The 821,852-nt window shown below is 68.1% G+C and carries 825 protein-coding genes, 11 tRNA genes, 2 rRNA genes, 3 pseudogenes and 2 riboswitches (2 of these 843 cut by a window edge); of the genes and pseudogenes, 450 read left to right on the forward strand and 391 right to left on the reverse strand.

The genetic code is table 11. The annotated features are described in order from the left end of the window. Both dnaN and gyrB read left to right on the forward strand, forming a co-directional pair. Positions 1 to 449: the end of a DNA polymerase III subunit beta gene (dnaN, locus tag IWH25_RS03175; RefSeq protein WP_203387913.1), read on the forward strand. 658 nt of this gene lie to the left of the window's left edge; only the last 449 of its 1,107 coding nucleotides appear in the window; its start codon lies beyond the left edge, outside the window; its stop codon occupies positions 447 to 449. A 53-nt stretch (positions 450 to 502) separates the two neighbouring features. Next, positions 503 to 2,968 (forward strand): DNA topoisomerase (ATP-hydrolyzing) subunit B, encoded by a 2,466-nt coding sequence (gene gyrB, locus IWH25_RS03180; protein WP_203387914.1) that lies wholly within the window; start codon positions 503 to 505, stop codon positions 2,966 to 2,968. Positions 2,969 to 3,059: 91 nt separating this feature from the next. Here the strand turns inward: gyrB and IWH25_RS03185 are convergent, their stop codons facing one another. From IWH25_RS03185 to IWH25_RS03205, 5 genes are all read right to left on the reverse strand, one after another. Continuing rightward, positions 3,060 to 3,530, reverse strand: coding sequence for an aminoacyl-tRNA deacylase (locus tag IWH25_RS03185; RefSeq protein WP_203387915.1), 471 nt, complete (start codon positions 3,528 to 3,530; stop codon positions 3,060 to 3,062). Between the two features lie 96 nt (positions 3,531 to 3,626). Beyond that, positions 3,627 to 4,553 (reverse strand): PLP-dependent cysteine synthase family protein, encoded by a 927-nt coding sequence (locus IWH25_RS03190; protein WP_203387916.1) that lies wholly within the window; start codon positions 4,551 to 4,553, stop codon positions 3,627 to 3,629. Next, positions 4,550 to 6,025 (reverse strand): molybdopterin-synthase adenylyltransferase MoeB, encoded by a 1,476-nt coding sequence (moeB, locus tag IWH25_RS03195; RefSeq protein WP_238998983.1) that lies wholly within the window; start codon positions 6,023 to 6,025, stop codon positions 4,550 to 4,552. Before moeB ends, IWH25_RS03190 begins: the two co-directional genes overlap by 4 nt. After that, the gene (locus IWH25_RS03200) at positions 6,018 to 6,440 is read right to left on the reverse strand and encodes a M67 family metallopeptidase (RefSeq protein ID WP_203387917.1); all 423 of its coding nucleotides are present in this window, start codon (positions 6,438 to 6,440) and stop codon (positions 6,018 to 6,020) included. The genes moeB and IWH25_RS03200 overlap by 8 nt, the downstream gene beginning before the upstream one ends. Positions 6,441 to 6,661: 221 nt before the next feature. Continuing rightward, entirely contained in the window at positions 6,662 to 7,132 is a 471-nt protein-coding gene (locus IWH25_RS03205) for an SRPBCC family protein (RefSeq protein WP_203387918.1), read from the reverse strand. 58 nt (positions 7,133 to 7,190) lie between these two features. Here IWH25_RS03205 and IWH25_RS03210 point away from each other — a divergent pair, with 58 nt between their 5' ends. From IWH25_RS03210 to IWH25_RS03225, 4 genes are all read left to right on the forward strand, one after another. Continuing rightward, positions 7,191 to 7,901 carry a pseudouridine synthase gene (locus tag IWH25_RS03210; protein ID WP_203387919.1) on the forward strand — a complete coding sequence of 237 codons (711 nt, stop codon included), beginning with the start codon at positions 7,191 to 7,193 and terminating at the stop codon, positions 7,899 to 7,901. Positions 7,902 to 7,952: 51 nt separating this feature from the next. Continuing rightward, a complete protein-coding gene (locus IWH25_RS03215; RefSeq protein ID WP_203387920.1) occupies positions 7,953 to 8,312 on the forward strand; it encodes a DsrE/DsrF/TusD sulfur relay family protein in 360 nt (119 codons plus the stop codon). A gap of 2 nt (positions 8,313 to 8,314) precedes the next feature. Beyond that, complete coding sequence (locus IWH25_RS03220) at positions 8,315 to 9,229, forward strand: hydrogen peroxide-inducible genes activator (RefSeq protein WP_203387921.1); 915 nt, start codon at positions 8,315 to 8,317, stop codon at positions 9,227 to 9,229. 105 nt (positions 9,230 to 9,334) lie between these two features. Continuing rightward, positions 9,335 to 9,811, forward strand: coding sequence for a Dps family protein (locus IWH25_RS03225; RefSeq protein WP_203387922.1), 477 nt, complete (start codon positions 9,335 to 9,337; stop codon positions 9,809 to 9,811). A 71-nt stretch (positions 9,812 to 9,882) separates the two neighbouring features. Here IWH25_RS03225 and IWH25_RS03230 read toward each other — a convergent pair whose 3' ends face one another. The 4 genes from IWH25_RS03230 to IWH25_RS03245 form a co-directional block, all read right to left on the reverse strand. Further along, positions 9,883 to 12,489, reverse strand: a complete 2,607-nt coding sequence (locus tag IWH25_RS03230) for a DNA topoisomerase III (RefSeq protein WP_203387923.1) — start codon at positions 12,487 to 12,489, stop codon at positions 9,883 to 9,885. A gap of 99 nt (positions 12,490 to 12,588) precedes the next feature. Next, a complete protein-coding gene (locus IWH25_RS03235; protein WP_203387924.1) occupies positions 12,589 to 13,038 on the reverse strand; it encodes a Smg family protein in 450 nt (149 codons plus the stop codon). 11 nt (positions 13,039 to 13,049) lie between these two features. After that, positions 13,050 to 14,138 carry a DNA-processing protein DprA gene (gene dprA / locus IWH25_RS03240; protein ID WP_203387925.1) on the reverse strand — a complete coding sequence of 363 codons (1,089 nt, stop codon included), beginning with the start codon at positions 14,136 to 14,138 and terminating at the stop codon, positions 13,050 to 13,052. 24 nt (positions 14,139 to 14,162) lie between these two features. Further along, complete coding sequence (locus IWH25_RS03245) at positions 14,163 to 15,194, reverse strand: LysM peptidoglycan-binding domain-containing protein (RefSeq protein WP_203387926.1); 1,032 nt, start codon at positions 15,192 to 15,194, stop codon at positions 14,163 to 14,165. A 161-nt stretch (positions 15,195 to 15,355) separates the two neighbouring features. On the opposite strand from IWH25_RS03245, the gene def reads away from it, so the two are divergent. Next, entirely contained in the window at positions 15,356 to 15,859 is a 504-nt protein-coding gene (gene def / locus IWH25_RS03250; protein ID WP_203387927.1) for a peptide deformylase, read from the forward strand. A gap of 11 nt (positions 15,860 to 15,870) precedes the next feature. Continuing rightward, entirely contained in the window at positions 15,871 to 16,794 is a 924-nt protein-coding gene (gene fmt, locus IWH25_RS03255) for a methionyl-tRNA formyltransferase (RefSeq protein WP_203387928.1), read from the forward strand. A gap of 187 nt (positions 16,795 to 16,981) precedes the next feature. On the opposite strand, the gene IWH25_RS03260 is transcribed toward fmt, so the two are convergent. Both IWH25_RS03260 and IWH25_RS03265 read right to left on the reverse strand, forming a co-directional pair. Then, complete coding sequence (locus IWH25_RS03260) at positions 16,982 to 17,929, reverse strand: S1/P1 nuclease (protein ID WP_203387929.1); 948 nt, start codon at positions 17,927 to 17,929, stop codon at positions 16,982 to 16,984. Positions 17,930 to 17,937: 8 nt separating this feature from the next. Further along, the gene (locus IWH25_RS03265; protein ID WP_203387930.1) at positions 17,938 to 18,861 is read right to left on the reverse strand and encodes a cation diffusion facilitator family transporter; all 924 of its coding nucleotides are present in this window, start codon (positions 18,859 to 18,861) and stop codon (positions 17,938 to 17,940) included. A gap of 31 nt (positions 18,862 to 18,892) precedes the next feature. On the opposite strand from IWH25_RS03265, the gene rsmB reads away from it, so the two are divergent. From rsmB to IWH25_RS03300, 6 genes are read left to right on the forward strand one after another with little or no spacing between them, the layout of a single operon-like run. Then, positions 18,893 to 20,221 carry a 16S rRNA (cytosine(967)-C(5))-methyltransferase RsmB gene (gene rsmB / locus IWH25_RS03270; RefSeq protein WP_203387931.1) on the forward strand — a complete coding sequence of 443 codons (1,329 nt, stop codon included), beginning with the start codon at positions 18,893 to 18,895 and terminating at the stop codon, positions 20,219 to 20,221. Next, a complete protein-coding gene (locus IWH25_RS03275; RefSeq protein WP_203387932.1) occupies positions 20,181 to 20,774 on the forward strand; it encodes a DUF4390 domain-containing protein in 594 nt (197 codons plus the stop codon). Before rsmB ends, IWH25_RS03275 begins: the two co-directional genes overlap by 41 nt. Then, positions 20,771 to 22,885 (forward strand): sensor histidine kinase, encoded by a 2,115-nt coding sequence (locus IWH25_RS03280; protein WP_203387933.1) that lies wholly within the window; start codon positions 20,771 to 20,773, stop codon positions 22,883 to 22,885. The genes IWH25_RS03275 and IWH25_RS03280 overlap by 4 nt, the downstream gene beginning before the upstream one ends. 4 nt (positions 22,886 to 22,889) lie before the next feature. Continuing rightward, entirely contained in the window at positions 22,890 to 24,143 is a 1,254-nt protein-coding gene (locus IWH25_RS18975; RefSeq protein ID WP_238998985.1) for a sigma-54-dependent transcriptional regulator, read from the forward strand. 36 nt (positions 24,144 to 24,179) lie between these two features. Then, positions 24,180 to 25,613 carry a Trk system potassium transporter TrkA gene (gene trkA / locus IWH25_RS03295; protein WP_203387934.1) on the forward strand — a complete coding sequence of 478 codons (1,434 nt, stop codon included), beginning with the start codon at positions 24,180 to 24,182 and terminating at the stop codon, positions 25,611 to 25,613. A 10-nt stretch (positions 25,614 to 25,623) separates the two neighbouring features. Then, the gene (locus tag IWH25_RS03300) at positions 25,624 to 27,078 is read left to right on the forward strand and encodes a TrkH family potassium uptake protein (protein ID WP_376990664.1); all 1,455 of its coding nucleotides are present in this window, start codon (positions 25,624 to 25,626) and stop codon (positions 27,076 to 27,078) included. A gap of 7 nt (positions 27,079 to 27,085) precedes the next feature. Here the strand turns inward: IWH25_RS03300 and IWH25_RS03305 are convergent, their stop codons facing one another. Then, complete coding sequence (locus IWH25_RS03305; protein ID WP_203387935.1) at positions 27,086 to 27,433, reverse strand: hypothetical protein; 348 nt, start codon at positions 27,431 to 27,433, stop codon at positions 27,086 to 27,088. Positions 27,434 to 27,572: 139 nt separating this feature from the next. Between IWH25_RS03305 and hemE the strand changes: the two genes are divergently transcribed. Both hemE and IWH25_RS03315 read left to right on the forward strand, forming a co-directional pair. Next, a complete protein-coding gene (gene hemE / locus IWH25_RS03310) occupies positions 27,573 to 28,640 on the forward strand; it encodes a uroporphyrinogen decarboxylase (protein WP_203387936.1) in 1,068 nt (355 codons plus the stop codon). A 401-nt stretch (positions 28,641 to 29,041) separates the two neighbouring features. Next, positions 29,042 to 31,039: a primosomal protein N' gene (locus IWH25_RS03315; RefSeq protein ID WP_203387937.1), complete on the forward strand. Its 1,998-nt coding sequence runs from the start codon at positions 29,042 to 29,044 to the stop codon at positions 31,037 to 31,039. 25 nt (positions 31,040 to 31,064) lie between these two features. Here the strand turns inward: IWH25_RS03315 and IWH25_RS03320 are convergent, their stop codons facing one another. From IWH25_RS03320 to IWH25_RS03335, 4 genes are all read right to left on the reverse strand, one after another. Continuing rightward, positions 31,065 to 32,756 carry a PAS-domain containing protein gene (locus IWH25_RS03320; protein ID WP_203387938.1) on the reverse strand — a complete coding sequence of 564 codons (1,692 nt, stop codon included), beginning with the start codon at positions 32,754 to 32,756 and terminating at the stop codon, positions 31,065 to 31,067. 846 nt (positions 32,757 to 33,602) lie between these two features. Next, a complete protein-coding gene (locus IWH25_RS03325) occupies positions 33,603 to 34,757 on the reverse strand; it encodes a DUF2145 domain-containing protein (RefSeq protein ID WP_203387939.1) in 1,155 nt (384 codons plus the stop codon). A gap of 2 nt (positions 34,758 to 34,759) precedes the next feature. Then, positions 34,760 to 35,227, reverse strand: coding sequence for a hypothetical protein (locus IWH25_RS03330; protein ID WP_238998987.1), 468 nt, complete (start codon positions 35,225 to 35,227; stop codon positions 34,760 to 34,762). Positions 35,228 to 35,247: 20 nt separating this feature from the next. Then, positions 35,248 to 35,703, reverse strand: coding sequence for a YiaA/YiaB family inner membrane protein (locus tag IWH25_RS03335; RefSeq protein ID WP_203387940.1), 456 nt, complete (start codon positions 35,701 to 35,703; stop codon positions 35,248 to 35,250). A 139-nt stretch (positions 35,704 to 35,842) separates the two neighbouring features. Here IWH25_RS03335 and IWH25_RS03340 point away from each other — a divergent pair, with 139 nt between their 5' ends. Beyond that, on the forward strand, positions 35,843 to 36,589 hold the full coding sequence (locus IWH25_RS03340; RefSeq protein ID WP_203387941.1) for a helix-turn-helix domain-containing protein: 747 nt from the start codon (positions 35,843 to 35,845) through the stop codon (positions 36,587 to 36,589). Positions 36,590 to 36,609: 20 nt separating this feature from the next. On the opposite strand, the gene IWH25_RS03345 is transcribed toward IWH25_RS03340, so the two are convergent. The 7 genes from IWH25_RS03345 to IWH25_RS03375 form a co-directional block, all read right to left on the reverse strand. Next, positions 36,610 to 37,755, reverse strand: a complete 1,146-nt coding sequence (locus IWH25_RS03345; protein ID WP_203387942.1) for a GGDEF domain-containing protein — start codon at positions 37,753 to 37,755, stop codon at positions 36,610 to 36,612. Positions 37,756 to 37,977: 222 nt separating this feature from the next. Next, positions 37,978 to 39,177, reverse strand: a complete 1,200-nt coding sequence (locus IWH25_RS03350; protein WP_203387943.1) for an MFS transporter — start codon at positions 39,175 to 39,177, stop codon at positions 37,978 to 37,980. Beyond that, the gene (locus IWH25_RS03355; protein ID WP_203387944.1) at positions 39,177 to 39,866 is read right to left on the reverse strand and encodes an MOSC domain-containing protein; all 690 of its coding nucleotides are present in this window, start codon (positions 39,864 to 39,866) and stop codon (positions 39,177 to 39,179) included. Before IWH25_RS03355 ends, IWH25_RS03350 begins: the two co-directional genes overlap by 1 nt. Then, entirely contained in the window at positions 39,863 to 40,765 is a 903-nt protein-coding gene (locus IWH25_RS03360; protein ID WP_203387945.1) for an ROK family protein, read from the reverse strand. The genes IWH25_RS03355 and IWH25_RS03360 overlap by 4 nt, the downstream gene beginning before the upstream one ends. 7 nt (positions 40,766 to 40,772) lie before the next feature. Then, the gene (gene can, locus IWH25_RS03365; protein WP_238998988.1) at positions 40,773 to 41,426 is read right to left on the reverse strand and encodes a carbonate dehydratase; all 654 of its coding nucleotides are present in this window, start codon (positions 41,424 to 41,426) and stop codon (positions 40,773 to 40,775) included. A 147-nt stretch (positions 41,427 to 41,573) separates the two neighbouring features. Then, on the reverse strand, positions 41,574 to 42,179 hold the full coding sequence (locus IWH25_RS03370; RefSeq protein ID WP_203387947.1) for a hypothetical protein: 606 nt from the start codon (positions 42,177 to 42,179) through the stop codon (positions 41,574 to 41,576). Positions 42,180 to 42,245: 66 nt separating this feature from the next. Then, positions 42,246 to 43,718 (reverse strand): hypothetical protein, encoded by a 1,473-nt coding sequence (locus IWH25_RS03375; protein WP_203387948.1) that lies wholly within the window; start codon positions 43,716 to 43,718, stop codon positions 42,246 to 42,248. A gap of 115 nt (positions 43,719 to 43,833) precedes the next feature. Between IWH25_RS03375 and IWH25_RS03380 the strand changes: the two genes are divergently transcribed. Continuing rightward, on the forward strand, positions 43,834 to 44,160 hold the full coding sequence (locus IWH25_RS03380; RefSeq protein ID WP_203387949.1) for a DUF1840 domain-containing protein: 327 nt from the start codon (positions 43,834 to 43,836) through the stop codon (positions 44,158 to 44,160). 21 nt (positions 44,161 to 44,181) lie between these two features. Here IWH25_RS03380 and IWH25_RS03385 read toward each other — a convergent pair whose 3' ends face one another. Both IWH25_RS03385 and IWH25_RS03390 read right to left on the reverse strand, forming a co-directional pair. Continuing rightward, on the reverse strand, positions 44,182 to 46,392 hold the full coding sequence (locus tag IWH25_RS03385; RefSeq protein ID WP_203387950.1) for a PAS domain S-box protein: 2,211 nt from the start codon (positions 46,390 to 46,392) through the stop codon (positions 44,182 to 44,184). Positions 46,393 to 46,423: 31 nt separating this feature from the next. Beyond that, positions 46,424 to 46,786 carry a cupin domain-containing protein gene (locus IWH25_RS03390; protein WP_203387951.1) on the reverse strand — a complete coding sequence of 121 codons (363 nt, stop codon included), beginning with the start codon at positions 46,784 to 46,786 and terminating at the stop codon, positions 46,424 to 46,426. Between the two features lie 15 nt (positions 46,787 to 46,801). Between IWH25_RS03390 and IWH25_RS03395 the strand changes: the two genes are divergently transcribed. After that, positions 46,802 to 47,491: an N-acetylmuramoyl-L-alanine amidase family protein gene (locus IWH25_RS03395; protein ID WP_203387952.1), complete on the forward strand. Its 690-nt coding sequence runs from the start codon at positions 46,802 to 46,804 to the stop codon at positions 47,489 to 47,491. Here the strand turns inward: IWH25_RS03395 and murB are convergent. Continuing rightward, positions 47,476 to 48,516, reverse strand: a complete 1,041-nt coding sequence (gene murB / locus IWH25_RS03400; protein ID WP_203387953.1) for a UDP-N-acetylmuramate dehydrogenase — start codon at positions 48,514 to 48,516, stop codon at positions 47,476 to 47,478. The genes IWH25_RS03395 and murB overlap by 16 nt on opposite strands. A gap of 136 nt (positions 48,517 to 48,652) precedes the next feature. Here murB and IWH25_RS03405 point away from each other — a divergent pair, with 136 nt between their 5' ends. Both IWH25_RS03405 and IWH25_RS03410 read left to right on the forward strand, forming a co-directional pair. Further along, positions 48,653 to 49,216, forward strand: a complete 564-nt coding sequence (locus tag IWH25_RS03405; protein WP_203387954.1) for a DOMON-like domain-containing protein — start codon at positions 48,653 to 48,655, stop codon at positions 49,214 to 49,216. A gap of 5 nt (positions 49,217 to 49,221) precedes the next feature. Further along, positions 49,222 to 50,439, forward strand: a complete 1,218-nt coding sequence (locus IWH25_RS03410) for an exo-beta-N-acetylmuramidase NamZ family protein (RefSeq protein WP_203387955.1) — start codon at positions 49,222 to 49,224, stop codon at positions 50,437 to 50,439. A 73-nt stretch (positions 50,440 to 50,512) separates the two neighbouring features. Here the strand turns inward: IWH25_RS03410 and argC are convergent, their stop codons facing one another. The 3 genes from argC to IWH25_RS03425 all read right to left on the reverse strand — a co-directional run bounded on the left by argC (position 50,513) and on the right by IWH25_RS03425 (position 56,739). Further along, on the reverse strand, positions 50,513 to 51,472 hold the full coding sequence (gene argC / locus IWH25_RS03415; RefSeq protein ID WP_203387956.1) for an N-acetyl-gamma-glutamyl-phosphate reductase: 960 nt from the start codon (positions 51,470 to 51,472) through the stop codon (positions 50,513 to 50,515). Between the two features lie 112 nt (positions 51,473 to 51,584). After that, on the reverse strand, positions 51,585 to 55,262 hold the full coding sequence (metH, locus tag IWH25_RS03420) for a methionine synthase (RefSeq protein ID WP_203387957.1): 3,678 nt from the start codon (positions 55,260 to 55,262) through the stop codon (positions 51,585 to 51,587). Between the two features lie 172 nt (positions 55,263 to 55,434). Beyond that, positions 55,435 to 56,739 (reverse strand): serine/threonine-protein kinase, encoded by a 1,305-nt coding sequence (locus tag IWH25_RS03425; protein WP_203387958.1) that lies wholly within the window; start codon positions 56,737 to 56,739, stop codon positions 55,435 to 55,437. 106 nt (positions 56,740 to 56,845) lie between these two features. Here IWH25_RS03425 and IWH25_RS03430 point away from each other — a divergent pair, with 106 nt between their 5' ends. Then, positions 56,846 to 57,973 carry a zinc-dependent alcohol dehydrogenase family protein gene (locus IWH25_RS03430; protein WP_203387959.1) on the forward strand — a complete coding sequence of 376 codons (1,128 nt, stop codon included), beginning with the start codon at positions 56,846 to 56,848 and terminating at the stop codon, positions 57,971 to 57,973. Here the strand turns inward: IWH25_RS03430 and bamE are convergent. After that, complete coding sequence (bamE, locus tag IWH25_RS03435) at positions 57,970 to 58,458, reverse strand: outer membrane protein assembly factor BamE domain-containing protein (protein WP_203387960.1); 489 nt, start codon at positions 58,456 to 58,458, stop codon at positions 57,970 to 57,972. The two genes, IWH25_RS03430 and bamE, sit on opposite strands and share 4 nt — an antisense overlap. Positions 58,459 to 58,517: 59 nt before the next feature. Here bamE and IWH25_RS03440 point away from each other — a divergent pair, with 59 nt between their 5' ends. Further along, positions 58,518 to 58,910 (forward strand): rhodanese-like domain-containing protein, encoded by a 393-nt coding sequence (locus IWH25_RS03440; RefSeq protein WP_203387961.1) that lies wholly within the window; start codon positions 58,518 to 58,520, stop codon positions 58,908 to 58,910. Further along, the gene (locus IWH25_RS03445) at positions 58,907 to 60,193 is read left to right on the forward strand and encodes an MFS transporter (RefSeq protein WP_203387962.1); all 1,287 of its coding nucleotides are present in this window, start codon (positions 58,907 to 58,909) and stop codon (positions 60,191 to 60,193) included. Before IWH25_RS03440 ends, IWH25_RS03445 begins: the two co-directional genes overlap by 4 nt. Before the next feature lie 6 nt (positions 60,194 to 60,199). Here IWH25_RS03445 and IWH25_RS03450 read toward each other — a convergent pair whose 3' ends face one another. Genes IWH25_RS03450 through IWH25_RS03460 form a run of 3 tightly spaced genes read right to left on the reverse strand, consistent with a single transcriptional unit; the run spans position 60,200 to position 63,296 of the window. Continuing rightward, a complete protein-coding gene (locus IWH25_RS03450; RefSeq protein WP_203387963.1) occupies positions 60,200 to 61,390 on the reverse strand; it encodes a multidrug effflux MFS transporter in 1,191 nt (396 codons plus the stop codon). A gap of 58 nt (positions 61,391 to 61,448) precedes the next feature. Continuing rightward, the gene (locus IWH25_RS03455) at positions 61,449 to 62,408 is read right to left on the reverse strand and encodes a DMT family transporter (protein ID WP_238998989.1); all 960 of its coding nucleotides are present in this window, start codon (positions 62,406 to 62,408) and stop codon (positions 61,449 to 61,451) included. Between the two features lie 3 nt (positions 62,409 to 62,411). Beyond that, positions 62,412 to 63,296, reverse strand: a complete 885-nt coding sequence (locus tag IWH25_RS03460) for an ATP-binding protein (protein ID WP_420827043.1) — start codon at positions 63,294 to 63,296, stop codon at positions 62,412 to 62,414. Here IWH25_RS03460 and IWH25_RS03465 point away from each other — a divergent pair. The 6 genes from IWH25_RS03465 (at position 63,211) to IWH25_RS03490 (ending at position 70,575) form a co-directional block, all read left to right on the forward strand. After that, positions 63,211 to 63,891 (forward strand): heteromeric transposase endonuclease subunit TnsA, encoded by a 681-nt coding sequence (locus IWH25_RS03465; protein WP_238998991.1) that lies wholly within the window; start codon positions 63,211 to 63,213, stop codon positions 63,889 to 63,891. The genes IWH25_RS03460 and IWH25_RS03465 overlap by 86 nt on opposite strands. Beyond that, positions 63,878 to 65,800, forward strand: coding sequence for a Mu transposase C-terminal domain-containing protein (locus IWH25_RS03470; RefSeq protein WP_203387966.1), 1,923 nt, complete (start codon positions 63,878 to 63,880; stop codon positions 65,798 to 65,800). The genes IWH25_RS03465 and IWH25_RS03470 overlap by 14 nt, the downstream gene beginning before the upstream one ends. After that, complete coding sequence (locus IWH25_RS03475; RefSeq protein ID WP_203387967.1) at positions 65,797 to 66,687, forward strand: TniB family NTP-binding protein; 891 nt, start codon at positions 65,797 to 65,799, stop codon at positions 66,685 to 66,687. Before IWH25_RS03470 ends, IWH25_RS03475 begins: the two co-directional genes overlap by 4 nt. Further along, positions 66,645 to 67,778, forward strand: a complete 1,134-nt coding sequence (locus tag IWH25_RS03480) for a TniQ family protein (protein ID WP_203387968.1) — start codon at positions 66,645 to 66,647, stop codon at positions 67,776 to 67,778. The genes IWH25_RS03475 and IWH25_RS03480 overlap by 43 nt, the downstream gene beginning before the upstream one ends. A 575-nt stretch (positions 67,779 to 68,353) precedes the next feature. Continuing rightward, complete coding sequence (locus tag IWH25_RS03485; protein ID WP_203387969.1) at positions 68,354 to 69,214, forward strand: hypothetical protein; 861 nt, start codon at positions 68,354 to 68,356, stop codon at positions 69,212 to 69,214. Between the two features lie 53 nt (positions 69,215 to 69,267). Then, positions 69,268 to 70,575, forward strand: coding sequence for a hypothetical protein (locus IWH25_RS03490; RefSeq protein WP_203387970.1), 1,308 nt, complete (start codon positions 69,268 to 69,270; stop codon positions 70,573 to 70,575). 21 nt (positions 70,576 to 70,596) lie between these two features. On the opposite strand, the gene IWH25_RS03495 is transcribed toward IWH25_RS03490, so the two are convergent. The 3 genes from IWH25_RS03495 to IWH25_RS03505 are packed head-to-tail and all read right to left on the reverse strand — an operon-like array spanning position 70,597 to position 74,357. Then, positions 70,597 to 71,697, reverse strand: coding sequence for a hypothetical protein (locus IWH25_RS03495; RefSeq protein ID WP_203387971.1), 1,101 nt, complete (start codon positions 71,695 to 71,697; stop codon positions 70,597 to 70,599). Continuing rightward, positions 71,690 to 72,358 (reverse strand): hypothetical protein, encoded by a 669-nt coding sequence (locus IWH25_RS03500; protein ID WP_203387972.1) that lies wholly within the window; start codon positions 72,356 to 72,358, stop codon positions 71,690 to 71,692. Before IWH25_RS03500 ends, IWH25_RS03495 begins: the two co-directional genes overlap by 8 nt. Further along, a complete protein-coding gene (locus tag IWH25_RS03505) occupies positions 72,351 to 74,357 on the reverse strand; it encodes a hypothetical protein (protein ID WP_203387973.1) in 2,007 nt (668 codons plus the stop codon). The genes IWH25_RS03500 and IWH25_RS03505 overlap by 8 nt, the downstream gene beginning before the upstream one ends. Positions 74,358 to 74,656: 299 nt before the next feature. Here IWH25_RS03505 and IWH25_RS03510 point away from each other — a divergent pair, with 299 nt between their 5' ends. Then, positions 74,657 to 75,085: a helix-turn-helix domain-containing protein gene (locus tag IWH25_RS03510; protein WP_203387974.1), complete on the forward strand. Its 429-nt coding sequence runs from the start codon at positions 74,657 to 74,659 to the stop codon at positions 75,083 to 75,085. 14 nt (positions 75,086 to 75,099) lie between these two features. Here the strand turns inward: IWH25_RS03510 and IWH25_RS03515 are convergent, their stop codons facing one another. The 4 genes from IWH25_RS03515 to IWH25_RS03530 form a co-directional block, all read right to left on the reverse strand. Then, positions 75,100 to 75,336, reverse strand: a complete 237-nt coding sequence (locus tag IWH25_RS03515) for a helix-turn-helix domain-containing protein (protein ID WP_203387975.1) — start codon at positions 75,334 to 75,336, stop codon at positions 75,100 to 75,102. A gap of 122 nt (positions 75,337 to 75,458) precedes the next feature. Further along, complete coding sequence (locus tag IWH25_RS03520) at positions 75,459 to 76,238, reverse strand: metallophosphoesterase (RefSeq protein WP_203387976.1); 780 nt, start codon at positions 76,236 to 76,238, stop codon at positions 75,459 to 75,461. After that, positions 76,235 to 76,411 (reverse strand): hypothetical protein, encoded by a 177-nt coding sequence (locus IWH25_RS03525; protein WP_203387977.1) that lies wholly within the window; start codon positions 76,409 to 76,411, stop codon positions 76,235 to 76,237. Before IWH25_RS03525 ends, IWH25_RS03520 begins: the two co-directional genes overlap by 4 nt. A 28-nt stretch (positions 76,412 to 76,439) precedes the next feature. Next, on the reverse strand, positions 76,440 to 76,721 hold the full coding sequence (locus IWH25_RS03530) for a type II toxin-antitoxin system TacA family antitoxin (RefSeq protein WP_203387978.1): 282 nt from the start codon (positions 76,719 to 76,721) through the stop codon (positions 76,440 to 76,442). Positions 76,722 to 77,043: 322 nt separating this feature from the next. On the opposite strand from IWH25_RS03530, the gene IWH25_RS03535 reads away from it, so the two are divergent. From IWH25_RS03535 to IWH25_RS03555, 5 genes are all read left to right on the forward strand, one after another. Next, positions 77,044 to 77,817, forward strand: a complete 774-nt coding sequence (locus IWH25_RS03535; protein ID WP_203387979.1) for a hypothetical protein — start codon at positions 77,044 to 77,046, stop codon at positions 77,815 to 77,817. Positions 77,818 to 77,836: 19 nt separating this feature from the next. After that, a complete protein-coding gene (locus IWH25_RS03540; protein WP_203387980.1) occupies positions 77,837 to 78,391 on the forward strand; it encodes a hypothetical protein in 555 nt (184 codons plus the stop codon). Positions 78,392 to 78,517: 126 nt separating this feature from the next. Then, positions 78,518 to 78,694, forward strand: coding sequence for a YegP family protein (locus tag IWH25_RS03545; protein WP_203387981.1), 177 nt, complete (start codon positions 78,518 to 78,520; stop codon positions 78,692 to 78,694). A gap of 257 nt (positions 78,695 to 78,951) precedes the next feature. Next, complete coding sequence (locus IWH25_RS03550; RefSeq protein ID WP_203387982.1) at positions 78,952 to 80,007, forward strand: DUF6765 family protein; 1,056 nt, start codon at positions 78,952 to 78,954, stop codon at positions 80,005 to 80,007. 36 nt (positions 80,008 to 80,043) lie between these two features. Beyond that, positions 80,044 to 80,364, forward strand: a complete 321-nt coding sequence (locus IWH25_RS03555) for a hypothetical protein (RefSeq protein WP_203387983.1) — start codon at positions 80,044 to 80,046, stop codon at positions 80,362 to 80,364. 337 nt (positions 80,365 to 80,701) lie between these two features. Here the strand turns inward: IWH25_RS03555 and IWH25_RS03560 are convergent, their stop codons facing one another. Then, a complete protein-coding gene (locus IWH25_RS03560; protein ID WP_203387984.1) occupies positions 80,702 to 82,618 on the reverse strand; it encodes an esterase/lipase family protein in 1,917 nt (638 codons plus the stop codon). 142 nt (positions 82,619 to 82,760) lie between these two features. Between IWH25_RS03560 and IWH25_RS18980 the strand changes: the two are divergent. Next, positions 82,761 to 83,243 (forward strand): annotated as a pseudogene (locus IWH25_RS18980) (transposase); the annotation flags it as partial. 1,046 nt (positions 83,244 to 84,289) lie between these two features. On the opposite strand, the gene IWH25_RS03580 reads toward IWH25_RS18980, so the two are convergent. From IWH25_RS03580 to IWH25_RS03590, 3 genes and pseudogenes are all read right to left on the reverse strand, one after another. Then, a complete protein-coding gene (locus IWH25_RS03580; protein ID WP_203387987.1) occupies positions 84,290 to 86,086 on the reverse strand; it encodes a hypothetical protein in 1,797 nt (598 codons plus the stop codon). A 132-nt stretch (positions 86,087 to 86,218) separates the two neighbouring features. Next, positions 86,219 to 87,061: pseudogene (locus IWH25_RS03585) on the reverse strand (YifB family Mg chelatase-like AAA ATPase); the annotation flags it as partial. A gap of 7 nt (positions 87,062 to 87,068) precedes the next feature. Further along, positions 87,069 to 87,311, reverse strand: a complete 243-nt coding sequence (locus IWH25_RS03590) for an accessory factor UbiK family protein (protein WP_203387989.1) — start codon at positions 87,309 to 87,311, stop codon at positions 87,069 to 87,071. A 254-nt stretch (positions 87,312 to 87,565) separates the two neighbouring features. Here IWH25_RS03590 and IWH25_RS03595 point away from each other — a divergent pair, with 254 nt between their 5' ends. The 6 genes from IWH25_RS03595 (at position 87,566) to IWH25_RS03620 (ending at position 92,684) form a co-directional block, all read left to right on the forward strand. Next, entirely contained in the window at positions 87,566 to 88,432 is an 867-nt protein-coding gene (locus tag IWH25_RS03595) for a TorF family putative porin (protein ID WP_203387990.1), read from the forward strand. Positions 88,433 to 88,461: 29 nt separating this feature from the next. Continuing rightward, complete coding sequence (gene glnK / locus IWH25_RS03600; protein ID WP_203387991.1) at positions 88,462 to 88,800, forward strand: P-II family nitrogen regulator; 339 nt, start codon at positions 88,462 to 88,464, stop codon at positions 88,798 to 88,800. An 11-nt stretch (positions 88,801 to 88,811) separates the two neighbouring features. Next, positions 88,812 to 90,311: an ammonium transporter gene (locus tag IWH25_RS03605; protein WP_203387992.1), complete on the forward strand. Its 1,500-nt coding sequence runs from the start codon at positions 88,812 to 88,814 to the stop codon at positions 90,309 to 90,311. Between the two features lie 136 nt (positions 90,312 to 90,447). Continuing rightward, positions 90,448 to 91,230: a lipopolysaccharide kinase InaA family protein gene (locus IWH25_RS03610; protein WP_203387993.1), complete on the forward strand. Its 783-nt coding sequence runs from the start codon at positions 90,448 to 90,450 to the stop codon at positions 91,228 to 91,230. 13 nt (positions 91,231 to 91,243) lie between these two features. Further along, positions 91,244 to 92,035 carry a phosphodiesterase gene (locus IWH25_RS03615; protein WP_203387994.1) on the forward strand — a complete coding sequence of 264 codons (792 nt, stop codon included), beginning with the start codon at positions 91,244 to 91,246 and terminating at the stop codon, positions 92,033 to 92,035. Between the two features lie 58 nt (positions 92,036 to 92,093). Continuing rightward, on the forward strand, positions 92,094 to 92,684 hold the full coding sequence (locus IWH25_RS03620) for a nucleotidyl cyclase domain-containing protein (protein ID WP_203387995.1): 591 nt from the start codon (positions 92,094 to 92,096) through the stop codon (positions 92,682 to 92,684). An 82-nt stretch (positions 92,685 to 92,766) separates the two neighbouring features. Here IWH25_RS03620 and purU read toward each other — a convergent pair whose 3' ends face one another. From purU to IWH25_RS03640, 4 genes are all read right to left on the reverse strand, one after another. Beyond that, a complete protein-coding gene (gene purU, locus IWH25_RS03625; RefSeq protein WP_203387996.1) occupies positions 92,767 to 93,630 on the reverse strand; it encodes a formyltetrahydrofolate deformylase in 864 nt (287 codons plus the stop codon). 77 nt (positions 93,631 to 93,707) lie between these two features. After that, on the reverse strand, positions 93,708 to 94,316 hold the full coding sequence (gene thrH / locus IWH25_RS03630) for a bifunctional phosphoserine phosphatase/homoserine phosphotransferase ThrH (RefSeq protein WP_203387997.1): 609 nt from the start codon (positions 94,314 to 94,316) through the stop codon (positions 93,708 to 93,710). 73 nt (positions 94,317 to 94,389) lie between these two features. Next, positions 94,390 to 96,219, reverse strand: a complete 1,830-nt coding sequence (locus IWH25_RS03635) for a diguanylate cyclase (protein WP_203387998.1) — start codon at positions 96,217 to 96,219, stop codon at positions 94,390 to 94,392. A gap of 31 nt (positions 96,220 to 96,250) precedes the next feature. Continuing rightward, on the reverse strand, positions 96,251 to 98,173 hold the full coding sequence (locus tag IWH25_RS03640) for an ATP-binding cassette domain-containing protein (RefSeq protein ID WP_203387999.1): 1,923 nt from the start codon (positions 98,171 to 98,173) through the stop codon (positions 96,251 to 96,253). An 85-nt stretch (positions 98,174 to 98,258) separates the two neighbouring features. Between IWH25_RS03640 and IWH25_RS03645 the strand changes: the two genes are divergently transcribed. Further along, positions 98,259 to 98,912 carry a hypothetical protein gene (locus tag IWH25_RS03645; RefSeq protein WP_203388000.1) on the forward strand — a complete coding sequence of 218 codons (654 nt, stop codon included), beginning with the start codon at positions 98,259 to 98,261 and terminating at the stop codon, positions 98,910 to 98,912. On the opposite strand, the gene IWH25_RS03650 is transcribed toward IWH25_RS03645, so the two are convergent. The 3 genes from IWH25_RS03650 to IWH25_RS03660 form a co-directional block, all read right to left on the reverse strand. Beyond that, positions 98,902 to 99,459 carry a 1-acyl-sn-glycerol-3-phosphate acyltransferase gene (locus IWH25_RS03650; RefSeq protein ID WP_203388001.1) on the reverse strand — a complete coding sequence of 186 codons (558 nt, stop codon included), beginning with the start codon at positions 99,457 to 99,459 and terminating at the stop codon, positions 98,902 to 98,904. The two genes, IWH25_RS03645 and IWH25_RS03650, sit on opposite strands and share 11 nt — an antisense overlap. 5 nt (positions 99,460 to 99,464) lie before the next feature. Continuing rightward, positions 99,465 to 101,075 (reverse strand): ABC-F family ATPase, encoded by a 1,611-nt coding sequence (locus tag IWH25_RS03655; RefSeq protein WP_203388002.1) that lies wholly within the window; start codon positions 101,073 to 101,075, stop codon positions 99,465 to 99,467. Positions 101,076 to 101,207: 132 nt separating this feature from the next. Then, positions 101,208 to 101,372, reverse strand: coding sequence for a hypothetical protein (locus IWH25_RS03660; RefSeq protein ID WP_203388003.1), 165 nt, complete (start codon positions 101,370 to 101,372; stop codon positions 101,208 to 101,210). A gap of 162 nt (positions 101,373 to 101,534) precedes the next feature. Between IWH25_RS03660 and IWH25_RS03665 the strand changes: the two genes are divergently transcribed. The 9 genes from IWH25_RS03665 (at position 101,535) to metW (ending at position 110,339) form a co-directional block, all read left to right on the forward strand. Continuing rightward, positions 101,535 to 102,710: an Eco57I restriction-modification methylase domain-containing protein gene (locus IWH25_RS03665; RefSeq protein WP_203388004.1), complete on the forward strand. Its 1,176-nt coding sequence runs from the start codon at positions 101,535 to 101,537 to the stop codon at positions 102,708 to 102,710. Between the two features lie 57 nt (positions 102,711 to 102,767). After that, positions 102,768 to 104,057, forward strand: coding sequence for a glutamate--cysteine ligase (gene gshA / locus IWH25_RS03670; RefSeq protein WP_203388005.1), 1,290 nt, complete (start codon positions 102,768 to 102,770; stop codon positions 104,055 to 104,057). Between the two features lies 1 nt (position 104,058). After that, on the forward strand, positions 104,059 to 105,015 hold the full coding sequence (gene gshB / locus IWH25_RS03675; protein ID WP_203388006.1) for a glutathione synthase: 957 nt from the start codon (positions 104,059 to 104,061) through the stop codon (positions 105,013 to 105,015). Then, positions 105,003 to 106,028: an FAD:protein FMN transferase gene (locus IWH25_RS03680; protein ID WP_203388007.1), complete on the forward strand. Its 1,026-nt coding sequence runs from the start codon at positions 105,003 to 105,005 to the stop codon at positions 106,026 to 106,028. Before gshB ends, IWH25_RS03680 begins: the two co-directional genes overlap by 13 nt. Before the next feature lie 9 nt (positions 106,029 to 106,037). Next, positions 106,038 to 106,427: a PTS sugar transporter subunit IIA gene (locus tag IWH25_RS03685; protein ID WP_203388008.1), complete on the forward strand. Its 390-nt coding sequence runs from the start codon at positions 106,038 to 106,040 to the stop codon at positions 106,425 to 106,427. Further along, positions 106,427 to 106,696 carry an HPr family phosphocarrier protein gene (locus IWH25_RS03690; protein WP_203388009.1) on the forward strand — a complete coding sequence of 90 codons (270 nt, stop codon included), beginning with the start codon at positions 106,427 to 106,429 and terminating at the stop codon, positions 106,694 to 106,696. Before IWH25_RS03685 ends, IWH25_RS03690 begins: the two co-directional genes overlap by 1 nt. Before the next feature lie 4 nt (positions 106,697 to 106,700). Further along, entirely contained in the window at positions 106,701 to 108,461 is a 1,761-nt protein-coding gene (gene ptsP / locus IWH25_RS03695; RefSeq protein ID WP_203388010.1) for a phosphoenolpyruvate--protein phosphotransferase, read from the forward strand. Positions 108,462 to 108,630: 169 nt separating this feature from the next. Further along, complete coding sequence (metX, locus tag IWH25_RS03700) at positions 108,631 to 109,749, forward strand: homoserine O-succinyltransferase MetX (RefSeq protein WP_203388011.1); 1,119 nt, start codon at positions 108,631 to 108,633, stop codon at positions 109,747 to 109,749. Next, on the forward strand, positions 109,746 to 110,339 hold the full coding sequence (metW, locus tag IWH25_RS03705) for a methionine biosynthesis protein MetW (protein ID WP_203388012.1): 594 nt from the start codon (positions 109,746 to 109,748) through the stop codon (positions 110,337 to 110,339). The genes metX and metW overlap by 4 nt, the downstream gene beginning before the upstream one ends. 7 nt (positions 110,340 to 110,346) lie before the next feature. On the opposite strand, the gene IWH25_RS03710 is transcribed toward metW, so the two are convergent. Continuing rightward, positions 110,347 to 110,754, reverse strand: a complete 408-nt coding sequence (locus IWH25_RS03710) for a hypothetical protein (protein ID WP_203388013.1) — start codon at positions 110,752 to 110,754, stop codon at positions 110,347 to 110,349. A gap of 3 nt (positions 110,755 to 110,757) precedes the next feature. After that, positions 110,758 to 111,051 carry a DUF1330 domain-containing protein gene (locus tag IWH25_RS03715; RefSeq protein WP_203388014.1) on the reverse strand — a complete coding sequence of 98 codons (294 nt, stop codon included), beginning with the start codon at positions 111,049 to 111,051 and terminating at the stop codon, positions 110,758 to 110,760. A gap of 99 nt (positions 111,052 to 111,150) precedes the next feature. On the opposite strand from IWH25_RS03715, the gene IWH25_RS03720 reads away from it, so the two are divergent. Both IWH25_RS03720 and IWH25_RS03725 read left to right on the forward strand, forming a co-directional pair. Further along, the gene (locus tag IWH25_RS03720) at positions 111,151 to 112,419 is read left to right on the forward strand and encodes an AmpG family muropeptide MFS transporter (RefSeq protein ID WP_238998992.1); all 1,269 of its coding nucleotides are present in this window, start codon (positions 111,151 to 111,153) and stop codon (positions 112,417 to 112,419) included. After that, on the forward strand, positions 112,377 to 113,117 hold the full coding sequence (locus tag IWH25_RS03725; RefSeq protein WP_203388015.1) for a uracil-DNA glycosylase family protein: 741 nt from the start codon (positions 112,377 to 112,379) through the stop codon (positions 113,115 to 113,117). The genes IWH25_RS03720 and IWH25_RS03725 overlap by 43 nt, the downstream gene beginning before the upstream one ends. On the opposite strand, the gene IWH25_RS03730 is transcribed toward IWH25_RS03725, so the two are convergent. From IWH25_RS03730 to IWH25_RS03750, 5 genes are all read right to left on the reverse strand, one after another. Then, positions 113,091 to 113,438: a hypothetical protein gene (locus IWH25_RS03730; protein WP_203388016.1), complete on the reverse strand. Its 348-nt coding sequence runs from the start codon at positions 113,436 to 113,438 to the stop codon at positions 113,091 to 113,093. The two genes, IWH25_RS03725 and IWH25_RS03730, sit on opposite strands and share 27 nt — an antisense overlap. Next, positions 113,435 to 113,764, reverse strand: coding sequence for a YqjK-like family protein (locus tag IWH25_RS03735; protein ID WP_203388017.1), 330 nt, complete (start codon positions 113,762 to 113,764; stop codon positions 113,435 to 113,437). Before IWH25_RS03735 ends, IWH25_RS03730 begins: the two co-directional genes overlap by 4 nt. After that, positions 113,745 to 114,155, reverse strand: coding sequence for a phage holin family protein (locus tag IWH25_RS03740; protein WP_203388018.1), 411 nt, complete (start codon positions 114,153 to 114,155; stop codon positions 113,745 to 113,747). Before IWH25_RS03740 ends, IWH25_RS03735 begins: the two co-directional genes overlap by 20 nt. Positions 114,156 to 114,165: 10 nt before the next feature. After that, complete coding sequence (locus IWH25_RS03745; protein WP_203388019.1) at positions 114,166 to 114,486, reverse strand: ElaB/YgaM/YqjD family protein; 321 nt, start codon at positions 114,484 to 114,486, stop codon at positions 114,166 to 114,168. Positions 114,487 to 114,566: 80 nt separating this feature from the next. Then, positions 114,567 to 115,349: an exodeoxyribonuclease III gene (locus IWH25_RS03750; RefSeq protein ID WP_203388020.1), complete on the reverse strand. Its 783-nt coding sequence runs from the start codon at positions 115,347 to 115,349 to the stop codon at positions 114,567 to 114,569. A 48-nt stretch (positions 115,350 to 115,397) separates the two neighbouring features. Here IWH25_RS03750 and pyrE point away from each other — a divergent pair, with 48 nt between their 5' ends. Together pyrE and IWH25_RS03760 are read left to right on the forward strand one after the other, a co-directional pair. Beyond that, positions 115,398 to 116,042 carry an orotate phosphoribosyltransferase gene (gene pyrE, locus IWH25_RS03755; RefSeq protein ID WP_203388021.1) on the forward strand — a complete coding sequence of 215 codons (645 nt, stop codon included), beginning with the start codon at positions 115,398 to 115,400 and terminating at the stop codon, positions 116,040 to 116,042. After that, positions 116,029 to 116,649: a hypothetical protein gene (locus IWH25_RS03760; RefSeq protein WP_203388022.1), complete on the forward strand. Its 621-nt coding sequence runs from the start codon at positions 116,029 to 116,031 to the stop codon at positions 116,647 to 116,649. Before pyrE ends, IWH25_RS03760 begins: the two co-directional genes overlap by 14 nt. 57 nt (positions 116,650 to 116,706) lie before the next feature. On the opposite strand, the gene gatB is transcribed toward IWH25_RS03760, so the two are convergent. Genes gatB through gatC form a run of 4 tightly spaced genes read right to left on the reverse strand, consistent with a single transcriptional unit; the run spans position 116,707 to position 120,457 of the window. Beyond that, positions 116,707 to 118,155 (reverse strand): Asp-tRNA(Asn)/Glu-tRNA(Gln) amidotransferase subunit GatB, encoded by a 1,449-nt coding sequence (gatB, locus tag IWH25_RS03765; protein WP_203388023.1) that lies wholly within the window; start codon positions 118,153 to 118,155, stop codon positions 116,707 to 116,709. 19 nt (positions 118,156 to 118,174) lie between these two features. Continuing rightward, positions 118,175 to 118,705 (reverse strand): hypothetical protein, encoded by a 531-nt coding sequence (locus IWH25_RS03770; protein ID WP_203388024.1) that lies wholly within the window; start codon positions 118,703 to 118,705, stop codon positions 118,175 to 118,177. Positions 118,706 to 118,709: 4 nt separating this feature from the next. Continuing rightward, positions 118,710 to 120,173 carry an Asp-tRNA(Asn)/Glu-tRNA(Gln) amidotransferase subunit GatA gene (gene gatA, locus IWH25_RS03775; protein ID WP_203388025.1) on the reverse strand — a complete coding sequence of 488 codons (1,464 nt, stop codon included), beginning with the start codon at positions 120,171 to 120,173 and terminating at the stop codon, positions 118,710 to 118,712. After that, positions 120,170 to 120,457, reverse strand: a complete 288-nt coding sequence (gene gatC, locus IWH25_RS03780) for an Asp-tRNA(Asn)/Glu-tRNA(Gln) amidotransferase subunit GatC (protein WP_203388026.1) — start codon at positions 120,455 to 120,457, stop codon at positions 120,170 to 120,172. Before gatC ends, gatA begins: the two co-directional genes overlap by 4 nt. A 116-nt stretch (positions 120,458 to 120,573) precedes the next feature. Here gatC and IWH25_RS03785 point away from each other — a divergent pair, with 116 nt between their 5' ends. From IWH25_RS03785 to IWH25_RS03850, 14 genes are all read left to right on the forward strand, one after another. Continuing rightward, positions 120,574 to 121,617 (forward strand): rod shape-determining protein, encoded by a 1,044-nt coding sequence (locus IWH25_RS03785; RefSeq protein ID WP_203388027.1) that lies wholly within the window; start codon positions 120,574 to 120,576, stop codon positions 121,615 to 121,617. Between the two features lie 215 nt (positions 121,618 to 121,832). After that, the gene (gene mreC / locus IWH25_RS03790; RefSeq protein WP_238998993.1) at positions 121,833 to 122,705 is read left to right on the forward strand and encodes a rod shape-determining protein MreC; all 873 of its coding nucleotides are present in this window, start codon (positions 121,833 to 121,835) and stop codon (positions 122,703 to 122,705) included. A 16-nt stretch (positions 122,706 to 122,721) separates the two neighbouring features. After that, positions 122,722 to 123,243, forward strand: a complete 522-nt coding sequence (gene mreD, locus IWH25_RS03795; protein WP_203388029.1) for a rod shape-determining protein MreD — start codon at positions 122,722 to 122,724, stop codon at positions 123,241 to 123,243. Between the two features lie 67 nt (positions 123,244 to 123,310). Next, a complete protein-coding gene (gene mrdA, locus IWH25_RS03800) occupies positions 123,311 to 125,215 on the forward strand; it encodes a penicillin-binding protein 2 (protein WP_203388030.1) in 1,905 nt (634 codons plus the stop codon). Continuing rightward, the gene (gene rodA, locus IWH25_RS03805) at positions 125,212 to 126,324 is read left to right on the forward strand and encodes a rod shape-determining protein RodA (protein WP_203388031.1); all 1,113 of its coding nucleotides are present in this window, start codon (positions 125,212 to 125,214) and stop codon (positions 126,322 to 126,324) included. The genes mrdA and rodA overlap by 4 nt, the downstream gene beginning before the upstream one ends. Beyond that, the gene (locus IWH25_RS03810; protein ID WP_203388032.1) at positions 126,321 to 127,379 is read left to right on the forward strand and encodes a septal ring lytic transglycosylase RlpA family protein; all 1,059 of its coding nucleotides are present in this window, start codon (positions 126,321 to 126,323) and stop codon (positions 127,377 to 127,379) included. Before rodA ends, IWH25_RS03810 begins: the two co-directional genes overlap by 4 nt. Positions 127,380 to 127,509: 130 nt before the next feature. Next, entirely contained in the window at positions 127,510 to 128,634 is a 1,125-nt protein-coding gene (locus IWH25_RS03815) for a D-alanyl-D-alanine carboxypeptidase family protein (RefSeq protein WP_203388033.1), read from the forward strand. A 22-nt stretch (positions 128,635 to 128,656) separates the two neighbouring features. Then, positions 128,657 to 129,520, forward strand: coding sequence for a D-amino acid aminotransferase (locus IWH25_RS03820; RefSeq protein WP_203388034.1), 864 nt, complete (start codon positions 128,657 to 128,659; stop codon positions 129,518 to 129,520). Beyond that, positions 129,513 to 129,782: an HP0495 family protein gene (locus IWH25_RS03825; protein ID WP_203388035.1), complete on the forward strand. Its 270-nt coding sequence runs from the start codon at positions 129,513 to 129,515 to the stop codon at positions 129,780 to 129,782. The genes IWH25_RS03820 and IWH25_RS03825 overlap by 8 nt, the downstream gene beginning before the upstream one ends. Positions 129,783 to 129,786: 4 nt before the next feature. Continuing rightward, positions 129,787 to 130,395 carry a lipoyl(octanoyl) transferase LipB gene (gene lipB, locus IWH25_RS03830; protein WP_203388036.1) on the forward strand — a complete coding sequence of 203 codons (609 nt, stop codon included), beginning with the start codon at positions 129,787 to 129,789 and terminating at the stop codon, positions 130,393 to 130,395. After that, positions 130,392 to 131,339, forward strand: coding sequence for a lipoyl synthase (lipA, locus tag IWH25_RS03835; protein WP_203388037.1), 948 nt, complete (start codon positions 130,392 to 130,394; stop codon positions 131,337 to 131,339). The genes lipB and lipA overlap by 4 nt, the downstream gene beginning before the upstream one ends. Positions 131,340 to 131,430: 91 nt before the next feature. After that, positions 131,431 to 131,622 carry a hypothetical protein gene (locus IWH25_RS03840; protein ID WP_203388038.1) on the forward strand — a complete coding sequence of 64 codons (192 nt, stop codon included), beginning with the start codon at positions 131,431 to 131,433 and terminating at the stop codon, positions 131,620 to 131,622. Positions 131,623 to 131,770: 148 nt separating this feature from the next. After that, on the forward strand, positions 131,771 to 131,932 hold the full coding sequence (locus IWH25_RS03845; RefSeq protein ID WP_203388039.1) for a J domain-containing protein: 162 nt from the start codon (positions 131,771 to 131,773) through the stop codon (positions 131,930 to 131,932). Between the two features lie 39 nt (positions 131,933 to 131,971). After that, entirely contained in the window at positions 131,972 to 132,643 is a 672-nt protein-coding gene (locus IWH25_RS03850; protein ID WP_203388040.1) for a DUF4197 domain-containing protein, read from the forward strand. Positions 132,644 to 132,723: 80 nt separating this feature from the next. Here IWH25_RS03850 and IWH25_RS03855 read toward each other — a convergent pair whose 3' ends face one another. Further along, on the reverse strand, positions 132,724 to 133,233 hold the full coding sequence (locus tag IWH25_RS03855) for a hypothetical protein (RefSeq protein WP_203388041.1): 510 nt from the start codon (positions 133,231 to 133,233) through the stop codon (positions 132,724 to 132,726). Between the two features lie 148 nt (positions 133,234 to 133,381). Between IWH25_RS03855 and IWH25_RS03860 the strand changes: the two genes are divergently transcribed. Continuing rightward, the gene (locus IWH25_RS03860; RefSeq protein WP_203388042.1) at positions 133,382 to 134,809 is read left to right on the forward strand and encodes an aminotransferase-like domain-containing protein; all 1,428 of its coding nucleotides are present in this window, start codon (positions 133,382 to 133,384) and stop codon (positions 134,807 to 134,809) included. Between the two features lies 1 nt (position 134,810). Here the strand turns inward: IWH25_RS03860 and IWH25_RS03865 are convergent, their stop codons facing one another. Then, on the reverse strand, positions 134,811 to 136,136 hold the full coding sequence (locus tag IWH25_RS03865; RefSeq protein ID WP_203388043.1) for a carbonic anhydrase: 1,326 nt from the start codon (positions 136,134 to 136,136) through the stop codon (positions 134,811 to 134,813). Positions 136,137 to 136,286: 150 nt separating this feature from the next. Continuing rightward, positions 136,287 to 136,387, forward strand: a riboswitch (TPP riboswitch). A 69-nt stretch (positions 136,388 to 136,456) separates the two neighbouring features. Between IWH25_RS03865 and thiC the strand changes: the two genes are divergently transcribed. The 6 genes from thiC (at position 136,457) to IWH25_RS03895 (ending at position 142,015) form a co-directional block, all read left to right on the forward strand. Further along, on the forward strand, positions 136,457 to 138,373 hold the full coding sequence (gene thiC, locus IWH25_RS03870) for a phosphomethylpyrimidine synthase ThiC (protein WP_203388044.1): 1,917 nt from the start codon (positions 136,457 to 136,459) through the stop codon (positions 138,371 to 138,373). A 104-nt stretch (positions 138,374 to 138,477) separates the two neighbouring features. Then, positions 138,478 to 139,467, forward strand: coding sequence for a hypothetical protein (locus tag IWH25_RS03875; protein ID WP_203388045.1), 990 nt, complete (start codon positions 138,478 to 138,480; stop codon positions 139,465 to 139,467). Positions 139,468 to 139,483: 16 nt separating this feature from the next. Further along, positions 139,484 to 139,762, forward strand: coding sequence for a YkgJ family cysteine cluster protein (locus IWH25_RS03880; protein WP_203388046.1), 279 nt, complete (start codon positions 139,484 to 139,486; stop codon positions 139,760 to 139,762). Further along, positions 139,763 to 140,224: a hypothetical protein gene (locus tag IWH25_RS03885; RefSeq protein ID WP_203388047.1), complete on the forward strand. Its 462-nt coding sequence runs from the start codon at positions 139,763 to 139,765 to the stop codon at positions 140,222 to 140,224. An 80-nt stretch (positions 140,225 to 140,304) separates the two neighbouring features. Then, a complete protein-coding gene (locus IWH25_RS03890) occupies positions 140,305 to 141,129 on the forward strand; it encodes an undecaprenyl-diphosphate phosphatase (protein ID WP_203388048.1) in 825 nt (274 codons plus the stop codon). Further along, positions 141,122 to 142,015 (forward strand): alpha/beta hydrolase family protein, encoded by an 894-nt coding sequence (locus IWH25_RS03895; RefSeq protein ID WP_203388049.1) that lies wholly within the window; start codon positions 141,122 to 141,124, stop codon positions 142,013 to 142,015. The genes IWH25_RS03890 and IWH25_RS03895 overlap by 8 nt, the downstream gene beginning before the upstream one ends. 5 nt (positions 142,016 to 142,020) lie before the next feature. Here the strand turns inward: IWH25_RS03895 and IWH25_RS03900 are convergent, their stop codons facing one another. The 5 genes from IWH25_RS03900 to IWH25_RS03920 form a co-directional block, all read right to left on the reverse strand. Continuing rightward, complete coding sequence (locus tag IWH25_RS03900; RefSeq protein WP_203388050.1) at positions 142,021 to 142,398, reverse strand: YajD family HNH nuclease; 378 nt, start codon at positions 142,396 to 142,398, stop codon at positions 142,021 to 142,023. A 4-nt stretch (positions 142,399 to 142,402) separates the two neighbouring features. Beyond that, positions 142,403 to 143,566, reverse strand: coding sequence for an alkaline phosphatase family protein (locus IWH25_RS03905; RefSeq protein WP_203388051.1), 1,164 nt, complete (start codon positions 143,564 to 143,566; stop codon positions 142,403 to 142,405). Beyond that, entirely contained in the window at positions 143,563 to 144,033 is a 471-nt protein-coding gene (locus IWH25_RS03910; RefSeq protein WP_203388052.1) for a YbhB/YbcL family Raf kinase inhibitor-like protein, read from the reverse strand. The genes IWH25_RS03905 and IWH25_RS03910 overlap by 4 nt, the downstream gene beginning before the upstream one ends. A gap of 144 nt (positions 144,034 to 144,177) precedes the next feature. Further along, a complete protein-coding gene (locus IWH25_RS03915) occupies positions 144,178 to 145,995 on the reverse strand; it encodes a PHA/PHB synthase family protein (RefSeq protein ID WP_203388053.1) in 1,818 nt (605 codons plus the stop codon). Positions 145,996 to 146,013: 18 nt separating this feature from the next. Then, entirely contained in the window at positions 146,014 to 147,042 is a 1,029-nt protein-coding gene (locus IWH25_RS03920; RefSeq protein ID WP_203388054.1) for an MBL fold metallo-hydrolase, read from the reverse strand. 80 nt (positions 147,043 to 147,122) lie between these two features. Between IWH25_RS03920 and IWH25_RS03925 the strand changes: the two genes are divergently transcribed. From IWH25_RS03925 to IWH25_RS04015, 19 genes are all read left to right on the forward strand, one after another. Further along, positions 147,123 to 147,566 carry a MerR family transcriptional regulator gene (locus tag IWH25_RS03925; RefSeq protein WP_238998994.1) on the forward strand — a complete coding sequence of 148 codons (444 nt, stop codon included), beginning with the start codon at positions 147,123 to 147,125 and terminating at the stop codon, positions 147,564 to 147,566. A gap of 41 nt (positions 147,567 to 147,607) precedes the next feature. Next, entirely contained in the window at positions 147,608 to 148,063 is a 456-nt protein-coding gene (locus IWH25_RS03930; protein ID WP_203388056.1) for a PaaI family thioesterase, read from the forward strand. 17 nt (positions 148,064 to 148,080) lie between these two features. Beyond that, complete coding sequence (locus IWH25_RS03935; protein WP_203388057.1) at positions 148,081 to 149,253, forward strand: isovaleryl-CoA dehydrogenase; 1,173 nt, start codon at positions 148,081 to 148,083, stop codon at positions 149,251 to 149,253. 119 nt (positions 149,254 to 149,372) lie between these two features. After that, positions 149,373 to 150,515: a carbonate dehydratase gene (can, locus tag IWH25_RS03940; RefSeq protein WP_203388058.1), complete on the forward strand. Its 1,143-nt coding sequence runs from the start codon at positions 149,373 to 149,375 to the stop codon at positions 150,513 to 150,515. A gap of 22 nt (positions 150,516 to 150,537) precedes the next feature. Beyond that, entirely contained in the window at positions 150,538 to 151,719 is a 1,182-nt protein-coding gene (locus IWH25_RS03945) for an acetyl-CoA C-acetyltransferase (RefSeq protein ID WP_203388059.1), read from the forward strand. A 12-nt stretch (positions 151,720 to 151,731) separates the two neighbouring features. Then, on the forward strand, positions 151,732 to 152,631 hold the full coding sequence (locus IWH25_RS03950; protein ID WP_203388060.1) for a DMT family transporter: 900 nt from the start codon (positions 151,732 to 151,734) through the stop codon (positions 152,629 to 152,631). Continuing rightward, complete coding sequence (locus IWH25_RS03955) at positions 152,628 to 153,767, forward strand: acyl-CoA dehydrogenase (RefSeq protein ID WP_203388061.1); 1,140 nt, start codon at positions 152,628 to 152,630, stop codon at positions 153,765 to 153,767. The genes IWH25_RS03950 and IWH25_RS03955 overlap by 4 nt, the downstream gene beginning before the upstream one ends. Before the next feature lie 2 nt (positions 153,768 to 153,769). After that, positions 153,770 to 154,207, forward strand: coding sequence for a PaaI family thioesterase (locus IWH25_RS03960; RefSeq protein ID WP_203388062.1), 438 nt, complete (start codon positions 153,770 to 153,772; stop codon positions 154,205 to 154,207). Between the two features lie 10 nt (positions 154,208 to 154,217). Continuing rightward, positions 154,218 to 154,829, forward strand: a complete 612-nt coding sequence (locus IWH25_RS03965) for a 2-hydroxychromene-2-carboxylate isomerase (RefSeq protein WP_203388063.1) — start codon at positions 154,218 to 154,220, stop codon at positions 154,827 to 154,829. A gap of 111 nt (positions 154,830 to 154,940) precedes the next feature. Then, positions 154,941 to 155,540, forward strand: a complete 600-nt coding sequence (locus IWH25_RS03970) for an LOG family protein (protein ID WP_203388064.1) — start codon at positions 154,941 to 154,943, stop codon at positions 155,538 to 155,540. A 45-nt stretch (positions 155,541 to 155,585) separates the two neighbouring features. Then, complete coding sequence (locus tag IWH25_RS03975; RefSeq protein ID WP_203388065.1) at positions 155,586 to 157,193, forward strand: carboxyl transferase domain-containing protein; 1,608 nt, start codon at positions 155,586 to 155,588, stop codon at positions 157,191 to 157,193. 13 nt (positions 157,194 to 157,206) lie between these two features. Then, complete coding sequence (locus IWH25_RS03980; RefSeq protein ID WP_203388066.1) at positions 157,207 to 158,004, forward strand: enoyl-CoA hydratase/isomerase family protein; 798 nt, start codon at positions 157,207 to 157,209, stop codon at positions 158,002 to 158,004. A gap of 1 nt (position 158,005) precedes the next feature. Next, complete coding sequence (locus IWH25_RS03985) at positions 158,006 to 160,015, forward strand: acetyl-CoA carboxylase biotin carboxylase subunit (protein ID WP_203388067.1); 2,010 nt, start codon at positions 158,006 to 158,008, stop codon at positions 160,013 to 160,015. Beyond that, positions 160,012 to 160,929, forward strand: coding sequence for a hydroxymethylglutaryl-CoA lyase (locus tag IWH25_RS03990; protein ID WP_203388068.1), 918 nt, complete (start codon positions 160,012 to 160,014; stop codon positions 160,927 to 160,929). The genes IWH25_RS03985 and IWH25_RS03990 overlap by 4 nt, the downstream gene beginning before the upstream one ends. Next, complete coding sequence (locus IWH25_RS03995) at positions 160,926 to 161,132, forward strand: DUF1289 domain-containing protein (RefSeq protein ID WP_203388069.1); 207 nt, start codon at positions 160,926 to 160,928, stop codon at positions 161,130 to 161,132. Before IWH25_RS03990 ends, IWH25_RS03995 begins: the two co-directional genes overlap by 4 nt. A 16-nt stretch (positions 161,133 to 161,148) precedes the next feature. Continuing rightward, entirely contained in the window at positions 161,149 to 161,331 is a 183-nt protein-coding gene (locus IWH25_RS04000; protein ID WP_203388070.1) for a DUF1289 domain-containing protein, read from the forward strand. Beyond that, the gene (locus IWH25_RS04005) at positions 161,328 to 162,257 is read left to right on the forward strand and encodes an MBL fold metallo-hydrolase (protein WP_203388071.1); all 930 of its coding nucleotides are present in this window, start codon (positions 161,328 to 161,330) and stop codon (positions 162,255 to 162,257) included. Before IWH25_RS04000 ends, IWH25_RS04005 begins: the two co-directional genes overlap by 4 nt. Before the next feature lie 48 nt (positions 162,258 to 162,305). Further along, positions 162,306 to 162,659: a hypothetical protein gene (locus tag IWH25_RS04010; RefSeq protein ID WP_203388072.1), complete on the forward strand. Its 354-nt coding sequence runs from the start codon at positions 162,306 to 162,308 to the stop codon at positions 162,657 to 162,659. A 195-nt stretch (positions 162,660 to 162,854) separates the two neighbouring features. Next, the gene (locus IWH25_RS04015; protein ID WP_203388073.1) at positions 162,855 to 163,307 is read left to right on the forward strand and encodes a DUF302 domain-containing protein; all 453 of its coding nucleotides are present in this window, start codon (positions 162,855 to 162,857) and stop codon (positions 163,305 to 163,307) included. Positions 163,308 to 163,328: 21 nt separating this feature from the next. On the opposite strand, the gene IWH25_RS04020 is transcribed toward IWH25_RS04015, so the two are convergent. Continuing rightward, positions 163,329 to 164,222, reverse strand: coding sequence for a patatin-like phospholipase family protein (locus tag IWH25_RS04020; protein WP_238998995.1), 894 nt, complete (start codon positions 164,220 to 164,222; stop codon positions 163,329 to 163,331). Between the two features lie 87 nt (positions 164,223 to 164,309). Then, the gene (locus tag IWH25_RS19180) at positions 164,310 to 165,617 is read right to left on the reverse strand and encodes a PAS domain-containing sensor histidine kinase (RefSeq protein WP_203388075.1); all 1,308 of its coding nucleotides are present in this window, start codon (positions 165,615 to 165,617) and stop codon (positions 164,310 to 164,312) included. Between the two features lie 126 nt (positions 165,618 to 165,743). Here IWH25_RS19180 and IWH25_RS04030 point away from each other — a divergent pair, with 126 nt between their 5' ends. Genes IWH25_RS04030 through IWH25_RS04040 form a run of 3 tightly spaced genes read left to right on the forward strand, consistent with a single transcriptional unit; the run spans position 165,744 to position 167,296 of the window. Further along, positions 165,744 to 166,388, forward strand: a complete 645-nt coding sequence (locus IWH25_RS04030) for an SGNH/GDSL hydrolase family protein (protein ID WP_203388076.1) — start codon at positions 165,744 to 165,746, stop codon at positions 166,386 to 166,388. After that, entirely contained in the window at positions 166,385 to 166,900 is a 516-nt protein-coding gene (locus IWH25_RS04035; RefSeq protein WP_203388077.1) for an O-acetyl-ADP-ribose deacetylase, read from the forward strand. Before IWH25_RS04030 ends, IWH25_RS04035 begins: the two co-directional genes overlap by 4 nt. Positions 166,901 to 166,906: 6 nt before the next feature. After that, a complete protein-coding gene (locus IWH25_RS04040; protein WP_203388078.1) occupies positions 166,907 to 167,296 on the forward strand; it encodes a surface-adhesin E family protein in 390 nt (129 codons plus the stop codon). An 18-nt stretch (positions 167,297 to 167,314) separates the two neighbouring features. Here IWH25_RS04040 and IWH25_RS04045 read toward each other — a convergent pair whose 3' ends face one another. Both IWH25_RS04045 and IWH25_RS04050 read right to left on the reverse strand, forming a co-directional pair. Further along, positions 167,315 to 167,725 (reverse strand): glycine zipper 2TM domain-containing protein, encoded by a 411-nt coding sequence (locus IWH25_RS04045; protein WP_238998996.1) that lies wholly within the window; start codon positions 167,723 to 167,725, stop codon positions 167,315 to 167,317. An 88-nt stretch (positions 167,726 to 167,813) separates the two neighbouring features. Next, positions 167,814 to 170,351, reverse strand: a complete 2,538-nt coding sequence (locus IWH25_RS04050) for a Lon protease family protein (RefSeq protein ID WP_203388080.1) — start codon at positions 170,349 to 170,351, stop codon at positions 167,814 to 167,816. A gap of 289 nt (positions 170,352 to 170,640) precedes the next feature. Between IWH25_RS04050 and IWH25_RS04055 the strand changes: the two genes are divergently transcribed. The 3 genes from IWH25_RS04055 (at position 170,641) to phnE (ending at position 174,024) form a co-directional block, all read left to right on the forward strand. Continuing rightward, positions 170,641 to 171,522, forward strand: a complete 882-nt coding sequence (locus IWH25_RS04055; RefSeq protein WP_203388081.1) for a putative selenate ABC transporter substrate-binding protein — start codon at positions 170,641 to 170,643, stop codon at positions 171,520 to 171,522. A gap of 67 nt (positions 171,523 to 171,589) precedes the next feature. Then, complete coding sequence (locus IWH25_RS04060) at positions 171,590 to 172,414, forward strand: phosphonate ABC transporter ATP-binding protein (protein WP_203388082.1); 825 nt, start codon at positions 171,590 to 171,592, stop codon at positions 172,412 to 172,414. Further along, positions 172,414 to 174,024 (forward strand): phosphonate ABC transporter, permease protein PhnE, encoded by a 1,611-nt coding sequence (gene phnE, locus IWH25_RS04065; protein WP_203388083.1) that lies wholly within the window; start codon positions 172,414 to 172,416, stop codon positions 174,022 to 174,024. Before IWH25_RS04060 ends, phnE begins: the two co-directional genes overlap by 1 nt. 5 nt (positions 174,025 to 174,029) lie before the next feature. Here the strand turns inward: phnE and IWH25_RS04070 are convergent, their stop codons facing one another. The 4 genes from IWH25_RS04070 to IWH25_RS04085 all read right to left on the reverse strand — a co-directional run bounded on the left by IWH25_RS04070 (position 174,030) and on the right by IWH25_RS04085 (position 178,151). Beyond that, positions 174,030 to 175,271 carry a GGDEF domain-containing protein gene (locus IWH25_RS04070; RefSeq protein ID WP_203388084.1) on the reverse strand — a complete coding sequence of 414 codons (1,242 nt, stop codon included), beginning with the start codon at positions 175,269 to 175,271 and terminating at the stop codon, positions 174,030 to 174,032. A gap of 83 nt (positions 175,272 to 175,354) precedes the next feature. After that, entirely contained in the window at positions 175,355 to 176,155 is an 801-nt protein-coding gene (locus tag IWH25_RS04075) for a substrate-binding periplasmic protein (RefSeq protein ID WP_203388085.1), read from the reverse strand. Beyond that, on the reverse strand, positions 176,152 to 176,916 hold the full coding sequence (locus IWH25_RS04080) for a substrate-binding periplasmic protein (RefSeq protein WP_203388086.1): 765 nt from the start codon (positions 176,914 to 176,916) through the stop codon (positions 176,152 to 176,154). Before IWH25_RS04080 ends, IWH25_RS04075 begins: the two co-directional genes overlap by 4 nt. Positions 176,917 to 176,975: 59 nt before the next feature. Beyond that, positions 176,976 to 178,151, reverse strand: a complete 1,176-nt coding sequence (locus IWH25_RS04085) for a M20 aminoacylase family protein (protein WP_203388087.1) — start codon at positions 178,149 to 178,151, stop codon at positions 176,976 to 176,978. A gap of 86 nt (positions 178,152 to 178,237) precedes the next feature. Here IWH25_RS04085 and rapZ point away from each other — a divergent pair, with 86 nt between their 5' ends. The 5 genes from rapZ to IWH25_RS04110 are packed head-to-tail and all read left to right on the forward strand — an operon-like array spanning position 178,238 to position 181,228. Continuing rightward, complete coding sequence (gene rapZ / locus IWH25_RS04090) at positions 178,238 to 179,077, forward strand: RNase adapter RapZ (protein WP_203388088.1); 840 nt, start codon at positions 178,238 to 178,240, stop codon at positions 179,075 to 179,077. Continuing rightward, the gene (locus tag IWH25_RS04095) at positions 179,074 to 179,451 is read left to right on the forward strand and encodes a NusG domain II-containing protein (protein ID WP_203388089.1); all 378 of its coding nucleotides are present in this window, start codon (positions 179,074 to 179,076) and stop codon (positions 179,449 to 179,451) included. The genes rapZ and IWH25_RS04095 overlap by 4 nt, the downstream gene beginning before the upstream one ends. Then, a complete protein-coding gene (locus IWH25_RS04100; protein WP_203388090.1) occupies positions 179,432 to 179,983 on the forward strand; it encodes a Gx transporter family protein in 552 nt (183 codons plus the stop codon). Before IWH25_RS04095 ends, IWH25_RS04100 begins: the two co-directional genes overlap by 20 nt. Then, positions 179,976 to 180,593 carry a flavin prenyltransferase UbiX gene (locus IWH25_RS04105; protein ID WP_203388091.1) on the forward strand — a complete coding sequence of 206 codons (618 nt, stop codon included), beginning with the start codon at positions 179,976 to 179,978 and terminating at the stop codon, positions 180,591 to 180,593. Before IWH25_RS04100 ends, IWH25_RS04105 begins: the two co-directional genes overlap by 8 nt. Beyond that, on the forward strand, positions 180,590 to 181,228 hold the full coding sequence (locus IWH25_RS04110) for an LON peptidase substrate-binding domain-containing protein (RefSeq protein ID WP_238998997.1): 639 nt from the start codon (positions 180,590 to 180,592) through the stop codon (positions 181,226 to 181,228). The genes IWH25_RS04105 and IWH25_RS04110 overlap by 4 nt, the downstream gene beginning before the upstream one ends. Here IWH25_RS04110 and mutY read toward each other — a convergent pair. Beyond that, complete coding sequence (gene mutY, locus IWH25_RS04115) at positions 181,221 to 182,258, reverse strand: A/G-specific adenine glycosylase (RefSeq protein WP_203388092.1); 1,038 nt, start codon at positions 182,256 to 182,258, stop codon at positions 181,221 to 181,223. The genes IWH25_RS04110 and mutY overlap by 8 nt on opposite strands. 91 nt (positions 182,259 to 182,349) lie before the next feature. On the opposite strand from mutY, the gene IWH25_RS04120 reads away from it, so the two are divergent. From IWH25_RS04120 to IWH25_RS04130, 3 genes are all read left to right on the forward strand, one after another. Next, complete coding sequence (locus tag IWH25_RS04120) at positions 182,350 to 182,925, forward strand: flavin reductase family protein (RefSeq protein WP_203388093.1); 576 nt, start codon at positions 182,350 to 182,352, stop codon at positions 182,923 to 182,925. Between the two features lie 57 nt (positions 182,926 to 182,982). Beyond that, positions 182,983 to 183,057 (forward strand) — tRNA-Gly (locus tag IWH25_RS04125). A 237-nt stretch (positions 183,058 to 183,294) separates the two neighbouring features. Continuing rightward, positions 183,295 to 185,148 (forward strand): tyrosine-type recombinase/integrase, encoded by a 1,854-nt coding sequence (locus IWH25_RS04130; RefSeq protein WP_203388094.1) that lies wholly within the window; start codon positions 183,295 to 183,297, stop codon positions 185,146 to 185,148. Positions 185,149 to 185,194: 46 nt separating this feature from the next. On the opposite strand, the gene IWH25_RS04135 is transcribed toward IWH25_RS04130, so the two are convergent. Next, positions 185,195 to 185,962, reverse strand: coding sequence for a substrate-binding domain-containing protein (locus tag IWH25_RS04135; protein ID WP_471220981.1), 768 nt, complete (start codon positions 185,960 to 185,962; stop codon positions 185,195 to 185,197). Between IWH25_RS04135 and IWH25_RS04140 the strand changes: the two genes are divergently transcribed. Then, positions 185,928 to 186,227 carry a helix-turn-helix domain-containing protein gene (locus tag IWH25_RS04140; protein ID WP_003282197.1) on the forward strand — a complete coding sequence of 100 codons (300 nt, stop codon included), beginning with the start codon at positions 185,928 to 185,930 and terminating at the stop codon, positions 186,225 to 186,227. The two genes, IWH25_RS04135 and IWH25_RS04140, sit on opposite strands and share 35 nt — an antisense overlap. A 26-nt stretch (positions 186,228 to 186,253) precedes the next feature. On the opposite strand, the gene mobH is transcribed toward IWH25_RS04140, so the two are convergent. The 3 genes from mobH to IWH25_RS04155 all read right to left on the reverse strand — a co-directional run bounded on the left by mobH (position 186,254) and on the right by IWH25_RS04155 (position 189,979). Further along, positions 186,254 to 188,104 carry a MobH family relaxase gene (gene mobH, locus IWH25_RS04145; protein ID WP_203388096.1) on the reverse strand — a complete coding sequence of 617 codons (1,851 nt, stop codon included), beginning with the start codon at positions 188,102 to 188,104 and terminating at the stop codon, positions 186,254 to 186,256. Between the two features lie 203 nt (positions 188,105 to 188,307). After that, a complete protein-coding gene (locus tag IWH25_RS04150; protein WP_203388097.1) occupies positions 188,308 to 189,228 on the reverse strand; it encodes a nucleotidyl transferase AbiEii/AbiGii toxin family protein in 921 nt (306 codons plus the stop codon). After that, positions 189,221 to 189,979, reverse strand: coding sequence for a type IV toxin-antitoxin system AbiEi family antitoxin domain-containing protein (locus tag IWH25_RS04155; RefSeq protein ID WP_203388098.1), 759 nt, complete (start codon positions 189,977 to 189,979; stop codon positions 189,221 to 189,223). The genes IWH25_RS04150 and IWH25_RS04155 overlap by 8 nt, the downstream gene beginning before the upstream one ends. Positions 189,980 to 190,208: 229 nt before the next feature. Here IWH25_RS04155 and IWH25_RS04160 point away from each other — a divergent pair, with 229 nt between their 5' ends. Then, positions 190,209 to 190,571: a DUF3742 family protein gene (locus tag IWH25_RS04160; RefSeq protein ID WP_471220974.1), complete on the forward strand. Its 363-nt coding sequence runs from the start codon at positions 190,209 to 190,211 to the stop codon at positions 190,569 to 190,571. A 28-nt stretch (positions 190,572 to 190,599) separates the two neighbouring features. On the opposite strand, the gene IWH25_RS04165 is transcribed toward IWH25_RS04160, so the two are convergent. The 50 genes and pseudogenes from IWH25_RS04165 to IWH25_RS04405 form a co-directional block, all read right to left on the reverse strand. Next, positions 190,600 to 192,132 (reverse strand): conjugal transfer protein TraG N-terminal domain-containing protein, encoded by a 1,533-nt coding sequence (locus IWH25_RS04165; protein WP_203388100.1) that lies wholly within the window; start codon positions 192,130 to 192,132, stop codon positions 190,600 to 190,602. A 15-nt stretch (positions 192,133 to 192,147) separates the two neighbouring features. Continuing rightward, the gene (locus IWH25_RS04170) at positions 192,148 to 192,501 is read right to left on the reverse strand and encodes a hypothetical protein (RefSeq protein WP_203388101.1); all 354 of its coding nucleotides are present in this window, start codon (positions 192,499 to 192,501) and stop codon (positions 192,148 to 192,150) included. Beyond that, the gene (locus IWH25_RS04175; RefSeq protein WP_203388102.1) at positions 192,498 to 193,904 is read right to left on the reverse strand and encodes an integrating conjugative element protein; all 1,407 of its coding nucleotides are present in this window, start codon (positions 193,902 to 193,904) and stop codon (positions 192,498 to 192,500) included. The genes IWH25_RS04170 and IWH25_RS04175 overlap by 4 nt, the downstream gene beginning before the upstream one ends. A 10-nt stretch (positions 193,905 to 193,914) precedes the next feature. Beyond that, positions 193,915 to 194,859 carry a TIGR03756 family integrating conjugative element protein gene (locus tag IWH25_RS04180; RefSeq protein WP_203388103.1) on the reverse strand — a complete coding sequence of 315 codons (945 nt, stop codon included), beginning with the start codon at positions 194,857 to 194,859 and terminating at the stop codon, positions 193,915 to 193,917. After that, positions 194,856 to 195,305: a TIGR03757 family integrating conjugative element protein gene (locus IWH25_RS04185; protein WP_203388104.1), complete on the reverse strand. Its 450-nt coding sequence runs from the start codon at positions 195,303 to 195,305 to the stop codon at positions 194,856 to 194,858. The genes IWH25_RS04180 and IWH25_RS04185 overlap by 4 nt, the downstream gene beginning before the upstream one ends. 165 nt (positions 195,306 to 195,470) lie before the next feature. Then, positions 195,471 to 195,965 carry a RadC family protein gene (gene radC / locus IWH25_RS04190; RefSeq protein ID WP_203388105.1) on the reverse strand — a complete coding sequence of 165 codons (495 nt, stop codon included), beginning with the start codon at positions 195,963 to 195,965 and terminating at the stop codon, positions 195,471 to 195,473. Positions 195,966 to 196,160: 195 nt separating this feature from the next. Further along, entirely contained in the window at positions 196,161 to 196,904 is a 744-nt protein-coding gene (locus tag IWH25_RS04195; RefSeq protein WP_203388106.1) for a DsbA family protein, read from the reverse strand. A 13-nt stretch (positions 196,905 to 196,917) separates the two neighbouring features. Next, positions 196,918 to 199,806 carry a conjugative transfer ATPase gene (locus tag IWH25_RS04200; RefSeq protein ID WP_203388107.1) on the reverse strand — a complete coding sequence of 963 codons (2,889 nt, stop codon included), beginning with the start codon at positions 199,804 to 199,806 and terminating at the stop codon, positions 196,918 to 196,920. Further along, positions 199,806 to 200,240: a TIGR03751 family conjugal transfer lipoprotein gene (locus IWH25_RS04205; protein WP_203388108.1), complete on the reverse strand. Its 435-nt coding sequence runs from the start codon at positions 200,238 to 200,240 to the stop codon at positions 199,806 to 199,808. The genes IWH25_RS04200 and IWH25_RS04205 overlap by 1 nt, the downstream gene beginning before the upstream one ends. Further along, positions 200,221 to 201,654, reverse strand: a complete 1,434-nt coding sequence (locus IWH25_RS04210; protein WP_203388109.1) for a TIGR03752 family integrating conjugative element protein — start codon at positions 201,652 to 201,654, stop codon at positions 200,221 to 200,223. Before IWH25_RS04210 ends, IWH25_RS04205 begins: the two co-directional genes overlap by 20 nt. Next, positions 201,644 to 202,558, reverse strand: a complete 915-nt coding sequence (locus IWH25_RS04215) for a TIGR03749 family integrating conjugative element protein (RefSeq protein WP_203388110.1) — start codon at positions 202,556 to 202,558, stop codon at positions 201,644 to 201,646. The genes IWH25_RS04210 and IWH25_RS04215 overlap by 11 nt, the downstream gene beginning before the upstream one ends. Continuing rightward, on the reverse strand, positions 202,555 to 203,247 hold the full coding sequence (locus tag IWH25_RS04220; RefSeq protein WP_203388111.1) for a PFL_4703 family integrating conjugative element protein: 693 nt from the start codon (positions 203,245 to 203,247) through the stop codon (positions 202,555 to 202,557). Before IWH25_RS04220 ends, IWH25_RS04215 begins: the two co-directional genes overlap by 4 nt. Beyond that, positions 203,244 to 203,654, reverse strand: coding sequence for a TIGR03750 family conjugal transfer protein (locus IWH25_RS04225; protein WP_203388112.1), 411 nt, complete (start codon positions 203,652 to 203,654; stop codon positions 203,244 to 203,246). Before IWH25_RS04225 ends, IWH25_RS04220 begins: the two co-directional genes overlap by 4 nt. A 12-nt stretch (positions 203,655 to 203,666) precedes the next feature. Beyond that, positions 203,667 to 204,035: a TIGR03745 family integrating conjugative element membrane protein gene (locus tag IWH25_RS04230; RefSeq protein WP_003294215.1), complete on the reverse strand. Its 369-nt coding sequence runs from the start codon at positions 204,033 to 204,035 to the stop codon at positions 203,667 to 203,669. Between the two features lie 22 nt (positions 204,036 to 204,057). Continuing rightward, the gene (locus tag IWH25_RS04235; RefSeq protein ID WP_203388113.1) at positions 204,058 to 204,297 is read right to left on the reverse strand and encodes a TIGR03758 family integrating conjugative element protein; all 240 of its coding nucleotides are present in this window, start codon (positions 204,295 to 204,297) and stop codon (positions 204,058 to 204,060) included. Then, positions 204,294 to 204,668 carry an integrative conjugative element protein, RAQPRD family gene (locus IWH25_RS04240; RefSeq protein WP_203388114.1) on the reverse strand — a complete coding sequence of 125 codons (375 nt, stop codon included), beginning with the start codon at positions 204,666 to 204,668 and terminating at the stop codon, positions 204,294 to 204,296. Before IWH25_RS04240 ends, IWH25_RS04235 begins: the two co-directional genes overlap by 4 nt. A gap of 331 nt (positions 204,669 to 204,999) precedes the next feature. After that, a complete protein-coding gene (locus tag IWH25_RS04245) occupies positions 205,000 to 210,276 on the reverse strand; it encodes an FtsK/SpoIIIE domain-containing protein (protein ID WP_203388115.1) in 5,277 nt (1,758 codons plus the stop codon). Beyond that, positions 210,273 to 211,799, reverse strand: a complete 1,527-nt coding sequence (locus tag IWH25_RS04250; RefSeq protein ID WP_203388116.1) for a hypothetical protein — start codon at positions 211,797 to 211,799, stop codon at positions 210,273 to 210,275. The genes IWH25_RS04245 and IWH25_RS04250 overlap by 4 nt, the downstream gene beginning before the upstream one ends. After that, the gene (locus tag IWH25_RS04255; RefSeq protein ID WP_203388117.1) at positions 211,792 to 213,642 is read right to left on the reverse strand and encodes a hypothetical protein; all 1,851 of its coding nucleotides are present in this window, start codon (positions 213,640 to 213,642) and stop codon (positions 211,792 to 211,794) included. Before IWH25_RS04255 ends, IWH25_RS04250 begins: the two co-directional genes overlap by 8 nt. Before the next feature lie 28 nt (positions 213,643 to 213,670). After that, on the reverse strand, positions 213,671 to 215,689 hold the full coding sequence (locus IWH25_RS04260) for a hypothetical protein (RefSeq protein ID WP_203388118.1): 2,019 nt from the start codon (positions 215,687 to 215,689) through the stop codon (positions 213,671 to 213,673). After that, the gene (locus IWH25_RS04265; protein ID WP_203388119.1) at positions 215,625 to 217,961 is read right to left on the reverse strand and encodes an ATP-binding protein; all 2,337 of its coding nucleotides are present in this window, start codon (positions 217,959 to 217,961) and stop codon (positions 215,625 to 215,627) included. Before IWH25_RS04265 ends, IWH25_RS04260 begins: the two co-directional genes overlap by 65 nt. A 70-nt stretch (positions 217,962 to 218,031) precedes the next feature. Beyond that, the gene (locus tag IWH25_RS04270) at positions 218,032 to 218,859 is read right to left on the reverse strand and encodes a phosphoadenosine phosphosulfate reductase domain-containing protein (protein ID WP_203388120.1); all 828 of its coding nucleotides are present in this window, start codon (positions 218,857 to 218,859) and stop codon (positions 218,032 to 218,034) included. Further along, a complete protein-coding gene (locus tag IWH25_RS04275) occupies positions 218,837 to 222,295 on the reverse strand; it encodes a hypothetical protein (protein ID WP_203388121.1) in 3,459 nt (1,152 codons plus the stop codon). The genes IWH25_RS04270 and IWH25_RS04275 overlap by 23 nt, the downstream gene beginning before the upstream one ends. Beyond that, positions 222,288 to 223,193 (reverse strand): DUF4007 family protein, encoded by a 906-nt coding sequence (locus tag IWH25_RS04280; protein WP_203388122.1) that lies wholly within the window; start codon positions 223,191 to 223,193, stop codon positions 222,288 to 222,290. Before IWH25_RS04280 ends, IWH25_RS04275 begins: the two co-directional genes overlap by 8 nt. Continuing rightward, positions 223,190 to 223,408: a hypothetical protein gene (locus tag IWH25_RS04285; protein WP_203388123.1), complete on the reverse strand. Its 219-nt coding sequence runs from the start codon at positions 223,406 to 223,408 to the stop codon at positions 223,190 to 223,192. The genes IWH25_RS04280 and IWH25_RS04285 overlap by 4 nt, the downstream gene beginning before the upstream one ends. Positions 223,409 to 223,503: 95 nt before the next feature. Further along, positions 223,504 to 224,253, reverse strand: coding sequence for a TIGR03747 family integrating conjugative element membrane protein (locus IWH25_RS04290; protein ID WP_203388124.1), 750 nt, complete (start codon positions 224,251 to 224,253; stop codon positions 223,504 to 223,506). Next, the gene (gene traD / locus IWH25_RS04295; RefSeq protein ID WP_203388125.1) at positions 224,250 to 226,406 is read right to left on the reverse strand and encodes a type IV conjugative transfer system coupling protein TraD; all 2,157 of its coding nucleotides are present in this window, start codon (positions 226,404 to 226,406) and stop codon (positions 224,250 to 224,252) included. Before traD ends, IWH25_RS04290 begins: the two co-directional genes overlap by 4 nt. Before the next feature lie 8 nt (positions 226,407 to 226,414). Further along, positions 226,415 to 226,948, reverse strand: a complete 534-nt coding sequence (locus IWH25_RS04300; RefSeq protein WP_203388126.1) for an integrating conjugative element protein — start codon at positions 226,946 to 226,948, stop codon at positions 226,415 to 226,417. Then, positions 226,945 to 227,565 (reverse strand): lysozyme family protein, encoded by a 621-nt coding sequence (locus IWH25_RS04305; RefSeq protein WP_203388127.1) that lies wholly within the window; start codon positions 227,563 to 227,565, stop codon positions 226,945 to 226,947. Before IWH25_RS04305 ends, IWH25_RS04300 begins: the two co-directional genes overlap by 4 nt. Then, positions 227,550 to 228,269 (reverse strand): TIGR03759 family integrating conjugative element protein, encoded by a 720-nt coding sequence (locus IWH25_RS04310; protein WP_203388128.1) that lies wholly within the window; start codon positions 228,267 to 228,269, stop codon positions 227,550 to 227,552. The genes IWH25_RS04305 and IWH25_RS04310 overlap by 16 nt, the downstream gene beginning before the upstream one ends. A 9-nt stretch (positions 228,270 to 228,278) precedes the next feature. Continuing rightward, a complete protein-coding gene (locus tag IWH25_RS04315) occupies positions 228,279 to 228,926 on the reverse strand; it encodes a hypothetical protein (protein ID WP_203388129.1) in 648 nt (215 codons plus the stop codon). Then, on the reverse strand, positions 228,923 to 229,477 hold the full coding sequence (gene pilL2, locus IWH25_RS04320) for a PFGI-1 class ICE element type IV pilus protein PilL2 (protein WP_203388130.1): 555 nt from the start codon (positions 229,475 to 229,477) through the stop codon (positions 228,923 to 228,925). Before pilL2 ends, IWH25_RS04315 begins: the two co-directional genes overlap by 4 nt. Positions 229,478 to 229,867: 390 nt before the next feature. Then, positions 229,868 to 230,110, reverse strand: a complete 243-nt coding sequence (locus IWH25_RS04325) for a hypothetical protein (RefSeq protein ID WP_238998998.1) — start codon at positions 230,108 to 230,110, stop codon at positions 229,868 to 229,870. Positions 230,111 to 230,282: 172 nt separating this feature from the next. Next, positions 230,283 to 231,743, reverse strand: a complete 1,461-nt coding sequence (locus IWH25_RS04330) for a sensor histidine kinase (RefSeq protein ID WP_203388131.1) — start codon at positions 231,741 to 231,743, stop codon at positions 230,283 to 230,285. Positions 231,744 to 231,797: 54 nt separating this feature from the next. Then, complete coding sequence (locus IWH25_RS04335) at positions 231,798 to 233,513, reverse strand: ammonia-forming cytochrome c nitrite reductase subunit c552 (RefSeq protein ID WP_203388132.1); 1,716 nt, start codon at positions 233,511 to 233,513, stop codon at positions 231,798 to 231,800. A 234-nt stretch (positions 233,514 to 233,747) separates the two neighbouring features. After that, complete coding sequence (locus tag IWH25_RS04340) at positions 233,748 to 234,431, reverse strand: response regulator transcription factor (RefSeq protein ID WP_203388133.1); 684 nt, start codon at positions 234,429 to 234,431, stop codon at positions 233,748 to 233,750. Positions 234,432 to 234,539: 108 nt separating this feature from the next. Then, a complete protein-coding gene (locus IWH25_RS04345; protein ID WP_238998999.1) occupies positions 234,540 to 234,776 on the reverse strand; it encodes a hypothetical protein in 237 nt (78 codons plus the stop codon). Further along, positions 234,776 to 235,231 (reverse strand): chromate resistance protein ChrB domain-containing protein, encoded by a 456-nt coding sequence (locus tag IWH25_RS04350; protein ID WP_203388134.1) that lies wholly within the window; start codon positions 235,229 to 235,231, stop codon positions 234,776 to 234,778. The genes IWH25_RS04345 and IWH25_RS04350 overlap by 1 nt, the downstream gene beginning before the upstream one ends. Further along, positions 235,228 to 235,827 carry a superoxide dismutase gene (locus tag IWH25_RS04355; RefSeq protein ID WP_203388135.1) on the reverse strand — a complete coding sequence of 200 codons (600 nt, stop codon included), beginning with the start codon at positions 235,825 to 235,827 and terminating at the stop codon, positions 235,228 to 235,230. Before IWH25_RS04355 ends, IWH25_RS04350 begins: the two co-directional genes overlap by 4 nt. 13 nt (positions 235,828 to 235,840) lie before the next feature. Then, on the reverse strand, positions 235,841 to 237,187 hold the full coding sequence (gene chrA / locus IWH25_RS04360) for a chromate efflux transporter (RefSeq protein ID WP_203388136.1): 1,347 nt from the start codon (positions 237,185 to 237,187) through the stop codon (positions 235,841 to 235,843). Next, a complete protein-coding gene (locus IWH25_RS04365; protein WP_203388137.1) occupies positions 237,184 to 238,128 on the reverse strand; it encodes a chromate resistance protein ChrB domain-containing protein in 945 nt (314 codons plus the stop codon). The genes chrA and IWH25_RS04365 overlap by 4 nt, the downstream gene beginning before the upstream one ends. A 316-nt stretch (positions 238,129 to 238,444) precedes the next feature. After that, on the reverse strand, positions 238,445 to 240,715 hold the full coding sequence (locus tag IWH25_RS04370; RefSeq protein ID WP_203388138.1) for a helicase-related protein: 2,271 nt from the start codon (positions 240,713 to 240,715) through the stop codon (positions 238,445 to 238,447). Positions 240,716 to 240,814: 99 nt separating this feature from the next. Beyond that, positions 240,815 to 241,120: a hypothetical protein gene (locus tag IWH25_RS04375; RefSeq protein ID WP_203388139.1), complete on the reverse strand. Its 306-nt coding sequence runs from the start codon at positions 241,118 to 241,120 to the stop codon at positions 240,815 to 240,817. Positions 241,121 to 241,220: 100 nt separating this feature from the next. After that, on the reverse strand, positions 241,221 to 242,330 hold the full coding sequence (locus IWH25_RS04380) for a DUF6094 domain-containing protein (RefSeq protein ID WP_203388140.1): 1,110 nt from the start codon (positions 242,328 to 242,330) through the stop codon (positions 241,221 to 241,223). A 65-nt stretch (positions 242,331 to 242,395) separates the two neighbouring features. After that, entirely contained in the window at positions 242,396 to 243,046 is a 651-nt protein-coding gene (locus IWH25_RS04385) for a hypothetical protein (RefSeq protein ID WP_003141029.1), read from the reverse strand. An 84-nt stretch (positions 243,047 to 243,130) separates the two neighbouring features. Next, positions 243,131 to 243,496: a hypothetical protein gene (locus tag IWH25_RS04390; protein ID WP_203388141.1), complete on the reverse strand. Its 366-nt coding sequence runs from the start codon at positions 243,494 to 243,496 to the stop codon at positions 243,131 to 243,133. An 89-nt stretch (positions 243,497 to 243,585) separates the two neighbouring features. Further along, the gene (locus tag IWH25_RS04395) at positions 243,586 to 244,197 is read right to left on the reverse strand and encodes a DUF3275 family protein (protein ID WP_203388142.1); all 612 of its coding nucleotides are present in this window, start codon (positions 244,195 to 244,197) and stop codon (positions 243,586 to 243,588) included. A gap of 54 nt (positions 244,198 to 244,251) precedes the next feature. Continuing rightward, positions 244,252 to 244,803, reverse strand: coding sequence for an STY4534 family ICE replication protein (locus IWH25_RS04400; protein ID WP_203388143.1), 552 nt, complete (start codon positions 244,801 to 244,803; stop codon positions 244,252 to 244,254). Positions 244,804 to 245,247: 444 nt separating this feature from the next. Then, positions 245,248 to 245,292, reverse strand: a pseudogene (locus IWH25_RS19350) (hypothetical protein); the annotation flags it as partial. 95 nt (positions 245,293 to 245,387) lie between these two features. Further along, positions 245,388 to 246,011, reverse strand: coding sequence for a cation efflux transmembrane domain-containing protein (locus IWH25_RS04405; RefSeq protein ID WP_203388144.1), 624 nt, complete (start codon positions 246,009 to 246,011; stop codon positions 245,388 to 245,390). 93 nt (positions 246,012 to 246,104) lie between these two features. On the opposite strand from IWH25_RS04405, the gene cadR (IWH25_RS04410) reads away from it, so the two are divergent. Further along, entirely contained in the window at positions 246,105 to 246,548 is a 444-nt protein-coding gene (gene cadR / locus IWH25_RS04410) for a Cd(II)/Pb(II)-responsive transcriptional regulator (protein WP_203388145.1), read from the forward strand. Beyond that, complete coding sequence (locus tag IWH25_RS04415) at positions 246,545 to 246,880, forward strand: YnfA family protein (protein WP_203388146.1); 336 nt, start codon at positions 246,545 to 246,547, stop codon at positions 246,878 to 246,880. Before cadR (IWH25_RS04410) ends, IWH25_RS04415 begins: the two co-directional genes overlap by 4 nt. A 6-nt stretch (positions 246,881 to 246,886) precedes the next feature. Here the strand turns inward: IWH25_RS04415 and IWH25_RS04420 are convergent, their stop codons facing one another. From IWH25_RS04420 to IWH25_RS04440, 5 genes are all read right to left on the reverse strand, one after another. Beyond that, positions 246,887 to 247,366 (reverse strand): TlpA family protein disulfide reductase, encoded by a 480-nt coding sequence (locus tag IWH25_RS04420; protein ID WP_238999000.1) that lies wholly within the window; start codon positions 247,364 to 247,366, stop codon positions 246,887 to 246,889. Further along, a complete protein-coding gene (locus tag IWH25_RS04425; protein ID WP_238999063.1) occupies positions 247,363 to 248,106 on the reverse strand; it encodes a c-type cytochrome in 744 nt (247 codons plus the stop codon). Before IWH25_RS04425 ends, IWH25_RS04420 begins: the two co-directional genes overlap by 4 nt. Positions 248,107 to 248,108: 2 nt before the next feature. After that, on the reverse strand, positions 248,109 to 248,735 hold the full coding sequence (locus IWH25_RS19270; protein ID WP_203388147.1) for an SCO family protein: 627 nt from the start codon (positions 248,733 to 248,735) through the stop codon (positions 248,109 to 248,111). 951 nt (positions 248,736 to 249,686) lie between these two features. Next, positions 249,687 to 249,968 (reverse strand): periplasmic Cu(I)/Cu(II)-binding protein CopK, encoded by a 282-nt coding sequence (gene copK, locus IWH25_RS04435; RefSeq protein WP_203388148.1) that lies wholly within the window; start codon positions 249,966 to 249,968, stop codon positions 249,687 to 249,689. A gap of 112 nt (positions 249,969 to 250,080) precedes the next feature. Then, positions 250,081 to 250,473 (reverse strand): CzcE family metal-binding protein, encoded by a 393-nt coding sequence (locus IWH25_RS04440; RefSeq protein ID WP_203388149.1) that lies wholly within the window; start codon positions 250,471 to 250,473, stop codon positions 250,081 to 250,083. A gap of 174 nt (positions 250,474 to 250,647) precedes the next feature. Here IWH25_RS04440 and IWH25_RS04445 point away from each other — a divergent pair, with 174 nt between their 5' ends. Then, positions 250,648 to 250,920 carry a cupredoxin domain-containing protein gene (locus tag IWH25_RS04445; protein WP_203388150.1) on the forward strand — a complete coding sequence of 91 codons (273 nt, stop codon included), beginning with the start codon at positions 250,648 to 250,650 and terminating at the stop codon, positions 250,918 to 250,920. 268 nt (positions 250,921 to 251,188) lie between these two features. Here the strand turns inward: IWH25_RS04445 and IWH25_RS04450 are convergent, their stop codons facing one another. The 13 genes from IWH25_RS04450 to IWH25_RS04510 form a co-directional block, all read right to left on the reverse strand. Then, positions 251,189 to 251,677, reverse strand: a complete 489-nt coding sequence (locus IWH25_RS04450; RefSeq protein WP_203388151.1) for a YHS domain-containing protein — start codon at positions 251,675 to 251,677, stop codon at positions 251,189 to 251,191. Further along, positions 251,674 to 251,886: a hypothetical protein gene (locus IWH25_RS04455; protein ID WP_203388152.1), complete on the reverse strand. Its 213-nt coding sequence runs from the start codon at positions 251,884 to 251,886 to the stop codon at positions 251,674 to 251,676. Before IWH25_RS04455 ends, IWH25_RS04450 begins: the two co-directional genes overlap by 4 nt. A 48-nt stretch (positions 251,887 to 251,934) precedes the next feature. Next, complete coding sequence (locus IWH25_RS04460) at positions 251,935 to 253,218, reverse strand: cation:proton antiporter (RefSeq protein ID WP_203388153.1); 1,284 nt, start codon at positions 253,216 to 253,218, stop codon at positions 251,935 to 251,937. A 427-nt stretch (positions 253,219 to 253,645) separates the two neighbouring features. After that, positions 253,646 to 253,903, reverse strand: a complete 258-nt coding sequence (locus tag IWH25_RS04465; protein WP_203388154.1) for a DUF5676 family membrane protein — start codon at positions 253,901 to 253,903, stop codon at positions 253,646 to 253,648. A 9-nt stretch (positions 253,904 to 253,912) separates the two neighbouring features. Then, entirely contained in the window at positions 253,913 to 254,071 is a 159-nt protein-coding gene (locus tag IWH25_RS04470; protein WP_203388155.1) for a DUF2933 domain-containing protein, read from the reverse strand. Between the two features lie 30 nt (positions 254,072 to 254,101). Next, positions 254,102 to 254,731 carry a YHS domain-containing protein gene (locus IWH25_RS04475; RefSeq protein ID WP_203388156.1) on the reverse strand — a complete coding sequence of 210 codons (630 nt, stop codon included), beginning with the start codon at positions 254,729 to 254,731 and terminating at the stop codon, positions 254,102 to 254,104. Positions 254,732 to 254,807: 76 nt separating this feature from the next. Then, positions 254,808 to 256,154: an SAM-dependent methyltransferase gene (locus IWH25_RS04480; protein WP_203388157.1), complete on the reverse strand. Its 1,347-nt coding sequence runs from the start codon at positions 256,152 to 256,154 to the stop codon at positions 254,808 to 254,810. Continuing rightward, on the reverse strand, positions 256,151 to 257,401 hold the full coding sequence (locus IWH25_RS04485) for an MFS transporter (protein ID WP_203388158.1): 1,251 nt from the start codon (positions 257,399 to 257,401) through the stop codon (positions 256,151 to 256,153). The genes IWH25_RS04480 and IWH25_RS04485 overlap by 4 nt, the downstream gene beginning before the upstream one ends. 17 nt (positions 257,402 to 257,418) lie before the next feature. Further along, positions 257,419 to 257,802 (reverse strand): YHS domain-containing protein, encoded by a 384-nt coding sequence (locus IWH25_RS04490; RefSeq protein ID WP_203388159.1) that lies wholly within the window; start codon positions 257,800 to 257,802, stop codon positions 257,419 to 257,421. 108 nt (positions 257,803 to 257,910) lie between these two features. Then, positions 257,911 to 258,510 (reverse strand): ubiquinol-cytochrome c reductase iron-sulfur subunit, encoded by a 600-nt coding sequence (gene petA / locus IWH25_RS04495; RefSeq protein WP_203388160.1) that lies wholly within the window; start codon positions 258,508 to 258,510, stop codon positions 257,911 to 257,913. 34 nt (positions 258,511 to 258,544) lie between these two features. After that, entirely contained in the window at positions 258,545 to 260,956 is a 2,412-nt protein-coding gene (locus IWH25_RS04500; protein WP_203389147.1) for a heavy metal translocating P-type ATPase, read from the reverse strand. A gap of 37 nt (positions 260,957 to 260,993) precedes the next feature. Beyond that, entirely contained in the window at positions 260,994 to 261,650 is a 657-nt protein-coding gene (locus IWH25_RS04505) for a methyltransferase family protein (protein WP_203388161.1), read from the reverse strand. Further along, on the reverse strand, positions 261,647 to 261,907 hold the full coding sequence (locus IWH25_RS04510) for a DUF2933 domain-containing protein (protein WP_376990620.1): 261 nt from the start codon (positions 261,905 to 261,907) through the stop codon (positions 261,647 to 261,649). The genes IWH25_RS04505 and IWH25_RS04510 overlap by 4 nt, the downstream gene beginning before the upstream one ends. A 272-nt stretch (positions 261,908 to 262,179) precedes the next feature. Between IWH25_RS04510 and IWH25_RS04515 the strand changes: the two genes are divergently transcribed. Continuing rightward, positions 262,180 to 262,929: an HD-GYP domain-containing protein gene (locus IWH25_RS04515; RefSeq protein WP_203388162.1), complete on the forward strand. Its 750-nt coding sequence runs from the start codon at positions 262,180 to 262,182 to the stop codon at positions 262,927 to 262,929. Between the two features lie 363 nt (positions 262,930 to 263,292). Next, the gene (locus IWH25_RS04520; RefSeq protein ID WP_238999002.1) at positions 263,293 to 264,972 is read left to right on the forward strand and encodes an ABC1 kinase family protein; all 1,680 of its coding nucleotides are present in this window, start codon (positions 263,293 to 263,295) and stop codon (positions 264,970 to 264,972) included. Here the strand turns inward: IWH25_RS04520 and IWH25_RS19355 are convergent. From IWH25_RS19355 to merT, 5 genes are read right to left on the reverse strand one after another with little or no spacing between them, the layout of a single operon-like run. Beyond that, a complete protein-coding gene (locus IWH25_RS19355) occupies positions 264,854 to 265,459 on the reverse strand; it encodes a MerR family transcriptional regulator (RefSeq protein ID WP_476693182.1) in 606 nt (201 codons plus the stop codon). The two genes, IWH25_RS04520 and IWH25_RS19355, sit on opposite strands and share 119 nt — an antisense overlap. A gap of 21 nt (positions 265,460 to 265,480) precedes the next feature. Next, positions 265,481 to 267,145: a mercury(II) reductase gene (gene merA / locus IWH25_RS04530; protein ID WP_203388164.1), complete on the reverse strand. Its 1,665-nt coding sequence runs from the start codon at positions 267,143 to 267,145 to the stop codon at positions 265,481 to 265,483. Beyond that, positions 267,142 to 267,378, reverse strand: a complete 237-nt coding sequence (merF, locus tag IWH25_RS04535; protein WP_238999003.1) for a mercury resistance system transport protein MerF — start codon at positions 267,376 to 267,378, stop codon at positions 267,142 to 267,144. Before merF ends, merA begins: the two co-directional genes overlap by 4 nt. A 3-nt stretch (positions 267,379 to 267,381) precedes the next feature. Further along, positions 267,382 to 267,663, reverse strand: coding sequence for a mercury resistance system periplasmic binding protein MerP (merP, locus tag IWH25_RS04540; RefSeq protein WP_203388165.1), 282 nt, complete (start codon positions 267,661 to 267,663; stop codon positions 267,382 to 267,384). A gap of 12 nt (positions 267,664 to 267,675) precedes the next feature. Next, positions 267,676 to 268,026 (reverse strand): mercuric ion transporter MerT, encoded by a 351-nt coding sequence (gene merT, locus IWH25_RS04545; protein WP_203388166.1) that lies wholly within the window; start codon positions 268,024 to 268,026, stop codon positions 267,676 to 267,678. 69 nt (positions 268,027 to 268,095) lie between these two features. On the opposite strand from merT, the gene merR reads away from it, so the two are divergent. Then, a complete protein-coding gene (merR, locus tag IWH25_RS04550) occupies positions 268,096 to 268,500 on the forward strand; it encodes an Hg(II)-responsive transcriptional regulator (RefSeq protein WP_203388167.1) in 405 nt (134 codons plus the stop codon). A gap of 140 nt (positions 268,501 to 268,640) precedes the next feature. On the opposite strand, the gene IWH25_RS04555 is transcribed toward merR, so the two are convergent. The 17 genes from IWH25_RS04555 to cadR (IWH25_RS04635) form a co-directional block, all read right to left on the reverse strand. Beyond that, positions 268,641 to 269,357, reverse strand: coding sequence for a DUF5983 family protein (locus IWH25_RS04555; protein ID WP_203388168.1), 717 nt, complete (start codon positions 269,355 to 269,357; stop codon positions 268,641 to 268,643). A 249-nt stretch (positions 269,358 to 269,606) separates the two neighbouring features. After that, complete coding sequence (locus IWH25_RS04560) at positions 269,607 to 269,999, reverse strand: hypothetical protein (RefSeq protein ID WP_203388169.1); 393 nt, start codon at positions 269,997 to 269,999, stop codon at positions 269,607 to 269,609. Between the two features lie 25 nt (positions 270,000 to 270,024). Continuing rightward, positions 270,025 to 270,261: a hypothetical protein gene (locus tag IWH25_RS04565; RefSeq protein WP_010792170.1), complete on the reverse strand. Its 237-nt coding sequence runs from the start codon at positions 270,259 to 270,261 to the stop codon at positions 270,025 to 270,027. A gap of 778 nt (positions 270,262 to 271,039) precedes the next feature. Next, the gene (locus tag IWH25_RS04570) at positions 271,040 to 273,055 is read right to left on the reverse strand and encodes a DNA topoisomerase III (RefSeq protein WP_203388170.1); all 2,016 of its coding nucleotides are present in this window, start codon (positions 273,053 to 273,055) and stop codon (positions 271,040 to 271,042) included. Between the two features lie 294 nt (positions 273,056 to 273,349). Beyond that, complete coding sequence (locus IWH25_RS04575; protein WP_003141056.1) at positions 273,350 to 273,733, reverse strand: single-stranded DNA-binding protein; 384 nt, start codon at positions 273,731 to 273,733, stop codon at positions 273,350 to 273,352. After that, positions 273,730 to 274,278: a DUF3158 family protein gene (locus tag IWH25_RS04580; protein WP_203388171.1), complete on the reverse strand. Its 549-nt coding sequence runs from the start codon at positions 274,276 to 274,278 to the stop codon at positions 273,730 to 273,732. The genes IWH25_RS04575 and IWH25_RS04580 overlap by 4 nt, the downstream gene beginning before the upstream one ends. Then, positions 274,275 to 275,063: a PFL_4669 family integrating conjugative element protein gene (locus tag IWH25_RS04585; RefSeq protein WP_033980479.1), complete on the reverse strand. Its 789-nt coding sequence runs from the start codon at positions 275,061 to 275,063 to the stop codon at positions 274,275 to 274,277. Before IWH25_RS04585 ends, IWH25_RS04580 begins: the two co-directional genes overlap by 4 nt. 188 nt (positions 275,064 to 275,251) lie before the next feature. Next, positions 275,252 to 276,004 (reverse strand): OST-HTH/LOTUS domain-containing protein, encoded by a 753-nt coding sequence (locus IWH25_RS04590; protein ID WP_168225014.1) that lies wholly within the window; start codon positions 276,002 to 276,004, stop codon positions 275,252 to 275,254. Between the two features lie 238 nt (positions 276,005 to 276,242). Continuing rightward, complete coding sequence (locus tag IWH25_RS04595; protein WP_141020278.1) at positions 276,243 to 277,427, reverse strand: STY4528 family pathogenicity island replication protein; 1,185 nt, start codon at positions 277,425 to 277,427, stop codon at positions 276,243 to 276,245. Between the two features lie 3 nt (positions 277,428 to 277,430). Continuing rightward, complete coding sequence (locus IWH25_RS04600) at positions 277,431 to 277,991, reverse strand: DUF2857 domain-containing protein (RefSeq protein WP_010792177.1); 561 nt, start codon at positions 277,989 to 277,991, stop codon at positions 277,431 to 277,433. A gap of 17 nt (positions 277,992 to 278,008) precedes the next feature. Next, positions 278,009 to 279,667 (reverse strand): ParB family protein, encoded by a 1,659-nt coding sequence (locus IWH25_RS04605; protein WP_141020279.1) that lies wholly within the window; start codon positions 279,665 to 279,667, stop codon positions 278,009 to 278,011. Further along, a complete protein-coding gene (locus IWH25_RS04610) occupies positions 279,660 to 279,896 on the reverse strand; it encodes a hypothetical protein (protein WP_012584779.1) in 237 nt (78 codons plus the stop codon). Before IWH25_RS04610 ends, IWH25_RS04605 begins: the two co-directional genes overlap by 8 nt. After that, entirely contained in the window at positions 279,880 to 280,746 is an 867-nt protein-coding gene (locus IWH25_RS04615) for a ParA family protein (RefSeq protein WP_138860446.1), read from the reverse strand. The genes IWH25_RS04610 and IWH25_RS04615 overlap by 17 nt, the downstream gene beginning before the upstream one ends. A gap of 40 nt (positions 280,747 to 280,786) precedes the next feature. Then, positions 280,787 to 281,005, reverse strand: coding sequence for an AlpA family transcriptional regulator (locus IWH25_RS04620; RefSeq protein WP_203388172.1), 219 nt, complete (start codon positions 281,003 to 281,005; stop codon positions 280,787 to 280,789). A 118-nt stretch (positions 281,006 to 281,123) separates the two neighbouring features. After that, entirely contained in the window at positions 281,124 to 281,885 is a 762-nt protein-coding gene (locus tag IWH25_RS04625; RefSeq protein ID WP_203388173.1) for an ATP-binding protein, read from the reverse strand. Between the two features lie 541 nt (positions 281,886 to 282,426). After that, positions 282,427 to 283,329, reverse strand: coding sequence for a LysR family transcriptional regulator (locus IWH25_RS04630; protein WP_141020281.1), 903 nt, complete (start codon positions 283,327 to 283,329; stop codon positions 282,427 to 282,429). Between the two features lie 1,052 nt (positions 283,330 to 284,381). Then, positions 284,382 to 284,852 carry a Cd(II)/Pb(II)-responsive transcriptional regulator gene (gene cadR, locus IWH25_RS04635; protein ID WP_141020283.1) on the reverse strand — a complete coding sequence of 157 codons (471 nt, stop codon included), beginning with the start codon at positions 284,850 to 284,852 and terminating at the stop codon, positions 284,382 to 284,384. 149 nt (positions 284,853 to 285,001) lie between these two features. Between cadR (IWH25_RS04635) and IWH25_RS04640 the strand changes: the two genes are divergently transcribed. The 3 genes from IWH25_RS04640 (at position 285,002) to IWH25_RS04650 (ending at position 288,538) form a co-directional block, all read left to right on the forward strand. Next, positions 285,002 to 287,365: a heavy metal translocating P-type ATPase gene (locus IWH25_RS04640; protein WP_471220890.1), complete on the forward strand. Its 2,364-nt coding sequence runs from the start codon at positions 285,002 to 285,004 to the stop codon at positions 287,363 to 287,365. Beyond that, on the forward strand, positions 287,362 to 287,877 hold the full coding sequence (gene lspA / locus IWH25_RS04645) for a signal peptidase II (RefSeq protein ID WP_203388175.1): 516 nt from the start codon (positions 287,362 to 287,364) through the stop codon (positions 287,875 to 287,877). Before IWH25_RS04640 ends, lspA begins: the two co-directional genes overlap by 4 nt. Positions 287,878 to 288,085: 208 nt before the next feature. Then, positions 288,086 to 288,538 carry a protein-disulfide reductase DsbD N-terminal domain-containing protein gene (locus IWH25_RS04650; protein ID WP_203388176.1) on the forward strand — a complete coding sequence of 151 codons (453 nt, stop codon included), beginning with the start codon at positions 288,086 to 288,088 and terminating at the stop codon, positions 288,536 to 288,538. Positions 288,539 to 288,662: 124 nt separating this feature from the next. Here IWH25_RS04650 and IWH25_RS04655 read toward each other — a convergent pair whose 3' ends face one another. Then, positions 288,663 to 289,697 carry an IS630 family transposase gene (locus tag IWH25_RS04655; protein ID WP_203388177.1) on the reverse strand — a complete coding sequence of 345 codons (1,035 nt, stop codon included), beginning with the start codon at positions 289,695 to 289,697 and terminating at the stop codon, positions 288,663 to 288,665. Between the two features lie 289 nt (positions 289,698 to 289,986). Between IWH25_RS04655 and IWH25_RS04660 the strand changes: the two genes are divergently transcribed. The 7 genes from IWH25_RS04660 to IWH25_RS04690 all read left to right on the forward strand — a co-directional run bounded on the left by IWH25_RS04660 (position 289,987) and on the right by IWH25_RS04690 (position 296,326). Next, positions 289,987 to 291,960 carry a heme lyase CcmF/NrfE family subunit gene (locus IWH25_RS04660; RefSeq protein WP_203388178.1) on the forward strand — a complete coding sequence of 658 codons (1,974 nt, stop codon included), beginning with the start codon at positions 289,987 to 289,989 and terminating at the stop codon, positions 291,958 to 291,960. 8 nt (positions 291,961 to 291,968) lie between these two features. Continuing rightward, on the forward strand, positions 291,969 to 292,502 hold the full coding sequence (locus IWH25_RS04665) for a DsbE family thiol:disulfide interchange protein (RefSeq protein WP_203388179.1): 534 nt from the start codon (positions 291,969 to 291,971) through the stop codon (positions 292,500 to 292,502). Then, positions 292,492 to 293,034 (forward strand): cytochrome c-type biogenesis protein, encoded by a 543-nt coding sequence (locus IWH25_RS04670; protein WP_238999004.1) that lies wholly within the window; start codon positions 292,492 to 292,494, stop codon positions 293,032 to 293,034. The genes IWH25_RS04665 and IWH25_RS04670 overlap by 11 nt, the downstream gene beginning before the upstream one ends. Beyond that, positions 293,031 to 294,287, forward strand: coding sequence for a c-type cytochrome biogenesis protein CcmI (gene ccmI, locus IWH25_RS04675; protein WP_203388180.1), 1,257 nt, complete (start codon positions 293,031 to 293,033; stop codon positions 294,285 to 294,287). The genes IWH25_RS04670 and ccmI (IWH25_RS04675) overlap by 4 nt, the downstream gene beginning before the upstream one ends. A 234-nt stretch (positions 294,288 to 294,521) precedes the next feature. Then, positions 294,522 to 294,974, forward strand: a complete 453-nt coding sequence (locus IWH25_RS04680; protein WP_203388181.1) for a disulfide bond formation protein B — start codon at positions 294,522 to 294,524, stop codon at positions 294,972 to 294,974. Beyond that, complete coding sequence (locus tag IWH25_RS04685) at positions 294,971 to 295,642, forward strand: DsbA family protein (protein WP_141020291.1); 672 nt, start codon at positions 294,971 to 294,973, stop codon at positions 295,640 to 295,642. The genes IWH25_RS04680 and IWH25_RS04685 overlap by 4 nt, the downstream gene beginning before the upstream one ends. A 165-nt stretch (positions 295,643 to 295,807) precedes the next feature. Then, positions 295,808 to 296,326 carry a hypothetical protein gene (locus IWH25_RS04690; RefSeq protein WP_203388182.1) on the forward strand — a complete coding sequence of 173 codons (519 nt, stop codon included), beginning with the start codon at positions 295,808 to 295,810 and terminating at the stop codon, positions 296,324 to 296,326. A 195-nt stretch (positions 296,327 to 296,521) separates the two neighbouring features. On the opposite strand, the gene IWH25_RS04695 is transcribed toward IWH25_RS04690, so the two are convergent. The 3 genes from IWH25_RS04695 to IWH25_RS04705 form a co-directional block, all read right to left on the reverse strand. Further along, complete coding sequence (locus IWH25_RS04695) at positions 296,522 to 296,992, reverse strand: disulfide bond formation protein B (RefSeq protein WP_203388183.1); 471 nt, start codon at positions 296,990 to 296,992, stop codon at positions 296,522 to 296,524. Positions 296,993 to 297,152: 160 nt separating this feature from the next. After that, on the reverse strand, positions 297,153 to 298,490 hold the full coding sequence (locus tag IWH25_RS04700; RefSeq protein WP_203388184.1) for a heavy metal sensor histidine kinase: 1,338 nt from the start codon (positions 298,488 to 298,490) through the stop codon (positions 297,153 to 297,155). Between the two features lie 2 nt (positions 298,491 to 298,492). Next, the gene (locus tag IWH25_RS04705) at positions 298,493 to 299,179 is read right to left on the reverse strand and encodes a heavy metal response regulator transcription factor (RefSeq protein WP_203388185.1); all 687 of its coding nucleotides are present in this window, start codon (positions 299,177 to 299,179) and stop codon (positions 298,493 to 298,495) included. A gap of 169 nt (positions 299,180 to 299,348) precedes the next feature. On the opposite strand from IWH25_RS04705, the gene IWH25_RS04710 reads away from it, so the two are divergent. From IWH25_RS04710 to IWH25_RS04760, 11 genes are all read left to right on the forward strand, one after another. Then, a complete protein-coding gene (locus tag IWH25_RS04710; protein ID WP_203388186.1) occupies positions 299,349 to 299,687 on the forward strand; it encodes a DUF4148 domain-containing protein in 339 nt (112 codons plus the stop codon). Between the two features lie 128 nt (positions 299,688 to 299,815). Next, positions 299,816 to 300,163, forward strand: coding sequence for a hypothetical protein (locus IWH25_RS04715; RefSeq protein ID WP_203388187.1), 348 nt, complete (start codon positions 299,816 to 299,818; stop codon positions 300,161 to 300,163). A gap of 131 nt (positions 300,164 to 300,294) precedes the next feature. After that, positions 300,295 to 301,557, forward strand: a complete 1,263-nt coding sequence (locus IWH25_RS04720; RefSeq protein WP_203388188.1) for a TolC family protein — start codon at positions 300,295 to 300,297, stop codon at positions 301,555 to 301,557. 17 nt (positions 301,558 to 301,574) lie between these two features. After that, the gene (locus IWH25_RS04725) at positions 301,575 to 302,138 is read left to right on the forward strand and encodes a hypothetical protein (protein ID WP_050415476.1); all 564 of its coding nucleotides are present in this window, start codon (positions 301,575 to 301,577) and stop codon (positions 302,136 to 302,138) included. Further along, the gene (locus tag IWH25_RS04730) at positions 302,135 to 303,247 is read left to right on the forward strand and encodes an efflux RND transporter periplasmic adaptor subunit (RefSeq protein WP_203388189.1); all 1,113 of its coding nucleotides are present in this window, start codon (positions 302,135 to 302,137) and stop codon (positions 303,245 to 303,247) included. Before IWH25_RS04725 ends, IWH25_RS04730 begins: the two co-directional genes overlap by 4 nt. 15 nt (positions 303,248 to 303,262) lie before the next feature. Further along, on the forward strand, positions 303,263 to 306,382 hold the full coding sequence (locus tag IWH25_RS04735; protein WP_203388190.1) for an efflux RND transporter permease subunit: 3,120 nt from the start codon (positions 303,263 to 303,265) through the stop codon (positions 306,380 to 306,382). Between the two features lie 41 nt (positions 306,383 to 306,423). Then, the gene (locus IWH25_RS04740; RefSeq protein ID WP_138860486.1) at positions 306,424 to 306,810 is read left to right on the forward strand and encodes a hypothetical protein; all 387 of its coding nucleotides are present in this window, start codon (positions 306,424 to 306,426) and stop codon (positions 306,808 to 306,810) included. Positions 306,811 to 306,875: 65 nt separating this feature from the next. Further along, the gene (locus IWH25_RS04745; protein ID WP_141020300.1) at positions 306,876 to 307,226 is read left to right on the forward strand and encodes a YgdI/YgdR family lipoprotein; all 351 of its coding nucleotides are present in this window, start codon (positions 306,876 to 306,878) and stop codon (positions 307,224 to 307,226) included. A 111-nt stretch (positions 307,227 to 307,337) separates the two neighbouring features. Then, positions 307,338 to 307,895, forward strand: coding sequence for an ankyrin repeat domain-containing protein (locus IWH25_RS04750; RefSeq protein ID WP_141020301.1), 558 nt, complete (start codon positions 307,338 to 307,340; stop codon positions 307,893 to 307,895). 181 nt (positions 307,896 to 308,076) lie between these two features. Continuing rightward, positions 308,077 to 308,985 (forward strand): LysR family transcriptional regulator, encoded by a 909-nt coding sequence (locus IWH25_RS04755; protein WP_141020839.1) that lies wholly within the window; start codon positions 308,077 to 308,079, stop codon positions 308,983 to 308,985. 448 nt (positions 308,986 to 309,433) lie between these two features. After that, on the forward strand, positions 309,434 to 310,282 hold the full coding sequence (locus IWH25_RS04760) for an alpha/beta fold hydrolase (protein WP_203388191.1): 849 nt from the start codon (positions 309,434 to 309,436) through the stop codon (positions 310,280 to 310,282). 9 nt (positions 310,283 to 310,291) lie between these two features. Here IWH25_RS04760 and IWH25_RS04765 read toward each other — a convergent pair whose 3' ends face one another. Then, positions 310,292 to 311,608, reverse strand: coding sequence for a hemolysin family protein (locus IWH25_RS04765; protein ID WP_203388192.1), 1,317 nt, complete (start codon positions 311,606 to 311,608; stop codon positions 310,292 to 310,294). Positions 311,609 to 311,733: 125 nt separating this feature from the next. On the opposite strand from IWH25_RS04765, the gene glpK reads away from it, so the two are divergent. The 3 genes from glpK to IWH25_RS04780 all read left to right on the forward strand — a co-directional run bounded on the left by glpK (position 311,734) and on the right by IWH25_RS04780 (position 316,360). Then, on the forward strand, positions 311,734 to 313,251 hold the full coding sequence (gene glpK / locus IWH25_RS04770; protein ID WP_203388193.1) for a glycerol kinase GlpK: 1,518 nt from the start codon (positions 311,734 to 311,736) through the stop codon (positions 313,249 to 313,251). Further along, positions 313,251 to 314,807: a glycerol-3-phosphate dehydrogenase/oxidase gene (locus IWH25_RS04775; RefSeq protein ID WP_238999005.1), complete on the forward strand. Its 1,557-nt coding sequence runs from the start codon at positions 313,251 to 313,253 to the stop codon at positions 314,805 to 314,807. The genes glpK and IWH25_RS04775 overlap by 1 nt, the downstream gene beginning before the upstream one ends. 164 nt (positions 314,808 to 314,971) lie before the next feature. Beyond that, a complete protein-coding gene (locus tag IWH25_RS04780; protein ID WP_203388194.1) occupies positions 314,972 to 316,360 on the forward strand; it encodes a S8 family peptidase in 1,389 nt (462 codons plus the stop codon). 115 nt (positions 316,361 to 316,475) lie between these two features. Here the strand turns inward: IWH25_RS04780 and IWH25_RS04785 are convergent, their stop codons facing one another. After that, positions 316,476 to 318,260 carry an acyl-CoA dehydrogenase C-terminal domain-containing protein gene (locus IWH25_RS04785; protein WP_203388195.1) on the reverse strand — a complete coding sequence of 595 codons (1,785 nt, stop codon included), beginning with the start codon at positions 318,258 to 318,260 and terminating at the stop codon, positions 316,476 to 316,478. A gap of 241 nt (positions 318,261 to 318,501) precedes the next feature. Between IWH25_RS04785 and thiS the strand changes: the two genes are divergently transcribed. Genes thiS through trmB form a run of 3 tightly spaced genes read left to right on the forward strand, consistent with a single transcriptional unit; the run spans position 318,502 to position 320,217 of the window. After that, the gene (gene thiS / locus IWH25_RS04790) at positions 318,502 to 318,708 is read left to right on the forward strand and encodes a sulfur carrier protein ThiS (protein ID WP_203388196.1); all 207 of its coding nucleotides are present in this window, start codon (positions 318,502 to 318,504) and stop codon (positions 318,706 to 318,708) included. A gap of 23 nt (positions 318,709 to 318,731) precedes the next feature. Then, on the forward strand, positions 318,732 to 319,514 hold the full coding sequence (locus IWH25_RS04795) for a thiazole synthase (protein WP_203388197.1): 783 nt from the start codon (positions 318,732 to 318,734) through the stop codon (positions 319,512 to 319,514). A 7-nt stretch (positions 319,515 to 319,521) separates the two neighbouring features. Further along, complete coding sequence (gene trmB, locus IWH25_RS04800) at positions 319,522 to 320,217, forward strand: tRNA (guanosine(46)-N7)-methyltransferase TrmB (RefSeq protein ID WP_203388198.1); 696 nt, start codon at positions 319,522 to 319,524, stop codon at positions 320,215 to 320,217. 4 nt (positions 320,218 to 320,221) lie between these two features. Here trmB and IWH25_RS04805 read toward each other — a convergent pair whose 3' ends face one another. Continuing rightward, entirely contained in the window at positions 320,222 to 320,758 is a 537-nt protein-coding gene (locus IWH25_RS04805; RefSeq protein WP_203388199.1) for an energy transducer TonB, read from the reverse strand. A 110-nt stretch (positions 320,759 to 320,868) separates the two neighbouring features. On the opposite strand from IWH25_RS04805, the gene IWH25_RS04810 reads away from it, so the two are divergent. Next, positions 320,869 to 321,990 (forward strand): ankyrin repeat domain-containing protein, encoded by a 1,122-nt coding sequence (locus IWH25_RS04810; protein WP_203388200.1) that lies wholly within the window; start codon positions 320,869 to 320,871, stop codon positions 321,988 to 321,990. Between the two features lie 16 nt (positions 321,991 to 322,006). On the opposite strand, the gene IWH25_RS04815 is transcribed toward IWH25_RS04810, so the two are convergent. From IWH25_RS04815 to fdnG, 9 genes are all read right to left on the reverse strand, one after another. Then, positions 322,007 to 322,381: a DsrE family protein gene (locus tag IWH25_RS04815; protein ID WP_203388201.1), complete on the reverse strand. Its 375-nt coding sequence runs from the start codon at positions 322,379 to 322,381 to the stop codon at positions 322,007 to 322,009. After that, positions 322,378 to 322,806 (reverse strand): glycine cleavage system protein H, encoded by a 429-nt coding sequence (locus tag IWH25_RS04820; RefSeq protein WP_203388202.1) that lies wholly within the window; start codon positions 322,804 to 322,806, stop codon positions 322,378 to 322,380. Before IWH25_RS04820 ends, IWH25_RS04815 begins: the two co-directional genes overlap by 4 nt. Before the next feature lie 15 nt (positions 322,807 to 322,821). Beyond that, positions 322,822 to 322,917: transfer RNA gene (locus IWH25_RS04825), tRNA-Sec, on the reverse strand. 19 nt (positions 322,918 to 322,936) lie between these two features. Continuing rightward, positions 322,937 to 324,877, reverse strand: a complete 1,941-nt coding sequence (selB, locus tag IWH25_RS04830; protein ID WP_203388203.1) for a selenocysteine-specific translation elongation factor — start codon at positions 324,875 to 324,877, stop codon at positions 322,937 to 322,939. Beyond that, positions 324,874 to 326,289: an L-seryl-tRNA(Sec) selenium transferase gene (gene selA / locus IWH25_RS04835; protein ID WP_203388204.1), complete on the reverse strand. Its 1,416-nt coding sequence runs from the start codon at positions 326,287 to 326,289 to the stop codon at positions 324,874 to 324,876. Before selA ends, selB begins: the two co-directional genes overlap by 4 nt. Positions 326,290 to 326,332: 43 nt before the next feature. After that, positions 326,333 to 327,241: a formate dehydrogenase accessory protein FdhE gene (gene fdhE, locus IWH25_RS04840; protein WP_203388205.1), complete on the reverse strand. Its 909-nt coding sequence runs from the start codon at positions 327,239 to 327,241 to the stop codon at positions 326,333 to 326,335. 79 nt (positions 327,242 to 327,320) lie between these two features. Beyond that, positions 327,321 to 327,941, reverse strand: a complete 621-nt coding sequence (locus IWH25_RS04845) for a formate dehydrogenase subunit gamma (RefSeq protein WP_203388206.1) — start codon at positions 327,939 to 327,941, stop codon at positions 327,321 to 327,323. Then, positions 327,938 to 328,825: a formate dehydrogenase subunit beta gene (gene fdxH / locus IWH25_RS04850; protein WP_203388207.1), complete on the reverse strand. Its 888-nt coding sequence runs from the start codon at positions 328,823 to 328,825 to the stop codon at positions 327,938 to 327,940. Before fdxH ends, IWH25_RS04845 begins: the two co-directional genes overlap by 4 nt. Before the next feature lie 12 nt (positions 328,826 to 328,837). After that, positions 328,838 to 331,903, reverse strand: a complete 3,066-nt coding sequence (gene fdnG, locus IWH25_RS04855) for a formate dehydrogenase-N subunit alpha (RefSeq protein WP_203388208.1) — start codon at positions 331,901 to 331,903, stop codon at positions 328,838 to 328,840. Positions 331,904 to 332,240: 337 nt separating this feature from the next. Between fdnG and IWH25_RS04860 the strand changes: the two genes are divergently transcribed. After that, positions 332,241 to 333,980 (forward strand): nitrite reductase, encoded by a 1,740-nt coding sequence (locus IWH25_RS04860; protein WP_203388209.1) that lies wholly within the window; start codon positions 332,241 to 332,243, stop codon positions 333,978 to 333,980. 55 nt (positions 333,981 to 334,035) lie between these two features. On the opposite strand, the gene hemW is transcribed toward IWH25_RS04860, so the two are convergent. Genes hemW through IWH25_RS04890 form a run of 6 tightly spaced genes read right to left on the reverse strand, consistent with a single transcriptional unit; the run spans position 334,036 to position 339,342 of the window. Continuing rightward, positions 334,036 to 335,235, reverse strand: a complete 1,200-nt coding sequence (gene hemW / locus IWH25_RS04865) for a radical SAM family heme chaperone HemW (protein WP_203388210.1) — start codon at positions 335,233 to 335,235, stop codon at positions 334,036 to 334,038. Further along, on the reverse strand, positions 335,235 to 335,828 hold the full coding sequence (gene rdgB, locus IWH25_RS04870; RefSeq protein WP_203388211.1) for an RdgB/HAM1 family non-canonical purine NTP pyrophosphatase: 594 nt from the start codon (positions 335,826 to 335,828) through the stop codon (positions 335,235 to 335,237). Before rdgB ends, hemW begins: the two co-directional genes overlap by 1 nt. Then, positions 335,825 to 336,766 (reverse strand): hypothetical protein, encoded by a 942-nt coding sequence (locus IWH25_RS04875; protein WP_203388212.1) that lies wholly within the window; start codon positions 336,764 to 336,766, stop codon positions 335,825 to 335,827. The genes rdgB and IWH25_RS04875 overlap by 4 nt, the downstream gene beginning before the upstream one ends. After that, positions 336,750 to 337,463 carry a ribonuclease PH gene (gene rph, locus IWH25_RS04880; protein ID WP_203388213.1) on the reverse strand — a complete coding sequence of 238 codons (714 nt, stop codon included), beginning with the start codon at positions 337,461 to 337,463 and terminating at the stop codon, positions 336,750 to 336,752. Before rph ends, IWH25_RS04875 begins: the two co-directional genes overlap by 17 nt. Positions 337,464 to 337,471: 8 nt before the next feature. Beyond that, positions 337,472 to 338,389: a PP2C family protein-serine/threonine phosphatase gene (locus IWH25_RS04885; protein WP_203388214.1), complete on the reverse strand. Its 918-nt coding sequence runs from the start codon at positions 338,387 to 338,389 to the stop codon at positions 337,472 to 337,474. Beyond that, positions 338,386 to 339,342 carry a serine/threonine protein kinase gene (locus IWH25_RS04890; RefSeq protein WP_203388215.1) on the reverse strand — a complete coding sequence of 319 codons (957 nt, stop codon included), beginning with the start codon at positions 339,340 to 339,342 and terminating at the stop codon, positions 338,386 to 338,388. Before IWH25_RS04890 ends, IWH25_RS04885 begins: the two co-directional genes overlap by 4 nt. A 98-nt stretch (positions 339,343 to 339,440) precedes the next feature. On the opposite strand from IWH25_RS04890, the gene IWH25_RS04895 reads away from it, so the two are divergent. The 12 genes from IWH25_RS04895 to IWH25_RS04950 all read left to right on the forward strand — a co-directional run bounded on the left by IWH25_RS04895 (position 339,441) and on the right by IWH25_RS04950 (position 351,746). Next, positions 339,441 to 340,307 carry a YicC/YloC family endoribonuclease gene (locus IWH25_RS04895; RefSeq protein WP_203388216.1) on the forward strand — a complete coding sequence of 289 codons (867 nt, stop codon included), beginning with the start codon at positions 339,441 to 339,443 and terminating at the stop codon, positions 340,305 to 340,307. 4 nt (positions 340,308 to 340,311) lie between these two features. Beyond that, complete coding sequence (gene gmk, locus IWH25_RS04900; RefSeq protein ID WP_203388217.1) at positions 340,312 to 340,932, forward strand: guanylate kinase; 621 nt, start codon at positions 340,312 to 340,314, stop codon at positions 340,930 to 340,932. A 16-nt stretch (positions 340,933 to 340,948) separates the two neighbouring features. Then, positions 340,949 to 341,155, forward strand: coding sequence for a DNA-directed RNA polymerase subunit omega (rpoZ, locus tag IWH25_RS04905; RefSeq protein WP_203388218.1), 207 nt, complete (start codon positions 340,949 to 340,951; stop codon positions 341,153 to 341,155). A 43-nt stretch (positions 341,156 to 341,198) separates the two neighbouring features. After that, positions 341,199 to 343,376: a RelA/SpoT family protein gene (locus tag IWH25_RS04910; protein WP_203388219.1), complete on the forward strand. Its 2,178-nt coding sequence runs from the start codon at positions 341,199 to 341,201 to the stop codon at positions 343,374 to 343,376. Positions 343,377 to 343,380: 4 nt separating this feature from the next. Next, entirely contained in the window at positions 343,381 to 344,625 is a 1,245-nt protein-coding gene (locus IWH25_RS04915) for a D-amino acid dehydrogenase (RefSeq protein ID WP_238999006.1), read from the forward strand. Positions 344,626 to 344,648: 23 nt separating this feature from the next. Continuing rightward, a complete protein-coding gene (locus tag IWH25_RS04920) occupies positions 344,649 to 345,446 on the forward strand; it encodes an enoyl-CoA hydratase/isomerase family protein (RefSeq protein ID WP_203388220.1) in 798 nt (265 codons plus the stop codon). Between the two features lie 37 nt (positions 345,447 to 345,483). Then, the gene (locus IWH25_RS04925) at positions 345,484 to 346,269 is read left to right on the forward strand and encodes a TatD family hydrolase (protein ID WP_203388221.1); all 786 of its coding nucleotides are present in this window, start codon (positions 345,484 to 345,486) and stop codon (positions 346,267 to 346,269) included. Between the two features lie 169 nt (positions 346,270 to 346,438). After that, positions 346,439 to 346,687, forward strand: coding sequence for a chaperone NapD (locus IWH25_RS04930; RefSeq protein ID WP_203388222.1), 249 nt, complete (start codon positions 346,439 to 346,441; stop codon positions 346,685 to 346,687). A gap of 3 nt (positions 346,688 to 346,690) precedes the next feature. Next, the gene (gene napA, locus IWH25_RS04935) at positions 346,691 to 349,234 is read left to right on the forward strand and encodes a nitrate reductase catalytic subunit NapA (RefSeq protein WP_203388223.1); all 2,544 of its coding nucleotides are present in this window, start codon (positions 346,691 to 346,693) and stop codon (positions 349,232 to 349,234) included. An 84-nt stretch (positions 349,235 to 349,318) separates the two neighbouring features. Beyond that, on the forward strand, positions 349,319 to 350,317 hold the full coding sequence (gene napG, locus IWH25_RS04940) for a ferredoxin-type protein NapG (RefSeq protein WP_203388224.1): 999 nt from the start codon (positions 349,319 to 349,321) through the stop codon (positions 350,315 to 350,317). Continuing rightward, positions 350,314 to 351,219: a quinol dehydrogenase ferredoxin subunit NapH gene (napH, locus tag IWH25_RS04945; protein ID WP_203388225.1), complete on the forward strand. Its 906-nt coding sequence runs from the start codon at positions 350,314 to 350,316 to the stop codon at positions 351,217 to 351,219. The genes napG and napH overlap by 4 nt, the downstream gene beginning before the upstream one ends. Positions 351,220 to 351,257: 38 nt before the next feature. Beyond that, positions 351,258 to 351,746 (forward strand): nitrate reductase cytochrome c-type subunit, encoded by a 489-nt coding sequence (locus IWH25_RS04950; RefSeq protein WP_203388226.1) that lies wholly within the window; start codon positions 351,258 to 351,260, stop codon positions 351,744 to 351,746. A 49-nt stretch (positions 351,747 to 351,795) separates the two neighbouring features. On the opposite strand, the gene napF is transcribed toward IWH25_RS04950, so the two are convergent. From napF to ccmA, 12 genes are all read right to left on the reverse strand, one after another. Beyond that, positions 351,796 to 352,278: a ferredoxin-type protein NapF gene (gene napF, locus IWH25_RS04955; protein ID WP_203388227.1), complete on the reverse strand. Its 483-nt coding sequence runs from the start codon at positions 352,276 to 352,278 to the stop codon at positions 351,796 to 351,798. Positions 352,279 to 352,394: 116 nt separating this feature from the next. Continuing rightward, the gene (locus IWH25_RS04960) at positions 352,395 to 353,255 is read right to left on the reverse strand and encodes an ethylbenzene dehydrogenase-related protein (RefSeq protein ID WP_203388228.1); all 861 of its coding nucleotides are present in this window, start codon (positions 353,253 to 353,255) and stop codon (positions 352,395 to 352,397) included. 90 nt (positions 353,256 to 353,345) lie between these two features. Beyond that, positions 353,346 to 353,933, reverse strand: a complete 588-nt coding sequence (locus IWH25_RS04965) for a NapC/NirT family cytochrome c (protein ID WP_203388229.1) — start codon at positions 353,931 to 353,933, stop codon at positions 353,346 to 353,348. A 172-nt stretch (positions 353,934 to 354,105) separates the two neighbouring features. Continuing rightward, on the reverse strand, positions 354,106 to 354,969 hold the full coding sequence (gene ccmI, locus IWH25_RS04970) for a c-type cytochrome biogenesis protein CcmI (RefSeq protein WP_203388230.1): 864 nt from the start codon (positions 354,967 to 354,969) through the stop codon (positions 354,106 to 354,108). Next, positions 354,966 to 355,466, reverse strand: coding sequence for a cytochrome c-type biogenesis protein (locus IWH25_RS04975; protein WP_203388231.1), 501 nt, complete (start codon positions 355,464 to 355,466; stop codon positions 354,966 to 354,968). The genes ccmI (IWH25_RS04970) and IWH25_RS04975 overlap by 4 nt, the downstream gene beginning before the upstream one ends. Further along, complete coding sequence (locus IWH25_RS04980) at positions 355,463 to 356,044, reverse strand: DsbE family thiol:disulfide interchange protein (RefSeq protein ID WP_203388232.1); 582 nt, start codon at positions 356,042 to 356,044, stop codon at positions 355,463 to 355,465. Before IWH25_RS04980 ends, IWH25_RS04975 begins: the two co-directional genes overlap by 4 nt. Further along, on the reverse strand, positions 356,041 to 358,032 hold the full coding sequence (locus IWH25_RS04985) for a heme lyase CcmF/NrfE family subunit (protein ID WP_203388233.1): 1,992 nt from the start codon (positions 358,030 to 358,032) through the stop codon (positions 356,041 to 356,043). The genes IWH25_RS04980 and IWH25_RS04985 overlap by 4 nt, the downstream gene beginning before the upstream one ends. A gap of 10 nt (positions 358,033 to 358,042) precedes the next feature. Beyond that, positions 358,043 to 358,576: a cytochrome c maturation protein CcmE gene (gene ccmE / locus IWH25_RS04990; protein WP_203388234.1), complete on the reverse strand. Its 534-nt coding sequence runs from the start codon at positions 358,574 to 358,576 to the stop codon at positions 358,043 to 358,045. Positions 358,577 to 358,588: 12 nt separating this feature from the next. Further along, positions 358,589 to 358,813, reverse strand: coding sequence for a heme exporter protein CcmD (ccmD, locus tag IWH25_RS04995; RefSeq protein WP_203388235.1), 225 nt, complete (start codon positions 358,811 to 358,813; stop codon positions 358,589 to 358,591). Then, positions 358,810 to 359,565 (reverse strand): heme ABC transporter permease, encoded by a 756-nt coding sequence (locus IWH25_RS05000; RefSeq protein ID WP_238999007.1) that lies wholly within the window; start codon positions 359,563 to 359,565, stop codon positions 358,810 to 358,812. The genes ccmD and IWH25_RS05000 overlap by 4 nt, the downstream gene beginning before the upstream one ends. A gap of 9 nt (positions 359,566 to 359,574) precedes the next feature. Then, positions 359,575 to 360,243 carry a heme exporter protein CcmB gene (gene ccmB, locus IWH25_RS05005; protein ID WP_203388236.1) on the reverse strand — a complete coding sequence of 223 codons (669 nt, stop codon included), beginning with the start codon at positions 360,241 to 360,243 and terminating at the stop codon, positions 359,575 to 359,577. Beyond that, the gene (gene ccmA / locus IWH25_RS05010) at positions 360,240 to 360,854 is read right to left on the reverse strand and encodes a cytochrome c biogenesis heme-transporting ATPase CcmA (protein ID WP_203388237.1); all 615 of its coding nucleotides are present in this window, start codon (positions 360,852 to 360,854) and stop codon (positions 360,240 to 360,242) included. The genes ccmB and ccmA overlap by 4 nt, the downstream gene beginning before the upstream one ends. A gap of 396 nt (positions 360,855 to 361,250) precedes the next feature. On the opposite strand from ccmA, the gene nirB reads away from it, so the two are divergent. The 9 genes from nirB to hypE all read left to right on the forward strand — a co-directional run bounded on the left by nirB (position 361,251) and on the right by hypE (position 371,266). After that, complete coding sequence (gene nirB / locus IWH25_RS05015; protein ID WP_203388238.1) at positions 361,251 to 363,698, forward strand: nitrite reductase large subunit NirB; 2,448 nt, start codon at positions 361,251 to 361,253, stop codon at positions 363,696 to 363,698. Between the two features lie 17 nt (positions 363,699 to 363,715). Beyond that, complete coding sequence (locus IWH25_RS05020) at positions 363,716 to 364,099, forward strand: nitrite reductase (NAD(P)H) small subunit (RefSeq protein WP_238999008.1); 384 nt, start codon at positions 363,716 to 363,718, stop codon at positions 364,097 to 364,099. An 86-nt stretch (positions 364,100 to 364,185) separates the two neighbouring features. After that, entirely contained in the window at positions 364,186 to 365,175 is a 990-nt protein-coding gene (locus tag IWH25_RS05025; RefSeq protein WP_203388239.1) for a nickel-dependent hydrogenase large subunit, read from the forward strand. A 1-nt stretch (position 365,176) separates the two neighbouring features. Next, a complete protein-coding gene (locus IWH25_RS05030) occupies positions 365,177 to 365,509 on the forward strand; it encodes a hydrogenase maturation nickel metallochaperone HypA/HybF (protein ID WP_471221819.1) in 333 nt (110 codons plus the stop codon). A 42-nt stretch (positions 365,510 to 365,551) separates the two neighbouring features. After that, on the forward strand, positions 365,552 to 366,538 hold the full coding sequence (gene hypB, locus IWH25_RS05035) for a hydrogenase nickel incorporation protein HypB (RefSeq protein ID WP_203388241.1): 987 nt from the start codon (positions 365,552 to 365,554) through the stop codon (positions 366,536 to 366,538). 18 nt (positions 366,539 to 366,556) lie between these two features. After that, a complete protein-coding gene (gene hypF / locus IWH25_RS05040; protein WP_203388242.1) occupies positions 366,557 to 368,857 on the forward strand; it encodes a carbamoyltransferase HypF in 2,301 nt (766 codons plus the stop codon). After that, a complete protein-coding gene (locus tag IWH25_RS05045; RefSeq protein ID WP_203388243.1) occupies positions 368,858 to 369,103 on the forward strand; it encodes a HypC/HybG/HupF family hydrogenase formation chaperone in 246 nt (81 codons plus the stop codon). Beyond that, positions 369,090 to 370,217 (forward strand): hydrogenase formation protein HypD, encoded by a 1,128-nt coding sequence (gene hypD, locus IWH25_RS05050; RefSeq protein WP_203388244.1) that lies wholly within the window; start codon positions 369,090 to 369,092, stop codon positions 370,215 to 370,217. Before IWH25_RS05045 ends, hypD begins: the two co-directional genes overlap by 14 nt. Further along, on the forward strand, positions 370,214 to 371,266 hold the full coding sequence (gene hypE, locus IWH25_RS05055) for a hydrogenase expression/formation protein HypE (protein ID WP_203388245.1): 1,053 nt from the start codon (positions 370,214 to 370,216) through the stop codon (positions 371,264 to 371,266). The genes hypD and hypE overlap by 4 nt, the downstream gene beginning before the upstream one ends. 10 nt (positions 371,267 to 371,276) lie before the next feature. Here hypE and IWH25_RS05060 read toward each other — a convergent pair whose 3' ends face one another. Continuing rightward, positions 371,277 to 371,486: a hypothetical protein gene (locus IWH25_RS05060; RefSeq protein WP_203388246.1), complete on the reverse strand. Its 210-nt coding sequence runs from the start codon at positions 371,484 to 371,486 to the stop codon at positions 371,277 to 371,279. 200 nt (positions 371,487 to 371,686) lie between these two features. Between IWH25_RS05060 and IWH25_RS05065 the strand changes: the two genes are divergently transcribed. From IWH25_RS05065 to infA (IWH25_RS05125), 13 genes are all read left to right on the forward strand, one after another. Next, a complete protein-coding gene (locus IWH25_RS05065; protein ID WP_203388247.1) occupies positions 371,687 to 373,417 on the forward strand; it encodes a hydrogenase maturation protein in 1,731 nt (576 codons plus the stop codon). Then, entirely contained in the window at positions 373,414 to 374,895 is a 1,482-nt protein-coding gene (locus tag IWH25_RS05070; RefSeq protein WP_203388248.1) for a sigma-54-dependent transcriptional regulator, read from the forward strand. Before IWH25_RS05065 ends, IWH25_RS05070 begins: the two co-directional genes overlap by 4 nt. Continuing rightward, complete coding sequence (locus tag IWH25_RS05075; protein ID WP_203388249.1) at positions 374,892 to 375,890, forward strand: NADH-quinone oxidoreductase subunit B family protein; 999 nt, start codon at positions 374,892 to 374,894, stop codon at positions 375,888 to 375,890. Before IWH25_RS05070 ends, IWH25_RS05075 begins: the two co-directional genes overlap by 4 nt. Continuing rightward, positions 375,887 to 377,335: a nickel-dependent hydrogenase large subunit gene (locus tag IWH25_RS05080; protein WP_203388250.1), complete on the forward strand. Its 1,449-nt coding sequence runs from the start codon at positions 375,887 to 375,889 to the stop codon at positions 377,333 to 377,335. The genes IWH25_RS05075 and IWH25_RS05080 overlap by 4 nt, the downstream gene beginning before the upstream one ends. An 11-nt stretch (positions 377,336 to 377,346) precedes the next feature. Then, a complete protein-coding gene (locus tag IWH25_RS05085; protein WP_203388251.1) occupies positions 377,347 to 377,973 on the forward strand; it encodes a GDSL-type esterase/lipase family protein in 627 nt (208 codons plus the stop codon). A gap of 225 nt (positions 377,974 to 378,198) precedes the next feature. Beyond that, complete coding sequence (locus IWH25_RS05090) at positions 378,199 to 379,302, forward strand: sensor histidine kinase (RefSeq protein WP_203388252.1); 1,104 nt, start codon at positions 378,199 to 378,201, stop codon at positions 379,300 to 379,302. Beyond that, positions 379,299 to 381,743: a two-component system response regulator gene (locus tag IWH25_RS05095; protein WP_203388253.1), complete on the forward strand. Its 2,445-nt coding sequence runs from the start codon at positions 379,299 to 379,301 to the stop codon at positions 381,741 to 381,743. The genes IWH25_RS05090 and IWH25_RS05095 overlap by 4 nt, the downstream gene beginning before the upstream one ends. A gap of 122 nt (positions 381,744 to 381,865) precedes the next feature. Then, on the forward strand, positions 381,866 to 383,245 hold the full coding sequence (locus IWH25_RS05100; protein ID WP_203388254.1) for a sensor histidine kinase: 1,380 nt from the start codon (positions 381,866 to 381,868) through the stop codon (positions 383,243 to 383,245). Positions 383,246 to 383,383: 138 nt separating this feature from the next. Further along, the gene (locus IWH25_RS05105; RefSeq protein WP_203388255.1) at positions 383,384 to 384,196 is read left to right on the forward strand and encodes a HoxN/HupN/NixA family nickel/cobalt transporter; all 813 of its coding nucleotides are present in this window, start codon (positions 383,384 to 383,386) and stop codon (positions 384,194 to 384,196) included. Between the two features lie 40 nt (positions 384,197 to 384,236). After that, positions 384,237 to 385,067, forward strand: a complete 831-nt coding sequence (locus IWH25_RS05110) for an alpha/beta hydrolase (RefSeq protein ID WP_203388256.1) — start codon at positions 384,237 to 384,239, stop codon at positions 385,065 to 385,067. Between the two features lie 207 nt (positions 385,068 to 385,274). After that, positions 385,275 to 387,554, forward strand: a complete 2,280-nt coding sequence (locus IWH25_RS05115; RefSeq protein WP_203388257.1) for an NADP-dependent malic enzyme — start codon at positions 385,275 to 385,277, stop codon at positions 387,552 to 387,554. 64 nt (positions 387,555 to 387,618) lie between these two features. After that, on the forward strand, positions 387,619 to 388,134 hold the full coding sequence (locus IWH25_RS05120) for a thermonuclease family protein (RefSeq protein ID WP_203388258.1): 516 nt from the start codon (positions 387,619 to 387,621) through the stop codon (positions 388,132 to 388,134). A 208-nt stretch (positions 388,135 to 388,342) separates the two neighbouring features. Continuing rightward, on the forward strand, positions 388,343 to 388,600 hold the full coding sequence (gene infA / locus IWH25_RS05125; protein ID WP_203388259.1) for a translation initiation factor IF-1: 258 nt from the start codon (positions 388,343 to 388,345) through the stop codon (positions 388,598 to 388,600). Between the two features lie 18 nt (positions 388,601 to 388,618). Here infA (IWH25_RS05125) and dmeF read toward each other — a convergent pair whose 3' ends face one another. Next, positions 388,619 to 389,578, reverse strand: coding sequence for a CDF family Co(II)/Ni(II) efflux transporter DmeF (gene dmeF, locus IWH25_RS05130; RefSeq protein ID WP_203388260.1), 960 nt, complete (start codon positions 389,576 to 389,578; stop codon positions 388,619 to 388,621). Between the two features lie 98 nt (positions 389,579 to 389,676). On the opposite strand from dmeF, the gene IWH25_RS05135 reads away from it, so the two are divergent. From IWH25_RS05135 to IWH25_RS05155, 5 genes are all read left to right on the forward strand, one after another. Continuing rightward, complete coding sequence (locus IWH25_RS05135; protein ID WP_203388261.1) at positions 389,677 to 391,281, forward strand: B12-binding domain-containing radical SAM protein; 1,605 nt, start codon at positions 389,677 to 389,679, stop codon at positions 391,279 to 391,281. A gap of 121 nt (positions 391,282 to 391,402) precedes the next feature. Beyond that, complete coding sequence (locus tag IWH25_RS05140) at positions 391,403 to 392,473, forward strand: chorismate transformation FkbO/Hyg5 family protein (protein WP_203388262.1); 1,071 nt, start codon at positions 391,403 to 391,405, stop codon at positions 392,471 to 392,473. A 5-nt stretch (positions 392,474 to 392,478) separates the two neighbouring features. Beyond that, positions 392,479 to 393,303 (forward strand): lysophospholipid acyltransferase family protein, encoded by an 825-nt coding sequence (locus IWH25_RS05145; RefSeq protein WP_203388263.1) that lies wholly within the window; start codon positions 392,479 to 392,481, stop codon positions 393,301 to 393,303. Positions 393,304 to 393,312: 9 nt separating this feature from the next. Further along, positions 393,313 to 394,089 carry a glycosyltransferase family 2 protein gene (locus IWH25_RS05150; RefSeq protein ID WP_203388264.1) on the forward strand — a complete coding sequence of 259 codons (777 nt, stop codon included), beginning with the start codon at positions 393,313 to 393,315 and terminating at the stop codon, positions 394,087 to 394,089. A gap of 2 nt (positions 394,090 to 394,091) precedes the next feature. Continuing rightward, positions 394,092 to 394,316, forward strand: a complete 225-nt coding sequence (locus IWH25_RS05155; RefSeq protein ID WP_203388265.1) for a hypothetical protein — start codon at positions 394,092 to 394,094, stop codon at positions 394,314 to 394,316. Between the two features lie 52 nt (positions 394,317 to 394,368). Here the strand turns inward: IWH25_RS05155 and IWH25_RS05160 are convergent, their stop codons facing one another. Beyond that, the gene (locus IWH25_RS05160; RefSeq protein WP_203388266.1) at positions 394,369 to 395,118 is read right to left on the reverse strand and encodes a hypothetical protein; all 750 of its coding nucleotides are present in this window, start codon (positions 395,116 to 395,118) and stop codon (positions 394,369 to 394,371) included. Between the two features lie 91 nt (positions 395,119 to 395,209). Continuing rightward, positions 395,210 to 396,115 carry a LysR family transcriptional regulator gene (locus IWH25_RS05165; protein WP_203388267.1) on the reverse strand — a complete coding sequence of 302 codons (906 nt, stop codon included), beginning with the start codon at positions 396,113 to 396,115 and terminating at the stop codon, positions 395,210 to 395,212. A 148-nt stretch (positions 396,116 to 396,263) separates the two neighbouring features. Here IWH25_RS05165 and IWH25_RS05170 point away from each other — a divergent pair, with 148 nt between their 5' ends. The 3 genes from IWH25_RS05170 (at position 396,264) to IWH25_RS05180 (ending at position 398,834) form a co-directional block, all read left to right on the forward strand. Then, a complete protein-coding gene (locus IWH25_RS05170) occupies positions 396,264 to 396,416 on the forward strand; it encodes a hypothetical protein (protein ID WP_203388268.1) in 153 nt (50 codons plus the stop codon). An 18-nt stretch (positions 396,417 to 396,434) separates the two neighbouring features. Further along, positions 396,435 to 397,721, forward strand: coding sequence for a Glu/Leu/Phe/Val family dehydrogenase (locus IWH25_RS05175; RefSeq protein ID WP_203388269.1), 1,287 nt, complete (start codon positions 396,435 to 396,437; stop codon positions 397,719 to 397,721). A gap of 174 nt (positions 397,722 to 397,895) precedes the next feature. Next, entirely contained in the window at positions 397,896 to 398,834 is a 939-nt protein-coding gene (locus tag IWH25_RS05180; RefSeq protein WP_203388270.1) for a hypothetical protein, read from the forward strand. On the opposite strand, the gene IWH25_RS05185 is transcribed toward IWH25_RS05180, so the two are convergent. From IWH25_RS05185 to queC, 27 genes are all read right to left on the reverse strand, one after another. Next, complete coding sequence (locus IWH25_RS05185) at positions 398,791 to 399,138, reverse strand: hypothetical protein (RefSeq protein ID WP_238999009.1); 348 nt, start codon at positions 399,136 to 399,138, stop codon at positions 398,791 to 398,793. The genes IWH25_RS05180 and IWH25_RS05185 overlap by 44 nt on opposite strands. Before the next feature lie 8 nt (positions 399,139 to 399,146). After that, on the reverse strand, positions 399,147 to 399,887 hold the full coding sequence (gene fabG / locus IWH25_RS05190) for a 3-oxoacyl-ACP reductase FabG (protein ID WP_203388271.1): 741 nt from the start codon (positions 399,885 to 399,887) through the stop codon (positions 399,147 to 399,149). Beyond that, positions 399,887 to 400,339: a hotdog family protein gene (locus tag IWH25_RS05195; RefSeq protein WP_203388272.1), complete on the reverse strand. Its 453-nt coding sequence runs from the start codon at positions 400,337 to 400,339 to the stop codon at positions 399,887 to 399,889. The genes fabG and IWH25_RS05195 overlap by 1 nt, the downstream gene beginning before the upstream one ends. After that, positions 400,336 to 401,133, reverse strand: coding sequence for a beta-ketoacyl synthase chain length factor (locus IWH25_RS05200; RefSeq protein WP_203388273.1), 798 nt, complete (start codon positions 401,131 to 401,133; stop codon positions 400,336 to 400,338). The genes IWH25_RS05195 and IWH25_RS05200 overlap by 4 nt, the downstream gene beginning before the upstream one ends. Next, positions 401,130 to 402,332 (reverse strand): beta-ketoacyl-[acyl-carrier-protein] synthase family protein, encoded by a 1,203-nt coding sequence (locus IWH25_RS05205; RefSeq protein WP_203388274.1) that lies wholly within the window; start codon positions 402,330 to 402,332, stop codon positions 401,130 to 401,132. The genes IWH25_RS05200 and IWH25_RS05205 overlap by 4 nt, the downstream gene beginning before the upstream one ends. A 70-nt stretch (positions 402,333 to 402,402) precedes the next feature. Continuing rightward, the gene (locus IWH25_RS05210) at positions 402,403 to 403,152 is read right to left on the reverse strand and encodes a class I SAM-dependent methyltransferase (protein ID WP_203388275.1); all 750 of its coding nucleotides are present in this window, start codon (positions 403,150 to 403,152) and stop codon (positions 402,403 to 402,405) included. Beyond that, complete coding sequence (locus tag IWH25_RS05215) at positions 403,149 to 403,955, reverse strand: polysaccharide deacetylase family protein (protein ID WP_203388276.1); 807 nt, start codon at positions 403,953 to 403,955, stop codon at positions 403,149 to 403,151. Before IWH25_RS05215 ends, IWH25_RS05210 begins: the two co-directional genes overlap by 4 nt. A 1-nt stretch (position 403,956) precedes the next feature. After that, positions 403,957 to 404,604 carry an alpha/beta fold hydrolase gene (locus IWH25_RS05220; protein ID WP_203388277.1) on the reverse strand — a complete coding sequence of 216 codons (648 nt, stop codon included), beginning with the start codon at positions 404,602 to 404,604 and terminating at the stop codon, positions 403,957 to 403,959. After that, positions 404,601 to 406,982 carry an MMPL family transporter gene (locus IWH25_RS05225; RefSeq protein ID WP_203388278.1) on the reverse strand — a complete coding sequence of 794 codons (2,382 nt, stop codon included), beginning with the start codon at positions 406,980 to 406,982 and terminating at the stop codon, positions 404,601 to 404,603. The genes IWH25_RS05220 and IWH25_RS05225 overlap by 4 nt, the downstream gene beginning before the upstream one ends. Then, the gene (locus tag IWH25_RS05230; RefSeq protein WP_203388279.1) at positions 406,979 to 407,563 is read right to left on the reverse strand and encodes an outer membrane lipoprotein carrier protein LolA; all 585 of its coding nucleotides are present in this window, start codon (positions 407,561 to 407,563) and stop codon (positions 406,979 to 406,981) included. The genes IWH25_RS05225 and IWH25_RS05230 overlap by 4 nt, the downstream gene beginning before the upstream one ends. Continuing rightward, the gene (locus IWH25_RS05235) at positions 407,560 to 408,492 is read right to left on the reverse strand and encodes an LpxL/LpxP family acyltransferase (protein WP_203388280.1); all 933 of its coding nucleotides are present in this window, start codon (positions 408,490 to 408,492) and stop codon (positions 407,560 to 407,562) included. Before IWH25_RS05235 ends, IWH25_RS05230 begins: the two co-directional genes overlap by 4 nt. Next, positions 408,489 to 408,794: a 3-hydroxyacyl-ACP dehydratase FabZ family protein gene (locus tag IWH25_RS05240; RefSeq protein WP_203388281.1), complete on the reverse strand. Its 306-nt coding sequence runs from the start codon at positions 408,792 to 408,794 to the stop codon at positions 408,489 to 408,491. Before IWH25_RS05240 ends, IWH25_RS05235 begins: the two co-directional genes overlap by 4 nt. Next, entirely contained in the window at positions 408,787 to 410,139 is a 1,353-nt protein-coding gene (locus IWH25_RS05245; RefSeq protein ID WP_203388282.1) for an AMP-binding protein, read from the reverse strand. Before IWH25_RS05245 ends, IWH25_RS05240 begins: the two co-directional genes overlap by 8 nt. Before the next feature lie 7 nt (positions 410,140 to 410,146). Further along, on the reverse strand, positions 410,147 to 410,815 hold the full coding sequence (locus tag IWH25_RS05250) for a COG4648 family protein (protein ID WP_203388283.1): 669 nt from the start codon (positions 410,813 to 410,815) through the stop codon (positions 410,147 to 410,149). Continuing rightward, complete coding sequence (locus IWH25_RS05255; RefSeq protein WP_203388284.1) at positions 410,812 to 411,093, reverse strand: phosphopantetheine-binding protein; 282 nt, start codon at positions 411,091 to 411,093, stop codon at positions 410,812 to 410,814. The genes IWH25_RS05250 and IWH25_RS05255 overlap by 4 nt, the downstream gene beginning before the upstream one ends. A gap of 24 nt (positions 411,094 to 411,117) precedes the next feature. Next, complete coding sequence (locus IWH25_RS05260) at positions 411,118 to 412,383, reverse strand: beta-ketoacyl-[acyl-carrier-protein] synthase family protein (RefSeq protein WP_203388285.1); 1,266 nt, start codon at positions 412,381 to 412,383, stop codon at positions 411,118 to 411,120. A gap of 3 nt (positions 412,384 to 412,386) precedes the next feature. Continuing rightward, on the reverse strand, positions 412,387 to 412,626 hold the full coding sequence (locus IWH25_RS05265; protein WP_203388286.1) for an acyl carrier protein: 240 nt from the start codon (positions 412,624 to 412,626) through the stop codon (positions 412,387 to 412,389). Between the two features lie 98 nt (positions 412,627 to 412,724). After that, positions 412,725 to 416,774 (reverse strand): EAL domain-containing protein, encoded by a 4,050-nt coding sequence (locus IWH25_RS05270; RefSeq protein WP_203388287.1) that lies wholly within the window; start codon positions 416,772 to 416,774, stop codon positions 412,725 to 412,727. A gap of 6 nt (positions 416,775 to 416,780) precedes the next feature. After that, positions 416,781 to 417,914 (reverse strand): ABC transporter substrate binding protein, encoded by a 1,134-nt coding sequence (locus IWH25_RS05275; protein ID WP_203388288.1) that lies wholly within the window; start codon positions 417,912 to 417,914, stop codon positions 416,781 to 416,783. 53 nt (positions 417,915 to 417,967) lie between these two features. Continuing rightward, positions 417,968 to 420,058 carry a TonB-dependent receptor plug domain-containing protein gene (locus tag IWH25_RS05280; RefSeq protein WP_203388289.1) on the reverse strand — a complete coding sequence of 697 codons (2,091 nt, stop codon included), beginning with the start codon at positions 420,056 to 420,058 and terminating at the stop codon, positions 417,968 to 417,970. Positions 420,059 to 420,139: 81 nt separating this feature from the next. Continuing rightward, positions 420,140 to 420,943 (reverse strand): citrate synthase family protein, encoded by an 804-nt coding sequence (locus IWH25_RS05285; RefSeq protein ID WP_203388290.1) that lies wholly within the window; start codon positions 420,941 to 420,943, stop codon positions 420,140 to 420,142. Next, positions 420,940 to 421,743, reverse strand: a complete 804-nt coding sequence (locus tag IWH25_RS05290; protein ID WP_203388291.1) for a citrate synthase family protein — start codon at positions 421,741 to 421,743, stop codon at positions 420,940 to 420,942. Before IWH25_RS05290 ends, IWH25_RS05285 begins: the two co-directional genes overlap by 4 nt. After that, positions 421,740 to 423,560 carry a thiamine pyrophosphate-binding protein gene (locus IWH25_RS05295; RefSeq protein WP_203388292.1) on the reverse strand — a complete coding sequence of 607 codons (1,821 nt, stop codon included), beginning with the start codon at positions 423,558 to 423,560 and terminating at the stop codon, positions 421,740 to 421,742. Before IWH25_RS05295 ends, IWH25_RS05290 begins: the two co-directional genes overlap by 4 nt. 216 nt (positions 423,561 to 423,776) lie before the next feature. Beyond that, positions 423,777 to 423,852 (reverse strand) — tRNA-Lys (locus IWH25_RS05300). A 23-nt stretch (positions 423,853 to 423,875) separates the two neighbouring features. Beyond that, positions 423,876 to 423,951, reverse strand: a tRNA-Lys gene (locus tag IWH25_RS05305). Between the two features lie 76 nt (positions 423,952 to 424,027). Then, positions 424,028 to 425,119 (reverse strand): YeeE/YedE family protein, encoded by a 1,092-nt coding sequence (locus tag IWH25_RS05310; RefSeq protein WP_203388293.1) that lies wholly within the window; start codon positions 425,117 to 425,119, stop codon positions 424,028 to 424,030. Beyond that, entirely contained in the window at positions 425,116 to 425,790 is a 675-nt protein-coding gene (gene queC, locus IWH25_RS05315) for a 7-cyano-7-deazaguanine synthase QueC (RefSeq protein WP_203388294.1), read from the reverse strand. Before queC ends, IWH25_RS05310 begins: the two co-directional genes overlap by 4 nt. Before the next feature lie 129 nt (positions 425,791 to 425,919). On the opposite strand from queC, the gene IWH25_RS05320 reads away from it, so the two are divergent. From IWH25_RS05320 to IWH25_RS05340, 5 genes are all read left to right on the forward strand, one after another. After that, positions 425,920 to 427,086, forward strand: coding sequence for an ABC transporter substrate-binding protein (locus tag IWH25_RS05320; RefSeq protein WP_203388295.1), 1,167 nt, complete (start codon positions 425,920 to 425,922; stop codon positions 427,084 to 427,086). A gap of 152 nt (positions 427,087 to 427,238) precedes the next feature. Further along, positions 427,239 to 428,153 (forward strand): branched-chain amino acid ABC transporter permease, encoded by a 915-nt coding sequence (locus IWH25_RS05325; protein ID WP_203388296.1) that lies wholly within the window; start codon positions 427,239 to 427,241, stop codon positions 428,151 to 428,153. 14 nt (positions 428,154 to 428,167) lie between these two features. After that, on the forward strand, positions 428,168 to 429,136 hold the full coding sequence (locus IWH25_RS05330; protein WP_203388297.1) for a branched-chain amino acid ABC transporter permease: 969 nt from the start codon (positions 428,168 to 428,170) through the stop codon (positions 429,134 to 429,136). Further along, complete coding sequence (locus tag IWH25_RS05335; RefSeq protein ID WP_203388298.1) at positions 429,133 to 429,906, forward strand: ABC transporter ATP-binding protein; 774 nt, start codon at positions 429,133 to 429,135, stop codon at positions 429,904 to 429,906. Before IWH25_RS05330 ends, IWH25_RS05335 begins: the two co-directional genes overlap by 4 nt. Then, on the forward strand, positions 429,903 to 430,625 hold the full coding sequence (locus tag IWH25_RS05340; protein WP_203388299.1) for an ABC transporter ATP-binding protein: 723 nt from the start codon (positions 429,903 to 429,905) through the stop codon (positions 430,623 to 430,625). Before IWH25_RS05335 ends, IWH25_RS05340 begins: the two co-directional genes overlap by 4 nt. Before the next feature lie 3 nt (positions 430,626 to 430,628). Here IWH25_RS05340 and IWH25_RS05345 read toward each other — a convergent pair whose 3' ends face one another. The 16 genes from IWH25_RS05345 to ruvC form a co-directional block, all read right to left on the reverse strand. Next, positions 430,629 to 431,000 carry a PilZ domain-containing protein gene (locus IWH25_RS05345; protein WP_203388300.1) on the reverse strand — a complete coding sequence of 124 codons (372 nt, stop codon included), beginning with the start codon at positions 430,998 to 431,000 and terminating at the stop codon, positions 430,629 to 430,631. Between the two features lie 26 nt (positions 431,001 to 431,026). After that, positions 431,027 to 431,698 carry a 7-carboxy-7-deazaguanine synthase QueE gene (gene queE, locus IWH25_RS05350; protein WP_238999010.1) on the reverse strand — a complete coding sequence of 224 codons (672 nt, stop codon included), beginning with the start codon at positions 431,696 to 431,698 and terminating at the stop codon, positions 431,027 to 431,029. Continuing rightward, positions 431,695 to 432,450 carry a tol-pal system protein YbgF gene (ybgF, locus tag IWH25_RS05355; RefSeq protein WP_203388301.1) on the reverse strand — a complete coding sequence of 252 codons (756 nt, stop codon included), beginning with the start codon at positions 432,448 to 432,450 and terminating at the stop codon, positions 431,695 to 431,697. The genes queE and ybgF overlap by 4 nt, the downstream gene beginning before the upstream one ends. A gap of 2 nt (positions 432,451 to 432,452) precedes the next feature. Next, positions 432,453 to 432,974 carry a peptidoglycan-associated lipoprotein Pal gene (gene pal / locus IWH25_RS05360; RefSeq protein WP_203388302.1) on the reverse strand — a complete coding sequence of 174 codons (522 nt, stop codon included), beginning with the start codon at positions 432,972 to 432,974 and terminating at the stop codon, positions 432,453 to 432,455. A 51-nt stretch (positions 432,975 to 433,025) separates the two neighbouring features. Continuing rightward, a complete protein-coding gene (gene tolB / locus IWH25_RS05365; protein ID WP_203388303.1) occupies positions 433,026 to 434,300 on the reverse strand; it encodes a Tol-Pal system beta propeller repeat protein TolB in 1,275 nt (424 codons plus the stop codon). Between the two features lie 40 nt (positions 434,301 to 434,340). Then, positions 434,341 to 435,132 (reverse strand): energy transducer TonB, encoded by a 792-nt coding sequence (locus IWH25_RS05370; protein ID WP_203388304.1) that lies wholly within the window; start codon positions 435,130 to 435,132, stop codon positions 434,341 to 434,343. Then, complete coding sequence (locus IWH25_RS05375; protein ID WP_203388305.1) at positions 435,129 to 435,530, reverse strand: ExbD/TolR family protein; 402 nt, start codon at positions 435,528 to 435,530, stop codon at positions 435,129 to 435,131. Before IWH25_RS05375 ends, IWH25_RS05370 begins: the two co-directional genes overlap by 4 nt. A gap of 4 nt (positions 435,531 to 435,534) precedes the next feature. Further along, positions 435,535 to 436,212, reverse strand: coding sequence for a protein TolQ (gene tolQ / locus IWH25_RS05380; protein ID WP_203388306.1), 678 nt, complete (start codon positions 436,210 to 436,212; stop codon positions 435,535 to 435,537). Further along, on the reverse strand, positions 436,209 to 436,646 hold the full coding sequence (gene ybgC / locus IWH25_RS05385; RefSeq protein WP_203388307.1) for a tol-pal system-associated acyl-CoA thioesterase: 438 nt from the start codon (positions 436,644 to 436,646) through the stop codon (positions 436,209 to 436,211). Before ybgC ends, tolQ begins: the two co-directional genes overlap by 4 nt. A 79-nt stretch (positions 436,647 to 436,725) precedes the next feature. Further along, the gene (locus IWH25_RS05390; protein ID WP_203388308.1) at positions 436,726 to 438,048 is read right to left on the reverse strand and encodes a sigma-54-dependent transcriptional regulator; all 1,323 of its coding nucleotides are present in this window, start codon (positions 438,046 to 438,048) and stop codon (positions 436,726 to 436,728) included. A gap of 148 nt (positions 438,049 to 438,196) precedes the next feature. Continuing rightward, positions 438,197 to 439,615 carry a sensor histidine kinase gene (locus IWH25_RS05395; protein ID WP_203388309.1) on the reverse strand — a complete coding sequence of 473 codons (1,419 nt, stop codon included), beginning with the start codon at positions 439,613 to 439,615 and terminating at the stop codon, positions 438,197 to 438,199. Positions 439,616 to 439,670: 55 nt separating this feature from the next. Continuing rightward, positions 439,671 to 440,102, reverse strand: a complete 432-nt coding sequence (locus IWH25_RS05400; RefSeq protein ID WP_203388310.1) for a hypothetical protein — start codon at positions 440,100 to 440,102, stop codon at positions 439,671 to 439,673. 10 nt (positions 440,103 to 440,112) lie between these two features. Continuing rightward, positions 440,113 to 441,165: a Holliday junction branch migration DNA helicase RuvB gene (ruvB, locus tag IWH25_RS05405; RefSeq protein WP_203388311.1), complete on the reverse strand. Its 1,053-nt coding sequence runs from the start codon at positions 441,163 to 441,165 to the stop codon at positions 440,113 to 440,115. Positions 441,166 to 441,174: 9 nt separating this feature from the next. After that, positions 441,175 to 442,245, reverse strand: a complete 1,071-nt coding sequence (locus tag IWH25_RS05410) for an AI-2E family transporter (protein WP_203388312.1) — start codon at positions 442,243 to 442,245, stop codon at positions 441,175 to 441,177. 151 nt (positions 442,246 to 442,396) lie between these two features. Next, positions 442,397 to 442,978, reverse strand: coding sequence for a Holliday junction branch migration protein RuvA (gene ruvA, locus IWH25_RS05415; protein ID WP_203388313.1), 582 nt, complete (start codon positions 442,976 to 442,978; stop codon positions 442,397 to 442,399). Next, positions 442,975 to 443,544 carry a crossover junction endodeoxyribonuclease RuvC gene (gene ruvC / locus IWH25_RS05420; RefSeq protein WP_203388314.1) on the reverse strand — a complete coding sequence of 190 codons (570 nt, stop codon included), beginning with the start codon at positions 443,542 to 443,544 and terminating at the stop codon, positions 442,975 to 442,977. Before ruvC ends, ruvA begins: the two co-directional genes overlap by 4 nt. 132 nt (positions 443,545 to 443,676) lie before the next feature. Here ruvC and IWH25_RS05425 point away from each other — a divergent pair, with 132 nt between their 5' ends. After that, a complete protein-coding gene (locus IWH25_RS05425; protein WP_203388315.1) occupies positions 443,677 to 444,204 on the forward strand; it encodes a hemerythrin domain-containing protein in 528 nt (175 codons plus the stop codon). 5 nt (positions 444,205 to 444,209) lie between these two features. Here the strand turns inward: IWH25_RS05425 and IWH25_RS05430 are convergent, their stop codons facing one another. Further along, a complete protein-coding gene (locus IWH25_RS05430; protein WP_203388316.1) occupies positions 444,210 to 445,064 on the reverse strand; it encodes a DMT family transporter in 855 nt (284 codons plus the stop codon). Between the two features lie 60 nt (positions 445,065 to 445,124). Further along, positions 445,125 to 445,850, reverse strand: a complete 726-nt coding sequence (locus tag IWH25_RS05435) for a YebC/PmpR family DNA-binding transcriptional regulator (protein ID WP_203388317.1) — start codon at positions 445,848 to 445,850, stop codon at positions 445,125 to 445,127. 158 nt (positions 445,851 to 446,008) lie between these two features. Between IWH25_RS05435 and IWH25_RS05440 the strand changes: the two genes are divergently transcribed. After that, positions 446,009 to 447,532 carry a helicase HerA-like domain-containing protein gene (locus IWH25_RS05440; protein ID WP_203388318.1) on the forward strand — a complete coding sequence of 508 codons (1,524 nt, stop codon included), beginning with the start codon at positions 446,009 to 446,011 and terminating at the stop codon, positions 447,530 to 447,532. Positions 447,533 to 447,544: 12 nt separating this feature from the next. Here the strand turns inward: IWH25_RS05440 and IWH25_RS05445 are convergent, their stop codons facing one another. Together IWH25_RS05445 and IWH25_RS05450 are read right to left on the reverse strand one after the other, a co-directional pair. Further along, positions 447,545 to 447,886: a zinc ribbon domain-containing protein YjdM gene (locus IWH25_RS05445; RefSeq protein WP_203388319.1), complete on the reverse strand. Its 342-nt coding sequence runs from the start codon at positions 447,884 to 447,886 to the stop codon at positions 447,545 to 447,547. A gap of 36 nt (positions 447,887 to 447,922) precedes the next feature. Continuing rightward, positions 447,923 to 448,846, reverse strand: coding sequence for a LysR family transcriptional regulator (locus tag IWH25_RS05450; protein ID WP_203388320.1), 924 nt, complete (start codon positions 448,844 to 448,846; stop codon positions 447,923 to 447,925). 119 nt (positions 448,847 to 448,965) lie between these two features. On the opposite strand from IWH25_RS05450, the gene IWH25_RS05455 reads away from it, so the two are divergent. Next, positions 448,966 to 449,388 (forward strand): GlcG/HbpS family heme-binding protein, encoded by a 423-nt coding sequence (locus IWH25_RS05455; protein ID WP_203388321.1) that lies wholly within the window; start codon positions 448,966 to 448,968, stop codon positions 449,386 to 449,388. A 62-nt stretch (positions 449,389 to 449,450) separates the two neighbouring features. Here IWH25_RS05455 and IWH25_RS05460 read toward each other — a convergent pair whose 3' ends face one another. Further along, the gene (locus IWH25_RS05460; protein WP_203388322.1) at positions 449,451 to 450,341 is read right to left on the reverse strand and encodes a LysR family transcriptional regulator; all 891 of its coding nucleotides are present in this window, start codon (positions 450,339 to 450,341) and stop codon (positions 449,451 to 449,453) included. Positions 450,342 to 450,496: 155 nt separating this feature from the next. On the opposite strand from IWH25_RS05460, the gene IWH25_RS05465 reads away from it, so the two are divergent. Next, entirely contained in the window at positions 450,497 to 451,423 is a 927-nt protein-coding gene (locus IWH25_RS05465) for a DMT family transporter (RefSeq protein ID WP_203388323.1), read from the forward strand. On the opposite strand, the gene IWH25_RS05470 is transcribed toward IWH25_RS05465, so the two are convergent. From IWH25_RS05470 to metK, 9 genes are all read right to left on the reverse strand, one after another. Then, entirely contained in the window at positions 451,383 to 452,441 is a 1,059-nt protein-coding gene (locus IWH25_RS05470; protein WP_203388324.1) for an RNA methyltransferase, read from the reverse strand. The two genes, IWH25_RS05465 and IWH25_RS05470, sit on opposite strands and share 41 nt — an antisense overlap. A 25-nt stretch (positions 452,442 to 452,466) precedes the next feature. Continuing rightward, positions 452,467 to 453,600: a methyltransferase gene (locus IWH25_RS05475; protein WP_203388325.1), complete on the reverse strand. Its 1,134-nt coding sequence runs from the start codon at positions 453,598 to 453,600 to the stop codon at positions 452,467 to 452,469. Then, positions 453,597 to 453,962 (reverse strand): TfoX/Sxy family protein, encoded by a 366-nt coding sequence (locus IWH25_RS05480; protein WP_203388326.1) that lies wholly within the window; start codon positions 453,960 to 453,962, stop codon positions 453,597 to 453,599. Before IWH25_RS05480 ends, IWH25_RS05475 begins: the two co-directional genes overlap by 4 nt. A gap of 10 nt (positions 453,963 to 453,972) precedes the next feature. Next, positions 453,973 to 454,806, reverse strand: a complete 834-nt coding sequence (gene metF / locus IWH25_RS05485) for a methylenetetrahydrofolate reductase [NAD(P)H] (RefSeq protein WP_203388327.1) — start codon at positions 454,804 to 454,806, stop codon at positions 453,973 to 453,975. A gap of 17 nt (positions 454,807 to 454,823) precedes the next feature. Continuing rightward, positions 454,824 to 455,174: a phage holin family protein gene (locus IWH25_RS05490; RefSeq protein ID WP_203388328.1), complete on the reverse strand. Its 351-nt coding sequence runs from the start codon at positions 455,172 to 455,174 to the stop codon at positions 454,824 to 454,826. A gap of 16 nt (positions 455,175 to 455,190) precedes the next feature. Next, positions 455,191 to 456,606, reverse strand: a complete 1,416-nt coding sequence (gene ahcY, locus IWH25_RS05495; RefSeq protein WP_203388329.1) for an adenosylhomocysteinase — start codon at positions 456,604 to 456,606, stop codon at positions 455,191 to 455,193. Positions 456,607 to 456,674: 68 nt separating this feature from the next. After that, positions 456,675 to 456,756, reverse strand: a riboswitch (S-adenosyl-L-homocysteine riboswitch). An 8-nt stretch (positions 456,757 to 456,764) separates the two neighbouring features. Then, the gene (locus tag IWH25_RS05500) at positions 456,765 to 457,169 is read right to left on the reverse strand and encodes a hypothetical protein (protein WP_203388330.1); all 405 of its coding nucleotides are present in this window, start codon (positions 457,167 to 457,169) and stop codon (positions 456,765 to 456,767) included. A 105-nt stretch (positions 457,170 to 457,274) separates the two neighbouring features. Next, positions 457,275 to 458,513, reverse strand: a complete 1,239-nt coding sequence (locus IWH25_RS05505; RefSeq protein WP_203388331.1) for an HD-GYP domain-containing protein — start codon at positions 458,511 to 458,513, stop codon at positions 457,275 to 457,277. 103 nt (positions 458,514 to 458,616) lie between these two features. Then, the gene (metK, locus tag IWH25_RS05510; RefSeq protein ID WP_203388332.1) at positions 458,617 to 459,783 is read right to left on the reverse strand and encodes a methionine adenosyltransferase; all 1,167 of its coding nucleotides are present in this window, start codon (positions 459,781 to 459,783) and stop codon (positions 458,617 to 458,619) included. A gap of 185 nt (positions 459,784 to 459,968) precedes the next feature. Between metK and IWH25_RS05515 the strand changes: the two genes are divergently transcribed. From IWH25_RS05515 to IWH25_RS05535, 5 genes are read left to right on the forward strand one after another with little or no spacing between them, the layout of a single operon-like run. Then, complete coding sequence (locus IWH25_RS05515; RefSeq protein WP_203388333.1) at positions 459,969 to 460,850, forward strand: lysophospholipid acyltransferase family protein; 882 nt, start codon at positions 459,969 to 459,971, stop codon at positions 460,848 to 460,850. Then, positions 460,850 to 461,971 (forward strand): glycosyltransferase family 4 protein, encoded by a 1,122-nt coding sequence (locus IWH25_RS05520; protein WP_203388334.1) that lies wholly within the window; start codon positions 460,850 to 460,852, stop codon positions 461,969 to 461,971. The genes IWH25_RS05515 and IWH25_RS05520 overlap by 1 nt, the downstream gene beginning before the upstream one ends. Then, the gene (gene rfaP / locus IWH25_RS05525; protein ID WP_203388335.1) at positions 461,968 to 462,792 is read left to right on the forward strand and encodes a lipopolysaccharide core heptose(I) kinase RfaP; all 825 of its coding nucleotides are present in this window, start codon (positions 461,968 to 461,970) and stop codon (positions 462,790 to 462,792) included. The genes IWH25_RS05520 and rfaP overlap by 4 nt, the downstream gene beginning before the upstream one ends. Continuing rightward, positions 462,789 to 463,556 (forward strand): lipopolysaccharide kinase InaA family protein, encoded by a 768-nt coding sequence (locus tag IWH25_RS05530; protein ID WP_203388336.1) that lies wholly within the window; start codon positions 462,789 to 462,791, stop codon positions 463,554 to 463,556. Before rfaP ends, IWH25_RS05530 begins: the two co-directional genes overlap by 4 nt. Then, complete coding sequence (locus IWH25_RS05535) at positions 463,553 to 464,986, forward strand: lipopolysaccharide kinase InaA family protein (protein WP_238999011.1); 1,434 nt, start codon at positions 463,553 to 463,555, stop codon at positions 464,984 to 464,986. The genes IWH25_RS05530 and IWH25_RS05535 overlap by 4 nt, the downstream gene beginning before the upstream one ends. A 12-nt stretch (positions 464,987 to 464,998) precedes the next feature. Here the strand turns inward: IWH25_RS05535 and msbA are convergent, their stop codons facing one another. Beyond that, on the reverse strand, positions 464,999 to 466,807 hold the full coding sequence (gene msbA, locus IWH25_RS05540) for a lipid A export permease/ATP-binding protein MsbA (RefSeq protein ID WP_203389159.1): 1,809 nt from the start codon (positions 466,805 to 466,807) through the stop codon (positions 464,999 to 465,001). 126 nt (positions 466,808 to 466,933) lie between these two features. Here msbA and IWH25_RS05545 point away from each other — a divergent pair, with 126 nt between their 5' ends. Both IWH25_RS05545 and IWH25_RS05550 read left to right on the forward strand, forming a co-directional pair. Next, positions 466,934 to 467,539 carry a BUD32 family EKC/KEOPS complex subunit gene (locus tag IWH25_RS05545; protein ID WP_203388337.1) on the forward strand — a complete coding sequence of 202 codons (606 nt, stop codon included), beginning with the start codon at positions 466,934 to 466,936 and terminating at the stop codon, positions 467,537 to 467,539. Further along, the gene (locus IWH25_RS05550; protein WP_203388338.1) at positions 467,536 to 469,761 is read left to right on the forward strand and encodes a hypothetical protein; all 2,226 of its coding nucleotides are present in this window, start codon (positions 467,536 to 467,538) and stop codon (positions 469,759 to 469,761) included. Before IWH25_RS05545 ends, IWH25_RS05550 begins: the two co-directional genes overlap by 4 nt. 54 nt (positions 469,762 to 469,815) lie before the next feature. Here IWH25_RS05550 and IWH25_RS05555 read toward each other — a convergent pair whose 3' ends face one another. The 7 genes from IWH25_RS05555 to IWH25_RS05585 all read right to left on the reverse strand — a co-directional run bounded on the left by IWH25_RS05555 (position 469,816) and on the right by IWH25_RS05585 (position 478,251). Beyond that, entirely contained in the window at positions 469,816 to 470,739 is a 924-nt protein-coding gene (locus IWH25_RS05555; RefSeq protein WP_203388339.1) for a glycosyltransferase family 2 protein, read from the reverse strand. Then, positions 470,736 to 472,214, reverse strand: a complete 1,479-nt coding sequence (locus tag IWH25_RS05560; protein WP_203388340.1) for a glycosyltransferase family 39 protein — start codon at positions 472,212 to 472,214, stop codon at positions 470,736 to 470,738. The genes IWH25_RS05555 and IWH25_RS05560 overlap by 4 nt, the downstream gene beginning before the upstream one ends. A gap of 61 nt (positions 472,215 to 472,275) precedes the next feature. Further along, positions 472,276 to 473,331, reverse strand: a complete 1,056-nt coding sequence (locus tag IWH25_RS05565; RefSeq protein ID WP_203388341.1) for a CgeB family protein — start codon at positions 473,329 to 473,331, stop codon at positions 472,276 to 472,278. Then, complete coding sequence (locus tag IWH25_RS05570; protein WP_203388342.1) at positions 473,328 to 474,350, reverse strand: glycosyltransferase family 9 protein; 1,023 nt, start codon at positions 474,348 to 474,350, stop codon at positions 473,328 to 473,330. Before IWH25_RS05570 ends, IWH25_RS05565 begins: the two co-directional genes overlap by 4 nt. Further along, entirely contained in the window at positions 474,347 to 475,480 is a 1,134-nt protein-coding gene (locus IWH25_RS05575) for a glycosyltransferase (protein WP_203388343.1), read from the reverse strand. Before IWH25_RS05575 ends, IWH25_RS05570 begins: the two co-directional genes overlap by 4 nt. Before the next feature lie 4 nt (positions 475,481 to 475,484). Beyond that, a complete protein-coding gene (locus tag IWH25_RS05580) occupies positions 475,485 to 477,242 on the reverse strand; it encodes a carbamoyltransferase family protein (protein ID WP_203388344.1) in 1,758 nt (585 codons plus the stop codon). An 82-nt stretch (positions 477,243 to 477,324) separates the two neighbouring features. Then, a complete protein-coding gene (locus IWH25_RS05585; RefSeq protein WP_203388345.1) occupies positions 477,325 to 478,251 on the reverse strand; it encodes a lysophospholipid acyltransferase family protein in 927 nt (308 codons plus the stop codon). A 447-nt stretch (positions 478,252 to 478,698) separates the two neighbouring features. Here IWH25_RS05585 and IWH25_RS05590 point away from each other — a divergent pair, with 447 nt between their 5' ends. From IWH25_RS05590 to xerC, 4 genes are read left to right on the forward strand one after another with little or no spacing between them, the layout of a single operon-like run. Beyond that, the gene (locus IWH25_RS05590; protein WP_203388346.1) at positions 478,699 to 479,214 is read left to right on the forward strand and encodes a GNAT family N-acetyltransferase; all 516 of its coding nucleotides are present in this window, start codon (positions 478,699 to 478,701) and stop codon (positions 479,212 to 479,214) included. After that, a complete protein-coding gene (gene dapF, locus IWH25_RS05595; protein ID WP_203388347.1) occupies positions 479,211 to 480,044 on the forward strand; it encodes a diaminopimelate epimerase in 834 nt (277 codons plus the stop codon). The genes IWH25_RS05590 and dapF overlap by 4 nt, the downstream gene beginning before the upstream one ends. 23 nt (positions 480,045 to 480,067) lie before the next feature. Beyond that, complete coding sequence (locus tag IWH25_RS05600; RefSeq protein WP_203388348.1) at positions 480,068 to 480,730, forward strand: DUF484 family protein; 663 nt, start codon at positions 480,068 to 480,070, stop codon at positions 480,728 to 480,730. Further along, positions 480,727 to 481,647, forward strand: a complete 921-nt coding sequence (xerC, locus tag IWH25_RS05605) for a tyrosine recombinase XerC (protein ID WP_203388349.1) — start codon at positions 480,727 to 480,729, stop codon at positions 481,645 to 481,647. The genes IWH25_RS05600 and xerC overlap by 4 nt, the downstream gene beginning before the upstream one ends. A gap of 6 nt (positions 481,648 to 481,653) precedes the next feature. Here the strand turns inward: xerC and IWH25_RS05610 are convergent, their stop codons facing one another. The 3 genes from IWH25_RS05610 to IWH25_RS05620 all read right to left on the reverse strand — a co-directional run bounded on the left by IWH25_RS05610 (position 481,654) and on the right by IWH25_RS05620 (position 483,419). After that, positions 481,654 to 482,178, reverse strand: coding sequence for a hypothetical protein (locus tag IWH25_RS05610; protein WP_203388350.1), 525 nt, complete (start codon positions 482,176 to 482,178; stop codon positions 481,654 to 481,656). Positions 482,179 to 482,292: 114 nt separating this feature from the next. After that, positions 482,293 to 482,628: a Rieske 2Fe-2S domain-containing protein gene (locus tag IWH25_RS05615; RefSeq protein WP_238999012.1), complete on the reverse strand. Its 336-nt coding sequence runs from the start codon at positions 482,626 to 482,628 to the stop codon at positions 482,293 to 482,295. A gap of 131 nt (positions 482,629 to 482,759) precedes the next feature. Next, complete coding sequence (locus IWH25_RS05620) at positions 482,760 to 483,419, reverse strand: peroxiredoxin (protein ID WP_203388351.1); 660 nt, start codon at positions 483,417 to 483,419, stop codon at positions 482,760 to 482,762. A gap of 203 nt (positions 483,420 to 483,622) precedes the next feature. Here IWH25_RS05620 and IWH25_RS05625 point away from each other — a divergent pair, with 203 nt between their 5' ends. From IWH25_RS05625 to hslV, 12 genes are all read left to right on the forward strand, one after another. Beyond that, positions 483,623 to 484,813 (forward strand): class I SAM-dependent rRNA methyltransferase, encoded by a 1,191-nt coding sequence (locus IWH25_RS05625; RefSeq protein WP_203388352.1) that lies wholly within the window; start codon positions 483,623 to 483,625, stop codon positions 484,811 to 484,813. Between the two features lie 84 nt (positions 484,814 to 484,897). Further along, complete coding sequence (locus IWH25_RS05630; protein WP_203388353.1) at positions 484,898 to 485,470, forward strand: hypothetical protein; 573 nt, start codon at positions 484,898 to 484,900, stop codon at positions 485,468 to 485,470. 81 nt (positions 485,471 to 485,551) lie between these two features. Further along, a complete protein-coding gene (locus tag IWH25_RS05635) occupies positions 485,552 to 485,995 on the forward strand; it encodes a Fur family transcriptional regulator (RefSeq protein WP_203388354.1) in 444 nt (147 codons plus the stop codon). A 79-nt stretch (positions 485,996 to 486,074) separates the two neighbouring features. After that, entirely contained in the window at positions 486,075 to 487,043 is a 969-nt protein-coding gene (locus tag IWH25_RS05640; protein WP_203388355.1) for a CobW family GTP-binding protein, read from the forward strand. After that, complete coding sequence (locus IWH25_RS05645) at positions 487,031 to 488,083, forward strand: CobW family GTP-binding protein (RefSeq protein ID WP_203388356.1); 1,053 nt, start codon at positions 487,031 to 487,033, stop codon at positions 488,081 to 488,083. Before IWH25_RS05640 ends, IWH25_RS05645 begins: the two co-directional genes overlap by 13 nt. Then, a complete protein-coding gene (locus IWH25_RS05650) occupies positions 488,080 to 488,388 on the forward strand; it encodes a hypothetical protein (protein WP_203388357.1) in 309 nt (102 codons plus the stop codon). Before IWH25_RS05645 ends, IWH25_RS05650 begins: the two co-directional genes overlap by 4 nt. Before the next feature lie 63 nt (positions 488,389 to 488,451). Next, positions 488,452 to 489,909 (forward strand): TonB-dependent receptor, encoded by a 1,458-nt coding sequence (locus tag IWH25_RS05655; protein WP_203388358.1) that lies wholly within the window; start codon positions 488,452 to 488,454, stop codon positions 489,907 to 489,909. A 141-nt stretch (positions 489,910 to 490,050) separates the two neighbouring features. After that, positions 490,051 to 490,956 carry a metal ABC transporter substrate-binding protein gene (locus tag IWH25_RS05660; RefSeq protein WP_203388359.1) on the forward strand — a complete coding sequence of 302 codons (906 nt, stop codon included), beginning with the start codon at positions 490,051 to 490,053 and terminating at the stop codon, positions 490,954 to 490,956. Beyond that, on the forward strand, positions 490,953 to 491,540 hold the full coding sequence (locus IWH25_RS05665) for an ATP-binding cassette domain-containing protein (RefSeq protein ID WP_203388360.1): 588 nt from the start codon (positions 490,953 to 490,955) through the stop codon (positions 491,538 to 491,540). Before IWH25_RS05660 ends, IWH25_RS05665 begins: the two co-directional genes overlap by 4 nt. Next, positions 491,530 to 492,342: a metal ABC transporter permease gene (locus tag IWH25_RS05670; RefSeq protein ID WP_203388361.1), complete on the forward strand. Its 813-nt coding sequence runs from the start codon at positions 491,530 to 491,532 to the stop codon at positions 492,340 to 492,342. The genes IWH25_RS05665 and IWH25_RS05670 overlap by 11 nt, the downstream gene beginning before the upstream one ends. Positions 492,343 to 492,441: 99 nt before the next feature. Continuing rightward, a complete protein-coding gene (locus tag IWH25_RS05675; protein WP_203388362.1) occupies positions 492,442 to 493,692 on the forward strand; it encodes an STAS domain-containing protein in 1,251 nt (416 codons plus the stop codon). 10 nt (positions 493,693 to 493,702) lie between these two features. Beyond that, the gene (hslV, locus tag IWH25_RS05680) at positions 493,703 to 494,239 is read left to right on the forward strand and encodes an ATP-dependent protease subunit HslV (protein ID WP_203388363.1); all 537 of its coding nucleotides are present in this window, start codon (positions 493,703 to 493,705) and stop codon (positions 494,237 to 494,239) included. Positions 494,240 to 494,258: 19 nt separating this feature from the next. Here the strand turns inward: hslV and IWH25_RS05685 are convergent, their stop codons facing one another. Continuing rightward, a complete protein-coding gene (locus IWH25_RS05685) occupies positions 494,259 to 495,089 on the reverse strand; it encodes an HDOD domain-containing protein (protein WP_203388364.1) in 831 nt (276 codons plus the stop codon). 151 nt (positions 495,090 to 495,240) lie between these two features. Further along, positions 495,241 to 495,561, reverse strand: coding sequence for a hypothetical protein (locus IWH25_RS05690; RefSeq protein ID WP_203388365.1), 321 nt, complete (start codon positions 495,559 to 495,561; stop codon positions 495,241 to 495,243). Positions 495,562 to 495,639: 78 nt separating this feature from the next. On the opposite strand from IWH25_RS05690, the gene hslU reads away from it, so the two are divergent. Both hslU and IWH25_RS05700 read left to right on the forward strand, forming a co-directional pair. Next, on the forward strand, positions 495,640 to 496,977 hold the full coding sequence (gene hslU / locus IWH25_RS05695) for an ATP-dependent protease ATPase subunit HslU (protein ID WP_203388366.1): 1,338 nt from the start codon (positions 495,640 to 495,642) through the stop codon (positions 496,975 to 496,977). Between the two features lie 76 nt (positions 496,978 to 497,053). After that, positions 497,054 to 497,932, forward strand: a complete 879-nt coding sequence (locus IWH25_RS05700) for an AEC family transporter (RefSeq protein WP_203388367.1) — start codon at positions 497,054 to 497,056, stop codon at positions 497,930 to 497,932. Here the strand turns inward: IWH25_RS05700 and IWH25_RS05705 are convergent, their stop codons facing one another. From IWH25_RS05705 to lysA, 8 genes are all read right to left on the reverse strand, one after another. Next, positions 497,933 to 498,421, reverse strand: coding sequence for a YbaK/EbsC family protein (locus IWH25_RS05705; protein ID WP_203388368.1), 489 nt, complete (start codon positions 498,419 to 498,421; stop codon positions 497,933 to 497,935). It abuts the gene before it with no gap. Between the two features lie 22 nt (positions 498,422 to 498,443). Continuing rightward, complete coding sequence (locus IWH25_RS05710) at positions 498,444 to 499,652, reverse strand: MFS transporter (protein ID WP_203388369.1); 1,209 nt, start codon at positions 499,650 to 499,652, stop codon at positions 498,444 to 498,446. Positions 499,653 to 499,719: 67 nt separating this feature from the next. After that, positions 499,720 to 500,106: an RNA-binding S4 domain-containing protein gene (locus IWH25_RS05715; protein WP_203388370.1), complete on the reverse strand. Its 387-nt coding sequence runs from the start codon at positions 500,104 to 500,106 to the stop codon at positions 499,720 to 499,722. Next, positions 500,103 to 500,654, reverse strand: a complete 552-nt coding sequence (locus IWH25_RS05720; protein ID WP_203388371.1) for a response regulator transcription factor — start codon at positions 500,652 to 500,654, stop codon at positions 500,103 to 500,105. The genes IWH25_RS05715 and IWH25_RS05720 overlap by 4 nt, the downstream gene beginning before the upstream one ends. Further along, positions 500,651 to 501,985, reverse strand: a complete 1,335-nt coding sequence (locus tag IWH25_RS05725) for an ATP-binding protein (RefSeq protein ID WP_203388372.1) — start codon at positions 501,983 to 501,985, stop codon at positions 500,651 to 500,653. The genes IWH25_RS05720 and IWH25_RS05725 overlap by 4 nt, the downstream gene beginning before the upstream one ends. Positions 501,986 to 502,044: 59 nt before the next feature. Then, positions 502,045 to 505,104 (reverse strand): efflux RND transporter permease subunit, encoded by a 3,060-nt coding sequence (locus IWH25_RS05730; RefSeq protein ID WP_203388373.1) that lies wholly within the window; start codon positions 505,102 to 505,104, stop codon positions 502,045 to 502,047. Further along, positions 505,101 to 506,228, reverse strand: coding sequence for an efflux RND transporter periplasmic adaptor subunit (locus IWH25_RS05735; protein ID WP_203388374.1), 1,128 nt, complete (start codon positions 506,226 to 506,228; stop codon positions 505,101 to 505,103). The genes IWH25_RS05730 and IWH25_RS05735 overlap by 4 nt, the downstream gene beginning before the upstream one ends. Further along, complete coding sequence (gene lysA, locus IWH25_RS05740; protein WP_203388375.1) at positions 506,225 to 507,472, reverse strand: diaminopimelate decarboxylase; 1,248 nt, start codon at positions 507,470 to 507,472, stop codon at positions 506,225 to 506,227. The genes IWH25_RS05735 and lysA overlap by 4 nt, the downstream gene beginning before the upstream one ends. A gap of 248 nt (positions 507,473 to 507,720) precedes the next feature. Here lysA and cyaY point away from each other — a divergent pair, with 248 nt between their 5' ends. Next, a complete protein-coding gene (cyaY, locus tag IWH25_RS05745) occupies positions 507,721 to 508,038 on the forward strand; it encodes an iron donor protein CyaY (protein WP_203388376.1) in 318 nt (105 codons plus the stop codon). On the opposite strand, the gene IWH25_RS05750 is transcribed toward cyaY, so the two are convergent. After that, on the reverse strand, positions 508,035 to 510,317 hold the full coding sequence (locus IWH25_RS05750; RefSeq protein WP_203389161.1) for a penicillin-binding protein 1A: 2,283 nt from the start codon (positions 510,315 to 510,317) through the stop codon (positions 508,035 to 508,037). The two genes, cyaY and IWH25_RS05750, sit on opposite strands and share 4 nt — an antisense overlap. Positions 510,318 to 510,499: 182 nt before the next feature. Here IWH25_RS05750 and IWH25_RS05755 point away from each other — a divergent pair, with 182 nt between their 5' ends. The 14 genes from IWH25_RS05755 to IWH25_RS05820 all read left to right on the forward strand — a co-directional run bounded on the left by IWH25_RS05755 (position 510,500) and on the right by IWH25_RS05820 (position 529,666). Next, the gene (locus IWH25_RS05755) at positions 510,500 to 511,579 is read left to right on the forward strand and encodes a pilus assembly protein PilM (RefSeq protein ID WP_203388377.1); all 1,080 of its coding nucleotides are present in this window, start codon (positions 510,500 to 510,502) and stop codon (positions 511,577 to 511,579) included. Next, positions 511,576 to 512,154, forward strand: a complete 579-nt coding sequence (locus tag IWH25_RS05760) for a PilN domain-containing protein (protein WP_203388378.1) — start codon at positions 511,576 to 511,578, stop codon at positions 512,152 to 512,154. The genes IWH25_RS05755 and IWH25_RS05760 overlap by 4 nt, the downstream gene beginning before the upstream one ends. Then, entirely contained in the window at positions 512,151 to 512,813 is a 663-nt protein-coding gene (locus tag IWH25_RS05765) for a type IV pilus inner membrane component PilO (RefSeq protein ID WP_203388379.1), read from the forward strand. The genes IWH25_RS05760 and IWH25_RS05765 overlap by 4 nt, the downstream gene beginning before the upstream one ends. Positions 512,814 to 512,815: 2 nt before the next feature. Beyond that, on the forward strand, positions 512,816 to 513,340 hold the full coding sequence (locus tag IWH25_RS05770) for a pilus assembly protein PilP (RefSeq protein ID WP_203388380.1): 525 nt from the start codon (positions 512,816 to 512,818) through the stop codon (positions 513,338 to 513,340). Further along, complete coding sequence (locus tag IWH25_RS05775; RefSeq protein WP_238999013.1) at positions 513,337 to 515,484, forward strand: type IV pilus secretin PilQ; 2,148 nt, start codon at positions 513,337 to 513,339, stop codon at positions 515,482 to 515,484. The genes IWH25_RS05770 and IWH25_RS05775 overlap by 4 nt, the downstream gene beginning before the upstream one ends. Positions 515,485 to 515,598: 114 nt before the next feature. Next, on the forward strand, positions 515,599 to 516,090 hold the full coding sequence (locus IWH25_RS05780; RefSeq protein ID WP_238999067.1) for a shikimate kinase: 492 nt from the start codon (positions 515,599 to 515,601) through the stop codon (positions 516,088 to 516,090). Further along, positions 516,078 to 517,166, forward strand: coding sequence for a 3-dehydroquinate synthase (aroB, locus tag IWH25_RS05785; protein WP_203388382.1), 1,089 nt, complete (start codon positions 516,078 to 516,080; stop codon positions 517,164 to 517,166). The genes IWH25_RS05780 and aroB overlap by 13 nt, the downstream gene beginning before the upstream one ends. Continuing rightward, on the forward strand, positions 517,159 to 518,274 hold the full coding sequence (locus IWH25_RS05790; protein ID WP_203388383.1) for a deoxyguanosinetriphosphate triphosphohydrolase: 1,116 nt from the start codon (positions 517,159 to 517,161) through the stop codon (positions 518,272 to 518,274). Before aroB ends, IWH25_RS05790 begins: the two co-directional genes overlap by 8 nt. A 179-nt stretch (positions 518,275 to 518,453) precedes the next feature. Further along, positions 518,454 to 523,088, forward strand: coding sequence for a glutamate synthase large subunit (gene gltB, locus IWH25_RS05795; RefSeq protein WP_203388384.1), 4,635 nt, complete (start codon positions 518,454 to 518,456; stop codon positions 523,086 to 523,088). Between the two features lies 1 nt (position 523,089). Further along, entirely contained in the window at positions 523,090 to 524,556 is a 1,467-nt protein-coding gene (locus tag IWH25_RS05800) for a glutamate synthase subunit beta (protein ID WP_203388385.1), read from the forward strand. A 115-nt stretch (positions 524,557 to 524,671) separates the two neighbouring features. After that, positions 524,672 to 525,409 carry a YEATS-associated helix-containing protein gene (locus IWH25_RS05805; protein WP_203388386.1) on the forward strand — a complete coding sequence of 246 codons (738 nt, stop codon included), beginning with the start codon at positions 524,672 to 524,674 and terminating at the stop codon, positions 525,407 to 525,409. A 69-nt stretch (positions 525,410 to 525,478) separates the two neighbouring features. Continuing rightward, complete coding sequence (glmU, locus tag IWH25_RS05810; RefSeq protein ID WP_203388387.1) at positions 525,479 to 526,846, forward strand: bifunctional UDP-N-acetylglucosamine diphosphorylase/glucosamine-1-phosphate N-acetyltransferase GlmU; 1,368 nt, start codon at positions 525,479 to 525,481, stop codon at positions 526,844 to 526,846. Between the two features lie 8 nt (positions 526,847 to 526,854). Further along, positions 526,855 to 528,681, forward strand: a complete 1,827-nt coding sequence (gene glmS, locus IWH25_RS05815; RefSeq protein ID WP_203388388.1) for a glutamine--fructose-6-phosphate transaminase (isomerizing) — start codon at positions 526,855 to 526,857, stop codon at positions 528,679 to 528,681. Positions 528,682 to 528,754: 73 nt separating this feature from the next. Next, on the forward strand, positions 528,755 to 529,666 hold the full coding sequence (locus IWH25_RS05820; protein WP_203388389.1) for a PilZ domain-containing protein: 912 nt from the start codon (positions 528,755 to 528,757) through the stop codon (positions 529,664 to 529,666). A gap of 30 nt (positions 529,667 to 529,696) precedes the next feature. On the opposite strand, the gene folE is transcribed toward IWH25_RS05820, so the two are convergent. The 3 genes from folE to IWH25_RS05835 all read right to left on the reverse strand — a co-directional run bounded on the left by folE (position 529,697) and on the right by IWH25_RS05835 (position 531,813). Beyond that, the gene (folE, locus tag IWH25_RS05825) at positions 529,697 to 530,332 is read right to left on the reverse strand and encodes a GTP cyclohydrolase I FolE (protein WP_203388390.1); all 636 of its coding nucleotides are present in this window, start codon (positions 530,330 to 530,332) and stop codon (positions 529,697 to 529,699) included. Positions 530,333 to 530,432: 100 nt separating this feature from the next. Continuing rightward, positions 530,433 to 530,639: a cold-shock protein gene (locus tag IWH25_RS05830; RefSeq protein WP_203388391.1), complete on the reverse strand. Its 207-nt coding sequence runs from the start codon at positions 530,637 to 530,639 to the stop codon at positions 530,433 to 530,435. Positions 530,640 to 530,844: 205 nt separating this feature from the next. After that, positions 530,845 to 531,813: an AraC family transcriptional regulator gene (locus tag IWH25_RS05835; RefSeq protein WP_203389163.1), complete on the reverse strand. Its 969-nt coding sequence runs from the start codon at positions 531,811 to 531,813 to the stop codon at positions 530,845 to 530,847. A gap of 214 nt (positions 531,814 to 532,027) precedes the next feature. On the opposite strand from IWH25_RS05835, the gene IWH25_RS05840 reads away from it, so the two are divergent. The 4 genes from IWH25_RS05840 to IWH25_RS05855 all read left to right on the forward strand — a co-directional run bounded on the left by IWH25_RS05840 (position 532,028) and on the right by IWH25_RS05855 (position 538,647). Further along, positions 532,028 to 532,489, forward strand: coding sequence for a PaaI family thioesterase (locus IWH25_RS05840; RefSeq protein WP_203388392.1), 462 nt, complete (start codon positions 532,028 to 532,030; stop codon positions 532,487 to 532,489). Positions 532,490 to 532,567: 78 nt separating this feature from the next. After that, on the forward strand, positions 532,568 to 535,831 hold the full coding sequence (icmF, locus tag IWH25_RS05845) for a fused isobutyryl-CoA mutase/GTPase IcmF (RefSeq protein ID WP_203388393.1): 3,264 nt from the start codon (positions 532,568 to 532,570) through the stop codon (positions 535,829 to 535,831). A gap of 250 nt (positions 535,832 to 536,081) precedes the next feature. Beyond that, a complete protein-coding gene (locus IWH25_RS05850; RefSeq protein ID WP_203388394.1) occupies positions 536,082 to 537,218 on the forward strand; it encodes an ABC transporter substrate-binding protein in 1,137 nt (378 codons plus the stop codon). Positions 537,219 to 537,327: 109 nt separating this feature from the next. After that, positions 537,328 to 538,647, forward strand: coding sequence for a carbohydrate porin (locus tag IWH25_RS05855; protein WP_203388395.1), 1,320 nt, complete (start codon positions 537,328 to 537,330; stop codon positions 538,645 to 538,647). Between the two features lie 16 nt (positions 538,648 to 538,663). On the opposite strand, the gene IWH25_RS05860 is transcribed toward IWH25_RS05855, so the two are convergent. After that, the gene (locus IWH25_RS05860) at positions 538,664 to 539,269 is read right to left on the reverse strand and encodes a c-type cytochrome (protein WP_203388396.1); all 606 of its coding nucleotides are present in this window, start codon (positions 539,267 to 539,269) and stop codon (positions 538,664 to 538,666) included. Between the two features lie 22 nt (positions 539,270 to 539,291). Continuing rightward, positions 539,292 to 539,966 (reverse strand): Crp/Fnr family transcriptional regulator, encoded by a 675-nt coding sequence (locus IWH25_RS05865; protein WP_203388397.1) that lies wholly within the window; start codon positions 539,964 to 539,966, stop codon positions 539,292 to 539,294. A gap of 235 nt (positions 539,967 to 540,201) precedes the next feature. Here IWH25_RS05865 and IWH25_RS05870 point away from each other — a divergent pair, with 235 nt between their 5' ends. The 10 genes from IWH25_RS05870 (at position 540,202) to IWH25_RS05915 (ending at position 551,382) form a co-directional block, all read left to right on the forward strand. Then, on the forward strand, positions 540,202 to 542,172 hold the full coding sequence (locus tag IWH25_RS05870) for an AMP-dependent synthetase/ligase (RefSeq protein WP_203388398.1): 1,971 nt from the start codon (positions 540,202 to 540,204) through the stop codon (positions 542,170 to 542,172). Positions 542,173 to 542,181: 9 nt separating this feature from the next. Beyond that, positions 542,182 to 542,967 carry an ABC transporter ATP-binding protein gene (locus tag IWH25_RS05875; RefSeq protein WP_203388399.1) on the forward strand — a complete coding sequence of 262 codons (786 nt, stop codon included), beginning with the start codon at positions 542,182 to 542,184 and terminating at the stop codon, positions 542,965 to 542,967. 12 nt (positions 542,968 to 542,979) lie between these two features. After that, complete coding sequence (locus IWH25_RS05880) at positions 542,980 to 543,873, forward strand: branched-chain amino acid ABC transporter permease (protein WP_203388400.1); 894 nt, start codon at positions 542,980 to 542,982, stop codon at positions 543,871 to 543,873. Between the two features lie 21 nt (positions 543,874 to 543,894). Beyond that, the gene (locus tag IWH25_RS05885) at positions 543,895 to 544,962 is read left to right on the forward strand and encodes a branched-chain amino acid ABC transporter permease (RefSeq protein WP_203388401.1); all 1,068 of its coding nucleotides are present in this window, start codon (positions 543,895 to 543,897) and stop codon (positions 544,960 to 544,962) included. Between the two features lie 64 nt (positions 544,963 to 545,026). Next, entirely contained in the window at positions 545,027 to 546,358 is a 1,332-nt protein-coding gene (locus IWH25_RS05890) for an ABC transporter substrate-binding protein (protein WP_203388402.1), read from the forward strand. A gap of 107 nt (positions 546,359 to 546,465) precedes the next feature. Continuing rightward, positions 546,466 to 547,299: an ABC transporter ATP-binding protein gene (locus tag IWH25_RS05895; RefSeq protein ID WP_203388403.1), complete on the forward strand. Its 834-nt coding sequence runs from the start codon at positions 546,466 to 546,468 to the stop codon at positions 547,297 to 547,299. Positions 547,300 to 547,600: 301 nt separating this feature from the next. Next, positions 547,601 to 548,830 (forward strand): phenylacetate--CoA ligase family protein, encoded by a 1,230-nt coding sequence (locus IWH25_RS05900; RefSeq protein WP_203388404.1) that lies wholly within the window; start codon positions 547,601 to 547,603, stop codon positions 548,828 to 548,830. Further along, positions 548,830 to 549,303: a hypothetical protein gene (locus tag IWH25_RS05905; RefSeq protein ID WP_203388405.1), complete on the forward strand. Its 474-nt coding sequence runs from the start codon at positions 548,830 to 548,832 to the stop codon at positions 549,301 to 549,303. Before IWH25_RS05900 ends, IWH25_RS05905 begins: the two co-directional genes overlap by 1 nt. Further along, entirely contained in the window at positions 549,300 to 550,457 is a 1,158-nt protein-coding gene (locus IWH25_RS05910) for a CaiB/BaiF CoA transferase family protein (RefSeq protein ID WP_238999014.1), read from the forward strand. Before IWH25_RS05905 ends, IWH25_RS05910 begins: the two co-directional genes overlap by 4 nt. A gap of 28 nt (positions 550,458 to 550,485) precedes the next feature. Continuing rightward, a complete protein-coding gene (locus IWH25_RS05915; protein WP_203388406.1) occupies positions 550,486 to 551,382 on the forward strand; it encodes an AEC family transporter in 897 nt (298 codons plus the stop codon). A 6-nt stretch (positions 551,383 to 551,388) separates the two neighbouring features. On the opposite strand, the gene IWH25_RS05920 is transcribed toward IWH25_RS05915, so the two are convergent. Continuing rightward, complete coding sequence (locus IWH25_RS05920; protein WP_203388407.1) at positions 551,389 to 551,838, reverse strand: PhaM family polyhydroxyalkanoate granule multifunctional regulatory protein; 450 nt, start codon at positions 551,836 to 551,838, stop codon at positions 551,389 to 551,391. Between the two features lie 120 nt (positions 551,839 to 551,958). On the opposite strand from IWH25_RS05920, the gene IWH25_RS05925 reads away from it, so the two are divergent. Further along, the gene (locus IWH25_RS05925) at positions 551,959 to 552,609 is read left to right on the forward strand and encodes a response regulator transcription factor (protein WP_203388408.1); all 651 of its coding nucleotides are present in this window, start codon (positions 551,959 to 551,961) and stop codon (positions 552,607 to 552,609) included. Here IWH25_RS05925 and IWH25_RS05930 read toward each other — a convergent pair. After that, on the reverse strand, positions 552,606 to 553,352 hold the full coding sequence (locus IWH25_RS05930) for a class I SAM-dependent methyltransferase (RefSeq protein ID WP_203388409.1): 747 nt from the start codon (positions 553,350 to 553,352) through the stop codon (positions 552,606 to 552,608). The two genes, IWH25_RS05925 and IWH25_RS05930, sit on opposite strands and share 4 nt — an antisense overlap. 57 nt (positions 553,353 to 553,409) lie before the next feature. Then, positions 553,410 to 556,940 (reverse strand): indolepyruvate ferredoxin oxidoreductase family protein, encoded by a 3,531-nt coding sequence (locus tag IWH25_RS05935; protein WP_203388410.1) that lies wholly within the window; start codon positions 556,938 to 556,940, stop codon positions 553,410 to 553,412. A gap of 243 nt (positions 556,941 to 557,183) precedes the next feature. On the opposite strand from IWH25_RS05935, the gene IWH25_RS05940 reads away from it, so the two are divergent. Then, complete coding sequence (locus tag IWH25_RS05940; RefSeq protein WP_203388411.1) at positions 557,184 to 558,101, forward strand: DUF808 domain-containing protein; 918 nt, start codon at positions 557,184 to 557,186, stop codon at positions 558,099 to 558,101. 9 nt (positions 558,102 to 558,110) lie between these two features. On the opposite strand, the gene IWH25_RS05945 is transcribed toward IWH25_RS05940, so the two are convergent. Beyond that, the gene (locus tag IWH25_RS05945) at positions 558,111 to 559,505 is read right to left on the reverse strand and encodes an FAD-binding oxidoreductase (protein WP_203388412.1); all 1,395 of its coding nucleotides are present in this window, start codon (positions 559,503 to 559,505) and stop codon (positions 558,111 to 558,113) included. A gap of 162 nt (positions 559,506 to 559,667) precedes the next feature. Between IWH25_RS05945 and IWH25_RS05950 the strand changes: the two genes are divergently transcribed. The 46 genes from IWH25_RS05950 (at position 559,668) to rplQ (ending at position 592,016) form a co-directional block, all read left to right on the forward strand. Beyond that, positions 559,668 to 559,752, forward strand: a tRNA-Tyr gene (locus tag IWH25_RS05950). Positions 559,753 to 559,793: 41 nt separating this feature from the next. Next, positions 559,794 to 559,867: transfer RNA gene (locus tag IWH25_RS05955), tRNA-Gly, on the forward strand. A 33-nt stretch (positions 559,868 to 559,900) separates the two neighbouring features. After that, positions 559,901 to 559,975 (forward strand) — tRNA-Thr (locus tag IWH25_RS05960). A 58-nt stretch (positions 559,976 to 560,033) separates the two neighbouring features. After that, positions 560,034 to 561,224, forward strand: a complete 1,191-nt coding sequence (tuf, locus tag IWH25_RS05965; protein ID WP_203388413.1) for an elongation factor Tu — start codon at positions 560,034 to 560,036, stop codon at positions 561,222 to 561,224. Between the two features lie 47 nt (positions 561,225 to 561,271). Beyond that, positions 561,272 to 561,347, forward strand: a tRNA-Trp gene (locus IWH25_RS05970). A 23-nt stretch (positions 561,348 to 561,370) separates the two neighbouring features. Then, positions 561,371 to 561,724, forward strand: coding sequence for a preprotein translocase subunit SecE (gene secE / locus IWH25_RS05975; protein WP_203388414.1), 354 nt, complete (start codon positions 561,371 to 561,373; stop codon positions 561,722 to 561,724). Beyond that, on the forward strand, positions 561,721 to 562,254 hold the full coding sequence (gene nusG / locus IWH25_RS05980) for a transcription termination/antitermination protein NusG (protein WP_203388415.1): 534 nt from the start codon (positions 561,721 to 561,723) through the stop codon (positions 562,252 to 562,254). The genes secE and nusG overlap by 4 nt, the downstream gene beginning before the upstream one ends. Positions 562,255 to 562,397: 143 nt before the next feature. Then, positions 562,398 to 562,829 carry a 50S ribosomal protein L11 gene (gene rplK / locus IWH25_RS05985; protein WP_203388416.1) on the forward strand — a complete coding sequence of 144 codons (432 nt, stop codon included), beginning with the start codon at positions 562,398 to 562,400 and terminating at the stop codon, positions 562,827 to 562,829. 1 nt (position 562,830) lies between these two features. Further along, positions 562,831 to 563,529, forward strand: coding sequence for a 50S ribosomal protein L1 (gene rplA, locus IWH25_RS05990; protein WP_203388417.1), 699 nt, complete (start codon positions 562,831 to 562,833; stop codon positions 563,527 to 563,529). A gap of 256 nt (positions 563,530 to 563,785) precedes the next feature. Continuing rightward, positions 563,786 to 564,289: a 50S ribosomal protein L10 gene (rplJ, locus tag IWH25_RS05995; protein WP_203388418.1), complete on the forward strand. Its 504-nt coding sequence runs from the start codon at positions 563,786 to 563,788 to the stop codon at positions 564,287 to 564,289. A gap of 56 nt (positions 564,290 to 564,345) precedes the next feature. After that, positions 564,346 to 564,717: a 50S ribosomal protein L7/L12 gene (gene rplL, locus IWH25_RS06000; protein WP_203388419.1), complete on the forward strand. Its 372-nt coding sequence runs from the start codon at positions 564,346 to 564,348 to the stop codon at positions 564,715 to 564,717. Between the two features lie 222 nt (positions 564,718 to 564,939). Further along, positions 564,940 to 569,226 (forward strand): DNA-directed RNA polymerase subunit beta, encoded by a 4,287-nt coding sequence (gene rpoB / locus IWH25_RS06005; protein ID WP_203388420.1) that lies wholly within the window; start codon positions 564,940 to 564,942, stop codon positions 569,224 to 569,226. 22 nt (positions 569,227 to 569,248) lie between these two features. Then, complete coding sequence (rpoC, locus tag IWH25_RS06010; RefSeq protein WP_203388421.1) at positions 569,249 to 573,457, forward strand: DNA-directed RNA polymerase subunit beta'; 4,209 nt, start codon at positions 569,249 to 569,251, stop codon at positions 573,455 to 573,457. 205 nt (positions 573,458 to 573,662) lie between these two features. Then, complete coding sequence (gene rpsL, locus IWH25_RS06015) at positions 573,663 to 574,040, forward strand: 30S ribosomal protein S12 (RefSeq protein ID WP_203388422.1); 378 nt, start codon at positions 573,663 to 573,665, stop codon at positions 574,038 to 574,040. A gap of 86 nt (positions 574,041 to 574,126) precedes the next feature. Then, the gene (gene rpsG, locus IWH25_RS06020; RefSeq protein WP_203388423.1) at positions 574,127 to 574,597 is read left to right on the forward strand and encodes a 30S ribosomal protein S7; all 471 of its coding nucleotides are present in this window, start codon (positions 574,127 to 574,129) and stop codon (positions 574,595 to 574,597) included. Positions 574,598 to 574,650: 53 nt separating this feature from the next. Then, the gene (fusA, locus tag IWH25_RS06025; protein ID WP_203388424.1) at positions 574,651 to 576,744 is read left to right on the forward strand and encodes an elongation factor G; all 2,094 of its coding nucleotides are present in this window, start codon (positions 574,651 to 574,653) and stop codon (positions 576,742 to 576,744) included. A 32-nt stretch (positions 576,745 to 576,776) separates the two neighbouring features. Further along, positions 576,777 to 577,967 (forward strand): elongation factor Tu, encoded by a 1,191-nt coding sequence (gene tuf / locus IWH25_RS06030; RefSeq protein ID WP_203388413.1) that lies wholly within the window; start codon positions 576,777 to 576,779, stop codon positions 577,965 to 577,967. A 66-nt stretch (positions 577,968 to 578,033) separates the two neighbouring features. Next, positions 578,034 to 578,345, forward strand: coding sequence for a 30S ribosomal protein S10 (gene rpsJ / locus IWH25_RS06035; protein WP_203388425.1), 312 nt, complete (start codon positions 578,034 to 578,036; stop codon positions 578,343 to 578,345). A gap of 117 nt (positions 578,346 to 578,462) precedes the next feature. Continuing rightward, on the forward strand, positions 578,463 to 579,101 hold the full coding sequence (gene rplC, locus IWH25_RS06040; RefSeq protein ID WP_203388426.1) for a 50S ribosomal protein L3: 639 nt from the start codon (positions 578,463 to 578,465) through the stop codon (positions 579,099 to 579,101). A 9-nt stretch (positions 579,102 to 579,110) separates the two neighbouring features. Continuing rightward, positions 579,111 to 579,731, forward strand: coding sequence for a 50S ribosomal protein L4 (rplD, locus tag IWH25_RS06045; RefSeq protein WP_203388427.1), 621 nt, complete (start codon positions 579,111 to 579,113; stop codon positions 579,729 to 579,731). Continuing rightward, the gene (rplW, locus tag IWH25_RS06050) at positions 579,728 to 580,030 is read left to right on the forward strand and encodes a 50S ribosomal protein L23 (protein ID WP_203388428.1); all 303 of its coding nucleotides are present in this window, start codon (positions 579,728 to 579,730) and stop codon (positions 580,028 to 580,030) included. Before rplD ends, rplW begins: the two co-directional genes overlap by 4 nt. Next, the gene (rplB, locus tag IWH25_RS06055) at positions 580,031 to 580,858 is read left to right on the forward strand and encodes a 50S ribosomal protein L2 (protein WP_203388429.1); all 828 of its coding nucleotides are present in this window, start codon (positions 580,031 to 580,033) and stop codon (positions 580,856 to 580,858) included. A 13-nt stretch (positions 580,859 to 580,871) separates the two neighbouring features. Then, complete coding sequence (gene rpsS, locus IWH25_RS06060; protein WP_203388430.1) at positions 580,872 to 581,147, forward strand: 30S ribosomal protein S19; 276 nt, start codon at positions 580,872 to 580,874, stop codon at positions 581,145 to 581,147. A gap of 13 nt (positions 581,148 to 581,160) precedes the next feature. Beyond that, complete coding sequence (gene rplV, locus IWH25_RS06065; RefSeq protein WP_203388431.1) at positions 581,161 to 581,490, forward strand: 50S ribosomal protein L22; 330 nt, start codon at positions 581,161 to 581,163, stop codon at positions 581,488 to 581,490. 9 nt (positions 581,491 to 581,499) lie between these two features. Beyond that, positions 581,500 to 582,267: a 30S ribosomal protein S3 gene (gene rpsC, locus IWH25_RS06070; RefSeq protein ID WP_203388432.1), complete on the forward strand. Its 768-nt coding sequence runs from the start codon at positions 581,500 to 581,502 to the stop codon at positions 582,265 to 582,267. After that, on the forward strand, positions 582,268 to 582,681 hold the full coding sequence (rplP, locus tag IWH25_RS06075) for a 50S ribosomal protein L16 (RefSeq protein ID WP_203388433.1): 414 nt from the start codon (positions 582,268 to 582,270) through the stop codon (positions 582,679 to 582,681). Positions 582,682 to 582,683: 2 nt separating this feature from the next. Next, positions 582,684 to 582,872, forward strand: coding sequence for a 50S ribosomal protein L29 (gene rpmC / locus IWH25_RS06080; protein ID WP_203388434.1), 189 nt, complete (start codon positions 582,684 to 582,686; stop codon positions 582,870 to 582,872). A 2-nt stretch (positions 582,873 to 582,874) separates the two neighbouring features. Continuing rightward, complete coding sequence (gene rpsQ / locus IWH25_RS06085; protein ID WP_203388435.1) at positions 582,875 to 583,141, forward strand: 30S ribosomal protein S17; 267 nt, start codon at positions 582,875 to 582,877, stop codon at positions 583,139 to 583,141. 134 nt (positions 583,142 to 583,275) lie between these two features. After that, positions 583,276 to 583,644 carry a 50S ribosomal protein L14 gene (rplN, locus tag IWH25_RS06090; RefSeq protein ID WP_203388436.1) on the forward strand — a complete coding sequence of 123 codons (369 nt, stop codon included), beginning with the start codon at positions 583,276 to 583,278 and terminating at the stop codon, positions 583,642 to 583,644. Between the two features lie 9 nt (positions 583,645 to 583,653). After that, the gene (gene rplX, locus IWH25_RS06095) at positions 583,654 to 583,971 is read left to right on the forward strand and encodes a 50S ribosomal protein L24 (protein ID WP_203388437.1); all 318 of its coding nucleotides are present in this window, start codon (positions 583,654 to 583,656) and stop codon (positions 583,969 to 583,971) included. Between the two features lie 9 nt (positions 583,972 to 583,980). Beyond that, entirely contained in the window at positions 583,981 to 584,520 is a 540-nt protein-coding gene (gene rplE / locus IWH25_RS06100; protein WP_203388438.1) for a 50S ribosomal protein L5, read from the forward strand. Positions 584,521 to 584,527: 7 nt separating this feature from the next. Beyond that, the gene (gene rpsN, locus IWH25_RS06105) at positions 584,528 to 584,833 is read left to right on the forward strand and encodes a 30S ribosomal protein S14 (RefSeq protein ID WP_203388439.1); all 306 of its coding nucleotides are present in this window, start codon (positions 584,528 to 584,530) and stop codon (positions 584,831 to 584,833) included. Positions 584,834 to 584,848: 15 nt separating this feature from the next. Further along, positions 584,849 to 585,244, forward strand: a complete 396-nt coding sequence (gene rpsH / locus IWH25_RS06110; protein ID WP_203388440.1) for a 30S ribosomal protein S8 — start codon at positions 584,849 to 584,851, stop codon at positions 585,242 to 585,244. 9 nt (positions 585,245 to 585,253) lie between these two features. Further along, complete coding sequence (gene rplF / locus IWH25_RS06115) at positions 585,254 to 585,784, forward strand: 50S ribosomal protein L6 (protein WP_203388441.1); 531 nt, start codon at positions 585,254 to 585,256, stop codon at positions 585,782 to 585,784. Positions 585,785 to 585,796: 12 nt separating this feature from the next. Next, a complete protein-coding gene (gene rplR / locus IWH25_RS06120; protein ID WP_338022739.1) occupies positions 585,797 to 586,150 on the forward strand; it encodes a 50S ribosomal protein L18 in 354 nt (117 codons plus the stop codon). A 24-nt stretch (positions 586,151 to 586,174) separates the two neighbouring features. Then, on the forward strand, positions 586,175 to 586,699 hold the full coding sequence (gene rpsE / locus IWH25_RS06125) for a 30S ribosomal protein S5 (RefSeq protein ID WP_203388443.1): 525 nt from the start codon (positions 586,175 to 586,177) through the stop codon (positions 586,697 to 586,699). 5 nt (positions 586,700 to 586,704) lie between these two features. Continuing rightward, the gene (rpmD, locus tag IWH25_RS06130; protein WP_203388444.1) at positions 586,705 to 586,887 is read left to right on the forward strand and encodes a 50S ribosomal protein L30; all 183 of its coding nucleotides are present in this window, start codon (positions 586,705 to 586,707) and stop codon (positions 586,885 to 586,887) included. A 1-nt stretch (position 586,888) separates the two neighbouring features. Beyond that, a complete protein-coding gene (gene rplO / locus IWH25_RS06135) occupies positions 586,889 to 587,323 on the forward strand; it encodes a 50S ribosomal protein L15 (RefSeq protein ID WP_203388445.1) in 435 nt (144 codons plus the stop codon). Between the two features lie 21 nt (positions 587,324 to 587,344). Then, the gene (gene secY, locus IWH25_RS06140) at positions 587,345 to 588,670 is read left to right on the forward strand and encodes a preprotein translocase subunit SecY (protein WP_203388446.1); all 1,326 of its coding nucleotides are present in this window, start codon (positions 587,345 to 587,347) and stop codon (positions 588,668 to 588,670) included. 23 nt (positions 588,671 to 588,693) lie between these two features. Next, the gene (gene infA / locus IWH25_RS06145; protein WP_203388447.1) at positions 588,694 to 588,912 is read left to right on the forward strand and encodes a translation initiation factor IF-1; all 219 of its coding nucleotides are present in this window, start codon (positions 588,694 to 588,696) and stop codon (positions 588,910 to 588,912) included. A gap of 70 nt (positions 588,913 to 588,982) precedes the next feature. Further along, positions 588,983 to 589,096, forward strand: a complete 114-nt coding sequence (rpmJ, locus tag IWH25_RS06150) for a 50S ribosomal protein L36 (protein WP_203388448.1) — start codon at positions 588,983 to 588,985, stop codon at positions 589,094 to 589,096. Positions 589,097 to 589,172: 76 nt separating this feature from the next. Further along, positions 589,173 to 589,535 (forward strand): 30S ribosomal protein S13, encoded by a 363-nt coding sequence (gene rpsM / locus IWH25_RS06155; RefSeq protein ID WP_203388449.1) that lies wholly within the window; start codon positions 589,173 to 589,175, stop codon positions 589,533 to 589,535. Between the two features lie 12 nt (positions 589,536 to 589,547). Continuing rightward, entirely contained in the window at positions 589,548 to 589,937 is a 390-nt protein-coding gene (rpsK, locus tag IWH25_RS06160; RefSeq protein WP_203388450.1) for a 30S ribosomal protein S11, read from the forward strand. Positions 589,938 to 589,949: 12 nt separating this feature from the next. Next, a complete protein-coding gene (rpsD, locus tag IWH25_RS06165) occupies positions 589,950 to 590,579 on the forward strand; it encodes a 30S ribosomal protein S4 (RefSeq protein ID WP_203388451.1) in 630 nt (209 codons plus the stop codon). A 36-nt stretch (positions 590,580 to 590,615) separates the two neighbouring features. After that, positions 590,616 to 591,584: a DNA-directed RNA polymerase subunit alpha gene (locus IWH25_RS06170; protein WP_203388452.1), complete on the forward strand. Its 969-nt coding sequence runs from the start codon at positions 590,616 to 590,618 to the stop codon at positions 591,582 to 591,584. Between the two features lie 33 nt (positions 591,585 to 591,617). Continuing rightward, complete coding sequence (gene rplQ, locus IWH25_RS06175; RefSeq protein ID WP_203388453.1) at positions 591,618 to 592,016, forward strand: 50S ribosomal protein L17; 399 nt, start codon at positions 591,618 to 591,620, stop codon at positions 592,014 to 592,016. Positions 592,017 to 592,105: 89 nt separating this feature from the next. On the opposite strand, the gene IWH25_RS06180 is transcribed toward rplQ, so the two are convergent. The 4 genes from IWH25_RS06180 to IWH25_RS06195 form a co-directional block, all read right to left on the reverse strand. After that, a complete protein-coding gene (locus tag IWH25_RS06180; RefSeq protein WP_203388454.1) occupies positions 592,106 to 593,644 on the reverse strand; it encodes a SpoIIE family protein phosphatase in 1,539 nt (512 codons plus the stop codon). Beyond that, entirely contained in the window at positions 593,623 to 594,549 is a 927-nt protein-coding gene (locus tag IWH25_RS06185) for a response regulator (protein ID WP_203388455.1), read from the reverse strand. Before IWH25_RS06185 ends, IWH25_RS06180 begins: the two co-directional genes overlap by 22 nt. A 12-nt stretch (positions 594,550 to 594,561) precedes the next feature. After that, positions 594,562 to 597,909, reverse strand: a complete 3,348-nt coding sequence (locus IWH25_RS06190) for a PAS domain S-box protein (protein WP_203388456.1) — start codon at positions 597,907 to 597,909, stop codon at positions 594,562 to 594,564. 75 nt (positions 597,910 to 597,984) lie between these two features. Beyond that, entirely contained in the window at positions 597,985 to 599,787 is a 1,803-nt protein-coding gene (locus tag IWH25_RS06195) for an ABCB family ABC transporter ATP-binding protein/permease (protein WP_203388457.1), read from the reverse strand. Positions 599,788 to 599,957: 170 nt separating this feature from the next. On the opposite strand from IWH25_RS06195, the gene IWH25_RS06200 reads away from it, so the two are divergent. The 12 genes from IWH25_RS06200 (at position 599,958) to IWH25_RS06255 (ending at position 614,991) form a co-directional block, all read left to right on the forward strand. Then, positions 599,958 to 600,674, forward strand: a complete 717-nt coding sequence (locus IWH25_RS06200; RefSeq protein WP_203388458.1) for a TetR/AcrR family transcriptional regulator — start codon at positions 599,958 to 599,960, stop codon at positions 600,672 to 600,674. 26 nt (positions 600,675 to 600,700) lie between these two features. After that, positions 600,701 to 603,061 (forward strand): acyl-CoA dehydrogenase, encoded by a 2,361-nt coding sequence (locus tag IWH25_RS06205; protein ID WP_203388459.1) that lies wholly within the window; start codon positions 600,701 to 600,703, stop codon positions 603,059 to 603,061. Between the two features lie 99 nt (positions 603,062 to 603,160). Then, positions 603,161 to 604,453, forward strand: coding sequence for an acetyl-CoA C-acetyltransferase (locus IWH25_RS06210; protein ID WP_203388460.1), 1,293 nt, complete (start codon positions 603,161 to 603,163; stop codon positions 604,451 to 604,453). A gap of 3 nt (positions 604,454 to 604,456) precedes the next feature. After that, positions 604,457 to 605,401, forward strand: coding sequence for a DegV family protein (locus IWH25_RS06215; protein ID WP_203388461.1), 945 nt, complete (start codon positions 604,457 to 604,459; stop codon positions 605,399 to 605,401). A 14-nt stretch (positions 605,402 to 605,415) separates the two neighbouring features. Continuing rightward, positions 605,416 to 607,335 carry a 3-hydroxyacyl-CoA dehydrogenase NAD-binding domain-containing protein gene (locus tag IWH25_RS06220; RefSeq protein WP_203389165.1) on the forward strand — a complete coding sequence of 640 codons (1,920 nt, stop codon included), beginning with the start codon at positions 605,416 to 605,418 and terminating at the stop codon, positions 607,333 to 607,335. After that, on the forward strand, positions 607,328 to 607,726 hold the full coding sequence (locus IWH25_RS06225; protein WP_238999015.1) for an acyl-CoA thioesterase: 399 nt from the start codon (positions 607,328 to 607,330) through the stop codon (positions 607,724 to 607,726). Before IWH25_RS06220 ends, IWH25_RS06225 begins: the two co-directional genes overlap by 8 nt. A 97-nt stretch (positions 607,727 to 607,823) precedes the next feature. Next, the gene (locus tag IWH25_RS06230) at positions 607,824 to 609,137 is read left to right on the forward strand and encodes an OmpP1/FadL family transporter (protein ID WP_203388462.1); all 1,314 of its coding nucleotides are present in this window, start codon (positions 607,824 to 607,826) and stop codon (positions 609,135 to 609,137) included. Positions 609,138 to 609,347: 210 nt separating this feature from the next. Further along, a complete protein-coding gene (locus IWH25_RS06235) occupies positions 609,348 to 611,678 on the forward strand; it encodes a 3-hydroxyacyl-CoA dehydrogenase/enoyl-CoA hydratase family protein (RefSeq protein WP_420827044.1) in 2,331 nt (776 codons plus the stop codon). Between the two features lie 144 nt (positions 611,679 to 611,822). Continuing rightward, a complete protein-coding gene (locus IWH25_RS06240) occupies positions 611,823 to 613,025 on the forward strand; it encodes an acetyl-CoA C-acyltransferase (RefSeq protein WP_203388464.1) in 1,203 nt (400 codons plus the stop codon). Positions 613,026 to 613,089: 64 nt separating this feature from the next. Beyond that, positions 613,090 to 613,596, forward strand: a complete 507-nt coding sequence (locus tag IWH25_RS06245) for a DUF4442 domain-containing protein (RefSeq protein ID WP_203388465.1) — start codon at positions 613,090 to 613,092, stop codon at positions 613,594 to 613,596. 74 nt (positions 613,597 to 613,670) lie between these two features. Next, positions 613,671 to 614,228: a DUF2802 domain-containing protein gene (locus tag IWH25_RS06250; protein WP_203388466.1), complete on the forward strand. Its 558-nt coding sequence runs from the start codon at positions 613,671 to 613,673 to the stop codon at positions 614,226 to 614,228. A gap of 7 nt (positions 614,229 to 614,235) precedes the next feature. Beyond that, the gene (locus tag IWH25_RS06255) at positions 614,236 to 614,991 is read left to right on the forward strand and encodes an SPOR domain-containing protein (protein WP_203388467.1); all 756 of its coding nucleotides are present in this window, start codon (positions 614,236 to 614,238) and stop codon (positions 614,989 to 614,991) included. Between the two features lie 5 nt (positions 614,992 to 614,996). On the opposite strand, the gene IWH25_RS06260 is transcribed toward IWH25_RS06255, so the two are convergent. Next, positions 614,997 to 615,341 (reverse strand): tetratricopeptide repeat protein, encoded by a 345-nt coding sequence (locus tag IWH25_RS06260; protein WP_203388468.1) that lies wholly within the window; start codon positions 615,339 to 615,341, stop codon positions 614,997 to 614,999. Positions 615,342 to 615,386: 45 nt separating this feature from the next. Here IWH25_RS06260 and IWH25_RS06265 point away from each other — a divergent pair, with 45 nt between their 5' ends. The 5 genes from IWH25_RS06265 to ubiA all read left to right on the forward strand — a co-directional run bounded on the left by IWH25_RS06265 (position 615,387) and on the right by ubiA (position 622,537). Further along, positions 615,387 to 615,770, forward strand: coding sequence for a RidA family protein (locus tag IWH25_RS06265; protein WP_203388469.1), 384 nt, complete (start codon positions 615,387 to 615,389; stop codon positions 615,768 to 615,770). Continuing rightward, positions 615,770 to 617,842, forward strand: a complete 2,073-nt coding sequence (gene recG / locus IWH25_RS06270; protein ID WP_203388470.1) for an ATP-dependent DNA helicase RecG — start codon at positions 615,770 to 615,772, stop codon at positions 617,840 to 617,842. Before IWH25_RS06265 ends, recG begins: the two co-directional genes overlap by 1 nt. Positions 617,843 to 617,965: 123 nt before the next feature. Beyond that, entirely contained in the window at positions 617,966 to 619,846 is a 1,881-nt protein-coding gene (locus IWH25_RS06275) for an MFS transporter (RefSeq protein WP_203388471.1), read from the forward strand. Between the two features lie 36 nt (positions 619,847 to 619,882). Further along, a complete protein-coding gene (locus tag IWH25_RS06280) occupies positions 619,883 to 621,604 on the forward strand; it encodes a cation:proton antiporter (RefSeq protein ID WP_203388472.1) in 1,722 nt (573 codons plus the stop codon). Between the two features lie 48 nt (positions 621,605 to 621,652). Next, positions 621,653 to 622,537 (forward strand): 4-hydroxybenzoate octaprenyltransferase, encoded by an 885-nt coding sequence (gene ubiA / locus IWH25_RS06285; RefSeq protein WP_203388473.1) that lies wholly within the window; start codon positions 621,653 to 621,655, stop codon positions 622,535 to 622,537. A gap of 19 nt (positions 622,538 to 622,556) precedes the next feature. On the opposite strand, the gene IWH25_RS06290 is transcribed toward ubiA, so the two are convergent. Next, on the reverse strand, positions 622,557 to 624,056 hold the full coding sequence (locus IWH25_RS06290; RefSeq protein ID WP_203388474.1) for a two-component system sensor histidine kinase NtrB: 1,500 nt from the start codon (positions 624,054 to 624,056) through the stop codon (positions 622,557 to 622,559). A 129-nt stretch (positions 624,057 to 624,185) separates the two neighbouring features. Here IWH25_RS06290 and IWH25_RS06295 point away from each other — a divergent pair, with 129 nt between their 5' ends. The 4 genes from IWH25_RS06295 (at position 624,186) to IWH25_RS06310 (ending at position 627,241) form a co-directional block, all read left to right on the forward strand. Beyond that, on the forward strand, positions 624,186 to 625,724 hold the full coding sequence (locus tag IWH25_RS06295) for a UbiD family decarboxylase (RefSeq protein ID WP_203388475.1): 1,539 nt from the start codon (positions 624,186 to 624,188) through the stop codon (positions 625,722 to 625,724). After that, complete coding sequence (locus IWH25_RS06300) at positions 625,721 to 626,203, forward strand: GNAT family N-acetyltransferase (RefSeq protein WP_238999016.1); 483 nt, start codon at positions 625,721 to 625,723, stop codon at positions 626,201 to 626,203. Before IWH25_RS06295 ends, IWH25_RS06300 begins: the two co-directional genes overlap by 4 nt. Before the next feature lie 80 nt (positions 626,204 to 626,283). Beyond that, positions 626,284 to 626,670, forward strand: a complete 387-nt coding sequence (locus IWH25_RS06305; protein WP_203388477.1) for a DUF4870 family protein — start codon at positions 626,284 to 626,286, stop codon at positions 626,668 to 626,670. Between the two features lie 10 nt (positions 626,671 to 626,680). Next, on the forward strand, positions 626,681 to 627,241 hold the full coding sequence (locus tag IWH25_RS06310) for a phosphoribosyltransferase family protein (RefSeq protein WP_203388478.1): 561 nt from the start codon (positions 626,681 to 626,683) through the stop codon (positions 627,239 to 627,241). 18 nt (positions 627,242 to 627,259) lie between these two features. Here the strand turns inward: IWH25_RS06310 and dacB are convergent, their stop codons facing one another. After that, entirely contained in the window at positions 627,260 to 628,651 is a 1,392-nt protein-coding gene (dacB, locus tag IWH25_RS06315) for a D-alanyl-D-alanine carboxypeptidase/D-alanyl-D-alanine endopeptidase (protein WP_203388479.1), read from the reverse strand. 78 nt (positions 628,652 to 628,729) lie between these two features. Between dacB and IWH25_RS06320 the strand changes: the two genes are divergently transcribed. Genes IWH25_RS06320 through IWH25_RS06330 form a run of 3 tightly spaced genes read left to right on the forward strand, consistent with a single transcriptional unit; the run spans position 628,730 to position 630,772 of the window. Further along, positions 628,730 to 629,293, forward strand: coding sequence for a PilZ domain-containing protein (locus IWH25_RS06320; protein WP_203388480.1), 564 nt, complete (start codon positions 628,730 to 628,732; stop codon positions 629,291 to 629,293). 55 nt (positions 629,294 to 629,348) lie between these two features. Continuing rightward, positions 629,349 to 629,669, forward strand: coding sequence for a metal-sulfur cluster assembly factor (locus tag IWH25_RS06325; protein ID WP_203388481.1), 321 nt, complete (start codon positions 629,349 to 629,351; stop codon positions 629,667 to 629,669). Then, the gene (locus tag IWH25_RS06330) at positions 629,666 to 630,772 is read left to right on the forward strand and encodes a hypothetical protein (RefSeq protein WP_203388482.1); all 1,107 of its coding nucleotides are present in this window, start codon (positions 629,666 to 629,668) and stop codon (positions 630,770 to 630,772) included. Before IWH25_RS06325 ends, IWH25_RS06330 begins: the two co-directional genes overlap by 4 nt. Before the next feature lie 28 nt (positions 630,773 to 630,800). Here IWH25_RS06330 and IWH25_RS06335 read toward each other — a convergent pair whose 3' ends face one another. Further along, positions 630,801 to 632,084, reverse strand: coding sequence for a citrate transporter (locus IWH25_RS06335; RefSeq protein ID WP_238999017.1), 1,284 nt, complete (start codon positions 632,082 to 632,084; stop codon positions 630,801 to 630,803). Positions 632,085 to 632,233: 149 nt separating this feature from the next. On the opposite strand from IWH25_RS06335, the gene IWH25_RS06340 reads away from it, so the two are divergent. The 4 genes from IWH25_RS06340 (at position 632,234) to IWH25_RS06355 (ending at position 635,459) form a co-directional block, all read left to right on the forward strand. Further along, a complete protein-coding gene (locus tag IWH25_RS06340; protein ID WP_203388483.1) occupies positions 632,234 to 632,659 on the forward strand; it encodes a universal stress protein in 426 nt (141 codons plus the stop codon). A 209-nt stretch (positions 632,660 to 632,868) separates the two neighbouring features. Next, positions 632,869 to 633,123, forward strand: a complete 255-nt coding sequence (locus tag IWH25_RS06345) for a DUF4212 domain-containing protein (RefSeq protein WP_203388484.1) — start codon at positions 632,869 to 632,871, stop codon at positions 633,121 to 633,123. 13 nt (positions 633,124 to 633,136) lie between these two features. After that, positions 633,137 to 634,942: a sodium:solute symporter family protein gene (locus IWH25_RS06350; RefSeq protein WP_203388485.1), complete on the forward strand. Its 1,806-nt coding sequence runs from the start codon at positions 633,137 to 633,139 to the stop codon at positions 634,940 to 634,942. 145 nt (positions 634,943 to 635,087) lie between these two features. After that, positions 635,088 to 635,459, forward strand: coding sequence for a hypothetical protein (locus IWH25_RS06355; RefSeq protein ID WP_203388486.1), 372 nt, complete (start codon positions 635,088 to 635,090; stop codon positions 635,457 to 635,459). Positions 635,460 to 635,486: 27 nt separating this feature from the next. Here the strand turns inward: IWH25_RS06355 and IWH25_RS06360 are convergent, their stop codons facing one another. Both IWH25_RS06360 and IWH25_RS06365 read right to left on the reverse strand, forming a co-directional pair. Continuing rightward, positions 635,487 to 636,053 carry an OmpA family protein gene (locus IWH25_RS06360; RefSeq protein ID WP_203388487.1) on the reverse strand — a complete coding sequence of 189 codons (567 nt, stop codon included), beginning with the start codon at positions 636,051 to 636,053 and terminating at the stop codon, positions 635,487 to 635,489. Continuing rightward, complete coding sequence (locus IWH25_RS06365; protein ID WP_203388488.1) at positions 636,050 to 636,559, reverse strand: MarR family winged helix-turn-helix transcriptional regulator; 510 nt, start codon at positions 636,557 to 636,559, stop codon at positions 636,050 to 636,052. Before IWH25_RS06365 ends, IWH25_RS06360 begins: the two co-directional genes overlap by 4 nt. A gap of 209 nt (positions 636,560 to 636,768) precedes the next feature. On the opposite strand from IWH25_RS06365, the gene IWH25_RS06370 reads away from it, so the two are divergent. From IWH25_RS06370 to gpmI, 5 genes are all read left to right on the forward strand, one after another. Next, entirely contained in the window at positions 636,769 to 637,551 is a 783-nt protein-coding gene (locus IWH25_RS06370; RefSeq protein ID WP_203388489.1) for a gamma-glutamyl-gamma-aminobutyrate hydrolase family protein, read from the forward strand. A gap of 36 nt (positions 637,552 to 637,587) precedes the next feature. Next, entirely contained in the window at positions 637,588 to 638,868 is a 1,281-nt protein-coding gene (locus IWH25_RS06375) for a cation:proton antiporter domain-containing protein (RefSeq protein ID WP_203388490.1), read from the forward strand. Further along, on the forward strand, positions 638,865 to 639,995 hold the full coding sequence (locus IWH25_RS06380) for a YbdK family carboxylate-amine ligase (RefSeq protein WP_203388491.1): 1,131 nt from the start codon (positions 638,865 to 638,867) through the stop codon (positions 639,993 to 639,995). Before IWH25_RS06375 ends, IWH25_RS06380 begins: the two co-directional genes overlap by 4 nt. Positions 639,996 to 640,078: 83 nt before the next feature. Then, the gene (locus IWH25_RS06385) at positions 640,079 to 641,110 is read left to right on the forward strand and encodes a metal-dependent hydrolase (protein WP_203388492.1); all 1,032 of its coding nucleotides are present in this window, start codon (positions 640,079 to 640,081) and stop codon (positions 641,108 to 641,110) included. Between the two features lie 55 nt (positions 641,111 to 641,165). Then, a complete protein-coding gene (gene gpmI, locus IWH25_RS06390; protein WP_203388493.1) occupies positions 641,166 to 642,800 on the forward strand; it encodes a 2,3-bisphosphoglycerate-independent phosphoglycerate mutase in 1,635 nt (544 codons plus the stop codon). Positions 642,801 to 642,849: 49 nt separating this feature from the next. On the opposite strand, the gene IWH25_RS06395 is transcribed toward gpmI, so the two are convergent. The 16 genes from IWH25_RS06395 to nifH all read right to left on the reverse strand — a co-directional run bounded on the left by IWH25_RS06395 (position 642,850) and on the right by nifH (position 655,104). Further along, complete coding sequence (locus tag IWH25_RS06395; RefSeq protein WP_203388494.1) at positions 642,850 to 643,260, reverse strand: bacteriohemerythrin; 411 nt, start codon at positions 643,258 to 643,260, stop codon at positions 642,850 to 642,852. Between the two features lie 213 nt (positions 643,261 to 643,473). Beyond that, positions 643,474 to 644,295, reverse strand: a complete 822-nt coding sequence (gene nifM / locus IWH25_RS06400; RefSeq protein ID WP_203388495.1) for a nitrogen fixation protein NifM — start codon at positions 644,293 to 644,295, stop codon at positions 643,474 to 643,476. Continuing rightward, the gene (locus IWH25_RS06405; protein WP_238999018.1) at positions 644,271 to 644,756 is read right to left on the reverse strand and encodes a nitrogen fixation protein NifZ; all 486 of its coding nucleotides are present in this window, start codon (positions 644,754 to 644,756) and stop codon (positions 644,271 to 644,273) included. Before IWH25_RS06405 ends, nifM begins: the two co-directional genes overlap by 25 nt. Continuing rightward, positions 644,753 to 645,094 carry a nitrogenase-stabilizing/protective protein NifW gene (nifW, locus tag IWH25_RS06410; protein ID WP_203388496.1) on the reverse strand — a complete coding sequence of 114 codons (342 nt, stop codon included), beginning with the start codon at positions 645,092 to 645,094 and terminating at the stop codon, positions 644,753 to 644,755. The genes IWH25_RS06405 and nifW overlap by 4 nt, the downstream gene beginning before the upstream one ends. Next, positions 645,091 to 645,627: a hypothetical protein gene (locus IWH25_RS06415; protein ID WP_203388497.1), complete on the reverse strand. Its 537-nt coding sequence runs from the start codon at positions 645,625 to 645,627 to the stop codon at positions 645,091 to 645,093. The genes nifW and IWH25_RS06415 overlap by 4 nt, the downstream gene beginning before the upstream one ends. Positions 645,628 to 645,644: 17 nt before the next feature. Next, positions 645,645 to 646,409 (reverse strand): serine O-acetyltransferase, encoded by a 765-nt coding sequence (cysE, locus tag IWH25_RS06420; protein WP_275403835.1) that lies wholly within the window; start codon positions 646,407 to 646,409, stop codon positions 645,645 to 645,647. Beyond that, the gene (gene nifV, locus IWH25_RS06425) at positions 646,402 to 647,541 is read right to left on the reverse strand and encodes a homocitrate synthase (protein ID WP_203388498.1); all 1,140 of its coding nucleotides are present in this window, start codon (positions 647,539 to 647,541) and stop codon (positions 646,402 to 646,404) included. The genes cysE and nifV overlap by 8 nt, the downstream gene beginning before the upstream one ends. 119 nt (positions 647,542 to 647,660) lie before the next feature. Next, positions 647,661 to 648,635, reverse strand: a complete 975-nt coding sequence (locus tag IWH25_RS06430) for a hypothetical protein (RefSeq protein ID WP_203388499.1) — start codon at positions 648,633 to 648,635, stop codon at positions 647,661 to 647,663. A 17-nt stretch (positions 648,636 to 648,652) separates the two neighbouring features. Continuing rightward, positions 648,653 to 649,399, reverse strand: coding sequence for a 4Fe4S-binding leucine-rich repeat protein (locus IWH25_RS06435; protein WP_203388500.1), 747 nt, complete (start codon positions 649,397 to 649,399; stop codon positions 648,653 to 648,655). Beyond that, a complete protein-coding gene (locus tag IWH25_RS06440) occupies positions 649,389 to 649,655 on the reverse strand; it encodes a DUF6129 family protein (protein WP_203388501.1) in 267 nt (88 codons plus the stop codon). Before IWH25_RS06440 ends, IWH25_RS06435 begins: the two co-directional genes overlap by 11 nt. Beyond that, a complete protein-coding gene (locus IWH25_RS06445) occupies positions 649,652 to 650,368 on the reverse strand; it encodes a dinitrogenase iron-molybdenum cofactor biosynthesis protein (protein WP_203388502.1) in 717 nt (238 codons plus the stop codon). The genes IWH25_RS06440 and IWH25_RS06445 overlap by 4 nt, the downstream gene beginning before the upstream one ends. Before the next feature lie 22 nt (positions 650,369 to 650,390). Next, entirely contained in the window at positions 650,391 to 650,582 is a 192-nt protein-coding gene (locus IWH25_RS06450; RefSeq protein ID WP_203388503.1) for a 4Fe-4S binding protein, read from the reverse strand. Between the two features lie 22 nt (positions 650,583 to 650,604). After that, the gene (gene nifT / locus IWH25_RS06455) at positions 650,605 to 650,832 is read right to left on the reverse strand and encodes a putative nitrogen fixation protein NifT (protein WP_203388504.1); all 228 of its coding nucleotides are present in this window, start codon (positions 650,830 to 650,832) and stop codon (positions 650,605 to 650,607) included. A gap of 99 nt (positions 650,833 to 650,931) precedes the next feature. Further along, positions 650,932 to 652,500, reverse strand: a complete 1,569-nt coding sequence (gene nifK / locus IWH25_RS06460) for a nitrogenase molybdenum-iron protein subunit beta (protein ID WP_203388505.1) — start codon at positions 652,498 to 652,500, stop codon at positions 650,932 to 650,934. Between the two features lie 60 nt (positions 652,501 to 652,560). Then, positions 652,561 to 654,033 (reverse strand): nitrogenase molybdenum-iron protein alpha chain, encoded by a 1,473-nt coding sequence (gene nifD / locus IWH25_RS06465; protein ID WP_203388506.1) that lies wholly within the window; start codon positions 654,031 to 654,033, stop codon positions 652,561 to 652,563. A gap of 189 nt (positions 654,034 to 654,222) precedes the next feature. After that, entirely contained in the window at positions 654,223 to 655,104 is an 882-nt protein-coding gene (nifH, locus tag IWH25_RS06470; protein WP_203388507.1) for a nitrogenase iron protein, read from the reverse strand. Between the two features lie 115 nt (positions 655,105 to 655,219). Here nifH and IWH25_RS06475 point away from each other — a divergent pair, with 115 nt between their 5' ends. The 3 genes from IWH25_RS06475 to IWH25_RS06485 all read left to right on the forward strand — a co-directional run bounded on the left by IWH25_RS06475 (position 655,220) and on the right by IWH25_RS06485 (position 657,459). Beyond that, positions 655,220 to 656,101, forward strand: coding sequence for an NAD(+)--dinitrogen-reductase ADP-D-ribosyltransferase (locus IWH25_RS06475; RefSeq protein WP_203388508.1), 882 nt, complete (start codon positions 655,220 to 655,222; stop codon positions 656,099 to 656,101). A 117-nt stretch (positions 656,102 to 656,218) separates the two neighbouring features. Continuing rightward, a complete protein-coding gene (locus IWH25_RS06480; protein WP_203388509.1) occupies positions 656,219 to 657,067 on the forward strand; it encodes an SIR2 family protein in 849 nt (282 codons plus the stop codon). Further along, the gene (locus IWH25_RS06485; RefSeq protein WP_203388510.1) at positions 657,067 to 657,459 is read left to right on the forward strand and encodes a bacteriohemerythrin; all 393 of its coding nucleotides are present in this window, start codon (positions 657,067 to 657,069) and stop codon (positions 657,457 to 657,459) included. Before IWH25_RS06480 ends, IWH25_RS06485 begins: the two co-directional genes overlap by 1 nt. A gap of 43 nt (positions 657,460 to 657,502) precedes the next feature. Here IWH25_RS06485 and IWH25_RS19020 read toward each other — a convergent pair whose 3' ends face one another. From IWH25_RS19020 to IWH25_RS06510, 5 genes are all read right to left on the reverse strand, one after another. Beyond that, complete coding sequence (locus IWH25_RS19020) at positions 657,503 to 658,912, reverse strand: DHA2 family efflux MFS transporter permease subunit (protein ID WP_238999019.1); 1,410 nt, start codon at positions 658,910 to 658,912, stop codon at positions 657,503 to 657,505. 43 nt (positions 658,913 to 658,955) lie between these two features. After that, positions 658,956 to 659,762 carry an oxidoreductase gene (locus IWH25_RS06495; RefSeq protein ID WP_203388511.1) on the reverse strand — a complete coding sequence of 269 codons (807 nt, stop codon included), beginning with the start codon at positions 659,760 to 659,762 and terminating at the stop codon, positions 658,956 to 658,958. 40 nt (positions 659,763 to 659,802) lie between these two features. Next, positions 659,803 to 662,871 carry an efflux RND transporter permease subunit gene (locus tag IWH25_RS06500; protein ID WP_203388512.1) on the reverse strand — a complete coding sequence of 1,023 codons (3,069 nt, stop codon included), beginning with the start codon at positions 662,869 to 662,871 and terminating at the stop codon, positions 659,803 to 659,805. Further along, complete coding sequence (locus IWH25_RS06505) at positions 662,868 to 663,995, reverse strand: efflux RND transporter periplasmic adaptor subunit (RefSeq protein ID WP_238999020.1); 1,128 nt, start codon at positions 663,993 to 663,995, stop codon at positions 662,868 to 662,870. The genes IWH25_RS06500 and IWH25_RS06505 overlap by 4 nt, the downstream gene beginning before the upstream one ends. An 84-nt stretch (positions 663,996 to 664,079) precedes the next feature. After that, a complete protein-coding gene (locus IWH25_RS06510; RefSeq protein WP_203388514.1) occupies positions 664,080 to 664,697 on the reverse strand; it encodes a TetR/AcrR family transcriptional regulator in 618 nt (205 codons plus the stop codon). Between the two features lie 93 nt (positions 664,698 to 664,790). Here IWH25_RS06510 and IWH25_RS06515 point away from each other — a divergent pair, with 93 nt between their 5' ends. After that, positions 664,791 to 666,272 (forward strand): efflux transporter outer membrane subunit, encoded by a 1,482-nt coding sequence (locus IWH25_RS06515; protein ID WP_203388515.1) that lies wholly within the window; start codon positions 664,791 to 664,793, stop codon positions 666,270 to 666,272. 168 nt (positions 666,273 to 666,440) lie between these two features. Further along, positions 666,441 to 666,791, forward strand: a complete 351-nt coding sequence (locus IWH25_RS06520; protein WP_203388516.1) for a hypothetical protein — start codon at positions 666,441 to 666,443, stop codon at positions 666,789 to 666,791. Between the two features lie 64 nt (positions 666,792 to 666,855). On the opposite strand, the gene draG is transcribed toward IWH25_RS06520, so the two are convergent. From draG to nifL, 8 genes are all read right to left on the reverse strand, one after another. Next, positions 666,856 to 667,821: an ADP-ribosyl-[dinitrogen reductase] hydrolase gene (gene draG / locus IWH25_RS06525; protein WP_238999021.1), complete on the reverse strand. Its 966-nt coding sequence runs from the start codon at positions 667,819 to 667,821 to the stop codon at positions 666,856 to 666,858. Continuing rightward, positions 667,800 to 668,372 (reverse strand): nitrogen fixation protein NifQ, encoded by a 573-nt coding sequence (locus tag IWH25_RS19025; RefSeq protein WP_238999022.1) that lies wholly within the window; start codon positions 668,370 to 668,372, stop codon positions 667,800 to 667,802. Before IWH25_RS19025 ends, draG begins: the two co-directional genes overlap by 22 nt. 19 nt (positions 668,373 to 668,391) lie before the next feature. Further along, entirely contained in the window at positions 668,392 to 668,679 is a 288-nt protein-coding gene (locus IWH25_RS06530) for a 2Fe-2S iron-sulfur cluster-binding protein (RefSeq protein ID WP_203388518.1), read from the reverse strand. Positions 668,680 to 668,715: 36 nt separating this feature from the next. Next, entirely contained in the window at positions 668,716 to 669,147 is a 432-nt protein-coding gene (locus IWH25_RS06535; RefSeq protein ID WP_203388519.1) for an ArsC/Spx/MgsR family protein, read from the reverse strand. Further along, positions 669,147 to 669,425 (reverse strand): 4Fe-4S binding protein, encoded by a 279-nt coding sequence (locus IWH25_RS06540; RefSeq protein ID WP_203388520.1) that lies wholly within the window; start codon positions 669,423 to 669,425, stop codon positions 669,147 to 669,149. Before IWH25_RS06540 ends, IWH25_RS06535 begins: the two co-directional genes overlap by 1 nt. Before the next feature lie 45 nt (positions 669,426 to 669,470). Next, the gene (nifB, locus tag IWH25_RS06545) at positions 669,471 to 670,940 is read right to left on the reverse strand and encodes a nitrogenase cofactor biosynthesis protein NifB (protein ID WP_203388521.1); all 1,470 of its coding nucleotides are present in this window, start codon (positions 670,938 to 670,940) and stop codon (positions 669,471 to 669,473) included. Positions 670,941 to 671,134: 194 nt separating this feature from the next. Then, positions 671,135 to 672,754, reverse strand: a complete 1,620-nt coding sequence (nifA, locus tag IWH25_RS06550) for a nif-specific transcriptional activator NifA (protein WP_275403836.1) — start codon at positions 672,752 to 672,754, stop codon at positions 671,135 to 671,137. A gap of 22 nt (positions 672,755 to 672,776) precedes the next feature. Beyond that, positions 672,777 to 674,300: a nitrogen fixation negative regulator NifL gene (gene nifL / locus IWH25_RS06555; RefSeq protein ID WP_203388522.1), complete on the reverse strand. Its 1,524-nt coding sequence runs from the start codon at positions 674,298 to 674,300 to the stop codon at positions 672,777 to 672,779. A 253-nt stretch (positions 674,301 to 674,553) separates the two neighbouring features. Between nifL and rsxA the strand changes: the two genes are divergently transcribed. The 17 genes from rsxA to nifS all read left to right on the forward strand — a co-directional run bounded on the left by rsxA (position 674,554) and on the right by nifS (position 687,197). Continuing rightward, positions 674,554 to 675,132 carry an electron transport complex subunit RsxA gene (rsxA, locus tag IWH25_RS06560; protein WP_203388523.1) on the forward strand — a complete coding sequence of 193 codons (579 nt, stop codon included), beginning with the start codon at positions 674,554 to 674,556 and terminating at the stop codon, positions 675,130 to 675,132. A gap of 25 nt (positions 675,133 to 675,157) precedes the next feature. Beyond that, entirely contained in the window at positions 675,158 to 675,685 is a 528-nt protein-coding gene (locus IWH25_RS06565) for an RnfABCDGE type electron transport complex subunit B (protein ID WP_203388524.1), read from the forward strand. A 7-nt stretch (positions 675,686 to 675,692) separates the two neighbouring features. Then, complete coding sequence (rsxC, locus tag IWH25_RS06570) at positions 675,693 to 677,198, forward strand: electron transport complex subunit RsxC (RefSeq protein ID WP_203388525.1); 1,506 nt, start codon at positions 675,693 to 675,695, stop codon at positions 677,196 to 677,198. Next, positions 677,195 to 678,280 (forward strand): RnfABCDGE type electron transport complex subunit D, encoded by a 1,086-nt coding sequence (locus tag IWH25_RS06575; RefSeq protein WP_203388526.1) that lies wholly within the window; start codon positions 677,195 to 677,197, stop codon positions 678,278 to 678,280. The genes rsxC and IWH25_RS06575 overlap by 4 nt, the downstream gene beginning before the upstream one ends. Further along, positions 678,277 to 678,891, forward strand: a complete 615-nt coding sequence (locus IWH25_RS06580) for an RnfABCDGE type electron transport complex subunit G (RefSeq protein WP_203388527.1) — start codon at positions 678,277 to 678,279, stop codon at positions 678,889 to 678,891. The genes IWH25_RS06575 and IWH25_RS06580 overlap by 4 nt, the downstream gene beginning before the upstream one ends. Before the next feature lie 2 nt (positions 678,892 to 678,893). Beyond that, entirely contained in the window at positions 678,894 to 679,559 is a 666-nt protein-coding gene (locus IWH25_RS06585) for an electron transport complex subunit E (RefSeq protein WP_203389171.1), read from the forward strand. A 12-nt stretch (positions 679,560 to 679,571) separates the two neighbouring features. Then, on the forward strand, positions 679,572 to 679,844 hold the full coding sequence (locus IWH25_RS06590; RefSeq protein ID WP_203388528.1) for an RnfH family protein: 273 nt from the start codon (positions 679,572 to 679,574) through the stop codon (positions 679,842 to 679,844). Positions 679,845 to 679,957: 113 nt separating this feature from the next. Continuing rightward, on the forward strand, positions 679,958 to 681,358 hold the full coding sequence (gene nifE, locus IWH25_RS06595) for a nitrogenase iron-molybdenum cofactor biosynthesis protein NifE (RefSeq protein WP_203388529.1): 1,401 nt from the start codon (positions 679,958 to 679,960) through the stop codon (positions 681,356 to 681,358). Positions 681,359 to 681,367: 9 nt separating this feature from the next. Beyond that, on the forward strand, positions 681,368 to 682,765 hold the full coding sequence (nifN, locus tag IWH25_RS06600; protein ID WP_203388530.1) for a nitrogenase iron-molybdenum cofactor biosynthesis protein NifN: 1,398 nt from the start codon (positions 681,368 to 681,370) through the stop codon (positions 682,763 to 682,765). Between the two features lie 16 nt (positions 682,766 to 682,781). Further along, positions 682,782 to 683,201, forward strand: coding sequence for a NifB/NifX family molybdenum-iron cluster-binding protein (locus IWH25_RS06605; protein WP_203388531.1), 420 nt, complete (start codon positions 682,782 to 682,784; stop codon positions 683,199 to 683,201). Next, the gene (locus IWH25_RS06610) at positions 683,198 to 683,677 is read left to right on the forward strand and encodes a SoxR reducing system RseC family protein (protein ID WP_203388532.1); all 480 of its coding nucleotides are present in this window, start codon (positions 683,198 to 683,200) and stop codon (positions 683,675 to 683,677) included. Before IWH25_RS06605 ends, IWH25_RS06610 begins: the two co-directional genes overlap by 4 nt. Continuing rightward, positions 683,667 to 684,116 (forward strand): NifX-associated nitrogen fixation protein, encoded by a 450-nt coding sequence (locus IWH25_RS06615; RefSeq protein ID WP_203388533.1) that lies wholly within the window; start codon positions 683,667 to 683,669, stop codon positions 684,114 to 684,116. Before IWH25_RS06610 ends, IWH25_RS06615 begins: the two co-directional genes overlap by 11 nt. Positions 684,117 to 684,126: 10 nt before the next feature. After that, a complete protein-coding gene (locus IWH25_RS06620) occupies positions 684,127 to 684,336 on the forward strand; it encodes a CCE_0567 family metalloprotein (protein ID WP_203388534.1) in 210 nt (69 codons plus the stop codon). A 4-nt stretch (positions 684,337 to 684,340) separates the two neighbouring features. Further along, complete coding sequence (gene fdxB, locus IWH25_RS06625; protein ID WP_203388535.1) at positions 684,341 to 684,610, forward strand: ferredoxin III, nif-specific; 270 nt, start codon at positions 684,341 to 684,343, stop codon at positions 684,608 to 684,610. 129 nt (positions 684,611 to 684,739) lie between these two features. Next, positions 684,740 to 685,063 (forward strand): HesB/IscA family protein, encoded by a 324-nt coding sequence (locus tag IWH25_RS06630; protein ID WP_203388536.1) that lies wholly within the window; start codon positions 684,740 to 684,742, stop codon positions 685,061 to 685,063. A gap of 13 nt (positions 685,064 to 685,076) precedes the next feature. Continuing rightward, positions 685,077 to 685,973 carry a Fe-S cluster assembly protein NifU gene (gene nifU, locus IWH25_RS06635; RefSeq protein ID WP_203388537.1) on the forward strand — a complete coding sequence of 299 codons (897 nt, stop codon included), beginning with the start codon at positions 685,077 to 685,079 and terminating at the stop codon, positions 685,971 to 685,973. A gap of 9 nt (positions 685,974 to 685,982) precedes the next feature. Beyond that, positions 685,983 to 687,197: a cysteine desulfurase NifS gene (gene nifS, locus IWH25_RS06640; protein ID WP_203388538.1), complete on the forward strand. Its 1,215-nt coding sequence runs from the start codon at positions 685,983 to 685,985 to the stop codon at positions 687,195 to 687,197. A 236-nt stretch (positions 687,198 to 687,433) separates the two neighbouring features. Here the strand turns inward: nifS and IWH25_RS06645 are convergent, their stop codons facing one another. Then, on the reverse strand, positions 687,434 to 687,880 hold the full coding sequence (locus IWH25_RS06645; RefSeq protein ID WP_203388539.1) for a PAS domain S-box protein: 447 nt from the start codon (positions 687,878 to 687,880) through the stop codon (positions 687,434 to 687,436). 215 nt (positions 687,881 to 688,095) lie between these two features. On the opposite strand from IWH25_RS06645, the gene IWH25_RS06650 reads away from it, so the two are divergent. The 21 genes from IWH25_RS06650 (at position 688,096) to grxD (ending at position 708,606) form a co-directional block, all read left to right on the forward strand. Further along, positions 688,096 to 688,386, forward strand: coding sequence for a co-chaperone GroES (locus IWH25_RS06650; protein WP_203388540.1), 291 nt, complete (start codon positions 688,096 to 688,098; stop codon positions 688,384 to 688,386). A gap of 47 nt (positions 688,387 to 688,433) precedes the next feature. Further along, a complete protein-coding gene (groL, locus tag IWH25_RS06655; protein ID WP_203388541.1) occupies positions 688,434 to 690,089 on the forward strand; it encodes a chaperonin GroEL in 1,656 nt (551 codons plus the stop codon). Between the two features lie 171 nt (positions 690,090 to 690,260). Beyond that, positions 690,261 to 690,941, forward strand: a complete 681-nt coding sequence (locus IWH25_RS06660; RefSeq protein WP_203388542.1) for a response regulator — start codon at positions 690,261 to 690,263, stop codon at positions 690,939 to 690,941. After that, on the forward strand, positions 690,913 to 692,334 hold the full coding sequence (locus tag IWH25_RS06665; protein WP_238999023.1) for a sensor histidine kinase: 1,422 nt from the start codon (positions 690,913 to 690,915) through the stop codon (positions 692,332 to 692,334). The genes IWH25_RS06660 and IWH25_RS06665 overlap by 29 nt, the downstream gene beginning before the upstream one ends. Before the next feature lie 252 nt (positions 692,335 to 692,586). Then, positions 692,587 to 692,898 carry a DUF485 domain-containing protein gene (locus tag IWH25_RS06670; protein ID WP_203388544.1) on the forward strand — a complete coding sequence of 104 codons (312 nt, stop codon included), beginning with the start codon at positions 692,587 to 692,589 and terminating at the stop codon, positions 692,896 to 692,898. Position 692,899: 1 nt separating this feature from the next. Continuing rightward, positions 692,900 to 694,579: a cation acetate symporter gene (locus IWH25_RS06675; protein WP_203388545.1), complete on the forward strand. Its 1,680-nt coding sequence runs from the start codon at positions 692,900 to 692,902 to the stop codon at positions 694,577 to 694,579. 363 nt (positions 694,580 to 694,942) lie between these two features. Then, complete coding sequence (locus IWH25_RS06680; RefSeq protein ID WP_203388546.1) at positions 694,943 to 695,620, forward strand: response regulator transcription factor; 678 nt, start codon at positions 694,943 to 694,945, stop codon at positions 695,618 to 695,620. Then, positions 695,592 to 697,106: a sensor histidine kinase gene (locus IWH25_RS06685; RefSeq protein WP_238999024.1), complete on the forward strand. Its 1,515-nt coding sequence runs from the start codon at positions 695,592 to 695,594 to the stop codon at positions 697,104 to 697,106. The genes IWH25_RS06680 and IWH25_RS06685 overlap by 29 nt, the downstream gene beginning before the upstream one ends. 96 nt (positions 697,107 to 697,202) lie before the next feature. Beyond that, positions 697,203 to 697,538 carry a DUF485 domain-containing protein gene (locus IWH25_RS06690; protein ID WP_203388547.1) on the forward strand — a complete coding sequence of 112 codons (336 nt, stop codon included), beginning with the start codon at positions 697,203 to 697,205 and terminating at the stop codon, positions 697,536 to 697,538. Next, positions 697,535 to 699,469 (forward strand): solute symporter family protein, encoded by a 1,935-nt coding sequence (locus IWH25_RS06695; RefSeq protein WP_203388548.1) that lies wholly within the window; start codon positions 697,535 to 697,537, stop codon positions 699,467 to 699,469. Before IWH25_RS06690 ends, IWH25_RS06695 begins: the two co-directional genes overlap by 4 nt. 39 nt (positions 699,470 to 699,508) lie before the next feature. After that, a tRNA-Phe gene (locus IWH25_RS06700) sits at positions 699,509 to 699,584 on the forward strand. Positions 699,585 to 699,759: 175 nt separating this feature from the next. Next, positions 699,760 to 700,269 carry a hypothetical protein gene (locus IWH25_RS06705; RefSeq protein ID WP_203388549.1) on the forward strand — a complete coding sequence of 170 codons (510 nt, stop codon included), beginning with the start codon at positions 699,760 to 699,762 and terminating at the stop codon, positions 700,267 to 700,269. A gap of 172 nt (positions 700,270 to 700,441) precedes the next feature. Next, positions 700,442 to 701,443, forward strand: a complete 1,002-nt coding sequence (locus IWH25_RS06710) for a sulfate ABC transporter substrate-binding protein (RefSeq protein ID WP_203388550.1) — start codon at positions 700,442 to 700,444, stop codon at positions 701,441 to 701,443. Positions 701,444 to 701,499: 56 nt separating this feature from the next. Continuing rightward, positions 701,500 to 702,336 carry a sulfate ABC transporter permease subunit CysT gene (cysT, locus tag IWH25_RS06715; RefSeq protein ID WP_203388551.1) on the forward strand — a complete coding sequence of 279 codons (837 nt, stop codon included), beginning with the start codon at positions 701,500 to 701,502 and terminating at the stop codon, positions 702,334 to 702,336. Beyond that, positions 702,333 to 703,199 carry a sulfate ABC transporter permease subunit CysW gene (cysW, locus tag IWH25_RS06720; protein WP_203388552.1) on the forward strand — a complete coding sequence of 289 codons (867 nt, stop codon included), beginning with the start codon at positions 702,333 to 702,335 and terminating at the stop codon, positions 703,197 to 703,199. The genes cysT and cysW overlap by 4 nt, the downstream gene beginning before the upstream one ends. Positions 703,200 to 703,209: 10 nt before the next feature. Further along, positions 703,210 to 704,289 (forward strand): sulfate/molybdate ABC transporter ATP-binding protein, encoded by a 1,080-nt coding sequence (locus tag IWH25_RS06725; protein ID WP_203388553.1) that lies wholly within the window; start codon positions 703,210 to 703,212, stop codon positions 704,287 to 704,289. 110 nt (positions 704,290 to 704,399) lie between these two features. Continuing rightward, entirely contained in the window at positions 704,400 to 705,653 is a 1,254-nt protein-coding gene (hemA, locus tag IWH25_RS06730; protein ID WP_203388554.1) for a glutamyl-tRNA reductase, read from the forward strand. Between the two features lie 48 nt (positions 705,654 to 705,701). Beyond that, complete coding sequence (gene prfA / locus IWH25_RS06735; RefSeq protein WP_203388555.1) at positions 705,702 to 706,790, forward strand: peptide chain release factor 1; 1,089 nt, start codon at positions 705,702 to 705,704, stop codon at positions 706,788 to 706,790. Then, on the forward strand, positions 706,790 to 707,632 hold the full coding sequence (gene prmC, locus IWH25_RS06740; protein ID WP_203388556.1) for a peptide chain release factor N(5)-glutamine methyltransferase: 843 nt from the start codon (positions 706,790 to 706,792) through the stop codon (positions 707,630 to 707,632). Before prfA ends, prmC begins: the two co-directional genes overlap by 1 nt. Before the next feature lie 98 nt (positions 707,633 to 707,730). After that, entirely contained in the window at positions 707,731 to 708,111 is a 381-nt protein-coding gene (locus tag IWH25_RS06745) for a PilZ domain-containing protein (protein WP_203388557.1), read from the forward strand. Between the two features lie 171 nt (positions 708,112 to 708,282). Beyond that, positions 708,283 to 708,606, forward strand: a complete 324-nt coding sequence (gene grxD, locus IWH25_RS06750) for a Grx4 family monothiol glutaredoxin (protein ID WP_203388558.1) — start codon at positions 708,283 to 708,285, stop codon at positions 708,604 to 708,606. A gap of 60 nt (positions 708,607 to 708,666) precedes the next feature. Here the strand turns inward: grxD and IWH25_RS06755 are convergent, their stop codons facing one another. Continuing rightward, positions 708,667 to 709,539 carry an alpha/beta hydrolase gene (locus IWH25_RS06755; protein WP_203388559.1) on the reverse strand — a complete coding sequence of 291 codons (873 nt, stop codon included), beginning with the start codon at positions 709,537 to 709,539 and terminating at the stop codon, positions 708,667 to 708,669. A 17-nt stretch (positions 709,540 to 709,556) separates the two neighbouring features. After that, a complete protein-coding gene (locus IWH25_RS06760) occupies positions 709,557 to 709,922 on the reverse strand; it encodes a carboxymuconolactone decarboxylase family protein (protein WP_203388560.1) in 366 nt (121 codons plus the stop codon). A gap of 149 nt (positions 709,923 to 710,071) precedes the next feature. Here IWH25_RS06760 and IWH25_RS06765 point away from each other — a divergent pair, with 149 nt between their 5' ends. Genes IWH25_RS06765 through IWH25_RS06780 form a run of 4 tightly spaced genes read left to right on the forward strand, consistent with a single transcriptional unit; the run spans position 710,072 to position 715,007 of the window. Continuing rightward, a complete protein-coding gene (locus IWH25_RS06765) occupies positions 710,072 to 710,893 on the forward strand; it encodes a polysaccharide deacetylase family protein (RefSeq protein ID WP_203388561.1) in 822 nt (273 codons plus the stop codon). Further along, on the forward strand, positions 710,890 to 712,125 hold the full coding sequence (locus tag IWH25_RS06770; protein WP_238999025.1) for a putative glycoside hydrolase: 1,236 nt from the start codon (positions 710,890 to 710,892) through the stop codon (positions 712,123 to 712,125). Before IWH25_RS06765 ends, IWH25_RS06770 begins: the two co-directional genes overlap by 4 nt. After that, on the forward strand, positions 712,122 to 714,440 hold the full coding sequence (locus IWH25_RS06775; protein WP_203388562.1) for an exo-beta-N-acetylmuramidase NamZ domain-containing protein: 2,319 nt from the start codon (positions 712,122 to 712,124) through the stop codon (positions 714,438 to 714,440). Before IWH25_RS06770 ends, IWH25_RS06775 begins: the two co-directional genes overlap by 4 nt. A gap of 57 nt (positions 714,441 to 714,497) precedes the next feature. Further along, complete coding sequence (locus IWH25_RS06780) at positions 714,498 to 715,007, forward strand: hypothetical protein (RefSeq protein WP_203388563.1); 510 nt, start codon at positions 714,498 to 714,500, stop codon at positions 715,005 to 715,007. Positions 715,008 to 715,014: 7 nt separating this feature from the next. Here the strand turns inward: IWH25_RS06780 and IWH25_RS06785 are convergent, their stop codons facing one another. Then, on the reverse strand, positions 715,015 to 716,316 hold the full coding sequence (locus IWH25_RS06785; protein ID WP_203388564.1) for a protein kinase domain-containing protein: 1,302 nt from the start codon (positions 716,314 to 716,316) through the stop codon (positions 715,015 to 715,017). A gap of 7 nt (positions 716,317 to 716,323) precedes the next feature. Then, a complete protein-coding gene (gene argH, locus IWH25_RS06790) occupies positions 716,324 to 717,712 on the reverse strand; it encodes an argininosuccinate lyase (RefSeq protein WP_203388565.1) in 1,389 nt (462 codons plus the stop codon). A gap of 53 nt (positions 717,713 to 717,765) precedes the next feature. On the opposite strand from argH, the gene IWH25_RS06795 reads away from it, so the two are divergent. From IWH25_RS06795 to IWH25_RS06810, 4 genes are all read left to right on the forward strand, one after another. Next, positions 717,766 to 718,773, forward strand: a complete 1,008-nt coding sequence (locus IWH25_RS06795) for a sensor histidine kinase (RefSeq protein ID WP_203388566.1) — start codon at positions 717,766 to 717,768, stop codon at positions 718,771 to 718,773. Continuing rightward, positions 718,761 to 719,525, forward strand: a complete 765-nt coding sequence (locus IWH25_RS06800) for a LytR/AlgR family response regulator transcription factor (RefSeq protein ID WP_203388567.1) — start codon at positions 718,761 to 718,763, stop codon at positions 719,523 to 719,525. Before IWH25_RS06795 ends, IWH25_RS06800 begins: the two co-directional genes overlap by 13 nt. Further along, a complete protein-coding gene (locus IWH25_RS06805; protein ID WP_203388568.1) occupies positions 719,522 to 721,045 on the forward strand; it encodes a mechanosensitive ion channel family protein in 1,524 nt (507 codons plus the stop codon). The genes IWH25_RS06800 and IWH25_RS06805 overlap by 4 nt, the downstream gene beginning before the upstream one ends. A 95-nt stretch (positions 721,046 to 721,140) precedes the next feature. Beyond that, complete coding sequence (locus tag IWH25_RS06810) at positions 721,141 to 721,821, forward strand: c-type cytochrome (RefSeq protein ID WP_203388569.1); 681 nt, start codon at positions 721,141 to 721,143, stop codon at positions 721,819 to 721,821. Here IWH25_RS06810 and IWH25_RS06815 read toward each other — a convergent pair. Continuing rightward, positions 721,811 to 722,452, reverse strand: a complete 642-nt coding sequence (locus IWH25_RS06815) for a response regulator (protein ID WP_203388570.1) — start codon at positions 722,450 to 722,452, stop codon at positions 721,811 to 721,813. The two genes, IWH25_RS06810 and IWH25_RS06815, sit on opposite strands and share 11 nt — an antisense overlap. Beyond that, complete coding sequence (locus IWH25_RS06820) at positions 722,449 to 723,816, reverse strand: cache domain-containing protein (protein WP_203388571.1); 1,368 nt, start codon at positions 723,814 to 723,816, stop codon at positions 722,449 to 722,451. The genes IWH25_RS06815 and IWH25_RS06820 overlap by 4 nt, the downstream gene beginning before the upstream one ends. A 157-nt stretch (positions 723,817 to 723,973) precedes the next feature. Here IWH25_RS06820 and IWH25_RS06825 point away from each other — a divergent pair, with 157 nt between their 5' ends. Next, positions 723,974 to 724,249 (forward strand): hypothetical protein, encoded by a 276-nt coding sequence (locus IWH25_RS06825; protein WP_203388572.1) that lies wholly within the window; start codon positions 723,974 to 723,976, stop codon positions 724,247 to 724,249. Here the strand turns inward: IWH25_RS06825 and IWH25_RS06830 are convergent. Next, positions 724,242 to 724,844 (reverse strand): methyltransferase domain-containing protein, encoded by a 603-nt coding sequence (locus IWH25_RS06830; RefSeq protein ID WP_203388573.1) that lies wholly within the window; start codon positions 724,842 to 724,844, stop codon positions 724,242 to 724,244. The genes IWH25_RS06825 and IWH25_RS06830 overlap by 8 nt on opposite strands. Before the next feature lie 181 nt (positions 724,845 to 725,025). Here IWH25_RS06830 and hemC point away from each other — a divergent pair, with 181 nt between their 5' ends. The 6 genes from hemC to IWH25_RS06860 all read left to right on the forward strand — a co-directional run bounded on the left by hemC (position 725,026) and on the right by IWH25_RS06860 (position 731,019). After that, complete coding sequence (gene hemC / locus IWH25_RS06835) at positions 725,026 to 725,910, forward strand: hydroxymethylbilane synthase (protein WP_420827045.1); 885 nt, start codon at positions 725,026 to 725,028, stop codon at positions 725,908 to 725,910. Next, positions 725,910 to 726,701, forward strand: a complete 792-nt coding sequence (locus tag IWH25_RS06840; RefSeq protein ID WP_203388575.1) for a uroporphyrinogen-III synthase — start codon at positions 725,910 to 725,912, stop codon at positions 726,699 to 726,701. The genes hemC and IWH25_RS06840 overlap by 1 nt, the downstream gene beginning before the upstream one ends. Next, a complete protein-coding gene (locus IWH25_RS06845; RefSeq protein ID WP_203388576.1) occupies positions 726,694 to 727,764 on the forward strand; it encodes a uroporphyrinogen-III C-methyltransferase in 1,071 nt (356 codons plus the stop codon). Before IWH25_RS06840 ends, IWH25_RS06845 begins: the two co-directional genes overlap by 8 nt. After that, positions 727,761 to 728,942, forward strand: a complete 1,182-nt coding sequence (locus tag IWH25_RS06850; RefSeq protein WP_203388577.1) for a heme biosynthesis HemY N-terminal domain-containing protein — start codon at positions 727,761 to 727,763, stop codon at positions 728,940 to 728,942. The genes IWH25_RS06845 and IWH25_RS06850 overlap by 4 nt, the downstream gene beginning before the upstream one ends. Positions 728,943 to 728,964: 22 nt before the next feature. Then, positions 728,965 to 729,201: a hypothetical protein gene (locus tag IWH25_RS06855; protein WP_203388578.1), complete on the forward strand. Its 237-nt coding sequence runs from the start codon at positions 728,965 to 728,967 to the stop codon at positions 729,199 to 729,201. A 180-nt stretch (positions 729,202 to 729,381) separates the two neighbouring features. Beyond that, positions 729,382 to 731,019 carry a GGDEF domain-containing protein gene (locus IWH25_RS06860; RefSeq protein ID WP_203388579.1) on the forward strand — a complete coding sequence of 546 codons (1,638 nt, stop codon included), beginning with the start codon at positions 729,382 to 729,384 and terminating at the stop codon, positions 731,017 to 731,019. 10 nt (positions 731,020 to 731,029) lie between these two features. Here the strand turns inward: IWH25_RS06860 and hemF are convergent, their stop codons facing one another. The 5 genes from hemF to dusB all read right to left on the reverse strand — a co-directional run bounded on the left by hemF (position 731,030) and on the right by dusB (position 736,240). Continuing rightward, the gene (gene hemF, locus IWH25_RS06865; protein ID WP_338022728.1) at positions 731,030 to 731,932 is read right to left on the reverse strand and encodes an oxygen-dependent coproporphyrinogen oxidase; all 903 of its coding nucleotides are present in this window, start codon (positions 731,930 to 731,932) and stop codon (positions 731,030 to 731,032) included. 98 nt (positions 731,933 to 732,030) lie between these two features. Continuing rightward, positions 732,031 to 733,308: a phosphoribosylamine--glycine ligase gene (purD, locus tag IWH25_RS06870; RefSeq protein WP_203388580.1), complete on the reverse strand. Its 1,278-nt coding sequence runs from the start codon at positions 733,306 to 733,308 to the stop codon at positions 732,031 to 732,033. 15 nt (positions 733,309 to 733,323) lie between these two features. Continuing rightward, positions 733,324 to 734,916 (reverse strand): bifunctional phosphoribosylaminoimidazolecarboxamide formyltransferase/IMP cyclohydrolase, encoded by a 1,593-nt coding sequence (purH, locus tag IWH25_RS06875; protein WP_203388581.1) that lies wholly within the window; start codon positions 734,914 to 734,916, stop codon positions 733,324 to 733,326. Positions 734,917 to 734,924: 8 nt separating this feature from the next. After that, entirely contained in the window at positions 734,925 to 735,161 is a 237-nt protein-coding gene (locus IWH25_RS06880) for a Fis family transcriptional regulator (RefSeq protein ID WP_203388582.1), read from the reverse strand. 41 nt (positions 735,162 to 735,202) lie between these two features. After that, the gene (dusB, locus tag IWH25_RS06885) at positions 735,203 to 736,240 is read right to left on the reverse strand and encodes a tRNA dihydrouridine synthase DusB (RefSeq protein WP_203388583.1); all 1,038 of its coding nucleotides are present in this window, start codon (positions 736,238 to 736,240) and stop codon (positions 735,203 to 735,205) included. Positions 736,241 to 736,393: 153 nt separating this feature from the next. Between dusB and IWH25_RS06890 the strand changes: the two genes are divergently transcribed. Further along, positions 736,394 to 736,975, forward strand: coding sequence for a hypothetical protein (locus IWH25_RS06890; protein WP_203388584.1), 582 nt, complete (start codon positions 736,394 to 736,396; stop codon positions 736,973 to 736,975). A 12-nt stretch (positions 736,976 to 736,987) separates the two neighbouring features. On the opposite strand, the gene folA is transcribed toward IWH25_RS06890, so the two are convergent. The 3 genes from folA to IWH25_RS06905 are packed head-to-tail and all read right to left on the reverse strand — an operon-like array spanning position 736,988 to position 739,863. Continuing rightward, a complete protein-coding gene (folA, locus tag IWH25_RS06895) occupies positions 736,988 to 737,470 on the reverse strand; it encodes a type 3 dihydrofolate reductase (RefSeq protein ID WP_203388585.1) in 483 nt (160 codons plus the stop codon). Next, a complete protein-coding gene (gene pgi, locus IWH25_RS06900) occupies positions 737,467 to 739,065 on the reverse strand; it encodes a glucose-6-phosphate isomerase (RefSeq protein ID WP_203388586.1) in 1,599 nt (532 codons plus the stop codon). Before pgi ends, folA begins: the two co-directional genes overlap by 4 nt. A 3-nt stretch (positions 739,066 to 739,068) precedes the next feature. Continuing rightward, positions 739,069 to 739,863: a thymidylate synthase gene (locus IWH25_RS06905; protein ID WP_203388587.1), complete on the reverse strand. Its 795-nt coding sequence runs from the start codon at positions 739,861 to 739,863 to the stop codon at positions 739,069 to 739,071. Between the two features lie 195 nt (positions 739,864 to 740,058). Between IWH25_RS06905 and IWH25_RS06910 the strand changes: the two genes are divergently transcribed. Further along, positions 740,059 to 741,603, forward strand: a complete 1,545-nt coding sequence (locus tag IWH25_RS06910) for a hypothetical protein (RefSeq protein ID WP_203388588.1) — start codon at positions 740,059 to 740,061, stop codon at positions 741,601 to 741,603. Here the strand turns inward: IWH25_RS06910 and mog are convergent, their stop codons facing one another. Then, positions 741,604 to 742,206 (reverse strand): molybdopterin adenylyltransferase, encoded by a 603-nt coding sequence (gene mog, locus IWH25_RS06915; protein WP_203388589.1) that lies wholly within the window; start codon positions 742,204 to 742,206, stop codon positions 741,604 to 741,606. Continuing rightward, entirely contained in the window at positions 742,193 to 742,732 is a 540-nt protein-coding gene (gene yjgA, locus IWH25_RS06920) for a ribosome biogenesis factor YjgA (protein ID WP_203388590.1), read from the reverse strand. Before yjgA ends, mog begins: the two co-directional genes overlap by 14 nt. Before the next feature lie 79 nt (positions 742,733 to 742,811). On the opposite strand from yjgA, the gene pmbA reads away from it, so the two are divergent. Continuing rightward, the gene (gene pmbA, locus IWH25_RS06925) at positions 742,812 to 744,164 is read left to right on the forward strand and encodes a metalloprotease PmbA (protein ID WP_203388591.1); all 1,353 of its coding nucleotides are present in this window, start codon (positions 742,812 to 742,814) and stop codon (positions 744,162 to 744,164) included. Between the two features lie 295 nt (positions 744,165 to 744,459). After that, positions 744,460 to 745,539 (forward strand): TRAP transporter substrate-binding protein, encoded by a 1,080-nt coding sequence (locus tag IWH25_RS06930; RefSeq protein WP_203388592.1) that lies wholly within the window; start codon positions 744,460 to 744,462, stop codon positions 745,537 to 745,539. A 405-nt stretch (positions 745,540 to 745,944) separates the two neighbouring features. Here the strand turns inward: IWH25_RS06930 and IWH25_RS06935 are convergent, their stop codons facing one another. After that, on the reverse strand, positions 745,945 to 747,675 hold the full coding sequence (locus IWH25_RS06935; protein WP_203388593.1) for a TRAP transporter large permease: 1,731 nt from the start codon (positions 747,673 to 747,675) through the stop codon (positions 745,945 to 745,947). Position 747,676: 1 nt separating this feature from the next. Next, the gene (locus IWH25_RS06940; protein WP_203388594.1) at positions 747,677 to 748,264 is read right to left on the reverse strand and encodes a TRAP transporter small permease subunit; all 588 of its coding nucleotides are present in this window, start codon (positions 748,262 to 748,264) and stop codon (positions 747,677 to 747,679) included. A 208-nt stretch (positions 748,265 to 748,472) separates the two neighbouring features. On the opposite strand from IWH25_RS06940, the gene IWH25_RS06945 reads away from it, so the two are divergent. The 4 genes from IWH25_RS06945 to ribD all read left to right on the forward strand — a co-directional run bounded on the left by IWH25_RS06945 (position 748,473) and on the right by ribD (position 752,118). Further along, positions 748,473 to 749,123 (forward strand): histidine phosphatase family protein, encoded by a 651-nt coding sequence (locus tag IWH25_RS06945; RefSeq protein WP_203388595.1) that lies wholly within the window; start codon positions 748,473 to 748,475, stop codon positions 749,121 to 749,123. Between the two features lie 62 nt (positions 749,124 to 749,185). After that, the gene (gene glyA / locus IWH25_RS06950; RefSeq protein WP_203388596.1) at positions 749,186 to 750,436 is read left to right on the forward strand and encodes a serine hydroxymethyltransferase; all 1,251 of its coding nucleotides are present in this window, start codon (positions 749,186 to 749,188) and stop codon (positions 750,434 to 750,436) included. A gap of 112 nt (positions 750,437 to 750,548) precedes the next feature. Beyond that, positions 750,549 to 751,019: a transcriptional regulator NrdR gene (gene nrdR, locus IWH25_RS06955; protein WP_203388597.1), complete on the forward strand. Its 471-nt coding sequence runs from the start codon at positions 750,549 to 750,551 to the stop codon at positions 751,017 to 751,019. 10 nt (positions 751,020 to 751,029) lie between these two features. Continuing rightward, positions 751,030 to 752,118 (forward strand): bifunctional diaminohydroxyphosphoribosylaminopyrimidine deaminase/5-amino-6-(5-phosphoribosylamino)uracil reductase RibD, encoded by a 1,089-nt coding sequence (gene ribD, locus IWH25_RS06960; RefSeq protein ID WP_238999026.1) that lies wholly within the window; start codon positions 751,030 to 751,032, stop codon positions 752,116 to 752,118. 41 nt (positions 752,119 to 752,159) lie between these two features. On the opposite strand, the gene IWH25_RS06965 is transcribed toward ribD, so the two are convergent. From IWH25_RS06965 to IWH25_RS06980, 4 genes are all read right to left on the reverse strand, one after another. Next, positions 752,160 to 752,987, reverse strand: a complete 828-nt coding sequence (locus tag IWH25_RS06965) for a HesA/MoeB/ThiF family protein (RefSeq protein WP_203388598.1) — start codon at positions 752,985 to 752,987, stop codon at positions 752,160 to 752,162. 67 nt (positions 752,988 to 753,054) lie between these two features. Next, positions 753,055 to 753,474, reverse strand: coding sequence for a hypothetical protein (locus tag IWH25_RS06970; RefSeq protein WP_203388599.1), 420 nt, complete (start codon positions 753,472 to 753,474; stop codon positions 753,055 to 753,057). Positions 753,475 to 753,499: 25 nt separating this feature from the next. Beyond that, positions 753,500 to 754,903 (reverse strand): S41 family peptidase, encoded by a 1,404-nt coding sequence (locus tag IWH25_RS06975; RefSeq protein ID WP_203388600.1) that lies wholly within the window; start codon positions 754,901 to 754,903, stop codon positions 753,500 to 753,502. Between the two features lie 19 nt (positions 754,904 to 754,922). Beyond that, entirely contained in the window at positions 754,923 to 756,185 is a 1,263-nt protein-coding gene (locus tag IWH25_RS06980; protein WP_238999027.1) for a murein hydrolase activator EnvC family protein, read from the reverse strand. A 198-nt stretch (positions 756,186 to 756,383) separates the two neighbouring features. On the opposite strand from IWH25_RS06980, the gene IWH25_RS06985 reads away from it, so the two are divergent. From IWH25_RS06985 to IWH25_RS07010, 6 genes are all read left to right on the forward strand, one after another. Further along, complete coding sequence (locus tag IWH25_RS06985; protein ID WP_203388601.1) at positions 756,384 to 756,737, forward strand: ArsR/SmtB family transcription factor; 354 nt, start codon at positions 756,384 to 756,386, stop codon at positions 756,735 to 756,737. Between the two features lie 67 nt (positions 756,738 to 756,804). Further along, positions 756,805 to 757,221 carry a rhodanese-like domain-containing protein gene (locus IWH25_RS06990; RefSeq protein ID WP_238999028.1) on the forward strand — a complete coding sequence of 139 codons (417 nt, stop codon included), beginning with the start codon at positions 756,805 to 756,807 and terminating at the stop codon, positions 757,219 to 757,221. A gap of 17 nt (positions 757,222 to 757,238) precedes the next feature. Next, entirely contained in the window at positions 757,239 to 757,490 is a 252-nt protein-coding gene (gene grxC, locus IWH25_RS06995; protein ID WP_203389178.1) for a glutaredoxin 3, read from the forward strand. 37 nt (positions 757,491 to 757,527) lie between these two features. Continuing rightward, on the forward strand, positions 757,528 to 758,004 hold the full coding sequence (gene secB / locus IWH25_RS07000; RefSeq protein ID WP_203388602.1) for a protein-export chaperone SecB: 477 nt from the start codon (positions 757,528 to 757,530) through the stop codon (positions 758,002 to 758,004). Positions 758,005 to 758,014: 10 nt separating this feature from the next. Continuing rightward, a complete protein-coding gene (locus IWH25_RS07005; protein ID WP_203388603.1) occupies positions 758,015 to 758,464 on the forward strand; it encodes an SH3 domain-containing protein in 450 nt (149 codons plus the stop codon). After that, positions 758,461 to 759,450, forward strand: a complete 990-nt coding sequence (locus IWH25_RS07010; RefSeq protein WP_203388604.1) for an NAD(P)H-dependent glycerol-3-phosphate dehydrogenase — start codon at positions 758,461 to 758,463, stop codon at positions 759,448 to 759,450. Before IWH25_RS07005 ends, IWH25_RS07010 begins: the two co-directional genes overlap by 4 nt. A gap of 30 nt (positions 759,451 to 759,480) precedes the next feature. Here the strand turns inward: IWH25_RS07010 and IWH25_RS07015 are convergent, their stop codons facing one another. Further along, positions 759,481 to 759,945 (reverse strand): tRNA (cytidine(34)-2'-O)-methyltransferase, encoded by a 465-nt coding sequence (locus IWH25_RS07015; RefSeq protein WP_203388605.1) that lies wholly within the window; start codon positions 759,943 to 759,945, stop codon positions 759,481 to 759,483. A 102-nt stretch (positions 759,946 to 760,047) separates the two neighbouring features. Between IWH25_RS07015 and IWH25_RS07020 the strand changes: the two genes are divergently transcribed. The 17 genes from IWH25_RS07020 to IWH25_RS07100 all read left to right on the forward strand — a co-directional run bounded on the left by IWH25_RS07020 (position 760,048) and on the right by IWH25_RS07100 (position 776,264). Then, positions 760,048 to 761,763, forward strand: coding sequence for a GspE/PulE family protein (locus IWH25_RS07020; RefSeq protein WP_203388606.1), 1,716 nt, complete (start codon positions 760,048 to 760,050; stop codon positions 761,761 to 761,763). A gap of 9 nt (positions 761,764 to 761,772) precedes the next feature. Beyond that, the gene (locus IWH25_RS07025) at positions 761,773 to 763,005 is read left to right on the forward strand and encodes a type II secretion system F family protein (RefSeq protein ID WP_203388607.1); all 1,233 of its coding nucleotides are present in this window, start codon (positions 761,773 to 761,775) and stop codon (positions 763,003 to 763,005) included. A gap of 2 nt (positions 763,006 to 763,007) precedes the next feature. Beyond that, complete coding sequence (locus IWH25_RS07030) at positions 763,008 to 763,448, forward strand: hypothetical protein (RefSeq protein WP_203388608.1); 441 nt, start codon at positions 763,008 to 763,010, stop codon at positions 763,446 to 763,448. Between the two features lie 66 nt (positions 763,449 to 763,514). Then, complete coding sequence (locus IWH25_RS19190; RefSeq protein WP_203388609.1) at positions 763,515 to 764,081, forward strand: prepilin-type N-terminal cleavage/methylation domain-containing protein; 567 nt, start codon at positions 763,515 to 763,517, stop codon at positions 764,079 to 764,081. A 34-nt stretch (positions 764,082 to 764,115) separates the two neighbouring features. Further along, complete coding sequence (locus IWH25_RS19195; protein WP_203388610.1) at positions 764,116 to 764,565, forward strand: pilin; 450 nt, start codon at positions 764,116 to 764,118, stop codon at positions 764,563 to 764,565. A gap of 31 nt (positions 764,566 to 764,596) precedes the next feature. Next, positions 764,597 to 765,136: a GspH/FimT family pseudopilin gene (locus IWH25_RS07045; protein ID WP_203388611.1), complete on the forward strand. Its 540-nt coding sequence runs from the start codon at positions 764,597 to 764,599 to the stop codon at positions 765,134 to 765,136. Next, positions 765,126 to 765,668, forward strand: a complete 543-nt coding sequence (locus tag IWH25_RS07050; protein WP_203388612.1) for a type IV pilus modification PilV family protein — start codon at positions 765,126 to 765,128, stop codon at positions 765,666 to 765,668. The genes IWH25_RS07045 and IWH25_RS07050 overlap by 11 nt, the downstream gene beginning before the upstream one ends. Continuing rightward, positions 765,665 to 766,483: a PulJ/GspJ family protein gene (locus IWH25_RS07055; protein ID WP_203388613.1), complete on the forward strand. Its 819-nt coding sequence runs from the start codon at positions 765,665 to 765,667 to the stop codon at positions 766,481 to 766,483. Before IWH25_RS07050 ends, IWH25_RS07055 begins: the two co-directional genes overlap by 4 nt. Next, the gene (locus tag IWH25_RS07060; protein ID WP_203388614.1) at positions 766,480 to 766,944 is read left to right on the forward strand and encodes a hypothetical protein; all 465 of its coding nucleotides are present in this window, start codon (positions 766,480 to 766,482) and stop codon (positions 766,942 to 766,944) included. Before IWH25_RS07055 ends, IWH25_RS07060 begins: the two co-directional genes overlap by 4 nt. Then, positions 766,941 to 769,751, forward strand: a complete 2,811-nt coding sequence (locus tag IWH25_RS07065) for a DUF11 domain-containing protein (protein ID WP_203388615.1) — start codon at positions 766,941 to 766,943, stop codon at positions 769,749 to 769,751. The genes IWH25_RS07060 and IWH25_RS07065 overlap by 4 nt, the downstream gene beginning before the upstream one ends. A 127-nt stretch (positions 769,752 to 769,878) precedes the next feature. Continuing rightward, complete coding sequence (locus tag IWH25_RS07070) at positions 769,879 to 770,775, forward strand: type IV pilus biogenesis protein PilM (protein WP_203388616.1); 897 nt, start codon at positions 769,879 to 769,881, stop codon at positions 770,773 to 770,775. Then, complete coding sequence (locus IWH25_RS07075) at positions 770,772 to 771,449, forward strand: hypothetical protein (RefSeq protein ID WP_203388617.1); 678 nt, start codon at positions 770,772 to 770,774, stop codon at positions 771,447 to 771,449. The genes IWH25_RS07070 and IWH25_RS07075 overlap by 4 nt, the downstream gene beginning before the upstream one ends. Then, positions 771,446 to 772,129, forward strand: a complete 684-nt coding sequence (locus IWH25_RS07080; protein WP_203388618.1) for a type II secretion system protein M — start codon at positions 771,446 to 771,448, stop codon at positions 772,127 to 772,129. The genes IWH25_RS07075 and IWH25_RS07080 overlap by 4 nt, the downstream gene beginning before the upstream one ends. Then, entirely contained in the window at positions 772,126 to 772,476 is a 351-nt protein-coding gene (locus IWH25_RS07085; RefSeq protein ID WP_203388619.1) for a hypothetical protein, read from the forward strand. Before IWH25_RS07080 ends, IWH25_RS07085 begins: the two co-directional genes overlap by 4 nt. Before the next feature lie 2 nt (positions 772,477 to 772,478). Beyond that, on the forward strand, positions 772,479 to 774,308 hold the full coding sequence (gene mshL / locus IWH25_RS07090) for a pilus (MSHA type) biogenesis protein MshL (protein ID WP_203388620.1): 1,830 nt from the start codon (positions 772,479 to 772,481) through the stop codon (positions 774,306 to 774,308). Positions 774,309 to 774,318: 10 nt separating this feature from the next. Continuing rightward, positions 774,319 to 775,146, forward strand: a complete 828-nt coding sequence (locus tag IWH25_RS07095; protein WP_203388621.1) for an ExeA family protein — start codon at positions 774,319 to 774,321, stop codon at positions 775,144 to 775,146. 8 nt (positions 775,147 to 775,154) lie between these two features. After that, positions 775,155 to 776,264, forward strand: coding sequence for a tetratricopeptide repeat protein (locus tag IWH25_RS07100; protein ID WP_203388622.1), 1,110 nt, complete (start codon positions 775,155 to 775,157; stop codon positions 776,262 to 776,264). Here the strand turns inward: IWH25_RS07100 and IWH25_RS07105 are convergent. Then, a complete protein-coding gene (locus IWH25_RS07105; RefSeq protein WP_203388623.1) occupies positions 776,249 to 777,961 on the reverse strand; it encodes an O-antigen ligase family protein in 1,713 nt (570 codons plus the stop codon). The two genes, IWH25_RS07100 and IWH25_RS07105, sit on opposite strands and share 16 nt — an antisense overlap. Before the next feature lie 68 nt (positions 777,962 to 778,029). Further along, positions 778,030 to 778,740 (reverse strand): ComF family protein, encoded by a 711-nt coding sequence (locus IWH25_RS07110; protein WP_203388624.1) that lies wholly within the window; start codon positions 778,738 to 778,740, stop codon positions 778,030 to 778,032. Positions 778,741 to 778,843: 103 nt separating this feature from the next. Here IWH25_RS07110 and bioB point away from each other — a divergent pair, with 103 nt between their 5' ends. The 3 genes from bioB to IWH25_RS07125 are packed head-to-tail and all read left to right on the forward strand — an operon-like array spanning position 778,844 to position 780,890. After that, entirely contained in the window at positions 778,844 to 779,830 is a 987-nt protein-coding gene (gene bioB / locus IWH25_RS07115) for a biotin synthase BioB (RefSeq protein WP_203388625.1), read from the forward strand. Between the two features lie 11 nt (positions 779,831 to 779,841). After that, positions 779,842 to 780,735, forward strand: coding sequence for a malonyl-ACP O-methyltransferase BioC (gene bioC, locus IWH25_RS07120; RefSeq protein ID WP_203388626.1), 894 nt, complete (start codon positions 779,842 to 779,844; stop codon positions 780,733 to 780,735). Continuing rightward, positions 780,732 to 780,890 carry a hypothetical protein gene (locus IWH25_RS07125; protein WP_203388627.1) on the forward strand — a complete coding sequence of 53 codons (159 nt, stop codon included), beginning with the start codon at positions 780,732 to 780,734 and terminating at the stop codon, positions 780,888 to 780,890. The genes bioC and IWH25_RS07125 overlap by 4 nt, the downstream gene beginning before the upstream one ends. On the opposite strand, the gene IWH25_RS07130 is transcribed toward IWH25_RS07125, so the two are convergent. The 7 genes from IWH25_RS07130 to IWH25_RS07160 all read right to left on the reverse strand — a co-directional run bounded on the left by IWH25_RS07130 (position 780,880) and on the right by IWH25_RS07160 (position 785,528). Further along, a complete protein-coding gene (locus IWH25_RS07130; RefSeq protein WP_203388628.1) occupies positions 780,880 to 781,539 on the reverse strand; it encodes a protein-methionine-sulfoxide reductase heme-binding subunit MsrQ in 660 nt (219 codons plus the stop codon). The genes IWH25_RS07125 and IWH25_RS07130 overlap by 11 nt on opposite strands. Beyond that, entirely contained in the window at positions 781,539 to 782,489 is a 951-nt protein-coding gene (gene msrP / locus IWH25_RS07135; RefSeq protein WP_203388629.1) for a protein-methionine-sulfoxide reductase catalytic subunit MsrP, read from the reverse strand. The genes IWH25_RS07130 and msrP overlap by 1 nt, the downstream gene beginning before the upstream one ends. A 79-nt stretch (positions 782,490 to 782,568) precedes the next feature. Continuing rightward, entirely contained in the window at positions 782,569 to 783,315 is a 747-nt protein-coding gene (locus IWH25_RS07140; RefSeq protein WP_203388630.1) for an anti-sigma factor family protein, read from the reverse strand. Next, positions 783,312 to 783,806 (reverse strand): RNA polymerase sigma factor, encoded by a 495-nt coding sequence (locus tag IWH25_RS07145; RefSeq protein WP_203388631.1) that lies wholly within the window; start codon positions 783,804 to 783,806, stop codon positions 783,312 to 783,314. Before IWH25_RS07145 ends, IWH25_RS07140 begins: the two co-directional genes overlap by 4 nt. A gap of 18 nt (positions 783,807 to 783,824) precedes the next feature. Continuing rightward, on the reverse strand, positions 783,825 to 784,220 hold the full coding sequence (locus tag IWH25_RS07150; protein ID WP_203388632.1) for a COG4315 family predicted lipoprotein: 396 nt from the start codon (positions 784,218 to 784,220) through the stop codon (positions 783,825 to 783,827). 102 nt (positions 784,221 to 784,322) lie between these two features. After that, positions 784,323 to 784,754, reverse strand: coding sequence for a CBS domain-containing protein (locus tag IWH25_RS07155; protein WP_203388633.1), 432 nt, complete (start codon positions 784,752 to 784,754; stop codon positions 784,323 to 784,325). A 138-nt stretch (positions 784,755 to 784,892) separates the two neighbouring features. Then, complete coding sequence (locus IWH25_RS07160) at positions 784,893 to 785,528, reverse strand: c-type cytochrome (protein WP_203388634.1); 636 nt, start codon at positions 785,526 to 785,528, stop codon at positions 784,893 to 784,895. Positions 785,529 to 785,636: 108 nt separating this feature from the next. Between IWH25_RS07160 and yihA the strand changes: the two genes are divergently transcribed. The 4 genes from yihA to IWH25_RS07180 all read left to right on the forward strand — a co-directional run bounded on the left by yihA (position 785,637) and on the right by IWH25_RS07180 (position 789,151). After that, the gene (gene yihA / locus IWH25_RS07165) at positions 785,637 to 786,386 is read left to right on the forward strand and encodes a ribosome biogenesis GTP-binding protein YihA/YsxC (RefSeq protein WP_203388635.1); all 750 of its coding nucleotides are present in this window, start codon (positions 785,637 to 785,639) and stop codon (positions 786,384 to 786,386) included. A gap of 142 nt (positions 786,387 to 786,528) precedes the next feature. After that, positions 786,529 to 787,539, forward strand: coding sequence for a porphobilinogen synthase (gene hemB / locus IWH25_RS07170; RefSeq protein ID WP_203388636.1), 1,011 nt, complete (start codon positions 786,529 to 786,531; stop codon positions 787,537 to 787,539). Positions 787,540 to 787,829: 290 nt separating this feature from the next. Next, positions 787,830 to 788,771 (forward strand): LysR family transcriptional regulator, encoded by a 942-nt coding sequence (locus tag IWH25_RS07175; protein WP_203388637.1) that lies wholly within the window; start codon positions 787,830 to 787,832, stop codon positions 788,769 to 788,771. Positions 788,772 to 788,947: 176 nt separating this feature from the next. Then, positions 788,948 to 789,151, forward strand: coding sequence for a heavy-metal-associated domain-containing protein (locus IWH25_RS07180; RefSeq protein WP_203388638.1), 204 nt, complete (start codon positions 788,948 to 788,950; stop codon positions 789,149 to 789,151). Positions 789,152 to 789,269: 118 nt separating this feature from the next. Here IWH25_RS07180 and slmA read toward each other — a convergent pair whose 3' ends face one another. The 5 genes from slmA to IWH25_RS07205 form a co-directional block, all read right to left on the reverse strand. Beyond that, positions 789,270 to 789,866 carry a nucleoid occlusion factor SlmA gene (gene slmA, locus IWH25_RS07185; RefSeq protein ID WP_203388639.1) on the reverse strand — a complete coding sequence of 199 codons (597 nt, stop codon included), beginning with the start codon at positions 789,864 to 789,866 and terminating at the stop codon, positions 789,270 to 789,272. 64 nt (positions 789,867 to 789,930) lie between these two features. Further along, positions 789,931 to 790,572 carry a pyrimidine 5'-nucleotidase gene (locus tag IWH25_RS07190; RefSeq protein ID WP_203388640.1) on the reverse strand — a complete coding sequence of 214 codons (642 nt, stop codon included), beginning with the start codon at positions 790,570 to 790,572 and terminating at the stop codon, positions 789,931 to 789,933. A 79-nt stretch (positions 790,573 to 790,651) separates the two neighbouring features. Then, positions 790,652 to 791,548, reverse strand: coding sequence for an acetylglutamate kinase (gene argB, locus IWH25_RS07195; RefSeq protein WP_203388641.1), 897 nt, complete (start codon positions 791,546 to 791,548; stop codon positions 790,652 to 790,654). Positions 791,549 to 791,665: 117 nt separating this feature from the next. After that, complete coding sequence (locus IWH25_RS07200) at positions 791,666 to 792,274, reverse strand: hypothetical protein (protein ID WP_203388642.1); 609 nt, start codon at positions 792,272 to 792,274, stop codon at positions 791,666 to 791,668. 151 nt (positions 792,275 to 792,425) lie between these two features. Further along, positions 792,426 to 792,839 (reverse strand): Hsp20/alpha crystallin family protein, encoded by a 414-nt coding sequence (locus tag IWH25_RS07205; RefSeq protein ID WP_203388643.1) that lies wholly within the window; start codon positions 792,837 to 792,839, stop codon positions 792,426 to 792,428. Positions 792,840 to 792,928: 89 nt separating this feature from the next. Here IWH25_RS07205 and IWH25_RS07210 point away from each other — a divergent pair, with 89 nt between their 5' ends. From IWH25_RS07210 to IWH25_RS07235, 6 genes are read left to right on the forward strand one after another with little or no spacing between them, the layout of a single operon-like run. Further along, positions 792,929 to 793,501, forward strand: coding sequence for a sigma-70 family RNA polymerase sigma factor (locus tag IWH25_RS07210; protein ID WP_203388644.1), 573 nt, complete (start codon positions 792,929 to 792,931; stop codon positions 793,499 to 793,501). Beyond that, a complete protein-coding gene (locus IWH25_RS07215; protein WP_203388645.1) occupies positions 793,498 to 793,671 on the forward strand; it encodes a zf-HC2 domain-containing protein in 174 nt (57 codons plus the stop codon). Before IWH25_RS07210 ends, IWH25_RS07215 begins: the two co-directional genes overlap by 4 nt. Before the next feature lie 59 nt (positions 793,672 to 793,730). Continuing rightward, positions 793,731 to 794,042 carry a BufA1 family periplasmic bufferin-type metallophore gene (locus IWH25_RS07220; protein WP_203388646.1) on the forward strand — a complete coding sequence of 104 codons (312 nt, stop codon included), beginning with the start codon at positions 793,731 to 793,733 and terminating at the stop codon, positions 794,040 to 794,042. Positions 794,043 to 794,067: 25 nt separating this feature from the next. Continuing rightward, a complete protein-coding gene (bufB, locus tag IWH25_RS07225; protein WP_203388647.1) occupies positions 794,068 to 794,964 on the forward strand; it encodes an MNIO family bufferin maturase in 897 nt (298 codons plus the stop codon). Beyond that, a complete protein-coding gene (locus tag IWH25_RS07230) occupies positions 794,961 to 795,734 on the forward strand; it encodes an HvfC/BufC N-terminal domain-containing protein (protein WP_203388648.1) in 774 nt (257 codons plus the stop codon). Before bufB ends, IWH25_RS07230 begins: the two co-directional genes overlap by 4 nt. Then, entirely contained in the window at positions 795,734 to 796,249 is a 516-nt protein-coding gene (locus tag IWH25_RS07235; protein ID WP_203388649.1) for a DoxX family protein, read from the forward strand. Before IWH25_RS07230 ends, IWH25_RS07235 begins: the two co-directional genes overlap by 1 nt. A gap of 73 nt (positions 796,250 to 796,322) precedes the next feature. Here IWH25_RS07235 and nudB read toward each other — a convergent pair whose 3' ends face one another. The 10 genes from nudB to IWH25_RS07285 all read right to left on the reverse strand — a co-directional run bounded on the left by nudB (position 796,323) and on the right by IWH25_RS07285 (position 805,253). Further along, the gene (gene nudB, locus IWH25_RS07240) at positions 796,323 to 796,766 is read right to left on the reverse strand and encodes a dihydroneopterin triphosphate diphosphatase (protein WP_203388650.1); all 444 of its coding nucleotides are present in this window, start codon (positions 796,764 to 796,766) and stop codon (positions 796,323 to 796,325) included. Beyond that, entirely contained in the window at positions 796,763 to 797,218 is a 456-nt protein-coding gene (locus IWH25_RS07245) for a barstar family protein (RefSeq protein WP_203388651.1), read from the reverse strand. Before IWH25_RS07245 ends, nudB begins: the two co-directional genes overlap by 4 nt. Positions 797,219 to 797,228: 10 nt before the next feature. After that, positions 797,229 to 797,606: a guanyl-specific ribonuclease gene (locus IWH25_RS07250; protein ID WP_203388652.1), complete on the reverse strand. Its 378-nt coding sequence runs from the start codon at positions 797,604 to 797,606 to the stop codon at positions 797,229 to 797,231. A gap of 3 nt (positions 797,607 to 797,609) precedes the next feature. Next, a complete protein-coding gene (gene aspS, locus IWH25_RS07255; protein ID WP_203388653.1) occupies positions 797,610 to 799,424 on the reverse strand; it encodes an aspartate--tRNA ligase in 1,815 nt (604 codons plus the stop codon). A gap of 26 nt (positions 799,425 to 799,450) precedes the next feature. Then, entirely contained in the window at positions 799,451 to 800,065 is a 615-nt protein-coding gene (locus IWH25_RS07260) for a DUF502 domain-containing protein (RefSeq protein WP_203389179.1), read from the reverse strand. Then, positions 800,065 to 800,331 (reverse strand): FmdB family zinc ribbon protein, encoded by a 267-nt coding sequence (locus tag IWH25_RS07265; RefSeq protein WP_203388654.1) that lies wholly within the window; start codon positions 800,329 to 800,331, stop codon positions 800,065 to 800,067. The genes IWH25_RS07260 and IWH25_RS07265 overlap by 1 nt, the downstream gene beginning before the upstream one ends. 113 nt (positions 800,332 to 800,444) lie before the next feature. Continuing rightward, entirely contained in the window at positions 800,445 to 801,296 is an 852-nt protein-coding gene (locus IWH25_RS07270; RefSeq protein ID WP_203388655.1) for a prepilin peptidase, read from the reverse strand. Then, positions 801,293 to 802,525 (reverse strand): type II secretion system F family protein, encoded by a 1,233-nt coding sequence (locus IWH25_RS07275; RefSeq protein ID WP_203388656.1) that lies wholly within the window; start codon positions 802,523 to 802,525, stop codon positions 801,293 to 801,295. The genes IWH25_RS07270 and IWH25_RS07275 overlap by 4 nt, the downstream gene beginning before the upstream one ends. A 23-nt stretch (positions 802,526 to 802,548) precedes the next feature. After that, positions 802,549 to 804,264, reverse strand: a complete 1,716-nt coding sequence (gene pilB, locus IWH25_RS07280; RefSeq protein ID WP_203388657.1) for a type IV-A pilus assembly ATPase PilB — start codon at positions 804,262 to 804,264, stop codon at positions 802,549 to 802,551. A gap of 149 nt (positions 804,265 to 804,413) precedes the next feature. Continuing rightward, positions 804,414 to 805,253, reverse strand: coding sequence for a cytochrome C assembly family protein (locus IWH25_RS07285; protein WP_203388658.1), 840 nt, complete (start codon positions 805,251 to 805,253; stop codon positions 804,414 to 804,416). Between the two features lie 30 nt (positions 805,254 to 805,283). On the opposite strand from IWH25_RS07285, the gene ffh reads away from it, so the two are divergent. Then, on the forward strand, positions 805,284 to 806,645 hold the full coding sequence (ffh, locus tag IWH25_RS07290; RefSeq protein ID WP_203388659.1) for a signal recognition particle protein: 1,362 nt from the start codon (positions 805,284 to 805,286) through the stop codon (positions 806,643 to 806,645). A gap of 11 nt (positions 806,646 to 806,656) precedes the next feature. Here ffh and IWH25_RS07295 read toward each other — a convergent pair whose 3' ends face one another. Together IWH25_RS07295 and IWH25_RS07300 are read right to left on the reverse strand one after the other, a co-directional pair. Further along, the gene (locus IWH25_RS07295) at positions 806,657 to 807,262 is read right to left on the reverse strand and encodes a lytic transglycosylase domain-containing protein (protein ID WP_203388660.1); all 606 of its coding nucleotides are present in this window, start codon (positions 807,260 to 807,262) and stop codon (positions 806,657 to 806,659) included. Then, entirely contained in the window at positions 807,253 to 808,968 is a 1,716-nt protein-coding gene (locus IWH25_RS07300) for a proline--tRNA ligase (protein WP_203388661.1), read from the reverse strand. The genes IWH25_RS07295 and IWH25_RS07300 overlap by 10 nt, the downstream gene beginning before the upstream one ends. 131 nt (positions 808,969 to 809,099) lie before the next feature. Between IWH25_RS07300 and IWH25_RS07305 the strand changes: the two genes are divergently transcribed. Both IWH25_RS07305 and IWH25_RS07310 read left to right on the forward strand, forming a co-directional pair. Further along, the gene (locus IWH25_RS07305) at positions 809,100 to 809,657 is read left to right on the forward strand and encodes an RNA pyrophosphohydrolase (protein ID WP_203388662.1); all 558 of its coding nucleotides are present in this window, start codon (positions 809,100 to 809,102) and stop codon (positions 809,655 to 809,657) included. Next, entirely contained in the window at positions 809,650 to 810,225 is a 576-nt protein-coding gene (locus IWH25_RS07310; protein ID WP_238999029.1) for a CNP1-like family protein, read from the forward strand. Before IWH25_RS07305 ends, IWH25_RS07310 begins: the two co-directional genes overlap by 8 nt. 7 nt (positions 810,226 to 810,232) lie before the next feature. On the opposite strand, the gene IWH25_RS07315 is transcribed toward IWH25_RS07310, so the two are convergent. Beyond that, positions 810,233 to 810,661, reverse strand: a complete 429-nt coding sequence (locus IWH25_RS07315) for a DUF3617 domain-containing protein (RefSeq protein WP_203388663.1) — start codon at positions 810,659 to 810,661, stop codon at positions 810,233 to 810,235. Positions 810,662 to 810,741: 80 nt separating this feature from the next. Here IWH25_RS07315 and coq7 point away from each other — a divergent pair, with 80 nt between their 5' ends. Then, complete coding sequence (gene coq7, locus IWH25_RS07320) at positions 810,742 to 811,365, forward strand: 2-polyprenyl-3-methyl-6-methoxy-1,4-benzoquinone monooxygenase (protein ID WP_203388664.1); 624 nt, start codon at positions 810,742 to 810,744, stop codon at positions 811,363 to 811,365. 32 nt (positions 811,366 to 811,397) lie between these two features. Here coq7 and IWH25_RS07325 read toward each other — a convergent pair whose 3' ends face one another. Next, positions 811,398 to 811,817, reverse strand: a complete 420-nt coding sequence (locus IWH25_RS07325) for an OsmC family protein (protein ID WP_203388665.1) — start codon at positions 811,815 to 811,817, stop codon at positions 811,398 to 811,400. 484 nt (positions 811,818 to 812,301) lie between these two features. Between IWH25_RS07325 and rplM the strand changes: the two genes are divergently transcribed. The 5 genes from rplM to erpA all read left to right on the forward strand — a co-directional run bounded on the left by rplM (position 812,302) and on the right by erpA (position 815,035). Beyond that, positions 812,302 to 812,730, forward strand: coding sequence for a 50S ribosomal protein L13 (gene rplM, locus IWH25_RS07330; protein WP_203388666.1), 429 nt, complete (start codon positions 812,302 to 812,304; stop codon positions 812,728 to 812,730). 10 nt (positions 812,731 to 812,740) lie between these two features. After that, complete coding sequence (rpsI, locus tag IWH25_RS07335) at positions 812,741 to 813,133, forward strand: 30S ribosomal protein S9 (protein ID WP_203388667.1); 393 nt, start codon at positions 812,741 to 812,743, stop codon at positions 813,131 to 813,133. Between the two features lie 325 nt (positions 813,134 to 813,458). Then, on the forward strand, positions 813,459 to 814,220 hold the full coding sequence (locus IWH25_RS07340; protein WP_203388668.1) for a DUF6776 family protein: 762 nt from the start codon (positions 813,459 to 813,461) through the stop codon (positions 814,218 to 814,220). A 15-nt stretch (positions 814,221 to 814,235) separates the two neighbouring features. Next, entirely contained in the window at positions 814,236 to 814,640 is a 405-nt protein-coding gene (locus tag IWH25_RS07345; protein ID WP_203388669.1) for a bactofilin family protein, read from the forward strand. Between the two features lie 44 nt (positions 814,641 to 814,684). Next, positions 814,685 to 815,035, forward strand: coding sequence for an iron-sulfur cluster insertion protein ErpA (gene erpA, locus IWH25_RS07350; protein WP_203388670.1), 351 nt, complete (start codon positions 814,685 to 814,687; stop codon positions 815,033 to 815,035). An 83-nt stretch (positions 815,036 to 815,118) separates the two neighbouring features. Here erpA and IWH25_RS07355 read toward each other — a convergent pair whose 3' ends face one another. Further along, complete coding sequence (locus tag IWH25_RS07355; RefSeq protein WP_203388671.1) at positions 815,119 to 816,456, reverse strand: M23 family metallopeptidase; 1,338 nt, start codon at positions 816,454 to 816,456, stop codon at positions 815,119 to 815,121. An 87-nt stretch (positions 816,457 to 816,543) separates the two neighbouring features. Between IWH25_RS07355 and tyrS the strand changes: the two genes are divergently transcribed. The 5 genes from tyrS to IWH25_RS07380 all read left to right on the forward strand — a co-directional run. After that, positions 816,544 to 817,743 (forward strand): tyrosine--tRNA ligase, encoded by a 1,200-nt coding sequence (gene tyrS / locus IWH25_RS07360; protein ID WP_203388672.1) that lies wholly within the window; start codon positions 816,544 to 816,546, stop codon positions 817,741 to 817,743. Positions 817,744 to 818,181: 438 nt separating this feature from the next. Next, positions 818,182 to 819,719, forward strand: a 16S ribosomal RNA gene (locus tag IWH25_RS07365). A 66-nt stretch (positions 819,720 to 819,785) separates the two neighbouring features. Further along, a tRNA-Ile gene (locus tag IWH25_RS07370) sits at positions 819,786 to 819,862 on the forward strand. A gap of 14 nt (positions 819,863 to 819,876) precedes the next feature. Beyond that, positions 819,877 to 819,952 (forward strand) — tRNA-Ala (locus IWH25_RS07375). Positions 819,953 to 820,186: 234 nt separating this feature from the next. Continuing rightward, positions 820,187 to 821,852: ribosomal RNA gene (locus IWH25_RS07380) — 23S ribosomal RNA — on the forward strand; it runs 1,220 nt beyond the window's last position. Together the 16S and 23S rRNA genes with 2 tRNA genes alongside form the textbook arrangement of a ribosomal RNA operon.

Raw genomic sequence — 821,852 nt, forward strand, 5'->3', positions numbered from 1 at the left:
CGGCGCCGAACCAGATCCGCTTCCAGTTCGGCCATATCAACCTCGTTTCCAAGCTGATCGACGGCAAGTTCCCGGATTATGAACGTGTCATACCTGCGACGCTGCGCAACACGCTGACGATCAACCGCGCTGCGCTGCTCTCGTCGATGCAGCGGGCGGCGATCCTGACCAACGAGAAGTTCCGCGGCGTGCGCCTGGTGCTCGCCGCCGGCAGCCTGAAGATCATGGCCGCCAACGCCGAGCAGGAAGAGGCGCAGGAAGAGCTCGAAGTCGAGTACGGCGGCGACGCGATCGACATCGGCTTCAACGTCGGCTACCTGCTCGACGTGCTCAACAACAGCTCGGCGGAAACCGTGCAGTGGGGGCTCAACGACTCGAACTCGAGCGCGCTGGTGACGATCCCCGGCAACGAGCGTTTCAAGTACGTCGTGATGCCGATGCGCATCTGACACTGCTTTCGACAAGTCATTGATGTTCCACGTGAAACAGGGAAACTAGAATAGTGAGCGAACAGAACAACGCCCCGGCCTACGGCGAAGCCAGTATCCAGATCCTGGAAGGCCTGGAGGCGGTCAGGAAACGTCCGGGGATGTACATCGGCGACACCTCGGACGGCACCGGCCTGCACCACCTGGTCTTCGAAGTCGTCGACAACTCGATCGACGAGGCGCTGGCCGGACACTGCGACGACATCGTCGTCACCATCCACGCCGACAACTCGATCTCGGTCACCGACAACGGTCGCGGCATCCCGACCGGCGTCAAGATGGACGACAAGCACGAGCCGAAGCGCTCGGCCGCCGAGATCGCGCTGACCGAGCTGCACGCCGGCGGCAAGTTCAACCAGAACTCGTACAAGGTGTCCGGCGGCCTGCACGGCGTTGGCGTCTCGTGCGTGAACGCCTTGTCGAAGTGGCTGCGGCTGACGATCCGCCGCGACGGCCAGAAGCACTTCATGGAATTCAACCGCGGCGTCCCGGTCGACCGCGCGCTGGAGATGCGCGACGGCGTCGAAGTCTCGCCGCTGAAGGTGCTCGGCACGACCGAGAAGCGCGGCACCGAGGTGCACTTCCTCGCCGACGAGGAGATCTTCGGCGTCGTCGAGTTCCACTACGAGATCCTCGCCAAGCGCCTGCGCGAGCTGTCCTTCCTGAACAACGGCGTCAGCATCAAGCTGGTCGACCAGCGTTCCGGCAAGGAGGAGCTGTTTGCGTTTGCCGGCGGCGTCAAGAGCTTCGTCGAGTACATCAACCGCTCGAAGTCGGTGCTGCACCCGACCGTCTTCTATTCGACCGGCGAGAGCACGGCGCCGAACGGCGCGACGATCGGCGTCGAGGTGGCGATGCAGTGGAACGACTCGTACGCCGAGCAGGTGCTGTGCTTCACCAACAACATCCCGCAGTCCGACGGCGGCACGCACCTGACCGGCCTGCGCACGGCGATGACGCGCGTCATCAACAAGTACATCGAGGAAAACGAGATCGCCAAGAAGGCGAAGGTCGACATCTCCGGTGACGACATGCGCGAGGGCCTCGCCTGCGTGCTGTCGGTGAAGATGCCCGATCCCAAGTTCGCCTCGCAGACGAAGATGAAGCTGGTATCAAGCGAAGCGCAGCCGGCGGTGCAGGAAGTCGTCGCCGCCAAGCTCGCCGAGTTCCTGCTCGAGCGCCCGGCCGACGCCAAGGTGATCACCGGCAAGATCGTCGAGGCGGCGCGTGCGCGCGAAGCCGCGCGCAAGGCGCGCGAGATGACGCGGCGCAAGGGCGTGCTCGACGGCGTCGGCCTGCCCGGCAAGCTTGCCGACTGCCAGGAGAAGGACCCGTCGCTGTGCGAGCTGTACCTGGTCGAGGGCGACTCCGCCGGCGGCTCCGCCAAGCAGGGCCGCGACCGCAAGTTCCAGGCGATCCTGCCGCTGAAGGGCAAGATCCTCAACGTCGAGAAGGCGCGCTTCGACAAGCTGATCTCGTCGCAGGAAATCGCGACGCTGATCACCGCGCTCGGCACCGGCATCGGCAAGGACGAGTACAAGCCGGAAAAGCTGCGCTACCACCGCATCATCATCATGACCGACGCCGACGTCGATGGCGCGCACATCCGCACGCTGCTCTTGACCTTCTTCTACCGGCAGATGCCGGAGCTGGTCGAGCGCGGCCACATCTACATCGCGCAGCCGCCGCTGTACAAGGTCAAGGTCGGCAAGACCGAGCGCTACATCAAGGACGACCACGAGCTGAACCAGTTCCTGCTGCGGATGGCGCTCGACGAAGCCGCGGTGGTGCCGAAGGCCGGCGCCGAGCCGATCAGCGGCGCGGCGCTGGAGGAAATGGCGCGCGAATACCTGCTCGCCGAGGCGGTCATCAACCGCCTCGACCATCTGGTCAACCCGGAGGTGCTGCACACGATCGTCGACGCCAACCTGAAGCTCGACCTGTCCTCCGAGGCGGCCGCGCAGCAGTCGGCCAGCGAACTGTCGAAGCGGGTGAACCACGGCATCCAGATCCGCGCGCGCTACGACGAGGCACACGAACGCTGGCAGCTGCGCGTCGAGAAGATCCACCACGGCAACCTCAAGGTCGGCGTCATCGACGAGGACCTGTTGATCTCGGGCGACTGGGCGCAGCTGATGAAGACCGCCGACATGCTCTCCGGCCTCTTCGGCGCCGGCGGCTACGCCCAGCGCGGCGAAAAGAAGGCACCGGTCGTCGCCTTCGCGCAGGCGATGAACTGGCTGCTCGCCGAAGTCGAGCGCACGGTCAGCAAGCAGCGCTACAAGGGTCTCGGCGAAATGAACCCGGAGCAGCTGTGGGAAACGACGATGGACCCGAAGGTCCGCCGCCTGCTGAAGGTGCAGATCGAGGACGCGATCGGCGCCGACGAGATCTTCACGACGCTGATGGGCGAACTGGTCGAGCCGCGCCGCAACTTCATCGAGTCGAACGCGCTGGCGGCGCGCAACATCGACGTCTGACGCGCTTCTCCCCACCGGCCGCTGCGCGCGGCCGGTGCGGCAAGCGAGCGAAGGCCCCGCCCGGGGCCTTCGTCGTTTTGCGGCCGGGACGCTACAGGCGGCGGGCGAAGCTGGCGCGGTCGGCGTCGGCCATCAGGTCGAGGAAGGTGTCCGTCTTCATGTGCACCAGATCCTCGTGGTTGCCGGCCTCGAAATAGATGTCCCGCTCGTTTGCCAGCTCGTCGTCCATCACCGTGCGGATGCCGTAGGCCGGCCCCATCGGCGGGATGGCGCCGAGTTCGCAGTCCTGGAACAGTTCTTCCAACTCCCATTCCTCGGCCAGCTGCAGGTGGCGGCCGAGGCGCTTGTTGAGCGCGGTGATGCCGACGTGGCAGGTCGAGGGCAGCACCGCCATCACGTAGCCGAGATCGTCGCGGAACAGCACCGGCTTGGCCAGCCGGTCGCCCGGAACGTGCGCCATCTGCGCGGTTTCCATGCTGCAGCTGCTGTGCGCGTGGTGCATCATCTCGAAGGGGGCGTGGTGGCGCTGCAGGTAGTCCTGCAGGGTATTGGCCATGGACATGATCGTTCTCCTTGATGCGAAGAAGGAAAATCCGTTTTTCTTTCTGTCCTCCCGCAACCCACTATAGACGGCGCATCGCGCCACCGCGAGCCGCGTTCAGCCGTCGCGCCACAGCCCGGTCGACACGTAGCGCTCGCCGGTGTCGCTGAACAGCGTGACGATGCGTCGGTGGCGGCCGCCCGCCGCGAGCTGCAGCGCGACGTGCAGGAAGGCGCCGGACGACGGGCCGGCGTAGATGCCGGCGCGCGCCAGCCGCCGGCAGGCGGCGGCAGCCTGGTCGAGGCTGACCGGATAGCGGCGGTCGATCAGCGCCTCGTCGAGGATCGCCGGCACGATGTCGCCCGGATGGCCGAGCGGCTTCAGCCCCTCGATGCCGGGAAAGGTCTCCGGGATCGCCGCGGCGACGAACAGCGCCGGGTTGGTCTGACGCAGGCGGCGGGCGATGCCGGTCAGCGTGCCGCCGGTGCCGACGCCGGCGACCAGCGCATCCGGCGGCGGCAGGCCGCGCTCGGTGAACTGGGCGAGGATCTCGCCGCCGGTGCCGACGAAATGCGCCTGCCAGTTGTCGGCGTTGGCGTACTGGTCGCACAGCCAGTAGCGCTCGGGCTGCTCGTCGGCGAGCCGGTGCGCGGTGCGCAGCGCGTGGTCGTAGCCTTCGAGCGGGTCGGTCAGCACCAGCTCGGCGCCGTGCGCGCGCATGCGGTCTATGCGCTCGGCGCTGGCATTGCCGGGGACGACCAGCGTCACCGGTACGCCGAGCGCGGCGCCGAACATCGCGTAGGAGATGCCGGCGTTGCCCGACGACGAGTCGAGCAGCCGGCGGCCGCCGGCGAAGCGGCCGGCGGCGACGGCACGCGTCAGCATGCGCGCGACCGGGCGGTCCTTGATCGAGCCGCCGGGGTTCACGCTCTCCAGCTTGGCGAACAGGCGGACGTCGCCTCCGGCCTCGGCGGCGAACGGAATTTCGAGCAGCGGTGTGTGGCCGACCGCGGCCAGCAGCGCCGCGCCGGCGGCGGCGCTCATGCCGCGGCCCGGCAGAAGCCGGCGTAGTCGGCGTAGCCGGGGAAGGCCTTGCCTTCGCCGCAGTAGGCGCAGTGCGGGTCGGCGGCCAGCGCGTACTCGCTGAAGCGGCCGGCCAGCGCGTCGTAGCAGAGCAGCCGGCCGACCAGCGGGTCGCCGAGGTCGAGCAAGAGCTTGATCGTCTCGACCGCCTCGAGCAGGCCGACGACGCCGGGCAGCACGCCGAGCACGCCGGCCTCGGCACAGGACGGCGCCAGCTCGGGCGGCGGCGGCGCCGGGTAGAGGCAGCGGTAGCACGGGCCGCGGCGCTTGCCGTAGGCCGGCCAGAAGACGCTGACCTGGCCCTCGAAGCGGTACACCGAGCCATGCACGTTGGGCAGGCCGAGGCGGACGCAGGCGTCATTCACCAGGTAGCGGGTCGGGAAGTTGTCGGAACCGTCGACGATCACGTCGTAGCCGGCGAAGATGCGCTCGACGTTGTCGCGCGTCAGCCGCTCGGCCCAGGTGTCGATGCGTACCGCCGGGTTCAGCGCGGCCAGGCTGGCGCGCGCCGAATCGACCTTCAGCTGGCCGACGCGGCCGTCGCCGTGCAGCACCTGGCGCTGCAGGTTGCTGCGGTCGACGCGGTCGTCGTCGACCAGGCCGAGCGTGCCGACGCCGGCCGCCGCCAGATAGAGCGCCGCCGGGCAGCCGAGGCCGCCGGCGCCGACCAGCAGCACCCTGCTCGCCAAGAGCTTGGCCTGGCCGGCCTCGCCGACCTCGGGAATGGCGAGATGGCGGCTGTAGCGCTCGCGCTCGTCGCGGCTCAGCGCCGACGGCATCGCCCACGGCAGGCCCTCGGCCTTCCAGCGCGCGAAGCCGCCGGCGAGCGAATAGACGCGGCGGTAGCCGAGGCGCAGCAGGCTCTCGGCGGCGAACAGCGAGCGCACGCCGCCGGCGCACATCGTCACCAGCGGCTTCTCGTAGTCGGGCACCGCCTCCTCGATCTTCAGCTCGAGGAAGCCGCGGCCGAGCGGCAGCGCGCCGAGCGCGCTGCCCTGCGCGATCTCGTCGGCCTCGCGCACGTCGACCAGCAGCGCGCCCTGCGCCTGCAGCGCCAACGCCTCGGCCGGTGTCAGCTGCGGCACCGTCTGCCGCAGTTCCTGCAGCCGCTGCTCGCGCGCGCGCGGCGCGCCGCCGGCGACCGCCGGGATGATCGCCAGCACCTCGCCGGCGGCGAGCGGCGTCGCCAGCCCCTGCCGGCGGCGCACGTCGTCGGCGCCGAGGTAGAGGTTCACGAACTGGCGCGGCTCGCCGTCGGCGCCGAGCACGCGCTCGAGGATGCCGGGATGGGCGTCGCCGAGCGCGGCCAGCGCCTCGCCGACGGTCGCCGCGCTGACCGTGACGCTGTCGGCGCCGCCGGTGAAGCCGCGCAGCGGCGTCGGGATGCGGACCGTCACCGGCACGCCGGCGCGCAGGGTTTCGGCATCAGCCATGACGCACCTCCTCTTCGACGAAATGATCCCCGGCCAGCCGCCACGACTGCAGCTCGAATACGCCGTCGCGGCCGACCGCGAGGATCAGGTAGGACCAGCCGCCCCAGGCCATCGCCAGGTCGGTTGCGCTCGGGTGTGCCGGATGGTCCGGGTGGCTGTGCCAGACGCCGACCACCGCCATCCCGGCAGCTTCGGCTTCGGCCTCGGCGCCGAGGTAGTCTACCGGGTCGAGCTCGAAGCGGTCGTGCGCGCGTGCGCGGTTCAGGTTGCGAGCGGCGTGCTGGCGGATGACGCGGCAGCGGCCGTCGGCCCAGTCGCCGAGCAGCAGGCCGCAGGTTTCCAGCGGGTAGCCCGCCGCCGCCAGCGTTTCGAGCTCGGCGCGAACCTTTCCGGGAAGGACGAGAACCGGTGCCATGGCACCTCCGCGGCAACGTCTATCGGGAGTCCTAAGGCTATGACTGCCGCAGGCCGCGCCGGTTCGTGGCGGCGGTTCAGGCGTACCCCAAGAGTAGTTCGTCGCAATGCGCAAAGCGCATTGCTCAGTGCGCACCCCAAGGGCACTTCTTCGCGATGTGTGGGCACATCGCTCAGTGCGCACCCCGGGAGTACTTCTTCGCAATGCGCAAAGCGCATTGCTCAGTGCGCGGTGTCGCCGGCGAGCAGGGTGCGGATGACGCGGACGGTGTCGATGTCCGACTCGTGGTAGGCCGCCTTGACGAACTCGGCGTAGGCCGCGTCGGCGTCGTCGGCCGATTCGCCGAGGGTGGTGGCGTAGGCGAAGCGCAGGAACAGGTGGTCCTCTTCCGGCTCCTCGATGGTGATCGTCAGCGTGCCGCCGGCGTGGCTGCCGGTCGCCGCGACCTCGAAGCGCATCCATTCGTAGCGCGACCAGGTGACGCGGTCCTCGATCGCCGCTTGGCCGAAGTCCAGCCGGCGCTGCAGCATGCAGTCGCCGCGTTCGAGGATGACGCAGGCGTCGAGCCCGGGCAGGAAATGGGTGGCGTCCTCCGCGCGGAACATCAGCCCCTGCCACAGCTGGTCCCGCGTCAAGAGCGGGATCATCGGGTTGCGCGGATCGTTGATCTCGACCAGATGTTCGAACTTCATGCCGCCATTTTGGCCCCGGAGCCGGCCTGGTGTCACGCCGGATGTTACGATGCGCGCCATGCCTACCGTACCACTCGAACGCATCCTCCATTCGCAGGGCTTTGGCAGCCGCAAGGAATGCCGCGCGCTGATCCGCCACGGCCGCGTCGCCATCGCCGGCGAGGTGGTCGACGACCCCTTCCGCGAAGTCGATCCGCAGGGCCTGGTGTTTTCCTTCGACGGCAAGGATTGGGCCTACCACGCGAAAGCCTACCTGATGCTGAACAAGCCGGCCGGCTACGAGTGCTCGCACCAGCCGAAGCACCACGCCAGCGTCTATGCGCTGCTGCCGCCGCCGCTGAATGGCCGCGGCGTGCAGTCGCTCGGCCGCCTCGACGAGGACACCACCGGCCTGCTGCTCTTTTCCGACGACGGCCAGTTCATCCACGCGATCAGCTCGGGCAAACGCAAGGTGGCGAAGACCTACCGGGTGACGGCGAAGCATCCGCTCGCCGACGAGGCGATCGCCCGCCTGCTCGCCGGCGTTCAACTCGACGACGAACCGGCGCCGATCGCCGCGGCGGGCTGCGAGCGCGTCGGCGAGCGGGAGATCCTGCTGACCGTGACCGAGGGCAAGTACCATCAGGTCAAGCGCATGGTCGCGGCGGTCGGCAACCGGGTCGAGGCGCTGTGCCGGGTCGCCGTCGGCGGCCTGACGCTGCCCGCCGACCTGGCCGTCGGCGACTGGCGCTGGCTGAGCGACGACGACCTGGCGCGCCTGCGCGCTTGATTTCCGGCCCCGGCCGGGTCCATCATAGCCCCGTTCAATCGGGAGCCCGCCATGCAGAAGATTCTGATGATTGTCCACGCGCCGCCCTATGGCAGCGAGCGCGTCCTGTCCGCGCTGCGGCTGGCGACGGCGCTGGTGGTGCAGGAGCAGGAGCGCGTCGACCTGTCGCTGTTCATGATGTCCGACGCGGTCACCGTCGGCCTGCCCGGGCAGCCGCCCGCCGAGGCCGGCGGCGGCCTGCAGCAGATGATCGAGGGCCTGGTCGGGCACGGCGCAACCGTCCGCCTGTGCCGTACCTGCGCGGTCGCCCGCGGCGTCGCCGAGCTGGAATTGATCCCCGGCGTCGCCATCGGCACGCTGACCGAGATGGCGGCAGCGGCGATCGAGGCGGACAAGGTCATCACCTTCTGATCATGACGCTGACCGAACTGCGCTACATCGTCACGCTCGCCCGCGAGCGCCATTTCGGGCGCGCCGCCGACAAATGCCATGTCAGCCAGCCGACGCTGTCGGTGGCGCTGAAGAAGGTCGAGCAGCGCATCGGCGCCCTGCTCTTCGAACGCTCGTCGGCCGACGTGCGCCTGACCCCGCTCGGTGAGCAGGTCGCGGCGCAGGCCGAACGCGTGCTCGAGGAGGCCGCCAAGCTCGACGAGATCGCCGTCCAGGGCAAGGACCCGCTGGTCGGGCCGCTGCGTCTCGGCGTCATCTACACCATCGCCCCCTACCTGCTGCCGCGGCTGATCCCGGCGCTGCACGCGCGCGCGCCGCAGATGCCGCTCTACCTGCAGGAGAACTTCACGGTGCGGCTGGCCGAGCAGCTGCGCCGCGGCGAGCTCGATGTCGCCGTGCTGGCGCTGCCCTTCTCCGAACCGGGGATCGTCACCCGCGCCGTCTACGACGAGCCGTTCCGCGTCGCGCTGCCGGCCGGCCATCCGTTCTGCAAGCGGCAGACGATTCCGAGCGAGGACCTGACCGCCGAGCACCTGCTGCTGCTCGGCCAGGGCAACTGCTTCCGCGACCAGGTGGTGCAGGCCTGCCCGCAGCTGTCCGAGCCGGGCGGGCTGGAGCGGGCGCTCGAGGGCAGCTCGCTGGAGACGCTGCGGCACATGGTGGCGAGCGGCGCCGGCCTGTCGGTGGTGCCGGCCTCGGCGGTCGAGACCTGGCCGCGCGACGAGAGCCTGCTGTCGATCCGCCCCTTCGCCGAGCCGGTACCGACGCGCCGCGTGGTGCTCGCCTGGCGGGTGACCTTCCCGCGGCCGCAGGCGATCGACGTGCTGCGCGACGCGATCCTGTCCGCGCCGCCGCCGGGGGTGCAGCCGCTGCATTAGGCGCGGCTATCGCGACGATTGGCACAAGCAACTGGTGCGCGGCCCCGGCGGAACGTATCTTGTAGCCAGGACCAACGATTCATCTGACCCAGGAAGGAAAGCGACATGGCAACGAAGATCAACATCGGCATCGCCGACAAGGACCGCAAGAAGATCGCCGACGGCCTCTCCCGGCTGCTCGCGGACAGCTACACGCTGTACCTGAAGACGCACAACTTCCACTGGAACGTGACCGGCCCGCAGTTCAACAGCCTGCACGTGATGTTCATGGGGCAGTACACCGAGATCTGGAACGCACTCGACCTGATCGCCGAACGCATCCGCTCGCTCGGCTACCCGGCGCCGGGCTCGTACAAGCAGTTCGTCGCGCTGTCGTCGATTCCCGAGGAGGAAGGCGTGCCCAAGGCCAAGGACATGATCCGCCAGCTGGTCGCCGGCCAGGAAGCGGTGACGCGCACGGCACGCGAGGTGTTCGCCATCGTCGACAAGGCCAACGACCAGCCGAGCGCCGACCTGCTCACCCAGCGCATGGAGGTGCACGAGAAGAACGCCTGGATGCTGCGCAGCCTGCTCGAGGAGTGAGCGGCTACTGACGTTTCACGTGAAACAAAAGGGCCACCCGCGGGTGGCCCTTTGCATTGGCGGTGGCGGGCTCAGGCGTCCTTCTTGCGCGACGCCGCAGCCTTCTTCGCCGCTGGCTTGGCGGCGGGCTTCGCCGCCTTGGCCGGGGCCTCCGCCGCTTCGTCCTTCTTCGCCGCGCCCTTGGTCGGCGCCTTCGCCTCGCGCTTCTCGAATTCGAAGCCGACCTTGCCGTCCTTGCCGCGGACGAGGAAGGCCGAGAACTTGCGCCGGGTCTTGTTCGAGACGAAGTTCTTCAGCAGGTCGGTGCGGCCGGTTTCGAGCAGCTTCTGCATCTGCTCGCGCTCGATCGGCTGCTGCAGGATGATCTTGCCGGAGCGGAAGTCGCAGGTGCGCTCGGGGCCGACCGATTTTTCGCAGACGTAGGCCAGGCCGTGCTCGAAAACGCGGGACTGGCACTTCGGGCAGGCGCCGAGCGGCTGCTGCTCGGAGAAGTCGACCGCCTCGGCGGTGCCGTCCTCGCCGCCGGCGCCCTGGCCGAAGTCGAACTCCGGCGCGTGCTCGGCGTTGAGCTTGATCAGCGCGTTGAACGGGCGGCCCATCTTGTTGCGGAAGCCGGTCAGCGGGCCGATGACGCGATCGGTGAGCAGCGCCTCGATCTCCTCCGGCTCGAACTGGCGGCCGGCGACGATCTTCCACAGGCCGTAGTCGCAGTCGCTGCACTGGAATTTCTTGTAGGTCTCGCGGATCAGGCCGCCGCACTTCGGGCACGGCGCCTGCAACAGGCCGAAGTCGCCGGGGATCGTGTCGCTGTCGTAGCTCTTCGCGCGGGCGACGATGTGCTGCGTCATCGCCGCGATCTCCTGCATGAACGCCTCGCGCGACAGCTCGCCCTTCTCCATCCGCGCCAGTTTCCATTCCCAATCGCCGGTCAGTTCCGGGTGCGTCAGCTCGGGGATGCCGAGGCCGTTCAACAGCGTCATCAGCGAGAAGGCCTTGGCGGTCGGGATCAGCTCCCTGCCCTCGCGGTGGATGTACTGCTCGCCGATCAGGTTCTCGATGATCTGCGCGCGCGTCGCCGGCGTGCCGAGGCCGCGGCCGGCCATCGCCGCGCGCAGCTCGTCGTCGTCGACCATCTTGCCGGCGCCTTCCATCGCGGACAGCAGCGTCGCTTCCGAGTAGCGCGCCGGCGGCCTGGTTTCGTTGGCCTTGACCAGCACGTCGTCGGTCTTCACCTTCTCCTTCGCCTGCACCGGCACCAGGTTGGCCTCCTCGTCCTGCGCCTCGCGGCCGTAGACGGCGAGCCAGCCGGGATTGACCAGCACCTTGCCCTCGGTCTTGAACGGTTCGCCGGCGACGCGCGTGATGCGCGTCGTGACCAGGTACTCGGCGGCCGGGTAGAAGACCGCGAGGAAGCGCTTGACGACCATGTCGTAGAGCTTCTGCTCCGGCTCCGAGAGGTGCTTCGGCGCCTGCAGCGTCGGGATGATCGCGAAGTGGTCGGAGATCTTGGCGTTGTTGAAGATGCGCTTGTTCGGGACGACCCAGTTCTTCTTGCGGATCTCGTCGGCGAAGATGCCGTAGCGGTTGGCGATCGACGGGTCGGCGCCCTTCTGCAGGTCGCGGCCGGACAGCATGTCGAGCGTCGCCTGGACGGTGCCGAGGTAGTCCTCCGGCAGCGCGCGCGCGTCGGTCCGCGGGTAGGTCAGCACCTTGTGCTTCTCGTACAGCGCCTGCGCGAGGCCCAGGGTGGCCTTGGCGGAGAAGCCGAAGCGGCCGTTCGCCTCGCGCTGCAGGCTGGTCAGGTCGTAGAGCAGCGGCGACAGCTGCGTCGACGGCTTCGCCTCTTCGCTCACCTCGCCCGGCTGGCCGAGGCACTTGGCGCGCAAGGCGTCGGCCCGGGCCTGATCCCACAGGCGGTCGGCGCGGGCGTGCTCGTCGTCGTCCTTGCCCTTGAACTTCTCGTCGAACCACTTGCCCTTGTAGTCGCCGGCGGCCGCGGCGAAGCTCGCCTCGACCTCCCAGTAGGCGCGCGGCTTGAACTTCTTGATCTTCTCCTCGCGCTCGACCAGGATCGCCAGCGTCGGCGTCTGCACGCGGCCGACCGTGGTCAGGTGGAAGCCGCCGGTCTTCGAGTTGAATGCGGTCATCGCGCGCGTGCCGTTGATGCCGACCAGCCAGTCGGACTCGGAACGGCAGACGGCGGCGTCGGCCAGCCCGCGCAGGTCGGCGCCCGGGCGCAGCGCGGCGAAGCCGTCGCGGATCGCCGCCGGCGTCATCGACTGCAGCCACAGGCGCTGCACCGGCTTGCCGCTCTTCGCGTGCTGCGCGATGTAGTTGAAGATCAGCTCGCCCTCGCGGCCCGCGTCGCAGGCGTTCACCAGGCCGACGACGTCCTTGCGCTTGATCAGCTTGGTCAGCAGTTTCAGCCGCGACTCGTTCTTCTCGATCGGCTTCAGGTCGAAGTGCGGCGGGATCACCGGCAGGTGCGCGAAGGACCACTTGCCGCGCTTGACCTCGTAGGCCTCCGGGCAGGCCAGTTCGAGCAGGTGACCGACCGCCGAGCTGAGCACGTACTCCTCGCTCTCGAAATAGTCGTCGTGCTTGGTGAAGCCGCCGAGGGCGCGCGCGATGTCGGCGGCGACGGAGGGTTTCTCGGCGATGATCAGCTTCTTCGTCATGGAAGGGCGCTCAGGAGGCGGCCGAAGGCCGGCGGTCGATGGTTGCGGGGGATGATAAGAGGGTTCGCCCGCCGCGCGCAAGCCGCTGCCGGGCGGGTGTCAGTGCAGCGGGACGTCGTCCGGGGTGTTCAGCAGCTCCTCGACGATCAGCGGTTCGAGGTCCTGCTCCTGGCTCCACAGCACCATCAGGACGATGATCTTCAGCTTGTCCAGGGGCACCGGGTCGTCGTCGAGGCTCATCGCCCGGTCGAGGATCAGTTCGCGCAGCGGCGGCGTGACGACGCCGGCGGCGGCGAGGAAGAGCACGAAATCGAGGCCGTCCGGACCGAGCCGGGCCTGTTCGTCGACGGTGTAGACCCGCGTTGCGCGCGGGTCGCCGACGAAGTCCGCCGGCCGCGCCGATTTCAGCTCGTCCAGCCAGTCGAGCGCGAGCGAGATCTCGTCGGGGTCGAAGCCGGCGGCGGACAGCTTCTTCACCAGCGCGTCCGGCGCCGGATGGGTGCGGAAATCGTAGTAGTTCTGGAAGAGGAAGACGAGGACGTCGATCATTGTTATATGCGTTATTCCGCCAACCGCTGATAGCGGCCTCCCGGCAGGCTGGCGACCCGACCGTCGAGCTCCAGCTGCAACAGGATCACGGAAAGCGCATCGGCCGTCAAGCCGGAGCGGCCGACCAGCTCGTCGATCGTGATCGGGTCGAAGCCGGCCTGGTCGAGCAGGCGGCCGGCGGCGTCGCTGCCGGCCGGGCGCGTCGCCGGGGCGTCGGGCAGGGTTTGCGGGCGTGCGCCGCCGCCGAGTTCGTCGAGGACGTCGGCGACCGATTCGACCAGCTTCGCGCCCTGCCGGATCAGGCGGTGGCAGCCGCGCGCCTGCGGCGCATGGATCGAGCCGGGGATCGCGAAGACTTCCCGGCCCTGCTCGCCGGCCAGCCGGGCGGTGATCAGCGAGCCGCTCTCGACCGCCGCCTCGACCACCAGCACGCCGCGCGCGAGGCCGGAGATCAGGCGGTTGCGGCGCGGAAAATTGGCCGCCGCGGCCGGCGTGCCGAGCGGGAACTCGGAGACGATCGCGCCGCGGTCGGCGATTTCCAGCGCCAGCGCCTGGTTGCGGGCCGGGTAGAGGCGGTCGGCGCCGGTGCCGATGACGGCGACGGTGGCGCCGCCGGCGGCCAGCGCGCCACGGTGCGCGGCGGCATCGATACCGAGCGCGAGGCCGCTGACGATGACGAAGCCGGCCTCCGCCAGTGCGCCGGCGAAGGCGCGGGCGTTGCCCTCCCCTTGCGGCGTCGCGTTGCGGCTGCCGACGACGGCGAGCGCGGGCCGGTTGAGCAGGCCGACGTCGCCGCGCACGTAGAGCAGCGTCGGCGGATCGGGAATGTCGAGCAGGGTTTGCGGATAGTCGGCGTCGGCCAGCGTCAGGATGCGCTGCCCGGGCTGGGCACCCCAGGCCAGCGCCGCGTCGACCGCGGCGCCGTTGTCGGTGTCAGCCAGCAGGCGAGCGGTCTTGGCGCCGACCACGCCGGCCAGTGCCGCCTCGCCGGCGGCGAAGATGTTTTCCGGCAGGCCGAAGGCGGCGAGCAGCTTGCGCTGGGTTTCGCCGCCGATGCCCGGGATCAGCGTCAGGCGCAGCCAGTCGGCGTCGGCGCGCATCGCGGGGCGGGCGGGGAGCGCTGCTCAGGGCTGGCGCAGCGCGTCGTTGATGTTCACCGCGCCGGCTGAATTCAGCACCAGCGCGTAGGAGACGCGGTCGAAGGTGCGGAAGACGAAGACCAGGCCGTAGCGCTGCTGCGGCAGGTCGAGGGTGACCGTCTTCTCGGTCAGGTCGTCGCGGAAGCTGTCGCTGCGGTTGCGGTGCAGCGCCAGCACGTGGCCGACCTCGAGACCGTCGCGGCTGCCGCGGTTGAGCGTGATCACCGAGTTGCGGCCGGCCGTGCCGACGCCGCCGTAGACCGAGGCGACGCGGGCGTCGATGTCGATCTCCGGCCGCCGCGGGACGTAGTTCACGAGCTGCGGCCGGGCGGCTGGCAGCAGGCGGTCGCCGCGGCCGATCTCCTGCTTGGCGGTGGCGACGACGAAGACGCCCGGTTCGCCGGGCTGGACCTGCTTGACGGTGCCGAGATAGAAAGCTTCGTGGCCGAGAATTTCCTTGGTCTGCGGGTCGCGCAGCGGCTTCGCCGGGCGGTATACCTGCCAGTTCTCCTGTTGCGGCCGGTCGCCGGCGCCGGCAACGAAGGCGGTGTCGCCGGGGCCGAGGAAGACGCGCTCCTCCTGCATGGCGACGATGCGCGCGCCGTTCTGGACGGTGATGTCCTCGACGATCAGCGGTTCCGAGATGAAGGGTTCGATGACGTTCGGCGGGATGCTCGGGATGGTCTGCTCGAGCGCCTCGCTGTAGATCTTCGGCTGCAGCTTGTTGTTGCCGGCGACGCGCAGCAGTGGCTTGCCGTTGGCGTCGCGGTCGAGCACGATCACGTCGCCGGGGTAGATGCGGTGCGGGTTCTTGATCTGGTCCTGGTTCATCCGCCAGATTTCCGGCCAGCGCCAGGGCTCGCTGAGAAACTTGGCGGAGATGCCCCACAGCGTGTCGCCGGGGACGACGATGTGGCGGTCGGGGGCGTTGTCGGCGATCTTCAGCGGCGCCGGGTCGGCGGCCTGGGCGAAGCTGGCGGCCAGCGCCAGCAGGAGCGCGGATATAATGCGGGTCATCGTGCTATCCTCATTCGAGCGCCCGGAACAACCGGTGCCTGGATCGTGTCATAGGGGCCGGATGGCTGCGGAGCACTTGCGCAGACAACCACTCTTTCCGCCCAGAGTCAAGACTTTGCGTTAGATTCTGCACGTAATTACTTCTTCGAGCAAGCTTTTTCATGGCACTTCTTCCCATTCTCCGCTTCCCCGATCCGCGTCTGCGGAAAGTCGCCGCGCCGGTCACGAAAGTTGACGACGGCATTCGCCGGCTGGCCGCCGACATGGCCGAAACGATGTACGAGGCGCCCGGGATCGGGCTGGCGGCGACCCAGGTCGATGTGCACAAGCAGGTGATCGTCATTGACGTTTCGGAAACCAAGGACCAGCTGCTGGTGCTGATCAATCCCGAGCTGCTGCACGACGAAGGGCTGCAGGTCGGCGAGGAAGGCTGCCTGTCGGTGCCCGGCATCTACGACAAGGTCGAGCGTGCCGAGAAGGTCGGCATCCGCTATCTCGACCTGCAGGGCGAGGCGCGGACGCTCGAGGCGGATGGCCTGCTCGCGGTGTGCATCCAGCACGAGATGGACCACCTGCGCGGCCAGGTCTTCGTCGACCACCTGTCGATGCTCAAGCAAACCCGGATCAAGGCCAAGCTCGCCAAGCAGGCGCGCATCACCGCCTGAGGCGCCCTGCCATGAAGCTGATCTTTGCCGGCACGCCGGAATTCGCGGCGACGGCCCTCGGCGCGTTGCTCGACGCCGGCCACGACGTCGCCCTCGTCCTCACCCAGCCGGACCGCCCGGCCGGCCGCGGCATGGCGCTGCAGGCCTCGCCGGTCAAGCGCCTGGCCGAGGCGCGCGGGCTGCCGGTGTTCCAGCCGACGACGCTGAAGGATCCGGTAGCGCAGGCGCAGCTCGCCGCCGTCGGCGTCGAGGCGATGGTGGTCGCCGCCTACGGCCTGCTCCTGCCGCAGGCGGTGCTCGACCTGCCCCGCCACGGCTGCCTCAACATCCACGCCTCGCTGTTGCCGCGCTGGCGCGGCGCGGCGCCGATCCAGCGCGCGCTGCTCGCCGGCGACGCCGAGACCGGCGTCTGCATCATGCAGATGGAAGCCGGGCTCGATACCGGCCCGGTGCTGCTCGCCGAGGCGACGCCGATCGCCGCCGACGACACCGCGGCGACGCTGCACGACCGTCTCGCCGGCATCGGCGGCCGCCTGATCGTCGACGCGCTGGCGCGGCTGCCGCTGCCGGCGCAGCCGCAGCCGGCCGCCGGCGTGACCTACGCGGCGAAGATCGACAAGGCGGAGAGCGCCATCGACTGGACGCGACCGGCGGCCGAGGTCGACCGCCACATCCGCGCCTTCAACCCTTTTCCCGGCGCCCACTCGGCGCTCGCCGGCGTGCCGGTGAAGCTGTGGCGCGCGCTGCCGGCGGCCGGCAACGGCCGTCCGGGCGAGGTGCTCGCTGCCGACCGCGACGGCATCGTCGTCGCTTGCGGCGAGGGGGCGCTGCGCGTCGTCGAATTGCAGAAGGCCGGCGGCAAGCGCCTGCCGGCAACGCAGTTCCTCGCCGGCCACGCCGTTGCGCCGGGCGCGCTGTTCGGCAGCGGCGCCTGAGTACCCGTCTTTCAAGTCAAGCGCCGTAGAGCGATGCGCCCTGCGCAGCGCGCAGCAGTTCTCTCGGGGACGGCCGACGCAACTCCTCGCCCTTCGGCCGGACCTCGATCCGGCGCAAAAAGGAAAAAGGCTGCGCGATGCAGCCTTTCTGCTTTCTATATTGCAGGCGGTGTTTTCCGGGGCCCGCTCAGCGCCGTGTTTCACGTGAAACATCGTCGGCGAGGAGCGCATCGAGCAGTCGCGCCAATCGCCGCCCGGCGCGGACGATCTGCGCCTGCGCCGTGCGCTGCGCGCGCGCGTGGTAGCGCTCGCCGATCGCCGGCGCTGCGTCGTCGAGGCCGGCGTAGGCGGCGCTGCGCGCCAGCTCCCGGCTCTCGCCGATCCAGCGGGCGACGTCGGTGGTGCCCTCCTCTTCCCCGCCGTCGGCGGCGGTGCGCAGCAGCGCACTCGCCGCCGCTTCCAGCCGTTCCCCGCGCAGCCAGGGCGGCCCCGGCAGGTCGTCCCAGTAGGCGTGCAGCGTCATCGCGCGCAGCCGCGGGTGCAGCGGTGTCTCCACCCACAGGCCGTTGCCGCCCTCGTCGCTGTCGCCGGCATCGTCGTGGCGGCTGGCGACGTGCAGCGGCTGGTGGGCGTCGGCGACCAGGTGGATCAGCCAGGGCAGCGCATAGCTGCGCTCGCCCGTTGTCGAGCGCGGGTCGCGCAGCGTCCGCATCAGCTGCGGCAGTCGGCGGTCGAGTTCGCCGTCGCCGGTACGTGTGCCGTCGTCGAGGCGGTGGTCGGCGTGATGCCAGCGGCGGTGCCGCGCCATGTCCGGGAAGCCGGGCTGGGCCGCGGTCGGCGGCGCGCCGTCGTCGTGGAAGCGCCGGTCGCGCTTGATGTCGTCGGGCCAGGTCGAGGCGGCGAGGAAGGCGGCGTAGTCGGCGTCGCCCGCCTGCGTGCGGGCGAGCCAGTGCGCATGGTCGGGATGCGCGGCGAGCAGGCGGCCGGCGGCGATGCGCGCCGTCGGGCTCATCTCGCGCCAGGCGATCGCCGCCGACAGGCGGTGGCCGGCGGCGTTCCAGGCCAGCGCCGGCGCGCTCGTGGCGAGCAGCACGGCGCCCAGGATGGCGGCGCGCAGCCGGCAGCGGGCGGCCATCGCCGGCGTCAGCGCGTCGCTCCGCCGCCGGGACGGCGGTCGAGTTCGATGTCGTGGCCGGAGACCGGGTCTTCCAGCGGCTCGAGGTGGGTCAGCACCGAAGCGTGCGGCACGGCGGCGCGGACCTCGGCCTCGATTTCCTCGAGCAGGTCGTGTCCCTGCTGCACGCTCCAGGCGCCCGGCACCAGCACGTGCATGGTGACGAAGCAGCGCGCGCCGGCCTGGCGCGTGCGCAGCGCGTGGTAGTCGATGCCCTGCGCGCGGTAGCGGTCGAGCACGGCGACCACCGCCGCGTGCTGCTCGGGCGGCAGCGCGACGTCCATCAGCCCGGCGGCCGAGCGCTGCAGCAGCTGCCAGCCGGTCCACACGATGTTCGCCGCGACCAGCAGTGCCAGCAGCGGGTCCAGCCACAGCCAGCCGGTCAGCGCGACGGCGCCGACGCCGACGACGACGCCGGCCGAGGTCCACACGTCGGTCAGCAGGTGATGGGCGTCGGCTTCCAGCGTGATCGAGCGATGCTCGCGGCCGGCGGCGAGCAGAATGCGGGCGGCGCCGAGGTTGATCAGCGAGGCGAGCACCGAAACGACGAGGCCGGCGCCGATCTGTTCGAGCGGCTGCGGATGGAGCAGCCGCTCGATCGCGGCGACGGCGATGCCGACCGCCGCGGCGAGGATCAGGAAGCCCTCGAAGCCGCTGGCGAAGTATTCGGCCTTGCCGTGGCCGAAGGCATGCTCGTCGTCCGGCGGTTGCGCGGCGACGGTCAGCATCGCCAGCGCCATCAGCGCACCGGCGAGGTTCACGCCGGATTCGAGGGCGTCGGAGAGCAGGCCGACCGAGCCGGTCAGCCACCAGGCGGCGGTCTTCAGCGCTATGGTGGCGAGCGCGGCGGCGATAGACAGCCAGGCGAAGCGTTTCAGTGAAGGCGGAACCATCCCGACATTATGCCGGAACACTGTTGTAGCCATGCTACACTCCTCGGCAATTTCCTTGAGCTACAGTCGCTTGCGTACCCCTTCCCGCCCCGCTGCCCCGCCTGCCCTGGCCGCCGATTCGCTGGCCTATTCGCTGCTGCTCGCCGCGCGCGCCGTCGCTGCCGTCCTCGGCGGCAGCAACCTGCCCGACGCGCTCGCCGGCCATGCCGGCGAACCGGCCGCGGCGCGTGCCGCGGCGCAGGATCTGGCCTACGGCGCGCTGCGCCGCTTCGCTCAGGGCGACGCGCTGCTCGCCGCGCTGATCGCGCGGCCGCTGGCGCAGCCGGAACCGCGCGCGCTGCTGCTGTGCGCGCTCTATCGCCTCGAAACGCGGCCGGAAGCGGCGCACACCGTCGTCGACCAGGCGGTCGAGGCCGCCGGCCGGCTGGCCAACGGGGCCTTCCGCGGCCTGGTCAACGGCGTGCTGCGCAACTACCTGCGCCGCCGCGACGAGTTGCTGTCCGGCCTTACCGGCGACGAGGCGCGTCACTGGCACCCGGCGTGGTGGCTGCGCCGCCTGCGTACGGCCTACCCGGACGCGTGGCCGGGCATCGTCGCCGCCGGCAACGGCCTGCCGCCGATGGCGCTGCGCGTCAACCGCCGCCGCTGCAGCCGCGACGATTACCTGGCGCAGCTCGCCGCGGCCGGCATCGCGGCGCGGCCGACCGGCACCGACGGCATCCTGCTCGACCGGCCGCAGCCGGTGGATGCGCTGCCCGGCTTCTTCGCCGGCCTGGCGTCGGTGCAGGACCCCGGCGCCCAGCGCGCCGCCGAGCTGCTCGACGTCGCCGCCGGCCAGCGCGTGCTCGACGCCTGCGCGGCGCCCGGCGGCAAGGCCGCGCACCTGCTCGAACGGGCCGACGTCGCGCTGACCGCGCTCGACGTCGACGCCCGCCGCGCCCGGCGCATCGAAGAGAACCTCGGCCGGCTCGGCCTCGCCGCCACGGTGCGCGTCGCCGATGCGCGCCAGGTGAGGAAGTGGTGGGACGGCGTGCCGTTCGAGCGCATCCTCGCCGACGTGCCCTGCTCCGCGTCCGGCGTCGTCCGCCGCCATCCGGACGCCAAGTGGCTGCGCCGCGAGGACGACATCGCCGGCTTCGCCGCGACGCAGCGGCAGATCCTCGGCGCGCTGTGGCCGACGCTGGCGCCGGGCGGTAAACTGCTCTACGCCACCTGCTCGGTGTTTCCGGAAGAGAACCAGGAGCAGGTGGCCGGCTTCCTCGCTGCGGAGGCCCGGGCGGAACTGGTCGCCGAAGAACAACTGCTGCCGCAGGGGGATCATGACGGCTTCTATTACGCGCTGCTGCAGAAGGCTCGCTGAGGCGCTGTTCGCCCTCTGCCTGGCCGTGTCGACGGCGCTCGCCGCCGATATCGACCTGCGCAACGTGCAGCTCCTGCCGGCCGAGGACGGCGGCCTCGCGCTGTCCGCCGAATTCGGCCTTGACTTCAACCCGCGCCTCGAAGAGGCGGTCGGCAAGGGGCTGGCGCTCTATTTCGTCGCCGAGTTCGAACTGATCCGGCCGCGCTGGTACTGGTTCGACGAGAAGGTGGCGAAGGCCAGCCAGACCTGGCGCCTGACCTACCACGCGCTGACCCGCCAGTACCGCTTGTCCACCGGCGTCCTGCACCAGAGCTTCGGCTCGCTCGACGAGGCGCTGCGCGTGCTGTCGCGGGTGCGCCACTGGCCGGTCGTCGAGCGCGACCGCGTGCACCCCGGCGAGCGCTTCGACGCGATGCTGCGCATGCGCCTCGACGTCTCGCAGCTGCCCAAGCCGTTCCAGGTCGAGGCGCTGTCGAACCGGGACTGGCTGCTCGACACCGACTGGAAGCGGTGGACGCTGACCGTGCCGGCGGCCGGAGGCGACGGCAAATGAAGGTCCTGCTGATCGTCGCGTCGGCCTTCGCCGCCATCCTGCTCTTCCTGCTCGCCACCGCCAGCGCGAACACCGCGCTGTTCGCGCGTCACTATCCGTGGCTGATCGCGCTCAACGTGATCGTCGCGTTGGCGCTGCTGTCGCTGGTCGGCTGGCAGCTGCGCCAGCTGTGGCGCGAGCACCGGCAGCAGGTCTTCGGCTCGCGGCTGAAGCTACGGCTGATGCTCTTCTTCGGGCTGATGGCGGTGCTGCCGGGGGCGCTGATCTACGGCGTCTCGGTGCAGTTCCTGACCAAGAGCATCGAGAGCTGGTTCGACGTGCGCGTCGAGAAGGCGCTCGAATCCGGCCTCAACCTCGGCCGCAGCGCGCTCGACGCGCAGCTCGCCGACCTGATGGACAAGGCGCAGGGGGCGGCGCTCGAACTCGCCGACCTGCCCGAGTCGCAGCACCGCGCGCAGCTCAACCGCCAGCGCGAGCAGGCCGGTTCGGAAACCGCAGCACTGTTCTCGCTGTCCGGCCAGCTGCTCGGCAGCGCCACCAGCGGCCTCGGCGTGCTGCTGCCGCCGCAGCCGTCGCCGACGCAGCTGCAGCAGGCGCGCGCCGGCCGCGGCGTCGGCGCCGTCGAAGGCGAGGCCGAGCACCTCTACCTGCGCGTGCTGGTGCCGCTGGTGTCGCGCAGCCTCGGCGCCGAGCCTCGCCTGTTGCAGCTGACGCACGCGGTGCCGGCCGGCGTCGCGCAGAACGCCGAGGCGGTGCAGGAGGTCTATCGCGACTACCAGGAACTGTCGCTCGGCCGCCAGGGGCTGACGCAGATCTACGCGCTGACGCTGACGCTGACCGTGCTGCTGGCGCTGTTCGCCGCCTTCGCGCTGGCCTTCGTCATGGCGCGCCGGCTGTCGGCGCCGCTGTCGATCCTCGCCGAGGGCACGCAGGCGGTCGCCGCCGGCGACTACACGCCGCGCCAGGCGATCTACAGCCGCGACGAGCTGGGCGTGCTGACCCAGTCGTTCAGCCAGATGACGCGCCAGCTCGACGACGCGCGCAAGGAGGCCGAGCGCCACCGCGCCGAGGTCGAGGCCGGCCATGCCTACCTCGAGTCGATTCTCGCCAACCTCTCCGCCGGCGTCCTCGTCTTCGACCGCGGCTTCCGCCTGCGCAACATGAACGCCGGCGCGCTCTCCATCCTCGCCGACGACTTCGCCGGCCTGATCGGCGAGCCGATCGAGGCGTGGCCGCGCCAGCGCGTGCTCGGCGACGCGATCCGCAGCGGCTTTGCCGGCCGCAGCAGCGACGAGTGGCACACCCAGCTCGAGCTGGAGCGGCCGAACGGCATGCCGCAGGTACTGCTGCTGCGCGGCTCGAAGCTGCCGGAGGCGAGCGGCGGCGGCCACGTCGTCGTCTTCGACGACGTCACCCGGCTGATCGCCGCGCAGCGCAGCGCGGCCTGGGGCGAGGTGGCGCGCCGCCTGGCGCACGAGATCAAGAACCCGCTGACGCCGATCCAGCTCTCCGCCGAACGCCTGCAGATGAAGCTCGCCGACAAGCTCGGCAACGGCGACGCCGATTTCCTCAAGCGCGGCACGCAGACGATCATTAGCCAGGTGCAGGCGATGAAGCGGATGGTCGACGATTTCCGCGACTACGCGCGGATGCCGGCGCCGGAAGTGGCGCCGCTCGACCTCAACGGCCTCGTCGGCGAGGTGCTCGGCCTCTACGAGACCTCGCACGCCGAGGTCGCCGTCGCGCTCGCCGCCGACCTGCCGCCGGTGCTCGGCGACGCGACGCAGATGCGGCAGATCATCCACAACCTGCTGCGCAACGCCGAGGACGCGCAGGAGGGGCGGCCCGACGCCCGCATCGAGATCGCCACCCGCCGCACCGGCCGCTTTGCCGAACTCGCCGTCGCCGACGCCGGCCCCGGCTTCCCGGCCGAGATCATGGCGCGCGTCTTCGAGCCCTACGTCACCACCAAGGACAAGGGCACCGGCCTCGGGCTGGCCATCGTCAAGAAGATCGTGGACGAACACCACGGCAGCATCGACATCACCAACCGGCAACCGACGGGCGCGCAGGTCTCGATCCGCCTGCCGCTGGTTGCAGAGGAGCACTAAGGAAATGGCACAAATACTGGTCGTCGACGACGAAGTCGGCATCCGTGAACTGCTCTCGGAAATCCTCGCCGACGAGGGGCACACCGTCTGGCTGGCGGAGAACGCCACCGCTGCGCGCAAGGTGCGCGGCGAGAAGCGCCCCGACCTCGTGCTGCTCGACATCTGGATGCCCGACACCGATGGTATCTCGCTGCTCAAGGAATGGTCGGCGGGCGGCCTGCTGACGATGCCGGTGGTGATGATGTCCGGGCACGGCACGATCGACACCGCGGTCGAGGCGACGCGCTTCGGCGCCGCCGACTTCCTGGAGAAGCCGATCGCGCTGCAGAAGCTGCTCGGCACCGTGAAGAAGGCCCTGAAGCACGAGGTGGCGCCGGCCAAGGCGCCGCTGACGCTGGACGCCTTCGCCCGCTCGCCGCTGATCAAGGACCTGAAGAAGCGGCTCGAGCAGGCGGCGGCGAAGACGCCGGTGCTGCTGCTCAAGTCGGCGTCGAGCGCGATCGCCGAACTGTGCGCGCGCTCGCTGCTGGCGCCGCACGCGCCGTGGCTGGACCTCGCCGCGGCGAGCGGCCCGCTGACCCAGGAGATGCTGCAGAAGGCCGGCGGCGGCATCCTCTTCGCCGCCGACCTGGCGACCATGGGCAAGCTGCAGCAGATGAACCTGGCGTTCGCGCTGGAGCGCCTCGAAAAGAACAATGTCATGCTGATCTGCGGCACCACCAAGGCGTTGCCGGCGCTCGCCGAGAACGGCTGGGACGCCGCCGTGCTGGCCCGCGTCGGCGAGGTCTGGGTGGCGCTGCCGCAGCTCTCCGCGCACACCGACGAGGTGCCGGAGATCGCTTCGCTGCTGCTGACGCAGCTCGCCGAGCGCGGCGAGGTGCCGCCGCGCCGCTTCGCCGTCGGTGCGCTGAATGCGCTGCGCATGCACCGCTGGCAGGGCGACTGGCCGGAGCTGCAGGCGGCGGTGAAGAACCTCGCGCTGACCGCGCTCGAGGACGAGATCCTGGCCGAGGACGTCAGCCGCATCCTGCAGAGCGAGCTGCGCGAGACGAGCGACGCGCCGTCGCTGCTGCCCTTCTTCGAGCAGCCGCTGCGCGAGGCGCGCGACACCTTCGAGCGCCTCTACTTCGAGCACCAGCTGCGGCTGGAGGGTGGCAACATGACCCGCGTCGCCGAGAAATCGGGCCTCGAGCGCACCCACCTCTACCGCAAGCTGAAGCAGCTGGGCATCCAGATCGGCCGCCGCGCCGAGGAATAGCGAAGTCGCCGCCAACGCGGAACAAGGGGAACGCGCATGAAGATCGTCATCCTCGGCGCCGGCCAGGTCGGCGCCAGCGTCGCCGAAAGCCTGGTCTCGGAAGAGAACGACATCACCATCGTCGATACCGACGCGGCACGCCTCGCCTACCTGCAGGACCGCCTCGACCTGCGCACGGTGCTCGGCAACGCCGCCTGGCCGTCGGTGCTGCGCGAGGCCGGGACCGAGGATGCCGACCTGCTGATCGCGGTGACGCAGAGCGACCAGAGCAACCTGGTCGCGTGCAAGGTGGCGAAGAGCGTCTTCAACGTGCCGACCCGGATCGCCCGCCTGCGCGCCGCCGATTTCCTGGAGAGCGAGGAATTGCTGTCGGCCGACAACTTCGCCGTCGACTTCGCGCTGTGTCCCGAGGAGATCGTCACCGACTACATCGCCAAGCTGGTCGCCTTCCCCGAGGCGCTGCAGGTCGTCGAATTCGCCGGCGGCCGCGTCTGCCTGGTCGCCGTGCGCGCCTACGAGGGCGGCCTGCTCGTCGGCAAACCGATCCGCGCGATGCGCGAGCACCTGCCGCCCGGCCTCGAGGCGCGCATCCCGGCGATCTTCCGCCGCGGCCAGCCGGTCTCGCCCGACGGCGGCACCGTCATCGAGCACGGCGACGAGGTCTTCATCCTCGCCGCCACCGAGCTGATCCGGCCGGCGCTGCGCGAGCTGCGGCGCATGCAGCAGCCGGTGCGGCGGCTGATGATCGCCGGCGGCGGCAACATCGGCCTGCGCGTCGCCCGCCGCCTGCAGGAGCGCTACGAGGTCAAGGTCATCGAGCATTCGCCGGCGCGCGCCGAGCAGCTGGCGAGCGCGCTCGGCAACGCGCTGGTGCTCGCCGGCGACGCTACCGACGAGGACTTGCTGGAGCAGGAGAACATCGCCGAAATGGACATGTTCCTCGCGCTGACCAACGACGACGAGGACAACATCATGGCCGCGACGCTGGCCAAGCGGCTCGGCTGCAAGCGCGTGGTGGCGCTGATCAACCGCCGTGCCTACGCCGACATGGTGCAGGGCGGGCCGATCGACATCGGCCTGTCGCCGGCGCAGGTGTCGATCGGCGTGCTGCTGGCGCGGGTGCGGCGCGGCGACGTGGTCGGCGTGCACAGCCTGCGCCGCGGCGCCGCCGAGGCGCTGGAGCTGGTCGCCCACGGCGATGCCAAGACCTCGAAGGTGATCGGCCGCGCGATCGGCGCGATCGACTGGCCGTCGGGCGTCATCGCCGCCGCCATCGTGCGCCGGATCGACGAGCCGCAGATCGTCGGCTTCACCGACCAGGGCACGCGCATCACGCGCTACGGCGAGGTGGTCATCGCGCACCACGATACGGTGATCGAGCCGGGCGACCACGTGATCATCTTCTGCGTGAAGAAGAAGCTGGTGCGCAAGGTCGAGAAGCTGTTCCAGGTCGGCTTCGGCTTCATCTGAGGAGCGCTTCGTGAGCCGCTATGCTCCGGTTTTCCGTGCACTGGGCATGATCATCATGCTCTTCGCGATAACCATGTTGATTCCGCTCGCGCTGTCGTGGGTCGTCGACGACGGCGCGCAGAACGCCTATGACGAGGCCTTCGGCCTCACCTTCCTCGCCGGCGCCGGCCTCTGGTACCGCACGCGCAACGACAAGCGCGAACTGCAGGTGCGCGACGGCTTCCTGATGGTGGTGCTGGTGTGGACGCTGCTGCCGGCCTTCGCCACGCTGCCGCTGATGCTGCAACTGGGGATCAGCTTCACCGACGCCTACTTCGAGACGATGTCCGGATTGACGACGACCGGGTCGACGGTGCTGTCCGGGCTGGACGCGCTGCCGCTGTCGATCAACCTCTGGCGCCACCTGCTGGTCTGGCTCGGCGGCATGGGCCTGATCGTGCTCGCCATCGCCGTGCTGCCGCTGCTCGGCATCGGCGGCCGCTCGATGTTCAAGGCGGAGACGCCGGGGCCGATGAAGGACGCGAAGATGACGCCGCGCATCGCGCAGACCGCGAAGGGGCTGTGGGCCGTCTATTTCGCGGTCACCGTCGCCTGCCTGCTGGCCTACCGCGGGGCCGGCATGGACTGGTTCGACGCCGTCTGCCATACCTTCTCGACGATGGGGTTGGGCGGCTTCTCGACGCACGATACGAGCTTCGGCCACTTCGATTCGCCGGCGATCGAGGGCGTCGCCGTCGTCTTCATGCTGATCGCCGGGATGAACTTCGCGACGCTCTACCTGGCGCTGACGCAGCGCTCGGTGCGGCCCTACGTGCGCGACCCGGAGGCGCCCTGGTTTCTGCTGATCACGCTTGGCAGCGTGCTGCTGGTCGCCGCCTACATCCGCGCCAACGGCGTCTACGACAGCGACACGAGCGCGCTGCGGCATGCGCTGTTCAACGTCGTCTCGATCGCCACCACCACCGGCTACGCCAGCGTCGACTATGCGCTGTGGCCGATGTTCGCGCCGCTGTGGATGCTTTTCCTGTGCAGTTTCGCGACCAGCGCCGGTTCCACCGGCGGCGGCATCAAGATGATCCGCGCCCTGCTCCTCTACAAGCAGCTCTACCGCGAGCTGGTGCGGGCGATGCATCCGGCGGCGGTCTACAACGTGCGCATCGGCAGCCAGGTGATGCCGCAGAACATCCTCTTCGCGGCGCTCTCGTTCGGTTTCGTGTACATGGTCAGCATCGTCTCGCTGACGCTGCTCCTGTCGTTCTCGGGGCTGGACATCGTCTCCGCCTTCACCGCCGTCGTCGCCAGCGTCAACAACACCGGGCCCGGGCTGGGCGTGGTCGGCCCGTCGACCACCTATGCCGTGCTGACCGACTTCCAGACCTGGGTGTGCAGCTTCGCGATGCTGCTCGGCCGCCTCGAACTGTTCACGCTGCTGGTGGTGCTGACGCCGGCGTTCTGGCGCAAGTAGCGGCGGCTCAGCGCTGGTCGGAGAAGGCCTTCTTCGCCAGCGCCGCCTCGTCGACGCCGGCCCAGCCGGTGCCGCTGGCGGCCGTCGACAGCCCGTAGCTGCCGTGCGCGGTGGCCAGGCGGAAGATCTCCATCGCCACGTCGGGCGGGAAGCCGGCGCGGTTCGGGCGGTCGGAGACCATCAGGCTGTCCAGGTAGCGGTCCGCGTCGCGCGTGCCCCACAGCTCGGCGAGCCGCGCCAGCACGTGCGGGAAGCGCTGCTCGATCTGCACGGGGTAGCTGGCGGCGTGCTCGCCCATCTTCGCCAGCAACCTGGCCTTGATTGCCGGGACATCGATTTCGGTGGGCTCGCCCATCATTCGCCTCCGTGGTGCTGTACTCGACATGACGGCGCTAGACTAGCACCAGCGGCCGCCTGCGGTCGACCGGCGCGTGGCGGCAGCCGGCGAAAAGGCGGATAATCCGGGCTTTCCGCAATCTTCCGGCGCCGCCATCATGACCCGACCCCGCAACGACAATTTCCTCCGTGCCCTGCTGAAGGAGCCGACCGACCACACGCCGGTCTGGCTGATGCGCCAGGCCGGCCGCTACCTGCCGGAATACTGCGAGACGCGCAAGCGCGCCGGCAGCTTCCTCAACCTGTGCAAGAGCCCGGCGATGGCCTGCGAAGTGACGCTGCAGCCGCTCGCCCGCTACGAGCTCGACGCCGCGATCCTGTTCTCCGACATCCTGACCGTCCCCGACGCGATGGGGCTGGGCCTCTACTTCGCCGAGGGCGAGGGCCCGAAGTTCGAGCGCCCGCTCAACGAGGAATGGGCGATCCGCGACCTGACCGCGCCGGACCCCTTCGACCACCTGCGCTACGTGATGGACGGCGTGTCCGAGATCCGCCGCGCGCTCGACAACTCGGTGCCGCTGATCGGCTTCTCCGGCAGCCCGTGGACGCTGGCCTGCTACATGGTCGAGGGCGGCTCCTCCGACGACTACCGCAAGGTCAAGACGATGATGTACGACCGTCCGGACCTGATGCACCACATCCTGTCGGTGACCGCGGATGCCGTCACCGCCTACCTCAACGCGCAGATCGATTCCGGCGCGCAGGCGGTGATGATCTTCGACTCCTGGGGCGGCGCGCTGTCGGCGGCGGCCTACCAGGAATTCTCGCTGGCCTACATGAGGAAGATCGTCGCCGGCCTGAAGAAGGAGAAGGACGGCGAGAAGATCCCGAACATCGTGTTCACCAAGGGCGGCGGCCTGTGGCTGGAGTCGATCGCCGACAGCGGCTGCAACGCGGTCGGCCTCGACTGGACGATCGACCTCGGCGAAGCGCGCCGCCGCGTCGGCGACAAGGTCGCGCTGCAGGGCAACCTCGACCCCAACGTGCTGTTCGCGTCGCCCGAGAAGATCGCCGCCGAGGCGAAGAAGGTGCTCGACAGCTACGGCCCCGGCAACACCGGCCACGTCTTCAACCTCGGCCACGGCATCTCGCAGTTCACGCCGCCTGACCATGTGACGACGCTGGTCGACACCGTCCACGCCTACAGCCGCGAACTGCGCAAATAAGCTCAGGCCGGCCCCAAAAAAGCGGGGCCGGCAGTGCAAATACCGGTTGACTTATGCACAGAACGTCCCGCGGCCTTGGTGCGGCGGAAAAAACCCTAGAAAAATCAGCGGCATTTTGCAAGATGTTGATTATTAACCGATATTAACCCGCCTTATTTTACGGCAAAGTGACAAAACTCCTTGTGGGGAGGGGGCTTAGGGCGTTTTCCCGCAAGCAATCCACAAAGTTATCCACAGAAATTGTGAATAACGAAAAAATGCCCGTCGGAGCAAGGGCTTGCGGGTGATTTCAAGAAGCTGCACGAACAAAGCAATCTAACTGGAAGCCGCGCCGTTGCTGCGTTGCAGCGAAATGCCGTGGTGAATGTCATAACCTGAGCCTCTGCCGGACCGTGCCGCCCGTGATCATCGTCCGCGTCGCCCTCGACCTGCCGCTGCACCGCTGCTTCGACTACCTCGCGCCGGCGGCGACCGCGGCCGACGTCGGCCGCCGCGTGCGCGTTCCCTTCGGCCGCCGCTCGACGATCGGCGTCATCGTCGAGCTGCCGGCGGCGAGCGAGTTTCCGCCGGAGCAGCTGAAGCCGGTCGAGGCCATCCTGCCCGAGCCGGTCCTGCCCGCCGACTGGTTCCGGCTCTGCGAATTCTGCGCCGCCTATTACCAGGCGCCGCTCGGCGAGGTGATGCTGTCCACGCTGCCGGCCGGGCTGAAGCGACTCGACCCGCCGCAGGCGCGCCCGCCGAAGCCGGCGAAGGCGCCGCCGCCGCCCTCTCCGGCCCCGGCACTGACTGCCGAACAGGCGGCGGCGCTGGCCGCGGTGCGCGCCGCCGGCCCCGGCTTCCATCCCTTCCTGCTCTTCGGCGTCACCGGCAGCGGCAAGACCGAGGTCTACCTGCGGCTGATCGCCGACGCGCTGGAAAAAGGCGGCCAGGCGCTGGTGCTGGTGCCCGAGATCAACCTGACGCCGCAACTCGAGGCCCGCGTCGCCGCGCGCTTCCCCGGCGCCGGGCTGGTCAGCCTGCACAGCGAGCTGACCGAGGCGGCGCGGCTGAGGAACTGGCAGGCAGCCCACAGCGGGCGTGCGCGCATCGTCCTCGGCACGCGGCTGGCGGTATTCGCGCCGCTGTCGGAGCTGGCGCTGATCATCGTCGACGAGGAGCACGACCCGTCGTTCAAGCAGCAGGACGGCATGCGCTATTCGGCGCGCGATGTCGCCGTCTTCCGCGCCCGCGATGGCAAGGTGCCGATCGTCCTCGGCTCGGCGACGCCGTCGCTGGAGAGCTGGGCGAATGCCACCGCGCCCGAGATGCGCGGCCGCTACGCGCTGCTGACGCTGAAGGAGCGCGCCGTCGAGCAAGCCCGCCTGCCGGCGGTGCAGCGCATCGACCTGCGGAAGGAGAAGGCCGAGGAAGGCCTCTCCGGCATCCTCCTCGAAGCCATCGAGAAGCGCCTCGCGCGCGGCGAGCAGAGCCTGGTCTTCCTCAACCGCCGCGGCTACGCGCCGGTGCTGGCGTGCACCGCCTGCGGCTGGATTTCGGCGTGCCGCCGCTGCGCCGCCAACCTCGTGCTGCACCTCAAGGACCGCCGGCTGCGCTGCCACCATTGCGGCTACGAGACGCGCATCCCGAAGGCCTGCCCGACCTGCGGCAACCAGGACATCCACCCGTTCGGCCGCGGCACGCAGCGGCTCGAGGAATTCCTCGTCGAACGCTTCCCGGACGCGCGCATCCTGCGCGCCGACCGCGACGCGGCGAAGAGCCGCAAGCAGTGGGAGGCACTGGTCGAGAAGATCCACGCCGGCGAGGCCGACATCCTGGTCGGCACGCAGATGCTGGCCAAGGGCCACGACTTCCCGAAGCTGACGCTGGTCGGCGTCGTCGGCGCCGACGCCGCGCTGTTCGCCGCCGACTGCCGCGCACCGGAGCGGCTGTTCGCGCAGCTGATGCAGGTCGCCGGTCGCGCCGGCCGCGCCGAACTGCCGGGCGAGGTGTTGATCCAGACGCAGTACCCGGACCATCCGCTCTACGCCGCCGTCGTGAACCACGACTACCCGGCCTTCGCCGCGACGCAGCTGGCCGAGCGCAAGGTCGCCGGCTTTCCGCCCTACGGCTTCCAGGCGATGCTGCGCGCCGAGGCGCCGCAGATGGCCGACGCCATCGCCTTCCTCGCCAGCGCGCGCGCCTGGCCGGGCGCCGAGGCGCACCCGGCGGTAACGTTGTATGACCCGGTGCCGATGCGCCTGGCCAAGCTCGCCAACCTGGAGCGCGGCCAGTTGCTCGCCGAATCGCCGTCGCGGCCGGCGCTGCAGGCCTTCCTCGGCGAGTGGCGGCAGGCGGTGGAAACGATCAAGGCGCCGTCACGGTTGCGTTGGCACCTGGAAGTCGATCCGCTCGAATTCTGAAGTTCCGGGCCGAGGCCCCGCCGCGTCAGTCGGTCGCGCCGCCGGCCAGCCGCCAGCGGCCGCGGCCGGCCGCCTTGGCTGCGTACATCGCCTCGTCGGCGGCCTTCAGCAGCGCCTCGCGGTTGTCGCCGTGGGCCGGGTGCAGCGCGATGCCGATCGAGGTGCCGATCTGCGTCGTCAGCGATTCGAGCACGAACGGCTGCGCCAGGCGGGCGATGATGTCATCGGCGATGCGCACCGGCGCCGCCGCGCTGTCGATGTCGCGCAACAGCAGCACGAACTCGTCGCCGCCGAGCCGGGCGACGGTGTCGGTTTCGCGCACCGCCTCCTGCAGCCGCCGCGCGACCTGGATCAGCAGCGCATCGCCGGTATCGTGGCCGAGCGAGTCGTTGACGTTCTTGAAGCCGTCGAGGTCGAGGAACAGCAGCGCGAAGGCCTCGCCCTTCTCGCGCGCCCGCCGCAGCGCCGCCTCAATCTGGTCGTTGAGGCTGAGGCGGTTGGGCAGCCGGGTCAGCGCATCCTGCAGCGCCAGCGTGCGGATCTGCTCCTCGGCGCGCTTGCGTTCGGTGATGTCGATGTAGATGGTGACAAAGCCGCCGCCGGGGATCGGCGCGCCGATGATCTCCAGCGCAACCCCGTTCGGCCGCACGCGCTCGATCTTGTGCGGCTGGAAACTGCGCGCCCGCGCCATGACCGCCGCCACCTGCGCCTGCGGGTCGCCGGGGCCGTACTCGCCGCGGTCCGCGTTGAAGCGGATGAAGTCCTCGAAGTAGGCGTCGTCGCGGTCGACCAGCGTCGCCGGCAGGTCGAGCAGCGTCTTGAACAGCGGGTTGCTGGCGACCAGCCTGAGGTTGCCGTCGAACAGCGAGATCGCGCCGGGGAAGTTGTCGATGATCGCCTTCAGCATCTGGTTCTGGTGCACGATCTGCTCGGCGTTGCGCTTCTGCTCGGTGATGTCGGTGTAGGTGGTGACGAAGCCGGAGATCCTGCCGCCGAAGCGGAACGGATAGCCGTCGACGAGCAGCGTGCGCCCGTCGCGCGCGGCGCGCTCGAAGCGGTGCGGCTCGAACCTGCGCGCCAGCGCCGTGCGCTGCGCGACCAGTTCCTCCGGGTCGCCCGGCCCGTACTCGCCGCGCCGCGCCGGGTAGCGGATCAGCTCCTCGAAGCGCACGTACTTGTACACCGCACCCTGCGGCAGGCCGAGGATGTCGTAGATGTGGTCGTTCCAGAAGAGCAGGCGCAAGTCCTCGTCGAACACCGTGACGCCGACCGGCAGGCCGCCGATCACCGCGTGCAGCTGGCTGAGCACCTCCTCGCGCTCGCTCTCGACCTGCTTCTCGTGGGTGATGTCGTGGAAGGTGCCGGCGAAGCGGAAGGCGTCGCCGCGCGCGACCGGAACGCCCTTGACCACGATCGCCGCCCGCCGCCCGTGGAAGCTCGCCAGCTGCAGTTCCAGGTGCAGCGACAGCTGTCCCTTCACCGCCAGCTCGAGCGCGCCGAGGAAGCGCCGGCGCTCGGCGTCGTCCATCACCTCGCGCAGGTTCGGCGCAACGTCGCGCGCGCAGCCGATCAGCGACGACAGCAGTTCCAGCGAATGCGGCGGCAGCGTGAACGAATGCGTCGCCGGGTCGTACTCCCAGTAGCCGATACGGCCCAGCCGCTGGATCAGTTCAAGCTGCTCCAGCTCGGGCGACTTGTGCGCGGCGATCGAATCCATGGTGCCTCCCCGACAGGATGCGGGACTCGCCGGTCCCGTTGCCGCTGCAGGCTACTCCCGCGGCATGCCGGGTGCAATCGTGCACCGCGGCATGGCATGCGCCTTGCAGGAAGCCGTTCCCGAACCCACTGGAGAGCGATCATGAAAATCGAGGAATCCGGCGTCCGCCTCGACGCCCGGCACACGCTGGCGCAGCAGCACCGCATCGAGGCCGAAACCCGCTTCAGCTTCCGCGGCGTGCTGCAGGAAGTCAGTGCCGCCGCCCCGCCCGCGGCGGCGCCGGCGGCCGATGACGGCCGCCGCGTGCGGCTGATGCTGCAGCAGCTGATCGCGTCGATGATGGAGCTGCTGACGGGCGAAAAATGCCGCTGCCGGGTGGACGAGATTGCCGCCTTGCCGGAACGGTCTGCCGCCTCCCCCGCCTCCCCCGCCTCCCCCGCCGGAGCAGTCGCGCTCGACCCGCCGGCGCGTACGCGCACACTGGAGTGGAGCCGCCGCGTCGTCGAGCACATCGCCGAGAAGGAGCGCACCGAGTTCAGCGCCGGCGGCAAGGTGCGCACCGCCGATGGCCGCGAGATCGACTTCGACCTCTCGCTGTCGATGTGCCGCGAGTTCGAATGCACGCGCGAATACGAGGAGCGCGGCCGCGTCGAGTTCCGCGACCCGCTGGTGATCAACTACGACGGCAAGGCCGCCGACCTCACCGACCTGCGCTTCGACTTCGACCTCGATGCCGACGGCAGCGCCGAGTCGCTGCCGGTGCTCGCCAACGGCAGCGGCTACCTGGCGCTCGACGCCAACGGCAACGGCCGCATCGACGACGGCCGCGAACTGTTCGGTGCGCTCTCAGGCAACGGCTTCGATGATCTGCGGCAGTTCGACGGCGACGGCAACGGCTGGCTCGACGACGCCGATCCGGCCTTCGCCGCGCTCGGCGTCTGGTTCCCGGACGGCGCGCTGAAGCCGCTCAAGGAGACCGGCGTCGGCGCGCTGCACCTGGACAGCGCGTGGACCCCGTTCGCGCTGAAGGACACCGACAACAACGCCCGCGGCCAGGTCTGGCGCAGCGGCGTCTATCTCCACGAGGACGGCCGCGCCGGCACGCTGCAGCAAATCGACCTCAACGTGGCGGAGTCCGCGCCCGAAGCCGTCGCCGGGACCGCCGCCTGAAGGCCGCGGGCGCAGCACGCGCGGCGCGCCGCCGATCCCGGCGCGCGGCGCCCAGGCGAACACCGAATCGGCGGTGACGGTGTCGATGCGACCGGCCATGCGCCGGTCGAAGGGGTGGTCGTCGAAGGCGATATGCGCGCTGCCGATGCGCGCGCCGAGCCGCTTCACCGCCGACAGCCGGATGGTGTCCGGGCGGTAGTCGTGGCGGCGCAGCCAGGCGCGCGCCGCGGCGCGGCTGCGCACCGCCGGGTCGGCGAGCAGCGCCAGCGTCTCGATCGCCCACTGGTTGCTCTGCTGGTACGGGCCGGACCACGGGTAGGCGAGCATGTTGTAGCGCGGCTCGTGCAGCTGCGCGAGCAGCCGGTTGTCCTGCAGCTGCGCGGCGACGCGCGCGGCGAGCGGCGGTGCCAGCGCGACGACGCCGGCCTCATGCGCGAACAGGCCGTCGGCGAAGAACTCGGCGAGCCCCTGCCGGTACAGCGCGCTGCGGTCGCTGCCGCACTGGTTCAGCTTGTGCACCACGCGCCAGGCACCGCGGCCGGCGAGCGCCGCGCGGTCGCGGTAGGCGATGCCGAGGTGCGACCAGCGCAGCCCGTACTCGCGCAGGTCCTGCCCGGCGCGGGCGAGCAGCACGACCTCGGCGCCCTCGTTCGCCGCCAGCGCGTCGAGTTCGGCGGCGACGCTCGCCGCGAGTGCCAGGTCGCGCGCCATCGATTCGACCGTCGGCCGCCTCGCCTCGCAGGTCTGCCCGGCCTGCGCACTGCCGCTGCCGAGGACGGCGGCAAGCAGCACGGCGCCAATAAGCGTCTGCCACCCGTTATGCGCGCGCATGGTCAGCGGATCCGTTCGTTGTAGAGCAGCGACTCGCCGAGCGCGTTCGGCACCAGGCAGAGCACCTCGCCGGCGGCCGACAGCAGCCAGCCGGCGGCGACCGCGGTCACCGACAGCGCGGTGCCGACGCCGACCGCCGACGCGGCGGCGAGCTCGCCCGAGAATTCCAGGCTGGCGGTGGCGCCGTCGGAGGCGCGGCGGACGACCCAGACGGTGCCGGCGGCCGAGGCCTCGACGGCGACCACGCTGAGCATCGCGCCGGCGGCGAGGAACATCGCCGGCGCCGCGACCAGCACCGCCACCGGCAGCGACAGCGACAGGCTGGAGGCGGCGCTGGCTTCCGGGGCGCCGGGGTGGCCCCCGTGGTTGGCGGCGGCCGGTCGCGGCGCGCCCAGCGCGAGCGGCAGCAGCAACGCCGTGCAGCAGGCCGCGAGCAGGCGGCGGCGGGAAGGATGCGGATGCGTTCTCATCGTCGTTCTCCAGTACTGGTTCATTGCTCGGTGGCCGGTGCGTCGCCGTGTTCCAGCCGCTCGGCCTCGAAGGCGTCGCGCAGCGTCTTGGCCAGCGTGAAGGCCGTCGAGATCAGGTACAGCCAGCTGACCAGCAGGTAGGCCTTCCAGGTCGGGTTGATCTCCATCCGCCACAGCCCCCAGCCGGTCAGCGCCATCGCCAGCGCGAAGCCGCCCCACACCACCAGCGACCACAGCGGCGTGTCGGCGGGGCGCTCGGCGTTGTCGCGGACGAACTTGGCCAGCGCGAAGGCGGTGGACAGGCAGAACACGTAGCCCATCACCATGAACGCGCGGTCGAGGTCGGCGCCCGGCAGCCAGGCCAGTCCGCTGCCGCAGACGAGCAGCGCGAGGGCGAAGGAGACCCAGACCTGCAGGCGCCAGGCGCGGGTGTCGCGGAGGACGGTACGGACGGGGGAATGGGCGGGGGTTTCCATGGGGCAGCTCCTTGTACGGGTGTCGGATGACGAGTCCATCATCGGCAAGGGGTCGCTCCGGTACAAGGAAAAGCGCCGGCGTGCCTGATCGACGGACCTGTAGTATCGTTGTCGGATACTTTCCCCGGAGGCGCCCACTGTGAGCACCACTGCCGACCTCGTCGCCCTGCTCAAGGGCGAGCTCAAGGCCGCCGGCCTCACCTACGCCGCGCTCGCCGCGCGGCTGGGGATGGCCGAGTCGAGCGTCAAGCGCATGTTCTCGAAGAGCGGCGACATGCCGCTGTCGCGCATCGACGAGATCTGCCGCGCGCTCACCCTCGACTTCGCCGACCTCGCCCGCCGCGTCGCCGACACGCAGCCGCTGCTGCTCGAGCTGACGCTGGCGCAGGAGAAGGCGGTGGTCGCCGACCGCCAGCTGCTGGTCGTCGCCATCTGCGCGCTGAGCCAGCTGCCGGCCGAGGAAATCTGCACCACCTACCGCCTGTCCGACGCCGAGCTGGTGCGCTGCCTGACCCAGCTCGACCGTCTCGGCATCATCGACCTGCGCCCCGGCAACCGCTACCGGCTGAAGGTGGCGAAGGGCTTCCGCTGGCGGCCGCAGGGGCCGGTGATGGAGTTCTTCCGCAGGGAGGTGCTCGACGACTACTTCGCCGGCGGCTTCGACGGCGAGTCGGAGATGCTGATGGTGGTGCACGGCGAGATCGGCCGCGGGCTGGCCAACTCCTTCCGCGAGCGGCTGGCGCGCATCGGCCAGGATTTCTCCAACCAGCACCTCGCCGACCAGAAGCTGCCGCCCGAGCAGCGCCGGCCCTACACCATCGTCATCGGCATGCGCTCGTGGCTGATGGCGGCGCTGGCCGAGATGCAGCGGCGCGACGGCGGATAGCGCGTGTCGGCGGGGATCGCCTAGGCCTCGACGCGGTTGCGTCCGCCCTGCTTGGCGCGGTAGAGCGCCGCGTCGGCGACCGCCAGCAGCGCTTCCAGGTCGGCCGGGCCGTCGTCGCCGGCGACGGCGACGCCGAGGCTGACGGTGTAGGGCGGCAGCGCCTTGTCGCGGCGCTTCTCGATCTCCTGGCGGATGCGCTCGGCGACGCGGCAGCCGTCCTGCAGGCCGGTCTCCGGCAGCAGGATGACGAACTCCTCGCCGCCGAAGCGGGCGAGGATGTCGGGCAGCCGCAGCATGCCGCCGGCGCGCCGGGCGAAGTCCTTGATCACCAGGTCGCCGACGTGGTGGCCGTGCGTGTCGTTCACCTTCTTGAAGAAGTCGATGTCGGAGACGATCGCCGCCAGCGGCCGCCGCGAGCGCGCCGCGCGCGCCCACTCGATCTCGGCGCGGGCGAAGAAGGCGCGGCGGTTGAAGGCGCCGGTCATCGGGTCGCGCGTGGCCAGGTATTCGAGCTCCTCGCGCAGGCGCTCGTTGGCGATCAGGATGAAGCCGATGGAGAGGCCGAGGATGCCGAGCGAGAAGGCGCCGAGGTACACCTGCTGGATCGGGTCGCGGTCGAAGGCCTCGTCGGCGCCGGCGAAGTCGGTGCTGAGCGTGGCGATGCGCAGCACGGCGACGGCGACGCCGAGCACGAACATCGCCGACAGCAGCCGGCTGCCGAAGCCGGCCGGTTTCGCCTGCTGCGCCAGCCAGGCGCCGAGCGCGAAGAAGGCGATGTGCGCGAGCGCCATGATGAAGATGCGGCCCGGGTAGCTGGGGCTGCCCCAGGTCAGCCAGGCGACCAGCAGCACGAGGCCGGCGACCGCGTCCACCGCCGGCCGCCATTGCGGCGTGCGCCCGCTGTAGCGCAACAGGCCGATCACCAGCAGCAGCTCGCCGGACAGCAGCAGCGCCGCGGCGAGGACGATGGCGAAGGCGTCGGGGATCAGCCCGCGCAGCGAGGCGAGGCCGGAGGCACAGCCCATCAGCACGACCGCCTTCGCCCAGTCGCGCAGGCCGCCGATGTCGGCCGGGAAGCTCTTCGCCTGCACCCACAGCACGAGCGCGCAGAGCAGGCCGAGCAGGTTGGCGACGATCAGGAAGGTGCGCGGGTTGATCAGTTCCATCGCGCGCTCAGCGGGCGTTGTCGAGGTCGGTCATGCCGGAGGTCCGGGGCGGGGCTGCGCTATTAGAGCAGATTTCGCCGAGGCGGCGAGCGCCGTTCGGCGGGCGCGAACGGCGCGCCGTTCCGCCGGCAGGAATTCGCCCACCGCCGGTCTGCGGCGCCCGCGCACGACGGATACCTTTCGGCCCGACCCGCGCGTATGAGGCGGGCCTGTCTCCCGTGCTCAGCGCCGCCGCCCGGCGAGCACGAAGGCCGCGTAGGCGGCGATCTGCAGTGCCAGCAGCGTGGCGAACACCGCGCGCAGCGCGTCGGCCGGGCTCCGCCCGTACGCGACGAGCAGGTCGATCAACAGCCCCATCCCCCACTGCGCGCCGAAGGCGCCGGCGAAGACCAGCAGGTTGTAGGCGGTAGTCGCACGACCGGCCAGCGCCAGCGGGAAGCCGGCCGCGGTCTGCGCGTAGCCGAGCGTGCCGAAGCCGGCGCAGGCACCGTAGGCGATCCACAGCGCGCGTGTCCATGGCAGCGCCTCGCCGGCGATCAGCGCCAGCATCACGATCGACAGGCCGACGCCGCCGGCCAGCAGCCGGATCGGCGGGATGCCGCGATGCGCCAGCCGCGTCGCCAGCAGGCCGATGCCGACGTAGGTGAACAGCATCGCGAAGCTCATCGCTGCCAGGTGGTCGGCGGCCTCGGCGCGGGTGTAGCCGTTCACCTGCATCAGCCAGGCGATCGACCACAGGCCCTGCACCGCCATGAAACCGCCGGTCAGCGTCAGCCCGAGCGGTGCGAAGCGCCAGAAGTGGCGGCTGGCGAAGATCTGCCGCACGCCGCGCCACTGCGCGGCGAGGCCGATGCCGGTGGGCGTCGCGGCCGGCGGGTCGGCGACGCCGAGGAACAGCCAGACGGCCGCCGCCAGCGTCGCCGCGGCCAGCAGCCAGAAGATCTCGCGCCAACCGGCGAGTGCCAGCAGCGCTTCCAGCGGCGCCGTCGCGGCGAGCGCACCGAGGCCGCCGGCGGTCATCATCCAGCCGGTCAGCGAGGCCTGCCGGTCCGCCGGGTAGCACTGCGAGAAGGCCTTGAAGGCGGCCATCAGGCAGGCCGAGACGCCGAGTCCGATCGCTGCCCGTGCCGTTGCCAGCCCGGGCAGGCCGCCGGCCAGCGCGAAGGCGGCGGCGCCGGCAGCGGCGAAGAGCAGCAGCGCCGACTCGACGCGGCGCGCGCCGAAACGGTCGAGCAGCATGCCGAGCGGCAGCTGCGCGAGGCAGAAGGCGAGCAGGTAGGTGCTGGTCAACAGGCCGAGGTCGCCGGCCGACAGCGCGAGCTCGCGCGCCAGTTCGGGGCCGATCACCGCGTTCGCGGTGCGGTAGAAATAGGACAGGAAGTAGGCCGCCGCGAACGGCAGCAGCAGGCGGGAGAGCGGCATCAGCCTTGGCGTGCCGGCGCCGCCGGCGTGCCCGGGTTCGCCGCCAGCCAGTCGAGGCGGTCGCGGATCTTCTGCGTCCACGCCGACGTCAGCCCGGGGGCGGCGGCCAGCGCGGCGAGCGCGGCGGCGTCCGGGCGGTGATGGTGCCAGGCGGTCCACAGCGCGGCGAGCGTCACCGCGCCGGCCGGCCGCTCGAGGTGTTCGCAGGCGTCGCCGGTGGCAGCGACGCCCTCCTCGAGCACGCGGTAGTACCAGCCGGTCAGCCCCGAGTCGACGATATGCGCGGTGATGCCGGCGACGCCGTAGCGGGCATCGATCTTCCAGCATGGCCGCCGCGGCTGGCAGACCTGCAGCACGGCGCTGCCGATGCGGAAGACGTCGCCGATGCAGACGCTCGTCTCGTCGAGGCCGACGGTCGAGATGTTCTCGCCGATGCTGCCGACGACCAGCGCCTCCGCCACCTGCGGGAAGCGCGCGGCGAGCCTGGCGTAGTTCTCGCCGGCGTAGTGGTGCACCGCCTTCTCCGGGCCGCCATGCACGCGGCGGTCGGCCTGCACGTCGCCGGCCAGCCCCGCCTTCGTGATGCGCAGCGGGCCGGCCGCCGGCTGCTTCCAGATCGCGCTGAACTGCCCCTCGTCGCCGATGTAGCGCGGGGTACCGGTGTAGAGGGTCACGGTCGGGGCGCTCATCGGGCGTCCTCGGGCCACAGCCAGGCGGCGCCGCGCACGCCGGACGTATCGCCGTGCACGGGCTTCGCCAGGCGGGTGGCGATGTGGTCGGAGAAGACGTGCGGCGCCCACAGGCGCGGCACGCTGGCGTACAGCCGGTCGAGCTTGGAGATGCCGCCGCCGAGAACGATCACGTCCGGATCGACGATGTTGATCACCGTTGCCAGCGCTTTCGCGAGTCGCGTCTCGTAGCGCGCGAGCGTCGCCGCGCACGTGGCATCGCCAGCCTCGGCGCGCGCCGCGATCGCTTCCGGGGTCAGCGTCTCGCCGGCGATCGCGGCGTGGTCGCGCGCCAGGCCGGGGCCGGACAGCCAGGTCTCGACGCAGCCGGCGCGGCCGCAATAGCACGGCGGTGCCGGGATCTCGTCGGCGTCCGGCGCCGGCAGCGGGTTGTGTCCCCATTCGCCGGCGATCGCGTTGGCGCCGGCGAGCACCCGACCATGGACGACGAGGCCGCCGCCGACGCCGGTGCCGAGGATGACGCCGAAGACGACGGCGGCGCCCTGCCCGGCGCCGTCGACGGCTTCCGACAGCGCGAAGCAGTTGGCGTCGTTGGCCAGCCGCACTTCGCGCTGCAGCAGCGCCTGCAGGTCGCGCTGCAGCGGCTGGCCGATCAGGCAGGTGGAGTTGGCGTTCTTGATGCGGCCGGTCAGCGCCGAGGCGGCGCCGGGGGTGCCGATGCCGACCGAGCCGCGCCGGCCGAGCTCGTTTTCCAGCGCCTCGACCAGCGCGGCGACAGCGCCGACGGTAGCGCGATAGTCGCCGGCCGGGGTGGCGATGCGTCGGCGCGCGAGCTCCCGGAGGCCGTCGAAGGCGGCCGCCTCGATCTTCGTGCCGCCGAGATCGACGCCGATGCGCATCGCGGGGTCAGGCGACGGTTTCGAGCGCGGCGAGCGCTTTCTCGTACGTTGCCTGCACGTTCGCCGGCGATTCGATGGAGATGCCGAGGTCGCGCACGAGGCCGTCGGTCAGCCCGAAGATCCAGCCGTGGATCGTCAGCGCCTGGCCGCGGTTCCAGGCTTCCTGGACCACCGTCGTCTGGCACACGTTCAGCACCTGTTCGATGACGTTAAGTTCGCAAAGGCGGTCGATCAGCGCCTTTTCGTCGCCGATGCCGGCCAGTTTCGCGGCGTGCTTCTGCTTCACGTCCTGGATATGGCGCAGCCAGTTGTCGACCAGGCCGAGGCGCAGGTTCTGGTGCGCCGCCTTGACGCCGCCGCAGCCGTAGTGGCCGACGACCAGCACGTGCTTGACGCGCAGCGCGTCGACACCGTACTGCAGCACCGACAGGCAGTTGAGGTCGCTGTGCACGACCTGGTTGGCGACGTTGCGATGGACGAAGACCTCGCCCGGCAGCAGGCCGGCGATCTGGTTCGCCGGCACGCGCGAGTCGGAGCAGCCGATCCACAGGTACTCGGGCGCCTGCAGGCGCGACAGGCGCTGGAAGAAATCGGGGTCGTCCTGGCGGATCGACTCGGACCAGGCGCGGTTTTTCTCGAAGAGGTGCTGGAGGTCGGACATGGGGCTTCCGGGGATGTTGCGACGCGGCAATTCTACCGCAGTCGCGGCGGCCGTTCCGCCAGCCCCCGGAAACATCCCGGTAAAGCGCCGCCGGCCGGGCGCTCAGACGCCGCGGAGGACTTCCTCGTGCTGTGCCACACCCGTCGCTCAGATGCGGGCGGCAATGCCGCGCACATGGCCGAGTGCGCTGGTCGAGGTCTTGATCACCGCGCCGCCGGCTTCCATCAGCAGCGAGAACAGGTTGCGCTCGGAATAGAGGCAGACCGGCCCGGCCAGCCCGTAGCGCTCGGCCAGCGCCGGCGTCACCGGCGCGAAGCGGTCGCTGACCAGCTTGCTGCCGTCGGCGTAGTGGTCGCCGAGCTCGGAATGGATGCCGTAGAGCGAGATGAACAGCTTGCCGCCGATCTTCAGCCGCTGCAGCAGGCCGCGCAGGCGGCGCTTGGCTTCGTCGTAGCGCATGCCGCACAGCGTGCGCTGGCTGAGGATCAGGTCGAAGGGTTCGTGCGGCAGCGGGCCGTCGCCGACGGTGGCGAACGGCAGGCAGTCGATGTCGGCACGGCCGGCCGCCGGCTGGTCGGAGAGCAGCAGCACGCGCGCGCCGGCATCGGCCATGCGCTGCGCCTGCACCTCGGCGCCGACGCCGGCCAGCATCGCGCTCACCGCCTCGCCGCTGCGCCGGCGCTTGCCGATCTCGGTCAGCACCCACTGCTCCAGCTCGCAGGTGGCCCTGGGTACCTCCCTGGTCTCGGACATGGTCCCCTCCTCCGTTTGCCGAGGCCTATTCTTCCCCACTCCGCGATTTATGACAACAGGCAGGGCTCAGGGGGGCGTCCGGACGTGTACCACCGCCGTCCCGTCGGCGTAGAGGCGGCGCCAGCCGGGCAGCCGGTCGAGCTGGCCGACCGCCGGCAGGCCCGGCTGCAGCAGCGTCCAGCCGATCCTGTGCTGCTCCAGCAGCTGCGGCAGCAGGTCGGGCGGGTCCAGCGTCACCGCGCGGTAGAAGCGGGCGACGAAGGCGTCGCCGTAGAAGTCGGCGCGCGCATCGATGTACGGCGGGACGCCGGCGTAGATCAGGTAGCCGCCGAACTCGTAGGCGTTGAACACCGGTCCCGCCGGTGCTGCGGCGCGCGCCGCCTGCAGCGCCGCGGCCGGCGTCGCCGCGGCGGCCGGGCGCAGCGTCTCCGCCCGCGCGGCGAGCAGCGTCGCGACGAGCATCGTGGCGAACGCGAGGGCGCCGGCGAGGCGGCTGGCCGGCGCCGTCCGTGCCGTGAACCAGCGGTCGAGGCCGCCGGCCTGTCCGCGCTCGGCCGTCGCCAGCTGCGCGGCGAAGGGCTGGGCGACGATCACCGGCGCCAGCAGGCCGAGCAGTTCGCCGTGGCGCACGTGCTGCAGCGCCAGATGCAGCAGGCCGAGGAGCAGCGCGATGCGCAGCGGCGGCAGGCGCAGGCCGCGGGCGAGGACCAGCGCGGCGCCGGCGAGCAGCCAGAGCTCGAGCGGCTGCAGCCGCTGGAAGTCGGGCGAGCGCCATTCGCCGAGGCGGGCGAGGCTGAACGAGAGGCGCTGGAAATCGGCGGCGAAGCGCCAGCCGTCGAGGCCGTGCGGCGTCAGCAGCGTGACCGCGAAGGCGGCGACGACGAACAGCAGCCAGTTCCTCGCCGTCGCGCGTCGCCGCGCCGCCGGCGCGGCGAGCACGGCCTCGCCGGCGAAGGCGGCGGCCAGCGGCAGCGCCAGCGGGAAGCTGCCGTGCAGGTTGGCCCACAGCAGCAGCGCGGCGAGCGCCGGCAGTCCGGGCGTGCCGCCGGCCTCGCGTGCGCGGACCAGCGCGATCGTCCACCAGACGAGCAGCGGCGTCGCCAGCGCATGCGGCCGCGCCAGCAGGTGCGGCAGCATCAGGCTCGCCGCCAGCGCGACGCCGGCCAGCGCGTGGATCGGCGCCAGGTGGCGCAGCAGGTAGCGTGTCAGCAGCGCCAGTGTCGCCGCCGCGGCGGCAGCGGTGAGTGCGCTCACGCCGGCCCAGCCGGCGGCGGCATGGGCAGCGGCGAAGAGCACTTCGGCCAGCCATTCGTGCGCGGTCCAGGGCGCGCCGGGCAACGTGTGCGAGAAGGGGTCGGTCGCCGGCACCGCGCCGTGCGCGACGATCCAGCGGCCGGTGGCGATGTGCCAGTAGGTGTCGCCGTCGTTGAGCAGCGCCGGCTGCGCCAGCAGCAGCAGGAAGGCCGCCGTGCCGACCAGCAGCGGCCAGGAGAGGCCGCCGGGGGCGACGGCCGGCGGCGGAGAATGATCGCGGTCCATGAAATCCGGATAATCCTCCTGCCAGTGCCGCAGTCAAGCCCGGTGCCGCTGCTTGCGGCCGCCGAAAAAGGCGGACAATGGCAATCGGCGGCCGGGGCCGCAGGGAGAAGAGCAAATGCTTGTCAGGTTCGATTCGAATGTTGCCGGCGAGATGCTGATGTTCGCCGACGTGGCGCGGCGCCTGCTGCAGGCGGCCGGCAAGGAGTGTACGGCGCGCGGCGTGATCCTCGCCGAGCAGGTGCCGGAGATCGTCGCCCGCCTGCGCCAGGCGGTCGCCGCCGACCGCGGCAGCGCTCCGGCGGACGAGGGCGACGACGACGAGGCGCCGCAACGCGTCAGCCTCGGCCAGCGCGCGCAGCCGTTCATCGAGCTGCTCGAGCTGACCGCGCGCAAGAAGGACGGCTTCGTCCTCTGGGAAGCGCCGCGCGATTTCGACAAGTAGGCCGGCGGCGGCCGGCGCCGCTCACTGCCCTTCCGCCGGCTCGGCGAGGCGCGGCGCCACCCGCGGCAGCACCAGGTCGAAATGCGCGCCCTCGCCGGCGGCGCTCTTCAGCGCGATGTTGCCGCCGAGGACGGCGGTGGTCAGGTTGTAGACGATGTACAGGCCGAGGCCGCTGCCGCCCTTGCCGAGCTTGGTGGTGAAGAAGGGATCGAAGGCATGCTGCGCGGTCTCCTCGCCCATGCCGGCACCGTTGTCGCTGTAGCCGAGGCGGACCGCGTCGTCGTCGGCTTCGGCGGTGAGCCGGATGCGGCCGTCGGCGACGTGCTCGAAGCCGTGCAGCAGCGAATTCATGATCAGGTTGCCGAGAATCTGCTCGAGCGGTCCCGGGTAGCTGTCGAGGACGATTCCCGACGGTACCTCGACGCTGATCTGGTGTGTCGTCCGCCGCAGCGTTGGCTGCAGCGTAGCCAGCAGCTCGTCGATCACCTCGCGCAGGTCGAAGCGGCGACGGCGCGTGCTGGTCTGGTCCACCGCCACTTCCTTGAAGTTGCCGATCAGGTCGGCCGCGCGCTGCGCGTTGCGCTCGACGATGCGCGCCGCTTCCAGGCAGCCGTTGGTGTACTCGGTGATCGTCGACCGCCGCAGGCCCTCGCCCGAGGACACCGCGGCGACGAAGTCCTCGGTGCGGTCGCGCAGCGTCGTGGCGACGGTGAGCACGTTGCCGAGCGGCGTGTTCAGCTCGTGCGCGACGCCGGCGACCAGGCTGCCGAGCGACGCCAGCTTCTCGGTCTGCACCAGCTGCCGCATCGCCAGCCGCAGCTCCTCGTTGGCCCGCGCCAGGTCCTGCGTGCGCTGCAGCACGCGCGCCTCGAGCCGCTCGTTCAGCTCGCGCGCCTGTTCCTCGGCGCGCTTGCGCTCGGTGATGTCGAGCAGGGTCTCGATCGCGCCGACCACCTTGCCGCTCGAGTCGCGCAGCGGCGACGCGGTGAAGAACAGCCAGCGGCCGCCGTCGCCGAGGTGCGGGAAGAAGTCCTCGGCCTCGTAGGCTTCCGGGTTGACCGGCGAGCGGCGGTAGCGGTTCTCGTAGTAGCGCGCGACGTCGGGTTCGCGGCCGCCTTCGAGCACGATGTCGGCCATCACCGGCCGCTCGCTCGGATAGAACGGGCTCCACTGCCGGTGGCTGCCGAGGATCTGCGCCGCGGGCACGCCGAAGGTCCGCTCGCAGGCGGGGTTCCAGACGACGACGCGGTGCTCGGCGTCGATCACGAAGATCGGCAGCGGGCTGTTCTCGAGGATCTGCGCCAGTTCGGCGCGGCTCTCGCGCAGCGCGCGGTCGGCGGCCTCGCGCTCGGTGACGTCGAGCACGGTGCCGACGAGGCCGGCGACCTGCCCCTGGTGGTCGCGGAAGACGGCCTTGGTGAAGATCACGTCGCGCAGGCCGTTGGTCTTGGTCATCACCTGCGCCGAGTACACCTGCGTGTCGTCGGGGTGCGCGTAGAGGTCGTCGTCGGCCGCCTGGTAGCGCGCGGCCAGCTCGCGCGGCGCGATATCCCAGGCGGTCTTGCCGACGAAATGCTCGCGGCTGGCGCCGAAGAAGCTGAGGAAGGCGTCGTTGAGGCCGAGATAGCGGCCGTCGCGGTCCTTGTAGAAGACCGGCAGCGGCAGCGCCTCGAGCAGCGATTCGCGGAAGTGGCGCTGGCTGAGCAGCTCCAATTCCGCCTTGACCTGATCGCCGAGGTCGCGGGCGACCACCATGCGCGCCTGGTGGCCGGCGTAGCGCATCGGCTGCGAGAAGATCTCGACCGGGAAGCACTCGCCGTCCTTGCGCAGGTGCAGCCAGCGCCGCTTGAACTGGCCCTCGCCGCTGCTCGCCAGGCGGGCGATGGTCTGCCGCACCGCTTCGCGCTCGATCTCCGCATGCAGCGTCAACACCGGCTGGCCGACCAGCTCGGTGGCGGCGGCGTAGCCGTAGTGGCCGAGCAGCGTCTGGTTGACCGCGAGCAGTTCGAGCGAGTCGACGTCGTAGACGTACATCGGGTTCGGATTGCTGTCGAACAGCATCCGGTAGTTCGCCGCGTTCGCCGCCAGGTCGTCGGCGAGCCGGCGGCGGCGGCCGATCTCGATCAGCAGCGCGGCGAGCACCAGCGCCAGCGCGAGGCCGCCGACCACGACCGCCATCCAGCCGTCCAGCGGGTTCGACAACGCAAGAGTGGTCTGACCGGGGTCGCTCATGGCCCGATTCTTTGCCCGGGGCCGGGGGCTGTCAAGCCGGCGGGTCGATCATCACGTAGCGCTTCCTGACCGCTGCCAGCACCTCGAAGGTGCCGCGGAAGCCGGCCGGGATCACACCGGCGTCGCCGGCGCCGAACTCGCGCGCGCGGCCGTCCTCGTCGACGATGCGCAGGCGGCCTTCGAGGACGTGGAAGAACTCGTGGCGGCGGTCGTGGAAGGCGATCCGCCAGGCCCCGGGTTCGCAGGCCCACTCGCCGATCGACAGGCCGTCGGCCGCGGCGTAGGCCTCCCAGGTGGTGCGCAGCGGCGACGGGCCGAGCGCGCGCTCGGGCGCCGGCCGGTCGGTGGCGGGCGGCGGCAGCGGGTCGGCGAAATGGACGAGACGGGGCGGCATGGTTAAATTCCGGCGATGAAGCGAAGAACGTTCATTGTAGCCGCGGTGCTGGCGCTGTCCGCGGCCCATGCCGCCGAAGTCGCGCTCGACGTCGGCCACGGCCTCGCCGACCCGGGCGCGATCAGCGCCCGCGGCCGGGGCGAGTTCGAATTCAACCGCGACTTCGCGCAGGCGCTCGCGCCGGCGCTGGAAGCGCGCGGCATCACGGTGCGCGCGGTCAACTTCGACGGCGCGATCGGCAGCCTCGCCGCACGGCCGCAGGCGGCGGCGGGCGCCGACTTCTTCCTGTCGCTGCATCACGATTCGGTGCGCGAGGAGCTGCTGCAGGAATGGGAATGGAACGGCGAGACGCTGAGCTACAGCGACGCGCACGCCGGCTTCTCGCTCTACGTGTCGCGCGACAACCCGGCGCCGGAGATGAGCGGCCGCTGCGCGTCGGCGATCGGCGCGATGCTGCGCCGCGCCGGCTTCGTGCCGACCCGCCACCACTTCCCGAAACGCCCGTGGGCCGACGAGAGCAACGCCGTGCATGTCTACGACAACCTGGTCGTCCTCTACCGCACGACGCTGCCGGCGGTGCTGTTCGAGGCCGGCGTCATCAAGCACCGCGACGAGGAGCTGCTGCTCGCCGACCCGGCGCGCCGGGAGCGCATGGCCGATGCGGTTGCCACCGGCGTCGCCGCCTGTCTCTACGCCGGGAAGTAGATCGGCTCGGGTTCGAGGGCGACGCCGAAGCGCGCGCGGACGTCGGCCTGCACCGCCGCCGCCAGCGCGCGCACGTCGGCGCCGGTGGCGCCGCCGCGGTTGACCAGGATCAGCGCCTGCTTTTCGTACATGCCGACCGGGCCGAGGTTGCGGCCCTTCCAGCCGGCCTGCTCGATCAGCCAGCCGGCGGCGAGCTTGACCCGCCCGTCGGCCTGCGCGTAGGTCGGCAGCGCCGGGTGCGCCGCCTTCAGGGCCGCGGCCTGCTCGGCGGCGACCACCGGGTTCTGGAAGAAGCTGCCGGCGTTGGGGATCGTCGCCGGGTCGGGCAGCTTGCGCCGGCGGATGGCGACCACCGCGGCGGCGACCTCGGCCGCGGTCGGCCGTGCGATGCCGCAACGGTCGAGTTCGGCGGCGACCTCGGCGTAGCCGGTCAGCGGCGCCCACGCCCGAGGCAGGCGGAAGGTCACGGCGAGGATCAGGAAGCGGCCGCACAGGTGCCAGCCCTGCTGCTTGAAGACGCTGTCGCGGTAGCCGAAGCGGCAGGCGGCGGCGTCGAAGCGGCGCGTCTCGCCGGTCTCCAGGTCGAGCGCGTCGAGGTGGGCGAAGCGCTCGCACACCTCCAGCCCGTAGGCGCCGATGTTCTGGATCGGCGCCGCGCCGACGGTGCCCGGGATCAGCGACAGGTTCTCCAGCCCCGGGTGGCCGGCGGCGAGCGTCCACTGCACGAAGTCGTGCCAGTTCTCGCCGGCGCCGGCGCTGACGTAGACGGCTTCGGCGTCCTCGCCGGCGAGCGCGCGGCCGGGCAGCGCCGCCTGCAGCACCAGCCCGGCGAAGTCGCCGCACAGCACCAGGTTGCTGCCGCCGCCGAGCACGAAGCGCGGCACGCCGCGCCAGCGCGGGTCGGCGGCCAGCGCCCGCGCCTCGTCGGCCGAGCGGATTGTCGCCAGCCGGGCGGCGCGCGCCGGCAGCGCCAGCGTGTTGCGCGGGCGCAGATCGGCACCGGATTCGATCGGGACGTTCGTCATCGGGCTGGGCGGAATCCTGCGGAAGGCGGGTGGCATCGGATGGCGGCGGGGGCGATCGCCATTGTAACCGAGGCCGGCGGGCGGCCTTGTCGACTACAATGGCTGCGCCCCGTCATCCGCCGCTTTCCGACCCGCCATGCATCTGCCCGCCGACGGCTGCCTGACCCTGCACTGCCACCCGGCGACGCCGGCGCTCGGGCTGCGCGCGGTCGGCGCGCGCGTCGCGTTCGCCGGGGACACGCTGCACATCGCCTTCCGCCTGGCCGGCGAGCTTTCCCGGCTGCGCGTGCCGGCGGCGGCGACTCCGGCGCGCACCGACGAACTGTGGCGGCATACCTGCGGCGAGGCCTTCGTCGCCGCCGCGGGCGACCCCGCCTACCGCGAGTTCAACTTCTCGCCGTCCGGCGCATGGGCGGCCTACGCCTTCGCCGGCTACCGGGAGCCGCTGCGGCCGCCGGGCGGGCCGGCGCCGGCGATCGCCTGCCATGCCGACGGCGACGAACTCGTGCTCGAGGTCGCACTCGCCACCGCCTGGCTGCCTGCCGGCGACGAATGCGAACTGGCGCTGACGCTGGTCGCCGAGGAAAGCGGTGACGACGGTGCGCCGCAGCTCTCCTACTGGGCGCTGCGCCACACCGCCGGGCGCCCCGATTTCCACCGCCGCGACAGCTTCGCCGCGAGGCTGCCGGCCCTGCCCTGACGACCATGACCGCCAAGATCCGCTTCGGCCTCGACCGCCTGCTCGCCGACCCCGCCCTGCGCCGCCCGCTCGCCGGCAAGCGCATCGCGCTGCTCGCCCATCCCGCGTCGGTGACGCGCGACCTGACCCATTCGCTCGATGCGCTCGCCGCGCTGCCCGAGCTGCAATTGACCGCCGCCTTCGGCCCGCAGCACGGGCTGCGCGGCGACAAGCAGGACAACATGGTCGAGTCGCCGGACTACGTCGACCCGCTGCTGGGCATCCCGGTGTTCAGCCTCTACGGCGAGGTGCGGCGGCCGACCGAGGCGATGCTGGACAGCTTCGACGTGCTGCTGGTCGACCTGCAGGACCTCGGCTGCCGCATCTACACCTTCATCACCACGCTGCGCTACGTGCTCGAAGCCGCGGCGCGGCGCGGCAAGGCGGTGTGGGTGCTCGACCGCCCGAACCCGGCCGGCCGCCCGGTCGAGGGGCTGACGCTGAGGCCCGGCTGGGAGAGCTTCGTCGGCGCCGGTGCGATGCCGATGCGGCACGGGCTGACGATGGGCGAGCTGGCGCGCTGGTTCGTCGCCACCTTGCAGCTCGACGTCGACTGCCAGGTGGTCGCGATGGACGGCTGGCAGCCGGACGCCGCGCCCGGCTACGGCTGGCCGTTGGGCGAGCGCAGCTGGGTGAACCCGAGCCCGAACGCGCCCAACCTGTCGATGGCCCGCGCCTACGCCGGCACGGTGATGCTGGAGGGAACGACGCTGTCGGAAGGGCGCGGTACGACGCGGCCGCTCGAACTGTTCGGTGCCCCCGACCTCGACGCGCGCGCCGTCGTCGCCGAGATGCGCGCGCTGGCGCCGCACTGGCTCAAGGGCTGCGTGCTGCGCGAGTGCTGGTTCGAGCCGACCTTCCACAAGCACGCCGGCCGGCTGTGCCATGGCGTGCAGATCCACGTCGAGGACCCGCTGCACTACGACCACGCCGCGTTCCGCCCGTGGCGCGTGCAGGCGCTGGCCTTCAAGGCGCTGCGCCGGCTCGCGCCCGACTACCCGCTGTGGCGCGACTTCGCCTACGAGTACGAGCACGAGCGGCTGGCGATCGACCTGATCAACGGCTCGCCGCTGCTGCGCGAATGGGTCGACGACGCGGCGGCGGTGCCGGCCGACCTCGACGCGCTCGCCGCGCGCGACGAAGCCGATTGGGCGCGCGTGCGGCAGGACTACCTGCTCTACTGACCCGGCGCCGGCGGCCAAAAAAACGGCCGGGACGGGCACCCCCGTTCCGGCCGTTTCCGTTGCCGCGGCGTATCTAGACTGCCAGTCCGGTCGCCTCGTCGACGCCGAGCATGATGTTCATGCACTGGATCGCGGCGCCGGACGCGCCCTTGCCGAGGTTGTCGAAGCGGGCGGCGAGCAGGATCTGCTCGCCGTGGCCGAAGACGAAGATCTCGGCGCGGTTGGTGTCGTTGCACGCGGTCGCCGGCAGGAAGCCGTTGTCGAGCAGCGGCGCGGCGTCGAGCGGCATCACCTTGACGAACACCTCGCCGGCATAATACTCGGCGAAATAGGCCTGCACGTCGGCCGGCGTCACCTTCTTCGGCAGCAGGCGCGGCAGCAGCGGCACCGCGACGACCATGCCCTGCGCGAAGTTGCCGACGATCGGCGTGAACAGCGGCGCGTGCGCGAGGCCGGTCTGCGCCTGCATTTCCGGCAGATGCTTGTGGGTGAGACCGAGCGCGTAGAAGCGCGGGCTCTTCATCGCCTCGGGCAGGCTTTCCGGTTCCTCGTAGCTGGCGATCATTTCCTTGCCGCCGCCGCTGTAGCCGGTGATCGAGTAGGTGCTGACCGGGTAGTCCTTCGGCACGATGCCGCCGGCGACCAGCGGCGCCAGCAGCATGATGAAGCCGCTGGCGTGGCAGCCGGGGACGGCGACCTTCTGCGCGCGGCGCACGCGCTCGCGCTGGCCGCCGTTGAGCTCGGGCAGGCCGTAGACCCAGTCCGGGTGCGTGCGGTGCGCGGTCGAGGCGTCGAGGAAGCGGGTACGCGTGTTGTCCGGGCGCAGCAAGGCGACCGACTCCCGCGATGCCGCGTCGGGCAGGCAGAGGAAGACGGCGTCGGCGGCGTTGATGAACTCGGCCTTGACCGCCGGTTCCTTGCGCTGCGCCTCGGGGATGGCGAGGATCTCGATCTCCGGGCGGATCGAGAGCCGCTCGTCGATCTTCAGGCCGGTGGTGCCGTGCCGGCCGTCGATGAATACCTTGAAAGTCATGGCTGCATCCGAATACGTGAAGGTTGGTGCTGCGTGCCCACGGGGCGAACCGCCATTATCGCCGGCCCCGCTGTGCTGTGCCACTCGTCGTGCGTCTGTCCGCCGCTTCCGTTTAGAGGATGGGCGCCAGCCAGCGTTCCGCCTCGGCGACGCTCATGCCCTTCCTCGCCGCCCAGTCCTCGAGCTGGTCGCGGCCGATCTTCGACACCGCGAAGTACTGCGCCTCGGGGTGGGCGAAGTACCAGCCGGAGACCGCCGCCGCCGGCGTCATCGCAAAGGCCTCGGTGAGCGCCATGCCGGCGTTCGTCGGCGCATCGAGCAGCGCGAAGATCGTGCCCTTCTCGGTGTGGTCCGGGCAGGCCGGGTAGCCGGGCGCCGGGCGGATGCCCTTGTACTCCTCGCGGATCAGCTGCTCGTTCGAGAGCTGCTCGTCGGCGGCATAGCCCCAGTACTCCTTCCTCACGCGCGCGTGCAGCCACTCGGCGCAGGCTTCCGCGAGGCGGTCGGCGAGCGACTTCAGCATGATCGCGTGGTAGTCGTCGTGCACCGCCTCGAATTCGGCGAGCTTCTTCTCGATGCCGAGGCCGGCGGTGACGGCGAAGGCGCCGGCCCAGTCGGGCGTCCCCTTCGGCGCGACGAAGTCGGCCAGGCAGTAGTGCGGCTTGCCGGACGGGCGCTCGTGCTGCTGGCGCAGGTGGTGCGTGGTCGCCAGCACTATCGTGCGCGACTCGTCGGTATAGAGCTCGACGTCATCGCCGACGCGGTTCGCCGGCCACAGGCCGAACACCGCGTTCGCGGTGATCCACTTCCCGGCGATCAGCTGTTTCAGCATCGCCTGTCCGTCCTTGAACACGGCGCGCGCGGCTTCGCCGACCTTCTCGTCGTCGAGGATCTTCGGGTAGGCGCCGGCGAGGTCCCAGGTCTGGAAGAACGGGCCCCAGTCGATGTACTCGGCGAGCGTCGCGAGGTCGATGTCCTTCAACACGGTGACGCCGGTCTTCTTGGGTTGCACCGGCGCGCCGGAGAACGGCAATGCGTTGGCGCGCGCCGCGTCGAGCGACACCAGCGTCACGCCCTTCTTGTTCGCATGTTGCGCGCGCACCTTCTCGTAGTCGGCGGCGACCTCGGCCTTGAAATCGGCGGCGTGGTCGATCGACAGCAGCTTGGTGACGACGCCGACGGCGCGCGACGCGTCCGGCACGTAGACCACCGGCGCTTCGTAGTTCGGCGCGATCTTGATCGCGGTATGCGCGCGGCTGGTCGTCGCGCCGCCGATCAGCAGCGGGATGCCCTGATTCGCGAAGCCCTGGCGCTGCATCTCGGCGGCGACGTGGGCCATCTCTTCCAGCGACGGCGTGATCAGGCCGGACAGGCCGATTGCCTGCGCGCCGTGCTCCTTCGCCGCATGCAGGATCTTGTCGCAGGGCACCATGACGCCGAGGTCGACGACCTCGTAGCCGTTGCAGCCGAGCACCACGCCGACGATGTTCTTGCCGATGTCGTGCACGTCGCCCTTGACCGTGGCGACGACGATCTTGCCCTTCGACGCGGCGCCGGTGCGCAGCTTTTCCTCCTCGATGAACGGGATCAGATGGGCGACCGCCTGCTTCATCACGCGCGCCGACTTGACGACCTGCGGCAGGAACATCTTGCCGGCGCCGAAGAGGTCGCCGACGACGTTCATGCCGTTCATCAGCGGCCCCTCGATCACCGCCAGCGGCGGCTTGCCGGCGGCGGCCAGCGCGGCGCGGCATTCCTCGGTGTCGGCGACGACGAAGTCGGTGATGCCCTTCACCAGTGCGTGCGACAGCCGCTCCTCGACCGGCAGTTCGCGCCACGTGAGGTCGGGGCCGGTGTCCTTCGCCTTGCCCTCCTTCACCGTCTGCGCGAACTCGACCAGCGCCTCGCCGGCGCCGGCGTGTTTGTTGAGCACGACGTCCTCGACCTTCTCGCGCAGCGCCGGCTCGAGGTCGTCATAGACGCCGAGCATGCCGGCGTTGACGATGCCCATCGTCATCCCGGCCTGGATCGCGTGGTAGAGGAAGACGGTGTGGATCGCCTCGCGCACCGGGTCGTTGCCGCGGAACGAGAACGACACGTTGGAGACGCCGCCGGAAATCTGCGCGTGCGGCAGATGCTTGCGGATCCAGCGCGTCGCCTCGATGAAGTCGACGGCATAGTTGTCGTGCTCGGCGATGCCGGTGGCGATGGCGAAGATGTTCGGGTCGAAGATGATGTCCTCGGCCGGGAAGCCGATCCCCGTGAGCAGCTTGTACGCGCGTTCGCAGATCTCGGTCTTGCGCGCGAAGGTGTCGGCCTGGCCGGTCTCGTCGAAGGCCATGACGACGACGGCGGCGCCGTAGCGGCGCGCGAGTTTCGCCTGCTCGAGGAACTTCGCCTCGCCCTCCTTCATCGAGATCGAGTTGACGATGCCCTTGCCCTGGATGCACTTGAGGCCGGCCTCGATCACCTCCCATTTCGACGAGTCGATCATCACCGGCACGCGCGCGATGTCGGGCTCGGAGGCGATCAGGTGGAGGAAGCGGACCATCGCCGCCTGGCCGTCGAGCATCGCCTCGTCCATGTTGATGTCGATCACCTGCGCGCCGTTCTCGACCTGCTGGCGGGCGACCGCCAGCGCGTCGTCGAAACGGCCTTCGAGGATCATGCGCGCGAAGGCCTTCGAGCCGGTGACGTTGGCGCGCTCGCCGACGTTCACGAACAGCGATTCGGGGCCGACGTTGAACGGCTCGAGCCCGGCGAGGCGCAGCTTCTTCTCGATCACCGGGATCGCGCGCGGCTTGACGCCGGCGACGTACTTGGCGATCGCCGCGATGTGGTCCGGCGAGGTGCCGCAGCAGCCGCCGACGATGTTCACGAAGCCGTGCTTCGCCCAGTCGGCGACTTCCTCGGCCAGCTGCTCGGGCGTCTCGTCGTAGCCGCCGAAGGCGTTCGGCAGGCCGGCGTTCGGGTGCGCCGAGACGAAGCAGTCGCAGACGCGGGAGAGCTCCTCGACGTACTGACGCAGCTCCTTGGCGCCGAGCGCGCAGTTCAGGCCGAAGCTCAGCGGCCGGATGTGGCTGAGCGAGTTCCAGAAGGCTTCCGCCGTCTGGCCCGACAGCGTACGGCCGGAGGCGTCGGTGATCGTCCCCGAGATCATCACCGGCCAGCGACGGCCGGCGGTCTCGAAGAACTGTTCGATGGCGAACAACGCCGCCTTGGCGTTGAGCGTGTCGAACACCGTCTCGACCAGCAGCAGGTCGGCGCCGCCGTCGACGAGGCCGCGGATGGCCTCGGTATAGGTCTCGACCAGCTCGTCGAAAGTGACGTTGCGGTAGCCGGGGTCGTTCACGTCCGGCGAGATCGAGCCGGTGCGCGAGGTCGGGCCGAGCACGCCGGCGACGAAGCGCGGCTTGGCCGGATTCTGCGCCGTGAATTCGTCGCACACCTCGCGCGCGAGGCGGGCGCCGGCGACGTTCAGTTCGTAGACGACGGGCTCTAGCCGGTAGTCGGCCTGCGAGATCGCCGTCGCGTTGAAGGTGTTGGTCTCGAGGATGTCGGCGCCGGCGGCGAGGTACTCGGCGTGGATGCCGCGGATCACCTCGGGCTTGGTCAGCAGCAGCAGGTCGTTGTTGCCCTTGAGGTCGTGCGGATGGTCGGCGAAGCGCGTGCCGCGGTAATCCTTCTCGGTCAGCCCGTGGCGCTGGATCATCGTGCCCATCGCACCGTCGAGGACGAGGATGCGCTGTTTGAGCAGGGCGGAGAGTTCGGAGCTGCGGTCGGGCTGCATGGAGATACCTCAAAAACGAAAAACCCGTTCAGCGTCGGGTGCGAACGGGTTTCGGAATGAACGCCCGCTTTAGCCGTATTTGTTACGCGCCCGCAAGCTGAAGTTCAAATCGGCGCGAGGCACGGATTCTAACGCCAAGCGGCTGATAATCCAAGAAAACCGGACTGCCGGATCACGGCGCCGGGCGGTTCTCCGCGGCCGTGGCCGGACACTCCTCGACCGTTCCCCAGTGCCCCGGACAGTGCCGCCAGCGCGCCCGCTCCGAGCAGACGATGCGGCGGAACACCGGCTGCGCGTCGCAGGCCTTCAGGTCGGCGCGCAACGCAGCCAGCCAGTCGCCGGCCGCAGCCGGTCGAGCCGGTTTTGCCGGCGGCAGGTCGCGGACGGGCTTGCGTTCGGCCGGGCGGGCGTCGACCGGCCGCTTGTCGACATGCGGCGGCGGCACAGGTTCCGCTGCCGCTTGCGCGGCCGGCGCGGCAACCGGCGTAGGCGTCGGTGCGGCGCTCGGTGCCGGGCGCAGCGCCATGACGGCGGCGCCGGCAAGCAGCGCCAGCCCGGCGGCAACGGCGACGGGGCGCCGCCAAAGGGGCGCGGGCATCGTCGCCGCCGGCGATGGCGTTGCAATGCCGGCGGCTTCGCCGGACAGCGTCGGCGTCACCGCACCGAGCGCACGGCGCAGGTCCGCCGCCAGTTCGGCGGCGTCCTGGTAGCGTTCCGCCGGCTCCTTGGCCATGGCCTTGGCCACGATCGCGTCGAAGACCGGCGGCAGGCCGGCGCAGCAGCCCGACGGCGGCGGTGGCGCCTTGTGCACCACCTGGTACATCGTCGCGTGCAGGTTGTCGCCGGAGAACGGCGGCTGTCCGGTGAGCAGCTCGTAGAGCACGGTGCCGAGCGAGAAGATGTCGGAGCGGCCGTCGGCCTTCTGCCCGGCGACCTGCTCCGGCGACATGTACTTCGGCGAGCCGAGCACGGCGCCGGCCATCGTCAGGCCGCCGCCGGGAATCTGCGCGATGCCGAAGTCGGTGAGCTTCACGGTGCCGTTGTCGAGCACCATAATGTTCGCCGGTTTCACGTCGCGGTGCACGACGCCCTGGGCGTGGGCGAAGGCGAGGCCGTCGGCGACGGCGGCGGCGATCTCGACGATGCGCTCGCAGGAGAGCGGCACGCCGGTGTCGAGCCGGTCCCGCAGGGATCGCCCGGACAGGAATTCCATCGCGATCCAGGCCAGCTCGCCGTCGCGGCCGACGTCGTGGATGGTGACGATGTTCGGGTGGTTGAGCCGGCCGGCGGACTTCGCCTCGCGGAAGAAGCGCTGCTCGAACTCCTCGGCATCACTGGCCGACAGAGTGCCGCAGGCGACGGTCTTGAGCGCGACGGTGCGCTCGATCAGCGGATCGCGCGCACGATAGACGACGCCCATCGCGCCGCGGCCGAGGGTGCCGGTGATTTCGTAGCGGCCGAGTCGGGACAGGGACATGGTCGGGGGAAGAGGAGGCCGGGCTCCGATTCTAGTGGGGGGGATGGGTCTGTCAATGGCGCTTGCGCTATGCTGCGTGAAAAAAACCGATCACGGAGGAGGCGAAATGAAGATCCGCGCCGCGGTCCTCGACCGCATGCAGCAGCCCATGCCCTACGCGCAGTCGAAGCCGCTCTCGGTCGAGACCATCGCGCTCGGCGACCCCGGCCCCGGCGAGGTGCGCGTGCGCATCACCGCCGCCGGCCTGTGCCATTCCGACCTGTCGATCATCAACGGCGACCGGCCGCGGCCGCTGCCGATGGTGCTCGGCCACGAGGCGGCCGGCGTCGTCGACGCCTGCGGGCCGGGCGTCACCGACCTCGCGCGCGGCGACGCGGTGGCGCTGGTCTTCGTCCCCTCCTGCGGCCACTGCCTGCCCTGCCAGGAAGGCCGGCCGGCGCTGTGCGAGCCGGGGGCGGCGGCGAACGGCGCCGGCACGCTGGTCGGCGGCCATCGCGTGCTGGCGCGGCCGGACGGGCAGGCGCTGAACCATCAGGTCGGCGTCTCGTGCTTCGCCGAATATGCGGTGGTGAACCGCGGTTCGCTGGTCAAGGTGCGCCCGGACCTGCCGCCGGAGGTCGCGGCGGTATTCGGCTGCGCGGTGCTGACCGGCGTCGGCGCGGCGCTGAACTCGGCGCAGGTCCGCCTCGGCCAGACGGCGGCGGTGCTCGGCCTCGGCGGCGTCGGCCTCTCCGCCGTGCTCGGCGCGCTCGCCGCCGGCGCGCGCGAGGTGGTCGCGCTCGACGTGCAGCCGGAGAAGCTGGAACTGGCGCTGGCGCTCGGTGCGACGCGGGTCTTCCGCGCCGACGACCCGGACGTCGTCGCCCAGCTGAAGGCGGCGATCCCCGGCGGCGTCGACGTCGCGATCGAGGCGGCGAGCGCGGTGCCGGCATTGGAACTCGCCTGGCAGCTGACGCGGCGCGGCGGCACGACGGTGACCTGCAGCCTGCCGAATCCGGCGCACCGGCTGTCGCTGCCGGTGGTGCAGTTGACCGCCGAGGAGCGCACGCTGAAGGGCAGCTACCTCGGCTCGGCGGTGCCGGGGCGCGACATCCCGCGCTACATCGAGCTCTACAAGGGCGGACGGCTGCCGGTGGACAAGCTGATCACACACCGGTTGGTGCTCGACCAGATCAACGAGGGCTTCGACCGGCTGGCGTCCGGGCAGGCGGTGCGGCAGGTGATCGTGTTCTAGCCGCCGCGCTGCACGAAGGTCTTGCCGGCGCCGACCAGCAGCCCGCTGTCGGTGCTGAAGTGCGCGTAGAAGTGCCACTCCTCCGGCGGCGTGCCTTCGACCTTCCAGTCCCAGACCTCTTCGCGCCTGCCCGGGAAGGTCATCGTGCTGCCCGGCTTGCCGAGGATGCGCCGCACCTGTTCCTTGCTCATGCCGTTCGCGAGCTGCGCGTAGTTGTCGTCGCTCAGCACTTGCTCGATGCGCAGCAGCACCTGGTCGGCGCCGAAGGTCAGCATGTGCGTGTGCACCCCCTGCGGCTGGCGGTTGTATTCCCAGGTGACGCTGCCGTCGGCGTTGGCGTATTCGGCGGCCGGCGCGCCCATGCGCTGGCGCACCTCGGCGGCGGTGCTGACGCCCGGCTTGAACTCGCCGAGGTAAACGGCGTCACAACCGGGCAGGACGGCGGCGGCGAGCGAGACGAGCGCGGCGGCAAGGCGCTTGAACATGAAGGGCTTCCTTGTAGAATCGTCCGACCATCCGACCGGCACGAATCCAGTATAAACAAATGAAACACCTGACCCCGTGCGAGACGCATACCTTCCTCGAACAGCGCCCGGAGGCGCTGTTCGTCGACTGCCGCAGCACGATCGAGTACTACTTCGTCGGCCACCCGCTCGGCGCCATCCACATCGCGTGGAACGACGGTGAGGACTGGGAGGTCAATCCGGATTTCGTCGCCGAGGTGAAGCGGTTGACCGACAGCGATCCCCAGCGGCCGGTGGTGATCATCTGCCGCAGCGGCCGACGTTCGATCGAGGCCGGCGAGGCGCTCGAAGCCGCCGGCTTCAAGGACGTGATCAACGTGCTGTACGGCTTCGAGGGCGAGCGCGACGAGCACATGCACCGCAACACGCTGAACGGCTGGCGCGTCGACGGCCTGCCCTGGGAGCAGAGTTGAGCGAACAAAAAAGATTTCCGCCGGCGGCGCTGGCCTGGAGCGTCTGGGGCCTCGGCGCGCTGCTCTACCTGATCGGCTTCTACCAGCGCGTCGCGCCGGCGGTGATCACCGACCGGCTGATGACCGACTTCGCCCTCGGTGCCGCCGCGCTCGGCAACCTCTCCGCGTTCTACTTCTACTCCTACGTCGCGATGCAGATCCCGACCGGGATCATCGCCGACCGCTGGGGGCCGCGCCGGCTGCTCACCGCCGGCGCCGGCATCGCCGCGCTCGGCACCTTCCTGTTCGCGTTCGCGCCGACGATCTTCTGGGCCAACGCCGGCCGGCTGCTGATCGGCGCCTCGGTAGCGGTGGCCTTCGTCTCGATGCTCAAACTGGCGACGCGCTGGTTCCGCCCGAACCAGTTCGCGCTCGCCTCCGGCATCGCGCTGTTCTGCGGCGTCTGCGGCGGCGTCGTCGCCGGCGTGCCGCTGCGCCTCCTGGTCGAGGCCTTCGGCTGGCGCGCGGTGATGATGGTCACCGCGGCGGTGACCGCCGCGCTGTGCGTCGCGATCTGGCTGTTCGTCCGCGACGACCCGAGCGAGCGCGGCTACCAGAGCCATGCGCCGGCGCCGGCCGCCGGCGCGCACCACCACGCTTCGGTGTGGCACGGACTGATGCAGGTGCTGTCGTACCGCAACAGCTGGATCCTGGTCATCGTGCCGATCGGCGTCGCCGGCTCGGTGCTGACCTTCGCTGGCCTGTGGGGCGTGCCCTACCTGAAGCAGGTGCACGGGCTGGAGACGAAGACGGCGGCGGCGATCACCTCGACGCTGCTGATCGCCTGGGCGCTCGGCGGACCGATCCTCGGTTCGCTGTCCGAGCGCATGGGCCGGCGCAAGCCGCTCTACGTGATCACCACGGTGATCGCGCTGATCGGCTGGGGGATCGTCATCTACCTGCCGCTGCCCTTGTGGGCGCTGGTCTGCGTGCTCATCGTCAGCGGTTTCGCCTGCGGCAACCTGATCATCGGCTTCGCCTTCGCCAAGGAGTCGGTGCCGTCGCGGCTGATGGGCACCGCCTCCGGCGTCTGCAACATGGGGCCGCTGATGGGCGGCATGTTCCTGCAGCCGGGCGTCGGCTGGATCCTCGACCGCAACTGGCTCGGCAACAGCGTCGGCGGCGCCCGCGTCTACGACGCCGCCGCCTACCAGGCCGGCTTCTCGCTGATCTTTGCGGCGATCGTGCTGTCGCTGGTGCTGATCCTGCTCGCGCGTGAGACGCACTGCCGGCAGATGCCCTGACGCTTCCTAGTCGTGCCGGCTGCGCAGGTAGAGCGCGCTGGCGCCGGCGCCGAGCAGCGCGAAACCGGCCATGCCCCAGGCCAGCGTCGTCGTCGACGCCCACAGCAGCGGCGCCACCAGCCCGGCGACGAGGCCGTTGGTGCCGGACTGCAGGAAGGTCTGGCACGACGCGGCGAGCCCGCGTTCGCCGGCGAACGGGTCGAGCGCCAACAGCGTCAGCGCCGACATCGCCAGCGCCATCCCGGTCGTGTAGACGAACAGCGGCAGCACGCTCCACGGCACGCCCGCCGGCAGCGCGTGGCTGAGCGCCAGGTTGAAGAGCGCCGCCGCCGCCATCACCGCGTAGCCGCGGCCGATGCACTGCAGCGGCGTGAGCGTCCCCGCCAGCCGGCCGGACAGCCAGCTGCCGAGCATCAGCCCGCCCATCGCCGGCCCGAACAGCCAGAGGAAGGCGCGCTCGGAAACGCCCAGATGCGTCAGCAGGAAGACCGGTGCCGACAGCACGTAGATGAAGAAGCCGCAGAAGTTGCAGGCCAGCGCCGCGGTGGCGGCGAGGAAGCTCGGCCGCGTCAGCACCTTCCAGTAGGTGCGGCCGAGATAGACCGGATGCAGCGAGCGGCGCCTGTCCGCCGGCAGCGTCTCCGGCAGCCAGCGCCAGCTGACCAGCCACAGCGTCGCCGTCAGCAGCGTCAGGAAGACGAACACCGCGCGCCAGCCGAACCATGAATGCAGCCAGCCGCCGATCACCGGCGCGATCGCCGGCGCCAGCGCGAAGGTGATCGCCACGTGCGACATCAGCCGCTGCGCGGCGGCGCCGTCGTAGAGGTCGCGCACGATGGCGCGGCCGATGACGACGCCGGCGCCGGCGCTGATGCCCTGCGCCGCACGCAGCAGCCACAGGTGCTCGATCTTCGTCGCGAAGGCGCAGCCGGCCGAGGCGAGCGCGAACAGCGCCAGCGCCCACAGGATCACCCGGCGACGGCCGAGTGCGTCGGCGATCGCGCCGTGCCACAGCGCCATCGCCGCGAACGGGATCAGGTAGGCGGTCAGCGTCTGCTGCACCTGCAGCGGCGAGGCACCGAGTTTCTCGCCGATCTCCGGGAAGGACGGCAGGTAGGTGTCGATCGAGAACGGACCGAGCGCCGAGAGCGCGGCGAGCAGCAGCGCGAAGCCGCGGTCGGAGAGGCGGCGGGTCATCGCGCGGCCCTCCCGCGGACCCCGTTGCCGAGGACGGCCGCGGTTCGGCGGGCGGTGCTCACGGCGTTTCCGGGCGGCAGGCGCGTACGCCGACGACGACGCCGGCGACCAGCAGCGCGATGCCGACGGCGCTCGCCGTGTCCGGCCATTCGCTGCGCAGCGCGTAGGCGAAGGCCAGTCCGAACAGCGTTTCGAAGACGATCAGCTGCCCCGACAGCGTCGCCGGCAGCGCGCGGCTGGCGACGTTCCAGAACAGCGTGCCGAGCCACGACGCGATCAGGCCGAGCGCCGCCATCAGCGCCACGAAGCGCAGCGGGTCGGCGCCGAGCGGCCAGTCGTGGTCGGGCAGCCAGGCCAGCGCGACGAAGGCGGCGAGCGCCAGCGGCAGCGTCGCCAGCCCCTGCGCGGTCGCCCAGGCAGTCATCGACAGTTGCGGCCGGCGCGCGATCCACGCCGCGTTGCGCAGCGGGTACCAGGTCCAGCAGAACAGCGCGAACAGCGCGCCGGCGATGCCGAGCAGGTAGTCGCCGCCACCGGTGTCGACGGCGGCGCGGCCGAACTCGCGGCCGTGGATCAGCGCCAGCCCGCCGCCGATGAGCAGCAGCGGCAGCGCCAGCCGGCGCCAGCGCACCTGCTTGTCGACGAGGTTGCCGCTGATCGCGATGACCACCGGCAGCGTGCCGATGATCGCCGCCGTGATCGGCGCCCCGGCGTGCTGTGCGGCGAAGGCGATGCCGCAGTAGTAGAGCAGGTTGCCGACCAGCGCCAGCTCGAGCGCCTTCTTCCAGTCGGCAGCGCCGAGCGCGGCCAGCCGGCGACGGTCGAGCCAAGCCGGCAGCAGCACGATCAGGCCGAAGGCCAGGTAGCGGCCGGCCGACAGCGCCAGCGGCGAGTAGCTCGGCAGCAGCACCGGCACCGAGAAGATCATGCCCCAGCACAGGCCGGCGGCCATCGCGCTGCCGACGCCGACGGAAAGGCTGCTGCGGGAATCGCGTCCCGCCGCGGAAGTCGTGTTCACCGCTTACTCCTGGCTTGCCTGGCGGCGCAGTTGCACGGCTTCGGCGACGTGCGCGGCGGCGATGCTGTCCGCGCCGGCGAGGTCGGCGATCGTCCGCGCCACCTTCTGCACGCGATGGAAGGCGCGCGCCGACAGACCCAGCCGCGCCGCCGCCTGCTGCAGCAGCGCGGCGCCGGCGGCGTCCGGCCGGCAATGGGCGTCGATCTCGTGCGGCGCCAGCTGCGCGTTCGGCTTGCCCTGGCGCGCGTGCTGGCGGACGAGCGCGGCGGCGACGCGGGCGCGCACGACCTGCGACGGTTCGCCGTCGGGCGCCTGCTGCAGCGACTCGGCGGGCACTGCCGGCACCTCGATGCAGAGGTCGATGCGGTCGAGCAGCGGGCCGGAGAGCTTGCCGCGGTAGCGCGCGACCTGCTCCGGCGTGCACCGGCAGCGGCCCGACGGCGCGCCGTGGTGGCCGCAGGGGCACGGATTCATCGCCGCGACCAGCTGGAAGCGCGCCGGGAACTCGGCCTGCCGCGCCGCGCGCGAGATGTGGATGCGGCCGCTCTCCAGCGGCTCGCGGAGCGATTCGAGCACGCGCCGGTCGAACTCCGGCAGCTCGTCGAGGAACAGCACGCCGTGGTGCGCGAGCGAGATCTCGCCCGGACGCGGCGTGCTGCCGCTGTTACTCTTTGAAATAGCTGCGACAATGTCATCGCAAATTCGGGCCACAGCGGTCAGTATTGGAGAAATTGTTGCGATGGAAATCATGCAAATAAGCGCGACTGCATTCCTTATTGATCGAAATAGCTGCGATTGACCTATGCCCGTTCCTAGCCAGACCCGCAAGATCGGCCCTACGCGCCGCAGCGTCTCGGGAGTGTACGTGTTCCGTGGTGAGGCGGCCATTCCTTTTGAATCGACCCTGGAACGGGATTTCCTCATCCGCACCGAGTGGAGTGTCACCGTCCTCGACGTCATTCCTCAGCCCTGCCGCGTCCCCTTTGTCTCGCGAGACGGGCGAGCGTTCGAATACACACCGGACTACCTGGTCTACTATCGCCTCGGTGATCGCGCGTATCCGGATTACCCCAGACCGGCTCTTGTTGAGGTGAAGCCAGCTGCAGAATGGCATCGCCGCTGGCGCGATTGGCTACCGAAGTGGAAAGCCGCATGGCGTTACGCACAACAGCAGGGTTGGAGCTTCCACATTTGCGACGAATCGCGTATCCGTGACCAGGCGCTGACCAATATCCGCTTCCTCGATCCCTACCGGCGGATGGCATTCCCCGCGGAGGAAAGCCGCATGGTCGTTGAAACGGTTCGGCGCATGGGGTCGTCGGCTCTCCATTACCTGCTTGCGCGACACTTCATGGGCATCTATCGGTCCGAGGGTGTCGCACATATATGGCATCTACTGGCGACTCGGCGATTGGATTGCGACATCCACAAGCCGCTTACTGAATTCACCGAACTATGGGTTCCGACCGATGAATCAGCATAACGATCCGGAGGTTCTCCGAGAGGCGTTCGAGCCAATCCGCTGCGCCGTCGACGTCCAACTGGGCTGCTTGGTGCAAAGCGGTGGGAAGGTCTATCGAATTTCTCAAGTTCTCGATTTCGAATCCGCGCTTGGGATCGACGTCGAATCCGGCCGGGTGACACCGCTACGAATTGCGGAGCTACGACCGCTCGACAATGCGCTTCCTCCGGCTGCAGTAGATCTCTCAGAAATCGCCGATGAAGATTGGATCATTGCCGAGCGCCGCTTTGCCGCGATCAAGCCGCTGGTTACAGTGCTGGCACCGGGCCGATACGAAGTCGAACAGCGGGCTGGGGAGGTGGGCGTCGACGCCTCAACCCTATACCGCTGGCTGCAGCGCTACCGAGCGTATGGTGACGTGTCTGCTCTGATTCCCAAGAAGCGGGGATGGAAGGCTGGCAACACACGAATATCTCCGTCCGCTGAGGAGGTGATTCGAGAGGTGATCAACGACTACTATCTGACGCAGCAACGGCCGACGCCTCAGAAGGTTATCGTGGAAGTGAAGCGTCGCTGTGAAGAGCGCGGCATCGTTCTACCCAGCCCGAGCACAATCCGCGCGCGCATCGCCAGTATTCCTGAACGCGCCCACTTGCGCGGTCGCGGTTTCAGAGAGAAGGCGAAGAACAAATTCCTTCCGGCCGCCGGCAGCTTTCCGAACGCGGATTACCCTCTCGCCGTCGTGCAGATCGACCACACACCAGCTGACATCATTCTCGTCGACGACGTCTACCGCAAGCCCATCGGCCGGCCGTGGATCACGCTGGCGATGGATATCTATAGCCGCATGGTGACGGGCTATTACCTGTCCTTCGATCCGCCCTCGGAAACCTCCGTCGCAATGTGTGTCGCACATTCGATGCTTCCGAAAGACGAGTGGTTGCTGCTGCATAAGGTGCAGGCGGATTGGCCGGTATGGGGCCGACCGAGGACTATTCACGTCGACAACGGCGCGGACTTCCGCTCCAACAACTTCCAGCGCTCATGCCTTGCTTACGGAATTCATCTGGAGTTCCGGCCGGTGAGGCAACCGCGTTACGGCGGCCACATTGAGCGCATGCTGGGTACCTTCCTTAAGGAAATTCACGATCTGCCGGGAACGACCTTTTCGTCGATCAAGGACAAGGAGGGTTACGACTCCGAGAAGCACGCTGCGATGACCAAGTCGGAGTTCGAGGAATGGCTCGTGACGCTGATCTGCAAGGTCTACCATCAGCGCCTGCATGCCGGCATCGGGATGGCGCCGCGGAAGCGATGGGAGAACGGGATATTCGGTGAAGGCGGTACGCCGGGTGTTGGACTTCCACCACGTCCCGCCGATCGTCTGACGATCCTGCTGGACTTCCTGCCCGCCTTCCGGCGCACCGTGCAGACTTTCGGCGTCACCATCGACGGGATGACCTACTATGCCGAGGCGCTGCGCCCCTGGATCAACGCTCAGGATCCGGACGATCGGAAGAAAAAGCGGGAGTTCATCTTCCGCCGCGACCCGCGCGATGTCAGCGCGATTTGGTTCCGCGATCCCGACATCAATCAGTACTTCAAGATTCCTTTCGCCGACCAGTCCTTGCCGTCAATCAGTATCTGGGAGCTCCAAGCCGCGAAGGAGCAACTCAAGAAGGAAGGGGCCAAGAGCGTCGACGAGCGACAGATTTTGCGAGCGGTGACCGAGCTCAGGAGCAAGGTTGAGGAAGCCCAGGAGAAAACCAAGAAGGCGCGCCGCCAGGCTCAGCGGCGTAAGGAGCACGAGAAACGAATTTCGCCTGCTTCACCGCTATCGCCCCCAGCCGCCAAGCCGCGCGAGCCGCTGCCCGCTATGTCGTCGCAGTTGGTCGATGGCGACATAGATGCCTTCGGAGACATCGCATGACGAACTTCGATCACATCCATCCGGATTTCCGGCACATCATGGCGTTGAGCGACAAGGAGCGCATGGCGTTCATGGACGAGCCTCGCTGGATCGCGTACCCGGCGGCGAACCGTATCCTCGATAGCCTGCGCGGCCTGATGGACAAACCTGCACGCCCGCGTATGCCGAATCTCCTGATCGTGGGCGATCCCAACAACGGCAAGACGACCATCGTGCGGCGTTTCCGCGACCTGCACGGCGAAGGCTACGTCAATGATGACGCTGAGCCGGTCAAGCCGGTGATCGTTGCCGAGGCTCCGCCCACCGCCGACGAAAAAGGGCTCTATATCTCGATCCTGGAGCGGTTTTTCACGCCCTACCGTGCGACGGATCCGACATCCAAGCTACGCTACCAGGTCATCCATCTGCTGCGCCTGTGTCGCACACGAGTTTTGCTGATCGATGAATTCCATTCGCTCCTGACCGGATCGGCCGTGAAGCAGCGGGAAGTGATGAACGCAATCAAGCTCCTCTGCAACGAGCTCGCCATACCGATCGTAGGCGTGGGTACGCGCGAGGCTGTGCGGGTGCTCCACACGGATCCCCAGCATGCCAGCCGCTTCGACGTTGTTTCCCTGGCGCTCTGGGAACTCAACCAAGACTTTCAAAGGCTGCTCGCCGGCTTCGAAAAAATTCTCCCGCTGAAGCATGCCTCACGGTTGCATCAGCCCGAGCTTGCCGCGGCACTGCACAGCGTCTGTGGCGGCAACATTGGCGACTTGCACCGGTTGTTGATCGAGTGTGCCAAGGCGGCGATCGAAAGTGGGAAGGAGCAGATCGATAAGGGTGTAATCGAGGACAAGGCATGGGTGCGCCCTACACGGGGCATCCGGGAAGTGACGGCGTGAATCAACGTTGGGCGATACCCGTGCGTCTGTTGCCCGACGAATTGTTCTCGTCGTGGCTCGTGCGCGCTTCCCTCGTCCAAGGCTGCGACCCGCTGATACTGACGAATGCTGTGTGGCCACGTTGGCGTGTCTGGGCACGAGATCCGGACCGCGGTCTTTCCCCCACCCGCTTGCAAGCACTCACCGAGGTTTCGGGTATCGACGAGGCTGTATTCGAGGCTGCGAGTTTGCTACCGACGGCCCAGACCGTCACTGGCGGATCGGTCGCCGAGTTTGCCATCTGGCCGTGGGTGCTGGCGATCGGTTCGCGAAACCGACGGCGACATGGCGGGCTTCAGTGCTGCTCGGCCTGTCTTGCCAACGATGTGGTGCCCTACTACCGGAGGCAATGGCGCTTCGCGTGGCATACGTCATGTCGGAAGCACGGTGTGATGCTAATTGATCGATGCCCAGAATGTGGCGCACCGCTCGAACCGCATCGACTGGTGGCGGAGGACTCGCACTTGGCGATCTGTGCAACCTGCAAGTTCGATCTGCGGCGCTTCGCATCCAGTCGAACGGATGCGTCTGCCGAAGCCTTTCAGGTGGCGGCAAGCGAAACGCTTGCAATGTTGGAAGGGCGGTATGGCGAAGAATGTCTGGATCCAAGCGAATGGTTTGGCTTGGCGCGATGGTTCGTCGGGTTGCTGCGTGTGGCAGCGCTTCGTCGATCAGCCATGTTGGCTACGCTTGTCCGGGCGCTTGGCGTACCGCCTGAAACACTTCCGGTGCCAATAACCGGTCTTGCGCTGGAACTGCTACCGGTTCGCGAACGTGCTGATCTGTTCGCAGCCGCTTGGCGTTTGATGATCGCCGGACCGGATGAATTACTTGCGGCAGCATTGGCGGCTCCGGTGACGGCCAAATCCGTTCGCCAGTTGCGCAAACCACTGCCAGCTTGTCTCGACGAGATCGTCTGCAACCTGCCGGAAGGAGCGAGCCGCCGGAGGGCCAAGTGCCAGACGCCGTTTACGCGGCCGCGCTCCCGCCGCGCCGTGATGCGGATGTGGGCCAGGTTACGACGCAAGGCAGGGATGCCGTTGCCATGCTAAACAATCGTCCCTTTTGCGACGAGTGCGGGCGTCCGATGGCGAAAGCACATCGTAAGCACGGCAACAGACGCTTCTGCTCGACATGCTATGCGCGCATGTTCGAACGTCGCCAATGCCCGTGCTGCGGCGACTATGCGCGGCTACTGAAGAACGATCTCTCGGTCGTCTGCCGGCGATGCGAGAGGTCGAAGCCTTGCGTCCGCTGCGGGAAAGTAGAATACGAAATCGGCAAGATCACTCTCTATGGGCCGATCTGCAACGCGTGCGCTCCACATTTCAGAGAGGCGTTGCCCTGCGATGCGTGCGGAACCCCGTCGAGGCGGCTGACGAGGGTTCGCCGGCTCGGAGGCGATCAGCGGCTCTGTCCCAAGTGTGCACGGACTGATCACGGCACCTGCGCCGCCTGTCGTCGCCACAGGAGGCTGCAGGTGATGCCTGACGGTCGTGCGTTGTGCAGGGTGTGCGTCGAATACGGAGAGAGCCAATGTCTGCAGTGTGGCAGTGCTATGCCGGCGGGTAGTGGCGCCGCCTGCGAGCAGTGCTACTGGACGGATACGTTCCGGAAGCGCCTCGCCATGGACCAATCTGCCCTCTCCATGCGGATCATGTCCGATGCGTTCGGTGAGTTCGGCACTTGGCTGCTGGCTCGCGTCGGCGCCCGCAAGGCTGCGATCACCATCCATCGCTATCTGCCGTTCTTCATGGAGATGGAAAGGGAGTGGCAAGGAATTCCGACATACAGCTGTTTGCTGTGGCACTTCGGTGCCGAGAGACTGCGCCGTGTCCGGTTGCCGATGACGTGGTTGTCCGAAGCGAAAGGACTTGTGCCTGATGTCGTTGCGCGCGAAGAGAACTCGGAGCAGCTACGCATAGACGCCATCGTCGGGTCGGTGCTTTCTGCAACACCGGCGGCTCAGGCGCTCAACACCTACAAACAGGCACTCGCTGTTAAGGTCGCTGCCGGTAAGGCGACGCTACGCTCGCTGCGACTGGCGTTGCGGCCTGCCGCGTCGTTGCTCCTTGCCGCGGACCCCAAGGGGCAGAAGCTACCGAATCAGGCGGCACTTGATCGATATCTGTTACATGCGCCAGGGCAGAAAGCGGCGATTACCGGCTTCGTGAAAATGCTGAACCAATGCTATAACGCCGGGCTTGTGGTGCGCGTCAATGAAAAACGGGTTGCGGTGGCACGTAGGCGAGGCTTGGAGGCCGAGTTGATTGCACTTGCGAGTGGTGGAATGGACGAAAGGGGCCTACGAGAGAAATGGCTTCCAGTAGCTCTGGCCTATTTCTATCGATTGCCGCGAAGTGTCTGTAAAGCCATCGCGCCCAGTCAGATCGCAATCGTTGCTGGCGAGTGTATGGCATTTACATGGAATGGCGAGAAATACTGGATCCCCGTTCCGAGCGGTAAGGTTGTCTGTCGCGCTACGTAACAAAACTCTAGTCATTTTACTGTTACCACTGTTGTCCCAAAAAGGGGAATACCATGGAAAGCGCCACGATCATGTCGTCTGAAGAGGCAGATACTTTGCACGTATCTTTTGAATCGTGGACGCAGAAACGGGAAGTGTCGACGTTGGGGACCAATGCTGGTGCCGTGGAGCTTCCATTTCAGGCTTGGCACCATTTCAAAGAAGCCTTCACCCCAGAGTTGGTCGCCAAGGCTGTCGAAGGTTCTAGGCGTGATCTCCTGCGCTGTGCGGATCCCTTTGGAGGATCTGGCACGACGGCACTTACTTGCCAATTCCTTGGCATAGAGCCGGTTACGGTTGAAGTTAATCCGTATTTGGCAGATCTCGTGGAGGCAAAGCTTTCCTCATATGACGCAGATGAGCTGGTTCGGAGTCTGGGTCGGATAGTGCGGGCAGTTTTTAGCGCCAAACCATCGTTGAAGCGCTTTGCAATGCTTCCATCGACGTTTATTGAATCCGACGATAAGGAACGATGGCTTTTTAGTAAGCCGGTTGCGCGCAGAATCGCAGCCTACCTCGATGCGATTGATGCTCTGTCGAATCCGAGCCATCGCCGCTTCTTTCGGATACAGCTTGGCGGCATGCTGGTTGCCGCTAGCAACGTAGTTATCAATGGTAAGGGCCGCCGCTATCGCCGTAACTGGGCGACTCGATCTTTCTCGCCCGAGGAGCTTGATACCCTCTTCTGCGAACGTTCCCAGAAGGCGATTCTCGAAATCCATGCCCACCGATTCCGAAAAGAGCAACGGTACACGTTGATTCGAGGTGATAGCAGGCAGATGGTGGCCAAGATTGGGAAAATTGACGGAGCGATTTTTTCACCGCCATACCCCAACTCATTCGATTATACGGATGTGTACAACATTGAGTTGTGGATGCTGGGGTATCTGTCGGGAGCGCCAGATAACCGGTCGCTACGCGAGTCGACCCTCTGCTCCCACGTTCAGATCAAACGCAAGTTTCCACCGGCCCCGAATGGTTCCAATCGACTGACAGAGGCGCTTGAGCGATTAGCGGAAGCGCGCACCGATCTTTGGAGTCCCTGGATTCCCGAGATGGTCGGCGCGTATTTTTGCGACATGAAAACGGTGTTGGAGGGACTCCGTTCGCAGCTCGCACCAGAGGGAGAAACATGGGCCGTTGTTGGTGACAGTCAGTACGCCGGTATTCCGGTGCCGACAGCGGATATCCTTGCAGACCTAGCTCCTGCGATGGGCTACGAAGTTATTACTATGGAATCTTTCCGGTCAATGAGAACATCTGCCCAGCAGGGTGGTCAAGAAGAGTTAGACGAAACGCTGATTGTTATGAGGAAACTCTAACCATCGAGTCCTGCCGGGAGGCTAGGCGCCGCCTGTCTGCTGTGGAGCTTGGTTCAGGTAGTTTTCTGCTAGCCAGTTTCGTGCGGCCTCCGTTGTCGAGAACAATGGCCAGGCCCAAAACTTCACTCCAAAATCATTTGCTCGTTTACACCCGTCCTCAGAAATTTTCTGCAAAGATGGCGTCGGTCGCATGTCGTAGCAACACAGCGCCGAAATGCGCGATTTATGCTCCTCGCGATAGGCGAACGCCTGTTTTACTCCCTTCAGCATGGCTGTTTTGTTGGCAGTCTCCGAAACTTTCGTCCCACTTTTTGTAAAAGCCTTGACGATCTTCAGCTCGATAACAGCGTGATTCGTGGTTTTCGACGCATCTAATGGATCCTGCTCGACAAGACTAAGGTCATATCGCCCAAATGTGCCGGTTCCTTCCCGCTTTACTCGTATATTCCCTAGGGCATGGGCAAGCCCGATCTCTACAATACTCTGGATAGCGTTCTCAGCCCGTTCTACCGGATAGTGCTTCGGACCATCCGCCCAAAGCCCGCTAGATAGCAACGATGCAGTTGGCGTTATTAAGGAGCGCTCATGAATTCTATCCATGACGCATTTGAGAGTTTGTGCGTCAATGTGCGCTCCACCAAAAAGGATATCCTCGCAATCATCGGCGGCGTCTATTCCTTTGGGATAGTAGCGTAGAGCTGCTGCGTTCTGAGATCCATCGAAGTAGATAGCAGGTCTTCCCCCCGAAACCAATGTTTCTGAGACGAATGAAAAAATTGCATCAGTGTCCGCCCTGGTGGGGATTGCAACTCCTCTGCTGGAGTTCATAGCCTGGCTACCGAACCAGATCTTTCCGGCTACATTGACGTTCCCAAGGCTGAAGGTCGGCTCACGCTTCAGGGTGACGGCTTCAACGTCGGGAGCTGGACCCAGGACGTATAGGGATGGCGCCGAACAGAGGCCTTCTTTATCTTTGGCGCTACGAATACTGATGATCTTCGCGACACTGTGGACAAAGCGTATCTCTTCAGAGAGATGTTGATAGTATTGACTCCCATTATAGCTACGCACTGTAGCGGCCAAATTGTCTTGGCTCCAAAGGCCTAGCTTAGTGTCATCCATGGCTGACTCGACAGGCAATGTGATTGACGTAAACGTCAATGATTTCGGCAGGATTCATCTCGCCGTTTGCGATTTCGCGAATTTTGCCGGTGGCGTGCGAGGTGGCCGTTTCCTCAGTGCCTAACCATTCACCTAGGTCAATAACCTGACCCGAGTCAACGGCAGGGTTCCCGTAGGTAGCATCTTCACTCATCGCTGTCAGGGTTTGCTCGTCCGACAACCGGGAAAATGCCTCGACGACCTCTCGGAAAAAAACCAGCATATCTCCCTCGCCGGGAAGTTCGCGTAGGGTTGTCAAAATTGGTTCTGCATGTTTTGACTCGAGGCTTAATCTCGGTAGCAAGATAGAAGAGCCGTCATCGGTACGCCCGATATCTAAGCTGTCGACCCGGATGAGGCCCATCCCAATAAGTCGGTCGACATCCTGCTGCAATGTGGGGTAGTAAGGGGCCTTCGATTGCTTCAGTACCTTGCCATCCAATGGCTCAATCTTCCAAGTTGGCGCGAGCACTTCGGAAAGATATGTAATCACGTGCAAAGAGTTTGTCGTAATCGGTGTTAAACCGACCCAATGGCAAGCATCCAAAATTGATAGGATCCTGAGCCATCGCCTATGCTGATCAACGGGTTCCAATCGACTGGGAGAATGGTCGCTATCCATGCAGACCTCCTGAAGAGAGAATTTTTTGTAGTTCCTCTTCATATTCCGAGCGATTATCACGCAATGCTGCAGTTGGGATTGCAATGCTCATGAGGTTAACAAGACGCTGCTTTTTGTCCTCTGGTGTGATGCCGCCTTTAATCATCTCAGGAAGCAATTGCCCATCAATCAGGTTTGATGCGACTACCAAGCGGTTATTCGTGTCAGGTTTCCCAAAGCGGCAAAGTACGCTGGCCGCTCTCTTCACAAAAAAGGCATCTAGTGACGATTCCGGTGCGTCGATTACCAGCGAACCCCCAGTGCCTTCGCCGGCAACTTGAATCAGCGCCATACGAAAAGCTAGGTCAATAAATTCTCGCTGGCTCTCCGATACGGCCTGCGGCCCAGTCCGTGGGGTTCGTTCCGTAAAATTTGAACCGCTCATCTCGAGATTGAATGCAGGGAAGGAAACCTTGCCAATACCGGTCTGGCCCAAAGTCGTGCTTATAGGGGACCATTTCAGTTGAGCATCTTCGGCAAGAAAACCACCTGCATATGATGCGAACGATCTCTTGATTGCATCAGAATGCTGCAGTATCCGTGTATTTGCTTTATCGACTATGTCTCTAAATGAGTCCGCGAGCTTAGTTAGTTCAGCCTTGTCACCGGCTAAGGCTTCACTGAGGCTTGATAGATCCGATTTTGCTTTGGCCTGCTTCTCGTTGCCTTGTGGCAAAGCATTTTCGATTCGGCTAATCTGCTTCGCACGCTCTGCAATGTCTGCACGCGTTTCAATTAGACGGGTGGCGACGGCATCGTATTTTTTTGAAACATTTTCCAGCTCACTCTTTAATACGGTTACTCGCAACCTGTCCGCGTCTAGTTTCTCGTAAAGAGATTGCACTTTCTCTTTTGAGAGCGAAACAACATTTCCGCTTGACGAGTCAGGGGCAAGATCAGTTCCACAGACGATACACCTGAGGTGTGCCACTCGCTCTGAGAGTTCCGCAGCAGCTGCCGGAGCTTCATGGCCACAAACGGCGCAATGATTCTGTGCGATGACTAACGAGTAGAGATGTTGTGCTGTCTGCTTATCGGAAGGAAAGTAGCTCCTGAGCAGTGCCAGCTTTTCTGATTCAAGAGCACGGGCACGTCTGTCCACATCTAACTCAGCTGCCAAAAGATTCCTTCGCAATTCATGTCTCTTGGCGTCAAGAGCGTCAGCATCGGTGCTAAGCGCGGTATGCCTTGTTTCATCCTCTTCTTGAAGGCTTGTTAACGAAGTTAGCTCGGCACGTAAGGACGCCTCATCACCAAGTGCCTTATCTTCAGCTAGGATTCGCTTCTTCAGGCGATTTAGCGATGCGGTGTCGTTCCGATACTGGCTGTCTAGGCTCAGAATCCTCCTTTCCCGGGAATACCAATTTTCGGCTTCCTCAGGGGAAAGGAACATCATTCTATAAATGTGGCGCTGCGCAGAGGCGTCCCAAACCAGCTCTCGCCTATCCTCGAAATAGAAAACCATGTGCCGCAGCAATAGCAGCCAATCACCGAAACTGGATACGCCGGAAAGCTTCGGGAGGAGTTTCTGATATTCCGCCTCGTCGTATACGGGTTTTTCTTTATCGTATTGGAATGAGATTAAGCTCAGGTCTTTGAGATTCCGTCGGATGGTAAGGGTTTTTTGTGCAATCGTTAGCCGCAAGGTTGCAGTGGCATGGGCCGCCAAATCTTGGACGCGACTTGCAAACAAAGCCTTGTCCCAGGCATTCAACGGTTTAACGTCGAGCGAGGCTCCGCCGAGTTCCGCGGCCTCTAACGTCGCTCTCGGCAAATCGTATGCGCCCGCGAGCATGCGATAGAGAATTGTGATGAGCGTTGTTTTACCAAGTCCGTTGGCGCCTAAGATAAGTGTCAGACCTGGTTGGAAGTGAATGTTGATACCTGGTTGCTCGCTCGTTCCCGGATACAACCCGTAGTCGTTGACCTCCAGCTGCTCAAACACGGGGAAATTGATCATCTTCCAAGTCTTTCACTAGTCGCATTAGTGGAGCTCTGCCAAGCTGCCAACGCGCCCTGCTGGCATTAAATTCTCCGAGCGTTGTGGGCAGATCCCAGCCGGCCGAAATGTCGCCTCTTGAAGTTTACTTGAAAAACCCCGTTCGCATAACTGTAGGTATCCGTTGGATACAACATGTATTTCATGGCTATGCCTATTGATCGGAGTAAGGGGCAACCAGATTGATGACTCTCACACAATATGAGTCTCGCCAGTGAGCCGGCATAATGACGACTTCCTACTCCGCAGAGGCCATAGTTATGCCCAACATCGCTGCCGTTCTGAAGGAAGAAATCGCCCGCGTCTCGCGTCGGGAAGTGCGAGGTGAAACAGAGAAACTGAAGAAGGCGTCGGCGCAGTACCGAGCGCAAATCGCCGAGCTCAAGCGACAAGTGGCGGCACTGCAAAAGGAAGTCGCTAGCCTCGCGAAGATGAACAGGCAAGCGAAGCCGGTAGCGCCGGAAATCGATGGTGGAAAAATCCGTTGGAGTCCAAACAGATTGAAGGCACACCGAGAGCGGCTGGAGCTGTCAGCGGAGAAGTTCGGAAAGCTGTTCAATGTCTCTGGGCAGACAGTCTACAACTGGGAAGGTGGTACTCGTCCAGGCAAAGAGCACTTGGCCATGATCGCTCAGGTTCGAAAGCTGAGCAAGCGCCAGGCTCATGCCATAGTCGAAGCGAAGGCCTGACGACACACTCCGTATTAACGTTTCACACCTGCAGCCCCGCAAGCATCGGCTATTTTCTGATCATCGATCACGCCGGATAGGTAAAGAGCCATCAGGATCTTCACCGGTTTTGGAATTTCCCGATCGCCTTCGTACCTCGATCCTCCGCTCTGTGTAACTCCAAAGCGAAACCAGAAATCTGATTGATTCTCGCCCTTCAGTCGCCGGATATCCGCTGGCTTCGACAAATCGATCTTCGTACGACGAGACATTTCGGTACCTCGCAATAGACAAATGTCATTCGCATTTTGCCAGAGCGACCGAAATTTATGTCATCAGTCCGTATAGCCTTCTGGCAGTGGCCTGTCGATATCTCCTCCAGCGGCGATCCGTGCTACACCTCGATCACCAGGTCCGGCCGGAATCCGGTATCTCCGGCAACGGTTTCATACGGATAGCCGCGTTGGTTGCTGACGATCCGACAGCCGTTTTCAGCGACAAAATCATTGTTGGTGTGCGTATGCCCATGGCACCACACATCGATTCGATGTTTCTTCATCAGCCAGGCAAGATCGGATACGAAGTACGGCGACAGATCACTGCCTTGGTGCTGCGGAGCCACGCAACCGCGATGCGGGGCGAAGTGCGTCACAACCACGGTCTTGCCGTCGAACGGCTGCGCCAATTCGGAATCTAACCAACGCACTGCCTTTTGATGCAGCTTTCGCGTATCGCTTGGTTGAAGCGCCTTGCCACCGGCAGCGTGAATCAACCAGTAATCGTTGATGCCAAGCTTGGCGTACGACATATGCTCGGACAATCTGTCCATGCCATTAAGATCAAAACCACTCCAGAGCGTGCAGCCGAGGACGCGTAGCCCGGGAAGCAGCAGCGTATCGCATTCCAAAAAGCTAATGCCTGCTATTTTCCATTGCGGTCGACGCAACTCGGCAAGCATGCCAAGGTGGGCATCGTAGTATTCGTGGTTTCCCGCGACGTAGACGATTTGGGGCGGCATTGAGGCATGACGAAAGACGTTCGCGGCCCATGCCAAGCCATGTGTATGCTTCCCGATGTCGCCGGCGAGAATCACCATGTCGACGTCGAGCGGTGGCAGTTCCCACGGATCGTGCGAAAGTTCGAGGTGAAGGTCGGAGTAGAGCGCGAATCTCACACTTGGGCACGCCGCAGCGTTTCCATAAAGCCAGCGACGAAGGCATTGCGTTGCTCGCCCGGCACGAGGTATCCGAATTCGGCGGCGCGCGCCAGTGCGCTCGCAACGGCATCCCCGGGCCGAACGGCGGCTTCACCCTTCATGTACGCAAGATCGGAAGCGGTCATTTGCATTGCAGTTCTCCTTGACTGATCTTTCACCTTATCCAACACGCAAAAGCTTTTCGCGGCGGGTGAAAGCACGCCTCAGAGCCGGGGACGGTTGTGGCGGCGCCAACAGCGCCTGTGCGACGCACTCCTGATCGCCCAGAGGCAGACGAACAACCTCAGCCTGCGCGATGGCGTGCCACGCAGCTTCGTACAAGGCGGCAACCACGAAATCGCTCATAGTGCGCCCTTGCATTTCGGCGGCACGCTTGAGCATCGCATGTAGATCGCTGCTGATTCGGGCTTCGAGTCGAGCAGTAGAACGGGCTGTGGGCATAGTTTCATCCTCCTCAAAGGATCATGCGGCAATTAACCGTACGAGCCAACTACGGCTCTTGATATTTCTGAAGACAAAAATGACTGCGCAGAAATTTTGGCGATCGCTACTGCACTGATTATGGCAATCGGGTAACCTTCGCTCTGTAGTGCTCACACTATGGAGCGTAGGATTGCGTTGTGTCATTTCATTGCCATCGACCTGGGTTCGAGCCCATGACGTCGACGCTGCCTCTACGGGGGATATTGGCCCCCATTCACCAGACAGCCACGAGGTGAGATTTGATATTCCCGTAGGGTGTAAGGTCATGGTGGATGCTGGCGTGCGTTTACTGTCGCTGGCAAATCAGTTGGATTCGACAACTCGCCGCGTTACCCTCAATTTCCAGGAGGGTCTTCCCGGCACGATGGGATACCTGAATCGCCTGGGGTTTTTTGATCATCTGGCCCGGGGGATTGATGTACTGCCCGCTCGTCCACAAGAATCTGGTGCCAGTATTTTTCGCGGCCAGAACAGCGATTTGGTTGAGATTGCCCGCATCAACCCTAGCTGCTGCGATAGAACTTTGCCCGGTAGATTGGCCGACGTCATCGAGCATTCGGTCGGAGACCTTCAAGACAGTAAAACAATTGGTCATGTTGCGTTCACTGTATTCGGCGAGCTGATCGACAACATTTTCCAGCATAGCTCAACATTGCTCGATGGATTTGCAGCCCTACAGGTCTACGGTGGCCGTCGTCGCAAGGCTATTGTCGTCGTATCGGATAGTGGCCTCGGGCTGATGGAAACCCTTCGTCCGGCGCTTTGCACGGAATATCCAGCGCTCCAGCATCTGTCTGACGCACATCTGTTGCTTCGCGCATTTCGCGAAGGGCTTTCAAGGCACGGGCAGGGCCGCGGCTGCGGACTGAAGACATCTGCCGAGCAGGCCATCAAGTACAACGCCTCGGTTGAGGTGCGACTCCCCCAATCTAGAATTCAGCTCGCCGCAAACCACGGGCAATACGAACTCAATACAACGTTCTGCGTGGAGGGGCTGCCCTTAGTATGGGGTACTCACTATTGCTTCAGTTTTGGTCTTGACACGCACCGGTAATTCTGCTTCAATGAATTGAATGAACGAGATGACGAAAAACATCCGGCTTCTAGACCTCATGGAGAGCCCAAATGGTTGGGGACATGAGGAAGGACGTGAAGTTTTTTCAAAGTTGCTGCAGGTTGTTGAAAGCAACCCTGGAAAGCGGATTTTTCGGATTTCTCTGGACGGAGTCGCAAGGACAGATGCTTCCTTTCCGAGAGAAAGTGTCATGGAATTGGCCAGACGATACAGGGGAGACAAAGGATTTTGCCTTGTTGACTTGGAGAACATAGATCTCTTGGACAACTGGGAATCTGCTGCGGAAAAAAAGGAGCAACCCATAGTCTTGTGGCGACGGGACGGAAGCCACAAGATCATTGGCTTACAACCAAGTAAAGGGAACGCTGAAATTCTTGAGTTGGCTTTAAAGGTGCCCGTAATTAGAGCTGCTGATGCCGTGACGCAATTGGATCTTAAGCTTCCAAATGCGAGCACCAAGCTTAAACAACTGTGGGAACAAGGCTTTTTACTCCGCAGAGAAGATGTCGCAGAGTCTGGCGGGGTTGAGTTTTTGTATTTTCGAATTCAGTAGCTTTTTTTTAACATCTGGTTCAGTGGCTTCAATGAATCAGAATATCACAAGGGAGGTGAAACGATATAGGAACAGCGAAGGCAAGCAGCGTAGCAACCAATCAGCATTTAATTCATAGAGGACATCATGAGCAAATTCGAGCTTTTCAAAGGCACCAACGGCCAGTACTACTTCCGGCTCAAAGCCGAAAATGGCGAGATCATCGCCCATTCGGAGGGCTATACGTCGAAGCAAGGCGCACAGAATGGCATCGCAGCGGTTAAGCGCTGCGCTCCCATCGCGCCCGTTGTTGATCTTACCTAGGAGTACAACATGGCAAAAAATCCTCCGTCGGGCGACGGACGCCGCGTAGGTGCTGTCAAGCAACGGTCCCAGACTCAAACCCCAGCAGGCAATTGGGTCAAACGGGACTCTGGTTCGGGGCGTTTCATGGACCAGAAAGCCGATGGCAAACCGTTCAAGGGCGTCCGCAAGGAGAAGTAGCGCCTTGCGCCGCGCACAACTCGTCACAACGCCTCCGGGACCCATGAGTCCCGGAGCGAATTAAGGAAAACTCAGTCATGCAGCTGGACATGCACTACTACGGCACCTATGCGATGGCGCGAACTGCCGGATTACGCCAGGACGTTGCCCAAGCCATCGCGACAGCAGCGCAGTTCGTGGACGATTCGTCAGCAGTATCCGCCGAGCTGTTCGACGGCGCCTATCTGCATCATGAGGCCACCGCGCATCATCCCAGCGAACTGGCTCCGAATATTGATCCTGCCGATCAGCGCCGGGTATGGGTACCGTTTCATTTCCTTCCTGGGAACGAAGGAAGCACTCTGAAAGAGCGGCTGGTCTGCCAAAAAGATAGCGCTATCGCCCGCCAGATGGTCGATCACGCCTTGTCACTTGCCGCTGAGCCGTATAGCTGCGTCCTGATGGGAATCACAGCTCACGTCTATGCCGACACATTCTCGCATTACGGTTTCTCAGGCATTACGTCACCCTTGAACCAAATCGATGCTGAGTCGATCACCCCCAAGATCCAGAACGCGGAAATTCTGGCCTATGTGACTTCGAAATTTCATACATTCGTTGAGCAACGCGCGGCGGGTGCCGCCAACCTTCTCGGCCTCGGTCATGGAGGCGTGGCAACCTATCCGGACCGCCCCTATCTGACGTGGAGTTTTTCCTACAGCGACGGCCGTGAATCCGGCGAGCGGCGCAATCAGCAGACGTTTTTCGAGGCATGTACGCGGCTGCATGAAATGTTCTCCCGCTATGCCGCGCAGGCTCCGTTCTATGCGGACGTTGCTGCACAACGCGACTTCGATGCCATCGCCGAGCCAGTGGCCACCATCCTGTCGGTCGAAGGAAAGCTCGAAGAACGAACAGCTGCTTGGCAAAGCGCGTTTATGTCCGGGAAGATGCTTGGGCAACAGAAGGCAGAGGCAATCCCGGACTATGCGCCAGCGCATTTTGCCCAGGACATCGCAGCGCTCCAGCGATGCGAAATTGACGACGCCGAAAAATCACTGACGTTCCATTTCATGCAGGCTGCCGATGTTCACCGTCGGTTCGTTTTGCAGGAACTGTTGCCAGCGCATGGCCTGAAAGTCATTGCCCCGTAGCATGGGACATTCCATCTTCAACGGAGAAAACCAGAAATGATCGACAAAATTGCTGATTACTTCATCACCGAACCGCAGCGCATAAATGCGATCGGTGAGGTCTTTTTCAGGCTCGGGACCACACTTATTCTTGCAGGTCTTCTTGCACATTTGGCGACGACCGTAGTCAGTACTGTGACGATATCGGCGGCCCAGTCGACTCACATGCCACAGTCCTTGGCGGATTTGTTGCCGGGTATTCCGACTTGGTGGATCCCGGAGTCGATCGTTGGCGGGTTACCTGCCGTTGGCTTGTGCGGCTTTGGTCTGTGGTTAAAAGTTGTGGCAAAGAAGATTCGTCGATTCTTGGCGTGGTGACCTCGTAACGGAACTGATGGAGACGTAAATGAGTGAATGCATCAAAACCGACAATGCAACGATTATCTGTCCGGCTTGCGGCGTCGAATTTCCCGATGAGGGAAACTGTTTTTCTGCACCCGCACCGCAAGGGTCAGGTGGCTGTATTCGTAGGTGCTACTGCCCAAGTTGTCAGGAATCGTGCTGCGCAGAACGCGACAGCCCCCAGTTCACGCCGCCTGGTTTCTAGCTGAACGTGAGAAGAAATCCCACGAAATCTGGAGTTTTGGGAAAAATCTAGATAATCGTGGGATCCTACATGACCTTGATCTCTTCCTCATTCACCGTACTTCATCCCCTAGCGAAGAAGGCTAGCAGAAACGTCTCTCCGGATTCTGATGTCAATGCCGACTCGCACTCGGTTGTCGTCGTTGCGAACGGAAGTAGCGAGCCCGTGTTCCTCTGGCACTATCGACGCAGCAACGATGCGCTTATTCGAGAACCGCTCCAACTCGGTAGCCACCCACTTAGCCCGAGCGAAACGCAGCAGGTAGTTTCCTGAGACAGTCCCGATCCTAGCCTGATCGTTGCAGACAACTCTCTCGTCGATGACGATTTGGCCTGCCGCGTTCTTCATGCCTAGATGAACCTCGGGCTCAATAGCTTTCCGGAGATCTACCGGATTCACGAGAGGCTCTGCCTTGCTGCAAGGAAATGCTTTCGCCGAGGCCTCGCCATAAAAGGTCGCTTCTCCAGTGAGGCCGAGTTCATCGATTGACTTGCCAATAGCCGCAATCTCGCTGGCGATCTCTGCCGAAGAAGCCTTTCCGCCGGGAAAACTGGCTCGGTGGCTGACACGAATTCCTTGGTCGCCTGCCGGCGCACATGTCGCCCTACTGGTCTTGGCGAGGATCGCGTCGCACACTGATTCAGCAGCTATCGGCGGCTTCTGCTCTCCCTTCGCGCTAAAGTCAGACGTGCTCGTGCTTGTCTTCGCTTGCAGCAGTGGCACCGGCGTGGCTAGATAGCGAGGTTCACCTCCGTGTCTCTTGTACGTGATTTCGAGGGCTGCTGGCGTGGACGGAGCAGCCTTTGGTGGCTCCATGACGACCGTTTCTCCGTCACCCCTTGGATCGAACTGGAGCTCTCTATTCTTGCTGTCCAAGCAGTTCTTCTTTCCATCCTTTCGGTTCTCGAAGCAGACGGCTGGAACGTTTGCTACTGGGTCGAGAAGACGGACAGTGTCGCCAGGAAACAGACGAAGCTGAAGGTAAATGTCCTTCGAGGGATCTATCGTGGCCAGTTCAGTACGGGCCTTGCGGGGTCGGTTGGCGAATGCCGACTGCGAGCGAATAACTTGGTCGACGCGCTGCGAGACGTCGGTAATGGCTGCAAGGATTGCTTGCATCGCATCGGGCTTTGGTGGTCTTTGGGTTTCCAGGAACGCCTGAACGAGTGCCCTATATGACTTGTGGCCAGCGTCAGCCGGCTTGACGATACCAAAGTGGTCTTCGTTGATCGCCTCGATCGCGTGAGTGCAAAGTGAAGCGGCGCTACGCAACGGAACTACTAATGCGACCCCAAACACGGAATTTCTCTCGTATGCGCAATACGACGGAATCCAGAAGAGCCTGGAGTTGATCCATGCCGTCTCAAGATCGGCAAGGAAGTCATCGTTCTGCATCTCTTTAAGCTGATGCGCATGGGTGCTTATGCCCCCCGGTACTGCCTTGCCTGCCAAGGACAACAGGTCTGCAAGTTGGCTGCCGTTCGTTGGTGTCCCGAAGAAATAGAGTAGTTGGATGCGTTCCGCGTAGCTCGGCTGCCGCAGAATGAGCGCACGAGCAACAAGCCCGCCAAGGCTGTGCATGACGAACGTGATGCGCCTGCGTTGATCAATACCTTGGGCTCGCAATTCAAAATGGAGATCGTCCGCCAAGCTTGCGATTGACGTGCGCTTGCTGAGGATACTGGCATCGTACGTATAGACAAAGACGTCCGTCTTAGCGAACGCATTCTCGTTGTCGACGGGGATTAGCGCAGGCCAGTACGCACCCGAACGTTTGTTGAACCAAGTATCGGCGTCTCCGCCCAGTCCGTGGATGAAGACGATCACGGGCTGATCGACTGCCGATGCCTTGCTACCCGAAATGAAACCGGCCTTGTGATCACCGTTGGTGCTGTCACTGGTTCGCTCGCCCATTCCTGTGCAACCGCACAGCAGTGCAACCACGAACAAAATGATGAATCTGACACTTGTCATACGCTGAGCCATGTCTATCCCGTAGATCAAACTTCAAACGCCACGCTGCCACAATTCATCCGAACTTCTGCTTCATTATGCCATAAGGGTTGAGTCGCCCCGGCCCCCGTAGACACTCCGAAGCCTTAAACAGAGGGCCCTTGGAGGGGGTGTCATGAGCAGCAATCGTTACCCGGAAGAATTCAAGATTGGAGCGGTCAAGCAAATCACCGAACGAGGTTATCCGGTCGCCGAAGTTGCGGCCCGAATAGGGCCTCGCAGCACAGCCTGTATGAGTGGGTGAAGCGTTACAGCGTGCCGGAACCGGAACGACTCGAAACGCAGAGCCAGTCCGCTGAAATCCATAAATTGAAGGCCGAACTGCGCCGTATGACCGAGGAGCGCGACATTCTTAAAAAGGCCGCCGCGTACTTTGCCAAGGAGTCCCGGTAAGGTACCCGTTCATCCGTGCGCACGAAGGCAGCACCCTGTCCGCCGGCTGTACCAGATGATGGTCGTGCATCCCAGCGGCTACTACGTCTGGAAAGCCAATCCGACCTCGGCCCGAAAGAAGGAAGATCAACGTCTCTCGGGACTGATCAAGCAGTCCTGGCTGGAGAGCGGTGGTGTCTATGGCTACCGCAAGATCACCGAGGAACCGTGCGCAGCGCTGCTGACCTCGCCGCACAGCCGGACCGTGGCATCGTTCAGGACGATCTCGATCCGAGACGCCGTTACGCCCGGATCGGGCGGGTGCAACATCGGAGCGGCCTGCGCCGGGAGTAGTTTCACCGAAGCTTCCGGCGCCGTTCCAGCAACTGGAGCGGCAGTGCCAAGCGCACCAAACTTGCCAGCGCGATAGTGGCGGCGCCACTTGAATAGCAGATTGGCATTGACGCCGTGCGCCGTGCAAGCTTCGCCACCGAGACCCCGTCAACGCACGCCAATGTCGCCAGCCGGCGCTTGAAGTCGATCGGATGATCCGGGCAACCCTTGCGGCTCACCTTCGAGATGCCTGTCCTCAAAGTAGTCCCCACCAGTTTTTTGGTGGGCACCACTCTGGATCAATCTACTCACGCACGAAAGCCGGTGGCGGCCGGACGCTTACCGTTCAACAACTGATCAAAACGATCTTCGTTCATTTTCCTAGACGAGCACGCTGAACGTTATCTGCGTGCCGTCCCCTGTCGTCGCAGCCCACGTGGTCAGCGAGGTTTGGTAGACGCGAGAGAACGACACAAACGGTGCTTCGCTAGCTAACCAGCGTCCAAATATCTCAAAAACGTGTTCTCCCGGGCCGCCACGCATGCGTTTCAGCCCTGATGAAAAGTTGGTTTCAAAGACCAGATGGATAACCCTCAGATCAGAAGAGTTGTCCAGCTCGAATCTCGTCCTATTCATAGATTGATACCCGTGCCCTTCCTTTTCCTTGGCTAGCGCACTTTGTTGGCAGCGTGTCCCCACGCCTGCCGCTTCTCCGGAGCGCGATGCCTTTAAGACGGATTTTGCGTTGGCGCTTCACGCCGTCGAGCAACGTTAGCGTATCACCATCGGCTACCGCTGTGACTTCGCAAGATAGCGTGCCTGCCCATACAGCATGTGCAAAAAGGAAGTGCAGTGCCAACAGTAGCCCGCCGTTTATGGTGACTTCACCGGGGCGGCGTGGCTTGCACAAGCTGATGACCTTCCGAGTCATTTCATCTACTACAAACGGCTCGCCCGAATGCCCGGGGTAATCCCTGCCTTTTCTAATGCCTGCAACAGTGCCGCCTCCCCAAGGATGTATTCTCCGCGCGTTTTAGGGTGAGTGAACGTATCTGCCAAGCCAGGGCAATGGGGTATTAACTTGCTTACGATTCCTCGGATATACCGTACGTCGGACATAAATCGCCGTAGCCACTGTTCAAAGATTTTGCTGTCTTCAATTACTGCCATGACGCCTCGGTAGGCCTCTTCGCCCTCCTTCTCGACATCAGACTGGTTTGCCACCTTTCTAGGACGTCGCTCGATTTCCACGATGTAAATCGGTCGGCCTCTAGAGGTAATCCGCAGCACCATCAGCCCTCGTGGTCGTGCTGTTTTTACATCGAAATAGACCCAGTTTCGAGTAGTGGTCGGAATCTCCTCTTCGTCAATCGGCTCAAGCGCAATCAGCTTTGGATTTCCATCCGACCGATAGCCATCCGCAAAGGTAAACCACTCGGCGGTTTGTATTAGCTCAGGATGCTTTTTCTTCAGGCTGCTTGTCGCATTCCACATATCTAGTAGTGCGCCATGGGACTCAAGGTGTACAGGAGCGTGAATCGATGCATAGCCAATGCCACTTCCCGATCCGTGGCGTTCGCCTGAAGAATTGGTTGATTCATTACCGCCTTTACGTCGATTTTTAGAAGACGAACTAATCCGTTCGCCATGTCGATCTACGACAGCTCGGGGAATGCCAAGAACTACAAATTTCGGATCCAGAATTTCAACTGCACCTGTTCCATGATTTGGCTCGTCATCGCCTGTTAGATCAACTATATCTGGGGGACGAATTAAGCGCTTTTCTATGGCACCTTCCCAAGCGTTGTCGTTTTCCAGATCTGGGTTGCCCTCGATATTTTTGTTCGTATTTTCCCGGCCGCGCTCGATCAAAATTCCATCGGGATCCGAACCACCGATAACTCGAAGGGCTAGGAAGGATCGCTGATTGTCAAACCATATCCCTTGGCAACGAAGCTCAGCTGGACCCTGAAACCAAGGGGCAACCTTCAGGAAGGATGGCGCCTTGTTTCTTGGAACAAACTGGCTTTCCAGCTGACCATAGATTTCTCGAGCGACGCGCTGCGTGTATGGATCGTATTTCGCGTGTGCTAGGAACACGGTATCGCCGTTATGTAGCCGCTTCCGCAGCTTTACTTTCCACTTCCCGCTTTCCTCCGGTTCTTCTAACGGAGCATAGAAACGTTTGTTAACTTCATCCCACCCATACGTAGCAAGAATCCGGTTCAACTCTTCTGATCTCCCGTAACACCGCGAATAGAATTCTAGGCATGGAACCACTAGCTTTCCGCCATTCTGCAACTTAAATTCGATGTTCCAATTCTTGTCTTTTTGGTGCTTGAGCGGGTAGAGCTCCATCGGGTACGGCGTAGTTCTAGTACTTGGCGAGGCGTAAAAAAAGGAAGTGTGTTGCCAAGCGGCGCCTCTGAAATCTACTTCGAAATCGAATTCCTCAAATTTGGCTGACGTATGGCTCATGTTGTTTGCCCAAATCGTGCCAATTCGGACTTGCCCAAGGGCGGTCAGAGGAACGCGGCGGAGAATTAAATCGTCTGCAACGGAACCTTCAACTATCTGGCGGAAGCCGACCAAGGCTAATGGCTGTGATTTCGCCTGCAAATTCTTAACGACGCCGTTATAGGTCCAAGCGACATATGAGCCTGCAGGTAGTGCAAGGCCGGGGATTCTAGTGACACTTGGCGTCTTCAGAATCTCAAACTGGAACGGAATAGGCATACCACCTCACACGCAAAAACGCCCTGACGGCTTACACCGGCAGGGCGTCAGGGGGTTCAGAACTGCTGTTACAGTCTCAGCAAGTTGGTCGCAGCTATTTCTACAATGTCGCAATAATTTGTATAAGTCACAGCCGCCGCCGACCAGCGCCACTGCCGACGCCGAATGATGGGGATGGCGGAAATTTCTGCGGCCGTACTGCGCCGGGCGGAACTGTCCGGCGAGCGAGAGGACCGCCGCCGACTCCAGCGCCTCGCCGTCGGCGAGCGGCGGCAGCAGCCCGGGCAGGCGCGCCGCCAGCATCGACTTGCCGCTGCCCGGCGGGCCGGACAGCAGCAGCGAATGGCCGCCGCCGGCGGCGATTTCGAGCGCGCGCTTGGCCTGCGCCTGGCCGCGCACGTCGGCCAGGTCGGGGTAGCTGTCGGCGATCGCGGCCGGCGTCGCCGCGGCTGCCGGCAGCGGCGACTCGCCGCGCAGGTGGGCGCAGACGGCGAGCAGGCCGGTCGCGGCGAAGACGCCGGCGGGGCGTGCCAGCGCCGCTTCGGCGGCGCTCGCCGCCGGCAGCACGAAGCTGCGCTCGCCGGCGTCGGCGGCGAGCACCATCGCCAGCGCGCCGCGTACCGGGCGCAGTTCGCCCGACAGCGACAGTTCGCCGGCGAATTCGTGCGCGTCGAGGCGGTCGGCCGGCAGCTGGCCGGAGGCGGCGAGGATGCCGAGCGCGATCGGCAGGTCGAAGCGGCCGGACTCCTTGGGCAGGTCGGCCGGCGCCAGGTTGATCGTGATGCGGCGGGCGGGGAATTCGAAGCCGGAATTGACCAGCGCAGCGCGTACGCGGTCGCGCGCTTCCTTGACTTCGGTGTCGGGCAGGCCGACCAGCGTCACCGACGGCAGGCCGCCGGCGAGGTGCACCTCGACCGCCACCGCCGGCGCGGCGAGGCCGTCGAGACCCCGGCTGCGGACGATGGCCAGCGGCATGCGGCGCTTACTTCTGCGGTGCGGCCTTTTCCAGTTCGGCGACGCGCGCCTCCAGCGCCGTCAGCTTCTCGCGCGTGCGCGCCAGCAGCTGCGTCTGGATCTCGAATTCCTCGCGCGTGACCAGGTCCATCTTCTCGAAGACGCTGGCGAGCAGTGCCTTGACGTTCTTCTCGATGTCCCTGGCCGGGCTGGCGGCGATCAGCGCCGACAGGCGGCTGTTGAGTTCCTCGAAAAGCTTCGGGTCGAGCATCGTGATTTCCCCCGGGCGGGCAGGCGTTCTGGAGCGGCCGAGTTTAGCACAGCGGCTTGTCGTGGCCGGCCCGCACCGTGCTGGCGCACTGGCCGCCGATCGCGCACCGCAAAGGTGCGGATAATCGGGCGGCGATTTGGTGCGCCACGGTAAGTTATTGCTTTTGAATGCAAAAAAAACTGGCACGGCTGATGCTAAGAACGAACGCAAGCTATTTATTCAAGATTCAAGATCAACTACCAAGGAGTCGCTCCATGAAAAAGCTGCTGATTGCATCCGCTCTCGCCACCGCCTTCGCGCTGCCGGCCGCCGCGCAGACCGCCGCGCCGGCGGCCGAGGCCGCCCCGGCCAGCCCGCACACGCTGACCGCCAACATCGGCCTGTTCTCCAGCTACCGCTTCCGCGGCATCGACCAGACCTACGGCAAGCCGGCGCTGCAGGGCGGCTTCGACTACGCGCACGAGAGCGGCTTCTACGCCGGCAACTGGAACTCCAACGTCAGCTCCGGCGCCGGCTTCCCCGACGGCAACCTGGAAATGGACTTCTACGGCGGCTGGAAGAAGACCTGGGGCGACTGGGGCCTCGACCTCGGCGGCATCGTCTACTACTACCCGGGCTCGGAAGGCCGTGGCCTCGGCATCGGCGCCGACAAGGGCGCGGTGACCAACAAGGAACTGTACATCGGCGGTTCGTGGAAGACCGTGTCGCTGAAGTACTACCACTCGGTCGACGACTACTTCTCGCTGCGCGGCTGGGATTCGACCGGCGCCTCGACCGGCAAGAGCACCAAGGGTACGCACTACATCGACCTGTCGGCTTCCTACGACCTGGGCAACGGCTGGGGCGTCAACGGCCACGTCGGCCACCTCTCGGCGAAGCGCATGAGCAACGGCAGCTACACCGACTGGAAGGTCGGCGTGACCAAGGACTTCAGCGGCTGGGTGGTCGGCCTTTCCTACGTCGGCACCAACGCCGACGGCGACTGCTCGGGCGCGACGACCTACCAGCCGTACTGCTTCGCCAAGTCGATCCAGGACGACGACGGCGCGCTCGACCTGTCGAGCAGCAACAAGGACGCCGGCCGCGGCATCGCCGTGCTGTCCGTGTCGCGGACCTTCTGATCCATCTCCGATCCTGACAGAGGACCATCATGAAACTCGTAACCGCAATCATCAAGCCGTTCAAGCTCGACGAGGTGCGCGAGGCCTTGTCCGCCATCGGCGTGCAGGGCATCACCGTCACCGAGGTCAAGGGGTTCGGCCGGCAGAAGGGGCACACCGAGCTCTACCGCGGCGCCGAATACGTCGTCGATTTCCTGCCCAAGGTGAAGATCGAGGCGGCGATCAAGGACGACGTCGTCGACCAGGTGATCGAAGCCATCGAGAAGTCCGCCAGCACCGGCAAGATCGGTGACGGCAAGATCTTCGTCTTCCCGCTTGAACAAGTGATCCGCATCCGCACCGGCGAAACCGGTGAGGACGCCCTCTGAGGAGCGACAACATGAAGCGCATCTTTGCAATGCTGGCTGTGGTCGGTGTCGTCCTCGTCGGCGCTCCGGCCTGGGCCGAGGAGAAGCCGGCGGCGGACGCCAAGCCCGCCGCCGCGGCGGTAGCCGAAGCACCGGCCGCCGCTGCCACCGCCGCTCCCGCGGCCGCCGAAGCCGCCCCGGCCGCGGCGCCCGCCGCCGCGCCGGTGGCGAACAAGGGCGACAACACCTGGGTGATGGTCTGCGCGGCGCTGGTGATCCTGATGTCGATCCCCGGCCTGGCGCTGTTCTACGGCGGCCTCGTCCGCTCGAAGAACATGCTCTCGGTGCTGATGCAGGTCTTCGTCACCTTCTCGCTGATCAGCGTGCTGTGGGCGGTGTACGGCTACTCGGTGGCCTTCACCGAAGGCGGTGCGTTCTTCGGCACGCTCGACAAGCTGTTCCTGAAGGGCATCACCGTCGATTCGGTGGCGGCGACCTTCTCCAAGGGCGTGGTCATCTCCGAGTTCGCCTACGTGATCTTCCAGGGCGCCTTCGCGGCGATCACCTGCGGCCTGATCGTCGGCGCCTTCGCCGAGCGCGTGAAGTTCTCGGCGGTGCTGGTGTTCATGGTCATCTGGTTCACCCTGTCCTACCTGCCGATGGCGCACATGGTCTGGTACTGGGCCGGTCCGGACGCCTACGTCGACGCCGCTGCCGGTGAAGCCGCGGGCAAGACCGCCGGCTTCCTGTTCCAGAAGGGCGCGCTCGACTTCGCCGGTGGCACCGTGGTGCACATCAACGCCGCCGTTGCCGGCCTGGTCGGTGCCTTCCTGATCGGCAAGCGGATCGGCTACGGCCGCGAGTCGATGGCCCCGCACAGCCTGACCTTCACCATGATCGGCGCCTCGCTGCTGTGGTTCGGCTGGTTCGGCTTCAACGCCGGCTCGGCGCTCGAAGCCTCCGGCGGTGCGGCACTGGCGATGGTCAACACCTGGCTGGCGACCGCCTGCGCGGCGCTGTCCTGGATGTTCGCCGAGTGGATGCTGAAGGGCAAGCCGTCGATGCTCGGCGCCGCCTCGGGCGCCGTCGCCGGCCTCGTCGCGATCACCCCGGCCGCCGGCTTCGTCGGCATCGTCGGCGCCATCGTCATCGGCCTCCTCGCCGGCGTCATCTGCCTGTGGGGCGTCAATGGCCTGAAGCGCATGCTGGGCATGGACGACTCGCTCGACGTGTTCGGCGTGCATGGCGTCGGCGGCATCCTCGGCGCCGTCCTGACCGGCGTGTTCACCGCACCGTCGCTCGGCGGCACCGGCGTGTACGACTACGTCGCCAACAAGGTCGGCGACTACGACATGACCGCGCAGGTGATCTCGCAGCTGTGGGGCGTCGGTACCGTCGTCGTCTGGTCGGCGGTGGTTTCGCTGGTCGCCTTCAAGCTGGTCGACATCGTCATCGGCCTGCGCGTGCCGGAAGAAGAAGAGCGCGAAGGCCTGGACATCACCGCCCACGGCGAATCGGCCTACCACCACTGATTTCCCTCCTCCGCAGCAAATCACGGGCGCCTTCGGGCGCCCGTTTTTTTCGTGCTGCAGTGGCATAATCGGCCATCGCCGCGGAGCCGCAGCGTCGCTGCACGGCGGTCCCGACACAATCACGAAGGAAGCCCTCTTGGCGTTGTACATCTCTCCCGAACGGAAGGCGTTGCTGGAAGCGAACCGGCTCGCCGGCGTCGACGACGTCTGGGCGCTGCGTGCCGAATGGTTCGAGGAGCCGAACGTCCGCCGCGGCGGCTGGAGCGGCGTCTGCCGGCTCGCCCTGCCCCTGCCCGCCGGCGGCGAACTCGGCGTCTTCCTCAAACGTCAGGAGAACCACCAGCGGCGGAGCTGGCGCCACCCGCTCGCCGGCGAGCCGACCTTCGCCCGCGAGTTCCGCATGCTGCGCTACCTGCAGGCGCATGAGGTGCCGGCGCCGCGGCCGCTGTACTTCGCCAGCGCGATCGTCGACGGCAATGCGCGCGGCATGCTGATGACCGAGGAACTGGCGGGCTTCCGTCCGCTCGACACCGTCACCGAGGAGCTGTTTGCCGCCGGCCGGCCGCCGCTCGCCGTGCAGCGGGCGGTGCTGCGCAGCGTCGCCGACGTCGTTCGCCGGCTGCACGACGCCGGCGTGCAGCACAGCTCGCTCTACCCGAAGCACCTCTTCGTGCGCCTGCGCGACGGGAGCGCCCCGGAGGCGGCGCTGATCGACCTGGAGAAATCGCGCACCACCCTGCTGCCGCCGCTGCGCACCATCCACGACCTCGACGCCCTGAACCGCCATGCCCGGCACTGGAGCCGCAGCGCGCGCCTCTACTTCCTGCTGCAGTACCTCGGCCTCCCCCGGCTGACGCCGTGGGCGCGCTTCCTGTGCCGCCGGATCATGCGCCGCGCCGGCCAGAAACGCCGCGACTGACTTTCCCCGGCGCATGGCCCGCATCGTCCAGCTCAGCGACCTGCACCTGCGCGCGGCGGGACGCTTGCTCTACCGGCAGATCGACACCGCCGGCGCGCTGGCGCAGGCGATCGCGCGCATCAACGCGCTGTCGCCGCGGCCCGACCTCGTCGTCCTCTCCGGCGACCTCGCCAACGCCGGCTCCGCCGCCGAATACGCGCACCTGCGTGCACAGCTGGCGGCGCTGGCCGTTCCCTGGGCGCTGATGCCCGGCAACCACGACGACCGCGCCGCGCTGCGCGCCGCCTTTCCCGAGCAGCCGTGGGCGGCCGGCGAGCTTGCGCAGCAGCGCCGCGAGTGCGACGCCGGCGACCTGCTGCTGGTCGACACGGTGGTCCCGGGCGAGGACGGCGGCGCCGTCGGCGAGGCGCAGCTCGCCTGGCTCGACGCGAACCTGCGCGCCGACCGCGACGCGCTGCTCTTCCTGCATCATCCGCCGGTGCGCACCGGCATCGCCGGCATGGACGCGATCGGGCTGGCCGGCGCCGAAACGCTCGCTGCCTGGCTGCACCGCCATCCGCGCGTGCGCGCGCTGTTCTGCGGCCACGTGCACCGCACGATCTTCAGCGAGTTCGCCGGCCGGCCGCTGGCGATCGCGCCGTCGCCGGCGCACCAGATCGCGCTCGACCTGTCCGGCGATGCCGCCGCGCTGGCGTGGACGATGGAGCCCGGCGGCATGCTGCTGATCGACTGGCCGGCCGGCGCTCCGCCGGCGATCCACCTGCTGCCGGTCGCCACGGCGCCCGTGCACCGCTATGCCGACTGAGTAACGCGCCGTGCGTATTACGAGGAAGGCCCCTTGAGGGCGACTGACGGAGAATGCGATGAAGACCTTCGACCACCTGCTCGACACGCTCAACGCCGCCGCCCCCGAGGACCGCGCCGAGATCGAGGCACTGATCCGCCGGACCTTCCAGGTGCACCGCACGGCGCTGGTGCTCGACATGACCGACTTCTCGATTTCGGTGCGGCGCACCGGAATCCTCGCCCACCTGGCGCTGATCCGGCGCATGCAGGTCCTCTGCGAGCCGCCGATCGTCGCCGCCGGCGGCGAGGTAGTGAAGCGCGACGCCGACAACGTCTTCGCCGTCTTCCCGACAGCCGCGCAGGCGCTGCGGGCGGCCGAGGCGATCCAGCGCGAGCTGGCCGGCCGCGGGCTGGAAACCGCCGACGGGCGCAGCGTCGGCGCCAGCATCGGCATCGACTGCGGCGACATCCTGCTGATCCGCGAGACCGATTTCTTCGGCGATGCGGTCAACGTCGCATCCAAGCTCGGCGAGGACCTCGCCGGCCGCGGCGAGATCCTGCTCAGCGCGCGTGCCTGGGAGGAGGCGGGGCAGCCGGCCGACTACGCGGCGGCGGAATACACGGTGTCGGGAATGCCGATCGCCGTCCGGCGGCGGCGTTTCGACTAGGTGCGGCCTACTTGATCAGCGGCAGCGGCGCACGGAACGCGTCGGTGCCGGCGCGTACCTGTCCTTCGACAAGGGTCCGCCGTCAGCGGAAGACGACGGTCTTGTTGCCGTGCACGAGGACGCGGTCCTCGAGGTGGTAGCGCAGGCCGCGCGCGAGCACGGTCTTCTCGATGTCCTTGCCGTAGCGGACCATGTCCTCGATCGAGTCGGAGTGGTCGATGCGGATCACGTCCTGCTCGATGATCGGACCCTGGTCGAGCTCCTCGGTGACGTAGTGGCAGGTCGCGCCGATCAGCTTGACGCCGCGCTCGTAGGCCTGGTGGTAGGGCTTGGCGCCGACGAACGAGGGCAGGAACGAATGGTGGATGTTGATGATGCGCCCCGGGTAGGCGGCGCACAGCCCGCTCGGCAGCACCTGCATGTAGCGCGCCAGCACCATGCAGTCGCCGCGCACGTCCTCGAAGATGCGCTGCACTTCGGCGTAGGCGCCGGCCTTGTTGTCCGGCGTCACCGGTACGTGGTGGAAGGGGATGCCGTGCCACTCGACGAAGCCGCGGAACGCGTCGTGGTTCGAGATCACGCACGGGATCTCGATGTCCAGCTCCTTCGCCTGCCAGCGCGCGAGCAGGTCGTAGAGGCAGTGTTCCTGCTTCGAGACGAGCACGACGAGGCGCTTCTTCACCGCCGAGTCGTTGATCTGCCAGCTCATCGCCAGCGGCTCGGCGACCGCGGTGCGGAAGCGTTCGCGGAACTCGGCGAGCAGGAAGGGCAGCGACGAGGCCTTGATCTCCAGGCGCATGAAATAGCGGCCGGTCAGGCTGTCGGCGTGGTAGCTCGATTCGAGGATCCAGCCGCCGTGCTCGGCGATGAAGCCGGCGACGCGGGCGATGATGCCGACCTGGTCGGGGCAGGAGGCGGTCAGCGTGTAGAAGCGTTCGCGGTGCATTTCGGGGAGCAGGGGCCAGGGTTGGGGGGCTGGGCAAAGGCGGCGGGCTGGTGTTGCCAGCCCGTCGCCGCTCGTCTCTAGTAGCGCGCGAAGGCGCGGTCGATCTCGCCGCGCAGTGCGCCGTAATCGCGCACCACCGGGAACTGCGGGAACTCGCGGACGACGTTTTCCGGCGGGTGGAAGAGGATGCCGCCGTGCGCCTCGCCGAGCATCGCCGTGTCGTTGTACGAGTCGCCGGCGGCGACGATCGTGAACTTCAGTTCCTTGAAGCGGCGCACCGCTTCCTGCTTCTGGTTCGGCATGCGCAGGTGGTAATTGACCAGCATGCCGGTCGAATCGGCCTCGAGCGAGTGGCAGAAGAGCGTCGGCCAGCCGAGCTGGCGCATCAGCGGGTGCGCGAATTCGTAGAAGGTGTCGGACAGGATCACCACCTGGTAGGCCTCGCGCAGGCTGTCGAGGAAGTCGCGGGCGCCGGCCATCGGCCCCATCTCGGCGATCACCTTCTGGATGTCCGGCAGGCCCAGCTGGTGCTGGCGCAGGATATCCAGGCGGTACTTCATCAGCTTGTCGTAGTCAGGCTCGTCGCGCGTCGTGCGGCGCAGCTCGGGGATGCCGGTGCGCTCGGCAAACTCGATCCAGATTTCGGGGACGAGGACACCCTCGAGGTCAAGACAGACGATTCTCACCGCAATTCTCCTGCGTTAGGTCAGTCGCCGCGCTGGCGGCAGCGCGGGAAAAGCGGGGATTTTACCACCGCCGTCAGGCGGCGACGGCGACGCGGTTGCGGCCGATGCGCTTGGCCGAGTACATCGCCTGGTCGGCGGCGCGCAGCAGCGCTTCGGCGCCCTCGCCGTGTTCCGGCCAGCGCGCGATGCCGACGCTGGCGCCGATCGTCACCTCGCCGTCGTCGAGCACCACCGGCCGCCGCAACGCGGCGACGATCTTCTCGGCGAGCGCCTTCACCGCGTCGGCGTCGCCGCATTCCTCGATGAGCACCACGAACTCGTCGCCGCCGATGCGGGCGACGGTGTCGGCGCTGCGCACGCTGTCGCGCAGCCGCCTGGCGACGGCGAGCAGCAGCTGGTCGCCGGCGTCGTGGCCGAGCGTGTCGTTGACCGTCTTGAAGCCGTCGAGGTCGATCAGCAGCACCGCGAAACCGCGGCCGTGGCGCGCGGCCAGCTGCTGCGCATGGCCGATGCGTTCGAACAGCAGCAGGCGGTTGGCGAGCCCGGTCAGCGGATCGTGGTGCGCCATGTCGTGCAGCCGCTTCTCGCTCTCGGTGAGGCGCTGGTTCGATGCGGCCAGCTCGCGCGTGCGTTCGGCGACGCGCGCCTCGAGCTCGCGCTCGCTGCGCTGCAGCGCCTCGATGCGCCGGCGTTCGGCCTGCAGCACGGCGGCCTGCGCCGCCTCCTTCTCGCGGCGCAACAGGTGGATGCGGTCGGCGAGCGCGAACGAGAGGAGCAGGATTTCCAGCGCCGAGCCGATCTGGATGCCGTTGGCGGTGAACACGTTGGTCGGCAGCAGCGCCATGTTGCGCAGGCCCATCAGCGCGACGCCGACCAGCAGCAGCGCCCAGGCGGCGAGGAAGAAGCGCGCCGATACGTCGCCGCGGCGCAGGCAGGCGACGGCGCTGATCACCGCCACCGCCGAGAAGCTGACGCCGAGCAGCGAGGTGGCGATCGCCGCCTGCCGGTACGGCAGCAGCAGCGGCGCCAGCGCTGCCGCCGCGAAGCCGAACGCGAGCGCGACGATGACGCGGTCGAGCCGCGGGTGATGGCGCCGCGTGTCGAGGAAGATGCGCGTGAACAGCGCGCCGAAGAAGCCGGTGGCGGCGTAGCCCGAGCTGAAGGCGATCGCCTCCCAGGCGCGCCAGTCCGGCCACAGGTACTGGTAGCCGAGGCCGCCCTGCGCCAGCTGGCCGACCGCCATCGCGGCGACGAAGGCGACGTAGGCGAGGTAGCTGCGGTCGCGCAGCGAGAACCACAGCAGCAGGTTGTAGAGGCCCAGCGCGAGCAGCATGCCGTAGTACAGCGCGTGCGCGCCGTAGGCGTCCTGGTCGGCGGCGTGCAGCGCGGCCGGCCGCCACAGCGTCAGCGGCACGGTCAGCGAGCCCGAGGACTGCACGCGCAGGTACAGCGTCTGCGTCTCGCCGGCGGCCAGCGTCAGCGGGAAGACGAAGTGGCGGTGGCGCAGGGGCCGTTCGGCGAAGCGCCGCTCGTCGCCGCCGACGAGCGTGGTATCGCTGCCCGGCGCGTAGAAGTCGACGCGGTCGAGGGTCGGGAACGCCACTTCGAGCAGCCAGTCGCCGGCTGCCGCCGCGTCCGGCTGCAGCGTCACGCGCAGCCACCAGGCCGACGCCGAATAGCCGAGGTTGAGGTCGCCGCTGCCGCGGCGCGGCGCGAAGCGGGCGGCGGTGTCCGTGCCGCGCACCGTGCCGATGTCGAGGCGGCCGTCGGCGTCTTCGAGCATCTCGATATGGGCGGCGAGCGGTACGCTGCCGTTGGCGCCACGCAGCGCCAGCGCCTGCGCCGCTGCGGCGGTCGCGAAAAGCAGCAGCAGGAGGGCGAGCCAGGCGGTCGGTCGGCGCATGCGGAAATGCGAGGGGAATAGTCCGCCGATTCTAACCGAGCCCTTCCAGTTCGGTGTGCACTTCCAGCCAGCGCTCCTCGGCGGCGTCGATCGCTGCGGCGAGCTCGGCCTGGCGCTTCAGCTTCGCTTCCAGCCCGGCGCGGTCGCTGGTCGCATATGCCTCGGGGTCGGCGAGCGCGGCGTCGAGCAGCGCCTTTTCCGCCTGCCAGCCGGCGATCTCCTTCTCCAGCTTTTCCGACTCCTTGAGCAGCGGCCGGCGTTTCGCCAGCAGCGCCTGCCGATCGGCGGCGGCCTGCTCGCGCGCGGCGATGCGCGCCGCCTTGTCGGCGGCCTTGTCCTGCGCGACTTCGCTTGCCGGTGCCTGCGCCGCCTCGCGCTGCGCGGCGAGCCAGCCGGCGTAGTCGTCGAGGTCGCCGTCGAACGGCGACACCTTGCCGTCGGCGACGAGCAGCAGCGTGTCGGCGGTCGTGCGCAGCAGGTGGCGGTCGTGCGAGACGAGCACGACGCCGCCCTCGTACTCGTTCAGCGCCAGCGTCAGCGCCTCGCGCATTTCCAGGTCGAGGTGGTTGGTCGGCTCGTCGAGCAGCAGCAGGTTCGGCTTGTTCCAGATCAGCAGCGCCAGTGCCAGCCGCGACTTCTCGCCGCCGGAGAACTTGCCGCAGGACGCGGTCGCCATGTCGCCGCGGAAGTCGAAGCCGCCGAGGTAGTCGCGCAGCTCCTGTTCGCGCGTCTGTGGGTCGAGGCGCTGCATGTGCTGCAGCGGCGATTCGTCCGGGCGCAGATGCTCCAGCTGGTGCTGCGCGAAGTAGCCGATCGCCAGCCCCTTGCCCTCGGTGCGCTGGCCGGCCAGCGGCGCCAGTTCGCCAGCCAGCAGTTTCACCAGCGTCGACTTGCCGGCGCCGTTGCGGCCGAGCAGCGCGATGCGCTCGCCCGGGCGCAGCGTCAGCTCGATGCCGCCGAGAATCACCTTCGTTCCCGCCTCGCTGCGATAGCCGCCCTGCGCCTCGTGCAGCACCAGCAGCGGATCGGGCGCCGCCGCCGGGTCGCGGAAGCGGAAGGTGAACGGCGTGTCGACGTGCGCCGCCGCCACCTCCTCCATGCGTTCGAGCGCCTTCATCCGGCTCTGCGCCTGCCGCGCCTTGGTCGCCTTGGCGCGGAAGCGGTCGATGAAGCGGTGCAGGTGCGCGATCTCGCGCTGCTGCTTCTCGAACATCGCCTGCTGCAGCGCCAGCTGCGCCGCGCGCTGGCGCTCGAAGGCCGAGTAGTTGCCGGAATAGAGCTTCATGCCGCCCTGCTCGATGTGCAGGATCTGGCCGACCACGGCGTCGAGGAAGTCGCGGTCGTGCGAGATCATCAGCAGCGTGCCGCGGTAGGCGCGCAGCCAGCCTTCGAGCCAGAGCACGGCGTCGAGGTCGAGGTGGTTGGTCGGCTCGTCGAGCAGCAGGAGGTCGGAGCGGCACATCAGCGCGCGCGCCAGGTTCAGCCGCACGCGCCAGCCGCCGGAGAACTCGGCGACCGGCCGGGCGAGGTCGGCGTCGGCAAAGCCGAGGCCGTGCAGCAGCTCGGCCGCGCGCGCCTTCGCCGAATAGCCGCCGATCTCCGAGAGCCGCGCGTGCAGCGCGCCGATCTTCACGCCGTCGTGTTTCTCCTCGGCCGTGGCCAGCGCGCGCTCGATCTCGCGCAGCTCGACGTCGCCGTCGAGCACGAAGTCCAGCGCCGGGTCGGGCAGGGCCGGCGTCTCCTGCGCGACATGGCCGATCACCCACGACGCCGGCACCTCGAGGTCGCCCTTCTCGGCGTGCAGCGCGCCGGTGAGCAGCGCGAAGAACGAGGACTTGCCGCAGCCGTTGCCGCCGGTGAGGCCGACCTTCCAGCCCGGACCGAGCTGCAGCGAGGCGTTGTCGACGAGGGGTTTCGCGGCGCGCGCGAAGCTGAGGTTGCGGAGGACGATCATGCGGCGGACGGAGCGAGGGGCGCCGGCGGGCGGCGCGCGAGCAGGTAAAATCGCTATTTTACCGGCTTCGAACCGCGAGACCGCCATGCGCACGACGATAGTTTCCGCCTTCCTGCTGCTGCTTCCTGCCGCCGCCCTCGCCCAGGTCGATTCGCGCCCGCTCAGCGATGCCGAGCGCAGCGAGCGGCTGGCGCGGGCGAGCCGGCTGCAGGACGAGGCGGCGCGCCTGCAGCAGGAGGCCGATGCGCGGCTGAAGGCGGCCAACGACGCCTGCTACAAGAAATTCCTGGTCAGTTCGTGCCTGGAGGAGGCGAAGAAGGCGCACACGCAGGAGACGCGGGCCGCCACGCGCATGGAGCAGGAAGGCAAGGAGATCGAGCGCGACGTGAAGCGCCGCGACGTCGCCGCCAGGGACGCGCAGCGCGCGGTCGACGCGCCGCGGCGCGAGGCCGAGCAGAAGGCGCAGGGCGAGGCCTACCGTGCCGAGGAGGCGCAGCGCGCCGAGGAACGCGCGGCGAAGGTCGCCGACAAGGAGCGCAAGGCCGCCGAGAACCGGCAGCAGTTGGCCGAGGAACAGGCGAAGCGGCAGAAGAAGCTGGAAGCGCACAAGGCCAAGGAGGCGAAGGCTGCCGAGAAGCGGCGTGCGCGCGAGGCGAAGGCGGCCGAGCGTGCCGCGCGCAAGGCGGAGAAGGCCGCTGCCGGCGCCGCGCCGGCAACTCCGGCGCCGGTCAATCCCTGAAGCGGATGTCGCCGGCCTGCTGCGGCCGGCAACCGCGCTTGTCGGCGTAGAAGGCGCGGATGCGCGCGAGGTCGGTGTCGCGATCGCCGGAGAGCGCGATCCAGGCGCCGATGCCGAGCTGCCTGCGCCCCCAGTCGAGGAAGCCCAGCCCGAGCGGCACCTGCGCGGCGACGGCGATGCGGTAGAACCCGGATTTCCAGTGGTCGGTATGCCGGCGCGTGCCTTCCGGTGCGATCGCCAGGTGGAAGACCGCGCGCCGCCCGAACTCGGCGCAGACCTGCTCGACGAAGCCCTCCGGCCGGCCGCGGTCGAGCGGGATGCCGCCCCAGCGCCGGAACAGGCCGCCCAGCGGGTTGGCGAACATCTCCCGCTTGGCCACCCAGAACAGCGGGAAGCCGGTCGCGCAGCGCCACAGCATCGCCACCGGGAAGTCCCAGTTCGACGTGTGCGGGTAGCCGATGATCACCGTCTTCGCCGACGGCGGCGGCACGAGGACGACCTGCCAGCCGAGCAGCCGCAGCAGCAGCCGGCAGACCCGGCCGGCCATCGGCCTTACTCCAGGCCCTGGCTGGCGAGGTATTCCTCGTAGTTGCCGCGGTAGTCGATGACCTGCCCGCCCTTGATCTCCCAGATGCGGGTGGCCAGCGACGAGACGAACTCGCGGTCGTGCGAAACGAAGACCAGCGTGCCCTTGAACTTCTCGAGCGCGGTGTTCAGCGACTCGATCGATTCCATGTCGAGGTGGTTGGTCGGCTCGTCCATCAGCAGCACGTTCGGCTTCATCAGCATCAGCATGCCGAACAGCATGCGCCCCTGCTCGCCGCCGGAGATCACGCGTACCGCCTTCTTCACCTCGTCGCCGGAGAACAGCAGGCGGCCGAGCGTGCCGCGGATCAGCGTCTCGACGTCCTCGCCCTCGTAGCCGCCCATGCGCACGTACTCGGCGATCCAGTCAGTGAGCGGCGTGTCGGCGTTGAACAGCGCCGCGTGGTCCTGCGCGAAGTAGCCGGGCCGGGCCTTCTCCGCCCATTTGATGGTGCCCGACGACGGCGCCAGGTCGCCGGCCAGGCAGCGCAAGAGCGTCGTCTTGCCGACGCCGTTCTCGCCGATGATGGCGATGCGGTCGCCGGCGTCCACGGTCGCCGTGAAGTTCGAGAACAGCGGACCGTCGTAGGCGTGGCCGACGGCGTCGAGCTCGACCGCCTGCCGGTGCAGCTTTTCCTTCTCGTCGTATTCGAAGCGGATCCACGGGTACTGGCGCGACGACGGTTTCATGTCCTCGGGCTTGATCTTGTCGATCAGCTTGAGACGGCTGGTCGCCTGCTTGGCCTTCGACTTGTTCGCCGAGAAGCGGCGCACGAACTCCTGCAGCTCGGCGACGCGCTCCTTGGCCTTGGCATTGGCCTGCGACTGGCGCTGGCGGGCGAGCGTCGACGCTTCCATGTAGTCGTCGTAGTTGCCCGGGTAGATCGTCACCTTGCCGTAGTCGAGGTCGGCCATGTGCGTGCACACCTGGTTCAGGAAGTGGCGGTCGTGGCTGATGATGATCATCGTCGACTCGCGCGCGTTCAGCACGTCTTCCAGCCAGCGGATGGTGTTGATGTCGAGGTTGTTGGTCGGCTCGTCGAGCAGCAGGATGTCGGGGTTGGCGAACAGCGCCTGCGCCAGCAGCACGCGCAGCTTCCAGCCCGGCGCCACCTCGCGCATCGGGCCGCCGTGCTTCTCGATCGGGATGCCGACGCCCAGGAGCAGCTCGCCGGCGCGCGCTTCCGCCGTGTAGCCGTCGTACTCGGCGAACTTCGCCTCGAGCTCGGCGGCGTGCATGTAGTCCTCTTCCGTCGCCTCCGGGTTGGCGTAGATCGCGTCCTTCTCGCTCATGCACGCCCACATTTCCTCGTGGCCCGTCAGCACGACGTCGAGCACGCGCATGTCCTCGTAGGCGAACTGGTCCTGGCGCAGGTAGGCCATGCGCTCGTGCTTGTCTTTGGAGACGTTGCCGGCCGACGGGTCGAGGATGCCGCAGAGGATCTTCATCAGCGTCGACTTGCCGGCGCCGTTGGCGCCGATCAGGCCGTAGCGGTTGCCCTCGCCGAACTTGGCGTTGACGTTTTCGAAGAGGGGCTTGGCCCCGAACTGCTGGGTGATGTTGGCGGCGACGAGCACGGCGGAATCCTGAATGGGTGCTGGCGAAGGCTCAGCGGCGGTGAAACTGGACGGCGGACGGAACGGCAGCGGCGGTGCCGGAAACGACAAGGGCGGCCCGCGCCGCCCTCGCCGTTTCCGGTCGCGCCGGAATTACTTGCTGGCGCCCAGCTGCGGCTTGCCGCGCTGGTGGCACTCGGCGGCGTAGATCGCCTTGCGCACGCCCTTGGTGTTGTTGCGGAACAGACGCTTGGCGGCCTTCGACAGGCAGCGGCGCTCGAGCGAGGAGCGGCGGTCGCGGTTGGAAGTGGAAGCCATGTTGAAACTCCAGAGTGTGTTGGTACTGCGGTTGATCGGTGGGGCGAAATTTCTTGAACCGTGAATTTTAACGGTTTTTTGCCGTTTTGCGGAAGTTTTCGACGATTTCCGGCCAACCGGCGTAGTTTCCGGGCGCGCCAAACCCCGCTATTCTCCGCCCCCATGCCGCCAGCTTCCGCTCCCGCCCTCGACGTCGCCCGCCTCGGCCAGGTGTTCACGCCGGAGCCGGTCGTCCGCCGCATGCTGGCGCTGGTGAAGAGCGGCGGCCGGGTGCTCGAACCGTCGTGCGGCGACGGTGCGTTTTCGCGCCACCTGCCCGGCTGCACGGCGATCGAGATCGACCCGCGCCATTGCCCGCCGGGGGCGCTGAACCTCGATTTCTTCGCCTATCCGGAAAGCGAACGCTTCGCGACGATCATCGGCAACCCGCCCTACGTGCGCTACCAGGACATCCCGGAGGCGACGCGGGCGCGGCTGTCGGCCGAGCATTTCGACGGGCGCTCGAACCTCTACCTGTTCTTCATCGAGAAGTGCCTGCGCCACCTCGAGCCGGGCGGCGAGCTGATCTTCATCACGCCACGCGACTTCCTCAAGGCAACCTCGGCGGTACGGCTGAACAAGCTGCTGTTCGCCGCCGGCACGATCACCGACTTCGTCGAGCTGGGCGATGCGCGCATCTTCGCCGGAGCGACGCCGAACTGCGCGATCTGGCGCTTCGAAAAGGGGGACTTCTCGCGACGCACGCGCTACGAGGCGGCCGGCGTCGTCGAGGCGCGCCACTTCCTGCTCGCCGGCGGCCACCTCGCGTTCGCCCGCGCCGAGTGCACGCTGCCGCTGTCGTCGATCTTCTCGGTGAAGGTCGGCGCGGTGTCCGGCGCCGACGCGATCTTCGCCAGCGACGAGCACGGCACGACGGACTTCGTCTGCTCGCACACGGTGCGCGACGGCGGGACGCGGCGGATGATCTTCAACACGCCGCACCCGGTCCTGAAGCCGTTCAAGCAGCGGCTGCTGGCGCGGCGCATCCGCCGCTTCGACGAGCAGAGCTGGTGGCAGTGGGGGCGCCTGCATCCGCAGAGCGAACGGCCGCGCATCTACGTGAACTGCAAGACGCGCGAGCCGCGCCCGTTCTTCCTGCATCCGTGCACCAACTTCGACGGCGCCGTGCTCGCCCTCTTCCCGCACGACCCGGCGGCCGACCTCGCCGCGCTGTGCGCGCGGCTGAACGCGGTGAACTGGGAGGAACTCGGCTTCGTCTGCGACGGTCGTTACCTGTTCACGCAGCGCAGCCTGCAAGAGGCGCTGCTGCCGGAATCCTTCACCGCCGACGCGGTGTAACATTCGTCCTCGACAACCCGCCCCCGCCATCGACCGGGGCACGGAGACCGCCTCGCCATGGTGCCCAACCTGACCACCGCCCTCACCGGGCCGCTGCTCGACCTCGAACGCCGCTTCCTCGACGCCTCGCCGCAGATCGAGCGCTGGCTGCGCGCGCAGTGGAACGAGCACACGCCGCCGTTCTATTCGTCGACCGACCTCAGGAACGCCGGTTTCAAGCTGGCGCCGGTCGACACCAACCTGTTCCCGGGCGGCTTCAACAACCTCAATCCGGCCTTCCACCCGCTGTGCGTGCAGGCGGCGATGTCGGCGATCGAGAAGTTCTGCCCGGAGGCCTGCGGCCTGCTGCTGATTCCGGAGAACCACACGCGCAACCTGTTCTACCTGCAGAACGTCGCGCAGCTCGCCGGCATCCTGCGCCAGACCGGCCTCAACGTGCGCATCGGCTCGCTGTTGCCGGAGATCGTCGCGCCGACGCCGGTCGAGCTGCCCGACGGCTCGCTGCTGACGCTGGAGCCGCTGCGGCGCAACGGCAACCGGCTCGGGCTGGACGGCTTCAACCCGTGCACGATCCTGCTCAACAACGACCTCTCGGCCGGCGTGCCGGAGATCCTCAGGGGACTCGACGAGCAGTTCGTGCTGCCGCCGCTGCACGCCGGCTGGGCGACGCGCCGGAAGTCGAACCACTTCGCCGCCTACGAGCAGGTGGCGGGCGAGTTTGCGCAGACGCTGGGCATCGACCCGTGGCGCATCAACCCCTACTTCTCGGTCTGCCGCAGCATCAACTTCCACGAGCGGCAGGGCGAGGAGTGCCTCGCCGCCAACGTCGACGCGGTGCTTGGCATGGTGCGCGAGAAGTACCGCGAGTACGGCATCGACGAGACGCCGTTCGTCATCGTCAAGGCCGACGCCGGCACCTACGGCATGGGCGTGATGACGGTCAAGGACGCGTCCGAGGTGATCGGGCTGAACCGCCGCCAGCGCAACAAGATGAGCGTGGTCAAGGAAGGTCTGGAGGTCAGCGAGGTGATCATCCAGGAGGGCGTGCACACCGTCGAGCGCGTCGGCGACGGCGTCGCCGAGCCGGTGGTGTACATGATCGACCGCTACGTCGTCGGCGGCTTCTACCGCGTGAACGCGGCGCGCGGCGTCGACGAGAACCTCAACGCGCCGGGCATGCACTTCGAGCCGCTGGCCTTCGAGACCAGCTGCCTGTGCCCGGACGCTCGGCAGAATCCGGACGCGGCGCCGAACCGCTTCTACGCCTACGGCGTCGTCGCGCGGCTGGCCGCGCTGGCGGCGGCGATCGAGATCGAGCGCACCGAGCCGGCCGTCGCGGAGGCCTGAGGTGCGCCTGCTGTTCGTCGTCGATCCGCTGCCGAACCTCAAGGCCTACAAGGACTCCAGCGTCGCCATGATGCGCGCCGCGGCGGCGCGCGGCCACGCGGTGTGGGCGACGACCGTCGACCGGCTGAGCTGGGAGTGTGGCGAAGGCGGCGCCGGCGTCACCGCCGAGGCATCGGCGCTGACGCTTGCCGCCGACGATGCCGACTGGTACCGCGCAGACGCCGCGCAGACCTTGCGCCTGGCCGACTGCGACGCGGTGCTGATGCGCAAGGATCCGCCCTTCGACATCGAGTACGTGACCGCCACCTGGCTGCTCGAGCAGGCCGAGCGCGAGGGCGCGCGCGTCTTCAACCGGCCGCGCGCGCTGCGCGACCATTCGGAGAAGCTGGTGCTCGCCGAGTTCGCCGACTTCGCGCCGCCGTCGCTGGCGACGCGCGACGCGGCGCGGCTCAATGACTTCATCGAGCGCGAGGGCGACGTCATCCTGAAGCCGCTCGACGGCATGGGCGGCCGCGGCGTCTTCCGCGTGCGCCGGGACGACCCGAACCGCAACGCGATCGTCGAGACGCTGTCCGCCGACGGCGCGCGCAGCATCATGGCGCAGCGCTTCATCCCCGAGATTGCGGCGGGCGACAAGCGCATCCTGCTGATCGGCGGCGAGGTCGTTCCGTACTGCCTGGCACGCGTGCCAAAGGCCGGCGAGACGCGCGGCAACCTCGCCGTCGGCGGCATCGGCGAGGTGCGCCCGCTCTCCGCGCGCGACCGCCAGATCGCCGCAGCGCTGGCGCCGGTGCTGGCGGCGCGCGGCCTCTTCTTCGTCGGCATCGACGTGATCGGCGATTTCCTCACCGAGATCAACGTCACCAGCCCGACCTGCATGGTCGAGATCGCGCAGGGCAGCGACGTCGATCCGGCGGCGCTGTTCGTCGCCGCGCTGGAGCGCGCATGCGCGTCCTGATCCTGCTGCTGGCGGCAGCACTGCTCGCCGCCTGCGGCAAGCCGCCGGTGCACGGTCGCGAGGCCTTCGTCTTCGGCACCCGCGTCGAGGTGCTGGTCGCCGACGCCGACGCGACGCGCGCCGCGGCGGCGATGAGCGCGGTGCTGCAGGAGTTCGACCGCCTGCACCGGACCTACCATGCCTGGCAGCCGTCCGAGCTGACCGCGCTCAATGCCGCGCTGGCCGAGGGCAGGCCGCACGCGGTGACGTCGGAGCTCGCCGCCTTCATCGTCGACGCGCAGGCGATCGCCGCCGCCGGCGACCATCTGTTCGACCCCGGTATCGGCCGCCTGATCGCGCTGTGGGGCTTCCAGTCCGACGAGTTCCGGCCGCGGCTGCCGGACGCGGCGGCACTCGACGCCTGGCGCCGCGCGGCGCCGTCGATCGCCGACCTGCGCGTCGACGGGCGGATGGTGACCAGCGCGAAGCGCGAGGTGGCGCTCGATTTCGGCGGCTACCTGAAGGGCGTCGCCCTCGACCGCGCCGCCGCGCTGCTGCGCGCGCAGGGCGTCGGCAACGCGCTGGTCAACATCGGCGGCAACGTGATCGCGCTCGGCACCAAGTACGGCCAGCCGTGGCGGGTCGGCATCCAGCATCCGCGCGCTCCGGGCACGCTGGCGACGCTGACGCTCGCCGACGGCGAGGCGATCGGCACCTCCGGCGACTACCAGCGCTTCTTCGAGCTCGACGGCCGCCGCTACTGCCACCTGCTCGACCCGCGCAGCGCGGCGCCGGTGACGCACACGCAGGCGCTGACCGTGCTCGTCGCGCCGCAGCCGGGGGCCGGCATGCGTTCCGACGCCGCCTCGAAGCCGCTGTTCGTCGCCGGCGACGGCTGGCGGCGGCTGCTCGCGCCGCTCGGCGTCGCCGGCGCGCTGCGCGTCGCCGCCGACGGCCGCGTCCAGGTCAGCCGCACGCTGGCGGCACGGCTGAAGTTCGAGCCCGGCCTGCCGGCGCCCGAAATCGTCGATTAGAATGCGGCCATGATCGGAATCCTGCTCATCACCCACGGCACCTACGGCGAGGCGCTGGTCCAGAACGTCTGCCACGTGCTCAACAAGCGTCCGCCGCTGATCGCCCAGCTCGGCGTCGCCGCGCAGGACGACCCGCTCGACATCCTGCCGCTGGCGAAGCTGCTGCTGAACGAGGTCGACGGCGGCGAGGGCGTGCTGGTGATGACCGACATCTACGGCGCGACGCCGGCCAACCTGGCGTTGAAGCTGCTCGTGCCGGGGCACGTCGAGGGCGTCTCCGGCGTCAGCCTGCCGATGCTGCTGCGCGCGATCACCTACCGGGAAAGGGGCATGGAGACGATGATCACCAAGGCCGTCAGCGGCGGGCGCGACGGCATCCTGAACATGAGGGACCATTGATGCTGCGCAGCGAAACCGAAATCGTGAACAAGCTCGGCCTGCACGCACGGGCCTCGGCCAAGCTGACGCAGCTGGCCGGCAAGTTCAAGAGCGAGGTCTGGATGGAGAAGGGGTCGCGGCGGATCAACGCCAAGAGCATCATGGGCGTGATGATGCTGGCCGCCGGCAAGGGCTCGCAGGTCGTCGTCGAGACCGCCGGCGACGACGAGCGCGAGGCGATGGATGCGCTGCTGGCATTGATCGCCGACAAGTTCGGCGAGGGGGAGTAGGCGCGTGAGTTTCACGCTGCACGGCCTCGGCGTCTCCGGCGGCATCGCCATCGGCGTCGCCCACCTGATGTCGTATGCGACGCTGGAGGTGTCGCACCTGACGCTGTCGCCGCGCATGCTGGACAAGGAGCTGGCGCGCTTCGACGCGGCGCTGCAGAAGGTGCGCGACGAGCTCGCCGCGATGCGCGAAAGCACCGAGCATGCGCCGGCCGAGTTCGGCGCCTTCCTCGACCTGCACCGGATGATCCTCGACGACCCCGAGTTGTGCGAGGTGCCGCGCATCCTGATCCGCGAGCGCCGCTGCAACGCCGAGTGGGCGCTGGTGCAGCAGATGGAGCACCTGGTCACGCAGTTCGACGAGTTCGAGGACCCCTACCTGCGCGAGCGCAGCCACGACGTGCGCCAGGTGGTCGAGCGGGTGATCAAGGAGCTCGCCGGCCATCCCGGCCGCGCCGCGCTGCGCGCGGCGAAGAGCGTCAAGGAAGAGAACCTGATCGTCGTCGCCCACGACCTGTCGCCGGCCGACGTCATCGCCTTCAAGGAACACCGCTTCGCCTCGTTCATCACCGACGTCGGCGGCGCCACCTCGCATACCGCGATCCTCGCCCGCAGCCTGGCGGTGCCGGCGGTGCTCGGCCTGCACAACGCGCGCCAGCTGATCCGCGACAAGGAACAGCTGATCGTCGACGGCACGCGCGGCGTGATCATCGTCAATCCCGATCCGCGCGTGCTCGAGGAATACCAGTTCCGCAAGAGCGAGCTGGAAATCGAGCGCTCGAAGCTGCGCCGGCTGAAGACGGCGAAGGCGACCACCCTCGACGGCGTCGAGATCAGCCTGCAGGCGAACATCGAGCTGCCGTCCGACGTGCCGGCGGCGCTCGACGGCGGTGCCGAAGGGGTCGGCCTGTTCCGTACCGAGTTCCTGTTCCTCGACCGCGGCGAGCTGCCGTCCGAAGACGAGCAGTTCGAGGCCTACCGCAAGGTGGTCAAGGGCATGGACGGGCGGCCGGTGACGATCCGCAGCTTCGACCTCGGCGCCGACAAGGACCTCAACCCGGAAGGCACGCTCGGCGACCGCGTCAAGACCAACCCGGCGCTCGGCCTGCGCGCGATCCGCGTTTCGTTGGCCGAGCCGAAGATGTTCCAGACGCAGCTGCGCGCGATCCTGCGCGCCTCCAAGTACGGCAAGGTCCGGCTGCTGATCCCGATGCTCGCGCACGCGCACGAGATCGACGCGACGCTGGCCGCGGTCGAGCAGGCGAAGTCGAGCCTGCGCGGCGACCGCATCGGCTTCGACGCCAGCATCGAGATCGGCGGCATGATCGAGATCCCGGCCGCCGCGCTGGCGATCGGCATGTTCCTGCGCCGCCTCGATTTCCTCTCCATCGGCACCAACGACCTGATCCAGTACACGCTGGCGATCGACCGCACCGACGAGCAGGTGGCGCCGCTGTACGACCCGCTGCACCCGGCGGTGCTGATGCTGATCGCGCACACGCTGCACAGCGGCGAGAAGGCCGGCATCCCGGTCTCGGTCTGCGGCGAGCTGGCCGGCGATCCGGCGTTGACCCGCCTGCTGCTGGGCATGGGGCTGCGCAGCTTCTCGATGCATCCGGCGCAGATCCTCGAGGTCAAGAGCCGCGTGCTGAAGGCCAACATCGGCGAGCTGGCGCCGCAGGTGCGGCGGATCCTGCGCCTCGAGGAGCCGGCGAAGATCCGCGAGCAGCTCGAGCGGCTGAACGGCAACGTCGCGGTGGGTGCCTGAATTGACAATCGCCGCCGGCTGCGGTTAACTGCCGGCCTACAGCGCCGATTTGAACGAATCAGCTTGCGGGCGCTTAACAAATGCGGCTAAAGCGAGGGCAACCCAGTCCGCGCCAGCCAGCCGACTGGGTTTTTTGTTTTCCGGGAACGACTTTTCAGGTGGGCAGCAAATGAATTCCGTTGGTGTCGTGACGCCGCAGCGTGTCGCCTTCGACGCCCCGATCGCGCTCCGGGGCGGGACCACCCTGCCCGGCTTCGAACTGGTCTACGAGACCTACGGCGAACTCAACGCCGAGGGCAGCAACGCCGTCCTCGTCTGCCATGCGCTGTCCGGCAGCCACCACGTCGCCGGCGTCTATGCCGGCCAGCCGAACAGCGTCGGCTGGTGGGACAACCTGGTCGGCCCGGGCAAGCCGCTCGATACCAACCGCTTCTTCGTCGTCGGCGTGAACAACCTCGGCGGCTGCTACGGCTCGACCGGGCCGATGAGCATCAACCCGGCGACCGGCCAGCCCTACGGCGCCGACTTCCCGGTGGTCACCGTCGAGGACTGGGTCGCCGTGCAGGCGCGGCTGGCCGACCACCTCGGCATCGGCTGCTGGGCGGCAGTGATCGGCGGCTCGCTCGGCGGCATGCAGGCGCTGGAATGGACGCTGCAGTTCCCCGACCGCATCCGCCACGCGCTGGTGATCGCCTCGGCGCCGAAGCTCTCGGCGCAGAACATCGCCTTCAACGAGCTGGCGCGGCAGGCGATCCTCAGCGATCCCGACTTCCACGGCGGCCACTACTACGCGCACGGCACGGTGCCGGTGCGCGGGCTGCGGCTGGCGCGCATGGTCGGCCACATCACCTACCTCTCGGACGACCAGATGGCCGAGAAATTCGGCCGCGAGCTGAAGAACGGCACGCTCTCGTACGGCTACGACACCGACTTCCAGATCGAGTCCTACCTGCGCTACCAGGGCGACAAGTTCACCACCTACTTCGACGCCAACACCTACCTGATCACGACCAAGGCGCTCGACTACTTCGATCCGGCGCGCGACTACGGCGGCGACCTGCAGGCGGCGCTGGCGCGGGCGAAGGCGAGCTTCTTCGTCGCCAGCTTCACCACCGACTGGCGCTTCGCACCGGAGCGCAGCCGCGAGATCGTCTACGCGCTGATGCACAACGGCCGCGACGTGTCGTACGCCGAGATCGACTGCAGTGCCGGTCACGATTCCTTCCTGCTCGACGACGCGCACTACCATGCCGTGGTCGGCGCCTACCTCGACAGGATCGAGACATGACGGAAATCTTCGGCCGCTTCGACTTCGACGTGATCGCGCGCTGGATCGCGCCCGGCGAGCGCGTGCTCGACCTCGGTTGCGGCGACGGCTCGCTGCTGAAATTCCTGACGGCCGAGAAGGGTATCCGCGGCTACGGCGTCGACAATGCGCCGGAGAACGTGCTGGCGGCGATCAGGAACGGCGTGAACGTGCTGCAGTTCGACCTCGAGAAGGGGCTCGCCGGCGTCGACGACGACGCCTTCGACCACGTCATCATGTCGCTGTCGCTGCAGACCGTGCGCCACACGGTGCCGCTGGTGCAGGAGATGCTGCGCGTCGGCCACGAGGCCGTCGTCTCCTTCCCCAACTTCGGCCACCGCAGCCACCGCGAGGCGATCGCCAAGGGCCGCATGCCGGTCTCGGAAGCGCTGCCCTACCAGTGGTACGACTCGCCCAACGTGCGCTTCTTCACCATCGCCGACTTCGAGGCGCTGTGTACCGACAACGGCATCGAGGTGCGCGAGGGCCTGTTCTTCGACGAAGGCCGCGCGGTCGTCGACGACCCCAACCTCAACGCCGACGTCGCCCTCTACCGGCTCGGCCGCGGCTAGCGGCGGATCAGCGCCGATACTCGGCGAGCACTTCCGCCAACGTCGGGTTGGCCTTGCCGCGGTTGCCGACGAAGACGATCGGCAGCTCGCCGTGCAGCACTTGCTGCAGGCGCCGGGCGACGGCGTCGTCGCCGTTTTCGATCGAGAAATTCAGCGAATGCGAGCGGCGCACCGCGACGCGGTGCCGCACCAGATCGGCAGCGAGGTCGTCGGCGCGGCGCGCGGCGTCGCTCGGGCAGTTCTCCGGCGCGATCACCAGCACTTCGCCGGCGCGGGCGCCGTCCGGGGCGACTGCGGCGACGAAACCGGCCGGGCTGATCGCCGCCGCCTCGGCTGCCGTCGTCTGCTGCTTGTTCCAGTAGTGCCAGCCGCCGCCGACGATGCCGGCGAGCACGAGTAGGCGGACGATCCCCATCGCTCAGATCGCGTAGCTGATCAGGTCGACCTCGGCCGCCCGTTCGCGCAGCGGGATCAGTGCCTGGTAGGCGGGCGACGCGTGCCAGCCGCTTACCGCGTCGAGGTCGGGAAAGAGGATCACCACCGTCGCCTGGTGGCGGTGGCTGCCGCCGAGCACCGCCGCCTTGTCGCCGCGCAGCAGCAGCTGTGCGCCCCAGGGGGCGAGCGTGTCGGGGACGCGGCGGCGGTATTCTGCCCACTGCGCCGCATCCTTCACCGTGATATGACCGATCACGCAGGCCTTGGCTTCGCCCATGTCGCCTCTCCTCCTTGTCGTCGTTCGCCGGATCATGCCCGCCGCCGCCGATGCCGGCAAGGTAAGATGTCGCCTTCGCCGAAACCCCGCCCGCCCTCGATGCCCGCCTGGCTCGCCCCGCTGCTCACCCGCCGCATGCTGATCTGCGTGTTCACCGGTTTTTCCTCCGGGCTGCCGCTGTTCCTGCTGCTCAACCTGCTGCCGGCGTGGCTGAAGACCGAAGGGATCAGCCTCAAGGAAATCGGCCTCTTCGCGCTGATCCAGTTTCCCTACACCTGGAAGTTCCTGTGGTCGCCGCTGATGGACCGCTACGCGTTGCCCTGGCTCGGCCGCCGGCGCAGCTGGATGGCGGTGGCGCACGTCGCGCTGGTGGCGGCGATCGCCTGGCTCGGCTCGCTGTCGCCGCAGGAATCGCTGGCCACGATCGCGGCGATCGCCTGCGTCATCGCGGTGCTCTCGGCAACGCTCGACATCGCGCTCGACGCCTTCCGCCGCGAACTGCTGGCCGACGCGGAGCTGGGCCTCGGCAACTCGGTGCATGTGAATGCCTACAAGGTCGCCGGCCTGATCCCCGGCTCGCTGTCGCTGTGGCTGGCCGACCGCCTGCCGTGGTTCGAGGTATTCGTCATCACCGCGCTGTTCATGCTTCCCGGCCTGGTGATGACGCTGCTGGTCAGGGAGCCGGGGCGCGCGCCGGCGCCGCGCACGCTGACGGAAGCGGTGGTCGCGCCGTTCCGTGAGTTCATGGGCCGCTCGGGGCTCTCCGGCGCGCTGCTGGTGCTCGGCTTCATCTTCCTCTACAAGCTCGGCGACTCGCTGTGCACCGCGCTGGCGACGCCCTTCTACCTGGAGATGGGCTACACCAAGACCGAGATCGGCCTGGTCGCGAAGAACGCCGGGCTGTGGCCGTCGGTGTTCGGCGGCCTGGTCGGCGGGCTGTGGATGGTGCGCCTCGGCATCAACCGCTCGCTGTGGGTGTTCGGTGTCGTGCAGATGGTCGCCATCCTCGGCTTCGCGTGGCTGGCCGGCGCCGGCAGCGCGCCGGCGACGCCGGAGCGGCTGCTGGCGCTGGCGCTGGTGATCGGCACCGAGGCCTTCGGCGTCGGCCTCGGTACTGCCGCTTTCGTCGCCTTCATCGCGCGCAGCACGCACCCGGCCTACACGGCGACGCAGTTCGCGCTGTTCACCAGCCTCGCCGCGGTGCCGCGCACCTTCATCAACGCCTCCGCCGGCTGGCTGGTCGAGCAGCTCGGCTGGGTCGACTTCTTCCTGCTCTGCTTCGTGCTCGCGGTGCCGGGCATGCTGCTTCTCTTCAAGGTCGCGCCATGGAACGAACCCAAGAAAACGAAACCCGCGCCGGCCGGCTGATCGCCGCCGCCCGCGAACTCTCGGCGGCGCTCGCGCCGATGCGCTTCGCGCCGCCGGTGAGCCACGTCTACAACCCGCTCGACTACGCCTGGGCGCCGCACGAGCAATACCTGTCGCGCTACGGGGCGAGCCGCAAGCGCGTCGTCTTCCTCGGCATGAATCCGGGGCCGTTCGGCATGGTGCAGACCGGCGTACCGTTCGGCGAGATCGACGCGGTGCGCGACTGGATGGGGATCGCGGCGGCGGTGGACAAGCCGGCGGCGGAGAATCCGAAGCGGCCGATCGAGGGTTTCGCCTGCGCCCGCTCGGAGGTCAGCGGTCGCCGCCTGTGGGGCCTGTTCGCACAGCGCTTCGGGCGTGCCGAGGCGTTCTTCGCCGAGCACTTCGTCGCCAACTATTGCCCGCTGGCCTTCTTCGACCACGGTCGCAACCTGACGCCGGACAAGCTGCCGGCGGCCGAGACGGTGCCGCTGGAGGCGGCCTGCGACGCGCACCTGCGCGCGCTGGTCGAAGCGCTCGAGCCGAAATGGCTGATCGGCGTCGGCGGCTTCGCCGAGGCGCGCGCGGCCGAGGCGCTGGCCGGGACGGGCGTGCGCATCGGCCGCGTGCTGCATCCCAGCCCGGCCAGCCCGGCGGCGAACCGCGGCTGGGCCGAGGCGGCGGAAAAACAGCTACGGGCGCTGGGAATCTGGGACTGAGGCGGGCGCCGTTTCGCCCGCGCGCGGCCGGCGCCGGCGGTCCAGCCACCAGGCGTAGAGCGGCAGCAGCAGCGCCGACCCCGGCAGCAGCAGGAACAGCAGGTAGGGTGAGATCCGCGACAGGCGGCGCAGCTGCGACAGCAGCTCGGTCTTCTCGGCGGCGGTCCAGTGGCCGCCGTTGCGCGGCTTCATCAGCAGCGGCATCAGTCCGCGCATCGCCAGCAGCTCGCCGAGGACATGCCGGGCCTCGCGCTTCTGCGCCGACAGGAAGCGGCCGACGGCGGGGCCGAGGGGTTCCCGCGGGTCGGACGGCCGGCTCATGCGGCCGGACGGGAAACGGCGATGCCGGCGGCGGCGAGCTTGCTGCGGGCCGTCTTCCATAGGCGCCAGGCGACGAAGGCACGGCGTCCCCAGCGCCAGACGCCCTTCGGGCGCAGCAGGGCGAGCAGCGCGACGGCGACGCCGACCTGCCCGGGGTGTCGCTTGACGTAATCGACGCCGCGGCGCGCTGCCGCCAGCCCGCGGTCGGCGGTCTGCAGCGCGTCGGCGAGCGGCCGCAGTTGCACCGCCAGCGTTGCCCGCTGCGCGGCGATCCGTTCCTGCAGGCGGCCGCGCTGCAGGCTCAGTTCAATCAGCTTTTTTTCCATGGCCGGTGGCGGCGCGCAGCTGGCGGAGGTCTTCCTCGAGCTCGGCGAGGGTCGCGGCGAACACCTGGTGGCGGTCGTTGGCGCGCTGCATCGCGGCGAAGAGCAGGCCGCCGGCGATCAGGAAGGCGGCGGCGAAGCCGCCGAGGACGAGAACCCGCTGTTCCCAGGCGAGTGCGACGACGAGCCCGACCAGCAGCAGGATGCCGACGCCGACGCAGAACAGCGCAGCGATGCCCAGCACGAGCAGGCGGACGAGGCGGATGCGTTCGCCGGCGAGCTCGTTGCCGGCCAGTTCAATGCGGGTGCGCGCCGTGGCGACCAGCGTCACGGCGCTCGTGCGCAAGGCGGCGAAGAGGCCGCCGGCCTCTCCGCTGCCCGGGGTGGAACTCATCGGGCGCGGCTTAGCGGCGGCCGATCAGCACGCCCAGCGCGAGGCCGACCGCGGCGGCGACGCCGACCGCCTGCCACGGATGCTCGTGCACGAAATCGTCGGTGGCGCGGGCGGCCGCCTTGGTGCGGTCGGCGATCGCCGCTTCCGCGTCCTGCAGGCGGACCTTGGCGTCGCGCAGGCGCTCGGTGATGCGCTCGCGCAGTTCGCCGACCTTCTCGCCCGCCTGGTTGGCGGTGGCGCGCAGGATCTCCTCGGCGTCGGCGACGACGATCCTCATGTCGGAGACCAGCTTGTCCTTGGAAACGTTCGCGATGTCGGTAGTGTCAGCCATGATGCTTCCTTTTCTTGAGGGTGTTCTTGGAGGATAGGTTCTGCCGTAAACAGCGTAGCGCGTCGGGTAGCGTTAGGCAATCAAGTTGCATACGCGTAGTCGATCGTCAGCGGCGCATGGTCGCTGAAGCGCTGCGCCTTGTAGACCGCCGCGTGGCGCGCGGTGGCGGCGAGGCCCGGCGTCGCCAGCTGGTAGTCGAGGCGCCAGCCGACGTTCTTCGCCCAGGCCTGGCCGCGGTTCGACCACCAGGTGTAGCAGTCGTCGGTGGCTTCGGGATGCAGCTGCCGGTAGGTGTCGACCCAGCCCGTCTCGCCGAGCACGCGGCTCATCCAGGCGCGCTCCTCGGGCAGGAAGCCGGAGTTCTTCTGGTTCGACTTCCAGTTCTTCAGGTCGATTTCCCGGTGCGCGATGTTCCAGTCGCCGCAGACGACGACGTCGCGCCCCTCCTGCGCCATCCCGGCGAGCAGCGGCAGGAAGTAGTCCATGAAGCGGAACTTGGCCTCCTGCCGCTCCGGCGAGCTGGAACCCGACGGCAGGTAGAGCGAGACCACCGACAGCCGGCCGAAGTCGGCGCGGATGAAGCGGCCCTCGGCGTCGAACTCGCCGTGGCCGAGGCCCTCGACGACGCGGTCGGGGTTCTGCCGGCACCACAGGCCGACGCCGCTGTAGCCCTTCTTTTCGGCGCAGTGGTAATAGGCGTTGAGGCCGTCGGGCGCTCGCATCTCGGCGCTGAGGTCGGCGTCCTGCGCCTTGATCTCCTGCAGGCAGACGATGTCGGCGTTCTGCGCCTCGAGCCAGGGCAGCAGGCCCTTGTTCCACGCCGAGCGGATGCCGTTGAGATTCAGGGTGATGATGCGTAACATGGGCGTCTCGCGCCGTGCGCACGGCGCACGGACTTCAGAAGATTGCTAATGGACTTTCGTCAGGAATTCATCGAGTTCGCCGTCGGCCAGAACGTGCTGCGCTTCGGCGAGTTCAAGACCAAGGCGGGCCGGCTCTCGCCCTACTTCTTCAACGCCGGGCTGTTCAACGACGGCGCCTCGCTCGACCGGCTGGCGCAATTCTACGCGAAGGCGATCGTCGCCAGCGGTCTGCAGATCGACGTGCTGTTCGGGCCGGCCTACAAGGGCATCCCGCTGGTCGCGGCGACCGCGATGGCGCTCGCGCAGCAGGGGCGGAACCTGCCCTACGCCTACAACCGCAAGGAGGCCAAGGACCACGGCGAAGGCGGCACGCTGGTCGGTGCGCCGCTCGCCGGGCGCGTGCTGATCGTCGACGACGTGATCTCGGCCGGCACCTCGGTGCGCGAGTCGGTGGACATGATCCGCGCCGCCGGCGCCACGCCCTGCGGCGTCGTCATCGCGCTCGACCGCATGGAGCGCGGCACCGGTGCGCTGTCGGCGGTGCAGGAGGTCGAACGCGACTATGGCATTCCGGTGGTGGCGGTGGCGACGCTGGAGGACCTGCTCGCCTTCCTCGGCGGCCGTGCCGACTTGCAGGCCAACGCGGCGGCGGTTGCCGCCTACCGCCGGGAGTACGGCGTTGCGCGCGGCTAGGCTGGCGCTGCTGCTGGCGGCTGCGGCCGCGAGCCTGCCGGCGGCGGCGGTGGCGAACATCCTGTGCTGCAACGACGAGCGCGGCAAGCAGGTGTGCGGCGACCTGCTGCCGGCGGCCTGCGTCGGCCGCGCCTACCGCGAGATCGGTCCCAACGGCGCCGTCGTGCGCCAGGTCGAGGCGCCGCTGACGCCCGAGCAGCGCGCGCTGCGCGCCGCCGAGGAGCGCAAGAAGAAGGAGGCCGAGGAGGCGGCGAAGGAGCAGCGCCGGCTCGACGCGGCGCTGCTGCAGACCTACGGCAGCGAGGCCGACATCGACCTGATGCGGCAGCGTGCCGAGTCGGACACGATGGCCGGCGTCAAGGCGGCCGAGGCGAAGATCGCCGAGGCGCAGAAGCGGCGCAAGAAGTTCGAGAACGAAGCCGAGTTCTACAAGAAGAGGACGTTGCCGCCGGAAGTCGAGAAGGGGCTGAAGGACGCCGATTTCGAGATCCAGGCGCAGCAGGACCTGATCGCCGCGAAGAAGAAGGATCTTGAGGCGATCAAGGCCAAGTACGACGAGGACAAGCGCCGCTACCAGGAACTGAAGCGGGTGCGCGTGCGCCAGTAGCGATCACAAAAAAACGGCGCCGTCGGGCGCCGTTTTCGTTTCTGCGGCGGAACCGCCTCAGGACAGTTTTTTCTTCAGCAGTTCGTTGACCTGCTGCGGGTTGGCCTTGCCCTTGGTCGCCTTCATCGCCTGCCCGACCAGTGCGTTGAACGCCTTCTCCTTGCCGGCCTTGTATTCGGCGACCATCGCCGCGTTGGCGGCGAGCACCTCGTCGATCAGCGCCTCGATCGCGCCGCTGTCGGTGATCTGCTTCAGCCCCTGTCGCTCGATGATCTCGTCGGCCGAGGCGCCCTCGCCGGTCCACAGTGCGTCGAAGACCTTCTTCGCGATGTTGTTCGAGATCGTGTTGTCGGCGATGCGCATAGTGAGCCCACCGAGTTGGACGGCTGAAACTGCAGACGCCGAAATATCCAACCCCTCTTTGTTGAGCCGCGAACTCAAATCGCCCATCACCCAGTTGGCGCAGGGTTTGGCGGCGGCCTTGCCGGCGGCGGCGACGGCCGCCTCGTAGTAGTCGGCGACTTCCAGCGACGCGGTCAGCGTCGTCGCGTCGTAGGCCGACAGGCCGTAGTCGGCGACGAAGCGCTGCTTCTTCGCTTCCGGCAGTTCGGGCATCGCCGCGCGCGTGCGCTCGATCCAGTCGCGCGAGATCGCCAGCGGCAGCAGGTCGGGGTCGGGGAAGTAGCGATAGTCGTGCGCGTCCTCCTTGGTGCGCATGACGCGCGTCTCGCCGCTGTCCGGGTCGAAGAGCACGGTCGCCTGCTGGATCGCGCGGCCTTCCTCGATCTCGTTGATCTGCCACTGCACCTCGTAGTCGATCGCCTGCTGCAGGAAACGGAACGAATTCAGGTTCTTGATCTCGCGGCGGGTGCCGAGCGGCGCGCCGGGACGGCGCACCGAGACGTTGGCGTCGCAGCGGAACGAGCCCTCCTGCATGTTGCCGTCGCAGATGCCGATCCAGCGCACCAGCGCGTGCAGCGCCTTGGCGTAGGCGACGGCCTCGGCCGCCGAGCGCAGGTCCGGCTCGGTGACGATCTCGAGGAGCGGCGTGCCGGCGCGGTTCAGGTCGATCCCCGACTTGCCGTGGAAGTCCTCGTGCAGCGACTTGCCGGCATCCTCCTCGAGGTGGGCGCGGGTCAGCCGCACCGACTTCTCGTAGACCTTGTCGCCCTGCCCGACCTGGATCGCGAGCGCGCCGCCCTTCACCACCGGCAGCTCGAACTGGCTGATCTGGTAGCCCTTGGGGAGGTCCGGGTAGAAGTAGTTCTTGCGCGCGAACACCGACTTTGCGGCGACCTCGGCGCCGATCGCCAGGCCGAAGCGGATCGCGCAGTCGACGGCGCCGCGGTTCAGCACCGGCAGCACGCCGGGCAGCGCCAGGTCGACGGCGCAGGCCTGCGTGTTCGGCGCGGCGCCGAAGGCGGTCGAGGCGCCGGAAAAAATCTTCGAGACGGTCGAGAGCTGTGCGTGCGTCTCGATGCCGATCACCACTTCCCAGTTGTTCATGCGTGTTCCTAAGCTCGTTCTATACGCAGCGGCCGGTCTTGCTGTCGATCAGGATCGGCCACAGATAGTCGTGCGCGTTGCCCTGGCACTTGGCGGTGCATTCGTTGAAGGCGACGGTGACGCGCGTGCCCTGCTCCCAGACGCGCACGGCGCAGCCGTCGGTCTTCGTCGTCATCGTCACCGGATGCTGCTTCTTGTCGGCCTGCGCGAAGTCCTTCAGGTCGAAGCGGCAGATGCCGTGCTTCGGGATGTTGACCTCGGCGGCGAAGCGCTTGACCTCGTCCTCCTTGACCTGCAGGTCGAGCCGGCCGCGGGTGCCGGTGACCTCGTCGCGGAAGTTGCAACGCGTCTTCACGCTGAGCGGCTTGATCGGCATCGGCTTCAGGTTGCGGCCGGCCAGGTGCTTCAGCGGCTGCGATTCGATGTGCGGCTTCTCCGCCTTCGGCGGCGGCGGCACGGGCATCGGGGCCGGCGGCGGCGGTGGCGGTTCCGGCGTCGCACAGGAAGCCAGCAGCAGGATCAATCCCAGGGCGGAAAGCCGGGCGAGCATGCGCTTACTCCGCGGGCGTCCGCAGGTGCCAGTCGGTCGCCTGCTGGTAGCGGTGGGCGACATTGAGCAGGCGTGCCTCGGCGAAGTAGTCGCCGATCAGCTGCAGGCCGACCGGCAGGCCGTCGGCAAAGCCGCAGGGGATCGACATGCCGGGCAGACCGGCGAGGTTCACCGCGATCGTGTAGATGTCCGAGAGGTACATCTGCACCGGGTCCGCGGCCTTCTCGCCGAGGCCGAAGGCGGTGCACGGGCTGGTCGGGCCCATGATCACGTCGCAGCGCTTGAAGGCGTCGACGAAGTCCTGCGCGATCAGCCGGCGGATGCGCTGCGCCTGCAGGTAGTAGGCGTCGTAGTAGCCGTGCGACAGCACGTAGGTGCCGATCAGGATGCGCCGCTTCACTTCGGCGCCGAAGCCCTGGGCGCGCGTCTTGCAATACATGTCGTCGAGGTCGGCATACTCGGGCGCGCGGTAGCCGTAGCGGACGCCGTCGTAGCGCGACAGGTTCGAGCTGGCCTCGGCCGGCGCGATCACGTAGTAGGCGGCGACACCGTGCTGCATGTTCGGCAGCGAGACCTCGACCGTCTCGGCGCCGAGCTTCCTGTATTCGGCGATCGCGTCCTGCACGCGGGCCATCACGCCGGCGTCGCAGCCGTCGCCGAAGAACTCCTTCGGCAGGCCGATTTTGAGGCCGGAGAGCGGCTTTTCGCCGGCGTTCGCTGCCAGATCGCGGCAGTAGTCCTCCGTCGGGCGCTCCAGCGAGGTCGAATCCTTGTCGTCGAAGCCGGCCATCGCGTTCAGCATCAGCGCGCAGTCCTCGGCGGTGCGCGCCATCGGACCGGCCTGGTCGAGCGACGAGGCGAAGGCGATCATCCCCCAGCGGCTGACGACGCCGTAGGTCGGCTTCAGCCCGCTCAGGTTGCACAGCGCCGCCGGCTGGCGAATCGAGCCGCCGGTGTCGGTGCCGGTCGCCGCCGGCGCCATCAACGCGGCGACCGCGGCGGCCGAGCCGCCGGACGAGCCGCCGGGAACCCGTTGTGTGTCCCACGGGTTCTTCACCGGCCCGAAGTAAGAGGTTTCGTTCGACGAACCCATCGCGAACTCATCCATGTTGGTCTTACCCAGGTTGACAGCGCCGGCGGCGTCGAATTTCGCGATCACCGTCGCGTCGTACGGGCTGACGAAGTTGCCGAGCATCCGCGAGCCGCAGGTGGTCCGCCAGCCCTGCGCGCAGAAGATGTCCTTCTGCGCGATCGGGATGCCGGTCAGCGGTCCGGCGTCGCCGGCGGCGAGGCGTGCGTCGGCGGCCTGCGCCTGGGCCAGGCTCTTCTCCGCGTCGACGGTGACGAAGGCGTTGATTTCCGGGTTCAGCCGGGCGATGCGGTCGAGGTGCAGCTGCGTCAGCTCGACCGACGAGATGTCCTTGCCGGCGAGCGCGGCGCCGAGCTGCTTGAGCGTCCAGCCGATCATTCGATCACCTTCGGCACCAGGTAGAGGCCGGCCTCGGTCTCGGGGGCGACGGCCTGGTAGGCGGCGCGGCGGTTTTCCTCGGTCACGCGGTCGTCGCGCAGGCGCTGCGCGACGTCCTGGGCGTGTGCCATCGGCTCGATGCCCTTGGTATCGACGGCCTGCATCGCCTCGATCAGGGTGAAGATGCCGTTGAGGTGGCCGAGGGTCGTTTCGGCCTCGGTTTCGCTGATGTCGAGGCGCGCCAGATGGGCGACGCGCCGGACCTGTTCGAGTGTGAGCGACATGGGGGCGGTGCAACCTAAAGTCTTATATTGACAAGCCTTATAGGGTATCATGAACCCTTTGACTGCCGCAGCCGGAACGACCGGCGACGCAGGGCTTTTCCCGGAAATCCAATAATATGTTCGGCATCCTCAGCAAGTACTTTTCCAACGATCTGGCGATCGACCTCGGCACCGCCAACACGCTGATCTACGTGCGCGGCCAGGGCATCGTCCTCGACGAGCCGTCGGTCGTCGCCATCCGCCTCGAGGGCGGCCCCAACGCCAAGAAAACGATCCAGGCCGTCGGCAAGGAAGCCAAGGAGATGCTCGGCAAGGCGCCGGGAACGATCACCGTGATCCGCCCGATGAAGGACGGCGTCATCGCCGACTTCACCGTCACCGAGCAGATGCTCAAGCAGTTCATCAAGAAGGTGCACGACTCGCGGCTGTTCTCGCCCTCCCCGCGCATCATCATCTGCGTCCCCTCCGGTTCGACCCAGGTCGAGCGTCGCGCGATCCGCGAATCGGCGATCGGCGCCGGCGCCTCGCAAGTCTTCCTGATCGAGGAGCCGATGGCGGCGGCGATCGGCGCCGGCCTGCCGGTGGCCGACGCCACCGGCTCGATGGTCGTCGACATCGGCGGCGGCACTACCGAGGTCGGTGTCATCTCGCTCGGCGGCATGGTCTATGCCGGTTCGGTGCGCGTCGGCGGCGACAAGCTCGACGAGGCGATCATCAACTACATCAGCCGCAACTACGGCATGCTGATCGGCGAGAACACCGCCGAGAACATCAAGAAGACGATCGGCTCGGCCTTCCCCGGCACCGAGGTGCGCGAGATGGAAGTCTCAGGCATCAACAAGGCCGAAGGCATTCCGCGCAAGTTCACGATCTCGTCGAACGAGATCCTCGAGGCGCTGACCGAGCCGCTCAACAACATCGTCTCGGCGGTCAAGTCGGCGCTCGAGAAGACGCCGCCCGAACTCGGCGCCGACATCGCCGAGAAGGGTATGGTGCTGACCGGCGGCGGCGCCTGCCTGCGCGACCTCGACCGTCTGCTGATGGAAGAGACCGGGCTGCCGGTGATCGTCGCCGAGGACCCGCTGACCTGCGTCGCGCGCGGCTCCGGCCTGGCGCTCGAGAAGATGGACAAGCTCGGCAGCATCTTCGCCTCCGAGTAAGCGCTGCTGCGCGCGAGATGGCTGCGTTGCCCGCGACCCCGACCCTTCTCTTCGCCCCTCAGCTTACGCCGGTGGCCGGGGCCGCGTGCCCCGTGCCCCGTCGTCGCCCGCAACGCGCCTGCGCCGCCGTTTCCCGCATCACCGATTTCTGACCCGTGGCCGCCTTCGATCACTCGCCTCCACCCTTCTTCAAGCGTGGGCCGGCGCCGCTGGCCATGCTCACGCTGTACGTGGCGGTCGCGGTGTCGCTGCTGGTGCTCGACGCCAGGTTCCGCTACCTGGAGATCCTGCGCCAGGCGCTCGGCGTCGTCACCCATCCGCTGCAGCAGCTGGCGCACGCGCCGGCGCGCGGGCTGGCGCAGGCCGGCGAGTATTTCCAGAGCGTGGACGCGCTGCAGGACGAGAACCAGCGGCTGACGCACGCCAAGCTGGAAAGCGCGCCGCAGCTCTTGCGGCTGCAGCAGCTGGAGGCCGAGAACGCCCGTCTGCGCCGGCTGCTCGCGGTCCGCGACCGGCAGCCGGCGTCCGGCCAGGTGGCGCAGATCCTCTACACCGCGCGCGATCCGTTCACGCGCCGCGTCGTCGTCGACAAGGGGCAGCAGGACAAGATCGCCGCCGGCCAGCCGGTGGTCGACGACGCCGGCATCGTCGGCCAGGTGACGCGCGTCTATCCCTTCGTCTCCGAAGTCACGCTGATCACCGACAAGGATCAGGCGGTGCCGGTGCAGATCGTCCGGAACGGGCTGCGCTCGGTGGTCTTCGGGCTGGGCAACGGCCAGCTCGAGCTGCGCTTCATGCCCGCCAACGCCGACGTCCAGGTCGGCGACCTGCTGGTCACCTCGGGCCTCGACGGCATCTTCCTGCCCGGCTTCCCGGTGGCGAAGGTGCTCAGCATCGAGCGCGACACCGCCTATTCCTTCGCCCGCATCGTCTGTGCGCCGGTCGCCGGCGTCGAGAACTTCGGCGAGGTGATGGTGCTGGCGCAGCGCGAGGCGCCGCCGCCGCGGCCGGAGCCGGCGGAGGCGGTCGACGGGGCGCCGGAGGAGAAGGTCGTCAAGGCCAGGAAGAAGCGCCCGCAGCGCCACTGACGGAAAGGAGAGATCGATGCAAACCACCTTTACCTCGTCGCGCATCCTGCTGCCGGTCCGGCCGTGGTTCATCGCGCTGTCGCTGCTCGTCGCACTGCTCCTCAACATGCTGCCGACCGCCTGGTGGCCGGGCGTTCCCGACTGGGTGGCGCTGGTGCTGTGCTTCTGGAGCGTGCGCGAATTCCGCAAGGTCGGCATGGGCTGGGCCTTCCTGCTCGGGTTGGCGATGGACGTCGCCGACGCCAGCCTGATGGGCCAGCACGCGCTGGCCTACGTGCTGCTCGCCTACGGCGCCTCGGCGCTGTCGCGGCGCGTGCTGTGGTTCCCGCTGCTGCAGCAGGCGCTGCAGATCCTGCCGCTGCTCTTCGTCGTGCCGCTGATCCAGGCCGGCGCGCGCATGCTCGCCGGTGGCGAGTTTCCCGGCGTCGGCTTCTTCGTCTGGCCGCTGGTCGCCGCCGTGCTCTGGCTGCCGCTGACCTTCATGCTGCTGCTGCCGCAATACCAGCCCGTCGAGCGCGACGCCAACCGGCCGATCTGATCCGCCGCCGGATGCCGTACCCGATGCCCTCCCCGAACTTCCGCCGCGCCGCCGCGGCCGCCTGAGCATGCGCCGCCGGCACGACCCCTTCCATCACCAGGACAGCGACCTCGACCGCTTCCGCTTCCGCCTCGGCTTCGCCGCGGTGGCGGTGCTGCTCGCCTTCCTGCTGCTGTTCACGCGCTTCGTCTGGCTGCAGGTCGTGCAGCACGACTATTACACGACCCGCGCCGAGGGCAACCGCATCTCGCTGGTGCCGGTGACTCCCAACCGCGGCGTCATCGTCGACCGCAACGGTACCGTGCTGGCGCGCAACTACTCGGCGTTCACGCTCGAGATCACGCCGTCGCGGGTGCACGACCTGGAGGCGACGATCGACGCACTCGGCACGCTGATCGAGGTGCAGGCGAAGGACCGCAAGCGCTTCAAGAAGCTGATGGAGGAATCGAAGAACTTCGAGTCGATCCCGATCCGCACGCGGCTGACCGACAAGGAGGTCGCCACCTTCGCCGCCAACCGCTTCCGCTTCCCCGGCGTCGAGGTGAAGGCGCGGCTGTTCCGCCAGTATCCGCTCGGCGAGATCGGCTCGCACGCGCTCGGCTACATCGGCCGCGTCAACGACCGCGACCTCGAGCGCATCGAGGTCGCCGAGCAGGCGGCGAACTACAAGGGCACCGACCATTTCGGCAAGAGCGGCATCGAGCAGAAGTACGAGTTCCATCTGCACGGACAGACCGGCTACGAGGAGGTCGAGGTCGACGCCGGCGGCCGCGCCGTGCGCATCCTCTCGCGGACGCCGCCGGTGCCCGGCAACAACCTGACGCTGACGCTGGACAGCAAGCTGCAGAAGGTCGTCGAGCAGGCCTTCGGCGAGCGCCGCGGCGCGCTGGTGGCGATCGAGCCGGAGAGCGGCGGCGTGCTGGCGCTGGTGTCGATGCCGACCTTCGACCCCAACCTGTTCGTCGACGGCATCCGTGCCGACGACTGGGACGCCTACAACAACGACCCGGACAAGCCGATGCTCAACCGCGCGATCTACGGCGCCTATCCGCCCGGTTCGACCTTCAAGCCGTTCATGGCGCTGGCCGCACTCGAGACCGGCAAGCGCACGCCGCAGCAGGCGATCTCCGACCCCGGCTACTACATGTTCGGCGGCCACCAGTTCCGTGACGACAAGAAGGGCGGGCACGGCATCGTCGACATGTACAAGTCGATCGTGCATTCCTGCGACACCTACTACTACGTCCTCGCCAACGACCTCGGCATCGACGGCATCTCGAACTTCATGGGCCAGCTCGGCTTCGGCCAGCGCACCGGCATCGACATCGAGGGCGAGGCGGAGGGCGTGCTGCCGTCGCAGGCGTGGAAGAAGAAGCGCTTCAAGAAGCCCGAGCAGCAGAAGTGGTACGCCGGCGAGACGATCTCGATCGGCATCGGCCAGGGCTACAACTCCTACACGATGCTGCAGCTGGCGCAGGCGACGGCGACGGTGGCCAACAACGGCGTGATGTTCCGCCCGCACCTGGTGAAGTACATCACCGACGCCAAGAGCGGCGCGAAGACGATGATCGAGCCCGAGCCGATGCGCATCCTGCCGTTCAAGCAGCAGAACATCGACGTGATCAAGAAGGCGCTGGTCGGCGTGAACAAGGAAGGCACCGGCACCCGCGCCTTCGCCGGCGCCGAGTACGAGGCCGCCGGCAAGACCGGCACGGCGCAGGTGTTCAGCCTGAAGGGCGAGAAGTACGAAGCCGGCAAGGTCAAGGAGCGGCTGCGCGACCACGCGCTGTTCATGGCCTACGCGCCGGCCGACGCGCCGAAGATCGCGCTCGCGGTGATCGTCGAGAACGGCGGCTTCGGCGCGCAGTCGGCGGCGCCGATCGCGCGCATGGTCTTCGACTACTACCTGCTCGGCAAGCTGCCCAAGGGCGCCGCCGAGGAGGATGCCGCCGCCGTGGAGGCTGACGAATGACGACCTTCGCCGAAATCCGCCACCGCCTGTGGCACGGCACCGTCGACCACCTCGACGCGCCGCTCTTCTTCATCACCATCGCGATCATGGGCGTCGGCCTGGCGACCGTGTTCTCGGCGACCTACGACAGCCAGAACCGGCTGATGGGCCAGTTCATCAACATGGCGGTGGCGCTGACGCTGATGTGGGGCGTCGCCCAGGTGCCGCCGCAGAAGCTGATGCGCTTCGCGGTGCCGATCTACGTCGGCGGCCTGATCCTGCTGATCCTCGTCTTCCTGTTCGGCATCACCGTCAACGGCGCGCGGCGCTGGCTGAACATCGGCATCACCCGCATCCAGCCGTCCGAGATCATGAAGCTGGCGATGCCGCTGATGCTCGCCTGGTACTTCAACAAGTACGAGGCGGGGCTGAAGGCCCGCCACTACGCCGTCGCCGCGCTGCTGCTGGCGGTCCCCTTCCTGCTCGTCGCCAAGCAGCCCGACCTCGGCACCGCGATCCTGATCGGCGCCGCCGGCTTCTACGTGCTGTTCTTCGCCGGCCTGCAGTGGAAGGTCATCGTCGGGCTGGCCGTCGCCGGCGCCGCCGCCGCGCCGGTGCTGTGGAACTTCCTGCACGACTACCAGAAGAAACGCATCCTGACGCTGATCGACCCGACCTCCGACCCGCTCGGCTCCGGCTACCACATCATCCAGTCGACCATCGCCATCGGCTCCGGCGGCACCACCGGCAAGGGCTGGCTGCAGGGCACGCAGACCCACCTCGAATTCATCCCGGAGAAGCACACCGACTTCATCTTCGCGGTCTTCGGCGAGGAATGGGGGCTGCTCGGCAACGTCGTGCTGCTCGTCCTCTACCTGCTGCTGATCGGCCGCGGGCTGATGATCGCCGCCAACGCCTCGACGCTGTTCGCGCGCCTGCTCGCCGGCTCGATCACGCTGTCGCTGTTCACCTACGCCTTCATCAACATGGGCATGGTCTCCGGCATCATGCCGGTGGTCGGCGTGCCGCTGCCCTTCATGAGCTACGGCGGCACCGCGCTGGTCACGCTGTGCACCGGGCTGGGCATCCTGATGAGCATCCAGACGCACCGCATGCTGGTGAAGAAATGAGCGCCCGCCGCCTCGTTCCCGCGCTGCTGGCGCTGCTGCTCGCCGCCTGCGGCAGCGCGCCGAAGCCGCCGGCCGAGCCGCTGCCGGAGCCGGGCCGGCCGGGCGCGAAGGCGCCGACGCCGACGAAGAAGCCCAGCGTGACGCTGAAGCGCGGCGGCGGTTACTACAAGGACGACGGCCCGGCCGACGAGCTGCCCGACGGCCTCGACGAGCTCCCCGACGCCGAGCCGAAGCCGGAGCCGCTGCATCGCTTCGCCAACCGCCCGTACGTCGTCTTCGGCAAGGAGTACGTGCCCAATACCAGCGTCAAGCCGCACCGCGAGCGCGGCATCGGCAGCTGGTATGGCAAGAAGTTCCACGGGCAGAAGACCTCGATCGGCGAGCCCTACGACATGTTCGCGATGACCGCCGCGCACCCGACGCTGGCGATCCCCTCGTACGCGCGCGTCACCAACCTCGCCAACGGCCGCTCGGTGGTCGTCCGCGTCATCGACCGCGGCCCGTTCCACATCGGCCGCGTGATCGACCTCTCCTACGCCGCCGCGCACAAGCTCGACTACATCCGCAACGGCAGCAGCCAGGTCGAGGTCGAGGCGATCGTCCCCGACGCCAGCGGCGTCGCCTATGCGCAGGTCGCGTCGGCCGAGCCGCGGCCGCCCCTGGCGCGTGACGAGCGAAGCTCGCGCGACGAACGCAGTTCGCGTGACGAACGCAGTTCGCGCGACGAGATCGCCGACCTTGCGCAGAAGCTCGCCGCCGAAGAGAAGCCGGTGCAGCAGGCGGCGGCGATCGGGCTGAACGGCAGCGGCACGGCGCTTCCCGCCGGCGGCGTGCTGCTGCAGCTCGGCGCCTTCGCCAACGCCGACAACGCCGAGACGATGCGCCTGCGCCTGCTGCGCGAGCTGGACTGGGCCGAGGCGGAACTGCGCGTCAACGTGAACGGCGGCATCCACCGCCTGCACCTCGGACCTTACGCCAGCCGGGCCGACGCCGAGCGCGTCGCCGAGCGCATCCGCCAGAGCCACGGCTTCAAGCCGACCTTCGTGACGCGATGACCGGCGCCCTCCTCACCCGCTGAGGGCCGGCCGGCGGCTTTGTGACAGTCTGTAAGTGGCCGCCGCCAGGCGGGCAGCGGTTGCTATAATCCGGCCTCCCCCGCAGTCCTCCCCCGGAACCAAGATCTTCATGAAAATCATCGCCTTCCTGTTCGCCCTCGTTCCCTCCCTGGTGCTCGCGCAGCAGCTGCCGGTGCCGCCGGCGCTGGCCGCCAAGTCCTGGCTGCTGATCGAGTCCGGCTCCGGCCAGGTGCTCGCCAGCCAGGCGCCGGACGAGCGCCTCGAACCGGCCTCGCTGACCAAGCTGATGACCGCCTACCTGACCTTCGCCGCGCTGAAGCAGGGCACGCTGAAGGTCGACCAGGGCGTGCCGGTGTCGGAGAAGGCCTGGCGCACCGGCGGCTCGAAGATGTTCATCCGCGTCGGCCACCAGGTGCCGGTCGAGGACCTGATCAAGGGCATGATCGTGCAGTCCGGCAACGACGCCTGCGTCGCGCTGGCCGAGGCGATCGCCGGCAGCGAGGACAACTTCGCGCAGATGATGAACCGCGAGGCGCAGCGCCTGGGCATGAAGGCCTCCAGCTTCCGCAACTCGACCGGCCTGCCCGACCCGCAGCACTACACCACCGCGCGCGACCTGGCGACGCTGGCCGGCGCGCTGATCCGCGACTTCCCCGAGGAGTACGCGAAGTACTACGCGCTCAAGGAATACCGCTACAACAACATCACCCAGCCGAACCGCAACCGGCTGCTGTGGATCGACCCGACCGTGGACGGCGTCAAGACCGGCCACACCGAGGCCGCCGGCTACTGCCTGATCTCGTCGGCCAAGCGCGGCCCGCGCCGCCTGCTGTCGGTGGTGCTCGGCGCCGCCTCCGACAGCGTGCGCGCGCAGGAGTCGCTGAAGCTGCTCAACTACGGCTTCCAGTTCTACGACGCGGTGCAGCTCTACGCCAGGGAGCAGGCCGTCTCCAGCCTGAAGGTGTGGAAGGGCGGTGCGGCGACGGTCAAGGCCGGCTTCACCGGCGACTTCATCCTCGCCGTGCCGAAGGGCTACGCGCAGAAGATCCAGGCCGACCTCGTCTCGCAGCAGCCGCTGATTGCGCCGGTCGCCGCCGGCCAGACCGTCGGCACGATGAAGGTCAGCGTCGACGGCAAGCACTATGGCGACTACCCGGTCGTCGCGCTGGAGAGCGTGCCGCAGGCCGGCGTCTTCGGTCGCGCGATCGACTCGGTGCGCCTCTGGTTCAACTGATCGCGGACGCGGCGGAGACGGCATGAGCTCGACCACCTGCTACCTGAACGGCGACTACCTGCCGCTCGCCGAGGCGCGCGTGTCGCCGCTCGACCGCGGCTTCCTGTTCGGCGACGGTGCCTACGAGGTGATCCCGGTCTACTCGCGCCGCCCGTTCCGCATCGGCGAGCACCTCCGCCGCCTGCAGCAGACGCTGGACGGCATCCGCCTCGTCAACCCGCACACCGTCGACGAATGGGCCGAACGCATCGCGCGCATCGTCGCCGCCGCGCCGTTCGCCGACCAGTCGGTGTACCTGCAGGTGACGCGCGGCGCCGACACGAAGCGCGACCACGCCTTCCCCAAGGACGTCGCGCCGACGGTGTTCATCTTCACCGCGCCGCTGACGACGACGCCGGACAGCGTGCGCGCCAGCGGCGTCGCCGCGGTGACCGCGCCCGACGAGCGCTGGGCGCGCTGCGACCTCAAGGTCGTCGCGCTGCTCGCCAACGTGCTCGCCCGCCAGCACGCGGTCGACCAGGGCTGCGCCGAAACCATCCTGCTGCGCGACGGCTGCATGATCGAAGGCGCCGCGTCGAACATCTTCGTCGTCCGCGGCGGCGTGCTGCTGGCGCCGCCGAAGGACCGGCGCATGCTGCCCGGCATCACCTACGACGTGGTGCTCGAACTGGCGGCCGCGCATGGCGTTCCGTACGCGGTCCGGGACATCGCCGAGGCCGAGCTGCGCAGCGCCGACGAGGTCTGGATGACCTCGTCGACCAAGGAGGTGCTGGCGATCACCACGCTCGACGGCGAGCCCGTCGGCGCCGGCGTTCCAGGCCCGCTGGCGCAGCGGATGCACGACTGGTACCAGCTGTTCAAGGACGAGGTGATGCGCCGTGGCTGACCAGAAAGAAACGCTGCTCGAGTTCCCCTGCGACTTCCCGATCAAGATCATGGGGCTGGCCAGCAACGACCTGGCGCAGGCGGTGCTCGCGGTCGTCGTCAGGCACGACCCCGGCTTCGACGGCGCGACGATGGAGATGCGCGCCAGCTCCGGCGGCAAGTACGTCAGCCTGACCTGCACCGTTACCGCCACCTCGAAGGCGCAGCTCGACGCGCTGTACATGGAACTGACCGCGCACCCGCTGGTCAAGGTGGTGCTGTAAGGCGATGATCGTCCGCGACCTCGGCCGCGCCGACTACGAACCGACCTGGCGGGCGATGATGGCCTTCACCGCCGGCCGCAGCGCGGAAACGCCGGACGAGCTGTGGGTGGTCGAGCATCCGCCGGTGTTCACGCTCGGCCAGGCCGGCAAGCCGGAGCACCTGCTGGTCGACGCCGGCATCCCGCTGGTGAAGATCGACCGCGGCGGCCAGATCACCTACCACGGCCCCGGCCAGGTGGTGGTCTACCTGCTGCTCGACCTGCCGCGCCGCAGGCTCAAGGTGCGCGAGCTGGTCAGCTGCATCGAGCAGGCGGTGATCGACTGTCTGGGCGAGCACGGCGTGACCGCCGAGCGGCGCGACGGCGCCCCCGGCGTCTATGTGGGCGCGGCCAAGGTCGCCGCGCTCGGACTGAGAGTCCGCAACGGCTGCTGCTACCATGGCGTCAGCCTCAACGTGGACATGGACCTGTCGCCGTTCGCGGCGATCAACCCCTGTGGCTATGCCGGCATGGCGGTCACACAGACGAAGGATCTCGGCATCCCGCTGACGCCGCCACAAGCGGCCGAGGCGCTGACGAGGCACCTCATCGCACAACTGGAGCAGAAGGAATGAGCGAACGCGGCGTGAAGCAGAAGGGCGAACTGAAGACGGCCCGCATCCCGATCAAGATCGTGCCGCACGTGCCGCAGAAGAAGCCGGAGTGGATCCGCGTCAAGGCCGGCAACAGCTCGGGCCGCTTCGGCGAGATCAAGGCCATGCTGCGCGAGCAGAAGCTGCACACCGTGTGCGAGGAAGCGGCCTGCCCGAACATCGGCGAATGCTTCGGCCGCGGCACCGCCACCTTCATGATCCTCGGCGACATCTGCACGCGCCGCTGCCCGTTCTGCGACGTCGGTCACGGCAAGCCACTGCCGCCGGATGCGGACGAGCCCGCGCATCTCGCCGAATCGGTCGCCAACCTGAAGCTGCGCTACGTCGTGATCACCAGCGTCGACCGCGACGACCTGCGCGACGGCGGCGCCCAGCACTTCGTCGACGTCATCGCCGCGGTGCGCGCCAAGTCGCCGGCGACGACGATCGAAACGCTGGTGCCCGACTTCCGCGGCCGCCACGAAATCGCCATCGAGGTCCTCGGCCAGTCGCTGCCCGACGTGCTCAACCACAACATGGAAACGGTGCCGCGCCTGTACAAGCAGGCGCGCCCGGGTGCCGACTACCAGCACTCGCTGACCTTCATGCAGGCGTTCAAGGCGAAATACCCGAACGTGCCGACCAAGTCCGGCCTGATGGTCGGCTTGGGCGAGACCGACGACGAGATCCTCGAGGTCATGCGCGACCTGCGCGCGCACGGCGTCGAGATGCTGACCATCGGCCAGTACCTCGCCCCCTCCGGCCACCACCTGCCGGTGTCGCGCTACGTGCATCCCGACGTGTTCAAGATGTACGAGGAAAAGGCGAAGGAGATGGGCTTCACCGGCGCCGCCTGCGGCCCGATGGTGCGCAGTTCGTACTGGGCCGACCAGCAGGCGCACAATGCCGGTGTCGCGGGCGGCTGACGCCGCCCCGATTGAGCTCAAAAATGAGCTGAGGTAGCATGGGACGCTTCGAGGCTTCCCGCCCGGTGGCGGGCGGAGGGAAGGAGAGCCCATGTCAGCCAGCGAATCGACCTGCAGCGAGTGCGACCACGCCTTCGAGCTGTCCGAGGACGCCAGCGTCGTCGTCTGCAACGCGCATCACGAGTACCGCAGCGCCGCGCAGGCGGGCTGCAGCCACTATGCGCCACGCAAGTTCCTGACCGAGTCCAGCGTCACCGAGGTGTGGCACCCGGAATCGCCGTGATCCGGCCCGCCGTCGCCGCCCTCCGTCCATCCGCCGCTTGAATCCGCCCGTCCGCCGGGGGCGGCCATCGGCGGTCGCGAGGCCTATGCTTCGGCTGTCGGTATTTGCGCTGATGGGCCATGCGATGAACGAGGATCCTTTCCGGGTCTTGGGCTTGTCTCCCGAGGCCAGCCAAGCCGAGATCCGCGCCGCCTACCGGCGCATCCTCGAGCAGGTCGCGGCGAGTTCGGCGCGCCGCGATCCCGCCGACCTCGCCCGCCTCGACCGGGCGCGCGCGGCCTACCGCAGCTTGCTGTCGACGATCGCCTAGCGGTACGCTGCCGACTCCCCCGTTGCCGGAGCCGACCTCATGCGTGCCTGTCTCGTTGTGCTGCTCGCCCTGTTCTTCTCCACGACGCTGCCGGCAGCCGAGCCGACCAGCGCCGAAACCGCGTCCGGACTCAAGGAGGCGCTGACCCGCGGCGCCGAGGTCGCGGTCAGTCAGCTCGGCCGGCCGGACGGCTTCCTCGGCGACAAGCGCGTGCGCATCCCGCTGCCCGACTCGATCCGCAAGGCGGAAAAGATGATGCGCACGCTCGGTGCCGGCAAGTACGCCGACGAGTTGATCGAGACAATGAACCGCGCCGCCGAGGCGGCGGTGGTCGAGGCCAGGCCGATCCTGGTCAACGCGGTGAAGAACATGAGCTTCGACGACGCGCGCGGCATCCTCACCGGCGGCGACGATGCCGCGACCAGCTACTTCCGCCGCAGCACCTCCGGCGACATCGCGAAGAAGTTCCTGCCGATCGTCAGGCAGGCGACGGCGAAGGTACAGCTCGCCGACAAGTACAACCAGTACGCCGGCAAGGCGGCCAAGCTCGGCCTGCTCGACGAGAAGGACGCCGATCTCGACCAGTACGTGACGCAGAAGGCGATGGACGGCCTGTTCCTGATGGTCGCCGAGCAGGAAAGGGCGATCCGCAAGGACCCGGTGGCGACCGGTAGCGCGCTGCTGAAGAAGGTCTTCGGCTTCGGCGGCTGAGCTGCCGAAAAACGGGGCATGCAGCGCGGCCGCATGCCCCTTTGCCTGCACCGCACCCGGCGTACTGTGCCGGGCGAGTCTCAGCCGCCGGCGAGGCGCAGGCGTTCGACGCCGAAACCGGCCGCCGGGTTGATGCGGGCAACGACGCTGCCGTCCTCGGCCAGCAGCTGCGGCGCGCCGGCGCCGTCCAGTTCCAGCCGCTCCACCGCCGCGACCGGCGCCGGGATGCTCCGGATCAGCGTCCAGCTGCGCGCGTCGTGCAGGTAGACGGCGGCTTCGCCGAGCACCCAGATGCGCCCGCGCGCCTCGTCGATGCGGATGTCGCGCACCGCCTTCCGTCCCGGCGCGCGCAGTTCGCCGATCAGCGACGGCGCTGCCCGCGTGTGGAAAATTCGGGCAATGCCGGTTCGGTCGTCACCGACGATGAGCAGCTGGCGTGCCTCCCACTTGGCTTCGATGCGCTTGCCGTTACCGTGGACCACGTCGGCGGCCGGGCGGCAGGCGGCGAGGGCGAGGGTGAGCATAAACGCAGCGAGGAAGAGGGAAGACCCGGCGGCGAGGCCGCGACGGGTGCCAGTCTGGGCAGTCATGTCGGTCTCCTTGAAGAGTTTCCGTCAACGTTGACGGAAAGCAGACACTACCGGACACTTTACCCATGCCACATGTACAATTCCGATGCATGTCAGGCACACTGTACCGGCGAGGGCGGCGGTACAGTCCATTTGCGGGAGAAGACAGATGCTGCAGCTGAGCCTCAACGCCGAATCGCCGCTGCCGCTGGTCGACCAGATCGTCAGCGGCATCCGTACCCACATCGACGATCGCCTGCTGCGCGCCGGCATGCGCCTGCCGCCGATCCGCGGCTTCGCCGAACAGCACGCGGTGAGCCGCTTCACCGTCGTCGAGGCCTACGACCGGCTGGTCGCGCTCGGCTACGTCACCTCGCGCCGCGGTTCGGGCTTCTACGTCGCCGGCCGCAAGCCGCTGCCGGCGGCCGAGACGCAGAGCGGCGAACTGGAGCGTGCCTTCGACAACGCCGGCGTGATGTACCAGAGCCTCGAGGACGCGCCGGCGCGGCTGAAGGCCGGCGTCGGCTGGCTGCCGCCGGAGTGGATGGACGAGGAAGGGGTGCGCCGCAACCTGCGCGCGCTGTCGCGCCGCCCCGACGTGCACGCGACGACCTACGGCACCGCGCTCGGCTACCGGCCGCTGCGCGAGCAGCTGCAGATCAAGCTCGCCGAGTTCGGCATCGGCGTCCAGCCGGACCAGATCATCCTCACCCACGGCGCCACGCAGGCGCTCGACATCGTCATCCGCACGCTGATCCAGCCCGGCGACTGCGTGCTGGTCGACGACCCCGGCTACTGGAACCTGTTCGCCAACCTGCGCCTCTATGGCGCCAACCTGGTCGGCGTGCCGCGCAACGACAACGGGCCGGATCCCGACGCGCTCGAGGCGCTGCTGCAGGAGCACCGGCCGAAGGCCTTCTTCACCCATTCGGTGCTGCACAACCCGACCTCGGGCAACCTGACGCCGGCGGCGGCCTTCCGCGTGCTGCAGCTGGCCGAGAAGCACGACTTCCTGATCGTCGAGGACGACGCCTACGGCGACTTCCATCCCGGCCCGGCGACGCGGCTGGCACAGCTCGACCAGCTCAACCGCGTGGTCTATGTCGGCAGCTTCGCCAAGACGCTGTCGGCCGACCTGCGCGTCGGCTTCCTCGCCTGCCGGCCGGAGCTGCGCGCGCGCTTCTCCGACGTCAAGATCGTCTCCTGCGTGTCGACGTCGGAATTCGCCGAGCGCCTGGTCTACCTGATGCTGACCGAGGGCCATTACCGCAAGCTGGTCGAGCGCCTGCAGGGCCGGCTCGCCGACGCCGCCAGCCGCACGCTGCGCATGCTCGAGCGCAGCGGCCTGAAGCCGCACGGGGAACCGAAGGGGGGGATGTTCGTCTGGGCCGAGGTGCCCGGCATCGGCGATGCCGCCTGCCTCGCCGGCGATGCCGCGGAAAGCGGCATCATGCTGTCGCCGGGCAGCATCTTCCGCCCGCAGCAGCAGCCGTCGCCCTTCCTCCGCTTCAACGTCGCCTACGCGCTCGACAAGCGCCTCGAGCGCTATCTCGGCGAGGCGCTGCCGCGTTTTGCCGGCAAGTGCTGCAAGGATTGAGCTAGCGCGACTCCTTGATCAGCCGGCCGAAGCCCGGCTGCAGCGGGCGCGCGTTGTTGCGGTAGAGCCGCGCGAAGATCGCGATCTGCTCGGCGGAGAGCTGCACCGGCTGCTTCAGCACCAGCCACTGGACGTTCTCGGTGCATGGCGGCGTCGTCAGCGACCCCATGTAGGTGTAGTAGGCGCGGTCGGCGGGCAGGAACTGCAGCGGATCGATGGCCACGTTCGGCGGTGCGACGTCCTCGTTCCTCTCCAGCGGCAGGTGGTTCCACAGCGTCTGCACGAACGGGTTCTCGGCGCCCTGCTCGATGAGCACGGCGACGACTGCGAGGCGGCCGTCGTCCGCCCGGTGCACGAAGTGCGCGACCATCTCGAAGCCCTTGCCGTTCACGCGCTCCTCGGCCGGCCGGTGGAAGTGGAACTGGATCAGCTCGTAGCGCTTGCCGAGCAGCGCGATGCCGCTGCCGCCGACCGCCACCTGCACGGTGTGGCCGTTGTCGGTGATGCGGAACTGCGAGGGACGCCACGCGAATTCGATCGCCGGCTGGTCGACGCGGATGCCGTCGCGGATGTCGATCGGCGACTGCCGCTTGCCGCTGGCGCAGGTGGCGTATTCCGGCTTCAGCTTGCCCCAGTGGTCCGGTCCGCCCTCGCCCTCGTAGGCCCACGGGATGCGCGCGTGCAGCGGCGCCGCCTCGCTCGCCGGCGCCGGCGGGCGGCGGGCGGGGACTTTCGCCGCCGGCGCCGGCTTCGGCGCGGCGGCGGGTGTGGCCGCCTCCTTGGCGGCGATCGGCAGCGTCGCCGGCTTTACGTTCTTCTGCAGCTCCTTCTGCACCTGCTGCTGGATCAGTGCGTCGTTGGCGCGGCGCAGCTCGAGCGCCGCCTCGTTGGCCTTTTCCGCCAGCTTGCCGGCGGCCGACTGCGCCGCGGCTGGCGAACGCGGCCGGCACACCTCGCGCAGCAGCTTGTCGTCGAGGCTGCCGGAACGGACCGGCATCTCGGCCCCGCTCTTCACCTCTTCCTCGCGCAGCACTTCGCCGTCCGCCTTGCGCCAGGTGCGCTTCAGCGTCGCGTAGGTGCGCTGCGCACAGTCGTAGCGGGTCAGCGCCTCGATGCTCTTGTAGCTGCCGGCGCTGCGCGGATCGGTCAGTTCCTTCTCGAACAGGATGCGCCCGAGGGCGACGTGTCGGTGCTCCTGCTCCTTCTGCACGCTGGCGGGATCGATCTCGATCCGCTTGCCGGCGTCGGCGGAAATGGTGACCCAGGCGGCCTCCGCCGACAACGGCAGGACAATGGCCGCCAGCGCGACGGCGAGATGCTGGCGCATGACGCGACTCCCTCTGCTCTGAATTCGGAAAATCCGGACTTTTTATCTCTCAACGTAGACGAATCGGCCGTCGCCGGCAAAACTTTAGCCCGGTGCTGCGGCGACCGCCGACCTTCCTTGCCATTGCCCTGATTTTCAAGTAATTTCCAAACCTCACGTTAGGGGTGCCGCCAGCGTCTTGCCGGCGGCTGAGAGAGACCCTTCGAACCTGTACGGGTCATGCCGTCGTAGGGAAGCGTGGACGCCACACCGGGCGCCTCACCCTTGCGCAGTAGTCCCATTTTTGCCCCCCAGCACCACCTTCCTCGCAAGGAGCCTGCATGAACGCCAACGAAAAATTCATCGCCGCCAGCGCCTACGTGGACGAAGCGGCGATCAAGCCGCTGCCCAACTCGAAGAAGATCTACGTCGCCGGCAGCCGTCCCGACCTGCGCGTGCCGATGCGCGAGATCAGCCAGGACGACACGCCGACCATGTTCGGCGGCGAGAAGAACCCGCCGATCTTCGTCTACGACTGCTCCGGCCCCTACTCCGACCCTCAGGCTGAGATCGACATCCGCTCCGGCCTGCCGGCGCTGCGCGCGCAGTGGATCGCCGAGCGCGGCGACACCGAGCAGCTCGCCGACCTCTCGTCCGAATACGGCCGCCAGCGCGCCGCCGACAAGAGCCTCGACGAACTGCGTTTCCCCGGCCTGCACAGGAAGCCGCTGCGCGCCAAGGCCGGCATGAACGTCAGCCAGATGCATTACGCGCGCAAGGGCATCATCACGCCGGAGATGGAGTTCGTCGCCATCCGCGAGAACAACAACCGCGCCGCCTACGTCGAGAACCTGAAGGCCTCCGGCCCGCAGGGCGAGAAGCTGGCGCGGCTGCTCACCCGCCAGCACCCCGGCCAGAACTTCGGCGCCAGCATCCCGGCCGAAATCACGCCGGAGTTCGTCAGGAGCGAGGTCGCCCGCGGTCGCGCGATCATCCCGAACAACATCAACCATCCGGAAAGCGAGCCGATGATCATCGGCCGCAACTTCCTGACCAAGATCAACGCCAACATCGGCAACTCGGCGCTCGGCTCCTCGATCCAGGAAGAAGTCGAGAAGATGACCTGGTCGATCCGCTGGGGCGGCGACACGGTGATGGACTTGTCCACCGGCAAGAACATCCACGAGACGCGCGAGTGGATCATCCGCAACTCGCCGGTGCCGATCGGCACGGTGCCGATCTACCAGGCGCTGGAAAAGGTGAACGGCAAGGCCGAGGAACTGACCTGGGAGATCTTCCGCGACACGCTGATCGAGCAGGCCGAGCAGGGCGTCGACTACTTCACGATCCACGCCGGTGTCTTGCTGCGCTACGTGCCGATGACGGCGAACCGGATGACCGGCATTGTTTCGCGCGGCGGCTCGATCATGGCCAAGTGGTGTCTCGCGCACCACAAGGAGAGCTTCCTCTACACGCACTTCGAGGACATCTGCGAGATCATGAAGGCCTACGACGTCGCCTTCTCGCTCGGCGACGGCCTGCGTCCCGGCTCGATCTACGACGCCAACGACGAGGCCCAGCTCGGCGAGCTGAAGACCCTCGGCGAGCTCACCGACATCGCCTGGAAGCACGACGTGCAGACGATCATCGAGGGCCCCGGCCACGTGCCGATGCACCTGATCAAGGAGAACATGGACCTGCAGCTCGAGTACTGCAAGGAAGCCCCGTTCTACACCCTCGGCCCGCTGACCACCGACATCGCGCCGGGCTACGACCACATCACCAGTGGCATCGGCGCCGCGATGATCGGCTGGTACGGCACGGCGATGCTGTGCTACGTGACGCCGAAGGAGCATCTCGGTCTGCCCGACAAGAACGACGTCAAGGAAGGCATCATCACCTACAAGCTGGCCGCGCACGCCGCCGACCTCGCCAAGGGCCACCCCGGCGCGCAGATCCGCGACAACGCGCTGTCCAAGGCCCGTTTCGAGTTCCGCTGGGACGACCAGTTCAACTTGGGCCTTGACCCGGACAAGGCGCGCGAATTCCACGACGAGACGCTGCCCAAGGAATCGGCCAAGGTCGCCCACTTCTGCTCGATGTGCGGCCCGCAGTTCTGCTCGATGAAGATCTCGCAGGACGTGCGCGACTTCGCCGCGCAGCAGGGCGTCGACGAAGCCGAAGCGCTGCAGAAGGGCATGGAGACGAAGGCGGTCGAGTTCGTCAAGGCCGGTGCGGAGGTCTATCGCAAGATCTGACGCCGGCCTGCGGCGGCGGTCGCCGTGCCGCTGCCGCAGGCCGGCCGCGCCGATTCGTTCGTGCGCCCGTGGTCGCGGGCGCTGTTCTGCAAAGGAGGAGAGGCGTGCGCAATTCCCCCCCACGGCTGGCGTGTGCGTCCACCCCGGCGACGGCCGGGCGGGCGCTGCCCGACGTCACCGGCCTGGTCGACCTGGCGCGGCCCGAGGCGGTGCAGCTGTTCATCGCCGACCTCTTCGACCGCCGCTTCGGCAGCGGCTGGCCGCGGGCGACTCTCGCCGCCGCCATCGCCGACGTCGGCCGCGCCTACCGCGGCGACTATCCCGGCCTGCTCGCCTGCGACACCCCTTACCATGACCTGCGGCACACGCTCGACAGCGCGCTGACGATGGCGCGGATGGTCGACGGCCACGAGGCGGCGGCGCCGGGCCGCGGCGATGCCGTGCTGGGTGGCGAGCTGGCCCTGGTCGGCGTGCTGCTCGCCCTCTTCCACGACATCGGCTTCCTGCGCCGCGCGGGCGAGGAGGGCCTCTCCGGCGCGCAGCTCGTCCGCGTGCACGAGGCGCGCAGCAGCGACTTCGCCGCCGCCTTCTTCCGCGCCAACGGCCTGGCGGCGCATGCGGCGCTGCCGCCGCTGATCGCCGCCACCGCGCTGCGCGAGGACCTCGCCGCACTGTTCGCCGGCCGCCCGCCGGCCGAGGTCGCGCTCGCCCGCATGGTCGCCGGCGCCGACATCGTCAGCCAGCTCGCCGACCGCTGCTACCTCGAGCGTTGCCGCGACTTCCTCTACCGCGAGTTCGTGCTCGGCGGCATCGACCGCGTCGCGCAGGGCGACGGCAGCGAGCGCCTCCTCTACGCCAGCGCCGAGGATCTGCTGCGGCAGACGCCGGGCTTCTTCGAGGCGGTGCTGCTGCGGCGGCTGGACGGCGAGCTGGGCGGCGTCGATCGCGACCTCGACGCGCATTTCGGCGGGCCGAACCCCTACCGGCGCGCGATGCTCGCCAACCTCGGGTTCCTGAAGACGGTCGTCGCCAGCGCGGACTTCTCGCGCTTGCGCCGGCACCCCGAACCCCTCTACTGCGCCGACCTCGGCTGACGCCGGCGAACTCCGCGTGAACTGCCGCCCCCACTGCGCCGCCTGCTGCATCGCGCCGTCGATCACCAGCCCGCTGCCCGGCATGCCGCACGGCAAGCCGGCCGGCGTGCGCTGCGTGCAGCTCGACGACGACGAGCGCTGCCGCGTCTTCGGCCGCCCGGAGCGGCCGGCCTTCTGCGCCGGCCTGACGCCGTCGGCCGAGATGTGCGGCGAGACGCGGGCGCAGGCGATCGCCTGGCTGACGGAACTGGAGCGCCAGACTGCGCCGGCGCCGATGGCTCGTGAAGGCGGGTGAATGCCTGAGGTGATTCCGTTCTGGGCGCAGATGGTGCTGGCTGTTGGCTTGGTCGCCGTGCTGTTTTTGCCGCGCATCGTCTATCGGCTCACCCGGCCCGGTGCCAAGGGTGGTCCGCTTCCTCTGCTGGAGGAAGGCCGGCGACGGCTGCATAAATTCCATCGGCCGCAATGGCCCGTTTTCTGGCGCCACTTCGGCGTCTGGGTTCTGGCCTTTGCCGGCCTGGTGGGCGCCGTTGCCTTTGTCCTGGTGCCCTACCCCTGGGGCGGCGTGCTGGTTGCCTACATGCTTCTTGCGTCGCGGGACTGGCTGGCAATGTTGTTCGGCATGGACCAAGCCTTCCGCGATACATGGCTTGCCTTGCTGCTGACCGGCGTGTTCTGGGGGCTGCTGCCCGTGCTGTGCGCCGTAGTGACGAGCAGTCTGGCGGCGCCGCGCCGCACGCAGGATGCGCCGGACTGATTCGACGCTCCGTTCCCCGCTTCCTCCCATCGCCAGGCTGCTAGAATGCGCGCCAGCCCTTCCTTCCGACCCGCCCCGCCGTGGACCTGATTCTCCTCCTGAAAGCCCTGCTCCTCGGCGTCGTCGAGGGACTGACCGAATTCCTGCCGGTGTCCTCGACCGGCCACCTGATCATCGTCGGCGACCTGATCGGCTACAACGACGAGACGAGCAAGGTGTTCAAGATCGTCATCCAGCTCGCCGCGATCCTCGCCGTCTGCTGGGACTACCGCGAGCGACTGACGCGCGTCGCCGCCGGCCTCGGCAGCGACCCGGCGGCGCGCCGCTTCGTCGGCCTGCTCGTCGTCGGCTTCCTGCCGGCGGCGGTGCTCGGCTTCCTCTTCCACTCGACGATCAAGAGCGTGCTGTTCAACCCGATCACCGTCGCCACGGCGCTGATCGTCGGCGGCCTGATCATCCTGTACCTGGAGAAGCGCGCCTACCATCCGCGCATCGCCGCCGTCGACGCGATGCGCTGGCCGGACGCGCTGAAGGTCGGCTTCGCGCAGGCGCTGGCGATGATCCCGGGCACCTCGCGCTCCGGCGCGACGATCATGGGCGGCCTGTTCTTCGGCCTGTCGCGGACGACGGCGGCCGAGTTCTCGTTCTTCCTCGCCATCCCGACCATGCTCGCGGCGACCGTCTACGACGTCTACAAGAACTGGGCGCTGCTGCGCGCCGACGACCTGCCGGTGTTCGCGGTCGGCTTCGTCGCCTCCTTCGTCACCGCGATGTGGGCGGTGCGCGGCTTCATCAGGTTCGTCTCGAACCACACCTTCATCGCCTTCGCCTGGTACCGCATCGTCTTCGGCGTGATCGTGCTGGCCAGCGCGTGGACCGGCGCCGTCAGCTGGTCGCATGGCTGACTACCGGCGGCCGGGACCGTTCGCGGTCGCGGTCGACGACGGCGACTGGCATGACGCCGGCCGCGGCCGCACGCTGCGCTGGCGGTGCTACCGGCCGCAGGGTGCCGACCCCGTCCCCGTCGTAGCGCGAGCTCCGCTCGTAGCGCGAGCTCCGCTCGTCATCCATTCGCACGGCCTCGGCGGCTCGCGCGCCAGCGGCGCCGACTGGCTGGCGCACTGGGCGTCGTGGGGGATCGCCGCGCTCGTGCTACAGCACCCGGGCAGCGATGCCGACGCGCGCACGTCCGCGTCGCCGCTGGCGCTGCGCCGGCTGCTGCGTGCCGCCGATGCGGGCCAGCTCGCCGCCCGCCAGCACGACCTGCTGTTCGCGCTCGACCGGCTGGCCGCGGCGCCGCCGCCGGCGATCGGCGTCTCCGGCCATTCCTTCGGTGCGGTCGGTGCGCTGCGCGTGCTCGGCGAACGGCGCGGCCGCGACGACCTGCCGGCCGACCCGCGACTGGCCGCCGCCGTCCTCTTCAGCCCGTCGGCGCGCGGTGGCGCGCTGCCGCTGGCCGAGCGCTTCGCCGGCGTTGTGCGGCCCTGCCTGCACCTGACCGGCAGCCTCGATTCCGGCATCGGCCGCGGCGACATCGCTGCCGCCGACCGCTGCCTGCCGTTCATGCACATGCCGCCGCCGCATCAGCACCTGCTCGTGCTCGACGGCGCGACGCATGCGGAGTTCGCCGGCGACGCCGGCGCTGCCGCGTCGCCGCGCCGTCTTCTGCTGCGGGCGGCGACGGCCGCCTTCTGGCGCCGCCACCTGCTTGCCGACGCCGCCGCCGGGGACTGGCTGACGGACGGCCTGCCGGCGCTGCTCGCCGCCGGCGACCGGCTGCTGCACAAGTAGCCGGTTCAGCGCGCCTTGCCGTCGAGCAGGTCCTTCAGTCCGGCAAACGGCCGCGCGCTGGCGGGCGCCGGCGCCGGTTCGTCGCCGACCACGGCGCGGCGCGCCGCCTCGGCGTCGAGCTCGCGCGCATGCTCGTTGTCGTGGCAATAGAGGCAGAGCAGTTCCCAGTTGCTGCCGTCGGGCGGGTTGTGCGTGTGGTCGTGGTCCTTGTGGTGCACGGTCAGCTCGTGCAGCCGCTCCTTCGTGAATTCGCGGCCGCAGCGCGCGCAGAGCCACGGCAGCAGCTGCAGCGCCTGCGCCCGGTAGCCGGCGGCGCGCGCCTCGCGCGCGCGGCGGTCGGCGGCGATCGCCTGGTCGGTGCGGCGCTTCGCTTCGTCGCTCATGAGCTCAGCAGTGCAGCGCGACCAGCGGCACTTCCATCTCGTCGGCGGAGACGCCGCCGTGCACGCCGATCAGCGTGTGCCGGCGCTCGCCGGGCAGCCAGTCCTTGATCGTCCAGTTGTCGCGCATCACGAGCGCGTAGTCGCCGATGCGCGAGGCCAGCCGCGGGTGCGCCGGGCCCGGACCGAACCAGCCGTCGGCGAGCAATTGCGCGCAGGGCACGGCGTCGGCGGACTCGGCCAGCCGGCTGGCGACGTAGTGCCGGAAGTCGTCGCCGGCTCCGGGCTTCAGGTAGCACCAGGCGACGCGCTGCTCGCCGCACAGCGGCCGTGCCAGCAGCGCAGCGAGCTCGGGGTGCTCGTCGAGCTGGACGATGCGCCGCTCCGGCGAGTCGATGAAGCCGTGGTCGGCAGTGACGAGCAGCGTCGTGTCGCTGCCGGCGAGCTCCGCCTGCAGCGCGTCGAACGCGGTGCAGAAGGCCGCCAGCGTCGCGCGCGCTTCCTTGCTGTCGGTGCCGAAGCGGTGGGCGACGCTGTCGAGCAGCGGCCAGTAAGCGTAGACGAATTTCCTGCCGGGCACGCGGACGAGGCCGGCGAGCGTCTGCATCAGCCCGTCGAGGTCGGCGTAGGCGAGCGTGTCGGCGCCGTGCGAATGGAAGGCGTTGAACGGGCTGAAGGCGATCTCGCGCGGCGAGATCACCCAGGCCGGGCGGTGCATCGCGGCGTACAGCGGGCGGTGGTCGAAGAGCTTCGCCGTCAGCTGCGCCGGCGTCTCGGCGAACGGCTTGCCGGTGCGCGGCGTCAGCGGCAGGATCGCGGTCACCGCCTGCAGCTCGTCGAGCCACATGTGCCAGCCGGTCAGCGCGTGCTGCGCCGGCGGCAGCCCGGTCATGAAGGTCGGGATCGCGGCGGCGGTGGTCGACGGGAAGACCGAGGTCAGCGTCGCCCCGGCGTGCGCGCGCAGCGCGCCGCTGCCGTAGTCGGCGAGCAGGCGGGCGCCGAGGCCGTCGACGACGAAGAGGACGAGGTTGCGCGCGCGTGCCAGCGTCTTCGTCTCCAGCCGGTAGCGCGGCGCCAGCGGCGGCTGCGGCAGGCCGCCGGCGCCGCAGGCGTCGGCCAGCGTGCGCATCAGGTTGGCGATGCTGCCGCCGGCGTAGTCCGGACGGATCATGCGCGCCGCTTCTGGTAGGTGCCGACGAGCTGCGCTTCGGCCAGCACGTGCCCGCGCAGCGCCGCCTCCAGCGCCGGCTTGTCCGGCCGCCGCAGGTCGAGCACGGTATCGAGCGCGTACAGCTTGTGGAAGTAGCGGTGGCGGCCGATCGGTGGGCAGGGGCCGCCGTAGCCGGTGCGCTGCCAGTCGTTCACGCCCTCGCCGGTGCCCGGCGGCAGCGCGGCGACGGCTTCCGGCAGGCCGCCGGCGTCGGGCGGCAGGTTGAACAGCAGCCAGTGCACCCAGGTCATCTTCGGCGCCGCCGGATCGGGTGCGTCCGGGTCGTCGACGACCAGCACCAGGCTCCTGGTGCCCGGTGGCACGCCGCTCCAGGCCAGCGGCGGCGAAACGTTGGCGCCCTCGCAGGTGTGGCGGGCGGGGATTTCGCCGAGGTGGGCGAAGGCGGCGGAGGTCAGCTGCAGGCTCATGATGGTCTCCCGGAGTGAGGGGTTCGGGCGGCGAATCGGAAGCGGCGAGCCTTGGCCGGGTCCGCTTCCCGTCCTTCGTGTAAGTATGGCGCGTCCACGAAAAAAGGGGGCCGCAGCCCCCTTTCCCGGTCGGTTTCCGACAGCTCAGTGCGAGTTCTTCTGTGCGTCGAGACGGAACTTGACGAAGGAACCCGGCGCGTCCTCGAGTGCGGCGAGGCCGCCGCTGCCCGGCTGGCGTGCCGGCACCTTCTTGTCGCCGTTCGCCTGCGAGAGCAGCCACTGCTGCCAGTCGGTCCACCACGAGCCGGGGTGCTGCGTCGCACCCCGGAGGAAGTCGTCGGCTTCCGCCGGCAGCTCGTCGTTGGTCCAGAAGCCGTACTTGTTCGCCGCCGGCGGGTTGACGATGCCGGCGATGTGGCCGGAGCCGCCGAGCACGAACTTGACCGGGCCCGAGGGCAGCAGCGCGCCCTTGTAGGTGCTCTTCCACGGCGCGATGTGGTCCTCGACGGTCGAGATGAAGTAGCACGGCGTCTTCACCTTCGAGATGTCGATCGGCACGCCGGCGATCTCGATGCCGCCCGGCTCGCGCAGCTTGTTGGCGAGGTACATGTTGCGCAGGTAGAAGCTGTGCATCGCGTACGGCATGCGCGTCGAGTCGCTGTTCCAGTAGAGCAGGTCGAACGGGAACGGATCCTTGCCCATCAGGTAGTTGTTCACGACGAAGGACCAGATCAGGTCGTTGGCGCGCAGCATGTTGAAGGTGCCGGCCATCTCCGAGCCCTCGAGGAAGCCGCGCTCGGCCATCTTCTTCTCGAGCCCGGTGACCGCGTCCTCGTCGAGGAAGACGCCCAGCTCGCCCGGTTCGGAGAAGTCGATCATCGTCGTGAAGAAGGTCGCCGAGGCGACGCGCTTGTCCTTCTTCGCCGCCATGTAGGCCAGCGTCGTCATCAGCAGCGTGCCGCCGAGGCAGTACGCTGCCATGTTGACCTCCTTCTCGCCGGTCGCCTGCTCGACGGCGTTGATCGCCGCCAGCGAGCCTTCCAGCACGTAGTCCTCGAAGCTCTTGTGGGCGAGCTTCTCGTCCGGGTTCACCCAGCTCATGATGAAGGTGGTGTGGCCCTGGTCGGTCGCCCACTTGACCAGCGAGTTCTTGTCGCGCAGGTCGAGGATGTAGTACTTGTTGATCCACGGCGGCACGATCAGCAGCGGCTTCTTGTACTGGTCCTTGGTCGCCGGGTCGTACTGGATCAGCTGGATCAGGTCGTTCTGGAAGATCACCTTGCCCGGCGTCGTGGCGACGTTCTTGCCCATCTCGAAGGCCGAGGTGTCGGTCATCCGGATGCGCAGCTGGCCGTCGCCCTGCTCGACGTCCTGCAGCAGGTTGTTGAGGCCCTTGACCAGGTTCTGGCCGTGCGACTTGACCGTCTCGCGGAAGACTTCCGGGTTGGTCAGCGCGAAGTTCGACGGCGACAGCGCGTCGATGTACTGGCGCGTGAAGAAGTTGATCTTCTGCTGCGTGTGCTCGTCGAGGCCCTCGACGCAGCAGACGGTGTCGTGCAGGTGGCGGGCGGCGATCAGGTAGGACTGCTTGATGTAGTCGAACAGGAAGTGCTGCTCCCAGTCCTCGTCCTTGAAGCGCTTGTCGCCCTTCTCCGGCGCCGCGACCGGGGTGATCGGCATGCCCATCATCTTCAGCATCGACCCCTGCCACAGCGAGAAGTAGTCCCACATCATGTTCATCTGCGTCTGTGCCAGCTTGTAGGGGTTGGCCAGCAGGCGCGACGACAGGTCCATGTAGGCCTTGGCGACGCCGAGCTCGTCGCTCGGCGCGGAGACGCCTTCCTTCGCCTGCTTTTCCATGAACTGGGTGAGCAGGCGCGATGCGCGCTGGGCGACCTCGGCATAGGTCTTGGCCACGTCGGCCGGATTGGGCAGGGTCTTATCCTGTTCTGCTTGCGACATGTGAGGCTCCCGTTGAGGTTAGTTCTTCCGCCGATAGCGGATCACGCCGTCGTGCCCGTCACTGCGGACGAGCCGGCCGGCGTATTCAAGTCGGTTGAGATGGGCGATCGCTTCTCCCATCGCGAACATCACCTGGTGGGTGTCGAGTTCGCGCGGGAACAACGTCGCCAGCAAATCAGCCGCGCTGCGCGGTTCGGTACAGGCATCCTCCAGAACCCGCAGCCGCTCCTCATGGTGTGCATGCTGCGCCGCCACTCTGTTGTGTATGCCGACGAAGGGCAGGCCGTGCGAGGGGAGCACGAGCGTCTCTTCCGGCAACTCGCGGTAGCGATCCAGCGAGTCGAGGTAATGCGCGAGCGAATCGGCGCCGGGGGTCACCGCAAAGACGCTGATGTTGGTCGAAATTTTCGGCAACAGCATGTCGCCGGAAAGTAACACGCCCGCCTCGGCACAGTAAAGCGACGCATGCTCCGGAGAATGTCCGTATCCGACACGAACTTGCCACGATCTGCCGCCGATCGGAACGCGGTCGCCGTCGAACATGCGGAAGTAGGTGTGCGGCAGGTCGGGCACGCCGCGCGCGTAGCTGTTGGCGCGCCGCTCCAGCGCCGTCAGGCGTTCGTGGTCGAGGCCGTGGGCGCGGAACTGGGCGAGCATCGGCTGCGTGCCGTGGCCGGCCGATTCGTGGAAGACGGCGTGCGCCGTCAGGTATTCGCCGGCGGTCATCCACACCGGCGCCCCGCTCTGCTGCTGCAGCCAGTGCGCGAGGCCGAGGTGATCGGGGTGGAAGTGGGTGACGACGATGCGCGTCACCGGCGCCGTCAGCCGGCCGAGGATCTGCTCCCACAGCGCGCGCACGTTGTCCAGCCCGTAGCCGGTGTCGACGATGGTCCAGGACGGCTGGCCGTCGTGCTCGTCCGCGAGCAGCCACAGGTTGATGTGGTCGAGCGCGAACGGCAGCGGCATGCGCAGCCAGTGGATGCCGGGGGCCACTTCCAGGGTTTCGCCGGGTGTCGGCGGCGTGCGGTACGGGAAATCGGGCAACATACGGTTGGGTATTGAAAAACGTCCGCGATTGGATTAACGTAGGAAACTATACCATTCGCTTCCGTATGGAAAAGACTGCCTTGAAACACGAAGGTTCCGCCGACGACCGCCAGGCACAAACCTTTCACATTTCGGATCTGGCGCGCGAGTTCGGCATCACGCCGCGCACGATCCGCTTCTGGGAGGACCAGGGCCTGCTGTTCCCGCACCGGGAGGGACAGACGCGCGTCTTCTCGCGCCGCGACCGCACGCGCCTGAAGCTGGCGCTGCGCGGCAAGCGGCTCGGCCTCAGCCTGGCCGAGATCAAGGAAATGATCGAGATGTACGACACGGCGCGCGACGAGAGTTCGCAGCTGCTGAAATTCCTCGACGTGCTCGCCGAGCGCCGCGCCGCCTTCGAGCGCCAGCGCGAGGACATCGAGGCGGTGCTCGACGAGATCGCCGGCTTCGAGGCGCAGTGCCGCGAGTTGCTGGCGCAGGAGGCGGCCGCCGGCGACGCCGCGCGCCTTTCCGACGCCGGTTAGTTGACGTTGACGTAAACGTAAGGATTAAAGGAGATCGCGCCATGCACAAGCCGCTCGACCCCGACTTCGCCGCCCGCGTCCGCGCCAGTTTCCACAACCAGCCGGCGATGGCGCTGATCGGCGCGGCGATGCCGGTGATCGAACCGGGCTACACCGAGATTCACCTGCCCTACCGGGCGGAGATCACGCAGCAGCACGGCTACATCCACGGCGGCGTGGTCGGCATGATCGCCGACTCGGCCGCCGGCTATGCCGCGAACACGCTGACCTCGGCCGACACCGGCGTGCTCACCGTCGAATACAAGCTGAACCTGCTGGCGCCGGCCGAGGGGCAGCTGCTGATCGCCGAGGGATCGGTGGTCCGCTACGGGCGGACGCTGATCGTCACCCAGGCCGAGGTGTTCGCCGTCAAGGACGGGAAGAAGACCTTGTGTGCGCTGATGCAGCAGACCATCATGGCGCTGCACGGCAAGAAAGAGAAATCCGAAGTCAAATAATCAAAGGAGTGAGACAGATGGAAATCCCTAGCCTCGATTTTGCCCTGGGCGAAGACATCAACATGCTGCGCGACACGGTGCGCCGCTTCGCCGCCGAGGAGATCGCGCCGCGCGCCGACGCCGTCGACCGCGACAACCTGTTCCCGGCCGACCTGTGGAAGAAGTTCGGCGACCTCGGCCTGCTCGGCATGACCGCGCCTGAGGAATACGGCGGCAGCAACATGGGCTACCTCGCGCACATCATCGCCATGGAGGAGATCTCGCGCGCCTCGGCCTCGGTCGGCCTCTCTTACGGCGCGCACTCGAACCTGTGCGTCAACCAGATCCGCCGCAACGGCAACGACGCGCAGCGCGCCAAGTACCTGCCGAAGCTGATCTCCGGCGAGCACGTCGGCGCGCTGGCGATGTCCGAGCCGAACGCCGGTTCCGACGTCGTCTCGATGAAGCTGAAGGCCGAGAAGAAGGGCGACCGCTACGTGCTGAACGGTTCCAAGATGTGGATCACCAACGGCGGCGACGCCGACACGCTGGTGGTCTATGCCAAGACCGACGTGAACGCCGGGGCCAGGGGCATGACCGCCTTCATCGTCGAGAAGGGCTGCAAGGGCTTCACGCACGGCTCGCACCTCGACAAGCTCGGCATGCGCGGCTCGAACACCTACCCGCTGTTCTTCGACGATTGCGAGGTGCCGGAAGAGAATGTGCTCGGCGGCGTCGGCAACGGAACGAAGGTGCTGATGAGCGGTCTCGACTACGAGCGCGCCGTGCTCTCCGGCGGTCCGCTCGGCATCATGGCCGCGTGCATGGACGTCGTCGTTCCCTACCTGCACGACCGCAAGCAGTTCGGCCAGAGCATCGGCGAGTTCCAGCTGATGCAGGGCAAGGTCGCCGACATGTACTCGACCTGGCAGGCGACGCGTGCCTACGTCTACGCGGTCGGCCGCGCCTGCGACCACGCCGACCACGCGCGCACGCTCAGGAAGGATGCCGCCGGCGCCATCCTGTATTCCGCCGAGAAGGCGACCTGGATGGCCGGCGAGGCGATCCAGGCGCTCGGCGGCGTCGGCTACACCAACGAGTACCCGACCGGCCGCCTGTGGCGCGACGCCAAGCTGTACGAGATCGGTGCCGGCACCAGCGAAATCCGCCGCATGCTGATCGGCCGCGAACTGTTCGCCGAGACCTGCTGAACCATGTCCGTGCCGCGCGCCACCGCCCGCCATTACGCCGAGATCGCCACCGTGCTGCTGTGCGTGTCCGGCATCGCCGTCGCGGTGGCGCTGCACACCTATTCCCTCTGTTGCCAGCCATGACCCTCGCCCTCCGCAGCATCGCCGATGCGAACGACCCCGCCCTCGCGGCGGTGCGCCAGTTCTTCCGCAACTACGCCGGCTGGCTCGGCGTCGACCTCTGCTTCCAGGGCTTCGCCGAGGAGATGGCGGCACTGCCCGGCTGCTACGCGCCGCCGCGCGGCCGCCTGTGGTGCGCCGAGCTCGATGGCAAGCCGGTCGGCTGCGTCGGCATCCGGCCGTTCTCGGAAGGCGTCTGCGAGATGAAACGGCTCTACGTCGAGCCCGAGGCGCGCGGTCACGGCGCCGGCCATGCGCTGGCGCTGGCGGCGATCCGCGCGGCGAAGGAACTCGGCTACAAGCGCATCCTGCTCGACACGCTGCCGGCGATGCGCATCGCCGTGAAGCTCTATCGCGAGCTCGGCTTCAAGGAGGCGCCGGCCTACTACAACACGCCAATCGAGGGCACGATCTTCCTCTCGCTCGACCTCGAGAACTGGTCCGAGGACGAGGTCAGGAACGAAAACCTCTCCCACCTGTTCGATTTCAACCGTGCCTGGGCGAAGCAGATGCAGGAGGTGGACCCGGGCTACTTCGACAAGCTCGCCAAGCTGCAGACGCCGGCCTTCCTGTGGATCGGCTGCTCCGACTCGCGCGTGCCGGCGAACCAGATCGTCGGCCTGTTGCCGGGCGAGGTCTTCGTCCATCGCAACGTCGCCAACCAGGTGGTGCACACCGACCTAAACTGCCTGTCGGTGATCCAGTTCGCCGTCGAAGCGCTGAAGGTGCAGCACATCATGGTCGTCGGCCACTACGGCTGCGGCGGCGTCAAGGCGGCGCTCGACCAGGCGCGCGTCGGCCTGGTCGACATCTGGCTGCGCCACGTCCGCGACGTGCACGCCAAGCACGCCGCCACCGTCGACGCGCTGCCCGAGGCCGAGCGCCACGACCGCCTGTGCGAGCTCAACGTGCTCGAGCAGGCGGCCAACGTGTGCTCGACCTTCGTCGTCCAGGACGCCTGGGCGCAGGGTCAGAAGCTGACCGTGCATGCCTGGATCTACGGCCTGCAGGACGGCCTGATGCGCGACCTCGGCTTCACCATCAGCCGCCCGGAGCAGATCCGCCCCCGCTACGAACAGGCGCTGCAAGCGCTGCCCCACTGACTTTTCAATCAAGGAGAACAGCATGTCCGACTCGATCGTTATCGTTTCCGTTGCCCGCACGCCGATGGGCGGCTTCCAGGGCGACTTCAACGCGCTGACCGCGCCGCAGCTCGGCGCCGTCGCCATCAAGGCCGCCGTCGAGCGCGCCGGCATCACCGCCGACACGGTCGAGGAAGTGGTCTTCGGCAACGTGCTGCAGGCCGGCGTCGGCCAGGCGCCGGCGCGCCAGGCGGCGCTCGGTGCCGGGCTGCCGCTGTCGGTCGGCTGCACCACCGTGCACAAGGTCTGCGGCTCGGCGCTGAAGGCTGTCATGCTGGTGCACGACAGCCTCCTCGCCGGCGCCTTCGAGGTCGGCGTCGCCGGCGGCATGGAGTCGATGAGCAACGCGCCCTACCTGCTGCCGAAGGCGCGCGGCGGCATGCGCCTCGGCCACGGCCAGGTGCTCGACCACATGTTCTTCGACGGGCTGGAAGACGCCTACCAGAAGGGCCGCCTGATGGGCACCTTCGCCGAGGAGTGCGCCGAGTCCTACGGCTTCACGCGCGAGGCGCAGGACGCCTTCGCCATCGAGTCGACGAAGCGCGCGCAGAACGCGATCACCGGCGGCAAGTTCGCCTGGGAAATCGCGCCGGTGACGATCGCCGGCAAGAAGGGCGAGGTCGTCGTCGACAAAGACGAGCAGCCGCTGAAGGCGCAGATCGACAAGATTGCCGGCCTGAAGCCGGCGTTCAAGAAGGACGGCACGGTCACCGCCGCCAACTCGTCGTCGATCTCCGACGGCGCCGCCGCGGTCGTGCTGATGAAGGAATCGAAGGCCAAGGCGCTCGGCCTGAAGCCGCTCGCCCGCATCGTCGGCCACACCACCTTCGCGCAGCAGCCGAACCTGTTCACCACCGCCCCGGTCGGCGCGATGCAGAAGCTGTTCGCGAAGACCGGCTGGAGCGCCGACTCGGTCGACCTGTACGAGATCAACGAAGCCTTCGCCGTGGTGACGATGGCGGCGATGCACGACCTCAAGCTGCCGGCCGACAAGGTCAACGTGAACGGCGGCGCCTGCGCCCTCGGCCATCCGATCGGCGCCTCCGGCGCGCGCATCCTGGTGACGCTGATCGGCGCGCTGAAGGCGCAGGGCAAGCAGCGCGGCGTCGCCTCGCTGTGCATCGGCGGCGGCGAGGCCGTCGCCGTCGGCGTCGAGATGCTGTAAGGGCGCATCTCGTTGACCGCCACCCCGGCCACCTACGCGAAGCTGATCGGCGCCATGTTCATGTGGGGCGGAACCTGGATCGCGGGGCGCATCGTCGCGCAGGAACTGCCGGCGCCGATGCTCGCCGCCGCCTTCCGCTTCCTGATCGCCGGCATGGCGCTGGCCGGCTTCGCGCTGCTCACCGAGGGCGGCATCCCGCGCCTGTCGGGCGGCCGCGAATGGGGCGTCGTGACCGGGCTGGCGGCGACCGGCATCTTCCTCTATGCGCTGTGCTTCTTCTACGGGCTGAAGTACATCCCGGCCGGGCGTGGCGCGCTGGTCGTCGCGCTGAATCCGGTGGTCGTCGCGCTCGCCGCCTGGTTCGTCGGCCAGGAGCGGATGACGCCGGTCAAGTTCGCCGGCGTTGCCGTCGCGCTCGCCGGCTGCCTGACCGTGATCGGCAACGGCGACCCGCTGGCGCTGCTGTCGGGTGCGATCGGCCTCGGCGAATGGCTGATCGTCGGCTGCGTGCTGTGCTGGACCGCCTACACCTTCATCGGCCGCAGCGCGACGAAGACGCTGACGCCGCTAGCCGCGACGCTGTACGCCAGCCTGCTCGGTGCCCTCTTCCTCGGCGTCACCGCGCTCGCGCAGGGCGGCATCGAGCTCGGCGAGTGGTCGTGGCGCGTCTGGGCCAGCGTCGCCTTCCTCGCGCTCGGCGGCACCGCGCTCGGCTTCACCTGGTTCGCCGACGGCGTGCGCGTCATGGGCGCCGCGCGCGCCTCGAGCTTCATCAACCTCGTTCCCGTCTTCGCCGTGCTGCAGGCCGCCGTCCTGCTCGGCGAGCGGCTGGCGCTGGCGGTGCTCGCCGGCGGCGCCCTGGTCATCGCCGGCGTCTGGCTGACCACCTATTACTCGGAGAAACACGCATGATCCTCACGCAAGAACAGGAAATGATCCGCGACGCGATGCGCGAGTTCGCGCAGGAGCGCCTCGCCCCCTTCGCCGGCGAGTGGGACCGCCACCACACCTTCCCGGCCGAGGCGCTGAAGGAGCTCGGCGCGCTCGGCGCGATGGGCGTCGTCGTGCCCGAGGAATGGGACGGTGCCGGCATGGACTACATGAGCCTGGTGCTGATGCTCGAAGAGATCGCCGCCGGCGACGGCGCGACCTCGACCATCGTCAGCGTGCAGAACTCGCTCGCTTGCGGCATCACGATGAAGTATGGCAGCGACGCGCAGAAGGAGCAGTACCTGAAGCCGCTGGCGCGCGGCGACATGCTCGGCTGCTTCTGCCTGACCGAGCCGCACACCGGCTCGGACGCCGCGGCGATCACGACACGGGCGACGAAGGACGGCGACCACTACGTGCTGAACGGCGTCAAGCAGTTCATCACCACCGGCAAGCACGCGCAGGTGGCGATCGTCTTCGCGGTGACCGACAAGGCCGCCGGCAAGAAGGGCATCTCCTGCTTCCTGGTGCCGACCGAGACCCCCGGCTACATCGTCGCCCGCATCGAGGAGAAGATGGGGCAGAAGGCTTCCGACACTGCGCAGATCATCTTCGAGAACTGCCGCATCCCGGCTTCCTGCCTGCTCGGCCAGGAAGGCGAGGGCTACAAGATCGCGCTCTCCAACCTCGAGGCCGGCCGCATCGGTATCGCCGCGCAGTCGGTCGGCATGGCGCGCGCGGCGCTCGAAGCCGCGGTCAGATACGCGAAGGAGCGCGTCGCCTTCGGCGTGCCGCTGACCGGCCACCAGGCGGTCAGCTTCCGGCTGGCCGACATGGCGACGCAGGTCGACGCCGCCCGGCTGATGGTGTGGCGTGCCGCGATGCTGAAGGACGCCGGCAAGCCCTGCCTGAAGGAGGCGTCGATGGCCAAGATGTTCGCCTCCGAGATCGCCGAGAAGGTCTGCTCCGACGCCATCCAGATCCACGGCGGCTACGGCTACACCAGCGACTTCCCGGTCGAGCGCATCTACCGCGACGTGCGCGTCTCGCAGATCTACGAGGGCGCCAACGACATCCAGCGGCTGGTCATCGGCCGCGCGATCGTGGACGGGCAATAAGCGTGGCCGCGAAGCTCCGCCCCGAGGCCAGTCCCGAGGATTTCTCGCGCCGCGCCGAGGGTTTCCTGCCCGGCTGGTTCGGCCTCAAGGTGACGGCGATCACGCCCGGCCGGCTCGACATGGAAATGCCGATCCGCCGGGAGATGCTGGCGCCGAACGGCTTCCTGCACGCGGCGTCGGTGATCGCGCTGGCCGACACCGCCGCCGGCTTCGCGACCATCGCGCACCTGCCCGACGGCGCCGAGAGCTTCACCACGATCGAGCTGAAGACCAACTTCTTCTCGACGCAGCGCGAGGGTACGATCCGCTGCGTCGCCACCGCCGCGCATGCCGGGCGCAACACGCAGGTCTGGGACGCCGAGGTGTTCGGCGACGGCGACCGGCGCATCGCGCTGTTCCGCTGCACGCAGATGGTGCTGTGGCCGAAACCGCAGGTTTGAGGAGGACGTCATGAGCGAAACGAAGGCGCCGCTGGAGTTCTATTTCGATTTCTCGTCGCCCTACGGTTACCTGGCCAGCGAGCGCATCGACGAGCTGGCGGCGAAATACGGGCGCAAGGTGAAGTGGCGCCCGGTGCTGCTCGGCGCCGTCTTCAAGGCGACCGGCGCCGCGCCGCTGACGACGGTGCCGCTGAAGGGCGAGTATTCGAAGCTCGACTTCGCGCGCTCGGCGCGCTTCATGGGCATCCCGTACCAGCCGCCGTCGCGCTTCCCGCTGCCGACGCAGGTCGCCGCGCGTGCCTACTACTGGCTGCACGACCGCGACTGCGCGATGGCGCGCGCCTTCGCACACGCCGTCTACCGCGCGCTGTTCGTCGACGACCGCGACATCTCCGACCTCGACGTCGTCCTCGACCTCGCCGTCGACGTCGGTGCCGACCGCGCGGCGCTGGCCGAGGCGGTCGAGTCGCCGGAAATCAAGGAGCGGCTGAAGGCCGAGGTCGCCGCGGCGATCGACAGGGGCGTGTTCGGCTCGCCGTACATCGTCTGCGACGGCGAACCGTTCATGGGCGCCGACCGTCTGCCGCAGCTCGAAGCGCGTCTGGCCGGCCAGGAGTTCTGATGCGCACCGGCCGCAGGACTGCGCCAAGGGCGGTGCAGCCAACACGTGGAGTCCTGCAGGGACGAACCGTAGTCACCCCCTTCTACGGGAAGGGGGGTGGGGGGATGGTTCATGCATGACTGGCATCCGAAAAGAATCTGCGTCTTCTGCGGCTCGGCCAAGGGCAAGCGTCCGGAATATGCGGAAACCGCCACGGCCATGGGCCGGCTGCTCGCCGAACGCGGCATCGGCGTCGTCTACGGCGGCGGCAACATCGGCCTGATGGGGCTGGTCGCCGATGCCTGCCTGCAGGCCGGCGGCGAAGTCACCGGCGTGATCCCCGAGGCGCTGATGAAAAAAGAGGTCGGCCACCTCGAGCTGACGCAGCTCGAGGTCGTCGATTCGATGCACACCAGGAAGGCGCGCATGGCCGAGCTGTCCGACGGCTTCGTCGCGCTGCCCGGCGGCTTCGGCACCTTCGAGGAACTGTGCGAAGTGCTGACCTGGGGCCAGCTCGGCTTCCACGAGAAGCCGGTCGGCCTGGTCAACGTCGCCAACTATTTCGGACCGCTGATCGAGCTCTGCGATCGCGCGGTCGACGAGGGCTTCATGCGGCCGGAGCACCGCGGCCTGCTGCAGGACGCGGCGACGCCGGAGGCGGTGCTGGTGGCGATGGCAGGCCACACGCCGGTGAAGCTGGAGAAATGGATTCGCGAACTGAAGCAGTTATGAGGCAGTGGCGACGCGACTGCCGCTGAAGGAAGGGAAAGAGGAGACATGACAACACTGAAAACACAACTCAACCCGCGCAGCGCCGATTTCCAGGCCAACGCGCAGGCCATGCAGGCCGTCGTCGACGACCTGCGCAACACCGTCGACCGGATCGCCCTCGGCGGCCCCGAGGCGGCGCGGCAGAAGCACCTCGCGCGCGGCAAGCTGCTGCCGCGCGAGCGCGTCGCCGGCCTGCTCGACCCGGGCACGCCCTTCCTCGAGATCTCGCAGCTGGCCGCGCACGGCATGTACGGCGGCGACGTGCCGGCGGCCTCGGTGATCGCCGGCATCGGCCGCGTGAACGGCGTCGAGTGCATGATCGTCGCCAACGACGCGACGGTGAAGGGCGGCACCTACTACCCGCTGACCGTGAAGAAGCACCTCAGGGCACAGGAGATCGCGCTCGAGAACCGGCTGCCGTGCATCTACCTGGTCGACTCGGGCGGCGCCTTCCTGCCGATGCAGGACGAGGTCTTCCCGGACAAGGAACACTTCGGCCGCATCTTCTTCAACCAGGCCAACCTGTCGGCGAAGGGCATCCCGCAGATCGCGGTGGTGATGGGTTCGTGCACCGCCGGCGGCGCCTACGTACCGGCGATGTGCGACGAGTCGATCATCGTCAAGAACCAGGGCACCATCTTCCTCGGCGGCCCACCGCTGGTGAAGGCGGCGACCGGCGAAGTGGTGACGGCGGAAGACCTCGGCGGCGCCGACGTGCATACGCGCATCTCCGGCGTCGCCGACCACCTCGCCGAGAACGACCAGCACGCGCTGGCGATCGCCCGCCGCATCGTGCGCGACCTGAACTGGCAGAAGAACCCGCCGGTCTCGCTGCAGCAACCGGTCGAGCCGCTCTACCCGACGGAAGAGCTGTACGGCGTGATCCCGACCGACACCAAGAAGCCCTTCGACGTGCGCGAGATCATCGCCCGCATCGTCGACGGCTCCGACTTCGACGAGTTCAAGGCGCGCTACGGCACGACGCTGGTCTGCGGCTTCGCGCGCATCTGGGGCTACCCGGTCGGCATCGTCGCCAACAACGGCATCCTGTTCTCGGAGAGCGCGCTTAAAGGGGCGCACTTCATCGAGCTGTGCGCGCAGCGCGGCATCCCGCTCGTCTTCCTGCAGAACATCACCGGCTTCATGGTCGGCCGCAAGTACGAGAACGGCGGCATCGCCCGCGACGGCGCCAAGATGGTCACCGCGGTGGCGACGGCGAAGGTGCCGAAGTTCACGGTGATCATCGGCGGCTCCTTCGGCGCCGGCAACTACGGCATGTGCGGCCGCGCCTATTCGCCGCGCTTCCTGTGGATGTGGCCGAACGCGCGCATCTCGGTGATGGGCGGCGAGCAGGCCGCCGGCGTGTTGGCGACGGTCAAGCGCGACGGCCTCGAGGCCGCCGGCAAGACCTGGGGCGCCGACGAGGAAGCCGCCTTCAAGGCGCCGATCCGCGAGCAGTACGAGACGCAGGGCCACCCGTACTACGCCAGCGCCCGCCTGTGGGACGACGGCGTGATCGACCCGGCCGACACCCGTCGCGTGCTCGCCCTCGGGCTTTCCGCTTCGATGAACGCTCCTGCCGAAGACACGAAGTTCGGCATCTTCCGCATGTAAGGGAGAACAACAAATGACCCAATACACCGCTATCCTGACCGAAGTCGACGGCCCGCTCGGCATCCTGACGATGAACAAGGCGGAGCGGCACAACGCCTTCGACGAAGTGCTGATCGCCGAGATCACCGCCGGCCTCAAGGAACTCGAAGCCGATCCGCGCGTGCGCGCGGTCGTGCTGTCGTCGGCGGGCAAGAGTTTCTGTGCCGGTGCCGACCTCAACTGGATGAAGCGCGCCGCCGGCTACTCGCCGGAAGAGAACCTGCGCGACGCGCGCAACCTGGCCACGCTGCTGTCGACGCTGAACGAACTGTCGAAACCGACCGTCGCCCGCGTGCAGGGGCCGGCCTATGGCGGCGGCGTCGGCCTGGTTGCCGCCTGCGACATCGCGGTCGCTACCTTCGAGGCGCAGTTCGCGCTGACCGAAGTGAAGCTCGGCATCATCCCGGCAGTGATCAGCCCGTACGTCATCGCCGCCATCGGCGAGCGCTATGCACGCCGCTACATGCTCACCGCCGAGCGTTTCTCGGCCTCCGAGGCCTACCGCATCGGCCTGGTGCACGAGATCGTTCCGGACGAGGACGGGCTCGACGAGGCGGTCGGCGAGCTGGTCGACGCGCTGCTGAAGAACGGGCCGCGTGCGCAGGGCGAATGCAAGGCGCTGATCCGCGTCGTCTCCGGCCAGCCGATCGACGAGGCGACGATCGAGGAAACCGCGCAGCGCATCACGCGCGTGCGCGCCAGCGCCGAAGGCAGGGAGGGCCTGACCGCCTTCCTCGAGAAGCGCAAACCGAACTGGCTGGGAGGCAATTGAGATGATCGGCAAGCTTCTGATCGCGAATCGAGGCGAGATCGCCTGCAGGGTCATCAAGACCGCCCGCCGCATGGGCGTGCGCACCGTCGCCGTCTATTCCGAGGCCGACGCCAACGCGCGCCACGTGCGCCTGGCCGACGAGGCCGTGTGCATCGGCCCGGCCGCCGCGCGCGAGTCCTATCTGGTGATCGACCGGATCATCGACGCCGCCAGGCGCACCGGCGCGCAGGCGATCCACCCGGGCTACGGCTTCCTCTCCGAGAACGAGGATTTCGCCGAGCGCTGCGCCGCCGAGGGCATCATCTTCGTCGGCCCGCCGGCCGCATCGATCCGCGCGATGGGCTCGAAGTCGGCGGCCAAGTCACTGATGGAGAAGGCCAGCGTGCCGCTGACCCCGGGCTACCACGGCGACAACCAGGAGCCGGCCTTCCTCAAGGGACAGGCCGACGCGATCGGCTACCCGGTGCTGATCAAGGCCAGCGCCGGCGGCGGCGGCAAGGGCATGCGCCTGGTCGAGAAGGGCGAGGACTTCGAGGCGGCGCTGGCGTCGTGCCAGCGCGAAGCCAAGTCCTCGTTCGGCGACGACCGCGTGCTGGTCGAGCGCTACGTCACCCGGCCGCGCCACATCGAGATCCAGGTCTTCGCCGACACGCAGGGCAACGGCGTCTACCTGTTCGAGCGCGACTGCTCGGTGCAGCGCCGCCACCAGAAGGTGCTGGAAGAGGCGCCGGCGCCCGGCATGAGCGAGGCGCGCCGGCGCGAGATGGGCGAGGCGGCGGTCGCCGCGGCGAAGGCGGTCGGCTACGTCGGCGCCGGCACCGTCGAGTTCATCGCCGAGCAGGATGGCCGCTTCTACTTCATGGAGATGAACACGCGGCTGCAGGTCGAGCACCCGGTGACCGAGATGATCACCGGCCAGGACCTGGTCGAATGGCAACTGCGCGTCGCTTCCGGCGAGCCGCTGCCGCTGCGCCAGGACCAGCTGCAGATCCGCGGCCATGCGCTGGAAGCACGCATCTATGCCGAGGACGCGAACAAGGGCTTCCTGCCGTCGACCGGCAAGCTGGTGCACCTGTCGCCGCCGGCCGAGAGCCTGAACGTGCGCGTCGATACCGGCGTCGAGGCAGGCGACGAGATCACGCCGCACTACGACCCGATGATCGCCAAGCTGATCGTCTGGGACGAGAATCGCGACGGCGCACTGGCGCGCATGCGCCGCGCGCTTGCCGACTACCGCGTCGTCGGCGTCACCACCAACATCGACTTCCTGTCGCGGCTGGTGGCCTGCCCGGCCTTCGCCGGCGCCGACCTCGACACCGGGCTGATCGAACGCAGCCGCGGCTTCCTGTTTCCGGAAGCGGTCGCGGCGCCGAAGGAAGTGCTGCAGGTGGCCGCCGTCGGCGAGCTGCTGTGGGAGCAGGCGCAGGCGAAGAGCGCCGCCAAGCAGAGCGGCGATCCGTGGTCGCCGTGGCACGCGCGCGACGGCTGGCGGCTGAACCTGCAGGCCAGGCGCACGCTCGGTTTCCGCGACGGCGAGGCGCTGGCCGAGGTGCAGGTGGCCTACGCCGCCGACCACTGGAAGCTGTCGGTACCGGGTGAGACCGTGCTGGCGCGCGGCAGGAAGCTGGACGGCGACCGCTTCGCCGTGGAATTGGACGACCGCCGGCTGATCGCCAGCGTCATCGCCGCCGGCAGCAAGCGCCACGTCTTCCTCAACGGCCAGACCTGGATCGTCGAGCGCGACGATCCGCTGCATCTGGTCGAGGCCGGCGGCGCGCAGGGCGGCGGGCTGACCGCGCCGATGCCGGGCAAGGTCGTCGCGCTGCTGGTGCAGCCGGGGGCCAAGGTCGACAAGGGCACGCCGCTCTTGATCCTGGAGGCGATGAAGATGGAGCACACCATCACCGCGCCGAAGAACGGGGTGGTCAAAGCCTTCTGCTACGCGGCCGGCGACCAGGTCGCCGACGGCGCCGAGCTGGTCGAGTTTGTTGGTTCCGAGGAAGCGAAATGAGTCTGCCGAGAAGCGTCAAGATCGTCGAGGTCGGCCCGCGCGACGGCCTGCAGAACGAGAAGCAGCTGGTGCCGACCGCGGTCAAGGTCGAACTGATCGAGCGTCTCGCCGACGCTGGCCTGCCGGCAGTCGAGGCGACCTCGTTCGTGTCGCCGAAGTGGGTGCCGCAGATGGGCGACAACGCCGAGGTGATGCGGACGATCCGCAGGAAGGACGGCGTCGCCTACCCGGTGCTGGTACCGAACCTGAAGGGCTTCGATGCCGCGGTCGAGGCCGGCGCGACCGAGGTCGCGATCTTCGGCGCGGCATCGGAAGCCTTCTCGCAGAAGAACATCAACTGCTCGATCGCGGAGAGCCTGAAGCGCTTCGAGCCGGTCGTCTCGGCAGCGCTGGCGCTCGACCTGAAGGTGCGCGGCTACGTCTCCTGCGTCGTCGGCTGCCCGTACGAGGGCGCGGTGGCGCCGCAGAAGGCGGCCGAGGTCGCGCAACGGCTGTTCGAGATGGGCTGCTACGAGGTCTCGCTCGGGGACACCATCGGCGTCGGCAACCCGGCCTCGGTGCAGCGCATGATCGAGGCCTGCGCGCGGCAGGTGCCGATGGCCAGGCTCGCCGGCCACTACCACGACACCTACGGGATGGCGATCGCCAATATCTACGCTTCGCTGCAGCTCGGCATGCGCGTCTTCGACAGCTCGGTCGCCGGCCTCGGCGGCTGCCCGTACGCCGCTGGCGCGTCGGGGAACGTTGCCACCGAAGATGTCGTCTACCTGCTCAATGGACTCGGCATCGACACGGGAATCGATATGGACAAGCTGCTGGCCGCCGGCCAGTTCATCCTGCAGCATCTCGGCCGCGAGCCCGCCGCGAAGGCGGCGCGCGCGCTGCTGGCGAAACGCGGAGCCGCCACCGCATGAGCGTCGCCTCGCCCTGCATCAACGTCTGCCGGATGGACGCCGCGAACGCGCTGTGCGTCGGCTGCTTCCGCACGCTCGACGAGATCGCGCGCTGGAGCCGGATCTCCGACGACGACCGGCGGGCGATCCTCGCCGCCGTCGAGCAGCGGCGCGTCGGGCGTGTCCCCGCGGGGGCGCCGGTTTGCGGCGACGGCGAACGCTAACGCGGGTTCCTGGACCATGAGCGAAGACGATCCCTACCTCTGCGTCGGCGTCTGCATGCCCGATCCCGACTCCGGCTATTGCCTCGGCTGCGGCCGGCCACCGCTGCCGTCGCCGGCCGATGCCGTCGTCGCCGAGGCGGCGCCGCAGCCGCTGCCCGAACCGCTGCCCGCGTCGGGCGACCCGGACACGCCGGCATGAGCGAGCGCATCCCGCCCCCGAACCTGCCCGACAGCCTGCTCGTGCTCGAGCGCGGCTGGCTGTCGTCGAACAACGTCGTCTTCTTCGAGGGCGAGGCGGCGGCGCTGGTCGACAGCGGCTACGTCAGCCACGCCGCGCAGACCGTCGCGCTGCTCGAGCGCGCGCTCGCCGGCCGTCGGCTGACGCACCTGATCAACACGCACTCGCACTCCGACCACATCGGCGGCAATGCCGCGGTGCAGACCGCCTTCGGCTGCCGCATCACGGTCCCCGCCGGGATCGCCGCGACCATCGCCGACTGGGACGAGGCGGCGCTGCTGCTGTCGCCGCTCGGCCAGCGCGCGGCGCGCTTCGCGCACGACGCGACCTACGCCGCCGGCGACTCGTTCGTGCTCGGCGAGTTGGAATGGCGGGCGCTCGCCGTCCCCGGCCACGACATGGACGCGCTGGCGCTGTACAACCCGGAGAAGCGCCTGCTGATCTCCGGCGACGCGCTGTGGCAGGACGGCTTCGGCGTCATCTTCTCCGAGCTGCTCGGCAACCCGGACGGTTTGAAGGCGACCCGCGAAACGCTGGAAATGCTGGCGCGGCTGCCGATCGATGCGGTCATCCCCGGCCACGGCGCGCCCTTCGCCGACGTGCCCGAGGCCTTCGAGCGCGCCTTCATGCGGCTTGCGGCCTTCGAGCAGAACATCGAGCGCCTGGCGCGGCACGCGCTGAAGGTGATGCTCGCCTTCTTCATGCTGGAGAAGCGCCAGCTGCCGCGCGACACGCTGCCCGAGTTCCTCGCCGGGCTTGCCTTCGTGCAGAACGTGAACATCCGCTACCTCGGCTACGACGACGAATCGCTCGCCGACTGGCTGGTCGCCGACCTCACCCGTGCCGGCGCGCTGCGCGAAGAGGACGGCCTGCTGCTCGCGACCTGACGCAACGCGACCCGCCGGCGTATGCTTGCAGCAAAACGGAGGGTTTCGATGTCAGGAAAGAAATGCCTGCGCAGCGCGCTCGTCGCGCTTTCCATGCTGTCGGTCGCCGTCGCCGCCGCGGCGCCGCTCAAGCTCATCGGCTTCGCCGACATGTCCTGCCGCGCCTGGATCGCGTCGAAGGACGACGCGGAGCAGCGCGCGCAATACGTGGCCTGGGTGCGCGGCGTGCTCACCGGCCACAACTACGCCAACCAGAGCCGGCAGGTGTCGGAAATCTCCAGCGGCACCGTCGACAACTACGTCACCCGCTACTGCTCCCAGCATGCGCAAGGCTTGTTCAGCGACGCCGCGCTGCGCATGAGCGACGAGTTCTCCGGCCGCAACGCCCCGATCACCAAATAGCTACGGCAGCGCACCACGCGCCGGCATCGGCAACGCCGCGTTGCGACCAGCGCTCGCCTGCCGGTTTGACAACGCCGGCCACGACGTCTAGACCTAACTAGTCGCAACGCCGGTATGGCGGCGGGATTTTCCTTTCCCGTTCGGCGCTTCCGAACAGCATGCGGCTGCGCGTTTCATTCCCCACAGGAGGCGAAAATGAGAAAAGCAATCTTTGGCCTGGCCCTGCTCGCGGCATCGGTCGGCGCCTTTCCCCAGGATGTCGGCATGGTCTCCCGGGAAAGCAAGTATTCCGTCGTCGAAACCGCCGATCGCCTGGAGAAGGCCATCCAGGCCAGCGGCACGTACAAGATCTTCCTGCGCATGGATCACGCAGCCAACGCGAAGGAGGTCGGTGCCAGCCTGCGTCCCTCGCAGCTGATCCTCTTCGGCAACCCGAAGGGCGGCGCGCCGCTGCTCGCCGAGGCGCCGACGCTGGGGCTCGACCTGCCCAACCGCGCGCTGGTCTGGGAAGACGCCGCCGGCAAGGTCTGGCTGACCTACAACGATGTCCGCCAGACCCTGGGCCGGCATGGCGTCAAGCGCAGCGACGAACAGCTGAAGGTGATCGACGACCGGCAGAAGGTGCTCTTCGACAAGGCTGTCGACTAGCGGCGTTCCGCGGTCCGCCCGCTACTCCTTCGCCGCCGGCCGCCCCCATCCCTCCAGCTTCGCCTTCAGCGCCGGCAGCGCCTGTGCGGCGGCCTTCTCGCCCTCGAGCACGGCGAGGTGGCGCGTCCTGAAGTCGGCCGAGGCGAGCTGGCTGATGTCGGGGCGGATGACCACGTCGGCCTGCGGCAGCTCGTTGCGGTTGAGGCTCTGCCCCATGATCGCGAAGGTCTGCAGCAGCACGTCGAGGCTGCTCTTCGTCTTGCCCGCCTGCGGCCGGTTCGAGATGTCGACGGCGATCACGAAGGTGGCGCCCATCTCGCGCGCGAAGCGCACCGGCACCGGGCTGACCAGGCCGCCATCGACGTACTCGCGGCCGCGGATCGCGACCGGCTGGAAGACGCCGGGGACGCTGCTCGATGCGCGCACCGCGGTGCCGGTGTCGCCGCTGCGGAAGACGATCGGCTCGCCGCTGGCGAGGTCGGTGGCGACGGCGCCGAATTTCTTCGGCAGCTTCTCGATCGGCGCGTTGCCGATCGCCTTGTTGATGAAGGCAGCCAGCGCGTCGCCCTTCAACACGCCGCGGTCGGGCAGCGACCAGTCGCTGACCTGCGACTCGTCGAGGCTGATCGCCAGCGTCTGCAACTCGAAGCCGTTCTTGCCGGCGGCGTACATCGCGCCGACCACCGAGCCGGCACTGGTGCCGACGACGATGTCGGGAACGATGCCCTGCGCTTCCAGCGCCTTGATCACGCCGATGTGGGCGAAGCCCTTGGCGGCGCCGCCGCCGAGCGCCAGTGCGATCACCGGCTTCGCCGGCGGCGGGGGCGGTTCGGCGGTCTTCGCAGGGAACAGCGAACACGCGCTCAGCAGCAGCGCGAGCGCGCCGGCGGCGGCATGGCGGAAAGAGGGGAGCATGGCGGGGACCTGCATGGGTGCAACCTGGGAAATGGCGATTTTAGTGGTCCGCTTCGTAATTGCGAAGCGGACCGCTGCGCTCCGGAGTCACGCCGGTGTGCCGGCATGCGCCGGCGACGACGGGGATTTCGGCAGCTCGACGCGGAAGACGCTGCCCTTGCCCGGTTCGGAGCGGACCAGAATGCGGCCGCCGTGGTTGCGCACGACGCGCTGGCTGACGGCGAGGCTCAGCCCGGTGCCGCTGCCGACCGGCTTGGTCGTGAAGAAGGGATCGAACAGGTGCGGCATCACTTGCTCGGCGATGCCGCAGCCGTTGTCGGCGACCTCGACAAAGACTTTGTCGCCGTCCTCGCCGCAGCGCAGCGTGATCGTGCCGCCGCCGCCGATCGCGTCGCCGGCGTTGTGCAGCAACGCCAGCAGCACCTGCGTCAGGTCGGCGCGCATGGCGCGGATCGGCGGCAGCGGCGCGTAGTCGCGGACGATCTGGGCGCCCGCCGGCAGGCGGTGCTGGGCGACCGCCAGCGCGCGGTCGAGCTCGCACGACAGGTCGGTGTCTTCCCAGGTGCCGCTGCGGTCCTCGGCGAAGGTCTGCAGGCTGGCGACGATTTGCTTGACGCGGTCGAGCCCGGTGCGCATTTCGTCGAACAGCTGCGGCATATCCTCCTTGATGAAGTCGATGTCCATCTCGCGCTTCAGCCGCGCCAGCGCCTCGCGCTCCACCGCCGGCAGCGCCGCCTCGCGCGCCGAGTAGGCGTCGGCCAGTTCGACCAGCGTCTCGGCGTTGCGCTTCAGCGCCGACTGGTTGGACATGACGAAGCCGATCGGGTTGTTGATCTCGTGCGCGATGCCGGCGGCGAGCTGGCCGACGCTCGCCATCTTGGCGCTCTGCAGCAGCTGCAGCTCGGTCTCGCGCAGCTCCTCGTAGGCGCGCTGCAGCTTGGCGTTGCCTTCGCCGAGCGCACGGTTGCTCTCGACCAGCTCCTGCTCGAAGGTCTTCTCGCGGGTGACGTCCTGGTACAGGCTGACGAAGCCGCCGACCGTGCCGTCGTCCTTGCGGATCACTTCGCCGCGGATGTCGATGAAATGCCCGTCCGGGCGCTTGCGCAGGAAATGGTGCGGCTCGAAGCGTTGCGCCAGTGCGACGCGCGCCGCCACCAGCTCGTCGATGTCGCCGCTGCCGTACTCGCCGCGTTCGGCGTTGTAGCGGAACAGCTCGGCGAGCGGCATGCCGACGCGCAACAGCGCTTCCGGGAAGTCGAGGATGTCGAGGAAGGCGCGGTTCCAGAACTTGACGCGGAGCCGCTCGTCGACGATCGAGACGCCGATCGGCATGTACTCGGCGGCGGCGATCAGGTCGCTGGCCGCCAGCGTGTCGAACTGCTGCGAAGTCGCCATGGTTCTTCTCCTCCTCTGTCTGCGGGCTGCCGCTCTCCGGCGGCATGGCGAGGCCGTTGCCGGCAACGGCCCGCAACCATGATAATCCAATCCGCCCACCCGTTCCCGGGCGCAAGGAGGACACCCATGCAGCAGATCCTGGTCTATGCCGACTCGCTTTCCTGGGGCATCGTGCCGACGACGCGCCAGCGCCTGCCGTTCGAGCAGCGCTGGCCGGGTGTCATGGAGATCGCGCTGACCGCCGCCGGCCACCGCGCGCGCGTGATCGAGGATTGCCTGAACGGCCGGCGCACGGTCTGGGACGACCCGTTCAAGCCGGGGCGCAACGGGCTGGTCGGGCTGGCGCAGCGGATCGAGATCCACTCGCCGCTGGCGCTGGTCGTGCTGATGCTCGGCAGCAACGACTTCCAGTCGATGCACCCGCACAACGCCTGGCATTCGGCGCAGGGCACGGCGACGCTGGTCGACGCCATCCGCAGGGCGCCGATCGAACCGGGGATGCCGGTGCCGCCGGTGCTGATCGTCGCGCCGCCGCCGATCGGCGAGCCGCAGGGGCCGCTGGCGCCGAAGTTCGCCGGCGGCCGCGAGAAGTGCGCCGGCCTCGCCGACGCGCTGCGCGAGACGGCGGCGACGCTCGGCTGCCCGTTCTTCGATGCCGGCAGCGTGACGCCGGTGAGCCCGCGCGACGGCGTGCATCTCGACGCCGACCAGCACCTGCGCCTCGGCCGTGCGCTGGCCGAGGTCGTCGCGCCGCTGCTGCCGGCGCCATGAGCTCCGTCCGCCTGCGCGCGCTGCGCGCCGACATCACGACGCTTGCCGTCGATGCGATCGTCAACGCGGCGAACACTTCGCTGCTCGGTGGCGGCGGCGTCGACGGCGCGATCCACCGCGCCGCCGGTCCCGAGCTGCTCGCCGAATGCCGCGGCCTCGGCGGCTGCGCCACCGGCGACGCGAAGATGACGCGCGGCTACCGGCTGCCGGCGCGGCACGTGATCCATACCGTCGGCCCGGTCTGGCACGGCGGCGGCGCCGGCGAGGCGGAGCTGCTCGCTGGCTGCTACCGTCGTTCGCTGCAGCTGGCCGGCGAAGCGGGCTTGGCCAGCATCGCCTTCCCCGGCATCAGCACCGGCGTCTACGGCTATCCGGTCGCCGCCGCGGCGGCCATCGCCGTCGCCACGGTGCGGCAGGCCGCGCCGCAGTATCCGACGCTCGCCGAGGTCGTCTTCTGCTGCTTCTCGGCGGCCGACCTCGCCGTCTACGAAGACCTTCTCGCCCGCCACTGACCGCCGATGACACGCCTGCTCCGCTGCCTGCCCCTCGTCCTCTTCTGCCACGCCGCGTCGGCGCAATGGGAAATGCTCGGTCGCAACGAGGACCTGCGCCTCTTCGTCGATCGCGGCACGGTGCAGCGCGACGGCGACGTCGCCACGCTCTGGCAGCTGGTCGACTACACCAGCGCGCAGTGGGTCGGCGCGATGACGGTGATGTCGGTGCACCAGCGCGTCGAATACGACTGCGCGGCGCGGCGCACGCGCACCGTTGCCGGCGCCGCCTATTCGGAGCAGATGGGGCGCGGCCGGCAGGTATTCACGGAGAAGGTGGCGAATCCGGAATGGGTCGCCATTCCCGCCGGCGGCACCGGCGAGGCGCTGTGGAAGATCGCCTGCGGCGCGCAGTGAACTGCGCGGCCGCGCGGCTCAGCGGGCGACCCGCGTGAGCACGCCGTTGTCGACCTTGACGCGGTCGCCGGCGAGGAGGGCCGGCTTCTCGGCGTAGCGGATCTGGCGCACCTCGCCGCTGTCCATGCGCACCGAGACCTGGTACTCGGTCTTTTCCCTGATCTTCTTCTCCACCTGGTAGCCGGCGTAGGCGCCGCCGGCGGCGCCGGCGACGGTGGCCACGGTCTTGCCGCTGCCCTTGCCGATCTGGTTGCCGAGCAGACCGCCGGCGACACCGCCGGCGACGGCGCCGAGGGCGCTGCCCTCGCCTTCGACCTTCACTTCGCGGACGTCGGTGACCTGGCCGCAGTTGCCGCAGCGTTCGGCGGCGAAGGCCGGGCTGCCGCCGGCGAGCAGCGCGGCGGCGAGGATCGGTAGCAGTCTGTTCATTGCGGACTCCTTCGTTGCTGGCGGTGCACGCACCGCCCGGAATTCCATTGTAGGACGCCCGCCGCGGCGCCGCAGCGGGCCGCCGGGCTCAGCCGCCGCCCTCGCCGGCGGGCGGCTCGCCCGGTTCGCCGCCGCCGTCGGCCGGCGCCGGCGGCGCCTCCTTTGCCGGCCGCGCGCGGGCCTTCGCCGGCTTCTTGTGCTTGCGCTCGACGCCGCCGAACTCCTGCCGCGCCGCCGCCATCTCGTGCAGCTGCTCGGCGACGCGGTAATTGACCGTGCCCTCGGGAACGTTGCCCTGCGCATCCGGCGTGCCGATCGGCAGTCCGGAGAGCAGCGCGATCGCCTGGTCGACGTGGTCGACGGCATAGACCGCGAACTGGCCGGCGGCGACCGTTTCGACCACGTCGTGGCGCAGCATCAGGTGCTGCACGTTGGCGGCGGGGATGATCACCCCCTGGCGGCCGGTCAGCCCGCGCGCCTTGCAGATGTCGAAGAAGCCCTCGATCTTCTCGTTCACGGCGCCGATCGGTTGCACTGCGCCGTGCTGGTTGACCGAGCCGGTCACCGCCAGCGACTGCGCCAGCGGCAACATCGCGATCGCCGACAGCAGCGCACACAGCTCGGCGAGCGACGCGCTGTCGCCCTCGATCTCGCCGTAGGACTGCTCGAAGGCGAGCGTCGCCGCGAGCGACAGCGGCGTCAGCCGGCCGAAGCGGGTGGCCAGGAAGGCGGCGAGGATCAGCACGCCCTTCGAATGCACCGGGCCGCCGAGTTCGACCTCGCGCTCGATGTCGACCACCTCGCCTTCGCCGAGGCGGACTCCGGCGGTGACGCGCACCGGCTGCGCGAAGCTGAAGTCGCCGAGCAGCGCGGCGGCGAGCCCGTTGACCTGGCCGATGGCGACGCCGTCGCTGGCGATCAGCAACAGGCCGCGCAGGATCGCGCTGTGCTGCTGCTCGCGCAGGCGGTCGGCGCGGCGCTCGGCGGCGACCAGCGCCTGCTCGACGTGGTGGCGCTCGATGCGCGTGGCGCCGGCCTTCGCCGCGCAGTGGTCGGCCTCGCGCAGCAGGTCGGCGAGCCGGCGCGTCTGCGTCGACAGCCGCGCCGCGTCGTCGGCCAGCCGCGCCGCGTGTTCGATGGCGCGCGCCAGCGCATCGCGTGACAGCGGCAGCAGGCCCTCGCGGCGCGCCAGCGTCGCCAGCAGGCGGGCGTAGAGCAGCGTGTTCTCGGCGCTGCGCTCGACGTCGCTCTCGAAGTCGGCGGCGACCTTGAACAGCTGCGCGAACTCCGGGTCGAGCTCGGCCAGCAGGTAGTAAACCAGGCGCTCGCCGACCAGCACCACCTTGAGGTCGATCGGCATCGGCTCCGGCTCCAGCTGCACCGTGCTCGCCAGCCCGTAGATCTCGCCCAGCGACTCGATGCGCACCTGCCGGCTGCCGAGCGCGCGCTTCAGGCCTTCCCAGGCGTAGGGCTGGACCAGCAGCTTGCCGGCGTCGAGGATCAGCGTGCCGCCGTTGGCGCGCTGCAGCGCGCCGGCGCGGATCAGCGTGAAGTTGGAGACGAGCACGCCCAGGTGCGCGAGGTGCTCGACGCGGCCGATCAGGTTCTGGAAGGTAGGGTGGTCCTCGCAGACCACCGGCGGCCCGGCGGTCCCGGCGTTGTCGACGAAGAGGTTGACCAGGTAGCGCTGCACCGAGATCGAGCCCGAGAACAGCAGCGTCTCCATCTCGTCCTCGCTCTTCTTCGTCTCGCGCAGCGTCTCGCCGGTGCCGACGACGTCCTCCAGGCAGGCGTCGAGGAAGGCGACGACGTCCGGCAGGTCGGCCCAGGCCGGCTTGATCTCGTCGATCAGGTGGCCGACCGCGAGGCGCAGCGCGTCACGGCTCAGCTCCTTGATGCGCGCCGCCTGCGCACGCCGCCACAGCGGGAATTCGCGCAGCAGCGAGGCCAGCCTGTCCTCGCACCCCTCCATCGCGTTCGCCAGCTCGGCGCGCCGTGCCTCCGGCAGCTCGCCGAACTCGTCCTCGGACAGGGTCTCGTCGCCGTCCTTCAGCGGTGCGAAGCCCATCCCGTCGTCCGCCTGCAGCAAGGCGATGCCGCGCCCCCGGGCGTCCTCGCCGAGCGCGGCGAGCGCATCCTCCTCGCGCTTCTTGTATTCGCGCTCGAGGGCCTCGATCTTGCTGCGGTAGTCGCTGCTCTCGAAGGCGGCCGAGATCGCCGTCGCCAGCTCGGCGACGAAGCCCTGCATCGTTTCCTTCAGCTGCCGGCCGCGGCCGGCGGGCAGGCGCAGCAGCCGCGGCCGCGTCGCCTGCGCGAAGTTGTTCACGTAGCACCAGTCGGCGGGCGCCTCGCCGGCGCCGCGGCTGCTGCCGATCAGCTCGTGCACCAGCGCGTGGCGGCCGCTGCCGGGATCGCCGAGGACGAACAGGTTGAAGCCGGGGCGGCCGATGCCGAGGCCGAAGCGCAGCGCCTCGACCGCGCGCTCGTGCGCGAAGCCGGCGCCGATCTCGGCCAGCTCCTCGCTGCCGGCGAAGGGCAGGTGGTCGGGGTTGCAGGGGGTGTACAGGCGCTCCGGCGGCAGCCGTTCGGCGCCGCTGGGGTCGCGGGTTTCGCTGGCGACGGGCATGGCCGGCCGGCTCAGCAAGGGGCGCTCGGCGCCGGGCGCGTGCGGGCGCCGCCGCCGCGGGTCAGCCGGGTCTCGTTCATTGTCGTTTCTCCCCGTCGTTGGCGCAGGTGCATGCTTCATTGTAGCGGCTCCCCGCGGCGCCGGTGCCGCCGCCGCTTTCTGCCCGTATAATCGGCGGCGCAGTCTGCGTTACTGCATGCATCGATCCGGGCGGCGCCTCGCGGCGCCGCGAATAAGCTGCCGCGACACCCGCGCGGCGGCGGTTGCCACAACGAGCGGGAGAAACCCGATGAGACACCCCTTGCGCCGTCTGGCGCTGAAGGGCGCGCTGGCCTGCGCGCTGACCGCCTCCTTTGCCACCTTCACCCCCATCGCCGCCGCCCAGGACAAGGTGCTGCGCGTCTCGGCGATTCCCGACGAGGCGCCGACCGAGCTGCAGCGCAAGTTCGCGCCGCTCGGCAGCTACCTGGAGAAGGAGACCGGGCTGAAGGTCAGCTTCGTCCCGGTGTCCGACTACGCCGCGGTGGTCGAGTCGCTGGCGACGAAGAAGCTCGACCTCGCCTGGCTCGGCGGCTTCACCTTCGTGCAGGCGAAGCTCCGCACCAACGGCACGGCGATCCCGATCGTGCAGCGCGAGGAAGACGCAAAGTTCACGTCGAAGTTCGTCAGCGCCGACCCGGCGATCAAGTCCTTCGCCGACCTGAAGGGCAAGACCTTCGCCTTCGGCTCGCCGTCCTCGACCTCGGGCCACCTGATGCCGCGCTTCTTCCTGCAGCAGGCCGGCGTCAGCCCGGACCGGGATTTCAAGAACGTCGCCTTCTCCGGCGCGCACGACGCGACGGTGGCCTTCGTCGCCGCCGGCAAGGCCGACGCCGGCGTGCTCAACGCCTCGGTCTGGGACAAGCTGGTCGAGCAGAAGAAGGTCGATGCCGACAAGGTGCGCGTGTTCGCGACGACGCCGCCGTACTTCGACTACAACTGGACGGTGCGCGGCGACCTCGACCCGCTGCTGGTGAAGAAGCTGACCGAGGCCTTCCTCAAGCTCGACGCGAGGAACCCCGAGCACGCCGAGATCATGCAGCTGCAGCGCGCGTCGAAGTTCATCGCGACCAGGCAGGCGAACTACGACGGCATCGAGCAGGCGGCGAAGGCCGCCGGGCTGCTGAAGTAAGACCACCGACCGCGGCGACGACGACGGTTCCCGCGTCGCGCCGCCGCGCTTTCGTGACGAAGGATTCATGACTTTCCGCCTCGACCAGGTCGCGCTGACCCATGCCAACGGCTGCACCGCGCTCGCCGGCGTCTCGCTCGCCGCGGCGGCCGGCGAGCGCATCGCCGTCGTCGGCCCGTCCGGCGCCGGCAAGACGACGCTGCTGCGCGTGCTCGGCGCCGCGCTGCGGCCGAGCGCCGGCCGCGTCGAGCTGCTCGGCGCCGACCCGTGGGCGCTGTCGGCGCCCGCGCTGCGCCTGCTGCGCGCCCGCCTCGGCGTCGTGCACCAGGCGCCGCCGCTGCCGCCGCGGCAGCGCGTGGTCACCGCCGTGCTCGCCGGCCGCCTCGGCCAGTGGCCGCTGTGGAAGAGCCTCGCCTCGCTCGTTTACCCGCTCGACATCGCCGGCGCGCGCGCGGCGCTCGCCCGCCTCGACCTCGGCGATCGCCTGTTCGACCGCTGCGATCGCATCTCCGGCGGCCAGCTGCAACGCGTCGGCATCGCCCGCGTGCTCTACCAGCAGCCGCAACTGATCCTCGCCGACGAGCCGGTGTCGGCGCTCGACCCGGCGCTGGCGCAGCAGACCGTGCGCGCGCTCGCCGCCGACGCCGCGGCGCGCGGCGCGACGCTGGTCGCCAGCCTGCACGCGGTCGACCTCGCGCTGGCCGAATTCCCGCGCATCGTCGGCGTCAGGGACGGGCGCATCGCCTTCGACCTGCCGTCGGCGCAGGTTTCCGAGTCGCTGCTGCGCGAGCTGTACGCGGCCGAGGGCGACGCGCTGCCGACCCTCGCCAACGAACCGCGCTTCGCCGCGCATCCGGTCGCAGTCGCCGGCCCGCGGGGCGTCTGTTGCTGATGACGGCCAGCGTCGCCCTGCGCGATCCCGCGGCGCGCGGCCGTGCGACGGCGCTGCTGGTCGCGCTGCTGCTGCTCTGGCCGCTGCTGCGGGTGGCCGAATTCGAGCCCGGCGCGATCTTCGCCGCGCAGAACCTGCGCACGATCGGCGCCTTCCTCGCCGGCTTCCTGCCGCCCGAGACCGGGCGTGAATTCCTCGCGCTGCTGCTGCGCGCGACGCTGGAGACGCTGGCCATCGCCACCGCCGGCATCGCGCTCGCCTTCGTCCTCGCCTTCCCGCTGGCGCTGCTGACGACGCGCGCGCTGGCCGCCGCCGAGATCGGCCCGGGGCCGGGGCGCACGCGCGCGCGCCTCGTCCATCACGCGCTGCGCGCGCTGCTGACGGTGCTGCGCGGCATCCCCGAACTGGTCTGGGCGCTGCTCTTCGTGCGCGTCTTCGGCCTCGGCCCGGCTGCCGGCGTGCTGGCGCTGGCGCTGACCTACGGCGGCATGCTGGCCAAGGTCTATTCCGAGATCCTCGAAGCGGGCGAGGCGCGGCCGGCGCGGGCGTTGCTCGAAGCCGGCGCCGGCCGCCTGCAGGCGCTCTGCTACGGCCTGCTGCCGGGCGCCGCGCCGGAGCTGACCTCGTATACCGTCTATCGCTGGGAATGCGCGGTGCGCGCCTCGGTGGTGATGGGCTTCGTCGGTGCCGGCGGCCTCGGCCAGCTGATGGACCAGGCGATGAAGATGCTCAACGGCGGCGAGGCGGCGACCATCCTGCTCGTCTTTCTTGCGCTGGTACTCGCCGCCGACGCGCTGTCCGCCTTCCTGCGCCGGCAGGTCGCCGCCGCCGGCACGCGTGGCGCCGTCGCCGGCGTCGGCGGCCGCGGCGGCGCCTTCGTCGCCGCGCTGCTGCCGGCCGTCGCCGCCAGCTTCGTCTTCCTCGACCTCGGCCTCGGTGCGCTGTTTACGCGCGACGCGCTGGTGCAGGCCGGCGACTTCCTGCGCGCCTTCTTCCCGCCCGCGTTCGCCGCCCCGTGGCTGGCGCGGGTCGCCTGGGGGGCGCTGGAGACGCTGGCGATCTCCGCGCTCGGCACGCTGCTCGCGGCTGCCGCCGGCTTCCTGCTGGCGCTGCCGGCGGCCGGGCGCTACGGCCGGCCGGCCGGCGCGGCCGCGCGCTTCCTGCTGAACGCGCTGCGCTCGGTGCCGGAACTGGTGTGGGCGACGCTGACCGCGCTCGCGGTTGGCCTCGGTCCCTTCGCCGGCGTGCTGGCGCTGGCGCTGCACACCGGCGGCGTGCTCGGCCGCCTGTTCGCCGAGGCGCTGCAGAACGCGCCGCCGACGCCGCGCGACGCGCTGCTCGCGGCCGGCGCGCGGCCGACGGCGGCCTTCCTCTACGGCACGCTGCCGGAGGTGGCGCCGCAGCTGCTCGCCTACACGCTCTACCGCTGGGAAATGAACATCCGCATGGCCGCCATCCTCGGCTTCGTCGGCGCCGGCGGGCTGGGGCAGCTGCTCTACTTCGAGCTGTCGCTGTTCCGCTACGGCGAGGCGAGCACGGTGATCGCGGCGATGCTGCTGCTGTCGATCGCCGTCGACGCGGCGAGCGCCGCCTTGCGCCGGCGCCTGTAACCGGCTCAGTCGTCGGCGCGGAAGGGCAGCACGCGTCCGCCGCCGGCTTCGCCGCCGAGCACGACGCGGTTGCGGCCGACGGCCTTGGCCCGGTAGAGCGCGTCGTCGGCGCAGCTCAGTGCCTCCTCGAGCGACAGCCCGTCGCCGTCGGCGATGCCGACGCTGAGCGAGAACTGCAGGCGGCGCCCGTCGGCCAGTTCGACGCTGTGCACGCTCAACGCATGGCGCAGGCGTTCGGCGAGCACCAGCGCTTCCGCCGGCGTCGTCTCCGGGAAGACGAAGGCGAACTCCTCGCCGCCGTAGCGGCAGGCGAGGTCGGCATGGCGCAGCGTGGCGCGCACCAGGTCGGCGAAGGCGCGCAGCGCCGCGTCGCCGGCGGCGTGGCCGTAACGGTCGTTGATCTGCTTGAAATGGTCGAGGTCGGCCAGCGCCACCGCGACGGGCCGCTCGTGGCGGCGGGCGCGCTCGAATTCGAGCGCGGCCAGCTGCATGAAGTGGCGGCGGTTGTCGAGGCCGGTCAGCGCGTCGGTGGAGGCCAGCTGCTCCAGCGCCAGGCGGGTTTGCGCATGTTCGTGCATCACCGTGCGCAACTGCCCGATCGCCGCCTCGACCGACTGCATCTCGTGCAGCGCGCTGCCGGGCGGCGGCGGCGGGGCAGTGCCGTCCTTCAGTCCGGCCAGGCTGGCGTCGATCTGCTGCAGCGGCCGGATCAGCAAGCGGCGGATCAGCAGCAGGAGGCCGCCGAGGAACAGCAGCACCAGGACCAGCACCGAGCGCAGCTTGTAGCGCGCCTGGCGGACGATCTCGCCCATCTGTTCCGCCTCGCGGTTGGCGAGGCTGACGCCGTCGACGGTGATGTCGTCGGCGGCCAGGCTGAGACGCTGCGACAGGCGCTTCCATTCCGCCAGCGTGTCGGCGTCGGGAGCGCCGCTGCGCGCCACCGCCGCCAGGAAGCGCTCGGCCTCCGTGGCCAGCGCGCGCGCGTCGCGCTGCTCCAGCACGCTCGGGTGGCTGGCCATCAGCGAGACGATGAACAGCGCCTGCTGCCGGGCCTGCGGCGTTTTCCCGGCGAGCACCCGCTCGCCTTCGAGGCGCATCACTTCCAGGTTGCGCGCCAGCCGCTGCTGTTCGATCGCGTACGGCAGCGCCTGCATCTGCAGCCGGGCCGCGGTCGACAGCAGGGCCGCCTGGTCCACTTCCAGCCAGGCGACGAAGCCTGCGAAGACCAGCCCGAACGCCGCCGCCACCCAAGCGAACAGTGTGCCGGCGCGCGGACCGCCGTGCGCGGCGGGGGGGGGCGGGTGGGCGGTCGGGGTTCATCGCGGCGCGCTCAATCGGCGAGGAAGGGCATGCGGCTGCGGACGATGCGCTGGAAGCTGCCGTCGTTGCGCATCGCGTCGAGCGCGCGATCGACCTCGCGGCGCAGGGCTTCCTCCGCCTTCGGCAGGATCAGGTGCACGGTTCCGCCCAGCCCGTCCTCGGTCAGCGGCGGGCCGACGAACTCGACGCTGCCCGGCGCCTGCTGCGCGAGCAGGAAGTAGGCGCCGCGCACCGGCATCAGCGCGAAGTCGGCGCGGCCGTCGAGCAGCGCGCGCAGCGCGTCGTCGATCGTCGCCGCCTCCTCGATCGCCAGCTGCTGTGCCGGTGCCCGCCGGGCCAGGAACTGGTGCTGCAGGCTGCCGCGCACGGCGGCGATGCGCATGCCGTGCAGCGCCTGTACGTGCAGCTCGCCGCCGTTGGCCGGCCGGTGGCGGCGGATCGCCGCCGGCGTGCCGACGAGGCGCGACGAGGCCCGCCACAGCGTCCGCGAGAAGAGCACCCGCGCCTCGCGCTCGGGGCTGCGCATGACGTTGCCGACGCCGAGCTGGAAGCGTCCGGCCTCGACGCCGGGGATGATCTCGGCGAACGGCAGCGGCTGCAGGCGGCAGCGTGCCAGCAGCCGTCGGCACAGCTCGCGGGTCAGCGCGTCGTTCAGCTCGGCGGTGGCGCTGGCTTCGCGGCCGTCGGGGCGGTCGCCGGCCGGCGCCGTGAGCAGCGTCGCCACCCGCAGCTCGCGCGCGGCCGCCGTCGCTGCAGCGGGCGCCAGCGTCGCCAGCAGTATCAGGCAGAGAAGGCGGCGAAGCGGCGTCATTGCAGCCGGAACGGCAGGAACTGCGTGTTGATCCGGTCGAAGCGGCCGTCGCGCTTGATCGCGTCGATCGCCGCGTCGATGCGCGCCTTCAGCTGCGGCTGCCCGGGGTCGATGCTGATGCAGACGTCGCCGGCGAGCGCCGCGTCGGCGACGATCGTCGGCCGCAGCTCGAGCGCCTGCAGCGACGGCTCGGCCATCAGCCGGACGGCGGTGGGCATCGGCACCAGCGCCGCGTCGGCGCCGCCGGCGACGAGCAGCGGCGGCAGCTCGGCGTGGCTGGCGACCGGTCGCAGCGACCAGCCCTGGGCCTCGGCGTGGCGCGCCTGCGCCGAGCCGCGGACCACCGCGACGCGGCTGCCGGCCTTGCCCGGCGTCGCCGCCGGGCGGCCGAGCCAGACGCTCAGCGAGCGGTAGTAGGGCTTGGAGAAGAGCACCTTGGCGCGGCGCTCGGGGGTCGCCAGCAGGCTGACCACGGCGAAGTCCGCGTCGCCGGCGGCGACCGTGTCGACGACCCGGTCGAGCGGGACCGGGCGCAGTTCGCAGGGGGTGCCCATCGTTTCGCACAACGCGTGCGCGACGGCGACGTTGAAGCCGGTCAGCCTACCCTGCTCGTCGACGTAGGACATCGGCGGCGAGTTGCCGATGATCGCCACGCGATAGGCCGCATCCGCCGCCCAGGCGCCGGCGCAGGCGAACAGCAGCGCGGCCAGCGCGAGCTTGGCCAGCGGTCTTTCCCGGTGAGCGGACGCGCGTCCGGACATGCCAGATCCTCCCGTCCGCAGTCTATCACCGCGTCCGCCGGCTTTCGATGCGTGCTGGCCTAATTGCCGAGCGCGTGTTCGACCAGGCGCACCCAGTAGCTGACGCCGAGCGCGAGGATCTCGTCGTTGAAGTCGTAATGCGGGTTGTGCAGCGTGCAGCCGCCGGTGCCCGGGCCGTTGCCGAGCCAGACGTAGCAGCCGGGCTTCTCGCGCAGCATGTAGGCGAAATCCTCGGCGCCCATCGACGGCAGTTCGTCCTTCCTGACCTTGTCGGCGCCGAGCGTGGCGGCGGCGATGCGGCGGCAGAGTTCGGTCTCGGCCGCGCTGTTCACCGTCGCCGGGTAGCGGTGGTCGAAGACGACGCCGATCTGCGCGCCGTGGGCGGCGGCGATGCCCGAGCACAGGCGCTCGATCGCGCGCTCGACGGTTTCCTGCACCTCCGGCTTGAAGCTGCGGATCGTGCCGCGCAGCACCGCCTCCTCGGGGATGATGTTCCAGGCGCTGCCGGAGTGGAACTGGGTGACGCTGACCACCGCCGACTCGCAGGGGTGCAGGTTGCGCGCGACCACCGTCTGCAGCGCCTGCACCAGCTGGCTGGCGGCGACGATGGTGTCGATCCCCTGGTGCGGCATCGCCGCGTGGCAGCCGTGGCCGCGCACGCTGATCTCGAAGGCGCAGGTGCCGGCCATCACCGGTCCCGGCATCACCGCCATCTCGCCGACCGGGATGCCCGGCCAGTTGTGCAGGCCGTAGACCGCCTCGACCGGGAACTGCTCGAACAGACCGTCCTCGATCATCACCGCCGCACCGCCTTCCGATTCCTCGGCCGGCTGGAAGATGCAGACGACACTGCCGTCGAAGTTGCGCTGCTCGGCCAGCCAGCGCGCGGCGCCGAGCAGCATCGTGGTGTGCCCGTCGTGGCCGCAGGCGTGCATGCGGCCCTCGTGCTTCGAGCGGTGCGGGAACTCGTTCATCTCCTTCAGCGGCAGCGCGTCCATGTCGGCCCTGAGGCCGATCATCCGCGACGACGTGCCGGCGCGGATGACGCCGACGACGCCGGTCTTCGCCAGCCCGCGATGCACCTCGATGCCGTACTTCGCCAGCTCGCCGGCGACCAGGTCGGCGGTGCGCGTCTCGGCGAAGGCGAGTTCGGGGTGGGCGTGGATGTCGCGGCGGATCGCGGCGAGGCTGGCGAGGAAGGCGGGGTCGAGCGGCAGCGGGGAGGCGACGGGCATCGGGGAACGTCCATGGAAAAGCGGACTCTGTAGTGTAGAACAGTCCTTCTTGTCCGCAAAAGCCCGCATCCGCTATCCTCCCGCCCATGCGTCTCGTCCTCATCAGCGGCCTCTCCGGCTCCGGCAAGTCGATCGCCCTCAAGATGCTTGAGGACAGCGGCTACTACTGCGTCGACAACCTGCCCTCGCAGCTGCTGCAGCAGCTCTGCGGCCAGCTCGACCAGCAGGGCTACGACAAGGTCGCGGTGGCGGTCGACATCCGCGGCGGCGATTCGCTGGAGATGCTGCCGCAGCAGCTGGAGGCGCTGCGCAACCAGGGGCTGCAGCCGAAGTTCCTGTTCCTCGACGCGAAGAACGAGATCCTGCTCAAGCGCTTCTCCGAGACGCGCCGCGCGCACCCGCTGGCGAAGGACGGCCGCTCGCTGGCCGAGGCCATCGGCGAGGAGCGCGAGCGCCTGGAGAGCCTCGCCGGCCTTGGCCACCACATCGACACCAGCGACCTCGCCGCGGCGACGCTGCGCGAGTGGGTGCGCCAGTTCATCGAGGCCGAACCGGGCGCAGGGCTGACGCTGATGTTCCAGTCCTTCGGCTTCAAGCACGGGCTGCCGCTCGACGCCGACTTCGTCTTCGACGTGCGCTGCCTGCCGAATCCGCACTACGACGCGGCGCTGCGTCCGCTGACCGGGCTCGACGAGGCGGTCGCCGACTTCCTCGACGACCAGCCCGACGTGCACCGCATGCGCGACGACATCCGCCGCTTCGTCTCGTCGTGGCTGCCGGCGTTCATCCGCGACAACCGCAGCTACCTCACGGTGGCCATCGGCTGCACCGGCGGCCAGCACCGCTCGGTCTTTCTCGCCGAGTGGCTGGCGCGCCAGTTCGCCGGCCGCGCGCGCGTCCTCGTCCGCCACCGGGAACTGGCTTGAACCCCTGGCTTTCGCTGCTGCGCCCCGGCGACTGGGCGGCCGCCGGCCTCGCCGCCGTCGCCGTCGCCGCCTCCTTCCCGCTGCTCTGGCAGGGCGGCGCCGCCGACAAGGCGGTGGTCCGCCGCAACGGCGAAGTGGTCGCCGAACTCGACCTGTCCAGGACGCGCACGCTCGCGGTCGCCGGCGCGCTCGGCACCACGGTGATCGCCGTCGAGCCCGGCCGCGCGCGCGTCGCCGCCGATCCCGGGCCGCGCCAGTACTGCGTGCGCCAGGGCTGGCTCAGGCGCCCCGGCGAGATCGCGATCTGCGCACCGAACCACGTCAGCCTGCAGATCGCCGGCAGGAACAACGGCTTTGACTCGCTCGCCTACTGAGCCGGCGTCGCGCACGCTGGCGACCACCGCCGACGACCACCGCATCGCGCGCCTGGCCGCCGCCGCGATCGCGCTGTCGCTGGTCGACGCGGCGATTCCGCTGCCGCTGCCCGGCGTCAAGCCGGGGCTGGCCAACATCGTCACGCTGCTGGTCCTCTACCGCTACGGCTTTGCCACCGCCGCCTGGGTCAGCGCGCTGCGCGTCGTCGCCGGCGGCCTGCTGCTCGGCCACTTCCTCGCCCCCGGCTTCTTCCTCAGCCTGACCGGCGCCGCCGCCAGCCTGGCCGTTCTCGCCGCCGCGCAGTACCTGCCGCGGCGCTGGTTCGGGCCGGTGACGCTGTCGCTCGTCGCCGCCTTCGCGCACATCGGCGGCCAGCTGCTGCTCGCCCGCGCCTGGCTGATCCCGCACGACGGCGTCTTCCTGCTGGCGCCGGTGTTCTTTGCCGCGGCGCTGTTCTTCGGCATCATCAACGGACTGATCGTCGCCCGCCTGCTCGGCGAGCGCGAAGCCGCGGAGCCGCAACATGCCTGAAACCGTCTGTCTCGCCCTGACCGGAGCTTCCGGCATGCCCTACGGCATCCGCCTGCTCGAATGCCTGCTCGCCGCCGGCTGCCGCGTGCAGCTGCTCTACTCGCAGGCGGCGCAGGTGGTGGCCAAGCAGGAGATGGGGCTCGACCTGCCGTCGCGGCCGCAGGAGCTCGCCGCGCATTTCCGCGCGCAGTTCGCGGCGACGATCGCCGGCAGCGGCGGCGCGCTCGACGTCTACGGCCGCGAGGAATGGTTCGCGCCGGTCGCGAGCGGCTCCAACCCGCCCGATGCGATGGTCGTCTGCCCGTGCTCGATGGGCACGCTGGCGGCGATCGCGCAGGGGCTCGCCGACAACCTGATCGAGCGCGCCGCCGACGTCGCGCTGAAGGAGCGCCGGCCGCTGGTGCTGGTGCCGCGCGAGACGCCGTTCTCCGCGATCCACCTCGAGAACATGCTGCGCCTTTCCCGCGCCGGCGCCGTGATCCTGCCGCCCAACCCCGGCTTCTATACCCACCCGCAGTCGGTGCAGGACGTCGTCGACTTCGTCGTCGCGCGCATCCTCGACCAGCTCGGCGTTGCGCACACGCTGATGAAGCGCTGGGGCGAGGCGTGAGCTGGCGCGGCCTGTTCGGCGGCGGCAAGGCGCCGCCGCCGGCGCCGGAGCGGCTGCGCATTCCGCTGTTCCCGCTGAAGTCGGTGCTGTTTCCCGGCGGCACGCTGGCGCTGAAGGTCTTCGAGCAGCGCTACCTGGACATGACCGCCGACTGCATGAAGCGCGAGGCGCCGTTCGGCGTCTGCCTGATCGCCAGCGGCCAGGAGGTCGGCGCGCCGGCGGTGCCGCATGCGGTCGGCACCTTGGCGCACGTCGCCAGCTGGGAGATGGAGGAGCTTGGCATCCTGCTGCTCGCAGTGCGCGGCGGCCGCCGCTTCCGCATCCTGGCGAGCGAGACCGCCGCCGACGGCCTGCTGCGTGCCGAGGTCGAGCTGTTGCCGGAGGCCGCCGGCGTCGCCGTGCCGGCGGCGCAGCGCGGGCTGCTGCCGCTCCTGGAGAAGGTGGCCTCGGACATCGGCCCGGAAAAGATGCCGCTGCCGCACGACTGGAACGACGCTGCCTGGGTCGGCTACCGGCTGACCGAGGTGATGCCGGTGCAGCTGCTCGCCAAGCAGAAGCTGCTCGAACTCGACGACGCCGTCGCGCGCCTGGAAATCCTCTTCAAGTATCTGTCCCAGCGCGGCCTGGTCAAGTAGCCGCGGCCAGCCGCTCGAGCAGCTTGCGCACCGGCGCCGGCAGCGCCGCCGATGCAGCCGCGTCGATCGCCACCCATTCGAGCGCGGCGGCGGCGTCGCAGGCCGCCGGCGGCGGCGCCGCGACCGGGCAGCGCCACGGCTGCAGCGTCAGCCGGAAATGCGTGAAGGCGTGCTTCAGCGCGGGCAGCGCCTCGGCAGCACCGAGCGGCCGCAGTCCGAAGCGCGCGGCGAGTTCCGGCGGCTGTCCTTCCGGCGGCGCCAGCAGGCCGCCCCAGATGCCGCTCGGCGGCCGCCGCTCGAGCAGCACGCGGTCGCCGGCGACGAACAGCGTGACCGTGCTCTCCCGCTCGGGGACCGCCTTCGCCGGCCGCGCCGCCGGCAGTTCGCCCTGCCGGCCGTCGCGCTCGGCGACGCACAGGCCGCGCAGCGGACACTCGCCGCAGCGCGGTTTGCCGCGCGTGCACAGCGTCGCGCCGAGGTCCATCTGTCCCTGCGTGTAGGCCTCGATGTCGGCGGCGGGCAGCAGCGATTCGGCGAGCGCCCACAGCTCGCGCTCGACCGCGGCCTGCCCGGGAAAGCCGTCGACGCCGAAGCAGCGGGCCAGCACGCGCTTGACGTTGCCGTCGAGGATGGCGCCGCGCTCGCCGAAGGCGAAGGCGGCGATCGCCGCCGCCGTCGATTTGCCGATCCCGGGCAGTTCGGCGATCAGCGCCGCCGATTCGGGAAAATTCCCGCCGTGCCCGGCGACGATCGCCTGCGCGCAGCGGTGCAGGTTGCGCGCCCGCGCGTAGTAGCCGAGCCCGGCCCACAGCTCGAGCACCGCCGCCAGCGGCGCCGCGGCGAGGCTGGCGAGGTCGGGAAAGCGCGCGAGGAAGCGCGCGTAGTACGGAATCACCGTCGCCACCTGCGTCTGCTGCAGCATGATCTCCGACAGCCAGATGCGGTACGGGTCGCGCGTGCGCTGCCAGGGCAGGTCGTGGCGGCCGTGGCGCTTCTGCCAGGCGACCAAGCGGGCGGCGAAGTCGTTCATGCGGGAATTCTCGGGCAAAGGGAGGGTCGACAGCGGTAGCGGGCAGCGGGGATAATCGCCGGCTCGCCCGATGCTATCACGGCCCCGATTGATGAGTTCCCATTCCGACCACGGCGGCAGTTCCGCCACCTCGCCCCTCTACTGCCCGGCCTGCGACGACGGCCCGGGCGGCCAGGAGACGCGCGGTGACTACGACTGCCGCGCCTTCCGCGATGCGCTCGGCAGCTTCGCCACCGGCATCGCCGTCGTCACCGCCTGCGCGCCGGACGGCGAGTTCGTCGGGCTGACCGTCAATTCCTTCAACTCGGTCTCGCTCGATCCGCCGCTGGTGCTGTGGAGCCTCGACCTCGGCTCGCCGAACCTGGAGTCCTTCCGCAGCGCCAGCCACTACGTCGTGAACATCCTCGCCGCCGAACAGACCGAGGTCTCGCAGCGCTTCGCGACGCGCATGCCGGACCGCTTCGGCGACCTGCAGCTATGCACCGGCGCTGGCGGCGCGCCGCTGCTGCACGGCTGTTGCGCGTGGTTCGAATGCGCCAACGAGGTCCAGTACCCGGGCGGCGACCACCTGATCTTCGTCGGCCGCGTCGAGCGTTTCTCGCACGATCCGGCGCGGCGGCCGCTGATCTACCACGGTGGCCGCTACCGCAGCCTGGCGCGGGATTGAACGGCCCCGCGCTTTCGGCATAGAATGCGTCCTCCCGCGCCTTCCCGGGCGCGGCATGCGGGTGTCGTATAATGGCCATTACCTCAGCTTCCCAAGCTGATGACGAGGGTTCGATTCCCTTCACCCGCTCCACTGCATCATTCTGCGGACTTCCGCGGAAGTCCAAGAGAGTCTGCAAGTCGTTGCCACACAAGGACTTTTCCTTTCTTTGACGTTCTGCCGTAGTCCACTGCGATCCGCCTACAGCCGGGACTTTTAAGTCCACAAACAAGTCCATTTTGAGGGCGCGGCTGATTCCGGATTGTTGATGGAGGGGCGAGGTCGACGTGACCAGCATCTGGTTCCTGACTCATGTTCAGGAGCAAGAGCATGGCACTCTCAGACTTGGCCGTTCGACAGGCCAAGGCAACTGGCAAGGCATACACCCTCCCTGACCTGGATGGCCTCTCCCTGGCCGTCACGGCTGCAGGGGGCAGGACTTGGCACTTCCGCTACTACTGGGCGGGCAAGCAGAAGCGGATGTCGCTCGGCACCTACCCGGAGGTGACGCTTCGCGAGGCCCGCAGCCTGCGCGACGAAGCGCGCGCCCTGCTGGCCAAAGGCATCAATCCTCGCGTTCACCGCAAGCAGAAGCGCACCGCTGTCCGGCTCGCCGACGAAAACACCTTCGAGGCGGTGTATCGCAAGTGGCTCAAGCATCGCGGGCTCAGCCTCAAGGAAGGCCGGCAGACGACCCTTTCGATACTTCCGCGCATCTTCGACAAGGATGTGCTGCCCGCCTTGGGCAAGCGGTCGGTCTATGAGATCAAGCGTCCCGACCTCTTGGAGGTGATCGCCAAGATCGAGAAGCGCAAGGCGCTCTCCGTCGCCGAGAAAGTCAGGACGTGGTTCAACCAACTGTTCCGCTACGCGCTGGTGATCGTGCCGGGCCTGGAGCAGAACCCTGCCTCCGATCTCGATGTGGTGGCGCTGCCGCTGCCACCCGTCAACCACAATCCGTTCCTGCGCATGGCCGAGCTGCCGAAGCTGTTGCAGCGGCTGCGCAGCTATCGCGGCAGGCGGCAGACCCAGCTCGGACTGCGGCTATTGCTGCTGACCGGCGTGCGAACCGGCGAGCTGCGACAGGCGATGCCGGATCAATTTGATCTGGACCGTGGGTTGTGGATCATCCCGCCCGACGTCGTGAAGCAACTCCAGTTGGATATGCGCAAGAAGCGGCAGCAGCCGAAGGACATCCCGCCCTACATCGTGCCGCTGTCGATTCAGGCCATGGAGATCGTCCGGCACTTGCTGGATGAGTTCAAGCCGGCCCAGCGCTACCTGTTTCGGCACGACAGCGACTTGAAGAAGCGCATCAGCGAGAACACGCTCAATGGTGCGCTCAAACGCATGGGCTATCAGGAACGCCTGACCGGACACGGTATCCGCGGCACGATGTCCACTGCGCTCAACGAGATCGGCTACCCGAAGGTCTGGGTGGATGCACAGCTCTCGCATGTCGATCCCAACAAGGTCAGCGCGACCTACAACCATGCCGAGTACGTGGAGCAGCGTCGCCGCATGATGCAGGACTGGGCCGATCGGCTCGACCTCTTCGAGCAGAACCAGGTCGAGGCGGCCAGCATGCCGCTCACCGTGCATCTGGAAGGCGTGCCCGCGTTCCCGAATGAGCAAACCGCAAGCGCCCCCTCCACGCCGGTTGCCGCCTCGCCAATCCTGCTGGTGACGAAGCCGGGTGACGCCATGCCGTTGGTTTCTGCCGCCGCACATCGGCTGCCGGCGGTTCCGCCCCCTCGGTCGGCCGCGCCGCTGGTGCCTTCGGACATTCAGCGCGAGCGGATGGAGCTGTTCGATGTCTTCGAGGCACCGCACAACCTTCCCGTCGCGGCATTTGCCAAGATGGCGGGCAAGTCCCGCAGGTGGATCAGCTACGAGATCAAGGCGGGCAACTTGCTCGCGTTGAACGTAGGCAACCGCGGCCAGCGCGTGCCGGACTGGCACCTCGACCCACTCAAGCACGAGCTGATCCAGTCCGTCCTGAAGCTGACCAGGGGCGCGGACCCTTGGCAGATCTACCATGCACTGCTGCAACCGCGCTCGATGCTGCGGGGGCGTTCGGCACTGGAGGGCGTGACGGCCGGCAATCTCGACAAGCTCGTCATGGCAGTGAGCACGGCCGTGAAGGAAAGCGAATGGACCCTGCCGCGAGTCGGAGTCGCCTAGCAGCAGGAATGCGGGATCGTGGCGAACCGCGATTCCCGCGCGTCTGTCAGGACACCAAGCGCGCGCGGCGGGCGAATCTTGCCTGGGTGTCCGACAAGGAAGCATCGCGGCGCAACAGGTAAGCCATCTCGATCATTGGTGCGCCGGCCAGCGGCCGCATGGCGATGCCTCGGCGTAGGTAGCTCGCCAGTCTCGCGGCAGGCGCAATGGCGATCCCGTACCCGGCGGCAACCAGCGTCATCGCCACATCGAATGTCTCCACCGTTTGCTCCCGCTCCTGCAGCGCGTTCTCAAACACGCGCTGCACGGTCATGCGCCATGGTTCATCGGCCGTGGACTGCGAGCAGATCAAGGGCTGCTTGAGCACTTCCTGGCATGGCACTTCACGGTAGGCCAGCAGGTGGGAGCGCTTGGCCACGGCGACCGCCAGCGTGTCATGCCACAGCGGTTCGCATACCCAGCCAGGCCACTGCCGGGCAACCGCAGACAAGGCGAAGTCGAAGCCGTCGCCCGGCAGCTCCGCGCCTCGACCGGGACCTGTCCAGCCGGCGAGGACGGCATGAGTCTCCGGCTCTTCGGCGCGCTGCAGGGCGAGCACGTCGGCGAGTTGGGGCGGCACCCATTCGCCGAGGACGGCCATGCGAATTTCGGCGGTGATGTCACTCGATTCCACGTCCAGCTCCCCCCATGCGGTGAACTCGTGGCAACTGATCTCGAAGCCGTTGAATGAGTTAAGTTTAACGTGGTTTAAATCGTGACCATGTTCGACGCTCTTGGCAATGCCAAAGCGTTCGATCCAAAGGGGCCGCCCCACCGGCACCACTACCTACGAAGCGGAACCAGCCATCGCGTTTGGGGCTGCCGTGCGGGAAGAAAGAACCAACCAGGGCATCGCTCAGGAAACGCTGGCCCACATGGCCGGCATCGAACGGTCGCACATGGGCAAGATCGAGCGCGGCGAGCATGTCCCCACGCTCCCTCTCATCCTCAAGATTGCCCGTGCGCTGAAATGCAGTTCCGCCCACTTGATGACTCTGACCGAAGCCAAGCTGGCGGAGTCGGCCCCATCCGCAGATTGAAGCCGGCCCGCACAGCGGTCGCATGCCTACGCCTGATCGTCGTCCTTGCCCCCAAGGGCTGAATCTTCGCGCTTTGCGGCCTCGTTGACGAGCCGCAGGTATGGGTTGTCTGGCGGCGTCTCCTGGAACAGCGCATCCGGGCTGGCGAGCAGGTAGCCGTGCAGCCGGCGCGACTTGCGCGGCCCCGTGACTTCGCAGGTCCAGATGTTCAGCCCGCTCGGCTGCTTGCGGTGCTGTCCCAACTTCTCGAAGCGCTTCTGCACCCACTGCCACCCCTCCAGCTTCTCCTGCTTGGCCAGCGCGGCGACTTGAAGGTACTCCTGCGCGTAGCGCTGGAACACGCCGGGGCTGACGAGGTAGGTCGTACCGGCGACGGTATGCACCAGGGCCTTGGCGTCGTTGATGATGAGCTTGCGCGTCTGGATGCTCTGACGCAGCCAGGCCATGAAGTGCGCCCCGGAGGGCTCCGCGCGATCCTGGGAAGGCGCGAGGCTCATCTGCGGCGGGGGCATGGTCGAAGGGGCCGGCTCGGGCTCGGCAATAGGGGAACTCGGGATCTCCGGTGCCGTGGGTGGAGCGGTGTCGCCCAGCAGGTCGAGCAGCGCGGCCACGCCGGTATCCGTGGCTGTGGATGCGATCGGCGCCGTGCTCGCGGATGCAGCTTCGATGCCTTCGGCGCGCGGCCCATCGGCCACCGTTGTCGCCTGCGGCGTCGGCTCCGCCTGTTCCTCTTCGACCTGCACACGGCCTGCGAACGGCGCCGGCCGGTCGGCGGCATCCCAGATCATCGCCGGCGAGAGTTTCAGGAAGGTGAATGCGTGCGACCAGCCGGCGTCGCTGGTGACGGTAGCCTTCCAGATCGCCTTGCCATCCGGCGTCGGTTGCACGATGCCGTGATCCTGCAGCACGTTGAACACCGCCGTATTGCTCGCCGGGATGCCGTCGATGCCCTGTGACAGCAGATGTGCGCGCAGCTTGTCGGAGACGGTCTTGCTCACCAGCCACAAGGCGTCTTGGGTCAGCCAACCGTCCGCCGGGCCGGCCTGGTTCAACTTGAACGCTTCCTTGAGCAGGTAGCGCAAGCCGTCGAGCAATTTGCGTTGCAGCGCATGCTTGGGCGCCGCCAGCGCCTTGCTGGGATCGCCGCCGAGTTCCTGGGCGACCGATGCCTGGTCGGCCTGCACGACCAGCTCGCCGAGTGTGCCGGCGTGCTCGTACTGGCCGGCCAGCACGTACAGCAGCGCGGCCCAGAGGTCGGGATAGCCGCTGAGCCAGTCGAAGATGTCCCGATCGAGAAGGTGCGCGTAGAGCAGCCCGGTGGCGGCGCTGTGCAGGCGGTACTCACGCTCCTTTCGGTAACGGAAGCGGTAGGGCTTTCGCAGTGGGCCGTGCCAGGGATGCCAGACGCTGCCGTCGGCATGCTCGACGTGCAGATCGACCGCAATCTTGCCGATGTCGTGCAGCAGGGCCGCGTAGGCCGTGCCTGCGGTCCAGGCTTCGGCCTGGGCCGCCTGTGCCTCCGGCGTCACGCCCGCAGGCAGCAGGTATGACTGCCGCAATTTCAGCGCATAGGCGACGATCTCCAAGCCGTGGTCCAGCATGCCGCCCGGATAGGCGTGGTGGTGGTTCTCGGAGGCCGGGAACTGCTGGACCAGCTCAGCGTAGCGCTCCAGTGGGGCGAGGTAGAGCGTGGCGAACTGCCGGCGCGAGAGCGATGTGCGCTGCCAGATGTGTTCCAGCAGTTTCTGCCGACGCGGCGTGGCCAGCAGCGATGCGGCCGACTCCGGCCGCATCAACCCTTTCGGAGTTTCGATGGCGGAGGTGGGCGGCGTGCCGGCGGTGGGTGGCACCCGTTTGCGCTGGAACAGCGAGAGCATGGCGAACCCCGGATGACGGGCTGCTCGGGGGCGCCTTTTGGCCTTTTCAGGATAGGGCCTTTCCCCTTGGCGCCCTTCCTTTGCCCCTTCCCAGCCCTTTGGCCTTTGTCGGAAGCCTTTGGGTATAGGGCCGCTGCTTCGCGGGTGCCACGATGAATGCGGCATGGGGCAATCCCGGCAAGTGGGGCGCTGCGGGATGTTCGTCAGCTCTGGCCCAAGCCGGTGTCGAGGGCGGCGGATTGCGCTGCGAAGTCGTCGGGACGGCGCTTGCGGAAGGTTTCGAGATTGGCGAGCTTCCAGCGCAGTGCCGGCAGTTGCGCGGCGTGTTGGCATTGCACCAGCGACCAGTCGGGTTCTGCGCGCACCAGCCCGCTCAGAAACTGCCTGTGCGCGGTGCTCAGTCGCTGTGGCAGCTCGCGCCGCAGCCTGGCGCGAGCGTCGAGCAGTGTCTCCAGGGTGCATTCCACTTCGGTCATGCCGACAAAGGCCCGCTCGTACTCGCCGGCGATGTCCTTGTCGTTGCCGAACAGCACTTCGTGGGGCGGCCGGTTGTGGCCCGCCAGATAGATCACGAAGCACTCGACCATGCCGTCGCTGATGTCGCCCGACTCAAAGAGCTGCCACACGTCGAACAGGTCGCGGGGGTGCTGCCGATCCAGCGCGGCCACCAGCTTGCTGGCGTACAGCTCGTCCGGTGCCAGAACCGGCAGCTCGAACTCGACGCCGAACAGATCGCTGGTCTTGGCGCTCAGCGGCCGCCGCTCGACGGGCAGCACGCTGCCGCGGAACACGACATTGACCTCGATCTTCACCTGGCTGGCGTCGTTCTCGACGATCAGCTTGGTGTCTCCCAGGTCCTTGGCGCGAACCAGGCGTGTCTGCACGCCCAGTGGCGCAACGCGCGTGGCGATGGCGGCCAGCTCCTGGTTGATGGCTTGCAGCGCTTCGTCGCGCGGCGTCTGCCACGGGAGGTACACCGCGTCGATGTCCACCGAAAGGCGCGGCATGTCCCGCACGAAGAGGTTGATAGCCGTGCCGCCCTTCATGGCGAAGATGTCGTTGGCGAACACGTCGGGCGCGACGGCCAGCAGCAGGCGAACGGTGTCCGCGTAGGTCTTATCCATGAGGTCTCAGGCTCAGCAAGGTGCCGTCATCGAGCCGGCTCATCCAGCGCGTGTTGCTGCCGGTGCGAACCGGGTACTGCTCCAGTAGGGCATCGACATCCACGAGGCTGGTCTCGCGCGCCCAGGTCAGGAACAGGCGCACGGCCTTCACGCTGGCGCAGCAGGACAGCAGTTGCCCGAGCAAGTCCTTGCGGGGGGAACGCAGTCCATCGAAGATGTTGCGGGCCTCTTCGAGGCTCTGCTTGACGCCGGCTTCGTACAGCAGCTCCAGAACGGCACGCTCGGGGGCTGCCACCCGCAGGTCCTCGGGCAGGCCAGGCGGCGTGGTCAGGGTCTTGCCGGCCAGCGCCGTGTCCGGCCAGTCGAACAGGCGGGCGTGGACGTAGCGGGCCGGAAAACGCGAGGTGAACCAGGCCGGCAAGGCGAAGCGACTGTCGCCCCACAGCACCAGCGCCTCCCGGCTGCCCAGGTTGTGCCGCACGCCCTGCAGGGCCAGGGCGCTCTTGCCGCCGACGTGCAGGCCGGGCACGCGCTGTTGCAGGAACTTCAGCGCACCGTAGACCCCGAACTCATCGTTCGGGAAGGCATAGACGCCATGGGCCAGGCGCACGAGCCACGCCCCGTCGGCATAGTGGGCGGCGAGCTGGGGCGACACCCCGAACTGGCTCAAGGTGGCAAGGTCGAACGGCGCCCCGCGGGGGAGTTCCGCCTGCAGTCGCTTGATTACCTGGTGCCTAGAATTTCCATCCATGCTATAAAAATAGCACGGAATCCAATCAATCTCTCGACTTGTCGCAAGAACGCGCAGGGAAAGTAGCATAAGGTTTGATTTTTGACGCAAAATCTAATCGCCTTGCGACCCAGGTCGACCCGGCTCTGCCAGCCGCAACCCGCCCTCCTGATCGCAGTCTATGCTGGAGGGCAAGCCACGACCGGCCACTCCGCGAGGTGAGGCACCACTGAAACCGAGGCATATGAGCATGACCACCAACACGCACAACGGGCGCTGGAGCCACCGGCTGGGCCGGGGGGCTGGCCGTGCTTGGCGTGGATACCTGCGCCGCGAGCAGCGTGTCCCCGGCTGGCTGGTGACGCGCGGGGTGCCCGCGAGCGCGGCGACGGCGTTGCTCTGGATCGTCAAGCTGGCCGTACTTGGCATGCTGCTCTACACCGTATCCTGGCTCGTCCTGCTGCTGGCCTTTGCGGTGGTCGCCGCATGGCTCGCGCGGAACGCCGACGAGGACGACGAGAAGCAGCCGGAACTTAGAGACGGACACTCGGGCGTCGGCCTGTATGACAAAGATGACTGGCGGATCGACATGGGCGATTCCGGCGAGCCGTAGCTGGCGCATCCACGCGAGAAAATGCTCCTTACTTCGCCACACCTTTCGATACGGCGGTCATCGCAAGGCGAGAGCCACTACCCCCAGCCGACTTCGCATCGGACGTGCCAGTGATGAGACCGCCCAGGAAGTTTCCGGCGCGAACGCCTGCCCATCCGAGTGCCATGACCCAGAACGTCGGCAACACGATGAACATCGTTGCCATGACGAAGTTCAGCAGCATGTCACCGAACGCATTGTTCAGGCCGATCAATGGGTCGAAGTTGGCGTGCGGCCTGTCCGCGCCAAACCCCCAGCCGTAGAGCGCGTCCAGGATCGTGCTGTCAATCCAGCGCGCGAGCTGGAACCAGAAGTCCACGAAGAACAGCGCGAACTGGACGCAGCTCACCGTCATCACCGTCTTCAGGTCGTAGGTGCCGATCAGCAGCACCAGCGGGATGCAGATGACGAGCGCCATCTTGAGCATCGTCAGCACCATCGGCAGCGCCTGGCGCACCACGTCCATCGCCGGAAAGAAGCCCAGCGAGCCGACGGTCAGCCCCAGGTCGCCCGCGCCGCGCGTGACGACGTTCGGCAGCGTCTTGTCGATCTGGCCGCCGTAGTCGGTGTAGACGGCGCCCTGGTTCATCTCCTGCTGCCGCGGTGAGACGACGGCGCGGATCACCGAGTCATTGACCTCGATCTGCGACAGGAAGCCCGCCCAGCGCCCGATGCGGGTCAGCAGGTCCGGGGCGACCTGTGCCAGCAGCCGGCTGCGCAGTCCCTGGCCGCCATCGGCCCACCACTGTTGGCAGGACGGATAGCCGCCGCCGCTGTCCACCTGTGCCAGCCCTGCATCGCGGGTCGCGTCGTAGGGCCAGGCTGTGCGTGGGGTCTTGGAGCGATAGGTGTCATAGAAGCCGGGCGTGTCGAGGAAGTAACTCGACCCGATCCAGGTGACGTCGTTCATCTGCTCGTCGGAGAGCGTCGGCCGGTTCATGAACAGCTTGGCGCGCGACGGCCCGTAGCAGTCGTGCGTGAAGTCGGCGACCTCCTGTGCCAGCACCGGATCGTCGATGCGCGTGGCATCCACATCCATGCGAATCTGACGCAGGTCCGTGCCGCAGGGAATCGCCGCCACCGCGGAGCCCGTCACGGCTTTCGACAGCGCGTGCATGAAGAACCACCACACCGGCACCAGCGCGCTCTGGTCGTTGAGCGCCGTGTAGACGTTGGACCAGCCCGTGTCGTTGGGCAGCGGGACGTTGACCTGGCATTGCGCGGAGCGCGTGGTGTCGAACTTGATCGTGGCGAGATCCACCGGGATGAACGGGATGCCGGCGAACATGATGACCACGATCGCCACCCACACCCGGTTCTCGATGCGCATCGACGACAGCACGCCCTTGTTGCCCTCGTCCGCGCCTTCGCTGCGGGCCTTGAGCCATTCCTGGATCACGATGGCCACGAACGGCAGCGCGAACACGCCGCTGGCCACGAGGATGCTCCAGATGCCGTTGTTGACCACCCAAGCCACCAGGGTCAGGTAATACTCCAGGTAGTCCGTGGTGTAGAGCGTCATGCCTGCCTCCCGGTCTCAGCCGTGCCGCAACAGTTGGCTGGCTTCCAGCGCGACCACGGCGATTACGGCCGCGATCTCCGTGCGCAGCAGCCGCTGATGCGTCTCGCGGGACGGCTCCCGCCGCAACAGGCGCCGACGCATCCACCACCAGCCGTAAGCCGTCGCTCCGTAGAGGCACAGCCGCCACACGAAGAAGTGGCCGGCGTGCGCCTGCAGCCAGTGCTGCCAGCCCCCGACGCCGCCGACCATGTGGATGCCGGCGATGTTCACTGCCACCGCGGCGGCGACCACCAGCAAGGTCCACAGCAGCGCCACGCCGACGCGGCGGTTGACCAGCCATGACAGCCGCAGCCAGGCGAGCCCGCTCATGGCGTACCGCTCCGCGGCTTCTGGACTTCCCGCAGACGGTCGCGCGTGGTGTCGCCCTCGAAGATGCCGCGCGAACCGGCAGCGCGGGTGCCGTGGCGCTGGATGATCGCCATCGCCGAGTTGCCGGCCAGCGTGCGCCGCAGCTCCAGCTCAGTCTTGAGGTTGTTGATCTCCTGCTCCAGCGCGCTGTTCTCCTGGTCGACCGCCTGCACGGCCAGCTCGTTGGCGGCGACGTTCGGCTCCTTCTTGCCGGTCAGCAACGTGCGTTGCAGCAGCAGGGCCTTCTCCAGCACGCTGGACAGCGCCGCCTCCGACGCCAGGCGCTTGCCCAGCACGTCCTGGTCGGGTTCGTCACGCAGGGCCTCGATCACGCCGCGAGTGATCGGCAGCGAGCTGCTGCCGGCTGCGTCGAGATTGGTCGGCGTCGTCGGCCGGGCGCCCGTCACCAGCTCCTGCAGCACTTGCAGCTTGGTCTCGTACTCTTCCTGGATCACTGGCGTGAGCCCGACGCCAGGCGTGGTCTGGGTCTTCGTGCAGTTTTCGCAGGTGCGTTGCTCGCGTTCGCCCAGCACGCGGTTCGCAAAGGCCGCGGCCGCGCCAGGCGACGACCATGTCTGGCAGGTCAGGCGGTTGCCGCAGGCGCTGCGCGCGATCGACGAGGTATCGGTGGCGCTGCGCCCGTTGAGCAGGTTGTAGCCCGCGCGCGTCACATCGCCGACCACCTTGATCGAACTCTGGCCGGAGCCGCCCGCGTTGCCGCCGCCGACCCAGGGCACGCCGTTGTTCCCTTTGTTGGACTCGGCCTGCTCGATGGCGGAGACGGCATCGGTGCTGCCGACCGCATCCCGCAGCGCCATCCCTTCGGCGAGCTGGTCCCAGCCGGCCTGGCCACCGGCCATGTCCGCCATCCGATTGGCGATGGCCCGGCAGGTCATCTTCGAGCGGTCGAAGTCCAGGCGCGCCTGGAGGATGCCGTTGGTCAGCAGGTTGTAGAGCCCCGGGTCGGCGCGCTGGATGATCAGGGCCGGCAGCGAGGCCACGGCGCTGGTGGCGTTCTGGATCACGTTGCTCATGATCGTCTGGAAGCCGTTGGTGATGCCGTTGAGCTGGTTCTGCAGCGTGGTCGTGATGCTCATGTCGCCGCAGATCAGGTTGCTGTTCCAGCCGACCCCCACGCCGATGCTCTGCATGTTGCCGGCACCCCCCATCGACACGGCCCGGCCGCCGCCGATGCTGTAGAGCACGTCGTCGCCGATCACGCTGCCGCTGACGTTCACGCCATTGGGGTCGATGCGGGTCTGCGCCCAGGCGACGCCGACGACCAGCGTGATGGCCGCCACGAGCAGCGTGGCCCGCAGGTGCGGCTTCGCGCGGCGCAGGAAGTCAGGGAGGGAGGCGTTCATCGTGGGTTCCTCACATGAAATCGACGCTGCCGAGGAAGACCTGGCCACGGCGCCGGCAGCAGGAGTACGGCCGCCACAAGGCCCAGGCGTAGTCACCCTGCTGGGCCTGCACGCGGGTGCGGCTGTGCGGGAAGACCACACAACTGTTCGAGAGCGTAGGCGTCAGCTCCTGCCACTTGCCCGTCGAAGCGTCGGTCTCCATCAGCGCGCCGGCCGGCCAGTAGCCGTCGCGGGCGTTGGCCAGCAGGGGCTGGTACACGTGAATCTGGTTGCGGCGCGTCACGATGTCGCCCACGCGCTGCGCGACCACGGCACCGCTCTTGTGGTCGTCGGTCTGGTGCAGGAAGCCACCGCGGGGATACACGTTGCCCCAGAGGTTCAGGCCGGTGCGCGTACCGATTTCGCGCCGGCCGGGGATGAGCGCTTCGGGGTAGAACGCTTCCGGGATGTTGTAGCGCCAGGCGATCGTGTCGAGCGTGCTCAGCAGATACGGCATGAAGGCCGTGCCAGCGCCTTCGCAGGTGTAGCCGGAGGCGCTGGCGAACTGGCTGAACACCATCCCGGCCGGATGGCCGATGACATCGGCGTTCTTGAACTTGGCGAGGTTGTTCTCGTTGTCGTGACTGGTCGTGCCGTCACCGCCAGCCTTGGCGGTCGGGTTGGGCATGCTCATCGCCCTGACTTCCGGCCACGGGTTTTCGCCGGTGTTCGAGTAGCTCGACACCACCGCATCGGGGACGTAGTGGCGCACCTTGACGGAGGTGCGAACCGAGCAGCCGAAGGGCGTGCAGTACAGCCAGTAGCAAATACCTGCGACGCGGTACTCCAGGCAGTCGGGGGACAGCGCAGACGAGACGATGGTGGCGGTGTCCAGGGCGAACGTCGATGTGGCCGCGCCCAGCAGCAGCGAGGCAACGGTGGCGCGCAGGCGCCGGGATGCCAGCAGGAGGCTCATGGCTGCGTGCTCCGGTAGGCGTTGATGCGCGCGACGGCGCGGGGCACGTCGGGCTCGCCGTAGACCACGTAGCGTCGATCGACCACCACGGCGGGAATCTTGGCGATGCCCAGTCCCCGGGCATCCGCGACACCTTGGTAGGCATGGCCGATGCGACGCTGCAGCGCCTCGCCACCGTCATGCAACCGCTGCCGCACCACGGCTGCGGCCTGTTGCGGGTCGGCCGGCAGGTGCGCGGCGAGTTCGACCTCGATGCGCGTGGCCTGGTCCAGCTCGATGATCCGCACGCCGGCCGGGGCCTGCACCGGATGACGGCTGTCGGTGACGACGAGCACATCGGCGGCCGCCGCAATGGGGCCGAGCAGCGCGGCGCACAGTCCAGCGGCCAGCCTGGCGGCCAAGGGGCGCCGCGAGACGCCAGGAAGGTTGAGGGAATGAGTCGGCATGTCGCGCCTCCGCGGAGTCGATGCAGACTCGTAGTCGAGCGCAACGCAGATCAGGGAACGACAAAGAAACCGAAACCGGTCAGTCCCGATTTCTCTGCGGGTCGGCGAAAGGAAACGGGAGCCAAGGGCTCCCGTGGTGATGAAATGAATGCGCGTGGGGTGCTGCTACAACAAGCCGGCTTCGGCGAACGAGTACGGGCTGCCCTTGCCGACGATGAAGTGATCCAGCACCCGGACATCGACGGTGGCCAGGGCACTCTTCAGCCGCTCGGTGATCGCACGATCAGCGGCCGAGGGCTCGGTGTTTCCCGAGGGGTGCTGATGCGCCAGGATCAGCGCCGAAGCGTTGAGCGTCAGCGCACGCTGGACAACCACCCTCGGATACACCGAAGTCTGGTCGACCGTGCCCTTGAACAGCGGCTCAAAGGCGAGCACCTGGTGCTGGTTGTCGAGAAACACGACGGCGAAGATTTCGTTCGGCTCCGCGACCAGTTTCAGGCGCAGGTAGTCGCGCACCGCGGCGGGACTGCCCAGCGCCGGACCGGCCTTGAACACGCGGTTCTCCAGCAGGGTGATGGCCTGCCGGATGATCCAGTCTTCGTGCTGGGCGGCGATCAGGGTGAGCGACTCCGGGCGGGAGTCGGCGATGACAAGAGACATGGCGAACCTCCAATGGATGAGATCGGAGGGCGCCTGCCCCTGGAGGGCAAACCCTCCTGGGGACGATGGGGATGGAACAGGTGACGAGCGGGCATCCACCACCGCCGATGCGGTGGCTGTTCGCGTCAAGGGATGCGATGCGAACGGGTTTCGATCAACGCGGACGAGCCGCGCCGCAGCCTTGAAGATCGATGGCTACCTGGGCATGTCACCGGCAACGCCGGCGGGCATGTCTGGGGAGTGGGCGGGTTCGGCTGCGGTCGTGCTGCCGGCGGCGAGCAGGTCGATGGCCGACAGCAGGGCATCGCCTTCGACGGGACCGTGCAGCAGGAGAGTCTTGCCGGACTCGCGGTCGCGCAGTTGCAAGGCCGGCGTGGCCGCGATGTCCTGCTGTGCCGCTTCCATCGCTTGGGCACGGATGACGGCATCGGGGCGCTCGCTGTCGAGGCAACCCTGCATGGCTGGCGTGAGGTCGGGATAGCGCAGGCCCTCCGGCAGGCCCTGGCCGTCGCCACGGGTGTTCGAGTAGAGCCACGCCACGGCCTGCCAGAACGTGGCATGTCCGCCCGTCTCGCCCGCGCACTCGGCCAGGCGTGCTCCGGTAGTCGCGGCCGGCTCGTGCATGGACAGCGGCAGGTGGTGCCACTGCCAGTTCACCTCGGGATGGGCGTCGATCCAGCGCTTGAGCGTCGGGAAGTAGGCCCGGCAGTACGGGCACTCCAGGTCGGCGTACCCGACCACCGTGAAGCGCGCATCGGCACGGCCATACAGCCAGGGCGGGCCAGCCGGTTTCGACGCTTCGGACCCGACGGCGGCCAGAGAAATGGGCTCGATTGCCGGATGCGGCACGCGCAGCAGCATCCACGAGGCCACCGCAATCGTCACCACGATCAGCAGACCGATCCAAGGATGATGGCGGGCGAAGGAAGGCAGGCGCATCGTGTCGCTCCCGTCAGGCCAACGTGCCCAGCGCCAGGGGTTCGATGCCCCGCGCACGGTCAATCTTCTCGGCCACGCGGAAGGCGGCATCCAATTCGCTGATGCCGTGCTGTTGCATCAACTGGAAGCGTTCGGCTTTCTCCTCGGGCTCGGTCATCGCCATCGCCAGGTAGAGGCTGGGCGGCACGGCGCGGAACAGCACCTCCATCGACTTGGACAGGATGACGCCCTCGCTGAACTTGCCGGCTTCCTTGCGGGCCGAGAGCATCAGCGCCTTCTGCGACGCGTTGAGTTCGCGGAAGCGCGCGATCTTCTCCACTTCATCGGGCGGCATCGACAGGCAGATCCACCACTCGATCATGTTGAGCATGGGCTCGGCCGCCTTCGGCAGGTCGTCCAGGTTCTGCGTGGCGAGCCAGAACCACGCGCCGAGCTTGCGCCACATCTTGGTGATCTTGACCACGTAGGGCGCGAGCAGCGGGTTCTTCGTGATGATGTGGCCTTCGTCCGTCACGTTGATGATCGGGCGGCCCAGGAACTGGTCGCGCTCGGCGATGTTGTTGACGGTGTTGATGAGCGAGATGTAGGCAATCGAGAGTTGGGCGTTGTAGCCCTCGCGCGCGAAGGTGGCCAGGTCCACGATGGTGATGTCCGCCTCGGGCCACGGCGTGCCGGACCGGTCGAACATCTCGCCGTCCACGCCCTGGCAGAACATGTCCATGGCGTCGGCCATCTCCAGCAGCCGTGCGCGCCGTATCTCCGGCAGCGTGGCGTCGCGGGCGCGCTCGCGTAGCGCGTCGCGCATGTCGCGCGTGAGCACCGTGCGTCTGTCCGCCACGCAATGCTGGGCCGCATCGAGGATGCACTGGCGAATCAGGCTGCGGTCGGCGCGCGTCATGCGCGCTTCTTCCTTGTCCTCGCCGCCGGTGATCATCAGTCGTGCAGTGATCTCCAGCTCGCCGAGCACGTCGCGCTGCTCATCGCCTTCCATGGCCATGCCGGCATCGGTCTGGTCCTCGTCGAGCGCATCGACGTCCAGCGTCTGCACCTGGCTCGGCGTATCGACCAGGCGCCGGGCGTCGGCGAACGGAGCCAGACTGACACCCGCGCCCGGCGCGAGCTTCACCCGATGCACGGTGAGGCCCAGCCGTGCCGCGAAGTCGCCGAACAGGCCGAAGCTGTTGCCCGCCTCGACGATGAACAGGCGCGGGCGGTAGATCGCCGTCACCTGGTTCAGGATGTTGTTGAGCGTCGCGCTCTTGCCCGAACCCGTGGGGCCGAACAGGAACAGATGCGCGTTCATCTGCCGGTCGAGGCGGTTCAACGGATCGAAGGTGATCGGACCTCCGCCGCGGTTGAAGAAAGTGATGCCCGGATGCCCCGTGCCCTGGCTGCGGCCCCAGACCGGTGCCAGGTTCGCCGCGTGTTGCGCGAACATGAGCTGGGTGTACCACTGGCGCTTGTCGGCAGCCGGGTCGAACACGCACGGCAGCCAGCGCAGATAGCTGTTCAGCGGCGCCACCTCGTCCTCTTCGCGTACCGGTTGCAGGCCGGCGCTGAGCATCACGTTGACGAGCTGCAGGCCGCGCGCATCGAGCTGGTCCAGGTCGCGGCCGCGCAGGTAGAACGCCAGCGCGCCGCGGTAGAGCTTGTGCGCGCTGCCGATCAGGCCGCGCGCCTGCTGCACGTCCTGCCGGGTCTGCTCCGAGGCCAGGGTCTCGCCGACGGACTTCCTGGCGAGGTGGTTGAGGTGCGCCTCCAGCACGTCCTGGGGCGTGGCGACCAGCGTCAGGCACATCACCGTGTCCTCGGGCATCTGGTCGAACAGCGCGTTCATGGCGTCGCCGCCTTTGCGCGTCTCGCCCGTCAGATGGCCGGTCACGGGTGGCGTGCGCAGGCGATCCATCACGATCACCCGATGCGGCATGCCGTCGAAGAACCACAGGCCGCCCGCCACGTCCGAACGGGGCTGGCCGAAGAACAGGCGCTGCGCGAAGTCGGTGCCGCTGGCGAGTTCGATCTCGCCCTCCTCCCGCTCTTCCGGGTAGCGGGTCAGCGCGTAGAAGCGTTCCCGGTCTTCGGCAGCGGCGCCGAGCAAGGTCGGATTCGGGTTGAACCAGCGCAGCAGCCAGGCGTGGATGTCCGCCGCGCCGAGACGCCGAGCCTTCACGCCGGCATTCGCCAGCCCGCCGACGAGGCGGTCGCAGATCGTGGTCAGCGCCTGCTCGGGCGACTGGCCGCGCCGTGGGGTTGGGGCCGCGGACGTGCGGCGGTAGACCACCATGCGCACCCGCCGCACCTGGCCGCGCCACGGCAGGCGCGTCACCGTGGTGTCCTCGAACAGGCCACCCGGCTTGGCGATGGCCCGCAGGTGATGGGCGAAGAAGCGCAGGTAGAAGTCGCTGAACGCGCTGCCCTGCGCACGCGGCTGCAGGTAGTTCGCCAGGGAGCGCCGATAGTTGTCCCAGTCGGCCTCGTCCTGGGCGTAGAGCTGCACCACCCAGGGGTTGTCGTCCAACTCGTCGAAGGCGTCCTGCAGGGCGTTCTCCAGCGCATCGCGCGCCTGCCATAGCCAGGCCATCTCGCGGCCCTCGGTGCCGACCGGCGCCAGCTCGAAGAAGGCCGCCACCGACTGGCCGTCTTCCAGCAACATGCACTTGCTGCCGGGCAGGTACTCGACCCAGGGCAGCAAGTCCGCGAACGACGGCGCGACGCCATAGAGCGCATCGTGGTCGGCCTGGGTGGCCGGCCTGCGCCGGCCCCGGCCGAGCGCGCTACCCGGCTCGGCGACACCCTGTGCCGCCAGGGCCGTTACGTGCCGTGCCCAGGCATCATCGGCCGCATCTGCGGCGTCAGCAGGCGATGCGTCGGGCTTGCGTGACCACGGCAGCGACCAGGCCATCAGTAGTCCTCCACGCGCTCGCCCGGCATCGCGTACTGCACGCGCTGGTAGAGCGGGAACACCGTGCTGTAGCCAGGCACCGGCACCGGGTCGGTGCCCGCCAGGTGCGGGAACACGTACATCACCAGGTCGGGGTTCGGCAGACGGTGGAACTGGCGGTGAATCTCGTTCTGCGCGGTGCGGGTGTAGCGCGCCTGCACGCCGGGCGCCGCCTGCACATCGGCATCGGCCAGTGGCCGGCGCAGGCCCTGGCGCGCATCGAGCAGTTGCCGCGCGGCCTGGCCGCTGCCCGCGCTGCCGCCGGTCTCCTGGTGCCAGATGTCGAGCATGGTGCTGTCGCCGTGCGGCAGCAGCTTCTCCTTGCTCGTAGCGCAGCCGCCGAGCAGGGTGGCCGCCAGCAGCACGGCGGCCGCGTCAATCCAGATCCGATGCATGGGCTTCTCCGGTACGGTGGTGGACCCGACGCCCCTTGGCGTCGTAGTCGATGTCGAGAGGCTGCTCCAGATGCACGGCCACCTTGGCGCCGGGCTGCACGTAGACCGCCGCGAAGGCCTGGCCGTAGAGCTTGTTGACCCAATCGGCCATGTCGCGCACGCCGCCCGCGAGGATGCGGCCCATCGCTTCGTTGCTGCTGATACCAACGGTGCCCAGCGAGCCGTTGCTGTTGGCGACCACGGCCACGCTGCCGTTGTCGGACTTGATGAGCGAGGCCGCGCCGGCGCCGGCCGCGGTGATGAGCGCCTGGCTGCCCAGGTACTGCTGGGCGTTGCTGCGCCGCTCGCCGCTGACGCAGGGAATGCCGTAGGGGTCGCTGATCCAGCCCAGGCCACCCTGGATGCTGGCGCCGTTGTGACCCGCGTTGCCGCCGCTGCTACCGCCCTTGCTACTGTCCTGCGGCAGCGTGCGGATGGTGCCGTCCTGGAATACGAACGTGACCGAGCGGATTTGCCCGCGCACGCACGAGAGCGTCCAGTCGCCCGAGGCCGTGCCGCTGACCACGGCGCCGGCCACGTCGGGGATGTCGATGCCGTTGGCGGTGAGGTTGTCCGGGCCGATCAGCACCTTGAACGGATAGGGATCGTTGACGGTTCCGTCGATCGGCACGCGCCCGATCAGCGCCGTCATGGCAATCGACCCCATGAGCGTCGAGTTCGACGGCACCGTGTAGACCGCCTTCGTGGATGCGCCCACCGCGCGGCTGCCGACGTCGGCGACGGATTCCACTGCGGCCGACAGGCTTTTCTGGGCCGGCCCGAAGCTCAGGGGAAAGCTCGGCTCCTTGTTGCCGTTCTTGGCGTCGACCTTGGCATCGTCGGGCTCGACCCACTGCGTGCCACTGGTGCCGCGGTTGAAGCGCTGGCCGTCACCCTCTTCCAGCCCCAGCCCGACGGGCAGGTCGGACGGGCCGCCCTTGCCGGAAAGGCCGTCCAGTTGCCGCTGCAGATCCTGCAGCAGCCCCTGGGTCTGCTGCCTGTCGCTGGCCACCTGATTGCGCTCCTGCTCCAGGCGGTTGCGCTCGCCTTCCAGCGCGCTCTGGATGCGCTGGTCGATCGCGCTTTCCCGCGCCCGCAGGCGCTCGTTCTCGGCCTTGTGCTGCTTGTTGTCGCCGAGCGCGCTCTGCAGCTCGGTGCGCAACTGCTTCACCTGGGCCACCAGCGTGGCGACGGTATCGCGCGGCGTGTCGCCTGCGATGCCTAGGGCTTTCATCTCCTCGGGCGTGAGCGTACTGGCCGCGCCCTTGGGGGCGGGCTGGCCGCCGGGGGCGCCGGAGAACAGTTTGATGCCGACGAACACCAGCAGCAGCGCCATCGGGATCAGCAACCACTTGAGCAGCGGATTACTCTTCATCGCGCGCTCCTCCGGTCGAGCCGGCCGCGGCGGCCGGCGGCAGGTTCACGGTGGCGTCGATCGGGCTCAGCGCCGGCAGCAGCGACTCGGCCAGGCCGTGGCCGCGCGTGACCAGGTAGAGCACCGTGGTGTCGGACGAGGTACCGGCCGGCCCCAGGTTCGGATGCTGGAAGGTCGCCGCCACGAAGTTCCCCTGCAGGGTGCGCGGGTCGAGGTCGAGCCAGCGCGCGGCGGTGTTGGTGAGTCGCACGACCGTCACCCACTGGTCTTCCAGGCGCCACGCGGCCAGTGCCCGCGCGCGCACCGGCAGCGTCGGCAGCAAGGTGTCCAGCGCGAGGTCGCGGCGCAGGTTCACGCGCCCGATGCCGGCGACCGGCTCGACGGTGCGCAGCGGCGCGTACAGGTTCTGCGCGGCGTAGCGCGTCAGCACGACCGGTACCGGCGTTTCGCGCCGGGGAACGGATTTGTCTGCGGGCGCATCGGCCTGCTCGTCCGCGCCGCTTGTCGCACCGCCGCCGTAGCGCTTGGCGGGGGCTTCCGCTTCCACGATGCGCACCGGCTCGAGCGGCGCTTGGCCGTCCTTTGCCGGCTCGGCGGCGATGTCGATCAGGATCATCGCGCCGGATTCCACGTCCTGCAGTTGCAGCCGCGTCGGCGGAATGGGCTCGCTCGCCCGCAGGTAGATCGCGCCCCCCGCACTCTGCACGCGCAGGTGGGCACCGACGCTGGCCGGTACGCCGACACGCACATTGCGGTCGATGAAGACCACGCGCTCCTGGCCGACCACCAGCGGCACCGGCAGGGGCAGGCGCTCCCAGCGCAGGATTTCCACGGCTTGGCTGGCCGGCACGACACCGAGGGTCAGCAGGACGCCGGCCAGGGCCGACAAGGCAACGGGCTTCATGGAGAGTCTCCCTGCAGGTGGCCGGAGGCGTTGGCGGGCGCGCCGGCCTGGCTCGGCGTCGGCGGCGTTTCGATGCGCTGGGGTGCGCTGGCGTAGCAGTCCAGCGCCAGGCCAAAGGGGTTGTGCTCGGGGTCGATGTCCAGCCGGACGACCTTGATGGGGTAGCGCACCAGGGCGCGCTTGACCTGCTCGGAGCCGTAGTATTCGTCCGCGCTCACGTCGAGCGTGACGATCCAATCGCGGTCGGAAACCACCTTGACGCGCGTGGCCGGATCGTCGCCGTAGCCGCGGCCGGGAATCTCGTAGATCCCGCGCACGCGCTGACGCAGCTCGCCACTGGCGCGCCGGTACTCGTAGTCCTGTTGCAGAAAGGCCCGGCAGCTCGGCGTCAGGTAGGCCGACAGCGCGCGCAGGTTGCGCGGGTAGTCTTCCTCGCCGTTCGTGGGCCAGCGCTGTACCTGCTGCCAGATGTAGAACGAGAAGGCATACACGCTCTCGGGCGGCACGTCCCACCACTTGCGCGTGCTGCCCGAGCGCAAGTCCGGCGGCACATGGATGGTGAGACTCTTCGGCGCACTCCACCAACCGAAGCCGAGCAGCAGCGCGACCACGAACAACGCGCCGGTCCCCAGGCGCAGCGTCTTCACGTGCGCCTGCAGGTGCGCAATCTCGTTCTTGAAACGGCTCATGGCGCCCCTCGATCGGTGTTGCGCCGGGTCGTCCAGTAGCCCGAGCGGGTGATGAGGCGCTGGCCGCCCAGGAGCGCTGCCAGCGCCGGATGCCGCAGGGCCAACCGCCACTGGAGCTGCCGGTACAGCCAGGTGTCGGGCCGACCGCGCTTCTGCGCGCGCAGGAAGCCGCCGCCGACGAAGACGCCCAACGCGATGCCGGCGACGATCAGCGTGGGCACCATGGCGATGCTGTGCGTGAGCCAGGCCAGCGGCAGGCCGAGCGTGAAACCGGCGGCGGCCGACAGGCCGGCACAGATCCACAACTCGTCGGCGGTCAGCCCGCGCACGACCACCGGCTGGCGGTTCAACCGGTGCGGCAGGAAGGTCACCAGCGTGTCGCGCGAAGTCTCCGAAGGGACAGCCATCGTTTGCCGCCCTCACAGCACGCCGGTGGCCTTGGTGAGCAGCCAGATGCCGACCACCAGCAGGATCGCGCCCACGGCGACCGTCAGGCCGAACTGGCCCCAGGTGGCGCGGCCGGTGTGGATCTCCGAGTAGCGTGTGTAGGCGTGATAGCAGACACCGACGAACATCGAGGCGACCACCAGCAGCGCGATCAGCAGCACGATGTCGTAGCCGTAGTTCTGCAAGGTCTGCAGGATGCCGCTGCCCTGGCCGCGCGATGGGTCTTCCATGGTCGGCAGGCCCTGCGCGAAGGCCGACAGCGGCAGGCCCGCGAGCGCCAGCGGCAGCAGCGGAGCGGCGATGCGGGACGGAATGCGATGGGATGTCGTTGGCGTGTTCATGGCGTATGGCCCTTCGTGACGGTCAGGAGAGGAGGAAGAAGGTCAGCACCAGGTACATCGCCACGAAGCGCACGACGACGCCGAGGAACTGACGTTCGGTGATGCGGTGCTCGGCCCAGCCGACGTAGGCGGTGCGCATGGCCCACACGCCCCACAGCAGCAATACGGCGAACACGAAGCCCAGCACCACGGCAGCGACGGCCGAAGGCGCAAAGCCGCCGTTGGCCTGGAAGGCGGCGATCTGGTCGGCAGAGGGCGTCATGGCGACGGCTCCTCGTCGTCGGCGCGGTCGCGGCGGACGTAATCGCCGGCCAGCGGGACGGGATCGCGCGGCTGGGCGCGCTGGGGCACGAGATAGTCCTGCAGGCCGGCGCGAACGCGGTTCAGGTCGGCACGCAGTCGGGCGTAGTCGAAATGGTAGCGGGCGCGTTCCTGCGGAGCGGTATGGGCGGCGTGCTCGGCGAGGCGGTCGATCAGGTCGAGTTGGCGGGCGAGTGCGGCGACCTGTTCACGCTCTGACGCGTCGTCCCCAGCATGGGCGGGATGCAGAGCTGATAGCGATACCGCTAATGACAATGACAACACTGCCATCAAGCGAGGCCTTAGGGAAGTGCCTTGGCAGGTCTGTCCCATCTAACCATTCCTTCGTGACGTGAATGGCTAAATGCTGTGGCACGTTATTGCTTGGTGCCGTAAAGAATATGGACCACGGCACCACCGTGTTGTCACTGACTGGCACACGGGAGTCAGTAGGCGTTCGGGCGGCGTAATGGAGTCAGTCAATCTCGGAGAGATGCCTCGACTTTGGAATCCGCCTCTACCCGGCCGGCTTCTTGTTCGACAGGAGGAGGGCGGCGCCCGCGGGAGCACCAAGATACTCGAGTACCGCCATGCCCCGATACGGCTGGGTCAGGGCGACTCCAAGCGCGATGTCGCGCACTCAAAGCTGATGTCGCGGGTCACCCTAGGCGGTCGTACGCTCCTTGAGCATTCTCCTGATGAGCGTCTCGACGAATTCGATGTCGACAAATGGAACTTGGGCGTAGATCAACCCCCTTTCACCTTCGAGTTTCGCTAGCATGTGACCTTTGCCCAGCAGACGTTCTGCGCCCTTTTCGCCAAGAGCGATTTCGGATGTTCCTTCCGAGTCGACCCGAAGAATCAGGCGATTGCCCAAATTTGAGCGTAGCTGCATCGGCATAACGTTGGCATCCGGCCGCTGGGCGGCGAAAATGAGATAGATGCCCGCAGCTCGAGCCTTCACACCGAGTCGCTGAACGATCGCCGACACGGCGTCCTTGTAGTCTTCGGTCAGCATCCATTCGGCGAATTCGTCGTGAATGAGCCAGATGACAGGCAGGCGTTCGTTTGCAGCGACCTTGGCATTGTAGGCGGCCAGATTGGATACGCGCGTTTCCTTGAAGCGAGCGTAGCGGAGGTCCATTTCGGCCACGAGTTCTTCGAGCCGCTGAGTTGCCGAGAGCTGATCATCGATGACGCCGCCGTCGATATGGGGCAGCCTGTCGAAAGCGAAATAATCTACGCCTTGTTTGGGGTCGATCAGGACGATCTTCGCTTGTTCCGGTGTGTTGGTCGCGGCGATTCCCATGATGATGTTCTGCATCAGCACGGATTTTCCGCTGCCGGTGCTGCCTGCGATCAGCGTGTGTGGCGCGTGGTCTTTCCCAGGTGAGAGGAATAGAGGAGCGCCCGAATTTTCTTGCACCGCAATCATGAGCTCCTGATTGCCCCAACCGTTCGAGGCCGGTGACCAGTCGGCCCAGAGGGAGCGGATGTCGATGGTCTGGCGTTTGGGGCGCTCCACTGCGATCATGACAGCACCGGGTTCTGGGCGGACCGAGATAACGTTCAGCCCATAGGTCGTCAAGAGCTCGGACCGTTTCTTCAAGACCTGCTCGACGGTCAGGTTGGCGTTGCCGGCGAACTTCAGTAGCGCAGAATTGGGCGTAAGAGCCGAATCGATCAATTTTGCCTGAAGCTGTAGCTGCTGCAGGGCGCTGCGCGTCGAAAAGGCTGTTTGCTTGAGCCATTCCTCTTCTTCGGGCGCGATGGGCGCTAAGTGAAGTGCCGACGCGATCAAATCGCCGATCTCCGAATAGGCCCAATGAGCTTGCGCCTGTGCCGGCGAAGAATCGACTGGTAACGACGCGCTGTCACTGGGAACCGGCGTGGGGAGCAGATATTCGATGCTTGGTTCCGTTGGCACCTCCGCAGGCGTGTCCGGCGTCGGTTCAGGAACTGGGACCGCGGGCCGGGACGCCGGTCGGCGGACAGGCGCTCGATAAGCGCTGCGGAGAAATGCGACGCCAGAGCCCGGAGCACGCCAGGTTGGCTCAAAGTCCATATGGTAGAAGCCCATGCCGCGCCGGACGTCGGCGGTGTTCTGGTCGTGCCAGTAGGCCATCAATAGCTGCTTGAGCGCCTTGCGGCCGATGATTTCCTGATACGCATAACGAGCGTCGGGAACTTCGGTCGCGATCGTCGGATCGTCGATGTCGGACGAGGTTGGGACGAAGACGTGCGAGAGGCCTTTGAGGTGGACCTCGCAGCGGCCTTCGCGCATGGCGCGGCGCCATTCGCCGAGATCGATGCCGCGGGCGGCCGGGATGCGGATACCGTCAAGCATGAGGTCAGCCAGCCGAGCCAGCCAGGACTGGCGGTCGAGCCGCTCCGGATCGCCGAATATGGCGTCTTCCAGGCGCTCGAGCGTATCGCGCAGCTGTTTTTGCGACTCTTTGCGCTTGGCGGCCAGGCTCTCGATTTCGACGTATTTCGCTTCGCTGACAGCGAGCGTGATCCGCAGTGTGCTGTCTTCGGCTACTTGGGGGCAGATCGCAAGCAGATCGGCGATCTGTTGTTCGCGCTGGCCAAGCCAGGACGCGTAGTCATCAAGAAAGTACCAGCCGACCAGTTGATCGGTACCGAAGTCGTCTCGCAACATGCGGCGGCTCAGCACGATGCCCATCAGTTCGCTGGCGCTCTGGCCGCATGTGGCCGCGCGCAGCACGATGTCACCCGATACATCATTGGCGTCGTCGATCAGGCGATCGGCAAGTGCCCGCACCTCGGCATCGGTCAGCGGCAGCTGCAGCGCCTTGAGGCGGCTCATAATCATCGAGCGCAGCAGCGTCATTGGCGCGCGCGAGGAGATGATCAGGTTGCGGCCCTGGGTCGATAGCTGTTTGTAGCGTATGACCCGGACCTGGTGGTTCATCAACTGACGCCGGTCGAGAAGCTCGTCGAAATTGACGACCCAGTTGCCAAGGTCGTGGGTCTCTTCGAAGATGCGTTTGGTCCGGCCGTCGGCGAAATCGAGCTGGCGGACGGGCAAAAGGCGTTTGGCCGTCGATTCATCGCGGTCGCCTTTGAAAACGCTCGCGACGGCAGAGACATAGGCCCAGCCTTCGGCGCTTTGTACCGGGCAGCACAGGAAGACCGCTGATTTAAGGTCGTCTCGGGCAGCCGGCCGGCGGCGCGACCAGCGTGATGGCAACAGCGTACGAATGTCGGCTGGTTCGCTTTGTTCGAGATACCATTCAAGTTGCGCGTGACGCGATATGACATCTTGCGAGAAGACGATGTCGTATGGATGGCCGTCTTTGGGGTTGGGCGGTGGCGCCTGGTCAGCAATCACCGAAATCCGCAGACGGGCCATGAAGTCTTGAGAGGCTTCACTCGCGCTATAGGCGTCTGCCGTAGCTTCGGAACTCAAGATCGAGCAATAGATGTTACGAAGCTTCTGGCTTTCGATGTGGCGCAGCAGAACTTGGCATCGAACGTCGTCCTCGTCGTCCTGCATGCCGCCGATCTTTGTCACGACCGCCTGAGGCAGCCGCGCGGAATCGCAGTTGAACAGTACGACCGACATGTTGCACCGTTCGTGCGGTTGTAGGGCGAGATAGCGCTTGACGAGGTCATGGACGCAGGAGCCGCCCTCAGCTGGGCTTTCATTGGTGTCGTTCTCGCCTTTGGGGTCGGCGACGGGAGGTTCATGCAGGCTGTAGTCGGCGACCACATCGCTTACCGTAAGGAATTGTGGGCCGTCATTCGTCCAGATCAGTACAATCTCGGGGTAGAGCGCGTGCTCGAGATCATGAGCGATATCCCGGAAGAACAGCTTGGGATCGCCCTCTGCCTCGATGCTGCCGAGAACCTGACTCACGAGATCGACGGCAAGCTTAGACTTTCGCCATATGGCGGCGAGACGCATCGGATGCCAGGGCGCGACGACGGCCGCCGGCCTGCCGCCGTCGATCGGCGCGACACCAATCATGAGAAGTGGCTTGAGCAGCTTGTCGCGATTGCGATCGCCCTTGGCGAGTGTGAGGACGCTTTCGAGCAGCGTGGAGTACGCTGTGGTCTGATTGAGGACGGAGTCGGCGCCGCCTCCTTTCGTCGAGAAGTCGCCGATTGCGAGCTTGTAGGCACATTCAAAGGTTGTAAAGGCCTCACCCAACGTCTTGGCATCCTGGGCGGAGAGATAGGCTTGATCAACGCACTCTTTGAGATTTTTGCGCCAAAGCGCGTCGAGATTCCGGTCAGCTTTGGCCGCTGGTACGAATGAGCCGCGATCACGGTCGAATGCCGGCATGAACGTTTTTACGTTGGCCAAATCGATCGATTTGTCAGCGGTGAATTCGCGCTGTGTGCGGCAGGCCGTGAAAGGATTTTGGGTCAAACGCCCCCAATCGTCGACAAGTTGGCTCGCGACGCATGAGGGGTTATAGCGCCAGATCAGCTGCGTCGAGTGCTTTTGAATGCTGTCCCCGTCGGCCGTTGTCTCTAATTCGACGACGAATTTGAGTTGTAGCGCCGGTTTGGCGGTCGACGTGTTGAGCTTGTTCTTGGCCTTGTCGCCCTTTTTCCAGTCGGAGACAAGCTTGTCGAATTCGAAAAGATCGCCGACATCCCAATCGATCATCCCGCCGAACAGGCGACGCAGGCCGGCGTAGCGGTGCGCGAAATAGAGACCGGCTTCATAGTTGAGAGATCGCAGGTCTCTCTTAGTCGCGGATTCGCATTTGATTTTCAGCTTGCGCTGATCGCCCGGCGGCATGCGGTTGTAAAGTGGCTCCATAACCGCGCAAATGCCGGCAATGAAGTCGGTGGTTTCAATTGGGCGGCCATATACGAAGCGATCCCAAGCAGACTTCAGCTTCTTGTCGTCTTTGATTTCGCTGCGGTGGGCTTCATAAAAATCTGTGTCTTCATCGATCTTTTCCGACCGCTTGGACAAGAGCTTGAGATATTCCCGCTCTTCATCGTCAAGCTTGTCTTCTTCTAGCTCACTGAAATACTCAAGTGTGTTCTTGCCAAGATTGAATTTCTCGCGTTGCAAGCCATCGAAGATCGGCTTTATTTGCTCCCAATCTTGTTCCGCTAAAGCTTCGGCCTGGGCGTTCCAGCCGCTGGGCGCCCCAATAAAGGCTTCGATCGCGGGATGACAGGCATTCGGGATCTGGTGCGCAACCTTGTCGAACGCATTGCGCAGGTCTTCTTCGCTGAGCAGGAGCTGGCTTGAGGTCTGCTTGAGGAGCAGCCCGGATCGTCTCTTGTGAGCGTTACTGAATTGCTGTTTCCATGCCGATGCGTGGCCGCGCTGGCGCTCCTTGAGGCTTCCGAAGCACGCGGGGTCGTTGGGAAGACGTAGTGCCGGCATTGCGGCACCCAGCGCATCGATGATTGGGCGACCTGCTTCGTCGTTTTCCCGGCGGGTGCGCAAGATGTAGGCCGCAAAGCGGTCGATCGAGACGATTCGAAGATCACGGAGCCCGGTCAGGGCTTTTTCCCACCATTTTTGCTGTTCCTGGGCAATAGGCAGGCCTTTTGAGGCCTCGCGAACCCAAAGGTCGATACGCTCCAGCAGCTCAGGAGGGCCAAGTTTCGCAATCTCACGAATCGAGGCGTCTTCACCATGTTCGTGTTCGGCAAGTAGATAGGCGGCCTTCGGACAATCAGCGTTTCGATAGAAGGTGGCGCTTTCGGTCGTCAGAGTCTCTTCGGGCAGCCCTTGGCCGCTCACAAGCGAGATCGGCAGCTTGATGTCGATGCGGTCATTGAGAAACGGATCCGCGAGCACGGCGCGTGCGACGGCTGCGACCTGTTCGGCGCCGAGATTGAGTACATACCGCGCAGTCGACTGTACTGCGCCCGTTTCGGCCTGGAGTTCTTCGCGGAGATAGGCGGCGGCGACTGCGCCGACGAGCGAGGCGACGTTCATGCTGCGGATCTCCGCAAGGGATTTTCAACATAGGCGCAGGCGTCGGAGAGCCGCCGTAGCATGCCGATGGTCTTGAGGCGATTTTCGAGCCGCGAGGCATTGGCTTGAAACGCGCGCTTGTCGAAGTCTTCCGTGGTGATGGCGAGTTGACCCTCCTGCTCCCCAAAGACGAAGCCGTAACGGTCGTAGAGCCGGCCAAGGAATTGACCGTAGTCCATGCGCACCGGAACGTTGGCGAGGATTAGGGCCTTGAGGAGTTCGTCGGTTGGTGCGTAGCGCAGCCGATTGGTGCCGCGACGCGAGACCAGCCCTGCGCCTCGTCCGAGGCTGTTGTGGATGTTGGCCGTATGCTGACGATGGCGCCGCTGCGCTGTGTGACGCAGATTTTCGAGGAGAGCGTCAGGGTCGACTGGGCCGGTGTAGTCCTCATCGGGCCAACGTACTTTTTCTCGCATGATTTCACGGCATGTAGCAAATCCCGACTGCTCTGCCGCTGCTGCGATCCATTCCGGCGAATTGCCGATGTTTCGCACATAGGTATCGACAGCCGAAAGCGACAGTTGGTTGTTCGCGATGTAATTGCCTGCCGAAAGCTCGCGAACCAACGTCTTCTTGGGCGCGACAACCTCGCAAATGTAGTGCGGCTTGGGCTTGTCACAGACGTGGGCGGCGACCTGTAGCTGATAAAGGGTGAGATGAAGTGCTCCAAGGGTCGTCAGGTACGGATAGGCGTCGAACCTTGGGAGCTGGAGATCGAGAACGGCGAGCCAATCTTGGGCCAGCACCTCAAAGGCGGGATGCTTGGCGTAAGGCAGGTAGCTGCCGCTTCGCGTATGCCGCTCCTCGGCAATTTCCGGCTGGAGGAGTTCGGTCAGGCGATCGCAGGGATCGCGCCGCTCGAACAGATGTGAAAAATGTCGCGCGAGCTCGGGTGCGGCGCTTGATCGTGCGAGCATCTGATAAAGCAGATCGCCGTTGCGCGTGAAATTGATGTATTCGCGGTTGCCCTCAGTGTTGAGGTCTTCATAAATCGCATGGCGCCCGAACGGAAATACGAAGCGCGAACTCCATCTCTTATTCATGCTGCTCTCAATCGTTGCAGAGCGCAGCATTTCAATGACTTTGACGAGCTGTTCGAAGTTCTGAAATCTGTTCTTGAGGTACGAAAAGTCGCGGTGGGCGACCATCTTGGCGTTGCTCTGCATCCACTCGAGCCATTTAGCCCATCCGGTCTCGTTATCGGGATAGCGATCGGCGAGCTCCAGCAGCTTGTCGTTGTTGAACAAGAGATTACGCAGATATGGCCGTTGGGCCGGCCGGAAGCTGAATGGAAATTCCGTCGCGTCAGCTGCAAATAGCTGTCCGGCTGCATGAGAAGCTTCTGCGACCGAGAGAAATTCGAGGAATAGGAGCCATGGGTCCTGCTCCCACAGTCGATGGCCCCAGATTTGTTCATCGAGCCAAAGGTCATTGTCATCGTGATAGCTCGCCGACGGCGGAGGAAGCTGGACGATTTCAGTCATTTGAGAGCTCTACAACTTGGTCGATGGCATTTCCGGTGGGATCCAGGGCAAGGAGCCGGAACGTCAGGCCATCATCGTCGTCCGGCGTATGACGGTCGATCGCCGCCGCCGAGAGAAGAGCGCTCTTGAATGCCAGTAGATCCTCATAGCATTCGCGGGAGAAATTGCCAGGTAGCGCGCCTTCGCTCACACGCATGAGGAATTCGTAGCGCGTGAGATTGAGGGCCAGCGATCTCCCTTGTCCGTTGGGCAGCGTCACGATGAGATGCGGAAAATCGCGGTGCAGGGATATTTCAACTCGCTCCACACGCCCGTGTGAGTTGATGGCGATTTTGTCTTCGAGCAGTTGACTGATCTTGGCGCCGGAGTGCGACAGACTGGTCGCTAGCAGTAGCTCGCTCTTTGTCGTGGTGAGGAGTCCAGTGAAGATGCGGTTAAGCCCATTTACGAGTTTGCTGACTGTTTGACGCGACACACGTTTGCCGTCGTTCAATGGTTGCGCAACATCGTGCAGATATTCGCCAGCACTATGGAATACGGTCAAACACCAAAGTTTAAGTTCGTCGGCGTGGGGGTCTGGAATCTTGAAAAACAACCCGCGCCTTTGGTCTACGAGCATGTCTAGGAAGGGGTGCCGGTCACCGCTTTGTGCCTCTGGCATCTCGATATAGCTGCGTTGCTCCCCGCGATATCGTTCGGTTGCACCATAGAAGCCGTCGGCCTCGACCAGCTCATGGAAATATTGGCTGACGTTCTCGTCTTCCGAACCGAAAATCAGGATGTTGTCGATCCGGTTCGTGGTCTCAAAACCGATGCCAAACCGACTGAGATAGTCGAAGATTTCCTGCGCATCGCGTTTCGCGCTCTTCAGATTGGCACCGAAGAGATTGGCGAAGAGACTCGCCTTGTGGGTTTCTCCAGCGGCGATGATCTTGGCCACGTCAGATGCAGACATGAGACCGTCCTTAGCTGCGGGATGGCCCAGGATAGCGTTGGCAAGCAGTAGAAGGACGCGCCGGATCGGCGTATGGAGCTCGTTGAAGTCCAGAAGCTGGAATAGCGCCACGAGCCGGGAACGCACGAGCGGGTCGCGCAAGAGCTCAAAATTGTGCCGGATCGGACATCTGGGACCGAAGAATCCGTTCGGTTGTGCGACCGCATAGCAACTCTCCCAGCCCTCGTGGCCAAGGAGTGCGTCGAGACAAAGTGCCAGTACGGTCGCACTGGATACGGCGCTGAGATTGAAAAAATGCAGGCGGTCGGTCGGCTCTGGATCTTCGTCGTTCATGAGCCGGGCTTCGAACAACGCCAAGGCTCGCTGTGAGGCACCGTGGCCGCCTAACTTGCGCCAGTTTTCGATGAGCGGCCCGTCATTGGCGGCGACGAGGAATAGGTTGGACGAGGGTTCGAATAGCGCGGCGCTCAGTTCCTGCAGAAGCTGGGCTTTTGAACCGTCCGGATCGTTCTTGCAGAACGGTGTCAGGTCGCGAATGAGATGGAGTGTGTAGGTGTGGCCATTGATCGTTACAGGCTGCTTGAAATAGGACGTATTGCTGGCCCAGGCGTCTGGTGAGCCTCCCAACGCCTCCCATACTTGGTAGCAGAGGTAGCTTTTGCCGTCGCCGGCTGTGCCGGTGAGTATGACCACGCCGCCGTGGCCGTCTTTGCGGTCAGTGAATGAGGCGAGTACATCGCGGCTGAGCGGATGCTCGAAGGCGATGGGTGTGACGCTGAGCTTCTTCGACCAGCGTCGAATCTCCTCGTCGTACATGTTCGCGTTGCGCGCGAGAGGACCATATTGCCTGACAAAGCTGATCCATTTTTCGGCGTCAACCGTCATCATCCCTTCTCCAACAGCATTAAAGTAAGTATCAGAGCTGCTGCTCATAAGGCGTTAAGAGCAGCACGATCATGGCGTCCGTCAGATCCTTCGGTATGGTCTTGTCGAAGACGCAATGGATGGCAGCTGAAGGCTTCTTAAGGCTCGCCTTTCTCCATGACCGCCCAAGGCTCGCCTTAATCTGGTCCCCGCTCTCAAAGCTCACGCGCTGTACCGTCCCAGCCGTCAAGTGCTGCTTCAGCACATTGGCTTGGCTGGAAGCTTGAGCGTCTGCCAGGTGGGCGCGGTCCAGCTTGCCCGAGAGCCATTCGCCGAAGTCCGATGTCAGACTCAAGGTCGTCGTTGTCTTAGTCTTACTCCTCGATGCAGCGCCGCCGTCGACAGGATCTGGCTTGGGCATATGGCGCCCTTGCACGATGATGACTGAAGCCCAAGGCTCTTTAGTGGCATCAAATTCCTTCTGGAACCCATCTTTGCCTATCAGGACGAGCTTTGCGCGATACGCTGTTACCGACGGCGGCGCAACAGGCTGACCGATCCGCCCTACGCGCTGAGTTAAGTCTTCTTGACGTGCGAGCGCAGCAACTGGCTTCAATCGAGCCAGCCGTTTGATGGAACCCCTGCGCTGGGACAGGTCCGCCAATTCCGGTGTCGTGGGGTTCACCGGATCCCAACTCGCCAGGTAGTACTTTTGCCCCTCGCCGAAAGTCATACTGACCAAGTCGACTGATCCATACGCCGTGCGATAGAACGCGAGTGCCACGTCACTGATCTCTTGCGGAACACTGCGCAGGCACAAGACCACGGTCTTCTGACTGGAGTGTGGCCTTGCGAGGTCACAGCTCTGATCAACCACGAGAAGGAACTCCTTCGGTGTGCCGTCCCCGTTCAATCTCGCGAAGAGGTCACCAAGTTGGACCGGCGAACGCTTGGTTTCTGGGAGGTCGTCAGTGATATCGAGCCGCATCACCGAGCGCACGTACATCTCGGCCAGTCGACTGCCGGGCGGTACCGTCCCAGGAAACGCGCTGTGCCCAATCAAGTCTGGCAGTTGCACGCCCAAGGCGCGCACTCCCGCGTCCTCCAGCAGACCGCTCGCGAGCGACTCCGAGACTAACCATGACAGGTAATCAGGCAGCCTAGCCTCTTCGACAGCCAGTTCAGCTTCATGAAGCAGCGCGATTTCCGAAGGCTCGACCTTCGACAGACTCTGCCGCAACGTCATCGCTGCACGAATGGCACCTAGCCAGAACTCGTCGAGCATGTGCGCCCAAGATTGTTTGCCGTGGTAGCCCTCAAGCATGCGTCTGAGCTTCGGCATGAGCTGCTGGGCGATCTGGTTCTTCTCGACAAAGCAGAAGAAATCCGCCCGAAGCCCCGTTCGTTCCTTGAAAACTCCCTGCTGTTCTGCCGCCCCTAGTCTCGACGACATCAGTACAACCAGCGGGTACTGCTTGAGAGTACCTTCCTGTCTCGCATCAATGATCAGTTGAGCAAGCTGCGCGGCGCGTGCTAATGATCGCTCTGGGTCTCTCTCGTCTTTAAGGTAGAAGTCCAGAAAAATGACCTGGTATCCGGTGACATCGAGCGTCGCGGGGTCAAACTTCGAAACTCGGTTGACGCGCCATTTCTGCTGATTCAAGAAGCTCTCAAGCCCTTCGAGAGCGCCTCGCTTCTCTTCTACGTCCTCTGCATACTTTCGGAAGACGGTTTCCTCTAGCCAGGACCAAGCTTGCCTCTCTCGCAAAGCCCAAAGCCGGGCCACAGTGGCCGTGTCTTGAAGAAGCTCATCCAGGTGCAGCGGAACTGAGGGATCAAGCTCTGGGCGACGAAACTCCCTCTTCACCTGCGTCAACCGCTTCGGTACATCGAGTAGGGTGTCTCGAAATCGGGATACCGCTTCCCCATCAATATCGGCGGGGTCAGCCGATGCATAGGCATCGTCGATAACGACCACTTTCTTTAACGGCTTGACGAGTGCTTCTTCAAGAGCCTCCATCCCTTGCCCCTCTATAGCTGACAACGAATCCATGATGGATCCGGTCTTCATCAGCTTCCGCAAGTGCGATTTCCATCGCATTACCTTCCGCAAGCTTCTTCGCGATATACAAACCCATCCCGCGACCTTCGCCAGAAGGCTTGGTCGTAAAGAACGCATTGAATACTTCATCGCCGCGGTCTTCTGGAATTCCAGGACCGTTGTCCAAAACGGTGAATGTGTTGGCAACCCTGTCGATGCTGAAGTTGATGACGGGCTCGAACTTCGTCGTCGTCGCAAGCAACTTGAGCCAATAAACCGAGTTGGAGATGAAGTTTTCTACGATCTGCAGAAGCTGCCCGCGGACGGCATTGATCAGCACGGGCGCCTTGCCTAGACCGGTCAGGTCGGCTCGGATTCCATGGCGCCCAAATTGGGGTTCGTGCATTTCCACGACATCCCGCAGCATCTGAACTAGGTCAAACGATTCCTTCCTTTGACGCCCCGGCGTCGACAACGGGTCCAGGACCCGGATCCGCCTCTCGAGAGTGCTCAGTTGATCTCGCAGGTTCCGAAGCTGGCGGTTTTCGGTGGCATTGCTCGGCTTGTAGGTCTGCAGCAGCTTCAAGGCGTTTGCGGAAAGGCGCGCCAATTCATGGAAGATGAACTCCGTCATTAGGCCGACGCCCGCGAGATGGACGTATTTGTCAATGTCCTCCTCATAGGCGCGCACGGTCATCTTCGAACGCTCCCAGGCTTCCGACATGTCCGTCATGCGAGCAAGCAGGGTGTTGATCGCCGCGACGTCCTCCGGAGCCTTGACTTTGGTCCTCAGGTGCTGGACCTGCTTCAGCGCCTGTTTCTGGGCTTCCTCCAGGCGCTTCTCCAGCTTCGGAAACTCCTTAGCCGCCGACTCGTCCTGTGCCCCCTCAACAGCGTTGAGGTAGCTCTTAAACTCGACCACCAAGATGTGGCGCAATAGCGCGATCAGCGCTGCTTTCTCTTCCGTGTCGCGCAAGCCTTCCCGATTGGTCTGATCCTGCAGATGTGGATTGCCACGACTGGAGATGCGGACCGCACCGACCAGTTGTTTTCGATTCATCTTGTAGCCCTGCGTGGCCAACGCAATGCCGTCCAGATCAAGCCAGTCGTCACGCGGCTCTGCATAAGGATATACGCGGTAGTGATCGCGATAAAGCAGTAACCCTCCGCCCCAGCGCGTCAACCACTGCAGAGCCGCTTCGTAGCCATCAGGTTTATCGAGGCGAAGCTTCTGCCGGTTAAACCAATGCGCCTCCATCTCAAAAGGGCCGAGGCTCGCAAGACCCTGCATCAGGGTACCCGCTGGCCGGAATACCTCGCCCGTCCTTGGCCGCTTGCCCTTCAAAGTCAGCGCGCTGAGAAGATGCATCCCCTCCAGGCTGAAGGTCTTGCTCTGTCCGTAGGCCTTGTAAGTCACCTCACCCGATAGGACAGGTTGCCCGTCAGCATCGAGCGCGAAACTCGCTGAGCATCGTGCATGCGCGTATGCGAGCTGACGCGTCTGAAACGAAGGGATGTCGACTGACTGTCCATTAAAGTACAGTCGCACATTCGGGCGGCTGAACGAAGTCAGGAACGGATCCACCAACTTGGCGAAATCCGTCTTCGCAAGAGACTCCATTTTTTCGATCGACCACTCGCTCGTCAGGTTGGACATGCGGATGATCGTGCCGTGATCAGACGCTTTATTCTTCTTCGGGCCGACGTTAGGAGCTGCAGGGAAGTCGTCTAGGTTGAGGTGTGGATTGCGCTTGATCGTGGACCAGTCGATCTTGAGTTCATGCAGCGCCTTATCGCCCTTCTTGGACGTCAAGACGTGAAGCTGATCACCAAGGCGCACGGCAGAGAGGCGGCCGATGCCCTTTTCACCGAGCACCGTGTGGGCGCTGTCGCGCAGTCGATCGTCCAGGCGGTGGGTGGTGCCAATCGTGAGATAGACGCCACCAAGGTCCTCGAACGACATGCCGCCACCGTCGTCAGAAATCTCGACCCAATTGCAGTGTTTGTAGGCGGCATCTAGTGCCTGGATGTAATCACCGTTTGACGCCGACAGCGCCTTATCCAGGAATGCCTCACGGTTCGCCTGTGCTGCCGTGGGCTCCATGCCGGCTTCGAGCATTTGCCAAACCGTGTCCCGGGAGAGACTTTCCTTCTTCTGGGTCGATCGCTCAAGTATTTGGCGAATGCTGAGGTATTCACTGCGCGGCAATGTGACGCGAACGTGTACCTCAATGCGCGTTGCCCGCGCATCCAACGAGTTCTTCACCAACTCATAGATCGCGATCTGGTCGGAGCTGATCAACTCCGCACCGAGCTCAAGGAGGACGCGAGCTTTGACTGTTATACCCACAAGCAACTACGCCCAACAGCAGTTACAGCTGACATACGAGGCATCCTTGATCATCGTCGTCCTCCGGCACCTCAGCGGAATCCGCCTGGGCGAAGACCTCCATCAGCGTCACGTTCTCGCGGCGCTGAGCCTTGCGTTCGATGCGGATCACGTGCTCGCGCTTGATCTCTTCCATGCGCTCGGGCCGTTCGAGTTCCGCCAGACTTTCCCCCTGGCTCCACGTGAAGAAATTGCCGGTCTTCTCGTATGGCTTCTCGTACGCCTTGGCTTTTTCGTACAGGTCCGGGTGCGTTTCCTTGAGACGGACCCACTCGATCTTTTGTTGGTAGAAGCAAAAGTAACAGCCTGATCGGGTGCGTCCCCAGCGTGTATATGGCGGCATGCCCACGCCGGAAGTCCGCAGGATCTCCTCGATGTCGCGCAGCACCAGCCCGTCTTCGCGAAACGGATAAACCGCCTTGATGTTCGGCTTGTGGCTGATGTAGCCGCTGCGGTCCTCGTCAGCGCGCAGCCCCACGTAGTTCACGACCTCGTCGTTGCCGCAATATTGCTCGAAAGGCTTGAGCTTCAAGGCCCGCGTGCACCAGCGCCGGTGATTGGATGGGATCATGCCGCCGTACATCTCGTACCAATGGTCGAACCCGACATCTGCATTTAGATGCGCCACCTCCTTGCCGAGGTAGTTCGAGATGCGCTGCAGATACTCGTAAGTCTCGGGTAGCTCCTTGCGCGTGTCACTGAAGATGTATTCCATCTCCGGCACGCGGTCGCGGAGGTAAATGGCCAACGCCGCACTGTCCTTTCCGCCGGACAAGCTGAGGATGTGCCTAACCCGCTTCTCGCTTGCCATGTCGCTTCTCCTCGGTGAAATCCGTCGGTGCACGCGTCACCTGCAGGTCCTGCAGCGCCTGCGCCAGTGCCGCAGCAGCGGTCTGTGGGTCAGCACCGGCCTCCTGCGCAAGCAGGTCCAACACGCTGCGCGCGAGCCGCGCGGACTGCTCGGTCGTGGCGACCAGCAGTGCGGACTCCTGCCCGCTGGCGCTGGTAAGCGTCAGGCTCACAAAGCGCTCGGCGGCGCGCGGGGCGCCCTTGCGTTGCATCACCAGACGCAGCCAGCGTCGGTAGTGGCCGGAAATGTCCGTCACAGCCTGCGCAAACCGGTCGATGGTCTCGTCTGTCCAGGCGTCTAAAGGACGCTGGACGAGTAGACTGGCTACAGAATCAAGCCACTTCTCATCCGTCAGCGTTAGATCCGTGCAACGCAGCATGAAGCTCTTAAGCCGGGCATCTGCCAATCCGGTGGCGGTGCCCGAGCATTCTGCCTGCAACTGGCTTCGAATCTTGCCAAGCGGGCCGACCATCTCGAACGCCTGCCCCAACTCGGTGACGACAGTATCCTGCAATTTGCGTTGGCTCATGCCCAGGTCGGTCAGCGCCGCTGACAGCCACTCCAGGAAGGGGCGTGCCCCCTTGCTCTGGGCGTGCGCCTGGGGCAGTGTCGAAGTCAGGAGTTGTATTGGATCCTGCGCTTTGCGCAGGGCCGCGCGGATCAACGCGGCATCTTTGCTGACCCGCCCTGTCTGCTGGGTGAAATCCGACAGCCGAGCGAACCAACGATACAGCGCGCGAGCCAGTTCCAGATAGGTCGAGTCGCTGCCAGGCGCGGCTCCAAGCGAGGCGAGCACGGTGCCGTAGTCACGCAGCAAATCGGGGCCTCCCTGCGCCTGCGGGAGTTCGTGCAGCGTGAATGTATGCGGATTCCGATGCATGCGCTGTAGATGCTCGCTCGTAAGTTCCAGCACGAGCGTGCCGCGTTCGAAAACTGCGCAGCGGCTGCGATGAATCATCAGATAGAGCGTGATCCAAACGCTGGCCGGGCCACTGCGCACCCCTAGGGGCGGAGCGGCCAGCGCCTGCAGTACCTGCTCGAACGTGGGAGCTTCCTTGCTCGCCATGACGAGCGAGATCTCGGACCAGAGTGCGCAGATGTCGACGCGAGCCCCTGGCTTGGGTTCTACCAGCTTCCAGTCGTTGCTGTCGGCCTGCCAGATGCCCGTGTCGCGCAGCAGCGTTGCATGGATCAGCCGCTCGGGCGGGTACTCGTTGTCGCGGAAGAGAGGGGTTGCACTTGAGCCAGCCAGCAGAGCGTCAAGCAGTCGCTGACGCGCGAGTACGATAGCGGAGGCGGGGCGATCCTTATTGATCAGCTCGTTGATGATGCGCGGTGCACGGTGGAAGACCTTCTCGAACATCCAAGACGCCACTTGGCCGACGTTCATCGACTCGCTATCCGGCACAGCCTCACCCTGGTGCCAGTACACCGGCCCTGGCCGGTCTGGGCTAGGCACCAATGCGGAAAACACCAGCGCATCGACATCCTCCTTGGCCTGGTGGAGCCGGCTGTCGACGTACTGGCTGGTCCAGGGATCCAGCCGCTTGGCGGCCACTTCACGCTGGACTGCCAGCCAGATTGCCAGCTCTGCGAGCGCAGCGCGCCCTTGGGCGGACAACGTCAGGCAGCAGTGCAAGCTGAGCGGATCGTCCACGCTCCGCAAACGGTCCAGCGCTTGCTGCTCCTCATGCGAGCTTGCCGTCACCAGGATTAGGCGTAGCCAGCCGTCAGGTTGCCTGTCAGCGTCACCACTGCGAGCGCCCGCATGAGGCCAAGCAGCAACAGTTCCGACGTCTATGGCCAGAGTTCGAATCGTTCCCCGCCGGTCATAGTGCTTGTTGGCCACGACTAGTCGATTCCCCAGAGCGTGCGAGGCACCACGCACGGTGAGCTCGTTGTCGCCGGCCTGCGCCGCATGGTCATAAAGCGCTTCGATGTTGATGGCATCCGATACGGCGAAGCCGTATTCGGAACGGCTGTGTCTGCGGATCAACTGGCCCTGGTCCACAAGGCGATCAAGCAGCGCTCGCGTCTCGGGCGCCTCTAGACCGCCGATCGCGAACGCGACCAATTCCGGAGTGATATGTAGCGCGAGTGGCGCCTGGACCAACTCCAGCACGGCGATGGTTTTGAGTGCCACGATGGCGTCCGCGTCCTTCGCCTGCCGCTCAATGCTAGTGAGTGCGAATGCCCAACGGCGCTCGGCGGCGAGGTCGCGAAAACGCAACCCATGGCCCGAGGCCAGATAGTCGAACACGTGAGCCAAGCGATACCAGGGGTAACCCTCTGCTGGCATGACTTGGGCAAAGTCCCGAAGCCCCGCCGGCTCGCTGCTGTTGAGGAACGCATGGAACGAGCGCTCACTCTGACCGTAACGTTTGGAAACGATAGCCAGCGAAGCGAGCGTCAGCGGATGGAGCGGGTAGAGCTTCTCGGGGTGATGGAACAGACCACGGTCAGCGGAGGTTGGCGCGCGTAAGATGGATTGCTCCAGCGCTGTGCCAAATAGATCCCGCGCGGTTTCCACGAGCTTCGGATCGCGGTATAGCGCCGGTTTGGTGCCCAGAGCATGGGCCGCGAAATGCACATAACGTTCGACGGGCTCGTCGAAGGGAATCTCCTCGAAGCGCGATGCAACTTTGTGCCACTCGTCGCCCAGGGCGCGCCCAACGCCCGCTGCGTAGCTGGCGAAGTGCTGGTGCTGAAGCACGACCATCGCGAGTGAGTCGTCCCTTTGCCGGCATGCCTCCTCAGCCAGTTGCTGAAGCGCGATCAGGTCGCCGGCTTCCGGGTGCATCGCGGCATGCTCGACGAACTTGCCCACCTCATCGACTAGGAGCAACGTGCCAGAGAAACCCTGCGCGCGAGCGACGGATGCGAAATCGCGCATCAGTTCTCCGGCAACCGCGTTGATGGGGCGTCCCTTGTAGAAGCCCGGCTCACTTAGGTGACGCCTCAGCGCATTGACCTCCTTGCCGCGGGACCAGCCATCCAGGGCGCGATGGACTTCCGCTTCCAGCGCCAATCCGATCGACAGCCGTGCGCCCACGATCGCGAGCGCGAAACGCCTGGAGGCTGTGAATAGGTTGGCGACAGACGCGGAGGCGCCGCGCAACATCTCCCAGACCGCAGGATGAGCGTCACGACCGGTAAGCAATTGGGCAAGCACGATCCCCAACGCGGACTTACCGCTTCCGTACGGGCCGACCACTTTCCAGGCGCGCTGGTTCTGTCGCTCCACAAGTGACGTGCCGATCTGCTTTAGTGCCTGGACGGCATTGGGCGTGGGCAGGTAGCTGGAGATGGCCGTTTCGTCGTGAAGATCGCGGCTCAGCGAGATCGAGCGGGTGTGGTACGCGTTCAGCTCCAGGCCATCGATGATTCGTTTAAGCATGGACGGGAGCCTCCTCATGTGCCTCAAGCAAGTAGTTCAGATCGATGCGATCGCGGTGGAGCACAATGCTTTGCGTGTCGGACGTATCGACGAAACGCATGGCATCGCGCAACGGGCCTTGTGCCACGTTCTCTACGAAAGTGCGCAATTGGTGTTCATCCAGACGGAAGACGACCCCAGGACTGTTCACGCCCTTGAGCAGACGATGGAAATCCACAGATGAGGAGCCTTGGTCGGACGAGGCCACGAACTCCACCAACGCGATCGCAAACACACGCAGACTCAAACCGATCGGCGCACGAAGATCGGTATTGAAGACGATACGGCCATCCTCTTCCTTGGTGGCGCGCAGCAACGCAAGGTCCTGCAGCGGGCACCAGGAGGTGTCGTCGCCGTTGCGCTCGGCCTGGTAGTAGCTTTGGAGAAAGATGGCGGCATGCTGCTCCAGTGTGCTAGCGGCGAGCGGCCTGGCGGAGCCTTCGGCGCGTTGGGTCAGTGCTGCGACTAGCCGCTGGCGGTCGAAGCGCACAAGTCGCCCCTCGCCAAATACTTCCGACCAAGCCGCTAGTGCCGCACCAGTACACAGACGCCAATGCAGCAACCACAGCGACTCAAGAGACTCCAGATACTGATCCGACCCGTGCTCGGGGTCGAGCAGCTTGCGTCCGATAGGGCCAGGCTGGTGACCATGCCCCGCCACGGGGACAAGAACGCCCATGGCCTCACACCAGAACTGCAACGACTTCAGCATGTTGCGGCCGATGCCCAGCGTATGCATCGCCCGCTCTTCATCCTTCAGAAGGTCGGGATCCACCGAGACCGCCTGATAAGCCTTAGGCAGCCAGCCGTATCGGCAGACGAATGACTCGTGTCCGGAAAAGCGATCGGCGATGGTCATGGTGTTTTGGCCCTGGTTTTGGTGCGCTTTGCGCTGAGGGAAGCCTCAGCCGCTTCGGTTGATGGCGTGCGCTCGATAATGATGGCCTTGGTAGTGGCGTCGAAGTACAAATCCACTGAATCGCCCTCCTGGATGCCGGCATTGCGCAGCAACGCTTCGGTGAGGGCAATTCTCCCCATTTTCTGTACTTTTTTCGTACCGAAATGAATCTTCATGAAGTACCCGCCAGAGCGGAAGCTAGTCTTGAATCTGGGTGATATTAACCCAACGGTGCCCTCCGCCGATACAGCGCATGAGCACAATATATGATCTATAGGTACTTCTTGAATGTCGCCGCTGCAATGCACACCGCCACGCCGAGCAATGCGGCGCTGGGCAGCAGGATCAGCAGCGGGTTCACGCTGACCGGCAGTGCCAGGTAAGTCACCCACGGCAGCACGGCCAGCGGGATCAGGCTGGCCCTGGCGCGGTGATAGATGAACCCCGATTCGCGTCCCGCGCCGAAGCGGCGGATGTCCCGGCGCACCAGGCCGTCCACCAGCCCGACGAAGGCAGCCATCAGGAACAGCGGCAGGGTCAGGCACAGCACCAGCAGCCGCACGAGAAAGACGAGCACCGTGTAGGCCGAGGCGATCAGGTAGCTCTCCAGATTCACGTAGACCAGACCCAGGTAGTGGCGGAAATCCTTGGTCGGGCGATGGCTGCCGGCGCTGGCCTGCGCCGAGGCGTCGCGTATCCAGTCCAGCAGACCGCTCTTCACGAACAGCCAGTCGTAGCCCTGCTCGACCAGACGGTACGCGGTGCGCCCCGGCTCCTGCACCAGAGCGCTGCGCGTGAAATGTGAGGAGAGCTGATCCAGCTCGTAGTGCAGCATGCCCTGCGCGTGGCGCCAGCTCTGATCGGGCCAGAAGAAGTGCATGCCGACGCATTCGATCAGGATGCACAGCAGCAGCGCGCCGCACAGCACGCCGAAGAAGCGAAACGGCAGCGTCACCAGGCCCGCGATCAGCCCCTGCTGTCGTTGCTGCTGGCGCTGGGCCGCAACGGCCGGATCGCTCATGCTTCGGCCTCTTCAGCGGCGGCAATCTGCTTGAAGTCGTCCAGCAGGTCGTCGGGCAGCGCCTTGTCCTGCAGGCCGGGGATGCCTTGGTTCTCCCACCAGTCGCCGGCCTCGACGTAGTGCTGTCGCATGTAGCCGGCCAGCTCCTGCAGATCCTTGGGCATGGCTTCGTCGGGATCGGGTGCCGGCAGCGGCATGCGGACTTTCCAGAGGTTGCCGCCCTCGATCAGCGCGAAGCACTGCCCCTTGGGCAGCGCCACCACGTGCGCCGGCTCGATCAACGGCACGCTGGTCGTGCTGATGCGGTCCTGGGTATTGGACGTGAACGCGGTATTGCCGTGCGGGTCGGAGCTGTCGGTGGCGCCGCTCATCAGCGCCGTGGCGTACACCTCGACCTTGGGCAGTTGTCGCGTCAACAGCTCGGCGGTGGCGGTCTCGCGCACGCGCAGCATGAACAGATTATTGAAGTTGCCGACCACCTGGCCGGCCTTGGCACGGTTGCCGATGCGCGCCTCGATGTCGCTCAAGGTCTGCGTGTAGGCCGTCACCTGCACGCCGGCACCGCCGCCCTTGTTGACCATCGGAATGAACTCGTCGCCCATGAGTTCATTGAATTCGTCGGCGTGGACGTTGATCGGGATCTTGGCGCCCGCCGCGGCGCCGGGCAGCCCGTCGTCGATGCCGAACTTGTAGATGTGGCCGGCGACCGAGACCAGATCGCTGAACATCGAGTTGCCCACCGCCGCCGCGACTTCGGCGTCGGACAGCGCATCCAGCCCCACGTAGACCACCGCGCGTTTGCGGATGACCTGCATCCAGTCGAAGATCGGCCGCGGGTCGGAGAGGTCAGAATAGTTCGGCGCGAGCAGTTGGGCGATCTTGCCGGTGGTGAGCTTCTCCAGCAGCGGCAGCAGCGAAGCGACGATCTTGTCGAAGTACGTCCGGTCGTAGCGCACGGCGCTGCGCAGGCCATCGAGCACCGGGTCGTAGACGCGCACCTGCGACAGGTACTGTTCGAGGGCGACGACGCGCTTCTCGCGCCCGATCATGTTGCGCGGGATGTTCTTGTCGTTCAGCTTGGCTTCGAGCTGGACGATGACCTCCCAGGCCTTCGGCTCGTTCTTGGCGAAGTAGTGCTGGGCGTACTCGATGAACAGCGCGTCGATGTTGATGACGTGGCGCTGGATCAGCAGGTAGTCCGGCCGCTGCCCCAGCTCGACCAGGGCGCGGGCGATGATGTTGACGAAGCGCCAAGCGAACTCGCGGAATGCGGCGCTGTTGCCTTCGCCCGAGAGCTGTCCGGCGATGCGCGTGGCCACCTCGGAGATCCGCCCGAACCGGCCCACGGCGTTGTAGCGCGCCGAGATGTCCGGCCAGCCCAGGTGGAAGACGTAGAACTCGCCCTCGCGCCCGGCGCGCTTGGCCTCGACGTACATGCGCTTCAACAGGTCGGCGTCGCCCTTGGGGTCGAAGACGATCACCACCTCGTGCTCGCCGCGAACTTTGCGGCGGATGTCCTGGGTGATGAACAACTCGGCCAGGCGCGTCTTGCCCACGCGCGTGGTCCCGAGCACCAGCGAGTGGCCTACACGCTCGCCCAGCGGCAGGGTGACATCGATCTCGTGCGGCTCGATGCCATGCAGGCGCGGCAGTCCGCCGACCGGCGGCAGCGGTCGTGCCGGGTTGAGCGGGCTGTCCCAGGCCAGCGCGCGCGCCAGCGTCGAGACGGGAAACGGCGCGAATTCAAGCCGCTCCTCCAGCCGCCGGGCGGCCCGGTAGATCGCCGTCGGCTCGACATAGCGGCGGAACTCCGGCCGGTAGGTCTGCATCAGCCGGTGCGTGTGTCGCTGCTCCCAGCGAAAGCCCCGGCCGACGAACAATCGTTGCTGACTCACCGGCACGTCGCGGCTGGTCATCACGTAGCGCGGCAGGCGGCGGATGTTGCGGCGATAGCGCAGGATCGCCCAGGCATCGCGCAGGCGAATCGCGCCGAAGGTCAGGAAGGCCAGTGCCGAGCCCAGGCCGAGCAGTGGGTTCAGCGCGAGCGACCACGGGGCCACCAGGCACAGAATCCCGGCGCCGGCGCAGACCGCCACGGTATAAAGCTCCACCGCTGGCCGCAGCAGAACCTCGACCGCATGCGGTTGGGCCATTTGCGCACCTACTGCTCGACGCCGGTGGACGTGATGAGCACCGGGTAGTGGCGCAGGTCCAGGCGCTGGGCCAGGTCGTCGCCGGAGGCCGGCGAGAGGGTCAGGCCGGGAGCCAGACTGCGCAGCGCCGTCAGCGCGGCCATCGACTCCACGTTGACCACCAGCCCCACGGCCTGCAGCTCCCGCAGCGCCGCCTGCCGCCGCCGCAGCCAAGCACGCGAACGCTCGTCGTCGCCGATCAGGAACAGCGCCGTCAGGCCCGGCGCCCGGATGACGCGGCGCTGCACCTCGCCCGGCGACAGTTGCGTCGAGCGCACCGGCAGCATGGCGGCTTCGGCGTCGGCCGCGTTGCCCACGCGAGGGGCTGGCATCGGGGCCGGCGGTGTGGCCTGATCCGGCTGGGGATTCAGCGGCCGGTAGTACGGCAGCGCGGAGTCGCCGCCACGGTCTTCGACGACGATCAACGGCGCGGAGGCGGTCTGGGCGAAGACGCTGGTCGTGGACAGCAGCCCGATGGCGGCGATGAGGACGATGTGGTTCATGGCGTGGTGGCCTGGAGGGTTGGAACGGAAACGCCGGGGGCGAGCACGCGGATCAGGTGCCGATGCACACTGCGCCGGTAGCGCGCCGCGGGTGCCCCGCCGGCGGGCCGGTGGTAGCGGCCGATGGCAAGCAGCCAGTCCTCTCCCGGCGTGTGCTGTTCGTGCAGGATTTCCGCAGCGATGGCGAGGTTGCGGTACGGGTCCAGCAACTCGCAGGGCTGCGTGTAGCGATGCGTGTGGTAGCCGAGATTGACTTGGCCGAGGCCGGCGTCGATGCGATTGGCCGGCGTGCGGGCGAGCGCCCGGCGCAACCCCGCGCAGGCCTCGGCGCGGGTGGCGTAGCGCTGCGGCGTGCCGGCGACGTTGAGCGTCCACGGCCAGGGGATCAGGCGCCCGCGCAGCATGGCGCCGCTCTCCTGCAAGGCCACCGCGTACAGCACCGCCGCCGGCACGTCTGCACGATGCGCCGCCAGTCGATAGGCCGGCGGCGGCACTTCCCGCGCCAGGGCGGCCAACGTCCAGCCGCCGGTGGCGAGCAGCAGCGCGGCGCTGGCGCAGCGGATGGCGACGCGGGACGGCCGACGCTCCCGTCCCGGAGCACCTATTGCCGCTGCCACTGGCCGTTCACCTCGCGCACCACGGCCGGCAGATCGCCGGGCAGGCCCAGCGACAGCCAGCGCCCCGCATCGTGGTTGAGCGTGATGGTGCGGGCGCGCACCCTGGCCGGGTCGATGCCCGCCTGGGTGGCCCACTGCCGGATGCGCGCGTCGTCCTGACGGCTGCCGACCATGTAGAGGTCGAAGGCCGTGCCGGCCGCCTGCAACTGCTGCACGCGCTGCGCGCACGGTGCGCAGTCGGCCTTGACGAAGACCGCCAGGCGCCCGGAGCCGGTGTTGCCGGCACCCTGCGCCTTGGCGCCGGGCAGGCTCACGCGCGGCTGGCCGGGAAACAGGCGCTGCCACGCCGCGTCGTAGGCCCGCTGGTAGGCCAGCGTCTTGCCGACGCGCCGGGCCTCGGCCTGCACCTGCAACTCCGCGTAGCGCCTCCGCTCCTCCTCGCTGCGGGCCTCGATGCCCAGCGCCGTGAGCGGATCGAGCTGGGGCGAATAGACCCCGAGCGGCCCCTGCATCAGTTGCCGGTAACGCGCCCACTCCTCGGAGCGAAGCCCCCATTCCCGTGCCTGCCTCTCGTCGAGCGCGGCATCGGCGCCCGGCTGCACCTGGGCGGGCACTATGCGCGAGTTCGTCACCGGGGCCGGCTGGGCGGATGCGCCGAAAGCGGCGAACAGGACGACGGCAGCGAGCGACGACCGCAAGATCATGGCGACCTCCTACGGCACCGCGATGCGCTGCGTCTGGCCGTTCACCTGGAACACGCCCGCCTGCGCCTCGATGGATTGCAGTTGCCAGCCGCCCTCGGCATCGCCCTCGCGCAGCAGCCGGGCGCCCGCGAGCGAGGCCGCGGCGGTGGAGGTGATCGACAGAAAGCGCTCGCCTCCCCGCAGTTCCACGCCGAGCACCCGGAACGGCGGCTCCGGCACCTTGGGCTTCGTCGCAACCGGAGCGCGCGGGCGAGCGGCGGATGCCACCTGCCTGGTCTTCTCCAGGCGGGTTTCGATTCCGTTCACGCGCGCCTGCAGCGTCTGTAGGTCGATGGCCAGGGCCCTCGTCTTGTCGGCCTCTTCGAGGCGCGTCATCCGTTCGTCCAGCGCCTGCCGCGCGGTGGCGAATTCGGCCTGGCTGATCGGCGCCGGCCGGCGCTTGTCTGCATCGGCACGTTGTTCGAGATCGGCCACGCGCAGGCCCAGCGCATTGACCTGCGTATCCTGCGCGCTGCCCTGGGTCTGCTCGGCGAGCCGCGACAGGCCGACGCTGTTGATGAGTGCCACGGCACTGATGAGCAGCAGCCAGAAGGCCGCGGCGATCTTGAGCCAGCGCGTGCGGGAATTGCGCTCGGATGGCGCTTGGGGAAAGGTCATGGCTGCATCTCCTCGGGCCGGTCGGCGTCCTGCACGGGCGTGGTGGTGCCGGGCGGGTTAGCGGGAAGGAAGGTGGGAGCACCGTGCCGGCTGAAGCAGACCTGGCGGGTCAAGTCATCGACCGACAGCTCCCAGGCGGGGCCGGCAAGGGTCAGCAAGGCATCGCGCAGCATCAGCGGGCCCAGGCGCAGGTGTGCGGCGGGCAGCGGCAGCGCGTAGAGCGTGGCGGCCTCGGCCGCATCGCAGAGCCGATAGCCGGAGCGCAGCAACACGTGGCGCATGGCATCGCCCACGCTGGCATCGAGCATGGGCGGAATCGAGACCTCCATCGCCTGCTGCAAGAGATCGCGCTGCGCAGGTTCCGGCACCAGCTCGACCAGGGTGTAGCGTCCGTAGCGGGCAACCGGAACCAGCCCCTGGTCCAGCACCGAAGCTATCTCGTCGGGCGGCGCTTCTATATGGTCAGGGGTGGCCGGTGTCGTCGTGCAACCGGACAGCAGGCCGCTGAGCACGGCGAAGATGCAGAGGAAACGAGACAGAGACGGCAGCATGTGGCACCCCACGGTGACGGGATGCCTTCACCATTGCAGAAGCGTGCTGCGCGGGATGCCGAAAATCCGAAACGCGCGGCGCCCCATTTCCGAGGGAAGTCAGGGCGGGTTCGGGCCCGTCATTTCGCCGGTGGCGATGGCGCTCGGGTTAGCCGTTGAAGACGCCGCCTGGTCCGGCAAGTGCAGCCGCACCCGTTCGATCCGCCCGATGAACCGGCGAAGTTGCTCCGGTGACTAGGTGCTCCGACACGGCAGCTGGTCTTCGATGAGCAGGATGCGCATGACGACATCGTTCCGGACGGATGCCTTCATTCCATGCACCCGTCCGCACCGGGACTGCGGAAGTGTTCCTGTCCTCTGCTTCAGGGGCTGGCGCGGCGCGGAGCGGCCTCATGACGCCGTCTTCCCGTACCGCCGGAAGGCGCGCCAGAGCGCGACGTCATAGACAATCTTCAGCACGCCGCCGGCTACCAATGGCACAGCCAGCCAACCGGCGGCAAACAACGCACCGCCGATGGCCGGGCTCGCCGCGGTCGTGAGGCTCCTGGGCACGGCGGTGAAGCTTGCAGCCGCTGCGCGCTCGGCCGGCGTCACCTCCGCCATGACGAAGGCCGAGCGCGTCGGCACGTCCATCAGGGAGATCTCCCCATCGCGGCAAACCTGGACACAGTCGCTCACAACTCCATGTCGTTCCGCTTGGACGCGAAAGGCCCCGCTGCCGGGAGACTAATCACTTGCCGTTGCCAGAAATTCCGTTGCTCCCGGATAGCACAGCCACCGCGATGGACTACGAGGAACAGCGGTATTAAGCGGTGACCCTTTGAGGATTGGGCGGCTTACCCGGCGGCAGCACGATGCGGAAGCGGCTGCCCCGCCCTGGCTCGCTCTCGACCTCGATGCGTCCGCCATGGGCCTCCACTGCCTGTCGGGCAATGGCCAGGCCCAGGCCGAAGCCGCCGCGCCGGTCCCCAGGCGTCCGGCTGCGGGCGGCATCGACGCGATGGAAGCGCTCGAAGATGTGCGGCAATTCCTGTGCGGGAATGCCGGGCCCCTGATCGGCCACGCCGATCTCGGCGGCGTCTGGCCGCCAGCGGCAGGTGATCGCAACCACCGCGTCCGGCGGGCTGTGCTTGATGGCATTGTCGAGCAAATTGACCAGCGCCTGGCGCAGCATGGTCCAGTCGCCGCGGACCGGAACCGGCGCGGCGGGCAGATCGCGTTCCATGCGCACCCGGCCTTCCTCCGCCAGCACGCCGAGCAGGCCGGCGGCGTCCTCCACCAACTCGCGCAGGTCGATGGGCTCGCGCGTCATCGCCACGCGACCGCCCTCGGCGCGGGTGATCTCGAGCAGCAGCGTGGTGAGCAAGGTGAGTCGGTCCACCTCCTCCAGCATGGTGCCGATGATGTCGCGGTATTCCGTCTCGGAATGGGGCTCGCGCAGGCCCACCTCGCCGACGCTGCGGATGACGGTGAGCGGCGTGCGCAACTCGTGGGAGGCATCGGCGGTGAAGCGGCGCAACTGCTCGAACGACCGCTCGAGCCGGGCAAACAGGTCGTTGAATGTGGTGGCGAGCCGCTGCAGATCGTCGGCGGCGGCGGGCACCGGGAGACGGACATCCAGATGCTCCGCCGTGATCGCGCGGGCTTCCGCGGTCATTCTGGCCACCGGCACCAGCGCCCGCCCCGCCAGCCAGTAGCCCGTGAGGCCGGCGGCGAGCACGGCGAGCGGGATGCCGATGGCCAGCACCAGCAGGAACGCGGCCAGATCCCGCCGGATCTGTTCCTCGTCATAGGCGACACGCACGATGGCGTGCTCGCCGTCCACCTCCACCGTGCGCTGGAGGATCCGGAGATGGGTTCCGTCAGCCAGCGTGTCCGAGAAGAAGCCCGACGGCCGGGGTTCGAAGGCCAGGGGCTCGACGGGGCGGCCGCGGGCATAGCCGCCGAGGGAGCGGTGCAGCAGGCTGGCATCGGCGCGGTGCACGTCGATCCAGAGCATGTTGGGCAGCGTCTGGAAGTCCGGACTGGCGGCGGAGGGGCGCCAAATGAGCCTGTGGGAAGCATCGACGAACAGGGAGCGCTCGGCGATCTCCACTTCCTGGTCGAGGCGGTGGTCGACCTCGATACTGAGGCGTTCGTATGCGGCCGCATAGACGAATACGGCATAAACGAAAAGTAGGAGACTCAGGGTAGCGGCGTAGCCCACCGCTAGGCGCGTGCGGATCCCCAGGGTGCGCCACACATCGACAGGGTTCTTCCAAAGCATAGGGGGATAGGGTCGCGGCGCGAAGGCCATCGGCCTTCGCGCCGCGACCGGTGGTTACTCGCCCGTCACCGCTTTCTCCGCCAGTTTCCTGGCTTCGGCGACATAGGCCATGGCCTTCTCCTGGTTGTGGACGCCGAAGCTGCCGTCCAGGAGAACGAAGTTGAGCTTGGCGCGCGCTTCCTCCGCCAGCTTCATGGACGCCGGCTCGCTGACCGGCGCCTTCGCCAGCAGCTTCTCGACCTCATCGATTTCGGCGCGGACCATGGACTGCTTCTGCTTGAGAATGATGTCCAGGGTGTTCGTGTCGAAGGCCGGCGCCTGTACGCCACTGGCCATCTTCTTGCCCTGCCCCTCGTGGCATGAGGCGCAACTGCTGCGGATGCCCTGCGTCTTTTCCATCGCCGGTGTGGCCACCATGAAGGTGTGGGACGAAACATCCCACTGATGCGGCCCCGAGGCCGTCTTGTCGGACCGGTAGCCGTTCCTCGGCATGTGACAGTCCACGCATTGCACACCCGCCTTGTGCATCGGGCTGCCGGCGAACATCTCACTGTTGTTGCGCTTGGCGTAGCCAGAACCGGAGTGGCAAGTGGTGCACAGCTCCTCGGGTTTTTGCCGCAGCTGCGCCCCCTCGGCCTTGCCATGGAAGGTATGGCAGGTCAGGCAACTCATGCCGGCCTTGTTGGCATGGGCACTCTTGCTGAAGTCCTGAAACTGCTGGCGGTTGCGCTTGGCCCAGTCGTTGGGCCAAAAGTACTTGTACTCGTCCGGATTGGACGTGCCGGAATAGCTCCAGAAGCGCGAGCGACTGGTCATGTCCACATCACCCGGCAGGAAACCCTGCTGGAAGGAAATGTCCGAAATCTTCTTGTTGGTATTGCGGCCGTGGCACTGGGCGCAGACCTGGGTTTGCTGCATGGGGCTCAGGTCCTTGAGCGGATGCACGATGGTGGTGGCCGCCGGATCGAGGGGCTTGCCGGCCGCCTTCGCCGTCTCCGCCTCCCCCACGTGCTTGCTGGCGGGGCCGTGGCAGCGCTCGCAGGCGATGCCGATCTCGCCTTTGCCGTTCTCTTTCGCCTTCCAATGGCCGGCGACGTCGTCCTTGTAGAACTCGAAGCCGGTGGTATGGCAGCCGGAGCATTTCCCCTCGGCGAAGCGGCCTTTCGGCAACTCCTCCAACTTCAAGGGGCGGCCGTCGGGGGAGCCGTCCGGCGTCACCCATTCATAGGGGCGATAGGACGAGATCAGCCAGTCCTTGGCCGCCACCGACCAGCGAATGGGAGCGGGCAGGTAGTTCTCGCCGATCTTGATTTCGTAGTGCTGGTCCCATTTCCCGCCCAGCACCTTGGCGATCTCGAAGGTCTGGTCATTGGCGGGATTGTCCTTGTCCAGTACGGTGAAGAAGAACTTGTCCGACTGGCGGTGGGTCTTCACCTGGAAGGTCAGCTTCTCTTCCTTGCCGTCCTTGGTCTTGACCTTGACGTCCTTGTAGGTGATGACCCGATCGTTGAAATCGCCGACGATGATGTCGGGGCTGGGCCAGCGCTCCATCTTGGCGTGCCAGGTTTCCCGCCACTCGGCATGCTGCATCTCGTGACAGGACTTGCAGCTGTCGCTGCCGGCGTATTGCGCGTCGCCGAAGAACTTCTGCCCGGATTCGATGCGGCCGGTCTGGCCGGCGATGGATAGGGTTTCGATGGGGGTGCGCTTGACCGTTTCCTTGCCGGCCGCCTGAACGGCGAACGAGAACGAAATGAGAGCGACGCCCATCAGGACGCTTCGCGCAAACCTCCGTGCGTTGCCTGCCGAAATCATTTTTATTCCTCCCACTTAAGTGAAACGAAGCCGTCGCGTCGATGCATACCGCACGAATCGACGCGAACTGCCGGTGTTCAGCAAGTGGTCGGCGCGGCGTTGCACCAAGTACGTGGGACATGTTACGAGAAGTTCCGCTGGCGCTTTCTGAAGTTTTTTTCAGGATTCGCAATTGCCCGTCGACGGCCATCAGGGAGCCGCGTCGCCGAGAACGAAACCGACACCCCGCAAGGTATGGATGAGCGGCTGATCACGGTCATGGTCGATCTTCCTGCGCAGCCGCGCGATATGCACGTCGATGACGTTGTCCAGTGGCGTGGCGCGTTGCACCTCGTGCCACACGTCGCGCGCCAGCATCTCGCGGGAAACGACTCGGCCCTGATGCAGCGCCAGGTATTCGAGAAGCTCGTACTCACGGGCGGTCAGCTCGATGGGCATGGCGGCGCGCGTGACCCGACGGGCGACCCGGTCTATCTCGAGGTCGGCGACGACAAGGTGCAGCACATCCTGCCCCCGGCCGCGCCGTAGCAGCGCCCGGATCCGGGCCAGCAGTTCCCCGAAGGCAAAGGGCTTGATCAGGTAATCGTCCGCGCCGAGGTCGAGGCCGCGGATGCGGTCCTCCACCGTATCCCGGGCCGAGAGGATGATCACCGGCGTGGAAAGCCCCCGGTTGCGCAAGGCGCGCAGGATTTCCAGGCCGTCGCAGCCGGGCAGCATGAGATCGAGCACGAGCAGGTCGAACACCTGCGACGAGACCAGGAAGTGGCCTTCCTCCCCCGTGGCCGCCACCGTCACATCGAAGCGCTCGGCTTCCAGCCCGTGCTGGACGGACTGGGCGACTTTCAGCTGGTCTTCGATGATCAGGATGCGCATGACGGCACCGTTCCGGACGGATGGCGTCATTCTATGCACCCGTCGGCACTGGGACTACGGAAGTGTTTCTGTCTTTTGCTTCAGGGGCGGGCGCGGCGCGGAACGGCCTCATGACGCCGTCTCCCCGTGACGTCGGAAGGCGCGCCAGAGAGCGACGTCATAGGCGATCTTCAGCGCGCCGCAGGCCACCAGTGGCGCAGCGAGCCAACCTGCGGCAAACAACGCACCGCCGATGGCGGGGCTGGCCGCGGCCGCGAGGCTCCTCGGCACGGCGGTGAAGGCCCGCAGGGCCCGGCCGATCAGCAGCAGGCACGCCTCGGGCGCAAGGCCGGCGGGCAGCAGCATCACTTCAGGCCGAGCAGCCGCGCGACCTTCTTCAGCGGCGTGTCGGCGCACCAGGCGTAGAGCGCGTCGTAGATCACCATGCCGTGCCGAAGCATCTCATGGTCGTCGGCGAAGTTGAGCGACAGCCCTTTCGAGATGGCGAGAAGGCCTGCCGCTTCCTTCGCCAGTTGCGGCTGGGCGCAGTCGGCGGCCCGCACGATCAGCGCCAGCTTGTTCAAGGCCGGATCGTCGAGTTTGAACTTGGCGATGAAGGCATCGAAGCTGCATCGGTCGCCGTGGTGGCCGAGCTCGACATCCGGCACGTCATAGGGGATCGCGCCGGAGTCGGCGGCGACCTTCAGGACGTCGCCAGCCGGCACGTAGAGGAACTCGGGGGCCTCGTCGATGAAGCGCGTTACCAGCCAGGGGCAGGCGATACGGTCGATCTTGGGGCGTTCGCGGGTGACCCATTTCATGCTCCGCCCTCCACCTTGGCATACGCAGCCTCGGCCGCCGTCCAGGACAGGTTCTGCATGAAGGCGTCCACATAGGCTGCGGCCTTGGCACCGAAGTCCATGTGGTAGCTGTGCTCGTACATGTCGAGGGCGACGAGCGGCGTGGCGCCGGCCAGGTTGTGGGCGTGGTCGGCGGCCCAGGCGTTCACGAGACGCCCGCGGCGCTGGCTCCATACCAACAGGGTCCAGCCGGAGCCACCGCCCTGGGCCTTGCCCAGGGCGGTGAACTCGGCGCGCCAGGCGTCCACGGAGCCGAAGTCCCGCTCGATGGCCGCCTTCAGCGCCCCGTCGGGGTCGCCCCACGTGCCGCCGAGGGAATCGAAGTACACCTCATGCAGGATCATCGAGCCGCTGGCGATCATCTCCTCGCGCTTGAGGCCGTTGATCTCGAACACCGGGGCGCTGGCCCAGGTCAATTCGGCCAGGCGCTGCTCGATGGCGTTCAGGCGCTTGACCGCGCCACCGTAGTTGTTTTCCCAGTGGCTGACGATAAGTTTCTCGGACAGGCCATCGAGACGGGAAGGGTCGAAGGCAAGAGGTTTCGGTTCGTAAGGCATGGTGGACACCTCCTCAAACGATGTAGGTGTGGACGAGGCCGATGGCGGCGCAGGCGCCGATCACTTTCATGATGTCCTGCTTGTACTTCCACAGGGCAATGAAGGCCGCCACCGAGATCAGGGCGTAGAACCATTCGAAGCCACCCGAGAACGGCGCGGCTTCAGTCGCCCTCGGGAAGATCACGTGCCAGCCGAAGAACAACGCCAGGTTGAGCACCACGCCCACCACGGCGGCGGTGATGCCGGTGAGCGGCGCGGTGAACTTGATGTCGCCGTGGGTGGATTCCACCAGCGGCGCACCGGCCAGGATGAAGACGAAGCTGGGCAGGAAGGTGAAGAAGGTCGCCACCGACGCTCCCGCGAACCCTGCCAGCAGCAAGGCATCAAGCCCGAAGATCGCCTTGGTCCAGGCGCCCACGAAGCCGACGAAGGACACCACCATGATCAGCGGCCCCGGCGTGGTCTCACCCAACGCCAGGCCGTCGATCATCTGCGTGCCGGTCAGCCACTGATAGTGTTCGACACCGCCCTGATAGACATAGGGCAGCACCGCATAGGCGCCACCGAAGGTGACGAGTGCCGCCTTGGTGAAGAACTCTCCCATGTCCTGCAACACCGGGTTGCCCAGCAAGGCCATGGCCGCAGCCCAGAGCGCCAGTGCCACCACCAGGAGGGTGATGAGATAGGACCAGCGAAAGCGCGTATGGGCGAGGGGGGGAGTGTCGTCGTCGATCAGGGCGGGGCCATAGTTCTTGTCCGCAGCGCCGTGGCCACCGCCCACCCTGAACTTGTCGGGCATCACTTTGCCGCCGATGAAGCCCAGGATGCCGGCCGCGACGACAATGTAGGGAAAGGGCACGCGGAAGACGAAGATCGCGATAAAGGACAGAGCCGCCAGCGTCCACAGCACCTTGTTCTTCAAGGCCCGCGACCCGATGCGCCAGGCGGCGAACACCACGATGGCCACCACCGCTGGCTTGATGCCGTTGAACACCCCCTGCACGAAGGTGACGTCGCCAAAGGCCAGGTAGACGTAGGTGAGCGCCGCGAGGATGAAGAGAGAAGGCAGCACGAACAGGACGCCGGCGACGATGCCGCCCCAGGTGCGGTGCAACAGCCAGCCGATGTAGATGGCGAGTTGCTGCGCCTCGGGGCCGGGCAGCAGCATGCAGTAATTGAGCGCATGCAGGAAGCGGTGCTCGGAAATCCAGCGGCGCTTCTCCACCAGTTCCTGGTGCATGACGGCGATCTGTCCGGCGGGACCGCCGAAGCTGATGAAACCGAGCTTGAGCCAGTAGAAGAAGGCTTCCCGGAACGAGGGGTGGGCGGGTCGCAACTGCGACGGGGTCGGGGCGTTCACGTTGTTTTGTCCTCGTAACTCTTGAGTAGCCAGTCAAAGACTTCACACGCGCGGGCAAGCAGCACGTCGTCTTCGGGTTCGGATGCCCGCAGGCCGGCGAGCAGCGATTCGATGCCCAACGCTTCAGCGACCGGGAGCCCTCCCACATCCAGGCAATGCACGAGCTCGCCCAGGCGTACCAGTGCAGGGGCGGAATCAAATCCGAAACTCGCTAGCAGCGTCTCGAAGGTGACCTTGGTGCCCACATGGCTGAAGGCGGCGCCGTCGAAATCGAAGCCGAGCCAGTCATTGCGGCAGTCGGCGGGACTCGCCAGCCAGACGATGCGAGCGCTCGGGTCGATGAACCGCCGGATCAGCCATGCCGAAGCGAGTCGGTCCACCCACGGACGCGCCCGCGTGGCCCAGGTTCGGCCCTGATAGTCGGCGCGGTCCAGCCGCGGAATATCCGCCTGCCGGGCGGTCGGCTCGTCGGGAGACATGCGGCGGGTGATCGCGTCGCGCAGGTCGTCCAGCAGGCTCAAGGTCTGCCGCTGCGCCTCGCCGGGGAAGAAGTCGATGCGCGTCACCTGCTCGAAGCGGCGCACGAGCGGCTGGAGCTTGCGCGCGGCGGCTGCGCCAGCCAGGGATGCCAGGCTCCGTCCGAGCTCCTTGATCTCCTCGGCGATGCCGGCGTACTCCTCGCCGCGGTCGAACAGGGCGCGCAGCGCGGCCTGCTGGGCTTCGTCACACTCCGACAGGCGATACACCTCGCCGCTGCCCCCGGCCTCCACCGCCTGCGCCGCCACTTCGTCCAGCGTCGCGGCGCTGTCGGCCGAGTCGGGCAGCAGATAGACCCCGTCACGCAGCGTCGCGCAGCCCAACGCCTTGACGGAGCGCCAGACGCGCATGCGGCCGGTCGATGCCTTGGTGGGCAGACTGATGAACAGCGCGAGAAAGCTCAAGCACGGACTCCTTTATCGCCAAGGGGTGGGCGATGAGTTATATATCTTACTATATGTTATAGATAAAACTAGATCCGAGAAGTTGCGTAGCGAGTCCGTCCGATCTGATCCCAAATCGCATGTCACCCGCCGATGCGCCGACCGGCTTATCAAGAAACGCTTGGGGAAGCTGGTGATGACCGATACGGGCATTGACCGGCACTACTACGGCCGCGTTTTTTTGTTTTCTGAAACGCTCCCCTGAAATAGCGGCTGCAGCAACGACCGAAGACAAGAATTCGGCCCCCGAAGGGGCCGATCAAGAGGGGAAACAATCTCAATGCACCAACTGCCGAGCCAGCGCCACTTCCACCGAGTCGCCGTCCTGGTTCAGGACATCGAGCCCGGATTCGGGCACGTCGCCAGAGGTGCTCTGCGACACCATGATCTTCTTTGCCATCAGCCCCAGGCAGGTCATCTGCGAGGAGTTGGCGTAGCCCAGGTAGATCACGCGCACCGGCTGTTTCTGGCCGATGCGCCATGAGCGCCGGGCGGCCTGCTGCAGCGAATACACGTTGTAGCCGGACTGGAGGAACACGATGGTCGGGAACTCCAACAGGTCGAGGCCGGTTTTCACCAACTCGGGATTGGTGATGAGCACGTCGATGCCACGGTCCAACTGCTCGGCGATCCAGTCTTCGCGGCGGGAGGCATCCACGCTCGCGCGCAGTACCGCCACCTTGAAGCCTTCCTGCTCCAGCAGCACCTTCAAACGCGATGTGGTGTCGCGCGTGCCGGTGTAGACCGAATAGACCAGGGTCTTGCGACCTTCTGCCTTCTCCTGCCGGCAGATCTCGATCAGCTCGCGTTCCTTGGGCATCACCTCCAGCTCGTTGAACTGAGCCGGAACGAACGCCAAGGTGTTGCGAGTGCGCGGATGCACCACCGTTTCCGACCGGAAGCAGCAGTCCGGCCAGGCCAGCAGCACGTTGAGAACCACACCGAGCAGCGTCGTGTCGCGCTTCGCCAGGGCCTGCTTCAGCTCCTGGGTCAGCCGACCCGCCAGATCACGGTAGGCCGCGGCTTGCGCCGTGTCCATCGCGACTTCGCGGAATTCCTCGTCGTAGGGCGGCAGCACATTGCCACCGATGTCCTTCAACTTGAGGAAGACCGTGAACGGCAGGACGCAACGCAGCACGCCCTTCGGACCGAAGCCCGGCGCCTTGACCGTGCGCACCGATACCTTGGTGCCCTTGGCCGTCTTGTGCGCCGTGCCCGTGCTCTCGGAATAGATGTCCTTGAGCACGCCGTGATCGCGCATGAACGCCATCGCGGCCGAGGTCATGCTGCCGCTCTTCGTCGGCCGGTAGCCGTCTTCGATCATCCGCCCCGGCAGGGCTCGGAACAGCAGGTGGAACAGGTCGTCGCCGTAACCGCCCATCAGTGTGCCGGTGAGCAGCAGCGTCTTGCGCGCCTTGGCCGCCAACACTCCCATGGCCTGGCCCTGTGCGGAGCCGCCGTTCTTGTACTCGTGTGCCTCGTCGGCGATGAGCAGGTCGAACGTGCCTTGGGGAAGCTGCCTCTTGATGAACTCGGACGGCTGGTAGCCGCCCTCGCCGAAGCCGAACTCCATGTTGGCCATCGCGCGTTCCATGCGATGGGCTTGCCGGTCCGAGAAGACCAGCTCGCCGTTGCCATCCATCAGGTTGATGAACTCGTGGATGTTGTCCCCGAGCATCGACGCGAGGAAGGCGTCGCCGAACTTCTGCATCAGCTTCTGCGCGGTCACTTCGCCAATGGTTGGAATACGCTTCAGCGCCTTGAGTACGGTCGAGGACTGGTCACTGGCGGACAAGCCCCTGGGGCGAATCAGCGTCCACAGCGGTGCGGCGCAATGGCTGCACTTGCGGCGGCTCTCTTCGGCTTCGAGTTCGACCGGGTTGATCGGCTCGCCGTCGAGGTCGGTGATGGTGTGGCCGCAGTCCGGGCACGCTCCCACGTCGCCGTGGGGCGTGCGCCGGCGAGTGAAGACAGGCTTCCAGTGGAACCCCATCCGCATCCGCACGCGGCCCAGGACGAAGAACTCCTGGCCCTGCGCCGGCACGCCCAACTGCTCGCGCAGTTTCAGCAGCTTGACCAGCGTGTCCGGGCCATTGAGCACCCAGACCTTGGCTCCGGCCACCGTCTCCTGGATTTCGCGCCGCCACTTGTAGACCAGGTGCGGCGGAGACAGAACCAAGGTACGGCGGTAGCCTTCGGCATTGAGCACGGCGGCGGTGGCAATACCCACCGTCGTCTTGCCGCAGCCCATCTCGCCGTTGATGATCGCGGCACGCTCGCCGCGGTCGACCAGCAGCTCGGTGACCGCATGGACCACATCGGCCTGCGCCTGGAACAGCTTGCGCTTGAGGCTTGCGAGGACGATCTGCCGATGAGCCCGCGGTTGGCCGGTGTAGACCGGCGGGTTGGCGCGGTTGAGCGATTCGAGCAGTTCGTCGCCGAACTCGGTGACGAAGTCCTGCAGGCTGAGGGTGAGAGGGGAAGCGGCCGCTTCGAGCAGGTCGCCCTGTGCAGCGGTTTCGGGGACAGTTTCGAGATCGAGGGACATGGTGATGCTCCAAAGAATATGGGGCATGCGCCTCCCCTGTGGGGCGATGACATGCCCCGAGGTGGGAAGGAAGGAACGGTGCGCGGCCTTCGAGAAGGATCAGTACTCGCTGGGCAACAGCAGCGTGGTGACGCTGCGATCCCATTCGGTGATGATCCAGAGCTTCAGGCCGGGCGTGACCTGGTAGGACGAGAACAGACGATCCTCGCCGGATTTCAGCGCGGCGTCGTTCAATCGCCGATCGTCGTCGCTCAGTTCGCCCCAGTCGCCATGAAGATGGCGGCGCAGGTACGGCGTGGGGTTGAGCCGGCCCTGTCGGACCAACTCGTCGACGCCGGCGGTCATGACCACCTGCCCGGGCGAAAAGCGTGCTTGTGACGCGAGGTTGAGGACTGCGAGTGCCATGGTGGTTTCTCCTTCTGGAAGAAGGGGCCACGGCACCCCATCGGGGCAACGTGACCCCGGTGGGTGGATGAAAGCGACGGCGAACCGTCAGGGAATAGCGTCAACGGATGGTCAGCACTTCGCCCCACGTGGGCGAGCCCAGCGTCAAATCCCATGCACGAATGACCGGCACGAACTTGTCGGTGAGGATGCGCGTCTCGGCCACGGAGCCGTCGTCGCGTTCGGTGTATTCCGTCTGGAGGGTCTTCTCCTTGTGGGTATCACCTTTGACGACGAGCACGCGCCCGCTCTTGGACTTCACTACGCCGGAGATCGCGCCTGCGGCCAAGGCCAGGGCGAGATGCCAGTGCGACAAGGCCCGCGCGGGCGGACGCAGCGATTGCTGCGCGGCGCCCAGGTGGGTATCGAGCGCCGGCCAGAGTCCTTGCAGCCGGCCGACTTCATCGGCGAACTGCTCGGGCTCCATCGTCACGCGATAGAAGTGCTCCGGCTCGGCCGGGCTGGCAGGGACGGTGTACGGCACGAACGGCCATTCGAGCGGCAGCTCCTCGGCTTCGGCGTCGCCCTGTCCGATCTGCAGCAGCAGACCGCGGGTGGCCTTGACCGAATCCGATGCCTGGTCGCGTTGACGAACCCGGCGACCGAAGATCACTACCTGCTTGAACTGCGTTTCCACCGCACGGTAGATACGCAGGTCGGCGAAGTGGCGCGTCAGCCATCCGACCAGCTCGGCGTCGAGCACGTAGGACGGCACGATGAAGATCAGCACGCCGCCGTACTGCAGCAGCGGCAGCGCACGCTGATAGAACAGCTTTTCCAGCCGCGCACGGCCCTGGCCCTGATAGCCGATGTTGCCGTTCACGTCCTTGCTCAGGTCGCCATACGGCGGGTTCAGCCACAGCAGCCCGAATGACTGGCGCGAGATCAGCGTGTCCATCAGGTCACCGTGGATGCAGCGATCGACCAGTTGCCGTGCGTGGCGGGCACGCTCGGCGTCGTACTCGACGGCGAAGGCCTGGACCTGTTCGCGCCCGAGGGCGTGGGCGGCTTCGGCGATCGCCACGCCTTCGCCGGCGCAGGGATCGAGGATGGACATGGAGCCGGGAGACGGCGCCAGTGCAGACAAGGCCCGCTCCAGCGTCGGTTCGTCGGTGGGGAAGTAGCCGTTACGAATGAAATTGCGCGCCAGGCGCGGAAACATGAGTGCCATGGATTTCTCCTGGTGATGTATGAGGGAAGGCGGGCACGCGCGGCGCGCATGCGCGTTGGGATGGCTCACGCCACACGCCGAAGCGGTGCGTTCGCGGCCAGTTCGTACTGCGTGGCGCCGAGGGTGCCGTTGCGGATCAGCTCGCCCAGCGCCTTCGTCAGCGCCGGGACATCGAGGGCCAGCCGATGGCCTTCCAGCGGCCCGAGGGCCAAGGGAAGACCGGTCAGCATCCGTCGTGTCTGCAACAGCTCCAGCACGGTGTCGCGCCAGTGGTCGAGCAGTGGCAGCGGGCAGGTGTCCTGCACCAGCGTCCACAGCCGGTCGAGCCGGTGAGCGGAATCCCTGGGCAGAAGCGCCAGCGCGCTAGCGTTGGCCTTGTCTGGCTTCACGCAGCGACGATCGAACAGCCACACATTCGTCAGCGAACCGAACAGCGTTCGCCGATAGGCGCGGGTGATGCGCTTTTCCAGGTTCTCGACGTTGCCGACGAAGACCGGGATGGATGCGCCCTGCTCGGTGATGACGTGGAACTGATCCAGTCCCTGTTCATCCCGGCCGAGGGTCAGGCGGGCGAGGAACTCCTGAACGGCGGTGTCGCGCGCCCAGATCGAGAGAAAGACCAGATTGCCCTGCTCGTCACCGACGCAACCGTCGGCCATGAGGTCGGGGCATTCGTCGATGCGGTACAGCGGTTTCGCGGAAGAAGGTGCAGGCATGGTGATGTCCTCTTGGAGATGAAGGAGCAACCACAGCCCGCGGGGCCATGCTCGCCCCGGTTGGGTGAAGGAAGATGCGTACCGCTAGACAGCGCGCCCCGCGTGGAAGCGGTGAACCCGCTCGCGCCACTCGGAGCTTTGCACCGGCGCCATGTCGAGATAGTGCAGCGGGCACGAGTAGTAGTACGGATGCACGGACTCATCGAGGGACTTGTAGCCCCAATCGCCGCCCGAGCTTTCCAGCAGATGGCAGCCGATGTAGCAGACGGACTCACCGGCCGCGAGGCCCATGACGCCCGCCTGCCTGGCGGTGACGCGAACCACGGTCCACAGAACGTCGCCGTCCAGCGTGTGGTCGATGACTTCGCAGCAAGCGCGTTCGGACGCCTGCGGAGCGAGCAGCTCGCGGATCAACTGATCGCGCGTCTGACGAACGAAGGTCCAGCCCATGAGGGTCTCCTTGAAGAAAAGGCCGGAGCCCTCCCCGTCGGGGGAGAACCCCGGCGGGTGGCGGAATGCCGCGCAAGGCGGCGGATGGATCAGGCAGCTTGGAGGTGCCAGTCCTGGGACAACGGAGCGAACTCGTAGCCCAGCTTGTCGAGACGGTCGCGCTGCTGACGCAGCACACGACGATCCACGGTCGCATCGAGCTTCACGGTCTCGCCCAGGGGCCACAAGGCACCGAACAGCGCCGCGTCGTCTGCCTCGGCCGAGGCCGCAGCGGACACGGGAGCCGGTTCGCTGCCGAACGGCGTGGTATCGACCAGGGGATCGCGCGGACTGCGCGGCTTCGCCTTCGGCTTGGCCGGGGGCGATGCCGGCGCGGGCGCCTGCGCTTCCTCGTCGATCGGATCGACTTCCTGCGGACTCAGCCGGCGGGCTTCATCGCGGCTCAGGGCGTCGATGTTGGACAGCGCCATCCCGCCCAGATGGGCGCGGATCTCGATGACCATGCGGCCGTTGGCGTTGTACGTGGAGGGGCGAATCTCGACGATGACGAAATCACCGTCGTACTTGCCCTCGCGGTACTGATCGAGTTCGGCGTTCTTCACGACGAACTCGCCGATCGAGGTCGCCAGGCGGCCGACGTTGAAGTCGCCGTTCCTGCCGTGGATGGTCTTGATGGCCAGTTGGCCGGGGATGGTGATCATGAAGGTCTCCTGGGACGAAGAGAAGACAAGGCCCCGGGGATGGGGCCTTGCGGATCAGAACGACTCGGCAACGGCCAATGCGGGGGCATCGGCTGCGTCGTCGGCAGCATCGGCGACGGGCTTGGAAGGCTCCGGTGCCGAGGCTTGCTGCGCAGCGGGCGCGTCGGACGTCACAGGGACTTCCGGGTTGCGCTCGTCGGTCTCGGTCGGCTTGGGTTCGGCCTTGTAGACGAGCTTGCCGTCGACCTTGATCCAACTGACGAACAGCAGGCGGGCCTTGAGGCTCACTCCCTGCTCGCCAGTACGCTTCCCCTTGGAATAGGTGAAGGTGTCGGTCCACAGGTCGCCCAGACGGAAGCCAATCATCACTTTCTTCTCGGCGTCGACCGCCTGAATGCAGCGGCGCACGAGGTGCTGCGCCTCCGAACCCGATACACGCGTGTCGAAACGCACGTACGAGACGTCATCGCTGGGGCCGTTCAGAGCTGCGATGTCGCAAGCCAGGAACGCATCGCCTTTCTTGGGCTTCACTTCGCGGATGCGATTGAGATACCCGAGGCCAGTGATGTGCAGATCGAAGTAGGATTTTTCGGTGGAAGTAGTCATGGTGAATCTCCTGGGGAAAAATGAGGCGGAGACACACCCGACCCAAGGCGGGGAAGGTGTGGAACCCCCGCGTGGGTTGATGGAACAGCTTGGTGGCATCGCCATCGAGAACCGATGGCCGTTCGCGCATGGATGCCGGTGCGAACTCGTTCGATCAACGCGGTCGGAACCGCTTCGCAGCCTTGAAGATCGTGGCTGCCTGGGCATGTTGCTGACGGGAGTCAGCGAAACATGGCGGGAGCGTGGCACGAGGGAATCGACCGGCCGAGCGGATATCGGCATTCGCCAATGCCCGCATTGATGGGGCCTCGGTGACGATGCGCCAATGACGCGTACGGCGACTATCGCATTCTGAATCCTGCGTAGTCTGGATCCCACCCATCTAGACGTCCCGTAGGAGCAGAAGACGCAGCAGTCGGCGGGCTTCGGGCACAGGAGTGCGTGACAAGCCTCGCACTCATTGAACCATTTGCAGGCATCCGTCGGCATCCGCTCGGTCTTGGTGTGCCCCCAGGGCCGGGCAGGTCAGCGTGGAACCCGGAATCACCGCTGCCGCTCTGGAACGGGCTTCATGCGGGCGTGACCTATTGCGCCTGGGCCGCGATTTCTCCACGCGCCTGCCGCACGACGCTCCACCCCGCTGAGAGTGCCAGCGCTGCGACCACCACCGCCACCAGCAGATCCGGCCAGGCCGTACCGGTGCGCAGGACGCCGAGCGCCGCCAGCCCCACCGCCACATTGACGATGGCGTCGTTGCGGCTGCACAGCCAGACCGAGCGCAGGTTGGCGTCCCCCTCGCGATAACCGTAGAGCATCGCGGCGACGCTGACATTGGCGATCAAGGCAAGCAGAGCAATCGCTCCCATTGTGACGGGTTCGGGCGGGATGCCGGACATCGCCGCCCAGCCCGTCTTACCCAGCACGAAGAAGCCGTCGGCGCCCATGGTCAACCCTTTGATGAGGGCGGCGCAGGCGCGCCACAAAAGGCCTAGGGACAGTACCGCCAGCGACAACCCGTAGTTGGCGGCGTCTCCGGCAAAATCGACCGCGTCCGCGAGCAGGGACATTGAACCGGGGTGCAGCCCGCCGACGATTTCGTCCAGGAACATCAGGGCATTGATGGCGAGCGCCACCCACAGCGCCTTGCGGAAACGCGGACTGGCGACGGCCTTTGCCGACGAACACTCTCCGGCGCAGCAAGCGGACATGATCCCTCCTTCACAACTCGATGCCGCCATTGCAAACCATGGAGTCGCTCCAGGGTAAAGCATCTACAATGACCGGTCTGACAGGAGACACGCATGCGCATCGGTGAAATCGCTCAAACGACTGGCGTGGACGTCGAGACGATCCGCTACTACGAAAAGACGGGTTTGCTGCCGACACCGCCCCGGCTGTCGAACGGCTACCGGGATTACGGCGAGCACCATGGCGAGCGCCTGACCTTCATCCGTCATTGCCGCGCGCTCGACATGCCGCTGGCCGAGATCGGGCGCCTGCTCGATTTCGTCACCCACCCGGAGGCTGACTGCGGCGACATCAACCGGTTGATCGACGACCATCTGGCCCGCGTGCGGGCACGGCTGAACTCGCTGCACGCCCTGGAGAAACAGCTCGCAGCGCTGCGTGCGCGCTGCAAGATCGGACACGTGGCCGCCGACTGCGGCATCCTGCACGAGTTGGTGGCGGCCGCTCACGGTGAGGCCTGCGCGTGCCATGCCGCCAACCGCGGGGAAGCACGATGATGCCGCTGCTCAAGACCGCCGTCCTGTTCGCGATCACCGCGGTCGCGGAGATCCTGGGCTGCTACCTGCCGTGGCTCGTGTTGAAGCAGGGGCGTCCGCTGTGGCTGCTCTTGCCCGCCGCGGTCTCGCTCGCCCTCTTCGCCTGGTTGCTGACCTTGCATCCGTTCGCCGCAGGGCGCACCTATGCGGCCTACGGCGGCGTCTATGTCGCCATGGCGCTGGGCTGGCTTTGGGCAGTGGATGGCGTCGCGCCGACGCGCTGGGACGCGATCGGCGCGGGCGTGGCCTTGGTCGGCATGGCGATCATCGCGCTGCAGCCAAGGAGCATCTGAACGGAGTTAGGCGACTTGCGGATGCGCGTCATGGCGTCGCCACCGCCCGAGAGGTTCCCGATTCGTACTCGACTCACGAAACCCGCGCCGTTGCTGACCCACATGCAAAGAGCGCTCATCGCATGTTCGAATGTCCGCAAACGGCACAAACTCCGAACGGCCCATCCAGGCCGGCCCCCCGAGCCGGGCCTGAAGGCGGTCGAGGGACGGATTCTCCTTGCGGCAGGGCACGCACCAAGTGGCCCACAGGTTGAGCAGCACCACCCGACCGCGAAAATCGGCCATTGCGCGCGGCTTCCCGCTCCCGTCCTGAAAGCGGATCTCGGGCAGCGGCCGCGAACCGCCACCGCCGTCGCCCGCCCCGTCGCCCGCCGCAGCGCGCCCGTAACCGTAGTAGCCCGCCGCCATCACGGCGGCAACGCCGGCGGGCACGGCGAGCGCCCACACGGGTTTCATCGAAAGACGAAACGGGTTCCTCGCCGTCATGGGCATTCGTTCCGGATGAAGACCGAGATCTCTTCGGGTGCCGCGAACACCACCTGGGCGCGGTCGCCGCCCATGCCGGCGCCGACGATGACCGGCTCGCCCTTGCGCGGGCCATGCGCGGACGAGTCGGTCTTGAAGCGAAGGTTGAATTCCCAGAAGGGGTAGCGCGCGCCGTTGCCCAGCGTGACCCGGTAGGTGTCGCCGCAATGGCCGATCGCCTTCACCCGCTGGCCGGCTTCGACGGTCTTGAGGTCCGGCAGCGCGGGCGTCTTGAGGGCCGCCGCCTTGCCCTCGGAAACGGCTCGCAGGTAGGCGACGAGGTCGCTTCGCATCGTTGCGTCGGGCAGGCCTTGGTACGCCAACGCGTTGCCCGGGATGAAGGCGACCGGGTCGCGCAGCCAGTCCAGGGTCTGCTCGTTCCACACCGCCGTCGACTTGCGCAAGGCGTCGGAATAGCGGTGAAAGCCTTCGGCCGTGCCTGCCCGGCGGCCGTAGACGGCGGCGAGGCTGAGGCCGGTGCGATGGTCGCCGCCGACGAGCGAATGGCATCCGGCGCAGGCGCGAAAGGCCTGCGCGCCGCGATCCGGGTTGCCGGAAGCGAAGGCGATCGGCGGGATGCAGAGGGCGGCGAACGCCCCAAGAAGACGGCAAATTCTCATTCGGGTTCTCCTTGCTCGGTGCCGGGCGCCGCCGCTTGCCGCCGGCTGGCGCTCGGACCAAAGGCGTGGCAAGCGGGACATCGTCACGATTGCAACAGCAGCCTGAGGTCGTGGGCGATCGCTTCCGGCGCGGCATCCCCATTGAAGTACAGCCGCAGCAGCCCCTGCGGATCGAAGGCGAAGATCCCCGCCTGGTGGTCCACGGTATAGAAACCGGTCACGTCCGGCACTTGGCGTGCGAAGAAGAGCTTGAAGTCCTGCGACGCGCGCGCGACCTCCGCCTCGCTCCCCCGCAGGCCGATGAAGGTCGGGTGAAACGCCGGCACGAAGTGCGCGAAGGTCTCGGCCGTGTCGCGGGCCGGATCGAGCGTCACGAAGAGGCCCTGGACGCGCGTGCCGTCGTCCCCGAGCAACGCGACCACCCGCGCCATCTTCGCCAGCGTGGTGGGGCAGGCGTCGGGGCCGACGTGCAGCGGCTGACCGGCTTCTTCGGCCATGACGACGTAGACGAGGTTTCGGGCGATGCCGTGGCTGGGGCACTCCGCGTTCAGCTCGGGCGGCACGTTCTGGCCTTCCGTGATCAGCGCGAAGTCGTCGCAGAAGACGCAGGCATGGCGCTCGACCCGGCTGTCGGCGCAAAAGCGCGACCTGCTTGATGAGGATGGCCATGAGGTGCTGTGACTTGCACGAGCCTTGGCGGGCCGGGACATTATCGCGATGTTGGAGGGACGGCGCGACGGACGTCCGTGATCGGGAGCGACCGGACTGACGTCCCCTATCGACCAGCCGCCGGTACGCTTGGTCGCGATGAGACGCAGCGAAGTTCAGGCGGGCAGCGAGGTTCAGGCGGGCTGAATGCGGGTTGAGAATCGTGTTCTCACCGCTATGCATCAAGCGCCCTCTCATGATTACATTACGGTAATCCAAACGTCATTCACTGGACAGCCGCTGTGGCGCACACTGCCAACGTCAGCGAGCGACCGCGCGTAACAGCCAGTGCCGACTCGCCAATCACCGTTGGAGACCATGATGAAACCCAGGACTGCATTCGCCATCAGCACCTTCTGCACCGCCCTCGCTTTGTCCTTCGGCGCTAGCGCGGCACCTGAAACCGCAACGACCCAGCAGCCAGCCAATGCGGCCACGACTACGCCGACAACTCCGGCTCAAGGGACGCCACGGCACAGTCACATGACAGAGAAACTCGGTACACCCGCCGAACGAGCCGTGTCCGGCCACCCCGAGGCGAAGGCCGAGGAGAGGGGAGCAAGTCCGGTCAAGCGACACAATCACCAGCGGGACATGAAGTAGTACCTTGGCCAGAACTATCGTGGCCCATCAACCGAGGCAGGCACATGGCGAACGATGTATCTGCCGCCTTCTTGCCGCTGCCGCAGCTTGCCCCGACGATGCAGTGAATTTCCGATATTGCGCCCTCGTCCTGCGCAGGCGCTGGATCGTTGAATGTGATTATTATTGTGTCAGAACACCCGTCGTCGAAATCAGCCCGGGGAAGTGGCACAAGCTGGGGCATTGATCCTGTCAAACTGATTCCTCTCGGCAATGCGTCGTCCGTTGCAGTACCCGTAAAATCAAATTGGCCCGCGTAGCCTTTCGGCGCGCGGGCCAATCGATAGCCGCCACCCGGCGGCTACTCGGATTTAATTTCCGCGATGATCCCGATGAAGCGCGCTATCGAGGCGCCAGATTTCGTTACCCTTCATCATGATCTTTTGGCCGTCCTTCGCTTCCATCATGTGCCCCTCCTTCATCGGAACAACCTGACCCACTTTGTTTTCCATGGCCATTTTGCCGTCTTTGAACACATACACCGTGGAACCATCCTTCAGTTCGTACGATTTGACGACATTGCCTTGGTCGACAGCGAAGGCCGATGTGGCAATCAGGATGGAGGCAGCGGTGGTAACGAGTTTTGTCAGCATGATTTTCCCCTTGCAGGTTTTGTTGCGGTAGTGAATTTGAACAGGTACGGCGCGGCGCACAACTCGAGTTAATTCGAACTCCCCTTGTGCGCCGATCTTTCGTTGCCGGCGATCAACGGCCCCCCAGCCACATCGGGTTTACCTCGACATATACGGTCACGTCATCGACGCCGGGAATGATTTTCGACAGGGGGAAACTGCGCCCCGGGAACGCGTCAAAAGTCCAATTGACGGTCTTGCCCCCCATCCGGATGGCGACAGTCTCAAGCTGTACGACATTGAGATAGCGACTGTTGCTGTCGATTACCACCGTGCGTTCCGGAGCCCCGGTTGCCGCATAGCCGTATGGCGCAAGTTGTCGCTCAGTGGGCTGGCTGGGCGAAGCTTGGACGTGCTCAAGCCAGTGCGTTGCGCCGCCTTCGGAATAATCCTCATGCGCGAATGCGCCGGAAGCAGCTGAAATCAGCGCTGTTGCAACAATGGCGCGGGTCAATGTGCTCTTCATGGTGTTTCCCCTTGCAGTATCAGAATCATGCGCTGCCTTCGAGCGACCATGAGCACATGCTAAAGGGGAGCCGCTTACTGCATGATGTCCCGGAAATTACTTCGGTGTTAGTTTTCTGTCATCAGGACGGCATGATCGGGCAGGACATGCTGAAGAATGCCTGGTAGGGCATCGGTGAGCGCGGTCGGCATGGCAGGCGATCCGGTTGAGGTCACGCGCACCATCGAAGTGACCGTGGACGACTCCATGCACTTCATTCCTGACCACACGACCGTCAAGACTGGCGAGACCGTCTGGTTGTTCGCGAAGAACCTCGGCAAAGTGCCACATGAAAAGGTGATCGGCTGGATAACCGAGTTCACGGAGCACGCGGAATCGAACATGCTCACGCTCAAACAAAGGCAGCGCTGCGGAATCGTGTGGAAGTTCGCACAAGCGGCACGGTAGACCTTGCCTGCCTCATCCCGGGTCACATGAAAGTCGGCATGCTCGCCAACGTGACCGCAACCGAGTGATCGTATCCATGAATCCCTTACCCATGCGGCCCTCGCGGGCCGCATTTGCTGTCGCCTGACCCCATTCGCGCCTGCCGGCAGGACGAACTTCGACGGCCGCCTGTCCGACGCACCGATGCCCCCGGGGCACCCGGGGCACCCGTGTTCGATATGGTCTTTCGCCACGATCACCGCGACGCGCGACACCGCCGGATGTGCGGTCAATGGCACCCAGAAGGCGGACCGACCTGCAGCTGGCCAATTTCGCACTCTTCCGTGTAGTGCACGAAGCCGCGGCGCAGGCGCTCGGCCCACCCACTGCCGAGCCGCGCACCGGCATCCGCGAAAGCGGCCTCGATTTGGGCCGCGGTCGCCTGCAACAGATCATACGTCACGACGATCTCCGCACCGCGCACCTCCACAGCCTCGATCCCCATCAACGCGCCCACTCGTGCCCGCACGGAATCGGCCTGATACGCGTCGAGGGCCGTGTCGAGCACGAAGCGCCGGCGCTTGAGCACCGTCTGTCCGCTCTGTTTCGGAGCCGGGCGGCCGGGCAGACCGACATACAGGTGCGGGTTGGCGAGGAAGCGCTCGCGGCACTGCGCCGTACAGAAAGCGAAATGCCTGCCCAGATACTCGGCGCCGAAGCTGGTGGGATCCACCCACATTCCGCACACCACGTCCTTGATCGGTTCCTTATCTTTCAATGTAGTCTCCCAAACACACGGTTGTCGGCACCGCCGACGATAGCCTCTCGGTGAGTCTGATCCGCGATCGTGCAGTGCACGTTCATCAGCGCGAACACCGCGGCAAGCATGGCTCCAGGCGTCTCATCGCGCCATCTTCGATACGCCTCCAGGCCGTCGGAGTTCATTCGACTCGCCGCTTGCTCGCCCGGGGGCGGTGCGTCCTCCATTTCAGTTCTCTCCTTCATGGTGTTGGGCATCAGCCGCAACCGGACGCATCATGGCCTCTCACGGAGCATTTGCCCGCTACCGTCACCGTCCGGCGTCGCCTCGGGGCGCCATCTTGCGTAGATCGCCTTCAGAGCTAAGGGCGGAAGCGCGGTGGTAAGTGCGATCACGATCAGCAGGGCCGCATACGCTTCGGTGTTGAGGAGACCATTGGCCAGGCCCACTTGCGTGAAGATGAGGCCGACCTCGCCGCGTGGCACCATGGCGAGCCCGATCACCGCTTGGCGCAACCGGCTCTCCCGGATGCAGTAGCCGGCAAGGCCCTTGCCGGCGATCGCGATCAGAAGCAGGGCCAACGCTAGTTTCCACACGAACGTGGAACCCCAGTCGACTGCGCGCAAGTCCAACGACACGCCAACCATGACGAAGAAAACTGGCGTAAACACGTGAATAAGAGGGCGGAACTGGTGCTCCAGGCGTTCGGAGAGGTCCGGTGCGGCGTCCAGGGCACGGTTGAGGGTAGCGGAGAACGGGACGCGCAGGCGGTGTGCCACGTGCAGCCGAAAGCGATGCCCCATGGCAATGCCGGTGGCGAATCCGCCCAGGATCAGTGGCGCCCCGACCAGATGTGCCAGGTAGCTGAACAACATGATCAGGCTCACCACCATGGTCACGAGCAAGCCGGGCGACGCGCTCCTGCGGTCGTAGCGATCGATTACGCAGGCGACCAGCTTGGCTGTCACCGGGGCGAGCACGACAAACAGGAAAATGTACAGGCTCACCTGGCCGACCGAAGTCGGCGTGATCTCCCCGATGACCGCGAACTGGTACAGGAAGGCCAGCGCGAGCACGCCCAGGATGTCGTCCAGCACCGCCGCACCGATGATGATCTGCGCCTCGTCCGATGAGCGCCGCCGCAGGTCCGTCAGTACCCGCACCGTGATGCCGATGCTGGTCGCGGTGAGGGTGCCGCCTATGAACAGACTAGCCATGAGCGGCAGCTCATAGCCGTATCGGCTGACGCTCGCTCCGAGTGCAAAGGGGAGTGCAAATCCCGTGAGGGCGACGAGCACCGGCTTCGCGCCGGCACGGGCGAGCCGGTACACATCGGTATTCATGCCCACCTCGAACAGCAGCAGGATGATGCCGATTTCAGCCAGGATCTCCAGGGGAGTGCTCGGAGAGACCCAACCCAGCAGCGACGGCCCCAGGATCAATCCGGCCGTCAATTCGCCGATGACTGCGGGAATACCTAGCCGGCTCGCGGTTTCTGCCAGCAGTCGGGCACCGAGCAGCACCATGGCGAGCGCGAGGAAGAATTCGTGGAGTTCCACCACTCACCCGCGCCTAGGGCCGGTCGCCGTTAGTGCGATCCCGCCCGTGGCCCGCATCTGCGCACCGGCGCGAGGGCGAGAGCCAACGTCAATCGCGGCCCCCCCCTGGTTGGGCACCGTCGTGTCGTCTTGTGTGGCGGGCGCTCCCCGAACGGCCTGCCTCGCCCCGAGGAAGAACGCGCTGACCCGCAGCGTTTCAGCAAGGCGCCGACTCGCGAAGGGTCCATACCACGCAGACCGCCCCTTACCTCCGCGGCAGTCCGCACCCAGAGGGCGCAGTACCACATAGAAGCCGGCCTGCACCGTGCCGCGGGGCGAAGCGCCCAATCGGACGATCTCGCAGCGCATGGACCCCAGCAGGCGCCCGCGCACGGCCGGGCGCCTGCGCTCACCAGCTGCGGCGTCGCCGGTCCCCACGCGTCGGGTCTCACGCACACCAGCGCCGCTGGAGAAAGTTGTAGACCGGGACGTAGACGAGGCCCGCGTAGACGCCGTAGAGAAAACTCTCCACCAGCCCGATCACGAATGCAGACCAACTCAGCCACTTGAAACCGGGCAACACCTGCTCAAGGAACGCATGCATGTGCAAACTCTCGGGGGTGGCGAGCCCGTAGGCGACGCAAAACACGAAGCTAAACGCGGTTGATATCCCCAATGCCCATGTCACTACCTTCAAATTCAACATGATTGCCCCCTAGTGTCGGTGCCCGCCGGTCTGCCGCGGCCCGCTCTTGTCGTCATTCTTGCCATGCCTCCCGTGCCCGCCGCCGCAACCGCCATGTCCGAACAAATGCATGCCGACAAAAACGGCCAGGATCAACACGAAAAACCAGTTCTGGGATAGCCATTCCATTTGAGCCTCCTAATCCGCCACGCGCGGCATTCACTGACGGCGATGCCGAATCGAAGGGGGGAGATCCCGGTCGCGGGCCTCGCAGTTCTCCAAACCCTGCCGCAACCGTTCCTCCCAGCCCTCTCCGAGTCGTGCGCCGACCGCTGCCAGGCGGATCTCGATTTGGCGGGCCTCCACCTTCATCAGGTCGCAGACGAACTCGATCCGGATGCCGCGGACCTCCACCGCCCGGATGCCGGACAGCCCCTCAAGCGCCTCGGTCACGCGAGCGCCCTGCTCGGGGGACAACGGAGCAGCCAAGGACAGGCGCCGGTGCTGCAGGACTTGCAGTCCTCTCTGGCAGGGCGATCGCTGACCGCGCAGGCCGGCGTACAGATGGGGGAAAGCCAGGAACCGGTCACGGCACTCGACCGAGCAGAAGCCGTATTCGGTTCCCAGGAACACTGTGGAAATCTCGCGCGAGTGTACCTTCCTCCCACACACCGGATCCTTCACCGACGAGTTCACTGGACTAACCTCCGTCCCACCCCGAAAAAGTTCGACTGTGTGGAAACCATCTTGCGCCTGCGCACCCGACCGGTCTGTGACGCTGGCATTACATCGGCGTAAGCCGCCGAGCGCGAATGTTCCGGCGATGCGCACACCGATCCGTCCGGTCATGGCGCCCCGCCCGGTTGCCGGCTGCCGAGCGGCGGGCTGACCGCCGTAAGGGTCGCAGTGGTGGAGAAACACAACATCAGCGGGGCGCATGGATGTTGGCCCGGTCGCCGTGGTACAGATCGGTGCGCGTGAGGGGCACCGGCCACACGCCCCGCTGACGGCTGGAGGTCAGGATTTGGTAGACGCCGGTGCTGCCGGCTTCGAACTCGAGCGCGCAGGCCACCATGTACAGGTGCCAGACGCGCCAGATTGCTTCGCCGACTTCCCGCACTGCAGCGTCTCGCGCGGCTTCCAGGCGAGAGACCCAGCGCCGCAGCGTGAGCGCATAGTGGGGCCGCAGACCTTCCACATCGAGGATCTCAAAGCCCGCTCGTTCCATGCCGAGCTGGATGTTGCTCACGCAGTCAAGTTCGCCGTCGGGGAACACGTAGCGGTTGATGAACTCGGTCCCTACGGTCTTCCTCCAGCCCTCTTCATCGTGAGTGATACCGTGGTTGAGGAACAGGCCGCCGGGCCGCAGCACGCGGCGCACCGTCGCATAGTAGGCCGGCAGGTTCGCCAGTCCCACATGCTCGAACATCCCGATGCTGGCCACCTTGTCGTACACCGCCGCGCCGGCCAAGTCGCGGTAGTCGCACAACTCGACCGTCACCCGGTCCTCAAGCCCTTCGGCGCGGATGCGCCGTTTCGCGTAGTCGAGCTGGCGCTCGCTCAACGTAATGCCGTGCGCGAGGACACCGTGCTCGCGTGCGGCCCAGCACACCAGCGCGCCCCAACCGCAACCGATGTCGAGCAAGCGCTCGCCGGGTTGCAGACGGAGCTTGCGGCACGTGTGCTCTAGCTTGTTGCGCTGGGCTGAGTCCAGCGTGTCATCGGGGTGCTCGAAGTAGGCGCACGAATAGACGCGTTCGGGGTCCAGCCACAGTCCGTAGAACTCATTGGACACGTCATAGTGGAACGAAATCGCGGCGCAATCGCTGTGGCGCGTGTGGCGATGGGAGAAGCGCAGCGCCACCCGCGAGGCGAAGCCGCGATGAGGTCCGGAGTGCGCATCGGCGGGCGCCGGCAAGCGCAGCGCGTCGCGCAATAGCACGATCCGATCGCGCCACGACAGGGAGATCGACTCGAAATGGCGCTTCAGCCCGAGCGCGCCGTACAGGTCGCCCTCGACGTCCAAAGCTCCACGGACGTAGGCATCGGCCAGAAGGAGCGGGTTTCCCTCGATCACCAGCCGGCGCAGCACCGCCGGGTCGCGCAGCACGAGCGTGAATGGGGCTGGGCGTTCATCGGGCGCGCACAGCGTATCGTCCCATAGGCGCAGTGCCGGCGCCGGCTCCAATCCATGCAGCAGGCGCCGGATGATCCGAATTGCCGGCAAAAAGTCGGGGACGGCAGCACGCGTGGTGCCGGGGGGCGCACTCATCGAAAGGTCTCCCTCACGTTTTCCTTTCGCCCTTTGTTCCGTGACACGCGTGCCGCATTGGCGCGAACGGGCATACCGATCCACGCTGCCCCGCCCACAAGTGCGGCGGCGATCACCCACAGCCCGTTCGCATTGAGCGCTGCGAACAGCGCTCCGCCGGCGAGCGATCCCAAGCCCTGACCCAGGCTGCCAGCGCCGGTGAGCGCGCCCAGAAGCGTGCCGCTCGCGCCCGCATCGTTCAAGGTCGCGAGATAGGCGATCGCCGGTTGCAGAAAGGCCCCGCCAGCGCCGATCAAAGCCACGGCGAGCGCCGCGCCGGCGAGCGAACCTGCTTGCCCGAGAAATGCGATGCCGGCGGCCAAGACGAGAAACCCCGCAGCGAGGAACGGGCCGTGCGCCACCCGATGCAGAATCGGGGCGAGGAACAGGCCACTCTGGACGGCGAGCATGACCACCATGCACAGCGCGAGCAGGGCGCCAAGCGTCGGCGGGTCGAGCGATAGCGCCGTCGGTGCGAGAACAGGCAGCATGGCCTCGAATGCGCCGAGGCCGAACAGGACGAGGAAGCTCGCGAACAGTACCGGCGATGCCTGGCGCCAGACGATCCGGGGTGGGCGCAGTTTAGGATCCGCGCTGCCCACGGCAGGGTCTCCGATCCCGCCGAGGGCAACGCCCATGGCGACCGCCAGGGCACACCCCGCCGCGGTCGCGAGTGGCAGGCCCACGACGGCCAGCGTCATCTCGCTCACATCCCCCATGCGCTCCATGGCGGCGTAGACGAAGCCGCTCGCGGCAGGCCCTGCAAGCAGGCCGAGCAGCGTCGCTATCGATGCGCCGGCAAAGAGCCGTGCCCGGACGCGGGGGTCAGGCACCTTTCCGATCGAGGTGGTAACGACCGGCAATACCGCACCGCCCGCCACCCCCGCCAGGATGCGGCAGCCGTACGCGCTGGCTAGTGAGCCCGCCATCGCGAAGGCGACGAGCGCGACGGCGTAGCCGCACAGCCCGAACAGCAGGAGGCGGTGACCGCCGATCCGGTCCGACACGGCACCCCAGAGGGGCGCTGTCACGAACAGTCCGAGCATGTAGCTGCCCAGCAGGGCGCCGGTATGCCAAGCCACGGCAGTGGGCGTGGCTACGCCAGCCACGTCGCCGAGCATCGTTGGCAGCAGCGGGAGGATCGCCCCGTAGCCGAGCGCGATGACAAAGTTCGCGCCGGCGAGCAGGCAGAAGGCACGCCGGGTCATCTCGTGGCCTGGCGCGCTCAGCATCCCCGCCGCCGGCGCGGCCGATCGGCCTGCACCAGCGGAGCCGCGGCGCCCGCGTACTTTTGAGGTTCGGCCTCGAAGCGCTGGCGCGTGTCGTCCGACTCGAAGTAATAGGCGCGCCCGCCGAAGACCGCGGTAAGCGCACGGTCAGTGCGAACCGGATTGCCGCTTACCGGGTCGAGTGCCGCCCCCGCCACGGTGGGCGCGTCCCCTGATGGCGCGGGCTGCGTCGCCCCATCATGCCCTTCACGCGTATTGCCCTGCGATCGCCCATGGCGGCCACCCATGCTGCGGCCATGCAGACCACCACGTCGCATGAAGAACCACAGGCCCGCTACCACGACGAATACCCAGATCCAGTTCCCGGTCAGCCAATCCATGTCGAATACTCCTCGAAAACCTGGCGACGCGACGCCCATCAATCTCCCCGCGCCGCCGTGCTGCCGATGGCCGGACTGCAGCGGGGACTCCAAGCACCCCCCTCGCCGTTAGGTTTTCTCTCCGTCAAGGCCAACTGTCACCGTGCTTGTCTCAGAGTAGTAGTAGGGCGGAATGACCAGATTGAGCGGTGCCGGCACGTGCCGATAGACGCGCCCGGCCAGATCAAACCGAGAGCCATGGCACGGGCAGTAGTAGCCCCCATCCCATTGGGGGCCAAGGTCGGGCGGCGCAACATCCGGGCGGAAGGTGGGCACGCAGCCAAGGTGGGTGCAGAGGCCCACCGCGATCAGGTACTCGGGCTTGCGCGAACGGTATTGATTGCGACAATACTCGGGCTGCTGGGGACGTTCCGACGTCGGGTCCAGCAAATCGCGCTCTAACTTCTCCAGCCCCGCGAGCATGCGGGGCGTGCGATGCAGAATCCACACGGGCTGGCCGCGCCAGGGCACCGTCATCATCTCTCCGGGCCCCAGCGCGGAGACATCCGCGCTCACCGGCGCGCCGACCGCCTTGGCCCGTTCGCTGGGCATCAGACTGGCCACGAAGGGCACCGCGGTGGCCGCGGCGGCAACACCGCCCGCCACCGAGGTGGCGACCACAAGACGCCTCCGCTGCGGGTCCGGCGGGATCGTGTCATCTTTAGGCATTTTGGATCTCCCTTACGCCAGCGATGCGCCTGCGTCAGATCCGCACCCGACGCAGGCGCAAGGCGTTGAGCACCACCGACAGGGACGACGCGCTCATGGCGAACGCGGCGAAGATCGGGCCGATCAGGATTCCGAAAAACGGATAGAGGACGCCAGCGGCGATGGGTACGCCGGCAGCGTTGTAAACTAGCGCGAAGAACAGGTTCTGCTTAATGTTGCGCATGGTCGCCCGGGACAGCCGCCGCGCCCGCACGATGCCGTCGAGGTTGCCCTTCACCAAGGTGAAGCCGGCGCTCTCGATGGCCACGTCGGCGCCGGTGCCCATGGCGATGCCCACGTCGGCCTGGGCGAGCGCCGGGGCGTCGTTCACCCCGTCGCCGGCCATCGCGACCTTGCTTCCGGCGGCCTGAAGGTCCTGGATGATGCGGGCCTTGTCGGCCGGCAGCACGTCGGCACGGATCTCGTCGATGCCCAGTCGCGCGGCCACCGCCCGGGCGGTGCGCTCGTTGTCGCCGGTGGCCATGATGATGCGAAAGCCGAGCGCGTGCAGCGCCTCGAGCGCCGCGGGTGTGGTCTCCTTTACCGGATCGGCGACGCTGACGAGCCCTGCGATAGCACCCTCGACGACGACGAACATCAAGGTCTCGCCCTGGTCGCGGCGCGCGTTGGCAGTCTCGGACAGCTGCCCGCCGTCAAGGCCGAGTTCAGCGAGCAACCTGGCGTTACCCAGCGCCACCGCGCGGCCCTCGACGACCCCCGTGACACCCTTGCCCGTAAGCGCTTCGAAGTCCTTGGCGTTGCTGAGTTTCACGCCGCGCTCCTCGGCACCGGCGACGATGGCATCGGCCAAGGGGTGCTCCGAGCCGCGTTCGAGACTCGCCGCGAGGCGCAACACTTCGGCTTCGTCATGGCCGGCGGCGGGCAGCACGGCGACCAGTTTCGGCTTGCCGACGGTGAGCGTACCGGTCTTGTCCACGATCAGGGTGTCCACCTTGGCGAAGCGCTCCAGCGCCTCGGCGTTCTTGATCAGCACGCCGGCCTGGGCGCCGCGCCCGGTGGCGGTCATGATGGACATGGGCGTGGCCAGACCTAGTGCGCACGGGCAGGCGATGATCAGCACCGCCACCGCCGCGACCAGCGCGTAGGCGAGCGCCGGCGCCGGCCCCCACACGGCCCAGGCGATGAAGGCGAGGATCGCGATGCCCACCACCGCCGGCACGAAACGGCCGGCCACCATGTCGGCGAACTTCTGGATCGGCGCGCGCGAACGCTGGGCGTTGGCGACCATCTCGACGATCTGGGCCAGCAGGGTGTCGGCGCCGACGCGCTTCGCCTCCATGATCAGGCTGCCGGTGCCGTTGATGGTGGCGCCGGTCACCGGGTCGCCCGCGATCTTCTCGACCGGCATCGGCTCGCCCGTGATCATCGATTCGTCCACCGAGGAGCGACCGTCGACCACCTCGCCGTCCACGGGCACCTTGTCGCCGGGGCGCACCCGCAGCCGGTCACCGACCTGCACCGCCTCAAGCGGGATCTCCTCTTCGGTGCCATCGGGGCGAATCACCCGCGCCGTCTTGGCGGCCATGTCGAGCAGCGCCCGGATCGCCGAGCCGGTCCGCTCGCGCGCCCGCAGTTCCATCACCTGACCGAGGAGGACCAGCGTTACGATGACCGCCGCCGCCTCGAAATAGAGGCCCACGGTGCCGTCTTCCTTGCGAAAGCCGGCGGGGAAGAGCGCTGGCGCAACAACGGCGACGATGCTGAAAACATAGGCCGCACCGACGCCCATGGAGATCAGACTAAACATGTTGAGGTTCATGGTGCGGAACGACTTGTACCCGCGCACGAAGAACGGCCAGCCGGCCCACAGGATCACCGGGGAGCCGAGGACGACTTCAATCCACAGCGACGTCTGCTCGCCGAACCATTCGCGAATCCCGATGTAGCCCAGGTACGGGGTCATGGTCAGGATCAGAAGCGGGACCGTAAACGCGGTGCCGATCCAAAACCGGCGGGTGAAATCCACCAACTCGGGGTTGGGTCCCTCGTCTTCGGCGGGCACGCCCATGGGCTCCAGGGCCATGCCGCATTTTGGGCAATCTCCCGGGGCGTCGCGGACGATCTCCGGATGCATCGGGCAGGTGAATTTCGTGCCCTTCGACGCGGCCCTGGCGGACTGCTTGCCGGCCAAATACCGGGTCGGCTCAGCGATGAACTTGTCGTGGCATTTCTGCGAGCAGAAGTGGTAGGTGCTGCCCTGGTGTTCCGCCGTCGGCTTGCCGGCATCGAGCGGGACGCTCATCCCGCATACCGGGTCCTTCGCGGTCGCCGCATCGTGCGCGTGGCCGCCATGGTCATGCGTGTGCCCCGCCCCAAGTACGTGGTGACCGCCGCCCTCTGCAACCGAGTCCGTAGTGCGCTTCATCGAGGTAACTGGCCTGTCCATGTCCATGCTCCCTGGCTTGCCGTGATTTGAGGTGGGTTCAAGTACTGGGCGACGCCCGGCCATGACCGGTGCGCCAGCGCGGGATGAAAGCCGGTGTCGCCCGGGCGTAGCGCGTCCAGGCGTCGCCGAAAGCGGCCGCCGAGTCGCCTTCCTCGCGGCGGGCGAGGCGCACATACACGACAAGCAGGATCGGGAACATCACCAACGTGATCAGCGTGGGCCACTGGAACAGGAAGCCCACCATGATCAGGACGAACCCGACGTACTGCGGGTGCCGCAACCGGGCGTAAGGGCCGCTGGTCGCGAGTTGACCGCTCGCCTGCGCCGCATAGAGCACCCGCCACGCCGCAGCCAGCAACCAGAAGCCGCCACCGATGAATAGCGTGGAAATCAGATGGAAAGGCCCGAAGTGCGGGTTTGAGCGCCAGCCGAACATCACCTCCAGCAGATGGCCGGAGTCGTGGGCCAGGAAATCCACGCCCGGAAACGTCTGCGCGAGCCAGCCTGACAGCAGGTAGATGGTGAGCGGAAAGCCGTACATTTCCGTGAATAAGGCCACGACGAAGGCCGAGAACATGCCCAAGGTGCGCCAGTCGCGCCGGCTTCGCGGCTTGAAGAAGCTGAAGGCGAAGAAGATGAAGAGGGCCGAGTTGATCAGCACCAGCGACCACAGTCCGTAGGCGTTTTCAGTCATTTTTCGTCTCCGCTGTCGGACTTTGTGGCGTGGCCGCCATGACCATGCCCGCCGTGCATGAACACGTGCATGAGCGGGCAGGCGAGCAGGATCAGCCAAGGTAGCCAGCCCGCCAGATGGACGCGGTGCTCGAAAGCGAGGAGGACAAGCGCGATCGCCGCGAAGCCGCCAAAGACCCATTTCGAGCGCCGGCTCATCTTGGTGGTGGCGGTCCCCGGCGAGGTGTCGTGAGCGGAATGATCATGGGTAGGCATCATTTGTTTCCTGGACGATCAAAAATCTTCTGATTCGGCTTCGCCTGCACCACAGCGAGGTGTGGCACGTCGTTCCCAATTTTCCAGATCGCCGCCGAATACGACGCACTGACGACAGTATGATCCGCAGGGACTTGCTGCGGAATGACGCCTACATTACGAATCGGTCATCTGGATCGCGTCGCACAGGGCAGGTTTTTGGGCCCCACGTCGACTCGACGCGGAACTGACGGACCGGGTTCGCAATCGGATCGTTATCCGAGGAGATTCCAGCCTTGAAAGATTCGCGCAGTTCGACCGCTTCAGCGGCAAAGTGCCGTTGCTGTGGCGCTCTCATCGCATCCCGGCGTGACCCCGAAACCGGTGATCCGCTCTGTGAGCGATGTTTTCTCGAACCGCTCGCGGCGGAATGTACGAGTTGCGGCGACCCGAACGCCGGTTTCGCCGAGGCGCTCGCCGCCGCCCTCGATCTGCGTGAGCATGAGACCGGTCTCCATTCGCGGCGTGTCGCCTGCCATACGGTCGTCCTCGCGAAGCGCTTCTTTCCGCATGACGAGCGGCGCCTCGCCCAAATCTACTGGGGCGCGCTACTTCACGACCTCGGGAAGATCGGCGTGCCGGACCGTATCCTGTTGAAGAACGAACCTCTCGATGACGATGAATGGGCCGTGATGCGCCGCCATCCCGACGACGGCCATTTCCTCGTCAGTCACCTTGCAGGCATGGCGGAGGCCGCAGAAATGGTCCGCTGCCACGAGGAACGTTACGATGGCACAGGTTATCCGCGTGGCTTGCGTGGGGAGGCCATCCCGTTGGGGGCGAGGCTGTTCGCCGTGATCGATACGCTCGACGCCATGACCTCGGATCGCCCCTACCGCAAGGGACTGTCATTCGACACGGCAAAGGCCGAGATACTTCGTATGTCGGGCGTACAGTTTGATCCTGTTGCCGTCGACGCGTTCATCGCAGACGAGGCGGTCCTGAGACGCATGGTGCAGATGAAATGCGATCAGGAGGTCGCGTAGTCATTCCGGCTCCGATGATGCCATGCCGACGAATCCGTAATCCGGAGCTCGTAGCGATGACGAGGCCATGGATCACACTTTCCCAAAGTGGAGGCCCGACGTGCATGAAGCGAAGGTGACATGCGGGTATGTTGCGATCGCGTATCGCCGAAACGGCTATCATTGCGGACATACTGCGAAGATGCCTGCAGAGCCCAACTGCGCGTTGGCAATCGGGTTTATGTCAATCACATGGGCTGCGATGTGCCTTTGCCGCAACGAGTGCGAGATTCCTTGACGCTCGGCGGTCGCGTCGTTACGCGAGGAGGAGAGTCTTGTTCGTATCCCCGTGCATACCGCCCTCAGTCCGTGTCGTCGAGGTCGGTGATTGTCATTCCGGCGCCGCGCCACTGTGCGCCGGCCCCGCCCGCTGACTTGGGGCGTATGGTGTCGGCGGCGCAAACCGCGGTGCGAGTGACGCTCGTGCACATAGTTATCCGTCTGGTGCAGATCAACCGTGCGCTGTGGGGCTTCCTCCTGTGGTGGAGCCTCGTGCGCGTCGGACTGCTCAGCGCCAGGACGTCGCCGGCCCAGCGCTTCGCTGTGACGTTGGAGCAGCTCGGTACGACCTTTGTCAAACTGGGCCAGGGGCTTAGCCTGCATCGGGAACTGCTTCCCGACGACTACGTGGCGGCGCTGCAAAAGCTGCACGACAGCGTCGCGGCGTTTCCCTTCGAGCAGGCCGCGGCCGAGGTGGAGGCTTCCTTTGGGCGCTCGCTGACCGAACTGTTTCTCCACTTCGAACCTCAGCCGCTCGCCGCGGGCTCCATCGCCCAAGTGCATCGCGCCACGCTCACCGACGGCCGCGTGGTCATCGTCAAGGTGCGCCGCCCTGGTATCCGGCGCCAAGTGGACGAGGACATCCGCATATTGCGCTGGTTCCTGAAGAGCGTCCTTTGGTTGAGCCCGGCGCTGCGCGCCGTGAGACCCATGGAAATCGTGGACGAACTGGCGCGGAATCTACACAAGGAGCTCGACTTCCGCGAGGAGGCCAAAAACATCGCCCGGTTCGGGGAGATGTTCCACGAATCTGCGACGGTGTACGTGCCTGCGGTCGTGGACGAACTGTATACGGAGTGGGTGGTTGTACAGGAGTTGAGTCCGGGCAGGCGCATCGATGATGCAGCGTTTCTGCACCAAGGCGAGCGGTTGGCAGCGAACCTGGTAGAGGCCTACATGCGCCAGTTTTTCGTGGAAGGTATGTTCCACGGCGACCCACATCCGGGCAACCTGTTCGTGCTCGAAGACGGGCGGATTTGCTTCCACGATTTCGGCTTGGTGGGCTTCCTGGACCGCCGCACGCGCATGGCCCTCGTAGCGTTCATGATGGCATTCGTGCAGCAGGACGGCGATTGGCTAGTCGATGCCTATCTCGATCTGGGCATGCTCGGCGGCAAGCTGGACCGGATTGAGTTCCGTGCGGGCATGGAGGAAGTGGTGCAAGACTATGGTCGCAAGCCGCTCAGCGACTGGTCCTTTGGCGAAGCCTTCTTGCGCATCGCACGTATGGGTCACGGACGCAACGTACGCCTGCCGCAGCCCCTGCTGCTGCTGCTGCGGGCCGTCTTTCTGATGGAGAGCACGGTGCGCCGCCTCGATCCGCGCTTCAACCTCATGGAGGGGCTGTTCGCCAAGGCCGGGGCGATGCTGGAGATCGCCGGTGGCGTTGGCGATCCCGGCGCGCGCTTCAAGTACGAGGCCTTCGTGTCTCTGCGCCAGCTGCCTTCGGACCTGAGCCGGGCGCTACACGGCATTCGCAACCGCGGCATGGAGGTGTCGGTGGCACATCACGGCCTTGAGCCGCTCCAAGAGGAAATCGGCCGCAGCAGCAGGCGCGTGGCCTTGGCGCTGGTGACCCTGGGCCTGTATATCGCCGCCTCGCTGCTCATGCAGCACAGCCTGGGGCCGCGCTGGGGCGACGTGCCGGTGTTGGCCGGTCTGGGCTATGCTCTCGCGCTGCGGCTGAGTTGGCGCCTGGTGCGTGAGTTTGGTGAGCGTAACTGATGGTTGGACGAGCGTGTATGCCATGGAACTGATGAGGGCAGTGAACGCCAATACACAGGGTATCCCGCAGGGGCGAGGGAGGGAGCGCAGATACGGCACGCGCGCAGCGCGTCCTTGAGTTGGCGCTGCACGATGCCCTTCGCGGTGCTTGCCGCCAGGCTGTGGCGCCGGTCGCCACGCTGGCACGGCCCGGTCGACGCCCGGGACGCGTCGGTGCCGTGATGTGTCGCGTAGCGACCAGGGCGCGCACGAAGTGCAGCCGCTCCAGGGCCCAGGCATCGTAGAGACCGTAGCCGCCAGGCGTGTGGCCCGCGGGTCTGAGCAGCCCGCGCAGCACGTGGTCGCGCACCACACTGACGCTCACCCCAGCGTCCAGAGCCAGTTTCGGTACCGTGTAGGTGCTCACTGGACTACCCTCCTGTCGCTCCGCGACATCCTCCCCGAGGGAGGGAGCGCGCCCTTCGGGCGGCCGTGCGGGCGCGCTCACTGGCGATCCCTCCTTGCTTGCCTAGCCGGCGCAGCAGGACAGTTTCTTCACGTCCTTGCTGAAGGTCTGGGCCGCCAGCTTCAGCCCCTCGACCATCGTCAGGTAGGGGAACAACTGGTCGGCCAGGTCCTGCACCGTCATGCGGTTGCGAATCGCCAGCGCCGCCGTCTGGATCAGTTCGCCCGCTTCCGGGGCCACCGCCTGCACGCCGATCAGCCGGTGGCTGCCTTCCTCGATGACCAGCTTGATGAAGCCGCGCGTGTCGAAGTTGGCGAGCGCGCGCGGCACGTTGTCCAGCGTTAGCAGGCGGCTGTCGGTTTCGATGCCCTTGAGGTGCGCCTCGGCTTCGGACAGCCCGACGGTAGCCACCTGCGGATCGGTGAACACCACCGCCGGCATCGCGGTCAGGTCCAACGCTGCGTCGCCGCCGGTCATGTTGACGGCCGCGCGGGTGCCGGCCGCCGCTGCGACATAGACGAACTGCGGCTGGTCGGTGCAGTCGCCGGCGGCGTAGATGTCCGGGGCGCGGGTGCGCATGCCGGTATCGATCACGATGGCCCCTTGTGCATTGACGGTGATGCCGGCCGCGTCGAGCGCCAGGCTGCGCGTGTTGGGCGCGCGGCCGGTGGCGACCAGCAGCTTGTCGGCACGCAGTTCGCCGTGATTAGTGGTCAGTGCGAACTCGCCGTTTGCATGCGCGACCTGGCTGGCCTGCGTGTGCTCCAACACCTCGATACCCTCCAAGCGGAAGGCCGCCGTGAGCGCCTCGCCGATGGACGGGTCTTCACGGAAGAACAGGGTGCTGCGGGCCAGGAGCGTGACTTTGCTGCCCAGCCGAGCAAAGGCTTGCGCGAGTTCCACGGCCACCATTGAGGAGCCGATCACGGCCAGTCGCTCGGGGATGCGGTCGCTCACCAGGGCTTCGGTCGATGTCCAGTAGGGCGTGTCCTTGAGACCGGGAATCGCCGGCACCGCGGCACTGCTGCCTACGGCGACCAAGCAGCGGTCGAACGAAACCACGTGCTCGCCGCCCGCGTTCAGCCGCACCGTGATGCTGCGGCCGTCCTGGAAGCGGGCTTCGCCGCGCAGCACGGTGATGGCCGGGTTGCCGTCCAGGATGCTTTCGTACTTGGCATGGCGCAGCTCATCGACGCGGTCTTGCTGCTGGACCAGCAGCTTTTCGCGCAGGATCGCCGGCGACGCGGGCGGCAGGCCGGCATCGAACGGGCTTTCCCGGCGCAGGTGGGCGATGTGGGCGGCGCGGATCATGATCTTCGAGGGCACGCAGCCGACGTTGACGCAGGTGCCGCCTATCGTGCTGCGTTCGATCAGCGTGACGCGCGCGCCTTGCTCGACGGCCTTCAGCGCCGCCGCCATCGCGGCCCCGCCGCTGCCGATTACGGCGATATGCAACTGGGCGCGATCGCGTCCGAGCGTGCCATCCGCAGGTGTCGGCGTGTCGGTGCCGACGGGGGATGGCGATCGCAAGGTTTTGGCGTGATAACCCATGACCGAGACGGCAGCGATCAGGTCTTGTGCATCGAGTGGCCGATTGCCGGTCACTTGCGCCGCGCCAGTCGGGTAATCCACCTCCACACGTTCGACGCCGGGCACCTTGAGCAGTGCATCGCGGACATGGTTGGCACACGACGTGCAGGTCATGCCTTCGATGTCGAGCTGAATCATTGATTTCCTCCCTCGCTGTCGAGCGTGCAGCAGGCCTGTGCCTGGCGACGCTTATTCCATGCGTACACCGTGTGACCGATGAAAATCGCCAGCGCCGGGAACAGCACGCAGTCGAGATAGCCGACCCATGCGGCAGCCCCGACCAAAACCACCAGAATCGGGGTGAAGCAGCACAGCGCGGCGATGGCCGTTCCGCCGATGCCGAATCGCAGCAACCTGGTGTGCTTGTCCACGGCCTATTCCTTGATCGAGGACGGATAGCCCGCGTCCTCGGTCGCCTTGGTCAGTTTCTGGACGTCAGTCTTGGCGTCATCGAAGGTCACGACCGCTTCCCGCTTCTCGAAGCTCACGCCCACCTGGCTGACGCCCTCCACCTTGGAAAGCGCCTTCTTGACGGTGATCGGGCAGGCGGCGCAGGTCATGCCGGGCACCGACAGCGTGACGGTCTGGACGACGGCCCAGGCGGGCGTGGCGACGATGGCGGCCAGGGCCACGAGTGCGGCAAGTTTCTTGGTCATGATGATCTCCTGTCAGTAAAACAGCGGAAGGACGTAGGGAAAGGCGAGCGCGACCACCACCAGGGCGGCCACGATCCAGAAGATGAGCTTGTAGGTCGTACGAACCTGCGGAATCGCGCAGACCTCGCCCGGCTTGCAGGCTTGCGCCGGCCGGAAGATGTGGCGCCAAGCGAAGAACAACGCGACCAGCGCCGCGCCGATGAAGATCGGCCGGTACGGTTCCAGCACGGTGAGGTTGCCGATCCAGGCGCCGGAAGAGCCGAGTGCGACCAGCACGAGCGGGCCGAGGCAGCAGGTCGAAGCGAGAATGGCGGCGAGGCCACCGGCAGCCAGGGCGCCGCGACCGTTCATGGGTTCAGTCATGGAAATCCTTCCGGGTCTTGGTCCGATGCGCTAACTTTATTTCCGTAGTCAACTACGGAGTCAAGCGTGATGAACACCGATCCGGACAGCCTGACCATCGGCGCCTTCGCCAAGGCGGCCGGGGTCAACGTCGAGACGATCCGCTTCTATCAACTCAAGGGACTGTTGCCGACGCCGGACCGCCCTTACGGCAGCATCCGCCGCTACGGCAGCGCCGACGTGGCGCGGGTGAAGTTCGTGAAGGCGGCGCAACGGCTGGGCTTCAGCCTGGACGAGATCGGGCAGCTTCTGAAACTGGAAGACGGGACCCATTGCAGCGAGGCGGCGGAACTGGCTGCCTTGCGGCTGGACGACGTGCGCACCAAGCTGTCCGACCTGCGCCGTATCGAGGCAGCCTTGTCCACGCTGGTCGCTGAATGCCATGCGCACCAGGGCAATGTATCCTGTCCGCTAATCGCCGCCCTGCATTGCTGACAGGTCATGGATTGGCCTAGGCATCTGGGAAGCGCCATGGACGTCGGACATCTCGGGCAATCGTCTTCCGAAAACGGCGGCCGCCACCGCGGTCGATGAAAAAGAAGAGCCCCGACGTGGGCGCTCGAATGGGTTGCGGGTTACTCGTCGTCGTAGAGCGTCAGTCCGTCCAGCACGGGCGCGTCGGCATCGAAGATCAGCAGCCGCACGTCGGCGAGCGCGGCCAGGTGCAACACTTCCACAAGGGACTCCGGCATGCCCTTGGCCCGGTGCTCCTGCCGCAGCTCTTCGGCGGTGATGCCCTCGACATGCTGCAGGTTCGCATCCGTCCAGGGCGTGGCGATCAGCTTCATGCCGACCGCCGGGCTGTAGGGAATGCGGAAGGCCACGAACAGAAAACCGCTCGGCGTGGCGATGTCCGCCAGTTCGGCGAGGAAGCGACCGGCCTCCTCGGTGATGTGCGCCGAACTGATTTCCCAGGCACGGCTGTAGAACCCGGTCTCGAAGCGCAGGCGGTGTACCACCTCGTGCGCGGCTTCCTCGGAGTAGGTATCGCCGACGTGCAGCGGCTGGCCGGCCTGTTCGGCCATGACGGCGTAGACGAGGTTTCGGACGATGCCGTGGCTGGGGCACTGCGCGTCCAACTCGGGCGGCACGTTCTGGCCCTCGGTGATCAGCGCGAAGTCGTCGCAGAAGACGCAGGCATGGCGCTCGACCTGGCTGTCCGGCAGGTGCGACTGCGAGATGTGCAGCGGCAGATAGCTCAGCGGGCAGTCGTCGTCGTAGGAAATCGCCAGCAGCCGTTGCACGGACAGGCCATCGTAGCCGCGGACGAAGGGATTTTTGGAATGGGACATAGGATTCCTCCAGCAGAGGATGGCCGAGGCAATCCCCTGCCGGGGATTGAACCCCAGCGAGTGGATGAAGTGGCAGCCGGTCAGCCGGCCGCGGCGTCGGGCCGCCCTGGTGGCGGTCGGCGCAGGTCAGTGGAAGATGGTGATTCGGGACATGGCCGCTCCTGCGAAAAGAAGGAGGGACATGGCCCCGAACGGGGACGCATGTCCCTTGTGGGGCGGGATGAAAGGACGGTGGTTGCCAGGCGCGGCTCACCAGCCGTTGTAGTGCAGCGTGAGGTCGGCGATGACCTGGCGCCGCTCCAGGTCGAGGCCGCCGAAGTCGGACAGCCCCTCGAAGCCGCAACGCTTGAGCATCGCGCCCCCCTCGCGGGAGTTGTAGAAGCTCACCATCGCGGACAGGAACATGCGTTGACCGCTGCTCAGCACACCCAGGGCGTCGTTGAGCATCAGCATGTTGGGCCGCAGGTCCCACTTGGTGGTGGCACGCTGCAGACCTTCGCGGGTGCCGTCGCCGAACCACTCGTGGCCGGCGATCTGCGCGCCGCGCTTCCAGGCCTCGAAGAAGGCCTGCGGCGCAGCGTCGAAGTGCGCCTGTTCCAGCGCCATCTGATCGAGCACGTCTTTGGGCAAAGACAGATTCATGAGAGAACTCCTTGAAGGGTGGGAATCAGGGGTGAGCGCGCTGCGTCCAGGCATGGGTATCCAGGGCGCGCTGTGCTGCGAGGTGGGTCGGGAAATACTCGACGGACTCCCGCGATACCGGGCCTTCGTCGTCTTGCGTGCCGATGTAGTGGCCGGCCGCGCTGCGCAGCACCTGAAGCGGCAGACGCTTGCCGGTCCAGGCCAGCGCCAGCGCACCACTGCGTACTGCGGTTGCAGAGGAAGATGCGGAAGGTTCAGACATGCCGTGCTCCTTGGTGGGTCGGGGAGCACGCATCCCGCAGGGGATGGGGTTCCCCTCGGGTGGTTGAGAAAAGTGCATCGTCGCCAGGCCGGCGAGCGTCCGCGGTGGGCGATGCGAAGCGGACTGGATCGGTCAACGCGGCGAACCGCGTTGCAGTCTTGAAGACCGAGACTGCCAGGGCATGCCGCTGACGACTGTCAGCAACGCATGGCGTGAGGATGGGCGCGAAGCATGGCTGCCGTCGCAGGGAAAACCGAATCGCGGACGGCCCGCTTTAGGGCAGGCCCGCGTCACGGGACAAGGCAAGGACCAGGGCGCCGAAGGCCACGCGGGCCTTCGGCTGGAGAGGAAGGAAAACCACCTGTGGGCTGCGTCAGCGCAGGCCGTCGTCAAAGCCGTTCGCTGCGTCAGCAATCGCACCCGGCCCGTTTCGTGGCTGGGGCCGGAAACCTCTGGCGTGCATCCACACACAAAGGGAGCCCGTTGTTCCGCCGGCGGGCACCGGCACGGAATACCCTCGGCCCAAGGGGCCTCCTCACGGCTCGCGCGGCGGCAAGGCGTCAGGAAGCCCCTCGTGGCCGAGGCAAGGCACACCGATCAAGGGAATGGCGGCGGGCGCGATTCGTGGAGCAATGACCTTCTCGCCCCGTCGCCCGATGGTGGGCAGACGGGGCGCGCACACCGTTGCAGAAGGAGACGCGCGCTTTGGAGTCCCGCGCGGTGCGGGACGTTTGCCTCGCCGCCAGTGAAGGGCCGGCGCGGCAGGGGGAAGCGAGGATCAGGACGCCTTGGAGGCAGCGCGCCGCTTGCGCGGTGCGCTGCGCCGGCCCGTCGGGGACTCGATCGGCAACGTGCCCTTGCAGTCCGGGTAGCGCGAGCAGGACCAGAACGCGCCGCTTTTGCCCGTGCGCTGCTGCATCGGTGCGCCGCACTGCGGGCAGGCCGGCGCCGGCGGCAGCTTGAGCGAGAGCGTTGCGCCGCGGTACTGCTGCACGAGCTGGCCGACCCACACGGACTGCTTCTCGATGAAGGTGTCCAGCGCCATCTGGCCGGCCTCGATCATGTCGAGCGCCTGCTCCCACACCGCCGTGGTGCCGGGGTCGGCGATGGCCGAGGGCACCGCGTCGATGAGCGTGAATGCCGCGTTGGAAGCGCGGACGGCGCGGCCTTTCTTGACCAGGTAGCCGCGACCGATCAGACCGTTGATGATGTTGGCGCGTGTCGCCTCGGTGCCAATGCCGGTGGTATCTCGCAGCTTCTGTTTCAGCCGCGGGTCGGTCACGAACTTGGCGACGGTCTTCATGGCCTTGATCAGCTCGCCCTGCGTGTAGGGCTTGGGCGGCAGCGTCTTCAGCGCCTTGAGATCCACCTTGCCGACCGGGCAGGACAAGCCCGCATGCAGGGCGGGCAGCACCTGGCTGCGCTGCGCATCCTCGCCATCGGCATCGTCCGGCCCTGGCGTCGCCAGCACCTCGCGCCAGCCGGTGACGGCGATCTGCTTGCCCACGGCCGCCAGCGACTGACTGCTGCACGAGAACTGCGCTACCGTCCGGTCGAACTCATGGTGCGGGAGGAACTGCGCGAGGTAATGGGCGCGGATCAGCCGGTAGACGGCGAGTTCCTTCTCGTTCATGGCCGATAGGTTGGCGGGCTCCAGCGTCGGGATGATGCCGTGGTGAGCCGACACCTTGCCGTCGTTCCATGCACGCGAACGCTGTTGGCGATCCAGGCGCTCGATCAGCGGCCGCAAGCTGGGGTCGGTCTTGACCAGGCCGTCGAGTACGGTCGGTACCTCAGCCAGCATGCTCTCGGGCAGGTAGCCCGAATCCGAGCGCGGATACGTTGTCGCCTTGTGCGTCTCGTACAGCGCCTGGGCAATGTCCAGCGTCTCCTGCACGTCGAGGCCCAACTGCTTGGAGCACACCTCCTGCAGCGTGCCCAGGTCGAACGGCAGCGGCGGTGCCTCGCGCACGCGCTCGGTGTCCACCGACACGACCTGCGCATCGCGTGCCGCGCGAATGCGATCCGCAGCCTGCTGCGCCACCGGCTGCTGAAGGCAGCGACCCGCTGCATCCGTACTGCCTTCGGGCGGTATCCAGCTCGCGGTGAAGGATTGGCCGGCATGGGATAGCAGCACATCCACGGCCCAATACGGCATGGAGACGAATCGCGCGATCTCGCGATCACGATCCACCACCAGCTTCAGCGTCGGCGTCTGCACGCGCCCCACCGACAGCACGCCGGTATAGCCGGCCTGGCGCCCCAGCAGTGTGAACAAGCGGCTCAGGTTCATCCCGATCAGCCAGTCGGCGCGCGATCGGGCGAGTGCGGAGAAGTACAGCGGCAGCGTCTCGGCGGACGGCTTGAGCGCACCCAGCGCTTTGCGGATCGACGCATCGTTGAGCGCCGACAGCCACAGGCGCTGAATCGGCCCGCGGTAGCCGCATAGGTCGATGATCTCGCGGGCGATCATCTCGCCCTCGCGGTCGGCGTCGGTCGCTATCACCAGCTCGCCCGCCTTGGCGACGAGCTGCTGCACGACCTTGAATTGCGCTGCGGTCGCCGCCTTGGGCTCGACACGCCAACGCTCAGGAAGAATGGGCAGTTGCTCGATGGCCCAGCGCTTGTATTGTTCGCCGTAGCCTTCGGGCGGAACCGCTTCCACCAGATGACCGATGCACCAGGTCACGACGACACCCGCGCCGCTGTAGCAGCCGTTGCCGCGTTGACCGGCACCCAGCACACGGGCGATGTCCTTGCCCTGGGACGGCTTCTCGCACAGGAACACGCGCATGAAGCCTCCTTGGAAATGTGCGGTTCATCGGATGGGCGTCAGCTTGGCGGGGCCACGAGATGCCGGCAGCAAGGAAGCCGATTGATGCAGACACCGCTTTGTGATCGGCAGGCGGTCCGTTGCCGCAGCGGTGTGCATAGATCGCAGGAGCTGGCGCAGCAAGAGCGTCGTTTCGGGAGGGCGGCTGGAACTCCGTGGACGACCTTGGAGCTATCCCCTGGGGATAGCTCGCTGGTGCATCGCGGGCGTATGACGGTTGCTACAGTCGCCCTCGGGGGAACGGCGATGGGCGAATTACTGTCCGCCGGCCGGCTTGGTGCTGAGCGCCACCGACTCGATGCGGTACGGCAGGATGCCCACGCGCCGCGCCTCGACCTTGAACGTCACGCGCTCGTTCTCGTCGGCGTCCTCCCATTCGTCGCGCACGGTGCGGCCCTCGACCAGCACCCGCATACCTTTCTGGTACAGCGTCTTCCAGTGCTCGGCGTCGCGGTGCCACAGCTCCACGGGCGCCCAGAAGCCGCCGCGATCTTCGTACTCGCCGTCCTTCTTCGGGATCGGGTTGTCGAAGTAGACGTTCAGGCGAAGCAGCCGGCGCGGCTCGTCGTTGCCGTTCGGAAATTCGCGGTAGTCCGGCGCAGAACCGATGTTGCCCTCGCCGACGAAGTGCGTGCTCATGGTGACTCCTTGGTGGTGGGTGGAACGGCCGCGGTATGCCCGTGGACACGCCGCAGGTAAGCCGCTTCGGCCTGGGCGGCCTTGCTGGCGCATTCCAGGGCTTGGCGAGCGATGCTGTGGGTCAGGCTGATCTGCATGTTCAGCACGATGCGCTGCAGTTCGATCGCGTACAGCTCGTCGATCAGCGAGGCCGGCGTCGCGGGGTTGGCCAGCAGGGCCTCCCACAACGCCACACCCATGGAGGAACGGTCGAGGTTGCGCCAGCGCAGGAAGGTCGTCCCTGCGCCAGTGGCCTGCTGGGCCAGTTGCACGTCGAGCAGGCTGAAGGGGTAGGCGCGTGCCTGGGGCAGCACACGCCGCTGCGCCAGGCCAATCACGTCGTCGCGCAGCGCTGCGCACTGGCTGGCCCAGGTCTCCAGACTCCCCTTACCCTTAAAAGGCTGTAAAAGGCCTTTTAGGTAGCCTGCCTGTTCCAGCCGCTGGAAGTCCGCCTGTTCCAGCGCCACGAAGCGCGTGGAGTGACCGATGGGGGGCGATGCCGTCATGCGTCAGCACCCTCATTACCCGTCGCTGGATTGGCTGCGCCATCCGTGTGAGCCGGCGCATCGGGCTCGATGGCGGGCGCAGCAGGCGGCGTGCCGGGCTTGGTCGTCCGCCGCGCGATCGGTGGCGCGAAGCGCGAGCGGCGCGTGCCTTCCAGCACGTCTTGCGGCAGCTCGCCGAACTTCTCCAGCGCCGCTCGCGCCGCGGCGTTCTTCGCCGCGAAGTCGTCGCGCGTCGTGCCCGAGTAGCGGTACTGCTGGGCGAGCGAGAACAGGCTGCGCAGCGCGTGCGCGCCATCATTGAGCCAGCGCTCCAAGGTGCTGCGGTCGATCAGCGCCGTGTGGTGCGCCAGGATGAGTTTGCGCGCCAGGTCGTCGTAGTCAGCCAGCAGGTACACCGCCATGAAGCCGAGCTGTGCATTCACGAACAGCGGCAGCTTCACCGGCTGCACATTCATGTTCTCGCCCAGCGACAGCGCCGGTGGCACGTCGGCCAGGGCCTGGTCGACCTGTTCGCGCAGGGTCTGCAGGCGGGTCTTGGTGTCGGCGAGCTTGTCCTCGATCCGCAACATCCACCAATCCGAGTACGGGTCGTCCTGCTCGGCGCCGCGCTTCATCTTGTTCATGGCGCCGATGAAGCCGTTGAGACCGATGATGCCGGGGCGCCCCTCGGTCGGCGCGCGGCCGTGCCAGATGCGCGAAGCGTGGTGCGTGTGCAGCGTCAGCGACATCGCGCTGCGCAGCGATCCGAGATTCAGTTGCAGGGGTTCTGTGCGTTCGTTGGCCATGGGAGCGACTCGCGGTGAAGGGGCGAGTCGCCAGCATCGGCATCGGCCGGAAGGCTGTCAGTCAACAAACCGCAGCCCATGCGCGCCCGGTTTGTTCCGCACGGAAGGCTGTGTGTGCCGGCTATCCCCTGGGGATAGCTCGGCGGAGTTGTTCGCGGCTCGCGCGGAGGTGAGACCGCGTTGCGGGGCTATGCCTCGCGAGGTCTGTACCAGGCGGCCCGTTGCCCCTCCACCTCACGGTAGCGAAGCTCGAACAGGCGGCACTCGTGCACCACCTGCCGCCAACTGCTGCAGCCGTACTTGGCTGGAAGCTGCTCGGGATGCTGGTCCGCGATCCAGCGGCCAGCGGCGGCAATGGGTGTCCAGCCCTCGACGGCCAACTGCGCGGCGGCCTCGCGCAGCGCGCGAACGATGCCGGCGGCCGGCCAGTCCACCGTGCCGTCCGGCGCGATGCCATTGACCACCAGGTCTTGGAACACATCCGACTGGACGAACTCCGCTGCCAGGCGCCGCGCCTGATCCATGTGCTCGGCCCAGCCGCGCAGCTGCTCAAAGTGTTGATCGATGCGCGTGTAGGCGGAACCGAGTTCGTCCTGTGCAGCGCGACACCCGTCCACGGTCCATAGATCGTGCTGGTCGATGAAGTGGTGCACCAGGGTGTTGCGCAGCGATACCAGGTCTTTGAGGTCGGCCTGGGTTTTGGCGTAGTCCTGCGCAGACAGGCTCAGTTGCACGCGCGTGCGAAAGGAAATCACGTCGCCGGGAAGATCGTTGTCGCGTTCCTTGCCACCATTTCCATCGGTGACCACATACGAACCAAACAGTTGTCCGACCAACGTGCCCAGGGTCTTGGTCGCGGCATCTTCGATCCGCGCTGTGCGAATGGCCTCCAGCGAATGCGCCGGGCCTGAAATCTCGTGGTGCGCCACGATGGCTTTCATGAGGCGCTCGTATTGTTGAAGGCGCAACAGGCATCTGCCCAGCAAGCGCTGAACGTCTCGCTGCAGTGGTTGCAGTACGTTTGTGACGGGGGAAGTCGTCATGTCCATCATCGGCCGGGCTCGTGCGTGGCTGTCCTCGTCTGATTCACAGGCGACAGTTTCGCCTGTCGTTCGGCGGGCGACAATCGAGCGCGGCGGAAAGGTGTCTGTTCCAGCTATCCCCTGGGGATAGTCAACATCAGCGATCACGCAAGGCTTCTCGGAGCTGTGCCAGGTAGGCACGTGCCACCTCGGGGTCAGCCGCACGGGATGCCGGTGGTGACGATGGCGGGGACGCTGGCGCCGCCGATGCACTTTCTCCGGCCCAGGCCTTGAACTCCCCGCGGATCGCCTTCTGGATGATGCCAAACAGGTAGCCGGCCGGGTTGCGTACCGCGCTGTTGTGGCAGCGTGCCGCCCACTCGTCGAGAACGGCCTGCCTCTGCGCCTCGTCCACCTGCTGCAGCGCCACCAGCGCGCCGGCCTGCTGCTCGTCCTTCAAGCGCAGGAAACGCTCGGGCAGCCGCAGGTTCTGCAAGGCCCTCGCGCGCGGTACTGTACGTACTTCATTTATACGATCATTACGTACTGTACGGTCCTCCTTCGGAATCCGAAGAGAGCCGTCCGGCGCGGGTTTCGGCCCTGCTTCGGATTCCGAAGACGGGCGCGCGCCATTCCGAAGCAGGGCTTCCTGGCCTTCTTCGGATTCGTGGTCCGCACCCTTCTGTGGATAACCTGGCGTCGTCCAGCCATGCCGCGCCATGCGCTGCGCGAGCACCTGCAGGCGGGTCGGCAGCGTGCGCCCGCTGAGCAGCGGGTCTTCGGCGATCTCCCGCAGCGTGTTCATGCCCACGACCTGCACCGCCTTCGCCGCGTGCGTGAGCGCTTGGCTCACCAGGCCCAGATAGTCGGGGTCGAGCTGCATCGCCTCGAAGGGCGACAGCGGTTCGTCGTGCAGCACGTAGAGGTTCCCCTGGATGCGGCCGGTCTTGGGATCGCGCCGCCGCCGCACCAGGCTGAGCCAGCGCGTCAGCCGCAGCAGCGTCAAGGCGCGCGCCACGGTCTCGTGCGAGGCTTGCGCCGCACAGGGCATGGACGCCAGATAGGGGCGGAGTTGGTCGTAGGTGGGAAAGGCGGTCACGCCGTCGTCGTTGAGCTGCAGGCGGAACACCTGCCAGGCATTGCGCTCCAGCGGCGTCAGGCGTCGGTCGAGGAACAGCGCGCGCGGCACGCTCTCGTGCCGGTTGCCGCTGTAGAGAAAACCGTCCTGGCTCGGCGCCGTGCCCTGCGCCGGTTCCTTCGGCTCAAGGTGCCGCAGCGCCTCGTCGAACAACGCCGACAGCGCAACCGGGCCATCACGCCGTGGAGCGTCGCCCGTCGTCATGACCTACACCAGCCCCTGGTCGACCCAGTTCCGTATCGCCGACCAGATCACCGACATGGGCAGGGTCATGGCCTCGGCCAGGTCCATGGTCAGCGCCAGCATCGCCATGTCGTCGTTCAGTGCGATGTGCCGCTCCGTGATGCCGGCCTTCCAGCGTTCCCACAGGGCCACGTCCTGCGCCTCGTCGAGCACCGGATGCCGGCCCTTGCGCTTGGGCAGTCCGAGGATGTCGCGGCGCAGCGCCACTTCTTGATGCGTGAGGCCGTAGAACTTGCTGACCATCTCCGTGCTCGCCCCCAGGCGCAGCATGCGGTCCACCGTGGCGATCTCCCGCTCCACGTCGTGCACCTGGCTCAGCAGCCGCTTCAACACTTCCCGGTTCACCGACACCGAGCACCACGACACCGTGGCATTCACCAGCATGCTCACGAGTTCGGGGTGCTTCAGCGCATCCAGCTCCTCCTCGCCGAAGCCCATCGCCTTGCAGCGGCGCAACTGCCCGTTGCGCAGGTCATGCAGGGCCTGGGCGATCACGGCCTGGTTGAGCGGGTGCGGTGCCGACATACGGGAGCCTCCTGCGCTCAGGATTCCTGGCCCGGTTCGCCGGCTTGCAGGTCCAGCAGCCGGCGCGCCAGGCGCAGCAGACGGAACAGCTTCACCAGCGCAGCATCGCTCAGGCGTGTGGCCGCGCCGCCGTGGCCATGCAGCAACGCAGCCAGCTCGTCGGCCAGCCGCGCGCGGTCCAATCCGTTTGTGGAGGGCGGCGCCGCACTCAGCGCATGCAGCAGGGTCAGCACCGCCCGCGCGAACGCCGGCAGCGCTTTCGCCTGGCCCACGGCCGGCGCCACGCAGACGAAGCCGATGCCGCCATCGCTGGCCTCGATGTGATCGGATACCGCCGCTTCCCCGGCGATCTCGCGCGCGAACTGCACGATGTGCACACGCAGACGATCCGGCACGTCCAGCCCCGGCTCGATGTACCAGACGTCCGAGATGGGATAGAGCCCGCCGGCCTGCACGGGGATCGCACGCAGCGCATCGGCCTCGAAGTCGGGCAGCTTGTCGCCGAGCTGGTCCGCGACCATCCGCTGGATGGATTGCAGGCGCTCGGTGGTCGGGGCCGGTGACACGATGTGCCCCTGCAAGCGCTCGTCGTGTTGCCCGTGCTGTTCCTCCGGTGCTCCGGGCGATGCAGACGGTGTCGCTGCTGGCGCCGAAGGCGTGGCCGGCGTGGTGCCTCGCGGCACAGATGAGACGGGAGGCTGCTGAGACGCGGAGACCTGCGGGGGAGGAGCAGCAGGAACGACAGACGCTGCAGGTGGAGTCGGCGCCGCCGGTTCGCTGGTCAGCGCACGCTGGCGGCTTTCGCTGTCGTTGATCTCCAGCGCCAGCGTGTCGTAGTCCGCCTCCAGCAGCTCGGCCATCTGACCCACTAGCTCGTCCTGCACCCGCTGCGGCGAGAAGTCGTCTGGCTGTGTGTCGAACTGCGTCAGCACGTCCTGAAACAAGGTGGCGAAGTCCACGGCCACGGTGCGGCCCAGCGCACGCCGCTCCCAGGTGCGCTCGCACGCCTTGCGCAGCACCGCGAGCCGGTCCACCTGATGCCGGCCCAATCCGCCGTACAACAGCGTCGGGATCGCCGGAAGCAGATAGCGCACCGCATCGTTCATGCGGCTGATGTGTGACTGCGGCACTGGATAGCCGTCGGCCGTCAGCCGCCGCGCGAGTTCGCTCTGTGACAGCGCCTGGCCGCATTCCTGCTCGTAGAACTCGCGCGCCTTCTCGATGCCCAACGCCCGCTCGATGAAGGTCAGCCCGCCGCGCAGCTCGTTCTCGGCCAGATGCCCGGTCAGCGCCACGATTTCGCCGCGCGCCGGCCACGGGCGGAACAGGCACGCAATGCGGAAGAAGCGTTCCTCCTTGGTCTCGCTCCACAACTCGCGCAGGATCGCCAGCCGCGTGTTGCCGCCGTTGCGAATGATGTAGTGCGCCTCGCCCGGCCTGCGCGTGATCGCGGGGGGCGCGTCCAGCCCGCGTTCGCGGATGGACGCCTTGATCTCCGCATAGGCCGGGTTGCGCGTCACGCGCGGGTCGTGGTCGTAGGGCCGCAACTGGTCCAGCGTCACCACCATCGGCGTGTCGGCGATGGGGTCGCTCAAGGTCGCGGCCGAAGGGCCGCTGCGCTCGAAGCCGGTGGCCAGCAGCTTGGCAGCCATGTCCTGCGGCGTCAGCTCAGCCACGGCCGTTCTCCTGCGCCTGCCGGTCGGCGCGGCGAAGTTGCGCGCGGGCATTGCGGTCGGCACGGTGGTCGCTCGCAGTCGAGCTGGTGTAGATCGACGCGCAGCCTTGTTTCGTGAATTTCAGGTGCCCGCCGGAGGTGCGCACCACGCGCCAGCCTTCGCCCAGCGCGAACTCGATCAGCGCGCGTAGCCGTTCACGGCCGCGCGCCAGTTCATGTGCGCTCGCCATGGCTGGCCCCTCCCGCATCGGCCCGGCCGGTGACCAGCGCGAAGCGCTCCCGCCACGCGGGGAACAGCTCGCCGGCCAGCGTGCGCATGGTGTCGAGCGCCGCGGGCGCCGTGCGCCCAGCCGGCCGCCGGTACTCCACCCGATGCACCGGCAATCCTCGTGTCGCAGCGCGCGGATAGGCTTCGATAGCCGGCACGTCGATGTCCAGGACCTGCACGCCGGCCTGTTCTTGGAACACCTGTCGCAGCGCCTGCTGGACCAGCCGCGCGTTCGACGACACCGGATGCACACGGTTGATGAGCAGGCGCAGCGGCGGCGGTTCGATGCCCAGGTGCCGATACGGCGCGATGTCCTCGATCAGTTGCAGCGTGCCGCGCCGCAGCTCGCGCGCCGCGAGGATTTCCGGTGTCACCGGCGACAGCGCCAGGTCGGACGCCAGCACCGCCATCTCCAGCAACACGCTGCGCGCGCCCTGGGTGTCGATCAGCAGCAAGTCATATTGCGTGCGGAAGACGGGAAGCAAATGGCGCAGTCGCAGGCGCCCATCCGGTGCGTGCAGCAGCAGCGTGTTCAGTTCGCCGCGGTCGTCGTTGGAGAGCACCAGGTCCAGGCCCGCGATCGCGGTGCGCGACACCAGTTGCTCGATGCGCCGCTCGTTGAAGGCCAGCATCTCGTAGATGCCGCCGGGCGCGCGCACGTCCAGCGTGAAGTAGCTCGACAGCGTGGGCTGCACGTCCAGGTCCAGCAGCAGCACGCGCAGCCCGGCATCGGCGATGAAGCCGCCCAGGTTGGCCGCCGTCGTGGTCTTGCCCACGCCGCCCTTGGTCGAAATGATGGACACCACCTGCATGAGCTTCTCCTCGTCGAATGGCATGAACCGAGAAGAAGCGTCAGGCGCGTTCTTTGAGGCGATCAGCGATCCAACGTTCGATCTCCACCGAGTCCCAGCCCACCGCGCGCACGCCCAGGCGCAGCGCCTTGGGGAACTTGCCTTCCTTCATCAGGCTGTAGATGTGCGCGCGCTTGAAGCCGGTCTTGGCTTCGACCTCGGCGCGGCGCAGGATGCGGTGCTCGGTCGGTGCCGCCGTGGCGGTGGTCTGCGAAGGCATGAGGGTCACTCCTTAACGCTCAGTGGCGCTGATTGGCGTGACTCGAATTAAGAACGCCGCGTTGAAGAAAGACACCGCAAATGCGGTTTCCGCGACCGCAGATACGGTCTGGCATCGCTCAGGAAGTCGTGCTCTGCAGATTGCGCCGAGCCAGTGCGAACTTGGCCTGCAGGGTGCGCTCGGTGATGCCCATCGCGTTGCCGTGGTGCGCCACCATCGCGCTGATGATGGCCTCCTGCGTCAGGAAGCTGGAATACGGCATGCCGCTGGGCGACTTGCCCAGCAGCAGCGTCAGTAACCCGCCAACGATGTTCAGGTAGGTCGATTCGCTGCGCGGCCCCAGCCTGTTCGCACGCTCCGTGTCGGCCGCGCAGGTGGCGTGCGTTTTCAGCAGCGCCTCATGCTCGGCGCGCAGCGTCTCGTGCACGCCCAAGTGTTCCGCCAGCCGCGCCTTGATCGCTTCCTGCTCGACCAGCAATGCGCCCACTGTGTCCAGGCTGATCGCCGGGTGAAGCGCACGCTCGATCTCATCGAACAGAAACGCCGGTTTCTCGCCGGGGTAGTAGTGCGCCATCCAGGCTTTCAGATCGACGTGCCGCACCGTCAGCGACGGGTCGTCCATCGCCAGGCCCTGCGTGTCCCGCACCAAGCCCTCCTTGCCATACGGCATCTCGCCGTGAGCCAGCGCATCGAAGATTCTTTCGGCGTTCAACCGCAGCGTCGGCCAGCGCGGAAACTCCGTTGGCTGCGGCAGCGGCCGCTGTCCCAATGTCGCCAGGATGCGCCGCTCGAAGCGCAGCAATCCGCTCCAGCGGATTGCCGCCTCGATCGGGCGGTAGTAGGTCTTGGCGCCATCGGCCAGGCTGCTCGACTTCGGCATATCGCGCGCCTCCATTCGTCATCGCACCGAGTCCACACACGCGCACCCGCCGTACAGGCGGCGTGCGCGGATGTCCAGGAGCCTCCGGGCGAAACGAGCAGGTGGCGAGGCGGCGAAGACCGTGGCATCGGTGATGCCGCCTTTACCGTTGCGAGATGTGCGCCTTGTCGGGCATGGTCCCATCACTCACAATTCGTAAGTCGCGAAACATGCCGTCACCAACGTCATTCGCGGGCGCCACGCTTGCCCCGGAGAACTAGGCCAAAGTCTTTGCAAGGAAATGGGCCCAGTAAAGCGCGATCAACTCAATACACAAAAACCGATGCGCATACGGCAAGCACTGTTGCGCCGCGCGTCTTCGCTGTGACGCGCCACGCTGGTAATGCGATTTTCATCTTCAAATGCCAATCGCAAGCACAGTCAAGGCCTGACTGCAGCGCGCCAGGGCACCGCGGCAATGGAGTCCCGCTGTAGCAAAACAGGTCTGGCGCTTTGACCAAAATGGAATCGGCCAACCCGCCTGAAGCAGTCCTTATGCGAGTCATTGCGTATCCAATGGCATATGGCCGACACGCTGCGCACGGTCAATGAAGTGGCGCAGTGGCTCCGACATCGCGCCCTCGGGATGTAGCAGGTAGGTCGTCAGCGCCGCCGAGTCTTCATCCAGCGGCCGGACGATCACGTCCGCCTGCCGGCATGCCACCACGTGCGCCGCGGTGGAAAATCCCACGCCATAGCCGGCCGCCACCAGGGCCAGCATCAGCGAGTGGGTCGTCACGTACTCGGCCACGACCGGCGGTGTCTCCACCAGGCGCAGCAGGCGCTCGCATTGCCGGCTGCACTCCTGACCAACCTGCGGGTGACACAGCACCAGCGGGTAGCCCACCACCTCTTCCAGCGGTACCCGCTTGTGCGCCAGCAAGGGGTGCCGCGCGGGTACGGCCACCAGCAGCGGATCTTGCCACACCGGCTTGGCGACCATCCCGGCCTCCATCTCGCCGGTCATCGCAAAGGCCGCGTCGTACAGGTCGTTGCCCAGTCCGCCCACCACCTCCGACAGCCGCGCCTCGAACAGCCGGATGCCCACTTCCGGCGCCTCCTCCCGGCACAGCGCGAGCAGTGCCGACAGGCGGGTCCGCCCGACGCCGCCGGCCAAGGCGATGCGCAAGGTGCCCCGGTGTCCCGCCGCCACCGCCCGCGCCTTGGTCTGGGCTTGCTCAAGGGTCAGCAGCACGCGCCGGGCCTCCTCCAGGAACACCTGCCCGGGCGGGGTCAGGTGCACGCCGCGCGGCGTGCGCTCCAGCAGCGTCACGCCCAGGTCCGCCTCAAGTTGGCGAATCGTGCGCGACAGGGGCGACTGCTCCACATGCAGTCGCCGCGCCGCCCGGCCAAAGTGCAACTCCTCGGCCACGGCGATGAAACAGCGAAGATGGCGTAAGTTCATGTATTTCCCCAGAAGATGGAGTCCATTCCTCTGACCGTAGGGAACCGCATGAGTGCTTCCCGGTGACGATACCGGTCACAGAGGCTTACCAGTCGCCGCCATCCGGCCTTCCGCCGCCGGCACAAGGCGCCGAGTGTCCAAACAAGACCGGGTTATTCCATCGGTGTTGCCTTATCAGGCAAAACCACCGACAATTAATAATAATTCGCATTAACATCCGAGTCTAAATGGAGTCAAGCCGATCAAGCTCGAGGTGGCGAACCTGTCCCCCCCACGGCAGAGTGTTCTGGAACGACGAACGCATGAGCGACGAGCAGATCGCGCAGCGGCTGCAGGCCTCCGCGTCGCGCCAGCCCCAGCCCGAGGACTTCATCCGCGGCGACCGCCGGGTGGACCCACCAGCGCGTCGCCCAGGTGATGGCGGCTGCGCAGAAGTCCGGGGCGTTGGAACTGGGCTTCATGACCGACCCGGGCGGCGACCGGGGTGAGTCGAAAGACACCCCCATGAAACTGCGTCGGCACGCACGCCCTGACGCCGGCGCGTCGTCGTCGGCTGCACCGCTCGCGGATTTCAGCACGCGCGAGCACCTGCGCGCCGCGCCCAACGGAGACCCGAGGACCGCCTGTGCCACGTCGCCGGTCTGCCCGCCTTGGCACGGCAGCAGCAGGCACTGACCCTCAGCATTCAATGCCGGGGATGTGCGCCGGCCTGCTCCGCGGGTGTCGGCGACGGGCCTGTTCCGAACGGGCATGAGGCTTTGAAGAGATACCATCGAAGGATGTCGATTTCAGGAGACGACTGCACCAATTGATGGGGCGTAACACCAAGTGTGCAGGCGGCTCTTGACTTTTGCGGCGGCACGGACTCCCTTTCCAACCCGACGTGCGAATTGGTGCTATTTGCAATCCCGGTGACCGTCTGCTTGCATCGTGTTGCCCGTGTCCAGCGCGAGAAACGTATAGCCAGTTCGGTCAATCCGCTTACGAATCGAGTTCATCTGTCCGCTTGACGGTATGGTCGGTGCCATTGGTTCCATGCGCCCATCCAAATATCATTTTTCGGCATTGCGTGCCGGAGTGCCTCCATGCACACCATGCACGTGCCCACCCTCGATAGCCGTCCCCTGAGGCGGGCGCTGTGACAATTCGTTCAGAATGCCGCAGTGGGCTGCGTCCCGCGCCTCGTTACACCTTTCGCGCAAGCTCTTGAGCTGTCGCTCCAGCGCTCGAAGCTCGCTAATGCGGGCGGTAACGTGACCGATGTGCGCGTCGAGCAGCGTATTTACGTCTCCACAGTTCTCGGCGGGCGCGTCCTTGAAGCGCAGCAAGATGCGAACCTCGTCCAATGCCATGTCCAGCGATCGGCAATGGCGGATGAACGACAAGCGCTCCAAGTGACTCTCGTCGTAAATGCGGAAGTTCCCTTCAGTACGTGGAGGGGCAGCCAGCAACCCCTCGCGCTCGTAGTAGCGGATGGTCTCCACCGGGGTGCCTGTGACTCTCGCCAGCTCACCGATTTTCATCTTGCGTGCCCTCCAGGCCGGGACAACGATCGTGCCTGCATTTTAGGCGCTTGACTCTGTAGTGACTACAGATTGTTAAATGATGTTAGGTCCAGACAAGAGAATCGAGCATGAGTAAATGCAGTGTTGGCAGTTGCGGGTGTTCCGCCGTGCCCCAGCCGTCCGGTGAGTCCTCCCCCGACGCCCTCCACGCGAAGCTATACCGCATCGACAGCGCGGACTGCCCCACCGATGCCGCGCTGATCCGCAACAATCTGGAGCCCCTCGACGGCGTGACGGGACTCGACCCCGTTCAGACCGGGCGTACGTTGGACGTGAGCGATCGCCCCCACTCGCCGGCCTCGGTCGATGCAGTCTTGCCAGCCGCCGGCGGGTCGGCACAACGCATCGATGTGACCGGGGCCCCGCTGCGCACCACGCTCACGATCGCCGGCATGGACTGTCCGACCGAGGAGGCGTTGATCCGGAACGCGCTCGCCGGCATGCCCGGAGTGGCGGCGCTGGACTTCAACCTGATGCAGCGTCGCCTGAGCGTGACGCATCGTCCGGGGGCGTTGGACGCAGTCCTCGGCGCCCTGAGTGCCATTGGTCTCGAAGCGAAGGTCGAAACGGGGGATACGGAGAACGCTGTACCGCCGACCAAACCCGCACCGAAGACCCACTGGTGGCCGATGGCGCTGGCCGGAATCACTGCGACGCTGGCCGAGGGTGTGTATTGGCTCAACGGCGGCGACCACTGGACCGTCCTGGCGCTCGCGCTGGTGTCGATTCTCAGTGGCGGTCTGGCGACCTACAAGAAAGGCTGGATCGCGCTCAGGCATCGCAATCTCAACATCAACGCGCTCATGTCGATTGCCGTGACGGGCGCGATGCTCATCGGACACTGGCCGGAAGCGGCCATGGTGATGTTCCTCTTCACGCTGGCCGAGATGATCGAAGCGAAATCGCTCGATCGGGCCCGCAACGCGATTCGCGGCCTGCTGGAACTCGCGCCCGACACTGCGACCGTCCGTCAGGGCGATGGAAGCTGGGTAACCATGCCCGCCAAGGCGGTGCCTTTGAACGCAGTGGTGCGCGTGCGCCCTGGTGAGCGGATTGCGCTCGATGGCGTGGTGATCAACGGACGCTCGACGGTCAATCAGGCGCCCATCACTGGCGAGAGCCTCCCGGTGGACAAGTCCGAAGGCGACAACGTGTTCGCGGGCACGGTGAACGAGGCGGGATCGTTCGAATACAAGGTGACGGCCGAGGCGAACCATTCCACCTTGGCCCGCATCATCCATGCAGTCGAATCGGCCCAGGGCAGCCGCGCGCCCACCCAGCGCTTCGTCGACCAGTTCGCCCGGATTTACACGCCGGCCGTGTTCGCCGTCGCGCTGCTGGTGGCCATCGCGCCACCGCTAGCATTCGACGGCGCGTGGATGGACTGGATCTACAAGGCGCTGGTGCTGCTGGTGATTGCCTGTCCGTGTGCCTTGGTGATCTCGACGCCGGTCACGATCGTCAGCGGTCTCGCCGCGGCCGCCCGCAAGGGCATTCTGGTGAAAGGCGGGGTGTATCTCGAAGAGGGGCGCAAGCTCGCCACGCTGGCGCTCGACAAGACCGGCACGATTACGCACGGCAAGCCCGCCCAGACGGACTTCATGGTGCTGAGCGGCGACGCGAACGAGGCCCATATCCTGGCGGGAAGTCTCGCCGCGCGCTCGGATCATCCGGTCTCGCTGGCGATCGCCCGTGCCGCGGTTGAAATGGGATGGGTGTTGCGCGAGGTCGCCGATTTCGCCGCCATTCCGGGCCGTGGCGTGCGTGGCGGCATTGATGGTCATATCTATCAACTTGGCAACCATCGACTGGTCGAGGAACTCGGGCTGTGCTCGCCCGAGATCGAAAAGACGCTGGACGTACTCGAGCGCCAGGGCAAGACGGCGGTGTTGTTGGCGGACCAGACCGGAGTGCTGGCGATCTTCGCAGTCGCCGACACGCTGCGCGAGACGAGCCGTCAGGCGATCGCCGATCTGCATTCCCTGGGCGTCAAGACGCTGATGCTCACCGGCGATAACGTCCATACCGCCGAATCGATCGCGAGCGCTGTGGGTATCGACGAGGCGAGGGGCAACCTGCTGCCCGAAGACAAACTCAGCACTGTCGAATCGTTGCTGACGCACCGGAAGGGTGGCAAGGTCGGCATGGTCGGCGACGGCATCAACGATGCCCCTGCGTTGGCCCGTGCGGACATCGGATTCGCGATGGGGGCGGCCGGTACGGACACGGCTATCGAGACGGCCGACGTGGCGCTGATGGACGACGACCTGCGCAAGATCCCTACCTTCGTGCGCTTGTCGCGCGCCACTGCTGCAGTGTTGACGCAGAACATCGTTCTCGCACTCGGCGTCAAGGCGGTGTTTCTCATGATGACCTTCACGGGGGACGCCACGATGTGGATGGCCGTATTCGCCGACATGGGCGCAAGTCTGTTGGTGGTGTTCAACGGCTTAAGGTTACTGCGTAAATGAGTGCCAGGAAGTATTACGGAAGGCTCGCCGCTGCCTTCGGCGGCCCGCGGTGGGGCTGGCTTGCCCTTGCCACGGGCATTGTCCTTGCCGATCAGGGTGCCAAGGCATGGATCACCAGCTGGTTGCCCTACGGTGCAAGCGCGGCGGCCGCACCGTTCGTCAATCTCGTGCATCTCTTGAACGAAGGCGCCGCGTTCAGTCTGTTCGCCGATGCCGGTGGTGAGCAACGCTACTTCCTAACGGTCGTGGCCCTTGTTGTCTCGGCTGGCTTGGTCTTTCTACTGCTGCGGGGGGAAGACACTGGGCGCACTGCGCTCGGCTACAGCTTGATCCTCGGGGGGGCCATGGGGAATGCGGTCGACCGGATATTGCGCGGTGCAGTGGTCGATTATCTCGACCTTTACGTGGGCAGCTTGCACTGGCCAGCGTTCAACCTCGCCGACTCGGCGATTGTGATGGGCGTCCTGCTTATCCTGCTGGGAAATAGCGGCGCCACACGTTCAGCAAGGTAAGTTCACTCGACCATTTTTCTACTCAGGGCCAGCGACTGGTCCAATATCGATGAGTCTGGAGCATGCGCGCAAAGCGCGCCGATTAACAGGAAAAAGGGACAATGAGAGCGCCCCTCACGCGGACGCGCAAAGGGAGGGGGCGGGCCTTGCCCAACTGCCTGTGTACCCGAGTACCGATTTTCGATTGCGTAACAATGAGGAGTACGAAATGCCGCGGCGATTCTTACAACTTGGGCGCGTGATGCTGGCCGCGCTCATCGTCCTCAGCGGATCGCGCGCTGCTGTTTCAGCCGACCAGCCGCTGCCACCCGACGAAGCGTTCCGGTTCAAGGCTTCCTTCCGGGGCGCGGATACAGTGTTGGTCGAGATTGTCCCAGCTGAGAACCATTATCTCTACAAGGACAAGCTCCGCTTTCATCTGAAAAACGCGAATGGAGTGTCAATCAAGGAGTTGCGCCTGCCGCCGGGGGAAAAGAAAAATGATCCGTTCTTTGGCCTGATCGAAGTATACAAGGCGCCCGTCCGAGCCGTCATCGTTGTCAACCGTGCATCGAAAGCCACGGAGTTCACGCTATTCGCATCGTATCAGGGGTGTAACGAGAAAATCGGGCTGTGTTATCCGCCAATCGAGAAACTCGTCGACCTGAAATTCCCAAAGTAGGGGTTTGCCCATCACGCGGTGGCCAATCAGTGCGACGTTAATTGTCCCATGCAGACAGCCACCTTTCTGCGCTCACCCCAGCGAATGCCTGCGTGTGCTTATACTAACCTTCTAGAAAGTAATGTCAGATAAGGGCGTACTGGCACTCGGGCTGAAGGAAGAACGATTTGACGAGGCTCGGCAGTCGTTGAATCCGACGCAGTGCGCCGAGCGCGAGCCGTTTCATTTCGTCCTTGTCCTGCACCAGGCGCTTCGAGACCTGGCGCTTCACATGCGCCCAGACCTGTTCGTCGGGGTTGAGCTGCGGCGAGTACGGCGGCAGGTAGAAGAGTTTGAGCTGCCCATTCAGGCTGTCGACGTAGGCCCGGACCAGCTTGGCCTTGTGGATGGGGTGGCCGTCGACGATCACGAAGACCGGCTTGTCGGCGCCTATCATCAGGCGCTTGAGGAACTCGCGAAACACCGTGGCGGTGACCGAACCCTCGTGGAGCATGAAGCGAAACTCGCCCTGCGGGCTCACCGCCGAGATCATGTTCAGCGAGAAGCGCCGGCCGGTGACTTCGACCACTGGGGTCTGCCCTCGCGGCGCCCACGTCGTGCCCGTGTGGTAATCGGAACGGATTCCCGACTCGTCGGCGAAGTAGATCGTCGCGCCCGCTGCACGCGCTTCGGCACGGATCGTCGGGTAGGTTTCCGCCTCCCATTGCCGCACCAGCGCAGCGTCTTGTTGCCATGCTTGGTAGAGCGGTTTCTGCGCGCTGAATCCAAGCACTTTCATAAGCCGACTGACGGTCGCAATCGACAGCGCCTTGCCGAACTGCCGGTTGATCAGCGCGCGAATCAGCGACAGCGTCCACAGCCCGAACTCGAACTTGTACTGCAGCGGCGTGTGGTCCCGAACCGCCTGAGCAAGCCAGCGCATCTCCTCGGCGCTCACCTTCGACGGGCGACCCGGGATCGGCTTGGCGAGCAACGCGTTCTGTCCGCCATTGGCGAAGTCGGCCAGCCACCGAAACACACTGCGCACGTTCACCCCAAAGGCCGCGGCCACGCTTTGCACTGTCTGCCCTTCGCGAACCGCCTTGATCGCCTGCTGGCGCATGACTTGAAGCGAGTGGTGGTCGATTGCACGACCGTCCGAGTTCCGTTTGCATTTCATGCATGAATTATCTCATGCAATGACAATACTTTCGAGAAAGTTAGTAGGTGCGGGACCCGTTGACTCTGTAGCAACTTCATAGTCTCTAATACGCCCCGCCCGGCGTCTATAGCCGCCTTTGGAGACGAACAGTGAAACATCGTTGCAGACGTTCAAGCCTTACGGCCGAGGCCATCGCAGTGGCATGCGAGAGATTGCGGCCGGATTTATTGACGGAGCGGAATTACGGGCGGTTAGAGACCTTGGACGCAATGAGCCCCGTATATAAGACGTCGCGGACGGTGAAGCAATGATTCCTGAACTCGGTCATTTCGCCCTCATTCTCGCGCTTGTGATCTCGCTAATGCAGGCTACAGTGCCGCTGGTTGGCGCGCACCGCAACCGCCTTGCGCTGATGGCCGTGGCGCGGCCGGCTGCGCAGGGGCAGTTCGTGTTCCTCGCCATCTCCTTCGCCTGCCTTACCTGGGCGTTCGTGCAGAACGACTTCTCGGTGCAATACGTGGCGATGCATTCGAATACGGCTACGCCGATGATCTATCGCATCACAGGCGTGTGGGGCAGCCACGAGGGCTCACTTCTGCTGTGGGCGCTGACCCTGTCGTTGTGGACCGTCGCCGTGACCATCTTTAGCAGCAAGCTGCCGGAAGCGTTCATGGCGCGGGTTTTGAGCGTGCTGGGCTGGGTGAGCGTAGGTTTCCTTTCCTTTACCCTCATCACCTCCAACCCGTTCGACCGCCTGCTGCCGGCGGTGCCCGAGGGGCGCGACCTCAATCCGCTGCTGCAGGACCCGGGGATGATCATCCATCCGCCGCTCCTTTACATGGGCTACGTCGGCTTTTCGGTCGCCTTCGCCTTCGCCATCGCGGCGCTGCTGACCGGCCGCCTCGATGCCGCCTGGGCGCGCTGGTCGCGTCCTTGGACCACCGTTGCCTGGGTGTTCCTCACCGCCGGCATCGCGGTCGGTTCGGGCTGGGCCTACTATGAACTCGGCTGGGGCGGCTGGTGGTTCTGGGATCCGGTGGAGAACTCCTCCTTCATGCCGTGGCTGCTCGGTACGGCGCTGATGCATTCGTTGGCGGTGACTGAAAAGCGTGGCGCCTTCCGCAGTTGGACGGTGCTGCTGGCGATCGGAACCTTTACGCTGTCGCTGCTGGGTACCTTCCTGGTGCGCTCCGGGGTGCTGACCTCGGTGCATGCGTTCGCAACCGATCCGAAGCGCGGTCTTTTCATCCTCGCGCTTCTGGTGCTGGTGATCGGCATCTCGCTCACCCTTTATGCATGGCGGGCGCCGCGGCTTGCCGGCGGGGGCAGTTTCGCGTTCGTCTCGCGCGACACTTCGCTCTTGGGCAACAACGTTCTGTTGTCGGTGGTGTGCGCCTCGGTGCTGCTGGGTACGCTCTACCCGCTGTTCCTCGACGCGCTGAACCTGGGCAAGATCTCCGTCGGGCCACCGTATTTCGAGGCCGTGTTCGTGCCGCTGATGGCGCCAGTCGTGATCCTGATGATGATCGGTCCCTTCATCCGCTGGAAGACCGACGAGGGCTCGCGCGTCGCGCGCCAGGTCGTGCCGGGGCTCGTTGCGAGCGTGGTAGCTGGTGCGGCTGCCGCGTTCCTCATTGGCCACGCTACCTGGCGCACCGTGCTCGGGCTGTCGCTGGCGGCGTGGGTGGTCATCGGCAGCGTTCAAATCCTTGTGCGCCGGCTGGCTGATCGCCCGGGTACAGCTACGCCCGTCCGTCTGCGCGGGATCCCTCGTGCGTGGTGGGGGATGTGGATGTCACACCTTGGGATTGGCATATTCATTGTCGGTGTGACGATGGTAGGCGGTCTTCAGCAGAGTACCGACCTCAAGATGCATCCGGGGCAGCACGCATTACTTGCCGGCTACACCTTCACTTTGCGCGAGGTGGTCGATGCGACAGGGCCAAACTATGCAGCTGCGCGTGCCACCGTCGAACTGACCCGCGGCGCATCTCCCGTCGCCACACTGCGCCCGGAAAAGCGTCTCTATCACGCGCAGCAGATGCCAATGAGCGAAGTTTCAATTGACGTTGGTCCGTTCCGGGATGTGTATATATCCCTCGGCGAGCGGCTCGAGGACGGGGCTTGGATCGTCCATCTCTTCTACAAACCCTTCATCAGCTGGATCTGGCTCGGCTGCATTCTCATGGCAGTGGGGGGCGTCCTCGCCGCCAGTGATGGCCGCTATCGCCGCCTGGCCGAGAGAAGTGCGTCGTCCGCCGCCGTCGGTCAGACAGCCTGAATCGCGTCATGAAAGCCAAGTTTCTCGTTCCCCTGGTGCTGTTCCTGGTGCTAGCCGGCTTTCTCGGGTTAGGCCTCACCCTGAACCCGCGTCTAGTCCCTTCGCCGCTCATCGACAAGCCGGCGCCCGAGTTTCGCCTGTCGCAACTTGAAAACCCTGACGGTTACGTCAGCCTTGCCGACATGCGCGGAAAGGTTTGGCTGCTTAACATCTGGGCGTCCTGGTGTGCAGCGTGTCTGCAAGAGCACCCGGTGCTGATCGACTTGGCACGCCAACAGGTCGTGCCGATCGTTGGGCTTAACTACAAGGACGGCCGCGACGACGCCATCGGCTGGCTGCATAAGCACGGAGATCCGTACACGACATCGGTAATGGATGCGGATGGGCGTGTGGGTATCGACTATGGCGTCTATGGCGTGCCCGAAACCTTTCTCATCGACCAGGCCGGCATGATCCGCTACAAGCACATCGGCCCGGTGACGCCCGAGGCGGTGCGTGATCTGATCCTGCCCAAGATTGCGGAGTTGAAGCGTGCGGGTTGATCTGATGCATCGAGTGACGGTTTCTGCTGTGCTGGCGCTTTTTTTGTCCCTTGCCCTTCTGGTCGGTGCGGCGCCGGGCGTGCTCGCCCAAGCGCCGCAGCGCGGCGGAGCGGCGGAACTCCTCGCGGCCGACCCCGTGCTCGAGGAGAGGGTGACCGAGTTGTCGCACAAGCTTCGCTGCCTGGTGTGTCAGAACCAGTCCATCGCCGAATCGAATGCGCCGCTGGCGGTGGACCTGCGCAACCAGGTGCGTGAACAGCTCGCGGCTGGGAAAAGCGAAGATCAGGTGATCGATTACCTGGTGGCTCGCTACGGCGATTTCGTTCTTTATCTTCCTCCTGTAAACGGCATCACCCTGCTGCTATGGGTAGGCCCCGGCCTGCTGCTGTTCAGCGGTGTCGGCTGGCTCGCGCTGCGCCTGCGCGGGCGCGCCGACGAGCCTGCATCCGCCGCGCTCAACAACGACCAACGCAACCGCGCCCGCGCTTTGCTCGACGGCGCACCGTTACCTCCCGAGGAGCCCCGCTCGTGACTGTCTTCCTGATTCTGGCCGCCGCGCTGGTCGCTGGTGCCCTGCTGCTCGTCCTGCCGCCTATGCTCGGGGCAGGTCGTATCCATGCGCATGCGCAACAAGCGCAACGCCAGGCCGAAATCGTACTGGTAGTGTTGCGTGAACAATTGGTCGAGATCGAGAACGCATTCGCCGCGGGTGACATCGACGAAGCCGAATACCACCGGGCACGCAGCGAGCTGGAGCAGCGTGCGCTTGAGGAGGGCGAGGCTGCGCAATCGCATACGGACCTACGTCCATCGCGGGTTTGGGCGCTGCTATCGGCACTTGCCGTGCCAGTACTGGCGATCGGTATCTACCTGACACTCGGGGAGCCGAACGGACTGGATCCGGTTCAGACTGCTGCGCCGGAAGGCGGTCACGAGATCTCGCCCGCGCAGATCGCGCAAATGGTTTCGCAGCTCGCGACCCGGCTGGAGCGTGATCCGGACAACCCCGAGGGCTGGGTGATGCTCGCGCGGTCCTACGCGATGATGCAGGACTTCCAGACGGCCACGGCAACCTATCAGAAGATCGGCCATGACATGCCTGAGCATCCGGACGTGTTCGCCGAGTGGGGCGACCTGATCGCAGGGGCGCAGGGGCGCAAGGTGTCGGGCGAGGCAGAGCGGCTTGTGAAGGGGGCGCTGGCGCTCGATCCGAACCACATGAAAGCGCTGGCGCTTGCTGGCACTGCTGCTTTCCAGCAACAGGATTTCGTCAAGGCGTCCGCTTACTGGGAGCAGGTCCTCGCGCAGGTGCCACCGAGCGAAGATTTCGCCCGTTCGATCCGGGCGAGCATCAACGAGGCGCGGACCAAGGGCGGTATGCCTGCGCTCGACCACGAGGCCCTGCCGCAGGCCGGCGCGGACAAAGAGGCCGGCGTCGGCGCTCCCCTCTCCGGACTCACGGTCAAGGGACGCGTCACTCTGGCGCCCGAGATTGCCTCGCGCGCTGCCGCCGATGATGCCGTCTTTCTTTTCGTGCGTCCGGCGCAGGGCGGGAAACCGCTCGCGGCATTGCGCTACCGCGTGGCGGATCTTCCCGCGGAATTCAGCTTCGAGAAAGCGGAGCGGATGTCGGACGGGCCGGTGCCCGACCGGGTTTCGATTGGTGCTCGCGTCTCCAAGCTAAGCGAGGCCGCGCCCCGATCGGGCGACTTGGAAGGCCGCACTGTCGCTGTGGCGCCCAACGCCACAGCGGTTGCGGTCGTGATTGACCGGATACGCGAGTAATCCTGTTCTCATCGCTGGCATCCTGATCTCACTCGCCGACGATGAAGACTTCCTCCGATGGGTTTTACGCTCGATCGACCTTGCCTCTTCAAGCAGGTCAGATCTGTCTTGGGGCACCCTTTTGGGGTATGCACTGACAGCGCGCATACCGCGCTACCAGGCTGATCGAGATATCAGGCCGACGTTTACTTGTGCGGCACTCTTGCCACTGCTTTTACACTGAGTCACCAATCAATGGCTACAACCGAAATCAACTCGACGAGCACTGAAACCACAACAGGTTGGACGATCATTTTCGTCGCGTGGCTAATCGCAAGTGCATCGACGCTTGGAGCCTTGTTCTTCGGTGAAATCATGAAGCTTCCGACTTGCTCGCTGTGCTGGTACCAACGCATTTTCATGTTTCCACTCGCACTGATTCTTCCGATGGGGCTGTTTCCGTTCGACTGGAAAGTTATTCGCTATTCCCTACCGCTGGCCGTCATTGGCGGATTGGTCGCGGTGTTCCATCAACTTCTCGTCGCCGGTGTGATCCCTGAGGATGTCCGTCCCTGCACGCAGGGTGTCCCGTGCTCACAGACGGTCATCGAATGGTTCGGCTTCCTGACGATCCCGCTGCTGTCGGTCATCGCCTTCTCGATCATCATCACTTTGCTAATCTGTGCCTATCTTCGGAGTTCTAAATGAAGCAAAAGACCGTGTTTCTTGGCGCCGTCGTACTACTGCTGCTTGTGTTCGCCGTCGCAACGATGAACCACAAGGCTGAAACGGCCGAGCAAACGGAGCAAGTGGTCGATCGCAATCGGGACCGCCTGATTCGGATGCATTCGCCGACGCTTGGCAACATGCAGGCGAAGGTCGTAATCGTTGAATTTCTCGATCCCGCATGCGAAACCTGTCGTAGTTTCTATCCATTGGTGAAGCAAATGATGGCGGCGAACCCGAACGACATTCGCCTCGTCCTGCGTTATGCGCCGTTCCATGAGGGATCGGAAGACGTTGTTGCCGTGCTCGAGGCTGCCCGCAAGCAGGGCAAACTCTGGCCGGCACTCGAGGCGCTGCTCGCCTCGCAGGCAGAGTGGGCACCACATCATACGGCGCAGGTGGATCTCGTTTGGAAGCATCTCGAAGGGTTGGGGCTCGATCTTGCACGAATGCGCGCGGATATGGCCGCGCCAGAAATCGCACGCGTCATCGAACAGGATCTTGCCGACGCACAGGCGCTTAACGTCACGAAGACACCTGAGTTCTTCGTGAATGGGCAGCCGTTGCCGCGCTTTGGATACGAACCGCTCAAGCAGTTGGTAAACAGTGCGCTGACGGAAGCCTCACGAACCCGGCAAGATGGACGATGAGGCGGGCTTGGAATTCCTCCGCATCAGATCTGGAATGATTACGCTAAAAGGCTTCGAAGTCCGGCTTCGTGCGGATACCAGGCATGGCAAATGGGCTCCAGTTGTTGCGGCGATAGGAGCGAAGACGTTCGAAAGTGTTCTTTCTGTCGAGTAGGAGGATGCGAAATGAAGAAGACGATCTTGATGGCAGCAATGGTGGCAGCGGTGCTTCCGGCCGCTCCGGGTCTGGCGCAGCCGACGGCGGCCCCGTCCGCGAAAGACGCTCAAATGCAGCAGCAAGCGCCTGACGTCGCCGAGTTCGACAAGCAGATGGCGCAGATGCAGCAGACCATGCAGCGGATGCAGGAGCAGATGGAGAAGATCCGCCAGACCCAGGATCCGCAGGAGCGGCAGAAGCTGCTTCAGGAGCACTGGGAAATGATGCGAAACGGCATGGGAACGATGCACGGGATGCGGGGACCGGGCATGATGGGCTGTTGTGCGGGCGGCCCGATGATGGACGGCGGAATGAAGGGCGGTCACATGATGGGATGGCGCGGAATGGGGGATTATTACTCGAAGCTCACCCCGGATCAGATGAAGCAGCGCCAGTACATGATGGATCGCTACATGGGCATGCAGCAGCAGATGATGGACCACATGATGCAGCATCAGAACTACATGTGGATGCAGCCGCCGCGGTGAGGATGCGGGAGTGGCCGAGAGTCTGCCGGCCGCGGCTTCAAGCCCGATCGTTGGCCGTCGGGCCTATTTCTCCGGAGCCGACGAACTCTGGGCCCGACGCGCGTGGTCTCACCATCCGCAGCAGACAACGAACGTTGGCTGTGTTCGAACCGCGTGACAGACTCAGCAACGATCGCACGCTCGGCGAAGAGAGCACTAGGCGACATACTCCCGGGATGTTGTGCGGCTGAAGCGTGCAACGATCAGGAGCACATTAATGACCGAGAAGACGGTCGTCCACAACAGCGGAATTGCCACGAAACCCATCCACATGATCTGCGTCTCGCTACACGGCGTGATCGGCGAGCAAGAAGCTACCTCGACCGGCGTCGTCACGGAGGTCCGCAGCAGATGGACAACGGAGACGAGCCATCCGGCGCTCGCCAGAGGCAGTGCATAGAGCACGACGTGCCGGTCGAAGAGGAACAGCCCCACCATGAGGACCGGAGTTAGCGGAAACATGAAGAGGCGCAGATACCAGCAAATGACGCAGGGCTCAATTCGCAGGTATTCACTCAGGTAAAGTGCGCCGATCATCGACAGGGCGGCGATCGACCAACCCACCAAAACCAGCATCCAGCTGATGCCGAAAAGGCCTTCCGCCGATGGGCGCTCGTGGATGTTCATCGACTTGGATCTCGCAAGAGTAGAGCAGGTATCAGGGGCTGAGTCGCGAGGTATCGGCGATGCCGCTCGCGCAGATGGACTCGCCCCTCGCGGGCGCCGCGCACATCATCGGAGTAGCCACGATCCAACTCGCCCACGCTACCCGCCACGTGGCGACGGGTCAATGCCTTTCGCCCGCAACGGAAATACTGAAACCGACGGTTGTCGTGCCGCCGGTGGAGCGGACAAACGGGGTGCCTTCATGCATGCGCGCGATCGCTGCGACGATCGCCAGCCCGAGTCCGTGATTGGTGTCCCCATGTTCGCGGGCACGGTCTGCCCGATAGAAGCGGTCGAACAGGCGTGGAAGATGTTCGGCAGGAATTACCGGCCCTACGTTGCTGACGGACAGGCGAACACCGCCAGATTTGTCGGGCTCAATGTCCAACTCGATCGTTGACCCGCACTCCGCAAACCTTGTCGCGTTGGCGAGGAGGTTCGATACGGCCCGCCGCAACAAAGCCGCATCGAAGGCGCCACCGCTGTCTCCGCGCACGCGAACGCTGACACCAGCCTCCTGCAGTGCGGCATCGTGGAACTCGACCACCTCGGCCGCAAGGGCGGCGAGGCTGCCGACAGGAGTTCGGCGCGCCCGCTCGCCGCGGTCGGCCTTCGACAGGAACAGCATGTCATTGACGAGCCCTGCCAGGCGGTGCAGATCCTCGAGGTTCGATCCCAGCACGTCCAACAACTCGGAAATGCCGCGTTCGCGGCTCAGGGCGAGTTCGGTTTCGCCGATCAGCGTCGCCAGCGGCGTGCGCAGTTCGTGGGCGACGTCCGCATTGAAACCTTCCAGTTGCTGATAGGCGCCGTCCAGGCGGGCTAGAAGGGCATTGAAGTGCGTGACCAAAGGCTGCAATTCCTCGGCCTGAGCAGCGCCGTCCAGCGGCTGACCGACGTTTTCCGGACTGAGCGCCGCGGCTTGTCGAGCCAAGTCGCGGACGGGCAACAGTGCGCGTCGCACGAGCCACGCCCCCCCAGCGGAGACGAGCACGGCGCCGGCCAACGCACTCGCCAGTAGCGTCCACGCCAGCTGCCTCAGCAATTGGGCATCGGAACTGCTGTCGAGCGCCAATTCGGCACGCAGCACGACTGCGCCCGACCACGGTGAAGGAATCTCGAATTTAACCCGACGCAGGTTCGCGGGGGGCTCGGGGGCCGGTGGCGTCATGTAGAGGAGCGTCTCGGTGTCCTCGGTCAGCCGCAGTTTGAGGTCGGCATGGCCGATGAAGAAATCGTCAAGTTTGTGGCGTAGGCTCGGCAGGTCCTCCGGCGTCGCGATCTCGCGGACAAGGTGGCGGATCACGTCCTGCTTGTGCCGCAGCTCCTCAGCCTGCCTGGCGGAAAAGTTGAGGCTGGTGGCCACATACACGACGGCGCAGACGAATCCGAGCCCGATGAAGGTCTGCACGGCAAGCCACCAAGACAGCCAACGGCCAAGCGAACGCGGATTGCGCATCCTCAGGCTTCCCGGTCTTCCAGGACGTAGCCCATGCCGCGCACGGTGTGCAGCAACTTCTTCGCGAAGGGGTCATCGAGCTTGCTGCGCAGGCGGCGCACTGCAACCTCCACAACATTCGTATTGCTGTCGAAGTTCATGTCCCACACCTGCTCGGCCAGCGCGGTGCGCGACAGCACCTGTCCGTGTCGGCGCAAGAGCAAGGTCAGCAGCGTGAATTCCTTGGCCGTCAGATCGAGCCGCTGCCCGGAGCGCGACGCCTTGCGCCGCACCAGATCGACTTCGAGGTCGGCCAGCCTGAGGACAGTGGGATCCTGACCGGCCGCCGGGCGGGCGCCACGCCGCAACAGCGCTTGTACGCGTGCGAGCAGTTCGGATAGGGCGAAAGGCTTTACCAGATAGTCATCCGCACCCGCCTGCAGACCCTTCACGCGATCCTCCACCTTGTCCCGCGCGGTGAGCATCAGCACCGGTATGTGCTTGTCGCGTCGCAGTTCGCGCAGGACGGCGAAGCCGTCCAGGCCCGGCAGCATGACATCGAGCAGGACGAGAGCGTAATGCCCTTCGATCGCCAGGTAGCGCCCCTCGGTGCCGCTGTGCGCGACATCGACGACGTAGCTGCTCTCGGTCAGCGCCTTGCGCAGGTATTCGGCGAGCTTCGGCTCATCTTCGACGACCAGGATTTTCATGCGCGAATTATCGCGAAGAGCGCAGTGCGGCGACATTACGAATTCGTAATCGGGCTGTTCGCGATTCGACGTGGACGGTTTTCTACAGTACGCCCCGTACCCGGCACATGGCGTATGCAGCGGCCACCGCCGGGACGCATGTCCCGTGTCAACGATAGGAGCCTTCATCATGTCAATAATCCGAACCGCCACCGTCCTCCCTATCCTCGCTGTCGTCCTGGTCGTGCCGAACGTCGCTCAAGCGAACTCGGAATGGCATTTCACCGGCGGCGAGGTGGGTTACACCTCTTTCCCCGATCATGTGACGAGCACCAAAACGCGTGCTGAAGTGTTGCGTGAGCTCGAGCAGGCCAAGGCGGACGGAAGCTATTTCTACCTGCAGCGCGGGGTGCCCGTTCCATCACGCGATACCGGCCCGGGTAAAACGCGCGAGCAAGTGCTCAAGGAACTGGCGAACATATCGCCCGAGGAGCGGGCGCAGATGGACGAACTCTATTTCGGGCAATGATCGCGGCGGTGTGAGCGCGGAGCCCCTGGTGCCTCGGGGCGGGCGGTCATGCGTCGCAACGATGACGGCCAACAAGATGTTGGCAACGCTATTTTTCATTTCCGTTCGTACCGCTACAATCCGTCCCCATGCGCCGCTGGTTCGCGATTCTCTTCCTGCTGTTTCTGCCAATCCAAGTCAGTTGGGCGGCAGTGAGTGCGTATTGCGAGCATGAAGCCGGTGCTGCGGCGGACCATCTCGGCCACCACGAGCATAAGCATCAGGGCGAGGTCGACGACGAGTCCTGGCCCAAGGCCGGCGGAATCGATGTCGACTGCAGTTTCTGCCATGCGGCCAGTTGCACCGCGTTGCCGAGCGGCACGGGATTGCCGGCCCTCGACCTCGTGATTGCGACAACTCATGGGGACGCCCAAGTGTGGCCCCTTGCCGGGCATTTCTCGGAACCAGAGCGCCCCAAGTGGCGACACCCTGCCTGATCGGCAGGGCGGTCGCATCCATTCTCTTTCCGGCAGTTTCACCGTTCTGAACGGCATTGCCGCGCGTCCATTGCGATCGAGCTGATCGCGCCTTGCCGATTTTCCGTGTCTCGTCATCAACGGAGAATTGGATGTTTCGAAGAATTCGCATCAACTGGCTGCCGGGGCTGCTGCTCGGACTCGCGGCCAGCGGGGCGTGGGCGCAAGCCGCGTCCCCTGCATCGCCTGTCGTAACCACGCTCAGGCAGGCGTTCGACGCCGCGTGGGCGCGTCAGCCCGAGGCGCAGTCGCTCGACATGCGCCGGGCGGCTGCGCTGGCACGACGCGAGAGCGCCGACAGCTGGTCGGCCGAACCGCCGGCACTCGAAGTGTCGGGCAAGACCGACCAGCTCCACCGCAACGACGGCAGCCGTGAATACGAGATCGGCCTCGCGGCGCCGCTGTGGTTGCCCGGCGAACGCGCATCGACCGCGGCCCTTGCCGATGCCGAAGTGCGCACGAGTACGAGCCGCACGCTTGCGGCACAACTGCGCACGGCCGCTGCGGTGCGGGCCGCGTACTGGGATTGGCAGCGCGCGCGCATCGATGTCCTGGTCGCACGCGAGCGGCTTGCCAACGCCCGCGAACTCACCTCGGATGTATCGAAACGGGTTCGGGCCGGCGATCTCGCTCGGGCCGACCAGCATCAGGCGGACGGAGCGCTCGCGACCGCCGAAGCGGCGCTCGCCGAGGCCAGCGGCGCGTTTGCGAGCGTTGAACAACAGGTGCGCTCCCTGACCGGCGTGACACCTGCGCCTGCTGCGGAAGGGTTCCCCGTGGCCGAAGCGGAGCCCGTCACTGCCACCCCTTCTGCACCAGAAGTGGGGCATCCTGCTGTCGCCGAACTGCGCGATCGGGCGGAGCTTGCACAACGCAGCATGAACCTCGCCGGGATTCAGGGCCGCGCCAATCCCGAGCTGCGTCTGGCGACGACGCGCGAGCGCGGCGCATCCGGCGAATCCTGGCAACAGACGGTGACGGTCGGCGTACGCATTCCATTTGGGTCCGATACCCGCAACCGCGCTCGTGTTGCCAGCGCCAGTGCCGAGGCGATCGAAGCCGAATCCCAGCTTCGACTGGAACGCGAACGCCTGGCGACCGAAGTGGACACGGCACGCGTCCGGGTCGAATCGGCGCGCACCTTGGTCGCCTCTGCCGAGCGGCGCGCACAGTTGGCGCATGAGTCGCGCGGCTTCTTCCAGAAGGCGTTCCGCCTCGGCGAAACCGATCTGCCGACCCGCCTGCGCATCGAACTCGAGGCCGCCGAAGCCGAGCGTCAGGTGGCGCGCACCCGCATCGAACTGGCCGCGGCCGTGTCCGCGCTGCGGCAGGCCATGGGCCTTCTTCCCGAATGAACACCAGGAACCCGAACATGAAAGCTTCCCCTACCCTGGCGGCGTGGAGTCTTGCCGTCGTCCTTGCGGGCGTCACGCCCCAGGCCTTGGCCGGCGAAGGCCACGACCACGGTGACGCCCCGGCGCCCGCGGCCGGCCCGGCGCTGCCGCGATTCACCGCCGTCTCGGATCTCTTCGAACTGGTCGGCGTGGTCGACGGCAAGAACATCACGCTCTATCTCGACCGCTTCACCGACAACAGCCCGGTCAAGGACGCGACGCTGGAGCTTCAACTCGACGGCAAGGCGATTTCCGTCGAGCCACATGCCGACGGCGAATTCGAAGCCACCTTGCAGGAAGCACTCAAGCCGGGCGTCGTGTCCGTGACGGCCACGGTCGTTGCCGGACAAGACACGGATCTTCTTGCCGGCGAGCTGGATCTGCATGAAGAAGCCACCGAAGCGCACGACGATACGGCCGGACCAGGCTTGAAACCCTACGCAGGGTGGGTGAGTGCCGGCGTTCTCGTGCTCGGACTCGTCGGATGGGCCGCGTTGCGCAAGGGAAACGCCCGCAACCGTTCGGCCGGAGGTGTCGCATGAAACCGCGAATCCTGCTGGTCATGCTGTGCCTCATCACCGCCGGTGCATCGTGGAATGCATTCGCCGGAGACGGTCACGACCACGGCGACGAGGACACGGCGCCCGTCGGCGGCAATGGTCCGCGACGGCTGCCCGATGGCAGCGTATTTCTGCCCAAGCCGGCACAACGCCAGATCGGCGTGCGCACGCTGGTCACGGAAGCGGGCGAGCTGCCGCGCACGGTGGCGCTCGCCGGCAAAGTCGTCATGGACCCCAACGCGGGCGGAAAGGTGCAGGCGGCGGTCGCCGGCCGCCTCGAAGCCGGGCCGCGTGGCTTGCCCGGGATCGGGCAGACGGTGAAAAAAGGCGAGGTGCTCGCGTACGTCGTGCCATCGGCGGGGCAGATTGAGCGCTCGAACCAGATGGCCCAACTAGCCGAATTGCGGGCCGCCAAAGTGCTCGCGGAAAAGCGCGTGGCGCGGCTGAAGGAGCTCGCCGACACGATTCCGCGCAAGGAAATCGAGGCGGCCGAGAGCGAACTCGCGAGTCTCGCGGCCCGCGCGACGGCGGTGGGTGCGGGGCTCAGCAATCGCGATGCGCTCATGGCACCCGTCGCGGGCGTCATCGCATCGAGCAACGCGGTCGCCGGGCAAGTCGTCGATGCCCGCGAACTGGTGTTCGAGATCGTCGATCCGAAGCGCCTGCGCGTCGAGGCGCTGGCCTACGATGCCGACACTGCCGTCGATGTCGCCGGCGCGAGCGTTGCGGTGGGCGAGCAACGCGTGAAGCTCGATTTCCTTGGCGCGGCGCGCAGTCTGCGCGAGCAGGCGCTGCCGCTCGCTTTCGGTGCCGCGGGCGATTCGCTGGCGCGCTTCGCCGTCGGGCAACCGGTCGAGGTGTTCGTGCAGACGCGCAGCACGCTGCAGGGCGTCAGTGTGCCCGCAGGATCGGTGCTGAAGAACCCGGCGAACCAGACCATCGTGTGGGTCAAGACCGCGCCGGAGCGCTTCGAGCCCCGCACCGTCACGACCGCGCCGCTCGACGGGGCAAATGTGGCGGTGACGTCGGGCCTCGCGGCCGGGGAGCGCGTCGCCACAAACGCGGCCACCCTCATCAACCAGATCCGCTGACGGGGAGCCCGACCGATGTTCAAGTGGCTACTCGACAATAGTCTCGGAAACCGGCTGCTGGTGATCATCGCCAGCCTGGTGTTGATGGCTTACGGCGCATTCACGCTCACACGCACGCCCGTGGACGTGTTCCCGGACCTCAACAAGCCGACGGTCACAATCATGACCGAATCCGGCGGCATGGCGGCGGAGGAAGTCGAACAGCTCATCACCTTCCCGCTCGAAACGACGATGAACGGCCTGCCCGGCGTGGAGTCGGTGCGCTCCATTTCGAGTGCAGGGCTGTCCTTCATCTACGTCACCTTCGACTGGAGCACCGAGATTTTTCGGGCCCGGCAGATGGTGTCGGAGCGCCTGTCCGCGATGGAGGAAGGACTGCCTGAGGACGCGATTCCGCGCATGGGGCCGATCAGCTCCGTGATGGGCGAAATCATGCAGATCGCGATCCCGATCGACACCGCGAAAATCTCGCCGATGCAGGTGCGCGAATACGCCGACTGGGTGCTGCGTCCGCGTCTCATGGCAATCCCCGGCATCGCTCAGGTCATCCCGATCGGCGGTGAAGTGCGGCAGTTCCAGGTGCAGCCGGATACGCGGCGCATGGCGGAACTCGGCATCTCGCTGGAGCAGATGGAAGCAGCGATCCGCGGCTTCTCGTCGAACACTTCAGGTGGTTTCCTCGAACTCACCGGGCGCGAATACCTGATCCGCAACCTCGGACGCACCTCGAACCTGGAGGATCTGAAGAATCTCGCGATTACCGCACGCGACGGTCAGCCGATCCTAATGCGCCAGATCGCGGCCGTGACCTTTGCCCCGGCGCTGCGACGTGGCGATGCGGGTTTCGAGGGCAAACCGGCGGTCATTCTCGGCATCCAGAAGCAGCCGACCGCGGACACCATTCACCTCACCCGCTCGATCGAGGCCGCGCTCGACGAAATGAAGAAATCGTTGCCGACTGGCATGGATGCGCCGGCGGTGACTTTCCGTCAGGCGAGCTTCATCGAGGCGTCGATCGGCACGCTGCAGGGCAAGCTGATCGGTGCGTCGGTGTTTGTCGCGGCGATCCTGTTCTTCTTCCTTGGCACGCTGCGGCCGACGGTGATTGCACTCACTGCGATCCCGGTGTCGATCTTCATGACGGCGCTGGTATTCAAGTATTTCGGCCTGTCCATCAACACGATGACGCTGGGAGGCCTCGCCATCGCGATCGGTGGTCTGGTCGACGACGCCGTTGTCGGCGTCGAGAACGTGCTGCGCCGGCTCAAGGAAGAGCGGGTCAAGCATCCCCATCACCGGCTCCACCCTATCGAACTCGTCGCGCACGCGACGATGGAAGTCCGCTCGGCCATCCTCTACGCGACGATCATCATCGTGCTGGTGTTTCTGCCGTTGTTCGCGTTACCAGGTATGGAGGGGCGGCTCTTCGTGCCGCTCGGTATCGCGTTTATCGTCTCGACGCTGGCGTCGCTGGTCGTGTCGGTGACGGTGACCCCGGTCCTGTCCTTCTATCTGCTGCCCCGCATGAAGTCGCTCGAACACGGCGACACGCGCGTGCTTGCCTGGCTCAAGGCGCGCTATCGCAGTGGCTTGCAGGCGGTCCTCGATCGCCCCAAGGCGGCCGTGACCGCGGGAGCCATGGCTGTCGTGATCGCCGCGGTGGCCGTGCCGTTCTTCCCGACGACCTTTCTGCCGCCCTTCAATGAAGGCACCCTGCTGATTGGCATGCGGCTCAACCCGGGGGTGACGCTCGCCGAGTCGACGGCGCTCGCGCAGCAGGCCGAGGTGCTGGTGAAACAAGTGCCTGAAGTCACACACGTCGGACGCCGCAGCGGACGTGCGGAACTCGATGAACATGCCGAAGGCGTGCATGTCAGCGAGCTCGATGTCGGGCTCAAAGCGGCATCTGAACTCACCCGCTCGATGGGGGAAATCGCCGCCGACATCCGCGCGCGGCTCGTGAACCTGCCAGCTGCGATCGCGATCGGTCAGCCGATCTCGCACCGCATCGATCACATGCTCTCGGGCGTGCGCTCGCAGATCGCGATCAAGATCTTCGGCGAGGATCTCGACACGCTGCGGGGTCAGGCCGATGCATTGCGGGCTCGGCTCGCCGGGATCCCCGGACTCGCGGACCTCGAGATCGAGAAGCAGGTGCTCGCGCCGCAGATCAAGGTCCGCATCGACTACGCGGCGGCGGCGCGTTACGGCGTGCCGGCACCGCAGATCCTCGCCGCGCTGCAGAACCTCGTCGAAGGCGAGAAAGTCACCCAGATCGTCGAAGGCGGACGGCGTTTCGCGCTGGTCGTGCGCCTGCCCGAGTCGGCGCGGTCGGTCGAGGGGCTCGCGCAGATTCTCATCGAAACCCCGACCGGGCATGTCCCGCTGTCGAAACTCGCGTCCATCGAGGACGGCGACGGGCCGAACCAGGTCAGCCGCGACGATGGCAAGCGCCGCATCGTGCTGTCGGCCAATGCGCAGCAGCGCCCGCTGTCGGAGATCGTCGAGGACATCCGCACCTCGGTAGCCGATATGAAGCTACCCGAGGGCTACTTCATCACGCTCGGCGGGCAGTTCCAGGCGCAGGAGGAAGCCTCGCGCCTCGTCGGACTGCTCTCGATCGTGTCGCTCGTGCTGATGTTTGTCGTGCTCTACAGCCGCTACAAGTCGGTACGGCTCTCGGCGTTGATCATGTCCAACATTCCGCTCGCGCTGGTCGGTGCAGTGATTGGCCTGTGGATCTCCGGCCAGCCTTTGTCGGTTGCGGCGCTGATCGGCTTCATCACGCTCGCGGGCATCTCGGTGCGTAACGGCATCCTGAAGGTCAGCCACTACATCAACCTGATGCGCATCGAAGGCGAAGGTTTCGATCACGCAATGATCCTGCGCGGCTCGCTGGAACGTCTCTCCCCGGTGCTGATGACCGCCCTGGTGACCGCCTTCGCGCTGGCGCCGCTGCTGTTCGAGGCCGAACGCCCGGGCACCGAGATCCTGCATCCGGTCGCCGTGGTGATCTTCTCGGGGCTCATCAGCTCGACGCTGCTCGACACCTTCCTCACCCCGGCGATGTTCTGGCTCTTCGGTCGCCGCGACGTCGAACGCCTGCTCAATGACCGCAATGCCGAAGCGTTCTAACGCTGATGCGCTTACACAATCGAATCCTGAAAGGAGAAAACATGAAACTCTCGAAGCTCATCGCCCTGGCTGCCCTGGTGGCCGTCGGTCCTGCCTTCGCGGCGGACAAGCACGATCATGCCCACGGACATGAATCCCTGCACGGTGGTCTGGTGGTCGAGGTCAAGGATATCGACCTCGAGCTCGTCGCCAAGCCTGACGTCATCCAACTGCACCTGCGCGATCACGGCAAGCCGGTCGATGTGGCCAACGGCAGCGCGAAGCTCACGCTCCTGACCGGCACCGAAAAGCAGGAAGTCGAACTCAAGCCTGCCGGCGACCGGTTGGAGTCCAAGGGGAGCTTCAAGGTGGGCGCCGGCACCAAGCTGGTGGCCGTCGTCACGCTGCCGGGCAAACCCTCCACCACCGCGCGCTTCACGCTGAAGTGACGCCGTCCGGCTGCCCGCAGCACGTCGCTGCGGGTGGCCATCCCATGCGATCTAAAGGTGACTCAATGAAAACTCTTGCTGCAGGAATGGTCGTCGTGGCCCTCGGTGGACTGGCTGGATGTGCGAGCCCCACCGTGCTGGAAGGGAAATACTCCGAGGCGGACGGGTGGCGCAAAGGAACTGTTGTCGAAATCGGGCTGGCGACTAGCTTGAAGCGGCCTTCGTTCTATGACTGCAGGGCCGAGGCGTCCGACGCGGAAGGCGACACGCCGTACGTGATGGTTGCGTTTCTGCGCAATGGCCACCCGTACGCGCGCGCCGCAAAGTTGCCTGCAGATGCGCAATTGCAGGTCGGTGACAAAGTGTATGTGAACTTCAAGGACTGCAACGCACCGATCCCGAAGCGCAACTCATGAACATTCGACCGGATGGAATTCAATTGATGCGCTTGTCTCGAAGGGCGCAGGCGGGCGTTGCGATGGATCAACGGCCGGGGAGCCTTGGTTCGTCTCGTCAGGGCCGATACGATGCATGACGACATCCATCACGAAGCCTGGCGCGACCGAGTCGTCCCTGCACTGCTCGACGCCGTTCGAGAAGGCGACGTCGCGGAAGTGCGGAGGTGGCTGGCTGACGGATTGCCCGCCAACTGGCAGGACGTCGAGGGGTGCAGCCTGATCTTCCTGGCGGCATATCATCGCCAATGGGCGGTCGTCGACTGCCTACTGGCAGGTGGTGCATCGGTCGACCTGCCCGATCGTCGGGGATGGACCCCCTTCTTCTGGGCCGCCTTCAACGGTCATGCCGACATCGTGTCGTTCCTGATCGGCCGCGGCGCCAGTCCCGACGCGCGAAACGAGGACGGGGAGTGGCCCTTGTTTTGGGCCGTCTACAAGGGCCACACGTCGGTGGTCCGGCATCTCCTCGTCGGCGGTGCGAAGCGGAACCAGCTCGATGCGGAGGGACATGACGAACTCTGGCTCGCGCAGACTTTGGGGCGGCAGGACATCGTCGCCATCCTGGAGGGGCCTCGAGCCCGGCACACGAATCGCCACGTCCGGAACAGTCCGAACGAGACAATGTGATTCCAACCCTCGACGCCCGTCACACCCCCCCTTACCCCGGCTCCAACTGGTCCCGTGAAGTCCACTCCGCAACTTCCGTGCATTTGCCTTCTGAAAACGACAAACGAGGTGCTGACGGGATGTGGATGGAGGTGCTGGCGCCGGAGCGGCCGAACCAGAACAAGACAGGCAGGAGGCGGCCTTGGATTTCAGATTGCTGCGTTACTTCGTCGCGGTTGCGGAAGAACTGCATCTGGCCCGTGCAGCCGAGCGTCTGGGCATCGAGCAATCGGCTGTGTCGCGTGCGATGCGCGACCTGGAAAACCAGCTTGGCGTACAGTTGTTCGACCGCAGCACACGTCTGACGCGGCTGACCTGGGCCGGCCAAGTGTTCCTCGGCGAATGCCGGCGCGTGCAGGCTACCGTGGAGCAGGCAGTCAAGAGCGCCAAGGCGGCGGCACAGGGCTACCAGGGCAGTCTGCGCATCGCCATCTGCGACAGCCTGGCGCAGCCCCGCATTGCCACCTTGCTGGCACGCAGCCGCGAGGATGAGCCCGAGCTGGAGATTCGCGTCTTCGAGCTGCCGTTCGCGCAGCAGATCAAGATGCTGCACAACGATCTGCTGGACATCGGCTTTGCGTTGTCAAACGCGGTGCATGATGGCCTCGTCGCCGAGCCGGTGTGGACCGATCCGCTGTCGGTGATCGTGCCCGCACGCCATCCCTTGCTGGCACACGTGCAGGTGCCACTGGCCGAAGCCTTGAAATTCCCGCTGGTTCTGTGCCATCCCGAATCGGGATCGGGCTGCCGCCATCAGATTCAAACGATGCTGCAGGACGCGAGCACGCCGCTCAAGCTGGTCGATGAAGTGACCAGCCTGGGCGTGATGCTGACCCTGGTCGGCGCCGGCTACGGCATCGGCTTCGCCATCGCCTCGCAAGTGCAGACGCTACAGCGCCCGGACATCTCCATTCGTCCCCTGGCCGGCATTCCACCGACGCTCTCCACCTACCTGCTGCGCCGCCAGGGCGAACCCTCGGAGCCCATGAAGCGGTTCATCGAGCGGGTGAAAGACGAGGCCGCGCCGGTCGATGATGAGCCAGTCCTTTGAGGACGCAGCTCACCTGTCCGTTGCGACCTGTGGCGCGGTGTGCCAGTAGACAGATAGACTTCGGAATGAAATCCGATGCTCTGGCTGTTGGTGGATGTGCTTGGCTCGCTTTGGATCACCCGCAACGGCCTGCGTTGACCAGGCCGAAGACTTGAGTCCACAATCGAGTCCATTCCGTGACGCTTGGATCGGAAAAGACGTTCGTAATAAGCGAGTTAGCGACCGGGTGCTGTTCCCATCGCCCGCTCCACCGCTTCCCCCTTCCCCGCTGCGTCGAATTGCCGTTTGCCGGCGCCTGCTGCAGAATCGGCGGCGGACCCGCGCCCGCGTCGTCGTTCGGGCGTGCCGCGTTGCCGTCCGCAGGGGGGAAAGATGCTCGCATGCCATTCATCCGCGCCGCAGGTGCCGCCGGCGGCGGCCCGGCGCGCCTAGGCGCCGCGAGGCGGACATGCGCCGACGGATCTTGCCGCCCGCAGCGCTGGCGATTGCCGCAGCGCTGCTGCTCGCCGGCTGCGCCGGCATCATGCCGAAGAGCGGCGCGACGCAGGCCGAGATCGAATCCTGGGCGACGCCGCGCGGCTACCAGGCGGCGACCCTCGAGACGCGGCCGTTCCGCCTCTTCTCGCTGCTCCGCCAGCGGCGTGCCGATTCCCTGCTGGTGATCTACATCGAAGGCGATGGCAATCGCCGGCCGTCGCCCTACCGCCCGATCGAGCCGACGCCGCGGACGCCGCACGCGCTGCGCATGGCGCACCAGGACGAGTCGCCGCTGGTTGCCTACCTGGCGCGGCCGTGCCAATACCTTGCCGATGCGGCGCTGCCGTCGTGCGACAGCCAGCACTGGGTGGAAAGGCGCTTCGAGGAGGAGGTCATCGCTTCGATGCTGGCGGCGGTCGACGAGTTGAAGCGGCGCAGCGGCGCCCGCCGGGTCAGCCTGGTCGGCTACGGCGGGGGCGGCACCGTCGCCACGCTGCTCGCCGGCCGGCGGCAGGACGTCGTCGAACTGATCACCGTCGCCGCGCCGCTGGCGCTCGCCGACTGGGCGGCGCTCAACCGCCTGGGGCCGCTACCCGCGGCGAGCGATCCGGCCGAACAGCCGGCGCTGCCGCGCACGCTGCGGGCGACGCATTTCGTCGGCGGCGAGGACGAGGTCGTGCCGCCGGCGTTCACCGCGAGCTACGTCGGCCGGCGTGGCGGTGAGCTGATCTACGTTGCCGATTTCGGCCACGACTGCTGCTGGGCCGAGGAGTGGCCGTGGCTGCTCGAGCGGGCGCGCGGACGGGAGTCCTCGCCCTGAACGGTGCTGTCAGCCGGCCGCGTCGCCGCTTTCGGGCACGGCATTGATCAGGACCTTGTCGACGCGGTTGCGGTCCATGTCCATCACCTCGAAGCGGCAGCCGACCGCGACGAAGTGGTCGGCCGGCACCGGGATGCGACCGAGCATGTGCATGACGAAGCCGCCCAGCGTGTGGAAGCTGTTCTCCTCCTCGCCGGGCAGGTCGTCGCCGATGTCGAGCTCGGCCTTCAGGCGCTCGATGCCGACGTCGCCGTCGGCCAGCCAGGAGCCGTCCTCGCGGCGGATGATGTCGCGGTCCTCCGGCGCCTCCGGCTCGACCAGCTCGCCGACGATCGACGACAGCACGTCGGTCAGCGTCACCAGCCCCTGCACCTCGCCGTACTCGTCGACGATCAGCGCGAACTGCAGCCGCGCGCGACGGAAGTTTTCCAGCAGCTGCGTCGTCGACACCGCCTCCGGCACGTACAGCGGCGGATGGAGCACCGCCTCGACGTCGGCGATGCCGAGCGGCAGGCCGGGCAGCGCCTTCTTCAAGAGGTCGCCCTTCTGCAGCACGCCGAGGATGTGGTCGAGGCCGTCGCGGCAGATCACCAGCCGCGAGAATTCGCTGTCGATGATCTGCTGGCGCACCGCCTCTTCGCCGTCGTCGAGGTCGACGACGCACATGTCGCGGCGCGGCGTCATGATCGCGGCGATGCGCTGCTCGTCGAGGCGCAGCACGTTGGAAACGATCGCCTGCTCGCTCTCATGGAAGACGCCGGCTTCGGCGCCCTGCTCCATCAGCACCTTGATCTCGTCGTCGGTGACCGGCGGCTCCTCCTTGCGGCGGGCGCCGAACAGGCGCAGCACCAGCGACGACGAGGTCGACAGCAGGATCACCAGCGGATGGGTGAGGCTGGAGAGCAGCATCATCGGTCGCGCGATCAGCGAGGCGATGCCTTCCGGCGCCAGCAGCGCCAGCTGCTTCGGCACCAGCTCACCGATCACCACCGAGAAGTAGGTCAGGCCGACGACGGTGATCGTCAGCGCGATGCCGCGCGCGTAGGTCTCGAGCGGCGGGATCGCGGCGATCCACACGGTCAGCGGGTCGGCGAGCACGGCCTCGCCGATGGCGCCGCTGAGGATGCCGACGCTGGTGATGCCGACCTGGATCGTCGACAGGAAGTTCGAGGGGTTCTGGTGCAGCGACAGCGCCGCGTCGGCGCCGATGCTGCCGTCCTCGGCGAGGCTCTGCAGCCTCGACTTGCGCGAGGAGACGACCGCCATTTCCGACATCGCGAAGGCGGCGTTGATGAGGATGAGTACGAGCAGTAAGACTATGTCCATGGCGTTGGCCACCCGGCGCGGGGTCCGCGCGTGGCCACGGTGTTCTAAGACATCCGATTCTAGCAGAGCGCGGCGCCCGGTCCGCTCGCTATACTGCCGGTGTCATCCTCGTTCCGGGGTTCGTCATGCCTGCCAGCACGGCCGCTCGTCGCGATTACGTCCTCGCCCTTGACCAGGGCACGACCAGCTCCCGCGCCCTCCTCTTCGACCGCGGCGGCCGCCCCTGCGCCGCGGCGCGGCAGGAATTCGCGCAGTCGTATCCGCGGCCGGGGTGGGTCGAGCACGACCCCGAGGAGATCTGGCGGAGCCAGCTCGCGGTCGCCCGCGCGGTGCTGCGCGACAGCGGCGTGCCGGCTTCCCGCATAGCCGCCGTCGGCATCGCCAACCAGCGCGAGACGACATTGCTCTGGGATCGCGCCAGCGGCGCCGCGCTGGCGCCGGCGATCGTCTGGCAGGACCGGCGCACCGCCGGCCTCTGCGAGGCGCTGGCGGCGGCCGGCCACGGCGAGCTGTTCGCCCGCCGCACCGGCCTGCTGCTCGACCCCTACTTCTCCGCGACCAAGCTCAAGTGGCTGCTCGACCACGTGCCCGGCGCGCGCGCCCGCGCCGAGCGCGGCGAACTGGCCTTCGGCACCGTCGATAGCTGGCTGGCCTGGAAATTCACCGACGGCCGCGCGCACGTCACCGACGTCTCCAACGCCGCGCGCACGCTGCTCTTCGACATCCACCGCCGCTGCTGGGACGAGGAGCTGCTGGCGCTGCTCGACCTTCCCGCCGCGCTGCTGCCGCAGGTGGCCGACAGCAGCACCGTGGTCGGCCGCATCGGCGCGCACTGGCTGGGCGACGAGATCCCGCTCGCCGCGCCCGCCGGCGACCAGCAGGCGGCGACCTTCGGCCAGGCCTGCCGGCGGCCGGGGATGGCCAAGAACACCTACGGCACCGGCTGCTTCCTGCTGCTCAACACCGGCGCGCGGCCGATCGAATCGCGCCGGCGCCTGCTGAGCACGATCGGCTGGCGGCGCGGCGGCGACACCACCTACCTGCTCGAAGGCAGCGTCTTCATGGGCGGCGCCGTCGTCCAGTGGCTGCGCGACGGGCTCGGCCTGATCAACGCCGCGGACGAGGTCGAGGCACTCGCCGCGAGCGTGCCGGACAGCGGCGGCGTCTACCTGGTGCCGGCGCACGCCGGGCTCGGCGCGCCGTACTGGGACCCGCACGCGCGCGGCGCGCTGCTCGGCCTCTCCCGCGGCAGCACGCGCGCGCACCTCGCCCGTGCCGCGCTGGAGGCGATCGCCTACCAGAGCGCCGAGCTGCTGCAGGCGATGGCCGAGGACGCCGGGCAGCCGCTCGCCGAACTGCGCGTCGACGGCGGCGCCGCCGCCAACGACCTGCTGCTGCAGTTCCAGGCCGACCTGCTCGGCGTGCCGGTGCTGCGGCCGCAGGTCACCGAAACCACCGCCCTCGGCGCCGCCTTCCTCGCCGGGCTGGCGGTCGGCTTCTGGCAGGACGAGGCCGAGCTCGACGCGCACTGGCGCGTCGCGCGCCGCTTCGAACCGGCGCTGGCGGCCGACCGCCGCGCGGCGCTGCTTGCCGGCTGGCGCCGCGCGGTGGCGCGCAGCCTGGCCTGGGCCGAGGCCGACTGATGGCGGCGCCCGGCGAGCGTGCCGCCGACCTTGACCGGCTGCGCAACGGGCCGGAGTGGGACGTGCTGGTCGTCGGCGGCGGCGCCACCGGTCTAGGCTGCGCCGTCGACGCCGCGGCGCGCGGCTACCGCACGCTGCTCGTCGAGCGCGGCGACTACGCCGGCGGCACTTCGTCGCGCAGCACCAAGCTGATCCACGGCGGCGTCCGTTACCTGCGCCAGGGCGACCTGGCGCTGGTGCGCCATGCGCTGGCCGAGCGCGCCCGGCTGCTGGCCAATGCCGCGCCGCTGGTGCGGCCGCTGCCCTTCGTCATCCCGCTGCGCGGCCTCGGCGAGCGCCTGCGCTACGGCGCCGGGCTCAAGCTCTACGACCTGCTCGCCGGCGCCCGCGGCATCGCTGCCTCGGAACTGCTCGACCGCCGGCAGACGTTGGCCGCGCTGCCCGGGCTGCGCGGCGACGGCGTCGTCGGCGGCGTCCGCTACTGGGACGCGCAGTTCGACGACGCCCGGCTGGCGGTGACGCTGATGCGCAGCGCGCGCGACCGCGGCGCCACCTGCCTCAACTACTGCGCGCTGATCGGCCTGCTCAAGGCCGGCGGCCGCGTCTGCGGCGGCGTGCTGCGCGACGCCGAGAGCGGCGAGGAATTCGCCGTGCGCGCGCGCGCCGTGATCAACGCCACCGGCGTCTATGCCGACGCCGTGCGCCGCCTCGACGACGCCGGCACCGCGCCGCTCTTGACGCCGAGCCAGGGCATCCACCTCGTCGTCGACGCCGATTTTCTGCCCGGCGCCAGCGCGCTGCTGGTGCCGGAAACCGAGGACGGCCGCGTCATGTTCGCCATCCCGTGGCTGGGCAAGGTGCTGCTCGGCACCACCGACACCGCGCGCGACGACCTGCCGGACGAGCCGCTGCCGCTCGCCGGCGAGGTCGACTTCGTGCTGCGCACCGCCGCCGGCGTGCTGGCGCGGCCGCCGCGGCGCAGCGACGTGCGCAGCGTCTTCGCCGGGCTGCGGCCGCTGCTGGCGCCGGCCGCCGGCAGCCCCGGCGGCAAGGTTTCGCCGGCGGCGCTGTCGCGCGAGCACGCGATCGTCGTCGGCGACAGCGGGCTGCTCACCGTCACCGGCGGCAAATGGACCACCTACCGCTGGATGGCCGAGCAGGTCGTCGACCGCGCGGCGGCCGTCGCCGGCCTGCCGGCGGGCGTCTGCGAGACGCGCGGGCTGTGCCTGCACGCTTGCGCCGACGGCGGCGGCAGCGTTTACGGCAGCGACGCCGCCGCCGTCGCGGCGCTGCCCGGCGCCGGCAGTGCGCTGCATCCGGCATTGCCGTATGACGAGGCGATGGTCCGCTTCGCGTTCCGCTGCGAAGGGGCGCGCACGATCGAGGACGTGCTGGCGCGGCGGACGCGCGCGCTGTTCATCGACGCCGCCGCCGCCGAAGCGGCGATCGGGCGGGTCGCGGAGATTCTCGACGAGGAGCTGGCGCCGTCGCCGGCGCGCCTGCAGGCGCTGCAGACGGCAGCGCTGCTGGCCGCACGCCGCTTCCGCTTGTCCTGACCGGCGGGCCGCCGGTCGTCGCTGTGAACTTTCGCCATCGTCCGCGATCGCCTAGAAATAAAGAATACGCCGCCTGGCCTGCCTGCCGCCCGGGCGGCATCGGTCGGACGCCGGCAGCGTGTCGCCCCGTCCGCGACAGGAAACGCTTTGCAGCGGGGTGTGCGATGAATCGAACGAATGGCATGAACCGTGCAGCAGCCGTTGGCGGGCTGCTCCTTGCTACTTTTCTGGCCTTGCCGGCGGCGGCCCAGGTCAGGTCGGTGAACCTTGGCGGCAACCGCCTGCCGCCCTGCGAACTCCGAGCCGAGGCCTATCCCTGTGGGGCCATCGTTTCATCGCGCGGCGACGGGGTTTCATCGCGAGTCGCCGGCGGCATTGTGCGTGCGCTGGGGGCGCAGGTGCGCCATGAGTTCGCAGCGGTCCCCGCCGTCGCGGCGACGGTGCCGAACGCGGCCGTCGCGCGGGCGCTGGCGAGTTCCAGCCTGCAGGTCTTCCCCGATCGCCACATCGACCTGATCGAACCGGCGGCCCGCAAGCCGCGCGGCGGCGGGGGCGGCAGCACGGCGGAAGTCGTGCCTGAGGGGGTGGCCCGGATCGGTGCCCTCGACACCGGCGCGACGGGCAGTGGCGTCGGCGTCGCGATCACCGACACGGGGCTCGATTTCGCGCACGTCGACCTCAGCCTGGGTACCACCGCCAGCCGGTATTTCGACGCCTTCGGCGGAAACTGCCAGGACCAGCATGGCCACGGGACCCACGTCGGCGGCATCGTTGCCGCGCGTCGCGGCAACGGCACCGGCGTCGTCGGCGTTGCGCCGGACGCCACGCTCTACTGCGTTCGCATCCTCGACGCCAATGGCAGCGGCAGCGATTCGACGGTCATGGCCGGTTTCGACTGGGTCTGGGAACAGAACGGCGGCGAGTCGGCCAGCCGGCCTCTGCGCATCGGCGTCGTCAATGCCAGCTTCGGCCGGCGCGGCAGCGTCGGCGACAATCCGCCCATGCACGCGGTGGTCAAGAAGCTGCTGGCGCAGGGTGTCAGCATCGTCGCTGCCGCCGGCAACGATGCGTCGCTCGACGTGTCGCAGCAGATTCCCGCGGCCTATCCGGAAGCGCTCCCCGTCGCGAGCAGCACGGCGAGCGACGGCAACAATTCCTGCAATCGCTACTCGGGCCTGATCCGTGCCGACACCGCCTCGGTGTTCACGACCGACGGCGCCGGCATCGTCGTTTCGGCGCCGGGCAACGCGCGCGAGGACATCAACAATGGCTGCATGATCGGCTCGACCGGTATCCTGTCGCTGGCGCTTGGCGGCGGCACCACGCGCATGTCGGGCACGAGCATGGCGGCGCCGCATGTCGCCGGCGTCGTTGCCCAGCTGGTCGGGCAAGACGGCTCGCAGACGCCGGACTGCCGCCGGACCCGGATCGCGCGCGGCGCCAGCCGGCCGAGCGAGGCGCCGCTCGATTCGCCCGCCGGCAGCTACAGTTTCGACGGCGTCCGCGAAGGCATCCTGTCGGCGCCGGGGGCGGTCGCGGCGAGCTGCAACTAGGGCGTGTTCACAGTAGTTTCGTGGGCGCGACGCTGCCGTCGCGGGCGCACCGCGGCGTGACAAAAAAACGGGGCACCCCTTCCGAGGCGCCCCGCAAGACTGATCTCGCAACCGATCAGAACAACTCTTCGTCCAGTGCCATCAGCGGCGCGGCGCCGGCGCGGGCCTGGCGGATCGCCGTCGCCGTCTCCGGCAGCAGCTTGGCGAAATAGAAACGGGCGGTGGCGAGCTTGGCCTTGTAGAAGGCATCGCCCGAATCCTGCTTCGCCAGCGCGATCTTCGCCATGCGCGCCCAGAAGTACGCGAACACCAGGTGGCCGGCGACTTTCATGTAGGGCACGGCGGCGGCGCCGACGTCGTCGGGGTTCTTCATCGCGTTCATGCCGATTTCCATGGTCAGCTTCTGCAGCTTCTCGGCGACGTCGGCGAGCGGCGCGACGAACTCGGCCATCTGCGCGTCGTCCTTGTTCTCGATGACGAAGGCCTCGACGCGGCGGCCGAACTTCTTCAGCTTCGCACCCTGGTCGGCGAGCACCTTGCGCGCCAGCAGGTCGAGCGACTGGATGGTGTTGGTGCCTTCGTAGATCTGGTTGATGCGCGCGTCGCGGACGTACTGCTCCATGCCCCATTCGCTGATGAAGCCGTGGCCGCCGAAGACCTGCAGGCCGAGGTTGGTGCACTCGAAGGCGTTGTCGGTGAGGAAGGCCTTGATGATCGGGATCAGCAGCGCGACGACGTCGTCGGCCTCCTCGCGGGCCTTCGCGTCGGGGTGGGCGAGCGCGCGGTCGAGCTCGAGCGCGACGAAGTAGGAGAAGGCGCGGCCGGCTTCGGCGTAGGCCTTCTGCGTCAGCAGCATGCGCCGCACGTCGGGGTGCACGATGATCGGGTCGGCCGCCTTGTCCTTCGCCTTCGGCCCGGTCAGCGCGCGGCTCTGCAGGCGCTCGCGGGCGTAGGCCAGCGAGTTCTGGTAGGCCACTTCGGTGAGGCCGAGGCCCTGCATGCCGACCCCCAGGCGGGCCGCGTTCATCATCACGAACATCGCCTGCAGCCCCTTGTGCGGCTGGCCGAGCAGCCAGCCTTGAGCGCCGTCGAAGTTCATCACGCAGGTCGAATTGCCGTGGATGCCCATCTTGTGTTCGATCGAGCCGCAGGCGGCGCCGTTCCTCGCGCCGAGCGAACCGTCGGCGTTCGGCACGAACTTCGGCACGGCGAACAGGCTGATGCCCTTGGTGCCGGCCGGCGCGTCGGGCAGCCGGGCGAGCACCAGGTGCACGATGTTCTCGGCCAGGTCGTGTTCGCCGGAGGAGATGAAGATCTTGGTGCCGCTGATCGCATAGCTGCCGTCGGCGTGCGGCTCGGCCTTGGTGCGCAGGATGCCGAGGTCGGTGCCGCAGTGCGGCTCGGTCAGGCACATGGTGCCGGTCCATTCGCCGGAGACCAGCTTCGGCAGGTAGGCGCGCTTCAGCTCGGCCGAGCCGTGCGCGTGGATGCACTCGTAGGCGCCGTGCGACAGGCCGGGGTACATCGTCCACGCCTGGTTCGACGAGTTCATCATCTCGTACAGCGCGTTGTTCACCACCTGCGGCAGGCCCTGGCCGCCGAACTCGGGGTCGCAGGTCAGCGCCGGCCAGCCGGCCTCGCGGTACTGTGCGTAGGCCTCCTTGAAGCCGCTCGGGGTGGTCACCGTGCCCTTGTCCCACGTGCAGCCCTCGCGGTCGCCGACCTGGTTCAGCGGGAAGATCACCTCGGCGCAGAACTTGCCGCCCTCCTCGAGGATCTGGTCGATCAGCTCGCGGTTGGTCTCGGCGTGCGCCGGCATCTCGGCGAGCTGGCTTTCGACGTCGAGCAATTCGTGCAGCACGAAGTGCATGTCGCGCAGCGGCGGTTGGTACTGTCCCATGGCTGTTCCCCTTGTTGATCAGTCGGGTGGATGGAGGCTTCCGGCGGCCTGCACGCCGTCGATGTCGGAAGCAATGAAACGAACGTTTGAATGATTCTCGGCGAGGGAGCGGCAGTCGTCAAGTTGCAGTGCAGCAAACAGCGCGCGCCGCGCGGGATTGGGCGTCGGCGAGCGCGTCTGGCGCCGCCGTGGCCGGGCTGGCGCGCGTGCTAAAATCCTGCTTTCCCCCCGTTGTTGCCCGATGAAACTGACGATCAACGGCGAAAGCCGCGAATTCAACCTGCCGACGCCGGCTACCGTCGCCGCGCTGCTCGACGCGCTGGCGCTGACCGGCAAGCGGATCGCCATCGAAATGAACGGCGAGATCGTGCCGAAGAGTCGGCACGGCGAGACGCCGGTCGCCGACGGCGACCGGTTCGAGATCGTCGTCGCGGTCGGCGGCGGCTGACCCGTCAAGGAGTGCTTACTTACATGGACCAGCTCGTCATCGCCGGCAAGTCCTACGCCTCGCGGCTGCTCGTCGGCACCGGCAAGTACAAGGATTTCGCCGAAACCAAGGAGGCGATCGCCGCCTCCGGCGCCGAGATCGTCACCGTCGCCATCCGCCGCACCAACATCGGCCAGGACCCGGGCCAGCCGAACCTGCTCGATGCGATCCCGCCGTCGACATACACGATCCTGCCGAACACCGCCGGCTGCTATACGGCGGAGGACGCGGTGCGCACGCTGCGCCTGGCGCGCGAGCTGCTCGACGGCCATTCACTGGTCAAGCTGGAGGTCCTCGGCGACCCGACGACGCTGTTCCCGAACATGCCGGAGACGCTGAAGGCAGCCGAGACGCTGGTCAAGGACGGCTTCCAGGTGATGGTCTACTGCGCCGACGACCCGATCCAGGCGAAGATGCTCGAAGAGATCGGCTGCGTCGCGATCATGCCGCTGGCGTCGCTGATCGGCTCCGGCATGGGCATCCTGAATCCGTGGAACCTGCGCCTGATCATCGACAACGCGAAGGTGCCGGTGCTGGTCGATGCCGGCGTCGGCACCGCGTCGGATGCGGCGATCGCGATGGAACTCGGCTGCGACGGCGTGCTGATGAATACCGCCATTGCGCACGCGAAGAATCCGGTGCTGATGGCCTCGGCGATGAGGAAGGCAGTCGAGGCCGGCCGCGAGGCCTTCCTCGCCGGCCGCATGCCGCGCAAGCTCTACTCGGCCGACCCGTCGTCGCCGACTTCGGGGCTGATCGGGAGCTGAGTGGCCGATGAGCGAAGAAGGCGTCTACACCGCCGGCCGCGCCGGCCACATCCGCAGCTACGTGCTGCGCCAGGGGCGCGTCTCGAACGCGCAGCAGCGCTACTACGAGGACATGATGCCGAAGATCGGCATCCCCTACGCGGCGGTCCCGCTCGACCTCGACGCGGCCTTCGGCCGAGCCGCGCCGAAGATCCTCGAGATCGGCTGCGGCATGGGTGAGACTACCGCCGCGATCGCGACCGCCCACCCGGAGAACGACTACCTCGGGCTGGAGGTGCATACCCCCGGCGTCGGCAGCCTGTGCAAGCTGATCGCCGAGGGCAGCATTCCCAACCTGCGTGTCTGCCAGCACGACGCGGTCGAGGTGCTGCGCGACATGATCGGCGACGGCACGCTGTCCGGCGTGCACATCTTCTTCCCCGATCCGTGGCCGAAGGCGCGCCACCACAAGCGCCGGCTGCTCCAGCCGCCGCTGGTGGCGACGCTGGCCGCGAAGCTGAAGCCCGGCGGCTACCTCCACTGCGCGACCGACTGGGAGAACTACGCCGAGCAGATGCTGGAAGTCCTCTCCGGCGAGCCGGCGCTCGCCAACACCGCCGACGGTTACGCGCCGCGCCCCGAGTACCGGCCGCTGACCAAGTTCGAGCAGCGCGGCCTGCGCCTCGGGCACGGCGTCTGGGATCTGGTCTTCCGCCGGAAGTAGCCGCTCACTGCAGGCGGAAGATCACCGGCAGGATCAGCTCGCGCGCCGTCACGCCGGGCAGCCGGCCGATCGCCCAGGCGGCCTTCACCGCCGCGTCGTCGAGCAGGCGGTGGCCGCTGGAGGCGGCGAGCCGCACGTCGGCGATGCCGCCGTCGGCGGCGAGCGTCAGGATCAGCCGGGCCTCGCCTTCGAGGCCGCGGGCGATCGCTTCCGGCGGGTAGTAGAGGTGCTCGGCGAGCTTCTTCTGCGCCGCCCGTACCTGCCGGGCGGCGGCCTTCGCCGGCGGCGCGGCGGCCGGCGTCTGCGCGGCCGGGGTTTCCGGCGGCGGCGCGGGCGGAGCTTCGCGCTCTTCGTTGAGCGTATTCTTCAGCAGCGGCTCGGCCGGCGGCACTTCGACCGGCGGCAGTCGCAGCGTCGCCTGCAGCACGCGCGCCGGCGGCGGCCTGAGCAGGTCGCGCCAGGCGCCGTGGCCGAGCGCCGCGGCGTGCAGCAGCAGCGAGGCGGCGAAGGCGAGCAGCAGGCGGCGGGGCGACGTGGTCACGGAGTCGGGCGGTTTCCGGCGCCGGCAGGCGCCGCGACGGATTGGCGGTCGGGCGATCAGCCGGGCATTTTGGCAGAAAGTGGGGCGTCAGTCGCCCCGGAGGGGTGGCAGTGAGCAGAACGATTGGCGGTTTCCTGGCCGGTGCGCTGGCGGCGTTCTGGCTGGCGCTGGCGCCGGCGCAGGCGGCGTCGCCCGATCCGGTCGCCTTCGGCGTCGCCGTCGAGCGCGGCGATCGGCGCCAGGTCGAGAAGTGGCTCGACGAGGGCATGCCGCCCGACTATCAGGCCGACCGCATCGGTACCGGGCTGATGATCGCCGCGTGGAACGGCGACATCCCGATGATGGAGCTGTTCGTCGGCCGCGGCGCCAACCCGCGCCGCGCCAACCGCAACGGCGAGCAGGCGCTGCAGCTTGCCGCCTGGAACGGCCACGCCGCGGCCGTGCGCTGGCTGCTCGAGCACGGCGCGGTGCTCAACCGCGACGACAAGAACTGGGGGGCGCTGCACTACGCGGTGTTCAACGGCCATCTGGAGCTCGCGCGCGAGCTGATCGCGCGCGGCGCCGACGTCAACGCCCGCTCGCCGAACGGTTCGACGCCGCTGATGATGGCGGCGCGCGAGGGGCGCGACGAGATCGCGCGGCTGCTGCTCGAATCCGGCGCCGACACGGCGCTGAAGAGCGATTGGGGCGACACCGCGCTCAGCTTCGCGATGCGCTACGCGCACTACAAGCTCGGCCAGATGATCGCCTCGCCGGAGGAGTTCGAGATCGCGGTGAAGGCGCCGAAGGAGAGCTTCGGCGAGCCGGTGCGCTCGGTCGCTGCACCGTCGCAGATCGAGGAGCTGCTGCGCCAGATCCGCGAGGCCAACGCCAGCGGGGCGGAAACCGTCGAGCTGCGGCGCAAGCTGCACGCGGCGATCGCCGAGTTCCGCGGGCCGCCGAAGCCGCAGGGACTGGCCGGGCCGAAGGTGATCAAGGCGGCGCCGCCGCCGAAGGCGCTGGTGATCACCGCCAAGCGCGCCCAGCCGAAGGGCGGCGAGCGCGTCGAGGTGGTCCCGGCCGACGGCGGTAAGGCGGTGCCCGGCACGGTGAAGGTGACGCCGGCGCAGCCGGCGGTGAGCCCCAGCCGCATCGCCGACATCCTGCGCCAGATTCGCGTCGCCGAGGCGCAGGGGCAGCCGACCGAGGCGCTGCGCCGCGAACTCGACGAGGCGATGGCGAAGCTGAAGTAGCGCGCTCGGCGGAGAATCAGAACACCAGCGTCCGCCAGTCCGGGTCGAGCGTGCGCGCGACGAAGGCGGTGGCGCCGGCATGCCCGGCGAATTCGGGAATGGTCGTTTCGCCGGCGGCGACGTACTCGCGCCAGGCCATGCTGCAGGCAAGGAAGCGGGCGCCGCCCCGCGCCGCGTCCTGCATGAAGTCGTACAGGCTGCGCCCGCCCGCCGCCGCGGTGGCACGCCGGGCGGCTTCGCCGGCGACCAGCAGCCGCACCGAGCGGCCGGCGAAATGGATCTCCACCTCGGCGTCGAGCGCGGCGGCCGCGGCCGCATAGACGAAGGGCGCCGCCGCCAGGCCGGGGCGGTCAAGGTCGGTCGCCCACAGCAGGATCGCCAGACGGCTCACGTGAAGCGCGCCTCCGGCTCGACCGCGAGGATGTGCGCGCGGTAGGCCGCGGCATCGACCAGCCGCGCGCGGTCCCGCGCCCAGTCGCGCGCGCTGCCGCGCACCAGCCAGGCGGCGTACGGGGTCGCGTTGATCGGCGCCGGGTTGTCCTCGAGCGCCTCGTTGATCTCGTCGAGCCGGAACGCGCAGGGCGCGTGCACGGCGAGCACGGTCTTCGCGCTTTCGACGGTGCCCAGCCCGCGCCCGGCCTCGACCTCGGCGCCTTTCGGCTTGGCGGTGAAGGCGATGATCTCGCCGGCGAGGAAGACGCCGAAGGCAGTGATGCCGATCGTCAGCGCGTCGCCGTCCTCGCGCACCCACATGTCGTAGCGCGTGTCGTAGAGCAGGCCGTCGGGGACGGCACCGGAAAAGGGCTGGTGCGCCATGGTCGTCAGTCGGGGTGGCGGAAGAGAGTGGGAGTCGAACCCACCAGGGACCGTCTGACGGCCCCTGCCGGTTTTGAAGACCGGCCGTCCCACCGGGGAACGATCTCTTCCGAAGCGTGAAAATTACGGCTCATTCCATCTTCCATTGCCGCGGTGCGGCAGCCTCGCGCAGCACGTGCTCATCCTTCGTGCCCCGCTGGTCGCGGACCCGGCGAGTGTAGCCGATGCGGTCGAAGAACTCGAGGATGTGGATCGCCACCTTGCGGCCGCCGCCGATGCGGTCGCGCAGGTCGGCGGCGCGCGCAGCGCCATGCTCGGCACAGAGCGCGGCGACGATGTCGGCGAGCCGTTCGACCGCATCGTCGCTGAAGTAGTGGTCGAGCGCGACCGGGTAGAGCCGGCCGCTGCGCGCGACGCGCTTCATCAGCGCGCGCACGGTGTCCTCGGCGAGGTTCGTCGCCTTGGCGATGTCGCGCACGCGCGGCGGCTGGAACGGCGCCGCGTCGAGCAGCGGCGACAGCGTCCGCCACAGGTCGCCGTCGGCGGCGGAGAGCGTCGCGCGGTGTTCGGGCAGGTGCAGCCAGCTCGAGGTCTGCGCGATGCGGCCGGCGGCGAGCGCCTCGTCGACCAGGCGGTCGAAGGCCGCACGGGCGAGCGTCGGCGACGTCAGCCGGCGCAGCCGTTCGTGCTCGGCGCCGAGCATGTCGGGGGCGCGCTCGTGCTCGGCGGCGAGCGCGGCGAGCAGCTTTTCGCCGAGCGCCGCCCACGCCGCCGGCGCGAAGCCGAGCGTGCCATCGCGCGTGTCGACGCGCACCAGCTCGAGCGTGCGCCACAGCCGGCTGGCCGCGTCGTCGGTGAGGTTCCAGCCCTGCGCGAAGCGTTCGAGGACGATTCCGGTCGGATTCGCGGCGAGCTGCTGCGCCAGCGTCGCCGCGAGGTCGCCGGCGGCGGCCGTACGCAGCGCGGCGAGCCGCGCCGGCGCGCGCTTGTGCCGCGTCGGCGGGAAAACGTCGAGGACGCGGCCGCCGGCCAGCGTGCGTGTGGCCGAGGTGTCGCGCAGCACGAAGCGGTCGCCGCCGACGCAGCACAGCGGCCGGTCGAGGACGACCTCGGCGAGCGCCTCGGTGCCCGGCGCCAGCGTGTCGCCCACGAGCAGCGCGACGCGGCCGGTGACGTCCTCGGCGCCGAGGTGCACATGCACCGGCGTCCAGTGGCGCAGCGCCTGCGCCTCGTCGCGGGCGAGCCGCAGCGTCGCCGCGAAGCGCTCGAGCGGCAGGTGCTGGCGCGGGTCGAGCGCCCACATGCCGCGCCGGATCGCATCGCGCGAGAAGTCGCCGGCGAGGTTCAGCGCGACGCGCTGGCCGGCGTCGCCGCGCTCGGCCGGCCGGTCCTGCGCGTGCAGGCTGCGCACGCGCGCGGCGAATCCCGGCGGCGAGACCGTCAGCGTGTCGCCGACGCGCACGCTGCCGGAGAACACCGTGCCGGTGACGACGGTGCCGATGCCGGCGAGCGTGAAGCAGCGGTCGATCGCCAGCCGGAAGCGGCCGCCGTCGTCGCGCGCCCGGTCGGCTGCCTGCGCCGCCGCGTCGAGGTGGGTGCGCAGCGCGGCGATGCCGCCGCCGTCGCGGGCGGCGACCGGGAAGATCGGCGCCGCGGCGAAGGCGCTGCCGGCGAGCAGCGCGCGCACCTCGTCCGCCGCCGCCGCCTGCCGCTCCGGCGTCACCGCGTCGCACTTGGTCAGCGCCACCGCGCCGCGGCGGATGCCGAGCAGGTCGGCGATCGCCAGGTGCTCGCGCGTCTGCGGCATCGGCCCGTCGTCGGCGGCGACGACCAGCAGCAGGAAGTCGATGCCGGTGGCGCCGGCGAGCATGTTGTGGATCAGCTTCTCGTGCCCGGGCACGTCGACGAAGCCGAGCACGCCGCCGTCGGCGGCGGGCGCGTAGGCATAGCCGAGGTCGAGCGTGATGCCGCGCGCCTTCTCCTCGGGCAGACGGTCGGCATCGACGCCGGTGAGGGCCTTCACCAGCGTCGTCTTGCCGTGGTCGATGTGGCCGGCGGTCCCGATGATCATCGGACGCTCAGCTGCGCGGCGAAGCGCGCCTCGTCGGCCGGGTCGAGGCAGCGCAGGTCGAGGCGCAGCGCGTCGTCGGCGATGCGGCCGATCACCGGCTGCGGCAGCGCACGCAGGCGTTCTTCGAGCGCCGCCAGTTGCCGTCCCGGCCGCTTGCCGGGAAAGCGCACGACCAGCGCGGCGGAGGCCAGCCGTTCGACCGGCAGCGCGCCGCTGCCGATCTGGCTCATCGCCGGTTCGATCGAGACCAGCGAGGTTTCGCCGGCGAAGTCGGCGACGAGCGGGCACAGGCGTTCGGCCTGCGCGGCGATGTCGTGCTCGCAGCGCGTCAGCAGGCGGAGCGTCGGCAGCCGCTGCGCCAGGCGGTCGGGGTCGCGGTACAGGCGCAGCGTCGCCTCGAGCGCCGCGAGCGTCACCTTGCCGACGCGCAGCGCACGTTTCAGCGGGTTCTTCTTGATCTTCGCGATCAGTTCCTTGCGGCCGACCAGGATGCCGGCCTGCGGGCCGCCCAGGAGCTTGTCGCCGGAGAAGGTGACGAGGTCGGCGCCGGCGGCGAGCGAATCCTGCGGCGTCGGCTCCTTGGGCAGGCCCCAGCGGGCGAAGTCGGTCAACGTGCCGCTGCCGAGGTCGACCATGAACGGCAGGCCGTGCGTGTGGGCGATTTCGGCGATTTCCGCTTCCTCGACCGCCTTGGTGAAGCCGACGACGGCGTAGTTCGAGGTATGCACCTTCATCAAGAGCGCCGTCTTCGCGCCGATCGCTTCGGCGTAGTCCTTGCCGTGCGTGCGGTTGGTGGTGCCGATCTCGATCAGCTTGGCACCGGCGCGGCGCATGATGTCCGGCACGCGGAAGGCGCCGCCGATCTCGACCAGTTCGCCGCGCGAGACCACGGCCTCCCTGCCCTTGGCCAGCGTGTCGAGCGCCAGCAGCACGGCGGCGGCGTTGTTGTTGACGACGGTCGCCGCGAAGTTCTTCGCCTGCTCGCCCATCGCGGCGGCGAGGATCTCGGCGAGCAATGGCTCGACCAGCGCATCGCGGTCGCCGCGGCCGCCGTCGGCGAGGTCGTATTCGAGCGCGCAGGGCGCGGCGGCGGCGACCGCCATCGCCGCGATTGCCTCGGGCGCCAGTAGCGCGCGGCCGAGGTTGGTGTGCAGCACGGTGCCGGTCAGGTTGAACACCGGGCGCAGGTTCGGCTGCGCCAGCCGGTCGGCGCGGCCGACGATGGCTGCGGCGAGTGCGTCGGTGGCCGGCAGCGGATGTCCGGCACGGACCAGTTCGCGGGTGGCGGCGAGCTCGGCGCGCGCGCAGTCGGTGAGCGGCTGGCGGCCGTGGCGGGCGATCGCGTCGGCCAGCGCCGGCAGTGCGAGCAGGCGATCGACGGAGGGAAGCTGGGCGAGGGTTTTCTGTGTCATGGCTTTCACCCGGACCGGGCAGAAAGTGGCGGGAAGGGGGCGCTTATCCGGCGGCGTTCACCAAGAGCAGGTTCGGTCCGCTGCGGCCGTAGCCGGCCTCGTCGACGAGCAGGTCGAGGGCCAGCGTGGCGAGGTCGTCGGCGACCGGGTCGACGCGCGGGTCCTTCTCCTGGTAGACGATCTTCAGGTAACTCTTGCAGCCGTCGCAGGTCTCGGCGCGCACCTTGCCGTCGCTGCCGTCGATCTGCTGCAGCGCGAGCCCCTTGTCGCCGCCGCAGGCGGCGCAGGTGGCGCGCGGCACGTTCCACTCGGTGTTGCACAGCGAACAGTGCAGGTAGCGCAGGTTGTTCACGGCGGGCGACAGGCGGACGATGCTGATCGCCGGCAGGCTGCCGCAGCAGGGGCAGACGCCCGGCGTGTCGAGCTTCTGCAGCTGGGCGGCGTCGAGGTGTGCGGCGCGCGCGGTGAACACCACCTGCAGCGCGGCGGCGACCAGCGGCAGCTCGCCGGCAGCCGCGGGGTCGGGCTCGCCGTGCAGCAGGCCGTCGGCGAGCGCCTCGAGGCGAATGTCGTCGGCGGCGGCGAGGCCGCCGAGCAGCGGCACGCTGCCGGCCGGCGCGTGCGGCAGCAGCGCGGCGATCAGCTGGCGCAGTACCTCGCGCCAGACGGCGGGGCGCTCGGCGGCGGTGGCGTTGAGCGGCGGCATGTGGTGCTGCCGCGCCTGTTCGAGCGCGGCGGCGGGAAGCGGCGGCAGTTCGGGCAGCGCCTGCAGCGCATCGTGCTGGGCGCGCGCGAGGCGGCCGAGGAAATGCAGCCAGTCGGCGAGCTTGTGGCCCTCGGCGAGCGTCGCGAAGCGCTCGGCGCGCTCGGCGAAGACGCTGCCGGCGACCGGCAGCAGGATCGCGGGCGCATCTTCGGTCGGCGGATTGAAGCTGATCGGTTTCGTTTCCATGTCTCGGACAAAAAAGGACCCGCGACGAAGTGTCGCCGCGGGCCGAACGCAAGTCAAACTACGGAGGGGTACTGCGCAATTACTTGCCGGTCACCTGCTTGTACCAGGCGCGGTGGTGCTGCTTCGCCCAGGCGCGGGTGACCGTGCCGTACCACATGGCGCGCAGCGTGCCCTTGGTCCAGATCGCGGCATACACGTGCACCATGATCAGCGCGATCATGAACACGGCCACCGCGGCATGGATCACGGCGCCGAAGCGCGCCAGATCGATCGGCACGGTGAACTGCGCGCGCCAGATGAACAGGCCCGACAGCGTCAGCAGGACCATGCACACGGTCATCCACCAGAACATCATCTTCTGGCCGCCGTTGTACTTGCCCTGGATCGGCATGTTGTGGTCGTCGCCGTTGACCATCTCCTTCACCCGCGACAGCCACTCGCGGTCGGCGTCGGTCATCCGGTTCAGCTTCCAGAAGCGCAGGAACAGCAGCAGGAAGAAGAAGGCCATGAAGACGCCGATGTAGGGGTGCAGGATGCGCGCCCAGGTCGGCCCGCCGAACAGCTGCGTCAGCGGGAAGAACGCCGGGTGGAAGAAGGCCAGGCCGGAGAGCGCGAGCAGGATGAAGCTGATGCCCACGACCCAGTGGTTGGCCCGCTCGGAAGCGTCGTAACGCTGCAGGTCTTTCGGATCACGGATCATTGTGCGTCCTCCTTCTCGACTTCCGCTTCCATCTCCTTGGAGACTTCGTTCGGACCCTTCATCACGTAGTGGAACAGGCTGCCGAGCGCGACGCCGGCGAGCGCCAGGGTCGCGAGCGGCTTCGCCGCTCCCTTCCACAGCGCGACCAGCGGGCTGATGCTCGGGTTGACCGGCAGTCCGGCGTACAGATCGGGCTTGTCGGCGTGGTGCAGCACGTACATCACGTGCGTGCCGCCGACGCCCGCCGGATCGTAGAGGCCGGCCTTGTCATAGCCGCGTTCCTTGAGGTCGGCGATGCGCTTGTCGGCATAGTCCTTCATGTCCTCCTTGCTGCCAAACTGGATCGCGCCGGTCGGGCAGGCCTTGACGCAGGCCGGAGCCTGGTTGACCGCGACCCGGTCGGAGCACAGCGTGCACTTGTAGGCCTTGCTGTCCTTCTTCGAGATGCGGGGGACGTTGAACGGGCAGCCGGTCACGCAGTAGCCGCAGCCGATGCAGTTCTCCTGATGGAAATCGACGATGCCGTTCGCGTACTGGATGATCGCTCCCGGCGCCGGGCAGGCCTTCAGGCAGCCCGGGTCGGCGCAGTGCATGCAGCCGTCCTTGCGGATCAGCCACTCCAGCTTGTTGTTCTGCTCGACCTCGGAGAAGCGCATCACCGTCCACGAGTTCTCGGTGAGGTCCACCGGGTTGTCGTAGACGCCGACGCACGAGCCGACCTCGTCGCGCACGTCGTTCCACTCCATGCACGCCACCTGGCAGGCCTTGCAGCCGATGCAGGCGGACACGTCGATCAGCTTGGCGACCTCGATCGTCGTGCGTGCTTGTGGCGCAGGCGTAGTCGTTGCGGAGCGCTGTTTGATGTCTAGCGATTGCAGTGCCATGTCAGCTCTCCTTTACGCCTTCTCGATGTTGACCAGGAACGCCTTGTATTCCGGCGTCTGCGTGTTGGCGTCGCCGACGAACGGGGTCAGCGTGTTGGTGATGAAGCCCGGCTTGGTCGCGCCCTTGAACCCGAAGTGGGTGGGGATGCCGACCGTATGCACCTTGCGGCCGTCCACCTCGAGCGCCTTGATGCGCTTGGTCACCACCGCGACGCCGCGGATGAAGCCGCGGTTGGAGCGGACCTTGACCTTGTCGCCGGCCTTGATCCCCTTCTCCTGCGCCAGCTCCTCGCCGATCTCCACGAACTGTTCCGGCTGCATGATCGCGTTGATCCGCGACTGCTTGGTCCAGTAGTGGAAGTGCTCGGTCAGGCGGTAGGTGGTGGCCACGTACGGGAAGTCCTTGGCCTTGCCGAAGGCCTCCATGTCGCCCTTGTAGACCCGCGCGGCCGGGTTGCTGACGGCCTTCGGGTTGTTCGGGTGCATGGGGTTCCTGTCGAGCGGGGTCTCGAACGGCTCGTAGTGCTCCGGGAACGGGCCTTCCGCCATCAGCTCGCGGCTGAACAGGCGGGCGACGCCTTCCGGGTTCATGATGAACGGCATCACGTTCTGCTCGGGCGCGGCGTCCGGACGCATGTCCGGGACGTCGTTGCCGCCCCAGGCGGTGCCGGTCCAGCGGATCACCATGCGCTTCGGATCCCAGGGCTTGCCGGACGGGTCGCACGACGCGCGGTTGTAGATGACGCGCCGGTTGGCCGGCCAGGCGAAGCCCCACGCCAGCGTCTGGCCGAGGCCGGACGGATCGGACGGGTCGCGCCGCGCGGTGTTGTTGCCGGCCTGCGACCAGGCGCCGCAGTAGATCCAGTTGCCGCAGGTGGTCGAGCCGTCGTCGCGCAGCATGGCGAAGCCGGGCAGCTGCTCGCCGGCCTTGACCAGGACCTTGGTCGGGTCCTTCGGGTCGGTGACGTCGGCCAGCGCCTTGCCGTTGATCTCGCGCAGCAGCTCTTCGGGCGACGGCTTCGCCGGCTGGGCGTAGGCCCAGGTCAACTTCTGCAGCGGCTCCGCGAAGGCGCCGCCGTCCTTGGCGTACATCTCCTTCAGCTTGAGGAACAGCGCGGCGATGATCTCGGTGTCGTCCTTCGACTCGCCCGGCCCGTCCACCGCCTTCCAGCGCCACTGGATGACGCGGCCGGAGTTGGTGAAGGTGCCGGCGTGCTCGGCGAAGAGGTTCGCCGGCAGGCGGAAGACCTCGGTCGGGATCTGCGCAGGATCGACCGCGTTGAACTCGCCGTACGGCTTCCAGAACTCGGAGGTGTCGGTCGCCAGCGGGTCGATGATGACCAGGTACTTCAGCTTCGCCAGCGCGTCGCCGACCTTCTTCTTGTTCGACACCGAGGCGAGCGGGTTGAAGCCCTGGCAGAAGAAGCCGGTCATCTTCCCTTCGTACATCGCGTTGAAGATCGACAGCACGTCGGACGCCCCGCTGAGCTTCGGCAGGTAGTCGTAGGCGAAGTCGTTGTCCTTCGTCGCCGCATCGCCCCACCAGGCCTTGCACAGGCTGGTGAACCACTTCGGGAAGTTCTGCGGGAAGTTCATCTGCCCCGGACGCAGCGCCTTCGGCGTGCGCTTCTCGAGGAAGGTCGCCCGGTCCTTGTCGCCATCGGTCGGCGCGCCGAGGTAGCCCGGCAGGTTCTGCGCGTAGAGGGCGAAGTCGGTGATGCCCTGCACGTTGGCGTGCCCGCGCAGCGCGTTGATGCCGCCTCCGGCCATGCCCATGTTGCCGAGCAGCAGCTGGATGATCGCCATGCAGCGGATGTTCTGCGAGCCGACCGAGTGCTCGGTCCAGCCCAGCGCATACAGGTTGGTCATCGTCCGGTTCGGCGCCGCGGTGTCGGCGATGTACTCGCAGACCTTGAGGAAGGCGTCCTTCGGCGTGCCGCAGACCTTGCTGACGACGTCCGGCGTATAGCGCGAATAGTGCTTCTTCAGGAGCTGGAAGACGCAGTTCGGATCCTGCAGCGTCTCGTCGACCTTGGCGAAGCCGTCCTTGTCGAGCTGGTACTTCCAGGTGTCCTTGCCGTAGGCGCGCTTCGCCTCGTCGTAGCCGGAGAAGATGCCGTCCTCGAACTTGAAGCCCTCGTCGATCAGGAAGGAGGCGTTGGTGTACGCCTTCACGTAGTCGTGATGGAGCTTGTCGTTGGTCAGCAGGTAGTTGATGACGCCGCCGAGGAAGGCGATGTCGGTCCCCGGCCGTAGCGGCGCATAGTAGTCGGCGACGGAAGCCGTGCGGTTGAAGCGCGGGTCGACGACCACCAGCTTCGCCTTGCGGTTCTTCTTCGCCTCGATCACCCACTTGAAGCCGCAGGGATGCGCTTCGGCGGGGTTGCCGCCCATCACGAAGACGAGATCAGCGTTCTTGATGTCCACCCAGTGGTTGGTCATCGCGCCACGCCCGAAACTCGGAGCCAGACTGGCTACCGTGGGGGCGTGTCAGATGCGTGCCTGGGTGTCGAGCGCAGTGATCCCGAGCGCGCGGAGCGTCTTGACGGTCAGGTAGCCGGCCTCGTTGGAGGCGGCCGACGACGCCAGGAAGCCGGTGGTCGGCCAACGGTTCACCGTCACGCCGTCCTTGTTCTGCGCGACGAAGTTCTTGTCGCGGTCGGCCTTCATGTGCTTCGCGATGCGCTCGATCGCCTCGTTCCACGAAATCTTCTTCCATTCGCTGGCACCGGGCTCGCGCACTTCCGGCCACTTCAGGCGGTTCTGGCTCTGCACCATGTCGCGCAGGCCGGCGCCCTTCGGGCACAGCGTGCCGCGGTTCACCGGATTGTCCGGATCGCCCTCGATGTGGATGATCTCGCCCTGCGAGTTCTTCGACTTGTCGCCGGTCGAGTAGATCAGCACGCCGCAGGACACCGAGCAGTACGGACAGATGTTCCGCGTCTCGGTGGCGCGCGCGAGCTTGAAGGTCCGCACTTCCGCGAGGGCTGCGGTCGGTGAGAAGCCCATCACGGCGATGGACGACCCCCCCAGCCCGGCGGAGCAGATCTTGAAGAACTGCCGCCTGTTCATTTGCATGACTTCCCTCCTTGGTTATCGATGGCAGATGGCTCTGAGGACAAATGCCATCGGAAACTCGTGCATCTTTTGTGCCAGAAGGTAAAACCATTTTTATTCAATGGTTTTGCACCGGCCTTGGCGCCTATGTCTTTCGTTAGTGGCGCATTTTGTCCCGTCGGACGTTCCGGGCTGCGACATTTTGTCCCGCCCGGGATCTTGCGAAAAATTGATCTGTAGCAATTCGCGGTCGCCAGGGCCGCTTTTATCATCACAATGTGATGTCACGGGGTGATACGATTTTTGGGCTATTCCAGCGATCCGTTGCGTCAATTTTTCCAATCAGGGAGATGAAGAGATGAAGCAGTTCCGAGCATTCCGCCGCGCGGCGATTCCTGCCGTCGCGTTGAGTCTGGCGATCGGCGGCGCCTTCGCCGCCGACGCCAAGCCGGACGTCCACGAGGCCGTCGCCGGCGGCAAGATGCAGGCCAGCAGCGGCCCGTCGCCGGTCGGCGGCATCGAGATGGTGCAGGCGATCAATCCCAAGTCGCCGCCGATGAGCAAGGACGAGTTCGAGATCGGCAAGAAGATCTACTTCGAGCGCTGCGCCGGCTGCCACGGCGTGCTCAGGAAGGGCGCCACCGGCAAGCCGCTGACCACCGACATCACGCTCGACCGCGGTTCCGACTACCTGAAGACCTTCATCACCTACGGTTCGCCCGGCGGCATGCCGAACTGGGGTACTTCCGGCACGCTCACCGAGAAGGAAGTGGACATCATGACCCGCTACGTCCAGCACGAGCCGCCGATGCCGCCGGAGTACGGCATCAAGGAGATGGAGGCGACCTGGAAGGTGTACGTGAAGCCCGAGGACCGGCCGAAGAAGAAGATGAACGACCTCGACCTCGCCAACCTGTTCTCGGTGACGCTACGCGACGCCGGCAAGATCGCGCTGATCGACGGCGCCTCGAAGAAGATCGTGGACATCATCAACACCGGCTACGCGGTGCATATCTCGCGCCTGTCGAAGTCCGGGCGCTACCTGTTCGTGATCGGCCGCGACGCGAAGATCGTGATGATCGACCTGTGGATGGCGAAACCGGCGCCGGTCGCCGAGATCAAGGTCGGGCTGGAAGCGCGCTCGGTCGAGACCTCGAAGTTCAAGGGCTTCGAGGACAAGCTGGCGATCGCCGGCACTTACTGGCCACCGCAGTACGTGATCATGGACGGCGACACGCTGAAGCCGCGCAAGATCATCGGTACCCGCGGCATGACCTCGGACACCAACGAGTACCATCCGGAGCCGCGCGTCGCCGCCATCGTCTCCTCGCACTACAAGCCCGAGTTCCTGGTCAACGCCAAGGAAACCGGCGTCGTGCACATGGTCAACTATTCGGACCTCGAGAACCTCAAGGTGACGATGATCAAGACACCGCGCTTCCTCCACGACGGCGGCATGGAGGCCTCCGGCCGCTACTTCATGGACGCCGCCAACGCCTCCGACAAGATCGCGGTGATCGACACCAAGGAGTCGAAGCTCGCCGCCGTGGTGAACGTCGGCAAGACCCCGCATCCGGGGCGCGGCGCCAACTTCGTGCATCCCAAGTTCGGCCCGGTGTGGGCGACCGGCCACCTCGGCGACGAGACCGTGTCGCTGATCGGCACCGATCCGAAGAAGAACCCGCAGCACGCGTGGAAGGTCGTGCAGACGCTGACCGCGGCGGGCGGCGGCCAGCTCTTCCTGAAGACGCATCCGAAGTCGAAGAACCTGTGGGTCGACGCGCCGCTGAACCCGGATCCGAAGATCTCGCAGGCGATCGCCGTCTTCGACATCAACAACCTCGACAAGGGCTACGAGCTGCTGCCGATCGGCGCGTGGGCCGGCGTCAAGCCGGGCGCCAAGCGCGTCGTCCAGCCGGAGTACAACAAGGCCGGCGACGAGGTCTGGTTCTCGGTGTGGAGCGGTGCCGGCGAGGAATCGGCGATCGTCGTCGTCGACGACAGGACGCGCAAGCTGAAGGCGGTGATCAAGGATCCGCAGCTGATCACGCCGACCGGAAAGTTCAACGTCTACAACACGCAGAACGACGTCTACTGAGCGAGCGAGGGAACTCCCCTCGGGCCGGCGCCTTTCCAGGGCGCCGGCATTTTTTTTAAGCCGCCAGGAAGCGGCGCAGCAGCTCGTTCAGGAAGTGCTGGCCGCGCACCGTCGGTGCGATGCGCTCCATGCTGCGGACGAGCAGGCCGTCGGCCTCGGCGCGCCGCAGCTCGTTCTCGATCGCGAACAGCGGCAGCGTCGTGCGCGCCTCGAACAGCGCCGGGTCGAAGCCGTCGCAGAGGCGCAGCGCGTTCATCATGAACTCGAACGGCAGGTCGTCCGCGGCGACCGCGAACTCCTCGTGCACCGGCTGGCCGGCGGCGACCTGCTGCAGGTATTGCGCCGGCTGCTTCCAGCGCATCTGGCGCAGTACGCGGTCGTGCAGCGTCAGCTTGCCGTGCGCGCCGGCGCCGATGCCGAGGTAGTCGCCGAACAGCCAGTAGTTGAGGTTGTGCTGGCACTGGAAGCCCGGCTGCGCGAAGGCCGAGGTCTCGTAGTGCAGGTAGCCGGCCGTCGCCAGCCGGGCCTCGATCGCCTCCTGCATGTCGGCGCAGGCGTCGGCCTCGGGCAGCACCGGCGGCTCGGCGGCGAAGCGGGTGTTCGGCTCCAGCGTCAGCTGGTAGCAGGAGAGGTGCTTCGGCGCGAAGGCCAGCGCCGTGTCCACGTCGGCGATCGCCTCGGCCAGCGTTTGCCCAGGCAGCCCGTACATCAGGTCGAGGTTGAAGCGCTCGAAGTGGCGGGCGGCGAGGTCGATCGCGCGCTTCGCCTCGTCGCCGCCGTGGATGCGGCCGAGCGCCTTGAGGTGGCGGTCGTCGAAGCTCTGGATGCCGAGCGACAGGCGGTTGACGCCGGCGGCGCGGTAGGCGGCGAAGCGTCCCGCCTCGGCCGTGCCCGGGTTGGCTTCGAGCGTGACCTCGGCGTCCGGCAGCAGCTGTACGCGGCTGCGCACCGCGGTCAGCAGTGCGTCGATGCCTTCGCCGGAGATCAGGCTGGGCGTGCCGCCGCCGATGAAGATCGACACCACGCGGCGGCCCCAGACCAGCGGCAGCGCCGACTCGAGGTCGGCGACCAGCGCCGCGACGTAGGCCTCCTCGGGAATCTCGCGCCGCGCCTCGTGCGAGTTGAAGTCGCAGTACGGACACTTCTGCACGCACCACGGGATATGGATGTACAGCGCCAGCGGGGGTTGCGAGCGGAACTCGAGCGCGCTGCGCGCCGCCCGGCCGGCCGGCGCGATGGGAATGACGCGGGCCATCAGCGCGGGGGCGGGGCGATGCGGGCGACCAGCGACTGCAGCGCGCGGGCGCGATGCGACACCGCGTTCTTGGTCGCCGCGTCGAGCTCGGCAGCCGTCCGGCCGAACTCGGCGACGTAGAACAGCGGGTCGTAGCCGAAGCCGCCGGCGCCGCGTTCCTCGGTGACGATCTCGCCGTGCCATTCGCCCTCGGCAATCACCGGCTGCGGGTCGTCGGCATGGCGCACGAAGACGATCAGCGACACGAAGTGCGCCCTGCGGTCGGCGTGCGGCGCCAGCGCCTGCAGCAGCTTGGCGTTGTTGCGCGCGTCCGACTTCGGCTCACCGGCGTAGCGCGCCGAATACACGCCAGGGGCGCCGCCGAGCGCCGCGACGCACAGGCCGGAGTCGTCGGCGAGCGCCGGCAGGCCGGTGATGCGCGACGCGTGACGGGCCTTCGCCAGTGCGTTCTCGACGAAGGTGACGTGCGGTTCATCGGCCTCGGCGACGCCGAGCGCGCCCTGCGGGATCAGCTCCCAGCCGAGCGGGGCCAGGATGGCGTCGAGTTCCTTCAGTTTCTTGGCGTTGTTCGAGGCGAGAACGAGGCGTTTCATGCGGTCCCGTCCGGGGTGTTGAAGGGAATCGGCTGGCAGCTCGCCGGCGGACGCGGGACCTGCCCGAGCAGGCAGCGGCCGAGGCCGTCCATCAGCTCGGCGTCGACGGCTTCCGGCGCGATCGCATAGGCCGCCAGGCCGAGGCCGCCGAGGTTGCGGCAGCGCAGCAGGAGGCGCCGGCGTTCGACGTCGGCGGTGAACGCGAGCTGCACCGGGATCGTGCCATCGACCTCAATCCGCCGGCCGCCGCCGGCCGCCGGTTCGCCGGCGCCGAGGTCGCGCCAGGCGAGGTTGTCGAGGTAGAACGCGTTCTCCAGCCGCGGCAGCGCCCCCTCCGGCACGACGAAGGACAGTGGCGCCGCGGCGTAGGCGACGCGCAGCGTCAGCTTCTCGATCAGCGAGCGTTCGGACAGGCTGCGCGTGGCGTGGCGGACATAGCCTTCGTGCCAGCGCACGCCGCTGAAGCGGCGGCCGCCGTCGACGACGAAGGCGATCGGCGTCTCCGGCTGCAGCCCGTTCAGCTGCGTCGTCAGCTGCTGCAGGTAGTCGGCCAGCCGTTGCAGTGCGTGGCCGATCGCGAAGGCCGCGTTGCGCCGCACTTCAGCCTCGGAGAGCGCGTGCCCGGCCTGGCCCGCTGCGCTCGCGGCGAGCTCGCGCAGCAGCGGCGTCGCGCCGGCAGGGGCCGGCGCCTCCGGCGCCGCCCTGGGCGTCGTCGGCGTTACCTCGCGGCGAGCGTTCGGGTCGATTTCCGGATAGTCGCCGAGCGGCACGAAGCGGGTGTGGGTCGGCGCCGGCTCGACGCCGGTGCCCGCTTCGGCCAGGGTCGCGTCGAAGTTGGCGATCGAGGTCTCGAGGTCGGCCATCAGCTTCTGCAGCCGTTCCGCCTGCTCCTCCTCGCTCAGCGGCCGCCCGCCGCGCGGTTCATTCCCGTGCCGCACGCTGCGCTCCGACCAGGCGGCCGATGCCGGCCGCAGCGAGGTCCACCAACTGTTCCATCTGCGCGCGGGTGAAGGGTTCGCCCTCGGCCGTGCCCTGGATCTCGACGATGCCGCCGGAACCGGTCATCACCACGTTCATGTCGGTCTCGCAGTCGGAGTCCTCCGGGTAATCGAGGTCGAGCACCGGCACGCCGCGGTAGATGCCGACCGAGATCGCGGCGACGTGGTCGCGCACCGGGTTCTCGGCGATCTTGCCGGCCGCGACCAGCTTCTCGCAGGCGTCGTAGAGCGCGATCCAGGCGCCGGTGATCGACGCGCAGCGGGTGCCGCCGTCGGCCTGCAACACGTCGCAGTCGAGCGTGATCTGGCGCTCGCCGAGCGCCTTCAGGTCGACCACCGCGCGCAGCGAGCGGCCGATCAGGCGCTGGATCTCCTGCGTGCGCCCGGTCTGCTTGCCCTTCGCCGCCTCGCGCGCGGTGCGCGTGTGCGTCGACCGCGGCAGCATGCCGTATTCGGCGGTGACCCAGCCCTGGCCCTTGCCGCGCAGGAAGGGTGGCACGCTCTCCTCGACGCTGGCATTGCACAGCACGTGCGTGTCGCCCATGCGGATCAGCACCGAGCCCTCGGCGTGGCGGGTGAAGTTGCGCTCGATCCTGAGCGCGCGGAGTTCGTCGGCTTGGCGTTGGCTGGGGCGCATGCGGTTTCCTATTTTTTCGGCGAATACTTCTCGATCGTGGAGCGGATCTCCTCGATCGCCTTCTCGATCTCGTCGTCGGAGAGGTCGAGCTTGTAGGCCGGGTTGCGGCCGAACTTGTCGAGCCGGGTGGTGACCTCGTCGAGTCCCATTGTCTGCGTAGACACCGTACTCTGCGCAAGTTCGACGTAGCTGTCCTCCCAGCGCGCGGCGACCACCGACAGGTTGTCGCAGTACGGGCCGCCGCGCTCCTCGGCCTGGCCCATCAGCGCCGGCACCGCCTGCATCAGGTTGGCCTGGCGCAGCGAGGCGGCGATCAGCTCGGGCGGCAGCGGCCCCCAGAAGCCGTCGGTGCTGAGCAGGACCACGTCGCCGGCTTCCAGCGGCGTCTTCCGCGAGAACTCGATCTCCGGCGGCTGCGGGCCGCCGAGGCAGCTGTAGACCTTGTTGCGCTCGGGGTGGTTGGCCATCTGCGCCTCGGTGATCACCCCCTGCTCGAACAGCGCGCGCACCCGCGAGTGGTCGCGCGTCTGCGCCTGCAGGCGGCCGTCGCGCACCAGGTACAGGCGCGAATCGCCGGCGTGCGCCCAGTAGGCGACGTTGTCCTGGATCACGCAGGCGACGCAGGTGGTGCGCGGCGAGTCGCGCAGGTTGTGGTCCATCGCGAAGTCGAGGATCGCGTGGTGGGCGTTGGTCATGCCCCGCTGCAGGAACAGGAAGGGGTCGTTCAGCCCCGGCTTGGCCTCGTGCTGGAAGGCCTCGGTCAGCGTCTGCGCGGCGATCTGCGAGGCGATCTCGCCGTAGTAGTGGCCGCCCATGCCGTCGGCGACGACCATCAGCAGCGCATCGCGCGAATAGCAGTAGGCGATGCGATCCTCGTTGTTGCTGCGCTTGCCCTGCCGGCTTTCCTGGTAGATCGTGAATTTCATGTCGTTTCCTGCTTCCTGAGCTTGCCGATCAGGCTGCCCAGCCACGAGCGGGGCGCTTCCTCGGCCTTCGCCTCGGGCGGCGGCGGCGTCTCGGTCAGCGCCTTCTGCAGCGCGAAGACGCTCTGCGGGCGGTAGAGGTGGTTGAGGCACAGGCACCAGTCGATCGTTTCCAGCAGCTGGTCGGAATACTTGCCCTCCCAGCGCACCATCGCCGGCACCACCTGGTCCTTCTCCTGGCGCAGGTCGGCGGCCTGCGGCGCGGCCAGCGCGATGCAGGCGTACATCGAGGCGCCGATGCTGTAGATGTCGCTCCACGGCCCCAGTTCCTGGCGCAGGTAATGCTCGGGCGACGCGAAGCCGGGCGTGTACATCGGCTTCAGCATCGGCGTGTCGAGCGCCAGCGTCTGCCGTGCGGCGCCGAAGTCGATCAACAGCGGCGTGCCGTCGCCGCGCAGGTAGATGTTCGACGGCTTCAGGTCGAGGTGCAGCAGCTTGTGCGTGTGCACCTCGCGCAGCCCGTTCAGCACGCGCGTGAAGACGTTGCGCAGGAAGTTCTCCGAGACCGGCTTCTGCCGCCGCTGGATGTACTCCTGCAGCGTGCTGCCCTCCTCGTACTCCATGACCATGTAGACGGTCTCGTTGGCGCGGAAGAAGTTGAGCACGCGGACGACGTTCGGGTGCGACAGCTTGGCCAGCGCGCGGCCTTCCTCGAAGAAGCACTTCATGCCGTAGCGGAAGGCGCCGAGATGCTCCTGCGAGATGCTCGGGGTGATCTCGCCTTCGCCGCGCAGCGCCAGGCTGTTCGGCAGGTATTCCTTGATCGCGACGCGCCGGCCGTCGCGCTCGGTGGCGAGATAGACGATCGAAAAACCGCCGAGCGAGAGCTGCCGCTCGATGCGGTAATGGTCGATCTGGTATCCCTCCGGGAGCGCGTGGTTGGCTTGTTGCGCCATCTGGGTGAAGGCTATGATGTGAGCTTCAGGACATTTTCGGGGTTTGGCCGGGGCGTGTAAAGCTGCGCGCCGGCCGTCCCCCCTTTCGGTGGTTTCCCATGATCCAGAGCATGACCGGTTACGCGGCGAAGACCCGCGACCTCGAATTCGGCTCGCTGAGCCTCGAGCTGAAGAGCGTCAATTCGCGCTTCCTCGACGTCCATTTCCGCGTCTGCGACGAGGCGCGCCTGTCCGAACCGGCGTTGCGCGAGGCGATCGCCGCCCGCGTCGGCCGCGGCAAGGTCGAGTGCCGCGTCTACTTCATGGCCGCGGCGAAGAGCGCGCGCCAGCTGCAGCTCAGCGACGAGCTGCTGGCGCAGCTCGCTGCGCTCGACCGCCAGGTCCGCCGCGAGCTGCCCGAGGCGCGTCCGCTGGCGGTCGGCGAAGTGCTGCGCTGGCCGGGCATCCTCGGCGACGAGACGCTCGACCCCGAGGCGCTGGCGGCGGCGGTGCTGGAGACCGCGCGCGCCGCGCTCGACGACTTCTGCGCCAGCCGTGCGCGCGAGGGCGACAAGCTGAAGGCGGTGATCCTCGACAAGGTCGCGCGCATGCGCACGCTGGTCGCCGACGTCGCGCCGCACATCCCGGCGGCGCAGGCGGCCTTCCAGGACCGGCTCAAGCAGCGGCTGGTCGACGCGATCGGCAGCGCCGACGACGAGCGCATCCGCCAGGAGGTCGTCGTTTTCGCCGCGCGCATCGACGTCGCCGAGGAGCTGGCGCGCCTGGCGACGCACCTGGACGAGGTCGAGCGCGTGCTGAAGCAGGGCGGCGCGGTCGGCAAGCGGCTCGACTTCCTGATGCAGGAACTCAACCGCGAGGCCAACACGCTGGGCTCGAAGTCGGTGGTCAGCGAGGTGTCGCAGACGGCGATGGATCTCAAATTGCTGATCGAGCAGATGCGCGAGCAGGTGCAGAACCTGGAGTGAAGCGATGAGCGCGAGCCGAGGCCACCTCTACATCGTCGCCGCCCCGTCCGGCGCCGGCAAGACGACGCTGGTGCGCATGCTGCTGGAGAACGATCCCGGCATCCGCCTGTCCATTTCCTATACGACGCGGCCGCCGCGGCCGGGCGAAGCGGACGGCCGCGAGTACAACTTCGTCGACATGGAAACCTTCCGCGACATGGTTGCGCGCGGCGACTTCCTCGAGTGGGCCGAGGTGCACGGCAACTGCTATGGCACCTCGCGGCCGTGGATCGCGGCGGAGATGGCCGCCGGCCGCGACGTGCTGCTGGAGATCGACTGGCAGGGGGCGCAGCAGGTGCGCCGGCAGTTTCCGGAGGCGATCGGCGTCTTCGTGCTGCCGCCGTCGCTGGCCGTGCTGCGCCAGCGGCTGACCGGGCGCGGCACCGACAGCAACGAGGTGATCGCCCGCCGGCTCGCCGCGGCGCAGGACGAGATGCGGCATGTGACTGAATTTGAGTATGTTATTATCAACGACAAGCTCGAGCAGGCGCTTGCCGACCTGCTCGCCGTGGTGCGCGCCTCGCGGCTCCGCCTGGACAGCCAGCACGCGCGCCACTCCCGATTGTTCGCAGATCTGCTGCATTGATTGAATAGGTAACCGCATGGCCCGAGTAACCGTAGACGACTGTCTGAAACGCATCCCCAACCGCTTCCAGATGACCCTGGCGGCAACCTACCGCGCCCGCCAGCTGGCCTCCGGCGCCAGCCCGCTGGTCGAGGCCGAGAAGGACAAGCCGACCGTGATCGCGCTGCGCGAACTGGCGCTCGGCAAGGTCGGCCTGGAAGTCCTCAACCGCGGTCAGGCCTGACCGCCCTCGACGACGCTGCGGGCGGAAGGCAAGGTGAAGACGGATGGCCGCCGAATCAGCCTCTGCCCCGGCGCTCGTCTCCGGCAACTCCGTTCCCGCTACTGAGGACCCGGCCTACCGGGTCTTCATCGACAGCCTCAGCTATCTCCAGCCCGACGAAGTCGCGCTGATCCGCGACGCCTACGCCTTCGCCGAGGCCGCCCACCGCGGCCAGAAGCGCTACTCGGGCGAACCCTACATCACGCATCCGCTGGCCGTTGCCGGCGCGCTGGCCGAATGGCGGATGGACGCGCAGGCGGTGATCGCCGCGCTCTTGCACGACGTGATGGAGGACACCGCGGTCAGCAAGGTCGAGATCGCCCGCCGCTTCGGCAAGCAGGTCGCCGAGCTGGTCGACGGCCTGTCCAAGCTCGACAAGATCGAGTTCCAGTCGCACCAGGAAGCGCAGGCCGAGAACTTCCGCAAGATGCTGATGGCGATGGCGCGCGACCTACGCGTCGTGCTGATCAAGCTCGCCGACCGCCTGCACAACCTGCAGACGATGTCGCACGTGCGCCCCGACAAGCGCCGCCGCATCGCCACCGAGACGCTCGAGATCTACGCGCCGATCGCCAACCGGCTCGGCCTGAACAAGCTCTTCCGCGAGCTGCAGGACCTCTCCTTCACGCTGATCCACCCGATGCGCGCGCGCGTCATCGCGCGTGCGCTGAAGGCGGCGCGCGGCAACCGGCGCGAGCTCCTGTCGCGCATCCTGGAGAGCGTCACCGGCAAGATGAAGGAAGCCGGCATCACCGCCCAGGTCTTCGGCCGCGAGAAGAGCATCTACTCGATCTACCGCAAGATGGAGGAGAAGCGCCTGACCTTCTCGCAGGTGCTCGACATCTACGGCTTCCGCGTCGTCGTCAAGGACGTGCCGACCTGCTACCTGGCGCTCGGCGCGCTGCACTCGCTGTACAAGCCGGTGCCCGGCAAGTTCAAGGACTACATCGCGATCCCCAAGGTCAACGGCTACCAGTCGCTGCATACGACGCTGATCGGCCCCTACGGCACGCCGGTCGAAGTGCAGATCCGCACCGAGGAGATGCACCACGTCGCCCAGGAGGGCGTCGCCTCGCACTGGATCTACAAGGACGCCGAGCAGAGCGGCGCCGACCTGCAGCAGAAGACGCACAAGTGGCTGCAGTCGCTGCTCGAGCTGCAGAGCGGGACGCGCGACTCGACCGAGTTCCTCGAGCACGTCAAGACCGACCTCTTCCCGGACGAGGTCTACGTGTTCACGCCGAAGGGGCAGATCATGGAGCTGCCGCGCGGCGCCACCGCGGTGGACTTCGCCTACATGGTGCACACCGACATCGGCAACCGCTGCGTCGCCGCGCGCATCAACCACGAACTGATGCCGCTCAGGACCGAGCTGAAGAACGGCGACCAGGTCGAGGTGATCACCGCAGCGCACGCCAACCCGAACCCGGCCTGGCTCGGCTACGTGCGCACCGGCCGCGCGCGCAGCAAGATTCGCCATTTCCTGAAGACGATGCAGCACGAGGAGTCGGCGCAGCTCGGCGAGAACCTGCTCAACCAGGAACTGCAGCACCTCGGCGTGACGCCGGCGGAAGTGCCGACGGCGAGCTGGGAGGAGCTGGTGCGCGATTCGGGCAACCGCTCGATGAAGGAGATCTACACCGACATCGGGCTCGGCAAGCGCATCGCTGCGGTCGTCGCCCGCCGCCTGCTGGCCCGGGAGGGGGGCGCGCCGGCGACGCCGCCGCTGTCGACGGTCAGCATCCGCGGCACCGAGGGCATGGCGATCCAGCTCGCGCCGTGCTGCCTGCCGATTCCCGGCGATCCGATCGTCGGCTCGATCCGCAAGGGACAGGGCCTGGTGGTGCATGCCCACGACTGCCCGCAGATCCGCAAGTCGCGCAGCAGCGAGCCGCAGAAGTGGATCGACGTCGAGTGGCAGCCGGCCGAGGGCAAGCTGTTCGACGCGCGCATCCGCGTCACGGCGAAGAACGCGCGCGGCGTGCTGGCGAAGATGGCGGCGGCGATCGCCGAGGCCGGTTCCAACATCGAGAACGTCAGCATGGAAGAGAAGACGCCGGGCCTGTACACGACGCTGCAATTCACGCTGCAGGTGAGCAATCGCGTGCACCTCGCGCAGGTCATGCGCAGCCTGCGCCACATCCAGGAAGTCGTCCGCATCGCGCGGGTGCGCGGGGAGTGAGGATTTGAGGGTTCTCGTCCTCGGCGCCGGCGTCGTCGGCGTCGCCAGCGCCTGGTACCTCGCCCGCGCCGGCCACGAAGTCACCGTCGTCGACCGCCAGCCCGGCGCCGGGCTCGAAACCAGCTTCGCCAACGGTGGCCAGATCTCGGTCTCGCACGCCGAGCCGTGGGCCAACCCGCGGGTCCTGCCGAAGGCGCTGAAATGGCTCGGCCGCGAGGATGCGCCGCTGCTCTTCCGGCTGCGCTGGGACCCGGCGCTGCTGCGCTGGACGCTACGCTTCCTCCGCGAATGTACCCCCGGCCGCACCCGCGGGAACATCCGCCGCATCGTCGCGCTGGCGCTCTACAGCCGCGAGCAGCTCGGCCTGCTGCGGCAGGAGACCGGCATCGAGTACGACCAGCTGACGCGCGGCATCCTGCACATCTATACCGACGCCCGCGAATTCGACGCGGCGACGCGGGCGGCGGCGCTGATGCGCGAGTTCGGCTGCGCGCGGCGGACGATCTCGGCCACCGACTGCGTCGCGATCGAACCGGCGCTGGCCGCCGCCGGCCCGCTGCTGGTCGGCGGCGACTACACCGCCGACGACGAGTCCGGCGACGCGCACAAATTCACGCGCGCACTGGCGGCACTGGCCGCCGCGCGCGGCGTTGCCTTCCGCTACGGCACGGCGGTCGAGCGCATCGACGCCGCCGCTGGCGAGGTCAGCGCGCTGGTGACCGCCGGCGGCGAGCGCCTCGTCGCCGACGCCTACGTCGTCGCCGGCGCCAGCTATACGCCGCGGCTGCTGGCGCCGCTCGGCGTGCGCCTGCCGATCTACCCGGCGAAGGGTTATTCTGCGACGCTGACGCTCTCCGAGGCGAGCGTCGCGCCGACGGTGAGCCTCACCGACGACGGCCACAAGATCGTCTTTTCCCGCCTCGGCCAGCGCCTGCGCATCGCCGGCACCGCCGAGTTCAACGGCTACGACACGACGCTCAATGCGGTGCGCTGTGCGGCGCTGACGCAGCGCGCGGCGCAGCTGTTCCCGGAGCTCAACGCCGTCGGCGCCCCGGAATACTGGTGCGGGCTGCGTCCGGCGACGCCGTCGAACCTGCCCTGCATCGGCCGCACGCGGATCGGCCGGCTGTGGGTCAACGCCGGCCACGGCACGCTCGGCTGGACGATGGCCTGCGGCGCCGGCGCCGCGCTCGCCGACCTGCTTTCGGGGCGGCGTGCGGAACCCGACTTCCCGTTTCACGTTCAATAACAACAGACCCGCCAGGAGACAGCATGAGCAACGATACCGTCCTCTACGAGGTGCGCGACCGCGTCGCCCGCCTCACCCTCAACCGTCCGCAGTCGCTGAACGCGCTCAACCTCGACATGATCGAGGCGCTGCGGCTGGCCAGTGCGCGTGCCGAGGCCGATCCCGAGGTGCGCGCGATCCTGGTCGCCGGCGCCGGCGAGCACTTCATGGCCGGCGGCGACCTGAAATGGTTCCGCGAGCAGCTGGCGCTGCCGCCGCAGGAGCGGCAGCCGCTGTTCGAGCGCACGATCTCCGACGTGCACCAGACGACGCTGCAGCTGCGCCGCTGCGGCAAGCCGGTGGTCGCCGCGGTGCGCGGCGCGGTGGCCGGCTTCGGGCTGTCGCTGATGCTCGCCGCCGACCTCGCGCTGGCCGCCGAGGACGCCTACTTCACGCTCGCCTACTGCAACATCGCGCTGTCGCCGGACGGCGGCGCCACCTGGTCGCTGCCGCGCACCGTCGGCGCCAAGCGCGCGGCCGAGATCGCGCTGCTCGGCGACCGCTTCGACGCCTGCCAGGCGCTAGCCTGGGGGCTGGTCAACCGCGTCGTCGCCGGCGACGAACTGCTGCCGCAGGCGGAAAAGCTGGCGCTGCGGCTGGCTGCCGGGCCGGCCGAGGCGCTGGCCAGCACCAAGCGCCTGCTCAACGAGTCGCTCGGCAACGGGCTCGCCGAGCAGCTGCACGCCGAACAGCGCGCCTTCGCCGCCTGCGGCGTCAATGCCGACTTCGGCGAGGGGCTGGCCGCCTTCTTCGAGAAGCGGCGCCCGCGCTTCGCGTCCTGAGCGCGGTCGGCGCGGCGATCCGGCGGGAGTTCGCGCGATGTGGATCGACACCCACTGCCATCTCGATGCGGCGGAGTTCGCCGCCGACCGCGACGCGGTCGCCGCCGCCGCGCAGGCGGCCGGAGTGGCGACGATCGTCGTGCCGGCGGTAGCGGTCGCCAACTTCGCCGCCGTCCGCGACTGCTGCCGGCGCTATCCCGGCTGCGTCCCGGCCTACGGCATCCATCCGATGTACACGCCGCAGGCGCGCGACGAGGACTTGCCGGTGCTGCGCGGCTGGCTGGAACGTGAGCGGCCGGTGGCGGTCGGCGAGATCGGCCTCGACTTCTTCGTTCCCGGTCTCGATCCGCAGCGCCAGCTGCATTTCTTCGTCGAGCAGCTGAAGCTCGCCCGCGACTTCGACCTGCCGGTGCTGCTGCACGTGCGCCGGGCGGTCGACCCGATCCTGCGCGAACTGCGCCGCTACCGGCTGCGCGGCGGCATCGCCCACGCCTTCAACGGCAGCCGCCAGCAGGCGGAGGTCTTCATCGACCTCGGCTTCAAGCTCGGTTTCGGCGGCGCGATGACCTGGTCGCGTGCGACCCGCTTGCGCGCGCTGGCCGCCGAGCTGCCGCGCGAGGCGATCGTGCTCGAGACCGACGCCCCCGACATTCCCCCCCAGTTTGCGGTCCCCGACCCCGCTTCCGGACGTGCGCGCAACGAGCCGGCGCTGCTGCCGCGGATCGCCGAAACCCTTGCCGCGGCATGGTCTTTGCCGCTGCCCGAAGTCGCCGGGATTACCTCACGCAATGCTATAAGCATTCTGTCTAACATCACGGAATGACCCAATCGGCGGGGCTTTCGCCGTATTTCGGTAAACGCTAATTTGCGTTTCGTCAAGAAATCCACAAATTATTTGTGGATTTTTTTTGGGCTTGATTTGCATCAAACGAAATACCGATTCCGGGGGATTAGGCTTGTCGCCTGTCCCGAAATTGAGAGTCGGAAAGTCAATGGATATCTCCAGCGTGATCGTCGGCGCCCGCCCCGAAGGGGCCCAGCAGGTGAAGCAACTGCTCGAGGCGATCGACGGCGTCGAAGTGCATACGGTGGCCGAGGACGGCCGGATGATCGTCACCATCGAGTCCGCGTCCGAGCAGGACACCGTAAAAACCTATGAGGTGATTTCCCAGCAGCCGGGCGTGCTCTCGGCGTCGATGGTCTATCACCAAGTCGAATCAAATCCTGATGAGGAGGTCTGAGAAATGAAACTGACGCGACGTGATTTCATCAAGAGCAACGCCATCGCGGCGGCGGCGGCTTCGGCCGGCATCGCGGTGCCGCAGGCCGTGCTGGCGCAGCAGAAGGGCAAGGACGACGGCGTGCGCTGGGACAAGGGCGCCTGCCGCTACTGCGGCACCGGCTGCGGCGTGCTGGTCGGCACCAAGGACGGCCGCATCGTGGCGACGCAAGGGGATCCGGACGCGCCGGTCAACCGCGGCTTGAACTGCATCAAGGGCTATTTCCTGGCCAAGATCCAGTACGGCAAGGACCGCCTGACGCAGCCGCTGCTGCGCATGAAGAACGGCCAGTACGACAAGGACGGCGACTTCGCGCCGATCTCCTGGGACAAGGCCTTCGACATCATGGCCGAGAAGTGCAAGGTGGCGCTGAAGGAAGGCGGCCCGAAGAACATCTGCATGTTCGGCTCCGGCCAGTGGACGGTGTGGGAAGGCTACGCCGCCGCGAAGATGATGAAGGCCGGTTTCCGCACCAACAACATCGACCCGAACGCCCGTCACTGCATGGCCTCGGCGGTCGCCGGCTTCATGCGCACCTTCGGCATCGACGAGCCGATGGGCTGCTACGACGACATCGAGCACGCCGACGTTTTCGCGCTGTGGGGCTCGAACATGGCCGAGATGCACCCGATCCTGTGGTCGCGGATCACCGACCGTCGCCTCACCGCCAAGCACGTCAAGATCCACGTGCTGTCGACCTTCACGCACCGCTCCTGCGAGCTCGCCGACAGCGAGCTGATCTTCAAGCCGCAGTCGGACCTGGCGATCCTCAACTACATCGCCAACTACATCATCCAGACCGGCGCCGTTAACAAGGAATTCGTCGGCAAGCACGTCAAGTTCAAGCAGGGCGTCACCGACATCGGCTATGGCCTGCGCCCGAACCACCCGCTCGAGAAGGTCGCCATGAACAACGGCTATCCGGGCGAGGACGGCAAGCCGAAGGGCAACCCGAACAACGCCAAGGACATCTCCTTCGACGAGTTCGCCGCCTTCGTCGCCGAATACACCGTCGACAAGGCGCACGAGATCTCCGGCGTGCCCAAGGACAAGCTGGAGGCGCTGGCCAAGGCCTACGCCGACCCGAAGGTCAAGGTCACCTCGTTCTGGACCATGGGCTTCAACCAGCACACCCGCGGCACCTGGGTGAACAACATGATCTACAACGTCCACCTGCTGGTCGGCAAGATCTCCGAGCCGGGCAACAGCCCGTTCTCGCTGACCGGCCAGCCGTCCGCCTGCGGCACCGCGCGCGAAGTCGGCACCTTCGCGCACCGCCTGCCGGCCGACATGGTGGTGATGAATCCGAAGCACCGCGAAATGACCGAGAAGATCTGGAAGCTGCCGGAAGGCACCATTCCCGACTGGATCGGCTACCACGCGGTGCTCCAGTCGCGCATGCTGAAGGACGGCAAGATCGGCTTCTTCTGGTCGACGACGACCAACAACATGCAGGCCGGCCCGAACGTCAACCAGGAAATCTATCCGGGCTGGCGCAACCCGAAGGCCTTCGTCGTCCATTCCGACGTCTATCCGACCGTCTCCGCGATGTCGGCCGACCTGATCCTCCCCGCCGCGATGTGGATGGAGAAGGAAGGCATGTACGGCAACGCCGAGCGTCGCGGCCAGATGTGGCGGCAGCAGGTGAAGGGTCCGGGCGAGACCCGTTCCGACCTGTGGCAGTACCTCGAGTTCGCGAAGCGCTTCAAGATGGAAGAGGTGTGGCCGGCCGAGCTGCTCGACAAGATGCCCGAGTACAAGGGCAAGACGATGTACGAGGTGCTCTTTGCCAATGCCGAGACGACCAAGTACGGCCTCGACGACGTGAAGGCGGTCAACGCGCACGCGATCAAGGACTACATGAACGACGACGCGAAGCACTTCGGCTTCTACGTGCAGAAGGGCCTGTTCGAGGAATACGCCAGGTTCGGCCGCGGCAAGGCACACGACCTCGCCTTCTTCGACGTCTATCACAAGGCGCGCGGCCTGCGCTGGCCGGTGGTCGACGGCAAGGAGACGCTGTGGCGCTTCCGCGAGGGCTACGATCCGTACGTGCCGAAGGGCGAGGGTGTCCGCTTCTACGGCTACCCCGACGGCAAGGCGGTGGTCTACGCGCTGCCCTACCAGCCGGCGGCCGAGCAGCCGGACAACGAGTACGACCTGTGGCTGTGCACCGGCCGCGTGCTCGAGCACTGGCACACCGGCTCGATGACCCGTCGCGTGCCCGAGCTGTACAAGGCGGTGCCGGACGCGGTGGTGTTCATGAACCCGGAGGATGCGAAGAAGCGCGGCCTCGCCCGCAACGACGTGGTCAAGGTCGCCACCCGTCGCGGCGAGATCCAGCTGCGCGTCGAGACCAAGGGCCGCAACAAGCCGCCGGTCGGCCTCGTCTTCGTGCCCTTCTTCGACGAGCACCGCCTGGTCAACAAGCTGACCCTGGACGCCACTTGCCCGATCTCGAAAGAGACCGACTTCAAGAAGTGCGCGTGCAAGGTGGTCAAGGCCTAAAGCGTCGCCAACCGATAAGGCAATCAGGGAGTGCCGGGAAAGGGTGGGGCGGGAACATTCGACCCCACCCGCCGGCTGACCGCGATGGCTCGCCACGACGAAACCCTCCCGCCCGCAGTGCGCAAGGCCGCGCCGGCACGCCGCCAGTTCATCTTCGACGCGGCGCGCATGGCCTGCGGCGTCGGCATGCTGGGGCTCGGACTCGGCCTCTACGCCAAGCAGGCGAAGGCGCTGCCGGCGCTGGCGCTGCGCCCGCCGGGCGCGCTGGCGGAAGGGGATTTCCTCGGCGCCTGCATCCGCTGCGGCCTGTGCGTCCGCGATTGCCCTTACGACACGCTCTCCCTGGCGAAGCCGGAAGCCCCGGTGGCGACCGGCACGCCGTATTTCACCGCGCGCAGCATCCCCTGCGAGATGTGCGAGGACATCCCCTGCGTCAAGGCCTGCCCGACCGGCGCGCTGGACCACGGGCTGACCGACATCAACCGGGCGCGCATGGGGCTGGCGGCGCTGATCGACCACGAGACCTGCCTCAACTTCCTCGGCCTGCGCTGCGATGTCTGCTATCGCGTCTGCCCGGTGATCGACAAGGCGATCACGCTGGAGCTGGTGCCGAACACGCGCACCGGGCGGCATGCGATGTTCCTGCCGACCGTGCATTCCGAACACTGCACCGGCTGCGGCAAGTGCGAGAAGGCCTGCGTCACCGAGGAGGCGGCGATCAAGGTGTTGCCGATCGCGCTGGCCAAGGGCGCGCTCGGCCAGCACTATCGCCTCGGCTGGGAGGAGCAGAAGAAATCCGGCGGTTCGCTGATCGACGAGAAGAGCATGGTCGATCTGCCCGACCGCCTGCCGGAAGGAACCACCCTGCCCGGCCACTACGACCCGGCGAGCGGCATGACCGCGCCGCCGGGAATGCCGGGCAGCGCGCCGGGGCCGGTGCCCAGCGCGCCGCCGGGACTCGGCGGGCCGGCAGTGCCGTCGGCGCCCCCCGGACTCGGCAGCGAGGCCGTGCCGCCGGGGATGCCCGGCGCCGTCGCCGGCAAGGTGCCCAGCCATCCGCCCGGACTGGGAGGCGGCCGATGAGCGACAAGCGCATCGGCGCCGACGCCCGCGCCGCCAAGGGCTGGTTCGGCGCTCACAAGTGGCTGCTGCTGCGGCGCGGCACGCAGCTCGCGATCCTCGGGCTGTTCCTGCTCGGGCCGCTCGCCGGCGTCTGGATCGTCAAGGGCAACCTCGCCTATTCGTATACCTTCGGCGTGCTGCCGCTGACCGACCCCTACGTCGCGCTGCAGTCGCTCTTCACCGGCCACCTGCCGGAAACGCTCGGCCTGGTCGGCGTCGCCATCGTCGTCGCCTTCTACGTGCTGGTCGGCGGCCGCGTCTACTGTTCCTGGGTGTGCCCGGTGAACATCGTCACCGACAGCGCCGGCTGGCTGCGCCGCCGGCTCGGCATCAAGGGCAGCGTGCATCTGGCGCGCACCACCCGCTACTGGATGCTGGCGATGACGCTGGTCGGTTCGGCGCTCTCCGGCGTCATCCTGTGGGAGCTGGTCAACCCGGTGTCGATGCTGCACCGCGGCCTGATCTTCGGCATCGGCTTCGCGTGGACGATCGTGCTCGCGGTCTTCCTGTTCGACCTGTTCGTGATGAGCCGCGGCTGGTGCGGCCGGCTGTGCCCGGTCGGCGCCTTCTACGGCCTGCTCGGCCGCGTCAGTCCGCTGCGCGTGTCGGCGCCGGCGCGCGCCGCGTGCAACGACTGCATGGACTGCTTCGAGGTCTGCCCCGAGCCGCAGGTCATCCGGCCGGCGCTGAAGGGCGCCGCGACCGGCGCCGGGCCGGTGATCCTGGCGGCCGCCTGCACCAACTGCGGCCGCTGCATCGACGTCTGTGCGAAGGACGTCTTCCGTTTCGGGAGCCGTTTCAACAATGCGCTTCCGGTCGGCGAGGCGGGCGGCGACCGTGCCGCGACGCCTGGCCAGTTCTGATTTCAGTGATTCAACTTCAAGTGGAGGGAACGTCGATCATGAAAACCCAGCTGAAACTCTCGATGGCCGTGCTGGCCGCCTGCTTCACCTTCTCCGCGATCGCCGCCGATGCGCCGAAGTCGATGCGCGGCCTCGATGTCGCCGCTCCCGATCCGGTCGCGGCCGAGAAGAACTACGTCGGCAAGCGCCCCGGCACGCAGGAGCCGGTCGCCCGTACCTTCAGCACGCAGCCGCCGGTGATCCCGCACGCGGTCGAGAACTTCGACGAGGTCAATCTGGAGACCAACCAGTGCCTCGACTGCCACGGCGCGGCCAACTACCAGAAGAAGAAGGCGCCGAAGGTCGGCGACAGCCACTTCGTGAACCGCGACGGCAAGAAGCTCGACGAGGCCTCCGCCGGCCGCCACAACTGCACGCAGTGCCACGTGCCGCAGGTCGACGCGCCGCCGCTGGTGGACAGCGACTTCAAGGGCGACGCGGTGGCGAAGAAGGCGGACGCCGCGAAGAAGCCGACCAAGAAGAACTGAGTCGGCAGCGCCGGCGCGACGACGGGGGGCTGCGGCTCCCCGTCGCCGTTTACCGCACTGCGATCGCCGCCGTCGGGCAGGGTGCGACGCAGGCGCCGCAGCCGGTGCAGCGCGCCGCGTCGAGCTGCGGTGCGGCGATGCCGCCCGCCTGCGGCAGGAAGCGGATCGCCGCCGCGTCGCACATCTCGCCGCAGATGCGGCATTCGACCGCGCGGCGGGCCAGGCAGGCATCGCCGATCGTCGCCCGCAGCTGCCAGGGCGGCTGCTGCTCGCGTCGCGCGAGCGCGCCGGTCGGGCAGCGGGCGGCGCAGTCGCCGCAGAAGGTGCATTCGCCGAGCGCGAAATCGACCGTCGGATAGCCGCCGTCGCCCGGGCGGATGATCCGCGTCGGGCAGGCGCGTGCGCAGTCGCCGCAGCGCGTGCAGGCGCCGACGAACTCGCCCTCGGCCTGCGCCCACGGCGGACGCGGCTCGGCGCGGTGCGTCGCGACGCGGCCGCGCAGGAAGTTGCGCCGGCTGCTCGGGTCGCTCATCGTCGTTCGCCTCTTCGTTCAAAAAACAAGGGCAGGCGAGGTCGCCCTCCCTGCCCTTGCGCCGTTCCGTCGGGAATCGGGATTCCCGTTCGGGAATCGGGATTCCCGTTCGGGAATTACTGCTTCACCGCCTTGATGTCGCCGTCGGTGCCGATGCCCAGCGTGTAGCCCATCGAGACGTGGTGGAAGCGGCCGCTGGCCTTGTCGGCGTGCACCGCGAAGCCGACCGGGACCGCCTTGCCTTCGGCCAGCGTGCCGTTCAGCTTGCGGGTGAAGGTCACCGTCACCGCGCCGCCCTTGTTGTCGCCTTCGGCCTTGACGCCGGCGCTGCCGCCTTCCATCTTGCGCGAGTCGGCGACCGAGCCGTCGACGGCCTTGGCACCCTTGCCGCTCTTCCACTGCATCAGCTCGTAGGCGCCGTCCTTGGTGTACTTGGTCTTCTTGTCGTCGGCGCCCGGCATCGTGCGCGCGTCGGCGTGGCAGGTCGCCCAGCAGCCGACCTGGGCGCCGGAGACGGTCTTGCCGCCGGCGTCGACGTTGACCTTGTCGTTGGCGAACATCACCGCCGCCTTGACCTCGTTGTCCTTGTCGCCGTGATCGGCGCCGCCGGCCGGGGCCTTGAACGACAGGCGGACATAGAGGTTGTCCTTGTCGTAGGCGGCCTGCACGGTGACCGGGAAGTTCATCGTCTTCGGCGTGCCGACCGGCTCGAGATCCTTGCTCGCCAGGCGCTTCATGTCGAAGTTGAGGCCGCCCTTCTCCTCGTGGCAGCCGACGCAGCTCTCGCCCTTGGTCAGGCCGACGCGACCGCTGTGGTCGGACTTCTTCATCACCCATTCGATCGGCGTCACGCCGGCATGGAACACCTGCACGTCGCGCTTCGGCACCTTGGACCAGTCGGGCGCGGCAAAGGCGGCGGAAGAACCGAGGGCGAGCACGGCGCCCATCACGGACAGCGAAACGATCGATTTTTTCATTGTTGCCTCTCCAGTAAAGGTTGCTGCTTAACGGTGCTGCAACCCGTCGGGTTGACCGGCTGCAGGGGACTCAGTCGTATGCCGCGACGATTACTCGTCGTCCTCCTCGGGCATGTTCGCCGGCTTCTTGTGCGCGATGCCCTTGTGGCAGTCGATGCAGGTCTTCTTCTCGTCGCGGGCGATCTTGTGCATCTTCGCGCCGCGCGCCTTCTGCTTCTCGACATCCATGTAATCGAAGGAGTGGCAGTTGCGGCATTCGCGCGAGTCGGCGGCCTTCATCCGCGCCCATTCGTTCTGCGCCAGGCGCAGGCGGTTGGCCTCGAACTTCTCCTTGGTGTCGATCGAGCCGACGATCTTGCCGTAGACTTCCTTGGACGCCTGGATCTTGCGGATCATCTTGTACGTCCAGTCCTTCGGCACGTGGCAGTCGGAGCAGACGGCGCGGACGCCGGTACGGTTGTTGTAGTGGATGGTCGTCTTGTATTCCTGATAGACGTTGTCGCGCATCTCGTGGCAGCCGATGCAGAACTGCTCGGTGTTGGTCGCCTCGAGCACGGTGTTGAAGCCGCCCCAGAAGACGATGCCGGAGATGAAGCCGACGACCAGCAGCGTCAGCAGTGAATACTTGGCGCTCGGGCGGCGCAGGAAGGCGATGAAGCCGCCGGTGTTATCGGACATGACAAACCCCTCACTTGGTCTTTATTTGATGTCGGCGACCCGCCCGCAGCGATTGCGCGCACAAGGCCGCCGTTAGTGGGGGGGAGTCTATCGACCCACCCGGAGTAAGGGTTTGATCTAGATTAACTAATCCACAATTTGCGTGGGTACTCTCGCGGCGCGCCGCGCCAGCTCAACGGCTGCCGCCGTTTCCGCGCTGCTGCGCCGCGCGTGCGCGCTCGATCGCCGACTGCAGCGTCAACGCCTCTTCGCTGCCTGGCTCCAGTTGCGCGATCGCCTTTTCCCAGTGCGCGATCGCGCTCTGGTAGTCGTGCCGTTCGCCGGCGGCGGCGCCGGCCAGCAGGCGGATCTGCGGATCCTCGGGGGCGAGCTTGAGCGCTCTGTCGATCAGCTCGCTCGGGCGACCCTTGAAAGCGTTGCCGGAGATCGCCAGCACCTCGGCGTAGTCGGCGAGCAGCAGCGGGTCGTTGTCGACCAGCGCCGGCGCCTTGGCGTAGGCGGCCGCCGATTCGGCATAGCGGCCGAGCATCTTGTACGAGCGTGCCAGCATCACCCAGCCCTTGGCGTCGTCCGGGTTCTGCTGCAGGCGCTGCGCGAGGCGTTCGACCATGCCTTCGATCTGCGCGGCGGTGACCTGGTGCTGCGGCTCCTGCGGACGGGTGTTGGCCGGGTCGAGCGCCGCCGGCGTGCCGAGCAGGCCGTAGCCGAGCAGCGCGCACAGCGGCAGCAGGACGACGACGGCGAGCGCGGTCTTGCGGCTCGGCGCGGCTTCCTTGCCGGCCTGCGCTTCCGGCTTCACTTCCTCGAGCAGCCGGCGCTGCAGTTCGGTCCTGGCCTGTTCGAAATCGGCCGCGGACAGCGAGCCTTCGGCGCGCTCGCGCTCGAGCTCGGCGAGCTGGTCGCCGAAGATCGCGAGGTTGGCGGCGCTGCGGTCGGTGGCGAGGGCGGCGGTGCGCGGGCGGCGCAGCAGCGGAACGGCGAGCGAAACGGCGGCGACGACGATCAGCAGCGTCGCCAGGGCGAGAAAGGGGGTCATTGCGGTTTCGATTCCTGGCGGGAGTCCTGGCGGGCGGCGGCGAGCAGCGCCTCGGCGGCCTGCTGTTCCTCGGGGGTCAGCGCACCGTCGGCGATCGCGTCGTTGCGCCGGCGCAGGTAGCGGATCAGCACGGTCAGGCCGAGCACCAGCAGCACGCCGGGGCCGACCCAGAGCAGCAGCGTCGTGCCCTTGACCGGCGGCCGGTAGCGCACGAAATCGCCGTAGCGGGCGACCATGAAGTCGAGGATCTCCTGGTCCGACTTGCCCTCGGCGATCAGCTTCCTGATCTCGCGGCGGAAGTCGTTGGCGAGGTCGGCGTTGGAGTCGGCGATGGTCTGGTTCTGGCAGACCAGGCAGCGCAGCTCGGCGGTGATCGCCAGCAGGCGCTTCTCGACGACCGGGTCCTCGGCCAGCGGCGCGGCCTCGCCGGCCTGCGCCGACAGTGCGGCGGCGCCGAGGCAGAGCGCGGCGGCGAAGTGGCGGGCGCGGCGCATCATTTGTTCAGCTCCGCGACCAGCGGCAGGATCTTCTTCGTCAGATCGTCCGGGCTGATCGGGCCGGTGTGCTTCATGCGGATCAGGCCCGCCTTGTCGATGACGTAGGTCTCGGGCACGCCGTAGACGCCGTAGTCGATGCCGACGCGGCCGTCGAGGTCGAGCACCGACAGCAGGTACGGGTCGCCGTGCTGCTTCAGCCAGCCGGCGGCCTTCTGCCGCGCCATGCGCTCTTCGCTCGCGGCGTCGGTCTTGGCCATGTCGGTCTCGCCGTCGCCGCGCACCTCCTTGTAGTTCAGCCCGACCACCGGCACCACCTTCTTCCGGCCGAGTTCGACCAGGAGCGGGTGCTCCTGGCGGCAGGACACGCACCACGAGGCCCAGACGTTGAGCAGCCAGACCTTGCCCTGCATGTCGGCCGGGCCGAACTTCTGCTCGGCGCCGAGCACCGGCAGCGAGAACGCCGGTGCCGGCTTGCCGACCAGCGGCGACGGCACGTCGCGCGGGTTCAGCCCGAGGCCGACGGCGAGGAGGACGACGAGAGCGGCGAAGCCGACGAGCGGCCAGAGGAATCGGTTCATGCGGTTTGTGTGTTGCCCGTGGAAACAGTGGAAGATTGGCGCGCCTTGACGCGGTAGCGGCGGTCGGCGATGGCGATCAGGCCGCCGAGCGCCATCAGCACGCAACCGCCCCAGATCCAGTCGACGAAGGGCTTGTGGTAGACGCGCACGGCCCATTCGCCTTCCGGCTGCAGGCGGTCGATCGGCTCGCCGAGCGAGACGTAGAGGTCGCGGAAGAGGCCAGCGTCGATCGCCGCTTCGGTCATCGGCATCCCCGACGACGCGTAGTTGCGCTTCTCCGGCAGCATCTTTTTCAGCACCTTGCCGTCCTTGAGCAGGTCGAAGTCGCCGGCGAGCGCCACGTAGTTCGGGCCCTTGACCTCATGCACGCCGTTGAAGCGGAACTCGTAGCCGGCCACGGCGACGGTGTCGCCCGGACCCATCTTGACGTCCTTCTCTTCCTGGTAGCTCTGCACCATCGTCACGCCGACGACGAAGACGGCGACGCCGACGTGCGCCGTGTGCATGCCGAAGAAGTGGCCCGGCTGCTTCAGCACGCCGGCGACGAAGGACTTGCCGGCGCGCGTCGCCTGCACGCGCTCGACGAAGTTGAGCGTACCGGCGAGCACGATCCACGCTGCGAGCAGAATGCCGAGCGCGGTCAGCGGCTTCCACGAGCCGTAGAGGAAGGGCAGCACGAGCGCGACCACGACGGCGGCGGCGAAGGCCCAGCGCAGCGTGCGCGCGAGCTCGACGGCGCTCGCCTCCTTCCAGCGCGCGAACGGGCCGACGCCGACCAGGAACAGCACCGGCACCATCAGCGGCACGAACACCGCGTCGAAGTACGGCGGGCCGACCGAGATCTTGCCCATTGCCAGCGCGTCGATGAGCAGCGGGTAGAGCGTGCCGAGCAGCACCGACGAGCAGGCGACGACCAGCAGCACGTTGTTGGTGAGCAGCAGCGACTCGCGCGAAAGCACCGCGAAGCGGCCGCCGAGGCCGACCTTCGGCGCGCGCCAGGCGAACAGCGCGAGCGAGGCACCGATGACGACGACCAGGAAGGTGAGGATGAAGATGCCGCGCTTCGGGTCGGTGGCGAACGCATGCACCGACGTGAGCACGCCCGAGCGGACGAGGAAGGTGCCCAGGAGCGACAGCGAGAAGGCCGAGATCGCCAGCAGCACGGTCCAGTTCTTGAAGCTGCCGCGCTTCTCGGTCACCGCCAGCGAATGCACCAGCGCCGTGCCGATCAGCCAGGGCATGAACGACGCGTTCTCGACCGGATCCCAGAACCACCAGCCGCCCCAGCCCAGCTCGTAGTAGGCCCACCACGAGCCCATGGCGATGCCCAGCGTCAGGAAGATCCAGGCGGCGGTGGTCCACGGCCGCGACCAGCGCGCCCAGGCCGCGTCGAGCTGGCCGGAGAGCAGCGCGGCGACGGCGAAGGCGTAGGCCACCGAGAAGCCGACGTAACCCATGTACAACAGCGGCGGGTGGATCACTAGGCCCGGGTCCTGCAGCAGCGGGTTCAGGTCGCGACCTTCGGCGGCGCCCGGCAGCAGCCGGTCGAACGGGTTCGAGGTGAACAGGATGAACAGCAGGAAGCCGGCGGTGACCAGCCCGAGCGTGCCGACCACGCGCGCCACCATCGCCTCCGGCAGCTGGCGCGAGAAGAAGGTGACCGCCAGCGTCCACCACGACAGCATCAGCACCCACAACAGCAGCGAGCCCTCGTGACCGCCCCAGACGCCGGAGACGCGGTACTGGATCGGCAGCAGCGAGTTCGAGTGGTTGGCGACGTAGGCGACCGAGAAGTCGTTGGCGACGAAGGCCCAGGTCAGGCAGCCGAAGGCGAAGCTGACCAGCAGCGCCGCGGTCTGCGCCGCCGGCCGCGCGAAGGCGATCCAGGCGAGGCGGTTGCGGTGGGCGCCGGCGAGCGGCAGCACGCCCTGCAGCGCGGAAACGACGAGCGCCAGGATCAGCGCGAAATGGCCGAGTTCGGGAATCATCGTCAGCGGCTCAGTAGCCGGTCTTCAGCGGCGCGTTGTCGGCGGGCGCGGCGGCCTGCGGGGCGGCCGGAGCGGTGGCGCCGGCCGCCTCCTGCTTGGCCTTGTTGGCGGCGGCGCGCTCGTGCGCGTCGCTGACCGCCTTGGCGGCTTCCGGCGGCATGTAGTTCTCGTCGTGCTTGGCCAGCACCTCGCTGGCGACGAAGCGGTTGCCGCCGGCATCGAGCTTGCCCTGCGCGACGACGCCCTTCCCTTCCTTGAACAGGTCGGGGAGGATGCCCTTGTAGGCGACCGGCAGGTCCTTCTCGGTGTCGGTGACGATGAAGCTGACGGTGACGCCGTCGGCCTCGCGCTTCACCGAGCCCTCCTTGACCATGCCGCCGATGCGGAAGGCCTTGCCCTGCGGCGCCTTGCCGGCGAGCACGTCGGTCGGCGAGATGTACAGCGCGATGTTGCTGTTCAGCGCATTGAGCACCAGCGTCGCGGCGAGGCCGAGCACGACGAGGCCGCCTCCGATCAGGGCAATGCGTTTTTGACGGGCTTTCATGGAGGACTCCTGTTACTGCGGATGGTTCGGGGTGGGCGGCGTGCGCCGTTCGCCGGCGGATTTCGTTTCCGCCCGGAGCTGCCGCTTGAGGCGGGCGATCAATTGGTTTCGACGGCGCACGGCGAGCATCGGTTCCAGCGCCAGGATCAGCGCGGTGACGCCGAACGAGCCCCAGACGTAGAGGCCGTAGCCGCCCATCGCCAGGAAGTCGGAGAAGCTCTGCCAGTGGATGTTCATTTCGTGCCCTCCGCCTGCAGCACGCCCTTCACCCACTCGCTGCCGCGCTCGCGCTCGAGCATGATGCCGCGCACCCGGTAGAGCGCGACGGCGATGCTGTACATCCAGAACGCCAGCGCCATCAGCAGCATGCCCCACAGCATCAGCGCGGCCATCGACGGCGACTTGGTCAGGCTCACCGACGAGCCCTGGTGCAGCGTGTTCCACCACTTCACCGAGAAGTAGATGATCGGGATGTTCACGACGCCGACCAGCGCCAGCACGGCGCCGGCCTTGTCGGCGCGGCGCGGGTCGTCGATCGAGGCCTGCAGCGCGATGAAGCCGATGTAGAGGAAGAGCAGGATCAGCTCCGAGGTCAGCCGTGCATCCCACACCCACCAGGTTCCCCACATCGGCTTGCCCCACAGCGCGCCGGTCCACAGCGAGAGGAAGGCCATCAGCGCCCCGGTCGGCGCCAGCGCCTGCGCCATCATCCCGGAGAGGCGCGTGTTGTAGGCCAGCCCGAGGCCGGCCCAGAAGGCCATCACCAGGTAGATGAACATGCTCATCCACGAGGCCGGGACGTGCACGAAGATGATGCGGTAGCCCTCGCCCTGCTGGAAGTCGGTCGGCGCGACGGCGAGGCCCAGCCACAGCCCGGCGGCGCCGAAGACGACGGCCGCCGCGGCGAACCACGGGATCAGCTTCCCGGCGAGCGGGTAGAAGCTCTGCGGCGAGGCGTACTTGAACCAGTTGATCAGGCGGTTGTTCACGTTATCCCACTATTCGAGCGAAATTCTCAAGGCCGCCGCGGTTGCCCACGGCGCGAAAAACACGCCGGCGATCGCCAGCGCGCCGAGGATCGACAGGTGCGCCTCGGCGCCGAGGCCGGTCACCGTCGCATCGACCGCGCCGGCGCCGAAGATCAGCACCGGGATGTACAGCGGCAGCACCAGCAGCGACACCAGCACGCCGCCGCCGCGCAGGCCCAGCGTCAGCGCCGCGCCGATGGCGCCGATGCCGGACAGCGCCGGCGTGCCGATCAAGAGCGACACGGTCAGCACCAGCAGCGCGTCGCCGGCCAGGTCGAACTGGATGCCGAGCACCGGCGCCAAGAGCGCCAGCGGCAGGCCGGACACCAGCCAGTGCGCGAGCACCTTGCCGAGCACGGTCAGGCCGAGCGGCTGCGGCGCCAGCACCAGCTGCTCGAGCGTGCCGTCGCGGTAGTCGTCGGCGAACAGCCGCGGCAGCGACAGCATCGTCGCCAGCAGCGCGCCGACCCACAGCACCCCCGGGGCCAGCTTCCGCAGCAGGTCCGGCTCCGGACCGACGCCGAGCGGGAACAGGCTGGCGACGATGATGAAGAAGAACAGCACCGACACGATGTCGGCCTGCCGGCGCATCGCCAGCCGCAGATCGCGCGCGGTGATCGCGCCCACCATGCCGATCATGAGAGCTTCAGCTCCTTCACCGCGCCGGCGGGAATGTCCACCGCCTGGTGCGTGGTCAGCACGGCCATCCCGCCGCGCTGCAGGTGGGCGCCGATCAGCCCGGCCAGCCAGGCCACCGCCGCCACGTCGAGGGCGACGAAGGGCTCGTCGAGCACCCACAGCGCGCGCTTTTCATGCACCAGCCGGGACAGCGCGACGCGCCGCTTCTGCCCTTGCGACAGGTACTTGCAGGCGAGGTCCTCGCGCCCGGCCAGCCCGACCGCTTCCAGCGCGTCGATCGCGTCGTCCTCGGAGAGGGCTTCGCCGGCGAGGTGCGCCGACGCCAGCAGGTTCTCGAGCGGCGTCAGCTCCTCCTTGATCGCGTTCAAATGGCCGAGGTAGCACAGCTCCTCGCGGAATTCGTCGCCGAGTTGGCCGATCGGCTCGCCCTTCCAGCGGATCTCGCCGGCGACCGGGTGCGTCAGCCCGCAGATCATGCGCAGCAGCGTCGTCTTGCCGGCGCCGTTCCTGCCCTGCAGGAACAGCATCTCGCCGCCGTCGACGCGGAAGCCGATGCGCGAGAACAGGCGCCGTTCGCCGCGCTGGCATTCAAGGTTGGAGGCTTCGAGCATCAGGGAGCGGGGCGGGGGCGGATGAAAGCGTGCGCGTATTTTGGGGCAGCTATTGTAGCGGGGGGTTGATGCGCATCAAATGGCGGCTTCGCGCCGGGAAAAATTTGATGTGGGTCAAATTTTGTTTTTTTCTGACGATAAGATTAAAAAAGTTGCTTGTTATCAATGAAGTCGAAATTTTGATATGTATCAAAAATAAGATATCACTTGTTTTGTGCATGCGCCCTTTAAAAGTGCATGTTTTGTGCCCGATGGCGGTGCTTCATTGGTCAGGATGGTCCGCCGGTCTGTTCTTCATGTCGTTGTTGAAAAAGGGTTTTGTTGTCATTTGTTGCGATTGGCACAGGAATTGCGAGTCGGTCTCCGTTTTGGTTTCAACAAACGGGAGAGGTCGCAATGAAGAAGGAAAAACTGATACTGGTCGGCAACGGCATGGCCGGCGTCCGCGCCATCGAGGAACTGCTCGCGCTGGCGCCGGACAAGTACGAGATCACCGTGTTCGGCGAGGAGCCGCACGGCAACTACAACCGCATCCTGCTCTCGCACGTGCTCTCGGGCGAGAAGCCGTTCGCCGACACGGTGCTCAACGACCGCGCCTGGTACGAGAAGCACGGCATCCGGCTGGAGAGCGGCAGGAAGGTGGTGGCGATCAACCGCGCCCGCCGCCAGGTGATCGCCGCCGACGGTACCATCGCCGACTACGACAAGCTGCTGCTCGCCACCGGTGCGCGGCCGACGATGATGCCGCTGCCCGGCAGCCACCTGTTCGGCGTCATGAGCTTCCGCAACATCGCCGAGGTCGAGACGATGCTCGACCTCGCCCGCCCCGGCCGCCGCGCGGTCGTCGTCGGTGGCGGCCTGCTCGGGCTGGAGGCGGCCTACGGCCTGAAGCAGCGCGGCATGCAGGTGACCGTCGTGCACCTGATGGACAAGCTGATGGAGCGCCAGCTCGACGCGCCGGCGGCGGCGCTCTTGAAGCGCTCGCTGGAAGAGCGCGGCATCGCCGTCGAACTCGGCGCCGAGACGCAGGGCTTCGTCGGCGGCAAGCAGGTCGAGGCGGTACGCCTGCGCGACGGGCGCACGCTGCCGGCCGACCTCGCGGTGGTCGCCATCGGCATCCGCCCCAACGTCGAGCTGGCGCAGCAGTCCGGCATCCATTGCCAGCGCGGCATCGTCGTCAACGGCAGCATGCAGACCTACGATCCGCGCATCTACGCGGTCGGCGAATGCGTCGAGCACGCCGGCAACACCTACGGCCTGGTCGCGCCGCTGTTCAAGCAGGCGAAGGTCGTCGCCAACCATCTCGCCGGCCTCGGCCATGCGCGCTACGAGGACCAGCCGTTGGCGACCAAGCTGAAGATCACCGGCATCGACCTCTATTCGGCCGGCCACTTCGGCGGCGGCGACGGCTACGAGGAGCTGGTCATGGAGGACCCCGGCCGCGGCGTCTACAAGAAGCTGGTGATCCGCGATAACCGGCTCGCCGGCGCGCTGCTCTACGGCGACACGACGAACGAGACCTGGTACTACGACCTGATGCGCGACGGCTCGGACATCTCCGAACTGCGCCCGAACCTGCTGCACGGCCACGGCCACCTGGGCGACGCCGGCCACAGCGGCGCCGTCGCCGTCGCCAGCATGCCCGACGAGACCGAGGTCTGCGGCTGCAACGGCATCACCAAGGGCATGATCGTCAAGGCGATCACCGACAAGGGGCTGTTCACGCTCGAGGAGGTGCGTTCGCACACCAAGGCCTCGGCGTCCTGCGGCTCGTGCACCGGCAAGGTCGAGCAGATCCTCGCCTTCACGCTCGGCGGCGACTACAGCCCGGCGCCGCAGGAAAAGCCGCTGTGCGGCTGCACCGAGCACACCCACGCCGAGGTGCGCAACGCGATCCGCGAGCAGCACCTGACGACGATTCCAGAAACGATGCGCTTCCTCGAATGGAAGACGCCGGACGGCTGCCCGAAGTGCCGGCCGGCGCTCAACTACTACCTGATCTCGACCTGGCCGGGCGAAGCCAAGGACGACCCGCAAAGCCGCGTGCACAACGAGCGCGTGCACGCCAACATCCAGAACGACGGCAGCTACTCGGTGGTGCCGCGGACCTGGGGCGGGCTGACCAACGCCAAGGAACTGCGCGTCATCGCCGACCTCGCCGAGAAGTACAACGTGCCGGTCAAGGTCACCGGCGGCCAGCGGCTGGCGATCCCGTTCATCAAGAAGGAGGATCTGCCCAAGGTGTGGGCGACGCTGAACGACAACGACATGCTCTCCGGCTTCGCCTACGGCAAGGCAGTGCGCTCGGTGAAGTCCTGCGTCGGCAAGGGCCTGTGCCGCTTCGGCACGCAGGACTCGCTCGGTCTCGGGGTCGCCGTCGAGAAGAAGTTCTGGGGCGCGTGGACGCCGCACAAGTTCAAGATGGGCGTCTCCGGCTGCCCGCGCAACTGCGCCGAGGCGACGATCAAGGACTTCGGCATCGTCGGCGTCGATTCCGGCTGGGAGCTGCACGTCGGCGGTACCTGCGGCGTGCGCGTGCGCGCCACCGACCTGTTGTGCAAGGTCGCCACCGACGACGAGGCGATCGAGCACGCCGCCGCCTTCCTGCAGCTCTACCGCGAGGAGGGCTGGTACCTGGAGCGCTCGTCGGCGTGGATCGAGCGCGTCGGCATGCCCTACGTGAAGAAGCGCATCCTCGACGACGGCGCAGCGCGCCAGGCGCTCGCCGAGCGCTTCTGGCACGCGCAGCAGTTCGCCCAGGTCGACCCCTGGCAGGACCGCGCGAAGTCCGACCGTCCCGATTACGAATACGCGGCGCTCGAAGTCGTCGAAGCCGCCGCCTGAACGAAGGAGAAACGAACATGACGACGATTAGGAACGAGATGCAGTGGATCGACGCCGGCCCGCTCGAGGCCATCCCCAGCCCCGGCGCCCGCCGCCTGCCGAGCGCGCACGGCGACATCGCCGTCGTCCGCACCGGCAGCGGAGCGGTCTACGCGATCGACGACCGCTGCCCGCACAAGGGCGGCCCGCTCAGCCAGGGCATGGTCTTCGGCGAGCGCGTGCAGTGTCCGCTGCACGGGTTGGTCATCGACCTGCCGACCGGCTTCGCCGTCGGCCCCGACACCGGCGCGGTGAGCACCTATCCGGTGCGTGTCGCCGACGGCCGCATTCTCGTCGGGCTGTTGCCGCAGACGGCGAGCGCCGCCTGCGGCGGCGGCTGCGCCTGCGCGCAGGCGGCCTGAACCGGGGCGTTTCCGGCAACGGGGGCTGCGGCCCCCGTTTGTTTTTTCAGCGTGGGATAGAATCGCAGCCTCGCTTCGGGGGTGGCATGGACGCGGGCAAACTCACCATCACAGTCGGCTGGGACGGCGCGCGCTGCGTGACGGCGGCACTCGCCTCGACGCGGCCGCAGGCGGCGCAGGCGCTCGTCGGCCGCGACGCCGACGAGGCGGTGGCGCTAGTGCCGCGGCTGTTCTCGCTGTGCGGCCAGGCGCAGGGCCTCGCCGCGCGGCTGGCGCTGGCAGCGGCGCGCGGCCAGCCCGCCGCTGCCAGCGCCTGTGCGGCGGCGCGGCGTGCGGTCGTGCTCGAGGCGATCGGCGAGCACCTCTGGCGGCTGTGCCTCGACTGGCCGCCGCTGCTCGGCGGCGCGCCCCGCCTCGACGACTTCCGCCGCTGGCGGCAGCGCCTCGCCGCAGCGGCGCCGGCCGACGATGCGGCGCTCGCCGCCGAACTACTCGCCTTTCTCCCTTCGTTGGCGCCGGGCGCCTGGCCGGCGGAAACAGCGGCGCCGAGCGTCGCGCTGCTGCCGCCGGTTGCCGCCGCCGAGTGGGCGCGCGTCGGCATCGACGCGGCCTTCGCCGCCTGTCCGCAATGGCAGGGCGCGCCGGCTGAAACCGGCGCGCTGGCGCGGCACGCCGGCGATGTCGCCGTCGCCGGGTTGCTGGCGCAGGGGCGGCGGATCGCCGCCCGCGTCGCGGCGCGGCTGGCCGACCTGCGCGAGCTGGCGGCGACCCTCGTCGACCCGGCGCGGGTTGTCGACTGGTTCGACGCGGCGCCCGTGGCCGCCGGCGTCGGGCTGGCCCGCGTCGAAACCGCGCGCGGACTCCTCCTCCATCTGATGCAGGTCAAGGACGAGCGGGTGGGGTGCCATGTTATCGTCGCCCCCACGGAGTGGAATTTCCATCCGCAGGGGGCGTTTGCCGGCGAGATCGCCGGCATCCCGGCGGCGACGCGCGACGCGGCGGCCGCGGCGGCGCGCCGGCTGGCGCTGGCGCTCGACCCCTGCGTCGCTTACGAGGTGGTGGTCGAAGATGCATGAAATGTCGCTGGCCGAAGGGGTGGTCCAGATCATCGAGGACGCCGCCCGCGAGCAAGGTTTCCGTAAGGTGAAGACGGTATTTCTGGAGATCGGCTGGCTGTCGTCGGTCGAGCCGGACGCGATGGCCTTCTGCTTCGGTGCGGTGTCGCGCGGCACCATTGCCGACGGCGCGACGCTGGAGATCATCGAGGTCCCGGGCCGCGGCGAATGCCTGTCCTGCGGCAGGACGGTCGAGATCGGCGCCGTCTTCGACCCCTGCCCGGAATGCGGCGGCTACCCGGTGCATCCGACCGCGGGCACCGAAATGCGCGTCAGGGAACTCGAAGTCGACTAAAAAAGAACGACGGAACAGCAGCACACTGGAGGAGCGAGAAGGATGTGTACCACTTGCGGCTGCGCTGCCGGCGAAACGCGCATCGACGGCGAAGCCGTGCACGGCCATGACCATGAGCACTGGCATGTACACGCCGACGGCACGGCGCATGCGCATCCGCCGGCGAACAATCCTTACCGGCCGGCGGCGCCGGCGCATGCCCATCGCCACGGCGACGCCGCCGCCGCCGCGCACGAGAGCGCCGGCTCCGTCCATTACGGCCACGGCCCGGCCGGCGCGCACGCGCCGGGGATGTCGCAGTCGCGCATGGTGCAGATCGAGCGCGACATCCTGTCCAAGAACGACGCCTACGCCGCGCAGAACCGCGCCCGCTTCCTTGATCAGGGCATCTTCGCGCTGAACCTGGTCTCCAGCCCCGGCTCGGGCAAGACGACGCTGCTCTGCCGGACGATCGACGCGCTCAAGACGAAGCATGCGCTGGCCGTGATCGAGGGCGACCAGCAGACCAGCCACGACGCCGAGCGCATCCGCGCGACCGGCGCGCCGGCCTTGCAGATCAACACCGGCAAGGGCTGCCACCTCGACGCGCTGATGGTCGGCCACGCCGTCCAGAAGCTGGCGCCGGCGGACGCTTCGCTGCTCTTCATCGAGAACGTCGGCAACCTCGTCTGCCCGGCCGCCTTCGACCTCGGCGAGGCGCACAAGGTGGCGATCCTGTCGGTCACCGAGGGCGAGGACAAGCCGCTGAAGTACCCGGACATGTTCCGCGCCGCGTCGCTGATGCTGGTGAACAAGATCGACCTCCTGCCCTACGTGAACTTCAAGCTCGACGAGGCGATCGCACACGCCCGCCGCGTCAATCCGCAGCTGGCGGTGATCCGGGTGTCGGCGACCAGCGGCGAAGGCTTCGCCGAGTGGCTGGGCTGGATCGAGGCCGGCCTCGCCGCGCAGGCAGCGAAGCGGCAGGAGACGGTGGCGTCGCTGAAGCGGCGCATCGCCGAACTCGAAGCCCGGCTCGCGCAAGGCTGATCCCGTCGCGGTCCGACCATGCCCGGCATCGTCTGCCAGCGCATCCGCGTCACCGGCGTCGTCCAGGGCGTCGGCTACCGGCCGTTCGTCTGGCGGCTGGCCAACGAGCTCGAGCTGCACGGCTGGGTGCGCAACACCGGCGGCGGCGTCGAGATCGAGGTCTGCGGCAAGCCGCCGCAGGTCAACGCGCTGATCGAGCGCCTGTCGCGCGAGGCGCCGCCGCTGGCGCGCGTCGACGACGTGCGCGCGCACCCCGCCGAACGCAAGGGCGATGCCGCGGCCGAGTTCGTCATCCTCGACAGCGACGGCGGTCCGGCGACGACGACGATCGGCCACGACACGGCGATCTGCGCCGACTGCCTCGGCGAGCTGTTCGACCCGAAGTCGCGCCGCTGGCGCTATGCCTTCACCAACTGCACGCACTGCGGCCCGCGCTATACGATCAGCCGCGGCATCCCGTACGACCGCGCGCGCACCGCGCTGGCGCCGTTCCCGTTGTGCCGCGACTGCCGCCAGGAATACGAACGCCCGGCCGACCGCCGCTTCCACGCCGAGGCCAACTGCTGCGCGAAGTGCGGCCCGCGGCTGACGCTGCTCGACGAGAGCGGCGCCGAGATCGCCGGCGACCCGCTGGCGAAGACGCTGACGCTGCTGCGCCAGGGCGGCATCGTCGCCATCAAGGGGCTGGGCGGCTTCCACCTCGTCTGCGACGCGCGCAACGCCGAGGCGGTGAGCGCGCTGCGCGAGCGCAAGGCGCGCGAGGAGAAGCCGTTCGCGGTGATGGTCGCCAACCTGGCGTCGGCGTCGTCGCTGGTGCAGGTCGGCATCGGCGAGCCGGCGCTGCTCGAAGCGGCCGAGCGGCCGATCGTGCTGATGAAGAAGCGGCACGCCGCCGACGAGCGCCTGCCCGGCGTCGCGCCGGGGATGGCTTGGCTCGGGCTGATGCTGCCGTACACGCCGCTGCACTACCTGCTCTTCCACGAGGCCGCCGGGCGGCCGGCCGGTACCGCCTGGCTGTCGCGGCCGCAGGAGCTGGCGCTGGTGATGACCAGCGCCAACCCCGGCGGCGAGCCGCTGGTGACCGGCAACGACGAGGCACTGCTGCGCCTCTCGGAGATCGCCGACGCCTACCTGATCCACGACCGCGACATCGTCGTCCGCTGCGACGACTCGGTGCTGCGCGCCGCGCCCGGCGGCTTCCAGTTCCTGCGCCGGGCGCGCGGCTTCACGCCGCGCGCGATCAGGCTGCCCTACCCGGGACCGGCGACGCTGGCCGTCGGCGGCTGGTTCAAGAACACCGTCTGCGTCACGCGCGGCAACGAGGCCTTCGTCTCGCAGCACATCGGCGACCTCGACAACGCCGCGACCTGCAGCTTCTTCGAGGAAACCGTCGCGCACCTGCTGGCCGTGCTGCAGGTGAAGCCGGAGCGCGTCGCGCACGACCTGCACCCGGATTTCCACTCGACCCGCTTCGCCGCCGACTACGCGCGCATGCGCGGGCTGCCGGCGATCGCCGTGCAGCACCACCATGCGCACCTGGCGGCGGTGCTCGCCGAGCACGGCATCCGCGACGCGACGATCGGCCTCGCGCTCGACGGCGTCGGGCTGGGCAGCGACGGCGGCGCCTGGGGCGGCGAGCTGTTGCACGCCGCGCGCCGCAGCTGCCGGCGCCTCGGCTCCTTGCGGCCGCTGCCGCTGCCCGGCGGCGACCGCGCCGCGCGCGAACCGTGGCGGATGGCGGCGGCGGTGCTGCACCGCCTCGGCCGCGCCGACGAGATCGAGCGCCGCTTCGCCGACCAGCCGGCGGCGACGATGCTCGGCCAGCTGCTCGAACGCGGCGTCAACTGCCCGCCCTCGTCCAGCCTCGGCCGCTGGTTCGACGCCGCCGCCGGCCTGCTCGGCGTGTGCCGGACGATGGCCTTCGAGGGCCAGGCGGCGATGCTGCTCGAAGGGCTGGCGGAACGCTACGGCGAGATGCTGCCGATCGACCACGGCTGGCGGATCGACGGCGGCGAGCTCGACCTGACGCCGCTGCTCGCCGTGCTCGCCGACGAGACCAATCCCGGCCGCGGCGCCGCGGTGTTCCACGCGACGCTGGCGGCGGCGCTCGCCGACTGGGTGCGCGGCTTCGCCGACGGCGGCCGGGTGCTCGGCGCCGGCGGCTGCTTCCTCAACCAGGTGCTGGTGCGCGGCCTGCGCAGCCGGCTGGCGACGCACGGGCTGACGCTGGTCGAGGCGCAGCGGCTGCCGCCGAACGACGGCGGGCTGGCGCTCGGCCAGGCCTGGGTGGCGATGAATTCCGACATCGAGGAGCACTGAATGTGTCTCGCACTCCCCTGCAAGGTCGTCGCCATCGACGGCGAGACGGCGACGATCGACGTCTCCGGCATGAAGAAGGACATCTCGCTGGCGCTGCTGGACGACGTCGCCGTCGGCGACTACGTGATCGTCCATGTCGGCTACGCACTGACGAAACTCGACCCGGACGAGGCCGAGAAGACGCTGGCGCTGTTCGCCGAGATGGGCGAGCAGGCAATGGCCGAGGCGGCGCGTGAAATACATTGACGAGTTCCGCGACGGCGACCTCGCGCGCGGCCTCTCCGCCGCGATCAGGCAGGCCGCCGTGCCTGCGCGCAGCTACCACTTCATGGAGTTCTGCGGCGGCCACACGCACGCCATTTCGCGCTATGGCGTCGCCGACCTTCTGCCCGACAACGTGCGCATGATCCACGGCCCGGGCTGCCCGGTCTGCGTGCTGCCGGTCGGCCGCGTCGACATGGCGATCCGCCTCGCGCTCGACTGCGGCGTGACGCTGTGCACCTACGGCGATACCCTCCGGGTACCGGCCTCGGACAGTCTTTCGCTGATGAAGGCGAAGGCGCGCGGCGGCGACATCCGCATGGTCTATTCGAGCGCCGACGCGCTGAAGGTCGCGCAGGCCAACCCGGAGAAACAGGTCGTCTTCTTCGCCATCGGCTTCGAGACGACGACGCCGCCGACGGCCGTCGCCATCAAGCAGGCGCAGGCGCTCGGCCTGAAGAATTTCTCCGTGCTCTGCTGCCACGTGCTGACGCCGTCGGCGATCAGCACCATCCTCGAATCGCCGGAAGTGCGCCAGTGGGGCACCGTGCCGCTCGACGGCTTCATCGGCCCGGCGCACGTGTCGACGATCATCGGCAGCCAGCCCTACGAGTTCTTCGCCGAGGAATACAGGAAGCCGGTGGTGATCGCCGGCTTCGAGCCGCTCGACGTGATGCAGGCGATCCTGATGCTGGTGAAGCAGGTGAACGAAGGCCGCGCCGTCGTCGAGAACGAGTTCTCGCGGGCGGTCACGCGCGAGGGCAACGTCAAGGCGCAGAACCTCGTCGCCGAGGTCTTCGAGCTGCGCCGCCAGTTCGAGTGGCGCGGCCTCAACGTCGTGCCGTATTCCGGGCTGAAGATCCGCAAGGAATTCGCCGAGTTTGATGCCGAGCAGCGCTTCCCGGTTGCCTACGTCTCGGTCGCCGACAACCGCGCCTGCGAGTGCGGCGCGATCCTGCGCGGCGTGAAAAAGCCGCAGGACTGCAAGCTGTTCGGCACCGTGTGCACGCCGGAGAACCCGGTCGGCTCGTGCATGGTGTCGTCCGAGGGCGCCTGCGCGGCGCACTACACCTACGGTCGCTACAAGGATTTCCAATGAGTGAAGTGAAGCGCGGCTACGTCCGCCCGCTCGACATCAGGCACGGCCGCATCGACCTGTCGCACGGCTCCGGCGGCCGCGCGATGGCGCAGCTGATCGAGGAACTGTTCGCGGCGGCCTTCGACAACGAGTTCCTGCGCCAGGGCAACGACGGCGCGACGCTGCCGGTGCCGGCCGGCGGCCGGCTGGTGATGGCGGCCGACGCGCACGTCGTCTCGCCGCTGTTCTTTCCCGGCGGCGACATCGGCTGCCTCTCCGTGCATGGCACGATCAACGACGTCGCGGTGATGGGCGCCAAGCCGCTGTGGCTGTCGGCCTCGTTCATCCTCGAGGAGGGCTTTCCGCTCGCGGATCTCAAGCGCATCGTCGAGTCGATGGCGAGCGCGGCGAAGGACGCCGGCGTGCCGATCGTCACCGGCGACACCAAGGTCGTCGAGCAAGGGAAGGGCGACGGCGTGTTCATCACGACCACCGGCGTCGGCGTCGTTCCCGACGGACGCGAACTGTCCGGCGACCGGGCGCGGCCGGGCGACGCGATTCTCGTCTCCGGCACCCTCGGCGACCACGGCATGGCGATCATGGCCGAGCGCGAATCGCTCGGTTTCTCGGCGCCGATCGAGTCCGACACGGCGGCCTTGCACGGGCTGATCGAGGCGCTGCTGGCGAGCGGCGCCGACGTGCGCGTGCTGCGCGACCCGACGCGCGGCGGGCTGGCCACGACGCTGAACGAGATCGCCCGCCAGTCGAAGGTGGGCATGATGCTGCAGGAGAAGTCGCTGCCGGTGAATCCGGAAGTCGCGGCGGCCTGCGAGTTCCTCGGGCTCGACCCGCTCTATGTCGCCAACGAGGGCAAGCTGGTGGTGATCGTCGCGCCCGAGGATGCGGAGCAGGCGCTTGCCGCGCTGCGTGCGCATCCGCTCGGCGCGCGGGCGGCGGCGGTCGGCACGGTGCATGAAGACCCGCACCACTTCGTGCAGATGACCACCGCCTTCGGCGGCAAACGCATCGTCGACTGGCTGACGGGGGAACAGCTCCCCCGCATCTGCTGAGCGATCGGGATCAGCGGTAGTCCGAGATGACCACGGCCGCGACGTCTTCGACCTCGTCGAACACCATGCGGCGGGCTTCGTCGTGGTCGCGCGCGTTGTCGACCGAGAAGCACTGGGTACGGCCGTCGGCGAAGCGCACGGCGGCGATGAAGCGGAGGCGGCGGCTGGTGCGCCGTTTGGGTGCAGCGGCGGCGCTGCGTTTGGGCGAGGCTTGCGACATGGTTGGCTCCCTGGTGTCCGGTTCGCCTTCTGGGAGGCGTCGGGCGCATCGTGGCATAGCTGAAGTGTTTGAAAAATAAGACGAAAGTTATATGTGTATGCATCTGGCTTGGGTGGTGCGCGAAAAGGCTTGCGGCGACAGGGATCGCACTTTGCGCGTCGCAGTGAAAAAACCCTTGCGGCATGTCACGGGGTGAGGCGATGCGCATCCTGTTCCTGACCCATACCTTCAACAGCCTGACGCAGCGCCTGTACTGCGAACTCGTCGAACGCGGCCATCAGGTCTCGATCGAGTTCGACATCACCGATTCGGTCGCCGAGGAGGCCGTCGCGCTGTTCCGGCCCGACCTGATCGTCGCCCCCTACCTGCGCCGTGCGATCCCGGAATCGATCTGGCGGCAGCACACCTGCCTGATCGTGCATCCCGGCATCGTCGGCGACCGCGGCCCGTCGGCGCTCGACTGGGCGATCCAGGAGCAGTGGCCGGAATGGGGCGTCACCGTGCTGCAGGCCGAGGCCGAGATGGATGCCGGGCCGATCTGGGCGGAGGAGCGCTTCACGCTGCGCGTCGCGAAGAAGTCGAGCCTGTACCGCAACGAGGTCACCGAGGCGGCGACGCGCGGCGTGCTGAAGGCGGTCGAGCGCTTCGCCGCCGGCAACTTCGCGCCGACGCCGCTCGACTACGGCAACCCGGACGTGCGCGGCCGCCTGCGCCCGCTGATGACGCAGGCCGAGCGCGCGATCGACTGGTCGCGCGAGACGACGGCGACGGTGCTGGCGAAGATCAACGCCGCCGACGGCTTCCCCGGCGTCGCCGACCGCCTGTTCGGCCGGCCCTGCCATCTATTCGACGCCTGCGCCGAGAGCGTGCTCAAGGGCGCGCCCGGCGAACTGGTCGCGCGGCGCGAGACGGCGCTGTGCCGCGCCACCGTCGACGGCGCGGTGTGGCTCGGCCACGTCAAGCGTGCCGACAGTGCGCATCCGTTCAAGCTGCCGGCGACGCTGGCCTTCGCCGACGGAGCGCGGGCCTTGCCGGAGGCGGCGCTCGACGGCTGGTGGGCGCCGCAGCATGCGACCTGGCAGGACATCCGCTACGAGGAGGCGCAGCAGGTCGGCTTCCTGCATTTCGACTTCACCAACGGCGCGATGGGCACGCGGCAGTGCCGGCGCCTGCTCGCCGCCTACCGCTGGGCCTTGGGCCGTCCGACGAAGGTGATCGTGCTGATGGGCGGCCGCGACTTCTGGTCGAACGGCATCCACCTGAACCTGATCGAGGCGGCGGAAAGCCCCGCCGACGAATCGTGGGCCAACATCAACGCCATCGACGACCTGGCCGAGGCGATCATCACCACCGGCTCGCACCTCACCATCGCCGCGGTGCAGGGCAATGCCGGCGCCGGCGGCTGCTTCCTCGCGCGCGCCGCCGATTTCGTCTGGATGCGCGACGGCGCGCTGATGAACCCGCACTACAAGAACATGGGCAACCTGTTCGGCTCCGAATACTGGACCTACCTGCTGCCGCCGCGCGTCGGCATCGAGGGCGCGCGCGCGATCATGCAGCACCGCCTGCCGCTCACCGCGAAGGCCGGCGTCGCCAGCGGCTTCGTCGACGCCTGCCTGGCCTCGGACATCGCCGCCTTCCGCGTCGACGTCGCGCGCCGCGCGGCCGAACTGGCGGCGGCGCCGGACCTCCACGAACGGCTTGCCGCCAAGCGCGAGAAGCGCGCCGACGACGAGGCGGCGAAGCCGCTCGCCGCCTACCGCAACGAGGAGCTCGAGCATATGCGCCGCAACTTCTACGGCTTCGACCCGAGTTACCACGTCGCCCGCTTCCACTTCGTGCACAAGTCGCCGCAGTCGTGGACGCCGCGCCATCTGGCGAAGCACCGCGACCTCGGCTGGACCGTCCCGTGCGCAGAGGTGCCGGCATGAGCGCGCCGCTGCGTGCCGGCAACGGCAGGCTGCCGGCGGTCCTCGTCGTCGACGACGAGCTGCGCTCGCGCGAGGCGCTGCAGCGCACGCTGGAGGAGGACTTCGCGGTGTTCACCGCCGACGGCGCCGAGACGGCGCAGGCGGTGCTCGAACGCGAAGCCCCGTTGGGCGGCGTGCAGATCGTGCTCTGCGACCAGCGCATGCCGGGGACCACCGGCGTCGAGTTCCTGAAGGGCGTGCGCGAGCGCTGGCCGGATTCGGTGCGCATCATCCTCTCCGGCTACACCGAGGCCGAGGACATCATCGCCGGCATCAACGAGGCCGGCATCTACCAGTACCTGTTGAAGCCCTGGCAGCCCGAGCAGCTGCTGCTGACGCTGAAGAACGCCTGGAACATCTCGCGCCTGCAGCAGGAGAACCAGCGCCTGTCGCTCGAGCTGCGCGCCGCCGAACCGGTGCTGAAGAGGCGCGTCGAGATGAAGTACGAGCGGGTGAAGCGCGAGTTCGGCGTAGACGGCCTGGTGCGTGCGCCGCACAGCCCGCTCAACGCAGTCGTCGCGCTGATCGGGAAGGTCGCCCCGTTCGACCTGTCGGTGCTGATCAGCGGCGAGTCGGGCACCGGCAAGGAGATGGTCGCGCGCGCGATCCACTACGGCAGCCGCCGCGCCGGCCGGGCCTTCGTCGTCGAGAACTGCGGCGCGCTGCCCGACCAGCTGCTCGAGGCCGAACTGTTCGGCTACAAGCGCGGCGCCTTCACCGGCGCCTACGAAGACCGCATCGGGCTGTTCCAGCAGGCCGACGGCGGCACCATCTTCCTCGACGAGATCGGCGAGACCTCGCCCGCCTTCCAGGTCAAACTGCTGCGCGTGCTGCAGGAAGGCGAGTTCCGCCCGCTCGGCGGCGCGCGGCCGGTGTCGGTCGACGTGCGCGTGATCGCCGCCACCAACCGCGACCTCGAGGCCGAGGTGCGCGAAGGGCGCTTCCGCGAGGACCTCTACTACCGGCTGGCGACGGTGCCGCTGCACGTGCCGCCGCTGCGCGAGCGGACGATGGACATCCCGCTCTTGGCCGAGCGCCTGCTCGAGGCGTCGAAGCGGGCGCTGGGCAAGGACTGCGACGGCTTCACCGGCGAGGCGGCGGCCTGCATCGCCGCCTACCGCTGGCCGGGCAACGTGCGCGAACTGCAGAACGAGATCCTGCGCATGCTGGCGCTGACCGACGGGCCGCGCCTCGGCGCCGAGCTGCTCAGCCCGCGCGTGCTGCGGACGCCGGTCGGCGAGACGCAGGCGGCCGACCTGTCGCTGCTGGCGGGCCTCGACGGCGGGCTGAAGGAACGCATGGAGCAGCTGGAGGCGCAGGTGGTCAAGGAGGCGCTGATCCGCCACCGCTGGAACAAGTCGAAGGCGGCCGCCGAACTCGGGCTGTCGCGCGTCGGTTTGCGCAACAAGCTCGAGCGCTACGGGCTGGAGCGCAAATGAAGATCCTCTGGCTGCAGGCTTCCGGCTGCGGCGGCTGCACGCAGTCGCTGCTAGGCGCCGAGTCGCGGCGCGGCGTGCTGGCGCGGCTCGCCGGCGGCGGCGTCGAGCTCGTCTTCCACCCGGCGCTGGCGGAAGCCAGCGGCGACGAGGCGCTGGCGCTGCTCGCCGCCGCCGCCGACGGCACCCTCGCCTTCGACGCACTGTGCGTCGAGGGCGCGCTGCTGCGCGGGCCGAACGGCAGCGGCCGCTTCCACGTGCTGGCCGGCAGCGGCGTGCCGATGATCGACTGGGTGCGCCGGCTGGCCGCGCGCGCCCGCCATGTGCTGGCGATCGGCAGCTGCACCGCCTACGGCGGCATTGCCGCCTCCGGCGACAACCTGCTCGAAGCCTGCGGCCTGCAGTTCGACGGCGCCGAGCCGGGCGGCCTGCTCGGCGCCGATTTCCGCGCCGGCAGCGGGCTGCCGGTGGTCAACGTCGCCGGCTGCCCGATCCACGCCGACTGGGTCGTCGACACGCTGCTGGCGCTCGCCGCCGGCGCCTTCGCCGCCGGCGACCTCGACGCGCTGCAGCGGCCGCGCTTCTATTCCGAGCAACTGGTCCACCACGGCTGCCCGAAGAACGAGTTCTACGAATTCAAGGCCAGCGCGCAGAAGCCCTCCGACCTCGGCTGCCTGATGGAGAACCTCGGCTGCAAGGGCACGCAGGCGCACGCCGACTGCAACGTGCGGCCGTGGTACGGCGTCGGCTCGTGCCTGCGCGGCGGCTTCTCGTGCATCGCCTGCACCGAGCCCGGCTTCGAGGAACCGGGGCATCCGTTCATGGCGACGCCGAAGGTCGCCGGCATCCCGATCGGCCTGCCGCTGGACATGCCGAAGGCCTGGTTCGTCGCGCTCGCCGCGCTGTCCAAGTCGGCGACGCCGAAGCGCGTGCGCGAGTCGGCGACGCGCGACCATCCGCTGCCGCTGCCGTCGACCAAGAAGGGGCCGCGCCCGTGAGCCGGCTCGTGATCGGCCCGTTCAACCGCGTCGAGGGCGACCTCGAGGTGGCGCTCGACGTCGCCGACGGCCGCGTGCGCGGCGCCGAGGTCAGCGCCTCGCTGTACCGCGGCTTCGAGAACCTGCTCGTCGGCCGCGACCCGCTCGACGCGCTGGTGCTGGTGCCGCGCATCTGCGGCATCTGCTCGGTGTCGCAGTCGGCCGCCGCCGCCGCTGCGCTGGCCGCCGCCGCCGGCCTCGTCATGCCGGCCAACGGCCGCCTCGCGCAGAACCTGATCCACTGCTGCGAGAACCTCGCCGACCACCTGACGCACTTCTACTGCTTCTTCATGCCCGACTTCGCGCGCGACGGCTACGCCGGCGCGCCGTGGCACGCGGGCGTCGCCGAACGCTTCCGCGCGCAGCGCGGCAGCGCGCTCGCCGACTGGCTGCCGGCGCGCACCGACTTCCTGCGCGTGCTCGGCTACCTCGCCGGCAAATGGCCGCACACGCTGGCGCTGCAACCGGGCGGCACGACCCGGGCGATCACGCCGACCGAGAAGGTCCGGCTGGCCGAGGTGCTGCGCGAGTTCCGCGACTTCCTCGAGACGACGCTGTTCGCCGACGCGCTGGAAGCCTTCGCCGCGCTCGACTCGCCGGCGGCGCTGGCGGCCTGGGCCGAGGCGCGCGACGGCGACCTCGCCCGCTTCGTGCGCGTCGCCCTCGCGCTCGGGCTGGAGCGCGTCGGCCGCGCCGGCGACCGCTTCCTGTCCTTCGGCGCCTACGCCGCCGCCGGCGGCCCGCTCTTGCCGCGCGGTGTCTGGCAGGACGGCGCCGCGCTGGCGCTCGACCCCGCTGCCATCGTCGAGGACGTCAGCCATGCCTGGCTGGAGGACGGCGCCGCGCTGCCGCCGGCCGCCGGCGAGACGCGACCGCTCGCCGACCCCGACGCCAAGCCCGCCGCCTACTCGTGGTGCAAGGCGCCGCGCTACGCCGGCCGCGCGGTCGAGACCGGCGCGCTGGCGCGCCAGCTGCTCGCCGGCCAGCCGCTGGCCGCGAGCCTCGTCGCCGCGCACGGCGGCAGTGTGCTGGCGCGCGTCGTCGCGCGCATGAGCGAGGTGGCGCGGCTGCTGCCGCAGATGGAGCAGTGGCTGCGCGAGATCGCTCCCGGCGAGCCGTTCTGCGCCGAATGGACGGCGCCGCAGGACGCGCACGGGGTCGGCCTGGTCGAGGCGGCGCGCGGCGCGCTCGGCCACTGGCTGACGATCGAGCGCGGCCGCATCGCCGGTTACCAGATCGTCGCGCCGACCACCTGGAACTTCTCGCCGCGGGATGCCGCCGGCCAGCCCGGTGCGCTCGAGCAGGCGCTGGTCGGCCTGCCGGTCGGCGCCGGCGAGCGGAACCCGCCGATCGTCCAGCACGTCGTGCGCTCGTTCGATCCGTGCATGGTGTGCACGGTGCACTGAGCCCGGACGCGATGCGCCGCCGGACTTTCGTCGCCTTCGCCGCCGCCGCGCTGCTCGCCGGCTGCGGCCGCAAACCGAAGCTCGCCGCACTGCCCGCCGGCGCCACCGTGCTCGCCTTCGGCGACAGCGTCACCTACGGTACCGGCGCCGCGCCGGGCGAGGACTGGCCGACGCGGCTGGCGGCGCGCTCCGGCTGGCGCATCGTCAATGCCGGCGTCCCCGGCGACACCGCCGAGGCCGGCCGGCAGCGGATCGGGCCGCTGCTCGACGAACACCGGCCGGCGCTGGTGATCGTCGAGATCGGCGGCAACGACTTCCTCAGGCGCCGCCCGCAGGCGGCGGTCAAGGAAGACCTGCGCGCGATCGTCGCCGCTGCCCGCGCCGCCGGTGCGCAGGTGGTGCTGGTCGCCGTTCCCGAGCTGTCGCTGCTCGGCGCGGTGACGCGCAAGCCGTCGGATGCGCCGATCTACGCCGAGCTGGGCGACGAGGAGAAGCTACCGGTGGTCGCCGACGTCTTCGCCGACACGCTCGGCGATCCGGCGCTGCGCGCCGACGCGATCCATCCCAACGCGCACGGCTATGAACGCATGGCCGGCGAGCTGCACGCCGCGCTGCGCCGGCTCGGCCTGCTGCGCTGACGCCGCCCGGCGAACGAATCGCCGTTTCCCCGGTCTTTTTTCTGATTGCGCCGCCTGCCAGCCGGTGCGGCCGCCGCGTGCGAATCGCGCCGCCGCGGCCGATGGTTGTGCGGGGCGGGCGCAGGGAATCTTTTTCCGTCCGCCGCTGTCCGACTGCTTCATTCCGGATTGATATTCGCGGGTCATTGCCGGCGCCGGCGGTCCCGCCCGCACAGGAGGATTCCGATGCGAGATCCGCGTGCAGATCGAGACGCGTCGACGCTGTCGCCGGCAGGCGACAGTCGCCGGCCGGGCGCGCCGCAGCTCGGCGAGGATTCCTTTCGCCGGGTCGTCGAATGGGCGCCGAGCGCGATGGTGATGATCGACGGCGACGGCGTGATGGTGCTGGTCAACGCGCAGACCGAACGCATGTTCGACTACGGCCGCGAAGCACTGATCGGACAGCCGGTCGAGATGCTGGTCCCGGAACGCTTCCGCGGCAACCACCGGCTGTTCCGCGGCGGTTTCTTCGTCGATCCGCAGCCGCGGCCGATGGGCGCCGGCCGCGACCTGTTCGGCTGCCGCGCGGACGGCAGCGAATTCCCGGTCGAGATCGGCCTCAACCCGATCGACACCGAAGCCGGCGTCATGGTGCTGGCGTCGATCGTGGACATCACCGAGCGCCGCCGTTCGCAGCAGCGGCTCGAGGACGCGCTGCGCGAGAAGATGGTGCTGCTGAACGAGGTGCACCACCGCGTGAAGAACAACCTGCAGGTGATCACCAGCCTGCTCAACCTGCAGGCCGGCCATGCCAGCGATCCCCGCCTGCGCGCGATCCTCGCCGAGAGCTGCGGCCGCGTGAAGGCGATGGCGCTGACGCACCAGCTGCTCTATGAGCGCAAGGACTTCTCGCGCCTCGACCTCGGCGAATACCTGGAGCGCCTGGTACAGTCGATCCGCGCCACCTACCGCGCCGGCAGCAGTCGCATCGGTCTGCGCCTGGCCGCCCCCGAGGCCGGCATCCCGCTCGACCTCGAGCGCGCGATTCCCTGCGGCCTGCTGCTCAACGAGCTGGTGACGAACGCCTTCAAGCACGCCTTTCCCGGGGAACGTGCCGGCGAGATCGTGATCGAACTGGCAACGGACTGCGGCGAAATCATGCTCAGCGTTGCCGACGACGGCGTCGGCCTGCCGCCCGAGTCCGCCCTCGTCGAAAGCCCTTCCCTCGGCCTGCAGCTGGTACCGCTGTTCGTCGAACAGCTGCACGGCACGCTGACCGTCGAGCGCGGCGGCGGCGCGCGCTTCGTCGTGCGCTTTCCGCTGCACCCCGTCGAAAAGGAGAGCTTATGACCGCGCGCCTGCCGATCAATCTGATGCTCGTCGAGGACGAGCGCATCGTCGCCTTCGACCTGCAACGCCAGCTGCACGGCTTCGGCTACCGGGTCGGCGCCGTCGTCGCCAGCGGCGAGCAGGCCGTGCGCAAGGCGGCCGAGGAGAAGCCCGACCTGGTGCTGATGGACATCCACCTCGAGGGGCGCATGGACGGCATCGAGGCGGCCAGCGAGATCCGCGCGCGGCACCAGATTCCGGTCGTCTTCCTGACCGCCTACGCCGAGGACGACACGCTGCGCCGCGCCCTCGACAGCCGGCCGTTCGGCTACCTGGTGAAGCCCTGCGAAGGGCGCGAGCTGCATGCGACGATCCAGATGGCGCTGGCCCGGCGCGAGGACGAGGCGGCGGTCGAGCAGAGCGAGCAGCGCCTGAAGCTGGCGATCGACGCCGCCGAGCTCGGCGTCCTCGAATGGAGCCCGGAATCGCGACGGCTGAAGGGCGACGGGCATCTGCACGCGCTCTTCGGCACCCGGCCGCTGCCGCTCGACGAGCCGTGGGACGCCTTCATCGCCCGCGTCGCCGTTGCCGACCGGGCGCGCGTCGAAGCCGCGCTGGCGGCGACGCAGGCCGGCAGCGAGGCGGTCTGCGTCGAGTTCAGCACCGTCGACAACCACCTGCCGACGCGCTACATGGAGGCGCATGCCAAGGCCTATACTTCCGCCGGCGACGGCACGCGCGTCGTCGGCATCCTGCAGGACGTGACGCAGCGGCACCGCGACGAGGAACGCCTGCGCCAGTCGAGCGTCGTCTTCCATACCACCGCCGAGGCGATCGTCATCACCGACATGCGCCGGTGCGCGGTCGCGGTCAACAGCGCCTTCTCGCGCATCACCGGCTTCGCCGAGGAGGAGGCGATCGGCCGCGACCCCGACGCCCTGCTGCGCCTGATGCCCTGCCCCGAACGCGACGCCGCCTGCCTTGACGCCGACGGCGCCGGCTTCTGGAGCGGAGAAGTCGCTTGTCATCGCAAGGGCGGCGAGCCCTTCCCGGCGTGGCAGAACGTCAGCGTCGTGCGCAACGCCGCCGGCCGGGCGACGCACCTGGTCACGACCTTCTCCGACGTCAGCGCGATCTACGAGGCGCATCGCCAGCTGCGCCACCTCGCGCACCACGATCCGCTGACCGGCCTGCCCAACCGGACGCTGTTCGACGACCGGCTGGCGACCGCGATCGAGAACGCGCTGCGCCACGACGAGCGCTGCCTGTTGCTGTTCCTCGACCTCGACGGCTTCAAGGTGATCAACGACACGCTCGGCCACGCCGTCGGCGACGAGCTGCTGCGCGCCATCGGCGGCCGCCTGCGTTCGGTGATGCGCGCCAGCGACACGATCGCCCGCCTCGGCGGCGACGAGTTCGTCATCCTCGCCGGAAGCGTCCACCCGGACTACGCGGCGCAGCTCGCCGACAAGATCCTCGCCGTGCTGCGCGACCCGATCGAGGTCCGCGGCGAGACGCTGGCGGTCACCGGCAGCATCGGCATCGCGGTGTTCCCGGACAACGGCACCGACAGCCAGCAGCTGATGCGCGCCGCCGACATGGCGATGTACACCGCCAAGTCGGAGGGGCGCAACCGCTACCACTTCTACGCCGAAGACATGGCCGCGCGCGCCCGCGAACGGATGCGCATCGAGCAGGGATTGCGGCGGGCGATCGCCGCCGACGCGCTGGCCGTGCATTACCAGCCGCGCGTCGAACTTGCCGGCGGGCGCATCGCCGGCGTCGAGGCGCTGGTGCGCTGGCCGCACCCCGAGCGCGGCATGATCCTGCCCGGCAGCTTCATCGCCATCGCCGAGGAAAGCGGCATCATCGAGGCGCTCGGGCGCTGGGTGCTGCGCCGCGCATGCCGGGAAATGCTGCGCCTGCAGACGCCGCTGCGACTGGCCGTGAACGTCTCGGCGCGCCAGTTCCTGGCGGTGGATTTCGTCGACCACGTCGCGGCGACGCTTGCCGAAACCGGTTTCCTCGCGGACATGCTCGAGCTGGAGATCACCGAGAGCACGCTGCAGGCGACCGAGCGCAGCCTGGGCGTCATCGAGGATCTGGGGCGCCTCGGCGTCGCCGTCAGCATCGACGATTTCGGCACCGGCTACTCGTCGCTCGCGGTGCTGCGCGACCTGCCGATCCGGCGCATCAAAGTCGACCGTTCGTTCATCGTCGACCTCGCGCAAAGCGAGCAGCAGCGGGCGGTAGTCGAAGCGGTGGTGGCGCTCAGCCGGGCGCTGCGCATGTCGATCACGGTCGAAGGCATCGAGCGCGACGAGCAGGCGGCGATCCTCAAGCAGCTCGGCTGCGACGAAGGCCAGGGCTTCCTCTTTGCGCGCCCGATGCCCTTCGACGAACTGTCGCGGCGCATCGCCGATGGACAATGGCGGGGGTTGCCGGGCAAGATGCCGTCTTGATCCGCGGGCCGGTGCCGGCGCCGCGCTCCGGAACCCGACCATGGAACCTGTCCTCCTCCCGCGAGGCCGCCGCCCCGCCCGCCAACTCGCCGCCCCGACCGCCGGGAGCGGCGGCCCGCCCCATGTCCGCCGCCGACCGGCCCGCTAAGCCGCGCCGCCTGCGCGAGGGCAGCGAACTGCCGGAGCCGCCGGCGCTTCCCGAGGGCGTCGGCGAGACGGTATGGATCGACGTCATCCGCAAGATGGACGAGGTCTACAACGACCTGCTGCAGTACGAGGTCGCGCTCGAAGAGAAAAACGCCGCGCTCGAGGAATCGCACCAGTTCATCGAGAGCGTGCTGGCGTCGATGTCCGACATCCTCATCGTCTGCGACCGGCACGGCGCGATCGAGGAGGTGAACGCCTCGCTGCAGCGCTTCACCGGCCGGGACGAAGCGGCGCTGAAGGGCACCCCGGTGTTCGACCTGTTCGCCGACGAAGCGTCGCGCCAGGCGGTGTGCGAGTTCTTCACGCCGCGCCGCCGCGATCCCCGCCACGACGTCGAGCTGATGATCGCCGCCGCCGACGGCAGCGCGGTGCCGGTGTCGGTCAACTGTACGCCGCGCCTCTCCGGCGTCGGCAAGCTGGTCGGCATGGTCGTCACCGGCCGCCCGGTCGGCGAGCTGCGCCGCGCCTACCACGCGCTCAGGCAGACGCACGAGGAGCTGAAGCGCACGCAGCAGCAGCTGGTGCAGTCGGAGAAGATGGCCTCGCTCGGCCGCCTGGTCGCCGGCGTCGCGCACGAGCTGAACAACCCGATCAGCTTCGTGCTCGGCAACGTGATGGCGCTGCGCCGCTACGCCGGCCGCCTGCACACCTACATCGAGGCCGTGAACGGCTGCGACTGCGCGCACACGCCCGAACTCGAAGGCCTGCGCCGCGAGCTGCGCATCGATCGCATCCTCGAGGACATGGAGCCGCTGCTCGACGGCATGATCGAGGGCGCCGAGCGTACCCGCGACATCGTCGACGGGCTGAAGCGCTTCTCGGCGATCGACCGCCAGGCCGATGAGGCCTTCAACCTGACCGAGGTCGTCGAGCGCGCGGTACGCTGGGTGACGCGCGCGGCGCCGCCGAAGTTCGAGGTGGCGATGGAACTGCCGGCCGAGCTGCCGATGGTAGGCTCGTCCGGGCAGATGCAGCAGGTGCTGATGAACCTCGTGCAGAACGCCTGCGACGCGCTCGCCGGCACGCCGGCGCCGCAGTTGGAAGTGCGCGCCGCGCTCGGCGCCGGCGAGGTGATCGTGCTGACCGTCGCCGACAACGGCCCGGGCATTCCGCCCGAGCACCTGCCGCGGCTGTTCGACCCCTTCTTCACGACCAAGCCGGTCGGCCAGGGCACCGGGCTGGGCCTCTCCATCAGCTACGGCATCGTCGAGCGCCACGGCGGCCGGCTGGAGGCCGCCAACCGGCCGCAGGGCGGCGCGGTGTTCACGCTGCTGCTGCCGCTGGCGCCGTCGTGAACTGGAAAGCGGGAAGTGGAAAGCGGCTTTCCAGTTGTCCGCCGGCGGCGCGCTTGCGGGCGCCAAGTTGTTGATTCGTCAGTGTGGATGCGCTGGCACGAAGCTTGTTAGGGAGCAGCGAAAGGACTTCATCGGCCCATGGATACCCTGCCCAACGACTGGATGGCACTGGCCGCGCTGGTTTTCGCGCTCGGCATGAAGCACGGCTTCGACGCCGACCACCTGGCGACCATCGACGGCCTGACGCGCTGCAACGCCCGCGACAACCCGGCGCTGGCGCGCCGCTGCGGCGCGCTGTTCTCGCTCGGCCACGGCGCCGTCATCGTCGCCGTCGCGCTGCTGGTCAGCACCGTTGCCGGCGGCTGGCAGGTGCCGGACTGGGTCGATGCGCTCGGCGCCTGGATCTCGATCGCCTTCCTCGCCGCGCTCGGCTTCATCAACCTGCGGGCGGTGCTGCGCGCGGCGCCGGGCGAGCTGGTACGGCCGCTCGGCCTCAGGGGGCGGCTGTTCTCCCGCCTGCAGCGGACGACGCGGCCGCTGGCGGTGGCCGCGGTCGGCGCGCTGTTCGCGCTGTCGTTCGACACGATGAGCCAGGCGGCGCTGTTCGCGCTGACCGCGACCCGCTTCGGCGGCTGGCAGCACGCGCTGGCGCTGGCACTGCTGTTCGTGCTCGGCATGCTGGTCACCGACGGCATCAACGGCCTGTGGATCTCGCGCCTGATCCGCCGCGCCGACGCCGCGGCGCAGCTCGCCTCGCGCGTGATGGGCCTGGTCGTTGCCGGCGTCAGCCTGCTCGTCGCCGCCTTCGGCGCGCTCAAGTTCTTCTCGCCGGCGGTCGACGGCTGGAGCGACGGCAAGGAGCTCGCCTTCGGCGTGCTGCTGCTCGCCGTCGTCGCCGGCAGCTACCTGTTCGCCGTGCATCTGACGCGGCGGCCGCCGCTCGCGGCCTGAGCCCCTTCGCCGCGCCCGGCGCGCGGAGTAAGCTGGCGGCATGAAACTGCTCGCCTCGCTGGCGCGCATCGTCGCGCTCTCCCTCGTGCTCGTCATCGCCGGAGTCGCCATGTCGCAGGAAGGCCTGCTCTACTTCCCGGAAAAGGCGCCGCTCGCCGAACTCGCCCGTTTCGTTCCCGGCGCCCGGCCGTGGCCGTCGGCCGACGATTTCCGCGGCCTCGTCGTCGAGCCGGCGGCACGGCCGGCGCAGGGCACGCTGCTCGTCTTCCACGGCAACGCCGGCCACGCCGGGTACCGCGCGCCCTACGCCGAGGCGCTGGCGCCGCGCGGCTGGCGCGTGCTGCTCGCCGAGTATCCGGGCTACGGCCCGCGCGGCGGCGAGCTGGGCGAGGCGAGCCTGGTCGCCGATGCGGCGGCGACGATCGCCGCCGCGCGCCGTGAATTCGACGGGCCGCTCTACCTGCTCGGCGAATCGCTCGGCGCCGGGGTCGCCGCCGCTGCCAGCGACCGCGTCGGCCATGCCGGCATCGCCGGCCTGCTGCTGGTGACGCCGTGGGACACGCTGCTCAATGTCGCCGACTACCACTACCCGTGGCTGCCGCGCCGGCTGCTGGCGTGGTTGGTGCGCGACCGCTACGACAGCGTCGCGCACCTCGCCGGTTACCGTGGTCGCGTCGTCGTTGTCGTCGCCGAGCGCGACCGCATCGTGCCGGCGGAATTCGGCCGCGCGCTGTTCGCCGGCCTTGCCGCGGCGAAGGCGCTGCGCGTCGTCGCCGGCGCCGACCACAACGACTGGTTCGAACATGCCGACGACGCCTGGTGGCGAGAAACGATGCGTGCGCTGCAGCCGCCGGACGGGTCGGACCACTGACCCTGGCAATGTTCCAGTTGACTGACAAATCGCGGCGATCCGCCTGGCGCAAGCCTTTGCGGAACAAGGGCTTGCGCCGTTTCCGCTGGCGCAAATCCACAATTGGCTTTGCTCCCGAGCGGGAGTAAAGTGCACCTCTTTTTTCGCGGCCGGCCGGGGGCGTGCGCTCACCGTTTCCTGCCGCCAACATAACCAGAAGAGGCCACAATGGAGAAGGATCTGCGCGAAGCGGCGCTTGAATACCACCAGTTCCCGACGCCGGGCAAAATCTCGGTCCGCCCGACCAAGGGCCTGACCAACCAGCGCGACCTCGCGCTCGCCTATTCCCCCGGCGTCGCCTACGCCTGCGACGCGATCGTCGAGGACCCGCACAACGCCAGCCTGTACACCTCGCGCGCCAACCTGGTCGGCGTCGTCACCAACGGCACCGCCGTGCTCGGCCTCGGCAACATCGGCCCGCTGGCGTCGAAGCCGGTGATGGAGGGCAAGGGCTGCCTGTTCAAGAAATTCGCCGGCATCGACGTCTTCGACATCGAACTCGCCGAGAACGACCCGGACAAGCTGATCGACATCATCGCCTCGATGGAGCCGACGCTGGGCGGCATCAACCTCGAGGACATCAAGGCGCCGGAGTGCTTCTACATCGAGCGCAAGCTCAAGGAGCGGATGAACATCCCGGTCTTCCACGACGACCAGCACGGCACCGCGATCATCTCGGCGGCCGGCATGCTCAACGCGCTGAAGGTCATCGGCAAGAAGATCGACGAGGTCAAGGTCGTCTGCTCCGGCGCCGGCGCCGCCGCGATCTCCTGCCTCGACCTGTGGTGCGACCTCGGCATCCAGAAGAAGAACGTCACCGTCTGCGACTCGAAGGGCGTGATCTGGGTCGGCCGCGACGCCAAGCTCGACGAGACCAAGGCCCGCTACGCGCAGGACACCGCGGCGCGCACGCTGGCCGACGCGATCGTCGGCGCCGACATCTTCCTCGGCCTGTCCACCGCCGGCGTGCTCAAGCCGGAGATGGTGAAGACGATGGCGGAGAAGCCGATCATCTTCGCGCTCGCCAACCCGACGCCGGAGATCATGCCCGAGCTGGCGAAGGAAGCGCGCCCGGACGCGATCATCGCCACCGGCCGTTCGGACTACCCGAACCAGGTGAACAACGTGCTGTGCTTCCCCTTCATCTTCCGCGGCGCGCTCGACTGCGGCGCGACGCGCATCACCGAGGAGATGAAGCTGGCCTGCGTGCGCGCGATCGCGGCGATGGCGCAGGAGGAGGTCAGCGACGAGGTGGCGATGGCCTATCCCGGCCAGGAGCTCGCCTTCGGCCCCGAATACCTGATCCCGAAGCCCTTCGACCCGCGCCTGATCACCACCATCGCGCCGGCGGTGGCCAAGGCCGCCGCCGACTCCGGCGTCGCCACGCGGCCGATCGCCGACATGGCGGCGTACAAGGACAAGCTCAAGGAATTCATCTACCACACCGGCGTCGGCATGCGCGCGGTGTTCACCGCCGCCAAGCAGGGCAAGGCCGGCAAGGCCGCGCGCATCATCTACACCGACGGCGAGGACGAGCGCGTGCTGCGCGCAGTGCAGATCGTCATCGAGGAACGCCTGGCGAAGCCGATCCTGGTCGGCCGTCCGGACGTGATCGAGATGCGACTCGCCAAGATCGGCTCCAAGCTGCACATCGGCGAGCACTTCGAGGTGGTCAACCCGAACCGCGACGACCGCTACAAGGAATGCTGGACCGCCTACCACCAGCTGATGAAGCGGCACGGCATCACCATCGACCTGGCTAAGGCCCGCCTGCGCCAGGATACGACGATCATTGGCGCCGTGCTGCTCCGCCTCGGCTACGCCGACGGCATGATCTGCGGCGTCTCCGGCCGCTTCGCGCACCACCTGCGCCAGGTCGAGGAGATCATCGGCAAGGCGCCCGGCGTGAACACGCTGGCGGCGATGAACCACCTGCTGCTGCCGGGTCGCGCGCTGTTCCTGTGCGACACGCACGTGAACGAGAACCCGGACGCGGCGCAGATCGCCGAGATCGCCGAACTGGCGGCGCACACCGTGCGCCGCTTCGGCATCCAGCCGAAGGTCGCGCTGCTCTCGCACTCGAACTTCGGCACCTCGCAGTCGGCGTCGGCGCAAAAGATGGCCGAGGCCACCGCGCTGCTGCACGCGCGCGCGCCGGAGCTCGAGGCCGACGGCGAGATGCACGGCGACTCGGCGCTGTCCGAGGAGATCCGCCACCAGTCCGATCCGGATTCGCCGCTGAAGGGCGAGGCCAACGTGCTGGTGATGCCCAACCTCGACGCCGCCAACATCTCCTACAACCTGCTCAAGATGACCGGCGGCGAAGGCGTCACCATCGGCCCGATCCTGCTCGGCGCGGCGAAGCCGGCGCATGTGCTGACCTCGACCACGACCGTGCGCCGCCTGGTCAACATGACCGCGCTGACCGTGGTCAGCACCGGCATCTGAGCGCCGCCGCGGCTGCCCCGACAACGCCACCTGCGGGTGGCGTTTTTCTTGCTAGATTCACGGCATGAAACGGATCCTGTTGCTGTTCGCGCTGATCGGCCTCGCCGCCGGTGCGCCGGCGGAAACGCTGTCCGGCCGCGTCGATGCCGTCGTCGATGGCGACACGCTGCGCGTCGACGTTCCCGGCCACGGCCAGCTGCGGGTGCGGCTGGCCTGGGTCGCCGCGCCGGCGCGGCTGCAGGAGCACGGCGAGGCGGCGCGCTCCAGCCTCGGCGCGCTGGCCTACGGCCGTACGGTGCAGCTGGAGAATGCGCAGTTCAGCGGCGGCGAGTGGCGCGCCGTGGTGCGCGCGCCGGCGCCGGCCGCGCGCTGCGGCAACGCCGACTGCCCGCCGACGCTGGACCTCGGCCTCGCCCAGGTCGAACGCGGCATGGCCTGGCACGACCGGCGCAGTGCCGGCCAGCCGCAGCCGGCGCAGGCCGCCTACCAGCAGGCGGAGTTCGCGGCAAAAACCCGCCGCCTCGGCCTGTGGGCCGGCAAAAATCCGTTGCCGCCGTGGGAGTGGCGCGGGCCGCGCTGAGCGCCGGCGGCGCGCCGATTTGCTTTATTCCGGGATCGGGCGCATAGTGCGCGCCTGCGATCTTCAAGTAGTGTCGTTGCTGTCCGGTTCAATGCGCGCCTTCGCGCTGCATTTCTCCCTTCATCGCCCGCCGCCTTGACCTTCCTGCAACCCGGCCGCGCCGGGGCTGTCCGCATTCCCTTTTCCGCCCATCCCCGGAGGTTTGGTCATGGCCAAAGAAGAACTGATTGAAATGAACGGCGTCGTCGAGGAGATCCTGCCCGATTCGCGCTTCCGCGTCCTGCTCGACAACGGCCACGCGCTGGTCGCCTACACCGCCGGCAAGATGCGCAAGCACCACATCCGCATCCTCGCCGGCGACAAGGTGACGCTGGAACTGTCGCCCTACGACCTGAACAAGGGCCGCATCACCTTCCGCCACATCGAAGGCCGCGCGCCGATGGCGCCGCGCCGCCGCACGCACTGACGCTGCCGCCGGCGGCCTTTACGCCGCCGCTTCGTCGCAGCCGCAGCGGTTGATCTCGACCGACACGTGGACCAGTTCCGCGTGCCGCGCCAGTTCGCCGCGCACCGCCTCCGCCGACAGCGTCGCGTCGTGCGTGACCAGGCCGAGGATCACCGCGAAACTGCCCTTGCCGACGCGCCACACGTGCAGGTCGGCGATCCGCGTCGTCGCCGCCCATTGCGGGTGCGCCTCGATCACCTCGCGCACCTCGGCAACGACCGGGTGGTCCATCTCGCAGTCGAGCAGCACACGCCCCGCGTCGCGCGCCAGCGACCACGCCCAGACCGTGATCAACACGGCGCCGACGATGCCCATCAGCGGGTCCAGCCAGTCCCAGCCGAGCCACAGGCCGCCGGCCAGCGCGGCGATCGCCAGCAGCGAGGTCGCGGCGTCGGCGAGTACGTGCAGGTAGGCCGAGCGCAGGTTGAGGTCGTGGCCGTGGTCGTGCGGATGCGCATGCCCATGCTCGTGGTCGTGCCCGTGGTGATGGTGCGCGTTGCCGAGGATCAGCGCGCAGACGACGTTCACTGCCAGCCCGAGCGCGGCGACGACCATCGCCTCGGCGAAGCGGATCGGCTGCGGGTCGAGCAGGTGGCGCACCGATTCCCAGACCATCGCGCCGGCGACGCCGAGCAGGAACAGCGCGCTGGTGAAGCCGGCGAGGATCTCTATCTTCCAGGTGCCGAAGGCGAAGCGCGCGTCGTGCGCATAGCGCCGCGCCATCGCGTAGGCGAACGCCGACAGGCCGATGGCGAAGGCGTGCGTCGCCATGTGCCAGCCGTCGGCCAGCAGTGCCATCGAGTTGAAGACGAGGCCGGCGACGATCTCGCCGATCATCGCCGCGAAGGTGATCCACATCACCAGCCGCGCGCCGCGCTCGGCCGCCGGGTTGCCGGTGTCGAAGAGATGGGGGTGCCGCCAGGAGTCGATTTCGTGCATGCGCCCATTTTACGCGAGCGTTGCGGCCGGCCGGCGCAAGGCGGAGAGATGCGGGATAATTCCCGCTTCCGATCCCTGCGCCGTCGCCCGCCGCTGCCGTGAGAGTCACCCTCGTCCACCCTGCCGGCTTCAACTTCGTTCCCGGTCAGCCCGACTTCTCGGTGCTCGCCAACCGCATGGCGCCGATCGGCATCCTGCAGTTGGCGGCGTGGCTGGAGAAGCACGGCCATCCGACGGCGGTGCACGACTGCCTCGGTCCGTACGCGCCGCCGACGATTGCCGGGAACGCAGAGCGGGTACTGGCCACCGAGCCGGAGCTGGTCGGCTTCTCGGCGACCACCTCGGGTTTCCTGGACGCGCTGGAGATCGCCGCGCTGATCAAGGCGCGCCGGCCGGAGATCAAGATCGTCTTCGGCAACGTGCACGTCTCGTCGCTCGGCGCGCCGGTGCTCGCGGAATACCCGGAGATCGACTACCTGTGCATCGGCGAGGGCGAGGGGCTGCTGCTCGACCTGGCCGAGGGCAGGCCGCTCGCCGGGATCGGCAACCTCGTCTGGCGCGATGCCGAAAACGGCGGCCGCATCGTCACCAACCCGCGCCGCAACCGCATCCTCGACCTCGACGAGCTGCCCTTCCCCGCCTACGAGAAGCTGGCCGGCTTTCCGCAGGGCTACCACCTGCCGCTGTTCGCCTACGCGCAGCGCCACGGGGCGACGATGATCACCTCGCGCGGCTGCCCCTACACCTGCTCGTTCTGCGACCGCACGGTGTTCGAGCGGCTGTACAAGGTCAACTCGGCGCAGTACGTCTACGCGCACATGAAGCACCTGCGCGACCACTTCGGCGTGCGCCACATCAACTTCTACGACGACCTGTTCACCGCACAGAAGAAGCGCGTCTTCGAGCTGTGCGACCTGCTCATCGAGCAGCCGCTGGGCATGCAGTTCAACTGCGCGATCCGCACCGGCCACACCTCGGACGAGATGCTGGCGAAGCTGAAGCAGGCCGGCGCACTGATGGTGTCGATGGGCATCGAATCGGCCGACCCGGAGATGATGGCGCGGCACAAGGCCGGCGTGACGCTGGACGCAGTGAAGAAGACGGTCGAACAGATCCACGCCGCCGGCCTGCGCGCCAAGGGCCTGTTCATCTTCGGCATGCCCGGCGAGACGCCGGCGACGATCAAAAAGACCAGCGACTTCATCCTCTCGCTCGACCTCGACGAGATGAACATGACCAAGTTCAGCCCGCTGCACGGCGCGCCGATCTGGGACGAATGCATCAGCGGCCAGAGCGGCGATTTCGTCGAGGACTGGCGGCTGATGAACTGCCTCAACTTCGTCTTCAAGCCGCAGGGCTTCGAGTCGCGCGAGCAGATGGACGCGCTCTACAACTGGCATGTGCGCCGCTTCTACGACAGCCGGGGCTACCGCCGCCGCTTCGCCAAGCGCCTGTGGCAGCATCGCTGGAGCCTGTGGCATATCCTGAAGCATCTGCCGCAGACGATCGCCGCCGCGCGCTACTTCAGCGCCAACAAGGCGCAGCTGGAGCGGGCCAAGCGCGACTTCGCGCGCCACCCGCGGCAGCCGGTCGGCCTGCGGCCGGTGCTCAGCCCCGAGCTGCAGGCCGACGCGATCGCCGCGATGTCGCCGGTGAAGGTGTCACGGCGGCCGCAGGCGGCGGCCGCGCCATCGGCGGTATAATCCCCGGCCGGTTTTGCGGGGCGATTCCCGCAACAAAAACAACGAGTCGGCCCGTCGTTCGGGAACGGCCGGCGGCACAGGGGGAGAGGAAGTTCGAATGCAGGGCGATCGGCAGGCGGCCATGGACACAACTCGCGAAGATTTCGTCGGCAAGGTGCCGCTGTCGCTGGCGCCCTGCCCGCCGGCGCAGCTCGCCGCGCTCGGCGGCGAGCGTTCGCCGGGCCTGCTCGGCCTCGCCTGCATCGGCATCGGAGCGTCGGCGGCGCTGCCGCGCATCGCCGACCTGCCGCTGCAGCACGTCGCGGCGCCGCTGCTCGGCGGCACCGGTGCGCTCTACGGCGAGGCCTGGCGCAGCCGCTCGACCTGCATCGCCGGCGAGGGCCAGGGCATCCGCTTCCGCGCCGACGCCAACGTCCTCTACGGCGTCGTCGAGGTCGTCGAGGACAGCTTCGCCGCCGCGGCGGGCGCCTCGCCGCTGCAGCGCGCGACCGAGGACGCCTACCGGCGCATCTTCCGCCTGCTCGACGCCGAGGGCTTTCCCGAACTGTGGCGGGTGTGGAACTACCTCCCCGCGATCAACGCGGAAAGCCCGGAATACGGCGGGCTCGAACGCTACCGCCAGTTCAACGTCGGCCGCCAGGACGCCTTCCTCGGCGCCGGCCGTCTGACCGGCGGCGCGGTGCCGGCCGCCTGCGCGCTGGGCGTGGCCGGCGGGCCGCTGTCCATCGCCTTCCTCGCCGGCCGGCTGCCGGCGCAGCCACTGGAGAATCCGCGCCAGATCAGCGCCTGGAACTATCCGGCCGACTACGGCCCGCGCGCGCCGACCTTCGCCCGCGCGACGCTGGCGCAGCTGCCCGGGCAGGAGCTGCTGTTCGTCTCCGGCACCGCCAGCATCGTCGGCCATCGCACCGTGCATGCCGGCGACGTCGCCGGGCAGGCGCGCGAGTCGCTCGCCAACATCGCCGCCGTGCTCGCCGAGGCGAACAAGGCGAGCGGCGCCCGCTATACGCTCGATACGCTCGACTATCGCGTCTACGTCCGCCGCGCCGGCGACTTCGACGCCGTGCGCGCGGCGCTGCTGCCGCTGATCGACGAGCGCGCCGCCGTGGTCTACGTGCAGGCCGACATCTGCCGCGCCGACCTGCTGGTCGAGGTCGAGGCGAGCGCCTCGCGCGCGACCGGCCGCGCCTGAACCGCATGTCTGCCGCTGGTCGCCATCCGCTCGCTCGTCTCGCCTTCGCCGCCTACGAGGTGCTGGCGATGGGCCTCGGGCTGGGCATGCTGGCGGCGATCTGCCTCGCCTGGACGCCGCTCGCGCTGCCGCTCTACCTGCTGCTGCCGCGCACCTGGGGGCGCCGCGTCGGGCGGCTGGCGATCATGGCCAGCTTCCGCTTCTACCTGTGGTTCCTCACCGTCTTCTGCTACTGCCGCTTCGACCTCGACGAGATCGATGCGCTGCGCCGCGACGCGCCGCTGATCGTCGTCGCCAACCATCCCTCGCTGCTCGACGCGGTGATCCTGCTCTCGCGCTTCCCGAACATGGTCTGCGTGATGAAGGCGGCGCTCGCCGACAACCTGCTCTTCGGCGCCGGCGCGCGGCTGGCGCGCTACATCTGCAACGACGTGCCGCTACAGGTGATCCTGCGCGCGCGCGAGGAGCTGCGCGACGGCGGCCAGCTGCTGCTGTTCCCGGAAGGCACGCGCACCACGCGCTGGCCGGTGAACCCGCTGGTCGGCAGCGCCGGCCTGATCGCCGGCCGCAGCGGTGCGCCGGTGCAGGCGCTGCTGATCGAGTTCAGCACGCCCTACCTTGGCAAGGACTGGCCGCTGTTCCGCCGCCCGTCGCTGCCGCTGCGCGTGCGCGTGCGCGTCGGCCGCCGCTTTGCGCCGCCGAAGGACGTGCCGGTGTTCACGCGCGAGCTGGAGCAGTATTTCCGCGACGAACTCTCGGCCGCCAGCGTCCACGAAACGTCGGCCGAATGCGCCGCGCAGCCCGCGCCGGCGGCCGGCACGATTTCCTGAAGCCCGACCATGCCCGCCGCCTCGACCAGCCATCTCGTCCTGATCCCCAGCTACAACCCGGGAGCCAAGGTCTACGACACGGTGCGCGCCGCGCGCGCGCAGTGGGCGCCGGTGTGGGTGGTCGTCGACGGCAGCACCGACGGCAGCGCCGAGCGGCTGCAGGCGATGGCCGCCGCCGATCCCGGCCTGCACGTGATCGTGCTCCCCGAGAACCGCGGCAAGGGCGCCGCCGTGCTCGAAGGCGCCCGCGCCGCGGCGCGCGCCGGCTTCACGCACGTGCTGACGATGGACTCCGACGGCCAGCACCCGGCCGACCTGATTCCCGCCTTCATGGCCGCGTCGCAGGCGGCACCCGCGTGCATGGTGCTCGGCAAGCCGGTGTTCGCCGCCGATGCGCCGCGCCTGCGCGTCAACGGCCGCAAGGTGTCGAACGGCTGGGCCAACCTGGAGACGCTGTGGATGGGCATCGGCGACTCGCTGTACGGCTTCCGCGTCTATCCGATCGAACCGCTGTGCCGCGTGATGACCGGACAGAAGTGGATGCGCCGCTTCGACTTCGACCCCGAGGCCGTCGTCCGCCTGTGCTGGGACGGCGTGCAGCCGCTCAACCTCGACGCGCCGGTGCGCTACTTCCGCGCTGACGAGGGCGGCGTCTCGCACTTCAACTACCTGCGCGACAACACGCTGCTGACCTGGATGCACACGCGGCTGTTCCTCGGCTTCCTGTGGCGACTGCCGGGGCTGGTGTGGCGGCGGGCTGCGGGCAGGGCTGAGAGCGGAGAGTGAGCGTGGATGAGGCGATGAAACGGTTCCAGGACGATCTGCTGGAATCGGTGCGTCAGATGAAGGCCGGCAAGGCCGCGCGCGTGACGACGGTCGATGTGTCGGCGGCGGCCGAGGCACGCAACGGGGTCGGCGAAAACGCTGCTGCGGATAGCGATGCAGAACCCGGAGGCAGTGAAGGCGGCGGCGTAGAAAAGCTGAAGGCGGCCGGCGTCGCGAGGAGCAAATGACGCTGAGCCGTATGCGGACTTTGGAAAAGGAATCAGGCTAGTGCATTTGGCGTCATCTATTAAGCTCTTTCAGCCAGTATGTGCCGAATGTGAATGAGTCGTACGGATTCAACTCGTTCGCAAGAAGATACCCGCGCATTTCCGCGACACCGGTCGTGCATAAGCGGCTAAGAAACCGCCATGGATACACCAGTTCAACCGTTTTCAATATCAGTTCGGGGTCTTCGCCTACAGTCGAACTGCCGTGATAGTACGGTTCCTCTTCCTTGTCGCCGAAAGTCATTCCGTAGCCTGGCATCCGCAGTTCGTGCACCAAAGCATTGCGGTAGGTATAGAGGAGGTGCGAGTGCGTTAGTGCCATCACGTCGATTCCTTCAATTGGTATCTTTTGGTCTGAAGACGACGGCCATTCGCGCTTCACCGCTTCGAGTAGAGGGTCTTCCGATATATGCATAAGTGCTCCACTGTGCACGGGGAGTTGGCTGTATTTTTGCAGCGCCCATTTCCGCAAGCTATCGAGTGCCGGGTCAGGGTTCTTTCGTAGTAGTTGAACTAAATGGGGAAGGCTGACGCGGCTGCCATCAGACCACCTGCAGAATCGCTGAACGAAACCAACAAAGCGTTCCTTGTTCTTGCGCCGAGGCATGACTGTTCCTGAAAGTGTGTCGAGGACAGCCACAAACAGGAGTTTGCGATAGAGCTCGTCGTGAGAAGACTGGAGCGTTTCTATGTCTTTGACTTGTGAATCGAAGTAGTCACAGAATCGGGTGATGTCGGATTTTAGTTGGTCAGGTTTGGTCATGGCGTTGTCAAATTAAGGTCACGCAGACGGTTGCGGCGGTATGTCAGCTAATACCGTTGACAGAAAGATTGCGCCTTAAATCTGTCCGTCGTTATTCCGTACTCCCCCGATACTCCGCCGCCTTCCTCAACAGCCACTCGCGGAACGCCTGCAGCACCGCCGAGCCCTGCTTGCTCTCGGGATACACCAGGTAGTAGCCGTGCGCGCTCTGCAGCGCGCGTGCGCAGGGGATCACCAGTTCGCCGGCGGCGATTTCGTTGGAGACGAAGAAGCGCGGCACGAGCGCGACGCCGAGGCCGGCGCGGGCGGCTTCGACGAGCATCGAGAACAGTTCGTAGCGCGGCCCCTTCATCGCATTCACGTCGCGCAGCTGCGCGGCGTTGAACCACTGCCGCCAGGCTTCCGGCCGCGACGACTGCTGCAGCAGCGTGAAGCCGGCGAGTTCCCCGGCGTCGATCGCGGCGCGGCCGCCGAGCAGGCGCGGGCTGCAGATCGGGACCATCTCCTCGCCGAACAGGTATTCGGCGACGGCGCCCGGCCACACCGGCTCGCCGAAGTGGATCGCGGCGTCGAAGGGGGTGTCGGTGAACAGGAAGGGCTCGGCGCGCGTCGTCAGGTTGAGCGTGATGTCCGCACGCGCGGCGTTGAAGTCGGCCAGCCGCGGGATCAGCCAGCGCGTCGCGAAGGTCGGGATCACCGCCAGCTCGAGCACGCCGCCGGCGCCCTGGTGCGCCATCATCGCCAGCGTGTCGCGCTCCAGCCGCGCGAGATGTTCGCGCACCTGCTTGGCGTAGAGCTGGCCGGCGTCGGTCAGGCTCAGCCGCTTCTTGATGCGGTTGAACAGCAGCACGCCGAGCATGCCCTCGAGCGAGGCGATCTGCCGGCACACCGCGCTCTGCGTCAGCGCCAGCTCGTCGGCGGCGCGCGTGAAGCTCTGGTGGCGGGCGGCGGTCTCGAAAGCGACCAGGGTCTCGATCGCCGGGATCTTTCTGCGCACGACGTCTTCCTTTGCACATTGTTCTTAAAACGCACAACGTGCTGAGTTTATATCGTTTGCGGCGCTCCTCCCAAAATCGAACAATGCGCGCAGCCGATGACGCGGGCTGCAGACAGCGTCGCTTGAAAAAACGACACAGGAGACTTCGATGACCACCAGTTCCCAGGAATCACGGGCCATTGCCGGCGGCGACGCGCAGCGCGCGCTGTCGCCCGCGAGCACCGACCAAGCCGCCACCCGCCGCAACGCCGACGAGCACGAGGCGGAGGTCCGCAGCGTCGCCGTCCTCGGTTACAACTGATCATTCCCGGAATTCACCATGATCGACTCGAACACCATCCCCTCCTACCTGCACGCCGACCACCTCGGCCCGTGGGAAACCTACCTGACCCAGGTCGAGCGCGTCGCGCCGTACATCGAGACGCGGCTGCTGCCGTGGGTCGAGACGCTGCGCCGGCCGAAGCGCATCCTCGTCGTCGACATCCCGATCAAGCTGGAGAACGGCACGATCGCCCACTTCGAGGGCTACCGCGTGCAGCACAACCTGTCGCGCGGCCCGGGCAAGGGCGGCATCCGCTTCCATCCCGAGGTGACGCTGTCGGAGGTGATGGCGCTGTCGGCCTGGATGACGATCAAGAACGCGGTGGTGAACGTGCCCTACGGCGGCGCCAAGGGCGGCATCCGCGTCGACCCGAAGCAGCTCTCGCGCGACGAGCTGGAGCGGCTGACGCGCCGCTACACCAGCGAGATCAACGTCATCATCGGGCCGGACAAGGACATCCCGGCACCCGACGTGAACACCAACGAGCAGGTGATGGCCTGGCTGATGGACACCTACTCGATGAACCAGGGGCGCACCGTCACCGGCGTCGTCACCGGCAAGCCGATCTCGCTCGGCGGCAGCCTCGGCCGCCACGACGCGACCGGCCGCGGCGTCTTCGTCACCGCCTGCGAGGCGGCGAAGAAGCTGGGGCTGGCCATCGACGGCGCGCGCGTCGCGGTGCAGGGCTTCGGCAACGTCGGCGAGGCGGCGGCGCGCATCTTCCACGACCACGGCGCCAAGGTGGTCGCGGTGCAGGACGAGACCGGCACCGTGCACAACGCGAACGGCATCGACCCGCGCCAGCTGCTCGCCTATCGCCGCGAGGCCGGCACGCTCGCCGGCTACCCCGGCGCCGAGACGATCGCCGCCGGCGACTTCTGGGGCCTCGACTGCGACTTCCTGGTACCGGCCGCGCTCGAAGGCCAGATCAACGAGCGCAACGCCGGGCAGATCAAGGCGCGCGTCGTCGTCGAGGGCGCCAACGGCCCGACCACGCCGGGCGCCGATTCGATCCTGCACGAGCGCGGCATCGTCGTCGTTCCCGACGTGCTGGCCAACGCCGGCGGCGTCACCGTCAGCTACTTCGAATGGGTGCAGGACATGTCGGCCTATTTCTGGACCGAGGCCGAGATCGCCCAGCGCCTCGAGCGCATCATGTCGGAAGCCTTCTCCAGCGTGTGGGACGTGGCGCAGCAGAAATCGCTGTCGCTGCGCACCGCTGCCTTCGTCGTCGCCTGCCAGCGCGTGCTGGAGGCGCGTGCGCTGCGCGGTCTCTACCCCTGACCGCCGGCCAGCGGGGGCGGCCGCCAGAAGCGGCCGCCCGTCGCGCCCCGGGCGCCGTCGTCGCGTCCCGGGAGGAAGGACCGCCGCGGCCGCCCCGCCGCTGCGGGTGATCTATAGTCAGAACGTGCATTCCGGAGTGACCGTCAGTCCGGCACCGTGAGGGGAGGCGCGTTCATGCAGACGACATCGCCGATGGCCGACGGTCCGCGCTGGTGGTGGCCGCCGGCGCCGCACGACCTGGCCGCGCTGGCCTTCGGCGCCGCGGTGTACTGGCTGCCGCGACTGGACTACCTCGGCTACTGCGGGGCCGGCCAGTATGTCGCGGTCGCGCAGGTGCTCGTCATGCTGCTGCTGGGCGTGGTCGCCGGCCTGTTGCGGCTGCGCCGCCATTTTTGCGCCTTCGGCGGCGCGGGCTTCGGCCTCGCCTGGGGCGTCGACCTGCTGCTGAGCCTCGGCTTTCCCGGCATCTTCTTATGCTCGCACCAGCTGCTGCCGCTGGAAGCGGCGATCATCGCCGCCCAGGTGGCGCTTCCCACCTGGCTCGGTTCGGCCGCCGGCAGGGCGCTCGGCCGCCGGCTGCCGGCGCTGCGGGAGCCGGGCCGGCGCTGGCGGATCGCCTATGCGCCGCTCGCCGTCGCCGCGCTGCTGGTGATGGTTTCGCCGCACTTGCTGCCGCTGCAGCTCAAGGTCCAGGAACAGCGCGCGCTGGCGACGATCGCGACTCTGGCGCAGGCCCAGTTCGCGTATCGGGACAGCCATCCGGCGGAGGGGTTTGCCTGCTCGCTCGCGGCGCTGTCGGCGGATTTTGCGGGATCGGCCGCCTCCGCCGGCAACAAGCAGGGGTTCGTGTGGCGGGGCGGCTATCGCTATCGCCTGCACTGCCGCGGCGCCGCCGTGCCGCGCGCCGCCTTCACGCTCGAGGCCGTGCCGTACTGCCGTCCGACCTGCGGCACGATCGCGTACTGCGTCGACCAGCGCGGCGAAATCCGCGCGCTGCCGGTCGATTCGTCGCCGCGCGGCGACAGCGCCTGCGGGGCGGCAGGACGCCCGCTCGCACGCCCTGGCGCAGCTAAGCGCCGGCGGCGTCGAGCATCCGCTCGCACTCGGCCATGAAGAACTCGGCGAGTTCGGAGCGGTAGTTGGGGTCGAGCGCCTCGGTCAGCTCGTGCGCGGTGTGCAGCCCGGCCTCGCGCGACAGGCCGCCGGCGATGCTGCGCGCCAGCTCGTCGCTCAATGCGGACAGACGGCGGCGCTCGGCCAGCGGCAGGCTGCGCTGCGAACGCGCCAGCCAGTCGGCGGCGAGCGTCGCGCCCTGCGCCTCGGTCAGCCACTGGCCGTGTTCGTAGAAGGTGTTGAGGCGCTCGGCGACGAGCGCGAAGATCAGCGCGACGCGCGTGCCGCGCTCCGAGCTCGGCACGGCCGGCTTCAGATCATCGCCCCGTTGATCGAGATCACCTGCCCGGAGATGTAGGCGGCGGCGTCCGAGGCGAGGAAGGCGACGAGCGCCGCGACTTCCTCCGCGGTGCCGGCGCGCTGCATCGGCACCAGCTTCCTGATCGCGTCGGCATCGAAGGCGCCTTCGCTCATCTCGGTGGCGATGATGCCGGGCGCGACCGCATTGACCGTCACGCCGCGGCTGGCCAGTTCCAACGCCAGCGACTTGGTCGCCGCGTTCAGTGCGCCCTTCGCCGCCGCGTAGTTCACCTGGCCGCGGTTGCCGGCGATCGCCGCCACCGACGAGATGTTGACGATGCGCCCCCAGCGCGTGCGCAGCATCGGCAGCGTCAGCGGCTGCGTGACGTTGTAGAAGCCGTTCAGCGAGACGTCGAGCACGCGGTCCCACTGCTCGCCGGACATGCCGGGAAAGACCGCGTCGGCGTGGATGCCAGCGTTGTTCACGAGGATCTGGATCGGCCCCGCTTCGAGCGCGGCCGCGAGCGCCGTCGCCGTCGCTTCGCGGTCGGTGACGTCGAAGGCGAGCGCCGTCGCCTGGCCGCCGGCGGCGCGGATTTCTTCGGCGATGGCCTCGGCCTTTGCCAGCTGGCGGTTGGCATGCACCAGCACCTCGCAGCCGGCGGCGGCGAGCGCGCGGCAGATCGCCGCGCCGATGCCGCCGCTGCCGCCGGTGACCAGCGCGCGTCGGGGTTTCGCATTCGTCGCTGCCATCATCGTCCTTCCGCGTCGAGGATCACCGCCGCCCGTCCGGCGAGCAGCAGGCGGCCGTCGCCGCGCACGGCGAACTGGTAGAGCACGTTGTTGCCGTCGCCGGAGAGGCGCTCGGCGTCGATGTCGAGGTCGCCGGCGACGGCGTCGAGTCGCTCGGCGCAGAAGTCGACGCCGCGCACGCTGGCGAGGTAGCCCTGCCGCGGCTTGTCGCCGGTCGTTGCCAGCAGCGCACCGTGCACCGCCATCGCCTGCGCTGCGTATTCGATGCCGCAGGCGGCGCCGAGGCGGCCGTCGGCGAGCAGCGGGTTGCCGGCGTCGCGGTGGCTCGCCGCGCGGCAGCGGATCGTCTCCGGCGTCCAGTCGAGCACCGCGTCGAGCAGGCACATCGTGCCGGCGTGCGGGATGTGCGCGGCGATCCAGTCGCGGTCGAGTGCGACCGGTGCCTCGCTCACGGCAGCACCTCGACCACGAGGCGCAGCGGCGCGAGGTAGTCGATGCCCGTCTCGCCGGCCGCGCCGCGCGCGATGCGGGCGAGCAGCGGCAGCGCGCGCAGCGCCGGGATGTTGGTGCGCAGCGTCTCCAGCGCCGGGTCGGCGAGGGTGTCCGCGGGACCGTCGTCGGGGCGCAGGCTGAGGCCGGCGACGCTGCTGTCGCTGCGCGCCGGCGACAGCAGCAGCGCGACGCCGGCGGCGTCGCGCGTCGGCCGCATGGCGTGGATCGGCTCCGGATACTCGGCGTCGTAGGCGATCAGCAGCACCGGCGCGCGCGTCGTCGCCACCTGCGCCAGCGCTTCGACGAGGCCGGCGCCGAAGCTCCAGTCGTAGGCACACAGGACCTGGCACGGCGCCATCGCGCCGGTGGCGATGCCCCAGTAGCCGGCGGCGGTGTTATGCACCGAGTTGTGGAAGCGCGTCGGCGATACCGCGCGGTCGTCGGAGGCGAGCTGCTCGCACAGCGCGTGGCAGTTGTGGCCGTCGCCGCAGGACGATGAGAAGACGGTGGCCAGCGTCGCCGCGTCGGCACCGGCGTGGCTGACGGCTTCGATGCCGATGGCGAGCGCCAGCTTGACCAGCCGGCTGGCGCGCCGGCGCTCGGCCGGCGGCAGGATCGCCGGCGCCGGCAGCACGGTCGGCGCGGCGACATAGGTCGTTTCGCCGGCGAGCACCGCGCGCGCGCTCGGCCAGTCGGCGAGGCCCGGCGCCAGCACGCCGATGCCGTCGATCCAGGCAGCGAGTTTCGCGCTCATGACGCACGCCCCAGGATCAGGCTGCAGTTGCTGCCGCCGAAGCCGAACGAGTTGCTGAGCACGTACCTGAGCGGCGCGCGGCGATTGGCGAGCAGGTAGTCGAGGCCCAGCGCGGCGAGCGCCGGGTCGAGCGTGCGCGTCTGCGCGCTGCCCGGCAGCAGCCCGTGCCGCAGCGCTAGCGCGCCGATCACCGCTTCCACCGCGCCGGCGGCGCCCAGCGTGTGGCCGGTGGCGCCCTTGGTCGAGCTGCAGGGTACGCGGTCGCCGAACAGCGCGGCGACGGCCTTGCCTTCGGCGGCGTCGTTGGCCGGCGTCGCCGTGCCGTGCAGGTTGATGTAGCCGATGTCGCCGGCGGCGAGGCCGGCGTCGGCGAGCGCCGCTGCCATCGCCAGCCGTGCACCCAGCCCTTCCGGGTGCGGCGACGACATGTGGTAGGCGTCGCTCGATTCGCCGGCACCGAGCAGCAGCACCGCGTCGGCGGCGGGCGCGGCCGGCGCGCGTTCGAGCAGCGCGTAGGCGGCGCCCTCGCCGATCGAGATGCCGTCGCGCGCCGCGTCGTACGGGCGGCACGGCTGCGGCGAGGTCAGTTCGAGCGAGGCGAAGCCGTACAGCGTGGTCAGGCACAGCGAGTCGACGCCGCCGACCAGTGCCGCGTCGATCAGTCCGACCTCGATCATCCGCGCCGCCTGCGCGAAGACCTTGGCCGACGACGAGCAGGCGGTGGAGACGACCGCCGCCGGCCCTTCGAGACCGAAATACTCGCGCACGAAGCCGCCGACCGAGTAGGTGTTGTGCGTCGTCTCGTAGACGAAGTCCGGTGGCAGCGCGCCGGTCGCCGGGTCGCGCCGGCGGTAGGCGAGTTCGGTCTGCAGGATGCCGGCGGTGCTGGTGCCGAGGAAGCAGCCGACGCGGCGCTTGCCGTAGCGGTCGATCGCCGTGCGCACGGCGTCGGCGAAGCCGTCGGTCTCCAGCGCGAGCAGCGCCAGGCGGTTGTTGCGGCAGTCGTGGCGGGCCAGCGCGGCTGGCAGGTGGATGGCGTCGACGCCGTCGACCTCGCCGATCCAGGTGTCGAGGTCCACCGTCTCGAAATCGCAGCGCTTCAGCCCGTTCGCCTGCGCGTCGAGCGCCGCCAGCGTCGGCGCGAGGCCGCGGCCGAGGCAGGTGCTGGCGGTGAAATGGGTGAGCTGCAGCGGGATCACGATGCGGGGCGTAGGGAGTCTTCCGGGATGGCGAAGTCTACCAGAACGGGGGCATGCGGCCGCCGCCGGTTCAGGCCGCTGCGGCTTCCGGGCGCGCCGCACGCAGCGCGCGGGCGACCAGCAGGGTGTTGGCGAACGGCTTCCTGCCGCTCATCGGCGCCGAGTCGACGGCGAAGCCGATGTCGTCGAGCAGCGCCGTCCACTCGCCCAGGCTGCGCGTGTAGAGCTGCGGCAGGCGGTGGCCGCGGACGAAGGTGACCGCGTGGTCGACCCAGTTGCAGATGTGGAAGGGCAGGCCGGCGTCGGCGTCGCCGATGCGCGTGACGAAGACGCCGCCCGCCGGCAGCGCGGCATGCACGCGGCGCAGGATGTCCTCCTGCCGCGCGAAGTCGATGTACTGCAGCACGTCGAGGATGGTGACGACGTCGGCGCGGCCGAAGTCGGTTGCACAGATGTCGCCCTGCACGATGCGCACGGTCGCGTCGTCGGCGGCGAAGACGGCGCGCGCGCGGGCGATGTCCTTCGCCATCAGCTCGACGCCGCGCAGCCCGAGTACGCGCGGCGGCTCCGGCCAGTCCGCCGGCCAGTCGCCGTGCTCGAACAGGCGGCGCGCGGCGAGCAGCCAGGAGGCGAATACCGCCTGGCCGCAGCCGAGGTCGAGGAAGTGCCCGCGCGTCGGGAACACGCCGCGTCGCAGCAGCTCGCGGAAGAGGTTGTCGCCGGCGAGCTTGCCGCGGGCGAAGTGGTAGGCGAAACGGCCGCCGGCGCGGTAGCCGCGGGTGGCCTCGTCGAGCAGTCGGGAAAGGAAGGCTTGGCTCATGAGCGGGGTGGGATGACGGAAGCGAGGGTTACCGAACGCAGCTGCCGCTGCGCCAGCGTGTCGAGCAGCTTCGGCAGCGCGGCGAGGATCACCGGCCGGCCGTCGGTGGTGCGCGCGGCGTTGCCGTCGTGCAGCAGCAGCACGTCGCCGCCGGCGAGGTTGCGCGCGAGCGCGTCGTGCACGACGGCGGCGTCGCCGCGCCGCGTGTCGTAGGCGCGCCGCGTCCAGCTCGCCAGGTGCAGGTCGAGCGCGGCGAGGATCGGCTCCAGCAGCGGGCTGCGCAGGCCGGCAGTCGGCCGGAAGAAGGTCGGCGCGCGGCCGGTGAGGTCGGCCAGGCAATGCTGCGCGTCGACGATCTCGGCGCGCATGCGTCCGGGGCCGAGCGCGGCGAAGCGGCGCAGGTGGTGCATGCTGTGGTTCTCGACGGCGTGGCCGCGGGCGACGATCTCGCGCAGCAACGCCGGGTGCCGCTTCGCTTCGGCGCCGACGACGAAGAAGCTGGCGCGGGCGCCGGCGGCGTCGAGCAGGTCGAGCACCTGCGGCGTCACCGTCGGCTCGGGGCCGTCGTCGATGGTCAACGCGACCTCGCCGCGCGCTGCGGCGTCGTCCGGCAGCCGGCGCACGTTCGGGCCGAGCAGCGTGCTGCGCGGCAGCAGGCCGGCGACGGTGAGCAGCGCGTGGTCGGCAATGATCGCGGCCAGCGCCCATGGCCACAGCGCCGGCGCTACGGCGACGCCGGCTGCGGCGGCGACGTGCAGCGCGGCGCTGGCGGTGTAGGCGGGACTTGGTTGCCAGCGGCCCATCTCAGCGCTCGGCGATGGCCGGCCGCCCGGCGGCGAGGAAGTCGTTCCACGCGGCGGCCCACACCGGCCAGTCGTGGCCGCCGGGCCGCGTGCCGACGCACGCCTGCGGCAGCGCCGCGGCGAGCTGCGCGATGCCGTCGGCGAAGCGGTCGTCGCGGCCGTAGTCGATATGGACCGGCGGCTTCGCCGCGTCCGATTGCAGCCAGGCCCACAGCTCGAATTCCGGATCGGCGCGCTGCTCCGGCGTCGGCGTCCACGCGGCCAGCCCGCCGGCGGCGGCGATCGCGCCGGTGGTGATGCGGCTGCCGGGGTAGGGGGCGAACAGGCACAGGCCGTCGACCTCGTCGGCATGGCGCGCGGCATAGAGCAGCGCGAGAAAGCCGCCGAGCGAGATGCCGCCGAGCCAGACGCGGCGGTAGTCGCGCCGCGCCGGCCGGACGATCGCGTCGCGCACCGCCGGCAGCGCTGCGCCGCCGCTGATCTCGGCGAGGTCGAGGCCGGCGATGGCGAGGTCGAGCGCGGCGCCCTGCGCGTCGCGGGCGGCGACGAAGCCGGCATCGACGAAATGCTGCGGCGTCATGTAGGCGCCGGGGAGCAGCACCAGCAGCGTGTCGGCTGCCGCGGGCGCCGGATGGCGGACGACGTTCATGCGCGCCGCTCCCGCTGGCCGGCGAGGATCGCCGCCAGCAGCAGCGCGAGTACCGCGCCGGGGCCGACGGTGACGCCGATCGCGCGCAGCACCGGCACCTGCGAGAAGGCCAGCACGCCGAAGCCGATCATCGTCGTGCAGTTGGCCAGCGCCAGCGAGGCCAGCGTCTGCGGCGTGCCGGCCCGATCGCCGGCGCTGCCGCTGCGGTCGAAGAACAGCGCGTAGTTGGAGCCGACGGCGACGGCGAGCAGCAGGCCGACCAGGTGCAGCAGCGTCATCTTCTCGCCGGCCAGCGCCAGCCCGGCGACGACCAGCAGTACCGCCGTCACCAGCGGCAGCAGCACGCGCGCGAGCCGGGCCGGCGAGCGCAGCGCGAGCGCGAGCAGCAGGACGATCGCCGCGAAGCCGGCGAGCGAGAGCAGGATCGCCTCGTCGAGATAGGTCGCGTAGAGGCGGTTCGATTCGCCGAGCAGGTCGACGAACAGCGCCTCCGGCTGGCCGGCGGCGGCGAGCGCCTGGCGCACCGCGGCCGGGTCGATCGGCAGCAGCCGGCCGTCGGCGCCCTGCGGCGCGCGCAGCGGCAGGAGCGCGCTCCAGCCGGCGCTGCCCGGCAGCAGCAGCGCGTCGACGGCGAGCGCCAGCGTGCTGCCGGCGAAGGCCTCGGGGGTCAGCAGCGGCTGCGTGCGGGCGCGGGCGACGTCGTCGAGGAAGGGCTGCAGCTTGTCGGCGCGCAGCGGCAGCTCGCGCAGCGCCGCCGGCAGCCGCCGCGCCAGCTCGTCCGGCGCCGGCAACGCCTGCTGGCGCGCGCGCTGCGTCGCGGCGCTGGGCAGGAAGCGGGTCGGGCTGTCGAAGCCGGCGATCACACCGCGTTCGACCAGCGGCTGCAGCTCGCGGCCGATGCGTTCGGCGGCGGCGAGGCTGGCTTCGCGACTGCCGGCGTTCGCGACGACCAGGTAGCGCAGGTCGGGAGCGCCGAGCTCGGCGCGCAGCGACTGGTCGAGCTGCTGCGCGTCGGCCGGGATCGGGCTGAGGCCGCCGAGGCCGGGATTCCACAGCGTGTCGCGGTGCGCGAAGACGGTCGCCGCGGCGGCCAGTGCCAGCACCGGCACGATCCAGCGCAGCGCGGCGAGGCGCGCGACGCCGCCGGCCAGGCGCTCGCCGATGCCGGTGATGTCGCGGATGCGGAAGTCCTCCGGGCACAGCTGCGGCAGCACGAAGCGGGTGAAGGCGGCGGCGGCGACGAGGCCGGCGATCGAATAGAGGCCGAGCTGGGCGAGGCCGGGGAAGCCGGAGAAGAGCAGCGCCGCGAAGCCGCAGATCGAGGTCGTTACGCCGAGGCGGATGGTCGGCCAGAAGCGCTGCATCCAGCTGCCGGCATCGCTGTCGCCACCGTCGCGGGCACGCTGCGACTGCACGAAGTAGTAGATGCTGTAGTCGATCGCCTCGCCGATCAGCGTCGTGCCGAAGCCGATGGTGATGCCATGCACGGTGCCGAAGCCGAGACTGACCGCGGCGATGCCGGCGACGACGCCGCAGGCGACCGGCAGCAGGCCGAGCGCGAGCGCGGTGAAGGAGCGATAGACGAGCAGCAGTAGGCAGACGACGCCGAGGGTGCCGAGGATGGAGAGGCGCGTCACCTCGCTGCGGATGGTGTCGCGCGAGGAGGTGGCGAACACCGGGCTGCCGGAAAGCAGCACGCGCGCGTCGGCGACGCCGGCCTGCGCCGCGAGCGCGGCGAAGTCGGTGCGGATGCGGGCGAGCGCCGCTTCCTGCGCGTCGAGGTCGGCGCCGCTGGCGCGCACCTGCGCCATCAGGATCGCCCGCTGCCCGTCGCGCGAGGCCCAGGCGCCGTGCAGGCTGGGCGGGCTGCCGCTGCCGCCGTCGAGCGCGCCGACCAGCTCCATCAGCTCGCCGGTCGGGTCCTGCGGCAGCAGGCGCTTCAGCATCAGCCCGGCCGGCGACGCGAGCAGGTCGATGCTGTCGCCGATCGCCTGCGCGAGGCCGGCGACTGCGAAGCGCTCCGGCGTCACCGCCGGACTCAGCAGGTAGCGGTTGGCGAACAGCAGCTCGCGGTCGCGCGCGTGCGCGCCGGCCTCGCCGTTCCTGACCGCGCTGAAATCACCGCCGGCCCGCATGCGCTCGGCCAGCGCACGCGACAGCGCGGCCCGCGCCGGCGCGTCGCCGCCTTCGATGCCGATCAGCAGCATGCGCGAGAGCACGCCCGCCTTGAGCTGGTCGACCAGCAGCTGCTGCTGCGGCGACGGGTTCTTCGGCAGGAAGGCCGACATGTCGGCGGTGTAGTCGGCGCGCGCGATGACGACGAGGCCGGCGGCGAGCGCGAGCAACCAGACGGCGATGGCGCGGCGGGCAGCGTTCATTGGGCTTCGATCGGGGTGATGGTCATCACCGCGCGGTCGCCGTCGGCCTGCAGGTATTCGATGCTGTCGACCTGGTGGCGCGTGCCGCCGACGGTGATGCGGCTGACCAGTGCGGCGATGCGCTGGTCGCTCGGCAGGAGGCTCAGCGACCAGCGCTCGCGCGTCCCGGAGAGATGCAGCGCGTAGCTGCGCTCGAGCAGCGCGCGGTTGCCGGCGAGCGTGCCGCGGATGCTGTCGACGAAGACCTGCGCCTCCGGCTGGTCGGCGAGGCGCAGCACGAACTTCTGCTTGCCGCGCTCGAGCGTCAGCGTGTCGCGGTCGAGCACCAGCACTTCCGGCTTCGGCTGCAGCGTGCGCTTCTCCAGGCGGTCGGGCGCGGTGTAGGTCATCTCGCCGGAGGAGACGAGCGGCTTGTCCAGCAGCGCGATGTACTTCTTCTCGACGAAGCGGACGCGGCCGCCCTTGTGCTGCGCGAGGTCGTGCATCAGCGTGGCCAGGTCCCGGGCGGCGAGGGCCGGCGCCGCGAGGCCGAGGAGCACGGCGGAGAGCAGGGTGGAGCGGCAGAGGCGGAGAGCGTTCATCGTTTGTTCGGCGCCGGTGCGCCCTGCCAGAAGTCGAAGAAGTTGAACCAGTTGTACGGCGCCGTCCGGCACAGGTGTTCGAGGCGCTCGGCGTAGCGCCGCTGCGCGTCGGCGATCGCCGCGTCGCGGTCGTCGCGCGCGGTCTGCGAGAAGTCGGCGAGCGGCTCGAAGTGGATGCGGTAGCGGTTGCCGCCGAGGTAGAGCCCGGCCATCAGCAGCACCGGCCGGCGCAGCATCGCCGCCAGGCGGAAGGGGCCGACCGGGAACGGCGCCGGGTGGCCGAGGAACGGGCAGTCGCGCGCCGGGTCGCCGCCGAGGCCGCGGTCGGCGAGGACGCCGACGAGGTCGCCGGCGTCCAGCCGGTCGCGTGCCTGCAGCATCGACTCGATGTGCCCGAGCGGAATGATGTCCTGCGTCGCGGCGGGGTTGATCGCCGCCAGCGTGGCGTTGATCTTCTTCGCGTTCTCCTCGTACATCAGCATCGCGATGCGCAGCGTCGTGCGCTCGCGGCCGACCGCGCGGATCACCTCGAAGCTGCCGAGATGCGCGCCCATCAGCAGCACGCCGTGGCCGTCGGCGATCGCCGCGTCGATCGTCTCGCGGCCGACGATCTCGATGTCGAACAGGTCGAAGCGGTCGTTCAGCAGATAGACGCGGTCGTGGATCGTCGTCGCGAAGGCGAGGATGTGCCGGTAGCGCTCGGCCAGCGTCGGCGTGCGGCCGAGCACGCGTGCGAGATAGGCGGCCGACGCGCGCCGTGCGGCCGGCGCGAAGGCGAGGAAATAGGCGGCGATGCCGTGCAGCACGACGCGGCCGAGCCGGCGGCCGCCGGTGAGCGAGATCCATACCATCAGGCGCAGTACCGGCAAGCTGCTGCGCTCCTCGCGTTGCGCCCATTCGGCCGTTGCGGCCGCCCTGTCCTCGCTCATGCTGCCTCCGCGCGCAGCGTCAGCGTACCGCTGGCGACCGGGCGGTCGCCGCAGCGCACGGCGAACTGCACGCTGCCGCTGGCTGCAGCTTGCAGCGAGAACGCGAGTGTCTCGCCCGGTGCTACCGGGCTCAGGAACTTGGCGCTGGTCAGCCGCAGCGCCGCCGGGTCGAGCGCGAACTGCGCGGCGGCGAGCGCCAGCGCGCGGTCGAGGACGACGACCCCGGGCAGGATCGGCCGGCCCGGGAAATGGCCGGCGAAGGCCGGGTGGTCCGGCGGCACCGTCCACAGCGCTTCAGTCATCGCCGCGCCCTTCCCGGTGCAGCGCGAAGAGTGCCTGCAGCGCGTCGCGCGGCAGCTTGCCGGTGGCGTTGCGCGGCAGCCGGTCGAGCAGGACCAGCGGCCGCGGCAGGAAGATCGGGTCGATCCGCTGGCGCAGCGCGGCGAGCAGTTCGCGCCGGGTCAGCGTCGGCGCGACGACGAAGGCGGCCAGCCGCGTGACGCCGTCCGCCGCCTCCTCGTCGGGCAGGTAGAAGGCGCCGTCGGCGACGCCGGCGATCGCCGCGAGCTGGTGGTTGAGGTAGGCGAGCGAGCTGCGCTTGCCGGCGATGTTGATCAGGTCGGCGCTGCGCCCGTGCAGCAGGAAGTGCTCGCGGTCGAGCGGCTCGATTAAGTCGGCGAGCGCGACGCGGCCCTCGACGTGGCCGCCGCTGGCGTGGGCGAGGTCGCCGTCGAGGTCGAGCGCGACGCCGGGCAGCAGCCGCCAACGCGGTCCGTCGACGGTGCGCCGGCTGGCGATCTGGCCGGTCTCGGTGCAGCCGTAGATCTCGTTCAATGGCGCCGCGCAGCGCGCCTCGGCCGCGCGCGCCAGCGCTTCCGACAGCGGCGCGGTGGCCGATAGCAGCTGGTCGATGGGCGGCAGGTCGAGGCCGGCGTCGAGCAGCGCGCGCAGGTGGAAGGGCGTCGTCACCAGCAAGCGCGGCCGCGGTACCGCGGCCAGCGCGGCGGCGATGTCGGCCGGGTAGAACGGGCGTCCGCTCCAGGCCGCGCAGTTGCCGTGCAGCGCGAGCAGCACGGTCGATTCGAAGCCGTACATGTGCTGCGCGGGGACGGTGCCGACGATGGCGTGGCCCTGCCGGCCGAGGCCGAGACGCTCGGCTTCCGCCCGTGCGTTGCGCACCAGCGCGCCCCAGTGCTTGGCGTGCGGCACCGGCGCGCCGGTCGAGCCGGAGGTGAACACGTAGGCGGCGATGCGGTCGCCGGGGATCTGCGGCATCGCGAACGGCGCGTCGCTGGCGGCCGCTTCGTCCGGGTAGCGCAGGCAGGGCAGCCCGGCCGGGGCATCGGCGTCGTCGTGCAGGCAGGCGGTGTCGGGCGCGAAGGCGAGCAGCTGGCGCACCGTCTCCGGCGCCTGCGACGACGGCTGCAGGCTGATGCGGCCGGCGACGAGGCCGGCGGCCAGGCCGACCATGAAGCGGTAGCGGTCCTGGCAGAGGTTGAGCAGGTGGCCGCCGGCCGGCAGCAGCGCGGCGAGGCGGTGCACGTCGGCGAGGAAGCGGGCGACGCTGACCGGTCCGTCGCGGCGCCAGGCGATGGTCGCCGCAGGGTCGCCGTGGCCGGTCAGCGGATACAGGCGGGCGTCGTCCATGGCGGGGTCACGACGCCGAGGGCGTCTTGCCGCTGCGCATGGCCATCGACTTGCGGTAGGCGGCGACGCTCGCCAGGATGCCGAGCCGCTCGTCCGGCGGCAGCCGGAAGCGGCGGAAGAGGCCCTCGACGACGAACATCGCGCCGACCAGCGGCCAGGTCAGCAGGTTGGCGAAGGCCGACCAGACGGCCATCGGTGCGAAGCAGAAGAGCGCCACCGAGGTCGCCACGACGACGGCGAAGAAGGACGTCCAGGCGACCGTCACCTGCCGCGTGTAGCGCGCGAGGCGCGGGCTGACGCGCTCGTGCGCGAGGCTGGCGAAGTGCGTGCACAGCGGCTCGCGGCCGCGCAGCAGCGACTGGCCGAAGAACAGTCCGAGCGCGCTGTTGATGCCGACGTGCTGGGCGAAATAGACGGCGGCGACGTTCTCCTGCAGCGTCGGCCAGACGGCGGCGGCGACCATCGCCGCCGCCGCCGCGTAGAACCAGGGAATCAGCCCGCCGACGGCGCTGCGCAGCATGCCGAAGCCGATCACCGCCGGCGGCGCCACCGCGAGCAGCACCGCCCAGTGGGCGTTGTTCGGCAGCAGGCTGGTGTAGTGGGCGAGGACGGCATAGGCGACGACCAGGCCGCCGCCGAGCAGGACGACGAAGGGATGGCGCCGGCCGTCGTTCATTTCGTCCGCTGGGCGGCGACGTGCGCCGCGAGCGTGCGCAGCGAGGTGAAGATCTTCACGTTGTCCTCGTTGTCCGCCTTCAGCTGGAAGCCGTAGCGCTTGGAGACGACCAGCGCCACTTCGAGGATGTCGATCGAGTCGAGGCCGAGGCCGTCGCCGAACAGCGGTGCGTCCGCTTCGATCTCGTCCGGCGTCATCTCCAGGTTGAGCGCGGAGACGATGATCTCGGCGATTTCCTTCTGCAGCGCGTCGAAGTCGGGAGTCGGGGCTTGGGTCATGACGGGTGTTTCCAGGGAAAGAGGTCAGCGGCAGGCGCGCGGCGAACGGAATGCGAGCACCGCGTTGCTGCCGCCGAAGGCGAAGGAATTGGACAGTGCGGCGCGCGCGCCGGTGCCGGCGAGCGCCTCGCCGGCGAGGTGGCGGACACCCTGGCAGTCGGCGTCAATGGCGTCGAGGTGCGCGGTCGGCGGCAGCGTGTCGTATTGCAGCGCGAGCACGGTGACCAGCGCCTCGATCGCGCCGGCGGCGCCCATCAGGTGCCCGTGCGTCGATTTCGTCGCGCTCACCGGCAGCGTCGCCGCACGTTCGCCGAACAGCGTCTTCAGCGCCGCAATCTCGGTCGGGTCGCCCTCGCGCGTCGCCGTGCCGTGCGCGTTGATGTAGTCGATCTCGTCCGGGGCGAGGCCGGCGTCGGCGAGTGCCAGCCGCATCGCGCGCACCTGGCCGGCGGCGTCCGGCTTGACCAGGTGGCTGTGGTCGCAGGTCGCGCCGTAGCCGGCGAGCTCGCCGAGGATGGTCGCGCCGCGGGCGACGGCGTGCTCCCACTCCTCCAGCACCAGCGCCGCGGCGCCTTCGCCGAGCACCAGCCCGGCGCGGTCGGCGCTGAACGGGCGGCAGGCGCGATACGCCGTCTCGGCGTTGCCCGGCGCCAGCACGCGCAGGTTTTCCCAGGCGCGGACGACGCCGTAGGCGAGCGGCGCGTCGCAGCCGCCGGTCAGCATCAGCGTCGCCTCGCCGTCGCGGATGCGGCGGTAGCCCTCGCCGATCGCGGCGGCGGCCGAGGCGCAGGCGACGGTGTAGCTGAGGCAGGAATTGCCGAGCCCGAGCTGCATCGCGATGTGCGCCGAGGCGGCGTTGTTCATGCCGAGGACGACGGCCAGCGGCGACAGGCGCTCGCGGCCGTGCTGCCAGAGGTCGCGGTAGCCGCGCTCGTAGGCCAGCGTGCCGCCGAGCGCGGTGCCCCACGAGACGCCGAAGGCGTCGAAGTCGTACCGGCCGGCCTTGCTGTCGTCGCGGGCGAAGCCGGCGTGCGCCCAGGCCGTGAAGGCGGCGGCCATGCCCAGCTGGCTGAAGCGGTCCATGGTGCCGGCGAGCGGCTTGCCGAGCGCGGCGTCGGGGTCGAAGTCGGTGCAGCGCACGGCCGGCAGCGACAGCGCGCGCGGCTTGTCGTCGGTGGCGTAGTGGCGGACGCAGGACTCGCCGCGGACGATGCGCGCGAAGAAGTCGGCGGTGTCGCCGCCGAACGGGCTGACCAGACCGAGGCCGGTGATCGCGACGCGGCGCTTCACGACTCAGGCCGCCGCCGGGGCCTGCAGCTGCTCGACGATGGCGATCAGCTCGCCGACCGTCTTTGGCGTCGCGATGTCGTTGGACAGGCTGACGTTGAGCTTCTCCTCGAACTCGAAGAGCAGTTCGAGCAGCATCAGCGAGTCGATGCCGAGTTGCTCGAGCGTGGCGTCCGGGGTGATGCTGGCGTGTTCGAGGCCGAGGCGGTCCTTGAGGAAGTCGCGAATGACGGAAAGGGTGTCCATGGCGGTCGGTGTCCGAGGCGGCGGGCGGCGTTCGTCGCCGGCAGAATGAAACCCCCCATTTTAGCAGAGTGCGAGGTTTTGCAGGCGTCCGGCGGCGGTCAGCGGCGCTGCTGCTCCCGCTTGCGCGCGGCCGGCGCGATCAGCTGCGTCTCGATGATCTCGGCCGGCACCGGCTTCGCGAACAGGTAGCCCTGCAGCGCGTCGCAGCCGAGGCTGACCAGCACGTCGCGCTGGATGATCGTTTCCACGCCCTCGGCGATGACCTTCATGCGCAGGCTGTGGGCGAGCGCGATGATGCCGGTGACGATGGAGACGGTGTCGGCGTCGTCCGGGATGTCCTCGATGAACGAGCGGTCGATCTTCAGGTTGTCGGCGGGCAGGTGTTTCAGGTAGGCGAGCGAGGAGTAGCCGGTGCCGAAGTCGTCGATCGACAGACGGACGCCGAGGCTGCGCAGCTCGTCGAGGATGCCGATCGGCTCGCGGGCGCGCTCCATCAGCACGCTTTCGGTGATCTCGATGACCAGCGCCGCCGGCGGCAGGCCGCTGTCCTCGAGTGCGCTGAGCACGACCTCGCGCAGGTTCGGCTGCTCCATCTGCTTCGCCGACAGGTTTACCGCGACGTAGAAGTCGGCGAGGCCCGAGTCGAGCCAGGCTTTCGCCTGCATGCAGGCGCGTCGCAGCACGTGCTCGCCGAGCGGCAGGATGAGTCCTGTCTCCTCGGCCAGCGGGATGAACTCGGCGGGGGTGACGAGGCCGCGCTCGGGGTGCAGCCAGCGCACCAGCGCCTCGACGCCGGCGACCTTGCCGTTGATGGCGTCGATCACCGGCTGGTAGAAGACGCTGATCTCGTCGCGCTCCAGCCCGCGGCGCAGCGCGTTCTCGGTTTTCAGGCGGTCGGCCAGCACTGCTTCCATTTCCGCCTCGTAGTAGCAGAAGCCGCTGCCGTTCTGCTTGGCGCGGTACATCGCGGTGTCGGCGTGGCGCAGCAGGGTGCTGACGTCCGGGCCGTCGGCCGGATAGACCGAGATGCCGATGCTGGTGGTGACGACGATCTCGTGGCCGTTGATCACCAGCGGCGCCGAGATCGTGCGGCAGATGTTCTGCGCGACGCTGGCGGCGACGCCGGTGTTCGGCAGCTGGTCGAGGAGGACGGTGAATTCGTCGCCGCCGAGGCGGGCGACGCAGTCGTCGGCACGCACGCAGCCCTTCAGCCGCTGCGCCATCGTTACCAGCAGCTGGTCGCCGGCCTCGTGGCCGAGCGTGTCGTTGATGTACTTGAAGCGGTCGAGGTCGAGGAAGAGCACCGCCAGCTGGCTGCCGTCGGCGGCGGCACGCCCGATCGCCTGGCTCAGGTGGTCGACGAACAGCATGCGGTTGGGCAGACCGGTCAGCGAATCGTTGTAGGCGAGGTGGCGGACGTGGCGCTCGGCGCGGTTGGCGTCGATCACCCGGCGCACGCGCTGGTTGACCACCGACAGGTGGATCGGCTTCGGGATGAAGTCGCTGGCGCCGGCGTCGAAGGCACGCTCGATCGACTGCCTGTCCTCGAGCGCGGTGATCATCAGCACCGGGATGTCCTTCAGGCGCGGGTGCTGCTTCAGCGCCCGGCAGGCCGCGAAACCGTCCATCACCGGCATCATCGCGTCCATCAGGATCACGTCGGCGGCGGACGCTTCCAGCCAGCGCAGCGCCGCCGCGCCGTCGCCGGTCTCCTCGACGCGGAAGCCGGAGAGGCGCAGCGCGTGGCGCAGCGCCGAACGCGTGCTGCGGTCGTCGTCGACCACCAGCACCACCGCCGCGTCGTCATGCGGCGCCGGCAGCGTCGGCTGGTGCTGCTCGCCGAGCTCGGCCATCAGCACCGGTTCGGCCATCGCGAATTCGGTGCGCAGGCGCAACAGCAGCTCGCCGGTATCGGTCAGCGCGCCGGCCTCGGCGCGCAGTTCCAGCTCGCGGGCGACGTCGGCCATCGCCGAGACGCCGAGGTTGCCGGCAGCGCCCTTGATCACATGCGCCACCTGGCGCACCGTTGCCGCATTGCCGTTGCCGACGGCGCCGTCGAGCTGCACCAGGTAGCGCGGCACGTCCTCGAGGAAGGGGCGGATCGCCTCGCCGATCGAGTCGCCGAGGATGTCGCGCAGGCGGCCGAAGGCGGCCAAGTCGATCGGCGGTGCGGGTTCCTGCGCGACGGGCTTGTCGGCCGTGCCGGCGGCGGCCGGCAGCGGCGTCGGTCGCCAGTGCAGCCAGCGCTCCAGCTGCGCGGCCAGCGTGTCCAGCGTCAACGGCTTCGGCAGGTGGCCGTCCATGCCGGCGGCGAGGCAGCGCTCGACGTCGGCCGGTTGGGTGTTGGCGGTCATCGCGATGATCGGCACGTGCCGGCCACTGCCTTCCTCGAGCTGGCGGATGCGGGCGCAGGCCTCGAAGCCGTCCATTTCCGGCATCGAACAGTCCATCAGGATCAGGTCCCAGTCGCCGGCCTGCCAGGCGGCGACCGCTTCGCTGCCGTTCTCGGCGATGCCGCTCCAGCAGCCGAGGACGTTGAGCATGCCGACGGCCACGCGCTGGTTGGTGCGGTTGTCTTCGGCGATCAGGATGTGGCTGGTGCGCGGCGTCGACGCTGTCGCCGCCGGCGCCGGCAGCGGCAGCGTCGCGCCGACCGTGCACGGCAGCGTGAACCAGAAGTGGCTGCCCTGGTTCGGCGCGCTGACGACGCCGATCTCGCCGCCAAGCAGGCCGACGATCTGCTTGCTGATCGCCAGGCCGAGGCCGCTGCCGCCGTAGCGGCGGGTGGTCGAGGTGTCGGCCTGGGTGAAGGAATCGAAGATCGCCGCCTGGTGTTCGCTGGCGATGCCGATGCCGGTGTCGCGCACGCCGAAGCGCAGGCTGCGGCCGTTGTCGACGCGCTCGATGGTCAGCGTCACCGAGCCGCGCTCGGTGAACTTGATCGCGTTGCCGAGCAGGTTGGTCAGCACCTGGCGGATGCGCGCCGGGTCGCTGTGCAGCACCGGCGGCACGTCGGCGGCGACCAGCGCGCTGAGCTCGACGTTCTTGCCGGCGGCCTGCGGCTGGAAGGCGGCGGTGATGCTGTCGACCAGCGGACGGATCTCGAAGTCGCGGCCGTCGGCTTCCAGCCGGCCGGCCTCCAGGCGCGAGAAGTCGAGGATGTTGTTGATCAGTTCGAGCAGGTACTGCGAGGAGTCCCAGGCGAGGTCGAGCAGCTCGCGCTGCTCGACGCCCATCTTGCCGACCTTGAGCATGTCCAGCGTGCCGATCACGCCGTTCAGCGGCGTGCGGATCTCGTGGCTGACGGTCGCCGCGAAATCGGCCTTCAGCTGCGCGAAGCGCAGCGCGCTGTCGCGCGCCGCGCGCAGCTCCTGCTCGCGCTGCTCGAGCGCTTCCAGCATGCCGTTGAAGGCGTGCGCCATCTCGGCCACGTCGCGCGGGCCGGAGAGGTCGGCGCGCAGCCCGCTCTCGCCGCGTTCGGCGCGCGCCATCGTTTCCGACAGCGCCGCCAGCGGCCGCGTCAGGCGGCGGGCGAGCAGGCGCAGCGCGAACAGGAAGAGGACGGAGAAGGCCAGCCCGGCGGTGAAGTTGACGGCGAAGACCTCGTGCACCAGCCGGGTCAGCGTCGCCTTGCTCTGGTCGATGCGCACGAAGCCGAGCAGCACCCGCTTGCGCTCGGTGGTCTCGAACGGCGAGTCCTGCCCGGACACCGTCCATACCGGCGCGACGAAGCGCCAGCCGTCGGCGTCCTCGTGCTCGAGGTAGGCCTCGTCGGTGACCTGCATCGGGCGACGGCCACGCTCGTCGGCGCGCGCCGCCGGCGCGCCGCGTTCGAGCAGCAGCCGGCCGTCGGCGTGGAGGATCTCGATGCGCTCGACGTCGGGGAAGGTCGCCGTCGCGGCGAGCGCCTCGGCGACGTTCTCGGTCGAGCCGAAGATCAGCGCCAGCCGGCTCTGCGCCGCCAGGTTCTGTGCGATGCGCGTGCCCTCCTGCAGCTTGTCGGCGTGCAGCAGACGGCCGCCCTGCCAGGAGGTGGCCAGCGCCGCGAGCAGCGACGTGCAGAGCACGCCGGAGGCGGCGAGCACCGTCAGCTGGTGACGGAAGGGTGATTTCTTGAAGCGGAGAAGCTGGCGGCTGATCCAGTCCATGGCGCGTTATTGTTCCGGAAACAGCAGGTCGAAGCTGCGCTGCTGCAGGATGGGAAGGCTGAGGCCGAGGTGACTGGCGGTACGCGTGTTGAACGCGGTCAGCACGTCGCGCAACGGCTGCGTGCCGCGCGGTGCCGGCGCACCGGCGACGACGCCGAGGGCCGAGGCAGCGAGGGCGCGGCCGAGTTCGACGTTGTTCGGGTAGAGGGCGAACAGCGCGCCGCGGCGGACGTGCGCGACGTTGCTCGAGAAGACGACCAGCCCCTTGCTCCACGATTCCTGCAGGACCAGCGGCAGTACCGTCGATTCGTCGACGGTGGCGTTGTCCTGCGGCAGCCAGACGGCGTCGCGGCGCGGGTCGGCGGCGGCGAGGACGTTCTGGTAGAGGGCGACGGCGCGCTTCAGGTCGGCCGCCTCCTGCGCCACCAGTTCGATCCCCTGTGCGCGCGCGGCCTCGTGCGCGAGCCGGATCAACCACTCGTTCTGGCGCGGGTCGTAGACGACGAAGACGCGCTGCGTGCGTGGCGCGATCGTCTTCAGCCGCGCGAAGAGCAGCGCCGGGTCCGGCGCCAGGCTGAGCACCGTGCCGCCGCGCGTGTCGGCCTCCGACGCCGAGATGACGCCGCCGACGACGACGCCGATGCCTTTGTCGAGGCCGCTGGCCGCCTTCAATCCGTTGCGGCCGAGCGCGATCACCACCTGGATGTCCTGCCGGCGCAGTTCGCCGGCCAGCTCCTGCGCATTGAAGCTGCCGCCGACGGCGTAGCTGGCGACCTTGTTCCGGGTCCTGTCCTCGATGCCTTCGATGATCTTGGCGAAGACGCTGCGGTAGGGTTCGCCGATGTCGGGGTAGAGGACCGCGATCGGGCCGCCACCGCTGCCGGCAGCGGCGAGGCGGATCACTCCGCCCGAGCGGTCGGCGACCGCGAGCAGCTGCGCGCCCGAGCGCTCCCTGCCGCCGTCGGCCGGCGGCGGCAAGGCTTCCGTTTCCGGTTGCCGCGCCAGTCCGGCGATCTTCCGCGCGGCAGCCGCGGGTGACGCCAGCTCCGCCTCGGCACGGCTCGCCGTCGCCGGCGCAGCGCCGGCCGAATAGGCGGCGGCGAGCAGCAGCGGCAGCAGGGGGCGGAAGGACTTCGTCATAAGTCGATTATAGGGTGGTATGCCGTTTTGATGGCGGCGGATGACCCGTCGTCTCAGAAGCGGTAGCCGGCCTGCGCAAGGAAGGTGCGTCCGGGCAAGGGGAAGTCGTACGGAAGCGCGACGAACGGCATTCCCCAGGGGCTGGGCTCGCGTGCGTCGGCGTTGAACAGGTTGCGTACAGAGACGGCGATGTCCCACTTGTCGCGGCCGCGCAGGGTACGTACGGTCAGGTCGACGGTGGCGTAATCGTCGATCTCCGGGCGCGTGTCGCCGGCGGCGCGCTTGCGGTCGGCGACCCAGTTGACCTGGGCGTTGGCCTGCCAGCCGGGGGTGAAACGCCAGTCGGCGCGCAGGTAGACGCGGTGGCGCGGCGCGAGCCCGGCATCCTCGCCGGATGCTTCGTCTGTCGAGCGCTGCAGGCTGTAGTTGCCGGCCAGGCGGAGGTTCTTTGTGGCGTCCCAGGCGGCCTCGAACTCGAGGCCTCTGCCTTTCTGCTCGCCGGTGTTGTTGTACGTGGTGCCGACCAGCTGGATGATGTCGCGCATCTCGTAATGGAAGACATTGACGCTCAACTGCATGCGCTCGGTCGGCAGCCACGACACGGCCGCCTCCAGCGTCTTCATCCGTTCCGGTTTGAGATTCGGGTTGCCGATCTGCACCGGGTTGTTGATGTTGAATTTTTCGGTGAACGACGGTGCGCGGAAGGCGGTGCCGTAGAGCACCTTCGCCGTCAGGTTGTAGGCGGCCTCCCAGGCCAGCGCCAGGCGCGGGTTGGTGGTGCCGCCGAAATCGTCGTAGCGGTCGTGGCGCAGGCCGGCGGTCAGCGTCCAGTCCTTGGCGAAGCTCCACTCGTCCTGAACGAACGCGTAGCGGACAATGCGGCTGTGCGGGCGGAGGAAGGGAGCGGTGTCGGAGACGTCGGTGACGTCGGCGACGGAGCCGGTGCCGATCGGCGAGAAATCCGGATTGAAGTTCTTGCTTTCCCGCGTCTTGTAGATTTCCGCCTTTTCCGTGCCGGCGCCGAGCCGGATGCGGTGGTCGGCGATGCCGGTGTAGAAGGCCGAGGCGTTGAAACGGCCGTGCCGTTCCCACTTGTAGGGGTTGCCGATCATGCCGTCGGTGAAGACCGGGGACACCGGAGTGAATCTGAAGCCGGCGGGGAACAGCGTCAGGTCGGAGAATTCCTTGTAGTGCATGAAGCTGGCCTGCGCCGTGACCTCCCAGTGGCGCGCGAAGTCCTTGTTCAGGTAGGTCAGGTCGGAGGTGATCCGCTGGCTGTAGCTGCTTCCCGTCGGGTCGAGCGCCGAGGCGACGCCGGTGCCCGAACCGACGTTGTCGCGCTCCTTGTAGCCGACGCGGAAGCGCCACTTGTCGTAGGCGAGGTCGAGCTGGCCGTCGATTGCCTTGCGGCCGACATCGATCGGGCCGGGGGCGTGCGAGGCGCTGGTGCCTGCGGTTCTGTCCCATCCGCTCTGCGCGTCGGCGCGCACCGTCCGCCGCTGGCCGTCGGTGGTGCCGGCGCGGAAGTAGGCGGCGACTTCGAGTCCGCCCCGCTTGCCGCCGTGCAGCACCCAGGCGTCGCCGGTCTTGAAGTTGCCGGCGCGCACGCCGATCTCGGTTCCGCCGATGTCGGCGGCGGTCTTGGTGATGATGTTGATGACGCCGGCAAAGGCGTCGGCGCCGTACGCGGCCGACCCCGGTCCGCGGATCACCTCGATGCGCGCGATGTTGTCGACCGGCATGCCGCCCCAGACGTTGCCGCGATTGCCGGAGAAGACGCTGGAGAGCGGGATGCCGTTCTCCAGCATCAGCACCTGCGGATTGGCGTCGCGGTGCACGCCGCGGATCACGTAGATCGGCCCGTTGGTCTGCGTCGAGCGGGCGACGTGCAGGCCCGGAACCGTCTCCAGCACCTCGTCGAGGTCGCTGGCGCCGATGGCGGCGATGTCCTCGGCGGTGATCACCGTTGCCACCGCCGGCGCGCGGTGAACCGGCACGCGCGAGCCGGTGGCGATGGTGACGAAGGACTTGTCGCCGTAGGCCATCGCCAGATCCTCCTCTTCGGCGAGCTGCGCCATCGCATTGGGCGCCTGCAGCGCGAGCGCGGACGCCAGCGCCAGCGTGCGGTAGCCGATGTGCTTCATTTTCTCCCCCACTGTTGCTTGTATTGGTTGTTGCGCTTGCCGAAGAGTAATCCAAAAACGCCGCGGTGCATCATTTGTCATTTATCTGACCCAGGACCGCCGGGGAACGCCCGCGTAGTCGATGCCCGAGCATGGCAGCGGAAACAGCCCGCCCTCCATCTTCCCGGCGGCCTCGATGAAGCACGGCGGCATGCCGGCGAGGAAGGACGGGAACATGAACAGGTAGAACTCGCGCGGCGACATCCCGAGGTCGGCGCCGAAGGCGGAGACGACCGCGCCGTAGTTCATGCGCAGGTTGCGGCCGCTGGCGAGCAGGTGCTGCTCGACCGCGAAGGCGAGCGCGAGGTGTGGCCCGTCGGCGAGGCCGAGCGTGCCGGCGAGCGCCATGATCGGCGCGATGCGCTCGTCGGCGTTGACCAGCGGCCGGCCGTAGCCGGCGATCCGGCCGTAGGTCGCCATCTCCCGGCGCAGGCAGTCGGCCAGCTCGCCGCCGGCGTCGAGGGCGCGGCGGGTGGCGAGGAAGAAGCTGATCGCCTGGACTTCGTTGCCGCGACCATAGATGTGCGCCTCGGACACCGCCAGCGCCGCCGCCAGGCCGAGGTTGCCGGTGCTGCGCGCGCTGCCGGCGAGCGCCGCGATGCGGTTGTTCCAGATGCGGGCGTCGGGGTAGCTGGTGGTGGTCCACAGCGCGTGCATCAGGCGCAGTTGTTCGGCAGTGAAGCGGCGGCCGGTGATGCCGAAGACGTAGAGCTCGATCCAGTCCATGTCCTTCAGCTCGGCGTGCAGGTCGTGGCCGCGGAAGATCACGTGGCTGCCGGGGAAGAAGGCGCCCATCCGCGTCTTCAGCCGGCCGACGGCGGCCTGCAGCGATTGCGGGCCGTTCATCGCGCAGCCTCGCCGCCGGCGTCCGCCAGATCGGCGGCGAAGAACGGGAACTGCTTGTGGCCGTAGGCCTTCTGCTCGAGCGCGTGCGCCGCGGCGCCGGGCAGGCGCAGCAGCAAGTGGACCATCTCTCCCTGTTCCGGGCTGAAGCCGAGGTCGGCGAAGGCGGCGGCGGCGACGCCGGCGAGCGCCAGCGGCCGGCTGGCGGCGGCCTCCAGCGCCGCGCGCTGCTCCGCCAGCCAGCGCAGGCGCTCGCCGGCGGGATTGGCGGCCAGGCAGGCGAGCGTCTGGCGCACCGGCGTCGCCGTCCCGACGCCATGCGGGTCGAAGCCCGGCGGGTGTTCCGGCGTCGGCCAGATCGACGCGGTTTCGGCGGCCGGTGCGGAGAGCTGGGCGCGCCAGGCGGCGAGGTCGGTGCCGCAGGCGACCCAGGCCTGCATCGCGAGGAACACCTCGCGGCCGCCGGCCAGCTGCCCGGCGCCGACCGCCAGCGCGGCAATCAGGCAGGCGGCGGCAGTCGAGCCGCCGACGCCGCCGCACATCGCCGCGTGCACCGCGGCGTCGCGCGGGCCGGGGTTGGCCAGCGCCACCGCCAGCGTCTCCAGCAGCTCGGCGGCCGCCGGCGGCGGCGCCTCGCCGCGGAACAGCAGGTAGAGCATCTCGCTCCAGCGCGCGCGGCCGAGCATCTCGCCGTAGACGTCGTAGCCGTGGCAGTAGGCGGCGCGCGCGGCGAAGGGGTTGTCCGCCTCCGCCTCCTCGCGCCAGATGCGGGTACGGATCGCGGCCTGCGCTTCGTCGCTCATGGCGCAGTCCCCAGGGCCTTCATGCGCAGGTCGATCGGCGGCACCTCGTCGCCGTCGATGCGCACGTCGAGCAGCGTCGGGCCGCGGCGGGCGACGATCGCCGCCATGTCGAGGGCGTCGAAATCCTCCGGTGCGCGGATGATGTGGCCGGGAATCCCCATCGCCTCGGCCTGCAGCCGGAAGTCGACGGCCGGCAGCTGGAAGGCGATCGGCTCGGCGCCGGCGAGCCGCTGGCCGTGCTTGACCATGCCCAGCGCGCTGTCGTTGAGGACCACGAAGACGACGCCGAGGCCTTCGGCGGCGGCCACCGAAATCTCCTGGCCGTTCATCAGGTAGCTGCCGTCGCCGGTGATGCACACCACCGGGCAGTCCGGGTTGGCGCGGGCGGTGCCGATCGCGGCGCCGATCGCCCAGCCCATCGGCGCGAACTCCATCAGCACGCGCAGCCAGCCGGCGTCGCCGCGGCGGCGCCGCTCGGGATGGCAGGCGGCGGCATCGTGCCGGGGGCTTTCCCGGCGGTCGTGCGGCTGCAGGTAGTGGATCGCCCAGGCGGCGCTGTTGCCGGCATCGGCGAGGAAGCGCGTGCTCGGCGGGAAGCGCCGCGACAGCTCGCGCATCAGCCGCTGCGGCTTGATCGGCGTCGCCCCGGAAACGAACTTGGCCTCGTCGCGCAGCAGGGACGCCGGTTTCTCCGGTGCACTTCGCGCTGCCGGCGCCGTCGCCGCCAGCAGCCCGGCCAGCCGTTCGCACACCGCGCGGATGTTACCGCGGACGTGCAGCCGGGCCATCGGCGAGCGCAGCAGATGGTCCTCGGAGGCGTCGATGTGCACCAGCCGCCGGTTGAGCAGCGTCGGTGACCAGGCGCCGCTGGTCCATTCGCCGAGGCTGGTGCCGATCGCCAGGATCAGGTCGGGGTCGTCGCGCAGCAGCGCGTCGGCGCAGTCGTGGCCGGCGAAGCCGAAGACGCCGTGGTAGAGGGGATGGCGCACGTTGACCAGCCCCTTGCCATCGGGCGAGGTGACGAAGGGCGAGCCGGTCATTTCCGCCAGGCGGAGGATGGCGTCGGTCGCTTCGCCGCAGCTGTGGCCGCCGCCGACGAGGATGACCATCCGCCGCGCCTGCCGGATCTCGGCGAGCAGTGCCTGCACCTGGGTTTCGTCGAGCAGCGCGGCGCGCTGCAGCAGCGCGCCGAGGTTGGCGCTCGGCACGGTGTCGGCGAGCGGCGCGCGCAGGATGTCCACCGGGATCGACAGGTGGACCGGGCCGTGCGGCGCAGTGGCGGCGCGCATCAGCGCATTGAGCAGCTTGCGTTCGATCTGTGCCGCGTGCGAGACGAGGGTGTCGTAGCGCGTGCAGTGGCGGAACATGCCCAGCGTGTTCACGCCGGTGCAGGCCGACTCCTGCAGCGCCTTGTGGCCGAACGACGGCAGCGCCGGCTGGCCGGTGATCGCCAGCAGGGGGATGCCGTTGTCGTAGGCGCAGGCGATTCCGGTAAGCAGGTTGGTCGCGCCCGGGCCGGAGGTGGCGCAGCAGACGCCGATCTTGCCGCTTTCGCGGGCATAGCCGTCGGCCATGAAGGCGGCGCCGCTCTCATGCCGCGCCAGCACCGGCCGCGGCCCGCCGCGCCGGCTGCTGCGCGCCAGCGCGTTGTACAGCGGCTCGATGGCGCCGCCGGGAACGCCGAAGACGTACTCGATGCCGAGCCGTTCAAGGTAGGCGACGATGAGGTCGGCGACTTGCGGCGGCGCGACGGCGGCCGGCGCACCGATACCCGCGGCGGGAGGCGCACCGGCGAACGCGAGGTCGGACGTGGACATTGAGCGAACTCCCCGAAGTGGCGTGGGCGATACAGGGGTGAGTCACAATTCTGAACGGCGCTGGCGATGTTACTACCATCTGGCAAGCTTTCGGCGATCCGCTCCGGCAAATGTCGAAGAGATCGTAGTGGTCGTGCGAAAACTGTTGGGGGTGCTTGCGGGTGCGGGGGCGGAAACGAAAACGGCCTCCATCGCTGGAGGCCGCTGTCGGCAATCTGGTGGGTTGTGTAGGGATCGAACCTACGACCTACGGATTAAGAGTCCGCTGCTCTACCAACTGAGCTAACAACCCGCCGCGTTCGTGGTTCGGGGGAGTGGTAGGCCGTGCTGGATTCGAACCAGCGACCAACGGATTAAAAGTCCGCTGCTCTACCAACTGAGCTAACGACCCGTCGCCCGAAAAAACGCGAGCGCGGATTATAGGCGGGGCGCCAATTGGCTGTCAAATCGCCGCGCCGTCCTCCGCCTCAGCCGTCGTTCATCAGTTTCCAGTACTCGTACTTGAGCATCGCCGCGGCGCCGGCGACGATCGCGGCGGCGGTCAGCAGCGAGCCGAGTGCCAGCGTCGATACGCCGGTGATCCCCTGGCCGATCGTGCAGCCCATCGCGGTGACGCCGCCGAAGCCCATCAGCGCGCCGCCGGCGAGGTGGCGGACGAGGTCGGGAATGTCGCGGAAGCCTTCCCAGCGGAAGTTGCGCGTGGCGAGCGCCCACGCCGCCGAGCCGGCGACGACGCCGAGCGCCAGCGCGACGCCGAAGGACAACTTGCGGCCGCTGTCCGACCACAGCAGCAAGAGGTCCAGCGTATAGGCCTGCGGCGCGACGAAGGACAGCGACTCCATGCGCCCGCTGTTGGTGGCGACGAAGGCTTCCTGCAGCGTTTCCGGGTCCTCGGCGAGGTAGCCGAGATGGCCGCTGACGTACCAGCCGGCGACGACGATGGTGCCGACCGCGACGCCGCCGAGCACGTTGTCGAAGGTGAGGAAGTCGCGGCGCAGCAGGCAGAAGGCGAGCAGGCCGCCGCCGATCGCCAGCGCGCAGGCGGCGAGCGCGGTGCCCGGCGCGACGCCGGCGGCGGCGAGCAGCGCCGGCAGGTCCTGGCCGCCGGGAAGCGGCAGCGCGACCCGGTCGAGCGTGTTCACGCGCAGCACGCCGAGCACGCCGCGCAGCGTCATGTAGGCGGTGAGGCCGAGCACCAGCGAGACCACCAGCGACTTCAGGTTGCCGGCGCCGACGCGGGTCAGCGTGCGCGCGCCGCAGCCCGACGCCAGCACCATGCCGGCGCCGAAGAGCAGGCCGCCGACCAGGTGCGACAGCCAGGGCAGGCTCTGCCCGCGGTAGATCGTCTTGTTCAGGTCGATCAGCCCGGCGCCGTGCAGCGCGGCGCTGCCGAGGACGGCGACGGCGATCGCCAGCAGCCACATGCGCGCGCGGCTCCAGTCCTCCATGTTGATGACGTCGGCGACGGCGCCCATGGTGCAGAAGTGGGTCTTCTGGCTGAGCGCGCCGAAGGCGGCGCCGAGCGCGAAGGCGAGGACGAGGATGGCGGTGGCGCTCATCGGTAGCGGGTCGGGTCGGCGACGCCGGCGGCGGCGAAGCCCTCGCGGCGCAGCCGGCAGGAGTCGCAGACGCCGCAGGCGCGGCCGTCGTCGTCGGCCTGGTAGCAGGACACGGTGAGGCCGTAGTCGACGCCGAGCGCGGCGCCGCGGCGGATGATGTCGGCCTTCGGCAGGTCGATCAGCGGCGCGTGGATGGCGAGCCTCTGCCCTTCGACGCCGGCCTTGGTGGCGAGGTTGGCCATCGCCTCGAAGGCGGCGATGTATTCCGGGCGGCAGTCCGGGTAGCCGGAGTAGTCGACGGCATTGACGCCGACGAAGATGGCGCGGGCGCCGAGCACCTCGGCCCAGGCCAGCGCCAGCGACAGCATGATGGTGTTGCGCGCCGGCACGTAGGTGACCGGGATGCCCGGCTGCACGCCGGCGACCGGCACGTCGATCGCCGTGTCGGTCAGCGCCGAGCCACCGAACTGCGCGAGGTCGAGCTTCAGCACGCGGTGCTCGACGGCGCCCAGCGCCGCGGCGACGCGCGCGGCGGCGGCGAGCTCGGCGCGGTGGCGCTGGCCGTAGTCGAAGGACAGGCAGTGGCAGGCGAAGCCGGCGGCGCCGGCGATCGCCAGCGTCGTCGCCGAGTCGAGCCCGCCGGAGAGGAGAACGATGGCTTTCTGCGTCATGGGGTGGCGACTATACCTTGGTTTTCCCTTGGAGTGCGGCGCTATCTGCTTGTTCCTGCGCTACAATCCGCCCTTTGCGCGGCCGCCGCGCCGCACCCCACCGACCATGCTTCCCGGAGGATCTTCCCGATGCGACTGACCGCCCTCGCCGCTTCGCTGCTGCTCGCCACTTCCGCGCACGTCGCGCACGCCGCCGACAAGGTCAAGGTTGGCTTCCTGTCGACGCTGTCCGGGCCCGGCGCCGGCCTCGGCGTCGACATCCGCGACGGCTTCAACCTCGCGGTCAAGCAGCTCAACGGCAAGCTCGGCAACCTGCCGGCCGAGGTGCTGATCGCCGACGACCAGCAGAAGCCGGACGTGGCCAAGGCCGAGGCCGAGAAGTTCCTGAAGAAGGAGAAGGTCGACTTCATGACCGGCATCGTCTTCTCCAACCTGATGCTGGCGGTCGGCCCGCAGGTCTTCGACAGCAAGACCTTCTTCATCTCGGCCAACGCCGGCCCGTCGCAGCTCGCCGGCGAGCAGTGCAGCCCGTATTTCTTCAACGTCGCCTGGCAGAACGACAACCTGCACGAGGCGATGGGCAAGCACGTGCAGGACAAGGGTTTCCGCAACGTCGTCATCGTCACGCCGAACTACCCCGGCGGCAAGGACGCGGTCACCGGCTTCAAGCGCTACTACCAGGGCAAGGCCGAGGAGATCTACACCAAGCTCGGCCAGCTCGACTACGCCGCCGAGCTGGCGCAGATCCGCGCGCTGAAGCCGGATGCGCTGTTCTTCTTCCTGCCCGGTGGCATGGGCATCAACTTCGTCAAGCAGTTCGTCGGCGCCGGCCTGTCGAAGGACATCCAGCTCTTCGCCCCCGGCTTCTCCGCCGACGAGGACGTGATCAAGGCCGTCGGCGCGCCGATGCTCGGCATGTTCAACTCCTCGCACTGGGCGCACGATTTCGACAACGCCGAGAACAAGCGCTTCGTCGCCGCCTTCGAGAAGGAATACGGCCGCCTGCCGTCGCTCTATGCGTCGCAGGGCTACGACGCGGCGCTGCTGATCGACGCCGCGGTGCGCGACGTGAAGGGCAAGCTCGACGACAAGGCGGCGCTGCAGAAGGCGCTGGAGGCCAAGCGCTTCAAGTCGGTGCGCGGCGACTTCAGGTTCAACAGCAACCACTATCCGGTGCAGAACTACGTGCTGCGCGTGATCGGCAAGGATGCGCAGGGCCGCGTCACCAACAAGACGATGGGGACGATCTTCGCCAATCACGCCGATGCCTATGTGTCGCAGTGCAAGATGAAGTAAACGGAGCACGCTTGCGCTGGACTTCGTTGCGAGGTTGGCAGATTAGGGCCGGCGGCACCTTGCCGTACTCGAGTACTGTCCGCGGCGCCGCCGACCTTGCCGCCTCGCCAGCGCTTCGCCTTGTCGGCGGTGCGTGCTGAACGTCTGCTGAAATGACCCAACTGATCCTCGAACAGGCCCTCAACGGCCTCCAGTTCGGCCTCATGCTCTTCCTGCTGGCGGCCGGGCTGACGCTCGTCTTCGGCATCATGGACATGATCAACCTGGCGCACGGCTCGCTGTACATGGTCGGCGCCTACCTGGCGGCGGCCGCGGCCGCAGCCTCGGGCTCGTTCGTCGTCGGCGTGCTGGCGGCGGTGGCCGGCACCGCGGCGGTCGGCGCGCTGCTCGAAGTGACGGTGCTGCGCCGGCTCTACGCGCGCGACCATCTGGCGCAGGTGCTCGCCACCTTCGCGCTGATCCTGATCGCCAACGAGGCGGTGCGCTGGGTCTGGGGCGACCAGCCGGTGCTGCTCAACGCGCCGGAGGCGCTCGCCGGCCCGGTCGAGGTCGCTGGCTTCAGCTACCCGGCCTACCGCTTGCTGATCATCGCCGTCGGCGTCGCCGTCGCGCTGCTCCTCTACGTGGTCGTCGCGAAGACGCGCGTCGGCATGTGGGTGCGCGCCGGCGCGTCGAACCGCGAGATGACCGAGGCGCTGGGCGTGAACGTGAGGCGCCTGTTCACGCTCGTCTTCGCCGCCGGCGCCGGCCTCTGCGCGCTCGCCGGCGCGCTGCTCGGGCCGCTCTTGGCGGTGCAGGTGGGGATGGGCGAGAGCATCCTGATCCTCGCCTTCGTCGTCATCGTCATCGGCGGCATCGGCTCGATCCGCGGCGCGCTGGTCGGCAGCCTGCTGGTCGGCGTCGTCGACACGCTCGGCCGGGCGCTGCTGCCCTGGCTGCTGCGCGGCTTCCTGCCGGCGGAAACCGCGTCCACGCTCGGCCCGGCGCTGGCGGCGATCCTCATCTACCTGCTGATGGCGGCGATCCTGTTCTGGAAGCCGGCCGGGCTCTTCCCGGCGCGCGGCTGATGGCGGGCGGCGACATGAAATCGGCGCTGTACCGGCAGAGCGCGCGCCGCCGCGGGCTGGCGCTCGCCGCGCTGCTGGCGCTGGCGGCGCTGCCGCCGCTCCTGCAGGCGCTCGGCCAGGACTTCTACGTCAGCGTCGCGGCGCGCATCCTGATCTTCGCGCTGGCGGCGACCAGCCTCAACTTCATCGTCGGCTTCGGCGGCCTGGTCGCCTTCGGCCATGCCGCGTTCTTCGGCGCCGGCGCCTACGCGGTGGCGATCCTCGCCGAGCGCGGCGTCACCGCGGCCGTCGTCGCCTGGCCGGCGGCGGCCGCGCTGGCCGGCGTGCTGGCGTTGCTCATCGGCGCGATCAGCCTGCGCACGCGCGGCGTCTACTTCATCATGATCACGCTCGCCTTCGCGCAGATGATCTACTACCTGTTCATCTCGCTGAAGGCCTGGGGCGGCGACGACGGCCTGCCGCTGCCGGCGCGCTCGACCTTCGGGCCGCTCGACCTGAAGGACGACGCGGTCTTCTACTGGGTCGCGCTGGCCTGCCTCGCCGCCGCGCTGTTCGTGCTCGACCGCATCGCGCACGCGCGCTTCGGCCGCGTGCTGCAGGGCATCCGCGAGAACGAGTCGCGCATGGCGGCGCTCGGCTATCCGGTTGCCGCCTACCAGCTCGCCTGCTTCGTCATCGGCGGCACGCTGGCCGGGCTGGCCGGCGCGCTGATCGCCAACCACAGCCTGCTGGCCAGTCCGAACCTGCTGCACTGGACGCAGTCCGGCACGCTGCTGGTGATGGTCATCGTCGGCGGCGTCGGCACGCTCTACGGCGGCTTCGCCGGCGCACTGACGCTGCTGCTGCTCGAAGAGCTGCTGACCGGCGTCACCGTGCACTGGCATGCGGCGCTCGGCCTCTTGCTGCTGGTCGTCGTCTTCCGCGCGCCGCGCGGCGTCGCCGCCTGGCTGCACGGGCTGTTCGCGCGCGGAGCGGCGAAATGAGCAACGAAGCGAACGGCGGCCTGCTCGCAGTCGCCGGCGTCAGCCGCCATTTCGGCGGCGTGCACGCCCTCTCCGGCGTCTCGCTCGCCGTCGCCGAAGGCGAGGTGCATGCGCTGATCGGCCCCAACGGCGCCGGCAAGACGACGCTGATCCACCAGCTGTCCGGCGCGCAGACGCCGGACGCCGGGACGATCCGCTTCGCCGGCGAGGACGTCACGCGGCTGCCGATGCACGCCCGCGTCGCGCGCGGCATCGCCCGCTCCTGGCAGGTGACCAACGTCTTCGCGCGTCTCACGGCGCTCGACAACGTTGCGCTGGCGGTGCAGGGGCGGCAGCGCGACTGGGGCGGCAGCTTCCGCTTCTGGGCGCCGGTGGACAAGGAGCGGGCGATCGTCGACGAGGCGGCGACGTGGCTCGCCGAGGTCGGCCTTGCCGGTCGCGAATCGACCGTCGCCGGCAGCCTCGCGCATGGCGAGCAGCGCCAGCTCGAACTGGCGCTGGCGCTGGCGACGAAGCCGCGGCTGCTGCTGCTCGATGAGCCGATGGCCGGCATGGGTCCGGAGGAGTCGGAACGCGTCGTCGCGCTGATCGAGCACCTCGGGCGCAAGGTCACGCTGCTGCTGGTCGAGCATGACATGGATGCGGTCTTCCGGCTGGCCGACCGCATCTCGGTGCTGGTCGGCGGCCGGCTGATCTGCACCGGCCTGCCCGACGAGGTGCGCGCGCATCCGGAGGTGAGGAAGGCCTATCTCGGCGAGGAGATGGCATGAGCGCGCTGCTCGAAATCCGCGGCCTCGAAGTCGCCTATGGACAGAGCCAAGTGCTCTTCGGGATCGACCTGACGCTGGCCGAAGGGGAGGTGGCGACGCTGCTCGGGCGCAACGGCATGGGCAAGTCGACGACGCTGCGCGCGCTGTGCGGGCTGTCGCCGGCACCGGCCGGCATCCTCGCCGGCGCGATCCGCTTCGCCGGCGAGGAGATCGCCGGCCGCCCGCCGGACCGCATCGGCCGCGGCGGTATCGCGCTGGTGCCGGAGGGGCGGCAGATCTTCGCGAACCTTTCGGTGCGCGAGAACCTCGTCGCCTTCGCCGCGAACCGGCGGGGCGTCGCCGAGCCGTGGACGCTCGACCGCGTCTTCGAACTCTTCCCGCGGCTCGCCGAGCGCCAGCAGAACATGGGCAACCAGCTCTCCGGCGGCGAGCAGCAGATGCTGGCGATCGGCCGCGCCTTGATGACCAACCCGCGCCTGCTGATCCTCGACGAGGCGACCGAGGGACTGGCGCCGCTGGTGCGCGAGGAGATCTGGCAGTGCCTGGCGCGGCTGCGCGCGGCCGGGCAGACGACGCTGGTGGTGGACAAGTACGTCGAGCGGCTGATCGCGCTCGCCGATCGGCACACCATCGTCGAGCGCGGCCGCGTCGTCTGGCAGGGAAGTTCCGCGGAACTGGACGCCGACCACGGCGTCTGGCACCGCTACCTGGGGGTCTAGTTCCTAGTCCTCGCCGACCAGTGCCGCCAGCTCGCGTTCGAGCAGCGCGGTGTCGCCGAGGTTGAGCTCGACCAGCCGGCGCAGGTGGGTCGCGCTGTCGAGGTCGATGCTGTGGCAGGCCAGCCCGAGGAAGGGACCGTCGAGGTGGGCGACGGTGCCCTGCATGCGGATCAGCGCGTCGAGCTGGCCGAGGCGCACGTGCAGCACGCAGTTGTCGCCGATGCCGGGCTGCGGGCCGCTGCCCTTGTGCCGCAGCAGCGCACCGCGCAGCGACAGGTCGACGACGGCGACCTCGTCCTGGCCGCCGCCGCAGACGAGCTGCCCGGGGGCGTGGAAGGCGATGCGGGAAAACTGGCGGCGGTTGCTGGCGGTCATGGCGGCGCGCTCCTTCGCGGGAAGGACTACTTGCCGCGCATGTTACCCCAAAGCACCTTGTGCAGCTGCAGCTGGAAGCGCACCGGCAGCCGGTCGGCGAGGATCCAGTCGGCGAGCTCGCCCGGCGCGAGCTTCCCCTGCACCGGCGACAGCAGCACCGGGCAGCGGTCGGCGAGGCGGTGCTCGGCGATGATGCCGCGCGCCCATTCGTAGTCGGCGCGGTCGGCGACGACGATCTTCACCTCGTCGTGCGCGGTCAGGAGCGGCAGGTTGTCCCAGCGGTTCTTGTCGGCCTCGCCCGAGCCCGGGGCCTTGAGGTCCATGATGCGCGAGACGCGCGCATCGACACCGCCGATATCCAGCGCGCCGGAGGTTTCCAGCGAGACGTCGAAGCCGGCGTCGCACAGCGCGGCGAGTAGCGGCAGGCAGTTCTTCTGTGCCAGCGGCTCGCCGCCGGTGACGCAGACGGTGCGCGTGCCCTGGCGGCCCGCCTCGGCGACGACCTCGGCGATCGTCCGCGTCTCGCCGCCGGTGAATGCGTATTCGGTGTCGCACCAGGCGCAGCGCAGCGGGCAGCCGGTGAGGCGGATGAACACCGTCGGTAGCCCGACGCGCGAGCTTTCCCCCTGCAGCGAAAAGAAGATCTCGCTGACGCGCACGCTCGGCGGCGTCAGCGCGGTGACGGCCGGGAGCTTCACTTCTTCTTCAGGCGCTGGCTGGCGGTGGCGGCGGCCGGCGAGCCGGGGTACTTGGCGACCAGCATCTCCAGCGTCTGCTTCGCCGTCTTGGCGTCGCCGAGCTCCTGCTGGCAGGTCGACATGTTGAGCATCGCGTCGGCGGCCTTGGCGTGGCTGCCCCAGCGCGCGACGACGACCTTCTGCGCGTCGATCGCCTTCTTGCAGTCGCGCAGTCCGTAATGCGAATTGCCCAGCCAGTACTGCGCCGACGGCGCCAGGTCGCTGTCCGGGTGATCCTTGACGAAGGCGTCGAAGGCAGCGGCCGACTCCTTGTACTTGCCGGCCTTGAACAGGTTCAGCGCGGCCTCGTAGGCGCGGGCCTCTTCGGCCGGGTCGGCCTTCTTCGCCGCCGGCGGCGGGGCGGCCTCGTCGGCGGCGGCCGGGGCGGCGGCGCTGGTCTCGAACTTGCGCAGGCGGCCGTCGAGGTCGATGTAGAAGTCCTGCTGGCGCTTCTTCGCGGTGTCGAGCTCGTAGGTCAGCGTCTCGACCTGGCCGCGCAGGCGCGCGACCTCGCCCTTCAGCGCCTCGATCTGGTTGGCGAGGTCGAGCTGGGCCTTGCTCTGCGTGTCGAAGCGCTCGTTGCTGCGCGTGCGCAGCTCGGCGATCTGCCGCCGCGCCTCGTCGTCGTCGAACAGCGCCCAGGCCGGCGCCGCGGCGCCGGCGAGGACGCCGGCGGCCGCGACGGCGAGGACGATGCGGCGCGGCGACCTCACGATCAGAACTCGCCGGAGTAGAGCATGTCGCCGCGGCGGTTCTTCGCCCAGCAGGCTTCGCTCTGGTCGACGCAGGACGGCTTCTCTTCGCCGAGGCTGACCGACTCGACCTGGTCTTCGCGGGCGCCGAGCAGGACCAGCGCCTTCTTCACCGCGTCGGCGCGCTTCTGGCCGAGGGCGAGGTTGTACTCGCGGCTGCCGCGCTCGTCGGTGTTGCCCTGGATCAGCATCTTGAACTGGCGGTTGTTGACCAGGAACTTGGCATGGGCGGCGACCAGGTCCTTGTGCTCGGGCTTGATCTCGAACTTGTCGTAGTCGAAGTAGACGCTGCGCTTCGACAGGATGCTCTTCGGATCGGTCAGCTCGGGCGGCAGCTGGACGCCGCTGACGCCGCCGGCGGTCACGGTCTTGACGCCGTCACGGCCTTCGACCGGGGCGCCGCTCTGTTCGGCGCCGGTATCGGGGGTGGAGCTGCAGCCGGCGATGAGCACGGCGAGCAGGGCGGGGATAATCAGCTTTTTCATCGGTACTTCTCCTGCGCAAATATGCGGAATGGTTGAAAACGAAGGGGGAAACTATTTCTGGTACGGACCCCAGGCCGGCTCGCGCACGTCGCCGGCGGCGATCGACAGGCGCTGCTTGATGCGGCCGTCGACGGAGACCGCGGAGAGCACGCCGCGGCCGCCGATCTCGGTGGCGATCAGGATCATCCGGCCGTTCGGCGCGAAGCTCGGCGACTCGTCCTTGTGCGAGTCGGTGAGCACCTGCACCTGGCGGCTGGCGAGGTCCATCACCGCGAGGCGGAAGCCGCCGTTGCCGCGCGTGATGAAGGCCATCGAGCGGCCGTCGGGCGACAGGCGCGGGGTGACGTTGTAGCTGCCCTCGAAGGTGACGCGCTGGACCTCGCCGCCGCCGGCCGCGACGCGGTAGATCTGCGGGCTGCCGCCGCGGTCCGAGGTGAAATAGACATGCTGGCCGTCGCGCGAGAACTGCGGCTCGGTGTCGATCGCGCCGGACGAGGTCAGGCGCTGCACGCCGGAGCCGTCGGCATTGACCGTGAACAGTTGCGAGCCGCCGTCCTTGGTCAGCACCACGGCCAGCTTGCGGCCGTCCGGCGACCACGCCGGCGCCGAGTTGGAGCCCTTGAAGTTGGCGACGACGACGCGCTTGCCGGTGGCCAGCGAATGGACGTAGATCACCGGCTTCTTGTTCTCGAACGAGACGTAGGCCAGCCGGCCGCCGTCCGGCGACCAGGCCGGCGAGATGATCGGCTCCTTCGAGATCAGCGCCGCCTGCGCGTTCTGGCCGTCGGCGTCGGCGATCTGCAGCTCGAAGCGGCCGGGGCCGGCCTTCACCACGTAGGCGATGCGCGTCGAGAAGACGCCGGGCTCGCCGGTCAGCTTCTCGTAGATCACGTCGGCGATGCGGTGGCCGGCGGCGCGCAGCTGCGGCGCGCCGGTGACGAAGGCGGCGCCGGCGAGCTGCGCCTGCTTGTTGGTGTCGAACAGCCGGAAGCGCGATTCGTAGCGGCCATCGGCGGTGCCGCCGATGCTGCCGGCGGCGACCGCGTCGGCGCCGCGGCCGCGGGCGGCGGCGAAGTCGATCGTACTCGCTTCGGTCAGCGGCGACTGCGCCTGCTCGACCAGCTTGAACATCCCCGAGCGCTCGAGGTCGCCGCGGATCACCGAGGTCAGCGCGCGCGAGACGCCGGCCTCGCCGCCGAAGTCGGCGATGGTCACCGGGATGCGGTTGGCGCCGGCGCCGGTGACCTCGATCGAGAGCTGGGCCTGTGCGGCAAGGCTGAAGGCCGCCGCGCATGCGACGGCAAGCTGGCGGAAAGGACGGATCATCGCGGGTGTTTCTCCGGGAAAGGCGTGATTATACCGGTACTTACTCGTCGAACGGCCGGTAGCGGATCTCCAGCACACGCTGGAAAAGCTCCGGCTGGTCGGGTTTGGGCAGCGGCGAGGACTTGAGGATCGCGCGCTCGATCGCGGCGTCGAGGTTGGGGTTGCCGCTCGAGCGCTTCATGCGCACCGCGATGACCTCGCCCGACGGCAGCTGCGTGACCTCGAACAGCGCTTCCGGGTTGCCCTGGATCGCCGGCGGCAGCACGATGTTGCCGCGGATCTTGCCGCGGATCTTGCCGGCGTAGTCGGCCAGCCCGCGGCTCTTCGCGGCGGCCGCCTGCTCGGCGCGCGCCTCGGCCAGCGCCCGCGTCTCGGCTTCCGCGCGCGCGGCCTGCTGCTGCATGCGCTTCTGCTGCTCGAGCTGCTTCTGCTCGCGCTTCAGCTCCTCGTCGAACGAGGGGCGCGGCGGTTCCGGCTTCTTCGGTTCGACCTTCTTCGGCTCTTCCTTCTTCGGCGGCTCCGGCGGCTTCTTCTTTTTCTCCTCCTTCACCGCGATCTCGGGCTTCGGCTCCGGCTTCGGTTCGGGCTTGGGCTCGACCCTAGGTTCCGGTTTCGGCTCGGGCTTCGGCTCCGGCTTTTCCTCCGCTGGCGGAGGCGGCGCCGGGCGCGCGGCGGGAACGTTGTCCCACAGCTCGACCTCGACCGCGGCCGGCGTCCGGCTCTTCCACTGCACGCCGACGAACAGCGCGACGACGAGCGCCAGGTGGACGCCGGCGGCGAGCGCCAGCGACTTCCACTTTTCGCCGTCGTCCTGGGGGTAGGGGAGGATCATTGCTTGCGTACGGTCTCCAGCCCGACGCGCTTGATGTCGAGCTGCTTGATGCCGTCGAGCACGTCGAGCACGGCCTCGTACTTCGCGTTGCGGTCGCCGGCGACGAGCACTGCCAGTTCCGGGTTCTTCGCCTGCTCGGCGCGCAGGTAGCTGGCCAGCCCGGCGCGGTCGACGCCGTGGTCGTTGCCCTTCGCGTCCTTGACCGCGATGCCGCCGTCGGCCTTGACCAGCACGCGCGTCGGGTTGCTCGGCACCTGCGAGCTCTTGCCCGTGGACGGCAGGTCCACCGAGCCGGTCGTCATCATCGGCGCCGCCACCATGAAGATGACCAGCAGCACCAGCATGACGTCGATGTAGGGGACGACGTTGATCTCGTTTTTCAGGCGGCGCGGGCGCATGGCCTTATCTCATCTGCCGCTGCAGGATGTTCGAGAACTCCTCCTGGAAGGACTCGAAGCGGGTGGCGAGGCGGTCGATGTCGTGCGAGAAGCGGTTGTAGGCGAGCACCGCCGGGATCGCCGCGAACAGGCCGATGGCGGTGGCGACCAGCGCCTCGGCGATGCCCGGGGCGACCGAGGCGAGCGTCGCCTGGCCGACGTTGGCGAGCGCGCGGAAGGCGTGCATGATCCCCCACACCGTGCCGAACAGGCCGATGTACGGCGACACCGAGCCGACCGAGGCGAGGAAGGCGAGGTGCGCCTCGAGTTCGTCGAGCTCGCGCTGGTAGGTGGCGCGCATCGCGCGCCGCGAACCGTCGACGATGTCCTTCGCCTCCAGGTTCTTCTGCCCGCGCAGCTTGGTGAATTCGCGGAAGCCGGCCTCGAAGATGCGTTCCATGCTGCCGGCGTGGTGGCGGTCGTTCACCGCGCTGTTGAACAGCGAGTTGAGATCGCCGCCGGACCAGAAGTCGCGCTCGAACTGCTCGGCCTTGCGGCGCTGCAGCTTCACCGCGTAGTACTTGCGGAAGATGTAGTACCAGCTCATGAAGGAGACGCCGGCGAGCAGCGCCATCACCGCCTGGACGACGGCGCTGGCGTTGAGGATCAGGTGCAGGATCGACAGGTCTTGCGTGACGTTCATTGCAGGGTCTCCAGCTGGGCGCGCAGCCAGTCGGGAATCGGGGCGGACTTGAATTTGGCGAAATCGACGCAGACGATCTGCACCGTGGCGGTGGCGAGCTCGGTCCAGCTGCCGTCGGCTTCCTGGCGTCGGGCGTGCTGGCGGAAGACGATCTGGCTGCGGCCGAGCTTGTCGACCTCGAGCCCGATCTGCAGCAGGTCGTCGAGGCGGCCGGGGCGCAGGTAGTCGATGTTGATGTTGCGCACGACGAAGACGAGATTGTGCTCGTCGATCAGGTTCTGCTGGTTGTGCCCGAGCTGGCGCAGCCATTCGGTGCGGCAGCGCTCGAAGAGATCGAGGTATTTCGAGTGGTACACGACGCCGCCGGCGTCGGTTTCCGCGTAGTAGATGCGGACCGGAATCGTGAAGGCGTTCGGCTTCTGTTCGTGCTTCATCGGCGAATTTTAACTTACTGGGTGAGTGTTCGTTTGTAACAGTTTGTTATTTAAGCAAGTTCGCTGCTGCGGAAATCGCTCAGGCTTCCTCGTTGTAGCGGCGCAGCTTGCGCCACAGCGAGACGCGGTCGATGCCCAGCAGCTGCGCCGCGAGCGCGCGGTTGCCGCCGGTGTGCTCGAGCGCCTTGAGGATGTGCTCGCGCTCCAGTTCCTCCAGCGTCTTGATCGCCGGCGCCTCGCCGGCAGCGGGGGCGGCCGGGTTGCCGAGCGCCTCCGGCAGCAGGTCGGCGGTCAATGCCTGGCCGCCGGCGAGCGCGACGCCGCGCTCGATGATACTTTCCAGTTCGCGCAGGTTGCCCGGGAAGCCATAGGCGAGCAGGCGGTCGAAGGCTTCCGGCGCGATCTCGGAAACCGGCTTGCCCATGCGCTGCGCGGCGCGGGTGAGGAAGTGCATGGCCAGCTGCGGGATGTCGCCGCGCCGCTTGCGGAGCGGCGGCAGGTTGAGCGTGACCACCGCCAGGCGGAAGAAGAGGTCCTGGCGGAAGGCGCTTTCCTCGGCCAGCGCGGCAAGGTCCTGGGTGCTGGCGGCGACCGTGCGGACGTCCGCCGGGCGCGCCTGGCTCTCGCCCTGGCGCACGAACTCGCCGTCCTGCACCAGGCGCAAGAGGCGCGGCTGCAGCGCCGCCGGCACCGCCGCCACTTCGTCAAGGAACAGCGTGCCGGCGGCGGCGGCCTCGACCGCTCCGGGCGTGCCGTCCTGGCCGAACAGCTCGGCGGCGAGCGCATCCTCGCCGAGCGTGCCGCAGCTGACGGCGACGAAGGCGCCGCGGCGGCCGCTCTTCTCGTGCAGATGGCGGGCCAGTGCCTCGCGGCCGGTGCCCCGCTCGCCGACGATCAGCACGCCGCAGTCGGTGGCGGCGACGCCGTCGGCGGTGCCGAGCACGGCGAGCATGTCCGGGTTGCTGGAGATGATGCGCGGCGCCGTCGTCGCCTGGTCGAGCGCCGCCTTCAGCGACGCGTTCTCGCGCTTCAGCGCCGCCTTCTGCGTCGCCTCGCCGACGATCTTGCGGACGTCGGGCAGGCGGAACGGCTTCTCGACGTAGTAGAAGGCGCCGTTGGTCATCGCCTCGACCGCCGAGCTGGCGTTGGCGTGCGCGGTGATCATCACCACCTCGGTCTCCGGCCAGCGGCTCTTGGTCTGCCGCAGCAGCTCGAGGCCGTCGATGCCGGGCATGCGCAGGTCGGTCAGCACCAGCTGGTAGCGGGCCTCGGCCAGTAGCGCCAGCGCGGCGGCGCCGTCCGCCGCGCAATCGACCTGGTAGCCCTCGCGCTCCAGCACGTGCGACAGGTTGCGGCGGGCGATTTCCTCGTCGTCGACGACCAGGATGCGTCCTTTGTTCATGGCTGTGCCTCCTGAAGGGGCGCCCCGAGGGCGGCATGCGCCTCCCTTGGGGGGGTGAGGTCGGGAATTCGCGGCGCACCGCGCCGTGCCGACCGAACGGGCTGGCCGTCGCGGCAAGCCCTTCGCGAACATTGAGCGTGGGGGTACATCATTTCTCCGTTTTCTTGCGGTCCGGGATGTGCACGCTGAAGCGGCAGCCGCGGCCCGCGTCCGAATCGACGGAAACGCTGCCGCCGTGCTGGCCGACGATCTCGTGCACGATGAAGAGGCCGAGGCCGGTGCCCTTGCCTACCGGCTTGGTCGAGAAGAAGGGGTCGAAGATGCGCGGCAGGTTCTCCGGCGCGATGCCGGGGCCGTTGTCCTCGACCGTGATCAGCGTGCCGGCGCCGTCGGCACGCGTCTCGCGCCGCGCCGCGATGCGGATCAGCCCGCCGGCGCCGATGACGCCGGCGGCGTTCTGCAGCAGGTTGATCAATACCTGCTGGAAGCGCTGGCGGTCGACGTCGATGGAGAGACCGTCGGGGATGTCGATGGCGATCGTCGCGTCGGTCGGCGTCAGATTGCGGGTCAGCTGCAGCACCTCGTCGACCAGCGTGCGCACCGGCGTCTCGACGCGCTCGTACTGCCGCTCGCGGGCGAAGTCGAGCAGCGTGCCGACGATGCGCTGGGCGCGCAGGACCTCGCCGTCGATCTGCGCCAGCAGGTCGTGGCGGATGTCCGCGGGCAGGTCGTCGATCTCCTCGAGCAGGATCTGGCACGAGGTCGAGATGTTGGACAGCGGGTTGTTCAGCTCGTGGGCGACGCCGGAGAGCATGGTGCCGAGCGCGACCAGCCGGGACGAGCGGGTGATCGCCTTCTGCCGCTCGTCGAGTTCGGTCAACGTGCGGTTGATGGCGTCGGTCAGCGAGCCGACCTCGCGGTCCTCCGAGGTGTGGTCGAGGCGGCCGGCCTCGCCGGCGGCGACGCGGGTCAGGCTGGTCTCGATCGTGCGCAGCGGCTGCACGACGCTGCGCGTGACCAGCACGCCGGCGGCGACGGCGAGCGCGATCGCGGCGAGGATCGTCCATTGCAGGTTGCGGTGGTGCGCGGCGACGGCGTCGTCGAGCAGCTGGCGCGCCTCGGCGTCGAGCTTCTCGCCGAGCGACAGCATGCGCGAGCCGGTGATCAGCAACTCGTCGGTGACCGTCTCCGAGACGCGGCCGTGGCGGTCGGCGTTGGCCATCTCGATCAGCAGTTCGCGGTAGCGCTCCAGCGTTTCGCTGGCGCTGGCCTGGATCTCGGTGTCGGAGAGCTGCGGCGGCAGCTGCTTGATCAGCGCCAGCGCATTGTTGGCGCGTTCGATCGACTCGGCGAGGTCGCTGTTCTTGCGGTAGAGCAGGTAGTTCTTCTCCATCCGCCGCGAGTAGCGCACCTCGTCGTGCAGGTCGGCGACGTGCTGCTGTTCGTTGATCTTGGTTTCCAGCCGGCGGAAGTCGAGCAGCGAGCTGATCACCAGCGCGACGAAGAGCAGCCCGACCAGGCTGTAGCCGAACAGGATCTTGGCGTGCAGGGATTGCAGTTTGGGCATGGGGCGCTATTGTTTCACGCCGAAGTTGCGAAATGCAACAACGGCGCGCGCCGGGTCAGCGCTGCTGGCGGGCCAGCCGCAGGCGCCGGCGCAGCTCGCTGGCGGTGCGCAGCACCTGGTAATCCTGCAGCAGGCGTTCATCGCTCGGCCGGCGGCGGGCAGCGGCGACTTCCGCCAGCCGCCGCCGCGCGTTCAGCGAGACGGCCAGGCCGGCCACCGAACTCAAGGCCAGCGTGCCGATCAGCAGCGGCAGGATGGCGTTCACCGAGGCGTGCCACAGGTAGTAGATCGCGCTCAGCGAGAAGGCGAACAGCAGCATCCAGGTGACCACCGAGGTGGCGGCGTCGTTCGCCTGGCGGGTGAGGATCGAGTTGACCTGGATCACCGCGGCACCGATGCCGATCCCCGACGAGAAGATGATCAGCCCGAGCAGCAGCGCATCCTCGCTGTGCAGGATCCACAGATAGCCGGCGAACAGCTCGCTCATTGCCGGAAGCTCAGCGCTCGTCCCACAGCGCGTTCTGCGCGCCGTCGCGGCCCGGGCTGTCGAGGCCGAGGTGGCGGTAGATCGACGGCGTCGCGACGCGCCCACGCGGCGTGCGCTGCAGGTAGCCCTGCTGGATCAGGAAGGGTTCGAGCACGTCCTCGATCGTGTCGCGCGCCTCGCCGATCGCCGCGGCGAGGTTGTCGACGCCGACCGGGCCGCCGCCGAACTTGTCGATCACTGCCGAGAGCAGCTTGCGGTCCATCAGGTCGAGGCCGGCGGCGTCGACGTCGAGCATCGCCAGCGCGGCGTCGGCGATCGCCGCAGTGACCGTGCCGCCGCCCTTCACCTCGGCGTAGTCGCGCACGCGGCGCAGCAGGCGGTTGGCGATGCGCGGCGTGCCGCGCGAGCGGCGGGCGATTTCCAGCGCGCCGGCGTCCTCGGCGGCGACGTTGAGGAGCTGCGCCGAGCGGCGGACGATCCAGGCGAGCTCGTCCGCGCTGTAGAACTCGAGGCGGGCGACGATGCCGAAGCGGTCGCGCAGCGGGTTGGTCAGCATGCCGGCGCGGGTGGTCGCACCGACCAGCGTGAACGGCGGCAGGTCGAGCTTCACCGAGCGCGCCGCCGGGCCTTCGCCGATCATGATGTCGATCTGGAAGTCCTCCATCGCCGGATAGAGAATTTCCTCGACCACCGGCGACAGGCGGTGGATCTCGTCGATGAACAGCACGTCGTGCGGTTCGAGGTTGGTCAGGATCGCGGCGAGGTCGCCGGCGCGTTCGAGCACCGGCCCCGAGGTCTGGCGCAGGTTGACGCCCATCTCGGCGGCGACGATGTGCGCCAGCGTCGTCTTGCCCAGCCCCGGCGGGCCGAACAGCAGCACGTGGTCGAGCGATTCGCCGCGGTTCCTCGCCGCCTGGATGAAGATCTCCAGCTGCTCGCGGATCTTCGCCTGGCCGACGTAGTCGGCGAGTCGCTTCGGGCGCAGCGCGCGCTCGATCGCGTCCTCCTGCGGCGACGCGGCGGGGGTGACGATGCGCTCGGCGAATTTGTCGGTTTCGATCATGGGGCGATTCTATGACGGCTCGGAATAGTTGAGGTCGGCCGCCTTGTCGGCGATCCATTCGCGGATCAGCGTCTGGCCGAGCGCCAAGAGCGTCGGCCCGAGGAAGATGCCGATGAAGCCGAACACCAGCACGCCGCCGAAGACGCCGACGACGATCAGCAGCAGCGGCTGCGCGGCGGTGCGCGAGATCAGGATCGGCTTGATGAAGTTGTCGACGCTGGAGATGCCGAGCATGCCCCAGAGCAGCATGAACACCGCCCAGCCGGTCTGCCCCTGGCCGTAGAGCCAGAATGCGGCGCCGCCCCAGATCAGCGTCGGGCCGATCACCGGCACCATCGCGAAGATGAAGGTGGCGAAGGTGAGCATCATCACGCCGGGAACGCCGGCGATCAGGTAGCCGACCATGCCGACCAGGGCCTGCGCGGCGGCGGTGCCGATGATGCCGACCATGACGCCGGTGATCGTGCCGCGGGCGAGCTTCAGCATGCGCTCGCCGAGCGGGCCGCCGAGCTTCCTGGCGGCGGTCAGCAGCGCGTTGCCGTAGATGTGCGCGTCGCGGAAGATGAAGAACAGGAAGAAGATCACCAGCAGCAGCTGCAGCAGGCCCTGTGCCGAGATCTTCACTGCCGTCAGCGCCAGCTTGCGCGCCGGGTCGACGAACTGCCGCAGCAACGCGTTCAGCTCTTCGCGGCTGGCGGCGAGCGTGTGCCAGTACTCCTCGATGGCGCCGCCGATCAGCGGCAGGCGGACGAGCCAGGCCGGCGGCTCGGCCGGCAGGCCGTTCTCGATCAGCGGCCGCAGGTACTGCGTGACCATCTCGATGGCGCCGGTCAGGTTGCCGGAGAGCAGGCTCATCGGGATCGCCAGCAGCACCACCAGCAGCAGCGCCATGACCAGCGCCGCCAGCGTATGCCGCTGGCGAAACAGCAGGACCAAGCGGGTGTAGAGCGGCCAAGTCGTGACCGCGATGACGACCGCGAACAGCAGCGTGCCGACGAAGGGCAGCAGCACCGCGATGCAGCCGACGATCAGCGCGGCGACGATGGCGAACTGGGCGTATTGCGTGTGGCGGGGTTGCATCAGGCCTCCCGCCGGGCCGTCCCAAGGGCGGCCTGCGCCCCCTCGGGGGGGTGAGGTTGGGCATTCGCGGCGCGCCGCGCCGTGCCAACCGAACGGGCTTGCCCCGGGGGCAAGCCCTTCGCGAATTTCGAGCGTGGGGGTAGTTTCATTATCAGGCCTTGGACAGCGCCTTCAGCGCCAGGCGGATGCCGTCGGCGGTGCCGACCTCGGCCGGCAGGCCCTTCATCGCCGCCTGCGCCTCGCGCTCGTTGTAGCCGAGCGCCAAGAGCGCGTTCAGGATGTCGTGGCGCGAGTCGCCGGCGGCCGCCGCGGCGGCCGCGGCCGGCACCGCCTCGGCGAGCTTGCCCTTCAGTTCGAGCAGCAGGCGCTCGGCGGTCTTCTTGCCGATCCCCGGCACCTTCGTCAGCCGGCCGGCCTCCTGCGCGGCGACGGCCTGCGCGAGGTCGGCGACCGACAGGCCGGAAAGCACCGCGAGCGCGGTGCGCGCGCCGACGCCGGAAATCTTCAAGAGCTGGCGGAAGGCGAAGCGCTCGGCCTCGCTGCCGAAGCCGTAGAGGAAGTGGCCGTCCTCGCGCACCGCGTGGTGCGTCAGCAGCACCACCTTGTCGCCGGCGGCGGGCAGGTTGTAGAAGGTGCTCATCGGCACGTCGACCTCGTAGCCGACGCCATTGACGTCGACGAGGATCTGCGGGGGGGTCTTGGCGGCGAGGGTGCCGGTCAGGCGTCCGATCATTTCAGTTTGGCGAGTGAGGTCAGGCGGCCGCTCTTGCGGCGACCGGCAGAGGATAGCGCGCCCAGCCCCTGCCCGCCATGGGCATGGGCGATCGCGCAGGCGAGCGCGTCGGCGGCGTCGGGCGAGGGGTCGCCGGGCAGCGACAGCAGCCGGCGCACCATGTGCTGCACCTGCTCCTTGGTCGCGCGGCCGTGGCCGACCACCGCCTGCTTGATCTGCATCGTGCCGTATTCGGCGACCGGCAGGCCGCTGCCGACCAGCGCGCCGATCGCGGCGCCGCGCGCCTGGCCGAGCAGCAGCGTGGACCACGGGTTCTTGTTGAGGAATACCTCCTCGATCGCCGCCTGCCCCGGCGCGTAGGTGGCGACGATCTCGGCGATGCCGCGCGTGATGACGCCGAGCCGTTCCGGCAGCGGCATCTTCTCGTCGGTGCGGATGCAGCCGCTGGCGACGTAGGCGAGCTTGCTGCCCTGCGCGTCGACGACGCCGAAGCCGGTGATGCGCAGGCCGGGGTCGATGCCGAGCAGGCGCAGAGGGGCGGTCGGGGTGGAGGCGGGGGCAGGCATGGGCGGCATTCTACGGGGGCGCGGCGGGGCTGTCCCGTCGCCGGCGGCGCTTTTTCGGATTTGATGCGGATTAAAGTCCTTGCAATGTGTGGGGGTTAAGGTGCGCTGCACAAAAACCATTCGGGAGGGGCCATGTTCCTGTTCGATCTGCTGTTCGGAAAACGCGATGCGGCGCCTGCCGCCACGGTGGAGGCGCCGGCGGCGGCCGTGCGGGAGGAAAGTGCGGCGCCGGGAACCAGCATCCGCTTCCACCCCGAGCTGATCGGCAAGCTCACGGCCGACCACCAGCTGCTGCTGTCGCTCTTCGGCGAAACCAGTGCCGCCGCCGCGCGCGGCGACGTGGCGGCCGCGGCGGCGCGGCTGGAGGAATTCCGCGTTGCGCTGCAGAGCCACCTGCTGACCGAGAACATCCGCCTCTACGTCTACCTCGAGCACGCGCTGGCCGACGATGCGGCGAGTCACGCGCTGATCCACGACTTCCGCCACGAGATGGACGGTATCGGCCGGGTGGTGGTCGGCTTCCTCGGCAAGTATCGCGACCTTGCCGCGCACCCCGAGCGGGCCGCGGCGTTCGCCGAGGAACTGGCCGGCATCGGCAAGGTGCTGGTCGAGCGCGTCCGCCGCGAGGAGGAAACCCTCTACCCGCTCTACGCCGGATAGGCCGTTCAGGCCTTCCTTGCCAGCCAGACGCCGGCGACCGCCAGCGCCATGCCGGCGAGCGCGACACCGGACAGCGTCTCGCCGAACAGCGCCCAGGCGATCACCGCCGTCGTCGGCGGCGTCAGGTAGAACAGGCTGGCGACGTTCACCGCGCTGCCGGAGCGGATCAGCAGATTCAGGAGGCTGATCGCGCCGAGCGAGAGCACCAGCACCAGCCAGCCGAGCGCGAACACGAACGGCGGCGTCCACTCGATGCGGAACTCGCCGAACAGCGCGATCGCCAGCGCGGTCAGCGCCGCCGTCGGCAGGAACTGGATCACCGAGCCGGTCCTGAGGTCGAAGCTCGGGCAGAACTTCTTCTGGTAGAGCGTGCCGGCGGTGATCGCCAAGAGCGCGACCAGCGCCGGAACCAGCATCGCGCCGAGCGGCGCATCGGCGGCGATCCGGCCGGAGAGCACCAGGAAGACGCCGACGAGGCCGAGCGCCAGGCCGCCCCACTGCCGCGGCGTCACCTTCTCGCCGAGGAACATCCCGGCACCGAAAGCGGTCAGGAGCGGCTGCATGCCGACCACCAGCGCGGTGATGCCGGCCGGCAGGCCATGCTGGATCGCGACGAAGACGCCGCCGAGGTAGAAGGCGTGCACCAGCACGCCGGAGGCGCCGATGTGGAACCAGCGCCGCGCATCGCCCGGCCACGGTGCCCGCGTCGCCAGCGCCAGCGCGCCCATCAGCCCGATCACCAGCAGGTAGCGGACGAGCAGGAAGGACAGCGCATCGGCGTGCGGCAGCCCGTACTTGGCGCCGATGAAGCCGGTGCTCCACAGGAAGACGAAGAGGAAGGGGGCGAATTTCAGCAGCATGGCGGACGGTCAAAAAAGAAAAGCGGCGCCGGAGCGCCGCTTTTCCGGGAACGGGAGAATTTACTCCTCGATGACGACGCTGGTATAGACCTCCTGCACGTCGTCGAGCGCTTCCAGCGCATCGAGCAGCTTCTGCATCCTGACGCCGTCGTCGCCGGAAAGTTCGGTCTCGTTCTCGGCCTTCATCGTCACCTGGCCGAACTCCGGCGTGAAGCCGGCAGCTTCGAGCGCCTCCTTCACGGCGAGGAAGTCGCCGGGGGCGGTGATCACCTCGATCGAGCCGTCGTCGTTGGTCAGCACGTCCTCGGCGCCGGCCTCGATCGCCGCGTCCATCAGCGTCGCCTCGTCGGTGCCCGGGGCGAACAGCATCTGGCCGCAGTGCTTGAACTGGAAGGCGACGCAGCCGTCGGTGCCCATGTTGCCGCCGTACTTGTTGAAGGCGTGGCGGACGTCGGCGACGGTGCGCGTCTTGTTGTCGGTGAGGCAGTCGACCATCACCGCGGCGCCGCCGATGCCGTAGCCCTCGTAGCGGACCTCGACGTAATCGACGCCTTCCAACTCGCCAGTACCCTTCTTGATCGCGTTGTCGATCTTGTCCTTGGGCATGTTGACCGCCTTGCCCTTGTCGATCGCCAGGCGCAGGCGCGGATTGAACGCGGGGTCGCCGCCGCCCATCTTGGCGGCGACGGTGATTTCCTTGGCGATCTTGGAGAACGCGGCGCCGCGCTTCTCGTCCTGGCGTCCCTTGCGGTGCTGGATGTTGGCCCATTTGGAGTGACCGGCCATGATTCTTCCTTAATGCTGAAAACGAAAAACGCGGATTTTACTCCTCCGCGCCGGGGTTTGCCTGCCGGCATGCGCGGCGCATCGGCCGCGCCGGCTGTGATAGGCTCTGCGCCGAAATCGAACGCCCGTCCCCGAACATTCCCGATCCGGAGGTCCCCATGCTCCCCCCGCTCGTCGTCGCCCGCCACGCCGGTACCGATCTCGCGCTGCTGCCGGCGCTCGCCAACCGCCACGGCCTGATCACCGGCGCCACCGGCACCGGCAAGACGATCACGCTGCAGGTGCTCGCCGAACGCTTCTCTTCCATCGGCGTGCCGGTGTTCATGGCCGACGTGAAGGGCGACCTGTCCGGCATCGGCGCTGCCGGCAGCGAGTCGCCGAAGCTCGCCGAGCGGCTGAAGATGCTCGGCGTCGCCGACTGGGCGCCGGCGAAGTTTCCGGTGGCGTTCTGGGACGTCTATGGCGCGGCCGGCCACCCGGTGCGGGCGACGATCTCGGACATGGGGCCGATCCTGCTGGCGCGGCTCCTGAACCTCAACGACACGCAGGCCGGCGTGCTGCAGCTGGTGTTCAAGATCGCCGACGACCAGGGCCTCTTGCTGCTCGACCTGAAGGACCTGCGGGCGATGGTGCAGCACGTCGGCGAGAACGCGAAGACCTTCACCACCGAATACGGCAACGTCTCGGCGGCCTCGATCGGCGCCATCCAGCGCGCGCTGCTGACGCTCGGCGAGCAGGGCGGCGAGGCCTTCTTCGGCGAGCCGATGCTCGACATCAATGACCTGATGCAGACCGTCGACGGCAAGGGCGTCATCAACGTGCTCGCCGCCGACCGGCTGATGGCCAGCCCGCGCCTCTATTCGACCTTCCTGCTCTGGCTGCTGGCCGAGCTGTTCGAGCAGCTGCCGGAAGTCGGCGACGTGGAGAAGCCGAAGCTGGTCTTCTTCTTCGACGAGGCGCACCTCTTGTTCAACGAGGCGCCGCCGGCGCTGCTCGAGAAGATCGAGCAGGTGGTGCGGCTGATCCGTTCGAAGGGCGTCGGCGTCTATTTCGTCTCGCAGAACCCGCTCGACATCCCGGACAAGGTTCTCGGCCAGCTCGGCAACCGCGTCCAGCATGCGCTGCGCGCGTTCACGCCGCGCGACCAGAAGGCGGTGAAGACGGCCGCCGAGACGCTGCGCGCCAACCCGGCCTTCGACGCGGCGGCGGTCATCACCGAGCTCGGCGTCGGCGAGGCGCTGGTCTCCTGCCTCGACGAGAAGGGGCGACCGCAGGTCGTCGAGCGCGCCTTCATCCTGCCGCCGGCTTCGCGCATCGGGCCGCTGTCGGCCGACGAGCGACAGGCGGCGATCAAGGCCTCGCTGGTCTACGGCGTCTATGAAAAGGCCGAGGACCGCGAGTCGGCCTACGAGAAGCTGAAGGAGCGTACCGAGGCGGCGCAGGCGGCCGCGGCCGAGGAAGCTGCGCAAGCCGTTGCGCCGTCCGGCGGTGGCTTGCTCGACGGCCTCGGCAGCATCTTCGGCGGCGGCAAGCCGGCCGGCCGCTCGCCGGCGCGTGCTCGCGAGGGCGTCCTCGAAGCGGCGGCGAAGAGCGCCGCCCGTGCGATCGGCTCGCAGGTCGGCCGCGAGATCATCCGCGGTGTGCTCGGCTCGATCCTTGGCGGCGGCGGCCGCCGCCGCTGATCGCCGCGCGGATCAGGCCTTCTTCAGGAAGCAGGCCTTGAGCATGAAGCTGCCGCCGTCCATGCGGCAGTCGACCTCGTGGTCGCCCTCGCCGACGAGGCGGATGCTCTTCACCTTGGTGCCCTGCTTGAGCACGGTCGACGAGCCCTTCACCTTCAGGCCCTTGATCAGCACGACCGCGTCGCCGTCCTGCAGCACGGTGCCGTTGGCGTCGCGGACGACGCGCGCACCGTCATCCGCGGCGGCGGCTTCAGTTTGCGGCCACTCGAAGCCGCAATCGGCACAGACGTAGTTGGCGCCGTCGGGATAGGTGTTTCCCAGCGTGCATTGCGGGCAGGGCGGGGTGGCGGACATGGCGGTCTCCTCGGGTCGTCGGGGCGGCGCAGTATATCAGCCGGCGCGCGCGGTCCCGGCCGTCCAGTAGGCGGGGTCGGCGTAGATCCGGCGCAGGTGCTCGACGAAGAAGCGCACCTTGGCCGGGATGTGGCGCTGCTGCGGATAGACGGCGCGAATGTCGTAGTCGGGCAGCGCGTAGTCGTCGAGCACGGTCACCAGCTCGCCGCGCGCGAGCTCGGCCTGGATCTCCCAGGTCGAGCGCCAGGCCAGTCCCAGCCCCTCGCAGGCCCAGCGGTGCAGCATCTCGCCGTCGTTGCAGTCGGGGTTGCCGCGCACGCGCAGCGTCACCGGCTTGCCGTCCTGCTGGAAGCTCCAGCCGCCGTGCTGGCCGCCCTGCGGGTTGAAGGCGAGGCAGTTGTGGCGCTCGAGGTCGGCCAGCGTGCGCGGTACGCCGTGGCGCGCGAGGTAGGCCGGCGACGCGCAGACGACGCGCCGGTTCGGCGCCAGCCGGATCGCCACCAGGTTCGGGTCGAGCACGGCGCCAATGCGGATGCCGAGGTCGTAGCCCTCGCGCGCGAGTTCGACGACGCGGTCGGTGAGGTCGAAGGATAGCCGCACCTTCGGGTTGGCGGCGAGGAAGGCCGGGCCGTGCGGCGCCACGTGGCGGCGGCCGAAGCCGGCCGGTGCCGAGATGCGCAGGTCGCCGATCGCCGACTGGCGCGAGGCGGCCATCAGCTCCTCGGCCAGTTCGAGGTCGGCGAAGAGCTTGCGGCAGTGTTCGAGGAACAGCGCGCCTTCCTCGGTCAGTACGAGCTTGCGCGTCGCGCGGTGCAGGAGGCGCGTGCCCAGCCGTTTCTCCAGCGCGTCGACGTGGCGGCCGAGCATCGCCGGTGTGATGCCGCGGGCCTGCGCGGCCCTGGCGAAGCTGCCCCATTCGACCGCGTCGACGAAGGCTTCCATCTGCTTCAGCTTGTCCATGGCGATACTTTTTGTATTTTTAAAAAGTAGTCGCCGTGATCTTATCAGCACAATCGGTACGCCATAAGATGCCGCCATCGGCTTGCGGGAGCCACCCGCCTACCTCAGGAGATACCGGAATGAAGACGCGTGAAATGCTCACCCTCGATGACGTGAAGAAGGTCGCCGCGGCCGCCGAGGCCGAGGCGCAGCGCAACGGCTGGGCGGTCAGCATCGCGGTCTGCGACGATGGCGGCCACCTGCTGTGGCTGCAGCGCCTCGACGGCGCGCCACCGATGAGCAGCGAAGTGGCGCCGGGCAAGGCGAAGGCCGCCGCGATCGCGCGCAAGCCGTCGAAGGTGCTCGAGGACATGGTCAATGGCGGCCGCACCGCCGCGCTGGCGATGCCGCTGCTGCCGCTGGAAGGCGGCGAACTGATCGTCGTGAACGGCAACGTGATCGGTGCCGTCGGCGTTTCCGGCGTCAAGGCCGCCGAGGACGCGCAGGTCGCCCGCGCCGGCACCGCCGCGCTGGACGCCGCTGCCGCCCGACGCGCCGCCTGAAGCCCGTAATCTCCCCGTTGTACCCCCCTTCCCGGATACCGGCGATGCCGCTATCCGGTTTTTTATTCCGGGCGTCGCACGAGGCTGTCGACCAGCGCCGCGGCGAAGCCCGACAGCGCCGTCCGTCGGCGCACGCAGACCTGCAGGTCGCGCTGCGCCCAGGGTTCGTCGAGCTCGACCACCGTCGGCGGCTCGCGCAGGCCGCCGGTGCTGACCGCGCTCTTCGGCACCAGCCCCAGCCCGACGCCGGCACCGACCATGCGGCAGACCGCCTCGAAGCTCCTGACCTGGATGCGCACGTCGAGGTGGCGGCCGAGCGCGGCGGCGGCGTTCATCGTGAAGGTGTGGATCGCCGAGCCGGCGTGCAGCATCACGAAGGGGTGGTCGAGGACGTCGGCGAAGCGGGTGCTCGCTTTTGCCGCCAGTGCGTGGGCGGCAGGGACGATCAGCACCAGGCGGTCGGCGCGGTAGGGGATCAGCTCGACCTCGGCCCCTTCGACGCGCTCGGCGACGACGCCGACCTCGACCTCGCCGCGGGCCACCGCCATCACGATCTCCGGGCTGGTGTGCTCCTCGAGCGTGACGCCGACCTGCGGGTTGGCGCGCAGAAAGGCGGCGAGGTCGTCGGGCAGGAAACTGTGCGTCGCGTGCGTGTTGGCCCACAGCACGACGTGGCCGCGCACGCCGGCGGCGAACGGGGCGAGGTCGGCGTGCATCTGTTCGAGCTGAGCGAACACCTGCCGCGCATGGCGCAGCAGCGCCTCGCCGGCGCGGGTCAGCGCGACGCCGCGGGCGCGGCGCACGAACAGCGGCGTGCCGAGCGCGCCTTCGAGCTGCTGCAGGCGGTGGCTGGCCGACGACGGCGCGAGGTGTACGCGCTCGGCGCCGCGGGTCAGGTTGTGCGCCTCGGCGACGGCGACGAAGAGGCGGAGATCGGTCAGGTTGTAGCGCATCGTTCGTTTTTTACGAATTCACTGCTGCGATAATAGCAATTGTCGGCGGCCTGCGATGCCCGTCAATATTGCGCCTGAGTCCATCTTGCACTCACGTTCAGCGTTTCATGATTTCGCAGGATTCGCACACTATTCCCGCCCGCCCCGCCTTCGCCATGCCCTGGAAACGCTGGTCCGCCGAACGCCTCGGCATCGCCCTCGCCGTGCTCGCCGCCTTCGGCTTCTCGTTCAAGGCGATCTTCGTCAAGCTCGCCTACGCCGCGGCGCCGGTCGAGGCGGTGACGCTGCTCTCCTTGCGCATGGTCTTCGCGCTGCCGGCCTTCCTGTGGATCGGCTTTGCCGCCAGCCGCTCGGCGCCGCCGCTGACCCGTCGCGACTGGGGCATGCTGGTCGCGCTCGGCCTCCTCGGCTACTACGGCTCGAGCATGCTCGACTTCCTCGGCCTGCAGTACATCTCGGCCGGCCTCGAACGGCTGATCCTGTTCACCTACCCGACGCTGACGGTGCTGATCGGCGTGCTGTTCATGGGCCAGGCGCTGGAACGGCGCCAGGTCGGCGCGCTCGTGCTGTCCTACGCCGGCATCGCGCTGGCCTTCGCGCACGACCTGCAGGTCGCCGGCGACATGCGCACGGTGCTGATCGGCGCCGGCTTCGTCTTCGGTTCGGCGCTCACTTACGCGATGTACAGTGCCGGCGCCGAACCGGCGATCCGCCGCCTCGGTTCGGCGCGTTTCGCGGCGCTGGCGATGCTGGTGTCGACGGCGGCGACGCAGGTGCATTTCTTCATCGCGCAGCCGCTGTCGGCGCTGGTGCAGCCGCTGCCGGTCTATGCCTACGGCGCGGCGATGGCGCTGTTCTCGACGGTGCTGCCGGTGCTCTGGCAGTCGGCGGCGATCCGCCGCATCGGCTCGGCGCGGGCGGTGCTGATCGGCGCGCTCGGTCCGGTGCTGACCATCTTCTTCGGCTGGTGGCTCTTGGCCGAGCCGATCTCGGCGGCGCAGCTGGCCGGCGCCGGGCTGGTGCTGGCCGGCGTGCTGCTGGTCAGCCGGAAGTCGGCGCCGAAGCCCGCCGCTGCCGCTTGATCTCGGCCGGCGTCACCGTCGCCCGCGCGCGCAGCTGCCCGCAGCCGCCGTCGACGTCCTGGCCAGCGGAGGTGCGCAGCTTGGTCAGGATGCCGCGGCGGTGCAGCGTGCGCAGCATCTCGCCGGCGCGCTCGCGGTCCGGGCGGCGGTAGCCCAGCCCCTCGTTCTCGTTGTACGGGATCAGGTTCATCACCGCGTACTTGCCCTTGAGCAGGCGGACGATGCCGTCGATTTCGGCGGCGTTGTCGTTCACGCCGGCGAGCAGCGTCCACTGGTACTGGATCGGGTAGCCGCTGGCGCGCGCCCAGGCCTCGGCGCGCTCGACCAGCTCGTCGATGCCGATCTGCGGCGCGCGCGGCAGCAGCTGTGCGCGCAGCTCGGGGTCGGTGGTGTGCAAGGAGAGCGCCAGCGCCGGGCGGACGTCGCCGGCCGCCAGCGATTCCAGCTTGTCGAACACGCGCCGGTCGCCGACCGTCGACAAGACCAGGTTCTTGTGGCCGATGCCGCCCTCGCGGCCGAGCAGGTCGATCGCCGCGAAGACGTTGTCGAGGTTGTGCGCCGGCTCGCCCATGCCCATGAAGACGACCTTCTTCACCGGCCGCTGCCGCCGGGCGAGCACCACCTGGGCGACGATCTCGGCGCTGCCGAGCTGGCGCAGCAGGCCGTCGCGGCCGGTCATGCAGAAGCGGCAGCCGACCGCGCAGCCGACCTGCGTCGACACGCACAGGCCGTCCTTCAGCAGCAGCACGCTCTCGACCATCTGCCGGTCGGCGAGCTCGACCAGCAGCCGCGCCGAGCCGTCGGCGCCGGGGTGCTGCGAGCGCACGCGGGCGAGCGCGTCGAGCTCGGCGGCGAGCGCCGGCAGCGCGTCGCGTACGGCGAGCGGCAGCACGTCCTCGGCCTGGCGTGGGCCGGCGGTCAGCGGCTGGCCGGCGAGCCAGGCGCGCAGCACGCGCGCCTCGTGCGCCGGCTTGGCGCCGAGCTCGCGCAGGCGTTGGCGGAGAGCGGCTATCTGCATCGCGGGACGGTGCGGCGGCGAACGCTCAGGCGGCCGCGAGCCGCCATAGCGAGGTCTTCTCGGCGACGCGCGCGAGGTGCAGCGGGTCGTTCGGGTCGGCGGCCTTCTTGTGCGTCGGCCGGGTGTCATGACGCTGGATCAGGCGCAGGCCGGCGGCCTCGATCAGCCGCAGCACCTCGCCGCGCTGCCTGAGGCCGAGGTGCTCGGCGAGGTCGGAGAGGATCAGCCAGCCTTCGCCGCCGGGCGCGAGATGCTCCTTCAGCCCGGCGAGGAAGCCCTTCAGCATGCGGCTGTCCGGATCGTAGACGGCGCCCTCGATCGGCGCCGCGATCTTGCCCGGCAGCCAGGGCGGGTTGCAGACGATCAGCGGCGCGCGTCCCGCGGGGAAGAGGTCGGCGTCGACGATCTCGACCTGCGCGGCGAGGCCGAGGCGGTCGATGTTCTCGCGCGCGCAGGCGAGCGCGCGCGGATCGCGGTCGGTGGCGACCACGCGCCGGAGGCCGCGGCGGGCGAGCAGCGCGGCGAGCACGCCGGTGCCGGTGCCGATGTCGAAGGCGAGTTCAGTGGACGGCAGCGGCGCGGCGCCGACCAGGTCGACGTATTCGCCGCGCACCGGCGAGAAGACGCCGTAGTGCGGATGGATGCGGTCGCCCGCCGTTGTTCCCAATGCCGGCACGGGCACGCCCTTCTTGCGCCATTCGTGCGCGCCGATCAGGCCCTGCAGCTCGCGCAGCGAGACCACCGACGGCTGGCCGTCCGGCGCCCCCCAGGCCTCCGTGCAGGCGGTGACGACATCCGGCGCGCGGCGCAGCGGGATGCGGTAGTCGCCTTGCAGCGGCACCAGCAGCAGGCCCAGCGTACGCGCGCGCTGCGCCTGCGCCATGCGGTGCTGGTGGAAGGCCTCGGTCAGGTTCGCCGCCTTCTTTGGCTTCCTCTCGGCGCGGCGGCCCAGCGCCTGCAGCAGCTGGCGCGCGTTCTGGAAGTCGCCACGCCAGAGCAGCGCCGTGCCTGCGCAGGCGAGCTTGTACGCCTCGTCGGCCTTGGTCTGGTCGTCGGCGATGACGACGCGTTTCGGTGGCGCGACGCCGGCTTCGGAGCGCCAGTGCGCGGACTCTGTCGCGCCGTGCTCGTCCCAGTGCAGGGTCGGCAGCTCGCTCATCGCTTCGCCTTCTTCGGCTTGCGCGCACGCACCGCGGCGGCGAGCGCCAGCTGCGCCCACGGCCGCATGCCGGCCGGCGTTTCCAGCGCCTCCTCGGGAACCGTCCAGTAATTCATCGTCTGCACGCTGCCATCGCGCAGCGCGTAGCTGAAGGGCTCGCCGCCGGCGGTACGGAAGCGCTCGGCGCTGTCGGCATCCGCCTTCAGGTACAGCGTCTCGTCGACGACGATGGCGAAGAACAGCTCGTCGCAGTAGAAGCCCCAGCCGCCGAACATCGCCTTTGCGCGGATGTGGCCGAGCGGCGCGAACAGCTCGTTCGCGTGCGCAACGAGTTCGGGCAGCGTTTGGCCTTGGCGGGACATGACGTGCAGTCTAGGCGATCTGCAGGCGCTTGCAGATCTCGGTGGTCAGCGCCGCCTGGTTCATGCAGTAGAAGTGCAGGCCGGGCGCGCCGCCCTTGAGCAGCTTCGCGCACAGCTCGGTGACGACGTCCAGCCCGAAGGCCTTGATCGACTCGGCGTCGTCGCCGAAGCCCTCGAACTTCTTGCGCATCCAGCGCGGGATCTCGGCGCCGCAGGCATCCGAGAAGCGGGCGAGCTTGGAGAAGCCGGCGATCGGCATGATGCCGGGGACGATCGGGATGTCGACGCCCTTCGCGCGCACCGCGTCGACGAAGTGGAAGTAGGCGTCGGCGTTGTAGAAGTACTGCGTGATCGCCGAGTCGGCGCCGGCCCGCACCTTCTTCACGAAGGCGGCCAGGTCGTCCTCCGGCGAGCGCGCCTGCGGGTGCCATTCGGGATAGGCGGCGACCTCGATCGTGAAGTGGTCGCCGGTCTCGGCGCGGATGAACTCGACCAGTTCGTTGGCGTAGCGGAACTCGCCGGCGTCGGCCATGCCCGACGGCAGGTCGCCGCGCAGCGCGACGATGCGGCGGATGTCGGCGGCCCGGTACTCGTCGAGGATGGCGCGGATGCTCTCGCGCGTCGAACCGATGCACGACAGGTGCGGCGCCGCCGAGAGACCTTCGCCGGCGATCTCGCGGACGATGGCGAAGGTGCGCTCGCGGGTCGAGCCGCCGGCGCCGTAGGTGACCGAGAAGAACTCGGGCTTCAGCTCGGCGAGCTTCGCGCGCGTCGCGCGCAGCTTGTCTACGCCCTCGGGGGTCTGCGGCGGGAAGAATTCGATGGAGAGGTTGGCGTGGGCCATGGGCACTCCGGTGGGGATCAGTTTTTGTTGGCGCTGGCGAGCAGTGCGGTCAGCGCCCAGCTGATGAGGCTGTAGGCGATCGCGCCGACGACGCCGGCGACGAAGCCGTCGACGCGGAAGCCGGCGAGGATCGAGCCGACGAACCAGAACAGCAGGCCGTTGATGACGAACAGGAAGAGACCCAGCGTCAGCAGCGTCGCCGGCAGCGTCAGCAGCACGAGGAGCGGCCGGATCACGGCATTGACCAGGCCGAGGATGACGGCCGCGATCAATGCCGATCCGAACGAATCGACGTGGATGCCGGGCAGCAGGTAGGCCACGGCCAGCAGTGCGGCGGCGTGCAGCAGCCAGAGCAGGAGCAGGCGCATGGCGTACCTATTCCGATCAGTAGCGGTAGTGGTCGGCCTTGTACGGGCCGTCGACCGGCACGCCGATGTAGCGGGCCTGCGCGTCGGTGAGCTGGGTCAGCTCGGCGTTCAGCGTCTTCAGCTGCAGGCGGGCGACCTTCTCGTCGAGGTGCTTGGGCAGCGTGTAGACGCCGACCGGGTATTCCGCGGTCTTCGTGAACAGCTCGATCTGCGCGATCGTCTGGTTGGCGAACGACGAGCTCATCACGTACGACGGGTGGCCGGTGGCGCAGCCTAGGTTCACGAGGCGGCCCTTGGCGAGCAGGATGATGCGGTTGCCCGACGGCAGCGTGATGTGGTCGACCTGCGGCTTGATCTCTTCCCACGGGTAGCCTTCGATCGACGCGACGTTGATCTCGGAGTCGAAGTGGCCGATGTTGCAGACGATGGCGTTGTGCTTCATCTTCACCAGGTGGTGGTGGTCGATGACGTGGAAGTTACCGGTGGCGGTGACGAAGATGTCGGCCTTGTCGGCGGCGTAGTCCATGGTGACGACGCGGTAGCCTTCCATCGCCGCCTGCAGCGCGCAGATCGGGTCGATCTCGGTGATCCAGACCTGCGCGGAGAGCGCCCGGAGGGCCTGCGCCGAGCCCTTGCCGACGTCGCCGTAGCCGCAGACGACGGCGATCTTGCCGGCAACCATGACGTCGGTGGCGCGCTTGATGCCGTCAACCAGCGACTCGCGGCAGCCGTAGAGGTTGTCGAACTTCGACTTGGTCACCGAGTCGTTCACGTTGATCGCCGGGAACTTCAGCTCGCCGCGCTCGTGCATCTGGTAGAGGCGATGGACGCCGGTGGTGGTTTCCTCGGTGACGCCCTTGATCTTCTCGAGGCGGGTCGAGTACCAGGTCGGATCGGTCTTGAGTTTGGCCTTGATCGACGCGAACAGCACGGTGGCTTCCTCGCTGTCCGGGTTGTCGAGGACCGACAGGTCCTTCTCGGCGCGGGCGCCGAGGTGCAGCAGCAGCGTCGCGTCGCCGCCATCGTCGAGGATCATGTTCGAGTAGCCGCCGTCGGCCCATTCGAAGATGCGGTGCGTGTAGTCCCAGTACTCGGGCAGCGACTCGCCCTTGACGGCGAAGACCGGGATGCCGGCGGCGGCGATGGCGGCGGCGGCGTGGTCCTGCGTCGAGAAGATGTTGCACGAGGCCCAGCGGACTTCGGCGCCGAGCGCGGTCAGCGTCTCGATCAGCACCGCGGTCTGGATCGTCATATGCAGCGAGCCGGTGATGCGCGCGCCCTTCAGCGGCTGCGACTTCGCGAATTCCTCGCGGATCGCCATCAGGCCCGGCATTTCGGTCTCGGCGATCCGGATTTCCTTGCGGCCCCAGTCGGCCAGCTTGAGGTCGGCGATGACGTAATCGTTGAATTCAGCCACAGTAAGCTCCTTCATGAACTGTAGCCAGGGTAGGGGTGTGACGCGATGCGTGCGGCTCACTTGCCCCCTGCGCCCGGCAGGGTTGTCAGTGAGCGCCGTTGTGAACCGAGCCTGGGGGTGGCGAAGCGTAACTTTTGGCCAGCCCGTGCAGCGCTCCTCGGATAAGGCGCGGATTATACGTGATTTTGCAGGCTCAATCGCCAGCTCCCCCCGCATTTTCGGCAGCGGGCGGTGATCCGCGCCTGCCCGCCGTCGTCATCTTCGCTGGCGGCAACGATCTCGAAGCGGCCGTAGGTGCCGCAGCCCGGGCAGGCCGCCGCGTGGCCGACCTGCTCGGCGCATGCGAGCGTCCGGAAATAGCGCCGGTAGGCCGCCCAGGCGCCGAGCACGCAGAACACCGCACCCACGAGCAGCGGCAGACGCTGCGCGGGGATCAGCGTTTCGTTGTGGGTCTCGAACAGCGCCACCGCCAGAATCATGGCCAGGAAGCAGGTGACCAGCCACAGGTGCGCCTCGATCAGCGTGCGTTCGTACCAGCGGCGGAAGCCCTGTGCGCGCAGGGAGGCGACGACGTCCATGGCTTGTCCTCGATGCCGAAGCTTCATCATAGACGGCGGCGCGCAAAAACAAACCGCGGCCAGGGAGCGGCCGGGTCGGTGCGGAAGGCGGAATGTCGCTCCGGGTCAGCGTACGCCGGCGGCGGCGCTCCCCGCCCACAGCGCATCGAGGTCGGGGAGGTTCCATTTGGCCGGGTCTTCGCGGCCGGCGATCTTGTCCTGGGCGCCGGGGCGCGAGAGGTCGATCTCCTCCGGCCGCAGGCGGGCGTTCGCCTTGATCGAGAAGAAGACCTTCACCTTCGGTGCCAGCAGCGACTTCTCGGACTGCTCGACGACGACGCCGAGGCGCCCCGATTCGAGACGGACCAGCGAGCCGGTCGGGTAGATGCCGACGCTCTTCACGAAAGCCTGGAAGACCGTCTCGTCGAAATGGCCCTTGGCCCACTCGGCCATCTTGCGCAGCGATTCGGCCGGGTCCCAGCCGGCCTTGTACGGCCGGTTCGAGGTGATCGCGTCATAGACGTCGCAGACTGCGCCCATCTTCGCGAACAGGCTGATCTCGTCGGCCCTGAGTCCCTTCGGGTAGCCGCTGCCGTCGACCTTCTCGTGGTGGTGCAGGCAGACGTCGAGCGCCACCGCGTCGACGCCGGCGGCCTGCAGCAGCGCCGCGTGGCCGAGTTCCGGGTGGCGCTTGACGATCGCGAACTCGTCGTCGGTCAGCTTGCCCGGCTTGTTCAGTACCTCGTTCGGGATCATCGCCTTGCCCAGGTCGTGCAGCAGGCCGGCCATGCCGGCGGCCCGCGTCTGCCGCTCGTCGAGGCCGAGCTGGCGGGCGAGCGCGATCATCAGCGCGCAGACGGCAACCGAGTGCATGTAGGTGTAGTCGTCGGCAGTCTTCAGCCGGGCCAGGCTGATCAGCGCGCCGGGGTTGCGCAGCACCGAATTCGAGATTTCCTCGACCAGTGGCGCGCAGTCGTCGGCGCTGACCGCCTTGCCCATGCGCGCCTCCTGGAACATCGACACCATCGCCTGCTTCGACTTGGCGCAGATGCGCGCCGCCCGCGCCATCTCCTCGCGCATCGCGGCCTTCTGCTGCGCCGCCGGCGCCGCAGCAGCGGCCGCGGCCTGCAGCTCACGCTCGACCTCCGCTTCGCTGGCTTCGACCGAGATGCCGTCGGCGACGTCGAGTCCCTTGTCGGCATCGATCCACACGTCGCGGATGCTGCTTTCGCGGATCGCGACGATGTCGGCGGCGTCCTTGATGACGAAGCGCGTGCGCCAGAACGGATGCTCCATCCACGAGCCGCAGAACTCGTGCAGGTGCATGCCGACGGCGAGCTGGTCGACGCTGATTTTCTTGAGCATGGGGCGCATTATGCCCCGCCCGTAAGTCACTGAAAACACAAAGGGAGCCGAAGCTCCCTTGGTGTCTGCAACATGGCCGGATCGTGACCGGACCGTGGCGGAGTTACAACCCGGCGTCGGCCTTCAGCGCGGCGGCCTTGTCGGTGCGCTCCCAGGTGAATTCCGGCTCGTCGCGGCCGAAGTGGCCGTAGGCGGCGGTCTTCGAGTAGATCGGGCGGAGCAGGTCGAGGGTCTGGATGATGCCCTTCGGGCGCAGGTCGAAATGCTTGCCGATCAGCGCGACGATGCGCTCGTCGGCGACCTTGCCGGTGCCGAAGGTGTTCACCATCAGCGATACCGGCTTGGCGACGCCGATCGCATAGGCGACCTGGACTTCGCACTTGTCGGCCAGGCCGGCGGCGACGACGTTCTTGGCCACGTAGCGCGCGGCGTAGGCGGCGGAGCGGTCGACCTTGGACGGATCCTTGCCGGAGAAGGCGCCGCCGCCGTGGTGTGCGGCCCCGCCGTAGGTGTCGACGATGATCTTGCGGCCGGTCAGGCCGCAGTCGCCATGCGGGCCGCCGACGACGAAGCGGCCGGTCGGGTTGATCAGGAAGCGGGTGTGTTCGGTCAGCATGTCCTTCGGCAGCACCGGCTTGATGATCTCCTCGATCACCGCCTCGGCGAGGTGGGCGTGCGAGACCTCCGGGCTGTGCTGCGTAGACACGACGACGGTGTCGATCGCCACCGGCTTGCCGTCGATGTACTTGACCGTCAGCTGGCTCTTCGCGTCCGGGCGCAGCCACGGCAGGCGGCCGTCGCGGCGGACTTCGGCCTGGCGCTGCATGATGCGGTGCGCGTAGTAGATCGGGAAGGGCATCAGCGTCTCGGTCTCGCGGCAGGCGTAGCCGAACATCAGGCCCTGGTCGCCGGCGCCCTGGTCGAGGTCGAGGCCTTCGCCTTCGTTCACGCCCTGCGCGATGTCCGGCGACTGGCGGTTGATCGCGGTCAGGATGGCGCAGGACTTGTAGTCGAAGCCGATGTCGGAATCGGTGTAGCCGATGCGGCGGACGGTGTCCTGCGCGATCTCGCGGTAGTTGATGTGCGCCGTGGTCGTGATCTCGCCCGAGATGACGACGAGGCCGGTCGACACCAGCGTCTCGCAGGCGACGCGGCCGCGCGGATCCTCGGCGAGGATGGCGTCGAGGATGGCGTCGGAGATCTGGTCGGCGACCTTGTCGGGATGGCCTTCGCCGACGGATTCGGAGGTGAAGAGGAATTCGTTTGCCACGGGGACTGCTCCTGAACGACCCTTGTTTAGCCGGCGTTACCGGCCCCGGGTCACGGGCAGGCGACGCTTTAGCAGTATTTTCGGAACGGGTTCGGCGCTCCGGTCCGCCCTGCAAGTTGTCCTATTAACTCGGCGGAACGATAATTATAGACTTTTTCGCCCTTGCGGCAAATTCGCCCCCGCCGATGCGCCTCCTGTTCCGCCTCCTCTCGCTGCTGCCGCTGTCGCTGATCCACCGCTTGGGCGCCATCGCCGGCGCCGTCGCCTATCTCGCTTCGCCGACCTATCGCCGCCACCTGCGCGCGAATATGGCGCTGGCGCTCGGCGAGCGCGAGGCCGCGCGCTGGCGCTGGGCGGCGGTGGCCGCGGCCGGCCGCATGGCGCTGGAGTTGCCGCGCATCTGGCTGCGCACGCTGGACGAGGCGGTGACGATGGTCGCCGAGGTCCGCGGCCAGGAGCTGGTCGATGCCGCCCGCGCTTCCGGCCGCGGCATCGTCTTCCTGACGCCGCACCTCGGCTGCTTCGAGATCACCGCCCAGTACCTGGCGACGCAGGCGCCGATCACCGTCCTCTACCGGCCGCCGCGGCAGGCCTGGCTGCAGGAGATGATCGAGCGCGGCCGCCAGCGCGCCAGCCTGCACCTGGCGCCGGCCGACCTCTCCGGCGTGCGCGGCCTGTTGAAGGCGCTGAAGAAGGGCGAGGCGATCGGCCTGCTGCCGGACCAGGCGCCGAAGATGGGCGAAGGGCGCTGGCTGCCCTTCTTCGGCCGACCGGCGTACACGATGACGTTGGCGGGACGCCTCTCCGAAACCGGGGCAACGGTGCTGCTGACCTGGGGCGAGCGCCTGCCCGGCGGCGCCGGCTACCGCATCCACTTCAGCGCGCCGACGGCGCCGATCGAAGGCGACCTCGAGCAGCGCGCGGCGGCGATCAACCGCGAGGTCGAGGCACTGATCCGCCAGTGCCCGGGACAGTACCTGTGGGGCTACAACCGCTACAAGCGGCCGAAGGGCGTCGAGGCGCCGCCGCTCGCAACCGAAGCCGGCAACGGGCCAGGGGCGGCCTGATGCAGCTGGCGTTCTGCCTGTACAAGTATTTCCCGCACGGCGGCCTGCAGCGCGACTTCCTGCGCATCGCACAGGCCTGCCGGAAGCGCGGCCACGCGATCCGCGTCTACACGCTGGAGTGGCGCGGCGACATCCCGGCGGATTTCGAGGTGCTGGTGGTGCCGGTGAAGGCGCTGACCAACGCGCGCCGCTACGCGAAATTCAGCGACTGGGTGCGGCGCGATCTGGCGCGGCGGCCGGCCGACCGCGTCGTCGGTTTCAACAAGATGCCGGGGCTCGACGTCTACTTCGCCGCCGATCCCTGCTACGAGGACAAGGCGCAGACGCTGCGCAATCCGCTCTACCGCCTGTCCGGCCGTTACCGGCATTTCGCCGGCTACGAGCGGGCGGTGTTCGCGCCGGAGAGCCGCACCGAGATCTTGATGATCTCGTCGCTGCAGCAGCCGCTGTTCGTCAAACACTACGGTACGCCGGCGGATCGTTTCCACCTGCTGCCGCCGGGCATCGCCCGCGACCGGCGGGCGCCGGCCAACGCCGCCGACATCCGCGCCGCCTTCCGCGCCGAGTTCGCGCTGGCCGACGACGAGTTCCTGCTGGTGCAGATCGGCTCCGGCTTCAAGACCAAGGGTCTCGACCGCAGCCTCGCCGCCTTCGCCGCACTGCCCGAGGCGCTGCGCCGGCGCACGCGGCTGGTCGCGATCGGCGCCGACGAGCCGTCGGCGTTCCGGCGCCTGGCGGCCGGACTCGGGCTGGCCGAGCGCGTGCAGATCCTGCAGGGACGCGACGACATCCCGCGCTTCCTGCTCGGCGCCGACCTGCTGATCCACCCGGCGTACAACGAGAACACCGGCACCGTGCTGCTCGAGGCGGTGGTCGCCGGGCTGCCGGTGCTGACCACCGCGGTCTGCGGCTACGCGCACTACATCGCCGAGGCCGGGGCCGGCGTCGTCCTGCCCGAACCCTTCGCGCAGGCGGCGCTGAACGACGCGCTGGCGACGATGCTCGCCGACGACGCGGCGCGCCGGCAGTGGCAGGCGAACGGGCTGGCCTTCGCCGAAACCGCCGACATCTACGACAACGCCGAAGTGGCGGCCGACGTCATCCTCGCCGAACGCCAATGAGCGCCGACGAACTGTTCCTCGACGAACCCTTCCGCACGCTGTGGGCCGGGCAGGATCCGTTCGCCGCGGTCGAGGCGCTGCAGGGCCGGGTCTATCGCGAGCTGGAGGCGCGCCGCACGCTGCGCACCGAGGTCGCCGGCCGCGGCTACTTCGTCAAGATCCACCGCGGCGTCGGCTGGGGCGAGATCGCCAAGAACCTGCTGACGCTGCGCGCACCGGTGCTCGGCGCCGGCAACGAGTACCGCGCGATCCGGCGGCTGGAGGCGCTCGGCGTCGACACCATGCGCGCGGTGGCCTACGGCGCGCGCGGCGGCAACCCGGCGGCGCAGCATTCGTTCATCGTCACCGAGGAGCTGGCGCCGACGGTGAGCCTGGAGGACTTCTGCCGTGATTGGTGCAAGCAGCCGCCCGCGGCGCGCTTCAAGCGCGCGCTGATCGAACGCGTGGCGACGATGGCGCGGCGCATGCACGCAGGCGGCGTCAACCACCGCGACTTCTATATCTGCCACTTCCTGCTGCACCTCGATCCGGTGCCGACGGCTGACGATTTCCGGCTGTCGCTGATCGACCTGCACCGCGCGCAGATTCGCACGCAGACGCCGCGCCGCTGGCGCGACAAGGATCTCGCTGCGCTGTACTTCTCGGCTCTGGAGATCGGCCTGACGCAGCGCGACTGGCTGCGCTTCCTGCGCATCTACTTCGACCGCCCGCTCGCCGACATCCTGCGCGACGAGGCCGGGCTGATCGAGCACCTCAACCGGGAAGCGGCGCGCCTGCAGCGGCGCTACCTGAAGAAGTTCGCGCCGAAGGCCGCGGCATGATCGACTGGCACTTCAACCCCGATTTCCGCGGCCGCGAAGCCGAGCGGCTGTTCGGCACGCTGCCGGCGACCTTCGCGGTGCGCGGCGAGCCGATCGCCAAGGCGCCGCTATCGACGGTCGAGCGGGTCGCCGCCGACGGCACGCGCTACTACGTCAAGCGCTACGTCGGCAGCGGCAAGAACGCCTTTCGCCGCTGGTTCGGCCTGCGCGGGCTGATCGCGCCGCAGCGCGTGGTCAAGGAATGGGAGAACCTGCTGCTGTTCCGGCAGTGGGGCATCCCGACGGCGACGCTGGTCGGCTGGGGGCTGGAGCGCGCGCACGGCAGCTTCGTGCGCGGCGCGCTGGTGACCGAGGAGATCGCGGGCACCAAAGACATGGGGACGATGGCCAACGACGACGACCCGCGGCTGCGCGACCGGCGCTGGATGGCCGAAGTCATGCGGCAGGTGGCGCGGTACGCGCGCCGGCTGCACGATCAGGGCTTCGCGCACAACGACCTGAAATGGCGCAACCTGCTGGTGGACGACCGCGCGACGCCGACCGTTTACCTGATCGACTGTCCGAGCGGCGGCTTCTGGCGCGGGCTGCTGCTGCGCTACCGCATCGTCAAGGACCTCGCCTGTCTCGACAAGGTCGGCAAGTACCGCCTGTCGCGCACGCAGCGACTGCGCTTCTATCTCGACTATGCCGGCCACGCGCGCTTGTCGGCCGCCGACAAGCGGCGCCTGCGCAAGATTCTGAAATTCTTCGCGGGGCGGGAGTGAGCACGCTCGAACTGCCGCTGACCAACGCCGCGGCGCTGCGCGCCGCCGGCCGCATGCCGGCCGTACCGTTCGGCGTCGCGCTGGCCGACGGCCGGGGGCTGACGATGCGCCGCCTGTTGCGCGTGCTGCCGGGCAAGCGCATCGTCGGCGAGGCCGGGTTCGACGGGCGCCGCGTCCTCGCCAAGCTGTTCGTCGCGCCCGGCAGCGAGCGCCATTGGCGGCAGGAGGCCGACGGTGTCGCCGCGCTGCAGGCGGCGGCAATCCCGACGCCGACGCTGCTGGCGTCGTCGGCGCTGGCCGGCGGCGGGCATGTCGTGCTCACCGAATTTTTCGATGGTGCCGTGTCGCTGGCCGAGGCCTGGCAGGGCGTCGCCGACCGGCCTGCCGGCGATCGCACGGCGCTGGCCGTGCTCGTGCCGGCGGTGATCCTGCTGGCGCGCATGCACGCTGCCGGCCTCGCCCAGGGCGACCTGCATCTCGGCAACTTCCTGCTGCACGAAGGCGGTCTGCGGGTCATCGACGGCGACTCGGTCAGCGCCGCCGGCCGGCCATTGACGGCGGATGAGGCGTCCGCCAACCTCGGCATGCTGCTGGCGCAGCTGCCGGCGGCCTGGGACGACGCGGCCGCCGCCTTGCTCGACGCCTACCGCGCGGCCGGCGGCGTCGCGATCGACGCGGCGCGGCTGCGCGCGGAGATCGCCCGCGTGCGCGACTGGCGCGTGCGCGACTACCTCGCGAAGAGCGTGCGCGACTGCACGTTGTTCGCCGTCGAGCGGCGGCCGACGCGCTTTACCGCGGTCGTGCGCGCGGCGGCCGACCGGCTGGCGCCGCTCTTGCGCGACCCTGACGGCGCGCTCGCGGCGGGCGTGCGGCTGAAGTCGGGCAACACCTGCACCGTCGCGAAAGTTGCGGCGGATGGCGGCGATCTGGTCGTCAAGCGCTACAACCTGAAGAGCGTCGGCCACGCGCTGTCGCGGCTGTGGCGGCCGAGCCGCGCCTGGCATTCGTGGCGCGAGGGGCATCGCCTGGCGCTGTACGGCATCGCCACGCCGGCGCCGCTGGCGCTGGTCGAGGAGCGGCTCGGGCCGCTGCGCCGGCGCGCCTGGCTGGTCAATGAGTTCTGTCCGGGGGTCAATCTGGCCGAGCATCTGGCGGTCGACCGCGAACCGCCGGCGGCCGAGGCGGCGGCAATCACCGCGCTGTTCGCGACGCTGGCGCGCCTCCGCATCAGCCACGGCGACCTGAAGGCGACCAACCTGCTGTGGCATGCCGGGCGGGTCTGGCTGATCGACCTCGACGCGTGCACGCAGCACCGCAGCGAGGCGGCCTGGCGCCGCGCCTGGCGGCGCGACCGCGCGCGCCTCGTGCGCAACTGGCCGGCCGCTTCGTCGCTCGGCCGATGGCTGCAGGCGGCGCTGCCGCCCGCCTGACGCGCCTCTTCCTCAGGCGGCCGACGCCGCGGCGTCCTGTCCTTCCTCGAACTGCACCGCGTGCAGCCGCGCGTAGTGGCCGTTGGCGGCGAGCAGTTCGGCGTGCGTGCCGCGCTCGACGATGCGTCCCTGGTCCATGACCAGGATCAGGTCGGCCTGTTCGATCGTCGACAGGCGGTGGGCGATGACCAGCGTCGTGCGGCCCTGCATGACGCGGTCGAGCGCCGCCTGGATGTGGCGTTCGGATTCGGTGTCGAGCGCCGAGGTGGCTTCGTCGAGGATCAGGATCGGCGCGTCCTTGAGCAGCGCGCGGGCGATCGCCAGGCGCTGGCGCTGGCCGCCGGAGAGCAGCACGCCGTTCTCGCCGACCAGCGTGTCGAAGCCCTGCGGCAGCTTGTCGATGAACTCGCGGGCGTAGGCCGCATCCGCCGCCGCCTCGACTGCTGCGCGCGGCGCCTGCGCGAGGTCGCCGTAGGCGATGTTGGCGGCGATCGTGTCGTTGAACAGCACCACCTGCTGCGTGACCAGCGCGACGTGCCGGCGCAGGTTCCTGAGCGTGTAGTCCTCGACGTCGACGCCGTCGATCAGGATCTGCCCTTCGCTGTGGTGGTAGAAGCGCGGGATCAGGCCGACCAGCGTCGACTTGCCGCTGCCCGAGCGGCCGACGATGGCGACCATCTGGCCGGGCTCGATCGTCACATTGACGTCCTCCAGCACCGGCCGCTCGGCGCCGGGGTAGCGGAAGCGGAGGCCGCGGATCTCGATCCGGCCGCTGACCCGCTCGCGCTCGACCGTTCCGCGGTCGGTCTCCGGCCGCTCGTCGAGCTGGGCGAAGATGCTCTCGGCGCCGGCGAGACCCTTCTGGATCGTGCCGCTGACTTCGGAGAGCTGGCGGATCGGCTTCGGCAGCAGGCCGGCGGCGGTGATGTAGGCGACCAGGTCGCCGGCCGAGGCGTCGCCGCGCATGAAGAGGACGAGGAAGAGGATCACCGACATCGCCGAGAAGGTGACCAGCTGCAGCGCCGGCGTGAAGGTGGCGCCGGTCTTCACCATGCGCAGCTGCTTCACCGTGTTGTCCTCGCTCGCCGCCTTGAAGCGCCGCGCCTCGTAGTCCTCGCCGCCGAAGCTCCTGACGACGCGGTAGCCCTGGATCGTCTCCGAGGCGACGTGCGTCAGGTCGCCCATCGTCGCCTGGATCTTCTTGCTCTGCTTGCGGAACTTGCGGCTGGCGCTGGCCACCATCAGGCCGATCAGCGGCAGGATGGCGACCATGATCGCGGTCAGCTTCCAGTTCATCCACAGCAGGTAGCCGAACAGGAAAACGACGGTCAGGCCCTCGCGGATCACCACCTTGATCGCGTCGGTGGCGGCGCCGGTGACCATCGTCACGTTGTAGGTGATGCGCGAGATCAGGTGGCCGGAGTTGTTCTGGTCGAAATAGGCGTTCGGCAGGCGCAGCAGGCTGTTGAACAGCGCCAGCCGCAGGTCGTTGATCAGCCCGAGCGACACCCGGGCCAGATAGTAGTTGCCGAGGAAGGAACCGAGGCTGCGCCAGACGATGATCAGTATCATCAGCAGCGGGATGCCGTACATCAGTTCGACCTCGCCGAGCAGCGGCAAGGGGTGGCGCGTGCTGCCGGCCTGTGCGCCGAGGCCGTCGACGAAATACTTGAGGACGGCGGCGAACATCGGCTGCGACGAGGCGAAGATCAGGTAGCCGACGATGCTGACGGCGAAGGCGCCGGCGAAGGGGCGGACGTAGCCGAGCAGGCGCAGGTAGATCTTCAGCGACGAGACGGATTGCGGGCCGGATTGCGGCATGGGCAGGGCTTTCGGTGCGGCGTACGGGTCAATGGCGCGGACGGCGGAGTTTAGCATGCCGCCTCCGCGGTACCTCTGCCCGCTACAAGACGGTAAACTAACGGGTTTTCAGCCGCGGGCCGCCCCTTGAAGAGACTCAGACAGCAGGACTACCTCGCCATGCGCGAGGGCGCCGAGGTGCTCGAGGTCGACCACCACGGCGACAAGGTGCTGCGCCTCGCCGACGGCAGCATCCTCAAGCTGTTCCGGCGGCGGCGGGTGATTTCCTCGGCCGCCCTCTATCCCTACGCCCGCCGCTTCGCCAACAACGCGGCGGCGCTGGCCCGCCTGGGCATCCCGGTGCCGCAGGTGATCGAGGTGCTGCGCATCCCGTCGATCGAGCGCGACGCCGTCCGCTATGCGCCGCTCGCCGGCAAGACGCTGCGCGAGTTGCTGCGCGGCGGTCTGGCGCCGGCGCGCGAGCGCGAACTGAAGGCGGCGTTTACCCGCTTCGTGGTCGGCCTGCACGATCAGGGCGTCTACTTCCGCTCGCTGCATCTCGGCAACGTCGTGTGCACGCCCGAGGGGCGCCTCGGTCTGATCGATTTCGCCGACCTGCGCATCCATCCCTGGTCGCTCGGCAAGTACCTGCGCGCGCGCAACCTGCGCCGCATGCAGGGGCTCGACGAGGAGCGCGACTGGATCGACGCGGCGGCGATCGTCGGCGGCCGGCCGCCCGGCGGCGCGCAATGAGCGTCGCCGCGAACCCGCACCTGCATTTTGCCGCTGCCCTGCTCGGCCATGCGTTGCGCGGCGGGCTGCGCCTTCCCGGCGGGCACCGGCCGCCGGCGGGGCATCTCGTTCCCGAGGCCTTGGCCGGCGTCGGCGTCGCCGCGGCGGCCGATCCCGAAGTCGACGACTGGCTGCTCGCCCGCCTGCGCGAGGCGGGAATCCGCCACGTCCGCCTCGATTTCAGCTACGGCGACGGCGACGGGCCGACGGCGCGCCTCCTCGAACGGCTGCTCGACGCCTCGCTGCAGGTGACGCTGCATCTCGTGCAGCCGGCCGCGCCGGCAAGGCGCATGGCGGATTCGGCCGAGGCGCGCGACGAATGGCGCAGTTTCGTGACGGCGACGCTCGACCGCTTCGGCGCCCGCGTCGAGATCGTCGAGATCGGTTCGACGATCAACCGCAAGCGCTGGGCGGGCTACACGCTGGCCGGCTTTCTCGCGATGTGGGAGATCGCCTGGCGCGAGGCGCGGGCGCGCGGCCTGACGCTGGCCGGTCCCAGCGTCACCGACTTCGAACCGCCGTGGAACGTCGGCCTGCTCGCGCTGTTGCGTGCGCGCGGCCAGCTGCCCGACCTGCATACCGACAACCTGTTCTCGGAGCGCTGCACCGAGCCCGAGCGCTTCGACCACAAGATCCTCGGTCACCGGCTGGCCTCGCTGCACAAGTTCAACCTGGTCAAGAAGGCGCGTCTGCTGGCGAGAATCGGTGCCGACTTCGGCGTGCCGCGCCTCTTTTCGCCGTCGGCGTTCTGGACGCTGCCGCGGATCGAGCGCCTGCTGCCCGACAGCGAGGAGAAGCAGGCCGACTACCTGGCGCGCTACATGGTGCTGTGCGCGGCCTCCGGCGCGCTCGAGCGCGCCTGGTGGGGGCCGCTGGTCTGCCACCGCGAAGGGCTGGTCGACGAAGGGGCCTTTCCGTATCCGGCGCTCGAACGCATCACCCACTATGCCGGCCTGCGCGGCGGGCTCGCCGACCTGCGCGTACGGCCGGCGCTGCGCGCGCTCGGCGCCTTCAACGAGCTGATCCCGGGCAGCCGCTACTGCGGCCGGCTGAACGCTTCCGAACAGCTGGAAGTGCACGCCTTCGCCACCGGCAGCGGGCTGGTCCATGCCGTGTGGACGACCAACGGCCGCGCCGCTGCGCTGGCCGACATCTACGCCGACGACGACCTGCGCACCGCGCTGTGCCGCGACCGCGACGGCGAGATCCTGCGTGAACGGCCGACGCTGGCGACCGAGTCGCCGCTCTATCTGCTCTGGCCGGCGGCGCGCACGGTCGCGGTCCGCCCCGGTGCCGGCATCCTGCCCGGCGTCGCGATCCACCGCCACCAGCCGGGGCGGACGCATTTCTACTTCCGCGAGGACGGCTGGCGCGGCATCGTGCTCGCCCGCGACGCGGCCGAGGCGGCGCTGCTGCTGCAGCGCATCCACCCCGCCCGGATCGGCACGCCGCCGCGCGAAGCGACGCTGCGCCACGCGCGCAACGCGATCTGGACCGTCGACGACCCGCGCGCCGCGGGCGCGAAACTGGTCGTCAAGCAGCCGGTGAAGATGTATCTGCACAAGAAGTTGCTCGACCGCTTCAAGCCGTCGAAGGGGCTGCGCAGCTGGAACGGCACCTGCGAACTGCTGCGTCGTGGCGTCGCCGCGGCGCCGCCGGTGGCATGGTTCGAGAAGGAAGGCGATGCGAGCCTGACGCAGAACTACTACCTCTGCGAATACGTGCCGGCCGAGTTCACCGCGCGCGAACTGGTCGGCGCCTTCGCCGGCGGCGCCGACAGCTTTGCCGGGGTCGGCGAGGAGGCGGCGTACCGCCAGCTCGCCGACTACCTGCTGAAGATGCACGGCGGCGGCATCCTCTTCCGCGACCTGTCGGGCGGCAACATCCTGATCGGCAAGGCCGGCGCCGACCGCCTCGCCTTTTCGCTGATCGACACCGGGCGCATCCGCGTCTTCCCCGGCCCGCTGACGATTGGCCAGCGTTTTGCCGATCTGGTGCGCATCTGCAACAAGCTGCACCGGCAGGGGCGTGAGAAATTCCTTACGATCTACCTCGCCGCCTTGCGCGAGAGGCCGCGCTGGCGCTACCGCTGGCCCTTCCTGCTCTACGACCTCAAGGTCGCGGCCAAGCGGCGCGTCGGGCGCAAGGCGTGGAAGCGGCTGTTCGCCGGCGCCGGCAAGTAGCGGGAGCACCCGCCGTTCCCGGTTGCGGGCAAGGGATTGGGGAGGCGCCTTTCCTCAGGCCGTGGTCTTGAGCAGGATATCGCCGAAGCGGCGATAGTCCGCCGCCCGCGGTGCTCGCAGATAGCTCTGCAGCAGCGCGCCGGCGAAGGCCGCCAGATAGCCCGGCCGCTGCTTGCGGATACGGCGCCAGAAGCGCCGCAGGTACCAGCGGAAATGGCGTTTCAGCTCGCCGTCGGGGATCAGGCCCGGGTTCGCCTCGATGAACTTGGCGTAGGTCGCGAAGAAGGCGCCGAGCATCTTCTGTCGCTGACGCAACGAATTTCCCGGGTGCTTGCGGTAACTCGCCAGCACCTCCGGGACGCGGCCGATGGCGTAGTGCGTGGACAGCCGCAGCCAGCAGTCGAGATCCTCCAGTGGCAGCGTCGGGTCGAAGCCGCCGATGGCGAGGAAGGCGTCGCGGCGCAGCGCGATCGACGGATTGGAGATCAGGTTGCGGTGGAACAGCCAGCGGTAGGCCGCGTGGTCCGGTCCCGGCGGCGCGTGCCGCGCCCGGTGTCGGCTGAGGTGCGGGTTGCCATCGGCGTCGATGGTATCGGTGTCGGCGTGCACCAGCGCCAGTTCCGGCAGTTGCCATTCGGCGATCGCCGCCTGGATGCGCGCCACCTTTTCCGGGTAGAGGCGGTCGTCGGAGCCGAGCAGATGCACCCATTCGCCGCGGCAGGCCTCGATGCAGGCGTTGGAGTTGGCGCTGACGCCGCGGTTCTCGCGGCGTTCGAGGACGATGCGGCGGAAGCGGTCGCGATGGGCGTCGAGAAAGCGCGTGGCGACCGCGAAGGTGTCGTCGGGCGAGCCGTCGTCGATCAGCACCAGTTCGAGCTCGGGATAGGTCTGCGCGCAGACCGAGGCCAGGCAGGTCTTGATGTATTTTTCGTGTCGGTAGGCCGGGATCGCGATGCTGACGAGCGGTGGTGGCGTCATGGTTTCCGGGAGGCGGGGGCGGCGATAATCACCGCGTCGCGGTTGGGGTGTTCGAAGCGCGTGACGACGCGCAATCCGGTTTTTGCCAGCCAGTCCTCGAGCGGCGCGTCCTTGCGCGAATGCTCGAGGACGTAGAGCGCGTAGCGCTCCTCGGCGACGGCCTTTTCGACCGCCGGGCGCTGGTTTCGCTCCGCCACCGCTGCCGTTTGCCAACCGGCGTGGTAGGCGGTGCGGCCGCTGTCGATATAGACCGTCGACGGGTCGGCGACGTTGGCGGCCAGCCAGCGGCCGGCGTCGACCAGATGCGTCTTGCCGGGGCTGGTGGATACGACGTTCGCCAGCGCCAGCAGCGCCATGCCGATGAACACGGTTATGCGCCAGCGCGGGCGGTGCTGCAGCATCGCGGCGAGCCCAGCCGCGGCGAAGGGCGTGGAGAACAGCAGGATCAGCCCGACGTAGCGCCCGGCGAGGAACTGCAGGTCGACGACGAAGACCGCCAGCACCAGCAGGTGCGCGGCGATGCCCCAGGCGAACAGCGGGTGACGGCCAAGCGCCGGGCGCGCCGCGCGACCGAACAGGGCGAACGCCAGCGGCACGACGAAGAGGCCGAGCTTTTGCAGGACCTTCAGCGGCACCAGCGCCAGCGAGCCGAAGAGCAGGATCGTCCGCGCCTGCTCCTGCGCAAAGACGACTAGCTGCTCCCGTGCATCGACGACCAATGCGGAGGCGAGCGCCTGCGCCTTGGCGTCGAAGCGGGCTAGGCGGAAACGGCCGAGGTCTTCGGCCAGCCGGCCGCCGCCGGCGAGTCCGCCGCTGACGTACAGGGCGGCGAGGGCGATGCCGCCGGCCAGCGGCAGGCCGCCGAGCATCAGCAGCCGCCGCCCGCGCTCGGCGCGCGGCGCGCCGGCCAGCTGCCAGAGCAGCAATGCGGGGAACAGCGCCAGCGCTTCCGGGCGGAACAGCGCGGCGCCCCCCAGCGCCGCCTGCAGCGCGAGCGCCGACGGCCAGCGGGGCCGCTCCGCCCAGCGCAGTGCCAGCCAGAACGCCAGCATGACGAAGAACCAGCAGCCGTATTCGCGCAGCAGCTCGTTGCGGTATTCGTTGAGGCCCGGCAGCGCGAGCACGACGAAGGCGCCGAGCCAGGACAGTTCCGGCGTCCGGCGCGCGATGCAGGCGACCATCAGCGCGCAGGCGCCGGCCATGAACAGCGCGTTGAGCAGGTAGCCGGCGGTTTCCGGCCCGAGGCCGGTGAGCCGGCCGACGACCGCCATCGCGATCGACAGGAAGGGCCAGTTGAACACTTCCCGCGCGGCCGTGAAACCGCCGTCGAGGAAGGCCTGGGCGCCCTTCACGTAGAGCATGCCGTCGCGGTTGAGCGTGCTGCCCAGGCGCGCGACCAGCGACAGCAGCAGGCTGGCGAGGAAGGTCGCGCGCACCGGGGTCAGCCAGGGCGGGATTCTCAAGGTAGTGAACATGTCGGGCTTGTTGTTGTGGGTTTGCCGAAGGCGGGAGTATCGCCGTTTTCGCCAGGGATGCTCAACGTCTTACGAGCAGCGGCAGCAATTGCCGTTCGATTCTCGTGTGCCAGGTGTGCTTTGTGAGAAAAGCGGCATGTCCGCGCGCGGCGATCGCCTGTCGCGCATCGTCGTGCGCAAGATAGTACGCGACCTTCTCGGCCAGTTCGCCCGACGAGCGGTAGGTCTCGATCTCCTCGCCGACGCGGAAGACCTCGGCAAGCTCGTCGCAATGGTCGGTGAGCAGGAAGCAGCCGGCGGCGAGGGCTTCGAAGACGCGCAGGTTGATGCCGGTCTCGGCGCCGTAGAAATCGGTGCGCGTGATGTTGAGCACGATCTTCGACTGGCCGAGCAGGCGGTGCAGCTCGTCGCCCCAGACCGGCCGGTCGACGACGCGGTGGCGCAGCGCCTCGGACATCAGTGGGAAGTTGCGCCGCCAGCGGTTGCCGCGGACCGTCACCCGATCGCGGATGCCTTCGAGCAGGAAGATGCGGCGCAGGTCGCCGCTGCCGACGAAGAGCACGTCGATCGGCTTGTCGTCGTGCGCGACGGCGATCGGTTTGGCGCCGAAGGGCAGGAAGACGGCGTCCAGCCCGCGGGTGTCGCGGAAGAAGCGGGTGGTCACCTCGGAGCACGAGAGGATGCGATCGTAGATCGGCAGCTCGTTCTCGACGAAGAAGATGAACTCGCGCCGCCGCCCGTAGAGGTTGCAGGTATCCGTGTCGTAAAGGAACAGCCCGGCGCCGGCTTCGTCGGCAAGCCGGCGCAGCAGTCGCGGATCGTAGAACTTGTAGACGAAGCCGATCACCAGGATATGGCTGGGCTGCTCGCGGGCGATCAGCCGGCGCAGGTCGTCCTCGACCAGCTTCGGCAGGAAGGTGAAGCCGTCGCGGTCGTAGCCGCGGTTGCGGAGCTTGGCGTAGGCCGAGCGGGCGGCGTAGAACGGTCGTCGCGCCTGCTGCAGGCAGTCGATGTGGACGGTGGCGACGCCGAGCTCGCCGCAGGTTTCGCACACCTCGCGGCCGAGCGGGACGCCGCCGATGCCGTCGAGGACGAGGATCTTGCGCGGCGGGCTCATGTCACCTTGTGCAGCGCGGCGAGGATCGCGCGCGTGCCGAGGAACGGTTTCCAGAGCGGCTCGCCGAACCAGGGCAGCGTCAGCCGCGGGCAGACGACGGCGCCCGGTCCCCAGGCCGGGCGCCAGTGGAAGTGCGGGTTGCGCTTGCGGTACAGCGTCACCACCGGCACGCCGAGAAAGGAGGCGAGGTGGCCGTTGCCCGAGTCGTTGGCGATGACCGCGCCGGATTCGTAGAGGTAGGCGGCGAGCTGGTCGATCCCGGGGAAGACCGGCGTCTCGAAGACGTTGCCGGGGAGCTTCGCCCAATAGTCGTGGTTGGCCGGCGCGACGACGATCTTCGGGTCGTAGCCGCGCTCGCGCAGCGCGTGGCAGAGGTTCATGAACGAGCGCGGCGGCCAGTTCTTCTTGACCGGCCACGCCGAGTCCGGACTGACGACGATGCGCTGCCGATGCCGGCGGTGCTGCAGCCCGGCCGGCGGCGTGACGGCGACGTGTCGCGTCAGGTGCGCGAGGTGCATCTTCTCGCGCATGTAATGCAGGGTGATGTCGACGACGCTCTCGGTGTCAAAGTCGCGGAAGCGGATCGGACCGCTGCAGTCGAGCAGGTCGCGCAGCGCTTCGAAGGTGCGCTCATCGCAGTTGTTGCGCACGCGCTCGGTGTGGTCGTGCCGCCAGCCTTTGGGCGTCTTCTGGCAGATCAGCAGCCACTTCTTGCGCATCGCTTCCGTCGTCGGCTCGTCCATGCGCTCGCGCAGGAATTGCGGCGGGCTCATGATCACCAGGTCGAAGCCGGCGAGCGTCTCGTCGAACCGGTCGGCAGCCGGATAGGGCTGGATGTCCAGTTGCGGCAGCCAGTGCCGGAGCTGGTGCGCGATGTTGCCGAAATAGGTGACGCGATAACCGTTCAGGCGCAGGTTCTCGGCCATCATCACGTAGATCAGGCCGTCGCCGAGCGAGCTGAAGGCGACCAGCGCGATGCGCGCCTCGCCGCGGGCGGCGATCGTCGCGGCGCTGTTCATCGCGCCGCCTCCAGCGGACCGAGCGCCTGCCGGACCATGGCCAGCGCAAAGAAGCGCCGGCGCGCGGCTTCGTCGGAGAACGCCGCGTCCAGGCGCTGCGTCGCGGCAGCGCAGGAGGTGCGGCGGGCCTCGGCGCCGCCGCCGCAGAAATCGACCAGCTTCGCCGCCAGCCCGTCGGTGTCGCGCAGCCGGAACAGCAGGTCGGCATCGCCGACCACCTCCGGCGCACCACCGCAGTCGGTGGCCAGCACCGGCACGCCGGCGGCCATCGCCTCGAGCAGCACCATGCCGAAGGGTTCGTGGTCGGAGCTGAGGACGAACAGGTCGAAGGCGGCGAACAGCCGGCGCACCTCCGGCACCTGGCCGAGCAGGCGGACTCGCCCGTCGAGGCCGAGGTCGGCGATCTGCCGGCGCAGCGCGCCCTCGAGCGGGCCGCTGCCGGCAACCGCCAGCAGCGTACCGGCCGGCAGGCGCGGCAGGGCTTTCGCAAAGCCGGCGAGCAGCGTTGCCTGGTCCTTGTCGGCATGCAGGCGGCCGACGTTGCCGACGACGATCGCGTCGGCCGGCAGGCCCAGCGCCTGGCGGGCATCCGCGCGCGGCGTGACCGCGGCGCGCGCGGCAGCGACGTCGATGCGGTTGTGCAGCGTTTCTATCCTGTCCGCCGGCCAGTCCGGCAGGCAGCGGCGGATGTCGTCGCGTACCGCATCGGAGACGGCGAGCAGCGACAGGCGTTTCCTGAAGGCGTTGGCAAACCAGCGGCGCGCGGCGCGCTTGTAGTCGCCGAAGGCGTGATGGACGCTGATCACCGGCAGCCTGGTTGCCAGGCAGGCGACGTAGGTCGGCTTGGCACGGTGGGCGATGACCAGCGCGAAATCGCGGCTGGTGGCGATCTTCTTCAGCGCGCGGATGGCCGCGAGCTTGAGGCCGCCCACCGCCTTGCTGCTGAAATCGAGGAAGATCACCTCGTCGGACGCCGACGCCTGGCGGACTGCCTCGCTCGGCTCACCGGTCAGGTAGACGGTGAGCACCTTGTACGGCGAACCCTTGAACAGCGCCGCATACTGGCGCGCGACGTCGGCGAAGGGGCCGTAGTGCGAATGGCAGAACTGCAGGATCCAGCGTTCGGCCATGCGTTCAGCCCACCTTGGCGGAATCCTTGACCACCAGCACGTCCTCCATGATCAGGTATTGCAGGTCCGATCCGAAGAACATGTTCAGTGCGTCGGTCGGCGAGCAGATCATCGGCTCGCCGCGGCGGTTGAGCGAGGTATTCAGCACGACGCCGTTGCCGGTCAACTTTTCCAGCTCGAGCATCAGGTCGTAGTAGCGCGGGTTGAATTCGCGCTTCAGCACCTGCGCGCGCGAGGTGCCGTCCTCGTGCACGACTTCCGGCACGCGCGACTTCCACTCCTCGGCGACCTCGAAGGTGAAGGTCATGAACGGCGCCGGGTGCTCGCTGCCGAGCATCTGCGGGCCGACGGTGTCGAGCATGCTCGGGCAGAACGGCCGCCAGCGCTCGCGGAACTTGATCTGTTCGTTGATCCGGTCGGCGACGCCGGCAGCGCTCGGGCAGCCGAGGATCGAGCGCCCGCCCAGGGCGCGCGGGCCGAACTCCATGCGGCCGCGGAACCAGGCGACCGGGTTGCCGTCGGCAAGGATTTTCGCGACCTGCTTCGGCACCTCGACGTCGCCGTTGTCGATCTGCCGCCACTGCGGCTTCGACGGATGGCGCGCGCAGGCGGCGATGACGTCCTCGTTGCTGTAGGCCGGGCCGAGGTAGACGTGTTCCATCTTTTCGACCGGCATGCCGCGCTGCACCGAAACATAGGAGGCGGCACCGATGGCGGTGCCGGCGTCGCCCGAGGCCGGCTGCACGAACAGCTCCTTGAGGTCCGGGCGGGCGATGATCTTCTGGTTCAGCTTGACGTTCAGCGCGCCGCCGCCGGCGAAGGCCAGCCGGCCGGTTTCCTTGAGGATGTCGCCGAGGTAATGCTCGATCATCTGCAGCGACAGGTCCTCGAACAGCTTCTGCATGCTCGCCGCGTAGTGGATGTACGGGTCGTCGGCGATGTCGCCGTGGCGCATCGGGCCGAGCCAGTCGATCAGCTTGGGCGAGAAGTAGTAGCCCTTGCCCTTCTCCTTGTAGCGGCGGAAGCCGATCACGTTGGCGTAGTCGGTGTTGACGACCAGCTCGCCGTTCTCGAACTTGGCCAGCCGCGAGAAATCGTACTTGCTCGGGTCGCCGTAGGGCGCCATGCCCATCACCTTGTACTCGCCGTCGAGCATCTCGAAGCCGAGGTATTCGGTCAGCGCGCCGTAGAGGCCGCCGAGCGAGTCCGGGTCGTAGAACTCCTTGATCTTCGTGATCCTGCCGTTCTCGCCGACGCCGAAGAAGGTGGTCGCGTATTCGCCCTTGCCGTCGATGCCGAGGATCGCCGTCTTCTCGGTGAAGCCTGAGCAGTGGTAGGCCGAGGAGGCGTGCGCGAGGTGGTGCTCGACCGGCACGATCTCGACCTGCTTCAGGTCGAAGCCGAGCTGCTGCAGGCACCATTCGATGCGCTTCTTGTAGCGGAAGTAGCGGCGGTTGCCGGTGAGGATCGCGTCGAGCGAACGGTCGGGCGCGTACCAGTAGCGCTTCGCGTAGTGCCAGCGCGCCTTCTCGGCCAGGCTGATCGGCGCGAACGGGATGGCGACGACCTGCACGTCGGCCGGCTTCAGGCCGGCGAAGTCGAGGCAGAACTTCGCCGATTCGTAGGGCATGCGGTTCTTCGCGTGCTTGTCGCGGACGAAGCGTTCCTCTTCGGCGGCGGCGACGAGCTTGCCGTCGATGTAGAGCGCGGCCGACGGGTCGTGCGTCAGCGCGCCGGAAAGTCCAAGGATAGTCAGTGCCAAAATCGGGTCTCGTGCTGTGCGGGCCGTGCCGGCCCGAGATCAAACCGGCAAGTATACCTTCCCGGCGGCAATCTTCGGAGAATCAGGTGCTTGCGGAACGCCGGGCGGCGGCGAGCGCTTCCGGGTCGCGCACCCGGTACGGCCGCTCGGCGCCTTCCGGCTGCGTCTTGAAGCGCCGATGCACCCAGTAATACTGCTCCGGCATCGTGCGCACGACCGCCTCCAGCCATTCGTTCATGCGCCGCGTGTCGGCCTCGGCGTCGTCGCTCGGGAAGTCCGCCCACGGCTCGCCGAACTCGACGCGGTAGCCGGCGTCGCCCGGCAGCATGCGCGTGACGCAGGGAACGACGGCGGCGCCGGCCAGCCGGGCAAGGCGCGACAGGCCGGTGATGGTCCACGCCGGGACGCCGAAGAAGGGCGCGAAAACGGCGTCCCGGGTGCGGAAGTTCATGTCCGGCAGGTAGTAGAACGGCCGCCCGGACTTCATCGCTTTCACCGTCGCGCGCGGGCCGTCGGCGCGGGAGAGCAGCTGCTGGTCGCCGAAGCGGCTGCGGCCGGCGAGCAGCAGCCGGTCGAAGACCGGGTCGCTTTGCGCGGCGTAGATGCTGACGATGTCGAAACGCATCGTCACCGCGACGCCGCCGGCGTCGAGCCCGACGAAATGCGGCGCCAGCAGCAGCACCGGCTTGCCTGCGGCCTGCAGCGCGCGCACCCGTTCCTCGCCGGTCACCTGGATCAGCCGTTCGAGGCGTTCTTGCGGCGCCCACCAGAACAGGCTGCGTTCGAGCAGGCTGCGGCCGAGCGCGGCGAAGTGGCGGCGGACGAGCGCCTCGCGTCCGGCGCAGTCGAGCTCCGGGAAGCACAGCGCCAGGTTGACGCGCACGACGTGCCGCCGCTTCTGCGCGAAGCGGTAGAGCAGCGCGCCCAGTCCGCGGCCGAGCGGCGCCAGCAGCGCGAGCGGCAGGAAGTGCAGCAGCCAGAGCAGGGCGACGGCGGCGCGGGAGAGCATGGTGGATTCGCTGAATCGGGGAGGCGGAAGTATCCACGGCCGGGCCGCCGGGGTCAAACGAGCTTGATCTCCGGGCTCTCCGGGTGAAATTGTCTTGATGACGATGGCAATGGATAATGCGTCGTTCTGCAGCCCGGCACAGCTTTCTCTTCTTCGTGTTTATGGTGACTTAATGCAATTTCCTCACGGTAGCCGCTTTCCTGTTACTCCCGAGGATATTCGCCGAATCCGCTTGGCGGTCGGGTTGTTAATGTTGATCGCGGGCGCCTTCAATTTTTTCTACCCCGACCCAGCTAACCTTTCGACTGGCCGGTGGTCGTGGGTTTATCTTTCCATTACGGCATTCCTTGGACCCAACGGCTACGCGATTACTCAGACGCTAATTGGCGTGCTATTCATTGGGTGGTCTCGTAGCAAGTCTGCACCGTCCAACAGGTCTTGATTCATATGCATGTAGACATCCAGCCCGTCCAATCCGCCGACGTCGCCGCCGTCGCCGCGCTCGCCCGCGAGATCTGGCAGGCCGCCTACGCGGAGATCATCAGCCAGGCGCAGATCGACTACATGCTCGACCAGCGCTACAACGCGCCGCGCCTGCTCGACGAGCTGGCGACGCCCGGCTACTGGTGGGACCAGGCATTTCTTGACGGCGAGCGCGTCGGTTTTTCGTCTTGCTACCTGACCGGCGCCCCCGGCGAGCTCAAGCTCGACAAGCTCTATGTCCATCCCGCCCGTCAGCGCGGCGGCGTCGGCGGCGCGCTGATCGCGCGCGTGCTCGAGCACGGCCGCGCCGCCGGTTGCGACACGCTGCTCCTCGCCGTCAATAAGCAGAATGCCCGCGCCATCACCGCCTACGAAAAGCATGGCTTCACGGTGCGCGACTCGGTCAGGGTCGACATCGGCGGCGGATTCGTCATGGACGACTTTATAATGGCGCGATCGATCCCGCAGGCGGCCCCATGAAACTCAAGTTCTCCAAGATGCACGGCCTCGGCAACGACTTCGTCGTGCTCGACGGCGTGCGCCAGTCGGTCGCGCTGTCGCCGAAGCAGCTGCGCTTCCTCGCCGACCGCCACTTCGGCGTTGGCTGCGACCAGATCCTGCTCGTCGAGCCGGCGCAGCAGCCCGGCGTCGACTTCCGCTACCGCATCTTCAACGCCGACGGCGGCGAGGTCGAGCAGTGCGGCAACGGCGCCCGCTGCTTCGTGCGCTTCGTGCACGAGCAGGGGCTTACCGACAAGACCGAGATCCGCGTCGAGACGATGAGCGGCGTCATCGCGCCGAAGCTGGAGGCGAACGGCCTGGTCACCGTCGACATGGGCGTGCCGGTATTCGAGCCCGAGCGCATCCCCTTCGTCAGCCCGGTCGCCGACGTCGTGCAGCCGCTGCAGGTCGGCGACCGCGAAGTGATGATCACCGCCGTCTCGATGGGCAACCCGCACGCGGTGCAGGTCGTCGCCGACGTCGACCGCGCGCCGGTGGCGACGGAGGGGCCGCAGATCGAGTCGCACCCCCGCTTCCCGCAGCGCGTGAATGCCGGCTTCATGCAGGTGGTGGACCGCCATGCGATCCGCCTGCGCGTCTTCGAACGCGGCGCCGGCGAGACGCTGGCCTGCGGCACCGGCGCCTGCGCCGCGGTCGTCGCCGGCATCGCGCGCGGCCTGCTCGACTCGCCGGTGCGCGTCGACACCCGCGGCGGCGAACTGGACATCGCCTGGAACGGCCCCGGCACGCCGGTGCGGATGACCGGCCCGGCGGTCACCGTCTTCGCCAGCGAAATCGAAATCGAGTAAACGGAACGCAGAAAGAGCCCACCATGAGAGCCGACGAAGTCGCGCATTACCTGCAGAACAACCCGCAGTTCTTCGAGCAGTACGCCGACCTGATGGCGCAGATCGCCATCCCGCATCCGCACGGCGGCCGCGCGATCTCGATCACCGAGCGGCAGATGCTGACGCTGCGCGACAAGAACCGCCAGCTCGAGGCCAAGCTCGGCGAGCTGATCGGCTTCGGCGAGGAGAACGACGCGATCAGCGACAAGATGCACCGCCTCGCCGTCGCGCTGATCTCGGCCTACACCTTCCCGGCGGTGATGCATACGCTCGGCTACCACCTGCGCGAGGATTTCGCGATCCCCGAGGTCGCCGTCCGCCTGTGGAGCCTGCCGGCCGGCGAGCTGGAGGCGCTGCCCGAGTTCGCCGCGGTCAGCCAGGAACTGCAGGTCTATGCGGAAACGCTGAAGCAACCGTACTGCGGCTCGACCGCCGGTTTCGAGACCTCGACCTGGTTCGGCGAGGCCGCGCTGAACATCCGCTCGCAGGCGCTGATCGCGCTCAAGGCCGGCGGCGGCACGATCGGCCTGGTCGCGCTCGGCGCCTACGACAGCGAGCGCTTCTACGCCGGCATGGGCACCGTCTACCTCGAGCGCCTCGGCGACATGGCCTCGGCGGCGATCGCGCGCACGCTGAAGACGGCGTGAACGCCGCGGCCGGGCTGGTCGCTGCCTGGCTGGCCGAACTCGCCGGCCAGCGCCGGCAGTCCGCGCACACGATAGACGCCTACCGCCGCGACCTCGCGCTGCTCGTCGAGCTCGCCGGCGACACGCCGCTGCCCGCGCTGCAGGCGCACCACATCCGCCGCTTTCTTGCCCAGCTGCACGGCCGCGGCCTGTCCGGTCGCTCGCTGGCGCGCGTGCTCTCCGCCTGGCGCGGCTTCTACCGCTGGCTCGGCCTGCGCGGCGAGGCGGCGCAGAACCCGGTGGCCGGCGTGCGCCCGCCGAAAAGCCCGAAGGCGCTGCCGCGCGCGCTGTCGCCGGACGAGGCGAACGCGCTGCTCGGGCCGACCGGCGACGATGCGCTGGACATCCTTTCTCTCCGCGACCAGGCGATTTTCGAGCTGTTCTACTCCTCCGGTCTGCGCCTCTCGGAGCTCGCGGCGCTCGACCTCGGCTGCCTCGCCGACGTCGCCGCCGGCGAGGTCCGCGTGCTCGGCAAGCGCGGCAAGGAGCGCATCGTCCCGGTCGGCAGCCAGGCGCGCGCGGCGCTCGCCGCCTGGGCGGCGCGCCGCGGCGAGCTGCTGCGGGCGGACAGCGCCGACGAGCCGGCGCTGTTCCTCGGCAAGAACGGCGGCCGGCTGTCGGTGCGCATGATCCAGTCGCGGCTGAAGCGGCGCGCGCTGCTGCGCGGGCTGCCGACGCACGTGCATCCGCACATGCTGCGCCACTCCTTCGCCTCGCACGTGCTGCAGTCGTCCGGCGACCTGCGCGCGGTGCAGGAGATGCTCGGCCACGCCAGCATCGCCTCGACGCAGGTCTATACCCATCTCGATTTCCAGCACCTGGCCAAGGTCTACGACGCGGCGCATCCGCGGGCGAAGAAGAAGCCGGCCGATCGTTAGCGGCGGCTACTCGAAGAACATCAGGCGCGTCCGCTGCAGCGGCGTCAGTTCCTGCCACCACGCCTGGGCGCCCTTGAACGACGCGTAGCCGAGGTCGGTCAGGTAGAAGAAGCGCAAATTCGGCACCCAGTGCGGCGTTTCGCTCGGCGCGCACCAGCCGGCGCGGAGCAGGATGCGGCCGATGGCGCCGGGAAAATCGGTGCCGGGTACCAGGATCGGCTCGATTGCCGGGTCGTCCTGCCAGCTCGCGGCGTCGCGCAGCGAGCGGAACCATTCCTCGCGCGCGCCGGCATTGCCGAAATGCTCGGGCAGCGACGGGATGCGGCGCTCGACCACCATCGCCTGTCCCCTGGCCATCGCCCGCAGCGCCCGCAACAGCTGGTAGCGCGTTCCGCGCGGGGCACCGACGACCAGCGGATCGAGCGGCGACGCGGCCGCATCGCCCGGCAGCGGGCGCCTGCCGTCGCGCAGAGCCCCCGCCGCCCGGGGTGGTGCGCGATAAATCCGTCCGGCGGCGAAGAGTATGAGCATCGGCGAGCCCTCCTTCGCTCCATCATAGACAGCGTCGGTGCGAACTCAAGGCGGGTGGCGGCCGCTCGGCCTCGCCTCGCGGCAGGCTTCGCCGCGCGCTGCCGCGGGCATCGTTCAGGCATCCTCGCCGATCACCAGGCGGCTTTCGTCGGCGAGGCGGTAGGCCGGAATCGTCAGGTTGCGCGGTGCCGGGCCGCCGCTGAAGACGCGGCCGGCGAGGTCGTACTTCGCGGTGTGGCACGAGCACAGGAGGTGCCCGCCGCTGCGTGCCGGCACGCAGCCCTGGTGCGTGCACAGGCCGATGGCGACGAACAGCTCCGGGCGCAGCGAGCGGTACGGATTGCGGGCGTACGGCGCTTGCACCGACTGCAGCGAGGCAGGGTCCGCCACCCGGCCGTCGTCGGCGGCGAGCGCCGCCAACTCGGCGTCGCTGCGGCGCAGGATCCACACCGGCCGTCCCTGCCAGGCTATCGTCCGCGCTTGCCGGCTGGCGATACCGCAGCTCCGGGGGCAGGGCGGCCTGCGCGAACTCCTCGCCGAAAAGGGCGCGAAGTTCTACGCGGCGGGCCGCCGTCGCGCCTTCAGTGCGGCTGGTGCACGATGCGCATGTACGGCTTCGGGGCTTGCCAGCCTTCCGGGAAGCGCTCGCGCGCCTCGTCGTCCTTGACCGAGGTGACGATAATCACATCCTCGCCCTCGTGCCAGTTGACCGGCGTCGCCACCTTGAACTTCTCGGTCAGCTCGATCGAGTCGAGGACGCGCAGGATCTCGTCGAAGTTGCGGCCGGTGCTCATCGGATAGGTGAGCGTCAGCTTGATCTTCTTGTCGGGGCCGATCACGAACACCGAGCGCACCGTGAAGTTGTCGGCCGCCGTGCGCTGGCCGGCCGTGCCGCCGGCGCCGGCCGGCAGCATGTCGTAGAGCTTGGCGACGCTGAGGTCGGTGTCGCCGATCAGCGGGTAGTTGACCGCGGCGCCTTGCGTCTCTTCGATGTCCTTGAGCCAGCGCCGATGGTCCTCGACCGAGTCGACGCTCAGCCCGATCACCTTGCAGTGACGCTTTTCGAACTCCGGAACGAGCTTGGCCATGTAGCCCAGCTCGGTCGTGCACACCGGGGTGAAGTCCTTCGGGTGCGAGAACAGGATTGCCCAGCCGTCGCCGATCCAGTCGTGGAAGCGGATCGTGCCTTCCGTCGTTTCGGCGGTGAAGTCGGGCGCAATGTCACCGATGTGGAGTGCCATCATCATTCTCCCGTGGAAGCTTCCCGGGGCCTTCGTGCGAGCGCCCCCCGGGAAACTGGTCGATATCCGGCGATGGCGCCGATCGTCATCTGCCTTCCTGCGTCGGATTGGACAAGCCGGCGGTGCCGGCGGTTCAGTGTGTTTGTCCCGGCGGCGGCGTTTCTCGCAAGGGCAGGCGCCGGCAGCGTAAAATGCCGCCCACGATGACGCAACTGATTCTGAAACCCGGCAAGGAGCGTTCGCTCTTCCGCCGCCATCCCTGGATCTTCGAAGGCTCGGTCGCCCGCCTCGATGGTCGTGCCCGCGCCGGCGACACGGTCGAGGTCGTCGACGCCGACGGCCGCCGGCTGGCGAAGGCGGCGTGGAGTCCGCACTCGCAGATCCGCGCCCGCATCTGGAGCTTCGATCCGGACGAGACGATCGACGACGCCTTCTTCAAGCGCCGCGTCGCCGCCGCCGTCGCCCGCCGCGAAGCGATGCCGCAACTCAGGGGTCAGGACGGCATGCGCCTGCTGCACGGCGAGTCGGACGGCCTGCCCGGCGTCATCGCCGACCGCTACGGTGATACCCTCTGCCTGCAGCTGACCGCCGCCGGCCCGGACAAGTGGCGCAAGGCGATCGTCGGCGCGCTGGCGAAGGTCACCGGCGTCGCCCGCATCTACGAACGCTCCGATTCCGACGTGCGCAAGCTCGAAGGGTTGGCGCCGGTCACCGGCTGGGTCTATGGCGAAGCCCCCGACGCGCCGCTCAGCATCGACGAGAACGGCGTGCGCCTCGGCGTCGACGTCGTCGGCGGCCACAAGACCGGCTTCTACCTCGACCAGCGCGACAACCGCCTGCTGACGCGCGCGCTCGCCACCGGCCGCTCGGTGCTCAACTGCTTCTGCTATACCGGTGGCTTCTCGCTGCAGGCGCTCGCCGGCGGCGCCGCCAGCGTGCTCTCGATCGATTCGTCGGGGCCGGCGCTCTCTGGCGCGCGCGCCAACCTGGCGCTGAACCCGCAGCTCGACGCCGACCGGGCCGAGTGGCTGGAGGCCGACGTCTTCGACGCGCTGCGCGTGTTCAGGAAGGAGGGGCGCACCTTCGACCTGATCGTCCTCGATCCGCCCAAGTTCGCGCCGTCGGCGGCACACGCCGAGCGCGCAGCGCGCGCCTACAAGGACATCAACCTGCTCGGCTTCCGCCTGCTCAATCCCGGCGGCTACCTGCTCACCTACTCGTGTTCGGGCGGCATCGGGCTCGAGCTGTTCCAGAAGATCGTCGCCGGCGCCGCCGTCGATGCCGGCCGCGACGCGCGCATCCTGCAGCGACTGTCGGCCGGTCCGGACCATCCGGTGGCGCTGCACTTTCCCGAGGGCGAGTACCTCAAGGGCCTGCTCGTGCAGGCGGACTGAATCGCGGGCGCGGCGGGCAGATGCTCCGGGAATGGGCGTGGGCGGCCAGCGTATAATCGCCCCGTTCCGTCTCCGGGATCGCCGATGATCGACGCCAACGCCCCGCGCGGCAGCACCGCGCACGCCCCCGACCTCAACTGGAGCCAGGTCCGCGAGACCGTGCTGCTGCTCGAACTGGCCGCCGGCCAGATCGAGGCGGCGATGACCGACAGCGGCGCCTCGGTGGAGGTGCTCACCGCGTCCTTCACCGGCATGGCCGAGACCATGCGCCTGCTCGGCGAGACCGTCGCCGCGCTGCCCGACACGGGCGCAGCCGGCGACGCGCGGCAGCGCCTGCTCGGCGCCGCCACCCAGGTATCCGGCATGGTCGATCAGGCGGTGATCGCCTTCCAGTTCTACGACAAGCTGGCGCAGCGTCTCGCGCACGTCACCCACAGCCTCGGCGACCTCTCCGACCTGGTCGCCGACCAGGGCCGCATCTTCAATCCGCGCGAATGGGTCGGGCTGCAGGAGCGCATCCGCAGCAAATACACGACCCCCGACGAGCGCCAGATGTTCGAGGCGGTGATGCAGGGCATGCCGGTCGAGGCGGCGCTGGCGCAGTACGTCGCGTCGATGAAGGGCAAGCAGCAGGGCGACGACATCGAGCTGTTCTGAACGGCGGCGGGCGCCCGCCCGTTTCTATGCTTGTTGCAACTCTGTTGCATCTGATGCGAGGCTGTGGTCTAATCCCGCGCCATGCCGGAAAACCCGTCCGCCCCTGCCCCGTCCGACGCCCTCGCCGAGCGCATCCGCGCCACCGGCGCGCGCGCGACACCGGCGCGCATCCGCGTCCTCGAACTGCTGACGGCGGCGCCGACGCCGCTGTCGCACCAGGACATCGAAGGCGCGCTCGGCTCTGCCAGCCTCGACCGGGTGACGCTTTACCGCGTGCTCGACTGGCTGGTCGAATCCGGTCTCGCGGTGAAGCGCGCCGACGAGCGCCGCGTCTGGCGCTTCGCGCTCGCCGCCGGCGGCACGCACCACGGCCACGTGCATTTCCGCTGCGAGACCTGCGGCCGCGTCTTCTGCCTCGACGCACCGGCGCCGCGGCCGCCGAAGCTGCCCGGCGGCTTCACGCTGGCGCGCGCCGAACTCGACCTCTCCGGCCGCTGCGCCGAATGCAACGCGGGCAACGTATGAGCGCCACCGCCCGGCCGCCCGTAGGGGGCGCTCGCCCTCCCTCGGGGAGGATGGCGCGCAGCGACAGGGGGGTAGTCCAGTGAGCGCGCCGGTCCCGGTTACCATCCTCACCGGCTTCCTCGGCAGCGGCAAGACGACGCTGTTGAACCGCATCCTGTCCGAACGCCACGGCGAGCGGATCGCCGTCATCGAGAACGAGTTCGGCGAGGTCGGCATCGACAATGAATTGCTCGTCTCGTCGGACGACCAGATCGTCGAGATGAACAACGGCTGCATCTGCTGCAGCGTGCGCGGCGACCTGATCCGCATCCTCGGCGAACTGGCGGAAAAGCGCGAGGCCGGCACACTCGCCTTCGACCGCGTGCTCATCGAGACCACCGGGCTCGCCGAACCCGGTCCGGTGGCGCAGACCTTCTTCATGGACGAGACGATCGCGCGGCGCTACCTGCTCGACGCGGTGGTGACGCTGGTCGACGCCGTGCATGCCGGCAAACAACTCGACGAGCACGAGGCGGCGCAGGCGCAGGTCGGCTTCGCCGACCGCCTGCTGCTCTCCAAGACCGAGCTGGTCGAGGCCGACGCGCTGAACGACCTGCAGGAGCGGCTGGCCTCGATCAACCCGCGTGCGCCGCAACTGGCCGTGCACTTCGGCGCAACGCCGCTGGCCGAGATCCTCGACCTGCGCGGCTTCAACCTCAATGCGACGCTGGAGATCGAACCCGGCTTCCTCGCCCAGGCCCACCATCACCACGACGATCGCATCGGCTCGGTCGTCTTCCGCGCCGAGCGCGACTTCGACGGCGCGAAACTGCAGGACTTCGTCGGCAGCATCGTCCGCGTCTTCGGCGACGACCTGATGCGCTACAAGGGCGTCATGGCCGTCGACGACCTGCCCTACCGCGTCATCCTGCAGGGCGTGCATATGCTGATGGGCGCCAGCCCCGGCCAGCCCTGGGACGACGCGCCGCGCGTCAGCACCGTCGTCTTCATCGGCCGCGACCTGCCGCGCGACATCCTGCTCACCGGGTTGCAGCAATGCCTCAGATAGACCCGGCGCGGCAGATCCCGGTCACCGTCCTCACCGGCTTCCTTGGCGCCGGCAAGACGACGCTGCTCAACCATCTGCTCAAGCAGCCGGCAATGGCCGACACCGCGGTGTTGATCAACGAGTTCGGCGAGATCGGAATCGACCACCTGCTGGTCGAGAAGGTCGACGACAACCTGGTGCTGCTCGACTCCGGCTGTCTCTGCTGCAGCGTCCGCGGCGACCTCGCGCGCGCCTTGCGTGACCTGTTCATGCGCCGGCTGCGCCGCGAGATCCCCGCCTTCTCGCGCGTGATCGTCGAGACCACCGGGCTCGCCGACCCGGCGCCGGTGATCTACACGCTGCTCGAGGACTTTTTCATCGCCGAACGCTTCCGCAGCGACGGCATCGTCGCCGCCGTCGCCGCGACGCACGCCGAAGCGCAGCTGGCGCAGCACGCCGAGGCGGCGAAGCAGGCGGCGATGGCCGACCGCCTGCTGCTGACCAAGTGCGACCTCGCCGACGCCGACACGATCGTCCGCGTGCGCGCGCGGCTGGCCGCACTGAACCCGGGCGCGCCGCTGCTCGAAGTGCGCCGCGGCGAAGTCGCCGCCGATGCGCTCGCCGGCGGCGGCCTCTACGACCCGGCGACGAAGAGCGCCGACGTCCGCCGCTGGCTGGCCGAGGAAGCGGTGCACGCTGCCGCGGCCGCAGGCGCCCACCGCCACGACCCGCAGCGCCATGACGCGCGCGTGCACAGCTTCGTGCTGCGTTTCGCCGAACCCTTCGCCTGGGGCGAGTTCGCCGAGGCGATCGACGTGCTGCTGTCGACCTGCGGCGACCGCATCCTGCGCGTCAAGGGGCTGGTCAATGTCGCCGGCGAGACGGCGCCGCGCGTCGTCCATTGCGTGCAGCACGTGCGCTACCCGGAGTCCGCGCTGCCGGCGTGGCCGGATGACGACCACGCCTCGCGCCTCGTCTTCATCGTCCGCGACTTCTCGCGCGAGTACGTCGAGAAGGCCTTCACGATATTCTGCGGCCAGTCGCCGGAGGCGGGCGCATGATCCCCGGGCTGCTCGCGCCCGCGCTGCTGCGCCGGCTCCGTGTCGGCCTGCTCGCCATCCTGCTCGTCTGCGGCCAGGCGGCGATGCTCGCCCATGCCGCCGACCATGCCGGCGACGGCGGCGAGCCGCCGCACGTCTGCCTGCTCTGCGTCGCCGGGCACAACCTCGACGGCGCCGCGCCGGCCGCCTCGGTGCCGGCCCTGCCGGCGCTTGCCGGCGCCTGCCCGGCGCCGCTCGCCGCGGCCCCGTTCGCCGCCGCCCGCTTCCTCGCCGGCGCCCGCGCCCGCGCGCCGCCCGCCGCCTGATCCGTTCCGCCATCGCCGGCCAGCGTGCCGGCGCCATGCCGTTTACCGATCAGGAGTCGCACCATGAAGAAGTTTTCGCCGACGGCGCTCGCCGTCGCCCTGTCGTTCGCGCTGCCGGCACTGCCGGCCGCCGCCGCGAACGAAGCGGACCTCGCCGAGATCCGCGCCCAGCTGCAACAGATGAAGTCCGCCTACGAGCAGCGCATCGCCGCGCTCGAACAGAAACTGGCGCAGGCCGAAGGCGCCGCCAGCCGCGCCGGCGCCGCCGCGGCGCAGGCCGAGAGCGTCGCCCGCGAGGCGGAGAGCGCCGCCCGCCAGGCCAGCCTGCGGCCGCCGGCCAGCCACCCGGCCACCGGCTTCAACCCCGACATCTCGCTGATCCTGCAGGGCCAGTACCGCGACATGAAGAAGGTCGCCGAGCGACGGATTGGCGGCTTCTGGAACCCTGCCGCGCACGACGACGGCGACGGCCACGGCGCCGGCGAGCGCGGCTTCTCGGTCGACCACACCGAGCTGGTGTTCGCCGCCAACGTCGATCCGTACTGGCGCGGCCAGGCGATCCTCGCGCTGCAGGACGGCGAGGTCGAGGTCGAGGAGGCCTGGTTCCAGTCGCTCGGCCTCGGCCACGGCTTCGGCCTGAAGGGCGGCCGGCTGCGCTCGGGCATCGGCTACCTCAACGAGCAGCACGCGCATGCCTGGGACTTCGCCGACGCGCCGTTGATGTACCAGGCGCTGTTCGGTGAACACGCCAGCTACGCGCAGGACGGCGTGCAGCTGAAGTGGCTGGCGCCGACGCCGTTCTTCCTCGAATTCGGTGCCGAGCTCGGCCGCGGCCAGAACTTCCCCGGCACCGACCGCGACAAGAACGGTGCCGGCGCCGGCGCGCTCTTCGCGCATGTCGGCGACGACCTCGGCGACAGCCACAGCTGGCGGGCCGGCCTGTCCTACCTGCAGACCAAGGCCAAGGAACGCGAGACGCACTTCGCGGATGCCGGCGGCCTCGACGAGGCGGCCGCCTTCTTCGACGGCCGCTCGAAGACCTGGGTTGCCGACTTCGTCTGGAAATGGGCGCCCGCAGGCGACGCCAAGCAGCGCAGCTTCAAGCTGCAGGGCGAATACTTCCAGCGCCGCGAGACGGGCACGCTGACCTGCAGTTCAGAGGATGGCGGAATCAACAACTGCGCGCCGACCGGGACGGAGAGCGTCGTCAGCGACTACCGCACGCGCCAGTCCGGCTGGTACCTGCAGGGCGTCTACCAGTTCTCGCCGCGCTGGCGTGCCGGCCTGCGCTACGACCGCCTCGACTCCGGCCGCCGCGATTTCGGCATCAACGCCGCCAACGTCGTCGTCGAGGACTACCAGCCGAAGCGGGTGACGCTGATGGCCGACTACAGCTGGAGCGAGTTCGCGCGCATGCGCCTGCAGTTCGCGCAGGACAAGTCGATGCCGGGCGTCACCGACAACCAGGTGTGGCTGCAGTACATCATGAGTCTGGGTGCCCACGGTGCCCACAAGTTCTGAAAACGCTCATGGCTTGGCGATACTTCGTTGCGCGCCTCCTTGTTTGCATCGAGCAGACGGCGTCGGTGCGCGCCTCGTCTCGCCGGCGCCATGGGCGTTTTCGCGGAGCGGGGCGCTCGCTCGCTGAATGAAGGAGTTCACATGAAAAGATTCTTGCTGATTGGGTTGGCGGCCGCGCTGCTGTCGCTCCCGGCGCAGGCGGCGCTCAAGGTCTTCGCCACCGTCCCCGAATGGGCGGCGCTGGCGCAGGAGATCGGCGGCGGCCGCGTCACCGTGTACGCGGCGACGCACGGGCTGCAGGACCCGCACCGGATCGAGGCCAAGCCGTCGCTGATCGCGCGTGCGCGTTCGGCGCAGCTGGTGGTCGCCACCGGCGCCGAGCTGGAGGTCGGCTGGCTGCCGGTGGTGCTGCGCGAATCCGGCAACCGCGACATCCAGCCCGGGCGGCCGGGCTACTTCGAGGCGGCGTCGGCGGTGCGGCTGCTCGACGTGCCGGCGGTGCTCGACCGTGCGCACGGCGACGTGCATGCGGCCGGCAACCCGCACATCCAGACCGATCCGCGCAACATCCTCAAGGTCGCCGAGGCGCTGGCGGCGCGCATGGCCGAGCTCGACCCGGCCGAGGCTGCCGCCTACCGCAGCGGCTTCGCGGCGTTCGCCGAGAAGTGGCGGGCGGCGCTGGTGCGCTGGGAGAAGATCGCGGCGCCGCTCAAGGGCGTGCCGGTGCTGGTGCAGCACAACGCCTTCCCGTACCTGAACGCCTGGCTGGGGCTGCGCGAGGTCGGCACGCTCGAGCCGCGGCCCGGCGTCGAGCCGTCCGGCGGCCACCTCGCCGACGTGCTGGCGAAGCTCACCGCGCAGCCGGCGCGCATGGTGCTGCGCCCGGCCTACCAGCACGACGCGCCGTCGCGCTGGATCGCCGAGCGCGCGAAGATCCCGGCGGTGATCGTGCCGTTCACGGTCGGCGGCACGCCGGAGGCGGGCGATCTGGTCGCGCTGTTCGACGACACGCTGCGCCGGCTGCTGGCGGCGCTCGCCGCGCGATGACCGCCGACACGCTGCTCGACGTGCGCGGCCTGCGCGCCGGCTATCTCGCGCCGGTGCTCGGGCCGCTGTCGTTCGCGCTGGCGCGTGGCGAGGTCCTCGGACTGTGCGGGCCGAACGGCTGCGGCAAATCGACGCTGCTTGCCGCGCTGCTCGGCAACGTGCGCATCTTCGCCGGCGACATCCGGCGCGCGCCGGGCGCCGTGTTCAGCCTGCAGACGCAGCGCCAGCCGCCGGTCGCCGGCGTGCCGCTGACCGGCGCCGAGCTGCTGGCGCTGACCGGTGCCGCCGCCGCCGGGCTGCCGCCGGCGCTGGCCGCCTGCCTGCCGTTGCGCCTCGACCGCCTGTCCGGCGGCCAGCGCCAGTTCCTGCACCTGTGGGCCTGCCTGCAGGCGCCCGCCGACGTCGTGCTGCTCGACGAGCCGACCAACAACCTCGACCCGGACGGCGTCGCCGCGCTGGCCGGCGCGCTGCGCGCCCGTGCCGCCGGCGGCGCCGGCCTGCTCGTCGTCAGCCACGACGCCGCCTTTCTCGCCGCGGCCTGCGACCGCCTGCTCCGCCTTGGAGGTGTCGACGATGCCGCCTGACGCGATTCTCGATCCGCTGTTTCTGCAACCCTTCGTCACCGGGCTCGCCTTCGCCGTGCTGCTGCCGCTGCTCGGCGCCTACCTGCGCCTGCGCGACGAATGGCTGGCGGCGCTCGCCTTCGCGCAGACGGCGGCGGCCGGCGCGCTGCTGGCGCTGCTCGCCGGCTGGCCGCTGCAGGCCGGCGGCGTGCTCGCCGCGGCCGCCGCGGCGACGCTGAAGAGCGCCTTCGAGGGCGCCGCGCGCGGCGTGCAGGGCGCCGCCTACGCGATGCTGCTGGTCGGCAGCTGGGGCGTCGGCGTGCTGCTGGTCGCCAACCTGCCGCTCGCCGAGCGCCTCGGCCATGCGCTGTTCGACGGCCAGCTCTATTTCACCGAGCGCAGCCACCTGGTCGCCGCGCTCGTCTGCGCCGTCGTCGGCGGCGCCGCGCTGCGGCGCCTGTCGCGGCCGCTGTTGCAGGCGCACTTCTTCCCCGACTTCTTCCGCGCCGCCGGCGGTTCGGCGCGCCGCGTGCATCTCGCCTTCGACCTCGTCGTCGCCGCCGCGCTGGCGCTGGCGACGATGAGCATCGGCGTGATGTCGGCGTTCGCGCTGATCTTCCTGCCGCCGCTGGTGGCCTGGGCCTGGTCGGCGAGCTGGCGGCGCGCGCTGGCGCTGGCCGTGGCGGTCGGTGTCGCCGCCTATCTCGCCGCCTTCGTCGGCGCGCTGTGGCTGGACCAGCCGTTCGGGCCGGTGCTGGCGCTGCTGCTGGTCGGCTTCGGCGCGCTGTCGGGCCTCGTGCGGCGACTGCATGGCGGGCGCTGAAGGCTCATCCTGAGCGGGTTTGGAAATTGCGGCGGCCGGGGCGATGTGTTAAAACACCCCTTCGCACCGATCCGATCGCATCCCTTTCCAAGCCAGCGCATGGTTTTTTCCTTCTTCAAGAAGCCGCCGCCCGAAAAAATGGTGGCGAAGCCGGCTGCGGCGCCGCCGCGCCCGAAGTCGGAAGATGCGCCGTTTACCGACAGCCGACCGCCGGCGGGCGGTGTCTCGCAGCCGCCGCCGGGAACCGGCGGCGAGGCGACGCCGCGCGAGCTGGAGTCGCTCGATTTCACCAGTCCCAGCCAGTTCAGCGACCTGAGCGAGACGCCGGGCGACATCCACGTCGAGACCGACATCGACCCGATCCAGGCCGATGTCGAGCAGGCGGCGATCCTCTATGCCAACGCGCAGGACGATGCGGCGCGGGCGATGCTGGAAAACGCCGTGCACGCCAATCCCTTCGGCCCGGGCGAGCGCTTGTGGCTGATGCTCTTCGACCTCTACCGGCTGACCGGCCAGCGCGCCCCGTTCGACGCGCTGAGCCTCGAATACGCGCGTGCCTTCGAGAAGTCGCCGCCACCCTGGCAGAACGCGAACGGCAGCAAGCCGGCGGCGAAGGCCCCGGCGGCGCCGGCGCCCGCCGGCACCGTGCTGTTCAAGGGCGAGCTGACCGGCGACAACGATGCCGCCTTCGCCGCGCTCGACCAGGCGATCGCCAAGAACCCCAAGCTGCGCGTCGAGCTGACCAAGGTGCAGGCGGTCGACGACCTCGGCGCCGAGCGCCTGCTCGGCGTGCTCACTGCCGCGCGCAAGAAGAAGGCGGACATCGAGCTGGTCGGCCGCGATGCGCTGGCGGCGCTGCTCGAGTCGCGGATCGAGACCGGTCGCCGCGAGGAATCGGGCTGCTGGTTGCTGCTGCTCGAGCTCTACCAGCTGATGGGTAGGCAGGATGCCTTCGAGGAAATGGCGATCAACTACGCGGTGACCTTCGAGATGTCGCCGCCGTCGTGGGAGCCGAAGCGGGTCGCCGCCGCCGAGCCGAAGCCGGTGCTGGCGCTGGCCGCCGCCGAGGCGCCGCAGGAGGCCAAGGCCTACATGCCGAAGGGCAACCTGAAGAACGAGCGCTTCGGCGACCTGCAGGGCTTCGCCGAGAAGCAGGAGGCGCTGGTCCTCGATTTCTCGGCGGTGACGCGGATCGACTTCGTCAGCGCCGGCACGCTGGTGAACCTGCTCACCGCGGTCAAGCGGCAGGGCAAGCGCATCCTGATCCGTCATCCCAACCGGCTGGTCTCCGAACTGCTCGGCGTCGTCGGCGTCGCCGCGGTGGCCGATTTCGAATTCGCAAAGAACTGAGCATCCCGCCATGGAACAGTATCACGGCACCACCATCCTCTCCGTCCGCCGCGGCCAACAGGTGGCGATGGGCGGCGACGGCCAGGTGACGCTCGGCAACATCGTCATCAAGGCCAGCGCGCGCAAGGTGCGCCGGCTGTACAAGGAACGCATCCTCGCCGGTTTCGCCGGCGGCACCGCCGACGCCTTCACGCTGTTCGAGCGCTTCGAGGCCAAGCTGGAGAAGCACCAGGGCCACCTGCTGCGCTCCGCAGTCGAGCTGGCCAAGGACTGGCGCACCGACCGCATGCTGCGCCGGCTGGAGGCGATGCTCGCGGTCGCCGACCGCGAGAGCTCGCTGATCATCACCGGCAACGGCGACGTGCTCGAGCCGGAGCAGGGCATCGTCGCCATCGGTTCGGGCGGCGCCTATGCGCAGGCGGCGGCGCGCGCGCTGCTGGAGAACACCGCGCTGGCGCCGGTCGAGGTGGTCACCAGGTCGCTGGAGATTGCCGGCGACCTGTGTATCTACACCAACCGCAACTTCACGCTGGAAACCCTCGACTGAGGGTGCGCCGGCCGGCCGCCTAGAGGCCCAGGGCCAGGCGACTGCCCTCGTAGCGCGCCTCGATTCCCGCGAACTGCCCGCTCAAGTCCGGCCAGTCCACCCCCAGCCGCAGCAGCGCGATCTCGGAGACCGCGGGCACCCGGTTGTGCGGCACCTGGCCGAGGTCCAGCGCGTGGCTGAGCACCTCGGCGACGTGGATCAGGTCGCCGATTTCCCCGTCCTCGCCGCTGTCCGGCTGGTGGTGCGCGCGGATGCCGCCGACGATGTCGCCCGGCAGCCGCCAGCGGCACGCCAGCTCGGCGCCGACGACGGCGTGGTCGTAGCCGAACACCGCCCGTTCGGCGGCGACGATCGACTCGCCGGCGGCGGCGCGCTCGCCGGCCAGCACCGTCGCTTCCGGGGCGACCGCGGCCATCAGCAGTTGCCCGACGTCGTGCAGCAGTCCCGCCGAGAAGGCGACTTCCGGCGGTTGGCCGAGGCATTCGGCAATCGCGCGTGCGCAGGTGGCGACGCCCAGGCTGTGGCGCCAGAATTGGCGACCGTCGCCGCCGACCTGGCCGAGGCGGTCCAGCAGCGCCGTCGCCAGCGTGATCCGGCGCACCGTCGACAGTCCGAGGACGAGGATCGCCTGCCGCGTCGACGCGACCTGGCCGGCGAGGCCGAAGGCGCTGGAGTTCGCCGCCGCCAGCAGGCGGGCGACGATCGCCGGGTCGGTGTTGAGCTCGTGCACCAGCGCGTCGGCGCTGGCGCTCTCGTCGTTCAGCGTCTGCAGGATGTGGCGGACGACCTGCGGCAGCGTCGGCAGCACGTCGGCCGAGGCGAGCAGCCGTTCCAGCGTCGGCGCGTTCACGGAGCTACCCTCCTGTCCCGGCGGGACATCCGCCCACGGCCGGCTTTGCACAGCCGGCCGGCTGCGGCGGCGCAGAGCCGTGCTCTGCGAAACCCCGCCTTTGCCCCCAAGGGAGGTTGAGCGCCCCCTTCGGGCGGCCGTGCGGGAGTGCTCATGCCAGCTGCCGCGCCCGGTAGGCGTGGATCGCCTGGCGCAGGGCGTCGCGGGCGGCACCGCCATCGCCGCGGAAGATGTGGTCGATGCGCGCCGCGGCGGCAGCCTGCTCGCGGGCGATCGTCGCCGCGTCGCGGGCGTCGGCGACGCTCACGGTGACGAACTCGATGCCGCGCCGGCGCAGGTTTTCCGGCGCCTCCTCGTCGAGCACGGCGCCGGTGGCGAGCAGTACGCTCCCCTGCGCCGAGACGATCGGCGCGGCGACTTGCATTCCGGGGGCGAGCTGACCCGGCGGCAGGCAGACGAGGCGCGTTTTCATGGCGGCAGTTTGCCATGGGCTGCGCATCCAGTGATACATTCCCCAACCCGAACCGGCATTTTTTCCAGAGTGTCCCGCATGACCCAGATGACCCCGCAGGAAATCGTCCACGAACTCGACAAGCACATCGTCGGCCAGCAGAAGGCGAAGAAGTCGGTTGCCATCGCGCTCAGGAACCGCTGGCGCCGCGCCCAGGTCGCCGACCCGTTGCGCCAGGAGATCACGCCGAAGAACATCCTGATGATCGGCCCGACCGGCGTCGGCAAGACCGAGATCGCGCGCCGCCTGGCGCGGCTGGCCAACGCGCCGTTCATCAAGGTCGAGGCGACCAAGTTCACCGAGGTCGGCTACGTCGGCCGCGACGTCGACACGATCGTCCGCGACCTGGTCGAGATCGCCGTCAAGGCCGGCCGGGAGGCGGCGATGAAGCGCCACCGCGCGCGCGCCGAGGACGCCGCCGAGGAGCGCGTGCTCGACGCGCTCTTGCCGCCGCCGCGCGGCAGCAACTTCTTCGGCAACGAGAACGCGCCGGCCGAGGACAATACGACGCGGCAGAAATTCCGCAAGAAGCTGCGCGAGGGCGAACTCGACGACAAGGAGATCGAGATCGAGCTGGCCGGGCCGGCGATGAGCGCCGAGATTTTCGCGCCGCCGGGAATGGAGGAGCTGACGCAGCAGATCCAGGGCATGTTCCAGAATCTCGGCGGCGGCCGCAGGACGGCGCGCAAGCTGAAGATCAAGGAGGCGCTGAAGCTGCTTGTCGACGAGGAGGCGGCGAAGCTGGTGAACGACGAGGAGGTGAAGCTCGACGCGGTGAAGAACGTCGAGCAGAACGGCATCGTCTTCCTCGACGAGATCGACAAGATCGCCAGCCGGTCGGAGGCGCAGGGCGCCGACGTCTCGCGCCAGGGCGTGCAGCGCGACCTGCTGCCGCTGGTCGAGGGAACGACGGTGTCGACCAAGTACGGCATGATCAAGACCGACCACATCCTGTTCATCGCCAGCGGCGCCTTCCACCTGTCGAAGCCGTCGGACCTGATCCCCGAACTGCAGGGCCGCTTCCCGATCCGCGTCGAGCTGGAGTCGCTGTCGGTTGCCGATTTCGAGCGCATCCTGACGCAGACCGACGCCTGCCTGACCCGCCAGTACGAGGCGCTGCTCGCCACCGAGGGCGTCGCCCTGGCCTTCAAGGACGACGGCATCCGCCGGCTGGCGGAGATCGCCTGGGCGGTGAACGAACGCACCGAGAACATCGGCGCCCGCCGCCTCTATACGGTGATGGAGAAGCTGCTCGAGGAGATTTCCTTCGACGCCGGCAAGCCCGGCACCGAGAAGCTCGTCGTCGACGCCGCCTACGTCGACGGCCGCCTCGGCGAGTTGGCGCAGAACGAGGACCTGTCGCGCTACGTTTTGTGAGGGATTAGGGGCTAGGGACAGGGGGCTGGCACGGCCCGCGGTTCTTCCGGCCCCTAGCCTCCAGCCCCCCGCCCCTATGCTGCTGCGCATCGTTTCCATCATCTTTCCGATCTTCGCCATCGTCGGCGTCGGCTATGCCTACGCGCGCGTGAAGAAGCCGGACATGAGCTTCGCCAACCAGCTGAACATGGACGTTTTCGTCCCGGCGCTGGTCTTCGCCGCGCTCGCCGGCAAGGACTTCGACCTGATGGCGAACTGGAAGCTGGCGCTCGGCGCGACCGCCGTCGTCCTCGGCTCCGGCCTGCTCGCGTGGCCGGTGGCGAAGCTGATGAAGGTGCCGGCGAACACGCTGCTGCCGCCGATGATGTTCAACAACTCCGGCAACATGGGCCTGCCGCTGCTGGTGCTGGCCTTCGGCGAGCAGGCGCTGCCGCTCGCCGTCGTGCTGTTCTTCGTCGAGAACACGCTGCACTATGCGCTCGGCACCTGGATGCTCGACCACCACGCGAAGCTGTGGAACCTGTGGCGCGTGCCGGTGATCGCCGCCGCCATCGCCGGGCTGGCGGTGAGTCTGCTGAAGATCGAGCTGTGGTCGCCGCTCTACGTCGGCATCAAGATGCTCGGCGACGTGTCGATCCCGCTGCTGCTGTTCTCGCTGGGGGTGCGCCTGACCGACTCCGCCGCCAAGGACCTGCGCCTCGGCCTGGTCGGCGCCGCGCTGTGCCCGCTCGCCGGCATGGCCGTGGCCTGGGCGATGGTGCCGGTGCTCGGGCTGGAAGGGATGCAGGCCGGCATGCTGCTGATCTTCGGCGCGCTGCCGCCGGCGGTGCTCAACTACATCTTCGCCGAGAAGTACAAGCAGGAGCCGGAGCGCGTCGCGTCGATCGTGATGATCGGCAACGTCGCCTCGCTGGGCTTCGTGCCGCTGGCGCTGTTCTTCGCGCTGCCGCGCTGATCAGCCGTCCGCGCGGATGTCGTTCCACCCGGCGCCGGTGATGCGCCGCAGCTCGTCCGGTGTCAGCGGGAAGACCGAGAACGGCGTCCCGGCCGCCGCCCACAGCCTGTCGAAGCGCTGCAGGTCGGCGTCGAGCACCAGCTTCACCGGCTGCGCATGGCCGAGCGGCGAGACGCCGCCGATGACGTAGCCGGTCGCTTCGCGCACGAAGTCGGCGTCGGCGCGGCCGAGCTTTTCGCCGACCAGCGCGGCGACCTTCCTCTCGCAGACGCGGTTGTCGCCGCTGGCGACGACGACCACCGCCTGCCCGCTTTCCTTGCCGCGGAAGACGACCGACTTGGCGATCTCGGCGACCGTGCAGCCGATCGCCTTGGCGGCTTCGGCGCTGGTCCGCGTCGGCTGTTCGAATTCGACGACCTGGACGTCGAGGCCTTGTTCGTGAAGCAGCGCCTGCATGCGCAGCGCGGTGGGGTGTTGTGCGGGTTTCATCGTGTCCCGGGCTTTGTCGAGGTCAGGCCGGCTGCGGTTTCGCCACCGGCGTTTCGCGGATCGGCAGGTTGGCGATCGCCGCCAGCGCGGCGAGCGCGATGTCGGCGTACCACATCCAGCTGTAGTCGCCGAACTCGACGAGGGCGAGGCCGCCGAGCCAGGCGCCGAGGAAGCCGCCGATCTGGTGCGACAGCAGCGTCAGGCCGAACAGCGTGCCGAGGTAGCGCACGCCGAACAGCTTGCCGACCAGCGAGGCGGTCGGCGGCACGGTCGCCAGCCAGGTGAAGCCGAGCCCGGCGGCGAACAGGTAGAAGGTCCATTCGGTCTTCGGCGCCGCCAGGTAGGCGATCACCAGCAGCGCGCGCGAGGCGTACATCCAGAACAGCACCATCTTGCTGCGGTGGTGCGTGATCGCGTGGCCGGCGTACAGGCTGCCGGCGATGTTGGTCAGGCCGATGATCGCCAGCGTCCAGCTGGCCACCGCCGGCGGCAGGCCGCACAGGTCGACCTCGCCGGGCATGTGCGTGACCAGGAAGGCGATGTGGAAGCCGCAGGTGAAGAAGCCGGCGTGCAGGAGCAGGTAGCTGCGGTCGCCCATCGCACCGCAGACGGTGGTCCACAGGCCGGCCTCGCCCGGCACCGACGCCGGCCTGGTGCCCTTCGGCGCGACCACCTTGACCAGCGGCAGCGCGGCCAACGCGACGGCGGCGAGCGACCACATCGCGCCCATCCAGCCGAAGGCCTGGATCAGCTTCTGCAGGATCGGCGCGAAGATGAACTGGCCGAAGGAGCCGCCGGCGTTGATCACGCCCGAGGCGGCGGCGCGCGACTCGACCGGCAGGCGCTGCGCGGTGGCGCCCATCAGCACCGAGAAGCTGCCGATGCCGGAGCCCATCGCCGAGAGCAGGCCGAGGCTGACGACGAGGCCGAAGGTGTTGTCCATGAACGGCGTCAGCGCGCTGCCGGCGGCGAGGATCAAGAGGCCGCAGACGAGCACCTTGCCCGGGCCGTAGCGGTCGGCGAAGGCGCCGGCGACCGGCTGGATCGCGCCCCAGGTGAACTGGCCGACGGCGAGCGCGAAGCTGATCGCGGCGACGCCGAGCCCGGTCGTCGTGTTCAGCGGCGAGACGAAGAGGCCGAGCGACTGGCGGGCGCCCATCGTCACCATCATGATGCCGGCGGCGGCGAGCGTGATGAACCAGAGGTGGGGGGTGTTGAGGGTGCGGAACATGGGGCGCCTTGTTGGTTTTTGGTCAGCGGAATTGTAGGGTGACCGGCGCCGCGCGTCCCGGTTCCCGTTAGCCGAAAAATCGCTGGATCTTGCGCCGGTCGCGCTTGGTCGGCCGGCCCTTGAGGTCGGCGCCGGGGGCCGGCGCCAGCGCCCGCGCCTCGGCCGCCCGGCTGCGCTGCTCCCGACTTTCGGCGCTTTCCTCGTAGAGCAGCTGCGCTTCCGGCGCCGGCCGCCGGTATTCGTTGAGGCCGCGCACGGTCACCGTCCAGTGCGCGTCGCCGAGCGTCAGGTCGAGCACGTCGCCAGGCTTCACCTCCTTTGCCGGTTTCGCCGTGTGGCCGTTGAGCTTGACCTTGCCGCCGTCGATCGCATCCGCCGCCAGCCCGCGCGTCTTGAAGAAGCGCGCGGCCCACAGCCACTTGTCGAGGCGCAGCTTCTCCGGGGGCGCGCTCATTCCTTCACCGGCTTCTTGCCGAGTTTGCGCTGCAGCGTGCGCCGGTGCATCTTCAGCGCGCGCGCGGTGGCCGAGATGTTGCCGTCGTGCTCGGCGAGCACGCGCTGGATGTGTTCCCACTCCAGCCGGTCGACCGACAGCGGCGAGTCGGCAACGCCGAGCGAGGCGTCGCCCTCGGTCTTGTGCAGCGCCGCCACCACCTGGTCGGCGTCGACCGGCTTCGCCAGGTAGTGCGTGGCGCCGAGCTTGATCGCCTCGACCGCGGTGGCGATGCTGGCGTAGCCGGTGAGCATCACGATGCGCGTGTTCGGGTCGAGCCCGATCAGCTTCTCGATCAGTACCAGCCCGGATTCGCCGGGCATCTTCAGGTCGACGACGGCGTATTCCGGCGATTGCGCCTGCGCCCGGGCGAGCGCCTCGGCGACGTCGGCGGCGGTCGTCACCGCGTAGCCGCGGCGTTCGAGCGCGCGCGCGAGCACGCGGCGGAAGGCCTCGTCGTCGTCGACGAGGAGCAGGGAGGGGCGGTCTTGTTCGGCGAGGTCGTTCATGTCGGCGCCTGCTGCAGTCGGGCGAGCGGCAGCGTGACGCGGGTGCGCGTGCCGCCGTCGTCGCGGGGAGTCAGTTCGACGCGGCCGCCGAAGCGCTCCAGCGTCGCGTTGGTCAGGAAGAAGCCGATGCCCAGGCCGCCGCTGCCGGCAGCGTCGCGCTTGGTGCTGAAGAAGGGTTCGCCGAGGCGCGCGGCGACCGCCGCGTCGATGCCCGGGCCGCGGTCGAGGATGTCGATGCAAAGCTCGGCGTCGTCCCAGCGCGCGTGCAGTTCGAGGCCTTCCGGCGAGGCGTCGGCGGCGTTGTCGAGCAGGTTCAGGAGCGCCTGCTCGAGCGTGCGGTCGGTGGCGATCGGCGGCGCCGGCAGCGGGCCGTCGAGCGCGGCGGCGATCGTCGCCTGTGGCCGGATCAGCTGCCACTCCTCGAGCAGGCGATCGAGGTAGGCGTCGAGCGCCAGCTGCCGCGACGCCTCGTCGCGCGCCTGGCCGGCCGAGGCCAGCGTCTGCGACAGGATCTTCTTGCACTCGTCGACCTGCGCGCGCAGCAGGCGCAGGTCCTCGCTCAGTTGCGCATCTTCGCCGTGCGCCAGCTCCGCCTCGCGCAGCACGACAGCCATCGTCGACAGGGGCGTCCCCAGCTTGTGCGCGGCGCCGGCGGCGAGCGTGCCCAGCGCGAGGATCTGCTCGTTCTTCAGCGCCGCCTCGCGCGTCGCCGCCAGTTCCTGCTCGCGCGCCTTCAGCGCGGCCGCCATGCGCGTCAGGAACAGCGCGATGACGACAGCGCTGACGACGAAGTTGAGCCACATGCCGAGCACGTGCAGCGCGAAGCCGCTGACGTGGCCGGCATGCTCCGGGGCGACGCCGGAGGCGCGCGCGAGCAGCGCGTCGAGTTCGGCGAGCTGGCCCTGCGGCGGCGGCAGCGGCAGGTTCCAGAACATCAGGAAGGTGTAGATCAGCGTCGTCACGCCGGCCATCAGCCAGGCGTGCCGTGCCGGCAGCGCGGTGGCGGCGATCGTCAGCGGCACCAGGAAGAGCGAGACGAAGGGGTTGGCCGAGCCGCCGGAGTAGTAGAGCAGGACGCCGAGGACGGCGACGTCGGCGAGCAGCTGGGCGAGGATCTCATCGTCGCCGACCGGCCGCTCGCGTTGCAGGCGCCACTGCGTGAACAGGTTGAACAGCGCCAGCGCGACGGTGGCGGCGAGCATCGGCCCCAGCGCCAGCGGAATGCGCAGCCAGCCGACCGCGAGCAGCAGCACCAGCGCCTGCGCCAGCAGCGACAGGCGGCGCAGGACGACCAGGCGGGGCAGCAGGCTGCGGGCGGCGAGGGCGGTCATGGGAGCGGATTTTACGCCGCGCCGTCGGCGCTGCGGCGGGCTGCGGCATTCTGTCGCGCTCAGCGCGTCTGGCGGCGGGCCAGGCGGCCTTCGACCAGCGAATAGACGGCGGGCACGACGACCAGTGTCAGCAACGTCGACGAGATCATGCCGCCGATCACCGCGATCGCCAGCGGCTGGTTGGTCTCCGAGCCGGCGCCGAGGCCGAGTGCGGCCGGGAACAGCGCGAGGATGACGGTCGCCGAGGTCATCAGCACCGGCCGCATGCGGATCGGGCAGGCGTCGGCGAGCGCGGCGTCGATCGCCATGCCGCCGGCGCGCCGCTGGTTGGTCAGGTCGACCAGCAGGATCGAGTTCTTGGCGACGAGGCCGATCAGCAGCACCAGGCCGATCATCGAGTAGATGTTCAGCGTCTGCCCGAACAGCCACAGCGCGGCTACGCCGCCGACGATCGCCAGCGGCTGCGCGAGCATGACGATGAACGGCTGCACGAAGGAGTTGAACTGGCTGGCGAGCACCATGTACAGCAGCACCATCGCCAGCGTGAAGGCGAACACCATGTACTTCATCGTCTTGCCGAACTCCTCGGCCTGGCCGACGAACTTCACCTGGTAGCCGGTGGGCAGCGTCTCGGCGGCGAGCGCGCGCACCTGGTCGACGGCGTCGCCGAGCGGCATCGTCGGCGACGCGAAGAAGGTCGCGGCGTACTGCAGATCGAAGCGGCCGATCACCGCCGGGCCGAGCGTCTGCCTGAACGAGGCCACCGCGTCGAGGCGCACCAGCTTGCCGTCCTTGGCGCGCAGCCAGATCTTGGCGAGGTCGGCGGGTTGCGTGAACTCGCCTTCGCGCGCCTTGACGCGGATGTCGTAGCGCTGGCCGTCGCCCGGCTCGTCGTTGAACTTGGCGAGGTCGACGCCGCCGGTGAGCATGTTGATCGCCAGCGCCACGTCCTGCGTGTTCAGGTTGGCGGCGGCGATGCGCAGGCGGTCGGGCTGGAAGACCAGTTGCGGCAGGTCGAGCTGCAGGTCGGTGTCGATGCGGCCGAGCGCCGGCTCCTGCGCCAGCTTGCCCTGGAACTCGCGCGTCAGCCGCCCGACCTCCTGCAGGTTCTCGCCGACCAGCACGAACTGCAGCGGCTCGCCGCGCTGCCCCTGCACCATCGGATAGGGCGCGGCGAAGGCGCGCGCGCCGGGGATCTGCGCCAGCTCCTTCCTGAGGATCGGCAGCAGCTCCTGCTGCGTCAGCTTGCGCTCGGTCTTCGGCACCATGCGCGCGACGACGGTGCCCTGGTTCACCTGGCCGGCCGAGCCGAGGCCGATCAGCGCGAATTCGGTGAATACCTCGGGGTGGCTGCGCAGCACGTCCTCGACCATGCGCAGCCGGGTGTCGGTGTAGTCGATCGACGAGCCGAGCGGCGTGCGCAGGTAGACGAGGAAGCGGCCCTCGTCCTGCTCCGGCGCGAAGGCCTTGCCGATGCCGGCGAAGAAGGGGACCGAGGCGGCGACGGTGAGCACGGTCAGCGCCACCACCTGCCAGCGGTGCGCCAGCGCCCGGCCGAGCAGGCGCCGGTAGAAGGCCTCCAGCGCCAGGAAGAAGCGTTCGATGCGCCCGTAGACCGCGCCGTGGTGCTGGCCCTTCTCGGTCACGCGCAGGTAGCGCGCGCAGAGCATCGGCGTCAGCGTCAGCGAGACGAACAGCGAGACGAGCACGCCGAAGGTGACGACGACGGCGAAGGAGCGGAAGAACTGGCCGATGATGCCGCTCATGAAGATCACCGGCGCGAAGATCGAGACCAGCGACAGGGTTGCCGCGATCACCGCGAAGATCACCTCGTTGCTGCCGTTGATCGCCGCCGAGACCGGGTCCGGGTCGAGCTCCTCGCGGTGGCGGAAGATGTTCTCGAGGACGACGATCGCGTCGTCGACGACGACGCCGATCAGGAGCAGCAGTGCGAGCAGCGTCAGCGAGTTGAGCGTGAAGCCGAAGAAGTAGATCACTGCGATGGCGCCGAGCAGCGACACCGGAATCGCCAGCGAGATGATCAGCGTCGACCGCAGCGAACGCAGGAAGACCCAGACGACGAGCGCGGCGAGGATCGTGCCCTCGATCAGGTGCTCCTTCAGCGAATTGACGATCTCGAGGATGAAGACGGCGTCGTTGGAGACGATCGACAGCCGCATTCCGGGCGGCAGCTGCGGGCGGATCTCGTGGTCGACCTTGTGCAGGATGCGGTCGACGATGGCGACGGTGTTGGTGTTGGCGATCTTGACGATGCCCAGGCCGATCGTCGTCTCGCCGTTGAAGCGGGCGAGCTGGCGCTTGTCGGTCAGACCGTCCTCGACCTCGGCGATGTCGGCGAGGCGGATCGGGGCGCCCCCCTTCCAGGCGACGACCATCTCCTTCAGCGCATCGACCGAGTGGAACTCGAGGTCGAGCTTGACCAGGTTCTCGGTGGCGCTGCCGACGACGAAGCCGCCGGCGAGCTGCACGTGCTCGCGGGCGAAGGCGTCGTTGACGTCCTGCGCGGTGACGCTGAGCGCGACCATCCGCTCCGGAATCAGGTTGGCGCGGATGGTGCGGTCGCGGCGGCCGCCGAGGCGAACTTCGCCGACGCCGTCGATCGTTTCCAGCCGCTTCTTCAGCGTGTTCACCGCATACTGGTTGAGCTGCTGCTGCGTGCGGTCGCCCTGCAGCGCCAGCCACATGATCGGCTGCGCGTTGGTCTCGACCTTGGCCACGACCGGCGGGTCGGCGTCGTCCGGCAGCCGGCGCAGCACCTGGTTCACCTTGGCCTGCACCTCGTTGAAGGCGACGTCGATCTTCTTCTCGAGCCCGAAGGTGATGTTGATGATCGAGATGCCGGGCGACGAAGTGGACTGGATGTGCTCGATCCCCGGCACCGAATTGACCGAGCTCTCGATGACGTTGGTGATCGAGGCGTCGACGATGTCCGGGTTGGCGCCCTTCAGCGCCGTCGAGATCGAGACCACCGGAAACTCGATGTACGGATAGCGGTCCATGCCGATCCGCTCGTAGCTGATGACGCCGAAGAGCACGAGCACGGCGGACAGCATCCACGCCAGGACGTGCCGCCGGATCGAAAGCTCGGGCAGGGTCATGGCTTGCCGGCGGCGTCGCCCTTGGCCGGGCCGGCGGGCGGCGCGCCGCGCTCGTGGACGCTGACGGCGGCGCCGTCGCTGAGGAAGCCGGCGCCGTCGAGGGCGACCGTCTCGCCGGCCTTCAGGCCGCTGACGATCTCGACCAGGCCGGCCGCCTTGCCGCCGGTGTCGACGATGCGCTGGCGCGCCTTGCCGTCCTCGATCGCGTAGACGACGCGGCCGGCCGGGCGCAGCACGACCGACTGCTCGGGCACCATCACCGCCGCCTCGCGCACGTCGAGGACGACGGCAGCGTTGAGCGAGCCGCCGCCCTTGAGCACGTCGCCGGGGTTGGCGATGCGCACGATGACGTCGAGCGCGCGGCTGGTATCGCTGAGCGTCGGGCGGATGTCCTCGACCTCACCCTCGATCGTCCGCCCGCCGGCCAGCGGGCTGGAGAGGCGCACCTTCTGGCCGCGCTTGAGGCGCGGCGCGGCGGTTTCCGGGAAGGGCAGGTGGGCGCGCAGCTGGGCGTTGGAAACGAGCCGGAAGATCGGGTCGCCGAGCTTCAGGTAGTCGCCCTGGGCGGCGATCTGCTCCTCGACGACGCCGTCGAAGGGGGCGAGGACGCGGGTCTTCTGCAGGTTGTTCGCCGACAGCGCGGCGCGGGCGCGGGCGGCCTCGAGCTGGTTCTGCAGCGCGTCGCGCTGCGCCGAGGCGTCGTCGAGCGCGTTCTTCGAGATGAAGTTCCTGGCGAGCAGCTCGTTCTGCCGCGCGACCAGGCGCTCCTGCTGCGCGAGCAAGGCTTCCAGGCGGGCGCTCTCGGCGCGGTCGGCGCGGTGCTGCTGGGCGGCATCGGCCGGGTCGATCTCGGCGAGGAGCTGCCCTTTCCGCACCGCCTCGCCGGGGTACGCCGCGATACGCAGGACGCGGCCGGCGACCTCGGCCGCGACCTTCGGGTCGTGCACCGCTTCCAGCGTGCCCAGCGTGCTCTCGACGATTTCCAGCGGCTGCGCTTTCGCCTGGGTGACGGTGATCAGCGTCGGCGGCGGCCCGGACTTCTTCTCCGCCGGCTTGTCGCCGCAGGCGGCGAGCGCGATTGCCGCGGCGCCGGCGAGGACGACGAGGCGCCGGCGCCGGATCACGGCAGCGTGCGCTCCAGCGCGTAGAGCGACTCGACCGCCTCGCGCGCTCGCACGAGATGCGCCGTATCGCCGTCGACCAGCACTTCCGCGGCGCGCGGCCGGGTGTTGTAGTTCGAGCTCATCGCCATGCCGTAGGCGCCGGCCGACATGATCGCCAGCAGATCGCCCGGCGCCAGCGCGAGCGGGCGGCCGTGGCCGAGGAAGTCGCCGGACTCGCAGACCGGGCCGACGATTTCCCAGGACTTCGCCTCGCCGGCGCGCGGCGCCACCGGCACGATGTCGTGCCAGGCGTCGTACAGCGCCGGCCGGGCGAGGTCGTTCATCGCCGCGTCGACGATCGCGAAGTTCTTCACTTCGCCCGGTTTCAGGTACTCGACCTTGGTCAGCAGCAGGCCGGCGTTGCCGACCAGCCGGCGGCCGGGCTCGAGCACGATCTTCAGCTTGCGGCCGGCGAGCTTGGCCAGCAGCGGGCCGAGGTAGCTCTTCACGCTCGGCGCGGACTCTTCATCGCTGTAGCGGATGCCGAGGCCGCCGCCGAGGTCGATGTGGTGCAGATGGATGCCGTCGGCGGCGAGCTGGTCGACCAGCTGCAGGATCTTGTCCAGCGCTTCGGCGAAGGGGGCCGGGTCGAGCAGCTGCGAACCGATGTGGCTGTCGATGCCGGCGACCTCGATGTGGGGCAGCGCGGCGGCGCGGCGGTAGAGCGCCAGCGCGTCCTCGTAGGCGACGCCGAACTTGTTCTCCTTCAGGCCCGTCGAAATGTACGGATGCGTCTTCGCATCGACGTTCGGATTGACGCGCAGGCTGATCGGCGCCTTCTTGCCGACGCTGCCGGCAACCTCGTTCAGCCGTTCCAGTTCCGGCGCCGATTCGACGTTGAAGCAGAGGATGCCGGCGGCGAGCGCCTGTTCCATCTCCGCGGCGGTCTTGCCGACGCCGGAGAAGACGATCTTCTGCGGGTCGGCGCCGGCGGCCAGCGCGCGCTGCAGTTCGCCGCCGGAGACGATGTCGAAGCCGGCGCCGCGGCGGGCGAAGAGGTTCAGGATGCCGAGGTTGGAGTTGGCCTTGACGGCATAGCAGACCAGCGCGTCGCAGCCCTTCAGCTGGTCGAGGAATTCGTCGAGCGCGGCTTCCAGCGCCGTGCGCGAATAGACGTAGCAGGGGGTGCCGAAGCGCTCGGCGATGTCGGCGAGGGCGACGCCTTCGGCGTGCAGGCGGCCGTTCTTGAGGGCGAAGGAAGTCATGCGGAAGGGCTCACTTGGCCGCGTCGGCGGCCGTGTTAAGATCGCCGCGCGATGCGTCGGCAGCAGGTGGTTGCGGTTTCGGGAGGGGCTTGGCGGGAGCGGGGTTGCCGAAGATCGGCGCCGGCGCCGGGCCGGGCGGCAGGGTCAGGTTGCCGCGGGTGCCGCAGGCCGCCAGTGCGGCGAGCGCGACCAGGGGAATATAGTGACGCATCGGTCAGTAACGCGAAAAATTGGATGGTAGCACAAGGATGAACGAGACCGAATTTGCCGCGCTGTCGGGCGCGATGCTCGCCCGCATCGAACAGGGGCTGGAAGCCGCGGATGCCGATGTGGACTTCGAACTGGCCGCCGGCGGCGTGCTCGAGATCGAATTCGCCGACGGCAGCAAGATCATCGTCAATCGCCATGCGGTGGCGCAGGAGATTTGGGTCGCCGCCAAGTCCGGCGGCTTCCATTTCCGCCACGACGGCGCCGTCTGGCGCGATACCCGCGACGGCGAGGAGCTGCTGGCGAAGCTGTCCCGGCTGGTGTCGGCGCAGGCCGGCGAGCCGGTCGTCCTCGCCTAGTCCTCGGCCTTCGTCGCGGCGTCGCCCGGCTGTTCGCCGGGCACCTCCGCCGGGACGTTCTCCTTGTAGAAGTATTCCTTCGCCGGTCCCTTGCCGGCGGCCGCGACCTCGCGCGCAACCAGCCCGTCGGGCACCGGCGGGAACGCCTCGGGAACGTCCTTGAGCGCCTTCTGCATGTAGTTGATCCAGATCGGCAGCGCCGCGGCGCCGCCGGTCTCGCCCTTGCCCAGGTCCTTCGGCTGGTCGAAGCCGATCCACGCGCAGCCGGCCAGCGTCTGCTGGTAGCCGCAGAACCAGGCATCGACGTGCTCGTTGGTGGTGCCGGTCTTGCCGGCGAGGTCGCGGCGCTTGAGGGTCGCCGCGGCGCGGGCGGCGGTGCCGTAGATCGTCACGTCGCGCAGCAGGCTGTCCATCAGGAAGGCGTTGCGCGGATCGATCGCGCGCAGTTCCTCGTTGCCGGCCGGCGTTGGCTGCGCCTGCGCCAGCACGAGGCCGTTCTCGTCGCGGATCTCGCGTACGGCGTAGGGCTGGATGCGGTAGCCGCCGTTGGCGAAGACGGCGTAGGCGGAGACCATCTGCCACGGCGTCACCGAGCCGGCGCCGAGCGCCATCGTCAGGTAGGCGGGGTGCTTGTCGGCCTCGAAGCCGAAGCGCGTCGCGTAGTCCTGCGCATAGTGCGTGCCGATCGCCTGCAGCACGCGGATCGAGACCATGTTCTTCGATTTCGCCAGCGCCGTGCGCAGGCGCATCGGGCCTTCGTACTTGCCGTCGTAGTTCTTCGGCTCCCAGGCCTGCGAACCGGTGACCGACGCCGGGAAGACGATCGGCTCGTCCTGGACCACGGTCGTCGCCGTGAAGCCCTTTTCCAGCGAGGCCGAGTAGATGAACGGCTTGAAGCTCGAGCCCGGCTGCCGCCAGGCCTGCGTGACGTGGTTGAACTTGTTGCGGTTGAAGTCGAAGCCGCCGACCAGCGCGCGGATGTCGCCGGTCTGCGGGTCGATCGAGACGAAGGCGGCCTCCACTTCCGGCATCTGCACGACCTGCCAGTTGCCCTTGTCGTCCTTCTGCACGCGGATCACCGCACCGCGGCGGATGCGCTTGTTCGGCGGCGCCTTGTCGTCGAGCATGCGTGCGGCGAACCGGAGGGCGTCGCCGGACAGCGTGATCAGGTCGCCGCCCTTGCGGTAGGCCTTGACCTGCTTCGGTTGCGCCTCAAGCACGATGGCCGGCGACAGGTCCTCGCTGCCGACGATGTCGGCGAGCAGTTCGTCGAGCGTCTCGTCCTGGTCGGACGTCACTTCCTTCATGTCGACGTAGGCTTCCGCGCCGCGGTAGCCGTGGCGGCGGTCGTAGTCGAAGACGCCGCGGCGCAGGCTGGCGTAGGCGGCCTCCTGGTCGGCCTTGGTGATCGTCGTGTAGACGCGCAGCCCGCGCGAATAGACCTCGTCCGGGTAGCGCTCGGCGGCGATCTGGCGCGCCATCTCGGCGACGTACTCGGCGTGCACCGGGTATTCGTTGGTGTCGCGCTTGACCACCAGCGTCTGCTTCAGCGCCGCCTCGTACTGCTTGTCGTCGAGCGCGCCCATCTCGCGCATCCGGCGCAGCACGTACTGCTGGCGGACCTTGGCGCGCTTCGGATTGACCACCGGGTTGAAGGCCGACGGCGCCTTCGGCAGTCCGGCGAGCATCGCCGCCTCGGCCGCGCTCAGGTCCTTGAGCGGCTTGCCGTAGTAGATCTGGGCGGCGGCGGCGAAGCCGTAGGCGCGCTGGCCGAGATAGATCTGGTTGATGTAGAGCTCGAGAATCTGATCCTTCGTGAGGTTGTGTTCTATCTTGAAGGACAGCAGGACTTCGTACAGCTTGCGGGTATAGGTCTTCTCGCTGGACAGGAAGAAGTTGCGCGCGACCTGCTGGGTGATCGTGCTGGCGCCCTGCTTCTTGCCACCGGAAACGAGGTTCATCAGCGCCGCGCGCGCCATGCCCAGCGTGTCGATGCCGGCGTGCTGGTAGAAGCGTTCGTCCTCGGCGGCGAGGATGGCCTGCTTCATGACCGGCGGCACGTCCTGGATGTGCACGATGTTGCGGCGCTCCTCGCCGAACTCGCCGATCAGGTGGCCGTCGGCGGTATAGACGCGCAGCGGGATCTTCGGCCGGTAGTCGGTCAGCGCTTCCAGCGACGGCAGGTTGGGGTAGGTCAGGACGAGCACGATCGCGACCACGGCGACGCCGATGGCGACCAGGCCGCAGATCAGGATCAGCGGGTAGAGAATCCAGCGCAACAGGGGGGGCAAGGCGGTCTTTCGCGGACAGATTGGGAGTGTGGCGCGGATTATACGCGGGGCGTTTGTCGGGAGAAAAATTGCTTTACATGCCTATGGCTTGTTGCTAGCATCTAACGTAGATTATTGTATAACGACGCTAAGTATTCATTTCAAAACGACTTTTTGCCGAGGACATCGATTTGCAGATTGATCTCTCGATCTTCAGTACGAAGGCGCGACCGCTGATTGGCCTGGACATCAGTTCCTCGGCCGTGAAGCTGGTCGAGCTGTCGGGCGGCGGCAAGGAGGGCTTTCGCGTCGAGCGGTACACGATCGAAGTCCTCGCCAAGGACGTGGTCGCCGACGGCAACATCGTCAACCTCGAGGCCTGCGCCGAGGCCGTCAAGAAGGCCTGGAAGCGGCTGGCGACGTCGACCCGGAACGTGGCGCTGGCGCTGCCGGCGTCGGCGGTGATCACCAAGAAGATCATCGTTCCGGCCGGGCAGCGGGAGGAAGACCTCGAAATGCAGGTCGAATCCGAGGCCAACCAGTACATCCCCTTTGCGCTGGACGAGGTCAACCTCGATTTCCAGGTGGTCGGTCCGGCGCCGTCCTCGCCCGACGAGATCGAGGTCCTGATCGCGGCATCGCGCAAGGAGCGCGTCGAGGACCGCGTTGCCGTCGCCGAGGCGGCGGGGTTGAAGCCGGTGGTGATGGACGTCGAGTCCTACGCCGCGCTGGCAGCCTTCGAGCTGATCGAGAGGCAGTTGCCGGATGGCGGGCAGAACCAGATCATCGCGCTCGTCGATGTCGGAGCGAATTCGATGAACCTGACCGTGCTGAAGAACGCCCAGCAGGTCTATACCCGGGAACAGGCCTTCGGCGGCAACCAGCTGACGCAGGACATCGCCCGCCACTACGGCATGAGCTTCGAGGAGGCGGAGGCCGCGAAGCGGGCCAACAACCTGCCGGACTCCTACGAGGCGGAGTTGCTCCGGCCCTTCGTCGAGAACCTGGCGCTTGAAGTCTCGCGCGCCCTGCAGTTCTTCTTCACTTCGACCCAGTTCAACCAGATCCACCACGTCGTCCTCGCCGGCGGCTGCGCGGTCCTGCCCGGCGCCGACGAGGCCGTCGCCTCGCGCACGCAGATCAACACCGTCGTCGCCAATCCGTTCGCCAACATGGTCCTCTCGGACCGCGTCAAGGCGAGGAACCTCCTGGCCGACGCGTCCTCGCTGCTGGTCTCCTGTGGCCTTGCCTTGCGGAGGTTCGACGAATGATACGCATCAACCTCCTGCCGCACCGCGAGGAAAAGCGGAAAGCGAGAAGGCAGCAGTTCTTCGTCCTGACCGGCCTGGTCGCGGTGCTCGCCGGTCTGATCGTCTTCCTCGGCTACAGCATCATCGCCGGATACATCTCGACGCAGGACGAGCGCAACGAATTCCTGAAGAAGGAGATCGCCGTCCTCGACAAGCAGATCGCCGAGATCAAGCGCCTGCGGGAGCAGACGCAGTCGCTGCTGTCGCGCAAGCAGATCATCGAATCCCTGCAGGCGGACCGCGCCGAGGCCGTTTATCTGCTCAACGAGATGGTCAAGCAGATGCCGGAAGGTGTTTATCTCAAGATGCTCAAGCAGGATGGGCGGCGTATCCAGATGGTCGGGTATACGCAATCGAATGCGCGTGTGTCGACGCTGATGCGCAACCTGGAGGCCTCGCCCTGGCTTGAGGCTCCCCAGCTGCAGGAAATCAAGGCGGTCACGCTCGACAAGCGCCGGGTGAGCGAGTTCAGCCTGACAGCCATGCTTACCCGTCCGCCGGTCGCGGGAGAGCAGGGGGGAGGGGCGAAGCAATGAAGAAACCGACGCTGCCCAAGATCAATTTCCAGGAAATCGCCAACGATTTCCGGCGCCTCAACCCGAACGATGTCGGTACGTGGCCCGTCATCCCGCGGGTTACGGTACTGGTGGGTTTGTTCGTCGCGCTGGTCGCCGCCGGATGGTGGTTCGTCTGGCAAGACCAGTGGGCCACGCTGGAAACCAAGCAGGCCGAGGAGGTCAAGCTCAAGGAGGATTTCCTGGCCAAGAAACGGCAGGCGGTGAATCTGGACCTGTATGTGCAGCAACTCAACGAAATCGACCGGTCGTTTGGTGCGTTGCTGAAGCAACTTCCGAACAAGGCCGAGGTCGAGGCCCTGCTGGTCGAAATCAACCAGGCGGGGATGGGGCGCGGGCTGCAGTTCGAATTGTTCAAGCCAGGCCAGGAGCAAGTCCGTGATTTTTATGCAGAGTTGCCGATCTCGGTCAAGCTGATCGGGGGCTATCACGATTTCGGTGCGTTTGCCGGTGATATCGGGCGCCTGTCGCGGATCGTGACGCTCAACAACATCAACATCGTGGCGCAGAAAGACGGCGTGTTGATGATGGATGCGGTGACGAAGACCTTCCGCTATCTCGACGAAGAGGAACTCGCGCGCCAGAGGAAGGCTGCGCAGGATGCCAAGAGGGGTAGGTGACAATGACGCGCGCTAACGCCGGGATTCTGCTGGCTGCCGTTCTTCTGGCTTCCTGTTCCGGTGCGGACCAGGACGAGCTGCGGCAGTGGATGAAAGAAGAAACCAAGGATTTTCGAGGGAAGATTCCGCCGTTGCCTCAGGTCAAGCCGTACTCGCCGGTTCCCTATGACGCCGGGGGGCTGGTCGATCCGTTCCGGCCGTCGAAACTCCTGGCAGACCAGAAGCAGGCGGGTGGCGGCGGCCTGCAGCCTGATCTCAATCGGCCCAGGGAACCGCTCGAGTCCTATCCGCTGGAGTCGATCAAGTATGTCGGGTCGCTTACGAAAAACCGTCAGACCCACGGCATCGTGCAGGTGGAAGGATCCCTTCACCAAGTGAGGGCCGGCAACTACATGGGGCAAAACTTCGGGGTCGTCACCAAGATCTCGGAGACGGAGATAGATCTGCGCGAACTTGTTCAGGACCCCGGCGGCGACTGGGTTGAGCGGACGAGCACGCTGCACTTGCAGGCCAAGGAGGGAAGATGATGAAGCAAATGCTTAACCGGTTGCTCTGCCTGGTGAGCGTCGTATTGTTCGCTGGCACGGCCTTGGCCCAGGGGGGTTCCGCTAGCGGCAACGAAATCCAGTCGATCAATGTCGGCCAGCAGGCGGGGGCGGTGGTCGTCAAGCTGGGGTTCAAGGATCCGCTGGCGGGCGTGCCGGCGAGCTTCAGCGTGGCGAATCCGGCGCGCGTGGCCATCGATCTTCCGGCGACGAACAATGGCCTCGGGCGTAACAGCCAGTCCTTCAACGAAGGAGGGTTGCGCAGCGTGAATTTCGTGCAGACCCCGGAGAAAATGCGGGTCGTGCTCAATCTCAACCAGCCGCTGGTCCACGACCTGCGTGTCGAGGAACGGTCGCTGCTGATTACGCTGTCCCCGTCGGCGGCGTCGGCGGCGTCGGCGGCGGGCGGGGGCGCGCAGCAGGTGACGCAGTTTGCTCCGGCGCGCAGCGTTTCCGGACACGCCATCCGCGACGTCGGATTCCGTCGCGGCAAGGACGGCGAAGCGCGGGTGACCGTCGATTTGAGCGACACCAGCACCGGCATCGACATTCGTCAGGAGGGGTCGGTGCTGCTTGTCGAGTTCGCGAAGACCTCGCTCCCGGAGCATCTGCGCAAGCGCATGGACGTTACCGACTTTGCGACGCCGGTGACTTCCTTCACCGCCAGCCAGCAAGGCGAAAATACCCGTCTGACGATCACGCCGAAGGGGCTATGGGAGCACAACGCCTACCAGACCGACACGCAGTTCGTGATCGAGGTGAAGCCGATTATCGAAAACCCGAACAAGCTGGTCCAGGGGTCGCGCGGAGGCTACCAGGGCGAGAAGCTGTCGCTGAACTTCCAGAACGTCGACGTGCGGCGACTGTTGCAGGTGATCGGTGAGTTCACCGGCATGAATATCGTCGTCAGCGACACTGTCGCTGGCAATTTGACCTTGATCCTCAAGGACGTGCCGTGGGACCAGGCGCTGGATATCATCCTCCAGCAGCGCGGGCTCGATATGCGCAAGAACGGAAACGTCATCCTCATCGCACCGCGCGAAGAGATCGCGACCAAGGAAAAGCTGGAATTCGAGTCGCGGCAGCAGATCGGCGACCTCGAGCCGCTGCGTTCGGAGAGTTTCCAGCTCAACTACCACAAGGCGAAAGCCGTCTTCGATTTCCTCAAGAACAAGGATCAGACGCTGCTTTCCAAGCGAGGGTCGGTGATCGTCGATGAGCGGACAAACAAGTTGTTTGTCAGCGATACGCCGGGACGATTGGACGATCTGCGCCGGCTGATTTCAGAAATCGATATCCCGGTACGGCAAGTCTTGATCGAGGCGAGAATTGTTGAAGCTTCGGATAGCTTCAGCAAGGATCTGGGGGTTCGTCTGGGCTGGAACATGGGTGGCTCGAACGAGTCTGCCTACCGGATCGGCAATGACGGAGTCGTCAGAGGAAACGTAATGACCGGGGCGTCTTTGGCCAATACGGGATTTCAGACAGGACAGATTTCAACGCAGCCGAATTTTTTGACTGACAGTCTGAACGTGAATTTGCCAGCGAACCCACGCTCAGGTCGGGCAGGGGCGCTGTCGTTCGTGCTATTCAACTCGGCAAGATCCCAGTTCCTGAATCTGGAGGTCAGTGCGCTGGAAGCCGACGGTAGGGGAAAGGTGATTTCGAGTCCGCGTGTGGTGACTGCGGACCAGGTCGAAGCGCTGATCGAGCAGGGTGTCGAGATTCCCTACCAGCAGGCGACGTCGTCGGGTGCCACGAGTGTTTCTTTCCGCAAGGCGAATCTGGCGCTCAAGGTCAAGCCGCAGATTACGCCGGACGGCAAGATCACGATGACGCTTGACGTCAATAAGGACACGCCCAACACTCGTTTGACGACCGGTGCCGGTGTGGCGATCGATACCAAGCACGTCAAGACCGAAGTCCTGGTCGAAAACGGCGGCACCGTGGTTATCGGCGGTATCTACCAGCAAGAGCTGCGCGAATCAAACAGCCGCATTCCGGTGCTCGGCGAAATTCCTTATCTCGGTTGGTTGTTCCGCAACTCCCAGAAGACGGACGACAAGACCGAACTGCTGGTGTTTATTACACCAAGAATTATCACTGACGCGATGACGATTCGTTGATTTTCCTTTAAGACGTGTGCGCACGAGGGCCGGCAATGCCGGCCTTCGTCATTTCCGATGCGGTAGAATGGGCGGGTGAGCGGGAAAGCGGAAAACATCTATCTGGTGGGCCTCATGGGGGCCGGCAAGACGACGATCGGCAAGGTGCTGGCCAGGCGTCTGGGCTGGCGCTTCGTCGACTCCGACCACGAGATCGAGGCGCGTACCGGGGTGCGGATTCCGACCATCTTCGAGATCGAGGGGGAGGAGGGGTTCCGTCGCCGTGAAACGCAGGTGCTCCGCGAACTGACCGGCCTGCGCAACGTCGTCATGGCCACCGGCGGCGGGGCGGTGATCGCCGAGGAGAACCGCCGCCTGTTGCGCGACCATGGCCTCGTCGTCTATCTCGACGTGTCGCCGGCGCAGCTCTACGAACGCACCCGGCACGATCGGAACCGGCCGCTGTTACAGGTGGCGGACCCGCTGCGGCGGCTGCAGGAGCTGCTCGCGGCGCGGGAGCCTTTCTACCGGGAGGTCGCCGACATCGTCGTCGACGGCAATCGCTGCAACGCGCAGGCCGTCGTCCAGCTACTCACCCGCGAGCACGAAAACCTATGCAATCCTTGACCGTCGAACTTGGCGAGCGCTCCTATCCCATCCACATCGGCCGCGGGCTGCTCGACCGCGGCGATCTGGTGCGTCCGCTGCTGCGCCAGCCGCGGGTGATGCTCGTCACCAACGAGACCGTCGCCCCGCTCTATCTCGGCCGGCTGGCTTCGGCGCTGAAGGCTGCCGGGGTCGACACGATCGAGCTGGTGCTGCCGGATGGCGAGCAGTACAAGAACTGGGAGACGCTGAACCTCGTCTTCGATGCGCTGCTTCGCCATCGCTGCGAACGGAGCACGACGCTGGTCGCGCTGGGCGGTGGCGTCATCGGCGACATGGGCGGCTTCGCTGCCGCCTGTTACCAGCGCGGCATGCCGTTCATCCAGGTGCCGACGACGCTGCTGTCGCAGGTCGACTCGTCGGTCGGCGGCAAGACCGCGATCAACCACCCGCTCGGCAAGAACATGATCGGCGCCTTCTATCAGCCGCGGCTGGTGCTGGCGGATACCGATACGCTGAATACGCTGCCCGACCGCGAACTGTCGGCCGGGCTTGCCGAAGTCGTCAAGTACGGCCTGATCCGCGACCTGCCTTTCCTCGAGTGGCTCGAGGAGAACATCGAGCGCCTGCTGGCGCGCGAGCCGGAGGCGCTGGCCTATGCCATCCACCGCTCCTGTGCCAACAAGGCGGCGGTGGTCGCCGCCGACGAGCGCGAGAGCGGCGAGCGCGCGCTGCTCAACCTCGGCCACACCTTCGGCCACGCCATCGAAACCGGGCTCGGCTACGGCGCGTGGCTGCACGGCGAGGCCGTCGCCGCCGGCATGATGATCGCCGCCGAGCTGTCCGCGCAGCTGGGCTGGATCGGCGCGGCCGACGTCGCCCGCGTCGAGCGCCTGCTCCGCCGTGCCCGGCTGCCGACGGAGGCGGCAGCGCTGCCGGTCGATACCTACCTCGACCTGATGCGTCACGACAAGAAGGTCGAGGGCGGGCGCCTGCGGCTGGTGCTCTATCGCGCCATCGGCCAGGCCGTGGTCAGCGACGTCGCGAACGACGCGCAGATCGCGCGCGCGATCGAGGTGCGCCTGTCCGATGCCTGAGCTGGCGCCCTATGCCGCGCACGACGCCGCGACGCGCGGGCGGCGCCATGCCGAGGCGCGGCCGGCGATGCGTTCAGATTTCCAGCGCGACCGCGACCGCATCGTCCATTCGACGGCCTTTCGTCGCCTCGAATACAAGACCCAGGTTTTCGTCAATCACGAAGGCGACCTGTTTCGCACGCGGCTGACGCACAGCATCGAGGTGGCGCAGATCGCGCGCGGCATCTGCCGTGCGCTGCGCCTCAACGAGGATCTCGCCGAGGCCGTCGCGCTGGCGCACGACCTCGGCCATACCCCCTTCGGCCACGCCGGCCAGGACGCGCTGCACGACTGCATGCGCGCGCACGGCGGCTTCGAGCACAATCTGCAGAGCCTGCGCATCGTCGACGTGCTCGAGGAGCGCTATGCCGCCTTCGACGGCCTGAACCTGTGCTTCGAAACGCGCGAGGGCATCGTCAAGCACTGCTCGCTCGAGAATGCGCGCCGGCTCGGCGACGTCGGCGAGCGCTTCCTCGTCGGCGGGCAGCCGTCGCTGGAGGCGCAGGTATGCAACCTTGCCGACGAAATCGCCTACAACAACCACGACGTCGACGACGGTCTGCGCTCGGGCCTGATCTCGCTCGACCAGTTGCGCGAGGTGCGCCTGTTCCGCCGCCACATCGCCGTCGTCGAGGCCGAGTACCCGGAGCTGGCCGGGCGTCGGCTGATCCACGAAACGGTCCGCCGCATGATCAACACCCTGGTCTGCGACCTGGTGCGGACGACCGCCGACAACGTCGCCCGGCACGCCCCGGACGGCATCGACGCCTTGCGCGCCTGTCCACCGCTGGCGGCCTTTTCGGTCGAGCTGGCGGAGGAGAACCGCGAGCTCAAGCGCTTCCTGCGGACCCATCTCTACCGCCACTACCAGGTGCTGCGCATGACCAACAAGGCGCGGCGGATCATCGGCGACCTGTTCGCCGCGTTCCTGGCCGATCCCCGCCTGCTGCCCCCGCAATACCAGCGCGCCGACGACCAGCCGCGCGCCGTCGCCGACTACGTCGCCGGCATGACCGACCGCTACGCGATGAAGGAGCATCGGCGGTTGTTCGCCGTCGGCGAGATCTGACCGTTTCGCCGGCTGCTCGCCCTCCTTTGGTGCGTCGCAACATCTTGAACCCCAACGGGTTTCGCTGTATATTCCCCAGTCGCCCTTAAAATTCGCAAGCCGGCACCGCGCCGGCTTTTTTGACGTCTGGCGCGTCCTCCGATGCGCGCCGCGCCTTGTTTTATAAGGAATCAAGCGTGATGGAACCGGCAGTACCTCAACGGCAGGGCTTGTACGACCCCGCCAACGAACACGACGCCTGCGGCGTGGGTTTCGTGGCCCACATCAAGGGCCAGAAAAGCCATTCGATCGTTGAGCAGGGGCTGCTGATCCTGAAAAACCTGGATCACCGCGGCGCCGTCGGCGCCGACCCGCTGATGGGCGACGGTGCCGGTCTGCTGATCCAGATTCCCGATACCTTCTTCCGCGAGGAAATGGCGAAGCAGGGCGTCGCCCTGCCGGCGGCCGGCGAATACGGCGTCGGCATGTGCTTCCTGCCGCAGGAGAGCGCCAGCCGCGTCGCCTGCGAAGAGGAGATCGAGCGCTCGGTCAGGGCCGAAGGCCTGGTGCTGCTCGGCTGGCGCGACGTGCCGGTGTCGCGCACGATGCCGATGTCGCCGACGGTCAAGAAGAACGAGCCGGTGATTCGCCAGATCTTCGTCGGCCGCGGCCCGGACGTCTTCGTCACCGATGCGCTCGAGCGCAAGCTCTACGTCGTCCGCCGCCACTCGGCGAACGCCATCAAGTCGCTCAAGCTCGAGCACAGCAAGGAGTTCTACGTCGCCTCGTTCTCGGCGCGGACGATCGTCTACAAGGGCCTGCTGCTGGCCGACCAGGTCGGCGAGTACTACCTCGACCTGCAGGATCCGCGCTGCGTCTCGGCGCTGGCGCTGGTGCACCAGCGCTTCTCGACCAACACCTTCCCCAGCTGGCACCTCGCCCACCCGTTCCGCATGATCGCGCACAACGGCGAGATCAACACGCTGCGCGGCAACGTCAACTGGTTCAAGGCGCGCGAGCAGGCGATCTCGTCGCCGATCCTCGGCGACGACCTGGCCAAGATCTGGCCGCTGCACTACCCCGGCCAGTCCGACTCGGCGTCGTTCGACAACGCGCTCGAGCTGCTGGTCATGGGCGGTTACTCGATGGCCCAGGCGATGATGCTGATGATCCCGGAAGCCTGGGAAAAGCACACGACGATGGACGAGAAGCGCCGCGCCTTCTACGAGTACCACGCGGCGATGATGGAGCCGTGGGACGGTCCGGCCGCTGTGGCCTTCACCGACGGCCGCCAGATCGGCGCCACGCTCGACCGCAACGGCCTGCGCCCGGCGCGCTATCTGGTCACCGACGACGACCTGGTGGTCATGGCCTCGGAATCCGGCGTGCTGCCGATCCCCGAGAAGAAGATCGTCAAGAAGTGGCGCCTGCAGCCGGGCAAGATGTTCCTGATCGACATGGACCAGGGCCGCATCATCGACGACAAGGAACTCAAGGATTCGCTCGCCAACGCCAAGCCGTACCGCGAGTGGATCGAGAAGATCCGCATCAAGCTCGACGAGTTGCCCGTCGTCACCGAGTCGAAGGACGAGGCCAAGGCCTCGCTGCTCGACCGCCAGCAGGCCTTCGGCTACTCGCAGGAAGACATCAAGTTCATCCTCGAACCGATGGCCGCCGCCGGCGAGGAAGCCACCGGCTCGATGGGCAACGACGCCGCGTTGCCGGTGCTGTCCGCGAAGGACAAGGTCTTCTACAACTACTTCAAGCAGCTGTTCGCGCAGGTGACCAACCCGCCGATCGACCCGATCCGCGAGGAACTGGTGATGTCGGTCGTCTCCTTCATCGGTCCGAAGCCGAACCTGTTGAACGTCTCCGACATCAATCCGCCGATCCGCCTGGAAGTGTCGCAGCCGGTGCTGTCCTTCGCCGACATCCAGAAGGTCCGCCACATCGAGAAGTACACCGGCGGCAAGTTCCGCTCGTTCGAGCTGGATATCTGCTATCCGGTGGCCTGGGGCAAGGACGGCGTCGAGGCGCGCCTGGCGTCGCTGGTCGCGCACGCCGAGGACGCGGTGCGTTCCGGCGCCAACATCCTGATCATTTCGGACCGCAAGCTCGACGCCGACCACGTCGCCATCCCGGCGCTGCTCGCCACCTCGGCGGTGCATCAGCACCTGGTCAAGGAAGGCCTGCGCACCTCGACCGGCCTCGTCGTCGAGACCGGCTCGGCACGCGAAGTGCACCACTTCGCGCTGCTCGGCGGCTACGGCGCCGAAGCCGTGCACCCGTATCTCGCGCTGGAGACGCTGTGCGACTTCGCGCACGGCGATGCCGAGAAGGCCGCCAAGTACGAGAAGAACTTCATCAAGGCGATCGGCAAGGGGCTGATGAAGGTCATGTCCAAGATGGGCATCTCGACCTACATGTCCTACACCGGCTCGCAGATCTTCGAGGCGATCGGCCTGAAGAAGGATTTCGTCGAGAAGTACTTCACCGGCACGCCTTCGAACATCGAGGGCATCGGCGTCTTCGAAGTCGCCGAGGAAGCGATCCGCACGCACCAGAAGGCCTTCAGCGCCGACCCGGTGCTGGCCGACATGCTCGAGGCCGGCGGCGAGTACGCCTACCGCGTGCGCGGCGAGGACCACGTGTGGACGCCGGATGCGATCGCCAAGCTGCAGCACGCGACGCGCGCCAACAACGCCTCGACCTACAAGGAATACGCGGCGATCATCAACGACCAGTCGAAGCGTCACCTGACGCTGCGCGGCCTGTTCGAGTTCAAGGCGGCGGCGATGCCGCCGGTACCGCTCGACGAGGTCGAGCCGGCGAAGGAAATCGTCAAGCGCTTTGCCACCGGCGCGATGTCGCTCGGCTCGATCTCGACCGAGGCGCACACCGCGCTGGCGATCGCGATGAACCGCATCGGCGGCAAGTCGAACACCGGCGAAGGCGGCGAGGATGCCAAGCGTTTCGCCCCGGTCAAGGGCGGCACGATGCTTTCCGACATCGTCGGCAAGACGCGTATCGAACGCGACTACCAGATGCAGGACGGCGACTCGCTGCGCTCGGCGATCAAGCAGGTCGCTTCGGGCCGCTTCGGCGTCACCACCGAGTACCTGGTCAACGCCGACCAGATCCAGATCAAGATGGCGCAGGGCGCGAAGCCCGGCGAAGGCGGCCAGCTGCCCGGCCACAAGGTCTCCGAGTACATCGGTTTCCTCCGCCACTCGGTGCCGGGCGTCGGCCTGATCTCGCCGCCGCCGCACCACGACATCTACTCGATCGAGGATCTGGCGCAGCTGATCCACGACCTGAAGAACGCCAATCCGTCGGCGTCGATCTCGGTCAAGCTGGTCTCCGAGGTCGGCGTCGGCACCGTCGCCGCCGGCGTCTCCAAGGCCAAGGCCGACCACGTCGTCATCGCCGGCTACGACGGCGGCACCGGGGCATCGCCCTTGTCGTCGATCAAGCACGCCGGTACGCCGTGGGAGCTGGGCCTTGCCGAGACGCAGCAGACGCTGGTGCTGAACCAGCTGCGCGGCCGCATCCGCGTGCAGGTCGACGGCCAGATGAAGACCGGCCGCGACGTCGTCATCGGCGCGCTGCTCGGCGCCGACGAGTTCGGCTTCGCCACCGCGCCGCTGGTCGTCGAAGGCTGCATCATGATGCGCAAATGCCACCTGAACACCTGCCCGGTCGGCGTCGCGACGCAGGACCCGGTGCTCCGCAAGCGTTTCTCCGGCCAGCCCGAGCACGTCGTGAACTACTTCTTCTTCGTCGCGGAGGAAGTGCGCGAAATTATGGCCCAGCTCGGCATCCGCAAGTTCGACGACCTGATCGGTCGCTCGGACCTGCTCGACATGCGCGCCGGCATCGAGCACTGGAAGGCGAAGGGCCTCGACTTCTCGAAGATCTTCTACCAGCCGCAGGTTCCGGCCAGCGTGCCGCGACTGCACGCCGAGACGCAGGACCACGGTCTCAGCAAGGCGCTCGACCTGAAGTTCATCGAGCTCGCCAAGCCGGCGCTGGAAAAGGGCGAGAAGGTCACCATCGAGCTGCCGATCAAGAACGTGAACCGCACCGCCGGCACCATGCTCTCGGGCGAGGTCGCCAAGCGCTACGGCCATGCCGGCCTGCCCGACGGCACCATCCACGTCAAGCTGACCGGCACCGCCGGCCAGAGCTTCGGCGCCTTCCTGGCGAAGGGCGTCACGCTCGAGCTGACCGGCGAGGGCAACGACTACGTCGGCAAGGGTCTTTCCGGCGGCCGCATCGTGATCAAGCCGGCACCCGATTTCCGCGGCCAGACGACGCAGAATATCATCGTCGGCAACACCGTCATGTATGGCGCGATCGCCGGCGAATCGTTCTTCGCCGGTGTCGGCGGCGAGCGTTTCTGCGTGCGCAACTCGGGCGGCACTGCCGTCGTCGAAGGCGTCGGCGACCATGGTTGCGAGTACATGACCGGCGGCACCGTCGTCGTTCTCGGCGGCACCGGCCGTAACTTCGCTGCCGGCATGTCGGGCGGCATCGCCTATGTGCTCGACGAGGACGGCTCGTTCAAGGACCGCTGCAACCTCGCCCAGGTTGCGCTCGAGAAGGTGCTGCCGGCCGCCAAGCAGCACGGCGAGCCGCTGCACCGCGGCCTCTCCGACGAGGAGCAGCTGAAGGACCTGATCGCCCGCCACGCCGAGTTCACCGGCAGCGCGACGGCGAAGGCCATCCTCGCCAAGTGGGACGTGTTCCGCGACAAGTTCGTCAAAGTCTATCCGCACGAGTACAAGCGCGCGCTGACCGAAATGGCCGCGCAGCAGCAGAAGGAAGCAGCCTGAAATGGGAAAGCCAACCGGATTCCTCGAATTCCAGCGCCTCTCCGAGGCGTATGAACCCGTCGAAAAGCGCGTCAAGCACTACAAGGAGTTCGTCGCGCACCTGTCTGACGACGACGCCAAGGTGCAGGGCGCGCGCTGCATGGACTGCGGCATCCCGTTCTGCAATACCGGCTGCCCGGTGAACAACATCATTCCGGACTGGAACGATCTGGTCTATCACGGCAATGTCCGGCAGGCGCTGGAAGTGCTGCATTCGACCAACAACTTCCCGGAGTTCACCGGCCGTATCTGCCCGGCACCGTGCGAGGCTGCCTGCACGCTCGGCATCAACGTCGAGCCGGTGGGCATCAAGTCGATCGAGCACTACATCATCGACAAGGCCTGGGAGAACGGCTGGGTCGTGCCGCAACCGGCGGCGCAGAAGACCGGCAAGAGGGTTGCCGTCGTCGGTTCCGGCCCGGCCGGCCTCGCTGCCGCGCAGCAGCTGGCGCGCGCCGGCCACGCGGTGACGGTGTTCGAGAAGAACAGCCGCATCGGCGGCCTGTTGCGCTACGGCATCCCCGACTTCAAGCTGGACAAGTCGGTCATCGACCGCCGCCTGCAGCAGATGGAGGCCGAGGGCGTCACCTTCCGCACCCAGGTCGTCGTCGGCTCGAAAGACATGCCCAAGGGCATCATCAGCGACGCGACCGAGGTCGTCAGCGCCGAACAACTGCAGAAGGACTTCGATGCGGTGATCCTCGCCGCCGGCGCCGAAGTGCCGCGCGACCTGCCGATCCCGGGCCGCGAGCTGAAGGGCACCCATGCCGCGCTCGAGTTCCTGATCCCGCAGAACAAGGAAGTCGCCGGCGACGGTGCCAACCCGATCAACGTCAAGGGCAAGCACGTCATCGTCATCGGCGGCGGCGATACCGGCTCCGACTGCGTCGGCACCTCGAACCGCCACGGCGCCGCATCGGTGACCCAGTTCGAGCTGATGCCGATGCCGCCCGAACACGAGAACAAGGCGCTGACCTGGCCGTACTGGCCGATCAAGCTGCGCACCTCGTCGTCGCACGAGGAGGGCGTGGCGCGCGACTTCGCCGTGGCGACCAAGGAACTGGTCGGCGACGGCAAGGGCGGCATCAAGGCGCTGAAGGCCGTCCGCGTCGACTGGAAGGACGGCAGGATGAGCGAAGTGCCCGGCTCCGAGTTCGAGCTGCCGGCCGACGTCGTCTTCCTGGCGATGGGTTTCACCAACCCGGTGGCGTCGCTGCTCGACGCCTTCGGCGTCGCCAAGGACGGCCGCGGCAACGCCAAGGCGACCACCGACGGCACCGGCTGCTACGCGACCAGCGTTGCCAAGGTCTTCGCCGCCGGCGACGTGCGCCGCGGCCAGTCGCTGGTGGTGTGGGCGATCCGTGAGGGGCGCCAGTGCGCGCGCGAGGTCGACGCCTTCCTGATGGGGAAATCGGAACTGCCGCGCTGACCGCTGCCGGCAGCGACCGCGAAAACCCCGTGCCGGCCTTGCCGTTGCGGGGTTTTTTCTTTTTCGGCAGACGCCCTTGTGGCATAGTTACGCATACTCTGGCCGGGAGGTCCATATGAATACGGAATTGCAGAAGTCCTTGCAGGTGACCGGGATGGTCGGCGGCCTCGACGGCTACATGCTGATGGTGCTCGGCATCATGATCCTGACCGGCATCCTCGGCGGCGTCGCCAACTACTTTCTTTCCGATCGCCAGGGCGAGCTTTCCTCGCGCGACGGCCTCAAGTACGCGGTCCTCGGCGTCATCGCCGCGCTGACCGTGCCGCTGTTCCTGAACATGATCTCGAGCAACCTGCTCGAGGCGGCGCGTACCCGGCCGGTGGACTTCTTCGTTTTCGCCGGCTTTTGCCTGATCTACGTGGTCGCCTCCCGCCGCCTGTTCGAAAACGCCGCCAACAAGCTGCTGGCGCAGCTCGACCAGGTCAAGCGCGAGGTCGGCCAGCTGAAGCAGCAGCAGGGCGAGGTGCCGGTCGCCGTCCGCGAGGAGCCGGCGGCGGTGCCGCTGGAACCGGTCGCCAAGGTGGAGCCGGCGAAGGAGTCGCTGTCCTACAACGACGTCGAGATCCTGCGCGCGATCGCCGAGGAGAATTACGTCTACGGCAACCTCGTCGGCCTCACCGACAAGACCGGCCTCGGGCGCGACTTGGTCAGCAACCGCCTGACCGTGCTCAAGAGCCTCGGCATCATCGAAACCCGGATCAGCGACAAGAACGTGCTGCACTGGTACGTCTCGCCGAAGGGCAAGCAGATGCTCGGCGAAATCCTGTCGCAGGGAGAGCGCAAGACCGCCTGACGGCGACGCCTCCCCGTTCTGCGGCGCGGCGCTGAGCGGCGCCGCCCGCAACCGTTCCCCGTATACGTCATGAACCTCAACGTTGTCATCCTCGCTGCCGGCCAGGGCAAGCGCATGCATTCCAATCTGCCGAAGGTGCTGCATCCGGTCGCCGGCAAGCCGCTGCTGCGGCACGTGATCGACACCGCGCGCGCGCTGCAGCCGGCCGCCCTGTGCATCGTCTATGGCCACGGCGGCGATGCCGTCCGCGCCGCGCTGCCCGACGCCGACCTCGGCTGGGCGCTGCAGTCGCCGCAGCTCGGCACCGGCCATGCCGTGCAGCAGGCGCTGCCTCAGCTCGGCGGCGACGGCGTGACGCTGGTGCTCTACGGTGACGTGCCGTTGACGCAGGCGGAGACCCTGCGCCGTCTGCTGCACGCCGCGCGCGACGGGCTGGCCGTGCTCACCGTCGAGCTCGCCGACCCGACCGGCTACGGCCGTATCGTCCGCGACGCCGGCGGCCGCGTCGTGCGCATCGTCGAGCAGAAGGATGCGACGCCGGAGGAGCGCGCCATTCGCGAGGTGAACACCGGCATCATGGCAATCCCGACCGCGCGCCTCGCCGGCTGGCTGACCGGGCTGTCGAACGACAACGCGCAGGGCGAGTATTACCTGACCGACGTCATCGCCGCCGCCGTCGCCGAGGGGGTGCCGGTCGTCGCCGTGCAGCCGCAGGGCGAGTGGGAGGTGCTCGGCGTCAACAGCAAGGTGCAGCTCGCCGAACTGGAGCGCATCCAGCAGCGGCGGCTTGCGCAGCAGCTGCTCGAGGCCGGCGTCCGCCTCGCCGATCCGGCGCGCCTCGACGTACGCGGCGAGCTGTCCTGCGGTCGCGACGTCGCGATCGACGTCAATTGCGTGTTCGAAGGCCGCGTCGAACTGGCCGACGCCGTCGACATCGGCCCCCACTGCGTATTGAAGAACGTCAGCATCGGCGCCGGCGCACGCATCGCCGCCTTCAGCCATCTCGAGGATGCCATCGTCGGCCCGGACTGCGTCGTCGGCCCGTATGCGCGGCTGCGACCCGGCGCCGAACTCGGCCCCGAGGTGCACATCGGCAACTTCGTCGAAGTGAAGAACAGCACCATCGCCGCGCAGTCGAAGGCCAACCATCTCGCCTACGTCGGCGACGCCCGCGTCGGTCAGCGCGTGAACATCGGCGCCGGCACCATCACCTGCAATTACGACGGCGCCAACAAGCACCTGACGGTGATCGAGGACGATGCCTTCATCGGCTCCGACACCCAGCTGGTGGCGCCGGTCACCGTCGGCCGCGGCGCCACGCTCGGCGCCGGCACGACGCTGACCAAGGATGCGCCGCCGGAGACGCTGACCGTCTCGCGCGCCAAGCAGGTCAGCCTGTCCGGCTGGCAGCGCCCCGTCAAGCAACCGAAAAAGTGAGCTGATCCATGTGTGGCATCGTCGCCGCGGTCGCGAACCGCAACATCGTTCCCGTTCTCCTCGAAGGCCTGCGCAAGCTCGAATACCGCGGCTACGACTCGGCCGGGCTGGCCGTGTTGAACGGCGGCCTGCACCGCCTGCGTGCGGTCGGCCGCGTCGCCGAGCTGGCGGCACAGGCCGACGCCGGCGCGACCGAAGGGGCGACCGGCATCGCCCACACGCGCTGGGCGACGCACGGCGTGCCGTCGGAGCGCAACGCGCATCCGCACGTTTCCGGCGGCCTCGCGGTGGTGCATAACGGCATCATCGAGAACCACGAGACGCTGCGCGAGCAGCTGAAGGCCGACGGCTACGTGTTCACGTCGGACACCGACACCGAAGTGGTCGCCCACCTCGTCGAGAAGAAGCTGCGCAGCGTACCGGACCTGTTCGCCGCAGTGCGCGCCGCGCTTGCCGAGCTGCACGGCGCCTACGCGCTGGCGGTGATGCGCGAGGATGATCCCAGCTGCGTGATCGTCGCCCGCGAAGGCTCGCCGCTGCTGCTCGGCCTCGCCGACGACGGCCACTACGCGGCGTCCGACGCGTCGGCGCTGCTGCAGGTGACGCGGCGCATGGTCTATCTCGAGAACGGCGACTGCGCCGAGCTCCGCCGCGACGGCGTGCGCATCGCCCGCATCGACGGCACGTCGGTCGAGCGCGCGGTGATCGAATCGCAGCTCTCGGCCGATGCGGTCGAGCTCGGCACCTACGACCACTACATGCAGAAGGAAATCTTCGAGCAGCCCGATGCGCTGGCCAACACGCTGGAAATGGTCGGTGCCGCCAAGTCGCTGCAGCCGGGCCTCTTCGGTGCCGACGCCGAGGGGCTGCTGAAGGGCGTGCGCCAGGTGCTGATTCTCGCCTGCGGCACCAGCTGGCATGCCGGGCTGGTCGCCCGCTACTGGCTGGAGGCGATCGCCGGCATCCCGTGTGCGGTCGAGATCGCCAGCGAGTACCGCTACCGCGAGTCGGTGCCGGATCCGGAAACGCTGGTCGTGACCATCTCGCAGTCCGGCGAGACCGCCGACACGCTGGCTGCGCTGCAGCACGCCAAGGCGCTCGGCATGCGGCGCACGCTGGCCGTCTGCAACGTGCCGGAATCGTCGCTGGTGCGCGAGACGGCGCTGCGCTTCATTACCCGCGCCGGCCCCGAGATCGGGGTCGCCTCGACCAAGGCCTTCACCACGCAGCTGGCCGCGCTCTACCTGCTGACGCTGGTCATGGCCAAGCTGCGCGGCCGCCTCGATGCCGCGGCCGAGGCGCGCGAGCTGCAGGCGCTGCGCCACGTGCCCGCCGCGGTGCAGGCCGTGCTCGCGCTGGAGCCGGCGATCAAGACCTGGGCGCAGCTGTTCGGCGCCAAGCAGCATACGCTGTTCCTCGGCCGCGGCCGGCATTACCCGATCGCCCTCGAAGGGGCGCTCAAGCTCAAGGAAATCTCCTACATCCACGCCGAGGCCTACCCGGCCGGCGAACTGAAGCACGGCCCGCTGGCGCTGGTGGACAAGGAGATGCCGGTGATCGCCGTGGCGCCGAACGACGCGCTGCTGGAGAAGCTGAAATCCAACCTGCAGGAAGTGCGCGCGCGCGGCGGCGAACTGTTCGTCTTCGCCGACGCCGACTCCGAGATCGCCGACTCCGAGGGTGTGCACGTGCTGCGCCTGCCCGAGCACTACGGCGCGCTGTCGGCGCTGCTGCACGTCGTGCCGCTGCAGCTGCTCTCCTACCACGTGGCGCTGGTCAAGGGCACCGACGTCGACAAGCCGCGCAATCTGGCGAAGTCGGTGACGGTGGAGTAACCTCCAGGCTAGCGCTCCCGGGCGGCCTCCCGGGAGGGATGCTGCAGCGCGACGGGGCGAGGGAGGACGGGCGGTGCTGAAATCGATTCTGGGCAGTTTCGGAGCGGATGCCGGGCGCGAACGGCAGCCGGCGGCACCGTCGGCGAAGCCGCTCGACGTCGAGCGGCTGAAGACGCTGATCGAATTCTTCCCGATCGGCAAGAAGCTGCGCTACTACCCCGAGTTCAAGAAGGAAATCGTCTTCGACACGCTGATCGTGGCCTACTGCCTGAACGGCGAATTCGTCTATTCCGGCGAGGCGATCGAGCGCGACGCGCGCGGCTACCCGGCGGCGTTCAAGTCCGGCCGGCACGGCGAACTGACGCCGGTCGCCGACCTCCGCCTGTTCCAGCTGCTGGTGCCCGACACCTCCGACCTGGAAATGACGCTCGACTACTTCCGTCGCGCGCTGATCGGCCGCGGCCGCCAGTTCAACAAGGGCAACTACATCTCGCTGGTGTCCAATGCCGGTGCCAAGGGCGTGTCGACGGTGGATACCGAGGTCGTCAAGCAGGTCGTGATGGCCGACGGCCCCTACGCGCAGTCGAAGATGATCCTGCTCACCCCCGAGTGGAGCACGCTGGCCGTCACCGACCAGCGTCGCAAGGCCCGCGCCAGAACCTGCGCGCCGGTGACGGTGTCGGTCGCCGGCGGCCGCCTGAGCGGGCCGTGCACGATCGTCGACATGTCCGACGAGGCGATCCGCATCCGCGTCCGCGACCGCGAGACGGCGCTGCCGGAGATGGGGCCCGGCGACGGCGTCACGCTCGATATCGACCTCGGCGAAGGCGAGCGCCACTACACGATCAAGGGCATCGTCATCCGGCGCTCGCCGGAGACCTGCGTCATCCGCCTCGAGGGCCTGCTGCGCGAGGGCCGGCTGCTGCGCTTCGAGCGTCTCGACCTGCTCGAGCTGAAAGCGGGGCTGCTCAACTACGCCCGCTGAGCGCGTCGGCCGCGGCGGGCGTCCGTCGGATCAGCTGGCTCCCGTCCGCAGGGCTTGCAGGAATTCGTTGCGCAACTGCGCCGAGTCGGTGAAGGTGCCGGCGAAGGCCTGCGTCACCACGCGCTCGTCGCCACGGCGGTCCTCGCCGAGCAGCAGGCACAGCTGCTCGGCCTCGACGATGCAAGCGGCGCCGGCGGCGCGGCCGTGGCGGACCAGCGCGTCGGCGATGTCGCGCGTCATCCATTCCTGGTAGGTGAAGCGGTGGCCGATCGCGTCGACCATGCGCGCGATGCGGCCGAAGCCGTGCAGGCGGCCGCCGGGCAGGTAGGCGACGTGGGCGACGCCGCGGAAGGGCACCAGGTGGTGCGGGCAGACGCCGTGCACGGCGATGCCGCGGATCACCACCATGTCCGCGCGCGGGTCGGCGAAGCCGTCGCCGAGCGCCGCCGCCGGATCCAGGTCGTAGCCGCCGAGCAGCCGCTTCTGCCACAGCTCGCGCACGCGCTGCGCGGTGCGGCCCATGTGCGTCGCGTCGGGGGCGATGCCGCAGGCGGCGAGGAGGTCGCCGATCGCGCGCTCGAAGGCGGCCGGATCGAAGGCGTCGCGCCGCGGGATGCCGACGCCGGTGACCGGTGCGGCGGAGTGGTGCTCGTCGTGGCTGCTCATGATCAATCCCCGGAAAGTTTCTCTCCCGAGTTTAGCAGCCGCAGAAAACAAAAAAGCCCGGGATGTCCCGGGCTCTTCGTGTTGCGCCAGTGCGCGCGGCTTATTCGGCCGGGCGGATGTTGGCGGCTTGCTTACCCTTCGGGCCGGTGACGACATCGAAGGTCACCTTCTGGTTTTCCTGCAGCGACTTGAAGCCGTTGCCCTGAATCGCGGAGAAGTGAGCGAAGAGATCCTCGCCACCGTCGGCCGGGGTGATGAAACCAAAACCTTTAGCGTCGTTGAACCACTTGACGGTACCGTTTGCCATTTTGATAGCTTTCCTTAAAACAAATGAAAATCGGACGAATGTCCGGGACTACGAGAATCAAGACGGGAGAGCTGCCAAACTGGAGTACCGCTGAAACGAGGCACGGCGTTGAGCCGCTGTTGCACTGCTTGATAAAACCCGTGGCGCGCAGTATGCGGGCTTGTCGGCGGAAGCACAAGCACTATTTTTCGGCCGTCCCGCCGCGTCAGCCGTCGCGCAGCCGGCGCCGGTAGGCACTCGGCGAGACGCCGGTCCAGCCGACGAAGGCGCGGTAGAAGGCCGACGGGTCGGCGTAGCCGAGGTCGGCAGCGAGGTCGGCGACCGGCTGCGCGGTCTTGGCGATGCGCGACAGCGCCAGGTCGCGGCGCAGCGCGTCCTTGATCGCGCGGAAGCTCGAGCCTTCCTCTTCCAGCCGCCGGTTCAGCGTACGCGGCGTCAGCCTCAGTGCTGCCGCCGTCGCCTCGAGCTCGGGCACCTCCGGCAGCGCCGCGCGCAGGTGGTCGCGGACGCGCATGACCAACTCGCGGTCGTTGCGGTAAAGCATCGTCAGCTTGCCCGGCGCGCCGTCGAGGAAGCGCTGCAGCGCCGCCTCGTCGCGGCGGATCGGCAGTTCGAGCAGGTTGCCGGCGATGCGCGCGGCCAGCCGCGGCGCGTCGAAGCGGCTGTTGGCGGTGTAGATCTGCGCGTAGTCGTCGGCGTGCGCCGGCCGCGGATAGGGAAAGTCGACGGCGTCGAGCGCGATGCCGCGGCCGACCAGCCAGCACGAGAGACCGTGCAACAGGCGCAGCAGCCATTCGTAGGCGAACACCCGGCCAACGACGAGCGGCTGTCCCTCGGCGATCGTCAGCAGTGCGCTGTCGCCGTCGCGGACGATGCCGATCTCCATGTCCGGCAGCAGCGCGCGCAGGAAGCGGATCGCCCGCGCCAGCGCCTCGCCGAGCTGCGGTGCGGTGATCGTCGCCCGGCACAGGAATTCGAAGCAACCGACGCGCATCGGCGCCGCGAAGAGGCCGAAGGCCTCGTCGTCGAGCACCGCGTTCACGTGGTTGTAGAGCGCCGCGTAGTCGGCGAGCGGAATACGGGCGGCGTCGTCGGCGAGGCAGTCGGCGGCGATGCCGACGGCGGCGAGCAGCGCCGCCGGGTCGTGGCCGGTGTGTGCGGCGCCGGCAAGCATGCCGCGGACGAAGGCGGGCGCCACCGTGCCGCGCGTGCTGGCGGGCTTTGCAATGTTCTTCCCGAATTCCACCGTTTGTCTGTATTTTCTGCGAATTGTCGCTGCCTTTACATTTGGCGTATTTTGCACGAAATTGGGTTTCTTTCGCACTGGTGGGGCGCAGGGGGGCGGCGTAGCATGCAGCGGGTGATCAATCCGCACGGCCCGTACGCGCATGAAAGCCTTTCAGGACTACTACCCGGAAAACCTCTCGCACTGCTACGGCTGCGGCAGCCGGAACTTGCACGGCCACCGCATCCGCACCTTCTGGGACGGCGAGGAAACCGTCACCCGTTTCACCCCCGAGCCGTACCACACGGCGGTTCCCGGCTTCGTCTACGGCGGCCTGCTTGCCTCGCTGATCGACTGCCATTGCACCGGCACCGCCGCCGCCGCGACCTATCGCGCCGAGGGACGCGAAATGGGCAGCGAGCCGCCGCTGCGCTTCGTCACCGGCGCGCTGAACGTCTCCTACCTGAAGCCGACGCCGCTCGGGCCTGAGCTCACGATCCGCGGCCGCGTGAAGGAGATCAAGGGGCGCAAGGTCGTCGTCGAGGCGACCGTCTATGCTGAAGGCGTCGCCACCGCCCGCGGCGAAGTGGTTGCGCTGCAGATGCCGGAGACCTTCGGCGCCTGAGCGACGTGCGCGAGCACGTCGCGAAGAAGTGCCCTCGGGGCACGCCTGAACTGAATTATTCGCTTTCGGAGTCCTGCCATGACCGACCTGTCCATCGCCAAGAAGATCAGCCCGTACAAGCCGAAGAACAAGGTGCGCTTCGTCAGCGCCGCCTCGCTGTTCGACGGACACGACGCGTCGATCAACATCATGCGCCGCATCCTGCAGGCGACCGGCGCCGAGGTGATCCACCTCGGCCACAATCGCTCGGTGCAGGAGATCGTGAACGCTGCGCTGCAGGAGGACGTGCAGGGCATCGCGATCACCTCGTACCAGGGCGGCCACGTCGAGTTCTTCAAGTACATGATCGACCTCTTGAAGGCTGGCGGCGGCGCCAATATCAAGGTCTTTGGCGGCGGCGGCGGCGTCATCGTGCCGGCCGAGATCAAGGAACTGCACGCCTACGGCGTGAACCGCATCTACTCTCCGGAAGATGGCCAGGCGATGGGCCTGCAGGGCATGATCAACGACATCGTCTCGCAGTGCGACGTCGACCTCGGCACCACCGTGCCGGCCGCCGACCAGGTGCTCGACGTGCTGCGTTCGGGCGAGCGCCGGGCGCTGGCGCAGGTGATCACCGGGCTGGAGAACGGCGTCTATGGCGAGAACGTCAGGAAGGACCTGCTCAAGGCCGCCGCCGAGGCGAAGACCCCGGTGCTCGGCATCACCGGCACCGGCGGCGCCGGCAAGTCCTCGCTCACCGACGAGCTGGTGCGCCGCTTCCGCCTCGACCAGGGCGACACGCTGAAGATCGCCATCGTCTCGATCGACCCGTCCAGGAAGCGCACCGGCGGCGCGCTGCTCGGCGACCGCATCCGCATGAACGCGATCGAGCACCCGAACATCTACATGCGCTCGCTGGCGACGCGCGACACCGGCTCCGAGATCTCCGCGGCGCTGCCCGAGGTGATCGCCGCCTGCAAGCTGTCCGGCTTCGATCTGGTGATCGTCGAGACCTCCGGCATCGGCCAGGGCGACGCGGCGATCGTGCCCTTCGTCGACGCCTCGCTGTACGTGATGACCCCGGAGTTCGGCGCCGCGTCGCAGCTGGAGAAGATCGACATGCTCGACTTCGCCGACTTCGTCGCGATCAACAAGTTCGACCGCAAGGGCGCCGAGGACGCGCTGCGCGATGTGCGCAAGCAATACCAGCGCAACCGCGAACTGTTCACGACGCCGGCCGACGAGATGCCGGTGTTCGGCACGCAGGCCGCGCGCTTCAACGACGACGGCGTCACCGCGCTGTACCAGGCGCTGGTGCCGAAGCTGACCGAGTTCGGCCTGACGCTGCAGCCGGGCAAGCTGCCGACGGTGACGGTCAAGCACTCGTCGGGCTCGCGCGCGATCGTGCCGACCAAGCGCGTGCGCTACCTGGCCGAGATTGCCGAGACCGTGCGCAGCTACCACGCGCACACCGAGCAGCAGGCGATCATCGCCCGCGAGCGCCAGTCGCTGAAGACCGCGAAGACCATCTTCGAAGGCTGCGAGAAACCGGCCAAGGACTTCGACGAGCTGATCGCCTGGAAGGACGGCCAGCTCGACCCGAAGGCGAAGAAGCTGCTCGACATGTGGCCGGACACGGTCAAGGCCTACAGCGGCGACGAGTACGTGGTGAAGATCCGCGACAAGGAGATCCGCACCAGGCTCGTCTCCGAGTCGCTGTCCGGCACCAAGATCCGCAAGGTGGTGCTGCCGACCTTCAAGGACGACGGTGAGGTGTTGCGCTTCCTGATGAAGGAGAACGTTCCCGGTTCCTTCCCCTATACCGCCGGCGTCTTCGCCTTCAAGCGCGAGAACGAGGACCCGACCCGGATGTTCGCCGGCGAGGGTGACGCCTTCCGCACCAACCGCCGCTTCAAGAAGGTTTCCGAGGGCATGCCGGCGCACCGCCTGTCGACCGCCTTCGACTCGGTGACGCTGTACGGCTGCGACCCCGACGAGCGCCCGGACATCTACGGCAAGATCGGCAACTCCGGCGTCTCGATCGCCACGCTCGACGACATGAAGGTGCTCTACGACGGCTTCGACCTGTGCTGCCCGACGACCTCGGTGTCGATGACGATCAACGGCCCGGCGCCGATCATCCTCGCCTGCTTCTTCAACACCGCGATCGAGCAGCAGGTCGCCAAGTTCAAGGCCGACAACGGCCGCGAGCCGACCGAGGACGAGGCGCAGAAGATCCGCGAGTGGGTGCTCTCCAGCGTGCGCGGTACCGTGCAGGCCGACATCCTGAAGGAAGATCAGGGCCAGAACACCTGCATCTTCTCGACCGAGTTCGCGCTGAAGATGATGGGCGACATCCAGGAGTTCTTCGTCCATCACGACGTCAAGAACTTCTACTCGGTGTCGATCTCCGGCTACCACATCGCCGAGGCCGGCGCGAACCCGATCTCGCAGCTCGCCTTCACGCTCGCCAACGGCTTCACCTACGTCGAAGCCTACCTCGCGCGCGGCATGCACATCGACGACTTCGCGCCGAACCTGTCGTTCTTCTTCTCGAACGGCATGGACCCCGAGTACTCGGTGATCGGCCGCGTCGCGCGCCGCATCTGGGCGGTGGCGATGAAGAACAAGTACGGCGCCAACGAGCGCAGCCAGAAGCTGAAGTACCACATCCAGACCTCGGGCCGTTCGCTGCACGCGCAGGAGATGGACTTCAACGACATCCGCACGACGCTGCAGGCGCTGATCGCGATCTACGACAACTGCAACTCGCTGCACACCAACGCCTACGACGAGGCGATCACGACGCCGACCGACGAGTCGGTGCGCCGCGCGATGGCGATCCAGCTGATCATCAACCGCGAGTGGGGCGTCGCCAAGAACGAGAACCCGAACCAGGGCGCCTTCGTCTTCGACGAGCTGACCGACCTCGTCGAAGAGGCGGTGTTGAAGGAGTTCGAGGCGATCGCCGCCCGCGGCGGCGTGCTCGGCGCGATGGAGACCGGCTACCAGCGCGGCAAGATCCAGGAGGAGTCGCTCTACTACGAGCACAAGAAACACGACGGCTCGTACCCGATCATCGGCGTGAACACCTTCCGCAACCCGAAGGGCGACGCCCAGGTCGAGATCGAGCTGGCGCGCTCGACCGAGGACGAGAAGCAGTCGCAGATCCAGCGCCTGCGCGAATTCCAGCAGCGCCACGCGGCCGAGAGCGGCCCGATGCTGCAGAAGCTGCGCGACACGGTGATCGCCGACGGCAACGTCTTCGCCGTGCTCGTCGACGCGGTGCGCTGCTGCTCGCTCGGCCAGATCACGTCGACGCTCTACGAAGTCGGCGGGCAGTACCGCAGGAGCATGTAAGGACGAAGGCGGACAGCAATCGCCCTCGTCAATGACTCGGCCGGCTTATGCCGGCCGCTTTTTTTCGGTGCGCGGTTCGTTCGTGCCGGCCATACGGTGCAATTGTCCTTCCGGCGACAGACTCGCCGCCGGCGACGCCCTAGAGTCCCATATGCAGTCCTCAATCCGGCGCAGACCGGGAGGCGCCACGAAGCGAGCCCCGCCCTGCGCCTCGTTGCGCGGCAGGCTGCCTTACCGGAGGAGACAGTCCATGAAGCACCTGCATCGCGTCCTGGCAAGGGCGCTGGCATCGCTGGCCCTGCTCGTCGCGACGCTCGCCGCGGCGCAGCCGGGCGGCGCGATCAAGCTCGGCCAGTCGCTGCCGCTGTCCGGCCCGCTGACCGAACTCGGCACCGAATACCGCGACGGCGCGCTGGCCTACTTCAAGTGGATCAACGGCAAGGGCGGCGTGCACGGCCGGCGCATCGAGCTGCTGACGCTGGATGACGGCTACGTCGTCGACCGCAGCGTCGACAATGCGAAGAAGCTGCTCGACGAGCACGACGTCTTCGCCTTCTTCGGGATGTTCGGCAGCGCCAACTACGCGGCGCTGCTGCCGCTGGTCAACGAGCGCGGGGTGCCGTCGCTGGCGCCCTATACCGGCGCCGACGGCCTGCGCGCACAGCCGTCGCCGACCACCTTCTGGCTGCGCGCGAGCTACGGCGACGAGACCGAGAAGATCGTCGACCAGCTGACCACGCTCGGCATCAACCGCATCGCCGTCTTCTACCAGGACGACGCCTTCGGCAAGGCCGGCCTCGCCGGCGTCGAGGCGGCGCTGGCGAGGCGCCGGCTGCAGGTCGCGGCGACCGGCGTCTACGACAAGACCAGGAACGACGTCGGCGAGGCGGTGCGCGCGATCGGCGCCGCCGACCCGCAGGCGGTGGTGATGGTCAGCACCTACAAGCCGACCGCCGCCTTCGTCCAGCAGATGCGTGCCGCCGGCCGCGTGCCGCAGTTCTTCGCACTGTCGGTGGTCGGCCTCAAGGCGCTGCACGCCGAGCTCGGCGCCGCCGCTGCCGGCATCGCCATCTCGCAGGTCGTGCCCTTCCCGGAGAACGCGACGGCACCGGTGGTGCGCGAGATGCGTCAGCTGCCGGCGGCGCTGCTGCCCGCGGCCGGCGTCACCTATACGACGCTGGAGGGCTTCGTCGCCGCCAAGGTCATGGTCGAGGCGCTGCGCCGCGCCGGCGTGCAGCCGACGCGCGAGAAGCTGGTGGCGGCGCTGGAGTCGCTGCGCGAATACGACGCCGGTGGTTTCGTCGTCAATTACGCGCCGGGCAGCCGCCTCGGCTCGCGCTTCGCGGAAGTGACCATCGTCAGCAAGAGCGGCAAGCTGATGCGCTGACGCCACGATCCCGGATTTACCCTCGTAGTGAGTCTTCGCCGGCGTAATGCCGGCTTTTTTTTGCGAGTAGAATCGATTTCGGTTTCATTTCCTCCGGAGCCTCATGCACTTGCTCGATCCTGTCGTCTGCCCAGTGGCCGCAGCGCTGCTCGTCGCACTCGCCGTGCTGTCTCCGACGGCGCATGCCGACGACGCGCCGGACTTCGCGGCGAGCACGCTGACCGGCGACTGGGGCGGCCTTCGCTCGGCCACCTGGTCGGCGGGCTGGCAATGGGAGGCGGGGCTCAAGGTCGACGCCCTGCGCACGCGCGGCGCCGAGCGTGACGGTACGCGCACGATCAGCCACCTCGACCTCAAGCTGCGCGCCGATCTCGAGCGGCTGCTCGGCTGGGGCGACACCATTGCCTACGTGAACGTGATCGACAACCGCGGCGCCGGGCCGAACGCGCGCATCGGTAGCCTGATGGGCGTGTCCAACATCGAGGTGGCGGTGCCGACCGCACGCCTGTTCCATGCCTGGTTGCAGAAGGGTTTTGCCGACGGTCGCTGGTCGCTGCTCGCCGGCATCTATCCGATCGATTCCGAATTCTTCGCACTGGAGTCGGCGGCGACGCTGCTGCACCCGGCCTACGGCACGCCGGCCGACCTGGCACTGACCGATACGCCGTCGGTGTTCAACAACGCGGCCTTCGGGGTGCGCGCCAAATGGTTGTCGCCGGACCGCAGTGTTTATGCGCAGGGCGCGCTGCTCGACGGCGTGCCCAACGATCCCGCGCACCCGCGCCGCAGTACCGTGCGCCTGTCCCGCCGCGACGGCGCTTTCGCCATTGCCGAGCTCGGCTGGATGCCGCTGGAGAGCGGCCATGCGTTCGAGCCGACCGACCCGGCGCAGGTCCGTCTGCCTCAGGCGCAGGCGGCCCACGAGCGCTACGAAGGCGTCAGCAAGTATGCGCTGGGGCTCTGGCGCTACAGCGCGCAGCGCCCCGATCTCGCCGACGACGATGCCGCGGGGGGATCGCGCGGGCGGCGGGCGCAGGGCGGCTACCTGCTCGCCGAGCGCACGCTGTGGGGGCTCGGCGACGATCCGGCACGCCACGTGTCGGCCTTTGCCCGCTACACCTTCGCCGGTCCCGACACGACCGCGATCGACCGCAGCTGGAATCTCGGCCTGCGCGTGCGCGGCCCGTTCGCCGGCCGGCCGCTCGATACGCTGGCCTTCGGCTGGACGCGCGGCCGCGTCGCCGACAAGTACCGGCAGGTGCAGCCGGGGATGGGGAAGGCTGAGGAAGCGTTCGAGTTGTCGTGGCGTTTCGAGCTGGCGCCGGGGGTGGCCTGGCAGCCGGATCTGCAGCGCATCCGTCGTCCCGGCGGCAGCGACGCGGCGCGCCCGGTGACGGTGGCCGGCATGCGCCTCGACCTGGTGTTCTGAATCCGCCGCGCCGGACTCAGCGGCGCTTCTTCTTCTTTTTCTTGCCCGGGTTCTCGTACTGCTCTATCGACGCCAGGTAATGGGCGATCGACTCGAGGTCGTCCGTGCCCAGGTCGCGGTACGAATCGCGCATCAGCGAGACGAACTTGCGCTTGCCGTCGGTGAAGGCCTTGATCTGCGTCAGCAGGTGCGTCAGCTCCTGCGCGTTCATGATCGGCGCGTCGTCGTCGCCGACGCGGCCCGACTCGGCGTGGCAGTCGACGCAGCGGCTGAAGTACAGCGCGCTGCCGCGTTGCACCTTGGCTGCGTCGGTCTCCTGCTTCGGGCGGATCGCTGTGCTGTCGGCGTAGTGTGCCGCGATCGCGGCGAGCTGCTCGGCGCCGAGCGTCGCCGGGATGTGGTCGGCGACCGACGTTGGCCGGCGGCCGCTCTGGAACTTCTGCATCGTCTCGGCCAGGTAGTTGGGCAGCTGGCCGTTGAGGTGCGGCGTCGCCGGTGCTGCGGCGATGCCGTCGGCGCCGTGGCATTTGGCGCAGGTGCCGGCGACGATCTCCGGCGCTTCGGCGGCAGGGGCGGCGAGCGGTGCGAGCAGCAGCGCGGCGAGGATCAGTTGTCGTTTCATGCGGGGTTCCGGCTGCTGCGGATCAGCCGCCGTAGTTGCGCAGGCCGTCGAGGTCGAGGATGGTCAGCTTGCCGTACTCGAGGCGCAGCAGGTTGGCCTCCTGCAGCGCCTTCAGCGCCTGGTTCACGCGCTGCCGCGAGAGCCCGGCGAGGAAACCGATCTCCTCCTGCGAGATCTGCAGTTCGGGGCCGGTGCCCGGATAGAGCACCGGGTTGAACATCGCCGCCAGGTTGCGCGCCAGCCGCGCGTCGGTGTCGAGCAGGCGCTCGTTCTCCATCATGCCGATGAACTGGCCGAGGCGCTCGTTCAGCTGCGTGATCAGGAAGCGGTTGAACGGGATGCTGTGGTCCATCAGCCAGAGGAAGGTGTTGCGGTTCAGGTAGGCGATGCGCGAGGTGCGCAGCGCCATCACGTCGTACTTGCGCACGTCCTTCTTCAGCAGCGAGCCCTCGCCGAACCAGCCGCCGGCAGCCAGCCCGGTGAAGGTCGTTGTCTTGCCGGTGACCCAGTTGCTGGTCATCTTCACCAGGCCGTCGACGACCCCCATCCAGTGGTCGACCGGCTCGCCCTTCATGCAGACGAAGGCGCCGGTTTCGATCGTGCGTTCGCAGGTGCCTGCCAGCGCGCGCGCGAACTCCTCTTCGGTGAGCGTTTTGCCCCAGGTCGAATTGCGCAGCGCGGCTTCCAGCGTCGGCATGAAAATATTTTTCGAATTGTCGGGATGGCGACAATTATAGACCTGGACAGTGGATAAACTGCGACGCATCAAGGGGGCTTTTCCGGGCTCCCGGGACCGTCCTCCGGTCCGTTTTCCAGGCGCCTGCCGGCATCGTTCGGCGAGGTCTGGCGGAGACGATGAGGACGGCATAACATGAGTGGCTTTGCCGGCGGCGCGGGTGCCGAACGGTGGCCGAAATAACGGAGGAGACAATATGCCGGACACGGCTTCCAGGGCGCTGGATACCTTTCCACGCCTGCTGTTCTACCATGCCCAGGTGCGCGGCAATCGGGTTGCCATGCGCGAGAAGGATCTGGGGATCTGGCAATCGTGGACCTGGGGCGACGTCGCCGAACACGTGCGCGCGCTCGCCTGCGGCCTCGCCGCGCTCGGCTTCAAGCGCGGCGACAACCTCGCGATCATCGGCGACAACCGTCCCCGGCTGTACATGATGATGACCGCCGTGCAGTGCCTCGGTGGCGTGCCGGTGCCGCTCTACCAGGACGCGGTCGGTGCCGAGATGCTGTTCGTGCTGCAGGACGCCGGCGTCCGTTTCGCGCTGGCCGAGGATCAGGAGCAGGTCGACAAGCTGCTCGAGATCAAGGAACAGCTGCCGGCGCTCGAGCACATCGTCTATGACGATCCGCGCGGCATGCGCCACTACAACCAGCCCTTCCTGCACGACATCGAAGAGCTGATGGCGATGGGGCGGATCCACAACCAGAACCATCCGGACTTCCTCGACAGCGAGGTCGAGCAGGGGCAGGCCGACGACGTCAGCGTGATGCTCTACACCTCGGGCACCACCGGCAAGCCGAAGGGCGTCTGCCAGACGCACCACGCCTTCATCTCCTCGGCGCGCGGCGGCTGCGAGTTCGACAAGCTGACCGACGGCGAGGACATCCTCTCCTACCTGCCGATGGCCTGGGTCGGCGACCACCTGTTCTCGTTCGCGCAGGCGCATGTCGCCGGCTTCACGATCAACTGCCCGGAGTCCGGCGACACGGTGATGACCGACCTGCGCGAGATCGGGCCGACCTACTACTTCGCGCCGCCACGGGTGTTCGAGAACCTGCTGACGCAGGTGATGATCCGCATGGAGGACGCCGGCGCGATCAAGCAGAAGATGTTCCATTTCTTCATGGACGTCGCCCGCCGCTGCGGCGCCGAGATTCTCGACGGCAAGAGCGTCGCGCTCGGCGACCGCCTGCTCTATGCGCTCGGCAGCCTGCTGGTCTACGGTCCGCTGAAGAACGTGCTCGGCATGAGCCGCATCCGCGTCGCCTACACCGCCGGCGCGGCGATCGGTCCCGACCTGTTCCGCTTCTACCGTTCGATCGGCATCAACCTGAAACAGCTCTACGGCCAGACCGAGACCTGCGCCTACGTCTGCCTGCAGCCGGACGGCCAGATCAAGCTCGATTCGGTGGGCATGCCGGCGCCGGGGGTGGAGGTGAAGATCGCCGACAACGGCGAGATCCTGGTCAAGGGGCCGATGCTGCTGAAGGGCTACTACCAGCGTCCCGACGCCACCGCCGAGTCGATCAACGCCGACGGCTACTTCATGACCGGCGACGCCGGCTTCTTTGACGACGACGGCCACCTGAAGATCATCGACCGCGCCAAGGACGTCGGCAAGCTCGCCAACGGGGCGATGTTCGCGCCGAACTACATCGAGAACAAGCTGAAGTTCTTCCCGCACATCAAGGAGGCCGTCTGCTTCGGCCACGACCGCGACAAGGTCTGCGCCTTTATCAACATCGACGTCGGCGCCGTCGGCAACTGGGCGGAGCGTCGCGGCATCGCCTACTCCGGCTACGCCGACCTCGCCGGCAAGAACGAGGTCTACGACCTGATCCAGGAGTGCGTCGAGAAGATCAACACCGAGCTGGTGCAGGAAGGCATGCTTGCCGACTCGCAGGTGCATCGCTTCCTCGTGTTGCACAAGGAGCTCGATCCCGACGACGACGAGCTGACGCGCACGCGCAAGGTCCGTCGCGGCTTCATTTCGGAGAAGTACGCCGTCCTCATCGAGGCGCTGTACGGCGGCAAGGCCTCGCAGTACATCGAGACCGAGGTCAAGTTCGAGGACGGCCGGCGCGGCAAGGTCGCGGCGGATCTGCAGATCCGCGACGCCAGGACGATTCCGGTCGTCAAGGCTGCTGCCGGCCGCAAGGCGGCATAAGGAGAGACCATGAACGGACGACAGATCGGCGACGTCATCCTCGACCTGCAGAACATCTCGCTGCGCTTCGGGGGCGTCAAGGCGCTGACCAACATTTCCTTCGACGTGCGCGAGCACGAGATCCGGGCGATCATCGGCCCCAACGGCGCCGGCAAGAGTTCGATGCTCAACGTCATCAACGGCGTCTACCACCCGCAGGAAGGGCGCATCGTCTTCCACGGCGAGGAGCGCCGCAGGATGGAGCCGCACATGGCGGCGATGCAGGGGATCGCCCGCACCTTCCAGAACATCGCGCTGTTCAAGGGTATGAGCGTGCTCGACAACATCATGACCGGGCGCATCACCAAGATGAAGTCGAACTTCCTCGAGCAGGCGATCCACATCGGCCGCGCCCAGCGCGAGGAGCTCGAGCATCGCCGCAAGGTCGAGGAGGTGATCGACTTCCTCGAGATCCAGCACATCCGCAAGACCCCGGTCGGGCGTCTGCCCTACGGCCTGCAGAAGCGCGTCGAGCTCGCCCGCGCGCTCGCCGCCGAGCCGTCGATGCTGCTTCTCGACGAGCCGATGGCGGGCATGAACGTCGAGGAAAAGCAGGACATGTGCCGCTTCATCCTCGACGTGAACGACCAGATGGGCACCACCATCGTGCTCATCGAGCACGACATGGGCGTCGTCATGGATATCTCCGATCGCGTCGTCGTCCTCGACTACGGCAAGAAGATCGGCGACGGTACGCCGGACGACGTGCGCAACAACGAAGAAGTGATCAGCGCCTATCTCGGCGTTGCCCACTAAAGGGGGACAGACATGCAGTTCTTTCTGGAAGTCCTGATCGGCGGCCTGCTCTCGGGGGTGATGTATTCCTTCGTCGCGCTCGGTTTCGTGCTGATCTACAAGGCCTCGGGGGTGTTCAACTTCGCGCAGGGGGCGATGGTCTTCTTCGCCGCGCTCACCTTCGTCGGCATCCTCGAGCTCGGCGTGCCGTTCTGGATCGCGCTGGTGCTCGCCTTCGGCGCCATGGTGCTGCTCGGCATCGGCACCGAGCGCATCGTGCTGCGGCCGATGGTCAACCAGCCGCCGATCGCGCTGTTCATGGCGACGATCGGGCTGACCTTCTTCGTCGAGGGCCTGGCCCAGGCGATGTGGGGTGCCAGCGTGCGCGGCCTGGATCTCGGCATCCAGGACGAACCGATCGAATGGATGATGGAGGCGACCGGCATCGGCGTCTCCAAGTTCGACCTTTTTGCCGCCGGGGTCGCGGCGGTGCTGGTCACGGCCCTGGCGCTTTTCTTCCAATACACCCGGGTCGGCCGCGCGCTGCGCGCGGTCGCCGACGACCACCAGGCGGCGCTGTCGATCGGCATCCCGCTGCAGACGATCTGGCGCATCGTCTGGGCGGTCGCCGGCTTCGTCGCGCTGGTCGCCGGGTTGATCTGGGGGGCCCGCAACGGCGTGCAGTTCGCGCTCACCTTCACCGCGCTGAAGGCGCTGCCGGTGCTGATCCTCGGCGGCTTCACCTCGGTCCCGGGGGCCATCGTCGGCGGCCTGATCATCGGCTCGTCGGAGAAGCTGGCGGAGGTCTATCTCGGCGCCTACGTCGGCGGCGGCATCGACTCGTGGTTCCCGTACGTGATGGCGCTGGCCTTCCTGCTGATCCGGCCGGAAGGGCTGTTCGGCGAAAAGCACATCGATCGCGTCTGATTCGGCAGGGAGAGAAAACTCATGCTTTACCGTGAAGCCGGCCAGTTCAAGGCCACCTACGCAGCGGACCAGCAGATCTTCCCGATCCGCCAGGACCGCATCGGCATCCAGCTGCTGCTCGCGCTCGCCTTCGTCGCCGTGCCGCTCTTCGCCAGCGAATACTGGCTGAAGGCGATCATGGTGCCGTTCCTGGTGTTCTCGCTGGCGGCGCTCGGGCTGAACATCCTGACCGGTTACGCCGGCCAGCTGTCGCTCGGCTCCGCCGCGTTCATGGCGGTCGGGGCCTTCGCCTCCTACAACTTCATGCTGCGCATCGACGGCATGCCGCTGCTCGTCGCCTTCGCGCTCGGCGGCCTGATGGCGGCGCTGGTGGGCATCGCCTTCGGCCTGCCCAGCCTGCGCATCAAGGGCTTCTATCTCGCGGTGGCGACGCTGGCGGCGCAGTTCTTCATCGTCTGGCTGCTGACCAAGGTCGGCTGGTTCTCGAACGACTCCTCGTCGGGCGTGATCACCGCGCAGGAGATGGTCATCCTCGGCTACCGTTTCGATTCGCCGCAGGCCAAGTACCTGCTGGTGCTGTCGATCGTCGCGGTGATGGCGCTGATGGCGAAGAACATGGTGCGCAGCTCGGTCGGCCGCGCCTGGATGGCGGTGCGCGACATGGACGTGGCGGCCGAGGTGATCGGCATCCGCATCATGTACACGAAGCTCCTGGCCTTCGCCGTCAGCTCGTTCTACTGCGGCGTCGCCGGCGCGCTCTACGCCTTCGCCTACCTCGGCACGGTCGAGCCGGAAGGCTTCAACCTCGATCTCTCGTTCAAGATCCTGTTCATGATCATCATCGGCGGCGTCGGCTCGATCAGCGGTGCCTTCCTCGGCTCGGCCTTCATCGTGCTGCTGCCGATCTTCCTCGACGTGCTCGTGCAGGACGTGTTCGCCGGCCTGCTCTCGCCGTCGATCGCTTCGAACATGCAGCTGATGGTGTTCGGCGGGCTGATCATCTTCTTCCTGATCGTCGAGCCGCACGGCCTGGCGCGGCTGTGGCAGATCGCCAAGGAGAAATTGCGGCTGTGGCCGTTCCCCCACTAAGATTGCCCGAGCCGGGGCGACCCGGCGCGGACGATATTCAGACTCACTACGGAGGAGACAAACCATGCAACTGAAAACCAAGCTTCTGCTGTCTGCTGTTGCGGTATCGAGCGTGCTCACCTCGTCGGCGGTCCTCGCCCAGGCGAGCGAGCAGTTCATCGGTCTGCCGAGTTATCGCGTCGGCGCGTACGCCGCCGGCGGCTCCGGAATCTACGGTGGCTGGATCGACTACATGGCGCTGGTCAACGAGCGCGACGGCGGCGTGAACGGCGTCAAACTGACTTGGGAAGAGTGCGAAACCGAGTACAACAACGCCCGCGGCGTCGAGTGCTACGAGCGTCTGAAATCGAAGGGCGCCTCCGGCAACACCGTCTTCCAGCCGCTGTCGACCGGCATCACCTATTCGGTGCTGGACAAGGTCGCGCAGGACAAGATCCCGATGGTCACCATCGGCTACGGCCGCACCGATGCGTCCGACGGCCGCGTCTTCCCGTGGGTCTTCCCGATGCTGACCAACTACTGGTCGCAGAACACCGCCAAGATCAAGTTCATCGGCGCCAAGGAAGGCGGCATGGACAAGCTGAAGGGCAAGAAGATCGTGAACATCTACCACGACTCGGCCTACGGTAAGGAAACGATCCCGCTGCTCGATGCGCAGGCCAAGAAGTATGGCTTCACCGTCGTCCACATCCCGGTCTCGCACCCGGGCAACGAGCAGCAGTCGCAGTGGCTGCGTGTCCGCCAGGAGAAGCCGGACTGGGTGATCCTGCGCGGCTGGGGGGTGATGAACCCGACCGCGATCAAGGCCGCCGCCAAGGTCGGCTTCCCGCGCGACAAGATGGTCGGCGTCTGGTGGTCCGGCGCCGAGGAGGACACCATCCCTGCCGGCGACGCTGCCAAGGGCTTCATCGCTGCCGGCTTCAACGTCGCCGGCGCCAACTACCCGGTGGTCAAGGCGATCCAGGACAACGTCTACAAGAAGAACAAGGGCAACATGGAAGACAAGGCCCGCATCGGCTCGGTCTACTACAACCGCGGCGTGGTGCACGGGATCATCACCGTCGAGGCCATCCGCACGGCGCAGGCCAAGTTCGGCAAGGGCAAGGTGATGAACGGCGAGCAGATGCGCTGGGGCTTCGAGAATCTCGCGATCGACTCCAAGCGGCTCAAGGAACTCGGCGCCGAAGGCTTCATGCCCGACCTGAAGGTCACCTGTCTCGACCACGAAGGCTCGGGCAAGGTGAAGTTCCAGCAGTGGGACGGCAAGCAGTGGAAGGTGCTGACCGACTGGATCGACGCCGACAAGGAGCTGGTGCGGCCGATGATCGAGGAATCCGCGGCGAAGTACGCCAAGGAAAAGAACATCACCCCGCGTGACTGTTCGAAGGAAGGTTGAGACCGGTTAGTGCGGACGTGCAGGGCACGCCGCACTAACTCGCCGGGGTGGTGCGGACACGCTCGCGTGCCGCACCTCCCGGCGGCCATACCGGATGGATGGAGACGATGACGACAACGACACATCACAGTGAAGCAGCCGACCGCTACCTGACGGTCAACAACATCGAGGTCATCTACGACCACGTGATCCTCGTGCTCAAGGGCGTCTCGCTCGAAGTGCCGAAAGGCCGCATCGTCGCGCTGCTCGGCGCCAACGGCGCCGGCAAGTCGACGACGCTGAAGGCGATCTCCAACCTGCTCGGCGCCGAGCGGGGGGACGTCACCAAGGGCGACATCATGTTCAAGGGCACGCGCGTCGACCAGATGACCCCCAACCAGCTGGTCAAGCGCGGCGTCATCCAGGTCATGGAGGGGCGCCACTGCTTCGCGCACCTGACGCTGGAGGAGAATCTGCTGACCGGCGCCTACACCCGCGGTATCTCGCGCGCCGAGCTGAAGCAGAGCCTGGAGATGGTCTACCACTACTTCCCGCGCCTGAAGCAGCGGCGGATGACGCAGGCCGGCTACACCTCCGGCGGCGAGCAGCAGATGTGCGCGATCGGCCGGGCGCTGATGGCCAAGCCCGAGATGATCCTGCTCGACGAGCCGTCGATGGGCCTCGCGCCGCAGATCGTCGAGGAGATCTTCGAGATCGTGAAGGACCTGAACCAGAGCGAGCGCGTCAGCTTCCTGCTCGCCGAGCAGAACACGATGGTCGCGCTGCGCTACGCCGACTTCGGCTACATCCTCGAGAACGGCCGCGTCGTCATGGAAGGCGACGCCAAGGAGCTGGCCGCGAACGAGGACGTCAAGGAGTTCTACCTCGGCCTGTCGAGCGCCGGACGGAAGAGCTTCCGCGAAGTGAAGCACTACCGCCGCCGCAAGCGCTGGCTCTCGTGAGATGGCCGTGCGCACCGCAATACTTCGTTGCTCGTCCGCTTGTGTGCCCGGTGCACACGGCGCGGACTCGCGCCTCGTCTTGCGGCGCTACTTGGCCATCTCGGCGGTCGATGTGCGCTCCCCGCGTTGCTTGCGAGCTTGTCTGCAGATAGCACACGGCGCCCGCTCGCGCCTCGCCTCAGGGCGCTACTTTTCGACCTCTGGCCTCGTTCCGGCGCGGTCTGTTTGCCGAACCCCTAACCCACGAAATTAAAAGAAATTTTCCCCTAGGCTGGCCGCTGCTTTGCCCGGAGATATGCATATGGAATACTTTGACGCACTGGAAACCCGTTCGCCGGAGGTGCGCGAGCGGCAGCAGATGGCGGCCTTGCCGTCGCTGATTTCGTTCGCCAAGTCGTACGCGCCGGCCTTCGGCGAAATGCTCGCGGACGTCGACCCCGAGGCGGTGACGACGCGCGAGGCGCTGGCGCAGCTGCCGGTGATCAGGAAGAGCGAGCTGCTCGAGCGGCAGCAGGCGAGCCGGCCGTTCGGCGGCTTCGTCGGCGACTGGCGCGGCCGCGTCGCGCGCGTCTATGCGTCGCCCGGGCCGATCTACGAGCCGGAGGGCCGCGTCGCCGACTACTGGCGCACGGCGCGGGCGATGTTCGCCGCCGGCTTCCGCGCCGGCGACCTGGTGCACAACAGCTTCTCGTACCACATGACACCGGGCGGCTGGATCATGGAGGCCGGCGTGCTCGCGCTCGGCGGCACCGTCTTCCCCGGCGGCGTCGGTCAGACCGAGCAGCAGGTGCAGGCGATGGCCGAGCTGCGCCCCGATGCCTACGCCGGCACGCCGTCGTTCCTGAAGATCCTGCTCGACAAGGCCGACGAGCTGCAGCTCGACGTCAGCAGCCTGAAGAAGGCGCTGGTCTCCGGCGAGGCCTTCCCGCCCTCGGTGCGCGACGCCCTCGCGGCGCGCGGCGTGCAGGGCTACCAGGCCTACGCCACCGCCGACCTCGGCGTCATCGCCTACGAGACGCCGGCGCGCGACGGGCTGGTCGCCGACGAGGGCGTCATCATCGAGATCGTCCGCCCCGGTACCGGCGACCCGGTGCCGGCCGGCGAGGTCGGCGAGGTGGTGGTCACCGCCTTCAACCGCGACTATCCGCTGATCCGCTTCGGCACCGGCGACCTCTCCGCGGTGCTGCCCGGTATCTCGCCCTGCGGCCGCACCAACCTGCGCATCAAGGGCTGGCTCGGCCGCGCCGACCAGACGACCAAGATCAAGGGCATGTTCGTGCACCCGTCGCAGGTCGCCGCGGTGCTGAAGCGCCACCCGGAAGTGGCGCGCGCGCGCCTGGTCGTCGACAACGCCTCCGGCCAGGACCGCATGGTGCTCAACTGCGAAGGCGGCGCCGATGCTGGGCTCGGCGCGGCGATCGTCGCCTCGCTGCGCGAGATCACCAAGCTGCGCGGCGAGGTCGCGTTCCTCGCGCCGGGTTCGCTCCCCAACGACGGCAAGGTGATCGAGGACGTGCGAAAATACGAGTGATGCGCCTGCGCCCGCTCGTCCTCCTCGCCTTCCTGCTGCCGATCTCCGGCGCCTTCGCCGACGCGGCGCGCATGCCCGTGCCGGGCGATTGCGCGCTCTTTCGCGAAGGCGGCGAAGGCTACATCCTGAAGGCGCCGACCTACTGGCTGAAGGGTACGATCACCGAGGTCTATCGCCGCCCGCATCGCATGGACCTGTGCCCGAACCCCGGCAAGCCGAAGGAGCGCTACACGCGCGACGACTGGAAACGGCTCGCCGAGGCCTACCCCTGCGTCAGCGACGCGGCGCGGGCGCGCGAGGTCGAAGCGATCCGCATCCGCCTGCGCGTCGACCGCTGGGATACGCCGTGGACCTCGCAGCACGGCCACAACGGCTGGCTGTTCCGCGGCCACTTCCTCGATACCGAACTGAAAGAGGGCGTCGTCCTCGACATCGACGGCACGTTGCTCGAACGCTGCGAGGCGCTGCCGTGAGCCGGCCGCTCGCCGGCGTCCGCGTGCTCGACCTGTCGCGGCTGCTGCCGGGGCCGGTGGCAACGCTGCATCTCGCCGACCTCGGCGCCGACGTGGTCAAGATCGAGGACACCGGCGCCGGCGACTACGCGCGCACGATGGGCGACGGCCGCGACGGCGTCAGCTGGTTCTTCCGCGCGGTGAATCGCAACAAGCGCGGGCTGACGCTGGACCTGAAGCAGTCCGCCGGGTGCGAGGTGCTGCAGCGCCTGGTCGCCTCCGCCGACGTGCTGGTCGAGAGTTTCCGCCCCGGCGTCATGGACCGCCTCGGCGTCGGCTACGCGGCGCTGGCGGCGATCAATCCGCGCCTCGTCTATTGCGCGATCACCGGCTACGGCCAGGACGGGCCGTGGGCGCTGCGCGCCGGACACGACCTCAACTACATCGCGCAGGCCGGCGTGCTCGAGCAGACCGGCAGCGCCGGCGGCCCGCCGGCGATCCCGGCGCTGCAGATCGGCGACCTGCTCGGCGGCGCGATGTCCGCCGTCGCCGCCATCCTCGCCGCGCTCTATCGCGCGCGTGCGACTGGCGAAGGCGGCTTCGTCGACGTCGCGATGGCCGAGAGCGTGCTCGCGCACAACCTGTTCCCGCTGTTCGCGCTGCAGGCCGGCGGCGAACCGCCGCCGCGCGGCGGCGACCTGCTCACCGGCGGCCACGCCAACTACGGCGTCTACCGCACCGCCGACGGGCGCTACATGGCGGTCGGCGCGCTCGAGGAAAAGTTCTGGCAGCTGTTCTGCGACGCGGTCGGCCGTCCGGACTGGACGCCGCGTTACGCGGAAACGGCGACGCCGGCGCTGCGCGGCGAGCTGGAAGCCCTGTTCGCGACGCGCACGCAGGCCGAGTGGACGGCGCTGTTCGAGCGCGTCGACTGCTGCGTGACGCCGGTGCTGACGACCGCCGAGGCGATCGCGCATCCGCAGGCGCAGGCCCGCGCGATGAGCTGCCGCGCCGACGGCATGACCCAGTACGCGCCGCCGTTCAGGATTTCCGGCTGGGACTTCGCCGTCGAGCGCCCGGCGCCGGCGCCGGGCGAGCATGCCGACGCGCTGCTTGCCGAAGCCGGCTATGCGCCGTCCGAGATCGCCGCGCTGCGGCAATCACGTATCGTCTGATCGCCGCGCGAGCGCATAGAATGCGCCGATGTCCACGGCGCTGCTGCTCTTCCCCGACTTCGCCCTGATCCTGCTCGGCTTCGCGCTGCGCCGCGGGATGTCGCTCGGCGACCACTTCTGGGCCGGCGTCGAGAAGCTGGTCTATTTCATCCTTTTCCCGGCGCTGCTGGTCAACGCCATCCTGAAGACGCGCCTCGACCTTGCCGCGGCGACGCCGCTGCTCGTCACCGCGCTCGGCGCGATGGCCGCCGGCATGGCGCTCTCCTGGCTGGCGCGGCCGCTGTTCGGGCTGAAGCCGATGGTCTTCGCCTCGGTCTTCCAGTGTGGCTTCCGCTTCAATTCCTACATCGGGCTGGCCGCCGCCGGCCTGCTCTTCGGTACGCCGGGAATCGCCGCGCTCGGCCTGATCGTCGGCGTCGCCGTGCCCTTCGCCAACCTGTCGTCGGTGTGGATGCTGGCGCGCCATGGCGACGCCGGCGTCTGGCGCGAGATCGCGCGCAACCCGCTGATCTGGGCGACGCTCGGCGGCCTCGTGCTCAACCTGGCCGGCTTCGAGCCGCCGCGCCCGCTCGCCACCTTCCTCGGCCGGCTGGCCGACGCCTCGATCGCGCTCGGCCTGCTCGCCGTCGGCGCCGCGCTGCGGCTGCAGGGGCAAAACGGGGTGCGCGGCGCCTCGCTCTACCTGGTGCTGGTCAAGCTGCTGGCGGTGCCGGCGGCGGCGCTGCTGCTCGGCCGCTGGCTGGGGCTTTCCGGAATCTACTACGGCGTGGCGGTGCTGTTCGCGTCGCTGCCGACCGCGTCGTCGGCCTACATCCTGGCGATGCGCATGGGCGGCGACGGGAGGAGCGTCGCCTGGATCATCTCGGCGACGACGCTGGCGTCGATGGCGACGATGCCGCTGTGGGCCGCCCGCGTCGGCAGCTGACGGGACCTACTGCTTCTTCCCCTTGCGGCCGGCGCCCTTGGCCGGCGGCGGCTCGTCCGCCGGCGGCGCGCTCGCGGCCTCGGGCGGCGCCGCCTGCTGCATGTGCGCCTGCATCTGCTGCATCATGTTCCACGGCCACATCGCCGCCTGCGCAAACGGGCCGCCGCCGGGCGCCTGGGCGCCGTCGCCGGCGGCCTGGCCTTCCGCCGCCATCTGCCCCATCGCCTTCACCGCCGAAATCGTCGAATGCTGCATCTCCAGTCCCTGGATCGTCATCTGCAGCATCGACAGGTTCATCCGCAGCCAGCCTTCGACCGCCTTCAGGTCGCTGATGCGCTTCTCCAGCTCGTCGGTGTCGAAGGTCGGCGCGACCATGCCGGGCAGCGAGAAGCCCATGTTGCCCCACATGCCTTTCATGAACTCCAGCGGGTCGGTGTTCGGCGTCTCGTTGCTCATCGCGGTTCTCCGTCGGGTGCGTGACCGGTTCATGGTAGCAGATGCCAATTGGTTCATAGGCATGAACGCATTGCTTGATGATAAAGTTGCGGGATAACAATACGCGGGGTGGTCGGGAACATGCTCAAACTGCTGGTGATCGAGGATCACGCGCTGGTACGCGAAGGTCTGGTGCAGACGCTGCTGCAGCTCGACGCGGACGTCGAGGTGCTGGAGGCGTCCGACTGCGAGGGCGGCTGCGCCGTGCTCGGCAACGGCGACGACTTCGATCTGGTGCTGCTCGACCTGGCGCTGCCGGGCATCGACGGCCTCACCTGCCTCGGCCTGTTCCGCCAGCGCTATCCGTCGCTGCCGGTGGTGATCGTCTCCGCCTACGACGACGCGCACACCGTCAACCGCGCGCTCAAGGCCGGTGCCGCCGGCTTCGTGCCCAAGGCCTATTCCGGTGACCGTCTGCTCGACGCGCTGCGCAAGGTGCTCGACGGTGTCATCTTCGTTCCCGAGCAGACCCTGCCCGCCAGCCAGGGGGTCGGTTTGGCGCTGCCGTCGGCAGCGAAAGGGGTGTCGCCGGACGAGGTCGGACTCACCGGCCGTCAGGCCGACGTCCTCGGTCTGATGGTCAAGGGCAGCTCGAACCGCGAGATCGCCGACCTGCTCGGTCTTTCCGAAGGCACGGTGAAGATCCACATCACCGCCATCTTCAAGGCGCTCGGCGTCAACAGTCGCACCCAGGCGCTGGTCGCCGTCGCGCGCAAGGGCATCCGCCTCTAGCGGCGATAGCAGTAGAGCCGCGTCGCGCGGCCGTCACCGACCTCGACGATTGCGTTCGGTTCAACCGTGGGTACCGGGAAGCTGTTGCTGATGAACAGGCTGCCCGGCTTCATCTCCGCCTTCGCCTTTTCCCATAGCGCCGCCATCGGCACCGGCGACAAGAACGCATAGACCACGTCGCAATCGGCGAGCGGGGTCTGCCACAGGCTGCCCCAACGCAGCTCGCAATTGCGCCGGCCGAGGCACAGCAGTCGCCCGGCCAGCCAGGTCAGCGGTGCGTTCTCGACGCCGACGAAGTGGGCGTCCGGACGCGCTGCGGCGAGCGGGCGCAGCACGCTGCCGAGCCCGGCGCCGAGGTCGACGACGCGGAGGCCGGGGTGTGCCGGCAGCAGCTCGGCGAGGGCGTCGGCGGTCTCGCGGTTGCTCAGGTAGAGCGGCACCTGTCCCGAGAGCGCGCCGCGATAGACGAGCAGCAGCAGGATCGCCGCCGCCAGGAACCAGCCCGGGTCGATCTGCAGCTGCGCCACTGCCCAGGCGAGCGGCGCGAACAGCGCATGCATCGTCTGCCACCACCATGGTTGGCGGGTGAGGGCGGCGAGCAGGAAGGCCGCGGCGCCGATCGCCAGCACGACGCCGGCCCAGGGCAGGGCTTCGCCCCGGATGCCGTAGTACGGCCAGGCGAGCGAGAGGACCGCGACGACGGCGGCGAACTGCAGGGCGAGTTGGCGGAGGGGCGGGCTCATGCGGCGCTCGGAAGGGTCGAGCGCCGCATTCTACCCGCAGTGGCTGCGCGCGGCCGTCTACGCCGCTGCGGCGAGCTTGGCGTTGGCGCGCAGCGCGTTGCGCAGGCGTTCGCGTTCGCCGGCGACCGCGGCGACGTGCGCCGCCTTGACGTGGCCGAAGCCGCGGATGCGCTCCGGCACGCTGGCGAGCGCTACCGCGTCGGCCAGCGTTGCGGCGGAGAGGCGGTCGACGATCAGCGCCACGTCGGCCTCGTAGTCGGCGATCAGCTGCCGCTCCATGCGCCGCTCGGCGGTCTTGCCGAAGACGTCGAACGCCGTGCCGCGCAGGAAGCGCAGCTTCGCCAGCAGGCGGAAAGCGCGCAGCATCCACGGGCCGTAGGCCTGCTTCCGCGGATGCCCGCTGTTCGGGTCGGTCGTCGCGACCAGCGGCGGTGCCAGATGGAAGACCAGCCGGTAGTCGCCCGCGAAGGTTTCCTCTATGCGGCGCAGGAAGGCCGGGTCGGCATAGAGCCGCGCCACCTCGTACTCGTCCTTGATCGCCAGCAGCTTGAAGTAGTAGCGGGCGACTGCCTCGGCCAGCGCCGTGCCGCCGAGCGCCGCCTCGGCCGTGCGCACGCGCTCGACCAGCGCGCGGTAGCGCGCGGCGTAGGCGGCGTCCTGGTAGTCGGCGAGAATCTCGGCGCGGCGCGCGACGATTTCGTCGAGGCCGCGCGCCGCGGGCGTCAGCGGCACCACCGCCGCCGGCTCGGCGAAGCGGCGCACCGCCGCCAGGTCGTGCGCGGCGCGGCGGCCCCAGAGGAAGGCGCGATGGTTCTGCGCGACGGCGGTGCCGTTCAGCTCGAAGGCCTTCTCGATCGCCGCCAGCGATACCGGCACCAGCCCCTTCTGCCAGGCCATGCCGAGCAGGAAGGTGTTGGCGAAGATGGCGTCGCCCATCAGCTTGACGGCCAGTTGCTGCGCGTCGACGAAATGCACGTTGCCTTCGCCGCAGGCTTCGACGATGCGCGCCTCCATGCGGTCGAGCGGGAACTGCCAGTCCGGATTGGTCGTGAACTCGGCGGTCGGCGTCTCGGCGAGGTTCACCACCGCCCGCGTCTTGCCGGCGAGCGTCTTCGAGATCGCCTCGTTGCCGGCGCTGACCACCAGGTCGCCGCCGACGATCGCGTCGGCCTCGCCGGTGGCGATGCGCGCGGCGTGGATGTCGGCCGGCCGGTCGGCGATGCGCAGGTGCGAATAGACGGCGCCGAATTTCTGCGCCAGCCCGGTCATGTCGAGCACCGACACGCCCTTGCCGTCGATGTGCGCGGCCATGCCGATCAGCGCGCCGATGGTGACGACGCCGGTGCCGCCGACGCCGGTGACGAGGATGTTGAACGGCTTCCCGGTGTCGACCGGCGCCGGCAGCGGCAGGTCGGCGAAATGCCGCTCGTGCGCCTCGTCGGCGCTGATCGCCTGCGGCTTCCTGAGCTGGCCGCCCTCGATCGTGACGAAGGACGGGCAGAAGCCCTTCAGGCACGAGAAGTCCTTGTTGCACGAGGACTGGTCGATCTGGCGCTTCCTGCCGAACTCGGTCTCGACCGGCACGATCGACAGGCAGTTCGACTGCACGCCGCAGTCGCCGCAGCCCTCGCACACCGCCTCGTTGATGAACACGCGCTTCGCCGGGTCGGCCAGCTTGCCGCGCTTCCGGCGCCGCCGCTTCTCGGTGGCGCAGGTCTGGTCGTAGATCAGGATCGAGACGCTGGGGTACTCGCGCAGCTCGCGCTGCACCGCATCGAGCTCGTCGCGGTGGCGGATCGGGATCGGCTTGCCGCCGATCAGCGCCAGGCCGCCGACCCCGGCGTACTTCTCCGGCTCGTCGGTGACGATGACGATCTTCTCGATCCCTTCGCCCTCGAGCTGGCGCGTCATCTGCGGCACGGTCAGCGTGCCGTCGACCGGCTGGCCGCCGGTCATCGCCACGGCGTCGTTGTAGAGGATCTTGTAGGTGATCGGGTGGCCGGCCGACACCGCCTGGCGGATCGCCAGCAGCCCGGAGTGGAAATAGGTACCGTCGCCGAGGTTGGCGAAGATGTGCTTCTCGGCGGTGAACGGCGCCTGTCCGACCCAGGGTACGCCCTCGCCGCCCATGTGCGTGAAGGTGCCGGTGCTGCGGTCCATCCAGGTCACCATGTAGTGGCAGCCGATGCCGGCAACCGCGCGCGAACCTTCCGGTACGCGCGTCGAGGTGTTGTGCGGGCAGCCCGAGCAGAAGGTCGGCGTGCGCTGCGCCAGCCGGATCGGCGCCGCCTGCGCACGCTGCTTGGCCTCGATCAGCGCCAGCCGTGCCTGGATGTGCGGCGAGGTGAAGAAGCGCTCGATGCGGGCGGCGATGACGCGTGCGATATGCGCCACCGACAGCTCGCCGGCGGCCGGCAACAGCCATTCGCCGTGCGTGACGTGACCGCGGCCGTCCGGGATCGACGCCCACTCGCCCTTTTCGTCGAACTTGCCGATGACGCGCGGGCGCACGTCCTCGCGCCAGTTGTAGAGTTCCTCCTTGAGCTGGTATTCGATCAGCTGGCGCTTCTCCTCGATCACCAGGATCTCCTCCAGCCCTTCCGCGAACTCGCGCACGCCGTCGGCTTCCAGCGGCCAGACCATGCCCACCTTGTACAGGCGGATGCCGATCTCGGCGGCGAGCGCGTCGTCGATGCCCAGCTCGTCGAAGGCCTGGCGCACGTCGAGGTAGGACTTGCCGGCGGTGATGATGCCCAGCCGCGGCGCCGGCGAGTCGATGACGACGCGGTTCAGCCGGTTGGCGCGGGCGTAGGCGAGCGCGGCGTAGAGCTTGTGGTGCAGCAGCCGGCGCTCCTGCTCGTGGCGGTCGTCCGGCCAGCGGATGTTGAGGCCGCCTTCCGGCAGCTCGAAGTCGGTCGGCGTGACGATGGGCAGCGACAGCGGATCGATGTCCACCGAGGCCGAGGTCTCGACGGTGTCGGCGAGCGCCTTCAGCGCCACCCAGCAGCCGGAGTAGCGGCTCATCGCCCAGCCGTGCAGGCCGTAGTCGAGGTACTCCTGGACGTTCGCCGGGTACAGCACCGGCATCATCACCGCCTTGAAGAAGTGGTCGGTCTGGTGCGGCAGCGTCGACGACTTGGCGTTGTGGTCGTCGCCGGCGATCACCAGCACGCCGCCGTGCGGCGAGGTGCCGGCGGCGTTGGCGTGGCGGAAGACGTCGCCGCAGCGGTCGACGCCCGGCCCCTTGCCGTACCACATGCCGAAGACGCCGTCGTATTTCGCGCCGGGGAACAGGTTGACCTGCTGCGAGCCCCACACCGCGGTGGCGGCGAGGTCTTCGTTGACGCCCGGCTGGAAGACGATGTGCTGCGGTTCGAGAATCTTCTTCGCCGCCCAGAAGGCCTGGTCGACGCCACCGAGCGGGCTGCCGCGGTAGCCGGAGACGAAGCCGGCGGTGTTGAGTCCGGCGGCCGCGTCGCGCTGCCGCTGCAGCAGGGGCAGGCGGACCAAGGCTTGCGAGCCGGTGAGAAAGACACGTCCCGAGGCGCGGGTGTACTTGTCCTCGAGCGTGATCGAGAGATCGCTCATTGTGAGACTCCTCCGTTGGCTGTGATCCGGTCACGTTCTTGTGGAGCGAGCCGGGTTGATGTCGTGCGTCGCGGGTAGGCGACGCATGCATTGTATGGGACAGCGAATCCGCCGTAACGTTGCGGCGCAGCAGCGGCGGCGGCGCCGCCGATGCCGGCTGTATATAATCGCGGCTTTCGCCGGCGTGCCGTCCCCGGGACCGCCGGCGCCGCGTCTTCCAACCGCCACGACAACGGAGCCCCCATGGCCGGCGCCAGCCTCCTCGCCCTCCTCGACGACATCGCGACGATCCTCGACGACGTTTCCATCATGACCAAGGTGGCGGCGAAGAAGACCGCCGGCGTGCTCGGCGACGACCTGGCGCTGAACGCCGAGCAGGTCGCCGGCGTGCGCGCCGAGCGCGAACTGCCGGTGGTGTGGGCGGTGGCCAAGGGCTCGCTGCTGAACAAGACGATCCTGGTGCCGACGGCACTGGCGATCAGCGCCGTGGCGCCGATGCTGGTGCTGCCGCTGCTGATGGTCGGCGGCCTCTATCTGTGCTTCGAGGGCGTCGAGAAGCTGGCGCACAAGTGGCTGCATCGCGCCGACGAGCTTGCCGCCGAGCATGATGCCGAGCTGGCGGCGGTGGCGGACGAGAGCGTCGACCTCGTCGCCTTCGAAAAGGAGAAGATCAAGGGCGCGGTCCGCACCGACTTCGTGCTCTCCGCCGAGATCCTCGTCATCGCGCTCGGCACCGTCGCCGACAAGCCGTTCGCGGTGCAGGCGTCGGTGCTGGTCGGCATTGCGCTGATCATGACGGCGGGGGTTTATGGCCTGGTGGCGGCGATCGTCAAGATGGACGACGTCGGCGCCCATCTCGTCGCCCGCGGCAGTGCCGCGGCGAAGGCCGTCGGTCGCCTGCTGCTGGCGGCGGCGCCGCGCATCATGAAGGCGCTGACGGTGATCGGCACGCTGGCGATGTTCCTCGTCGGCGGCGGCATCCTGACGCACGGCGTGCCCGCCGTGCACCACGGCATCGAGTCGGCGGCGGCCGCCGCCGGGTTTGCCGCGCCGTTGGTCGCCGCCGCGCTCGATGCGCTGGTCGGCGTGCTCGCCGGCGCGCTGGCGCTGGCGGCGATGACGCTGCTCGGCCGCCTGCGCGGCACGCCGGCGGCGCCCTGAGCGCGGCGGTCAGGGCAGAATCTTGCCCGGGTTGAGCAGATCGTCCGGGTCGAGTGCGCGCTTGAGCGCGCGCATCACGTCGACGGCGCCGTCGCCGTGTTCGCGCAGCATGAACTTCTTCTTGCCCAGCCCGATGCCGTGCTCGCCGGTGCAGGTGCCTTCCATCGCGAGCGCCCGCTCGACGACGCGCTCGTTGATCCATTCCGCCTCGGCCATCTCCTTCTCGTTGGCCGGGTCGACCAGCACGACCAGGTGGAAGTTGCCGTCGCCGACGTGACCGAAGAGCATGATCGGGATCGACACCTGCGCGAGGTCCGCGTTGGTCGCCGCGATGCACTCGGCGAGCCGCGAGATCGGCACGCAGACGTCGGTCGGGAAGGCGCGGCCGCCGGGCTTCAACTGCAGGCAGGCGAAATAGGCGTCGTGGCGCGCCTGCCACAGGCGGGTGCGCTCCTCGGGGCGCGTCGCCCACTGGAAATGCTCGCCGCCGTGCTCGCCGGCGATCTGTTGCACGAATTCGGCCTGTTCGGCGACCGCGGTTGCGCTGCCGTGGAACTCGAAAAACAGCGTCGGCCGCTCCGGCAGCGTCGTCTTGCTGAAGCGGTTGATCGCGGTCAGCGTCAGCGCGTCGAGCAGCTCGATGCGCGCCACCGGCACACCCATCTGGATGGTCTGGATGACGGTGTTCACTGCCGCGTCGACATCGGGGAAGGTGCAGACGGCGGCCGACATCGCTTCCGGCACCGGGTAGAGCCTGACCGTCAGTTCGGTGACGATGCCGAGGGTGCCTTCCGAACCGACGAACAGCCGGGTCAGGTCGTAGCCGGCCGAGGATTTCTTCGCCCGGCCGCCGGTGCGGATGATGCGGCCGTCGGCGAGCACCACCGTCATCGCCATCACGTTCTCGCGCATCGTGCCGTAGCGCACGGCGTTGGTGCCCGAGGCGCGCGTCGCCGCCATGCCGCCGAGCGAGGCGTCGGCACCGGGGTCGATCGGGAAGAAGAGGCCGGTTCCTTTCAGCGCCTCGTTCAGCTGCTTGCGCGTGACGCCGGCCTGCACCGTCGCGTCGAGATCCTCGGCGTGGATGGCGAGCACGCGGTTCATGCCCGAGAGATCGATGCTGACGCCGCCGCGCACGGCGAGCAGGTGGCCCTCGACCGAGCTGCCGGCGCCGTAGGGGATCACCGGCACCCGGTGCTCCCGGCAAAGGCGGACGATCGCCGCGACCTCGTCGGGCGATTCGGCAAAGGCGACCGCGTCCGGAGGTTCCGGGGCGTGCACCGATTCGTCGCGGCCATGCTGCAGGCGGACCGACTCGCCCTGCGAGAAGCGTTGGCCGAGGCGCTCGCGCAGTGCGGCGACGAGAGGTTCCGGGAGCGGCGGATGGGGGGCAGGGCGGGTCATCGGGTCGGGCGGATGGTGGTCGGGTGAGCCGGATTCTAGTGCCTCGCCGCCGAAAAGCCAGCGACGGGTCGCATCCTGGCGGGTTTTTTGCTAAGATGCGCAGCCTATTTCGCGAAAGCATTTGACAGCGGTTGTGCAAATGCTGATAATCTCCGGTTTCCCGGAGGGATACCCAAGCGGTCAACGGGAACAGACTGTAAATCTGTCGGCTCTGCCTTCGAAGGTTCGAATCCTTCTCCCTCCACCAAAAAAATTGTCGCGAACGTTGTAGTCGTGGTTCTGGTTTGTGCGGGTGTAGCTCAATGGTAGAGCTGAAGCCTTCCAAGCTTAAGACGAGGGTTCGATTCCCTTCACCCGCTCCACTCCGCGACAGGTAGTTTGCTGTAGCCGGGTTTGCCCATGTAGCTCAGTGGCAGAGCACTCCCTTGGTAAGGGAGAGGTCGGCAGTTCAATCCTGCCCATGGGCACCATTCGCTGGTGCAACCGAATCGAAATCGTTGATCTTTTTATATTTGAGGAAGCGGGAAAATGGCCAAAGGTAAATTCGAACGTACGAAGCCGCACGTGAACGTGGGCACGATCGGTCACGTTGACCATGGCAAGACGACGCTGACGGCGGCGATCACGACCGTTCTGTCGCGCAAGTTCGGTGGTGAGGCGAAGGCCTACGACCAGATCGACGCGGCGCCGGAAGAGAAGGCGCGCGGCATCACGATCAACACCGCACACGTCGAATACGAAACCGCGACCCGTCACTACGCCCACGTTGACTGCCCGGGCCACGCCGACTACGTCAAGAACATGATCACCGGTGCCGCCCAGATGGACGGCGCGATCCTCGTCTGCTCGGCTGCCGACGGCCCGATGCCGCAGACCCGCGAGCACATCCTGCTGGCCCGCCAGGTCGGCGTGCCGTTCATCATCGTCTACCTGAACAAGTGCGACATGGTTGACGACGCCGAACTGCTCGAGCTGGTCGAGATGGAAGTCCGCGAACTGCTCTCCAAGTACGAATTCCCGGGCGACGACGTGCCGATCATCAAGGGCTCGGCGCTGAAGGCTCTCGAAGGCGACCAGTCCGAGATCGGCGAGCCGTCGATCTTCCGCCTGGCCGACGCGCTGGACAGCTACATCCCGACGCCCGAGCGCGCCATCGACCAGCCGTTCCTGCTGCCGATCGAAGACGTCTTCTCGATCTCGGGCCGCGGCACCGTGGTGACCGGCCGCGTCGAGCGCGGCATCATCAAGGTCGGCGAGGAGATCGAGATCGTTGGTATCAAGCCGACGACCAAGACCACCTGCACCGGCGTTGAAATGTTCCGCAAGCTGCTCGACCAGGGCCAGGCCGGCGACAACGTCGGCGTGCTGCTGCGCGGCACCAAGCGCGAGGAAGTCGAGCGCGGCCAGGTGCTGGCGAAGCCGGGTTCGATCACCCCGCACACCCACTTCACGGGTGAGGTGTATGTGCTGTCGAAGGACGAGGGCGGCCGTCACACCCCGTTCTTCAACAACTACCGTCCGCAGTTCTACTTCCGCACGACCGACGTGACCGGTGCGATCTCGCTGCCGGAAGGCACCGAGATGGTGATGCCGGGCGACAACATCAGCATGACCGTCAAGCTGATCGCCCCGATCGCCATGGAAGAAGGTCTGCGCTTCGCGATCCGCGAAGGCGGCCGCACCGTCGGCGCCGGCGTCGTGGCGAAGATCATCGAGTAAGACGGATTGGCGGGGCATCCCTTCGGGCGCCCCGCAGTCTCTGCCGCAGGGGCATAGCTCAATTGGCAGAGCGTCGGTCTCCAAAACCGAAGGTTGGGGGTTCGAGACCCTCTGCCCCTGCCACCAACAATTAAGACGCGATAGAAATGGCCGACAAGATCAAGTTTGCGCTGGCGCTGGTTCTCCTTGCTGCCGGCGTAGTTGGCTTTTACCTGCTCGCCGAGCAGGCCATGATCCTGCGGGTCCTTGCGGTCCTCGCGGGTGTCGCCGCTTCCGTCGCGGTGGCGTGGTTCACCGAGCCGGGCCAGCGTTTCTTCGTCTTCGCCCAGGAGGCGGCGGCGGAAACCAAGAAGGTGGTCTGGCCTTCGCGCAAGGAAACGATGCAGACGACCGGGGCGGTGTTCGCCTTCGTCGTCGTCATGGCGGTTTTTCTCTGGCTGACTGACAAGAGCCTGGAGTGGGTGTTCTACGACCTGATCCTGGGCTGGAAGAAATCATGAGCAAGCGCTGGTATGTCGTTCACGCCTACTCGGGCTTCGAGAAGAGCGTTCAGCGGGCGCTGACCGAGCGCGTCGCCCGGTCGGGCATGCAGGACCTGTTCGGCCGCATCCTGGTGCCGGTCGAGGAAGTCGTCGAGCTGAAGGGCGGCCAGAAGAGCATCTCCGAACGCAAGTTCTTCCCCGGCTACGTGCTGGTGGAAATGGAGATGAACGACGACACCTGGCATCTGGTCAAAAGCACGCCGAAGGTCACCGGCTTTGTCGGCGGCACGGCGACCAAGCCGACGCCGATTTCCGAGAAGGAAGTCGACAAGATCATGCAGCAGATGCAGGAGGGGGTCGAGAAGCCCCGTCCCAAGGTGCTGTTCGAGATCGGCGAAGTGGTTCGCGTCAAGGAAGGTCCGTTCACCGACTTCCACGGCTCGGTCGAGGACGTGAACTACGAAAAGAACAAGCTGCGGGTGTCGGTCACGATCTTCGGTCGGGCGACGCCGGTGGAGCTCGAGTTCGCCCAGGTCGAGAAGGCCTAAGGTCTTCCGCCGGGCGTTTCGGCGTTTTTTCGGGGGTTTGCCTGCCCCGGCCCGCAAGGGCGAAGCAGGCAAAAGAGGAGCGTCAGTAGCCGGGTGCGCAAATCCGGCGAGCGCGCGTTACAACTCACGATTCAGGAGCCATCATGGCAAAGAAGATCGTCGGCTATATCAAGCTGCAAGTGCCGGCGGGCAAGGCCAATCCTTCGCCCCCGATCGGTCCCGCGCTGGGTCAGCGCGGCCTCAACATCATGGAATTCTGCAAGGCTTTCAACGCCCAGACGCAAAAGCTGGAGCCGGGCCTGCCGATCCCCGTGGTGATCACCGCCTACGCGGACAAGTCCTTCACGTTCATCATGAAGACGCCGCCGGCGACCGTCCTCATCAAGAAGGCGTCCGGCGTGCAGAAGGGCAGCGCGAAGCCGCATACCGACAAGGTCGGCAAGCTGACCCGCGCCCAGTGCGAGGAAATCGCCAAGGCCAAGATGCCGGACCTGACGGCCGCCGACATGGATGCCGCCGTGCGCACCATCGCCGGTTCCGCCCGTTCGATGGGCATCACCGTGGAGGGCCTCTGAGATGGCTAAGCTCACCAAGCGCCAGAAGGCCCTCGCGGGCAAGATCGACCGCAACAAGCTGTACGCCGCCACCGAGGCGCTGACGCTGGCCAAGGCAGTGGCCACCGCCAAGTTCGACGAGTCGATCGACGTCGCCGTCAACCTCGGCATCGACGCGCGCAAGTCGGACCAACTGGTCCGCGGCTCCGTCGTGCTGCCGGCGGGTACCGGCAAGAGCGTCCGCGTCGCCGTGTTCGCCCAGGGCGACAAGGCCGAGGCCGCCAAGACCGCCGGTGCCGACATCGTCGGTTTCGACGACCTCGCCGCCGACGTCAAGGCCGGCAACATGAACTTCGACGTGGTCATCGCCACGCCGGACGCGATGAAGGTCGTCGGCCAGCTCGGCCAGATCCTCGGTCCGCGCGGCCTGATGCCGAACCCGAAGGTCGGTACCGTGACCATGGATGTCGCCACTGCGGTGAAGAACGCCAAGGCCGGTCAGGTCCAGTACCGCACCGACAAGGCCGGCATCGTGCATGCCACGATCGGCCGCGCCTCGTTCGAGGTCGACAAGCTGGAACTGAACCTGAAGGCGCTGATCGAAGCGCTGCAGAAGGCCAAACCGGCCGCCGCCAAGGGTCAGTACCTGAAGAAGATCGCCGTCTCCAGCACGATGGGGCCCGGCGTGCGCATCGACCAGACGTCGCTGGCTGCGCAGTAACGGAATTACCCCCGGGCTCGCCCGGGGTCGAGCTTTGAGCTGTCGCCCGGAGGTTTCGGGCGGCAGATCGTCAAAGACCGCAGGTGTGGGGATGTCAGTCCTCACTTAAGCGAAAGGCCTGCGCAGACGGTGTACTCAGAACAGGATTTACGCCGCGCGAGAACGCAATGTCTGGTGCGGCTTCCTCCTGATCCAGGTCGCCGTGGGTGCGGCGGGGTTGTCCCGCCGTGTGTGGACTTGAAAGGAGAAAGGACCTATGGGTCTCAATCTTGACGACAAGAAGGCCGTAGTGGCCGAGGTGTCGGCACAGGTGGCCGGTGCGCAGACGATGGTCGTCGCCGAATACCGTGGCATCGAGGTGAGCGATCTCACCGTGCTGCGGAAGAAGGCGCGCGAGTCGGGCGTGTACCTGCGCGTGCTGAAGAACACCCTCGTGCGTCGCGCCGTTGCGGACACCCCGTTCGCCGGCCTCGCCGAGTCGATGGTCGGTCCCCTGATCTACGCAATCTCCGAAGACGCCGTGGCCGCCGCCAAGGTGCTCAACGACTTTGCCAAGGGTAACGACAAGCTGGTCCTGAAGGCGGGCTGCTACAGCGGCAACGTCCTCGACAAGGCCGGCGTCCAGGCGCTCGCTTCCATTCCCAGCCGCGAGGAGCTCCTCGCCAAGCTGCTCGGTGTCATGCAGGCGCCGGTGTCGGGCTTCGCCGGTGCGCTTGCCGCGCTGGCCAAGAAGCGCGAGGAAGAAGGCGCCGCCGCCTGACCGCTACGACCGAATCGCAACATTTACGCAAGAATCTGTTTTAGGAGCTAATGCAAATGGCTATCAGCAAAGAAGACATCCTTGAAGCCGTCGCCGGTATGACGGTCATGGAACTGAACGACCTGGTCAAGGCGTTCGAAGAGAAGTTCGGCGTCTCCGCCGCCGCCCTGGCCGTCGCCGCCCCGGGCGCCGCCGCCGCCCCGGCCGCCGAGGAGAAGACCGAGTTCACCGTCGTCCTGGCTGCCGCCGGCGACAAGAAGGTGGAAGTCATCAAGGTCGTCCGTGCCGCCACCGGCCTGGGCCTCAAGGAAGCCAAGGACCTCGTCGATGGCGCGCCGAAGCCCGTCAAGGAAGCCATTCCGAAGGCCGACGCCGACGCCCTCAAGAAGCAGCTCGAGGACGCGGGCGCCAAGGTCGAGATCAAGTAATCTCGGCTCGCCGATGCTGGGCTGGCGGCAGAATTGCCGCCAGCCCTTTTGTGCTTTTCTGGAAACGGGTTGGACGAAGCCCGCAAATTCGTCGCCGGCAGCACTCAAACGCAAGCATGACACCGCCGTGCGTGGTTCCGTTTGATTGTTGTTGTACCCGGAGCGGGAAGTCCGCCCGCCCGGGAATCCCAGGACTTATTGCCCACTGAGCTCGGAGCAAACATGACCTACTCCTATACCGAGAAAAAACGCATCCGGAAAAGCTTCGCCAAGCGCGCCAGCGTGCTTGACGTGCCCTTCCTGCTGGCGACGCAGCTCGACTCCTACACCGCCTTCCTGCAGGCGGCGGTGCCGGTGTCGAACCGTCGGAACCAGGGCCTGCAGGCCGCGTTCTCGTCGATTTTCCCGATCTCCAGCCACAGCGGCAATGCGCGCCTGGAATTCGTCAGCTACCAGCTGGCGGAGCCGACCTTCGACGTCAAGGAATGCCAGCAGCGCGGCCTGACCTTCGCCTCGGCGCTGCGCGCCAAGGTGCGCCTGGTGATCATGGACCGCGAGGTTCCCGACACCGTCAAGGAGGTCAAGGAGCAGGAAGTCTACATGGGCGAGATCCCGCTGATGACGACCACCGGTTCCTTCGTCATCAACGGTACCGAACGCGTCATCGTCAGCCAGCTGCACCGCTCGCCCGGCGTGTTCTTCGAGCACGACCGCGGCAAGACCCACTCGTCGGGCAAGCTGCTGTTCTCGGCACGCGTGATTCCCTACCGCGGCTCGTGGCTGGACTTCGAGTTCGATCCGAAGGACATCCTCTTCTTCCGCGTCGACCGTCGCCGCAAGATGCCGGTGACGACGCTGCTGAAGGCCATCGGCCTGACGCCGGAGCAGATCCTGCGCACCTTCTTCGACTTCGACACCTTCTTCATCGGCAAGAAGACGATCGACTTCGAACTGGTGCCCGAGCGCCTGCGCGGCGAGGTTGCCCGCTTCGACTTCTGCGACAAGTCGGGCAAGGTCATCGTCGCCAAGGACAAGCGCATCACCGCCAAGCACATCCGTGACCTCGACGCCGCCGGCATCAAGCGCATCGCCGTGCCGGAGGACTTCGTCGTCGGCCGCGTCGTCGCGCAGAACATCATCGACCGCGAGACCGGCGAAGTGCTGGCCAACGCGAACGACGAGATCACCGAGTCGCTGCTGAAGAAGCTGCAGGAAGCGGGCGTCGAGGAGCTGCAGACGCTGTACACCAACGACCTCGACCGCGGCGCCTTCATCTCGAACACGCTGCGCACCGACGAGACCGTCTCCCGCCAGGCCGCGCGCGTCGCCATCTACCGCATGATGCGCCCGGGCGAGCCGCCGACGGAGGAAGCCGTCGAGCTGCTGTTCAACGGACTGTTCTATTCCGACGAGCGCTACGACCTGTCGGCCGTCGGCCGCATGAAGTTCAACCGCCGCCTGCAGCGTCCCGACGTGATCGAGTCGAAGGTGATGGTCAGCCACGTGTCGTCGTCGAAGGCCGATGCCGTCGTCGAGGCGATCATCGAGATGGCCGGCGGCGCGCCGTCGGCGGTCAAGGACCTGCTCGGCGAGCTGCACTACGGCGCGCGCGCCGTCGCCGAGAACCTGACCCAGGCCGACGCCGAGGCGCTCGCCGCCAAGCTGAAGACGCTCGGCGCGACGACCGAGGTGCGCGAGCAGCTGACGCTGTCGCCGCGCGACATCGTCGAAGTGATCCAGATCCTGGTCGAGCTGCGCAACGGCCGCGGCGAGATCGACGACATCGACCACCTCGGCAACCGCCGCGTGCGTTCGGTCGGCGAACTCGCCGAGAACCAGTTCCGCGCCGGTCTCGTCCGCGTCGAACGCGCGGTCAAGGAGCGCCTGAGCCAGGCCGAGTCCGACAACCTGATGCCGCACGACCTGATCAACGCCAAGCCGATCAGCGCCGCAATCAAGGAATTCTTCGGCTCCAGCCAGCTGTCGCAGTTCATGGACCAGACCAACCCGCTGTCCGAGATCACGCACAAGCGTCGCGTCTCGGCCCTCGGCCCGGGCGGTCTGACGCGCGAGCGCGCCGGCTTCGAAGTGCGCGACGTGCACCCGACGCACTACGGCCGCGTCTGCCCGATCGAGACGCCGGAAGGCCCGAACATCGGCCTGATCAACTCGCTGGCGCTGTTCGCCCGTACCAACGAGTACGGCTTCCTCGAGACGCCGTACCGCAAGGTCGTCGACGGCAAGGTGACCGACCAGATCGAATACCTGTCGGCGATCGAGGAAGGCCGCTACGTTGTCGCCCAGGCGAATGCGACGCTGGACGCTTCCGGCGCGCTGACCGACGAGCTGGTGACCTGCCGCGAGAAGGGCGAAACGATCCTCGCCGAACCGTCGCGCGTGCAGTACATGGACGTCGCGCCGGGCCAGATCGTCTCGGTCGCCGCCTCGCTGATCCCGTTCCTCGAGCACGACGACGCGAACCGCGCGCTGATGGGTGCCAACATGCAGCGCCAGGCCGTGCCCTGCCTGCGTCCGGAGAAGCCGGTGGTCGGCACCGGCATCGAGCGCACCGTCGCCGTCGACTCGGGTACCGCCGTCCAGGCGCTGCGCGGCGGCGTCGTCGACTACGTCGATGCCTCCCGTATCGTGGTTCGTGTCAATGACGACGAAACCGTTCCGGGCGAAGTCGGCGTCGACATCTACAACCTGGTCAAGTACACCCGTTCCAACCAGAACACCAACATCAACCAGCGTCCGACCGTGAAGGTCGGCGACGTCATCGCCCAGGGCGACGTGGTCGCCGACGGCGCCTCGACCGACAAGGGCGAGCTGGCCCTCGGCCAGAACATGCGCATCGCGTTCATGCCGTGGAACGGTTACAACTTCGAGGACTCGATCCTGATCTCCGAGCGCGTCGTCGCCGACGACCGCTACACCTCGATCCACATCGAGGAACTGACGGTCGTCGCCCGCGACACCAAGCTCGGCCCCGAGGAAATCACCCGCGACATCGCCTCGCTCGGCGAAGTGCAGCTGTCGCGCCTGGACGATTCCGGCATCGTGTACATCGGTGCCGAAGTCGAGGCCGGCGACGTGCTGGTCGGCAAGGTGACGCCGAAGGGCGAGACCCAGCTGACGCCGGAAGAGAAGCTGCTGCGCGCGATCTTCGGCGAGAAGGCGTCCGACGTGAAGGACACCTCGCTGCGCGTGCCCTCGGGCATCGCCGGCACCGTCATCGACGTGCAGGTGTTCACCCGCGAGGGCATCGAGCGCGACAAGCGCGCGCAATCGATCATCGACGAGCACCTGCGTGGCTACAAGACCGACCTCGCCGACCAGATGCGCATCGTCGAGCGTGACACCTTCTCGCGCGTCGAGCGCCTGATCACCGGCAAGGTCGCCAACGGCGGCCCGAAGAAGCTGGCCAAGGGCACCGCGGTGAGTAAGGACTACCTCGCCGGCCTCGATGCGCACCACTGGTTCGACATCCGCATGGCGGACGAGGAGGTCGCGCAGCAGCTCGAGCAGCTGAAGGAAGGCCTCGAGCAGACGCGCAAGGACTTCGACATCGCCTTCGAGGAAAAACGCAAGAAGCTGACCCAGGGCGACGAACTGCCCCCGGGCGTGCAGAAGATGGTCAAGGTGTACGTCGCGGTGAAGCGCCGCCTGCAGCCCGGCGACAAGATGGCCGGTCGCCACGGCAACAAGGGCGTCGTCTCGCGCATCGTGCCGGTCGAGGACATGCCGCACGACAAGGACGGCTTCCCGGTCGACATCGTGCTGAACCCGCTCGGCGTGCCGTCGCGGATGAACGTCGGCCAGATTCTGGAAGTCCACCTCGGCCTCGCCGCCAAGGGCCTCGGCTTCAAGATCGGCGACATGCTGCGCCGCCAGGCCAACGTCAAGGAAGTCCGCGGTTTCCTGGAGCAGATCTACAACGACCAGGGCAAGGCTGAGAACCTCGACGAGCTGAACGACGCCGAGATCATGGGCATGGCGGAGAACCTGAAGGAAGGCGTGCCGTTCGCGACGCCGGTCTTCGACGGTGCCAAGGAAGAGGAAATCAAAGCCATGCTGCGGCTGGCCGGCATGCCGGAATCCGGCCAGATGGTGCTGTTCGACGGCCGTACTGGCGAGCAGTACGAGCGTCCGGTGACCGTCGGCTACATGCACTTCCTGAAGCTGCACCACCTGGTCGACGACAAGATGCACGCGCGTTCGACCGGCCCCTACTCGCTGGTCACGCAGCAGCCGCTCGGCGGCAAGGCGCAGTTCGGCGGCCAGCGCTTCGGCGAAATGGAAGTGTGGGCGCTCGAAGCCTACGGCGCGTCCTACGTGCTGCAGGAAATGCTCACCGTGAAGTCCGACGACGTGAATGGCCGTACCAAGGTGTACGAGAACATCGTCAAGGGCGAGCACAAGATCGATGCCGGCATGCCGGAGTCGTTCAACGTTCTGGTCAAGGAAATTCGCTCGCTGGCGATCGACATTGACCTGGAACGCTACTGATTCAAGGACTGGGAGTTAGGCGATGAAAGCACTGCTTGATTTGTTCAAACAGGTAACGCAGGAAGAGGAATTCGACGCGATCACCATCGGTCTCGCGTCGCCCGAGAAGATCCGTTCCTGGTCCTACGGCGAGGTCAAGAAGCCGGAAACCATCAACTACCGCACCTTCAAGCCGGAGCGCGACGGCCTGTTCTGCGCCAAGATCTTCGGCCCGATCAAGGACTACGAGTGCCTGTGCGGCAAGTACAAGCGCCTGAAGCACCGCGGCGTGATCTGCGAGAAATGCGGCGTCGAAGTGACGCTGGCCAAGGTGCGCCGTGAGCGCATGGGCCACATCGAGCTGGCCAGCCCGACCGCGCACATCTGGTTCCTGAAGTCGCTGCCGTCGCGTCTGGGCATGGTCCTCGACATGACGCTGCGCGACATCGAGCGCGTACTCTACTTCGAAGCCTTCGTCGTCTGCGATCCGGGCATGACCCCGCTCAATCGCGCCCAGCTGCTGACCGAAGACGATTACCTCGCCAAGGTCGAGGAGTACGGTGACGACTTCCAGGCGCTGATGGGCGCCGAAGGCATCCGCGAGCTGCTGCGCAACCTCGATCTCGACAGCGAGGTCGAGAAGCTGCGCGGCGAACTCGAGACGACCGGCTCGGAAGCCAAGAACAAGAAGCTCGCCAAGCGCCTGAAGGTCCTCGAGGGCTTCCAGAAGTCCGGCATCAAGCCCGACTGGATGATCCTCGAAGTGCTGCCGGTGCTGCCGCCGGACCTGCGCCCGCTGGTGCCGCTGGATGGTGGCCGCTTCGCGACCTCCGATCTGAACGACCTCTACCGTCGCGTCATCAACCGCAACAACCGTCTGAAGCGCCTGCTCGAGCTGAAGGCGCCGGACATCATCGTCCGCAACGAGAAGCGCATGCTGCAGGAGTCGGTCGACTCGCTGCTCGACAACGGCCGTCGCGGCAAGGCGATGACCGGCGCCAACAAGCGTCCGCTGAAGTCGCTGGCCGACATGATCAAGGGCAAGGGCGGCCGCTTCCGTCAGAACCTGCTCGGCAAGCGCGTCGACTACTCGGGCCGTTCGGTCATCGTCGTCGGCCCGCAGCTGAAGCTGCACCAGTGCGGCCTGCCGAAGCTGATGGCACTCGAGCTGTTCAAGCCCTTCATCTTCAACAAGCTCGAGCTGATGGGTCTGGCGACCACGATCAAGCAGGCGAAGAAGATGGTCGAGTCGCAGGAGCCGGTGGTCTGGGACATCCTCGAAGAGGTGATCCGCGAGCATCCGGTCATGCTGAACCGTGCGCCGACGCTGCACCGTCTGGGGATCCAGGCCTTCGAGCCGACGCTGATCGAAGGCAAGGCGATCCAGCTGCACCCGCTCGTCTGCGCGGCGTTCAACGCCGACTTCGACGGTGACCAGATGGCCGTCCACGTGCCGCTGTCGCTCGAAGCGCAGATGGAAGCGCGCACGCTGATGCTGGCCTCGAACAACGTGCTGTCGCCGGCCAACGGCGAGCCGATCATCGTGCCGTCGCAGGACATCGTTCTCGGCCTTTACTATGCCACCCGCGACCGCATCAACGGCAAGGGCGAGGGCCTCTATTTCGCCGACGTCGGCGAAGTGACGCGCGCGCTGGCGGCCAGGGAAGTCGACCTGCACTCGCGCGTCTCGGTGCGCATCAAGGAATACGAATCGGACGGCAACGACGGCTGGAACGAGAAGATCACCCGCTACCAGACGACCGCCGGCCGTGCGCTGCTCTCCGAGATCCTGCCCAAGGGCCTGCCCTTCAGCGTCCTCGACCGGCCGCTGAAGAAGAAGGAAATCTCGAAGCTGATCAACACCGCCTTCCGCCGCTGCGGCCTGAAGGAAACCGTCGTCTTCGCCGACAAGCTGATGCAGAACGGCTACGCGCTGGCGACCCGCGCCGGCATCTCGTTCTGTTCGGACGACATGCAGGTGCCGGCGAAGAAGTACGAGATCATCGCCGAGGCGGAGAAGGAAGTTAAGGAGATCGAGACCCAGTACACCAACAGTCTGGTCACCCAGGGCGAGCGCTACAACAAGGTCGTCGACATCTGGGGCCGTACCGGCGACCAGGTGGCGAAGGTCATGATGGAGCAGCTCGGCCACGAGGAAGTGATCGACCGCCACGGCAAGAAGGTCAAGCAGGACTCGTTCAGCTCGATCTTCATGATGGCCGACTCCGGCGCCCGCGGCTCGGCGGCGCAGATCCGCCAGCTGGCCGGCATGCGCGGCCTGATGGCGAAGCCGGACGGTTCGATCATCGAAACCCCGATCACGACCAACTTCCGCGAAGGCCTGAACGTTCTGCAGTACTTCATCTCGACGCACGGCGCCCGCAAGGGTCTGGCCGACACCGCGCTGAAGACCGCGAACTCCGGCTATCTGACGCGCCGTCTGGTCGACGTGACGCAGGATTTGGTGGTCACCGAGGACGATTGCGGCACCCAGAACGGCGCCACGATGAAGGCGCTGATCGAGGGCGGCGAAGTGATCGAGGCGCTGCGCGAGCGGATCCTCGGCCGCGTCGCGGTGAATGACGTGGTCAACCCGGAAACCGACGAGACGGTGATCGAAGCCGGCTCGCTGATCGACGAGGATGCCGTCGACCTGATCGACGCGCTGGGCATCGACGAAGTGCGAGTGCGTACTCCGCTCACCTGCGACACCCGCTACGGCCTGTGCGCCAAGTGCTACGGCCGCGACCTCGGCCGCGGCAGCCTGGTCAACACCGGCGAGGCGGTCGGCGTCATCGCCGCCCAGTCGATCGGCGAACCGGGCACGCAGCTGACGATGCGTACCTTCCACGTCGGCGGCGCGGCATCGCGTGCGGCGGTGGCCTCGCAGGTCGAGACCAAGAGCACCGGCGTCGTCCGCTTCACGGCGACGATGCGCTATGTCACCAACGCCAAGGACGAGAAGATCGTCATCACCCGTTCCGGCGAGGTGCTGATCACCGACGACAACGGCCGCGAGCGCGAGCGCCACAAGGTGCCGTACGGCGCCACGCTGCAGGTGGGCGACGGCCAGCAGGTCAAGGCCGGCGCCAAGCTGGCGACCTGGGACCCGCACACCCGCCCGATCATCAGCGAATACGGCGGCATGGTGAAGTTCGAGAACGTCGAGGAAGGCGTCACCGTCGCCAAGCAGATCGACGAGGTGACCGGCCTGTCGACGCTGGTCGTGATCGACCCGAAGCGCGGCGGCAAGGCGCAGACCAAGGGTCTGCGTCCGCAGGTCAAGCTGCTCGACGCCAACGGCGACGAGGTCAAGGTGCACGGCACCGACCACGCGGTGGCGATGACCTTCCAGGTCGGCGCCATCATCACCGTCGTCGACGGCCAGCAGGTCTCGGTCGGCGACGTGCTCGCCCGCCTGCCGCAGGAATCGGCAAAGACCCGCGACATCACCGGCGGTCTGCCGCGCGTCGCCGAGCTGTTCGAAGCGCGTACGCCGAAGGATGCCGGCCTGCTCGCCGAGTTCACCGGCACCGTGTCGTTCGGCAAGGACACCAAGGGCAAGCAGCGCCTGGTCATCACCGACCTCGACGGCGTCACGCACGAGTACCTGATCCCGAAGGACAAGCACGTGCTGGTGCACGACGGCCAGGTGGTGAACAAGGGTGAGTCGATCGTCGACGGCGAACCGGATCCGCACGACATCCTGCGCCTGCAGGGGGTCGAGGCGCTGGCCCGCTACATCACCGACGAAGTGCAGGACGTCTACCGTCTGCAGGGCGTGAAGATCAACGACAAGCACATCGAGGTGATCGTCCGCCAGATGCTGCGCCGCGTGAATATCGTCGATCCGGGCGACACCCGTTTCATCAAGAGCGAGCAGGTCGAGCGTGCCGAAGTGCTGGACGAGAACGACCGCGTCACCGCCGACGGCAAGATTCCGGCGACCTACGAGTACGTGCTGCTCGGCATCACCAAGGCCTCGCTGTCGACCGACTCGTTCATCTCGGCCGCTTCCTTCCAGGAAACGACCCGCGTGCTGACCGAGGCGGCGATCATGGGCAAGCGCGACGAACTGCGTGGCTTGAAGGAAAACGTCATCGTCGGCCGCCTGATCCCGGCGGGTACCGGCCTGGCCTATCACAACACGCGCCGCCAGCAGTCCGCCGGCGACGACATCGCCTTCGACCGTCCGATTTCGGACGAAGAAGCGGTGCCGACCTCCGAGGAAAACCTGCAGGCGAACAGCTGAAACAACGCCGGCGTCGGGCCTGGCCCGATGCCGGCAGGTTGACTTTGGACTTGATCAACCCTAAAATCTCGGGTCTTTGTCAGCAAAGGCTAACCAAAGCCTTTGTTTTAAATAACAAAATCGCCGGGGCGGACTTGTCCGCCTTGGCTTTTTTGCGATCCGGCGGCGCCTGTTGCCGGTCTCGCAAGCTATTTGGGACTTGAAAATGCCGACCATCAACCAACTCGTGCGTCAAGGCCGTACGGCCGAGATCACCAAGAGCAAGGTTCCCGCGATGGAACGTTGCCCGCAGAAGCGGGGTGTCTGCACCCGCGTCTACACCACCACGCCGAAGAAGCCGAACTCCGCGCTGCGGAAGGTCTGCAAGGTGCGTCTGACCAACGGTTTCGAGGTCATCTCGTACATCGGCGGTGAGGGTCACAACCTGCAGGAGCACTCCGTCGTCCTGATCCGCGGTGGTCGTGTCAAGGACCTTCCGGGTGTCCGCTACCACACCGTCCGTGGTTCGCTCGACACCCAGGGCGTCAAGGATCGTAAGCAGGCCCGTTCGAAGTACGGCGCCAAGCGTCCGAAGGCAGCGTAATTTCTGCCTGAGTAAGTGGTCGCTCATGATGGGCGGCCGGGAAAGGCTTTTGCCTTTCAACTGAATTGTGAACTAGAGAGGTTGTTATGCCCCGTCGTCGTGAAGTACCGAAGCGCGACATCCTGCCGGATCCGAAGTTTGGTTCGGTCGATGTCTCCAAGTTTGTCAACGCCATCATGCAGAGCGGCAAGAAGTCGGTTGCCGAGCGCATCGTCTATGGCGCCTTCGAGCAGATCGCCACGAAGAGCGGCAAGGATCCGCTGGAAGTGTTCGCGGCTGCGATGGGCAACGTCAAGCCGATGGTCGAAGTCAAGTCCCGTCGCGTCGGCGGCGCCAACTACCAGGTGCCGGTCGAAGTCCGTCCTGCCCGTCGTGCCGCGCTGGCGATGCGCTGGCTGCGCGAAACCGCGCGCAAGCGTTCGGAGAAGACGATGGGTCTGCGTCTCGCTGCCGAGCTGATGGAAGCCGCCGAGAACCGCGGCGGCGCCGTGAAGAAGCGCGACGAAGTGCATCGCATGGCTGAAGCCAACAAGGCCTTCGCCCACTTCCGCTTCTAAGTTTCGCTGTTCGATCAGCGAATTCTCGTTCTTTAAACACGAAGGTTACTACTGTGGCACGCAAAACCCCTATCGAGCGCTACCGCAACATCGGTATCAGCGCGCACATCGACGCCGGCAAGACCACCACGACCGAGCGCATCCTCTACTACACCGGTGTTAACCACAAGATCGGTGAAGTCCATGACGGCGCCGCCACCATGGACTGGATGGAGCAGGAGCAGGAGCGGGGCATCACCATCACCTCCGCCGCCACCACCTGCTTCTGGAAGGGCATGGACATGCAATTCCAGGAGCACCGCTTCAACATCATCGATACCCCGGGACACGTCGACTTCACGATCGAGGTCGAGCGCTCGATGCGCGTTCTGGACGGTGCCTGCATGGTGTACTGCGCGGTCGGTGGCGTGCAGCCGCAGTCCGAGACGGTCTGGCGCCAGGCGACCAAGTACAAGGTGCCGCGTCTTGCCTTCGTGAACAAGATGGACCGTTCGGGTGCGAACTTCTACAAGGTCGTCGACCAGATGAAGACGCGCCTGAAGGCCAATCCCGTGCCCATCGTGCTGCCGATCGGCGCCGAGGATACCTTCGCCGGCGTCGTCGACCTGATCAAGATGAAGGCGATCATCTGGGACGAGGCGTCCCAGGGCATGAAGTTCGAATACAAGGACATCCCGGCCGAGCTGGTCGAGGATGCCAAGACCTGGCGCGAGCAGATGGTCGAGGCGGCTGCCGAGGCCTCCGAGGAACTGATGAACCAGTACCTCGAGAACGGCGACCTGCCGGAGAAGGACATCATCGCCGGTCTGCGCACGCGCACGATCAACTGCGAAATCCAGCCGATGCTGTGCGGCACCGCGTTCAAGAACAAGGGCGTGCAGCGCATGCTCGACGCCGTCATCGAACTGCTGCCGTCGCCGGTCGACATCCCGCCGGTCGAGGGTGAGAAGGAAAACGGCGACAAGGACAACCGCGAGGCTTCCGACAGCGCCAAGTTCTCGGCGCTGGCGTTCAAGCTGATGACCGACCCGTACGTCGGTCAGCTGACCTTCATCCGCGTCTACTCGGGCGTGCTGAAGTCGGGCGACACCGTCTACAACCCGATCAAGTCGCGCAAGGAGCGGATCGGTCGCATCCTGCAGATGCACGCCAACAACCGCGAGGAAATCAAGGAAGTTCTGGCGGGCGACATCGCCGCCTGCGTCGGCCTGAAGGAATGCACAACCGGCGAGACGCTGTGCGATCCGGACGCGCCGATCATTCTCGAGCGCATGGAATTCCCGGAGCCGGTGATCCACGTCGCCGTCGAGCCGAAGACCAAGGCCGACCAGGAAAAGATGGGCATCGCCCTGAACCGCCTGGCCGCCGAGGATCCGTCGTTCCGCGTGCGCACCGACGAGGAGTCGGGTCAGACCATCATCTCGGGCATGGGCGAACTGCACCTCGAGATCATCGTCGACCGCATGAAGCGTGAATTCAGCGTCGAAGCCAACGTCGGCGCGCCGCAGGTGGCCTACCGCGAATGCATCAAGAAAGCGGTCGAGCAGGAAGGCAAGTTCGTCAAGCAGTCCGGCGGTCGCGGCCAGTATGGTCACGTCTGGCTCAAGATCGAACCGAACGAAGCCGGCAAGGGCTACGAGTTCGTCGACGCGATCAAGGGCGGCACCGTGCCGCGCGAGTTCATCCCGGCGGTCGACAAGGGCCTGCAGGATGCGATCACCAGCGGCGTACTCGCCGGCTTCCCGGTCGTCGACGTCAAGTTCACGCTGTTCGACGGTTCGTACCACGACGTCGACTCGAACGAGAACGCGTTCCGCATGGCTGCGTCGATGGCCTTCAAGGAGGGCATGAAGAAGGCCAGCCCGACGCTGCTCGAGCCGATGATGGCCGTCGTCGTCGAGACCCCGGAAGACTACATGGGCAACGTCATGGGCGACCTCTCCGGCCGTCGCGGCATGGTCCAGGGCATGGACGACCTGCCTGGCGGCATGAAGGAAGTGAAGGCCGAAGTGCCGCTGGCCGAAATGTTCGGCTATTCCACGCAGCTGCGTTCGCTGACCCAGGGTCGCGCCACGTACTCGATGGAGTTCAAGCACTACGCCGAAGCGCCGAAGAACGTCGCCGAAGCCGTCATCAACAAGAAGTAACCTGATTTTTTGAATTAGCTGAGGATAAAGAAATGGCCAAAGGTAAATTCGAACGTACGAAGCCGCACGTGAACGTGGGCACGATCGGTCACGTTGACCATGGCAAGACGACGCTGACGGCGGCGATCACGACCGTTCTGTCGCGCAAGTTCGGTGGTGAGGCGAAGGCCTACGACCAGATCGACGCGGCGCCGGAAGAGAAGGCGCGCGGCATCACGATCAACACCGCACACGTCGAATACGAAACCGCGACCCGTCACTACGCCCACGTTGACTGCCCGGGCCACGCCGACTACGTCAAGAACATGATCACCGGTGCCGCCCAGATGGACGGCGCGATCCTCGTCTGCTCGGCTGCCGACGGCCCGATGCCGCAGACCCGCGAGCACATCCTGCTGGCCCGCCAGGTCGGCGTGCCGTTCATCATCGTCTACCTGAACAAGTGCGACATGGTTGACGACGCCGAACTGCTCGAGCTGGTCGAGATGGAAGTCCGCGAACTGCTCTCCAAGTACGAATTCCCGGGCGACGACGTGCCGATCATCAAGGGCTCGGCGCTGAAGGCTCTCGAAGGCGACCAGTCCGAGATCGGCGAGCCGTCGATCTTCCGCCTGGCCGACGCGCTGGACAGCTACATCCCGACGCCCGAGCGCGCCATCGACCAGCCGTTCCTGCTGCCGATCGAAGACGTCTTCTCGATCTCGGGCCGCGGCACCGTGGTGACCGGCCGCGTCGAGCGCGGCATCATCAAGGTCGGCGAGGAGATCGAGATCGTTGGTATCAAGCCGACGACCAAGACCACCTGCACCGGCGTTGAAATGTTCCGCAAGCTGCTCGACCAGGGCCAGGCCGGCGACAACGTCGGCGTGCTGCTGCGCGGCACCAAGCGCGAGGAAGTCGAGCGCGGCCAGGTGCTGGCGAAGCCGGGTTCGATCACCCCGCACACCCACTTCACGGGTGAGGTGTATGTGCTGTCGAAGGACGAGGGCGGCCGTCACACCCCGTTCTTCAACAACTACCGTCCGCAGTTCTACTTCCGCACGACCGACGTGACCGGTGCGATCTCGCTGCCGGAAGGCACCGAGATGGTGATGCCGGGCGACAACATCAGCATGACCGTCAAGCTGATCGCCCCGATCGCCATGGAAGAAGGTCTGCGCTTCGCGATCCGCGAAGGCGGCCGCACCGTCGGCGCCGGCGTCGTGGCGAAGATCATCGAGTAAACGTTCTTTCGACAATCAGCGGCGGAGTGAGTACTTCGCTCCGTCGCCCGCTCTTTGGAAAGCAAAATGCAAAACCAGAAGATCCGCATCCGCCTCAAGGCCTTCGACTATCGCCTGATCGACCAATCGGCCCTGGAGATCGTCGACACCGCCAAGCGTACCGGCGCCGTCGTCCGTGGCCCGGTGCCGCTGCCGACCAAGATCCAGCGTTTCGACGTGCTGCGCTCGCCGCACGTGAACAAGACCTCGCGCGACCAGTTCGAGATCCGCACCCATCTGCGCCTGATGGACATCATCGATCCGACCGACAAGACGGTCGACGCGCTGATGAAGCTGGATCTGCCGGCGGGTGTCGACGTCGAGATCAAGTTGCAGTAAGGCAGTATTTGCGGATATAATCCGCCGTTTTCGCCGGGTGGCCCCTTTGGGGTCGCCCATTTTGACTTGTAGCAGCAGTCTCGCCGGCCAATCGTAGCCGGCAAGAGGAGAATAACCATGAGTCTAGGCCTTGTTGGGCGCAAGGTCGGCATGACGCGCATTTTCACCGAGGACGGCGCGACCGTTCCGGTGACCGTGCTCGACGTGTCGAATAACCGTGTGACCCAGATCAAAACGCCTGAAACCGATGGCTACGCCGCGGTGCAGGTAACCTTCGGCCAGCGCCGCGCCTCGCGCGTTGGCAAGCCGCTCGCCGGTCACCTGGCGAAGGCCGGTGTCGAGGCGGGGCACGTCCTCAAGGAGTTCCCGGTTTCCGCCGAGGAGCTCTCGAACCTGAAGCCGGGCGACCAGATCAGCGTCACCATCTTCGCCGTCGGCCAGAAGGTCGATGTGTCGGGTACGTCGATCGGTAAGGGCTTCGCCGGTGGCATCAAGCGCCACAACTTCAGCTCGAACCGCGCGTCGCACGGCAACTCGATCTCGCACAACGCGCCGGGCTCGATCGGTATGGCGCAGGATCCGGGGCGCGTTTTCCCGGGTAAGCGCATGTCGGGTCACCTCGGCGACGTCAAGGCGACCACCCAGAACCTCGAAATCGTCCGTGTTGACGCCGAGCGCCAGCTGCTGCTGGTCAAGGGCGCCGTTCCGGGCTCGAAGGGGTCGGACGTGGTTGTCCGCGCGGCGGTCAAGGGCTAAGGGGGCGACATGGAACTGAAAGTCATCAACGAACAAGGTCAGGAAGCCGCCAAGCTGCAGGCTTCCGATGCGCTGTTCGGCCGCGACTACAACGAATCCCTGGTGCACCAGGTCGTCGTCGCCTATCAGGCCAACGCGCGTTCCGGCGACCGCAAGCAGAAGGGTCGCAGCGAAATCGCCAAGTCCACCAAGAAGCCGTGGAACCAGAAGGGCACCGGTCGTGCCCGTGCCGGTCGCGCTTCGTCGCCGCTGTGGCGTGGGGGCGGCAAGATTTTCCCGAACACCCCGGACGAAAACTTCAGCCAGAAGCTGAACCGCAAGATGTACCGCGCCGGCATGGCGTCGATCCTCTCCGAGCTGGCTCGCCAGGATCGCCTGTCGGTGGTTGAGAACCTTGCCGTCGAAGCGCCGAAGACCAAGCTGTTCGCGCAGAAGATCAAGGGCATGGGCTTCGAGTCGGTGCTCGTCGTCACCGATGCGCTCGACGAGAACACCTATCTCGCCTCGCGCAACCTGCCGAACGTGCTGGTGCTCGAGGTTAACGAAACCGATCCGGTCTCGCTCATCCGCTTCCCGAAAGTGCTGATGACCAAGAGCGCGGTCGCCAAGTTTGAGGAGATCCTGGGATGAACCAAGAGCGTCTGATGCAAGTGCTGCTTGCGCCCCAGATTTCCGAGAAGGCGACCTGGGTTGCCGAGAAGAACGAGCAGGTGATCTTCCGCGTCGTTTCCGACGCCACCAAGCCGGAAATCAAGGCCGCCGTCGAGCTGCTGTTCAAGGTGCAGGTCGAGTCGGTGCAGGTTTCTACCGTCAAGGGCAAGCAAAAGCGTTTCGGCCGCTCGATGGGCCGCCGCAAAAACTGGAAGAAGGCTTTCGTCAGCCTGAAGCCGGGCCAGGAAATCAATTTTGCTGAAGGGGGGGCTGTGTAAATGGCACTCGTCAAAGTAAAACCGACGTCCCCCGGCCGCCGTGCCGTCGTCAAGGTCGTCAACCCGAACCTGCACAAGGGCAAGCCCTTTGCCGGTCTGGTCGAGAAGCAGACCAAGAACGCCGGTCGCAACAACAACGGCCGCATCACCACCCGTCACCAGGGCGGTGGCCACAAGCAGCATTACCGCGTGGTCGACTTCAAGCGCAACAAGGACGGCATCCCGGCCAAGGTCGAGCGTCTCGAATACGACCCGAACCGCACCGCCAACATCGCGCTGCTATGCTACGCCGATGGCGAGCGTCGCTACATCATCGCCCCGAAGGGCATGGTCGTCGGTCAGGAAGTGATGTCTGGCTCGGAGGCCCCGATCAAGGCCGGCAACGCGCTGCCGATCCGCAACATCCCGGTCGGTACGACCATCCACTGCATCGAGATGGTGCCGGGCAAGGGGGCGCAACTGGCGCGTTCGGCCGGTGCTTCGGTGCAGCTGATGGCGCGTGAAGGCGTGTATGCGCAGGTTCGCCTGCGCTCCGGCGAAGTGCGCCGCGTGCACGTCGAGTGCCGCGCTACCGTCGGCGAAGTCGGTAACGAAGAGCACAGCCTGCGTTCGATCGGCAAGGCCGGCGCGCAACGCTGGCGTGGCATCCGCCCGACCGTTCGCGGCGTCGCGATGAACCCGGTCGACCACCCGCACGGTGGTGGCGAGGGACGCACCGCTGCCGGTATGAACCCGGTCAGCCCGTGGGGCACCAAGACCAAGGGTTATCGCACCCGCAAGAACAAGCGCACGAACTCGATGATCGTTCAGCGCCGTCACAAACGCTAAGGGGTAATACGAAATGGCACGTTCTCTGAAAAAGGGCCCCTTCGTCGATGCCCACCTGCAGAAAAAGGTGGATGCGGCGCGTGCGGGCAATGATAAGCGTCCGATCAAGACCTGGTCGCGCCGTTCGACGGTGCTGCCGGACTTCATCGGTCTGACCATCGCCGTGCACAACGGCAAGCAGCACATTCCCGTGTTCGTCACCGAGAACATGGTCGGCCACAAGCTCGGCGAGTTCTCGCTGACCCGCACGTTCAAGGGTCACACCGCCGGCAAGAAGGCCAAGAAGTAAAGGAAGAATGAACATGGAAACTCAAGCTTCCCTGCGCGGCGTTCGCCTGTCGGCCCAGAAGGGCCGCCTGGTCGCCGACCAGATCCGCGGTCTTCCGGTCGACAAGGCGCTCAACGTTCTCGCCTTCAGCCCGAAGAAGGGTGCCGGCATCATCAAGAAGGTGCTCGAGTCGGCGATCGCCAACGCCGAGCACAACGACGGTGCCGACATCGACGAACTGAAGGTCAAGACCATCTACGTCGAAAAGGGCATGGTGCTCAAGCGCTTCACGGCGCGGGCGAAGGGCCGTGGCAACCGGATCACCAAGCCGACCTGCCACATCTTCCTGACTGTCGGTAACTGAGGATAGATAATGGGACAGAAAATTCATCCGACAGGCTTCCGCCTTGCAGTCACCCGTGACTGGTCGTCGCGCTGGTTCGCCAACACCCAGAACTACGCGACCATGCTGAACGAGGACGTCCGCGTCCGCGACTACCTGAAGAAGCGCCTGGCGCACGCTTCGGTCGGCCGCGTGCTGATCGAGCGTCCGGCGAAGAACGCCCGCGTCACCGTCTTCTCGGCCCGCCCCGGCGTCGTCATCGGCAAGAAGGGCGAGGACATCGACCAGCTCCGCTCCGATCTGCAGAAGATCATGGGCGTGCCGGTCCACGTGTCGATCGAGGAAATCCGCAAGCCGGAACTCGACGCGCAGCTGATCGCCGACTCGATCGCCCAGCAGCTCGAGAAGCGCATCATGTTCCGCCGCGCGATGAAGCGCGCGATGCAGAACGCCATGCGCCTTGGCGCCCAGGGCATCAAGATCATGAGCTCGGGCCGTCTGAACGGCGCCGAAATCGCCCGTACCGAGTGGTACCGCGAAGGCCGCGTGCCGCTGCACACGCTGCGTGCCGACATCGACTACGCGACCTCCGAGGCCCGCACCACCTATGGTGTGATCGGCATCAAGGTCTGGGTGTTCAAGGGCGAGATCCTGGGTCGCAACGAGCAGCCGCTGGCTGCCCCGGAAACGCCCGCCGAAGAGCCGAAGCGTCCTGCCCGTCGCGCCGCCAAGCCGGCCGGCGAAGGTGCGGACAAGCCGAAGGCTCCGGCGAAACGAGTTAGAAAGGCAGGTGCCTAAATGCTGCAGCCTAATCGCAGAAAGTACCGCAAGGAACAGAAGGGCCGGAATACCGGCTTGGCTACCCGCGGCGCCAAGGTCTCCTTCGGCGAGTGGGGCCTCAAGGCCACCGGTCGCGGCCGTCTGACGGCGCGTCAGATCGAGGCGGCCCGTCGGGCGATGACCCGCCACATCAAGCGCGGTGGTCGCATCTGGATCCGCATCTTCCCGGACAAGCCGATCTCCAAGAAGCCGGCCGAAGTCCGCATGGGTAACGGCAAGGGCAACCCGGAGTACTACGTCGCCGAGATCCAGCCGGGCAAGGTGCTCTATGAAATGGACGGCGTGAGCGAAGAACTGGCGCGCGAGGCGTTTGCCCTGGCCGCTGCCAAGCTGCCGCTCGCGACCACTTTCGTCACGCGTATGGTGGGTTGATCATGAAAGCCAGCGAACTCAGAACCAAAAGCGCCGACGAGCTGAACAAGGAACTGCTGGAGCTGCTGAAGGCGCAGTTCAGCCTGCGCATGCAGGCGGCGACGCAACAGCTGTCGAATACCAGCCAGCTCGGCAAGGTGCGCCGCGATATCGCGCGCGTGCGCACCCTTCTTCGTGAAAAGGCGGTGTAACAATGAGCGAAACGACCGTTAACAAGCGTACCCTGGTCGGCCGCGTCGTCAGCGACAAGATGGAGAAGACCGTCACCGTCCTGATCGAACGTCGTGTCAAGCACCCGCTGTACGGCAAGGTGATCACGCAGTCGAAGAAATTCCACGCGCACAACGAGAACAACGAAGCGAAGGCCGGCGATCTCGTCGAGATCGAGGAAACCCGTCCGGTCTCGAAGACCAAGGCGTGGCGCGTTTCGAAGCTGCTGGAGAAGGCGGTCGTCGTCTGACGCTTGCCTAATCCGAAAAAGTCGGTATAATTCCGCTTTTTTCGCGCCCGGCCATTCCTGGCCGGGCGTTTCTGCCCCTACGGGTTCCAAGACTGACCGCGAGCGTTCGCGGGAAAAGTTGGAGTGAGTGACAAATGATTCAGATGCAGACGATTCTGGACGTCGCCGATAACACCGGTGCGCGTTCGGTGATGTGTATCAAGGTGCTCGGCGGCTCCAAGCGTCGCTATGCGGGCATCGGCGACATCATCAAAGTGAGTATCAAGGATGCCGCGCCGCGCGGTCGCGTCAAGAAGGGCGACGTCTACAACGCCGTGGTGGTTCGTACCGCCAAGGGCGTGCGCCGTCCCGACGGCTCCCTGATCCGGTTCGACAACAATGCGGCGGTGCTCCTGAACAACAAGCTGGAGCCGATCGGCACGCGTATCTTTGGCCCGGTGACGCGCGAACTGCGTACCGAGCGCTTCATGAAGATCGTGTCCCTGGCGCCGGAAGTGCTGTAAGGAGCGGCCATGGAAAAGATTCGCAAGGGCGACGAAGTCGTCGTCATCACCGGCAAGGACAAGGGCAAGCGCGGCACCGTGCTGCGCCGCGTCGATGCGGACCACCTGGTGGTCGAGGGTGTCAATCGCGCCAAGAAGCACGTCAAGCCGAATCCGGTCAAGGGCGTGGTCGGCGGCATCGTCGAGAAGGACATGCCGATCAATATCTCCAACGTCGCGCTGTTCAACCCGGCCACCGGCAAGGGCGACCGTGTCGGCTTCAAGACGCTTGAAGATGGCAAGAAGGTTCGCGTGTTCAAGTCGAACGGCGAAGTTGTGAGCGCATAAGGAACGATCATGGCGCGTTTGTTTGAATACTACAAATCCAACGTGGTGCCCGAGCTGACCAAGAAGTTCGGCTACAAGTCGAGCATGGAAGTGCCGCGCATCACCAAGATCACCCTGAACATGGGCGTCGGCGAAGCGGTTGCCGACAAGAAGGTTCTGGAAAACGCCGTTGGCGACATGCAGAAGATCGCCGGCCAGAAGCCGGTGGTCACCAAATCGCGCAAGTCGATCGCCGGCTTCAAGATTCGTGACGGTTATCCGATCGGCTGCATGGTGACGCTGCGCGGTCCGCGCATGTTCGAGTTCCTGGACCGTCTGGTGACGATCGCCCTGCCGCGCGTCCGCGACTTCCGCGGCATCTCGGGCAAGGGTTTCGACGGCCGTGGCAACTACAACATGGGCGTCAAGGAACAGATCATCTTCCCGGAAATCGAGTACGACAAGATCGATGCGCTGCGCGGGATGAACATCAGCATCACGACGACCGCGAAGACCGACGAGGAAGCCAAGGCGCTGCTCGCCGGCTTCAAGTTCCCGTTCAAGAATTGAGGCGAACATGGCGAAACTTGCACTGATCAACCGTGACGAAAAGCGCCGCCAGATGGTGGAAAAGTACGCAAAGAAGCGTGCCGAGCTGATCGCGATCATCAACAACGTCAGCCTTTCGGACGTCGAGCGTTACGAAGCCCGCCTCAAGCTGCAGAAGCTGCCGCGCGACGCGAGCCCGGTCCGCCTGCGCAACCGCTGCCAGATCACTGGCCGCCCGCGTGGCGTGTTCCGCAAATTCGGTCTGGGGCGCCTCAAGCTGCGCGACCTCGTCATGAAGGGCGAAGTGCCCGGCATGATCAAGGCCAGCTGGTAAGCAGGAGAATCTGAGATGAGTATGAGCGATCCGATCAGCGATATGCTGACCCGCATCCGCAATGCCCAGCAGGCAGAGAAGGCTTCCGTCGCGATGCCCTCGTCGAAGCTGAAGGTGGCGATTGCGAAAGTGCTGAAGGACGAAGGTTATGTCGAAGACTTCGCCGTGCGCGAAGCCGAAGGCAAGCCGACCCTCGAAATTGGCCTGAAGTACTACGCCGGCCGTCCGGTCATCGAGCGCATCGAGCGCGTCTCGAAGCCCGGCCTGCGCGTGTACAAGGGCAGCACGGACATCCCCCGTGTGATGAACGGCCTCGGCGTGGCGATCGTGTCCACCCCGAAGGGTGTCATGACCGACCGCAAGGCCCGCGCCAGCAATGTTGGCGGCGAAGTCCTCTGCATCGTGGCGTAAGGGGGAATCATGTCGCGTGTAGGCAAGAATCCGATCGCGCTGCCGAAGGGTGTCGAAGTCACCGTCGGCGAGCAGATCGTCGTCAAGGGCCCGCTGGGCTCGCTGAGCTTCAAGGCCAACCCGGCCGTGAAGGTCGAGGTTTCCGGTGATTCGCTGCAGTGCTCCACCGTCGCCGGCGTCGAGAACGCCGCCGCGCTGTGGGGTACCGTGCGCGCCAACCTCAACAATATGGTCAATGGCGTTTCCAAGGGCTTCGAGAAGAAGCTGACGCTGGTCGGCGTCGGCTACCGCGCGCAGGCGCAGGGCGATACGCTGAACCTGTCGCTCGGCTTCTCCCACCCGGTTGCGCACAAGATGCCCGCCGGTATCAAGGTCGAGACTCCGTCGCAGACCGAGATCCTGATCAAGGGTATCGACAAGCAGCTCGTCGGCCAGGTCGCGGCTGAAGTCCGCGCCTACCGTTCGCCGGAGCCCTACAAGGGCAAGGGCGTGCGCTATGCCGACGAAGTGGTGATCCTCAAGGAAACGAAGAAGAAGTAAGGTGGCCAAATGATCGACAAGAAACAAGCGCGTCTGCGCCGTGCCCGCAAAACCCGGGCCAAGATTGCCGAGCTGAAAGCCGTGCGCTTGTGCGTGAATCGCACCAACCTGCACATCTACGCCCAGCTGATTTCCGACTGTGGCTCGAAGGTGCTGGCGTCCGCGTCCACGCTCGAAACCGGGGTTCGCAAGGACATCACCAACGGCGGCAACGTCGCCGCCGCGGCGGCCGTCGGCAAGCTCATCGCCGAGCGTGCCAAGGCTGCCGGCATCGAAACCGTCGCCTTCGACCGCTCCGGCTTCAAGTATCACGGCCGGATCAAGGCCCTGGCCGAAGCCGCCCGCGAGGGCGGGCTGAAGTTCTGATCGGCGAAAGGATCGGAGTAAGAAATGGCAAAACCGCAAAGCAAGAAACCGCAGCAGGCCGAAGAGCGTGATGATGGCCTGCGCGAGAAGATGGTCTCCATCAATCGCGTGACCAAGGTGGTCAAGGGCGGCCGGATCCTCGGCTTCGCCGCACTGACCGTGGTCGGCGACGGCGATGGCGGCATCGGCATGGGCAAGGGCAAGTCGCGCGAAGTGCCGGTCGCCGTGCAAAAGGCGATGGACGAGGCGCGTCGCAAGATGGCCAAGGTCAGCCTGAAGAACGGCACCCTGCATCACACCGTGATCGGCCGCCACGGCGCGTCGACGGTGCTGATCCAGCCGGCGCCGGAAGGTACCGGCATCATCGCCGGCGGCGCCATGCGTGCCGTCTTCGAGGTGATGGGCGTGACCAACATCGTCGCCAAGGCGCACGGCTCGACCAATCCGTACAACATCGTGCGCGCCACGATCAACGGGCTGATGGGCCAGAGCACGCCGGCGGAAATCGCTGCCAAGCGCGGCAAGTCGGTTGAAGAGATCCTGGGGTAATCACCATGGCTGACAAGAAGATCAAGGTTACGCTCGTCAAGAGCCTGATCGGTACCAAGCAGTCGCACCGCGCCACCGTGCGCGGCCTCGGCCTGCGTCGCCTGAACAGCTCGGCCGAGCTGCAGGACACGCCGGCGATTCGCGGCATGATCAACAAGGTTTCGTACCTCGTGAAGTGTGAGGGCTGAGATGAAGCTGAACACCATTCAACCGGGCGAAGGCGCCAAGCACGCCAAGCGCCGCGTCGGTCGCGGCATCGGCTCCGGCCTGGGCAAGACCGGCGGCCGCGGCCACAAGGGTCAGAAGTCGCGTTCCGGCGGCTTCCACAAGGTCGGCTTCGAAGGCGGCCAGATGCCGCTGCAGCGCCGTCTGCCGAAGCGCGGCTTCGTTTCGCTGACCAATGCGCGTAACGTCGAGGTGCGCCTGTCCGAGCTGGCCCTGCTGCCGGTCGACGAGATCGACCTGCAGACGCTGAAGCAGGCCGGCCTCGTGCCGCAGCTGGCGCTGTCGGCCAAGGTCGTCCTCTCCGGCGAAGTCGGCCGCAAGGTGACGCTGAAGGGCGTCGGCGCGACCGCGGGTGCCAAGGCCGCGATCGAAGCCGCCGGCGGCTCGGTCGGCGAGTAATCGGCGCGATAGGTAAGCGGATTGGCGACTACTCCCAACACCATCGGCAAGAGCGGAAAGTTCGGCGACCTCAAGCGTCGCTTGTGGTTCCTGCTGGGCGCCCTGGTCGTTTACCGCATCGGGGCGCACATCCCGGTGCCGGGCATCGACGCGGCCGCGCTTTCCGATCTCTTCAACAGCCAGCAGGGCGGCATCCTGGGCATGTTCAACATGTTCTCGGGCGGCGCCCTGTCGCGCTTCACCATCTTCGCGCTGGGGATCATGCCGTACATTTCGGCATCGATCATCATGCAGCTGATGAGCGTGGCCAGCCCCCAGCTGGAGGCCTTGAAGAAGGAAGGTGAGGCGGGTCGTCGCAAGATCACGCAATACACCCGCTACGGCACCGTCGTGCTCGCCCTGTTCCAGGGCGTCGGCATCGCCATCGCGCTGGAAGCGCAGCCCGGGCTGGTGCTCGATCCCGGCTTCATGTTCCGCCTGACGACGGTGACGACGCTGCTCACCGGCACGATGTTCCTGATGTGGCTGGGCGAGCAGATCACCGAGCGCGGCCTCGGCAACGGCATCTCGATCATCATCTTCGCCGGCATCGCCGCCGGCCTGCCGAACGCGATCGGCGGCCTGCTCGAGCTGACCCGCACCGGTGCGATGCACCCCCTGACCGCGATCTTCATCTGCATCCTGGTGGTGCTGGTGACTGCCTTCGTCGTCTTCGTCGAGCGCGGCCAGCGCAAGATCCTGGTGAACTACGCCAAGCGTCAGGTCGGCAACAAGATCTACGGCGGCCAGAGCTCGCACCTGCCGCTGAAGCTGAACATGGCGAGTGTCATTCCGCCGATCTTCGCGTCGTCGATCATCCTGTTCCCGGCCACTGTCGCCGGCTGGTTCGGCTCGGGCGATTCGATGCGCTGGCTGAAGGACGTTGCGGCGACGCTATCGCCCGGTCAGCCGATCTACGTGATGCTGTACGCCGCTGCGATCGTGTTCTTCTGCTTCTTCTACACGGCGCTGGTCTTCAATTCGAAGGAGACCGCCGACAACCTGAAGAAGAGCGGCGCGTTCGTTCCCGGTATCCGCCCGGGCGAGCAGACCGCGCGCTACATCGACAAGATTCTGATGCGGCTGACGCTGGTCGGCGCGGCCTACATCACCGTGGTCTGCCTGCTGCCGGAGTTCCTGATCCTGAAGTGGAACGTGCCGTTCTATTTCGGCGGTACCTCGCTGCTGATCATCGTGGTCGTGACCATGGACTTCATGTCGCAGGTGCAGGCCTACGTGATGTCGCACCAATACGAAAGCCTGCTGAAGAAGGCGAACTTCAAGGGCGCCGGCATTCCCGGCCGGTGAGCGGGGAAGCGGGCGGGTAAGGAATGGCGAAGGAAGACCTGATTGAAATGCAGGGCGAGGTTCTGGAGAACCTGCCCAACGCGACGTTCAAGGTGAAGCTGGAAAACGGGCACGTGGTGCACGCTTTCATCTCCGGCAAGATGCGCATGCACTACATCCGCATCCTTCCCGGCGACAAGGTCACCGTGCAACTGACACCGTATGACCTGTCGAAGGCGCGCATCACCTTCCGGGCCAAGTAAAGATCTCTACGCAAGAAGCAACAGGGCGATTGGCTGGCTGCGCCATGAGCCGAAAACCAGGAGTTGAAAAATGAAAGTGCTGGCATCTGTTAAGCGCATCTGCCGCAACTGCAAAATCATTCGGCGCAATGGCATCGTGCGCGTGATCTGTACCGATCCGCGCCACAAGCAGCGTCAGGGCTGATCGTCACGACTCGCTCGTTTGAGTCGTTAGGCGATTGAAGATATAATTGTAAGTTTCGCATTTTCGGGGTGAATCGATGGCCCGTATTGCCGGGGTAAACATTCCCAACCACCAGCATGCCGAGATCGCGCTGACCGCGATCTACGGTATCGGCCGCACGCGCGCGCAGAAGATCTGTGACGCCGCTGGCATCAACCGTTCGACCAAGATGAAGGATCTCAACGACAGCGAGATGGACAAGCTGCGTGAGGAAGTCGGCAAGTTCACCGTCGAAGGCGACCTGCGTCGCGAAGTGACGATGAACATCAAGCGACTGATGGACCTTGGTTGCTATCGTGGCCTGCGCCACCGCAAGGGTCTGCCGGTCCGCGGCCAGCGTACCCGCACGAACGCCCGCACCCGCAAGGGCCCGCGCAAGGCGATCGCCGGTAAGAAGTAATAGGGACTGATCATGGCCAAGACTGCTACCAAAGTTCGCAAGAAAGTCAAGAAGAACGTGGCCGAGGGCATTGCCCACATCCACGCTTCGTTCAACAACACGATCATCACCATCACCGACCGCCAGGGCAACGCCCTGTCGTGGGCGACGTCGGGCGGCGCCGGCTTCAAGGGCTCGCGCAAGTCGACGCCGTTCGCCGCGCAGGTCGCCGCCGAGGCCGCCGGCAAGGCTGCCCAGGAGTGCGGTGTGAAGAACCTCGAAGTGCGGATCAAGGGCCCCGGCCCCGGCCGCGAGTCGTCCGTTCGTGCGCTCAACGCACTGGGCATGAAGATCACGTCGATCACCGACGTGACCCCGGTTCCGCACAACGGCTGCCGTCCGCCGAAAAAGCGCCGCATCTAAGGAGAAGGAAAAGTGGCTCGCAATCTCGATCCGAAATGCCGTCAGTGCCGCCGCGAAGGGGAGAAACTCTTCCTCAAGGGCGAAAAGTGCTTCACTGACAAGTGTGCCATCGAGCGCCGTTCGTACGCGCCCGGCCAGCACGGCCAGAAGTCCGGCCAGCGCCTGTCCGACTACGGCGTGCACCTGCGCGAGAAGCAGAAGATCCGCCGCATCTACGGCGTGCTCGAAGGCCAGTTCCGCAAGACCTTCGCCGAAGCTGAGCGCCGCAAGGGCCAGACCGGCGAAAACCTGCTGCAACTCCTCGAGTCGCGCCTCGACGCCGTCGCCTACCGCATGGGCTTCGGTGCCTCGCGCTCGGAGTCGCGCCAGGTCGTCCGCCACAACGGCGTGCTGGTCAATGGCAAGCGTGTGAACATTCCGTCCTACGTGGTTCGTCCTGGTGATGTCATCGAACTCGCCGACAAGACCAAGGGCCAACTGCGCGTCAAGGCGGCGATGGAAGCGGCCGAAGCTCGCGGTTTCCCCGAGTGGCTGGAAGTTGATATCAAGAACGGCAAGGGCACCTTCAAGGCTGTCCCGCAGCGCAGCGAACTGCCGTCGACGATCAACGAAAGCCTCGTCGTCGAACTGTATTCGAAGTAATCGCAGACCCGCCGCCCATAAGGCAAAGGACAGCACATGCAAACTGGACTTCTGAAACCCCGCATCATCGACGTGCAGAGCGTCTCGCCGGTGCAGGCCAAGGTCGTGATGGAGCCGTTCGAACGCGGCTACGGTCACACCCTCGGCAATGCGCTGCGCCGCATCCTGCTCTCGTCGATGCAGGGCTACGCCGCGACCGAAGTGTCGATCGACGGCGTTCTGCACGAGTACTCGACGCTGGACGGTGTGCAGGAAGACATCGTCGACATCCTGCTCAACCTCAAGGGCATCGTCTTCAAGCTGCACGGCCGTGATTCGGTCGTGCTGCAGCTGAAGAAGGAGGGCGAGGGCGTCGTCCGTGCCAGCGACATCGAGACCTCGCATGACGTCGAGATCATCAACCCGGATCACGTGATCGCTCATCTGTCCGCCGGCGGCAAGCTGGCGATGGAGATCAAGGTCGAGAAGGGCCGCGGCTATGTTCCCGGCAACGTGCGCAACCTCGGCGACAACAAGAGCATCGGCAAGCTGGTGCTCGACGCTTCGTTCAGCCCGGTCCGCCGCGTCGCCTACAACGTCGAAAGCGCCCGCGTCGAGCAGCGTACCGACCTCGACAAGCTGATCATCGACATCGAGACCAACGGCGTCGTCGAGCCCGAGGATGCGATCCGCACCGCGGCGCGCATGCTGATCGACCAGCTTTCCGTTTTCGCCGACCTGGAAGGCACCGCCGTTCCGGTCGAGCAGCAGAAGTCGATCCAGGTCGATCCGATCCTGCTGCGCCCGGTGGATGATCTCGAGCTGACCGTCCGTTCGGCCAACTGCCTGAAGGCGGAGAACATCTACTACATCGGCGACCTGATCCAGCGCACCGAGAACGAGCTCCTGAAGACGCCGAACCTCGGTCGCAAGTCGCTCAACGAAATCAAGGAAGTGCTGGCCGCGCGCGGCCTGACCCTGGGCATGAAGCTCGAAAACTGGCCGCCGGCCGGTCTCGAGAAGTAAGCCTGGCGGGACTGAAACAGAGAGGAACACAAAATGCGTCACCGTTTGGGACTTCGCAAACTCAACCGCACCAGCAGCCACCGCCTGGCGATGTTTCGCAACATGAGCGTGTCGCTCCTGAAGCACGAGGCGATCAAGACCACCCTGCCCAAGGCCAAGGAGCTGCGCCGCGTCGTCGAGCCGCTGATCACCCTCGGCAAGAAGCCGTCGCTGGCCAACCGCCGTCTGGCGTTCGACCGCCTGCGCGACCGCGACGTCGTCGTCAAGCTGTTCGACGAGCTGGGTCCGCGCTTCGCCAACCGCAATGGCGGCTACCTGCGCATCCTGAAGTGCGGCTTCCGCGTCGGCGACAATGCGCCGATGGCGTACGTCGAACTGCTCGATCGCCCGGAGCCCACCGAAGCGCCGGCGGAAGTGGCCGAAGCCGCCTGAGCCCCTCGGCAAAAACGAAAAAGCCAGGTCTCGACCTGGCTTTTTTTTTTGCCCATCTCCCGGCGCGCCGCGGCGTTGCGACCGCCCGCTCAGCGACAGTCGAGCAGCAGCAGCGAGACGTCGTCCTGCGGCGGCGAAGTGTCGAGGTGGCCCAGCAGCGAGTCCTGCATCGCCTCCTTCCGGCGCGCTGCAGGCGCATCGCGCAGCGCCTGCAGCAGGCGCGCCTCTCCGAACTGCTCGCCGGCGACGTTGGCCGCCTCAAGCAGGCCGTCTGAGTAGAGCGCCAGCTGGCAGCTCCCGCGCCAGGAAAAACGGACCGGCTGGAATTCCTCGGCGCTGCTGTCGGCGATACCCAGCGGCAACGCCGTCGATCCATACGCGGCGGCGACGTTGCCGGCGTCGTCGAGCAGGAACGCGGTCGGCATCCCGCCGACCCAGATTTCGCCGCTGCGCTCCGCCGGGTCGAGGCAGACCGCGCAGGCCGCGACAAAGCGGCCGACCGGCATCGCGTCACGCATCTGCTGGTTGATCTCGCTCATCATCGCGCCTAGCGTCGGGGCTTGCCGGACCAGCCGATAGAACAGCGTCAGCAGCGGTACCGTGCTGATCGCGGCGGTCAGGCCATGGCCGGTGGCGTCGGCCAGCATCGCATACAGCCTGCCGTCCGGGCCACGCGCCGCGGCGAGAACGTCCCCGGAAAAATGCAGCGCCGGCGACAGCCAGTAGCGGATCAGCGGGTCGTCGAGCTCCTTGCGCATCATCTGCCGTTCGATCAGCGCCGTCGCCAGCTGGTTCTCGGCCTCGCTCGCGTCGTAGTAGCGTTGCAGCTTCTCGGCGTTGTCGCGCAGCAAGTCTTCCGCGCGCTTGCGCTCGCTGATGTCGCGGATGACGCCGATGAAGGTGCGCTGGCCTTCGAGGCGCACCTCGCTGATCGTCAGCTCGGCGGGGAATTCGCGCCCGCTGCGATGCCGGGCGGTGACCGTGCGGCCGATGCCGATAACCTTCGGCGGGCCGCCGGCGATGTACTCGCGTACGTAATCGTCATGACGGCTGCGGTGCGGTTCGGGACAGAGGACGGAGACATTCTGGCCGACGAGTTCGTCAACCGGCCAGCCGAACAGGTCTTCTACCATGCGGTTGCATGAGGTGATGATGGCCCGCGAGTCGATCGTGACCAGCGCCTCGAGCACATTGTCGGAGATCGACTGCAGCCGCCGCAGCGAGTCGCTGACGCTCTGCTGCAGCATCAGCGTGCGCTGCATCGAGCGCATCTTGGCCTCGAGCACGACGAAGTTGATCGGTTTCGACAGATAGTCGTCGCCGCCGGCGTCGAGACCGCCGACCAGATTCTCGTCGCGGTCGAGCGCCGACAGAAAGATGATCGGCACCCAGCGCTCCGACGGTAGCGCGCGAATCCGCCGGGTGGCCTCGAGTCCGTCCATCACCGGCATCATGATGTCCATCAGCACCAGGTCGGGCTGGTGTTCCTCGTACAGCGCCAGCGCGCGCTCGCCGTCCTCGGCGAGGATCGCCTCGTGTCCGAGCTTGCGCAGGAACACCTGCAGGATCTGCAGGTTGGTACGGTTGTCGTCGACGGTCAGGATCTTCAGTTTCGGCAGTTCGGGCATGGCGGAGAGGCCTGGTCGGTGTGGGCGATGGTGGCGACAACCGTATTGCCGCAGCCCTCGTAGCAGAGCGAATCGAAGCTGGCAGCCCGCGCCAGGGCGATGCCCCTCCCGTTCGGGTCGCAAGCGCGCTGCGGATCGAAGTCGAGATAGGGGGCCCAGTCGAAGCCGCTGCCTTCGTCTTCAACGCGGATGCAGACCGCGCTGTCGGTCCGGGTCAGGGTCACGCGCACGTGCTTGTGCCGGTTTTCCGGCAGATCGAGGCGGCGCTGCACTTCCTCCAGCCAGCGGTCGGTCTGCTTCAGCATGGCCTTTTCCGCGTAGCTGATGCCGAGATTGCCATGTTCGACGGCATTGACGAGCAGCTCGGAGATGCCGATGACCGCCGCCTCCGGTCGCGGGCAGCCGAGCGCGAGGAAGGCCGCCAGTGCGCTCGCCTCGTCGACGCTGCGCAGCGAGAACTCGGCGTTGCTCAGCAGTTTCAGCGCATTGCCGTGTTCCGCCAGGCGCTGCCGCAATTGGTCGCGCGCGGTGCTGTCGGTCAGCGCGCTGCGCACGATCGCCAGCAGCGAGTCGCGTTCATAGGGCTTCACCAGATAGTAGTAGGCGCCCGCGGCGAGTCCTTCGCGGATCTGGTCGGGGGCGCCGGCGGCGGTCTGCATGATCACCGGCGTTTCCGCGAAACGGCGGTCGGCCTTGATCCGCCGCAGCAGCGCGATGCCGTCGAGGACCGGCATCATCCGGTCGAGCACGATGAGGTCGTAATGCCCGCCGCCGTCCATCAGTGTCCACGCCTCCTCGCCGTGAGTGGCGGTGTCGAGCGTATAGCCGAGCCCGTCGAAATACTCGGCAACGATTTCCAGATTGATCGGCTCGTCATCGACGACCAGCAGACGCGGTGTGCCCATCGGCGGATGTCCTTAGGGGAAAGCGGGGGCTTCGCGGGGCAGGGTGACGATCAGCGACGCTCCTCCCCGCGGATTATTGCATGCCCGGATCGTCCCCCGGTGGGCGCGCACGATCTCGCGGCAGATCGGCAGCCCGAGTCCGGTGCCGCCGGCGCCGGTGCTGGTTGCGCTGCTCTGCACGAACTTCTCGAACACCAGCTCCAGTTCCGCCTCGGGAATACCCACCCCGTGATCGCGCACCTCGATCTGCAGCGCCGCCAGATCGTGCGCGTCGCCGGCTCGCCGGCCGCTGGCGAGCCGGGCGTCGGCGATGGCGATATCGACCGTGCCGCCGTCGGGCGAGAACTTGATCGCGTTCGACAACAGATTGCGCAGCACCTGCGCGATGCGGCCGGGGTCGACGAAGGCGGTCGTCGCCGTTGCCGCGGACGCGACCGAGAAGCGCAGCGCACGCGTCGCGGCCAGCGGTTCGAGTTCGGCGATCACTTCGTTCAGCAGCGGCAGCACGTCGTGCGTCGTTGCGTCGATCCGCATCATGCCGGCTTCCAGCTTGGACAGGTCGAGCAGGTCGTTGACCAGCGACAGCAGGCGGCCGCCGCTGTCGCGGATGCGCTGGAAGTAGTGCGCCAGCTTGTCCTCGGCGGCGACCGCAGCACGTTCGCCGCCGAGTGCGGCGAAGCTGAGGATCGAGTGCAGCGGGGTGCGCAGCTCGTGCGACATGTTGGCGAGGAATTCCGACTTCGCCTCGTTCGCCGCTTCCGCCGCCTCCTTCGCCCGCCGCAGGTCGACGGTCTGCTCGTCGACCAGCTCCTGCAGATGGTCGCGGTGGCGAAGCAGCTCAGCTTCCGCACGCTTGCGCTCGGTGACGTCGGTGTAGATGGTGACGAAGCCGCCGTCCGGCAGCGGCGTCCCGCGCACCTCGATCGTCCTTCCGTTGGGGCGCGTCCGCTCGAAAACGTGCGCCACCGGGTGGCGGGCGCGCTCGACGAGCTGCATCGCCAGCGCCTGCGGATCTCCCGGTCCGTATTCGCCGCGCCGCGAATTGAACAGCGCTACCGCATAGAGCGACGGCGGACCGGCCGCGAACAGCGTCTCCGGCAGCTCGAGGACCGTCTTCAGCTCGCGGTTGGCGGCGATGAAATTGAGTTCCTGGTCGATCAACGACACGCCGCCGGGAATGTGCTCGATGATCGTTTCCATCCGCACGCGCTGCCGCTCGAGCTCGGCAAGCGCGCGCTGGCGTTCGCTGACGTCGGTGGCGATGCCGAGGTAGCCGGTCAGCTCGCCGTTCTCGTCGCGCATGGCGGTGACGACCAGGCTGACGGCAAGCTGCGAGCCGTCCTTGCGCACATAAGTCCATTCGTGCTGCTCGGCGCCGTGAATTCCGGCCAGCGTGACGAAGACCGCAAAGCCGGAAACCGGTTTCCCCAGCTCCGCGCTCAGGAAGCGGCCGCGCTCCGCGACTTCGTGTGGCAGATGGATCCGCTCCGGCGTCGTGCGTCCGACCATCTCCTCGGCGCAATAGCCAAGCATCTTTTCGGCGCCGCGGTTGAACACGGTGATCAGTCCGTCGCGATCGGTGGCGATGATCGAAACCTCGGTGGCGGCGTCTAGGATCGCCTTGCGCTGACGGTCGGCGGCGATGCGCTCGCGCTCGGCGCGGCGCAGCTCGGTGACGTCGGTCAGCGTGCCGATCACGATCGGCTCGCCGTCGGGTCCCGTCGCCAGGGTCTTGCGTGCGATCACGATGCGCCGCCCGGTCCGCATCGGCAGCTCCTGCTCCTCGACTTGCTCGCCGCCGCCGGCGAGGACGCGCTCGTCCATCTCCCGGATGTGCCCGGCAAGCCCGGCGGGCAGCGGCTCGCGCCAGATTTCGATGCGGCCGAGGATGTCCTCCTCGGCCAAATCAACAAGTGCGCAAAACGCCGCGTTGACCGCGATGTATTCGCGCCGGCGGTTCTTGACGAAGACCGGCTGCGGGATGAACTTCAGCACCGTCGCCAGGAAGTCGCGATAGCGCGCGACCTCGCCTTCGGCGCTCTTCTGTGCGGTGACGTCGGCGATCGATCCGACCAGGCGGACGGCCCGGCCGTCGCTGTTCCAGACGCCCTGGCCGCGCGAGCGGAACCAGGCCCACTCCCCGTCACCCTTGCGGAAGCGGTAGTCGACGCTGTACGGCTGGCGGTCGCGCAAGTGGCGTTCGAGCGCCTGCTCGAGCAGCGGCCGGTCGTCCGCATGGACCCGCGACAGGAAGAAGTCGACGCTGGCCGTCGCGACCTCCTCCGGAAAGCCGAGGATCGCCTTCAGGCGGTCGGAATGCCAGACCGTGCCGTCCTCCAGGTTGCGGTCCCAGATACCGTCGTTGGCGCCCTCGGCGGCGAGCTTGAAGCGCTCCTCGGACTGCCGCAGTTCGCGGCCGATTTCCTGCGCACGCCGTTCCGCCCGTTCGCGGTGACCGACCTGCGCGCGGCTGGCGAGGGCCAGCAGGGCGCTGATCAGCAGTCCGAAGAGCAGCAGCGCCGGCGTGTCGCGCCGCTCGCCGGCGTTGCTCCGGGCGCTGAAGCGCAGGTGCCAGTTGCGCTGGCCGAACTCGAACTCGCGCGTCTCGCCGAAGCCGCCGTCGGCCATCGTTCCCGAATCGTAGAGCAGGCTGAGCGACTGTCCGTCGGCGGCGAGGTTGAACGAATCCTCGTCGAGGATGCGCAGCGCCAGCGCGCCGGCGTCCGCGCGGCTCAGCGAGTGCACGAAATCGCGCATGCGGAACGCGGCAAAGACGACGCCGGCGAATGCGCGGCGCCGTTCGGCGACGGTGCCTTGCGGCGCGCCGGGGCGATAGAGCGGCAGCACCATCAGCACGCCCGGTTCGCGCGGGGCCGCCTCCGTTGCGCCGGCGAACTCGATGCGGCGACTGACGACGACGTCGTCGCGGTCGCGCGCGAGTTCGATCGCTTCCGCCTGGCGAGGCTCGGCCAGCAGGTCGGCGCCTGCGCCATGGCGGCCGTCGCCGGCTGCGACGTGGCGTACCGGCAGCGCTTTGCCATCGGCGGCGAGCAACGCGATGCCGTAGGCGCGGATGTCCTGCAGCGGTCGCTCGAGCGGCAAGCGGCGGGCGAAGTTCTGCCAGCTGTCGTCGCCGGCCGCGCGTGTTTCCTGGAAGGCGCGCACCGCGCGCAGCAGCTGGGCGTGCATGCGCAGCCGGTCGCGCAGTTCACTGCTGACCTGCGCCGCCTCGCGGGACAGGTTCGCCTGCCAAGTGAGCGCGTCGGCGTGCCGTTCGTACTGGTGGATGCCGATCGTCATGCCGGCGCTGAGCGCGAAGACGGCGACGGGAAAGGTCCAGGAGCTGCGGCCCGGGCGCATGCCGCTTGCCGCTTTGACGGTGCTGTCCGGCATGGCGTCGGGCGTGTCGATGAGCGAGCGCCCAGTATAGCGACTTCAGGCGAGCGCTTCTTCCTCCTGCTGCAGCAGCCACATGCGGGCGTAGGCGCCGCCGCTGGCCAGCAGCGCGGTGTGCGGGCCACGCTCGACGATCCGGCCGCCGTCCATGACCAGGATCTCGTCGGCGTTCATCACCGTCGACAGGCGGTGCGCGATGACCAGCGTCGTGCGGCCGCGTGCGGCCGCCTCCAGGCTGCCCTGGATCGCCTGCTCGGTCTGTGTGTCGAGCGCCGAGGTGGCCTCGTCGAAAATCAGGATCGGCGGGTTCTTGAGCAGCGCCCGGGCGATCGCCACGCGCTGTTTTTCGCCGCCGGAGAGCTTGAGGCCGCGCTCGCCAACGCGCGACTCGTAGCCCAGCGGCAGGCTGGCGATGAACTCGTGCAGCTGCGCCGCCCGCGCCGCCGCCTCGACTTCGGCGTCGCTGGCGTCGGGCCGGCCGTAGCGGATGTTGTAGCGGATCGTGTCGTTGAACAGCACCGTGTCCTGCGGAACGATGCCGATCGCCGCGCGCAGGCTGGCTTGCTTCAGCCGGCGGAGATCGATGCCGCCGACCAGGATGCGGCCCTCGCTGACGTCGTAGAAGCGGTAAAGCAGCCGCGCCAGCGTCGATTTGCCGGCGCCCGAATGGCCGACGACGGCGACCGTGCGGCCGGGGGCGATCGTGAAGCTGACGTGCTCGAGAATGCGCCGTTCCTTTTCGTAGGCGAAGCCGACGCCGTCGAAATGCACGGCCAGCGGTCCGGTCGGCAGCTCGCGCGCGTCCGGCGCGTCGGCGACCTCGCGGTTGACGGTGAGCAGGTCGAACATGCGCTCGATGTCGGCGAGTGCCTGGCGAATTTCGCGGTAGACGACGCCGAGGAAATTGAGCGGCACGTAGAGCTGGATCAGGAAGGCATTGACCAGGACCAGGTCGCCGATCGACATCGTGCCGTCGACGACGCCGCTCGCCGCCCGCCACATCATCGCGGTGACGCCGGCGGCGATGATCGCCTGCTGGCCGAGGTTCAGCCAGGACAGCGACACCTGGCTGGTGGTTGCGGCGTCCTCCCATTTGCGCAACTGCTCGTCGTAGCGTCGCGCCTCGAACTCCTCGTTGTTGAAATACTTCACCGTCTCGTAGTTGAGCAAGCTGTCGATCGCGCGCGTGTTCGCCGCCGAGTCGGTCTCGTTCATCGCCCGCCGGATGCCGATCCGCCAGTTGCTGACGAGGACCGTGAACACGATGTAGGCGACCAGCGACGCCAGCGTGATCAGCGCGAAGACGGCGTCGTACTGGATGAGCAGCACGCCGAGCACCAGCCCGACCTCGACCAGCGTCGGCAGGATCGAATAGAGCGTGTAGCTGATCAGCGCCGAGATCGAGCGGGTGCCGCGCTCGATGTCGCGCGAGACGCCGCCGGTCTGGCGGTCGAGGTGAAAGCGCAGCGACAGTGCGTGCAGGTGGCGGAAGACCTCGAGTGCGATGCGGCGCACTGCCTGCTGCGTGACGCGGGCGAACAGGATTTCGCGCAACTCGGTAAACAGCGAGGTCGAGAAGCGCAGCGCGCCGTAGAGCAGTAGCAGGCCGACGGGCATCGCCAGCAGCTGCCGCTCCGGCGTCATGCCGTCGATCATCTCCTTGAACACCAGCGGCACGCCGACGTTGGCGAACTTGGCGCCGACCAGGCAGGCGAGCGCCAGCAGCACCCGCCAGCGGTACTGCCAGAGGTAGGGAAACAGCAGGCGCAGCGTGCGCCAGACGTGCGTATCGGCCGGGGGGCGGTCGGCGGGCGGGGACTTGGGTGGCAGGTTGCGGGTCATGTCGGGGCGGGCGGACGTCTTGGTTTTATGGTGCCAGTATGCCTTGGCGGCACAGGGCGAAAAAGCCCGAGTGCGAAATTGAAAAAAATGCTTGCGTTCGGCGCGGCTCACACATATGATTTAAACGAACGTTTGAACTGAAGCCATCAACCAACCTTCCCGTTCCCGATATGAGCGAAGCCCGAGTCCAGCCCGATACCCGCGAACGCATCCTTGATGCCGCCGAGCGCCTGTTCATGGAGAGCGGCTACGAAGGCACGTCGATGCGCATGATCACCGGCGCCGCCGGCGTCAATCTCGCCGCGGTCAATTACCACTTCGGTTCCAAGGAAGCCCTGCTGCGCGAGGTCTTCCGCCGCCGCCTGGCCTGGCTCAACCGCGAGCGCCTGCGCCTGCTCGACGAGATGGAGGCGCAGGCCAAGGGCGAGCCGCTGAAGCCGTCGGCGATCCTCGAGGCCTTCTTCGGCACGCTGCTGCACATGGGCACCGACGAGTCGCTCGGCGGCATGACCTTCCTGCGCCTGCTCGGGCGCACGCTGACCGAACCGGCGGATTTCATCCGTACCTTCTTCGCCGGCGAATACGCCGAAGTCGTCGACCGCTACAAGCGCGCGCTGTTCCGCGCGCTGCCCGACGTGCCGCACGAGGAAATCATCTGGCGCTTCCACCTGATGCTCGGCGCGATGTCGTACGCGATTGCCGGCACCGATGCGCTGCAGGTGGTCACCGGCTGTGAACTCGACCTGAACAACGAGGGGCCGCGTGCCGCCGAGCTGCTGTCGGCGCGGGTGATGCCCTTCCTGCTCGGCGGCCTGCGCGCACCCTTGCCGCAGTTCGCCGTGAGCCCGCAGCAAACACGCAAAACAGAGCCGAGCAAAGCGGCCTAAGAGAAGACCATTAAAGGAGAACACCCATGATCGAAACGATCATCCCTCTGCTCGCCGTGGTAGCGGTGGCAGTTGCCGTGCTGATCGGTGTCCGGCCTGTCCGGCGGGCACTGATCAGCCGGCCTGTTTTTTCGACCTACAAGAAGATCCTGCCGCAGATGTCGGATACCGAGCGCGAGGCGCTCGAGGCCGGCACGGTCTGGTGGGATGGCGAGCTGTTCCGCGGCAAGCCGGACTGGAACAAGATGCTGGCCTATCCGGTGCCCAAGCTGACGCCGGAAGAGCAGTCGTTCATGGACAACGAGGTCGAGGAAGCCTGCCGCCTCGTCGATGACTGGAAGGTTTCGCACGAGGACCAGGATCTCTCGCCGGAAGCCTGGAAGTACATCAAGGACAAGGGCTTCCTCGGCATGATCATCCCGAAGAAGTACGGCGGCCTGGAGTTCTCCGCCTACGCCCACTCGCAGGTGGTGACCAAGCTGTCGACGCGTTCGTCGGCGCTCTCGGTGTCGGTGATGGTGCCGAACTCGCTCGGCCCGGCCGAGCTGCTGCTGCACTACGGCACCGACGCGCAGAAGAACCATTACCTGCCGCGGCTGGCGAAGGGCCTGGAAATCCCGGCCTTCGCGCTGACCAGCCCGTGGGCGGGGTCGGATGCGGCCTCGATTCCCGACGTCGGCATCATCTGCAAGGGCATGTGGCAGGGCAAGGAAGTGGTCGGCATGCGCGTCACCTGGGACAAGCGCTACATCACGCTCGGTCCGGTGTGCACGATCCTCGGCCTCGCCTTCCATCTCTACGACCCGGACGGCCTGCTCGGCGACAAGAAGCACATCGGCATCACCTGTGCGCTGGTGCCGTGGGATACCCCGGGCGTCGAGACGCGCCGCCGCCTGTTCCCGCTGAACGCGATGTTCATGAACGGTCCGACGCGCGGCAAGGACGTCTTCATGCCGCTCGACTACATCATCGGCGGCCCGGCGATGGCCGGTCAGGGCTGGCGCATGCTGATGGAGTGTCTGGCTGCCGGCCGCTCGATCTCGCTGCCGTCGTCGAACACCGGTATGGCACAGCTGACCGCCCGCACCGTCGGTGCCTATGCCCGCGTGCGCAGCCAGTTCAAGATGGCGATCGGCAAGTTCGAAGGCGTCGAGGAGGCGCTGACGCGCATCGGCGCCTACACTTATATGATGGACGCCGTGCGCAAGATGACCGCCGGCGCCGTCGACCTCGGCGAGAAGCCGTCGGTCGTCTCGGCGATCGCCAAGTACCACGTCACCGAGCGTGCCCGCGTCGTCGTCAACGACGGCATGGACGTCATCGGCGGCAAGGGTATCTGCCTCGGGCCGTCGAACTTCCTCGGCCGCGCCTACCAGCAGGTGCCGATCGGCATCACCGTCGAGGGCGCCAACATCCTGACGCGCAGCCTGATCCTGTTCGGCCAGGGCGCCATCCGCTGCCATCCTTACGTGCTCAAGGAAATGCTGGCGGCGCAAAACCCGAATGCGACGCAGGGGCTCGACCAGTTCGACCGCGCGCTGTGGGCGCACGTCGGCTTCACCATCGGCAACGGTGTGCGCGCGCTGTGGTACGGCCTGACCGGCTCGCATTTCGTCCCGGTGCCGGCCAACGTCGCGCCGGAAGCGAAGCGCTACTACCAGCAGCTGACCCGTTTCTCGGCCGCCTTCGCCTTCCTCTCCGATGTTTCGATGCTGGTCCTCGGCGGTGGCCTGAAGCGCCGCGAGAAGCTCTCCGCCCGCCTCGGCGACATCCTTTCGCAGATGTACCTGATGTCGGCGACCTTGAAGCGCTATGAATCGGAAGGCCGCCAGCAGGCCGACGCGCCGCTGATGCACTGGTCGATCTGGGATTCGATGTTCAAGGCCCAGCTCGCCTTCGACGGCGTCATCGCCAACTACCCGAGCAAGTTCGTCGCCTTCTTCCTCAACCGCATCATCTTCCCGTTCGGCCATCCCTACGTCGTGCCGGCGGACGATCTCGGCCACCAGGTGGCGAAGGCGATCATCGAGCCGTCGGCGACGCGAGCACGGCTCACCGCCGAGACCTACGTGCCGCGGGGGGAGCATGCCGAGCAGGAGCCGGTCGGTGCCGTCGAGCTCGCGCTGCAGGCGACGATCGCGGCCGAGCCGATCGAGGCGAAGATCCGCGCCGCGGAAAAGGACGGGGTCTTCGACGACAACCCGGAGGCCAACGTGCGCGACCTGGCGCACGCCGCCTTCGCCGCCGGCGTCGTCACCGCCGCCGAGTACGCGGTGCTGAAGCGCCGCAACGAACTGCGCGACATCGTCATTCGCGTCGACGACTTCCCGATGGACTACGGTCTGTCGGAGCGCCTGCCGGTACCGCAACACAAGGCCGCTGCGTAAGACAGCGCAAACCCCCTGAACGATGGGCCAGCCACCGCGCTCGGGCATCGTTCAGGGCGTTTAAAACGAACGACAGAATTAACCAAAGGAGAACGCACAGTGGGCTTCCAACCTGTGTATGTGGTGGATGGCGCGCGCACGCCCTTCCTCAAGGCGAGGAACGCGCCCGGGCCGTTCGCGGCGAGCGACCTGGCGGTACAAGCCGGGCGCTCGCTGCTGACGCGGCAGCCGTTCCAGCCGTCCGACCTCGACGAAGTGATCCTCGGCTGCGCGGCGCCGTCGCCGGACGAAACCAACATCGGACGCATGGTTGCGCTGCGCATGGGCTGCGGCCTCGACGTGCCGGGCTGGACGGTGATGCGCAACTGCGCCAGCGGCATGCAGGCGCTCGACTCGGCGATGGCCAACATCCAGTCCGGCCGGTCGCAGCTGGTGCTGGCCGGCGGCGTCGATGCGCTGTCGCGCGCGCCGCTGCTGTACTCGGAGGCGATGGTGCTGTGGTTCGCGCAGATGGCGCAGGCGCGCAGCACCGGCGCCAAGCTGAAGCAGTTCGCCAGGCTGCGCCCGGGCATGCTGCTGTCGCCGGTGATCGGCCTGATGAAGGGGCTGACCGACCCGGTCAATGGCCTGCTGATGGGGCAGACCGCCGAGAACTTGGCGTGGAAATTCGGCCTCTCCCGGCAGCAGATGGACGAGTTCTCGGTGCGCAGCCACCTGCGCGCCGTCGCCGGACGCGCCGCCGGCCACTTCGGCGAAATCGTGCCGCTGGTCGACGACCAGGGCAACGTCTATGCCGAGGACGACGGCGTCCGCCCGGATGCGAGCATGGCCGGCATGGCCAAGCTGAAGCCCTTCTTCGACAAGAAGTACGGCAACGTCACCGCCGCCAACAGCTCGCAGATCACCGACGGTGCCGCCTGGCTGATCCTCGCCTCCGAAGCGGCGGTGAACAAGTGGAACCTGAACCCGCTCGGCCGCATCGTCGACAGCCAGTGGGCCGGGCTCGACCCCGCGCAGATGGGCCTCGGGCCGGTACATGCGGCGACGCCGATCCTGCAGCGCCATGGGCTGCGACTGAACGACCTCGACGCCTGGGAGATCAACGAGGCCTTCGCCGCGCAGGTGATGGCCTGCGTCGAGGCCTGGAAATCCGACGACTACTGCCGCGGGCAGCTCGGTCTGCCGGGCGCCCTCGGCGCACTCGACGAGGACAAGCTCAACGTCGATGGCGGTGCCGTTGCCATCGGCCACCCGGTCGGCGCCTCCGGCGCGCGCATCGTGTTGCACCTGCTGCACGTGTTGCGCGAACGGCAGGCGAAGCGTGGCATGGCGTCGATCTGCATCGGCGGCGGCCTCGGCGGCGCGATGCTGGTCGAGGCGACGGGGGGCTGAGCGATGCGCATCGGCGTCGTTGTCGATTCGTGTTGCGATCTGCCCAAGGAGTTCATCGATGCGCACGGGGTGGTCGTCATGCCGATCACGCTGCGCATCGGCGACACCCTCGTCGAGGACCGGCGCGATCCGGCGGAAACGCATGCCTTCTATGCGAAGCACCTGGACCGCAAGAGCGAGGATTTCGCCGAGTCGATCCCCTATTCGGTGCAGCAGATCGAATCCCTCTTCCTCGAGCGCCTCGTGCTCGACTATGACTACGTCTTCTGCCTGACCATCACCAGTGGCCGCAGTCCGATCTACGACCACGCGATGCAGGCCTCGCGCACGATCCTCACCAAGTACAAGCAGATCCGTCGTCAGGCCGGCGTGCCGGAGCGTTTCGGCCTGGCGGTGCTGTCGTCGCGCAACATGTTCACCGGGCAGGCGGTGCTGGCCGCGGAGGCGATCCGGCTGATCCGCGCCGGCGGCACACCGAGCGAGATCGGTACCCGGCTGCGCGTGCTGGTCGACCAGACGCACACCTACATGGTGCCGGCCGACCTTTTCCATATCTACAAGCGGGCGTCGAAGAAGGGCGACAAGAGCATCGGCTGGGGGTCCTACACCTTGGGCTCGATGCTCGACGTGAAGCCGATCCTGCATTGCCATCAGGACGCGACCGGCCCGGTGGACAAGGTGCGCGGCTTCGAAGCCGGCGTCGAGCGGCTGTTCACCAAGGCCGCCGAGCGCGTCCGGCGCGGGCTGGAAGTCCCCTACGTCTGCATCAGCTATGGCGGTGCGCTCGACGCCGTGCCGAAGCTGCCGGGCTACGTTGCGCTGGCGCAGGCGGCACGCGAGCGGCAGGTCGACATCCTGCTGTCGCCGATGAGCAAGACCGCCGCCGTCAACGTCGGCCCCGGTGCGGTATCGCTGGCCTTTGCTGCAAGCGGCGCGGCCCTGCATTGAAAGAACAGGAAATGATGAACCTCAATCTGCAACACTGGCGCGTCGCGGTCGATGGCGAAGGCATCGCCTGGGCGACGCTGGACAAGGCCGGCGAATCGGCCAACTCGCTGTCGAAGGCGGTGATGGGCGAGCTCGCCCAGCTGCTCGATGCGCTCGACCGCAACCCGCCGAAGGCGCTGATCTTCCGCTCCGGCAAGGAAGCCGGCTTCATCGCCGGCGCCGACATCCAGGAATTCACGCAGCTCGACACTGCCGAGAAGGGGCGCGAGCTGGTCGAGCGCGGCTGGAACCTGTTCAACCGCCTCGCCGCCGTGCGCTACCCGACGCTGGCGCTGGTGCGCGGCCACTGCCTCGGCGGCGGCCTCGAGCTGGCGCTGGCCTGCCGCTACCTGCTGGCGGTCGACGAGCCGGGTACGAAGATGGGCCTGCCGGAAGTGATGCTCGGCATCTTCCCCGGCTGGGGCGGCATGCTGCGTCTGCCCGAGCGCGTCGGTCCGGCCGCGGCGCTGGACATGATGCTGACCGGCAAGACGCTCGACGCCAGGCGCGCGCGCAACCTCGGGCTGGCCGACGACTGCGTGCCGCCGCGCGTGATGGAGAACGCCGCGCGCCTGCTGGTGCTGTCGAACCAGCCGCGGCGGCCGCTGCCCTTCGTGCAGAAGCTGTTCAACGGCCCGCTCAAGTTCGTCGTCGCCAACGGCGCGAAGAAGCAGGTCGCGAAGCGGGCGCGGCCGGAGCACTACCCGGCGCCGTACGCGATCATCGACATCTGGGCGCAGCACAACGGCAACGCGCTGGCGGCGCCGGAACTGGTCGACGGCATCGTCCGCTCGCCGACCGCGCGCAACCTGGTCCGCGTCTTCTTCCTGCAGGAGCGGCTGAAGGGCTTCGGCAAGGACGTCGACTTCAAGGCGCAGCGCGTGCATGTCGTCGGCGCCGGCGTGATGGGCGGCGACATCGCCGCTTGGTGCGCGCTGCGCGGCCTGACCGTGACGCTGCAGGACCAGAACATGGAGCGCATCGCGCCGGCGCTGAAGCGCGCGCGTGCCACGTTCGCCAAGCGCATCAAGGACAAGCTGCAGCTGCGCGCGGTGATGGACCGCCTGATTCCCGATCCCGACGGCCGCGGCGCTGCGCACGCCGACGTGGTGATCGAGGCGATCTTCGAGAACGTCGAGGCCAAGCACGCGCTGTTCGGGAAGCTCGACGCGGTGATGCGCCCGGACGCGGTGCTGGCGACCAACACCTCCAGCCTGCGGCTGGAGGATCTGCGCACGGTGCTGAAGAACCCGGCGCGCCTGGTCGGCATCCACTTCTTCAACCCGGTGGCGAAGATGCCGCTGGTCGAGGTGGTGTCGGCCGACGGCGGCGACCCGGAGATGGCGAAGAAGGCCGCCGCCTTCGTCAGGCAGATCGACCGCCTGCCGCTGCCGGTGAAGAGCGCGCCGGGCTTCCTGGTGAACGCCGTGCTCGGGCCGTACATGCTGGAGGCGATGCGCGCCGTCGACGAAGGCCTCTCGCCCGAGACCGTCGACGAGGCGATGCTCGCCTTCGGCATGCCGATGGGGCCGGTCGAACTGGTCGATATGGTCGGGCTGGACGTCGCGATGGCCGCCGGCAAAGCGCTCGCCGGCGCCGGGGCGGAACCGCCGAAATGCCTGGTCGAGCGCTTCAACGCCGGCAAGCTCGGCAAGAAGTCCGGCCAGGGGTTCTACGACCACCGCAGCGGCAAACCGGCCAAGGGGGCCCCGGGGGCGGTCCCGGCCGGACTCGCCGAGCGGTTGGCGAAACCGCTGCTGGAACGGACCCGCAAGCTGGTAGAAGAGGGCATCGTCGCCGACGCCGACCTGGCCGACGCCGGGGTAATATTCGGTACCGGTTTTGCTCCCTTTACCGGTGGTCCCCTCAACTACCAGGCGAAAAAGAATGGCTGAAGAACCTGTCCAGCTGCCGCAAGGCCAGCCCACGCTGCGCGTCATGCCGATGCCGGCGGACGTGAACCAGAACGGCGATGTCTTCGGTGGCTGGATCATGGCCCAGGTCGATGTGGCCGGCGCCATCCCCGCCATGCGGCGTGCCCGCGGCAGGGTGGCGACGGTGTCGGTCAACTCGTTCCTGTTCAAGCAACCGGTGTCGGTCGGTGATGTGGTGAGCTTCTACGCCGAAATCGTCGAAACCGGACGCACCTCGATCAAGGTAAACGTCGAGGTTTATGCCGAACGCAACCCAACCGATCCAGTGACGGTGAAAGTGACAGAGGCGACGCTGACCTATGTTGCGATTACCCAACAAGGGGTCAAGCGGGAATTGCCGAAGGTCGAGTAACGCTAGCCTTTCGCTGTTGTTTTTTTGTTTAATGCTGTTGTTAAAGTCGGAAGAAAACCATTTTCTAACGATAATTCAAGACTTAGGAGACCAAAGTATGACCAAGGGGCTGACCATGCGCCTGATTCCGGCGCTGATCATGGCAAGTTTCGCCGGCGTGGCAGGCGCGTCGGGCTTTGCGTTGCAGAACCAGACTGGCTCGGGCAACGGTACGGCATTTGCCGGGGCTGCGGCTGCGGCGGAAGATGCGGGTACGATCTATTTCAACCCGGCCGGTATGACCTATCTGCAGAAAGGTCACAACATCTCGGTTGGTGGCACGCTGCTGCGTCGCACGATCAACTTCGACGATGCCGGTACGGTTTCGAACTCGGGGCTTGCTCCGCTTCACAGCCCCCGCGACGATGGCGGCGATGCCGGCGGCCTGTCGCTGATCCCGTTCGGCTATTGGGCCTATTCGCTCTCTCCCGACCTGTGGGTCGGCGTCGGCGTGTCGCCGACCTTCGGCAACAAGACTGAATACGATTTCGAGTTCACCGGCCGCAACGCCGGCTACTTCGCCGAGATCAAGCAGGTCAACATCAATCCGTCGATCGCCTTCAAGCTCAACGACAAGGTGTCGCTCGGCGCGGGGCTGAACATCGCCCACAATTCGACCCACTTCAAGCAAGGCGTGCCGCTGGCGGCCGGCCCTTTCCCAGCCAACAATTTCATCGACATCAAGGGTGACGACTGGGCGTATGGCTACAACCTCGGCGCCATGTTCCAGCTGTCGCCGAGCACCCGGGTCGGCCTGACCTACCGCTCGGAAATCAAGTTCAAGCTGGAGGGCGACTATGATGTCGCGACGGCGGTAGCTGCCGGCGGCAATGCCACGGCCGACCACAAGATCAAGGCGACGCTGAAGACCCCGGCGAGTGCCTCACTGGCGGTGGCGCAGCAGCTGAGCGACCGCTGGGAGCTGCTGGGCGATATCACCTGGACCGAATGGAGCGTGGTCGACGACGTGATCCTCAAGATCAAGTCGAGCGGCACTTCGCTCGCCAAGCTTTCCTACAATTTCAAGGATACGTGGCGCGTCGGCCTCGGTGCCAACTACAAGTACAACGACCAGTGGAAGTTCCGCTTCGGCGTGGCGCACGACAAGTCGCCGGTGAAGTCGGCCCAGGACCGGACGATGACCCTGCCCGACTCCGACCGTACCTGGCTGTCTCTCGGCGCGAAGTATCAGCTGTCGAAGGTCAGTTCGGTGGATTTCGGCTACTCGCACATCTTCTTCAAGGATGCGCGCACCAACCGCCGCGTGACGACGGGCTTCCCCGGTGCGGAGACGCTGCGGCAGACGGTCAACGGCAAGTGGGACAACAATACGGCAGACCTGCTGTCGGTCCAGTACAACCACACGTTCTGACCGGACCAAGCCTTGTGAAGACGGCGCCTGCGGGCGCCGTTTTTTTTTGCACATTTTTTCTTGACCTCCGGTTCAAACAACATATAATTCAAACGTTCGTTTCATTCGGCGGCCGAGGTTCCGGCGGCCGGTGCGTAACGCCAATCCACAAAGGAGAACAGCTTGAGCAACTTCATCGTCAAGAAAGTCGCGGTGCTCGGCGCGGGGGTGATGGGGGCGCAGATCGCCGCACACCTCGCCAACGCCGAAGTGCCGGTCGTGCTCTTCGACCTTCCGGCCAAGGAAGGCGATCCGAACGGCATCGTGAAAAAGGCCATCGACGGCCTCAAGAAACTGGAGCCGTCGCCGCTGGCGACCAAGGACCGCGTCGCCTACATCGACGCCGCGAACTACGAGCAGCACCTCGAGCAGCTGCAGGGCTGCGACCTGATCATCGAGGCGATCGCCGAGAAGATGGAGTGGAAGGACGACCTCTATCGCAAGATTTCGCCGTTCATCGCGCCGGACGCGATCATCGCGTCGAACACCTCGGGCCTGTCGATCAACCGCCTGGCCGAAGGCCTGCCGGCGGCCCTGCGGCCGAACTTCTGCGGCATCCACTTCTTCAACCCGCCGCGCTACATGCAGCTGGTCGAACTGATCGCCACCCGTGACACCAAGTCCGAGCTGCTCGACAACCTCGAATCCTGGCTGGTGTCGCGCCTCGGCAAGGGCATCGTGCGTGCGCTCGACACGCCGAACTTCGTCGCGAATCGCGTCGGCGTCTTCTCGATCCTCGCCGTGATGCACCACACGCAGCAGTTCGCTCTCGGCTTCGACGAGGTCGACGCGCTGACCGGTCCGCTGATCGGCCGCCCGAAGAGCGCCACCTACCGCACCGCCGACGTCGTCGGCCTGGACACGATGGCGCACGTCATCAAGACGATGCAGGACACGCTGCCGAACGACCCGTGGCATAAGTACTACGCCGCGCCGGCCTGGCTCGCGGCGCTGATCGCCAAGGGCGCGCTCGGGCAGAAGACCAAGGGCGGCATCTTCAGGAAGGACGGCAAGGCGATCAAGGTCCTCGACCTCGCCGCACCGGACTACCGCGACGCCGCCGGCGAGGTGAACGCCGAGGTGCTGGCGATCCTGAAGAACAAGAATCCGGCCGAGAAGTTCGCCCAACTGCGTGCTTCCAGCCACCCGCAGGCGCAGTTCCTGTGGGCGATCTTCCGCGACATCTTCCACTACGTCGCTGTGCACCTCGAAGGCATAGCGCACAATGCGCGCGACGTCGACTTCGCGATGCGCTGGGGCTTCGGCTGGTCGCAGGGGCCGTTCGAGACCTGGCAGGCGGCGGGCTGGAAGGCCATCGCCGAAGCCGTCCGCGACGACATCGCCGCCGGCAAGGCAATGAGCGATGCGCCGCTGCCGGCCTGGGTGTTCGCCCGCAACGGCGTGCACTCCGCCGACGGTTCGTACTCAGCGTCCGCCAACGCGCTGCAGGCGCGCTCGACGCTGCCGGTCTACCAGCGCCAGCTTTTCCCCGAGCGCGTGCTCGGCGAGAAGGCGGTGCAGGGCGAGACGATCTGGGAAAATGCCGGCGTCCGCCTGTGGAAGCTGCCGCAAGTCGACGGCGAAATCGGCATCCTGTCCTTCACGACCAAGATGCACGCGCTCGGCCGCGACGTCATCGTCGGCGTGCAGGAGGCGATCGCCCGCGCCGAGAAGGGGCTGAAGGGCGTCGTCGTCTGGCACGAGGCGCCGTTCGCCGTCGGCGCCAACCTGAAGGAAGTCGCCGAAGGGCTCGCCGCCGGCAAGTTCGACCTGCTCGACGAGTACGTCGGCGAATTCCAGAAGGCGTCGATGACCTTCAAGTACGCTAAGGTCCCGGTCGTCGCCGCGGTGCAGGGCATGGCGCTCGGCGGCGGCTGCGAGTTCCTGATGCATGCCGCGAAGCGCGTCATCGCGCTGGAAAGCTACATCGGCCTGGTCGAAGCCGGCGTCGGCCTGATCCCGGCCGGCGGCGGCTGCAAGGAATTCGCCATCCGCGCCGCGCAGAACGCCGCGAAGACCGGCGGCGGCGACGTCTTCGAATTCATCCAGCCGGTGTTCATGACCATCGCCATGGCCAACGTCTCGAAGAGCGGTGCGCAGGCCAAGGAACTGGGCTTCGCGCAGGAAACCGACAAGATCGTCCTCAATGCCAACGAGCTGCTTTACGTGGCGATTCGCGAAGCGCGCGCACTGGCCGAGGCCGGCTACTACCCGAAGCTGTCGCCGCGCGGCATCAAGGTCGCTGGCCGCACCGGCATCGCCAACTGCGAAATGATGCTCGCCAACATGAAGGAGGGCGGCATGATCTCGGCGCACGACTACCAGGTGGCCAAGGCCGCCGCCACGGCGCTGTGCGGCGGCGACGTCGAGACCGGTTCGCTGGTCGATGAGCAGTGGCTGCTGACGGTCGAGCGCAAGCTCTTCGTCGAGCTGCTGAAGACCGAGAAGACCCAGCAGCGCATCCAGCATATGCTGGAAACCGGCAAGCCGCTGCGCAACTAAGACGAGACGAGAGCGCGGCCACCGACTTCGTTGCTCCTCACATTCGATGCTCACATACAAAAACGTATGCTCCGCTCGAATGCTCCGGGGCGCCTCGCCGGTGACCGCTACTACGTCTCTTCAAACAGATTGGAGAACTGACAAATGAGCAAACAGATTCAGGACGCCTACATCGTTGCCGCGACGCGCCTGCCGGTCGGCAAGCGCAAGGGCATGTTCGGCCACGTCCGTCCGGACGACATGCTGGCGCACGCCATCAAGTCGGTCATGGCGCAGGCGCCGGGGCTCGATCCGGCGCTGGTCGACGACGTCATCGTCGGCTGCGCGATGCCGGAAGCCGAGCAGGGCATGAACGTCGCCCGCATCGGCGTGCTGCTCGCCGGCCTGCCGAACACGGTCCCCGGCTACACCATCAACCGCTTCTGCTCGTCCGGCGTGCAGGCCGTCGCCGACGCCGCCGCGCGCATCCGCCTCGGCGAAGCCGACGTGATGATCGCCGCCGGCACCGAGACGATGTCGCTGATGAACCAGATGATGGGCAACAAGATCGCCATCAACCCGGCGATCTTCGAGAACGACGAGAACTACGCGATCGCCTTCGGCATGGGCCTCACCGCTGAGAAGGTCGCCGAGAAGTGGAAGGTCTCGCGCGAGGACCAGGATGCCTTCGCCGTCGCCTCGCACCAGAAGGCCTGCGCGGCGATCCAGGCCGGCCACTTCAAGGCCGAGATCTCGCCGTTCGCGGTCAAGGCGCACGTGCCGGACCTGAAGACCGGCGAAGTGAAGGTCAAGGAGTATCTCGCCGACACCGACGAAGGCCCGCGTCCCGACAGCGCCCTCGACAAGCTCGCCAAGCTGAAGCCGGTGTTCGCCGCGCGCGGCTCGGTCACCGCCGGCAACAGCTCGCAGATGTCCGACGGCGCCGGCGCGGTGCTGGTCGTTTCCGAGAGGATCCTCAAGCAGTTCAACCTGAAGCCGCTGGCGCGCTTCGCCGGCTACTCGGTCGCCGGCGTGCCGCCGGAAGTGATGGGCATCGGCCCGATCGAGGCCATCCCGCGCGCGCTGAAGCAGGCCGGTCTGCGTCAGCAGGACCTGGACTGGATCGAGCTGAACGAGGCCTTCGCCGCGCAGGCGCTGGCGGTGATGCGCACGCTCGAGCTCGACCCGGCGAAGGTCAACCCGCTCGGTGGCGCGATCGCGCTCGGCCACCCGCTCGGCGCGACCGGCGCGATCCGCACCGCGACCGTGGTGCACGGCCTGCAGCGCACGAAGCAGCGCTACGGCATGGTGACGATGTGCATCGGCACCGGCATGGGCGCCGCCGGCATCTTCGAGGCGATCCTCTAAACGCGTCCCTCCGCGGGCTGCGGCGGCGACCGTCTCCTCGTCGCTGCGGCCCGCAACCTGCCCGATGATTCCCGCTTTCTGGCGCCGACTTCCCGCCCGCTGGCGCCCCGCGCTGCTGCGCCACGGGCTCAACTGGTTCCCCGCCTACCGTGCGACCGGCGGCCGTATCGTGCACATCTCGGCCGACCTGAAGCGCGCTGTCGTCCGCCTGCCGCTGCGCCGCGCGACCCGCAACGGCGCCGGCACGCTGTTCGGCGGCAGCCTCTACGCGGCGACCGATCCGATCTTCGCGCTGCTGCTCGCCGCCCATTTCGGACCGGACTGCATCGTCTGGGACAAGGCGGCGGCGATCCGCTATCGCAAGCCGGGGCGCGAGGCGCTGACCGCCGAGTTCGTCGTCAGCGACGCCGATCTCGCTGCGGTCGGCCGGGCGCTGGCCGAGCAGGGCGCCTGCGACCGGACCTTCACTACCCGCTTCGTCGACGGCGCCGGGGTCGTCCATGCCGAGATCGAGAAAACGGTCTATATCGCCCGCAAGGACCATTACAAGGGCCGCGTGGCGGAGCGCTGATCCCCGCGTCGCGCACGCGCCGCGGCGCTGGCGTCTGGCATAATAGCCCGCGCCATGAATACCATCCGCCGGCAATGACTCTCGACGATCTCGCCCTCGGCTGGCGCGAGGCGCTGCTCGGCGTCGTCGCGCTGCTCGTGCTCTACGTCGGCGTCGTCGTCGTCCGCCTGCGGCGCCTGCGTGCGCCGGACCCGGTGCCATCACCGGAGGCGCCAGCGGCAGCGGTGCCGGCCCCCAGCGGCGAGCAGCTCGCCGCCGCCTACGTCGAACCGCCCTTTCCCTGGAACGAACCGCCCGACACGCCGGGCGACGACAGTCGTCTCGCCGCACTCGACGGCGAAGTGCTGGCGCTGCGCAACGAACTGTCGGCGCTGCGCGGCGAGCTGGCCTCGCTGCGCGAGGAGCTTCGCGACGAAGTCGCGCGCGTCAATGAGCGCGTGCAGGCGGCGCAGCATGTCGCGCCGATCTACGGCGACGCGATGCAGATGGCGCTCGCCGGCCACGACGCGGCGACCATCGCCGAGCGCTGCGGCGTCGCGCGCGCCGAGGCCGAGCTGGTGGTGGCGCTGATCCGCAACCGCGACGGCAGTGACGACGGCGACGATGCCGGGTCGATGATGAAGGAGCGCTAGGCACGCGATGAGCCAGAACCAACAAGCCGTTGCCGACGAAGACGATCTGAAGCGCAAGCTGGTGCGCCGGGTCGCTTTCGCCGGTCTCCTGATCGCGATGCTGCTCGCCGCGCTCGCCTTCGTCGATTACCTCGGCCAGCCGGGGGAGGAGCCGGCGAGCTCGGGGCCGACCTTTAGCGCGCCGGTGCCGGTGGCGAAGAAAGAAGTGACGCAACCGGTGAAGCCGGCCGAGCCGGACGCGGCACCGGTCGCCCGCGAGACGGTGCCGGCGGCCGAGGCGACGGCGGCGCCGCCGTCGCCGGCAGCGACCGCCGACCTGCCGGTGCGCCCGGATGTGGCCGCGCAGCCGGCGCTGCCGCGCAGCGAGACGCGCTCCGTTGCGCCGCCGGCGCGGGCCGCGCGTCCGGTCGAGCCGGCGACGCCGGCGGAAGGCAGTGCCGCGGCGTCGTCGTCGTTGTCGCCGCCCCCCGAACGGGCTGCCGCGCCGCCGCCGGCGGCTACCGCAGCGCCGCTGCCGCCGGCGCCTCCGGCGCCGCCGCGCCTGTTCTCCGGCTATGCGGTGCAGGCCGGCGTCTTCGCCGATGTGCAGCACGCCGAGGAACTGCGCGCCAAGCTGACGCTCAACGGCATCCCTTCCACGCTGGAGGCTCGCGTCCAGGTCGGCCCGTTCAAGACGCGCGAGGAGGCCGAGGCCGCCCGCCAGAAGCTGAAGGCGCTCGGCATCGACGGCATCCTGCTGCCCCCCAAGGGCGCCCGGCGCTGACCCGCTCAGCCGCCGCTCGCCGCGGCCTCCTGCGCCTTCCTGATGCGGCGCGCGAAGACCGTCATCTCCTTCGCCGCCTGCACGTCGCCCTTCGCCTCGGCGACGCCGATCCCGGTCTCGTAGGCGGCCAGCGCCCCGGCCGCATCGCCGGCGTCGGCGAGCGCCTTGCCGAGCAGCTTCCACGCCGCCGAGAACTTCGGGTCGCGCTCGATTGCCTCACGGAAGCGCGCGGCGGCGGCTGCGGCGTCGCCCGCCTTGAGCAGCTCGTTGCCAAGCGAATAACGCAAGAGCGCGTTGTCGCGCGGGCCGCAGAGCAGCTTCTCCAGGTTGGCGATGATCTGCGCACTCATTTAACATCTCCGTCTTTCAGTGGCTACCAGACAAGGGACAGCATTATGGCAAAAACGATCATTTCCACCGCCGGCGCACCGGCCGCGATCGGCACTTACTCGCAGGCGGTGAAGGCCGGCGACACCGTCTACCTGTCCGGCCAGATCGGCCTCGACCCGCAGAGCGGGCAGCTGGTCGACGGCGTCGACGCGCAGATCGTGCGCGTCTTCGACAACCTGAAGGCGGTTGCCGAAGCCGCCGGCGGCTCGCTCGCCGACGTCGTCAAGCTGAACGTCTTCCTCACCGACCTCGGCAACTTCGCCAAGGTGAACGAGACGATGGCCAAGTATTTCCAGCAGCCGTACCCGGCGCGCGCCGCGGTCGGCGTCGCCTCGCTGCCGCGCGGCGCGCTGGTCGAGGCCGACGCGGTGATGGTGCTCGGGCAGTAATGCCCGGCAGCGGCGGGATCAAGGCGGCGCCGGCGCTCGCGGAAAAGCTCGCGAAGCTCGGCCTCGTCCGCCCGGACGATCTCGTCCTGCACCTGCCGCTGCGCTACGAGGACGAGACGCGCTGCTTCACGATCGCCGAGGCGCCGTGGGGCGAGCCGGTGCAGGTCGAGGCGCGCGTCGTCGACGTCGCGGTGCAGTTCCGACCGCGCCGCCAGCTGGTCGCGCGCGTGCGTGACGCGGCCGGCGACGAGCTGACGCTGCGCTTCCTCAACTTCTACGGTAGCCAGACGAAACAGCTCGAAGGCGCACGCGACGGCGGCCGGACGCTGCGCCTGTTCGGCGAAGTCCGCTCGGGTTTCCTCGGGCCGGAGATGGTGCATCCGCGCTACCGCGTCGTCGACGCCGAAGCGCCGCTGCCGGACGCGCTGACGCCGGTCTATCCGACCACCGCCGGCGTCTCGCAGACGGTGCTCAGGAAGCTGATCGGCGTCGCGCTGGCCGATGCCGACCTCGGCGAATTCTTTCCCGCGTTCGACACGGCCTGGCTGGCCCGCCACGGCATGGCCGCCTTCGCCGACGCCGTGCGCTACCTGCACCACCCGCCGCCGGGTGCGCCGCTCGCTGCGCTGCAGTCGCGCGAGCATCCGGCCTGGCGGCGGATCAAGTTCGACGAGGCGCTGGCGCAGCAGCTCTCCTTGCGCCGCGCCTTCCTCGCCCGCCGCGAGCGCGGCGCGCCGGTGCTCGCGGCATCCGGCGAGCTCGGCCGGCAGCTGCTGGCGCGCCTGCCGTTCGCGCTGACCGGCGCGCAGCAGCGCGTCGTCGCCGAGATCGGGCACGATCTGCAACAGCCGCACCCGATGCAGCGCCTGTTGCAGGGCGACGTCGGCAGCGGCAAGACGATCGTCGCCGCGCTCGCCGCCTGCCGCGCGATCGAGGCCGGCTGGCAGGCGGCGTTCATGGCGCCGACCGAGATCCTCGCCGAGCAGCACTACCTGAAGCTGAAGGCCTGGCTGGAACCGCTCGGCGTGCGCATCGCCTGGCTCTCCGGCAGCCTGAAGGCGGCGGCGAAACGGGCGATGCAGGCCGAGGCCGCCGCCGGCGCGCAGCTGGTCGTCGGCACGCACGCGCTGATCCAGGACGCCGTCGATTTCGCGAAACTGGGGCTGGCCATCGTCGACGAGCAGCACCGTTTCGGCGTGCAGCAGCGCCTCGCACTGAGGAAGAAGGGCGGCGACGCGGCTTCGGGGGCCATCCCGCACCAGCTGATGATGTCGGCGACGCCGATCCCGCGCACGCTGGCGATGAGCTACTACGCCGACCTCGACGTGTCGGTGCTCGACGAGCTGCCGCCGGGGCGCACGCCGGTGAAGACCAAGCTGATCGCCGACGCGCGCCGCGACGAGGTGATCGCCGGCGTGCAGGCTGCCGTGGCCGAGGGCCGGCAGGCCTACTGGGTGTGCCCGCTGATCGAGGAATCGGAGAAGCTGCAGCTGCAGACGGCGCTGGAGACGCACGCGGTGCTCTCGGAAGAACTCGAAGGTCTGCGCGTCGGCCTGGTGCACGGGCGGCTGAAGGCCGACGAGAAGGCGGCGACGATGGCCGCGTTCGCTACTGGCGAGATCGACGTGCTGGTCGCCACCACCGTCATCGAAGTCGGCGTCGATGTGCCCAACGCCAGCCTGATGGTGATCGAGCACGCCGAGCGCTTCGGCCTGTCGCAATTGCACCAGCTGCGCGGCCGCGTCGGCCGCGGCGCGCACGAGTCGGTGTGCGTGCTGCTCTACGCCGGGCCGCTGTCCGAGACGGCGCGGGCGCGGCTGAAGATCATCTTCGAGCACAGCGACGGCTTCGAGATCGCGCGCCAGGACCTGCACCTGCGCGGCCCCGGCGAGTTCATCGGCAGCCGGCAGAGCGGCGTGCCGCTGTTGCGCTACGCCGACCTCGAGGCCGACGCCGAGCTCGTCGAGCTGGCGCATGGCCTGGCCGAGCGCCTGCTGCGCGACGATCCCGCCGCCGTCGCGCGCCACCTCGAACGCTGGCTGGGGTCGCGCGAGGAGCTGCTGAAGGCATAGGCAGCCGATACCCTGCGGCCGCCGCTGGCATTCCCGGCAGGCGGGCGTTAAGGTGCGCGGCGACGGGTGCAGAACGGCACCGGACCAGAGACGAACAACAACGACACGCGGAGACATACAGCCATGAGCAACCAGTTCGGCCTGCTGCGGACGGAGCGCTTCCGACCGTTCTTCTTCACGCAGTTCCTCGGCGCCTTCAACGACAACCTGTTCAAGAACGCGCTGGTCGTGCTGCTCACCTTCCAGTCGGCGCAGTGGACGACGCTGCGGCCGGAGATCCTGGCCAACCTCGCCGCCGGCATCTTCATCCTGCCCTTCTTCCTGTTCTCGGCGACCGCCGGCCAGCTCGCCGACAAGTACGACAAGTCGCGCCTGGCGCGGCTGGTGAAGGTGCTGGAGATGGGCATCATGGCCGTCGCCGCCGCCGGCTTCGCGCTGCACAGCCTGGCGCTGCTGCTCGCCGCGCTGTTCCTGCTCGGCCTGCACTCGACGCTGTTCGGGCCGGTGAAGTACGCGATCCTGCCGCAGCACCTGCAGGAGACCGAGCTGGTCGGCGGCAACGCGCTGGTCGAGGCCGGCACCTTCGTCGCCATCCTCGTCGGCACGCTGGCCGGCGGCCTGCTCGCCGGCGCCGGGCTCGATCCGGTGTGGATCGCCGGCGCCGGCTTCCTCGTCGCCGCGCTCGGCTATGCCGTCAGCCGCGGCATTCCGGTGGCGCCGGCGCCGGTGCCGGAACTCCGCGTCAATCCGAATCCGTTCACCGAGACCTGGCGCAACATCGGCTTCGCCCGCGAGAACCGCACGGTGTTCCTGTCGATCCTCGGCATCTCCTGGTTCTGGCTGTACGGCGCGCTGTTCCTCGCGCAGTTCCCGGCCTTCGCGAAGAACGTGCTCGGCGGCGACGAGGCGGCAGTGACGCTCTTGCTCGCCACCTTCACCGTCGGCATCGGCATCGGCTCGCTGCTCTGCGAGCGCCTGTCGGCGAAGCACGTCGAGCTCGGCCTGGTGCCCTTCGGCTCGATCGGGCTGACGCTGTTCGGGCTCGACCTCGGGCTGGCGTCGATGTCCTTCGTGCCGGCGCCGATGCCGCTGCCGGTCGGCGCGCTGCTCGCGCAGCCGGCGCTGTGGCGCATCCTCGCCGACCTGGTGCTGATCGGCATCTTCGGCGGCCTCTTCATCGTGCCGCTGTACGCGCTGGTGCAGCTCAGGAGCGCGCCGCAGCAGCGCGCCCGCATCATCGCCGCCAACAACATCCTCAACGCGCTGTTCATGGTCGTCGGCGCGCTCGGCGCCGCCGCGCTGCTCGGCGCCGGGCTGTCGATCCCGGCGCTGTTCGCCGTCGCCGCGCTCTGCAACGCCGCGGTCGCGCTCTACATCTACGGACTGGTGCCGGAGTTCCTGCTGCGCTTCCTCGCCTGGCTGCTGATCCACACCGTCTACCGCGTCGAGAAGCGCGGCGTCGAGCACATCCCGCACGAGGGCGCGGCGCTGGTCGTCTGCAACCACGTCAGCTTCGTCGACCCGGTGATCCTGATGGCGGTGTCGCCGCGGCCGATCCGCTTCGTCATGGACCACCGCATCTTCCGGACGCCGATCATCTCCTTCATCTTCCGCCACAGCCGGGCGATCCCGATCGCGCCGGCGAAGGAGGATCCGGCGATGATGGAGCGCGCCTTCGCGGAAGTGGCGAAGGCGCTCGACGCCGGCGAGCTGGTCGGCATCTTCCCCGAGGGGCGGATCACCGACAACGGCGAGCTCTACCCCTTCCGCCCCGGCGTCACGCGCATCCTCGACAAGAACCCGGTGCCGGTGATCCCGCTTGCGCTGCAGGGGCTGTGGGGCAGCTTCTTCTCCCGGAAGGACGGGCCGGCGATGACCAGGCCGTTCCGCCGCGGCCTGCTGTCGACGATCGCCGTCGTCGGCGCGCCGCCGGTGGCGGCGGCCGAGGCGACGCCGGAGCGGCTGCAGGCGATCGTGCAGGACCTGCGCGGCGACTGGAAATAGGGTTTCGGCCGGGCAGCAGGTAAACTGCCGGCCATCATGCATTCCTCGCTGCTTTCGCTGCTGCTGCTGCTGTCCGTCGCCGTCGTCGCCGTCTTCCTGACGCGGCGCTTCCGCCTGCCGTCGATCCTCGCCTACCTGGCGATCGGCATCGCCCTCGGCCCGCACGGCGCGCGCGTGCTCGCCGAGGATGCGTCGGTCAGCACCTTCGCCGAGTTCGGCGTGGTCTTCCTGATGTTCTCGATCGGCCTCGAATTCAGCCTGCAGCGCCTGAAGGCGATGCGCTCGCTGGTGTTCGGCTTCGGCAGCACGCAGATGCTGCTGACCGCCGCCTGCACCGCGCTGGTGACCTGGTTCGGCTACGGGCAGGGCTGGCGCAGCGGCCTCGCCGTCGGCCTCGCGGTCGGCATGTCGTCGACCGCGATCGTCGCCAAGATGCTGTCGGAGCGCCTCGACCTGCATTCCCGGTCCGGCCGGCAGACGATGAGCGTGCTGCTGTTCCAGGACCTCGCCGTCGTGCCCTGCCTGATCCTGCTGCCGGCGCTCGCCGACCCGGCCGGCAATCTCGCCGTCTCGCTCGGCATCGCCACGCTGCAGGCCGCGCTGGTGCTCGGCGTGCTGATCTGGGCCGGGCAGCGGGTGATGCGCCGCGTCTACGACGTCGCCACCCGTTACCGCTCGGACGAGCTGTTCATGCTGGTCACGCTATGGGTGGTCGTCGCGCTGGCCTACACCACCGGCGCCACCGGGCTGTCGCTGGCGCTCGGCGCCTTCGTCGGCGGCATGCTGATCTCGGAGACGATCTACCGGCATCAGGTCGAGGCCGACATCCGGCCGTTCCGCGACATCCTGCTCGGCCTCTTCTTCGTCACCGTCGGCATGCTGCTCGACCTCGGCTTCGTCATCGGCAGCTTCGACCGCCTGCTGCTGGCGGTGCTGCTGCTGGTCGCCGGCAAGGGGCTGATCGTGCTGTGCGTCGCGCTGGCCTCGAAGAACCCGCTCGACGTCGCGCTGCGCACCGCGGCGCAGCTGGCGCAGGCCGGCGAGTTCGGCCTGGTGCTGATCGACCAGGCCTTCAACCTCAAGCTGATCGGCCCCGACGTTTTCCAGGTGACGCTGTCGGCGATGCTGATCTCGATGTTCCTCGCCCCCTTCCTGATCGAGCGCGTCGCCGCGCTGACCGGCCAGATGGCGCGGGGCGACTGGGCGCACAAGGCGAAGGTGATCCATGACATCGCCGTCGGCGGCTTCGGCCTCGCGCAGCACGTGATTCTCTGCGGCTACGGCCGCACCGGCCAGCAGATCGGCGAATTCCTCGACGGCGAGAAGATTCCCTTCCTCGCCCTCGAAGTCAATCCGCAGCAGACGCGGCGCAGCGCGCCGCCGTCCGGCCGCGTCGTCTTCGGCAACCCGGACCGGCCCGAGGTGCTCAAGGCCGCCGGCCTCGAGCGCGCGCGCGCGGTGGTGATCGCCTTCCTCGACGTGCATGCGGCGGAACGCGTGTTGCACCTGGTGCGCCAGGTGCGCCCGGACATCCCGGTGATCATCCGCGCCCCCGACGATACCGCAGTCGCGCGGCTGAAGCGCGCCGGCGCCAGCGAGGTCATCCCGGAAGTGCTCGAAGGCAGCCTGATGGTCGCCGCCGAGACGCTGGTCACGCTCGGCGTGCCGGTCGAGCGCGCGATCGGCCAGGTGCGCGCGGTGCGCGCCGAGCGCTACCGCTCGCTGCGCGATTTCTACCGCGACGGCGGCGGCCAGTAAGCCGCGCCGACTGCCGGCCGGCCGGCGGATAGCCTAGAATTCAGCCCCATGGAACGCAGACTCGACCGGATCAGGGAACGCCTCGACCTTTACGAAAAGCTGATGCGGCTGGACAAGCCGATCGGCATCCTGCTGCTGCTGTGGCCGACGCTGTGGGGGCTGTGGCTGTCGGCCGCCGGCCAGCCGCATTGGCTGGTGGCGTGGATCTTCATCCTCGGCACGGTGCTGATGCGCTCGGCCGGCTGCGTCATCAACGATTTCGCCGACCGCGACTTCGACCCGCAGGTCGCGCGCACGAAGGAGCGGCCGCTGGCCGCGCGCCGGGTGTCGACGAAAGAGGCGCTGATCCTCTTCGCGGCGCTGGTGCTGTGCGCCTTCGTCCTCATCCTGCCGCTGCGCAACTGGCTGGTGCTCGGGCTGTCGGTGCCGGCGCTGTTCCTCGCCGCGTCCTACCCCTTCACCAAGCGTTTCCTGGCGATCCCGCAGGCCTACCTCGGCGTCGCCTTCGGCTTCGGCATCCCGATGGCCTATGCCGCGAACACCGGCGAGGTGCCGCCGGTGGCCTGGCTGCTGCTGCTCGCCAACGTCTTCTGGGCGGTCGCCTACGACACCGAGTACGCGATGGTCGACCGCGAGGACGACCTGAAGATCGGCATCAAGACCTCGGCGATCACCTTCGGCCGCTACGACGTGGCGGCGGTGATGGCCTGCTACGCGGCGACGCTGGCGCTGCTCGCCGTCATCGGCTACGGCCTGCTGCGCGGCCCCGCCTATTATGCCGGACTGGCGGTCGCCGCCGGCATCGCCGGCTACCACTACACGCTGATCCGCACGCGCGAGCCGGCCCGATGCTTCAAGGCCTTCCTGCACAACAACTGGTTCGGGCTGGCGGTGTTCGCCGGGCTGGTCGCCGATTTCCTGATCGCACGCTGAGGGCTGCCGGGCGCTGCCGCTAGCCGCTCCCGTCGGCGGCTGCCCGTGGCAGCGTCACGCGGAAGCGGGCGCCGGCGCCGGGCGCGCTGTCGACGTCGATGCGGCCGCCGTGCTCGGCGACGATGCCGAAGCAGGTGGCGAGCCCCATCCCCCTGCCGCTGCCGACCGGCCGCGTCGTGAAGAAGGGCTCGAACAGCCGCGGCAGATGCTCGGCGGCGATGCCGCAGCCGTCGTCGGCGACCTCCGCCCACAGCGTGCACCCGTCGCCGCCGGTGCTCAGCGTGATGCGGCCGGGACCGTCGCCGATCGCCTGCAGCGCGTTGCTCAGCAGCGCCAGGAAGACCTGGTTGAGCTGCTGCGGCCGGCAGCGCAGCGGCGGCAGGGCAACGTAGTGGCGCTGCAGCTCGACGCCGGCCGGCAGCCGGTGCGCGATGAGCTTGGCGGCGCTGTCGAGGCAGCGGCTGAGATCGTCGTCGCACCAGTCGGCGGCGCCCTCGCGCGCGAATTCGCGCAGTTCGCCGACGATCTGCCGCACGCGGTCGAGGCCGTCCCGGCATTCGCCGAGCAGCAGCAGCGCGTCGTCGCGCAGGAAGTCGAGGTCGGCGGCGCGCAGCAGCGCCGCCGCCCGCGCGCGCCAGGCGGCGTCGGCGTCGCCGGCCGGCGGCGCGGCAAGGTGGTCGGCGATTCCCAGCAGCGTCGCCAGGTAGCGTTCGAGCGTTCCCAGGTTGGAGCGGACGAAACCGAGCGGGTTGTTGATCTCGTGCGCGATGCCGGCGGCGAGCTGGCCGAGCGCCGCCTGCCGCTGCGACTGCTGCAGCTCGCCTTCGAGCGCCTTGGTCGCGGTGATGTCGGAAGCGATCCCGAAGTAGCCGAGGAAGCGGCCGTCCGCGTCGAAGCGCGGCCGGCCGCTGACGCGGAACCACACCAGGCGGCCGTCGGGCCGCCGGCTGGCGTACTCGAAGTTGCGGAAGGGCCGGTGCGCCTCGGTCTCGCGCCGGTGCGCCGCCCAGTCGACGTTGCCGATCTGCTCGCGGCCGAGGCCTTGCCAGCGCGTCTTGCCGAGCGCGCTGGCGGTCGGCACGCCGGTGATCTGCTCGAACTCGCGCGAGAAGTAGGTGAAGCGCAGTTCGGCGTCCTGCTCCCAGTACCAGTCCGACGAAATCTCGGCGTAGTCGCGGTAGCGCTGCGCGCTTGCGGCGAGTGCCTGCTGGCGGTCGCCCTCGACCAGCAGTCCGGCGTAGCCGTCGGCGCCGGTGTTCGCGCGCAGGCTGAACCAGCGCCACGGGTCGCCCGGCCGTGCCAGGCGGACGTGCACCTCGTCGCCGTCTGCCGGCGGTGCCCGGAAGTGCGCCGCGTCGTCGGGGTGGATCGCCGCCGCCAGCGCGTCGCCGTCGCCGGGGGCGACGCCGAGGTGGGCGAGCAGGCCGCCGCTCGGCGCCTGCAGGCGCCAGCCGTCGGGCGTCCGGCAGGCGCGGAAGGCGATCAGCGGCAGCAGCTGCAGGTCGGCGACGGGGTCCATCGGCGCTCCTCGGAAGGCGAATGACTACTATATTTCGCCGCCCGCGGATTGGACAACCGGCGGCTCGTGTCGTCGCCGACAATCCAACAATCCGCGATAATGCGGGCTTCCCACCGCCCGAAGACTCCCATGCGTTACCACGACCTGCGCGACTTCATCGATCAACTGGAAAAGCTCGGCGAGCTGAAGCGCGTCGCCGTCGAGGTCGATCCGAAGCTGGAGATGACCGAGATCTGCGACCGCGTGCTGCGCCAGGGCGGCCCGGCGATCCTGTTCGAGAAGCCGAAGGGGCACGCGATGCCGGTCCTCGGCAACCTCTTCGGCACGCCGCGCCGCGTCGCGCTGGGCATGGGCCAGGACAGCCTGGCAGCGCTGCGCGAGGTGGGCCGCACGCTCGCCTACCTGAAGGAGCCGGAACCGCCGAAGGGCCTGAAGGACGCCTGGGACAAGCTGCCGCTGCTGAAGCAGGTGCTGTCGATGGCGCCCAAGCTGCGCTCGTCGGCGCCGTGCCAGGAAGTGGTGTGGGAAGGGACGGACGTCGATCTCTCGCGCCTGCCGATCCAGCACTGCTGGCCGGGCGACGTCGCGCCGCTGGTGACCTGGGGGCTGACCATCACGCGCGGCCCGAACAAGCCGCGGCAGAACCTCGGCATCTACCGCCAGCAGCTGCTCGGCCCGAACAAGCTGATCATGCGCTGGCTGGCGCACCGCGGCGGCGCCCTCGACTTCCGCGACCACTGCCAGAAATTTCCCGGCCGGCCGTACCCGGTGGCGGTGGCGCTCGGCGCCGACCCGGCGACCATCCTCGGTGCCGTGACGCCGGTGCCGGACACGCTGTCCGAGTACCAGTTCGCCGGCCTCTTGCGCGGCTCGCGCACCGAGCTCGTGAAGTGCATCGGCAACGACCTGCAGGTGCCGGCCTCGGCCGAGATCGTCCTCGAAGGCGCCATCCTTCCCGGCGAGACGGCGCTCGAAGGGCCCAGCGCGCTAGCGCGCTCCACACTCGCGGCGTCGCCGAAGGCACTCGATGGCTGGGAAACAGCCATCGAAGGGCCATTCGGCGACCACACCGGCTACTACAACGAGCAGGCCGAGTTCCCGGTATTCACCGTCGAGCGCATCACGATGCGCCGCGATCCGATCTACCACAGCACCTACACCGGCAAGCCGCCGGACGAGCCGGCGATGCTCGGCGTCGCGCTGAACGAGGTGTTCGTGCCGATCCTGCAGAAGCAGTTCCCGGAGATCGTCGACTTCTACCTGCCGCCGGAAGGCTGTTCGTACCGGCTGGCCGTCGTGTCGATCAAGAAGCAGTATCCCGGCCACGCCAAGCGCGTGATGTTCGGCATCTGGAGCTTCCTGCGCCAGTTCATGTACACCAAGTTCATCATCGTCGTGGACGACGACGTCGACGTGCGCGACTGGAAGGAAGTGATCTGGGCGATGACGACGCGCGTCGACGCCGCGCGCGACACGCTGATCGCCGAGAACACGCCGATCGACTACCTCGACTTCGCGTCGCCGGTGGCCGGGCTGGGCAGCAAGATGGGGATCGACGCGACCAACAAGTGGCCGGGCGAGACCGAGCGCGAATGGGGGCGGACGATCGTCATGGACGAGGCGGTCAAGCGCCGCGTCGACGCGATCTGGCAGGACCTCGGCCTGTGACGCTCGCCGTCGTCCCGCTGGCGCTCGCCGACCCGGCGCACGCCGCCGCCTTCATCGACCTGCTCGACCACTACGCGCGCGATCCGATGGGCGGCGGCGACGGCCTCGGTGCCGAGGCGCGGGCGCATCTGGTCGACCGCCTGCAGGCCGTGCCCGGTTTCCACGGCGCCCTCGCCTGCGACGGCGGGGAAGCGCTCGGACTGATCAACTGCTTCCTCGGCTTCTCGACCTTCGCCGCGCGGCCGCTGCTCAACGTCCACGACCTCGTCGTCCGCGCCGATCGGCGCGGCCGGGGCATCGGCCAGGCGCTGCTGGCCTGGGCCGAGACGCGCGCCCGCGAACTCGGCTGCTGCAAGCTGACGCTGGAGGTGCTGGCGAACAACGCGCGGGCGCTGGCCGCCTACCGGCGCGCCGGCTACGCGCCCTACGTGCTCGACCCGGCCGCCGGGCAGGCGCTGTTGCTGCAGAAGGTTTTCTAGGCGACTATTCCACCGGCGTGCCCGCGAACGACCCCGTGCGCGGCGGCCCTTCGTTTTCTTGCGACCGAGGCGAACGACCCATGACTGACGATGTCCAGCTCGACGGCGCTCGCGCCTGGTGCCACGTGATCTACGCGCTGCACGCCTTCTCGGTGCTGACCGGGATTTTCGGCGCGGTCAGCGTGATCGGCGCCTTCCTGATCGGCTGGCCGTCGATCATCGCCGTCATCCTCAACTACGTGAAGCGCGGCGAGGTCGCCGGCACCTGGCTGGACAGCCACTTCCGCTGGCAGATCCGCACCTTCTGGTTCACCGCGCTGTGGGTGCTGGTCGCGATCGTCCTCGCCTTCACCGTGATCGGCCTGCTGCCGGCGCTGCTCGTCGCCGGCGCGGTCACCGTCTGGCTGATCTACCGCGTCGTCCGCGGCTGGCTGGCGCTCAACGCCGGCCGGCCGATCGACGCCTGAGGAGCCTGCAATGGAAGCGAAACCGGCCGGCGAACGTTTCTGCCTCTACTCGAGCGCCGACCTCGACGGCGTGCTCGACCGCATGGCCGCCGAGGCGGCGGCGCTGCTCGCCGGTGCCGAGCACCCGCTGCTGCTCGGCATCCTGCGCCGCGGCGCGCCGCTCGCCGAGATGCTGCAGCAGCGGCTGGCGACGCGCTTCGGCATGGACATCCCGCGCCACGCGCTGAAGCTGAAGCGCTACGGCGACGACCTGGCGCTGCTGCATCCCGACACCCAGCTCACCGAGAGCGCCGAGTTCGCCGCGCTCGACGTCACGCGCGCCACCGTCCTCGTCGTCGACGACGTGCTCTACCAGGGGCACTCGCTGGCGCGCGTGCTCGGCTACCTGTCGCAGCGCCGCGTGCCGGTGATCCGCGCGGCGGTGCTCGCCGACCGCTGCTGCCCGCTGTTGCCGATCACCGCCGAGATCGTCGGCGTCCGCCTGCAGGTGGCGCCGGGCGACGTCGTCGAATGCAACGTGCCGCCGTACGAGGACGAGTTCAAGATCGAGGTGCTGCGGCCGCGGCGCTGAACGGCGCGCGGCCGTCGCTCAGCGTTCCGCTACCCAGCGCACCAGCGCGTCGAGCGGCGCCGCGCCGTTCTTCAGCTGCGCGTCGTTGATGAAGCCGACGACGACCCAGCGCCGGCCGCTGGTGTCGAGCACGTAGCCGGCGATGCTGCGCACGCCGTCGAGGTAGCCGGTCTTCAGGTGTGCGCGACCGGCGGCCGGCCCGTCCTGCAGCCGCTTCTTCAGCGTGCCGTCGCTGCCGGCGATCGGCAGCGAGGCAAGCAGCTCGGGCATCACCGGGCTGTCCCAGGCGTCCAGCAGCAGCCGGCCGAGGCCGGCGGCGGAGAGCCGCTCCGCCTGCGACAGGCCGGAGCCGTTGTCGAGCACGCTGCCGGCGACGCCCTTCGTCGCCAGCCAGCGGCCGATCGCCTGCCGCGCCGCGTCCGGCGTCGCCGGGCGTTCCGCCGCCAGCGTCAGGAACACCTGGCGGGCAGTGACGTTGTTGCTCCACTTGTTCATGCCGCGCAGCTGTTCGGCCAGCGGCGGCGATTCGTGCGCGTAGAGCAGGCGCGCGCCGGCCGGCGTCTCGCCGTCGCGCACGCGGCCGGCGAAGCGGCCGCCCAGCTCGCGCCACAGCGCGCGGAAGAGCTGCTCGACCTGGCGGTCGGCCGGCCACGGCGCGAGGTGCAGCGTCTTCTCGCCGCAGCGCCCGGAGTAACTGCCGGCAAGGCTCAGCGTGGCACCGTCGACGCCGACCTGCAGGCGCTCGCGCCAGCTGTTGCACGGCGCTTCGTCGAAGGCGACACGGCCGTCGAGGCGGACGCCGGCGGCCGGGTTCTCGGCGAAGACCTCGACGCGCCGCGCCGCGGTGTCGGGAACGAGCGTCACGCGCAGGCTCTTGTGGTCGATCAGCAGCGCGTCGGGGCCGGCGTTGTAGGCGCGCAGCGGCTGGTTGTCGAAGGCCGCCGGGTCGTGCGGCGGCAGGCGGAAGGCGCCGCGGTCGAGGACCAGGTCGCCGTCGATCTCGGCGACGCCGCGGTTCTTCAGCTGGCGCAGCAGCTGCGTGAAGCGTTCGAGGTCGAGGCCGGGGTCGCCGCTGCCGCGCAGGTAGAGGTTGCCGGCCAGCCGGCCGTCGGCGGGCGGCGCGTCGGCGAGCGCCTCGGTCTTCCAGGTGTAGGCCGGGCCGAGTAGGTCGAGCGCGGCGTAGGCGGTGACCAGCTTCATCACCGACGCCGGGTTCATCGGCCGCTCGGCGTTGTGCGCCAGCAGCGGCTTGCCGGCGTCGACGCGCTGCACGAAGAAGGCGGCGTGCGCGGGCGGCACGCCGCCTTCGCGCAGTGCGTCGCGGACCGGCGCCGGCAGCGCCGCGGCGGCGCCGGCGGCGGCGAGGAGGAGGGTGAGCGCGGCGAGCGCGCGCGGCAGCGAAAATGACATCGGCGAGGGCGGCGGACAGTGATTTGGTAATATTGTCGCACTTCCCGCCCGGGACGAAATTTCACGGATACAGGCAGCATGCAGGAGAAACGGCGCCACCAGCGCATCAGCTTCGACGACCCCCAGCCGATCCGGCTCGGCCACCGCGGCGAACGCGCGGTCGGGGAACTGGAGAACCTTTCGCTCGGCGGCCTGATGTTCCGCACGACGCTGACGCTGGCGGTCGGCGAGACGGTCGGCTGCGAATTCCGCGTCTTCGAGTCGCCGCTGATCGACCTGCCGGCGGTGGTCGTCAGCCGCATCGGCGACGGCCTCTACGGCGCGCGCTTCCAGGCCGGGCCGATGAGCCAGCACCTGATCGAGGACGCGATCAACGGCGCCATCGGCAAGGGCAAGGCGACCATCCTGTCGATCCACAGCCTGCCCGGCGGCAAGGTCCTGCGCGTCGCCGGCGCGCTGACTGCGACCGCGCGCAACGACTTCATGCACGGCGTCGAGCGCGTCGGCGTCGCCGAGATCGACCTCTCGGGCGTTACACTGATCGACAGCGACGGCGTGTCGATGTGTGCGGACGCGGTGGCGCGCTACGGCGTCCGCGCCGAGCGCCGCTCGCCCTGCGTCGAGGCCGTCTGGCGGCCGTAGGCGCCGTCGCGGGCGATCGCCGCCCGCCGTCTTCACCGTTCCCGGGATTCCCGCCATGACCGCTCCCCCCTTCTCCGCCGAACAGGTCCATGCTGCGCTGCGCGCCGTGGTCGATCCGGAGGCCGGCATGAACATCGTCGACCTCGGCCTCGTCTATGGCGTCGACGTCGATCCGCCGGCGGTGCGCGTCTCGCTGACGCTGACCTCGCCGACCTGCCCGATGGGCGACCTGATCCTCGACGAGGCGCGGCAGGCGCTCGCCGCCTGCCTGCCCGAGGGCTGGACGCAGGACATCCGGCTGGTCTGGGAGCCGCCGTGGGGGCCGCAGCGGATGAGCGCGAAGGCGCGCGCGCATTTCGGCTGGGACGGCCAATGAGCGCGCTGCCGAGCAGCGGCGGCGGCCTCGCCGTCGGCTGGCGCGTGCCGCTGCTGGTGATCGGCATGCTGTCGCTGCTTGCCGGCGTCGCCGCCGGCCTGCTGCGCGCCGGCTGGGGCGTGCCGCTGCCGGATGCGGCGCTGGCCGCGCAGCACGGTCCGCTGATGGCGGCCGCCTTCTTCGGCACGGTGATCGGGCTCGAGCGCGCGGTCGCGCTCGGCCGTCGCTGGGCCTTCCTGTCGCCGCTTGCCGCCGGCGCCGGCGGCCTGCTGCTGATCGCCGGCGCGCCGCCGTTCGTCGCGCTGCCGCTGCTCGCGGTCGGCGGCGGGCTGCTGACGGCGGCGACGCTGGTCGCCGCGGCGCGGCAGCCGGCCCTGCACACGCGCATCCTGGCGCTCGCCGCGGCCCTCGCCGCGCTGGCGCCGCTGGCCTGGCTGCTCGCCGCCCGCGATGCGGCGATCGCCGGCTGGGCCGCCTTCCTGGTGCTGACGATCGCCGGCGAGCGGCTCGAGCTGTCGCGCTTCCTGCCGCCGTCGCCGCGTGCGCGGGCGGTCTTCGTCGGCATCGTCGGCGCGTTGCTGCTGGCGCTGGCGGCGACGGCGGCGAACGCCGCCGGCCTGCGCCTGTTCGGCGGCGCGCTGGTCGCGCTGGCGGTCTGGCTGCTGCGTCAGGACATCGCGCGGCGCACCGTGCGCCAGCAGGGGCTGACCCGCTTCATCGCGGTCTGCCTGCTCTCCGGTTACTTCTGGCTGCTCGCCGGCGGCCTGCTGCTGGCGTTGCAGCCGCCCGGCCCCTTGCTGATGGACGCGGCGCTGCACGCCGTCTTCGTCGGCTTCGTGCTGGCGATGGTCTTCGGCCACGCGCCGATCATCTTCCCGGCGATCGTCCGCGTCAGCCTGCCTTACCGGCCGCGCTTCTACCTGCCGCTCGCCGTGCTGCACGCCTCGCTGCTGCTGCGCGTCGCCGGCGACCTCGCCGGGCTGCCGGACTGGCGCGCCTGGGGCGCCGCCGGCAATGCGCTGTGCCTCATCCTCTTCATCGCGACGATGGTCGCCGCGGCGCTCGCCGGGCGGGCGGAGGCCCAAAGAAAAACGCCCGCCTGAGGGCGGGCGCTTCCGGCGCGGCGGGCGCTCAGCTCGGATGCCAGCCGAGGACGAAGGTGATCGCCGCGTAGCCGGCGACGTAGCCGATCGGGATGAACCAGCCGTGGCGCAGCCACTGGCCGACCGAGCGCGCCTCCGGGAACAGGCTGGCGACGGCGACGCCGGCCGACGAGCCGAACCACAGCATCGAGCCGCCGAAGCCGACCGCGTAGGCGAGGAAGCCCCAGTCGTAGCCCCCTTGCTTGATCGCCAGCGCGGTCAGCGGGATGTTGTCGAACACCGCCGAGATGAAGCCGAGGCCGAGCGTGGTCAGCACCGACGCCGGCGGCAGCTTGTCGACCGGCATCATCGATGCGCAGGTGACCAGCGCGAGCAGGAACACCGAGCCCTTCATCGCGCCCGGCAGCAGGCTCCACTCGGGCTTCCGGAGCGGCGTCATGACCAGGATGGCGAGCACCACGGCGACGCCGAGGAAGGGGAAATGGTCGGCGGCCTCCGGGAACTTCAGGTTGATCGTGACGTTGGTGACGATCGCCGCGACCAGGATGAAGAGGACGATGCCGACGCGCGCCCAGTCCACCGCGTGCGCCTTGTCCTCGCTGCGCACGATCTGCGCATAGCGGTGCTGCGCGAGCGCCGCCGGGATGCCGAAGACGACCAGCGCGACGCTGGCGGCGAGGTAGGCCTCGGCGACCGCCAGCGGGCTGACGCCGGAGATCCAGATCATCGTCGTCGTCGTGTCGCCGACGACGCTGCCGGCGCCGCCGGCGTTCGATGCGGTGACCAGCGCGGCGAGGTAGCCGATATGCACCTTGCGCTTGAAGACGGTGGCGGCGACGGTGGCGCCGATCAGCGCGGCGGCGATGTTGTCGAGGATGCCGGAGAGCAGGAAGATGATCACCAGCAGCGCGAAGGGGCCAAGCCAGCCGTCGGGCAGCAGCTTCGGCAGCAGCTCCGGCACGCCGCTGTCCTCGAAGTGGCGGGCGAGCAGCGCGAAGCCGACGAGCAGGCAGAACAGGTTGGCGATCAGCACCCACTCGTGCCCCATGTGCGCGGCGAGCCCGGCGATGCCGGGGCCGGCCTTGAAGCCGGTGAAGATCAGCTTGTACGCGGTGATCGTCGCCAGTCCGCCGAGCGCCACCTGCAGCACATTGTGGTGGAAGAGGGCGACGCCGAGCAGGGTCAGGCCGAAGAGGATGAAGTCGACCGGGATGCCGGCGATGGCGGGGCCGTCGGCGGCAATGGCCAGTGCCGGGAAGAGGGCCGTCGCCGCAAGCAGGCCGCCCGCGCGCGTCAGGTTGGAGAGATTCATGTCAGTGATCCGTAAGTGGGTTGCGTAGGCGTTACCCGTAGCCCGGGCGCTGCTTGCGGCGGGTGTGATAGTATTTTTTAATTCCGCAATGAGCAAGTTGCTTCCGTCTGCCGAAACCGGCGGGCCGTATTGACGACAAGGAGAATCGAATGCTGAAAGCCCTCGTGCCCGTAGATGGATCCCGTACCTCGCTGCGCGCGGTCGAGCACGTGATCAAGTTGGCCCGGGCCTGCGAACCGATGGCGGTGGTGCTGGTGAACGTGCAGGTGCCGCCGGACTCCTGGGAGGTGCAGAGCTTCCTCAAGGCCTCGGAAGTGCAGGCCATCCAGGACGGCAAGGGCAACGATGCGATCGACGCCGCCGGCCATCTGCTCGATGAAGCCGGCGTCGCCTACGAGCGCTGCGTGCTGCACGGGCCGGTTGCCGAGTCGATCGTCGCGCACGCGCACCAGGCCGGCTGCGACAAGATCGTCATGGGCGCGCGCGGCGAGTCGCTGCTCGAGGAGATCCTGATCGGCTCGACGACGCAGGCGGTGATCCGCGTCACCGACATCCCGGTCACGGTCGTCAAGTAACCGGTCCGCAGATTCACGACAGGGGCGCTTCGGCGCCCCTTTTTTTGTCCGCAATACAGCGGGAAAGCGTCAGGTTTTTGTCAGTATCCAACTCCGCCTGTCGTCAGCACGACGTCAGGTTCAGGTAAGACTTGGTCAGAATAATCGCCTCCGTGGTCATCCCGGATGTTGCGGGAGCCGCTAAATCCACCACTAAAAGAGGAGGCATCATGAATGACCAAGGCAAGGCGTACTGGTCAGCGACCCTACGGTTGCTGGGCGGCATCCTGGCGGTGTGGTTCGTCTGTTCGTTCGGCGCGGGCATCCTGTTCGCGGACGCACTGAACAGCATCAAGCTCGGCGGTTATCCGCTCGGCTTCTGGTTCGCGCACCAGGGATCGATCTACATCTTCATCGCACTGATCTTCTTCTACGCGAAGAAGATGGGCGACATCGACCGTCAGTTCGACGTGCACGAAGACTAAGGGGGCCGTCTACATGGATCTGCAAACTACAACCTATCTGGTGGTCGGCGCCTCGTTCGCGCTGTACATCGGCATCGCCATCTGGGCGCGCGCCGGTTCCACCAGCGAGTTCTACGCAGCCGGCGGCCAGGTGCACCCGGTCATGAACGGCATGGCGACGGCGGCCGACTGGATGTCGGCGGCCTCGTTCATCTCGATGGCCGGCCTGATCGCCAACATGGGCTACGGCGGCGGCCTGTTCCTGATGGGCTGGACCGGCGGCTACGTGTTGCTGGCGATGCTGCTCGCCCCGTACCTGCGCAAGTTCGGCAAGTTCACCGTGCCGCAGTTCATCGGCGACCGCTTCTACTCGAAGTCGGCATCGACGGTGGCGGTGGTCTGCCTGCTGACCGCGTCGCTGACCTACATCATCGGCCAGATGACCGGCGTCGGCGTGGCCTTCTCGCGCTTCCTGAACGTGTCGTCCGACACCGGCATCTACATCGGCCAGGCGATCGTCTTCCTGTACGCGGTGTTCGGCGGCATGAAGGGCATCACCTACACCCAGGTCGCCCAGTACATCGTGCTGATCGCCGCCTACATCATCCCGGCGGTGTTCATCTCGCTGCAGCTGACCGGCAACCCGCTGCCGCAGCTGGGCCTCGGCTCGACGATGTCGGGCTCCGACCTGGCGCTGCTCGCCCGCCTCGACCAGGTGGTGACCGAGCTCGGCTTCGGCAAGTACACGACGACGACCGCCGGCAGCACGCTGAACATGTTCGTCTACACGATGTCGCTGATGATCGGTACCGCCGGCCTGCCGCACGTGATCATGCGCTTCTTCACCGTGCCGAAGGTCGCCGATGCGCGTTCCTCCGCCGGCTGGGCGCTGATCTTCATCGCGCTGCTGTACACCACCGCCCCGGCCGTCGCGGCGATGGCCAAGTACAACCTGCACGCGACGGTGAACACCGCCGTCGCCAAGGGCGGCGACCTGTACGCCGCGGAAAACAGCATCAAGGCCGACGAGCGTCCGGACTGGATGAAGCGCTGGGAGAAGACCGGCCTCCTGAAGTTCACCGACAAGAACGGCGACGGCCGCATCCAGTACTACAACGACGCGACCAAGAACCCGGAGGTCAAGGCCAAGGCCGAAGCCGCCGGCTGGAAGGGCAACGAGCTGACGGTCAACGCCGACATCATCGTGCTCGCCAACCCGGAAATCGCGCTGCTGCCGAACTGGGTGATCGCGCTGGTCGCCGCCGGCGGTCTCGCCGCCGCGCTGTCGACCGCCGCCGGCCTGCTGATGGCGATCTCGTCGGCGGTGTCGCACGACCTGGTGAAGGGCGTCTTCAAGCCGGACATCAGCGAGAAGGGCGAGCTGCTCGCCGGCAAGATCTCGATGGCCGTGGCGATCGTCATCTCCGGCTACCTCGGCCTGAATCCGCCGGGATTTGCGGCGGGCACCGTGGCGCTGGCCTTCGGCATCGCCGCCTCGTCGCTGTTCCCGGCGATCATGATGGGCATCTTCTCGAAGAAGATGAACAAGGAAGGCGCCATGGCCGGCATGCTGGCGGGGCTCTTCGTGACGCTGTTCTACGTGTTCGCGCACAAGGGCATCTTCTTCATCAAGGGCACCGAGTTCCTCGGCCTGATCGGCGGTCCGAACCCGTTCTTCGGCATCACGCCGGAAGCCTTCGGGGCGATCGGTGCGCTGGTCAACTTCGGCGTCGCCTTCATCGTCGACAAGATGACGAAGGAGCCGCCGGAGCACATCCAGCACATGGTCGAGAACGTCCGCATCCCGCGCGGCGCCAAGGCCGTGGATGGTGCGCACTAAGCCCTGAGCGAGGTGCGAATGCGCTGCCGTCGGCCCCGGCCGGCGGCAGCGGCAAAAAGAAAGCCCCGTCGCCGTCCGGGCGGGGCTTTGTTTTTGGACTAGGCTTATGAAACGAAACGCCCCGCCGGGGCGGCAGGAGGATTGAATGGTTTTCGATGTCAGCGTGGCCATGACCTGGCTGTTGTTCCTCGCCCTGTTTCCGATGGCCTTCTACTGGCTGCGCCGCGTCTGGCGCATCGTCTTCCGCCGCGACTACTCGGAAGTCGCGCTGAAGCGCGGCGAGCCGCCGGCGGACGCGGCGAAATATGCGCCCTACACCGCGGCGATCAACTTCGTCGCCGGCCTGATCGCGGTCTCGGTGATCCTGATGGTCGTCGTCGGCGCCGTTCCCTACGAGACCTGGACCGCGATCGCCGGCTCGACGATCTGGATGAAGTTCTTCGCCGACTTCATCGTCAGCCGCCACGCGCATCCGATCTGGGCGAAGAAGGGCAAGGAAGTCGCCGGCGCGAAGTAGCCTGCCGCTGCCGCGCCTCCGCCGGCCTCACTCCGAATAGCTCAGGTCCACGCGCCGCTTCTGCTGCCGGCAGGCGGCGGTGCGGCAGGTCGGGCCGCCCTTCTCGTCGCCGACCCCGTAGTGGCGAATCTGCCGGCGTGCTACCCCCATCGCCTGCAGCATGCGGGCGACGGCCGCCGCGCGCTGCTCGGCGATGGCCAGGTTGTAGGCGCTGCTGCCGAGATTGTCGGTGTGGCCGACCAGCGTCACGTCGAGTTTCGCGTTTTCCTTGAGGCGCGCGGCATGGTTGCGGAGTCTGGCCTCGCCGGCGGCATCGACCCGGGTCGAGCCCGAGGCGAAGAAGACGGCGTTTTCCTCGACGACTTCCGCTGCCGGCGGTGGCGCTGCGATCGGTGTCGCCGCGGCGGGCGCCGGCGGCGCTGCGGGTGTCGCTGCCGGGCTGGCGCCCGTTGTCGGGGCGGTCGCGGTGCCCGCCGCGCTCGTCGCTGGCGGCGGCGGAGTGGCGCAGGCGGCCAGCAGCGTGCCGAAAAGGGCGGCGCTGCGCGTGCGCCTCGTCAGGGCGTGGCGGCAGAAAAGCTGCGGGAGTGCGCTCATGGCTTTGCGTCGCCGTCATGCAGCAGGTCGGCGAGCGGCATGCCGGCGAAGTCGGCTTCCCGCCCCGGCAAGCGCCGCGTCAGCTCGGATAGGTTGATATTCAATGTTTTCAGCACAACCTCGGGCAGCTTCGCCAGCGCCTCCGGCAGCACGCCTTCGGCCGGGCCGGGCAGCGCCTGCAGCACGTCCCGGCCGCGCGCCGCGACATGCAGGCCGATGCGCCGATGGTCGGTGCTGTTGCGCCGTTTTTCCAGCAGCCCCCGGGCGGCCAGCTTGTCGACGAGCAGGCTGCACGTCGACGGCCGGATTCCCATGCGCGCGGCGAGTGTGCCGATCGCGATGCCCGGACTGCGCTCGGCTTCCTGCAGCGCCCAGGCCTGCGAGCCGGTGATGCCGCAGCGCTCCTCGACTTCGCGAAAGTGCTGGCGCATCGAACCGTAGATGACGCGGAACTGCTGCAGGACTTCCAGCGTCAGCGGGGGTGGGGGCGAGGCGGTGGTGGGCATCGGGGTTTGCGTGTGACGATGCGATCAATTATATTGATGCACAAACCAAGTGCAACTCCCGAGACCGGAATCCGGTCGATACCAAGGGGGAGGCGACCAAGAATTTCCCTCCGCCACGCGCCGACACCCGACAGGAGGCGGGCCACGCCGGACGCCATCCCTTTCCGGCCGCCATGCGTTCCCCGGCGAACCAGCACAGGAGAAGCCAGATGAGCAGACGTCCCCTGCGGATCGGTCTTTCCGCCCGCATCTACCATCCGCCGGCCGGCGCCACCGGCCTGCAGTCGAAATCGCTGCAGTACCTCGAACAGTCGGTCGCGCACTGGGTCATGTCGCGCGAGGTGATGGTGTTCATGATCCCGGCGGTATGCGGCGACGGCATCGTCCATCGCAGCAGCATCCGCCTCGTCGACTACCCGCAGTACCTCGACGGCCTGGTGCTGCAGGGCGGCGCCGACATTGCGCCGCAGTGCTACGGCGAGGAGCCGCTGCACGAGGCCTGGTCCGGCGACCGCCTGCGCGATGCCTACGAGATGGAGCTGCTGCACGAGTTCATGGAGGCCGGCAAGCCGGTGCTCGGCATCTGCCGCGGCGCGCAGCTGATCAACGTCGCGCTCGGCGGCACGCTCTACCAGGACATCGCGACCCAGGTCGAGGGCGCGGCGGTGCATCTGCACGACGACTACGACCGGCACGCGCACGACATCGTCTGGGACGACGCCTCCGGCTTCGCCAAGCTCTATCCCGAGCTGCGCCGCGGCGGCACGGTGTCGATCCACCACCAGGCGATCCGCACGCTGGGCAAGGGACTGAAGGTCGAGGCGCGCGGTGCCGACGACGGGCTGGTCGAGGCGATCCGCCTGGAAGGCCGGCCCTACGTGCTCGGCGTGCAATGGCATCCGGAATTCCATCCGCCGGGGGCGCCGGCCCTGCTCGACTGCACGCCGATCCTCGACGAGTTCCTGAATGCCGCGCGGGGGCGCCGATGGTAGGCGCCGCGCGCCGGTCGTGCGCCGCCGGGAGGCGCCATGGATAAGCTCCTCGCCTTCCTGCACCTGCCGCGCCGCCTGTGGGAGGAGGCCGGCGAGCGCCTGTCCTTCCTGCCGCCGTTCCCGACGCAGGTCGATTCGCTGGCGCTGTTCGCGCTGCTGCTGGTCGCCGGCCTGCTCGCCGGCGAATGGCTGCACGCGCGCCTGCGCTGGCCGCGGCTGATCGGCTACGTGCTCGCCGGCAGCCTGCTCGGCCCGTCGCTGCTCGGCTGGATCAGCGCCGACACGCTGGCGCAGGCGCGGCCGATCGCCGATGCCGCACTCGGCCTCTTGCTGCTCGAAGCCGGCCGCCGCCTCGATCTGCGCTGGCTGGCGAGCAACCCGGCGCTGTTGCGCGGCGCGCTCGCCGACGTCGTGCTCTCGTTCTTCTTCATCTACTTCTTCGCCACCGCGGTGGTCGGCATGGCGCCGGCCTGGGCCGCGGCGACGGCGGCGGTGACGATGGCCTCGGCGCCGGCGGTGGTGTTGCTCACCGTCGAGGAGTCGCGGGCGCAGGGGCAGGTCACCGAGCGCGTCGTGCTGTACACCGCGCTCGGTTCGGCCGCCGCCTTCATCCTCTTCGCGGCGGTGCTCGGCATCGTCCATGTCGAGCTGTCGAAGGGCTGGCTGAACGCAGTCGCGCATCCGCTGTGGGTCGTCGTCGGCGGCACGGCGATCGCCTGGCTGGCGTCGCGCATCGCGCTGGCGATCGCCGGCCGGCTGCCGAAGCGCTCGCTGGCGCAGGTCTTCGTGCTGATCGCCAGCGCGCTGTTCGCGGTCGGCGTCGCGCGCATGCTGGCGGTGCCGGTGTTCCTGACGCTGTTCCTGATGGGCGCACTGCTGGCGCTGCGCGACGAACGCCAGGTCCTGACCTACACCGCGCTGCCCGATGCCTACTGGCTGCTGGCGATCATCCTCTTCGTCGTCGTCGGCGCCGCGCTGCCCTGGCGCGAGTTCACCTGGATCGCCGGGCTGCAGGCGCTCGGCCTGCTCGGCGTGCGCGCGCTGGCCAAGCTCGCTGCGCTCTACTGGGCGGGCGGCGAGCTGGCGCCGGCGAAGCGGCTGCTGGTCGGCATCGGCATCCAGCCCTTGTCGGCGACGGCGGTGTTCATGGCCTACGAGGTCGCCGCGCTGTACCCCGGGGTCGACCGCTCGGCGCTGCTGCTGCCGCTGTTCGCGGCGGCGATCATGGAGCTCGCCGGTCCGGCGCTGTGCCGGGCGGCGCTGGTGCGCGCCGGCGAGGCGGAAGGCCGGCGCCAGCAAACGGGAGAGATCGGATGAGCGGAGAACTCGGCACCTTCACCCATAGCGAGGCGCTGACGCTGGGCGTCGAGCTCGAACTGCAGCTCGTCTCGCGGCGCGACTACGACCTGACGCGCGGCGCCACCGACCTGCTCGGGACGATGGACTACGACGGCCGCTTCGGCGAAATCAAGCTCGAGATCACCGAGAGCATGATCGAGGTCAGCACGCTGCCGCAGGCGCGCGTCGCCGGCATCGCGTCCGACCTGCGCGGGCTGCGCGACACGCTGGTGCGCCACTGCGCGCGCAACAACATCGCGGTCTGCGGCGGCGGCACGCATCCCTTCCACCGCTGGGCCGAGCGCCGCATCTGCCCGGGCGAGCGCTTCGACCAGATCTACCAGCGCTACGGCTACCTGGCCAAGCAGTTCACCGTCTTCGGCCAGCACATCCACGTCGGCTGCGCCTCGGCCGACGATGCGATCTGGCTGACGCAGGCGCTCGCCGAACACGTCCCCGCCTTCATCGCGCTGTCCGCGGCGTCGCCCTTCGTCGACGGCGTCGACACCTTCTTCCAGTCGGCGCGGCTGAACGCCGTCTCCGCCTTCCCGCTGAGCGGGCAGTGCCCGCCGCTCGGCAGCTGGCCGGAGTTCGTCGCCCACTTCGAATTCCTGCGCGACTGCGGCATCGTGCGCAGCATCAAGGACCTCTACTGGGACGTGCGGCCGAAGCCCGAGTACGGCACGGTCGAGATCCGCGTCTGCGACACGCCGCTCGACGTGAACACCGCGACCGCGCTCGCCGCGCTGGCGCAGGCGCTCTGCCGCCACCTGCTGCGCACGCGGCCGCTGCTGCACGCCGAGCGCTGGCAGCACGTCGCCCGCTACAACAAGTTCCAGGCCTGCCGCTACGGCATGGACGCGATGCTGTCCGACCCGGTGCGGCGTTGCCAGGAACCGCTGCGCGAGCGCGTGCTGGCACTGTTCGATGCGCTCGCCGAGGATGCCGCTGCGCTCGACTGCACCAGCTGGATCGATGCGCTGCGCGCCAGCGTCGTCGACAACGACGGCGGCGCCTCGTGGCTGCGCGGCTGGGCGGCGGCGCACGGCAACCTCAACGACGTCGTGCGCGAGGCGGCCGAGCGGCTGGCCGGCGCCGGCGGCTGACCCGGCGGTCGACGCTTGACCGTTGCCGCCAAGGCTGGAAGACTCGCGGCGCGCGCAACCCCAACCGAAGCGGAACGTCTCCGATGGACCCCCTGACCCATGCCCTGCTCGGCGCCTCCGCCGCGCACGTCGCCTTCGCTCCGCGGCTGGGCCGGCGCGCGTGGCTGGTCGGCGCCTGCGCCGGCCTGCTGCCGGACGCCGAGTTCTTCATCCGCAGCAGCGAGGACCCGCTGCTCAACGTCGAGGTGCATCGCCAGTTCACGCACGCCTTCGCCTTCGTCCCGGTCGGCGGCGCGCTTGCCGCGGCGCCGTGGCTGACGAAGCGCGCGCAGCGCGCCGACTGGCGGCCGCTGCTCGGCGCGGCGACCTTGGCCTATGCCACGCACGGCATGCTCGACGCCTGCACCAACTACGGCACCGAGCTGCTGTGGCCGTTCTCCGAGCTGCGTGTCGCCTGGCACTGGCTGACGACGATCGGGCCGCTGATCACGCTGATGCTGCTCGCCGGCCTGTTCTTCGCCGTGCGCGGCGGCCGGCGCTGGCCGGCGGCGCTCGGGCTGGCCGGCGTGCTGGCCTATACCGGCGCCGCCGCCTGGCAGCAGCAGCGCAGCCTGGAAGCGCAGGCCGCGATCGCCGCCGCGCGCGGGCACCCCGTCGAACGCGCGAAGATGTTCCCGACCGTCGGCAACGTCTTCCTCTGGCGCTCGGTCTACGAGTCGGGCGGCCTGCTACATACCGACCGCATCCGTGCCGGCGGCGAGCTCTCCTGGAAGGCGGGCAGCGCGGTCGCGCTGGCGCCGGAAGCTGCGCTGACGCCGGCCGAGCGCGCCAACGCACGCGTCGTCCGCGACTACCGGCGCTTCGCCCGCTTCTCCGACGGCTGGGTGGCGCGTGCGCCGGCCGCGCCGGAGGTCTATGGCGATGCGCGCTACTCGCTCAGCAGCGAGCGCTTCGAGCCGATCTGGGGCGTGCGCTTCCGTCCCGAGGCGCGCGTGCCGACCGAGTGGGTCGATTTCACCGCGCAGAACAAGGTGCCGCTGGCCGGCCTGTGGCGCGAGCTGTCCGGCCGCGACCCGGGCTACGGCCCGCTCCCCGGGCGGCCCGCAGCGCGCTGATATAATTCGCTCTTTTGCGCCGGCCGCGCCGGCGCCCAGCCCGCAGGAAACCGTCATGCTGCAGAAATTCCCCGCCTTCGCCGGCGTCCCCGGCCCGGTCGTGATCATCGTCATGGACGGCTACGGCCTGCCGAAGAACGAGGCCGGCAGCGCCATCGCCGCCGCCCGCAAGCCGACGCTGGACCGCCTCTTCGCTGCCTACCCGAACATCCGCCTGCGCGCGCACGGCACCGCGGTGGGCATGCCCTCCGACGACGACATGGGCAACTCCGAGGTCGGCCACAACGCGATCGGCGCCGGCCAGGTCTATGCGCAGGGCGCGGCGCTGGTCGCCAACGCCATCGCCGCCGGCGCGATCTGGCAGGGCGAGGCCTGGCAGCAGGTGGTCGCCGGTGCCCGCGCCGGCACGCTGCACTTCATCGGCCTCTTCTCCGACGGCAACGTGCACAGCCACATCGACCACTTGCGGGCGATGGTCGTGCAGGCCAAGGCGGAAGGGCTGCGGAAGGTGCGCATCCACGCGCTGCTCGACGGCCGCGACGTGCCGGAAACCAGCGCGCTCGAGTACGTGGGGCCGTTCGAGGCCTTCCTCGCCGAAGTGAGCACGGACGGCTTCGACGCCCGCATCGCCTCCGGCGGCGGTCGCCAGCACATCACGATGGACCGCTACGACGCCAACTGGCCGATGGTCGAGGCCGGGTGGCGGACGCACGTGCTCGGCGAGGGGCCGCAGTTCGCGACCGCGACGGAAGCGGTGCAGGCGCTGCGCGCGCAGCACCCCGGCACCATAGACCAGGACCTGCCGCCCTTCGTCATCGGCGAGGGCGGCCATCCGGTCGGCACCATCGAGGACGGCGACGCGGTGGTCTTCTACAACTTCCGCGGCGACCGCGCGATCGAGATCACGCGTGCCTTCGAGGAGGCCGGCTTCGACAAGTTCGACCGCGTCCGCGTGCCGAAGGTCACCTACGCCGGCATGCTGCAGTACGATGGCGACCTGAAGCTGCCCAAGCGCTTCCTGGTCGCGCCGCCGGCGATCCAGGACACCATGGGCGAGTGGTTCGCGAAGAGCGGCATCGCCCAGTACGCCTGCTCGGAGACGCAGAAGTTCGGCCACGTCACCTACTTCTGGAACGGCAACCGCTCGAACAAGTTCGACGGCGAGACCTGGCAGGAAGTGCCGAGCGACGTCGTCCCCTTCGAACAGCGGCCGTGGATGAAGGCCGCCGAGATCACCGACGCGATGATCGCCGCGCTGCGGAGCGGCCAGTACAAGCTGCTGCGCTGCAACTACGCCAACGGCGACATGGTCGGCCACACCGGCAACTTCCGCGCGGCGACGATGGCGATCGAGGCCGTCGACCTGGCGCTCTCCCGCCTGCTGCCGGCGATCGACGCCGCCGGCGGGGTGGCGCTGATCACCGCCGACCACGGCAACGCCGACGAGATGTACGAGCTCGACAAGAAGACCAAGCAGCCGGCGACGAACCCGAACGGCTCGTTCAAGGCGAAGACCGCGCACACGCTGAACCCGGTGCCGCTGATCCTCTACGACAACGTCTCCGGCGGCCGCCTGGGCCTCGTCCAGCGCGAAACCGCCGGCCTCTCCAACCTCGCCGCGACGGCCGCCAACCTGCTCGGGCTGGAAAAGCACGCGCGTTGGGACGACAGCCTGCTCGACGTGCGCTGACGCGGCGCCGTCGTCGCGGATGCTTCGGGCGTGCAGGCGCCCGGCCGCTTCATCCGGTGTCGCCGAGCCGCTGCTTGAGCAGCGGCACATAGTCGAGGTCGGCCACCATGATGTGGTTGTAGAACCAGCCGTTGATCAGGTAGCGGACGCGGTCGGCGATTTCGTCGAGACTCATTTTCCCCGCGTCCGCGAGCAGGTCCCGCAGCATGTCGCGGAATGTCCGGTGCAATTCCCGGTGCGCGTCGAGGTCGGGGTAGGCGCATAGTTCGAGCAGCTGCTCCTCGTCGCGAAAATGTTCCTTCACGTAATTGCCGAGCAGGGCGAGCGTCTTCATGACGCGAATCTGGTCGCCGTTGCCTTCGAACGAGGCGGCGAGCTCGAAGAGTTGCTTGTGCTGGGCGTCGATCACGTCGATCCCGAAGGCCAGCTTGTCCGACCAGTCCTCCAGCCGCATGTCCATGCTCGTCTCCCGTGCGCTTGTTGGGTGTCTTGCGTTGAGGGCTTTCCGATCAAGGATTGACTGCGCCGCCCCGGTTTCGTTTCCGACGGCCGGCTTCCGTGTGGCAGCGCGCCTGCCGCCGCCGGTGATCCGGAATGCCTCGGGGGAGGAGGGGGCGTGGGATGGCGCTCGCGCCGCTCGCGACGATTCGCTTGCCGCACCGAGCGGCGGCGCTCAGCGTTCTGCCGGCGGCAGCGCCTTCAGCCACTGCCGCTGCCGCTCGCGGCGGCGGCGCTCGGCGAGGCGCTCGACGATCAGCGGCGCGGCCTCGGCGAAAGGTACCTGCTGCGCCGGGAAGACCTCGTCGCAGCGCAGCAGGTGCAGGCCGACCGGCGATTCGAGCACCGCGCTGAGCTCGCCGGCGGCGAGCGCGAAGGCCGCCGGCTCCAGTTCGGCGTAGAGCTGGCCGCGGCGGACGACGCCCAGTTCGCCGCCGTTGAGCGCGGTCGGGCACTGCGAGCGGCGCAGTGCCGCCGCGGCGAAGGCCTCGGCGTCGACCAGCTGCGGCCGCAGCGCCGCCAACTCGGCGGCCAGCCGTGCCCGTTCGTCGGCGCCGTCGTAGGTGAGCAGGAGGTGGCGCAGGCGGCGCGCCTCGGCGCGCCGGAACGCCTCGGGATGGCTGTGGTAGTACAGCTCGGCGTCGACCGGCGTCACCGGCGGCACGTCGGCCGCCACCTTCTCCAGTACCGCCTCGATGCGCAACTCGTGCGCCAGCGCCCGGCGCAGGGCATCGGCGTCGAGCCCGACGCGCGCCAGGTCGCGGGCGAACTCCCCGGCGTCGGCGTAGCGCTGGCGGATCTCGGCGGCGCGCGTCGCCACCGCGTCGTCGCCGACGATCACCGCCGCCGCCTCGCGGCTCGCCAGGATGCGCCGCTCCAGCGCCTGCTGTTGCGCCGCGACCCGCTGCAGACGCTCGCGCTCGGCCGGCTGCAGCGTCTCCGGCCCCTTGCCGAACAGCTCGCCGGCCAGCTTCAGTCGGCGGTAGGCGTCGTGCATTGCGGGGCCTCCGCCGCCGGCGGCGCCAGCAGCATTTCCGGCAGCAGCAGCAGGCGTCCCGGCTGGCAGTCGAAATGGACGTGGTAGGCGACTCCCCCGGGGGCGTCGCGGATCACCTTGATCACCTCGCCGCCGCTGCCGGCCGGCACCAGCAGTTCGCCGTCGACCGCCAGCCCGCGCTGCGCCGTCACCCGCTCGCGGCTCTCGAAGCGCGACGGTTGCCACGCTTCGTCGGCACCGATCAGCTCCTCCTCGCGGCAGCCGACGATCTTCCCCGCGTCGAGGAAATTCACCGAGTAGATCACCTGGTCCTGCAGGAAGGTGCCGACGTCGACGACGTAGCCGATGCTGCCGCGGCGGACCAGCGGCGCGCCCGTCGGCAGCCCCGGGTAGGTGCCGTCGTTGCGCAGGTTGCGCACGACGCGCACCGCCGCGCCGTAATCCCAGCGCGCGTCGATCATGGCAGGAAAGCCTTGTCGAGCGGCACGAAGGCGGTGCTGCCGCCCTCTGCACGCGCGCCGTTCCGGAACACTGCGAAGACCTTCTCGGTCTGCGCGTCGGAGGCGGCGAAGTCCTCGTAGGCGCGGCATAGCCACTGCCGGCAGGCGGCGTGCCGCGCCGCCGCGTCGGCCGGCGGCGCCGGCAGCTGCTTCGCCAGGTAGTCGTGGAAGCGCTGCAGGATGTGCAGCCGGTTCACGCGGACCACCGCCGGGTCGTAGGCGACGCCGAAGTGGTCCAGGAAATCCTCGGCGGAGTTGAGCTCGGCGAGTTCCTCGGCGAGCGGCGGCGTCTCGTTCATGCCAGTCTCCTTGCGGCAGCAGTCGGGGCCGCCGCCGGCGGCGGCAGCGGCAGGTGGAATTCGTCGATCGCGGCGAGCAGGCGGGCGGCGCCGAGGCGGTCGTGGTCGTCGAGTTCGGCGAGCTTGCGCAGGCGCAGGCGGGCGGCGTCGACCTCGCCCAGGCGCAGGTGGAGCACGCCGGTCGCCTTCAGCGCCAGCAGGTGGAAGCGCAGCAGGCCGAAGGCGCTCGCCGCGGCGAAGTCGACGCAGCTGCGGTCGAGCGCGCGCCAGTCGGCCGGCAGGCCGAGCCGACGGCCGGAAACCGCCAGCGCGCGCTCGGCGGTGCGCAGCGCGTCGTCGAGGCGGCGGCGGGCGAAGTCGTGGCGGTAGCGGGCAAGCAGCACCGCCGGGTGCTCCGGCGCCAGCCGCTGCGCGCGCAGCAGCGCCGTGTCGGCGCCGGCGCCGCCGGCGGCGGCCTGCGCCAGCAGCGCGGCGGCCGCGGCCGGCAGGGCGTCGCCGGGCAGCTGGCAGAGGTCGAAATCGAGCAGGTCCATGGCACTCTCCGGTCGGGTCAATGCGGCACGGCGTGTTCGCCGCACAGGTCGCCGCCGGTGCAGGCGACGCACGGCGCGGCCGGCGTTTCGCCGCGGGCGGCGGCAAGTTCGCGCTCGAGCGCGTCGATGCGCTCGACCAGGCAGGCGATCGATCTCGCCACCGGGTCCGGCAGCAGGTGGTGATCGAGCGTGCCGACGGCCCCCGCGCGGCGGCCGCCGGTGCGTGTGTCGACGACGCGCCCGGGAACGCCGACCACCGTGCGCTCGGCGGGGACGTCCTTGACTACCACCGAGTTGGCGCCGACGCGCGCCCGCGCGCCGATGCGGATCGGGCCGAGGACCTTGGCGCCGGCGCCGACCACCACGCCGTCGGCCAGCGTCGGGTGGCGCTTGCCCTGGCGCCACGCGGTGCCGCCGAGGGTGACGCCGTGGTACAGCGTGACGTCGTCGCCGATCTCGGCGGTCTCGCCGATCACCACGCCGGCGCCGTGGTCGATGAAGCAGCGCCGCCCGATGCGCGCGCCGGGGTGGATGTCGACGTTGCTCAGCGTGCGTCCGGCGAAGGCCAGCAGCCGCGCCGCGAAGCGCCAGCCGGCGCACCACAGGCGGTGGGCGAGGCGGTGGCAGGCCAGCGCATGCACGCCGGGGTAGGTGCACAGCACTTCCAGCGTCGAGCGCGCCGCCGGGTCGCGCGCGAAGACGCAGGCGACGTCCTCCTTCAGCGTGGCCAGCAGGCCGGCCGGTGCCGCGGCCGGCAGCGTCGCGCGCAGGGCCTCAGACATGCTGCGGCCTCCGCAGTGCGGCCAGGAAATGGCGCAGGTCGGGCGGCGCCGGCGGCCGCTTGTGGCGGCCGACGAAGGCGCGGATCAGCGGCAGCAGCCGTGCCGCCTCGCCGTCGGCGAGCGCCAGCCCGGCGTCGCGGCAGACCGCGGCGACGGCGCCGGCGCCGGAATGCTTGCCGAGCACGATGCGGTGCGCCTGGCCGACCTCGCGCGGGTCGAAGCCCTGGTAGGTGTCGGGGTGCTTGAGCAGGCCGTCGACGTGGATGCCGGCCTCGTGCGCGAAGGCGCCCTCGCCGACCAGCGCCTTCTGCCAGGGCACGGCGCGCCCCGAGGCGTAAGCGACGGTGTGCGACAGCGCCGGGAAGTCGCGCAGGTCGACGCCGGTGTCGATGCCGTGCAGCTTCTTCAGGCCGAGCACCACCTCCTCCAGCGGCGCGTTGCCGGCGCGCTCGCCGAGGCCGTTGACCGTGGTGTTGGCGTGCGTCGCGCCGGCGCAGCAGGCGGCGAGCGTGTTCGCCGTCGCCAGGCCGAGGTCGTCGTGCGCGTGCATCTCGATTTCGAGGTCGCTGGCGCGGCGCAGCGCGGCGATGCGCTGGTAGGTGGCGAAGGGTTCGAGGACGCCCAGCGTGTCGGCGAAGCGCAGCCGGCGCGCGCCGGCGGCCGCGGCTACGTCGGCGATGCAGCAGAGGAAGTCGGGGTCGGCGCGCGAGGCGTCCTCGCAGCCGATGCCGACCTCCAGCCCGAGGTCGCGCGCGGCATGGACGTGGCGCGGCAGCTCGGCGAGCAGCCAGGCGCGGTCGCGGCGCAGCTTGTGCGCGAGGTGCAGGTCGGAGGCCGGCAGCGAGATGTCGATCAGCTGCACGCCAAGGCCGCCGCAGGCGGCGATGTCCGCCGCGTGCAGGCGGCTCCACACCATCAGCCGGCAGGGCAGGCCGAGCGCGGCGACGGCGCGGATCGAGTCGCGCTCCTCGTCGCCCATCGCCGGAATGCCGACCTCCAGCTCGGGCACGCCGGCGGCGGCGAGCTGGCGGGCGATCGCCAGCTTCTCGTCGCCGCTGAAGGCGACGCCCGCCGACTGCTCTCCGTCGCGCAGGGTGGTGTCGTTGATGGTGATGAAGCCGGGACTGGTCATCGCACTCTCCTTGCCATTCCTTCAGCAAGTCGGGTGCCAGCGGGCAAGTCCTTGAATCTGCGCGGCTTGGCGAAACGCGTGTCGGAGGCTTGTCGGGTTTCCGACAAGGCGGCGTCACGTCACGCGCTGTACGGCGCGTGCAGCCAGTCGCGCACCGTGTCCACGTCGCGCTGCGGCAGGTAGGCGAAGCCGGCCAGCGCGTCCTCGACCACCGCCTGCGCCGCCCACTGCGGCACCGCTTTCGTGGTCAGCAGGTGGAAGAACCAGGCCATCGGGTAGCCGGCGGCGCGGTCGAAGCGGGTCAGCGCGTCCTGCAGGCGCAGGCCGCTGCTGCCGGCGGGGGCGGCGAACGGCGGCGCGGCATCGGCGGCGGTGGCGATCGCCTGCGCCGACAGGCGCGGCTGCTGGTAGCGGTCGAGGTGCTCGCGGGTGGCGACCACCCAGTGGTTGCAGAAGGCGCTGGCGGCGCCGGCGCTGCTCCGCGCCCAGTCGTCGAGCATGCGCTGGATGCCGGCGCGCTCGGGCTTCTGCGCGCGCAGCCGCGCGAGGAAGGCACCGACGTGCTGCACTCGGCGGAAGACGTAGCAGGGCAGGCCGAGCGGCTGCGCTGTCACGCTGCCGGCGCCGGTGCGCGGGTCGACCAGCTCCTCGAGGCTGGCCGGTTCGCCGGCGAACAGGCGGTGGCCGCGCACCTCCTGCAGCTCCTCGATCTCCAGCTGCAGGAAATCGTCGTTGCCGTCGCCGACTGGCGCCACCAGGTAGTGCGTGCGGCCGACCAGGCGCGTCGCGAAGCGCGCCGGCTCGGCCAGCTCGTCGGCGAGGCGGCCGAGGTCGCCATCGCGCGCGGCGAGCTCGGCGGCGGCCCAGGCTTCGAGGTCGTCGGCGAGCCGCCGGCCGTCGCCGTCGACGACGCCGCCCAGGCGGTACCAGCCGCCGCGGCTGAGCACCGGGCGGAAGCGCCACTCCGGCAGCGCCGCGGCGAGTGCCCGGGCCAGCCCGGCGCTGCCGGCGGCGGCCGGCGTCGCGGTGCAGGTCTCGACCAGTTGCGGCGTCATCAGCTTGCAGTATTCCGACCAGGCGTGCGGGGACTTCATCGTTTCTTCCTTTGCTGTCAGTTCTTGTCCGTGGCCGCGAGGCGGGCGCGCACGGCGGCGCGGACCTCGGCCTCGGGATCGTCGAGGAGGGCGGCGACGGCGGCCGGCGGCGCGTTGGCGACCGCCGCGAGACGCACCCACCACTCGGGGTCGGCGAGCAGCTGCGCCGCCAGCTCGGGCAGCGCGCGTGCGGCGACGACGGCGCGCACTTCCGGCGCCGCGTCGTCGGCCAGCCGCGCCAGCGCGAACGGCGGCAGCCGCGTGGCGACGACCTTGCGCACCTCGCGCTCGGGGTCGCCGGCGAGCCGCGCCAGCCGGCCGTGCGGCAGGCGGCCGGCGACGGTCGCGCGCACCAGATAGTCGGGGTCGCGCGCGAGTGCACCCAGCTTCGCCGGCGGCAGGCGTGCGGCGACCGCCAGCCGCACCTCGCGGTCGGGATCGTCGCGCATCGCCACCAGCGCCTCGGGCGGCAGGCGCTGCGCGACGACGCGGCGCACGCCCTCGTCGGCATCGCTGCGCAGCGCGGCGATGTCGGCCAGCGGCGCGTAGCGCGCGGCGATCGCGCGCCGCTGCCAGGAGAGGTCGGCGAGGTGCCGCACCGCCTGCGCCGGGTTGGCGCGCAGGAAGCGCTCGATCAGCCGGCCGTCGGCGGCGCGGATGCAGGCTGCATCCGGCGCGCAGCGTCCGCGGTCGAGGAAATCCGGGTAGTGGGCGCAGCCGGCGCAGCGCGCGTCGGCGGCGGGCGGCGTCGCCTCATTCCGCATCGGCCTTGGCGGCGACGACGATGCCGGTCGCCGCGGCGAAGTCGTCGGTGATCGCCGGGCAGCCCCCGCCGCCGCCGGCGACCAGGTACAGCGCATGGCCGTCGGCGTCGAAGGCCGGCCGGTGCCGCGGCGCGATCTCGTCGTCGCTGCAGGCGGTGAAGTGCAGCGCCGGGAAGCGCGCGCGCAGCGCGGCCACCGAGGGCGTCAGCCGCAGCGTCTCGGCGACGGCGACGAGCAGGCGCGGCGTGACCCTCATGCCGCGTCCCCGTCGCCGGCGAAGCGCGCCAGCGACGCCGCCGGCACGCCCATGATCTGCGCCAGCCACGGCGGCGGCGCCGCCAGCCGCTGCTGCAGCTCGCCGAGCGCGGCGCGTGCCGGTCCGCCGGCGGGAAACTTGACCGGGTGCACCCCGGCGCGGATCACCTTGGCGGCGGCCGGGCCGCCGATCGACTGCACGCAGACGATCTGGCAGTCGCCGATCAGCGCCGCGCGCGCGGTGTTGCGGTCGTCGGCGGCGTCCGCCGCGGCGGTGCTGCGCACCTCGATCAGGCGGAGCGCAGCGGGGCCGACGCGGTAGATGAGGAAGCGGTCGCAGGAACCGAAGTGGCCGTCGAGGTTCTCGCCGCGGTTGGCGGCGACGGCGACGCGGATCGTTCCCGGCGCCGCGTCGTCGGGCTCGACCGTCGGGAAGTCGTCGTGGGCGATGCCTTCGCCCCACAGCAGGCGCACCGCCGCCTTCAGCTGCTCCCGGTCGACGCCGACATGGCAGCCCTGCTCGGCGAAATCGCCGGCCAGCAGCTGGCACAGGTCCTCGACGGTGAGCGTGGCGAGCTTGGCTTCGGTGAGCGGCGCCTGCAGTTTGTCGACCAGCGCGCCGACCAGCGCGCGCAGGTCGAGGCCGTTCAGCGCGCGCGCGGCGAGCGCGATGCGGAAGGCTGCCTCGCGGGAGGCGACCGGTGTCTCGGACATGATCTTCTCCTCGGCGCCGGGCTCAGGCCGGCGCGATGCAGCCGGACGGGCAGACGTCGACGCACAGCGGCGAATCGGCGTGGCCGTCGCACTCGGTGCAGGTGCCGGCGTCGATCTTGAAGAAGATCTTGCCGCTGGCGATCGACTTGGTCGGACACACCGGCTTGCAGTCGCCGCAGGCGGTGCACATGTCGGAATCGATGCTCATTGCCATGATGGCTTCCTCCAGTGAATGGCTAGTCCTCGGCGGCGCCGAGGCGCTTGGCGCGCAGCGACACCGGCAGGCGCGGCGGTTTCGCCATCGGGTCGATGTAGTAGCTGCCGCCGTTGTCGAGCTTGAGTTCGCCGCCCCACTTCTCCGGCGCGTCGAACTCGATCGACGAGACCGAGGCTTCCAGGTCGCGCTTCGGCAGGTAGAACACCAGCCCGCCGTCGGCGGCCTGTCGGATCATGATGTTGGCCATGGTTGCTCCTAGGGGCTTGGGATTAGGGGCTGGTGGCTAGGGGCTAGGGGGCGGGGCTGCTTTTACCAGCCCCAGGTCCCTGACCCCTAGCTCCTCGCGTCAGCGGACCAGGTCGAAGTTGTAGTCCGTGACCCCCATCTCCACCGTCTCGCGGTCGAGCTGCTCGAGCACGGCGTTGGTCAGCGTGGTGACGATCTGGATCATCCCCTCGTAGCCCAGCGTCGTCTGCCGGTGCAGGTGGTGGCGGTCGAACAGCGGGAAGCCGAGGCGGATCAGCGGCACCTCGAACTCCGGCCCCTTGTGGCGGGTGTCGCGCTGGATGTACTTGCCGTACGAGTTGCCGATCAGGAAGTCGGGCTTGTCGGTGAAGCACAGGCTGCGCAGGTGCCACAGGTCGTTGCCGGCGTAGATCTTGCCGTTGACGCCGAACGGGCTGGAATCGAGCAGCTTCTGCACCGCCTTGCTCCAGCGCTTGTTGCCGTTGTGGCAGAGGATGTGCGTCGGCTCGGCGCCGCATTCGAGCAGAACCTTGACCAGGCCATGGACGAAGTCCGGGTCGCCGTAGAGCGCGAACTTCTTGCCGTGCAGCCAGGCGTGGCTGTCGGCGAGCACGTCCATCGCGCGGCCGCGTTCCTTGGCGAGCGACTCGGGGATCGGCTGGCCGGTGATCTCGGCGACCTTCATCAGGAACTCGTCGGTCCAGTCGATGCCCATCGGGATGTTGAGCTTGGGCACCTCGTGGTTCCAGGTGCCCTCGACGAACTTCTTCGTCTTGTCGAGCTGGAACGGCTGCAGCAGGATCGTCGTATGCGCGTTCGGCGCATCCTTGACCTCGTCCTGCGTGGTGCCGCCGGAATACATGCGGAATTCGCCGTCGGCCGGCGTGTCGAAGACCTCGCTCGGATCGGACAGCATCGTGTGGCCGACGCCCATCTCGGACAGCATGCGCTTGATCACGCGGTAGTTGCCGAGGTAGGTCTCGAAGCCGGGGACGATGTTCACCTTGCCGTTGCTGCCCGGCTTCTTGCCTTCCATCGCGTTCAGCGTGAAGGCGCGCAGGATGCCTTCCTGCATGCCGTCCCAGCCGGTCACGTGCGAGCCGACGAAGGACGGCGTGTGCGCGAACGGCACCGGGAACTCCTGCGGGATGTGCCCTTCCTTCTTGGTGTTGTTGATGAAGGCGTTGAGGTCGTCGCCGATCACCTCGGCCATGCAGGTGGTCGACACCGCGATCATCTCCGGCTGGTACAGCGCCTTGGCGTTGGCCAGGCCGTCGAACATGTTCTTCTGCCCGCCGAACACCGCCGCGTCCTCGGTCATCGAGTCGGAGACGCAGGAGCAGGGCTCCTTGAAGTGGCGGTTGAAGTAGCTGCGGAAGTAGGCGACGCAGCCCTGCGAGCCATGCACGTAGGGCAGCGTCTTGTGGTAGCCGGTGGCGCACAGCACGGCGCCGAGCGGCTGGCAGGCCTTGGCCGGGTCGACGGTGAGCGCCTCGCGCTTGAAGTTGAGGTCCTGGTATTCCTGGGTCGTGGTCCACAGGAAGGTGTCGCGCACCTTGTCGGCGCCGTGGCCTTCCTCGAAGCCGGCGCGCTTCGCCGCCAGCGACTCCTGGTAGTCGGCGTCGCCGAACAGCGGGTAGCAGGGCTTGATGTTGTCAGCGGTTTGCATTGCGATCTCCTTGCTCCCGCCGCCCATCCGCGGCGGGAGCGCAAGATTGAAGAGGGGTCGTCAGGCGGCCTTCTGCGCGTCGGCGGCGACGCTCTGCTGCCACGGCGGGACCAGCTTGCCCCACACCGGGTTGCTGAGCGCGATGTCCATGTCGCGCGCGAAGATCGCGAAGCCGTCGTAGCCGTGGTACGGGCCGGAGTAGTCCCACGAGTGCATCTGGCGCAGCGGGATGCCCATCTTCTGGAAGATGTACTTCTCCTTGATGCCGGAACCGACCAGGTCGGGCTTCAGGCGCTTGACGAACTCCTCCAGCTCGAAGCCGGTGACGTCGTCGTAGAGCAGCGTCGCGTCGCCCATCTCCTTCATCGTCCGGTCGTAGTCGTCGTTGTGCGCGAACTCGTAGCCGGTGCCGATCACCTCCATGCCGAGGTCCTCGTAGGCGCCGATCACGTGGCGCGGGCGCAGGCCGCCGACGTAGAGCATCACCTTCTTGCCCGCGAGGCGCGGCTTGTACTTGGCGGTGATCTCGTCGACCATCGGCTGGTAACGGGCGATCACGCGCTCGGCGCCTTCCTTGATCTTGTCGTCGAAGAAGCTGGCGATGTTGCGCAGCGACTCGATGATCTTGGTCGGGCCGAAGAAGTTGTATTCCATGTAGGGGATGCCGTACTTCTCCTCCATGTGCCGGCTGATGTAGTTCATCGAGCGGTAGCAGTGCAGCAGGTTGAGCTTCACCTTCGGCGTGTTCATCATCTCGGCCAGCGTGCCGTCGCCGGACCACTGCGCGACGACGCGCAGCCCCATCTCCTCGAGCAGGATGCGCGAGGCCCAGGCGTCGCCGCCGATGTTGTAGTCGCCGATGATTGCCACGTCGTACGGGGTCGAGGCGAATTCCTGGCCGTCGCGCTTATCGAGCACCCAGTCGCGGACCGCGTCGTTGGCGATGTGGTGGCCAAGCGACTGCGAGACGCCGCGGAAACCCTCGCAGCGCACCGGGATCACCGGCTTGTCGATCGCCGCCGCGGCCTTCTTCGAGACCGCCTCGATGTCGTCGCCGATCAGGCCGATCGGGCATTCCGACTGCACCGAGAGGCCCCTGGCGAGCGGGAACAGCGTCTCGACTTCCTCGATCAGCTTGGCCAGCTTCTTGTCGCCGCCGAAGACGATGTCCTTCTCTTGGAAGTCCGAGGTGAAGTTCATCGTGCCGAAGCTGTCCACGCCGGTGGTGCCGACGTAGTAGTTGCGGCGGCCGGCGCGCGAGTACTGGCCGCAGCCGACCGGGCCGTGCGAGATGTGCACCATGTCCTTGATCGGGCCCCAGACCACGCCCTTGGAACCGGCGTAGGCGCAGCCGCGGATGGTCATCACGCCGGGCAGCGACTTGCGGTTCGAGGTGATGCACTTCTTCGACTGCTCGACCGAGGGGTCGTTGACCGTCAGGTGCTTGGCACGGTCCTTCTTGGCTTTTTCCGGATAGACCTCGAGCACCTCGGCAATGAGGGCTTCGGTTTCCGCGCGAGACAGAGTCGTCATGTTTTCCTCCTGACGCCGCCACTCATCCGTGGCCGGCGTGCTGGTTGAAGATTTCTTCCACACCCTCCCCTTTATGTCCCGCAGGGACGGTATCCCTTGGGACCAGGGGAGGGCCGGGGTGGGGATGGGGCGCGGTCGCTGCACCCCATCCCCCTCCCAGCCTCCCCCTTGAAGGGGGAGGAGATTCCGTCAGGCCGCCAGTTCGGCGGCGGTCTTGCCGACGATCGACTCGTCTTCCTGCTCCATGATCCCGAACTCCATCAGCAGGTCTTCCAGCTCCTCCATCTCGACCGGGGTCGGGATGACCAGCTTGGTGTTGGCGATGATCTTCTGCGCCAGCGCACGGTACTCGTCAGCCTGCTTCGCCTTCGGGTCGTACTCGATCACCGTCATGCGGCGAATCTCGGCGTGCTGGACGACGTTGTCGCGCGGCACGAAGTGGATCATCTGCGTGCCCAGGCGCTCGGCCAGCGCGATGATCAGCTCGTCCTCACGGTCGGTGTTGCGGCTGTTGCAGATCAGGCCGCCGAGGCGCACGCCGCCGGAGTTGGCGTACTTGACGATGCCCTTGGCGATGTTGTTCGCCGCGTACATGGCCATCATCTCGCCGGAGCAGACGATGTAGATCTCCTGCGCCTTGTTCTCGCGGATCGGCATCGCGAAGCCGCCGCAGACGACGTCGCCGAGCACGTCGTAGAAGACGAAGTCGAGCGCGTCGTCGTAGGCGCCTTCCTCTTCCAGGAAGTTGATCGCGGTGATGACGCCGCGGCCGGCGCAGCCGACGCCGGGTTCCGGGCCGCCCGACTCGACGCACTTGACGCCGCCGAAGCCGACCGAGAGCACGTCCTCGAGTTCGAGATCCTCGACCGAGCCGGATTCGGCGGCGAGGTGCATGACGGTGGTCTGGGCCTTGCTGTGCAGGATGAGGCGGGTCGAGTCGGCCTTCGGGTCGCAGCCGACGATCATCACCTTCTTGCCGGCCTCGGCCAGCGCCGCCACCAGGTTCTGGGTGGTGGTCGACTTGCCGATGCCGCCCTTGCCGTAGATCGCGCATTGACGCAGTTTTGCCATGGTGTAACCTCCTTGGGTCTGTCAGTCGATTTGATAGGGACACTGAGAGTCGCGTCTCCCCTTGTGCACTTTGCGTGCCAGACCGACTGACAGACTTCAAGTGATTGATCCGACGATGGAAAACGACAATCCCGCGGCGCCCGGCGGGGCGCCGGCGTCCGACAATGCCGCGGGCCTTTGTCGGGGTGACGACAAAACCACGCTGCCGCGCGGCGCGCGCCTGCCGATCAACCGCTGCAACCTGCCGGCGGTGATTCTCGGCAGCCTCACCTACCAGCGCCACCCGACGCCGCTCGTCCTCGACGGCGTCGCCGAACTGCACCGCGACCTCTTCCGCCGCCTCGACGCGGCGCCGGCGGCGGCCCGGCCGCAGGTCTTCCGCGACTACCTGACCGTGCATTTCCGGCTGGAGGCGCCCGAGGACGCCGGCCTCGGCCGCCGCCGCGGCCGCGCCAAGGCCAACTACGCGCGCGCGATCCGCGGCTGGAGCTTCGACGCCGACAGCCGCGAGGGGGCGGTGCTGAAGGGCTGGGTCGAGTCGCGCTTCGGCCTCTTGCCGCGCCACCACGGCGAGTCGCTGGCCGACCCCGCCGGCGACGCCTACCGCCGCTACCTGGAGATGCGCGCCGAGGGGCTCTACGGCACCAACGCGCTGGAAGCGCAGCTCGACCTGGTCTACACCTATTGCCAGTACGAGCTGGCGCGCCGGCAGCCGGCGGCGCAGCACCTGCGCCTCTACCGCGGCGTCAACCGCATCGGCGAGCACGAGGTGCTGGCGCAGCTCGCCGGCCGGCGGCAGGTGATCCTGCTCAACAACCTCAACTCCTTCACCGCCAGCCGCGAGCGCGCCGGCGAGTTCGGCGACTACGTGCTCGCCGCCGACCTCCCGGTGCCCAAGGTCTTCTTCCACTGCGGGCTGCTGCCCGGCGTGCTGCAGGGCGAGGACGAGTACCTGGTGATCGGCGGCGTCGTCGAGGTTGCGCTGTCGACCGTGTAGCAAACCCGACAGCGGCGCCGGGCGCCGCCCGGAAAGCCGCGCCGTTGCGCGGGTCGGCAATGGGCCTGCTTCTTGCTGAAGACAGGACAGCCCTTTCCCCGTCTTCCGGATGACGCCATGAACCCTGCGCTGCTCGCCACGCTGACCGCCGGCCTCGCCGACGGCAGCATCGTTCCCTACCTCGGCCCCGGCGTCCTCGCCGACGTGCGCAGCGTCGCCGGCGGCGCGCCGATGCCTGCCGACAGCGATTCGCTGATCCTGGCGCTGAACGACGGCCGCCCGATGGCGCCGAAGCTGATGTACGAATTCCCGCGCGCGGCGATGAACGTCGAGCTGAAGCGCGGCCGCGCCGCCGTCACCCGCTTCCTCGACCGCACCTACGGCGCCACCGCGTGGACCCGCGCTGCGGTGCACGACTGGCTGGCGGCGCTGCGTCCGCGCTACGTCGTCGACATCAACCGCGACACGCAGCTGCAGGACTCCTACGCCGGCGTGCCGCACCAGCTCGTCGTCGGCGTCGCCCGCATGGGCGGCAGCGCGTTCCGCTACCGGCTGTACGGCTGGGACGGCGCCGCCTACGCCGAGCGCGCCGCGCTCGACCCGGCGCTGCCGATCCTGTTCAAGCCGATGGGTACGCCGCGGCCGGCAGCGAACTACATCGCCTCCGACGCCGACTACGTCGACTACATCACCGAGCTGATGGGCGGCTTCGCGATCCCGCCCGAGCTGAAGGCGCTGCGCCGCGGCAAGCGCTACCTGCTGCTCGGCATGCGCCTGAACCGCGACACCGAGCGCATGGTGCTCGCCGACATCATCCACGGCGCCGCCTCGCCGGCCGGCTGGATCGTGCTCGCCGCGCCGAGCGACAAGGAGCGCCGCTTCTGCCGCAAGCTCGGGCTGGAGATCGTCGAGGGCGAACTCGCGGCGCTGACCGGCGTCCGCCGCGCCGCGCCGGAGGCCGCCTGATGCACTGGGATGACCACCGGCACGCGCTCGGCGTCGAGGCGATGGATGCGACCCACCGCGAATTCGTCGCCCTCGTCGTGGCGGCGATGCAGGCGCCCGCCGCCGACTTCGCCGCCGCCTTCGCCGCGCTGCACGCGCACGCCATCCGCCACTTCGAAGACGAGTCGCGGCTGATGGCCGAGTGCCGCTTCGCCGCGCGCGCCGAGCACGAGGATGAGCACCAGCGCATCCTCGGCCAGCTCGACTTCCTCGCGCAGCGCGTCGCCTTGGGCCGCCCGGGGATGGCGCGTGCCTACGTCGAGGGCCTGCCTGCGTGGTTCGCCGGCCACCTGGCGACGATGGACTCGGCGCTGGCGGCGACGCTGAGGACGCGCGGCGCGCTCACCGCCTAGCGGATTCTCCTGATGCGCAATTCGGTTTGAGATGACGATACGTTCACGCGCTGTTGACGACGACTTTCGACAAGGTGTTGACGGGCAGGCACAAAACAGCGGTGATCAATGCCAATGCCATGTGGCACAGGTAGACCGAATTGAAATCCGCACGCTGCAAACTGGCGCTGCCAAGCAGCAGCACGGTCAGGGCAACCCCCATCACCGAGCCGATTTGCCGTATCGCCTGGTTGATGGCACCGCCTACGGCGTAACGGTCCGCGGGCAAGTGGCTGACGGCTGCGCCCGACAGCGAGGGCAGCACCATGCCCACGCCAGTGCCGCTGAGCAGCATGCCCGGCAGCCAGTGCGTCAGGTACGCGGGTTCGGTGCCGGGCACCAGCAAGAACCACAGCGCGCTGGCCGCGTAGATCAGGCAGCCCAGCACCAGCAGCGGGCGGTGACCATGCCGACTCGCCAATCGACCTGACCAAGCCGCCACCGGAACCACCAGCAGCGGTCCGGGCGCCATCGCCAGGCCGGCCAGCGGCAGCGGGTAATGCCAGATCGAATTCATGTAGAAGAAGAAGGCGAAGAACATCATCGAGAACGCGGTGCCGAAGCTCAACATGGCAAGATTGGCGTAGCGGTAGGTGGCGTTGCGAAATAAACCCAAGTCCACCAATGGCGCGGTGGCAACCCGGGCCCAGGCGACAAATCCGAAGACGCTCGCCAACCCGATGCCGGCGGTAGTCAGCAGCTCGCGGCGTGACCAGTCGGGTGACTCCGCGTGCACGATGGACAGCGCCAAGGCGCCGATGCCGACGATCAGCAAGCCCATCCCCGCCAGGTCCAGCGGGCGCCCCCGGGTTGGCTGCCTGGCCTCCGTCAGCAGTATTGCGCCGCGCCCGATGGCCAGCATGCCCAAGGGCACGTTCAGGTAGAACGCCCATCGCCACCCGAGCGACGCGATCACGAAGGCGCCCAGGCTGGGGCCCACCGCCGCAGCCAGACCGCCGACCGCGCCCCATAGGCTGACCGCCACCGCCCGCTTGTTTGTCGGGAAGGCCGCCAGCACGAGCGAGAGCGATGCCGGCGTCAGCAAGGCCGCGCCCAGGGCCTGCAGCGCTCTTGCCGCGACCAGCCACTCCACGCTGACCGCCAGGCCGCAGGCAACGGAAGCCGCCAGAAACAAGGCAACGCCAACGAGAAACACCTTCTTGCGCCCATGTCTGTCGGCCAACCCGCCGGACGGGATCAGCATCGCCGCATAGACCACGGTGTAGGCGTTGAGCACCCACGAAAGGTCTGCCGCAGTGGCCTGCGGAAAACCGGCCCGCAGGGCGCTGAAGGCGGCGAACAACATGGTGCCGTCCATCGAGACCAGAAACACCGCCACGCTGGCCACCCAGAACACCGGCCACGGTGACCCGGTGCCGGGGGGGATGTCTGGCAGCGCCTGCGGGGTGGTCATGGGATTCATCGAGTGCCGGCGACAGTTCAAGCGGCGGACCGATTCAGGCGAGCCCAAAGGTTTTTCTCAGGCCTTTCTCGACCGGGCCGGCCGGCAGGAAACGGCGCAACCTGGCCAGAAGCGAGGCCTCGCCCTTGGGCGTATGCCGCATCTTCCACGCGCCCAACGCGGCATCGACGATCGTGCCGGCGACCCCGTCGGGCACCGGCGCTTTTTGGACGTTTCCCTGAATTGCCCGGGAGACGGCCCCGCGCTCGGCGTCGTAGGCGGATATCCTGGCGGCCGCCCGGGGCGCATTGGCGTCCAGCCTGGTCCTGGTGAAGGCAGGCTCGACCAGCGCCACGCGGATTCCGAACGTGCGCACCTCGTGATCCAGGGTCTCGGACAGCCCCTCGACGGCATGCTTGGACGCCGAATAGAGCCCCATGTACGGCGCCGGAAGAAAGCCGAGCACCGAGCTGACATTGACGATTCTTCCCGAGCGTTGCGCACGCATGTGCGGCAGCACCGCTTGCGTCGTGCGCAGCATGCCAAAGACGTTGGTATCGAACAGCGACTGCGCCTCGGCAATCGAGGTTTCCTCCGTCGCGCCGAGCAGCGTCACGCCGGCGCTATTGACCAGCACGTCGATGCGCTCGGCCTGGTCGATGACGGTCCGGATTCCCTGTTGCACCGACGCTTCGTCGCGGACATCCATCTCGACCAGCACCACACCGGGCACGTCGGTCGTCCTGGCTATGCTGCGTACGGTGCCGAACACGCGGCAGCCCTGCTTGGCGAACTTCTCTGCGGCGGCACGGCCGATGCCCGACGACACACCGGTAACGACGACGACTTTGGAATTTGACATGGGAATTCCTTTCATAGGAGTGGATTGAGGCGACATCGGATCAGTGTTGCGAGGTGACGGGTCTGATCCTGAACCAGATGGCATACATCGCCGGCAGGAACGCCAGCGTCAGGATCGTCCCGGCGAAGGTGCCGCCGATCAGCGTGTAGGCCAGCGTTCCCCAGAACACCGAATGGGTCAGCGGGATGAAGGCCAGGATCGCCGCCAGGGCGGTCAGGATCACCGGGCGCGCGCGCTGCACGGTGGCTTCGACCACGGCGCGGAACGGATCCAGCCCGGCCTGTTCGTTTTCACGAATCTGTCCGATCAGGATCAGCGTGTTGCGCATCAGGATGCCCGACAGCGCGATCAGGCCGACCAGTGCATTGATGCCGAAGGGCTGCTGGAACAGGATCAGCGTCGGCACGACGCCGATCAGCCCGAGCGGACTGGTCAGGAAGACCATCACCATGGCCGCCATCGAGCGCACCTGCAGGATGATGATGAGCAGGGTGATTGCCAGCATGATCGGGAACAGCGGCAGCATCGCTTTCTGCGCCTTGCCGGATTCTTCGATGGAGCCCGCCTCCGCGATGCGGTAAGCGCTCGGCAGCTTTGCCATGATGGGCTGGAGCTGCTGGGTAATGGCCGTGGACACGTCCGGCGGTTGCAAGCCTTCGGCGATGTCGCCGCGAACGGTGATCGTCGGCATGCGGTCGCGTCGGCGCATGATCGGCTCTTCCATGTGCACCTCGACCTTGCCCACCTGTGACAGCGGGATGCGCTGCCCGTTGGCGCCAGCCAGCGTGAAGTCGCCGATCCTGGCCGGATCGAGCCGGTTGCTGCCCGCCGAGCGCGCGACGACCTGCACCGTGCGAATGTCCTCACGCACCGCGGTGACCGGAATGCCGCTGAGCAGGAATTGCAGTTGTTGCGCCACGGAACTGGAAGTCAGCCCGACGACTTGCAAGCGGTCCTGCTGCAAGGTGAAGTGCAGCGTGGGCACGCGTACTCCCCAATCCGTGTTGACCGTGCGCATCAGCGGGCTGGCGTCCATGACCTGCTGCACCTCCGCCGCCACTTTGCGCAACACCTCCGGATCGGGGCCGCTGACCCGGTAGGCCACCGGGAAGGGCGAATAGGGGCCGAACACCAGTTGCGTGACGCGCAAGCGCGCCTCGGGGGCCAGGCCGTCGGCGATGGCCTGCCGCAGCCTGAGTTTCAACGCTTCGCGCTCGTCCTGGCTGTCCGTGCGCACCACGATCTTGGCGAACGACGGATCGGGCAGTTCCGGTCCCATCGAGAAGAAGAAGCGTGGCGCGCCCTGGCCGACGTAGGCGGTGACGATCCTGGCTTCCTCCTGCTGGGCCAGCCAGGCTTCCACCTTCTCCGCGGCGGCGCTGGTCTGGGTGATCGACGTGCCATAGGGCATCTGCACCTCGACCAGCACTTCCGGGCGGTCGGAAATCGGGAAGAACTGTTTTTTGACCACGGCCATGCCGAGCACCGACACCACGAAGAGACCGACCACCGAGCCGGCGACGATCCACTTGCGGGCAATGATGCGCCCCAGCAGTTGACGGAAGCGGTTGTAGCGCGGCGTGTCGTAGATCGCATCGTGACCGCCTGCGAACTTCTTGAAGTCGGGCAACAGCTTGACGCCGAGATACGGCGTGAACACCACGGCCACCACCCACGACGCGATGAGCGCGATGCCCACGATCCAGAACATGTTGCTGGTGTATTCACCGGCCGTGGAGCGGGCAAAGCCGTTGGGCATGAAGCCGACCGCCGTGACCAGCGTGCCCGACAGCATCGGCGCCGCGGTATGGCTCCAGGCATAGGCCGAAGCCGCGAGGCGGCTGTAGCCTTCTTCCATCTTCACCACCATCATCTCGATGGCGATGATGGCGTCGTCCACCAGCAGACCCAGCGCCAGGATCAGCGACCCCAGCGTGATGCGGTCGAAATTCTTGCCGGTCGCGAGCATCACCGCAAAGACGACGGCCAGCGTCAACGGCACGGCTGCGGCGACCACGAGGCCCACGCGCCAGCCCATGCTCAGGAAGCTCACCAGCATGACCACCAGCACCGCGGCGAAGAACTTGACCATGAACTCATCGACCGCTGCGCTGATGTTGACCGCCTGGTCGGTGACCTTGGTCAGGCTCATGCCCAGCGCTTGCTCGGCGTTGATCGCGCTCACCTCGCTCTCCAAGGCCTTGCCCAGGTCGAGCCCGTTCCAGCCGTCGCGCATGACGACGCCGAGCAACAGCGCCGGTTCGCCGCCGTTGCGGATCAAGAACGTCGCCGGATCTTCATAACCCCGCTTCACCGTGGCGATGTCCGCCAGCTTCAGCGTGCGCCCCTGCGCCACGACGGGGGTGCTGCGGATCTTCTGCAACTCGTCGAAGGCGCCGTCCAGGCGAATGAACACTTCCGGCCCCTTGGTCTCGACCGAGCCGGCCGGCGTCAAGGCGTTCTGGCTGTTGAGCGCGGCGAACACGTCCTGCGGGCTGATGCCCAAGGTTGCCAGGCGCTCGTGCGAAAACTCGACGTAGATGCGTTCCGACTGCTCGCCGACGATGTTGACCTTCTTCACGCCCGGCACGTGCAGCAGGCGCTGGCGCAGCGTTTCCGCGTCGCGAACGAGCTCGCGCTGCGGCACGTCCGTGGCCTTGAGCGCGAACAGGGCGAAAGTCACGTCGGCATATTCGTCGTTGAGGAATGGCCCGATCACGCCGGGCGGCAGGTTGCGCACTTCGTCGCCGACCTTCTTGCGGGCCTGGTAGAACTCTTCCTGCACTGCCGACGGAGGCGTTTTGTCCAGCAGGGTCAGCGTGGTGAAAGCCAGTCCAGGACGGGTGTAGGTCTCGCTGCGGTCGTACCAGCGCAACTCCTGCAAGCGCTTTTCGATCTTCTCGGCGACCTGATCCTGCATCTCCTGCGCGGTCGCACCGGGCCAGGCGGTGATGATCGTCATCACCTTGATCGTGAATGAGGGGTCCTCCGCCCGCCCCAGCTTGAAGAAGGAGATGACCCCGCCCAGCGAGATCAGGAGGATCAGGAACAGGGTGATGGCGCGTTCGCGTACCGCCAGCGCCGACAGGTTGAAACGGCTTCCGCTCACGGACGCACTCCCTCGCTGGCCGCGCCGGCGGCCTGGCCGGCCACCCGGACCTGCTCGCCGTCGCGCAGCAGATGGGCGCCGAGCGTGACGATCCGGTCGCCTGGCTTGATCTGACCGCTGACGCGGGCGCCGTCATCCGCGATGCGCTGCACCGCGACCGGGCGCCAGGAAACCTGGGCCGGCTCGCCGCTCACGACCCATACCCCCGGCCCCTTGCCGGCATCGAACAGCGCACCTATCGGCACCTGCCAGTCCTCCTGGGCGGAAGGCTGGCCCTCCGCAATCCGGACCGTCACCGTGGAGCCCAAAGGGGCGTTGGCCAGTTCGCCCGCCAGCACGTAGCGCGCCTCGAAGGTGCGCGTCTGCGGGTTGGCGGCATCCGACAACTGGCGCAGTTTCGCGGCGCCGGTGAGCCCGCTGCCGTAGAGGGCCGCCTGCGCCGCGGAGCCGATCGCCGGGCGCAGGGTTTCGGGGAGGTGGATGAGCGCCTCGCGGCGCCCGGCATGCGCCACGCGGACGACCACCTGCCCGGCCGCGACCACCTGGCCCGGCTCCGCCAGCGTCTCCACGACGACGCCGTCGGCGTCGGCGAGCAGGACCGCGTAGCCAGCTTCGTTGCGGGCCACGTCGGCCTGCGCCTGCGCCGCCTTGAGCTCGGCCCGCGCCGAGTCGGCGGCGGCCTTGATCTTGTCGTAGGCCGAGGCCGACACCGCCCCGGCCGCGACGAGGTCGCGGTAGCGCGCCTCGTCCTCGGCGGTCTGCCGGGCGCGCGCCGTGGCGGCGGCGACGGCCTCGTCGTGGGCGCGCGTGGCCAGCCGCAGGTCGGTGGGGTCGATGCGCATCAGCGGCTGGCCACGCCTGACGGTTTGCCCGCTATCGACCAGGCGCTCGAGGAGCTTGCCGGGAACGCGGAAACCGAGGTCGCTCTGCACCCGCGCCGCGACGACGCCGGTGAACGAACGCTCGGCGTGGACGGCGGCCGCCACCGTCCCCACCCGCACGAGGGGCGTCCGGGTCCGCGGATCGTTGGCAGAGGTGGCGTCGCCGCATGCGGCCAGAACCAAGGGCAGCAGGCCGGCGACGAGGACGGGCAGGGGGAAGGGAATATTGCGGCGCTGAAGCATGGCGACCTCCGGGAACACGAAGGCCTCCATCCTCCAACTAGTGACTATTATTGTCAATAGTCACTAGCACATTCTTTGATCGCGCTATGGGGCTAGGCTGCGCAGCACCAGGTTCGACAGCCGGGTCGGCGCGTCCTCGACGAGGTCGAGGTTGTGCTGGAGCAGCAGCGGATTCACATAGGGCTGCATGACCAGGTAGATCGCCTGCACCGTCTCGTCGAGCGGCGTCTTGCGTTCGAACTCGCCGCTTTCCCGCCCCTCGCGGACGATCTCCGCCAGGATCTGCCGGATGCGCTCGCTGTAGGCGCGGGCGGACGGCCAGCCCTCGCCGGCGGAATGCGCGGCGATGTCGTACAGCTTGCGGTCGTTGAAGAACAGGCTGACGCCGGTCGTCACCAAGGCCTTGAACATCCGGCGGAATTTCTCTGTCGGCGTGCTCGCGCCGGCCACCGCCTCATCGACCGCGGCGACGATGGCGCTCAAGGTCTTGGCGCAGATGGCCTCGCCGATGGCCTGCTTGGAATCGAAGAACTTGTAGATGTAGGCCTTGGAAAAGCCGATCGCCTTGGCCAGGTCGGAGACCGTGGTCTTGTCGTAGCCGTAGTGGCTGAAGTGCTCGCCGGCCGCCTCGACGATCTGCTCGCGGACGCTGTGGTCGGCGGGGCCGCGGGCCTGCGGGGCGGAAGACTCGATTTCGCTCATGGGGAAAACAATACCTCGTATGCAATAGCTTGACAACTAGTGACTATTTTGGATTATAGTCACTGCAGCAGTTCAACTCCGCGAAGGACTTCCATGTTCGCCCATCCCCGCACCCTCGCCCTGCTTCTCGGTCTCGGCGTCCTCACGGGCTGCGCCGTCGGCCCCGACTACCGGGCGCCCGAAATCGCCCTGTCGTCCGCCTTCCTCGGGCAGCCGGGGGTCGATCAGCGGCCGGCTCGGCCCCCGGCAGACCTGAGCGTCTGGTGGGCCGCCTTCGACGATCCGCTGCTGACGCGCTTCGTCTCGCTGGCCCTCGAACAGAACCTGGACATCGCGCAAGCGGCGGCGCGCGTCGCCCAGTCGCGGGCGGCCTTGCGCTACGCCGATGCGGCGCTGCTGCCGGCGGCCAACGCGAGTATAAGCGCTGCGCGAGCCTACCAGTCGGTCGAGACGCCGCTTGGGCAGGTGCTCGACGCCGCGCCCGGCTTCGACCGCAGCGGCCGCGCCTACGAGGCCAAGCTCGCGGCGAGCTGGGAGATCGACGTGTTCGGCGGTCTGCGCCGGGGGCAGGAGGCCGCCCGCGCGGCGTACGAGGCCAGCGAAGCCGGCGCGGTGGCGACGCGGCTGGCCGTGGCCGCGCAGGCGGCGGACGTGTACGTGACGATCCGGGGGCTGCAGACGCGCATCGCGATCGCCCGGCAGCAGGCGGAGACCCGCCGCCAGTTGCTGGCGATGGTCCGGCTCCAGTACGAGAAGGGGATCGCCGCCGAACTGCAGATGAACCAGGCCGCCGGCTCGCTGACCCAGGCCGAGGCGCAGATCCCCGTGCTGGAGGCCGGCCTCGATGCGGCGATGAGCGCGCTCGACGTGCTGCTCGCGGTGCCGCCGGGAACCCACCGCGCCGAACTGGCCGCGGCGGCGCCGATCCCGGTCGCGCCGGGGTTGGCCGGGAGCGGCACCCCGGCCGAGATGATCCGGCGCCGGCCGGACCTCATCGCCGCCGAGCGGCGCCTGGCGGCGGCCAATGCACGCATCGGCGTGGCGGTCGCCGAGTACTACCCGAAGTTCTCGCTCGCCGCCCTGCTCGGCAGCGCCACCGCGATCGCCAGCGGCAACCTGTTCACCGCCGGCGCCGGCCAGGCCCAGGGCGTCCTCGGGCTGCGCTGGCGCCTGTTCGACTTCGGTCGCGTCGACGCGCAGATCGAGGCCGCGCGCGGCCAGGAGGCCGAAGCGCTGGCGGCCTGGCGGCTGGCCGTGCTGCGGGCGGCCGAGGACGTCGAGAACGCCTTCTCCGCCCTGGTCAAACGCGAGGCCCAGGTCGGCGTCCTGACGCGGGGCGAAGCGTCGTTCGCCCGCGCCCGCGAGAACTCGCTGGCCGCCTACCAGGGCGGCATCGTCAGCCTGATCGAGGTGCTCGACGCCGACGGCAATCTTTTGCAGGCGCGCGACGCCAAGGCGCAGGCGCAAACCGAGGCGGCGCGTGCCGCGATCGCCTCCTTCCGGGCCTTGGGCGGCGGCTGGGACGCGAGCAGCAAGCGTCTCGCCGGCGAGCTTTCCGCTGCCAGTCACCGGTAAGCGAAATGACCGCTACAGGCCCTTCATGCGGGCTCGTCACGGGCGCATCGAGCGCCTTCGGCGAGGAGTCCGCCCGCCATGAACGGACGACATGGAATTACCCACCGGGCGGTGCCGAGCACCCACGTGACCGTCCGCCGACTGCTTCATCCGAACAGGAGACTCATCATGAATACGATCCTGGCAATGTCCGGCATTGCCCTCGTCCTTTCCGCCCACGCCGCGCTGGCCGATTCCGCTCGCCGGCTGGATCCTCACGAGCAGGCGCGGCAGTTGGTGCTGGGTGCGACCCTGGATGCGGCCGCCATCCGCAGCACGACGACCTCCGTGGCGCTGGCGCCAACGGATCCGCATGAGCTCGCGCGTCAGCGAATCGTCGTGCCGCCCGCGACCGGTGCCGCGATGCGGCCTACGGAAGGGCGCCTGACGATCGATCCGCACGAGCGTGCGCGCCGCATGATTCTGGGAAGTCCGGACGAGTCGGGGAGCAGTTCCTCCGCATCCAGCCGCTGGCGATGAAACAAAACAGGCGACGGCGCCCCGGACGCCGCACGCCACTGCCGCACTGCAGCGGGCAAGGGCGCTAGGCGACGGGCTGACGCGCGCAGGCGCCGAGCAGCGCCTCGGCCTGCGCCGCGCACTGCGCGCGCACCGCCGGGTCGAGCGCGCGCAGCCAGCGCGCCGGAATTGCCGCCAGCCCGTAGCAGGCGCCGGCGAGCATGCCGGCGATGGCGCCGGTGGTGTCGGCGTCGCCGCCGCGGTTGACCACGTCGACCAGGCAGTCCTCGAAGCCGTCGCTGGCGAACAGCGCCTGCAGCACCGCCTGCAGCGTGTCGACGACGTAGCCGCTGGGGTTCTCGCGCGGCCGGCGGGTGCCGGCGAAGGCCGGCACCCGCTCGTTCAGCGCGGCGACGCGGCGCGCGCGCACTTCGTGCAGCGCACGGCCGGCGAGCAGGTCCTGCACCATCAGCGCCAGCGTCTCGCAGGCGGCATCCGATACCTCGTTGTGGTGCGTGACGTGCGCCTGCGCCCGGCAGGCGGCGATGGTCTGCCGCTCGGGCAGGCCGAAGCAGGCCAGCGCCACCGGCAGCACGCGCATCGCCGCGCCGTTGCCGGCATCGTGCTCCGATGGCCGGCTTTCGGGGACGCCGCTGCGGCGGAAGGCGACCAGGTTGCGGCGCACGGTGTTGCCGATGTCCACCGGCTTTCCCCGCATCCAGCGGTCGAAGGCCTCGGCCACCCGCTGTGCGTCGACGCCGCCGGCGGCGAGGATGGCCTCGCCGAGCGCCAGCGACATCGTCGTGTCGTCGGTGACCTGGCCGGGACGCAGGTGCAGCCAGCCGCCGCCGACGATCTCGCGATGCACGCCGAACTGGTGGCGGATCTCCTTGGGGGTCATGAACTCGACGCTGGCGCCGAGCGCGTCGCCGATCGCCAGCCCGAGGTAGGCCGCCTGCGCCCGCTCGACCGGCGCCGGTGCCGGCACCGGTGAAATGCGCCGCTGCTGCCGCAGCGTACCGCGGGCGATCAGCTCTCCGAACCAAAACACCGCGCGTAGTCCAGGCAGTCGCCGCACGACGGCGCCGGGCAGACGTAGATGCCTTCGCCGCGGCAGTACTGGCGGTAGAGGAACTTCTTCCACTTCATGTCGGCGCCGTTGGCGCGCGCCAGCGCCGGGAAGTTGATCCACAGCAGCCGCGTCAGCTCGTCGCGGGAGGCCAGCCCGAGGTCTTGCCAGAGGTGATCGCGGCCGGCGCAGGCGGTGGCGACGACGCGCGCCATCCACTCCTCCGACTCGTGCGCGCCGGCACGGTGCGCGAGCAGCAGCGTGCGCAGGTCGTCCCATTCCGGGATGCGCTCGGCACGGCGCTGCGGCGCCGGCGGCAGCGGTCCGGGGAACAGTTGCTCGGCGACGCGCGCGAAGCCGGTGCCGCCCAGCCCGAGGTGCGGCGGCAGCATGCCGTCGCCGGCGCGCTGGCCGGCGATCAGGCTGGCCAGCAGCTCGCGGTTGGGGTCGCCGAGCGGCGCGCTGCCGGCGCGCCGCGCCAGCAGGTCGGCCTGCAGCAGGCAGCGGTACTGGGCGCGGCCGTTCGACGACATGGCGTTCGGCTGTCGCCGCTCAGGCCGGGCGGACGACGATCTCGCCGCCGAGGAGCTGTGCCTGGCAGGCGAGGCGCTGCCCGCGCGGTACCAGGTTGTCCTTGAGCACCTGGTCCTCGAGCAGCGACGGCGGCGCCAGTGCCTCGCCGCCGGCCAGCACCTGCGTCAGGCAGGTGCAGCATTCGCCCTCGCGGCAGCCGTAGGGAATGCCGGCGCCGACGTGCTCGGAGACGTCGATCAGCCGCGAGCCGGCGGGCACGGTGACGGTGACGCCGATGTCGGCGAAGGTGACTCTGGCTTTCGGCATGCGCTTTTTCCTCCCTTTTCTCCCGCTGGGCCGGCGTCAGTCTGCCGGCGTTGCGCAGCGGTCGCCGTCGTCGCCGGCCGCGCAGCCTTCGCCGAGGTCGGCGGGGACGGCGGCGCCGTTCAGCCCGATCCAGGCGTCGAGGGCGGCCGGGTCGAAGCCGACGCGGCGTTCTCCGCCCGCTTCCAGCAACGGCCGCCGGATCAGCAGCGGGTCGGCGAGCAGCAGGCGCAGCGCGGCCTCGAAGCCGAGGTTCTCGGGCACGACCTCGCCCGACTTCAGCGCCGGCGCGCTGCGGTTGAACCACTCGGCGACCGGCAGCGGGCCGAGGAAGGCGAGCAGGCGCTCGGCGCTCCATGGCGTCGCGAGTAGGTCGCGAAACTCGACGGCGTGGCCGGCGGCGACGAGCAGCGCGCGCTGCCGCGCGTTGCCCCGGCAGCCGGGCTTGCCGTAGAAGACGACGCGGGCCATCAGCGGCGCTCCGCGCGCAGCCCGAGCTCGGCCAGCGCCGCCGGCGGCAGGCCGCTCAGCGAGCCGGGCGGGTTGAGCGGGTCGCCGAGCTCGCCGACGATCGCGCATTCGATCGGGCAGATCGCCGCGCACTGCGGCTCGGCGTGGTCGCCGAGGCATTCGCTGCACTTCGCGTCGTCGATCAGGAAATGCGGGCGGTCAGCGTAGATCGCCTCGTTCGGGCAGACGTCGATGCAGGCCCAGCAGTTGACGCAGACTTCGGTGATCTGGAGTGCCATGGTGCTTTCTTCCTCGTGCTTCGCGGGTCTCGGTCCCGGGGTCGTTCAGGCTGCCTGTCGCGCCGGCGCCGGTTGCGCCAGCCGGCCGGCCGCCGCCATTTCGCGATAGACCGCGCGCACCGCGTCCTCGATCGGCTCCAGCGCGTGCTCGCCGTTCGGCGCGATGCCGGCGGCCTCCAGCCGCCCCCACGGCTCGAAGCCGATCTTCGCGCACAGCACCGCCTCGCAGCCGGCGAGGGCGGCGATCGTGCGCTCGAGGATCGCCTCCGGCGCCACCTCGCCGCAGCCGTCGGCGCCGCCGCAGTAGAGCTCGGCCAGGCGGTGGCCGATGAAGCGGACGCCCTGCGGCGAGGCCTCGTAGACCAGGAACTCGCGGGCGTGGCCGAAGTGCTCGCCGACGACGCCGTTCTTCGCCGCCACCGCCATCAGCACCGGCCGTCCCGCGGCCGGCAGCGCGGGCGCCGGTGCGCGTGCCGCCTCCATCTGCCCGATCAGCGCCGCGTGCACCTCCTGGCGGCGCGCCATCGCCGCCGCGTAGTCGATCTCCAGCGCGGCGACCTTGTCCAGCGTGAACTCGGCGCCGCGGTCCTCGCCGAGCAGGCCGACGGCGTCGGCGCGGCACTGCCGGCAATGGCGCATCATCGCCATGTCGCCGGCGCATTCGTCCTGCAGCGCCTGCAGCTCGGCGGCGCTCGGGCCGCGCTGGCCGGTCAGGCCGTACCAGGTGCCGTGCTCCGCCTCGGCGATCAGCGGCATGACGTTGTGCAGGAAGGCGCCCTTCGCCTTCACCGCGCGCGACACCGCCGGCAGGTGGGTGTCGTTCACTCCGGGGATCAGCACCGAGTTCACCTTGACCAGGATGCCGCGCGCGACCAGCATCTCCAGCCCCCGCTGCTGCTGTTCGATGAGCACGCGCGCCGCCTCGACGCCGCGCAGGCGGCGGTTCCGCCAGTAAATCCACGGGTAGATGCGGGCGCCCACCTCGGGGTCGAGGCAGTTGATGGTGATCGTCACGTGGTCGATGTTGTGGCGGGCGATCTCGTCGACGTACTGCGGCAGCATCAGGCCGTTGGTCGACAGGCACAGCTTGAGGTCCGGCGCCTTCTCGGCGAGCTCGCCGAAGGTGGCGAAGGTGCGCTGCGGGTTGGCCAGCGCGTCGCCCGGTCCGGCGATGCCGAGCACGCTCATCTGCGGGATCGCGGCGGCGACGGCGAGCACCTTGCGCACCGCCTGTTCCGGGTCGAGCAGCTCGGAGACGACCCCCGGGCGCGACTCGTTGGTGCAGTCGTACTTGCGGTTGCAGTAGTTGCACTGGATGTTGCAGGCCGGGGCGACGGCGACGTGCATGCGCGCGAAGTGGTGGTGCGCCTCTTCCGAGTAGCAGGGATGGTCCTGCACCTTGCGGCGGACCTCCGCAGGCAGGTGGGCGAGCGCGTCGGGCGCGCTGCCGCAGCCGCTCGCCTTGCAGCCCCCGCTCGTCGCGGCGGGGGCGTTGCTGATCACGGGCAATTCCACGATGCGGGCTCCTGGTCAGGGTTCGCGAGGAGTTCAGCAAGCCCTGTGCCAATCGGCAAAGGGCCGTTGCATCAAGGGATTGGCGGCGGGCGGCGGGCCGCCTGTCGCGGCTTTGTCGCAAAGCCGACAAGGCGGCCCGGGGGCGGTTCAGTGGCGGGAGAAGAGGTCGCGCAGCGGGCGGTCGGCGGCGCGCGTCACAGCTGCTTCATCTCGATGTTCAGCGTCTGCACGCGGTAGGCGATCTGCCGCGGTGTCATGCCGAGCAGGCGGGCGGCCTTGGCCTGCACCCAGCCGGCCTGTTCGAGCGCGGCGATCACCCGCTCGCGCTCGGACAGCGCCGGGTCGTCGAGTGCCGGCGAGGCGGCCGCCGGGGAAGCGCCGGCGGCGGTCGCCGGTTCCCCGGCGAAGGCCGGGCGCGGCACGCTGCGCCGTTCGCGGCCGCCGGGGAAACGGATCTGGTCGGCGTCGATGCGGCCGTCCTCGGACAGCACCGCGGCGCGTTCGAGGCAGTTCTCCAGCTCGCGCACGTTGCCCGGCCACGGGTGCGCAGCCAGCCGGTGCAGCGCGAGCTCGCTCAGCGCCAGCTTGCGCCGCTGGTTGTCGCCGATCTTGCCGAGCAGGTGGCGGGCGATCTCCGGGATGTCCTCGATGCGCTCGCGCAAGGGCGGCAGGTTGAGCGGCATCACGTTCAGGCGGTAGAACAGGTCCTCGCGGAAATCGCCCATCTCGACCGCGGTCTCCAGGTCGCGGTGGGTGGCGGCGATGATGCGCACGTCGACCTTGATCGTGCGGCTGCCGCCGACGCGCTCGAACTCGCCTTCCTGCAGCACGCGCAAGAGCTTGGCCTGGAAGGCCGCCGACACTTCGCCGATCTCGTCGAGGAACAGCGTGCCGCCGCTGGCCTGCTCGAAGCGGCCCTTGCGCCCCTCGACGGCGCCGGTGAAGGCGCCGCGCTCGTGGCCGAAGAGCTCGGATTCGAGCAGGTTCTCCGGCAGCGCCGCGCAGTTCAGCTTGACGAAGGCGTTCCGGGCGCGCGGCGAGTTGTAGTGGATCGCGTTGGCGATCAGTTCCTTGCCGGTGCCGGTCTCGCCGCGGATCAGCACGGTGGTGTTCCAGCGCGCGACCAGCCGTGCCTGCTCGAACACGCGGCGCATCACCGCCGAGCGGCCGACCATGTTCTCGAAGCCGTACTGGTGGCGCATCGAACGGCGCAGCGAGTCGCACTCCTCGCGCAGGCTGCTCTTCTCCTGCTCGACTTCGAGCGCCAGGCGCAGGCTCTGCCCGATCAGGTTGGCGACCATCTCGACGAACTGCGCGCGCTCGTCGAGCAGGCCGTCCTCCGGCGTCTCCGGCTGCACCGCGAGGATGCCCTTGAGGTGGCCGCCGACGCGGATCGGCGTGGCGATGAACGGCAGCTCCGGACGGTAGATACCGAGCCGGTTGAGGAAGCGCGGCTCGTCGCTGACCCGCGCCAGCTTGATCGTGCGCGGCTTCTCCAGGATGAGGCCGAGGATGCCCTCGCCCGGGCCGTACTCGATCGGCGGCAGCCCCGCCGATTCCGGAGCGTGCAGCGCGTGGATGACCAGGTTGCCGCGCGTCGGGTGCACCACGCTGATCAGGCCGCGCGTCAGCGCCGCCTCGTCGTGCAGCACGCGCAGCACCTCGCGCAGCGTCTCGTTGAAGTCGAGCGAGCGGCTGAGCACGCGGCTGACCGCGTAGAGCGCGCCGAGCAGCAGCTGGTTGAGCTCGTGCGAGCGGCAGTAGCCGGTGTGCGGGTTGTGCTCGCGCGGCGGGCAGATGGGCAGGTCGGTCACGATGGCTTCGCCTCGCCTCGGTTCAGATCGGGTCGCCGTCGACGCGGAACTCGACGACCACCGCGCAGCCGCCGCTCGGGCTGTGCTCGAGGTCGATGATGCCGCCGTGGTCGGAGACCACCTGCTGTGCGCGCGACAGGCCGGTGCCGATGTGCTGGCCGCCGTTCTTCATCGTGAAGAAGGGCTCGAAGGCCTTGCTGCGCCATTCCTCGGGGATGCCCGGGCCGCTGTCGGCGATGCACACCGCGATGCGCTCCCGGCCGGCGCTGCTCTGCACCAGCAGCTCGCGCTGCCGCCAGCCCTTGACGTTCATCGCCTCGATCGCGTTGTCGATCAGCGCCTTGAACAGCATCGACAGCTGCACCGGCCGCCCGGGCAGCGCCGGCAGTGTCGGCGCCGGCCGCCAGTCGACGACGATGCCGGCGGCGAGCAGGCGCGGCGTGCTGATCTCGAGCACGTCGCGCAGGATCTCGTTGAGGTTGACGCCGACCGGCAGCGCCTGCGGGCTCTGCGGGATGACCAGGCGCAGGCTCTCCAGGTGTTCGCCGGCGGCGCGCAGCGCGTCGTCGAGTACGCGCGCGCTGACCGGGTCGCGCCGCTGCAGCACGGCCACCGCCGAGCTCATCATGTTCATCGGCTGGCCGAGGCGGAACAGCGCCGCCGACAGGCCCTCGCGGATCGCCGCGGTGCGTTCTTCCTCGGCCAGCACCGCCTTGCGCGCCTCGGTGCGTGCCCGCTCCTGCTCGCTGCGCAGGTCGGTGACGTCGCTCACCGTCAGCAGCAGGCCGGGCTGCCCGCCGGCGCAGAAGTAGCTATCGGCGCAGTCGCTCTGCATGTCCACCACCGAGACGGTGGCTGACAGCCAGCGGGCGCGGCCGGCGGGCCGCTCGATGCGCGTCTCGCGGTGCGGAAAGGCGCACTGCGCCGGCGCTTCGGCGAGCAGGCGGCGCCAGTCGGGGTGCAGCGCGTCGAGCAGATGGTGCGCCGGCTCGCGGCAGCCGAGGTCGGACACCAGCTTCTTGTATTCGAGGTTGTCGAGGATCACGCGCCCGCTCTGGTCGAGCAGCGCGAAGGCCGCCGGCGCCGCATCGACGACCGACTCGATCAGCTTCTTCTGGTTGCGGATGACGCGTTCCAGCCGGTGCAGTTCGGTCACGTCGCGGTGCATGCCGAGGTAGTGCGTGGTGACGCCGCGGGCGTCGAGCAGCGGCGTGATGGTCAGGTCGGCGAGGTACAGCGCGCCGTCCTTGCGCCGGTTGAGCAGGCGCCCGGACCACGGCCGCTGCGCGCTGAGGGCCGTCCACATCGACTGGTAGAGCGCCTGCGGCGTCGTGTGGTTGGAGAGCACCGACTCGTTCCGGCCGATGATCTCGGCCGGCGCGTAGCCGGTGATGCGCATGAAGGCGTCGTTGGCGAAGAGGATGTTGGCCTGCGGATCGGTGATCGAGATCGCCAGGTCGGCCTGGTCGACCGCCGCGCGGAAGGCCTCCGCCGGCAGCGCGGCGGGCGGCGCGGACGGGCGGCGGGCGGGGCTGGCGGTCGGCATGGCGGTGTCCTCGGCAAACGGTGTCGCTTTCGTCTAGCAGGTTCCGTGCCGCGGCCGCAGCGGCGCCCGCCGGCGCCGGCCGGCAGGCGCTTGCGCGGGTTTGCGACGAAATGGCTGTCGGCTTTGCGACATTGGCGCCGCACCAAATTCGTGCGTCATCGCCGGAAGGCGCGCCACGACGGCGCCGGCGGCGATCGGCGCGGCCTTGGCACGGCTCGTGCAACGACCCGGCCAGGGAAAGGAGGGCGAGGTGATGAGCGAATTCCTGTTGCTGCTGCTGTCGACGGCGCTGGTGAACAACGTCGTGCTGATCAAGTTCCTCGGCCTGTGCCCGGTGATGGGCGTGTCGAAGAGCATGGACGGGGCCTTCGGCATGGGGCTCGCCACCACCTTCGTCGTCACGCTCGCCGCCGGTGCCTCGTGGCTGCTCGAGAACTGGCTGCTGGCGCCGCTCGGGCTGGGCTACCTGCGCATCCTCACCTTCATCCTGGTGATCGCCGCCGTCGTGCAGTTCACCGAGATGTTCATCAGGAAGAGCAGCCCCGCGTTGTACCAGTCGCTGGGCATCTACCTGCCGCTGATCACCACCAACTGCGCGGTGCTCGGCGTCGCGCTGCTCAACGCCGACCAGAAATTCGGCCTCGCGAAGAGCCTGCTCTACGGCTTCGGCTCGGCGCTCGGCTTCACGCTGGTGCTGCTCGTCTTCGCCGGGCTGCGCGAGCGCGTCGCGCTGGCGCGCGTGCCGGCCGCCTTTGCCGGTGCGCCGATCGCCTTCGTCACGATCAGCCTGCTGGCGCTCGCCTTCATGGGCTTCTCGGGTCTCAACGTCTAGGTCTCAACGCCAGGAGGGAAGAACGATGATCGCCGCCATCCTCAGCCTCACCGCGCTCGGCGCGCTGCTCGGCGTCGCGCTCGGCTGCGCCGCCCGCTTCCTGCGCGTCGAGGGCAACCCGCTGGAAGACGAGATCGGCGCCCTGATGCCCGGCTCGAACTGCGGCCAGTGCGGCTTTCCCGGCTGCGCCGGCGCCGCCGCGGCGATCGTCGCCGGCAGTGCCGCACCGACCTGCTGTCCGCCCGGCGGCAAGGCGCTGGCCGTCGCCGTCGCCGCCCGCCTCGGCTTGAGCGTCGACCTGTCGGCGCTCGCCGACGACGGGCCGCGCATCGCCGGCATCGCCGAGGAGCTGTGCATCGGCTGCTGCCGCTGCAGCAAGGTGTGCCCGACCGATGCCGTCGTCGGCGCCGCCAAGCAGATCCACACCGTGCTGCGCGAGGCCTGCACCGGCTGCGGCAGCTGCGTCGACAAGTGCCCGACCGAGGCGCTGCTGCTGCAGCCGGTGCCGCCGACGCTGCAGCACTGGGTGATGCCGAAGCCGCTCGCCGCGTGAGGACGACATGGGCATCCTGACTTCGTTGAAGGACTGGTTCGGCAACGACTGGGGCGTGCACCCGGACGACCGCAAGCGCCCTGCCGCCGACGCGCCGGTGCGCGTGATGCCGGTGCCGGCGCGCCTCTACCTGCCGCTGCAGCAGCACCTCGGCGCGCCGGCGCGGCCGGTGGTGCGGGTCGGGCAGCGGGTGAAGAAAGGGGAACTGCTGGCCGCGGCGCAGGGCGCGGTGTCGGCGCCGCTGCATGCGCCGACCTCGGGCACCGTCGCCGCGGTCGGCGAGGTCACCGCGCCGCACCCGTCCGGGCTGGCGCTGCCGGCGATCATCGTCGACGCCGACGGCGCCGACGAATGGGGCGCGCTCGCCGGCAGCACCGATCCGTTCGCGCTGGCGCCCGACGAGATCGGCCGCCGCGTCGCCGCCGCCGGCGTCGTCGGCCTCGGCGGCGCCGCCTTCCCGTCGGCGGTGAAGCTCGCCGGCGCGGCGCGCGCCGGGGTGGCGACGCTGCTCATCAACGGCAGCGAATGCGAGCCCTACCTGTCCTGCGACGACCGGCTGATGCGCGACGCCGCCGCCGGCATCGTCGACGGCATCCGCATCATGCGCCACGCCAGCGGCGCCCGCCGCGTGCTGGTCGGCATCGAGGACAACAAGCCGGAGGCGCTGGCGGCGATGGCCGCGGCCGCCGCGCCCTTCCCGGAGATCGCGGTGCGGCGCGTGCCGGCGCGCTATCCGATGGGCTCCGAGAAACAGCTGATCCAGACGCTGACCGGCATCGAGGTCCCGGCCGACGGCCGTCCGGCCGACGCCGGCGTGATCGTGCACAACGTCGGTACCGCGCTCGCGGTGCGCGCCGCGATCCGCGACGGGAAGCCGCTGATCTCGCGGCTGATCACGGTCAACGGCGGCTGCGTGGCCGCGCCCGGCAACGTCGAGGTCCGCCTTGGCACGCTGGCCGCCGAGGTGCTCGCTTTCGCCGGCGGACTGAAGGGCGACGGCCTCGGTCTCGCCCGCCGCCTGGTCGGCGGGCCGATGATGGGCAGCGAGATTCCGCACTGGCGGGTGCCGGTGGTGAAGGGCACCAGCGGCATCCTCGCGCTCGCCGCCGACGAGGTCGCTGCCGCCGGCGAAGGGCCGTGCATCCGCTGCGCTGCCTGCGTGCGCGCCTGCCCAGTCGGGCTGTTGCCGCTGGAGATGGCGGCGCGCATCCGCAACGACGCGCTCGACGCGGCGGCGGCGATCGGCCTCGCCGACTGCATTTCCTGCGGCTGCTGCGCCTACGTCTGCCCGTCGCATATCCCGCTGGTGCAGTACTTCCAGCACGCCAAGGGCGAGCTCGCCGCGCGCGAACGGGCGCGCTTGCGCGGCGAGGCCACGCGCAAGCTCGCCACGCAGCGCCAGCAGCGCCTTGAACGCGAGGCGCGCGAGAAGGCCGCGGCGGCGGCCCGGCGCAAGGCCGAGCGCGCCGCGCAGCAGGCCGCGGCGCGCGCCGATGCAGGAGAACCGGCATGAACCCGCAACTATCGTCCGCCACCGCCGCGCCGCACGCGCACGGCGGCGGCAGCGTCGCCCGCGCGATGCTGCACGTCCAGCTCGCGCTGCTGCCGGCGACGCTGCACGGCTTCTGGCTGTACGGCTGGCCGTCGTTCTTCCTGTGGCTGCTGACCATCCTCGCCTGCGTCGGCTGGGAGGCGCTGGCGCTGCGCCTGGCCGGCGCGCCGCGGCCGGCCGCCGTGCTGCGCGACGGCTCGGCGGTGCTGACCGGCTGGCTGCTGGCGCTGACGCTGCCGCCATGGGCGCCGTGGTGGGTGGCGGTGATCGGTGGCTTCATCGCCATCGTCGTCGCCAAGCAGGTCTTCGGCGGCCTCGGCCAGAACGTCTTCAACCCGGCGATGGTCGCCCGCGTCGCGCTGCTGGTTTCCTTCCCGCTGCCGCTGACGCAATGGGTGGCGCCGCTGGCGGCGCCGGCACCCGGTTTCGTCGACAGCCTGCAGCGCTTTCTCGGCGGCGCGCCGGTCCCCGACGCGCTGACCAGCGCGACGCTGCTCGGCCACGCCAAGACCGAGCTGTCGCGCGGCGCCGACCTCGCCCAGGCGCTGGCCGGGCCGGCGGCGCCGACCCTCTCGTGGCTCGGCGAGCGCGCCGGCAGCTTCGGCGAGGCCGGCGCGCTGCTGCTCTTCGCCGGCGGCCTCTACCTGCTCGCCGTCGGCGTCATCCGCTGGCACGCGCCGCTCGGCGTGCTCGCCGGCCTCGCGCTGCCGGCGGCGATCGCGCATGCGGTCGACCCGGCGCGCTACCTCGATGCCGCCAGCCACCTGCTGTCCGGCGCGGCGATCCTCGGTGCCTTCTTCATCGCCACCGACTACGTCACCTCGCCGGCGACGCCGGCCGGCCGCCTCGTCTTCGGCGTCGGCGTCGGCCTGCTCAGCTGGATCATCCGCAGCTGGGGCGGCTACCCGGAGGGGATGGCCTTCGCGGTGCTGCTGATGAACGGCCTGACGCCGGTGATCGACCGCCTGCTGCGGCCGCGCATCCTCGGCCGTGACCGCCGCGGCCGGCCGCGCGACGTGCCGGCCGGGGAGCTGCGGCGATGAGGCTCGAACAGTTGCGCGAGCGGCTCGCCTACCAGCCGCTGCTGCTCGGCGCGATCGCGCTGGTCGCCAGTGCCGCGCTGGCCTTCGCCGCCGCCGCCACGCGTGCGCCGATCGCCGCCGCCGAGGCGAAGGACCTGCGCGACTCGCTCGCCGAGGTGCTGCCGCCCGGCTTCGCCGACAACGACTTCCTGCGCGACACGCTGGTGCTGCCGCGCGACGGCGGGACGGTGACGGTCTACCGCGTGCGCCGCAGCGGCCGGGTCGAGGGTGCGGTGTTCAAGCTCGCCGGCCGCGGCTACGCCGCCGACATCCAGCTCTTGATCGGCGTCGACCGCGACGGCCGCGCGCTCGGCGTGCGCGTCGTCAAGCACGCCGAAACGCCGGGCCTCGGCGACAAGATCGAGGTCGCCAAGTCGGCCTGGATCCGCGCCTTCGACGGCCGTGCGCTGGGCGATCCGGTGCCCGAGCGCTGGGCGGTGAAGAAGGACGGCGGCGATTTCGACCAGTTCGCCGGCGCCACCGTCACGCCGCGCGCGGTGGTGCGCACGGTCAGGGGCGGGCTGGAGTTCTTCGCGGCGCACCGCGCCGAAATCCTCGGGGAGGCCTCATGAACATGTCGCTCGGCACCATCGTCAGGAACGGTCTTTGGGAGCAGAACGTGGTCTTCGCGCAGCTGCTGGCGATGTGTCCGTCGATGGCGGTCACCAGCAGCGGCACCAACGGCCTCGGCATGGGGCTGGCGACCACCGCCGTGCTGGTCGTCGCCAACGTGCTGGTGTCGGCGATCCGGCACACGGTCAGCGCACAGGTGCGCATCCCGGTCTTCGTCGTCCTCATCGCCGGGCTGGTCACCGTCGTCGACATGGCGATGAACGCCTGGCTGCACGAGCTGTACAAGGTGCTCGGCCTGTTCATCGCGCTGATCGTCGTCAATTGCGCGATCCTCGGCCGCGCCGAGGCCTTCGCGGTGAAGGCCGGGCCGCTGGCGGCGGCGGTCGACGGGTTGGCGATGGGGCTCGGCTTCACCGGCGCGCTGACCGCGATCGGGCTGGTGCGCGAGTTCCTCGGCGCCGGCACGCTGTTCGCGCAGGCTTCCAGCCTGCTCGGCCCGGGCTTCGCCTTCCTCGAACTGCAGCTGCCCGGCTACGGCGGCATGCTGCTGATGATCCTGCCGCCCGGCGGCTTCGCGGTGCTCGGCTTCATGCTCGCCGGCAAGCGCCTGCTCGAACGGCGCGGCGCGCGGCCGGCGGCGGCCGCGGCACCGGCCGGCTGCTGCTGAGGAGGCGGGGCCATGCAGATCGGCGTCGTCTATTCCGAACCCGGCCAGCAGTTCTGGCTGAACCTCGAGGTGCCGGACGGCAGCACCGTCGCCGAGGCGATCGAGCGCTCCGGCGTCTGCACGGCCTGCCCGCAGATCGACCTGGCCGCGCAGAAGGTCGGCGTCTTCGGCCGCCTGGTGCGCCTCGATACGCCGCTGCAGGCGGGCGACCGCGTCGAGATCTACCGGCCGATCGTCGCCGACCCGGCGACCGTGCCGCGGCGCGACCTGGCCGACGACGCGTAGGCGCCGATTGTCGGTTTTGCGACACGCCCGGCGCTCGGAAAATCCTTGCGAATCAGCGTGCTGGCGATGGCATCCATCTTGCTGAACGGTGCACGAGTCCAGCGGAGAAGCGCATGAAGACCAGCGAAATCCAGGCCCTGCTCGACGAGCCGGCCTGCAGCCACAACCACAAGGAGAAGTCCGGCTGCGCGCGGCCGAAGCCCGGCGCCGCGGCTGGCGGCTGCTCCTTCGACGGCGCGCAGATCGCGCTCTTGCCGATCGCCGACGTCGCCCACATCGTGCACGGGCCGATCGCCTGCGCCGGCTCGTCGTGGGACAACCGCGGCACGCGCTCGTCGGGGCCGACGCTGTACCGCCTCGGCCTGACCACCGACCTCTCCGAGACCGACGTGGTCATGGGCCGCGGCGAGAAACGGCTGTTCCATGCGATCCGGCAGGCCATCGAGACCTATTCGCCGGCCGCGGTCTTCGTCTACAACACCTGCGTCACCGCGCTCATCGGCGACGACGTCGAGGCCGTCTGCCAGGCCGCCGCGGCGCGCTGGGGAACGCCGGTGGTGCCGGTCGACGCGGCCGGCTTCTACGGCACCAAGAACCTCGGCAACCGCCTCGCCGGCGAGGCGATGGTGAAGCACGTGATCGGCACGCGCGAGCCGCCGCCGGCGGCGCCGCGCGCCGACGGGCGGCCGACCCGCGACATCAACCTGATCGGCGAATACAACATCGCCGGCGAGTTCTGGCACGTCGCGCCGCTGTTCGACGAGCTCGGCTACCGCATCCTCGCCACGCTCTCCGGCGACGCCCGCTTCGCCGAGGTGCAGACGATGCATCGCGCCGAGGCGACGATGGTGGTCTGCGCCAAGGCGCTGCTCAACGTCGCGCGCAAGCTGCAGGAAGGCTACGGCATCCCCTGGTTCGAGGGCAGCTTCTACGGCGTCGCCGACATGTCGGCGGCGCTGCGCGGCTTTGCCGCGCTGATCGGCGATCCCGACCTGGCGGCGCGCACCGAGCTGGTCGTCGCCCGCGAGGAGGCGCTGGCCGACGCCGCGCTCGCACCGTGGCGGCAGCGGCTGGCCGGCAAGCGGGTGCTGCTGTACACCGGCGGCGTCAAGTCGTGGTCGATCGTCTCCGCGCTGCAGGACCTCGGCATGACGGTGGTCGCCACCGGCACCAAGAAGTCGACCGAGGAGGACAAGGCGCGCATCCGCGAGCTGATGGGGGCGGACGCGAAGATGATCGACGACGGCAGCCCGCAGGCGCTGCTGTCGGCCTACCGCGACTACCGCGCCGACATCCTGATCGCCGGCGGCCGCAACCTGTACACGGCGCTGAAGGCACGCATCCCCTTCCTCGACATCAACCAGGAGCGCGAATTCGGCTACGCCGGCTACCGCGGCATGGTCGAGCTGGCGCGCCAGCTGGCGCTGTCGATCGAGAGCCCGGTGTGGGCGGCGGTGCGGCAGCCGGCGCCGTGGGCGGCGGCGCGCGGGCCCGGCGCCGTGCTCAGCGCGTAGGAGACGGAGATGGCGGAAATCATCCAGTCGCGCAAGGCGCTCGCGGTCAACCCGCTCAAGGTCAGCCAGCCGGTCGGCGCCGCGCTCGCCTTCCTCGGCATCGACCGCGGCCTGCCGCTGATGCACGGTTCGCAGGGCTGCACCGCGTTCGCCAAGGTCTTCTTCGTGCGCCACTTCCGCGAGCCGATCCCGCTGCAGACGACGGCGATGGACCAGGTGGCGACGATCATGGGCGCCGACGACAACGTCGTCGCGGCGCTCGCCACGCTCTGCGCGAAGCACCGCCCGGACCTCGTCGGTCTGCTCAGCACCGGCCTCTCCGAGACGCAGGGGAGCGACCTGCGGCGCGCGGTGCGCGAATTCCGCGCGGCGCATCCGGAACATGACGGCGTTGCCGTGGTGCCGGTGAATACGCCCGACTACCTCGGCTGCTTCGAGAGCGGCTACGCGGCGGCGGTGACGGCGATCGTCGATGCGCTGGTGCCGGCCGGGCGCCACGCCGGCCGCCGGCCGAAGCAGGTGAACGTGCTCGCCTCGTCGATGCTGACGCCGGGCGACGTCGAGGCGATCAAGGAATGGATCGAGGCCTTCGGCCTCTACCCGGTGGTGCTGCCCGACCTCGGCGACGCCCTCGACGGCCATCTGGTCGAGGCCGAGTTCTCGTCGCTGACGATCGGCGGTACGAAGCGCGCCGAGATCGCGGCGATGGGCGAATCGGCGGCGACGCTGGTGATTGGCGACTCGCTCGCCGCCGCCGCCGACCTGCTGCACGCGCGCAGCGGCGTCCCCGACCACCGCTTCGCCGGGCTGATGGGGCAGGCCGCCTGCGACGCATTCACGCAGGCGCTCGCCGCCATCTCCGGCCGCCCGGTGCCGCCGCAAATCGAGCGCCGGCGCGCGCAGCTGCAGGACGCGATGGTCGATTGCCATTTCATGCTCGGCTTCGCGCGCATCGCGCTCGCCGCCGACCCCGACCTGCTGGCGCAGCTCGCCGCCTGCCTCGCCGGCATGGGCGCCGAGCTCGTCGCCGCGGTCAGCCCGGCCCGAGGGCCGGCGCTGGAGGCGTTGCCGCTCAAGCAGGTGACGGTCGGCGACCTCGAAGACCTCGAACGGCTGGCGCGTGCCGGCGACGCGCAGCTGCTGATCGCCAATTCGCATGCGCTCGGCAGCGCGCAGCGCCTCGGCGTGCCCCTGTTGCGCGCCGGCTTCCCGCAATACGACCTGGTCGGCGGCTACGCCCGCACCTGGGTGGGTTACCGCGGCACCCGCCAGGCGCTGTTCGACCTCGCCAACCTGCTGCAGGCCCAACACCATGAGCTCGAACCCTACCGATCCGCCTACCGGCGCGACGCCCGCCCGCACGAGTCCGCCGCCGGCGCGGCGCCTGCAGTTGGTGCGGTGCACTGACGCCGCGGCCGCGACGATGATCCGCGTCGCCTTCGCCTCCGTCGGCCGCGTCCGCGTCGACCAGCATTTCGGTGCTGCCGAGGGCTTCGTCGTCTACGACGTGGCGCCGGACAAGGCGACGCTGGTCGGCGTCGGCGCCTTCGCCGCCGAGGCGATGGACGGCAACGAGGGCAAGCTCGCCGCCAAGGTCGATTTCCTCGCCGGTTGCGCCGCGGTCTACGTGCTGGCGATCGGCGCCTCGGCGATCCAGCAGCTGGTCGCGCGCGGCATCCAGCCGATCCGCGTCACCGAGGTCGATGCGATCGACGCGCTGCTCGCCGACCTCGGTCGCGCGCTGCGCGAGGGCGGCGTCGCCTGGATCGAGCGCGCGCTGGCGCGCGCCGGGCGCAGCGACGCCCGCTTCGCGGCGATGGCCGACGAGGGGTGGACGGGATGAGCGGCGCCGCCGAGGTGCGCGGCGTCGTCCGCCGCATCGCCGGCGGCCGCGCGCTGGTCGCGGTCGCGGAGACCGCCTGCGGCGGCTGCACGCACGCCGGCGGCTGCGCCGCCGGCCGCCTGGCGGCGGCGCGCGGCCCGCGCCTGCTGACGCTGCCGGCCGATGCCGCGCTCGCGGTCGGCGACGCAGTGTGCATCCGCCAGTGCGAGCGCGGCCTGGCGTTGTCGGCGGTGCTCGGCTACCTGGTGCCGGCGCTGGCGATGCCGCTCGGCGCGTGGGGCGGTGCGGCCTTTGCCGGCAGCGATGCCGGGGCCGCCGCCGGCGCCGCCGGTGGCTTCGTCGCCGCGCTCGCCGCCGCCCGCCTGCTGCTCTCCGCCTTCCCGGCGCTGTCGCCGCCGCCGCGCGCGCTTCCCCTTCGCCTTCCCCTTTCCCAACCGGCAACGCCTTCCGCAGAGGAGTATCCCGATGAGCCCTGATCCGATTCTCGACACCGACTTCATCAAGGAAATGTCACGCCAGATGCGCGCGCTCGACACCTACGGTACCTACGCCGGCAAGTCGACGACCGAGGTCCTCGCCCCCTTCGTGCTGACCAAGGAGCGCAAGGCCGACATCCCGCTCGTCGGCGACCCCGACGAGGAGACGGTCGCCCGCGTCAAGGCCTTCTACAACGCGATCGCGGTGCTGATCGAGAAGGAGTGCAAGCTGCTCGCGGTACCGCTGGTGCACCTCACGCACGAAGGCTTCGGCCGCGCGCTGATCACTGTCGGCAAGCTGGTCACGGTGGACAAGACCCTGCGCGACGTGCACCGCTTCGGCTTCGCCAGCCTGTCGAAGATGAAGGACGAGGCGGACAAGCTGCTGGCGGTGGCGATCGAGCGCATCGGCCAGCATTCCGCGGTCGCCGGGATGTAGGGCGCGGACGATGGACGACGCTGACCTGCAGGCGCTCGACAAGGAAGTGCGGCGGCTGAAGCGGATCGCTGCCGAGCACGCGGCGGCGCTGCATGACCTGGCCGAGGAGCGCCTGCCCGCCGCCTGGGCCGAACTGCCGGCGCTCTCGGCGGCCGCCTACGAGGCCTGCCAGGCGTGGGCCGCAGCCAACGCGCGGCTGCTCGCCGCGCAGAAAGGATGACGCGATGATTACCGGATTGACGCGCGGCGGTGCCGAATGGGTGCCGCAGTTCGTGACTGCCCTCGACCAGAAGAAGTGCATCGGCTGCGGCCGCTGCTACAAGGTCTGCCCGCGCCAGGTGCTGGACCTGGTCGAGCGCGAACTCGACGACGACAGCGACGACGAGGACGACAACATGATGGTGATGGCTATCGCCGACGCCGCCGACTGCATCGGCTGCAGCTCCTGCGGTCGCGTCTGCCCGAAGGGGTGCTACAGCTACGCGCCGGCCTGAGGGGCGATTGTCGCAAACCCGACAATCCCTCCTTCGGACGAAAGCGACGGCAATTCAAGGGTTTGGCGCACGGCGGCGGGATGGCATGCGGCTTGCAGGACGAAGGGTGTCAACGTGAGGAGAACCGCCATGATCAGCCTGACCCCCGCCGCCGTGAAAGCCGTGCAACGCTTCATCCGTGGTTCCGAAACGCCGGTCGCCGGCCTGCGCCTGGTGGTCGCCGGCGGCGGCTGCTCCGGCCTGCAGTACGGCATGAAGCTGGAGTCGGCGAAGGCCGACGACGACTGGGAACTCGAGGTCGACGGCATCACGCTGCTGGTCGACCCGCTGACGATGCCGATGGTCGACAGCGTCAGCATCGACTTCGTCGACTCGCTGACGCACACCGGTTTCAGGTTCGACAACCCGAACGCCGCCGCGCAGTGCTCCTGCGGCAAGTCGTTCTCGGTCTAGGGAGGGCAGCGCCATGTGGGAATACTCCGACAAGGTCCGCGAGCACTTCTTCAACCCGCGCAACTCGGGGCCGCTCGAAGGCGCCAACGCCGTCGGCGACGTCGGCTCGATCCAGTGCGGCGACGCGCTGCGGCTGATGCTCAAGGTCGACCCGGCGAGCGGGGTGATCGAGGACGCGCACTTCCAGACCTTCGGCTGCGGCTCGGCGATCGCCTCGTCGTCGGCGCTGACCGAGATCATCAAGGGGATGAGCGTCGATCAGGCGCTCACCGTCTCCAACCAGGACATCGCCGACTACCTCGACGGCCTGCCGCCGGAGAAGATGCACTGCTCGGTGATGGGGCGCGAGGCGCTGCAGGCCGCGGTCGCCAACTACCGCGGCGAGGAGTGGCGCGACGAGCACGAGGAAGGCGCGCTGGTGTGCAAGTGCTTCGCCGTCGACGCGGTGCTGATCGAGGACGTGATCAAGGCCAACAAGCTGAACACGGTCGAGGAGGTGACCTTCTACACCAAGGCCGGCGGCGGCTGCGCGGCGTGCCACGAGGGGGTCGAGGAGATTCTCGCCAGGGTCAAGGCGGAGCGCGCCGGCCCCGGCGAGGTGTCGCCGCCGCCGGCCTGCCCGGCGACGCCGGAAGCGCCGCGGCCGCCGGCGGGGAAGCTGTCGCTGGTGCAGAAGATCCGCCGCATCGAGGAGGTGCTGGAGGCGGTGCGGCCGATGCTGCAGCGCGACCACGGCGACGTCGAGCTGGCCGACGTGCAGGGCAAGAAAATCTACGTGCACCTGCGCGGTGCCTGCGCCGGCTGCATGATGGAAGCGGCGACGCTGGGTGGCATCCAGCAGAAGCTGGTCGAGGCGCTCGGCGAGCTGGTGCAGGTGCTGCCGGCGGCGCTGATGCCGGCGGAAACCTAGGAGCCTGCCATGGACCCGAAACCGATCTACCTCGACAACAACGCGACGACGCGCGTCGACCCGGCGGTGGTGGCGGCGATGCTGCCCTTCTTCACCGAGCACTTCGGCAACGCCTCGTCGATGCACGCCTTCGGCGCCAGCGTCGGCCGGGCGCTGAAGCAGGCGCGCGGCCAGGTGCAGGCGCTGCTCGGCGCCGAGCACGATTCCGAGATCATCTTCACCTCCTGCGGCACCGAGGCCGACTCGACCGCGATCCTGTCGGCGCTGAAGGCGCAGCCGGAGCGCAACACGGTGATCACCACCGCCGTCGAGCACCCGGCGATCCTCAGCCTGTGCGAGTGGCTGGAGAAGGAGGGCTACGTCGTGCACAAGCTGCGCGTGGACAAGAAGGGCCGCCTCGACCTCGACGAGTACCGCGCGCTGCTGCACGACCGCGTCGCGATCGTCTCGGCGATGTGGGCGAACAACGAGACCGGGACGATCTTCCCGGTCGCGGAGATGGCCGAGATCGCCGCCGCCCGCGGCATCATGTTCCACACCGACGCGGTGCAGGCGGTGGGCAAGATCCCGCTCGACCTGAAGAAGACGAAGATCGACATGCTCTCGCTGTCCGGCCACAAGCTGCATGCGCCGAAGGGGATCGGCGTGCTCTACCTGCGCCGAGGCTGCCGCTTCCGGCCGCTCTTGCGCGGCGGCCACCAGGAGCGCGGGCGGCGCGCCGGTACCGAGAACTCGGCGGCGATCGTCGGCCTCGGCCAGGCCTGCGCGCTGGCACAGGCGCATCTGGTGACCGAGGACACCGTCGTGCGGCGGCTGCGCGACCGGCTGGAAGCCGGCATCCTGGCCCGCGTCAGCCATGCCTTTCCGACCGGCGACCCCGACAACCGTCTGCCCAACACCAGCAACATCGCCTTCGAATACATCGAGGGCGAGGCCATCCTGCTGCTGCTCAACAAGCTCGGCATCGCCGCCAGCTCGGGCTCGGCCTGCACCTCGGGCTCGCTCGAGCCGTCGCACGTGATGCGCGCGATGGGCATTCCCTACACCGCGGCGCACGGCACGGTCCGCTTCTCGCTGTCGCGCGATACCAGCGAAGCCGAGATCGACCGCGTCATCGCCGCGGTGCCGCCGATCATCGAGCGCCTGCGCAAGCTCTCGCCGTACTGGAACGGCGAGGGGCCGGCGGCGGCGCCGGAGCAGGCCTTCGCCCCGAGCTACGCCTGAGCGATACGCTTTGCGTATCGCGAAGAAGTACTCCTGGGGTACGCTTGAGCAAGTGCGAAAGCACTTGCGAAGAAGCCCCCTCGGGGGGCGCCTGAGCGCGATGTGCACCGCACGTCGCGAAGATGTCCCCGCGGGGGCGCGTAAGGCGCGCGGCGTTACGCGCCAGGTTTCCCGTTACCTCTCCAGCAGTACCTTCGGAACCCCCGGCCTTCGCGCCGGGGTCTTTTTCCCGCGCCTCAGCCGGTGGTCGGCGCCGCCTTCTCCAGCGCCGCGATGCGCGCCCGCAGCGCGGCGAGCTCGTCGCGCCGCGCCGTCGCGTCGCGGGCGACCGCCATCGAGCCGAGCACCGCGCCCTGCTCGTCGGTGAGCAGCGAGAAGCTCATGTCGACATAGACCGTGCCGCCGTCGCGCGTTTGCGCGCGCGTCAGCGTCGCCTTCCCGCCGAGCTTGGTCGCGCCGCACGCGAGCGCCGCGTCGAAGGCCTGCCAGTGCGCCGCGCGCAGGCGCTCGGGGATGATCAGGTCGAGGCTCCGGCCGATCGCTTCGGCCGCGCTGAAGCCGAACAGGCGCTCGGCGGCGGCGTTCCAGATGCGGATCGCGCCGCCGGTGTCGGCGTAGATGACGGCGTCGGCGACCTGCTCGATCAGCCGGCGGTAGGTCGTGTCGTCGCAAGTTCCGCTCATCGCCAATCCTCCTTCGTGCCCGTCGGGTCTTCCAGCTTAGCGGATCGGCCGCCGGGTCGACTTGAAATCCGGAAAGTCCGCCCCTATTATTAGCACTCGTTGGCAATGAGTGCTAACACCTTCTGTTTTGAATTCCTGAGCCGATACGTTTGGGCCGCAGTGCCAAAACGGCCATTTGTTAGCAATCACTATCGCTTTAAACCAAGGAGAACTCCATGAAAATCCGTCCGTTGCACGACCGTGTGATCGTCAAGCGCGTTGAGGCCGAGCGCACCACCGCCTCCGGCATCGTGATCCCCGACACCGCCGGCGAGAAGCCGGATCAGGGCGAAGTCCTGGCCGTCGGCCCGGGCAAGCGCGACGACAACGGCAAGCACATCGCCGTCGACCTGAAGGTCGGCGACCGCGTGCTGTTCGGCAAGTACGCCGGCCAGACGGTCAAGGTCGATGGCCAGGAAGTCCTGGTCATGCGTGAAGAAGACATCATGGGCGTGCTCGAGTCGTAATCGACCGCCGCCGCGACAGATCCCCCTAAAGAATTCAGGAGAAATACATGGCTGCCAAAGAAGTCAAATTCGGTGATTCCGCCCGTGCCCGCATGGTCGAGGGCGTCAACATCCTGGCCGACGCGGTCAAGGTGACCCTCGGTCCGAAGGGCCGCAACGTCGTGCTCGAGCGCTCGTTCGGCGCGCCGACGGTGACCAAGGACGGCGTTTCCGTCGCCAAGGAAATCGAACTGAAGGACAAGTTCGCCAACATGGGCGCGCAGATGGTCAAGGAAGTCGCGTCGAAGACCTCCGACATCGCCGGCGACGGCACCACCACCGCCACCGTGCTGGCCCAGTCGATCGTCCGCGAAGGCATGAAGTACGTTGCCGCCGGCATGAACCCGATGGACCTGAAGCGCGGCATCGACAAGGCCGTCGTCGCCACCATCGACGAGCTGAAGAAGATCTCCAAGCCGTGCACCACCAACAAGGAAATCGCCCAGGTCGGCTCGATCTCGGCCAACTCCGACTCGTCGATCGGCGACATCATCGCCAGCGCCATGGAAAAGGTCGGCAAGGAAGGCGTCATCACCGTCGAGGACGGCAAGTCGCTCGATAACGAACTCGACGTCGTCGAAGGCATGCAGTTCGACCGTGGCTACCTGTCGCCGTACTTCATCAACAACCCGGAAAAGCAGATCGCCCTGCTCGACAACCCGTTCGTCCTGCTCTTCGACAAGAAGATCTCGAACATCCGCGACCTGCTGCCGGTGCTGGAACAGGTCGCCAAGGCCGGCCGTCCGCTGCTGATCATCGCCGAAGACGTCGAAGGCGAAGCGCTGGCCACCCTGGTCGTCAACAACATCCGCGGCATCCTGAAGACCGTCGCCGTCAAGGCCCCGGGCTTCGGCGACCGTCGCAAGGCCATGCTCGAAGACATCGCCATCCTGACCGGCGGCGTCGTCATCTCGGAAGAGACCGGCCTGACGCTGGAAAAGGCCACCCTGAAGGATCTGGGCCAGGCCAAGCGCGTCGAGATCGCCAAGGAAAACACCACCATCATCGACGGTGCCGGCGACGAGAAGGCGATCGAAGCCCGCGTCAAGCAGATCCGCATCCAGATCGAGGAAGCCACCTCCGACTACGACCGCGAGAAGCTGCAGGAGCGTGTCGCCAAGCTGGCCGGCGGCGTCGCCGTGATCAAGGTCGGTGCTGCCACCGAAGTCGAAATGAAGGAAAAGAAGGCCCGCGTCGAAGACGCGCTGCACGCTACCCGTGCCGCCGTTGAAGAAGGCATCGTCCCCGGCGGCGGCGTCGCGCTGCTGCGTGCCCGCGCTGCGCTGATCGGTTCGCTCAAGGGCGACAACCACGACCAGGACGCCGGCATCAAGATCGTGCTGCGCGCGATGGAACAGCCGCTGCGCGAGATCGTCGCCAACGCCGGCGACGAACCGTCGGTGGTGGTCAACGAAGTGGTCAAGGGTTCCGGCAACTACGGCTTCAACGCCGCCAACGGCACCTACGGCGACATGGTCGAAATGGGCGTTCTCGACCCGACCAAGGTCACCCGTTCGGCGCTGCAGAACGCCGCCTCGGTCGCCGGCCTGATGCTCACCACCGACTGCATGGTTGCCGAGCTGGTCGAAGACAAGCCGGCCGCCGGCGGCATGCCGGGCATGGGCGGCATGGGTGGCATGGGCGGCATGGACATGGGCATGTAATTGCCGGTCCGCCCGGTGCCGGGGAAGACCTTCCGGCACCGGCGCTCAGCATCGGAAAGCCCCGTTCCGGCAGCCGCCGGGCGGGGCTTTCGCTTTTTGCGCAGCGGCGCGGGGCTTTGCGGCCGCCGGGCGAACGGGTAACCTTGCCGCCGGACGAAGGGAGTGGCGCCGATGCGTGTATTGCTGATCGAAGACGATGAACTGCTCGCCGACGGCGTCACGCGCGCCTTGCGCTACGCCGGCTACGTCGTCGAATGGGCGGCCGACGGCCGCCGCGCCGACGCCTGGCTGAGCGAGCGCGAGTACGACGTGGTGATCCTCGACCTCGGCCTGCCCGGGCTCGACGGCTCCGAGGTGCTGAAGCGCCTGCGCGGCCGCAAGCAGGAGATGCCGGTGCTGGTCGTCTCCGCGCGCGAGATGCTCGACGAGCGCATCCGCCTGCTCGACCTCGGCGCCGACGACTATCTGGTCAAGCCGGTGGCCATCGCCGAACTGGAAGCGCGCATCCGGGCGCTGACCCGGCGCGGCTACGGCAAGGCCGATCCGGTGCTGCGCCTCGGCAACCTCGACCTCGACACCGCGGCGCGCCGCGCCTGGATCGGCGATCAGGCGCTCGATCTCACCGCCCGCGAATGGTCGGCGCTGGAGTTCCTGGCGCTGCGCGCCAACCGCATCGTCAGCAAGGATCTCGTCATGCAGTCGCTGTACAACTGGGACGAGGAAATCACGCCGAATGCGGTGGAGAAGATCATCTCCCGCCTTCGCACCAAGCTCGAGCCCGCCGGCGTCAACATCCGCACCGTGCGCGGCATGGGCTACTACCTTGAAAAACCGAAGTCTCCAGCCTCATAGCCTGCGTCAGCTGCTGCTCGCCTGGCTGCTGCCGGGCGTCGTGCTGCTCCTCGTCGCCAGCGGCACCAGCGCCTACTTCGTCGCGTCCGAGAACGCCGGCCAGGCCTACGACCGCTCGCTGCTGAACCTCGCGCTGGCGCTTTCCAACCAGGTGCATTCACAGAACGGGCGGCCGGTGATCGACCTGCAGCCGCAGGGGCGGCAGATTCTCGTCACCGACAAGTTCGACCGCATCCATTTCGCCGTCTACGGGCCGCACGGCGAGCTGCTTGCCGGCGAGGAGGGCATCTTCCCGGAGGATGCGCCGAGTTTCTTCCAGGGCAGTTCGCCGGGCCTCTTCCCGAAGGACATCTCCGGCCCCGATGCCTTCGCCGACGGGACCTTGTTCTTCGACAGCCGGATCAAGGGGCGCGAGGTGCGCGGCGTGATCCTGCTCACGCAGAAGGACAACCACGAGCTGACCGTGGTCGTCGCCGAGACGCTGACCAAGCGCGAGACCCAGGTCGGCGAGATCCTGCTCAGCATCATCGTCCCCGAGTTCCTGCTGTCGGCAGCGACGATCGCGCTGATCATGTTCGGCGTCAGCAGCGGCCTGCGCCCACTCGACGCGCTGCGCAGCCAGCTCGCCCGGCGCTCGCCGACCGACCTGCGCCCGGTCGGCGCCGACAACCTGCCGAGCGAGCTGCAGCCGCTGGCCATCGAGATCGACCGTCTGCTGCAGCGCCTCGACGTCGCCCTCGGCGCGCAGCGCCATTTCGTCTCCGACGCTGCGCACCAGCTGCGCACGCCGATCGCCGCCTTGCAGGCGCAGGTCGAGTCGGCGCTGCAGGAGCGCGACGATCCGCGCCTGTCGGCGATCCTTTCCGCCGTGCGCCGGCTGGCCCGGCTGGTCAACCAGCTGCTGGCGCTGGCCCGCGCCGAGCCGGGCGGCATGCCGGTGCTGCGACCGGTCGAGCTGCAGGCGCTGATCCACGACCATGCCGATACCTGGATGCAGCTCGCGGTCGAGCACGACATCGACCTCGGTTTCGAACTCGAGGCGGTGACCGTGACCGGTACCGCGATCCTGCTGCGCGAGCTGGTCGGCAACCTGGTCGACAACGCCATCCGCTACACGCCGGCCGGCGGCCAGGTCACCGTGCGCTGCGCGCCGCGCGCCGGCGGCGGTGCGCTGCTGGCGGTCGAGGACAGCGGTCCGGGCATCCCGCCCGAGTTGCGCGAGCGCGTCTTCGAGCGCTTCTTCCGCGCCAGCGGCGACACCAGCGACGGCTGCGGGCTGGGGCTGGCGATCGTCCGCCAGATCGCCGAGCAGCACGGCGCCCGCATCCACATCGCCGATGCGGCCGCTGGCGGCACCCTGTTCGAAGTGATCTTCCCGCCGCCGGCGGCCTGAATCCGCCGCGCCGGCGGCGCGGCGCCGGGGAAGGCGGTTTCCGTCAGTCAGCGGTCAGCATTTGCGTTCGCCGCTTTTCCCCCTCCGGATTTCCCCGGCTTCCCCTCCGGCCTTGAAACGCCACGGTTTCGGCAGTCGTTACGCGCAGAAAAAACGATTTCCCATTGCGTAAGAGCAGCGTCAGTGAAGCTCCGTATAGTGGCATCCGAACTCTGCAAAGAGTCGATAACGTCACAAAGAGAGGAGCACTCGATGTCACAAGAAATAAGCAACAAGATCGCCGCCAACCCGGCGTTCCAGCGCTTCGTTTCGAAGCGCAACAGCTATTCGGTCCTGATGACCGTGCTGGGCGCGCTGGCCTACTACGGCTTCATCCTGCTGGTCGCCTACAACCCCGCCTTCCTGGCGCAGAAGCTCGGCGCCGGCATGACCGCCAGCGTCGGCGTGCCGCTCGGCATCGGCGTGATCGTGTTCACGATCATCATCACCTGGATCTTTGTCCGTCGCTCCAACACCGAGTTCGACGACGAAGCGGCCGCAATCCTCAAGGAGGCGACGAAGTAACATGAATATCAAGCACATCATTGCCGCCGTCGCGGCCCTCGCCGTCGCCGGTGGCGCCATCGCCGCCGGTGCCGACCTCGGCCAGGCGCAGAAGCAGGCCACCAACTGGACGGCGATCGCCATGTTCGCCATCTTCGTTGCCGGCACGCTGTGGATCACCAAGTGGGCCGCGGCCAAGACCAAGTCGGCCGCCGACTTCTACACCGCCGGCGGCGGCATCACCGGCTTCCAGAACGGCCTCGCGATCGCCGGCGACTACATGTCGGCCGCCTCGTTCCTCGGTATTTCGGGCCTGGTCTTCGCCAACGGCTTCGACGGCCTGATCTTCTCGATCGGCTGGCTGGTCGGCTGGCCGATCATCACCTTCCTGATGGCCGAACGCCTGCGCAACCTCGGCAAGTTCACCTTCGCCGACGTCGCCGCCTACCGCTTCGCGCAGACCCCGGTCCGCGTCTTCGCGGCGTTCTCGTCGCTGGTCGTCGTCGCCTTCTACATGATCGCGCAGATGGTCGGTGCCGGTCAGCTGATCAAGATCCTCTTCGGCATGGACTACCTCTACGCCGAGATCCTGGTCGGCGGCATCATGCTCGCCTACGTGCTGTTCGGCGGCATGACCGCGACCACCTGGGTGCAGATCATCAAGGCGGTGATGCTGCTCGGCGGCGCGACCTTCATGGCGCTCGCCGTGCTGATGCAGTTCGGCTTCTCGCCGGAGGCGCTGTTCACGAAGGCGGTCGAGATCCACTCGAAGAAGGACGCGATCATGGCCCCGGGCGCGCTGATCAAGGATCCGATCTCGGCGATCTCGGTCGGCATGGCGCTGATGTTCGGTACCGCCGGCCTGCCGCACATCCTGATGCGCTTCTTCACCGTGCCGAACGCCAAGGAAGCCCGCAAGTCGGTGGCCTGGGCGACGACCTGGATCGGCTACTTCTACATCCTGACCTTCATCATCGGCTTCGGCGCGATCACCAACCTGGTCGCCAACCCGGGCGAGTTCTACGTCGGCGGCGAAATCGCCAAGGGCCTGAAGGGCGGCGGCAACATGGCCGCGGTGCACCTGTCCAAGGCCGTCGGCGGCGACCTGTTCCTCGGCTTCATCTCGGCCGTGGCCTTCGCCACCATCCTCGCCGTGGTTGCCGGCCTGACGCTGGCCGGTGCCTCCGCCGTGTCGCACGACCTGTACGCCTCGGTGATCAAGAAGGGCCAGGCTTCGTCGGCCGACGAACTGCGCGTCTCGAAGATCGCCACGCTCGCCCTCGGCGCGCTGGCCATCTTCCTCGGCATCGCGTTCGAGAAGGAAAACGTCGCCTACATGGTGATGCTGGCCTTCACCATCGCCTGCTCGGGCAACTTCCCGGTGCTGTTCATGTCGGTGCTGTGGAAGGACTGCACGACCAAGGGCGCAGTGACCGGCGGCTTCGTCGGCCTGATCCTGGCCACCGTGCTGACCGTCGGCTCGGCCTCGGTCTGGGAAGCGGTGCTGAAGAACCCGAAGGGTTCGGCCTGGTTCCCGTACAACTCGGCTGCGCTGTTCTCGATGACCGCCGCCTTCTTCACGATCTGGCTGGTGTCGATCCTCGACAAGTCGGCGCAGGCGCAGAAGGAGCGCAACCTGTACCTCGACCAGCAGATCCGGTCGGAGACGGGCGTCGGCGCCGCCTCCGCGAGCGCGCACTAAGCGCGGATTCCGCGTACGCAAAAACCCGGGCTGCGGCCCGGGTTTTTTTTCGTCTGCCGTCGAGGGAGCGGCAGTTCGCCGCTGCCGCGGCTTTGCTAGACTGGAACGGACGACGCAGGAAATCCGGCGCACCGCGCTGGCGGGCGTGCAACGGAAAGCGACGGGGAGGGTGATGCCGGGAGGAAAAAAGGAGGTAGGGGGCTATTCGGTGCAGGTTCGAACCGCCCCCTGAGCGGTGGCTTGCGCCGCGCGCTCCAAGACCATAAAAGGAGAACAGCGGAACGAATGTTATAGTCCATCGCTTACAGTAGACTTACGTGTTTAAAACACGGTTCGAATCCTTACCCGACGGGCATTCCCATCATGCGCATTCTCATCGCCGAAGATGATGCCATCATCGCCGACGGCCTCTGCCGGTCGCTGCGCGGCAGCGGCTACGCCGTCGACCGCGCCGCCAACGGTGTCGATGCCGACACCGCACTGATGGCCAACACCTACGACCTGCTGATCCTCGACCTCGGCCTGCCGAAGATGCCCGGGCTGGAGGTGCTGAAGCGGCTGCGCGGGCGCGGCAGCGCGCTGCCGGTGCTGATCCTGACCGCGCTCGACGGCACCAGCGACCGCGTGCGCGGCCTCGACCTCGGCGCCGACGACTACATGGTCAAGCCCTTCGAGCTGCCCGAGCTGGAGGCGCGCGTGCGCGCGCTGACGCGGCGCTCGAGCGGCACCACGCCGCTGGTGCAGTGCGGCCCGCTGACCTACGACCAGGTCGGCCGGGCGGCGATCCTCAACGGCCAGACGCTGGACCTCTCGGCGCGCGAACTGGGCCTGCTCGAGGTGCTGCTGTCGCGCGCCGGCCGGCTGGTCAGCAAGGACCAGCTGGTCGACCACCTCTGCGGCTGGGGCGAGGAGGTGAGCCACAACGCGATCGAGGTCTACGTGCATCGCCTGCGCAAGAAGCTCGAGCCGGGCGGCGTGCGCATCGCCACCGTGCGCGGCCTCGGATATTGCCTTGAGAAGCAGGAAGCCCGCGGCGCCTGACGGGCAGCGTTCGCTGTTCGGCGAGATCCTCGACTGGATGCTCGCCCCGCTGCTGTTCGTCTGGCCGGTGTCGATCGCGGTCACCCACTACTTTGCGACGGCGGTCGCCAGCTACCCCTACGACCAGGCGCTGCGCGAGAACGTCAACGCCGTCGCCCGCCAGATCAAGTTCGTGAACGGCCGGCCGCAGATCGCGCTGCCGGCCTCGGCGCGGGCGATGCTGCGCGCCGACGAGATCGACCACGTCTATTTCCACGTGCTCAACCGCAAGGGTGTCAAGCTCGCCGGCGATACCGAGCTGCCGGTCGCGACCGACCTCGACTACCAGGCCGACGAGCTCGGCGAGATCTACTTCCGCGAGGTCGAGGCCGGCGGCCAGGACCTGCGCGTCGCCTATACCTACGTCGGCGAGCCGAGCATGCCGCGCGAGCGCTGGCTGCTGGTGGAGGTCGGCGAGACGCTGGAGAAGCGCTCGCAGCTGGCCAACAAGATCATCGCCAGCGTCATCCTGCCGCAGTTCGTGATCATCCCGCTCGCCGTCGTGCTGGTCTGGTTCGGCCTGTCGCAGGGCCTGCGCCCGCTGACCGTGCTGCGCGAGCGGATCGAGGCGCGCGCCGAGAGCGACATGTCGCCGATTCGTACCCGCCGCGTGCCGGAGGAACTGCAGCCGCTGATCGACGCCTTCAATGCGATGCTCGAGCGCATGCGCGGCAACCTCGACGCGCAGCAGCGCTTCATCGCCGACGCCGCGCACCAGATGCGCACCCCCTTGACCGGGCTGAAGACGCAGGCGCAGCTGGCGATGCGCGAATCGGACCCGGAGGAGCTGAAGAAATCCCTGCGCCAGATCGCCACCGGCGTCGACCGCGCCGCGCACCTGGTCAACCAGCTGCTGACGCTGGCCCGCGCCGAGGCCAGCGACGCCGCGCAGCAGTCGCTGGCGCCGCTCAACCTCGACCTGCTCTTGCGCGAGCAGGTCGAGGAGTGGGTGATGCGCGCGCTCGACAAGCACATCGACCTCGGCTACGAGCCGGCGCCGCCGTCCGAGATCATGGGCAGCGCCTTCCTGCTGCGCGAGCTGGTCAGCAACCTGATCGACAACGCGCTGCGCTACACGCCGGCCGACGGGCGCGTCACCTGCCGCGTCGTCGTCCAGGGCGACTTCGTGACCCTCGAGGTCGAGGACAACGGCATCGGCATCACCGAGGAGCAGGCGGCGCTGGTGTTCGAGCGCTTCTACCGCGTCGACGGCACCGGCACCGACGGCTCCGGCCTCGGCCTGCCGATCGTGCGCGAGATCGCCGAGCTGCACCGTGCCGCCGCCAGCCTGCGGCCGAACCCGCACGAGCGCGGCGCCATCGCCCGCGTCGTCTTCCCCCGCTACCGCCCGCCCGCCGACCGCCCGGCCTTCGACGCGCAGATCGAGGGCGAGCTCGGCGGGCGCGGCTTGCCGGCGGCGCACAATCCGCCCACCGGCTTCGTCTGAGCGGCGGTCAGCCGGCTGTAAGGAAGCCTTCCTAGACTCCCCGGCAAAGAACAGGGACCGGGAGGCGCGCCTCCCGCGATGCCAAGGGGTGGAGACATGGGCAATTGCGCCATCGACTGGGCGGCGATCAACGCCGATCCCAGGTTCCGGGAACTGCACCGTCGGAAGTCGGGCTTCCTCGGCTTGCTGATGATCGTTTCGGTCGGCTACTACTTCCTGCTGCCGGTCGGCGCCGCGTGGTTTCCCGAGCTGTTCCGGATCAGGGTGGCCGGCGCGGTCAACGTCGGCCTGCTCTTCGCGCTGTCCGAGTTCGTCGTCGCCTGGGGCGTCGCGGCGCTCTACACGCGGCGCGCCAACCGGGATTTCGACCGGCTGGCGGAGGAGATCCGCGGCGAGATCGCCGGCCGCATGGCGCGCGGGGCCGTGCCGTGAAGCGCGCGCTGGCGCGCCTGCTGCCGGCGCTGCTGGCGGCAGGCGCCGCCTCCGCCGCCTGGGCGCAGTCGCGCGCGGCGGTGCCCGAGCAGCACCGCTGGCTGACTTTCGCGGTGTTCACCGCGATCATCGCGCTGACGATGTTCGTCACCTATGTCGCGGCGCGGCGGGTGCGTACGCCGGCCGACTTCTACACCGCCGGCGGCGGCCTCTCCGGCCTGCAGAACGGCTGGGCGATCGCCGGCGACTACCTCTCCGCCGCCTCCTTCCTCGGCGTCGCCGGGCTGATCTCGCTCTGGGGCTACGACGGCTTCATGTACTCGGTCGGCTGGCTGGTCGCCTACATCTCGGTGCTGCTGGTGATCGCCGAGCCCTGCCGCAACATCGGCAAATACACGCTCTCCGACCTCCTCGCCTACCGCAACGACCCGAAGCTGGCGCGCGTCTTCGGCGCGCTGTCGGTGATCACCGTCTCCACCTTCTACCTGGTCGCGCAGATGGTCGGCGGTGGCATGCTGGTGAAGACGCTGATCGGCATCGACTACGAAATCTCGGTGGTCGCCGTCGGCAGCCTGATGCTCGCCTACGTGATCTTCGGCGGCATGGTGGCGACGACCTGGGTGCAGATCATCAAGGCCGTGCTGCTGGTTGCCGCGTCGCTGCTGATGGTGGTGCTGGTGTGGCGCGACTACGGCTTCTTCGGTGGCTTCCTCGACAGCGTCGTCGGCGACGCCCGCGTCCAGCAGCGCGTCGCGGCGATCCTCGGCGACGGCGCCGCCGGCCTCGCGCCGGCCGAGCTCGGCCAGCGCTTCCTCGAGCCGGGGCTGCTCTTCCGCTCGCCGCTCGACCAGATCTCGCTCGGCGTCGCGCTGGTCTTCGGCACCGCCGGCCTGCCGCACATCCTGATGCGCTTCTTCACCGTGCCCACCGCGCGCGCCGCGCGCAGTTCGGTGGTGTGGGCGATGGCGATCATCGGCGGCTTCTACCTGCTGACGCTGTTCCTCGGGCTCGGCGCCGCGCTCAAGGTCGGTGCGCCGGCGATCATGGACATCGACGGCGGCGGCAACATGGCCGCGCCGCTGCTCGCGCAGGCGCTCGGCGGCGGGCCGGAGAGCCTGCTCGGCAACTTCATGCTGGCCTTCGTCGCCGCGGTCGCCTTCGCCACCATCGTCGCCGTCGTCGCCGGGCTGGTGCTCGCCGCCGCTTCGGCGATCGCGCACGACCTCTACGTCGGCGTAGTCCGCGACGGCCAGGCGAGCACCGAGACGCAGGTGCGCGCCGCGCGCGTCGCCACGGTCGCCTTCGGCGTCGTCGCCATCGTCCTCGGCATCGCCGCCAAGGGGCAGAACGTCGCCCACCTGGTGGCGCTGGCCTTCGCCGTCGCCGCCTCGGCCAACTTTCCCTGCCTCTTCATGACCCTCTTCTGGCGCCGCTGCAATACCGCCGGCATCGTCGCCGGCATGCTGGTCGGCACGCTGGCGGCGATCGGCCTGGTCCTCGTCTCGCCGAACATGACCTACCCGAAGGCGGTCAAGGCGGCGGCGCAGCAGGTCCTCGACGAGGCGCCGCAGCGCCTGCGCGCGATCGAGACGGCGCTCGCCGCCGCCGACTTCGAGCGCGTCGAGCAGGCGAAGAAGGAGCGGGCGGCGCTCGGCCGCGCGGTGGCGCGCGCCCGCGACGAGCTCGAGCGCTACCGCCACGTCGACACCTCGCTGGTCGGGCTGGAGGCGCCGCTGTTCGAGCTGCGCAACCCGGGGCTGCTGTCGCTGCCGCTCGGCTTCCTGGCGCTGATCGTCGCCTCGCTGCTCTACCGCGACCCGCGCGCCGAGGCGATGTGGGACGAGGTGTACGTGCGCCAGAACACCGGCGCGTTGCTTGCCTCCGCCGCCCGCCTGCAGGGCGGCAACGGCCGCAGCGAAAAGAGGTTTTGACGGGCGGCGGCCGGATCGCTATAATGCGCGCTTCGTTTTGGCCAGTTAGCTCAGTTGGTAGAGCAGCGGATTGAAAATCCGCGTGTCCGTGGTTCGATTCCGCGACTGGCCACCAGCATTCCCGAAGGCCCGGCGACTCGCCGGGCCTTCGTCCTTTCCGGTCCCGCAGAACCTTTCCGGCGGCCGTCGGCTCCAATCCCTGTATTTCCGAAGCGCGTGCCGCGCGGCGGCGCAGCCTGCCTGATGTCGCCGGCGGTTTTCGATGGGGGTCTTCGTTGCGGGAGGGAATCATGAAAGCTGGCGTGAAGGGGTATTGGGGCGGACTGGCGTTGGCTTGTGCGTTGGCCGGCGTGCCGCCGGCGATGGCGCAGCAGGATGGCGGCGCGGCGGCGTCGCCGCAGGTCGAGCGGCGGGCGCCGGTGGTGCTGCGGCCGGCGGAGAAGACGGCGCTGCTCGCCGACATGCGCGATTACCTGAAGGGCCTGCAGGACATCTTCACGGCCCTGTCGAAGGACGACATGGCGACGGTGGCGGCGCGCGCCCGCGACATGGGGCTGATCAACGTTTACGAGACGACGCTGATGTTCCCGACGACCTCGGGCGTCCGTTTCCGCGAACTGGCGGCGATGGTGCACGACGATTTCGAGGAGATCGCCAGGGCCGCCGAGCAGCTGCAGAAGGCGAAGAAGCCGAGCGACCGGAAGTCGAAGGAAATCCTCGGCATGCTGGCGGCGACGATGAAGCGCTGCGTCTCCTGCCACGAGAGCTACCGGCTCACCGACATGGGGCACGCGCAGTAGGCGCACGCGGGGCGCCGGCGTTTGCCGTTCGGCCGGTGCGTGCGTGACGCCGCGCCGGAGTCCGGTGCCGGCTTTCTTCGTGTTATGTAATAAGCAAATGAAAAACGATGCTTTGTCGTTCTATGCCGATTCGCTTATAGTCGCATCCCTGCCGCCATTCCGGAGTCCGTCCATGCCTGCCCTCGTCCGCCAGCTTGCCGCAGCCATCCTCGCCCTCGGCCTCGCCGTCCCGGCGTTCGCCGACCCGTCGCTGCTCAACGTCTCCTACGACGTCGCCCGCGACTTCTACAAGGACTACAACCCGCTGTTCCAGAAATACTGGAAGGCGAAGACCGGCGAGAACCTCGAGCTGAAGCAGTCGCACGCCGGCTCGACCAAGCAGGTGCGCGCCGTCGCCGACGGGCTGGAGGCGGACGTGGTGACGATGAACCAGGCCACCGACGTCGACTTCCTCGCCGAGCGCGGGCTGGTCGCCGCCGACTACGCGAAGAAATTCCCGACCAACGCCTCGCCCTACACCTCGACGATGGTATTCATCGTCAGGAAGGGCAACCCGAAGGGCTTCAAGGACTGGAGCGACCTCGCCAAACCGGGCGTGCAGGTGATCCTGCCGCACCCGAAGAACACCGGCAACGGCCGCTATTCCTACCTCGCCGCGTGGGGCTATGCATTGAAGCAGCCGGGCGGCAGCGACGCGACGGCCAAGGACTTCGTCGGCAAGCTGCTGAAGAACGCACCGCTGTTCGCCGCCGGCGGCCGCGACGCGACGACCACCTTCATGCAGCGCCGCATCGGCGACGTGCTGGTCACCTTCGAGTCGGAAGCCGAGCTGATCGCCAGGGAATTCGGCCGCGGCGAGTTCGAGGTCGTCTATCCCTCGCTGTCGATCCTGACCGAATTCCCGGTCGCCGTCGTCGAGAAGGTGGTCGACAAGAAGGGCACGCGCAAGCAGGCGCAGGCCTACCTCGAGTACCTGTGGTCGAAGGAAGGCCAGGAGAACGCCGCGCAGAACTACCTGCGCCCGCGCGACGCCGAGCTCTTGAAGAAGTACGCCGCGCAGTTCCCGCCGATCAAGACCTTCTCCGTCGACGAAGTCTTCGGCGGCTGGAGCAAGGCCTTCCCGGCGCACTTCAAGGACGGCGGCTCGTTCGACCAGATCTACCAGGTGAAATAACAGGAACCACCCGACCGGCGCCGCCACGCAGCGGTGCCGGCGCCTCTTGACCGCTCATGGCCTCCACTTCGCATCGCGTGCTGCCCGGCTTCGGCCTCTCGCTCGGCTACACGCTCGTCTACCTCTCGCTGCTGGTGCTGATCCCGCTCGGCGGTCTGATCCTCAAGGCGGGTACGCTGACCATCGCCGAGTTCTGGCAGATCGCCACCACCGAGCAGGCGCTGGCCTCGTACCGCGTCACCTTCGGCGCCTCGTTCGTCGCGGCGGCGATCAACGCCGTCTTCGGGCTGGTCGTCGCCTGGGTGCTGGTGCGCTACCCGTTCCCGGGCAAGAGCCTGGTCGATGCCTTCGTCGACCTGCCCTTCGCGCTGCCGACGGCGGTCGCCGGCATCACGCTGGCCACGCTCTACGCCGGCAACGGCTGGATCGGCCGCCACCTCGAGCCGCTCGGAATCAAGATCGCCTACACGCCGTACGGCATCGTCGTCGCGCTCGCCTTCGTCACGCTGCCGTTCATCGTGCGCACGCTGCAGCCGGTGATCGAGGACATCGAGCCGGAGGTCGAGGAGGCCGCCGCGTCGCTCGGCGCGTCGCGGCTGCAGACCTTCGTCAAGGTCATTTTCCCGGCGATCTTCCCGGCCTTGCTGACCGGCTTCACGCTCGCCTTCTCGCGCGCCATCGGCGAATTCGGATCGGTCATCTTCATCGCCGGCAACATGCCGATGATTTCCGAGATCACGCCGCTCTTGATCATCGCCAAGCTCGAGCAGCAGGACGTCGTCGGCGCCACCGCGCTGGCGGTGGTCATGCTGGTCATCTCCTTCGCCATGCTGCTGACGATCAACGCGCTGCAATGGTGGGCGGCGAACCGGCACAAGGGGAGGGCGGCATGACCTTCCGCAAGGCCAACGCCGAACCGAAATGGGTGCGCCGGGCGCTGACCGCGGTCGCCCTCGGCTTCCTCGCGCTGTTCCTCGGCCTGCCGCTGGTCGCCGTCTTCGTCGAGGCGCTCGCCGCCGGCGTGCCGGCCTACCTCGCCGCGCTGGTCGAGCCGGAGACGCGGCACGCGGTGCTGCTGTCGCTGCTGATCGCCTTCGTCGTGCTGCCGTTCAACGTGCTCTTCGGCGTCGCCGCGGCGTGGGCCATCGCGCGCTTCGACTTCCGCGGCAAGAGCCTGCTGGTGACGCTGATCGACCTGCCGTTCGCGGTCTCGCCGGTGGTCGCCGGCATGCTCTTCATCCTGCTCTTCGGCGCCCGCGGCTGGTTCGGGCCGTGGCTCTCCGCGCACGACTTCAAGATCATCTTCGCCGTGCCCGGCATGATCCTGGCGACGCTGTTCATTACCTTCCCCTTCGTCGCGCGCGAGCTGATCCCGCTGATGCAGACGCAGGGCAAGGACGAGGAGGAGGCCGCCGTCTCGCTCGGCGCCTCGGGCTGGCAGATGTTCTGGCGGGTGACGCTGCCGAACATCAAGTGGGGCCTGCTGTACGGCGTGATCCTCGCCAACGCGCGCGCGCTCGGCGAGTTCGGCGCAGTGTCGGTGGTCTCCGGCCACATCCGCGGCGAGACCAACACGCTGCCACTGCACGTCGAGATCCTCTACAACGAGTACAACGCGGTCGGCGCCTTCGCCGCCGCCTCGGTGCTGGCGCTGCTGGCGCTGGTGACGCTGGTCGCGAAGACCGTCGTCGAGTGGCGCATGCACAAGGAAACACAAATGCTGGAGGCGGACCTGCCGCCGGAGAAAACACAGTGAGAAGCGCGCAATGAGCATCACCATCCAGAACATCTCGAAGCGCTTCGGCAACTTCGTCGCGCTCGACAACATCAAGCTCGAGATTCCGACCGGCGAGCTGGTCGCGCTGCTCGGGCCGTCCGGCTGCGGCAAGACGACGCTGCTCAGGATCATCGCCGGCATGGAAACCGCCGACGGCGGCGAGGTGCTGTTCTCCGGCCAGGAGGCGACGCACCTGCACGCGCGCGACCGCAACGTCGGCTTCGTCTTCCAGCACTACGCGCTGTTCCGCCACATGACGGTGTTCGAGAACGTCGCCTTCGGCCTGCGCGTCAAGCCCCGCCAGGAACGCCCGGCCGAGGCCGAGATCAGGAAGCGCGTGATGGACCTGCTCGGCCTGGTCCAGCTCGACTGGCTGGCCGACCGCTACCCGTCGCAGCTCTCCGGCGGCCAGCGCCAGCGCATCGCGCTCGCCCGTGCGCTCGCCGTCGAGCCGAAGGTGCTGCTCCTGGACGAGCCCTTCGGCGCGCTCGACACCAAGGTCCGGAAGGAACTGCGCCGCTGGCTGCGCCGGCTGCACGACGAGATGCACATCTCGTCGGTGTTCGTCACCCACGACCAGGAGGAGGCGCTCGAAGTCGCCGACCGCGTCGTCGTCATGAACCACGGCCGCATCGAGCAGATCGGCTCGCCCGACGAGGTCTATTCGAATCCGGCCTCGCCCTTCGTCTACCAGTTCCTCGGCAATGTGAACGTCTTCCACAGCCGCGTGCACGGCGCCTGGGCCGAGGTCGGCCGCGGCGAGCCGGTGGCCGGAGGAGGGGGCGAGGGCGGCGAGACGCTGGCCTTCGTCCGTCCGCACGAGATCGACATCGAGCGCGGGCCGTTCGCCGGCGGGCTCGAGGCGCAGGTGCAGGATGTGCATCCGATCGGGCCGGTGGTGCGCGTCGAACTGGCGCATGCCTCGGAACTGATCGAGGTCGAGCTGACGCGCGAGCGTGCCGATGCGCTGGGCCTGGCCAAGGGCCAGCACGTCTGGCTCAAGCCGCGCCAGGTGAAGGTCTTCGCGGCCCCCGAGTACCAGCTCGAGGACGGCGGCTCCGGCATCTGAGCGGGCATCTGATCGGGACCGCCGCGCACGCCCCTTGACCTGCGTCAGAACGGGGCGGGGAGGGGCGAATGCTATAATCCGCCCCCATCTCCCCCAGGGTCTTTTCGCGCATGGCGCTGTTTACGCTCGGCATCAACCACCATACCGCTCCGCTGTCCGTGCGCGAGCAGGTGGCCTTCAACGCCGACAAGCTCTCCCATGCGCTCGCCGACCTGACGCGGGCGAAGGTGGTGCGCGAGGCGGCGATCCTGTCGACCTGCAACCGCACCGAGATCTACTGCGCCGCTGACGATCCGGAAACGGCGATCCAGTGGCTGGCGCAGTACCACGCCATCGACCGCGGCGTGATCCAGCCCTACGTCTATACGCTGCCGCAGCGCGAGGCGATCCGCCACGCCTTCCGCGTCGCCTCCGGCCTCGACTCGATGGTCATCGGCGAGCCGCAGATCCTCGGCCAGATGAAGGACGCGGTGCGCACCGCCGAGGAGGCCGGCACGCTCGGCACGCACCTGCACAAGATGTTCCAGCGCGCCTTCGCGGTGGCCAAGGAGGTGCGCTCGACCACCGCCATCGGCGCCAACATCGTGTCGATGGCCGCCGCCGGCGTGCATCTCGCCGAGCGCATCTTCGAGAACATCGCCGACCAGCGCATCCTCTTCGTCGGCGCCGGCGAGATGATCGAGTTGTGCGCCGCGCACTTCGCCGCCAAGCAGCCGAAGGAACTGGTCATCGCCAACCGCACGCTGGAGCGCGGCCGCGCGCTGGCCGAGCGCTTCGGCGGCGCGGTCATCCGCCTCGACGAGATCGGCGACCGCCTCGGCCACTTCGACATCGTCGTCGCCTGCACCGCGAGCCCGCTGCCGATCATCGGCCTCGGCATGGTCGAGCGCGCGATCAAGTCGCGCCGCCACCGGCCGATGTTCATGGTCGACCTGGCCGTGCCGCGCGATATCGAGATCGAGGTCGGCGAGCTCGACGACGTCTTCCTCTACTCGGTCGACGACCTCGCGCAGGTCGTCGAGTCCGGCCTCGAATCCCGCCAGGCGGCGGTGGTCGAGGCCGAGGCGATCATCGCCGCGCAGGTCGACACCTTCATCGCCTGGCTGGAGACGCGCGACACGGTGCCGCTGATCCGCACGCTGCGCGATTCGGCCGAGCGCATGCGCCGGCACGAGATGGAGCACGCGCTGAAGCTGCTGGCCAAGGGCGAGAATCCGGAAAAGGTGCTCGACCAGCTGGCGCACCGGCTGACCAACAAGTTCCTGCACGCGCCGACGCAGGCGCTCAATGCGGCCGACGCCGGTGACCGCGAGGCGCTGCGCCACGCCGCGACGCGCCTCTTCCACCTGCACGACGGCGAGTAGCGGCGCCCGCCGGCGCTGCTACCTGTCCGTTCACCCGTCCCCGATCCCATGAAGCAAAGCATCCGCGACAAGCTCGATCACCTCGCCGGCCGCCTCGAAGAGGTCGACCTGCTGCTCGCCAGCGGCGACACCGCGCGCGACATGGACCAGTTCCGCAAGCTGTCGCGCGAGCGCGCCGAGATCGAGCCGGTGGTCGCGCTGTTCGCCGACTACCGCAAGGCCGAGGGCGATCTTGCGGAGGCCGAGGCGATGCTGTCCGACCCGGACATGAAGGACTTCGCGGAAGAAGAGATGAAGGCTGCCAAGGCACGCTTGCCGGTGCTGGAAACCGAGCTGCAGAAGCTCTTGCTGCCGAAGGACCCCAACGACGAGCGCAACGTCATCCTCGAAATCCGCGCCGGCACCGGCGGCGAGGAGTCGGCGCTGTTCGCCGGCAGCCTGTTCCGCATGTACGCCCGCTACGCCGAGCGCCAGCGCTGGCAGGTCGAGGTCATGTCGTCGTCCGAATCGGACCTCGGCGGCTACAAGGAAATCATCGCCCGCATCGTCGCAACAGGTGGCCAGGGCGCCTACTCGAAACTGAAGTTCGAGTCCGGCGGCCACCGCGTGCAGCGCGTGCCGGAGACCGAGGCGCAGGGGCGCATCCACACGTCCGCGTGCACCGTCGCGGTGATGCCGGAAGCCGACGAGATCGAGGAGGTGCAGATCAACGCCGCCGACCTGCGCGTCGACACCTTCCGCGCCTCCGGCGCCGGCGGCCAGCACATCAACAAGACCGACTCGGCGGTGCGCCTGACGCACCTGCCGACCGGCATCGTCGTCGAATGTCAGGACGGCCGCTCGCAGCACCAGAACAAGGCGCAGGCGATGCGCGTGCTGGCCGCGCGCATCAACGACGCACAGCTGCGCGCGGCGCAGGCCAAGGAGGCGGCGCAGCGCAAGAGCCTGGTCGGCAGCGGCGACCGTTCCGAGCGCATCCGCACCTACAATTTCCCGCAGGGGCGCGTCACCGACCACCGCATCAACCTGACGCTGTACAAGATCGACGCGATCATGGACGGCGACCTGGACGAACTGCTCACCGCGCTGACCACCGAGCACCAGGCCGAGCAGCTGGCGGCGCTGGCGGAGGAGTGATGAGCGCGCCGGCGGCCCAGACCATCCGCGCCGCGGTCGAGCAGGTCCGCCGCCGGGTGCCGCGCCTCGATGCGCGCCTCTTGATGCAGCACCTGCTCGGCATCACGCACGCACAGTTCCTCGCCGATCCCGACCGCCGGCTGTCCGGCGAGCAGATCGAGGCCTTCATGACGCTGGTGCTGCGCCGCGAGCGCGGCGAGCCGGTCGCCTACCTGGTCGGCGAGAAAGATTTCTACAGCCGCAGCTTCAAGGTCACGCCGGCCGTGCTGATCCCGCGCCCGGACACCGAGCTGATCGTCACGCTGGCGCTCAAGAGGCTGCAGACGCTGGCCTGGCCGCGCGTGCTCGACCTCGGCACCGGCAGCGGCGCGATCGCGGTGACCCTCGCTTGCGAGCATCCGGAGGCGGCGGTGCTCGCCGTCGACGTGTCGCCGGCGGCGCTGGCGGTGGCCCGCGAGAACGCCGCGCGCCTCGGCGGCAAGGTCGGCTTCGTCGAGAGCGACTGGTTCTCGGCGCTTGCCGACGAGCGCTTCGACCTGATCGTCGCCAACCCGCCCTACGTCGCCGCGCGCGACCCGCACCTCTCGCAGGACGGCCTGCCCTTCGAACCCGACCTGGCGCTGACCGACGGCGCTGACGGCCTCTCCTGCATCCGCCGCATCGTCGCCGAGGCGCCGGCGCACCTCGTCCCCGGCGGCCTGCTGCTGATCGAGCACGGTTACGACCAGGGCGCGGCGGTGCGTGCGCTGCTCGCCGCCGGGCCGTTCGCCGACGTCTGCACCTGGCAGGACCTCTCCGGCAACGACCGCGTCAGCGGCGGCTGTCTCGCCGCCGTCGCCTGACGTGCCGGCGGGGGCGTCTCTTGATCGCGGTCAAGGTTCGTTCCCGCGGCCGCGCTTAAGCTTGCGCCGTCCGCAACTCTGCCCGAGCGCCTCGCTTCATGAAAGACAGTCGCAGCCATCCGCGCTACCTGCTCCGCTGGCGAGCCGCGCTGGTCTTCGACGGACAGGCAACGGAAGCGGCAATCGAGGGCAAGACCTACGACCTGTCGCTCGGTGGCGCAACGCTGCTCACCCACGAGCAGGTGCGCGACGCCGGCTCCACCACGCTGCTGCTGACGCCGCCGCCGCTCCTCTACGGGCAGCCGCAGAAAGTCATCGTCGTCCAGGCGCGGCTGGTCTATTCGGTGCATTCGGATGCGCACATGTGCTTCCGCACCGGCCTGCATTTCATCCGTTTCGAGGACTGCGGCCAACGTCTGCTCGAGGACCGTCTCGGGCAGCACGTGCCGGCGCTGGAAGCCCTTGTCGTCGGCTCCTGACGCCGGTGGCGGAGGGCGGGCGCCATTCCTGCCGGCGCCGCAGCGACGAATTTCCTCCTCCAAGGATTTTTCCGGCGACTTCCCTGTCTCACCAGCTTGCCCGGCTGCGGCCGTCGCGGCTAAAATAGCCGAGTAATCCGCTCAACTATTCTGATTTTCGCAGGAGTATCCATGGACGTTCAGGCTCTCATCCACGAACAGGTCACCGGCAACCCGGTCGTGCTCTACATGAAAGGCACGCCGCAGTTCCCGCAGTGCGGCTTCTCGGCGCGCGCCGTGCAGATCCTCAAGGCCTGCGGCGTCAACGATTTCTACAGCGTCAACGTGCTGGAGAACCCGGAGATCCGCGCCGGCATCAAGGACTACGCCAACTGGCCGACGATCCCGCAGCTCTTCATCAAGGGCGAGTTCATCGGCGGCTCGGACATCATGACCGAGATGTACCAGGCCGGCGAACTGCAGCAGCTGCTGGCCGGGCTCGCCGACGCCGCCTGAGACGGCGTCGCCGGAACGACGGAAAGGGAGGCGCCGCCTCCCTTTTTTCATGCGTGCGCGTCAGCGGCGGGCGAGTGCTGCGGCGAGGAAATCGCGTACCGCGTCGATGCCGGCCGCCGGCTCGGCGAAGGCTTCGTGGTCGCCCGCCAGCAACAGCAGCTGCGCGCGGCCGCCGGCGCGCTGCGCCAGGTGGCGCGCCTCGTCCGCCGGCACCGTGCGGTCGTCGCGGCCGTGGATCAGCAGCAGCGGGCAACGCACGCGGCGGATCGTGTTCTCCGGCGCGATCGCGTCGAAGCGCTGGCCGATGGTGCGCTCGATGTAGCGCAGCGCATACCAGCCGAGCGGCACGAAGGGAACGTGCCGGGCGGCGAGGAAGCGGCGCATCAGGCTTGCCGGGTGGGCGAAGGCGGCGATGCTGACGACGGCGGCGACGTCGTCGCGGCGCGAGGCGGCGAGCAGCGCCGCCGCGGCGCCGACCGAATGGCCGACCACCGCCAGCCGCGCCGGGTCACAGCCCGGCTGCCGGCGCAGCCAGTCGATCGCGCAGTCGAGGTCCTCGGCGAAGCGCGGCAGCGAGGCGAAGCTGTCGGCCTCGCTGCGCCCGTGGCTGCGCGCGTCGGGCAGCAGCAGCGCGTAGCCGGCGGCGTGGAGCGGCGCCGCCAGCGGCAGCAGGTCGCCGGCGTGGCCGCCCCAGCCGTGCAGCAGCACCGCACAGGGTGCCGGCGCCATGCCCGCCGCCGGGATGTGCCAGGCGAAGAGGCGCTTGCCGTTGCCGCCGGTGAGCGAGATCGCTTCCGCCGGCAGACCGAGCGCCTGCGGCTCGCCGCCGTCGTGGCGGCGCCGCGGCGTCAGGCTGCGGCGCAAGGCGGCGTGGAACAGCGGCGGTGCCAGCGCGGCCGCCGTCAACAGCGCCAGCAGCGGCAGCGCGTCCATCACCCGGCCCGGCCGCTTCAGGCGGTCGCCGGCGCGGCGCTGCGCGCCATCAACTCGTCGTAGGCGCGCACCGCTTCCGCCGCGTACATCAGCGTCGGGCCGCCGCCCATGTAGGTGCAGATGCCCAGCGTTTCCATCAGCTGCGCGCGCGTCACGCCGAGCCGGATCAGCGCCTTGACGTGGAAGCCGATGCAGGCGTCGCAGCGGCTGGCGACGCCGATCGCCAGCGCGATCAGTTCCTTGTGCAGCTCGTCGATGGCGCCGCCCCTGAGTGCCGACTTGGCCATCGCGTTGAAACCCTGCATCGTTTCCGGGATGTCCCGGCGCAGCGCGTCCAGGCCCTGGGCGACGTCGCGGGTGAGGGTGACGAAGGATTTGCTCATGGCCGCTCTCCAAAATATTAGCAATTACTAATATATCAGTGGCGAACGCGGCCGGCAACCTGCGCACGTGATGCCGGGTCCAACGCAGGCGACGCTGCCGCGCCGCGTTTGGTGGTACCTTGCCGAGACCGAGACTGTTTGCCGACGAAATGCGAGACGGCACCGAAGCGGCCCGAAACCGGGCCGGCACGACCCTGGGCTGCTGCGGCCGGCTGCTGGCGCTGTTTGCGCTGCTCGCGGCGGCGCTACCGGCCGCCGCCGGCGCGGCGATCCTCGTCTATCACCGCTTCGGCGACACCGTCGCCGACGGCATGACGACGCGCACCGCCGTCTTCGCCTCGCAGCTCGCCGGCTTGCGCGCCGCGGGCTACGCGATCGTGCCGCTCGCCGCGGTCGTCGACGGCCTCGCCGGGCGGGCGCCGCTGCCGGCGAAGGCGGTCGCGATCACCGTCGACGATGGCCACCGCACGGTCTACACGGAACTCCTGCCGATCCTCCGCCGCGAACATCTGCCGGTGACGCTGTTCGTCTATCCGTCGGCGATCTCGAACGCGTCGTACGCCCTGACCTGGGAGCAGCTCGCCGAGCTTGCCGGCAGCGGCCTCGCCGACGTGCAGTCGCACACGCTGTGGCACCCGGACTTCCGCATCGAGCGCAAACGCCTCGCCGCCGACGACTACCGCCGCTTCGTCCGCCGGCAGCTGGAGGCGCCGCGCGACATCCTGAAGCGGCGCCTCGGCGCCGACGCCGATTTCCTCGCCTGGCCGTTCGGCATCCACGACGCCGAGCTGCAGGCCGCCGCCGCCGCAACCGGCTACCGCGCCGCGTTCGCGCTCGGCGAGCGCCATGCGACCGCGGCCGACGCGCCGCTGGCGCTGCCGCGCTACCTGATCGTCGATGCGCACGGCGTCGACGGACTGCTGCGCCTGCTGCAGGCGGGCGAGCGGCGTGCGGCGGAGGCGGCGCGATGAAAGTCGCCGCCGTGCTCTTCTGCGCGCTGCTGCTGGCGGCGCCGGCGCTGGCGCTGTCCGGCCGCGTGCTCGACGCCGACAGCGGCAAGCCGATCGCCGGCGCCGTCGTCACCCGCAGCGGCGAGGTGGCGATGACCGACGGCGACGGTCGCTACGCCTTCGCCGCCAGCGGCGGCACGGTCGCCGCGCGCGCCGTCGGCTACCGGCGCGCGACCGTCGACGCCGCCGGCGCGGACGAGGCGCCGCCGCTGCGCCTTGCGCCGGTCCGCCCGAAGGCGCTCTATCTGTCGGTCTGGGGAATCGGCGAGCGCAGCCTGCGCGAGGCCGCGCTGGCGATCGCCGGGGCCACCGAGATCAACGCGCTGGTGATCGACGTCAAGGGCGACGCCGGGCTCGTTCCCTATCCGAGCCAGGTGGCGCTCGCCGAGGCGATCGGCGCGCGTCGCCACACGACGGTGCGCGACCTGCCGGCGCTGGTCGCGAAGCTGAAGGACGACGGCCTCTACCTGATCGCCCGCGTGGTCGTGTTCAAGGACGATCCGCTCGCCGTCGCGCATCCGCAGTGGGCGGTGAACACCGGCGCCGGCGCGCTCTACCGCGACCGCGAGGGACTCGCCTGGATCGACCCGGCGCGGCGCGAGGCGTGGGACTACACGCTCGATCTCGCCGAGGAGGCGGCCGCCGCCGGCTTCGACGAGATCCAGTTCGACTACGTGCGCTTCCCCGACGCGGTCGGCCTCGCCTTCGCGGTGCCGAACACCGAGGAGGAGCGCGTCACCGCGATCGCCGGCTTCCTCGCCACCGCGCGGCAGCGGCTGGCGCCGTACAACGTCTTCATCGCCGCCGACATCTTCGGCTACGTCGCGTGGAACGCCAACGACACCTTCATCGGGCAGAAGATCGAGCCGCTCGCCGCGCATGCCGACTACCTGTCGCCGATGCTCTATCCGTCAGGCTTCCACCTCGGCATCCCCGGCTACGCCAACCCGGTCGCGCATCCGTACGAGATCGTGCAGCTCACGCTGCAGCGCGCGATCGCCAGGAGCGGCCTGTCGCCGCTGCGCTTCCGCCCGTGGCTGCAGGCCTTCCGCGACTACGCGTTCGACCGCCGCGCCTTCGCCGGCGACGAGATCCGCCGCCAGATCGACGCCGCCGAGGCGGTCGGCAGCCACGGCTGGATGCTGTGGAACCCGCGCAACGTCTACACCGACGCGGGATTGCGCAAGCGATGAAGCGCCTGCTGCCGCTCCTGGGGTTGTTCGTCGCGGCGCTCGCCGGCGCGCAGCCGCACCTCGACGTCGAGCGGCTGGCGCCGATCGCCGGCATCGTCGAGGCCGAGATCGCCGCCGGCCGCATTCCCGGCGCCGTCGTCCTCGTCGGCCAGCGCGAGCGCATCGTCTATGCCCAGGCCTTCGGCCAGCGCGCGCTGGCGCCCGAGGCCGAGCCGATGACGCTGGACACCGTCTTCGACCTCGCCTCGCTGACCAAGGTCGTGGCGACGACGCCGGCGGTGCTGCGCCTCGCCGAGCGCGGCCGGCTCCAGCTCGACGCGCCGGCCGCGCGCTACTGGCCGGCGTTCGCCACGCATGGCAAGGAGCGGATCAGCGTCCGCCAGCTGCTCGCGCATACCTCCGGCCTGCCCGCCGGCATCGACCTCGCCGGTGCCGCAACGCCGGCGGCGGCGCTCGCCCGGCTGGCGGCCGTGAAGCCGCTGTCGCCGCCCGGCGGCGATCCGCGCTACAGCGACGCAAACTTCGCCGTGCTCGGCGAGCTGGTCCGCCGCGTCTCCGGCCAGCCGCTCGCCGCCTACGTCGAGCGCCAGATCCTGCGCCCGCTGGCCATGCACGACAGCGGCTTCCTGCCGCCGGCGCGGCTGCAGCCGCGCCTCGCGCCGACCACCGGCAATGGTCGCGGCCTGCGCCGCGGCGAGGTGCACGACCCGCTCGCCGCGCGCCTCGGCGGCGCCGCCGGCAACGCCGGGCTGTTCGCCAGCGCCGGCGATCTCGCCCGCTTCGCGCGCGCGCTGCTCGCCGGCGGCGCGCCGATCCTCCAGCCGGCGTCGGTGGCGGCGATGTTCTCGCCGCAGACGCATGCCGCGGCGCCGCCGCGCGGGCTGGGCTGGCGACTGGAAGCGCCGCTCGCCGCCAATCGCGCGGCGCTGCCACCGTTCGCCGCCGCCAGCCACCTCGGCTACACCGGCACCGGGCTATGGCTCGACCCGCTCTCCGGCGTCCATGTCGTCGTCCTCAGCAGCCGCCTCCATCCCGACGGCAACGGCGACGCGAGCTCGCTGCGCGCGCGCGTCGTCGCCGCGGTGGCGGCGGCGCTCGGGCCGCAGCCGCCGCAGCTGTTCGCCGCGGCGCGGCCGGAACTGGCCGCGCGCGTCGCGCCCTACGTGCCGAAGGCGGTCGCGGCGCCGGTGCGCGCCGGCATCGACGTGCTCGCCGCGGCCGGCTTCGCGCCGCTCGCCGGCCTGCGCGTCGGCCTCCTGACCAACCGCAGCGGCGTCGACGCCGCCGGCCGGCGCAGCGTCGACGTGCTCGCCGCGGCGCCAGGGGTGGCGCTCGTCGCGCTGTTCAGTCCCGAGCACGGGCTCGCCGCCGACCGCGAGGGGCGCGTCGGCGACGAGCGCGACGCGCTGACCGGGCTGCCGGTCTACAGCCTGTACGGTGCGACGCGGCGGCCGACGGCGGCGATGCTCGACGGCCTCGACGCGCTCGTTGTCGACCTCGCCGACGCCGGCGTCCGCTTCTACACCTACGCGACGACGCTCGCCTACGTGCTCGAAGCGGCGGCCGAGCGCAACCTGCCGGTGTTCGTCCTCGACCGCCCGAACCCGCTCGCCGCCGGCATCGCGCAGGGCCCGGCGCTCGATGCCGGGCGGCAGTCGTTCACCGGCTACTGGCCGCTGCCGCTGCGCCATGGGCTGACGCTCGGCGAGTTCGCCCGCCTGTTCGTCGCGGAGGCCGGCCTCGCCGTGCGCCTCTCCGTGGTGCCGCTCGCCGGCTACCGCCGCGGACTGTGGCACGACGACACCGGGCTGCCCTGGCTGCCGCCGTCGCCCAACCTGCTGAGCCTCGCCGCGGCGACCCTCTATCCGGCGGTCGGCCTGGTCGAGGGCGCCGCGGTCTCGGTCGGGCGCGGCACCGACGCGCCGTTCGAGCAGCTCGGCGCGCCGTGGATCGACGGCCGGCAACTGGCCGCCGAGCTCGACGCGCTGGCGCTGCCGGGCGTGCGCTTCGTGCCGACCGAATTCGTGCCGGCGACCTCGCGTTACGCCGGCGAGCCCTGCCACGGCGTGCGCATCGAGGTGCTCGACCGCGCCGCGCTCGATTCGCCGCAGCTCGGCGTCGCGCTGGCGAGCGTGCTGCACCGGCTGTATCCGCAGCATTTCGCGCTCGACAAGATCCTCGGCAACCTCGGCAGTGAGGAAACGCTCGCGGCGATCCGCGCCGGGCAGGCGCCGGCCGCGATCGCCGCCGGCTGGGCGCCGGCGCTCGCCGACTTCCGCGCGCGCGCCGCGCCCTTCCTGCTCTACGCCGACTGATGGCGGCAGCGCGCGATCTGCGCCAGAATGAAACATTGACAACGCTTGCTCGCGCCGATGCTTTCCCGTCTCTTCGTTCTCGTCCTCTCCCTCGCCGTCGCCGCCTGCGCCGCCTATTCCGGACACGGCCTCGCTCCCGGCGTGGCGAGCGAGGCCGAGGTGCGCGCGACGATGGGAGCGCCGGCGATGCAGTGGGAACTGCCGGACGGCGGCCGCCAGCTGGCCTACCCGCGCGGCCCGGCGGGCTTCCACACCTTCATGGTCTTCATCGGCGCCGACCGCCGCCTGCAGCGGACGGTGAACGTGCTCGACACGCCCTACTTCGCCCGCGTGCAGCCGGGCATGTCGCAGGCCGAGGTGCTGCAGCTGCTCGGCCCGCCCCAGCCGCAGTGGAGCGAATACTTCGCCGCGCGCGACGAGCTGGTCTGGGAATGGCGCTACTGCGACAGCTGGGGCGAGGCGGCGCGCTTCGACGTGCTCTTCGACGGCACGAAGAAGACCGTGCGCAGTACGCAGAGCTGGACCGAAAGCCAGAAGTCGGACCGGCGCATCGGCTGCGCGCGCTGAACCGCGGCTAGAACGCGGCGAGGCGCTGGTTGGCGAGCGCCAGCCGGTTGGCCAGCACTTCCAGGAAGGCCTGATAGAAGTGCATGCGGCAGGCCTCCGAGGCGCGCGCGAGCGCCTCGCCGCGCACCGTGATCACCTTCGCGTCGGTCAGCGCCGAGACGTCGGCGCCGCGCAGCTGCGCGCCGCGGCTGATCACCGCCATTTCGCCGAAGCAGTCGCCGGCGGTGAGCAGGTTGAGGATCTTGCCGTGCTTGCTCACCTTCAGCTCGCCGTCGGCGAGGAAGCAGAAGAAATCGCCGGGCTCGCCGTCGCGCATCACCAGGTCGCCGGGCGCGACTTCCCGCCACTGCGAGAAGCCCACCACTTCCCAGATCTCGACGTCGGAGAAGTCGGCGAAGAAGGTGAGCGAACGCAGCGTGTCGAACTTCTCGGTCTCCGCGAAATCCTGCGCCGCCGCCCGCCGCTTCTTGCTGCGGAAGAATTCGGCGAGGTCCTGCGCGAACTCCGTCCACTCCGCGTAGCGCCGGTCGAGTTCCTTGGCCATGGCCCGGGCGACGATCGCCTCGAGGCTCGCCGGCACCTCCCGACGCAGCTGGTGCAGCGGCGTCGGCGCGGTGTTGATGATCTGGTAGACCATGTTGTAGTTGTTGCTCGCCTGGAACGGCAGCTGGCCGGCGAGCAGCTGGTACATGACGACGCCGAGCGAGTAGATGTCGGTGCGGTGGTCGAGCGGCTGTTCCTTCACCTGCTGCGGCGACATGTAGGCCGGCGAGCCGATCCCGGACACCTGCGTGCGCTCGGCGCTGCCGGTGATCGCGGCGCCGAAGTCGGAGATCTTGATGTCGCCGCTGCCGGCGTTGGCGCCGGCGACCAGGATGTTCGCCGGCTTGATGTCGCGGTGGGTGACGCCGAGGCGGTGCGCGAAGTCGAGCGCGCGCGAGCACTTGAACGCGATCTCGACGACGCGCTCGACCGGCAGCAGCCGGTCGGGCGTGCAGAAGGCCTCCAGCGTGCCGCCCGGCACGTATTCCATGACGATGTAGCAGAGGTCGTCGGCGACCACCGCATCGTAGATCTGCACGATGTGCGGGTGGTTCAGCTTGCCGACCAGCGAGGCCTCGTTGAGGAACAGGTGCGAGTACAGCCGGCCGCGCTCGCGGTCCTTCAGCGCCTCGGGGAAGGCCAGCTTGAGCGCGACCTCGCGCTGCGCGAAGGGGTCGCGCGCGAGGTAGACGGAAGCGGTCGCGCCGCGCCCCAGCTCGCCGACGATCTCGTACTTGCCGATGCGGTCGGGCGGGGGCGTGGCCATGGCCGGCTCAGAGGCGGCTGCGCGCCCGTGCGATCGCCGCGCGCACCTGCGTCGGCGCGGTGCCGCCGAGGTGGTCGCGGGCGGCGAGCGAGCCTTCGACCGTCAGCACGGCGAAGACGTCGTCGCCGACCAGCGGCGAGAACTGCTGCAGCTCGGCGAGCGGCAGTTCGGGCAGGTCGACGCCGAGGTCCTCGGCGCGCTTGACGGCGAGGCCGACCGCTTCGTGCGCGTCGCGGAAGGGCAGGCCCTTCTTGACCAGGTAGTCGGCGAGGTCGGTCGCGGTGGCGAAGCCCTGCGTCAGCGCGTTGCGCATGTTCTCCGGGCGCGCCTCGATGCCGCCCATCATGTCGGCGAAGATGCGCAGCGTGTCCAGCACCGTGTCGGCGGTGTCGAACAGCGGCTCCTTGTCTTCCTGGTTGTCCTTGTTGTACGCCAGCGGCTGGCCCTTCATCAGCGTCAGCAGCGCGATCAGGCTGCCGTTCACGCGGCCGGTCTTGCCGCGCGCCAGTTCCGGCACGTCCGGGTTCTTCTTCTGCGGCATGATCGAGCTGCCGGTGCAGAAGCGGTCGGCGATCCTGACGAAGCCGAAGCGCGGGTTCATCCACAGCACCAGCTCTTCCGAGAGGCGCGAGAAGTGCGTCATCAGCAAGGCGGCGGCGGCGCAGAATTCGATGCCGAAGTCGCGATCCGACACCGCGTCGAGCGAGTTCTCGCAGACGCCGTCGAAGCCGAGTTCCCTGGCGACGAACTCGCGGTCGATCGGGTAGGTCGTGCCGGCCAGCGCCGCGGCGCCGAGCGGCAGGCGGCTGACGCGCTTGCGGCAGTCGGCGAAGCGTTCCTTGTCGCGCTGCGTCATCTCGAAGTAGGCCAGGAGGTGGTGGCCGAAGGTCACCGGCTGCGCGACCTGCAGGTGCGTCGAGCCGGGCATCGGCGTCGCCGCTTCCTGCTCGGCCAGCACCAGCAGGTTCTCCTGGAACTGGCGGATCAGCGCGAGGATGTCGTCGATCGTGTCGCGCAGCCACAGGCGGATGTCGGTCGCCACCTGGTCATTGCGCGAGCGGCCGGTGTGCAGGCGCTTGCCGGCGTCGCCGACCAATGCGGTCAGGCGCTTCTCGATGTTGAGGTGCACGTCCTCGAGGTCGAGCGACCATTCGAAGCGGCCGGATTCGATCTCCTCCCACACCTGCTGCATGCCGCGCTCGATGTCGGCGAGGTCCTGGGCGGCGATGATGCCCTGCTTGGCCAGCATCTTCGCGTGCGCCAGCGAACCGCGGATGTCCTGGCGCCACATGCGCTGGTCGAAATCGACCGAGGCCGTGTAGCGCTTGACGAGGTCGGACATCGGCTCGGAGAAGCGGCCGGCCCAAGTGTATTGGGAGGAATTGTTCTGGCTCATGATGAATGCAACGCAGTGGGCTAAAATGGCCTGAATTCAAGCCTTTGACGAGAATGGCAAGTATAAAGCAAAACCCTGCCGGGCACCGGCTGCCGGACTTCCGCAACCTCGGCGTGATGCTGCGCGTGCTGCTCGGCGTCAACCTGATCGCGCTCGCCGCGGCGCTGGCGCTGGCGCCCGACCTGCTCGGCTGGCTGCCGCGCTACGTCGAGCTGGCGGTCTGGGTCGAGCCGCTGCTGCTGGCCAGCCTGCTGCTGCTGGCGCTGTTGCGCGACCTGTTGTGGCGGCTGCCGTATGCCGCCGCGGTGGCGCTGGTGCTGCTGCTGGTGATGCTGCAGGCGGTGCTGCTGCAGGACTTCTGGCGCTTCATGGGCTTCGCCGACGGCGGCTGGCCGACGCTCTTGCGCGGTGCGCTGCTCGCCGCCGCCGCCGCCGCCGCCATGCTCGGCTATTTCTTCCTGCGCGCCGGCGCACTGTCGCCGGCCGTCGCCGAGGCGCGAATGCAGGCGCTGACCGCGCGCATTCGTCCGCACTTCCTGTTCAACAGCCTCAACGCCGCGCTGTCGCTGATCCGCAGCGAGCCGCGCCGCGCCGAGCAGGCGCTGGAGGAGCTGGCCGAGCTCTTTCGCGCGCTGATGCGCGACCACCGCGAGCTGGTGCCGCTCGCCGACGAGGTCGCGCTCTGCCGGCAGTACCTCGACCTCGAGAAGCTGCGCCTCGGCGAGCGTCTGCAGGTCGACTGGGCGATCGAGGCGCTGCCCGAGCTGCTGGTGCCGCCGCTGCTGCTGCAGCCGCTCCTCGAGAATGCGGTCTATCATGGCATCGAGCCGTCCACCGTGCCGGGGACGATCCGCATCCGGCTGGCGCGGCGCGGCGACGAGCTGGCGATCGAACTGGAGAATCCGGTCAGCGCCGGCGGCGCGCATCCGGCCGGGAACCGCATGGCGCTGGCCAACATCCGCGAGCGCTTGGCGCTCTACTACGACCTGGAGGCGCGGCTGGAGGTCAAGGAGGACGGGGGGAGCTACAAGGTGCAGATGGTGCTGCCATGCCGGAACTGAAGATATTGATCGTCGACGACGAGGCGCCGGCGCGCATGCGCCTGCGCGAGCTGCTCGGCGACGTCGCCGGCGAGGTGCCGAACCGCGTGCTCGGCGAGGCCGCCGATGGTGTCGCCGCGCTCGCCGCGATCGAGCGCGAGGCGCCCGACGTCGTGCTGGTCGACATCCGCATGCCGCGCATGGACGGCATCGAACTGGCGCAGCACCTGGCGCAGCTGGCGCAACCGCCGGCGCTGGTGTTCACCACCGCCTACGACAGCTACGCGATCCAGGCCTTCGACCTCAACGCCGTCGACTACCTGCTGAAGCCGGTGCGCGCGCCGCGGCTGGCGACCGCGCTGGCCAGGGCGCGCGCGGCGCGGCCGTTGCCCGAGCCGGTGCTGCGGCAGCTGCAGCCGGGCGGGCGCAGCCACCTCTCCTGCCACGAGCGCGGCCGGCTGCTGCTGGTCCCGGTCGGCGAGGTGCTCTACCTCAAGGCCGACCTCAAGTACGTGCTGGCGCGCACGCGCGAGCGCGAATACCTGCTCGACGAATCGCTGACCCACCTCGAGCAGGAGTTCGCGCAGCGCTTCATCCGCCTGCACCGCGGGGCGCTGGTGGCGAAGGATGCGATCGCCGGCTTCGAACGCGCCGCCGCCGACGATGCCGACACGCACTGGCTGGCGCTGGTCCGCGACGTTCCGGAGAAGCTGCCGGTGAGCCGCCGCCAGTGGCCGCTGGTCAAGTCCTACGCGCGGCAGGTGTCGACATGATTCAGCTGGTCCTCGACCTGTGGCGCGACGCCACGCCCTACCTGCTCGGCGGTGCGCTGCTGCTGTCGGCGGTGCTGTCGCGGCTGCCGGCGAGTGGGCGGACGACGCTCAAGCACTCGCTGCTCTTCCTCGTCTGCTGGCTGGGGCTCGACGCGGTCGCCGTCTTCTTCGCCTGGCAGGGGCAGGTGCTGATCGCCGCCGGCGTCCATCAGGTGGCGCTGCTCGGACTCGGCCTGGTGCTGATCCGCCTCGCCGGGCTGGCCGTCTTCCGCCAGCTGCTGCCGGCGCTGAAGGTGCAGACGCCGCGCATCCTTGAGGACATCGTTGTCATCGCTGGCTACCTGCTGTGGACGATGATCCGCCTGTCCGCAACCGGCGTCGAACTGTCCAGCCTGGTCGCGACCTCGGCGGTGATCACCGCGGTGCTCGCCTTCGCGATGCAGGACACGCTCGGCAACATCCTCGGCGGGCTGGCGCTGCAGCTCGACAACTCGCTCGAGATCGGCGACTGGGTGAAGATGGACGAGCTGTCCGGCCGCGTCGTCGAGATCCAGTGGCGCTACACGGCGATCCTGACGCGCAACGGCGAGAAGGTCGTCGTGCCGAACAGCCAGCTGATGAAGGGCAAGTTCTCGGTGATCGGCGACCGCGACCTCGGCGTTCCCGGCTGGCGGCGCTGGATTTGGTTCAACGTCGATTACAGCGTCAACCCGTCGCTGGTGACCGGCGCCGTCGAGCGCGCGGTGACCGAGGCGGAAATCGCCAACGTCGCGCGCGAGCCGCGCCCGTCCTGCGTGGCGATGGAGTTCGCCGCCGGCTCGGTGCGCTACGCGCTGCGCTACTGGCTGCTCGACCCGCAGGACGACGACCCGACCGACTCGGCGGTGCGCGCGCACGTGCTGGCGACGGTGCAGCGCAACGGCTGGCGGATGGCGCTGCCGGACCAGATCGTGCACATGGTGCAGGAGGGCGACGCGCATCGCGAGGCGGTCTGGCAGCGCGAACTGAACCGGCGGCTGCACGCGCTCTCCGGGATCGAACTGTTCGCCTCGCTCGACGAGAACGAGCGGCACAAGATGGCCGAGCGGCTGGTGCATGCGCCGTTCGCCAAGGGTGGCGTGATCACCCGCCAGGGCGCGGTCGCACACTGGCTGTACATCATCGTCAGCGGCGAGGTGGACGTCTTCTGGGAGCCGCCGGACGGCGAGCGCCGGCTGCTGACGCACCTGCCGCAGGGCAGCGTCTTCGGCGAGATGGGGCTGATGACCGGTGCTCCGCGCGCGGCGACCGTGGTCGCCGCCACCGACGTCGAGTGCTACCGGCTCGACAAGGCCGGCTTCGAGGACATCATCCGCGCCCGTCCGGAGCTCGCCGAAAGCATGTCGCACATCCTCTCCGAGCGCCTGCACCAGATCGAGACGCTGCAGAACGAATACCAGCGCGCGCGCAGCGACAGCGAGCGTGCCGAGCACCGCGCGGCGATCGTGCAGCGCATCCGCGAGTTCTTTGGCCTCAAGTAGCCCGGCGTGAGGCATTTCCGCCGTTCTTGACCGGCATCAAACAGGCGCGGGATGCCGCCCGCCTATAATCCGGGCTCCCGCGGAGGAACGGATTCATGAAACAAATCAAGCGCTTCATCGCGATTTCCGGCGCCTGCCTGCTGCCGCTGCCGGCGTTCGCGCTGGACCTCGACAAGGCGAAGGACATCTACGGCCCGTGCGCCGCCTGCCACGGCGAGTTCGGCGCCGGCGGCAAGAAGGGCGAGTATCCGCGCATCGCCGGCCAGCAGCCGAAGTACATCGAGGCGCAGCTGAAGTCGTTCCAGAAGCGCATCCGCCCGAACATCCCGATGATCCCCTATACCGAGGAGCGCGAGCTGTCGCATGAGGACATGAAGACCGTCGCGGAATTCCTCGCGCAGATCGAGCTGCCGACGAAGATGCCGACGTTCAGGGGCGACGAGGACGCGCTGACGCGGCTGCAGATGGTCGAGAAGGTGATGATCGTGCCGCGCGTCGAGGGCGACATCGGCAAGGGCGGGGCGCTCTACCAGAAGCAGTGCGCCAGCTGCCACGGCAAGCAGGGGCAGGGCAAGGGCATGTTCCCGATGGTCGTCGGCCAGTACACCAACTACCTGCAGAAGCAGATCACTGCCTTCCTCAAGGCCGAGCGCCCGCACGACGAGGACAGCGCCAGGGAGGGCGTGCTCTTCGCCCTGCAGGCGCAGGACATCCAGGACATCCTCGCCTACCTGACGACGCTGCAGAACCCCGAGGCCGACGCGGCTAGACCTTGATCCAGCCCTGCTGCAGCGCGTAGCGGATCAGTCCCGCCGGCGTCTCGATGCCGAGCTTCTTGCGCAGGTTGAGGCGATGCGTCTCGACCGTGCGCACGCTGACCGCCAGCTGCTGCGCGATGCGCTTGTTGCTGTTGCCCTGCGCGACCAGGATCAGGACTTCGCGCTCGCGTTCGGTCAAGGGCGGCGGCTCGCTGCCGCCGGTGGCCAGCGCCGTCGTCAGCGGCGCGCTGTAGTACGAACCGCCGGCGGCGACGGCGCGGATGGCGGCGATGATCTCCTTCGAGCTGGCGTCCTTCAGCACGTAGCCGGCGGCGCCGGCGCGGATCGCGCTGATCACGTATTCCCGGTTGTCGTACATCGACAGCATCAGCGCCCGCGCCTGCGGCGCCACCGCCGGCAGCTGCTCGGCGACGTCGAGCCCGCTGATGTCGGGCAGGCCGATGTCGAGCAGCACCAGGTCCGGCTGCAGCGCGGCGGCCAGCGCCAGCGCCTCGCGGCCGCTGCCGGCCTCGCCGACGACGCAGATGCCGGGCGTCTCGCCGAGGCGGGAGTGCAGCCCGTCGCGGACCAGCTGGTGGTCGTCGACCAGCAGCACGCGGATGTCGGCGGCGTCCGCGGCGGCGCTCATGTCGCCCCCTCCTTGCTGGCGGCGGCCATCGGCAGCCGCGCCACGAGCAGCGTGCCGCCGACCTCGTCGCCCTGGTCGACGGCGAGGCTGCCGCCATGGTGCTCGACCCGTTCGCGCATGTTGCGCAGGCCGATGCCCTTGTTCAGCCGGCCGGTCGCGGCCAGCCCGAGGCCGTCGTCGCGGATCGCCAGGCGCAGGCTGTCGCCGTCCCGGTCCAGCGTCAGGTCGACATGCGTCGCGTGCGCGTGGCGCTCGACGTTGGTCAGCGCCTCCTGGGCGACGCGGAACAGGCTGGTCGTCGCGCTGCCGGCGGCGAGCGGCGGCAGCGGACCGATCGCGGCGCGAACCGCGATGCCGGTGCGGTGGCCGAAGTCGTCGGCGAGCTGCTCGAGCGCGGCGGGCAGGCCCAGTTCGTCGAGCAGCGAGGGGCGCAGGTCGTGCGAGATGCGGCGGATTTCGTGGATCACCTCGGAGAGGCCGGCGAGGCCGGCGTCGATCGCCTCGGCGGCGTTGCCGCGGCCGGCCTGCAGGCGCTCCTGCGCCAGTTCGAAGCGGAACTTGGTCGACACCAGCAGTTGGCTCAGCCCGTCGTGCAGCTCGCGCGAGACGCGCGCGCGCTCCTCCTCCTGCGAGGAGACCAGGCGCTGCGTCAGCTGCTTCAGCTGCTGGTCGGCGATGCGGTGCTCGCTGACGTTCAGCGCCATGCCGCCGCCGAACACCGCCAGCGCCGCGATCACGGCCACCGCCGCGAGGCCGAGCATCGTCGCCGTGATGTTGGCCGAGGTCTGCTCCTTGATCCGCTGCGCGCCGGCGGCGACGTCGTCGAGGTAGATGCCGGTGCCGTACATCCAGCCCCAGCGCTTCAGCTCGACGACGTAGCTGAGCTTGTCGGCCGGATGTCCGGTCGACGGCTTGTTCCAGTTGTAGCGCAGGTAGCCGCCGCCCTGCTGCGCGGTGGCCAGCAGGCTCTGGATCACCGGCACGCCGCTGGCGTCGCGCACCGACCACAGGTTGCTGCCGACCAGCTCCGGCTGGCGGGGGTGGACCAGGTTGGTGCCGTCGCGGTCGTAGGCGAAGAAGTAGCCGTCGTCGCCGAAACTCATCGACGACAGGATGCGTTTCACTTCCTCGCGCGCCAGCGCGTCGTCGAGCCCGCTGCGGTCGATGCGCTCGATCGAGGTCTGCGCCAGCTCGACGTAGTGGCGCAGTTCGGTGCGCTTCGCGGCGAGCATGCTCTCTTCGAGCAGCTCGGCTTCCAGCCGGGCCAGCTCGCGCGACTGCAGCGTCACCAGCGCGGCGATCGCCAGCACGGCGGCGACCAACGGCAGCACGGCGAGGACGATGATTTTTTGCCGGAGGCGCATGGCGGTGTCAGGGGCGGACGGGGGAACACCCATTGTAATCGGCGCGTCGGCGTCTGCTTCTGCGTAGCACTACGTAGCCGGCGTGGGTAGTAGTGCGAATGGTCCGCCGCGCGGCGCTCGGCGATAGTGACGACCATCGCAACCGGAGGGCCTGGAAATGTCGGAACAGCTTGTTGGCGTCGTCGCGGAGAGCCTGCTCGAATGCGCGGGCGAAGGAAACGAAGTCGGCCGCGAGGACAGCGTCGAGCGCCTGCGCGAGGATGCCGAGCGCTACCGCTGGCTGCGCCAGCAGCAGGCGATCAACTGCTGGCCGCAGGTGGTCGACGGGCTCTACCGCCTGATCGGCAACGAACTCGATGCCGCGGTCGACGAGGCGATGCACGCCGCGCGCGGCGCCCGCCGTTCGCCGAGCGGCCGCTCCATCCTCAACTGAGCCGCCGCCACACCTGCCAGCGCTCGCGGCCGGCGAAGACCGGCAGCGAGTCGCTCACCGGCTGGTCCTCCTCGCGCACGAACCACGGCGCGAGCAGCGCCTCGAGCGCCTCCGGCGCGATCGCGAAGGGCGGCCCCTTCGGCTCGTCGCCGAACAGGAAGAAGCCGGCCAGTGCGCCGCCCGGCGCCAGCAGCGCGTGCATGCGCCGGCCGTAGCCGGCCCACAGCTTGCGCGGCAGCGCGCACAGGAAGGCGCGTTCGTAGATCAGGTCGAACGGATGCGCCGGGGCGTAATCGAAGAAGTCGGCGCAGACCAGTTCGCCGGGCCAGTCGCCGAGCGTCTGCCGGGCGGCCGCGACTGCCGCCGCGGAGAAGTCGAGCGCCGTCACCTCCCAGCCGCGCCGCGCCAACCAGCCGGCCTCCCAGGCATGGCCGCAGCCCGGCACCAGCACGCGCGGGCGGTCGTCGCGCCGCGCCGCATAGGCGGCGAGCGCCGCCGGCACGCCGCCGGCGTTCCATGGCGTGACGCCCTCGTTGAAGCGCTTGTCCCAGAAATCGGGCAGCTCAGGACGCTGGTCGTCGGGTTTTCCGTTCATCGCAATCGGCTTCTCTTCCTGTTCCGGTGGGCCTTGGCCGGCCGGCGGGCGTGATAAAATCACACCTTGCCCTCGCCGGCCGCAAGGGCCTGATTTCGGAGATTCCGCCTTGAGTGTCAACGCTTCCAACGCTTCCGCACCGCGGAAAATTGTCATCGCCTCGCGCGAATCCCGCCTCGCCATGTGGCAGGCCGAGCATATTCGGGATCGCCTGAGTGGTCTATGGGCCGGCGCCGAGGTCAGCATCCTCGGCATGACCACCAAGGGCGACCAGATCCTCGACCGGCCGCTGTCGCAGATCGGCGGCAAGGGTCTGTTCATCAAGGAACTGGAAGTGGCGATGCAGGAAGGCCGCGCCGACCTCGCCGTGCACTCGCTGAAGGACGTGCCGATGGAGATGCCGGAAGGCTTTTCGCTGACCGCCATCACCGCCCGCGAGAACCCGCGCGACGCCTTCGTCTCGAACAAGTACGCCGGCCTCGACGCGCTGCCGGCCGGCGCCGTCGTCGGCACCTCCAGCCTGCGCCGCGAGGCGATCCTGCGCGCCAAGTACCCGCAGCTGAAGATCGAGCCGCTGCGTGGCAACCTCGACACGCGGCTCAGGAAGCTCGACGAGGGCCAGTACGACGCGATCATCCTCGCCGCCGCCGGGCTGATCCGCCTCGGCCTCAAGGACCGGATCAAGGCCGTGCTGACGCCGGAGCAGTCGCTGCCGGCACCGGGGCAGGGCGCGCTGGGCATCGAGGTGCCGGCCGACCGCGCCGACGCCGCCGCCTGGGTGGCGCCGCTGAACGATCCCGACACCGCCTATTGCGTCACCGCCGAACGCGCCTTCTCGCGTGCCCTGGGCGGCAGCTGCCAGGTGCCGCTCGGCGGCTACGCGGTGATCGAGGACGGCCAGCTGTGGCTGCGCGGCTTCGTTGCCACGCCGGACGGCAAGGAAATGGTCGCCGACGAACTGCGCGGGCAGCCGGAAGACGCCGACACGATCGGTCGCGTGCTGGCGCAGCGGCTGCGCGACGAAGGCGCCGACGCAATCCTCGCCAAGCTCGCCGCCTGCGCCTGATGCCGGCGTCGCGCGGCCCGCTCGCCGGGCGGACGATCGTCGTCACCCGCCCGCGCGCGCAGGCCGACGCGCTGGCGGCGGCGATCCGCGCCGCCGGCGGCGAGCCCTTCGTCTTCCCGCTGCTGGAGATCGGCCCGGCGCCCGACCCGGCGCCGCTCGCCGCCGCTGTCGCGCGGCTGGCCGACTACGCGCTGGCCGTCTTCATCAGCCCCAACGCCGTCGATTACAGCCTGCCGGCGATCCTCGCCCGCGGCCCGTGGCCGGCCGCGCTGACGCCGGCGGCGGTCGGCCAGGGCACGGTGCGCGCGCTCGCCGCGCGGGGCATCGGCGGCACCGTCGCGCCGGTCGAGCGCTTCGATTCCGAGGCGCTGCTCGAACTGCCCGAATTGCAGGCCGACCGCCTCGCCGGCCGTCGCGTCGCGATCTTCCGCGGCGACGGCGGCCGCGAGCTGCTCGCCGACACGCTGCGCGAACGCGGCGCGACGGTCGACTGCATCCCCTGCTACGCGCGCAGCGCGCCCGCCGCCGGCGCCGCGCCGCTGCTCGCGCGCTGGCGCGAGGCCGGCATCGATGCGTTCACCGTGTCGAGCAGCGAGGGCCTGCGCTACCTGGTCGACATGCTCGACGGCGAGTGGCGCGTGCGCCTTGCGGCGACGCCGGTGTTCGTGCCGCACGCGCGCATCGCCGACAACGCGGCGGCGCTCGGGCTGGCCCGCGTCGTACTGACCGCGCCGGCCGATGCCGGCATCATCGAAGGCCTGTGCACGTATAATTGGCCGCACCATGACTGAAGAATCCTTCCAGCCGGCGGCCGCGCCGGCGCCCGAAACGCCTGCCGCAACGGCGCGTACGCCGGCGTGGCTCAATCCCTGGCTGCTGGTCGGCATCGTCGTCGTCGCGCTGTTCGCCTGGCAGTGGTTCGAAACCCGCCTGCGCCTCGCCGAGACGCAGCAGGAACTGGCGCGCCGCCTCGCCGAGAGCGATGGCGTCGCCAAGGAAAGCCGGCTGCTGGCGAAGCAGGCGCAGGACCAGCTGATGGCGCTGCAGGCCAAGTTCGGCGCGGTCGAGGCGCGGCTGGCCGAGTCGCAGAGCCAGCAGGCGGCGCTGGAAACGCTCTACCAGGACCTTGCGCGCAACCGCGACGAATGGGCGCTGGCCGAGGTCGAGCAGGGGGTCACGCTCGCCGCGCAGCAACTGCAGCTGGCCGGCAACGTGCAGGGCGCGGTGCTCGCGCTGCAGGCCGCCGACGCGCGTCTCGCCGGCTCCTCGCGGCCGCAGTTCATCGGCCTGCGCAAGGCCTTCGCTCGCGACCTCGACCGGTTGAAGGCGCTGCCGCAGGTCGACCTGCCGGGCATGAGCGTGCGCCTGGAGAGCGTCGTCACCGCGATCGACGCGCTGCCGCTGGCGGTCGACGTCCGCCCGCGCGAGGAGACCCGGCCGAAGCCGGAGCTCGCCGCGGACACGCCGGCCTGGCAGCGCCTGCTGCTCGACACCTGGCACGAGATGAAGGGGTTGGTGCGCATCCAGCGCTTCGACCGGGACGAGCCGGTGCTGCTGGCGCCGGGGCAGGTCTTCTTCCTCCGCGAGAACCTCAAGCTGCGCCTGCTCAACGCGCGGCTGGCGATGCTCTCGCGCGACCAGTGGACCTTCCGCAACGAGCTGAAGGCGGCGCAGTCGCTGCTCGAGCGCCACTTCGACGGCCGCGACAAGTCGGTGCAGACGGCGCTCGGCGCGCTGCGCCAGCTCGGCGCCGCGGAGGTGAGCATCGAGCTGCCGACGCTCAACGAGAGCCTGTCGGCGATCCGCGGCTTCAAGGCGAACCGCGAACGCGAGGCGCGGGACGGCCGCAAATGAGGGGGCTGTTCTGGGTCCTGTCGCTGTTCGCGCTGGCGGTCGGCCTGTCGATGGCCGCCCGCTTCAACGATGGCTACCTGCTGCTGGTGCTGCCGCCGTGGCGCATGGAAGTGTCGCTGAATCTCGCCGTCGCCGTGCTGCTCGCCGGCTTCGTTCTGCTCTACCTGATCCTGCGCGGCATCGCGCTGACGCTGGCCTTGCCCGGGCGCGTGCGCCAGTTCCGCGAACGGCGGCGGCAGGCGAAGGCCGCGGCCATCTTCCAGGAGGCGGTGCGCCTGCTCTTCGAGGGGCGCTTCGGGCACGCGCTGAAGCGCGCCGGCGAGGCGCATGCCGCCGGCGAGGCGCCGGGGCTGTCGGCGCTGATCGCGGCGCGCGCCGCGCAGCGCATGCGCGAGTCGGGCAAGCAGCAGCAGTGGCTGGAGCGGGCGACCGCTGACGATGCGCGCACCGAGGCGGCGCGGCTGATGCTGGAGGCCGAGATGTGCCTCGACGAGCGCCGTTTCGAGGATGCGGTGGCGGTGCTTGCCCGCCTGCAGCAGCTGCACGGCCGCCACATCGCCGCGCTGCGCCTCGAGCTGCGTGCGCAGCAGGGCTGCGGCCAGTGGGACGAGGTGCTGCGTATCGTCCGCCTGCTCGAGAAGCGCGACGCGCTGCGCGGCGAGCTGGCGCGCGAGCTGAAGCTGAAGGCGCACCAGCAGAACCTTGTCCGCCGCTGCGGCGACCTGGCGCGGCTGCGCGCCTACCTCGACCGGGTGCCGGCTGCCGAGCTGGGCGGGCGCGTGGTGCAGGCGGCGGCGCAGGCGCTGGATGCACTCGGCGCACACGAGGATGCGCGCCGCCAGCTCGAGCGCCAGCTCGAGCGCGAATGGGACGCCGCGCTGGTCGAGTGCTACGGCCGCGGCGACGGGGACGCGGCGGAGCTGACGGCGCGCCTCGCGCGCGCCGAGGACTGGCTGCAGCGGCATCCGCGCGAGGCGGCGCTGCTCGTCGCGCTGGGCCGGCTGTGCGCGCGCCTGCAGCTGTGGGGCAAGGCGCAGAGCTATCTGGAGGCGTCGCTGTCGATCGCCGATACGCGCGACGCGCATCTCGAACTGGCGCGCCTCGCCGACGCGCTCGGCCGCGAGGGCGAGGCCAATCGTCACTATCGACTGGCGGCCGGCTTGCCGGCGGCGGCCTGAGCGGCACACGGAGGAGCGGACCATGCTGAATCTCGACCTGCGGAAAATCTACCGCTTCGCGCCGGTGGCGCTGAAACCTGCCGAGCCCTTGCCGATCGGCGCGATGTACTACTACGAGTGCCTCGACTGCCAGGGCATCGTCAATTCGGTACCGCATACCCCGGCGCAATGCCCCTGCGGCAACCTCTCCGGCGCCGCCGGCAAGGTCGAGATCCGCGACCCGAATCGCCTGCGCGTGATGACCGGCAAGCTCAAGTAAGCGCCTGCCCGACGCACGCCGCATCGCCGGTCGCGCCCGGCACTGACCTCATTTTCCCGTCATCGCCGCTTGCTTGCGCCGGTTTGCCGCGCGCATACTTTTTCCGTGTCCTGCCGCCGGGAAGCGCCGGCGGCACGGCCTACCCTCCATGTCTGGGAGCCGACGGCGATGCGGGCTCGGGTGCTGCGGTGGCTGCTGGGATGTCTTCTCCTCGCCGGGGCGGTCGCTGCACAGGCCGACCAGGCGGCGCCGGAGAGCGTCATCGATTTCCAGTTGCGCTGGCACCACCAGTTCCAGTTCGCCGGCTACTACGCTGCGCTGGAGAAAGGCTTCTACCGCGAGGAGGGGCTCGAGGTGCGGATCCATGCCGGCTCGCCGGGGCGGCAGCCGGTCAAGGAAGTGCTCGCCGGCCGCGCGCAGTACGCCGAGGGCAACAGCGAGATCCTCCATCAGCGCCTGCTCGGCCAGCCGCTGGTGGCGCTGGCGGCGATCTTCCAGCATTCGCCGTCGGTGCTGATCGCGCGCCGCGATTCCGGAATCGCGTCGGCGCACGACCTGATCGGCAAGCGGGTGATGCTGATGGACGGCAACGCCGACGCCGACTTCCTGACGATGCTGCTGAACGAGGGCATCTCGCCGTCGCAGGTCAACATCCTGCCGAGCAGCTACGACTTCAACGACCTGCTCAGCGGCAAGGTCGACGCGTTCAACTCCTACCTGACCAACGAGCCGTTCTACCTGCGTCAGCAGCAGGTGGACTTCACCGTGATCGATCCGCGCAGCTACCGCGTCGACTTCTACAGCGACGTGCTGTTTACGAGCGAGGCCGAGGTGCGCGACAACCCGGCGCGGGTCCAGGCCTTCCGCCGCGCGACGCTGAAGGGCTGGCGTTACGCGATGGAGCATCCGGCGGAAATCATCGATCTGCTGCTCGCCAAGTACGGCGTCAGCAAGTCGCGCGAACACCTGGAGTTCGAGGCGGCGGCGATGCGCAGCCTGATCCTGCCCGACCTGATCGAGATCGGCCACATGAATCCGGGGCGCTGGCAGCACATGGCCGACGCGTTCATCAAGGCCGGCCTGGTCAAATCGCAGGCGGCGCTGGCGGGTTTCGTCTACGACCCGCGGCCGCCGGCGGCGCCGGCCTGGGTGGTGCCGGTGCTGCTCGGCGCGCTGCTCGCGGTCGGCGCGGTGCTCTCCGTCGCCGGCTATTTCATCCGCGTCAACCGCCGCCTGCTGTCGGTCGACGCGCAGCTGCGTGAAGCCAACGAGCGGCTGGTCGCCAACCTCGCCGAGATCAGCGCATTGCACAAGCAGCTGCAGGAGCAGGCGGTGCACGACCCGCTGACCGGGCTCTACAACCGCCGCTACCTGGATGAGGTGCTCGAGCGCGAGCTGGCGCGCGCGGTGCGCGAAGGCTATCCGGTCAGCGTCGCGATGATCGACCTCGACCACTTCAAGGCGGTGAACGACACCTACGGCCACAAGGCCGGCGACCGCGTGCTGCAGGCGCTGGGCCGGCTGCTGCACGAGCAGGCGCGCGAGGGCGACGTGCCCTGCCGCTTCGGCGGCGAGGAATTCGTGCTGGTGCTGCCGCGGATGGCCGGGGACAATGCCCGCCGCCGCGCCGAACAGTGGCGCGAGGCCTTTGCCGCGCAGGCGACGCGGCACGGCGAGATCGAGATCCACTGCACGATGTCGGTCGGGCTCGCCACCTATCCGGGCGACGCGACCAGCGCCGAAGGCCTGCTCGCCGGTGCCGACCGCGCGCTGTACCGGGCCAAGGCCGGCGGCCGCAATCGCGTCGAGGCGGCCTGAGCAGCGACGCTCAGACCCAGTCGCGCGGCGGCAGGTATTTCTCGTACAGCTCGGCTTCCGGCGTGCCGGCCTCCGGCCGCCAGTCGTAGCGCCACTTCACCAGCGGCGGCAGCGACATCAGGATCGATTCGGTGCGCCCGCCGGACTGCAGGCCGAACAGCGTGCCGCGGTCCCAGACCAGGTTGAACTCGACGTAGCGGCCGCGGCGATAGGCCTGGAAGTCGCGCTCGCGCTCGCCATACGGTATGTCGCGGCGCTTCGCGAGGATCGGCAGGTAGGCTGTCGTGAACGCGTCGCCGACCGCCTGCGTCAGCGCGAAGCAGCGCTCGAAGCCGCCTTCGTTCAGGTCGTCGAAGAAGACGCCGCCGACACCGCGCGGCTCGTTGCGGTGCTTCAGGAAGAAGTACTCGTCGCACCATTGCTTGTACTTCGCATGCACGCCGGCGCCGAACGGCGCCAGCGCCGCCCGGCAGGTGGCATGGAAGTGGCGCACGTCCTCCTCGACCGCGTAATACGGCGTCAGGTCCATGCCGCCGCCGAACCACCAGACGTCGTCCTCGCCGTCCTTGCGGGCGACGAAGCAGCGGACGTTCATGTGCGCCGTCGGACAGTACGGATTCTCCGGGTGCAGCACCAGCGAGACGCCCATCGCCTCCCAGGCGCGGCCGGCGAGTTGCGGGCGCACGGCGGTGGCCGAGGCGGGCAGCGAGGTGCCGGTGACGTGCGAGAAATTGACGCCGCCGCGCTCGAAGAAGTTGCCCTGCTCGATCAGCCGCGAGACGCCGCCGCCGCCCTCCGGACGCTGCCAGGAATCGCTGCGGAAGGGCTGGCCGTCGACGGCCTCCAGTTCGGCGACGATGCGCGACTGCAGGCCGGTGAAGTAGTCCTTGAGGCGAGTGGTGTCGATCGACATTGCATCTCCGTGGGCAAAAAAACGGGCGGTCCGAAGCTTCCTTCGGCCGCCCTCGTCCGATTTGGTTCCGGTCTGGCGGGCGTTCGCGCGCTAGCCGCTCACCGCGCTACTGCACGGTGGCCAATATCCTTGCGGAACTGCATGCCGTCCCAGCTGATCGCGGCGGCCGCCTCGTAGGCGCGCTTCTGCGCGAGCTTGACGTTCTCGCCGAGCGCCGTGACGCAGAGCACGCGGCCGCCGCTGGTGACGACCTGGCCGTCCTTGTCGGCGGTGCCGGCGTGGAAGACGTGCGCGTCCTCGCCGAAGCTGTTGCCGGCCGGCAGCCCGAGGATGACGTCGCCCTTCTGCGGCGTGTCCGGATAGTTGGCGGCGGCGAGCACGACGCCGAGCGCGACGCGGCGGTCCCACTCGGCCTCGACCTGGTCGAGCGTGCCGGCGACGGCGTGTTCGAGCAGGTCGGCCAGGTTCGACTTCAGCCGCATCATGATCGGCTGCGTTTCCGGGTCGCCCATGCGGCAGTTGAACTCCAGCGTCTTGACGCTGCCGTCCTTGCCGATCATCAGGCCGGCGTAGAGGAAGCCGGTGTAGGGGATGCCGTCCTTCATCATGCCCTGCACCGTCGGCAGGATGATCTCGCGCATCGCCTTGCCGTGGATCTCCGGCGTGACGACCGGCGCCGGCGAGTAGGCGCCCATGCCGCCGGTGTTGGGGCCGGTGTCGCCGTCGCCGATGCGCTTGTGGTCCTGGCTGGACGCGAGCGCCAGCACGTTCTTGCCGTCGACCATGACGATGAAGCTGGCTTCCTCGCCGTCGAGGAACTCCTCGATGACGACGCGGGCGCCGGCGTCGCCCAGCTTGTTGCCGGCGAGCATGTCGTCGACGGCGGCGTGCGCTTCTGCCAGCGTCATGGCGACGACGACGCCCTTGCCGGCGGCCAGCCCGTCGGCCTTGATGACGATCGGCGCGCCCATGCGGTCGATGTAGGCGTGCGCGGCGGCGGTGTCGGAGAAGGTCTCGAAGGCCGCGGTCGGAATCTTGTGCCGGGCCATGAAGCGCTTGGCGAAGTCCTTCGACGATTCGAGCTGTGCCGCTTCCTTGGTCGGCCCGAAGATCTTCAGGCCGCGGGCGCGGAAGACGTTGACGACGCCGGCGGCGAGCGGGGCCTCCGGGCCGACGACGGTGAGATGCACGCCTTCCATCTCGGCGAAGTCGGCGAGCGCTGCCGGGTCGGTGATGTTGACGTTCTGCAGCTCGTGCTCGCGCGCCGTGCCGGCGTTGCCGGGGGCGACGAAGACCTTCTGCAGGCCGGGCGTCTTGGCCAGGCGCCAGGCCAGCGCGTGCTCGCGGCCGCCGGAACCGATGACGAGGAGTTTCATATGGCTTCTCTCAGATCAATGGCGGAAGTGGCGGGCGCCGGTGAAGACCATCGCCAGACCATGCTCGTCGGCCGCGGCAATGACTTCCTCGTCGCGCATCGAGCCGCCCGGCTGGATGACGGCGACGGCGCCGGCTTCGGCCAGCACGTCGACGCCGTCGCGGAACGGGAAGAAGGCGTCCGAGGCGACGACCGAGCCTTTCAGTTCGAGGCCGGCGTGCTGCGCCTTGATGCTGGCGATCTTGGTCGAATCGACGCGCGACATCTGGCCGGCGCCGACGCCCAGCGTCATGCCGCCGCCGCAGAAGACGATGGCGTTCGATTTCACGAACTTGGCGACGCGCTCGGCGAAGAGCAGATCCTCGATCTGCTGCGCGGTCGGCTGCTTCTTCGTCACCACCTTGAGGCCGGCGGCCTGCGCGGTGAAGTTGTCCGGCGTCTGCACCAGCAGGCCACCGCCGACGCGCTTCAGTTCGAGCTTGTTGAGGTCGCGACCGAGCGGCACGACCAGCACGCGCAGGTTCTGCTTGGAAGCGAGGGCGGCTTTGGCTTCGGCGCTGAAGGCCGGGGCGATCAGCACTTCGACGAAGTGCTTGCGCTCGTTCATGGCATTGACGACATCGAGGCCGACTTCGCCGTTGAAGGCGATGATGCCGCCGAAGGCCGAAGTCGAGTCGGTCTTGAAGGCCTTTTCGTAGGCGCCGAGCAGGTTCGCGTCGATGGCGACGCCGCACGGGTTGGCGTGCTTGATGATGACGCAGGCCGGGGCGTCGAAGGCCTTCACGCATTCCCACGCCGCATCGGCGTCGGCGATGTTGTTGTACGAGAGTTCCTTGCCCTGCAGCTGCGTGTAGGCGGCGATGCTGCCCGGCAGCGGCTGGGCGTCGCGGTAGAAGGCGGCGCTCTGGTGCGAGTTCTCGCCGTAGCGCAGGATCTCGGTGCGGTCGAAGGCGAGCTGCAGCTTGGCCGGGAAGATCGACGGTGTCGGTGCGGCCTCGGCCGGCTTGGCTTCGGCCCCGTCGTCGAGGCCGGTCAGCCAGTTGGCGATCATGCTGTCGTAGCGGGCGGTGTGCGTGAACGCCTTCTTCGCCAGGTTGAAGCGGGTGGCGAGCTGCAGGCCGCCGTCGTTCGCCTTCATTTCGGCGAGCAGCGGCGCGTAGTCGGTGGGGTCGGTGACGATGGCGACGCCGGCGTAGTTCTTCGCCGACGAGCGGACCATCGCCGGGCCGCCGATGTCGATGTTCTCGATCGCGTCTTCGAGCGTGACGCCGGCCTTGGCGATCGTCGCGGCGAACGGATAGAGGTTCACGCAGACGAGGTCGATGGTCGGGATGCCGTGCTGCTCGATCGTCGCCATGTGCTCGGCGAGGTCGCGGCGGGCGAGGATGCCGCCGTGCACCTTCGGGTGCAGCGTCTTGACGCGGCCGTCGAGCATTTCCGGGAAACCGGTGTAGTCGCCGATCTCGGTGACGGCGAGGCCGGCATCGCGCAGCATCTTGGCGGTGCCGCCGGTGGACAGCAGCTTGACGCCCTGGGCGGCGAGCCCCTGGGCGAAGTCGAGGACGCCGGTCTTGTCGGAGACGGAAAGGAGGGCTTGGCGGATTTTCATGGCGGGCATCAAAGCAGTTGGTATTCGGTGAGTTTCTTCCTGAGCGTGTTGCGGTTGATGCCGAGCATCTCCGCCGCCAGCGTCTGGTTGCCGCCGGCCTGCTGCAGGACCACTTCGAGCATGGGCTTCTCGACGTTCTTCAGCACCATGTCGTAGATCGCGGACGGCATCTCGCCGTCGAGGTCGCGAAAGTATTTTTCCAATGCGCCGGCGACGCACGCCGATATGTCGTTGTTACGGGCCATCGTGGCCTTCCCCTTTAGTTGTTGTTTGCTGCCGGCGCCGCTCAGGCAGCGAGCGCGTCGGGTGCTTCGTTGCTGCTGTCGCTCTCGGTGTAGCGAAGGTGCTCGCCCTGCTCGGCGAGGCTGAAAAAGAAATCGTTGACCGCCTGCCGCTGCAGCTCCAGCGTCGGCAGCTGGTTCATCGCGTGGCGGAAGGCGGCCGAGCCGACCAGACCCTTGGTGTACCAGGCGATGTGCTTGCGGGCGACGCGCACGCCGGTTTCGATGCCGTAGAAACTGTAGAGGTCCTCCAGGTGCGCGCCGAGGATGGCGTGGATCTCGTCGACGCGCGCCGGCGGCAGGTGCTCGCCGGTCTTCAGGAAATGCTCGATTTCGCGGAACAGCCACGGGCGGCCCTGTGCGGCGCGACCGATCATCACCGCGTCGGCACCGGTGTGGTCGAGCACCGCCTTCGCCTTCTCCGGCGAACCGATGTCGCCGTTGGCGATGATCGGGATGCGGGCTGCCGCCTTGACGGCGCGGATGGTGTCGTATTCGGCCTGCCCGGTGTACTGCTGGCAGCGCGTGCGGCCGTGGATCGCCAGCGCGCGGATGCCGGCGCCTTCGGCGATCTTCAGGATGGCGAGCGCGTTCCGGTTGTGGCTGTCCCAGCCGGTGCGGATCTTCAGCGTCACCGGCGTGTCCGGCACCGCCTGCACGACGGCGTCGAGGATCTGCTTGACCAGCGGTTCGTCGCGCAGCAGCGCCGAGCCGGCCATCACGTTGCACACCTTCTTCGCCGGGCAGCCCATGTTGATGTCGATGATCTGCGCGCCGTTGGCGACGTTGTGGCGCGCCGCGTCGGCCATCATCTGCGGGTCGGCGCCGGCGATCTGCACCGACACCGGCTCGACCTCGCCGGCATGGTTGGCGCGGCGGATCGTCTTCGCGCTGCCGTAGAGCAGCGAATTCGAGGTGACCATCTCGGACACCGCGAGGCCGGCGCCGAGCGTCTTGCACAGCTGGCGGAACGGCCGGTCGGTGACGCCCGCCATGGGCGCGACGAAGAGGTTGTTGCGGAGCGTGAAACCGCAGAATTCCATGGCGGAAACGAGGGGTCGGGCTGGGGAAGGCGCGGATTGTACCGCAACTGCTGCCTAAAAAATAGTCAGCTCGGCGTGCCGGCGGGGCTTCAGATTCCTTGTTTGCTGCCGTAATGATTCCTATGGTGGATGTGGTCGTCGACGAGGAATCTTATGCAGGCCGTTGAGGCAGGACCGGGGAATGGCGACGAAGGCGGCGGCGATGCGCCGAGCCGCTTCGTGTTGCCGCGCCGCACCTTCCTGCTGGCGCTGATCGGCATCGTCGCGCTGCTGGCGCTGCTGATCGCCGGTGGGGTCGCGTTCTACGCGCAAGGCAAGGCACAGGCCGCCGCGCAGGCCGCGGCACAGGAGAAGGCGCGGGCCGCACGCGCGCAGGCGGCGGCGCACGACGCGGACAACCTGGCGAAGCTGGAGGCGGCGCGGCAGGCGCACCGGGAAATCCTGGAAACCGGGCGCCTGGCGCCGCCGGTCGCGCCGGCGCCGCCCGCGCCGCAACCGGCCGTCGAGGCCGTGTCGCCGGCGGCGGCTGTGCCGGTCGCCGGCGCGGCGGCAGCGCCGCCGGCCGCAGCGAAGATCGCCGAGAAAAAGCCGGCGCCGGCGCAGCGGGAGGAGGCGTCCGTGATCGTTCCCGGCCCCGGCGGCGGCTGCGCGGTCAGCGGCAGCAATCCGCAGGACTACGGGCAGGCACTCGGCCGCTGCCTGGAGGAATTCAACCGGCTGGAGGGGCGCCGCTAGCGGCGCGGGCGTTCAACGGCGCTCGTAGCGCACGAAGGCGAAGCCGATGCCGCCGGCGCTGACGTGCGCCTCGCGCGCGGTTTCGCGCCATTGGTCTGCGGGAAAGTCGGGGAACCAGGCGTCGCCCTCGTGGCGGCCGTCGACTTCCGTCAGGTACATGCGCTGCGCGAGCGGCAGCGCCTGCCGGTAGAGTTCGGCCCCGCCGATGACGAAGGCTTCCTCCGCGTCCGCGCACAGCGCCAGCGCGGCTTCCAGCGAGGTCGCCAGTTCGCCGCCGTCGGCCCGGTAGCCGGCGTTGCGGCTGACCACGATGTTGCGCCGGCCGGGCAGCGGCCGGCCCAGCGATTCCCAGGTCTTGCGCCCCATGATCACCGGCTTGCCGAGTGTGGTCGTCTTGAAGTGGCGCAGGTCTTCCGGCAGGTGCCAGGGCAGCGCGTTGTCGCGCCCGATCAGGCGCTCGCGGTCCATCGCCGCGATCAGCGAGAGGATGGTCATGCCGGACTCCGGTGGCGGCGCAGCCAGGCGGCGAGCCCGGCAGTCGAGGGGTCGGTGGCGACCGCTGCGCCGGACTCGATTGCCGGCAGCAGGCGGGCGGCGAGCTGCTTGCCGAGTTCGACGCCCCACTGGTCGAAGGGGTTGATGCCCCAGATCGCCGCCTGCGCGCAGACCTTGTGCTCGTAGGCGGCGACCAGCTGGCCGAGGGTGAACGGCGTCAGCCGCGGCAGCAGCAGCGTCGACGACGGCTGGTTGCCGGGGCAGGCGCGCAGCGGGTCGCCGTTGTCGCTGCCGAAGGCCAGCGCCTCGGCCTGCGCCAGGCAGTTGGCGAGCAGTTTCTCGTGGTGGCCGGCGAGCGGATAGTCGCTGGCGGCGCAGGCGATGAAGTCGCTCGGGATCAGCCAGCCGCCCTGGTGCAGCAGCTGGAAGTAGGCGTGCTGCGTATTGCTGCCGGCGCCGCCCCAGACCACCGGCGCGGTGTGCACGCCGACCGGCGTGCCGTCCGGGCGCCGCGATTTGCCGTTCGATTCCATGTCCAGCTGCTGCAGGTACTCCGGCAGCCAGCGCAGTGACTGCGTGTAGGGCGAGATCGACAGATTCCAGGCGCCGAGGAAGTCGATGTTCCAGATGCCGAGCAGCGCCATCAGCAGCGGCAGGTTACGTTCGGTCGGCGCGTCGCGGAAGTGGCGGTCCATGCGCTCGGCGCCGGCGAGCATCTGCTCGAAGCCGTCCATGCCGATCGCCAGCGCCAGCGGCAGGCCGACCGGCGACCACAGCGAGAAGCGGCCGCCGACCCAGTCGCGGAATTCGAACAGCTTGCCGGGGGCGACGCCGAAGCGCAGCGCCTCGCCGGCGTTGGCGGTGACTGCGGCGAACTGCTGCGCCATCGCCGCATCGGCGGCGTCGCCGGAGGCGGTCAGCAGCCAGTCGCGGGCGCTCTTCGCGTTGGCGAGCGTTTCCAGCGTCGTGAAGGTCTTGCTGGCGACGATGAACAGCGTGCTGCGCGGGTCGAGGTTCTCCAGCACCGGCGCCAGGTCGGCGGCGTCGAGGTTGGAGACGTAGTGGATGCGCAGCGCCGGGTGGGCGAACGCGGCCAGCGCCGCGGTCGCCATGCGCGGCCCGAGGTCGGAGCCGCCGATGCCGATGTTGACGACGGCGCGGATCGGCTCGCCGGAATAGCCGCGCAGTCGCCCGCTGCGCACCGCGTCGCAGAAGTCGCGCATGCGCTGGCGGCTGTCTCGGACCGCCGGCATCACGTCCTCGCCGGCCGGCGTCACCAGCGACGCGGCGCTGCTGCGCAGCGCGGTGTGCAGCGCGGCGCGGCCCTCGCTGCCGTTCACCGCGTCGCCGGCGAACATGCGCGCGATCCAGCCGCGCACGTCGGCTTCCGTCGCCAGATCGGCGAGCAGGGCGATGGTCTGCGCGTCGATGCGCTGCTTCGAGTAGTCGAAGAGCAGGCCGTCGGTTTCGAGCGAGAAGCGCGCGAAGCGTTCCCGGTCTTCGGCGAACAGGTCGCGCAGGTGTTTCGGGCGCAGCGTCGCCGCGTGTCGGGTGAGCGCCTGCCAGGCGGGCGTGTCGGCGATGCTCCGGGTCATGGGCTAGACGGCGACGGGCGCCGGGATGTGGGGCTGCGGGTCGTAGCCTTCGAGCGTGAAGTCCTCGAAGCGGAAGGCGAAGATGTCCTTGACCTCGGGGTTCAGCCGCATCGTCGGCAGCGGCCGCGGCGCGCGCGTCAGCTGCAGCTTCGCCTGCTCCAGATGGTTGCTGTACAGGTGTGCGTCCCCGAGCGTGTGCACGAAGTCGCCTGGCCGGTAGCCGCAGACCTGCGCCAGCATCAGCGTCAAGAGCGCATAGGAGGCGATGTTGAACGGCACGCCGAGGAAGATGTCGGCGCTGCGCTGGTAGAGCTGGCAGGAGAGGCGGCCGTCGGCGACGTAGAACTGGAACAACGCGTGGCACGGCGGCAGCGCCATGTGCTCGACGTCGCCGGGATTCCAGGCGCTGACCAGGTGTCGGCGCGAGTCCGGGTTCTTCTTCAGGCCCTCGACCAGCTGCACGATCTGGTCGATCTCGCGGCCGTCGGCGGTCTGCCAGTGCCGCCACTGGTGGCCGTAGACCGGGCCGAGGTCGCCGTTGGCGTCGGCCCACTCGTCCCAGATGCGGACGCCGTTGTCCTGCAGGTACTTGATGTTGGTATCGCCGGCGAGGAACCACAGCAGTTCGTGGATGATCGAACGGAGGTGCAGCTTCTTCGTCGTCAGCAGCGGGAAGCCGTCCTCGAGGTTGAAGCGCATCTGCCAGCCGAACACCGAGCGCGTGCCGGTGCCGGTGCGGTCGGTCTTGGCATTGCCGTGCGTCAGCACGTGCTGCATCAGGTCGAGATATTGCTGCATGGGGATTGCTTGGGTCGGTGTGAGAATCGAACGGGCATTCTAATTGAATTCGGCGAATTCGGCGGCGGCCGCCAACCCGGCCGCGGCCATGAATATTGAATAACGGGCTTGCCCGGGGGCGCTTCCGCTCGCTAGACTTGGCGGCTTAACGACAAGGTCGGCCGGACCGGGCGGCGACTGCGGAGGGGGCTCAGCATGATTCTCAATCTATTCTCGTCGCGGCCGGATCATCCGCTGGCCGACGCCAAGGAGGTAAAGCGGGTTCTCGCCGAACTGCCGCCGGATAACGCCTTCAAGGCGGTCGACGAGATTGCCGGCTGGCTGGAGTCGCTGGCGAACGCCGAGGACTTCCGCGTCGACCTGCTGTTCGATGTCGCCCGCCAGCTCGACGACGCCGTGCAACCGCACCTGAAGCGGCTGGCGCGCGACTACTTCGGCACGCCGCGGCTGTCGCGCGCCGAGGAGAAGCGCCTGTGGTCGGCCAATTTCGGCTACTGGGGACTGCTCGCCGCGGTCTGCGAGCGCTGCCTGACGGCGCTGGCGGACAAGGGTAGCGGCGACAAAGGCGGCGAAAAGGGTGCCGAGGCGCTGCGCGGTGCGCTGCCGCTGGTCGCCGCGCGCACCATCGCCGCGCTCGGGCAGCAGGTGAAATGGATGGAGTTCCGCTACGGCCCGATCGAAGCCAACCTCTGGCACCGGCTCGGCCGTGCCTACCTGATCGCCGAGGCCGGCAAGGTCGCGCAGAAGCCGCTGCAGCTCTATCCCAATGTGCCCGGGTCGACCACCGTCGCCGGCGAATACCTGCATGTGCTGGCTTTCCATGCCTCGTCGATGGACAGCCTGTTGCCGCTCGAAATCGAGCTGGCCGATCGCCTGATCGCGCATTTCCAGTCCGGCTTCGCGTTCTCGCCCGATGGACACGAGCAGGGCGTCTACTGGGTCGACGCCGCCAAGGCGCAACCGCCGATGCGCATGGCCAAGGTGCCGTCGGCGATGACGCCGACGCTGCGCTTCTTCTCCCCGGGCGCGGTGCCCAAGGCGCTCGACGAGCTGATCCGTCACGTCGAGCGCGGCGAGGTGCCGACCGACCTGCATCTCGGCGGGCAGTACCAGGCGAAGACGGTGCTGCCGGTGCTGCGCCACCTGGCGCTGTACTGGGCGCCGCAGCCGCCGCAGCGCGAACACCCGCGGCACAACGTGAAGACGCGGCTGGCCGTGCTGCACGGCTTCGACGACAGCTTCACGGTCTTTGCCGGCGAGGTCGCCCGCGTCGGCAAGGAGCGTGCGGCGGAGAGCTGGGTGGTCGAGAACGTCAGCCTCGGCGGCTTCGGCGCCGCGGTCGACAACCTGCGCGGCGACTGGCTGAAGGTCGGCTCGCTGATCAGCATGCAGCCGGAGGGCGGCGACAACTGGGTGCTCGGTATCGTCCGCCGCTTCTCGCGCGACAGCGAGACGCAGGCTGGCGTCGGCATCCAGACGCTGGCGCGGCAGGCGACCGCGATCGAGCTGCGGCCGCGTTCGGCGACCTATTCGGTGGGCAGCGGCGTGCCCGGCATCCGCCTGCCGGAGGATCGCGCGCCGGGCGAGGTGCGGCTGGTGCTGCCGCACGCCACCTTCGACATCCGCGAGAGCCTGGAGTACGCCAGCGGCGACAAGCGCTACCTGCTGACGCCGATCGAGCTGATCGAGAGCGGTGCCGACTTCGAGATCGCCCGCTACCGCGAGCTGGTCGAGTCCTGACTACTTCGCGCGGATCGCCGACTTCGGCCGGAAGGCCTTGACCACCGTTTCGTCGGTGTCGATGTAGGGTCCGCCGATCAGGTCGAGGCAGTAGGGCACGGCGGCGAAGATGCCCGGCACCTTCGGCTGGCCGTCGGCGTCCTTCAGCCCCTCCAGCGTTTCCTGGATAGCCTTCGGCTGTCCCGGCAGGTTGAGGATCAGCGCCTGCTTGCGGATCACGCCGACCTGGCGCGACAGGATCGCGGTCGGCACGAAGGCGAGGCTGATCTGCCGCATCTGCTCGCCGAAGCCCGGCATCACCCGGTCGGCGACGGCGAGCGTGGCTTCCGGCGTGACGTCGCGCGGCGCCGGGCCGGTACCGCCGGTGGTCAGCACCAGATGGCAGCCGACCGTATCGACCAGCTCGATCAGCGTGCTTTCGATGACTGCCTGCTCGTCCGGGATCAGCCGCGTCTCCATCCGCCACGGCGAGCTCAGTGCGCGGCCGAACCAGTCGCGCAGCGCCGGGATGCCCTTGTCTTCGTAGACGCCCTGCGAGGCGCGGTCGCTGATCGAGACCAGGCCGATCAGCAGGGTTTGCGTGGCCGCGTCAGTCGCTGTCATGGTCGTCTCCGGAGGCGCCGCTGGCGGCATCCTTGCCCGCGTCGAGCGCCTTCAGTTCCTGGAAGATCGCGCGGTAGCTGCGCGGCGGCTTCTGCCCTTCCTGCTCCTTCAGCGCGCTGCGGCGCAGCGCGCGCAGGTGCTGCAGGTCGGCGCCGGGGAAGGCCGCGACGATCTCGGCGAGCGTCTGCTCGTCTGCCATCAGCCGCGTGCGCAGGCGCTCGATGCGGTGCATGCGCGCCACTTCCGTCGCCGATTCGCCGCGCAGGTTGGCGAGCGCGGCGCGGATCGGTTCCGGGTCGAGGTCGCGCATCAGCTTGCCGACGTATTGCAGCTGGCGCCGCTTCGCGCCGTGGCTGTTCATCCGCTGCGCTTCCTGCAGCGCATCGCGCAGGTGCTCGGGGATGTCGATCCGCTTCAGGCTGTCGGCGGGCAGCCCCGCCAGTTCCTCGCCGAGTTCCTGCAGCGCTTCCATCTGCTGCTTCTTGCGGGTTTTCGACAGGGGTTCGCGGTCGTCGGCGGTGGACATGGCGTGCTTCGGGGTGGGCTGGGGCGGGCTGCTATGATAGCGGCTTTCCCGCCAATCCCGAACGCCAGGACTGCCGACCATGCCGCGTGCCGCCAAGCCTTCCCGCTTCAGCTACCGTTTCGAGACCCTGCAGCAACTGGCTGCCGACGCGCTTGCCTACGCCCGCCAGCACGGGGCGTCGGCCTGCGACGTGGACGTCTCGGAAGGTTTCGGCCAGTCGGTGACGGTGCGCCGCGGCGAGGTCGAGACGATCGAGTACAACCGCGACAAGGGCGTCGGCGTCACCGTCTTCCTCGGCCAGCGCAAGGGCTACGCCAGCACCTCGGATTTCTCGCCGGCGGCGCTGCGGGAAACGGTGGATGCCGCGCTCAACATCGCCCGCTTCACCGCCGAGGACGCCTGCGCCGGGCTCGCCGAGAAGGAGCTGCTGGCGACGGCGATTCCCGACCTCGACCTCTACCATCCGTGGGACCTGCCGGTCGAGGCGGCGATCAATCTCGCCCGCCGCTGCGAGGATGCGGCCTTCGCCGTCAGCCCGCTGGTCACCAACTCGGAAGGGGCCAGCGTGTCGACGCAGGAGGCGCAGTTCGTCGCCGCCAACAGCCTCGGTTTCATGGCCGGCTACCCGACCTCGCGCCACTACGTCGCCTGTTCGGTGATCGCCGGCGAGGGCGACGCGATGCAGCGCGACGACTGGTACTCGACCGCGCGCAGCGGCGCCGCGTTGGCGGTGCCGGAGGCGATCGGCGACTACGCCGCGCGGCGCGCGCTCGCGCGCCTCGGCGCGAAGAAGATCCGCACCTGCAAGGTGCCGGTGCTGTTCGAGGCGCCGCTGGCGGCGAGCCTGATCGGCAGCTTCGTGCACGCAGTCAGCGGCGGCGCGCTCTACCGCAAGTCTTCCTTCCTGCTCGACAGCCTCGGCCAGCAGCTCTTCCCGGCGCACGTGTCGATCGCCGAGCGCCCGCACCTGCCGCGCGGACTGGCCTCCGCCGCCTTCGACAACGACGGCGTCGCCACCCGCGAGCGCGAGGTGGTCGCCGACGGCGTGCTGCAGGGCTATTTCCTCAGCGTCTATACCGCGCGCAAGCTCGGGCTGACGACCACCGGCAACGCCGGCGGCTGCCACAACCTGATCGTCCGCCCCGGCGCCGACGACCTCGCCGGCCTGATCCGCCGCATGGGCCGCGGCGTCCTCGTCACCGAACTGCTCGGCCACGGCATCAACTACGTCACCGGCGACTACTCGCGCGGCGCCGCCGGCTACTGGGTCGAGAACGGCGAGATCCGGCACCCGGTCGAGGAGATCACCATCGCCGGCAACCTGCGCGACATGTTCCGCAACCTTGTCGCGGTCGGCAACGACGTCGTCTGCCGCGGCTCCAAACAGGTCGGCTCGCTCCTCGTCGACGGCATGAAGGTCGCCGGCAACTGAGCCGGTCTTCCTTCTCCGCCCCTCCCGCAGCCCCTCGTCCGAATCCCGTCGCCCCCTGAAACAGGGGGCTCCGGGGACGGGGTTCACTTGTTGGCAAAAAGTTGTATGATGACCCGGTTTTCGGCTCAGATTGAATGGGAGGCGGTTTTGGCCGGAATCTCCCCCGATAGTGCGGAAACGCTTGCGCGGTGAGCTTTTCACGCGGAATGTTCCGTATTGTGAAAAGAGTTACGATGCCGTCGCTGTGGCTATAATCGACTCGCTGTTTTTTGTTCAACTTGGAGGAGACAACTCTATGGAACGTCGTTCCTTTCTGAAAAAAGCAGGTGCAGGTCTCGCCGTTGGCGCCGTCGCCATGCCGGCGATCGCGCAGAGCGCGCCGACCGTCAAGTGGCGTCTCGCGTCCAGCTTCCCGAAGAGCCTGGATACCATCTACGGCGGCGCCGAGACCTTCGCCAAGCGCGTGGCCGAAGCCACCGGCGGCAAGTTCCAGATCCAGGTCTTCGCCGGCGGCGAAATCGTCCCCGGCCTGCAGGTGCTGGACGCCACCAAGGACGGTACCGTCGAGTGCTGCCACACCGCCTCCTACTATTTCGTCGGTAAGGATCCCACATTCGCCTTCGACTGCGCGCTGCCGTTCGGCCTGACCAACCGCCAGCTCGACGCCTGGTACCGCCACGGCAACGGCCTCAAGCTGATGCGCGAGTTCTTCGCCACCTACAACGTCCACAACCTGCCTTGCGGCAACACCGGCGTCCAGATGGGCGGCTGGTATCGCAAGGAAATCAAGACGGTCAAGGACATGGAAGGCCTGAAGATGCGTATCGGCGGCTTCGCCGGCCAGGTCATCTCCAAGCTGGGCGCCGTGCCGCAGCAGATCGCCGGCGGCGACATCTACCCGGCGCTGGAAAAGGGCACCATCGACGCCGCTGAATGGGTCGGCCCGTACGACGACCAGAAGCTCGGCTTCAACAAGGTCGCCAAGTTCTACTACTACCCCGGCTGGTGGGAAGGTGGTCCGCAGCTGTCGGTGCTGGTCAACAAGAAGGCGTGGGACGCGCTGCCGAAGGAATACCAGGCGATTCTCGAAATCGCCGCGGCCGACGCCCACGTCGAGATGATGGCCGAGTACGATGCGAAGAACCCGACCGCGCTCAAGCAACTGATCGCCGGCGGCGCGCAGCTGCGCCCGTTCCCGAAGGACGTCATGGACGCCTGCTACAAGGCCGCCCAGGAGCTCTACGCCGAGACCTCGGCGAAGAACGCGACCTTCAAGAAGGTCTACGACGACATGAAGAAGTTCCAGGCCGATCAGGTCCTCTGGGGCCGCATCGCCGAGGGCACGTACCACAACTTCATGGCCAGCGTGCGCTGACCTGACACCCCGGCAAAAAGCAACGGGCGCTTCGGCGCCCGTTTTTTTTTTTTGTTCGGCGCCGGCGGTGCCAGCCCGCCCGGCGACCGGTTACGGGCATTGCAGAAGGCTGGCGGCGGCGCGTCGCGACGAGTGCCGGTGGGCGGTGCTGGCATCCGCGGAAAGGCGACGCGTCGGGAGGGTAAGTTCCGGCCGCAGTGCCGTCGCCGTGGCGGGCATCTGTCGCCGCGCTGGTTTCGTGGCGCGCGGACCTCTGGGGATTGCCGGCGTCGGGCCTTTCCGGTGGCCTTGCGGCGACGTCGTTGCCGGGTGCCGACGGCGGGCCTGGCCGCGCCGGGCGGTTTTGCTGGGGGCCTCAAAAAAAAACGGGAGCCGCGCAGGCTCCCGTTGGGTGTGGCAGGCGCCTTACTTCTTCGCCGCCTCGGCTTCCTTCTTCATCGCGTCGAGGAAGGCCTTGTTCGGGTCTTCTTCCTGCGGCGCGGCCGATTGGCTGTCGCCGCCGATCGGCGGCGGTGGCGCGTAGTCGCTCGCCGGCGCGTCGATCTTGATCGTGTCCAGATCGACCGCCGCGGCCTTGTCCAGCCCGCCGGTGACCATCTGCGGGAAGGCGATGACCAGGCCGACCATGATGATCTGGATGACGACGAACGGTACGGCGCCCCAGTAAATCTGCATCGTCGTCACCGGGTCGGTCTTCTGCCCGGTAACCTTGTCGACGTACTCCTTCGCCGGGGCGACCGACCGCAGATAGAACAGCGCGAAGCCGAAGGGCGGGTGCATGAACGACGTCTGCATGTTGACCGCCAGCAGCACGCCGAACCAGATCAGGTCGATGCCCAGCTTGTCGGCGGCAGGGGCCAGCAGCGGTACGACGATGAAGGCCAGTTCGAAGAAGTCGAGGAAGAACGCGAGCAGGAAGATCATCACGTTGACCACGATCAGGAAGCCGAGCTCGCCGCCGGGCAGGTCGAGCAGCAGCTCTTCCACCCACTTGTGGCCGTCGACGCCGTAGAAGGTCAGCGAGAAGACGCGCGCGCCGAGCAGGATGAAGACGACGAAAGTGGTCAGCTTCAAGGTCGAGTTCATCGCCTGCTGCATCAGCCCGACGTTCAGGCGCTTGCGCGACATGGCCATCACCAGCGCGCCGGCGGCGCCCATCGCGCCGCCTTCGGTCGGCGTTGCGACACCGAGGAAGATCGTGCCCAGCACGAGGAAGATCAGCGCCAGCGGCGGGATCAGCACGAAGGTCGCCTTCTCTGCCATCGCCGAGAGCAGGCCGATCTTGAACAGCTTGTTGATCACAGCAGCGGCAAAGGCGACGCCGATGCCGACCATCATCGCCAGCACGATCGTTTCGTCGAGCGCGGTTTCGGCCGGCAGCGTCTTGGCGAAGGCGACGGCGGCCGCGACCGAGACCGCGGTCAGTACCAGCAGCGACGCCGCGCCGGACTTGCCGCTCGGCTCGCGGAAGCTGCGCGCCTCCGCCGGCAGCGCCGGACACATCTTCGGCTTGGCCAGCGCCACCAGGACGATGTAGCCGACGTAGAGGCCGGTCAGCACGAAGCCGGGGATGAAGGCGCCCTTGTACATGTCGCCGACCGAGCGGCCGAGCTGGTCGGCCATGATGATCAGCACCAGCGACGGCGGGATGATCTGCGCCAGCGTGCCGGAGGCGGCGATGACGCCGGAGGCGAGTCGCCGGTCGTACCCGTAGCGCAGCATGATCGGCAGTGAGATCAGGCCCATCGAGATCACCGAAGCGGCAACGACGCCGGTGGTCGCGGCGAGCAGCGCACCGACGAAGATCACTGCGAAGGCGAGGCCGCCGCGGATCGGTCCGAACAGCTGTCCGATCGTGTCGAGCAGGTCTTCGGCCATTCCCGAGCGTTCGAGGATCAGGCCCATGAAGGTGAAGAACGGGATCGCCAGCAGTGTGTCGTTGTTCATCACGCCGAAGATGCGCTCGGGCATGGCGCCGAACAACGAGGGTTGCAGCAGGCCGAGCTCGATGCCGATCAGGCCGAAGAAGATGCCGTTGGCGGCCAGCGCGAAGGCGACCGGGTAGCCGACCAGCAGGAAGAGAACCATGGCGGCGAACATGATCGGCGCCATGTTGTGGATCAGGAATTCGGTCATCTCAGCTCTCCCCGCGCATTTTCTTGATTTCTTCGATCAGGTTTTCTTCCGCGGTCGGGAAGTCGTGCTTCTCGGTCGGATCGGGGATGCGGCCCATCAGGAAGGCGAGGCGCTTGATCAGCTCCGAGAAACCCTGCAGCGTCAGCAGCGAGAAACCGATCGGCAGCAAGGCCTTGACCGGCCACAGGATCAGGCCACCGGCGTTCACCGACATCTCGCCGCTCTGGTACGAGTGCAGCGCGAACGGAACCGACAGCCAGAGGATCATGAAGCACATCGGCAGCAGGAAGAACAGCGTGCCGAAGACTTCGATCCAGGTCTGCGTGCGCTTGGAGAAGCGGCCGCTGACGACGTCGATGCGGACGTGCTCGTTGTGCAGCAGCGTGTACGCCGCGCCGAAAAGGAAGACGCCGGCGAACAGGTACCACTGGATTTCGAGGAAGGCGTTCGAGCTGTAGTTGAAGGCCTTGCGCACGATCGCGTTGAGCGTGCTGATGACTACGGCGGCAAGAATGAGCCACATGGCCCCCCTGCCGAGTTTCTCGTTCATCGCGTCGATGAGGCGCGACAAGCTGAGTAATACATTCACGGGCTGTCCCTCCAAGTATGGCGATAAAATCCCGGTCTTCTGGTACCGGTTTGGCAGAAATGTTATCCGGCTTGTGGCCTGATAACCTGAACTGATGATAACACGAAAGTTGTCAGACGACCTGACGTGCTTCTGACTAGGTGCTTATTTTTGCACGGATTCATTTATCCGCATTGCTTTCCATAATGCGAAAACAGAGGGCTGCGGCATGGCAATCACGCGATTCTGCTTCGTTCGGCACGGCGAAACGCCGTGGAATGCCGAACGGCGCATCCAGGGGCATACCGACGTCGGTCTCGACGATGAGGGCTTGCACCAGGCCGAACTGGCCGGCCGCTGGCTGGCGGCCGCGCCGTCGCCGCCGACCGTGCTCTACAGCAGCGACCTCTTGCGCGCCCGGCAGACCGCCGAGCGCCTCGCCGCGGCGCTCGGCCTGCCGCTGCAGCTGGCGCCGGAGCTGCGCGAGCGGCGCTACGGGGTCTTCGAGGGCCTGACCTACGACGAGGCGAAGCGGCGTTTTCCCGACGATTACCGGGCTTTCGAGCATCGCGAACCGGATTACGCCTTCCCGCAGGGCGGGGAAAGCCTGCGTACGCTGTTCGCGCGCGTCACCGGGCGGATCGAGGCGATGCGGGTCGCGCACCCCGGTGCCACCGTCGCGGTGGTCACCCACGGCGGCGTGCTCGACATCATCAACCGCTTCGTGCGCGCCAATCCGCTGCAGCTGCCGCGCGACTTCCATATCCCCAACACCGGGCTGAACTGGGTGGTTGCGGCGGCGGACGGCTGGCGTATCGAGTCCTGGGCGGAGACCCGCCACCTCGACCACGGCGCACTCGACGAGCTCGATCTGGCGTGAGCCGTTTGCCGCTCTGCAGCATGGTATAATTCGCCCCTTTTTCAATGGTTTGAGAGGCCACGATGTTTTCCGCGAAAGACACCCTGAGCAAAGTCGATCCCGAACTGTGGGGCGCGATCGAAGAAGAGAACCGCCGCCAGGAAGAGCACATCGAGCTGATCGCCTCGGAAAACTACGTCAGCCATGCGGTGATGCAGGCGCAGGGCTCGCAGCTGACCAACAAGTACGCCGAGGGCTATCCCGGCAAGCGCTACTACGGCGGCTGCGAATTCGTCGACAAGGCCGAGCAGCTGGCCATCGACCGCCTGAAGAAGCTGTTCGGCGCCGACTGCGCCAACGTCCAGCCGAACTCCGGCTCGCAGGCCAACCAGGCGGTGCTGATGGCCTTCGCCAAGCCGGGCGACACGATCATGGGCATGAGCCTCGCCGAGGGCGGCCACCTGACGCACGGCATGCCGCTCAACATGTCCGGCAAGTGGTTCAACGTCGTCGCCTACGGCCTCGACGCCAACGAAGCCATCGATTACGACAAGATGGAAGCGCTCGCCCGCGAGCACAAGCCGAAGATCATCGTCGCCGGCGCCTCGGCCTACGCGCTGCGCATCGACTTCGAGCGCTTCGCCAAGGTGGCGAAGGAAGTCGGCGCCGTCTTCTGGGTCGACATGGCGCACTACGCCGGACTGATCGCCGCCGGCTTCTACCCGAACCCGGTGCCGCACGCCGACGTCGTCACCTCGACCACGCACAAGACGCTGCGCGGCCCGCGCGGCGGCATCATCCTGATGAAGGCCGAGCACGAGAAGGCGATCAACTCGGCGATCTTCCCCGGCCTGCAGGGCGGCCCGCTGATGCACGTGATCGCCGCCAAGGCGGTGGCCTTCAAGGAAGCGGCGACGCCGGAGTTCAAGAACTACCAGGAACAGGTGATCAACAATGCCCGCGTGATGGCGCGCGTGCTCGGCGAGGAGCGCGGCCTGCGCGTCGTCTCCGGCCGCACCGAGAGCCACGTCTTCCTGCTCGACCTGCGTGCCAAGAACATCACCGGCAAGGATGCCGAGGCGGCGCTCGGTCGTGCGCACATCACGGTGAACAAGAACGGCATCCCGAACGATCCGCAGAAGCCCTTCGTCACCTCCGGCATCCGCATCGGCTCGCCGGCGATGACCACGCGCGGCTTCACCGAGATCGAGGCCGAGCGCATCGCGCACCTGGTCGCCGACGTGCTCGACGCGCCGCACGACGAGGCGGTGCTCGCCCGCGTGCGCGAGGAGGTCGCCGCACTGTGCCGGAAATTCCCGGTGTACGGAGCATGAAAATGCCGTACTTGCCCGCACGTCGTTGTGCCCGCCTTGCCGTAGCAGTTCTACTGTCTACGGTGGGCGCGCCTAGTTCGGGCGGCGTACAGCACTTTCATCGGAGTTAGAAATGAAATGCCCGTTCTGCGGCGCCGAGGAAACCACCGTCGTTGATACCCGCATCAACGACGATGGCGACATCGTCCGTCGCCGCCGTCGCTGCCTGACCTGCGACAAGCGCTTCACCACCTACGAGCGGGCCGAGATCCGGCTGCCGCAGGTGGTGAAGAAGAACGGCTCGCGCGTCGACTACGACCGCGAGAAGCTCGCCGCCAGCTTCTGGCTGGCGCTGAGGAAGCGCCCGGCGACGACCGAGGCGGTCGAGGGCGCGATCGCGCGCATCGAGGAGAAGCTGCTCGCGCTCGGCGAGCGCGAGATCCCGTCGGAGAAGCTCGGCGAGATGGTGATGCGCGAGCTGAAGAAGATCGACAAGGTCGCCTACATCCGCTTCGCTTCCGTCTATCGCGACTTCGAGGACGTCGACGACTTCTCCGACGTGATCCGCGAAGTGTCGACCAAGCCGGCGGCCCGCCGGCGCTAGCCTTCCCCCGATGTTCAGCGCCGCCGATCACGACTTCATGGCGCGCGCGCTGCGGCTGGCCGAGCGCGGCCTCTACACCACCTCCCCCAATCCCCGCGTCGGCTGCGTGCTGGTCCGGGACGGCGCCGTCGTCGGCGAGGGCTGGCATGCGCGTGCCGGCGAGGCGCACGCCGAGGTGCATGCGCTGCAGGCGGCCGGCGCCGCCGCCCGTGGCGCGACCGCCTACGTCACGCTCGAACCCTGCAATCACCACGGCCGCACGCCGCCCTGCGTCGACGCGCTGCTTGCCGCCGGCGTCGGCCGCGTCGTCGCGGCGATGGCCGACCCGAATCCGCTGGTCGCCGGCCAGGGCCTGGCGCGGCTGCACGCCGCCGGCGTCGTCACCGAGCACGGGCTGCTCGAACACGAGGCGCGCGAACTCAATATCGGCTTCGTCGCGCGCATGACCCGTGGCCGTCCCTGGCTGCGGCTGAAGGCCGCCGCCAGCCTCGACGGCAAGACCGCGCTGGCGAACGGCGAGAGCCAGTGGATCACCGGTGCCGAGGCGCGCCGCGACGGTCACCGCTGGCGCGCCCGAGCCTGTGCGATCCTGACGGGGGTCGGCACGGTCCGCGACGACGATCCGCAGCTCACCGTGCGCGACGTCGAGACGACGCGGCAGCCGCTGCGCGTCGTCGTCGACAGCCGGCTGGAGACGCCGCCGACGGCGCGCATCCTCGACGGCGGGCCGCTGCTGGTGATCGGCGCCGTCGCCGATGCTGCGCGCGCCGGGGCGCTCGCCGCGCGCGGTGCCGAGGTGCTGCTGCTGCCGAACGCCGCCGGCAAGGTCGATCTGTCGGCGGCGCTCGCCGAGCTGGCGCGCCGCGGCATCAACGAGGTGCACGCCGAGGCCGGCGCACGCCTGAACGGTTCGCTGTTGCGGGAGGGCCTGGTCGACGAACTGCTGCTCTACCTGGCGCCGTGCCTGGTCGGTGACGCCGCGCGCGGGCTGTTCGACCTGCCGGCGTTGGCCGCGCTCGCCGACAGGCGCCAGCTGCAGTGGCGCGACCTGCGCCCGGTCGGCGCCGACCTTCGCCTCATTGCCCGCTTTGCCGAGTAGCCGGCGCGAGGCGCCGGGTTCGCCGCGGCGGCGGCGTTGAATCAGCGCGGCGTTGCCCGGCAGGCCGGGGCGGCCGCCGGCGATTCGCGTCCGGCGTCCCGCACGGGTTCGTCGGCGCCGCCTGCGGTGCCGCAGACCGCGCAGCCCGGGTCGCGGCCGAACTTCACGCTGCGCCATTCCATCGTCAGCCCGTCGAGCAGCAGCAGCCGGCCGACCGCCGGTTCGCCGCAGCCGGCCAGCAGCTTCAGCGCCTCGGCCGCCTGCATCGCGCCGATGATGCCGGTCAGCGGCGCGAAGACGCCCATCACCGCGCAGCGCACCTCCTCGACGTCCTCGCCTTCCGGAAACAGGCAGTGGTAGCACGGCGAGCCGTCGCGGCGCGGATCGAACACCGACAGCTGGCCGTCGAAACGGATCGCCGCGCCCGAGACCAGGGGCTTGCGGTGGCGTACGCAGGCACGGTTGACGGCATGCCGGGTGGCGAAGTTGTCGCAGCAGTCGAGCACCACGTCGGCAGCGGCGACCGCGGCGTCGAGCGCGGCGCCGGCGAGGCGTGCGGTGACGGCGTCCACGCGTACCTCGGGGTTGATCAGGCCGAGCGCGGTGCGGCCGGAGACGGCCTTCTGCTCGCCGACGCGCTCCTGCGTGTGCAGGATCTGCCGCTGCAGGTTGGTCAGGTCCACCGTGTCGCCGTCGGCCAGCGTGATCCGGCCGACGCCGGCCGAGGCGAGGTAGAGCGCGGCCGGCGAGCCGAGGCCGCCGGCGCCGATCACCAGCGCGTGCGCGCCGACGATGCGCTGCTGGCCTTCGATACCGATCTGGTCGAGCAGCAGGTGACGGGAATAGCGGAGGAGTTGCTGGTCGTTCATCGCGAATGGCGCGCCGCCGGCAGCGGACGCGCGGCCTGCGGCGGGGCGGCGGGAGGTGGGCGGCGGCTTACTTGTATTCCCGCCACTCCGGCGGCGTGTCGTCGTGGTCGCCGTGGGGGTGCTGTTCCCAGGCGTGCACGTAGGCCTCGTCGGAGCGCTTGAGGCGGTATTCCGGCGCTTCCAGGTTGTGCAGCTGCGTTTCCTCGACGTAGTGGATCAGCGCCCGGGTCAGCTTGGAGAGCAGCGTGTTGTCGAGGTGGAAGCCCTTCTCGACCAGCTCCTCCTCGAGGTCGCCGAGCGTGTAGCGGGTCAGCTCGTAGCCGACGGCGACGGCGCGCTTCTCGACGTGCGGCACGACTTCCAGCTCCTCTTTGGCGGCGAGGTGGTCGCTGGCCTCGGGAACCTGTCCCGGGGGAAATTTGGCAAACAGGATTTCCCGCTGCTTGTGCAGCCAGGGGTCCTTCTTCGCGGCGCTGTGCGGTGCCATTTTTCCCCTCCCGGGAACTAAGCCGTCAAGGCTTATTCTGCATGATCTGCAAACCCTTGAGAAGGTTGATCGCCTGCCCCAGCTGGTAGTCGCTCTTGGCGGCGGGTTCGGCGTGCGGCGAGTCCTTGTCGTCCTCTTCCTTGCCGCTGTTCGGCTTCGGTTTTGCCGGCGCCTTGCCTTGTGGCTTCGCCGCGTCCTTCGCCGGTGCGCCGTCCTTGTCGTTGTCGAGGTGGCGCTCGAGATCGATTTCGCGCACGCGCTTGAAGCTGTCGCCGTTCGGCGTTTCCTCGACGACGATGTCGGGTTCGATGCCCTTGGCCTGGATCGAGCGGCCCGACGGCGTGTAGTAGCGGGCCGTGGTCAGCTTGATCGCGGTGTTGCCGGGCAGCGGCAGCACGCTCTGCACCGAGCCCTTGCCGAAGGTCTGCGTGCCCATGATCACCGCCCGCTTGTGGTCCTGCAGCGCGCCGGCGACGATCTCCGAGGCCGACGCCGAGCCGCCGTTGACCAGCACCACCATCGGCACCTTGTAGGCCTGCGGCGGCACTTCCTTGATGTAGTCGTCGCGCTTGCCGCCGCGCAGGTAGTCGTCGGCGGTGGCGAAATACTTGTGCTTGGCGTCCTCGGTGCGGCCGTCGGTCGAGGTGACCAGCGTCTTCGGCGGCAGGAAGGCGGCGGAGACGCCGACGGCGGCGTTGAGCAGGCCGCCCGGGTCGTTGCGCAGGTCGAGCACGAGCCCGTTCAGCGTGCCGGCCTTGTACAGGTCGTTGAGGTGCTTGACCACCGAGGCGCCGGTATTCTCCTGGAACGAGGTGACGCGGATGTAGCCGTAGCCGGGCTCGACCAGCTTCGACTTGACGCTCTGTACCTTGATCACCTCGCGCGTGAGCGTGATCTCGAGCGGCTTGGCCTCGCCCTTCCTGAGGATGGAGAGCCGAATCTGGGTCTTCGGCTTGCCGCGCATCTTCTTCACCGCATCCGACAGCGTCAGGCCCTTCACCGGCGTGTCGTCGAGCTTGAAGATCAGGTCGCCGGCCTTGACGCCGGCGCGGTAGGCGGGAGTGTCCTCGATCGGCGAGATGACCTTGACCAGGCCGTCCTCCATGCCGACCTCGATGCCGAGGCCGCCGAACTCGCCCTGCGTGCCGACCTGCAGGTCCTTGAAGGCGTCGGCGTCGAGGTAGGCGGAGTGCGGGTCGAGGTTGGAGAGCATGCCGCTGATCGCGTGCGTGATCAGCTTCTTGTCCTCGACCGGCTCGACGTAGCCCTGCTTGATCGCGTTGAAGACCTCGGCGAAGGTGCGCAGTTCCTCGACCGGCAGGCCGCTGCGGACCTCCTTGTCCGCGATCGCCGAGAACTGAAGGCTGATCAGTACGCCCGCGACGAAACCGGTGCCGATCAGACCCGCCTTTTTCAACTTGCCTGCCATTCCTGAACTCCTGCCCGAATTACTTGAGAGAGGCCCATTTCAGGGGGTCTACGGGCTGCCCCTGATGCCTGATTTCGAAGTATAGCCCCGATTCCGGGTTGCCACCGCTGTTGCCCACGGTGGCAACGGTGTCGCCGCCGCGCACCGCGTCGCCGACATTCTTCAGCAAGGCATCGTTGTTGCCGTAGATCGACAGGTAGGCGTCGCCGTGGTCGATGATCAGCAGGTTGCCGAAGCCGCGCAGCCATTCCGCGAAGACGACGCGGCCGCCGGCGATCGCCTTCACTTCGCTGCCGCCCGGGCTGCGGATGAACAGCCCTTTCCAGCTGCTGCCTTCCTGGCGCGCGCTACCGAAACGGTTGGCGACCGTGCCTTTCACCGGCAGGCGCAGGTTGCCGCGCAGGCGCGCGAAGCTGCCGGCCGGTGCCGCCTGCGGCAGGTGCTCGTTCTCGATGCCGGGAGCGGCCGGGGCCGGCGTCGCCCGGGTCGTGCCCGGAACGGGGGCGCGCTTCGGCTGGCTCTGCGCGGCGATCAGCTTGGTCAGCCGGCTGATCAGCTGCGTCATCCGCTTCTCGTCGCGCTGCAGGTTGCCGACCGCCTTCTTCTGTGCGGCGATCTGCGCCGAGATTTTCGACAGCGTCGCCTTCTTCTGCTCGCGCTGGGCGAGCAGCTTCTCGTGCCGCTCCTTCTGCTTCTCCTCGACCATCGCCAGCGCCGCTGCGCGTTCGCGGGTGCTGGCGGCGAGCGCCTGCTTCTTCTTCAGGTTGGCGTCGATCTGCGCCAGCAGCTCGCTGCGCGCCTTGGCGACGGCGCCGAGGTAGTAGAGGTCGCGGGCGACCTGGTTCGGGTCGTTGCCGTTGAGCAGCAGCTGCAGCGAATCCGGCGTGCCGCGCAGGTACTGGTTGTAGAGCAGGCGTTCGAGCTGCGCCTGCTGCGCCGCCAGCTGCGCTTCCAGCGTCTTCGACTGCTGGCCGAGCTCGCGCAGCGACGACTGCAGGTCGCCCTTCTCTTCGCCGAGCTCGCGCAGTTCGCGCTGCAGGTGCGAGATCGAGCGCTCCGAGTCCTTCAGCTGGTCGGCGACCTCGGCGCGCGAGCCTTCGGCGGAGGAGATTTCCTTGCGCAGCTCCTCGATCCGGGCGCGCAGCTCCTTCAGGTCGGCCTGCTTCTCGACGATCTCGCCCTGGGCCGGCGGCGCGGCGAGGGCGGTCCACGGCGCGACGAGGGCGAGGGCGCCGCCGGCGGCGGCGAGCAGCCGGCGGGTGCGCTTACGGGCGGCGGGCAATGGCGGAAGCAGCCGCGCCGGCCGCTGCGGAGAGGGTGGGGGCCTGCCGCCGATGAGGACGGGTCGTGGCGATCATGTGCATGGGGCAGGTGTCGGTTGGGAAGGCCCGGAATGCACCCGCCGGCAAGGCGTCGCGATCGGCGCAAGAAATCGCCGGCCGGCCGCATCCATTGGGTTAAACTGGTGAAACATTTTATAATGAATCAGCTCACCGCACGAGCTTCGGTCATCTTGGAACACACCATCAACCTCATCGAAAAGCAGGAGCACATCGAGCAGGCGGCGCGCGCCCTGAAGGCGATCTCGCATCCGCTGCGGCTCAAGATTCTCTGCGTGATCGGCCCGGAAGAGGCCTGCGTGCAGGAAATCGTCGATGCGGTCGGCACGTCCCAGAGCAACATCTCGCAGCACCTGGCGATCCTTCGCGAAAAGGGGGTTCTGCTGACGCGCAAGGACGCGAACCGGGTCTACTACCGGGTCGGCGACCAGCGCACGCTGCAGTTGATCGGTATGATGCGCGAAGTCTTCTGCGGCATTCCCCTGAACGCGTAGGCCGGACTGCGGCGTACCCCGGCCGACGGGGGCGCGGCGACGGCATTTCATCATCGACGGAGTTCCCTTGGAGTTCATTCAACAAAACCTGCTGCTCGTCATCCTCACCGTGACCAGCGGCGCGATGCTGTTCGCGACCGGCTTCTTCGGCGGCGGTCCGCGCGTGACCACCGGCGAAGCGACCAAGCTGATCAACCGCGAGGACGCGCAGGTGATCGACGTTCGCGATGCCGGCGAATTCGCCAACGGCCACCTGCTCGGCGCGAAGAACATCCCGGTCGCCAAGTTCGCCGAGCGCGCGGCCGACCTCGAGAAAATGAAGGGCAAGCCGGTGATCGTCTGCTGCGAGACCGGCATCCGCAGCGTGAAGGCGGTCAAGGAGCTGCAGAAGCTCGGCTTCGACCGCGTCTTCAACCTCGACGGCGGCGTCGCTGCCTGGAACAAGGCCGGCCTGCCGCTGACCGGCAAGGGGGGGCGCAAGTGAGCCGGCCGCGGGTGCTGATGTACAGCACCGCCGTCTGCCCCTATTGCGTCCGTGCCGAGCAGCTGCTGAAGGCCCGCGGCGTCGGCGAGATCGAGAAGGTGCGCATCGACCTCGACCCGGCGCGCCGCGACGAAATGATGCAGAAGACCGGTCGCCGCACCGTGCCGCAGATCTACATCGGCGACACGCACGTCGGCGGTTGCGACGACCTGGTCGCCCTCGACCATGCCGGCGGGCTGCTGCCGCTGCTGACCGGCGCGACGAACTGATTTCCCGATTCACCTACCTTACGAAGAAAGCCTTGCCATGAGCGAACCGCAGGAAGCCCCGTCCTTCTCGATCGAAAAACTGTACCTGAAGGACCTCTCGGTCGAAGTGCCGAATGCGCCGGAAATCTTCCTCGCGCAGGAAAATCCTCAGGTCGAGATCCAGCTGCAGACGAACGGGCAGAACCTCGGCGACGGCGCCTACGAAGTCACGCTGACGGTCACCGTCACCGCGCGCATCGAAGAGAAGACTGTCTTCCTGGTCGAGGTCGGCCAGGCCGGCATCTTCCGCATCTTCAACGTGCCCGACGAGAACCTCGAGCCGCTGCTCGCCGTCGCCTGCCCGAACATCCTCTTCCCGTACGCGCGCGAAGTGGTCTCGGACGCGGTCACCCGTGCCGGCTTCTCGCCGGTGGTGCTGCAGCCGGTCAACTTCGAGGGCATGTACATGGCGCGACTGCAGGAGGCGCAGGCGCAGCAGGCCGCCGCCGGCCCGCACGAAGTTCCCGTCCAGTAAGGAGCCGCGCATGGCGAAGCGCCTTCCGATCACCCTGCCGGCCGGTCTCGCGCTGCTGCTCGCATCGGTCCCGGCCTTCGCCATCGACTACCGCTCGGTCGAGACGGCGACCGTCCTCTACGACGCGCCGTCGGTGAAGGGCAAGCCGCTCTTCGTCATCCGCCGCCATACGCCGGTCGAGCCGGTGGTCAGCCTGGAAGGCTGGGCCAAGGTGCGCGACGCCGACGGCGGGCTGGCCTGGATCGAACGGAAGTACCTGTCCGAGCAGCGCACCGTGCAGGTCGTCGCCGACCGCGCGCAGGTGCGCCGCGAGGCGAGCGACGAGTCGCCGCTCGCCTTCGAGGCGGAGAAGGGCGTCGCCCTCGAACTGCTCGAAGCCGGTGTCGGCGGCTGGGCCAAGGTGCGCCACCGCGACGGCCAGAGCGGCTTCGTCCGCGGCAACCAGGTCTGGGGACTATGAACGTCGGCGTCCTCTCCGCCGGTGCCTGGGGCACCGCGCTGGCGATCGCCTTCGCCGGCCGCCACCGCGTGACGCTGTGGGCGCGCGAGGCCGAGGTGGTGCAGACGATGCGCGAGACGCGCGAGAACCGCCGCTTCCTGCCCGGCTACCGGCTGCCCGACGGCCTCGCCGTCGAATCCGATTTTTCCGCGACCGTTGCCGGCGCCGACCTGCTGGTGGTGGCGACGCCGCTCGCCGGCCTGCGCCCGACGCTGCAGCGCCTCGTCGCCGAGCGCCAGGTGAAGCCGCTGGTGTGGGTGTGCAAGGGGCTGGAGGCGGGCACCGCCAAGCTGCCGCACGCGATCGCCGGCGAGGAGCTGGGGGGCGATGCCGTCTACGGCGCGCTGTCCGGCCCGAGCTTCGCCGAGGAGGTGGCGCAGGGGCTGCCGACGGCGGTGACGCTGGCCGCCAACGACGCCGACTTCGCCCGCGACACCGCGCTCGCGCTGCACACGCCGCGGCTGCGCATCTACGCCAACGACGACCTGCCCGGCGTCGAGGTCGGCGGCGCGGTGAAGAACGTGCTGGCGATCGCCACCGGCATCTCCGACGGCCTCGGCCTCGGGCTGAACGCCCGCGCCGCGCTGATCACCCGCGGGCTGGCCGAGATCGCCCGCCTCGGGCTGGCGCTCGGCGGCAAGCGCGAGACCTTCATGGGGCTGGCCGGCATGGGCGACCTGATCCTCACCTGCACCGGCGACCTCTCGCGCAACCGCCGCGTCGGCCTGGCGCTCGCGGCCGGCAAGACGTTGCCGCAGATCCTCGCCGAGCTCGGCCACGTCGCCGAAGGCGTCAGCACCGCGCGCGAAGTGGCGCGGCTGGCGCAGCAGCTGGGCATCGAGATGCCGATCACGCAGGCGGTCGACGCCATCCTGCACCACGGCGTCGGCGCCGCCGCAGCCGTCGAGCAGCTGCTCGCGCGCGACCCGAAGATCGAGATGGCCTGAACCGGCCGTCGCTCTCCCGCGTTCCCCCGTTCAGATGCCGCCGGCGAAGTCCTGCTGCCGCCAGGCCTCGTAGACCGTCACCGCGACCGCGTTCGAGAGATTGACGCTGCGCCGCTCCGGCAGCATCGGCAGGCGCAGCCGCTGCTCCGGCGCGAATTCGGCCAGCAGTTCGTCCGGCAGGCCGCGGCTCTCCGGGCCGAAGACGAAGACGTCGCCGGGCTGGAACGCCGGCGCGTCGTGGCGCCGGCTGGCCTTGGTCGTCAGTGCGAACATCCTTCTTCCCGCCAGCACGGCCGTGCACGCCGCCCAGTCGGCGTGCCGCCGCACGCGCGTGTATTCGTGGTAGTCGAGGCCGGCCCGCTTCAGCTCGCGGTCGTCCCAGCGGTAGCCGAGCGGTTCGACGAGGTGCAATTCGGCGCCGGTGTTGGCGCAGAGGCGGATGACGTTGCCGGTGTTGGGCGGGATTTCGGGCTGGTAGAGGACGACGGAGAACATGGGTGACGTGACAAAGATGACACGGTGGCCGACGGCGAATGCGGTTAGAATCGGCCGCTGGGAGTAGGTGGCAACCAGAACAGAATAATACTGGAGCTTGGCATGGCGCGTCCGGAGAAAATCCGTCTTGGCGATCTGCTGATTCAGCAGGGGCTGCTCACCGACGAGCAGCTGAAGATGGCGCTGGAAGAGCAGAAGCGCAGCGGGCGCAAGCTCGGCCGCATCTTCGTCGATAGCGGCTACGTCACCGAGGAGGGCATCTCGCGCGCGCTCGCCGGCCAGCTGCGCATCCCCTTCCTCGACCTCAAGCATTTCAACCCCCGCCCGGAACTGATCAAGCTGCTGCCCGAGGCGCAGGCGCGGCGCTTCCGCGCGCTGGTGCTGGATGTCACCGACGAGGTCAACGGCCGCCTGCGCGTCGGTTTCACCGACCCGACCGACCTCGCCGCCTACGACGAGATCGTCCGCATCGTCCGCCGCGACATCGAGCAGGCGGTGGTCACCGAGAGCCAGCTGCTGGCGACGATAGACCGCGTCTACCGGCGCACCGAGGAGATCTCCGGGCTGGCCAAGGAACTCACCGCCGAGCTCGGCGACGTGCCGGTCGAGTTCGGCGACCTGCTCGGGCTGGCCCCCGGCGCCGAAGACGCACCGGTGGTCAAGCTGCTGCAGACGGTGTTCGAGGAGGCGCTGCGCACGCGCGCCTCGGACATCCACATCGAGCCGCAGGAGCGTGCGCTGCGCATTCGCTTCCGCATCGACGGCGTGCTGCACATCCAGACCGAGGCCGACGCCAAGATCGCGAGCGCCGTCGCGCTGCGCCTGAAGCTGATGTCCGGCCTCGACATCTCGGAGAAGCGCCTGCCGCAGGACGGCCGCTTCAACGTCAAGCTCCGCGGCAACTCGGTCGACATCCGCATCTCGACGATGCCGACGCAGTACGGCGAGTCGGTGGTGATGCGCCTGCTCAACCAGGGCTCGGGCCTGCTCGGGCTGGATCGCGTCGGCATGCCGCCGCGGATCCTCGAGCGCATGCGCCACGCCATCCGCCGCCCGTCCGGCATGGTGCTGGTCACCGGCCCGACCGGCTCCGGCAAGACGACGACGCTCTACGCCGCGCTGACCGAGCTCAACTCGCCGGAGAAGAAGATCATCACCGTCGAGGATCCGGTCGAATACCGCCTGCCCGGCATCAACCAGGTGCAGGTGCACGAGAAGATCGACCTCTCCTTCGAGCGCGTGCTGCGCGCCGCGCTGCGCCAGGACCCGGACATCGTTCTGGTCGGCGAGATGCGCGACCAGGTCACCGCCGAGATCGGCATGCGCGCGTCGATCACCGGCCACATGGTGCTGTCGACGCTGCACACCAACGACGTCATCTCGACGCCGATCCGCCTGCTCGACATGGGCGTGCCGCGCTACATGGTGGCGCTGTCGCTGCAGATGGTGGTCGCCCAGCGCCTGGTGCGCGTGCTCTGCGAGAATTGCGCCGAGGCGCACGCGCTGACGCCGAGCGAGCGCGAATGGCTGCGCTACGAGCTGGCCGACAAGGTGGACGACTACGCCTACCGCCGCGGTCGCGGGTGCGCCCACTGCAGCAACACCGGCTACCAGGGGCGGACCGGCGTCTACGAAGTGCTCGAGATGAGCAACGATCTGGTCGAGGCGATCAACCACGACGACACCGGCGTCTTCGTGCAGGCGGCACGCCGCCAGATGGCCGGCGAGACGCTGCGCCGCGATGCCGTCCGTCTCGTCGTACAGGGGCGGACGACGGTCGACGAGGCGATGCGCATCAGCAACCAGTTCGAGGATTAAGCGACGGCGATGCCCAGTTTCGCCTACAAGGCCCGCAACGCGGGCGGCCAGCTGATCGAGGGGGTGCTCGAAGGCGCTGCCCCGGGCGCGGTCGCCGACATCCTGCTCGGCCAGGGCGTGGTGCCGATCGAGATCCGCGAGACGAAGCGGGCGGCGAAGGGCGAGGCGTCGCCGGCGCTCGAACTGAACCTGTTCAAGCCGAAGGTCGGGCACATCGACCTGCTCCTCTTCAGCCGCCAGCTGCATACGCTGCTGCGCTCCGGCGTGCCGATCCTGCGCGCGCTGGCCGGCCTGCAGGAGTCGTCGACCAACGCGGCGATGAAGGCGGTGATCCAGGACATCCGCGAGAGCCTGGAGGGCGGCCGCGAGCTGTCGGTCGCGATGGCCCGCCATCCGAAGGTGTTTTCGCCGTTCTACGTGTCGATGGTGCGCGTCGGCGAGGCCACCGGCCTGCTCGAGGAAATCTTCCTGCGCCTGTTCGAGCACCTCGAGTTCGAGCGCTTCATGCGCGAGCAGGTGAAGTCGGCGCTGCGCTACCCGATGTTCGTCGTGCTGGCGATGGCGGCGGCGATCGTCGTCATCAACCTGTTCGTGATCCCGGCCTTCGCCAAGGTCTTCGCCGGCTTCGGCGCCGACCTGCCGCTGATGACCAAGATCCTGCTCGCGACCTCGAAGTTCTTCGTCGATTGGTGGCCGTACATGCTGGTCGCCGCGGGCGGTGGCGCCTTCGGCTTCCGCGCCTGGATCGGCACCCCCGAGGGGCGCTACCGCTGGGAAGCGATCGCCATCCGCTTCCCGATCGCCGGCAAGATCGTGCACAAGGCGGCGCTGGCGCGCTTCGCGCGCAGCTTCGCGCTCGGCACGCGCAGCGGCGTGCCGGTGATGCAGGCGCTCGCCAATTCGGCGCAGACCGTCGACAACAGCTACATCGCCAAGCGCATCGACAGCATGCGCGAGGGCGTCGAGCGCGGCGACAGCGTGCTGCGCTCGGCGATCCACACGAAAATCTTCACGCCGGTGGTGCTGCAGATGGTCGCCGTCGGCGAGGAATCGGGCGCGCTCGACGACATGATGGAAGAGATCGGCCAGATGTATCAGCGCGAGGTCGAATACGAGCTGAAGACGCTCGGCGCGCAGATCGAGCCGATCCTGATCGTCTGCCTCGGCGCGCTGGTGCTGGTGCTGGCGCTGGGCGTCTTCCTGCCGATGTGGGATCTCGGCAAGGTGGCGCTGAAGCGCTGACGATGATCGCCGGGCGCGAGCGCAAGCTGGAGCTGGCGGTCGTCGCGGTCGTCCTCGGCATCCTGTGCTATCTGCTGCTCAACGCGTTGAGCGTGGTCCAGCGCGAGATGGAGGAGGCCACCGTGCAGGCCGAGGTGAGCGCCCTGCGCGTCGAACTGCTCGACCGCCTGTCGCACCGCGAGGGCTTCGGCGGCGGCGTGCCGGCGGGCGACAACCCGGTGGTCTGGGCCGGGCGCGAGCCGGCCGGCTACGTCGGCGAGGCGGATGACGTGCGGACGGGCGGCGTCTGGTATTTCAGGCCGCGGGACGGGCTGCTGGTCTACCGCTTCCGCGCCGGCGACGAATGGCATTTCCGCCTGGTGCGGTCGGCACGCGGGGGCGGGGTGGCGATTCTGGGCGGGGTCGGCCTGGTCCGGGTCGATTCCGGCCAGGACCGGAAATAGTTCGCGGAAGGATGGGTCGGGTGAGATATGATTAAAGTATTAGTTCAAGGGGGTAGCGAGCCGGCGATGAAGGGGACGCGTTTCCGGAGCGGGGCGGCAGGCTTTACGCTGATCGAGTTGATCGTGGTGGTCATCATTCTCGGCATTCTTGCGGCCGTCGCGCTGCCGCGCTTCATCAACCTGCAGCGCGACGCGCGCATCGCCAAGCTGCAGGCGGCGCGCGGCAGCGTCTCCGCGGCCTCGGCGCTGGTCCATGCGACGACGCTGTCGCGCGGCGGCGTCGCCGACCCGGCCGCCTGCGTCGGCGGCAGCGTCACTGCCAACAACAGCAACGGCGCCACCGGCACCGTCTGCACCGAGAGCGGCGTGATCTACCTGGTCTTCGGCTACCCGCAGGTCTCGCCCTTCTCCGGCAACCCCGGCATTCTCTCGGCTGCCGGCCTGACCGGCATCTTCAACCCGACGCAGGCGCAGCTGGAGGCCGAGGGCTACACCTACACGACCAACGGCGGCATCGCGACCTTCGGCGTCGTCGGTGCACCGGATGCCGCGAACTGCTATTTCACCTACGCGCAGCCGACGGTTGCCAACGCCGCGGCGATGATCAGCGGCCTGACGATTTCCGGGTGTTGAGTTTTCTGATCTAGTTCCACTAAAGGAGGATGTTGTGCAAGCTAAACAACAAGGTTTCACGCTGATTGAACTGATCGTCGTGATCGTCATTCTGGGGATTCTGGCGGCGACGGCGCTGCCACGGTTTATCGATGTTTCGTCCGATGCTCGTTCCGGCGTGATGCGCGGCGTTGAAGCTTCGATGCGCGGTGCCAACACGATGCTCTATGGTCGGGCTGCGGCACGAGGCGTCCAGAATGACGCTGGGCCGACGGCAATTTCTGCTACGAATACGATTGATGTAAACGTTGTCTTCGGCCATGCACAGAACGCGACTCAACTGGGTTTGGTGCTGGAGCTAAACCCCGCAGCTGATTTCCAGATCAACGCCGGCGATATCCGGCATACGGGAGCGCGCGACCCGGCCACGTGCCTAGTCCAATATGCAGCGCCTGCAGCTGCTGGCGCCCCCGCCGCTTATTCTGCAACGCTGACGGGCTGCTGAGCTAGGCAAGTGACTTGATTTGCGTAGGACGATGAAACTCGATCTGCCGGACGTTTGTTTTTCAGTCCGTCAAGTAACGAAAAGGCCCGGGCATTCGTCTGGGCTTTTTTGTGTCGATGGCTGTGCGGGACAAAAGGGTTTTACCGTCACAGAACTAATCGCCACCATCGTCATCGTCGGCATCGTCGCCGCGGTCGCGCTGCCGCGCTTCTCCGGCCGGCACGGCTTCGAGGCGCGCGGTTTTGCCGATCAGGTCGTCGCCTCGCTGCAGTATGCGCGGCAGGTGGCGATCGCGCAGCGGCGCACGGTGTGCGCCGCCTTTACCGGCGGCACGACGCTGACGCTGACGCGGGCCTCGACCGTCGGCGGCGCCTGCGATCGCGCGCTGACGACGCCGGCGGGTGGGGCTGCCTATACCCTGAGCGCCCCGGCCGGCGTCGCGCTGGCCGGCGCCGATTTTTCGTTCGACGCACAGGGCCGCGCCTCCGCTGGCGGCAACGTGACGATCAACGGCGGCGCCGACGGCAGCTTCACGGTGGCGATCGACGCGGAGTCGGGCTATGTCCGCTAGGCGACGCGGCCGCGGCTTCACGCTGATCGAGCTGATCGTCTTCATCGTCGTCATCAGCGTCGGCGTCGTCGGCCTGCTGTCGGTGCTCGGCGTCTTCGTCAGGCAAAGCGCCGATCCGCTGGCGCGCAAGCAGGCGCTGGCGATCGCCGAGGCGGTGCTGGAGGAGATCGCGCAGTCCGGCTTTGGCTACTGCGTGGCGACCGACCCGAACTACCTCTCGGCGACCGGCACCGCCGATTGCACCACGGTCGACGCGGTCGGGCCGGAGGCGGGCGAAGTCCGCCCCTACGACCACGTGAACGACTACGTCACTGCCTTCGGTACAGCGACGGCGTTCCCGGTATCGGGCTTTCCCGGCGCGGCGATTCCTGGTCCGGCGGGCTACGCCGCCAGCGTGACGATGACGCAGACGCCGCTGAACGGCACGCTGGCCGCCGACTCGATATTGGTCTCGGTGACGGTCGCCGGCGGCGGCGAGACCGTCGTCCTCGACTCCTGGCGCCTGCGCCATTCGCCGAACGTGCTGCCATGATGAAGCGCGCGCGCGGCGTCACGCTGGTCGAGATGATCGTGACGATCGTCGTCCTCGGCATCGTCGCTGGCATCATCTCGATGTTCATCCGCGTGCCGATCGACAGCTATATCGACGCCGGCCGCCGCGCCCGGCTGACCGATGCCGCCGACCTTGCCCTGCGCCGCATGACGCGCGAGCTGCGCCTGGCGCTGCCGAATAGCGTGCGCGTGACGAACGTCGGCACCGTGGTTTACATAGAGTTCATGCTGACGCGCGAGGGCGGGTTCTACCGCGCGCAGCCGACGGCGGCGCCCGGGACCGAAGACATTCTCGATTTCGGCTCGGCAGACAACACCTTCCAGATTTTTGCCTCGTCCAATGCGATCGGCGCCACCGACTGGATCGCCATCGCGAACCTCGGTTCGGGCAGTGGCAGCGATGCCTACGCCGGCGACAACATCGTGCGCGTCAGCGCCTTCAACGCGGGCACCGGCGTGCTGACGCTGGCCGCGGCAACGCTGTTTCCGGTGCCGGCCCCCGACCAGCGCTTCCAGGTGGTGACCGACCGCGTCACCTACGAGTGCGACCCGGCTACCGGTCAACTGCGTCGCCATGCCGGCTACGGCATCGTGCTGGCGAGCGCCGCGCAACCGACGCCGCCAGCCGGCGGCACGCAAAGCCTGATGGTCGACCGTGTCCTCGGCTGCACCTTCGTCTATGACGCCAACGTCTCCAACGTGCGCACCGGCATCGTTTCGCTCAGCCTGACGCTGGGCGAAGCCGGCGAGAGCGTGACGCTCTTCCACCAGGTGCATGTGAGCAACGCATCATGAGGCCGCTCGCTCTTTCCTTCCCCGTACGCGCGCAGCGCCAGTCCGGCGCCAGCCTCGTCGCTGCCATTTTCCTGTTGCTGCTGTTCGGTGCGCTGGCCGCCTACATGCTGTGGTTCGGCAGCCTCCAGCAACGCAGCACGGCGCTCGACGTCACCGGCGCCCGCGCGCTGCAGGCGGCGCGCGCCGGCGTTGAGTGGGGCATGTACCGGCTGCGCCGCGACCATGACTGCACTGCTGCCAGCAGCTTCGCGCTGGCCAGCAGTTCGCTGTCCGATTTCAACGTCACGGTTGCCTGCACCCAGTTTGCCGATACCAACCAGCAGGGCGTGCCCGTGAAGCTGTACGAGATCGTCGCCACCGCCTGCAACGAAGCCGCCTGCCCGAGCGCCGTGCCCGGGGAGAATTACGCGGAGCGGGTGGTCAGCGTGCTGGCGCCATGCCATGAGGCCGCCTGCCCATGATCAAACGTCTCCTGCTCCTTCTCTTCCTCGGTGCGGCGTTGTTCGCCCCGCAGGTCTTTGCTGCCTGCTCGACGACCTACCAAGGCAAGGTCGTCATCAACGAATACAACTACACAAACAACTACATCGAGCTGAAGGTGCTCGATCCCGCCGTGCTCGCGGCGACCGGCAACCTCAACAACTGGTCGCTGACGCTGAAGATCAACAGCGGCGGCGGGCGGACGACGACGCAGAATGTCGGCTCGGTCGTCGGCAATCCGGCGCAGAACACCTGTGGGGCGACGACGGCGACCTACATTCGCATCCCGTTCGCGTCGAACGAGATGGAGAACGACGCGGTCGCGCTGCTCAAGGACGAGGCCGGCAACGAAGTCGACCTGCTGAAGATGAAGCAGGATTCGCACAGCTATCCGGCGCTGACGCCGACCTGTACCAGCTGGGCGTACGACACCGTGCTCAACCCGGACATGGACAGCAGCGGGCCCAAGGACATCGCGCGCTACCCGGACGGCACCGGCAACTGGACGGTGTCGCCGGGGACTGGCGCGGGCAGCTTCGAAACGCCGTGCACGACCAACAACGATGTCGCCAAGCTGACGAAGACGGTCAACGTGACGAGCGCCGCGCCCGGCGCGTCGCTGGCCTACACGCTGACCCTGACCAACGACACCGGCGAGGATGCCTTCCGCATCCCCTTCTTCCAGTCCCCGATCACCGTCACCGATGTGCTGCCGGCCGGCCTCAGCTACTCGGGGGCGACGCTGACGCCGCCGAGCGGCGACTGGGCGTGCTGGCTGGTCAACCTGCTCTCCTCCTACGACAGCACGACCGGCGCGTGGCGCACCTACTGCCTGCCCGACGGCGGCACGCAGACGCTGGTGATCAACGCCACGGTGCTGTCGTCGGCCTGTCCGGCGACCAGCATCACCAACACGGCGCAGCTGAGCAGCGGCCTGGCGATTCCCGGCGGCGCGACGCTACCGCCGGTGAGCGCCAGCTTCAACCTGAGCTGCATGATTGCGGCTCAGGGTTTCAACGCCGTCGAGACGGGCGCGCTGACACCGGACGCGAGCGTCGCCAGCGGCCGGCTATTCACCAAGCTCGCCGGCACGGCCTTCGTCTTCGACGTCGTCGCGCTGAACGTCGGGAATTCGCGGGAAACCGGCTTCGGCACGAAGAGCGTCGCGGTCGAGCTGGTCGACGCCTCGTCCGGCACCTGCACCAGCTACGCGTCGCTCGCTCCGGCACAGACGCAGACGCTGAACTTTCTCGATGCCGACCAGGGGCGGAAGACGGTGGCGCCGTTCACCGTCGGCCGCGCCTACCGCAGGCTGGCGGTGCGCATGACCGGCGACGGCATCACCCGCTGCTCGTCGGACCTGTTTGCGGTGCGCCCGCCGTCCTTTGTCGTCAGCAGCAGCGATGCCAACGCCGACGCGACCGGCGTCAGTACCACGGCGACGCCGCGGATTGCGGCCGGCGCCAGCTTTTCGCTGCAGGCCGTGGCGACGGCCGGTTACGACGGCACGCCGACGCTCAGTGGCACGGCGGGCCGCTGGCAGGCGCATGGCGCGAGCGCCGTGCATGTCACGCCGAGCGGTAGCTTCGCCGCTGCCGACGCGGCGAGCGGAACGGCGAGCGGCAACGCCTTCGTCTACAACGACGTCGGCTACTTCCGGCTGGCCGAGACCGGGGCCGTCGAGGATACGAGCTTCACCGCGGTGGACCAGTCGGCCGACTGCACCGACGACTTCTCGAACACCCTGGTGAACGGCAAGTACGGCTGCAAGATCGGTAACGCCGCGCCGAGCGACTACTTCGGCCGCTTCGTGCCGCACCATTTCGCCGTCGTGCCGGCGGCGACGGTGACGCACCGCGCCGACATCGGCGCCTGCGCCGCGTCGACCTTCACCTATCTCGGCGAGCCGCTGAAGTTGTCGTTCGTGCTGCAGGCGCAGCACGCCGGCAACGGCGTCACGAAGAAGTACGAGGGAAGCTTCGGCAAGCTGGCGCTGGCGTATGCGGCGACCGCGCCTGCGAGCCTGGCGTTCAAGGCCGCCGCCGGCACGACGAGCCTCACCGGCGAACTCGATTTCGCCTGCCCCGGATGCGGTAGCACCGGCGCCTGGGCGGAGGGCGCGGCGAGCGTCGTCGCGACGCTCGCCGTCAAGCGCCCGAGCGCGCTGCCGCTGCCGCACTACGCCGCAGCGAGCGCCGTCGCCTTCGGCATCCGCCCCGACGACGGTGATATCGACCACGCGCTGGCCGTCTACGACGCCGATATGGATGCGGCGCTGCCGCTCAACGATCACTTACTGCTGAAGAAGAGCGCGACCGATGCCTTGACTGCCGACTACCTGTTCGGCCGCATGCGGCTGACGACGATCTACGGTTCCGACCGGCAGCAACTGAATGTTCCGGTCGAAATGCAGGTCTGGAACGGCATCGCCTTCGTCACCGCCAGTGCCGACAGCTGCACGCCGCTGGTAGCCGGCAACGTCGCGCTCAGCCCGGGCGGTATCAGCTCGGTCAGTTCGATCAAGGCGCTTGCCGCCGGCCGCGGGGGCATCGTGCTGGCCGCGCCGGCGGCCGCGCAGCGCTCGACCGTCCGCGTCTGCGCGGACCTTGGCGCCGCTGCCCATGTCGGGCTGGCCGACGATGCAGGCTGCGCGGCGGCGAGTCCGGCAAGCTTGCGTTACCTGACCGGACCGTGGGACGGCACCAACGGCTTCTACGGCAACGACCCGTCGGCGCGGGCGCACTTCGGCCTCTATGGCGCTCCCTACATCTACTACCGGGAACGTTGAATTGTGTCGTCTTTGAGTCATGTCGTTTTTCGTTGAAGCGCAAGGCGTTGAACGATATTCTTGGCAAAATTTACAAGTGATCGGGTGGATGTTTTCGTTCAGGAGCGGGAGGTCGGAACCGGGCTGGATGGCGGTGGCGCTGTCGCGCGACCGCGTGGACCTCGCCCACGTGCGGCGTGACGACGGGCGCCGCCCGCGTATCGCCATGCTCGAATCCTTCCAGCGCACCGCCGACACCGCCGCGGCGCTGACCCGGTTGCGCGCCGCGAAGCGGCTTGCCGCCTACCGGTGCACGACGCTGCTCGACAGCGGGCAGTACCAGCTCGCCCAGCTCGATGCGCCGGCGGTGCCTGCCGAGGAGCGCGCGGATGCCCTGCGCTGGCGGCTCAAGGACATGGTCGACTTCGCGGTCGACGGCGCCAGCATCGGCGTCGTCGACGTGCCGATGGAAGGTGCCGGCCGGCAGCCGCTGGTCTATGCGGTGGCCGCGCCCGAGTCGGCGGTGGCGCCGCTGATGCGGACCTTCGACGCGGCCGGCGTGCCGCTGGCGGTGATCGACATCCCGGAGTTCGCGCAGCGCAACGTCGCCGCGCTGTTCGAGGAGGAGAACCGCGGCCTGGCCTTCCTCCATCTCGACGAAAACGGCGGCCTGCTGACCATCACCTACCGCGGCGAACTCTACGCGCTGCGCCGCGTCGACGTCTCGGCGCGGCAGCTGGCCGATGCCGATAGCGAGCGGCGCACGCAGCTGCTCGAACGGATCATGCTCGAACTGCAGCGGACGCTGGACAACTTCGACCGCCAGTTCAGCTTCGTCTCGGTGTCCGGGCTGGTCGTCGCGAGCTGTCCGCTGGTGCCGGACCTGCAGCCCTACCTCGCGGAAAACCTCTACGTCCCGGTGCAGGCGATGGACCTGGCACGGGTCTGCGACTTCGACGCGGTTCCCGAACTGCGCGCACCGGAACGGCAGGCGCAGTGCCTGCCGGCGATCGGCGCCGCCTTGCGTACGCCGGGGGCGGTGTGAGCCAGGAAATCAATCTCCTCAACCCGGCGCTGCGCCCGAAGCGCGACTGGCTGTCGTTCCGCTACGTGGCGCTGGGCGGCGCGGCCGCGCTGGGGCTCGTCGCCGTCGCGACGGCGGCGCTGCGCTTCGACCTGGCCGCCGAGCAGAAGGCGCAGGCGTCCGCCGCGGCGCGGCTGGCGGCTGTCCGCGACGAGGTGCAGGCGCTGCAGGCGCGGCTCGCGGCGCGCCGGCCCGATCCGGCGCTGGAACAGCAGGCGGCGAATCTGGCGGCGGCGATAGGGCAGCGTCAGGAGGTGCTCGAGCTGGCCCGCGGGCTTGCCGCCGAGGACGGCGGCTTCGCCGACGCGATGCTCGGTTTCTCGCGGCAGCGCGTCGAGGGCGTCTGGCTGACCGCTTTCAGCGTCGGCGCCGCCGGCTTCGACATCCGTGGCCGTCTGCTCGACCCGGCGCTGCTGCCCGCCTATATCCGCCGGCTGAACGCCGAGCCGGCGTTCCGCGGCCGCCACTTCGCCGCGCTCGACATGCTCGGCGTCGAGCCGGCGCCGCCCGCGGCCGCCGGGGCGCAGGCCCCCGCGCTCGTGCCGCCGGCTGCGGCGACCGGGCCGGCGCGCTACACCGAGTTTTTCCTCAGGGCGGCGCTCGGCAACACGCCGGCAGCGGGAGGCCGCCAATGAAGGCGTGGCCGGCCCAACTGCAGAAACTCGGCCAGCGCTTCGACGCCCGCGCGCCGCGCGAGCGCGCGCTGCTGGCCGCGGCGGCGGTCGGCGGCATCGTCCTGCTCGGCAACGCGCTGCTGATCGATCCGCCGCTGCTCCGTTCACGCCAGCTGCATCGGCAGACGGTGCAGCAGGTCGAGGAGGCGAAGGCGCTGGCGGCGCAGTCCGGCGCGCTGCAGGCCCAGCTGGCGGCCGACCCCGATGCGGCGCGCAAGGCGGAGATCGCCCGGCTGCAGGCGGCGCTGGCCGGCGTCGAGGCCGAACTGAAAGCCCTCGAAGACAACTTCGTGCCACCGGAACAGATGAACGGTCTGCTCGAGCAGCTGCTGGGCAGCCATTCCCGCCTGCGCCTGCTCAGCCTGAAGTCGCTGCCGCCGGTCAATCTCGCCGAGGCGAAAAAAGCCGATACACCGACGCCTGCGGCGACCGACAACCGGCTCGGCCTCTACAAGCACGGCGTCGAGATCCGTCTCGAAGGCGGCTACGCCGACCTCTACGCCTGGCTGCGCCAGCTCGAGGGCGCGCAACGCAAGCTGCTGTGGGGCGACGCGCGACTCACCGTCGTCGAACATCCGCGTGCGGTGCTGACGCTGACGGTCTATACGCTGAGCACCGACAAGACATGGCTGGCGATATGAGGAAGCTCGTTCTGCTCGCCCTGCTGACCGCACTGCCGGCCGTCGCGCAGCCGATCGACGACCCGACGCGGCCGCCGGCCGGCATTGCGGGCGACGGCTCGGCCGCCGCTGCCGGCGGCCTCGGGCTGACTTCGGTCCTGCTGCCGAAGAAAGGGCGAGCCGCGGCGGTGATCGACGGGCAGCTGGTCGAGCTCGGCGGCACGGTGCGCGGTGCCCACGTCGTCGCCATCACCGAGGGTAGCGTCGTGCTGGCCGGGCCGGAGGGCCGCGAGCGCCTGTACCTGACGCCCGACGTCGAGAAGAAGATCAACGTGAACAAAGCCGCGCCGCGGCGCCACAAGGAATGACCATGAACCCGCGACCCTTTGTCCGCACGCGGCCGCTGCTCGCCCTGCTGTTCGCCCTGTTCTCCGCCGCCTGTTCGGCACCGTTGCGGCAGCCGGCGGCGACTTTTGACCGGGTGGCGCAGGAGCTGCAGGGGGCGCTCGCTTCCGGCAAGGGCGGCAATGCCGACGCCATCAACCAGGCGATGATGCCGCCGCTCGACCTGGGCGCGGCACCGCCGGCGGCTCCCGAGCACCGCTTCGACCTCGCCGTCAGCGGCGCGCCGGCAGCGCAGGTATTCATGGCGATCGTCTCCGGCACGCGCTTCTCGATGCTGGTGCCGCCCGAGGTCACCGGCACGCTGTCGCTCAACCTGAAGAACGTCACCGTGCGCGAGGCGCTGGAGACGATCCGCGACCTCTACGGCTACGACTTCACGGTCAAGGGCACGCGCATCTTCATCCAGCCGAACACGATCCAGACCCGGCTGTTCCAGATCAACTACCTGTCCAGCCGCCGCCAGGGCGTGACCGACACGCGCATCACGTCGAGCTCACCGAGCGTGATCAACCCTGGCGGCAGCTCGACCGGCGGCGGTGCCGCGCCGCAGGTGGCGCCGCAGACGCAGCAGGCGGGCGCGCCCGGGCAGCTGGGGACCTCGTCGTCGGACAGCTCGCGCGTGCAGACGCGCAGCGACGCCGACTTCTGGCGCGAGCTGGGCTCGGCGCTGACCACCATCGTCGGCACCGGCGACGGCCGCAACGTGATCCTCAATCCGCATTCCGGTGTCGTGCTGGTCAAGGCGATGCCGGCCGATCTGCGTGCCGTCGAGAACTACCTGAAGGCGACGCAGCTGGTCGTCGAGCGGCAGGTGATGCTGGAGGCGAAGATCGTCGAGGTCCAGCTCTCCGAGTCGTACCAGACCGGGGTCAACTGGTCGCACTTCGGCGGCGTCAACAACCGCTTCGCCTACGGTGCGATCGCCCCCGGCACCACGCTCGGCACCAACGGCGCGATCGTCGGCCGCGCCGGCGGCGCCGGCAGCAACGTCGCCGGCCTGTCGGATGCCGGCAGCACCACCGTCGGCATCCTGCCCGGCACCCAGGGCGCAACCTCGACCGCGAGCGGGCTGGTGTCCGGTGTCGCCGCCGCCACCACCGCCGGCAAGGGTTTCTTCGGCCTCGCGCTGCAGACCGCGAACTTCGCCGCGCTGCTCTCCTTCCTCGAGACGCAGGGCGAGACGCAGGTGCTGTCCAGCCCGCGCGTGGCGACGATCAACAACCAGAAGGCGGTGCTCAAGGTCGGCACCGACGACTACTACGTGACCAACATCAGCACGACGACGACCAGCAGCGGCACCGGCAACGTGACGACGCCGACGATCACGCTGCAGCCGTTCTTTTCCGGCGTCGCGCTCGACGTCACGCCGCAGATCGACGACGACGGCAACGTGCTGCTGCACGTGCATCCGTCCGTCACCGTCGTCCAGGAGCGCAACAAGACGATCGACCTCGGCACCCTCGGCCAGTTCAGCCTGCCGCTCGCCTCCTCGTCGATCAACGAGACCGACGCCATCGTCCGCGTCCAGGACGGCTACATCGTCGCCATCGGCGGCCTGATGAGCCAGGAGCAGGCGCGCGACAACAACGGCCTGCCCGGGCTGAGCTCGGCGCCCGGCATAGGCGCGTTGTTCGGCCAGCGCGGCAGCGCGCTGCGCAAGCGCGAACTGGTGGTGCTGATCAAGCCGACGATCATCCAGAACGAGCAGAGCTGGAAGCAGGACCTGCTCGACACCGCGGGCCGCATCGAGCAGCTCGATCCGCGCAAGCGCCTGCCGCGCCCCGAACCGCAGTGAGGCGACACCGGTGTACCTGCAGCATTTCGGGCTGAGCGAATTCCCGTTCGGCATCACGCCGGACACCAGCTTCGCCTTCTCCGCGCATTCGCACCAGGCGGCGCTGAACACGCTGCTGGTCGCGCTGCAATGCGGTGAAGGCTTCGTCAAGGTCACCGGCGAGGTCGGCACCGGCAAGACGCTGCTCTGCCGCCGCCTGCTGCAGAGCCTGGGCGAGAAGACGGTGACCGCCTACCTGCCGAACCCCAATCTGGAGCCGCAGACGCTGCTGCTGGCGCTGGCCGAGGAGTTGCGCCTCGACGGCGTCGCCGGCCTCGACCAGTTCCATCTGCTGAAGAAGATCAACCTCGGCCTGCTCGACTACGCCCGCCAGAGCCAGCGCGTCGTGCTCTGCATCGACGAGGCGCAGGCGATGCCGCTGTCGACGCTGGAGGCGCTGCGCCTGGTGTCGAACCTCGAGACCGAGAAGCGCAAGCTGCTGCAGATCGTGCTCTTCGGCCAGCCCGAGCTCGACGAGAAGCTGGCCGACCCGTCGGTGCGCCAGATCCTGCAGCGGATCAGCTTCCATCACCGCCTCACCGGCCTCGGCCGCGACGAGGTCGCGCTTTACCTGCAGCACCGCATGCGCGTCGCTGGCTACCGCGGCGAACCGATGTTCACCGGCGGCGCGGTGCGCGCGCTGCGCCGCGCGTCGCGCGGCACGCCGCGGCTGATCAACATCCTCGCGCACAAGGCGCTGCTCTCCGCCTTCGGCGAGGGGCGGCAGGTGGTCAAGCATCGCCACGTCCGCGGCGCCGCGCAGGACACCGAGGGCGCCCGGCCGGCCGGCTGGTGGTAGGAGCGACGATGAGCCTGATCAACCAGATGCTGAAGGATCTCGACGCCCGCCACGAGTCGGAGGCGCGCGGCCGCTTGCACCGCGAGGTGCGTGCGCTGCCGGCGGCGCCGCAGACGCCGCTGCCGGCGATCGCCGCCGGCGCCGTGCTGCTGCTTGTCGCTGGCGGCGGCTGGCTCGCGTTCGCGCATTTCGCCGACGGCCGCGCGCAGCCGGCGGCGGTCGTGGTGCCGCCGGTGCCGGTCGCCGCGCCGGCGCCGCTCGCCGCGGCGCCGCTGCCGCCTGTCGCCGCGGTGCCCGCCACCGATGCCCCCGCCGCCGTCGTCGCCGACGAGAACAGCGGCCTCAAGCTGGCGGCGGCGCTCGACAAGCCGCCGGCCGAGCTGCCGTCGAAGCGTCCGCCACCCCGTCCGCAGGCCGACCCGGCGCCGCCCGCCGCCGCCACGCGTGTGCCGGCGCCGGCTTCCACGCCTGCGCCGGCGGCCCGCGAAACGGTGACTTCGAAATCCGCCGCACCGGCAACACCGGCCGTCGTCGACAAGACGCCGCCGGCGAAGACCCCCGCCGAACGTGCCGACACCGACTACCGGCGTGCGGTCGCGCTCGCCGGCGGCGGGCGCGGCGGCGAAGCGGTCGACCTGCTGCTCGACGCCTTGCGCGCCGACGGCGGACACGTTGCCTCGCGCCAGCTGCTGGCCCGCCTGCTGGTCGAGCAGCGCCGGCACGACGAGGCGATGGCGATCCTTGCCGAAGGGCTGGCGGCGCAGCCGGGGCAGGTGGCGTGGGCGATGCTGCTCGCCCGGCTGCAGGCCGATCGCGGCGACTTCGCCGCCGCCTCTCGCACGCTGCAGGGTTCGCTGCCGTACGCGACCGGCAACGCCGACTACCAGGGCTTCGCCGGCTTCGTCGCGCACCGCCTCGGGCGACAGAAGGAGTCGGCCGAGTTCTACCAGGCGGCGGTGCGCGTCGCGCCGGGCGAGGGGCGCTGGTGGTTCGGGCTCGGCCTGGCGCTCGAAGCCGACCAGCGCAGCGCCGAGGCGCGCGAGGCGTTCGCCCGCGCGCGCGCAAGCGGCACGCTGAACGCCGACCTCACCGCCATCGTCGATCAGAAGCTGCGCTGACGCAGCAGGTCGAGCAACGGCGCCAGCTGCGGCGACTCCGGCAGCGCCGCTGCGAATTCCGCGCGCGCTTCCGCAATCCGCCCAGGGTAGGCCAGCATCGCCCGCCGCAGCTGCGCGCGCGCGGCCGCTTCGTCGCCGGCGAGCTGCAGCAGCGCGGCGTGGCGGAACACCGCTTCGCGGATCGGCGAGAAGCGCACGGCTTCGTCCAGCAGCGTCAGCCGGCCGCGCAACTCCTCGCTTCCGATCGGCATCAGCACTGCGAACTGCAGCGCGGCGTAGTGTTTCCACTGCGAGCGCGCATAGCTGTCGAGCAGCCATTCCTGGCGGGTCGCCGGCGGCAGCGGCGTGCCGTCGCTGCGTCGCCCCTGCGCCGCTTCCTCCAGCCGCAGGTAGTCGGCACGCAGGCCGCTCAGCGTGATCAGGCCGAGCGCGACGGCACCGAGCAGCAGCCAGCGGTGACGGGGGGCGGCGGCGAGGCGCCAGCGGGCGGCGTCGCCGAGCGCCAGCGCGATCGCGGCGATGGCCAGGAAGTGTGCGTACCACAGCGGGTACTCGAGCAGCGAATGGAGGCCGAGGACGAGCAGCAGCGCGAGCGCGAGCAAGGCCGCGTCGTCCGGGCGGCGGCACAGCGCGCCCAGCCAGGCGATTGCCGCGGCGAGCAGCGCCGCCAGCCCGGCGAGGCCGAACTCGGCGGCGATCTCGAACACCAGGTTGTGCGAATGCTCGGGGATGCCCTGGCCGGCGAGCGGGAAGCCCTCGATGCGCCGGAAGAACTCGCGCGAGTAGCTGTCGAAGCCGGCGCCGAGCAGCGGGTGGTCGGCGAAGATGGCGAGCGCCGCACGCCACAGCGTCCAGCGTACCGGGTCGTAGGAGCCGCCGGCGGCGATTCGCTGCGCCGCCGAGACCGTCGTGCCGCCGGGGTGGATGAGGCCGATCAGCGCCTGCACGCCGAGCAGCGCCGGCAGGAGCAGCAGCGCGCCGTAGCGCAGGCGGCGCCGCTGCTCGCCGGCGGCGGCGCGCGCCCAGATGAACTGCCAGGCACTCAGCGCCAGCGCATAGAGGTAGACGCTGCGCGATCCGGAGAGCAGCGAGCAGGCGAGGAGCGGCAGCAGCGCGGCGGCCAGCGCCGGCCACGGCAGGCGGCCGCGGGCGTGCAGCCACAGCGCGGCAGCGACGCCGAGCCACAGGTAGTCGGCGAAGTTGTTGGCCTGGGCGATATTGCCGATGACGCGGCCGTCGCTCGGGAAGATCCAGGGCAGGCCCAGCTGCGGCCACCACAGTTGCGCGGCGCCGCTCGCCGCGGCGAGCAGCGCGCCGGCGACGAGGCCCCAGGCCAGCACGTCGGCCAGCCCGGCGCGGCCGACGCGCAGTTCCAGCCGGCAGGCGAGCAGCATCAGCAGCAACGCCCAGACCAGGTAGAGCGAGAGCAGCACCGCCTGCTCGAAGGTGGTGCCGCCGGCGGCGACCTGCAGCCAGACCAGCGGTACGAAGGCGGCCGGCAGCAGCGCGCTGCGCGGGATCTCCCAGGCATCGTCGTCGCCGGCGAGCAGCGGCAGCAGCGCGCACAGGCCGAGGGCCGCCGCCAGCCACTCCTGGCGGAAGGTGGCGATCGGCAGGTGGTGGCGGGCGCCGAGGAAGGGCAGCGTCAGCAGCAGCGCCAGCAGCGCCAGCGCCAGTCGGTTGGAAAGCCGGATCATCGCGGGGTCGCCGCCGGAAAAGCCGTCATTCTGCCTCAAGCCGCCGGCATGCGCGCCGGCGATGCGGATCAGTCGAGCAGCGTGCGCGCGACGACGGCGACGCTGACGCGGCCGGCGCCGTGCAGCTTCAACGTGCGCGCGCATTCGTCGACGCTGGCGCCGGTGGTGGCGACGTCGTCGACCAGCAGCAGGTGGCGGCCGCCGAAGTCGGTGCCGCAGGCGAAGGCGCGGCGCAGGTTGCGGCGGCGCTGGCGCAGGCTCAGCCCTTCCTGCGGCACGGTTGCGCGCTGGCGCACGCAGGCGTCGGCAGCGAACGCAACACCGCTCAGCCGGGCGAGCGGCCGGGCGATCTCCAGCGCCTGGTTGAAGCCGCGCTCGGCCAGCCGCTGCGGATGCAGCGGCATCGGCACGACCAGGTCGGCGCCGAGATCGCGGCAGGCTGCCGCCAGCGCGTTGCCGAAATGCGCGGCGATCGCCAGCTGGTGGCCGTACTTCAGCTGTTGGATCAGGCGGTCGACCGGAAAGGCGTAGGGGTGCAGCGCCAGCAGCGCGTCGAAGTGCGGCGGGTGGCGCTGGCAACGGCCGCAGACTTCGCCGCCGGGCGCCGGCTGCGCGCAGCGCGGGCAGCGGGACGCCGGCAGCGGCGGCAGTTCGCCATGGCAGTCGGAGCACAGCAGCGCGCCGCCGGCCGGCGCGCAGCAGAGCAGGCAATCCTGCGGCAGCAGCGCGTCAACGACGCGCCGACCGATGGCGGCGGCCTTTTCGGCTAGAATTGACATTTGGACCGGCTTCGGCAATTATTCATAATTACGAGCCATACGCAGCGGTACGGAAACACCCTTCCGCCACCTCGCTGCGGCCAGTTTTTCTTCAGGTGATCCCATGAATGCTATCCCCCAGACGCAGCCGCTTTCGTCCGCTGCTCCCGCCGTTGCCGCCACGCCGTGGACCGTTGCCGAGGTCGAGGCGCTGTTCGAGATGCCGTTCATGGATCTCGTCTGGCGCGCGCAGCAGGTGCATCGCCAGCATTTCGACGCCAACGAGATTCAACGCTCGACGCTGCTCTCGGTCAAGACCGGCGGCTGCTCGGAGGACTGCGGCTACTGCTCGCAGTCGGCGCGCAACAAGGCCGAGCTCGAGCGCGAGAAGCTGATGCCGGTCGAGGAGGTCGTCGCCGCGGCGAAGAAGGCCAAGGAGAAGGGCGCCTCGCGCTTCTGCATGGGCGCCGCCTGGCGCGGCCCGAAGGACAAGGATCTCGGCCCGGTGCTGGACATGGTCAAGGCGGTCAAGGCGCTCGGCCTGCAGACCTGCGTCACCCTCGGCATGTTGAAGGAAGGCCAGGCCGAGCAGCTGGCCGAGGCCGGCCTTGACTACTACAACCACAACCTCGACACCGCCGCCGAATTCTACGGCCAGGTGATCACCACGCACACGCAGCAGGACCGCATCGACACCATCGGCGAAGTGCGCAAGGCCGGCATCAACGTCTGCTCCGGCGGCATCGTCGGCATGGGCGAGTCGCGCCGGAACCGCGCCGCGCTGATCGCGCAGCTCGCCAACCTGAATCCGGCGCCGGAGTCGGTGCCGATCAACAACCTGGTCGCGATCAAGGGCACGCCGCTGGAGAATGCCCGCGGCGTCGACAACTTCGAGTTCGTACGCACCATCGCCGCCGCACGGATCACGATGCCGACCTCGTTCGTCCGCCTGTCCGCCGGCCGCGAGGAAATGAGCGAGGAGATGCAGGCGCTGTGCTTCCTCGCCGGCGCCAACTCGATGTTCTACGGCGACAAGCTGCTGACCACCGGCAACCCCGACGTCGAACGCGACGAGCAGCTGTTCGACAAGCTCGGCCTGAAGCCGATCTGATCCCCTTGCCGATGAGCGCCGCCGACGCTGTCCGCTTCGTCGACGCGCGCCAGGTGCGGCGCGGCTTCGCCCGCGTCGCGTCGCAGTACGAGCACAGCGCCTTCCTCGCGCGCGAGGTCGACCGGCGCATGCTCGACCGCCTCGACTACGTGCGCATCGAACCGAAGCGCATCCTCGACCTCGGTTGCGCGACCGGCGCCAGCCTGACTGCGCTGCGCGAGCGCTACCGCGACGCTGCGCTGCTCGGCGCTGACTTCTGCCTGCCGATGTTGCAGGCCGGGCGTCGGCAGAAGACGCTGCTGGCGCGGCTGATGCCCTTCCTCAAGCCGCAGGCGGCGCAGCTCGTCGCCGCCGATGCCGAGCGCCTGCCGCTGAAGCCGGGCAGCCTCGGCCTGATCTGGTCGAACCTGCTGCTGCACTGGCTCGACGAGCCGCGCCCGGCCTTCCGCGAGGCGCACCGGACGCTCGAGGTCGGCGGCCTGTTCATGTTCTCCACCTTCGGCCCCGACACGCTGCGCGAGCTGGCCGCCGCCTTCGGCGACGGCGACGCGCACACGCAGCGCTTCACCGACATGCACGATCTCGGCGACATGCTGGTCGAATGCGGCTTCGCCGACCCGGTGATGGACATGGAGGTGCTGACGCTGACCTACGCCAGCGTCGACGACCTGGTGCGCGAGCTGCGTGCCGCCGGCGAGACCTGCGCGATGGCCGGCCGCCGCCGCGGGCTGGCCGGCCGCGGCGTCTGGGAGCGCGTGCGCGCGGCCTACGCGAAGCTGGCGCAGGACGGCCGCCTGCCGGCGACCTTCGAGGTGGTCTATGGCCACGCATGGAAGGGCGAGCCGAAGCAGACCGCCGACGGCCGCGCGATCGTCCGCTTCGAGCCACGCAAGAAGCCGGCATGAAGCGCGCGAAGCGGCTGAAGCCGCGCAACCCGGTCGCGGTGCAGCCGCTGCTGCAGAAGGGCGGCGCGCACGAACGCAAGGACGAGAAGAAGTCCGCGCGCGCCCGTGCCAAGGCGCGCCTGCAGCGCCGCCTGCGCGAAGAATTTACTTCCTGAAGAAACGGATCGTCTGGACCTTCGGCAGCGCCGGCCACGGGCCGTAGCGCCGGATGCGGTCCTGCGCGCGCCAGCCGAGCAGCAGCGCGAGCAGCGTCGCATAGAGGATCGGCCAGAGCAGCGCGGTCGCCTTCACCAGCCAGAAATAGTGGAATGCGGCGAGGATGCCGACCGCGTAGACGCTGCGGTGCAGCGTCTGCCAGCGCTTGCCGCCGAGCCGGCGGATGGCGGCGTTGGTCGAGGTCAGCGCCAGCGGCAACATCAGCGTCCAGGCGACGAAGCCGACCGTCGCGAATGGGCGCTTGACGACGTCTTTCGCGATGTCGTTGATATCGAAGGCATGGTCGAAGCCGATGAAGGTGAGGAAGTGCAGCGTGCCGTAGAAGAACGCGTACAGCCCGAGCATGCGGCGCAGGCGGATCAGCCAGTGCATGCCGGAGATGCTGCGCAGCGGCGTCACCGTCAGCGTCAGCAGCAGGAAGTTGAAGGTCCAGGTGCCGGTCTTCCGCTGCAGCGTCTCCACCGGGTTCGGGCCGAGGCCGTCGAAGGCGATCGCCCAGGCGAGCTGCAGCGCCGGCAACAGCGCGGCGAGGAAAAGTACGGTCTTGACCGCGGTCAGTTGGCGGTCGTTCAGCGTGCGGGGCAGCATCAGAAGAATTTTCTCAGGTCCATGCCGGCGTAGAGCTGCGCGACCTGTTCGGCGTAGCCGTTGAACGGCAGCGTCTTGCGTTTCAGGAACTCGCCGAGGCGCCGCTCGTGCGACTGGCTCCAGCGCCGGTGCGGCACGTCCGGGTTCACGTTCGAATAGAAACCGTATTCGTCGGGGCCGGCCTTCATCCACGTCGTGCGCGGCATCTCGCGCACGAAGCGGATGCGGACGATCGACTTGGCCCCCTTGAAGCCGTACTTCCACGGCACGACGAGGCGCAGCGGCGCGCCGTTCGGTTTCGGCAGTACCTCGCCGTAAAGGCCGACGGCGAAGATCGTCAGCGGGTGCATCGCCTCGTCGAGGCGCAGCCCTTCCATGTACGGCCAGTCGAGCAGCGGCAGCCGCACGTAGGGCATCTGCTCGGGGTCGGCGAGCGACCAGAACTCGACGTACTTGGCGTTGCCGGTGACCTCGACGCGCTTCATCAGCTCGCTGAACGGGAAGCCGACCCACGGCACGACCATGCTCCAGCCTTCGACGCAACGCATGCGGTAGGTGCGCTCCTCGAGCGGCGCCCATTTCAAAATGTCCTCGATGTCGAAGCGCTGCGGTTTCTTCACCTCGCCCTCGACGAGCACGCTCCACGGCCGCGGGCGCAGGCGGTAGGCGTTCTTGCCCGGACTGTCCTTGTCCGGGCCGAACTCGTAGAAGTTGCCGTAGCTGACGATCGTTTCGTACGGCGTCGGCTTTTCGTCGAGCGTCCACTGGCTGGGGCGCACGCCGGGCAGCTTCTCGCCGCGCGCCGCCGCCGGCGCGGCGAGCGCCGGAAGGCCGAGGGCGCCGGCGATCGTGCCCGCCGCCGCAGCCTGGATGAAGCGGCGGCGTCCGGCGTACAGCGCGGGATCGGTGATTTCGGACGGAAGGATGTCGGCAGGTCGGCGGATCAGCATGGCGTGGCTCGTGTGCAGAAGGGATCTGCACATTGGTCGTTCGGCAGCGGAAATGCTTACAAATTCCCGAGGGGGCGATTCAGGGATTGAGCTGGCGGTAAGCGGATTCGGCGATCGCCAGCAGCTCGGCGCGCGGCAGTTCGCCGGAGAGCGCGTAGCCGAGCCGGCCGTCGAGCCAGTAGAAGACGCCGACCTTGCCTTCCTGCGCGTAGCGGAAGGCGGTGTCGCGGTTGTCGCCGTCGCTGTTCACGTACAGCGTCAGCCGTCGGCCTCCGCGGTCCTGGTACATGAACTGCGCGACCGGTCCGCGCTCGCCCGGTAGCAGCCGGCCGCCGACCAGCTCGAAGCCCTGCGCGGCGAAATGCGGCGTCTTCAGCGGCGTGCCGAGGCGCTTCGACAGCCACTGCACGAGATGCGCCTCCTGGTCGGCGCCGACCTCGACCGGGTGGCGCACCTCCGGCGCGTAGACGACGTGCGCGATCGCCGCCTGCCGCGCCAGCGCCGGCGCGGCTGCGTCGGCATGCCGCGCGCCGTGCAGCTGGTAGCCGGCGACGACGCCGATCGCCAGCCAGCCGACCGCCGCCGCGATGCGCCAGGCGCGCGCCGGCGCTCGCCGCGCCGCGGCGTCGGCGAGGCGCGCCGGCACCGGTTCGTCGAGCACCGGGTCGAAGGCGGCGTGCAGCAGTTCCTTCTGCCGCTTCCAGGCGGTCAGGCGCGCTCCTTCGTCGGGGTGGGCGGCGAGCCAGGCTGAGACTTCGGCAGCGCGTGCCGGGTCGAGGCGGTCGTCGGCCCAGGCGTGCAGTTCGGCGTCGAGCGGGCGGTTCATTTGACGACCTTCAGGGCGGGGGCGGCGCTGCCGTCGAGCAGCTGGCGCAGCCGTTCGCGGGCGCGCGACAGCCGCGACATGACGGTGCCGACGGGAATGTCGAGGATGCGCGCAGTCTCCTCGTAGCTGCGTTCGTCGAGCGTCACCAGCAGCAGCACCGCGCGCTGCTCGACCGGCAGCGCCGCCAGTGCGGCGTCGAGGTCGCGGACCTCCAGTGCGTCGGCCTGCATTGCGCGCTGCGCCGGCTCGACCGGCAGCGCGTCGAGCGCTTCGGTGGCCTGCCGTGCCTGCGTGCGCACCTGATTGACGAAGAGGTTGTGCATGATCGTCAGCAGCCAGGCGTCGAGCTTCGAACCCCGCCGCCACAGCGACGAACGGGTGAGGGCGCGCTCCAGCGTGTCCTGCACCAGATCGTCGGCGCGGTGGCGGTCCCCGGTCAGCGCGCGCGCATAGCGGCGCAGACGCGGGAGGTGGGCGGCGAGATCGTCCAACGCGGCGCTCGGCAGCGGTCAGCGCGCGACGCGCCAGACCTTGTTGACGCCGTCGCCAGTGGCGTCGCCCGGCTTCTGGTCCTTGGCCCAGAAGTACAGCGGCTTGCCCTTGTAGGCCCACTGCTTCTTGCCGTCGTCGCGGCTGACGATGCTCCAGTCGCCGGCTGCTGTGTCGCCGTCCTGAGCGAACAGCGGCGGCCAGTTGGCGGCGCACGGACCGTTGCAGGTGCTCTTGCCGCTGCCGGCCTCGTCCTTGTCGAAGGTGTAGAGGGTCATGCCGTTGCTGCCGACGAGCATGCCTCCTTCCAGTCGCGCGGGCCGGTCGCCGCCGCCGTAGCTGCCGGCACAGGCGGAGAGAATCAGGGCGAGCGCCAGCGGCGCGGCGGCGAAAAGCGGGGAGCGGGCTGTCTTCATGATCGAGTTCCTTTCTTCCGTTGTCGGGGTGGGGTAACTCGTAAACAGCCGGCAGGGGCGTTTTATTCCATGCCGCCCGTTGGCGGCGGCATGGAGGGGTGGTCAGCCGGTGATGTAGTGCTTCAGTTGGTCGATGATGAACTGCTGCTCGCTGATCGTTTCCTTGACCAGGTCGCCGATCGAGACGACGCCGACCACCTGCTGGTTGCCGTCGAGCACCGGCAGATGGCGGAAGCGGCCCTCGGTCATCAGCGCCATGCACTCGTCGATGGTGTTCTCGGGGGTCACGTACATGACCTTGTCGGTCATGATCTCCTCGACGCGGGTGTCCTTCGACGCCTTGCCGACGAGGATGATCTTGCGCGCGTAGTCGCGCTCGGAAAAGATGCCGACCAGGCGTTCGCCGTCGAGGACGAGGACGGCGCCGACATGGTTGTCGGCCATGACCTTCAGCGCGTGGAAGACGGTGTCTTTGGGGGCGACGGCGGCCAGCGGTTGCGCCTTGCCGGCGAGGAGCTGTCTGAGCGTTTTCATTGTTCCCTCTCCTTGGTCTCTGACGGACAGGCCGGGCCGATGCGCCCGGCGTCATTGCAGTCTAGCGCCGCGGGAATTTCCGGGCAACAAAACAAAAAAGCGGCCGCAGCCGCTTTTTCGGGAGGTCTTGCGCGTCGCTCAGCGCAGGCCGGCGGCGTACTCGGCGAGGGCCTTGATCTGCTGGTCGGAAAGCTTTTCGGCGATCATGCGCATCATCTTTTCGGGATCGTTGGCGCGTTCGCCGGCCCGGAACTTCTTCAGCTGGTCCTCGGTGTATTCCGGGAACTGGCCGGCGAGGCGCGGATACTGCGCCGGCAGGCCGGCACCGCTCGGGCCGTGGCAGCCGGCACAGGCCGGGACGCCCTTGGCGAAGTCGCCCTTGCGCCACAGCTTCTGGCCTTCGGCGATCAGCTTCTCGTCCTTGGCGGCGGCCGGGGTCTGCTTCTGCTGGCTGAAGTGCGCGGCGAGGTTCTTCATGTCCTCGTCGGACAGGCCGGCAACCATGCCGCCCATGATCGGGCTGGCGCGCAGCGCTTCCTTGCCTTCCGCCGCCTTGAAGTTCGACAGCTGCTTGTAGATGTAGTCGGCGCCCAGGCCGGCGATGTTCGGGTTGGTGGCGACCGGGCTGTTGCCGTCGGCGCCGTGGCAGGCGACGCAGACGGTTTCAGCGATCACCTTGCCCTTGGCGGCGTCAGCCTTGGGGGCGGCTTGTTCAGCGGCATTCACGTTGAAAGCGGCAGCGAGCAGCACTGCCATCGCCGTGGTACGGATCATGTCCAGACTCCTTCTAGTCGGCACCGGGCCAGAGATGGGAATTAGCAAACCTGCTATTCTATAGCAATTTCGCCGTCCGGCGCCATGGGCGCCGGCTGCCGCGCCACCATGCCCCTCTTCCGCAAAGCCCAGTTCTTCACCACCGTCGCCCATCTGCGCGACCTGCCGCCGGAGTCGGTCGCCGAGGTGGCCTTTGCCGGCCGTTCGAACGCCGGCAAATCGTCGGCGATCAACACGCTGGCCGACCATACGCGGCTCGCCTTCGTCTCCAAGACGCCGGGGCGCACGCAGCACCTCAACTATTTCCAGCTGGCCGCGGGCAAGTTCCTCGTCGACCTGCCGGGTTACGGCTACGCCAAGGCGCCGGAAGAGGTGCGCGATGCCTGGGAAGGCCTGATCGGCCCCTATCTCGAAGGCCGCATGCCGCTGAAGGGCGTCGTGCTGATCATGGACAGCCGGCATCCGCTGACCGAGCTCGACGTGCAGCTGATCGAATGGTTCGCGCCGACCGGCAAGCCGATCCACATCCTGCTGACCAAGGCCGACAAGCTGACCCGGCAGCAGCAGGCGCAGACCCTGCGCGACGTGCGCGCGGCGCTGGCGGAACTGGGCGAGCAGTGCTCGGTGCAACTGTTCTCGAGCCTGAAGAAGACCGGCATCGAGGTCGCCGAGGGCGTGCTCGGCAAGTGGCTGGACCTTGCGCCCGCAGTGGCGCCGGCGGCGCCGGCGAAGCGGGTGCTGGCGCCGGGCGAGAAGCGGAACCCCGAACTGGCGGCCCGCCTGGCCGCGCGCAAGGCGGCGAAGCGGACGTCCGGAGCAAAAGAAAAAGCCCCCGGTAAAGGGGGAACCGGGGGCTAAAATGCCTTAATGTGATTAAGGCACCCGCTCAGGGAGGTAAAGCGGGAGACGGCGAACCATCTGCGTTTTGAGAGCCTGCCGTAATGAGAAAAGTTCCCGGCTCTGTGAATTTGCATTGTTTATCTGGTTTTAAAGGGAGTTTATGAGCGCTTTCGATCCTTCCGGCATCTTCCCCGCCACGCGCATGCGTCGCATGCGCCGCGACGACTTCTCGCGCCGCCTGATGCGCGAGTCGGTGCTGACCGCCGACGACTTCATCTACCCGGTGTTCGTGCTCGACGGCGAGAAGCGCGTCGAGAAGGTCGCATCGATGCCAGGCGTCGAGCGGCAGAGCCTCGACCTGCTGCTGAAGACCGCCGAGCGGGCGCTTACGCTTGGCGTGCCGGCGCTGGCGCTGTTTCCGGTCGTCGATCAGGCGTACAAGACCGAAGGCGCCGAGGAGGCCTACAATCCCGAGGGGCTGGTGCCGCGCGTCGTGCGCGCGCTGAAGAAGGAGTTTCCGGAGCTGGGCGTGATCACCGACGTCGCCCTCGACCCGTACACGATCCACGGCCAGGACGGGCTGATCGACGCCGCCGGCTACGTGCTGAACGACGAGACGCTGGCGGTGCTGGTCAAGCAGGCGCTTTGCCACGCCGAGGCCGGCGCCGACGTCGTCGCCCCGTCGGACATGATGGACGGCCGCGTCGGCGCGATCCGTTCGGCGCTGGAAGCGAAGAAGCTGATCTACACGCGCATCCTCGCCTATTCGGCGAAGTATGCGTCGGCCTTCTACGGCCCGTTCCGCGATGCCGTCGGCTCGGCCGCCAACCTCGGCAAGGGCAACAAGTACACCTACCAGATGGACCCGGCGAACAGCGACGAGGCGATCCGCGAAGTCGCGCTCGACCTGGCCGAAGGTGCCGACATGGTGATGGTCAAGCCGGGCATGCCGTATCTGGACATCGTCCGCCGCGTGAAGGACGAGCTGAAGGTGCCGACCTACGTCTACCAGGTCAGCGGCGAGTACGCGATGCTGAAGGCCGCCGCGCAGAACGGCTGGCTGAACGAGGAGGCCTGCGTGCTGGAGGCGCTGCTCGGCTTCAAGCGCGCCGGCGCCGACGGCATCCTGACCTACTTCGCGCTGGATGCGGCGGAGTGGCTGCAGCGCTGATCGCCGCTGATCGCGCAAGCGCCGCAATAACGAAAAAGGCCCGCACGAAGCGGGCCTTTTCCTTTGTCTGCGCCGGATCGCAGGGGTGGGCGTTCCGTCATTTCCGTCACCAGTAGGATCGGGCTCCTTCGCGAACCTCGGCCGGTTGGGCCTGTCGGCTGCAGCGGGTGGCTGCAGTGGTTCGCGTCGGTCAGATGGCTGCATTACAGCGGAAGACAGGTTATCTGCAAAACACTGAATAGAGATGGTTGTATCGCGATAACAGATGGCTGGCGTATCATCGGCGAATCATGGAATTGCGCCAGCTCCGCTATTTCTGCGCCATCGCCCGCTGCGGCAGCTTGTCCAAGGCCGCCGGGGACGTGTTCATTGCCCAGTCCGCTTTGAGCCACCAGCTGGCGCTGCTCGAGGAGGAACTCGGTGCCGCGCTCTTCCACCGCACGCGGCGCGGTGTCGAACCGACCGATGCGGGGCGCATCTTCCTCGCCCACGCCACGGCCATCCTGCGTCAGGTCGAGGATGCGAAGGCCAGCGTGCGCAATGTCGACGGCGAGCCGAGCGGCAAAGTCGTCTTCGGCATTCCGCACAGCGCCTCGAATGCGCTGGCGCTGCCGCTGCTGCAGGCGGTACGGCGCGAGCTGCCGAAGGTTGAACTGGAACTTACCGAGGAGCTCACTGGCAACCTCGTGCCGCAGCTGCGCAGCGGGCAGATCAGTCTCGCCGTGCTGTTCGACGACGGTACGCTGGCGGAATTCGAAAGGACGCCGTTGCTCGATGAACGGCTCTCGCTGATCGGAGCCTGCACCCTTGCCGGCCGCCCGACGAATGCGGTCTCCCTGAAGCGGGCGCTGGCGTTGCCGCTCATCCTGCCGGCGCACCCGCACGGCGTGCGGCCGATCATCGAGGACGCCGCGCGCGCCTGCGGCCTGCCGCCGCCGAACGTCGTCGCCGACATCAGCTCGGTCAGCATCCTGCGCACGATGCTGCTCGCCGGTCTCGGCTATACGCTGCTGCCGGTGATGCCGCTGCAGAACGATATCGCCGCCGGCAAACTGTGCGCCGTCCCCCTCGAGCGCCCGGCGCTGACGCGGCGGTTGATGCTGTGCGCGTCGAAACATATCCCGCTGTCCGCGGCGTCGGTTGCGGTCGCGCGTCTGGCGGTGAGACTGGTGGCAACACTGTGTGCGGAAAAAGCGTGGGACGGGGGCTTCATCGCGCAGGAACCGTCCTGAGCGGCTCCCGCGCTGCCCGACCGGGGGCGGTCCTGCGCGTGTCGCGGGGGCGGCCCGGTGCCCGGGATTCGATCGGCGGCGGATCGCGATCTTCCGGCGCACATACTTGCGCTTGACCTTGCCGTAATGGGAAGCCGCAGAGTGCAGGCTCCATTCCACCCAGGCAGGAGAAGGCCATGCTTACCCTTGAAGTGAACGACATGACCTGCGGCCACTGTGCGGGCCGGATCAGCAAGGCCGTGAAGGATCTGGACCCGGAGGCGACGGTCGCCATCGATCTCGCGCAGCGCCAGGTTTCGGTGTCGCCGGCGGAAGCGACCCCGGAAGCGATTCGGGAGGCCATCGTCGCGGCAGGATACACGCCCCGCGCGATTGCCTAAGCTGCCGTCGCTCCGAAGCCAGCGGGCGCGACGTTGGCGGGCAGGTTCGCCGCTGCGAGCGCTGAAAGCACAAGGGCCTGCCGACGGCAGGCCCTTGCGTGCAGGCCGGAAAGCGCCGTCAGGCGCTGCGGCTGGCGAGGATCGCCACGGCCAGCATCGGCCACTGCTGCGCCCACTGCGCCAGCGGTTCGCGGGCGAAGCCGGACTTGGCGTAGGCCTGCCAGCGGCCGATCGCGTAGCTGAGCAGCACGTTGGCCGGCGCGCCGACGTCGAGGTTGGCATCGACGCGGCCCTGCGTCGCAGCGACGCGCAGCGACTGCTTCAAGGCCGCCTCGATCTTGTCGAGCAGCGCGTTGATGCGCGCCTGCAGGCGTTCGTTCTCGTTGACCAGCGCCTCGCCGATCAGCACCCGGGTCATGCCGCGGTTCTTCTGCGCGAAGCGGAGCAGCAGCGCGACGATGTGCTCGACCTGGACCAGGCCGTCCTGTTCCTCGGCCTGCACCTGGTTGATCACCGAAAAGAGGCTCGACTCGATGAACTCGATGAGCCCCTCGAACATCTGTGCCTTGCTCGCGAAGTGGCGGTAGAGCGCGGCCTCCGAGCAGTCGAGCCTGGCCGCGAGGGCCGCGGTGGTGATCTTTTCCCCCTTCGGGTTTTCCAGCATCTCTGCCAGCGTCTGCAGGATCTGCAGCTTGCGTTCGCCGGGTTTCGGCATGTCCTCAGCTCCCTGTCGTTCGAATGTTGTGCGGCGGCGTTGCGCGGCCGGTGGCTGGCGGCGATTATAGCCGGCCGAGGAACGCCGGCAAGCGCGTGATGCGGGCGAGGCGCACGTCGGCGTGCGTCGAACGGCGTAAGCCGGCACTCACCCACACCGTCTTCATGCCGAGTTTCCGCGCGGTGACGAGGTTGGCAAGGCTGTCCTCGACCATCACGCACTGTTTCGCAGCCAGCCGCTCGCGCCGCAGGATGCGCAGGAAGCCGGCGACCGCCGGCTTCGGCCGGAAGCGCAGCTGCTCGATCGAATAGACGGCGGCGAATTCGCGGCGGATGCCGGTCAGGCGCAGGACTGCCTCGGTGTAGTGGCGGGGGGCGTTGGAGAAGATGATCTTGCGTCCCGGCAGGCGCTGCAGCGTCGCGCGCAGGCCGCGCTCGCAGACGAGCATTCGCTGCAGGTCGTCGAAGCGATGGGTTTCCCGCAGGAAGTGCCGCGGATCGGTGCCGTGATGGCGCATCAGGCCGGTCAGCGTCGCGCCGTAGCGATCCCAGTAGGTTTGCCGGATGCGCGTCGCCTCGCGCTCGTCCACCCCCAGGTGGCGCTCGATGTATTCGCGCATCGAGCGGTTGATGTGCGGAAAGATGTGCGGGCTGGCGTCGTGCAGCGTGTTGTCGAGGTCGAACAGCCAGGTGCGTTGCGAAGTCATCGTGCAGCTCGCGGCGGGGGCGGATGAACGAAGCGCCCCGGGCGGGGCGCTTCACGGACAGGGCGCTGTCGGGCGGCGCTCAGTGGCTCTTGATCATCGTGCCGACGCCGTGGTCGGTCAGGATTTCGAGCAGCAGCGCGTGCTCGACGCGGCCGTCGATGATGTGCACGCTCTTCACGCCGTTCTTCGCGGCGTCGAGCGCCGAGCCGATCTTCGGCAACATGCCGCCGGAGAGCGTGCCGTCGTCGACCATCTCGTCGATCTGCTTGGGCGTGATGCCGGTGATCAGCTTGCCCTTCTGGTCGAGGACGCCCGGGGTATTGGTCAACAGCACCAGCTTCTCGGCCTTCAACACCTCGGCGATCTTGCCGGCGACGACGTCGGCGTTGATGTTGTAGGTCTCGCCGTCCTTGCCGACGCCGATCGGCGCGATCACCGGGATGAAGCCGCCGGATTCGAGGTGGCCGATCAGCGACGGGTCGATCTGCGTGATGTCGCCGACCTGGCCGACGTCGATCAGATCGGCCGGGTTGTCCTTGTTCGGCAGCAGCAGCTTCTGCGCGCGGATGAAGTTGCCGTCCTTTCCGGTCAGACCGACCGCCTTGCCGCCGGCGTGGTTGATCAGGTTGACGACGTCCTTGTTGACCTGGCCGCCGAGCACCATCTCGACCACTTCCATGGTCTCGGCGTCGGTCACGCGCATGCCCTGGATGAACTCGCCCTTCTTGCCGACGCGGGCCAGCAGGTTCTCGATCTGCGGGCCGCCGCCGTGCACGACGACGACGTTCATGCCGACCAGCTTGAGGAGCACGACGTCGCGTGCGAAGCACTGCTTCAGGTGCTCGTCGGTCATCGCGTTGCCGCCGTACTTGACGACGATGGTCTTGCCGTGGAAACGCTTGATGTAGGGCAGCGCCTCGGCGAGGATCGCGGCTTCCTGGGCGGGGGTGAGCTTGTCGGCGGGCGTGGCGGTCATGGCGGTTCCTGATAATTTCGCTGGAAAAGACCGGCGGATTTTAACGCCGCCGGGGGCCGGCTCCAAATGAAAAGCCGGCGGGGCAGCCGCCGGCTTCGCGGGCGGAGCGGGCGCCGCTCAGCGCCAGACTTCCTTGCACTTGGCGATCTCGGCGTCGCTCATCACCGGCCGGATCACGCACTGACGCTCGCGTTCGCGCTTCCTCTCCTCGGCGTCCTTCTTCGCCGCCAGGCGCCGCTCCTCGGCCGCCTCGCGCTTCTTCCGGGCTTCCTCCTCGGCGGCAGCCTTCTCGGCAAGCCGGCGCTCTTCCTCGCGCAGCTTGTTCTCGGCTTCCTCGGCGGCCTTCCGCTTCGCTTCCGCTTCCGCCATCTGGCGTTTCTGCTCTTCGGGCGAAGTCGCCGCCGGTTGCTGCCGCGGTGCCGCGATCGCTGCGCCGGCGGCCATGCCCGCTGCGGCGCCGGCGGCGACCGCCGCGCCCGACGGTGGCGCCGAGCTGGAGGACGAGGAGCCGCCGACGCGGACGGTGGGCGAGAAGGACTTGCCGCTGCCGCCCTTGTCGTCCTCGTCGTCGGCTTTCCTGGTCGCCGACTTGCTGCCCGACGATGACGAGGCGCTCGCGCTCGACGACTTGCCGCCGCCGACGCGCTTGGCTTCGCTGGTGCCGGGGACGGCGGCGAGGCAGAGGCCGAGCGCGGCGAGGACTGCGAGTTGGCTGCTGATCTTCATGCTGGCGACTCCCCGGTTTGGTATCCGGCTATGATAACGCCAAGTTTCGTCCGCTGCCGAGAGGGGCGGCGGGGCGGCGGCGGCCGAAAAAAAGCCGACGCGGCAAGGCGTCGGCGCGAGGGAGGAAAGCGGCCAAGGGGCCGGCCGGCGTTCAGTCGATCGTCAGCCGCTTGCTCGCGGTCGCCGCGCGCTTGGGCAGCGTCAGTTCGAGCACGCCGTCGCTGAATTTGGCGACCGCCCGGCCGTCGTCGATGTCCTGCGCCAGCTGGAAGGAGCGGGCGACCTTGCCGAAGTAGCGTTCCGAGCGAAGTACGCGCTCGCCTTCCTTGACTTCCTTTTCCTGCTTCACTTCCGCGGTGATCGATACCTGGCCGCCGTCGATGGTGACGTGAATGTCCTCCTTCTTGACGCCCGGCAACTCGGCATGCACCTTGTAGGTATCGCCTTCCTCCTTGACGTCCATCTTGATCGACGGCGCCTGCGGCTGATTGCCCATTTCCACCGGGCGCACGAAAAAGCCGCGGAACAGATCGTCGAACGGATCGAGTCGGGTGAGATGGTTCATGATGGCCTCCACTGGGTGGTTGAACGGGTACCGCTGTCCTTTCACCCAAGATAGGGTAGCCTGCCATCATTTCAAGTCCACCACCCGTCATGGCCGATCAGCAATTTGAAGCGGAACTGAATCGCCTGCGCCCGACCTTGCTGCGTTTCGCCGTGCTGCAGTTGCGCGACGAGCAGTCGGCCGAGGACGTCGTCCAGGACACGCTGCTCGCCGCGCTGCAGGGGCGCGATCGCTTCGCCGGCCGGGCGCAGCTGAAGACCTGGCTGGTGTCGATCCTGAAGAACAAGATCGTCGACCGCATCCGTCAGCGCAGCCGCGAGGCGCCGCTGCCGGAGGCCGGCGACAGCGAGGCCGAGGACTTCGACGCGCTCTTTGCCGACGACGGCCACTGGCGGGAGCCTCCGGCGGACTGGGGCGACCCGGCGCGGGCGCTGGAGCAGGGGCGCTTCTACGAGGTCCTCGAGCTGTGCATGCGGGCGCTGCCGGAAAATCTGGCGCGCGTTTTCCTGATGCGCGAGATCCTGGAAATGGAAACCGAGGAAATCTGTAAGGAACTGCAGATCAGTTCGTCTAATTGCTGGGTGGTGCTGTACCGGGCGCGGATGCGCCTCAGGGAGTGCCTGCAGTTGCGCTGGTTCGGCGACGGAGAGCAAACGGTATGAAGACCTGCAAGGAAGTTCACCGTCTGGTGATCGAGGGGCAGGACCGGACGCTTCCGCTGTCGCACCGCATCGCTGTGCGCCTACACCTGATGATGTGCAGCGCCTGCCGCCGGTTCGAAGCGCAGATGAACCTTCTGCGCCAGGCCCTGCGGCGCTTTCCCGGCGATTAGTCCGCAATGCCGCGAAAGGCCCATGGACGACCCCTCAACGATAGAGAAGGAGTTTCACCATGAGCCAACAAACTGCCAACCGTTCCGTTTCCGCCGCTGCCCTCGCGCTTGCGCTGGGAGCTGCGCTGACCGTCGCTGCGTCGCCGGTGCTCGCCGCCGAGGCCGCCAAGGAGAAGTGCTACGGCGTCGCCATGAAGGGCAAGAACGACTGCAAGGCCGGCGCCGGCACTTCCTGCGCCGGCACGTCGATGCGCGACCACCAGGGCAACGCCTGGTCCTTCGTGCCGGCCGGGACCTGCGAGAAGACCGCTTCGCCGACCTCGCCGACCGGCTTCGGTCAGTTGAAGGAATTCAAGGAGAAGAAGGCCTGAGCGGCGGCGCTGCGGACCTCCCGCGATGTCCGACTTTTCGCCGTCGGGCCGTTCCGGGCGCGGCGCGCCGGCCTCGCTGCCGGCCGCCGCGGGCCTGGGGCTGAAGCCCGAACACTTCCGTGAGGTGCTCGCGACGCGGCCGGCGCTCGGTTTCTTCGAGATCCACGCCGAGAACTACATGGTGGCGGGCGGCCCCTTCCACCATTACCTCGGCCGCATCCGCGCCGACTATGCGCTGTCGATCCACGGCGTCGGCCTGTCGATCGGCGGCGCCGATCCGCTCGACGAGGCGCACCTCGACCGGCTGGCGGCGCTGCTCGCGCGCTACCAGCCGGAATCGTTTTCCGAGCACCTGGCCTGGTCGTCGCACGGCGGCGTCTTCTACAACGACCTGCTGCCGGCGCCCTACGACGCGGCGACGCTGGCGCGTGTCTGCGCGCACATCGACCGCGTGCAGGAACGGCTCGGGCGGCGGATGCTGCTGGAAAACCCGGCGACCTACGTCGAGTTCGCCGCCTCGGCGATGGACGAGGCCGCGTTCATCGGCGAAGTCGTCCGCCGCACCGGCTGCGGCCTCCTGCTCGACGTGAACAATGCCTACGTCGCCTGCACCAACCACGGCCGCGACGTGCATGCCTACCTGCGCGCACTGCCGCTCGCCGCGGTCGGCGAAATCCACCTCGCCGGCTTCGCGCGTGAGGCCGACAGCCTGGGCGCGCCGCTGCTGATCGACAGCCACGGGGCGCCGGTCGCCGATGCGGTGTGGGCGCTCTACGACGAGGCGCTGGCGCTGCTCGGACCGGTGGCGACGCTGCTCGAGCGCGATCGCGAGCTGCCGCCGTTCCCGATACTGCTGGCCGAGGCGCAACGGGCGGCGGCGCGCCTTGCGGCGCATTGCCCGGCAACGGAGGCGGCGGCATGAGCGCGCATACTTTCGCGGCGGCGCTGCTCGACCCGGCAGCGCCCTGCCCGCCGGGGCTGGCGGCGTGGAACGGCTCGGACGTCGCGCAGCGTTTCGCCGTCTACCGCAACAACGTCACCGTGTCGCTGGTCGAGGCGCTCGCCGATACCTTCACGGTCGTCCGCGAGCTGGTCGGCGACGCCTTCTTCCGCACGCTGGCGACGGCTTTCGTGCGCCGCTCGCCGCCGCGCTCGCCGGTGCTCGCCTGGTACGGCGGCGATTTTCCCGACTTCGTCGCCGCTTTCCCGCCGGCCGCCGGCGTGCCCTATCTCGCCGACGTCGCCCGCCTCGAATACGCCCGCGTCATCGCCTTCCACGCGGCCGACGCGACGCCGCTGCCGGCGGCGGCGTTGGCTGCCTGGCTGGAGGCACCCGAGCGGCTACCGGCGCTGCGCCTGCAGCTGCATCCGGCGCTTTCCGTGCTCGCCTCGCCGTTCGCGATCGTCTCGCTGTGGGCGGCGCACCAGGGGCTGGCGGAGATCGCCGAGGTCGATCCGTACCGGCCGCAGTGCGCACTGGTCGCGCGCAGCGATGATTCGGTCGAGATCTCGGAGATTCCTGCGCCGGCGGCACGTTTCGTCGCCGCGCTGCAGTCCGGCGCGGCGCTGGGCGAGGCCGTCGCGCAGGCGGCCGCGGATGGTACGGTGTTCGATCCGACGGCCTGCCTCGGCCTGCTGATCGGGCGGCAGCTGCTGGTCGATGCGGCCATGCCGCAACAAGGAGATTCCTGATGACTTCCCTCGCCCGGGCGTGCCGTTCGCTGCACGCCGCCAGCGCGCTGTGCACGCGCCTTCCCGATACGCTGATCGCGCTCGTTGCCCGCTTCTCGATCGCCGCTACCTTCTGGCTGTCCGGCCAGACCAAGGTGCAGGGTTTTGCCGCAAACTTCGTCAGCGGCCAGTTCGAGTTCGGCTGGCCGCGCCTCGCCGATTCGGCGATCGACCTGTTCCGCGACGAATACCGCCTGCCGCTGCTGGCGCCCGAGTTCGCCGCGCCGCTGGCGGCCTTCGCCGAGCACCTGTTCCCGCTGCTGTTGCTGCTCGGGCTGGCGACCCGCCTCTCGGCGCTGGCGCTGCTGGCGATGACGGCGGTGATCCAGGTCTTCGTCTATCCCGACGCCTACGCGCTGCACGGGACGTGGGCGGCGGTACTCCTGTTCCTCGTCGCCCGCGGCGGCGGCGCGCTGTCGCTCGATGCGCTGCTGGCGCGCCGTTGCCGGCGGCAGCAGTTCCTTGATGCGAGTTGAGGGGCGGCTGGCGAGCGGCCCGGCTTCGCCCCGGATGCGCAAGGGGCCGGTTGCGTCGGCGTGCGGTTCGGGGTCAGCGCCGGCGCTTCTGCGGCAGCGCGAGGATCGCGTCGCGATTGCTCCACGAGAAGACCTTGGCGGCGGCGTCCGCCAGCGGCAGCCAGCAATGGCCGAGGTGCTCGTCGGGGGCGGTGCGCACCGGCGTGTCGCGCGCCACTTCGAGCGAGAAGACGTGCTCGACGTTGTGCGTGACGCCCGGCGCGTAGCGGTGGCGCCACTCGGGGAAGATCTCGAAAACGTTGCGCTGCTGCCAGTCGATCAGGTCGGCCGCTGCGGCGGCGATGCCGGTTTCCTCGGCGACCTCGCGCCGCGCGGTGTCGATCAGCGCCTCGTCGCCTTCCTGGCTGCCGGTCACCGATTGCCAGTAGCCGGGGTGGGCGGCGCGCTCGAGCAGCAGGATGTCGAGCTCCGGGCTGTGGATCACCACCAGCACCGAAACCGGCTTTTTGTGGCTCATCCGGCGGCCAGCGTCGGCAGCGTGGCGAGGCCGTCGGCGCGCAGGTCGTAGAAGACCCAGAAGGGGACGCCGGCCTCCCGCCAGTGGTCGACGACCTGGGCAAAGACTTCGTTGAGCGTGGCGAACGCCGTTTCGTCGTGCGCATGCAGCGCGTCGGCGCCGGCAACGAGCAGGACGTAGCCCGGCGCGTCGTTCCACGCGAGGTCGGTCAGGCAGTCGGCGAGCGCGTCGTAGTTGGCGCCGTACCAGTCCGGCAGGCGCAGGTCGCCGCCCAGCTTCGCCAACGCCGGCGCGATCTCGCGCAGGCCTTCGAGGTCGGCCTGCAGCCAGCCGTAGCGCAGCGCCTGGGTCGCCTGCTTCAGCGCCTTGCGGTCGCTGTGCGGCAGGTGGTAGATGCCGGCGAAGCGGGGCTCCGCGAGCAGTTTCTGCAGCTTCTGGCTCATCGCGCTCATCGCTCCTCCTTTATTCCCGGATTCGGCGGAAACTGCGGTAGTGGTCGTCGGTGTAGTAGTACTCGCCGGAAGTGGCCGGCGGGCTGCCGGCGACGATGCGGCGGGCGCCACGGTTGCGGGCGCCGGGCGTCGGCACCGTGTATTCGCGGTAGTAGCCGCGCGGTTGCAGCGGCAGGTGCTTCTCGAAGTTGCCGAAGACGCTGCCGTCCTTGCGTGGGTAGGGGAAGGGGCCGCCCTGCCGGATCAGCTGCAGCGTCTGCCGGGCTTCCGGCGGCAGCGCCGAGGGTGCGACGCTGTCGAGGGCCTCGCGGGCGGCGGCGCTGCCGAGGCAGGCCGCCAGTACGAGGGCGAAGACGAGGCGCAGCAGCGCAAGCGACCGCGCACTCATCGCTTAGGCCGGCTGGCCGGCATCCTTGCCGATTTCGACCTGCGTCTCGACCTTCTGGCGCAGGCGGATGTGCAGCTCGCGCAGCTGCTTCTCGTCGACACCGGAGGGGGCGTCGGTCAAGAGGCATTGTGCGCGCTGCGTCTTCGGGAAGGCGATCACGTCGCGGATCGACTCGGCGCCGGTCATCATGGTGACGATGCGGTCGAGGCCGAAGGCGAGGCCGCCGTGCGGCGGCGCGCCGTACTTCAGCGCGTCGAGCAGGAAGCCGAACTTGGCCTGCTGCTCCTCGGGGCCGATCGCCAGCGCGGCGAAGACCTTCTCCTGGACGTCGGCGCGATGGATACGCACCGAGCCGCCGCCGAGTTCCCAGCCGTTCAGCGCCAGGTCGTAGGCCTTCGCCAGGCACTTGCCCGGATCGCTGACCAGCAGATCCATGTGCTCGTCCTTCGGGCTGGTGAAGGGGTGGTGGCAGGCGACCCAGCGCTTGTTCTCGTCGTCGTATTCGAACATCGGGAAGTCGATGACCCACAGCGGCGCCCACTTGGCGCCGGTGAGGTAGCCCTTCTCGTGGCCGATCTTGACGCGCAGCGCGCCGAGCGCGTCGTTCACCACCTTGGCCTTGTCGGCGCCGAAGAAGATCAGGTCGCCGGACTGCGCGCCGGTGCGCTCGATCACCGTGCGCAACGAGGCTTCCGACAGGTTCTTGACGATCGGCGACTGCAGGCCGGTTTCGTTCAGCTGGCCGACGTCGTTGACCTTGATGTAGGCCAGGCCCTTGGCGCCGTAGATGCCGACGAACTGGGTGTAGGCGTCGATCTCGCCGCGCGTCAGCGTGGCGCCGCCGGGGATGCGCATCGCCGCGATGCGGCCGCCCTCGCTGTTGGCGACCGAGGCGAAGACCTTGAAGGCGACGTCCTTGAAGGCGTCGGTGACTTCGGTCAGTTCGAGCGTGACGCGCAGGTCGGGCTTGTCCGAGCCGAAGCGGCGCATCGCCTCGGCGTAGGTCATGCGCGGGAATTCCGGCAGGTCGACGTCGATCGCTTCCTTGAACACGGTGCGAATCAGCTTCTCCATCAGCGCCGTGATTTCCTGCTCGCCCATGAACGAGGTCTCGATATCGACCTGGGTGAATTCCGGCTGGCGGTCGGCGCGCAGGTCCTCGTCGCGGAAGCACTTGGTGATCTGGTAGTAGCGGTCGAAGCCGGCGACCATCAAGAGCTGCTTGAACAGCTGCGGCGACTGCGGCAGCGCGAAGAACTGGCCCGGATGCACGCGCGACGGCACCAGGTAGTCGCGGGCGCCTTCCGGGGTGGACTTGGTCAGCATCGGCGTTTCGACGTCGATGAAGCCGTTGTCGTCGAGGAAGCGGCGGAAGGCGCGGGCCGTCTTGTAGCGCAGCAGCAGGTTGTTCTGCATCTGCGGCCGGCGCAGGTCGATGACGCGGTGGGTGAGGCGGACGTTCTCGGAGAGGTTGTCCTCGTCGAGCTGGAACGGCGGCGTCACCGACGGATTCAGTACCTCGATCGCGTGGCACAGCACCTCGATCTCGCCCGAGGCGAGGTTGGCGTTGGTGGTGCCTTCCGGACGCGCGCGCACCTTGCCGGTGATCTTCAGGCAGAACTCGTTGCGGACGGATTCGGCAATGGCGAACATCTCGGCGCGGTCCGGGTCGCACACCACCTGGGCGAGGCCCTCGCGGTCGCGCAGGTCGATGAAGATGACGCCGCCGTGGTCGCGGCGACGGTGCGCCCAGCCGCAGAGGGTAACCTCCTGGCCGATGAGTTTCGAGTTGAGCTGTCCGCAGTAGTGAGTTCGCATGGTGATTCCGCTTGGCTTTGTTGTGTTCAGGTGTTGGCGACGGGGCGCGGCTTCGCCGGCGGGGCGACGACGCCCATCGAGATGATGTACTTGAGCGCCTCGTCGACGCTCATGTCGAGTTCGACCACGTCCTGCTTCGGCAGCATCAGGAAGAAGCCGGAGGTCGGGTTGGGCGTGGTCGGCACGTAGACGCTGACGTAGTCGCCGGTGAGATGGTTGGCGACGTCGCCCCCCGGCTGGCCGGTGAGGAAGGCGATGGTCCACGCGCCTTCACGCGGATACTGCACCAGCAGCGCCTGGCGGAAGGCGTTGCCCGACGGCGAGAAGAGGGTGTCCGAAACCTGCTTGACGCTCTTGTAGATCGAGTTGACGACCGGGATGCGGGCGAGCAGGCGTTCCCACCAGACGACCAGGTGCTGGCCGATGAAGTTCGCGGCCAGCACGCCGGTGACGAAAATGATCAGCAGCGTCAGCACGGCACCGACGCCGGGCAGGTCGACGCCGAGCGCGTTCTTCGGATGGAAGGCCGCCGGCAGCAAGCGCAGCGACTGGTCCATCGTGCCGACGATGAGCGACAGCACCCAGGCGGTGATCGCTAGGGGCACCCAGATCAGCAATCCGGTGACGAAATAGCGGCGAATCAGCTGCCCGCGCACGCGCAGCCTCCGCTGCCGCCCTGGCACGGGGGCGGGTTGTCGGCCGGCTTGCTTGCCGCCGCGCTGCTGCCGCCCTTGAAGTCGGTGGCGTACCAGCCGCTCCCCTTCAGCTGGAAGCCGGCGGCCGACAGTTGCTTGCTATAGCTCTCGGCGCCGCACTCCGGGCAGGTGGTGAGCACCGGATCGGACAACTTCTGCAGATGATCCTTCTGGAAACCGCAGGATCCGCAGCGATATTCGTAGATGGGCATGGGAATCCTCCAAAACGGCGAATTATACCTGAGCCGGGGCCGCTGAACGGGCCCGGGATGGCACCGATATGGGGGAAAAGACGGTATTTTTCAACCGCCTAGCTGGCAGCCGTTCAAAAGAGCCCGAGATAGGATTGCGTCAGCGGGCGGCCCCAGAACAGCGCCAGCAGCCCGGCTGCCGCCAGGTAGGGGCCGAACGGGATCGGAACGTTGCGCCCGTGGCGGGCGGCGACGATCAGCACGATGCCGACGACGGCGCCGACCAGCGACGAGAACAGGATGGTCAGCGGCAGCGCCTGCCAGCCGAGCCAGGCGCCGATCGCCGCGAGCAGCTTGAAGTCGCCGTAGCCCATGCCCTCCTTGCCGGTCGCCAGCTTGAACCCCCAGTAGACCGACCACAGCGACAGGTAGCCGGCCATCGCGCCGATCACCGCCGAGGCGAGCGAGGTGTAGGTGCCGAACAGATTGAAGGCGAGGCCCAGCCAGAGCAGCGGCAGCGTGATGCTGTCGGGCAGCAGCTGCGTGTCGAAGTCGATGCCGGTCAGCGCGATCATCGCCCAGCCGAAGACGATGGCACCCGCGGCCGCCCAGCCGAAGCCGAAATGCCAGGCGGCGAATGCCGCCAGCAGGCCGCTGGCCGTCTCGACCAGCGGGTAGCGGAGCGCAATGCCGGCGCCGCAGGCCGAGCACCTGCCGCGCAGGAGCAGCCAGCTGAGCAGCGGAATGTTCTCCAGTGCCGAGATCGGATGGCCGCAATGCGGGCAGCGCGAGCGCGGCTGCGACAGCGAGAGCGGCTCCGCCGGCGGCGCCGCCTCCCCGCGCAGCTCCGCGCACTGGCACTGCCAGTCCCGCTCCATCATCAGCGGCAGGCGATGGATGACGACGTTGAGGAAGCTGCCGACGATCAGGCCGAGCAGCCCCGCCGCCGTGGTGAAGACGACGGGGTCGGCGAACAGCGCGATCATCCGACGACGGAACCCAGCTTGAAGATCGGCAGGTACATGGCGATCACGAGGCCGCCGATGAGGACGCCGAGGACGGCCATGATCATCGGTTCCATCAGGCTGGAGAGCGCCTCGACCGCATCGTCGACCTCGGCCTCGAGGAAGCCGGCGACCTTTTCCAGCATCGAGTCGAGGGCGCCGGACTCTTCGCCGATGGCGACCATCTGGATCACCATGTTGTCGAACAGCTTGCTGTTCTGCATCGCCGTCGTCAGGTTGGTGCCGGTGCTGACTTCGCTCTGGATCTGGCGGGTGGCGACCTTGTAGACGTAGTTGCCGGAGGCGCCGCCGACCGAGTCGAGCGACTCGACCAGCGGCACGCCGGCGGCGAACATCGTCGCCAGCGTCCGCGTCCACCGGGCGACCGTGGATTTGCGGATGACGTCGCCAAAGACCGGGATGCGCAGCGCGTAGCGGTCGAAGGCGATCTGCATCGCCTCGGAGCGCTTGTAGGCCTGGATAAAGGCATAAATGCCGCCGCCGATCGAGCCGAAGATCGCCCACCAATACTCGACGAAATAGTCGGACATGGCGATCACCATCACCGTCGGCGCCGGCAGGTCGGCGCCGAAGCTCTTGAAGACTTCCTTGAACGCCGGGATCACGAAGATCATGATCACCGCGGTGATGACGAAGGCCATGATCAGGATCGCCATCGGGTAGAACAGTGCCGACTTGATCTTGGCCTTCAGCGCCTGCATTTTTTCCTTGTAGGTCGCCAGGCGGTCGAGCAGCGCTTCCAGGATGCCGGCCTGTTCGCCGGCGGCGACGAGGTTGCAGAAGAGGGCATCGAAGTGGAGCGGATACTTGCGGAAGGCCTGCGATAGCGACGAGCCGGTCTCGACGTCGGCCTTGATGTCGAGCAGCAGCTTGCCGACCGAGGGGTTCGAGTGGCCGCGGCCGACGATGTCGAAGGCCTGCAGCAGCGGCACGCCGGCTTTCATCATCGTCGCCAGCTGGCGCGTGAACAGCGTGATGTCCTTGTCGGTGATCTTCTTTCCGGTCTTGAAACGCTGCTTGCTGATCTTGGTGATGCGCACGCCCTGCCGGCGGAGGGTTGCCTGCGCGACTGCCTCGCTGGTGGCCCGCAGTTCGCCCCTGACATCCTTGCCGTCCTTGTTCTTGCCCTCCCAGAGAAAGGTGAACTCCTTCGCTCCTGCGGGTTTTTTTGCTGGCTTGGCAGTGGCCATTGCGTCCCCTTCGGTTGGTGTCGTTATGCGTTGGTGGTGCTCAGCACTTCTTCCAGCGAAGTGACGCCCTGCATCGCCTTGATCAGGCCCGAGCGGCGCAGGTCCTTGACCCCCTCGCGGGCGGCCTGGGCGGCGATGTCGAGCGCGGTTCCGCCGGCGAGGATGATGCGCTGGATTTCCTCGGTGACCGGCATCACCTGATAGATGCCGACCCGCCCCTTGTAGCCGGAGCCCTTGCAGCGATCGCAACTGCCCGGCCCGTACAGCGTCCACGAGCCGTCGAGGTCGGCCTCGGTGAAACCGGCGTTGACCAGCGCTTCGGTCGGTGCTTCGTGCGGAACCTTGCAGGTGCATAGCCGCCGCGCCAGTCGCTGGGCGGTGATCAGCAGCACGCTGGAGGCGATGTTGAACAGCGGCACGCCCATGTTCATCAGGCGGGTCAGCGTTTGCGGCGCATCGTTGGTGTGCAGCGTCGACAGCACCATGTGGCCGGTCTGCGCGGCCTTGACCGCAATCTCGGCGGTCTCCAGGTCGCGGATTTCGCCGACCATGATGATGTCCGGATCCTGGCGCAGGAAGGACTTCAGCGCCGCGGCGAAAGTCAGTCCGGCCTTGTCGTCGACGTTGACCTGGTTGATGCCCGGCAGCGGAATTTCCGCCGGGTCCTCCGCCGTCGAGATGTTGATCCCGGGCTGGTTGAGGATGTTCAGGCAGGTGTAGAGCGATACCGTCTTGCCGGAGCCGGTCGGCCCGGTAACCAGCACCATGCCGTAGGGGCGGTTGATCGCGTCGAGCAGGGCTTCCTTCTGGTCCGGGTCGTAGCCGAGGGCGTCGATGCCCAGCGTGGCGCTGGTCGGGTCGAGAATGCGCAGCACGATCTTTTCACCGTGCAGCGTCGGCAGCGTGCTGACCCGGAAGTCGATCGCGCGGTTCTTGGACAGCACCAGCTTCATTCGGCCGTCCTGCGGGACCCGTTTCTCGGCGATGTTGAGGCGCGAGATGACCTTGATCCGCGAGGCGATCTTGTCCTTGATCACCAGCGGCGGCGTGGCGATTTCGCGCAAGATGCCGTCGACGCGGAAGCGGATGCGGTAGAACTTCTCGTAAGGCTCGAAGTGGATGTCCGAGGCGCCGTCGTTGATCGCGTCGAGCAGCATCTTCTGGATGAACTTGACGACCGGCGCGTCGTCCACTTCGAGCGAGGCCGCCTCCTCCGTCGCTGCCTGCGCTTCCTCGTCGGTGAACTCGAGGTTGATATCCTCGCTGGCGATGCTCTTCAGCGTTTCTTCCGCGGATTCCGAGAGCTTCTTGACCAGCGGCAGCAGCTTGGGCTCCTCGACCACCACCGGGTCGACGATCATGCTGGTCTGGAAACGGATTTCGTCGAGCGCCCGCAGATTGGTCGGGTCGGCGGTCGCGATGGTCAGCCGGTTGCCGCGTTTGTGCAGCGGGATGACCCGGTGCGAGCTGATCAGCTTGCGGTCGACAGCGTTTGCCGGAATGTGCGCGTCGTCGAAGGCGGCCAGGTCGAAAAGCGGGTAGCCGAAGGTTTCTGCGGCAAAAGTGGCAACTTCCTGCGCCGACATCTTCTTTGCGTTGGCGATCTGTTCGATCAAAGAGCTGCCATTGGCGGCCGCCTGCGCAAGCAGGCTTTCCGCCTCGGTTTCCTTGAGGCGGCCGGCTTGCACGAGGGCCCGGGCGAGGCCGCTGAGTGGCGCTTGTTGCGGGTTGGCTGCCATAAGCTCGAAAATTCAGATAATTGTATATGCCGACGCAATCACGGCGATGATGCTACGAGGCGCTTTCTTTGTAAAGGCGCGGCTTCGCGGCCGGGGCATGAGCGCTCCGGACGTGCGGATGCAGGTGGGCGGGCGGAGAATCAGGAGGATCAGGCGCGGCCGAGCAGCACTTCGAGCACGAAGCGGCTGCCGATGTAGGCCAGCAGGAGGACCGTGAACCCGGCCATCGTCCAGCGCAACGCCGTCCGTCCGCGCCAGCCGCGGACGTGGCGGCCCGTCAACAGCGCGGCAAAGATGCCCCACGAGATGAAGGCGAAGAGGGTCTTGTGGTCGAAGGTCAGCGCCTTGCCGAACAGCTCCTCGGAGAAGAACGAGCCGCTGACCAACGCGGCGGTGAGCAGCAGAAAGCCGACGCCGATCATGCGGAAGAGCAATGCTTCCATCGTCAGCAAGGGCGGCAGGCTGGCCAGGCTCTTCGTCAGTGCGCGCTGGTGCAGCTTGCGTTCGGTGTAGCCCATGAATACCGCATGCAGCGCCGACAGCGTAAACAGGCTGTAGGCGAGCATCGCGGCGATGAAGTGCAGGCGGAAACCCCAGGTGCCGGCATGCGTCAGCGCATGCGCGTTCGGGAAGACGGCCGGCAGGGCGGCGCAGGCTGCCGCCAGCGGCAGGACCATCGGCTGCAGGCCGTCCATGCGCGAGCGGAAGCTCTCCAGCCAGTAGATGAAAACGGCCAGCCAGAGCATCAGCGACAGCGCCAGGCTGAATGAGAACTGCATCGTGCCGGTACCGAACAGCCCGGCGTAGAGGCCGAAGCCGTGGATCAGCAGCGTGCCGCCGATCGCCGCGCGCTCCCAGTCCTGCATCGGTTGCGCCGCCAGCGGCTTGTCGCTTTCCTTCCAGCGGGTGCGCCAGAAGTGCAGGCCGAGCAGCGCATAGAGGACGGCGGCCAGGATGTTGGGCAGAAGGTGCAGTAGAATGCCGGGCATCATTGAAGTTTACACCAAGCAGGATTGCAGATGCTCGACAACCTCACCCAGCGCCTTGCGCGCGTCATGAAGACCCTGAAGGGCGAAGCGCGCCTGACGGAATCGAATATCGCCGACGCGCTGCGCGAGGTCCGCCTCGCGCTGCTCGAGGCGGACGTCGCCTTGCCGGTGGTCAAGGACTTCATTGCCGCGGTCAAGGAGCAGGCGGTCGGCGAGGAGGTGCTCGGTTCGCTGACGCCGGGCCAGGCGCTGGTCGGCGTCGTTCATCGCGAGATGACGAAGGTCATGGGCGAGGCCAACGTCGGCCTCAACCTGGCGACGCAGCCGCCGGCGGTGATCCTGATGGCTGGCCTGCAGGGCGCCGGCAAGACGACGACGGTCGGCAAGTTGGCCAAGTTCCTCAAGGACACGCAGAAGAAGAAGGTGCTCGTCGTCAGTTGCGACGTCTATCGTCCCGCGGCGATCGAGCAGCTGAAGACCGTCGCCGGCCAGGCCGGCGCCGAGTTCTTTCCGTCGACCACCGCCGACAAGCCGGTCGATATCGCCCGCGCCGCGGTCGACTGGGCGAAGCGTCACTACCACGACGTGCTGCTGATCGACACCGCCGGCCGGCTGGCGATCGACGAGGCGATGATGCAGGAGATTGCCGAGCTGCATGCCGCGATCAAGCCGATCGAAACCCTGTTCGTGGTCGATGCGATGCTCGGCCAGGATGCGGTGAATACCGCCAAGGCCTTCAACGACGCGTTGCCGCTGACCGGCGTCATCCTCACCAAGCTCGACGGCGACGCCCGCGGCGGCGCTGCGCTGTCGGTCCGCCACGTCACCGGCAAGCCGCTCAAGTTCGCCGGCGTCGGCGAGAAGCTGTCGGGTCTCGAGCCCTTCCATCCGGAGCGGATGGCCTCGCGCATCCTCGGCATGGGCGATGTGCTGTCGCTGATCGAGGAGGCGCGCAAGGGGGTCGATGAAGAGAAGGCGCTCGAATTCGCGAAGAAGCTGAAGTCGGGCAAGGGCTTCGACCTCAACGACTTCAAGGAGCAGATCGGCCAGATGCGCAAGATGGGCGGCATGGCCTCGCTGATGGACAAGCTGCCGGCGCAATTTGCACAGGCCGCCAGCCAGGTGGCTCCGGGAACCGAGGACAAGATGATCCGCCGGATCGAGGGCATCATCAACTCGATGACGCCGGCCGAGCGTGCCAAGCCCGAACTGATCAAGGCCAGCCGCAAGCGGCGCATCGCCACCGGTGCCGGCGTCCAGGTGCAGGACGTCAACCGCCTGCTCAATCAGTTCGAGCAGACGCAGAAGATGATGAAGCAGTTCTCCAAGGGCGGGCTCGGCAAACTGATGCGCGGCATGAAGGGGCTGATGCCCGGCGGCATGATGCGCTGAGCGCCCCGGCGCTAGCGACGCACTGTTGCCGGGTAGCTCCACTGGTTGTGCCAGGCGGCACGTACCAGATTCGGGTATTCCGGGCGGCCGAGGCTGCCGTTGTAACGGCCGAGCGCCCGGTAGAGGTCGCCTTTCTCGATATCGAGGTAGTGGCGCAGGATCGTGCAGCCGTAACGCAGGTTGGTCCGCAGGTGGAACAGGTTGTCGTCCGGCCGGCCGATCAGCTTGACCCAGAACGGCATCACCTGCATGTAGCCGCGGGCGCCGGCGCTCGATACCGCATACTTCCGGAAGCCGCTTTCCACCTGCATCAGGCCAAGCACCAGCTGTGGGTCGAGCCCGGCGCGCGTCGCTTCGTAGTGCACCGCGCGTAACAACTCCAGCCGGTATTCCTGGTTCGGCAGGCGTCGAGCGAGTTTCGCCGACATCGCTTCCAGCCAGTCGGCAGCCTCGATCGGCGTCCGGAACGACGAGGTCGGCGGCCGCTTGTCGGAAACCGCCTTCTGCAGCGAGGCCTGGACGCTCGCCGAGAGCGGTTCGTATTTCTGGGCGCCGGCGCTCGCCGCGAACGGGATGAGCGCCAGCAGCAGGATGGCCGGTGCGCCGTTCAGGCGCACAGCTTCTCCTTGAGGAAGGCGAGCATGTCGCCGGCGGCGATCATCTGCGCTTCGGTCTCGGTGCGCCCCTTGTATTCCAGCTTGCCCTCGGCGAGACCGCGCTCGCCGACGACGATGCGATGCGGCACGCCGATCAGCTCCATGTCGGCGAACATCACGCCGGGACGCTCGTTGCGGTCGTCTAGCACGACGTCGATGCCGGCGGCGCGCAGTTCGCCGTAGAGCTTGTCGGCCGCCGCCTTGACCGCTTCGCTCTTGGCATAGCCCATGGGCACGATGCACGCCTCGAACGGCGCAATCGCCGCCGGGAAGACGATGCCGCGCGCGTCGTGCCCCTGCTCGATGGCGGCGCCGACGATACGGCTGACGCCGATGCCGTAGCAGCCCATTTCCATCACCTGCTCCTTGCCGGTCTCGTCGAGGAAGGTGCAGCCCATCGCTGCCGAATATTTGGTACGCAGCTGGAAAATGTGGCCCACCTCGATGCCGCGGCAGAGCTCGAGCGCGCCCTTGCCGTCCGGCGAGGGGTCGCCGGCGACGACGTTGCGGATGTCGGCGACGAGCGAGGGTTCGGGCAGGTTGCGGCCCCAATTGACGCCGGTCAGGTGGAAGCCTTCCGTATTGGCGCCGCAGACGAAGTTGTCCATGGCCGCCACGGTACGGTCGGCGATGACCCGTACCTTCGCCGCATCGACGCCGACCGGGCCGATGTAGCCGGGCTTGCAGCCGAGGAAGCGCTCAACCTCGGCGTCGGTGGCGAAGCGGAACGGATCGAGGCCGGGGAGCTTGCCGACCTTGATTTCGTTCAGGTTGTGGTCGCCGCGCAGCAGCAGCAGCACGAAGTCATCGTCGTGCATCACGGCGATCGCCTTCACCGTCTTGGTGAGCGGCTGCTTCAGGAAATCGGCGACATCCTCGCAGCGGACGCGGTCCGGCGTCGCCACCTTCTGCATTGCCTCTCCCGCGGCACCGCGCGGCGTGTCCGGGGCGAGCGCCTCGGCCAGCTCGACGTTGGCGGCGTAGTCGGAGTCCGGGCTGAAGGCGATCGCGTCCTCGCCGGAGTCGGCCAGCACGTGGAATTCATGCGAGCCGGTACCGCCGATCGAGCCGGTGTCGGCGGCGACCGCACGGAATTTCAGTCCCAGTCGCGTGAAGATGCGGCTGTAGGTGTCGTGCATGTTGCGGTATTCGCGCTGCAGGTCGTCGAACGAGGTGTGGAACGAGTAGCCGTCCTTCATCAGGAATTCGCGGCCGCGCATGACGCCGAAGCGCGGCCGGATCTCGTCGCGGAACTTGCTCTGCACCTGATAGAGGTGGATCGGCAGCTGCCGGTAGCTCTTCACATCCTTGCGCACGACGTCGGTGATCACCTCCTCGTGCGTCGGGCCGATGACGAAGTCGCGCTGGTGGCGGTCCTTGAAGCGCAGCAGTTCCGGACCGTACTTTTCCCAGCGGCCGGTCTCCTGCCACAGCTCGGCCGGGACGACTGCCGGCATCAGGAGTTCGATCGCGCCGGCCCGGTTCATCTCCTCGCGCACGATGTTTTCCACCTTCCTCAGGATGCGCAGACCCGCCGGCATCCACGTGTAGATGCCGCCTGCGAGGCGCTTGATCAGGCCGGCGCGGAGCATCAGCCTGTGGCTGACGATCTCGGCGTCCGAGGGGGCTTCCTTGAGCGTGGAGAGGAAAAACTGCGTGGTGCGCATGGCGTGCTCGCGATCAGTGTAAAGCCGCGATTTTACTAGAGCGGGCTGGCGGCGGCGACTCCGGGTTTGCTTTCCAAGGACTGGGAATTGTGGAAAAATTCACCCAACTTACAATTTTTGCAGGATTCACCATGCTCGATCGTGAAGGCTATCGCCCGAACGTCGGCATCATTCTTTGTAACGCAAAGAACGAGGTTTTCTGGGGCAAGCGCATCAAGGAGCACTCGTGGCAGTTTCCGCAGGGCGGCATCAAGCGGGGGGAAACCCCGGAAGAAGCCATGTACCGGGAGCTCTACGAGGAAGTCGGCCTGCGCCCGGAGCACGTTCGCATCCTCGGGAGGACCCGGGACTGGCTGCGTTACGACGTGCCGATGCAATGGATCAAGCGCGAATGGCGCGGCAGCTACAAGGGGCAGAAACAGATCTGGTTCCTGCTGCGGCTGGTCGGCCGCGACAGCGATGTCTCGCTGCGCGCCTCCGATCATCCCGAGTTCGACGCCTGGCGCTGGAACAGCTATTGGGTGCCGCTCGACGTCGTCATCGAATTCAAGCGCGGGGTGTACGAGCAGGCGCTGAACGAACTCGCCCGCTTCATCGATGCCGACCGGCGGCGGCCGCGCCATCGCGACCGTGAACGGGCGGCCGACGGGCTCCCCGGGTCGGCGGGCGAGGAGGCGCTCGGTGACTGATCTCCGCACTCTTCGATGGAGCGCTGCTGTTGCCGTCGTGGCGCTGCTGGCAGCACCTGTGGTTGGCCATGCGAAGGGGCCCGAGGATTACGAACTGATCCGGAAGTCGATGGTCGAGGGGCGAGAAGTCGAAGCCGACGAAAAGCCGTGGGAGGAAGTGCAGTACCAGCTGCCGCCTGCTCCGGATGTAAAAAATCTGGTGCCGATCGATGTCGGCTCCCTGACGGAAAACAAGTTCGCGGTCGATGAGCCGTCCGTCACTTTCGGGGCCGATCAGGTCGTACGCTATACCCTGGTGGCGACCAGCCCGGGCGGTGCCAGGAACGTCAGCTACGAAGGGATGCGCTGTGCAACGGCGGAGCGCCGGCTCTATGCGTTCGGGCGTGCCGACGGCAGTTGGTCCAAGGCGCGCAACGGTCAATGGCTGCGGATTTCTGAAAACAATCTGAATCGACATCATGCCGCGCTGTTCCGGGACTATTTCTGCACACCCGGCGGCTCCGTCTCCTCTACGGATGAGGCGCGTCGCGTCTTGCGGAGCGGGAATCCGGCAGCGGTTTCCCGCTGAGAAGGGGCTAGCGCGGGCAATCGCCGAGCCGTCGGGCGCGGTAGCGGGTGGTGAGGCGTTGCTCCGCTTGGCCCGGCATGCTGACCCGCAATTCGATTTCCCCGTGGTATGCGGTGGCGCTGTCGAAGCTCAGGCTGCCGTTGCCGACGATTTCGCCGGGGCCGCGGCAATTGATCCGCCAGGTCGCGACGCGGCCGGCAGTCTGGTAGTCGGCGACCTCGCATTGTTCGTCTCCGGGGATCGCGGCCTTGCGGTTGGCGATATCCTCTTTCGAGTAGCAGGCCTGCGTCGTGAGCGGTGCGCTCCCGGATGTGCCCAGGGCGTCGGTCTGGCTGCTGATTTCCCATTGCCCCTCCTGCAACTGCAGGGCCGGGTCGGCGGTCGCCAGGGCGGGGCCGATGCCGAGCAGCATGAGCGTCAATAAGCGTCTATACATGGGGTGTTCCTCGAGTTTTCGCCAAACCGGCATCGAGGCGGAATGATAGCTGTATCAATTCACCGAGCGTAGGAGGGGGGATGAATCTGGATCGGGCGATCATCGAGTTCGACCGGGCGTTGCGCGCAGTTGCCGGCCCGGCCGTTAGCGTCCGGCCGCTTCCGGGGGCAGGCGTGTCCGATGAGGCGATGGGGCCGGGCGAGCGCCAGCATGCCGCTGCGTTGATGCGCGTGAACCATGTCGGCGAGATTTGTGCGCAGGCTTTGTATCAGGGGCAGGCGCTGGTTTCGAGGAGCGCCCTGACGCGGACCGAGCTGGAACGGGCGGCGCAGGAGGAGACCGAGCATCTTGCGTGGACGGAGCGGCGGATTGACGAACTCGGCGGACGAAAAAGCATGCTCAATCCGCTGTGGTACGGTGGGGCATTGGCGATCGGCGCTTTTGCCGCTGCCTTCGGCGACCGCTGGAGCCTCGGTTTCCTGGCGGAAACCGAGCGCCAGGTGGGCGCCCACCTCGATGACCATCTCGGTCGCCTTCCGTCGGGAGATATCAAGTCCCGCGCCATCGTCGCGCAGATGCGCGATGATGAGCTGTCCCACGCCGAGACCGCTGTTCGCCTGGGGGCGGCAGAGTTGCCTTTCGTTGCGAAGGCGGCGATGCGCATCGCCTCGCGGGTGATGACAACGGTGGCCTATCGGCTGTAGCTGTAGTTCTTTCGCGTTCGGCGGTTTTGGAGTCAGGCTTCGACGATTGCGAAGTCGTGGGTGATTTCCGCCGTCTTGCCCAGCATGATCGAGGCCGAGCAATACTTGTCCTTGGACAGCTCGATGGCGCGGGCGACGACTTCCCGCTTCAGGCCCCGGCCGGTGACGACGAAGTGAAAGTGGATTCGGGTGAAGACCTTCGGGTCGGATTCCGCGCGCTCGGCGGCGAGCGAGACTTCGCAGTCCCGAACGTCATGCCGACCCTTCTTCAGGATCAGGACGACGTCGAACGCGGTGCAGCCGCCGGTGCCTGCCAGCACCAACTCCATCGGCCTCGGCCCGAGGTTGCGTCCTCCCGCTTCCGGCGCGCCATCCATGGTGACGGAGTGGCCGCTGCCCGTCTGGGCGGTGAATGACATCCCTTCCCCCGCCCACTTGACCTTGCATTCCATTGGCTGTCCTTGCTGAAAGATCGGCTGATTCTATCGGCAAGGAGCGGCATTACCAAGTGTCGATTGTTGCATAGCAACAATGCGCCGCGAATTCGTCGTAATATAGCCTGTGTTTAAAGTTGCCCATTGGTAAATTGTTTAATATTTTTGTTATTAACAAGATGATTTATATGTAGTTTTAAGTGAATTCAATTTTCTTATCTAACGATATTTGATATGCTAGTGCGACGCACAAATATCTCTTGCTTTTGCGTGGGCCGAGGCGCATAATGCAATCGAACTTGATGTTCGAGCTGCGTGGTAGTTCCAGTTTCGAATGTCTTCAGCTTGTCTCCTCCACCCTCCTCCTTTGGTGTGGATTTAGCGCGACTCCTTGTGAGTCGCGTTTTTTTTTGCGTCAGCCGTGCAATTGTTTGACAGTCTTCGATGACTTGGCATAGAATGCGCGGCTTTCCGTTATCAAGGCTCGAATAAGAGGGCGCCAATGAAGACATTTTCCGCCAAGCCACATGAGGTGACGCGCGAGTGGTTTGTGGTTGATGCCACAGACAAGGTGCTCGGCCGCCTCGCCACCGAAATCGCTCGCCGCCTGCGCGGCAAGCACAAGGCGATCTACACGCCGCACGTCGATACCGGCGATTTCATCGTCGTCGTCAACGTCGACAAGCTCAAGGTCACCGGCAACAAGGCTGACGACAAGAAATACTTCCGTCACTCGGGCTATCCGGGTGGTATCTACGAAACCAACTTCACCAAGCTGCAGCAGCGCTTCCCGTCGCGCGTCCTGGAGAAGGCCGTGAAGGGCATGCTGCCGAAGGGCCCGCTGGGCTACGCCATGCTCAAGAAGATGAAGTGCTACGCCGGTGGCGCTCATCCGCACAGCGCGCAGCAGCCGAAAGTTCTGGAAATCTAAGGGGCGTCAGATGGCTGAAAACTATTTCTACGGTACCGGTCGTCGCAAGAGCGCGGTCGCCCGTGTCTTCATGAAGCGCGGTAGCGGCGCCATCGTGGTCAACGGCAAGCCGGTCGACGTCTTCTTTTCCCGTGAAACCGGCCGCATGGTCGTGCGTCAGCCGCTCGAGCTGGTCGAGCACCTGAACACCTTTGACATCATGGTCAACGTCGACGGTGGCGGTGAGTCCGGTCAAGCCGGTGCGGTTCGCCACGGCATCACCCGTGCGCTGATCGAATACGATGCGGCGCTCAAGCCGGCGCTGTCGAAGGCCGGCTTCGTGACCCGCGACGCCCGCGAGGTTGAGCGTAAGAAGGTCGGTCTGCACAAGGCGCGTCGTCGCAAGCAGTTCTCGAAGCGCTGATCTGCGCTGGTTCAGAAAAGCCGCCTCCGGGCGGCTTTTTGTTTTTGCCCGGCGAGCGATTATGATTGCGGCTCTGGCGCAACGCGCTCGCGCTCGGCTCTTGCTCAGCGAAGTTGCGGAAGGAATTTCTCATGCACGGTGCTGGGCCGGGTCGGTTTGCCGGTGCGCTGCGATCGGGGGAGAGTCGGTCCGGCCATCCGACGGCCAGGAACCTCCGGTGCCGAGCGCCTGGCGAGGAACAATCCGGACTGACGCGAGCGGGCAGAACCGCGCAACGACGGTCTGCCCCTTAATGAACGTGTGAGATCGACGGGACTGCTGCTTTATGGCTATATCCGGTGCTGCCCTGAGGTTGCGCAGGCTGCGTCAGCGTTTTGGCATCAGTGCGCCGAAGGTTGCCATCCGTACCCATGTCGCGTGGTATTGGCGGGCGCTTGCCGGCGTCGCGCTGTTATCGGTCTCGCTCGCGGGGGCGGCGTGGATTTACGACGCGGGGCGTCGGATCGCCGGATTCGATAGCCAGTCCAGTGCGCAAGCGCTGGCTGAGCTGCGCGCGCAAGTAGGGCAATTGGAGGCGGAGTTGGGCGCGCTGCGTGGCGTCGCCAGCGCCGCTGACAGCAACCTCAAGATCGAACGCACCGCGCAGCAGCAGCTGGCGACCCAGGTGCGCCAGCTCGAAGCGGAGAACGCCGCGCTGAAACAGGATCTGGCATTTTTCGAGGGCCTGGTACCGGATAATGCCGGTGCCGAGCAGGGGTTGCGGATCAACCGTTTCCGCGTCGATCCGGAGCCGATCGCCGGCCAATACCGCTACCGGATGCTCTTGGTGCATAACGCGTCCCGCCAGCAGAAGGAGTTTCGCGGCGACTTGCAGTTTGTCCTGCAAGTGCAGCAGGGGGGTAAAGATGCTATGATCACTCTCCCCTCCGGGAACGATCCGAATCTTCAGCGCTATCGCATTGAAATCAAGCACTTTCAGCGTGCTGAAGGGGTCTTTCCGATTCCCCCGGGGGGCGTCTTGAAAAGCGTCGAGGTGCGCGTGCTCCAAGAGGGGGTCGTGCGGGCCAGGCAAACCATCAACCTCTGAGCGAGGGTCTTCAGAATGTTTGGCAGAAGTCAGGGCAGCAAGCCGCAAAGCAAGATCGACAGCCTGATCGGCGCCGGGACGCGGATCGAAGGCAACGTCACGTTCAGTGGAGGCCTGCGGGTCGACGGGGAAATCAAGGGCAACGTCTGTGCCGACAAGGGGGTTCCCAGCACGCTGGTGATCAGCGAGCAGGCGCGGATCGAAGGTCAGATCGACGTTGCCCACGTCGTGATCAACGGGACCGTGGTCGGGCCGGTCAGTGCGAGCGACTCGCTTGAACTTCAGCCCAGCGCGCGTGTCACAGGCGATGTCGAGTACCACCACCTTGAAATGCAGCAGGGGGCGGTCGTGCAAGGGCGGCTTGTCCATCAGACCAGCGCCCGGACGGTCGAACTGAAGTTGGCAGCGAGCGCCAATTGATCTTATTTTGTTGATTTGTCGAGTACCAGTACCAGGAGCAAAGCATGAACGCAGTCACGGAAATGCCGTCCCCCTTCATCTTTACCGATGCGGCGGCCAATAAGGTCAAGGAGTTGATCGAGGAAGAGGGCAACGCCGAGCTCAAGCTTCGGGTATTCGTCACCGGCGGAGGCTGCTCTGGGTTCCAGTACGGCTTCACCTTTGACGAGGTGGCCAACGAAGACGACACCACGCTGGAGAAGAACGGCGTCACCCTGCTGGTCGACCCGATGAGCTATCAGTATCTCGTCGGTGCCGAGATCGACTATACGGAAGGGCTGGAAGGCTCCCAGTTCGTGATCAAGAATCCGAACGCGTCCTCAACCTGTGGCTGCGGGTCGTCGTTCTCGGCTTGAGCGAGCACCGCTTGCGGCGGGTGCTGCAACGATAAAAAAGGCGGCCTGCGGGCCGCCTTTTTTGCGTCAGAGAATCGCGTGGTTCATTCCATCGCGAGGACTGCGCCAGAGGATTCCCGCGCTAGCTGAAGTTGGGTCCGCAGTGCCTCGGTGGCCGCCTGGAAGCGGCTTGCGTCGGCCGGGCCCAGCGGTGGCGCGCTCGGCAGGGTCACCGCCAGCGGATTCACCTGCTGATCGCGGACGCGGAACTCATAGTGCAGGTGGGGGCCGGAGGCCAGTCCGGTCTGTCCGACGTAGCCGATCGTATCGCCCTGTGCGACGCGGGCGCCTTTGCGCATTCCCGGGGCGAAGCCGTTGAGGTGGGCGTACGCCGTCGTATAAGCGCCGTGGTGGCGAACGATCAGCAGGTTGCCGTAGCCGCCTTGGCGGCCGGCAAATTCTACGGTGCCGTCGGCGACCGAGCGGACCCGTGTGCCGATCGGCGCGCCGTAATCCACTCCCTTGTGCGCCCGCCAGGTATTGAGTACCGGATGGAACCGGTTGCTGGTGAAGCCCGAGGTCACCCGCGAAAACTCAAGTGGCGAGCGGAGGAATGCCTTGCGCAGGTTCTTGCCGTCGGCGCCGTAGTAGCCGCCGGTCTTTACATTGTCGCTGGCGTACCAGTACGCCTGGAAGGTTTTCTGGTCGTTGGTGAATTCCGCGGCCAGGATGCGTCCGCCACGAACGGGCTGGCCCCGCTGATAGAGCATTTCGTAGACGACGCTGAAGCGGTCGCCCTTGCGTAGGTCCCGGTGGAAATCGATGTCGCCGCCGAAGATGTCGGCAAGCTGCGTAGCGATGCTGTCGGGGATTCCGGCTGCATCGGTCGCGCCGAACAGCGAATAGCGAATCTCGCCGGCGCGTAGCGCCGTTCGGGTTTCCAGCGCGACAGCCTGCTCGGCTGCGACCAGTCCGCCCGCGGTGCGCTCGACGACGATCAGCGCGTCCTTCCCGTTGACCGGAAAGTGCAGTGCGAGCAACTCGCCGGCGTCCGTCGTGCGGGCAGTGACTGCCTTGCCCGGGCGCAGTTGCCGGGAGATTGCCTGGGCCGTCGGGTTGGTGCGCAGGAACTCGAAGGCTTCCTTGTCGGTGACTCCCAGCCGCGACAGCAGGCTGGCCGTGGTGTCGCCGCGCTGGATGCGCTCCTCCCTGAGATAGCCCTGTTCTGCGCCCGGGAGGACGGCCACGGACGGGATGCTGAGCTGTTCGACGACGGTATGCAGCGACGCCGGCAGCTGGTCGCCGCCGGGGGCGACCGCGAAAGCAGTGACCACGCCGAATGCGGAGGCGAGCGCCAACGCAGCAGCGGCGCGCTTGTGCCGGGACAGGCGTTCGATCGTGAGTTGCGATTGCGTTAGAATGCGGCTCTTTTGGCTATTCACTGGCGCCGTTGCCTAAAAAATAATCGCGGCAGTGTAACAAATATTTAACCGGGCAAGTACCGGGTGCATCAATTCGTGGGGTAAGACATGCATGCACTGGAAGATTCTCTGCAGTTGATCAAGCGCGGGGCGGACGAGCTGCTGATCGAGGCCGAGCTCGTCGAAAAGCTGAAGACCGGTCGTCCGCTGCGGGTCAAGGCGGGATTCGACCCGACGGCGCCGGACCTTCACCTCGGCCATACCGTACTGATCAACAAGCTGAGGCATTTTCAGGATCTCGGACATCATGTGATGTTCCTGATCGGCGACTTCACCGGCATGATCGGGGATCCCACCGGAAAGAACGCGACGCGTCCGCCGCTTTCCCGCGAGCAGATTCTGGACAACGCCCGTACCTATCAGGAGCAGGTGTTCAAGATTCTCGACCCCGAGCGGACCGAGGTCTGCTTCAACTCGACCTGGTTCGAGCCGATCGGCGCGGCGGGCATGATCAAGCTTGCCGCCCTGCATACTGTGGCGCGGATGCTCGAGCGCGACGATTTTTCGAAGCGCTACGCCGGGGGGCTGCCGATCGCGATTCACGAATTCCTGTATCCGCTGTGCCAGGGGTACGACTCGGTGGCGATGCGTGCGGACGTCGAACTCGGCGGGACCGACCAGAAGTTCAACCTGCTGGTCGGGCGCGAACTGCAGAAGCATTACGGCCAGTCGCCGCAGTGCGTTCTTATGATGCCGCTGCTCGAGGGTCTCGATGGCGTCAACAAGATGTCGAAATCCCTGGGCAACTACGTTGGGATCAACGAGCCGCCCAGGGAAATCTTCGGCAAGCTGATGTCGGTCTCGGATGTGCTCATGTGGCGTTACTACGATCTGCTGTCGTTCCGCGGCACTGCCGAAATCGGAAAATTGCGGGCGGAGGTCGAGGCAGGGCGCAACCCGCGCGACGTCAAGGTCATGCTGGCGCAGGAAATCGTCGCCCGCTTCCATGGCCGGCAGGCTGCGGAAGATGCGCTGCTCGATTTCGAAGCCCGCTTCCGCCAAGGAGCGATTCCGGATGACATTCCACAGGTTGTGCTGTCGCTGCAGGGCGCTGCGGCCAATATCGTTCAGGTGCTAAAGCAGGCTGGGCTTACTGCAAGCACCTCGGAGGCGATGCGCATGATCGAGCAAGGCGGGGTGAAGGTCGATGGTGTCAAAATTGACGACAAGGCGCTTGTTCTGGCGGTCGACAAGCCGCTGGTGGTGCAGGTGGGGAAGCGTAAGTTTGCCCGCGTCGAATTTCGCTGAGCGTTGATAATCAATGAGTTGTCGATTTTCTATAAGTTTTTCGCAAAAAATCGAGATTAGAGGTGTTGACGGCCTTTCCGGCGTCTGTATAATGCGCATCTTTCGTTGCTACGGCAGCGGGCAAAACGTAATCTAATCAAATAGTTACGTTTTGGTTGTGCAGACGAGTCGCTCTTCTGAAAAATTTTCAAAAAGAGTTGACGCAAAAAATAAAGTCTGTACAATGCGCAGCTTCGCTGATGTAGCGAAACGGCAAATTAAAGACAAGTTCTTGATTTGCAAGCTCTTTAAAAACCAGACAACCGATAGGTGTGGGTGCTTGGTTTGGTTGTGAAGTTGGCTTTGGCTGACATTGCGATTAAATTGAAGTGCTCGCACGAAGTAGCAAGGTTTAAGGAAACTTGAATCTGCAACGTCAAGCGAGTTTTAGCAGTGATTGAACTGAAGAGTTTGATCCTGGCTCAGATTGAACGCTGGCGGCATGCCTTACACATGCAAGTCGAACGGCAGCGGGTCCTTCGGGATGCCGGCGAGTGGCGAACGGGTGAGTAATGCATCGGAACGTACCCGGAAGTGGGGGATAACGTAGCGAAAGTTACGCTAATACCGCATATTCTGTGAGCAGGAAAGAGGGGGATCGCAAGACCTCTCGCTTTCGGAGCGGCCGATGTCGGATTAGCTAGTTGGCGGGGTAAAGGCCCACCAAGGCGACGATCCGTAGCGGGTCTGAGAGGATGATCCGCCACACTGGGACTGAGACACGGCCCAGACTCCTACGGGAGGCAGCAGTGGGGAATTTTGGACAATGGGGGCAACCCTGATCCAGCCATGCCGCGTGAGTGAAGAAGGCCTTCGGGTTGTAAAGCTCTTTCGGCTGGGAAGAAATCGCATCTCCTAATACGGGGTGTGGATGACGGTACCAGCATAAGAAGCACCGGCTAACTACGTGCCAGCAGCCGCGGTAATACGTAGGGTGCGAGCGTTAATCGGAATTACTGGGCGTAAAGCGTGCGCAGGCGGTTTCGTAAGACAGACGTGAAATCCCCGGGCTCAACCTGGGAACTGCGTTTGTGACTGCGAGGCTAGAGTATGGCAGAGGGGGGTGGAATTCCACGTGTAGCAGTGAAATGCGTAGAGATGTGGAGGAACACCGATGGCGAAGGCAGCCCCCTGGGCCAATACTGACGCTCATGCACGAAAGCGTGGGGAGCAAACAGGATTAGATACCCTGGTAGTCCACGCCCTAAACGATGTCGACTAGTTGTTGGTGGGGTTAAACCCATTAGTAACGTAGCTAACGCGTGAAGTCGACCGCCTGGGGAGTACGGCCGCAAGGTTAAAACTCAAAGGAATTGACGGGGACCCGCACAAGCGGTGGATGATGTGGATTAATTCGATGCAACGCGAAAAACCTTACCTACCCTTGACATGCCAGGAACTTTCCAGAGATGGATTGGTGCCCGAAAGGGAGCCTGGACACAGGTGCTGCATGGCTGTCGTCAGCTCGTGTCGTGAGATGTTGGGTTAAGTCCCGCAACGAGCGCAACCCTTGTCAATAGTTGCCATCATTTAGTTGGGCACTCTATTGAGACTGCCGGTGACAAACCGGAGGAAGGTGGGGATGACGTCAAGTCCTCATGGCCCTTATGGGTAGGGCTTCACACGTCATACAATGGTCGGTACAGAGGGTTGCCAAGCCGCGAGGTGGAGCCAATCCCAGAAAGCCGATCGTAGTCCGGATCGTAGTCTGCAACTCGACTACGTGAAGTCGGAATCGCTAGTAATCGCGGATCAGCATGTCGCGGTGAATACGTTCCCGGGTCTTGTACACACCGCCCGTCACACCATGGGAGTGGGTTCTACCAGAAGTAGTTAGCCTAACCGCAAGGAGGGCGATTACCACGGTAGGATTCATGACTGGGGTGAAGTCGTAACAAGGTAGCCGTATCGGAAGGTGCGGCTGGATCACCTCCTTTCTAGAGCAACACGGCCTGCCAAGTATCCACAACCTATCGGTTGTTTGTAGTCACTGCACAGACGGAGGGTCTGTAGCTCAGTCGGTTAGAGCACCGTCTTGATAAGGCGGGGGTCGTTGGTTCGATTCCAACCAGACCCACCAACGTTTGAAGGAACGGGGGATTAGCTCAGCTGGGAGAGCACCTGCTTTGCAAGCAGGGGGTCGTCGGTTCGATCCCGTCATCCTCCACCACTGGCGCAGAGATCACAGGTAAGCAAGCGCGCAGCGTTCTTGTTTACCTCTGGCCTCTGGACAGAGTGCAGTTCGATCTTTAACAAAACGGAAGAAGGTTGTGTCTCTGGTGCCGACAACCAATACCAGAGACACGGTTGTGATTGCATCGTGATTCGTATTACAGCTAGTACGAATGCACGAACATTGAGTTGCCTGTAGCCCGGTCCTCGAGAAGAGGGTCCAAGGTTATAGGATCAAGCGACTAAGTGCATGTGGTGGATGCCTTGGCGATCACAGGCGATGAAGGACGTGTAAGCCTGCGAAAAGCTACGGGGAGCTGGCAATAAAGCTTTGATCCGTAGATGTCCGAATGGGGAAACCCACTCCGCAAGGAGTATCCCGTGCTGAATACATAGGCACGTGGAGGCGAACCCGGTGAACTGAAACATCTAAGTAGCCGGAGGAAAAGAAATCAACCGAGATTCCCAAAGTAGTGGCGAGCGAAATGGGATCAGCCTGCAGGTGATAGTCGATTTGTTAGTGGAACGCTCTGGAAAGTGCGGCCGTAGTGGGTGATAGCCCCGTACGCGAAAACAAATCGGTGGTACTAAGTCTGCGACAAGTAGGGCGGGGCACGTGAAACCCTGTCTGAATATGGGGGGACCATCCTCCAAGGCTAAATACTCGTGATCGACCGATAGTGAACCAGTACCGTGAGGGAAAGGCGAAAAGAACCCCGGGAGGGGAGTGAAATAGAACCTGAAACCGCATGCATACAAACAGTGGGAGCCCCTTCGGGGGTGACTGCGTACCTTTTGTATAATGGGTCAGCGACTTACGTTCAGTAGCGAGCTTAACCGAATAGGGGAGGCGTAGGGAAACCGAGTCTGATAAGGGCGATTAGTTGCTGGGCGTAGACCCGAAACCGGATGATCTATCCATGGCCAGGATGAAGGTGCCGTAACAGGTACTGGAGGTCCGAACCCACTAGTGTTGAAAAACTAGGGGATGAGCTGTGGATAGGGGTGAAAGGCTAAACAAATCCGGAAATAGCTGGTTCTCTCCGAAAACTATTTAGGTAGTGCCTCAAGTATCACCCACGGGGGTAAAGCACTGTAATGGTTGAGGGGGTCATCGCGACTTACCTCGCCATAGCAAACTCTGAATACCGTGGAGTGCGAGCTTGGGAGACAGACATCGGGTGCTAACGTCCGGTGTCAAGAGGGAAACAACCCAGACCGCCGATTAAGGTCCCAAAGACATAGTTAAGTGGGAAACGAGGTGGGAAGGCTTAGACAGCCAGGAGGTTGGCTTAGAAGCAGCCATCCTTTAAAGAAAGCGTAATAGCTCACTGGTCGAGTCGTCCTGCGCGGAAGATGTAACGGGGCTCAAACTATGCACCGAAATCGCGGATATGCGTAAGCATATGGTAGGAGAGCGTTCTGTAGGCCTGCGAAGGTGTCTCGTAAGGGATGCTGGAGGTATCAGAAGTGCGAATGCTGACATGAGTAGCGATAAAGCGGGTGAAAGGCCCGCTCGCCGAAAGCCCAAGGTTTCCTGCGCAACGTTCATCGGCGCAGGGTGAGTCGGCCCCTAAGGCGAGGCTGAAAAGCGTAGTCGATGGGAAACAGGTTAATATTCCTGTACCTCTTTGTAATGCGATGGGGGGACGGAGAAGGTTAGGTCAGCCGGGTGTTGGACGTCCCGGTTTAAGCGTGTAGTCGTGCCTGGTAGGCAAATCCGCCGGGCTTAGATGAGGCGTGACGACGAGCGGTCTTCGACCGCGAAGTGATTGATACCATGCTTCCAAGAAAAGCCTCTAAGCTTCAGTTACAAAGAGACCGTACCGCAAACCGACACAGGTGGGCAGGATGAGAATTCTAAGGCGCTTGAGAGAACTCAGGAGAAGGAACTCGGC

It is taken from the genome of Azospira restricta, from assembly GCF_016858125.1.
GTDB classification, from domain to species: Bacteria; Pseudomonadota; Gammaproteobacteria; order Burkholderiales; family Rhodocyclaceae; genus Proximibacter; species Proximibacter restrictus.

Bases quoted from the DNA above. Each gene is read 5' to 3' on its own strand.
- IWH25_RS04235 (WP_203388113.1), bottom strand. From the start codon at position 204,297: ATGACGCCCTCTGCCGACCAGATCGCCGCCTTCCAGGCCAACGGCGGC.
- hypB (WP_203388241.1), top strand. From the start codon at position 365,552: ATGTGTACCACTTGCGGCTGCGCTGCCGGCGAAACGCGCATCGACGGC.
- IWH25_RS04715 (WP_203388187.1), top strand. From the start codon at position 299,816: ATGCGCCGCTGGTTCGCGATTCTCTTCCTGCTGTTTCTGCCAATCCAA.
- IWH25_RS04375 (WP_203388139.1), bottom strand. From the start codon at position 241,120: ATGGCACTCGCAGTCCTCAACCTCGCGTCACAAGCACGCTTTTCGCCC.
- hemA (WP_203388554.1), top strand. From the start codon at position 704,400: ATGGCGCTGTTTACGCTCGGCATCAACCACCATACCGCTCCGCTGTCC.
- IWH25_RS06440 (WP_203388501.1), bottom strand. From the start codon at position 649,655: ATGAGGGTCACGCCGCGCCTGCTCGTCGCCGTCGCCGAGACGCTGCGG.
- merA (WP_203388164.1), bottom strand. From the start codon at position 267,145: ATGATTCAGCTCGACATCGAAGGCATGACCTGCACGTCGTGTGCCAAC.
- cyaY (WP_203388376.1), top strand. From the start codon at position 507,721: ATGAACGAGACCGAATTTGCCGCGCTGTCGGGCGCGATGCTCGCCCGC.
- IWH25_RS03485 (WP_203387969.1), top strand. From the start codon at position 68,354: ATGGACCAATCTGCCCTCTCCATGCGGATCATGTCCGATGCGTTCGGT.
- IWH25_RS03715 (WP_203388014.1), bottom strand. From the start codon at position 111,051: ATGGGCGAAGCCAAGGCCTGCGTGATCGGTCATATCACGGTGAAGGAT.
- IWH25_RS03385 (WP_203387950.1), bottom strand. From the start codon at position 46,392: ATGAGCGACCCCGGTCAGACCACTCTTGCGTTGTCGAACCCGCTGGAC.
- IWH25_RS04200 (WP_203388107.1), bottom strand. From the start codon at position 199,806: ATGGCCTGGTCGCTGCCGTGGTCACGCAAGCCCGACGCATCGCCTGCT.
- IWH25_RS06905 (WP_203388587.1), bottom strand. From the start codon at position 739,863: ATGCAGCAATATCTCGACCTGATGCAGCACGTGCTGACGCACGGCAAT.
- IWH25_RS04040 (WP_203388078.1), top strand. From the start codon at position 166,907: ATGACACGCCTGCTCCGCTGCCTGCCCCTCGTCCTCTTCTGCCACGCC.
- IWH25_RS05330 (WP_203388297.1), top strand. From the start codon at position 428,168: ATGAAATCGGCGCTGTACCGGCAGAGCGCGCGCCGCCGCGGGCTGGCG.
- mobH (WP_203388096.1), bottom strand. From the start codon at position 188,104: ATGCTCTCGCTGTTCCAGCGCAAACGGGTGCCACCCACCGCCGGCACG.
- IWH25_RS05170 (WP_203388268.1), top strand. From the start codon at position 396,264: ATGACCACCAGTTCCCAGGAATCACGGGCCATTGCCGGCGGCGACGCG.
- glnK (WP_203387991.1), top strand. From the start codon at position 88,462: ATGAAACTCGTAACCGCAATCATCAAGCCGTTCAAGCTCGACGAGGTG.
- ccmI (WP_203388230.1), bottom strand. From the start codon at position 354,969: ATGACCCCCTTTCTCGCCCTGGCGACGCTGCTGATCGTCGTCGCCGCC.
- purD (WP_203388580.1), bottom strand. From the start codon at position 733,308: ATGAAACTCCTCGTCATCGGTTCCGGCGGCCGCGAGCACGCGCTGGCC.
- IWH25_RS05090 (WP_203388252.1), top strand. From the start codon at position 378,199: ATGCGAGATCCGCGTGCAGATCGAGACGCGTCGACGCTGTCGCCGGCA.
- nrdR (WP_203388597.1), top strand. From the start codon at position 750,549: ATGAAATGCCCGTTCTGCGGCGCCGAGGAAACCACCGTCGTTGATACC.
- can (WP_238998988.1), bottom strand. From the start codon at position 41,426: ATGTCCGACCTCCAGCACCTCTTCGAGAAAAACCGCGCCTGGTCCGAG.
- IWH25_RS04740 (WP_138860486.1), top strand. From the start codon at position 306,424: ATGAAACTCTCGAAGCTCATCGCCCTGGCTGCCCTGGTGGCCGTCGGT.
- IWH25_RS05655 (WP_203388358.1), top strand. From the start codon at position 488,452: ATGAAGAAGTTTTCGCCGACGGCGCTCGCCGTCGCCCTGTCGTTCGCG.
- bufB (WP_203388647.1), top strand. From the start codon at position 794,068: ATGTCCGACTTTTCGCCGTCGGGCCGTTCCGGGCGCGGCGCGCCGGCC.
- IWH25_RS03540 (WP_203387980.1), top strand. From the start codon at position 77,837: ATGAACGAGATGACGAAAAACATCCGGCTTCTAGACCTCATGGAGAGC.
- rplX (WP_203388437.1), top strand. From the start codon at position 583,654: ATGGAAAAGATTCGCAAGGGCGACGAAGTCGTCGTCATCACCGGCAAG.
- nifU (WP_203388537.1), top strand. From the start codon at position 685,077: ATGTGGGAATACTCCGACAAGGTCCGCGAGCACTTCTTCAACCCGCGC.
- lipB (WP_203388036.1), top strand. From the start codon at position 129,787: ATGATCGTCCGCGACCTCGGCCGCGCCGACTACGAACCGACCTGGCGG.
- IWH25_RS04325 (WP_238998998.1), bottom strand. From the start codon at position 230,110: ATGGACGTGCCGACGCGCTCGGCCTTCGTCATGGCGGAGGTGACGCCG.
- IWH25_RS06485 (WP_203388510.1), top strand. From the start codon at position 657,067: ATGCACTGGGATGACCACCGGCACGCGCTCGGCGTCGAGGCGATGGAT.
- IWH25_RS05665 (WP_203388360.1), top strand. From the start codon at position 490,953: ATGACCGCCGACACGCTGCTCGACGTGCGCGGCCTGCGCGCCGGCTAT.
- IWH25_RS03640 (WP_203387999.1), bottom strand. From the start codon at position 98,173: ATGATCGTCCTCCGCAACCTCAGCTTCGCGCGCGCCGCGAAACCCCTC.
- IWH25_RS03185 (WP_203387915.1), bottom strand. From the start codon at position 3,530: ATGTCCATGGCCAATACCCTGCAGGACTACCTGCAGCGCCACCACGCC.
- ccmD (WP_203388235.1), bottom strand. From the start codon at position 358,813: ATGAACATCCACTGGCAGAGCTTCTCCGACTTCCTGGCGATGGGCGGC.
- rpsQ (WP_203388435.1), top strand. From the start codon at position 582,875: ATGAGCGAAACGACCGTTAACAAGCGTACCCTGGTCGGCCGCGTCGTC.
- IWH25_RS04960 (WP_203388228.1), bottom strand. From the start codon at position 353,255: ATGAAAAAATCGATCGTTTCGCTGTCCGTGATGGGCGCCGTGCTCGCC.
- IWH25_RS06170 (WP_203388452.1), top strand. From the start codon at position 590,616: ATGCAAACTGGACTTCTGAAACCCCGCATCATCGACGTGCAGAGCGTC.
- cadR (WP_141020283.1), bottom strand. From the start codon at position 284,852: ATGAAAATCGGTGAGCTGGCGAGAGTCACAGGCACCCCGGTGGAGACC.
- IWH25_RS05915 (WP_203388406.1), top strand. From the start codon at position 550,486: ATGTCCACGGCGCTGCTGCTCTTCCCCGACTTCGCCCTGATCCTGCTC.
- IWH25_RS03935 (WP_203388057.1), top strand. From the start codon at position 148,081: ATGGAAATCCCTAGCCTCGATTTTGCCCTGGGCGAAGACATCAACATG.
- IWH25_RS06745 (WP_203388557.1), top strand. From the start codon at position 707,731: ATGAAAGACAGTCGCAGCCATCCGCGCTACCTGCTCCGCTGGCGAGCC.
- phnE (WP_203388083.1), top strand. From the start codon at position 172,414: ATGACGGCCAGCGTCGCCCTGCGCGATCCCGCGGCGCGCGGCCGTGCG.
- dprA (WP_203387925.1), bottom strand. From the start codon at position 14,138: ATGCGCGCCGACGCCGACTGGCTGCGCCTGACGCTGATCCCGGGCATC.
- rplO (WP_203388445.1), top strand. From the start codon at position 586,889: ATGAAGCTGAACACCATTCAACCGGGCGAAGGCGCCAAGCACGCCAAG.
- IWH25_RS05465 (WP_203388323.1), top strand. From the start codon at position 450,497: ATGCCCTGGAAACGCTGGTCCGCCGAACGCCTCGGCATCGCCCTCGCC.
- IWH25_RS06850 (WP_203388577.1), top strand. From the start codon at position 727,761: ATGAGGGGGCTGTTCTGGGTCCTGTCGCTGTTCGCGCTGGCGGTCGGC.
- IWH25_RS05925 (WP_203388408.1), top strand. From the start codon at position 551,959: ATGCTCAAACTGCTGGTGATCGAGGATCACGCGCTGGTACGCGAAGGT.
- IWH25_RS04015 (WP_203388073.1), top strand. From the start codon at position 162,855: ATGAGAAAAGCAATCTTTGGCCTGGCCCTGCTCGCGGCATCGGTCGGC.
- IWH25_RS04285 (WP_203388123.1), bottom strand. From the start codon at position 223,408: ATGAAGATTCATTTCGGTACGAAAAAAGTACAGAAAATGGGGAGAATT.
- IWH25_RS05610 (WP_203388350.1), bottom strand. From the start codon at position 482,178: ATGCTCATACTCTTCGCCGCCGGACGGATTTATCGCGCACCACCCCGG.
- IWH25_RS03345 (WP_203387942.1), bottom strand. From the start codon at position 37,755: ATGGAACTGATCAACCCGCGCACCTTCCTGATCGTCGCCAACCTGCTC.
- cysT (WP_203388551.1), top strand. From the start codon at position 701,500: ATGGCCTCCACTTCGCATCGCGTGCTGCCCGGCTTCGGCCTCTCGCTC.
- IWH25_RS06220 (WP_203389165.1), top strand. From the start codon at position 605,416: ATGAACCTCAATCTGCAACACTGGCGCGTCGCGGTCGATGGCGAAGGC.
- IWH25_RS05690 (WP_203388365.1), bottom strand. From the start codon at position 495,561: ATGAAAACGCGCCTCGTCTGCCTGCCGCCGGGTCAGCTCGCCCCCGGA.
- IWH25_RS04395 (WP_203388142.1), bottom strand. From the start codon at position 244,197: ATGATCACCATCCCCGGCCAACTGGCCATCAAGACCATCCACGGCAGG.
- IWH25_RS19180 (WP_203388075.1), bottom strand. From the start codon at position 165,617: ATGGCGACTTCGCAGCAGTTCGACACGCTGGCGGCCAGCGACCTGATC.
- IWH25_RS03515 (WP_203387975.1), bottom strand. From the start codon at position 75,336: ATGTCTCGTCGTACGAAGATCGATTTGTCGAAGCCAGCGGATATCCGG.
- IWH25_RS05790 (WP_203388383.1), top strand. From the start codon at position 517,159: ATGCCTGAGCTGGCGCCCTATGCCGCGCACGACGCCGCGACGCGCGGG.
- IWH25_RS04215 (WP_203388110.1), bottom strand. From the start codon at position 202,558: ATGAAGCCCGTTGCCTTGTCGGCCCTGGCCGGCGTCCTGCTGACCCTC.
- metF (WP_203388327.1), bottom strand. From the start codon at position 454,806: ATGGCCCACGCCAACCTCTCCATCGAATTCTTCCCGCCGCAGACCCCC.
- IWH25_RS04300 (WP_203388126.1), bottom strand. From the start codon at position 226,948: ATGAACCACATCGTCCTCATCGCCGCCATCGGGCTGCTGTCCACGACC.
- IWH25_RS03995 (WP_203388069.1), top strand. From the start codon at position 160,926: ATGAGCGTCGCCTCGCCCTGCATCAACGTCTGCCGGATGGACGCCGCG.
- IWH25_RS05390 (WP_203388308.1), bottom strand. From the start codon at position 438,048: ATGAACAAAGGACGCATCCTGGTCGTCGACGACGAGGAAATCGCCCGC.
- IWH25_RS06825 (WP_203388572.1), top strand. From the start codon at position 723,974: ATGTCGGAACAGCTTGTTGGCGTCGTCGCGGAGAGCCTGCTCGAATGC.
- IWH25_RS06435 (WP_203388500.1), bottom strand. From the start codon at position 649,399: ATGCGGAATGAGGCGACGCCGCCCGCCGCCGACGCGCGCTGCGCCGGC.
- purU (WP_203387996.1), bottom strand. From the start codon at position 93,630: ATGCACCGCGAACGCTTCTACACGCTGACCGCCTCCTGCCCCGACCAG.
- IWH25_RS05210 (WP_203388275.1), bottom strand. From the start codon at position 403,152: ATGAGCCAAGCCTTCCTTTCCCGACTGCTCGACGAGGCCACCCGCGGC.
- IWH25_RS19270 (WP_203388147.1), bottom strand. From the start codon at position 248,735: ATGTCCCGGCCCGCCAAGGCTCGTGCAAGTCACAGCACCTCATGGCCA.
- IWH25_RS04965 (WP_203388229.1), bottom strand. From the start codon at position 353,933: ATGTCCGATAACACCGGCGGCTTCATCGCCTTCCTGCGCCGCCCGAGC.
- IWH25_RS07065 (WP_203388615.1), top strand. From the start codon at position 766,941: ATGATCAAACGTCTCCTGCTCCTTCTCTTCCTCGGTGCGGCGTTGTTC.
- IWH25_RS06395 (WP_203388494.1), bottom strand. From the start codon at position 643,260: ATGGACATGCGGCTGGAGGACTGGTCGGACAAGCTGGCCTTCGGGATC.
- IWH25_RS06510 (WP_203388514.1), bottom strand. From the start codon at position 664,697: ATGAGCGAAATCGAGTCTTCCGCCCCGCAGGCCCGCGGCCCCGCCGAC.
- IWH25_RS03920 (WP_203388054.1), bottom strand. From the start codon at position 147,042: ATGTTGCCCGATTTCCCGTACCGCACGCCGCCGACACCCGGCGAAACC.
- rsmB (WP_203387931.1), top strand. From the start codon at position 18,893: ATGCTACACTCCTCGGCAATTTCCTTGAGCTACAGTCGCTTGCGTACC.
- IWH25_RS06975 (WP_203388600.1), bottom strand. From the start codon at position 754,903: ATGGCAGGCAAGTTGAAAAAGGCGGGTCTGATCGGCACCGGTTTCGTC.
- IWH25_RS03645 (WP_203388000.1), top strand. From the start codon at position 98,259: ATGCGCACGACGATAGTTTCCGCCTTCCTGCTGCTGCTTCCTGCCGCC.
- rpsS (WP_203388430.1), top strand. From the start codon at position 580,872: ATGGCACGTTCTCTGAAAAAGGGCCCCTTCGTCGATGCCCACCTGCAG.
- IWH25_RS06945 (WP_203388595.1), top strand. From the start codon at position 748,473: ATGGCAATCACGCGATTCTGCTTCGTTCGGCACGGCGAAACGCCGTGG.
- IWH25_RS07180 (WP_203388638.1), top strand. From the start codon at position 788,948: ATGCTTACCCTTGAAGTGAACGACATGACCTGCGGCCACTGTGCGGGC.
- IWH25_RS04340 (WP_203388133.1), bottom strand. From the start codon at position 234,431: ATGCGCATCCTGATCATCGAAGACCAGCTGAAAGTCGCCCAGTCCGTC.
- bioB (WP_203388625.1), top strand. From the start codon at position 778,844: ATGAATGCTATCCCCCAGACGCAGCCGCTTTCGTCCGCTGCTCCCGCC.
- bamE (WP_203387960.1), bottom strand. From the start codon at position 58,458: ATGTTCAAGCGCCTTGCCGCCGCGCTCGTCTCGCTCGCCGCCGCCGTC.
- thiS (WP_203388196.1), top strand. From the start codon at position 318,502: ATGAAACTGACGATCAACGGCGAAAGCCGCGAATTCAACCTGCCGACG.
- cadR (WP_203388145.1), top strand. From the start codon at position 246,105: ATGCGCATCGGTGAAATCGCTCAAACGACTGGCGTGGACGTCGAGACG.
- IWH25_RS06910 (WP_203388588.1), top strand. From the start codon at position 740,059: ATGATTCTCAATCTATTCTCGTCGCGGCCGGATCATCCGCTGGCCGAC.
- IWH25_RS07200 (WP_203388642.1), bottom strand. From the start codon at position 792,274: ATGAAGATCAGCAGCCAACTCGCAGTCCTCGCCGCGCTCGGCCTCTGC.
- IWH25_RS07150 (WP_203388632.1), bottom strand. From the start codon at position 784,220: ATGAAGACAGCCCGCTCCCCGCTTTTCGCCGCCGCGCCGCTGGCGCTC.
- hemF (WP_338022728.1), bottom strand. From the start codon at position 731,932: ATGTCGATCGACACCACTCGCCTCAAGGACTACTTCACCGGCCTGCAG.
- IWH25_RS03810 (WP_203388032.1), top strand. From the start codon at position 126,321: ATGAGCGCCCGCCGCCTCGTTCCCGCGCTGCTGGCGCTGCTGCTCGCC.
- ruvB (WP_203388311.1), bottom strand. From the start codon at position 441,165: ATGATCGAAACCGACAAATTCGCCGAGCGCATCGTCACCCCCGCCGCG.
- IWH25_RS04565 (WP_010792170.1), bottom strand. From the start codon at position 270,261: ATGTCTGAACCTTCCGCATCTTCCTCTGCAACCGCAGTACGCAGTGGT.
- IWH25_RS04455 (WP_203388152.1), bottom strand. From the start codon at position 251,886: ATGGAGGACGCACCGCCCCCGGGCGAGCAAGCGGCGAGTCGAATGAAC.
- IWH25_RS03230 (WP_203387923.1), bottom strand. From the start codon at position 12,489: ATGACGAAGAAGCTGATCATCGCCGAGAAACCCTCCGTCGCCGCCGAC.
- IWH25_RS04585 (WP_033980479.1), bottom strand. From the start codon at position 275,063: ATGGCCAACGAACGCACAGAACCCCTGCAACTGAATCTCGGATCGCTG.
- IWH25_RS04650 (WP_203388176.1), top strand. From the start codon at position 288,086: ATGCCGCGGCGATTCTTACAACTTGGGCGCGTGATGCTGGCCGCGCTC.
- IWH25_RS05635 (WP_203388354.1), top strand. From the start codon at position 485,552: ATGCCGGAAAACCCGTCCGCCCCTGCCCCGTCCGACGCCCTCGCCGAG.
- IWH25_RS03980 (WP_203388066.1), top strand. From the start codon at position 157,207: ATGACCCAATACACCGCTATCCTGACCGAAGTCGACGGCCCGCTCGGC.
- IWH25_RS05030 (WP_471221819.1), top strand. From the start codon at position 365,177: ATGTCGCTGGCCGAAGGGGTGGTCCAGATCATCGAGGACGCCGCCCGC.
- IWH25_RS06765 (WP_203388561.1), top strand. From the start codon at position 710,072: ATGCGAGACGGCACCGAAGCGGCCCGAAACCGGGCCGGCACGACCCTG.
- pal (WP_203388302.1), bottom strand. From the start codon at position 432,974: ATGAAAAAGCTGATTATCCCCGCCCTGCTCGCCGTGCTCATCGCCGGC.
- rpsH (WP_203388440.1), top strand. From the start codon at position 584,849: ATGAGTATGAGCGATCCGATCAGCGATATGCTGACCCGCATCCGCAAT.
- rpmC (WP_203388434.1), top strand. From the start codon at position 582,684: ATGAAAGCCAGCGAACTCAGAACCAAAAGCGCCGACGAGCTGAACAAG.
- IWH25_RS04985 (WP_203388233.1), bottom strand. From the start codon at position 358,032: ATGATTCCCGAACTCGGCCATTTCGCGCTGATCCTGGCGCTCGTCGTT.
- IWH25_RS07030 (WP_203388608.1), top strand. From the start codon at position 763,008: ATGATCGCCGGGCGCGAGCGCAAGCTGGAGCTGGCGGTCGTCGCGGTC.
- IWH25_RS04910 (WP_203388219.1), top strand. From the start codon at position 341,199: ATGGCCGCCGAATCAGCCTCTGCCCCGGCGCTCGTCTCCGGCAACTCC.
- IWH25_RS03945 (WP_203388059.1), top strand. From the start codon at position 150,538: ATGTCCGACTCGATCGTTATCGTTTCCGTTGCCCGCACGCCGATGGGC.
- queC (WP_203388294.1), bottom strand. From the start codon at position 425,790: ATGACGCAGAAAGCCATCGTTCTCCTCTCCGGCGGGCTCGACTCGGCG.
- IWH25_RS04205 (WP_203388108.1), bottom strand. From the start codon at position 200,240: ATGCATCGGATCTGGATTGACGCGGCCGCCGTGCTGCTGGCGGCCACC.
- IWH25_RS05715 (WP_203388370.1), bottom strand. From the start codon at position 500,106: ATGAGCGCGCCCCCGGAGAAGCTGCGCCTCGACAAGTGGCTGTGGGCC.
- copK (WP_203388148.1), bottom strand. From the start codon at position 249,968: ATGCTGACAAAACTCGTTACCACCGCTGCCTCCATCCTGATTGCCACA.
- IWH25_RS04255 (WP_203388117.1), bottom strand. From the start codon at position 213,642: ATGATGACGGTTGACGCCGAAAAATGGATCAGCTTTGTCAGGCAATAT.
- IWH25_RS05470 (WP_203388324.1), bottom strand. From the start codon at position 452,441: ATGCAGATAGCCGCTCTCCGCCAACGCCTGCGCGAGCTCGGCGCCAAG.
- IWH25_RS05395 (WP_203388309.1), bottom strand. From the start codon at position 439,615: ATGCCCAAACTGCAATCCCTGCACGCCAAGATCCTGTTCGGCTACAGC.
- IWH25_RS03650 (WP_203388001.1), bottom strand. From the start codon at position 99,459: ATGGCCGGCCGGGTCTGCCGGCTGCTGCTGCGGCTGCTCGGCTGGCAG.
- rplV (WP_203388431.1), top strand. From the start codon at position 581,161: ATGGAAACTCAAGCTTCCCTGCGCGGCGTTCGCCTGTCGGCCCAGAAG.
- IWH25_RS03430 (WP_203387959.1), top strand. From the start codon at position 56,846: ATGAAGATCCGCGCCGCGGTCCTCGACCGCATGCAGCAGCCCATGCCC.
- IWH25_RS05425 (WP_203388315.1), top strand. From the start codon at position 443,677: ATGTTCCTGTTCGATCTGCTGTTCGGAAAACGCGATGCGGCGCCTGCC.
- dmeF (WP_203388260.1), bottom strand. From the start codon at position 389,578: ATGCACGAAATCGACTCCTGGCGGCACCCCCATCTCTTCGACACCGGC.
- IWH25_RS05800 (WP_203388385.1), top strand. From the start codon at position 523,090: ATGGGAAAGCCAACCGGATTCCTCGAATTCCAGCGCCTCTCCGAGGCG.
- IWH25_RS06505 (WP_238999020.1), bottom strand. From the start codon at position 663,995: ATGCTTCAGCGCCGCAATATTCCCTTCCCCCTGCCCGTCCTCGTCGCC.
- IWH25_RS03490 (WP_203387970.1), top strand. From the start codon at position 69,268: ATGGAAAGCGCCACGATCATGTCGTCTGAAGAGGCAGATACTTTGCAC.
- IWH25_RS06810 (WP_203388569.1), top strand. From the start codon at position 721,141: ATGAAACAAATCAAGCGCTTCATCGCGATTTCCGGCGCCTGCCTGCTG.
- IWH25_RS03615 (WP_203387994.1), top strand. From the start codon at position 91,244: ATGGCCCGCATCGTCCAGCTCAGCGACCTGCACCTGCGCGCGGCGGGA.
- IWH25_RS07285 (WP_203388658.1), bottom strand. From the start codon at position 805,253: ATGCCCGGCATTCTACTGCACCTTCTGCCCAACATCCTGGCCGCCGTC.
- rpsG (WP_203388423.1), top strand. From the start codon at position 574,127: ATGCCCCGTCGTCGTGAAGTACCGAAGCGCGACATCCTGCCGGATCCG.
- IWH25_RS05085 (WP_203388251.1), top strand. From the start codon at position 377,347: ATGCGCCGCCGGACTTTCGTCGCCTTCGCCGCCGCCGCGCTGCTCGCC.
- IWH25_RS03860 (WP_203388042.1), top strand. From the start codon at position 133,382: ATGCTGCAGCTGAGCCTCAACGCCGAATCGCCGCTGCCGCTGGTCGAC.
- fdxB (WP_203388535.1), top strand. From the start codon at position 684,341: ATGATTACCGGATTGACGCGCGGCGGTGCCGAATGGGTGCCGCAGTTC.
- nifE (WP_203388529.1), top strand. From the start codon at position 679,958: ATGAAGACCAGCGAAATCCAGGCCCTGCTCGACGAGCCGGCCTGCAGC.
- IWH25_RS05410 (WP_203388312.1), bottom strand. From the start codon at position 442,245: ATGCAACCCCGCCACACGCAATACGCCCAGTTCGCCATCGTCGCCGCG.
- msrP (WP_203388629.1), bottom strand. From the start codon at position 782,489: ATGCTGATCCGCCGACCTGCCGACATCCTTCCGTCCGAAATCACCGAT.
- IWH25_RS03200 (WP_203387917.1), bottom strand. From the start codon at position 6,440: ATGGCACCGGTTCTCGTCCTTCCCGGAAAGGTTCGCGCCGAGCTCGAA.
- IWH25_RS05780 (WP_238999067.1), top strand. From the start codon at position 515,599: ATGGGGGCCGGCAAGACGACGATCGGCAAGGTGCTGGCCAGGCGTCTG.
- dusB (WP_203388583.1), bottom strand. From the start codon at position 736,240: ATGGAATTCTGCGGTTTCACGCTCCGCAACAACCTCTTCGTCGCGCCC.
- IWH25_RS06725 (WP_203388553.1), top strand. From the start codon at position 703,210: ATGAGCATCACCATCCAGAACATCTCGAAGCGCTTCGGCAACTTCGTC.
- rpsC (WP_203388432.1), top strand. From the start codon at position 581,500: ATGGGACAGAAAATTCATCCGACAGGCTTCCGCCTTGCAGTCACCCGT.
- grxD (WP_203388558.1), top strand. From the start codon at position 708,283: ATGGACGTTCAGGCTCTCATCCACGAACAGGTCACCGGCAACCCGGTC.
- IWH25_RS07300 (WP_203388661.1), bottom strand. From the start codon at position 808,968: ATGCGCACCACGCAGTTTTTCCTCTCCACGCTCAAGGAAGCCCCCTCG.
- IWH25_RS05670 (WP_203388361.1), top strand. From the start codon at position 491,530: ATGCCGCCTGACGCGATTCTCGATCCGCTGTTTCTGCAACCCTTCGTC.
- ubiA (WP_203388473.1), top strand. From the start codon at position 621,653: ATGGAACGCAGACTCGACCGGATCAGGGAACGCCTCGACCTTTACGAA.
- IWH25_RS04245 (WP_203388115.1), bottom strand. From the start codon at position 210,276: ATGAACGTCGCCTCGCTCGTCGGCGCAGTCGCCGCCGCCTATCTCCGC.
- IWH25_RS06575 (WP_203388526.1), top strand. From the start codon at position 677,195: ATGAACCCGCAACTATCGTCCGCCACCGCCGCGCCGCACGCGCACGGC.
- IWH25_RS06815 (WP_203388570.1), bottom strand. From the start codon at position 722,452: ATGAGCGCCGCCGCGGACGCCGCCGACATCCGCGTGCTGCTGGTCGAC.
- IWH25_RS05150 (WP_203388264.1), top strand. From the start codon at position 393,313: ATGCCCGCCGCCTCGACCAGCCATCTCGTCCTGATCCCCAGCTACAAC.
- ribD (WP_238999026.1), top strand. From the start codon at position 751,030: ATGTTCAGCGCCGCCGATCACGACTTCATGGCGCGCGCGCTGCGGCTG.
- IWH25_RS03735 (WP_203388017.1), bottom strand. From the start codon at position 113,764: ATGGAAAAAAAGCTGATTGAACTGAGCCTGCAGCGCGGCCGCCTGCAG.
- IWH25_RS06255 (WP_203388467.1), top strand. From the start codon at position 614,236: ATGAGCCAGAACCAACAAGCCGTTGCCGACGAAGACGATCTGAAGCGC.
- IWH25_RS05145 (WP_203388263.1), top strand. From the start codon at position 392,479: ATGTCTGCCGCTGGTCGCCATCCGCTCGCTCGTCTCGCCTTCGCCGCC.
- IWH25_RS04895 (WP_203388216.1), top strand. From the start codon at position 339,441: ATGATCCAGAGCATGACCGGTTACGCGGCGAAGACCCGCGACCTCGAA.
- IWH25_RS04560 (WP_203388169.1), bottom strand. From the start codon at position 269,999: ATGAATCTGTCTTTGCCCAAAGACGTGCTCGATCAGATGGCGCTGGAA.
- IWH25_RS07155 (WP_203388633.1), bottom strand. From the start codon at position 784,754: ATGAAAACGCTCAGACAGCTCCTCGCCGGCAAGGCGCAACCGCTGGCC.
- IWH25_RS06260 (WP_203388468.1), bottom strand. From the start codon at position 615,341: ATGAGTGCGCAGATCATCGCCAACCTGGAGAAGCTGCTCTGCGGCCCG.
- IWH25_RS03350 (WP_203387943.1), bottom strand. From the start codon at position 39,177: ATGCCGCTCTCCCGCCTGCTGCTGCCGTTCGCGGCGGCCTACTTCCTG.
- IWH25_RS07190 (WP_203388640.1), bottom strand. From the start codon at position 790,572: ATGACTTCGCAACGCACCTGGCTGTTCGACCTCGACAACACGCTGCAC.
- gatC (WP_203388026.1), bottom strand. From the start codon at position 120,457: ATGTCGCTCACACTCGAACAGGTCCGGCGCGTCGCCCATCTGGCGCGC.
- IWH25_RS03850 (WP_203388040.1), top strand. From the start codon at position 131,972: ATGCGTGCCTGTCTCGTTGTGCTGCTCGCCCTGTTCTTCTCCACGACG.
- IWH25_RS03990 (WP_203388068.1), top strand. From the start codon at position 160,012: ATGAGTCTGCCGAGAAGCGTCAAGATCGTCGAGGTCGGCCCGCGCGAC.
- IWH25_RS05930 (WP_203388409.1), bottom strand. From the start codon at position 553,352: ATGAGCCCGCCCCTCCGCCAACTCGCCCTGCAGTTCGCCGCCGTCGTC.
- lspA (WP_203388175.1), top strand. From the start codon at position 287,362: ATGAGTGCCAGGAAGTATTACGGAAGGCTCGCCGCTGCCTTCGGCGGC.
- IWH25_RS06580 (WP_203388527.1), top strand. From the start codon at position 678,277: ATGAGGCTCGAACAGTTGCGCGAGCGGCTCGCCTACCAGCCGCTGCTG.
- nifW (WP_203388496.1), bottom strand. From the start codon at position 645,094: ATGAACGAGACGCCGCCGCTCGCCGAGGAACTCGCCGAGCTCAACTCC.
- IWH25_RS05345 (WP_203388300.1), bottom strand. From the start codon at position 431,000: ATGACCGCCAGCAACCGCCGCCAGTTTTCCCGCATCGCCTTCCACGCC.
- IWH25_RS05935 (WP_203388410.1), bottom strand. From the start codon at position 556,940: ATGAGCGATCTCTCGATCACGCTCGAGGACAAGTACACCCGCGCCTCG.
- IWH25_RS07220 (WP_203388646.1), top strand. From the start codon at position 793,731: ATGAGCCAACAAACTGCCAACCGTTCCGTTTCCGCCGCTGCCCTCGCG.
- moeB (WP_238998983.1), bottom strand. From the start codon at position 6,025: ATGGCTGATGCCGAAACCCTGCGCGCCGGCGTGCCGGTGACGGTCCGC.
- yihA (WP_203388635.1), top strand. From the start codon at position 785,637: ATGCCCCTCTTCCGCAAAGCCCAGTTCTTCACCACCGTCGCCCATCTG.
- IWH25_RS04760 (WP_203388191.1), top strand. From the start codon at position 309,434: ATGCGCCGACGGATCTTGCCGCCCGCAGCGCTGGCGATTGCCGCAGCG.
- cysW (WP_203388552.1), top strand. From the start codon at position 702,333: ATGACCTTCCGCAAGGCCAACGCCGAACCGAAATGGGTGCGCCGGGCG.
- IWH25_RS04175 (WP_203388102.1), bottom strand. From the start codon at position 193,904: ATGAACGCCTCCCTCCCTGACTTCCTGCGCCGCGCGAAGCCGCACCTG.
- IWH25_RS05675 (WP_203388362.1), top strand. From the start codon at position 492,442: ATGGTTTTTTCCTTCTTCAAGAAGCCGCCGCCCGAAAAAATGGTGGCG.
- IWH25_RS04470 (WP_203388155.1), bottom strand. From the start codon at position 254,071: ATGGAATGGCTATCCCAGAACTGGTTTTTCGTGTTGATCCTGGCCGTT.
- trkA (WP_203387934.1), top strand. From the start codon at position 24,180: ATGAAGATCGTCATCCTCGGCGCCGGCCAGGTCGGCGCCAGCGTCGCC.
- IWH25_RS03380 (WP_203387949.1), top strand. From the start codon at position 43,834: ATGCTTGTCAGGTTCGATTCGAATGTTGCCGGCGAGATGCTGATGTTC.
- IWH25_RS04270 (WP_203388120.1), bottom strand. From the start codon at position 218,859: ATGGCAAGCGAGAAGCGGGTTAGGCACATCCTCAGCTTGTCCGGCGGA.
- IWH25_RS05880 (WP_203388400.1), top strand. From the start codon at position 542,980: ATGCAGTTCTTTCTGGAAGTCCTGATCGGCGGCCTGCTCTCGGGGGTG.
- IWH25_RS06530 (WP_203388518.1), bottom strand. From the start codon at position 668,679: ATGCCGAAAGCCAGAGTCACCTTCGCCGACATCGGCGTCACCGTCACC.
- IWH25_RS03740 (WP_203388018.1), bottom strand. From the start codon at position 114,155: ATGAGTTCCACCCCGGGCAGCGGAGAGGCCGGCGGCCTCTTCGCCGCC.
- IWH25_RS07005 (WP_203388603.1), top strand. From the start codon at position 758,015: ATGGCGAAGCGCCTTCCGATCACCCTGCCGGCCGGTCTCGCGCTGCTG.
- IWH25_RS03660 (WP_203388003.1), bottom strand. From the start codon at position 101,372: ATGGCTTCCACTTCCAACCGCGACCGCCGCTCCTCGCTCGAGCGCCGC.
- IWH25_RS06565 (WP_203388524.1), top strand. From the start codon at position 675,158: ATGATCGCCGCCATCCTCAGCCTCACCGCGCTCGGCGCGCTGCTCGGC.
- hemW (WP_203388210.1), bottom strand. From the start codon at position 335,235: ATGGCCCGCGTCATTCCCATCGCGCCGGCCGGCCGGGCGGCGCGCAGC.
- IWH25_RS07025 (WP_203388607.1), top strand. From the start codon at position 761,773: ATGCCCAGTTTCGCCTACAAGGCCCGCAACGCGGGCGGCCAGCTGATC.
- IWH25_RS06330 (WP_203388482.1), top strand. From the start codon at position 629,666: ATGAGCGCGCTGCCGAGCAGCGGCGGCGGCCTCGCCGTCGGCTGGCGC.
- IWH25_RS07275 (WP_203388656.1), bottom strand. From the start codon at position 802,525: ATGGCCACTGCCAAGCCAGCAAAAAAACCCGCAGGAGCGAAGGAGTTC.
- IWH25_RS05550 (WP_203388338.1), top strand. From the start codon at position 467,536: ATGAGCGTCGCCGCGAACCCGCACCTGCATTTTGCCGCTGCCCTGCTC.
- IWH25_RS06405 (WP_238999018.1), bottom strand. From the start codon at position 644,756: ATGATCGACGCGCGCTGGGATTACGGCGCGGCGGTGCGCGTCGTGCGC.
- IWH25_RS06680 (WP_203388546.1), top strand. From the start codon at position 694,943: ATGCGCATTCTCATCGCCGAAGATGATGCCATCATCGCCGACGGCCTC.
- IWH25_RS05560 (WP_203388340.1), bottom strand. From the start codon at position 472,214: ATGTTCACTACCTTGAGAATCCCGCCCTGGCTGACCCCGGTGCGCGCG.
- IWH25_RS05270 (WP_203388287.1), bottom strand. From the start codon at position 416,774: ATGGACTGGATCAGCCGCCAGCTTCTCCGCTTCAAGAAATCACCCTTC.
- rplK (WP_203388416.1), top strand. From the start codon at position 562,398: ATGGCAAAGAAGATCGTCGGCTATATCAAGCTGCAAGTGCCGGCGGGC.
- hemC (WP_420827045.1), top strand. From the start codon at position 725,026: ATGTGGCAGGCCGAGCATATTCGGGATCGCCTGAGTGGTCTATGGGCC.
- IWH25_RS06280 (WP_203388472.1), top strand. From the start codon at position 619,883: ATGCATTCCTCGCTGCTTTCGCTGCTGCTGCTGCTGTCCGTCGCCGTC.
- IWH25_RS05865 (WP_203388397.1), bottom strand. From the start codon at position 539,966: ATGCCGACGCTGGAAGCCGCGCTGCGCAATTCGACCTGGGGCAAAACG.
- secB (WP_203388602.1), top strand. From the start codon at position 757,528: ATGAGCGAACCGCAGGAAGCCCCGTCCTTCTCGATCGAAAAACTGTAC.
- IWH25_RS05065 (WP_203388247.1), top strand. From the start codon at position 371,687: ATGCGCATCCTGTTCCTGACCCATACCTTCAACAGCCTGACGCAGCGC.
- IWH25_RS04720 (WP_203388188.1), top strand. From the start codon at position 300,295: ATGTTTCGAAGAATTCGCATCAACTGGCTGCCGGGGCTGCTGCTCGGA.
- IWH25_RS06335 (WP_238999017.1), bottom strand. From the start codon at position 632,084: ATGAATCTCTCCAACCTGACGCGCGCGGGCGGCCTGCTTGCGGCGACG.
- IWH25_RS04710 (WP_203388186.1), top strand. From the start codon at position 299,349: ATGTCAATAATCCGAACCGCCACCGTCCTCCCTATCCTCGCTGTCGTC.
- glpK (WP_203388193.1), top strand. From the start codon at position 311,734: ATGCCTGCCAGCACGGCCGCTCGTCGCGATTACGTCCTCGCCCTTGAC.
- IWH25_RS05850 (WP_203388394.1), top strand. From the start codon at position 536,082: ATGAAGCACCTGCATCGCGTCCTGGCAAGGGCGCTGGCATCGCTGGCC.
- IWH25_RS05530 (WP_203388336.1), top strand. From the start codon at position 462,789: ATGATCGACTGGCACTTCAACCCCGATTTCCGCGGCCGCGAAGCCGAG.
- IWH25_RS04775 (WP_238999005.1), top strand. From the start codon at position 313,251: ATGGCGGCGCCCGGCGAGCGTGCCGCCGACCTTGACCGGCTGCGCAAC.
- cysE (WP_275403835.1), bottom strand. From the start codon at position 646,409: ATGTCTGAGGCCCTGCGCGCGACGCTGCCGGCCGCGGCACCGGCCGGC.
- IWH25_RS03955 (WP_203388061.1), top strand. From the start codon at position 152,628: ATGATCCTCACGCAAGAACAGGAAATGATCCGCGACGCGATGCGCGAG.
- IWH25_RS03280 (WP_203387933.1), top strand. From the start codon at position 20,771: ATGAAGGTCCTGCTGATCGTCGCGTCGGCCTTCGCCGCCATCCTGCTC.
- IWH25_RS04000 (WP_203388070.1), top strand. From the start codon at position 161,149: ATGAGCGAAGACGATCCCTACCTCTGCGTCGGCGTCTGCATGCCCGAT.
- IWH25_RS05220 (WP_203388277.1), bottom strand. From the start codon at position 404,604: ATGAACGTCGTCCGCCATCCGGCGCCCGCGGCAGCCGACACGCTGCTG.
- IWH25_RS06770 (WP_238999025.1), top strand. From the start codon at position 710,890: ATGAAAGTCGCCGCCGTGCTCTTCTGCGCGCTGCTGCTGGCGGCGCCG.
- bioC (WP_203388626.1), top strand. From the start codon at position 779,842: ATGAGCGCCGCCGACGCTGTCCGCTTCGTCGACGCGCGCCAGGTGCGG.
- IWH25_RS04765 (WP_203388192.1), bottom strand. From the start codon at position 311,608: ATGGACATAGTCTTACTGCTCGTACTCATCCTCATCAACGCCGCCTTC.
- IWH25_RS04170 (WP_203388101.1), bottom strand. From the start codon at position 192,501: ATGAGCGGGCTCGCCTGGCTGCGGCTGTCATGGCTGGTCAACCGCCGC.
- rapZ (WP_203388088.1), top strand. From the start codon at position 178,238: ATGCGTCTCGTCCTCATCAGCGGCCTCTCCGGCTCCGGCAAGTCGATC.
- IWH25_RS07105 (WP_203388623.1), bottom strand. From the start codon at position 777,961: ATGATCCGGCTTTCCAACCGACTGGCGCTGGCGCTGCTGGCGCTGCTG.
- IWH25_RS04500 (WP_203389147.1), bottom strand. From the start codon at position 260,956: ATGGACAGGCCAGTTACCTCGATGAAGCGCACTACGGACTCGGTTGCA.
- IWH25_RS04885 (WP_203388214.1), bottom strand. From the start codon at position 338,389: ATGAAATTCACGATCTACCAGGAAAGCCGGCAGGGCAAGCGCAGCAAC.
- tuf (WP_203388413.1), top strand. From the start codon at position 576,777: ATGGCCAAAGGTAAATTCGAACGTACGAAGCCGCACGTGAACGTGGGC.
- tolB (WP_203388303.1), bottom strand. From the start codon at position 434,300: ATGATCCGTCCTTTCCGCCAGCTTGCCGTCGCATGCGCGGCGGCCTTC.
- IWH25_RS05115 (WP_203388257.1), top strand. From the start codon at position 385,275: ATGGAGAAGGATCTGCGCGAAGCGGCGCTTGAATACCACCAGTTCCCG.
- IWH25_RS07340 (WP_203388668.1), top strand. From the start codon at position 813,459: ATGGCTATATCCGGTGCTGCCCTGAGGTTGCGCAGGCTGCGTCAGCGT.
- IWH25_RS03525 (WP_203387977.1), bottom strand. From the start codon at position 76,411: ATGCAAATGACCGCTTCCGATCTTGCGTACATGAAGGGTGAAGCCGCC.
- IWH25_RS05590 (WP_203388346.1), top strand. From the start codon at position 478,699: ATGCATGTAGACATCCAGCCCGTCCAATCCGCCGACGTCGCCGCCGTC.
- IWH25_RS06430 (WP_203388499.1), bottom strand. From the start codon at position 648,635: ATGAAGTCCCCGCACGCCTGGTCGGAATACTGCAAGCTGATGACGCCG.
- rdgB (WP_203388211.1), bottom strand. From the start codon at position 335,828: ATGAAACGCCTCGTTCTCGCCTCGAACAACGCCAAGAAACTGAAGGAA.
- IWH25_RS07060 (WP_203388614.1), top strand. From the start codon at position 766,480: ATGAGGCCGCTCGCTCTTTCCTTCCCCGTACGCGCGCAGCGCCAGTCC.
- napH (WP_203388225.1), top strand. From the start codon at position 350,314: ATGAGCGACAAGCGCATCGGCGCCGACGCCCGCGCCGCCAAGGGCTGG.
- napA (WP_203388223.1), top strand. From the start codon at position 346,691: ATGAAACTGACGCGACGTGATTTCATCAAGAGCAACGCCATCGCGGCG.
- napF (WP_203388227.1), bottom strand. From the start codon at position 352,278: ATGAGCGACCCGAGCAGCCGGCGCAACTTCCTGCGCGGCCGCGTCGCG.
- nifL (WP_203388522.1), bottom strand. From the start codon at position 674,300: ATGCCGACCGCCAGCCCCGCCCGCCGCCCGTCCGCGCCGCCCGCCGCG.
- lipA (WP_203388037.1), top strand. From the start codon at position 130,392: ATGAGCGAACGCGGCGTGAAGCAGAAGGGCGAACTGAAGACGGCCCGC.
- IWH25_RS04400 (WP_203388143.1), bottom strand. From the start codon at position 244,803: ATGACTACTTCCACCGAAAAATCCTACTTCGATCTGCACATCACTGGC.
- IWH25_RS05775 (WP_238999013.1), top strand. From the start codon at position 513,337: ATGATGAAGCAAATGCTTAACCGGTTGCTCTGCCTGGTGAGCGTCGTA.
- IWH25_RS04335 (WP_203388132.1), bottom strand. From the start codon at position 233,513: ATGGGCGTCGCTCTCATTTCGTTCTCGTTCGCCGTTCAGGCGGCCGGC.
- IWH25_RS07245 (WP_203388651.1), bottom strand. From the start codon at position 797,218: ATGAGCGCGATGAGCCAGAAGCTGCAGAAACTGCTCGCGGAGCCCCGC.
- fdxH (WP_203388207.1), bottom strand. From the start codon at position 328,825: ATGGCACTGCAATCGCTAGACATCAAACAGCGCTCCGCAACGACTACG.
- IWH25_RS04680 (WP_203388181.1), top strand. From the start codon at position 294,522: ATGGCTACAACCGAAATCAACTCGACGAGCACTGAAACCACAACAGGT.
- argH (WP_203388565.1), bottom strand. From the start codon at position 717,712: ATGAGCCAGAACAATTCCTCCCAATACACTTGGGCCGGCCGCTTCTCC.
- IWH25_RS06755 (WP_203388559.1), bottom strand. From the start codon at position 709,539: ATGGACGCGCTGCCGCTGCTGGCGCTGTTGACGGCGGCCGCGCTGGCA.
- IWH25_RS05295 (WP_203388292.1), bottom strand. From the start codon at position 423,560: ATGTCCACGTCCGACCTCGCGTTCGCCGGTGCGCCTCCCGCCGCGGGT.
- nifK (WP_203388505.1), bottom strand. From the start codon at position 652,500: ATGCAAACCGCTGACAACATCAAGCCCTGCTACCCGCTGTTCGGCGAC.
- IWH25_RS03985 (WP_203388067.1), top strand. From the start codon at position 158,006: ATGATCGGCAAGCTTCTGATCGCGAATCGAGGCGAGATCGCCTGCAGG.
- IWH25_RS03500 (WP_203387972.1), bottom strand. From the start codon at position 72,358: ATGGATAGCGACCATTCTCCCAGTCGATTGGAACCCGTTGATCAGCAT.
- IWH25_RS03410 (WP_203387955.1), top strand. From the start codon at position 49,222: ATGACCGCCAAGATCCGCTTCGGCCTCGACCGCCTGCTCGCCGACCCC.
- IWH25_RS05140 (WP_203388262.1), top strand. From the start codon at position 391,403: ATGGACACAACTCGCGAAGATTTCGTCGGCAAGGTGCCGCTGTCGCTG.
- IWH25_RS06370 (WP_203388489.1), top strand. From the start codon at position 636,769: ATGAGCAGACGTCCCCTGCGGATCGGTCTTTCCGCCCGCATCTACCAT.
- icmF (WP_203388393.1), top strand. From the start codon at position 532,568: ATGACCGACCTGTCCATCGCCAAGAAGATCAGCCCGTACAAGCCGAAG.
- IWH25_RS05700 (WP_203388367.1), top strand. From the start codon at position 497,054: ATGCTGCTGCGCATCGTTTCCATCATCTTTCCGATCTTCGCCATCGTC.
- IWH25_RS06785 (WP_203388564.1), bottom strand. From the start codon at position 716,316: ATGGCCACGCCCCCGCCCGACCGCATCGGCAAGTACGAGATCGTCGGC.
- IWH25_RS06475 (WP_203388508.1), top strand. From the start codon at position 655,220: ATGGAAAACGACAATCCCGCGGCGCCCGGCGGGGCGCCGGCGTCCGAC.
- IWH25_RS05255 (WP_203388284.1), bottom strand. From the start codon at position 411,093: ATGACCCAAGCCCCGACTCCCGACTTCGACGCGCTGCAGAAGGAAATC.
- IWH25_RS05200 (WP_203388273.1), bottom strand. From the start codon at position 401,133: ATGAGCGCGAAACTCGCTGCCTGGATCGACGGCATCGGCGTGCTGGCG.
- IWH25_RS03730 (WP_203388016.1), bottom strand. From the start codon at position 113,438: ATGAGCCGGCCGTCCGACCCGCGGGAACCCCTCGGCCCCGCCGTCGGC.
- IWH25_RS07070 (WP_203388616.1), top strand. From the start codon at position 769,879: ATGGCGGTGGCGCTGTCGCGCGACCGCGTGGACCTCGCCCACGTGCGG.
- IWH25_RS03275 (WP_203387932.1), top strand. From the start codon at position 20,181: ATGACGGCTTCTATTACGCGCTGCTGCAGAAGGCTCGCTGAGGCGCTG.
- tolQ (WP_203388306.1), bottom strand. From the start codon at position 436,212: ATGAACGTCACGCAAGACCTGTCGATCCTGCACCTGATCCTCAACGCC.
- IWH25_RS04930 (WP_203388222.1), top strand. From the start codon at position 346,439: ATGGATATCTCCAGCGTGATCGTCGGCGCCCGCCCCGAAGGGGCCCAG.
- pilL2 (WP_203388130.1), bottom strand. From the start codon at position 229,477: ATGCTGCCGTCTCTGTCTCGTTTCCTCTGCATCTTCGCCGTGCTCAGC.
- IWH25_RS05830 (WP_203388391.1), bottom strand. From the start codon at position 530,639: ATGGCAAACGGTACCGTCAAGTGGTTCAACGACGCTAAAGGTTTTGGT.
- IWH25_RS03635 (WP_203387998.1), bottom strand. From the start codon at position 96,219: ATGCGCCGACCGACCGCCTGGCTCGCCCTCCTGCTGCTGCTTTTCGCG.
- IWH25_RS05060 (WP_203388246.1), bottom strand. From the start codon at position 371,486: ATGTCGCAAGCCTCGCCCAAACGCAGCGCCGCCGCTGCACCCAAACGG.
- IWH25_RS05625 (WP_203388352.1), top strand. From the start codon at position 483,623: ATGACGCAACTGATTCTGAAACCCGGCAAGGAGCGTTCGCTCTTCCGC.
- IWH25_RS06480 (WP_203388509.1), top strand. From the start codon at position 656,219: ATGAACCCTGCGCTGCTCGCCACGCTGACCGCCGGCCTCGCCGACGGC.
- IWH25_RS18975 (WP_238998985.1), top strand. From the start codon at position 22,890: ATGGCACAAATACTGGTCGTCGACGACGAAGTCGGCATCCGTGAACTG.
- mreD (WP_203388029.1), top strand. From the start codon at position 122,722: ATGCAAACCACCTTTACCTCGTCGCGCATCCTGCTGCCGGTCCGGCCG.
- IWH25_RS04390 (WP_203388141.1), bottom strand. From the start codon at position 243,496: ATGGGCTGGACCTTCGTTCGTCAGACGCGCGATCAGTTGATCCGCGAG.
- gltB (WP_203388384.1), top strand. From the start codon at position 518,454: ATGGAACCGGCAGTACCTCAACGGCAGGGCTTGTACGACCCCGCCAAC.
- IWH25_RS03480 (WP_203387968.1), top strand. From the start codon at position 66,645: ATGGGTGCGCCCTACACGGGGCATCCGGGAAGTGACGGCGTGAATCAA.
- IWH25_RS05450 (WP_203388320.1), bottom strand. From the start codon at position 448,846: ATGGACAAGCTGAAGCAGATGGAAGCCTTCGTCGACGCGGTCGAATGG.
- IWH25_RS04485 (WP_203388158.1), bottom strand. From the start codon at position 257,401: ATGACCCGGCGTGCCTTCTGCCTGCTCGCCGGCGCGAACTTTGTCATC.
- IWH25_RS05480 (WP_203388326.1), bottom strand. From the start codon at position 453,962: ATGTCCCGCCAAGGCCAAACGCTGCCCGAACTCGTTGCGCACGCGAAC.
- IWH25_RS03975 (WP_203388065.1), top strand. From the start codon at position 155,586: ATGACAACACTGAAAACACAACTCAACCCGCGCAGCGCCGATTTCCAG.
- IWH25_RS03855 (WP_203388041.1), bottom strand. From the start codon at position 133,233: ATGACTGCCCAGACTGGCACCCGTCGCGGCCTCGCCGCCGGGTCTTCC.
- IWH25_RS06535 (WP_203388519.1), bottom strand. From the start codon at position 669,147: ATGGCCCGCGTCGTCTTCTACGGCAAGCCCGGCTGCCGGGGCAACGCG.
- dapF (WP_203388347.1), top strand. From the start codon at position 479,211: ATGAAACTCAAGTTCTCCAAGATGCACGGCCTCGGCAACGACTTCGTC.
- IWH25_RS06415 (WP_203388497.1), bottom strand. From the start codon at position 645,627: ATGGACCTGCTCGATTTCGACCTCTGCCAGCTGCCCGGCGACGCCCTG.
- ccmE (WP_203388234.1), bottom strand. From the start codon at position 358,576: ATGAAAGCCCGTCAAAAACGCATTGCCCTGATCGGAGGCGGCCTCGTC.
- IWH25_RS04035 (WP_203388077.1), top strand. From the start codon at position 166,385: ATGAGCTCCGTCCGCCTGCGCGCGCTGCGCGCCGACATCACGACGCTT.
- IWH25_RS04575 (WP_003141056.1), bottom strand. From the start codon at position 273,733: ATGAGCACGCACTTCGTCGGCGAGGGCAACATCGGTTCTGCGCCGGAC.
- IWH25_RS06325 (WP_203388481.1), top strand. From the start codon at position 629,349: ATGACCGCTCCCCCCTTCTCCGCCGAACAGGTCCATGCTGCGCTGCGC.
- IWH25_RS04595 (WP_141020278.1), bottom strand. From the start codon at position 277,427: ATGACGACGGGCGACGCTCCACGGCGTGATGGCCCGGTTGCGCTGTCG.
- IWH25_RS03895 (WP_203388049.1), top strand. From the start codon at position 141,122: ATGGCTGACTACCGGCGGCCGGGACCGTTCGCGGTCGCGGTCGACGAC.
- IWH25_RS04925 (WP_203388221.1), top strand. From the start codon at position 345,484: ATGTGGATCGACACCCACTGCCATCTCGATGCGGCGGAGTTCGCCGCC.
- nusG (WP_203388415.1), top strand. From the start codon at position 561,721: ATGAGCAAGCGCTGGTATGTCGTTCACGCCTACTCGGGCTTCGAGAAG.
- hypF (WP_203388242.1), top strand. From the start codon at position 366,557: ATGCCCGGCATCGTCTGCCAGCGCATCCGCGTCACCGGCGTCGTCCAG.
- rplA (WP_203388417.1), top strand. From the start codon at position 562,831: ATGGCTAAGCTCACCAAGCGCCAGAAGGCCCTCGCGGGCAAGATCGAC.
- aroB (WP_203388382.1), top strand. From the start codon at position 516,078: ATGCAATCCTTGACCGTCGAACTTGGCGAGCGCTCCTATCCCATCCAC.
- IWH25_RS06250 (WP_203388466.1), top strand. From the start codon at position 613,671: ATGACTCTCGACGATCTCGCCCTCGGCTGGCGCGAGGCGCTGCTCGGC.
- IWH25_RS05600 (WP_203388348.1), top strand. From the start codon at position 480,068: ATGAGAGCCGACGAAGTCGCGCATTACCTGCAGAACAACCCGCAGTTC.
- nifT (WP_203388504.1), bottom strand. From the start codon at position 650,832: ATGGCCAACATCATGATCCGACAGGCCGCCGACGGCGGGCTGGTGTTC.
- IWH25_RS06675 (WP_203388545.1), top strand. From the start codon at position 692,900: ATGAATATCAAGCACATCATTGCCGCCGTCGCGGCCCTCGCCGTCGCC.
- IWH25_RS07100 (WP_203388622.1), top strand. From the start codon at position 775,155: ATGAGCCTGATCAACCAGATGCTGAAGGATCTCGACGCCCGCCACGAG.
- mutY (WP_203388092.1), bottom strand. From the start codon at position 182,258: ATGAACGACTTCGCCGCCCGCTTGGTCGCCTGGCAGAAGCGCCACGGC.
- IWH25_RS03820 (WP_203388034.1), top strand. From the start codon at position 128,657: ATGAGCTCGACCACCTGCTACCTGAACGGCGACTACCTGCCGCTCGCC.
- nifH (WP_203388507.1), bottom strand. From the start codon at position 655,104: ATGGCAAAACTGCGTCAATGCGCGATCTACGGCAAGGGCGGCATCGGC.
- rsxA (WP_203388523.1), top strand. From the start codon at position 674,554: ATGAGCGAATTCCTGTTGCTGCTGCTGTCGACGGCGCTGGTGAACAAC.
- IWH25_RS03690 (WP_203388009.1), top strand. From the start codon at position 106,427: ATGCTGCGCAGCGAAACCGAAATCGTGAACAAGCTCGGCCTGCACGCA.
- IWH25_RS04475 (WP_203388156.1), bottom strand. From the start codon at position 254,731: ATGACCGGACGGATCGGTGTGCGCATCGCCGGAACATTCGCGCTCGGC.
- rfaP (WP_203388335.1), top strand. From the start codon at position 461,968: ATGAGCGCCGACGAACTGTTCCTCGACGAACCCTTCCGCACGCTGTGG.
- rplC (WP_203388426.1), top strand. From the start codon at position 578,463: ATGAGTCTAGGCCTTGTTGGGCGCAAGGTCGGCATGACGCGCATTTTC.
- IWH25_RS06265 (WP_203388469.1), top strand. From the start codon at position 615,387: ATGGCAAAAACGATCATTTCCACCGCCGGCGCACCGGCCGCGATCGGC.
- pilB (WP_203388657.1), bottom strand. From the start codon at position 804,264: ATGGCAGCCAACCCGCAACAAGCGCCACTCAGCGGCCTCGCCCGGGCC.
- IWH25_RS03305 (WP_203387935.1), bottom strand. From the start codon at position 27,433: ATGGGCGAGCCCACCGAAATCGATGTCCCGGCAATCAAGGCCAGGTTG.
- IWH25_RS04655 (WP_203388177.1), bottom strand. From the start codon at position 289,697: ATGAAATGCAAACGGAACTCGGACGGTCGTGCAATCGACCACCACTCG.
- IWH25_RS06195 (WP_203388457.1), bottom strand. From the start codon at position 599,787: ATGACCCGCAACCTGCCACCCAAGTCCCCGCCCGCCGACCGCCCCCCG.
- IWH25_RS04780 (WP_203388194.1), top strand. From the start codon at position 314,972: ATGAATCGAACGAATGGCATGAACCGTGCAGCAGCCGTTGGCGGGCTG.
- rpsK (WP_203388450.1), top strand. From the start codon at position 589,548: ATGGCCAAGACTGCTACCAAAGTTCGCAAGAAAGTCAAGAAGAACGTG.
- IWH25_RS06245 (WP_203388465.1), top strand. From the start codon at position 613,090: ATGATTCCCGCTTTCTGGCGCCGACTTCCCGCCCGCTGGCGCCCCGCG.
- IWH25_RS04030 (WP_203388076.1), top strand. From the start codon at position 165,744: ATGCAGCAGATCCTGGTCTATGCCGACTCGCTTTCCTGGGGCATCGTG.
- IWH25_RS07215 (WP_203388645.1), top strand. From the start codon at position 793,498: ATGAAGACCTGCAAGGAAGTTCACCGTCTGGTGATCGAGGGGCAGGAC.
- IWH25_RS05290 (WP_203388291.1), bottom strand. From the start codon at position 421,743: ATGAGCGACGAAGCGCAGGCCGCGATCCGTACCCGCATCTGGCGCGAG.
- IWH25_RS04620 (WP_203388172.1), bottom strand. From the start codon at position 281,005: ATGCCTTCGCAGACCACCGCCACGGCGGCACCGACCGAGCACCGCATC.
- IWH25_RS05250 (WP_203388283.1), bottom strand. From the start codon at position 410,815: ATGAACGACGGCCGGCGCCATCCCTTCGTCGTCCTGCTCGGCGGCGGC.
- ruvC (WP_203388314.1), bottom strand. From the start codon at position 443,544: ATGCCTGCCCCCGCCTCCACCCCGACCGCCCCTCTGCGCCTGCTCGGC.
- IWH25_RS05940 (WP_203388411.1), top strand. From the start codon at position 557,184: ATGGCCGGCGCCAGCCTCCTCGCCCTCCTCGACGACATCGCGACGATC.
- IWH25_RS05325 (WP_203388296.1), top strand. From the start codon at position 427,239: ATGACCCAACTGATCCTCGAACAGGCCCTCAACGGCCTCCAGTTCGGC.
- IWH25_RS06845 (WP_203388576.1), top strand. From the start codon at position 726,694: ATGACTGAAGAATCCTTCCAGCCGGCGGCCGCGCCGGCGCCCGAAACG.
- ffh (WP_203388659.1), top strand. From the start codon at position 805,284: ATGCTCGACAACCTCACCCAGCGCCTTGCGCGCGTCATGAAGACCCTG.
- IWH25_RS03510 (WP_203387974.1), top strand. From the start codon at position 74,657: ATGCCCAACATCGCTGCCGTTCTGAAGGAAGAAATCGCCCGCGTCTCG.
- IWH25_RS03335 (WP_203387940.1), bottom strand. From the start codon at position 35,703: ATGGAAACCCCCGCCCATTCCCCCGTCCGTACCGTCCTCCGCGACACC.
- IWH25_RS06650 (WP_203388540.1), top strand. From the start codon at position 688,096: ATGAAAATCCGTCCGTTGCACGACCGTGTGATCGTCAAGCGCGTTGAG.
- IWH25_RS05245 (WP_203388282.1), bottom strand. From the start codon at position 410,139: ATGGACGACGCCCGCCTGTATCCGCTGACCGGCCACGGCGACCCTGCG.
- IWH25_RS07160 (WP_203388634.1), bottom strand. From the start codon at position 785,528: ATGATCCGTACCACGGCGATGGCAGTGCTGCTCGCTGCCGCTTTCAAC.
- IWH25_RS04165 (WP_203388100.1), bottom strand. From the start codon at position 192,132: ATGACGCTCTACACCACGGACTACCTGGAGTATTACCTGACCCTGGTG.
- IWH25_RS05455 (WP_203388321.1), top strand. From the start codon at position 448,966: ATGAAGACGCGTGAAATGCTCACCCTCGATGACGTGAAGAAGGTCGCC.
- IWH25_RS05565 (WP_203388341.1), bottom strand. From the start codon at position 473,331: ATGAGCCCGCCGCGCAAGATCCTCGTCCTCGACGGCATCGGCGGCGTC.
- IWH25_RS04385 (WP_003141029.1), bottom strand. From the start codon at position 243,046: ATGCCTGCACCTTCTTCCGCGAAACCGCTGTACCGCATCGACGAATGC.
- IWH25_RS06375 (WP_203388490.1), top strand. From the start codon at position 637,588: ATGGATAAGCTCCTCGCCTTCCTGCACCTGCCGCGCCGCCTGTGGGAG.
- IWH25_RS05730 (WP_203388373.1), bottom strand. From the start codon at position 505,104: ATGACCCTGCCCGAGCTTTCGATCCGGCGGCACGTCCTGGCGTGGATG.
- nifN (WP_203388530.1), top strand. From the start codon at position 681,368: ATGGCGGAAATCATCCAGTCGCGCAAGGCGCTCGCGGTCAACCCGCTC.
- IWH25_RS06230 (WP_203388462.1), top strand. From the start codon at position 607,824: ATGACCAAGGGGCTGACCATGCGCCTGATTCCGGCGCTGATCATGGCA.
- IWH25_RS04795 (WP_203388197.1), top strand. From the start codon at position 318,732: ATGGACCAGCTCGTCATCGCCGGCAAGTCCTACGCCTCGCGGCTGCTC.
- IWH25_RS03495 (WP_203387971.1), bottom strand. From the start codon at position 71,697: ATGGATGACACTAAGCTAGGCCTTTGGAGCCAAGACAATTTGGCCGCT.
- IWH25_RS03210 (WP_203387919.1), top strand. From the start codon at position 7,191: ATGCCTACCGTACCACTCGAACGCATCCTCCATTCGCAGGGCTTTGGC.
- IWH25_RS05920 (WP_203388407.1), bottom strand. From the start codon at position 551,838: ATGAGCAACGAGACGCCGAACACCGACCCGCTGGAGTTCATGAAAGGC.
- IWH25_RS03330 (WP_238998987.1), bottom strand. From the start codon at position 35,227: ATGAGAACGCATCCGCATCCTTCCCGCCGCCGCCTGCTCGCGGCCTGC.
- IWH25_RS06185 (WP_203388455.1), bottom strand. From the start codon at position 594,549: ATGGGCACACCGCGTCTGCTGGTCGTCGATGACGAGCCGATCAATCTG.
- msbA (WP_203389159.1), bottom strand. From the start codon at position 466,807: ATGCCGCAATCCGGCCCGCAATCCGTCTCGTCGCTGAAGATCTACCTG.
- rpmD (WP_203388444.1), top strand. From the start codon at position 586,705: ATGGCTGACAAGAAGATCAAGGTTACGCTCGTCAAGAGCCTGATCGGT.
- IWH25_RS05435 (WP_203388317.1), bottom strand. From the start codon at position 445,850: ATGGCCGGTCACTCCAAATGGGCCAACATCCAGCACCGCAAGGGACGC.
- IWH25_RS06935 (WP_203388593.1), bottom strand. From the start codon at position 747,675: ATGACCGAATTCCTGATCCACAACATGGCGCCGATCATGTTCGCCGCC.
- IWH25_RS07265 (WP_203388654.1), bottom strand. From the start codon at position 800,331: ATGCCCATCTACGAATATCGCTGCGGATCCTGCGGTTTCCAGAAGGAT.
- IWH25_RS06520 (WP_203388516.1), top strand. From the start codon at position 666,441: ATGAATACGATCCTGGCAATGTCCGGCATTGCCCTCGTCCTTTCCGCC.
- IWH25_RS03425 (WP_203387958.1), bottom strand. From the start codon at position 56,739: ATGTCCCTGTCCCGACTCGGCCGCTACGAAATCACCGGCACCCTCGGC.
- IWH25_RS03475 (WP_203387967.1), top strand. From the start codon at position 65,797: ATGACGAACTTCGATCACATCCATCCGGATTTCCGGCACATCATGGCG.
- IWH25_RS05720 (WP_203388371.1), bottom strand. From the start codon at position 500,654: ATGAACGACCTCGCCGAACAAGACCGCCCCTCCCTGCTCCTCGTCGAC.
- rplN (WP_203388436.1), top strand. From the start codon at position 583,276: ATGATTCAGATGCAGACGATTCTGGACGTCGCCGATAACACCGGTGCG.
- IWH25_RS03750 (WP_203388020.1), bottom strand. From the start codon at position 115,349: ATGTTACGCATCATCACCCTGAATCTCAACGGCATCCGCTCGGCGTGG.
- IWH25_RS03470 (WP_203387966.1), top strand. From the start codon at position 63,878: ATGAATCAGCATAACGATCCGGAGGTTCTCCGAGAGGCGTTCGAGCCA.
- IWH25_RS04950 (WP_203388226.1), top strand. From the start codon at position 351,258: ATGAAAACCCAGCTGAAACTCTCGATGGCCGTGCTGGCCGCCTGCTTC.
- IWH25_RS04210 (WP_203388109.1), bottom strand. From the start codon at position 201,654: ATGAAGAGTAATCCGCTGCTCAAGTGGTTGCTGATCCCGATGGCGCTG.
- IWH25_RS03930 (WP_203388056.1), top strand. From the start codon at position 147,608: ATGCACAAGCCGCTCGACCCCGACTTCGCCGCCCGCGTCCGCGCCAGT.
- IWH25_RS04045 (WP_238998996.1), bottom strand. From the start codon at position 167,725: ATGAACAGACTGCTACCGATCCTCGCCGCCGCGCTGCTCGCCGGCGGC.
- IWH25_RS05475 (WP_203388325.1), bottom strand. From the start codon at position 453,600: ATGAGCGAGCTGCCGACCCTGCACTGGGACGAGCACGGCGCGACAGAG.
- IWH25_RS04660 (WP_203388178.1), top strand. From the start codon at position 289,987: ATGATTCCTGAACTCGGTCATTTCGCCCTCATTCTCGCGCTTGTGATC.
- IWH25_RS05660 (WP_203388359.1), top strand. From the start codon at position 490,051: ATGAAAAGATTCTTGCTGATTGGGTTGGCGGCCGCGCTGCTGTCGCTC.
- rplF (WP_203388441.1), top strand. From the start codon at position 585,254: ATGTCGCGTGTAGGCAAGAATCCGATCGCGCTGCCGAAGGGTGTCGAA.
- hslV (WP_203388363.1), top strand. From the start codon at position 493,703: ATGGAACAGTATCACGGCACCACCATCCTCTCCGTCCGCCGCGGCCAA.
- IWH25_RS04630 (WP_141020281.1), bottom strand. From the start codon at position 283,329: ATGAACTTACGCCATCTTCGCTGTTTCATCGCCGTGGCCGAGGAGTTG.
- IWH25_RS06310 (WP_203388478.1), top strand. From the start codon at position 626,681: ATGGAAGCGAAACCGGCCGGCGAACGTTTCTGCCTCTACTCGAGCGCC.
- IWH25_RS03725 (WP_203388015.1), top strand. From the start codon at position 112,377: ATGGAACGAACCCAAGAAAACGAAACCCGCGCCGGCCGGCTGATCGCC.
- selB (WP_203388203.1), bottom strand. From the start codon at position 324,877: ATGATCATCGGGACCGCCGGCCACATCGACCACGGCAAGACGACGCTG.
- IWH25_RS03905 (WP_203388051.1), bottom strand. From the start codon at position 143,566: ATGATCCGTCCGGACTACGCCGGCGGCAGCATCGCCAACCTGATGCGC.
- IWH25_RS06365 (WP_203388488.1), bottom strand. From the start codon at position 636,559: ATGCCCACCACCGCCTCGCCCCCACCCCCGCTGACGCTGGAAGTCCTG.
- IWH25_RS07175 (WP_203388637.1), top strand. From the start codon at position 787,830: ATGGAATTGCGCCAGCTCCGCTATTTCTGCGCCATCGCCCGCTGCGGC.
- dacB (WP_203388479.1), bottom strand. From the start codon at position 628,651: ATGTCATTTTCGCTGCCGCGCGCGCTCGCCGCGCTCACCCTCCTCCTC.
- IWH25_RS03560 (WP_203387984.1), bottom strand. From the start codon at position 82,618: ATGGCTCAGCGTATGACAAGTGTCAGATTCATCATTTTGTTCGTGGTT.
- IWH25_RS04185 (WP_203388104.1), bottom strand. From the start codon at position 195,305: ATGCCGACTCATTCCCTCAACCTTCCTGGCGTCTCGCGGCGCCCCTTG.
- nifV (WP_203388498.1), bottom strand. From the start codon at position 647,541: ATGACCAGTCCCGGCTTCATCACCATCAACGACACCACCCTGCGCGAC.
- can (WP_203388058.1), top strand. From the start codon at position 149,373: ATGACCCTCGCCCTCCGCAGCATCGCCGATGCGAACGACCCCGCCCTC.
- IWH25_RS06380 (WP_203388491.1), top strand. From the start codon at position 638,865: ATGAGCGGAGAACTCGGCACCTTCACCCATAGCGAGGCGCTGACGCTG.
- traD (WP_203388125.1), bottom strand. From the start codon at position 226,406: ATGGCCCAACCGCATGCGGTCGAGGTTCTGCTGCGGCCAGCGGTGGAG.
- IWH25_RS05905 (WP_203388405.1), top strand. From the start codon at position 548,830: ATGCGCCTGCGCCCGCTCGTCCTCCTCGCCTTCCTGCTGCCGATCTCC.
- gshA (WP_203388005.1), top strand. From the start codon at position 102,768: ATGGTGCCCAACCTGACCACCGCCCTCACCGGGCCGCTGCTCGACCTC.
- IWH25_RS04130 (WP_203388094.1), top strand. From the start codon at position 183,295: ATGGCACTCTCAGACTTGGCCGTTCGACAGGCCAAGGCAACTGGCAAG.
- IWH25_RS07205 (WP_203388643.1), bottom strand. From the start codon at position 792,839: ATGAACCATCTCACCCGACTCGATCCGTTCGACGATCTGTTCCGCGGC.
- IWH25_RS07125 (WP_203388627.1), top strand. From the start codon at position 780,732: ATGAAGCGCGCGAAGCGGCTGAAGCCGCGCAACCCGGTCGCGGTGCAG.
- radC (WP_203388105.1), bottom strand. From the start codon at position 195,965: ATGTCTCTTGTCATCGCCGACTCCCGCCCGGAGTCGCTCACCCTGATC.
- glmS (WP_203388388.1), top strand. From the start codon at position 526,855: ATGTGTGGCATCGTCGCCGCGGTCGCGAACCGCAACATCGTTCCCGTT.
- IWH25_RS06540 (WP_203388520.1), bottom strand. From the start codon at position 669,425: ATGGCACTCCAGATCACCGAAGTCTGCGTCAACTGCTGGGCCTGCATC.
- IWH25_RS05020 (WP_238999008.1), top strand. From the start codon at position 363,716: ATGACGACGATTAGGAACGAGATGCAGTGGATCGACGCCGGCCCGCTC.
- IWH25_RS05370 (WP_203388304.1), bottom strand. From the start codon at position 435,132: ATGATCCTCCCCTACCCCCAGGACGACGGCGAAAAGTGGAAGTCGCTG.
- IWH25_RS04055 (WP_203388081.1), top strand. From the start codon at position 170,641: ATGAGACACCCCTTGCGCCGTCTGGCGCTGAAGGGCGCGCTGGCCTGC.
- IWH25_RS07345 (WP_203388669.1), top strand. From the start codon at position 814,236: ATGTTTGGCAGAAGTCAGGGCAGCAAGCCGCAAAGCAAGATCGACAGC.
- IWH25_RS03260 (WP_203387929.1), bottom strand. From the start codon at position 17,929: ATGGCCGCCCGCTGCCGGCTGCGCGCCGCCATCCTGGGCGCCGTGCTG.
- IWH25_RS07315 (WP_203388663.1), bottom strand. From the start codon at position 810,661: ATGTATAGACGCTTATTGACGCTCATGCTGCTCGGCATCGGCCCCGCC.
- IWH25_RS04705 (WP_203388185.1), bottom strand. From the start codon at position 299,179: ATGAAAATCCTGGTCGTCGAAGATGAGCCGAAGCTCGCCGAATACCTG.
- IWH25_RS05710 (WP_203388369.1), bottom strand. From the start codon at position 499,652: ATGTTCCGCACCCTCAACACCCCCCACCTCTGGTTCATCACGCTCGCC.
- IWH25_RS06585 (WP_203389171.1), top strand. From the start codon at position 678,894: ATGTCGCTCGGCACCATCGTCAGGAACGGTCTTTGGGAGCAGAACGTG.
- IWH25_RS03220 (WP_203387921.1), top strand. From the start codon at position 8,315: ATGACGCTGACCGAACTGCGCTACATCGTCACGCTCGCCCGCGAGCGC.
- IWH25_RS07230 (WP_203388648.1), top strand. From the start codon at position 794,961: ATGAGCGCGCATACTTTCGCGGCGGCGCTGCTCGACCCGGCAGCGCCC.
- hemB (WP_203388636.1), top strand. From the start codon at position 786,529: ATGAGCGCTTTCGATCCTTCCGGCATCTTCCCCGCCACGCGCATGCGT.
- IWH25_RS07270 (WP_203388655.1), bottom strand. From the start codon at position 801,296: ATGATCGCGCTGTTCGCCGACCCCGTCGTCTTCACCACGGCGGCGGGG.
- IWH25_RS03460 (WP_420827043.1), bottom strand. From the start codon at position 63,296: ATGGCCGCCTCACCACGGAACACGTACACTCCCGAGACGCTGCGGCGC.
- IWH25_RS05120 (WP_203388258.1), top strand. From the start codon at position 387,619: ATGAAACGGATCCTGTTGCTGTTCGCGCTGATCGGCCTCGCCGCCGGT.
- IWH25_RS05705 (WP_203388368.1), bottom strand. From the start codon at position 498,421: ATGAAACCCGCACAACACCCCACCGCGCTGCGCATGCAGGCGCTGCTT.
- IWH25_RS05620 (WP_203388351.1), bottom strand. From the start codon at position 483,419: ATGGCACTCCACATCGGTGACATTGCGCCCGACTTCACCGCCGAAACG.
- IWH25_RS03685 (WP_203388008.1), top strand. From the start codon at position 106,038: ATGATCGGAATCCTGCTCATCACCCACGGCACCTACGGCGAGGCGCTG.
- IWH25_RS04700 (WP_203388184.1), bottom strand. From the start codon at position 298,490: ATGCGCAATCCGCGTTCGCTTGGCCGTTGGCTGTCTTGGTGGCTTGCC.
- pmbA (WP_203388591.1), top strand. From the start codon at position 742,812: ATGCCGCGTGCCGCCAAGCCTTCCCGCTTCAGCTACCGTTTCGAGACC.
- IWH25_RS05215 (WP_203388276.1), bottom strand. From the start codon at position 403,955: ATGGGCCGCTGGCAACCAAGTCCCGCCTACACCGCCAGCGCCGCGCTG.
- IWH25_RS05160 (WP_203388266.1), bottom strand. From the start codon at position 395,118: ATGACCAAACCTGACCAACTAAAATCCGACATCACCCGATTCTGTGAC.
- IWH25_RS04405 (WP_203388144.1), bottom strand. From the start codon at position 246,011: ATGTCCGCTTGCTGCGCCGGAGAGTGTTCGTCGGCAAAGGCCGTCGCC.
- groL (WP_203388541.1), top strand. From the start codon at position 688,434: ATGGCTGCCAAAGAAGTCAAATTCGGTGATTCCGCCCGTGCCCGCATG.
- murB (WP_203387953.1), bottom strand. From the start codon at position 48,516: ATGACGAACGTCCCGATCGAATCCGGTGCCGATCTGCGCCCGCGCAAC.
- IWH25_RS04625 (WP_203388173.1), bottom strand. From the start codon at position 281,885: ATGCCGAAGTCGAGCAGCCTGGCCGATGGCGCCAAGACCTACTACCGC.
- IWH25_RS06445 (WP_203388502.1), bottom strand. From the start codon at position 650,368: ATGTCCGAGACACCGGTCGCCTCCCGCGAGGCAGCCTTCCGCATCGCG.
- IWH25_RS03595 (WP_203387990.1), top strand. From the start codon at position 87,566: ATGAAAAAGCTGCTGATTGCATCCGCTCTCGCCACCGCCTTCGCGCTG.
- IWH25_RS05280 (WP_203388289.1), bottom strand. From the start codon at position 420,058: ATGAAGCACATCGGCTACCGCACGCTGGCGCTGGCGTCCGCGCTCGCG.
- glyA (WP_203388596.1), top strand. From the start codon at position 749,186: ATGTTTTCCGCGAAAGACACCCTGAGCAAAGTCGATCCCGAACTGTGG.
- rpsE (WP_203388443.1), top strand. From the start codon at position 586,175: ATGGCAAAACCGCAAAGCAAGAAACCGCAGCAGGCCGAAGAGCGTGAT.
- mrdA (WP_203388030.1), top strand. From the start codon at position 123,311: ATGCGCCGCCGGCACGACCCCTTCCATCACCAGGACAGCGACCTCGAC.
- hemE (WP_203387936.1), top strand. From the start codon at position 27,573: ATGACCCGACCCCGCAACGACAATTTCCTCCGTGCCCTGCTGAAGGAG.
- IWH25_RS04345 (WP_238998999.1), bottom strand. From the start codon at position 234,776: ATGCTGCTGCCCGCCGGCCTTGCGCCCGAGGCGTGCCTGCTGCTGATC.
- IWH25_RS06800 (WP_203388567.1), top strand. From the start codon at position 718,761: ATGCCGGAACTGAAGATATTGATCGTCGACGACGAGGCGCCGGCGCGC.
- IWH25_RS03265 (WP_203387930.1), bottom strand. From the start codon at position 18,861: ATGGTTCCGCCTTCACTGAAACGCTTCGCCTGGCTGTCTATCGCCGCC.
- IWH25_RS03325 (WP_203387939.1), bottom strand. From the start codon at position 34,757: ATGCGCGCGCATAACGGGTGGCAGACGCTTATTGGCGCCGTGCTGCTT.
- IWH25_RS03900 (WP_203388050.1), bottom strand. From the start codon at position 142,398: ATGAGCGACGAAGCGAAGCGCCGCACCGACCAGGCGATCGCCGCCGAC.
- rplD (WP_203388427.1), top strand. From the start codon at position 579,111: ATGGAACTGAAAGTCATCAACGAACAAGGTCAGGAAGCCGCCAAGCTG.
- ccmB (WP_203388236.1), bottom strand. From the start codon at position 360,243: ATGATCGGCATGGTGGGCGCGATCACCGCGCGCGATCTGCGGCTGGCG.
- IWH25_RS03550 (WP_203387982.1), top strand. From the start codon at position 78,952: ATGCAGCTGGACATGCACTACTACGGCACCTATGCGATGGCGCGAACT.
- rph (WP_203388213.1), bottom strand. From the start codon at position 337,463: ATGCGCCCCAGCCAACGCCAAGCCGACGAACTCCGCGCGCTCAGGATC.
- IWH25_RS06350 (WP_203388485.1), top strand. From the start codon at position 633,137: ATGGATCTGCAAACTACAACCTATCTGGTGGTCGGCGCCTCGTTCGCG.
- IWH25_RS06320 (WP_203388480.1), top strand. From the start codon at position 628,730: ATGCAGGAGAAACGGCGCCACCAGCGCATCAGCTTCGACGACCCCCAG.
- IWH25_RS04180 (WP_203388103.1), bottom strand. From the start codon at position 194,859: ATGAGCCTCCTGCTGGCATCCCGGCGCCTGCGCGCCACCGTTGCCTCG.
- metH (WP_203387957.1), bottom strand. From the start codon at position 55,262: ATGCAGCCCGACCGCAGCTCCGAACTCTCCGCCCTGCTCAAACAGCGC.
- gatB (WP_203388023.1), bottom strand. From the start codon at position 118,155: ATGAACAACTGGGAAGTGGTGATCGGCATCGAGACGCACGCACAGCTC.
- IWH25_RS05630 (WP_203388353.1), top strand. From the start codon at position 484,898: ATGATCGACGCCAACGCCCCGCGCGGCAGCACCGCGCACGCCCCCGAC.
- IWH25_RS06660 (WP_203388542.1), top strand. From the start codon at position 690,261: ATGCGTGTATTGCTGATCGAAGACGATGAACTGCTCGCCGACGGCGTC.
- IWH25_RS03465 (WP_238998991.1), top strand. From the start codon at position 63,211: ATGCCCGTTCCTAGCCAGACCCGCAAGATCGGCCCTACGCGCCGCAGC.
- IWH25_RS04690 (WP_203388182.1), top strand. From the start codon at position 295,808: ATGAAGAAGACGATCTTGATGGCAGCAATGGTGGCAGCGGTGCTTCCG.
- merT (WP_203388166.1), bottom strand. From the start codon at position 268,026: ATGACTGAACCCATGAACGGTCGCGGCGCCCTGGCTGCCGGTGGCCTC.
- fabG (WP_203388271.1), bottom strand. From the start codon at position 399,887: ATGGCAGCGACGAATGCGAAACCCCGACGCGCGCTGGTCACCGGCGGC.
- rodA (WP_203388031.1), top strand. From the start codon at position 125,212: ATGACGACCTTCGCCGAAATCCGCCACCGCCTGTGGCACGGCACCGTC.
- IWH25_RS05575 (WP_203388343.1), bottom strand. From the start codon at position 475,480: ATGGCCGAACGCTGGATCCTGCAGTTCTGCCATTCGCACTACGGCCCC.
- IWH25_RS04330 (WP_203388131.1), bottom strand. From the start codon at position 231,743: ATGCTTTGGAAGAACCCTGTCGATGTGTGGCGCACCCTGGGGATCCGC.
- IWH25_RS05225 (WP_203388278.1), bottom strand. From the start codon at position 406,982: ATGAACGCTGCCCGCCGCGCCATCGCCGTCTGGTTGCTCGCGCTCGCC.
- rpsI (WP_203388667.1), top strand. From the start codon at position 812,741: ATGGCTGAAAACTATTTCTACGGTACCGGTCGTCGCAAGAGCGCGGTC.
- IWH25_RS05885 (WP_203388401.1), top strand. From the start codon at position 543,895: ATGCTTTACCGTGAAGCCGGCCAGTTCAAGGCCACCTACGCAGCGGAC.
- IWH25_RS06205 (WP_203388459.1), top strand. From the start codon at position 600,701: ATGATCGAAACGATCATCCCTCTGCTCGCCGTGGTAGCGGTGGCAGTT.
- rpmJ (WP_203388448.1), top strand. From the start codon at position 588,983: ATGAAAGTGCTGGCATCTGTTAAGCGCATCTGCCGCAACTGCAAAATC.
- nifS (WP_203388538.1), top strand. From the start codon at position 685,983: ATGGACCCGAAACCGATCTACCTCGACAACAACGCGACGACGCGCGTC.
- fdhE (WP_203388205.1), bottom strand. From the start codon at position 327,241: ATGGAAACGAAACCGATCAGCTTCAATCCGCCGACCGAAGATGCGCCC.
- IWH25_RS04750 (WP_141020301.1), top strand. From the start codon at position 307,338: ATGCATGACGACATCCATCACGAAGCCTGGCGCGACCGAGTCGTCCCT.
- IWH25_RS05760 (WP_203388378.1), top strand. From the start codon at position 511,576: ATGATACGCATCAACCTCCTGCCGCACCGCGAGGAAAAGCGGAAAGCG.
- rsxC (WP_203388525.1), top strand. From the start codon at position 675,693: ATGGGCATCCTGACTTCGTTGAAGGACTGGTTCGGCAACGACTGGGGC.
- IWH25_RS06190 (WP_203388456.1), bottom strand. From the start codon at position 597,909: ATGCGCCCGGGCCGCAGCTCCTGGACCTTTCCCGTCGCCGTCTTCGCG.
- coq7 (WP_203388664.1), top strand. From the start codon at position 810,742: ATGAATCTGGATCGGGCGATCATCGAGTTCGACCGGGCGTTGCGCGCA.
- IWH25_RS07055 (WP_203388613.1), top strand. From the start codon at position 765,665: ATGATGAAGCGCGCGCGCGGCGTCACGCTGGTCGAGATGATCGTGACG.
- IWH25_RS06690 (WP_203388547.1), top strand. From the start codon at position 697,203: ATGGGCAATTGCGCCATCGACTGGGCGGCGATCAACGCCGATCCCAGG.
- mog (WP_203388589.1), bottom strand. From the start codon at position 742,206: ATGACAGCGACTGACGCGGCCACGCAAACCCTGCTGATCGGCCTGGTC.
- IWH25_RS04735 (WP_203388190.1), top strand. From the start codon at position 303,263: ATGTTCAAGTGGCTACTCGACAATAGTCTCGGAAACCGGCTGCTGGTG.
- IWH25_RS05645 (WP_203388356.1), top strand. From the start codon at position 487,031: ATGCCTCAGATAGACCCGGCGCGGCAGATCCCGGTCACCGTCCTCACC.
- IWH25_RS06385 (WP_203388492.1), top strand. From the start codon at position 640,079: ATGGACCCCCTGACCCATGCCCTGCTCGGCGCCTCCGCCGCGCACGTC.
- ruvA (WP_203388313.1), bottom strand. From the start codon at position 442,978: ATGATCGGACGCCTGACCGGCACCCTCGCCGCCAAGACCCCCCCGCAG.
- IWH25_RS05870 (WP_203388398.1), top strand. From the start codon at position 540,202: ATGCCGGACACGGCTTCCAGGGCGCTGGATACCTTTCCACGCCTGCTG.
- IWH25_RS03395 (WP_203387952.1), top strand. From the start codon at position 46,802: ATGAAGCGAAGAACGTTCATTGTAGCCGCGGTGCTGGCGCTGTCCGCG.
- IWH25_RS06710 (WP_203388550.1), top strand. From the start codon at position 700,442: ATGCCTGCCCTCGTCCGCCAGCTTGCCGCAGCCATCCTCGCCCTCGGC.
- IWH25_RS06820 (WP_203388571.1), bottom strand. From the start codon at position 723,816: ATGCGCCTCCGGCAAAAAATCATCGTCCTCGCCGTGCTGCCGTTGGTC.
- IWH25_RS07235 (WP_203388649.1), top strand. From the start codon at position 795,734: ATGACTTCCCTCGCCCGGGCGTGCCGTTCGCTGCACGCCGCCAGCGCG.
- IWH25_RS05490 (WP_203388328.1), bottom strand. From the start codon at position 455,174: ATGCGCCTGCTCCTGCTCTGGCTGCTGCACGCCGCCGCACTGCTGGCC.
- IWH25_RS04280 (WP_203388122.1), bottom strand. From the start codon at position 223,193: ATGACCATCGCCGATCGCTTTTCCGGACACGAGTCATTCGTCTGCCGA.
- IWH25_RS03815 (WP_203388033.1), top strand. From the start codon at position 127,510: ATGAAAATCATCGCCTTCCTGTTCGCCCTCGTTCCCTCCCTGGTGCTC.
- IWH25_RS07250 (WP_203388652.1), bottom strand. From the start codon at position 797,606: ATGAGTGCGCGGTCGCTTGCGCTGCTGCGCCTCGTCTTCGCCCTCGTA.
- nifD (WP_203388506.1), bottom strand. From the start codon at position 654,033: ATGACGACTCTGTCTCGCGCGGAAACCGAAGCCCTCATTGCCGAGGTG.
- IWH25_RS07325 (WP_203388665.1), bottom strand. From the start codon at position 811,817: ATGGAATGCAAGGTCAAGTGGGCGGGGGAAGGGATGTCATTCACCGCC.
- IWH25_RS06840 (WP_203388575.1), top strand. From the start codon at position 725,910: ATGCCGGCGTCGCGCGGCCCGCTCGCCGGGCGGACGATCGTCGTCACC.
- IWH25_RS04600 (WP_010792177.1), bottom strand. From the start codon at position 277,991: ATGTCGGCACCGCACCCGCTCAACCAGGCCGTGATCGCCCAGGCCCTG.
- rpsN (WP_203388439.1), top strand. From the start codon at position 584,528: ATGGCGAAACTTGCACTGATCAACCGTGACGAAAAGCGCCGCCAGATG.
- IWH25_RS04005 (WP_203388071.1), top strand. From the start codon at position 161,328: ATGAGCGAGCGCATCCCGCCCCCGAACCTGCCCGACAGCCTGCTCGTG.
- IWH25_RS05765 (WP_203388379.1), top strand. From the start codon at position 512,151: ATGAAGAAACCGACGCTGCCCAAGATCAATTTCCAGGAAATCGCCAAC.
- merR (WP_203388167.1), top strand. From the start codon at position 268,096: ATGAACACCGATCCGGACAGCCTGACCATCGGCGCCTTCGCCAAGGCG.
- IWH25_RS03745 (WP_203388019.1), bottom strand. From the start codon at position 114,486: ATGGCTGACACTACCGACATCGCGAACGTTTCCAAGGACAAGCTGGTC.
- mshL (WP_203388620.1), top strand. From the start codon at position 772,479: ATGAACCCGCGACCCTTTGTCCGCACGCGGCCGCTGCTCGCCCTGCTG.
- thiC (WP_203388044.1), top strand. From the start codon at position 136,457: ATGAACGCCAACGAAAAATTCATCGCCGCCAGCGCCTACGTGGACGAA.
- yjgA (WP_203388590.1), bottom strand. From the start codon at position 742,732: ATGTCCACCGCCGACGACCGCGAACCCCTGTCGAAAACCCGCAAGAAG.
- IWH25_RS03770 (WP_203388024.1), bottom strand. From the start codon at position 118,705: ATGCTCGCCCGGCTTTCCGCCCTGGGATTGATCCTGCTGCTGGCTTCC.
- IWH25_RS04010 (WP_203388072.1), top strand. From the start codon at position 162,306: ATGTCAGGAAAGAAATGCCTGCGCAGCGCGCTCGTCGCGCTTTCCATG.
- rpoC (WP_203388421.1), top strand. From the start codon at position 569,249: ATGAAAGCACTGCTTGATTTGTTCAAACAGGTAACGCAGGAAGAGGAA.
- IWH25_RS06240 (WP_203388464.1), top strand. From the start codon at position 611,823: ATGAGCAAACAGATTCAGGACGCCTACATCGTTGCCGCGACGCGCCTG.
- IWH25_RS07210 (WP_203388644.1), top strand. From the start codon at position 792,929: ATGGCCGATCAGCAATTTGAAGCGGAACTGAATCGCCTGCGCCCGACC.
- rplQ (WP_203388453.1), top strand. From the start codon at position 591,618: ATGCGTCACCGTTTGGGACTTCGCAAACTCAACCGCACCAGCAGCCAC.
- IWH25_RS05075 (WP_203388249.1), top strand. From the start codon at position 374,892: ATGAAGATCCTCTGGCTGCAGGCTTCCGGCTGCGGCGGCTGCACGCAG.
- IWH25_RS03915 (WP_203388053.1), bottom strand. From the start codon at position 145,995: ATGTCGCAAGCAGAACAGGATAAGACCCTGCCCAATCCGGCCGACGTG.
- IWH25_RS19190 (WP_203388609.1), top strand. From the start codon at position 763,515: ATGAAGGGGACGCGTTTCCGGAGCGGGGCGGCAGGCTTTACGCTGATC.
- IWH25_RS03590 (WP_203387989.1), bottom strand. From the start codon at position 87,311: ATGCTCGACCCGAAGCTTTTCGAGGAACTCAACAGCCGCCTGTCGGCG.
- IWH25_RS04685 (WP_141020291.1), top strand. From the start codon at position 294,971: ATGAAGCAAAAGACCGTGTTTCTTGGCGCCGTCGTACTACTGCTGCTT.
- IWH25_RS05335 (WP_203388298.1), top strand. From the start codon at position 429,133: ATGAGCAACGAAGCGAACGGCGGCCTGCTCGCAGTCGCCGGCGTCAGC.
- rplJ (WP_203388418.1), top strand. From the start codon at position 563,786: ATGGGTCTCAATCTTGACGACAAGAAGGCCGTAGTGGCCGAGGTGTCG.
- aspS (WP_203388653.1), bottom strand. From the start codon at position 799,424: ATGCGAACTCACTACTGCGGACAGCTCAACTCGAAACTCATCGGCCAG.
- IWH25_RS03680 (WP_203388007.1), top strand. From the start codon at position 105,003: ATGCGCGTCCTGATCCTGCTGCTGGCGGCAGCACTGCTCGCCGCCTGC.
- IWH25_RS04820 (WP_203388202.1), bottom strand. From the start codon at position 322,806: ATGGCGCACCAGCCCTTTTCCGGTGCCGTCCCCGACGGCCTGCTCTAC.
- IWH25_RS04225 (WP_203388112.1), bottom strand. From the start codon at position 203,654: ATGGCTGTCCCTTCGGAGACTTCGCGCGACACGCTGGTGACCTTCCTG.
- IWH25_RS05505 (WP_203388331.1), bottom strand. From the start codon at position 458,513: ATGCTCAAGAAAATCAGCGTCGACCAGCTCGCCGTCGGCATGCACCTG.
- IWH25_RS03605 (WP_203387992.1), top strand. From the start codon at position 88,812: ATGAAGCGCATCTTTGCAATGCTGGCTGTGGTCGGTGTCGTCCTCGTC.
- rplW (WP_203388428.1), top strand. From the start codon at position 579,728: ATGAACCAAGAGCGTCTGATGCAAGTGCTGCTTGCGCCCCAGATTTCC.
- IWH25_RS05500 (WP_203388330.1), bottom strand. From the start codon at position 457,169: ATGGACGTCGTCGCCTCCCTGCGCGCACAGGGCTTCCGCCGCTGGTAC.
- IWH25_RS06590 (WP_203388528.1), top strand. From the start codon at position 679,572: ATGCAGATCGGCGTCGTCTATTCCGAACCCGGCCAGCAGTTCTGGCTG.
- IWH25_RS07305 (WP_203388662.1), top strand. From the start codon at position 809,100: ATGCTCGATCGTGAAGGCTATCGCCCGAACGTCGGCATCATTCTTTGT.
- IWH25_RS06880 (WP_203388582.1), bottom strand. From the start codon at position 735,161: ATGGCCCGTAACAACGACATATCGGCGTGCGTCGCCGGCGCATTGGAA.
- IWH25_RS06305 (WP_203388477.1), top strand. From the start codon at position 626,284: ATGACTGACGATGTCCAGCTCGACGGCGCTCGCGCCTGGTGCCACGTG.
- glmU (WP_203388387.1), top strand. From the start codon at position 525,479: ATGAACCTCAACGTTGTCATCCTCGCTGCCGGCCAGGGCAAGCGCATG.
- IWH25_RS03405 (WP_203387954.1), top strand. From the start codon at position 48,653: ATGCATCTGCCCGCCGACGGCTGCCTGACCCTGCACTGCCACCCGGCG.
- IWH25_RS06225 (WP_238999015.1), top strand. From the start codon at position 607,328: ATGGCTGAAGAACCTGTCCAGCTGCCGCAAGGCCAGCCCACGCTGCGC.
- IWH25_RS07085 (WP_203388619.1), top strand. From the start codon at position 772,126: ATGAGGAAGCTCGTTCTGCTCGCCCTGCTGACCGCACTGCCGGCCGTC.
- IWH25_RS03885 (WP_203388047.1), top strand. From the start codon at position 139,763: ATGCCTGAGGTGATTCCGTTCTGGGCGCAGATGGTGCTGGCTGTTGGC.
- hslU (WP_203388366.1), top strand. From the start codon at position 495,640: ATGACCCAGATGACCCCGCAGGAAATCGTCCACGAACTCGACAAGCAC.
- IWH25_RS04140 (WP_003282197.1), top strand. From the start codon at position 185,928: ATGCCAAAGCGTTCGATCCAAAGGGGCCGCCCCACCGGCACCACTACC.
- IWH25_RS04315 (WP_203388129.1), bottom strand. From the start codon at position 228,926: ATGACCTTTCCCCAAGCGCCATCCGAGCGCAATTCCCGCACGCGCTGG.
- IWH25_RS06795 (WP_203388566.1), top strand. From the start codon at position 717,766: ATGGCAAGTATAAAGCAAAACCCTGCCGGGCACCGGCTGCCGGACTTC.
- IWH25_RS04160 (WP_471220974.1), top strand. From the start codon at position 190,209: ATGACCACCAACACGCACAACGGGCGCTGGAGCCACCGGCTGGGCCGG.
- IWH25_RS06360 (WP_203388487.1), bottom strand. From the start codon at position 636,053: ATGAGCGCACTCCCGCAGCTTTTCTGCCGCCACGCCCTGACGAGGCGC.
- IWH25_RS06965 (WP_203388598.1), bottom strand. From the start codon at position 752,987: ATGAACGACCAGCAACTCCTCCGCTATTCCCGTCACCTGCTGCTCGAC.
- IWH25_RS03390 (WP_203387951.1), bottom strand. From the start codon at position 46,786: ATGCCGCCCCGTCTCGTCCATTTCGCCGACCCGCTGCCGCCGCCCGCC.
- IWH25_RS06450 (WP_203388503.1), bottom strand. From the start codon at position 650,582: ATGGCAATGAGCATCGATTCCGACATGTGCACCGCCTGCGGCGACTGC.
- IWH25_RS05585 (WP_203388345.1), bottom strand. From the start codon at position 478,251: ATGCTCTCCCGCGCCGCCGTCGCCCTGCTCTGGCTGCTGCACTTCCTG.
- IWH25_RS06235 (WP_420827044.1), top strand. From the start codon at position 609,348: ATGGGGGCGCAGATCGCCGCACACCTCGCCAACGCCGAAGTGCCGGTC.
- IWH25_RS05840 (WP_203388392.1), top strand. From the start codon at position 532,028: ATGAAAGCCTTTCAGGACTACTACCCGGAAAACCTCTCGCACTGCTAC.
- IWH25_RS05230 (WP_203388279.1), bottom strand. From the start codon at position 407,563: ATGAACGCTCTCCGCCTCTGCCGCTCCACCCTGCTCTCCGCCGTGCTC.
- IWH25_RS04890 (WP_203388215.1), bottom strand. From the start codon at position 339,342: ATGGCGCAACAAGCCAACCACGCGCTCCCGGAGGGATACCAGATCGAC.
- IWH25_RS05860 (WP_203388396.1), bottom strand. From the start codon at position 539,269: ATGAAACGACAACTGATCCTCGCCGCGCTGCTGCTCGCACCGCTCGCC.
- IWH25_RS07010 (WP_203388604.1), top strand. From the start codon at position 758,461: ATGAACGTCGGCGTCCTCTCCGCCGGTGCCTGGGGCACCGCGCTGGCG.
- IWH25_RS04590 (WP_168225014.1), bottom strand. From the start codon at position 276,004: ATGAAAGCCATCGTGGCGCACCACGAGATTTCAGGCCCGGCGCATTCG.
- IWH25_RS05650 (WP_203388357.1), top strand. From the start codon at position 488,080: ATGATCCCCGGGCTGCTCGCGCCCGCGCTGCTGCGCCGGCTCCGTGTC.
- IWH25_RS04260 (WP_203388118.1), bottom strand. From the start codon at position 215,689: ATGAAGACCGGATCCATCATGGATTCGTTGTCAGCTATAGAGGGGCAA.
- IWH25_RS05175 (WP_203388269.1), top strand. From the start codon at position 396,435: ATGATCGACTCGAACACCATCCCCTCCTACCTGCACGCCGACCACCTC.
- IWH25_RS05445 (WP_203388319.1), bottom strand. From the start codon at position 447,886: ATGTCCGCCACCCCGCCCTGCCCGCAATGCACGCTGGGAAACACCTAT.
- prmC (WP_203388556.1), top strand. From the start codon at position 706,790: ATGAGCGCGCCGGCGGCCCAGACCATCCGCGCCGCGGTCGAGCAGGTC.
- IWH25_RS04150 (WP_203388097.1), bottom strand. From the start codon at position 189,228: ATGGATAAGACCTACGCGGACACCGTTCGCCTGCTGCTGGCCGTCGCG.
- IWH25_RS06855 (WP_203388578.1), top strand. From the start codon at position 728,965: ATGCTGAATCTCGACCTGCGGAAAATCTACCGCTTCGCGCCGGTGGCG.
- IWH25_RS03450 (WP_203387963.1), bottom strand. From the start codon at position 61,390: ATGACCCGCCGCCTCTCCGACCGCGGCTTCGCGCTGCTGCTCGCCGCG.
- tyrS (WP_203388672.1), top strand. From the start codon at position 816,544: ATGCATGCACTGGAAGATTCTCTGCAGTTGATCAAGCGCGGGGCGGAC.
- IWH25_RS04230 (WP_003294215.1), bottom strand. From the start codon at position 204,035: ATGAACACGCCAACGACATCCCATCGCATTCCGTCCCGCATCGCCGCT.
- rplB (WP_203388429.1), top strand. From the start codon at position 580,031: ATGGCACTCGTCAAAGTAAAACCGACGTCCCCCGGCCGCCGTGCCGTC.
- pgi (WP_203388586.1), bottom strand. From the start codon at position 739,065: ATGACCCGGAGCATCGCCGACACGCCCGCCTGGCAGGCGCTCACCCGA.
- IWH25_RS04155 (WP_203388098.1), bottom strand. From the start codon at position 189,979: ATGGATGGAAATTCTAGGCACCAGGTAATCAAGCGACTGCAGGCGGAA.
- IWH25_RS03965 (WP_203388063.1), top strand. From the start codon at position 154,218: ATGAGCGAAACGAAGGCGCCGCTGGAGTTCTATTTCGATTTCTCGTCG.
- IWH25_RS06775 (WP_203388562.1), top strand. From the start codon at position 712,122: ATGAAGCGCCTGCTGCCGCTCCTGGGGTTGTTCGTCGCGGCGCTCGCC.
- IWH25_RS04440 (WP_203388149.1), bottom strand. From the start codon at position 250,473: ATGAAGAGCACATTGACCCGCGCCATTGTTGCAACAGCGCTGATTTCA.
- rpsM (WP_203388449.1), top strand. From the start codon at position 589,173: ATGGCCCGTATTGCCGGGGTAAACATTCCCAACCACCAGCATGCCGAG.
- IWH25_RS05805 (WP_203388386.1), top strand. From the start codon at position 524,672: ATGAATACGGAATTGCAGAAGTCCTTGCAGGTGACCGGGATGGTCGGC.
- IWH25_RS06605 (WP_203388531.1), top strand. From the start codon at position 682,782: ATGATCCGCGTCGCCTTCGCCTCCGTCGGCCGCGTCCGCGTCGACCAG.
- IWH25_RS06620 (WP_203388534.1), top strand. From the start codon at position 684,127: ATGGACGACGCTGACCTGCAGGCGCTCGACAAGGAAGTGCGGCGGCTG.
- IWH25_RS07020 (WP_203388606.1), top strand. From the start codon at position 760,048: ATGGCGCGTCCGGAGAAAATCCGTCTTGGCGATCTGCTGATTCAGCAG.
- ccmA (WP_203388237.1), bottom strand. From the start codon at position 360,854: ATGCTCGAAGCCTCCAACCTTGAATGCCAGCGCGGCGAACGGCGCCTG.
- IWH25_RS05440 (WP_203388318.1), top strand. From the start codon at position 446,009: ATGCTCCCCCCGCTCGTCGTCGCCCGCCACGCCGGTACCGATCTCGCG.
- IWH25_RS03785 (WP_203388027.1), top strand. From the start codon at position 120,574: ATGTTCGGCATCCTCAGCAAGTACTTTTCCAACGATCTGGCGATCGAC.
- rplP (WP_203388433.1), top strand. From the start codon at position 582,268: ATGCTGCAGCCTAATCGCAGAAAGTACCGCAAGGAACAGAAGGGCCGG.
- IWH25_RS05235 (WP_203388280.1), bottom strand. From the start codon at position 408,492: ATGAGCGAGGACAGGGCGGCCGCAACGGCCGAATGGGCGCAACGCGAG.
- IWH25_RS03910 (WP_203388052.1), bottom strand. From the start codon at position 144,033: ATGAGCCTGCAGCTGACCTCCGCCGCCTTCGCCCACCTCGGCGAAATC.
- IWH25_RS19020 (WP_238999019.1), bottom strand. From the start codon at position 658,912: ATGACCACCCCGCAGGCGCTGCCAGACATCCCCCCCGGCACCGGGTCA.
- IWH25_RS07110 (WP_203388624.1), bottom strand. From the start codon at position 778,740: ATGTCAATTCTAGCCGAAAAGGCCGCCGCCATCGGTCGGCGCGTCGTT.
- IWH25_RS06930 (WP_203388592.1), top strand. From the start codon at position 744,460: ATGGAACGTCGTTCCTTTCTGAAAAAAGCAGGTGCAGGTCTCGCCGTT.
- grxC (WP_203389178.1), top strand. From the start codon at position 757,239: ATGTACAGCACCGCCGTCTGCCCCTATTGCGTCCGTGCCGAGCAGCTG.
- IWH25_RS07140 (WP_203388630.1), bottom strand. From the start codon at position 783,315: ATGAACCGCCCGCTCGACGCCGAACTGCACGCCTGGGCCGACGACCGC.
- IWH25_RS03235 (WP_203387924.1), bottom strand. From the start codon at position 13,038: ATGATCGACGTCCTCGTCTTCCTCTTCCAGAACTACTACGATTTCCGC.
- IWH25_RS06970 (WP_203388599.1), bottom strand. From the start codon at position 753,474: ATGGCACCGCACAGCGCCGCGAAGAAGGACCCCTGGCTGCACAAGCAG.
- hypE (WP_203388245.1), top strand. From the start codon at position 370,214: ATGAGTGAAGTGAAGCGCGGCTACGTCCGCCCGCTCGACATCAGGCAC.
- metX (WP_203388011.1), top strand. From the start codon at position 108,631: ATGAATTCCGTTGGTGTCGTGACGCCGCAGCGTGTCGCCTTCGACGCC.
- argC (WP_203387956.1), bottom strand. From the start codon at position 51,472: ATGACTTTCAAGGTATTCATCGACGGCCGGCACGGCACCACCGGCCTG.
- ybgC (WP_203388307.1), bottom strand. From the start codon at position 436,646: ATGAAGCACGAACAGAAGCCGAACGCCTTCACGATTCCGGTCCGCATC.
- IWH25_RS05945 (WP_203388412.1), bottom strand. From the start codon at position 559,505: ATGACCCGCCCTGCCCCCCATCCGCCGCTCCCGGAACCTCTCGTCGCC.
- infA (WP_203388259.1), top strand. From the start codon at position 388,343: ATGGCCAAAGAAGAACTGATTGAAATGAACGGCGTCGTCGAGGAGATC.
- merP (WP_203388165.1), bottom strand. From the start codon at position 267,663: ATGACCAAGAAACTTGCCGCACTCGTGGCCCTGGCCGCCATCGTCGCC.
- rplE (WP_203388438.1), top strand. From the start codon at position 583,981: ATGGCGCGTTTGTTTGAATACTACAAATCCAACGTGGTGCCCGAGCTG.
- IWH25_RS03205 (WP_203387918.1), bottom strand. From the start codon at position 7,132: ATGAAGTTCGAACATCTGGTCGAGATCAACGATCCGCGCAACCCGATG.
- IWH25_RS06200 (WP_203388458.1), top strand. From the start codon at position 599,958: ATGAGCGAAGCCCGAGTCCAGCCCGATACCCGCGAACGCATCCTTGAT.
- IWH25_RS05285 (WP_203388290.1), bottom strand. From the start codon at position 420,943: ATGAACGGCCCGCAATCGCTGCAGGCCGCCGTCGGCCGGCTGAAGACG.
- IWH25_RS03320 (WP_203387938.1), bottom strand. From the start codon at position 32,756: ATGGATTCGATCGCCGCGCACAAGTCGCCCGAGCTGGAGCAGCTTGAA.
- IWH25_RS06295 (WP_203388475.1), top strand. From the start codon at position 624,186: ATGCGTTACCACGACCTGCGCGACTTCATCGATCAACTGGAAAAGCTC.
- IWH25_RS04510 (WP_376990620.1), bottom strand. From the start codon at position 261,907: ATGATGCCTACCCATGATCATTCCGCTCACGACACCTCGCCGGGGACC.
- infA (WP_203388447.1), top strand. From the start codon at position 588,694: ATGGCGAAGGAAGACCTGATTGAAATGCAGGGCGAGGTTCTGGAGAAC.
- IWH25_RS05770 (WP_203388380.1), top strand. From the start codon at position 512,816: ATGACGCGCGCTAACGCCGGGATTCTGCTGGCTGCCGTTCTTCTGGCT.
- IWH25_RS05460 (WP_203388322.1), bottom strand. From the start codon at position 450,341: ATGCGCTACAACCTGACCGATCTCCGCCTCTTCGTCGCCGTCGCCGAG.
- IWH25_RS04290 (WP_203388124.1), bottom strand. From the start codon at position 224,253: ATGAGCGATCCGGCCGTTGCGGCCCAGCGCCAGCAGCAACGACAGCAG.
- IWH25_RS06890 (WP_203388584.1), top strand. From the start codon at position 736,394: ATGCAGGCCGTTGAGGCAGGACCGGGGAATGGCGACGAAGGCGGCGGC.
- IWH25_RS04845 (WP_203388206.1), bottom strand. From the start codon at position 327,941: ATGATCCGTGATCCGAAAGACCTGCAGCGTTACGACGCTTCCGAGCGG.
- IWH25_RS04240 (WP_203388114.1), bottom strand. From the start codon at position 204,668: ATGGGACAGACCTGCCAAGGCACTTCCCTAAGGCCTCGCTTGATGGCA.
- prfA (WP_203388555.1), top strand. From the start codon at position 705,702: ATGAAGCAAAGCATCCGCGACAAGCTCGATCACCTCGCCGGCCGCCTC.
- IWH25_RS04075 (WP_203388085.1), bottom strand. From the start codon at position 176,155: ATGACGCCGCTTCGCCGCCTTCTCTGCCTGATACTGCTGGCGACGCTG.
- IWH25_RS06355 (WP_203388486.1), top strand. From the start codon at position 635,088: ATGGTTTTCGATGTCAGCGTGGCCATGACCTGGCTGTTGTTCCTCGCC.
- IWH25_RS03505 (WP_203387973.1), bottom strand. From the start codon at position 74,357: ATGATCAATTTCCCCGTGTTTGAGCAGCTGGAGGTCAACGACTACGGG.
- IWH25_RS05240 (WP_203388281.1), bottom strand. From the start codon at position 408,794: ATGACTGAAGCGCTGTGGACGGTGCCGCCGGACCACCCGGCCTTCGCC.
- IWH25_RS06345 (WP_203388484.1), top strand. From the start codon at position 632,869: ATGAATGACCAAGGCAAGGCGTACTGGTCAGCGACCCTACGGTTGCTG.
- IWH25_RS03580 (WP_203387987.1), bottom strand. From the start codon at position 86,086: ATGCCTATTCCGTTCCAGTTTGAGATTCTGAAGACGCCAAGTGTCACT.
- IWH25_RS03840 (WP_203388038.1), top strand. From the start codon at position 131,431: ATGTCAGCCAGCGAATCGACCTGCAGCGAGTGCGACCACGCCTTCGAG.
- IWH25_RS06630 (WP_203388536.1), top strand. From the start codon at position 684,740: ATGATCAGCCTGACCCCCGCCGCCGTGAAAGCCGTGCAACGCTTCATC.
- napG (WP_203388224.1), top strand. From the start codon at position 349,319: ATGGCTCGCCACGACGAAACCCTCCCGCCCGCAGTGCGCAAGGCCGCG.
- IWH25_RS04580 (WP_203388171.1), bottom strand. From the start codon at position 274,278: ATGACGGCATCGCCCCCCATCGGTCACTCCACGCGCTTCGTGGCGCTG.
- IWH25_RS04380 (WP_203388140.1), bottom strand. From the start codon at position 242,330: ATGGCACTCATGTTTCCGCGCCTGGCGCGCAATTTCATTCGTAACGGC.
- IWH25_RS04085 (WP_203388087.1), bottom strand. From the start codon at position 178,151: ATGCCCGTCGCCTCCCCGCTGCCGCTCGACCCCGCCTTCCTCGCCAGC.
- IWH25_RS06275 (WP_203388471.1), top strand. From the start codon at position 617,966: ATGAGCAACCAGTTCGGCCTGCTGCGGACGGAGCGCTTCCGACCGTTC.
- IWH25_RS03370 (WP_203387947.1), bottom strand. From the start codon at position 42,179: ATGTCCGAGACCAGGGAGGTACCCAGGGCCACCTGCGAGCTGGAGCAG.
- IWH25_RS04480 (WP_203388157.1), bottom strand. From the start codon at position 256,154: ATGAGTGCGCCCCCCGGCACCACGCGTGCTGCCGTCCCCGACTTTTTG.
- IWH25_RS04415 (WP_203388146.1), top strand. From the start codon at position 246,545: ATGATGCCGCTGCTCAAGACCGCCGTCCTGTTCGCGATCACCGCGGTC.
- IWH25_RS05265 (WP_203388286.1), bottom strand. From the start codon at position 412,626: ATGGACACCCTTTCCGTCATTCGCGACTTCCTCAAGGACCGCCTCGGC.
- selA (WP_203388204.1), bottom strand. From the start codon at position 326,289: ATGACACAGAAAACCCTCGCCCAGCTTCCCTCCGTCGATCGCCTGCTC.
- IWH25_RS04465 (WP_203388154.1), bottom strand. From the start codon at position 253,903: ATGTTGAATTTGAAGGTAGTGACATGGGCATTGGGGATATCAACCGCG.
- IWH25_RS03215 (WP_203387920.1), top strand. From the start codon at position 7,953: ATGCAGAAGATTCTGATGATTGTCCACGCGCCGCCCTATGGCAGCGAG.
- IWH25_RS05875 (WP_203388399.1), top strand. From the start codon at position 542,182: ATGAACGGACGACAGATCGGCGACGTCATCCTCGACCTGCAGAACATC.
- rpoB (WP_203388420.1), top strand. From the start codon at position 564,940: ATGACCTACTCCTATACCGAGAAAAAACGCATCCGGAAAAGCTTCGCC.
- IWH25_RS05725 (WP_203388372.1), bottom strand. From the start codon at position 501,985: ATGACCGCCCTCGCCGCCCGCAGCCTGCTGCCCCGCCTGGTCGTCCTG.
- metW (WP_203388012.1), top strand. From the start codon at position 109,746: ATGACGGAAATCTTCGGCCGCTTCGACTTCGACGTGATCGCGCGCTGG.
- IWH25_RS06830 (WP_203388573.1), bottom strand. From the start codon at position 724,844: ATGAACGGAAAACCCGACGACCAGCGTCCTGAGCTGCCCGATTTCTGG.
- IWH25_RS04730 (WP_203388189.1), top strand. From the start codon at position 302,135: ATGAAACCGCGAATCCTGCTGGTCATGCTGTGCCTCATCACCGCCGGT.
- IWH25_RS04665 (WP_203388179.1), top strand. From the start codon at position 291,969: ATGAAAGCCAAGTTTCTCGTTCCCCTGGTGCTGTTCCTGGTGCTAGCC.
- IWH25_RS04020 (WP_238998995.1), bottom strand. From the start codon at position 164,222: ATGCTCCCCTCTTTCCGCCATGCCGCCGCCGGCGCGCTCGCGCTGCTG.
- IWH25_RS05180 (WP_203388270.1), top strand. From the start codon at position 397,896: ATGCAGACGACATCGCCGATGGCCGACGGTCCGCGCTGGTGGTGGCCG.
- fmt (WP_203387928.1), top strand. From the start codon at position 15,871: ATGAAGCTGATCTTTGCCGGCACGCCGGAATTCGCGGCGACGGCCCTC.
- purH (WP_203388581.1), bottom strand. From the start codon at position 734,916: ATGAAAATCCGCCAAGCCCTCCTTTCCGTCTCCGACAAGACCGGCGTC.
- recG (WP_203388470.1), top strand. From the start codon at position 615,770: ATGCCCGGCAGCGGCGGGATCAAGGCGGCGCCGGCGCTCGCGGAAAAG.
- IWH25_RS05835 (WP_203389163.1), bottom strand. From the start codon at position 531,813: ATGCTTGCCGGCGCCGCACACACCGGCCACGACCCGGCGGCGCTGCTC.
- nudB (WP_203388650.1), bottom strand. From the start codon at position 796,766: ATGAGCCACAAAAAGCCGGTTTCGGTGCTGGTGGTGATCCACAGCCCG.
- IWH25_RS03720 (WP_238998992.1), top strand. From the start codon at position 111,151: ATGCCCGCCTGGCTCGCCCCGCTGCTCACCCGCCGCATGCTGATCTGC.
- IWH25_RS06780 (WP_203388563.1), top strand. From the start codon at position 714,498: ATGCTTTCCCGTCTCTTCGTTCTCGTCCTCTCCCTCGCCGTCGCCGCC.
- IWH25_RS05095 (WP_203388253.1), top strand. From the start codon at position 379,299: ATGACCGCGCGCCTGCCGATCAATCTGATGCTCGTCGAGGACGAGCGC.
- IWH25_RS05900 (WP_203388404.1), top strand. From the start codon at position 547,601: ATGGAATACTTTGACGCACTGGAAACCCGTTCGCCGGAGGTGCGCGAG.
- IWH25_RS04350 (WP_203388134.1), bottom strand. From the start codon at position 235,231: ATGAAATGGGTCACCCGCGAACGCCCCAAGATCGACCGTATCGCCTGC.
- IWH25_RS05045 (WP_203388243.1), top strand. From the start codon at position 368,858: ATGTGTCTCGCACTCCCCTGCAAGGTCGTCGCCATCGACGGCGAGACG.
- IWH25_RS06670 (WP_203388544.1), top strand. From the start codon at position 692,587: ATGTCACAAGAAATAAGCAACAAGATCGCCGCCAACCCGGCGTTCCAG.
- IWH25_RS03245 (WP_203387926.1), bottom strand. From the start codon at position 15,194: ATGACCCGCATTATATCCGCGCTCCTGCTGGCGCTGGCCGCCAGCTTC.
- IWH25_RS04920 (WP_203388220.1), top strand. From the start codon at position 344,649: ATGAGCAACGATACCGTCCTCTACGAGGTGCGCGACCGCGTCGCCCGC.
- IWH25_RS03530 (WP_203387978.1), bottom strand. From the start codon at position 76,721: ATGCCCACAGCCCGTTCTACTGCTCGACTCGAAGCCCGAATCAGCAGC.
- IWH25_RS04570 (WP_203388170.1), bottom strand. From the start codon at position 273,055: ATGCGCGTGTTCCTGTGCGAGAAGCCGTCCCAGGGCAAGGACATCGCC.
- IWH25_RS05890 (WP_203388402.1), top strand. From the start codon at position 545,027: ATGCAACTGAAAACCAAGCTTCTGCTGTCTGCTGTTGCGGTATCGAGC.
- IWH25_RS03665 (WP_203388004.1), top strand. From the start codon at position 101,535: ATGCCGCCAGCTTCCGCTCCCGCCCTCGACGTCGCCCGCCTCGGCCAG.
- IWH25_RS04080 (WP_203388086.1), bottom strand. From the start codon at position 176,916: ATGTCCGGACGCGCGTCCGCTCACCGGGAAAGACCGCTGGCCAAGCTC.
- IWH25_RS03545 (WP_203387981.1), top strand. From the start codon at position 78,518: ATGAGCAAATTCGAGCTTTTCAAAGGCACCAACGGCCAGTACTACTTC.
- IWH25_RS04420 (WP_238999000.1), bottom strand. From the start codon at position 247,366: ATGACGGCGAGGAACCCGTTTCGTCTTTCGATGAAACCCGTGTGGGCG.
- trmB (WP_203388198.1), top strand. From the start codon at position 319,522: ATGAGCGAAGAAGGCGTCTACACCGCCGGCCGCGCCGGCCACATCCGC.
- IWH25_RS04975 (WP_203388231.1), bottom strand. From the start codon at position 355,466: ATGATGCGCCGCGCCCGCCACTTCGCCGCCGCGCTCTGCCTCGGCGCC.
- IWH25_RS05895 (WP_203388403.1), top strand. From the start codon at position 546,466: ATGACGACAACGACACATCACAGTGAAGCAGCCGACCGCTACCTGACG.
- folE (WP_203388390.1), bottom strand. From the start codon at position 530,332: ATGAGCAGCCACGACGAGCACCACTCCGCCGCACCGGTCACCGGCGTC.
- IWH25_RS04695 (WP_203388183.1), bottom strand. From the start codon at position 296,992: ATGAACATCCACGAGCGCCCATCGGCGGAAGGCCTTTTCGGCATCAGC.
- IWH25_RS05110 (WP_203388256.1), top strand. From the start codon at position 384,237: ATGAAACTGCTCGCCTCGCTGGCGCGCATCGTCGCGCTCTCCCTCGTG.
- erpA (WP_203388670.1), top strand. From the start codon at position 814,685: ATGAACGCAGTCACGGAAATGCCGTCCCCCTTCATCTTTACCGATGCG.
- IWH25_RS06215 (WP_203388461.1), top strand. From the start codon at position 604,457: ATGCGCATCGGCGTCGTTGTCGATTCGTGTTGCGATCTGCCCAAGGAG.
- IWH25_RS04120 (WP_203388093.1), top strand. From the start codon at position 182,350: ATGAGTTCCCATTCCGACCACGGCGGCAGTTCCGCCACCTCGCCCCTC.
- IWH25_RS05105 (WP_203388255.1), top strand. From the start codon at position 383,384: ATGGATACCCTGCCCAACGACTGGATGGCACTGGCCGCGCTGGTTTTC.
- IWH25_RS03620 (WP_203387995.1), top strand. From the start codon at position 92,094: ATGAAGACCTTCGACCACCTGCTCGACACGCTCAACGCCGCCGCCCCC.
- IWH25_RS03190 (WP_203387916.1), bottom strand. From the start codon at position 4,553: ATGAGCGCCGCCGCCGGCGCGGCGCTGCTGGCCGCGGTCGGCCACACA.
- IWH25_RS06985 (WP_203388601.1), top strand. From the start codon at position 756,384: ATGAATCAGCTCACCGCACGAGCTTCGGTCATCTTGGAACACACCATC.
- IWH25_RS04195 (WP_203388106.1), bottom strand. From the start codon at position 196,904: ATGCGCCTGCCTTCCTTCGCCCGCCATCATCCTTGGATCGGTCTGCTG.
- IWH25_RS06340 (WP_203388483.1), top strand. From the start codon at position 632,234: ATGCTGAAAGCCCTCGTGCCCGTAGATGGATCCCGTACCTCGCTGCGC.
- IWH25_RS03865 (WP_203388043.1), bottom strand. From the start codon at position 136,136: ATGCGCCAGCATCTCGCCGTCGCGCTGGCGGCCATTGTCCTGCCGTTG.
- IWH25_RS03555 (WP_203387983.1), top strand. From the start codon at position 80,044: ATGATCGACAAAATTGCTGATTACTTCATCACCGAACCGCAGCGCATA.
- IWH25_RS05320 (WP_203388295.1), top strand. From the start codon at position 425,920: ATGCGACTGACCGCCCTCGCCGCTTCGCTGCTGCTCGCCACTTCCGCG.
- IWH25_RS04555 (WP_203388168.1), bottom strand. From the start codon at position 269,357: ATGTCCCATTCCAAAAATCCCTTCGTCCGCGGCTACGATGGCCTGTCC.
- IWH25_RS05430 (WP_203388316.1), bottom strand. From the start codon at position 445,064: ATGCTGCTGAAATTCGCCCCCTTCCTCTTCGTCTTCCTGTGGAGCACC.
- IWH25_RS05555 (WP_203388339.1), bottom strand. From the start codon at position 470,739: ATGACGCCACCACCGCTCGTCAGCATCGCGATCCCGGCCTACCGACAC.
- IWH25_RS04060 (WP_203388082.1), top strand. From the start codon at position 171,590: ATGACTTTCCGCCTCGACCAGGTCGCGCTGACCCATGCCAACGGCTGC.
- IWH25_RS06180 (WP_203388454.1), bottom strand. From the start codon at position 593,644: ATGCCCGAACTGCCGAAACTGAAGATCCTGACCGTCGACGACAACCGT.
- tuf (WP_203388413.1), top strand. From the start codon at position 560,034: ATGGCCAAAGGTAAATTCGAACGTACGAAGCCGCACGTGAACGTGGGC.
- IWH25_RS04610 (WP_012584779.1), bottom strand. From the start codon at position 279,896: ATGGCGAGCGCACATGAACTGGCGCGCGGCCGTGAACGGCTACGCGCG.
- IWH25_RS04050 (WP_203388080.1), bottom strand. From the start codon at position 170,351: ATGCCCGTCGCCAGCGAAACCCGCGACCCCAGCGGCGCCGAACGGCTG.
- rpsJ (WP_203388425.1), top strand. From the start codon at position 578,034: ATGCAAAACCAGAAGATCCGCATCCGCCTCAAGGCCTTCGACTATCGC.
- nifM (WP_203388495.1), bottom strand. From the start codon at position 644,295: ATGCACGACGCCTACCGCCGACTGAAGCTGGCCGGCGAGCTGTTCGGC.
- lysA (WP_203388375.1), bottom strand. From the start codon at position 507,472: ATGACTTCCTTCGCCCTCAAGAACGGCCGCCTGCACGCCGAAGGCGTC.
- petA (WP_203388160.1), bottom strand. From the start codon at position 258,510: ATGCCTAAAGATGACACGATCCCGCCGGACCCGCAGCGGAGGCGTCTT.
- IWH25_RS07015 (WP_203388605.1), bottom strand. From the start codon at position 759,945: ATGTTCTCCGTCGTCCTCTACCAGCCCGAAATCCCGCCCAACACCGGC.
- secE (WP_203388414.1), top strand. From the start codon at position 561,371: ATGGCCGACAAGATCAAGTTTGCGCTGGCGCTGGTTCTCCTTGCTGCC.
- IWH25_RS06645 (WP_203388539.1), bottom strand. From the start codon at position 687,880: ATGAGCGGAACTTGCGACGACACGACCTACCGCCGGCTGATCGAGCAG.
- IWH25_RS04105 (WP_203388091.1), top strand. From the start codon at position 179,976: ATGCCTGAAACCGTCTGTCTCGCCCTGACCGGAGCTTCCGGCATGCCC.
- folA (WP_203388585.1), bottom strand. From the start codon at position 737,470: ATGACCATCCTCTCGCTGATCGCGGCGATGGACCGCGAGCGCCTGATC.
- IWH25_RS04745 (WP_141020300.1), top strand. From the start codon at position 306,876: ATGAAAACTCTTGCTGCAGGAATGGTCGTCGTGGCCCTCGGTGGACTG.
- IWH25_RS04980 (WP_203388232.1), bottom strand. From the start codon at position 356,044: ATGAACCGATTCCTCTGGCCGCTCGTCGGCTTCGCCGCTCTCGTCGTC.
- IWH25_RS03355 (WP_203387944.1), bottom strand. From the start codon at position 39,866: ATGAGCGCCCCGACCGTGACCCTCTACACCGGTACCCCGCGCTACATC.
- mreC (WP_238998993.1), top strand. From the start codon at position 121,833: ATGCTCACGCTGTACGTGGCGGTCGCGGTGTCGCTGCTGGTGCTCGAC.
- IWH25_RS06615 (WP_203388533.1), top strand. From the start codon at position 683,667: ATGAGCCCTGATCCGATTCTCGACACCGACTTCATCAAGGAAATGTCA.
- IWH25_RS06760 (WP_203388560.1), bottom strand. From the start codon at position 709,922: ATGAGCAAATCCTTCGTCACCCTCACCCGCGACGTCGCCCAGGGCCTG.
- slmA (WP_203388639.1), bottom strand. From the start codon at position 789,866: ATGCCGAAACCCGGCGAACGCAAGCTGCAGATCCTGCAGACGCTGGCA.
- IWH25_RS06610 (WP_203388532.1), top strand. From the start codon at position 683,198: ATGAGCGGCGCCGCCGAGGTGCGCGGCGTCGTCCGCCGCATCGCCGGC.
- IWH25_RS07050 (WP_203388612.1), top strand. From the start codon at position 765,126: ATGTCCGCTAGGCGACGCGGCCGCGGCTTCACGCTGATCGAGCTGATC.
- IWH25_RS03970 (WP_203388064.1), top strand. From the start codon at position 154,941: ATGCATGACTGGCATCCGAAAAGAATCTGCGTCTTCTGCGGCTCGGCC.
- IWH25_RS06515 (WP_203388515.1), top strand. From the start codon at position 664,791: ATGTTCGCCCATCCCCGCACCCTCGCCCTGCTTCTCGGTCTCGGCGTC.
- IWH25_RS04615 (WP_138860446.1), bottom strand. From the start codon at position 280,746: ATGCAGGTGGTGTCCATCATTTCGACCAAGGGCGGCGTGGGCAAGACC.
- IWH25_RS06495 (WP_203388511.1), bottom strand. From the start codon at position 659,762: ATGTCAAATTCCAAAGTCGTCGTCGTTACCGGTGTGTCGTCGGGCATC.
- gmk (WP_203388217.1), top strand. From the start codon at position 340,312: ATGAGCGCGAGCCGAGGCCACCTCTACATCGTCGCCGCCCCGTCCGGC.
- IWH25_RS05520 (WP_203388334.1), top strand. From the start codon at position 460,850: ATGCAGCTGGCGTTCTGCCTGTACAAGTATTTCCCGCACGGCGGCCTG.
- IWH25_RS04355 (WP_203388135.1), bottom strand. From the start codon at position 235,827: ATGCCTTACGAACCGAAACCTCTTGCCTTCGACCCTTCCCGTCTCGAT.
- IWH25_RS05100 (WP_203388254.1), top strand. From the start codon at position 381,866: ATGTCCGCCGCCGACCGGCCCGCTAAGCCGCGCCGCCTGCGCGAGGGC.
- IWH25_RS04725 (WP_050415476.1), top strand. From the start codon at position 301,575: ATGAAAGCTTCCCCTACCCTGGCGGCGTGGAGTCTTGCCGTCGTCCTT.
- IWH25_RS07130 (WP_203388628.1), bottom strand. From the start codon at position 781,539: ATGCTGCCCCGCACGCTGAACGACCGCCAACTGACCGCGGTCAAGACC.
- IWH25_RS05515 (WP_203388333.1), top strand. From the start codon at position 459,969: ATGCGCCTCCTGTTCCGCCTCCTCTCGCTGCTGCCGCTGTCGCTGATC.
- IWH25_RS03710 (WP_203388013.1), bottom strand. From the start codon at position 110,754: ATGGGGATCGTCCGCCTACTCGTGCTCGCCGGCATCGTCGGCGGCGGC.
- IWH25_RS05400 (WP_203388310.1), bottom strand. From the start codon at position 440,102: ATGAGCGAGCTGTTCGCCGGCTATCTGTGGATCCTGCACAGCGAGGAT.
- ahcY (WP_203388329.1), bottom strand. From the start codon at position 456,606: ATGAAGGAGCTTACTGTGGCTGAATTCAACGATTACGTCATCGCCGAC.
- IWH25_RS04505 (WP_203388161.1), bottom strand. From the start codon at position 261,650: ATGACTGAAAACGCCTACGGACTGTGGTCGCTGGTGCTGATCAACTCG.
- IWH25_RS03360 (WP_203387945.1), bottom strand. From the start codon at position 40,765: ATGCGCATCGGCGTCGATCTCGGCGGCACGAAGATCGAGGCGGCCGCC.
- IWH25_RS07045 (WP_203388611.1), top strand. From the start codon at position 764,597: ATGAAACTCGATCTGCCGGACGTTTGTTTTTCAGTCCGTCAAGTAACG.
- IWH25_RS04860 (WP_203388209.1), top strand. From the start codon at position 332,241: ATGAAGCAGTTCCGAGCATTCCGCCGCGCGGCGATTCCTGCCGTCGCG.
- nirB (WP_203388238.1), top strand. From the start codon at position 361,251: ATGAAGAAGGAAAAACTGATACTGGTCGGCAACGGCATGGCCGGCGTC.
- IWH25_RS07080 (WP_203388618.1), top strand. From the start codon at position 771,446: ATGAAGGCGTGGCCGGCCCAACTGCAGAAACTCGGCCAGCGCTTCGAC.
- IWH25_RS05340 (WP_203388299.1), top strand. From the start codon at position 429,903: ATGAGCGCGCTGCTCGAAATCCGCGGCCTCGAAGTCGCCTATGGACAG.
- IWH25_RS06805 (WP_203388568.1), top strand. From the start codon at position 719,522: ATGATTCAGCTGGTCCTCGACCTGTGGCGCGACGCCACGCCCTACCTG.
- gatA (WP_203388025.1), bottom strand. From the start codon at position 120,173: ATGATCGGCTGGACGCTCAAGCAGCTCGGCGCCGCGCTCGCCGGCAAG.
- IWH25_RS04310 (WP_203388128.1), bottom strand. From the start codon at position 228,269: ATGATCTTGCGGTCGTCGCTCGCTGCCGTCGTCCTGTTCGCCGCTTTC.
- IWH25_RS05310 (WP_203388293.1), bottom strand. From the start codon at position 425,119: ATGAGCGCCACCGCCATCCTCGTCCTCGCCTTCGCGCTCGGCGCCGCC.
- rpoZ (WP_203388218.1), top strand. From the start codon at position 340,949: ATGGCCCGAGTAACCGTAGACGACTGTCTGAAACGCATCCCCAACCGC.
- IWH25_RS03375 (WP_203387948.1), bottom strand. From the start codon at position 43,718: ATGGACCGCGATCATTCTCCGCCGCCGGCCGTCGCCCCCGGCGGCCTC.
- IWH25_RS05375 (WP_203388305.1), bottom strand. From the start codon at position 435,530: ATGCGCCCGCGCCGCCTGAAAAACGAGATCAACGTCGTCCCCTACATC.
- IWH25_RS05070 (WP_203388248.1), top strand. From the start codon at position 373,414: ATGAGCGCGCCGCTGCGTGCCGGCAACGGCAGGCTGCCGGCGGTCCTC.
- IWH25_RS05025 (WP_203388239.1), top strand. From the start codon at position 364,186: ATGGACGCGGGCAAACTCACCATCACAGTCGGCTGGGACGGCGCGCGC.
- IWH25_RS05570 (WP_203388342.1), bottom strand. From the start codon at position 474,350: ATGAACAGCGCCGCGACGATCGCCGCCCGCGGCGAGGCGCGCATCGCG.
- IWH25_RS06290 (WP_203388474.1), bottom strand. From the start codon at position 624,056: ATGGACCCCGTCGCCGACCTGCAGCTGCTGCCGCTGATCGCCTTCCGC.
- IWH25_RS03225 (WP_203387922.1), top strand. From the start codon at position 9,335: ATGGCAACGAAGATCAACATCGGCATCGCCGACAAGGACCGCAAGAAG.
- IWH25_RS04250 (WP_203388116.1), bottom strand. From the start codon at position 211,799: ATGACTGAAATCGTCCAGCTTCCTCCGCCGTCGGCGAGCTATCACGAT.
- IWH25_RS04220 (WP_203388111.1), bottom strand. From the start codon at position 203,247: ATGAGCCGTTTCAAGAACGAGATTGCGCACCTGCAGGCGCACGTGAAG.
- IWH25_RS05275 (WP_203388288.1), bottom strand. From the start codon at position 417,914: ATGACGAAGTCCTTCCGCCCCCTGCTGCCGCTGCTGCTCGCCGCCGCC.
- IWH25_RS04425 (WP_238999063.1), bottom strand. From the start codon at position 248,106: ATGTCCCGCTTGCCACGCCTTTGGTCCGAGCGCCAGCCGGCGGCAAGC.
- IWH25_RS04275 (WP_203388121.1), bottom strand. From the start codon at position 222,295: ATGCTTAAACGAATCATCGATGGCCTGGAGCTGAACGCGTACCACACC.
- pyrE (WP_203388021.1), top strand. From the start codon at position 115,398: ATGGACTTTCGTCAGGAATTCATCGAGTTCGCCGTCGGCCAGAACGTG.
- def (WP_203387927.1), top strand. From the start codon at position 15,356: ATGGCACTTCTTCCCATTCTCCGCTTCCCCGATCCGCGTCTGCGGAAA.
- IWH25_RS03440 (WP_203387961.1), top strand. From the start codon at position 58,518: ATGAAACACCTGACCCCGTGCGAGACGCATACCTTCCTCGAACAGCGC.
- IWH25_RS04785 (WP_203388195.1), bottom strand. From the start codon at position 318,260: ATGGGACAGTACCAACCGCCGCTGCGCGACATGCACTTCGTGCTGCAC.
- argB (WP_203388641.1), bottom strand. From the start codon at position 791,548: ATGACCGCCACGCCCGCCGACAAGCTCACCCCCGCCCAGGAAGCCGCG.
- rpsL (WP_203388422.1), top strand. From the start codon at position 573,663: ATGCCGACCATCAACCAACTCGTGCGTCAAGGCCGTACGGCCGAGATC.
- IWH25_RS06705 (WP_203388549.1), top strand. From the start codon at position 699,760: ATGAAAGCTGGCGTGAAGGGGTATTGGGGCGGACTGGCGTTGGCTTGT.
- IWH25_RS04370 (WP_203388138.1), bottom strand. From the start codon at position 240,715: ATGTCCCTCGATCTCGAAACTGTCCCCGAAACCGCTGCACAGGGCGAC.
- gpmI (WP_203388493.1), top strand. From the start codon at position 641,166: ATGCTGCAGAAATTCCCCGCCTTCGCCGGCGTCCCCGGCCCGGTCGTG.
- IWH25_RS04490 (WP_203388159.1), bottom strand. From the start codon at position 257,802: ATGGATTGGCTGACCGGGAACTGGATCTGGGTATTCGTCGTGGTAGCG.
- rplL (WP_203388419.1), top strand. From the start codon at position 564,346: ATGGCTATCAGCAAAGAAGACATCCTTGAAGCCGTCGCCGGTATGACG.
- rplM (WP_203388666.1), top strand. From the start codon at position 812,302: ATGAAGACATTTTCCGCCAAGCCACATGAGGTGACGCGCGAGTGGTTT.
- IWH25_RS19025 (WP_238999022.1), bottom strand. From the start codon at position 668,372: ATGTCGTCGAACGGCCGCGCCCAGTACCGCTGCCTGCTGCAGGCCGAC.